We start from the raw sequence: 719,372 nt of genomic DNA on the forward strand, positions 1-719,372 counted from the left end.
CTTTATTTGAAGATAATGCCGAATTTGGCTTAGGTTTTCGTCTCACTTTAGATCAACATAAAAAACGTGTTGAACGTTTATTAAATCGATTTGCAACAGAAATACCGGCCTCGCTTTATCAAATATTGACGAATACTAATAATTCAAATCAAGATAAACGTAGTGCGATTAATACACTATCAACATTATTAGGCCATAGTAGTGATCCACTCGCCAAAGAATTACTTAATGATGCTCACTATTTAATGCAGAAATCAGTATGGATGGTGGGAGGTGATGGTTGGGCTTATGATATTGGTTTTGGCGGGCTAGATCACGTATTAAGCAGTGGTGAAAACGTTAATGTATTGGTATTAGATACCCAATGTTATTCCAATACGGGGGGGCAACAATCTAAAGCAACTCCAATGGGTGCCATCACTAAATTTGGTGAAGAGGGTAAAAGTAAAGCGCGCAAAGATTTAGGCGTCACAATGATGATGTATGGCAATATCTATGTGGCACAAATTGCCATTGGTGCTCAGATGAATCAAACCATTAAAGCCATTCAAGAGGCACAATCTTATCAAGGACCTTCGCTGATTATTGCTTATAGTCCTTGCGAAGAACATGGTTATGATTTGGCCTTGAGTTATGAACAAATGAAGCAATTAACGGCATCTGGCTTCTGGCCTTTATATCGGTTTGATCCTCGCCGTGAACAAGAGGGGAAAAATCCCCTAATATTAGATTCTAGAGCGCCTAACCAATCAATTTCTGCGGTATTAAATAAAGAACAACGCTTTAGTCGTTTATTTAAAATTTATCCAGACAAAGCGATGACATTGGCAAATCAAGCTCAGCGCAATATTGAGAAAAAATATGCCTTACTTAATCTATTAGCAGAAAAAACCACAAAGGCAGAAGTGGAATAAATCATCATATTCTTATCTACTTACCATAAAAAAAGACACCCATTAAGGTGTCTTTTCTTTTTGGGTATGCAATCATTTTTATGACAGCATAACGCCTCTTTTTCTACTTGCATTCATTCCTTGGATCATACAAAACCAAGCTAGTGCTGATACAACCATTAAAATAGCAAATAATGAAACAGGTGGGAGCGACGTTAAAATATAACCACTGGCTAATGGATTAAGCGCTGCACCTAACCAACCCAGTGATTGTGCTGAAAAATAACTCGCTTTCATTCCTAACGGCGCAATGTTATCAATCATCATATACTCACCCGGCGCATAAATTAATTCACCGAATGTAAAGACTGCAATTGCTAATGCCCAAAAAATCAAGTTATCACCTGCGAACATAAAGCCCAATAAGCCTGTCATAAAAAACAGCGTACCCAAAGTCATTAATTTACGCAATCTTTCAGCAGTAACATGTTTTCCCACAATATATTGTAAAGAGACGACAATAGCCGCATTTACGGGTAATACTACGCCAATAACAGACTCGGCTAATTTTGCATCATAAACGACTAAAATATATTGTGAAATACAGGAAGCAAAAGAACCAAACGTTAAGGTACCAAAAAAAGTTGAGAGTACAAACCAACTTAATGCTCGGTCTTTTAGCATTATTTTGGGATCCCACTTTACGCTATTTTCTTCACCCGTATTGATAGCTTTTGAGCGCTGAACAAATAATTGGATCATAAAAAGCGGAATACTGGCAGAGATCGCCGCAAGCCAGAAGGGCAATTGTGTTCCATACATTAATAATAATGTGCCAATAGGTGGGCCAACCGTCCACCCCATATTAATAAAAGTATAATTTAATGAAAATATTTTTGGTTTTGCTGAAATTGATAGTGTTTCAGAAAAATAGGCTTTTAATACGGTTGAAAACACCAAATAAGAACAATTAATCACAGAGAAAAAGATCACCACTAAAACAGTGCTGTGAACTAACGGTATTGCTGTAAATCCCAAAATAAACATGACTATAGACAACAGCATATAGCGTTTTTTTTCAAATTTATCTGCGAGCATTCCAAAACCAAGACTGAAAAAAATACCCGTTGTTAATGCTATGGACATAGCAATACCAATATCATCAACAGGTAATTGATACTCCCGTGATAAATAGATTGCCATAAAAGGTAATGTTGCACCTCTTCCTATCGTCAGAAGAAGTGATGAAAATAGCAGTGCAGTTGTTGAGCGTGTTTTTTTCGAGAGCATATTATCTTTATTTTAATTATTTGTATTTTATGGTTTTTTTTAAATATTACGATTCTTCACGGGTGAGAAAAAAGTGATATCGCACTGTGTATTAATACATGACTTAGTTATCACTGTATAGCTCGAAAATTAATAAAAAGCTCTTTTTGAGCGTGGTTTTTTATAACTCATTTTACTCTATATTCTTATTATCCCATTTTTGATAATAGTGTTTATCAGATCTCTCTCTATTATCACATGCCTATTTTTTCTAAACTGCACAGATGACTTTTTTATTTATTGCACTAAATCTGAGGCTATTATGTCTGTTATTCATCTTGAATTTGAAAAACCCATTGTTGAGTTAGACGAAAAAATAGATGCATTACTCACCTTTAAACAATCCCAAGATGAACCAACGGGCATTAATTTAGATGAAGAAATTGCACGTTTAAGGCAAAAAAGTCTTTCGCTGACAAAATCTATTTTTACTGATTTAGGTGCTTGGGATATTGTGCAACTTGCTCGTCATCCAATGCGACCTTATACACTTGATTATATTAAGGCGATATTTACTGATTTTCAGGAATTAGCGGGTGATAGGGCTTACGCCGATGATAAAGCCATTGTTGCAGGTTTAGCTCGTTTAGATAAAATGCCGGTTATGGTGATTGGGCAACAAAAAGGGCGTGATACAAAAGAGAAAATACGCCGTAATTTTGGTATGCCATCTCCGGAAGGCTATCGTAAATCTTTACGTTTAATGAAAATGGCTGAGCGTTTTCATTTGCCCGTAATTATTTTTATTGATTCGGCAGGCGCTTACCCCGGCATTGGCGCAGAAGAACGAGGACAAGCTGAAGCTATCGCCCGTAATATTCTTGAAATGTCACGATTAAAAACCCCTATTATTTGTACAATTACTGGGGAAGGGTTTTCTGGTGGTGCATTGGCAATTGGTGTCGGTGATAAAGTTAATATGTTGCAATACAGCACTTATGCTGCTATTTCTCCCGAAGGATGTGCGTCTATTTTATGGAAAAGTGCAGATAAAGCACCAATAGCGGCAGAAACCATGGGAATGACAGCGCCTAAATTACAATCATTAGGAATTATTGATAGCATTATTCCTGAGCCTTTAGGTGGCGCACATCGTGATTATCAACAAGCTGCAGAGTTTCTTAAACAGCAATTATTAACAGATTTAACCTTATTAAAAAGTTATTCCACCGAAGTACTTTTAGATATACGTTATCAAAAGCTCATGTCTTACGGTTACTGTTAATTAATCACAAGCGAAAAGTAAATGAATGCTACACTGCCTATATTGAGTCATAGAACCCCTAGGCAGTGATTATTTTATGCAAATTGATCTTAATTTATTACGTGTTTTTTCTGCTGTTGCAGAGCAAGGGCAATTTGCCGCTGCCGCTCGTCTATTATCCATGCCAACCTCTAATATTAGCCGCGCAATTAAACAACTTGAACAGCAACTGAGTTGTAAGCTAATTGATAGAACGACACGAAAAATGCGTCTTACTGAGCAAGGTAAAATACTCTATCAACAAGGCAAAAAAACTTTAAATGAATTAGATAATATAGTCAGTAATATCACCAGTAATGGCCCATTAACAGGAACATTTCGTTTAACCATTCCAAGTGAATATGGTAGTGAGTTACTTGCTGATATTTTAGCCGATTTTTCTGCACTTCATCCTAATTTGCTCATTCAGTGTGATACCCAATTAATGCCAAGAAATATCATTGATGATGATATTGATCTGCTACTCACATTTCATCGTGGACATTTGACAGACAGTAGCTACCATTCACGCTTGATTAAATCGTGGCGAAGTATTGTTGTAGCTTCTAATGAATTATTAGAAAAAACAGGTATACCGACCCATATTGAGCAATTGAGTCAAATGCCTTGTATCTCTAGCTTAAGTGCATTGGAAGGGCAACCATGGATATTTATTGATGAACACAAAAAACCAATAAAAATAACAATTCACAGTCACTATCGTGTCAATAGTGCGATATTGGCAAAATCAGCGGTATTGAAAGGATTAGGATTTGCGATTTTGGCTGAACACGGTTGTCTTGATGCAATTAAGGCAGGAAAATTGCGGGCAATTGAGTTTCCTCAACAACCCGCAACCATTAATTTAATCGCAATATATGCAAGCCGTAGTACGCTTTCTCGTAATATTGAGCATTTTCTTGAGTTTCTATCTCAACGTTTATAACAATCAATCCATTATTTGTTGTGAAAGTGCATTGTGTTTTACTTTAAAAGGAAAGAGCACAATAAATAAAGTCACAAAACATGAGATCCCCGCAATTGCAATTGCATAAGCAAAACCCGAATTAAACGCTTCTGGCAATAAGGTAACAAATTCTGCTTCCAAATTATTACTCATATTTTCAGTCACTAAACTTACAATATCGACATAGTTTACAGATATTCCTAATATCTGACTTTGAATAACCATATAGTGAATGGCTTGTTGCACCATTAATGTGCCTAATAAGGCAATTCCCATTGTCATTCCCGTTTGTCTTAATGCATTCATGGTGGCAGATGCCATGCCCGAGCGAGAGGGTGATACACTTTTCATCACTAATGCACCAATTGCAGGTGTCGCCAATCCCATTCCTGCCCCTAACACAAACAAGTAACTTCCCGTTATTCCATAGTGGCTATTTGTTGCCAATGTTGCTAATAAACAAGAAGAAATAGCGATAAATAAGAAACCACAAATCATCAGTTTTCTTACTGAAAAATAAGCAGATAAACGTCCAAAAGACATTGAAAATAGGGCCATTGCAATAAACTCAGGTGCCATTCTCCAACCGGTTTCTAATGCACTCCAGCCTTGTGCTTTTTGTAGAAAAAAGGCAATGAAAAATACATTACTATAAGTAGCAAACCCTAACGTGAAAGAAGAAAGGTTATATTGAAAAAAAGCACGATCTTTAAATAGTGTCAGTGGTAATAACGGTCGTTCAACACGTTTCTCTATCACCAAAAATAACGCAAGGAAGATAATGCCCGTAATTAATGTCGATAGCGTTCGATAATGAGACCAACCTACAGAGCCCGCCTCAATTAATCCATAGGTGAGTAACCCCAATCCCAGCATACTGGTTAATTGACCAAAAGGATCTAACGCCACATTGTCAGGATCAGCACTTTCACTTAATCCATACCAGCCAAGTAATACCGTGATTATGCCAATAGGAATATTAATAAGAAATATACTTGCCCAACCACTCGTATGGACTAAAATCCCCCCTAAAATAGGGCCAATAATTAATGATAAGGCACTGACTGAAGACCAAATTCCAATAATGCGGACTCGTTCAATATCAATAGGAAAAGCATGAGTGATTAGCGATAATGCGCCAGGAATAAGTGCAGCAGCTGCAACACCTTGAATAACACGACCAAGGATCAATATTTCATGTTGTTGTGCAATAGCACAGATTACAGACCCTAAGGTGAAAATAATCACACCCCATAACCATACTTTTTTTCGACCAAAACGGTCACTTAATGGACCAGATGACAAAATACAAGCAGATAAACAGAGTGCATAAGCATCAACAATCCATTGTAACGTTGCCATATCAGCATGAATATCATTTTGAATCGTTGGTAGCGCCACATTCACAATACTAATATCGAGAGTTGCCATAAATGTGCCTAAACAAATAGCACAGATAAGTGACAATCGTTTTAAATAAGTCATAAGTTTTATTGCCTTAATGATGAAGTCATAGAGGCATAATAATACTCGACCGACCGTCGGTCAATGATTATTGATAATGAGTTTCATTTATCATCATTGTGGCTCGCTTTAATATAGAGTACTCTTGACAAGCGACTTTGAGGGAGATAAGCAATGTCATCAGAAGAACAAATTACAGATAAACCAAGAACAAAGCCCGCAGAGGTTCGGTTAGAAGAGTTAATGAATGCGGCAGAAACGTTGTTTCTAGATAAAGGTTTTGATGCAACAACGGTTAGCGATATTGTCAAAAAAGCAGGTGTGGCAAAAGGAACCTATTATCATTACTTCTCTGCCAAAACGGATGTTCTTGATGCGCTAAGAACACGTTATATGGATTGGTATTTGAGTAAAATAGAAAACGCAATGAGTGCTTGCTCACAGCAAGATTATCGTGAGAAATTAAAACAGTGGTGTGAGATCAGTGTTATTGCCTATGTTGAGAAACAAAAATTGCACGATATGCTTTTTCATCAAGTTTTTCACCAAAGCAATAATATTCATGAGAATAGGGCATTACAACAAATACAATCACTATTAATTGCAGGTACTGAAAATAAAACGTGGCAGGTGACACAACTTGAATTAACCAGCACATTGATTTACCACGGCATGCATGCCGCTGTTGATAATTTAGGATACAGCAAAGAATATACCGAAAAAACATTAGGTGAGATGTTGTATCAACAATTTACTCAATTACTTAAATAAATATAAATTTAATCGGTTAAGTTAAGCGTTTAAGACCAATTTGTGGCGACGTCTCTTTAGAATAATGGCTTTACAGAAAAGGGTAATCATAATAAACGATTACCCTTTTTAGTAATATTAAACGTGTCCCTATGCTTTAACAGCCTTATTTGTGTATTGTGATAAAAAGACACAAAATAAAGCAAAGATAATCAATAATGCGGCAATAGCCAGTGTGTCATTTAAGCTATAATGATCAACCACCAAACCACCTAAATAAGCACCCAAAGCAATAGCCAGATTAAATACTGCAATATAAGCGGAACTTCCTAATTCAATTCCTTTAGGGACTGCAGCCATAATCCAGGTCATTAATGCGACAGAAACACCACCATACATTAATCCCCACATTAACATTATCACTATCGCCATCACTGGAGATGAGACCCAAAATAAAAAACCTAAAAAGACACTTAATATACCCACTGTAATAACAGAAATAGTCATATTGAGTCTTTTTGCTGATTGAATACCAAAAATAAAATTACCTATAATGCCACTGATCCCATAAGCAAATAATAGCAACGCTAAGGTTGAATTAGATAACAGTGCAGTGGTTTGGAGTAATGGGCGAACATATGTAAACACCATAAAATGGGCACAGACAAGAAAGAGCGTAACTAATAATCCTAAGATTAATTTTGTATTTTTAAACTGCGCAAAAAAAGCGTTTGATAGTGAAGAAGACGAACCCGGTAATGTAGGTAAACAAATAAACATTAGGGCTAAAACACAAAATGAAAATAACCCCATAACGATAAATGCACCACGCCAACCTAGATATTCACCAATAAAAACGCCCATAGGAATACCTAATACCGATGCAGCGGCAACACCACCAAAAATTAGAGAAGTTGCTAACGCGATAGATTTCTCTGGCACTAGTCTTAAGGCTAATCCACCAGCAAAAGCCCAAATTCCACCGATACAAAAACCAACAATCGCTCTGGCAATTAATAATTGAACAATCGTTGTTGAGTAAGCGGAGATAATATTGGCAATAACTAAAAGTAATGCCAAAAACAGCAACATTGTTTTTCGATCCCGTTTACCTGCACTAATAACAACAATGGGTGAAAAAAAAGCGGCAATAAAAGCCGGAATAACAATCATAAAACCCGATATTCCTGTTGATATGCCAAAGCTATCTCTAATTGGGTTTAATAAACCAACGGGCAGCATTTCTGTGGTAACCACAGAGAACGTCGCTAGGCTTAATGCAATAACGGCCCACCAATGATGGCCTTTGCTATTATTTTTTTGTGGTGCTGACGCGATATTTTCCATTAATACTCCATATTTAATTACTCTTTTTATCGCGTTTTAGTTTATCTGTCGCTATATTGGAGATAAACACCGTCAAAGTCACAACATTGGGGAATAAAAGTGACAAATAAAAAAATAGCGCTACCTTTTGATAATGTCTCTGATCTCATTGTTTTTACTCGTGTCGCTGATTTGCTTAGTTTTACTTATGCAGCAGAAAATTTAGAAATGTCTCGTTCAGCAGTAGGGAAAAGTATTGTACGTTTAGAAGAACGATTAAATTTACGCTTATTTCATCGTACAACACGCAATATTAGCTTAACGGCTGAGGGTGAATTATTTTATCAACATGCACAGTTTATTTTAAATGAGATTGAAGAAGCAAAAACAGCTCTTGATAAGCTTAATGAAAATCCGAGAGGGCGCTTACGTATTGATTTACCTATCGCTTTTGGTCGGCGTTATATTCTTCCTTTACTGCAAACTTATTTAACGCAGTGGCCAGAATTAAAGGCTGAAATAACATTTTCAGATGAATACACAGATTTAGTTAAAAATGGTATTGATTTAGCTATTCGCATAGGCGGAAATGATGACAGTCGATTAATGCGTAAAGTGTTAGCGCCTCATCGTTTAATTACCTGTGCTTCACTTGATTATTTTGAACAATACGGCATTCCTCAATCACCCAATGAATTGTCTCAACATCAATTAATTATTTTTTCTCATCAAGGCACAACCGTACCTTGGAAATATCAGGTACATCAAAAAGAATGTACCATTCCGGTTAAAGGGAAATTACATTTAGATAATACAGAAGCCATCCTAGATATGGCATTATCCAGTTATGGAGTCTGTCAATTAGGTGAATTTTTAGTGGGAGAATCTATTAAATCAGGAAAGTTAGTCCCTATTTTATTAGAAAATACGCTTGAACTTGCCCCTATTTGCGCCATTTATCCCTCTAAGCGACATCTGTCTCCCAAAATTCGCTACTTTCTTGACTTCATTGAAAAGCAATGGAAAGGAAAAGCCACTTGGCAAATCACGTAGTTTTTTATTTTGCTGAAATACGCAGGCTATTTAATAATACATCTAATGTTGACTTAGCATGTTCTAATTGAGTTTCTCCATCTTGGCTGTTTGCAACCCATAATGCTGTTGCCTCTAAACTGCCATAAATAAACAGCGCCAGCATTTTCGGATCTGTTGCTATCAATATTTTATTATCCATGAGTTTATCAATCATATTACTCATTGATGCCACACAATGTGTCGGAAGTTCGGTCACTTTATCGCTTAATATTGCACGAGCATCACGCATAATAATACGTTGAATGTCAGGCTCTAATGCCATCTCTAAATAAGTATGGCAGCGGGTTGAGAAAGCTACCCAAAGATCATCAACCGTATCAGAAATCACCTGCAAACGAGCGTCCATTTCTGCGTCTATTTGCGCAACAACTGCAGATAGTAATCCTTTTTTATCGCCAAAATGGTGATATAGCGCGCCTCGTGTTAATCCTGCCTGGGCGGTTAAATCATCCATTGATGCCTCTGCATAGCCTTGTTTACAAAATACTTTTTTTGCTGTTGCTAACAACAATAACCGCGTTTCTTCCATTTCAGCACGTGTTCGTCTCGCCATTTTCTCTCCTTTTGGAATATATATACATACTGTTTGTTTATTTACATTCAGTTCGTATGTATATATGATTTATACATACGCTATGTATGTATTATCTTGAACACTTGCAAAAATGGCAAGGTCAAATATAAGGAAAACAATGATAAGCACCTATCAAACGCTATTTAGTTATAAAGGCACAACCTCTTTTACCCTAGCGGGCATGGTGGCACGATTGCCATTACCCATGATGGGGATTGGGATCATTATGATGATTTCACAACTCACTGATAGCTATGCCTTAGCGGGAATAATTTCTGCTAGTTTTGTTTTTACTTATGCGTTGTTATCACCCCAAATATCACGTTTGGTTGATACCTATGGGCAATATCGAATATTACCGTTATTCACATTAATCAGCGTTATTGGAATAGGAGGGATGTTACTGACGACATGGCTGCAATGGCATATCAGTTTATTCTTTATTTTTGCGGTACTGATTGGTTTTATGCCCTGTATTTCAGCCATGGTTAGAGCACGATGGACCGCTATTTATAAAGAAGATAGTCGTTTACAAACAGCGTATTCATTAGAAAGTGTATTTGATGAAGTGACCTTTATTTTAGGGCCTCCAATTTCCGTCACATTAAGTGTTGCTTTTTTCCCCCAAGCAGGCTTATTAATCTCGGCTATTTTTCTAATTATTGGTGTATTTTTCTTTGTTTTGCAGCGTGATACAGAGCCTGAAATAACGCCATTATCATCTGAATTAACATGCCATAAAACGCAGTCTGTGATCCGTTTTTCTCTTGTAAAAGTCTTAACTTTTATCATGATTTTTATGGGCGTCATTGTTGGCACTATTGATATTTTCAGCGTCGCTTTTGCTCATATTCAAGGAATGCCTGCAGGGGCTAGCCTTGTATTATCAGCTTATGCAGTCGGTTCTTGTTTTGCGGGCTTATTTTACGGTACGTTAAAATTATCAACACCATTACATCGTTTACTTTTCTTAGGTGGTATCGCAACTTTTATTACCATGTTACCGCTTATTTTTGTGGACTCTATTTATAGTTTAAGTTTAGTCGTGTTAATTTCAGGTATTTTCTTTGCTCCTATGATAATAGTGACGATGTCACTTATTGAGAAAATAGTGCCTGCAAATCAACTTACTGAAGGAATGACATGGTTACTTGCAGGGCTTAATGTTGGCACTGCAATTGGCGCAACATTAACAGGGCAAGTTGTGGATTATTTTGGTGTACAACTGGGTGTATGGATAGCAATAGGGGCAAGTGCATTAGTGTTGTTAACGGCATTTTTAGGTTTTCAACATATTAATGATAAAAGCAGTAAGAACAGCAAAAGTTATGCGTAACGAATAATAATTAAAGCCTAAGAATATCAGCAAAATGAACGCAGATATTCTTAGGCTTTTTTAAGTTCATCGACTACGATTTAACAGCATTAAGCAAAGGAAATAGCTACCGCCTAACATGGCAACTAACGTTCCAGCCGCAATTTGTGCGGGATAAATCCATATTTGACCAAGCCAATCCGCCCAAACCATTAAGGTTCCCCCAATTAATCCTGAAAGAATTAATTGTGATTTGATCTTTTGAGCACCGATTAATACGGCCATATGGGGCGCTACCAAACCAATAAAGGCAATCGGGCCAATCGTTGAAGTCACTAAAGCACATAAAAGCGAAACAATAATCAATAAAATAATACTTGCATGCTCAGTATGTAATCCACGAGCTGAAGCAAAACTTCGACCAATTGATATTAACGCTAGCCATCGTGTTAATAAAAAGGCACACCCGACAATCAGTGTGATAGCAAAAGCAAAATAAAGGGCCTGTTCACTGCTAACACGATAAGTCGAACCCGATAACCACAGTAATACCTTGTAGCTACTTAATGAACCCTTAGCTAAGAAAAACTGAATAAAGGCTTCTAAACTCGCGGTTAATGCGATACCGGTTAATATTAAGCTTGCGGGTGCATATTGGTGTCGTTTACCTAAAACTAATAAGATAACCATAACAAAACTACTGCCTAACAACGCTATTCCCCATTGTGAGGTTTGTAGGGTGCTCCCCAAAATTAAGCTAGAAAAAACCAATGCAAAGGTGGCCCCTGATGAAACCCCTAAAATATCGGGACTGGCTAATGGGTTATAAATTAAACGTTGTAAAATAACACCAGCAATCGCCAATGCAATCCCAGCAAATAGTGCGGTTAATAAACGAGGGTAGCGCAATGCCCATTGATAAACAGAAGGTGTCTCCCATAACCATTGGCGTTCATTAATATGGATAAACAGAGTAAGCATTAACCCAAGTAGTAATAATGCAGATATTCCTATCACTGTATACTTTGATACAACTTTAGTCCGAGAATGAATAGAAATAGAAAGTTGATCTTGAGCACGCATTTTCTTGCGGCTAAACCAAATTAATGCAGGTGCTCCAATGGCTGCCGCAGTAACACCACTGGGTATAACTGTATCAAGCCACTGACCTATCCATATCGCTAAGCTATCGGTGATCAGCAATAAGCATATGCCCATTAAACCGCTGGCAATCAACTCTTGCCGAGCAGTTCTTGCGCCTAATGTTCTAACAATATTAGGCGCAAGTAATCCGATAAAACTAATAACGCCAACAACGGTAATAGAAACAGAAACTAACCAAGTACTTAATAGAATAAAAAAAGCAAATGCAGGTAAAACAGACAATCCTCGAGCAGTCGCGCCTTCATGTCCTAAACGCAGTAGTGTAAGAATACGAGGTGCAAACATAAAAATAAGGAAAACAGGGGCAGTGCGAGGTAACAACCAAAGAAATTTATCCCAGCCATCTTGGGCTAAATCACCCGCACCCCACATAAAAATATTTTGGGCGAATTGAGAATGTAATGTCACTAATGCCGTTGCAATAGCACCTAATAAAATATTGACCACCATACCGGAAACAACAAGAGGTAAGCCGGTCATATTGCGAATTCCGGCGATAATAATAACAAGAGAAAAGGCCAATAAAGCGCCCATTGTCGCCGCTAATGCGCTGTGATCAGCAACCCAGTCAGTAAACCAGATATTCACAATAACCAAAGCTAACCAAGCACCGGATGACGTCCCTAACGTTAAGGGGGATGTCAGGTTATTTTGCGTTAATTGCTGCATTAAACTGCCAACAACACCAAATAGTCCACCAATAAGTAGCGTCATGGCTAAACGTGGCAATTGTGCATGAATAAAAAAAACATCAGCAAATAGGGTATTAGTGTCTAAATGTCCCAATAAATACCATTGACGAGATAATGAAAGAGAATTATCAATTTGTAAGTTGGTCATGCTTAATAAGATGATTACCAAAAAATAGAAAGTGAATTGCTTAATTTTCATTATTCGGCGCCATATCTAATAAACTTTCTGTAATCGCCTCAGCCATTAACGTTAATGATGTTACTCCACCATAATTCCAAACAGGTTTCATTGAATGAAAATGTCCATTCTGCACAAATGGCATAGCTTGCCATAACACCGATTTTTTCAGTTTAGCTTCATCAGGAAAAGGCAACATATAAAGAACATAACCTTGTGTAATCTGCTGTAACACCTTCATTCTTCTCTGATCAATTCCCCAAGGTTGTGGAGGTAATGATATTGCTGATTTTAATCCTAATTTATTTACCACATAGTCAGTTGTTGAGTTTTCAGTATATAAAAAGACGGACGTTAAGGTAGAAAAACGGATCACTTCCACTTCAGGTAACGTTATAAATGCCTGCTGTAATTTAGCCTTTAATTGTATAAATGTAGCCTCCATTTCAGTCAATTTTTGTTGTGCAATTGCTTGTTTTCCAAAAAGAGAGGCTAGGGTATTAAAATGGGCTAAAGCAACCTGCGCTGCATTATCTTGACGAGAAAAATTAGGTAGGTACACCACTGGCGCAATGGTTTTTAATACGGGCAATAAGTCTTGTTGTGAACGAGATGCCAGAATAAGATCAGGCTTTAGAGATGCTATTTTTTCTAAATTAGGCTCTGCCCGCATACCAATTTCTTCAATAGAATTAGGCGCAACAGGGTAAGCTACCCATTGGTTATAACCTGTAATTTCAGTAGCACCGATCGGAATAACTTCAAGTGTTAAGATTTGTTCCAGTAAATCCCAATCTAAAACAATAACGCGTTGTGGCGTTTTAGCTGGTATTTGATTGTTATTTTCTATCGCCTTAACGACGGGGCTGATGAATAAAATAGCCAAACAAAAGGGCAGTAACTTAGCTATTTTTTGTAATATTACACGCATACCACTGCCACCTTATGTTGTTGTGAACCTTTATTATCAGGGTGCTCAATCAGTTTAATGGGTGTTTCATAAAGTGCAGAAAGTCGCTCATCATCAAAAAGTAGTGAAGCTTCACCTTCAAATGCAATTTTCCCTTTTTTAAGCGCGATAATATGAGTGGCATAACGCAAGGCAAGGTTGAGATCATGCAAAATAACAATAATACCAACATGTTGAGTTTGGTTTAGCTCACTTAAGAGCGCCATTAGTTGATATTGATGATGTATATCTAAAGCGGAAGTCGGTTCATCTAAAATTAAAATGGGGGATTGTTGAGCCAGTAACATTGCAACCCAAGCACGTTGACGTTCACCACCAGATAAATCATCAGCGAGTGTGTCTGCAAAAGGCAGAACTCCCGCTTTTTCCATTGCTGTTGTGATTATTTCATCATCTTTTTTATTCCAGCGGCCTAGTGTTCCACGCCAAGGGAAACGGCCTAAACGCACTAATTCTCTTACTGTTAATCCTGCAGAAGCAGGTAGTTTTTGAGGAAGAAAAGCAATCTGTTTAGCCAGTTCACGAGGTTTATAGTGTGAGACAGTGCGGTTATTTAATGTCAGAGTTCCACGATCAGGCGCTTGCTGACCAGATAACAAACTCACTAAGGTCGATTTACCTGATCCATTATGGCCAAGCATAATAGTTAATCCAGAATCTGAAATACGCAGTGAAGGAATTGATAAAATAGTACGTCCACCGCGATCCATTTGAATATTTGAGAGTTCAAACATGGTCACTCATTTATAAAATAATATTCTGCCTTTTATTGCATGATGAACAACAAGAGGCAGAATAAGAAAGAAGGTTACCAGCGATATTTAGCGTTCAATAACACAGAACGAGATTGCCCGTAATAGCAATAATAATCACAACCTGATAGATACTCTTTATCAAGAATATTGTTGATATTTAACTGTAATTGCCACTGTTTATTGAGATTATAGGTTGTCGCCATATCCCATAATGTTGCACTGGGTACAGTTAAATCACTGCTTTTAGGATTATCTTTTGATTGACCTAAATAACGAACACCCGTTCCTAAGGTTAATGCTTGCGTGCCTGTAATTGGAATAGTGTAGCTACCCCATGCAGAGGCAGTATGTTTAGGAATTAAACCTGCTTGTTGTTTACCTTTATTGCCCGTGTCATCCGTCTGCATATCGGTATAGGTGTAGTTGGCTTTTAGCGCTAAACGTTCGGTCAGTTGCATTTCACTGCTGACTTCAACCCCTCTTGAAGTGACTTTGCCCGTTTGAGTAGATACAAATGTTGTAGGGTTTGCAACAAGTGCATTTTTCTGTGTGATATCAAACCAAGCAATATTAACGTAGCCATCTATAAAATCAGGCGTATATTTCACACCTGCTTCAATTTGGTCACCTTTTAATGGCTTATACAAATCTTTAGTTGCAGGATCGATAGTGCTCATCACCTCAAAGGACTCGGAATAACTTACATAAGGAGATAGACCATTATCTGCTAAATACATTAATCCGGCATTCAGGCTAAATTCGCTATCTGTACGTGATTTATCCTCATTTTTTGATTGCGCTTTATTCTCTGTTTTTACCCAATCTTGACGTACACCCGCTACGGCAATCCAGCGACTATCAAATTTAGTTTGATATTGTGAATAAAGGCTATATTGAGTTTTATCAATGGTACGATTGATATTATCAGCGGGATTAAGAGGCGTATAATTACCATAAACAGGGTTCCACGGATTAATGGTGCTGAAACTGTAATTATCTTGCTCATCCCCTTTTGTTTGGTGATATTGCAACTCGGCACCCGCTAATACTGTGTGTTCGAAATTATCCGTATCCCATTCACCGACAACGTTATTATCAAACGAGATACTTTGGCTTTTACCATCACGGAAAACAACCCCCCGCTTCAGTTCTGTTGCTGCAATATCTGAATTAGGAAATGCATAGACACTGCGCAATAACAGATCGTTATAACCATAGTTTAAACGTTGAGAAAAACGCCAAACATCATTGATGTTACTTTCTAATAAATAACCCGCTGAAATTTGGGTACGTTTATATTTATCGTAACCTGGCTCACCTAAATTGGTAGAAGGCTTAATTTTGCCAAAAGGAGATGAAATTAATGTACCTGCAGCAGGGAAGAACGGATTAGTTGGCGTACCATCATCATGCAAGTAGGTTGCCATAAAGGTCAGCGAAGTATCGTCAGTCACATTCACCGCAACACTTGGCGCAAGATAAATACGCTCATTATCTGTGTGAGATAATTCGCCATCTGATTTTTTCATTAATCCAACAAGCCGATAACGCACACGTTTATCGTCAGTGGCACTTGAAACATCAAAACCTAATCCACGTTGGTCATTATTTCCAACTTCAAGAAATACTTCATTTTGAGGCGTAAAGCTAGGTTTCTTTTGTACAACGTTAACGGCACCACCGGGTGTTGATTCACCAAATAATACGGCAGAAGCCCCTTTAACCACTTCAATTTGTTCAAAACCATAAGGCTCAAGTAGCCACGTATAATAACCATCACGAAATAGACGACTGTTATCTAAATATGTTGCCGCTTCAAAACCACGCACACGAAGCCAGTCAGTATCGTTATCAGCACCAAAAGGTTGCGAGACAACACCTGAGGTATACCGTAAGGCTTCATCGAGTTTTTGAGGCGCATGCGTTTCGAGATCTTTTTGGGAAATGACAGAAACAGATTTAGGTGTTTCTTGCAAACTGGTATTTACTTTCAGGGCTTGAGCACTGACAACAAGTTTCTCAACTTGTTCTGTTTTTGCCGTTTCTTCGGCAAACACCGATGTAGTCAAAACAAAAGGAAGGGTGGCAGAACAGAGTAATGCCACAGGTTTCAATTTAAATGCATAAAGATTAATCACAATATTTCACCGAATAATAATCATTACTATTATCACTATTATTCATATAATCGATACTAAGGTAAATTAATTTATGCAAAAACGTCTGTAAATAATAATTATTTGGATGAATTAACTGGTTAAGTCTATCCAAGCAAGGCGACCACCGACAGACGTGCTACGATGATGCTGATGATGACTTAAACACAATGTCCGCATTCCTGCCACGTGTTGTGAATACCATGCGCCACCTCGCATTAAAGCGCGCTCACCATAGTTTCGTAAATACACTTGATTATTATCGTGTTGATTTATTGCTGGATATAATCCTAATGCTTTAAATAACATTGGTACCTGACTATTTTCGTCAACCGTTATTGCATTAAAATCACCATCCATTAACCCTGCAGGATAACCATTATCTGTTGGTGTACCGTTATAATGTTTTATTGAGGTTGATAAAATAGGTGTCCCCGCATTGCCATCATTATTTGCTGTAGGAGCATCGTACTTTGCACTCTTAGCATGATTAATCGGTAATAATTTACCTGTTGCCAACGCGATAGCGTGCCATTGTTCTGTGATGGAGGGGTCACCGCAAAATACTGCATCGTTATCTTTAATAATCTGGATTTCGCCGGCATTTAATTGCATGCCACTTTGCCATTCCCAAAGGTTGCCACATAAATCGCTAATACCAAATTCACTATTATCATGATACCAATTTTCCCATTGTGGTCCCGTTATTGTCGTCGGATCGCCTGTAGTAAAATCAGTATCACCCGCTTCTTTACCATCAACACGATCAACACATTGCTCAGGATGAAGAAAACTGCGCCCATAGTCCGTATTACCATCTTCAATCATATTGTGATGACGGCACCACAACATAAGCGCCGCCCATTCCGCATTCGTGCTTAAGTGAAATCCGTTTCCGGTGTGCTGTGCATATTGCTGAAAACTCGATAAATCTAATAACGTGGCTGGTTTCTGATTAGGTAAACTCAATAATTCACTTTGATGTAATGAGGCAGGATAGCAAGCATAGAAAAAAGCGTCTTTTATACTATTTTTCACAATAAAAGCAGGGTGAAGCATATCACCAAGATCATCGGATACCTCATTTAATCGAAAACGAGGAACAACATACATATAGTTAGGCTGACCTTTTGCGGAATATAAAATAGTTCTTTTTCCTGCTGATTGTGCCTCAACTTTTCTCCGTAATGGATCCGGCGAATAAATATCAAACATGATTATTCCTTATCTTGATCAAGCAAAGTAACCCAATAGCCCGTTTCCCATTTCACTGGTAAAAATTGAGTATGGTATTGATGAAAAATAGCGTCTACATCGAGGTGAGAAAAACGGTCTGGGTGTAACCATTTTGCCATTTGTAAAATAGCGATAAAACCGAAAGGACTGTCATAAAAAGAGTGCCAAATGGCATACACTTGTTTATTTTTAACAGCATCTAATGTTTTGTAAGCAAGGCGTTGCATTAAAATAGCAAGTTGCTGTTTAGCTTCAGTTAAATTTGCACCTGGCCCTAAGTTAATCCATTCACCCGAAGGGTTATAACCACTCCAATCAGCACCGGTTAAAAAAATTTTATCTGGCTCAGAGTAAATAACGGTTTCCTGATTTAAAAGGCCATAAGTACTTTTTATATATTCAGACCCTATGTTTTTCCCCCCCGCATTCTCTAGCATTTGTCCCATGCTGCCATTGCCATAAGAGAGGCAACATTCAGGTGTAAAACCCGCAGCGCGTTCAAATAACACATTAGGGCGTTTAAACAATTTTTGACCTAATTGCTGAGAAACGTAAGTGAGTTGTTTTTCTCGAAATTGGTTCATTGCTTGGCTTTGTGGAATATTACCTAGCAAATTTCCCATTATGGATGTACTGATAGGTGTGTTATTAAGCGGATCAATACTTAAATCAAACACCACAACAGGAATAGTGGCTTTTGTTAATAAGTCCAGCACACCATTAACGCTGATTGCACGATAAGTTCCAACGGCAACAATAATGACATCTGGTTTTAATGCGATAAGCTTTTCACTATTAAAGTGACCACTCGACATAGCGGTAAATTCAGGCAATGCTAATAATTGAGGAAAGGCACGAGTGTATTGGTGATATAAACTTAAGTCAGCAGTACGAAATGCAGAAGGCATGGCAATAAGGCGCTCATAAAGAGCACCTTGATCTAAAGAAGCATAAAGCAAAAATAAGCCACTATCTGCAATATAGATACGCGTTAATTCCTGAGGTAATGCAATTTCTCTTCCCAGAATATCAACGATTTCTCTCTGTTTTGGTTTTACATAAACAGTTTTTGCATAAACAGGAAAGGGGCTTGCTAATAGTAACGAGAATGCACTGGCACCTTTTAGTAATGAACGTCGATAGTTATCCATGCTCATTTCCTAAAAATAGTAGTTCAGTACACCAAGCACAACACGATCAGTTCCCACACTGCAATACGTTGAACTGGTACAACTCGCAACATAGGATTTATTTGTGATATTACTGACAGTTAATCCTAACTCTAATCCCTGTAATTCACGGTTGATTGACGATAATTGGTAGCGGAAACTCATATCGCCTAACCATACTGCGGGCACTTTAAAGGTATTGGTGTTATCGCCATGTGTTGAACCTAAATAGCGCACACCCGCACCTAATAATGCGCCATCCAAATAGGGCTGGTGAAAACGATAATCTATCCATGCAGAACCTGTATGAGTAGGTATTTGAACAGGGTGTTTATTTAACGTTGTTGGATCACTAGTCGAGGTCACAATATTATGAAGATAGGCATAATTGAGCATCATATTTACTTGTCGCGTTAACGCTAATTTGCTTTCAACTTCAAGCCCACGAGAACGAATTTCACCTGATTGCTGATAATAATCGGGATTTCTCGGATTATGAGTTGTGACATTTTCTTGCGTTAATTGATAAACCGCTACACTGACCAGTTGAGTTGATTCAGGATTTTGATACTTGATACCCGCTTCATATTGTTTTGATTTCATGGGAATAAAGGCTTTTCCATCTGCATCAGTACCTAACACTGGATCAAAACTATCTGATGTACTTATCCACGGTGAAAAACCATTGTGAAATTGATAACTCAGACCAACACGATGGCTCCACGCAGTATTATGACTTGAGTTTGTCACACCTGAAATTTGATTATGTGTATCTAAATCGGTGGAATCATAACGGCCACTCAGTAGTAAATTCCATTGCTGCCAACGTAGATGATCTTGTAAATAATATCCATAGCGATCAAATTGTTGTTTTGTGGAAGTACGCGAAACAGGGTAAGGCTCAAAATCAGGCTTGTGATGAGACGCCCAAGGATCAAAATTAACCGTTTGAGACCCCCACCAATCTTTTGTCATATAGCCATGCTGGTAATCAAAACCTGCCATGACGGTATGCCCAATGTCCCACGTCTCTAGCTTTCCAATCAACTGTGTATCTGTTACCCATGTTTCTGATTTGCTCGGTGCTTCTTGGTAAACTGCGGTTAACAAACGATCACCAGGTAAAAATCCGCGGGTATAGTCACGGCTAATTTCAGTATCAACCTTCATAAAACGGGTGTTTTGTTTAAATTGCCACTGAGGAGTCAGTTCATATTCAAACAATGACGTTAATGATTGCTGTTTACGATGCGAATTATCATGGCTTTGATTATTATAATTTCGATTCGGATCAACCTTACCATTAGGATTTGGCAATAAGCCTAAAGCCTGAGCAGGTAACGTATTGTAATAACCCAGACGAGGTTCTTTTTGATATTGCCCTAACACGGTCCAACTTAATGCGTCATTAGGTTTCCATGTTACTGCTGGCGAAATCAGAAAACGCGTTTGACGAGAAGAGGGAATTTGCGATTCTTGTTCAAGCGCTAATCCAGAAACGCGGTATAACCATGTTTCATCCTCATTGATAGCTGATGTAGTATCAAATTTGATCCCATGATTTTTATTATTACCCGCTTGTAACTGTACTTGATGCTGAGCTTGTGCAGAAGGACGTCGTGATGTCATGTTAATCACACCGCCTGCGCCCCCTTGACCATATAAAGCAGATGCAGGGCCATGCACGACTTCTAAATTCTCTAAACTCCAACTATCAACTTGGGGCGCCCAAATACCGCTATTTCCTAACATCCTTAGGCCATCTAAATAGTAGTCAGCATCAAAACCACGCATTTTGGAATAATCAATACCACTGCCAAATGCACCAAATTTTTCGCTCACCACACCTGAGCTATAACGTAATGCCTGACTAATAGATTCTGCTGGTAAATTATCTAATTGAGCACGATTAACAACTGAAACCATTTGTGGTGCTTCTAATAAAGTGGCATCACTTTTGGTGGCTGTTGTCTGTTTTTTTGCGATATATCCATAAGGCTGAGCATCAGTTTGAGAATGTGGATCTGACGTCACAACAATCTTCTCAATATTTTCTGCTGCAAAAGCAGGGGAAGCAATACTTAGAGAAATTAAGCTAGGTAAAACAAGAGAATAGCCACATATCCAATAATTTTTTAATTGCTTATTTGGATAATGTTTTGTCTGAGGTAATAGCAACATAATGATCCCAAAAATAAAAACAAACCATGATTGACTCGTGGTCGGTAACATACACCAATGACCGACTCTCAGTCAATAAAAATGATAATCATTTTTATTTGTATTGCCGTAAAATTTGAATGAAGTCATGAGTAAAATAAAACAGGGGGAGAGTGATGAAAGGATCTCTTATTTAGCAGATATTGTGCTCTTTTTAAATAAAATATGACAATAATTATTTTATTAATCAATACAATAAAAAAGGCCTGATAAAGAGTTATCAAGCCTGTGTTTGCTTATTACTTTAATTCTGCTGTGAAATTAAAGCGTAACACCTTTTTTCGCAAGGAACTCATCATAAGTTCCTTGGATATTAGTCACTTTTTCAGGTGTAATTTCAATAATACGGTTTGCTAATGAGCTAACGAATTCACGGTCATGAGAAACAAAAACCAAGGTACCTTGATAAAGTTCTAATGCCATATTCAGTGATTCAATCGATTCCATATCTAAGTGGTTAGTTGGCTCATCCATAATCAAAATATTTGGTTTTTGCATCATTAGCTTACCAAATAACATTCTGCCTTTTTCACCGCCTGATAATACTTGGACTGATTTTTTCAGATCATCTTGAGAAAACAGTAAACGACCTAAAATACTGCGTACTGATTGCTCGTCATCACCGGGTTTCATCCATAAGCTCATCCAATCAAATACCGTCATATCTACTTCAAAATCACCCGCGTGATCTTGTGCATAATAGCCAATATTTGCGTTTTCAGACCATTTTAAACGACCTGAATCTGGTGTTAACTCACCTACAAGTGTTTTAATCAGTGTTGATTTACCTACACCGTTATTACCTAAAATGGCTACTTTTTCGCCTACTTCAAGCATGAGATTGACATCTTTAAATAGAGGAGTATTGCCCTCATAGCCTTTAGCGATATTTTCTACTTCAAGTGCATTTCGGAATAATTTTTTCTCTTGATCAAAACGAATAAATGGGTTTTGACGGCTTGACGCTTTAATCTCTGTTAATTGAATTTTTTCAATTTGTTTTGCACGAGAAGTTGCCTGACGAGATTTTGAAGCATTCGCGCTGAAACGGCTAACGAAAGATTGTAATTCGTTAATCTGTGCTTTTTTCTTCGCATTATCCGCAAATAAGCGTTCACGGGCTTGAGTCGCCGCAAACATATATTCATCGTAGTTACCCGGATGAACGGCTAATGCGCCATAATCCAGGTCAGCCATGTGCGTACAGACCATATTCAGGAAGTGACGGTCATGGGAAATAATAATCATAGTACTGTTACGTTCATTTAGCGTTTGTTCAAGCCAACGAATGGTATCAATATCCAAGTTATTCGTAGGTTCATCCAGTAACAAAATATCAGGATCAGCGAACAGCGCTTGTGCCAATAGCACACGTAATTTCCAACCGGGTGCGACTTCACTCATAGGGCCATTATGTTGTTCTAATGGAATACCTACGTTTAATAATAATTCGCCAGCGCGTGATTCAACGGTATAACCGTCCATCTCGCCAAATTTCACTTCAAGATCGGCAACACGTAAACCGTCTTCTTCACTCATTTCTGGCAAGTTATAAATGCGCTCACGCTCTTGCTTAACTTCCCAAAGTTCGGTGTGACCCATAATCACTGTATCAAGCACAGTAAATTCTTCATAAGCAAATTGGTCTTGCTTTAGCTTACCAAGGCGTTCATTAGGATCGAGAAATACGTTACCGCTACTTGGCACTAAATCGCCACCAAGAATTTTCATAAAGGTTGATTTACCGCTGCCGTTAGCACCGATTAAACCATAGCGGTTTCCGCCACCAAATTTGACAGAAATGTTTTCAAACAGTGGCTTTGAGCCAAACTGCATAGTGATATTATTGCTGATTAACAAGACGAATACTCATTATTAGTGAATGACAAAAGGTAATGGGGCCGCATTATGCCACAAGTTACCCCCATTAAGACAGTAAAGTGACGAATGTCTGTTAAGGAATTTTTGCGGTAAGAGAAAAACAGCTCATATTGTAAGTGATTGTCTATAACTAAAGTAGCAAAAAAAGAGATAACGTAAATACGCTATCTCTTAAGGGTGATCTTAACTTGAAGCGCAATAGGTTTACCCATTACACCACTACTTTGAAGGCACCAAACCCGGTTCAACCACCGCATAAACTTGGTCATCGAGAAGATCTGCTTCGAGAAGTTGGGTGACTAAACGTGCCACATCTCGGCGATTCACTAAACCGTGGATCTCTTCATATTGGTAAAGTTGAGCATTGCCTGTTTCTTCACCATGAAGTAATCCACCTGGTCTTACTATTGCATAATCAAAACGACTGGTTTGTAACCACACTTCCGCTAATGATTTTTCTCTCACAGCTTGACCAAATGCTGCTTTAGCTCTGTCAGATAATGCAATCCAACTATCGCCACACCCTAAAGATGAAACCATTAGCATACGTTGAAGGCCCATTTTCTCCGCAGTATCAATAACGGTTCGATGAGCAAGATAATCATTTTCACCGCCCATCGTTGAAATGATGTCAGCGTCTTTACCTGCTAGTGCTAAAACAGCTTCAACAGCTTTGGCATCAATCGCATCACCGATTACTGTTTTAATGCCTTTCGCTTCTAAACGTTCAGCGGCTTCTTGATTGCGCACTAAAGCCACAATAGGGCGTTGTTGTGCTACACCAATGTCAGCAATATGTGCGCCAACACCTTTACCACCCGCACCAAAAATAATCCAAGTTTTCACGTACGATTATTCCTCATTTAATTGTTGTGCTAATTGACGGAAAGCGGATAGTTGCTCAGGTAATAATTGACGATGTTCATCTCGACCTAGGAAAATTTTAAACATGGCAACGCCTTGTTGATTAAAAAATATAATAGAGGCGGTATCCATTCCCATAAATTTGCGCTCGATCATCGCAATAGATTGGCAATTTTCGGCTTTAATGTGACCGGTCATTCCTTTTTTACCGCGTAGATTGAAATAGCCATGACGATGAAACCCACTTGGTAATTCACCACTAAACTCTAAAATAACATCTTGAGTATGCACTAGCGTGGTGACATTACCCCATTTCATCACACTATCCCACAGAGTATCGAATTTCTCGCCACTCATTAATGTACGTGATGGCAAATGTCTCACAACCTCTAACAACGTTGTCGTAAATTGTGTCGCAATAGCTTCCAGTGTTCCATCAGGCTCAGTCATTAAAAATTGTTGTAACTCTGTATTCATGATGTTGTTTCCATCTTCTAATTAATATTGAGGGTAATAAAATTAACGAGGTGTATTTAACTGCAAAATGAGTTGTTGTAAGGATGTCAGTAAATTGCTTGCCCAAAATCGACCTTCATTGGTGAGCTTCATACAAAGAAAATCATCTTCAACCAGACCCGCTTGATACCATTGATTTAATAAAGGGGAGAGCAGGGTTGCTTGAGGACTTAATTTTGATAAATCAACACGTCCACATTCGATACCGGCTTGCAATTCATGACGCCAACGAAAACCGCTGTCCGTTGTACGGCTCATCATCATTAACGGTTTTTGGTTATCTGTGATTTTTTGATAATAATGGTCAAGTGATCGCTCGATCATCCATGAATAGCCATTGACTGAGCCACCCGCTCCCGAGCCAAACGCAAGGCAATCCGCCCCTTGTTTAATAAGTAAATTGTAGAGATTGCGCTCACGAGTTGTTCTAGCCCAATGACTATTACTGATCTGACGCCAACCTACGTTATCCATAAAATCACAGCCTTGAAGATAAAGTGCACGTCTTTCTATCGGAGAGGGTACTGTCACACGTTGGTTTTCGACTGCTTTTCCTAGCGGTGTATTTGGCAATAGATTTAATGCATAGAGATCGACACCATCTAAGCCGATATCATGAGCAATAGTGAGATCTTCTTGCCAATTCACAGCATTTTGCCCAGGTAAGCCAAATAATAAATCGCACACCACCGCAGCTCTATCACGTAAACAAAGCCCTTTCATAAACTTGGCGGCTTCTTCACCTGTAGAGGTTCTTGCCATTCGTTTACGAATTTTACTATTAAAGGTTTGAATACCAATAGAAAAACGGTTTGCACCTGCATCTAAACACGCATCAATACGATTATCATCAAAATTTAATACTCGACCTTCAATCGTGATTTCACAATCTGGTGCTAGAGGAAGTGATTGACGTAAATGACGGATTACACGATAGAGATCTTTTGCTGATAATGCAGAAGGCGTACCACCTCCAAAATAAACTGCATGAATAGGTGCTGATTGATAAAGCAAACTATCTGATTCAGCCGAGATCTCACGTAGTAATGCGTCGGTATAGCGCGCACAAGCTTCTTCGTAATAATTATTTTGATAAAACCCACAAAATGTACAGTGTGTTGCACAAAAAGGAATATGAATATATAACAATCGCTTACAGGCGGGTGTTTTACTCTCTAATAAGGCTTGCCATGTCGATTGTTGCTCTTCTTTCGCGATAGGTACAGAACCTCGCCAAGGCATGGTGGCGTGTCTATCTCGAAAAGGACTATCACCTTCAAGAGCGAAATGCGGCGTAAGATCGATTTCGACTGAAGATGGCATAATATGTGTTACGACTGACTCTTTCATTATTAAATCATTCCTACTTATTATTCGGTCTTATTATCTTTTACAGGATCAACGGGATAAAATTGTTGATGCAATAACTCTACAGCATCGACAATACGTGGCCCCATTCCCAAAATAAGGGATTGATCGATTTCAATAATGCGTTGATTTTTCCATGCTTGAGTCATTGACACGCCTGGAACAGAAGCGAGTCCTTCTGAAGCCCTGACTCCACCTGTTTGGTCTTTCTGGCTTTGTGTGGTAATAACAATTAACTCAGGATCAGCGGCAATAATGGCTTCTGCGCTATAGATACGATAATTTTCGTGCGTTGCAATATTTTCACCCCCCGCTAACTGAATAATGGCATCAGCGACACTGGTTTTTCCTGCAACTTGAGGAATTCCACCGCCAGGTGAAAGGAAAAATATCACTTTCACTTTTTGCTTAATTTGATTATTTTTAGCCATAATTGTGGCTAAACGCGATTGTAATGAATTAATTAATGCATCTGCTTGTGCTTGTTTATCCAATGAAATCGCTAATGTACGAATATTTTGTAGCATTAATTCAAATGTGGCGGGTGTTCTTGGTAAAGAAATCACCTTCACGTTATGTTGTGCGAGTTGACGCAATACCATTTTCGGCTCTGCGTCATCCCAAGTCACAAACGTAGAAGGGCGCAAAGACAAAATACCTTCAACACTTAACTGCTTCCAATACCCAATATGAGGCAAGTCCTGAGTTTGTTCGGGGTAAGACGTGGTTTCATCAACACCAACAACCTTATCGCCTGCATCCATGGCATAAATCAATTCTGTAATAGAACCACCCGCAATAACCCAACGTTCATTAATTTTGTTATCTTTTGCCATTAAATTAAAAGGCAGCAATAACAAACTGAGAGTAACTAATATTTTTTTCATTGTTAAAACGCCCATGTTAGACCCACTGCAGCATTAATACCTGCAGCAGGAATAGATTCATGAGCCGTTTGATAACGCTTATTTAAAATATTATTTAAATCAAAGTTGATGCGGTATTGATCGTTATGACCAAACTCACTACTTAATGAAAGGTTAACCGTTGTCCAACCCGCATAATGTTGTTTATTTTCTGGGTTACTCTTATCTTTCGCTTGCGTTGCCGATCTTAAATATAAATCTGATATTAAATTCATATTATTAAGCAGTAACACATGTTTAGCACCTACTCGCGTGGTCAATGTCGGTTCGCCCGTATCCCATGTTTTTAGTGTTGGGCTAATAAATTGACGACGTATAATATTGGCAGAAACATAAGGTGTCATTGACCAGCCTTGATATTGAGCCATCACTTCCATACCATACGTTTTCGCGCGGTCGATATTGTCATAATAGAAGTAATCTGCTCGGCCTGTTTTGCTATTTCCTTCGCAAATACGTTCTCCAGCACAAGCAGTTGATGTGATGTAATCTTTTGCTTCAGAATAATAAATAGCACTATCGATATACCAATTATTACCTTTATAACGGGCACCTAGCTCTACGTTATTAGAGTGTTCAGCCTCAAGATCATGGTTACCGTACGTGACCGCACCGCCCGCCGTTGTGTTCATAAATTGCTGAACTAACGTAGGAAACACGTAACCTTGTGCAAATGCAAGACGTAATTCAGTATCCTTAAATCCTGAATAACGCAGATTAGATGACACAATAAAAGCGTTATCTCTGACAGGATCAGAGCCTAATGTCTTATAACTTGTTCCTGTTTTGTTATGGTGAACAGTCTCATCACCATCTTGTAATTCTGATTTCAACCAATACTGTCTAGCGCCTATTGTCCATGACCAATCTTCTGCCATTTTCCAATCGTTTTGGGCAAAAACAGACACATTAGTTTGTTTGCTACGGTTATGTAACAGCGATTGTTTTTCATAATTAACGGCTGGTGGGAAACCCGTTGTACTGTTTGAAGATGTTTGGCCAACAGAGGTTTGTTTTACTTTATCTTGTTGATATTGTGCGCCTAAAATTAGTTCATTATTTGCAGGTAACGTAAAGTTTGCCTGCATAGTCATTCCATAAGTATTCTGTGTATCCTCCGACTGTGTTCGGTTTTTAACCGTTAAATTACCAATCATTGGGCTGCCTGTTGGCGTAACGACACCAACGCGGTTTTCAAATTTTCGTTCAATTCGCTGTGTATAAGCATCTATATGAAGTTTTTTAAAATAATCAGCATCAATATCATAATCATAAAATAGGCCAATTTTTTCACGCTCAAGCTTAGGCACTTTAACGCTAAACTCTTGATATTTTCCTTCATCAGCATAATAAGATTGCGTCGATAAATCATAGCGATCAAGTGAAAGCCCAAATTTATGTTTATCAACCCGATAGCCTAACCATGCGCCTTGGCCGTTATTTCTAAAGTGTGTATTAGCTAAACGTCCATCAGGGGTATCACGATCACCGTGATCGGCATAACTCCCATTAAAACGGTATTCAAAATCGCCTATTGTGCCTGACATTAACACTGACTCACGCCATCCCATTGTTGCGGAGTCATAAACAACTTTAACATTGCCACCGAAGAGCTTATCGCCACCTTTTTGGGTAATTAAATTCACCACACCGCCCATCGCTTGCGAGCCATAAAGAACTGAATAGGGGCCTTTGACAACTTCAATACGCTCTAATGCCGACTCATCGATTAAAATACCCGCACCAAAGTTTTGACCACCACGTTGATAGGTGACTTCTTGCCCATCAACTAACAACAGCACTCGTGATGAGGCTTCACCACGGATACGAATTTGTTTACGACCAGCAAGGCTATTATCGGTAACTTCAACACCAGGGATATCACGCAATTGATCCGCGATAGAAGATGCGGTTGATTGGGTTAATGATTCTTTATCAATAACTTGAATAGTAGTAGGGCTATTCCATAAAGAAGCAGCACTGCGTGTTGTCGTTACAACCAGTGTTTCCTCTTTAGGTGATACTGTATCAGCAATAGCATATTGAGAGAGTGAGAGCGTTAAAGCAGACAACACAAAGTAAGATTTAAATTGAATACACATAAGTGCGAATCCTAATGAGATCAATAATTATTATCATTCGCTTTATAATTTAACTTTTGGCATTCGTCAACCTGAAAAATAGCAAATAGAATACACCTTTGATCTAGATCAAGGTAAAAATGTGATTTCATGCAGACTAGGTGCTTAAATAAACAAAAATGGCACAAAAAGAAGGGTTTTTAAGCAAATAAAGAAAAGAGGTAAGTAAAAACACGATGTTTCTATTCTTACCTTCATTATCAATGAGCGTTAAAATAAATTACAGAGAATAAAATGCGATTAGAATACTATTCTAAAGAATTAAGAAAAACTTTAAGCAATTGATTTAAGGCCTGCTGTTCTTGTTGTGATAAACCTGCAACTAAACGCTTTTGATTATCGACGTGGGCTTCAATAACTTGATTAATTAACGTCAGGCCTTCCGGTGTTAACGAGACTAAAAAGCTACGTCCATCGTCTGGATTAACTTTACGAACAACCCAGCCTGCTTTTTCTAATTGATCAATACGATTTGTCATCGTGCCCGATGTCACCATCAGTGTTGATAACATTTCACCAGGGGAAAGGGTATACGGCTTTCCTGCGCGTCGTAATGTTGCTAACACATCAAAGCTTGGTGCATTTAAACCAAATTGAGTGAAAACTTTCTCCATTTCACGGGAAAGATGCACCGTAATATTCCCTAATCGGCCAATTAATCCCATCGGGCTAATATCAAGATCAGGGCGCTCACGTTGCCATTGTTTGGTAATTCTATCAATTCTGTCCATGCATTTATCATGTCAATTATTTATCTTGACGTCAAGGTATTATCAATTTATCTTGACCTCAAGATAAATCAGGATAGCAAATAATTTGAGTAATTTTATGAATAGATACACAACGCTTTTATTAACTGCATTAGCACCTATTGTTTGGGGTAGCACCTACATTGTGACAACGGAAATGTTGCCTGCCAACGTACCAATGACATTGGCAGCTTTACGTGCATTACCCGCAGGTATTCTATTATTAATCATTATGAGACAACTACCACAAGGGATATGGTGGTTACGCGTTATAATTTTGGGTATTTTAAATTTCTCACTATTTTGGTGGTTATTATTTATTTCAGCTTATCGTTTACCCGGTGGCGTTGCGGCAACAGTGGGGGCGGTTCAACCCTTAATTGTATTATTTTTATCTCATTGGTTATTACAAACACGTTTATCGTGGTTGTCTATTTCAGCCGCATTAGGCGGTATTTTGGGCGTGGCAATACTGATACTCACGCCTAATGCGACACTTGATCCTATCGGAATAATTGCAGGATTAGGCGGTGCTTTATCCATGGCGGCGGGTACTGTGTTAAGTCGTCGTTGGCAACCGCCGGTTACTCCTTTAACGTTTACCGCCTGGCAATTAACCGCTGGTGGTGCGGTATTATTACCCTTTGCGCTTTTGTTTGAACCCGCACTACCTTCATTAACAGGCATTAACCTTTTAGGTTTGACTTATTTAACCTTAATTGGTGGGGCATTAACGTATGTTTTTTGGTTTAGAGGGCTTGCATTATTAGGGCCAAGCGCTGTGGCGTCATTAGGTTTTTTAAGTCCACTCAGTGCTGTTATTTTAGGTTGGGCATTATTAGGGCAACAATTAACTGGCTTACAGATTATCGGTATGCTCATAATATTAGTGAGTATTTGGGGTAATCAACAATCAGAAAAACGGGAAAGAGCAAAGCTTCAATCACTTAGTTAGCATTATTGTGTTATTTTAACGTGCAATATTTAATACAGAATAACCAAGAGAGAGTTGTTATGCCTATATGGGTTGATGCTGATGCATGTCCAAAAGTAATTAAAGAAGTGTTATATCGAGCAGCAGACAGAGAAAAAGTGATTATTACTTTTGTTGCTAATCAACGATTAAGCATACCAGCATCACCTTTTTTGCGAACATTACAAGTCTCTGCTGGATTTGATGTCGCGGATAACGAAATTGTCCGTCGTACTCATAAAGATGATTTAGTTATTACAGCGGATATTCCATTAGCGGCAGAAGTCATTGAAAAGGGAGCCGTTGCTCTAAATCCGCGAGGTGAACGTTATACTGAAGCGACTATTCGTGAACGTTTAAATATACGTGATTTTATGGATACGATGAGAGCCAGCGGTATTCAAACGGGTGGCCCTGCAAGTCTAAATCAACGCGACCGTCAGCTTTTTGCTAATGAGTTAGACAAGTGGTTATTAGAGCAAAAAAGACGCGCTTAATTTCACAGGCTATCATCTCTTTAAGTAAATAAATAAAAAACGGGCATTTAATCATTGCCCGTTTTCCTTTTTAGGACAAACGCTAAGTTATTTCTTTTTTATAATGACATTAAACATAACGTTTTTTGCCTAGAATACTTGGCTTCTTTCCTTTAAAAACATGAGGGCCATCCATTGTTAATTTAAGCTCATTACCCACACGGGTTAACCAAGGCGTTGCTTCACTGCCTGCTCTTGATGTAACACCGGAAGGTTTTAACGTAATACTGTCTTGATCAATTTCAATAATACCAATGACATAGGTATAAATCATATTATTGAAAAAGCCTTTCTTATACTCACAAGAACATTCAACCACTTGATTGCCATACTCCATACGCATTGTCGGTTTTAATGACGCAACCGAAACACAACCATTATTAATAGCAGAATAAACACTGCAAACTAAAGCGACTTTCCCCCCCATTAATTGGGAAATAGCAGGGTTGATTTCAACGGTTTCACAACCGGGTTGATCTTGGCTAACACTGACCACATCCCCCGTATGGAAGACAAAAGGATCTGCATTAAAAGCGCCACTTTTATCTGGAGCTTGAATAATCGACATCTGACCATTCGGTCTTAGAATACCTATCCGAAGATCTAAATCATCGTTATCTTTGCCATCACCATTATCTATCCACGTTGCACTCACTAAAATGCGCTTAGGTGCATCACTTCCTTTCAATAAAGAAACACGGTGACTGCTTTCTGGTTTCGTCAGTTTCACCACACTTTTTTGTATATTAACAGGTGGCGCAGGTACGATAACGGGAGCGGGCTCTTCGACGTCAATACCATAAAGATTACATAATCCTGCAAGCCCTGATGCAAAACCTTGCCAAACAGAACGAACTTTATTTTGCCCGTTTCGAATATACAACTCTAAAACAATGATACCCGTTTCTTGTGAAAATGAGCTTGGCACCAATTCAATAACGTCATTATTTATCAACACTTGCGCTTTTAATTGTTGAACAACCGAAAAACCGCCAGCGCTACCATCTTGCGTCAAGGTAATGGCTATCTTGGTAATATTGGCAGGTAAACGAGATAAATCGAAATCAATACTATGAATAACCGATGAACTTTGAGTTACAGGTGCAATAAATGACGCGGCACCAGAGGCATGATGAGGAGCATTAAAGAAAACCATATCATCATCATTAACGACGTTGCCTGACTCTGTGACTAAAAAAGCAGTCAGATTAATATCAAGGTTATTGCCTGCTACATGAGAGACGTTAACTTGTCCTTTATTTTCACTTAGTGATGTATTTTCACCGGGTTGTAACATTTTGCTCATTAAACCACTCCTTGATTGATAAGACCAACTGCAAGAAATTTATGCGTTAAATGTAATAATAACTACAATTAATTATTTATTCGGTGATCTCATTCACTTTCATTTGATATCAAAAGCCAATGAATTTATTTATAATCTTAGGGAAATTTTCCCTTCAAGACGAGAGGTAATGATGTCATTTTCTAAATCTGTGCTTGCTTTGGCTGTAATGGCGGTTTCTTTTTCTGGTTATGCAGCAAAACAGGCTGATTTGATGATAGTTGACGGCACTGTTCTCACTATGGATCAGCAAAATAAAATTATTGAACAGGGCACAGTTGTCGTAAAAGAAAATAAAATTATTGCCGTAGGTGGGCCGGAACTGTCTAAAGAATATCAAGCTAATAAAGTATTAGACGTTGATGGTGATATTGTTATGCCGGGCCTGATTAATACACATACTCACGGCTCAATGACGGTATTTCGTTCATTAGCTGATGATGTTCCAGATAGACTTCACCGCTATATTTTCCCGCTCGAAAATAAGATGGTTTCTCGCGAAATGGTTAGAGTTGGCGCTAATCTTGCCAATATCGAAATGGTAAAGGGGGGCGTAACGACTTATGTTGATATGTATTATTTTGAAGATGAAGTCGCTAAAACGGTTGATAAAATGGGTAACCGTGCAGTATTAGGAGAATCTGTTATTAATTTCCCTGTTGCCGATGCGAAAACACCAGAAGAAGGTATTCAATATGCGGTAAGCTTTATTAAAGAATATAAAGATCATCCTCGCATTATTCCTGCTTTTGCGCCTCATGCGCCTTACACAAATACTACTGAAAACCTTCAGAAAATTGCTAAATTATCCATAGAACTAGATGTGCCTGTCATGATCCACTTAGCTGAAACGGATCGTGAACAAGAAGAAATTGCAAAACGCACGGGGGGTAAAAGCCCTGTTCAATATATGGCAGATATCGGAGCATTAAATAACAAAGTTATCGCTGCACATGCCATTATGGTCGATGAAAAAGACATAGATTTATTAAAGAAATATGATGTAGGTGTTGCTCATAATATCAGTGCCAATACCAAATCAGCAAAAGGGGTTGCTCCCGTTGTTGCTATGCTAGAAAAAGGTGTTCGAGTCGGTTTGGGTACAGATGGCCCAATGTCGAGTAATACACTAACGACGATGAATGAGCTAAATCTTGTTGGCAAAATTCATAAGCTAGAGAATAAAGATCGTGCGGCAATGCCACCGTTAACGGTTGTTGAGTTAGCAACAATGGGCTCTGCAAAAGTCTTGCATATGGAAGATAAACTGGGTTCGTTAGAATCAGGAAAGCTTGCTGATATCATCGTAGTTGATACAAAATCACCCAATATGGTGCCTATGTACAGCCCTTATGCAGCATTAGTTTATGGTGCAAATGGCAGTAATGTTCGCCACACCATTGTCGATGGTAAAATCTTAATGGAAGATCGCCAATTATTAACGGTCGATGAAAAAGCGATTATTAAAGAAGCTCAAGATTTCTCTGATAAAGTACGTAAAACCGTAATCGATAGCGGTGAAGTTGTTAAATAAAAATTGATAACAATATCTTTATCCTAGGCAGTTTATTTTTAAACTGCCTATTTTTTTTATTTATTATCATCAGTTTGTTTTATCAAAATACGATAAAATAAAGCGAAATAACCGCATAATATCTCATTATAACGAAGATAATCCTGACTATTTATAACACCCTTTTTGCTAATATCAGTAATACACTGGCTTATCGTATTTTCTGTATTTCTACACCATTCTCTCTTTAAGTTTATTCTGTTATCTAATTTATGGGAGATGCAATACTATCTATGTATTCTTATGCAATAGAGCATCTCTAATTAGCCTTTTGACAATACCGCTCATCAACTACGGATAGAATAAAAATGATGATTAAACCGAATAAACTCACTCTGTCACTGCTTACCTTATCCATAATTAGTGTATCTAGCGCTTTTGCTAATGAACCTAATTCAATAGCCCTGACTAAAACGCTTTATCAGGATATAAAACTCAATCAAGCAACGATTTTTTTGCGTGGTGCCGAACTTGAAAATAGCGTAACACTGGATTTACCCGCGGGACAAAGTGAAGTTGTTTTATCCAATGTTGCAAATAACATTGATCAAAGAAGCCTATCAGTTAGCCTTGATAATGACGATATTATTATTAATACCATAAACGTTAAAAAAATACCGATTGCCCCTAATTACCCAGCCACCATTACGACATTAATGGATAAACAAAAAGAGATTAATAAACAAATTGAAGTATTAAACATCAACATTAGCGTTGGTGATGAACAAATTATTTTACTGAAAGATCAATCCTTTTTTGGTAATGGTGAAACGCAAACATTAGAGCAATCATCACAAAAATTTGATTTTATTAGTCAAAGAATGACTTCTATTTTAAATCAACAAAAAACAGCACGTGAAGAAATCACTAAATTGGCCGAACAACTAGAAGAAATAACTCGCCAATTAGAGATTGAATTGCCCGTTATTGCCGAAGAAAAAACGCAAATTATTTTATCCTTAGGTACATCAAAAAATCTCACGAGTAAAATGCGGATTTCCTATATAACACCAGATGCAGGATGGTCACCCGCTTATGATATTCGAAGCCAAGGAATGGATAAGCCAATATTACTCACCTATAAAGCGGATGTGATTCAAAATACAGGCTTAAATTGGGATAGTGTTAAGCTGGTTTTAACATCCACCAATCCGTCACTCAATATTACGGCTCCTGCGTTATCACCTTGGTATTTATCTCTTTATAATGATAATTCAAAATTTAGAAAAGACAGTATGAGAATGGCGATGCCTGCACCAGCCGCAGTTATGGAAGAAAATGTTTCAGACCTAACTCGAGAAAAACAAATAAACAAAGGAGTGACTCGATATGTTACGACGAATAATAATGGAATTAATTTAAGCCACGCTATCGCGTTACCTTACACCTTAAAAAATAGCACCGAGCCTAACACATTGGTCATTAACCAAAAAGAAGTCACCGCGGATTATCGCTATTTAACCACACCGAAATTAGTAGAAGAAGTTTATTTACAAGCTGAAATTAAAGATTGGGAAAATTTAAACTTACTTAATGGTCGTGCAAATATCTACTATATGAATAGCTTTGTGGGTAATAGCTATATTAATACGAATGAGCTTGAAGAGTTACTTAATATTCCGATGGGGATAGACAAAAACATTCAAGTTAGCCGTATTAACAACGAAAAAATAAGAAAAGAACCGATATTTATTGGTACAACGATTGAACAAAAAGAAAGTTATACCATTAAAGTAAGAAATACATATAACACACCAGTAAAAGTGACAATTTACGATCAATTACCGCTTAGCCAAGAAAATAACATTAATGTGGCAAATGCTAATTATAAAGAGGGTGTGCTGGATAAAGATACCGGTGAGATAGAATGGAATATTACGTTGGATGCAAAACAAGAAAAATCATTACCATTAAATTATACGCTTTCTTATCCTAAGAATAGACAAGTAATGGGACTATAATGGCGTCAATTTAGATTTAGGAAGGAAAATAGAAAAGGGTGCAATAGCACCTTTTTCTTTTTTAAATAAAAACCACTTTTATTTTGATTAAAAAAATTAAATATCATTTTCATTTTTTAAAATAAAATCTAATTGTGCAAAAGGTGAAAAGCCTGCTTTTTCTGCTAAAATAAGTGACGATAAATTATCTAATTGGCAACGGTATTGGGGTTGATAACCATCATTTAAAATAAGTTTACATAATGCTCTAATCAGTAATTTCGCGAATCCTTGCTGGCGATAATCTGGATGTGTCAGTATCCCCATATCAGCAAATAGAGAGTCATCCCATGGGTATGCACTGGCTACAGCGATTAGCTTTTCTTGTTCAAACAATCCCATCACTCGCCAGTGATTTAATTCAACATAAGCACCGTCTAAATCTTCTTCACTATTTTGTGAGCAAAACTCATCAAATAACAATTTATCTGCTTGTGTTAATCTACGCGCAGCATGGAAAAATGGGTTATTTTGTAATTTTTCACATTCTATTTCAGATAAATAAAAAACCTGATCAGCGCCATACCAATTAAAATCATCATGATTTAGGCGAGCTAATAATGCTTCACTTGAAGCGGGTGGATGACTTTTTAAACCGAGTTGTTCAATTAAAGTTGGTGAACTACTAAATAAATTTACCTCAGCCGTTTTTAGCCATGACATGCTGTAATCTTCATCTAATTCAGAATAGCTAAATAAACTAAAAGTAGGTGAGTTAACAACCGACTCACCCAATTGAAATTCATTTTTCCAGTAATCGATGATCATGATATTTTCCATCATATTCTCTATTTGCGCCGACTAATTAAGTAAAATTTTTGCCACTTCAGTTGCAAGTAAATCAATATCATAGTTTTCACGATTAGATAGAACTGTGATAGTGAGTTTTGATTGAGGGAAACGCATAAAATAGGTTGACGTTCCCATCCATCCCCCTGAATGTTCAAAACTTATTTCACCCAGAGAATGATTAATAAAAAGGCCAAATCCATAAGCTTCATAATCAATTACTGGCTTACCTTCACGCGTAGAATGAGAAAAAGGCTGTGTCATTTTCGCAATAAGCTCAGCACCGCCCACTTTTGCCGTACTAAAGTTTTCACCCCATTTCATTAAATCGTTCGCACTTGAATGCACGGCGCCATCACCGGTATGTGTCCAAGGGCTTTCTGATAATTCATAGTTTCCTTGCTCATTTTCCACATATCCAGACACAATAGGATTTATTGTAGGGTATTCTTCAACAATAAATGTATCGTTCATTTTTAATGGTGCAAAGATACGTTCTTGAGCAAAAACTGAAAAGGGTTGTTGGCTGACTCGTTCAATGATCTGAGACAGCAAAAAATATCCGGTATTGTTATATTCAAATTTACTGCCAACAGGGTAGTAGGTCTTGGTTTGCTTTACAATATCAGCAAAACTTTCTTCTGGCGTAAGTGGCGTTGTATAAGAAACACCTCGCTCAAACGCTAATTCCATATAATCAATTAACCCACTGATATGGAAAACCAAATCACTCACAGTGATCTCTTTGGCATATTCACCTAATTCAGGTAAATAAACCAGAATGGAGTCATCAAGTGACAACTTTCCATCTTTAGCTAAAAGCAATATGGAAAAAGCAGTAAATTGCTTTGAAACAGATGCTAAATTAAAGACACTATTTTCATCAATTAATTGATTTTTAGTTATATTTGCAAGACCTTTTTGAGCTTGGTATATAACACCATCATCAAAGCGAGCCCGTATAATAATACCGGGCGTATTCTCAGAAATAGGGCTTACTAACTGCACAATCTTATCTTGCTTACTATTATTTTTTATATTTTTCATTGTGTTACTCTTATTACTGCTAACATATCATCCCCATCGCTATCCATACCTACCTCTTCAAAACCAAAAGAGGCATAGAATGTTTTAGCTACTGGATTTAATGGGTTATAACAGATTTCAATATCATTAATTTCTTTATCTTGCTTAATTTCATTTAAGGCGAGCTGAAGGGCATTTCTGCCTAATCCTTTGTTTTGGTGTGCTTTATCTATCATAAAACGCCAGATAGCGGTTTTATGCGGGTTCTCTTTTACCCACATAAAAAAGCCAACTGGTTTATCTGATAAATAAATGCCTCTAACAACATAGCTTTCGTTATAAGCCGCCTCAACTAAAGACCACATATTAGAAGCAATATAGTCTTCTTGATATTCTTCTACCTCAAGTAAACTAATTTCTTCATAATTATCTGAAGTAATACGTTTTAAACTAATATCCATTGTATTCTCTTTTAAATCACTAAAAGCTCATCGTTTATTATCAGCGATAAAATTAAAGAAATATTAAGAGAAGATTTAGATAGCACAATAGGGCACATTATTTTATTTATTATGAATATTGAAATAGAAAAATAGCAATAGGCAAGTGTTAAGGCAGTAAATAATCATAAAAGCACTGTATTTAAATGTGTTCTAGAATAAATCAATTTATTAGCGTGTATTTTTCTGCATAAATTGGTGAACACTGTTTTTTATTGTTTCTCTTAGCCACAACACTTTAGAATTATATGCATGCCGCTTATGCCACAATAAAATAAATGAGATATCTAGTTGTTCAGAAACGCTGTGTGGCAATGGTATAGGTAGCGTAACTAAATTAGGTAAAACTCTAGAAATATAATGTGCACAATACCCAGGTAAACAAGTAATAAGCTCATGATTAGGTTGAGAAATTGTAAATAAGGTTTGCTCAAATGACGTATAGGTTATAGCGACATTACGTAAACGTCCATGTTCAGCCAAAATATCATCTAATGCCCAATGTGCTCGTTTATCATATTCTGTTGAAATGTGAGAATAGCGCAAAAATGTCTCTAAATTCCAAGGTTCTTTAAGTAAAGGGTGATCTTTTCGTACATAGACTAACGGTGTATCACAAAAAAGCTCTTCACAGTCAATGACTTCTGGTAATAAATGTAATGCTTCTTTAGAGCCTGAATAATATTCACGACCTAAAAAAGCAATATCAGCGTCACCATCAATAATGCTTGATAAAGAGTTATATTCCCAATTTCGTATTTGAACCATTGATTGTGGATAATAATTCAATATTTGCAAAGGAAATTGAGTTAGCATGACTTGATGTAATGGCGATTCTAATATTAAGCTGAAATGGACACCTTTAGGCGTTTCACTGTTTTGTTTACCTGCAATATGATTCCCAATATTAATAAAATCAGAAAGTGACTCTTCAATACTTAACGTTAACGGCGTCGGTATTAGCCCCTGAGGGCTACGAACAAAAAGGGGATCATCAAACCAAATCCGCAACTTAGCTAGCGCTTTACTGACTGCTGAAGGTGAAATAGATAACCATTTCGCCGTTAAAGTTACACTGCGTTCTTGCAAAAGAATCTGAAAAATAACCAATAAATTCAAATCAATTCGATGTAATGGCTTATGCATCACAGTTAACCTTTTGTCGTTGTTCTGAAGATTGGAAAATATGCAAAAAAGCGAAACCAATAATACAACTTGCTGATAAGACAACCATCAACATATTTATTGCAGAGACTTCTAACCATCCCATAATCCAAATATAGAGAGACGCAAAGCTTAATTGAGAAATCCCTAAAATAGAGCTAGCAAGCCCAGCTTTTCGGCTAAACGGAGAGAGCGCTTGACTCATTATAATACCAAATAGCAATGCAAACCCTGCACCACACAATGAAAATGAGACAAAGAACCAATGAGGATCGCTATTTTTCCCAATAAATATAAAAATAGCCGCACCTAAAAAACAGAATAACCCAGTATACAAAATAACTTCATAACGAAATTTTGATAATATTTTAGGCATTAAAAAAGATGTCACCATACTGATCAAGGAAAGCAATGTTATTGCTGTTGAATATTGCCCTGTGGTGTAGTGCATCTGCTGCATAATCACAATGGGTGAAATATTAACATAAGTAAGAATAACGCCCATTCCTAAACATGAAATAAGTAAGCGACTTAGAAAAAAGCCATTTAAAAACGACTCGTTATCGACAATATTCACTGTCATTAAGTTATTTTCTTTTTTAGTAATAGCTTGTGGCTTTGGTTTTGTCTCTTTTATCCAAAAACAGCAATATACAAAAACAAATAATGAATAAGTTGCCATTGCATAAAACATCATCGGCCATTCAAATTGCAATAAAATTAAAAATCCAAAAACAGGGGCCAACACAGGAATAATACAGGTTATCCCATTTATCATAGAAAGCACTTTTGCCCGTTGTTGTTCAGCTAATGTGTCTCGTAATATCGCGAAGGTCACAACATAACAAAAACCGGCACCGAATCCTTGAAATACACGAGCAACTAAAAATCCGTTTTCCGTTACCGAAATTCCCGCACTCAATGAAGCGAATAAAAAAACAACCGTTCCAAATAACACAACGGGTTTACGCCCTAAATTATCACTGCACCATCCTGCAATAAACATGGATGACACCATGCCCATTAAATAAATTGAAAAAGCCTGATGCAATGTCGTTTCAGACGCACTTAAGTCTTTAGCTATTGCTGGTAAGCCTGTTAAATACAGATCAACACCAAGGGGATAAATCAACACTAAACAAAAGCTAAAAAAGATATATTTTGTCATCCAACCACCTCTTTTATTCTGATAAAGAGGCATTTTAGTCGTCAACGAAACGGAAACCTAATGACAAAAAAGCAATCTCTAATTTCCATTTTGGAAATATCATGGGGATTTTATTGTTAAGGTTTTTTAGGAATATACACTAAAATTCGATTATATTTTTCTAAATCAAACGCTAATGATGTGTATTCATAACACACTTTTTTATTATTAAAATTCAATGTTCTTAATCCATCGCAAGGTGGATATATCTCATGTTTTTCCCACATACGTTTAAATTCAGGTGATGAACAACTTAATGTGGCAATTAATTTACGAATATTAGGATCATTTTTTGTTCTAGCATGATCACGTCGAAAACTCGCTAGCAACCGTTCTGCAATATTATCCCAATCATCAATACGCGTTTTATAGCGAGGATCCATAAACAACAAGTAAAGATAATTGCGATTTTCAGCACTGTAGTCTGAAAAATGAAAATAGGCGTCTGCTTTCTGATTATAGGCTAATACATCCCAATGTAGATTTAATACATAACAGAGATAATCGGGTGGAAAATCAGCCAAAATTCGTAAAATCGTAGCTGGAACATGATGTTCTGTTATGCCAGTCTCTGTGGGCTCTCGCATATGTGATAATAAATAAAGATGTTGTCTTTCGGCATTATTTAACCGTAACGCAGTGGCTAAGTTATCTAAAAATTGACTCGATACCCCAATATCTCGCCCTTGTTCAAGCCATGTGTACCACGTTAATCCCACGCCGGAGAGTGCGGCAACTTCTTCTCGACGTAATCCGGGTGTGCGCCGACGCCCAGCGCCAGGTAATCCCACTGTTTCGGGTGAAATACTTTGTCTTTTAGTTCGCAAAAAATCCGCGAGTTCAGGGCGAGTTCGTTTTCTTTCAGTCATAGCCTATTGCTTTTAGTAATAGTATAAATGGTTAAATTGTATCAGGATAAATTACTTATTATAGTCTCATTTCTTTAATCATTGAGATAAGAAATGAACAAACAACAACGTATTGCTTTATTTGTCCTGCTATTAGCTGGATTTGTTACCATTTTTGATCTATTTGTCGTCAATGTCGCCATTGTGAATATTGAGCGGACACTCAGTGCAACCTTAACAGAGCTTACATTAATTATTGTAGGGTATGAGCTAGCCTTTGGTTTATTATTAATTACAGGAGGGCGATTAGGCGATATTTACGGTCGTCGTACTCTTTATCGTATTGGCATGTTTGGCTTCACTTTAACATCAGTATTATGTGCAGTTTCTCCGAATGCCATTTTCCTTGTTATCGCTCGTTGTCTACAAGGGTTAACAGCCGCATTATTATTTCCTCAAGTCTATTCAAGTATTCGCCTTAATTTTGATGAAGTACAAGCAAAAAAAGTGTTTGGTTTATTAGGAATGACACTAGGATTAGCGGCAATTGCAGGGCAAGCCCTAGGTGGGCTTTTAATATCACTTAATCCTTTTGGACTTGAATGGCGTACTGTTTTTTTAATTAATCTTTTTATTGGCATTATTGCATTAGTACTTTCACACCATTTAACCCAAAGTGATAGGCTAGCTTATATCAAACTAGATATTGGTGGCGTAATTCTGTCTGCTTTGAGTATCTCTCTCTCATTATTCCCTATTTTAATGCTACCTATATGGGGATGGCCATTACACAGCACGCTACTTTTTCTTATCGGATTAAGTTTATTAAGCGTTTTTCTTTACTATGAAAACCGATTAAAACACCAAGGAAAACAACCACTCTTTGATCCGATATTACTAACCAATAGCCCATATGTTATTGGAATAGGGGTTGTGGTCTGTATTTATGCAACGTCGTCAGCTTTTCCAATGATGATGTCAATATTATTACAAAGTGGTTTTAATCGTAGCGTTTTAGATTCAGGATTAATCTTTGTTCCAGCCAGTATTGGATTTGTTTTGTCATCATTATTAACCCCTAAATGGGTGAAGGAATATGGTGAATATATAATCTATTTGGGAGCTATTTGTTATACCTTAAGCTATCTCTTTTTAATTTTTGGTATTTATTACCTAATTTCACCCGAAAATAGCACTTGGATTACACCATTTCTATTCTTCGTCGGATTTACACAAGGTATGGTAATGACGCCAATGCTTAATTTAGTTTTAGCTAAAGTTAAACCCGAATTTGTTGGTATTGCATCAGGATTAACGGCGACATTGCAACAAGTTGGAGCAGCAATAGGGGCAACATGTGTTTCTATTATTTTACAATTTAGCCTTAATCAGCCCATCTTAAACAATACTATTGAACAATATAAAATTGCCTTTAGTTTTAGTATGACTTTCAATTTTCTTATGGCTATAGCCGCCTCGTTACTACTAAGAAAAATAACAGTTAAAACAAATAATTAAATCAACCTAGCCTTATTATTCGCATTTAATAAGGCTAGATAAAAAAATCTTTTATTGTTATCTTTTCTTTTAATAATCCGATTTTTTGCGCTGGCACTTTGCCATCTTGAGTAAGGCAATAATTATAATAAAAACTATAAATAGATAATAATAATTTTACTGTATTGGGAGATAATCTCTTTAAAAAAGACTCAGGAAATTTATCTTTAAATGATTGAATAAATAATTGGCTATAATCAAGCGAAGGCATTATTGCAGTGTAAAAATGGATATCATTATTTTTATTTAATCCTAAATTACACAAATAAAATAATTCTTTTTTATCTGGAGATATAAATTCATACCATTTATTATTCCACCAACCCAGGGTATAACTCCCTTTATAATTAAATTCTGATGTTAAACGAGAACCATTTGAAACAACATAATAGAGATGAGAGTGTTTTTTCTTTATTTCTTTTCCATACGCCACCATACATCCACCACGAATAAAGCTATCATGATAAATAAAATGATGTTGAATATTTACTGGTAGAATAAATTTTAATTTAAGAAAATGAAAGTGTGATAAAACAACGGGCTCAATGATATGTTCAGAACATGTTTTATCTGTGTATTGAATTTGTCCAAAACTTTTTCTGCTATTTATTTGCTCATATCGCATAATAATATTATCAAGTAATACTCCCTGAGTATTATCTAATATTTCTTTTTTAGTATTATTATGATATTGGCTATCAGAACTTACTAATATCTCACTCCAATTAACACTAGGAAGAAAAACATAACCTGTTTTTGAACAACAGGTTATCATACCAAAAAGTTCATTAGAAAACCCTTTTGTGGCATTGTTCCGACAATTCAAAGTAAATACATTCGTTTGTAAATCATAGCTTCTACTTTTTTCTAAATATTGCTCATATTTTCGTATTTTTATTTCTATTAATTTTTCAATAGTAGAAAGTTTTCGATAAAATAAAGCCGGAGTAATACCAAGAGTTTTTATAATATAAGTTGGAATTTGCGCTTCCAAAATAAATAACGTCATTATTTTATTAAAAAGATTCTTTGAATCTATACTATTTTTAAGTGAAAAAACCGTATTACAACATTTACATTGATAGCGCGTTGTTCCTTTTGCTGTTTTTCCATAAAGTACTTTTTCTAATGAATCACAGTGTGGGCATTGTTCATTAATGTTTAATTTAAAAAAATCAACATAAGGATTTAATAATATTTTGATATCTTCATTATTAATTAACACACTGCTGCCACCACAACGACTACAATAAACAGCAGGAAAACCCAGTTTAAAAGAGGGGATCACATAGGCGTCTTCTACCACTTCAGAAAAGTGTTCACAACCCTCTGTTTTACATACATTAACATTAATTTCTTTTATTATTTTCATCAGTTCTTGCCACGAAAAACCAACACAAAATGATAATAACATAATTCCACTAAACGTAATGCTAACGCACTGTGATAGTTATCATATTTTTAACACGTCAGGTGTTATTAACTAGATACCGAACATCAACGACGTTAATTCAGTATTCTCATTATTACAGGATATTATTATGAATAAGCCCATTCTTATATTGCCTCTTTTAATTGGTACATTATTAGGCAGCTCTTCTGTATTTGCTCAAGAAATTACCATTTATCACACTAACGATTTACACGCAAATGCGGTTCCTTTTAAAGCACCTTATGTCAGCAAAGATAGATTAGTCGGTGGTTTTGCGAATATTGCCACTCTCGTTAAAGATGCAAAAAAGAATGATCCCGGTGTTTTATTTTTTGATGCCGGCGATTATTTTACAGGGCCTTATTTAAGTACCTTAACGCAAGGTGAAGCCATTATCGATATTATGAATGAAATGTCATTTGATGCAGCTTCCGTGGGTAATCATGAATTTGACCACGGTGTTGATAATATGGTTACACAGCTTAATAAAGCCAAATTTCCTGTCCTTTTAGGTAATGTTTTTTATGAAAATAATGGAAAAGCTGTATGGAATAAACCTTACATTATTTTAGAAAAAGAGGGCGTTAAATTTGGTGTAATCGGATTACACGGCAAATTTGCATTTTATGATACTGTTAATAAAGATAAACGGGAAGGGGTAGAAGCAAGAGACGAAGTTGAATACCTTAATAAATACCTTAATGAACTTAAAGGAAAAGTAGATATTACAGTATTACTTGTTCATGAAGGTGTTCCTGCCAGACAATCAAGTTTTGGCGCTACCGATGTCGCTCGCATGCTACAAAAAGATATTGAATTAGCACAGCAAGTTAAAGGATTAGATATTTTAATTACTGGCCATGCTCATGTAGGTACACCAGAACCAATTAAAGTAAATGATACATTGATTGTTTCTACGGATGCTTATGGCATTAATGTTGGAAAATTAGTTTTAGATATCAACGATAAAACTAAAAAAATTGATAGCTATAAAGGTGAGTTAGTTAATATTTTTGCCGATGAATACAAGCCTGATCTTGATACACAGAAAAAAATAGAAGCATGGACTAAAAAATTAGATGAAATAGCACAACAAAAAATTGGTAATACAAATAAAGAACTTACCCGTTCTTATGGAGAGTCTTCTGTCATAGGTAATTTAATTACTGATGCATTTTTGATGACAGATAATCGAGCTCAAGTTGCTTTTGTAAATAGTGGTGGTATTCGTACTGAGATACATAAAGGTAATATCACGATTGGGGATATTATTAGTATGTTTCCATTCCCAGATGATCTTACTTATATGGAATTAAGTGGTAAAGATTTACGAGAATTAATGAACCACTCTGCAAATTTAACCAATGGTGTATTGCAAGCCTCAAGTGGTTTTGAAATGAAGTATGACAGTTCAAAACCACTTAATGAGCGTATTGTCTCCGTTTCAATTAATGGAAAGCCTATCGACAATAATACCTATTACCCCATTATTGCTAATTCTTTCTTAGCAAGGGGTGGTGATGGATTTGCCGCCTTTACTCAAGGCAGAAATGCTAAAGATATTCCTAACACCAGTGCCGCCACTGCGGTTATTGAATATATTAAGCAAAAAGTGACAATAGAAATGCCAAAAGAAGAGCGAATTATTGATATTTCAACCACAAATTAAGTATAAATAATCCATAATCCCATCATTTAATGCCATTAATGGACTCACCATTAATGGCATATTTTGTCTTAACTATAAAGAGTATCTCTAATCTGTATGAGTATTGTGATATCAGATAAAACTGAGCTAATCTGCTGATATACTCATATTTATTTTGTTATTCATTTTTGTTTTGTAGAGATATTCCTATGCCATGGACTTTTTCACATCCTTCAATTGTTTTTCCATTAAAACAGACTCGAATAGGTAAATACCTTAATTTACCTGCATTGATTGTGGGAAGCACCTCACCTGATTTGCTTTATTCTTTTGGTTTATATCAGTCCGCAACAACAGCACATGATTTATTCGGTTGGTTTTATACCGCATTTCCTTTCTGTATCTTTGTTTTTATCTTAAATTATTTATTCAGAAATCCATTAAAATATGTATCACCCATACCTTTATATGATCCTATAAAATTCAATCTTCGGACGTTAAGCCTATTTGTTTTATCTTTATATATTGGCGCATTAACACATATTGTATGGGATTCATTTACTCATGAAACAGGAACAGCAGTCCGATTCTTTTCTGTGCTACAAGCACAATTATTGCAAGGCATGACAGACAGTCAAGAGATTGCAATTTATAAATTACTGCAACATTTAGGCTCTATCTTAGGGTTACTTTATCTTTGCTGGAAATACATTCAATATCAACGTAAGCAAGATCTTCAAATACAAAAAGAAAATCGTATTAAGCTATATCGTTTAATGGGGATTGGTTTATTCTCAGGATTATGTGCGTTACCTTTAGCATTACAGTATTCAAATAAAGGCGAGGGAATTAATCTTAATCGGTTTATTTTCTTGGAACTTTCTTTAACTGTACCTTTTTTCTTTGGCTTAATAATAGTCTTAGGATCACTGTTATATTGTATTAAAAATAGACAAGACATCTTATAGTTCAGGCTAAGACTAAACTTGAACCAGTAAATTAATAAAAAGCCTCTGTGTGAAATCAACTGACAGAAGCTTTTTATATGATGCATATAGTGTGTATTTTATACAGAATGTCTTTGTGATTTATTAGCGTTTAAACCACGCCACGACCTCGTCATAACGCCCTTGGTAAATAATTTTATCTTCCTTTTTACTTAATTGATAACGATACATAGGATCGTAATACTCTTTAAGTAAAGGTGTTAGCCAGGAGAAATGCACTTCAGTATTCGCTTCTTTTTTCTGTATTTCTAGTGCGTTATCTAACAATTGAGTTAATTCAGCGGCACGTTGAGAACCTAATCGACGACGGATTGCAAATAAACCATGATGTAAATAATCACTGTAAGCCTCCCAGCCTTTATCTTCTCCATACGCTTCCATAAAATCGTGTGTCATGCGATCGAAATACTCTGCTTTTAATCGTTCAATTCGCTGCTCTAAGGGATCATCAACAACAACGATTGATGCTTCTGCCATTTTAGCTCGTAAGCATTCAGGCAATCCATTGGCACCAATAGCACGGCCTTCATCCTCTAACACCCAACGTGTGTATTTTTGTGATTTCTTCAACATTTCAACACCAAGATGGTTTTCAAATGTAGCTTGAGGAAATTGATCTTCAACAGTGCGACCAAAAGATGAACCTCGATGGTGTGCAATACCTTCAAGATCAATACCCTCAGGTAGTGAACGCACTAAAGTTGTTTTTCCATTACCAGTACATCCACCAATAAGAATAATAGGGCGCTGAACGAATTCATTTGTCATCTCAATAACAGTCTGCCTTAACGCCTTATATCCCCCTTCAATTAATGGAAAATCTATACCTGTTTCTTTAAGCCATTGCTGAACAATATGAGAACGCATTCCGCCACGAGCACAGCAAATATAACCATTGGGAAATTGCTCACAAGCTTCACGCCAAGCAGCAATACGATTATCACGAATTTCACCACTAACCAATTGATGCCCTAAATCAACCGCTTTTTGTGAGCCTTGTTGTTTATAACAAGTCCCCACGGCAGCACGTTCTTCATCATTCATTAAAGGTAAATTAATCGCATTAGGGAGCGAGCCTTGATTAAATTCAATAGGCGCACGCACATCAATAATAGGTGTGTTATTAGCGAGAATATGTCGAATATTTTGAGCAGAAAACGCTGATTCCATAATAAAAATTGTTATATCTAGTCAGGCTGAAAGATTGACCACTATACTCTTAAGAGCATGTAATGACACGCGTTGATAGTTTGTTTTATTAAATTATAGCGTGTTATTCCTAACAAGATTTAACTACCAATAAATGATAAGCAGTTATATTCATTTTCAAAAAAGATAAATACGCCACACATCAACCCTGTGGCATATCTAAAATTAATAATACCGATGTGTTACCACTGCTTAATATTTTTATCTTCTTGTGTGACTGAGGTTAACTTGGCTAATAAAGGCAATAATTTATGCTTGAAGTCATCCATAAATGTATAAATAACTGGCACAAACAATAGGCTTAATAAGGTTGAACTTATTAAGCCCCCAATAACCGCAATAGCCATTGGCCCTCTGAAACCCGCATCTGCTCCTGTCGTTAAAACAAGAGGGATCATGCCCGCAATCATCGCAAAGGTTGTCATAATAATGGGTCTAACACGCTCTTGACCCGCCTCTAAAATTGCTTTTTCACGACATAATCCCGTACGTTGTTTTTCAAGAATAAATTCAACTAATAAAATTGAATTCTTAGTAACAATTCCCATTAACATAAGAATGCCAATAATGACGGGTAGATCAATCATCGCACCATATAAAACAAGAGCAATAATAGCGCCACCAATAGAAAAGGGTAATGCAACCAAAATCGTTATTGGCTGCACAAAATCCTTAAATAATACGATTAATATTGCAAGCACTAACAGTATGCTAAAAAGCATCGTTGAACCAAAGCGTATTAACATATCATTCATATATTCTGTATCACCATACTCTACTTGTGACACGGTATGCGGTAATTGTTGATATTCAGGAAGAGCCATAACTGTTTCTATCGCCTCACCTAAACTAATACCATCAAGATTACCTTCGATCGCTATTTTTCTTTGGCGGTTGATCCGCTCAATTTGTGAAGGCCCATCACCTGAATCTATTTTAGCCACTGTTTTAATCGGAACAGGGGGCTGTCCACCACTATTCACATAGAGATTATTAAGTAATTCAATATTGTCTTGTTGATATTCTGGTAGGATAACCTGAACAGCCAACTGCCTATCTGGTAGATTAAATTTAGCACTACGAGAATTTGCCTCTCCCATGGTGGCAATACGTAATGTATTCGCAATCTCTTCGACATTGATTCCAGTTCGACCTAAATTATCAAGTTTAGGTGTAACAATAAGTTCTTTACGCAATAATGGCTTAACAACCTGAATATTATTAAATCCTGATAACGTTGCTATTTTATCGGTTAATTTTTGTATTTCTCTATCTAATTCTTCAGCATCATTCCCACTAAAAACGAGTGAAAACTCTTTATTACCGCTGCTGTTACTGAATGAAAATTTAATATCTGCGCGCTGATTAAAAAGTATTGTTACTGCTTGCTCAAACTCTTTTTGTGATAAAACACGCTCATTAGGTTCAGATAACGTAAGAATTATCTCGCCTTTATGTTGAGCAATACCATCAGAGTCATCAGCAATACCTGCAATAGTATAAATAGACTTAATCTCCGTTCTCTCTTTTAATAAACGAGTTAACTGATTAATCTCTTTTTGTGTCTGTTCAACTGGAGAGCCAGGCGGTAATTCAACACTAATTTGACTAATACTAATATCACCTTCAGGCATAAAACCGACAGGTAATAAGCTAATAGCAGCCATTGATCCAATTAAAAAACTGAATGCCATGGATAATGCCACTTTTCGGTGTTTTAAGGTTAATGATAAAAAATGCGTATATTTATCAACCCAGCGCGGCATTTTGTGTTCTTTACTTTTAGTCTGAGGCAACAAAATATAAGCTGCCATTAACGGTGTTACTAAACGAGCAACCAACAAAGAAGAAAGTACAGCAGCGCAAACAGTGATACCAAACGGAATAAAATATTTACCAACAAACCCACCCATAAAACTAACAGGAAGGAACACGGCAACAATGGTTAGAGTAATAGCCACTATCGCAAAACCAATCGCATCTGACGCTTTTAATGCAGAGAGATAAGGACGTTCACCTCGTTCTATATATTTTTGAATATTTTCAATTTCGACAATGGCATCATCTACCAAAATACCAATAACCAGTGTTAACGCTAATAACGTAATACTGTTTAAACTATAATCAAAAAGCAGTAAAACAAGGAATGTCGGTAATATAGATAGTGGAAGTGCAATCGCTGCAATTAATGTTGCTCTCCCACTTTTTAGAAAAAACAAAACGATAATAACCGTTAAGAAAGCTCCTTCAATTAATGTTTTTATCGTTAAATGATAACTAGACTCAGTATATTTTACTGTTGATGAAATAAGCTCAATATTAATATCTGGGTTAGCTTCTCTTAGTTGTGCCAATACCTTTTCAACATTGTCAGCAACGACTGTATCACTAGAACCTTTTGTTCGATATATAGCAAACCCAACACCATCATTACCATTAAGTTGAGAAATAGATTTAGTTGATTTTTGCCCATCATAGATATTGGCAACTTCACCTAATTTGATCCATTGCCCATTATCAGTCGGTAATAGAATATTTTTAATTTCCTCAACACTCTGTTTTTCACCTAAAACACGGATGGTGTGTTGCAGTGTATTATATTTGGTACTTCCTCCCGCTGAATTCTGGTGAACACCTCGCAGAAGCTCATTAATAGTCGTAATAGGAAGTTGTAATGCGGCTAATTTTTGTGCATCAGGTTCGACACGAATAACGCGCTCAACATCACCTAAGCGCCTTATTTTTTGTACTCCCGAAACCATTACGAGTTGTTTACTAATAGTATCATCGACATACCATGATAAATCGGTTAATGACATCGTTGAGGAAGAGACCATATAACGTAAAATTGCACCACCTTCGACATCTACACGACTAATTAACGGCTCATCAATAGTTTGAGGTAGCTCACCTCTAATTTGCACAATTTGTTCACGAACGTCATTCGTTGCTATATAAGCATCAATATTTAAGTCAAACTCAATAACCGTTGAAGAAGCACCTTCACTAATTGAAGAAGTGATATGACGGATCCCCGGAATACCTGAAACAGCACGTTCAACACGCTTTGTTACTGCATTTTCTAATTCAGTAGGCGATGAACCATCCTGTGTAATGGTGACGGTCACAATAGGGAATGTAATAACCGGATTTGCCGTAACCGGTAATTGAATAAATGAAAAAATACCGGCAATAGTCAGTACCAAAAAGATAACAATGGTGGGAATTGGTTTGGTTATCGCCCATGAAGATAATTGTAATTTCATTGAATATCCTTCATTGGAACTACAAGATCACCTTGAGATAAAAAAGCTTGAGCATAAGCCACAACCTTAAGATCAGTAGATAATGGGCTTAATATTTCTACTCGCCCATTATGAACGCCACCAATATCAACAGGTTGAATTTCAATTCTTTTATCATGATTAACAATAAAGATATTCCGAATGCCATTAGCTTCAGTTCTGATTGCACTATACGGAAGCGTCATTCTCTGTTGTGGCTGTTGGGTATAAATCATGACACCCATTTCACCAATACGATGATTATGTTTGTCTGTTAATGAAACTCTAATTTTTCCTAACTGAGAATAGGTATCTATTTTTGAAGAAATAAAGCGGATTGCACCAGATAGTTCTTTATTTGTGTAATCTTTGACTTTTACATCTGATGAATGATTAATTTGTGATAGCTCAGATAAATGCGCATTAGCTTCAAACTCTATTTCATTATTTTCAATAATTTTAAATAACAACGTATTGTCAGAAAGTGTGCCATTCATTGCATGACGTTCGCTAATAACACCAGCGACTGGGGCAATAATTTTAGATTTATCTTCTTGGCTTTGTTCCCTTGCTAGTTGTGCATTTAATTGGCGTAATTCTGCACGAGTGGCTTCTAATTCTGCTTTTTTAGCCCATGTTTCTGATTTGGCTTTTTCAAAATCATTGGCTGAAATAACCCCTTGATTAGCCAAAGCACTTAAACGAGTTAATTCTTTTTGTGCCTGTTCCGTTAACACTTTTTGTTGTTGTATATAGGCTGTCGCTTTTTCAGTTTCTGCTTTTAACTGCATCACTGTTGCGGTTTGAATAGGTGATTCTAATGTTGCTAATAATTGATTTTTTTCTACCCATTGTCCTTCTTCAACAAAGACTGCAGTCACCATTTGTTGCTGTAACGGTGAACCAATAGAAACTTCATTTTTGGCAACAAAAATACCCGGTATATTAAGAACCTCAACATAGCGATCAATTTTGGGCTGAGTTACACTTAATTTAATAATATTTTCATTTTCTTCGGCATGAATAACCGATGTCAAAAGACAACTGAAGAGAACAAATGTTATCTTCAAAAGAAGCTTTTTCATAAATCTTTATTTCCCTAAAAATAATAGGGAACAATGTAATGCTGAAGGAATTCCAATTCCTTAAATTCAGGTTAAGGTAGGATATTTATTTTAATGAGATTTTAATCTAGAGAAGAACACAACAATATTTATATAAGATTAATAGCACTTATATAACCAATCTTCCTCACTAGAATGAATGAACTCAGAACAAATAAACGTTTCTTGTACCTGAGAACGTTGATTTTCTTGATATGTATTATCCCATATATCTAATAATGCATATTTATCCTTAACGTGTGAAAGGGCATTTTTGGCATATTTAAAACAAGCTAAATCACCAAAATCATTATTACCTACGGGGTGGTAGCTTGAATATTTGCAAGATAAACAACAATTAATTTGACAACGATTAGGTAATCGTTGTCGTAAATCAATAAGCGCATTTTCAACAAAAGAAAACAACCCCTCAGATTTATAGCTAACACCATGATAATTAAATAAATAAGAGATATCATTTCTATCGTCTGTATAATCAAATTGCAAAATAATAGGTGCAATTGTCTCTATTCCTGCCTCCATTATTGTTATTGGATATTCAATACTAAAAACACCTTGTACAGTATCAAATTCATCTATATCAAATAATTTAATCACTTTTTCTTTCTTAATTTCAGGAAATGAAAGTAAGTTAAATGATGATCCATTAAATAGAACATCTCTTAAGATAAACTGTAATGAATGCCCATCTGTCATTAATGTTCCAGCTTCAGCTCCTTTACTGTCACAAAAATAAAAAGGCAGTGAGAATCCTGATAAATTTGACTGTATCTGTGGTTTCATTTTTAATCCTTTATAAAACCGTTACATATTCCGCAGATACTATCATCATATTGTTTTATTTAGGTGTGTATTTTTCACTTTTTTAATAACCATGAGTACAATTAAGGTGATATTTTTTGTTTATCACTTATAATCACAACGTATTCCAGAATAGCTCAGTGGCAGAGCATTTGGCTTCGGACCGAAAGGGCGCAGGTTCAACTCCTGCTTCTGGATCCCTCATTAATCATAATTCCTATTGCTTGACTCCTTTCAAAGCAATCAAAAACCATCTCGAATACCTCTCTTTATTTGGTGAATATCATGGCTGATAAACAAAACCTATTACCTGTTGGACTTTCTTACGCACAATCACAATTGGCTAAAACGCTAAGCCAACCCGAGATAAATAACAACAAAGTTCAACAATGGGAAGCCGTCTTACACCAAATACTGCAAGGACAAGCCAATTATGGTAGCCGAACACCATTCGAAAATACCCCCGCATGGATCACGCTTGAAGTTATAAAAGGTGGATTCGCGACAGGTAATTGGTTAGCGGGTGGAGAAATAACACCTGAAGAGCAGCACCTATTAGATAAACTGCAAATAAAAACCTCGCCTGAAAATCAGCGATTAGCGTTAAATAGCTACTATTTAACTGATGAAGGAATGAATGTTCTTAATAAATGTTTAGATAATGAAAACTATCTTATTACCGTTCCTGAAGAGAGCGTTTTGCTCACTGTTGCATGGTTGATCAGAAATAAAGCGCAAGCTTATGCAAGAGACTTGCTTGATATAGTTTCGCCTTGGTTTTCAGTATTAAGATTTTACCCTCATATTGTCGAACAGCCTGTTATTTCTAGCAGTACAGTAAGGGTGCAAGAGCTTGATATGACAATTTACGATCTTAAAAGAATAAAACCAAACAAACGTGTATTAGCTCAACAAGAAGCCGTGACTATTTGGCATCCTTTTAAAGTGAAAATGGTAGCGTTACTTTCAGAGATTGTTGATAAGTCATCAAGTTATACAATTACACCTTTATGGAGACAATCGGCAAAAGATCTTCTTGCTGAGTATTTCCAACTACGTAAACAATATTTCCTTTGCAATAACCCTATAAAAAATAAAGGCGACTTTGCAAAATTGCGTATTGCTATTGAGCAATTATCGCTTGAGAAAAATGAATTAGAACTTCATCAAGCACAACATATTCGTGTTTTATTACAACGTCATATCGAGAAATATGGCGAGCCAAATTCAGAAAAAAGCGACAAAAAACAAAAAATAAAACAAGATGATGTGCAAGCACCATTACATTACACATTAAGTCGAGTCATTTTAAATCGACTCGACAGCTTAGATATTAATAATGGCTTTGATGATAAAGAGATTGCCACAGAAGCGATTTCTGAAAGTGAAGCAAAACAATTTAACTTAACAAAAAATCATCCCATACCAAGTATAATTACGTATAAGACAATGCGTAGTTTTAATACTACAGCAAGCCAACTTATTGAGCAAAAGTTAATCACATCTTCAGAAGCTCTAAGCAATATTATTCCTCAAATTACAGCGGGTTTACGTGCTAATAATCTGTTAGATATTCCATTACGCCATCTTTACGAAAAAAACTATCGAGCATTTAAACAACGCCGCTCTTTATTACTATTAGATTTACAACATCAAGTACAATTAGAAGAGCTTCCGTGGGTTGCGATTATTGATAAGTTTCGTACAAAACAGATTTCCAACAAAACTATTTTTACAGAAGTATTAAATGAGTTTCTGTTATTAAACTTTCGTTATTTTCCACATACGCAATTACCTAATCCTTTATTACAAGAATTAAATTCACTGACATCTGAAATAGACCCAAACATTAGATGGAGTGAAGAGATTGCGGCAGATATTTTTATGGGAATGTTTAGTAAGAAAATCGCTAATATTTTAGTAAAAAATGCGGATTCAGTGTTACCTTACAGCTTGTATTCACAATATTATCGCATTGATTATTTACTATTAAAACATGAGTTGCTCTCTGCTTTATCGTCTGTGAATGTAAAAGGAGGTGACCCTTATGCTGCATCTCGTGTCATTTTAAAATGGTGTGAAAATAGGACAAATGAAAAGTTTGGCTCTTATTCTCCAGCAATAAATGGGGGATTACTTGAGCAATCTTACGTATTAACAACCCATAATCTTAATACTATTTTTAATAATCTTGGTCTTGCTGATAAATTACAACCATTCTTACTTGATATGTGTAAACAATGCCTGCAAGTCATCAAACGCTATTTACAGGCTCCATATCGTGGTTATCACGCATCATTAATCACAATAAAAAATGCGGCTTACACATGGCGACAATGTGTTTTTTACCTTTCTTATTTATCCCAAGAAGAACTGCAACAATTTATCTTATGGGCAGAAAATTATATCGATACCCAATCTCAATATTTCAAAACACTATTTATGCCAATTTGGAATGGGTTAATGACCGTAATAAATACGCCAAATGACTATAATTATGATGATAAAGCATCACATCTTATTTTTTATGGTTGGTCTGAAAAACATTGGATGATGAAGTCTATTTTAAAAGCTAATGGCGAAGAGATTCGCGAATAAAATTAAGATAGGCATAACAATTAAATAGGCTGAATGGCTCTTTTTTGCCTATTTATTCTTATGCCACAATAGCACTAAATCAGATTAACTTAATTAGTTTAGAGGCTTAGGTGATATTCGAAATTATTAGAACACTTTTACATTACAGTTTGCACTTCTTGGCGCCAATTTTATTAGGCTATCTTTTCTGGCGTAAGAACTGGAAGGTAGCCTCACTTCTTATGATAGGAACAATGGCCATTGATATTGACCATTTATTAGCAACACCTATTTTTGATCCCAACCGTTGTAGCGTAGGCTTTCATCCATTACATACTGTTTGGGCAGCCTTGGTTTATCTAGGTTTATGGTTTTTACCCTCTTGGAAATTAAAAGCCATTGCGGTAGGGTGTTTATTCCATTTATTTACTGATTCTGTTGATTGTTATTTAGGTGGGTTAAAATCCGATATAACAATAGTGATGAGTTGCAATAAAACTAACTTTGTGCCTGATTTTAATAATGACGTTTTTATTCTAAAATAAGGAAGCTTAAATCTCCCTTATTTTTCATTAAATTTATTTGGATTGCTTAGTAAATTTGATTAAAACACCACCAATGATTAGTAGTACACCAATTATTTGTAAGAGTAAATTATTGCTTTCAACACCACTTAATATGTCAATAACAAGACTTGAAATCATTTGTCCACAAATCGCTAAAACCGACGTTAACATGACCCCTAATAAAGGTAAAACATAGCTATTAATCACAACAAAGAACGCACCAATAATACCACCGGTAAAGGCAATTAACGGGATCGTGGATAACTCAATAGTGTGGTAATCTTTTATCCATAAAACGAAGATAGTTAAAAATATAAAACCAACTAAGTGATTGATTAAAGAGCTATAAAATGCATTACTGTTTTGTGCCAATTGACCATTTAAAGTACGGCTGGTTACAATACAAACACCATTAAATAATGCAATGAAAATAAAAATACTCATTCGTTATCTACCTATAATTAATAATGCACTACCAGAAATAAGTAAAAGGCACATAAATAAATCGCGCAGGGAGATTTTTCTTTTTTCAACCCCAAACCATCCCATTGCATCAACAACGACGCTAAAGAGTATTTGCCCTGTTATCATTAAAATAATACTGCCAGAAAGCGATAATGGGCTATTTACTGTAATTGCAGCTAATAAAACCGTAAATGCCCCAGGAATACCGCCCAAATACCAGAGAATTTTTATCTTGTTTTTATTTTTCTTGGTCAGTTGATTCTTTCTTAAATATAAAATGTATATAATTAAAGAGAAAAGAGTTCCTATACCGTGAGTTATCCATGATGCGGTTAATGGCGTTGTAAAACTGGCTAAGTAACTATTACTCATAATCATTAATGACAGTAAAATGCCAGAAGAGACCGCAACAAGAGAGAGAATATACTTGTTATTCATAATATTAAGTCTATATAAATCATTTTTTGTGTGGGCTTAAAATATTCCTTTTCGATAGCACTGGCAAGAAAACACACTGTTTACTTTAGGTTGACAATATGAATGATATGAACGTCTTTCCCATCTTGCTTGCTGTGGCTGAGCATTTAAGTATTACCAAAGCGGCCAAAACAGTAAATATGACAAAATCAGCAGTAAGCAAAGCAATTCAAGGAGTAGAAGAGAAGTTAGGAGTACGCCTATTTCACAGAACAACAAGAAGTGTCAGTTTAACGGAAGAAGGCATTGTTTATATTGGCTATATTCGGGAGTCTTATAAATTAGCAATAATGGCAGAAGAGGCTGTTTCGCAATTTAGCGATAAAGCAAAAGGGATTATTAAAATTTCCGCCCCCATGTCATTTGGTACGTTACACCTTGCAAAAATAATGCCTTTGTTTATGCAAAAATACCCAGAGCTTGAGGTACAACTTTTATTTGATGATAAAGTGACAGACTTAGTTGCAGAAGGGTATGATCTTGCGATTAGAATTGGAGAATTACCTGACTCCTCATTAATTGCGCGTCAATTATCGCCTTGTTATAGTCAGCTTTACGCCTCTTCAGAATATCTTGATAAATATGGCGAACCTATGCAGGTTTCTGAGCTGAAAAGTCACAATTGTTTATCATATTCATTATATCAAGCTGGCATGGAGTGGATTTTTTATCAAAAAGGTAAAAAATATAGCCATATCCCGAAAGGTGGCTATCGCGCCAATAACAGTGAAGCATTATTACAAGCCGTTTTACAGGGTATCGGTATCGCCTTACTCCCTCATTTTATTACTCAAACTGCTTTACCAAACACAGATAAAAAGCTTATCCCTATATTGACGCACTTTAATTTACCTGAGCACTTTATTTATGCAGTTTATCCTGACAAGAAAAATCTTCCTCGTAAGATAACGCTATTTGTAGATTTCTTAAAAGAGCAATTCGGTGTAAATAGCGACTATCAACGCAACATCGAAAGAGCATAATCACAGTAGACGGTTATCATCGCCAAAAAAATCATCGGCTAACCACTGCGTGACTGTTTGAGCCTTAATTTGATTTGTTTGTAATTTTTCAATTGCAAAATATTCAGGGAATGAGGGATCAGATTCATCATACTCTTTTTCAAGTTGTTCTAATTTAGTGAGTGCATCTTCATAATTACCAATTATAGCTTCAATATCACGATAGATCTGACCAAACCCTTCACTAAAACGTGAAACAATATAATAAAAATCAGCAAGAGAGATATCACAGCTAAAACTGGCTAATTTTACATCTTCGACGTCTATCCATCTGTCTTTTTCAACCAATACTTTAACTTGATTGTCTTCGCTTTGATTGTCTTTAATAAATGCCATTTTTGCTTTTTCAGCCGCATCTTCGTTGTCAAAAGCGCCTAAAATAAAATCAGGGCCTTCATAACCTGAAATTCCCACTATACATAAGTGAATTGTATTCATTTATTTTCCCATTAAAAAATATCTAATAAATTTGCGTACTTATCTTACCAATTTTTCCTTTATATATTGAATTAAATAGGGAATAAATGTGCTTTTTACCACTATAATCTAGTGGTAATTCCAAAAAGCTTGATGTAGAGTGCTCAGTCTTTTTTTAATGAAATCTATTGGGGGAGGCTGAATGTTTATTGGCTTTGACTACGGAACATCGAATTGTTCTGTCGCAATGATGAAAGAGGGGAAACCCACTCTTTTGCCTTTAGAGGGGAATGATGTGTATATTCCATCAACCCTTTGTGCGCCAACCCGCGAATCTGTTTCTGAACACTTATTTCGCCATTTAAATATTAAACCGTCTAGTAATGTTGGCGAACAATTACTAAGAAAGTCGATTGCTTTTAATCGGGAAGAAGATATTGAATTAGTCCCTGAAGATATTCTTTTCGGGCAATCTGCACTGAGTTTATATCTTCGTGATCCCCGCGATGTCTATTACGTTAAATCACCTAAATCTTTTTTAGGGGCTTCGGGTCTGCATGAGATACAAATTAGCTTCTTTGAAGATTTAGTTTGCGCCATGATGGCAAATATTAAGCACCAAGCAGAAAAAAGCACACAAGAAGCGATTACAGATACCGTTATTGGCAAACCGATTAACTTTAATGGGTTAGGTGGCGACGCTTCAAATAAACAGGCAGAAAGTATTCTTATCCGTGCAGCTAAAAGAGCTGGCTTTAAGAATATTATGTTTGAATTTGAACCCGTAGCGGCTGGCCTTGAATATGAATCAACGTTAACTCAAGATCAAACTGTGCTGGTTGTTGATATTGGCGGTGGTACAACGGACTGCTCATTAATTCAAATGGGCCCAAGTTACCAAGGTAGAACAGATCGCTCTAATACCTTATTAGCTCATAGTGGACAACGTGTTGGTGGTAATGATCTGGATATTTATCTTGCCTTTAAACAGCTTATGCCTTTATTTGGTATGACAGGGTTAACCTCTTCAGGGATTAAATTACCGTTGAAACAATTCTGGGATCCCATTGCGATTAATAACGTTGAAGCGCAAAAAGATTTTTATTCTCGTCCAAACCTTGCGGTACTAAATCAGCTTAGACGAGATGCAAAAGAACCCGAAAAAATAGCACGCCTTATCGAAGTGTATAATGAAACGTTGGGTTATAGTATTGTTCGTCGTGCTGAAGAGGCGAAAATTGCTTTATCAGATTCTCCTGAATATATTGCTAATATTGCCTTATTAAGTGAGACCTTAGAATGCACCATTGAACGTGAGCAGATGGTCGAATCAATTGAATCCCCTAAAAGCAAAATGATTGAATTGGTCAATGATGCGGTGCAACAAGGGGGAATAAAACCTGACGCGATCTTTATGACTGGAGGCTCAGCACGTTCACCAATTTTATGCCAAGCAATAGAGCAGCAATTACCTAATATTCCTATTGTGAAAGGGAATGATTTTGGCTCTGTTACTGCGGGATTAGCTCGCTGGGGCGAAGTCTGCTTTAAATAGCTAACATTAAATAATCGGTTTTAAATAACTTACTTTTTCAATATATTAAAGCGCTTTACATTTAATCAGTGTATTGATTAGATGTAGGGCGTTTTTATTTATAAAACACAGTAAAAATACATTATTCGACAGGAGAACACATGTACCGCTTCCAAAATGATTATAATGAAATTGCACATCCTGCGGTCATGAAGGCAATCACTGATACAGTGGGGCAACGCTATGATGGTTATGGTATGGATACACGTTGTCATCAAGCTGCACAATTAATAAAACAGCGTATTGCTCAACCCGATGCTGATATCCACTTTTTTAATGGTGGTACTATCACTAACTTAACCGCTATTTCTCACTTTTTACGCCCACACCAAGCCGTAATTTCTGTCAGTACAGGGCATGTTGCAACACATGAAACTGGCGCTATTGAAGCAACAGGGCATAAAGTGATCACCACGTTTTCGCCTGATGGTAAATTAACACCAGCATTATTAACGCCTATTATTGCTGAACATAATGATGAACATTGGGTACAACCTAAGCTTGTTTATATTACAAATGCGACCGAAATTGGTACGGTCTATCGTAAAGCAGAGTTACAAGCACTCCATGATTTCTGTCATAAACATAATCTGTGGCTATACCTTGATGGAGCTCGTTTAGCGACCGGATTAATGTCTGAGCAAAGTGATCTTACGATTGAAGATATCGCCAACTTAACCGATGCTTTCTATATTGGTGGTACTAAAATTGGCGCAATGTCAGCAGAAACATTAGTGATTTGTCACCCTACATTAAAAACTGACTTTCGTTTTAGCTTAAAACAGAAAGGGGGTTTACAGGCTAAAGGCTGGTTATTAGGCGCGCAATTTGAAGCCTTATTTCAAGATGATCTCTATTTTAAATTAGGTAAACATCTTAATGATATGGCATCACAATTAACGGCATTCTTTACCGCACAAGGTTTTGAGTTTTTAGCACCACCAGAATCTAACCAAGTCTTTGTGATTTTACCCAATACCATTGCGGAAAAATTAACTCAACAATTTGTTTTTCATCGTGTTTCACTTGAAGATCCAAATTTGAGTTGTTTACGTCTGTGTACCTCTTGGGCAACAACACAACAAGATATTGATGAGTTTAAACTGGCATTTCTTCAGTTAGTTTAATTTCTCCATTTAAATTTATTGCTTATTTTATGCATTACGCTCTTATTCAGGCGTAATGCATTTTCAATACAATAAGCAATTAATTATCCTAATTTAAAAATATAGTAATGGTGAGGTGCCTGAATAATGTTATATTAATGGCTCCTCACTCAACATAGGTAGGGTAATAGAATGAAGAAACTGACACTCCAAGAAATGACAGACGCCCAACAAATGCGAGTAAGAACCCGAATAGCTCAAGAGAAAAAGAAGTTTGGACGTGAATTAACTAACGCAGAAATGAACAGAACCAAAGATTCTATTATTACCGAAATCTCCCTCGAAGTTGAAAAAGCCACAAAAAAAGCGCAAGCCCTCAAGAAAAAGCAGAAATTATCCCCAAGCAATGAAACCTTTAGTTGGTCAGCCAAAAACCATCGTAGCGGGTATCGTTAATCCTTTAATTAGCCCTGATATATTTATTTATCAGGGCTAAGCTATTAATTTCCAGCCCCTTGAACAGCCACACCAATTAAAAGCCCTAATGGTGCAAGCAAAACATCACCAACAAGTAATATTGGTGTTCCTATCGTATTACCGATAAGATTACCAGCATTCGTTTTCGGTGTGCCTTTTAAATTAAAAAGGGAAATTGCGATAGGTTTAGATAATTTTTTTTCTGTGGTGATGGTATATCTATCTTGGTTTCGCTCAAACACATTCGCATTGATCCAAAATTTAATACACCAATTTAAATTTCCATCTGGTGTTGGGCACTCTTTTTTAAAGTGACCTTTTTTAGTTCTTCTATTTAATACTAAATGGCAAACCACTCATTAATGAGTGGTCTGAATAAACAATCCTGATATTGACGCAATATTGCTATATTTCCATTGTATCAATTAATGAATATAGCTTTTTAAAGGCATGATATTTTTTTTCGTATGTTTTATGTTTATCTAAATTGGAAATATGGCATTTTTCGAGTTTGGGTTGAGAAAGAATAACCTGTGATAAATGAGTAGGATTTACTGCTAATTGTGCAAGTCTTGCTGCACCAAGTGCAGGGCCAACATCGCCACCTTGACGATAATCGAGGTTTTTTCCTGTAATATCAGCAAGAAGTTGTCGCCAATACTCACTTCTGGCACCGCCCCCAATTAGCGTAATGTTATTAGCTAATTGACCTGCATTCTCAGCCACTTCAATCCCTTGCCGTAACGCAAAACTCACGCCTTCAAGAACCGCTTGGCATAAGTCAGCACGTTGGTGTTCATGGGTTAACCCCCAAAATACACCTTTCGCATTAGGGTTGTTATAAGGCGTCCGCTCGCCGGAAAGATAAGGCAAAAACAGAAGAGGACTATCCGCAAAAGTGGCATGTTCAACTTCTTTAAACATCGCACCGACACTCTCAATTCCGGTTAATTGACACACCCAATCAAGGCATGATGCTGCACTTAGCATCACAGACATTAAATGCCAAGTATTGGGTAATGCATGGCAGAAACTGTGTACTGCATTGTCACTGTTTTGAAGAAATTTCTCGCTAACAACAAAATAAACCCCCGAAGTCCCTAAAGAGAGCATGGCTTGACCAGGTTGATAAACGCCGACACCTATTGCACCTGCTGCATTATCACCACCACCAGCAATAATAGGCACTTGTTTCATGTGCCATTTTTTAGCCACATCAGCTAATAGATAGCCCGTTATTTGATTACCTTCAAACAAGGTTGGCATCTGGCGGCGAGTTAATCCTGTTGCATTTAAAAGCTCATCACTCCAATCCCGCTTTTGCATATCTAGCCAAAGCGTGCCTGCTGAATCTGACATATCACTGGCAAAATTACCGCTCATTTTCCAACGTAAAAAATCTTTTGGTAATAAAACATGCGCAATACGTTGAAAAATATCAGGTTCATATTCAGCAACCCACTGTAGTTTTGGTGCAGTAAAACCGGGCATAACTAAGTTACCCGTCATTTTTTTAAACTGAGGATATTGCGCCTCAAGCGCCTGACACTGTTTAAAACTACGGCCATCGTTCCATAAAATTGCAGGACGTAGAACCGCTTGTTGGCCATCAAGCAAAACGGCACCATGCATTTGTCCGCTGAGTCCAATCGCTTCGATTTGATCCATCGGGTAACTGCGCCCAAGCTGGAGAATAGCTTCTTCCGTTGCTTGCCACCATTGCAGTGGATCTTGTTCTGACCATTGAGGATGAGGGCGTGATATTGCTAAAGAAACAGAATGACTGGCAACAACATCGCCTTGCTCATTCATGATGATCGCTTTAACGCTTGAAGTACCTAAATCGAGCCCTAAATACATGAAGTTACCTCATGACCTATATCTAATTAATAAACACAGCGGAAAACCCGCTGTGCTATTACATTTATGCCATTAACCAAAAATATAGCGATTCACTAAACTTTCTAGCATTTCTTGGCGTCCACTTTGTAATTGTGGTGCTAAGGTATTGCTTTGCGCATATTTCGCCACCTCTTCAAGGCTTAATTTACCTTGTAAGATATTTTGACCAAACTCCGCACTCCAGCCTGAATAACGCTGTGCCGTGAATTTATCAAGACCACCATCTTGGATCATTCTTGCTGCAATGCGTAATGCCATTGCCATCGTATCCATGCCTGAAATATGTCCGTAGAATAGGTCATATTTATCATTGCTTTGGCGACGAACTTTAGCATCAAAGTTTAATCCACCTGTAGTAAAGCCACCTGATTTAAGAATTTCATACATCACGAGTGCATTTTCTTCTACACTATTTGGGAATTGGTCTGTATCCCAACCTAATTGCGGATCACCACGGTTAGCATCAACTGAGCCTAAAATACCTAACGCAATGGCGGTCGCAATTTCATGATGGAAACTATGTCCTGCTAATGTTGCGTGGTTGGCTTCAATGTTTACTTTCACTTCTTTTTCAAGACCAAACTGTTTTAAGAAACCATAAACTGTCGCAGTATCATAATCATACTGATGTTTTGTTGGCTCTTGAGGTTTTGGCTCAATCAATAATGTGCCTTGGAAACCAATTTTGTGTTTGTGCTCGACCACCATCTGCATAAAGCGGCCAATTTGCTCTCTTTCTTGGCGTAAATCAGTATTCAGCAGGGTTTCATAGCCTTCACGTCCGCCCCATAATACATAGTTTTCACCGCCCAAAGCTTTTGTCGCTTTCATCGCTTCACATACTTGTGTTGCGGCCCATGCAAAAACGTCAGGATCAGGGTTTGTTGCTGCGCCCGCACCATAACGAGGATTAGTGAAGCAATTTGCAGTTCCCCATAATAACTTAACGTTAGTTTCTTCTTGTTTTTTTGCTAATACGTCGGTGATCGCCGCCATGTTAGAAATGTATTCATTAATGCTATTACCTTCAGAAATTACATCAACATCATGAAAACAGTAGAAAGGAACATTGAGCTTATGAAAGAATTCAAAAGCCACATCTGCTTTACGTTTTGCTTGCGCTAATGCTTCACCCGGTGTTTGCCACGGTCTATCAAAAGTCCCAATACCGAACATATCAGAACCATTCCAGCAGAAGTTATGCCAGTAGCAAGCGGCAAATCTTAGGTGATCTTCCATTCGTTTACCTAAAATAATCTCATCTGGATTATAGTAACGAAAGGCTAATGGGTTATCACTTGCAGTGCCTTCATATTGAATTTGTTCAATTTTATCAAAGTAAGACATGGAACCGTCCTTATTTAGTATCAAGTTGTAATTCTGAATGTGATTCAAGCTCAGCAGTCATCTCTTCCTGCTCTTCTGGCGTTAATTTGGCAATGCCAAAGCCCGTGAATCCCCACAACATGGCAAAGAAGATGCCACTCCAGCACAATACGGCCCAAGGTAAGTAACTTAAGGTTGCAACACCTAACGTACCCGCCATATAAGCGCCTGCGGCAGTCCACGGTAAAATAGGTTCAAAAATAGTGGCGGAGTCTTCTACGGTACGCGCTAAGTTTTTAGGGTGTAAGCCGCGTTCGATATAGGCACCGCGTAACATTTCGATAGGAATAAGAATGGAGATTTGGCCATTACAGGTCACACCAATCATGGTTAATCCGCACGCAATTGTGGCTAAGATCATCGATCCCGTTGAGTGCACCATTTTTAACAGTGCATGGACAATCACTTCTAATGCGCCACTTAATGATAAAGTACCGGCAAAAGAGAGGGCGCAGAAACAGATAAGCAGGGTGCTCATCATCGAGTTCATGCCACCACGATTTAATAAGTTACCTAATAATTCAGGTACTTCTTTTCCTTGGATCATCGAGACATTAAAGCCATCAACTGCACTTTTCACGATGTCATGTAAACCAAAGCCTTGAATAAGATAAGCGTTAAACATCGCGATAGCGGCAGAAGCTAACATCACTGGGATAGTCGGCTTCTTCGTAACTGAACCATATAAAATCACTAATACAGGAATGAGAAGAATAAGATTGAAGTTATAAACACTCTCAAGACCATTGGTAATTAATGTCACTTTTTCTGGTACACCTTGGCCTGCTAAATCCCCGTTCATACCATAAACTGTCATAACAATCGCGGTTAAAATTAGCGAAGGCAGTGTGGTGTAAAGTAAGTGCCAAATATGCTGGTAGAGGTCAATCCTCGCAGCCATTGCAGCTAGGTTGGTATCACCTGATAATGGTGAAAGTTTGTCACCAAAATAGGCGCCAGCAACCACTGCACCGGCAGTTGCCGCAAGATTTGCATCCATACCAACTGCAACCCCCATAAAGGCAACACCAATGGTTCCTGCAGAACCCCATGAAGTCCCTGTGCAGACCGACACTAATGATGTCACCAATAATGCTGTAACATATAGCATCTCTGGGCTGATCATTTTTAAGCCGTAATAGATCATCAGCGGAATGGTGCCACCAATCATCCATGTACCTATTAATAAGCCCACACTGATTAAAATCAGCAATGCTGGCATAGTTTTAGCAATTTTTTGTGAGATTGCCGTTAAGATCTCGTCATAGCGATATCCTAATCGTTTCACTAACAGTGCAGCCACAACGGTCGAAAGCACCATTAAAGGTTCTGGTGGTAAATCAAAAGCAGCGTAGCCTCCTCCTAATAGCACCACCATGGTAAATATCGGAAAGAGTGATTCGAGCAATGTCGGTGTTCTCGGGCTGTTTATCGTTTGCGTTTTCATTGTAATTTATTCCAAACTGGCGTGAGGTAAGGTACGAATAAGCCGAGTGAAAACGGTTTCTAATATTGAACGAGGTGTCGCGATATTCATGCGGAAAAAACCATCCCCAACCGCACCAAAACCACGCCCCCAACTCATTTCCACTTCGGCTAATGAAACAAACCAATGTTTTAGTTGTTCTTCAGATAACTGCATTTTTTGGTAATTAATCCATAGCATGTAGGTGCCATGACTTTGAGTGATAACCCAGTCAGGAAAATAACGTTCACACTGTTCTTTTACCCAACGGCGGTTATCAGCAAGGTACGTTTTTAATTCGCCAACCCATTGTTGGCCTTGTAAGGTATAAGCTTGTAAAAAAGCGGGAACTGAAAAATAACCAGGATTATGAATACCCGCAGCAATTAAGCATTGCTTGAATTTTTCACGATATTCAGGGTTAGCAATCACAATATTGGCAACTTCAAGACCGGCTAAATTGAAGGTTTTAGCGGGAGAAGTACAAATAAAAGAGTGTTGCTCTACATAAGTATTTACTGATGAAATAGGGTGATAAGTTGCGTCATCAAAAATAAAATCCGCATGCACATCATCAGAAATAATAAAAACCTGATATTTTTGTGCAAGTTCCGCTATTTTTAATAGATCACTTTTTTGCCATACCGTTCCTGTTGGATTATGTGGTGATAGCAAAATAAAGCAGACAGACTGTTTAAACTTGCTTTCTAAGTCATCGAAATCAATCTCATAATAGCCGTCACGATAAAGTAGCGGGCTTTCTAATAATTCGCGGTTATTTACACAAACCGCATTACTAATAGGATGATAAGCCGGTGACAGCGTTGTGACTTTATCGCCTAGTTGCGTAAAATTCTGAATATAAAGTGAAACGGCTTGTATAACACGCGGACAAAATACAATTGTCTCAGGGGCAACAACCCACTGATATTGGGTTTTAAACCAATTAGCAGCAACGTTATTCCAATCATGGCTAAGGTCGGTATAGCCGTAAATTCCCAAGTGATTAAATTCAGCCAGTTTATTTGTAATAAAATCAGGCGCAGCAATTTCCATATCAGCAACCGATAATGGAATAACATTCGCGTTACTATTGCACCATTTTGCGCTATAGGTATTTTGCCTAGAAATTAATTTATTAAAGTTATTCTGATACATGAGAAATCTCCTCGGCAATGTGGTTTAAAACAAAATACCCGTTGTTATTAACATTGGTTATTCCTATTTTTTACTTTGCTATTACGAAATTTGGCTTGTGTGATAGTTATCACATAGCGATGAAAGCAAGTTCTTACAAAATTAAAGCTATGGTTTAATGCCAAATAGGGGAAATAGGTAAGCGAAAATGAAAAAAGATAAATACTTCCGTATTGTATTGTTATTTAATGCAAATAAAGTGTATGACCGACAAGTTGTTGAAGGTGTTGGAGAATATCTTCAGGCCTCGCAGTGCCACTGGGATGTATTTATTGAAGAAGATTTTCGTACTCGACTCGATAATATTCATCACTGGGTTTGTGACGGGATTATTGCTGACTTTGATGATCCCATTATTGCTAAACATTTAAGCCAATTACCCCTTGCTGTTATTGGTGTAGGCGGTTCTTATCATCAAGAAGAAAATTATCCACCCGTTCCGTATATCGCTACTGATAATTATGAATTGGTTCAACAAGCCTTTTTGCATTTAAAACAGAAAGGGCTTAAACACTTTGCTTTTTATGGTTTACCTGCGAAAGATCATCCTCATTGGTCTAACGAACGAGAGCATGCTTTTCGTCAATTAGTCACCAGTGAAAAATATCCGGGTATTGTGTACAACGGCATGGATATTACACAGGAAAATTGGCAACACGCACAAAACCGTTTATCTGATTGGATACAAACGTTACCACCACAAACAGGGATTATTGCTGTCACCGATGCAAGAGCGCGTCATTTACTGCAAGTTTGCGATAATTTAAATATTAATGTGCCTGAAGAAATAAGCATTATCGGAATTGATGATGAAGATATGACACGTTATTTATCTCGTATTGCCTTGTCTTCGGTTGTACAAGGTTCACGACAAATGGGGTATTTAGCCGCAAAGCTATTACATCAAACATTAGATGGCCATTCCAACGATAAGCAGCAAAGAATATTGGTTCCCCCTGTTAAAATCGTAGAGCGTCGCTCAACCGATTTTCACTCATTTAACGATCCTACCGTTGTTCAAGCTATGCATTATATTTATTACAATGCCTGTAAAGGGATAAAAACAGAGCAAGTGTTAGATGCGGTTAATATGTCGCGTTCTAATTTAGAACAACGGTTTAAAAAGGAAATTGGCAAGACAATTCACACTGTTATTTATGAAGAGAAACTCAAGCGTGCTCAAAATTTATTAGCCACCACAACACTTGCAATCCAAGAAATATCCGTGATGTGTGGCTATCCGTCATTGCAATATTTTTACTCTATCTTTAAAAAAGAATTTGGTATGACGCCGAAAGAGTTTAGGGATGAGTGATTAAGTAAAAAATAATAACGAAATAAAAACGCTTCTTACTCAGATAAGAAGCGCTATTTTTACAATCACATAAAATAACTGACTACTAGCCCTGTAATATAAATCCCAACACCATAGGCGCTATGCGATAACAAACTCAGTAATCGTGCTTTATTAGGAAAAGGGGTTTTGCTTGCCATTACGCCAGCACCTAACCCGGGCTGCATAATAAAATAAGGCGCTATAGTGGTTATCACACCCCAGAAATAAGCTGGCCAAAAAGTAGGAGTAGTTAACCAACTTTCTCCCATATAGCCTAAGAAAATAAGTGCAAAACCGATACCAATCCCGTAATGAGATAACCAACCTAACGCAGTTTCATTCTTTATCGGTGCGCTTTTTGTAATAGGGTGGTGAAAATATTGGCCTTTAAAAAGATGACCAACCCAACGACCTATCATTGATAAATTTAAGGTTTGTATTTTAAATCGTGTTAAAAGCACAGCCCATAAATCCATAATAATAGTTGCACCAATTCCTAAAATAACAGCGAGTATTATCATAGACATAATGTGCTTCCTTCTATTATTGAATTAATAATTTAGTCTTCTAAGTGCTTAAGCACAAACTCTTTAAAATAAGATAACGATGTTGCACCAACAAGAGTGTCTATTGGAAGACCTTCTTTATAAATGACTGTCGTAGGAATACTACGGATAGCATATTTTCCGGCAATGGATTGGCTATCATCAATATTTACTTCTGCAAAAGTCGCGTTATCTTTCATATCAATAGAAAGTTGGTTAAATATAGGGGCAACCATACGACAAGGGGCACACCAAGGAGCCCAAAACCTTACGACACAAAGATCTTTTTGATTAATTGCTGTATCAAAATTCTTAGCATTTAACGCAATGACTGTACTCATAAAAGCCTCATGGTTTACGTGATCATTTTTGGATAAACAGGATCCTAAACCTTATCGCTCAAACATTCAATAAAACAATTGAATGTTTGTTTTGATATATGTAACTAATGAATTAATAAGAATAAAAGCTAATCAATTGAATTAAATAGAAAAACTGTTATTTAAAAGAAAAATTTAAGATAAGAATGAGGTTAAAGTGGCTAACATATTGATAGTCAGTCACTTTATTTGGTATGTATTTTAATCTTTACTTAATTTACTGGTAATACCTTCTTTAAAATAACGAGCTTGAAAGCCCTTTAAATTAAGGGTTATCACTGCATTCTTAGATAAGAAGCAGTAGGCGCCACGGCAATAAGCAACAATTTCTCTATCTTTGGGGAATTGTGCCAAATGATACTCTAACTCTTCAATAGGGATATTCATTGCACCAGGAAGGTGGTCTTTTTTATATTCTTCATGCGGACGAACATCGATAAGCGTAATGCGTTTATTTTTCATTCCATCAATGAGTTCATCGTATTCAATAGGCGCTAATTTATCGTCAGAAACAGTTTGCTGATTAATTAACTGGCTGAATTCTCGTCTTGCATAATCCGCTTGTAGTTTTAATGCCGACAAAATATTTAACACAGGCCCAGAGGTAAGACGATAAAAGATCATTTTTCCCTCTCGACGGCTTTCAACTAAGCCCGCTCGCTTTAATTGCTGTAAATGCTGAGAGGTATTCGCAACACTTAATTCAATGAGTTGAGCTAAATTTTCAACAGAGAATTCTTGTTGTGAAAGATATTGGATCATATTAATCCGATGAGGACTACTTAATGCACGTCCAAGCTCGGCACATTCAATAAGTTGTTGCTCGTCAAGATACGATTTAATAGACATATTTAAATTCTCAACATTACTCTATTGATTAATTGAATATTTGTTATTATGTAATCTTAATAGATAACGAAATAAATAGCGAAGTTTAACTTTTTTTTGCTATCCAGATATGCCAATAATCTTGTTCAACAATTTGAGGTAAATCAGATAAATGAGTGTGTATTGTATTCACTAAAATGGTTATTTCGTCGTCAGTTAATTCATGCAAAATTGAACGTCCCGTTCTTGCTATGATCTCTTGTGTTAGTGAATCGACACTTTGATAAACTTGCCTTGTTTCACAAAATAGCTGTGAAGAAATTAATGTAAATCCATTTCGTTGCAATGCCTCTTCAACTTGTTGTTGAGTAGGGCGTCGTTTGGCTTCAATATCAATTAGTTTAGGAAAACATTCAAAGAAAAAACCTCGTAAATGATGTTGGCTACTAGGCAAAAAAACATCTTCTATTGTTCTATCTTGAATAAAAAATAAACCGTCTTTCTTTAATACACGATAAACTTCTGCAAAATTCTGATCGTAATTTTTAAAATGGTGAATAAGCGCACGTTCAAAAACAAGATCAATACTTGAGGAAAGGAGGCCTGTCTTTTCAGCGCTTCCTTGATGAAAAAATAATTGCGGGTAATCAGCTGATTTATCGATAGCAGTTTTCACCATATGCTCTGAAAAATCAATACCTATAACTTTTTCAGCACCTAATGAAGCCCAAGCTCGACTATAAATTCCTCCACCACAACCGATATCTGCAACGGCTTTATTTTGTACATTCACAAAATCGGAAATATTATCTTTCCATTCATCAGCAACATCACGAGTGGCATAAGTGTTTTTATTTTTTTCATCATGAAAATCGATAGCCATATTGATGCTCTCCTATTTACCTATTTAGAGTGACTTACTAAAAATAAGAATAAGTATAAATCAATAGAATTTTAGAGAGCATTATAGATGGTGCCAAAAATGCGGTGCTATATTTTAAAAATGGATCTTTAATTATCAATTAGATAATTATTTTTTACGGCTATTCGCCCAAGGATCACAATCTGGGTGGTCGATAACTTCAATCACATCATCAATATCAGCTTCAAGAGAATCAAGGTAGAGCGCTTCCACTTCAGCGCGTGCCCAAGGGGTTCTGCGCAAAAATTTCAAACTTGATTTTACGCTAGGGTCACTTTTAAAGCAGTTGATTTTTATAAGCTGACTTAATTTAGTCCAACCATATTTGGCTACCAACGCATTTACCTGCATTTCAAGAGTGACGCCATGTAGCGGATCTTTAGAAATATGTCCTGTCATGATTTTCTCAAATACGTTTTATTAATTTCAAAGGTAAGAAGCGGTGCAGAGTACAAGAAAGTAGTGAGAGTGGCAATAAAATGGGCTGAATAAAATAAAGATGATGCGTTGTTATCCCGCATGGCTTGTAATATAAAAGATTTTCCATTTGTCATCGTCAGTATGCCTTAGCGTGATCCGAAGATCAGTAGGGCCTTTAAATTCAATGTTCACATCCTGCATTTCCACATCTGTGCCATTAAACCAGCGGCGTAGGCGGTTCCCATTTGTTTGTTTTGGAAAACTATAAGCAAATTGATACCCCGAAGCGGGTATTTCTCTCATCGTTTTAACTTTAAACTCTTCTAACGTTCTCCCTGTATACATGTTTCGTTGTGTCAGACTAAATGCCTGCTCATACTCTTCATTATTGATATTATTAATAAAATCAGTAGCTAGTTGACGTTGATAAGAAAAAGAATAAGGGAGTTTAAGCCAATAATATGTACCCAATACTAAAACAACCAATAAAAACGAAAAATAAGTGACCATCTTTTTATATTGTTTTTTCATGATATTTTTCCTCATTTTTAATTTTTATCATTCCATTATGGCCATGCTGTCTAATGTTTGTGTTTGTATCTCTATCAATCCCTTTAAGCCTTTAGTCATAATGAATAACATACATTCTATTTACTATCACTTTATTTAAATAAACTAATCTGTAATGCAGGTTATTAATTGATTTTTCATACAAAATAATGATTTATACGTAATAAATGAATTTAATCCTATCCACGATCAAACATTTATATTATTTATATAAAATAGAGATAATTCCTAAGAAAACGTAATATTTTATGTCGTGTGAAATTTTACGTTACAATTTCGAACATTATACTCACCACTTTAAAACTACCGTTTTTCAGAATTTAACTCTGATAAAGTAGACAAATAAAGATAAATAACTGCAAAACCAAATACACAAACGATTAATTAAAATTTAATATTCCGAATTAAATCAAATTTCAGAAAGGGTATTGCAATGTAGATCCCATAAGAAAAAGTAAATATAATTTTTCCAAGTTAAACAAACCGGCAAATATTTAATATCTAATCCTTAAAAATATTGCTGACCAAATAAATAAGTATTATTTAATTTAATGAGGAATATTATGAAATTTTCTAAAACACTTTTAATCACATCTATTATTGCAGTTTCATTCTCTGGTATTGCAAATGCCGCACCTACCGATGGTAATACAACAGGTATTATTCATTTTAAAGGTCAATTTATTGATTCAACTTGTACCGTTGAAACTAATAACCAAAATCAAAATGAAGGCACTGTTCAGCTAGGCACTTGGTTAACCAATACCTTTACATCCGTCGGTGAAAAAACAGAAGCAACACCATTCACTATTGGCTTAAGCGGTTGCCCAGCAACCCTTGGTAAAGCACGAGTGACGTTTGAAGGTAGTGAAAACGGTGATAACCCAAGCTTATATAAAGTGAGCGATGCTAAAGGTGTAGGTATCGGTCTTTTAGGTGACCCTAACAGTGAAACGTATTTCACACCAAATACAGAAGCTGAAGGTATTACATTAAAAGGCAATCAAGGTGAAAAAACATATTACGCGCGTTATGTAACAACTGCGGAAGAAGTATCACCAGGAAATGCAAATGCCGATGTTACTGTGACAATTCAATATAATCAGTAATGAATTACCCCATATTTACGTCAAAGGGGAACGTAGGTTCCCTCTTTTTTCTCAAAGGAATTATATTAATGAAAAAATCTATTATTGCCTTATCACTTTTAAGTGTGGTTTCTATTAATGCAAATGCGAGCGTTGTATTAGGAGGCACACGTGTTATTTATGAAGGTGAAAAAAAAGAGGCTACAATTTCCGTTAGAAATAATGAAAAAACACCTTACTTAGTTCAATCATGGATTGAGAATTTTGATAACAATGATTCAGCTAAACCACCATTTTCAGTTACACCACCACTTTTTAGAATAGAAGCTGAATCAGCAAATGCAATACGTATTGTATTAACCGACCCAAGATTACCGACAAATAAAGAATCTGTTTATTGGTTAAATGTGAAATCTATTCCACCAACAGATCCTAACGCGGTTAATAACCTAACGATTTCTATTAATAATAAAATTAAGCTTATTTACAGACCAGCAAATTTATCTAAATCAGATGCGGCTATTGCCTATGAAACATTAACATTTGAAAAACAAGGTAATAATTTAAAAGCCAAAAACTCTACACCTTATTATGTTTCTTTCGGTCAATTAACTGTGGGTAATAAAGAATTAGATAACCCAGGAATGGTACCGCCAATGGGTGAGGCTTCTTGGAATATCTCGGGTATTCAAGCTAATCAAGTGACTTGGAGTGCAGTTAACGATCACGGTTCAATCACAGATAAGAAAACACAGACACTAAAATAATCATTGGAAAATTGTTCATTATGCGCCTTATTACAAATCACAAGAAATCACAAAACAATTGTAATAAATACATTATTTCTTTGCATAATGGATTATTTACATTTCGATTAAAAAAAATATCTCAAGCAATTGCGACAGTTATTGTGGTTGGAGCAACAGCGAATTATGCTATCGCGACAGATTATTTTAGCCCTAATTCATTAAGTGTTATTGATGGCCAAAATATTGCAGATATAGAAAGCCTTGAGCAGTTTTCTAAACCCGGTGGACAATTAGCAGGAAAATATCGTGTTGATATTTTCATTAATAATAATATTGTTGATTCACAAGATATTACCTTTATTACTGATGAAACAACGGGACAATTAATTCCTGTGTTAACAAAAGAAGATTTAAGTGATTGGGGGGTGAAAGTAGACGCTATACCAACACTGACTTCATTAGCGCCAACACAAGAAATTACTGATATTAGCCATTATATTAATGATGCAAAGACAGTATTAGAGCTCAACCAACAAAAATTAAATATTTCTATCCCACAAATTGCGATGGAAAAGATAGCACCGGGCACAATTCCAAGCAGTAAATGGGAGAATGGATTACCCGCATTAGTATTAAATTACTATTATAGCGGCTCAAATAATTGGAGTCGTACGGGTGGTCAGGATACCAATACTCATTATGTTAACTTTCGCAGTAGTGCTAATTTAGGCCCTTGGCGTTTAAAAAATTACTCAACCTTTAGTGAAAATTCGACAGGTAGAGAGTGGAAAAGCATTGAAACCAGCTTAGAGCGAGGAATTAATAGCTTAAAATCACAGTTAATTATTGGTGATACCTCTACACCAAGTGATGTATTTGATAGCTTCCAGTTTCGTGGTGTGCAATTACAAAGTGATGAAGCCATGTTGCCAAGCTCAATGCGTGGGTTTGCTCCTGTTATCCGTGGTATTGCTCAAAGTAATGCCGAAATCACTGTAAAACAGAATAATTATGTGATTTATCAAGCTTATGTAGCACCCGGTGCTTTTGAGATTGATGATCTCTACTCAACTGGGACTAGCGGTGATTTAACGGTCATCATTAAAGAAGCTGATGGTACTGAACGCTCTTTTATTGTGCCATTTTCCTCTATTGCCATTATGCAGCGTGAAGGCCAATTCAAATACTCTTTAACGGGAGGTAAATTTAAATCTAACGCAAATGAGGCGAATGAGCCTGAATTTGCACAAGGTACTGCTATTTATGGCTTACCTAAAGGTGTTACCGGCTACACAGGTGCATTGCTTTCAAAAGATTACCAATCTTATGTTGCAGGGGTTGGTGTTAATTTAGGGAATTTAGGCGCTTTTTCAACTGATATAACACATGCTAACACCCAGAAATTAGCCGGCAAAGAGGCTTCAAACAGTGGGCAATCTTACCGTTTTCAATATTCTAAAAATATGATGGCAACAGGGACGTCTGTTACCTTAGCCAATTATCGTTATTCTACAGAAGGGTATTACAGCTTTACAGAAGCCAATAATCGTTATGGTGATGAAATGTATCACGATAATAAAAAGAATCGCATTCAGATAACCTTGAGCCAATCTTTAAACGACTATGGCAGTGTTTATTTTTCAACCTATCAGCAAGATTATTGGAATCGCTCAGGTAAAGAGCGCTCAATAAGCTCTGGTTATAGCAATAATATGGGCGGAGTTTCTTATAATTTAAATTATAGCTATTCAAGTACACCTAATCAGCGTAAATCAGATAACCATTTTGCCTTCTCTGTTTCTATTCCACTGGATAACGTAACAGGGAGTTACACGTCATTAAACAGCAGTGTAACAACAGATAATAACGGGAATACCGATATGATGGCAGGGATTAGCGGCAGCTTACTTGAGAACAATAATTTAAATTATTCTGTTCAGCAGTCTTATGGCAATAAAGAAAACAATGCCAGCGGTAATGCTTCAGGCTCTTATCGTGGTAGCTATGGTGTGGCTAATGTTGGGTATGGTTATGACAAACACTCACAACGCACCAATTATGGCCTAACCGGTGCGGTCGTTGCTCACCCTTACGGTGTGACGCTGTCACAACCTATTTATGACTCATTCGCTATTGTTAGAGCGCCTGATGCAAAAAATGTGAATATCCAAAATCGAACAGGGGTATCCACTGATTGGCGAGGCTATGCCATAGTGCCTTATTTAAACGCCTATTCTAAAAATGAAATTTCGTTAGATATCAGCACATTGCCAGATAATGTTGAATTGAAAAATAACACTGTCACGCTGATCCCGACAAAAGGCGCTGCAATGTTAGCCGATTATAAAACACATGTTGGCTATCGCGTGTTATTTACCGTCATTCACAACAGTAAACCAGTCCCATTTGGTGCATTAGCGCAATTAGCTCAAACAAATGAACTTGAGATGAGCACAGGAATTGCAGATGAAAATGGCGATGTTTATCTTAGCGGAATGCCTGAAAAAGGGCGAGTAACTGTGTTATGGGGTAAAAATACACAAGACCAATGCACTGCAAATTATCATTTAACGGCAGAGCAATTAAAACAGCATTTGCCAACCTTAACGGTTGATTGTCGTTAATTAATTAGGACTTTGCCATGAATATTAAACAATTTATTTTAGCCACAAGTTTAACGCTGTTTTCATCTCAAGCATTAAGTTCTGGTAGTTTTTTCCTTACAATTAATAATTTTATTATTGACGATGCAGCACAGAAATTGCCTTCTGGATCGTTATTAGGAGGGGGATGGCAATCATTTAGCGCTAAATCTGATGAGGATTTATGTGAAGCCTATATGCCAGGTAAATTTAATTACACAACGAGTATCACAGATAGCTCTGCAGGTATTTCATCTATACGTGCAGATTCACAGTCCTATCCCGTTTTTAAAACAAGTATTGATGGTATTGGTTATATCATGGGTTATCGACAGAATGGCACATCACAGTGGTATCCCATTACCTCTACAGAAGAGTTACGTAATACACATGACAATACTAATAAACTCTTTCTTGATGCAAAAATAGCTTTTGTGAAAACTGTCTCAGGTGAAATAAAGAAAACGAGTTCGAATAGAATTAATTTTGGGTCGCTATCACTACGATGTAATCGAGTAAATACGTCATTAACTTCAGGCTTTGGTCTTATTATGAGAAGTTCCGTATTAGTTACTTGGAAAGCAACCAGTTGTGAAGTGAAAACAAAGCGTGAAACGGTAGATTTAGGTACTCATGAATTGGTTGCGGTACGTAAATTAGGTATTGGCGATAACTTTGGCTATGCGCAACAATCTATGACTGTTGAATGCCCTGAAAACATGATTGTTGATTACACCATTGCTGATAATAACAATCCGAATAATATTGGCTCAGATATTATCTATTTAGAAAATCAAAGCGACAATCCCGGTTTTGGTGTGCAGATGTTTGAATCAGGAAGTTCTGAAGCATTAAAGTTAGGTGGCGATAGAAAAACACCGGGTAATTATCAATATTCTTTTGCGAAAACAACCAATAAGAAAGAAGTGATAAATAAAGATTTTGATTTTAAATACGTGAAATTATCTGACAATGTAAAAGCCTCAGATGGCAATGCCAAGGTCACTGTCACATTGGTTTACCGTTAATCTAGAGGGAATTATTATGAAATATACGTTCGTAAAGAAGTTTATTGCTCGCTCTATTTTATGCGTACTACCATTTTTATCTTATTCTGTTTTTGCTAATGATAGCGTTAGAATTAATTATACAGGCTCAATTAAAGCAGCAGCCTGTAGTATTCAAACCAGTGACTTAAATATTGAATTAGGAACTTGGTTATTAAGTGGCAACGGCAATAATTTTCCTGCTGGCAGCACAACTGATTGGGTTGAATTTGAATTAACCTTTAATTGTAAAATGCAAAGTAGTCAAGTTGTCGGTTCATTACAGGGCATACCCGCATCTGATAAGAATTTATTTAAGCTTGATGATATTGCCAATCAAGCATCGGGTATGGCAATCCAAATTGAATCTTATTCACCAGAGCGTAATCGTTGGGAAGCAAAAAATGCCAATGAAATAAGTGTGTTATTAAGTTCAAAAGAAGTTGCCAATGGCATTAATAAATTGAAATTAAGGGCTCGCTATAAACAACTAGAAAATAGAGCGACACCCGGTAAAGCCAATGCTTCTATTACCTTTGTTGTACAAAGTAATTAAGGGATGACAATGAAATTAGCGCAATTAACAACCATTTCTTTCTTTTTATTATTTTCGTCACAAGCCATAAGCTATGACACTTTATTTGATATTAAAGGGAAAATACAAGCAAGTACCTGCATATTAGAGTCATCTAAAATTAAAGACATTAACCTTGGGCATATATCTCTTAGTGAAAATGGCTTTGGTGGACAAATTCATTCAACGAGCGAAAAAATAGATTGGAATATAACCTTAGATTGTCCTGAAGGTTTGCCCGTTATTTTAACGCCTAAAGGCACTGCATTTTCAGGAAATAGCACCGTACTTGCATTAAATACCTCATCTGATACCGCCAAAGGTGTCGGAGTTGAAACACAGTACAGCGTTAATGGCAGTAATTGGACGACATTAGAATTAAATAAACGTAATACGGTGGTTAGTGCGACAAAAAATGAGGGTGAAGTCACTTTGAATTTTAGAGGTTATTACAAGCAAATGGAGAAGGACATTTTCCCTGGAACAGCAAATGCCACGTTAGATCTTGAAATTGTTTACCAATAAAACGTTTATTAAGCTAAGTCATTAAGTTAATTTAATAAATTTTAATGATTAATTACTTCTTACGCGAGAAAATGAGCAATTATTCCAAAAATATAATTATTATTACCTCATATTTATTAAATTAAATAATTAAAGTAATAGCAGTTATTTTTACTACATAATCCATCCATTAAAAATAGAAATATATTATATAAATTATATTTTTATAGCGCTGGAAATAAAAATGAAAGAATTTAATAAGTATAAAAAAACATTGAATGAAATTGACTACTATGTGTATGCTCTTTGTGAGGTAAATGGAACTCGCCGTATACCATTTTACATAGGGAAAGGGAAAAATTCTCGCTGTCTTACCCACATTGCTGAAGCCGAAAAAATGAAGGAAAATGGCGATGAATTAGATGAAAAAACACAAAAAATCATTGAATTACAAAAAAACAATATGCTTGGTATCGATATCTTATGTCATGGGATTAGTAACTCAGATAGTGCATATATGGTCGAACGAACTTGCTTAGATTTAATTGGTATTGACCTTTTGACTAATAAAATTAATGGAAAAAGCAGTAGCAATAATGAAACCTACAAAAGACAAGGTAGGTTAACAATAGAAGAAATACAATCCATTTATTCACGTGAAGATGTTGATGTTTCACCTGAACACAGTGGTTTAGTTTTTATTTTAAATAAACTTTATAAATTTGGTATGACTGATCTTCAATTATTCGAGGCAACCAGAGGTGTGTGGCATAATCCACCAAGAAATGATGAATCTGTAAAGTATGCTTATGCTACATATAATAATATTGTTAAGGAAGTATACGAAATTCACGGATGGGTAAAAGCTGGAACACAAGAATACTTTACTCGTACAATAAAGCTACCTAGTGAACGTTGGGAATTTATAGGTCGAAAAGCACCTCAAGATATTCGCGATCGCTATGTTGGAAAAACAATCAATTATAACCGTAGTTATAGTAGTCCATTTGTCAGAGTCGGAAAAAACAACTAATTTCAGATTAAGAATAAAATAGAAACATAAATAGTAATTTATATTTCTATTTTGGCTAGCCATTCACAGTCCAACACCGTTATCGATTTATTCTTTAATTTAATCGCCTTAACACTGACTAAATGTGCTAAAGCGCGGTTTAATTGTCTGGTTGAGATCCCAAGCATTGCCGCTAACGGATCTCTTTTTTCTAATTGAAAAGAGAGTCCTTCTTGTTGAGATTTAAAAAATAAATATCGGCGTAATTTAAATTCTGAAGAATAGGGTAATTGAGAGTGTCTTAATGAAGATTGATAAAGTTTTTGGCTTAATTGCTGGCAAATAAAGGTGAGAAAATTAGCATCTTGTAATGCTTTTTGTCTGACAATGGAAAGAGGTAACGCTAATAAATAAGAAGGAACTAAGGCTTGTACGGTACTAAACACCATTTCATCTTTAGCTGAAAACAGTTCTAAATCTCCAATAACACAGAAAGCTTGTTCAAAAGAAAAGACCACATGCTCACCGTTTATTTCATAACGTTCAATCTGTAATTTGCCTTCCACTAGACAGTATAAATGTGTTGCTTGGCTATTTTGTGTTATTAAATATTCCCCCGTTTTCACTTCCATTAATCGCAGAGAAGACAACAACGCATCAGATAAATAAGCATCAAGTTGATGCATTAAAATAAAAGTGTTACGTTTTTTTTCATCATTAACTATTTTCACTTTTATTTTCCTTTCGCAATTATGCTTCAATTTATTATCGAAAATAGCATACTTTTCAAAAAAGGACATATGTCCTTTTTTAGGCTGGTGGAGATTATTACTATCATGATATTCCTAATATTTAGAGATTATATTGATGACATTCAATCCCAGCTTATTACCTAAAATCGAGCTTCATGTGCATTTAGATACCTGTTTAAGCTATTTTTATATTAAACAGCTAGATCCAACGATAAGCTTTGATAAGTTTAATCAGCAATTTGTTGCTCATAAACCTTGTTTTGATTTGGGTGATTTTTTGAGTAAAGTCACGCCTCAAATTGATCTTTTGCAGACTAAATCAGCTATTACACTGGCTGTTGACGATCTGTTTTATCAGTTGAAAGCAGATAATGTTATTTATGCTGAAATTCGTTTTGCCCCGTTATTACACACAAAACAGGGCTTAACAGATAAGGACGTTGTTGAAGTTGTTATTTCAGCAATGAATGAAGCATCTCGAAAATATGATATTAAAGCGGGTTTGATCTTATGCACATTGCGCCATTTTAGTGCGTTAGAGAGTCAGCAAACCGCCAAGTTAGTTGTGGAAAACCTTAATAAAGGTGTTGTTGCACTTGATTTAGCGGCTGATGAAGCGCGTTTTCCTTTAGATAATCATATTGCTGCTTTTGATTATGTTAAAAAATCAGGGGGGAATTTAATTGCTCATGCAGGAGAAGCAAAAGGCGCTGAAAGCGTTACTGAAACATTGGATAAACTGCATGTTACTCGAATTGGTCATGGCGTAAGAAGTATTGAAGATAATGAAGTCATTAACAGGCTTAAATCTCAAAATATATTATTAGAAGTTTGCCCAAGCTGTAATATTATCTGCAATATATATGAGCAAGTAGACCAACATCCCGTTAATCAGCTAAAAAAGCAGGGCGTTAAATTAAATATTAATACTGATGCGCGAACAGTTGCCAATACATCGTTAAATAAAGAGTATCAGTTATTACATGATATTTTTGGTTGGAGCGAAGAAGACTTTCAGCAATGCAACATCGATGCTCTTAATGCCAGTTTTATTGCAAATGACGTTCGTAAAAAACTAATGGATAAGCTCTGCTACGTTCACGCAAAATAGTGAATTACACATAATAATTATCAAAGAGAACACCTTTATTTTTAAGGTGTTTTCTTTACTTTTAAGCAGAAATACCTATTTATCAGATTGCGATTATTCAATCTAGATAAAACAATGTGATATAAGACATAAGAATGGTGAAATTTAATCACATCCTTCCTGTTTTAAGAATAATTACATTCAATAAGTAAGAATAATTGATGACTATGTTGATATAACCCTTATCAATGTAAGGATACAACATGTCAGAAGAACAGCGTCGTGAGATGGATAATTTAGTTAATCTCACTCAACCTTATGCTGTTGATAGTTTAGATGATGCACTTTTTACTGCATCTATGAATGAAGCTGATAACTGGCATCGCCAAAATAATACTAACTATCAATCATTATGGCAAAAAATGCCTCAACCGATTATTCCTGTTAATTTATTTAAAACCATGGACTTAGCGACACCGACACATCGTAACGGTATTTGGTTAAACAGTTCAGGAACAGGGCAACAAGGAAAAACACACGTTTTCTTTGATGACATCAGCTTAAAGCGCATTGAAACCGCAATGACGCAAATTTTCTATCACAACGGTTTAATATCAACCACTCCCGCCCGTTTTCTAATGTTGTCTCCCGATCCTCACTCTGGCGATCATGCCGGTTTTGCCACTGCTTTCTTAAAATTTACCCAATGTGCGCCCATTAAAGAGCTTGTCTTTACCGTCTCAGAACAAGGGCAATTTGATGCACAATTAGCGTGGTTAACGCTACAACGCTGGGCGAGTGATCCGGCGCCTATCTATATTCTTGGGCTAACTCTTTTCTTTGAGCAATTATGCCTAAGCCGCCCAGACTCATTCACACTGTTATCACCGATTAAAGGCTTAACAGGCGGTGGATGGAAAGGGATGACAAAGCAGTTAGCACGTCCAGATATCATTCAAGGATTAAAAGAAACCTTACATGCCCCCAATGTGGATATTCGTGATATTTATGGCATGACAGAGCATCCTTTACATTACATTAGTTGTAGTGAAGGGCATTTCCACATTCCAGCTTATTCTCGCTTTGCCATTATTGATGAAACGGGTGATCGGGCACCAGAAGGTAAAACAGGATTTATTCAACTTGAGAATCCTTTTTTTGATTCTCTGCCTTCTCAACGTCTGTTAACCCAAGATTTGGGAATATGGGGAACACAATGCGCTTGTGGTCATTCTTTACCCTATATTCACTATATTGGAAGAGCCACTTCACCAGAGGGCACTTGCGCTGCACAGATAAAATGATAGAAGCTATACTTGTTCGTTTAGCAAACATCAAACTGTGTTTAATACACTGCCTTAATGAAAACTGGTTATTTTCTGATGATGTTTTGACGCAAACATTCTGTATTGAACGTCTGAAACAATGGGCCTGTAGTGATGTACTAGCACAAAAAGTGGCTAATGAATTAGGAAATAAAAACTGGCGTGCGCCCAATAAATTATTAATTATCGTCTCTGAAAAAGATCCCCTTGGCACATTAGAAGCCTTACTTGCAGGCTATTTAATTGGTAGCCCCATCAGAATAAAAGCACGATTATCCACACAATGGCTTTATCAGCTACGGGCTTATTTGGGTTTAAATGAACATACCTGTGAAATTCTAAATTGGTCGAGTGAAAATCAAAACGATAAGCTTATTCTTGAAGGTATTGAAGCCATTTTATTAGCGGGTGGTGACGCACTTATTCAACATTATCGCCAAATAGCACCAGCCCACATTAAATTAATTGAGTTAGGTCCCAAAATAAGTGGAATGGCTATTTTGGGTGATTCATTACCTGATATCTCTTTGGTATTAAATGATGTTTGCTTGTTTAGACAGCAGGTGTGTAGTTCACCGCGTTTTATTTTATTAGAGAATAAAACCTGTGCCGACCAGCTCTATCAACAACTTTCTCTCGCATTACCCTCATTACCACCATTACCTGAAAACATAAAGCTTCAGCAAATGGCGCAAGCTCATGAATATTTATTATCTCGCAACTTATACGCTGATGAAAAACCCACGATTTATAATACAAAGTCAGGTTGGGCAATTACTTATCACACTCAATTTATGCCTCAATATTGGCTTAATTTTGGTTTTCAACTGATTGTTGGCTCGGTAGAGCATCATCTGCAATTAGCACAAAAAGAGGGGTTTGCACGGTTACAAACGTTGGGTTATCACGGTGATATCACATCACTTTCACTGCACGATTATTGTTTCACTCGCTATTGTCCAATTGGCTCGATGCATTCTCGTCCAATGACGGCAGCGCATGATGGCTTCTTTATATTGGCTGCACTGGTGTTTTTTGTAAGTAAAGAAGGATAACAACATTGAATAAACGGAAAATATTTATCACTGGTGCAAATGGATTTATAGGCTCTTATTTATTACCTAAGCTCGCAGAGCTTGGCGATGAATTAACGGTATTGTGTCGTGATCCCCATAAAATTCACGCTAATCGCCCTGTATTGCCAGCGGATGTAAACGTGATAAAAGGGAATTTACTCCAACCTGATACATACCGTGAAGCACTTATTGGGCAAGATGTTATTATTCATTTAGCTGCGGATTACCGTGTAGGCATTGCACCAACGCGATCAGCGCACAAACAAATGTATCAAACCAATGTTACGGGTACATTGAATTTACTGAACGAAGCCAAAAAGGCACAAATTTCTCAGTTTTTATACACGAGTACTACCGCCGCGTTAGGGGAAACACACGGCGTATTGCTTGATGAAACCCATCGCCATAATGGGGTTTTTCGCAGTTATTATGAAGAAACAAAGCAAGTTGCCCACGTATTAGTCGAACGCCACCAGCAACAAGGCATGCCAATCAAAATGGCTATTTGTGGCGGTGTATTTGGTCAAGGTGACAATAGCGTTTTAGCACAAACGTTATCTGCTTTTTTCAATAAAAAAATTCCGTTTCAAGTCAGTACAAACAGTACTTTTCAACTCTGCCATGTAGAGAAATTATGTGATGGCTTATTGCGCTTACTTGCCTTAGATAAACCTCAAGAAACCGTTCTGTTTACTGGTGATGTTTTCTCTATGCCAGAAATTTTCACACTGCTCAGCGAAATACAAAAAACAGCGCCATTGCCTATAAAAAATCGTCAGAGTTTACGCCCTTTAGCATGGTTAATGGATAAGCTTGCCTTGCTCGGTTTCTCCATGCCACTTTCCTGTGAAACACTACGTATTATGGATGGAAGCACTTATACCTATTCATCTTCTAAAGCAGAACAGCGATTAGGATGGACAGCAGGTGAGCCATTAAATGACTTTAAGGAGTATGCCCGTAACATTGCTAATCAATACACATTGATGAACAAGGAGCCTAAATGAAACCAAGGACGCTCACTTCGCAATGGGGTAACGTGACACTGTCACTAGAAACAGAGCAATTGCTAAGTATCAAAGGTGATACGGATAATGCAGTTTTTTATGGGCAAGGTTATGGTGCCGCGTATTTACGTTTGTGGCAGTTAGATTTATCTCACCGCGTCGCCAGTGGTCGCCTAAGTGAAATAATGGGAAAAGGTGCGCTCAGAACAGATATTTTTCAGCGTCGATTAGGATTAGTTGAACTCGCCAAAAAGGCAGAGCTTGACGATAAAAATGCTCCCTCTGATAGTTGGCAGGCAACTCAATTTCAACATATTACCGCGTATATCGCAGGCATTAACCAAGCCATAAAAGATCTAAAAATTCGCCCAGTAGAGTGTTTATTACTGCGTTACAAGCCTGAATTATTTACCACCACTGACAGTTATTTGCTAGGCCAATTAAAGTATTTTATTAATTCTGCTTGGCAATATGAGTTATTTAATACTCGTTTAGCAAATCGACTGACAACATCTCAACATCAGCAACTTTTGTCTACTTTTAGCCTTGAAAGCAATCAAATTCCGCCATTGCCGCTAGATGAACAGGGTGAGTATTACCCTGATGTGATCGCCGCGTTTAAAGAAGGATTAAAAGGCTTGCAGCACTTAGGATTAGCCTCACCTGATACTGGCTCTAACGTGATTGCTGTCAATGGCTCGCTTACCGCATCTGGCAAACCGATGTTAGCCGCCGACCCCCATATGGGGCATGTTAACCCCAGTTTTAATCTGTTATGCCGTTTAGAGAGCAAAGAAGGCTTAAGTGTGATGGGTTCACACTTTCCCGGCTCACCGGGCATTATTGTTGGGCGCAATACTCATGCAGCATGGGGAATGGTTGGCATAATGGCGGATAACCAAGATTTATTCTGGGGACGCATTGATTTAGAGAACGAAAAGGTCGAAACCGTTAATGGATGGGAGCCATTAACAAAAAGGACTCACACCATTGGCTTAACCTCAAAACGTCAACATACCTTTGTGACTTATGATTATTCACAAGGTCGATTAATGTCTGAAAAAGCGGGCTATGGTTTATTTTTACGCTGGCCGGCATTAGATAATCCAAGTGGCGATATTACTTTTTATCAGCTTGCAAAATGCCATAACTGGACATCATTTAGAGAAGCCTTAAGACATGTGAAAAATTCCCCAATGATGGTGGGATATGCCGATATTCACGGTGATATTGGCTTACAAAGTATGGGATATATTCCTAAGCGCCATAGTGAATTAGGCAGCTTAGTGCTCAGTTTGACGGAGCCATTACATCAGTGGCAAGGTTATGTTCCTTTCGATGATTTACCCGCCGAATACAATCCTGAGCGCGGGTATGTCCTTTACGCTAATCAATACAGTACCTCGCTCTTTGATGGGAAACCGGCGTTATCTAATCGTTGGCATCCACCAACAAGGGCTTTACGTATTGAGCAACTTATTCAGCAAACTCAAAAGCATACTTTTGAAACTTTTCGTCAGATGCAAGATGATAAAAAAGATCTATTTGCTCAAAAAGCGCTCGCTTTTTTATTACCTTATATACCTGAAGATAAAATGCTTTCTCAATGGGATTGTGATACTCAGCAACTCAATGCATCACGGCTTTTTGATGTATGGATACAGCATCTTACAGATAGAGTCTTAGGAAAGGTGCTAAAAAGAGGATCACGCGCACTGTATACGGATTTTTGGCCAAGTTGTCGCTGGAGTATTCTCAATATTCTGCAACACCATCTTCAAGATTGGCAGTTTGAACAAGATGCAATTTCTACATTAATTCGTGAAACCTATGCCAGCGCATTAATTGCCAGTCAGAAAATGGAACGTCCTTACGTTGAATTTCAGCATAGTATCAAAAAACCATTGTGGCTTAATCGTCTATTAACGGGTCGTTATCCTTATCAAGGCGGTAATCGAGAAACCATTCATGCCACAAGGCAGAATGCTGATTTCTTAACGCAATCCCAGATAGGTAATAGCGACACCATTAAAACCAAGCCTTACACCTTTGGCCCCGGTTTTAAACTGATCGCCCATTTAACCCTGCAAGGCGAATGTCACTATTTAATCAACACTCCAGCAAAAGGAAATCCTTTTTACTGGAAACTGCATCATGTATTGGAATGTTGGCAAACAGGAACCCGACAAAAAACCGTTTTGCCTCTTTGTGAAAATAACCATCATTGTAATGATAAAAAGGAATAACTCATGGCAAGAATGAAGCAATGGCAACAAACAGGGCATCCTGCACGCCTATGGCATCCTATTTCAAATGATCGTATCCAGTGTGAGCTTTGTCCTCGAGCCTGTAAAATCAATTTGGGCCGAACAGGCACTTGCAAGTTAAGACGCAATGAAAATGGCAGTTTAGTGACACTAAACTACGGTAAATCAGTGCCGATGACCCAAGAGTCGATAGAAACCGAAGCCGTTTATCATTATGCCCCTGGCGAACGTATTTTATCGTTAGGTAATATTGGCTGTATGTTACGTTGTGATTTTTGCCAAAACTGGAGTACAAGCCAAGCACGCTATGTACAAGATAGCAATGTGGCTTATTACAGCCCTAAAGATGTGGTCAATTATGCGTTAAAACATAATATTCGTGTTTTGTCGTGGACGTATAATGATCCGATTGTTTGGCATGAATTTGTTATGGATACCGCAAAGCTGGCTCGAGAGCATGGCTTAAAAAACCTCTATAAAAGTGCATTTTATATCAGCGAAAAAGGTATCGATGAATTACTTGGTGTGATGGATATCTTTAGTATTTCATTAAAATCAATGCAAGATAGTTTTTATCGTAAACATACAGGAGGGCGCTTACAGCCTGTACTGGATGGGATTAAGCAGGTTTATGATGCACGAAAATCAACAAATAGCCCACACCTTGAAGTCTCTAACTTGTGTGTGACAGGACGTAATGACTCATTGGAAGAAACCAAAAAAGTAACAGACTGGATGCTTAAATATCTGGATGCTGATATTCCGTTGCACTATGTGCGTTTTCATCCTGATTACCAATATCGCCACGTTGAACGCACATCAATTCCTTTTTTAGAGCAAGCGCGTCAACAAGCTTTAAATGAAGGTATGCGCTATGTTTATGTGGGGAATGTGTTTGATACTGACAGTGCAAACTCTTATTGCCCAGAGTGTCACACCTTGTTAGTGAAACGCAGTGGGCTGATTGCGCAATCTCACTTAGACAATGGGCAATGTCCTCATTGTCATTTTCAACCTTCGATTATTTTACCTTGGGCTGAATCAAATACTGACAAATTATCAGAACATATCCCTGATGATTTTATTTGTATTACACATCCATTTCGCGGCCCCGTTCAAGCTTGCCATATTGAGCAAAAACATGAGTCACCGATTTACTATCAATTTATTACAAAACAGGGTGAGCCTGTGGGATCCATTAGTACGAATAGCTGTAGCCGTTTTATGTTGTCTAAAAGCAGTCCTCAGGCTGAGGGGATCCGCCTTTATCATCATCAAAATGAGCCCTGCCAACTGTTTGAGGTTTATGATCGTGCTCATTTTCCCGTTACGGAAGCCGAAAAAACACATCTTGGTAGCGAAAATGTGCCGATCACGCTTATTCCATTAAAAGGACGTTAAAAATATGCCACTCAATCGAGGATGGTCATTAATTCGCGCACAAATGATTGCCGCTCAAATTCGCAAAGCAAAGCTAAATGATAAAATACCGAATCTCCCCATTATTTATCTACCCGGTATTTTAGGGACTAAGCTTTTTGATAGGCAAAAACAGGCCTTTATTTGGGGTGATCACCGAAGTGTTTTTACAAAAAGCGATTATGAATATGAGTATCCCAATACCCAGCATTCACCCCGAGTATTAGCAACAGAGCAATTGCATGCGTTTTCAATTGTTCCTTATTTAGTGAGCACATTGGTTACTCAGGAACTTAAAGATGTGCTTGAAACGGCATTAGGTTATCGAGAGGGGCAAGATCTGTTTTTCCTTGCTCATGATTGGCGCGCTGATCACCGGTTGCTGGTGGATGCGATTGATAGAGAAGTTAATCGGCTTAAAACTGTTTTTGGTGATAATCAGCCGTTTATTTTTATTGCTCAATCTGCCTCAAATCTTGCAATACGTTATTGGTTGCGTCATACCACGCCAGAAAATAGGGCATTAGTGGCGAAATGGTATGCGTTTGGCCCACCTTGGCACGGAACCTTCCAGGCATTATCCATGATGGAGACGGGCTATTATGCAGGAAGTCGCTATCTTCATGGGTTTTCCTCTGATGATGTTTGTGGCTGTCCTTTTGTATACCAACTCTTACCCCCTAATCCTGTGGTAATAGATAGCTACGGCAGAGCGCTAAGTGATTTTGATGTCTATGATGAAGCATGTTGGGAACACTATCGATTAGGCCCTTATAAAACCTCAATCAGTTCAGCACAGAATCTGCGAGTCAGAGAGGCATTGGCACAGAATTTACAATGTGCTAAACGCTTTACTAATGCGGTTTCAGGAATTAACGCAGATGAACAAACTGTGCCACAAGTATGGTATTTGAGTGATAACAATATCACCTTAAAAGCGGCCATTTATGGTAGAGATCGCTGGTATTTACAAGCCAAAGATATTAAACGTGAGTTTCCGCAATTAGCGGCTCAAACATTAACAGTCGGTGACGATCACCTTCCTTTAGAGGGGTTATTACAATATTGGCGTGCGCCTATTGTACGTGATCGCTATCAACATCCTTGGGGCGAAAGCTTTGCCTTTATTAGCCAAGCATCAACACATCGCGCATTAATTAATCATTCACCTAATTTAAGAAGTTTGGCATTTGATATTGCTACAGAAAGAAGAAAAGAGCGTTAATAAAATTAATACTTTCCATTGATTGAGGAGTTGAGTCAGAAAATAAAAACTTACATAATGCAGGTATCTCGCCGTTAAACTCTTAATTTTTGCGTAAACATATGACATCAAATATAAATGGAATTATCGATAATATTCGCAAAGCAATACAACACTCAACACAAGGTATGATTGGACGCGAGCAACTTGCTGAACTCGTTATTTTAGCCGCAGTTGCTCATGAACATTTGCTGGTTATTGGCCCTCCAGGTACAGCGAAAAGTGCCGTTGTCCGCAGAGTTTCTCAAACATTGGGCGGACGTTATTTTGAATACCTTTTAGGGCGATTTACTGAACCTTCAGAGTTATTTGGTGCGGTTGATCTCAAAAAACTAAAAGAAGGTAAAGTTGAAACCGATATTACAGGGATGTTACCTGAAGCAGATATTGTTTTTCTTGATGAGGTTTTTCTAGGATCGACAGCCATTTTAAATACTTTATTAGGTATTTTAAATGAACGCCGATTTAAACGTGGCCATACCGATATTATTAGCCCATTAAAAGTGTGTATTGGTGCTGCTAATAGCTTGCCTGATGATCCTAACCTTGCTGCATTCACTGATCGCTTTCTTATTCATCTTTTTATAGATCCTGCACCCGATCACCAATTAGAAGCTATGCTCGAAGGCGGATGGGCTTCAAGCCTGACTCAACTTTCAGCTCAACTCGATATTACTCAATTGGATGAATTACACCTTGCGGTTAAAAATGTCGATTTAACACAAGTTAGACCGTTACTGGCTAATGCCGTGCGCTCATTAAGAAATGCAGGGATCACGCTGTCAGATAGACGTATTGTTCGTGTTCAGCGTCTTATTGCTGCTGCGACTGTTCTTAATAATCGAGAGATTGCGACAGAGCAAGATCTCTGGCCTTTACTGTATGTACTGCCTACTGAAGATACTCAGCAACAAGGACGTGAAATCTTACGACAAGAACTCTCACTTTCAATGAATTCTCGACTATTCAGTTCCGTAGAAGAGGCGACATTACAACCTCAATCTCGTATGAATCGCTTAATTGAAAGAGCAACCGATGTTCTCAATGCAGAGCCTGTATCTAAAGCGGATATTGAACTGACGTTACGAGAAATAGATGCTAACTTCTCGACAGAGATGTTAAGTGAAGAGCTTGCTATATTACGTACACAATTAGCGATACAGTTTAGTCACTTATTATGAGCCTAACATTTCCTCTCTCTTGGCAACCTAATGCAACGCCCCCTAAACCACAAGGGGTGTATGCAACAGGTATAACGGCTAAACAGCTTATTGAGCGCATTATTCATTTGCCTGATGTTCAGCAACAATGCTTAAAAGTGATCACCAGTCAACATCGGCTTATTGTGTTAGGGAAACAGGCTGATTTACCTTGGGCTGAAAATATAACGCTGATTGCACCGTCTACTCAAACAGCAAAATTATGGCTCCCTATACATCAACAGCTTTTATTACCTTATGGGCTGGTGGAGCAAGCCTTAGTGCAGCATTTTAAACGCCAACCACTATTACTTTTACCCTCACCTCAAACGGTGATCCCTTTAGATAATCAGTGGACGTTAACACCAACGCTACGGGATACACTCACCCAGTTGTGTTTTGAGTGAAATACAATGTGATACAAGGATCGGTTTATCATCATGTCATTACCCACAACACAATCCACCTCGTTACCCGAAGCGCTACAACCTTGGCAAACTTGGCTTAGCTGGTTAGATCCCGAATTAATTCCTGCCTTTTCTGATCTATTACAACGTCTGAGTCGTGTATTAGGCCCAGTACAGGGAAAACAACTCGGTGGTTTACCTGAACAAGATGGGATAGGGCAAATACAACGTAAAGGGGATTATCAAAACCTACTACTTAGTGAATGGTTAATGGCTGATGAAGTACCTGATGAATTTATGAGGCGCGCCATTAATGCAGAACATCTCTTTTTGGCACCAAACTATAAATCTCAACAATCTTTAAATCAAATCACCGTGCTTTTTGATACCGGTATTTCGCAACTGGGTGAATGTCGCTTAGTGCATATTGCAATGCTTATTATATTGGCGCAACGGGCAGAAAAAGCGGGGTGCACATTAATGTGGGGAACGTTGCAATCAATCATTCCATTAATGCCACTAAACACCATAAACGATCTACGCGAATTATTGACACGCCGGACTTATTCACCTGTTTTAAAAGAAAATATCGCGCATTGGCGAAACGTTATTGCTGAAGACACTGATGTACAAAATGGCGAGATTTGGTTAGTGACAGGCGCTCATCAACAACCTATATTGAAACAAATCACCTCAACACATCATATCGAACTAACAGGAGATGATTGTTTCAATAAAACGATTGATGCCAATATTCGCACGCCACATTTTCAACGTCATATTGTATTGCCAACGCCACCTAGAGCATTAAGTTCACGATTATTAAAAGGACAATTAAGACCGCCTTCAGCGCAAAATACACATCAGCATGAATACAAAATATCACTGATGTTTTCACCTGTTATCTCATTTCATGGTAGCGCAGTAGGGGTCACTTTATTAGGTAAACCTGGGTTAGTGGTTATTAAAATTCCACCGCTCAATAGATCGAATCAAGACCGTCCGCTTAAAAAACCGTTTGTTTACCAAATATATCCTGATGGTCATGCTATTTTAGCGTTACAGTGTCACGGGAAAAAGGTAGGTGCATTACTTTCTAATAATAATGGTCTCTATTTTTGGCAATTACCCAAACTCTCTTATATACCTCGACCTTCCGATGAGATGTTTTCAGCAGGTATTGGGCGAGGTAATACGCTTGCCAGTGCTTATTTATCGAATAAGGAATATTCCAGCTTATTTGTTCATGATAGGGCAAGACGGCTAGTCGCTTTCTCATCCAGTATTTATGCTGAAGAAAAAAACGCCTTTAAAATTGTTGAAGAGAAAGTCCTTGGCATAGAGAAGATAGCAGACAACTTACTTGTGTATATTTATCTCAATGACAGTAGTGAATTAGTTCAAATGGTCACGGGTGCAAACTTTTCTCAAAAGAAATACCAACATCGACTCTATTTTACTCAATTTATTTCCTATCAAAGAGTTGCATTATTTGCCTATCACCATAAATATACCAATGGCTCTAAATCAATATCTTGTGCTATCTCACTAAGCACTAATCGACAAAGTTGGCATGTTTATAATATGGAAATTGATGAAGTTTATGGTTATCAAATAGACTTACCTCAAGGATGGCAAGGAATAGGACTCTTTTATCCAACACTCGATGGCTCTATAGAAAAAGATTTAACCACCTTAAATATTTTGATGATCAGCCCTAACAAACGAAACATTGCCAGTTATTCAAAAGGCGAGATAGAAATCTTATATCGTGCAGATAATCCGTTTACGCGTTACTCATTTAGCCCATCTAAAGGCCTATTTGCTGCATTAACGGATCACGCTCAAGTCGTTGTTTATGATGTATACCAAAAACAATTACGCCTAAATCTGTATACCATTGAACAAGAAGGTGACACCCAAAATGCATAACGATTATATTCGTCATCCAATGTTATTGGGATATCGTCAGATTGAAGGTTTATGGCTACCCAATGACTGGTTTAACGAGACTCAACGGCTAACTTATTTAATAAAACATTGGCAAGCTAATTGTCGTATTTATCGATTCGAACAAGGGGATGTTCTCTGTTTTACTGAAAATAAAACGCTGGATTGCTCATCCATTGAGGGATGGCCTTTAATTCGTTACGGTCGCCTTTATAGCACCGCACCTCTAGATAATGATGAGATAAAAAAACTGCCTTATGCAGATCTTGCTTTAGTTCGTAGTGGTGTTGTAACAACGCTTCTATTTTCGCAAGCTGAACCTCTCTCACTTGCTGATTATCTCGATATTAAAGAGATTCATTTTGAAGAAACTGATAACTACGCCAGTCTATATGAGATAAAACCTCAAGCATTGTCAGAAGAGAAAAATATTAGAACGATTATTGGTGACAATATTCCACCGGCTGCAGATCAACAAAAGCAATTTATAAAAACTGTTTTTGAAAACGCTTCGTCGTCATCTCAAACACAAGCACCTCATGCAAAAGCGTCATTATCACTGACTCAGAAAATCATTAATAAATTTCTGACGCCCCAAAATCGTGAAACTATACACTCTTCATCTAAAACGATATCTCAATTATCACCGTGGCAGCATTGGCTAAATAAGCTTTCAATTAAAAGCGGATTAGCCTCTATGATGAGTAAGCAACAAGCGGATTATATTAATAAAATGATGAAAATGTTTGAAGATGGTAATGTCGATCAAGCGTTGCGTCATGGTATTCCGCTTAGTCAATATCAAGAAAACCAAGAAACAACGCCTTCACCTTATTTAGGGAGATTAACAGGGCGAAATAAACTGGAAATATCAGCCGATCAACAAGGGAATAAAAGTCTTTATCTTGGGGATGAACTGCAAAATTATTTAAAACAACTTTATCGCCAACAATTTATAAAGCTAGATAAAGCAGGGCATAATGAAGAAGCCTTATTTGTTCTTGCGGAGCTATTACAAGAAAAAGAAGAAGCACTCAATTATTTAGAAAGCTTCCAACGCTATCAACAAGCCGCTGAGTTAGCACGATTATGGGCAATGTCACCCGCTTATATTATTCGCCTATACTGTTTGGCGGGTGATATTAATTCTGCGGTTATCTATGCGCGTTTACATCATGCATTTTCGTTTATGATCTTACAATTGCAAAATACGCATCCGGATATTGCTGATAAAATGCGTGAAGAGTGGGCTGCATACCTAATTGACTGTGAAGATTATTTACAGGCCATTGATGTTATCTGGCCACTAAATAATGAAACAAACCGCAATAAAGCCAAGCGCTGGTTAAAAATAGCGTATCAAGCTGGTGGAGAGTTAGGTTTACGTAGTCTAGTAAAATGGGCTTTTTTATTACCCGAGTCTTTTCATCAATATGAAGACGATATTAAAAAAACGATTCGTGACCCCCAAGCCTCTATTTCACGCGCTATATTAGCAAGAGCGTTATTAGCATTACCTAAACAAACCAAGTTAACTGAACAACTGATTAATCAGCTTCTGGAAATATTGTACTTTTGTTAATATTCAGTAGATCAAGTTGCTTCAATATTTTCTTCTTATCGGTCACCGTTAATGTAAAAATCTCAAAATTACCCCTATAGTCTTTTTGTAACGTGTCATTTAGCCCGTATAGTAAAAATAGACCTGATTGAGATTTTACTCGACTATTGTTTTTTACAGCTTTAGATACGAGCGGGGCATTAAAATGTATTGGGTTCATAACTCCTATAAAATAAGGTTTTTCATGCTTTATATAATGAAGAAATTGGTTTGATATCTCATTAAATTCCTTCTTGTGAGTTTTCATATCATAAAATGAGTCTTCGTGGTTAAGCTTTCTGTATTTTTCGTGAATACTTTCGAATGACAACACATCCCTATCTTTTCGTTCAGTTAAAATGCTGGAGATCTCTGATTGGTATACAAAATGGATTAATTTGCATTTATAATTCGCAACATTTAACTGTAACTCAGCCTGCTGATCAGAAGATAGCCTGGAGATGTTGGCTATGCAACTAACTGTATCTGAATCATAGTATTTGATTATATCTTTTTTTACTTTAAATATAAAAAACTCACCGTTCGGTTCTTTATTACAAATTCGGCACTTCCCACACTTATTACAATCACTTCTATCTGAGTTTTTTTTATCCTCACACGCAAAATATAAGGCAACAAGAGGATTCGTTGTAAGATCAAGTAATCTTGTTGGTAGAGAGTAGTGTTGCATTTTTACTAAATCATCGAATCGGGGCATTTTCCCTGAAAATTCACTGGCATTTTCAAGTGAGAACTCACGACAAATAGTGGCTTCGCTTTGTTTGTTATCTCTAAAAACCGATGGGGTGAGACTATACTTTTCATCCGCATGACCTCTATAGAAAAAATCATAATCATCTGAGACGTTAGACTTTATTTTTTCCAATTCCCTCAAAATAGTTAATAAACTTCCAGCCTTTGGGGCTTCCTCAAGAGGGGGAACAAATTTCAATGTACTATCTATCTCTACCTCACTCTTTTCATTCGACACCCTAATTTGAAGTAAAAAACCTGAGTCATCAGAGAAATAATATAATTTAACATCTGTTATATAATCCTTTTCTGGCGCAAGAGTGCCTAAGCGGATGCGGGGATTGATTATTATTTGTTCTCGCAGAGCGAATATATCAACTTCTTCTATCACACCAAAATACTGATTATTTGGAAAGAAATAATATTCAATATCTGATTTACCAGAATAATCGTAGCCGTAATAAAAAATGACTTTATTATATTCATCATTTTTAGATGTTTTGATTTTTATTTCTCTTGTTTCCATCATTGCATAAATACTTGTTTTCACTTTATAGCCTCGCGCTCTATCCAATATAATTGTATATTTCTGATTTTGCGTTCTAAAGTTACAAAAATCCATAAATGTCTATCAATATGATGAACTTGACCACGCTAGGAGTGAACATTAATTTATTAATTTCTTAACACGTATCTGAGTCAATAGGGCTTTGCAGCGCTAAATCATTGAAAGAATCCATCTCATGAAGTTATTGGTTATCACATCAAATTTAACATAATATACATTATGCGAACCTTGGTATCTAAATACGGATAGGCACTTAAATTTCTGTTTTGGTCTGGTTGATTATGTTGATTCATTCTTAACTTAAAGCTTATTCGCCAATGCTTTTTTTAGATCTTGAATATAGGCTTTCTGTCTTTTCTTCAGATACCACTTCACTAAAGGTTTTAAGAAAATCTTTTTGGATATCACGACTTCCGTAAAGTCGATTTCAGTAATTCCATTATTAGAAGTAAAATCCCCTCCCCAATTTCCCTTTATATTGCCCTTTTCCATATCAAACTCTCATCGCTGATCTTATTCCGATAAGTGTTATTGACTGGCATTTGATGCCAAACAAAAATATGACCTCACATTACTTCTATAATTACCCGCTTATTCCTTTATACAGATGTGGTCACATGGTTAACAAACTGAATCTTAATTGGCCTGAATTTTTAGAAAAATACTGGCAAAAAAAACCTGTTGTACTGAAAAATGCATTTCCCAATTTTGTCGATCCTATCACTCCAGATGAATTAGCTGGTCTGGCAATGGAGCCTGAAGTTGACAGTCGTCTTGTCAGCTTAACTGACAACAAATGGCAGGCAAGCCACGGCCCGTTTGAAGACTTCAGCGAATTAGGCGAAGAAGGATGGTCACTGCTGGTACAAGCTGTTAACCATTGGCATATGCCAGCAGCTGAACTGGTAAAACCGTTTCGTGTATTGCCTGAATGGCGTCTTGATGATCTGATGATCTCCTATTCAGTACCGGGAGGTGGTGTCGGACCACATATTGATAACTATGATGTTTTTATCATTCAAGGTATGGGACGTCGTCGCTGGCGTGTGGGCGATGCCCTGCCAATGCGTCAATTCTGCCCGCATCCTGCATTACTGCATGTTGATCCGTTTGAGCCTATTATTGATGTGGAAATGGCGCCAGGAGATATTCTGTATATTCCACCGGGATTCCCTCACGATGGCTTCACCTTTGAAGATACCATGAACTATTCTGTCGGCTTTCGCGGCCCTAATGGTCGTGACTTGCTAAGCAGCTTTGCAGACTACGCACTGGAACAAGATCTAGGCGGAATAAATTATGGCGATCCTAACCTGACTGTACGCGACAATGCAGGAAGAATGGAAACTCACGAAGTTGAACGTCTGCGTGCCATGATGATTGAAATGATCAACAAGCCCGGTGATTTTGAACAATGGTTAGGTCGTTTTGCAACTACGCCACGCCATGAACTGGATATCGCCCCCGCAGAACCGCCATATCAACCTGAAGAAGTATTGAGTGCACTGAACGATGGTGAAAAACTGATCCGATTGAGCGGACTGCGTGTCCTACGTATCGAAGATAATTTCTTTTTAAATACAGAAGCTTGGGCTACCAAAGAAATAAAGGGTGCAAATGCACTGTGCCAATTTACGGAAGTTGGAGCTGATGAACTTGGTAAAGCATTGATGGATCCAGCCTTTGTTGCAGAATTAACTGAATTTATCAATCAAGGGTATTGGTACTTCGAAGAATAAGCCTTATCTACGGAATATGATAAAACACCTGCTTGCGGGTGTTTTATTGCATCGTCTCCGCCCTTTTTCTGCGCCGCATTCATTGCCGTTGACCGAATGATGGCAAGAAACCTCGCCTTAACGAGGTTTTTATTACAGTAAAAATAGAGTGAATAGACTCTGTTATATCAGCCTATTTCCTTTTTCATCGACAACATTTTGTCCATCTTCTTTTGAAAAGGCACCTTTCTGTACTTCAGGAAGAATATCTAAAACGATTTCAGAAGGACGACATAACCGCGTTCCCAATGGCGTCACAACAATAGGCCTATTGATTAAAATTGGATATTGCAGCATATAATCAATAAGTTGCTCATCAGTCGCATTAATATGGTCAAGATCTAATTTATCATAGGGTTCAACATTCTTTCGTAATAATGCCCTAACCGAAATCCCCATATCAGTGATGAGTTTCTCTAAAACATGCTTAGGGGGTGGCGTATCAAGATAAAGGATAATTTCAGGCTCTACACCACTATTTCGTATCATTTCAAGCGTATTTCGTGAAGTACCACAATTTGGGTTGTGATAAATTGTAATGCTATTCATATTGTTACCATCAATTCATTAGTGTCAGTCTGAGTGCTAAAGCAACTAATGTCACCGTCAGCACTGGAATGGTCATAATAATGCCCGTCTTGAAATAATATCCCCATGTAATTACCATGTTTTTTTGTGATAAAACATGTAACCACAACAACGTCGCTAAACTCCCTATCGGCGTAATTTTAGGGCCTAAATCTGCACCAATGACATTGGCATAAATCATGGCTTCTTTAATTAAACCGGTCGCATGACTACCTTCAATGGATAAGGCCCCAATAAGAACAGTAGGCATATTGTTCATAATTGATGATAGAAATGCGGTGATATATCCCGTTCCTAATGTTGCAATCCATACACCTTGACTTGATAGGAAATCGAGAATTTCTGACAGATATTGAGTCAAACCTGCATTACGCAAACCATAAACAACAAGGTACATACCAAGGGAAAAAATTACGATTTGCCAAGGTGCCCCTTTTAATACTTTTCGTGTATTGATTGCCTTCCCTTGCGCCGCAATGCACCATAAAATTACGGCGCCTACTGTCGCAATGGCACTAACTGGAATTCCCATGGGCTCCAGTATAAAAAAGCCAAGTAACAACATAAGTAATACCAACCAACCCGCTTTAAATGTTTTCATATCTTTAATAGCGGTCGCTGGTGTAGCTAATTTAGACATGTCATATTGCTGAGGAATATCTTTGCGAAAAAACCAATGCAACATAATTAAAGTTGTAGTAATCGCGGCAATATCAACTGGAACCATCACTAAGGCATATTCTGTAAACCCGATATTAAAGAAATCGGCAGAGACAATATTGACTAAATTTGAAACAATTAATGGCAAGCTTGCTGTATCAGCAATAAATCCTGCTGCCATAACAAAAGCCAATGTTGTCCCTTTGCTAAACCCAAGCGCTAACAACATTGCAATGACAATTGGAGTTAAAATAAGTGCAGCGCCATCATTGGCAAAGAGTGCAGCGACACAAGCCCCTAACAGAATAATATAACTAAACAAAAGGCGTCCCTTACCGCCTCCCCATTTTGCAACATGCAGCGCCGCCCATTCAAAAAAGCCACTCTCATCCAAAATTAAACTGATGATGATAACAGCAACAAAGGTGGCAGTTGCATTCCAAACAATACCCCAAACAACGGGAATATCCTGAACACTAATGACCCCGAATAGCAACGCAGCCACGGCGCCAACTGTTGCACTCCAGCCAATTCCCAGTCCTTTGGGTTGCCAAATAACAAAAGTAATAGTCAGAATAAATATCAATGCAGCAATAAACATAAAGACTCCAATCAGAAAGCTCGTATGAAGAACCTTCTGCTAGAAAATAAAAATTAGTCAGCTAATTTGCTTAATGCAGAAACACCTACAGGCTCTTGCTCTTGTAATGGAACAATTGCAACCCGTTTTGCCAAGGTGGTAGAGACTTTTTCAATCTGCGGTATCTCCTGTTCTGCTCTAGAACGCAGTAATGGAGACATTGTTTCGGTAACGGATAAACTGTTATTTATAACCCATGCCCACGGATCAATACCCGCTCGTGTCAGATCATTTTGTAAGTTTTCAGCTTCGAGAACGGGGGTTGTTTCAGCTAATGTAGTGATAATGACCTTTGTTCTTTCAGGATCTTGTAATTGCATCATTGGGGTAAGAAAATGCCCTTTTTCACCCATTTTTTTAGCAATTTCTTTGTGATAAGCCCCTGTTGCATCCAATAAAAGTAATGTGTGGCCTGTAGGCGCGGTGTCCATAATGACAAATCGTTTTCCTGCCTCGCGGATTATGCGAGAAAAAGCCTGAAATACAGCAATTTCCTCAGTACATGGAGAGCGTAGATCTTCCTCTAGTAGCGCTCGTCCTTCCGTATCAAGATTTTTACCTTTTGTTTCGAGCACATAATGACGATAACGCTCTGTTTCTGCGATCGGATCTATTCTGCTAACCTGTAAGTTCGGTAAACTCCCCTTTAATGTATTTTCGAGATGAGTAGCAGGATCTGAGGTCGTTAGATGAACATCTGCTCCCTGTTCTGCCAGTTTGACTGCTATTGAGGCCGCTATTGTGGTTTTGCCTACACCACCTTTGCCCATCAGCATAACCAAGCCATGCTTTTGTTCTGCAATTTCGCGAACTAATGATGATAATGTGGGCAATGTTAAATCACCCTTTAACTGTTCAGTTGTCGATAACACTTGCTCTTTATTAGATAAAAGCTGATTTAATGCTTCAATACCCACCATATTATGGACACGAAGCATAAGCATATCTGTCGGTAATGTACGAAGAACCTCAGGCATATCCTGTATGGCAGCTTGTTCTCTAAGATAAAGAGCCTTTGATAATTTATCATTAGCAGAGATGGCAGATTCAGGAAAAACACCATTAATGATTAATTGTTGATTTTTTATACCAAGATTGGAAAGTTCATTATAGGTACGAGCAACTTCGCGAAGTGCGGCAGACTGTGGTCGCGCAACAAGTATTAACCGAGTCTGCTGTTTGTTACTCAGTGCATCAACCGCCATACTGTATTGCTCACGTTGTTTTTCCAGCCCAGACATAGGGCCAAGGCAAGACGCACCATCAGGATTATGACTAATAAAATCACGCCAAGCTCCAGGCAATTGTAATAACCTAATTGTGTGCCCAGTTGGTGCGGTATCAAAAATAATATGATCAAATTCGCAGGTGATTTTTTTATTTGTTAACAATCCTGTAAATTCATCAAAAGCCGCAATTTCTGTAGTACAAGCCCCTGATAATTGTTCGGTAATACTTTGAATAACCGCTTCAGGCAAACTGTCTTTAATAGGCTCAATAATTTTTTTTCGATATTCTTCTGCTGCAGCTTGAGGGTCTATTTCTATTGCTGAAAGATTTGGAACAAGAGATATAGGTTTTATGCTATTACCAATCGTTTGAGAAAATACTTGCCCGACATTTGAAGCAGGATCGGTACTAACCAATAACACTTTTTTACCTTCCTCTGCGAGTTTAATGGCTGTCGCACAGGAAATAGATGTCTTACCTACACCGCCTTTTCCTGTAAAAAACAGATAGTTCGGTGTGTTTTCTAAAAATTTCATTTTATTTCTCCTTTAACAACACGTTTTATTGTTGTCACAGCAACTGATTTTTACATCAGATCTCTTTGTCTCCACCAAATGAATACCAAACCATCTTGCCAACTCATTACGCTTGGGATAGCGACCCGTTAAAACAACTTCGCCATTAAGTAGGACTAGAGGTAATGATTCAGCGCCTGCGGTTTCAAGAAAATTTTTTGCTTTTGCATTATTAACAAATTCTATAGGTTCTTGGCCTAAATTAAAGCGCTTAACATTAGCACCCTGTTTCTTTAACCAGCTTACATCCGTAGCAAAATCGACTAGTGCCTGATCAACATCGGTACCACAAACCCCTGTGCTACAACATAATGCGGGATCAAAGACTTCTAATAGCTTCATATCAATACCTCATATCTGTTTTTTCATATATGTTAAATTAAAAAAATTATTCAGAACAGCAGATAACCGTTTCTTTTTTTTCAATAGATTGAAGCAAACCTGCTATTTTATTTTTCTCTGTCTCATAGGTGACTTCAATAATATTTTTCACCCAAGGTAATAATGTCGGAGACAAACGATAATGAACCCATTTCCCATGTTTAGAATCAAGTAATAGCCCGCTTTCCCGCAACATGGCTAGGTGGCGAGACGTTTTTGGTTGGGATAAATTTAGGGCAGTATAGATGTCACAAACACACAACTCGCCAGATGCTTTTAGTAGCAACACAATATCTAGCCTTGTTTGATCACTTAATACCTTAAATAATTGCAACGGTTCCATATTTGCTCCTTTCTTTGATAAGCCCCAACGTACACCTGAAATTCACATCTGTCAAACCGCATATGTTTTAATCGTTGTTTTTACTTAACCTCCCCCCCTTAAAGGAGCACATCCTGTTGACTTATATCAAATGAACCAAAGTTAAACGAATCGATTCACCTTATTGATTAGTTACCTCCTTGACTTAATAACCAATGAGGTGAAAATGCACTAATACTTTAATTTATCTGAATAATAATCTGATATTGGAAGGTTTATCATGAGCTATCGTATGTTTGATTACTTGGTACCGAATGTTAACTTTTTTGGTCCAGGTGCTATCTCTGTTGTTGGCGAACGTTGTAAATTATTGGGTGGTAAAAAAGCCCTGCTGGTAACGGATAAAGGTCTACGAGCGATAAAAGATGGCGCCGTAGATAAAACTATTGGTTATCTAAAAGAAGCGGGTATTGATGTTGCCGTATTTGATGGCACTGAACCTAACCCAAAAGATACTAACGTGCTTGAAGGCCTTGCAATGTTCCGCAAAGAACAGTGTGATATGATCATTACAGTAGGTGGCGGTAGCCCACATGACTGCGGTAAAGGTATCGGTATTGCGGCAACACATGAAGGTGACCTTTATAATTATGCTGGAATTGAAACCTTAACAAACCCTCTGCCACCTATTATTGCCGTAAACACCACAGCGGGTACAGCCAGTGAAGTGACTCGCCATTGTGTTTTGACCAACACAAAAACCAAAGTCAAATTTGTTATCGTGAGCTGGCGTAACCTCCCTTCTGTTTCTATTAACGATCCATTGTTGATGATCGGAAAACCCGCGGGGCTAACTGCTGCAACCGGTATGGATGCATTAACTCACGCAGTAGAAGCTTATATTTCTAAAGATGCAAACCCTGTAACAGATGCTTCAGCGATCCAAGCAATCCGTTTAATTTCTCGTAACTTACGCCAAGCGGTTGCACTGGGTACAAATCTAAAAGCCCGTGAAAATATGGCTTATGCTTCACTTTTAGCCGGAATGGCATTTAATAACGCGAACCTGGGTTATGTTCATGCAATGGCTCACCAATTAGGGGGGTTATATGATATGCCTCATGGCGTGGCTAATGCCGTATTACTCCCACATGTATTGCGTTATAACTTGATTGCTAACCCAGAAAAATTTGCAGATATTGCTGAGTTTATGGGTGAAAATATCACCGGATTATCCGTGATGGATGCGGCGGAATGCGCTATTGCCGCTATCGCTCGTCTCTCTGCGGATATTGGTATTCCGCAACATTTAGGTGAATTGGGTGTAAAAGAATCTGATTTTCCTTATATGGCAGAAATGGCACTTAAAGACGGTAATGCATTCTCTAACCCACGCAAGGGTAATGAAAAAGAGATCATTGAAATTTTCCGTCAAGCTTTCTAATTTGGCTAAAAAACACCTATCAGTGTCATCCTTAATACTCTGCGGTTCCAAGTCTAGAACCGCAGTAATTAAAATCATTTCACGACTTTAAGACCAATAACACCGATGACGGTTAGTGAGATAAAAAACAGACGTTGCAGTGAAAATGGCTCTTTAAACCAGAATACACCCGTAATACACAAACCAATTGCACCGATAGCGACCCAGAGAATATAGGTCGTGCCAAGTGGCAACGTTTTCAAAGCCTGAGCCAGTAGAAAAATACTGATAAGCGCTGAGATAATAGCTAATATACTGGCAGTGAGCTTTGTCCAACCCTCATTTAACTTTAGTGAAATACCCATTACAATTTCAAACAATGATGCTGTAAATAAGTAAACCCAAGCCATTATGTATTCCCTCTTGGCGCAACAAGCGTAACACTATCGCGTATTGTATTAACATGAATGGCTTCCTTTACCGCTGGGCGAGCGGATAAAACAGTCAACCATTTCATTACCGCGGGGAAAGCTGATATATCCAAATCTAACTCATGCCAAGTCCGTAACCATGAAAATACAGCTATATCCGCGATGGTATATGTATCCCCTGTCAAATAAGGCGAATTTTGTAACTGCTTTTCTACCACACCGATCAGACGAAGAGACTCTTTTTGGTAGCGCATCAAAGCCTCTTCATTATGATTTTTTGTTCCATGTAGAAACCACCACAACTGCCCCATCATTGGCCCAACACCACCAATCTGGAAATGTAACCACTGCTGAATTTGCCATCTCTCTTTTAAAGCGTTTGATTGTAACAGTGGGTACTTTTCAGAAAGATACGTCAAAATCGCACCGGATTCGAATAATGTAATTCCTGTTGTGTGATCAACAATAGCAGGAATTTTACCATTGGGATTGATCGCTAAAAATGAAGGTTGATGCTGTTCGTCAGCAGAAAGATCAACAAAACGCCGCTCAAAAGGAATGCCGACTTCATGTAGAAATAATGCGACTTTCAATCCATTAGGGGTATCTGCTGTGTAAAATGTGATATCAGGTTTTTTTGATACAGTCATTGTCGCTCCAACTTAGAATAAATTAAGATTGCATTTACAATCGTTGCATATGCAATAATACCCCTAATTATCTAATGACACAAGTAGCTACGTAATATGACCCATTCATCAAATCAGACTTTAAATTATGCCTTTTAAAAAAAGCAACCCACATTAACGTGGGTTGCTTTTTTATTTAGTCAGTTTGTTAATAATGGTTAATTAAATCGTGGTAGGATCCATTTTTTCCACATTAACACCATATAATTGTATTGCCCGAGTGACTTCCTCTCTTGAAATTACACCATCATCTGCTAGTAATTTTAATGCTGCTATAACAATAAAGTGGCGATCGACCTCGAAAAACTCTCGCAATGCTTCTCGAGTATCTGAGCGCCCAAATCCATCCGTTCCCAGCGAAATAAACTTACGCTCAGGTAAATAGGGTCTGATCTGGTCACCTATAATTTTCATATAATCTGTAGCAACAACAATTGGCCCTTGATGTGAACTCAGTAAATTTTCTATATACGATTTTTTAGGTGTTGCATCGGGATGTAACATATTCCAACGCTCTATTGCCATACCATCACGTCGTAGTTCCGTTAAACTTGTGGCACTCCAAACATGACTACTAACAGCAAAATCATCCTTCAACAATTGTGCAGCAGCTAGCGTTTCACGCATTATCGAACCACTCGACATTAATTGAACATGTCGATCTGCTTGTTGAATATCCCCTTTTTTTAGCAGATAAGCGCCGCGTAAAATACCTTCTTCGACACCTTCAGGCATTTCAGGTTGAGGATAGTTTTCATTTAATAAAGTGATGTAGTAGTAAATATCTTCCATGTTTTCATACATGCGATACATACCATTGCGAATAATAACTGCAAGTTCATAAGAGTATGATGGATCATAAGAAACACAACTTGGGATAACCGAAGAAAGCACATGGCTGTGTCCGTCATCATGTTGTAACCCTTCCCCCATTAGTGTGGTTCTTCCCGATGTTGCGCCTAATAAAAAACCTTTAGTGCGCGCATCCGCGGCAGCCCATGCTAAATCGCCAACACGTTGTAATCCAAACATTGAATAGAAAATATAAAATGGAATCGTTGTAACGTCATGATTACTATACGACGTTCCGGCTGCAATCCATGTTGACATGGCGCCAGATTCGTTGATACCTTCTTGAAGTATCTGTCCGTCTTTGGCTTCTTTATAGTAACTCAATTGTCCAGCATCTTGAGGTGTATAAAGTTGACCAAGCCAAGAATGGATCCCAATTTGGCGAAACAATCCTTCCATACCGAAGGTTCTTGATTCATCCGGCACTATCGGAATAACAAGTTTACCCATGTTTTTATCTTTCAATAATACATTGAGAATATTAACAAATGCGGTCGTTGTGGATTGTGTTCGCTCTCCACTTCCTTTTAATACCGAAGCAAATTGTGATAATGGCGGAATAGCCAGTGGTACAGTTTGAGGGAATCGGGCTGGTATATGACCACCTAGCTTCGCGCGTGTGCTTTTAATGTATTGTTCTTCAGCACTGCCAAGTTCAGGTTTGATATAAGGAATATCAAGAAGCTGATCGTCTGGTACTGGCAAATTAAAGCGATCACGGAACGCTCTCACTGCATCATTACTCATTTTTTTAAGCTGGTGGTTGATGTTTTGTCCTTCCCCCGCTTCACCCATTCCAAAACCTTTGACTGTTTTGGCTAAAATAACGGTTGGTTTACCTTTGGTATTTACGGCTTGATGATAAGCAGAATAAACTTTTTCAGGATCATGCCCACCTCGATGAAGCGCCCAAATTTCGTCATCGCTCATATCTGCAACTAATTCTAATAATTCTGGATACTTACCAAAGAAATGTTCACGAACATAAGCACCACTTTGTGATTTAAATGTTTGATAATCTCCATCAACACATTCCATCATGCGTACTTCTAATAATCCTGAAGTGTCTTTTTCTAGTAATTTATCCCAATTACTTCCCCAGATAACTTTAATTACATGCCAACCTGCGGCTCTAAAATTACCTTCAAGTTCTTGAATAACTTTACTATTACCACGAACAGGACCGTCAAGTCGTTGTAAATTACAGTTAACCACAAAAATAAGATTATCAAGCTTTTCACGCCCCCCTAATGAAATTGCTGCCAATGACTCAGGTTGATCCATTTCACCATCACCTAAAAATGCCCATACTTTGCGATCTTGGTGAGGTTTTAAATTACGATATTCTAAATATCGCATGTAGCGGGCTTGATAAGCGGCCGTTAATGGCCCAAGTCCCATCGAAACGGTTGGGTATTGCCAAAAATCAGGCATTAAGCGTGGATGCGGATAAGATGAAATGCCTCGGCGAGTCGATTCACGGCGAAAATTATCGAGTTGCTCTTCATCAATGCGTCCTTCAAGATAAGCACGCCCATAAATTCCAGGTGCAGAGTGTCCTTGTATATAGACCATATCACCTGCAAAAGTATCAGTACGACCGCGGAAAAAATGGGTAAAACCAACATCATAAAGCACAGCAGCGGATTGGTAGGTTGCGATATGGCCTCCAACCCCTGAATGTTTACCTGCACGTAATACCATTGCCATTGCATTCCAACGAATAAAGGCATTTATACGTTCTTCTATATGTTGATTGCCTGGATATTCGCACTGTTGCGAAGTGGATATGCTATTGATATAAGGTGTGGTGACAGTACTAAAGTAATCACCGTATTTTTGTTGATCGATTTGCGCCATTTTATTGAGTAAAAAATGGGCACGTTCTCGTCCATCAATACGGGTGACACCATGAAATGCATCAAGCCATTCTGTGGTTTCCTGGGGATCTAGGTCAGTTTTTTTCGCAGGTTGATTCATAAGTTCTCCAAATATACACGACCCTTTTGAGGGCTTACTATAGGTACTAATTGACCATTCACACACAATTGCAATTACTAACATTGCAATTACTATAATTGCAATTGCAATCATGGAAAAAATGACTCTATCCTTTTATAATTGCAATTGCAAATAATTCCCATAATTGGAAAAACTCTAAGATGAACAACAAACAACCTGATCTCTGGTTTTCTTTTGTTAAAGCTCATAAGCTTATAATTAAAAAAATTGAAGCTGAATTGGCTGAGGCTAAACTCCCCATCTATGCGTGGTATGACATTCTTTGGGGTTTAGAAAGTGGTGTGGATGGAACTCGACGTATGCATGAGCTTGCTGATGTCGTGGTGATTGAGCGCTATAATTTAACGCGAATGATTGATAGGCTTGAGAAAGAAGAACTTGTTATACGCACTCGTTCTGATGATGATCGCCGTGCTGCATTTGCAACCATCACAGAAAAAGGCAAAGCATTAAGAAAAGAGATGTGGGTCATCTATCAAGGTGTCATCAAAGACTATTTTATTAGCCAATTTAGTGAGGATGAAATCGCACGTTTCGCGCAAGCCCTTAATGCAGCCTCAGATAAAGTTAGAGAATAAAAATTACTTATCCTTATCCAAATTAAAAATATTTAATGCATCTTCAAGAACAACGGTAGGAAGTTTTTGATCATCGACCAATAACTTCAATGCACATAAAGCAATCCATTCTGCTTGTGGATAGTGAATTTTTCCTTTAATTTGTGAATCGTTGCCAATTGCAGCAAATGGGCTAGAAATAAAAGGTTTTATCTGGCTCGCAATCAAATGTGTATAATCTGTAATAGCAACCACGGGCCAACTTTCACTCCCAATACATTGTTCTAAATGTGATTTAACAAGTTTTGAGTGCTGACTTGCTTGTTGATAGTTGAGTTGTTCTGCATCAAAGGCCAATTTTGTATAGCTTGGACAACTCCACACTTCACTGTCTATTTTCCAATGTTTTTTCAGTAAATACGCAGCTTCAAGCGTACGTGACAGTGCTTTTCCTGCACCACATAATCTTACGATTAATCCATCGTTTTTAATCGGAAGTTTTGCCACGCAATGCATTCCAAGATAGGCATTTTCAGCCTCTCGCTGATCCAAGACTCCGTTTGATATGCAAGGAGCTTCATGGGTTGCGATATAAACCATCTGCTTTTTTCCCTCAACATAAAGGGTTTGAATGGCGTGCTCAATAATCGCGCCCGCTTCTTGGATATTCGCAGGATCGTAAGGAAGCCAGCTATCCATTCCCGTTAATGCTAAGGGAAACCAAGCTTGCACACCTTTAGGTAAGGGAGCGCCTTGTACATCTGCGCGGTTAATAAAAATTCCCTTACGATTAGTTTCTGTTTGTAGCGCCCCCAACATAGCAACTGACGGATCACTGAAAAAATAAAATAATGGTTTTTCATATTCATTATTATTAAGAAACCAAATTGGCCACGCAGTTGGTGATTGCTTTTGAGTTGATAAAACTTCTCTCGATAATCCCTCTTGATTGAGCTTATGACTCAATTTTTCTATCCAATGATAAATAAGCAAAGGGTCTGACACACTGTTTTGTATCATCGATTGAATATGGGGCACACAGGTCAGTGCAGCTTGGCTTGTTTTTTCAGACGTGGCAGGCATTTTAAAATATTGAACAGACATTCGTGCTCCTTGAACAACGTGTAAAAGCGATTTCGCAACCTTATTGTTGCATGTGCAATTATTGTAATTACAATAAAATGGAGCGTCAAATGGAAATAGTAAGTAAAGCAAATCATTAGAAATATCCGTTAGATATCACAACACTAACACATTGAAATAAATGATTTGTTTTAGATAAAACAGATGATATGAGGTAAGCAATAAAAAAAGAAAAGAAATACTACAGATATTTTCAGTTTTTAGTTTTCAGTTTTCAGGGATATATTTTCCAATCTAAGGAACAAAAACCTTCGACAAAATCGAGTAATTCTAAAATAGTGTCTTCATCTTCGATGGCTTGTAATTGATTTAAACAATCTCGCATTACATCTTGAGTCATTCCATTGTATTTATAGGATAAAAGTAACTCCCTTAATACCAATAAATCTCGATTTAAAGCAATACCCTTTTGTATGTCATCAACGAGAGCTTGCTGTTGCTGGTGGCATTGCTGTTTTATTTTATCCATATTTAACCTAAACCTACCTTTTCACCCTTTTCTTTTCTAAGCCATTAATAGTTTGTAATAAATTAGCTTTATTCTGACTTTAGCTGGCTTTATAGATTTCAAGATGCTTTCCATTGATCTTGGTATTCTGATGGCACTAATTCTTTGTTAAAAACTCGCTCGTGATAAATAACGCGCCCATCAAGTCTCTGCTGAGGCACCATTACAACACCGGTATCAAAAATGGCGTGACTCCAATCTTCTTTGATTAAGCCTCGTCGCCATAAGCGGTAATATCGATTTGCTTGTGACTCTAATTCATTCTCTTTTAAAATAACTGATAGTGGTGCAAGCAGTTGTTGTGAAAGGTGATATTTTTTCATCAACCAGCGTTTATTTCTTTTAATTAACTTTCTTTTCATCGTTATTAGCTCTATATCCCTTTATACTATTCTTATCTTAAAAAGAGGCCTGAAAATTTTGTTTAAGCTCCCTTTTTTCTATGTTTATTAAAGTGCTTTAGATGGACAACATAACTGTTTTAGTCCTCTAAAAAACCATAATAATGAATGCCAAATCAGCAGCAAGATAATAAAATTAGCAAAGATAAATAGTGCGGTTGAGAGTAACTGCATAAAATGACTATTAGATGCCATACTCATATTTAATGAGGCTTTTGCCAACGCAGAAACACCGAAAGAGAAACTCCAGAAAGGTAATGAGAATGGCTGTTTAACAAACCAAGGGATTAATCTTACCATAAATAGAAGTTGTAAAAGACCATAGCCTAATAACATTTTAGCGAAGAAATCGATGTGATTATCATTAATAGCCAAATAAGCGCTACAAGCAACTAAAGCGGGCGCTAATTGAATACCAAATGAAAGACGTGATTTTTCATCCATTAATCCGTCACTGCGTATCCTTTTTAAAATAGCGGGTTCTAAACTTAACCAAGAAAACACACCGGCACCAAAAAATAAAATGCCCAAGTCATTAAAACCAAACGCACCACATGCCATAGCGCAAATAAAATTATTCGCGACTGTTGGTAAATACAATACAGGTGTGGTCGCCATTTTAGGGTATTCCCCCTTCCATTGAGCACCAATCAACCAACTTGAATAGCCCAATTGAGCAACTGCGCCGAGGCTAAACAGGATAAGTGAGAACAACGGCAAGTAAGGACTCAATCCTATAGAAACCAAGACCGTTGTTGCGGGAAACAAACTGGTAAATCCGCTAGCAACCGGATGTTTTATTTCATCAAGAACAAGTTGGCGGTGAAGGAGATATTTCGCCAGTAAGAATAATGTGAGTGTTAACCAAACTAAACACCCTACACTAATAAAAATTTCACCAATATAAGCTGGGTAACCGTGTTCTTTTGTAGCATAACGCCATGCCATCCCCGTACCAATCATCCCTAATACGACACCAAAATAGCCGGATGCAAATTGTGAAGAGAGTATCTTTAATTTATTTATCAATATCATACTGTTATTTTCACTCATATAAATGACGTAGTTCAGTGGTGCTTTAGACTATCGAATCAAATAATAATACAGATAATAAAATTTATTTTGATAAAACGCATTTAAAATATATGTTATGGATTATGACGCACTTTAAGAGTTTTCACCCTCTTATTCCCGAATATTCTGATGCTTGTATAAATACGATAACGATATCTTTATATTGTCCTTTATTTTGGAGTTTATAAAAATGAATATCACGTTAAAAAAGATTGGAACACTGTGCGTTGCTTCTGTTCTGCTTTTTTCTCTTGCCGGTTGTTCTAATATGTCAAAACGCGACCGTAATACAGCTATTGGTGCCGGTGCAGGCGCCGTTGGTGGCGCTATTTTAACTGATGGTAGCGCATTGGGCACTATTGGTGGTGGTGTTTTAGGTGGTGTTATCGGTCATCAAGTCGGTAAAAAATAACTATTTTGTCTTATTGTACTAGACTGAGTTATATTTTATTGACTCAGTCTAGTAACACATCTCATTAAGATATTCTGTATTTAATTGGGTATGACATGAATAAATCGTTTCTCTCTCAATTAAAAGAAGCTGTTGTCGTTTTATATCAGTCATGTAGCGATTTGATTCATATCGTAGTGGCCCTTATTTTGTGTTACTTCTGTTTTCTTTTATCACCCACATTGGTGATTGCCGTAATTGGCAGTATCATTATTATTATCATCCTGTTTTTACTTAGTTTATTTGTTTTGCCGTGATGCAAAACATAATCTTTGTCTCCCTTATTTTTAATAAAAAAATCGACTAAATAATCACGGCTTGTTCTGTCAGTTAAAAACAAAAATACAGGTTACTATTAAAGATAAAAATATTTCACATCATAAAAGAACCTTGTTTTTAGGCTGATTTTTCACAAACCTGATTTTTAAACTTGACTCTTTTTGGTGATAGTCTTTTACTTCAATGATTATAACTATCGAGGGTAATTAAATGATTATTTTTATCACGGGTGCTTCTGCGGGTTTTGGTGAGGCTATCGCTCGTCATTTTATCAGCCATGGACACAAAGTAATTGGTACCGCTCGTCGTTTGGATAAACTCAATAACTTGCATAAAGAGTTAGGTGAACAATTTTATCCATTACAGTTAGATGTCACGGATAAAAAAGCCGTCAGCGAAATTTATGATCAATTACCTGAAAAATGGCGCACCATAGATGTATTAGTGAATAATGCTGGATTAGCATTAGGCTTAAATACCGCAGATAAAGCCAACCTTGATGACTGGGATACGATGATCGAGACAAACAATAAAGGTCTTGTTCATGTTACCCGCGCTATACTCCCTCTTATGGTAGAAAGAAATAAAGGCCATATTATTAACATTAGCTCAACTGCTGCATCTTGGCCTTATATGGGAGGTAACGTTTATGGCGCGACTAAAGCCTTTGTTAAGCAATTTAGTTTAGGATTACGCGCTGATCTTCAAGGTAAAAAAGTTCGCGTGACGGATATTGAACCGGGTCTTGTTGGTGGCACTGAATTTTCACTTGTTCGATTTAAAGGTGACAGTGGAAAAGTTGAACAGACCTATGCAAATGCCAACGCATTAACCCCTTAGAAATGATGCCTGTCAGCCAATCATTTGCGGGCCTTAGTGTTCATCGCCAAAACTAAACGCACTGAAAACTCATTTTTTATTAAGGCATCAGTTATAATTATTAAGATATAATAGTCATTGACAGTAATAGCGACATAATTTTAGAGGATTGCAACCATGATCAATTCACTCACTAAGAAGCAAACGGTAAGAACGCTATTGTTCTCCTTATTTCTTGGTTTATCCGTGTCTTCTTTTTCTTCTATTGCCACCTCAACTAATGTAACCATTAATGGTAATGGCTATGACAATGTCTTAGATAAAGAGCAAGCTCGACAAATGAAAGAAGACTGGGACCAAAAACGAGAACTTCGTACCCAAGTCAATCAACGAGAAAAAATTGAATTTAATAAAGTAGATAAAGCCATTGATGAGCGAGATGCTTGTCTGAAAAGTGCAAATGTCTATGCTTATTGGGAGTCTGAAACACGTCGTTGTTTAGACAGTAATACTGGACGCCCTGTTAATCCGTAAGAAAATCGTGTAAAACAGTGATGTTTTACAAAGTAAAACAAGGAGAGAATGATATGAAAAAATACGTATTTGCAGTAATGGCAACCCTCGTTGCATTTGCACCTTTAGCGGCAAATGCAGGTTGTGATGAAGTTGTTGAATCTATTCAACAAAAAATCGTCAATAATGGTGTACCCGCAGCTAACTTTACGTTAATTGTCGTTGAAAACGACCAAGTTGCACAAACAGAAGGTAAAGTGGTAGGCACATGCGAAAATGACAGTAAGAAAATTATCTATACTCGTCATTAATTTATTATTGATAAAAATATGTCATTAAAAAAGGGCGCATCAATTTGCGCCCTTTTTCTATTTTACCTGACTTTTATCTGTTCTATTTTATCTTTTTTCACTTGAATATTAGAGACTATTTTCATCTTTATTTTGATTTAAGGCCAAATTAGAAAAAACAAAAATACCCAATGAATTTACTCATCAGGCATTTAAAGTAACAAGTTTGGCACCGTTTAAAAACAAGTGACTCAATCCACTTCGTTACTTATTTATATTCTCTCTTAAGCAGGTACGGCGATTTCCAACTGACTTAAATCAAGGTAACAAGAGAGATCACGTTCTTCAGGACGCAATAAATACGGGATTTCACCAATCAGCGGCGCAGGAATATGCTGAGACAGCCTTTCCACAATTTTCGCATAATAAGGTAATCCTGGATTTATTCTGTTAGCAACCCAACCCGCTAATTTCAAACCATCGTTGAGAATAGATTGTGCTGTTAATATTGAGTGATTGACACAGCCTGGTTGAATACCAACAACCAATATCACTGGAATTTGTTCTTTCACCACCCAATCAGAATAAAAGGTATTGTCATCAAGTAGATAACGCCAACCGCCATTACCTTCAATAACAACACACTCTGCTTTTTTACTTAAATTGTTGAGTTCATTTGAAATTTTATTAAAATCAATTTCATTCTCACTGACATAACAATTATCAAGCAAAATAGGATTAATTTCGTCGTAGCGAACTTCAACTGGCGATGAGCTATGAATAATCTGTGCATCCCGATTACGTTCACCATCAGCTGTTTCATGTAATTCTGTTGCAATAGGCTTATAACCCACTGCCGTTGACCCGCCACGATTTAATGACTGAAGAAGTGCTCGGGTTACAACAGTTTTACCCACGTTGGTATCTGTCCCCGTAACAAAAAAGCGTGTTAACATATAATTTACTTCCGTTATGACAGATAAATCAGGTTCATAAAAAATGACAGAGATTAGAGTTTAGGGTAACACCGTTTCTGGTGGTTTGAGGTAGCTCAATTTTTTAGTTAATTGGTCGAAAATAGAGAATTCGTTAATGATCAATTGATGTATTTACGCTTGCAAAACACTTTTGTTACGTTTTATTGTGCTTAATTTAGCCTTGCATCAACTCAATTAACAAAGAGCCGTTGTACAAAGCCTCTTTAACTAGCGATGCCGCAGGCAATGTTCCTTTATTTCTTAACTCTGTTTCTTCAATAATCAACGATTGTGCATAACGTGGCATGACATGATTTTGAACGTGCTTCAAGATCAAAGGGAAAAAAATTGACTTAGCTCGACAAAGTGGCGAACCAATAAGTATTTTTTGTGGGTTAAAAATATTAATCATCACAGCAAGAATAAAACCTAATCGCTGTGCAACTAAATTGACAATTTCAAACGCCTGCTTATCACCGACTAATATTGCATCACACAGCGTTTCAATAGTAATGGGATATTTGTTTAGCAACGAGATTGGGTTTTCTTGTGCTAATAATTGTGCTTTTTTAATTAATTGAGGAATAGCAATTTCCGTTTCTAAACACCCTTTCGCGCCGCAATAACAAGCATTCTCAGAATCGATAACTTTAGTATGCCCAATTTCAACCGCGCTGTGGCTATGGGAATGCAATGTTCTCCCGTTAGTTATTACGCCAGCACCAACAATATCATCGATAACAATTTGTAAAATATCTGAACTGTTTTTTGCTGCGCCATATAAAGATTCTGCCATTGTCCATGCAGTTACACTGTGTTGCAAAAAAACAGCAACACCTGTTTTTTCATGGATTTTATCAGCAAGGGGAATGTCTTTAATCTCATAATAAGGTGAGCTATGAATAACACCAATAATGGGATCAACAATCGCATTCATAGTAATACTGATTGCGGTTAATCTTTCAACATGAGATTGATAACGCTCGAAGAATTTATCGATAGCAAGTAAAAAGTGATTAAGAAAATCATCACTGTATTCTTTAGGGAAATCGAACGTATCTTCAGTAACCAGCTTGCTATCTAATTCTCTTAAACTAAAAAGCAAGCTACCTTTATTGACGCGGATACAGAGAAATTGCCAGCCTTGGCTTTCTAATTTTAATCCGACCGCAGGTCTGCCACGAAATCCCACATCGGGGAACTCTGTTTCATGAATAAGGTGCGCTTCAACTAATTCTCGGGTGATCTTAGTAATACTTGCTGGCGCAAGCTCTGCCTTTTTTGACAGTGAAATACGAGAAATGGGACCATGTTCATCAATCAAGCGAAAGACTGTGCCAAGATTAAATTGTTTTACGTGATCGATGTGGCTAGGTTGGTTCCCCATTGAATGCATCCTTAATTAAGGAGCCATAATTAATTCGAGGCTCCAAATAATTCATTACCGATTATGTCGTCAATTTGTGATAATTGTACAATACTTACATAAAAAGCGTGATCAAAAACACAGATAAATCAAGATTTTTGGTGATCTAAGATATTTTTTAATAGTAATTGCGTTAATCTATTTGCAGCCGCAGGTATCGTGCGCTTTTTATGAGAGACTAACCAAACTTCAGAAAAAGCCTGTGAATTAGCAAAGTGTAAATAATGTACTCCATCCACTTTCATGCGGGTAAAAGATTTTGTCACAATTGAAATACCCAATCCGGCAGCAACTAATCCTAAAATTGTCATTGCTTCGCCCGCCTCTTGCGCAATAGTCGGCGTAATGCCAGATAAACTCAGTAATTGAATTATTTCATCATAAAGTGCCGTACCGACATCTCTTTCAAAAAAAACAAAGGGGTATTGTCCAATATCTTGAATATTGACACCCGTTTCTTTGTAAGCAAGTAAAGGATGCCCTTCATAAACCGCTAAGATAAAAGGCTCACGAAACAAGAGCTGGTGGTGCAAATTTTCGGGTAGCGTCGTGTTTCGCATGATCCCCAGATCAATACGTCCTGTCAGTAACGGCGATATCTGTTGTTTTGTATTCATTTGATGCATATGAATACCCACTTCAGGATAGTTCTCCCTAAACTGTCGCAAACTCAAAGTGACTAAATGCATAAAAGGTGTTGTTGAGGTAAAACCAATTGAAATTTCACCTAATTCACCTTTTTCCATTCTAGCGGCGCGTGTTGCAGCTGCGTTGACTTGCGCCATTATTTGATAAGACTCTTTTAAAAACATTTGCCCCGTGGGTGTTAATGAGACTGAGCGGTTAGTGCGTTCTAAGAGCTTAGCCCCAATTTCATTTTCAAGCGCTTGTATTTGTTGGCTTAAAGGCGGCTGAGAAATATTCAATCTTTCTGCGGCTTTACCAAAATGAAGTTCTTCTGCTACGGCAATAAAGTAACGTAAATGCCTCAGTTCAATATTCATATTTCTCTCATATCGTCATTGATACTTTAAACGTCTTATTTCTAATGATTAATATATTAGACAAAAAAATCAAATATTTCTAACATTGACATAAATCAAATTTAAGTAATGGAAGTTTAATCAATATGGATACTCACGAAATAGACAGTAAAAGTATGAGCTTAGGCACTGATATTTCAGACAATACATCAAGTATAGAAAAGCCTGCTCATCGCCAATCTAACCCTAAGCACTATATTCAGCGTGATGATGCACTGTATATAAAAGTGACAGTGTCATTTTTTATGGTCGGATTAGCCACTTTTGCCTTACTCTATTTTGTGCAACCCATATTGCCGGTGTTATCTAATGAATTTTCAGTAAGCCCTGCAACCAGTAGCCTAGCGCTCTCGCTTTCAACAGCATTAATGGCATGTGGATTACTTATCACCGGCCCTCTTTCAGACGCTTTTGGTCGTAAAAATGTGATGGTTATTGCGCTATTTTGTGCGGCTTTTTTTACATTATTAAGTGCTGCTATGAATAGCTGGACGGGTATTTTAATAACTCGCGCCTTAGTTGGGCTTTCATTAAGTGGTGTTGCTGCAGTGGCAATGACCTATTTAAGTGAAGAAATTCATCCTGCTTATCTCGCATTATCAATGGGGTTATATATTAGCGGAAACTCTATTGGTGGTATGAGTGGTCGTGTCATTACAGGTGTATTAAGTGATTATTACTCTTGGCGTTTATCTGTCGTTATTCTTGGTGTTTTTGCCCTTTTTGCCGCGGTGACTTTTTGGAAAATATTACCTGCCTCCCAGCATTTTAGACCAACCGCATTAAAACCGCGTAACCTGCTTATTACAACAAAATTGCATTTTAGAGATAAAGGACTGCCCCTATTATTTATCGAAGGGGGTTTATTAATGGGCGGATTTGTCACTTTATTTAACTATATTGGCTATCGTTTATTAGATGCACCCTATTCATTAAGTCAGACTACAGTGGGCTTAATTTCTATCGTGTATTTAAGTGGCACTTATAGCGCCTCGAAAGCCGGATTATTAACGACAAAATATGGATTAGGCAACGTATTTATTGCGGGTATTTCAATGATGTTAATCGGAATATTGATCACCTTAATTGAATCGTTACCTGTTATCTTTATCGGGATGCTTATCTTAACAACGGGATTTTTCGCAGCTCATGCTGTTGCAAGTAGCTGGGTTGGTCGTCGAGCTAAACGAGGCCGAGCTCAAGCCTCTTCACTTTATCTTTTTACTTACTATGCGGGTTCAAGTCTTGCTGGTACGGTCGGTGGCCTGTTTTGGATAAGTTTTGGTTGGCTGGGTGTTGGATTATTTATTGCCATTTTAATGTTAGCAGCTTTGTTGATCGCATTACATTTAAATAGAGTTGCCCAATAACCATGTAAATCATAATGATAACAAAGTACGAAAGCAGGCTAATACCATTTAATATTGTCGATTTCGTACTCTTTTCATAAGGTATAGGCCTATACTTTTGAGAAGGATTAGCACCATGTTTAAAATTAAACTGCCTATCGCTCTGCTCTTTGTTCTTTTTACATCGATTGCCAGTGCGTCTACAAAAAGTTGTCCGCCAACAAAACCAGACTGCAATACAATTCAAGACTCAATACATTTTGTGAATGAAAAATAAGCCAAAATGGTGTGTAAAATCATCGCAAATCTTCTTTTTAAGAAAAATAGTATTAAAATATGCCCTTTTCACGGTGTACTGTGTTTATATACAGTATACCGTATTTTTGGCATTTCCCCCTGCTAAGCGATGTACTTTCCACTGAAGCTAATGTATTGTTTTAAACAAAGGCTAATTGTATGTTGTAACTAAATAAGGATATTAAAATGAGTAAATATGATTTAATCGAACAATTCAATCTCTGCTTTAAACAGTTAGAAACAGAGATTAACTCTCTGACAAAAAAGCTAAAAAATTTAACATTATTATCTTCGGCTGTCTTTGAATTACCCGATGTCACTAAAGAAGAAGAGCATGATGAAGTTGTTCATGTGACGGTGTCGCCTAGCTATGATGAAGAAGCTCGTGACCTTACATTAAAGCTTATCGCAAATTTGTTTATTTATGATAATGCCCCACATATCAGTAGTAAACGTGCTATTCGTTTACCTGGTGTACTTTGTTTTAGTACTAATAACATTGAGTTTAAGGCTGTAAAAAAAGAGGTTGAGCAAATTAATGCATTAAAAAAACAGCTTTCTGATATCGTGACTAAAGAGTCAGGAATTTCTAAGGAGGAACGTTTTGATTTTGTTCATAATCAGCTAAAAGGGTTGATTACACTCAATGCTTATCGCACCCTCACCCTACTGTCTGATCCTGATACTGTTCGTTTTGGTTGGGCGAATAAAAATATTATTAAGAATTTAACGCGTAATGATGTGTTGGCCCAGTTAGAAAAAAGTCGTGAGGCTAATCGCGCCGTTCCACCTTATACGAGTGAACAATGGGCTGAGCGTATTGATAAAGAAATTATCACCCTTTCACAACTCCCTGAAAATGCGAAATTAAAAATAAAACGCCCAGTAAAAGTGCAGCCTATTGCCCGCGTTTGGTATTCAGAAATTCAAAAACAGGTACAATATGCCTGCCCTTTGCCATTATTGGCTTTTTATATTGATAAAGAGAGCGATTTTAAACCGATTATTGGCGAACTTCCTGATTATGATGCCGATAATATTCAAATTCGCCATCGCCCTAAAGCAAAAAACTTGCAATTAATTATTCCAAGAATGCATTTATATCTTGAAAAGTAATCAATTAATAAACTGATTAATAACCTATTTTTCAATAAGTTGAATCGAACTTCCTTGAATAATTTGCAGAAGGTAATCATAAAGTTGAGTAAAATAATCAGCTTCAATATTCAAATCAATCGTTATTTCTATCTTATCTTTCAATAAGAAAATAATTTTTTCTCGGCTTATCGTAATTTTTTCAAGCGTATTAATCGCTTCAATATCAGATAGATGTGTCATTAAACCAATGGAATTATCAATCTCTTCATCTTCTTCATCAAATCGTGAAAGAATGATGAAGTGATCAGGAGAAACAGCATCATCTCCTATTCCAATAATGGTGACATCATCTTCAACATAGCAATTCACTTCTGTTGCGGTAAAACGAATTTCTTCATTCATATCAATTTTCCTAATACGATCTAAAAATCCCGCCATTATAGCGGGATTTAATATCAGCATTAAATAAGCGCTAAATAGGCTTATTTCTTCATACTACCAACCATCTCTTCTGGACGAACCCAACTATCGAATTCTTCAGAGGTGAGGTAGTTCAGTTTCAATGCTGACTCTTTCAGTGTTAAGCCTTTTTTATGCGCATTTTTAGCGATTTCAGCCGCTTTATCATACCCAATATGCGTATTTAATGCTGTAACCAACATTAATGATTCGTGAAGTAGTTTATTGATACGTTCACGATTTGGCTCAATACCAATTGCACAGTGTTCATTGAAACTACGCATACCATCAGCCAGTAAACGGACTGATTGCAAGAAGTTATCAATAATCATTGGGCGATAGACGTTCAGTTCAAAGTTACCTGATGCACCACCAATATTAATAGCCACATCATTACCCATCACTTGAGCACATAACATTGTTAATGCTTCACATTGTGTTGGGTTAACTTTACCTGGCATGATTGAGCTACCAGGTTCGTTTTCAGGAATAGCAATTTCACCAATACCACAACGAGGGCCAGACGCTAACCAACGCACGTCGTTAGCAATCTTCATTAATGATGATGCTAAGCCTTTTAATGCACCATGCGAATGAACTAGTGCATCACATGTTGCTAATGCTTCAAACTTATTAGGTGCAGTCACAAATGGCTGACCTGATAATTCAGCAATACGTTTCGCGACACGTACAGCATATTCTGGGTGCGTATTTAATCCAGTACCGACAGCAGTACCACCCAATGCCAATTCACAAACATGAGGAATAGAATCATCGATATGTTTGATACTGTGCTCAAGCATCGCCGCCCAACCAGAAATTTCTTGGCCTAACGTCAGTGGTGTCGCATCTTGCAGGTGAGTACGACCAATTTTAACGATGTCATGGAAAGCTTCTGCTTTCTCTTTGAATACTTTCAGCAGTGCTTTTAATTCCGGCAGTAAATCCTGACGTAATGCAATAACAGCAGCGACATGCATGGCAGTTGGGAACACATCATTTGAACTTTGACTTTTGTTAACATCATCATTCGGATGGATTTTGCGCTCCATGCCACGGATACCACCAAGGATCTCACTACCACGGTTAGCTAACACTTCATTCATATTCATGTTTGATTGAGTGCCAGAACCCGTCTGCCAGATTGCTAATGGGAATTCAGTGGGGTGTTTCCCTGCAAGCACTTCATCTGCTGCCGCAATAATTGCATCAGCACGCTCTTTAGGTAATAGACCTAAATCCATGTTAACACCTGCGGCTGCTTTTTTAGTTATCGCAAGCGCATGGATAAGTGCAACAGGCATTTTTTCAACTGAAATACGGAAGTGTTCAAGAGAACGCTGCGTTTGAGCTCCCCATAACTGGTCAGCAGGTACTTCGATTTGTCCCATTGAGTCTTTTTCAATGCGAGTGGCTGCCATTTCAATCTCCTTAAGTACACAGAATAATTGATTAATTCCGAATCGTTTTTTAGTAAATAACTCGGATATAACTATCATGCCATAAACCGAATAATAAATATGAGAGCTAAAGCGAGCTTATGAAATTTATAACAGAATGATATCTGTTGATTTTTCTGGAAAAATACGGTTAGTCACCTTATTTTGTCACCAGCGTTATTATTTAAGCTTTCATATTTATATCCATACTTATTATGAGCCTTTATTATTCATCATAAATAGAATTACATCACACTTAAATAGTGTCTAAATCGAAAAGTGAGTAAAAAAAACATTTTTTATGTCCTTATTTTATTTATCTTATAAATCATATTCATTTTGCTTTAAACTCATTATGTTAGCGACTAACTAAGTAAGTTCTGATTGCGATTTTATTCTACTAAATCTATATTTACAGTTAATATAGGTGGCGATGTATATATGTAGATTATCTATATTTAAAATGAGTAAAATTTTTCACCAATTTATCGGGTTGTTTAAGGGTTACAAAACAGCCTTTATAACGTACATCGCCAGATGTACACAGAGGATGGACTAGAATTATGAAGAAATCGCTTGTCGCTGTTGGTGTTATCGTCGCACTGGGTGTTGTTTGGACCGGAGCTTCGTGGTACATGGGCAGCAAAATTGAAAGTCGCTTACAGGAAGAAACGAAACTTGCTAATGTCCAGTTAGCGCAACTTGCTAAAAATGCACAATTTGGCGCTGATATTAAACTTGAAATTCGTGACTATAAAAAAGGGGTCTTTACCTCTAATGCAGACTTTGCTGTCGTGATTTCAAAAGATGCTAGTGACGTAGAAGACCAAGATAAAAAAGTAGAAGAAGTTATTTTCTCTACGGATATCGACCATGGTCCATTCCCTCTTTCTGATCTGGCTAAATTTAATTTAGCGCCAAAATTAGCGGCAATGAATAATACATTGGTCAACAATGAGACAACCAAAGAATTATTCAAACTGACTAAAGAGAAGTCTATTTTTGATATCCATACCTCTTTAGCTTTTGATGGTGCGGTATCAGGTGAAGCAAAACTGAACCCTATCGATTTCACTGATAAGGGCGACACCGTTAAAACAACACCATTAACTGTTGAATTTTCATCAGATAAAAGTGCAACAAACTTTACAACTTCGGTGAAAGGTGATCAGGTTGTTGTGACTAAAGAAGGTGAAGAGACTTTCACTATTAAAAATATTTCGGGTTCTGTTACCGGGACAAAAGTAAATAATGATCAATACTTATTCAATGAGCAGTTATTAAGCTTTGCTGAAATCGCACATACAAGCAAAGACAAAGCATCAGACTTCTCACTGAAAGATTTTTCTCTGATAACAAAAAGTGATATTAAAGATAAACTTTTCAATTTATCTCAAACCTATAACTTTAAATCATTAAATATTGCGGGATTAGAGTTTGGTGCGGGTAAATTTGGCTATTCTATTGATAAAGCTGATACAGATGCCATGTTGCTGTTAACCAAAGTGTATAACAACTCGTTATTACCTTGGAACAAATACAATTATGACAATTCAGACATGGTAGAACAAGCGGTTCGTGATGTACTGGAAAAAGGCTTAGTTTTCCGTATTGATGAAGCGTCTTTAACAAATAAAAGTGGTGCAAGTAAGTTAACCTTTAACTTAGACTTAAATGCTTTTAACGTTAAAGTATTAGAAAGCCAAGAGAAATCACCAGCAGAATTATTTAACTATCTGTTTAAAAACATTGATTTCAATGTTGATTTATCTCTTCCTATGTTAGCTGAATTCCGTAACACCACTCAATATCTTGATGCGGTTCGTTACCAAGAAACGGCATTAACAGATGAAGAGAAAAAAGAGATTGAAACAGCAACTGCAGCTGATATTGAGCAATTAAAAACAGAGTTACAGCAAAATATCAACCAAATCTCTCAAGATGAGAAAGATGCATTACCACTGATGTTACTTGCACAAGACGGTAAAGCATTAAGCATGAAACTGAACTATGCTGCTGATAAATTTACCATGAACGGTAAAACCTATACTTTTGATGAGTTTATGAATGTTACTCAAGCACCTCAAATGTTAGGTTTAGCCGCAATGTTATTCGGTATGGGCGCATCATCTTACGATTACGATGATTCTGATTATTCAGAAGAAGGTTATCAAGAAGAGATGACTGAAGATCCTGCTATCATCGAAGAACAAGAAATCTTAATCCCAGAGCAACCAGCACAAGCTCAATAATTAAGTTTCGATTAAAGACGTAAATAAAAACACCCCATTGTGTTATTCATAAATGGGGTGTTTTTTTATTTATTATTTAGCAGCCACAATCTTTAGTAGGGAGATAATGAGTTTCCCGCTCATCTTTACAGCATGAATCAATAGTTTTGCTAATGATCCCCGCAAGTGTGTTTACCGTCGAAATAATAGAGGTTAATTGCTCACAAACATGATGACAACTTGCCGTTTTTTCATTCGGTTTAGGAATGTTCGGTATCGTCAAACTGTCACAGAGGATCTCTTGAAGGACTAAAGAAAAATTCGCAATACCCGTTGTATAGATGTAAGAACGCCCTCCTGTTTGCTCAGCTAAACGCACATACTCTTTTGTCACCCGATCTCTATCTACCACACTAGGGAAACGGTCAAGATTAGTTGAGTTATCATCCGGCGTTCCTTGATAGGTATACACTTTGACTTTTTCATGTTGAGCAACAGTAATGGCTTCATTATTTTTTATCACCGCCGCATTGGTGAGCACACCACCGCCACCTTCCATACCCTCATCACCCAGCACAAAAATAGCGCGACGAGCGCCATCACGCCAATCGAAATAGCGACTTACATCAATCACCGCACGACATAAATCTTCTCTATTCCCCGCATGATCACGCCCATCAGCTTCTTTAAAGGGTTTTCTTGCTTGTAAACGACGTTCAGGTACACATTGAGCTTTTAAATAATCACTGGCAGATTGATCAAATTTTGTATCCTCCCACGTCCCTTCAATACCTAGAAAAGTGACTCGAAGTTTTGATGGACAACGTTCTAATGCCTTTTGTATTGCAATATCGATGTCTTTACTTAAATCTGACGATTCATCAGACATTGAGCCACTAGTATCAATGACGACCACTAAATCTAATGCAATCGCCCCATCACCAGTGACAACTTGTGAACCATGGGTAAGGCTACTTGAGGATGAAGGGGGAAGTATTTTAGAAACTAATTGATGTTGTATTTTACTTTCTTTTTTTTCAATATTTAAATCAGAATTATTCATATTTATACACCTTTGATTTTAAATGATTAGGTTTCTATTTAATAGTTTGTAATTAAATTAATATATTCATTTAATACTATCGCTTTATCGACGGCATATTATTACTTTAATTACTTCATTTTTATTTATCATTTAACAAAAGAGATATTCTATTTTTTATTTTATTATAAAAAATAAATTAAATTCGCTTTAATATTCATCCCCCATTACTCATCACAATTAAAAAACCCAACAAATGAATGAATGAATGAATAATGAATTAAATAAATAGATAAAGAGAACAGCTTTAGAGGCTCCTATTTTTATCTTTTTTCATAAAAACCTATCAAAATAACTGATAGAATATTTCAATTACAATGATGAGTACAATTTAAGCTTAAAAATCAATGTATCAGTTAGTTTGATAACAAACATCAATTACATTGAATATTGTAGCTAATAAATAGACACTGTTTTTTTTCATTTTTTATTTTTCGATTAAAAACCGAGAAAAAATAGCTCTTTTAGTTTTAAAAACAGCCAATTCAAATTTATTTGTTAGTGAATAAAATAAAAATCAGTCATAATAATTCGCAACTATTTTATTATTACCCGATTATAAGAAAATCACTATAAACGATAGATTTTCATTATTTCTATTAGAAAGGAAAATAACACGTGATTGACACACAGTTGCCTTTAACCGATTTACATCGCCATTTAGATGGTAATATTCGTCCTCAAACTATTTTAGATTTAGCGAAACAACACAATATTGCACTGCCTGCTTATGAATTGGAAGCATTACGCCCTCATGTCCAAATAACAAAAAATGAGCCTAGTCTTGTGAGCTTTTTACAAAAATTAGATTGGGGTGTGGCGGTTTTAGCCGATTTAGATGCGTGTCATCGTGTTGCTTATGAAAATGTAGTCGATGTAGTTAATGCGGGTATTGATTACGCTGAACTGCGCTTTTCTCCTTATTACATGGCGATGAAACACCAATTACCTGTCGAAGGTGTGGTAGAAGCGATTGTTGATGGTGTACAAAGTGCTCTACAATCTCATGATGTGGATATTCGTTTAATTGGTATTTTAAGCCGTACTTTTGGTGAAGATGCCTGCCAACAAGAATTAAACGGACTATTACAACACCAAGATAAAATTACGGCGCTTGATTTAGCGGGTGATGAATTAGGTTTTCCGGGTCACTTATTCCAACCCCATTTTAATCGTGCTCGTGAGACAGGTTGGAACATTACCGTTCATGCGGGTGAAGCTGCCGGAGCTGAAAGTATTTGGCATGCGATTAAAGAATTAGGTGCAAGCCGTATTGGTCACGGTGTTAAAGCGATTGAAGATCCACGTTTAATGGATTACCTCGCCGAGCATCAAATTGGTATTGAATCTTGCTTAACATCAAATATTCAAACTAGCACTATTAATTCGTTCGCAGAGCATCCTCTAAAAACATTCTTAGCACATGGGATTATTGCCTCTCTTAATACTGACGATCCTGCTGTTGAAGGTATAGAATTAAAACATGAATATACTGTTGCAGCACCTGCTGCAGGATTAACACCAGAACAAATTCGTCAAACACAAATTAATGGCTTGAAAATGGCGTTTATTAGCCAAGCAGAACGTGATGCATTAATTAAGAAAGTCAGTTTACGTTAATATTTAATAGCTTTATGATTAAAACCATCTGTTAATCAGATGGTTTTTTTATATTTATTGAAAATAGATGGAATTATTAATGACTCTTAGACTAAAATTAATTTTCGAGGGGTTACTTATTATTAAGGAAAAGCTATGTGGAATATTCACCCGACAAGAGGTCAATATAGATTATTAGCACAATATCTATCTCCACTTGATGCCTCTATTGAGGCAGGTTTTCTTCAGTCAGAAGGTATTGATGCTATTCTTTTAGATGAAAATATTGTTTGGAATAACCAAGTGTATGCTCAAGCTACTGGCGGCGTAAAACTACTGGTTAACTATAAAGAATTTGAACAAGCGCAAGCAATGCTTAATGAGCTTTACCAAGGCAAATATAATATTAACGATCAGCTAGAACCCATCGATTGTGAATTAAAAGTTGATGTGAAAAACAATAAATCCGACTATTTAAATATGGGTTTTGTTTTCTTAATTTATTTTGTACTTGGTTTACCCCTTCCGTTTAAATCACGCCTACCGTCATCATCCAATAAAAAAGAAAATAACGAAGATCAAAACCAATAAAAAAAGCACCGACAAAGAGTTAAATCGGTGCTTTTCTCATATTTAGCTAAATACGTTATTTCTTTTCAGTTTCTTTAGCTTGATTAGCGTAGCGCTGTGCTAATACAGCACAAACCATTAATTGAATTTGATGGAATATCATTAATGGTAATAGCATTACCCCAACCGTCGCTGCAGGAAAGAGTACGTTCGCCATAGGAACACCATTGGCAAGACTCTTTTTAGACCCACAAAAAACAATGGTAACTTCATCCGCTTTATTAAAACCCAGCAACCTTGCACTGTAGACATTCACAAAAATGACAATCGCGAGCAAGACACAACTAACAACTGCAATGGTTAATAGTGACCAACCGTCGATTTTATGCCAAATTCCTTCAACTACCGCTTCACTAAATGCCACATAGACCACCAGCAAAATAGACGAGCGATCCGTTCTATTCACTAATTTTTTATGGTTATCAACCCAACGTCCAATTAAAGGACGCGATAAGTGACCAATAATAAAAGGTACCATCAATTGCAGTAAAATCGACTGTATTGCCCCTGCGGTATCAAAATCGTCGGCAGAGCCTTGAGTTTGCATTAAGAAACCCACCAGCACAGGAGAAAGGAAAACACCTAAAATACTGGATGCTGATGCACTACAAATAGCCGCGGCGACATTCCCCCCAGCCACAGAGGTAAAAGCAATAGCAGATTGAACTGTGGCAGGAAGCGCACAAAGATATAAAAAGCCCATATAGACCGTCGGTGACATCCATTCAGGCACAATAACGTGTAAGCCTAACCCCAAAACAGGGAAAAGAATAAAGGTGCTGGCAAATACGGTGAGATGTAAACGCCAATGCCCTAATCCTGCCAGTATTGCTTCTCTAGAGAGCTTTGCCCCATGCAAGAAAAAAAGCAGTGCAATAGCACCTGTCGTCAGATATTGGAATAGTGTTTTAATCTCCCCTTGTGCGGGTAATAGCGTTGCTAGCGTCACCACACAAATCATTATCATGAGAAAAGGATCAAGTTTTAATTTTTGCCACCAAGACATTAGATTTAGCACTCCCTATTGCTTATAGCGTAATGGTTTGTTTTAAACGATTTGAAATTTCACCGGCTTCAATCAAGCGCATAATCGCAGTGGCTTGTATTGGGGTAACGGGATTTTCTTCACCCGATGTAATTGCTCGATAAATTTGTTGATAATAAGCAGGATAATCACCAAAGCATGTTGTCAGTGTCGTCGTCTCTAATTCACCTAATGCTGACAGCGTTGTTAACTCACCATCGTTATCATCCATTCCCCAATTATAGGTTTGATTAGGTAATTGACCTGCTTTTAGGGCATCTTCTTGAGTATCTAAACCATACTTCACATAACTCCCTTTTGTGCCATGAATGGCAAAAATAGGGGTTGATGATGCGACTAGCATAGAAGCATGAAGAACAACTCTTAGATTGTCATATTCTAATAGTGCATGAAAGTAATCGGCATTTTTCGCATTAGGACGTAATTGCGCAATATCTGCCGTTATTGCCTTAGGCTCACCAAACAAACAAACCGCTTGATCAAGAAGATGCGGAGCTAAATCATACCAAAGCCCTCCACCTATAGCGGCATCTTCTCGCCAACGTTGACGTACAGTGGGACGAAAGCGATCAAAATGTGCTTCATAGGCACTGACTTCACCCAGTATTTTATCTGCCAGAAGCTTTTTAACCGTTAAGAAACCAGAATCCCAACGACGATTATGAAAAACAGAAAGTAGCTTACCGGCCTCTGCTGCTTGTTGAGTCAGTTTTTCAGCTTCGTCTAATGTCAGTGTAAAGGGTTTATCAACAACAACATGTTTCCCTTTTGCCAAAGCCTGTGACGCCAGAGAATAGTGCGTATTATTCGGCGTTGGAATAATAATTAAGTCTATAGAGGTATCGTTAATCAGTGCTTGAGGGTCTGCATAAACCGTGACGTGAGGAAAATCTTGTTTGACTTTATGTTCATCAGAGCTTGAAATTGCACTAAGATGTAAGCCTTCAGTTGTGGTAATTAAAGGAGCATGAAAGGTTTTACTTGCATAGCCATACCCGATAATCCCAACATTGAGTTTATTTGCCATTACCCTATCCTATTTTTATGCGTTTTTTTATTAACAAAAATCACTTTCACTTTTGTAGCTAAATAAATAATAACAAAGTTTGTGATAATATCCCGTTTAGTTCTATACACACGAGTAGGAATAATTAATTAATGAAATTTGATCTCAAAGCAAACGCGCAGAATACCCTTTCAGGGAAAGCGCCTATTACAGGGTGGTTGCTTGCGCCATTGGCTTATATGATCTTGTCAATTATTGGCTCTGGCTTGATGTCTGTTCTCTATATTATTAAATATTTTTCAGATTTTTCGATTCTCCACCAGCTTCCTTTTCATTTAATGTCGAGTTGGTATCTTTCCGCATTAACCACTTGGGTGATGTTTGGCTTTACCGCATATCTTTTACGCCAATTCTTTTATCGTGCTCAAAATTTCCCACGTCTATTTATGTTGTGGTTACTTATCAACTTACTGCTGGCGATTAAAAGCTTTGGTTTTGCCCCTGTTGATGATCAAACGGCGTTAAAATCTCTTCTTTGGTCTGTCTTCTCGACCGTCTGTTTTGTGCCTTATATCAAGTTTGCTAAGCGTGTTCGTGAAACTTTCACACAAGTTCGATAACTTCACCTCTTTACCCTTGGTATTATATACGCTTGTTTAGCCTCTTTATTTCAGGAGGCTTTTTGTTTCTCTGGTTAACAATTTTGGCACAACAATGACTGATTACTTGCTTCTATTCGTCGGCACCGTATTGGTGAATAACTTTGTACTCGTCAAATTCCTAGGTTTATGCCCATTTATGGGTGTATCAAAAAAATTAGAAACCGCGATCGGTATGGGATTTGCGACAACTTTTGTGATGACACTCGCCTCTATTAGTTCATGGCTGATGGATAACTTTATTTTAGTTCCGTTGGACTTACTTTATTTACGCACACTGAGTTTTATTTTAGTTATTGCCGTCGTTGTACAATTCACTGAAATGGTTGTAAGAAAAACAAGCCCGACACTCTATCGTTTGTTGGGGATCTTCTTACCTTTAATTACCACAAACTGTGCTGTCTTAGGCGTTGCGTTATTAAATATCAATCAAGCACACACATTTATGCAATCCGCAGTTTATGGTTTTGGTGCAGCCGTCGGTTTTTCTCTTGTGATGGTACTATTTGCCGCCATTAGAGAAAGATTAGCCGTAGCGAATGTCCCGGCTCCCTTTAAAGGGGCATCAATCGGTTTAATTACCGCAGGTTTAATGTCTCTCGCCTTTATGGGTTTTAGTGGTTTGGTGAAACTGTAATGAATTCTTTATGGATAGCAATTGGCGTACTGGGTGCGTTAGGTCTTATCTTTGGGCTAATTTTGGGCTATTCCGCACGTCGTTTTAAAGTGGAAGAAGATCCTATTGTTGAAAAAATAGAGGCTATTTTGCCACAGAGTCAATGTGGGCAATGTGGACATCCTGGTTGTCGCCCTTATGCCGACGCGGTTGCAAACAATGGTGAGATGATTAACCGTTGTGCGCCGGGTGGCGAACAAGTGATGTTAAAAATTGCAGAATTAATGGGTGTTGAACCTCAACCGCTTGATGGTGACGAAGAAGCATTAAATCCCGTTAGAAAAGTTGCCTTAATTGATGAAGATAATTGCATAGGATGTACTAAGTGTATTCAAGCTTGCCCTGTTGATGCCATTGTAGGTGCAACACGCGCAATGCATACGGTTATTGAAGACTTATGTACTGGGTGTGACTTATGCGTTCCGCCTTGCCCTACTGACTGTATTACCTTAGTGCCAGTCAAAGTCACAACCTCAAATTGGAAATGGGATTTAAATACAATCCCAGTAAAAAATATTCCAGCAGAGCCTGAAGAAATACCTGAAGATGAACCGTCATTAAAGACGGAGGATAACGCTCATGTTTAATCTCTTTTCGTTATTTAAAAAAGATAAAATCTGGGATTTTAAAGGCGGTATTCATCCTCCTGAAATGAAATTACAGTCAAGTCGTACACCAATGCGTATCGCACATTTACCGGATGAAGTGATTATTCCTATTCATCAACACTTAGGTGTACCCGGTCAACTTTGCGTAAATGTGGGTGAGCATGTTTTAAAAGGCCAGCCCTTAACAAAAGGTGTTGGTAGAACACTCCCTGTTCATGCGTCTATCTCTGGTACTGTCACTGCTATAGAGCCCTTTCCAAGTGCTCACCCTTCAGGATTACCTGAAATTGCCGTAAGAATTCAATCTGACGGTAAAGATGAATGGCGTGAACAATTCCCTCTTGCTGATTACCAATCGCAAAGCAAAGAAGCTTTACTCACTCGTATCCATGAAGCGGGTATTGCGGGATTAGGGGGGGCAGGATTCCCGACCGCATCAAAATTAAAAGGCGGTGGTGATTTAGTTAAAACACTTATCGTCAACGCAGCCGAATGTGAGCCTTATATCACCGCGGACGATCGCTTAATGCAAGAACACGCTGATGAAGTGATTGCAGGCTGTCAGGTTTTAATTCATCTGCTCTCACCAGATGAAGTGTTAATTGGTATTGAAGATAACAAGCCAGAAGCAATAGCGGCATTAAGACAGGCATTAAATGCCTTACCTGATGAAAAGCGTATTGTCATTCGAGTAATACCCACAAAATACCCCTCTGGCGGTGCTAAACAACTGACCAAGATCTTAACAGGGAAAGAAGTGCCATCGGGTGGTCGTTCATCTGATATTGGCGTTCTGATGCAAAACGTGGGTACTGTTGTCGCCATTAAACGTGCCATTATTGATGATGAACCTTTAATTGAGCGTGTTGTTACCGTTACAGGTAATGGTACAAAAACACCAGGCAACTTCTGGGCACGCTTAGGAACCCCTATTTATACATTGCTAAAACAAGCAGGCTTTGTTGCAGGCTCGGAACAAATGGTGATTATGGGGGGGCCATTAATGGGCTTTACCTTACCTGACTTAACGGCTCCGATTGTTAAGATAACCAACTGCCTACTAATCCCTTCCGTTGAAGAGATGGATACAGATAACCTTGAAGAGGCGTGTATCCGTTGTGGTCATTGTGTGGATGCTTGCCCTAGTGGTTTATTACCTCAACAACTTTATTGGTTTAGTAAAGGTAAAGAACATGAGAAAGCCCAACAGCATAATTTATTTGATTGTATTGAATGTGGTGCATGTGCGTTTGTGTGCCCAAGTAATATTCCCCTTGTTCAATACTACCGCCAAGAAAAAGCAGAAATTCGTGAAATTGATGCCGAAGCAAAACGAGCAACAGAAGCCAAAGCCCGTTTTGAGGCTAAAAAAATACGTATGGAGCGCGAAAAACTTGAGCGTGAAGCAAGACATCAACGTGCCGCAGTTAAACTTGATGATAACGAGCACAATGAAGTGCAATCTGCCCTATCGCGTGTAAAAGAAAAACAGGGTATTGGTAAAATTATTTCCGTAAAAGCAGGTGAAGAACCCGATAACGCAGCAGCTATTGCGGCACGTAAAAAACGAAAAGAAGAAGTCAGAGCAAAACAAGCAGCTAAACAAGCACAACAACAAACGCTTGAAGCATCGAGTGATAATACAGTTGAAGATGCTGATCCACGTAAAGCGGCTGTTGCTGCCGCATTAGCCCGCGTTAAAGCAAAAAAAGCACAGCAAGCCACCGAAGCTACATCAACAATTGAAGCCCCTGTTGAAAACGCTAAAGCCGAAGACGTCGATCCACGTAAAGCGGCCGTTGCTGCCGCATTAGCTCGTGTTAAAGCAAAGAAAGCACAGCAAGCCGCTGAAGCTACATCAATAATTGAAGCCCCTGTTGAAAACGCTAAAGCCGAAGACGTCGATCCACGTAAAGCGGCCGTTGCTGCCGCATTAGCTCGTGTTAAAGCAAAGAAAGCACAGCAAGCCGCTGAAGCTACATCAACAATTGAAGCCCCTGTTGAAAACGCTAAAGCCGAAGACGTCGATCCACGTAAAGCGGCCGTTGCTGCGGCATTGGCTCGCGTTAAAGCAAAAAAAGCACAGCAAGCCGCTGAAGCTACATCAACAATTGAAGCCCCTATTGAAAACGCTAAAGCCGAAGACGTCGATCCACGTAAAGCGGCCGTTGCCGCTGCTATTGCTAGAGTCAAAGCGAAAAAAGAAGCCGAACAGCGTCGTGCTAACGAAGAAGTTACCTTGGACTAATCACAGATGAAATTCAGACCAATACAGAATAACAACAGTAAATTAAAAATTGCGAGTTCCCCTTTTACGCATAATCAACAATCCACCAGCCAAGTCATGCTATGGGTAACATTGGCTGCACTGCCGGGGATCTTAAGCCAGATCTACTTCTTTGGCTTAGGTACGGTTTACCAAATCCTATTAGCCATTATCGTTGCACTTGTGGCTGAGACTGTCTGTGTAAAACTCAAAAAAGAAGATCCGCGACTTTATCTCAAAGATAATTCAGCATTGCTTACAGGGGTATTATTAGCAATTAGCATTCCACCTTTAGCACCATGGTGGATAATCGTCTTAGGGACCTTTGTTGCCATTGTTATCGCAAAACATATCTATGGCGGCTTAGGACAAAATCCATTTAATCCTGCAATGGTAGGTTATGTGGTTTTACTGATTTCATTCCCAGTACAAATGACATCATGGATGCCCCCTGTTGAATTACAAGCCGTCTCTTACAATGTCATGGACAGTTTAAGTATCTTCTTTACAGGCCATACGTCATCAGGACTAACCCTTGAAGATTTAAGACGCTCTGTTGATGGCATTACACAAGCAACACCTCTTGATAGTTTTAAAACTGGTTTATTAACACACTCTATTGATGACGTATTAGCGACACCTATTTTACAAGGTGAATTTGCTGGTATTGGCTGGCAATGGGTAAATGTGGCTTATTTAGTGGGCGGTTTAATCCTGCTTTATAAGCGCATTATTAGCTGGCATATCCCTGTTGCCATGATTTCTGTTTTAGCGTTGTGTTCAGTGATTAGTTGGGGCATCGATCCTACTCGTTACGCTCAGCCACTATTACACATTTTCTCAGGGGCAACCATGTTAGGAGCGTTCTTTATTGCGACCGATCCGGTTAGTGCCTCAACAACCCCTAAAGGCCGTTTAATTTATGCCGGTATGATTGGTTTATTAGTTTGGGTTATCCGTGTTTACGGTGGATATCCAGATGCCGTTGCCTTTTCCGTATTACTTGCCAATATCGCCGTACCTTTAATTGATAGCTATACACGCCCTCGTGTTTATGGGCATTAATGTGCCAAGGAGAAAATGATGATCGAAATATTAAAGCGTCATGGGCTAACATTAGCTATCTTTGCAGCTTGTACGACAGGTTTAACTGCCGTGGTATATCATTTAACCGCAGATAAAATTGCTCAACAAGTTGCGTTAGAAAAACAAAAATTATTGGATCAGGTGATCCCCCAATCTATCTATAACAATGATCTCTCTAAAGATTGTTATCTACTAACCGCCCCTGAATTAGGCAATACAAAACCTCATAAGCTTTATGTGGCTCGCTTCGATGGCAAGCCGGTTGCTGCCGCATTAGAATCTACGGCCCCAGATGGCTATTCAGGTGCGATTGAACTTCTTGTAGGGGCTGACTTTAAAGGTCATGTTCTTGGGGTACGTGTGACTGCGCATAATGAAACACCTGGGCTGGGTGATAAAATTGAAACACGTATTTCAGATTGGATCACGACACTGAGTAATAGATTCATTTCCAGTGAAAACGATCCGCACTGGGCAGTAAAAAAAGACGGTGGCGATTTTGATCAGTTCACTGGAGCCACGATCACCCCTCGCGCCGTTGTTAACTCATCAAAGCGTACGGTATGGCTAATGCAATCTTTACCTGAGAAACTAGACACACTGTCTGTCTGTGAGGCAAATTAATATGAACTCAATTAAAGAGCTCTTTTCACAAGGGTTATGGAAAAACAACTCTGCCTTAGTCCAATTACTTGGCCTGTGCCCTTTACTTGCTGTTTCTTCGACAGCCACGAACGCATTAGGGTTAGGGCTTGCGACAACATTAGTGCTATTTTGCACTAATGTAGCCGTTTCAAGTTTACGCCGTTGGGTTCCTTCTGAAATTCGTATCCCAATTTATGTTATGATAATCGCATCTGTCGTCAGTGCGGTACAATTGCTGATAAACGCATACGCCTATGGCTTATATCAATCACTGGGGATCTTCATTCCATTGATCGTCACCAACTGTATTGTTATTGGTCGTGCTGAAGCCTTTGCTGCTAAAAATGAAGTTTTTCCTTCTGCTGTTGATGGTTTAGCAATGGGATTAGGCGCAACTGCTGCGCTCTTTGTTTTAGGAGCAATACGTGAGGTTTTAGGGAATGGTACATTATTTGACGGTGCAGATTTACTATTAGGTGAATGGGCTCAAGTGTTAAGAATAGAGATAGTACATTTAGACTCACCCTTTTTACTTGCCATTTTACCACCGGGTGCTTTTATTGGTTTAGGCTTTATGTTAGCGGCAAAATACCTTATCGATGAAAGACAGAAAAAGCGCAGCGCTTTGACAACAAAAACTTACGAAAAAGAGCAAGGCTGTGGCAGTCATATTGTTAAAAATTAATTTGTGAGCATAATGAATCAAGCAAAACGTATTGAAATTCTAACTCGGTTGCGGGATAACAATCCGCAACCTACGACAGAGCTAAAATTTGACTCTCCGTTTGAACTATTGATCTCCGTGTTACTCTCTGCACAAGCAACCGATGTGAGCGTCAATAAAGCAACAGCTAAGCTTTATCCTGTTGCCAATACGCCAAAAGCAATCCTCACATTAGGGGTTGATGGCCTTAAGAAATATATTAAGACCATCGGCTTATATAATACAAAAGCTGAAAATGTGATTAAGACGTGTCAGATCTTAATCGATAAACATAACAGCAATGTTCCTGAAAACAGAGAAGCGCTAGAAGCCTTACCCGGTGTTGGTCGCAAAACAGCTAATGTAGTATTAAATACTGCCTTTGGCTGGCCAACAATCGCTGTCGATACACATATCTTTAGAGTGAGTAATCGTACTGGCTTCGCTCCGGGTAAAAATGTCAATGAAGTCGAGCAAAAGCTTTTAAAGGTTGTTCCGGCAGAATTTAAAGTTGATTGCCATCACTGGCTTATTCTTCATGGTCGTTATACCTGTATTGCACGAAAACCACGGTGTGGCTCTTGTATTATCGAAGATCTTTGTGAATTTAAAGAAAAAACAGATCCTGAATAAAAATTTGCTGATTTGTCTGTTTTTCTGATGCGATAGTACTTGCGTCGCTACACACAATCGAATAAAACTATTGCCCACTTTTATTATTAAAACTGCCGACTTTCCGGAAAAATATGTTTCAAGACAATCCGCTGCTTGCACAGCTAAAACAGCAACTCCATGCCCAAACACCGCGCGTGGAAGGCCTTGTAAAGGGAACAGATAAAGGCTTTGGCTTCCTTGAAGTTGATGGTCAGAAAAGCTATTTTATTCCCCCTCCGCAAATGAAAAAAGTGATGCACGGCGACCGAGTTATCGCTGCCGTTCATACAAATGGCGATAAAGAGTCGGTTGAACCCGAAGAGTTAGTCGAGCCATTCTTAACACGTTTTGTCGGCCGTATTCAGAAAAAAGAAGGTGATAACCGCCTGTGGATAATTCCAGATCACCCTCTACTAAAAGACGCCATCCCTTGCCGTCCCGCTCAAGGACTAACCCATAGCTTTGTCGATCAAGATTGGGCTGTTGCGGTTATGCGCCGTCACCCACTTAATAAAGGTGATAAAGGTTTTCAGGCTGAAATAACCGACTATATTACCGATAAAGACGATCATTTTGCCCCTTGGTGGGTAACCTTAATGCGTCATCAGCTTGAACGCGATGCGCCTGAAATGGGTAACGAGGAACTGACATTACATGATGCGTTACCTCGTGAAGATCTGACTTCTCTCTCCTTTGTCACTATTGATAGCGCATCAACAGAAGACATGGATGACGCACTCTTTATTCGTAAAGAAGAGAACGGTCAATTAACGCTATTTATCGCCATTGCCGATCCGACTGCTTATATCCTGCCAAACAGTGAATTAGATACGATTGCAGCACAACGTGCGCTGACTAACTATCTGCCAGGCTTTAATATCCCAATGCTGCCTCGTGAATTGTCAGATAACATCTGCTCATTACGCCCTAATGAAAAACGTCCTGCCTTAGTTTGCCAAGTCAGCATTGCTGAAGAAGGTGCATTACTTGAAGATATTCACTTTTATTCAGCGTGGGTAGAATCAAAAGCTAAATTGGTGTATGACCATATTTCAGATTGGTTAGAAGGCGGCAATGGTGATTGGAAACCTGAAAATGACATCGTTCATGAGCAAGTGATGTTATTAAAAGAGATGTGTGAAAAACGTCATGAATGGCGTGAACAACATGCTCTCGTCTTTAAAGAGCGTCCTGATTACCGCTTTATTCTGGATGAGGGTGGTCACGTATTAGATATCGTCGCTGAAAAACGCCGTATTGCAAACCGTATTGTTGAAGAGGCGATGATCACCGCGAATATCTGTGCAGCAAAAGTACTGGCGAAAAACTTAGGTTTTGGCGTTTATAACGTTCATACTGGTTTTGATCCACTTTATATTGACCAAGTGGTACAAACCTTAAAAGACAATGGCATTGAAACCACTTCTGAAAGTTTATTAACACTTGAAGGTTTCTGTACGTTACGTCGCGAACTTGATAGCCAGCCTAATCAATTCCTTGATAGCCGTATTCGTCGTTTTCAAAACTTTGCTGAAATTAAAACAGAGCCAGGCCCTCACTTTGGTTTAGGGCTAGAAGCCTACGCAACATGGACTTCACCTATTCGTAAGTACAGTGATATTTTAAATCACCGTTTACTGAAAGCAATTATCAGCAAAGAAAACGCCCAAAAACCACAAGACGAAGACGGTATCCGTATTGCGGAACGTCGTCGTGCTAATCGTATGGCTGAACGTGATGTAGGTGATTGGTTATATGCTCGTTTCTTAAAACCGTTTGCAGGGACTGAAACGCCATTTAACGCTGAAATTATCGATATTACGCGCGGTGGTATTCGTGTTCGTTTAGTTGAAAATGGCGCAGTAGCCTTTATTCCTGCACCATTCTTACATGCGGTACGTGATGAAATTCAATGTAGCCAAGAAACGGGTACAGTCATCGTTAAGGGTGAAGCTGCTTATAAGCTCAATGATATCATTCCAGTACACATTGAAGATGTAAAACTAGAAACACGCAATATCGTTGCTCGCCCTATCTAATTAGCCTGTAATCGGTATACAATAAAACGGGTAGTTCATTTTGAGCTATCCGTTTTTTATGTCTCTTATTTCTAGTAAAAATAAAGCTATAAATACAAAGAGTATAAAAAGGAAATATTTTTATGATGTTGCAGTGTTTTTCTTCACATTATAAATTTAATAAATAACTAATGGATTAAAGTAATGAAAGACAAAGTACAAATTAGCCGTTTTCTAAGCTATATCTTACGCCATGCACCTGAAAGCATCGGCTTATCCCTTGATGATCAAGGATGGGGTGAAATATCACAATTGATCCTGTTAGCACAGAAAAACGGCACGCCACTAACCCTTGAGCTCATTAACGATGTGGTAGAAACGAATGATAAAAAGCGTTTCGCGATTTCAGAAGATGGCCTTTTTATTCGTGCAGTTCAAGGACATTCTCTTAAAACCACGGTTGATTACCAACCGATTAATCCCCCCAAAATACTTTATCACGGCACAGCAACTCGCTTTATCGACAGTATTTTTAACCAAGGTTTAATTCCTAACGGTCGACAATATGTTCATCTTTCACAAGATAATCAAACCGCAGTGAATGTCGGTAATCGTCACGGGAAAGCCGTTGTTTTGACCATTGATAGTGAACAAATGTGTCATGATGGATTTGCATTTTATCAAGCTGACAATGGTGTATGGTTAACACTTACCGTGCCAGTGAAATATCTAACAATAAATGAGATAGAATAAAATGAATGCTAAAAAAATAGGTGACATTGTCACCTATCATATTCGTTATTTGTCTTTTATTAACGATTAATCTGGGTGACCCGTAATCGTTATTTTAGTACCTTTCTGATCTTCTTCTAACATAATTTCTGTAAAGCCCCCCGCAAACTGCTGTTCTATCATTAATTTTTTCGGATTTTCCCATTTATAATCAACCGTTACACTCTCTTCTGTGTACTCTTTCTGGATGTTATTATTCACGTTAACTGCTTTTTCAAGATAGGCTTCATCATGCTCGATCACATATTTTTCATACGCCTCTGTGATTGAAAGCCCCGTGTAAATACAATCTGTTATTGCCCCATATTCATAAACTTCATCCATTGTTTGCTCTGGTGATGAGCAATATTTATCATGGACTATCACTTTATCCATTTTGTTTTCTGCTAAAAGCGCAGAAGAATATAACAGTGTCGCTATCATCAAGTACGCTTTCATAAAGTACCTTTAAAAATATTTATCTTGAGTAATAAAAATGCGCCAATTTTAATAAAAATCAGCGCATCCTTTTTCATTTAATCTTCGACTCGGTAAAGAAATTAACCACCCGCTAGTTTGACTTTCATTCCTTTAGCTTCTAATAGCGATTTAATGACATCTCGTTTATCGCCTTGGATCTCAATTAAGCCATCTTTTACACTCCCACCACAGCCACATTTCTTCTTAAGTTCAGCCGCGAGTTTGGTTAATTCAGCATCATCAAGATCAAGCCCCGAAACCACACAAACACCTTTACCTTTACGTCCGCTAGTTTGACGTTGAATACGCACAATGCCATCCCCCGCAGGACGTGCTGGTTTTTGTTCTTCTTCTTTAATGCGACCCGCATCTGTGGAGTAAACCAAACGAGAGTTATTATCCATATTAAATTACATACCTTGTATATTCGTCATACTTCAAGTTGTTGCGTTGTTAACTGCGTTCATTCGTATTAGCTAGCGACACCTTGGATCATTTAGCTATAGAATGATTAATTTGTTGTAATGTTTCTAGTGGGTTATCACTACGTGTAATAGGACGGCCTATCACCATATAATCAACCCCTGCTGCAATGGCTTGTTCTGGTGTCATGACTCGACGCTGATCACCAACATCACTCCCTGCAGGGCGAATACCTGGTGTCACTAATAAGAAATCATCACCACAAATTTGTTTAAAACGTGTAGCTTCATGTGCGGAGCAAACAACACCATCAAGACCACACGTTTTTGTCAGCAACGCCAAGCGTTCTGCTTGTTCTGCGGGTGTTAATGTTATACCCAATTCAATCAAATCGGACTGATCCATACTCGTTAACACTGTTACTGCTGTTAAAAGTGGTGCGTCTTTGCCATAGGATACAAGGCTTTCTTTAGCCGCACGCATCATGCGGCTGCCACCACTTGCATGTACGTTCACCATCCATACACCTAAATCAGCCGCGGCAGCGACAGCTCTTGCTACAGTATTCGGAATATCATGAAATTTTAAATCTAAGAAAATATCGAAACCTTCTTTCTGTAACAGCGTAACAAATTGAGGCCCGAAACGGGTAAACATCTCTTTTCCGATTTTTAAACGACACGATGAGGGATCAATATGTTGTGCAAAAGCTAACGCACTTTTTTGGTCTTCATAGTCTAATGCCACAATAATGGGCGCACAGGAGAACTCGGGCGATTTTTTATCACGTTGAAATGACATTTTAGGGCCTTTATTTATAAAGAGACACTTAAAAAAGTGACATCGTCACTGACCATCTAACCCGCGAATCGGTTTAACGGTGTCCCATGAACGACAGGACGGACAATGCCAATATAATGCATGAGAGGTAAAACCACATTTGTGACAACGATAATCTGGTTTGGTTCTAATTTGCTCGCCAACCATATAGCGCAATAAAATAAGGCTCTCTTTAGCTCGACCTTCTTCTGCTTCGGCTAAATGGTAACGCATTAAACGATAAAAAAGTCGCATGGTAGGATGACGTTCTAATTGGCGATTAATATAAAGCTGAGCAGCTTCAATACCGTCTTTGGCTTCAATAATATCCGCAAGATAAAGTTCAGCAATCGCACCACTATTGCTATCAACGCATTGGCGTAAATAGGCCTCCCAACGAGAAGTATCACCTTGTGCTTGGAAACATTCAAAAAGCATAGGCAAGGTTTCACTGACCATCTCTTTATCTTGATCAATAACTTTCATCAGTACATCTATGGCTTTTTGTTTTTCATCCCGAGCAATATAAATGCGGCCATACATAATTGAAACACGGGCACAAAGAGGATCGGTTTGCCCTGCTTTCTGTAAGAAACCCAGCGCATTATCAAGATTATCACTGCTCATTTCTTGAAGTGCCAATTCACAATAAAAATGTGAAATTTGCTCTTTTAACTCATGTTGACCTAATTTTACCAATTTCTCCGCCGTTTCTATCGCTTTACTCCAATCACTGGTTAATTGGTAAATTGCCAGAAGCGACTGCAACGCACTTTGACGGAATTCTTGTTCATCAATAAGTTGCTGAAACATGTTTTCAGCGCGATCATAAACGCCCGCAGCGACATAATCGCGACCTAATTGTTGAACAGCAAGGAGACGTTGATCAAATGAGAGTGCTGCGCTTTCCATTAAAGATTGGTGAATACGAATAGCGCGTTCAACTTCACCGCGAGAGCGGAAAAGATTACCTAACGTGAGGTGGGCTTCAAAAGCAGAGCTGTCTTCTTTCAGCATTTCAAGAAAGAGGTCAACTGCTTTATCTTGTTGATCAGAAAGTAAGAAGTTAACCCCTGCTACGTATTCTCGTGACAGACGGTCGGCGTTCTGCTGTTTATCCTGTTGAGCGCCACGACGCCCCATATACCAGCCGTAAGCCGCTGCGACAGGTAATAACAGAAACAGCAATTCTAGCATCAGCTATCGTCCTTATTTCGTAGCAGAAGCAACCGTTGGGCGACTTTCTTGGCTTTCTTGTTTTGTTTGGACACTTTCAAGGCGTTTAATTTTACGTTTTGCGCGGCCTAATGACAAACGAGTACGTAAATAAAAAACACCACTGACAATCCAACCAAGGACAAAGCCAACACCAAACAGCGTAGCTAATAAGGTAGAAATACGATATTCACCTTGTGCAATAAGGTAATTAAATGTGACTACCTGATCGTTATTTGCGCCTAAAGTCATGGCTATCACCACGATGGCAAAAACAAGAATAACCAAAATAAAAAGTAGGACTTTTTTCACATTATTTCCTTTTTTATTCTCTTTTCTTTAGTGGACAGATAAAGGTAGCATTTTCACTGCGCACAAAGAAAGTCATTTCTTAGAATCAACTGATTTTCGTATATTTTTTCACATAAAAACTGAAAAAGACATTCTATATCTCAAAAATAAGGGCTATCGTCAGGATTTGAGCCATAAACGCCGCTCAATGACCTTAAATGCACACCAAACCAGCACAGTACTAATAAGAATACCGACAATCACATCAGATGCCCAGTGCATTCCCAACACAATACGCCCTGCCGTGACATCAATTCCCCATAATAACCCGAGTGTTGCTAAAAAATAATGACGACGCAACATAAAAAGGACAAAAACAAACAAAGCCAGTGTTGCGGCAAATAAACTATGACCTGATGGAAAAGCATAACCCGTTTCTGCTTTCCAATGTTTAAGTTGCCATGCGGGGATCACAGGAGAATTTGCTAATCCATCTTGTAACCTTTGTTCCCGTTCAGACCTTGAAACCTGATAGAAAGTATCCGGTGTAATGTGTAAATTTTCACTGACCCAAACCACATAAGGACGAGGTTCTTTTACTGTATTTTTAACGACGACTTTAATTAACTGCCCGACAGCCAAAGTAACAACGATAATCAGAGCCAATTGAATAAAGTTATTTCGTTTTAATTTAAGGACAAAAAAGAATAATGCTAACAATACAATGACCGTTAACGCTCCCCAAGGCTTTGCTGCGCTATCAGCTACCCACAATGTACTGATACCGCCTAAAGGGTGATCAGTAGGTCGCCATTGCCAGCCTAATATAAATACCGTCACGGGTGTAATTAAGAGCACTATACAGCCTAATAAAATTAACTTTGTTATTTGCTTATCCAATATTTCACCCCTTAATTAATACACGAAATACCTTTCGTTTACGTTTAAAGATTATCAGTATAAACGATGCAAGTTTAGCAAAAAATCATTATGCACTCTGGCTCAAAATCTGATAATTTGTGGAGGTGTGGTTTTATAAGTGTGTGTTATCCATTTCCTTGTCTATCAAACATGGAAGTATTTCAGTGTTTTATTTCTCTTTGTTCTCATTATAAAGTGTATAGTATTGAACGAGAGTATCACCTGAAATTATGAGTCAAAAATAATGAAATTAAGACGTATCGCAGAAGCAAAACTACCGACGCCTTTTGGTGAGTTTTTAATGGTAGGTTTTGAAGAAATCGCAACAGGAAAAGATCATGTCGCCCTTATCTATGGCGATATTTCAGGCTCAGAGCCTGTATTATCTCGAATCCATTCAGAATGCTTAACGGGTGACGCCCTGTTTAGTTTACGTTGTGACTGTGGTTTTCAACTTGAAGCCGCACTTTCGCAAATAAGCAAAATAGGTCGTGGTGTCTTGCTTTATCATCGCCAAGAAGGCCGTAACATTGGTTTGCTGAATAAAATACGAGCTTATGCACTACAAGATAAAGGATTAGATACCGTTGAAGCTAATCTAGAATTAGGTTTTAAGGCTGATGAGCGTGATTTTACTCTTTGTGCTGATATGTATAACCTGTTGGGTGTTCATGAAGTTCGGTTATTAACCAATAATCCGAAAAAAATTGAGATCATGAAGGCAGCAGGTATCAATGTTATCGAACGCGTTCCTTTAATTGTCGGACGTAACCCAAGCAATGCGCATTATCTTGATACTAAAGCGGATAAAATGGGGCATCTCTTATTTAAGAAAGCGCAGTAATAAAGCCGATAACACAGCATTAATTATTTTCAAATCCGAGCCTAAATCACTCGGATTTTTTTATTAATCACTTTTAGCTTACCTCTTTGTTATATCACTATTTATTGTTTTTCTTCCTTTTATATTCAGCGTTTCTTTCCTCTTTTTTCACCATTAAATTATATCATGTGAATATTTATCATATGCGATTTCATTGACTATCTATCTGATTTTCAGTTATTTTTCAATAAATAAATTTTGATAGGAATACATTATGCCATTGCATTTTTCTGGTAGGGCTTTCGGTGCACTTTTACTTATAAGTACATTATTAACAGGCTGTGATAACAATGATAAAAGCGGTCATTCAATTAAGGTCGGAGTCATTAACGGTGCTGAACAAGATGTCGCAGAAATAGCGAAAAAAGTCGCAAAAGAAAAATATGGCTTAGAGGTTGAGTTGGTTGGTTTTAGTGGCTCATTATTGCCTAATGACCCAACTGCGAATAAAGAGTTAGATGCCAATGTCTTTCAGCATCGTCCTTTTCTTGCGCAAGATAATCAATCTCGTGGTTATAATTTAGTGGCTGTGGGAAATACTTTTGTTTTCCCTATGGCGGGCTATTCAACAAAAATTAAGCACCCTTCTGAGTTAAAGGCTGGCGATACTATTGCTGTTCCTAACGATCCCACCAATTTAGGTCGTGCTTTATTGTTATTACATAAAGAAAAACTGATCACATTAAAACCTAATAGCGGCTTGCTACCCACAGCCCTCGATATTATTGATAATCCACTTACGTTGAAAATCATGGAGCTAGAAGGTGCGCAATTACCCCGCGTTTTAAGCGATCCTAAAGTTACTGTTGCCATTATTAGCACGACCTATATTCAGCAAATAAATTTATCACCAATCAAAGACAGCATTTTTATTGAAGATAAAAACTCCCCTTACACCAATATTATTGTGGCAAGAGAAGATAATAAAGAATCTGATAATATTCGTGACTTTATTAAAGCCTATCAATCACCCGAAGTTGCTACTGCAGCTGAAACTATTTTTAACGGCGGAGCCATTCAAGGCTGGTAATAAGTTATACGTTATTACCAAATAAAAACGCCCCATTTTTTTATAATGAGGCGTTTAATTTACAACAGCAAAAATCTAATTAAAGCATATTACGAATAACGTAATGCAATATGCCTCCGTGTTGGAAATAAGCCAGTTCAGTTTGCGTATCAATACGACAACGTGCCATCACCGTTTCACGGCGATTATCAGCGAACGTAATACTAACTTCGACATCTTGGCTCGGTGTTAATGCATTAAGTCCGGTAATTTCAATTTTCTCATCCCCTTTTAAACCTAATGTTTGACGTGTAACACCTTCAGGGAATTCTAACGGTAAAACGCCCATACCAATTAAATTAGAACGGTGAATACGCTCAAAAGATCCCGCAATAACAACACGTACACCTAATAAACGCGTTCCTTTTGCTGCCCAATCTCGACTAGAACCTGAACCATACTCACTCCCTGCTATAATCGCCAGTGGGGTGTTTTCTTGCTGATAACGCATCGCCGCATCATAAATGGCTAATGTTTCACCCGTTGGAATATGCTTGGTAAAACCGCCTTCAATTCCCGGTACCATTTCGTTACGAATACGGATATTGGCAAAGGTGCCTCGCATCATGACTTCATGGTTACCACGTCTAGAACCATAGGAGTTAAAGTCTTTTGGTTCGACTCCATGCTCACGTAAATAACGTCCTGCTGGACTATCGGCTTTAATATTACCCGCAGGTGAAATATGGTCGGTTGTCACCGAATCACCTAATATTGCCAAAATACTGGCTTGGTGAATATCGTTAATCGGTGCGGGTGTTTTCGTCATACCATCAAAAAAAGGAGGACGACGAATATAAGTCGAATCGGCTTGCCAAGTATAAACGGGTGTATTCTGTGTTTTTAGTGATTTCCACGTTTCATCACCTTCAAACACAGCGGAATACTCTTTATGGAACATCTCGGTTTTCACTTTCTCAACCGCTTCTGCAATGGCTTTACTGTCTGGCCAAATATCTTTTAAATAAACCGGATTACCTTGTTTATCTTCACCCAATGATGCTGTTGTTAAGTCAATATTCATATTCCCTGACAACGCATAAGCGACCACCAAAGGTGGTGATGCAAGCCAGTTGGTTTTGACTAAGGGGTGAATTCGGCCTTCAAAGTTACGGTTACCTGATAAAACAGCCGCAATAGTTAAGTCATTGTCTTTAATTGCACGTTCAATCGGCGCTAATAAAGGCCCTGAGTTACCAATACAAGTAGTACATCCATATCCCACCAGATTAAAACCTAGTTCATCTAAATAGGGGGTTAATCCCGCAAGATTAAGGTAGTCGGTCACCACTTTAGATCCTGGGGCTAATGAAGACTTCACCCAAGGTTTACGCTGTAATCCCTTTTCTACCGCATTTTTAGCCAGCAATCCCGCAGCCATTAAGACATTCGGGTTTGAAGTATTAGTACAAGATGTAATCGCCGCAATCACAACCGCACCATCCGTTAATTCAAATGCAGGATAATCATCAATTTTTACTTGAGGGGGCAGTGCCAAGGGTTTCTTATTGGTTTCAAGTTCAACTGCCGCTTTAAATGCATTAGGAACACTTGGCAAATTAACTCTATCTTGAGGGCGTTTAGGCCCTGCAAGGCTTGCTTCTACTGTTCCCATGTCAAGTGATAAGGTTGAGGTGAAAATAGGTTCATCACCTGCATAGCGCCATAATCCTTGATCTTTACTATACGTTTCAACTAACGCAATTTCTTGCGCTTCACGCCCTGTTAAGCGCAAATAATCAAGCGTAATATCATCAATGGGGAAAAAACCACAGGTTGCCCCATATTCTGGTGACATATTGGCAATGGTTGCACGATCGGCTAGCGGTAATGATGCTAAACCGTCACCATAAAACTCTACAAATTTACCCACCACACCATGGGCACGTAGCATTTGTGTGACGGTTAATACCAAATCAGTTGCAGTGATCCCTTCGCGCAATTTTCCTGTTAGTTTGAAACCAACAACATCAGGAATTAACATAGAGATTGGTTGGCCTAACATTGCTGCTTCAGCTTCAATACCTCCGACGCCCCAACCTAAAACACCTAAGCCGTTTATCATGGTGGTGTGCGAATCTGTTCCCACCAGCGTGTCAGGATAAGCAATGTACCGGCCATTTTTCTCTTCAGACCAAATCGCTTTACCTAAATATTCAAGATTAACTTGATGGCAAATTCCTGTACCGGGTGGCACGACACGAAAACGTTCAAAGGATTGTTGACCCCAGCGTAAGAAAAGGTAGCGTTCATAGTTACGCGCCATTTCTATTTCAACATTTTCAGCAAAGGCGTTTTTACTGGCGTATTCATCAACCATCACGGAATGGTCAATCACTAAATCGACAGGTGATAATGGATTCACTTTATCCACTTGCCCACCTAATGATTTCACCGCTTCACGCATCGCAGCTAAATCAACAACAGCGGGCACACCTGTAAAATCTTGCATAAGCACCCTTGCAGGTCGATACGCAATTTCACGTGATGCATGTGCTGTTTTTTGCCACTCAACGAGTGCCTTAATATCCTCTTCAACAACAGTATCATTGTCGAGATACCGCACTAAGTTTTCTAACAGCACCTTCAGAGATTTGGGAAGACGAGTAATATCGCCTAATTGACGAGCAACTTCGGTAAGACGGTAATATTCATACTCACGAGATCCAACCAACAGCGTGGAATGGCTCTCTTTTTTCAAGCGTAACGACATAGCGCCTCCTTATTATTTTTATACTGACAGCATGTTTAAACTATCAAAATAGGTAAGGTTATTTATTAAACATATCATATAACGCCGAATTTCGCTTAAAGACCACACAATTTGTTAACGTAATGTTATGGGTGTCATAGTCTTAATAAATTTTAATCTCTCAATTTTTGTCTAAGAAGGATTTAATAGCTGGGGGATAACTGTGTAAGGATAATATCTATGAATAATAAACAATCTGACTTACTTAATAACATTATGAACGCCGATCGCTATTTTTCTGAGCCGGTCATGCCGCCTTTTCCACAAGCTTTAACGGTAAATTCATTACTTTCTCAAAATATAAAAGACACAGAAGGATTAGTTCAATTTATTATTGCCTCTCCTAAACCTTTAAAGTCCATAGAAATAAACAAAATGGCACAACTTAAAAATATCCAAATGGGCCTTATTTCTATTATGGCAAACCACCTTTCCGCATTAAAAAAAGAGGATAACGACGCCTATTATTGCCCTGAGCATTGGTTAAACACATTAAATCATCTTCCCCTTTTGGGACAAAACAAAGTCGAAACAAAAAAGCTTCATAAACAGACATTTGATTTTTCTATTGCTCAAGCTTTTATTCAGTTGTTACTTGGCGCAACGATTAATACCACATCCCCCGCATTAAGCGAGTTTGTTGATTTTTTACGTAGCCAAGGGCAACAAATCGAAATTGGCTTACGCAAATCATTAGATAGCTATCAAACCATTACAATTGCAGGAGTCACAGAGATATTGAATCATAATAATCACCTTATTTTTATCCCAAAATTAAAAATATTGAGCTTACGTTTTTCATATCAATCAGCAAAAATGTTACTTGCCAGTTGTATTGGCCGTAAATTCACGATTTCTTTAGAATACACCTCTATTACCTCTATTTTTGATGCTAGTGCACTGGATGAACCACTGATTAATCAGCAGTTTTATGATTTTTTAAATAAGTATCGTCAACTCAGTATTGCAAAATCTGATGCTTTTTTTAGTGGGGATTTTTATTTGAAGTGAAAAAGAACAATATGTTGGCTTTAGAATATGCTTGAAGGCGGGAAAACCCCGCCTTTCAGTATGTTAGACTAACGGTAATTCTATATCTTTAAATAAGGCTTCAATTTCATCGTTAGATCGTAATGCGCTGGCCTGCTCAATTAAATTGCGAGTAAGATGAGGCGCAAAACGCCACATAAAATCATACATATAGCCACGTAAAAAACCACTACGGCGAAATGCAATTTTAGTGGTGCTGTAGCTAAATTTATCACGCATATCAATGGCAACTAAATCGCTATCAAGCACAGGATCAAACGCCATGCTGGCAATCACACCAATACCTAAATGCAGTCTCACGTAGGTCTTAATAACATCTGCATCCGTTGCTGTGAAAACAATTTTAGGCTTTAGCCCTACTTTACCAAAAGCATCATCAAGATCAGAACGCCCTGTAAAACCTTGGGTATAGGTTACGATATCGTAATTAGCCAGCTCTTTAAGCGTCACTTCTCGTTTTTGTGCTAAGGGGTGATCTTTCGATACCACCACAATACGATTCCAGCGATAACAAGGAAGCATCACTAAATCGTTATAAAGATGCAGTGATTCTGTCGCGATAGCAAAATCACTTTTACCTCTGCATACATCTTCGGCAATTTGTGTTGGCGAACCTTGGTTCATATGCAATGAAACATCAGGATAACGTTCAATAAATCCTTTTATCACAGGCGGTAAGACATAACGTGCTTGTGTATGTGTTGTGGCGATAGACAGTGAGCCCCTATCAGGATAAGTGTGCTCACCTGCGGCTGAGCGAATCGCTTCTGTTTTTGATAAAATTTCACGAGACAGCCTGACAATCTCTTCACCGGCAGGTGTCACGTGCGTTAAATGCTTACCACTACGCGAAAATACTTGTATCCCTAACTCATCTTCTAACATGCGAATTTGTTTACTTATTCCCGGTTGAGATGTATACAAACGCTCTGCGGTAGTTGATACATTTAAATCGTTATTCACTACTTCAACGATATAACGTAACTGCTGTAATTTCATAGAGAGGCTATCCCTTCAACAAAAGACTTATTATTCTGTTATTCTATTTATATTCATATAACTAAAAAGAATAATAAAGATGTAATATATAACCACTATATCACTTATTTCATTTCGGTCTAACGTAATTCATAGGGTTATTTAGGTTTTGTTATATCTAATTGTTATAAGCTATACATTAAGTATAAAAAAAGCTGACTTAAAGTCAGCTTATATTTAAGAATACTCTGGCATTACATTATTTAATAACACCACATGCCATTCTTGCACCACCACCACCTAGGGCTTCTGGATTATCAGAATAGTTATCGCCACCAACATGAACCATAATCGCTTTATCCTTCACTTGCTCAAGCTTAGTGAGTTTAGGTGCTAATACGGCGTAATCAGCAATACCTTTATCGTTAACAACCAATCCTGGTAAGTCACCAAGATGTCCTTCTTTATTATAAGGCCCCAAGTGAACACCTTTATTTTCAGGATCTAAATGTCCACCCGCTTTTAAAGCAGGAACAGGTTTTCCCTCTTTTATATCAGGCTCACAAGAACCATTCGCATGAAGGTGAAAACCATGAACACCAGGCGTTAAACCTGTTAGTTTCGGCGTAAATAACAGCCCGTAGTCAGTTTCAGTGATAGTGACAACACCAATATCGTTGCCTGCACCGGTAGGAAGCGCTTCTTTTAACGTGACATCTAATGTTGCAGCACTTGCAACAGACGTAAAGAGTAAGCCAGATAGTAACCAAGGCGTCAGTTTCATAGTATCTCCGTCTTATTATTAACAAAGTAAAATATTAGACAAATAGAAATTAACCATTAATACTGTTTCAATGTACGCTAATAGCATATCTTCTTGATGCAAAAAAAGCGACTAACTCACATTAGTCGCTTTTCTTATCACACCATGTCAATGTTATTTGGTTTTTTCAACCCACTTACCATCAACATAAAATGCAGACCAGCCTGTTGCTTTGCCTTCTTTCTCAGAAGAAACATATTGTTGTTTAGTCTTACGACTAAAACGTACAATCGTTGGATTACCGTCAGGATCAGCCACTGGCGCTTCAGCTAAATAACGCATTTTTTCAGCTAAGCGATCTTTGAAGCGAACTAACTCTTCTACTTTGGGTGCGCGTGTTTCCCTTGATTTAGGGAACGTGTTTGCGGCTAAGAATACACCTGCTGCACCGTCACGTAATACAAAGTATGCATCTGATTTTTCACACAGTAATTCAGGAAGTGGAACAGGATCTTCCTTTGGAGGTGCAATTTCACCGCTTTTTAAAATTTTTCGGGTATTTTTACACTCATCATTAGTACAACCCATGTATTTACCAAAACGCCCCATTTTTAGGCGCATTTCAGAACCACATTTATCACACTCAATGACAGGCCCTTCATAACCTTTTAAGCGGAATTCACCTTCTTCGACATCATAACCATCACATGCTGGATTATTACCACAAACATGTAATTTACGATGTGTATCGATAAGGTAGCTGTCCATTGCAGTCCCACATTTCGGGCAACGGCGACGTGCTCGTAATGCATTAGTCTCTGCATCTTCCCCTTCAAGAATATTCAGCAATTCATCTTCAGGGATAAGGTTTATCGTTTGTTTACAACGCTCTTTAGGTGGCAATGCATAACCAGAACATCCTAAGAATACTCCCGTTGTTGCCGTTCTAATTCCCATATGACGGGAACATGTCGGACACTCAATAGAGGTAATTACCATCGGATTTGGTCGCATACCGCCTTCTTCGGGATCTTTTTCAGCAACACTTAATTGCTGACTAAAATCAGTGAAAAATGCGTCTAATACCGATTTCCAGTTCTCTTCTTTATTAGCAACATGGTCGAGGTGATCTTCCATTTGCGCAGTAAAATCGTAATTCATTAAATCGCTAAAATTCTCTTCTAAGCGATCAGTAACAATTTCACCCATTTTTTCAGCATAAAAACGACGGTTTTCAACTTTTACGTAGCCACGATCTTGAATAGTCGAAATGATCGAAGCATAAGTTGAAGGACGACCAATACCCCGTTTTTCTAATTCTTTAACTAATGTTGCTTCACTAAAACGTGCTGGTGGCTTGGTAAAGTGCTGAGTAGGTTCTAACTCAGCTAACGCGAGTTTTGCGCCTACATCAACAGCAGGTAAGGTTTTATCCTCATCTTTATTGCGCATCGCAGGCATGACTTTCGTCCAACCAGCAAAACGTAACGTACGGCCTTTAGCTCGTAATTTATAATCTCCTGATTCAACCGTTAATGTTGTTGAATCATATTTTGCTGGTGTCATTTGACAAGCAACAAATTGATTCCAAATCAGTTGATATAAACGTTTAGCATCGTTATCCATATCTTTTAAAGATTCAGAGATAACATTGATATCGGAAGGACGAATAGCTTCGTGCGCTTCTTGAGAGTTCTCTTTGTTCGAATAAACGTTTGGCTCTTTAGGTAAATACTTCGCCCCAAACTGCTCATGAATATAATCACGCGCCATTTGAATTGCATCCTGACTTAAGTTAGTCGAGTCAGTACGCATATAGGTAATATAACCTGCTTCATAAAGGCGTTGAGCTAACATCATTGTCTTTTTCACACCAAAGCTTAAGCGCGTACTTGCCGCTTGCTGTAAAGTTGATGTGATAAGAGGAGCACTGGGTTTACTTGATGTTGGTCTGTCTTCACGATCTTTAACCGTGAAAGTTGCATTTTTTAATGCGTTAACTGCAACATGAGTTTCATCAGATGAAACTGGATTGAAGCTTTTATCATTATAATGCGTGACTTCCATACGCAAAGTTTGTTCATCTGGCGTTAGCAATGATGCGTGTAATTGCCAATATTCTTCAGGAACAAAGGCTTTTATTTCACGTTCACGCTCAACCAAAAGACGAACAGCAACAGATTGCACACGGCCAGCAGATAAACCACGAGCAACTTTTTTCCAAAGCAAAGGTGAAACCATATAGCCCACAACACGATCCATAAAACGACGTGCTTGTTGCGCGTTAACGCGATCTATATTGAGCTCACCGGGTGTTTGGAATGCTTGTGTAATCGCATTTTTAGTGATTTCGTTAAAAACTACTCGACTAAATCTTTCATCATCACCGCCGATAACTTCGCGTAAATGCCACGCGATAGCTTCTCCTTCGCGGTCAAGGTCCGTTGCGAGATAGATATGATCAGCTTTCTCAGCCAATGCTTTTAGTTCAGCCACAACTTTTTCTTTGCCAGGTAGAATTTGATAATTCGCATTCCACCCATTGTAGGGATCAACTCCCATACGGCTGACTAAGGCTGATTTCTCATCCTTTTTAACTTTTTTTACGCCTTTCGTGGCGGATGAGGTTTCGCTCTTCTGGCTGCCAGAACCACTCTTGGGCAAATCACGAATGTGACCCACGCTAGATTTAACCACGTAGTCATTGCCAAGATATTTATTGATCGTTTTGGCTTTAGCCGGGGACTCCACGATAACAAGAGCTTTACCCATAATTACCTTTACCTAATTAAACTTTGTTATGACGGTATTGTTTAATACCCTCAACTAAAAAAATGTTTAAAATCTCTTTTTTATATTGCGTTAGTTTTGCAATATATCAACCTGTTTTTATTCAAAGCTTTTGTTCGAGCTCAAAACTCGTTACTTTTTTTGAGGTATTTTAATCACCTCACTGCTTTAATCGGGTAACAGGCACATCCTATTTGCTACATATAGAGTAGCTAAGGTTTTAAAAATGCCACACTCTACCTGATAAAAAGTGATGCGCAACAAATTATTTTTCTAAGGAGCACAAATTATGTCAACACAAACTACACCTATTACCACTGAGATGCTACTTGAAAAAGCGAATGAAATCATACGTGAACATGAAGATTATTTACAAGGCATGCGTGCTGACTCAGTCGAGCAAAAAGGAAATGTCCTCGTATTTAAAGGTGAATTTTTTTTAGATGAGCAGGGTTTGCCTACCGCAAAAAGCACTGCAGCGTTTAACATGTTTAAACATTTAGCTCATGTCCTCTCTGATAAATACCATTTAGCATAAGTGGCTTTAGGAATTATTTTGTATTTATGACAAGATTTAATTTTCTAATCATTAATCGATAATCCAAAAAAAGATCTGACATGCCAGTTATTGCAGTTTTACAATCACAATGACTGGCATAATTAATCAAATTCAAAGAATAAAAAATCAATTAAAGATAAGCGAATTTATTTTCTTTTATCTTAATTTTAAGATTACACCTACCTATCAATACAATCAGTAATATCAATTATTTTTATTTTACTTTTATCGCTATATTACTGTTTCCTAGAAAGAGGAAAGCGTTACCCTGTTGTTGTTAATTAATATCAATTATCTCTTTGATAGCCAGTGAGTCATTCACTGGCTTTTTTTATTCTCATTAAGATAATATTTTCTTGGAACAAATCGTTAAGATCGCCGACAGGCAAAGAGAATAATTATTGATTGGCAGAAAAGACGTGAGGTAACGATACTCAGTAATAAGGTTCAAATACTCAGTATCGCTAATATGGTTTTTTTAGTTTCTACTCATTACAGCAATGGTTTTTTACTTCGTTGTACCCAACGCATCATCAGTTTATCAACACTTTCCATTGCGCCACCTGTAACACGCTCAACCATTTTCTTTTTGATAACATATTGAACAGAGAATACTTCGAAGTCGTTAATATGATTGATTAACCAATCATCGCTTACACCCACTTCATCAATTAGGCCTTTATTCAACGCTTCTGTGCCGTACCAATATTCTCCAGTTGCAACACTATCGATATCAAGTTGGGGGCGATATTTATGTACAAAAGCTTTAAATAATAGATGAGTTTCATTTAAATCTTGTTTAAATTTCTCACGACCTTCTTCTGTGTTTTCGCCCAATAAAGTTAATGTACGCTTATATTCACCCGCAGTATGTAACTCGACATCGATATCATTTTTCTTCAATAATCGATGAATATTCGGAATTTGAGCGACAACGCCAATCGAACCAATAATAGAAAAAGGTGCAGCAACAATTTTATCCGCAACACAAGCCATCATATAACCACCACTTGCCGCTACTTTATCGACAACGGCCGTCAGCTTAATACCCTTTTCTTTTAATCGCGTTAATTGAGCGGCTGCTAATCCATATCCATGAACCATGCCCCCAGGACTTTCTAAACGCAGTAAAACTTCATCGCCCGTTTGGGCAACAGAAAGAATAGCACTGATTTCTTCGCGTAATGCACCCACTTCGTGGGCATCCATACTACCGTTGAAATCAAGGACATACAAACACGGTTTTATAACCCCCTTTTTACCTTCCTTCGCATTGTTTTTACTTTGTTTATTTTCTTTTTTCTGCTGTTTTTTAAACGCTTTATACCAGACTTTTAACTCAGCATCGTCCATTCTCGCTTGCTGCATTACTCGCTGTTTTTCTTCGTAAGCTTCAGCAAGATCGGTTACTTTTAAGGTGCCTTTTCGATTTTGTTTTTTATTTCCAATTACGATAAAAAACAACACAATAGCGATGATAGCCACGACAACCGTGGCAATCTCTGCTAAAAATAATCCATATTGCAAAATATACTCCACAAAGACCTCTTTTTAAGGTTAATAACACTGACTAAAATCAATATGCCTAGTTTAACGAAATTCTGCTTTAGCGCCAGCAACAAAGGCATGATTATGCGTAATACCATAAAGAAAACAGTGATAAAGTGTAAACAAAAAAACAGACTAAACTAGTCGCTAGACAAATAAGACGTTACACTTTATTTACTTTTTACTAGACAGGATATCAATATGTTGCAATATCAACCCGATCATAGCGTGCTAAAAGATAAAATTATTCTAGTAACAGGTGCTGGTGATGGCATTGGAAAAGAAGCGGCACTGACTTATGCACAATATGGTGCGACACTTATCTTATTAGGCCGCACGCTATCAAAACTTGAAGATGTTCAAGAAGAAATCATCATATCAGGTGGACAACAACCTATGTTATACCCACTTGATTTGCTCACCGCGACAGAAAATGATTTTCAGCAATTTGCTGATACACTCGTTAAGCGCTTTCCTCATCTTGATGGTGTATTACAAAATGCCGGCTTATTAGGTGTTGTCGAGCCTATTATTAATCAGCCAAGTAACCTTTGGCATGATGTTATGCAAGTAAACGTTAATGCGACATTTATGCTCACAAAGGCGCTATTACCTTTAATGCTAAAAGCACCTCATGCAAGCCTTATTCTTACTACATCAAGCGTGGGTCGCCAAGGTCGTTATGGCTGGGGAGCTTATTCTGTGTCTAAATTTGCCACAGAAGGCTTTATGCAAGTACTTAATGAAGAATATAACGACAGTACCTTACGCATTAACTGTATTAATCCTGGTGGTACTCGTACCTCAATGAGAGCCAGCGCATTCCCTGATGAGAATGCACAAAAACTAAAAACACCTAAAGATTTGATGCCGTTGTATCTCTATCTTATGAGTGATGACAGTATTGATGTGAAAGGACAATCTTTAGACGCTCAACCGGGGCGTAAAGCAGGCCCTGCTGAATAATGTAATTTATATTTGAGGTAGCAAAATGAGTGACGCACAACACCAAAAACGCCAGCAACGTTTAAAAGAGAAAGTAGATACTCGAATTGAACAAGCTCAACGAGAGCAAGGTATTTTGATGATCTTTACCGGAAATGGTAAAGGAAAAACAACGGCAGCGATGGGAACGGCAACACGCGCAGTAGGTCATCAAAAAAAGGTCGGTGTTGTGCAGTTTATTAAGGGGACTTGGGAAAATGGCGAACGAAATCTATTGGAACAAGCAGGCGTACCATTTTATGTTATGGAAACTGGCTTTACGTGGGAAACTCAAGATAAAAGTACAGATACTGCGGCCTGTTTAAATACATGGCAATATGCACTTAAACTGCTTAATGACCCAGAATACGATCTGGTTATTCTTGATGAAATTACCTATATGATCAGCTTTAATTATTTGCCATTAGATGAGGTAATTTCTGCTATTCGTTCTCGTCCCGCACACCAAAATCTAATTATTACAGGAAGAGGCTGTCATAGAAAATTAATTGAGTTAGCTGATACGGTAACAGAAATGCGTCCTATCAAACACGCATTTGATAGTGGGATCAAGGCACAAAAAGGTATAGATTGGTAATAATGATTTACTCACTTTTGTTATTGTTTACTATCAAAAATAAAAATGAATAGTTATTTATATTAAAACAGGTTCACTTAATATACCTGCGCCAAATATACGCCCGGTTTCATTTATTAACTGAAAGTAAGCTTCTTTATCATCAAGTATATCATTTTGTATTTGTTGGCTATAAACCATTGCCATAACCATAATATGTAAATGATATTCATTATAGTAATTTTGCTTTTCGTTGGGATCCCGCGAAGTCAAATAGGAGTTAGTAATTTTATAAATATTTTTTGCTTCTTTCAGCAATTCACTATTATTAAATTCAATACGACTTAATGTAGGAATAAAATCATCAGTTCGAGTATTTTCATCATTTATCCAATTGTATTTATTTTTTCCTTTATCAGAATCTAATAAATTACCCCCTGAATAGACTTGAATACCATCAGGTTCTTGTGATAAAAAATCTTGAAATTCTATTTGGGAAAAACACTTAGTTAATACATTTCCTATTCCTTTGTTTTTCGAATCAGATAAATAAGTTGGTATAGATTCATTCAAAGGTACTTCACAGCGAAAGACATTATTATCTATAAATAACGCATCAGAACTATTTATAGCGCCATGAACAAGCTGACCACCAACCCAGACAGAATGGGTTGTTAGATAAAGGTGCTCATTGTTTGTCTCTGTAGAAAAAATAGAAGTAAAACTATAGTAGATATCTCTAGATGGATTAATTATTCCACCTCGATTATCTGGATAAACCATGAAGATTTTCTTTTTTCCTGTTGCATCAACTAATACATGCTTTCCATTTTCTAATTTTATTTTTTTTACTTCTCCCGTGTTAATCCAAAAAGCATTGTTATCAATCTGGAAGACTAGTGGTGTGTTTTTATTATTACTAATATAAAATACACCTGATTGTGAATTTACATTAATAGCCGGATCACAACCAGCAGTAAGAGAAGTTGCACATAATACTGTTGTTAAATAAAAAGAACGATGCATATTATCGCGTATACCTTATGGTAAAATATACAAATAAACATTAATGTAACAAAAATAACTTATCACCTTATTAATCTAATCATCATAGTTTTATTTATAAAAAAAAGAAAGCGATCAAAAAAAGAAGCACCCTAATTTTATGGGTGCCTCTTAATGCATAATGATAATTTAATTTAAAATAATAAATAATTATTCGATAACTATTTTTTATTTCCTGCAGATTGGCGACGACTTGTTGCTCTTTTCGCAGGTGATGTTGAAGTGCGTTCTGAGATTTTGGTATGACGTTTAACCGCACGACGAATTTGATTCGCTTTAATACGACGCTGGTCTTTTTCTACCGCAACTTTTGTCACTGTTTCATCATTTAATTCAACTAACTGGCGTAAGTAGTTAATTTGATTTAATCCAAGTTCAACCCAGCCACCACGAGGTAAGCCTTTTGGTAAATCAATATCGCCATAACGAACACGAATAAGACGACTAACCTGAACACCCACCGCTTCCCACATACGGCGAACCTCACGGTTACGACCTTCCGTCAGTGAAACGTTGTACCATTGGTTAATCCCTTCACCGCCACGATAAGAAACAGAACGGAATGACGCTGGACCATCTTCCAACTGTACACCGCGAGTTAATTGACGAATTTTTGCATCATCAATTTCACCAAAAACACGTACTGCATATTCACGTTCAACTTCACGACTTGGGTGCATTAAACGGTTTGCTAATTCGCCATCTGTTGTAAATAACAATAATCCACTGGTATTGACATCAAGACGACCCACTGCAATCCAGCGAGCACTATTAAGACGAGGAAGACGTTGGAAAACGGTAGGACGGCCTTGTGGATCACTGCGAGTACACAATTCACCTTCAGGTTTGTAGTAAGCCAGCACACGACAAACATCTTTTTGTGCTTCACGAATATTTAAAACACGGCCATCTAAGCGGATTTTTGCTGTTGTGGTGACATCGATACGATCACCTAATTTTGCTTTTGTACCATCAATACTAATACGTCCTTCTTGAAGGTAGCCTTCAATTTCACGACGAGAACCGTGACCAGAACGGGCAAGAATTTTTTGTAATTTTTCAGTATGTTGCGATTTATCGCTCATGAAACAACCTCATGTGTCGCCTTCACAGGCGTCATAAAAATAGAATTAATTTTTAAAAATCAATTAAGTAAAAATGGCCCATGTTTATTAAAATGATAAATAAACACAGGTTTATTGATTCAATAGTGAACAATGTTGATAGTTTTCATATCAACATTGTGATAAATAGTGTCGATAAAACAAAGGTGATGACATCGTGCCACTTAATTTGTGGCTTAAGGTTAACGAAAATGCTCGTTGCTATAACCGATTTTAAAAACGGACACCGTGATTTTTATCGCAATGTATAAATTTAACACAAGCAATAAATCCCTTCACCTTTTATCTCTTTATCTTGCGATAAATTCTTCACTATAGGTCTATTTCATCGACATTGAGTGCAATGAATTAAATCGCTTACTGAAATGGCGTAATATCACCCGTACCTTCACGCACAATGACTGGGCTATCTTCAGTTAAATCAATCACTGTTGTTGGTTTTTGTCCTAAGTAACCACCGTGGACCACTAAATCAACTTGTTTACTTAATAAGTCATTGATTTCTTCAGGATCAGACTCTGCAAAATCATTTCCAGGTAAAATCAAACTTGTTGACATCAGTGGTTCACCTATGTTTTCTAACAACGCTAATGCAATAGGGTTAGAAGGAACACGCAAGCCAATTGTTTTACGTTTATCATTCATCAAACGCTTAGGCACATCTTTAGTCGCTTTTAAGATAAAAGTGTAGTTACCTGGGGTATTATTTTTAATTAAACGAAATACCACATTATCAACATGAGCGTAAGTCGCAATTTCGGATAAATCACGACACATCAATGTAAAATTATGGTTTTTATCTAATTGGCGAATACGACAAATTCGCGTCATTGCATCTTTGTTTTCTAGACAACAGCCAATAGCATAGCCAGAATCTGTTGGATAAATCACCACTCCGCCTTTGCGTAAAATATCAGCACTTTGTTCAATTAAACGAGCCTGCGGGTTATCAGGGTGAATATAAAAAAGTTGGCTCATACATCCCTCAACGAATTTCTGATGTTACTCCTGCCATAGCGACCAAACTGGTTCAACGCCACCGGGTAACCATAAATTACGTCCCAACTCTATCCACGAGCAAGGACGATGAAAATCAGAACCTAACGAAGCTTTTAGCGCATAAAGTTGCGCTAATGCTGCGTGTTGTTCCCGTTCTTGTGGTGGTTGTTGGCATTGTGCCACTTCGATTGCATCACCACCTTGTTGTTTAAAGTAAAGCGTTAATCGTTTTAACCATTTAGAGGATAGACCATATCGACCTGGGTGTGCTAACACAGCAACTCCCCCCGCAGCATGAATCGCCGTGACAGCGTCACTAATTGAGCACCACTGTGGCGGTACGTAGCCTGTTTTGCCTTTCGCTAAGTAACGTTTAAACACTTTATTCACTGAAGCAACATGTCCGTCATTTACTAAAAAACGAGCAAAATGCCCTCGCGTTATTTGTCCACCCAATGCTAACGCCTTAGCGCCGTCAAATGCCTTTGGGATGCCCGCTTTTTCTAGCCGCTCACCTATCATTATCGCACGCGTTTCGCGACATTGGCTTTGTGATGAAAGTAGTGTTTTCATGGCGTTATGGTCGATATCAATATTCAATCCAACAATATGGATTTCTATATTCTCCCACAAAGTTGATATTTCGACACCTGATATCAGGGTAAGAGGTAGATTTTTTTCTGCAATGTAATGATTAGCTGAAGCAATTGCTGCAGTGGTATCGTGATCCGTTATTGCTAACACATTAATTTGACGCTCTATTGCCCTATCAACCAACTCTTCTGGTGAAAGCTCGCCATCTGACGCAGTAGTGTGGCTGTGTAAATCATAAATCACTCTTAAATCAGATAGCCCTTCAGTCATCACTTCTCCCTTTTCACCTTAGCAAGATAATAATTTTTAAAGAGTATGCCATAAAGTACTTGACGAACCTAACGCAATCCAGTTTACTAGTACGCAACACGAGCTAGTTCGCTCTCTATTTATCTGTCGTTAGCTGTAAGGAGATCTTATGAATATCAATCAACATCTTATCGCTCTTTGGTGGCGCAATACTCTTTTATGGGCGGTTTGATCTCCGACTTAACGTCAGTGATATCTAAAACCCGCCTATGCGGGTTTTTTTATGCATAAAAAACAGTAAATAAAGAAAATAATATAGAGCGATAACAATGAATACATCACTTGCATTCTCATTTAATATCAAGGCAACGCCACTGCCTTATCACAGCGAACCTACTTTGCTTTTCAATACATTATGTGAAGATCGTTATCACACATTATTGTTAGAATCTGCACAAGTTGATACTAAAGCAAATTTAAAAAGCTTATTAATTGTTGATAGTGCTTTGCGTATCAGTGCAGTAAAAAATCAAGTCACCATTGATGCATTAAGTATTAATGGTCAAGCGCTATTACCCGCTTTAAAAATCGCACTAAAAGAAAAAGCCGATTTAATGCTAGATAGCGATAACCAATGTGTTTTTACCTTTTCAGCCCCAACACAAGAGATTGATGAAGAAAGTAAATTAAAATCAGCCAGCGTATTTGATGCATTGCGCTTCTTTCTGGGTGATAAAAATACCAAAGATGCACATTTCATCTTTGTTGGCGGTTTATTTGCTTATGACTTAGTGAGTGGATTTGAGCCCATTCCTGAGTTAGAGAGTGTCTTTTCATGCCCGGATTACTGTTTTTATTTAGCTGAACAATTAATCGTGATCGACCATCAAAATCAAGATAGCCAGTTAGTTTCCATTGCATTTACTGATGATAAAACAGAATGTCAGCGCCTTTCTTCACGGCAAACACAACTGCTGGCATTGGCTAAGCTCCCCTTAAAACGTCCAGTACGCAAAACGTTAACAGCCAAAGAATCAACAATACACGGCAATATGGATGATAAAGGTTACGGCGATATTGTTGAGGCAATGAAAGCCTATATTCGTCGTGGTGATATTTTCCAAGTGGTTCCGTCTCGTCGTTTTCAGGTTGCTTGTCCTTCACCTCTTGCTGCTTATCAGGTGTTAAAAGAGAAAAATCCAAGTCCTTATTTGTTCTATATGCAAGATGCTTTATTTACTGTCTTTGGCGCATCACCAGAAAGTGCATTGAAATATCAAGCCAGTGATCGCCAAATTGAAATCTATCCCATTGCAGGAACTCGCCCTAGAGGACGTAATGCGGATGGTTCGATTAATGCAGATTTAGATAGTCGAATTGAACTTGAAATGCGCACTGATACCAAAGAACTTTCAGAGCACATAATGCTAGTCGATTTGGCCCGTAATGATTTAGCGCGTATTTGCCAAGCGGGTAGCCGTTATGTTGCAGAGTTAACAAAAGTTGATCGTTATGCTTTTGTGATGCACTTAGTCTCAAGAGTGGTTGGAAAATTACGTGATGATTTAGATATTTTCCATGCTTACCAAGCCTGTATGAATATGGGAACGCTTTCGGGAGCCCCTAAAGTCAGTGCCATGCAACTGATTGCACGTTATGAGAAAACCAAACGTGGCAGTTATGGTGGTGCCATTGGTTATTTCACGGGTGATGGTGATTTCGATACTTGCATAGTTATTCGCTCAGCCTATGTTGAAAATAATATTGCGACAATTCAAGTCGGTGCTGGAATTGTGCTCGATTCTGATCCAAAAATGGAAGCGGAAGAGACCCGCAATAAATCACAAGCGGTTATCAATGCCATTTTACAAGCTCATACCGATAATCAAATACAGGAGGCTTGCTAATGGCGACTATCTTACTTCTCGATAATATCGACTCTTTTACGTACAACCTTGTCGATCAGCTTCGTAGCCTTGGTAATAATGTCGTGATTTATCGCAATAGTGTCACTGCTGATTTTATTGAGCAAAAATTGCGTGAACTCGATAACCCTATTTTACTGTTATCTCCGGGGCCAGGCGCACCATCACAAGCAGGTTGCATGCCTGAACTGCTAAAACGAGTATTAGGCACATTACCTGTGATTGGTATTTGCTTAGGTCATCAAGCCATTATTGAAGCTTACGGTGGTAAAGTTTCTTCATGCGGAGAGATCTTACACGGCAAGGCAACATTAGCTGAACATGATAACAGCGAAATGTTTGTAAATTTACCTAACCCTTTACCCGTTGCTCGTTATCATTCGCTTTCAGGAGAACACGTCCCAGAACAACTTATTATCAATGCGTGGTGCGATAACACTGTTATGGCGGTGCGTCACCGTCAACATAAAACTTGTGGTTTTCAGTTTCACCCAGAATCAATTTTAACCACAAAAGGCGCACAACTTTTGGCACAAACAATCGCATGGGCATTAACACCTGAAGGAGACGCATAAAATGGACACTATCTTCAACAAATTATTTAGCGCACAACAGTTAACATTAGAAGAAAGCCAAACCCTGTTTAGTGCCATTATTCGCGGTGAATTAACAGAATCACAATTAGCCGCCGTTTTAATCAGCATGAAAATGCGCGGCGAACATCCACAGGAAATCGCGGGTGCTGCACGTGCATTACTTGAAAATGCCCTGCCATTTCCGCGCCCTGATTACACTTTCTGCGATATCGTAGGAACAGGGGGGGACGGTGCAAATAGCATTAATATTTCAACCGCAAGTGCATTCGTGGCGGCAGAAGTCGGTATTAAAGTTGCCAAACACGGCAACCGCAGTGTATCTAGCCGCTCTGGTTCTTCCGACTTATTAGCGGCATTTGGTATTCCGTTAGACCGAAGTGCTGATGATGCACGTCAATTACTCGATGAAGTGGGCTTATGCTTTTTATTTGCGCCTCAATATCACAGTGGTTTTCGTTTTGCAGCCCCTGTGCGCCAACAACTGAAAACACGCACCTTATTTAATGTATTAGGCCCTTTGATTAATCCTGCTCGCCCGCCATTAGCATTAATTGGTGTGTATAGCCCTGAATTATTGATGCCTATTGCAGATACACTAAAAGTATTGGGGTATGAACGTGCCGCCGTAGTACACAGTGGTGGTATGGATGAAGTGTCGTTACATGCGCCCACTCAAGTTGCTGAGTTACGTAATGGTGAAATTACACGTTATGAACTCACACCCAGTGATTTTGGTCTTCGCCCTTGTGCAATGGCTGATTTGGAAGGTGGGACACCTGAAGTTAACCGTCAATTATTGGCGGACTTACTACAAGGTGAAGGAAAAAGAGCACATACCGAATCAGTCGCCGCTAATGTCGCTTTATTAATGCGTTTACATGGGCAAGAAGATTTAAAAATAAATACTGAAGTTGCTATGCACGCCATTTATAGCGGTAAAGCAATAAATCGTGTCACTGCATTAGCGGCAAGAGGATAAAAACATGACTGTATTAAACGCCATTGTAAAAGATAAAGCTGAATATCTGATTGCACGTAAAGCAAACCAACCGTTATCAGAATTTGTGCATCAGTTAGTGCCTTCAACGCGATCGTTTTATCAGGCATTAACACAGCCTAATACTGTTTTTATTTTAGAGTGTAAAAAAGCATCACCCTCAAAAGGATTAATTCGCGCTGATTTTGATCCCGTTACCATTGCAAAAATTTATCAGCCTTATGCGGCGGCAATCTCAGTATTAACCGATGAAAAGTATTTTCAAGGGAGCTTCGATTATGTACGTCAAGTCAGCCAAGCCGTACATCAGCCCATTTTGTGCAAAGATTTTATTATTGATGAATACCAAATCTATTTAGCACGTTTTTATCAAGCAGATGCCATTTTATTAATGCTCTCTGTCTTAAATGATGATCAATATCGTGCACTGTCGGCAGTTGCTCATCAATTAAATATGGGCGTATTAACCGAAGTCAGCACAGAAGAAGAGCGCCAACGGGCAATTAAGCTTGATGCCAGAGTTATTGGTATTAATAATCGCGATTTGCGTGATCTCTCTATTGATTTAGCGCGTACTCAGCAATTAAGCCAAGGATTACCTAGAGATGCAATCGTGATCAGCGAGTCTGGTATTCATACCCACCAGCAAGTCCAAGAGTTAAGCCAATATGCTAATGGTTTTCTGGTAGGTAGCGCCTTAATGTCACAAGACAATATTGACCAAGCGGTAAGAGCACTCGTTTTTGGAAAGCATAAAGTGTGCGGATTAACGCGTACACAAGATGTAAAAGCGGTTTATCAAGCCGGTGCTTATTATGCAGGATTGATTTTTGCAGAAAAATCCCCGCGTAAAGTGACATTGTCACAAGCACAGGAGTTGATAACACAAGCCCCTTTAGCGTTTGTAGGTGTTTTTCAAAATCAACCCATTACACTTATTTGTGAGTATGCTGAAAAACTTAATTTATCTGCTATTCAATTGCATGGGCAAGAAGATGCTCAGTTTATTGAGCAACTTAGACAAAAAATTCAACCTAGCTGTGAGATTTGGCAAGCAATAAATATGGCAATCCACAGTGATATTTCTCCCGTTTCACACGTTAATAAATATGTACTTGATAACGGTAAAGGCGGAACAGGAACAACGTTTAATTGGCAAAAAATTCCAAATACATTACGCGAAAAAGCATTACTTGCAGGCGGCCTTAACAGTGAAAATTGCTTAGATGCCGTTAAAACAGGCTGTATCGGGCTTGATTTTAACTCTGGCGTAGAATCCGCCCCAGGCATAAAAGATGCACAACGTCTAAACCAAGTCTTTGCACAATTACAGCGAAACTACATTTCATAAAGATAAAATTTTAAACAGGATGACATCACAATGAGAAAACTTAACCCCTACTTTGGCGAATTTGGTGGCCAATATGTACCTGAAATCTTAATTCCTGCATTGGATCAACTCGAACAAGCTTTTATTGATGCACAAAACGATCCTTCATTTCAGCAAGAATTCCAAGATTTATTAAAAAATTATGCAGGTAGACCAACGGCATTAACGCTTTGCCGTAATTTAACAGAAGGCACGCGAACTCGTTTATACCTAAAGCGCGAAGATTTACTGCATGGTGGCGCTCATAAAACTAACCAAGTCTTAGGTCAAGCATTACTGGCAAAACGTATGGGCAAAACCGAAATAATTGCAGAAACGGGCGCGGGTCAACATGGTGTGGCCACTGCTTTAGCCTGTGCACTACTTAATATGAAATGTCGTGTTTATATGGGTGCAAAAGACGTTGAACGTCAATCCCCTAACGTTTTTCGTATGCGTTTAATGGGTGCTGAAGTTATTCCCGTTCATAGTGGTTCATCTACCTTAAAAGATGCCTGTAATGAGGCATTACGCGACTGGTCTGGTTGTTACGACCGTGCTCACTATTTACTAGGAACCGCCGCAGGCCCTCACCCTTACCCAACAATTGTACGTGAATTCCAACGTATGATTGGTGATGAAGCTAAAGCGCAGATCCTAGATCGTGAAGGTCGTCTACCCGATGCAGCTATTGCTTGTATTGGTGGTGGTTCAAATGCCATCGGGTTATTTGCTTCATTTATTCCTGAAACATCAGTACAACTGATTGGTGTTGAACCTGCGGGGAAAGGTATTGAAACAGGTGAACATGGCGCCCCCCTCAAACACGGTAAATTAGGGATCTATTTTGGGATGAAATCCCCCATTATGCAAACGGATGAAGGACAAATTGAAGAATCTTATTCCATTTCTGCGGGTCTTGATTTTCCATCTGTAGGGCCACAACACGCACATTTAAATAGCATTGGACGTGCCGATTATGTATCTGTTACAGATGATGAAGCAATAGAAGCATTTAAAGCACTTTCTCGCCGTGAAGGAATTATTCCAGCATTAGAATCTTCTCATGCTCTAGCTTACGCACTTAAATTAATTGCACAAAATCCAGACAAAGAACAATTACTGATTGTGAACTTATCAGGCCGTGGCGATAAAGACATTTTTACTGTAAACGATATTTTAGCAGCAAGAGGAGAAATCTAATGAGCCGTTATCAAAACTGCTTTAATGCATTAGCACAAAAACAACAAGGTGCATTTGTTCCCTTTGTAACATTAGGTGATCCTTCTCCTGAGCTGTCATTACGCATTATTGATGCCTTAATTGAAGGTGGCGCAGATGCATTAGAAATTGGTATTCCATTTTCCGATCCCCTTGCCGATGGCCCAACTATTCAAGGCGCTAACTTACGGGCGCTTGATGTCGGTGTAACCCCCACTGATTGCTTTGCTCTTTTAACCAATGTACGTAAAAAACACCCTAATATTCCGATTGGATTATTAGTTTATGCCAACCTTGTATTTAGTAATGGCATTGACAATTTTTATAGTAAATGCGAGCAAGCAGGTGTGGATTCCGTCTTAATTGGTGATGTACCTTTGCGTGAATCAAAAGAATTTCGTGAAGCAGCACAAAGAGCCAATATCAGCCCTATCTTTATTTGCCCACCTAATGCTGATGATGAGCTTTTACAAGAATTAGCCACCTCAGGCAAAGGTTATACCTATTTACTCTCAAGAGCCGGTGTAACGGGTACAGATAAACGTGCTGAACAATCACTGACGCATCTTACTGACAAACTAAAAACGCATAATGCACCACCTGCATTACAAGGGTTTGGTATTTCAGAACCTAAACAAGTCAAAGAAGCAATTGCCAATGGCGCCGCTGGGGCAATTTCAGGCTCTGCGGTAGTTCAAATTATTGAGAAAAATCTCCATCAGCCTGAAGTGATGCTAAAAGCACTCACTCAGTTTGTTAAAGAAATGAAAGCGGCTACACTCTCTTAACTATCGTAATCAATCCGCTTTAGGAGAATAGTTTGCTATTTTTCTAAGCGGATTACTCTTAATTCATCATTTATTGACTCACGCTTTTGGAGGCCCGTTTTGGGGCTTAGCCCGCATGAAATGGCGCAATCCCTCTTCTTTCTCCATTTAAAGTAACATAATCAATACCTATAAAAATTTGGCAATATTTTATTTTTTGCACATACTTTATAAAGCGCTTTATGTTTTCTTTTCAAAAATACTCAATCAATTACGCAATGTATAAGGAGTTTGATAATGAAACTATGGGCAAAAATCTCCGCTGTCATGGCGGCATTACTGATGGCATTTACGTTGTCTGCATGTTCTCCAACTGCAACGTCAGAAGGTACTGGGGGTTATTTTGATGACTCCGTGATCACCACCAAAGTTAAAACAGCACTAATCGGTGAAAAAAAGCTTAATTCAACACAAATTAGCGTTGAGACTTTTAAAGGTAAAGTTCAACTAAGTGGTTTTGTCTCTTCTCAAGCGGATGCTAATCGAGCCATTGAAGCAACACGCAAAGTTACAGGCGTAAAAGGCGTTATCAACTCAATGGTTGTTCGCTGATCCCCTTTTTATTCTAGTCTTCCTTTAGCTTTACTTTTTAGACCACTTCGGTGGTCTTTTTTCGTTTATAAGTTTGTTCCCATTGTTCATGGCTACCATTAAGCAGATCAAGTTTTGTAAAAAACCAAATTAATCAAAAATAGTCTATTTTTATACCGCACGAAGAAAAGTACATAAAAAAGAACAAAACAAAAGGATTTTTAATCATTTCGCGTTCAAAAACCAATCATCCAGTTATTGTTAGTACAACACTTTATTAGCCCCTGTTATTCCTTTGTTACTTTTATTTATCTATTGATAAATAAAGTAGTTTTACTAAAATGAAATATAAAGATGCATTTTAAATGCACCTATAAAATACCCTGTTTTATCAATTACAATGCTATTTATTATTAATAAATAGAAATAAATAATTTTTAATTTATTTATAGCTAAACATTAAAATGCATATTAAATGCAACTTAAAAGATATTTAAATATTAAATGTTTCTTTTTAAATACATCTTTATCTATTTAAGACTATTTTAAAATAACTCTTATTTTAAGTATTAATAATAAAACAGTATCTTTTGATAATCTAAAAAAGAAAGTTATCTTGTGAATTTAAAACATAAAAAAAGCGGAGATAAACTCCGCCTTTTCATTATGCGATATTCTTTTAAAGAAAGAATAATTAGAAACGGTAACCCACACCAAACATAAATACAAACGGATCTAAGCGTGTATCAATTGAATGTTTTTCACCTGTACTATCACGGAATTTAACATCAGTTTCGATATTCATCCACCAAACAGATGCATTCAGCATCCAGTTTTTATCGAGGTTATAATCTAAACCTACTTGTGCCGCAAAGCCCCATGAATCCTTAAGATCCAAGTCTGATAAACCTGCGCCTTTACCCGCTGAATTGAATTTTTCATCAAAGAAAGTCGTAAAGTTAAGACCCGCACCTAAATAAGGACGTAGTTTATCTTCTGCACTACCGAAGTAATATTGTGCCATTAATGTTGGTGGTAAATGTTTAATAGTCGCAATTTCACCAAAGTTTGTTAATGAAACTTTATGCTCAAAAGGAGTAGCTGCTAATAATTCCACACCAATATTATCAGTAATCATATACCCGAAGGTTAAACCTAGTTGAGTATTATTATTAGCCTTGAAATGTCCGATATCTAATACATTATCAGAACCTGCATTAGGGCGAACCGTTGCAGTACCCGCACGGAATAAAAAATCACCCGCTTGGTGAGCAAAAGAAATAGAAGGCGCAAGAGTTGCAGCCGCTAAAATAAGCGCAGAAAGTTTTTTCATTATTTAACCCATTCCTGTAATAAGTAAAATCTCCGCTAAAAATATAACCATTTATTGATAATTATGATCTAATGCCGATCACAACTTTGGAATTATTTTTGCAGAAAGTGTTATTTCTCTTTTTATTATTTATCAATGCGATTATTTATAATTGATCCACATCAAATTACCCATTAATACAATTTTTTCTTATAATTAAATTTATTCTTAGTAATATTTTTTGAATAAAAAACATCCTAAAAAGAGGTATTAAAAAATTAAGTTATTTTTATGTTAATATAATGTTTGTTTTGTTTTAAATACTAAGGATATTTTGATGATCCATAGCAAGAAAAAAACCAAATAAGAGAAGTAAGAGAAAATATCCCTTTTTGTTGTTGTAGAAGGTACAATAGCGCGCATTGACTTAGTCTATTTTTATAGGAGCAGTTTCATGCCTACCACGGCACGCACAATCTACCGAGACAGTCTGAATTTTTATAAGAATGAACGACGTAGCATTGTTACCCTTTCCGCTATCCTTGCTATTATTTTAGCGATAGTTCATGTCTTAATTGGCCCTAATCCTCAAGAGTATCAATTGATGATTGAATTTGTGGCTAATTTTAAAAATACACAGCTTTCTTCTACTTCTCCTGCTGAATTAGAAGCAATGTCAAACAGTGTCGTGGGTATCGCCAAAAAAGTGTTATCACTGTATGCATTTGAAACACTACAGCAAAGCATCTTAGTTCTAACCTTATTGATGTTCACTATGGCGATCTCTACAGGTCACAATGTCACCCTAGGTCAAACATTTAATGCCTGTTTACCTCGCTTACCAAAAATGTTTTTACTGATTGTCCTATGCTCTATTTTAATTAGCGCCGGTTTTATGGTGATGATTATTCCTGGCATCATCTTACTCATCGGTTTTGCATTAGCACCGGTTGTTTTAGTGCGCCAACAAAATATGGGAAGTGCAATACGTTTAGGTTGGAAAGTTGGGTTTAGTGAATCTGGCTCACTTATTCCTGCTTTAGGCATTTGGATTTTATTGCAGTTTGGTATTGGTTTTGTGGGCAACCTTACCGTTCAATTACCCGATATTATTCATAATTTCTTATTCTATCTCCTGAAAAATATGGCTTCAGCTTGGTTGATTATTTACTTGTTTCGCTTATTTATGTTGGTTGAGAACAAATACACAACACAACAAACGCGCTAATTTACTCAAAACATAGCTCCCCATAGAATTTACCAATAAAAAATCCCGTGTATAAGTTAACCACTTATCACGGGATTTTACTTTTTACTCAGCACTACTCGTAAAAATGACTAGAATATTTAAGGTGTTGATGTCTGTCCCTCTGTCGGCACTTCTGATATCAACGCGTCGTTATCCTCTGCTTCTTGTTTTAATGCCTCTTTTCTTGCTTCTTTCTGTTTTTCTTTGATCTGCTGGCGGCTTTGATAAAGTCGGATCACAAAATAAAGGTCGGGCGCGATAATCAAGTCATCTTCATTGAGTGAAATCTTATTACGTTCAATCCAGCGATTTAATTCGGTTCTGCGTCCTGCTAAAACCAATTTAACGCCTTTTATTCGCAATTCTCGTATTAGTTCATCAATGGCCGCAAATACGCTGACATCATCATAGGTAAAGCTTACGGCAGCATCTACCGCTAACCATGCAGGTCGTTGAGGCGCGCTATCAACAAGTTGAAGCACCCGTTTTTTAAAATAACCCACATTAAAATAAGTCAGTGGTGAATTAAAACGGTACATCATTAGGCCATCAATAGGTTCAATACCATTATCTTTATTCATTGAGTGAACCATACCCTGTTCATCAATACCTAATAACTGATCGCTTGGGCGAAAAACAATACGTAAAAACTGTAACAAACCTAATAAAACAGCAAAGCCGATACCGTTAATTAGTCCTGCCAATAACACGGCTAATAATGTAAATGATGCCAATGTAAATGCTTGCTTATTACGTTTACGATAAGACCAAATATGACGAATACTCAGCAATGACCATGAAGAGACGATCAACACAATTCCCAGTGATGATAATGGAATATAAGCAAGAAAATCGGTCATAAATAATAGCACTAGCAAAATAACCAGTGCAGCAATAATGGAAACTAATTGCGTTTTACCACCAACAGAATCATTGACTGCGGTACGGCTACTTGCCGCACTTACCGCAAATCCTTGAGAAAGCGCTGCCGCAATGTTGGCAATACCTAATGCTTTTAACTCTTGGTCTGCATCAACATCATAGCCATTTTTGCTAGCAAAACTACGAGCCGTCATCATAAAACTGACAAAGCTAATGACAGCCAAGTTTATGGATGGAACCAATAGTTCTCGTAATACACCGGGATGAAATCCACTCATGGATACAACAGGTAAAAACAGATCAACATTGCCTGCGTCTTTATTCACAATAGCAATGCCATAACTGACTAAATCAAATTGCCAACTGAGATAAGTCATCACAACCATGGCAATTAAAGGCGCTGGCCATCGGCTACGAAAATAACGAATACCTAATAGTAACGCTAATGTTATCGCCGACATTAATACCGTGGGTAAATGGGCATCCATTAATCGAAATGGGACTTCAATTAATTTTTCAATTAAATGCTCAGGGGAAGTATCAAACCCAAATACTTTGCTAATTTGCCCCACCATAATGGTGATCGCAACCCCATTTAAAAGTCCTTGAAGAATAGGACGCGAAAGAAAATCAGTAAAAGCACCTAATCGAAAATGGCTGGCTAAAATACACCAAAAACCCGTCATTGCCGTCATAATAATGGCTAATTGCCACCGCGTATTCTCATCCCCTGCCGATAATGGAATAACAACCGCCGCAATAACCGCACACGTTGCTGCATCAGGCCCTGTTATTAATTGGCGAGACGTACCAAATAAAGCATAAATAATCATGGGAAGAATACAGGCATATAACCCAACAATAGCGTTAATCCCTAATAATTCGGTATAAGCAATTGCGACAGGCAATGCAACCGCAGCAACAGAAAGCCCTGCTTTTAAATCATAACCAAAGTATTTACGCTTATAATTAAACAATAAGCCTAATCCTGGCATCCATTTTATTATTCTTTTTCCGTTCATTGATTTCCTCTTATCAGAAATACTTTTTTATTTATGCATTCATCAAAAAGTGGCGGTAATGTTGATGAGTTACTGAATCATATACTAGAGTAATATTTAAATCCTCTTCCATTACTTAAGCTTTAATTTAAATTTGACATAAATACAATTATGTTGATTTTTCATTGAGTTATTTCAGATAAAAATAACACTTGTTGTGTAATTTAACGTGCCATAGTTAAAGATATGCAATTGTTTACCCATTTTCTGTCACTTTGCATTAGAATAGCCACGTTTATGAATTTAATTACATAGGTTCCTATCTGTTATGAAAAATGGCTGGCTTAAGCAATTACTTGATTTCGCTCCACTATTAGTCTTTTTTATCTTCTATAAATGGCAAGATATTTTCTATGCTTCAGGTGCATTAATTGTCGCGACGTGGATCTCTGTCGGCTTAACATGGCTTATTTTCCATAAAGTTGAGAAAGCCCCCCTCATTACCGCCGTGGTTGTCACTATTTTTGGCTCATTAACTATTTTCTTCCATTCTGCTGATTTTATTAAATGGAAAGTCACTGCTATTTATGCCATTTTTGCCGTTGTATTAATTGGTATGCAGTTATTTACGCCAAAAACATTAATGGAAAGAATGTTAGGTAAAGAACTTGCCATGCCACCAGCTAACTGGAAAAAAGTAAATATAGCTTGGGTTATTTTCTTTTTTGCTTGTGCGGTAGGTAATATTTACGTGGCATTCTCTTTACCCGAAGAGACTTGGGTTAATTTTAAAGTCTTTGGCTTAACTATTTTGACCTTCATCTTTACGATCGCCAGTGTGGTGTATATCTGGAATAACCGTTTACCAGAAGAACACGCTGAAGATGAAGTAACACAAAATGATGAACATGAATTATCAGATGGTATGACAAAACAAGCCTCTAAACCAACGTCACACGATGCGCATTCAAAATCTGAATAATTATTTTTATTTTATTGGGAGATGTGTGCTCTAAATAACTCAAGCGTAGCTAGGCGACAAGTGAGTAAGTCGCTAGGAGCATACAATAGTATGTGACTCATGCGAATGAACGCAGTCAACAACACTGCAACTTGAAGTACGACGAGTCACGCTACAGCTTGAAGTATGACGAGAAACATCTCTTTGGTTTCAACATTATTTACAGATACTTTATATCCCATGACTGAACAACAATCTTTGCCTAACGGTGAGCTCGTTTTACGCACCCTTGCCATGCCTGCTGATACTAACGCCAATGGTGATATTTTCGGTGGCTGGTTAATGTCTCAAATGGACATTGGTGGTGCAATTTTAGCGAAAGAAATTGCGTTAGGTCGTGTCGTTACTGTAAGTGTAACGGGCATTACCTTTCTTAAACCGGTTGCTGTTGGCGATGTCGTTTGTTGCTATGCGCGTTGCTTAAAAACAGGTAACTCTTCAATTACTGTTAATATTGAAGTCTGGGTTAAGAAAGTCGCCACAGAACCTGTCGGCCAACGTTATCGAGCAACAGAGGCAGTATTTACCTACGTTGCCGTTGATGAGAACAACTCAGCGCGCCGATTACCTGAAGGTAAAGCCCACTTCACGCTAACAAGTACAATGGAATAAAACGCCATTACGACAATTCGATTACAACGAATAGCGTGAAAACATTAAAAATTAAATACTAAAAAGGCACTGATTAAAGTGCCTTTTATTTATCTGGTATCAAATGTCGATATTGCTTTTTTAGCTATATCTACTAATTTTTATCAAAATTAGCTTGCTGATATCCCTGTTAATTTAAATTCAATAATCGCAATTTTTCCTTTATAAGGAATTTTTTCATAACGCCATTGGCGCATTGCCCTTTTAACATCTCGCTCAAAGACATTTTTTGGATCAGCCGAAATAATTTCCACATTATCGACTCGTCCATCAGCATCAACATCAAAACGCACTTTGACAGAACCTTCAATCCCCACAGCTTGCGCGCGTGGGGGGTATATAGGTAACCCTTGACGTACCGCATTAGGGACTTTACCTTCACCACTACTGGCTACTGCAACCGGTTTCTCATCACCTTTATCACTTGGCTTTGCCGTCGGATTAAGATTTTTAAGATCATTGCCTTTATTTACAACTAAAGGTTGTGGTCGCTCAACAGGCGGTTTCGGTTTCTCTACCGGTTTTGGTTTTGGCTTAGGTTTCGGTTCTGGTTTTTTCTCTATCGGTTTTTCAATAACAGGTTTCACATCTGGAATAGGCTCAGGCTCTGGTTCGGGTTCGACAACCGGCTCAGGTTCTGGAGGCGTGACTTCTTCAACCACAGGTTCTGGTTCACCAGCAGGCTCCTGCGCAGCAAATGCCAACATTTGTATAGAGATAGGTTCAGGTGTTACTGGCTCATCTTCTATAACATAGAACATCGCTGCTGCAACCAGTGAGGCATGCAGACAGAGTGATATGAATACCCAAAGCTTCCAACGCATAACGTCTCTTATTTCACCTAAAGAAAAAATAATGCCCCTAGTTTAAATGCAAATAGCAATCATATTCAATAACGTTTATCAAAATGATTGATATTAACTGTTAAAAAGTGAATTTATGAGTTCCATTCTATGTGTTGTACAAACAAAAGTGCTCTGTGTTTTTTTGATGTATCAAGTTTACGTAGTTTATAAATTCGGAAATTACGACGAGATTGCCCCTCTAACCATCGGCGACGTTTACGTAATACTTGCCTCATCATTCGCCAGCGTGCAACTTCATTCCTACTGTGTCTCATGCTATCAGCACCTATTTTTCAAATAAGTGATGTATTATAAGACGTTCATTTTGTGATCCAAGAGCTGATTTATAGTTTGCTTGATTTTCATTCATTCTTTGAGCATTTCTCACAAAGAAAAAATAAATAAAGAGTTGTATCTTATTGCTTATTTAATGCTTATCTCTTATGAAAGAGATTTGACAGAGATAATAATCCTGATTTAATAACAACATTCGGCAAATAACAAAAATAATGAACTATTTTTAGTAAATTGCCTTTAGCTTATCCATGCGATTCATTTTCAACGGAAAATAGCTCTACTATGACAACATTTTATACTGTATTAAGTTGGCTAACCTTTTTCTTCTATTGGCTATTAATTGCTGGGGTCACTTTTCGTGTCCTGATGCATCGGCGTCCTGTGACATCAACAATGACCTGGTTACTGATCATCTATATCCTACCATTAGTTGGTGTCATCGCTTATTTTGCCTTTGGTGAATTACACCTTGGCAAGCGACGCGTTGAACATGCAAAGCAAATGTGGCCATCCGTTGTGGCTTGGCTTGAAGACTTAAGAAAATGTAAGCATATTTTTGCTACGAGTACGAGTGATGTTGCAACGCCCCTTTTTCAACTCACCGCTAAACGCCAAGGAATTAAAGGTGTTAAAGGGAATAAAATTGAGCTTTTAACGACGTGTGAAGATTCACTAAATTCAATTACACGCGATATTAATAATGCTCGTAATAATATTGAAATGGTCTTTTATATTTGGCAATCAGGTGGCTTAGTTGATGAAGTTACTGATGCGCTAATCAACGCCGCTAAGCGTGGTGTAAAATGTCGCATCATGGTGGACTCTGCGGGAAGTTGGAACTTCTTTCGAACCAAAGGCCCTGATGTTATGCGAGCAGCAGGTATTGAATTTGTAGAATCATTGCATGTTAATTTGTTTCGTTTTTTCTTGCGCCGCATGGATTTACGTCAACACCGAAAAATCGTATTGATTGATAACTATATTTCTTATACTGGAAGTATGAATATGGTTGATCCTCGCTATTTCAAACAAGATTCAGGTGTGGGGCAATGGATTGATATTATGGTAAGAATGGAAGGTCCTGTTTCTACCACATTAGGTATGATTTATGCCTTTGACTGGGAAATGGAAACTGGCGAGCGCCATTTACCCCCTCCTCCTGATGATAATATTATGCCTTGTGAACAAGAAAGCGGGCATACAACACAAGTTATCGCATCAGGGCCAGGCTTTCCTGATGAGCTTATTCAACAATCGTTAATTACGGCCATTTATTCAGCTAGAAAAGAATTAGTCCTCACAACACCTTATTTTGTACCTAGTGATGATCTTGCTCATGCTATTTCGACAGCCGCTATGCGAGGCGTTGAGGTCAGCATTATTGTGCCTCGTAGTAATGACTCTTTTCTTGTACGTTGGGCAAGTCGTGCATTTTTTACAGAAATGCTTGAAGCAGGTGTGAAAGTCTTTCAGTTTGAGGATGGCTTATTACATACCAAAAGCGTCATGGTTGATGGGCAACTTAGTATGGTCGGCTCAGTGAATCTTGATATGCGAAGCTTGTGGCTAAACTTTGAAATTACTGTCGTTATTGATGATGAAGGTTTTGGTAGCGATTTAAGCATTGTACAATATGATTATATTGCCCGTTCTACTGAGTTGACGCTACAAGAGTGGGAAAAACGCCCTTTCTTAAATCGTGTATTAGAACGTATCTGCTATTTCTTTAGCCCTCTGTTATAACAGAAATGTTATAATCCAAAAGATCATAAAGATAGGCAACAATATATTTTGCTTAATACGCAAACAGCCTATAAACAACACAAAAACTATTGGAATACTAAACAGGCATTACCATGAATCAACCAACCTTACTCAGTGAAGACGAAGCCCTAGAACAAGCTTATGATTTATTTTTAGCTCAAGCGGCTGATAATTTAGATGTTGCCGATCAATTACTTTTTAATCTGCAATTTGAAGAAAGAGGTGCTGCAGAGGTGGTTCCATTAGGTAATGATTGGCAATTTATTGTCGGCCTTCCAATTACATCAGCCCGTTTTAGTGAAGTGATTATTGGACTTGCGCCTGACGATGATTCCGATATTGATGATATTTTTGGCCGAGTATTAATTAGTCGCGACCCACTACAACCGATGTTTCATATTATCTGGAAATTATAATCACTTCTATCTTCACCTGCTTATATTTTAGCGGGTGATTTTTATTTCAGAGAGAAATAAAATGAGTGAAAGCCACTTTATCATTGATACTATTTTTGCCTTAGCTTTCTTTGGTGCATTTTACTGGTATATCTGCGTAGCTATTATTATCGTCATGCTCTATGCCACAGTAAAAACACAAAAAACGTTATTTCGTATCTTATTTATACTCATTGCTTTAATTTTTACTTATTTACCCTTCATGCAATATCTTTGGTAAAAATTAAACAAACAAAATCAAAAGCGCCCTATCAGCGCTTTTTCCTTTATTTTTATTTGGGCTTCTTATTTATATAAATAATATTAATTACTGACGCAAACTCACAGCAATACGATTAAAAGCATTCATTAATCCAATAGCCAATGTTAGATCACTCATTTCTGTATCTGTAAAATACGCTTTAACCTGCTGATAAATATTATCATCCGTATTGTTTGCTGAAATATTACTGACAGCCTCTGCCCATAATAATGCAGCTCGCTCTTTATCAGTAAAACGCTCACTTACTTGCCAGCCATTTAGTGCATCTAATTTATTTTGAGCAACATGATGATTACGCAATGAATTATTGTGCATTTCTAAACAGAAAGCACAGCCATTAATTTGAGACACTCTTAAATAGATAAGCTCAATCAACGTGATATCCAGTGAACTATCTTCTAATGCTGTTTTACATTGAATTAAGCCCGCATAAGCTGTAGGACTGAGTTTTGGGTAAGATAAGCGAAGCTTTGACATAATTTCCTCACAATTCACAATAAAAACAAACTCACAACCAACTGTATATAAACACAGTAACAATATATTCAATTTATGGTGATGTGTTTATCAATTTTGTGGTATTTGTGTTTAGAGATGACAATCTTCAGTATAAGCAACTTAATTTACTACTTATTCTTTATTAGATAGATGTCACTTATTATGAGTTATATCCGTTATTCAAAGCATTTGGATGAATGAGCAATAGTTAAAAACATTGTGCCTTCTCTTGTCAGCGTACTGTCTTTTTTTATTGGTGGTGATTTCACCATTCTATCGATTTCAGTTGAAGAAAATTTATCACTTGCTTCATTATAAAAACACAAACATTGATCTTTGCTCACGTTACTATAGATATTTAGTGTATTCATACAATACTCAATAACTTTATTTTCTTGTGATTCAGAACACGCGGGTAGTAAAAATAAAGATAAAATAATAATTAATGTTTTTTTCATAACTATTCCACTGTTGTGTTAGATTCATTTAATTATGAAAAAATTATTTCATTAAAGCGGGGAAATTATCACGATATAAATCAAATTTAAGTGGATAATTATTATTTACACCAGACAAATAGAGAGAATATTTTACTTTCCTCTCTATTCTATATTTTTCATCTTTTTTATTTAGTATTTATACTTATTTTATTTAATCTTAAATGTAACAATGGAAAAGGATTTCCTTGTCCATCTAACTCAGAACGCCCTATTTGCTCAAATCCCATATGAAAATAAAAACCAATTGCTTGAGGATTTTGTTCATCTACATCTAATTCATCAATATGCAGTGTATTTATCGCGAAAGTTGCAAGTAATTTACCGCAACCATGCCCTCTAGAATTCGCATCAAAAAATAGCATTTCTAACTTATTTTCTGCTGTACCTAAGATCCCATGAATAACATTATTATGGTCTATCGCAATATAGGTATTAAGCATAGGAAAATACTGTTCTACAATATCTTTTTTAAGCGATAAGATGATCTCTTCGGATAGAAATGTATGCGTAGCTCTAACCGACGATTCCCAAACTGCAATCATTTCATCATAGTGTGAAGATTCTGCTTTTATTACAGTTAACATACTTTTCTCTCCATAAAATATGGCATCTTAAAACACATCAATTGAAAATCAATCTCCCCTAATAAAAAACACACGTTTAGTGTGTGTTAAATAGGTTTTTAATAAGTTAAGATCAAAAATAGAGAGATAAGCGTTTACAATTATATTAAATAAAAAAGGTTGGCTAATATTTCTGCCAACCCTTTTATTGATACATCAAGCTAAATTACCACTCAAAGTTAACACCCGCACCATACATTAAATCACCCGAATTTGATGTTGATGTAGAAACACTGGCTTTAGCTGCTATATTTTCATTAAAACGATAACCACTCCCTACAGCTATTGCGTTTTCAGAATTATATCCACCCATTGCAGCACTCACGTTAAATTTACCAACACTATAAGGTTGAAATAAATTGGCCGTTGCTGCTGACATCGCAAATCCACGTTTCATTTTGTCATCAAAATCATTTATACGGCTTTCTAGTTTATCAATACGTGCACTATTATGATTTGCTAAATTCCATGCATTATTCGCTGTTTTATTAGCAATATTCGCCGTATTATTCGCAGCATTTGCCGTGTTATTGGCAATATTTGAAGTGTAATATGCGTTATTGGCTGTAGTATTAGCCGTATTAGCAATCGTTTTAGCATCAACAGCTGTTGATTGCGCATTATCAGCACTCACTTGTGCTTTATCTGCACTTGTTTGTGCCTTATTTGCACTATCTTGAGCTTTATTAGCTGTCGTTAACGCCGTTCCTGCCGTTGTTTTAGCTTCATTTGAATTTATTAATGCCGTATTCGCCGTTGTTTTTACTTCGTTTACGGTTGTTTTTACTTCATTAACCGAAGTAAGCGCCGTATTTGCTGTGGTTTTTGCATCTGTTGCAGTTGTTAAAGCAGTATCAGCCGTTGTTTTCACTTCGTTTACGGTTGTTTTTACCTCATTAACCGAAGTAAGCGCCGTATTTGCTGTGGTTTTTGCATCTGTTGCGGTTGTTAAGGCAGTATCAGCTGTTGTTTTCACTTCGTTTACGGTTGTTTTTACTTCATTAACCGAAGTAAGCGCCGTATTTGCTGTGTTTTTTGCATCTGTTGCGGTTGTTAAGGCAGTCGTTGCCGTTGTTTTTGCATCTGTTGCTATTGCTTTAGCATCATTTGCTGTTGTTAATGCCGTCGTTGCCGTCGTTTGGGCCTCTGTTGCCGTTGTTAATGCCGTTGTTGCCGTCGTTTGGGCCTCTGTTGCCGTTGTTAATGCCGTCGTTGCCGTCGTTTTGGCCTCTGTTGCCGTTGTTAATGCCGTTGTTGCCGTCGTTTTGGCCTCTGTTGCCGTTGTTAATGCCGTCGTTGCCGTCGTTTGGGCCTCTGTTGCCGTTGTTAATGCCGTTGTTGCCGTCGTTTTGGCCTCTGTTGCTGTCGTTTTAGCCTCTGTTGCCGTTTCATTTACCGCTTTTAACTGAGCAATATTTGCCACATCAGTATCTTCGGCGCCGCCTGCAACATTAGTGATTCGACGATAAGTATCTTGTTCACCAAAATCGCCACTTACTGCTTTTTGCCCTATTGATAATTCCCCAATATTTTGTCCAGCTCTATCGTTATCTTTCAAAAATAAGGCTTTATCTTCAGACATTTTTCCAGCAACAGAGTTACCCCCTAATGCAATAGAATCTTTTGCATCATTAACCACTCTTGCATCCGCACCAATGGCAACACTGTGGTTAGTTTTTAAACCACCAAATAACTCATCACCTTTGCCTGCATTAGCATTGTTACCAATACTGATACCACCGTTACTCTGTTTTGCAGCGTCACCAATTGCTATACCACCTAAACCATCTGAAACCGCCTTAGAACCGAAAGCAAGTGATCCTTCACCTTTAGCAACAGCGGCATTACCAAATGCAATTGCAGGAGCGCCTTGTTGACCTTCTGCATCACCATCAGCATAAGCACTATTACCTATTGCAATATCAGAATCATATTTTGCAACAGGTGGTCTTGCTTTATTATTAGGAAGGAATTTATTCGGATTTTCAATGGGGATCTCTTTATCATCGGCAGTATTACCAATGATAATTGAATTATTTTTAACGTCAGTATCAATAAATCCAGAGCCTATTTTAACGCCATCTGATTGTTCAACAATAGCTGTCGATACATTTGGCATCGAAATTGGAATATCAAGGTTTTCGTTATTATCTATAGGTGCTGCTTGTGCAAAAAAAGGTGCGAGGGCTAATACAATCAATGATTTTTTAAACATGATAGAACCTCAATGGTTTAAGCGAAGCAGCCTTGAATATAGCGTGAGTAAATAAAAACTTTCGACTAAAGATAAATCAATAAAAGACAGTATTTGGTTTTTTATTATTTAATCTAAAAAAGAATAGCTTCATTTTATTCTTATTTAGATTAATCACACATGTCACAAAAAATGAAAATTAAGTAAAAAACACATAATCAGTTAATAATCTCCTCCATAACTAAAAAAACAGAGTTAATAATTGTAGTGTTGAAAATTTCATTTTAGAATTACACAGATAAAAAGAAAGAAATTCAGTATGAGTTAGATCACTAAAATGAAATTTATCTTTAGAGAAAAATATATTTAGTAGATAAAAATTAATGTTTAATTTATTTTCATTTTATAGAAACGAAAAAAGGCCACATAATGTGGCCTTTAAAGAAGAAACCTATTTTAAATAAGATTAAAAACGATAACCTAAACCCACCACCCAAGTACCAAATTCGATATTACTTAGCTTTGAATACTCGTAAGAAGCGTCAATTGCTAAGTTAGGAACTGGATTATATTGTAATCCAACACCATAGCTATTAGATACTTTATTAAAGTTAATATTTTGATAGTTAGCATCAAACTCTAAATTCATTTTAACTGAGCTAACACCAATTAAGCCATAAACATTAATATATTCACCTAAACGATAACTAGGCCCAACAGATAATAAATAATAATCATAATGTATATTCCCTTTATTAGAATTAAGATTAAAAGAATATTTTTCTTTATTATAGACAAATGAACCGATTACACCCCAGTTATCATCTAACTTATAATCATATTTAATATTAACGCCTTTAGGTGAATCTGTAACCCTTTTGCTATCTAGTTTCATCTCACTTTGCGCATAGCCTAATGACAATGTATTTTTCAGTATTGCAGTCGCATTAAATGTTGTTATTGATAAAAAAACAGCAGTAATTGGAATAACTAATATATTTTTCATTAGAAACCTAAGTATTATTTAAAATTTGGCTGTGAGATGAATTAACCAAATATAATTTCAATTATATTTAATTTTAATCACCATCATTTAAATCGCACTTGAAATAATAAATCAAAATAAAAAACAGATGAACATTTTATTTTCTATACAATAGCAATAAAAATATTATTATTAACAACAATCAATATAGAGGGGTTTTAGTTAAAGAAAGGGAAATAAAAAGCATTTAAAATTAAAAACAATCATTAATTTTAATATTATTGAAATTTTATCTTATATAAAATCAAAAGGCCACATAACGTGACCTTTTAAAATATAATTTATTGACTAAATATTAGAATCGATAACCAACCCCTAAAACCCAAGTACCGAATTTTGCATCATCTAATTTTGAGTACTCATAAGATGCATCAATAGCTACGTTTGGGATTGGATTAACTTGTAATCCTAATCCATAAGCCATAGATGTTTTACTGTATTCATCATTACCATAATAATATTTATCTTCTTGATTAGCATGACCAAGACCAATTAAACCATAAGCACTAAAATAGTCATTAAAACGATAGCTAGGGCCAGCTGTTAATGAAACATAATCAATTTCAGTTGAGCCAATTTTTCCCCAGCGACTATAAAAATTATAGGTTAATTTTGTATATGTCAGTGATCCAATAACACCCCAATCATTATCAAATTCATGGTTATATTTAAAGTTAATGCCTTTAGGATTATCAGCAAATTTATTGCCATCTAATTTAATTGAGCTTTGAGCATAACCTACAGACAAAGTATTATCTAATGCGGCTTGAACACCAAAAGAAAATGTAGAAATAGCTAGCGCAGAAGCAGCAAAAAATAAATTACGTTTCATCTTTATTCTCTATATAAAAAGGACAGATACAATGGAGCTAAATTTAGCTCTCTTATAAATTAAGCATAATATTTGATAAATATTATTTATAAATAATACGATATTAATAATTTATTATAAAGGCATTCTTATTAATAAAAGAATAATTAAAACACTATCCCAATTAACAATAAACCTACCGTATTTTTCACCATTCTTAAGTAAATATTAAGATTATAAGCTTAGCCACTATCAATAAAGTGACTTAAATAACACCACTGTATTTGCTTTAAATATGATTTTTTAATTCTTCACTGCTAATCGACCAATTTAATATCAAGATACCTTAATAGCTCAAGAGCTTCGATTTTAGAAAATATTGCTTTTTCAATTTTATTCTGGTGAATATCGATACCAAAAGAATGAGAGCCAGTAAAATCAACGCTCTCTAAATTTGTTTGCATAAACAAACTATTCGAAAAATCAGAATTTATCATCACTGATTTTTGAAGATCTGTATTTCTAAAGTCGATGTCATGTAATCGGCATTCTTCAAAAATAGATTCACTCAATTTTAATCCAAAAAAATTACAGCCACTTAAAATACTATTTTTAAAACTGAGTTGTGAATAAAGATCAAATTTAGGCCAATACGCTTTTGTCCAATCAATGCCAACAAGTTTACACTCAACAAATTGAGTATTAGAAAATCGAGTATTAGGGATATTCGCTAAACTTAAATTACAACGTTCAAATAAGCAATGCACAAATTTGCAGTGAGATATTTTAGCTGATGAAAAATCACACTGATAGAATTCACACTCTTCAAATATTATTTCGTTGAGCATTAATTCACTAATATCAAGCTTAGTAAATATTTTCTCTAAATATTCCTGATTATCTTCTAAATTTCCCATATCTCCCCCGATAAAAATGATAAAAAAAAGGACTCTCTTTATTTTAATATTCTTCTTTTTTATGCATAATTAGCAAGTTGCATTTTTAACCAGAATTTTTGTTGGCATAAATTAAAAAACTCTTTTCTATAAGGTGAAATATATTTGTTATTTGACTCAATAATTTCCCATGTGATCCAGCACTCAGGGCATTGGGTATCATTATCATAATGTTCTGTTTCTATCTCTTCAGTACATTTAAGAATAACACCATCATTAAATAACCAAGCCTGTGTTGCTCGAATTATTTCAGTCAAATCATCCCGACACTTGTGGGAGCTTAAAATTTGATAGCCCTCTTCTTGGTTTACAATTTGAGAAATATACTTCGCTAACATCATCATCTCTCTTGTTTTATTTCTTATTATTTAGTGTATTCACTCTAAATGAGACAAGTTTTATTACTTTTAATTTTCATCAAAAGCATCAGCCATAAGCAAAAATTTAGGTTTGGCTTTTGTATAAGCATTAATCATAGGAACTAGTCGCTGAAAATGCTCACTTGCACAATGTATATCAAGCGCAGCATGATCTGGCCATTGTTCAACAAAGACAAAGTGACCTGGATCTTTTTCATCAACATATAAATTATAGCTAATACAAAGAGGCTCTTTCTTAGTCGCTTCAACAAGCTCACGATAAAGAGGTAAAACAATTTCTATCGCTTCTGTTTTAATAAAATCTTCAGCAATTACTTTTAACATCACATTCTCCTTACCGTAATTGAATAACACAAAACACTGTATAAAAACACAGATAAATATAGCCTAGTTAACTTAAGAGATCTAGACTTTTTACATAAGAAAAATACTTCTTATAATTAAACCCTTACTCTTTTTTAGCAAGACGCAATGTATAAAAAAATAAAACGATGCAGCAACCAGTTTAAAATAATAAAAAAGGTCTGTTTTTCATACAGTAGGCAGTAAATATCAAATATTTATTCTCAATATCGATAAAAATATGCGTTTAAATAATACTGATTCTCTTTATATAATAGTCATTCATTAAGTGATACAGAGAAAGTAAGATTTTTGGGGGTTAACGTGTGGCTTGAACAATTTGGTGTACTCAATATCTGGACATACCTTGCAGGCATGTTTTTTATTATCCTTGTACCTGGTCCTAATACTCTCTATGTGTTAAAAACAAGCGCATCCGGTGGTGTTAGTGATGGCTATCGTGCTGCATTTGGTGTCTTTTTAGGTGATGCTATTCTTATTTTTCTCGCCTTTATTGGTGTTGCATCGGTCATAAAAGCCTCCCCTGTGCTGTTTACTCTTGTGCGATTTTTAGGTGCTTTTTATCTTCTCTATTTAGGTATAAAAATTATCCATGCAACTTTTTTCTCAAAGAAAGCGCATGTAGAACAAACAACTGGTGTGCAAAAGCATGTTTTTAGAAAAGCACTTACATTAAGTTTGACTAATCCTAAAGCAATTTTATTTTATATTTCTTTTTTCGTACAATTTATCGATTTTAATTATGCTCACACTGGATTATCTTATTTAATTCTAGCTTCTATGCTTGAAACTTTTAGTTTCATTTATCTCTCTTTTTTAATATTTGGTGGCGTAGCTCTTGCTCGTTTCTTTGGTTCACGTAAAAATATGACAAAATTAGGCAATGGTGTTATCGGGCTTTTCTTTATGGGTTTTGCGACTAAATTAGCGACATTATCATCATAATTATTGAAAATAGATTTTAATTAGAGAAAAGGCAATCATTATATAGATTGCCTTTTTTCTATCCATTTATTAAGCCTATTTACGTATATTAATAAGTGTATTCACCCATTACTTATTAAATACTATTCATTCTCATTCTATTTCAATTAAAAAAAACGTTTTTTATTTTATTCTTTTTATTAAATTTTAATTATTTGATATAAATTTGATTAATATTACTAAAAGACTCTTCATACGGATATATCATAAAATACATATCCTTATAGATAGGTATTGAGATGAATAGCCAAATTGTTATTGATTCTAAAAAATGTATTGGCTGTAAGACCTGTGAAGTAGTTTGTTCAGTTGGCCATACATTTGAAAAGGACGGAAATGATTTCCTCAATAAAAAGAATTTTCATCCTAGAATTCATATTATTAAATTAATGCATCAGTTTACAGCCTCAGTTTGTCATCAATGTGAAGATGCACCTTGTGCTCAAGCTTGCCAAACAAAAGCATTAGTCCGTGGTGAAAATTTTGTTGAAACACATCCTGAAAATTGTATTGGTTGTAGGGCTTGTCTTTTAGCTTGTCCGTTTGGTGCAATTGAACTTGAGAAAAAAGAACAGACTCCTCAAACTTCATTTTTAGACCTTGGTCAATACTTTCAAATTGATATCGTTAAATGTGACTTATGTCATCATAGAGAGCAAGGTCCTGCTTGTGTAGAATTTTGCCCTCAAGACGCTTTAATGCTTGTCTCTGAAAATGAACTGACACAATTAACGGCTGAACGTAGAAAAAAATCTATTTTACGTGAAGATGTTAATATGCATGGAATAACACTTTAATCTCTTAATAGCCTTATCCGTTATATAAGGCTATTACTCTCTCTTTTTGGTTGCTCTGAAGTTGCTTAACTGTAGTTATTTATATCGAAACTACCCAACCATCTGGTATCATTGGCAACTTATCAATTTTCTTGCCATAAATAACTTTGTGTTTCAAACACTTTACCGGTTGAGATAATAAATATCTCATTGATTTTTAATGTTTTTTAAACTTAAAAAAACAGTAATGTAAAGACAAAGTCTTGGTTAGCAAGTTACAGAATAATCAGCAACGATATAGAACCGTAAAAATGAGCATCCCAAAAGAGCAATATAATTTCAACAAGCTACAAAAACGCTTACGCCGTGATGTTGGGCAAGCTATCGCTGACTTTAATATGATTGAAGATGGCGACAAAATCATGGTCTGTCTTTCTGGTGGTAAAGATAGCTACACGCTACTTTCTATCTTGATGAGCCTGCAAAAAAGTGCGCCAATTCACTTTTCGCTTATTGCAGTAAACTTAGATCAAAAACAACCCGGATTTCCTGAACATATTTTACCTGAATATTTAAATGAGCTTGGTGTAGAATATAAAATTGTTGAAGAAAATACTTATGGAATTGTCAAAGATATCATTCCTGAAGGTAAAACAACCTGCTCTTTATGTTCTCGTTTACGCCGTGGTATTTTATATCGCACAGCAACAGAATTAGGCGCAACTAAAATCGCTTTAGGCCATCATCGCGATGATATCTTAGAAACGTTATTCTTGAATATGTTTTATGGTGGCAAACTTAAAAGTATGCCACCTAAATTAATGAGCGATGATGGCAAGCATATCGTTATTCGTCCCCTCGCTTATGCACGAGAAAAAGATATTGAACGTTTCGCGCAAGCAAAACAATTCCCTATTATTCCGTGTAATCTTTGTGGTTCACAACCTAATCTTCAACGTCAAGTTATTAAAGAAATGCTAAAGGATTGGGATAAACGCTACCCAGGTCGCATTGAAACTATGTTTAGAGCAACACAAAATATTGTCCCGTCTCATCTCTGTGATACACATTTATTTGATTTCGCCAATATTAAACATGGTGATGAAGTCATTAATGGCGGTGATTTGGCCTTCGATAAAGATGAGATCCCTGCAATTCCAGTGATGTTCCAAGAAGATGATAATGAACGCCCTGATTTTAGCCAAAATAAGCTTGATATTATTGAAGTAAAATAATGTGTTATCTCCTGAGCCTTGCCATTTTCAAGGCTTAGGATTTTTGTGATGAAATAATTACCAACAATAAATTTAAGCAAAAAAAAACCGATGTTAATAAACATCGGTGTAATAATGGTCAATTATTCTGTATTAAGAACTCAATATGAGAAAAACTACAATTATGGAGCACAACGTTCATCGCTCAACGTTGTATTCACCTGCGAGAGTTATAATGCCAGATGTTGTATTTTAAAAAATTGATATATCTCAAACAGGACTAGAGAATTCTTTTTTAAATCCATTTAGTTACGATTAATTCTCTGAAAATTTACAACCATCTACTACGTTTTAACCACCAAGTAACAATCACAATCAAAACAAAGAGTGATAGACAAAATACGGTAAAACCATAAGGAAATTCATTTCCTGGGATCCCGCCCAAATTGACACCAAATAACCCTGTAAGAAAAGTGGTGGGTAAAAATAGCATTGCCATAAGTGACATTGTATAAGTTCGTCTATTCATCGCATCAGCCATCATTGATGTAATTTCGTCAGCGATAACTGCAGTACGAGAAATACTGCTGTCTAAATCTTCTAAACGCCGGGAAAGTCTTTCTGATATTTCTAACATCGTTACTCTATCACTATCACTCATCCAAGGAAGTTTCTCGATAGAGAGTCTTGAAAAGACATCTCTTTGTGGTGCCATATAACGACGTAAAACAATCAATTGTTTTCGGAGTAATGCCAATTCGCCTCTTGCCGGTATTTGTTGATCGAGGATCATATCTTCAAGTTCAATTAATTGATCATGTAAAGTTTCGACAAATTCCCCGATTTCATCAGTGACAGCATCCGCCATGGTAATTAACCAATCACCGCTACTTTCAGGCCCATTGCCTACATCTAAAGTATGAATAACAGAATCAACAGAATTAACTCGACGATGACGACTAGACACTATTGTTTGGCTATTAATATAAATTCTAAATGCCACAAGTTCATCAGGTCGATCATCTGGATTATTATTAATTGTTTGCAAATTGATGACGATACCTTCACCAATACGTTGAGCCTTTGGTCTAACATTTTCCGCTAATAAGATATCTTTAGCTATGGCTGGAAGTAGTTCTGTCTCTTGTATCCATTGAGCACTTTGTGGTTTGCGGTAATCTAAATGTATCCACAGCGGATTTTCATTAGTTGCAACCGTCTCAGACGTTATTTCAATTACTCCCCCATGCCCATTAAGTTGCGCAGTATAAATTGCATCTGAATCATGCAAGACAGAGTCATTAATTGTTTTCATTTAGTTTCCTCCATAATCTTTGCGTTAAAAACGCTATCTTAATTCAGTGTTCAACTGTCAAATAATAATGTGTCTATCTTCACTTTATATAATTATTTTTCAATATGTTATTCTATTTATCTTCTAATATATTGTATATCAACACTATTTTTTATAATTACGCTCCTGTTTTTATTTGTATTTTTTACTTTAGGATTATTACACTAAATCTAATGCTGATAGTTACGCTACTATATCAATAGTTGAAATGCCTAGAGATAACTTATTTTATTTACAAGAGAAAAAGTTATTTGCTGTAATTTATAATAATTATCAGTCTGGTGTATACTAAATCTTATCTAATACATTTGTTGTACCCTAAAAATAAGGTCATCAATATGAAAAAGTTTCTCGCTATTCCTTTATTTTTACTTTTAGCTGGATGCAATGACGCAACGTCAACAGAAAATGCAAACACTGCAGCGGCTGCTGATACAACAAAAACACTTCTCGTCGATTCACAACTTTATGACTGTGTGGGTGTTGCTCCAATGAAATGCATGAAAGTGAAAGAACTCCCTTCTGGTGAATGGTCACTATTCTATCAAAACATTGAAGGTTTTGAGTATAAAGCAGGCACGGAATACACATTAAAAGTGAATGTGACAGATGTCCCTAATCCTCCGGCAGATGCACCAAGTGTAAAATATACGCTAGTCGAGATTGTAGATAAGAAATAGCCTCTCCTACTAACACTCACAATAAGCAATACACGCTATTGTGAGTGCCTTTTATTAAGATTATTTTGCTGATAACCTCTATTAAGTAAGTTTAATTAAATTTATGTTATTTTAATAATATGCTATTTATATGACTTTAATTTTATTAAGCATTTAAAATAAGCCTGCAAACTATTTTTAAGAGTAATTTCAAACAATTAATATTGAAATAAATGCTTAATTTACTAAAAATAGAGCTTCTTACCTCAACATAGAACCTCTATAATGAATAAATTAATTCTTATTTTAATTAGCTTCGCTTTATCTTATACCTCTACATCACATGCTTACAATAAAACGCATACTCTCTATGGGGGGTATATTTATGGGAAAATAAAAGGTGATACTGCAAAAGGACCGATTATTAGTTATCGTTATGAAACAGAAAATACTTGGGGACTATTAGTTTCCCTGCTCTATTTGAACTCAGATCATAAAGAGCCTTTTAATGATCCCCGTTTTACCCTTCCATCAATAATAAAATACAGAAATAAAACGACGGCTCTATTAGTCGGCCCGACTTATAGATTATCATCAAAAATTTCCATCTATGCCCAAATGGGCCCTAATAAATTGAAACATCAAGAAGATAAGTATCATCCTGAAATAAACACAACAGATACACATATTGTTAATACAACAAGCGTTATTGGTCATATTGGCATCGATTATAACCCACTAAAAGATGTTTCACTTAATTTTGGCTACCTTTACTCAGATACCACAGCAAACAAACGTCACATTGAGTTAAATAGCTTACAATTATCTCTGGGATATCGTTTTTAAATTTTATTTAAAAAATGTTGGTAATCAGTAATTTAATTTAACAATAGCAAAGAAATAAATAGAGAGCTCATATACAAAACTCTTCAACATTACAATAAATACATTAACTTTTATTGCCATTAAGTATTTACATCTATAAATAAAAGATACTGCAATATTTAACATCAAGCACATTGCACAATTAGTCAAAACAATACTGCAAAAATGTATTAACATAGTCCCTGCAATGTTTATTCCTTTTGAGTCTCCTTCTGTTTTTTATAACAGAGGGATTTTTTTTGTTATAAATATTTTATTAATCACTGTAACAGTTAGATACAATAAAAAGCGTGCAAAAAAAGGATTAAGAATATATTTTATATTCAGACAATAAATAATCTTGCTTTATTTTGCTACGCCCATTTTTAAAAGGGGTTCTTTTTTGTTTATGTCACCTACTTATTTTTCATTTCTTCATCTCAATTATTATTTATTAATAAGAATAAATGATAATTATTATTTTTTATTATCTATTAGATAAAAAACGCCCTAAATCGAACACTCAAATTAGGGCATTTTTCATTTTTATGATCCATTAGAGGATTATTTAAACTTTTTATTTAAACTCTTTATCTAAACTGAGATTTAATTCGTTAATCATACTGTTTAAATTAATGTTTTAAGATATAGAATGTATGACTATAAGCAACATCTTCAGGGTTCTCAATAGGGTAGCCTTTTAGCCACGGTTTTATTAATCGCCCATTTGTATATTGATAAATAGGTGCAATTGGCGCATCTTCAGCAATAATTTGCTCTGCTTTGTTGTAGAGGCTATTTCGTTCATTTTCATCAATTGCCATACCTGATAACATCAATATTTCATCATATTGCTTATTTTGGTATTTAGGAATATTACCCGTATGTTTAGAGCCTAACAAACTTAAAAAGGTCGATGGCTCGTTATAATCACCGACCCATGAAGCTCTAATCACATCAAAATCACCTGTATTTCTGCTGTCTATATACGTTTTCCATTCTTGATTTCGTAATTCAACTTTAACACCTAATTTTTTCTTCCACATGGAAGCGACTGCAATAGCAATTTTCTGATGATTTTCTGAATTATTATATAGCAATGATAATTTTAATGGGTTATGAGGACCATACCCTGCAGCTGCTAATAATATTTTTGCTTGGCTATCTAATTCATCCTGACTATATTCATCATAAATTGTCGGCTCTGGCGTGAAATTTGCCGTCACATCAGGCGTAAAACGGTTAGCTGATCTTTCACCTGTCCCTAATACCTTTTCAGTAATAATTTTTCTATCAATTGCCATCGCTAACGCTTTACGTACACGAATATCTTTTGTTGGCCCTGATTGAGTATTGAAAGCATAATAATAAGTACCTAATTGGTCGGGAATATAAACTTCATTAGGAATATCTTTCATTAATTTATGGTATAAATTTTTAGGAAACGACTCTGTTATATCAATATCGCCTGCTAGATAACGTTTAGTCGCATGTGACTCATGATTAATAGGAACAAAAGTAACTTTTGTTAACACTGTATTTTGATGATCCCAATAATAAGGATTAGGTGTTAATACAATTTTTTCATTAACCACTCTATCTTTTAAAATAAAGGCGCCATTACCGACTAGATTTCCAACGTTGATCCACTTTGCGCCATACTTTTCAACACTATGACGTGGTACAGGGTATAACGAAAAATTAGTCGTTAAACTTGGAAAGTAAGAAATGGGCCGATCTAACGTTACTTTTAACGTTTTTTCATCAATCGCTTCTACGCCTAATGCACTTGGCTTTAATTTTCCATCAATAATTTTTTGGGCATTTTCAATAGAAGCAAGTGATGCATACCACGCAAAAGGAGACAGATTTTTAGGATCAACTAACCTTTGCCAGCTATAGACAAAATCTGTAGCCGTGACTTTCTCTCCATTTGACCATTTGGCATTATCACGTAAAGTAAAGATCCACACACGGTTATCTTCTGTGCGCCAACGCTCAGCAACACCAGGAATAGGACGCCCGTGTTCATCCTCTATCGTCAATCCTTCAAATAAATCACGTTGTACCTGTGCCTCTGTTAATCCTACAGCATTAATAGGGTCAAGAGATGCGGGCTCATCTTTTAAATGTCGAACGACTTCCTGTTTATTATCGAGAATCGTTCCTGCTGGCACTACCGCCGCATTTACCTGCGGTAGGAGTAATCCTTGAACGACAAGTGCACATGATATGACGAATGTTTTGCGCATGTCTGTTTCGTCCTGTAGTCTGTATGAGAATGAACTGCACAATTATAAGAGCCTGATAAAAAGGCACAATCACTGATTACAAATATTTTATAAATTTTTATGTTTTTGGTGAGTACTATGCAAATAGTGACAAATTTTAATAATGGTTAAACATTAACAAGAATTTTCGTTAATAATTTAGTATTAATAATAGTAAGTCTGATAACTCATAGAGGAGAACAACAATGGCACATCAAGTTACTTTACAAGGAAATGCTGTAACACTGGCAGGCAAATTTCCAGCAGTAGGCCAAAAAGCAGCAGATTTTTCTTTGGTGGGTAAAGATCTTAATGATGTTTCTTTAGCAAACTTTGCGGGTAAACGTAAAGTTCTCAATATTTTTCCAAGTGTAGATACGGGTGTTTGTGCTGCAAGTGTTCGCCAATTTAATAAAGTAGCAAATGAATTAAACAACACCGTTGTTTTATGCATTTCAGCTGACTTACCTTTTGCTCAAGCTCGTTTTTGCGGTGCTGAAGGTTTAGATAATGTTGTCACATTATCAACAATGCGCGGTGCTGAATTTAAAGAGAATTATGGTGTTGCAATTACATCAGGCCCATTAGCTGGCTTAACAAGCCGTGCAGTTATTATTTTAGATGAAAATAATACGGTTATCTATACTCAGCTTGTTGATGAAATTACAACTGAACCTAATTATGATAATGCATTAAATACATTGAAATAATACGTTATATATAAAAATAGACGAGCGTTATGCTCGTCTATTTTTTATTCAGAAACCTTAAACCGTAATTTAGTTTTCAGTTTTTTCATTCTTTTTATTAGTGAGGTTATATTCTCTTAGTTTATTTGCAATTGCTGTATGAGAAATACCTAGGCGTTTTGCTAATTTACGCGTACTCGGATAATCACGATATAAACGTGCTAAAATCGAAGCTTCAAAACGCTTCGTCATTTCATCTAATGAGCCCTCTAATAAATCCTCATCAAATAAAACATCTGTGGTGTGTTCTGGTAAGGTAATATCTTGAACTCTTAGTGTATTTCCTACTACTTGAGACATCGCTTGATAAATAATATTACGTAATTGACGAACATTTCCAGGCCAAGAATATTGTGTTAAATAAGCAGAAAACTCAGTAGAAATCGATGGCATACCTATTTTTTGTTCTTGACAATATTGGTTAATAAAATGAGTTGCAAGTGGCATGATATCGTCTTTTCTCTCTCTTAAAGGCGGTAACGTCAACGTTAAGACATTTAATCGATAATAAAGATCTTCTCTAAATAATCCTTTCTGCACAAGCTCCCACAAATTTTTTTGTGTCGCACAAATAATACGTACATCAACTTTTACTTCATGTTCTTCACCGACTCGGCGAAATGTTCCATCATTTAGAAAACGTAATAACTTAATTTGCATTTGAGGCGACATTTCACCAATTTCATCAAGTAAAACTGTTCCCCCCGTTGCTTGTTCAAAAAAGCCAGTTTTACCTTCTATTGCATTAGGATAAGCACCTGCGGCATAACCAAATAATTCACTTTCAACAACATCATCGGGCAATGAGGCACAATTTAAGCCTAAAAATGGGTATCTTAAGCGATTGCTTAGAAGATGACAGGCCTTAGCAAGTAGGTCTTTTCCGGTTCCCGTATCACCAACAAGTAATAGTGGGTCATCCATAATGGCCATTTTACGAGCACGTTCAATCAACTGCTTCATTTTTGGTGTTACGGCAATGATTTGATCAAATCCACTTTGGTCATTCACCATTAACTTTGGATGATCATAAATTATTCCGCGATATTTCAATAATACAAAGGCCCCTACACAATGATTATACTGATTATCATCTGTTATTTTTATAGGCACTATTTCCATTTCAAAACTTTGTTTTTTTAACGTTATTGGAACCATTTGAATCAAATGTTCTTTTTGTTCCAAAAAACGATGAATATTAAAATTAGGAATGAGTTGATTAAATGTTTTTTCAGAATCATCGTCTGGAGCAAGCCCAAATAGGTGTCGAGTCGCTGGATTTAATAACTTAACCTTGCCTTTCGTATCAATAGAAAAGACAGGAACAGGTACGGATTCTAATAATGTCCAAATTGCTCGGTGTTCTTGTTCTGACGGCATAAAAGCCACGGTACGAACATCAATAACACCTTTGATTCTTCTTATTTCAGCCATAAGCGGTTGAAATATATTAAAATCTATTTGGGAAAAATTCAGGTAAATAAGACCTATTGGAAATATTTCGATTCCACGTAAATCGATATTTTTTAATACGAGCAGATCTAATAATTCTCGGGTTAACCCGATGCGATCTTCACAAGTGACCTCTAAACGCATTATAAACCTTCTTAATACTGAGTGACCCTGAACTAATTCTAGATATTATACATAAATATCAACGAAATAAAGTGCCTTGTCAGCAAAGGTTGACACCACTAGCATTTATTTTTACACAACTAAATTAAAATTTTGATTTTCAACCCACCATTTTTTATGCTTTAAAGAAACCAAATAACGAAAATGAAGCCTTTTTTATTATTTTTTTTAGCTCAAAATCAATAAGATATTCGATATCTTTTATTAAAGGGCTTATTTCTCGGCGGATCATTTTTTTGATAGTTTTACATCCATTTTCAAAACAAAAAAGCAGGTATTCTAATGCGTTTATCGCCTTCTCTTTTTTATCTTGTTCTGATAGATATTCAAAAAATTGCGACGTATCTTTAATTTGAAATGACTTAGACTGTTCTTGATGTTGTTTCTTTTTAATTTCGTCAATCGTTTCACTCAGAATAGGAATTAAAATACTTAGGTTATTATCAAGTACAATAACATTTAAAGCTGAGCTAATATAAATTCTACGTCTTTGTTTTGATAATTTTTTGATAACTGAAATAGGCATCTCTTTCATTATCTGGCCTCATTAATTATATTTTTACTTTTCTATTCTTGAAATCATAATGTAATACCAGAAGAAAAATCTGATATTACTTTTTTATAAAAATGTCATTTAATATGATACAGCATACTAATTTTTAAAAATCTTTCTTTCAAAAAATAATTTTCACCATCAAAAAATGAATAAAATACAATGAAATACAAAGAGCTATAGTAAATAACTCTTCGTGTTTTTAATATTATAGTTTTTTAAACAAGCTTTTTTTATCATTTTAAATAAAGCATTATAGCGAAAATTTATTTATTACAATAGTTTTCATTATGGAATATGAATATTTAGACTTATATTTTATCCGCATGGTCTTTTTATATAAATAATTCTTTTTTTCATAAAAAAAACACCCAAAATGAGTGTGCAAATTTCGGGTGTTTTTCAATAATCTGTATTCTTTATAAAGAAGAAAATAATAATAATGTTATATTTTACTCTTTTTTCTTACTACCTATCGTACTTTTTAATTTACCGATTAGTTCTTTCCTAAAATCACCCAGCTTAGGTTTGTTATCATCCATCCAAGGTAAAGGACGACATAACTCCATTGCTTTAATTCCCAAACGTGCTGTTAATAAGCCAGCACCGATACCTTGAGCCGCTCGTGTTGATAACCGAGCAGCAAGATCTTGAGAGAGCCAATCCATTCCTACTTCTCTCACTAATTCGGTAGCACCAGCAAATGCAATATTGACTAAAACCAGACGAAATAATTTTAAGCGGCTATAGTAACCCAGTTCTATGCCGTAAATTTCAGCAATACGATTAATTAAACGTATATTGCGCCAACCAATAAAGGCCATATCAACCATGGCAAGCGGGCTTACTGCGATCATTAAGGTAGATTCAGCCGCAGAGCGGCTAATTTCAGCTCTCGCCTGCTTATCTAAAATAGGTTGAACTAATTGGCTATAAAGCGTTAATACTTCGCTATCATTATGCGTATCATGCAGTGCACTTTGCCAACGAATTAATGCAGGATGTTGTGAATGAATACCCGCTTGCTTCGCCAATTTTTCACAAAAAAGCCGGCCATTTCCTATGCCGTGACTATAAAGTAGCTCTTTGGCTTTATCTCGTTCATCCGCACGTTGGCGTAAACGATAAATACGGCACCACTCTGTTATTATAGAGCCGATTCCAGCAACAACAATTAGCCCTCCTGCACTTGCTGCACCTAATGCAATCCAATCAGAGTTTATCCAAGATTCATAAATCCACTGCCCTGTTTGGGCAATAACACTAACCCCTAAAATTGTACTCGCAACTGTTAATAACCGTTTCCATACACTTTTTTTAGGCTTTAAAATAGACTGAACATCACCTTCTAATTGTCCTTCGTTTTCTGCCTCTAATTGTGGATCTATAGGTAGAAATTGTTCATTTTCCTGAAAGCCAATACCTTTTTTTAAGGTTACTTCTTCTTGAAGTATGGGCTCTTTAAAATCAATTCGTGATTTTAATGGCTCATTCATTTTAATTTATCCCCTAACAAAAATTCCATTGCACTATCCATGCGAATATGAGGAACCGCACTATCTCTTGATATTTGTTGTGGTCTAAAAGATTCAAAACTAAAACCTTGTTTCTGCCAAAACTCTTTTTCAGGTAATCGTTTAGGCACTTCACCTGGAAAATACACTAAAGGCTTGTTATCACTTAAACGGAATCCTTTTAATGCTGGAATTTTTTCACCTTGGTGATCAACAATACCGCTTTCTGTTGCTGCAATAGAGGCGAGTCCCATACAATCAATACTTATTCCTTCAAAAATAGCATTTTGTTTAGCATCTTGAATAAGTTGCTGAAGCAATGAAACTAAATTTTCATGTTGATCAATCGTAATATGATCAGCCTTAGTCGCTGCAAATAAAAGTTTATCAATACAAGGCGAAAATAAACGTCTTAGTAATGTTCTTTTACCATAATGAAAACTACGCATTAATTGTGTTAAGGCTTGTCGCATATCATTAAAAACATCTGCGCCTTGATTAAGAGGTTGCAAGCAATCCACTAAAACAATTTGTCTATCAAAGCCCTGAAAATGGTCACGATAAAAACCTTTTACCACATGCTGACCATAATATTCATAACGCTGCTTTAGCATACCGATATTCGTGCGTTTATCTGCACTCTTTAATTTAGTAATATCGTATTGTTGCAAATCTATCCATGGAAAAAACTGTAAAACAGGGGCACCAGCTAATTCACCTGGCAAAACAAAACGGCCCGGCTGAATAAAATGAAGCCCTTCTTTTTTACATGACAATAAATATTCAGTGTAAGCAGCTGCAATATCCGCTAATAATGTTTCATCAGCGGGTGCGAAAGGATCACATTTTTTAAGAAGTGATTGCCAATTTTGTTCTGGTGATGTTCTTTGGTGATTAACCTTATTTATTTGCTCTGACCATTCAAAATAGTCTTGTTCAAGCATTGGCAAATCTAATAACCACTCACCCGGGTAATCCACAATTTCTAAATAAAGTGATGATGTTTCTTTTATAAAACGGGTTAATGACTCACTAGAACGATAACGAAGCTGCAAACGAATTTCACTCACCCCTTTCGTAGGAACAGGCCAACTTGGTGGCGTGTGATAAAGTGATTCCATACCTTCATCATAAGTAAAACGGGGAATATTTAAATTATGTTGGGGAATACGTTTTACACCCAATAATTGCTTATTTCGTGCAGCAGAAAATAGCGGTAAACGAGCCCCTGTATGTACATTAATAAGTTGATTAACTAAAGAGGTAATAAATGCCGTTTTGCCACTTCGGCTTAATCCAGTTACGGCTAAGCGAAGATGTCTGTCAACACCACGATTAATAAAAGCTGTAAGTTCATTTTGTAGGCGTTTCATGTTTCTCCCAAGACACTTGACGCGATAGCTTATTTAAACCTGCTTTAATGACAGGCTCCGCTATCAATAGAACCAACCAACGTAACGGTTTGCGACTTACACATTTTAATATACCGCCAGTTATTGCCGCTGGCCCAAATAAAGTCAATAACATTAACCCAAATGTTAACCCTTTTTTGATAAATTGGGTGAGTTTATTTGTTTTTAAAGTGGCATCGAATTGATTGATATTCATAGCACCCTCCTTAATCAGGAATTTAACACTCTTACAAAAACTACGCTAAAAAAGAGAAAACAACTCAAAGAAAGACGCTCCTAAATCGGAGCGTCATATCAGATTAAATGGCTAAAATATTACAGATCTCGAAAGCGTTTATTTAACTGATAAGTAGAAGAAGTAATATAACGTTCCATTTGTTGTAAACGTTTTTCACCTTGTGTTAATTGACTATCAACGCCACTTAAAATTTCTTTTAAACTTTCTTGTTGCTCATCACCTTGCTGGTAATTAGCTGGCGCTGGTTCCATAAAGAAACTCAAAACAAGATAAGCAACAATTGTTAAGCCAAAAAATCCAGCAAAGAGCGCAATTACCGCAATAACCCTGACAAGTAAAACAGGAATATTAAAATAATGGGCAAGGCCTGCACATACACCACGGATCACGCCTTCTTGTGGCAAGCGATACAATTGTTTGCTTTGTACCGTCATTATGATTGCCTCCAGTTAGGATGTTCTGCATCAAGTATTTGTTCTAGCGTCTTAATGCGTTCCTGCATTTGCTGAGCCTTATCCACCAGCGCGCTCAGTCGCTGCATTTCTTGTTGGGTTAACTGAACATTCCCACCACTTTTCTGATTGCTGTAATGCAACCACAGCCAGATAGGGAGAACAAATAAAATAAAAATGGTCAGTGGTATTCCCAGAAATATATAGCCCATTACATATCCTTTATAAGATGGTTATTACGCTTGCTGTTACTCTTTGTTGATATTGATTTTAGCTTTTAATGCCGCTAATTGCGCGCTAATTTCATCATCAGCTTTTAATTCAGCAAACTGTTGGTCTAATGATTTCTCTTTACCTAACCCATAACTTTGAGCTTCACCTTCCATATGGTCAATACGTCGCTCAAATTGTTCAAAACGTGCCATTGCTGCATCCATCTTACCGCTGTCTAATTGACGACGAACTTGACGTGATGAATTTGCTGCTTGATGACGAACCACTAAAGATTGCTGTTTAGCACGTGTTTCTGTTAATTTATTTTCTAACTCGTTAATTTCACCTTTTAAGCGAGTTAACGTCTCATCAATAATAATCAACTCATGTTTTAATGTGTCATTAACTGATGCAATGCGTTGTTTTTCAATCAATGCTGCACGAGCTAAATCTTCTTTATCTTTAACTAACGCTAATTCAGCTTTATCTTGCCAATCCTTAATTTGTTTTTCCGCTTGTTCGATACGGCGTTCTAAACCTTTCTTTTCTGCTAAAGTGCGTGCAGAAGTGGTTCGAATCTCAACTAACATGTCTTCCATTTCTTGGATCATTAAGCGGATCATTTTTTCAGGATCTTCCGCTTTATCTAATAAAGAAGCGACGTTGGCATTAATAATGTCAGCAAAACGTGAAAATATACCCATGATGTTATCCTTAATAGCTATGCTAATTAGTAACGTTAAATTATTTCATTAAATGGCGCTATCAATGATAACGCTCGGCTTACTCTAGTTAATACAATTTACATGCCAACTTTGAAACTTCACTTAACTTATTAATAATAGATGATTTATTCTATTCGTCTATTTTCCACACATCTGATAAAGTGGTAAAAAATACCTTGCTATGGTGAATTTAACCAATGAATGAGAATTTAGAGACAATAATCGGTGTTGATAGTCAATTTATTGATGTATTAGAACAGACCTCTGCGCTTGCTCAATTAAAAAAGCCTGTCTTAATAATTGGTGAACGAGGCACGGGTAAAGAATTAATTGCACATCGGCTGCATTATCTCGCCCCTTGGTGGCAAGGGCCTTTTATTTCGATCAACTGTTCTGCACTTAATGACAACTTGCTTGATTCTGAGCTTTTTGGTCATGAAGCGGGTGCCTTTACTGGTGCTAAAAATCGCCATCAAGGTCGATTTGAACGTGCTGATGGTGGCTCTCTTTTTCTTGATGAATTAGCAACGGCTCCTATGCTGGTACAAGAGAAATTACTTCGTGTCATTGAATACGGTCATTTAGAGCGGGTGGGTGGTAGTCAATCACTGCATGTTGATGTTAGGCTTATCTGTGCAACAAATGCTGATTTACCGGCAATGGCTGAAGAAGGTAAATTTCGTGCCGATTTACTGGATAGATTAGCTTTTGATGTTATTCGGTTGCCCCCGCTAAGAGAGCGTCGGGCAGATATTATGTTACTTGCTGAAAATTTTGCTATTTCGATGTGTCAAGAATTGGGACTCCCCTTTTTTCCTGGCTTTAGTGATAATGCATGCCAAGTGCTTTTAGACTATGCATGGCCTGGTAATATTCGTGAACTAAAAAATGTTGTAGAACGTTCAGTTTATCGCCATGGCACCAGTGATAAAGTACTAGATAATATTATTATTAACCCTTTCGCTGGCCTTCAAACATCGATACCCCAACTCTCCCCATTAAAAAAATTCTCTAAAGAAACGATAATCTCTTCTTTTTCATTACCTGCTTTACCTCTCGATTTACGTCAGTGGCAAAATGAAATGGAAAAAAATCTAGTCAATAATGCCTTAAAAACGTGTTTATATAATCAAAAAGAGGCCGCCGAAAAATTAGCATTGAGTTATGATCAATTTAGAGGATTAATTAAAAAGCACCAAATAACAACATAATCGAATAATAATAAATAAATTTTTTATTATCTATGGATATAAAGAAGGGTAGGAAAAAATGATAGGCAAAAAAAAAGCCAGCACCCGAGCTGGCTAGTAAAAAAATACTGGAAGCAATGTGAGCAATGTCGTGCCCTCTGCGGAAAACCTCTTACCGCCGAAGGACAATACGGATGATAATCTTTATCATTAGCATTTGTAAAGCTTTTTATTGAGAATTTTTCTCACTTTGTTTTTTTGACTATTTGGGGATAGAAAGTTTTTTAAGTTACAATAGCAAAATCGTTTCTCTAAAAGACATTATTATGCGCCCTATTTTATTTATTGGTACTCTGCTACTCAGTATTGTAAGTACAGCTTGCATCGCAGAGATAGCACCGAAAATGCCAGAGCTCTCCGTAAAACAAGAGCCAACTCCAATTAATCAAAATGGCTTTGTTTATTGTGTTGATGGCAGTATAAATACGTTTAATCCACAGTTATCGAGCAGTGGATTAATTATTGATCCCCTCGCTGCACAACTTTATGATCGTCTTTTAGATGTTGACCCTTACACTTATCGTCTGATCCCTGAAATTGCAGCACGTTGGGAATCATTAGATAATGGGGCGACATACCGCTTTTATTTACGTAAAAATGTCTCTTTTCAGCAAACATCATGGTTTACACCGACACGAAAACTCACCGCAGATGATGTCATTTTTAGTTTTGAAAGGATGATTGACCCACAAAATACATACAATCAAATCAGTGGTGGAAAATACCCTTATTTTGACAGCCTAAGTTTTGCTAATAATATCCAATCAATAAAAAAACTTGGTCAATACACTGTGGAATTTAGCTTAAAAGAGCCTGACGCCTCTTTTTTATGGCATTTAGCGACGCATTACGCCCCTGTTCTCTCTGCTGAATACGCACAAAATTTAGAAAAAGTAGGCAATCAAACACAACTTGATTGGAAACCGGTAGGCACTGGGCCTTTCTTTTTAGATGAATATCAACCTGGGCAATTTGTTCGTTTATTTAGAAATGAAAATTACTGGAAAGGTCAACCTAAGATGCAACAAATTGTGATTGATATGGGTGCAGGTGGTACAGGCCGTATTTCTAAATTATTAACGGGTGAATGTGATGTTTTAGCCTATCCAGCAGCAAGTCAATTAAAAGTTTTACGTGATGATCCTCGACTAAGATTAACACTCCGTTCTGGTATGAATATCGCTTATTTAGCGTTTAACACCAGTAAACCACCGTTAAATGACCTTAAAGTACGTCAGGCCATTGCTTATGCGATTAATAATGAGCGGTTAATGGAGTCTATTTATTATGGAACAGCAGAAACAGCCGCATCAGTGCTTCCTCGCGCCTCTTGGGCATATGATAATCGTGCAAAAATTACAGAATATAATCCTGAAAAATCAAAACAGATCTTAAAAGAATTAGGTCTTGATGGCCTTAAATTGAATCTTTGGGTACCAAGTGCATCACAATCTTATAATCCAAGTCCATTAAAAATGGCAGAGCTCATTCAAGCTGACTTAGCCCAAGTGGGTATCCAAATGAATATTCGTCCTATTGAAGGCCGATATCAAGAGAAAAGCATGATGGATCGCACTCATGATATGACTTTGTCAGGTTGGTCAACTGACAGTAACGATCCGGATAGTTTCTTCCGCCCACTTTTTAGCTGTGCAGCCATTGGCTCACAAACTAATCTTAGCCATTGGTGTTTACCTAATTTTGATGAAATTCTGATGAAAGCGCTTTATAGCCAGCAACTTGCATCAAGAATGGATTATTATCATGAAGCACAAGACATTCTTGCCCAAGAATTACCTGTTTTACCTTTAGCGAACTCTTTACGTATGCAGGCATATCGTTATGATATTAAAGGATTGCTATTAAGCACCTTTGGTAATGCATCTTTTGCTGGTGTTTATCGAGAAGCAGAAGTAGATGAGCAAAATCACAAGAAAGAGGCTGTAAAATAATCCATGATTATTTATTCAATACGTCGATTACTTTTATTACTTGTGACACTGTTCTTTTTGTCGCTAGTGAGCTTTAGCCTAAGCTATTACACGCCCAATGGCCCATTAAGTGGTGCATCATTAATGGATGCCTACGTCTTTTATGCTCACAACATGATTCATTTTGATTTTGGTATCTCCTCCATTAATGGTGAGCCAATTAAAGTACAACTGATTGAAGCGCTCCCAGCCACAATGGAACTCTGTACATTGGCTTTTCTTTTTGCCCTTCTTGTGGGGATCCCTGCGGGTATTATTGCGGGTGTTTGGCGAAATAAATCCGCTGATATTATTATTAGTAACTTTGCGCTATTAGGCTTTTCTGTGCCTGTATTTGGACTTGCCTTATTATTAACACTTTTCTTTTCACTAAAACTCGGTTGGCTTCCTGTCTCTGGTCGTATTGATCTACTTTATAATTTACAGTCTATTACGGGTATTGCATTCGTTGATGCTTGGTTATCAGACTCACCTTATCGCCAGCAAATGATAGTTAACGTGTTACAACATCTGATTTTACCTGTAACAACACTGGCTATCGCCCCTACGACCGAAGTTATTCGATTAATGCGTAACAGTACAGAAGAAATTATGTCAGAGAACTATGTGAAAGCCGCCGCAACTCGAGGCCTCTCACGTTTTACAATTATTCGTCGTCATATTCTCCATAATGCTTTACCCCCAATCATCCCTAAATTAGGCTTACAATTCTCTACCATGCTAACCCTTACGATGGTGACAGAAATTGTATTTAACTGGCCTGGACTGGGTCGCTGGTTAGTAACAGCAATCCGCCAACAAGATTACTCTGCGATTTCTGCGGGTGTAATGTTAGTGGGTTCAATGGTTATTATTGTGAATGTGTTATCCGATATTGTGGGTGCAATGAGCAACCCAATGAAACACAAGGTGGGATATGCCTTTAGATAGCCAATTTTATAAAGAGAAAAAAACACCCACACCGGCAGCAGTGATTTGGCAATGTTTTTCTAAAGACGTTATCTCAATGGTAGGGTTTTACGGTGTACTTTTTCTCTTAATCTTGAGTGTTATTGGTCCCTATATTGCGCCTTATGCTCTTGATCAACAATTTTTCGGTCACCAGTTAACACCACCATCTTGGTATCAAAATGGGAATGTTTCCTATTTTTTTGGTACTGATGACTTGGGGCGTGATGTCTTTAGTCGGATTTTAATTGGGACAAGCATGACCTTTGGGGGGGCGTTTATCGTCACCTTTGCAGCAACATTAATGGGCTTAATTATTGGCTGCGTTGCCGGAATGACACATGGCTTAAAATCTGCCATTCTCAATCATATTTTAGACACTTTATTATCGATTCCCTCATTGCTACTGGCTATTATTGTCGTGGCGTTTGTAGGAACAAGCCTTGGTCATGCCATGATAGCAATTTGGCTGGCATTACTACCCCGTTTAGTTAGGATGATTTATTCTGCAGTCAATGATGAATTAAATAAAGAGTATGTCATTGCCTCTCGGCTTGATGGCGCATCCAATATTTCTATTTTATGGTATACCGTACTGCCTAATATTACGCCGGTATTGGTTTCTGAATTAACGCGGGCTTTCTCGATTGCTATTCTTGATATTACTGCCTTAGGTTTTCTCAATTTAGGCGCTCAGCTTCCTTCACCTGAATGGGGAGCCATGTTAGGCGATTCACTCGAACTTATTTATGTCGCCCCATGGACAGTGTTAATTCCAGGCGCAACAATTATGATAAGTGTTTTATTGGTGAACCTACTCGGTGATGGTTTACAGCGTGCCATAAATGAGGGAGTTGAATAATGCCTTTATTAGATATACGCAATTTAACCATTGAATTTATGACACCCGATGGCCCAGTTAAAGCCGTCGATCGTGTTTCGATCACCTTAAATGAAGGTGAAGTGAGAGGCCTTGTTGGTGAGTCAGGATCAGGTAAAAGTTTAATTGCAAAAGCCATTTGTGGTGTCACTAAAGATAATATTAGTGTAACAGCCGATCGCTTCCGATTTGATGATATTGATTTACTTAAATTATCGCCAAGAGCGCGACGTCGTGTTATTGGCCATAATATCTCAATGATTTTCCAAGAACCTCAATCTTGCCTTGATCCTGCTACAAAAATCGAACAACAACTGATTCAAGCTATTCCTGGTTGGACATATAAAGGACATTGGTGGCAACGCTTTCATTGGCGAAAACGTCGTGCAATTGAATTGTTACACCGTGTAGGTATTAAAGATCACAAAGATATTATGCGCAGTTATCCTTATGAATTAACAGAAGGTGAATGCCAAAAAGTGATGATTGCCATCGCTATTGCCAATCAACCTCGATTATTGATTGCGGATGAACCCACTAACGCGATGGAGCCTGCAACACAAACACAAATATTTCGCTTACTGACTCGTCTTAATCAAAATAATAATATGACCATTCTTTTGATTAGCCATGATTTACAATGGATAAGTAAATTAGCCAATAAAATTACCGTTATGTATTGTGGTCAAACCGTTGAGACTGCCCCACCTGATGAATTACTCGTGACACCTTATCATCCTTATACTCAAGCATTAATTCGCTCTATTCCTGATTTCACTAACTCATTGGTACATAAAAGCCGTTTAAATACATTACCCGGCGCCATTCCCTCTCTTGAACATTTGCCTGTTGGCTGTCGTTTAGGCCCTCGTTGTCCTTATGCTCAACGCCAATGTATTGAAGCCCCTCGATTACGTTTATTTAAAACCCATGCTGTGGCGTGTCACTTCCCGTTAAATGTGGAGCCAACTGATGTTCGATAAACTGCTTGAGGTAAAAAATCTATCAAAAACATTTCGCTATCGCACTGGATTATTTCGACGCCAGCAATTAGAAGCCGTAAAACCAGTTAGCTTTACACTTGAACCTAAGCAAACATTAGCCATTATTGGCGCTAATGGTTCAGGAAAATCAACATTGGCAAGAATGTTATCGGGGGTAACAGAACCTACAGGCGGTGATATCTTTATTAATGGGCATCAACTTACATTTGGTGATTACCCTTATCGTAGTCAACGAATTAGAATGATATTTCAAGATCCCACTAACTCTTTAAATCCTCGCCAGCGTATAGGGCAAACATTAGATATTCCTTTACGCCTTAATACCGAATTAAGTGCCATAGAACGTGAAAAGCGAATTTATCAAACGTTACGTCAAGTTGGCCTTTTGCCCGAACATGCTAATTACTATCCTCATATGTTTGCATCGGGTCAGCGTCAACGGATTGCGCTTGCAAGAGCCTTAATTTTACAACCTCAAGTGATTATTGCTGATGAGGCAATAGCATCATTAGATATGTCATTACGATCACAAATTATAAATTTAATGTTAGAACTGCAAGAGACGCATGACATTGCCTATATTTATGTGACACAAAACTTAGGTATGACCAAACATATTAGCGATAAAATTATTGTGATGGATAATGGTGAAGTGGTTGAACGAGGTAATACGGCAGAAGTGCTTGCCTCACCTTTACATGAAGTCACTCGTCGATTAGTTGCAAGCCATTTTGGTGAAGCCCTAACAGCAGAAGCTTGGCGCCAAGATTTGCCTTAAGTGTAAACAATATAAGTATTATGTTAATTGCACATTATTTCACCCTTTTTCCTTAACTCCTCGGAGGTGCTAGGGAAATTAAACAAATTTACAAATGTCGTGGTAGAATCAGCCACGTTTATTAACAATAAGCGTGATAACCGAACAGATAAATAAAACTGTGAATGATGTTATTATCGCGATTTACGAAAAAACAAGGATACAGCTATGGGCTTTATGACCGGCAAACGCATTCTTATTACTGGTGTTGCTAGTAAATTATCAATTGCTTATGGTATTGCCAAAGCTATGCGTGACCAAGGTGCAGAACTTGCATTTACATACCAAAATGAAAAACTGAAACCACGCGTTGAAGAATTTGCAGCATCATTAGGCTCAAATATCGTATTAGAATGTGATGTGTCAAAAGATGAAAGCATCGATATCATGTATGCAGAACTTGCAAAAGTTTGGCCTAAATACGATGGTTTTGTTCACTCTATCGGTTTTGCTCCTGCTGACCAATTAGATGGCGACTATGTTAATGCTGTCACTCGTGAAGGCTTTAAAATTGCTCACGACATTAGTGCGTACAGCTTTGTTGCGATGGCTAAAGCAAGCCGTGAAATGCTAAATCCAAACTCTGCGCTATTAACATTGACTTATTTAGGTGCAGAACGTGCCATCCCTAACTATAACGTGATGGGTCTGGCTAAAGCATCTTTAGAAGCTAACGTTCGTTACATGGCAAACGCGATGGGTCCTGAAGGCATTCGTGTTAACGGCATTTCTGCAGGTCCAATCCGCACATTAGCGGCATCTGGTATCAAAGATTTCCGTAAAATGTTAAGCCATTGCGAATCAGTAACCCCTCTACGTCGCACTGTAACAACTGAAGATGTAGGTAATACTGCTGCATTCTTATGCTCTGATTTATCAGGCGGTATTACAGGTGAAATCATTCACGTAGATGGTGGCTTTAGTATCGCTGCAATGAATGAATTAGAACTGAAATAATTCTGTTTACACATAATAAAAGCCAGCCCCCAGAATGAAGGTTGGCTTTTTTATTATCACAAAATACAATTATTTTTTCATTTCATATGACATTTTTTAGTTTATTCCTATAATCTTTTCTTTTGTTAAAGATAAAATAGTGACATATTAATAAAAGGATTTAATGTATGAAGAAATTTAAATTCCTGTTTTATATCTTTGCTATTATTGGTGTGATTATTTTTATTGTCGCTTTATTTGTATTCAAATCAGAATTAAATTTAGTAAGAAATGGAACAGAAACAACGGGTGTTGTTATTGACCTGAGCATGAGTAAGTCTTCTGATAACGGAAGTATTTATCACCCTATTATTAAATTTAATACCGAAGATAATAGAGAAATCATATTTCGCTCACCAGAGGGGAGTAGCCACTCTCGCTATCATCTTGGTGAAAACATTAGTATTATTTATCTACCTAATGATCCACAAAAAGCAACAATTAATAACTTTCTAGGCTTATATGGTGCAGGGACTATCTTAAGTGTTTTTGGATTCGTATTTGCCTCAACAGGGTTTATCCCTTTGTATTTTATCAGAAGAAGAGCATCAAGAAATCAACGATTGAAACGTGATGGTATGCCTATTAATGTAAAAATATCTGAAATTATTATTAATAATAATCTTCGGATTAATCACCGTTCACCTTATCAAATTATTGCAGATTATCATGACACATTAAACAATCGTTTAATTCGTTATAAAAGTGGTTATCTTTTTTTTGATCCTACTCCTTATATTAATAGAGAGTTCGTTACAGTCTATGTTGATAAAAGAAAACCCGAAATTTATTATCTTGATATTTCATTCCTACCCTCATTTGAAGAATTGTAATTAGATACTCTTTATATATTATAAATATAAGGAGTATCTAATTCTGTAATTAACAGCCTTGTTCACAGATTTACAAAAGCCTTTTTTATTCGCATCATTTGAGTTTGCTAATTTCTTAGAACCTCTTATTATCTTAAGTTAATGAAGATAATTTTTGACCTCTGTAAATCATTATCACCACTTTATTGATAGGGAGCTATTCAATATGAAATTGTACTACACACCGGGTAGTTGCTCACTTTCCCCTCATATCGTCTTACGTGAAACAGGCCTAGATTTTTCTATTGAGCGTATCGATTTACGTGCTAAAAAAACAGAATCAGGTAAAGATTTCCTAACTATCAACCCCAAAGGACAAGTTCCTGTTCTTCAATTAGATAATGGTGATATTTTGACGGAAGGTGTTGCAATTGTTCAATACCTTGCAGATTTAAAACCTGATAGAAACTTAATTGCCCCTCCAAAAACATTAGAACGTTACCATCAAATTGAGTGGTTGAACTTTCTTGCGAGCGAAGTGCATAAAGGTTATAGCCCGTTATTTTCACCTGATACACCTGAAAGCTATCTGCCTGTAGTTAAAACTAAATTAAAAAGTAAGTTTGCTTATATTGATGATGTATTGAGCAAACATAAATGTGCATGTGGTGAACATTTTACGGTGATTGATGCTTATTTATTTACATTAAGCCAATGGGCACCTCATGTTGGTTTAGATTTAACTGATTTAACACACTTACAGAACTACCTAAAACACATTGCACAACGACCTAATGTACACAGCGCGCTAGTCACTGAAGGATTAATTAAAGAGTAATCATTGATCCTTTTAAATTTAAATAGCTCAAGTAAAATCAATTTACCTGAGCTATTCTCTTTTAAACGTACAGACAATAAATGTGGTTATCTAAAGTAAAACATTTTTATATCTATATCTAAAAAGTCATTAAGCCATAGCGAGTTAATACATAAATGGAATTAAAATACATTGTAAAAATGGATAAAAAACATACACATTTTTTGTTAAAAGCGATCGAAACAGTGAAATACAGTGAAATACAGTGATATTACTCACGCGAGAAGCGTTGAAATAGAAAACCCTTATATTGAGTTTGAAGACAAAATTCACACTCAAAATGGACAATCGTTTTATACGATCCACTTCTACCAATAAGAAATAACTCAAAATAATTGGATGAATGCAACAGCAGGTAATTCAGGTAGGATTAATGTTGATTTAGATATTAATACCTGTGAAGTGATCCGCGTTTATGGTGAGCGATAGTGATGAATGAATTTAGCCAACTTTTTGTTAAACAAGGTTTTATCAAAATCAATAATATTAATGTTTACCAATCATCTAACTTCTTTATCAAATCAGTAAATATACAGAGAAAAACAACAGGTGATAAATATTTTATTAACTTAGGTGTTTCTCCTATTATTCCTAATCTATCCCCCTTTTCTCATAAAGAAATCGATGCATTTATTCGTTTTAGGATCCATTCTGAAGGCGGTTTTAGCATCGATACAATCCATGATTATCATTTTATAGAAACACTATTTAAAACAAAGATAACTGATTTTTTTGATCATTTTTTATCGATTGATGATGTATTTTCACCTATAACACCAATCATGATAGAAAAGGCCCTTTTACCTACTTATTTAACACAGACAATAACCCAAGTTTCCTTAAGTCATATTTGTGCCAAATATTGGTTAGCGAAAAATGATATTGATAAGGCTAAAGCATTTGCTCATTATGGATTAAGTAAAATAAGATTGGGTGGTGGAATAAAAAAAGTACTCAGGGAAATTACGTTACTGGAATAATAGGATATTGATTTCAAAAATATAGAAAACTTACTAAAAACGGAAACGATTAAGCCTCCGTTCTTATTTCAATTAAATGTATTTTATTGCAATTAATCTATCTGTGTTGCACAGAATCTATGTGTTGGGTGTACCATTTGATCTTGAGCTGCAACGAGTTGCAGTTCGTACTCATTCATTTCTTTAGTTTTTAACATTACTTCATAAACCGCTGCCGCAACATGTTCTAATGCCGTTTGTAACTCTATACCTTTGAGTAAATCCACCAGCATTAAACCACTGGTTAAATCACCAACACCTACAGGTTGGCGCTCACCAAAATCAACCAATGGGCGACTTACATGCCAACTATGTTCTGCAGTGACTAGCAACATTTCAAATCGATCATGACGATAACCTGCACGAGATAAATGTTTAACCAACACAATTTTAGGGCCTCGTTGGCACAATTCGCGTGCGGCATTCACACATTCATCAACATTATGTAAAGCCTTTCCACCCGCTAAAGTTTCAAGTTCTAATAAATTAGGTGCAATAATGTCACTAATAGGGAGAGATTCTTCACACAGCACGCCAGACACTTCAGGCGGCACAATACAACCTTTCTCAGGATGTCCCATTACCGGATCACAAAAATACCATGCGTTAGGATTAGCTTGTTTCACTTTTTTGACGATATCAACAATACGCAAGCCCTGCTCAGCCGATCCTAAATAACCACTTAACACGGCATCGCACTGTGAGAGTTTGCCGATGGCGGCAATACCGTCAACAATGTCAGTGATGTGTTCTGCTGACATGACACAGCCTGTCCATTTTTCTGGATATTGTGTGTGGTTTGAAAATTGAACGGTATTTAAAGGCCAGACATTTACTCCCATGCGGCGCATAGGAAATTCAGAGGCACTGTTACCAGCATGACCGAAAACAACGTGAGATTGAATAGAGAGTATATTTTTCATGACATAAACCGATTATTGTGAATACACACAACACCCAAGCTTTATCATCATAGGCGAGGTATATACGTTTATTTATTATTATTAAGAAAAAGGGCAACTCATTAGCTGCCCTTTACTGTCAATTATTTCCAGATAACGAGGCAGTAGTGTTTTTTACCACGACGTAAAATGGAGTAATGACCAAATAAGAAATCTTTTTCTTCAAAGACATACTCAGGGTTGTCTTGTTTTTCGCCATTAATTGAAACAGCGTTAGAGCCGATCATTGTACGAGCCTGACCACGAGAAGGTACTAATTCTGCGTTAACCAATGCTTGTTGCAAATCACTGTCTTTTTCTAGCTCAATTGTTGGCATACCATCTTGTGCTAATTGTTCAAGGTCAGCTTGAGTTAAATCTGCAATCGCACCAGAGAATAAGCTTTCTGTAATGCGTTTAGCCGCAACTAAACCTTCTTCACCATGAACTAAGCGCGTTACAAGTTCAGCTAATACACGTTGAGCACGAGGTGCTTGACCGCTATTTTTGTCTTCATCTTCAAGAGCATTAATTTCATCTATACTCATAAAGGTGAAGAATTTTAAGAAGCGATAAACATCAGCATCTGCTGTATTAATCCAGAATTGGTAGAATTTGTATGGGCTTGTTTTCTTAGGATCTAACCAAACCGCACCACCTTCTGTTTTACCGAATTTGGTTCCATCAGATTTAGTAATTAGAGGTACAGTCATACCAAATACTTGTTTCTGATTGAAACGACGAGTCAAATCGATACCTGAAGTAATATTACCCCACTGATCAGAGCCACCGATTTGTAATTCAACACCTAAATGCGTATTTAATGACGCGAAGTCATAAGCTTGTAATAGGTTATAGGCGAATTCAGTAAAAGAGATACCAACATCATCACGGTTTAAACGCTGTTTAACCGCTTCTTTGTTGATCATTTGGTTCACAGAGAAGTGTTTACCGATATCACGCAGGAATGTCAGCACATCCATTTGACCAAACCAGTCATAGTTGTTTGCTAATTCCGCACTGTTTTCACCACTGTCGAAATCTAAGAAAGGCGACACTTGCTTACGAATTTTAGCGACCCACTCGTGAACAGTATCTTGGGTATTCAGTTTGCGCTCGGTGGCTTTAAAACTAGGATCTCCAATCAGACCCGTTGCACCACCCACCAACGCCACAGGCTTGTGCCCGGCTAGTTGGAATCGTTTTAAACACAGCAAAGGAACCAAATGCCCCAAGTGCAGGCTATCAGCGGTAGGATCGAAGCCACAATAGAGGGCGATAGGACCTTGCGCCAAACGCTCTACTAAAGCTGCCTCATCCGTGACCTGAGCAATTAGCCCACGCTCCTGCAATTGTGTGATTAGGTTCTTGCTAGACATCAATGACTCCATCGGTTTATTGTTTTTTGTCTATTTAAAATATAAGTGAAACACAAGTGGTATAGCATAAAGCGCCACTACGTTAAGTACCAGTAGAAAAAGACTTTTTTATGCAAATTTATCAGTACACCATTAAGGTGCTAATCGTTCGATATTCCATCCCTGTGGTGATTTTTGGTAGATAAAACGATCGTGTAGACGATTTTCTCGTCCTTGCCAAAATTCAACAGACTCAAAAGTCACACGATACCCCCCCCAAAAACTCGGTAATGGAATGTCTCCGTTTTGAAATTTTTGCTTTAATTCCATGAATTTACTTTCTAACACCCCTCTTGCTGAAATACGAGAAGACTGTTGAGAAGCCCACGCTGCAATTTGGCTATCTTTAGGGCGACTATGAAAATATTTCAATACTTCAATAGTAGAAAGTTTTTCCGCTTTCCCTAAAAAACAGACTTGTCTTTCTAAAGGATACCAAGGAAATAACAAGCTAACTTTTTGATTATGTTCTAAATGACTTGCTTTGCGACTGCCTAAGTTGGTGTAAAAAACCAACCCTTTTTCATCAAAATGCTTTAACAACACGATACGCTGATAGGGCTGCCCATTTTCATCAACAGTAGCAACACACATTGCAGTAGGATCACTCAATCGTGCCTCACAAGCCTGTTTTAGCCATTTTTCAAACAAAACTAATGGCTGCTCAGTTAATTCATGACGTCGTAATCCGCCGTTCATATATTCACGACGTAAATCTGCAACATCAATAAAATCAAGTTCTGTCATTTTTCACTCTCTCTTTTGAGAAACTGCATTCAGCATATCACGCTTAACGAGGATTTGTAGGGTAAATCGCCCCTAAAACAGTTTCTCTTGATGCCCCTGTTACAGAAGGTAAATTTCCAGATTCATTCGCGATTGTTCGAGCAGCTAACCAAGCAAATGCAAGGGCTTCCATATCATCGCCACTTAAACCATATTTGTCTGTTGGTGCCACTTCTGTACCGGGTAATAATGAGGCTAAACGATGCATAATTTGCCCATTTCTTGCCCCACCACCACAAACTAAAAGGCGTTCACATCCCCCACTTAATTGTATTTGTTGTACAATACTGATAGTGGTTAATTCGACTAAGGTTGCTTGTACATCTTCAGGGAAAACATTCGGTACTCTTGCAAGATGATAGTTTAACCATTGTGTATTGAAATATTCTCGCCCAGTACTTTTAGGCGCTGAACGTGAAAAATAAGGATCTGAAAGCATATCCTTTAATAAAAGAAGGTTTACTTTTCCTGTTGCAGCCCACTGTCCATTATCATCATAAGGTGTTTGGTTATGTATCCAATTCCAACTGTCCAACAACATATTACCAGGGCCTGTGTCATATCCTTTAACGGCAACACCTGGCAATAACAATGAAATATTAGCGATCCCCCCAACATTTAGAATAATACGTTTTTCAATGGGGTGTCCTAATACAGCAAGGTGAAACGCGGGTACTAACGGCGCGCCTTGTCCACCATAAGCAATATCTCGACGACGAAAATCACCAACAGTTGTAATTCCCGTTAATGCAGCTACACGATTATTATCACCAATTTGCATCGTAAAGGGCATATCACTTTCAGGCTCATGCCAAACTGTCTGTCCATGGCACCCTATCGCTGTAATATCGCTTGCACTGAGTTTTACTTTTGCAAGTAACTCTATAATCGCTTGAGCATAGAGCTCACCTAATTGAGCATCTAATAAGCCGATTTCATGCAAAGTAGTAGGTTGTCCTTGGCAAACAGCTAAAATGCGTTGGCGTAAAGGCTGCGGATAAGGCAGAAAGTGATTTGCTTGTTGTGCAACAAACTTATTACTGATTGCAGCTAATACAACATCAACACCATCTAAGCTTGTGCCAGACATCACGCCAATGTATCGCCCTGCTCTCATGTTCTTTTCCTTATAATCAAGATGATGCAAATTTTTAACATATAATGTTATATTCTCTTTTTTCAGAAATCTCTTCTGTTTTTACTGTCGGTCTTTACTATATAGTAAGCTATATATTATTAAAATCAGTGTGACACTCGCAAAAATAGTCTATAACTGATACTAAACAACATAGGTGTAATCTGAGCCATTTACCTCGGATTTTCTTTAGGAGTAATTATGTTTAAGCATTTACTTATTGGTCTTTTTACAATGACTGTTCTTACTGGTTGTGTGAATACAAGTTCACTATCAGGTGATACTTACACTGCAAGTCAGGCGAAACAAGCACAAAATATTACTTACGGTACCATTGTTTCTGTTCGTTCGGTTAATATTCAAGCTGGTAGTGATGAGAATATTTTAGGTGCTATTGGTGGTGCTGTTCTCGGCGGTATGTTAGGTAACACAATTGGTGGTGGTACTGGCCGTAACCTTGCAACGGCAGCAGGGGCAATTGCGGGTGGTATGGCAGGACAACAAGCACAAGGCGCATTAAACACCACGAAAGGTGTTCAAATTGAAGTACGTTTAGATAGCGGTAAAACTGTTGCTATCGTTCAAAAAGCAGATAACACAGTTTATAGCCAAGGTCAGCGTGTTGCCGTGATTGGTAACGGAAATAACTTGACAGTTTCTCCTCGTTAATAAATGACAAATAAATAACAAAAACAGGCAACTCAAACGTTGCCTGTTTATTATGACTTAACAATAACTAATTTAAAGAGAGATTTAATACATAACCTATCTATTTATTAACTTCATATAATAAATCACATCTCAATTATTATCACAATGGTAATTAATCTTTATTTAAACAGATTATATATTAAATTTGAAATTATTAGTCATTTAATCTATTTATATTTTTTTCTAATTTTTTAATCGTACTCATTAGTTTTTCAATTTCATCTCGTGGGATATCACCTAATATTTCTTGTCTCGTCTGTTCTATGACAGTATAAACCTCACTAATAAAAAACTCTGACTCTTTCGTTAATTTTATACGTTTTGCTCTACGATCATTTGTACAAGTATGCCGGCAGATTAATTTTTTTTCTTCCAGTTGATCTAATGTTCTCACTAAAGATGGCTGTTCTATTCCTATTGCTTTAGCCAATTGAATTTGTGACTGCTCGGGGGGTAATTGGCTAATATTATACAAGGTGACCCAATGGGTTTGGGTTAATTTTAATGGCTTGAGACGATGATCAATTAAAGCGCGCCATAATCGAACTAAACGCGATAAATCAGCTCCTAATGTTGATTCCACTTATCTCTCCTTAATTAGCATTTCAGTCAACTTATTACAAAAACTAGATATTCATTTTAAATACAATATTATCTATTCTTTTTAATTAAAAGATTACTTTTAATTACAATATAGTTATATATTCTATTTATTAGATAAGTAATTATTTTACAGGCTTAATTTAATCATATTCTTTCCAAGAGCGAAAGTTCATAAAGAATAACCTTGTTATAAAAACTAATCTATATTTTTTTACATAATAATAATTATTATTTCACGGATAATATCATCAAACAAAAAAACACCTTTATTATCATGCAATTATAAAAAATAACCTCTGAGAATGTTTTAAAATGACATGATTGTATTAATAAAGAAAAAATAATAAACCACCTAACTATAATAAATACCGAATATGAATTAAGTGAATAGCTAATTATTATTTTAATATTAAAAAATAAGTATAATTTTTAAAATAAAGTGAGTTGATTATTTTCTTTTTCTATTGAAGCTTCCCCTTTTTTTGACTTTCTTAAATAACGTTGCTGGCAAAGGCGTAATATATTCCGTTTATCTTGCTGACTCATTGTTGACCAATTAAACCGTTCTTGCCGATTCCGATAACACCCTATGCAATATCCTTGTGCGTTCATTTCACAACGTCCAATGCAAGGACTAGGAATATCAAAAATTTCTAATTGTTCTTGCATTTGATTTCCCCCCCCTATTGTTTGCTACTATAGAGTATAGTTAATAGAGATATTATCTGCACACTTCCCATTAAACTGTTAGTGACGTAGTAAAATTGAACTTTAGGGCTTGAACGCGTTATAGTACTGCGCCATCAGTTTATCTGTAGGGTTTAATCATTAAAAAAATACGTGAGGTTTATATGCGAGTACTTCATACCATGATCCGTGTAGGCGATTTACAACGCTCTATCGATTTTTATACCCAAGTTCTAGGTATGCAACTTCTACGCACTAGCGAAAATGAGGAATATAAATACTCGTTAGCTTTTGTTGGTTACGGGGATGAAAGCACAGGTGCGGTTATTGAGTTAACTTATAACTGGGGCGTAAACAGCTATGAAATGGGAACTGCTTTTGGGCATGTGGCATTGGGTGTTGATGATGTTGCAGCAACCTGTGAAGCCATTCGTCAGGCGGGTGGAAATGTTACCCGTGATGCAGGCCCTGTAAAAGGTGGTTCAACGGTCATTGCTTTTGTTGAAGATCCTGATGGGTATAAAATTGAACTCATCGAAAACAAAAGTGCAAGTCACGCACTAGGTAACTGATTTTTATTTAAGCCAGAAGGCATAATTTATTTATCTTTCTGGCTCTTGCTTATTATTAATTTCCGATACTCTATTCTCATCGGATAAGTACAACTTGATGCCTGATATAAATAATCCCAATAAACTTTGTAACCGTTTTCGAGGTTACTATCCTGTTGTCATTGATGTTGAAACAGGTGGATTTAATGCAAAAACAGACGGTTTACTTGAAATTGCTGCCATTACATTAAAAATGGATGAACAAGGCTGGTTAAAACCTGATAACACGCTACATTTTCACGTTGACCCCTTTGAAGGTGCTAACTTAGAACCTGCGGCCTTAGAATTTACAGGCATTGATCCAACAAACCCACTACGTGGTGCTGTCAGTGAATATGAAGCACTGCATGCTATTTTTAAAATGGTACGTAAGGGCATGAAAGACGCAGATTGTAATCGTGCGATTATTGTGGCTCATAATGCGAATTTTGATCATAGCTTTGTCATGACAGCAGCAGATCGTGCAGGATTAAAACGTAATCCATTTCACCCATTCGCCACCTTTGATACCGCAGCTTTAAGTGGTTTGGTGTTGGGGCAAACGATTTTAGCTAAAGCATGTATTACTGCGGGCATTCCTTTTGATAGTAAATTAGCTCATGGGGCGTTGTATGATACTAACCGCACATCATTGCTTTTTTGTGAGTTAGTTAATCGTTGGAAAAAACTCGGTGGATGGCCATTACCTACCCCCTAGAACATATCGTCTTACTCGTGAATTTATGAACAACAAAAAAGCCAGTTCACACATTGTGAACTGGCTTTTTTTTCGAAGAACAGATTGCTCTTTACTGGTTTCAGTATAAAAAACAGGAAACCTTAAAAATCAATTATTGTGCTTCTTCTTCGCCGCGGTATTTATCAGCAGTCTCTTTCAATAACTTTTGTAATTCACCACGTTGATACATTTCTAAGATGATGTCACATCCACCAACTAATTCACCATCTACCCATAATTGTGGGAAAGTTGGCCAATGTGCATACTTTGGTAATTCTGCACGAATATCTGGGTTTTGTAGGATATCTACATACGCAAAACGCTCACCACAAGCAGAAAGTGCTTGAACAGCCTGTGCAGAAAAACCGCAACTTGGTAATTTTGGTGAACCTTTCATGTATAAAATAATTGGGTTTTCTTTGATTTGGCGTTCAATTTTTTCAATAGTCGTCATTTATTACGTCCTTACAGCCTTTTATATTCGATATGCTTTATAGGGGAAAACATGGAAGAAGAATACCACTTTATATTAGAAAGCTCTATATAAGTTTAATTATCCATATAAAACAAAGCATTAACATTACATCATGATGATATTAATGAGAGAATATACAACAAAGAAAATAATGTGTGATAAATAAATCAATACGTTACATATTTTTCTAAAAGATTAGAAAAGATAAATAGAGATACGATAAAAATAGGTATTTACTTCATAACACGACTTTCAGTATTCATTGTTTATGGGTGATAATGCATAGGCAAAACAAAAAGCCTCAATTAAGAGGCTAAGAGCATTTTACATGGGAAAGTATCGATGCTCAGATTGGCTTAGTCCACATTGCTAACTACTGTATGGTTCCATTGTCTAAAAGGATCAAGCAACCCAATGCATTTGTAATATCAGTTATTTCACCTTTTATTTTTACCGTTTGTCCTTTCTTAATTTTAAGGACATTATCTTCTTCACTTGGTTTTAAAGTGTATGAAGCACTGATTTTATTTTTAAATGAAATAGCAACGACTTTAGGTGGTGTTGGTTTATAAAGGTCGTATCTAACCACTTCATCCAGACTTGTGATAGTGGTCACTCTTCCTTCCAAAATAACCCACTTACCTCTCCATTTTTTCTGAGCGGCTATTTCATTATCACTAAAATCCTTACATATTCCTGCATAACTAGCTTCTGTTACCGCTGATTCCATTGAAGGAACTATTTGGTTTACAGCACTATTAACAGAACGAATAGCCTCGTTTATTTTACACCCTGACAACAATATGATTATAGATAATAATAATACTTTCTTTTTCATGTAAATACCTTTATAAAGTCAAAAAAAGATAGATAAAAATATAGATTTAATGAGATTAATAACTATTCTAGCTAAATAAAACAACGTCCTTAACAATATTATTGAGAAATATATAATTTTTTAAAATAGTTTGAATTTTGATTTGATAATAATTGAAATATAAAAAGCCACACTATAACTTTTCAATTATTTTTAAAAATAAGAAAAATCCTGCTGTTCTAAATTTTTATAAAAAAATAAAAAAACTCATCCAATTAAGATAATTAGCCATTTATTCTCTTATCAGCTTATATTTATCATTAATTTATTTAGTGTTTTTTACACCTCACTGATTATGTTTTAATTAGAGACCAAAATATACTTTCCTATGAGAATTTAATATTGTCAGATTGAATATACAGATTGAAATATAAAATTTATTATAAAAACATATTTTAAACACGCCATAGGTTTCTTTATTGGAGTATATTCAGTCATATATTTTTTCACATTAAAAAATGGGAAGTGGACACCACCTATCGTTGCGGTTTACTTCCCATTATTCATACCCAATAATATTTATTGCACTTGACTCACTTTTAGTTGTAAGGCAAAAACAGGATCTGTTGTGCCACACATTGTACGCCCAACAGTCGCTTTTATTTTTATGCGGGCAAGGCCACTTTTGGGGGCAACTCCTTGTAAATGAGCAACGATTATCGGTCGGTTTTCCTGATGAGTAACATGACTTTGCCAGTCATTTTCTGTTATTAATGGAATTAAGTCTCCATCCTGATTTTTTGACATTAATGTCACTGAGATCCACGACGGATTTTCAACAATAAAGTATGGTGATAAACCAACAAATTTACCTATTTCAATTTGTTGGTTATACGGTTGTTCAACAACAGCCTCAGGTATAAATATTTTCTCTTCAACTTCAGAGGGGGTAAATAAAATACTTGTGCTACACATCGCGCCATAAAAGACACTGCAACTGCTTAGCAGTCCGCATAATATGATAATAAATATATTTCTCGTTAATTTATTTATACAAAGTCTTTTAAAGATAATACATCCATGCATTGTTTTACCGCTCCATTAAAAATTATTTAAACGTTATGTCAGATTGTCTATTTATTGGGTATTAAAAACCCTTTCTTGCTGCCAATCAAGCACCGAGATACCCATTTCATTTGCTATTTTAATCACAATAGGAAGTGCTTCATCGACTTTTGAATAAACAAAGCCAATGACAGGAATTTTAGCTTCAAAATTATTACGCAGAGGCCCATCACACCAAATACCGTCCTCTTCTTCCTCATCAGAGAGATCACAAATGCAAGGGAAAATCTGAGAAATAGCGTGGTAAAAGCTCAACATTAAAGGGCTAATATTTACCGTTTCATCATCTTCATTCTGTTCAAATACATCACATGCTTTTTCAAAATCAGATGGAATAGGAAAATCAAATAATGCAACATTATAACTCATTTTAGTCTCCTGATTTTTTACTTTTTATTGAAAGTAAATGTCAATAGGTATCGTAGGTAGTGCGAGAAATATATAGATAATAAGGTTGATGTGAGTACGATATTTCAATATTTCCCTCTTTAGCTTCAATGCCTTCTAGCTCAGAAAAAACAAACGTATTATCTTCGTTTTCAATTTCAATTTTTTCTAAATTTTTGCAGTTATTTATTCCTGTTAATAATATTTTTTTATCTTTAACTAATGAAAAAATATTTTTCCCTTTTTGGGCTAATAGCGCACAAACAGAGTCTAAATCATTTCCTCCAAAATAAGATTGATATACACCTATTAATTTTCCATTATAAAATTTTAAGGCATTTTTATCAGAATCTTTATCAAATGGGGATTGGTTACGAAAAATACAGGTAACTAGCTCATCTTCTGTATCACACATACCTTCTTTTATAAAAGGAATATCATCTATTGACCTGCCAAACTCTAATTTTAATGGCTCATTACTACTGAACCCAAAACCTGTTAAAAATGTCACTATGACAATAACCATATAGACCTTTTTCATTTCACCCTATCCTTTTAAGGCTTATGCATGAAAATAATATTTAAAAGCTAAGCTACATAAACATTAAAAATATTTATTAATTACATGTTATTTCATTATAAAAACATAAAAAATCAAACCTAACGTAAGAATATTTTATCATTTCACATTATTCACACAACCATCCATACCTTTATTTCGGCTAATAGCGATCTTAAAGGTAATTATTATGAGTGAGTTGTTGATTATTCATTGTAGTATTCCTGTATAAATTGAATTTTATTTATAAGGAGAATCTGACATTATCTAACTCTTTACATACTACATATTACTGAGTCTTTATTATGGACATGATTCTGCTGTTTCTCTTCGTCGGATGTGTTACCGGTTTTTTTGCTGGTTTGCTTGGAATTGGGGGGGGCGCAATCATTGTTCCCGTAGTTATGTATGTGGTAAGCCAGCAAGCAATTCCTACTGATATGGTGATGAAAATAGCCTTATCGACTTCATTTTCCGTTATTATTTTCTCAACGGCCTCGTCAGCCTATTCTCACCATAAACGCAACGCTATTTTATGGGAGCAATTTCCTTTATTAGCTATTGGTACGCTTATCGGTATGCTAGTGGGTACATTTTTTGTACAAAAAATGTCAAATACGATATTACAGATCGTATTCTGTATTTTTATGGTATACACCATTTATGGGTTATTAACTAAAAAGAAAGAGTCTGAACGTATCGAAAACGTAAAAGACCCCATTGTTTCAAAACCCGCTTTAACGAGTGGTGGCACATTAATTGGTTTTATATCAAGCTTTATCGGAATTGCAGGTGGCACGATAACAATCCCTCTGTTAAGTCATTGGGGCTTTAATACTCGTAAATGCATTGCAACATCATCAATGATTGGTGTCATCATTGCTTCTATAGGGACAATTATGGGGATCATTTACGGTTGGAATCAAACAAATATTAATGACTATTACTTAGGTTTTATTTATTTACCTGCCTTGATCGGAATAAGTATTACCAGTGTGATCTTCGCGCCTGTTGGCGTAAAAGTTGCTTATCGACTTCCCATACCAAGAGTTCGCCAAATATTTGCATTATTTCTATTCTTAGTTGTAGTGAAAATGTTGTATACGCTTATCATCGAGCCATAATCAATAATACTTTCTATTATCACCATCTATGTTTACTACTTTACGAGATGCTCTATGAGTTATAGTCTTATGAGTATAACTAATCTATATGGCTTATAATTATAGATAAAAGATATTTAGCTGTTATTTCAGTAAATTTTTGTTAAAATAATTAGCAAAATAGCAACAAATTAGTGATTCATTTGCCTCATTTTATCAATTTAGATGAAGTGATTTTAGGCACAAAACCCGAAATAGATAGTATAAAGGAGTACGCAATGTCTTTCGAATTACCAAAATTACCTTATGCGTTAGATGCTCTTGAGCCACATATTTCTAAAGAAACCTTAGAATATCACTATGGCAAACACCACCAAACCTACGTAACCAACTTGAACAATCTGGTTAAAGGCACTGATTTAGAAAGCAAATCTTTAGAAGAAATTATCAAATCTACTGATGGCGGTATCTTCAATAATGCTGCTCAAGTATGGAACCACACTTTCTACTGGAATTGCTTAGCACCAAACGCTGGCGGCGCGCCAACAGGTAAAACTGCTGATGCAATCAACAATGCATTTGGCTCTTTTGAAGAGTTCAAAAAACAATTTAACGATGCGGCCGCAAAAAACTTCGGTGCAGGTTGGACTTGGCTCGTTAAAAAAGCAGATGGTTCTCTGGCGATTGTTAATACATCTAACGCAGCAACACCAGTTTCAGGTGAAGACAAACCTCTGTTAACTGTTGATGTATGGGAACATGCTTACTACATCGATTACCGTAACGCTCGCGTTAAATATTTAGAAGAGTTCTGGGCACTGGTTAACTGGTCTTTTGTTGACGCTAACCTGGCTTAATTGCATGTGATAATCAAAGATGAGTAATTAAGATTCATTTTTGGTGACATAATAACAAAGGGCCTTCAGCCCTTTGTTATATTCAGATATTCGATAATTTATAACTTAAATTAATCGGATATTTTATAAAGCAGTGATTAGAACATCATAGTTGAAAATAAGACGATCATAACAAGTGCTGCTACTGCTGTACTCAAACCAAATTTCAGATCCGTATCCATCTATTCTCCCTCAAAATGATTATAATACACGTTATTAACCATAACCTTGTCATGGGTAATTATTATCACATATCAATATTTGCTAAAATAGCGACCAGTGCACAATTTATAACATTGATTAATACTTTCACTTTTGAGCTAGATCATACAAAATTCACAGCTAATCGCTAAATTATTGCCAGTGTTTGCCCTATGTATGACTATACTGGCAGTTAAACCATAAAATTAGATAAAACAGACCAATGAAGGTCAGGAGTTTTCCACACCATGGCAACAATAAAAGACGTGGCAAAACGCGCAGGCGTATCAACCACGACTGTTTCTCATGTGATCAACAAAACACGTTTTGTTGCTGAGAACACACGGGCAGCAGTTTGGGCTGCTATTAAAGAATTAAATTATTCGCCTAGCGCCGTTGCGCGTAGTTTAAAAGTCAATCATACCAAATCTATTGGCCTGTTAGCCACGTCCAGCGAAGCTCCTTACTTTGCTGAAGTGATTGAAGCCGTTGAAAATAGTTGTTATAGCAAAGGCTACACACTTATTTTATGCAATTCACATAATAATCTCGATAAACAAAAAGCCTATTTAGCTATGTTGGCACAAAAACGCGTTGATGGATTATTAGTGATGTGTTCTGAATATCCCGATCACCTTCTCTCTTTGTTGGAAGGTTACCGTAATATTCCAATGGTTGTCATGGATTGGGGTAAAGCACGCGGTGACTTCACTGATACCATTATTGATAATGCATTTCAGGGCGGATACATTGCGGGTCGTTACCTTATTGAACGTGGTCATCGTGATATTGGTATCATTCCAGGCCCATTAGAACGCAATACGGGGGGTGGTCGCTTACAAGGCTTTTTAAAAGCAATGGAAGAAGCCAAAATCACCGTAAAAGATGAATGGATTGTACAAGGAGACTTTGAGCCAGAATCAGGTTACAAAGCGATGTGCCAAATGCTAAGCCAGAAACAACGTCCTACGGCTGTTTTTTGTGGTGGTGATGTGATGGCTATGGGGGCAATTTGTGCCGCCGATGAGTTAGGTTTACGTGTTCCTTTTGATATTTCGATTGTGGGTTACGATAATATTCGTAACGCTCGCTATTTTACACCCGCATTAACCACCGTCCACCAGCCAAAAGAGCGATTAGGTCAGATGGCATTATCAATGCTGCTTGATCGCATCGTAAGTAAACGCGAAGACGCTCAAACCATCGAGGTTCATCCAAGATTAGTTGAGCGCCGTTCAGTTGCTGATGGCCCTTTTATCGACTACCGTCGATAATTATTATTCAGCACCCTGATTTCTAGCGAAGCCATTCCTCATTTAAGGTCTGGCTATCTCCAAGATAATCTAACAACCACGTCAAAGCGGGCGATTCACTTTTATCGACCCACGTCAGGCAGCATGGGCTGTCTGGCAATGGTTGCGCAAGTTCTAATGTAACAAGCTTACCTTGTGCAATTAATGTTTCCGCTCGATGCCAAGGCACCATACCGACACATAATCCTGCTAATAAGCACTCAAGCCCCATCCCCCAAGTAGGCACAACCATTCTTCGTTGATTATTTAACGCCCACGTGTCACGTTTTGGCAAACTCCTTGAAGTATCTTCTAAGCATAAACTAGGATAAGGTCGCATTTCATCATCCGTTAATGGATGTTGTGCTTTTGCTAAGGGATGATCAACATGACACACACAGCGCCAAGGCATAAAGCCCATATCTCTAAAGCTATAACGTTCTCCTATAGGCGATGCTCTTGTTGCGCCAATAGCTAAGTCAACTCGACCATTAACTAAGGAATCCCATACACCATTAAACACTTCAGGGTAGACATACAGCTCAATATCAGGAAAATGACGATAAAAATCGAGAATAAGCTGTTGTGTTCTTTCGGGTTTCACAATGCCATCAACGGCTATACTAAATTGTCCTCGCCACCCATTAGAAACCTGTTGACAAAGGTGTCGAGTGTCATTCATTTTTTTGATAACAGATCGCGCTTCTTTGATGAAAATTTTACCTGCATCGGTTAATTCCACATCACGGTGGCGACGCTCAAATAAAGGAACGGCAAGCCATTCTTCTAATTGCCGAACAGTGTAACTAACGGCGGAGGGCACTCTGTGCAATTCTTGAGCAGCGGAGCTAAAACTTCCTGTTCTTGCGACTGCATCGACAACTTCTAAAGAGTATTCTGACCACATAGAGTTTATTCCTTTGAAAATTTTTCACAGCATTAACCAAATATTCCCGTTTCACAAGTAAAATAGGTCTTAGTTACAATACATAAAATGTTCTACATCACATAGCATAGAAAATAAAATGAATTCAAAAACTGCCACACAATCAAAAACACCTATGAGCTTTATGGTATACCTAGCGGGTCTGAGTATGTTGGGTTACTTAGCTATCGATATGTACTTGCCTGCATTTGGGATAATGCAACGTGAACTCTCTATCAGCGAAGGCGCTATCAGTAATAGCCTAAGTATCTTTTTATTTGGCTTTGCTGTTGCTCAATTACTTTGGGGACCGCTCTCTGACAAAGTGGGCCGTAAGCCTATTCTACTTATCGGTTTAAGTCTTTTCTCTTTAGGCTGCCTTGGCATGCTGTGGGTTGAAAGTGCAACAGGCTTACTTGCAATGCGCTTCTTACAAGCTTTTGGTGTCTGTTCTGCTGCTGTTATCTGGCAAGCATTAGTCATTGACCGCTTTGATGAATCTCGCGCGCAACACGTTTTTGCCTTAATCATGCCATTGGTTGCCCTATCACCCGCCCTTGCCCCTTTGATTGGCGCATCGTTATTAAATCATGGCGGCTGGCGTATGATTTTCATGCTGTTAATGGTCGTAACCCTTGTTTTAATGATACCGACATTAATGCTGAAAAACATTAAACAAAAATCTGTTACTGACACAAAACAACCTTCAGCTTCATTTATGACTTTACTAAAATCACCTATCTATACAGGTAACGTATTAGTTTATGCATCTTGTAGTGCTGGTTTTTTTGCTTGGTTAGCAGGTTCTCCTATTATTCTTGAGAAGATGGGCTACTCACCACAGGATATCGGTTTAAGCTATATTCCACAAACTATCGCATTTATGGTCGGTGGTTATGGTTGTCGTATTTTACTATCAAAAATGACAGGTAAAACACTGCTACCAATATTGCTAATAGGCTACGCAGTCAGCATGACAGCATTGTATCTTGTGGCTAAATTTACTGAGCCAACATTAACCACGATTTTAATTCCGTTCTGTATTATGGCGGCAATGAATGGTGCATCTTACCCAATCGCTGTCTCTAACGCGTTATCTGCTTACCCTGAAATTAGTGGTAAAGCAGCTGCATTACAAAACGCACTCCAACTTGGTCTTTGTAGCTTAGCCAGCTTTATTGTCTCTGCCTTTATTAGCCAACAACCCTTAATTAATACGACAGCAATTATGGCGTTGACTGCCATTCCAATGGCGGTTGGTTACTTTATTCAGCGAAATAAATCCGTTAGCAAACACACAGTTCAAACGGCAGAATAATCCCCTTTCAGTTTTTAAGAATCATCTTAAAAAGGCCATTTTATAAAAAATGGCCTTTTTCTTTTCTAGAGAAAACCACACTACGTCTCTATACTTATTAATACGCTATTACAGCGTTTTATTTATTTTTTCTTTCGGATTTTGAGGCGTTAAACCGATCATTAGCTGATTATGTCAGATTAGTTGTCTTATTAATTCTATTCGTTCACTCTTTATTGAACACGATACCATTTTAATACTGTCAATCTGCACACATCCTTTCTTGGCCTTATGTCTCAAAACCCGCTTAATTTACGCCGGAGAGTATATGAGTACATCTTGTGTAGAAGAAGGCCGAAAGACCTCCAATGATCCTTATAAAAGGATCGCGATAGAACTATTAACTCACGCAGACATTCGAGTGAATGGCTCTGAACCTTATGATATTCAGGTTCATAATCAAAATTTTTATAAAAGAGTATTACAGCAAGGCTCATTAGGTCTCGGTGAAAGTTATATGGATGGTTGGTGGGATTGTGAGCGACTTGATATATTCTTTCATAAAGTTTTACGTGCAGGTCTTGAGAATAAGCTGCCACAAAATCTACGCGATATTATCAAAATCGCGACAGCCCGCCTTTTTAATCTACAAACACAAAAACGAGCGTGGATGGTAGGTAAAGAGCATTACGATCTTGGTAATGATTTATTTACTGCCATGCTTGATCCTAATATGCAATATTCCTGTGGCTATTGGAAAAATGCAGATAACTTAGCGCAGGCGCAAGAACATAAATTAGATCTCATTTGTCGAAAATTAGATTTAAAACCTGGGATGACCTTATTAGATATTGGGTGTGGCTGGGGAGGTCTTGCCGCTTATGCCACAAAACATTTTAGTGTTTCTGTCACGGGCGTTACTATTTCCGTTGAACAACAAAAAATGGCACAAGCTCGATGCCAAGGACTCGATGTTAATATTATTCTTGAAGACTACCGTGATTTACAGGAAAAATTTGATCGCATCGTTTCAGTGGGTATGTTTGAGCATGTTGGGCCTAAGAATTACGCTACCTATTTTGATGTCGTTCGTCGTAATTTAAAGGAAGAAGGCTTATTTTTACTGCACACCATTGGATCTAACCTTGATAAAGTGAATGTGGATAGTTGGATCAGTAAATATATCTTCCCAAATGGTTGTCTACCTTCTATTCAAAAAATTGCCCATGCGATGGACAGCAAATTTGTGATGGAAGACTGGCATAACTTTGGTGCAGATTACGATAAAACGCTAATGGCTTGGTATCAGCGTTTTCTAGTCTCTTGGCCTGATATTGAATCTCATTACACACCCCGCTTTAAACGTATGTTTAGCTATTACCTTAATGCTTGTGCAGGTGCCTTTCGTGCCAGAGATATTCAGCTATGGCAAATCGTACTAAGCCCTAAAGGTCATATTGGCGGTTTGCAAATCCCACGTTAATTCTTTTTTTATAAAAAGAGAAAAGCCAGTTTGATTGATAAACTGGCTTCTTCTTTGGTTATCTTTTAATAGCAACAATATTAATCATTAATTATGTGAAGCTTACTCTTCATTTTCACTTTGTTGTTGTGCTGCTAATAAAGCTTGTTGCTGTGCTTGTTGTGCCATAACACGTTCGACTGTATCGACAATCGCCTGAGTTTGAGGATCAAGTTCGATATTCACTTTATCACCGAGACGTTTACGACCTAATGTTGTTCTATCACGTGTTTCAGGGATGAGATGCACACAAAAGCGGTTATTAACCACATCACCAATTGTCAGGCTAATACCATCAATACCGATAAAACCTTTATGTAAAATATATTTCATCAATGCTTTATCAAAAATACGAAACCAAATTTGTAAGTTATTTTCTGAAGTAATAATTTTGGCAACTTCAGCGGTTGTCACAATATGCCCAGACATCACATGCCCACCAATTTCATCACCATATTTAGCGGCACGCTCAATATTAACTTCCGAACCAACTTTTAACTCACCGAGGTTAGTTAGACGCAATGTCTCTTTCACTAAATCAAAACTAATCTGTGTATCTTCAATTTTAGTGACAGTTAAACAGCAACCATTATTCGCGACAGAAGCACCTGTCTCTAAATTGCCGACTAACGCTTTGGGTAATTCAATGATATGGGTACGAAAATCGCCTTTATCTTCGATAGCAACAACCCGCCCTTTTCCCTGAACAATACCTGTGAACATCTGACATCTCCTTGATTCGATAAACTGGTAAACTCAAATTAGGTTTATGCTATTTAGAATAACATAGCTCGTATTAATACAAAGGAACAATTACCGCATTTATTCCGTGTCGATAATTGACGTTAAATATAACGTAAAAACACTTAATAAATTATCAAAATCCTGTGTTTAAAAAGCGAGACTTCTTTCGTTGCTAATTAAACTTTTATCATTAGAATATGCGTTCTTGAGGATCTCTTTACGTCATTTTAACAATGCGGCGTTTGTTCTCTTTCTTTCCTATCGTTTTCTTATAATAAATAAAGGTGTATGCGTGCAGAAGTACATAAAAGAAGCGCGTAGCTTACTTGCTCTCGGTATTCCCGTTATCATCGCGCAATTTTCCCAAACGGCAATGGGTGTAGTTGATACTGTCATGGCGGGTGCTGTAAATGCCACAGAAATGTCTGCGGTAGCAGTGGGTACGTCTATTTGGTTGCCAACCATTTTATTAGGTCAAGGCATATTAATGGCATTAACGCCAATCGTTGCACAACTAAATGGCTCCGGGCAACGAAAACATATTGCTGATCGCACACAGCAAGGTTTTTGGCTCGCAACATTCTTATCGATCATGGTTATTGCCATTCTTTATAACAGCCGATTTATTATTGAAGCACAACATGATATTGACCCTGAATTAGCAGAAAAAGCCATTGGTTTTATTCATGCGATTATGTGGGGTGCCCCAGGTTGTCTTTATTACCAAGTACTTAGAAGCCAATGTGAAGGATTATCCAAAACAAAACCAGGTATGATAATCGGTTTTGTAGGCTTATTGATCAATATTCCTGTTAACTATGCTTTCATTTACGGTAAATTTGGTGCGCCACAATTAGGTGGTATTGGTTGTGGTGTCGCAACCGCCTCTGTTTTTTGGGCAATGTTCTTGATGATGCGTTATTACGTTCGCCGTGCGCCAACACAACGCGATGTTCAGCCTAAAAAACGTTTTGTACTTCCTGAACTCAACATCATAAAGCGTATTACATTTTTAGGGCTGCCTGTTGGTTTAGCGTTATTCTTTGAAGTAACTCTGTTTGCCGTGGTTGCTTTGTTAGTATCACCTTTAGGCGTGACCGCCGTTGCAAGCCATCAAATTGCACTGAACTTTAGTTCACTCATGTTTATGTTCCCTCTTTCATTGGGCATAGCTGCAACCATTCGTGTAGGTCATAACCTAGGGCAACGCTCTACAGAACAAGCTCGTATTTCAGCCATTACATCTCTTGCGGTGGGTTTAATGCTGGCAAGCTGTACTGCCATTTTCTCTATTATCTTTAGAGAAAAAATCGCCTTAATGTATAACGATAATATTGAAGTAGTGACATTAGCCTCACATCTCATGTTGTTTGCTGCACTTTACCAGCTATCAGATTCGGTACAAGTCATTGGCTCTGGAGTGTTACGTGGCTATAAAGATACGCGCTCTATCTTCTTTATCACCTTTATCGCTTATTGGGTTATTGGCCTGCCTTCAGGTTATTTATTAGGGCGTACTGATTATGTTGTAGAAGCCATGGGCCCTGCCGGTTTCTGGATTGGCTTTATTCTTGGTTTAACCGCATCAGCAATTATGATGGGTTCTCGCATTTGGTGGATCCAACGTCAATCTGATGAAGTGGTGTTATTACGCTCAGAGCGTTAAACAAAACGCTTATTTTGGCAAGGGAATGGCACAAATATCAACAAATAGCTTTAAATACGAGCAGTTGAATATAAATTTGTGTTTTTCCTCTTGCCAGAATCGGATCATCTCGTTAATATTCGTCCCCGTTGTAACCCAAAATAGATAATGCGTCCATAGCTCAGTTGGTTAGAGCACCACCTTGACATGGTGGGGGTCGGTGGTTCGAGTCCACTTGGACGCACCATTTATTTTTCAGCAACATTTCAATACAGTGCGTCCATAGCTCAGTTGGTTAGAGCACCACCTTGACATGGTGGGGGTCGGTGGTTCGAGTCCACTTGGACGCACCATTTATTTTTCAGCAACATTTCAATACAGTGCGTCCATAGCTCAGTTGGTTAGAGCACCACCTTGACATGGTGGGGGTCGGTGGTTCGAGTCCACTTGGACGCACCATTTCTATTTCTCTATTTCTTTTTTATACTTCTTGCCTACCCTACAAAATAATTAATTCAGCTTGCAATATTTTATTGCGCAACAAAACGCTTAAAAAACAAGCAGTCAGCACCGTATTTTGATCACATCACTTAAATTTACCTTTTTTCGATTTTCTTCATAGAAATTAACCTCTATAATACAAAACATAATTTTGTTGAAAGGTTTCAGCGTATTGATTTTCGGGCATCTTTAGAAAACAGAACAAATGAATCGTGATAGACTATAATGTAAGATGTCTGCCAACCTTTACTACAAAATAGTGACAAGATTTTTATGATGTTGCTGGAACCATTAACATGTTGCGCAACTTACCCGTAGAGATGAATTTATTCATCCTGTTTCGCACTGTTGATGCCGTTGATAAAAATAGCGACATTAATCCCTATTCATCCATTACAATACAACCATTAAATAGACTGCCATGAAAAAGACAAAAATTGTTTGCACCATCGGGCCAAAAACCGAATCTGAAGAAAAACTGAATCAATTACTGGACGCAGGCATGAATGTTATGCGTCTGAACTTCTCTCACGGTGACTTTGAAGAACATGGTAACCGTATCAAAAACCTGCGTAGCGTTTGTGCTAAAACAGGCAAAAAAGCAGCTATCTTATTAGATACTAAAGGCCCAGAAATCCGTACCATCAAATTAGAAGGTGGTAATGATGTGGCTTTAGTTGCTGGCCAAACGTTCACATTCACCACAGACAAATCTGTTGTTGGTAATAAAGATCGTGTTGCGGTGACATATGAAGGTTTCGCAAAAGATTTAACTGTAGGTAACACCGTATTAGTTGATGATGGTCTTATCGGTATGAAAGTCACTGCGGTAACTGATACTGAAGTTGTTTGTGAAGTTTTAAACAACGGTGACTTAGGTGAAAACAAAGGTGTTAACTTACCTGGCGTTTCTATCGGTTTACCTGCATTAGCTGAAAAAGATAAACAAGATCTGATCTTTGGTTGTGAACAAGGTGTTGACTTTGTTGCCGCATCTTTCATTCGTAAACGTTCAGACGTTGAAGAAATGCGTGCGCACTTAAAAGCACACGGCGGCGAAAACATCATGATCATCTCAAAAATTGAGAACCAAGAAGGCTTAAATAATTTCGATGAAATTTTAGAAGCTTCTGACGGTATCATGGTTGCACGTGGTGACTTAGGTGTTGAAATCCCTGTTGAAGAAGTTATCTTTGCACAAAAGATGATGATCGAAAAATGTAACGCTGCACGTAAAGTGGTTATCACTGCAACGCAAATGTTAGATTCAATGATCAAAAACCCACGCCCTACTCGCGCTGAAGCGGGTGACGTTGCGAATGCTATCTTAGATGGTACTGACGCAGTTATGCTGTCAGGTGAAAGTGCGAAAGGTAAATATCCAGTAGAAGCTGTGACTATCATGGCAACGATTTGTGATCGTACAGACCGTATCATGAAATCACGTCTTGAAGTAAGCCAAAAAGGTGCGAAACTGCGTGTTACTGAAGCGGTATGTCGCGGTGCGGTTGAAATGGCTGATAACTTAGATTCACCACTTATTGTTGTTGCTACTTTCGGTGGTAAATCAGCACGTTCTATCCGTAAATATTTCCCAACGGCACCAATCTTAGCCTTAACAAACAACGAAGAAACAGCTCGTCAACTATTGTTAGTTAAAGGTGTCACAACTCAGTTAGTTAACGAAATTTCTTCAACTGATGACTTCTACCGTATCGGTAAAGAAGCGGCATTAGCAAGTGGTTTAGCTCATGCTGGTGACCGTGTTGTCATGGTAACAGGTGCACTGGTTGATAGCGGTACAACTAACACTTCTTCTGTTCACGTTCTGTAATTTAATAGTACGTTAATAGTGTAAACGCCACTTTTAAAGTGGCGTTTTTTTTATTATTCACTTTTAACCTGCTCATTTTTTCTCTTGTCATCATTATTTCTTCTATCCTTTTAATATCCCTTTTTTATTTATATACAAATTAAGGATATAAAATGCTGGATGACACAATAAATACCAATGTCTTTGCTTGCACAACTCTTGCTATCACTGATAAGAAAAATCGAGTCTATCATGGTAGAACAATGGAGTTTTCAGCAGATAAACCTGCTTCAATATTGGCTTATTATCCTAAAGCACATACTTTTCAACAAAATGCCCCTGACGGTACACCAGGACTAAAATATGCGGTTAAATACCCTTTTATCGCCATTACAGCGCCGATTAATTTAGCAGGAACAAAAGATGTGCTTGAAGGTGTAAATACTCAGGGGCTTTCTTTTAGTTTGAATATGCTCCCTGACTCAAAGCTCGATGATATTAACCCAGAACATTACGCAACATCAGTCCCTATTGCGGCAATTGGTGAATGGGCTTTAGCACAATATGCAAACGTTGATGAGTTAAAACAAGCTATTCCTAAAACAGCTTTTTGGTCACAAAAACTCTTACTTTTACGCAATTTACCTAGTCCTTTTCATTATGCCTTTTATGATAAAAGCGGAGCTTGTATTGTTGTTGAAGTTTCTGATGGTCATTTGCATATTTATGATAATCCGACTTATTGCATGACTAATGGCCCTTTATTTCCATGGCATCTTACTCACTTAAATAATTACACTCACCTTTCTAATGTTAATATTTCCACCAGTACACTGGGAAATATTAAAGTGAAACAACCCGATAGCGGGATTGCTTTAGCATCATTACCCAGCTCTGATACGTCTGTAGATAGATTTATTCGTGCCGTTTATTACACAACCTACTATCACAAAGTTGCTGATCCTGATATGCAACTTGTTGAGCTTTCACATATTATGAATCGTTTTGATCGTCCTAAAAATTCCACGATCGATCCGCTACTGGGTCACGACACGTTAACATCGCTTCATACCAGTGAATTTGCCGTATGGACCACACTTACAGATTTAACACGCGGGATCCTTTTTTTTAGAGGATACAACAATCTTAATTTCCAGAAATTCACACTTAATTCGTTTGAAAATGAAGCAGAACCTATTTTCATAAAAGTAAATTTAGAAGGTGCTTTATAAGTAAAAATAGAAATAACAATAAAAAACCACAGATAAAATGTTTTTCTATCAGACTTTTATGAATAAAATTCTTTTGTGAAATAACACGCATTTTTTGTACTGAATATTTGCGTTTTAGGTGTTATTTTTTCTATTGTTCAATTAATGAATAAGTAGAATATGGTAAATAAATCCTGCATTTCCTTATATCTGTGCCATACTTATTCATGGCTTCATATAAATGCTACTTGTTCCTTAACACAAACTAATAATAGAGGTTGTCACTATGAAAGCGAAACTTGTACTAGGTGCAGTAATTCTGGCTTCAGGCTTATTAGCAGGTTGTTCTTCTAGTAATAATGCACAATTAGATCAAATCTCTTCTGATGTAAGCCGCCTGAATACTCAAGTTCAACAACTAAGCAGTGATGTACAATCTGCTCAAGCTGCTGCAAAATCAGCTTACGATGAAGCGGCTCGTGCTAATCAACGTTTAGATAACCAAGTCACTACTTATAAAAAATAAGTTGACTCGCCTATACGCTGAAAACAATTTTTAGATAAGCATTAATTACAAAGCCCTAACATAGTTAGGGCTTTGGTTTATATGCCATAAGATTTTACATAAAAAAACTCTCTTTTAAATTTTCTTGGATCTTGTCGTATCTATCAATTTTATATTCTATTTTTTCTTTCGATATTTCTTTTTGCGAATGTAATGTATCTTTATGGTTTTTATTTATATTTTTAAGGAGTTCAATAACATTATCGTTTTGAGTCATTTGCCGATCACTTTCAATAATAAAATTATTACTAATTAATTCAAATATCTGTGATTTTAATAAATCATTATGACCAGGATTAATATTCTTCTGAATAAATTTATCAGCCTGTTGATAAACCTGATACAGTGTCGCCAGTATTATATTAACTGATTTATCAGGATGGCCGTGCGTGCACGATAGTGTTTTATGTGTTTGATTCAACAATTCATTTTTTATGGAACAGAATAATTTAGTCACATCATTAGTCAATGTTTTATGGGTGAACCTAGTACTAATACACCCACTGCCATTCAATTTTTTTACATCTAATACTTCATATTCATAATTTTTTGTTTGTGATGAGATCCGCTGAATTAGCTCACCACATGTTTTATTCGTATTCTGTTGTCTTTTCGCTTCACTTCCCATAAAAAAAGTTTCTGTACTATTTTTTATTGCAGCGACTACATTTGCCAATTGACTACATTTATTTTCAACACCAATAGTAATACGTTCAGAAATACTAGCCGTACGAGGAGTATTATTTGAGCCGTTTATCATAACATCTATTTCCTTATATCAATAAAAGAGGCTATTCATATTAAAGATAATAACGTTAATTTAATGTTAAAAATACGCCTTTTGCCCTATGAGTGTGTTTTCAACTTTATCACTCATATAAAAAAACAGATGCCTTAAGCATCTGTTTAATAAAATATTGTATTAATATAATGTTACATCAACAGGAATACCCGAACGTCGAATGAGCTCAGCATCCGCTTTGTCTTTATCTACCTTGCCACTTTCATACCAAGCATTAAATTGTTTAGTAAAAGTAAGCGGCATAGTTTGTGGATCGTCATCTTCATTACGTGATAATGGCTGATGAACTTCAATAAATTGCCTGCCATCTGCCGTTTCTGTAAATTTAATCGGTTTGTTAATGATTTGGACTCGACTGCCTTTTGGCACCACATTGAATAGGGTTTCAATATCATTAGGGCGTAAGCGAATACAACCTGAACTCACTCTTAAACCAATACCAAAATCTGCGTTAGTACCATGAATAAGGTATTCACCTCGACTGTGTGACAGTCTTAACGCATATGCTCCCATTGGGTTTTCAGGGCCAGCAGGAACCACCGCAGGTAATGTGATCCCTTTTGCTGCATAATTTTTACGAATATTTGTTGTCGGTGTCCAAGTAGGATCTTTTATAAGTTGAGAGATAGTGGTCACCATTTCAGGTGTTTCTCGCCCTAATTGACCAATACCAATGGGATAAACATCAACCGTTCCTCCCTCTTTGGGATAATAATAAAGCCGTAATTCAGCAAGATTGATCACAATACCTTTACGAACAGTGTCCGGTAAAATCATCTGCAACGGAATAGTTAATGTTTTCCCTGCCTCAGGTAAAAGAGGGTCAATACCTGGGTTTGCTTCCATCATATTAAGCAATCCAACTTGGTATTCAGACGCAATTGCTTCAAGTGAACGTTTATCATCAGGCACAATGTACGACTGGTTATCACCAATAATACGCTGGCCATCAGCAGGTAGCAGGTATTCTGTGGCATAAGATAAGTGACTACTTATCCCTAACAGTGATACACCCAAGAGAGTTAACCATTTTTTCATCGTTTATCCCGTGTGTTAGAAATAAAATAAACTGACTATTATGATGATAACACTATCATTGTTATGCTATTCATATAATTAGTCAGTTTAGATCATTAATGTGGGATCGGGTAACATTTACGCTACAGTGTATTCTGAAAAACGCTTAATAAGTGTTGTTACCATTGCATGCAAACCTTGCGTACGAGATGGCGTTAAGTGACTTTCTAGTGCTAATGATGAGAAGTAATGTTTGATATCTGTCGCAAGTGCTTGTTCGATAGTTTTACCTTGAAATAAGATAATCACCAAAGCAACAAGCCCTTTCACAATGCCAGCGTCACTATCGCCCGCCAGCACAAGTTGTTTATTCTCATTAAGAGAAACGGCTATCCACACTTGGCTTTGACAACCTTCAATAAAATTAGCTGAAATACGTTGTTCATCTGTTAAAGGAGTGAGACGCTCACCTAATTCCATCATATAAAGATAACGTTGTTCCCAATCCTGACAACGGGAAAAATTGCGTAATAATTTTGCTTCATCTGGCAAATTAGCAACTGCCATGAATAACCTCTTTGTTTTAATCTTTAACCTAATAGCATTTCGACACGCAATAGCGCATTCACCAGTGCATCTATATCATTTTTATTGGTATACAGCCCTAAAGAAGCGCGACACATTGCAGAAACCTGATAATAATCCATAATTGGCATCGCACAATGATGTCCTGTACGAATAGCAATACCATAATTATCAAGAAAAGCACCCACATCATAAGCGTGATGTTTACCTAAATTAAAGGCTATCACACCTTGGCGAGAATCATTGCCATACAGCGTTAATGATTTTACTTTTTGTAGCTGTTCTTGTGCATACTCCATTATGCTATTTTCATATTCTGCAATATTATTCATGCCTAAATTTGAAAGATAGTCTAATGCTGCACCTAAGCCAATCATCCCCAGAATGTTAGGAGTGCCTGCTTCAAAACGCCAAGGCGCATCCGCATAAGTAATATCACCATTGATATGGACATGTTTTATCATTGCACCACCGCCTTCCCAAGGTGGTAACTCATCAAGTATGGCTTTTTTACCATACAACAACCCAATGCCTGTAGGGCCATAAAGTTTATGCCCACTACAAACAAAAAAGTCACAATCAAGCTGTAATACATCGATAGATTGATGCATTGCACTTTGAGCACCATCCACCAACACATGTAACTCACCACCTTGTTCAATGGCATAGCGACGAGCATCATCAATAATTTGTACAATAGGATTAACTGTGCCTAATACGTTTGATTGGTGAGTTATGCTAAGTAATTTAGTACGCTCATCAATTAAATGAGGTAGCTGAGTTAAATCGAGTGTGCCGTCTTGTAATAATGGCAAAATACGAACATTAAACCCATATTGTTTTGCTAGCATATACCACGGAACAATATTCGCATGATGTTCCATTTCAGTAATGATGATATTGTCACCATCATTTAAGAATCGTTGGCTATAAACATTCGCAATTAAGTTAATCCCTTCTGTCGTTCCTTTGACAAAAATGATCTCTTCTTCACTATTAGCACCTAAAAAATTACAGGCTTTTTTACGAACATCTTCAACTAAGGTTGTTGCATTTGCACTTAGCGTATGAATGCCGCGGTGAACCGCGGCATATTGTGTTAAGGCAAATTGCGTTTCATGTTCAATGACGCAAGCCGGTTTCTGAGCACTTGCGGCACTGTCGAGATAGACCAGAGGTTTTCCTTTCACCTGTTGTGAAAGAATGGGAAAATCATCTCGTGCTTTTTCAATGGAATGCGTCATAATTGCCTATTTATACCTCTAATAAGCGCTGATTAATTCTGTCTAATACCCGCGCTTTAATTACACTGTTTTCTAATGATTCAGTTAACTCAGCAGCAAATGCATGGATGATCATTTTACGTGCTTCACTTAATGAAATACCGCGTGAGCGCAAATAAAACAACTGTTCATCATCGATTCGCCCTACGGTTGCACCGTGGCTACATTTCACGTCATCAGCATAAATTTCAAGCTGTGGCTTAGTATCGATTTGTGCTTTCTCGCCTAACAACAGATTGTTATTGGTCATTTGACCATCTGTTTTTAATGCTTGCGGTGTTACAGTGATCATTCCGTTAAATACCGCCTTTCCTGCATCCATTGCAATCGTTTTATGCAGTTGACGACTTTGACAGTTCTTCTCACCATGTACTAACCATGTACGAGTATCAGCAATTTCACCTGCTTTAGGTAACACAACGCTATTCATTGAAAGTGCTGTATTTTCACCCTTAAGCGCAGAACTGGTGTGATGTCGGCTAAGCTTACCGCCTAATAAAAAAGCATAACTATGAACCCGAGCATCACGGCCTACTGTGAGATCGTTATGAGCAAAATGCTGACTTTCTGCATTTTCAAAATTTAATTTGATATGGTTAAAAGAGGCGTTATCACCGATAGTTGCCGTTAATCTAGCACCTGTAAAATGACGATTTTCATTATCACTGCTGATATAGTGCTCAATCACTTGCATCTGTGTATTTGCACCCACATCAAGGTGAAAACGATAATTCGCGCTATTCACCTCTGTTTTATGCTCGCCCTGAGTAATATTGAGGATATAAAGCGGCTTATCTGCAATAACCCCCTTTTTCAGCGTAATTAACAAAGGGTGTGGTGCCAAACTTTCAACTAAATGTAAGAAAATTTCACTATTGATAGCTTCTGGTAATTCGCTCTGATTATCCAATAACGTCACTTGGTAAGGGCCAAATTCTTTGCTGCTTTCTATTGGTGAAAATGTACCATTTACCATCACAACACGATAGCAATCAAGCGATAAGGCATGTTCAGCGATTAAGTTTTGTACCTCAAAAGGAGGTAACTGTTGATAGTGCTGTCTTAACGTCTCGTCTAATGGCGTATAATGCCAATCTTCGTGGCGATAAATTGGAAAACCTACTTTTTCCACTTGCAACCAATGATGGCGTGCATTCAGGCTATCTTCACCTTTACGTTGATGATATAACGCCGAAAACATCTTTAATGCTTGTTGATTACGCAATTCAACTTGATGCTGTTTTTCACGCTTTTCATTGAGGGTCAATAAGCCAGCCATAACCTTGTTCCTCCAATTTTTGCGCCAACGAGAAATCACCTGATTTAATAATTTTCCCTTGATAAAGCACATGTACAAAATCAGGTTTAATATAATCAAGAATACGTTGATAGTGCGTAACAATAATAAAGGCACGTTTGCCATCACGCAGGCTATTTACACCATTAGACACAATTTTTAATGCATCAATATCAAGGCCTGAATCGGTTTCATCTAAAATACACAATTCAGGCTCTAGTGCCGCCATTTGTAAAATGTCGTTACGTTTTTTCTCACCACCAGAGAACCCTACGTTAACAGAGCGTGTTAACAAATCTTGTGGCATATCCAGTAATTTAATTTTATCTTCAATAAAGTCTTCGAAATCAAACCGATCTAACGGCTCTTGACCACGATATTCTCTTACGGAATTCACTGAAGATTGTAAGAAAAACTGATTACTGACACCGGGTATTTCAACAGGATATTGAAATGCCATAAAAACACCTTCGCCCGCACGATCTTCTGGTTCTAATTCTAATAAATTTTTATCTTTAAACGTGATCGTACCTTCATCAACTTCATACTCATCACGACCAGCAAGCGTTGCAGACAAGGTACTTTTACCTGAGCCATTTGGGCCCATAATCGCATGAACTTCACCGGCACGAACATGCAAATCTAATCCTTTGAGGATTTCATTGCCTTCAACACTGACATGTAAATTTTTAATATCTAACATAATATATGCCTTCGGTATCTTTATACCCAGAATTTGGTTAATGCTTAACCAACGCTATGTTCTAAGCTGATTGCTAATAATTTTTGTGCTTCTACAGCAAATTCCAGCGGTAATTCTGAGAACACGTCTTTACAAAATCCATTTACAATCATTGAGATTGCATCATCTTCACTTAATCCACGTTGGCGACAATAAAATAGCTGATCTTCGCCAATACGTGACGTTGTCGCTTCATGTTCAAGCTGCGCTGAGTTATTCATCACTTCAACATAAGGAAAAGTATGCGCGCCACACTGTGTACCAATTAACATGGAATCACATTGTGTAAAATTACGTGCATTTTGCGCACCAGGGAGTATTTTCACGAGCCCTCGGTAACTGTTTTGACTTTTACCTGCCGAAATACCTTTAGAGATAATGGTTGATTTGGTATTTTTGCCGATATGGATCATTTTAGTGCCGGTATCTGCTTGCTGATTACCATTGGTTAGTGCAACAGAGAAAAATTCAGCCGTTGAATTATCTCCTTTTAAAATCACACTTGGATATTTCCATGTAATGGCAGAACCTGTTTCTGACTGAGTCCACGACATTTTGGCATTTTCACCTTCGCAGATAGCACGCTTAGTCACAAAGTTAAGAATACCGCCTTCACTATCTCCACCAGAAAACCAGTTTTGCACTGTGGAATATTTTACTTCGGCATCTTTATGAATGATAACTTCAACCACAGCCGCATGTAACTGATAAGTATCACGAACGGGTGCTGAGCATCCTTCGATATAACTAACATAACTGCCTTCATCTGCGACCAAAATCGTCCGTTCAAATTGGCCCGTTTGTGCTGCATTTATCCGAAAATAAGTCGATAATTCCATTGGGCAACGTACCCCTTTTGGAATATAGACAAAGGTACCATCAGAGGCAACGGCGGCATTCAGTGCAGCAAAATAGTTATCATGGCTAGACACCACCGTACCTAAATATTGGCGCACTAAATCAGGATATTCTTGAATTGCTTCGCTAAATGAACAGAAAATAATGCCATGTTCAGCAAGCTCTTCACGATATGTTGTTGAAACAGATACAGAATCAAAAATTGCATCTACTGCAACCGCTTGCCCTTCTCTTACAGGCACACCCAGTTGATTAAAAGCGTCTTCAACTTCTTTGGTTAAATAATCTTGAGCAGCTTGTTTATCACTGGCTACCGCTTCATTTGTTCCACCAGCACAACTACCATTAGCGCAGCATGAGCTACACGATGGTGCTGAATAATAGCTATAATCCTGATAATCAAGCGATGGATAATCAGCTTTCAACCAATGAGGTTCTTCCATTTCTAACCAATGGCGATAAGCATCTAAACGAAATTCCAGCATCCACTCTGGTTCGTTTCTTTTTGCCGATATTGCTCGCACAACCGCTTCATTTAATCCTTTTTCTAAGGTATCGGTTGATATATCGGTATAAAAACCTTCTTTATAGTGATGATCACTTAGCCATCCCTGAACTTCATCACCAATTTCAACATTGCTCTGAGACATAATCTGACTTCACTATGTTATACCCCGAAGCTCTCACCACATCCGCAGACGTTTTGAGCTTTAGGATTATTAAATTTAAACATTTGATTAAGTCCTTCACGAACATAATCAACAACCAGTCCATCGATAAATGGCATTGCTTTCAATGAAACAAATAGTTTTGCACCATTATGTTCATACACAATGTCATCTTCATTTGGGCCGGTAGCGAGTTCAATAACATAACCATACCCAGTACAACCAGAGGGTTTGATATTTAAGGAAAGCCCCTGTTTTTCAGGGTTTTTCTCAACTAAATGGCAAATATGCTTTGCTGCGTTATCCGTCAGTTCAATGCCTTGCCAAGTTGTGTCATTAAGAGAAAAAGTTTCAACGTTGTTTGTCATTTCTGACCTCATTTTGAAAGGAGATTGATATCTTTCCTGACACTAATGGTAATGATAACCCTTATCACTTCAACCATGTCTTTTGAAAGGATATTATGCAAATGTATGTTTTTTGTTCTATTATTGCGTTAAATTTGTTAAATATTATTTCTAACGCTATGTAATATAACATTTTTGCCTTTTTTTATGACAAAAATAAAACTTTTCATTTTTCTTTTATTTCGCACAATACGCATATAAGTTGCACTATAAATGCACTTTATATGTTATCACTGAAATCGAGAGAAAAAAGCATAAAAATGTGTATTTACGCCACCGTATTTACACCCTACTGTTTTTTATTTTTATGCTTGCTTGAAGAGATAAGATAGCACCACTTGTGTAGCGACTTCTTATTGTATTGTGTGCTCTTTGAATTTATTCATTTATAGAAATTGTTTGGATATATTTATTTGTACATTCAATCATTTGGCTATACTTTTGTTTATGAGACTGGCTGTTTATTTCGCTAATAAATTGTAACTGCCATACTCGGTTTGTGCCAATATCTGCCACTAAAACGCCCTCGTAACTGACATTCTCTTTTGCTAGCTTTCCTTCAAACAACACATGTCTACTTTCAACATCAAGGATCGTTAATGGTTTTATTGATGTTGAAATTTCATTCATGCCATCTATTATCGCGATATTATCGATAATACCTTGAGCACCCGCCTCTACATCGTAAGTCATTGCATCGATCATTTTAAAATAAACCAGACGAACCTCTGACAAATCACAAATAGGCTGCGATTTATAGACTATCATTTCAGTTGTGACATCCTGAACATTATCAGGTAATAATTTAAAGTAGTTTTCAGTATCTTCTCTGCTCATTGAAAATGAGGTGGGATACGTCATATTAAACCCAGATACTGTTTGTACAGGAATATGGCTTATATTATTACTCGCCTCAGAGGTTGAATTATTATCACATCCTGTAAGTAGCAAACCGGTAATTAATAATACTGTGGTGTTTAATTTTGAAATAGTTAACATTGTTGAGTGTCTTATCTTTTATTATGAAGATAATGATTATCATTAAAAATAAAATTTTTATAAAGAATATTTTCTATTTTCTCTCTTTTTTATTCTTTTTGACATTATCTATAAACATAAAAAAACGCATAAAGCGAGTATTTCACTTTATGCGTTTCATTTTTTATCTTTTAAGAAATAACAGAGGTGGTTAATCTTGAAATACACACCTGACGATTTTCATCATCAAATATTTCTATTGACCAAACCTGATGCGAACGACCTAAATGAATCGGTTTACACACACCTCTAACCTTACCTTCTCTAGCTGAGCGAATATGGTTAGCGTTAATTTCTAGACCCACAATTTTCTGTTCACCTTCGGTACACAGATACCCCGCAACAGATCCCAGTGTTTCAGCTAAAACGACAGAAGCACCACCATGTAAAAGCCCTAAAGGTTGTTTTGTACGGTGATCAACCGGCATTGTTCCTTCAAGATAATCATCACCAAGGCACGTTAATTCGATACCTAAATGACTCATCATATTATTTTGCCCAATATGATTAAGATGCTCTAGTGTAGTTTCACGTTTCCATATCATGGCATAATCTCCAGTAGCGCCTGTAGTGGGTGTTTTAGCTCAATATTATCAATACGTTTTACTTGGCTACGACATGAGTACCCTGTACTTAAGCAACGCATAGTGGGTAATGTTTTTAATGCATTACCCCATGAGAGTTGGTAAATTCCTAATGAATTTTCATAATTATTCAGCTCATGTCCATAAGTTCCTGCCATTCCACAACATCCTGTGCTAACAAATTCGAGTTGCTGTCCATAACGTTGAAAAATTGTCTGCCACTGTTTCATGCTTAGTGGAAGCGCCGTCACTTCGGTGCAGTGGCCGAAAAGATACCATTTTTCAGCATCATCGCGAACAGCTATTGGTTCATTCACTAATTTATTTAGCCATTCATGAACAAGTTGAACATTAAAATCACCACGCTTATCACCCAGTATTTCACGATATTCATCGCGATAACAAAGCACTAATGCTGGATCAACCCCCACCATTGGAATACCTAATTGAGCAACACGATTAAGCATGGTTGAGGTTTTTTGCGCTGTTTTACTAAATTGTTGTAAAAAACCTTTAATATGTTGCGCTTTACCATTCGGTGAAAACGGCAGCAAAACAGGTTTAAATCCAATTTTTTCAATCAGTTTGATAAAATCAGCAACTACTTTTGCATCGTAATAGCTGGTAAAAGGATCTTGCACCACCAACACATAATGACTCCGTTGCTTATCTGATAAGCGCTCTAAATCTTCTAGCGTCATCGTTAAAGCTTGATGACCTGCGAGTTGCTGTTTTAACGTTGGTGATGATAGTAATGGTAAATCGACCATACCAATCGTATGTTTACTTAATGACTGTATCAAGGGTTGCTTCATAAAGAAATTAAAGAACCCCGGCGCTTTAGCCATTATTGGCGTTGTTAGTTCAACATTAGCAACAATATGGTCTTTTAATGGGCGTAAATAGCGCTGGTGGTACAGTTCCGTAAATTTTGAACGAAATGATGGCACATCAATTTTAATCGGACACTGAGTTGAACATGCTTTACAGGCTAAACAGCCATTCATGGCTGCTTTCACCTCATGTGAGAAATCATATTCACCACGTTTGGCTTTCCATGTATTGCGCGTCTTTTCTATCAAGCCCCTTAAACTTGGCTTGTTATTTTCAAGACTTGATTCAAGTTGTTTTGGGCTAACACCTTGCTCGGTTAATAACCGCAACCATTCTCTCACAAGTGCCGCTCGTCCTTTAGGTGAATGAATGCGTTGTCCGCTAATTTTCATTGAAGGGCACATTGGGCTTTTCGCATCAAAATTAAAGCAAAGCCCATTACCATTACAGTCTAAAGCTCCTTTAAAATCTTGACGAACAGATAATGGAATAGTGCGATCAAAGGTGCCTCGTTTAAGGGTATCAACCTGTTTCATAGGTTCATCAACCTCTAATGGAGGGCAGATTTTCCCAGGGTTAAGTCTATTTCGAGGATCGAACACCGTTTTGATTTGGCGCAGTTCATGATAAAGCGTTTCGCCAAAAAAATCAGGACTGTATTGCGCTCTAAAACCTTTTCCATGTTCGCCCCAAAGCAATCCACCATATTTAGCAGTCAATGCAACAATGTCATCTGAAATAGATTTCATTAATAGCTCTTGTTGTGGATCACACATATCCAGTGCAGGCCTTACATGTAAGACACCCGCATCAACATGACCAAACATACCGTAATTGAGCTGATGTCCATCGAGCAACGCCCTAAATTCTGTAATATAATCTGCAAGATGTTCTGGTGGTACACAGGTATCTTCCACAAAAGGAATTGGCTTTGCCCGCCCTTTTGCATTACCTAATAAACCTACCGCTTTTTTACGCATAGCATAAATACGGTTAATATCTGCTAAATCATCACACACTTGGTAGCCAATAACGCCACCTTTCCCTTCTTTCATTAATACGTCTAAACGTTGGCATAATGATGTCACTTGAGAATAAATCAATGCTTTATCATCACCGGCAAATTCAACAATATTAAGCCCTTGCATATCTTTATCAGGCACATCCGTGATCAATTCTTTGACGGAATGCCACACAATATCTTCACGAGCAAGGTTTAATACTTTGGAATCAACTGTTTCAACAGAAAGTGCGTTCGCTTTAACAAGAAAAGGCGCGTTACGTAATGCTGAATCAAAAGAGTCATATTTTACATTCACTAAACTGCGCTGCTTGGGGATCGGTGTAATATCCAGCGTTGCCTCTGTAATAAACGCAAGCGTTCCTTCTGAACCTGTTAATATTCTTGTTAAATCAAAGCGTTTCATGTCATCACTAAAAACATGGCGCAAATCATAACCCGTTAAAAAACGGTTTAGTTTAGGAAATTTTTCAAGAATAAGTTTTCGTTGCTCTTTACAACGCGATAAAACGGTTCGATAAACCTTACCCATCGCTGAGCTTTCTTTAGCAATATTTTCAGCAAGAGCAGTATCCATAGCACGGGTTTCAAGGAGTTCACCGCCTAAAAGTACAGCCCGAACACCAAGAACGTGATCAGAGGTTTTACCATAAACCATAGAACCTTGCCCTGATGCATCGGTATTAATCATGCCACCTAATGTGGCGCGGTTACTGGTAGAAAGCTCTGGCGCAAAAAAGAAGCCATACGGCTTTAAAAAAAGGTTAAGTTCATCTTTTATTACACCCACCTCAACTTTTACCCAACCCTCTTCTGGGTTTATCTCAATAATACGTTTCATAAAACGAGATAAATCAACCACAATGCCGTCAGTTAAAGCCTGTCCATTGGTTCCTGTTCCACCGCCTCTTGGCGTTAGTGAAAGTGAGTGAAAACGAGGTTCATCAACTAACCGTGCTATAATAGTGACGTCGGCTGTTGAGCGAGGAAAAACAACAGCCTGTGGCAATAGCTGATAAATACTATTATCTGTTGCCATAGTGAGTCTATCAGCGTAGCTGCTGGAAATATCACCAGTGAAACCATTTTTTCGAAGAGTATCAAGAAATTCAATTGTGAGTTCACTAACTTGCGGTGCTTGTGATATACGTGGGATCATGTGTTATAGCTCTTTAATCTAATAGTCCACATTGCTTAATTTTAGACGTTGAAATGTATGCCAATAGGTACATTGCTTCATTTTGTACTTTCAGACCGATACCTGTTCACCTTATCATACAATTCTGGCAAATTGCGTAGTGATATAAACAACGTGATATTTGCAATGTTAATTCATCTGCTTCTAGCATTTTTATTCGTGTAGGGATTTAAAACCATGGAAAAACCGCAGATCCATACAGATATACCCAAAGTTTTATTCACTGTTCTTTTTATTTCTTTTTTTATTATCGCCAGTTTTTGGATACTTAATCCCTTTATCGTGGGCTTTATTTGGGCTGGAATGATTGTTGTTGCGACATGGCCATTACTTCTTATTATTGAAAAACGTGTAAAATATCGTTGGCTATCTACCATGATAATGATGATCTTGATATTACTGATCTTTGTTATTCCCATTATCTTGTTAATTAGCAGTGTTATCGATAATAGTGCGCCATTAATTGAATTAGCAAAATCACCTTCGAATATTCAGCCTCCTCAACTATTGTGGTTAAATGATATTCCCATGATAGGAAGTAAACTTTATGACACATGGCACTCTATTCTTGTCTCTGGTGGCAATGCGTTAATCACCAAAATCCAACCTTATGTTGGGCAAGCGGCAAACTGGTTTTTTGCTCAAGCCTTAAATATCGGTCGATTTGCCTTACATTTAGGTGTGATGTTGTTATTTTCTGGCTTACTGTTTTTACAAGGTGAAAACGTTGTTGCTTGGTTACGCCATTTTGCGATTCGCTTGGCGGGCCAACGTGGTGATGCGGCTATTTTACTGGCATCCATGTCTATACGTGCAGTGGCTCTAGGTGTGGTATTAACTGCGTTAATTCAAGCCATTGTTGGTGGTGTTGGCCTTGCTGTCTCTGGTGTACCTTATGCTACCGTATTAACCGTTATCATGTTTATTTGTTGTCTCGCGCAAATAGGGCCTTTATTAGTGCTGATCCCGTCCGTTTTATGGCTATTCTGGACGGGTGATACCACTTGGGGCATCGTAATGGTAATTTGGGGCGGTGCGGTTGCAACCATGGACGGTATATTACGACCTTATTTAATCAAAATGGGAGCTGATTTACCGATGGTGTTAATTCTCACTGGTGTTATTGGGGGGATTTTAACATTAGGTATGATTGGATTATTTATCGGCCCTGTTGTTCTTGCTGTTGCACATAGTTTATTAAATGCATGGATTAATGAAGTACCAAAACCTAATCCTGATTTAACTGAAACAGTAGAATTTATGAATAAAAACTTTATCGAAAAAGAATAAATAATAATAGACCATGTAAGTGTAGCTACTTACATGGTCTAAAATAACCGCTCAAAGTTTAATAAAGATTATCAATTTAGGAGTAATTTATTATATTTTTATATTCAAACTTACAATTTGAAACAAATTACATTTTTTTAAACCTGTTTGTTACCAGCAAGTTATATTCACTTTTAAATAAACCAATATTCTTTTTATTGAGATAATTCTTAGAGCATAACTAACGTATTTCTCTTAATATAAATATCAACGAAACAAATGTTTCATCGAATTAATGATTTCGCCTTTCATATTAATAAATTAATTGGCGGGATGAAAGAATATAAAATATTGCTGTGTGTAGTCTTTGCCTGTCAGCCCATGATAGGCTTTTTTTTTGCCTATTATTTAATAATTGTATAAAAAAAGCTCACATTATTTTGTGAGCTTTTACTTATTGATGATTATATTAATTCTATTGTGCTAATTTAACCCAAGTTTTAATTACGGTATCTGGATTTAAGGATAAACTATCAATTCCTTCTTCCATTAACCATTGTGCGAAATCTTCATGGTCAGAAGGGCCTTGTCCACAAATTCCCACGTATTTACCGTTACGCTTAGCGGATTGAATCGCCATTGATAATAACGCTTTCACAGCATCATTACGCTCATCAAACAGCGAAGACACCACACCGGAATCACGATCAAGTCCTAATGTTAATTGGGTCATGTCGTTAGAACCGATAGAAAAACCGTCAAAATGTTCTAAGAATTTATCCGCTAATAAAGCATTTGATGGGATCTCACACATCATAATGACTTTTAAGCCATTCTCACCTCGTTTCAAGCCATTTACCGCTAATTCTTCAATCACTTCTTCAGCTTGGCGTACTGTACGAACAAATGGGATCATCACTTCGACATTATCTAAGCCCATATCATTACGAACTCGTTTTACCGCTTCACATTCTAAGGCGAAACAGCGGCGGAAATCATCAGACACATAACGACCTGCACCACGGAATCCTAACATCGGATTTTCTTCATGAGGCTCATACCGATCGCCACCCACTAAGTTGGCATACTCGTTAGATTTGAAGTCAGATAAACGTACAATAACGCGTTTAGGCCAGAATGCTGCGGCTAATGTCGCAATCCCTTCCGTTAATTTACTAATGTAATATTCAACAGGAGATTCATAACCTGCCATCATCTCGTTAATTTCCGCTTTTAACGCATCGCTTTGATCGTCATATTCTAATAATGCACGAGGATGAACACCAATCATACGGTTGATGATAAATTCTAAACGTGCCAGACCTACACCATCATTGGGTAAACCTGCAAAATCAAATGCCCGATCAGGATTGCCGACGTTCATCATGATTTTCAAGTCAAGTTCAGGCATGTTATCGATTGCGGAGCTCTGAATAGAAAAATTCAGTTTACCATCATAAACAAACCCAGTGTCGCCTTCAGCACAAGAAACGGTAACTACTTGTCCTTCAGTAATGCATTCTGTGGCATCACCACAACCAACAACCGCTGGAATGCCCAACTCACGCGCAATAATCGCCGCGTGGCAAGTTCTACCTCCACGATTAGTTACTATTGCGGAGGCCTTTTTCATGATAGGTTCCCAATCTGGGTCTGTCATATCGGTAACAAGTACATCACCCGCTTCAATTCTATCCATCTCGTTTAAATTATGAATAACTTTGACTGTACCTGTACCAATGCGGTGACCAATAGCACGACCTTCAATAATAACAGAACCACTTTCATTTAACTGATAGCGCTCCATCACTTGCTGGTTTGAACGCACCGTTTCAGGGCGTGCTTGTACGATATACAAACGACCGTTATGTCCATCTTTAGCCCACTCAATATCCATTGGACGACCATAGTGACGTTCAATCAATACGGCTTGTTTAGCCAGCTCTTGAACTTCATCATCAGTCAAAGAAAAACGATTGCGCAGTGATTCTGATGTATCTTCAATACGGACTTGTTTGCCATGCTCAATACTGTCTGCGTAAACCATTTGGATCTTTTTAGAACCTAAGTTACGACGCACAATAGAAGGAAGGCCTTTTGCTAAAGTTGGCTTATGTACATAGAACTCATCTGGGTTAACTGCGCCCTGTACAACCATTTCACCCAAACCATAAGCTGATGTAATAAAGACAACTTGATCAAAACCAGATTCTGTATCAATGGTAAACATCACACCAGAAGAGGCAAGATCAGAACGCACCATACGTTGAACCCCTGCAGATAATGCAACACCGCGGTGATCATAGCCCTGATGAACACGATAAGAGATTGCTCGGTCGTTAAATAACGAAGCAAATACATGTTTAATCGCAATGAGAATGGCATCAATACCTTGAACGTTTAAAAACGTCTCTTGTTGGCCAGCAAAAGAAGCATCAGGCATATCTTCTGCTGTTGCAGATGAACGAACAGCAAAAGAAGCCTCTGACTCACCTTCACTTAATGTGAGATAAGCATCACGGATATCTTTTTCAAACTGGGGTGTAAAAGGTGTATCAATTACCCATTGGCGAATTTGATTACCTGCTTGGGTCAGTTGATGAACATCATCAACATTAACGCTATCAAGCAATTCATAAATACGCTGATTGATACCGCTCTGTTCCAGAAAATCATTAAACGCTTGCGCTGTGGTAGCAAACCCATTAGGAACAGAAACACCCAGTTCCGCTAGGTTTGTGATCATTTCACCGAGGGAAGCATTTTTCCCACCAACACGATCAACGTCATTCATACCTAATTGGTTATACCAAAGCACATTGCACGGGGTGAGGCTATTGCTGGACATTGAGAACAATCCTTTTTTAAACAATTATGAGAGAGAGAGAAAAAAAAGAAAAACCCGCTGTCAAAACGACAACATAAATAAGCGTATCACAATGTTACAGTGAATATGGAAAGGTGAATCGATCAACCAGAAAACTTTATTTTTTTATCCTTTATAATCACTAAAAACACTATAGATAATATTGTTTGATTTGCTAATTCAGCTAAAAAAGGTGAGTGTTATGATATTAAGCTTGAACTCTATTAATTGTGATAATAATGAACCTATTGATAGAACAGTCTTTTTTATCTCTGATGGTACAGCGATTACAGCCGAAGTATTAGGTCACGCCGTACTTTCTCAATTTCCATTAAAAATGAAAAGTTATACATTACCTTTTGTTTCTACTGTGGAAAGAGCTGAAGAAATAAAACAGAAAATCACTGAAATTTATAAAAAAAGTGGCGCTAAACCTCTTGTGTTTTATTCTATTATCAGCCCAGAAGTTAAGCAGATAATAAATAGCAGTGAAGGCTTTTGTCAGGATATTGTGCAATCGTTAGTGTCCCCACTTGAAAAAGAAATGGGTATTAAAGCCTCTCCAAAATTAAATAAAACACATGGGCTAACCGAAAAAAACCTCAGTAAATATGATGCGCGAATTGCTGCAATTGAATACACACTCTCTCATGATGATGGAATATCATTACGTAATCTCGACCAAGCACAAGTTATCTTAATTGGTGTTTCTCGTTGTGGAAAAACCCCCACCAGCCTCTATTTAGCCATGCAATTTGGTATTCAGGCTGCCAACTATCCTTTTACTGCAGATGATATGGATTTCTTAAAATTACCCAATGAATTAAAAGAGTATCAGCATAAATTATTTGGGTTAACGATTGCACCAGAACGCCTTGCCGCTATTCGTAGTGAACGTCGTGAAAACAGCCGTTATGCGTCCATTCGTCAATGTAGAATTGAATTATCAGAAGTAGAGGCTCTTTTTAGAAAAAACAATATTCCTTATCTCAATACAACCAATTACTCTGTAGAAGAAATTTCAACCAAGGTAATTGATTCTATGGGATTAGCAAGAAGAATGTTCTAGCACTGAATAGTGCCTTTTTTATTGGGTTTTCTCTGAAAACGCGGTTGAAATTAGCTGAATTTCGTTTATTGTGATCTTAATCACTGGGTAGACTTACCCTGTATATTTATTGAGATGAATTATGTTAAAGACAGACGAACTACGGACTAAGGTTTTAGACAGTCTGATAACACCAGAAACCTTAGCAAAAGAGTTCCCCATTTCTGATGAGATTATCAATAATATCACATCAGCACGTAAACGAATTGAAGCGATCCTCACAGGTGAAGACAAGCGACTTTTAGTGATTGTGGGTCCTTGTTCTATTCATGATCCTAAAGCAGCAAAAGAGTACGCCACTAAACTTAATCAGCAAAAAGAACGTTACCATGATCGTCTAGAAATTGTCATGAGAACCTACTTTGAAAAACCACGTACTGTTATTGGTTGGAAAGGCTTAATTTCTGATCCTTATCTTGATAACTCTTGTAATGTTAATGAAGGCATTCGTCTTGCAAGAAAATTATTAATTGAAATTAATACGTTAGGCTTACCTACTGCAACTGAATTTCTTGATATGGTTACTGGACAATATATTGCTGATTTAATCAGTTGGGGAGCAATTGGTGCGAGAACCACAGAAAGTCAGGTTCATCGTGAAATGGCTTCAGCTCTTTCTTGTCCTGTTGGCTTTAAGAATGGCACTGATGGCAATACCCGCATTGCCATTGATGCTATTCGTGCATCGCGGGTTGGTCACACCTTTTTATCGCCTGATAAAAATGGTCGCATGACTATTTACCAAACTAGCGGTAATCCTTATGGTCACATTATTATGCGTGGTGGTAAAAAACCAAATTACCATGCAAGTGATATTGCGGATGCTATTGATGCACTAAAACAAGTTGATTTACCTGAGCATCTCATTATTGACTTTAGCCATGGTAATTGTGAAAAAATTCATCGTCGCCAACTTGAAGTGGCACGAAATATTAGCCAACAAATTAAAGATGGCTCACAAGCGATTGTTGGTATTATGGCGGAAAGCTTTTTACAAGAAGGCTCACAAAAAGTGGTGCAAGATAAACCGTTGGTTTATGGACAATCGATCACTGATCCTTGTTTAAGTTGGAGTGATACCGAACAATTGCTTGAATTATTAGCACAAGCGGTTGAAAGTCGATTTCAATAAGCTGACTAATCCTGATAGAGTTTAACACTTTTCAACGTTAAAACGCTCGATAACATCATCGGGCGTTTTGTATTTTAAAAGGAATTACTTTCCCATTTTTCGTCTCTCTTTACCCTAACTATCACTTCTTGCTAACTTTTGTATTTTAATAAAAACATAAACCTATTTTATTCCATTGTTTTAAATTTCATCAGATACCGCTTAGCCACTCACAATATGACTTAAATTTACCTGTTTACGTTAAAAAAAGCTTGTCTAAACACATTTGTTAACGATAATGATTATCATAATGATAACGCTTATTACTCTTAGTGTATTATGAATAAAAAAGCTAATAATTTGGATAGTTCTTTTATCAAACAGAATGCTCATTCTTCATTAATTCAATCTATTAATAGCACTGAATTATTGGGTAAAGATGGTGTGGTTTATATTCAACACAACGGAGAGTTGTATCAACTACGCCAGACAAAAGCAGGAAAACTGATCTTGACTAAATAGTCATTTTTAACAATAACCGCAAGCCACCTACACACTCAGCTAGGCAGCCAGCTAAATAACTCCATATACAAGGACTTTTTATGGACATTTATGGTATGTGTATGCTGAAAAAATATTACAAATATTCAGGTATCGCAACAGCACTTTGCCTGTTGTATTCTCCTATTGCCTCTGCACACATTGAAAATACAGAAACGGACTCTCTTACTGTTATTGGTCATTTAACTGATAAAACAGTTCTCGACTTTCATTCCATTATTGATAATTCGACACCTCAATCACAAACAGCATCAACAACAGGTGAAATGCTAAATAAAGTGGCAGGTGCAACGATATCAGGTACTGGCGTAACAAATGGTGCCAATATCTTTATGCGAGGTTATGACCAGAAAGGCGTTAAAATTCTGGTCGATGGTATTCAACAACCATTAGAAAATACCATTAATAACTTAGGTGGTTTATTTCTAGATCCCTCTTTAATTAAACGAATTGATGTAAAACACGGCACTTCATCGACTTTGCATGGTGAAGGTGCAATAGGTGGCGTCATTTCATTTAATACCCTTTCTCCTCAATCAATATTAAATACAGACCGCAAATTAGGCGCAAAACTATTTAGTTCAATGTCGTCTGCTGATCGCCATTTTTCTTATGGTGGGGTCATCGCTGGAAGACATGATATTGCGGAAGGTTTATTTGCTTACAGCCAACGTCAGCGTGGCCCTATTCGCTTAGCGAATGGCGATAAAATGGAAAATAGCGAGCATATTAAAAACTTTTTTGCTAAAGCTTATTTTTACCCTACTGAAAATCAAACATTAATATTCTCAGCCCGTCATTATCAGAATGGTGGAGAACAACGCGAAGTCTTGCACCGTATGGGCGGATTTGGCAAAAAAGAAAGTAACCGAGTAGAGCGTGAATCTAAACAAAAGAATTATTCAGTAACTTACCATTATGAATCAGACACAAATACTTGGGTTAATTTAACCAGTCATTTGTATTATTCTCAATTCAATATCAACCAAACCTTTTTAACGGATACTTCTCTTTCTGATTACCAACGTAGACAAAATCAACAAGGAAAGATAGGTCGAAATGAAGATAGAACACAATCAACTTATGGATTAAAAATTGAGAATAGCTCTCTATTTTCCTATTCAGAGCAGTTAAATCAAAAAATCACCTTTGGTACAGAAGCTTATCAGCAAAAAATGGTTTCTAACCAATCAGCCAAGAACTTTCCTCTCGCAAAAATGGTTTATGCCGCAGGTTGGCTAGAAAGTCAGCTTTCAACACCTGCTTTACCTTTAACATTAACCACCGGTTTGCGTTATCACTATTATAAAAACAAACCACAAAGTGCATTAAATTCACTTTTAGAAGATTTTAAACAACATAAACCCGATTTTCATCAAACAAGTGAAAGTGATGTTAGTAAAAATATTGCCCTAACATTTACACCAACAAAATGGTTGCAACTTTATACTTCTTATTCAACGAATATAAGAGTGCCGACATTAAATGAAATGTTTAATGATTCACTTCATTTTGAAATCCCAGCTGTTTTTGGTCGCTCAGCAAAAGGATTTTGGATCCCCAATCCTAATCTTAGCCCTGAAAAAAATCGCACTTGGGAATATGGTGGAAAACTCACGTTTTCTCACTTATTAACATCTAATGATGAGTTTTCTCTGAATGCAGCTTATTTTGATACAAAAGCGATAGACTATATTACTTATGATATTTGGGATGCGCGCGTATTAACGAAAAAGCTTCATCTACAAGCCATCAATATTCCTCAAGCACTTATCGATGGTATTGATCTCGGCTTACACTATTCACATCCATTAATTTCTCTAGGGTTGAGCTATAACCGTACACATACCCTTGAATTAACGTCTCATGAAACAATTTCACCTGTTCGTCCTGAAATACTGACCACCTTTATCCAGCTTCCTATTGCTAGAACCTCATTTTCACTGGGGTGGTCTGGAAAATTTGCCAGTGCAACTGAAAATAAAGGGACACATAAAGGACGAGCGCCTCATGTGAAAGGAAAAACAACCAATCGAATGCAAGAGCTTATTGCTCAATATCCGGGGTACGGTGTCCACGATTTTTCAATTGGTTATCAATCTCAACATAATAAAGATATTCAAGCCGCATTGGTACTTGCTAATGCCTTTAACCGAGAGTACTTCTCGGCACTTGGCGTGCCACAAGAAGGCAGAAATATCAAAATGTCCGTCAGTTATCGCTGGTAGATGAGGAGCAATGATTTTTATAACAAAGGGCTGTTTTAACAGCCCATTAAAATAACGGAGATTCATCTGCATGTCTCGGTCATCCCTATTGATTAAATTTAGTTTGCTGGCTGTTACTGTTTCTTCTGCTTGTGTATCAGCACAAGAGAAAACACAAACTAACGAGGAGAAAAAAACAGAAGTACTTACCGTTTATGCGACAGGTAATGAGCGTGATAGCTTCACATTACCGATGATGTCAACTGTTATCAGAAATAACAATGCATTGTCAGAAACCGCAGGCAGTGCTTCGGAGCTACTTCGCCATGTACCTGGAATTTCAATTTCAGGCGCAGGTCGTACTAATGGTGAAACCATCAGTATGCGTGGATACAGTAAGAATGGAATATTGACACTTGTAGATGGTGTACGCCAAGGAACAGACACTGGCCATATCGACAGCATTTTTGTTGATCCACTTCTGATAAAACAAGTTGAAGTGGTTCGAGGCCCTTCTGCGTTGTTATATGGTAGCGGAGCACTTGGTGGTGTTATCGCTTACGATACTGTTGATGCCAGCGACCTGCTTTCAAAAAATGAACACGGCGGTGTACGTGTTACCGGTTTAGGCAATACAGCTCAACATAGCCAAGGTTTAGGTGTCACTGCTTTTGGTAGGTACGATAACCTAGATGGTCTCATTGCATTATCGGCCCGTGATAAAGGTGATACTCGTTATGGTGGAGGTTATCGTGCACAAAATGATGAAACCATTATTAACCTACTCTCCAAAGGGCGTTGGCTCATTGATGATAGTAATACGTTAAGTGGTCAATTTCGCTATTACCATAATGATACTCATCAACCTAAAAATCCTCAAATCGCGGGTAACCCAACATCTGCTAATGTAGAAACTGACCGTACGACAACACAAAAAGATGTACAGTTAACATACCAATATAATCCTTCAGATTTACAATGGATTAATTTAAAAACACAAGCTTATTACAGTGAAATTGATATCAACGCCAAAACATTACAAAAAGGATTTGAAGGTCGAGAGCAGAAAACCTATGGCGTAAAACTTGAAAACCGCTCACAAGTAGGTATGCATAACTTTGCATCTCACGGACTTACTTATGGCGGAGAAGTTTATAAGCAAAAACAATCACCAAGCCAAAATGCGGAAAGTTTTCCACAAGCCGATATCCGCTTTATGTCAGGTTGGGTTCAAGATGAAGTCACATTACGTGATTTGCCTGTCTCCTTAATTTTAGGGACACGTTTCGATAAATATAAAAGCCAGAACGATCGTTATGATGACATTACTGCTGACAAATGGTCATCAAAAGGGGCTATCAGTATCACACCAACAGATTGGTCAATGCTTTATACCTCTTACTCACAAGCTTTCAGAGCGCCAACCTTAGGGGAAATGTATAACGATGCAAAACATTTTGATGCGCCATTTCCAGGAGCACCAACAAACTATTGGCGCCCTAACCCAAATTTAAAACCAGAAACCAATTCAACAACTGAATATGGATTTGGTTTTCAATTCGACGACTTATTATCTAATAATGATAATCTGAAAATTAAAGCCGCCCATTTCAATACTCGTGCAAAAGATTATATTGATGCAGATGTCGCTATTTTTCAGGGGTATACACAATCTACAAATATTCCAAGAGCAACTATTTGGGGGTGGGATGTTTCAATGAGCTACCAATCAAAATTTTTCAATTGGGACTTAGCGTATAACCACACCAAAGGAAAAGATAATGCCACTAATGCCTCAATTACCTCAATTGAGCCTGATACATTAACTAGTCGCTTTGATATTCCTGTACCAAATACGGATTTCTCTGTCGGTTGGGTTGGTCAATTTACCAAAAAAACCGACTTTACTCAGCATGACCGTTTTAACCGCCCAACCAATCGCCAACAAGCAGGTTATGGCGTTAATGATTTTTACCTTCGCTATGAAGGTAGTGCCTCATTAAAGGGGCTAACAACCTCATTTGTACTGGGTAACACATTTGATAAAACTTATTACTCTTCTGCAGGTATTCCTCAAGAAGGCCGTAATGCAAAAGTACTTATGAGTTATCAGTGGTAATTAACAATAAAATCAACGATAGATACAATAGGAGTTTCTGTGAATAAACCTCTTTATGAGCGCTACCTGCAAGCGAAAGCGGATAAAAAAGCATCTTATACACGTGATCTAGCAACTTATCTTAATGTCAGTGAAGCTGAGTTAATTCATGCTCGTGTTGGGTATGATGCAAAACGTCTACGTAACGATGTACAAGAATTACTAAAAGCGTTAAGTAAAGTCGGTGAAGTAAAAGCCATTACTCGTAACGATATCGCCGTTCACGAGCATCTTGGTGAGTACACTAATGCACGCTTTAATGATCATGCTGGCCTAATTTTAAACCCTCGTGCAATGGACTTACGCTTTTTCTTCGCTTATTGGTCAAGTATTTTTGTACTTACTGAAGAAATATCAAAAGGCACTCGTTATAGCATTCAATTTTTTGATATGCATGGCGATGCATTACATAAAATCTATGCAACCGACAACACCAATATGGATGAATGGAATTCGCTAATTCAATCATTCTTATCGGAAGACAATCCCGCTCTCAACATTACCCCTATCGAACCTTATTCAAACACCCCTGTTAGTCATGAATTAGCTGAGCAACTTGAGCAACAATGGCGTTCAATGACCGATGTTCACCAATTTTTTAAATTACTAAAAGAGAATAATTTGAGTCGCCAACAAGCCTTCAGAGCCGTTGCCGATGACCTCGCTTATCAAGTGGATAATAGCGCATTAAAAACGCTATTAACACTCGCCAAAGAAGCACAAAACGAAATCATGGTGTTTGTAGGAAGCCGTGGCTGTGTGCAGATTTTTACAGGAAAAATTGACCGTTTAGTACCTCATCGATTTGAAAATAGTGACCAAGTCTGGATCAACATTTTTAACCCTGCTTTTACCCTTCATTTAATTGAAAGTGAAATTACTGAAAGCTGGATCACTCGTAAACAAACTCAAGATGGCTTTGTTACAAGTCTTGAAATCTTTGATAGTAAAGGACAGCAAATTGCTCAACTTTATGGGCAACGTACTGAAGGCACCGCAGAACAACAACAATGGCGTGAACAAGTGAATACACTCACTAAAATCGCCTAATCGGAGAATGAATTAATGAAAAAATGGCTTCTTTTGATCCTGTGTAGCGTCATGTCGTTTGTCAGTTCTGCCAATGAACGCATTGTCACTATTGGTGGTGATATCACAGAGATTGTTTTCGCATTAGGAGCTGGTGAGCAAATTATTGCAAGAGACAGCACCAGTTTAGTTCCTGAACAAGTGAAAACACTCCCTGATGTGGGTTATATGCGCATGCTAAATCCTGAAGGTATCTTATCTGTCAAACCAACATTAATTATTACCAGCGAACTAGCGCGCCCTTCTTTAGCATTACGCCGTATTAAAGAAGCAGGAGTAACGGTTAAATCGATTACGGGTACACATTCATTAGAAGCCATTAATGACAAAATAGACACCATTGCCACAATTTTAAATAAACAAAAAGAAGGCAATCAACTAAAAGAAAATCTCACCCAATCTATTAACCAAATACCCACAACTTCCATAGATAAAAAAGTTATTTATATCATGAGCCATGGTGGTGTTATTCCTATGGCTGCAGGCCAAGATACCGCTGCGGATACGATTATTTCGTTAGTCGGAGGTAAAAATGCCATGCAAGGGTTTACTAGCTATCGTCCGCTTTCTCAAGAAGGGGTTATCGCAAGCCAACCCGATATTTTACTGGTTACCAAAGAAGGTATTAAAGGAATTGGTGGAATAGAAAAGCTTTGGGAGCTACCCGGAATAAAATACACCCCTGCAGGTAAAAATAAGCATTATGTCGTGGTCGATGATATGGGGTTACTAGGCTTCACCCTTTCAACACCTGAAGTCATGCATCAAATTCGTCAAGCATTGGAGCAATAATGTCTCGTTTTCGTTCACCGTGGATGAGTATGTTAGTTTTACTTTTTTTACTCACCACGGTTACATTAATTTCTGTTAACAGTGGTGCATTAGCACTTTCATTTCATACATTATGGAATAGCTCTTTTGATGATATGGAGTGGCAAATTTGGCTTGATATCCGTTTACCTCGTGTATTGTTAGCCATACTTGTTGGAGGAGCATTAGCAATATCGGGTGCCATCATGCAAGGGTTATTTAGAAACTCATTGGCTGATCCAGGCTTACTTGGTATTAGCAGTGGTGCTGCACTTATGGTTGCCATTGTTATTATTATACCGTTCTCTTTTTCGCCAGCCTTTGCATTTTACAGTCATATTGTTGCCGCCTTTATTGGTGGCTTAATTGTGGCAATGATCATTTTCTCATTACATCAATTAAGTGATGGTAATTTAGCGAGACTACTCCTTGCAGGTATCGCCATAAATGCACTCTGTATGTCCTTTATTGGTGTATTAAGTTATATCAGTACAGACCAACAATTACGCCAATTTTCTCTTTGGATGATGGGCTCATTAAGTCAAATAGACTGGAAAACGTTATCTATTGCTGCTTTAGTGATCATTCCCGTTAGCATTTTAGCCTGCTGGCAAAGCCACAAATTGAACTTATTACAACTTGGTGACGAAGAGGCACATTATTTAGGGCTAAATGTCAGAAGAACTAAATTTATATTGTTATTACTCAGTGCCATTTTAATCGGTTGCGCCGTCGCACTGAGTGGTGTCATTGGATTTATCGGCCTTGTTGTTCCTCACCTTATTCGCATGCGTATTGGAAGTAATCATGTGTGGTTATTGCCTGCCACAATATTGGGAGGTGCAACACTGCTATTAGCAGCCGATACATTATCAAGAACATTAGTCTCTCCTGCTGAAATTCCCGTGGGGCTCATTACTGGGTTAATTGGCGGCCCTTATTTCCTTTGGCTTATCTTAAGACAACCCGCAGGAAGAATGTCATGATTGAAGAACACAATATTCCATTGCTTTATGGAAATAATTTAACTTATCGAATTGGCAATAAAACCATTATAGATGATGTATCACTTTCACTTAATGCCGGTGAGCTTGTCACGATTATTGGTCCAAATGGTGCTGGAAAATCTTCGCTATTGCGACTACTAACTGGCTATGCGACACCCACACACGGTGAGTGTTACTTTAAACAAAAAACCTACTCCCAATGGAATAGCCAAAAACTAGCACAAAACCGCGCAGTTATGCGCCAAAATAGTCAGCTTTCATTCTCTTTTTCTGTAGAAGAAGTCGTTTCGATGGGAAGAACCCCTCATGGGCAACAACATAAAAAAATCGCAATTGAAACCGCATTATTGCAAACAGATTGTTTAAAGTTTAAAGACAGGGACTATCGTCAATTATCTGGTGGTGAGCAACAACGAGTACAACTTGCTCGAGTATTAGCGCAATTATGGCATCCTACACCACAAAAAGCGGTATTATTCCTTGATGAACCAACATCAGCTCTTGATCTTTACCACCAGCAGCACAGTTTACGTTTGTTAAAACAATTAGCAAAAACACAAAATTTTATGGTGTGCTGTGTATTGCATGACCTAAATTTGGCCTCCCTTTATGCTGATAGAATTTTATTATTGCATCAAGGGAAACTCGTTTGTGAAGGCACTCCACATAATGTCCTCACAACAGAAAATATTCAAAAATGGTATGGGGCCGATGTCAGTGTTGATATTCACCCTGAGCTTTCATACCCACAAGTTTTTCTTCGCCCCTGACATAGCACTGCTGCCCTCTTTTTACTAAGCCACCTTTTAGTGTAATTTTCTAAATTGTGGCTTCATCAATTTACTCTTTATCACCTTATTTATGACCTTTCGAACACATTAAGTATCATTACGTTAATTAATTAATAATTCTTACCCTTTATTTTTCTTATTCAATCAAATAAATTGACTTTAAAATACACCTTAATCAATGATTAGCTTTTATTGTATGCAAAAAAACATAACAGTTTTGATAAAAACGATGATAACAATTATTTTATAAAATATAATTAATCAATAAATTCAATAAAATAAAAACGAATCAATATATTTTTTTTAATCAAAAAAATTCATTAATCTATACTATACTTGAGATATATAGTTTTCACCAATCATTGTGATAATGATTATCAGTAACGAAAAGCACTTTTTGCCTACCTGTTATTTTCCCCATGCTTAAAATAGGTTATAAATAACATACGTTACTATTCTATTTAATTGGGCACTGTGTCCCCACCCTTTTTGTGGGAGGTTTTATGGCTGAAAATGTCGTTAATGATATTCTGAAATGGTTAGAAACTCAGTTACAACGTAACGAAGGTATAAAAATTGATACAATTGCAAATAAAAGTGGCTATTCAAAGTGGCACTTGCAACGCATTTTTAAAGATTTTAAAGGCTGTACATTAGGCGAATATGTTCGTAAACGTCGCTTATTAGAAGCAGCAAAATCATTACAAGAAAAAAATATGTCTATTTTAGACATTGCTTTAATGTATGGATTTAGTTCTCAAGCAACATTTACTCGTATCTTTAAAAAGCATTTCAATACGACACCGGCTAAGTTTAGAGAAAATGGCACCATGCCAGATACTCATTGCTTTATGTCATGTGAAAATCACTAGTAATTTAGCATTATATTACTTGTCATAAAAAACCAGCTAAAAAGCTGGTTTTTTATTTTAAAATCTTTATAAAAATTAGGCTATTGCCGTTATAAGCCACTCTTGTAGCTCATTAAGCTCTATTTTATTATTAGGATAACGCTGAATAAGTTGTTGAATAAGTCTATTTAAAGACTCGGGCGTATAACGTTGTCCAACTAACATCTCGGATAATGCCTCTAATGGTGCAGGATCTAAACTATCCGTATAAATCTGGCTTCGAATAACATTACCGCGCTCAATATCAAAATGCAGCTCGATCCCTCCCCACTTAAAACGATTATCTAAGAGGTGTGAGAATGCAGGCGCCTGCCCAAAATTCCATTCCCAGCTACTTTGCTTTGCAAATGTTTCTTCAAAACTAGGCAAATCAGGCAATTTTTGTGGTGAAATAATCTCAGCTTCAACGCGCTCACCATAGTATTCAAAAAAGCTTTCAGTGATCATCTCACATAATTTCTCATGTGTTATCTCTGGTTTTAGCTCAACTAAATTAGCGACTCTAGAACGTACTGAAGTAATACCTTTAGCTTGGAGTTTTTTAGGATCTGGATTTAAGTAATTAGCGAGTCTAGATAAATTGGCGTTAATTAACAGAGTACCATGATGAAAACCACGATCTTTTGTCTCTTTATAAGCCGAGCCTGAAATCTTTCTTTCACCTTCTTCTTGCGGTACCACTAAATCATTACGCCCAGACGCCGTTGCTTCTATGCCAGCTTTTGATAATCCATCAAGAATAATTTGTGTTGAGATTGTTTTATTATATTCCGGTTTTCCCGCCATAAAGGTAAAACAGGTATTTCCGAGATCGTGAAAAACAGCGCCACCACCACTAGAACGGCGTGCTAATTTTACGCCATCTTCATCCATTTTACGGGTATTACACTCTTTCCATGGATTCTGCGCTCGACCAATAACCACCGTATTATCGTTACGCCAAAGAAAAAGTACACGTTGATCAGCGGGCATTTGTCTAAAAATACACTCTTCAACGGCAAGGTTAAACCAAGGATCATAAGACTCGGAAATTAACAGACGCAATTTGCCTGACATAAGGAATACCTATATGAAGAAAATAAGGGATAAGATACCATAACTCTCAATATATTAGGGCCTTAAATGGCACGAAATTACAACCGTCTAGCTTGCCAAAACGTTTTCTTCCAATAAACATTATCAAGCGATGAACGTGTCACCCCTTGACTAGTTGATGCGTGAATAAATGTATTATCAGTATCATAAATACCGACATGAAGCCCATTTTCACCCCCACCCGTTTTGAAGAAAACCAAATCTCCCGGCATTAAATCATTTTTATTGATTTGAGTACCATATTTAGTTTGATCAATGGTCATACGAGGAAGTTTGATATCAAAACGATCACTATAGGTTTTATACACAAAACCAGAGCAATCAATACCTGAAGGGGTCATTCCACCATAGCTATAGGGAGTGCCATACCATTGTTCAAGTTGGGACTTTAATTGCACTATCACCATGATAGGATCAGAAAGTTGAGTTTTTAATGGTGGTGCAGGTGGGATACGCTTTGATGGGCTAGATGAACATCCAGCTAGCAGGATAACACAGAGTAAGAAAGGATAGAAAACGGACTTTCTCATTGCATTCACCATTATTATTACGAGAGATTTTAAAATCTATCTGCTTTTTTAAGCAAAAACAAGTTATTGAAGATGAATGCGTAAAGATTAATAGAATAAATCGCACAATAACCAACAAAACACAGAAAATAAATTCCAAACAGCACTCGTTTAATGCGCTACTGCATCTTTGGTTTTTTGGCTAATTAACCAAACACCGACCATAATAAAGGCCACACCCAGCGTTTTTGTCCATGAAGGTGTTTCTTGAAACCAAGGTAATACGACCGCAAGAATATAGACAAAAACATAACTTAAGCTAATTAATGGATAGGCTTTATTTAAAGGGATCGTACGTAATGTGAAGAGCCAACAAACCATAGAAAGGACATAACCTACAAGACCAACACACACGATAGCAAGTGGTGTTATATTCGCCCATAACCATGAGACATCAAACCACTGTTTTTCTAGCTGTAAATCTGGCAGCTCAGACATACCAAACTTTAACAATAATTGAGCCACCGTCACTAATAGCGCGCTTCCAATTGCCCATAAATAGCCTTTCATGCTTGCATACTCATCAATACAATACCAACCATAATTGACGCAATTCCAATCCAATGTTTTATATTAACTGGCTCTTTATAAACAAATTGCCCTATTAATGTCACCACAATAAAATTAATACTCAACATAGGATAGGCAATACTGAGAGGAAGAATTTGTAATAATCGTAACCAAAATAGCATGCCAAAACCAAGCATTGTAATGGCAACAAAAAGCCAGAAAATTGTTTTTCTGGCTTTTGTTAATGAGTCACTTTGCCAGCTAACCACTGCTTGCTTTTGGCAAACCTGCCCTATGCAGGTCAAAAAGCTTACAATTAGCAATAAAACAAATGACATCAGTTACGCTTCTCATAGGTTAAAATAGCGACTCGATGGTTTGTTACTAATTCTTCAGGTCTTGGCAACTCTGCTAATTTTTTGGGATCTTTAAATGTAATAACGACTGAGACTTTACCTTCTTTTCTTGCCTGTTCTAACCATTGAGCAAAATTATCAGGTTTAATTAATTTTTGTTGAGAGTCAGGGTATTTTTCAACACCATACGTTAGCTCACCCGTTCTTTCATACAGGTAAATATCGCTACGTTGTAATTCCCATGCTAATCCAGCACCAACTCCCACACTGTTACTCACGATATATTTGCTAGAGTTTAACGTATCCATATTTTGACGAATAAACTCTTGTGGTAACTTACTGTCAACGCTGCTGTTTGGAATAGCCTGTCCAATACATAAACTCACGCCTAATGAGCAAGACGCCGCCCATAACCAGTGCTTACCATTAAGTGTAGAACAAAGATAACCAATAATACCCCATAAAGAGAATGCCACTATGGCTAATACCCATTTGGACCATTCATAAGGCATATAAATAGGTTTTGAAGAAACCAGTTGAATAATCAAGATCGCAATAACAACAGCAACACCAATAAAAATGTTGATATAACCATTAATACGCAATGCTTTCATTCTAAATTTACGCGCACAATCAACACCATATTTTGCCATTAGCATGGCAAGTGGCGCCATAAAAGGCAGCATATATGTCGGCAACTTCCCTTTTGCAATACTAAAAAAGAGAAATGGAACAACAAACCAGCACAAGAGAAAGAATAATTCAGGACGTTTACGTCTTTTCTTCCAAGCCCCCATCAATGCACCAGGTAATAACCCAAGCCAAGGGATCACACCCAATAAGACAACAGGAATATAATACCAAAATGGAGAGCTATGCTGTGCATCATCACCAGAGAAACGCTGAATATGCTCAATCCAAAAAAAGTAATTCCAATAATCTGGCTCAGCTTTTGCAACAGCTAATGCCCATGGCAAGCTAATGAGGGTAGCACTGAATACCGCCAGCAAACCATAAAGCAACATCTGAGTAAATTGTTTTTGATAAAGCGTAATAGGTATCATCACAATGACGGGAATAGCCAAAGCTAAAAATCCTTTCGTCATAAAGGCCATACCGCAAGATAAACCTAACGTTAGCCAAGCTAATATTCGTGTTTTTACCGTATTCGCTTTCAGTGCCCAAAAACAACAAACCATACTCGCCGTGATCCAAAGCGCCAACATAGGATCTAATACACTGTAGGTCCCTACACTAAACACTAAGAACATGGATAAATAAATTAGACTAGAAACAAAAGCAACTTGACGATTACGCCACATCATTCTTGCGAGTAAATAGACAAGTAAGGTGCTTAATAGAATAGAAATGACCGAGCCAAAACGGACGGCAAAATTAGTGTGACCAAAAATTAATTGGCTGACATTATTAATCCAATAACCTGCTACGGGCTTTTCAAAATAGCGAATATCAAGCATATGAGGAACAATCCAGTTCCCGCTCACCACCATTTCACGGCTAATTTCCGCATAACGGGTTTCATCTGGTTGCCATAATAACCGGCTATTCAATGGAAATAAGTAGGTAAGAACAAAAAAAAGAGCCAAGAGGATGGCCCCGATTTTACTCGCCCGGTTATTCAACATAGTTTCGTTAGACCTCTTGTTGGCACCCTAACCAGCCTTCTCGACCTGGAAAGTCAGATCGAACAACTTTACCTATCGGAAGCGTTTCTTTATCTTGTGGTAATAAATCGCTTAATGGACAGAATTCGATGCCTTCATTTGCAATCATTGCCAATAACTGCTCAAACTGAGCGGCCTTTGACATTCCTTCAACTTCAGTGTGGATAGTATAAACAGGTATTCCACTGTCTTTTTTGATTTCATCAATAATAAACTGATTAAAATCCTCATCCTTTACTTTTGTGCCGACGACTTCATCATAAGTTGGTAATGTTACTGGAATTTGCACCGTACCGATAGAACCATTTTCTAAAATAGGCCTAAAAGGATGCGTTCCTCGACAATCGCTATTATAATCGAACTGAAAAGCTTCTTTAACTGTTAATACGCGTTCATCAGCTCGCCACCCAGCAACTGCTGAACATTTTACAGGGTTTTCAAGTGCTTTTTCTAGTGCTTCAACACCTAAACGAACTTGTTGCATTAATTCTTCTGTAGACCAACGCCCTACTTTAGCTTGCCAGCCTTGATGATCCCATGAATGTAATCCGACTTCATGCCCCGCATCTTGGGTTTCTTTCATCAAATAGCCTAGATTTTTAGCAATTTTTTTACCTGGCCATGCCGTACCTGCTAATAAAATATCTAAACCATAAAGCGATGCAGCATTCGATCTCAGCATTTTCCATAAAAATTTCGGTTTTAAAAGGCGCCATAAATGGCGCCCCATATTATCTGGGCCCACACTAAAGAAGAAGCTGGCATGAATGTTATATCTGGCAAACACATCCAGCAGTTGCGGAATACCTTGTTTCGTTCCTTGATAAGTATCCACATCAACTCTCAAACCAACTTTCTTCATTATGTGTTCCTATTTATTGCCTAATTCTTCAACCGCACCACGTAAGAAGAAGTCTAATGTTTCTTCTACTGTCTGGCGGGTTTCAATACTTGGTTTCCAATCCAATAAACGCTCTGCATTTTTAATGCTTGGCTTACGGTGTTCAACATCTTGGTAACCTTTACCATAGTAACTGCTACTTTCGATTTTCTTAAAGCCCGCGAATGGAGGGAAATGTCCACGTAATTCATGTTTTTCAAAGCAATCTAACAGCATTTCTGCTAATTCACGGATACTGGCTTCGTTAGTTGGGTTACCAATATTGATAATTTGACCATCACATTTATTATCACGGTTTTCAATAATGCGGAATAAAGCTTCTATACCGTCATTAATATCAGTGAAACAACGTTTTTGTTCACCACCGTCAACCAACTTAATAGGTGAGCCTTCAACTAAATTCAGAATTAATTGTGTAATGGCACGAGAACTACCAATACGCGCTGAATTCAAGTTATCAAGACGAGGTCCCATCCAGTTAAATGGACGGAATAACGTAAATTTCAGACCTTCTTTTGCACCATACGCCCAAATAACTCGGTCTAATAACTGTTTAGATACAGAATAAATCCAACGTTGTTTATTAATCGGACCAACAATCAGACGTGAATTATCTTCGTCAAACTCCTTATCATCACACATACCGTAAACTTCTGATGTGGATGGGAAAATAATACGTTTATTATATTTAACACAATAACGTACAATTTTTAAGTTTTCTTCAAAGTCTAATTCAAATACACGTAGAGGATTACGGGTATATTCAATTGGCGTTGCAATCGCCACTAATGGCAGAATAACATCACATTTTTTAATGTGGTATTCAATCCATTCTGTATGAATGCTCACGTCACCTTCAATAAAGTGGAAACGCGGATTACCAATAAAGCGTTCAATGGCAGAAGATCCGATATCCATACCATAGATATCGTAATTATCATCTTTTAATAAACGCTCGGTTAAGTGATTACCAATAAAGCCATTCACACCTAAAATCAGAACACGTTTACGACGCTTAACAAGAGCGGTTGCTTTTGGCCCAACACGAACATCGGTCACGATACCCATTTCAGCGGCTAAACGGCTACCTTGAACATATAAGCCATTTTCACTTTGACCGGTTATCACTTCAATCGCGCCTTGCGCGCAAGCAATAACTAAAGGTGATGTTGAAATAACAGTACCTGGACGTTTGCCTTGATTATCAGCAACAGTGCGTGAACGCCAGATAATCATTTTACGTTCACCTAAGAAAGTAAAGGCACCTGGATAGGGTTCTGTTACAGCACGGACTAAATTATGAACTGCTTTTGCATCCGCATTCCAATCAATTAAGCCATCATTGGCACAACGGCGTCCAAAGTATGTTGCTTGGCTTTCATCTTGGGCTGTTGTTGAATAATCACCTGATGAAATATGTGGTAATGCACTAGATAATAACTTCTCAGCAGCTTCTCTTACTTTTTCATGCAAAATTAGCGAAGTATCATTTTCTGTAATGGTCACTTTTTCTTGAGCAACGATATCTCCAGCATCGGCTTTTGCCGTCATTTTATGCAGAGTTACACCCGTTTCAGTTTCACCATTAACGATCGCCCAATTAATTGGCGCTCGACCACGATATTTTGGTAATAAAGAACCATGTAAATTAAATGCGCCTTTAGGTGCCAAATTTAGGATCTCATCACTTAACATGTGACGATAATAGAAAGAAAAAATGACATCAGGTTTCATTTCACGAATACGTTCAATCCACAATGGGTGATTGACATTTTCAGGTGCAAATACCGTCAATCCCATTTCTGCACTCACACGAGCAACGGATGAGAAGAAATGATTTTCATTAGGATCATCAGTGTGGGTAAATACAGCCTGAATATCATAACCTGCTTTTTCAAGTGCTTTTAAACCAACACAGCCAATATCGTGATAGGCAAATACTATTGCTTTCATTAGTCTTTTTCCTGATCTTCGTTGGGTTTGTTAACACCAACCACTTTTTGGATAAAATACCGAGGACGCGCTCTTACATCATTATAAATCCGGCCTATATATTCACCTAATAAGCCCATTGCAACGAACTGCGCACCGATAAACATAAATAAGATTGCGAAGAGTGTGAATACACCTTCAGCGGCCCACATGGCACCGAAGATAATACGTAAAATAATTAACAGTAACGCTAAGACAAAGCCAGAAACAGCAACGACACTGCCGACAATACTTAATAGGCGTAAAGGAGCCGTGGTAAGGCAAGTTAAGAGGTCGTACATTAAATTAATTAGCTTTAAAAAGCTGTATTTTGAATCACCATATTCACGCTCCGCGTGGGCAACATCAATCTCAATCGTACGACGAGCAAATGTGTTCGCAAGAATAGGGATAAATGTACTTCTTTCGTGACACTGTAACATCGCTTCAATAATGTGACGGCGATAAGCACGTAACATGCAGCCATAATCCCCCATAGAACGCCCCGTCGCCTTGGTTATCATGGCATTAATCATTTTTGATGCGGTTTTACGGAACCATGAGTCTTGACGATTACGACGACGAGTTCCAACAACATCATAGCCTTCTTCAGCTGTTGTAACGAGTCTTGGGATCTCTTCTGGTGGGTTTTGTAAGTCGGCATCCAATGTAATGACTAAGTCGCCATCAGCTTGGTTAAAACCCGCCATAATTGCAGAGTGTTGACCATAATTACGATTTAAAATAATCGCAATAACGTGGTTTTCTTCTATTGCTGCGGCTTCTTCTAGCATTCTAGCTGACTGGTCACTACTACCATCATCAACAAGGATTAGTTCATATTCTTGTTCTAATTGTTTACAGCTTTTAATGGTACGTTCTAGAAGTTGAGGAAGACTTTCTTCCTCATTATAAACGGGGATAACAACCGATACTTTTTTGATTTTATCAAATGTTGACACTTAGATATGCTCCGAAAGAATTTCATTGATCGCATCTACAACGCGAATAACATCTTCATTACTCATATCAGGAAACAATGGCAGCGAGCATAACGTTGCAGAGTTCCACTCTGATTGAGGAAGGGATAAACTAGGATAGCACTCACGATAATACTTTTGTGTATGTGCAGCGCGGAAATGAAGCCCTGTTCCAATCTCTTTTTGCTTCAGTTTTTCCATAAAGTTATCACGATTGATACCACAGCGCTTTTCATCTACCCTCACCATAAACAGATGATTAGCATGTAGATGTGAATATTCAGGGATATCCATCATCTCTAGTGGTGAGTTTTTGAGTTTTTCTCGATATAACGCAACTAACTCAGCTCGTTTAGCATTCATCTCATCTAAACGTCTTAATTGCACCACAGCAATAGCGGCATGAATATCAGATAAATTGTATTTATACCCCGGCTCTACTACCTCGGCTTGTGGTTTACGCCCTTGAATTTGTCTATCAAAAGCATCAACCCCTAAACCATGGAATTTCAAGCAACGCACTTTATTGGCTAATTCGTCATTATCTGTAACAACTAATCCACCTTCAGCGCAAGTTACATTTTTAATGGCGTGAAATGAAAAAATAGAGGTTCCTTTTTCGCCAATCCATTCATTTTTATAGCGAGTACCAATTGCATGTGCCGCATCTTCAATAAGAGGGATACCTGCATCCTGAGCTACTTTTCTTAACGCATCAAGATCACAGGGTGCACCTGCATAGTGAACAGGAATAATAGCCTTTGTTTTGGGTGTAATGGCTTTTTGAACATCTTCTGCACTTACCATCAATGTATCGCGGTCAACATCAATCATGATAGGTGTTGCACCCAGCAAGGTAATCATATTAATGGTTGATACCCAGGTTTGAGAAGGTGTGATTACCTCATCACCAGCGCCAATTCCCATTGCCATTAGAACAACATGCATACCCGCTGTTGCGGAGCAAATCGCAATAGCATGTTTACTACCAAATTTTTCACAAAAATCTTGTTCTAATTGATGGTTCTGAGGGCCTGTTGTAATCCAACCTGAACGCAGTACAGCTTCAACGGCTTTGATCTCTTCATCGCCAATCGCAGGGCGAGAGAAAGGAAGGAAGTGACTCATAAAAATGTAGCCTAATTAATGAATGAATAAAAACAATTATATACAAACTATTGCTTGCAGGCATCCGTCTTATTAAGAATATATTAAAAAAACCTTAATAATTACTTGGAGATAAGCTTCACAATAGTCATATTATTGAAAAACCCGCCAATCAATATGATTAGTATCATTAATGCATTTGATATTAGTGTTAAATGTGGTTGATAATAATTTTTCGTCCAACAGAAGTATAGATGAGCCAGAATTAACCAAATTGCCATTTTTCATGAGCCAAACCCTATCTGCTTTCTGATATGAGTGATTTAAATTATGTGTACTCATAATAATAGCACCACCTTGTTGGCAAAATATATCAAGCCACTTGTCCAAAATCGCCAATTGTACGATATCTAAATTATTCGCAGGTTCATCAAGTAACATTAACTTTCCTTTTAAATCACTTCTTGACCACAATTGGATAAATGCACCAGCAATCCTGATTCGTTGCCATTCCCCCCCAGACAAATGATGAATTTTTTTTGATAATAATTTATCAATTTGAAAATCATTTAACAGTGCATTTAATTGCTTATCATCCATTTCAGATAATTTATAATATAGCGAGAGATAATGAAAAACAGGCATAAATGGCAAAGCCTCTAATTGTTGTATAACAATGCTTTGCATCCTAGAAAGATCATTATATTTATAATGTCTTATTGAGGTTTCGTTTAGAATGATTTCGCCACAAAAAGGATGTTCTCCTGTAATAGTCATCAGAAGTGTACTTTTTCCAGCGCCATTGGCACCGATCAAGTGAATACGTTCACCGTAATCTACTTGTTCTGTAAATGCGTTGAGCCGATTATCAACACTCAATTTATCAAGTTTAAGTAACGTCATATTACAAACGCCCCATCTCTTTTGTTGCTAATAACCAGATAAATAAAGGTGCGCCAATTGTTGCAGTTATTACACCGATAGGAACTTCTGCACCATTTAACATTAAGCGAGATAACAGATCTGCGAGCAATAATAATCCGCTCCCTGTAAGCAAACATGCAGGTAGCAATATTTTATAATGAGTTATCCCACACAACCTTAATAAATGAGGGACAATAAGCCCTACAAAGCTAATAGCCCCCGCTAAAGCCACACTAATCCCAATCAATAACCCAACAGCTAAAATAAACCAATTTCGCCATTGATTAACAGATATACCTAATTGCTTAGCGCTAAATGAGCCTAATGATAAATAATTAAGAATATCGGCTTGCAAAATAAGAAGTACGATAACGGGGATCAGCGTCCAAAATAAAGCTTGATGGCGCCAATCAATACCGCTAAAACTTCCCATCAACCAATACATTAATTGTCTTAAATCTAAAGCCGAACTGAAATAAACCAACCAAGTCATTATTGCACTCGCCATAACCCCTAATGCCACACCAATTAATAATAACTGGGCATTTGAAAGTTTTCTTATTTGAGCAAAAAACAGTAATAATAGAGTAATACCTAATGCGCCTAATACTGCCGCACTGCTTATTAGCCAGATACTTGAACCTAGGTGTAAAACAATAAGTAAGACAACACAGACACCCGCACCACTGCTTACACCTAATAACCCAGGCTCTGCTAACGGATTTTGAAATAAAGCCTGCATAATGGCTCCTGCAATAGCTAAACTCGCACCAACGATCATCACGGCAAGTATTCTGGGCAAACGAATTTGCCAAACAAATAATTTAGCGTCATCGGTTAACCATTGGTGTGGAAATAACTGAATTTCACCTACAGAGAGAGAAAAAACAAAAAGAACACATAATATTAACGCCATAAAAAGTAATTTTTTTCTACCATCAATATGCTGTCTTTTTTTTAGTGCAATAAGCGGATTATTTTTATCATTACTCATATCATTCCCTATCATTTTTACTACGTTCCTCATTGTTATTTTTACGTTTTTTTTAACAACATAGCCTGTTTACTTTTGATGATAAAAAGTTAATTTCACCCTTTATGCATCATAGTCCACTAATAATGAAAATATAAACTGATGATAATAATAGCTTGATGAATACAAAATAGGATAAATAGAAAGAGGTAAAAAGGTTAATTAAAAAGAAGGGAAAACAAACAGAACAATACCTTATCAGGATAGATAAACACGATTAAATCGCCCCCCAAAAGGTACAATTAATCAACAATAATAACAGAAGAAAGATAAAAAAACGGCCTTCAATAGAAAGCCGTTTTGGGTGTTTTTAATTTTTACTCTTTTGGTGTTGCGCTCTCAACCCGGCTTTTTAACTTTTGTCCAGGGCGGAAAGTAACAACACGGCGAGCCGTAATAGGAATGTCTTCCCCTGTTTTCGGATTACGACCTGGGCGCTGATTTTTATCACGCAGGTCAAAGTTTCCGAATCCAGACAGCTTCACCTGTTCTCCATTTTCAAGAGAACGACGCACTTCCTCAAAAAAGGATTCTACAAGGTCTTTTGCATCGCGTTTGCTAACACCAAGTTTTTCAAACAGATTTTCTGCCATTTCAGCTTTTGTAAGCGCCATAGGTCTAGTCCCTCAAGGATGCTTGGAATCGCTGTTTCAATGCTGCTACACAGTGACTCACTGTTGCAGCAATCTCATCTTCTTCCAGTGTATGCTCGATATCCTGCAAGATTATGCTAATAGCGAGGCTTTTATAACCCTCTGCTACTCCCTTACCACAATACACGTCAAATAAGTTTATGCCAACTATTTGATTTCCGCCAACTTTCTTACATTCAGCTAAAATATCTTCTGCAGCAACATCATTCGGAACAACTACAGCGATATCTCTACGATTCGAAGGGTAACGCGAAACTGCTTTTGCTTGTGGTAAACTACGGTTTGCAATTGCATTCCAACGTATTTCGAATACTACCGTACGACCGTTTAAATCAAGTTTGCGTTCAAGCTCTGGATGAACAACACCAATACAGCCAATATATTCATTTCTCAGATAAATCCCAGCACTTTGTCCCGGATGAAGTGCCGAATGATTAGCTGCTTTAAATGTAATTTCATCTAGCTGGCCTGTCAATTCCAGAATTGATTCAATATTACCTTTCAAATCAAAGAAATCAACAGTTTGCTTCTCTAAAGTCCAATGTTCTTCATAACGGTTGCCCGCGATCACACCAGCCAACATAAGTTCCTGACGTATTCCATATTCTGCTTGATTATCAGGAACAAAACGCAGACCTGCTTCAAATAACCTAACTCTAGATTGTTGACGGTTCTGATTATAAACAGTCGTAGTCAATAATCCGGTCAGGAGAGACAGTCTCATTGCTGACATATCAGATGAAATTGGATTAGGTAGAATGAGTGCTTCTTCATTCGGGTGTAATAGCGCCTGAACCTTTGGATCAACAAAGCTATAGGTAATTGCTTCTTGGAAGCCATTATCTACCAGCATTGTTTTTACGCGTTTTAATGGCAGATTTGCTTCTCGATGATTGGTCATGATCAAATCGGCACGTAGTGGTACGTCAGGAATATTGTTGTAACCATAAATACGAGCAACTTCTTCAATCAGGTCTTCTTCGATTTGAACATCGAAACGCCATGAAGGAACAGTGGCTAACCAACCATCATTTTCAACAGAAACGGTGAAACCTAAACGAGTTAATGAATCAAGAACTTGTGCATCATCAATCACGTGACCTAATAAGCGGTCTAATTTTTTACGTGTCAACTTAACAGGTGCAATAGTAGGTAAATGTGCATTATTGGTCACATCAATCACTTCACCCACTTCACCACCACAAATTTCTAATAGTAGTTTAGTTGCACGTTCCATCGCATTGTATTGAAGCGCTGAATCAACACCACGCTCAAAACGGTGAGATGCATCCGTATGTAAGCCATAACGACGTGCACGGCCTGTAATCGATAATGGTGAGAAGAACGCACATTCTAAAAAGACATTCTGGGTTGCATCATTGATGCCAGATGACTCGCCACCAAAAATACCAGCCATACCTAATGCCTGTTTTTCGTCAGCAATGACTAACACATCATCTTTTAATGTAATTTCATTGCCATCAAGTAATGTGAGTTTTTCACCTTCTTTACCCATGCGAACAACAACAGCACCTTCAACACGGTCAAGATCAAACGCGTGTAGCGGTTGTCCCATTTCGAGTAAAATTAAGTTAGTAATATCAACAATAGGATCGATAGAACGAATGCCACCACGACGTAATTTTTCTTGCATCCATAAAGGCGTTTTTGCTTTCACATTTATATTTGTGAAAACACGACCTAAATAACGAGGGCATGCTTCTGGTGCTTCAACGTGAACAGGAAAGGTTGCTGAAGATGTAGCCATAACAGGCGACATATCAGGTACTTGGCATTCCATTTTATTAAGAACTGCGATATCACGTGCAACACCCATAATACCCAAGCAATCAGCACGGTTAGGTGTAATGCTAATCTCTATCGTATTATCATTTAATTTTAGATATTCGCGAATATCCATACCAATAGGTGCATCAACAGGTAATTCAATAATACCTTCATGATTTTCTGAAATAGCTAATTCAGAAAATGAACACAACATTCCTTCTGATGGTTCACCACGTAACTTAGCTGCTTTAATTTTAAAATCGCCTGGTAATACTGCACCTACTGTTGCTACAGCTACTTTCAGACCTTGACGGCAATTAGGTGCACCACAAACGATGTCTAATAATCTATCGCCACCTACGTTGACTTTTGTAACACGTAATTTATCAGCATTTGGATGTTGTTCACATTCAACAACTTCACCGACAAATACACCGTGAAAATCACCGGCAACAGCGTCAACGCCATCAACTTCAAGGCCAGCCATTGTTAACTGTTCAGAAAGTTCTTCGCTACTAATCGCTGGGTTTACCCACTCACGTAACCAAAGTTCACTGAATTTCATGAGATAATCCCACCTTATTTAAACTGTTTGAGGAAACGAAGATCGTTTTCGAAGAATGATCGCAAGTCGGTGACACCGTAACGCAACATAGTTAAACGTTCCATACCCATACCAAACGCAAAACCTGAATAGACTTCAGGATCGATACCTACATTACGCAACACATTTGGATGAACCATACCGCAACCCAACACTTCTAACCATTTACCATTTTTACCCATCACATCAACTTCAGCTGAAGGCTCTGTAAATGGGAAATAGGAAGGGCGGAAACGAATTTCCATATCTTCTTCAAAGAAGTTTTTTAAGAAGTCGTGCAGTGTTCCTTTTAAATTAGTAAAGCTAATGTCTTTATCAACAATTAAGCCTTCAATTTGGTGGAACATTGGTGTGTGCGTCTGGTCGTAGTCATTACGATATACACGACCAGGTGCAATAATGCGAATAGGAGGCTGTTTATCTTGCATAGTACGAATTTGTACACCAGAAGTTTGTGTACGCAATAAACGTTTTGCATCAAACCAGAAAGTATCGTGATCGGCTCTTGCAGGGTGGTGAGCTGGAATATTTAATGCATCAAAGTTATGATAATCATCTTCAATTTCAGGGCCTGATTCTACAGAAAACCCTAGTTCACCAAAGAAGGTTTCAATACGCTCAATAGTTCGGGTAACTGGGTGTAACCCCCCATTTTCAATACGACGACCAGGTAAAGAAACATCGATTTTTTCAGCAGATAAACGTTCGTTTAACAATGCCGATTCCATCTCTTCTTTACGAGCATTCAGCGCTTGCTGAACCTCTTGTTTAACCTGATTAATAACGGCCCCTGCAGCTGGACGCTCTTCAGCAGGTAAGTCGCGCAGCGTGGACATCTGAAGCGTTAAATGACCTTTTTTCCCCAAGTATTCAACACGAACCGAATCCAGCGCAGCAACATCCTGTGCCTCTTCGATAGCTGCTTTAGCTTGAGCAACGAGTTCAGCGAGATGTGGCATCGTTTCCTCTTCCTTTGACCTGATGAGGTCTATTAGTTGTTATCAATGGTGACGAATAAAATTGCCCTTTTTGGTTTCTAACCCTGTATTGAGATCTGAAAACAAAAAAGCCTCCATAGTGGAGGCTCTGGCGCTACTTTTCGTTTCTTCTCTTACGCGCAAAAGCCCCTTAATTTAGGCGCTAAAGTAAAAAAAGAAGCGGAAAAAAGCGATAATTAACATGAGTAATATCTCTTAAAGTATTAACTTATTGAATTTGTATCATTAAGCCACAAATATAGACAAAATAAAAGAGGGAGAAAACTCCCTCTTCCATTGACTTAATAAATAATTAAGCCAGAGCACCTTTCGCTTTTTCAACTAAAGCAGCAAATGCTACTTTGTCGAATACAGCGATGTCAGCCAGAATCTTACGGTCGATTTCAATGGATGCTTTTTTCAGACCATTGATGAAACGGCTATAAGACATACCGTTCTGACGAGCTGCTGCGTTGATACGCGCAATCCACAGCTGACGGAACTGACGTTTTTTCTGACGACGGTCACGGTACGCATATTGACCAGCTTTGATAACAGCCTGGAAAGCTACACGATATACACGTGAACGTGCACCGTAATAACCTTTAGCTTGCTTTAAAATCTTCTTGTGACGAGCACGGGCAACAACGCCGCGTTTAGCACGAGCCATATTAAACTCCTAATGTCTATATTCTGTTAAAAAGTGATACTTATGCGTACGGTAAGCAAGCTACGACCAGACCTAAATCTCCTTTAGAGACCATGCCTTTTGGACGTAAATGACGTTTACGCTTAGTTGATTTTTTAGTCAGAATGTGACGGAGGTTAGCATGTTTACGCTTAAAGCCACCACCAGCAGTTTTTTTAAAGCGCTTAGCTGCGCCGCGTACTGTTTTAATCTTTGGCATTTCTATAATCCACTTCGCATTGTTAATAACATAAAATAATGAGGCGAATAGCAATCAGCCATTAAAGGCTGACGCTATTACTTGAATTGCCCGACTATTTCTTCTTCGGCGCAAGCACCATGATCATCTGGCGACCTTCAATCCGGTTAGGGAATGATTCAACAGTTACCAGTTCATCCAAATCGGTACGGATACGGTTAAGCATTTCCATACCAATTTGTTGGTGAGCCATTTCACGACCGCGAAAACGCAGTGTGACTTTGGCTTTATCGCCATCTTCAAGAAAGCGAATCAGGTTGCGTAGTTTGACCTGATAGTCACCTTCATCTGTACCAGGACGGAATTTAATTTCCTTGACCTGAATAACTTTTTGTTTCTTTTTCTGTTCTTTGAGAGTCTTACTTTTCTCATAGAGGAATTTGCCGTAGTCCATAATACGACAAACCGGCGGCTCGGCATTAGGACTAATTTCCACTAAATCAGCACCTGCTTCCTCGGCTTTCTCAAGAGCCTCTTTCAGACTAACAACTCCAATCTGCTCGCCATCTAAACCTGTTAAACGAACTTCATGGGCGCGAATCTCACCATTGATGCGATTCTGACGCGTTGATTGAATTCTTTTTCCGCCTTTAATACCTTATTCCTCCAACTGATGAAGACTTCTGCTTCTAATTTCTTGCAGAAGCTTTTCTTTAAATTCGTTAACGTCAATACTGCCAAGGTCTTTTCCTCGGCGAGTACGAACCGCCACTTTGCCTGATTCGACTTCTTTATCACCACAGACAAGCATGTACGGAACACGACGTAGAGTATGTTCACGAATTTTAAAGCCAATCTTCTCATTTCTCAAGTCTGCTTTTGCACGAATTCCGGCATCTTGCAATTCTTTGACGAGTTTTTGTACATAATCAGCCTGTCCATCCGTGATATTCATCACGACAACCTGCTGTGGTGCTAACCAAGTTGGGAAGAATCCTGCGTATTCTTCTGTCAGAATACCAATAAAACGCTCTAAGGATCCTAGCACTGCTCGGTGTAACATAACAGGTACTTTACGCTCGTTGTTTTCGGCAACATAAGATGCGCCTAAACGACCTGGTAGTGAGAAGTCTAATTGTACTGTACCACACTGCCATGCACGATCTAAACAATCGTAAAGTGTAAATTCTATTTTAGGGCCATAAAACGCCCCTTCGCCTGGCTGATATTCAAATTCAATATTGTTATCAGTTAAGGCTTTTGCTAAGTCTGCTTCTGCAACATCCCATAATGCATCTTCACCGATACGTTTTTCGGGGCGAGTAGACAGCTTAACTACGATTTTTTCAAATCCGAAAGTAGAATATACATCATAAATCAATTTGATGCAGTCATTTACTTCACTTAAAATTTGTTCTTCTGTACAGAAGATGTGCGCATCGTCTTGTGTAAAGCCACGGACACGCATTAAACCGTGTAATGCACCTGAAGGTTCATTACGGTGGCAACTACCGAATTCAGCCATACGTAATGGTAAATCACGGTAAGAACGTAAACCTTGTTTAAAAATTTGTACGTGACCTGGGCAGTTCATTGGCTTGATACAATATTCACGATTCTCAGAAGATGTCGTGAACATATTTTCTTTGTAGTTTTCCCAGTGACCTGTTTTTTCCCAAAGAACACGATCCATCATAAATGGACCTTTCACTTCTTGGTAATCATATTCTTTTAATTTACAACGTACAAATGTTTCTAGCTCACGGAAAATAGTCCAGCCATCATTATGCCAGAAAGCCATACCCGGCGCTTCTTCTTGCATATGATACAAATCAAGCTGTTTACCAATTTTACGGTGGTCACGTTTTGCTGCTTCTTCTAAGCGATCTAAGTATGCTTTTAGCTGTTTTTTATCAGCCCAGGCAGTACCATAAATGCGTTGTAGCATTTTATTATCGCTGTTACCGCGCCAATATGCACCTGCAATTTTCTGTAACTTAAAGTTATGACAGAAACGCATATTTGGCACATGAGGTCCACGGCACATATCAACATATTCTTGGTGATGATAAAGACCTGGCTGTGAATCTTGACTGATATTTTCATCAAGAATAGCGACTTTATAATCTTCACCGCGAGAAACAAATGTTTCACGAGCTTCAGCCCAGCTTACGGATTTTTTAATAACATCGTAATCTGTTTTCGCCAACTCTAGCATGCGTTTTTCTAGAGTTTCTAAATCTTCCTGTGTTAGAGAATGGTCTAAATCCACATCGTAGTAGAAACCATTTTCGATAACAGGACCAATCGCCATTTTAGTTTGTGGCCATAATTGTTTAATGGCATGCCCTAATAAGTGAGCACAAGAGTGACGAATAATTTCAAGACCGTCATCGTCTTTTGCGGTAATAATTGCCAGATTTGAATCGTGTTCGATTAATTCACAGGCATCTACCAGTTCACCATTAACACGGCCTGCGATACATGCTTTTGCAAGCCCAGGGCCGATATCTGCAGCGACATCCATGACAGAAACTGCATTTTCAAATTGACGTTGGCTTCCGTCAGGAAGAGTAATAATTGGCATTTAAAATCCTTATTTACAGTGGTGACCCATACGCAAGATCACTTGTAAGCTTTTTATTTCATCTATATTCAGTACGTTACGACAATTTCTCACTTTACCTCGCGAGGTTTGCACACAGTGGTATATCTATTCATTATATAAATATCCATAGCATCACTGAGCCTTATCGCAACTCAGGGGGGATATTATCACAGACAGTGAAGATTTATACATTTATCTGCCTCTATTTCTCCAAGAAAACACGAAATAAAATCGCAACAATATCTTACTCATCACATTGTATTAATTGGTTTGATACCCTTTTCTCTATCTCTTTTTTATCATCTCTATTTTCGATGACATGATTATATTCAAGATGTCGGAGCAAATAACTAAAGCAGGTTTTTTCTTTGCCATGATCATCCGCCAAGTAATTATATCCATTACATTTATAATCGCTTGTATTCACTAGATTATTATCCAATAACGCTAGAATTAATTTCTGACTTCCATTACTAAAAATAAAGGTATTTATATCAAAGGGCATTATCCCTTCATCACAACCAGATGCGGATAATGTTGATGTATCCATAAGAATTTGAGTAAAGAGTTCAGGATTTTTCTTTCCTTCATCAATAACATATTTGATGTCATCTTCAATAATTGCAAAACCTAATTTAATAAAAGGATCATTCTTATCAAGATACTTTTCAAGATATTGTGCATATTTTAATCGGTGATTCCTTAATGCATATATAAACTCTTTTCGATCAAAAATAATATAGCTTTTGAATTCAGGACGCTGTTGGAGAATATAATCAATCTTTTTCGCATAATCATCAAAGGAGCCTGTATACATTAATCCTTCTTGAAAAGTTTGTATTATGGTATTACCAAGTTCCTTTTTCTCCTTTTCAGGAAGAGTGCTATAAAATTTCTCATCGATAAATAAATCAACAACATTTTCATTCCATTCTGCTATTGAGAATTCATTGTCAAACAATGGGTAATTAGTCAGTTTATAAAATAGAGCGAGTGATGCTGTCTTCTTATTTTGTTTTACACATTCAGTTAAAAACCAGAGTGATTTTTTATCAAATGTTTTTATCAAAGCTTTGTTATAAAAAAAATCGACTTCAATGCTATAAGGATCAGGGCAACTCCCTTTCCAAATTTTATCTAATGCTTCTAAGTCACCTTTTTGTAAAAGCTGAATAACTCTCTCTTTTTTATCTCCCATCATTTTTTGTGGAAAATAACTTACATTATAAGCTAAAAATGACAATATGAAGGCTATCCAATAGCCCACTATTTTGGGGTTTCTTTTTCTGACAATATGAAGATAAATAAAAGGGAGACAGAAAAATAACAAGCCTAAAAAAACAAATTGAGGTTCATTACTCTTAATAAAATCGAGTTCACCTGTTGAAATTAAAGTAGCATTAAAATAGAAAACTATATTAATTAGTATTAAAATCAAAGAGAATAAGATGGATTTTTTTAGTGGCAGTTGGATATATTTAAATGCAAATATCACAACAAAAAAATAATAAACAGGTGCTAAATATAAAATAGCCATTGCAATAAAAACGACAGTCATTATAAAAACAGCAATTTCACCACTCATAAGCATCCTTATTTTTCATTACACAAATATACTTAATTAATATATTTATTATTTTCCTATCATTTGCATAATCATATTATAGTGTGAATTTTTCATTATTCTGTGTTCCTCTTCGTAATTTCCATTATAGGTAATACTTATTATTTAAACTATAAACATAGATACATCAATCATCAAAAATATACTTATCACTTTGCAATTTATAACTAGTTTCATTACCATCAGTACCCATCAAGCGGAAACCGTGGCTTTAAAAATAACATTCTCTGGGGCGGGCCAGAACCTTCATTGTTAACATAAAGGTGTATAACGTGTTTTATCTAAAGCCCCGCCCTCGTAAGTTGGTTTATGCTATAACCTTTGAAACTCTCGCGATTTTATTAAGCACTGTTTTGCTGGCAATATTAAGCCAAAGCCAATCACATAATTCACTGCCCGTTGCAATCGCTGTTTCTGTTATCGCCTTGATTTGGAATTATATTTTTAATTCTTTCTTTGAATTTTTTGAGTTAAAACTAAACATAGAAAAACGTACAATTATGATACGCCTTATCCATGCGATTAGCTTCGAATTAGGTCTGTTCTTCTTTACCATTCCACTTTATATGTGGTGGTATAATGTAGGCTTTATCAAAGCAATAAGTATGGAAATCACCATATTAGTATTCTTCTTTATCTATACCTATTTATTTACGTTAGCTTTCGATAAATTATGTCCTCGCGTTTACCCAGTAGAAAATAAAACAATGTAATACGTCAATCTTGTCGATACTCTGTAGGGCTTTTATTAAAATATTGGCGAAATGCCTGACTAAATGCCGAATGTGAATCATACCCTACCGCTAGAGCAATGTTCTCAATATTTGTAGGTGTATATTTTAATAATTCCGCAGCTTTGCTCAGCCTTTGTTGAACCACATATTGCATGACAGTCATTCCCAACTCTGCTTTCATTTTACGCTGTAACGTACTGGCTGACGTATTAAAAGCTAAGGCAATATCATGTGTTGTTAATGGTGTATGTAATTTATTTAATAACCAAGCATCAAGACTATCACGCCAACTTTTTTGTATTTTTATTTGAGCAAGTAGAAGACGTGTAATAGTTGAATATTGTTCAGGAGATTGAGGATATTGATGTAACCACTCTAATAACCCAATAGCAGACGGTGATAATGTAAACTGCCCCCCTTTCTCACTCAATTGCCATTGTGAGGTCACAGGTAATTCTAAAATAAGATTTTTATTATCTTTATTGCCAGAAAAAGCATGGTTGATAGTGGGAGGAATAATTAAATAATTTTGATTAGAAATAAGAAATTCTTCCCGATTGAAATTAACTTCCATTGAACCTGAGAGTCCAAAAATAATCTGCCATAAATTATCATGCTGATGAGATACCGTCTCTTGTGTATAACATCGCAAGTGTAATTGAGGTAATAGCAAAAGACACGCCTCCGTTTCCATGCTCTATTTGATTAATACTATATCAAAACGCAACAGAACATTACCATCAAAGAGTGTCTTATCAAGAGGCTTATTATATTACTGCTTCTCGTTATAAACTGAATTACCCATACGTTTAAGCTAAACGCGAACCATTTGGTAAAGGCAAATTAAATTCAGCCAATACAATTGCTCCTGTTTCATCAGGGGCTCCTGTAATTAAAACTTCAGATTTTATACCTGCAATGCGTTTAACTGGGAAATTACACACACATAAAATACGACGACCAACAAGTTCTTCGGGTGTGTAATTTACCGTAATTTGAGCACTTGAACGCTTTATGCCTAATTCGCCCAAATCGACTTCCATAACATAAGCTGGTTTATTAGCTTTCTTATTTATTTCTGCGCTAATAATCGTTCCTACTCTCATTTCTACACGTAGAAAATCATCCCATTCAATTAAATCTGTCATCTTTTTACCAATTTATTGTGTTTACGGTCATATCTCTATTACTGGATTATAGATTAACACGCATTATGCTGGCTCACCTGTGGTGAAACTGTCATTCTCTGTTGAGAAAGAATCACTCACACTCTTTTTTCTCTATTTTCATCATTCTGAATTTTGCCTACTTTTTAATAACCGTTTAAATAACCATATCAATTCATAAATTTGTTATGTATAAAAAGTATTCTTAAGAAACGCACTTTTATTAACAGCCTCAGAGAATATTAATTATGAAAAAAATAACAGAATGGATAACGCTGGAAGGAAAACTTGTTCGCCTAGTGCCTCTGAGCATGGAACACTACTCAGATTTACATGAATTAATTCAAAAAGATAGGCCTGATAAACTTTGGTATACCACAGTGCCTTCAACAACAGAATTACAACATGATATTGAACATAAACTTCAATTACAGCAAAAGGGCTTAATGTTGCCTTTTACTATCATTTCTCAATCGACTAATCGCGTTGTTGGTATAACGACCTTTATGAATATTGATAACCAAACACCAAGGCTGGAAATTGGTTCAACGTGGTATGCTAAACAAGTCCAGAGAACAGGTATCAATACTGAAGTTAAATATCTATTACTAAAATATGCACTAGAAGATTTGCAATGTATTGCCGTTGAATTTCGTACCCACATATTAAATCAAATAAGCCGTAAAGCAATTGAACGCCTAGGTGCAAAACTCGATGGTATTTTACGCAACCACAGATTAACAACTGATGGGCAAAAACGAGATACTTGTATATATAGTATTACTGATTACGACTGGGGCTCTATAAAAATACATTTAGAGTGGCTAATGAAGAAATACCAATAAACATTGAGATTATTATCTGTAAAAATAACTTTTTTGCTGTTTAATTTGTTATCATAATTGCTCCTTAATTACCTGTTATTAGGAGCCTTTATATTCCATGCAATCTGCTTACCAGTTTTTTCAGGCTATCGGTCTTGGTCTTATTTTACTTTTGCCTTTAACCAATCCCTTAACGACGGTTGCACTTTGGCTTGGTCTTTCAGGAAATATGACCAAAGAGCAGCGTAATCAACAATCTTTAATGGCATGTATCTATATTTTTCTCATTATGACTATCGCGTTTTATGCGGGTCGCGTCATAATGACAACTTTTGGGATTTCTATTCCCGGTCTTCGTATTGCGGGTGGGATGATAGTGGCCTTTATTGGTTTTAGCATGCTATTTCCTAATACTCCGAATGTGGATGACCCTCTTTCTGAAGATAATAATCCCCATCGAAATCCTAAAGAACCTAATATTGCCTTTGTTCCTTTGGCAATGCCTAGTACCGCAGGGCCCGGAACTATAGCAATGATAATCAGTACAGCAGCATCCATACCTTCGCGTACTGACATTGCACAATGGGTATTATATATTGCACCAATAACCACATTCTTTTTAATCAGTATTATTGTTTGGCTATCACTTCGTGGCTCTACCAAAATTATGAAATATTTAGGTCACAGCGGTATTGATGCTATTTCTCGTGTTATGGGATTCTTATTAATCTGTATGGGTGTCCAATTTATGATCAACGGCGTACTTGAAATTATTGCTGATTTACCTGCTTTATTAAAACAAGCCCAAGCGGTCGCTAATTTACCTGATTAATTATCGCCTGCGTGGTAAGCCGCCCTGACTTTTGCTAAATAACGTGGTGCTTGAGATGCTGGATGATTTTTTTCAACATAACGATAAAAATCATCCGCACTCATTGAGTTAATTTTAGCAATCGCATTATTTCTATCTTTATCAAACGTTCTTAACAACGCACCCGCACCATTTACATAAGCAAGGATCGTCGCATAATAAAGTGTTTCGGGGTTCATAATCCCTTCAAGATGACGCTCTCTTAGTAATTGAATATAAGCTGTTCCTAAATCAATATTGATTGCGGGATCTTTTAATTGTGAAGTTGTTGGTTGCCCTGCCTTTCCTCTATTTTGATAAACATCCCTTCCTGCTGTTGATGCTTTAATTTGCATTAATCCAACCGCATTTGATTTACTAATCACTTCGGGCCTAAAGTTAGATTCAACTTGGATAATCGCTTTTATCAATGTTTCATCAACGTCATAACGGTTTGAGGCTTGTTGTATATGGTTATCAAAGGGTGTTGATTTCCATTGTGCCGTTGAAATTGAAGCATTATTAATGCGGCTTTCCGTTGGTTTTTGACTTAAAAATCGAGAGTTCTCTTTTTGAATAGGTTGACGAGCATGATCAGCACAACCCGCAAGAAGCAAAATGGCCAAAGAAAAGATGATTTTTACTTTCACGTTTAATCCTTTTGCATAAATAGTTACACATAAAACACATTCACTATATATATCAATCAATTGTAATAACAAGGCGTTATTTTAGTATGAAAATACATGCTAAAATATGACAAAGCATGACAGATAAATCAATATATTACAGCTTTTAGTGAGTGTGTTTTATCTTAAATTACTCCATCTGTAGTGGTTTAATAAATTTGGCCACCTGAATAGAGGTGAATAGTCCAATGGAGCGCTTCTTTAGGGGCCTGAAGAACGAGTGGGTACCAGTGACTGGCTACATAAACTTTAGTGATGCTGTCCATGCAATAACGGACTATATCGTCGGGTATTACAGCGTACACAGACCTCACGAATATAACGGAGGGTTATCACCAAACGAATCTGAAAAGAGATACTAGAAAAACTCTAAAATGATGGCCAGTTTTAGTTGACCACTACAAACGATTCAATGCGGGTGAACGGTACCGGTGAGAGCGACCCCTCACCGACTTCGTAATGACATTTGCTATCTTATTTTTTTATGAACAACAAATAACAGCGCAAGCAAAATTGGGGTGCCCAGATATACATAAGCCATCGTGTTTTGGTGGTAGGTGCGTAAATCCTCTACAAAAGCACGCCAAACGGTAATAAGTTCATTATCTCCCATCACCATGTAGTTGTATGTAAAGCTTAAACTAAACCCAAAATCAAAGACGGCCAATCCTAAATAAAATATTAAAACCAACAGGATGATCAAAAACCATCTTAAAAACGTTCTATTTATCATAAGTGCTACCTAATACACCACCACCCATTTCACCGCCATCATAGCTCGTAGCCTTTCCACCAACATTGGCGGAAGAAGTGGCAAATTCAAAAAAATGAACCAACCCACCTTTATCTAATGGCGTTAAATTATCAATGTTTGGATACTGTTTATGAAATTCACTCGTAACTTCAATGACATCAAGCTTATTAAAATTATTTTTCTTACCTTCCAAAAAACTCTGAAATGAAAGGGGCACCGTGAACGCCTCTTCTCGCTCGATCGGATACTGTGTTCTTATTGGGGTATAACTCTCTTCAAATATCCGTGTGCCAGATTGCTTCAACCCTTTTACTGTATGAGTTGTGCAATTATTACCTGAGACATCATAAACATCTATAGACCTTCCGTTTCTACGAGTCAACTCACCTGCTTTTTCAGGGAGGTTAGGGGGGCTGCCTGATTTCCAAAGGTTATTAAAATAGGTTTCTGTTTTGTCTGTGTCCGCATCTGTTATTTTAAAAACCCTTGCATTCGTTATATATAACTCATCTCTGATGTATTTTCGAGCATCCTCACCGGTCATATATAAAAGTATTCCATCACCCGTTAAAGTTAATGGTCCAGGTGTTCCGTAGCGACCATATGAATATAATGAAACTTTATTATTTTTGTGGATTGTTATAAATGAATGGCCTGAGCCAAATGTTTCCGTCCACACAAACACTCCATCATAGAGCAAGTTATCTGAAATCCTGCATTCACCAATTAAAGGTGCTGGCGTTACGGGGTTGATCAGACTGCCAAAGCTGGTTCCCTGTGAAGGTGCTGATGCTGCTGGGGCTTGAGTTGCAAAACGACTTGGCTGCGCTTGTGCAGGTCCACTATGAGCAATAACCTTATTAGAACCTGTCGGACAGCCACATTGTACCATTGAGTCATGTACGGCTTGAAGTTTCCCATGATTTAAAAAACCTTGCTGCCCAGAAACAACGGTACCTGCCTGTCCACATTTTGGGCAATTTGTTGTCGGATCACCCACTCTTAAGGCTTTTTTATTAAAACAAGTGACCGTTTCGATGGTTGCGATACAAGTTGCTCCAGTCGTGGTCTTGTCTCCATTTAGCGCCATTGCTTTACCCATAATGATGGGCCTTACTCCAGACATAACACCTACAATGTGTGATATGGCAGTTCTATATAATTACTTAATGAAGATAACTCATTAATGTTAGCTGTTAATCTAACTAGAAACAATCTAATCATTACCGCTAACCAACTTCCAAATCCACCGTTACTTAGAATTTCGCCGCTCATCCACCCCATGATTTACTGGGTAAGGCCATCATTCATAGCCGGTCAACTTTTATCGGAGAAAGCCATGAGCATTAAAGAAAAAAATCTGGAATTACTGTACAACGCCTGGCTGTCCCGTTCGGTATCCTGGGAGTTCGACAGTGAGGATGAGCGGAAGGCTCAATGCCGTAATTGGGCTAAATCGTCTTTAGAAAGCATCACGGATGCCGAAGAGTTTGACCAGGATGAAGCTGATTACATCCTAGATGACGAGCTCACGCTCTGGACTGAATAACTTCGCCTAACCCCTTCGTCACCGGACGGTCTGATGTGACAATGAAGGGGTAAACAAATCAAACAGGCAAATCGTTAATAGGTAGCCAACCGCAACTTTATTGCAGTAATTAAACTAGGTGATTTGATGATTTGCGGTGGCTATATACGAAAAAAGCCGCACTAGGCGACTTACTTAATAGATGTTTGATTGAGGTTAGGCAGCGCTTATTGTTTCTATGTACCCTTGCTTTTTTAATAAAAGCATTTGATTATTGTTAATTGTGCCGCCTTGATAAATCGAATATGCGATTCTAATTAAGAATATAAACCCAGTAAGATCCGCATTTCCAGTCATTTCCGCAACAGCTCTTGCCCAGTAAGATAAAGTTATAATTATAATACCGACAAATAACCACAGGATAAAACCACCCCACATTTTTCTATAGAGATACACCCAAAACCCAAAGAAAAATGCAGTCCATGAAAAGCCATTCTTAACTACAACAATGCTACTATTATTTTTAAATGTTATATATTTAAGATTTTTATTCATTAAATCAGGCATAGGTTATTTCTTACTTAAGTTAAATCTTATTAATAGAATACAGTAGAAAACATACCATCATGCCAATTTTTATTAAACCACTACATACAAAGAAAAATTAAATGATCGAGATTTGAAAGAAAAAACACTTGCTGATTATTCATCAAGAATAAATCTGATTAAGCTAAATTTTGAAGATAAAGATATTACCGAAATAACAGCAAGAGATATTGCGCATTTTATTTCTGAATACCCTAAAAAATCGATGGCAAAGCTACTAAGGCTAACACTGTCTGATGCTTTTAATGAGGCGATTGCTGATGGCGTGTTAACAATAAATCTTGTATCTGTTACAAGGTCACCGAAAACTAGTGTTCAAAGGTCAAGATTGTCGCTAGAAGAATTTAACTATGCACTGAATAACATCAGAAAGAAATATCGCTTGTTATTTTTGTTATCAATACTGACAGCACAGCGCATTGGTGATATTACAACAATGAGGTGGGATGATATTAAAAATGATCGACTGTATATTACACAAATAAAAACGGGCGCAAAGATAGCAATACCCCTTGATTTAAGGCTAAACACCATTGGCTACTCATTACGAGAGGTTCTTGATTGCATTGATAAAACAAAAGAAACTATTTGTGATGTAAGTAAAGCCACTTTGCGTAATCGTTTCTCAGGGGCGCTTCCGGATAGTGAGAACAAAACTACATTTCATGAGATCAGAAGCTTGTCAGCTAGACTATATGAAGAAGAAAAAAGCGCTGAGTTTGCACAAAAAATACTAGGTCATAAATCAATGCAAATGACTGATAAGTATCTAGATGATAGAGGTAATGGCTATACCGAATTGTGAGCTAATAATGAGCTTTTGTGAGTATTGAAAATTAACCCATTGATATGTAATAAAGAATATTTAAATCACCTTTTGCATAAATAGTTACGATCTATTGTTAATTTTTGTGACAAAACCCGACAATCTACTTAACATTTATTGGAATACATGGTGTTATCTTATTTCTCATCGTTATCAAATGAAGCTTTTGCACAGAGATAACTTGACTTTTTTGAAATGATATTGATAATCATTATCAATTGAGAAAATAACTCGGCAACTATAAGGCAATAATAATATGGATATATTCCGCTCTGTAAATAAATTTTCACTTACGGTTTTATGTCTTATGACATCCGTATTTTTATTAACACCTGCACAAGCAAAAGATAAACTTAAAGTGGTCACCACTTTTACTATTATTCAAGATATCGCTCAGAATGTAGCCGGAGATGCCGCAATTGTCGAGTCAATTACAAAACCCGGCGCGGAAATTCACGATTATCAACCGACACCAAAAGATATTGTAAAAGCCCAAAAGGCTGATCTTATTTTATGGAATGGCTTAAACCTTGAACGCTGGTTCGAGCGTTTTTTTAATGAGTTACGTAATGTTCCTGCGGTTGTGGTAACAGATGGCATAACACCAATGGCGATTAGTGAAGGCGCTTACAAAAATAATCCAAATCCACACGCGTGGATGTCACCGAATAACGCATTAATTTATATTGAAAATATCCGCAAAGCACTGGTTGAACACGATCCTGATAATGCAGCAATTTATAACCAAAATGCCGCAAATTACGCAGAAAAAATTAAACAACTTGATGCGCCATTAAGAGAAAGATTAGCGCGTATTCCACAGCAAGATCGCTGGCTTGTTACTAGTGAAGGTGCATTCAGCTATTTAACGAATGACTATGGTTTCAAAGAAGTGTATTTATGGCCAATCAATGCTGAAGAACAAGGTACACCACAACAAGTTAAATATGTCATTGATACCGTAAGAAAACACAATATTCCTGTCGTATTCAGTGAGAGTACAATTTCAGATAAACCCGCTAAACAAGTCAGTAAAGAAACTGGCGCAAAATACGGTGGCGTCCTTTATGTTGATTCACTTTCTGCTGAAGGTGGCGAAGTTCCAACTTACATTGATTTAATTACTATCACTGTAGACACAATTGCGAAAGGATTTGGGCAATGAGTAAAATAAAAGCGAATCCAACGTTGACAGTTGATAATGCCACTGTCACCTATAACAATGGTCATACCGCCATTTTTGATGCGAGTTTCTCTATCACGGGTGGCACTATTTGTGCTCTCGTGGGCATTAATGGTAGTGGTAAATCGACTCTGTTTAAGACCATTATGGGACTGGTAAAACCCTCTAAAGGTACCGTGACATTAAACGATAATCCTATCCAACAAGCGTTAAAGCAAAATATGATTGCCTATGTCCCACAAACAGAAGAAGTTGACTGGAATTTTCCTGTTCTCGTTTCTGATGTTGTGATGATGGGCCGTTATGGAAAAATGGGGTTTTTTCGTATTCCCTCAAAACACGACCATGAAGTTGTTGAAGCATCGCTAGAACGTGTTGGCTTATCAGGATTAGGTCATCGTCAAATTGGTGAGCTTTCAGGAGGTCAGAAAAAACGTGTTTTTTTGGCACGAGCAATGGCACAAGAAGGAACGGTTTTATTACTTGATGAACCGTTTACAGGTGTAGATGTTAAAACAGAAAACGCCATCATTGAACTATTGCGTAATCTGCGCGAAGAAGGTCATTTAGTTTTAGTATCAACCCACAACTTAGGAAGTGTACCTGAGTTTTGTGACCATGTTATTTTAATCAATAGAACCGTATTAGACAGTGGTCCAACAGAAACAACCTTTACACAAAAGAATTTAGAACACGCCTTTGGTGGTGTGCTTCGTCATATTAGCTTATCAGGTTCTGATCTTCATGATGATGATGATCCACGTTCACTCACCGTTATTACAGATGATGAACGCGCTGCAGTCTTCTATGGTCACCAAGAAGAACATACACCAGCGCACCAAAGCCAGCGCAAACAAGGAGATTAGCCATGCTAGATTTACTCCTACAACCCTTTGAATATAACTATATGGTGAAAGCTATCTGGGTAAGTGCCTTAGTGGGTGCTGTCTGCGCATTTCTTTCATCCTACCTCATTTTAAAAGGTTGGTCATTAATGGGAGATGCCCTTTCCCACTCTGTTGTTCCTGGTGTTGCGGGGGCTTATATTTTAGGTCTGCCTTATGCTGTCGGTGCTTTTTTTACTGGCTTACTTGCCGCATTATCAATGACATTTATTCGCCATATCACTCGCCTTCGTGAAGATGCAGTGATCGGTTTTATTTTCTCTACTTTTTTTGCCTTTGGTTTGTTACTGGTTTCGCTTAAGCCGACGGCTGTCAACGTTCAGACCATCATTCTCGGAAATATTTTAGGCATTGCAGATGAAGATGTCTGGCAAGTGGTTATTATTACAGGCGTTTCTTTTCTAGTCTTATTTTGTATCTGGAAAGATCTGCTCGTTGTTTTCTTTGATGAAGTCCATGCAAGATCCATCGGTTTATCACCTTTAAAATTAAAAATTATCTTTTTTACACTATTAAGTGCATGTACTGTTGCTGCGCTTCAAACTGTAGGTGCCATTCTTGTTATTGCTATGGTTGTCACACCTGGCGCAACAGCTTATTTACTCACAGACCAATTTAAACGACTCGCTATTATTGCTATCTGTATTGGTACAACCACCAGTGCCGTAGGTGCTTACCTTAGCTACTTTTTTAATGGTGCAACTGGTGGCGTTATTGTCACCATGCAAACCGCACTATTTTTATTAGCATTCTTATTTGCCCCTAAACACGGCATGTTAGCAGCACGTCGTCGCGCACGCCAAAGCTCACAACAGTTAATCACGCAATCTCATCAGCATAAAGACGAAATAAAGCAAGAAGAGGTGAAACTATGAATGAGCTAATCGAGTTTTTTATTGAACCTTTTCAATATCCTTTTATGCAACGAGCCATTATTGCAGCAGTCATTATTGGTATCGCCTGTGCTATTTTATCTTGCTATATGGTATTAAAAGGTTGGTCATTAATGGGAGATGCTATCTCTCATGCCGTTTTACCTGGTGTCGTACTCGCTTATGTTACGGCCATTCCATTAATAGTTGGCGCCTTTCTTTCAGGGTTATTTTGTTCTTTTGCAACGGGCTATTTAAAAGAGCACAGCCGCATTAAAGAAGATACTGTGATGGGTATTGTATTTTCAGGTATGTTTGCCGTAGGTTTAGTCATTTTTGCAAGCGTTGATACTGACCAACATTTAATGCATATTTTATTTGGTAATATTTTAGGTATTACACCTGATGTATTAACTCAAATTAGTATTATCTGTTTAATCACCATCACTATCATGCTTGTTAAGCAAAAAGATTTTATGCTTTATTGCTTCGATCCTAATCAAGCAAGAATTGTTGGTTTACCTGTCACATTATTACATTATGGATTGCTCTCTATTTTAGCATTAACTATTGTTGCCTCAATGCAAGCTGTCGGAATTATTCTCGTTGTTGCAATGCTTATTTCACCGGGGATCACCGCATACTTATTAACACGTCGATTTTCTCGGATGATACTGCTTGCCGTTATATTTTCTGTCGCATCAAGTGTTATTGGTACATTTATAAGTTTCCATATTGATGGTGCAACAGGCCCATGTATTGTGCTAACTCAAGCTATGTTCTTTATTATTGCGTTACTCTGTAATCAGATTAAATTAGCGAAAATAAAGCGACAAACAAAACCCGCGAATGCCTGATAATATCCTTTATCTTTGCAAAAACGGGATAATCATCCCGTTTTTTAGCTTTATACTTTATTGATTTAATTAAAGTGTTATTGTCATAGTATAAACATCGCTCGTTATTATTTTATTTGGGTCTACTAAGTAAACAACTTTGCGAGGTGTAAGTATGTGGCAGAATGTAGGTCGTTTACTAGAATCAAACTTAGGTTTTTCAGCAAAGATAGTCGAAAAAACTCATCTTTCTAGTGGTGATATTCATCATACGTGGAAAATTCATTATGGTGATACGCCAATCTTTGTAAAATCTAATTTACGTGAGTTTCTGCCTAATTTTAAAAATGAGGCAGAACAACTCGACATGTTGGCAAAAAGCCAAACCATTCGTACTCCACGTGTTCTCGGTATTGGAAATAGCAAAGATACTAGCTTCCTTCTCCTTGAATTTTTACCCATTCAACCCTTTACACCTCATAGCGCCTATTGTTTTGGCCAGCAGCTAGCACGACTTCATCAATGGGAAGAGCAACCCAGTTACGGTTTCGATTTTGATACACAAATAGATACAACGCCTCAATTGAATGGTTGGGAAAAACGTTGGAATCATTTTTACTCTGAAAAGCGTATCGGATTTCAACTGCAACTTGCATCAGAAAAAGGAATGGTTTTTGGTGATATTGATGAAATTACTCAAATTATCAATCACCGTCTTGCTGACCATAACCCACAACCCTCCTTGCTTCATGGTAATTTATGGCCTAAAAACTGTGCTGCTATTGGTCAATCAGAAGGAACTGTATTTGATCCGGCTTGTTATTGGGGGGACAGAGAGTGTGATATTGCCATGTTACCACTTTGTACTGCAGTGCCGGCAAATATTTTTGATGGTTACCAAAGTGTTTGGCCTTTATCTGATAAATTTCTATCGCGCCAACCCATTTATCAGCTCTATTTTTTCCTTAATCGCTGTAATTTATTTGGTGGAGAAGATAATTATCTTGAAGTTAGAAAAATTATCGATGAACTATTAGCATCATCCTAATAAAAAATAGAGAAATACATGTACTTTATCTCTAAAAAACTGAAAATATAACCTCGCCAAATTCAATTACGCGAGGTTTATTTTCCTTTTTGTTAAGATAAATGAACCATCCTTGTTCATTCTAAAGCTAAATTACCATCCTAAGAATTTCAGTAAAAAATAGCCAATTGCAATTACAATAATGGGTGACAAATAAAGCACCATAATTTGAGTAAATATCGTATGTCGCGGTAATTGAATATTTTTTTGTAGCTCCTCTGAGGTAACGCCACTTTTCATTGCTCTCTCGATAATAAGCTGATCTTGTATATTCTCTTTTAAATACTTAACTTGGCGATAAATTCGTAAGCCTGATGCACTAAACGCTAAGCCAACAAACATAAAAAGAAAAATAACGAAAAAGGTAATATTTTCTTGGCTAAACCCCATTTGTGTATTGGGGATAGGTGAATTTCGCCAGAAAAAATCTAAGAAAGGTGTATTAAATTGCACCATTTCAGCTAATACACGAAAAAAATCATTAATCACTGCATTAACACCATCACCACTAGGGCGTGGTATCGCCGCCAGCCCAATCAGTGAAACTGTTGTAGAAATAAAGGCAGGAATAAAAATAAGCCACCCTAATACTCGTTTTGATATGGCATATAGTCCTGCATATTGATAACTCATCACACCCTCACTAGTAGAATTCGTCAATATTTATCTATTTATCGTAGTCTAATTAACGGCTAAATTGGCAATAAATTAATAGTTGCTATTTTCTCTATTTATTTTACAAAATAAATAAGAAACTGATTAAAAAGATTTTCCTCATAACTCTTGCTACAATCGCCATTCGACAACATAGACCTTATTTATGGAGAGTAACATGTCTTTTAAATTTCCTATTGAAGCTGCTATTTTTGATATGGATGGTTTGTTAATCGATTCTGAACCATTTTGGCAGCAAGCAGAACATGAGGTCTTTGCTGAATTAGGCGTCGATTTATCCCTAGCCTCTGCTATGCCTGATATGGTTGGGTTAAGAATAAACGAAGTCATCGATTTATGGTATAAAGCATCACCATGGCAAGGTGTTTCAAAACAAGAAGCAAAACAAAGAATGGTTTCTCGTGTAGTCAAGCTGGTTGAAGAAACTAAACCTCTGCTACCGGGTGTTGAACATGCTTTAGAACTTTGTAAATCATCGGGGCTAAAAATTGCATTAGCATCAGCTTCTCCTGATTTTATGCTTGAGCGTGTATTAGAATTATTCAATATTCGCCATTATTTCTCAGCCGTTGTCTCTGCCGATGCATTACCCCACAGCAAACCACATCCTGAAGTTTATCTCAATGCCGCTAAAGCACTTAATCTTGATCCCATTCATTGTGTCTCATTAGAAGATTCTCGTAATGGTATGATTGCATGCAAAAGCGCAAGAATGCGTTCTATCGTCGTACCAGCCGCAACACAATTTAATGATAAACAATGGGGGTTGGCTGATGTGAAAATTGCCTCACTTAATGAGTTAACACAACTACATTTATTAGGCTAGTTCCCATCAATAAAAGGGATGTTTTACTTTATTAGATATCCCTTTTATTCAGCTTTTAATACATGCCTCATCAATTCTACTTTTTTTACTCTTTACATTTTTTCACTCATTTGGATTAATTCGACTAGCATTAATTTTACCTTTTAGGTTTTTATCCTAAATTCGATCATTTTTAAATCAATCAAATAAAATATTCCTGTTATTACTTAATATTTAAGGTAATTTCTATCTTTTTTGGCTGTTAGTTATCGTCAAAACCTTTTATACTTTATCACTGTATAAATGAACAGCAAATGAACAGACAGGGAATGACCGCAGAAGGACACCTACTTTTTTCTGTAGCAACGCTTGTGTTAGCACAGAAACTTGAAATAACGCCAGCTCTTGCTCATGGTGATTGGTTTCACATGATCCCTGCTGTCTTATTAGGTTCACTTTTACCCGACTTAGATCACCCTGGCTCTATCCTTGGACGATTGTTCCGCATTATTTCTCTGCCCTTATCAAAACTGTGTGGGCACCGAGGTTTTACTCATAGTCTGCTGGCATTTTGTGGTTTAGCCATTTTATGGGAAACACAAGTTTCACCACATTGGGAGGTTTCTGCTGATATCTTCCATGCACTTTTACTTGGTTATCTAAGCCATCTTATTGCTGATATGTTAACACCTGCGGGTATTCCTTTCTTGTGGCCTTTGAAAATGCGTTTTGCACTGCCAATTTTAGGTAAAAAAAATAACAAAAAAGGAGAGCGATTTATTTCTGTTCTTATCCTTGTTGGCGCGCTTTTTTTACCGCCCCACCTCACTATTACACTCCCTTCGCAAGTCAACAACTGGTTACAGATGTACCACGACAAGCGTACTAATTTTTAACACCCCCTGACAAAACCCTACATTTCTCTATCTATTTATAAATTACCCCCTCTTTTTATGCCTATTTTTCTTGTCTTTATAACTAAACGGCTATATAAAAGAATAATAAATTATAAAAGGTTATTAACAATCCTGTTACCCTATAACGAATTGATGCTGTTATATCCTTTCTTACTATCTAAGAACTCATATCGCATACAATCGTCGAAATTATATAAATAAAGATCTCGTTGGAGAGTTAAGATGAATTTTCCGTTAATCATTAACGTACTCGTCTTTGTTGTGTTATTACTCGTCTTGGCTAAATTAAGCCAACGCCAGTGGAGCCTCTCAAAGAAAGTACTTGTTGGTTTAGTTTTTGGTGTTGCTTTTGGATTAGCGTTACACGCATTCTATGACTCACACGATCCTATCATTAAAGAATCTATTCTTTGGTTTAATATTGTGGGTAATGGTTATGTCCAGCTATTACAAATGATCATTATGCCTTTAGTATTTGCTTCTATTCTTAGTGCAGTTGCTCGTTTGCATCAAGCGTCATCACTAGGTAAAATCAGTGGCTTAACTATTGGTACTTTATTATTTACTACCGCTATTTCTGCATTAATTGGTATCGTAATCGCTAATTTATTCGGTTTAACCGCAGAAGGCTTGGTACAAGGTGAACAAGAAGCACAACGCTTAATTGCACTTGAGCAAAATTACATCGGCAAAGTTTCCGATTTAACAATGCCACAGCTTATTTTGTCGTTTATTCCTAAAAACCCATTTGCTGACTTAACAGGTGCTAGTTCAACATCGATTATCAGTGTTGTTATCTTTGCCACTTTCTTAGGTATGGCAGCATTAAAATTACTTAAAGAAGATAAACCTCGTGGCGAAAAAGTTTTAGCCGCGATTGATTGCTTACAATCATGGATCATGAAACTGGTTCGTATTGTTATGATGTTAACACCTTATGGTGTCATGGCGCTGATGACTAAAGTTGTTGCTAGTTCGAATATGCACGACATAATTCAATTAGGTAGCTTTGTTGTCGCCTCTTATGTTGCTATCGGCTTAATGTTTGTAGTTCATGGATTATTGGTCAGTTTTACAGGCTTAAATCCGATCAAATTCTTCAAAAAGGCGGGTCCTTTATTAGCATTTGCCTTCACAAGCCGTTCAAGTGCAGCCAGTATTCCGTTGAATATTGAGACACAAATCAAACGTGTAGGTGTGCCAGAATCTATCGCAAGTTTCTCATCCTCTTTTGGTACAACGATTGGCCAAAATGGTTGTGCAGGTATCTACCCTGCAATGTTAGCTGTCATGGTTGCTCCAACAGTGGGGATTAACCCATTAGATCCAATGTGGATTGCCACTTTAGTTGCTATTGTAACCGTCAGTTCTGCCGGTGTTGCAGGCGTGGGTGGCGGTGCAACATTTGCAGCTCTTATCGTTTTACCTGCAATGGGCTTACCAGTGACATTAGTTGCTCTGTTAATTTCTGTAGAGCCATTAATTGATATGGGACGTACTGCATTAAACGTGAGTGGTTCCATGGCCGCAGGGACAATTACTAGCCAATTAATGGGACAGACCGACAAAGAAATCTTCAACCAAGATGAAGAAACAGAATTAACGGTTAAATAAACCTTTAAATTTTATCTTGACCGAAAAAGCCAGTTCACATATTGAACTGGCTTTTTTGTGTATTTCGATTAAGTTAATTATCTTCAATTTGCATAATTTAACTATGCCAATAAAAAATCTATAAACATAATAAGGTAGCATCGTGCAAAAAATTATGAGAGTTCTGCGAAAACTCTATAAATATGAAAATAGCCAATATGATCCTGAGCGCCAAGTTTCTCTTTATCGTCTCAATGTTCTTTCAGAAAAACAGCAAGCCTTATTATTTGAAGTGAATTGGCAACCTAATATTATTGAAAATTTTGCTGATCACTCTGATGTTATTACTAAATTGAATAGCTTGAAGAATAACCCTCTACTCACACAAAAACGGTGCTTAGATGCATTTGTTGCTGGTGTTGGTGGCAGCTATCTTAGAGGGCGCTCTGTTTTAGGCGCCTTTCATAAATTACAAAATTTACCATTACATGATTATGATGAAAAACCGCAATATGCCTGTTGTTGGATTTGTAGTGATGCTGACCAGCAAAAACATATTAATGACAGCTATTTTCAATATTGCCTCTATTTCGGTAATTCTTATACGGGCAATCCCTCTTATGCTTACTTGAATTTAAAACATCTATTGACCGTCCCCCCTGTCAATCCAACGCCCGCGGATAAAGAGATCTTTCAACAATTACTCCATTTATTACGCCATGCGCCTGAAGATGAAACACCGGGTAAATTTGAAAAACGGTTAAATGAGGCAAAATTAATTTCTGGTGATAGATATACCAAACGAGGTATTTTGCACTCACTTGCCTTAGTGGGTGTTATTCCTAATGCCTATATTCCATTATCTTTAGATCATTGGGCTAATTTCGGCGACATTACCATTGCAGAAAATCTGCTTAATAACACCAAAGGCCGCTCTGATATGGAAATGCCATGGGCAGGCTGGAAAGGTAATCTTAAAATTGATGAAGAAAAAGTGGTGACATACTTTGGTGAGTACTTAGATTAATCCCTCCTATTCATCATAAACAGAAAGCGCCCAATACTTTCATATTGAGCGCTTTACTTTGAAAGTTCACGATTAAACTCTCAATCTTATTTCAGATACTCACCGTTGCGTAGTGCTTCAATACGCTTATCTAATGGTGGATGAGATAAAAATAATTCGCTGAATGACTTATTACGTCCATTAATACAGAAAGCCATCATGCTGCTCTCTTCTTGTGGCTCATAGCTCGTTTTTAAACGTTGCAATGCTGCAATCATCTTCTCACGACCAACAAGCTTTGCAGAGCCTGCATCTGCATGGAATTCACGATAACGAGAGAACCACATGGTGATAATGCTCGCTAGGATACCGAATACAATCTCTAGTACCATTGAAACCCCCATATAGACCCATGGGTTACCATTGCTATTTTCACTCTCTTCATCATTAGAAATAAAGTTAGCAACAAATTGGGCAATAATACGCGAAATAAAGATAACGAAGGTATTCACAACGCCTTGTAGCAAGGTCATGGTTATCATATCGCCATTAGCAACGTGGCTAATTTCATGTGCAATCACAGCCTCTGCTTCATCACGACTCATGCTTGCTAGCAAACCGGTACTTACCGCCACCAGCGATGCATCACGACGAGCCCCTGTTGCAAACGCATTAATATCAGGTGCATCATAAATTGCCACTTGTGGCATTTTAATTCCCACTTGCTCAGACTGGCGTCTTACTGTGTTTAATAACCAACGCTCTACTTCTGAGGTTGGGTTTTCGATAACTTGGCCACCCACTGAACGTAATGCCATCCATTTTGACATTAACAGTGAAATAAATGCACCACCAAAGCCAAATAAGCCCGCCATGATCATCAAGCCTTGAACACTACGACCTTGTATACCTGTTAAAGATAAGATGATCCCAAAAACAAACATTACGGCTAAGTTTGTTAAAAGGAATAACGCAATTCTCATCATATTGATACTGTTCCTATTTTATCTAATTATCACATTGCAAAAACTATCTTATAAATAAGGCTTTTTTAGATTTTATCAAGTCTTTTAACTTATTTAATATTAAAATCGATATAACTTTACATTTTGATAAAAAGAATAGCCAATGAACACCCTATATTAGGCATCATTTAAAACTTAAGTATAATGTGAGATTAGTGCTAGAGGATGTGATTTTTCTGTTTTGTCAGACTGAAGAGATTACTTTAGGAACAGTTTGTATCGTTTAGTATGTGGGTGATGAGTTCACCATAAAAAAGCAATGCAGATTAGCATACCGAAGCCATAATTTACTCACAACGGTAAAGCAACTTTCTCTGTATTTTTATGCACGACTTACAATGTATATAAGTCGTGCATCTGATATAAGCAATAAGCTCAATAAACTACATTTTGAAACGATATGTTGTTGTCATAGAACCTGATAATGAGTGAGCACGTTGTGAGTGACCATCATACAGTTTTGGTGTGGTGTAATCGTTTTCTTGCTGGTGGTGCCAACCAATCCCCCCACTTAAGGAAACAGAAAGATTCGCTGTTGGTTTCCAGTAGCTAAATAAACCAAACTGTCCTTGTTTTAATCTTTCGCCTGAGTAGCTAAATTCACTATAGTTAGTACGCGCACCAACAGACAGCTCTTTGCTAACTCTGTATTCAGCTTCCAAGGCACCCATAACTTCACCATCACGTACATAGTCAATATCAGCGTAAGCTGGTGAATTAAAGCGTCCACGGGTATTACCAATTGGATTACGTGCAAATTGACCAACACCATTCGCTTTTTCAGCGTCGGTATAAGTTACACCAGTACGTAATGTCCACGGAGATTCAGGAATACGCCATTCCATGGTGCCCGCAAAGTGCCATGCATCATTATCAAAGTTACGTTTACCTTTATTAGCATCACTTAATGTACGTTTTCCATCGCTACCATAATCGTGGTAATAAACTACACCACCAATGGTGAGATCTGAGGTTAATTTATATTTTGTTTCTAAACCTTGTTGACGGAATACATCATCTGCCTGACCGTAGAAATAAAATACTTTTAATGGTTTTGAGTTGTAATTGATACCACCGGTAAGGACATGGTCGATATTATGTCTAACGCCATTACCATCGCTGAAATACATTCTGTCTGTATTTGGGCTATCACGACGCATCACTTTACCGTCAAGAAACAGTAAATCTAAGCTCCAATCACCCATTGCAGTGTTAGTGGCATAACCATTATAGCTGTTTAATGAAAGGCGCTGTGAATTAGAAAAAATACCTGTGTTTTTCAGGGTAAACCAACCTGCTTTACCATTAATTAAAACAGGATCTAAATCAAATTTAACTTTTGCGAAACGTTGACCAATTTTGTTATAGCCTTTTGCTTCACCATCATCATTGTATAAGATTGCACGAGAGGCGAAGTCTTTACTTGCGCCTAATTTGATACCACCATAATAAGAAACATCAAATCCGAGGATGCCCCCCAAATAACCAGATCTGAAATCAGCTTGGAAGTTTTGTCCCCAAGCATTAGCAACTTGCTTTCTATAACGCTGCTCTTCTTTATCAAAACGGTTTTCAGTTTTTAGGTATTTCCACATATTAATAGCAGAAAGCTCAAGTTCAGAATCTGAAATAAGTGAATTCTCTTTAATTGAATTTTCCCAATTCCCTGCATTGGCAGCGCTCACAGCTAAAAGGCAAGGAGCAAACATAAACAATACTATTCTTTTTACTTTCATTTTAATTCAACCTGGTTAATAAATATTTGAGTTAATTTATATTGGCTTATATTTAATAAGTTCAAAAAAAGCACCACTTCTATATTTAGCTAAAAAAACAACCATCAATTAAATTCATGGTTGTATCAATTTCAAACATTAAAATTATTTTTGGGCATAAAATTTCAATATGGCTATCTCACCATATTGGTATTTACTTATTTTTTCGTAATAGAAACCTTTTAAGCAAATTATAGATTATTTGCTTTTTAGTTATTATCCCTTACGTAGAAAACCTGATTTTGAAAATATAATAATTAAGTTATACACCCTACTCTAATAATACATTTTGAACTCATAAAATAAAGATAACTCATCATTAAGGTAAGATTTTTAGCTGTTGCGTTGATGTCTCAAAGAGACACTAAATTTTTAGTATCTCTATGCTATAGTAATTTTATGTCAATTTAAGCGATCATTGTCACAATATGTTACATTTATTGCAATAACCGAACTATTAAATGAGATCTTAATCACAACAAATGGCTAATTAAACTTTTCATTCTGTTTTTTAGATATAAAACCATTTTTCATCATCATTTAAAGTGTTATTCACCTAAAAATCAATGGAGTGTTTTTTTATTTATATCTAACAAAACTTATTTGAAATGTATTCTCAATTAAAAATTATGTTGCATAAAGTTAAATTTAAATATCTATATATATTAATAATTGTTTATATTACTGGTAACTTTATGTAGTAAATAGCTAAAATGTATTGAGAAATAATGTAATGAGCCTCCCCCGCCAAGAAGATATAAGCTTACTTTTTTGAGAATACGTTTGATGACTCTCCCAATAGACATTGATTAACAATGATAATTTTTATATTTCGATTATATTAGGATATAAAAACCCCCCAATAATTGGGGGGTTACTTTAAGTACCCGTATTTATCACTGATAACTTAATTTAATAATTTTTTAGGCTTAAGCACTTTTGAGAGGTCAACTGCAATTTTTGCAGTTTCATCTAAATAAGGGTCTGGGCCTTCATAATCTTTTGGTAAATCTTCAAGTGATTTTAACAACGGCTTACCTTCTAATTTAAAACGCTCATTGATGCGATTTAATTTAATGGTTTCAAGCTCTTTGTTTTCTTTCTCTCTTTCGGCAAAGTTCAAAATAACAAACTTATCTTCACCTTTTGCTTTAGCATCATTATAACGTTGAATATCATCAAAAATGTATGAAAACTCTCTGTCATTTGCAATACGTTTAGTGTGCTGTTCAGTCAATGGCGCTAATGCTATTTTCAATTTGTCTGAATATTCAGATAACTGATAACTTGCTGGAGAAATACTATCCCAAGGTAATGCGTTATCTTCAAAGCTCTCACCCATATCGGTACTATCAAAACTTGGTAATAACAAGTCTGGTGTCACCCCTTTAAGTTGAGTACTACCACCGTTAATTCGATAGAATTTTTGAATGGTATATTGTACTGAACCTAAACCAGGCCAGTCTGGGCTAAGCATCTGGTCGTAAACACGTGTTAATGGACGATATTGCTGAACGGTTCCTTTACCAAAGGTTTGTTCACCCACAATTAAAGCACGCCCATAATCTTGCATAGCTGCCGCGAAAATCTCAGAAGCTGAAGCACTAAAGCGGTTTACGATAACAACTAATGGGCCTTTATAGTAAACAACATCATCTCTATCGAAATCTTGTCTTACTCGACCATTGTTATCTCTAACTTGCACCACAGGGCCACTTGGGATAAATAAGCCTGAAAGTGAAATAGCTTCTGTTAATGCACCCCCCCCATTACCCCGTAAATCAATAACCAAAGATGATACATTGTCTTTCGCTACTTTTTGCAGTTGTGTTTTGACATCATTAGTTAAACCGACATAAAAACTTGGAATATCTAAAATAGCAACCTTTTCGCCATTAATGACTTTTTCAGTCAATTTAACGGCTCTGTCTTCTAAACGAATTTGTTCTCTGACTATGGTGATCGTTCTTGGTTTGGCGCCTTTCTCATCAGAGATCACCTCTAATTTAACTTGGCTCCCTTTCGGTCCTTTAATCAGAGCAACAATATCATCAAGTCGCCAACCCACAACGTCTACCATTGGTTTATTTTGTTGGCCTACAGCAATAATTTTATCCCCAACTTTCAACTCTTTACTTTTGGCTGCGGGTCCACCAGTCACCATTGAGTTGATCATAGGATAATCATCATCCATCTGTAATACAGCACCAATACCTTCTAAAGAAAGGCTCATTTCAGAATCAAAAGCTTCTGTATTTCTTGGTGATAAATAACTGGTATGCGGATCAATTTCACGAGCAAATGCCGACATAATAATTTGGAAAACGTCTTCGCTTTGACTTTGTGTCTGGCGACGTAAAGCGGCTTTATAGCGTTTAGTCAACGTTTCTTTAATTTCACTGTCTGTTTTTTCAGATAGCTTCAGTGTTAGCCAATCGTATTTTACTTTTTCATCCCAAAGCTTATCTAATTCAGCTTGAGTTTGAGGCCATGGTGCTTTTGTTCTGTCTAACTGAAACTTATCCTGACCAGTTAAACCCATGGGCTTATTAATGCGGTCTAATGCATATTGAAAACGCTCAAAGCGTCTTTTTTGCGCTAAATTGAAGAGATCATATAGCGGTTGAAGCTCGCCTTTTTTCAGATAATCTCCCACTTTGTTTTTTTCTTTATCAAATTGGGCAATATCTGACGCCAGCAACACATTGTGGCTATAGTCTAATAAATTAAGATAGCGGTTAAAAATCTTTTCAGAAAAGCTCGCATCTAGCGAGAACTGACGGTAATGAGAGCGTTCAAAACGAGAGGTTACTCGCTCGCTCACAGTAGAGTGCTGTGGCTCTTGCTTTAATTCGGGTAACTGATCAATAGTTGCTATTGCTGGAGTGGCTGGTTTCTCAGCCATCACAACAGAAGTACCTGTTAACGTTAATCCGATTGCAAAAGCCACATTTAAAAGTTTGTTCATGCTCTGGTTGGCCTCCGTATCAGAACTTTAAATGTTCCGTGCGTACATTCATTGCCAAACCGTTAGGCAATTGTACACGTACACCCTCTTTTGCGATCTCTAACACTGTCGCACTCATCACACTACTGCCGACGTTAACTTTCAGCGACTGACCCACAGTAAGAACTGAGGTATCTGTAACTGGAATTAACTTTTCAGTGTTTGGTTGTGGTGCTTTACGAGGTGTTTGAGTCGCTTTTTGAGGACGAGGCTGCCGTTTTTCACCGTCTTTAGGTGGCTGACGACGCGTATTATTTGGCTTTTTCGCTGCCGGACGTTTACTGGTCTCCTTATCACCTTCAGCTTCGCGCTTTTTAGCACGTTGTTCAGCTCTTTGGGCTTGAACGCGCGCCTTGGCTTCTGCTAATTGTGTACGAGCATGTTCAATATGCTCAGCTTCCAGCTCGCCGCAGTCATTACCCTCCAAATCGACACGTTTTGCTCCTTCTTTAACTCCATAAAGGTAGCGCCAACTTGAGGTATACAAGCGTAATGCCGAACGTAACTGTGTTTTACTCAATTGAGTCTCATCTTTCAGATTCTCAACGAGATCTTGAAAAATACCGACTTTCAAAGGGCGAGCTTCGCCTTCAGCGATAAAACACTTAGGGAAACGTTCAGCTAAAAAAGCGATGATTTCTTTACTACTATTCAACTTAGGTTGATTTTCCATGAAATTTCCTGATTACAACGGTTTTGCCAACCAGCGCAGGCATGAACAAGCGACATTATAATAGTGTTGCCAACAATTTCTATGGCAAACGCCTGTTAACTTACACAAAATTCACAATATTTTGCTGTATGACAAGTTTTTAAATGCTCGCAGAGCACGTCACACAACGCTTTAAGCCCATTTTCATCTTTTTTATCAAAACGATCAAAAATAGGGCTATCAATATCGAGAACGCCGATAATTTGTCCATTTACCTCTAAAGGCAGAACAATTTCAGACTGACTTGCACTGTCACAAGCAATATGACCACTAAATTGGTGAACGTCACTCACTCTTAAAATTCTGTTTTCAGAGTATGCAGTTCCGCAAACTCCTTTCCCAAAACCTATTCTGACACAAGCAATTTTGCCTTGAAATGGGCCAAGAACTAATGAATCTCCATCATTAAGATAAAATCCAACCCAATTTATCGTATCTAACTTCTCGAAAAGAAGTGCGCTGGTATTAGCAAGTGATGCGATAAGATCATTTTCACCAGACAACAAGGCTGACAAATTATCAGTGAGTTCCTGATAAAAAAGCGATTTTGGCATCATTAAACCTTATTTACGTAACTAAAATAGATAACATACTCATAATTTAGCCTATTTTATCTTGAGGTTGAATACTCCACTTTCAAGAATTAGGTAAAAAACGATAATATGCCCTTAACACTCACAAAAAAATCAGACACTGAGTATTGTAAAATGAAAGGCGTAAATATAATAAAAATGATAACTTGTGAACCATTGAGTATAGGTACTTTTTTTTAGCTTAATCAAACGATAAGTCTGAAGAAAGTCAACTTAGGCGAATTAATGAGCAATACCGTAAACAATAACGCAACTGTGGAAACAAAATCAATACACTGCCAAGAGTGTGATCATCTTGTGACACTTCCTCTTACACTTAAGCGTGGCGAAGATGCTTATTGTCCACGTTGCCAAGCCAAACTCTCTTCTTATCGGGATTGGTCATTAACTCGTCTATTAATTTTATCTATCACAATGTTAATTTTGGCATCAATCGCATTTACTCAGCCATTAATCAAAATTTATCTATTAGGTACAATGATAACCGCAAATGTACTTGATGGTATTCGTATGATGTCAGAGCAAGGTTCTCCTCTTACTGCAACCATGGTTGCGTTTTGTGCAGTTGCTGCACCACTCAGTCTGCCTATTGCTATTTTATATCTTCATTTGGGCGCTCGTTTACGTTTTAATTTACGCCCCGTGTTATTAATGCTCGGTAAACTAAAAGAGTGGGTAATGCTAGATGTCTATTTGATTGGGCTGGGTGTTGCAACAATAAAATTAGGTGACTACGCAACTGTTTATGTTGGTAATGGTTTAATTGCCTTTGTTTCTTTAATGCTACTGAGCTTATTAATGTTGATTAACATTAATATGGACCAACTTTGGCAACGCTTTTATCCACAAAAAGAGATCTCGATAAGCCCTGCCACATGCCATGCCTGTCATTATCATTTTAAAAAAACGCCCTCAACGCATTGTCCTCGCTGTAGATCTTGCTATAACCTAAGGCAACCAATGAGTTTACAAAAGACATGGGCCGCATTAATCACAGCAATTATTTTATTATTACCGGCAAATTTATTGCCTATTTCTATTTTTTATTTAAATGGCCAGCGTCATGAAGATACCATCTTTTCAGGTGTACTTTCCTTAGTGAATTCAGGCAATACCCCGATTGCAATTATTGTTTTTATCGCCAGTATTTTTGTACCTTTTTTCAAAATTATTATCATGCTAGGTTTATTATTAAGTATTCATTTTCATTCTCGTATTGATCCTCTTTTTCGTATGAAATTATACCGTTTTGTCTCTTGGATAGGCCGATGGTCGATGCTTGATCTCTTTGTTATCGCACTAATGATGTCATTAATTAATCGAGATCAACTAATGACATTTACAATGGGTCCTGCTGCTTTTTATTTTGGTACTGCCGTTATTCTTACTATCCTTGCCGTTGAATGGTTGGATAGTCGTTTACTATGGGATACTTATGCAACACGAAGAAAACGACGTTCAGGAAACACAAGCCCAAATACGCCGCAAACGTAAAATTTCGACATTTTGGCTGCTTCCTGTTATCGCTATTTTTATTGCAAGTTGGCTACTTTTCCAACATTGGCAAGACAAAGGCGTACAAATTACTATTGATTTTCAATCTGCATCAGGGATTGTCTCCGGTCGTACACCTATTCGCTATCAAGGCGTTGATATAGGTATTGTTAAAGATGTCACGCTAAGTGATGACTTACGTCGCGTTATTGTCACTGCGGATATCCGTAAAGATCTTGCCACCGCACTACGTAAGAACACACAGTTTTGGCTTGTAACGCCTAAGGCGAGCCTTTCCGGTGTGTCCGGATTAGATGCATTAGTCGGTGGTAACTATATCAGTATGCTACCTGGTGAAGGTGAAAAGCAGTTTACATTTATTGCACAAGACGTTCGTCCCCAAGCAAACATTGATAAAAACCAACAGTTGATTACTTTAACCGCAGATAAATTGGGCTCACTGAATGTTGACTCTCAAGTTTATTATCGTCAAGTCCCTGTGGGTAAAGTATATAGTTATGCCATTCGCCCTGATAACCAAGGTGTTTTTATTGAACTTAGTATTGATAAACAATATGCCCACTTAATTCGCCAAGACAGTCATTTTTGGAATGTTTCTGGATTTCAAGGTAATTTTAATTTAAAAAGTGGCGTGTCCGTTAAAATGGAAAGTGTTTCTGCCTTAATTAATGGTGCTATTGCTTTTGATTCTCCAGAAAATAGCCTGCCCGCACAGGAAAACCAACAATTTGTTTTACAATCAGCAACTTCTGTGGATGCGGGTAAAGCGATATATGGTGAAGATGGTTTAATTATTTCTCTCACCAGTGAAGAAAGTTGGGGTGTTGATGCTGGGCAACCTATTCTCTTTAGAGGTATTACAATTGGACAAATTATTCAACGTAATATGAGTGATGACGGTGTTATCTTTGACGCCATTATTGCTCCTGAATATAAGCATTATATTTATGAGAATAGTAAGTTTGTTGCTAATAGCCGAATTAACGTCAATATGGGTTTAAACGGTATTGATATTCAAGGAGCATCTCCTCAAGAATGGCTTGAAGGAGGTATACATCTTATCCAAGGCAATAAAGGCGCGCCAAAAGAACAATACCGCCTTTATCGTAACGATTTTTTTGCTAAAGCCAGCATCAATGGTAATGAATTACCCATTACATTGACGTTAAAAGCGTCAAGTCTCCCAGGTATTCAGAAAGGTTCTGTTGTTCTTTATCACCAATTCCAAGTGGGTGAAATCACGGATGTCAGACCGTTAATGGATGAATTTGATATTGATGTTTATATTTCTAAACAATATCGTCACCTTCTTACGGAAAAAAGCGTTTTCTGGACCGAAGGTGCAGCGAAAGTTTCTGTCAATGGTTCGGGATTAACTGTTGAAGCTACACCATTAAATCGAGCATTAAAAGGCGCTATCAGTTTCGATAACTTTGAAAATATCAATAATAATGCTTCACGCTACAAACTCTATTCTTCAGAAACCAGTGCGCGAGCTATTGGTGCTCAGATTACCTTAAAAACCTACGATGCAAGTAAACTATCTGAAGGCATGCCTATTCGTTATTTAGGTATTGATATTGGACAAGTTGAATCACTCATTCTTTCATCTGATAGAAAAGCGGTAACAGTATCTGCTGTTCTTTACCCTGATTATGTAAAAACCTTTGCAAGGTCAGGTAGCCGATTTGCTGTTGTCACACCAGAATTAACGGCTTCAGGATTAGATAACCTTGATTCTCTTATTCAGCCTTACATTAAAGCAGAACCTGGTAATGGTGGCGTATATCGCCAGTTTGAATTACAGACATCAAATATCACTGACTCCCGCTATCTTGATGGATTAAACCTAGTCCTAAATGCAACTGAAGCAGGCTCTGTGCAAATTGGTACGCCAATTTATTATCGAGGCCTTGAAGTGGGCGCGGTAACAGGTTTAGAGCTAGGAAGCATGTCAGATAGAGTATTAATTCACATTAGAATTAGTAAGAAATATCAATACCTTATTCGTAATAACACTGAGTTCTGGCTCTCTTCTGGATATAATTTCTCGTTTGGTTTAACGGGAGGTGTTATTCGCAGTGGAACATTCAAGCAATTTATACGTGGAGGAATTACATTCGCAACACCACCTTCCACACCATTGCAAGCGAAAGCCAAACAGGAACAAAACTTTATATTAAATGCAAAAGAACCCAAAGATTGGGATGAATGGGGAACGGCCATACCAAAACCATAAAAATTAGATAATTTCGCCTCATTTTAAACCATTTATTTAAAGCGGATCACAAAAAACGATCCGCTTTTTTTATTTTAAAGATATATTTTGGAAATAGATTCCATTTATACTATGCTTAATTTTGTTTGGTCAAAAAGCATTCTTTACAAGAAATGTTCCAACAAAATCAGTGGAACACAACACAACATCGCCTAAACTGGAGCTATATCATGAAAAATACAACGTTAAAAATTGCTTGTTATGAAATCGAAGATATCACTTTGAAACACTCTTCCGATAATCAATTAACTTATATTCATATTCCATGCGATTATGATAAAGAGTTTTGTATGCAATTAGATGGATGGGATGAGAACACCAGTATTCCAGCCCAATTAAAAGATAAAAATATTCTGCTTTATCGTCATGCTTATGACAAAGATAGCCATCATTGGATATTAAAAGTGGCATAATGAGATGCTAAAGCGAAATAAAAAAAGCCAGATAAATCATTTATCTGGCTTAGGGAAAAGGCTCATTGCGAGCCGTGCGCTAAAAAGTGATTACTGGTTACTGCATAAACAAAATTGAGAATTAACTCAGACTTTTCTATCTTTACAACTCACTGTTAAATATTAGCTAACAATATGTAAAGATCCAGTAAACAACATAGCAACACGCTCTTTTCTATTAAAAATATTTTCCACTCATTCTTTTCTTATTTAAATCAATGAAATAAAAAACAAAAGACTCATATAATAATATCAATCACTTGATTAATTATTGTCACAAAGTGATTTAAGTGCACCTTGTATAGGTTCTAGTGACTTTTTCTTTTCAGGGTATTTAGGATCAGGAAGTACGATAATATCAATTAATTGGGCTTTTACTTTTCCACTTTCCATTTGTTTCATTGCAATTTCATTAAGTGGATACTGCACTAATGTAGCAGGATTAATCACAAACCATGCACCATCAGCACGACAATTGAGCATCACCTCTTCTCGTGTAAATGGCCAATTATCGCCAAATTGAAGTTTACTCACAGTGGAAATAGGTGCAGAGAATGCCTGAAAAGAGAAAAGTATTAACATCCCCGCCAATAAGAAACGTTTCATGTTCATGTCTCATTAAGAAGTTAGATTTTTATGATTATATAACAATCTATACCGGTGAGTTAATCGCAAAGATGGCAACAGTAAAAATAGCCATAGTACCAAGTAATAGTTCAAACCAGCTATTAATCAGCAACCATTGGAAATTATTTTTTTTACGGAGGTGAGGTACCAAAATATAACGATTAACTACAGCTAAACCTAGCATTAATACAACTAAACTAATTTTAAGCCATAGCATGCTTTGATATTCGGATGATAATTGCGTTACAGGCCAACCTGGAATTAGCATAACCGCACTAATAATACCTGTGATAATAACAAGCAATACGGCGATATGACCAAATAAAGAAAATCGCTTCATTGTACCGATAATAGGCTTGATCATACCTTCTGCAAGTTCATCTTTATTACGTAAAAACTGTAAACAAGCAACAAAAGGCCATAAGCCACCAAACCAATATGCCGCGCTAAGAAGATGGATACTTTGATTAATTTTATAAAATATCGCGTCTGAACCGGTAAACATTGCACCATGGCCAATAGAGGCATGTAGAACCAACATAATTGATGCAATAATTAATAATGCAATATTACGAATATAACGTTGGTGTATAAATAGTATAGCTAAAGCAATTGTTGCTAATACTAATTGCCACTGCCAAATTTGACCAAATGAAGTACCTAATACCGCTTTCCATATATTTAGTGACCAAGCATCCTCCCATCCATCACCCATAATACCGGATTGCACTGTCATCCATAAATATGTGGTAATAAAAACCGTGATAGTACTGATCGCTAATGCTGGGCGTAAGCGAACTTGAATAAGTGGAATAAACTTATCTTTTGCGAGAATGGCAGCCGAAAAACTCAGTCCGAACATAAACATGACTGCCACAAAATGGAAGAAACGGCATAAAATATAAACGTCTTCAGGTGTCATTATTTTACACTAAATTGATAAGAACCTTTTGTCTTGTGTCCATCAACAGAAACCACATTCCAATCAACTAAATAATTACCTTCTGCTAATTCGCTTTCTAAAGGTAACAATAATTTAGTGTTGTTCACAGGATCTAAGCTTAACTTACCTACAGTGATCGCTTTTCCATCAGCATTAGTGACTTTAATTTTACTAAAAGCAAGTTCAATGCCTTCAGAAAAATCAAGTGTAATTACTTTAGGTGCTTGAGACTGTTCAATGGCAGCGCCTTCGGCAGGCAATTGCGATTTTAATTGTGCATGCGCCAGAGCTTGTTGGTATGACATACCCAAGAATAAAACAGCAATAGCTGATAATTTACCCCAAGATGTCTTAAGTGTGTTTAATGACATAATAACCTCTTAAATTACAGGTGATTTTTTATTTATTGAAATATTTTATAGCAAATTTACGTCAAGATCTTCGCTTCTTGATATTTGAAATAAAAGGTTGTGAACTAGCACTCAAAATATATGTTATTTAAAGCAGTTTCTGTTTCAAATATCACTCATTTTTACATTTCAAAAAAATATAATACTCATATTGACAGTCTAAACAGTTCAATACGTAACCAAATTAAGTCAAAAGTGAAATCCCCCCTCTGTATAAATAATATCTCAAAAAATCCAATTTGCATAAAAAACAAACAAATATAAAAATAGGAAATAAAAAAACGCCCTGCCGTTTATTCACAGCAGGGCGCTACAATTAGGGGGATACTCTTTAGTAACTTAAGATTATCTTAATATCTAATAATCAATCGTATTGTTAATAATTAAACATGTGCAGATGTTGATAATGTGTTCAGATCTTTATCTAACAAGAATAAAGCCTTACCACTGTTACCGACCATCGCTAATTTATCTAGGATTGATTTAAATAATTTCTCTTCTTCATGCTGTTCAGCAACGTACCATTGTAAGAAATTAAAAGTCGAATAATCCTGAGTAGTCATTGCAACATGCGCTAATTTATTAATTTCGGCTGTAATATGCTTTTCATGTTCATAGGTTTTATCGAATAAATCTGATAATGATAAAAATTCTGATGGTGGCGCTTCAATAGCACCAAGTAGAGGCATTGCACCTGTATCACTTAAATAATCGAATAGGCGGTGCATATGTTCCATTTCTTCGCGAGAGTGCGCTTTTAAAAATTTAGCCGCACCATCAAATCCTTTATCGTCGCACCAAGCACTCATTTGCAAATAAAGATTTGCCGAATAAAACTCTAAATTAAGCTGTTCATTCAATTTATTAATCATATCTTGATGTAACATATTTTACGTCCCTTACGATGAAAATTAACATTATGGATATTATGCACACTTAAAAATAAAAATATAGCTATTTAAATATAGTTTTATTTAATTTTTCAATTGATTACCCTGTAATAAAAATAAAAACCAATCTCATTTGCACTCTGTTTTTTTTATTTGCACCATAACTAAATAATACTTATTATCATTAAGGATATATTGATATAAAACACAATTAAAAAAATACAACTCGTTGTAAAAAAAGGTTATTTTGTAATTATCTTAAATTAAATCCTCAATAAGAATTGCTTACTTATTTTTACTAAAAATTACCATAGTGTTATTTCATATTTAATAAAAATTATAAATTTAATTACAAAAACAAGATATTACTTTAATAAATTAATTTATTTTATATAGCATAAAAATAATTTTAACATTGCTTATAATAGATAAAATTTCTTATTATTATCATTTCTAGCTCTTATTTATATTATATAAACTAATTTAGATTTTCTCCTACCGAATACTGACTCAATCAGTTTACTATTTTCTGCATTTTTTCATATAAAAAATACATAACTCGCAAAAAATAAAAATATTCCTAATTTTTGTACAGTTTTTGATTTTGGCTGATAAGATTAGTAAGTAACTGATGTTTGTATGTACAAAAAAATTAATATCAAAGCCCTAATCATAATAAAGGTTAATTAGGAGCCACTATGACAAAAACAGTGTTAGTACCCGTTGATTTTACAGAGCTTGGCTTATTAGACAAAGTTGTTTCTCACCTAAAAGCACTATCTGTTGCTGATAAACTAAATATTCATTTTTTATCCGTCATTCCAAGTTATGAGTCTTTTGTTGGATTTGCCTTCGCTGGCCAAGACAGACTTGCAAGTGACAAGCAACGTATTGAAATTGCCCTATCAACACTAAAAGAAAACTTATCGCACATTGACATTCCAAACAGTACCACCCAGTTTTATGTTTCTATTGGTAATCCTCGCGATAAAATTTTAGAAACAGCGAAAAAAACGCAAGCAGAACTCATTGTTATCGGTTCTCGTAATCCTGGGATGAAAACTTACCTTCTGGGCTCTACTGCATCGTCTGTGGTTAGCTATGCGGAATCATCAGTATTAGTCGTACGTTAATAGCTCGCTTCATTCTCCATAAGAAATCTGGAATAAGCTATAATCCAGATTTCTTATTCCTTATCTCACAAAATGGCTACAAAATAATATTTTATAATTTTTATTTTTAAGAGTACGTATCAACGATATATTCTTAGAAAAACGTTAGAAAATAATATTAAACTCTCTCGCATTAGCATTTATTATATAAACATCTATATTAATCATCTCTAAAAGATTTATATTGTTCACAATATTAATTTATGTAAAAATACTTTCCTTTCCATTAAAGCTATATTTAATCAACACGGGTAAAAGGAATTAACATGAATAATGAGTATTCTGAAAAATGGCAAGAACGTTTTTCATTTTTTGATAAATACGGTTCGCCTAAAACACCAGAATTTAAAGCAGCCTATAAAGCACTCCCTTTTGGCAAGCGCATTCTTATTGGAATGAATATCTGGGCATTTTTCTTTGGTTTTATTTACTTTCTTATTCTTGGGTTATGGCGTAAAGCATTAACACTATTCGCAATTAATATTGCTATTTTTGTTATTGTCGGATTATTACCTGTTAATAACGGCGTGATCAATGCTATCGGTATCGCTGTTAATATTTTATGGGCAATAACTGCTAATTATGCATATTACTTGAAAGAAGCCAAAAACGATCAGAGTTGGAACCCGTTTGAAGGTGTTTTATAAAAAATGATAAAAGGGACAATATGTCCCTTTTTAGTTTTAGTTTTAGTTTTAGTTTTAGTTTTAGTTTTATGATAATTCAGATTTTCCCCTATTTATTCCACATTCACTCTACTTTTTACTCACTTTAATTATTATTTATATCAACATCACTAATAATTTAACTTTAATATAATTAAAGAAATCTATCTTAAAATAACACTAAAGTTTGATTTTCTAATCAGAAGAAGCTTGAGTTAATGTTATTATATGTTAACGATAAATTAGGAAAAAATTATGACTAATCACTTTCAAGGAAAATTTGAAGCAGAGCTAAAATATCATCTTCAAAAGCCACAAGATTTTATCAAAGCATTGCAAGGCGCTGGTGCAACATTATTCGCTTCCGAAAATCAAGAAACAGATTGGTATATGGAGCCTATTAGTACCCAATTTCCTGTACTAACCATAAGTTTATGTATAAGAAGAATGTCACCTTCTGGAATAAATCTTCTCATCGTTAAAGGTCCCGATTTATCACAATGTGAAGCGGTACGTATTGAAGATGCGGAAAAAACCGTATCGATGTTTACAACACTAGGTTATCACTGCATTCTAAATTACACCAAATCAAGAGAAATCTATTTCTTAAATGAATTTCATATCACTATAGATAAATTAGATAAGTTAGGTTCATTTGCTGAATTCGCTATCATGACGGATGACCAAAGCAAACTCCCTCTTTACACTGAACAATTAAAAAATTTAGCCCTACAGTTCGGTTTTAACGAACGCGATCTTGAGAAAAACAGCTATAAAACACTTATGGTGACTGCCCTTCAGAGTAGCCTACCCTAAAACCCTTGGGGCTTTTTCGCCGTATATTCCCGCCCGCACTGGGCGAGGATTTACGGCAGAATGATTTGATTTTGATACTAGTCTTACCAAAATAACTTTTTTCTTTAATCTTTTTATTAACATATAAGGTAAAAATTTATCACCTCATATTTTTAAAAAAACAAAACATCAAAAACAACACTCATTTCGAAATAATAAACTATAGATATAAGTCTAGAAAATAATAAATTTTATTAACTGTGCCATAATGCAGAAATACTTACTTCAGTGTTAAATTTTTATAAACCTTATTTTTTTCATAATCTTCTCAATAAATTTTTATTTAATGTTTAAAAAATCTCTTATTTTAGGCAAAAAATGTCATTTGGATCTAAAATCAAAGATATTTTTATAATACTACTTATATTAATATGATGTTTTTATTACAATTAATAAAAAAATTTATTACTAGGAGGATTTATGCTTGAAAATTACCTTAATATCTTTATTAAGGCGACTTTTATTGAAAATATGGCACTCAGTTTCTTTTTGGGAATGTGTACTTTTCTTGCCGTTTCGAAAGAGGTTAAAACCTCATTAAAGCTAGGCCTTACCGTTACCGCTTTACTCATTATTGCCACACCAATCAATAACTTAATTTATCATTTTATTTTAAAAAAAGATGTAATTGTCGAAGGTATTGATCTTAGTTTTCTTAGATATATTACTTTTATCGGCGTTTTAGCTGCTTTAGTTCAAATATTAGAGATGTTTTTAGATAAATTTATTCCTTCGCTTTATCATTCTTTAGGAATTTTTCTACCTTTATTGACTATTCATTGCGCTATCTTTGGTGCCACTATATTTATGGTTGAACGTGATTATACGTTCTCAGAATCAATTATATATGGTGCAGGTTGTGGTGTGGGTTGGCTACTTGCAATTATTGCTCTATCCGGTTTACGTGAAAAAATGAAATACTCCGATATCCCTAAAGGATTAAGAGGGTTAGGTATCACCTTTATCACTGTCGGTTTGATGTCGCTTGGCTTTATGTCTTTCTCTGGTATTTCACTTTAAAAATATCTTTATTCCTAATTTTTATGTTTTACTTAATTTGAATTTTTATACATCATTAGTCTCATCTGTAATATCACTATTATCTATAAGCGGAAGGCTAACACCTTCCGTTTATAGTCGTTAACTCTGTTTTCTTACTTATCCCTTCCTTTCGTCTTTTCTATTCATCTTTACTCATCACACAAATAATTCTTACTTATTCTTATATACGGAAGAAAAATAATTTTATTTATAACTCTTTAAATTATTATTACTTTTTTATTTTACGAATAGAATTACTTACGCTATTAAAACCTAATTGTTTAAAAATAAAAAATTAGGTCACATTAAATTAATAATAAATCAACAGGTTAAGGTTTTTCCTTAAAAAAGTCGTATTACATCATTTCTATTTTTTATTTCAACGTTTAATACTTAATTAAAATTAATTAAAAATCAATACATTAGAGAGTGGAAACAATTGAGTTAATAAATTTATCAATAAGAACAATAAATAACCATAAAGAATATTTATAAAATGCCGATACTCTTTTTAGTATTTGAAAAATATCAAAAGGATATATGGCATTAAATCAAAGAGTGACCTAAAAGCATATGTTTACTCATTTCTTATAACTCTTTGTCTATACCAATTACAGGAAGTAAAAATAAAACTTAAAAATCAATAAATTACATAGTTATATTTTTATAAAAAAGGAAATAACATTACATGTTTAAGAACTTCAAACAGCGTTATTTGCCAAACGTCTCATTCAATATGTCGAGTTTAAAAACAACAACTTTAGTTTGGCTTATTACAGGCTCTTTAGTTTTACTTCTTGGCTTAGCTTGTATTCTCTTTCTTTCATCAGTAAATGATTACCGAAGAAATCTAAACAACCTAAATGATATCTATAATGAACAATCACTATTAAATACTACTTGGGAAAACCTACTACAAACACGTAATACCTTAAATAGAGCAAGCTCTCGTCATTTATTAATTATTAATAAAATGGCTACTGCAAATACTGATATTTCAGCTTTATTACAACAAACTAAAGAAAAATTACAACATATCGAAAATGCTTGGGAAAGTTTTAAAAAGGTGCCTCACAACATTGAAAATGAAAACTATTTACAACAACTAGAACAGAAATATACTGAACTTAACGCCGCACTCATTGAATTTTTAGCCTTTTTAGAACAAGGCAAAACATATGAGTATTTAAATCAACCGACACAATCCTACCAAGATAACTTTGAGCAGGCTTACACTCGCTATCATCAGCAATTACAAAAACATTACACCAACTCATTAAATGAAGGAGAGCTACTTTATGATAAAATTATTTACAGCTTAATTATAATTACGTTCCTTATTGTTATTTTCTCTTTCTTAGTTCAGATTGTGTTAAGAAAAAATTTCATTTCACCGCTAAATGCCATAATAAAAAATATCGAAGACATCAGTAATGGTGAATTAGCAACCAATGTGACAACAAAAGGTCTATTTGAGATAAATATCCTCACTGCTAATATTGAAAAAATGCGGAATCAAATAAAACAGATTGTAAATAACATCAATCACAGTGCAAGCCTTATCAATTCAGAGCTAAATGAAATTGCTGCTATGAACAACAATCTTGCGGTACGAGTTGAACAACAATCGGCTGCAGTACTTGAAACGTCCGCAGGAATAAGACAATTAAGTGTAACCTCAAAACAGCATGCAGAAAATACACAAACATCATGCGAGCTCGTAACAAAAACAGATTCAATGATCCATCAGAGTAATGAAATGCTCGCTAATGTAGTTGAAAACATGCATGAAGTTGTCACTTTCTCTGAGCAAATTAATGATATAACTTCTACCATTGATAATATTGCCTTCCAAACTAATTTATTAGCGTTAAATGCTGCTGTAGAGGCTGCTAGAGTGGGTGAACATGGTAAGGGGTTTTCGGTTGTCGCTAAAGAAGTTAGGGAATTATCAATTAGTTGTAATTTAGCTTCAAAAGAGATCAAAGTCCTTGTCGCTAATTCAAGCAAAAAAATAAATCAATGTTTTCAGTTAGCCGCTGACGCAAACGATAATATGGTTGATATTTCTAAGCATACTGAAAATATTAATGAAATGATCCACGATATTTCTATTTCAACCAATGAACAAAGTAATGGCATTGTCCAAATTGAAGATGCAATAAACCAATTAGATCAAACAACACAAGCTAACTCGACAATGACGAGAGAATTAGTAGGTTCACTAGACTCTTTACAAACACAATCTGACAGACTAAAACAGGAGTTAACTGTTTTCCATCAATAATCTATATTCATTGACTTACTTATAAATTCTAAATTTTATTTTCAATAAAAAGCTATCTTAGGATAGCTTTCTTATTTTTATTATTTATTTAATACCACATTAGAAATGATTAAATTCAGGAATTTCTTTTTTACCATGTGATTTTAAAAAATTTAACACTCTTCTTGGTGTCGTGTTTAATATCCGCTCTTGAGGAAACTCTATCTCAGTTAATACATCTAATACTCGATCAAAATTGCCTAATGAAGATGCAATGTGCGAGTCAGACCCTAAAGCAATTAATCCACCTGCATCACGTACCGCTTTTGCTATTTCTATACAGTTTTTCTCACTTCCCATTCTAGAGTGAATAAATGATGAATTATTCATTTCCAAAGCAACATTACAAGCTGCAGCTACTTTTGCTACTTCAATGATATCAATAGGGTATTTTGGATTTCCAGGATGAGTTATTATTTGAACGATGCCACTTGTTATTGTCGCCACTAAAGCTTTTGTATTATCCACAAGACCTAATGATCCCATGACCGGATCATGAAATCCAGCAAGTACAATATCGAGTTTATTGCTCATTCTCTCACTACAATCAGTTTCACCTTTTATATTTTTAATATTGGCTTCTATACCATAAAGAATACCCACACCATCGATAATACGAGGGATCACTGGTAAATTAGAAAAATGCCATTCGTGAGGTGCATCATCCATATCAGGGCCATGGTCAGTTATTGCAAATAATTTTATCCCCTGCTTTTTAGCTTGCTGAAAATATTCACTAACTGTACTGTAAGCATGTGTACTGGCAATAGTATGAGCATGTAAATCAACGGGATACATAAATAACTCCTTTCTAAAAACACCTTAAAATCGATTAGTAATAGCAATAAAAATGGGAAGGAGCGGATATGCTACATTTTGTCTGCTTTCCTTTTTTCCCACTCTAGCAAGAAATGAAGATAAATTTTGATAAATATGCTTTAATCTTTAACATATTATTTAATATCAATTAGATAAATAATGTTTCATTTTAGGGCTATACACCATTATTTTGAAAATATATTGAATTATGTCATTTCATTCTGAATTTAGTATTCAATTTTAAAAAGGTTATTTATGTTCAACTATCCAGCAGTCGCTCATTTTGATGAAGAAAGTGAAACCTACGAAATTACATACCGTGATTTTGATAATATACATGCTGTTGCTTATACAGAAGATGATATTGAACTAGAAGCCTCTGATATTTTACATGTCGGCCTTGAAGAGTTTATTGCAAGCAAAATGCCTATTCCGGTACCATCAAAAGTACAACCAGGTGATTTTATTGTTTATTTACCGCTCATTAGCTGTTTAAAAATTGCTTTACATAATGCAATGTTAGAAACAAAAACTAAAAAATCTGATCTTGCAAGGAAAATGAATCTATCTAGCGCACAAATAGAGCGTTTATTAGAAGTTAATCAAACATCAAAAGTAGATAGCTTAGAACAAGCTCTTTATTTATTAGGTTATGGTATTTCTATCAGTGTTAATAAGAATTGCTCATAATATCATAGCTAAAAATGGCTCTAATAAAAAATTAGAGCCATTTAATTACATCACGATTAATGGGTTGCTATAAAGAGTTACAATTTTTTACTTACTAAGAATTTCGCATGATTAGTATAAATGGCAATAATATCTTCTCCACGTCCTACTAACCCAGCAACCTGATTTACCATATCAAGATGATCTTCTGCATAATCATCTTTAATTAGTTTACCTAATCGCATACTAGTCCGACCGACTAAACCATCGTTTTGACGCTCTGCAAAAAATGCACTTAATACGCGCATTGCTGCATGAGTAGGATCCAGTAAATTACCTTTTTCACCAGCAATTAAACCTTGGATATAACTACCGAATGAATAGTAATGAACACCATTTACGATTTCTTTGCCTTCACCACCACGAACTTCCGGTAATCCTTGTGGGTATTTTTTATTAAATTCAGTAACATTTTCGGTTGTTAATGCTTCTAATGCTGCCACAGCGTCTTGCGGATTACCACGGTTACCCGAAAACGTAGAAATAATGGTACCAATGGCTTTCATTACTGCATCAGCAATATATTCTGGCACACTGTCTTTACGCATAATACGTCGCACTAGATCGGCAATTTCTGAACCATGATTGACACCATTGACAGACGTTACAGAGGCAATATTTTTAGCGTGCTTTGCGGCAACATAACGACAAGCTAATGGACCTTGGCTATGACCAATTAAGTTTACTTTTTTAGCTTTCGTTTCTTTCAGCACTTTTTGCACAAATTCCCAAAGTTGTTCACCACGAACTTCATTCGAATTAAATGCAGAAAGAGATGCAGTAAAAACTTTATGACCATCCTTTTCTAATGCATCAGTGATGCCATAAAAATAGGGATAACCTACGATATCATCAAATCCAGATAAACCATGAACTAAAACAATCGGGTATAAAGTTGACATATTTTCCACTCCTTGGTTTTAAATTAATTTATTTAATTTGCTAAACATCCTATTAGCAATACCTATAACAAAAATTAGAATATAAAAATTATTATACAATATTACATTTTAATATTCTGCTTGTTATAAGTATGATTAGATTAATCTATAATTTACGATCGTAAAGCATTATTTTAATTTATTGCAGATAATCTTAATTAAGACTAGAAAACAGTAACATACCTTCAACTATACCTTCTGCTTTTTTTATTTTTTTTCCAATATAAGTATCTGAACACGATTCATATTTTGCAAGCTGAATAAATGTTTTACCAAAAACATAATAGTCAATAAGCAGTTGATATTCCTCTCTACTGTGCTCCCTGAGTATTGACATTAATTCATTGATTATTATTGCTTTATGATGACAACATTTTTTTCTTAATCTTATCCTCTCAGGAATAACGTCCCTTTTATTGCCACTCAATAAATTAACAATCTCTTGATTATCAGCGATCCAAGATCCCCACCCCGCTAATACTTTTGATATATTTTCCATATTACATCCTTGTTTTTATAAGGTGATAATTGCATCCTGCAACTATTTAGCAATAATTAGCTTAATATGAATATAATGATAAAAGTTTAATTTACAACTTAGTTTTATTCAGATATTGAAGTAAATCATTAATCGATTAATAGAGGTATGAAAATACAATCAAACAGAAATTCTCTTCTAGCTATTTAAATTTAAAAAAGAAATGATATTAAAAATATAAATACTCTTTACTTTTTATTAAAATAGCTAGAAATAGAAAAGCATTAACAATTAGGGTAATGTTTCTTCAGGACGTAAAGTCAATACTTCATACCCATTCGCTGTAACTAAAATAGTATGTTCTGATTGAGCTGATAATTTTTTATCACGAGTGACTACCGTCCAACCATCTTTTTTAGTTTTAATTTTCGCACCACCTTGGTTTATCATTGGTTCAATCGTAAAAGTCATACCTTCTTTTAATTCAATACCTTGTCCTTTAACACCATAGTGTAATACTTGTGGTGCTTCATGCATTTCTCTGCCGATTCCATGACCACAGTATTCTCTTACAACACTATATCCATGACTTTGTGCGAGACTTTGAATAGCATGACCAATATCACCTAATGTTGCCCCTGGTTTTACTTCTTTAATACCTTCCCACATTGCTTGATACGTTATTTGTACAAGCTTTCTCGCAATAGGTGATGCCTCAGGCATAATATACATTTTACTTGAGTCAGCAATAAATCCATTTTTTTCTAATGTAATATCTACATTTATAATATCTTTACTTTTTAAACGCTCATCTACCTTTGGTACGCCATGGCAAACAACTTCATTAATAGACGTATTTAAAACATATTCATAATCATATTGCCCTTTACTTGCGGGCCTTGAATGAAGTTCATTAACAATAAAATCTTCTACTTTATCGTTAATTTCCAGTGTAGAAACACCGGGAACAATAAAATCATCAAGCATTGTAAAAACTTGCGCTAACAAACGTCCTGATTCGCGCATCAATTCAATTTCATCTGTCGTTTTAATCGTTATCTTATCCATTATTTTTCCTTTTATTCTTACTCGACTTCTTGCTTGATGGTCTCTTTTTTCAGCATTTCATTAATAATCATTGGAAACGTTTTATCTGGGTTTAATTCTGCTTGAATACCAATTTTTATCCAGAATTCTGCCTGAGCATTAACAGAGCGTGACATCACATTGCTTGCTTTTCGCAAGTACTCATGTAATTCATCAGAAATTTTTACAATACCCACACCAATCCTTATATACAGATCATAATAAAACATATACGTTATATAATAGAATTAAACCCTTCTTCTTTCAATTGCTATTCGATATAACCATAGGCATAAAATGCCTAAATAAGAAAACAAGGAGAAATACGAGAAAATAAAACTCAGAATAAAGAGGTTATACTTATGCTTTTCATGTACTTCGTTACACCCATCTATAAATTTATAACATTTAGCTTCAGACTAGCCTAAATTACAGCTATTTATTTTTAAATATGACTAACCTCAGAATTAGCTGAGAGACAAATTAGAAAGCAAACGCTAATTTAGTATTAATAAAATTTAGAAACGAATTTCGTATAAATACTAAGGAAAGCAAGAATATGAATCTATTTAAAACCATCGCATCACTTTCGTTATTAAGTAGTATTTTAATACTAACCTCAGGCTGTACAACAATTGAGAGAAATTATCCCACAAGCTTAAGTGTCGCCAACGAGCAAACTGAAAACAGAGCTCTTTCAACAAAATGGGGAGAAAGCTTATCTTCTGTTACTCAGCATGTTGATGCATATCGATTATCAGATACTCCCTCACAAACAACCTCAATATACTATCAAAGTGGAAAACCTGCTGATTCTTATTCAAAAAACACACGTATAAATGAAAGCCCAGTACAGATATCTATATTAACGGAAGATAAAAAAACAATGCCACTGTATAGTGCGCAAAACAACCAACACTTGTTATATGGTAAAGAGAATGATCGTTATATTATTTTCTTACATAATACCAGCCCACGCAAAATATATGAGGTAATTATCACTGTTGATGGTTTAGATGTTATTAGCGGTACAGCGGGCTCTTATCAAAATAGAGGTTATTTATTAAGACCAAGTGATACGTTATTTGTTGAAGGATTTAGAAAAAATGATCAGCAAGTTGCTGCTTTTCGTTTTAGCTCTCCTGATGAGGGATATGTAAATTATAATACGCAAGGTGATAAAAAAAATCAGGGAGTAATTGGTGTTGCACTTTTTGAATCAGAAGAAGGCCAACAAAAAGTGATGAAAAAGTGTAGTTATTTACCAAACCCTTTCCCAAATAGTCACTATGCACCTGAACCGTGTATTCCTTAATCCTTATCCATTCATTTTTTTATTTTAAAGATAGCGTAAATTATTACGCTATCTTTTTGAGTCCTCACAAAATAAGATACTCAAGACTATATTAACATTTCATGTTAGTACACTTTATCTAGTTCCCTTTTTTATGTATATTTAATCCCTAATCACCCTCATGTTAACTTCCTCTACATATCATCCCCCTTTATCATTATTAATTATATAAACTTATTAGGAATTATTATGTCTGAAAAACCGCATCGTATTATATTAACTGGAGGTCCTGGCTCTGGGAAAACCACACTAATAAATGAATTTAAAAATAGAGGCTATCCTTGTTCTTTAGAAGCAGGAAGAGCCATTATTCAAGACCAAAGTATTATCGAAGGAAATGCATTACCATGGATAGATCCTAATGCTTTCGCACATTCAATGCTAATTTGGGAGCTGCGTTCATGGCATGAAGCAATTAACAAAAAACTAATTTATTTCTATGATAGAGGGCTCCCCGATATTGCAGGATATTTATTACTGTGTGGTTTAACTATCCCAAAATACCTTGATAAAGCAATTACATTATTTCGTTATTCAACGAATGTGTTTATTGCACCACCCTGGACTGAAATTTATACTCAAGATAAAGAAAGGAAACAAACAGAAAAAGAAGCAAAAGAGACTTATCTAGCTATGATAGCCGTTTATAAAAAGTATAATTATCATTTAATAGAGCTTCCTAAAATAGAAACAGCCCATAGGGCTGATTTTATTTTTAATAATATCTAAAAATTTATTATCAGCCAGTAGTAATTACTGGCTGATAATAATGTTAGTTTTTAATAAGAAGCCATAATCCGTAAATCAGGTTTTTCTCCCCGCATAATGGCACGTTGTTGTTCGTGAACAGCCTCATTAATTGCTTTTTGCTCTCCTGGTGTTCGGGTATTTTTACCACAAACTAAAGTAGAACACACAGGACTCCCTAATCTGTGACTTCCTGAATCACCCGCACTAAAAGTAACGTTATCAGTTGCACAACCCAATAATAAAAAAGATAATAATAAAGTGATTACTATGCGCATATTTTTCCATATGAAATTAAATTTCAACTTGATATTAAAGTATTAATAAGCATCAAAGGTATAATGTGGTTTTTGTTTCCATTTAAATTCAACTGTTTGTTTTTTTTCATTCCAAAATGGCTCAGGAACAGGCATGGTAAAACTTATTTTTTGAATAGGCTTTATTGTTGAGTTATCATTATTGAGATATTGATTATTTACTAATGACTTTGAGTCATTTAAACCAATCTTAAAAATCTGTCCAAATTTTTGTTTTTCTTCTTGCACTTCCATCTCAAAACGAGATTGCTTTCCTAACATAAAAACCAAGTTATTATTAACTGGTTTACTATCAACATGAAAATTATCAGTATGTATTTCAGTTAATTTGGTTTTAGCTACTTTGCTTGTAGTACAACCCGTACTAACAAATGCAGAAAATAATAAAAATAAAAAGTAATGCATAATATAAATATCAATAAGAAATAGGAATTAATAATTATTTCATAAAAATATTCATCAATAAAATAATTTTTATTATTTTAATAAAAAAAGAAAAATAGACTTAAAAAAGCACCATATAAAATAAATTAAACTATAAATTACAACAAAAAACAAAATAAATGGTTGGCATAAGTAAAATACAAAGTTAGGCCAAAAAGTATTCAATTCATTATTAATATACATACTTAAAACTAATAATGAATTACGTATGAATAATTATAAATCCATGTTTTTAATGTGGATATAATTTAAGTCAACAAAAATGGACATTAAAGAATGTCCGATTAATAAAAATAAGGTTATTTCATTCTATTTTTTTATTTTATAATGTGATTTCACAAGAGAATTTAAATATACTTCTGTTTTATAATGTGTAAACTCTATCTTGTTGTTATTAGACGTAAACAAAGGTATTCCACTGCCTAATAAAATAGGCACTTTAGTTATTATTAATTCATCAACCAAGCCTTCACCAATAAAAGACTGAACTGTTTTTCCACCATCAATATACACTCTATTATAATTATTAAATTTAAGTGTTTTCACTATCTCAGAAGTACTTCCTGATAATATATTAACATTGCTAGGTAATGATAGAGGTAGTTTTTTAAGGGTATCGCTTAGCACAAAAACTGGTTGCGAATATGGCCATTTAATATCAAATCCCATTATTGTTTCGAACGTTATTCTTCCCATAACAATAGCATCTATTTCACTAAGAAAATCGGTAAAACCAAAGTCTGAATTTTCAGGATTCTCAATGTTAGTAAGCCATTCAATGTTACCTTGCTTATCAGCAATATAACCATCTAAACTTGTTGCTATATAAACTATGATATTCATTTTTCATACTCTTTTTTAGAAAGGATATATTAAATTACCATTAAATAAAAAAATTTAAAATAAAAAGAAGCGAAAATAATAGAAAGGCGATAAAAATTAATAAGCTCTTAATTTTTAATTTTAGAAATAAAGAATGAAGTGCATACTTATAAATATAATAAAAAAAAGCCTTATAGTTTTAAACATCTATAAGGCTTGTAGTTATAACGTATAACTTACTGACCTGCAGCCATTTTTTTCATTTGTTCTAATGAATCTAAAGCTTGCTTACAAGTACTTTCTTGAACGTCTTTAGGTAATGCAGCAAATTGTTCTTTAGCTTGAGCATATTGTGCTTTCATCGCTTCAGCTTGAGCTTTAGTTGCATCATTTTTTGCCATTAACTCAACATAAGAGTCAGTTTCTTTAAAATAATCTTCGCATGATTTAGATAAATCAGCAGAAACAGCAACAGAAGAAAGTGATAATAAACCCAATGCTAAAATAAGATTTTTCATAAATATCCTTTAAGTTTAATAAATAGTTAGAAAGAGATTCTATTGTTTTTCTTGAGTTTAGATTATCTCAAGAAAAATAAAAAATAAGGATAAGTATTATCTTAATTAAAAAATAAAATCACATCCAATAATGAGTAATTTAAAAACAAAATCAAAATAAGATGATTAATATTAGCCATCTCTTCTTTTAATTAACAAAAAAAATTATTATTCTTTAATTAATATGCTGTTATGAATTTTTAAAGGAAGAAATTACACAAAATAGCATAATCAAGGGTGTATCTAAACAATCATAGTTATACATTTACTTTTCGATGCAATAAAACAAATTTAACTCACAAATATAGATAAAAATGGAAATTACCAGTATAGACTGGCACGCTTATGGAGTTTTTCCTACCTTTCATGCTCCTAAAAAGAGTAATATAGATATAGTGTTCTATTTAACTTGATTTATAGAAAATAATTTGGAAAGTGATTTTTCACAAGAAAACATCTCTAAACATTAGGTGTTATACGTAAAAAAGAAATGGATGGATGAACACTTTTATAAGTTAGAAAATAATAATTATTTTTAGGTTCTCAATGTATTTTATCTCAAAGATTATCTTATTGTATGAAAAGCCTTGAGAATATTGTGGTAAAAATCCACCTTTAATTATAAACACACATCTAAAATAGAGTAACAAATAATAATTAATTACTTATTTTAACTTTTATCATCATTATATGAAATAAATCATTTAAACAACCATTAACTTATTACGAATTAAATTAACATCCTCTTAATTTAATTCTATTTTTATAATTTTGACGTGATCTATATAAAAGAATCATATGTCACACTTATATATAGTTACTCTGTACTTAATAGGTTCTATTAGTCAGGGGTACGCCCCTTCAACGGAGGCATTTAATGTCTATAAAATGGGTTTTGATCATATCTGGAATTGTTATTGGTGCTATTTCTTTACTTCTTGGTGTTAATGGAAATCCACCTAATATGGGTGTTTGTGTCGCTTGCTTTATTCGAGATAGTGCGGGCAGTATGGGATTACACAACACCGAAACAGTACAATATCTTCGTCCTGAAATATTTGGTTTTATTCTTGGCTCATTTGCTGCCGCCCTTCTGTTTAAAGAATTTCAATCAAAAGCGGGTTCAGCCCCCATTATTCGATTTGCGTTGGGTTTTTTAATGATGGCAGGTTGTTTAGTTTTCTTAGGTTGTCCATTAAGAATGGTACTTCGCATTGGTGCTGGTGATTTAAATGCTGTAATAGGATTAGTTGGATTAATAATAGGTATTGGTGTTGGTAGTCTATTTGTAAAAAAAGGATTCTCTTTACCAAGAAATTATCGTCAATCCTCTGCCGAAGGTTTTATTTTACCTATTATTTGCATAGTCCTATTTGTTTTATTCTTATGGAATAGTGATATTTTCAATGCCAGTGTAAAAGGTCCTGGTGCAAGTCATGCTCCTGTATGGATGTCTATAATAGCAGGGCTTATTATTGGATTTATTATTCAACGAACTCGATTTTGTTTTATTGGAATGGCAAAGCACGTCTTTCTATCACGTAATTATAATATGGCATTTGGTGTAATAGCATTAACAGTTGTTGTTTTTTTAGGCAATCTCTACTTAGGAAAATTCAATCTTGGTTTTGAAAATCAACCTATTGCACATAATGATGGTCTATGGAATTTCCTCTCTATGGCACTTGTAGGCCTTTGTGGTGTGTTTATTACAGGTTGCCCATTACGTCAACTTGCTAACGCAGGACAAGGCAACTCCGATGCTGCTATAAGTGTAATGGGAATGTTGGTCGGCGCTGCATTTGCTCATAATTTTTCTTATGCATCAAGCCCTGCTGGCGTTACCGATAATGGCAAAATTATTGTTATTGTTGGTTTAGTTATTACCATCACTATAGGTGTTCTTTATACTTATACTGTAAAAAAAATGCAGGATAATGAGATTAATAAAAATGACGCATAATTATTTATTTCTTTTCCATGAGCAATATGCTGTAAAAAAACTTTATCACCAACTTCAGCAAGATAATTTTTCAGTGATGATTATTGATGTGCCTAGAAAATTATCATCAGAATGTGAATTAGCAATATCGACTTATCTTTCTGAAAATGAAGACTATAAAAAATTTATTAATAATAACATTAGAGCCATTTATAAAGTAAATTCAAATCATTTCGATCTACTTTGGCAAGATAAAAACTAAATAAAGCACTCTTACATTATCTACTTTTCAAAAGTTAAAAGGCTACATTTTTGTAGCCTTTCACTATAATAAAATCTGCTACATACGAGTAAGTAATTACATTTATTAGATTATTTAAAAGATAAAAACCACCCGTATTTAAACCGGATGGTTTCTATAATTAAATATCCATAAAATGACTCTTTGATCACTCGTCATTCTTCTTCTGGTGGATTCTTGAGGATCTGGTGAATTTCCTCTTTTAGCCTTAATTTTTGTTTTTTTAACTCTACGACCTCTTCACCATAACCTCTTCTATCTTTATGTTCCAATCTTACAATTTTATGGTCAAGTTCGTTATGTTGTTCAAAAAGAGCTCGAAAGTGAGGGTCTGTTTGGCGGAGCTTTGAAATTAAATCACGATATTCTGGAAACATAAATAGCTACCTTCCTTATCAATTGTGAATTAAATACTCTTTTCAGTTTCACTCAAACAGATTGGGCTGTCATTGCCTTTATGTTAAAAGTAAGACCAATATCAATTAATATTTTTCATTTTAAAAATAGTTGAACATTTTTATATTAAATACGTATATTATGGTAACTAGTGTATTAATTGGTAATTTTACCTAGTATTAGATTATAAAATAGTCATTAATATTTATTTGAAGTTATCTACTCAAACCAAACATCTTCATATCCTTCTTTATCAATAATAAATTTATATCCTTCGGGTAGATAAAGATATTTTATTACTTCTGGCAACAATTCATTTAAATGGCTTGTATGCAGTGTTTGATAAAAATCATCTCTTTTACAGTGTTCACCGCAATAAAAAAACCAGCTTATTGTACCGTCTTGAGGTCGTTTTATGCGTGCCCCAAAGATAGGATTTGCATGTAATGTATCTAAAGCAATTGCAACCATATCTTCTGGCGACATAGGCAAAGCCTGATACTTTTCACATAAGTTTTTTTGTTGCTCAGTAATGGCTAATTCATTGTTTTTATTCATTATAAAATCTTAAAGTTAAAAAATAGTCTCTTAAATAGAATTTATCAATATAGAATTCTAATCTACCTATCGTTATCAAACGAATATTGGAAAAAATGAATAAATATTCATCTATTAATGCAAAAGATAAAAGAGAGATAGAATTATGAAAATTTACACTAAATAAAAGGATGAAAAAACATCAATTTGATTTAGAAACAAACAAATAAAAGCATTAATACCTTTTTTATTGGAAAAAAAGCATTTATTGTTAATTTATAAAATAAAAAATCGCTACATTTATAGTGATCTCTTATAGTAATTTATACCCATCTATTTGAGTCACTAAGCCCAATGCCGCCACATTGGGCTTTCCTTATCTATTGATAATAAGCATAATTTACAATTCTTCCATGATAAATATATCTATCCTTTTATCTTTTGCAAAGAATAGTTAGGATTGATATCCTCAAATTAATATACTCAGTCATAGCGTTTTAGCTAAATAAACTCTATAGGGATTACTTTAAAAAAAGAGGTAAAGCCATTACTCCAACAATTAAAGCAACAATTCCATGTAATATCATTGCTATTTTAGTTCTAACTACATTCACACACTCGTTTTTACGACAGCTTAACCATTCATTAAGTGAAATAAAAAAGCAGATAAGACAATAAAAACCAGCACTAAATATAATAAAAACTGAAGTTATTGCTCTAGATAAACTTGACCATCCCCCTGAATTGGAATGTGGGCTTAACTCATTATAAATAAGCAGTCCAGTAACTATTAACAGACCTATCCAAAATGCCATTAGAATACCTTTTCCAACAACCTTTATTTCAACTTTATCGTTTTCCATATTTATTAGCCTTTATATTTAAATTATTATCCACTCTGTTTTTTGGGCTTTCCTCACTTATTATCAGCTAAATTTTCTTGTTCTTTTAATTTTGAAAGAGCTAATTCTTTCATCCAATCTGCAAGTAATGGCATCGTTTTTATTGAATCCAATAATGCACGCTCTTTTTTTGTTAAACGAATCACAATCACTTCAGTTTTCATTGCGGACATAGTAACGTTCTCCCCTTTTGTTGAGTTGGGGAAATATTGACATAAAATATCGACAGAACGGTCTGACTTACAGGATTTTACAAAGTCATCATTTAAAGATGTAATAATGAAATAGTTGAAATATCGTCCACTATTTGTTTTTAGAAAAAATTTAATACTTTTACAATATATTTTAATAAAAAATAAGTATTATTTTTATTTCAATACCTCAAAAATCCCATTATTTAAGTCTATGGTCTTTTTTATAAAATATAAATCAGATACATTTATCTAATGTATAAATATGATCATCAAAAACCACACCATTTATAACGCAATTATCTTTCAGAATTTCAGTAAGAATAAATCCATTTTTTTCTAATACACGTTCTGATGCCCTATTCCCTGCAGTCACAACAGCTTGAAACTTTGTCAAACTAACCAATTCAGGCAAAGCTAATAGTTGAGCTAATGATTTGGTACCTATAGATTTTCCTGCGTGTTCTGGTGCAATGATATAACCAACCACAGCCAGTTTTTCTTTATCTTGGTGTATAAGCTTCAATCCCGTAAAACCTAAAGATGCGTTATTTATTTTATTACGGATAGTAAAGAACAGCCAATGTGAGGATGATAAATCCCATTCAGGCAACCGATTATTAAAAGCCTCTCTTATTTGCTCTTCACTCATCGTAGTTGATACATACTGCATAGCCTCAGGCGAGCGATATAAACGACTAAAAAGCAGCCAATCATCTTCAATTATTTTTGTGAAAATAAAGTCCATACGTTATCCAGAATAAATATAGTAATATATAAATTAATTGTATATTACTATAGGTAATAAGTAATGATAATTTTAGACTACAAATTATTTTCTATCATTTATTTTTGAGTCAAATCATAGCTTTCAGAAATTAAAGATTGCAATTCTTTTTCATTAAACTCGCAATTTAGTTTAATAGAAACCCAATGTTCTTTATTCATGTGGTATGCTGAATAAACCCCTTTTTTTAATCGTAAAGATCCAACGAGGTTTGGCATAGCTTTTAGATTAATGATATCAATTATTTTATTCTCCCCATCATCAGATAACTTATTTTCTGAAACATCCATGATAGCAGCAAACCACTTTGAATTATTTTTATGTCTAAAAATTGCATAATTTGGATATTTGCTCCATAAATATTCAGGAGTTACATTATAATTTTCTTCAATATAGTCAATGAGCTCTTTTCTATTCATTACTCCTCCAGTTCAGCAAAATATCTAAACTTAAATATAGACCTATCATGTCTTATGAATCAACTGATTATTAACACCACTACTAGTCCCCCTTTGAATAATCAGTAAATTAATAGATATTTTAAAGTTAAGGCAGATGCTTTACTAAAAATAATATTTTTAAACAACAATTGGTTATAGCTATCCATTAACAATAATTATCATTTATGGCTTATCAGCTAATTTTTTAAATATTTATAAGATACACATGAATAATTATTATTTTTTATAAAATCAGAAAGAATTATTGCTATATCAAAATAGAATAAACAAGAAATTCAAAAGGTTATCGTGGATGGATATAAAAAACGATTTGAAAAAAATTGAAGTAATGTTTACAAAAAAAGTGCTGAAACGATTTGCTGATATTCAAAATAAGAAAATAAGAAAATAAGGAAATGAAGAAATGAAGAAATGAAGAAATGAAGAAATGAAGAAATGAAGAATATATACTCTTAATGGCCTTAATGTTTTTAAGTATTATCAGTACCCTATAATAATATTTAAATAAGAAAAAACCCCGCCAAAGCGAGGTTTTATATATTTAACTATTTAATGCTTAACTTATTTGAGCTGCCATTACACTTTTACAAAATATACATCTTGCGCCGTGTGGGTTGTTCACTGTCACATCAAATTGTGATGTTCTATATTGTGAACCGCTACAACAAGGGCATTTAAAATAGAGGCAAATAGTTATAGCGCCCTTAGAGTGCTACCACATTGCCAGCAGAAGGACCTTTCATACCATTTTCCATGGTAAATGAAACTTTTTGGCCTTCAGCTAATGTTTTGAAGCTATCGCTTTGGATTGCAGAGAAATGTACGAATACATCTTTGCTGCCATCTGCAGGAGTAATAAAACCAAAACCTTTACCTTCATCAAACCATTTTACTGTACCAGTCATTGTATTAGACATAGAATTTCCTTTAATTATTTAGATCGCCATATGGCATGTTCGGTTTGTTTTTTATTTTTACTTATGGGATCAATTAGAAGGAATTCGCAATGAAGTGGTATCGAGGATAGCGCTAAACGGGAACAACCTTAATCTTACTAACATAAATAGGCCTGTACTTCCAAACCAGTGATGTCATTAAGCCATAGAAAAGCGTATATAGCAAATTTTATTTTTAAAGATAGCACTTTTATTATCTCCAATGCTCCCGATATCTATTTTTCTAACACATTTTTAAATATATGCCGTAACGTATTTACAGATATCACATTCATACCACGCGGAACGAGAGTTACCCGTTGTCGTGACTGTCTTCGTTAATTCATGAGAGAACCACATGAAATACGGAAGTTGATAGATTCAACATCATCAGGGCACCCCAACAAAGTATTATCTTCAATGCCATACTAGGATAAGCTTCCACAGCTCACTTTTAAAATCTGATAAATATCGATTCAATTGATCAGCAGTAAATTCAGATGAGCCAATATAAATAGTGCAGCTTTGGCTGCCAAGACCAACTTTGACTGCTCCAGCAGTCCTGTGGAGTGTTCTAGTCCATTGTTTGATGTCTTACTGCCAACTTACAGCTTCAATCCACCAAGATTTTCCTGAATCTTTATCTTTGATATTCTTCAGCTGAACCCGAGAACCATCCATTTAATATCACGCAAGCGACTAATTTCATTTTTGGCATTCGCTAACTCCTGCATATATTGAATATCCAACTAGTTTAGTCGTATCACTTGTGGGCTTTTTTATTGAACATCAATATAAACATATTGATACTTTTATATGATAAAAAAATATTATTATCATATAAGTATTGAATTTCAATTCTATTTTATTTATTAATAATAAGGTCATTAATGCTGTAGAGTTATAGATTCTAAGTTGTCCATTTAGTCAATATGCTGTTCTCTTCATTATACGATATGAGTTAGCATTATTTTCCTTTTAATCCATCTTCTCCAGATGGATTTTTTTTGCCCCTACATAATAAAATATCTTCATGAAAGTATAGGGAACTTCAATTAAAGTAGAATAACTTAAATTTATTATTTTAGTGATTTTTTATAATTGTGATTAATTTCACTTTTTTCCATTAAAAAGATCTATGTAATAGTAAATAGGGATTATATGGGGGTACACTATAATAACAATTATGATTCATCGGCGTTCTGTGTTCTTTAAACCATCATTATTGATGGTTTTTTATTAAAAAATAAAATTAATTTATTGCCTAGAGTACATAATCATTGCTCTCGAAAACATTAATATAAGATAAATATTTTATTCCATTCTTATGAAAAAAATCTGATCTATATTCCCCATCTCGACTTAATTTTTCAACTTAACCATAGCAAACAAATATTATTTTTTAATATTTTTTTATTTTGATTTGATAAAACACAAAATAAGCATTGAAAATTAATTATTTTTATAATACAAAAACAACTCATAACCTTTTTTACATTATAACTAAATATAACTCACACTCTCCCCCAACTCACTCTTGGGGGCTTTTTTATCGAACAGCGATATAAATATCTTGATCTTTTTTTGAAAAATCAAATAGATATTAATATACGTTATATACAAAATGGCTTCATATATTTACACATACGATTCACCTTCGAAGCATTTTATAAAGGATACAGCTTTATTAAAAAATAAAACTAGGTAATTAAATATTATTGTTCTTTTAGATGTTTATGAAAGGAAAAAATTATGCCTAAGAAATTAATCATTATTACAACAATATCAATATGTTTACTTTCCGGCTGTGCAGTTAGATTAGCATCCCCACCTGAAGATTATCAAGGCTCTGATTTTTCACGAATTAGGGCTAAAAATTATGCATATCCGCTTACAATGAACATCTATGAAAAAGATGGAAACTGCTATAAGCAAACTGATACAAAAAGTTTGGGGCCCGGATTTAATATTATTGGTATAAAATCAACATATAACAAAAAAATACCAGGAATGCTACCTCCCTCAAAAGAAATGCAAGGATTAGACGCTCTAGAGTATAAAATAAAAGCTAATCAACGGATTGAATTAGAATATAAAGCAGTAACATTCCGTTCTCAATACACACAAACAATTAAAACATACCGGCATAAATTTATACCTCAAGAAGGTCATGACTATGATTTATATGACGGAGATTTTGGAATAATAACCATCTTTGATTTAACAACAAATAGCTTTGTAAATCATGGCTGGGGAGATGATCAGGAATGCAAAGGTAAAGTAAGTTACTGGACAGGTAAAATGAACTATGACTAAAACTAATAATATTACTTACAACCTTATTAAACTCCGTTTATTTTGTGCAAGCTATTTCTAAAAAACTGAGTGAACAAACTCAAGATAAATTTATTTTTAACGATCTATCCCTGCAAAGCGGGGTTTTGCATATTCGACTATTTAATATTTAAAAATAACCTTATTTAATTTAGGGTTGATACGAATTAGTACGACATGACTTACATTGCTTCTTGCGTTTATTTTATATATCGATATGACTCCTAGCGTATCAGCATTTTTTATTGTGTTTTGGGTAATCTTTTCATACTTGCAATTTAGATATATATGATCGAATTCAACCTAATACTGCTATGACTTAAGGCTAAATCTAGTCCAATAACAGTCCGCTCAGTGCCAGGAACGGACTTTTCTAGTAGGCCTGTACAATGAGTAGAGGGATATGGCACAGTCACTACGCTGTAGATAAAAACATGTTTTAAAAAACAGTGTTGACATTAAATATCAAATGTGTAAATTAGTATTCAACAGCACAATGAAAGTAGTTAGTAAACTATTGAATAGAAAGTAATTATCGGAAAACCATTTTGCTTTACAGGCCACGAAATTTGTTGTTTGGGATGTACTTGCTTTCCGGCCTTGTAGTGATTGTGCTGGTTCGCAAAATGGTAGTGTTAGCGCGACGATGTAAGGCCTTGTTTTTTAGTTGATGCTGACGGTTTATTTATAATAACCGTATGAGCAATAGGCAACGCATCAAAGAGTATATGTCGCGAGGGGATGTGCTTGTTTAAATTGCCACGCTTAGGTTCTGAAAGTGCAGGCAGTTGTATAACGAGATAAATAGAGGGAGGATTTTAGTATTAATGCCCAATATTATCTGTAGTAAACGGGTACATTTGAAAGCGGTATAAATAGCAGTATCATTTATTAAGTTTATTAATGTTAAATTTGAATTCTGAAGTACTTTAAAAGCCCTGACTGCAATGGTTAGGGCTTTTAAGATTACTCCCTCGTTTCAATTGTAAGTTCTCCCAAGAAATCATTAATAATACTAACCTTGATAATTTCTCTAGATGAACCCCTCGATGCACTATCAGTATAGGCACGCTGTAACCTCCTACTCATTAATCATATTTCCTCAATGTTAGTCTTACGATTAAAGTTGTAAGAAGAACTGCCAACGTCAGTTCCTCACCCAGAGCAGACGTTCAGCTCTAATTGCGTTTTACTTACGAACTCTGTCAACTTAAGTCTGACCAAATACAATTTAGAACCCCCGACAAAAATAATTAAGGCTACACACCATGCGTAGCCTTAATCTTATTTACATTATCTAACTTAATTAGCTTTTATCTTAATTAGTTTTTATCTTTATTCTCTATCGCTATTGTTTGCCGTTTTTCTTCTTCCGGTAACTCATACTCAATAGCAATAGTCAGAAGTCCACTTGATAAATCAGCTTTTTCTATTTTAACATTCTTACCGAGGTCAAACTGCAACGTAAATTGCCCTTGAGATATGCCTCGGTGGATCCATTTATCATTGTCTTCTTCTGATTTTTCTTCTTTTTTCCCTTCAATCAATAAACGACTACCTTTCAATGAAACCGATAGGTCATTTTCTTGATATCCAGGCACACTCACTGTCAGTTCATAATGGTTATCATCAATCTGTTTCAGGTTATAAGTCTGTACAGGTGATGCAATTGGCTTACTGCCTGTTAACTGACTAAACAGGCGATCTATCTGATCAAAACGATTTGAAACTAAGTTGTCAGATAATGTTGGGAATAATGAAAAAGGTTTAATGTTAGGCATATAACTCCTCCTTCAGTATTTAGTGAATTATGGGCAGTATCTTATTTACCCAAAATATAAATATGAACGAGCAAGTGTTTTTCAAGCCCTAAAACCTAAATTTTTTATCTTTGACCAACATGGGTTTGTAGATAGCAAAAAACCTCGCCGAAGTGAGGTTTTGTATATTCAACTATTTAATGCTTAACTTATTTGAGCTGCCATCACACTTTTGCAAAAGAATATAAAGAAGCTTTAGTGTGATTATCAAGAGATTCCTTGATTAGAGCATCGACTTTTGGTTGTATTTTAATAAAATCTTTTTGTAATAAAGCATCACATTCTTGCTGTGTGTATAGTCTATTCTGAATGATGTCATTGCCAGTATGTCCATAGCAAACCGTCAAAACACCTGCAATATCATAATAGGATTTGTATTTTATTCCTTCTAAATAACTAATAAGTGTTAAGGCTATAGTAACGGCACTAGTGCTACTTAATACAATTGTTTTCCGTTTTAATTGCACTTAATATCCTTTTTATTAAAAAGTATTATTTCATAAATATAATTAAATCTTAGAATCAAACTTAACATTTAATTATGTTATCATTAGAAAAATAAAACTTAGAGATAAAGTATAATGAAAAAAATCAATATAGATAGAATAATTAAAAACTTATCGGACAAGGATATAAAAAAAATAGATCAAATTTATAACAACCAAACTAATAAAGAAAAAAGTTTTAGTTAGTTCATAAACCTCTTTGCTCCGTTTTCTTAATTGAGAATAAGCAGACATTTCAGTTTCATACTCAATTTCTATTTCATCGAGATACTGCATTATTTCTGGCAGATAACCTACACCAAATGCCTCTTTTGCTTTTCCTCTAAAGCTGTTAGGTGGAATGTGGCAAGTCAGAGAAGATGCTGACTTGGTGGATATGCTAGCGACACCTTCAATCAATACCTTTGACGATCCAATATTAAGGAAGATATTAAAAGATGAGCGGACGACCTCGTGAGAAAAACATTGATATCCCAAATTTATATACAACGTATCATCCAAGAATGCGAAAAATGTATTGGCGATATCGCCACCCTATAACAGGTAAATTTCATTCCTTGGGCGCTGATGAAACTCAAGCGCGATTAATCGCCATCGAAGCCAATAGCCGTATTGCAGAACAAAGAACGCGTCAAATTTTAGCCATCAGTGATCGTATTGCAACTGATAAAGATGAATCAATTACCGTTGCCACATGGTTAGATCGTTATTTGAATATCCAAAAGGAACGTTTAGATCAAGGAGAGATACAACTTGCCACCTATCGGCAAAAGAAAAAACCTATCGCTCTTATGCGCCAAAAACTGGCTTTACTTCCACTCGCAAAAGTGGGCACTCGAGATTTGGTCAGTATTCTCGATGAGTATAAAGCCTTAGGACAATCGCGTATGGCACAAGTCGTTAGATCCGTTTTTAGTGATATATTTAAAGAGGCACAACATGCCGGTGAAGTGCCACCCGGTTATAACCCTGCATTGGCAACCAAAAGACCAAAAACTCGGATCAAGCGTCAAAGATTGACTTTAGATGAGTGGCGTCAAATTTATGATTTAGCTGACAAGCAACATCGTTATATGGGCAATGCGATGCTCCTTGCTCTCGTAACCGGTCAACGTATTAGCGATATCTCACGGATGCGTTTTCAAGATATCTGGGATGACCATTTGCATGTGGTTCAAGGTAAAACGGGCGCTAAAGTGGCCATTCCCCTCTCTTTACGCAATCAGGCCATTAATGTTTCACTTAAAGAAATCGTTGAACGCTGTCGTGATCGCGTGGTGAGCCACTACTTAATTCACTATTTTCGAACCACATCGCAAGGACAACGAGGAGGCTCTGTCACAGCGAATACGATGACAACGAATTTTACCAAAGCAAGAAATAAAATTGATATTGATTGGGAACAGGGAACACCCGCTACCTTTCATGAGCAACGTTCATTATCAGAACGTATATACCGAAAGCAGGGTATCGATACGCAAGCTTTATTAGGGCATGCGACTCGCGCACAAACTGATCGTTACAACAATGTTCGTGGCAAAGAATGGATAACCATCGCGTGTTGATCTTATTTCTGACTTTATTTTAATCCATCAGATAATCTGCAAATGATAATTATCGCCACTTTTATCATGCGGTTTGCAGATTATTTTTCTTCTTTTTCATGTCCCCGTAAATAAAACCTCATCACCTCTTTTTATTGTTTCATTTTAACGCTAACGTTTTATCTAATGTTCGTTGAGTTTTGCTACATCTGGCTAGTTTTAATACAAAAATACGCATAAACACATTACTCGTACTTATAAGAAAGCCTGTAACAAAAACGGGAACACTTAAGTTCCCGTAATCAATTTACAACGCTAATTATATTACATATGTTTGATAATCGCGTCACCAAACTCGCTACATTTCAGCAGTTTAGCACCTTCTAACTGACGTTCGAAATTATAAGTTACAGTCTTAGCAGCAATCGCGCCTTCTGTGCCTTTAATGATTAAGTCAGCCGCTTCTGTCCAACCCATGTGCCGTAGCATTATACCCATAATAATTTCGTAACTTATTAAATAAGCTATAATTATTGAGGGTGATAATTTGTTTCTTATGTGATCTTGGTTTGTATGTAACTGGTTGATTTTTAATTTGGATTGGGGGAGTTTTGGGGAAGTGGAAATTGACAATACTTTGTACCATCATACATAATTTATATAACTTGTCCCAAAAAAATCTTACTTATATTTATAATGAAAAATTTATCAATTCTATACTTTTTCACCTCCTTTCCTAAATACCAAATAGTTGATCTATATATTGGAAAACTCACTTACTGTTTCTTCATTATAAAAAAAAATATATAATAAGGTAATTTTCATATAAATTAATTAAAAGGTGATAAGTAGTGAGTTTAAAATCTATAAAAATAAAGAATTTGTTGTCTTTTAAAGATTTTGAAATAAAAGATCTTACAGATATAAATTGTTTCATTGGTAAAAATAACGTAGGGAAATCAAATGTTTTAAAAATCATCTCTTTTTATTATGATGCACTAAAAGGAGAAAATAAAAAAAATTTACAACTAAATTCAAAATATTCAAATCATGGAGAAATAACAATAACTTTTGATACAAGTAGGCTAGAAGATATAATTAGAACAAACAAAAATAGAAGTCCTTATCAAAAACATATTTATAAGTCAATTTATAAAAGTGAAGTAGAATCACTTTATTACCTAAATAAAAGTAATAAAAATAAAAAATTTCTTACTCTAACATTAATTCTGCATAAAAATAATTCGATATCATGGTCAAATAATGATAAAAATGTAAGAGAAATCATATCCAGAATCTATCCCTTTTTTGCAATAGATACTCGTAGGTTAGACCTTTATAATTGGAAGTATTTATGGAATGTTGTAACAAAATTAAAATTTTTAAACACAAAACAATTATCTAGAGATGAAATAGTTTCATTTATAGATTTAAATATTTCTCAAAAAAGCAATTCCTATAAGGATTATGTTAATACTATTAAAAATATTACAAAAACTTCACCGTATGAATATCAAGATCATTTACTAAATTATATTAAAGTTGGTTTGGAAGGACATACTTTTAATATAGATGGTAATGAATTAGACACACAATCAGATGGAACTAATTCACATAAGTTTCTAGAAATTTTTCTTAATTTAGTAATTGCATTAACAAGAAGAGAGTTTATAACTCCCATCATATTAATTGATGAACCAGAAATAGGATTACATCCTAAAAGAAATGAAGAATTAATAGATAATTTAGGAAACATATATCATAAACTTAAAAATGATACTGGTGAGTGGGAAAAAGGAAAATATAAAACTCCTTATCCAACCATGATATTTACAACACACTCTCCCAATATTCTCAAAACAATTATAAAACAATTCAATCGACCAAACGAACATAAAATATATCACTTCACAACAGAAGATAATAATACATGTTGTTCAATTATGAAATCATATTTTAATGATGAAAGATTTATAAATGTATTTAATGATAATGAAGCCAGGTTATTTTTTAGTAATTTCATTCTCTTCGTTGAAGGCGAAACTGAACTCGAATTATTCGGAAACTTAAACTTAAGAAAGCTATTTCCAAAATTAAATAAAATAGATGTATACAAGACAAATGAAGTAATGTTAAATGCAATAAAGCCAAGTAATTCTAATGTATCAATACCATATTTAGTATTATATGATGCAGATAAAATGGTTAGTGTTAATTTTAGAAACGGTTCAATTAATTTTCTATCTAAAGAAGTAAATATATTTACTATAAAAGAGAAATATAAACTAAGTTTTTATGGTTCTAAACGATATCATTATTATAAAGAGTTTAAAAGCATATTAAAATTAGATAATAGACAAAATGAATTAACAAAAAATAAAATATCATTTGAATTGATGGAAAAAACCATAGAAAAAGTTAATAATATTATTACAAAGACAGAAAGAATAAAAATAGCCAACAACACTACAGAGGGTTTTTTTATAAATGAAAATAGCTATAAATTATTTATTCGATGGTTAATAAATGAATTTATTACTCATGCAAAAGTTGGCTCCAAAGGAGATCCGAATAAAATTATAAGTATCCATCAAAATAAACCCGCTAAAGATTTCAATATAATCAAATGTTTTAAAGCAATTTTCAACAACTATCCACTAAAGCATAAATTAACAGATGTGAATATGAAATTTGCAGAAAAAGTTAAAAAAGATTTTTTAAAAGAAATGGGAAAAAAAGTATTAGCTGAAAAATTAACAAAAAAAGAAAAAATAATTATTTTAAGAATGGCTTTTGAAGGAAAGTCAGATACATTATGTAGTAAAGAGAATGAAAACTACCAACACATACCTCAAAATATTAAAAGTTTGATAAAAGAAATTTCAGATAATATTATTGGAAAACTTCCATATGGCAGTTCAAAAACTGGGGGGTGGGTAACTAGTTTCCTCGACTTTTCAATTAAAAACATGAAAGAATTTAGTACAAATCCCCCCCCCACAATGCAGTTTAAGTATACATTCCCTGAACTATACAGTATAATATCAGAAATTTCTTCTTCGATAGATTAAGGGAATTTGCTGATAGTTTATAGTAAATGAAGCCTAGTGCTTCCTAGTCCCATTATGTGCTAGTAGTCCATCCGTATTCCTGGAGCTACTTTTAATGCACGTAAACGTGAAAAGACGTTCTTGGTATCTTAGAAGAGATTGCAATGAAAAAAATTTTATTACATCCAAGTGTTGTTGAACTATTAAAAAATTTCAGTAACTATACAGATAGTAAAGGAATTCTTCCTTTACTATCTTCTCATGTTAAAGAATTTAAAATTGGCAAAAGATTTGTATACACGTTATCAGAAAAAATATCTCCCAGTTATAAACATATAATAAGAGCCATCCACACACAAAATCTCGCTAAAATACCCGTCAATCAATCAGCTACTGCTTATCTTAAAGGTAAATCATATTTTGATTTTATAGAGCCTCATAGGAATAATTATTTTTTTATAAAACTAGATTTGAAAAATTTCTTTCACTCCATTAGCGAAGATGTAATAAAAAGCAATTTTCTAGAGTATTTTTCAGATGAAATAATATTTCCAAATAGCACACAAACTCACGCAGAAGCGATCTATAATTTAATTAAAATAGACTTATCAGAAAAAAGTTCAAATAAGAGATTCATAAAAAAATCAATTCTTCCTGTAGGATTTCCCTTATCCCCTATCATTTCTAATATTGTTTTTCGAAAAATAGACTTATTAATAGAAAAATTTTGTGATGAAAAAAATATTGTTTACACTCGCTATGCTGATGATATGCTTTTTTCTTCCAAAGGAAAAATAGAATACAACCCTTTTTCAACTAAAAACAATAAATATCTCAATCCATATTTACATTCAAAAAACTTTTATGATGAAATATCATTTATCCTTAGTATTAACAACTACAAAATAAATAAAAATAAAATAAAAAAATCCGTACATACAATGTCATTAAGTGGATATACAATAACAGGTAGTAATTATTCTGATATAAAAGGATTCATTAGCATTTCAAATAAAAAAACAAAAATAATAAGCAAATTAATTCATGAGTTAAAAATAGAAAATACAGATGAAGATAGAGATAGAGATAGAGATATTTTAAAAAAATGTTTCTCTATGATCCCGCCAAAACCAAAATATAGAAAAAAAACAGATGAATTTATCAAAAAATTCTGTGAAAATATGATAAACAACAAATTACTAGGTTATAGGTCATTTCTAATTTCCATACTAAAATATGACAAAAACCATGATTGCATTAACATTGAAAACAATGAAAAATATAATAAATTATTAAATGAAATCAATATAATTATAAGAAAAAGATTATCGTTGAATGATTTTTAGATAATTGCCACCTGACATTTGGTGGCTTACTTAATTGCATATAATTTAAATAGTCAATGACTATATCATCATTCCCTTCATTATTGCTATATATTTTTATTAATATCTTTTTTTTCTTGAATTTCATAAATTACTTTTGTTTTTACATATAAAACAAACCATTTAGATCGTTTTTTACATTCATTAACTAAACTCTTTCTACCCACCATACTCCCTCACATCAATATAAAAATACTGCTTACCTAATGAGGTTGTTGACATCTGTCCTGAAACTATCATGGAATGAGGAATAATACGGTTACCTCGGCCACAAAGAGTTACTCTAATCGTTTTTCCTCCCATCGAATCCATCATACCAATCTGCCCTATTGTTGTGATTAATACCGCACAAGGGCATCCGACATCCACACCATTCCAATTATTTCCTGTGAGTACAAAGTTATTTCCCTCTAATAAATTAAGTGGTCTTTGGCTTGAAGCGTGTGTAATAACACCTTTATGATAGATTTGAATCCCCCATTTTTGAGGGTGAAGTGAAATATGATAAGAAGACTTCACAAATACATAGAGCTCATATTCTGCTGAATTACCTTGAATAGTATCGATTAAATTCACACACCACGCATTGTTCTCATAAATTACTTCAGATAATCCACTTAATGATGGATTAGAGGAATTAAGAACTCGAATAAAAATAAGTGGCACTGCGTTATTATTACCTTCGATAACTTTAATTAGCCCTGGCTTAGTTTTTATCTTTTTTAAAAATACGGCTGATTCATAGGGTGTTAATTCTTCGGTAATGCCCTGATTAAAAAATAATGCACCATATTTACTCATTTAATTAGTACCATAATAATTCCATTAATCGATTGACTACCACGTAGAGAATTCCACGAGATTTTATTATTCTCGACTCTAACAGTGAAATAAGATCCTCGATTTCTAGCTACAATATAGGCGGCCAATGACCGCCCTTTAGGAATATTATTATAAGTTTTACTGCCATTTTGAGTGACCGCTATTTGGTCAAAAATAAACGAACGCCCTGTGATTTTTATTGGTTTCCCTTTTTCATATATTTCTATTCCCCACGACATGAGAAATCCTCTACGGCATCAGGAGATACCCATCCTCCCAAGAATTTAAATCCTAATTGAGGTACAGCATGATAAAGAGGCCCTTTAATGGTTTCTCTCTTTTTATCAAACTTTACTAATACAGGTTGTTGATAATGAAAAGTTTTTATTTGGTAAACACCTTGGCAATCAACTTTCTTATATCCAGAGGTACACCCTGACAATAATAATGCTGTAATTAAAACAATAAACTTCATACGCTACCCTAAATAACCTATTTTTGCCGCTAACTGATTGTTTTCATCGTAAACATAAATAGTATTATTCGTGATCACTAACCGCCCTTTTGTTCCTCCTGAGTTAATATCTAACCGTCCACGAAATACTGCATCATTTAATTCCACATTCCCTGTTGTGGCATCAATATTAAATCCTTTCTTGCCCGCTGAATAATTAGTGGATGTGATTTTTTTACCTACTGATAATTTATCAATAGTTGCCTTGCTAAATAACGCATCATTGAAAAAAGCTTGTCCATTTTGGATCACAAACGGTGTCACCACTTTGCCGTTTAATGACGATATCACTGCAAAGTTTTGGGCATTAACCAGAAATTGACTATTTCCTTGTGCATTAAATCCTAAGCCAATGCCAGTAATGACTTTATTCCCTTTGCTATCTTGTTGGACTTTCATTGTCCATGATGCCGAAATTTTACCATTTATGTCTGTGACCACTTTCGAAGTTTGTTCGATTTTGGCTGAACTTGTACCCACTTGGCTTTCTAAACGAGTGATTTGCTGAACGGTCGAGGTCACCTTACCTGAAACCTCGGTCACTTTGGTTTCGAGTTGGCTTACCGCATTCGCCGTTGCATTGGCTGTCTGTTCGCTGGATTTAGGTACTTCATTCGCCACAAACCCTTTTGGTGCCACCGATTGTTTGTTAGTGGTGTAAGTGCTGGTGATAATTTGATGGTTAACACTCTTGTGTTTAGTTAACTGATATTTTGCCCCTCCCCGCAAATAAATATATTCCACGGAACCATTTATTAATTGAGCTGGCCCCATCACAGGAGATTGATTTGTCCATCGCCAATCAAAATTATCAATGATGCGGTTTTCAGACTGAGTTCCCCATCCAGAACCACTGACTTGCCATTCCACAATCATGGCAAAGCCTTTAGTGCTGTGAGTCGCATAGCTGGGTTTATTGTCTGAATATTGCCCTAAGGTTCTAAAGACCTTAAAGGCATAACGACGAGAGGTCGCTAATGGCAAAATAATTGGATAATAGGTGTTTTCATTGAGTTTTGATAAATCTAAATCCACCACCACAGACTCCATTAAATCGGCTTTCACTGTATCTAATTTGCTGGATAACGTTTGTACCTGTGAGGCTGCAGACGTCACTTTGCCATCAATCTTAGATACTCGCGTATTTAACGCATTAACCGCACTGCTATCGGCTTTCCCTTTCAAATTTGAATTGAGCGTTGAAATCTCTTGCGTTTGTGCTTGCTGTTTCGAGGTGAGGGTTTCTAGTGACTTATTAATCGCAGAAACATTCCCATTCATCCGTGTTTCCAATGATTGTCTGGCTTTAGCTTCCGCTTGGTCACCTGTAACTCGCGCTTGCTTCTCGGCGGAGATAAGTCCTGCGGTGACTTTCGATAAATCATTTCCGGTATAGTCACCACGAAGTTGAGTGGCTAAGAATTGGCGTTGTTGAGCCTCCGTTTTATCAGCTTCAGCGCGAGCTTGTTGCTCTTGGTTAATTACCGCTCCTCGCGCAACTTGCTCCGCTAAAATCGCATCATGGTTTGCTTTCACTTGCGTGTTTAATTCAACAACAGCTGATTGGTTAGCTTTGCTGTTAATTTCACCCAATAGGTCTTGTGCGAGTTGATCTCGACTAATTTGCCCAGCTAATTCTTCAAGAATTAAATCGGTTTGAGAAGAGCAAACACCATAAGCTTCCACAAACGGTGATTTACCATAGCTGTTGATTGTTCGAACATAAAAATAATACGTATGCCCTGCTTGTAAATTCTCTTGCGTCCAGAAATTCCCTTGGCCAACTTTATTTGTTTTGGTGATCACTTCATTTTCAGAAAGATCAGCGAGCTTTTCCTCACTAAACCAAAATTCAAAGGTATAACCAAAGACAGCACTATCGCCTTGTTTCGGTACAACAGTCAGATTAAATAAGCCAGAGGTAACATCAATATGTTCAGGAGGCGGTGGTGCTTGAATGGCAAAGTCACTGATAGCGGGTGCCGACATCGCACCGGCAACATTTGTTGCTCTGACTTCAACACGATAAGTCCCTCGCGCTAATCCGTTAATATCAACACGCTCAGCCGGCACCTGAATAGATTGAATAACATTGCCTTCTTGGAGAATAGTAACGGTGTTATAACGTACATCAGACGCCACATTCTGCCAAGAAAGCGTACCTTGCACGATGTCACTGACAGCAAGTGGAACAAAGGTAAGATTAATCGGTGAAGCAACACCACCTGTGGGTAAACTCACAAACGGCGGACGTTCGAAAGGCTTGCCAATCACATCTTCATATAAATAGGCACCATCCTCTTCCAACGTTAAAGCCACACCCTCTAAAGCATGAAAAGACCATTCGGCAATACGGAATTCCAGCCCACTAATCCCCAAAGAAGGTAATTCTAAAAGCACAACTTCCCCGGGACGATAAGCATAGCCGTCTAAGTTCATCGTGAGTTGAACCCGTCTTCCTGCTTTCTTTTTGCGAAGATATTGGCGGGCTAATCGTTGGGCTTGATAAGGGCTAGTAACAAAACGATAATCGATGTTCTCCCGAATTTCTAAGCCATCCTCTTTCACCCATTCGTCCACAATCACAGGCGTGAAATCGGTTTTTGTGTACAACTGTTCGGCATCAATAAATGTGCCATACACCGCATTGGTCGCGTCTTTTAAGCCTGTTTCAGGGGTACAAGTGACAGTGCCAATCAATTGTGATTCGGTAATGGTTTTTATTGCCGGCCCATAATAAGCGCCAATTTGGATACTGTGTTTTCCTGCGGTGAATGTCGGTTCGGCATTAATGCATTTGTGCATCGCTTCCAAAATACTGGATGGACTCTCATTTAAGTCATAGGCACCATTAAGGGTATATCGCGACTCAAATCCGCCTTCTGGCAGACTCACTTTTTCATCACATAAATCGGCTGCCTGTTTAAAGCTGTCAAAATCAATATCCGTATCAGGCACTTTTAAATAATAGCGGTAATAATCCAAAATGACTAAAGCCCCATTATTACTCCATGCAGTTTGCCCAGTGCGAGGATCAAACAGATGTTTTCCCCAGACTTCACATTTCACATTGGGTAATCCATAAGGGAATTTTTCTTGGTCAAACGTGAGTGTCACACGTAACCACGCTAGACCTCGACCAATCATATCCTCTTTCCATGACGGGCAATTTTTAAGCATAAAGGGATCGGCATTTTTCCTATCGTTATGTAATTCCCATGAGGCTTTATCACCAAACGTCTCAATGAGATCATCACTCAACCAAATCTTCCCGATTTTCTCTATGGGGTGCCCTGCCAGAGCCAATGCCAGTGTGATTTTTTCATTTTCATCTTGTTCCCCCGCTTCTTCTTCGGCGAAGAAAAGCAAACCCGATATCACTGTTTTTCCGACAATTACGGTTTCAGGCGCAGACGATGAACGTAACATCTGTTTGCGTTCACTGGTATCTCGATAATTCATGGAAGGCAGTTTAGGCTTAAAGATAAGCGAACCCGCGACTTGAACCGCAACGCCTGCTGCCATCAGTGCCATACCCATCGCCGAGGTGACGCCTCCGGTAAATAGCCCAGCAATCATTAAGCCTGCACCCACGACTTTTGAAATTAATCCACCACTTCCCCCCATTATTCCACTCTCCACGCTTTGATTGGGTTAATCTGCACTGGCTTCACACCTTGTGGGGTTACGCCCCAATAATGCCCCGCCCAGACCACGGCTAAACTGTCACCGTCCTCACCTTTGAACAGTACGAGGTCACCACGCTGAACCCGCTCAATCTCAATGGACTTGAAATAGCGTGATACGGCTTTCTCTAAGGAGCCAAATTTGGATTTGAGCAGGTTGAAGGCTTCGGCTTTGGTTTTATAGTGATTGAGATAAGGCCTTATTGGAGAGAAACCGCATTGTGCGTAAATACATTCAGAGGCGAAAATACAACAATCAAATTCCCCCCATGAAAAAGGGCGACTCATCGCCGCCCTTATGGTTTCAGGTAATTTAAGTGTCCAGTTAGGTTGTTTCATGTACTGACCTTAAATAGCAAAAAACCCACAAAAGTGGGTTTAACAAGACAATAAGATTATTTATAAATAAATGCAGGTGCATCTTTCTTGCTGCCCCAATAAATCGCCCGTTCAGCTATTTGAGCAACATAACGAAAGATACGATCACCTTGTCTTCGAGATGACCACGACTCATCGGTGAATCTATCAGGTAACCCGATTGACCATCGCTCGAATCGATTAGAAACATTAACACATACGGCATTTTCTTCGCCAGACACCACATTGACAGATGTGATTTGTCCGACAAATAAGACTTCAGCAAGCAACGGTTTTCCCTCTTCACCAATGGCGACCATCATCAATCGGACTTCGCGTCCTCGACTTTGCTCATTCATCACCATACCCACCAGCGATTTATCAAAACCCGTTAATTTAAGCTGTAATTGTGGAGGACTGGTTGTCTTATTCTCTTTTAGCTGACTGATTTCCCCTAAACTTCCTACACCTAAATAGGTTTCCCCCGCAATAATCAGTTGCCCAACACCGGTATGCGCACAGGTGACGCCTGATTTCAAATCGAGTCTGGCTGCTAAAACGATATAAGCCCCCTCATTAATCGCGTTGACCATGGCATCAGAAAATGGATGATATTGCATTAGTACAACACCTCCTCAAAAGATAACGTGATATTGGTATACCCCAAGCGACGATGCTGAAATTTACCCTGTTCATTATCAACGAGCCGAAATACTCCAAAAGGACGCTCAACTTCGAGCATTTCATTGACGGTAGGTGACGTTCTTAACATCGGTGAAATAGGAATATTTGCACGTCCTTGATTATCACTGACCACATCCGTCACCACCATTTTGAGTTCATTGCCCACTGTTAAGCGATCCCCTTGCTGTAACACGCGCATATTGCGCTTCCAGTCCTTTGTTTCTAGCCGATGACCTAATTGGCTCGGTATTGCAATACGAGGCGAACCATATCCATAACGCCCTTTTCTTATCCAACTGGCTATTTTGACTCGTCCCGACATCCCATCCAATGAAGCCACCAGCGCTTCTAACTGGCGCGATTTCTCTTCATTTAAATTATTAAATGTCAGTTCACAACGCCAACGGCTTCCCGGAAAGCGTACCGTCTGGCTACTTCCATTAAATGGCGAGGTAAAGGTTTTGCTGTTACTCAATAATTGCCAGTTTTCCTGTGTGGGGATCACCTCTTTTGGCCATTCCAATATTTAATCTACCTAATGCTCCCGCCATAAATTCAATCCTTGGTATGAACACTACAAAAGCAAACTTTCACCCTGAATAAATGCAATATTCCTTGTTATTTGCTATTGATTTAATTATTGATAAACTGAAATTTCGAATAATAGAGGGGGTTTTATGAGACTTATTCTGGCGTTATTACTACCTTGGTTACAATTTTTCACGATTGGTCGCCCATTCGCTGGCATCTTCTGCCTTATCCTACAAATCACCTTAATTGGGTGGATCCCTGCGGCTATCTGGTCGGTTTATGCCCTTTCTCAATACAATACGGATAAAAAAATTGAGAAAATGTCTCGCGGTGGTTAACGATTAAGCCCCACTCATGTGGGGCTATCGATTGGCCAATACACTCTCAGTGACGTTATCCCACACCTCTTCTTCCGTGATTTTCTTCTTCCACATCGGCATAAAATCCATCAATTCCGGCGGAGACGTTTTCGGATCACGATTTATCATCGCGAGAAGATGCGCCACTTGTGCCATCCGATAATCCTCTCGCCATAAACCAAAGGGTTGTTTGCGATAAAAAGCTTCATATTCACACAAGTGGCTTTCAGGCATTTGCTCGATTTCTGTGAGCGTTTTTCCCAGAGCCGACGACAATATCAATTGAAATTGTCGTCGGTCTCCGAGTTTTTTTTCGCTATTCCCCGCTTCTGCTGTAAACACCGCATTAGAGAACCCTTGCCCTAATCGATTGTTACCTACCCCGACCTATTACTTAAGCACTTCTTCCAGACGTTGGAAAAGTCCCTTTAATTAAGGCTTGAGGGCGATAATGGGCTAATGCTAAACGCTCTTCACACAAAATGGTCAGCATATTTTTCACAAAGTTATCACGATCTTCTCGACTCACTTCGATAACTGCATTCATTCGATCCCATACTTGAGACGCCAAATCAAATGCACCAACAGTAAACTCACCTTGTTTTTGTGCTTTTGTTGGAACAACAGGTAATCCCCACATTACATTTGAAGTAAAGGCTTGTGGGCCACCAAAAATATAACGCCCTTCTTTATCTTTCATTAACGCAATGGCATGCCAATCACGAGGATTTAAAATAATACCAGAGGCACTAAATTCAGATTCTGTTACCTGATAAATGGCATGAGCAATCAGGTCAGCATGCGTGTCGCCCGTAGCACTCAACGTGGTATCATAGGCAGTGGCAACATGATTAATCCCCGTCAAATTATCCGCTGTACCGTCACCATTGAGTAATTGATCCTCTTCCACTAATGCTAAGCCATACAATAAGCGGTTATTAACGTAAGACTGTAACTGCACAGCATCATCCATCACTTGGCGAGACGCTTGGATCCAATGAGCAATAGTGATCACATTTGCCGTTTGTTTTTCAAACGTCAGATTAGATTCTGGCTTTTGTGCCTTTTCTTTCACGGGTGCCGCGCTATTGGTAAATAGTTTTTCACGTACATATTCCAGTGAGTTACTGGAAATACGACCTTGAGCTAATAAATCGCGAATAACTAAACGACGCATACCCGGCATAATAATACCCGGTACTTGCATAGGCTGAATGAGAACTCCGGCTGAGCTCGCATCACTGCCTAATGATTTATTAAATGTTTTCACTTCATAAGAAGCCTGACTCCCATTCCATGATTTTGTCAGCGCTTCTGCTGCTCGCTCAGAAAAATCTTTTTTCGCATTAGGATCATCAGCGCTCGTTGCCCCTTTCTGCTCTAAATCAAACAGACGTTCACCGGCTTTTTTTAACTCCTCTTGAACTAAGACTAAATCTGTTTGTAATTGCTTTGAAACTGCGCCAGTAGCTTCAATTTCTTTCTTCTGTGCATCGAAGAGCTCTTGCACCTTTTTTTGTGATCCTTCGATGGCTTCTTGGATAATAGCTAAGTCAGACATATTCTATCCTTTCAGATTAAATGCATTAATTTGGTTAACAATGGATGCGACTAGAGATTGTTGAGTGTCATCGGACTCACTCCGAATAGCGGATTTGAAGCGGGAAATAAAACCTACTGCTTCTGATTTTGATAAACCGGCTGACTCTCTCAGCCAATCCTCAATATCTCGGATCGTTAATAACCCATCGATGCTCTTGAGTGATGAAACCTGTGCTTGGTCATTAGCGGGAAATGTACAAATACTGATTTCACGTAACAGGGAGATGTTTTTAAAAATACGACCTGAAGGTGTTCGCTCAAAGTCATTACGCAGACAACCGAATCCGATAGAAAGCCCGTCAACCGTGCCATGCTTCATTGCCGCTTTTAGATCTTGAGCCGCACTATGACCGGGTGTCAGTTGTCCTCTTACACGTAACCCTTTTTGATCTTCCTCCATGTACTCCCATTTCCCCACAGGAAGCTCCCAGACTCGATGGTTATAAAACATAGCGACTTTTTGTTTTTGCTTATCTAAAACATGCTTAAACGCACCGGGTAAAATAATGTCACCGTCGAGATCTTGATGACTAAATACGGAGGCATAACCTTCGAAAATGCCTTGTGTGTCATCTCCCGTAAATTTGATTTCCGCTTCATCAAAATTCAGTGTTTTTCTAATATCAGGCATTGAACCCCCATAAATAATTAAGCCCCACTTTCGTGAGGCTCTTTATTGAGTTGGTTAATCGGTAAATATTGTGCTTGCCGGTAAGCGACATCTCCACCTTCAAGAGGAGGATAATTATCGAGCCGTCGCATTTCATTAATGGTTCTTAGCCCTGATTCTCCCATCGCTTTCATAAACGCGGCGCGTGAAGTGGAATCGCCACGCAATAACTCATCAAGGTTATGTTCAGCATGGTATTTCCCCACTTCGGGTGGTTTTAGAAGCCAACGCGCAATGCAATTTTCCCATCGGGAGATATAGGGTTGTAAGGTATATTGAAGAAAACCTAAGTTTTGTTGCTCAATACCTGTTCCCCAACTTGTTGATTTTTCAACATCACCGACTAAGTGCGGTGGAACCCCAAAGAAACGAGCCAATTCACTGACTTGAAATTTGCGGGAAGACATTGTTTCTGCATCTTGAGGACTAACACCAATATCTTGTGCTTGAAATCCCCCTTCTAAGATCCACAATCGTTTTTTAACGGGACCACCCGCAATTTCTTTGAAATTCTCTTCAAGTTGGCTACGTTGCTCTTTATTCAATACCTTATCGCCCGTTGTCAGAATTTTAGGAGACTTAGCTCCATTAGCATAAAACTCACGTTGTTGATCTTCCATCGCAACGGCCGTGCTTGCTGTCTTACACGCATAAGCAATAGGCGACAATCCAACTAATCCATTAAAACCAAACCCTTTTAAATGAAAAATTTCGTGTTGTTTAAATTTGGCAAATTCATGATCACGCTGATATTTATAGATAATATTCTTCCCCTCCATGCGTACATCCATATTGGCAGACAACAGAGGAAGCAAGCTGATCACATCACCGACTTTATTTCGCTCAATCAACGCGAAAGCATTACCATAAAAGCAAAGTTGCATAGTCATTGCCTCTCGGAATTCTTGAGCCGTCATATATTGATTGGGCGAATATCGCAGTAATCGAGCCAATGGGTTACTTAAATCAACTTTGGTTCTATTTCCTTGCTTATCCGTTTCAAACACATCCAGTGGCAAACAAGCCGTTAACGTCGAAATTAAGCTAACACAACGCCAAACCGTGGATATTTGGAGTATTCGCTCATCATTTACAGAAGAGTCACCAAGCGAGCCTTGCGCTGAGATAACGCCTGATTGTGAACCTTGTTCAGGTGTCACGAGTCTTCCCCCGACAAAGAAAGAAGCCAGACGCGCAAACCAACCATGATTAGTGCGCAAATCGATTGAATATTGTTTATCTGTCATCACATACTCAATGGGTTAGAGAAAAAATCATCAAGGTTGCCATCATCAACCTCACCTTCCGCAGCACCAATCGCCATTGCAGATGCCACCACACCATCAATTCGACCAGTACTTTTTTTCTTGGCAAAGACGCGGTTATCTTTTTGGTCAGCCTCAAGCACAGCGGATGCGGCATTCCATCTCAAACAAGGATTGGTGTGGATCTCAATCTTCTTGTCATCAATGAGCTGTTCAAACAGTTCGATAGAGTGTGGCATCCATAGCCCTGAGTCTTTAGCTTTGTAATATCCTTGTCCATGCGGAGTTAAAGGAACCGTCACACCCGCTTCATCGAGTTTGGGTTCAAGGTATTTAATGCGATAAGGGTCAAAGGCAATGGCTCTCATGCTGACGTGCATCGCCATTTCAGCAATGCGTTCTGCCACAAATTCATATCTCACCGCATTCCCTGGAGTGGTATGCATAAAACCTTGCCTTACCCATAAGTCGTAAGGCACTCGGTCGGTTTTTGCTCTATCCAATAAGGTGTCTTTGGGTGTCCAAAATTCGACATAAAGACGTTTAAGACGAGGGAAATACAAGGCTAATGCGGTTAAATCTTTGGTTCCTGATAAATCCAATCCGCCATAACACTCTTCACCCTGAAGATCATCGAAGGTGAACGTGTTTTCACATCGCATCCATGTTTCACTGTTAATCCACGGATTATCGGCATCCACCCACTGACAAAAATTAAGCCGACGCACAATGCTTTCTTTCGCGGGCATACCTCGGGCTTGTGTCACTTGTTCGCGTAAGTAGCGATCAGAAAAGGTGTAGCCCAATGACGGATTGGCTTTCCCCCAGCAAGACTCATCCTTAAAGGGATCATCGCCTTCATCCAGTGAGCAAATATAGGAAAAGAAGCTGTCGTCTTCGATAGTGCCTTCGGCAACTTTTCGCCCGTATTCATGGTAGTCATAACACACACTGGTTTTATCATGGCCACTGTTGGTGATCATAAATATCAAGGCTTGCCGCCGACCTTTTGTACCCGCTCGCATCATCTCGACGGCAGTATTATTTTTATGCTCATGGATTTCATCAATCAACGCACAATGGGGACGAGGCCCTGATTGCCCATCATCCGAACTAATCGGGCGAAAGAATGAACTTGTTTTCAAATAAGCCAAGTTCCACTCTTTGCCTGTTCCGCCTGATTTGGTGATCCGCTGACTTAATGCGGGAGATTGATCAACCATCGCCACGCATCACGAAACAAAATCATGGCTTGGTCTTTTTTCGTAGCTGCTGCATACACTTCGGCGCGCGGTTCACTGTCAGCGACTAAACAATACAACCCAACGCCACCTGCCATCGGTGATTTTCCTGAACCTTTGCCTGATTCAACGTACACCATGCGAAATCGCCGTGTACCGTCAGTCATTTTCCAACCAAAAATAGAGCCAATCACAAAGCATTGCCAAGGCAATAAAATAAACGGCTTCCCTTCATGCTCCCCGCCATTGAGTTTTAAGACTTTCGCAAAAAAGTCGATCACTCTTTTGACAGCTTCAACATCCCAGACTAATCCCCGTTGCTCGGCTTCATTTAAATCTTTGAGATGACGCACACATGCATGACGAATATCAGGCCCCGCTAAAATTTTGCCTTGATGCACGTCTTGTGCGTATTGCGTTGCCGGATCAACCGAAATATTGGTTGAGCGGATCTTCCTCTTCTTCTCCACCATCCATCTTCACCTTCGAACGAGCGGCGGGGGTTAAACCAAACTCGACTAAATAACTTTTAAAGCGGCGATCTGCATCAGCCAACATGGCAACGGCAGGATTCGCTTTAATTAAGAAATCCCCTAATTGCGTTTTTGTGGTGTATGTCCGACCTTCAATGGCAATGGTATCTCGCAATTGAAGAATATCGGCGTAGATATCACACAGCCGTTCTAATGCCAGCGTGTCAGCCACGGTTAAAATACCCATTCCATCGAGTAATAAGGTTAATTTTGCCCACGCCATTTTCCCCCAATCCGTTAAATGTTCGGGTGGGCTTGGAATTTCACGTTTGGGTTGGGGTTCTTTATCGTTGAGTTTTCGTTTTCCCGGATTACCGGTGACCACCTTCAAGTGGGTCGGTTTCGGGCGTCTTCCTGTCATCGGAAACTCCCAGAAAAAAACTTTTCATTTCGCGGTTGTGCACACAAATGAGGGCGCTAGGTAATCAGGGCGAAAGCGTTTGAACTTTTACCCCGCCCCCACCCTGTATTTCATGGTGTTATTGATGCCAATGAGAATTGGGATCGAGAGGAATGCCATCCGCATTACAGCCAATGACTTTGCCACTCTTTTCGATACGTTGTTTGGTTGAGTTATGATGCAGTTCGCATAGGCTTTGAAAGTTATTTTTATCCCAGAATAAGGCTTGAGCTTTTGCGATACGTTCTTTATCACCTGATTCAAGTGCTTCTTTAAGACGATGTGGAGTAATGTGGTCAACTACTGTGGCAGCAGTAATGCGTCCTTGCTCTTGGCACATAACACAAAGTGGATGTTCATTAAGAAACGCTAATCGCACCTTTGCCCAGCGACCACCATAGACATTGCGCTTTTTCATGGTTTATCCCATTACAAATTTTCCCCAATAAAAAAACCACCAGCGGTTAACTGATGGCTATCCATTATTATCAACTCTCTTAAATAGATAATTTTTACAAATTAAAATAAAAATACATACACCAATCTAATAAATCAAATAATAAAAACTAGCATACTATATAATATTTGCTATATTCTATCTAACAATTAAATTTAATAGAAATTAAATGAATTTCAATTCATATCTAATTAACGACATAAAACCTTAATCTATTATTTATATTTAAAAGGATAATATAATGAATAAATTATTACTAATAGTTAGTATACTGTTTTTAAGCTCCACTACTTACGCAGCACAAGGAACTATAAAACTAGCCAAAGACTTTAAAAATATAGCTGAATACGTTAAATATCTCAATGACACGATCGTTAGTTCTGAACAATGTAGTGAACTTATAGATTCTTATAATAATGCAACTCTTATTGGTATAACAAATTACGCGTTATTACCAGACAGTGATGCTCTAGAGGCAGTTAAAAATAAATGTAGTGAAATAAATAAAAATGCAACAGAAGCAATCATTTCTGGAAATAAGATTGCGCACTAAAATGATATAATAAATGAACTACAATTAAGCTCTATTCATCTATTTCCATTTAAATAGAGCTTTATTAACAACAAAAAACAACCTATTAATTCCTGTAATTATAAATACTATATATTAAAATAACCTAGTACCTATCTAATTATTTAATTTGATTCTTCTCTGAGTAACCAATTATTTTTCTTAGTTCTCTTTCGCATAACTTCTTCAGATATGATATTTTATGTAACTACTTTCATAAGAAATAATAAACTGACTTGATTGCCATCCAAGCTGAGCTTTTAGTCATAATTTCTCTATATATTAATTATCATGATAAGATTTACGTACAATCCAAACAAAAATATCATTTACTAATGAAAACATCCCAAATAGATACCATTACTTCAACTTTAATTGACGCAATCAAAAATCCACGAGTTAAGCAAAAACTACACGAACTTAATTTATATTTTTATAATCGAAAACATGAGAATCAGATTAGGGATGAAATAAGCATTGTTATCAATGAGAACTCTGATTACTTAGCAATGACAGAACATCCCAAAAGCAGGAATGGTGCAGTGGACTTATCTCTTTATCCGGTAAATAAGGATGAATCTAGTTTGATTGCTACTATTGAATTTAAACATCATTATCCGAAGGATCTAACCATACCGGCAGTTCAAAATAGCATTATTTCTGACTTAACTCGTAATTTATCCAGTCAAACAAGTCATTTTATTCACATTATTCAACAAAGAAAAATGCGTAAAAAACCACCCGTTAGCGACGTAAAATTCTTGCAAAGAAATTCAGACGATATTGCTTATTACACATGCCTTTTAGAGAGTTTAGATAAATTCCCGTTAAAATACAATAAAAACAGCCACTCAATAACCATAAAATCAGAATTTATTGAGTCCACTTATACTTTCGATATCTACTCTCTTATGTGATAGATTTAATATATAAATTAAAGGGGTATGGATATAAAAAACTCTAATCACCTACACACTCCTGCCTGATGTAATCCTGCAACCCTTTAATCATTTGCTCTGACTCTGCAATTCGCTCTCTGAGTAACCAATAATTTCGGATAGCGGTGTCAGTAGGTCGGGCGGTGGTTGCATAAGCCAAGCTGGTGGAGGGAGTGGTTGTGACTTTGGGACACTCGGCTTTGATATACACCCGCTTAGGATGACGCTCACTAATATCACGCAAACGACTAATTTCATTCTTAGCATTCGCTAGCTCCTGTGTATATTGAATATCCAGTTGGTTTAATCGCATTATGCGTGCTTGATAATCAGTGTTAATAGACTTCTGTTCTTCGAGTGCAATCGTTAGTTCTTTGTTTTTTTCTATCAACAGATTAATCCTGTTAGCTTGCCTGTTAATCACCCAATAGCCACCCACAATGATGCCTACCATCACAATGACGACATAGAGTTTCCCGTATTTCATGATTAGTACCGATGATGTGAGAGTGCAATCTGACAGCGTTTTTCTAAACTAATGTGGTCTTTAGTACATGTGTTATCAATCAAGAGATAAATACCACCAGCAACGGTGATGAATAATGCAAGGATAAAGCTAATAATGATGATTAAAGGTTTCCATGACATAGTGCTGACTCCGCCTCTCGACGACTGACAAGCCCTCGCCAAACCTTTCCACCCGCATAAACCCAGCGTTTCATTTCTTCACAAGCACTCGATCTATCACCCGCGTTTAGTTTCTTGAGTAATGTTGAACGAGCAAATGCGGTTGTACCCACATTAAAAGCAAAGGAATATAAAGCGGCTTTGGTGTAGTCATCGAGTGGCACTTTGATTAATGCATCGACTTGCTGTTGTGTCTTAATAAAATCGTTTTGTAATAAGGCATCACATTCTTGTTGTGTGTATCTCTTACCCTGAATAATGTCTTTGCCTGTATGCCCATAACAAACTGTTAGAACACCCGCCACATCACGATAAGGTTCATAACGTACACCTTCAAAATGGGCTATTACTACTAACGCGATTGCTGTTGCCCCTGCTGTTGTTAACGCAGCTATTTTCTGTTTGAGAGACATTAAATATCCTTTGGCACTTTCACCATTAATTCAGCAAGCCTTTTTAATGTTTCGGTCGGGTTTTGTGGATCAACATGACGAACAAGCTCTTCAAATAATTGAGTGCGTTTTCGTTGTTCTCGACGTGTCATAAAATAAGTAGCTAAACCTAGAGCCATGCTAAACACCATCCCGATAACGAATCCCCATTCATATAACGAGAGGCTGGCAAAAAATGCCGTTAAGCCTGCGGTTCCATAAGTTACATTGGTTAATTTATCCATACGCATAGTCACCCCCAGAGGAGTGTCCGTTGATGATTAGTGTGAGAAAGTTAAAAGTGAAAATATAAGGCTTAATTAAATTAATGATTCAGACCAATGTGGTTGGCTGAATGAATGATCACAGGCTATTCAAGAATTCAGTGGGATCATTAAAAATATTCAGGTGCTCGCAAATAACCAAACATTCCAACTAATCGAAATTCCTTTCATAAAGAGAACATTCCAAATTAAATATCTCATCTTTATATCTTTGAATAACGCTACTTATAACCTCCTGTTGTATACCGGTAAAAGAATTCCATATAGCCAATAAAGATGTATCATGATCCGACCAAGTTTCACCTATAAAAATTTTATCTTTTATCATCGACTTAAAAATATCATTATCCTCCGTATTCACTTCTGATACATTATTATCAGGTAGGCGCCCAATAACGCAGGCTATATGGCCATTAGGATCTGCCAATCCAATGGTTTCATTTTTTATTTTCATACAAAGTCCTATGAGGAAAGAATGAATACTAAAATATTTGAAAAATTATTTCTTGCCGATGATAAAACTCGAAATGCTGTATTAACAATTTGTGAGACCGATACTCCCCTCGTCTCAGTTTTAACACTACATTTAACTTGTGAAAATTTTTTAGAAGCTTTTATATCAGCTCATCTAAATATTGAGGATTTGTTTGCAGAAAAACCAGAAAATATTAACGATGTTAGATTTAGAATGTCCTTTGAACATAAAAATAAGCTAGCTCAGCGATTAGGTATGCCAAAACAAGCATATGATGCTTTTTGTCATATTGATCAGATAAGAAATCAGTTTGCACATAAATTATTACATGCGGAAATACCCGCAGATAGAATAAATAAACTTTGCACTCTTATCGATTCAATACGCTCTTCAGAACAAGAATTAAAATTAGAAGATGAAGGTATACACTATTCCCCTTCTAATGCAAAAAAAACATTTACCTATCGAATGTCTGATCCCGATATTCCTCAACCGTTAAAACTTTGCATCGCATACTTCTCATTAATAAGAAGAGTCTCGATGATGTATCAATAATTATAAAAACCTACTTATAAAATAGTATGTAATTTGCCATAAACTCTTATAACTAAAAATATGAACTCTCTGGAGTTTCGGGAGAGTTCAACCTGTAAGAGCTAATTACAAATCAACATATTTATTTTTTGCTCTGTTTACTCAAAGTATCAAACAGCTTTCGACACATTAAATGCCCTTAATAAACCTTCAGGCAACTGCTCTTCCAGTAACGCATTAGAAACAATCACAAGACCATACATAGATATCCATGTATTCGTTTGTTGTAACTGTCCTTGAATAAATTGCTTCGCTTTCTCTAACAAATAAACACAACTCTCTTGTGTATTTTTGCGCCAATAAGATTCAATCGCCACCAGCAATGGGTCACCAGCATCATTAATCTTTTGTGTACCGATTCGATATTGTTTTTTACCTGCGGGAGATGTCGTGCAAATTAATTGCGTCAGTTGTTGAGTATCACCATCAACCGTATGAATATTTGCCGTTAAAATGGTTGAGATATTCATTTCACTGTCTGTTTCTGAGGAATAGTGAAGACTAAACTGTAATTCGCTTATCTCTTTTGACATAACATTTACCGATTTATTTTAGTTAATAAGGTGCCGACTCACAGCTCTTGTGTGAACGGTATAAGTGGGTGTTGATTCTGTGGTTGGCGTAGATGAAAAGGCTACAAAGTAACCTTATTTAATTTAGGGTTGAATATATTAATGAGAATAATTATCATTACATATGTATCAAATTGACAGGTCTGATACGAATTAGTACGACATGACTTACATTGCTTCTTGCGTTTATTTTATATGCCGATATGACTCCTAGCGTATCGGCATTTTTTTATTTTGTGTTGGGTAATTCTTTTATACTTATAATTTAGATATTCCGCTCAGATTTGACCCAAGACTGCTATAATTCAAGGCTAAATCTAGTTGTAGTGACAGAGTCGATATATTTATCCAGCATCTCGCGAGTTTCATCGCTAAATTTTCCTGTAGTTCATAATTCAACATTAACATCTGCATTTGAGTAGCTGCGCCTGGCAAACTTACGAAATACGGGTATTTGATGGGCAATCTAGTATTTTATTACTTCGTGTTTAACAACTGAGTAGGGTTTATACCCTTTACATTCAATGAAATATAGCTAATTAGGCTCCGAGAAAAAGGTATCTTCCGCTATATGGCATAATTATTTGTAGTAATTCTATCGCGTTCCGAAGATTTTCTACTTGGGCATTTAGCAACGTGATGTCTTTAATACCATGAAATAAATTATTTCGATACCTATAGACAATTAAGAGGCACACTTCGATTTTATCTTCAAAAGAAGTTTCTTTATTTCTTAGTACATCAAGTGATTTCTCAGTTTGTGAATCATCTCTAAAATAGAGGTAATCGAAATGCTTTGTTGGCTCACCGCTTTCATGTATATAGCGTTTAGACCAATATGATAGTTGGGAGTCGATCGCATCTAATGGCATATACCTTGCGACTCGCTTTGAAAAAGCTCCAATCTGATCTACAACATTCTCATTATAAGCTTCTGAAGCCTCAAAAATTGACCACATAAGAGTGAAATCGGATACTGCTTCGAGTGTATTAGGTTCAAGTTGTGCTGAGTGTCGTATGTTTTGTTGAATCCAATTAGATACTTCCACTGATAATTTCCTTTCGATAGAGTATTTATTCAATATGAATTTTGAGATTTTAGTCAAACAATTAAGCCGGGCACGGACATGACATGTCCTTATAAGACCCGTGTCATTTGGCAAATGATATACTGGTATTTTTATGACTGATATAGCAAAAGATGAACTTTTGGCAGATATCAGGATCAGATCACCACATTCCAGCTTGATAAGTCGACCATTCAGTCATGGTACGACAAACCTCCCGCTTCGTTGTCCGGATTATTCCAGCATCAGTAGCGGGGAATAATCCGTCAGCATCCCGTTTAAAAAACTCTAGGAGAGACACGATTACTCACCTAGTTATCAATTCTGAGCCAGCGACTGATGAATTAGAAGGCATAGTGATTTGGAAGTCCATAATCTGCACTTAATCACCACAATTCAATTAGTCATCTTGTAGCCCTAACTTCCTCTACTCGCTCAAACCAGTTCTCAATCTATCTACCCTAGTTCAGACCAAATACAATTAAAAACCCTCACAAAAACAATTAAGGCTACACACCATAATGCGTAGCCTTAATCTTATTCACATTCAATTATCTTTTGTCTTTATTTTCTATCGCTATTGTTTGCCGTTTTTCTTCTTCAGGTAACTCATACTCAATAGCGATGGTCAGAAGCCCACTTGATAAATCGGCTTTTTCTATTTTAACATTTTTACCGAGGTCAAATTGCAACGTAAATTGCCCTTGAGATATGCCTCGGTGGATCCATTTATCATTGTCTTCTTCTGATTTTTCTTCTTTTTTCCCTTCAATCAATAAACGGCTTCCTTTCAATGAAACCGATAAGTCATTTTCTTGATATCCAGGCACACTTACTGTCAATTCATAATGGTTATCATCAATCTGTTTCAGGTTATAAGTCTACACAGGTGATGCGATAGGCTTACTTCCTATTGTCCACTTCCCCTAAAAAGAGTCCCCTATAACTGAAAAAACTCTTAATTGGTTACTCATCTTTCTTTTTACAATGAGATAATTTCACATGAAATGTTGGAACGACAAGTTCTTAATATAGTAAGTAATAAACTGGAAAACGTATTAATAAATACTAAGAGATAGATCCCAATTTTGTACTACGGCTAGAGCTGATAATAACAAAACTTAAAGCTGGTAGAATCAATAGCAGAAGCATAGTCTGTATAGAATCCATCCCATAAGAGAAACTATATCATTGTATAATTGTGGTTAGCTTCCGCCGTTTCAAATTATACCGTCGTGCCATCACTATTTTGAATACAAAGATGACTGGATAATCAATTATATAGTATGATTAAAGCCTGTTTTCAGACAGGAGCATTAATGAATATTTATAAGATTGGTTGGCTCTACCATGGCGAAACCGTATATAAATCTGCCTCAGAGCTCTGCAACATCTATAATGTCAACATTATTCACCTAAAAAAAGTGATTAATGATGGTCATATAGAGCATTTTTTCTGGAATAAGAAAACCCGAGAAATCATTAGAGGAAAAGGAACTATCAAGAATGCTCCTTGGCTCCTATCCATGGATTGTGAATACATTACTCACTCTAGGGAACCCAAAGGAGAAATTCAACTTGGAGATTCCGTCATGGTGCATCGAAAATTCACACATAATGAAGAGTCTTTCATTTTTGGATATGTCACTGGGTTATTTTTTCTTGGAGATAAAAAAACATTAGAGATAACAAGAATATCACTGGATACCAGAATTGATGGTACAACAATAAAAGTTCTCCATAGCGAATCATCACCTGTTTTTTTCCTTAGTGACGGAATTAATGATCGCCATGAGTACATCGCTCCAACCAACAACTTGTTAAAAATAAAATACAAATATCAAATAGATGCAGTTGAGTTTCTTCTTGGCAATTTAAATACACTAAGAATTATTCGCGAAAAATACAGCAAACGCCAGCTTCCGCTGGCTGAACTAGCATTCCGCGATGTTCACCATGCCATGTTTGCAATACTTTATCCATGGGGAGGCATATATAGAACACATGATGTTGTGGTTGGGGATAGAAATAGAGAAACTCTACCATCAAGAGACATTACTAAATCCATGAGATCCTGTTTTCGACGAGTATCAAAACCAAGGTTAGAAAAGATCCGAACTAAAGAAAGCTTAGCGATGTTACTAACCGAATTGCATAAAGAACTGGCATGGATCCATCCTTTTGAGGATGGTAATGGACGCGCCATCAGGATGTATTTGCTGATATTATCTATGTCTATGGGTTTCCATATGGATTTATTTAAACTAAATGGTAATAAAAAAAGCAAAACGTTCTATCATTATGCAGTTAGAAAATCTATTTACGATTCAAATAACAGGTATCTCTACCGAATTATCTTCTTTTCACTTACAGAGATAACAAAAAAAATTGAACAAAAAACAAAATAAATATTTTTTAATAGTGACAATAAGATTTTTCAAAAGAATGAATCGTTTCTATAGGGTTCTGTCCTTCAAAAGGAGCCCTATCTCCTTCAAGGTACATTGAATTAACCATCGTATTATAAATAATTGAGATCATTTCATCTTCAGTCAGTTCATATGCCGCATCATCACTATTTCTGAGTTCAAATTTTACTGCACCATATTTTTTCATTCAATATCCCCCACAATGCTAACATGCTTTATAGCTTAAACCGCATAAAAAGTCAACATCCGCTGTGGATGCGATCTATATCACGGCAGTTACTACAATAACGTCTAGTTATGTAAACCAATATCCCAAATTATAGAGTCATTAACATATCTAATAACTAGAACATAATCTGTCACTGAACTAGGATGTTACTACCTAGACAGAATTTAGGCTATTTAGAATTTTTGACAAAAGCAATTATGGCTACATATAAAAAATATAAGTAGCCATATATACATACGATAACAATTACTTAATTAATTGTAATTTTGGTGTGAATTTATTTTTAGATCTCTGTATGTCTTCATTACCACTAATTGCTTCCATAAAGAAATTATTATTAAAAGTCAATGCACTCAGCTCATCAATTGGTAATCTTAATTGTTTTAATATTTCACCTCGTTTAACCCCTTGAGAACGTAATGTAGAAAATACCTTATCTAATATTAAGGATTTTTCACGTCCTGGCATTCCTTCAGGTTCACTAGTTCGATAACCACGCCGAGCTAACTCAATAGATAATTGTCTATAATGCCATTCACTAGATAACCCAACATCAAATGTACGCCGTACCAACGCGGCTAAAGAAACTTTCCAATTCTTTTTCATGGAAATTAATAATTCTAATGGAGGCATTCTTGGAATTGTCGCTAAAATACTACGCTCAGGCATTAGAAATGCTGATGCAAAACGATCTGCATCTAATTCAGCTTGTCGCCCATTATTACTAGAATGTTTATGAAGAACTAAATGACCTAATTCATGCGCCGCATCAAAACGACTACGTTCCGGTGTTTTCATTGTATTTAAAAGTACAAAAGGTTTTTCATCCATCCAGAATGAAAAAGCATCAACTTCAAGACAATTTTCAGCTAAAGAAAAAACTTTTATACCATTGGCTTCAAGCAAATGAATTACATTAGATATTGATAACTCACCTATACCCCAACTTTCTCTAACAGCTCTAGCAGCATGTTCTGGTTCTAAGTAGCTATCAAAACTACAATTAGGCACATTTACCTTAGGTAAGGTAAACTTATTATCAATCCACATGGACAACTCTTGCGCCAACTTTCCAGCACTAAGCGCCGAATCTCTTTTTTGAGCACTCAGTTTTGTCATTGCGCGAAAACTCACAGCTTCTGTTGATAAAGAAGGGATATCTCTATCAAGAAAAAACTCTATGGGATAACCAAGAACAGCTGATATCCTCTCCATGCTATCACTTGCAATAGGCTCAAAAATACCTGCTTTTTCATAATTAGAAATTGTCTTACTAGTTAATCCTGCCTCCTCAGCTAACGCCCTTTGTGTCAAGCCTCTCCGCTCTCTGGCTATACGCAAACACTCTGAATTAAACATGGTACATACTTAACCTACTTTGGAAATATCAAGTTCAATATCCTGGGTAAACTGTGGTGTATCTCTACCTTGGATAATCGGTTCTGGTTGGTGAATATCTAATATCAAACGTGTAGAAAAACTATTTACTATATTCCTATCATTATAAGAAATTGGTCTCGAAAGTTCGGCTCGAATACCAACACGCCCATATTCGTCAGTCTTATCGAAATCATACAACAAAAACCATAAATCTAATCCAATTTTATTAGGTAAAGGTGGGGTAATGTCTTCATTCGAAAGGCCAAAATCTATTTTTAGTTGATTATCGTTCAGTTCTAATATGCCTTGACCAGGATTATTATTGCGAATAAGCCCCATTAAATCACAGGTAAAATCCCCTTTTTTCATACGGGATTCTGGATATCCATTAATAAGCCCCGTTTGATTACAGCCACGACAAATATAAATTGCGTGATTTTTATCAACCGTCAATTCAACATTTCTTAGAGATAATCCTTTATATCCCCTAGATGCAAGAATATCCCTAGCTCCACTCACTGCTTCTCCATAAAAATACTGCCCTCTAGAAATTAAAGGGTGATTTCGCGTTGTTGAATAACGCCCGGATAGACCCCGTTCAAAAATGCGGGTAAGATCGTGAAGACTAAGATTCATAGATTGTAAGTAAGATTCCACCACATCAGAATCTGACAACACTGTAGGTTTTGTAAGATTAAATGCTTGCATCAAATTAGCCTCGCTATAATTTTCTATTTTTTATACCTCATTTGAGGTTAAAAAACAAGAAAATAACTGGATAAATTCACAGAAAAGCATTTGTCTTGTAAAATAGAATTGAAATTTAGGAAGTCTTAATACAACCCCGTTATACTCACGAGGTTTTCAATAGATAAGTCATGTAACATTAAAATCATTATTAACACAATATATTGTGCTTTGTAATTACGCAAGACTATAAATGTTGTGTTTTCTAATTATTTTATCCATATCTAATTTTACGTTATCAACCGATAGACACCCCTCAATAAATCCTTCCGCTGTCTGCAATCGCTTAGCCACTTCATTATGAGAAATACCGAGTTTTGAAGCCATTGAGCGTAAAGGATAATTCTTCACATAGTACATAATAACCAGCTGAAATAAGTAACTATTATTTACCTTTAAATGTAATAGCGCTTTATTTATTTTTAAACCATCATCATCTGAACATTGCTCTCGGCTTCGTCTTGAACTTGGAATTAATCCTTTAAAACCTGCGGCAATTGATGAGTAATCGATACTATTTCCCTCATTAGCTGACCACGCTCCCCAACGTGATAAAACTTCCTGCATATCTCTCATACAGACTTCTCCAAACCATTTGTTACCTTGTTGCCTATTAATTAATCAATTACACCTTCATCTCTCTTTCTCGTTTTAATTGCCTGACCTTCTCTCTGTATTTATCTCGTATCTGGATATAATCTTCGCGTCGCCAATTCGGAAGCTCATGAGGCCCTCGTAGCCAATCAACTAATTCTTGACCAAATTTTTCGATAAGTTTTTCCTCATACTTTTGACTTACACTGGCATTTTTATGCGTAAACCGCCCTGCTCCACCATTACATGATTTACATTGCTTATATGCATTACGTTCATCAAATCTCAGCTCAGGGTGTGAACCCACAGATAAGAAATGGCCACAATCCCATTGTCCTCCATGTAAATCTGGAGGATTAGTTTCACCACAACTAATACAAGGCTCATCATGATCTCTGAGCCTGATATATTGATTAAACGCAGTTTGAGCTTGTTTGATAAAATATGAGGTAGGTTTTACTGCTAACTTGCGGGCTTTGAGTTTGTCTCTTGCTTTGATTTCCTTTTCTCTTTGTGCCTTTTTGAGTTTTACTAACGCTTTTTCTTTTTCCTTATTCCTTCGTTTTATTGCCAGTTCTGCGCCGTGTTCTGGGCAACACCACCAAATATTACTGTATTTAGGATGAAACCATTCTCTACATATTTTACAGCGCCGTCGCCTTAGCGACTTCATTATGTTTTCCTTTGATTTGTCCATCAGCAATTATTCCTCTTGATTTCTTTTCAAATTCATATATTCAGAATTGCTAGGAATGATGATCGGAATTCCCTTCTCAATGCACCATTGTTCATGTTTCTCCATCATGTAAAGCATCCTTGCCTTATCCATCTTGCTGGTTTTTTCACGCTCACCGTTTTCATTGCGCCCTAACCAATGTCCAACGAAATATTCATGCGTTTCCTCATTAGTAATGGGCTTTGATAAAACGATTTCACCGACACCATTTTTAATATCGATAACAACGCCACGTGCACGTAACCACTCGCCTGTGGTTTCCATCCACATACGCCATGTTTTATTCATTGGTATGGTTCTTAAATCACGCCACTCGGTGATTTTGATGCGATAGCGTTTACCTGTTGTCACGATTTCGGAGAGCACTTTGAAAATACTGTTGAGATTGGATTTATGGAGACAGATATCATCTGTCACGAGGTCTCCTTTTTACTTTCATGAGTTAAAACGATTTTTCACAATACCTTTTAGGCTCTCGTTTCGGTTGAGCGCGATAAGCAGCCATATATTGATCGACCGGTGTAATACTCAATCCTTGTTGGTCAACATACACGGTGCCTGTTTTACCGTGTCGATTAAGCCTTAAAATCATTTCGGTCAGCGTTTCATCCGCATTATCGTGGTACACCGCATCACGATAAATGCCTAACCAATAATCACAATCTTGCTCGATTTGTCCTGTGTCTCTTGAATCACTTGGTACGGGACGTTTATCTGCCCTGTTTTCTAATCCTCGATTCAGTTGCACAAGCAACACAACCACCGTATTGAGCTCTTTTGCCAATATTTTTAGCCCCTTAGTGATTTCACCATAGGCAATATCATTACGGTCAGCTTTTCCCGCTTGCATCAGAGTGAGGTAATCGACACCAATAAACCCAATATCACCGACTTTGCGTTTGATTTTCCGACTTTCAGAGCGAATATGCTGTAAGGACATGCCTGGTGTATCATCCACCCAAATATTCGGCTCATCTTTAAGGCGACCGATGGCACTGCAAAGCCTATCCCATTCATGCTCTTCTAACTTTTGGTAAAATTTATCTGAATTAATTTGGGTTTGTTGGGCTAGTGTCCGTTCAACAAGCTGTTTGTCTGTCATCTCCATGCTGAACAGCAATATAGGCTTACCTTATTGTGAAACATTTTTTGCCATTTCAGTGAGAACGGTTGTTTTTCCCATCTTAGGACGAGCACCAATCACGAACAGTGAACCGATGACAATCTGTTTCGGGCTTAATAGGCGGTCAAAATCTTTAAATCCCGTTTTTAATCCTCGATGTTTCTCTGGGTTATCTTGTCGGTCACAAATGTCGGTAAAAACATCATCCAACACATCATCAATTCGGCGTAATCCTGTTTTTCTCCCCATTTTTCCAAACGACGTAGCTTCATCAAGCAAGCGTTGTGCCTGTTCAATTTTATCCGTAAAACTTAACTCACTTGGCACCATCATGAGATTTTGAATTTCAACCGTCTTTTCGATAACAAAACGCTGTGCAGAACACTCTCGAATTTTTTTCGCATAAGCCATAATGTTAGCAATACTCGGTATTTCTCTTGCTATTTCAGCGAGATAGGCAAAACCACCTGATTGATTAATTCGCCCTTTTGACTCCAGACAATCCGTCACCGTCATAATGTCTATTGGCATACGTTGGGTATACATTTCTCGCAGGGTGAGATAAATAGTTTGATGGTGTTGGGCATAAAAATCTTCAGGTTTTAGCAGTGAGAAAATTGATTGAGCATTGTCACTTTGCGGGTCGAGCAGGAGTCCTCCAATAACATTTTGTTCCGCCATCAAATTATTCGGAACTTGGTTCATCACAGTGCTCCCTCCCTTGTTTTGAGTACCGTTTCTGGTCTGAGTAAATAATCAAAATTCGCTCGCCAACCCCGATTATTTTCTCCAAAGTACCAAGCACTCGCTGTTTCCATAAAATAATCAAAATAATTTTTAGCTGATTCGACTGTAGGCTCTTTAAGCTCTTTCAGGAATTTGGATATTGCTCGTTTGCGTTTGTCATTCAGTGATTCGGCATTGGGTAATCTATCCCCTGCTGATTCGTTGAAGGCTTGCATGATTTCCTGATAAGGAATGTTAGTTTGTCGATTAATTGAAATCTGCTTTGCAGGTTTCAAGTCGTCAGACGATAATTTTTTAGGGTTAATTGACTGGTTAAAAGACTGACTGGTTCTGGGTAAAAATTTTTGACTACCCCCTAGTCCAACCGTTTGACTACCGTGGTCAAATTCTTTGACTACCTCTGGTACAGAATTTTGACTAGGTGGTACTGTATTTTGACTACCGTCATCAAGAGATTTAGCCTCCAAATCCAGAATATATAAATTGGAAGTATGCCCCTTATCAGTTTTTCGCGTAACTTTACGAACAAACCCTTTTTTACATAAACTTTTAATGTGGTTTATCGCACTTTGACGGCTAATTTCGCAATGACGTGCAATAGTTTCATAAGAAGGAAAGCACTCACCTTTATCATTGGCATTATCGGCAAGTTTCAGCAGCACCATTTTTTGCGCTGTACTCCCTACCTGTAATTGCATGGCTTTTGCCATTAGAAGCATACTCATTTTCGCTCTCCTAATAACTTATCTCGATGTGCTTTCCTTAATTTTGCGTCTTTCAATGCTTCCTTTAAACGCTGACAACCGAGTGGAGTTATTTCTTGTAATAGCCTATTTCTCATGATGTTTTTATGCTCATCACAGCCATTAAATTCATGATTTATTCTTTGTCTCATGGTATAATTTCTCCATTCCAAAGCTGTATCAAAAAAGGGAAACCGAAGTTTCCCCTTGTGATAAAAACTGGATATTGATACAGTGTATTTGTACGTTAAATGGTGAATTCCATTGAACAACACGCCTCGTTTGTTGCCGCAATCGAGGCGTTTTCTTTTATTTTCATTTGAGAAAGTTCACCCATTTGTTTCCACAAAAATCGGTACTCTTCTTCTGAGATTTTTCGTTCTCCTTCCATCACAAAATCAATAATTCCCGATGCGACAAGTGTTTCGCATATTTCAGGATATTTTTCAGTTCGACGTAGGATTGTTGAATCATGGACACCTAACGTTCTAGCCACAGCAGATTGAGTTTTATTTCTCAATGCTTGCAATGCTTGCAATGCTGATGCGATTAGGTGATTAGAGATAAATTGATTAAATTGTTTGCGTGTATTTGCGCATTCCATTGTTTAAAGTCCTTATGAGTTAACTAAGGGACAATAATGATCCGTGGCTCATTCCGTATGAGTTGATATTGGGGGAAAAGTTGTCGCTTTATCAGCGACTCCGTAGCAGTCAAAAACTGCGATTGTTAAAGAGCGAATAAAACTATACAGTTTCTAATTCAGGCCAAATTTTATACCAATCGTCCGGCCTTAAATCTCTGCGTGTAACTGCACCATTTGTTGCTATTTCAATTTCAACACAACGTTTAGGAGAAATAGCACTAACACCAGATGCCATTTGAGAAAGGAAAGACTTCGAAACACCTAATTGGTCAGCTAATTCTTTAGCACCACCCCACTCAAGTGAATCTATATATTTTTTTAACTCCATATTTACTCTCCATTAGTTTCAAATATGGAGTTTATTAAACACTAAACAAAACGTCAAGTATTTGCTTGTTTAGTCATTACTAATCAAAATAAAGGTATGGAAATAAAAAAATTAAGACAAATAAAGCTCTCACAGTGGTTTAAAGGTAAAACCCTGCCCACTAAAGAGAAAAGCTATATATCTCAACTGATGAGTGGTAAATCATCGTTTGGAGAGAAGGCAGCTCGTCGTCTAGAAAGAGACTATGGGATGCCTATTGGTTATCTGGATACCCAAGATATTCAGGATGATGAGGTTGAATTCATAGGTAAAGTACCATCAGGTTTAGTCAAAGTACGTGGCGAAGCATTTCTAGGTGTCGATGGTGCTGTTGATATGATTGAAGCCCATAGTGGATGGTTAAAAATATACAGTGATGATGTTGATGCATACGGGCTTAAAGTTAAAGGTGACAGCATGTGGCCTCGCATTCAATCAGGTGAGTATGTTGTCGTTGAACCGAATACATCAGTAAAAACAGGTGACGAGGTATTTGTACGCACGATTGATGGTCACAACATGATAAAAATCTTTAATAAGACTAGAGATGGCGACTATCAGTTCACCAGTATCAACAACTCACATAAACCAATAACGTTATCACCAGATCAAGTAGATACAATTCATTATGTCGCAGCTATAGTTAAACCTATCAAGTTTATTGATATCTGTGAAAAAACAGGTAAAACACTTTTTTAGTAGCCTCATAGCATCTTTAGAAAGATGTTGTGATGTATAAGAAATAATAGGTATAACCAAATTGATATTTTATTCAGTTAAATACATACTCAAATAAAGAGAATAGCGTATAACATATCAAGGCATACAATGACACAGGCATTTATAAACAACAATATACTTACATGGGCGAGATGCAGAGCTTCTCTCTCTGTGGATTATATTGCTGAAAAATTCAAAAAGCCTGTTGATGTAATTATTGCATGGGAAGAAGGTAAAGAACCTATCTCTTTTGCACAAGCGCAACGATATGCAAATATAACAAAAATACCGTTTGGGTATTTATATCTCAATACGCCACCAGAAGAAAATCTACCAATCCCAGATAGGAGAACTGTGGGAAGTAGAAATAACGAGGTGAGTGTAGCACTAAAAGACACTATTAGTGATGTGTTAATTAAACAAGATTGGTATAGAGATTATGCCTTATCCAATGGGATACCTGAAGTTGAGCTAATTGGTAAGCTCCCACCTAATAGTCACCCTAAGCAAATTGTAGCTACAATAAAAGAATACATTGACCTTCAAATTCCGCCAACTAGAGGTAAATGGAGGGATTTTTTCTCCGTATTAGTAAAAAAAATAGAGTCTCTTGGAATTCTAGTCATGAGAAGTGGTGTTGTAAAAAGCAATAATACAAGACCTATTAGTGTTGATGATTTTCGAGGGTTCTGTATCGCAGATAAGATAGCACCAGTAATTTTTATTAACACTAACGATGCAAAAGCAGCACAAATATTTACTTTGGTTCATGAGTTATCTCATCTGATTCTCGGCCAGTCCGCAATATCTGATCTATCTATAAACTCTCGAGAAAAAGAAGAGATGATTTGCAATGCTGCTGCTGCTGAATATTTAACTCCAGAAATAATATTTTTAGAAAAATGGAATAATAGTATATCTCTTGAAGAAAATATTGATATGTTGAGAGATATTTTCAGAGTTAGTAGCTGGGTAATAGCTAGGCGAGCTGTAGATTTAAAACTGATAAGCAAACATGAATATACACAATACGTAAGTATAATAAATGAAAAAAGTACCTCTAGTGGTGGCGATTATAATCGCAACCAAAAAGTGAGAACTAGTGAGCGTCTTACTATTGCCGTGATTACTCAGGCGTTAGAAGGAAAAATACTTTTAAGAGAGGCTCAAAGTTTAACAGGAATACAGCCAAATAAACTATATGCATTTGCTCAGAAGGAGTTCGGGCTTTGAGCTATCTAATTGACGCAAATATATTTATTCAAGCTCAAAATGATTATTATTGTTTTGATTTATGTCCTGGTTTCTGGGAATTTATGGGTTCTAAATTCATAGATGGACAATTAATAAGTATTCGAAATGTCTTTGATGAATTACAAAAACGAGATGATGAAATATGTTCTTGGTCAAAAAACATAAGGCATTGTTTCCAAAGCATTGATGATCAGGAAACTCAAGTACATTTTCGTGCTATTGCAAATTATGTTCAAAAAGAATATACACCAAGACATAAAAATAGCTTACCCCATATACAAAACTTTTTATCCGTTGCAGATCCATGGATCATAGCAAAAGCAAAAGCAACAAACTCCATTGTGGTTACTCACGAAATTAGAGATAAAAACAATAGTTGTAAGCCAAAAATACCTGATATTTGTGATTATTTTAATGTTAAAACTATTAGAACTAATGAGCTTCTAAGGAATTTTCAAGTCCAATTCATTCTCTCGCAACAATAATATAGCCCTTTCAACTTAGGATAGGGCTTTTCTTTTTCATCTTCCATTCATCCAAAAGTGATCTGCGCTACAATCTAAGTTTTTTACAAATAAATTTGCTTAACATTCATGGTTTTGTTAACCATTAACTAAATAGTGTTTAGTAAATACTTGACCTGTATTTTAGTATTTAATAAACTAAGAACATCAACGGAACACAGCACGTTGATGTTCTTTAACAACGATGGTGGCGAGCTGTGTATTAGCTACCAGAACGGCGACGCTGATAAAGCGTCAACCTTCTCAGAAGGTTTTCGGATTGGTGTTTCATTATTTTATCACCAATCACTAAAGCCAACTGTTTGGAGGATATATGGCAACTATAAAAGTGAAGAAATCACGCAAACCAGACTTTTTACGTGGTAACTCTGCAAATAGACGTCATGCCAGACGGAAAGTCGAAGCCATTGCAATTAGAGATATTGAGATGCAACTAGACTCAATATTTCAACTAGAAACTAAAAAATTAAACCGCGTTGAAAAGACACTATCGCTAAGCCACATTCCTGTGACTAGAAGTATTGAACCTAAGTATCAATCATCACCTGATAACTGTTGTTTACCAAACATAGTTATGTTTTCGAGTGTTAGAACAAAAAAATCAAAGGACAAATTTTGTGTCACTGCAAGATAAATTAGAAACCACCTTATATTGGATGATCAGTATATCAAATTAATTGAATGATTGACTTTCATCTCATATTTTATATGAAGGAGATACTATAATCTAAGCTATTTTATTCTAACGATGTGGTTCAATAATGAAAAAAAATATTCTCGACATAATTAATAGTGCCAATAGGGTTTTAGAGCACACTACATCTATATTAGAATCATTAAATGAAAACTTAGCAAAACTTAATTCCTCAATTGAAGCATTCAGTTTGAAACGAGCTCATAACCGACCAATAGAATATGAGATAAAAAATATTAAATGTTTACTCAAATCAAATGAGTTTAACAAACAACAATTACCTCAATATATGAAAACATTGTCGGATATAAAATCCTTTAAAAAGGAATTTGAAGATTTGGATAAAGATGTAAAAAAAATATATTTAGAAATGATACCAAAAGCTAACTCAATAGATGATGAAATATTAATTATTGAAAAAGAAATTTCAATTTTGAGCAGTAACATCCTTACTGACTCTGAGGTAAATATACTTATTGATAAAATTATAGAATTAAAAAAATTACTTAAAGAGTAATATTTCCATAACTTTTATTATCTTAATTATCAAAACATCATAAATGGAAAATAAAAATGACTCAACAAGATACTTCTGTCGTTATTAACTTCAAATTAACTTTAAATCATATTGAAAATAAACCACATCGAGTAGAAGTAAACACTCAAATAAATGCTTCAGATGAAATCCCTGAGTTAGCTATATTACTAAGCGACTTCTCAGATAATTCGATTGGAGAAAATGCGATCAAAGCGGCATTAAAAAAAGCCGTTTTAAATACCTTAGTAAACAAAGTTAAACATTAATAAAAATATTTCCTCTCGTCTAAATCTTTTTTTCGCCAACACCAGAATATATTAATCACTATCACTTGATTAGTGAGGGTTTTGCACATCCAGAGGTAAACATGAACATTGATAAATACACACTTTGTTTAGCCCAAAGCCAAGCAAGGATCGCCCGTTTTCTCAAAAATAAACATGAATGGAATAAGGCCAATCAGACATTAAAACAGGCTTATAGCATAAAACATCAATACAACGCAAAGGTATGCAAAGAAATAAATATCCCAATGAATAGGCTCTATGGATAGAGGTAATTTTTTGTGAATAATTTTAATAATCAAATATACCCAAATGATAAATACCCTCGACTAAGTTCATCTACTCCGAAAAGGAATTTCAAGGAAGTTCTCGCTCATGCAATAGCTATTATTGAAGGAGAAATACCTAACAATTCGCCTAGCATAGCTGAACAGCGACTCGCTATGACGCTTTGGTATATGAATTTAGATGCATCCAAGAATCACCCTCCTCTTCCTGAGCATATTCGAGCCCAACGAGATTCAAAAAGGACATATGTACCTAGTAATAAATTTGAAGTCGATTACTACGGAAGTGATCGCCGTCAAGGTCAATATTTAGGGGATTAATATGACTGCTGTATACAAAGCTATTAGTAATGTTGCTAGAGAAATGGCTGAAACGGGCATTAAAAAAGGAAGTGTAAACCAACAACAAGGATTTATGTTCAGAGGAATTGACGCGGTATATAACGCCCTTGCCCCTGCTCTAGTTAAGCATGGATTGCTGATTCTTCCACGGATCATTGAACGTACCGTCACGGAAAGACAAACACAAAGAGGTGGCTTGTTATTCTATGTCGTAGTGAAAGCTGAGTTTGAATTTGTTTCTGTTGAAGACGGAAGTAAACACACGGTTGTGACTTATGGTGAAGCGATGGATAGCGGAGACAAAGCCACAAACAAAGCCATGTCTATTGCATATAAATACGCAGCTTTCCAAACATTTTGCATACCAACCGAAGAAACAGCAATCGATGCGGATGCAGAAGTTCACAATGTAGTACCGAGAACACCAGATCAAATATTGAAAAATTTTACTAATTCAGCAATGGCTATTACAGATCTCAATATTTTGAAAAAAGAATTTGGTGAAACATGGAAGTTACTCAGAAAAACGCCTGAACAATCAAAAGCAAAGGAAGTATATAACATCAGAAAATCAGAATTGGAGGTGATGTAATGGCAAGTAAAGGTGTAAATAAAGTCTTATTGGTAGGACATCTAGGTCAAGATCCTGAAATGCGTTATCTCCCAAATGGCGATGCGGTCACTAATATTACATTAGCCACCAGCGATTCATGGAAAGATAAACAATCAGGTGAAGCCAAGGAACGTGTTGAATGGCATAGAGTTGTGATATTCGGAAAACTTGCCGAAATCGCTGGTGAATATCTGCGTAAAGGTTTACAAATCTATATCGAAGGCCAATTACAAACACGTAAATGGCAAGATCAAAATGGACAAGACAGATACAGCACGGAAGTTGTAGTGAATATTAATGGCTCAATGCAAATTTTAGGTAACAACAATCAGGCAGGAAACCAGAAATCACAACCATCACCTCATCAACACGAATGGAGCCCACAACAATCTCCTAAACATAATGAACCCCGAATAGACTTTGATGATGATATTCCTTTTGCACCGATTGGATTACCTTATCCTCATATCGCTATTCATATTATTTAAAATACTGCTTAACAGATTACGCTAATTAATATTTATTTAAATTGAGTATAAATAACGTGGAGAGAAAATATGTCAAGAATGGTGACTCTTGAAGCGTGGGCAAGGTTGGAATTTGGAGATGCCTCTCCTTGCATGACGGTATTACAAAAATACGCAAAGAATAACCTTATTGCACCACCCGCAATGAAAGTTGGCCGCAAGTGGATGGTTGATAGAGAAGCTCGTTATGTGGGCTATCTGTCTCTCCCCCAAATTCCTACTAAATCAACGGAACGACTTAAGAGGATAATTACAGATGGCTGCCCGACCACGAACCCATAAAATTATTATCCCTAATCTATATCGAAAGCTAGATAAACGTAACGGCAAAATTTATTGGCAATATAAACATCCCATCACCGGTACATTTCATAGCTTAGGCACTGACGAACAAGAAGCGAGAGAAACTGCCATTCAGGCCAATACAATTATTGCTGAACAACATACTCGACAGTTATTAAGTATTAATGAACGGTTATCAAAAATCAAGACAAACAAGTCTGAAATATCTGTCGATATATGGATGGATAAATATTTAGATATTCAAAAAGAAAGATTAGATATCGGTGAATTAAAAATTAATTCTTATCGACAAAAAATGAAACCTATTAATTTATTCCGTCAATATTGTGGTACGAAAATATTAAAAGAGATAACCGCATTAGATATCGCTGAAATAATAGATTCCATCAAAGTATTAGGACATTCAAGAATGGCTCAAGTCGTTCGCATGGTGCTTATTGATGTATTTAAAGAAGCTCAGCATGCAGGCTATGTTCCGCCTGGTTACAATCCTGCGAAAGCAACTAAACAACCACGGAACAGAGTGAAAAGAGAACGCATGACATTGGACGAATGGCGCACTATTTACCAGCAAGCTAAGAACCACCCTCCTTACTTGCAATGTGGCATGTTGCTGGCCTTAACCACAGGTCAGCGGATCGGTGATATCTGTAAAATGAAATTCTCTGATATTTGGGATGACATGTTACATATACAGCAAGAGAAGACGGGCAGTAAGTTGGCCATCCCTCTCTCGCTAAAATGTGAGGCTATCAATCTCTCCTTACGGGATGTCGTTGCTCAATGTCGTGATGCTGTTGTAAGTAAATATCTCGTGCATTATCGGCATACCACCGCACAAGCAAAACGAGGCGAGCAAGTCACACCAAATACGTTAACCACAACATTTAAAAAAGCGCGAGATAAGTGTGGGTTAACTTGGGAAAAAGGTACGGCACCAACTTTCCATGAACAACGATCTTTATCCGAGCGGCTTTATCGTGAGCAAGGAATTAATACACAAAAATTATTGGGTCATAAAACACAAAATATGACTGATAAATACCACGATGATAGAGGCAAAGAATGGCAAATTATTGCTGTTTAATTGAACAGTTTTGGGGAAGAGTTTTGGGGATATTTTGGGGAAGAATTTTATAGTACAAAAAATAAACGGGAACCAATAAGCTCCCGTTAACTATTTATAAAATCAACAATTACATATGTTTGATAATCGCGTCACCAAACTCGCTACATTTCAGCAGCTTAGCGCCTTCTAACTGACGTTCGAAATCATAAGTGACAGTCTTAGCGGCAATCGCGCCTTCCATACCTTTAATGATTAAGTCAGCGGCTTCAGTCCAACCCATGTGGCGTAACATCATTTCCGCGGAAAGAATAATTGAGCCTGGGTTAACTTTATCTTGGCCTGCATATTTAGGTGCTGTGCCGTGTGTTGCTTCAAATAAAGCACACTCATCACCAATATTTGCACCTGGAGCGATACCTATACCACCAACTTGAGCCGCTAATGCATCAGAAATATAGTCACCATTTAGGTTCATACATGCGATAACATCATACTCTGCTGGGCGTAACAGGATTTGTTGTAAGAATGCGTCAGCGATAACGTCTTTAACGATGATCTCTTTACCTGATTTTGGATTCTTGATTTTAACCCAAGGACCACCATCCAATAATTCACCGCCAAACTCTTCGCGTGCTAGCTCATAACCCCAGTCTTTAAAGGCACCTTCGGTAAATTTCATAATATTACCTTTGTGTACCAGAGTCACTGAATCACGATCGTTATCAATCGCGTATTCAATCGCTGCACGAACTAAGCGCTTAGTCCCTTCTTCTGAACAAGGTTTGATACCAATACCGCAATCTTGTGGGAAGCGGATTTTGGTAACACCCATTTCATTTTGCAGGAATTTAATCACTTTATCGGCTTCTGCCGAGCCTGCTTTCCATTCAATACCCGCATAGATATCTTCTGAGTTCTCACGGAAGATAACCATATCAGTCAGTTCAGGTTGTTTTACTGGGCTTGGCGTACCTTTATAGTAACGCACTGGACGTAGACAAATATAAAGGTCAAGTTGTTGGCGTAATGCAACGTTTAATGAACGGATACCACCACCAACTGGGGTAGTAAGAGGACCTTTAATAGAAACACGATATTCACGGATAAGATCTAAAGTTTCTTCTGGTAACCAAACATCTTTACCATATACCTGCGTTGATTTCTCACCGGTGTAGACTTCCATCCACTCAATTTTACGTTCTTTGCCGTAAGCTTTCTCAACTGCTGCATCAACAACTTTTAACATTGCTGGCGTAACATCGATACCAATACCGTCCCCTTCGATATAAGGGATAACCGGATTATTTGGAACAACAAGCTTACCTTTAGCATCTAGTGTAATTTTAGCGCCATTAGCCGGAACAACTACTTTGCTTTCCATTTACCTCTCCTTTCATGTAAGCGCACGCTTTGTTAATTTTTTGTAAGAGACCTGTCAATACTACTTGATTATTCAGCTAACGCCAATCGCTTCTCTTTTAAGGTATAATCAATCTCCCATTTTTTACAAAAATTAACTATGCCAAATCAATTTAAAAACTCGACTAAGACAAGAAAACACCATGCACCTTCAACACAGAGAAAATCAGTACGCCCAAGAGGTGAGCGCAAAGTGGTTATCTTTAATAAACCCTTTGATGTGCTAGTGCAATTTACCGATGAAAGCGGTAGAAAAACGTTAAAAGATTTTATTCCTATTTGTGATATTTATGCAGCAGGACGCTTAGATAGAGACAGTGAAGGACTTTTAGTCTTAACAAATGATGGTAAATTACAAGCGAAATTAACACAACCAGGTAAAAAAACAGGGAAAATCTACTATGCTCAAGTAGAAGGCATTCCTAATAATATCGACTTACAACAATTTCGGGAAGGATTAGAACTTAAAGATGGCAAAACATTACCTGCACAAGTCGAATTAGCTGAACAACCCGACTGGTTATGGGAAAGAACCCCCCCGATTAGAGAACGCCAAACTATTCCGACATCTTGGCTAAAAATCACCTTATTTGAAGGTAAAAACCGCCAAGTTAGACGAATGACGGCTCATATTGGTTATCCAACGTTACGCCTGATCCGCTTTAGTATAGATAATATTACATTGGATAATCTATTACCTGGTGAATGGAAGGAGATTGATTTTGTTTAAACCCAATGTCACTGTCGCGTGCATTGTTCATGCAAAAAATAAATTTCTGGTTGTTGAAGAAACGGTCAATGGAAAAGCAACGTGGAATCAGCCTGCGGGCCATCTTGAAGCAGATGAAACCGTTATTCAGGCAGCTCAGCGTGAATTATGGGAAGAAACGGGATTAACACTCCCAGTTCAATACTTTCTTAAATTACATCAATGGATTGCTCCGGATAAAACCCCTTTCTTACGTTTTCTTTTTCTCATTGAAGCACGAGAACAATTTGAAACACAGCCCCATGATAGCGATATAAATTGTTGCCACTGGCTTAGCGCAGATGACATTATCCAAAGCCAACAATTAAGGTCGCCTTTAGTGAGAGAAAGCCTGTTATGTTATCAACAAGGCGAACGCTATCCTCTTTCTATTTTAAGTAGCTTTGGTGCGCCTTTTAACTAAATGACAGAAAAGCAAAAAAGAAAGCATCAAAAACAGAGTAACACTTGATGCACCTATGCTAGTGATATGGTAAAGTATGGCGCTTATTTTTCCGCAGTGAGATCCAGTCATGTCAGATAACAGCCAAAAAAAAGTCATCGTAGGAATGTCCGGTGGCGTAGATTCATCCGTCTCAGCCTATCTTCTTAAGGAACAGGGATATCAGGTCATTGGTCTGTTTATGAAGAACTGGGAAGAAGACGACGATACAGAATATTGCTCAGCCTCTACTGATCTTGCCGATGCGCAAGCTGTGTGCGATAAGCTTGGTATCGAACTTCATACCATCAATTTTGCTGCTGAATATTGGGATAATGTTTTTGAGCATTTTTTATCTGAATATAAAGCAGGTCGTACTCCTAACCCTGATATTCTATGCAATAAAGAAATAAAATTTAAAGCATTTTTGGAATATGCAGCAGAAGATTTGGGTGCTGATTATATCGCAACAGGCCATTATGTTCGCCGTCGTGATATCAATGGCAAAAGCCAATTACTTCGTGGTGTCGATAATAATAAAGACCAGAGCTATTTCTTATACACATTAAGCCATGAGCAAATCGCACAAAGCCTTTTCCCTGTTGGGGAAATGGAAAAACCTGAAGTGAGAAAAATTGCTGAAAAACTTGATTTAGCAACAGCAAAGAAAAAAGACTCAACCGGTATTTGTTTTATTGGTGAACGCAAATTTACCGATTTCTTATCGCGCTACCTTCCCGCTAAACCGGGTCCAATCGTCACCGTTGATGGTGAAACTATTGGTGAACATCAAGGACTGATGTACCACACATTAGGCCAACGTAAAGGTTTGGGTATTGGTGGAACAAAAGATGGCGGTGATGATCCATGGTATGTCGTTGATAAAGAACTTGAGAACAACATTCTTGTTGTAGCCCAAGGTCATGAGCATCCAAGACTAATGTCTGTGGGTTTAATTGCTCAACAGTTACATTGGGTATCAAGAGAGCCAATCACTGAGGCGTTTCGCTGCACTGTTAAAACACGATATCGCCAACCTGATATTGCGTGTACAGTAACGCCATTAGGTGAAGATAAAATTGAAGTCCGCTTTGATTATCCTGTTGCCGCTGTAACACCGGGGCAATCAGCCGTCTTTTATCAAGGCGAAGTCTGTTTAGGTGGCGGTATTATTGAAACTCGTATTCAGGAGTAGACGTGGCTAAAGATTTTCGTGATATAACCCTTGCTCTGGCAGGCATCTGCCAAGCAAGTCGTCTTGTTCAACAAATTGCTTACCAAGGCAATGCGAACGAGAATGATGTTGAAGTCATGGTTAACAGTATTTTTAATATCAATCCAACTTCAACACTAGATGTTTATGGTAATCAAATCAGCCATCTAAAGTTAGGGTTTCAGACATTAAAAGCCATTCATCAAGCAGTGAGACGAGAAAAATTAACGCTTGAGTTGATGACCTATCAGCAAGGTTTAATTAACTTAGAACGCTTAATCGGTCGAAATGATGATTATAGCTCGCGTTTATCACAAAAAATTTCTCAATTAGAGCGTCAAAAAAGCTATTTTGAGCCTATGTCTGAGGGAGTATTTAATGCCCTTGCTGGTGTTTATGTTGATGCCGTAAGTCCTGTTGGCCCTCGTATTCAGGTTCATGGCTCTATTGAACTGCTAAAAAACCCTATTATTCAAGCTAAAGTGAGAGCATTGTTACTGACAGGTATTCGTAGTGCTGTGCTCTGGCGTCAAGTGGGTGGTCGTCGTTTTGACTTTTTATTGCATCAAAAGACTATCCTACGACAAGCTGATGATTTTCTCGCTCAATGTTAATACTTTAATTCAACCTGGGAGTTGCCAACAATGGAATTATCTTCGCTGACAGCGATTTCACCGATTGACGGTCGTTACGGTAGTAAAACTTCGTCGTTACGTTCTATTTTTAGTGAATTCGGTCTTCTGAAATTCCGTGTACAGGTAGAAGTTCGCTGGCTGCAAAAGCTGGCATCTTGCGCCGACATTAAAGAAGTTCCCGCCTTTGAAAAAAACGCAAACGATTACCTTGATGCGATTGTCGCTAACTTCAATGAAGAAGATGCTGCACGTATTAAAACTATCGAACGCACCACTAACCACGACGTAAAAGCTGTAGAATATTTCTTAAAAGAAAAAGTGGCGACCATCCCTGCTTTACATCAGGTTTCTGAATTTATTCACTTTGCTTGTACTTCTGAAGATATTAATAATCTGTCTCATGCCATTATGCTAGAAACAGCCCGCCAAGAGATCCTGCTACCTGCATGGCGTGAACTTATTGATACAATTAGTAAAATGGCGCAAGAATACCGTGAGTTACCACTGCTTTCACGTACGCATGGTCAACCCGCGACACCTTCAACGGTTGGTAAAGAGTTCGCTAACGTGGCTTATCGTATGGAGCGCCAATATCGTCAACTTACCCAAGTTGAAATCTTAGGTAAAATCAATGGTGCTGTCGGTAACTATAATGCACATTTAGCGGCTTATCCTGAAATAAACTGGCATCAATTTAGTGAAGAATTTGTGACTTCATTAGGTATTACATGGAATCCATACACTACTCAAATTGAACCCCATGATTATATTGCAGAACTTTTTGATTGTATTAGCCGATTCAATACTATTTTGATCGATTTCGATCGTGATATTTGGGGCTATGTGGCACTGAACCACTTCAAACAAAAAACAATTGCAGGTGAAATTGGTTCATCAACCATGCCACATAAAGTGAACCCAATTGACTTTGAAAACTCTGAAGGCAACCTAGGGTTAGCCAATGCGGTAATGGGGCATCTGTCTAGTAAGTTACCCCTTTCTCGCTGGCAACGTGACTTAACAGACTCGACAGTGCTGCGTAATTTAGGTGTAGGTATGGGGTATGCGCTCATTGCTTACCAATCAACAATGAAAGGCTTAAATAAGCTTGAAGTAAATGAAAAACATCTCCGTGAAGAGCTAGACTGTAATTGGGAAGTATTAGCTGAACCAATTCAAACGGTAATGCGTCGTTATGGTATTGAGAAACCTTATGAAAAACTGAAAGAATTAACACGTGGTAAACGTATCACCGAACAAGATATGGCTATTTTCATTGATGGTTTAGAATTACCAGAAAACGAAAAAATACGCTTAAAAGCAATGAAACCTGAAAGCTATATTGGTTTCGCAACTCAGCTTGTTGACAAATTAAACTAATTAATTAGTTTCAAAAGGCAGATAATTTCTGCCTTTTTTTATCACAAAAAACAAAGAAAGCTATCTACAACCTAAACACTTTACAGGCTACAGTGTTTTTTAGGTGATAGATTGTCTATGATAACCTCATATTTTTATCTGATAGATTGACTATCATTTCCTATATTTATTTTACAACGGTATATTTTTACCGATTGTACTCAAGGTGGAATAATGCGGATCTTAATTATTGAAGACAATATCTTACTTCGCCATCACCTATCTGTGCAATTTCGAGATGCAGGCCATCAAGTTGATGCCGCAGAAGATGCCAAAGAAGCAGATAGTTTTATTACACAAGGTACACCTGATGTTGCCATTGTGGACTTAGGGTTACCTGATGAAGATGGTATTAGCCTGATCCGTAGATGGAGAGAAAATAATATTACGCTACCAATAATGGTCTTAACAGCGCGTGAAAGTTGGCAAGAAAAAGTTTCCGCCTTAAATGCGGGGGCGGATGATTATGTGACAAAACCCTTTCATTTTGAGGAAATTGTTGCGCGTATTCAGGCATTAATGCGAAGAAACATGGGAATTGCTTCACAAACTCTCTCGATTGCTCCTTTTGAGTTGGATTTATCACGGAAAGAGTTCATGATTTCAGGTGAGCAAATCAAATTGACTGCATTTGAATACACTATATTAGAAACATTAATGCGCAATCAAAATAAAGTGGTTAGCAAAGATGCATTAATGCGTCAGTTATATCCTGATGCCGAACTAAAAGAAAGCCATACTATTGACGTACTAATGGGGCGATTACGTAAAAAAATCTTAGAAAAATACCCAGACGATGTTGTGGTAACAGTGCGCGGGCAAGGCTACCGACTTGATATGAAACCTTAGTATGAAACCTTAGTATGCAAAAAAAACAGCGCTCTCCTTTTTCATTACGAACACGATTTTTACTTGCGACTAGTGCCATTATCTTGGCACTCACGCTCTCTTATGGGCTAGTGGCAATTGTTGGTTCCATTGTGAGCGTTGATAAAACAACCTTCATGTTGATGAGGAGTCAAAGTAACCTTTATTACAGCTTAGCTCAGTGGAATAAAGAAAAGCTGAGCATCGAGTTCCCCACGAATCTCAATAACAATAATACTTCATTGGTGGTCATTTTTGATGATAAAGGTAATGTATTATGGACACCTTCAGATTTACCTAACGCCATTCCAGATAGCATTAAACATAAGTGGCGCCATGAGGAGGGCTTATTTGAAATTTCAGTTGATGTAAGAACAACTCGTTTAATGTTACAACAGTTACCTCAATATCGTGTTTATCTTAAACGACTTGAAGAATATTCAAGTAATGAATTTTTAACTCACTCTGTCGTCATAAACCATTATCCTGCGGCTGATAATATGCCTTATATGGCAATCGCTGTTATTGACCCTATTCCTCAACGTATGCAAAAAGTCAGTCAGGTTTGGGACTGGTTTTTATATATTATTCTTGCAAATTTATTTTTAGTTGTACCTTTAATTTGGCTTGCTGCACACTGGAGCTTAAGGCCAATAAAACAAGTGATCGAACAAATCAGTGCATTAGAAAAAGGCACACGTAATGATTTGGATGAAAATCCGCCAACAGAATTAAAAGGTGTCGTCCGTAATTTAAATGTGTTATTACGCAATGAACGAAGCCGTTATAACAAATATCGCACGAGTTTATCTGATCTTACCCATAGTTTAAAAACCCCCCTTGCTGTGTTGCAATCAACATTACGCTCTTTACGTTCAGGTAAGCAGATGACGATAGAACAAGCAGAACCGATTATGCTTGATCAAATTGAGCGAATCTCACAACAAGTAGGATATTATTTACATCGAGCATCCATTCATGGTGATCATGATATTACCACACGTAAACTCCATTCATTATCAGGATTATTGGATAATCTTTGTAGTGCATTAAGCAAGGTTTATCAGTCAAAAGGTGTTGATTTAACGTTAAACGTCTCTCCTGAAATCATGTGGTTAGGTGAAAAGAATGACTTTATGGAAGTGATGGGGAACATTCTTGATAATGCTTGTAAATACTGCTTAGAATTTGTTGAAATCAATGTTAGCAATAATGAAAATAGTGTAACGATTATTATTGATGATGATGGCCCAGGTGTCAGCCTTGAAAAAAGAGAGGCTATTTTCCAACGAGGAACAAGAGCAGATACTCTGCGTCCGGGACAAGGTTTAGGCTTATCTATTGCGGTTGATATTATTGAACAATATAGTGGTGAGATTAGCATTACAGATAGCCCTCTAGGTGGTGCTCGTATTACCGCCATTTTTGCTGAACAACAACTCACCACTGAGCGCGAATAGCCTTATTTATTGAAAAAAAACTGTTTTCTTTTAAATTCCCCGCTTAATACACGACATTACGTATGATATCTGTTCAGTTATGATAGCGTTACTCGTGGTTACTCACATTGCTCAAAGGAATGTTTAGCAGGAAGTTAGAATTCATTATATTATGATTTTAGGCTTCCCGAATTCAGGATATACACAATGGACTATAAACTTAATTTAGATTGGCAATCATTTCTCGAAAGCCATTGGCAAAAGCGCCCTTTATTAATTAAAAACGGCTTCTCACGTTTTGTTGATCCTTTATCTCCTGACGAACTTGCTGGTCTTGCAATGGAAGATGAAGTAGATAGCCGTCTTGTTAGCTGTCAAGACGGACAATGGGGAGTCAAACACGGGCCTTTTGAGCACTTTGAAGGCCTTGGTGATAAAGACTGGTCTTTACTCGTACAAGCCGTCGATCACTGGCATTTTCCTAGTGCGGCATTAATGAAACCATTTCGTGTATTACCCGATTGGCGCATTGATGATTTAATGATCTCTTATTCTGTTCCTGGTGGTGGTGTAGGCCCACACCTTGATCAATACGATGTCTTTATTATTCAAGGACAAGGTCGTCGTCATTGGCGTGTGGGTGAAAAAATTCCGATGAAACAACACTGCCCTCACCCTGACTTACTTCAAGTTGACCCTTTTGATGCCATTATTGATGAAGAATTAGAGCCGGGTGATATTCTTTATATCCCACCTGGATTCCCACATGAAGGCTATGCAATTGAAGAATCGCTGAACTATTCAATAGGCTTCAGAGCACCTAATGCACGTGAACTTTTCAGTGGTTTTGCTGACTATGTATTAGCAAATGATTTAGGTAGCTACCGTTATAGCGATCCTGATTTAACACTGCGTGAAAATTCTGCATTAGTACAACATCAAGAGTTAAATAAACTTCATGACATGATGGAGGATTTACTTGCTCAACCAGAAGTATTTCGTCATTGGTTTGGTGAATTTATTTCTCAATCTCGTCATGAACTTGATCTTGCAGTTCCAGAACCTTTATATGAAAACGCAGAGATTTATGATTTACTGCAACAAGGTGAACAACTTCATCGTTTAAATGGTATTCGAGCTCTTCGTGTTGGTGATAACTGTTTTGTTAATGGTGAATTAATAGATACTAACCACATAGAAGCTGCAGATGCGCTTTGCCAATATGATTATATTGATAAACAACATTTGGGCGATGCATTATCTGATCCAAAATTTGTTCGTCTATTAACACAGTTGATCAACCAAGGTTATTGGTACTTTGAAGATTAATAACCAATAACTTTAAATTATAAAGCCCTATCATATTAATAATAGGGCTTTTTATTATAAATTTATTTTTAGTCAGTATATATCTATCATGCCCTTTTCTAACGTATTAAATAACTAACGGCTTCTTTTAAAAGCACTCTTGTATTATGAAAGAAAAAAGGAATTGCAATAAAAAAGGCACTTTGTAAGAAAAAGAGTAATAAAGTGTGCTTGCTGTTTGAAGTAAACAAAGAGAATAAAACTACAAAAGTAATAAATAAATAACTAGAAATAATAATGAACGATTGTTTTTCAGACCTTTGAATTAAAGTTTTACTTTCATTACTAATGATATTCTCTTTTTTGTTACTTATATTAATTTGTTTTTCAATTATGGGATTCACTAACTTCCCCGATGTCGCATCCATTCTACCATCCTTATATTATCATTTTACAATAATTATAGATGAAATTAACTTACTCTAATTTATCAATCTATTACAATAAAATAGCGTATATTTTAAGTTTGAAAAACTCATAATTAATATTCTTATTATTATGAAATAACTCTATTTTAGCTTAAGTAACTCCACTCGATTTATTTCAAATTATTTTTCAGCCATTTCCCCTATTTTATTTTACCAATCTCCCCTAAGATAAAATCAGATTTTACAGCATGACCTTTTTTCAACAATGGAGCTGGCTATGAAAAAAATTATTTTTTTAATTGTTGCCTTTGTTTTACCCACTGCTGTATTTGCAAAAACAGTTGAAACATCAGAAATGAAAGCACCACCAACACAAACGGATATTATTTTTGTACTAGATAAAAGTGGCTCGATGCAAGGGTATGAAAAAGATACTATTGGGGGATTTAATACTATTTTAGCAGAAAATAAGGATCGACCTGAAAAAGTCTATATCACCACTATTTTATTTGATAGCAATGCGTCGAAATTACATAATCGCGTTGATATTAATAAAGTCAAAGCATTAACCTCAAAAGAGTATTTTGCCAGTGGTAATACAGCCTTATTAGATGCTGTAGGCAGTGCCATTACAGAAGGAAATAAACCCAATTCGCCTTATAAAAATGTAATGATGGTTATTATTACTGATGGTGAAGAAAACAGTAGCCACGAATACTCGCTCGAAAAGGTAAAATCATTAATTAACTCAGCAGAAAAAGAGAAAGGTTGGGAGTTTATCTTTTTAGGTGCCAATATTGATGCAATCAGTGCAGCTGAAAGTATTGGCATAAAACCCTCTAACTCAACTCAATATATTCAAGATGCGAAAGGTTATGAAAATGCTTATGAATCTGTAAATAAAGCTGTTCAATCTAAAATTGAAGGTAAAGAATTAAATGAAGACTGGAAATCTTCTGTTGAGCAAGATTACAAAGATCGTAAATAAAAAAATATCACGGATGTCATCATACTAAAAAAATAATAGTCGATATATATCGACTATTATTTTTTCTTATTTAGCACGCTGTCATTAATTAGCTAATGACTTTTGCCTTTTCTCTTTCAGCGGTAATTTCAGCGATACGCATAATGACACTCACCGCAGCTTCCATTCCTTCTAAAGAGATAAATTCGTGTTTACCATGGAAATTATAGCCACCTGTAAAAATATTAGGGCAAGGTAAACCACGGTAAGAAAGCTGAGCACCATCTGTACCACCACGAATAGGCTTGATATTAGGCTCAATATCACAATCAATCATTGCTTGTTTCGCAATTTCAATAATGTGTGGAAATTGAACAACTTTATCATGCATATTGTAATAGCTATCATCAATAGTCAGCTCAATATAACAATCTGGGTGTAATCCTTTACCTACTTTTTCAGCAATCGCAATCATATTCTGTTTGCGTTTTTCAAATAAGTTACGATTAAAATCGCGGATAATATAATGCATCTCCGCTCTTTCTACCGTACCTTTAATTGTTTGCAAGTGGTAGAAACCTTCATAACCATCAGTATTTTCTGGTGTTTCATCAACAGGTAATTCTTGATGAATACGAGAAGCTAACCCTAATGCGTTTACCATTACCCCTTTTGCACTGCCAGGATGAACATTATTACCAACAATTTTGATATTCACGGATGCAGCATTGAAGTTTTCATACTCCAGTTCACCTACACCACCACCATCAACGGTATAAGCCCAGCTAGCACCAAATGCATCTAAATCAACATAGTGCGCACCACGACCAATTTCTTCATCCGGAGTGAACGCTATGCGAATTTCACCATGTGGTCGATTCGTTTCTTTTAACCGCACCATTGCAGTAATAATTTCAGCAATACCCGCTTTATCATCAGCACCCAGCAGTGTTTTTCCGTCTGTGGTAATTAATGTTTTACCAATCATAGAATGTAAGATTGGGAACATGACGGGTGACAACACTTCATCACCAATACCTAATGCAATATCACCACCGCGATAATCTTCAAGTACTTGTGGTTTTACATGCTTACCTGAAAAATCAGGCGATGTATCAAGATGCGAAATAAAGCCAATCACAGGCACTGGCCAAGAAACATTGGATGGTAAACTTGCCATTACACATCCTTTGTCACTGAGTGTTACATCAGTAAAACCCAGTTTTTTTAATTCATGAGCCAATGCCTTTGCAAGTTTTAGCTGGCCATCACTACTTGGCGACATTTTTGAAGATGGTTTCGATTGTGTATCAAAATTAATATATTCAAAAAAACGTTCTAATAATTTATCCATTTTGCCCCCTAAGATCTCTCTAAGAACAATAATAGGGAACTCTATAAAATAATTATTGCGTCAAATCAGCTTTAGGATCATTAATTAATTCAAACAATTTATGAACATATTCATCAACAACCTGACTGGCTGGTCCATAATGTTTTTCTTCAAACTGGCTTTCAACCAAACTTGGCTCAAGATTGAGCTCAACAGTATGTGCACCTGTTAATCTAGCTTCATGCACAAAACCCGCAGCGGGATATACATTGCCAGAAGTCCCAATAGAGATAAATATATCAGCTTCCGCTAATGCACGATAAATCTCTTCCATACCTATTGGCATTTCACCAAACCAGACAATATGTGGACGTAATGGTGAGGGAAATTGACAACAATGACAGTGATCGGTTGTTTCTAAGTCACCTTTCCATTCAAAAACTTGACGAGATTGAGGGCAACGTACTTTGAGTAACTCACCATGCATATGCAAAATATGCTGATTACCTGCTTTTTCATGTAAGTTATCAATATTTTGAGTTACTAATAGAAAATTTTCTTTACCGAGATATTGCTCAAGTTTCGCTAATGCATAATGCGCAGCATTGGGTTGAATTGAAGGTTGTTGCAATTGGCGACGGCGTTCATTATAAAATTGCTGAACTAACTGGGGATTGCGTTGATAACCTTCAGGTGTTGCAACATCTTCAACGCGATGCTCTTCCCATAATCCATCTTCTGAACGGAATGTTTTAATTCCTGATTCAGCAGAAATACCCGCCCCTGTTAATACGACAACTTTGGGTAAATTCATTTCATGTTCCGTTTTATCGGTTAAATGAAAATAACGACAACGTGAATGTTGTCTGCGTAAACTTTTAATCTTACGAAACTTCCTAAGCCGACGATGACGAAGTTTAAGTTTCATCATTACAATCCTTGGTTTTCAAGTTTAAATACCGCGTTTTTGATTTCTCTATTTTAAGTGTTTTTTCTTTTTTGTATGTCAATAAACTTATTGTCCACTTAAAATTCTTGCAGGATCTAGTTTAGTGGCTCGACGAGCAGGATACCAACTTGCTATCAGGCTTAAGATCACAGTGGTAATAAATACAGAGAAAACATCTATCAAATGTACTTCTGAAGGTAGAAAATCAACGAAATAGACATCGCCAGATAACACACTATGCCCTGTTAATGACTCAATAACAGAAACTAAAGGTGTTAAATTATAAGCCACTAAGACACCAAAAATAACGCCTGCAATACACCCAATCATACCTGACAATAAGCCGTACCATAAAAAGATATTACGTATATGGCTATCTCGTGCCCCTAATGTACGTAAAATAGCAATATCACTGCTTTTATCTCGCACTGCCATAATCAACGTTGAAACAATATTAAAACAGGCCACACCAATCACTAAGATCATGGATAAATACATAATGCTACGGATCATCTGGATATCGCTATACATATAGCCATAGTCACTTATCCAGCTTTTTGCATAAACATATTCTTTACTGTTTAAACCTGCGCTATGAATAATTTCATTAGCTAAAAAAGGATCAACTGTTTTGACTTCAATTCCCGTAATACCTTGCCCATAATCCATATATTGTTGAGCATCCGCTAAAGGAATCAACGCTAATTGATGATCGAGCATTCCACTCAATTTAAATATACCACTGACTTGTAGACGAATACGTTTCGGTTGTAATAGCTTAGTTGGATCATCATTATTGGGGATTAATACCGTTAACCAATCGCCCTGTTTAATCTTTAATGCCTCAGCAACACCTTGCCCAATAATAATTTGTTGCTTACCCGCATTAAAATTTTGCCATGCATTATTTTGCACATATCGAGGTAATAAACTGATATCACCCTGTTTTTCAGGTGAAACACCCATTACTTGTACCGCTTTTAGATCTGTGCCTTTCTCTAGCAACCCTGTTAATAAGATATAAGGGGCAGCCGCCACAACACCGGATGTATTTTCGATACGAGGTAATGCGGATTGCCATTGTACAAAAGGCTGTTCTACCGAATAAATTTGACCATGAGGTACGACAGATAAAATACGGTTTTTTAATTCACGTTCAAATCCATTCATGGCACTTAAGCCAATAATGAGCACAGCAACACCAAGCATAATGCCCAATGTGGAAATAACAGAGATTAGCGAAACCATTCCCGCACGTTTTCGTCCTCTTGAAAAACGTAAAGCGGTCACTAAAGTAAGTGGCAATTGCGCCATTATTTCACTCCTGAAATCACGTTTTGTGGCTCTAATTGACCATCTTTCATTTCAAGTTGTCGCTGAAAACGTGCCGCCAGTGACAAATCATGCGTAACGACCAGAAAAGCCGTTTGCTTCTCTTTATTTAACTTAATTAATAGCTCAAAAATTCCTTCTGCATTTTTCTGATCAAGATTACCAGTAGGTTCATCAGCAAGCACTAATGCAGGGTCGTTAACCAATGCCCTTGCTATTGCAACACGTTGTCTTTCCCCTCCAGAAAGCTCTGAAGGACGATGGTGAGCACGCTCTTTTAACCCAACCGCTTCAAGTAAAGACATCGCTTTCTCTTTCGCTGTTGCGACACTAACGCCCCCAATCATCAATGGCATTGCCACATTTTCAAGTGCGGTAAAATCAGGTAATAAGTGGTGAAATTGATAAATAAAGCCCAATTGTGTATTCCGTAAATCAGCTTTTTCTGAAGAGGAGAGTTTATTCAGTGATTGTCCTCTAAAAAAAACTTCACCTGATGTTGGAGAATCTAAGCCACCCAATAAATGCAATAAAGTACTTTTACCTGATCCTGAACTTCCTACAATTGCTAAAAAATCACCTTTCCCCATCTTAAAAGAAACTGATTTCAGTACCTGAGTTGAAATTGAACCATCTTGGTATTGTTTACAAAGGGAGTGACAATCCAATAAACAATCTTTGTCAATTTGCATTTGTTTTTCTGATGCCATTGGTTGTTTAAAAGAAAAATTACTCATAACGTAGCGCCTCTGCTGGCTGAATAGTCGCGGCCCGCCAAGACGGGTATAAAGTCGATAAAAGGGAAATAACAATGGCGGCAAAGCCAATCATAAATACTCTTCCCCATTCAAGGGTTGCAGGTAATTCCACACCTTGCGGAATAAGTCCCACTGCGGGCATAATGATGTTTAATTGGCTTGATAGCAGAGCCCCTAAAAGCCCACCAGCAACCGCACCTAGCATACCCGCACCTGCGCCTTGTAACATAAAGATAGACATAATCTGAGAACGCTTTAAGCCCATTGTTTGCAAAATAGCAACTTCTCCTTGCTTTTCCATAACCAACAATGAAAGCGAGGTAATAATATTAAACGCTGCTACAGCAATAATTAAGCTTAATAATAACCCCATCATATTTTTTTCCATTTTAACGGCTTGGAAAAATTCACCTTTACGCTCGCGCCAGTCTTTCCAGCTTAAATTGTTGGCTAAAGGCTGGGCACTGTATTTATCAATATTGAGGGGATCAGAAAAGAAAAGACGCCATCCTGTTATATTACCTGGTTGATAACGCATTAAACGCGCCGCATCTTGTTGATTGACTAAAATTTGAGAGGCGTCTGCATCGCCACCACTTTGGAAAACACCTTTAACCGTAAATAATCGTTGGCTGGGTAATCTTCCCATCGGCGTCAATTGGCTTACACTGGGCACAATAAGGCGGATATTATCGCCTTCTTTCGCCTTGAGTTGTTTGGCTAAACCACTTCCCAAAATCACACCATATTCACCCGCTTTAAGCATGGAAAAATCCCCATAACGAATATGTTTCGTTAATGGTTCATCTTGTGCTTTTTCCACACCTAACATAACACCCACACTGATGTTATCTTTACTTTGCAAAACAACATCACCTTCGACTAAAGGTACAACATTTATGATACCTTCTCGCGTCAATAGATTTTCAGCTATAGTAGATTGTCGGGGTAATTGCCCGTTAGGTGATGTCACTATTGCTTGTGGGATATAAGCAAGAATACTTTCTTGTAGTGAGCGTTCAAAGCCATTCATGACAGAAGTCACTGTGATCAGTGCCGCTACACCTAACATTATCCCTAAAGCAGATAGCCATGAGACGAAACGACCGAACTTATCGATCGCACGACCCCGCATATAACGGAGCCCTATATAAAATGAGACAGAATTGTACATGAAATCTGTGCTGTTCCTGTTGCTAATGCGAAGTGTTCAGGGATAATAAAGGGTAGTCTTACTGAATGGAACCACTCTATTCCCAAACTGTGGTTTTTCTTTTATCTTAACCTGCCCGCCAGTTTAAGCTTTAGCGATTACGCTGAAGATGTGTTGGGAGTTAACTACAACAAAGAGTTCACATTACACGCTTATGTCCTCAGAATATCGTTATCAACTTCCTGTAAAACAAGGGGATACTCGCCAGCTAGGTCAACTGACGGGTGCCGCTTGTGCTCTAGAATGTGCCGAGATCATCAAACGTCATTCTGGATTAGTCGTTCTTGTTACTCGTGACATGCAAAATGCATTACGTTTACAAGATGAAATCCGTCAGTTTTGTGATTATCCAGTAGAGACATTATCGGATTGGGAAACACTGCCTTATGACAGTTTTTCACCTCATCAAGAAATTATCTCAAACCGCCTTTCTACGCTATACCGTATCCCATCACTTCTCAAGGGAATTTTAATCTTACCCGTCAATACGTTAATGCAGAAAGTCTGCCCTACAGATTATCTCGCAGGTCATGCGCTGGTAATGCAGAAAGGAGAGGTACTTTCTCGTGATAATTTGCGTAAAACATTAGATGAAGCGGGATATCGCCATGTAGAGCAAGTATTAGAACATGGTGAATATGCCACACGAGGCGCATTGCTTGATTTATTTCCTATGGGAAGTGAATTTCCTTATCGTATTGATTTTTTTGATGATGAGATTGATAGCTTACGTACTTTTGATGTTGATACACAACGAACATTAATAGAAGTTGATCAAATCAATTTATTGCCTGCCCATGAATTTCCCACTGATGCTAATGCTATTGAACTCTTTCGTAGCCAGTGGCGAGAGCGCTTTGATGTAAGGCGTGATCCTGAACATATTTATCAACAAGTCAGCAAACACATTTTGCCCACAGGAATTGAATATTGGCAATCACTGTTTTTTGAACAACCTTTATCTCATTTATTTGCTTATTTTCCTAAAAACTCCCTGATCATTACGCAAGATCTACAAGATTGTGCCGATAAATTTTGGCAAGACATCAATCAGCGTTTTGAAAGCCGTCGCGTTGACCCAATGCGTCCTTTACTTCCCCCTGATGATATTTGGCTCAATGTTGATACTTTTAATAAAGAGCTTAAACAGTGGCCTCGTATTCAACTTAAAACTGAAACATTGCCAGAAAAAGCAGGTCAAACTAATTTAGGTTATCAACCACTTCCTGATTTATCGATTAATGCTCAAAGCAAGTCACCTTTAGATAACTTACGCCGATTCCAAGAGCAATTTTCAGGCAGTGTTATTTTCTCTGTTGAAAGTGAAGGCCGACGCGAAACTGTACAAGAGCTTTTATCACGAATAAAAATAGCACCTAAACAGATCATTGAATTATCTGATGCTAAAAAGAAAGGTTTTTACTTTATCATTGGCGCTGCTGAACATGGTTTTATTGATAGCCATCGTCAATTGGCGATGATCTGTGAAAGCGACATGTTGGGTGAACGTGTCAATCGCCGCCGCCAAGATAATCGCCGAGCCATTAATACTGATACCTTAATCCGTAACCTTGCTGAATTAAGCATTGGACAACCTGTTGTGCATCTTCAGCATGGCGTTGGTCGCTATCAAGGTATGACAACCTTAGAAGCAGGCGGTGTGAAAGCAGAATACCTAATGTTGAGTTACGCAGGTAATGACAAACTTTATGTTCCTGTTTCCTCACTTCATTTAATCAGTCGTTATTCAGGTGGTGCTGACGACAATGCCCCATTACATAAATTAGGGGGTGATGCCTGGGTAAGAGCTCGCCAAAAAGCCGCCGAAAAAGTCCGTGATGTCGCTGCTGAACTGTTAGATGTATATGCTCAACGTGAAGTAAAAACGGGCTTTGCCTTTAAAATGGATAAAGAGCAGTACCACGCTTTCCGTCAAAGTTTTCCTTTTGAAACCACACCAGATCAAGAAACGGCAATCAATGCCGTATTAAGTGATATGTGCCAAGCCATTTCAATGGACAGATTAGTCTGCGGTGACGTGGGTTTTGGTAAAACTGAAGTGGCAATGCGTGCTGCATTCCTCGCAGTGAACAATAATAAGCAAGTTGCCATTTTAGTCCCAACCACCCTGCTGGCTCAGCAACATTTTGATAATTTCCGTGATCGTTTTGCCAATTGGCCCGTTAATATTGAGATGATCTCACGGTTTCGTAGTGCAAAAGAACAGCAACTCATCACAGAAAAACTGGCAGAAGGTACGGTTGATATTGTCATTGGTACACATAAGCTACTTCAGCCGAGTATTCAATGGAAAGATTTAGGGTTATTAATTGTCGATGAAGAACACCGTTTTGGCGTTCGGCATAAAGAGCGTATTAAAGCGATGCGTGCTAATGTGGATATTTTAACACTAACAGCTACCCCTATCCCACGTACGCTAAATATGGCAATGAGTGGTATGCGCGATCTTTCCATTATTGCTACCCCTCCTGCGCGGCGCTTATCCGTCAAAACCTTCGTGCGTGAATACGATGATTTAGTGGTTCGTGAAGCCATCTTGCGTGAAACTCTGCGTGGCGGACAAGTTTATTACTTGTATAACGATGTTGAAAATATTGAAAAAGCCCGTGAAAGACTGGCTACTCTCGTTCCTGAAGCTCGTATTGGAATTGGGCATGGGCAAATGCGTGAACGTGACCTTGAACGTGTAATGAATGATTTTCATCATCAGCGTTTTAATGTCCTTCTTTGCACAACTATTATCGAAACAGGGATTGATATTCCCAGTGCAAATACCATTATTATTGAGCGTGCCGATCACTTTGGTTTAGCTCAATTACACCAATTACGAGGTCGTGTGGGACGTTCGCATCACCAAGCTTATGCTTATTTACTAACACCACATCCTAAAGCGATGACAAAAGATGCTCATAAGCGTTTAGAGGCTATCGCTTCACTTGAAGATCTGGGTGCAGGTTTTGCATTAGCCACTCACGACTTAGAAATTCGAGGTGCAGGAGAGCTATTAGGTGAAGAACAAAGTGGTCAAATGAATACCGTGGGTTTTTCACTTTATATGGAATTGCTAGAAAGCGCAGTAGAGGCGCTCAAAGAAGGCAGAGAGCCATCACTTGAAGATCTCACAAACCAGCAAACTGAAATTGAATTAAGAATGCCAGTCTTGTTACCTGATGATTATATTCCTGATGTAAATGTTAGACTCTCATTCTATAAACGAATTGCGAGTGCCATTGATTTAAATGAACTTAATGATTTAAGAGCTGAATTAATTGATAGATTTGGTAAGTTGCCTGATGCAGGCCGTTATTTACTGCGTAATGCCGCCATTCGCTTAAATGCGATGAACCTAGGTATCACTCGTATTGAAGCGCATGATAAAGGTGGATTTATTGAGTTTGGTGAGAAAAATAAGGTTGATCCAAGCTACTTAATTAGCTTACTTCAAGAACAACCTGCTATTTTTCGCTTAGATGGTCCATCAAAATTGAAGTTCGTCATTGATTTGATTGATCGAGAAAAACGACTCACTTTTATTGATGATATGCTAACTGCTTTTGATGATCATAAGGCTAAATAACCATACTTTAGTGGTTATTTAGCACAACAAAAAGGCGTAACTGAAGTGTGATTTTACTTCTTCATTACGCCTTTTTTATATTGCTAGAGTTAATCTTTACGACAAGGAATTTTTTCATTCATAGAACAATAAGGTTCTTGTTCTAAAATCAACCGACCATCCGCATCTAAAGCAATCACTTCACCCGGTTTAAATGTGGTGCGTACTTTGCCCGGTGTTCCATCAATTGTATAAAGCACATCATAACCAACAATTCTGCGCTCTTGACGATAAATCGGAATACACTCTTTGAATTGAGGGTAAGGGAAATTTGCAATATTGCTATTATTGAGCGCTTCAATCATATAAAACACGCGACATTCTTGTTCCGCGGGATGAAATCGTGATAATTTTTCTGGTGTAAAAGGCGTGGGTAAACCGATTCTATGGCAATACTCTTCTGTTACAAAAACTGTCGATTTAATCGGCGTAGCTGAAACGACATGAGCGAATTGAGGCTGGGGAAATACCCACCTCCATGCAATAAATGAAAGAATAGCTAATACAATGATTAGTCCTATCAGTGTGTACTTTCTGACATCAACACTCACTTTTACCCCTTTTTATTTGTTTTATCCTTAATTGCTACAGATACAGAACAAAGCCACTTTTTTACGATAACTGGCTAATATATTTGATATTCAATAAATGAATGCATTTATCTGATAGCTTAATTCAACGTCCTTGCTGATTAACATAATAAGTAAACTACGTATTTATGACATGTTAAATACACCACTTATTTCTGTTTTAATTACTTAATTAAATAAATACCTACCATATCCTTAAGATTTACCCATTATATTAAAAGTGATCTTAATTTATTTGGCTGACAAGTATAGACACCGTTATGCTATTTATAATACATCATTATGATAACACCAAGTTAACAATTGTCGCTTAAAAACTGTCAATATTTTATTTTTAAGTCATATTATAAAAATTACTTTCAAGATTTATGAAAACATTTTATCTCATTAAATTGGAATAAAAATAACACCTTAAGCTTATGCCTAATGGATTCTATTCATTATTTGTCTAATTCAAATCTGCGAAATACCATAACACTTTATTTGATAAATTAATGAATTAAACATCCTTTTTTATTTAAGAAAAGTCTTAAATAATTTACCGTAATAATAAAAAACAAATTCTATCTTTAATATTATTAGTTTAGCCTTAATAATAAAATTATATTTATCATTACCCTATTAAGCGTTAGAGTTATTGGTTATTTTCGGTATAAACAGATAAATCATCTAGTGCTTTATGCTAAGATTATTTATCTTATTTAGATATTCTCATTTAATTATTTAATTTAAAAGAAAAAATAGATAAAAAACCCTCATATAAGATGAGGGCTTTAAAAGATAACTTTTGTTTTATCACCAAAACAAAAGATAAATTAATGAAGTTTTAGCTTGGGCTTGATCACTCGATTGATTGATCCGACCAACATCATGAGCCCCGTTTTGATGTAACCATGCAACGCAATTTGATGCATACGATATAAAGAGATATAAACAATACGAGCAATTCGCCCCTCAATCATCATGTCACCTTTCATCAAATTACCCATTAAGCTTCCTACGGTACTAAATTTAGACAAGGAAACTAATGAGCCGTGATCGGTATACACATAATCTTTTAAAGGTTTATCTTTTAACATTGCTAAAATATTGCCATAACAACGACTTGCCATTTGATGTGCAGACTGTGCTCTAGGTGGAACAAAACCCCCTTCTTTTCGGGGGCAAGAAGCACAATCACCAATTGCAAAAATAGACTCATCTAATGTTGTTTGTAAGGTTGGTTTAACTACCAATTGATTTATACGGTTAGTTTCTAACCCTGCAATATCCTTCATAAAATCAGGCGCTTTAATACCCGCAGCCCATACCATCAAATCAGCATCAATATGCTCACCCTCTTTGGTATTTAATCCATCATCATCTGCACTAGTGACCATTGTTTTGGTCATGACTCTTACACCCAATTTCGTTAATTCATTGTGTGCTGCACTTGAAATACGTACAGGTAAGGCCGGTAAAATACGTTCTCCGGCTTCAACTAACGTAATATTGAGTGCAGAAGGTGCTAGTTTTTTTAATCCATAGCTATTGAGTTGACGTACAGCATTATGTAATTCAGCCGAAAGTTCAACGCCCGTAGCACCACCACCAACGATCGCAATATTAACTTTACGATCCTCTTCTTGAGCATGGGTATCTGCAGAATATTTTAAGAATAAATTCAGCATTTCATTATGGAAACGATGAGCTTGCTGAGGACTGTCTAAGAAAATACAATTTTCTTTAATACCCGGCGTACCAAAATCATTTGATTTACTGCCCAACGCCATGACTAAAATGTCATAATCAAGTGTACGTTCTGGTACGAGTAACGCTTGTGCTTCATCATATATAGCCGCTAGCGTAATATTTTTTTGCTCGCGATCAAGCCCAGTTAATGAACCTAATTGAAAGTTGAAATGATGGTTATAGCCATGCGCTAAATAACTTAATGCATCAACCCCATCATCTAAAGAGCCTGTTGCTACTTCATGTAAAAGTGGTTTCCACAAATGGCTATTATTGCGATCGACTAAGGTAATTTCTGCTTTTTTGCTGCGACCTAATTTATTGCCTAATTTAGTTGCAAGTTCTAAACCGCCTGCACCACCACCGACAATAACAATTTTTGTTAATGACATTTAGCGTCACTCCATAAAGATATTTACTGTTGTTATTTAAATAGCCTTGGTGAAATCTACTTATATAACGACAGTTAAATCGTTTCGGCTGTTATTTTGTTTTCAAACAAATTAATTGGGAAGATGGTCATACCAAAGTTGATTTATATCAAAAAAATTTGAATATTCATATCTCTTTTTTGAAGAACCGAGGGGTAACTCGCCTTTTTATGACGATAAAATAACTCTATTAAAGAGGTAAGTATCGATTTTATTCAAGATATACAATTAATTAAATATAAAGAAGGTATAAAGAAATAGGGATAGAACGTGATCATTTACGTGATAAAAGATCACACGTAAACAAATGGTAAAAAATGAAAGATCACACAAAAACAGGGGACTTTAGGCTTATAAGATAAAAAAATGGATGGAAAAATTCCACCCATTTTAAACTCACTTATTCAGTCTTAATTTTTGCTATTGAATGCTTTAATTTTAAACAAATGTTCAGAAAGGCTCTTAAATTTATGTGTCTGCACTTCATCCCAAATCACAGAATAATAAGGTGATAATTCATCAGCAGAACGCTGACTGTCTAAAACTTCATCATTTCGGGATAAAATGACTAACGCATTGTCTTTGTTCTTAGAGCGAAAATCTTTTATGCATTTCGTTGTAATATCTAAATATTCTTCAGGCCTGTCGATTTTATCTGTCATATTTTCGTAAGGAAAAAGATTAGGATTAACCATCACCTGACGAATATTACATAAGAAACCAATACGCTCAGCCCAATATCCACCTAATCCAACACCACAAATTAATACAGGATCTTTCGTGGATTTAATCACTTTATCCGTCTCTTTTAGTAAGTGTTGCATGTCATGTCGAGGATGCAACGTACTGTAACTAAGAAAACGAACATCAGGATCAATAAACTGTAGCTGTAAAACCTTCTCATGATTTCCAGGACTTGTGGAATCAAAACCATGTAAATATATAATCATGCGCGCTCCTGCCATTGCTCCTGTAATTGGGTCAGCAACTGATTCGCTTGTTTCCAACGATCAGAAGTTTGTAGCTCACTCAATGTGTAACGACCTCGGTGATGGTACAATGTGGAAATTCGTTCTGCTTTGACAGAGGACAGGTTATCTAACACACTCACCGCCCCTTTTCGGTTATTACACACTAAAAGCATATCACAGCCAGCATCCAGTGAACGTTGTGCTCTTTCTGCATAACTTCCCATAATAGCTGCGCCTTCCATCGATAAATCATCAGAAAAAATAACGCCTTGGAAGCCTAATTGTTCACGTAAAATGGATTTCAGCCAGTAGGATGAACCACTAGCAGGACGCTCATCAACCTGAGAATAAATAACATGCGCTGGCATAATGGCATCTAATAACTGGCGTTGAATAAAATCTTTAAAAATTGACATATCGCGTTGGCGAATATCATTTAAAGCGCGATCATCGCGAGGTGTTTCTTTATGAGAGTCCGCTCTTACCGCACCATGTCCAGGGAAATGTTTGCCTGTTGATTTCATACCCGCAGAACGCATACCTTTAATAAAGCTTTCTGCCATAGTCATTGCAATCTCAGGTGAATCATGGAAAGAACGTTCACCAATAGCAATACAGTTATGCCCTAAATCGAGAACAGGTGCGAAGCTGATATCAATATCCATAGCAATCATTTCTGACGCCATTAACCAGCCAGCTTCTTGTGCTAAATGGCTTGCTTGATAACTTTCATTTAATGCCGCGTAAGATTGTGCTGCTGGTATGCGCGTAAAACCGTCACGGAATCGTTGTACTCGACCCCCTTCTTGATCAACTGCAATGACAAGACGCTCATGAGACGCATCACGGATTTGGCGGACTAATTCATTTAATTGTTCAGCATTGTGGAAGTTGCGGGTAAAAAGGATTAATCCACCGACAAGAGGGTGCTTTAAAATTTCACGCTCTTCACTATCGAGTTCATACCCTTCAACATCAAGCATTACCGGACCCATAACATTCCTCTCTTTGTAATTTTGACAAGATAATGTCGTTAATTCATCAGACTAAAATAGTGACGTAAAGGTTCAGACATTATTAAAAATGATTCATCTTTTGTTTGCTGCCAACGGACTTCATACCACATTAGCATCATATAAAAAATGAATGGTTCTCTTGAAAGAATACGTTCTCTTAACTCTTCTATAGAATAAAAAGAAATCTCTTTTGACTGCGTATAATGACAATGATACGAACAATAATAATCCAAAAATGTATTTTGTTGGATTTCATTTAATTGATTTGTGGCAAAGAACGTCATTAACGAGTCTGCGGTATCAATATCGGCAGCATATTCCCAATCAATAAATTTTATACCTGAATTACCAAGAAGAATATTCTCAACGTGTAAATCCATGTGAGCTGGCGCGTACTTTATGAGATTACACCGAGGTTGGCGTAAAAAATACTGTTGTAAGCCTAACCATCTCGCTGATAACCGTTTTTTATCTATACCCTGCCAATAAACAGATAACTCGTGGTTTAAATTAAGAGGAAATCCTAGCGGTGTTTGTTGATGTAATGTGGCTATTTTTTCAGCAAGGGGCTTTAAATAAGTGCTAAAAAGTGATTGATGAGTAAGATGTTTGCCAGGCAACCAATAAAGAAAAAACCACTCTTTATAACGTGCAGCAACTTTAGGTGATAAATTAGAGCCGGCAAGCTGCTTTAAAATGACATACTCTTTTCTTCCATGTACATAAAGCGCTTTTTTTTCATCACCATAATAGCGAGCGACCCAATCAATATCTGCATATTGTACGCGAAAAGCGCCACCGCCAGATCCTTCTAATGCAGCAACTTTCCATTTACTTAATGCCATTGCAGGGAAAAGCGCTTGCAAGGCATTAAGCAAACTTAGGTAATGCGGATCACTCAACTTGATGACGCCCAGTCCAAAGAATTTCACCAGAAGAAACCGACATTAACTGCATGCTGATGACGCGATTATCTTTTTTACCATCAACCGTTGAGAATAAAATATAATCTGCTTTTAAATAGCGAGCTAAGCCAATTGCGGCACTACGAAGACCAAGGCTGTCTTCTCCTGATAGACCTAGCGCTTTTCGTGCTGACATCATTTGTGCATAAGGTACCGTTTGTAACGCGCTAATACTATTAACTGATTCGATAATCGTATTGGCGGCATTAACTGCTTGGATATTTCCACCTGAGTTATTTTTAACATTATCAACAACGATTAATTTACCCGGTTCTAAATCGTCAGTAACTGCCATCTCTCTTATTAAAGGTGTCACTGCCGCATTCCAATTAATGCTAGTGATTTTAGGGGGTGTTGGCACTACTTCAATTGGTGGTTCTATCGGTTTAGAGGGTTCCTCTACTGGCACTGTAGGCGTAACAGGCTCTATAGGGACAGGCGGTTGTTGTGGCAACATGGATGGACAACCTGCTAATAAAAATACAGACATCGCCACAAATAGAAGTCTTTTCATACTCGCGTTACCTTATCCTAAGTAAAGAGATAAACTCTGACATAACTAATGGTTTTATCTGGCACATCAGCGCTAATTTCCATATCACCATCACCCAGAATAGTTACATCATTTACATGCCCAGCAGGCGATATTTCAAGCCCTTGTTCGTTATACCAGTAAAAACGATAACGGATAGAGACAGGATAAGATTGTGTATTTGATAGCATTACTGTCGCTCTTGTACCATTAGCATGGTGGTCGAGTGTCGGTTGCCCAGCCACAATACCCACGACTAATACTGAGGGCTCCATAATAATGGCCTGCTGACGATTAAAATAGAGTTTATTATCTGAATGAGATGATAAACATCCAGAAAGCAATGTCGTCATACATACAGCAATAAGTAATGCGTAAATAGCCTTACCTTGTCTTATCATGTATTACTTCCTGTTATCTTACTTTTAGCATCATATTGATTATTGGCTTAATAATGGCCCCAATGATTTACCACCCAGTAAATGCATATGGATATGGAAAACTTCTTGTCCACCATGTTTATTGCAGTTCATCACTAAACGATAGCCATCTTCAGCAATACCTTCTTGTTGGGCAATTTTTGCAGCAACCACAAAAAGGTGTCCTAACACTTGCTCATCTTCCGCAGTCACATCATTTACGGTGGGGATCAATTTATTAGGAATAATCAAAATATGTGTGGGTGCTTGAGGCGAAATATCACGAAATGCGGTAACTGTATCATCTTGGAAAACGATGTTAGCCGGAATTTCGCCACGAATAATCTTACTGAAAATTGTTTCTTCTGCCATTTCTATCACCTTATTATCTATTTTAATTCCTGAACAACTTAATTAAGCGGATAAATTTTGAATATGAAAAAGAGTAGCAAAATTACGTGTTGTTTGTTGTGCTAACGCTTCAACACTCACGCCTTTTAATACAGCCATATATTCAGCGACATCACGGACATAAGCGGGTTGATTTTCTTTACCACGATGCGGCACGGGTGCTAAATATGGCGAATCTGTTTCAACTAAAATTCTATCCAGTGGCACAATGCGTGCGGCTTCTCTAATTTGTTCTGCATTTCTAAATGTCACAATGCCTGAAAAAGAGATGTACATTCCAAGATCAAGTAATTTAGTCGCGGTTTCTTTATCTTCAGTAAAGCAATGTAATACACCACCACAATCTTGTACTTTCTCTTCTTTTAAAATCGACAAGGTGTCTTCACGAGCACTGCGTGTATGTACGATAACGGGTTTGTTGACTTGTCGACCGATACGAATATGCTCACGAAAAATATCACGTTGTAATGCCGCATTTTCTTGTTGGTAATAGTAATCTAACCCTGTTTCACCTAAGGCAACCACGTCGGGGGCTGCCGCTAAGCGTGCTAACTCTTCAACGTCATGACCTTCGTCTAAATTTAAAGGATGGATACCGCAAGAGAATGCGATATTGTCACGTTTTCCGATAAGCTCACGCATATTTTTGAAACCGGGCAAAGTTGTTGCTACAGCTAACATATATTGAACATCACGCTGCTGTGCTTTTTCGACAACATCATCAATATTTTTATGTAAATTTTCATAATCTAAGCTGTCGAGATGGCAGTGTGAATCAACTAAAAACATAACGTACTCTCATTTATCTGATATGACTTATAGATGTTATTTATTACAGCTAAACCGCAATTAATTTTATATGACGGATTAATTTCGTGTTACTAACTGATTTTCCCAATCTAGCAGTTGTTCTGCCAGTAATAATTCTTTGTTTAAGGCAGGAATAGTCATTATTTGATAACGACACTGTTTCCAGCCATCAATTGTGGTTAACAATACAGATGAAGGCCATTGTGATAATGCCATAATTAAAGGCTGTTGATCTTGGTTAACACAATAGGCTTGTGCATTTGTTTGATATTTTAATGCATCAAGTAACAGTGATAATAACCAGTACAATCGGCGATCAATATTATCTTGATTTAATTGTGGTAAAAATACATATAAATCATGTTGTTGTAAGCTGGTTTGTAACGCTTGACAGAAGGTATTTCTTTCTTGCCATTCATCTTTTAATAATGACAACGCCAAAAGAGGAGCTTGTTGCGATAAATTAAGCGCTGTTACCCCATTGGCATAAGTCATATTCGGTAACTGTTGCTGTAACCAATGTATTGCCGGCTGAATATCTGGCGTTGATAAATGGTAACAGAAACAACGACTACGTAATGTCGCTAATAAAACTTCAGGCTGTTGGCAATTCATTAAAAAATAAGTATTTTTAGGTGGCTCTTCTAACGTTTTTAACAATGCATTTGCTGCAGCTTCAGTTAATGCTTCGACATTTTTTATCCAAACCACTCTGGCACCACTTTGTTGAGCATGGTGTTCTAGTTTTTCAGTGATTTTTCTGACCGCTTCAATACCCACTGATGACTTACCTTTTTCACTTTGTAAAATATGCCAATCAGGGTGTGTTTCAGCAAGCATCAAGCGACAGCTATGGCACTCGTTACAACTTTTTAATCCCTGTTTATTCTGACACATTAACCAACGACTTAAGCCATAAGAGAGTGCCTCTGCCCCCATCCCTTCTGTTGCATGTAAAAGCAGAGCGTGATGACCTCGCCCTTCTTGATACATACTAATAAGTTGCCGATATGCCTGATTTAACCAAGGATACCAATTCATGATACTTTATTTTCCTGCTGGACTAACCATGTGGTTAGCGTTTGGCGGATATCTGCTTGTACTTTTTCGATAACTTGTGATGCATCAATGGTGATAATAGTCTCATCACCTTTAGCTAAGGCCTGATAACGCTCACGAGTACGATAAAAGAAGTCCATCGATTCTTTTTCAATTCGGTCTAACTCACCACGAGCCCTTGCTCTCGCTAAACCAATAGCAGGATCTAAATCAAGGTATAACGTCAAATCAGGGCGAAAATCACCAAGAACCGTATTACGAAGTGACAGCATAAGATCTTTATCCAAACCTCGTCCCCCACCTTGATAGGCTTGCGAAGAGAGATCATGCCTATCACCAATCACCCATTTCCCCTCGGCAAGGGCAGGTTTTATCACATTTTCGATAAGCTGAACGCGTGCGGCATATAACATTAATAATTCGGCTTTATCTGTAACTTTTTCGCCTTCAATACCTTGTTTGATAAGTTCACGCAATTTTTCTGCGAGCGGTGTGCCACCAGGCTCACGAGTAAATGCTAAGTTAGTAATGTTTTTTTCTTTTAATGTATCAATAACGGTTTGAATTGCACTGGTTTTTCCAGCGCCTTCTAATCCTTCAATTACAATAAATTTACTGTTGTTCATAATTATCTTTGTTGTAAGCGTCGATATTGTGCGACGGCTTTATTGTGTTCATTAAGTGTGGTTGAAAATTTATGACCACCCGTTCCATCAGCAACAAAATAAAGATAACGCGTATCCGCCGGATGTGCAGCAGCTCTAATTGAAGCAACACCTGGCATTGCTATTGGTGTTGGCGGTAATCCATCAATTTGATACGTGTTATAAGGGGTATAACCATTTAAATCACTACGATAAATCGTGCCTCTATATTTATCACCTAAACCATAGATGACCGTTGGGTCGGTCTGTAATCGCATGTTAGTTTTTAATCGATTAACAAAAACAGACGCGACTTTTGTTCTTTCCGCATCAATGCCCGTCTCTTTTTCAATGATTGATGCCATGATAAGCATCTCATAAGCCGATTTATACGGTAAGTCACTATCGCGTTTAATCCACTCTTCTTCTAATGTTTTTTCCATTTGTTGATAGGCACGTTTTAAAATTGCGACGTCTGTCGTACCCGCTGTGTAATGGTATGTATCTGGTGCAAACCAGCCTTCTAAATTCACTATTTCAGACTTTATTCCTATTTCTTGACGCAATTTATCGCTATCCATCGTATGAGCGATAATACTCAATTGAGGTGCTTGTTCAAAGATAGATTGCCAGTCTTTTAAACGGCTACCTTCAATAAAGCGGATTGTAAATTGAGCCTCTTTACCACTCTTGATGAGTAACAAAATATCTCGCAGTGTCATACCTTTTGTTAAACGGTAGGTTCCTGCTTTAAATTGGCTTAGTTCTGGTTTCGCTTTTAATAACATCTGAAAATAATCGCTTTCATTAAGCAGATTATTTTTTATTAATAGTTGCTCCATGGCAACACGCCCTGTTCCTGCTGGCACAGTCAGTAGCATTTCATCTTGTTTTACAACAATATTTTCTTCTAGGCCTCGAATATGTTGCATCATATACAATGCAACTGCACCAAGGCTAATCAATAAGGCAAAAAAAACTATCCATACTATTTTTTTTATCTTCATTTATAACTCATCAAATTCTATTTAAGTGACAAACAGTGTTGTAAAACAACATGATAATACTCTCTACAAGGATACTGATAGCACTTATCATCTGAAAAAGTAATGCGTGAAACTGGGATCACTGGCATCAAGCTATTTGTTAACCAAATTTCATCCGCATGATAAAGGGTTTCCGGTTTCTCTCTCACAATATCAATTTTCCAATGATAATTTTGAGCTATTTGAAAAATCGATTGGCGCATAATGCCATTTACGCCTGAATCTGTAAGATCAGGCGTAAAAAGAGTCTTTCCTTTACGCCAAAAAAGATTAGCAGCATTCGCTTCAACTAAATATCCTTCATTATCACACACCAATACATCATCAAATTCTGTTTTTTCTAAATGATACTTGATAAGCACTTGTTCTAAGCGGTTTAGATGCTTAATACCGGCTAACATGGGATTTCTCCCTAGAGTAACAGGACTAAGACCGAGCGAAACACCTTTATTTTGCTGGTGGCGATAATGTTCAGGATATGATGATAAAGAAGTTATTACTGTTGGTGTAAACAACCCATTAGGAGAATAGCCTCGGCCGCCATAACCACGACTGATAATCACTTTAATAACACCTTTTACTTGGGTATCTGAGGCGATATCAATAATATGGCGTTCTAATTCAGACCAATTAGGATAAGGCAAAAAAAGTACATCACAGCCTTGTTTTAAGCGGTTGATATGTGTAGACAATAAGGTGGGCTTTCCTTTTTCAATAGCCAGTGTAGTAAAACAACCATCACCAAATTGTATTGCTCTGTCACTTGCATCAACATTTTGCTGCTGTTGTCCGTTTACCCAATGCATCTAACACACCTTACATCTATGTTATTGATATCAATCTGCACATGATAAAACAACTGGCAGTAAAAGGACAAAATAAAAGACCCAGAATAATCCTGGGCCTTTAGGCATTTTTCAATTTTCTACAAAAAACGGTTTATACGCGCTTAAAGAGAATTGAACCATTAGTCCCACCAAAGCCAAATGAGTTACACAGAGCATATTCCATGTTCTCAACTTTACGTGCTTTATTGGGAACGAAATCAAGATGACATTTTTCGTCTTGATTATCGAGGTTAATAGTTGGAGGGACGATTTGATCGCGTAGCGAAAGAATAGTAAAGATAGACTCAATCGCTCCAGCAGCACCTAATAAGTGACCTGTCATCGATTTTGTTGAGCTAACTAACACCTCAGTGCCTTTGCCAAATACGTTTTCAACCGCTTGTGCTTCAGCCACATCACCGGCATTTGTTGATGTTCCGTGTGCGTTGATATACCCCACGACTGATGAAGCAATACCTGCATCTTTCAGTGCGTTTGTCATCGCCAACGCACCACCTTCGCCATTTTCTGCTGGTGAAGTCATGTGATAAGCATCACTGCTCATACCAAAACCAACCACTTCAGCATAAATTTTAGCGCCACGGTTTTTAGCGTGTTCGTATTCTTCTAAAACGAGAACACCCGCACCATCACCTAACACGAAACCATCACGATCTTTATCCCATGGACGGCTAGCCGCTTGAGGGTTATCGTTACGTGTAGATAATGCACGAACTGCACCAAAGCCACCCAAACCTAATGGTGTGGTTGCTTTTTCAGCACCGCCTGCGAGCATTGCATCTGCATCACCATAAGCGATAATACGTGCAGCATGTCCAATATTATGAACACCTGATGTACATGCAGTTGCGATAGAGATTGTAGGGCCACGAAGACCATACATAATGCTTAGATGTCCTGCAACCATGTTAATAATAGTTGAAGGTACAAAGAATGGGCTAATTTTACGAGGTCCACCATTTGTCATTGACGTGTGGTTTTCTTCGATAAGGCCTAAGCCACCAATACCAGAACCAATAGCAGCTCCAATACGACTTGCATTGGCTTCTGTTACTTCAAGACCTGAATCCGCCATGGCTTGCACACCAGCTGCAATACCATATTGAATAAAAAGATCCATCTTGCGCGCGTCTTTACGCGAAAGATTATAATCTTCATGATTGAAATCTTTAACCAATCCTGCGAATTTAGTCGCATGATGACTGGTGTCAAAATCTTCGATAAGGCCGATACCACTCTGTCCGGCACACACCGCTTCCCAAGAAGCTTCTGCGTTATTACCGACAGGAGATAACATGCCTAGTCCGGTCACAACTACACGACGCTTAGACACGCTTATCCTCCAAGGAGGGAAAAAGTTTAGGATTAAAAATATAGGCGGTCGAGTGACCGCCTAGATTAGCAAGCTTATTTACCTGCGTTTTCAACGTAATCAATAGCAGCTTGAACTGTAGTAATTTTTTCTGCTTCTTCGTCTGGGATTTCGATATCGAATTCTTCTTCCAGAGCCATTACCAGCTCAACTGTGTCAAGAGAATCAGCGCCTAAGTCATCAACAAATGAAGCCGAATTTACAACTTCTTCCTCTTTAACACCCAGTTGTTCTACAATGATTTTCTTAACGCGTTCGTCGATAGTGCTCATACTATTAAATTTCCTATCAAAACTCGCTTGCGCGATGATTTTCTTAGTTTATAAATACAGGAAAAGATCTAACCAATCCCGACTGTGTGGACTACTTTATTCGCTATATTTTGCATTATATTGTACGCAAAAAGCAAATATAAAGACGTCCCCATAATTAGATCATGTACATGCCACCATTGACATGCAATGTTTCACCCGTGATATAGCTTGCTTCATCAGAAGCTAAGAAAGCTACAGCACTGGCAATCTCTTTGGCATCACCTAAACGGTTAGCAGGAACTTGAGATAAAATACCTGCTTTTTGGTCTTCTGTTAATGCTCTAGTCATATCAGTTTCGATAAAACCAGGTGCAACAACATTCACCGTAATGCCACGGGAAGCAACTTCGCGTGCTAATGATTTACTAAAACCAATCACACCCGCTTTTGCCGCCGCGTAGTTTGCCTGTCCTGCGTTACCCATGGTTCCAACAACAGAACCAATGGTAATTATACGACCATAACGTTTTTTCATCATAGCACGCATAACTGCTTTAGACAGACGGAAGACTGATGAAAGATTTGTGTCAATAATATCTTGCCACTCGTCATCTTTCATGCGCATCAACAGGTTATCACGAGTAATACCTGCATTATTGACCAAAATATCAATTTCGCCAAATTCAGCACGCACATCTGCTAAAAATTTTTCGATAGAGTCGTTTTCTGTGACATTTAACACAAAACCTTTACCTTTATCGCCTAAATATTCGCTGATAGCTTGCGCACCATTTTCACTCGTTGCGGTGCCAATTACGATTGCGCCACGTGCAACTAAATCTTCTGCAATCGCACGGCCGATACCACGGCTTGCACCAGTAACTAGCGCTATTTTTCCGTCAAATCCCATGAGATCCCTCAGTCATTTCTTAATGCAGCATCCAATGATGCGATATCATTAACTGCTGTAGCATTCATTTCTTTAGAAATTCGTTTTGTTAAACCCGTTAATACTTTTCCTGGGCCGATTTCTAATAGTTGTGTGATACCTTTTTCAGCAATAAGCTCAACCGTTTCAGTCCAACGAACGGGATTATAAAGCTGACGAACTAACGCATCACGGATAGCATTAGCCTCGGTTTGTGCTTTCACATCAACGTTGTTAACGACCTGAATTTCAGGCTGTTTAAATTCAATTTCTTGTAATGCAACTGCAAGTTTATCCGCTGCAGGTTTCATTAAAGCACAGTGAGAAGGTACGCTCACAGCTAATGGTAAAGCACGTTTAGCACCCGCTTCTTTACATAAAACACCTGCGCGCTCTACGGCGTCTTTGTTACCCGCGATAACAACTTGACCAGGAGAGTTAAAGTTTACAGGTGAAACAACTTGCCCTTGTGCCGCATCTTCGCATGCCTTTGCAATAGCATCATTATCCAGACCAATAATGGCATACATTGCGCCTGTACCTGCAGGTACAGCTTCTTGCATAAGCTGTCCGCGTAATTCTACTAGTTTAATTGCTGCTGCGAAATCAATAACACCCGCACAGACTAAAGCAGAATACTCGCCAAGACTGTGACCTGCCATCATTTGTGGCATTTTGCCTTGTTTTTCTTGCCATACACGCCAAACAGCAACGGATGCTGCTAATAATGCAGGCTGTGTTTTCCACGTTTTGTTTAATTCTTCTTCAGGGCCATTTTGGACGAGATCCCAAAGAGAGTAACCCAATACATCAGATGCTTGAGCAAATGTTTCAGTCACTATCGGATAGTGCTCTGCAAGTTCTGCTAGCATTCCAACAGCTTGCGATCCCTGTCCAGGGAAAACCATTGCAAAATCAGTCATGTTTATTTTCCTGATAATATTAAAAACGGATAAGTGCAGAACCCCAAGTAAAACCTCCACCAAACGCTTCTAGTAAAATTAACTGACCACGTTGGATACGATTATCTCTCACAGCTTCATCTAACGCTGTTGGGACTGATGCTGCTGACGTATTGCCGTGGCGATCTAATGTCACCACTACTTTATCCATTGTCATATCCAGCTTTTTCGCTGTCGCTGAAATAATTCTTAAATTTGCCTGATGAGGCACAAGCCAGTCCAGTTCAGATTTATCAATATTGTTAGCGTCAAGTGTCTCATCCACTATGTGGGCAAGTTCACGAACTGCGACTTTAAAAACTTCATTTCCTGCCATTGTAACGTAAGCAGGTAACTCTTCATTTTCTCTACTCTGGTAAGGCAATGCTAATAAATCGCCAAAACGTCCATCTGAATGTAAATGGGTAGAGATAATGCCGTTTTCTTCTGATGCACCCACTACTGCGGCACCGGCTGCATCACCAAATAAAATAATAGTACCGCGATCTTCAGGATCTAAAGCATGGGATAATCTGTCTGCACCGATAACAAGAGCATGCTTGACAGAACCTGCTTTAATAAATTGATCCGCAATACTTAATGCATAAACAAAACCTGAACATGCCGCAGCAACATCAAAGGCAATACAATCACGGATACCCAGTGTATTTTGAATTTGACATGCAGCACTCGGAAACGCATGTGAACCCGATGTTGTTGCAACGATAATCAAACCAATATCTTGTCTATCAATGCCTGACATTTCTAATGCATTTTCAGCGGCACCTGCCCCCATTACGGCAACGGTTTCTTCTTCTGTTGCAATCCGACGTTCATGAATACCTGTTCGGGTAACAATCCACTCATCAGATGTTTCAACCATTTTTTCTAAATCGGCATTAGTTCGCACTTGTACAGGCAAGTAACTACCAGTACCTAAGATTTTTGTATACATTCTATCAATCGCTCTTGGGTAATACTGTTGTCAGTCGTGAAGCGATCCGTTCTGGGATTTTTCGCTCGACGGCATGAACAGCCTGTTCTATTGCTGCTGTAAACGCGCGTTCATTTGCGCCACCATGGCTTTTAATGACGATACCGCGTAATCCTAACAGAGAAGCACCGTTATACTGGTCGGGGTTCATGTGTCCAAAACGCTTAATTAGCCGTTTTTGTAACCACTTCTTCAATATTTTCATCCACCACGACGTTTTTTTATTTTCGGTAGTAGAAGATTTAATCAATGAAAGGAAAACTCTAATAACCCCTTCCATTGTTTTAAGGGAGACATTACCTGCGAAGCCATCACACACCAGAACATCAGTTTTGCCTGTCAGTAACTCATTACCTTCAACATAACCAATATAATGAATATTAGGTGTCGATTTTAATACTGTAGCGGCTTCGCGGATATTATCTAATCCTTTACTCTCTTCTTCACCAATATTTAAAAGGGCAACTTTAGGTGAATCAATTCCTGCTATTTCTTCAGCCATCACTGCACCCATAATCGCAAACTGTACCAGCATTTTGCTATCACAGTTAACGTTGGCGCCTAAATCAAGAACAACTGTCTTACCTTTTTTCTGGTTAGGCAATATTGACACCAGCGCAGGACGTTCAATTCCATCAATTGCATTAAGCCGAAGTTTTGCTAATCCCATTAATACGCCAGTATTACCTGCACTTACACATGCTTGTGCTTCACCTGTTTTCACCAGATCAAGTGCCACTCGCATTGAAGTTCCTTTACTCGCCCTAATGGCTTGTGAAGGTTTAGCATCATTGGCGACAATATGCTCTGCGGGTATAACGTGTAAACGGGAGATTAGCTCGGCATTTTGATTTGCAAGCAGAGGAGAGATAGAGTCTGGTTGACCTACCAGCAATATTTTTAAATGAGGATTAGATGCCAGCGCCCGCAAACAAGCAGGCACTGTGATGCGAGGACCGAAGTCCCCGCCCATCGCATCTAACGCTATGGTTAGATTTGTCAAGGTATCAACGAGCTATAAAGCTAATTACTTGTTGATAACCTTGCGACCACGGTAGTAACCGTCAGCAGTTACATGGTGACGCAGGTGAGTTTCACCAGAAGTTTTGTCAACTGAAACTTGAGTTACTGTCAGCGCGTCATGAGAACGACGCATACCGCGTTTAGAACGAGTTGGTTTGTTTTGTTGTACGGCCATTGACCTTACTCCTTAGTACTTTTCTTTAAACTGGCTAATACGGCAAATGGGTTTGGTTTCTCTGATAATTCCTCAGGGAGTTCACCAAACACCATATCCGCGTCGGACACTTCACAGTGTTCAAAATCATGTACCGGAACTACCGGCAAGTTGAGGATTATTTCATCTTCAATCATCGCCAGCAAATCTATTTCACCAAATTCGTTTACACCGACTGGTTCATATCCTTCCGGTAATGCCTCGGCCCGTTCATCACTGACAACAGGGCTAAAACAATATGTTGCGTGAACATGATAGGGAAAATGGCCACCACAACGCTGACATTCTAAAGTAACATCCACATCGGAATGTCCTTTAATCACGGCAAGACGCTGATGGTCTATATCAAATGATAAAGCCACATCAATATTACTGTCCACACTGACCACTGATTCAGCTAAGCGGCTTACTTGCTCTGGAGAATAATGACCGTCATAGTCTAAACTCTTCTGAGCGGCTCGCAGCGCATCAATGGTCAGGGGTAATTTTACCTTTTGCATAAGGCGCGCATATTATCTTTGTAATGGAATATAGTCAAAGAAAAAGGCGGTTTATCTACACCTTTCCACCAAAATTCGCTTTATCAGCGGCGCATAGTTTAGAATGTCAGGCATCATTTTGCTACGGATTTTAAAAAAAATATGTTGCCACTCGTTCTTGCGTCTACTTCACCCTTTCGAGCTCAGTTGCTGAAAAAGCTTGGAATGCCTTTTATACAGGCGTCTCCAGAAATTAACGAAACCCCAATGCCCACAGAGTGTGCACACGATCTTGTTACTCGCTTATCCTATGAAAAAGCCAGCGCTTTACAAGCTAAATTTCCACATCACCTTATAATTGGTTCTGATCAAGTTTGTGTGCTGAATAAAAAAATCACGGGCAAGCCCCATAATTTTGATAATGCTTTTACACAATTAAAACAAGCATCAGGGCAATGTGTCTCGTTTTATACCGGATTAACAGTATATAATAGCTTAACTTTAGAGCATCAAACACATTGTGAATTATTTCAAGTCTACTTTCGCCATTTAACAGATGATGAAATTACCTGCTATTTAAATAAAGAAATGCCTTTCAATTGTGCCGGAAGTTTTAAATCAGAGGGGTTAGGTATCACCCTTTTTGATAAGTTCGAAGGGGATGATCCAAATTCTTTAATTGGTTTACCACTTATCCGATTGAATAAAATGTTACTCTCGCAAAGAATAAACCCATTATTTTTCTCTGATGATCAAAAATAATTTGCTCATCTTATTTTTAATCTTATGTAGCGATAAAGCGTATTATGAATAAACTAACATCAGTCTTAACAGCATTAGTGATGGCAGCAGCATTAGTAAGTTGTTCTGATGAAAAAGATACTGAGATATCCACAACTAAGACGGCTAGCACAGCAAGTATTCTTCAAGACAGTGTAGTTTCAGATAAAAAAGACGACAACGTGTCCTCATTTAAAAAGAATTTTGTCAGCAGCTGTCTATTAGGTTCAGGCATTACTGATGATGCACTGATGCCTCAAATTATCGAAGTGTGTGGATGTACTTACGATAGCATCATTAAAAATTACGGTATTACAGAGTTTATCCGTGTTGACATGGAAATGCGTAAAAACGGTTCTAAATCACTCCCTAAAGAGTGGGACATTGATAAAATTGTTGAGCAATGCATGACTAAAGTAGAGGGCTAATCGTGTTTTAGTTTGCCGTTTTTTTTCAGTCCATTTAAGCAATACGCCCAGCTAATTGGGCGCATTGAACTTTCGGATTTTCTGCCGCAATAAAAATGAGCGGCTTAAGATTTTTGACTACGTAATACTTGTAAACAATGACGTAATTGATTATCCATAGGCGCTTCAATTCGCATTTGTTCGCCCGTTGATGGGTGAGTAAACGTTAAAGAACTTGCATGTAAAAATAAACGATTAAGTTTTGTTCCTACCAATTGAGTATCAAAATTACGATCACCATAGCGATCATCAAATGCAATAGGATGACCTGCATGTAATGCATGAACACGAATTTGGTGTGTTCTTCCTGTCACAGGACTGGCTTTTACCAGCGTAGAAAACTCAAAACGTTCTTCCACTTTAAAACGTGTTTCTGAAGGCTTACCTTCATTACTTACTTTCACTATACGCTCACCACTTTGTAAAATATTTTTCAATAAAGGAGCTTGCACGACTTTAGCATGAGATTGCCACTCTCCGCGTACTAATGCTAAGTAATCTTTTTGCATCTGTTTTAAGCGTAATTGCTCATGTAATGCACGTAATGCCGAGCGTTTTTTCGCAATTAACAATACGCCAGAGGTATCTCTGTCAAGACGATGCACTAGCTCTAAAAACCGAGCTTCTGGGCGTAATGCACGTAATCCTTCAATAACACCAAAGCTTAATCCACTTCCACCGTGCACTGCCGTACCTGATGGCTTATTAATCAGCATTAGGTGATCATCTTCATATAAAATACAATTTGTGAGTGCTGCAACTTTATCTAATTTTGGTGAAACCGCAATTTCTTCTTTTTCAGCTACTCGTACCGGTGGAATGCGAAGGATATCACCCGCATTCAATTTATATTCTGGTTTAATTCGCCCTTTATTAACCCGAACCTCCCCTTTACGGATAATTCGGTAAATCATACTTTTTGGTACACCTTTTAAGCGTGCCAGTAAAAAATTGTCGATACGCTGGCCGGCTTCATCGCCATCAATGGTGACGAACTGAACTTGATTAAATGATTTCATAGTGGCGATTCTTGGGCTCTCTTAAAATAAAAATTACAAATAACTTAATGGTGCGCAAAATAACATCAATTCTGCCGTCTATTTTAACCTGAATAATGGGAAAAAGACGAAACATTAGCTAATCTCTCATATTTATACAGAAAAAGTCACCAAAGCGGAAAAGTCATCTTGCTATCACCCTAACACCAATGGAATAATGCAGACTCTCCTGATTATGTTTATCAGGTATATTTATGAAAATTTTGTTTGTTTGATTTTCAAAATGCAGCAATGGCGTAAGACATAGTCGAAAATCAAACAATTTAGTATGCCACAAATACATCGCTTATTGAGTTGAAACATCGTGTTCAATTAAAGAGTGCTGAATTTTTGAACTAAAAATCAGACTCACCGAGATATTGCACCTCTATACAATCGACAGCCGTGAGGTTGACGCATTTGTAAAAGACACGAGGTCATCGGTTATCAATAGTGTAATTACGTATGTTAGTGGCACATTATAAAACGTGAAAATAACGAGTAAGTCACAATATGAAAAGAATGTTAATTAACGCAACTCAGCAGGAAGAGTTGCGTGTTGCCCTTGTGGATGGGCAACGCTTGTACGATCTGGATATCGAAAGCCCCGGTCATGAACAGAAAAAAGCGAATATCTATAAAGGTAAAATCACTCGAATTGAACCCAGCCTAGAAGCCGCTTTTGTTGATTATGGTGCGGAACGTCACGGTTTCCTTCCTATTAAAGAAATAGCCCGCGAATATTTTCCTAGTAATTATCACTCCCATGGTCGTCCTAACATCAAAGATGTCTTAAAAGAAGGTCAGGAAGTCATTGTTCAAGTTGATAAAGAAGAGCGTGGTAATAAAGGTGCAGCATTAACGACCTTTATCAGCCTTGCCGGTAGTTATTTGGTATTAATGCCAAATAATCCTCGTGCAGGTGGTATTTCTCGTCGTATCGAAGGTGAAGACCGTACTGAACTCAAAGAAGCCTTATCAAGCCTTGAAATTCCGGATGGAATGGGCCTGATTGTGCGTACTGCGGGTGTGGGTAAATCAGCCGAATCACTACAACAAGACTTAAGTTATCGTTTAAGACACTGGGATGCCATTAAAAAAGCGGCAGAGAATCGCCCAGCACCTTTTTTAATTCATCAGGAAAGTAATGTTATTGTTCGCGCATTCCGTGACTATTTACGCCCTGACATTGGTGAAATCTTAATCGACAATGCTAAAGTTGTTGAAATGGCGCGTAGTCATATCGAAGCAATTGGCCGTGGTGATTTTGCCAGCAAAATTCGTCATTACACAGGTGCAGTTCCTCTGTTTAGTCATTACCAGATTGAATCACAAATTGAATCTGCGTTTCAGCGTGAAGTACGTTTACCTTCCGGTGGTGCATTAGTTATTGATACTACTGAAGCATTAACGGCTATTGATATAAACTCCTCGCGCTCTACTCGTGGTGGTGATATTGAAGAAACTGCCTTTAATACTAACCTAGAAGCCGCTGATGAAATTGCTCGTCAATTACGCTTGCGTGACCTAGGCGGATTAATTGTTATCGACTTTATTGATATGACGCCAGTGCGCCATCAACGTGAAGTTGAAAACAGGATGCGTGAGGCTGTACGCCAAGACCGTGCTCGTATTCAAATTGGACGTATTTCTCGCTTTGGTTTATTAGAGATGTCGCGCCAACGTTTAAGCCCTTCATTGGGTGAATCTAGCCATCATGTTTGTCCTCGTTGCTTAGGCACAGGAACCATCCGTGATAACGAATCACTGTCTCTTTCTGTGCTACGTCTGATTGAAGAAGAAGCGCTGAAAGAAAATACTCATGAAGTGCATGCTATTGTGCCCGTTCAAATCGCCTCTTATTTGCTTAACGAAAAACGTAAAGCCGTTACTGACATTGAACTGCGTCAATCTAACGTTAAAGTGATTATTGTCCCTAATGACCAAATGCAAACCCCTCATTTCTCTGTTGTTCGTGTACGTAAAGGCGAAGAGATTACGTCGCTTAGCTATAATTTAGCGCAATTCCACGAAAATCAGTCAAATGAAGCTGAAGATGATGTTGTTGCAGAGCGTAAAGCACCTGAACAACCGGCTATCTCAGCCTTTGGATTACAAGAAGAAGACACAACTGAAACGGCAAAAAACAAAAAAACGCTGCCTACCCAAGCTGCCCCTGTTAAATCAGAACAAGTACAAAGCGCAGGTTTCTTTGCTTCTATTGCAAAATTCTTCTCTAACTTATTTGGTAGTGAACCAGAACCAACTGTGACTAAAGAACAGCCACAGGAAAATAAGAAAGAGAGTAATGATAATCGTCGTGATCGTCGTAACAACAATAATCGACGTAACAACAATAATCGCCGTGATCGCGACAACGACCGTAATCGTGATAACGACCGCAATCGTGATAACGACCGCAATCGTGATAATGACCGCAATCGTGATAATACGAACAGCGAAGATAACCGTAAAAATCGCAATCAGAAACCGCAAAATGCAGTAACAACTGAAGCAAATAGCGAACAAGAGATTGCGGAACGCGAAGCTCGCCGTCAGCAACGTCGTGAACAGCGTGCAGAACAACGTCGTCGCCAAGAAGAAAAACGCCAACAACAACAAGAAGCCGCTAAAACACAAGTTGCTGTTGCTGAAAATGAAACAGATGCTAAAGACAGCGTAGAAGAGAAGAAGGAAGAACCTCGTCGCCCTGCCATGCAACGTCGGACTCGCCGCCAGTTAACGCAATCTATTCGTGTTACTGACAACGATAGTGCTTTACCTGTTGCACCTGTAACAACAGAAAAACCTGTTTCTGAGCCACCCGTTGCCACAACACCAACTAAAGCTGTTTCTACTGAAAAAGTAGCCCCTAAAGCCGTAGTTGTTGCAAATGTTGAAACAAATGAAACGCAAGCAGTAAAAGCGGTATCTGATACCTCAAAATCACACGATGACAGTAAAAATGAAGATAACAACGGGCAAGATAATGTGATGCCTCGCCGTTCTCGTCGTTCACCTCGTCATTTGCGTGTAAGTGGTCAACGTCGTCGCCGTTATCGTGATGAGCGTACCTTAACAGTATCACCAATGCCTCTAGCTATGGCGGTTGCCTCTCCTGAACTAGCTTCAGGTAAAGTGTTTATTCGTTATCCTGTGACACCAATAAGCGATGCGGCATTTGTTGAAAACACCAATGAATACTTTGGTGAAAAGAACATCATTACTCATGCTGATCCCCAGATGGTCGCTATTGCACCAGCTGTTTCAGAAGTCATTGTTGCTGATATTGCTCAGACAGAAACAGCTGAATCAACTTACTCTGTCACTGTGAGCACTGAGTCAACAACTGATGCTGATGCTGTTGCTGAGATTGTCGCTATAGCACCGCAATCAGCATCAACAGACGTCAATGAAAACACTGTTGATGAAAGTGTTGTCGATAATGTGATTAATGAAGTAAATACAGAAGATCACGTCACCCGTAAAGAAAATATTTCAGCCGTATTAAATACAACTGAAGCTTATATGCATGAAGCTTCACAACAAGCTGAAAACGTTGTTGAGACGAAAGAAGTTGCACAAATGGCCACTACAGCAGTAGAAAGTGATCAAAATGAAACATCGGCTCTTGAATCACAACCTGTTGTTACACCAATTGCAACTGAAGAAAACGCTGAACCGTGCAAAGAAAGTCATGTTGAAGACGTTGTTGAAGCTGTTATTGAAAATAAACCTGAAGAAAATGCAGAACCTGTAGTAGAAGCGGAACCAGTAAAAGAAAGCAAACCTGCTACTGTCGTTATTCGTCAAGAGCCTATTGTGCGCCAACTACGTGCAAGCTCACCAATGACAAAAGCACCAGCGTCTGATAATGCTCCTGCAGAAATCGAAATCAAAGCATGGGACGCTCGTCCTGCTTTTGATAAGAAAGGCCGTACAGGTGCGGGTGGACATAGTTCGACTAATCATGCTTCTTCGGTCATGACTAAAGCTGAAAGTCAAAAATGATAATAAAGTGTTATTAAGAATATCTTAATAATACTTCTAAATTGAGAACCCACTTTTTAGTGGGTTCTTTTTTTTGGGTAACTATTAGCAAATTAACTTAGTGCTTATTAAGCCAAAAATAAAAAAGCCCCTAAATATTCAATTTAGAGGCCTTCAATTTCTTATACTTAGTAAAGCAATTAGTCTTTTAGATCAGGAAGATTTTTAATTTCCCCCATCGCTTTTAATTGCTTAGATAATTCACGGCGCTCTTTAGACAGATCGGCATTTTTAATAATGTAATCGTCAACACGATCATCATAGTCACTACGCATATTTGCAATAATACCAAGTACATCTTCAATCGACATACCAGGCTTAATATATTCACTTAAGTTGTCTAATAAAAGAACACGCTTTTGGTTATCACGGATCTTTTTCTCATTGTCAGTGATCTCACGACGGATTTTGTTTTTACGACGATACATACGCACAAACTCCAGTACGTTTTGGAAAGACGGCTTGTTTGCGTTATCCATTTCCTACACCTTTACAATTGATATTTAAGATAAATAGCTCTGTTTAAGATTATCGCTTAATCGTGTCAATAAACAAGCAATGTTTACAAATTTAATTGATTTTGCTTAATTAACAATTAATTAGAATGACATGTATTAATAAATATAGTCAACATTGTTTAATGAGTAAATATACGTTCATTAATGATAAAAAAATGGCTACACATTTTTATCGGTAGCCAAAATTGACACTACAAAGGATAAATCAAAAAGCAATTAAACGGGTTGAGTTTTATTTTGATCTTCATGCTGCAATACATCAAATGGCAATAAAGCTTTTGAATCTGAGCATAAAAAGACAGCGGAAAGAAGTGTTGTTCCAGCCACAATACATCCCATCACCATATAGGTTGGTGCAAAACCATAATGATCGTATCCATAACCTGCTAATGGCGAAAGTAATGTCGCTACAATAGAACTTACACATTGGAAACCCACTAAATACAGTGTTGAAGATAAACGTTTATCAAAATGTTGACTGTTATATTTAAAAATTGAAATTAATAAAATCGGTAACTCAACGGCATGTAATAATTTCATACAAGAAATTAAGATTGGCCCTTCAACTAATCCCGAGCCAATAATACGTGCGGCCATAACACTACTTGCCAGCAATAAACCATTTTTAGCCCCTATTCTATTTACCAAGAAAGGGGCAAGAAACATGCCACCAGCCTCTAAGAATACCTGTAATGAATTCAGGTATCCGTACATTTCATTTCCCTGCTGTAATGTCGCAAATTGTGATGAAAAAAACACTGGAAACTGTTGGTCATACACACCATAAACACACGTTCCAATCACAAATAAAATAAGGGCCCAAAAACGAGGTAATGAAAGTAAATTGAGTGCGTCTTTTATTGTAATTGCCGACGTTTTACCATGTTCTAATTGATTAAAGGCGTCGGACTTACCTGTTTTTAACAAAGCTAAAAGAATTAAGAACACAACCCCAGAAATAGAGGCCATGACAAAATTGTAATTAGGGTCGATATTAATATTGTGTCCAGCAATAAATGTCGCGGATGCCCAACCTAGTGATCCCCACATTCTCGCCCTACCGTATTCAAAACCACGAATACGACTAACACGCTCTGTATATGACTCTAATACGCCAATCCCTGCATTAAAGGTCATACCGACATATAAGCCCCCTAAAATGGAACCCATAAAGATATTCCAGCGTAATATTGATGCAAAACTAAGAAAAAATGGCCCTGAAAGAATCAATAAGATGGCGATCACTAATAATAAATTTTTTCTTAATCCTAATTTATCTTGAATAAAGCCATATAAAGGTTGAGCACATAATGCAATCAGAGAAATAGCAGAAAATATTAATCCTGTGTCAGTCGCTCTTAACCCGACATACTGGTTTAGCCAAATAGAGACTAATGAAAATGATGAAGACCAGGTAAAAAAGAAGAAAAATAACAGTGCACTTAAGATCGCATAGTATTTTTTTGAGTCTTTGTTCATTGGTTAAGCGCCTTATAAAGTCATTCCACCCTTAAATGTTAACGTTAACTTTTAAGTTAACAAACAATTTTATCGCTTTAATGTGATATGAAGCACATAAGTTAACGTTAACAATTTGAGTTACGTGTTCTAGATCCACTTTTACTTTTATTACCGTTATTCACAATAAAACGCACAAATAGGTATCATATATTTCATTTTCTTTGGTTTCCTTTGCTAAAATAGCTGTATCTTTCATAACTATATTCAAGCCATGCTAACTGATTTAAACCACCTAACACTCGCCGTCAATAATGTGAATAAAAGCTTTGCCTTTTATACTGAAATATTAGGTTTTAAGCCCCTTGCTTTATGGGATAACGGCGCTTACCTACAACTAGGCTCCTTATGGTTATGTTTATCTCACGATAAACGCCATATTACTGAAGACAGTGATTACACCCATTATGCTTTCAGTTTATCTGCAAATAATTTTGAAGCCTTTAAACAACACCTTTTATCTCATGGTATTACTGCATGGAAAGAAAATAAAAGTGAAGGCGATTCATTCTATTTTTACGATCCTGACCATCATAAACTTGAAGTCCATGTGGGTGATTTAAAAAGTCGCTTAGAAGCTTGCCGTCAACATCCTTATTCCGGTATGCAATTTTTCGACGAAGACTAAAAAAGTATCAGGACTAATCAGCGAAGATAATACTATGGATATATTGGGTTTTATTATTACTTTACTGCCTATCATTATCTCGCCGGGTGCAAGTTTTACAATCGCTTTAGACAATACCCTAACCTATGGTGTAAAAGGGTTATTGATCACGATTATAGGCACTGCATTAGGCATTATTACTCACGGGATTTTAGTAGGATTGGGAATAACCAAACTCTTAGTTTCGTCCCCCTCTGCTTTTATAGTGTTAACTCTCCTTGGCAACTTATATTTAATTTATCTTGGCATTTCACTGATACGCTCTGGATTAAAAGCGGCTAAAAACACCACTATTATTCATCAAAAAGCCTCTATTAAAACCGCTTATATTGCTAATGTGCTTAACCCTAAAGCAATTATGTTATACCTCGTGGTTGTTTCCAGCTATGCAGGGTCAACACCAACATTAGTTAATTATCTTGCCTTATCTTCCATTCATATTTTAATGATGACCATCTGGCTGATTGCTTGCTGTGGTTTTATTTTATTGTCATCACAAAAAATCAATATTATTACCATGAAAAAAGTAATCAATATTAGTGGTGGCACACTCCTACTTATCCTTACTGCCACACCCTATATTAAACACTACATAAGTGTGCTTTGATCTGACATTTCACGTTTACCGCGTTATGGTTTACCATAGTCTTAATTAAGCCCAATACAACTCATTGAGTAATGATTTAAAAAATCATCAATAAACTTACGGTAGGAAACCTTGTCTAATTCAGCGAAAACGCCCACATTTTACGTTCATGACTACGAAACCTTTGGCACACGCCCCGCACTGGATCGTCCAGCACAATTTGCAGGTGTTAGAACTGATATGGATTTCAATATTATTGAAGATCCTCTCGTTATTTATTGCAAACCTAATGATGATTATCTACCCCATCCAGAAGCTGTGATGATCACAGGAATAACACCACAAATTGCGGCAAAAAATGGGATGGTTGAAGCAGAGTTTACTCGCCAGATCCATCAAGCTTTTAGCCAACCTAATAGTTGTATTATGGGTTATAACAACCTTCGTTTTGATGATGAAGTCACTCGTAATATCCTTTATCGTAATTTTTATGATCCTTATGCTTATAGCTGGCAAAAAGGAAATTCGCGTTGGGATTTACTTGATGTTTTACGTGCTTGCTATGCGCTGCGCCCTGAAGGTATTGTTTGGCCTGAAAATGAAGACGGTTTTCCAAGTTTCCGTTTAGAGTTATTAACCAAAGCCAACGGCATTTCTCATGAAAATGCGCATGATGCGATGTCTGATGTTTATGCCACCATTGCGATGGCAAAAAAATTAAAGCAAGCTCAACCAAGAATGTTTGATTATTTCTTTAATTTACGTGATAAACGCAAAGTGCAGGCGCTAATTGATATTCCCGCAATGACACCGATTGTGCATGTTTCAGGTATGTTTGGTGCCGCGCGTTCTAATTTAAGTCTTGTTGCCCCATTAGCGTGGCACCCTGATAATCGTAATGCGGTTATTGTTTGTGACTTAGCCGCAGATATATCTCCTCTATTAACTCTCGACTCAGACCAATTACGTGAGCGTTTATATACACCACGTAGTGAATTGTCAGTTGATGAGCCACCTGTTCCAATTAAATTACTGCATATTAATAAATGTCCAATTGTGGCACCACAAAATACATTGAGACAGCAAGATGCAGATAGAATTGGTTTAGATATTGATGCTTGTTTAACAAACCAAGCGATCTTGTTTTCTCATCCAGAAATACGCAATAAAGTCGTGGAAATATTTGCTCAACAAACGCCTTTTGCTGTATCCGATAATGTTGATTCACAAATTTATAATGGTTTTTTCAGTGAGAATGATCGTAGTGCGATGGAGATCATTCGCTCAACACAACCTCAGAATTTACCCGCTTTAGATTTAACGTTTGAAGATGCAAGAATGGAACCGCTATTTTTCCGTTATCGTGCAAGAAATTACCCTTCAACACTTAATTATGACGAACAACAACGTTGGTTGGCGCATAGAAAAGAGATGTTAACGCCAGAAAAACTCACCGAATATATTAATATTATTCAGTTATTAGCTGAAGAACATGCTGATAACGAGGAAAAATTAAAACAGCTACAAGAGCTTTATTTATATGCTCAAGAGATTGCAAGTTAATTGATAAAATAAAAGGCGGGTTTTAACCTGCCTTTCTTGTTGCTTAAATAAGCTCAGTATAAAACTATTATTCTTTATTCTCTGTATTAGCATCATTATGAGCATGTCCACAACCACACTCATCTCCCCAATATTTTAATTTTGAGGTTTTACCAATACCTGGGTTCATGCTATTGGTTGGATCGTTATGTTTATAAAATGCTTTTAATTGAGGCTTAGCATAATACATATGACCCACGTTATGCTCTGCGGGATATTCTGCTCCACGTTGATCTAATAACGCCAGCATTTCTGCTTTTAGCGCCTTCGCATCAACACCTTTTTTAATAATGTAATCTTGATGCATAACGTGGCACATAAAATGACCACAATAGAGTTTATAAAGTAATTTACTCTCTATTTCTGGTGGTAATTTTTCAAACCAATCTTTGTCATTACGACGCAATGCAATATCTAATGGCAATACATCTTCAACGTCATTCACATGAACAGCATGATAACGAACAGCAGCACCAGCGGCAGCAAAGCGATGTAAGAATGCTTTATTACCTTCCTCTTCTGTACATTCAAAATAATCACCTGAAGCTTGTTTAAAGTATTCTTTTAAATAGGTAGATGCCTCTTCAATACCCTCATCAGCCATTCTTAACATTAAATGATGTTCATATTTATCACGGAAATCTGTCATACGCTCAGGTAAATGAGCTGGCCATAATTTGCTCATAAACTGCATGATTCTATCGGCCATATTTTTAGGTAAAAAAGGCACTTTATTTAATACCGCATCAACTCGCCCTTTTACAGCAAATAGAGTTGGCATTTTATCTGTGCCTAATTTATCTATTACTAAAAACGTATCTTTCCCATACTCCTCAGCCATTTTATAATAGCTTCTGTGCATATATTCCCCTGCGACAGGAAGTGTTTTAAAATGACTTAAAATATGACGGCGAATATCTTCAAGTTCATCTGGATTATTAGTCCCAATATAGAAAACTTGGGTGTGATGATCTGCAGGAAATGTATCTAATCGTACTGCAAATACAGATAACTTACCTGCACTACCCGCCGCTTCATACAAACGACGTTCATCATTATTAAAACGAGAAGGTGTATTGGCATCAACATCACGTATACGTTCATGGTATTCATGATCAGACGCCAATTTTTCTGTCGCTTGTATTTGTTTCTCGTGATAATGACGATTATCTAAATTCGTTAAAATCTCTTCAGGTGTTTCACCTAAATCAATTCCTAAGTGATTAACTAATTCGGCCTCACCATTTTCATTAACACGAGCATACAGCGATAATTCTGTATAAGCAGGTCCTCGACGCACTAAAGCTCCGCCGGAGTTATTGCAGATCCCACCAATAACAGAAGCGCCAATACAAGACGAACCAATAACAGAATGAGGTTCACGTCCTAATGGCTTTAATACTTTTTCTAAATGCCACAGCGTACTACCAGGAAAGGCAATAACTTGATTATGCTCTGAGAGAACCTGTATTTTATCTTGACGTAATGTACTAATAATCACGATATCTCTATCATAATCATCGCCATTAGGTGTCGAACCTTCTGTTAATCCCGTATTCGCCGCTTGCATAATAATAATTTTATCAGCTTCAACACAGATTTTAAAAACACGCCACTGCTCTAATAGATTAGCAGGAAATACAACCGCTAATGCCTTACCTTGTCCTGAACGAAACCCTTTACGATAGCGTTCCGTTTTATGTGCTTGTGTTAATACCTGCTTTTTACCAACAATACTTTCAAGCTTACGAATAAAGTGTTGATTTACAGAGCTATTACTCTCATTCATATTCCCTATCCTATTCCTGTCTTGTCTGATTTATTTTTACTTTGCTCGTTTTTATTATTTCTTATAAGACTACGTGCAAAACATCAACTTATCATTTATACAAGTATTTTTGTACTGCTATCCACATTTGCTAAAAAAATAATATTTTCTTATCTTTAATCACTTTCATTATTTAAAGATAATTTTAGTATTACGTATCAAATTAGAGTGCAGATAAACTTTAATTTATTCTTTTAGCATCAATTTTTCACTTCCTAACTAACTCCACACTTGGAGATTTCGATTTTTATCACTATTTTTCTTGTAAACATGATTAAATCACACTCCCAAAACTTCACCATCACAATAATTAAATCCAAATAATTATTACATACAGAAACAATACTTCTCGCATTATAAACCCCACGGTAATTATAAATAAAATCATTAATGAGAAATCATTAAAAAAGAATAAAACAAAACCAATCAAACAGTTATGAATATTAACAGAATAATAAAATATCAAAAATCGATAAATTAATTCTATTTAATTACATTATCAATAATAAACTATCCCCTCTTATATTATTTTCATAATAAAACATTAAGCACAATCTAAAAGTATAACTATTATTTAATTGATTATTATTTTAAATATTTGGAGATAACGTGAAGAAGACTGTCGTTGAATATATTTTAAACCGTTTATATGATTTAGGAATCAGTGATATTTTCGGTGTTGCGGGCGATTATGCTTTTCCTATTGAAGACACTATTTGTAATAGTAGCCATATGCGTTGGATTGGTAACTGTAACGAATTAAATGCAGCTTATGCGGCTGATGGCTATGCTCGAATTAAAGGTATGGCCGCGCTATCAACAACATTTGGTGTCGGTGAATTAAGCGCAATTAATGCTATAGCGGGTTCTTATGCAGAAAATCTACCGATCTTTCATTTAGTCGGTATGCCAACAAGTGGTGTACAAAAAAGTAAGCGTCTCGTTCACCATACATTAGGTAATGGCGACTTTGATATTTTTTATCAATTAGGCCAACGTCTTGCTTGTGCTCATGCAATATTAACACCTGAAAATTGTATCGCTGAAATAGAGCGTTTAATTACCACAGCATTAAAAGAACGTCGCCCTGTTTATATTGGTTTACCGTCTGATTATGCCATGATGCCAGTGATAGAGAATACATCAGTTACAATACCTAAAAAGCCAACAAGCGACAAAAAGGCACTAGAAAAAGTCGTATCAACCATTATTGAAAAGCTTATACACAGCAATAGTATTTGTGTATTGCCTGGTATTTTATCCTCACGTTTAGGCTTATCAGATAATGTTCAACTGTTTATTAATAAAACAGGCTTACCTTATGCCACTATGTTTATGGATAAAAGTATATTAAGTGAGTCTAATCATCAATATATTGGTATGTATGATGGTAAATTAATGACACCTGATGTCAGAGAATTTGTCGAAAATAGCGAATATGTAGTAGGAATTGGTGCAATAATGACTGATTTTAATACAGGCAGCTTTACTGCTGATATTAAACCAGAACAATTTATCAGTATCATGCCAGAATATGTTGTCATTGATTCTGTTATCTACTCTTCTATTTACATGGAGGATATTCTCTCAGAGCTAACAAAACGACTACCAAATAAAACTTATCATCAGATAAAAGCCAAGGGATTAGGTGACGCTATTTTCTCTAATAATGGTGAAATTACAGCTCAATATCTCTATCCTCGATTAGAAAAATTCTTTAAGCCTAACGATATTATTATCGCTGAAACAGGCACTTTCTCAATGGGATTAGGTTTCGCCTTATTACCAGCAGCTGCACAATTTCATAATCAAACATTATGGGGTTCTATTGGTTGGGCAACACCTGCATCCTTTGGTGCCGCCCTTGCAGCACCTGAAAAACGGATTATCTTAATTACGGGTGAAGGTTCACATCAACTCACAGTACAAGAAATTAGCCAATTCGTTCGGTTTGGATTAAAACCAATCATTCTTGTTTTAAATAATGATGGTTATTTAATCGAACGATTATTATGTGATTATCCAGAAGCCTATTATAACGATCTGGCACAATGGAATTATCACTTATTACCTAAAGCCTTTGGTGCAAAAGATTGGCATTGTGAAAAAGTCACAACAATTAATGAGTTAAATAAAGCACTTGAAGTTGCTGAATCGACAGAAAGTGCATCTTATATAGAAATAGTAACAGAACGATATGAAGCCTCTGAATTAGCACAAAAATTAAAAGAGTCTAAAGATTCTCTCTATTCATTCTAAATTATGCTAAGCATAATACATTAATATAAATAAAAACCTAACGGATAAATTGAGTTAGGTTTTTACACTATTTTCTCATACCAACATTCTTAATATGATAAAACAAAAATGTTCAATATTTTCACACTACATCATAAAATAATAATATTCTTTTTTTACATCATCCCTATCCAAAAAAAATATATTTATCCATAAATATTTATTTTTTGACACTTTAAAACAAAATTTTATTTTTATAGTCTCAATAAAGTCATCTATTTTGAGATATGCTAATATAAACCACTTTATTATTTAATAAACTCAAAAAAACATGTATTTACACTAGAAAATTAGATTTATATTTTAAAATTAACAAGGATGACTTATGTTAAAAAAAATAGCCTTTTTAAGCATTATATTGGTTCTCAGTGGGTGTGACTTATTTGCAAAGAAAATAGCCTTTACTATCGATAACCCTACTGATGAAGCCATTACAGTTCAAGTCGATAATAATACTTATACCTTATCTCCTCGAACATACGAAAAAATTGAATTAATAAAAGGAACACACGCGGTCACCTACCAAAATGAAACTGCTCATTTTTACCTTTATGAAAATAGTCGAGGTGGGATGATCAATCCTACAATGTCACCTTATTACATTAACTACGTTTTCTATAAAGTTGAAAATGACGGTTTAGATTATGAAAAAACAGCTAAAGAGATGCTATTTTCATATAAAAACACAGACACCATACAAGGTGTTTTATATTCCGGATATTTTCTTAAATTTGATAACCTTATTGTCGAAAAAATAGGTGATACCTATGAATGGGTTGTTGACGTTAATGAAGATTATTTAGATGGTTATCGTGCAAAATCAGCATTACTTATTACTGGTAAACTTTTCCGTGAAGATGATTATATTAAATATATCAAGGCTAATGACGGTATTACGATAACACCAGCTACAGATTACCAACAAACAAACAGAACAGTAAAAGATGCCTATCTTTTTTATCCTGCGATTCAATTAACGACAGATTGCCAACAACTGAATGATTTTATTAAAATATTTAATAATGATTTAATCAAATATCAAGGTGTTAATACAACTGATGATGAAAGAAAAGTATTAGCAGAAAAACTACGCTATTACTCTATTAATTATTTTTCAGCAAAAAAAGAGTGTAAATCTGATTCTTATAAAATGGATCGCGCTTTTGATAATCAACTTAAATTTATTTTAAGTCGTTTTGTATTGGTTTTAAAATAGTCAATTAAGTAAAGATGGTCCTATTCGAGTTAAGACATATCACCGAACTCACTCTAGTGCGCCTAAATTTGCCAATAATAAAATTGACGGTTACAGCGCTGAGGTTCCGATTGATATTCCTGACGATCGTTTTATTTCCGTGCGTGTACAGATGCCAGAACAATCAATCTATAAAGTGAGCATGTGCAGATGGAAGAAGCGCAGAAAGCGGAAGAGGAACGCAGGCAAAAAGAAGAAATACTTTCTATTGATTGTTAATTTTATACGTGAATCGTGAATATAGAGGAGTTTGACTCCTCTATATTAATATAATAACTATTTATATTGCAGAGTATAAACAACACTACTACTTACTTTACCTGCGGTAGTTTCACCGATTGCATAGTATTCGACAGCATAAGGTAGTGTTGCTTTCTTATCTTTTATATTCACATAAGTAGTATCAGTGACTTGTTTAGTATTACCTACTTTTATAGGAGTAAAACCATTACTACCATCCAATAACTGCAATTGAACAAACGTTGCACCAGTTGGTGATGTATCCATATTTTTTAAGCGACCAACTGCTTGGTCAACAGTAGCGCCTGTCTCAAAGAAAGCAGAAACTTTTCCATGAACAAATGCATTGACAGCCGCTCGAGTGACGACAGCATTCTCCTCAAAATTACAATCATAAAGGTTCATATTAAAAGAGGTACGACCCGTTACTTGTCCTGCTTGAGATAAGGTATTTGTACTCACTGTTGGCAATATAATGAGAGCATTAGGACCTTGACCTTCTATATCAACCTTACAACTTGTGTCGGTCAATTCGCCATTGAAATTTACAGTACCCGTATTGTCAGCAGAAAAGACGGTGCATGTCGTTAAACTTAATACAACTATTAATGATGTATTTAGAAACGTTTTATTCATGAAATACCTCTGTGTTTATAATTAAATATAGCCATGCGATAGCATATAAACTCTTATTAATTAAAGAAAATTGGTTATTCCAATATAATATTATTAAGCGATAGTTTATTTCTATAAAAGTGTAATTTAAAAAAACATCAATAAATACAGCCTGATACAATTATCATCTGCAAGTTAAAAACAAATTAATTATATTACTAACTTAACACTCTAATTTATATTTACATATCAATATAAAAACCCAAATATTATCTTTATAAGACTATTTGTATAATTTCAAATTACGTAAACTACCCTTAAAAAGAGTTATTTTTTCTTATAAATGGTCATTTGATATATAAGATCACATTAAATTAAGATGATTCTTAAGTTAATTTACCAACTCCAGTGCATTAACCTTCAATATTGCCCATCACACCTTGCGTAAATGTGGTGATAGCTTGGATTGCACGGGTGTATTTACCCCCCGTGCCAAAGTCGGATCGGTTGGTATAATCCTGTAAGGCTTGTTGAAAGAGGTGATTCTGAATCGGCTTTCGCTTGGTTCGTGCCACGAAGAGTATCAACCGTAGTTGCTAAGTCGATAACTAACCACCAGTGCTTGATGATTTATGAGTTGAAACTAAAAGTTACTCCCTCACTCGCCAAGCCGGACAGTGGATTATCCGGCTAACTGAGGGGAGATAAATAGAACCTACAATTTATTTTTTTGATAGAACGTCAAAGATGGCCCGTAATCTGATTCTGAGTTATAAAGTTCAATTACAAATTCTTTTGTTGGAAATACTTTTTTGAGCGACATTTCCCAAGAACACTGCATTACTTTGTATAACTGCAAAAAAACCGAATCCGATATATCATCTAAATTACCAGTGAATAGGTCATATAAGTACACATGATTTAGCATCTTTTCTATTGCTGCTCGATGCTCTTATCTAATCAACGTTCCCCATTTTATGGATATAAACGGTTTTACTCTTATCTCAACTTTTGTTCTTATATCTTCTAAGACTATTTCAGAATATAAATATTCACCAGCCATATCTTCTTTTATCATAAATTTATTTACACTTTCACTGAGGTGCCTTGCGATTTCATTCCCATTAAATTCTAATACTGTTTGTATCCATCCTTCTAATATACTAAAAGAAAATACTAGGTGAACTCCATTATTATCTGTAAATTCATATGCAAAATGCCGATCCAAATGATCAACTAATGTCGGTTCACTTTCAAAAAACGAAAGTAGAGCTAAATCATCAGGATGAGATTCAATAAACATTATTTTCTTCCTTCTTTTGGTATTGTTGTTACAAACCGTCGAGTTCCATCAGGCATGATTTCAAATGATGTTTCTAATTTTGTTACTTTACCTGACGGACCAAATAATAATGATTCCCTAACTTCATATTTACCATAATTATCACTATATACTTTTATAATGTTTCCTTGTGTCTTAGGTACATTTGAGAGGTGAACCATTAAAAATTTAGCACCTTTTTCATCTGTTGAAATACCTAAACGCCTCATAGATTGTTCTAATTGAGTCGAACGAGCTGCATTGGCAACGCCTGCGCTATTATCGCTGATTAAACCGCCGATAATCCCTGAAGTTAACGTTGCCCATGCACTTATATTCTGCTTTTCAGTCTCAGTGAGTTCTTCGGGAGTTTTGCCATAAAGTGAGTGCGATAAAATACCCACTGTTTCCCCTGTCATTGCGCCAGAGGCCTGTACTACTGCATTCTCACCTTTTGCCAGTGCAAGGCCTGCATTCAGTAAGCCGTGCGCTATCGTGCGCTGAATATCACTTTCAACACTGTTACCTTGAATTTGGTTTTTCACTTCATTAGCAAGATAAGGCGCGGAACCATTAGCAATCGCGGTAACAATATTGTTGCCCATTACACCTTGCGTAAATGCGGTGATGGCTTGGATTGCACGGGTGTATTTACCCCCAGTACCAAAGTCAGATTGGTTGGTATAATCCTGTAATGCTTGCTGGAAGAGGTGATTTTGAATATCACGCTCAGTAACGTTATCGTTAGTTTCTGAAAGAGCTTGATAGAGATTGTCGTAAGCCGTATCACAAAGATTATCGAGTTTTGAATCGGCTTTCGCTTGGTTCGTACCACGAATAGTATCAACCGTGGTGGCTAAGTCGATAACTTGCGCAACTAACGAAGGTAGTCCCTATTGCTAAGCGCGATTTTAGTGTAAAAACACAGACAGCTAAAGTATAGGAGGTTAAAACCAGACACTATACAGTGGGTTATACCCCTAACCGAGGTACCCGCCCCAACCCGAAACTGGCTTTCAGTGGTAAGTGGTTGAGTGAGCTAGGGTTTGAGGTAGGTAGCCACTACCCCCTCACCCGCCAAGCTGGGAAGTTGATTATCCGATTGGCAAAGAAGTAAGGGGTTAAGGGAGATCCCTGTGAATGCAGGGATCTATTATCAATAAAAATTATCGTCTAACTGACCTTCTGATTTTAATATCTCTAAAAATCTTTTATAGGCGGTTTCATCTAATTCAAGCAAGTCATCTAATAATGATTCTTCGATTAAAGCCCAATGATATACGCCAGAACCAGCACCATCATTTTGGAAGTAAATTAATGTACCAATAAGTTTCGATTCTATTAGATCAACCTCTGATAAATCATAAACAGACAATCCACCATAACCTTTAGGCAAACCAAGACATAATGATTTATTGTTTATCCAATAAATAGCAAACACATCAATCAGTTCACCGCTCGATTCTTGTATTCTCATTTAATATTATCCTTTATTGTATCTACAACTTGTTTCGGATCTTGTTGAACCCTCTGAGGTGTAGTAATTTTCATATCGTAAGCTTTACCAGTCGTTGAGTTATACTGGTAATGCATTGTTATAGTTTGACCATCTGGGAGTCTATGTTTCGCTTCCATTTTTTGGAATCCAGCTGATGTAGGAAAACGAGGATCATTATTAAGCCCAGGTAACTCTTTACCTTGTAGTGGCTTAGATTGAACTGATTTCCAAAATGTTTGCTCATTCAGATCTCGGGGAATAGCAGTTTGCAGACCAGGCTTCGCAGTTGATATTTTTTCTGCATTTATAATCAGCTGTTTATTATAAACTGAGTTAACTTCTTTCTGACCAAGATTTTTAGTATTGTTTGAATTCTCACCAATTCTATTTAGCGCATTTTTTTCTGATTCTAACTTGGTGTTATTGATTCGTTTATCTGTTGTTCCACGATTACCTTTACCACTTCCACCATTAATCATTCCGGGAAGTGCCATCGCTATCAAACCGGCTGCTTCTGGTTCAAGCCCCATTGCCTCAAATCGTTTAGCCCACTGATGTTCGACTGTGATCCCTGTCGCATCCATACTCAACATATACACTGCAGGCAGATAATCACGAAATTCATCAGGTAACGATTTGTCTGCTGCAAGATGTTTTATTGCTGTATCGAAAGCATTCCATTGCTCAACTAAATAGCCATACTTTTGCCGACACTGCTCTGGCGAGGTTGAACAAATCTGCTTTATTTCTTCCTGTTGCTTGACATTGGTATCTACCATATCACGAATAATTTTCTGACATTCATCACCAACACAATTTCTTGCCTGATGGGCAAAATTTTCTAATTGATTCGTACTCAAAAAGTTATTCTCAACCACCACCTTCCCTGCTTGAGCAGCATTGGCAACGCCTGCACTATTATCGCTGATTAAACCGCCGACAATACCGGAAGCTAACGTTGCCCATCCACTTATATTCTGCTTTTCAGTTTCGGTGAGTTTTTCGGGGGTTTTGCCATAAAATGAGTGCGATAAAATACCCACTGTTTCCCCTGTCATTGCGCCAGAAGCTTGCACTACTGCATTCTCACCTTTTGCCAGTGCAAGGCCTGCATTCAGTAAGCCGTGCGCTATCGTGCGCTGAATATCACTTTCAACACTGTTACCTTGAATTTGGTTTTTTACTTCGTTAGCAAGATAAGGCGCGGAACCATTAGCAATCGCGGTAACAATATTATTGCCCATTACACCTTGCGTAAATGCGGTAATAGCTTGAATTGCACGGGTGTATTTACCGCCCGTACCAAAGTCGGATTGGTTGGTATAATCCTGTAAGGCTTGTTGAAAGAGGTGATTCTGAATATCACGCTCAGTAACGTTATCGTTGGTTTCTGAAAGGGCTTGATAGAGATTGTCGTAGGCCGTATCAGAAAGATTATTGAGTTTTGAATCAGCTTTCGCTTGGTTCGTACCACGAATAGTATCAACCGTGGTGGCTAAGTCGATAACTTGCGCCCCAATTTCGCCCACTAATTGTTGTTTTTGTTGACGATTTTGCTCTTTTTCTTTATCGAAAATCTTATTTAACGTGCTGTGAGCATTATCCGTATCTTGGCTTAATTGCGCGATATCTTGCTGTTGATTGTCGCTATCACGCACTGTCCATGTCCCTTGTGATACCGCAGATTGAGTGGTGTTTTCAGCGCTGTCACTATGGTTGCCTGCCATCGCTAATGCATGCCCCATATTCGCCAGCATATTCCCTTCAACGCCACCTGAAGTACTTACACCACCAGATTGATGCTCAACTTTATATTCTGCATAGTTATGGATATCACTAAAGCCTAATGTACCTGTATCTAACTGATTATTTTAGCTTCTGCTGTAACTGCACTTAAAAGATAAGGACTAAGGTATTAGTGAAAATATCGACTTCCCCCGTGGTGGTATTGGTGGTGCAGTTTTTGATTGCGGTAACCAAGGTAATGGAAGGCTCCGCTTGCAGTGCGCCAGAAAGGTTATTGCCAGATAATACGGTTAATGCATTTATTACAAATGAAGATAAATCCAACTTAGTCCATAACTGACTATCAGTGATAAGAGTATGAATAGGTTAGGGTTATAGGTTAGAACACACTACACCCTCTCTTACAAAACTGGACCGTTGTGAAGTGGTCAACTAAATCTGGGCATCAGAAAGTGTGTAAGGTAAATACACCGAATTATTTACAATACCTGTAAGTTGACGATTAAAAAAGAAATCCCAACACTTTGAAATACTTTCCACCGTTGGGATTTTCTTTAAAACTCATCAATAAGGCATTCCATACGAACCTTCTAGTGATTCATATAACTTTACCGCCACGTCACCTTCCGCAATATATTCAACATCAATGGGTTCTAGCTGAATTTGAGGATTAGTATAATCTGCTTCTAAAAATTGACGATACTGTTCCAGCACATAAAGAATTTGTTCAATTGTGAGTATAACCTGCTGTTCAATTACATACTCACAACCGATAAAAACTTTATCTTGTACAGCTAAAACCCAATGGGCGTTCCCCATACCGAAGCAACCATCTGCTAATTTTCCTTCAATAAAATCAGAAAAATTTCTTATCCAAATATCAATTGAGTTAATAGAATATTGGATATCATCGGACAACCAAGCAGCTATTTCACAAACTCCATAACCTTGTTTTGGTATTCTTCTAATATCTTCATTAGTGTTCATACCAGATGGAGCATAATGTTGATGGAATTGGCTCCATCTTAAGTATATTTTTCTGCTATACATATCATTGTTTCCTACCATTATATACTGGCCAAGCAGTTGCACCTGTTCCATCGGGTTTTCCATAATACCCTTCAATTTTAACTCCCGAGGACGATACCCCTTGCCATACTTCCTTTCTAAGAGAATCTGGTGATGAATTTTTAAATGCACTCTCTATTTCCTGAGCGGTTTGTCGCTTAGACCAATGTTCAGGGAAAAATGTTGTTTCACTTTGCTTTTTTATCCATTTTCCTGTTACTTCATTTCTTACTGATATATACCCTTTTGAGACACCATTTATATCTGGTATAGCTGTCCATTTATCAACCCTTACATTTGGATCTCTTAAATAATGGCCTCCACCTGCTTTTTGAAAACCATTTTTATATACTTTTACTTCTCCATTAAGAATATGATCCATTCGTATATAGGCTGTTTTGAAGCCATTGCCACCTTGCTCCTGAATTAATTCTAAAGGCGTAGATGATGGTTTAAAATCATGTAGATATTCACCGCCTTCCCACTTCGGAATTGACTGCCCACCTTTAACAAATGCCAAATAGGTTTTTGCTGCTATAAATTGAAGAGCTTTCGCTGTTGTAGTCGGTGGAGTACTTCCCACTATTTCAGCTGCTTTTTCTAGTGTCATCTCTTGTTGTGTTAAAAACACATCAAGCGGTATACCCGTAATATTTCCCCATGCAATCATTATCCCCAAAGCCGGATCTTGCCCCTCAGGGTGAACTCCTTTCGTCGCTCTTGTTAACGCAGTATTGATGTCCTCTATACTATTATCATTTTGTGCCATCGAAATAGCCAGTGATGACATGGCTTGCCCATAATCGGCCATTCCTGAAGGCAGATCTTTAGGACCAAATACATTATTCTCAACCACCACTTTCCCAGCTTGAGCTGCATTGGCAACGCCTGCACTATTATCGCTGATTAAACCGCCGACAACCCCTGAAGTTAACGTTGCCCATGCACTTATATTCTGCTTTTCAGTCTCGGTGAGTTCTTCGGGAGTTTTGCCATAAAGTGAGTGCGATAAAATACCCACTGTTTCCCCTGTCATTGCGCCAGAGGCTTGCACTAAGGCATTCTCACCTTTTGCTAGAGCAAGACCGGCATTCAATAATCCATGCGCTATCGTGCGCTGAATATCACTTTCAACACTATTACCTTGGATTTGGTTTTTCACTTCGTTGGCAAGATAAGGCGCGGAACCATTAGCAATCGCGGTAACAATATTGTTGCCCATTACACCTTGCGTAAATGCGGTGATGGCTTGGATGGCACGGGTATATTTACCGCCCGTACCAAAGTCGGATTGGTTGGTATAATCCTGTAATGCTTGCTGAAAGAGGTGATTTTGAATATCACGTTCAGTAACGTTATCGTGGGTTTCTGAAAGGGCTTGATAGAGATTGATCGTAATTTAGATTTGAAAAACTAGCACCAGAGAATTAGTCCATAATTGCAAGTCCAAAACTGACTATCAGAGGTAATTGGCTGAGTGAGTTAGGGTTTACGGTGGGTAGCAACATCACTCTCACCCGTCAAACCAGACGGGTGATTATCCGAACGGCTAAGAGGAAGTGATAACATTAACGAAGATCCCATTGTAAGTTGGGATCTTTAGCAATTAAATAATGATAAGCTCACCATGTCGATCAAAAGGCACATTCAGATCATAGTGACGAGTATAAGCATTAACTATATGCCTTAAATAACTATTTAGATCCCATTCAGTAGCTTCTATAATTTCTTCATTCTCATCATATTGATAAATGATATTAGGTGTAACTGATGCTGTTAAAACAAAAAAATATTGAGTATAACTTTCCACTGCAATAAAAAATGGTTTTTTATCTAATAAATCATATTGTTGAATAGCAGAGAGTTCCTCTCTCATTCCTGATTGCATCAATATACTTCCTCTTATTGTTTTTTGATTTCTATAAAAAAGAAGAGGATCATCGCCAAAAAGACCACCACTACAACGCCCTATACTCGTTAAAAAATCATATAACTGATCTTTCACTTCGATATCATATAAACGTTCGATTTTTTTTATTTCATCATCAGAATAACCTCGCATATAGCTAACATCAATAGGTAATTCTGGATAAACTGAATGTAAAAATTCGATTAATTTTATATTCATAGTATTATTAATTTCGTCCAAAGCTAAACTCAAGGTGATATATTAAAAATAAAACTTTTACCAAATAGTGTAAAATCATTATATTTTATTTTCCTTTATATAGAGAATTCCAAAGCCAATCCCTGCGGGTATACCTCCGCCTATGCTAATTCTTAACGCTCGTTTAAATTCAATTAAACTAAGTGAAATAGGTCTTTCTGCATAAAAATAAAAGAATAAATCTATGCTAATATAAGTAACTATTGCAACAATCAATAATGATAAAGTAAATAAAATCATTAATGCTATAATAAGTACAACAATATGAAATATTCTTTTCATTGTTATTCTCCAGTTTCATTAATTATGTCTTGCATATAACTTGCACTAACTTCCGCAGCCCCGCTATCACCAATATTACCTACTCAAGAAAAAATTCTAATTTCGGATACTTCCTGCATAATATAAGACTTTCCCTTAACTGCTGGCTCTGAATATTTTATCAATACTTCATTCAACTCAGGATCATTATCTTTTGTTATTATTTTACCAATCCAATTAGTTACAGGTTTTACTATAAAATTACCTAATCTGTCCACTTTCCCTGTTATATTGGTTTTTCCATAATATCCTTCAATTTTAATTTCAGGAGTTAAGGATTGATGTACTCTGTGGGGCTTAATAGTTATATCTATCAATACCCCCTGTAATTTAAGAATTAATTTTATTAGCCATTCTGTAAAATCACATTAGTGCCTTTTATATTCTAAATAGTTAACTAAACAAATTACGGCTCCTAAAAACAATCCCATTACTCCTCCTATTTTTAATGCATCAATAAAATCATTTAATTCCCAAACAAACGAGTTTTTTTCAAAATATAACATTAGTTTAACTAGAAGTTTAATTAATATTATTGTCAAAAAAACAGTTACACACATACTCAAAGACCAAAGTAAAAAGTATATAAATATTTTCATTTCTCATCCTTTGATTTTAACTCTTCTGTAATTATTTTATTCGCACCTTCGGAACCAATAGCTCCAATTGTACTTCCAACAATACTTGGTACTACTGATACACTCGGCGGAGCTGTAATTGATGGCATTACAACTAATGGGCGATCTTTAAGCCCACTAGACCAAGGATTAAATTTATTATCAAAATGATGAGTTAACCATTTTGTACTTCCATACCCTCACTCGCCAAGCTGGACAACTGATCATCCAGCTGGCTGAGAACGAGTAAACTGATTGAGGTAAAAGATTAAAACTTGTCGGCATAGTCACTGTTTAAATAGCCACTATGCCATTATTTTTATAGATCTTTGTACCTATCTGGAAGGTATCTTCTATTCTCCATTGATTTTATTAGATTTTTTAGATCTGCTAAGTAATGTGATAACTCTTGTTTATTTGAGCATTCCGTTTTTTCATATATTTGCTCATCAGATAAATGAGTTAAAACGTAATTTAAGCAATCTGTATAAATTACAACTTCCGATTCAGATAAACGAATATCAAATAAAGTTACATCTGCTTCTGGTATGTAATTAATTTTTAGTGTATCCATCTTACCACCTCACATAATCAGAAAATTTTTCTTTAAATTCATCTAGTTTTTCATTACTAGGTCTATTCCATCGACCATCTCTAATACGTTGAGCCGTATTTTTGTCGCTATTTTTAAATGACGTGACCACTTCGCCATCAGGCTCAATTAGATGTATTCTTCCATCATTACCTTTTACAACCCAACGACCATCATCTTGTATTAATATATCGGAAGGTCTCGATTTCTGAACATCATTAATGACGGAACCAACTGGCCGACCCTCTTTATTTCTGATCCCCGCATGTTCACCTTGCGTAATTTTGTCCAGATAAGCAAGATCATCTAACGTTGGTTTTTCAGGTACTGGTGTTTCTGTAAAGTTATCTCTTGGCTTAGGTATCTGGTCACCACCAGTATCTGTCCAAATTTGGACTGATATTTGCTCTCCTCCAGTATCAGTCTGCCCTTGGTCTGGTATCTGATTGCCACCCGTATCAATCCTATCTTGATCTGGTATTTGATTACCACCAGTATGTGATGGTATACCAAGCCTACCACCCCAAGGTTCAGAGCCAAATATTAACCTTGCGAGCCCTTTGTTATGAATTATTTGTTCATCAATATAAGCAACCTGTTCCGGTGAAAGGTTCCTCATGGCTTTTATATCACCATTTCTGGCAGCAGCTCCAGCATCCATGGCTTCTTGAATTTGCGCTGATGTTAAACCAAAATTTACCCCTAATTGCATAAGACCATTTCGACAGGTCGCATTTTTCATGCACCATTCATAACCCTTTTCTAGGCCTTTAATGATTGGCTTAGCAGCACCTATCGCATTATTCTCAACCACCACCTTCCCTGCTTGAGCTGCATTGGCAACGCCTGCACTATTATCGCTGATTAAACCGCCGACAACCCCTGAAGTTAACGTTGCCCATGCACTTATATTCTGCTTTTCAGTCTCGGTGAGTTCTTCGGGGGTTTTGCCATAAAGTGAGTGCGATAAAATACCCACTGTTTCCCCTGCCATTGCGCCAGAGGCTTGCACTACTGCATTCTCGCCTTTTGCCAATGCAAGGCCTGCATTCAGTAAGCCGTGCGCTATCGTGCGCTGAATATCACTTTCAACACTATTACCTTGGATTTGGTTTTTCACTTCATTAGCAAGATAAGGTGCTGAACCATTAGCAATCGCGGTAACAATATTATTGCCCATTATACCTTGCGTAAATGCGGTGATGGCTTGGATTGCACGGGTATATTTACCGCCCGTACCAAAGTCGGATTGGTTGGTATAATCCTGTAATGCTTGCTGGAAGAGGTGATTTTGAATATCACGCTCAGCAACGTTATCGTTGGTTTCTGAAAGGGCTTGATAAAGATTGTCGTATCAAAAACATCCCATTGCTCAAACAGATAAGGAGTGAGTAGGTATAAAAACTTAAGGAGATCTCGGCATTACGCTAAAATCTCCTCCGTTATATTATTACTTTGTGTACATTTTCGGGAAATACTTGTTGATTTTATCGTTATCCAATACTTTATCGAGAGTAAAATCTACTGTATCAGAAACGGCTATTCCATGACGTAATTCTTCAGGAAAGTCATAGATTGAAGCGTATATCGTTGGTACTAAGTACCTAAAATAATCACCCATTTTAGTTTTTCCAGTAAAACCAACAGGATAATCTTCCCCTTCCACATTCCCTTCTATACCGTGATATATAAAAAAGCCTTTTCTAGATGGCATATTAATTTCATTAAGTTCTCCACTAAGATGCCTATTTACCCAATATTCAATATCTTCTCTATATTTGAAATCTCGATATACAAGAGATGAGTATAAATCAAGAATAGTTTTTCCATTTTTATTTTCAGGATATGTAGTGTATTTTTCTGATTCTTCCCACTTAAATTCATTAAGTTCATCTAATAAATTTTCAAAGTTATTAATTGATAAAAGAGAGTTAGGTAACCAACCCCAGCAATTATTAACCATTACAGCTATCTTTCCATTTTTATCCATTGCAAACCAAGTATAAATAGTACCAAAACCGGGTTCCCAATGACTGTTTGATGTATTCATTATTTTATTTCCTTTGGCCATGTGACTTTACAATTATCACATGTTTCAATAATTATCTTTTCTGAGTTTAAATTTCCATTCTCTTGACTAGATGCTTGCCTAAATGCTTTAGGTCTTAATGCATCAGTAAATTTAATATTTCCAGGTTTAGCACCTTGGCGAACCAATGAATCTGCCGCCGATACCTCAGCACATGCACCAACTTTATTTTTACAAAAATGAGTAAACTCACCTATTTCGACTCCTAACTGTTTCTTAATATAGTCTACTGTTGTTGGATGTAGCGAATCTGCAGTAATTTCTTTATTGCTATATCCTACGGCTGTTTTACCTGTTTTAGAATCGTAAGCACCAATCATTGTTGCAATTTTTTCAGCTTGAGTATTAGATTTAAACTTACCTATTTCATTGATAAGTTCTTGATGAGCCTTAGTCGCAAATATTTGTTCTTCTTTGGTTAAATAATTACCAAACTTCGAAGATTCATTTCCTTTCTGACTTGCTTCTAAATTCTTTTTCAGAGCATCTTCTATTTCATGTTCACTCTGAGTGATCTTATCCAGATAAACAACATCATCTAACGTTGGTTTTTCAGGTAGTGGTGTTTCTGTCAAGTTATCTCTTGGTTTAGGTATCTGGTCACCACCAGTATCAGTCCAAATTTGGACTGATATTTGATCTCCTCCAGTATCAGTCTGCCCTTGGTCTGGTATCTGATTGCCACCCGTATCAATCCTATCTTGATCTGGCATTTGATTACCACCAGTATGTGATGGTATACCAAGCCTACCACCCCAAGGTTCAGAGCCAAATATTAACCTTGCGAGCCCTTTGTTATGAATTATTTGTTCATCAATATAAGCAACCTGTTCCGGTGAAAGGTTCCTCATGGCTTTTATATCACCATTTCTGGCAGCAGCTCCAGCATCCATGGCTTCTTGAATTTGCGCTGATGTTAAACCAAAATTTACCCCTAATTGCATAAGACCATTTCGACAGGTCGCATTTTTCATGCACCATTCGTAACCCTTTTCTAGGCCTTTAATGATTGGCTTAGCAGCACCTATCGCATTATTCTCAACCACCACTTTCCCGGCTTGGGCGGCATTAGCAACGCCTGTGCTATTATCGCTGATTAAACCGCCGACAATACCGGAAGTTAACGTTGCCCACGCACTTATATTCTGCTTTTCAGTTTCGGTGAGTTCTTCGGGGGTTTTGCCATAAAATGAGTGCGATAAAATACCCACCGTTTCGCCTGTCATTGCGCCAGAAGCTTGCACCAGCGCATTCTCACCTTTTGCTAGAGCAAGGCCGGCATTCAGTAATCCATGAGCTATCGTGCGCTGAATATCACTTTCAACACTATTACCTTGGATTTGGTTTTTCACTTCGTTGGCAAGGTAAGGCGCGGAACCATTAGCAATCGCGGTAACAATATTGTTGCCCATTACACCTTGCGTAAATGCGGTGATGGCTTGGATGGCACGGGTATATTTACCGCCCGTACCAAAGTCGGATTGGTTGGTATAATCCTGTAATGCTTGCTGAAAGAGGTGATTTTGAATATCACGTTCAGTAACGTTATCGTGGGTTTCTGAAAGGGCTTGATAGAAATTGTCGTAAGCCGTATCAGAAAGATTATCGAGTTTTGAATCAGCTTTCGCTTGGTTCGTGCCACGAATAGTGTCCACCGTGGTGGCTAAGTCGATAACTTGCGCCCCAATTTCGCCCACTAATTGTTGTTTTTGTTGGCGATTTTGCTCTTTTTCTTTGTCAAAGATTTTATTTAACGTGCTGTGAGCATTATCGGTATCTTGGCTTAATTGCGCGATATCTTGCTGTTGATTGTCGCTATCACGCACTGTCCATGTCCCTTGTGATACCGCAGATTGAGTGGTGTTTTCAGCGCTGTCACTATGGTTGCCTGCCATCGCTAATGCATGCCCCATATTCGCCAGCATATTCCCTTCAACGCCACCTGAAGTACTTACACCACCAGATTGATGCTCAACTTTATATTCTGCATAGTTATGGATATCACTAAAGCCTAATGTACCTGTATCTAACTGATTATTTTTTGCATCGGCTTTACTGCTGATCACCGCACCATCAAGCTGGGTATGTTTACCCACGGTAAGATCAAATCCTTGATTGCCTGCAAATAAGCCGGTTTGTTCTTCCACTGAACGGTATTTACTGTCCATTTTATCGCGACTAAACGAGATATTGGCTGAACCTCCCGGTGTGCCCATCACATTGACACTACCACCCACACTTTCACTCGATTGCTTCGATTTGTAGTCATCAATGGATTGCTGGCTTTCAAGGTGTAAATCCCCACCCACTTTCGCAATAACTTTATCACCTTGAGCTTGTGCGCCTTTTAGGGTTGTATCTTGACCGCTTTGTAAGGTGAGTGTTTGCCCTGCATTCAACGTGGTATTGGTGTAATAAGTATGATCCCCCTCTTCAAACCCCTTACCTCGGCTACCATTGGCATTAATATTAACGCCAACACCGCCAGAGCCCACCGTCACACCAACGCCAACAGACGCACTTTTACTTTCGTTTTTACTATCTGTTGTTTCTTGATTTTTTGCCGACTGTAAGGTGATATCACGGGTAGCAATCAACGAGAGATCGTTGCCAGCTTGCAGTTCACTGCCCGTAACAGTGATATTACCGGTTTCTTTACCTGTTGCGGTGATAGCGAGGTTTTCACCTGCACTTAAACTACTGCCTTGAGCAATATTTCGTTGGTGTATGGTTTCTGATCCAGAAGAACTTTTACCATAAGCAACATTAGCGCCAATTAACGTTGTGCTTTCATTATCTGTACCTGATTGGGCATTATCTAACGCCACAGCACCCACTGCTTGAGCACCAGAAAGCCCAGCTTTGATACTTTGTAAGGTACTAATTTGGCTATCGTCAGTTTCTTTGGCAGCTTTGTATCCCGCAATAGCGCCATTGATAGCACTTCCTGCCGTACCGCTTAGGGCAACCGTCACACCACTTTGTTTACTTTTAGTTCGACTTAATTCGGTATAGCTATTTTCAGAAGAAGAAATATCAACAGAATCCCCAGTAAGAGATATCTCCTTTTTGGCAATCATTTCACTGCCATCTATAGTGAGATTATCACCCGAATTTATACGAATATTACCCTCAGTACTGCCGATTACACTGCCTTTATAGGTAATCGCATCACTGTTATTCAGCTGTTCAAAGGTTGATTTCCCGACAGTAAAACCAATCCCCCCAGTACCGCCAATTCCTGATTTTTTGATCTTTTCTTCATAAGATTGAAACTCTAATTCTTGTGCCGTTGTTAGTGATAATTGATGACCGGCATCAAGATTAATATCTTGTGTCGCAATAATTTCACTACCTTGTGCCGTTAAATTATTGCCCGCAGAAACCGAAATTTCATTCCCTTTTAATAGAGAGCCTGTTGCTTGTTTATGATGAATTTCAGCATGTGTAGTGCGTGTTTCCGATGAACCAAACGATTTATCTTTTGTGACACTATGGGCAATTTGATCAATTGAGGAGTACCCGCTTTTTAGCGAAATATCATTTCCTGCATGTAATCCTAACAGTCCCGTGGCTTGAATATCTGTTGCTGTAAGATGAATATCTTCACCCGATTGCAATGCAATATCCCCCCCATAAAGGCGAGAGCCTACCTCTTCTTGCGTGGTTTTATGCAGATAGTTTTTACTATCCCAATCTATATTTTCTTGGCGAACCGTATTGATAGTTCCTAACTCAATATTTTCACCTGCATTTAATAAAACTTGGCTATGACCACCGGCTAAAATATCTGTTGCCGTCAGTTCTAAGTTACGTGTTGCCTTTAATGCAATCTCACCATCAGGCTCTGTTAAATAAATGGCAGCACCACGATTTATCCATTGATTAACTTCGTCACCCTTTGTTGTTGCGGTACTAATAAGAGAATGACCCGCTTGCAAATTAACACGACTTTGCCCTGCAATTTGACCACCTTCATTTTTAATATCGTGTAACGCGGTTAAATCAACGGTTTTTCCTTTTATAAGGCCTTGGTTTATTAAATTATCTGTTGATGCCTGTAATCCATTTTTACTTAAAATAGTTCCTTGGTTTTTCAGCTCTGGAATATTATTTAAAATAACTTCGCTACCTGAAAGCAATGCACCACTATTTTGTAAATCACCCGGTAATACTCTGGCATAAACTTGTGGTACCAACACTTTTTCAACAGAACCATTGGGTAGAGTGATTTCCCTACTGCTTAATAGCACCATATCAGCCGTGATCATGGCCATTTGCTCTGCTGTTAGCGTTACACCCGGTTTAATACCAAACTCTTCACTAAAGCGAATACCTGCATCCATCAATGCATGATATTGCTGTTCATTATCATTGTGCCCGTCTAAATATTGATTTCCGGTCAATTGGATAATTTGATCGCGGACTATGCGTTGCTCATAAAATCCATCACCAATGCGTTTATGCGTATTATTATGATCAATCGAGAGCGCATTTTGCATATAATCTGAACTTAACCACGCTCTTTTATTGGTGAAACGAGAGTCTGTTTCAACAATATATTGGCTATCGGTTCCTTTATTTAAGTTAAATAAACGATTTTCAGGTAATTTCAATATTGGCGCTATTGTTTGAATATTAACCTCAATATTTTTATTTTCTATCGGTTTATCCAATTGAGGTACTGTAATAATTTTACCAATAGGCTGTTGCACTAAAGGCTGTTTATCTACCTGTTTTATTTCAGGTAGGGTTAAATTTGGCTGATTAATTTCAGTCTGTTTAATTTCAGTAATAGATACGTCATCACCTACTTTTAAAACTTTATTTTCAGCCGTTTTTTGCTCAATAGTTCCATCTAGTTTTTTGGTTTCTGTCTGCCCTGATAAGATAAAATCATTCTGTTCAGATAATAAATCATCTTGATGTTGTGTTAACGACAATTCATTAACTAATTTTTCGGTGCCTTTATCTAATGTAATAGAGGCAATATTTTCAGTATGAACATCAACACTTTTTTCTTTAATACTTAAAAGACCAAACTTTGGTTTAGTCGATATAATAACTTCATTAGTTTCACTTGCCTCAGGACGTTTATCTGACGTTTGATTGCTGTTTTCTTTATATTCTAATAAGCCCAATGGCAAATCAGTCACTACCTCAAATGGCCCATATTGAGTACTTGAAGTCGAACTGCTTTTTTTCTTACGTCCAGCCTTACGCTTACCTGGACGTTTATGCTGTATTGCTGTTCCTTCGTGGTATTCAATATGTTGCCCAGCTGTTTCCTGATTATTAATATGCATTCCATCAATAATCAGTTTTCCACCTGCAATAATATGACTGTCTATATTGTTTAAATTATCACCTTTTAGTGTAATATCCTTACCCGCTAATATTAATGCAGGATCACGGTGTAATAATTTAGATTCTTCGGTAATGATATTATATTTAAATTCATAAAAATCTTTATATTGTCTACCATTAACATGTAATAAATGTTCACGAGTGTTTATGTTGTACCCGATTTTTTCATCATCAGCGTCAAATTTATCACTACTGTAATCAACACCAAATTGATACATTGGAACTTCAGACACTTTTTCGGGATCACTTATTTTTAAATAGAGATCACGGTTATTAATTTCTGAAATATGAGCAAATAAATTGCCACTGGCTTCAATTGAAGCACTTTCATTATTAAGAACATCAGCCGCGATACTTTTTTGCGGATTTTCGGTATCAAACCCAGCAATTACCATGTCATCGCCACTATAAATCAAAGCATGATTACGATTATTTATCGTATTACTGAAAAGTTGTAAATTTTCACGAGAGGCTAATACAGGTGCAATTTCATCAAATTCTGCATTATTATCTAATCGTTGGCTTTTTATATAAATATTATCGCCATATATACGGCCACCAACTTGGTTATAGATTGTCGTTGCAGTTAAGGAAAGTTTACCTCCAAAGGCATCAATCAACCCTGTATTGTACAGATTATCTGAAACAGTAATTGTTAAATGCTTGGCACTAATTTCACCATTATACTTGTCATTATTATCAGGGCTTCTTGCAATACGAGTCGGTATTACCTCATTATTTTTTATAGGCTCATGATTGGTAAAGTTCATTGCTTGAAGTGAAAGTTGATTACCAGCATAAATAAATCCACGGTTATCAATTTCTTGTTCTGAAGAAAGTATTAATGAGTCCTGAGCTTTAATTGTGGCATTTTTATCTAATACAAACGCACTTTTGAGCTGAATTTCACTTTTACCTGCCGAAATAACATCACCATCACCCGTTAAATTTTCAGCCCATAAACGAAGCTGTGTCGTTGCTGCTAATAACCCTTTTTTATTATCAATAGCTAAATTATTTTTTGATGATCCCGCAATGGTCAATTCATTAGCGGAAATCAAACCACTTTGATTATTTAGTTTTTCCGTTGGTGTTAATGTTAATAATTCACTCGCCTGAATAATACCTTGATGATTAAGAAGTTCATCAGTTGAAATACGAATATTACTTGCCTTTAGCCCTAACTCATCATTTTGAGTTTGTTGGTTATCCAACTTCTGAGTATTGAGGACTAACAAGCCTTGAGATTGAACTTGTCCTAATTGGTTATTAAAACTTTGCGCTAACGTAATATTGGCATTATTTCCAGTGACAATATGCCCTTTCTTGTTATTGACGCTATCACCCTTAATAACCAGATCTTTTTTAGATAACAATGTGCCTTGTTGATTATCTAACGCTTGTTGATTTAATTGAATATCAAGTTTTTCAATTGATTGAATATGCCCTTTTTGATTATTTAAGGTACCAATATCTAATTGTGTTTCAGTACCACTAATCACACTACCTTTAGTATTGATTAATGTTTTTTTATTTGTATTTACTGATAGCTGATTATCAGATTGTAATAATCCTTCCGTATTATCCAGTTTTTGAGCATCAATTTTTAAAATTGATTTTGCGTATAATGTCCCTTTATGATTTTGTAAATCAGCACTGTTAATTGTTACAGCATCGCCTGCTGTAATATATCCTTGTTGATTATCTAATATGCCACTTTTTAGCCAAATATTATCAGAAGAAACTAAACTACCTTCGCGATTATTAAGCAGAGAATCCGCATGATTTATTTTTAACAAACCAATTGATGAAATTTTTCCTTGGAAATTATTTAATTGGGAGGTGGTTAGCTCTACTTTTTGCCCAACGGTGATTAATCCCAATAGATTATTGATTTTTTCAGGACTCGTTAGGTCTAGATTAGCGGCTACTGAAATTAATCCTGCCTGATTATCAAGTTGTTTAATTTTCAGATTAAGATTATCTTTAGCAATAATACCTGCTGTTGCTTTGTTATCAGTGTTAGTTAACGCGCCATCCGCATGAATTGTTAATGCTTTCTCAGCATAAATTAATCCTTGATGATTATTAACATCTTTTGCTTGTAATTTGAGCGTGTCATTATTACTCGCTATTGTACCTTTTGTATTATCAAGTTGCTTTGCGGTAATATCAGCATGTTGATTAGATGCAATTTTTCCAAATTGATTGAACAAACTTCCACTATTAATGACTAATTTTGCTAATGTGCTTATTGTTCCATTTTGGTTATTAATTTTTTGTTGTTGGGTTTTAATCACTAAATCATGTTCAGCAGTAATAACACCTTTTATATTTTCAATTTCTGTTGTGATAAGATTTAATTCACCCTGTTTACTGCCTAGCTGTGCTTGGTTATTAATCAGTTTACCACTTGTGATATTGACGTTATCATCCGAAACCAATCGTCCTTGGGTATTAATGATATCACCCGTTTTTAATATCAATGTACCTTTACTAATAATACCTTTGGTCAAGGTTTGGCTATTATCTAATTGATTTCCTTGAGTATCTAATGTGAAAGAAGCCGCCGAATAGAGTGTCCCTTTTTGATTATTTAGTGCTTGTGTTACTAATTTAAGGCCATTAGATTGACTGGCAATTTCACCATTTTGATTATTTAGTCCAAGGCTGTTAAGTAATAGTGATTTTGCAGAAAATAGATATCCAGATTGATTATTTAATTTTCCCGTAAATAAATTAAGTGAACCTTGGCTAATCACCCCAGCATTAGATAAGGTATGACTATTATCAAACTCATTACCTTGAGTCTCAATCGTTAAATCATTTTTAGCACTAATTAATCCGCTTTGATTATTAACAGCCAGACTGTCAATAGAAACATCGTCTTGTAGGCTCCCAATTTTCCCTTTTTTGTTATTAATATTTTGAGCAAAAAGAGATTGTTTTGTCGTCGATATTATCTTTCCATCTTCATTAATAAGATCACCAACATGAATTGTTAATTCTCCTTTACTAACAATACCGCCACTCTCTTTAGTATGGCTATTATCAAGATATTGCTCATGGGTGTTGATATCTAGATTACTTATTCCCGTAATTAAGCCCGCATCATTAACTATTTCACCACTTTTAATCGTAATATTATCAGACTGACTCACTATTACGCCTTGATGGTTATTTATTTTCTGTTTATGGGTATTAATATCCAATAAGGAAAAAGCACTTATTAACCCTGAAGAATTAAATAATGATTGGCTGTTTACTATTAGTTTCCCAGCTTGGCTCGCTATTGTGCCTTGTTGATTATCAATTTCATTAAAAGATAATTGATTATCTTTCTTGGCGATCAAACGCCCCTGTTGATTATCAAAATTTTTCGCGGTAATTTCAATATCACCATGACTAACAATACCTAGTTCACCAACGGTTTCGTTATTATTTAGCGTCTTTTCTAGTGTTATTTTTAATTTTTCTGATGAGTAGACTAACCCTTTGTTATTATTAAGCTGATTTCCTGTTACGGTTAGCTCTTTTTGCAGACTCGCCAATTTTCCTTGTTCATTATTTAACTCATTAAAAGTGATCTTTGCTAAACCCTCAGCACTTAAATTACCTTGAAGATTAAGAATATTACCTGAATTTAATAATAAGTTACCTTTAGTTAGAATACCTTTATTATTTTTAGTATCACTGTTATCAATATCATGACCTTGAGTATTAATAAGCATATTCTTAAAAGAATAAATCAATCCAGATACATTATTTATAGCATTTGAATTTATTGTTAATAGGCCATTGTCAGCAGAAACAACCCCATCATGATTAATTATTTTTTGCTGTTGAGTATCAATAATCAGATCAGTTTTAGCAATTAAATGCCCTTTTTCATTATTGAATTTACCACTTTTTAAGGTAATATTCTTTTGGCTAACAATGCCACCGCTTTGGCTAGTGTCAGCATTATTAATACCATATTTATTCGTATCTAATGCTAAAGTGTCTTGTGCTGAAATAACGCCATAACGATTATCAATTTGATAGGTATTTAGAATTACGGATGATTTTTCACTCCCTAAACGCCCTTTGTAGTTAATTAAATCACCCTTTGATAAAAGACTAACACTATTTTTCCCAATAACTTGACCTAATGTATTATTAAATTGGCCATTATTTTCGATCGTAACACTATCGTGCCCTTCGATTTTTCCTTTTGTATTATCGATATGATTACCCGAGGTCACTGTGATCGCTTTATTTGCAGAAATCTGTCCTTGAGCATTATTTAAGTTTTTTGTTGTTATCTCTAAAGAGTGAGCACTTGATATTTGACCTTGTAAGTTATTTAGATTTTCATTATTTGTAATACTAATTGTATTTTGACCAATCAATTTACCTTTAGTGTTATCTATCGCACCACTTTCAATTGTAAGATTATGCTTACTAAAAATTTGACTACTGCCTTGCTGGCTCTGATTACTTAAACGTGCGCCTTGTGTATTAATGGTAATATCATGAGCAGTAATAGAACCATCATTATTGTTTATTGCTTTACTGGTAATAGATAAATGATTATTTAAACTACCTAAAATTCCTTGTTGATTGATAATTTCATTACTTTCTAATATGAATTTTTCACCAGAAACAATACGCCCGTTAGTGCTGTCAATATTTCCACTCGTGATGGTTAATGAACCTTGGGCTTCAATACCTTGGTTACTTTCTTTGGTATAACCATTAGTCAGTTTATCACTTAATGTTAATAGTAAATTTTGAGGAGAAAAAAGATGACCTCGAGTATTATCTAGCAATAATCCTTTAAGTGTTAAACTCGATAACTCACTAGCAATTTTGCCTGCATTATTTTTTACGACTTGGGTTGTTAAATTTATTGCTTGCTTAGCAAGAATTTGCCCTTGTAGATTATCAAGTTCTCCACTTTCTAGTGTCAATTTACCTTGACTAACAATACCACCACTCTTTTTTGTCTCACGATTATCAATTATTTGCTGATGGCTATTAATCGTTAAATCTTTACCTGTAATAATCAAACCTTGTTGATTATTAATTTCACCCGTTTTTAAATCTGCACCTTCAGTTAAGCTTATTTTTCCAGCTTGGTTAATTAAGGTAAATTTACCTGTATTCAGATCTAACGTTTTTCCATCAATAATACCTTGCCCGTTATCTAATCCGTCTGTTGTTAACAATACAGTTGTTCCGCTAATATCACCTTTATAGTTATCTAAAGCCCCTGTATTTAATTCTAGTTTTTGACTCGCCTGAATACCTTGATTATCTTGTGTATCTCGGTTAATAAGCTTTTGTTTATGAGTATTAATTGCAACATTTAACGCATTAATTAACCCTGAAGTATTATCCCAACCTTGGGTCTTAGCCGTAAAATTCTCCTCAGTTACTATTTGACCTTTTAGGTTATTGACTGTTTTAGCCCGTAAATCAATGGTTTTTCTAGCATTAATAAAACCTTGCGTATTATTGATATTTCCCGTTAGTAAATTCAATGCAGTACGGCTATTTATACCACCTGAGTGCTGGGTATTTTGATTATTTAATACATTCCCTCTGGTATCAATCCACATGTTGCTTTCAGATTGAATACTGCCTTCGCTATTATCAATACCTTTTGCTGTAAAATGGAGCGTATCTTGGGCAACAATAATGCCTTTCTTATTATTCGCCTCATTACTTAAGGTTATACTTAATGTATTAGCCCCCATTTCACCTTGCTGATTGTTCAATCGATCTGCTTGAATTTGGCTGTTATCAAGCGTAATAATCTTACCTGTTTGATTATTCAATTCATTCTTTGAGGTTAATGAAATATTTTTTTCAGCCTGTATAAGACCTTTTGAATTATCTAATTGACCCACTTCTATTTTATTGTCGGTAGCTGCAATTAACTTACCTTCAGTATTAATCAAATTTTGTTGTGTTGTTATAACAAGATCATTATTTAATGTTCTGATTTCACCTTGATTATTATTGATTATATTCGCTTCAAGCGTTAATTGGTTTTGAGTTTGAATTTTACCACGTTGATTACTGAGTGTTTCTTCAACTGTAATCACTGTTGCTTTATCACCGGTTTGCTTTAAGGTCGCATCGTCATGATTCAAATTGATCGCAGTAATAGTAATATTCTCAGCCTGCGTTGTTGCTTCTTCTAAATCAAGCTGTTGGCTTTGTAGAGATAAGTGACCTGCTGATAATAATGTTCCGTCTTTACCAGAAAGATGATTAGTTTCTATTACTATTTGCCCTTGTTTAGGTAAAGAAATTATCCCTTTTTGATTATTAAGTTCTGTTGTATTTATTATTAACTGGTTACCTAAACTTTGAATATTTCCTTCTTTATTATTCAACGTTTTGTGTTTAAAGTTCAGCACACCTTCTGTATTAATTTCACCCTGTTGGTTATTTAACACATTCGTATTGAAAGATAATTCACGAGAGCCTGTTTGTGTAATTTTCCCCTTGGCATTATCAATCAATTGAGGTGCCGTAAGTGAAATAGTATCACCTTTAATTTCACCGTGGCGATTTGAGATATAAGTACCCGCATCAAGCACTATTTTTTCAGCATTAACTTGAGCTGAATCAGAAATAACGTGGCCTTCTGTCGCTTTTACTTGCAACGATTTACTTTGAGTATGACTCTTTGAAAGATCAATACTCTTAGCATTAAATGTAATATCGCGACCACTTAAATGTTGACCCGCAGAATTTAATTCATTATTTATATTTAATGTCATCGTTGCGGGTTTTAAAATATCACCTTGATGATTAACGCCAGCACCTAACTGGCTTTTTTTCTCTGCTAAATAATTTTCAGCCTCAAGTTGAATATTTTCTTGTGCAAGGAATTTACCTGTTGTAGTTTGAGAAACCGTTCCTTTTGCATCGATTTGAATATTATTTTTAGCTTGTAAAGTCCCACTATTTGCTAAATGGCTTTCGACAGTAACCGTTAAATCTTGCTGACCAACGAGAGATCCCTGATTATTAAGGCTCACTGTTTTTATGTCTAATGCTGAATGAGATTGGATCTTTCCACTATTCACCAATTGCCCATTATTATTAAGTGTTAAACCACCAATATCGGCACCAATTTCCCCTGCATTATGTACACCCACACCATGTTCCGTACCAATAAGTTTTATTTTATTGGCATACATCCCCCCAACCAGTGCAACATCAATGGCATAGTCAGTTTGTTTTTCAGCTTTATCATCTTGATTAATAATATTGCCTTCATTATCTAATCTATTTTTACCTGTGGTAATTTCTAATTTATTAGCTTGAAGTCGTGAGTTAATTTCTACTGCTCGCGCTAAAATACGTGTGTAATCACTCGCTGTATCATTTAATCCATTTCCTGAAATAACAATTTTACCATTATTAATTTCATATCCTGTGATTGCACCATCTTGCGTTAATGCATTTCCCGCAACTAATGTGGTATTTACTGCATTAATAAAGCCACAACCTTGGCAACTGATCCCTGCTGGGTTCGCAATAATAATTTCAGCACGTTGACCTGCGACCTCAATAAAGCCATTTAATTGACTCGGATTTTGGCTATTAATTTCATTTAAAATAACCTTAGCTTCACCTTTAACTAACCAAGGATTACCCGTTACCATGCCCGCTAATTGAGTTTGTGTATCTTGCAGACTGTTATTTAAAATTGCACCTTTATTATCAACATCAAACTGCGTAAATTGATTACGTGAAACACCATGTTGATTCGGTTGCTGAATATTAACTTGAGCAAGCCCATTACTTGTCTGTAATACTGTTGCTTGTTGATTTTGAGGCGCGTGTTGATCAGCAATAATTTGACTCGCTTGTGCTGAAAAACTCACTAATCCCTGCATCACCAATAGAATAAAAGCGACACTATTAAGTGATGTTCGAATAGGTGATGAAAAAATACTATTTCGTTTACTGTTTTCACCGCTAGATTTTGTTAATTCAGAAACGACAACCATTAATTGTCGAGTACGATTATAAATAATACGATAACATAATTTATTCATGTGTAAGTTCCTTGTCAAAAAGACAATAAAATTTCATTTAATTATTATTTTTTATTTAATATTTGAGTTAATTCTGTATTTTAATAATTAAAATTAATACTAAATCCTAAATTAACATGATCCGTTTTAAAGCCATCAGGTTTAGATAATGGCGTGCCAATAAACGAATCATATTTTATTGTGGATGAAAATAACGAGCCTTTTATACCGATAACACCACCTGCAAGATGTTTACCTAATAAGCGAGGATTATCCGTATTTGTTTTTAACTCACCATAATCTGCACCAAGATAAATAAATTGCTCTGACATAGGATATCGCCAACTTAATGTATTTTGTAAATACCAACCTTCATTCGCACTAAGTGTTCTTTCACCATCAAATCCGCGAATAGTCCAACGATTTCCAATTGCGAGTTGATCAATGGGTGTTAATGCATTATGCGTCATTTGTTTACGATAACTTGCTTGGTATTTAAATTGCTGTTGAGCAATAGATATGGGGATATCTAATTCTGCACGCCATGTCAAAATACCCGCTTTATCTGTTGCATAGTCATTATCAAAATACGCTTCCTCATAAGCGGCAACAGAGCCAAACCAACGAGTTCCTTTTTGATAATTCACACTACCTTCAAAAGTGCCAAAGCTAAAATATTGGCGATGTGAAAAATTCATTAACCAATGGCTAACCCGTCGGCGTTGAATTTCAATTTCAGTGTTATCAACATAATTTCGTAATACTTTAGCTTGAACACCATAACGTAATGTCGTTTTACTACTTTGATTACGAAAAAGTGTGTATGACACACCTGCATTAACACTGTCACTTTCTCCTGAATAGAGAATATCTTTAATATGGCCTGCAACTGTTTGGGAATAATCATATTTAGAGGCATTAATATCAAATAGCCAATATCCATAAGGTACTGAATAATGGACCATTATATTTTGATTATTTTTACTACCAACAAAATCTAAATCACGTTCTGTTGATAAATAGAATAGATCACTTAATGCAAAAGGATTATCTAATGCTAGCATCAAGCCACCTTGATAACGTCCTGTTGCTGGCGATCCTGCGTCATTTACCCATAATGAAGCGTGCCAAAAACGTGATTGTTTTCGCTTTATCACTATATCGCTTTCACCTACATTTTCACTTGGCCTAATTTCCATTTCAGCACTCACAACGGGTAATCGTTGCAGGTTCTCTAACCCTTGTTCAATATCACGCAAATCAAGTAATTGTTCTTTATGTGCAGGCATACTGGTATAAAGTAACGCGTATTTATCAGAATCATCGGTAAATTTAACATGACGAATAATACCGGGTACTATCGTTAAATATAATGTTCCACGACTAATATCTTGTTCAGGTACAACAATACGCGTGGTGATCCACCCATGCATTAATAACCGATTTTGCATACGAGTCACTAAGGTATTTATTCCTTTTATACCTAAACATTGCCCTATAAATTCCACTTTAAATAGAGATAAATTAACCCAGTGAGGGATAACTTCTTTATTTGTTATTTCAATATGTTCAATACTAAAACAGAGTTTATCCTCTGTATTATTTTCTCGTCCTGTGTATTGGCTCATATCAAAATGTATATTAGGTGTTTCAGGCGTGAGTTGTTGATAAAGTGCCTCTTGCTGGCTTTGATTATGCTGTTGTTGCTGATTAAATATTTCAGTCGCTTTTTCAGAAGCATCCGCTGAAGATATGGGAGTATTAAATAGTGTAAAAAACACCCATAAATTTAAAAAGAGTATAATTTTTTTCATATTGTAAAATAAACAGAGTGTGTGATTTTAATTGTATTTAGGATACATCTAATCTTTAACATTATTGATATTAAAGTATATAAAGTAAATATCAAAAAATGAATAACAAATAAAATACCGTAACTTTGACAATATAAAGATTAAAAAAATCAACCTATGTTAAAATATTAGCCTTATATAATCACAAAAATTACTTAATAAATTAATTAATGTTAATCTTAATTAATTATAAAAATTAAAATAAATTTCACTTTGAATTAAAACATAGCCATTTATTTAGTTTAAATAACTTGAATTAAAATAATTTATTTATTATTGAAATATTTATTCGAGTTAAAATAAAATCTTAAATTAAATCAATAGAAATAAAAATATCTTCCATAAAAAAATGGATCCTAAGATCCATTTTTTCTTTTTTAAACCTCTATCTTTATCCACGGACAAAAATATTCACATCCACTTTACCGCGATATTCACCTGCTTTTGTACCTTCTGGTTTGCAAAGAGCCCATTTGATACCAAATATATCAGGTTGATTATTCCCCATATTGGTTCCACTTAACTCAATATCTGTATTATTGAACTTTAATAAGTTGTTATTATTTTCATCAGCACACGTTAAATTCGGTGTTGAAGTTTGCTTATAAGGCAATCCTATAACCCAAGGCTTTTTGTTAGATACAGTGCCATTAATAGGTGCTAAGACTAATTTATTTACATTACTTGGGTCTAAACTTCCCTCTTTAATCACCGCTGACATATTTACAGGGTTACCTGTCCCCCCACAGGATAATGTAAATACAGAGTCTTTAATGACTTCATTTGTAAATGTCATATTTTCATTAATTTGTTGATTAGATACGCCAGTAACAGCACAAGAACGTTTTACTGTTACATCAGCAATTACGTTAACTTGTGAAAAAAAGTCACCACTAGCACTCCGACCAAAACTACCTACATAAAAAGGAGTGCCTTTATACGTTAACTTACCTGGCGTTAAATTAGCATCAATATAAACAGGAAATGAACTTGGTGTTGTAACACTAACAACTTTTGAGCCACCACCAGGAACTGTTGTCGTTGCATAATTATGTGGCACAAAACATACATTAATGCTAGATGATTCTTTATCAACGAGACTACTATTCACCTGAAAAAATTGCCCCGAATAAGCACTTTGATAATTAGAACTAAAATTAGATAAACTGACATTGAAGTTAAATTGTGGTGTTACATATACTGCCGTACTTGTATTATTGGAATGCGTTAATTTTAGACCGTATTTATTAGTTTGCCCTGGAATTTTAGAAACAAATGTAGAATCACATCTCGTTTTTGACTGACTTAATGAAATAATCGCATACTTAGTATCCCAAGAAGAGTTACTGCTATTATCATAAACAGGACTCCCAGGAAAACTACTATTCCCAGTCAATGTACCATTTATATATTGAACTTGTGTAGGGCTAATATTCATATCAATCACCCCAGTTAAGCTTAATGTCATAGCCCCCCTATCTGTTCCAGCTAAAACATTAAATGACGAAGTCATTAATACTGAAGTTAGTGATGCCATCATTAAATTACGCATTTTCATTGTTATGCATCCACCTATAAAATAAGGATTATTTTTTATTGGCAAGAAAGAGATAAAATTCTTATTGGTTGCTTGCTATTGACTTCAATATTACTTAAGCCAGTATATGAAACGCTGCAACTTTGCTGATTTTTATTACCCCATTTCACTAACAACTTGCCATTATCAGGAAGTCCACTCATATAAAGCTGGCCATTTTCACCAACAATACCTGTATTCAAATCATTAGGATTATCAGCATCAATTAACGTAGCAATAGCGCCAAATGGGATAACACTTTTATTCTGAGAAAGATTTAAAATAGCCTGGAAACCAATCTTTGTTTTAAAGGTAACCTTAACAATAGCGCCTTTTGTCGGAACTACATTTTGAGATGTGGATTGTAGAGTCGTATTATCAGGCAATGTATTTACATTTAATGCAATTGTGTTTTGGCGATATTCTGTAAGATACGGTGATAACGCATATCCCTGTCCATTAATCGCACCATTTCCTGAACTTAATTCAGTACCTTTTGCTCCAGGCGCTTCAACAATGGCCATACTATTGCCCATACTTCTACCTAGCAATAAACCACCTGAATGTAAAAGCAAACCACCATTCATGCTGCCATTAACATTATAGTAGTCACTTGAATAATTATAATTTAGAGAGGATGTACCGTAGTTACCTGAATAATTAGCATATACTGAGCCATTATTAGATTGGCCTTGGTTAGCCCAAGATTGAGAAATACCATAAGATAAGGAGTTATCAAATGCACTACCAGATAATCCGACTTGCTGGTTAGTTCTTCCATTATTATCATGGTTTATCATGTAAGTACTATTAAAATTGCTGAGCGCAGGCGAATGACTAAACACACTAAATGGAACACTCACATTAAAACTAATTTGCCTATTTTCAGGCCAGCTATCATCTGATTTTATTCTATCAATACTGTAATTAACGCCAAAGTTAATACCACGAATATTGCCATTATATCCTGTCGTAAGTTGAGTAACATTCTTATCTTGTTCCCAATAATTATAACGGCTACCAGATAAATAAATACTACCGTACTGACCTAATGATTGTGATAATGACGTTGTAAAACGACTTTTTTCTCGTTCACCTAACCACGGTGAAGTACCATCTTTTAACCGATAATCTTCAGTATTAAATTGATTAAAATCGTAATAATCTTTAGTTGAAAAACGTAATGCAGTTAAGTCAACAGAGGTTCCTGTCGTGGTCATATTCTTAGAATAGCGGAATCGATAAGATTGCCCATTTTGGGAGCCTATTGTATTAAAGTCAGCATGAGCATGTGTGATATCTGTAGACAGAGCCCCCCAATTACCTAATGAAATTCCTATCCCAGAAGAAATAGCATAATAATCTTTCGCACCTAATAACCCACCATAAAGAGTGACATCATGAGGTAAACCATAAATACCACTAGCAAGCAGAAAATCTGCTTTTTTAGAACCAACCGTTGTGCCACCATCAAATCGCCCAGTACTAATTTCATATTTCCAACCACCCGGTCTTAACATTACGGGTAATGATGAAAAAGCAACTGTAAATGTCCTTTCTGAACCATCTTCTTCTTTCACTGTGACATCCAAGTTCCCTCCTGAACCACTCGCGTAAAGATCGGTTATTTTAAATGCGCCGGGTGCAACATAAGTTTGATAAATGACATTCCCATTTTGTCGGATAGTAATTTGCGCATTAGATTGAGCAATCCCACTCACATCTGGAGCAAAACCTTGTTGACTCGCTGGCAACATCTGTTCGTTAGAAACTAAACGCATACCTTTCATTGGTATACTATCAAAGACATCATTTCCGGTTGTAGTTTCACCAATAATAAATTCCGACCGTAAAGAATAAAGATTACGAGAAAGATAGGTATTAGAAAATTTATTACTATTATTACTTTGAGTCTCTACATTATTTGAATTTCTGGTATACGTCTGTGTCATTGTCGAACGTAAACGCCAATCATAAAGATTAAAACCGGTTCTTAGTTGAGCAAAGAAATTATCATTTTTTTGTTTTCCATTATTATTAATTTTATCAAAATGGCTATCGTTAGAAGAATGCCCTCCACTAAACATATAATTTATAAACATGGCAGAAACACCACTATCAAAAGAGGCGGGATCAATATAGCCAACGGCATCATTAGACATAACAATTTGAGGAAAACTAGTAATTAGTTTTAATTCTGATAAATTTACTTTTATTAATGCATCAGGAATATATTCATTAATATCATAAATCACCTGATCGCTTTTTAACATATTTAACTTAGGTATCACCTTAGTATTAACACCTAACTTATCTAATAATCCTCGAGTTATTTCAGGTACTACTTTATTATTAGGCCCTTTTACCAAATTAATGATGAACTCACCATTGTTATTATTATTGACATAAACTAACAAAGATATTTCACCTTCAGGTAACGCATCTTTTTGTGAAAATTGGCTTAAATCAATTTCATTTGCAGATGCACCTAATTGTCCATCCAGTAATGCAGGATCAAAATAATCCTCTGCAAAAGAGTTAAATGAGAACAAAATAAGTGATGTAAAAAAACTGTATCTAAACATTGCCATTGATTTATTCATTTTTACACTCTTAATATTTATCTTTATAAAAATAGATATTTTTATAAATTTTTTAATTTACTGTTTTCATTTTTTCATCTAATGGGAACATAAACTCATCTAATACCTGCCAATGAATAGATGTAATATTTTCTTTATTCAAAAATAAGTATTCTTGCGTACCAAATGGAGGTACATTTTTCGATAACTCTTGCAACTCGATCTCTTTTCCATTTATCTTTATCGTGTTAAAAGCTAGATAAATAGGTGAATTATTTTTAGCAATTATTTTATTACCATCAATTAAAAATGATAATTTTTTTTCTGCATCTTTTATTTTTATACCTTCAAGAGATTTTGGCCGATAATATATTTTAAAATTTAATGCCCTAATAAAGTTCATCTGCACATTTGAAGTTTCTTCAGATGTGGATGGTATTAATCGAAATTGAGAAATATAAACACTCTCTCTATCTGTTAGTAATGCACTTTCTGAGCCAGTAAACTTAATTACCCACTCATAGTATTCTTCAGGTTCTATTTTTTGTAATAGCGGAGTTAAAATAAAAGGAGGACTCTCTTTTTTATCAATTAATTGTAACCCCGTAGATTCATCTAACCATCTCATACTCGCTTGAACGAGATACGCTTTTTTTTCATTATTTCTTAAGCCAATAGAAATGCTTTTACTACTTTCATTATATGTCATTCTTTGTAATGAAAATTCAAATGCATTATTAGCAGACCATACTAATTGGCAATAAAAAAAAACCAATATCAAAGTAGTAATAGAAAAAACACGACTATTTAAAACCTTCATTTCATTAGTCCTTATATTTGAATTCTTTTGATAATTCACCATAGTCGTTAATGATATGCCAACTAGCTTCTTTTATTGATATTTCTACCAATTCAGTTTTGCTATAAGGTGCTAATAAGAAAGTTTTATTATATTTTTCATTATTAACTTTAATTGATGTCAATGTCATATAATATGGAGTTGGATTATCTAAAAACCACTTTCCTTCCTGTTCTTTAATAAAGATTTTTTTGTAATCTTTTTCTGAAGGCCTTGCTATATTTTCAGATCGATAAATGACTTTAATCACAAAATTAGTTATTAATACTAATTTTGATTCCTGTGATTCACTTTCATCAGGTCGTTTAGTAGAGGGTATAATTTTTGTATTCAAATAAAAGAGTGACTCTTTGTCATTGGGTAAATCTTGAGTATCTTTTAATAAAATACGTAAAGATGATACACTCTTGTTTTCTAAACGAAACACAGGAGGAGTAACAATAAAATTAGATGACAAATTTCCATCAATTCTTTCAGTAACGCCAGCTTGTATTAAATAAGGTTGATTATCATCATTAGAAATAGTTACACTTTCACTTGAACTACCTTCCGAAAAAATAACGCGTGTTTTGCCTAAACTAACTCCTTGAGCGTTAGCATTAAAATAACTAAAAGCTAATATTAAAATAACGGAAATTTTTATAATAAAATTATTCATATAATATCTTAATCAACGATATACGAAAAAGTTAACGTTGCCGAAAACTCTCCAGATTCGGGATCACAAACTGTGGGATCTTTGCATTTAACATAGGTATAAAGTGTTTTTTCTAATTTATCTTTACTTATGTTATTCCAAACCGTATCTTCAGATTTAAAAAAGTCTGCATTAGTATTAGATTGAGCAACGTTATTTTTACTTGATACTCTGATACCAAAACTTTTATTGAGATCATCATTAAAAGTAATCGTATTTAAAGTGCTTTTTGCCTTCATCGTCACATAAGTATCAAAAAAGTCATTCGTTTTACAGTCACTCAGTAATACCTTTATCGGAATAGGTTCTATAAGATTATTTTTAATTTTATTCGACTGAATACTGCCAAAATCAACTTCATTGTTACTTGTTCCTAATACTGAGAGCTTGCAGGTCTGTTTATCAATGGTCACTTTAAAGTCAAATTCAATACTTTGAGCACTAAAACTAATAAATAGTGCTAGTGTAATAAATAAACTTAACAAACTCCTTTTCAATAGAAATATATTCATATTTACTTTCTCAAGGTTGTACAAGCGTTAATGCTAATATTGCTTTTAGCGTACCGGGGTTAACCGCAGAACTGTCTTTCTTAACGAGCTCGACTTCAAAATCTTTATTTTTATTACCATTTCCTGTTGTAATATAAACAGAACTTGTTCCAGCATTAAAATTAACTAAAGAACAATGATCATCTTTACAATCGTATAGAGCAAAACTCGCATTAGTTAGATTATTCACCGGTGATATTTTGTTATTTACAATTTGTGTTCCTGATCCCGCTTTTATAACAACTTCCATATCAGGTGTTTCATCAACATAATCTTGGCAAAGATAATTAACTGAAAAAGGTATTTTATTTTCCTTTTTTACACCTATTTCATCAATATTTTGCATTAATGTTGATTGAGAAAACTTCACCGTTTGATCGGATAAAGTAAAAGCGCACGTTCCTTTTGTTACTGAGCCTTTTACGATAACAACCGCAGAATCATCAATAGCGCTATATCCATAAAAAGAGATACAAGTTAATAATGCGCCCAATACAATTGGTTTAAAATGTGGCTTTATGTTCATTAAATCCACCTAAATCATCTATTGTACGCCATTGAACACTTCCTTTAGTTACACCTGTAGGTAAGGCATATTTTATCGAACTATAAGGCGCGATCATGGCATTATTATTGGCCAAACTAACATCTAGCTTTATATTGTTGACAAAAAAACCAGCAAAATTGACGTAATAAGGAGAATTATTGACTACCTTTAACTGTTTTCCTTCCACACTAAATCCTAATTTCTTTTGCGCGTCCTCTGATGTCATCGGCAAATTTTTAGGTCGGTAGAAAAGTTTTATGACATTATCAAATCCCACACTTAGACCCGCTGTGTCAGTATTGTTGTTTTGTCCAGGGATCATCTTTGCATGAAAATAAAAAATACTTTCTCTATCTTTCGGTAAAGAATTACTCATGGCATAAATTTTTACTTCATGCCTTGATAAACTATTAATTCTAAAAAGAGGTGGAGTGACTTGAAATACAATTGGGTTTTCATCAGAGGAAATATAGGCTTGTACCAAATAATTTATTTTTGGTTCTTCATTACGAACGATGACCCCTACACTATTCTCACCTTCAGGATAAATAATACGTGTAGCGTTTAAACCCACACCTTTGGAATAAGCAAGTGGAGATATAATCATTAGTAAAATAACAAAAAATTTTTTTATTCTATTTGTAATTTTAATCATTATATTTCTTCTTTAATGAGAGGCTCTATTAGATAGAGCCTCTAAAAATTAAGTAATATTAGTTATAAGCAACAGTAAAAGTAACTGGTACTTTTAATTCATCACTTGTTACTGCACCGTTTGTTAAATACAGACCAGCAGTCATCGGAATACGACCAGTGCCGTCTTTAATGATCTCTTGTCCTAATGTCAGACCTGTTTCAACATTTGGTTTAACTAAAGTATTACTTGCTGTTGCTAACAATTTTACCGCTAAAGAAGCTGCTGTTGCATTAGCAAACATTTCAGAATCAAAGTTTGATTTATTACCACGAGCATAAAGATTGATTGTTCCATCAGCTGCTAATGCTGCTGTACAATTAGAAAGCTCTAAATTAAACGTCTTGTTATCTCCTAATTGATCACCGACGTTTTTGCCAGTAACTTCATCACTTGTGAAAGTTCCCCAATCAATTCTAGAACCTTCTGTTGTTGAAGAAACATCACAACTTGCGGCACGAATTAATGCTTCGAATGACACAGTTGTACCCTGTGTTGCAGCAAAAGCATTACCTGCAACCATAAATCCAGACAACACAATAAACGGAGCAACTTTCTTAATTAAAGACATATTGTTACCTTTCGTTTTTAAATAAATCGCCTATTGAAATTAGTTATATTCCCTTAATTATCTTATCAGATAAATTTCAAGGAAATATATTTACTAACTCCTTCAAAGAATAGCACAACAATCAAAGTTTACTCATAGAGTAAGTTTAAATCGCATAAGGATAATTATTTAAAAAACTTTATTTATAAAGTATTTTCTTTATTTTTAGGATATTTGACTAATCTTTAATTGAGTATCAATATAATACTTAAAATTTTATTTTAAATATATATTCTTTATTTTTCATATGTATATTCACATTTAAACAAATCTAGAAAAATATTTTATCGCACATGAAATACGTTATTTTACCTAATTATCATTACCTAGGAAAATACTTAGATTCAATATAAAATTATTTTTAATTTTTTATTCAATAAGTAGATATATTTAATTTCATTGTACACAAACCAGCCAATTTATTATTTATCACTCTCTATTCTTTTTTCAATACAAAAAAATGGCCTCAATAATGAGGCCATTTTATGTTTATTATTACAATTTTTATAATATCATTTTTCTGGCATTTGTGGCATTGGTCGACGGAACCGGCGTGTGAGCCACACCATATAAAGTAGACCAATTGCCCCCCAAACCAAGCCTAATTTCATTGAACCTGGTTCAAGATTTATCCATAAAACACCTATCGTTGCCGCCCCTATAATGGGCAGTATTAAATAGTTAATATTATCCATTAACCCTTTATTACGACGCTCACGAATATAAAATTGCGAAATAACAGATAAGTTAACAAAAGTAAAAGCAACCAATGCACCAAAATTAATCAATGCTGTTGCTGTCACTAAATCAAAGAACACTGCACCTAACGCTAAGAAACCGACAAGCAAGACGTTAAACGCTGGCGTACGCCATTTTGGATGTACATAACCAAACGTTTTTTCAGGGAAAACACCATCTCGCCCCATAACATAAAGTAGACGAGAAACACCCGCATGGGCAGCCATACCCGATGCTAAAACAGTCACACAAGAGAATACTAAAATAATTGACTGAAAAAGGGCACCAGCAACATACAGCATAATTTCTGGTTGTGATTCATCTGGTTTTTCAAAGCGTGAAATATCAGGGAAATATAACTGTAAAAAGTAAGATACAATAATAAAGATTAGTCCACCGATCAGCGCCGTTAAGAAAATCGCTTTCGGAATAACTTTACCCGCATTTGGCGTTTCTTCAGATAATGTGCTGATACCATCAAAACCTAAGAATGAGAAACAAAGAATGGTTGCTCCCGTTATCATCGGTATTAATTCAGCATCAACTGATGCGAACGGACGAATTGTCCATAACTCCCCTGCACCTTCTCCATTATATACACCGTGGATAAGTAGCCCGACAAAGACAATCATCACGGCAACTTGAACAATAACAATAATTGTATTTAAGTTAGCAACAACATTAATGCCACGTAAGTTAAAAAATGTCATTATTGCTACTAAAGAAAATACAAAGATCCACGGATCAACACTTGGGAATATGGCTTCTAAATAGATTTTTGCCAGCAATATATTAATCATTGGCATAAATAAATAATCTAATAATGAAGACCAACCCACCATAAAGCCAACATAGGGACTCATGGATTTTTGAGCATAAGTATAGGCAGAACCGGCCGATGGAAAACGTTTAACTAGTTTCCCGTAGCTGATTGCTGTAAATAAAATAGCAATGAGTGCAATTGCATAAGATGTCGCAACATGCCCATCGGTAATGCCAGAAACGATACCAAAGGTATCGAAAATAGTCATAGGCTGTAAAAAAGCGAGCCCCATCATGACTACCTGCATTAGGGTCAATGTTTTACGGAGTTGAACTCGATTGTTAGCACCGGTTTGGTTGGTGCCGATAGAGGAAATGACGTTATCTGACATTCGCGAATCCTCCCATAACTTCGGTTTGAGTATTCAATAAACTCAACCGACAGTTACTGGGAAGACTTCGCATCTGCCTATAAACAGAATAGAATGAAGTTTTTAGGGATGTGTATGTATTTAGGAGACGCCGTGCTCCGTAGTCATCATTACCGCAGGTGCCGTTCGGCCCAACTGCGAAAGAGAATAATTGTACCATATTAGCATTCCTCTATCATGACAACCCTTTCTCTAAGGGGCTGGCTGCTAATCAAATTATATTATCTATTCAGATTCAAACGAATCTGACCTCTTGGTGTAGTAATAAGTAAAAATGCAAAAAAAAACCGATGCACATTAAACGCATCAGTCATATTTTTAGTGGGCGCATTTTGCACGTCTCAGACTTAAATAGCAATACATTTTCATCAAAAAAACCTCTTTTTTTACGATCTTTTTAAATCGCAAACTAAGTCAATATATAATGCCACATTTAATTAACAACTATTGTGCTTTTATTACAAACACTAAGATGTAAACATTTAGAAAAATAGAATTTTAATTAAAAACACACACACGTAACCAATTAATAAATAAAGACTAAGAGCTAAATTAAATTTATTTTCAATACCAAAGCATCAAAATAAAGCATTTGAAATGCATTAATAAGATTAATGCTATGGTTTTGTTAAAATCCATTTCCATTTTTCAAAAAAACATTTTTTAATAAAAAACACCTATTTTTTATAGGTCTATTTCGCACAATAAAAATGTTAGTAAATAAATTAAGGAAAAAACGATAAATAACACGTAGAAATAACAATTTAATAGTCAGAATAAAGTGATTGATAAGATGATTTATTGAGCTAAATATAAACCTCAATATTTAAATTTTCCAGTATTAATTTTGAACAAATAAAACGAAATGAGTGATAAAAAAAGACTCCACAAATGGAGTCTTAATGACACAAACTGAGGGGGAATAAATTAGAAGTTGTAGTTCAAACCAAGGTTATAACGACGACCTTCTAATGTAGTATTAAAGTTTTCATAATTAATACGACGATCAAACACATTATAGACGCCACCAATCACATTAAGCTGTTTGGTTAAGCTGTAGCTGGTCCCAATATCAACAAACGCATAAGAAGGTGTTCCTGTTGCCATGCTGGTACGCGATAAATAATCCGATGTTTTGCCACGGAAGTTAATACGCGCCCACGTTTCCATTTCTGGCGTTGTTTCCCAGTTTAAGGTCGCATTAGCCATATGACGAGGCTGTTTATTCAGTGGCTTACCACTAAATGCACCACTCTTCTGCTCTGAATCCGTAAAGGTATAGTTAGCGGCTAAATTCCACTCTGGTGAAATTGTCCAGTTACCTGTAACCTCGATACCGCGCATATTGGCTTTATCTACATTTTCGCGCGTACTGATAAAGTCATATTGGTGACCATATCCTTGCTCTTTGGTACATGTCGGTAACACGCCTTTATCATCACAAATGCGACGTTCAGTAATTTTATCTTTAAAGTCAGTATTATAAATAGTAACACTTGCCGTTAAGTTGTCACGGTTGTCCCAAATAATACCAATTTCTTCAGTTACTGATTTTTCAGGTTTCAGATCTGGATTACCGTAAATCACAGCATTACCACCAGAGCCACCCGTTGCTTGTCCCCAAGTTTTGGTTGCTTGGCGTAGATCTGGTGAACGATAGCCAGTAGAAACGCCCCCTTTTAACGTCCATTCATCAGCCATATGCCAAACACCGTAAACACGAGGTGTCCAATGCGTACCGTAGTTTTCGTCTTTATCCATACGTAAACCGCCGGTTAAAGCGAAATCATTTGTAAGCGCCCATTCGTCTTCAGCAAACAGTGCCCAACTATAACGATCGAGTTTGCTGCCTTTATCTAAATGATTGTTGCTATCTTTTAACTCTTCAAAGCGATATTGAGCACCGACACTTAATGTATGTGCATCTAACATAAATACCGTTTGATTACGTATAGTCGTATCATTGTATTCCATTTTACGACTTGGATTATTATTCTCGTCACGTTGAATATATGTATTCATCGTACCAAAATCATAAACACCGTCATGAGTCAGTGCATATTGCGTTAACTCATATTTACTGAAGTCACTATTTTTAGATTTACGAGAACGCTCAGATGCTGAATATTCCCAACGTGCATCTCGATGTTGGCTGTCCTTTTTAAATTCAAATTCAACCGTGTTTTTGTCATCTGGTGTCCAGCTTAATGTCCCACCACCGCTTGCGGTAATTTGACGATTATAGCCATTCATAAATTTATCTTCACTACGATGTGAATATTGACCTTGGACTTTTAATCCTAGAAGGTTATCAATTAATGGACCTGCTGCATAAAAACTACCTTGTTCAGTATTTCCTGAGTTTTGACGTTCTGTCAGCGTGCTATCAGCACGCAAACTTACATTCCACTCTTTTTGTGCTTTACGAGTAATAATATTGATAACCCCACCCATTGCATCAGATCCATATAGAGAAGACATAGGACCACGTACAACTTCAATACGTTCAATGGCAGGTAAAGGCGGTAACCAACCTTGTTCAATACCCGAGTTATCACTATTAGGACGCGTCTCACGCGATGCAACACGCTTACCATCAACCAAGATCATGGTATATTTTGGATCCATACCACGAATACTGATATCAGAACTACTCCCACCGCCAGTTACTAATACGCCAGGTACATCTTTTAGCGCATCAGTCACGTCACGATAAGATTTAGTTTCTAGTTGTTCACGCGTAACAACAGAAACTGACGCAGGCGCATCTTCAATGGTTTGTTTAAACCCTGAAGCGGTTGTTACAAGCAGTTTTTCAACATTTTCTGCTGATGCAGTCATAATAAAACTTGATGCAATTGCTGCAACAACGCCAAGTGCGATTTTATTTTTATTTAACACTACCATTCCCGAATCTCCAAGAATATATATTCTTTATGTTTTATATAGATGGATATATCGACAATTGCTCAGAAATTAGGGTAATAAATAAATTTAATTACCCTTAGTTATTTTAATATTATTTTTATATCCTTATTTACTTCATTCCTATATTAACTTCTTTTTATCTTTCTTTTTTACTTCTCTATTTTATCCACTAAACCATCAATAATAATTTGAGGTATTCCTTGTGAACAATATTCCAATCTACCTTGAACACCGTAAACATCAGCAAGGCTTTGTGCCGTGATAACCTTATCTGGCGCGCCCTGTGCAATTAATTGTCCTTGCTTCAACATTAATACATGTTCGCCATGTCGTAAGGCGATATTAATATCGTGAACCACCACAACAGTAATAATATTTCTACGGTGTGTTTCTTTAGCGACTAAATCCATTACATGATATTGGTAATTAAGATCCAACGCACTTAATGGCTCGTCCAATAATAATAAAGAGGGTTGTCTAATTAATGATTGAGCAAGCCCTACTAATTGTTTTTGACCACCCGACAATTCATCTAAATAACGTAACGCTAAATGCTCAATACCTAATTGACGTAATAAGTGCATTACCTGAGCTTCGCTATGTTCATTATGTAATCCACCAGAAGCACGCTGTGCCACAATAATGGATTCTAAAACATGTAAATGAACACCTGCGGGTAATGTTTGTGGCAAATAAACCACATTTTGAGCGCGTTGTGCAAAATTCATCGATGTAAGATTATTCCCATCTAAACTGACAACACCTGATGATTTATTTAATCCTGCTAACGCTCTTAATAATGTTGATTTCCCACTGCCATTTGGCCCTAATAATACGGTGACTTTACCTTTAGGTAAGGGCGCGACATCAAGTGCTTTAATAATCAAGTGTTTAGCATATCCTGTGCTAAAATCTTGGATCTTTAATCCTTCCATCATTATATATTCCCTCTATGACGTAAAATCATACTGAGGAAAAACGGTACTCCCACCAGCGATGTCACAATACCCACAGGAATAATGACACCAGGTATTAAATTTTTAGAGGCAATAGACGCCAAAGATAAAACTAATGCGCCAATCAATGCACTTGCAGGTAAATAGAATCGGTGATCTTCACCAAACATCATGCGGGCAATATGAGGTGCCACTAAACCAATAAAAGCAATAGGCCCAACAAAGGCAACTGCTAGTGCCGTTAAAATACTGATGCGCACTAATGAGCCTAATCTCAATTTTTTTACATCAATACCAAAACTAATTGCTCTATCTTCGCCTAATCGCAATGCGGTTAGTTTCCATGCACTCATCCATGAAATTATCATGATCACAGCAAAGACAGCAGCCATAACACCTAGTTTTACCCATGTCGCGCGCGCTAAGCTTCCCATCGTCCAGAAAACCAATCCTTGGAGGGTATCTTCTGTCGCAATAAATTGCATCATTGAAACTAAGGCATTAAAGGTGAATACCATCGCAATACCAAATAGCACAACCCCTGATGTAGGTACCCGGGTCCAACGGGTTATACCATCTAATAACAACGCTGATAGCAAAGCAAAAAGAAATGCGTTCGCCGAAATAAACCATTGATCAGGGATGCCCGGAATACCAATACCTAGCACAATAGCTAATGCCGCACCAAATGAAGCTGCATTTGATAAACCTAGTGTAAATGGACTTGCTAATGGGTTATTTAAAATAGTTTGCATTTCTGCACCCGCTAATCCTAGCGACATGCCAACCACAACTGCCATTAAGGCGTAAGGTAAACGAATATCCCATACAATCACCCGAGAACCTACATCAACAAGCTCAGGCTGAAAAAGTGTTGTAAGTAATTTATCAAGAGACAAACCTGAAGGCCCCATGGTGAAATCTAACACCACTGAACCACAGATAATAAAAATGATAACACCTAGCCATAACATGCGTTTATTCATCATATTACGATAATGTGCTTTAACATTATCTGATGTGTTTTTTGCATGCTCTTCTGTGGCAAGTTGTTCCGACATAATGCTCATATCAATTGTTGTACCTAGTCTTTTTTTTACGTTGTTCTGTTTTTACTCGTTGTTCAATAAAGTAAAAACATATCGTACAACTCATCAAGTACTTTTTATATTCAAGTATCCAATGACTAATCTGGAGCAATTTATTTAATAAATAAGTGAGTTGCCAAATTATTATACGGTGAATTATATTGGCTGTGTAAATTATTATATGACGGTGAGCTATTTGATTGTGGTATTGAACAACAGAAGGATTAACTGTTATCAGACTTATTACATTAAGCATATTATTTACAACCAATAGCACTGTCATTTTATTTATCATCAAATAAATTGTGCGCTAACAATAAAGCAAATAATAATAATTATCAATGCGATTGCTAATATAATTGGAATTTTTGTATATCTTTTATAATCTTTGGATTATAGAAATAAAAAATGCCCGTTTTATAGTGATTAAGATCACAAAACGGGCATTTTACTATCTTGTTTTATTGGCTATTTTTTATTCTCAATATGCGTTGGAAATTCCATTTCGTTATAACGAATAAAGCGGGTTTTCTTCACAATCTTATAAGAAAACCAGATTAATAAAAATAATGGGATACCAATGTACGTTGCAATTGCGCCATACCAATCAATTGTATCTTCTAAAAATGCTTGGTAGTTTTGCCCCAATGTAATAATTAAACACAGTATAAAGGCAAAAATTGGGCCAATTGGGAAGAATCCTGAGCGATAAGGTAAATCATTTAAATCGCGGCCTTGTGCAACATAACCTTTACGAAAACGATAATGACTAATCGCAATACCTAACCATGCAATAAAACCGGTCATTCCTGATGTGTTTAATAGCCACAAATAGACCGTTTGGTTACCGTACATTGAACTTAAGAAACACAGACCCGCAACAACCGTTGTTGCATAAAGTGCATTACGTGGTACACCGTTTTTCGATAATTTACCAAAGCATTTCGGTGCTTTACCTTCTCTTGCTAAAGTAAATAGCATACGTGTTGATGCGTACATACCTGAGTTACCCGCAGAAAGTACTGCAGTCAAGATAACAGCGTTCATGATGGCAGCCGCAGATAATAGTCCTGCATTCTTAAAGACTAACGTGAATGGGCTAACACTAATATCGCCAACATCATTACGTAATAAGCTAGGATCGGTATAAGGGATAATTAAGCTAATAATTAAAATAGCAAAGATATAGAACAGTAAGATACGCCAGAAGACTTTACGCACTGCTTTTGGAATATTTTTAGCCGGATCCTTGGATTCACCCGCCGCAATACCGATTAGTTCAGTACCCTGAAATGAGAAGCCGACAATCATTGCCACACCAATCATAGCAGCAAATCCACCCGCAAAAGGTGCATCACCAATTTCCCAGTTGTGCCAACCTGCGTTTTCAGCACCTCTCATTATGCCAGTGATCATCGCAATCCCGACAATAATGAAGATAATAACGGTAGTAACTTTAATTAAAGAGAACCAGTATTCTGCCTCGCCAAATCCTTTTACAGAAATATAGTTAAGCAAGAAAATAACACCTAGGAATAATGCACTCCAAATCCAACCGTCAATATCAGGGAACCAATAAAGCATGACTAATTGTGCAGCAACAAGGTCAACAGCAATAGTCACAGCCCAGTTATACCAATAGTTCCAACCTAATGCGAAACCAAATCCTTCTTCTACATATTTAGAACCATACGTAGAAAAAGAACCAGATACAGGCATAAAGGCAGCTAATTCACCAAGGCTTGTCATTAGGAAATAGACCATCAACCCAATTAAAGCATAAGAGAGTAATGCTCCACCTGGCCCTGCTTGAGCAACAGTAGCACCTGATGCGACAAAAAGTCCTGTACCAATTGAACCACCAATAGCGATCATCGCTAAATGTCGCGCCTTTAATTCTCGGCGCAAAGTCGGCTGTACTGCACCCGAATTCGCAGTACTTTTTTGTTGTTCTGACATAACATTCCACTTTTATATTCACTTTCCTGACAAGGATTGTAGCAAATTTGTCGTTTGTGAATAGCAAGGATCAAGGATTATAAGATACCTTCATAATCGGGCGTCAATTATTAGCAATTTATGAAAGATTGCCGATTAAATGCTCGGCATTACAATAAGTCAGTAGTTTTTTCAGCGCATCAGAGACGTGTTTTTGGCGATGATAGACAAGATATAAGGTACGTTGTAATGCCAAACCTTCTACTTTTATCTCTTTTAATGCACCATTATTAATCTGTTCATCAATAACTCGGCGAGATAAACAGCTGATCCCCATTTCATACATCACAGCATGTTTTATTGCTTCTGAATTACCTAGCTCCATTTCAATACGATAGCCGGGTAAAGAAGCAAAAAGGAGGTGATTAAGGACATCTCGGGTTCCTGATCCATTTTCTCGTAAGATCCAAGGCGCTGATTGTAAATCGGTTAAAGTCACCTTTGAAGCCTTGGCTAATGGGTGGTCGGGAGAGCAAAAAATAACCATTTCATCTAAAAGCCATTTTTGACTAATTAGCTCAGAACTTTGACACGCGCCTTCAATTAAACCTAAATCGACACGAAACTCACTGACTAGCTTTACTACTTCTTCAGTATTACCAATGCTCATTTCTAGTGGGATATCTGGATAATTACGGTGAAAATTACCTAGCATTTTCGGAAGAATATAATTTCCTATTGTAGTACTTGCAGCAATACGTAAGGCACCATTTCCGGCTTGGAATAACTGCTCAATTTCTGTGGCGCGTTCAAGTAAAGATAATGCTTTAGGATAAAGTAACCGCCCATGTTCATTAGTAACTAAGCGTTTCCCTACTCTATCGAAAAGCTGTACACCTAATTGGCTTTCGAGATCAGTTAAAGATGCACTAACAGCAGATTGTGATAAAGCAAGCTGTTGTGATGCTTGCGTTGTAGAACCACTCTTGAGAACTTCAGTAAAGACTTCCAGTTGCCGCAACGTAATTCGCATATCCATTCCACCTTTGAACTGTCATTGTAATAACATACTATCCACAAACCAGTAACATACCAAGCACATTTAAGAAAATACACATATATTAGTTTTAGTGGTTATTATTATAAAAATAATGAATTTAATAAATAAGATTACTTGTTATATGCTTATGCAAAATTCATATAAGCAGGTTTTTTCTATGTCAGAGCAAAGTCAACCTATTACATTAGCGAAAAGATGCTTCACCCCCATCTATCGCTGGCTTCCTGGTTTACTACTAACCGGTGTATTAACTGCACTTGCTATTTATATTGGTGATATCCCTTGGTTTTCGAGTATGGGATTAGGTGCATTAACGCTAGCGATTTTATTCGGTATTATCGTGGGCAATACCTTTTACCCTGTTGCAAAGCCTTATAGTGATGAAGGTGTTAAATTCGCTAAACACTATTTATTACGTACAGGTATTATCCTATATGGCTTTAGACTGACGTTTCAGCAAATTGCTGATGTAGGGGCTACGGGCTTAATTATAGATGCCATTATGCTAACATCGACTTTTCTTATTGCGATGTGGGTTGGCCGAAAATATTTCGGTTTAGATGAACAAACGGTGATCTTAATTGGGGCGGGTAGCAGTATTTGTGGTGCAGCTGCCGTGATGGCCACAGAGCCCGTAGTTAAAGCACAAGCAAGCCAAGTTGCGGTTGCTGTTTCTACTGTAGTGATTTTCGGGACTATTGGTATTTTCCTTTATCCTTGGTTTTATCATTTAAATGCATTTGCAGGTTGGTTACCATTTACGGAAGAAACCTTTGGTATTTTCTCAGGCTCGACTATTCACGAAGTCGCACAAGTGGTTGCCGTAGGCCATTCTATTAGTCCTGATGCTGAAAATGCAGCGGTGATCAGTAAGATGATCCGTGTAATGATGCTAGCGCCTTTCTTAATTATTCTTTCAACATATTTAAGTAAAAAGAAAAGCAAAGCAAACAATGGCGCACAAGATACTGAGAAAAGCCCAATTACTATTCCTTGGTTTGCTGTGTTTTTTATATTGATGGCTGGTTTTAACTCTTTTAATTTAATTCCAGCGTCTATTGTTAGTTACATTGTAACCATTGATACTGTTTTATTAGCAATGGCGATGGTGGCCTTAGGTTTAACAACGCATATTAGTGCAATCCGTCAAGCGGGGGTTAAGCCACTATTATTAGCATTATTCCTTTTCTTCTGGTTAACACTGGGAGGTGCTGTTATTAATATCTTTATTCAATCTGTGTTAATGTCTTAAGTTAACAATTAACAGCCATTATTTCCGCCTTGAGATGTATGTTTAATTATTGCGCAACTTTTTCAGTTGCGCTTTTTTGCTTTTATGACCTCAATATGATGTTATAAGTCTGTATGTTTGTTATCGTGGTGTGAAATAAATCTAAGGAGAGAAGTAATGAAATTTGTTGGCGCACATGTCAGTGCTGCGGGTGGTGTCGATCAGGCGGTATTACGCGCACATGAAATCAAAGCCACTGCGTTTGCCCTTTTTACTAAAAATCAGCGCCAGTGGAAAGCCGCACCATTATCCACAGAAGTAATTGATAACTTCAAAAAAAATTGTGAAACTTATGGATACGCCCCTTCTCAAATTTTACCCCATGACAGTTATCTTATTAATTTAGGCCATCCTGAAGAAGAGGCTCTTGAAAAATCAAGAAATGCTTTTTTAGATGAGCTTCAACGATGCGAACAACTGGGTATCGAATTACTCAATTTTCATCCAGGTAGCCACTTAAATAAGATTGATGTTGATAAATGCCTACAAAAGATTGCCCAATCCATTAATATCGCCTTAGATAAAACACACAACGTCACCGCAGTGATTGAAAATACCGCAGGACAAGGCACAAATCTAGGTTATCGTTTTGAACACCTTGCTGCCATTATTGAAGGTGTCGAAGATAAATCTCGTGTTGGTGTTTGTATTGATACTTGTCACACCTTTGCCGCAGGTTATGATCTAAGAACTGTTGAAGAATGTGAAAAAACATTTGCTGAGTTTGAAAAGATTGTAGGCTTTCAATACTTAAAAGCCATGCATCTGAATGATGCAAAAAGCGAATTAGCCAGTCGTGTAGACCGCCATCATAGTTTAGGTGAAGGTAATATTGGTAAAGTTCCTTTTAGCTATATTATGCAAGATCCCCGTTTTGATGGCATTCCACTTATTTTAGAAACGATTAATCCAGATATTTGGCCTGATGAAATAGCGTGGTTAAAATCACAACAACGCTAATCGCTGTGATATCTACTACAGCTACAATTGCGGTTTACCTTTCAATAAACCGCAATTAATAAATTTTATTTAATAGGTATTAATTCAATCTGAGTCATCATTTCAGCAAGTTGACTTCTGTCTTTTATTCCTACATCCGACTGACTGACAGATAAAGCAGAAATCGCAGTCGCAAGGCGCAATGTATGTTCACTGGTTTGGCTCATTAATAAACCATAAACTAAACCTGCAACCATTGAATCACCTGCACCAACAGTGCTTATGACATCACAATGAGGAGGTTTTGCTAGCCAAGCTCCTGATGCATTTACCCATAAAGCGCCTTTTTCACCTAATGAAATAACCACATGAGCAATACCATTCTCTCTTAGTTGATGAGCAGCATTGATAATATCTGTCATCTCAGTAAGCGCATGTCCTATCCATGCTTCTAATTCTCGATGATTAGGCTTTACTAACCAAGGCGCAGCTTTCAGTCCAGCAACAAAGGCATCACGACTACTGTCGAAAATAATACATGGACATAATCTTCTTAATTTAATCATCCATTGAGTAAAAGCATCAGGTTCAATGCCTTTAGGCAAACTTCCACTCACCACCACCATATCAAAATGGCCTAACCAATTTAGCGAGTCTGTTGAAAAGCGTTGCCAGTCTTGCTCTGCTACCGTGAAACCTGAAAAATTAAAGTCTGTAACTTGCCCTTTTCCTTCAGTTAATTTCACATTAATACGTGTTCGTCCTGACACAAGATAAAAACGGTTTGCCATCCCATTTTCACTGAAAAAATGCTGAAATTCCTCTTGGTTTTCGCGTCCCATAAATCCGCTAACCGTAATATCTATTCCTAAATCGCGCAGAACTTTAGCGACATTATTTCCCTTTCCAGCAGGATTAAGCCCAGCAGTTCGGACTAAATTAACACCACCTATATCAATAGCTGGACAAGCACCAACAAGATCATAGGCCGGGTTTAAGGTGATCGTAGCGACACGGCGACTCATGCCCTCACTCCCAAATCGTTTTTATTATGAATATTTAGGGTGCTATATATAGCATTAATTAACCTTTTATTCAGTGAAATCACTCGGGTTGTTCTTGCACTCTTGCTATCATCAAAGGACAATATCACCCATAAAAACGACTTATCTTATCCGTTATCGATAACTATATAAAAAATAAGGAGCTTAGAATGTCAGTCGTGGTAGGCGTTGGCGTGATTATCGTAAATGAAAAAGGCGACATTTTAGTAGGAAAGCGTTGTGGAAAACATGCACCTTACTGGTCAATTTTTGGTGGTCATGTTGATGAAGGTGAAACATTTGAACAATGCGCCATTCGTGAAATAGAAGAAGAAATTGGTATTGCAATTACAGCGCCTCAAGTGATTGGTATTAGTAATAATCTGGAAACTTACCAATTAGAAGGCAAACACACTGTCTCTATTTGCATGGTTGCACAATACCAAGGCGATAAACCCAAATTAATGGAGCCAGACAAATGCTCTGAAATTCGCTGGTGTTCACCCGATGATTTACCTGAACCTCATTTTGAAGCTAGTCGTAACTCCATTACCTTATGGAAAAGTAAACAATTTTACCAAGATTAATTAAAAATCCTCTATCCTGTTCATTATTCTGAATATTCTCTATTCAGAATAATGTTTTATTTTTGCTTAAAACTTGACTTATTTATCCCCTTATTTCTTTATCATTTCTAATAACCTTCGCACTAATCTATTGATTTATATAATCACATTTTTCTATTGTATTATTTTTACTCAGTTTTTTCTTTTATAAAGCACTATTTCCTCTATTTACACCTTGAATTCAAAAGTGTATTCTTTACACCATCAAGCTAGTACATTGAGTTAATTTTATAAGGACATCTTATGTCAGAAGTCACATCACTAACAAAGCGACCATCCGTACTCGGTGGTGCTATGATCATTGCAGGTACCGCCGTCGGTGCTGGTATGTTTTCCATTCCTATTGTGACTTCAGGTATCTGGTTTACCGGTTCTATTTTTCTGTTGATTTACACTTGGTTTTGTTTATTTATGTCTGGATTAATGATCTTAGAAGTGAATCTTCATTATCCTTTAGGTTCCAGCTTTCATACCATTACCAAAGATTTGTTAGGAAAAGGCTGGAGCACCATTAATGGCCTTTCTATTGCATTTGTTCTCTATATTTTGACTTATGCTTATATTTCAGCAGGCAGCTCAATTATCGTACAAAATTTTGCAGAGATGATCAGCGTACCACAAGCGATTGCAGGCCTAGTATTTGCTTTGATTGTCGCTTTCTTCGTGTGGTTATCAACACGTGCAGTGGACAGATTAAGCACTATTTTAATTGGCGGGATGGTCATTGCGTTTATATTAGCTATTGGCGGTTTATTTACTGAAGTAAAAATGCCGGTGTTATTTAACACAAATGAAAGCAATGCCAGCTACTTACCATATGCCTTAGCCGCATTACCTTATTTACTTACCTCGTTTGGTTATCACGGTAATATTCCAGGTTTAGTAACGTACTACCGTAAAGATGGCAAAGCAGTCATGAAAAGCTTACTTATTGGTACGTTAATTTCACTCGCGATTTATATTTTATGGCAGTTTGTGGTACAGGGTAATATACCTCGTGAAGATTTCAAGCAAGTCATTGCTGATGGTGGAAATATTGGTAATTTATTAACTCAAATGCGTTCAACTACTGCCAATGCTACAGTATCACTGCTATTAGATTTATTCTCTTATATGGCATTAGCAAGCTCATTCTTAGGCGTTTCATTAGGATTATTCGATTACTTAGCGGACTTCTTTAAATTCTCCAATACAGGAAGTGGTCGATTTAAATCTGCACTAGTGACGTTTATACCCCCGACTATTTTAGCCATTATTTTCCCTGATGGCTTCTTATATGCCATTGGATTTGCAGGTCTCGCAGCAACTATTTGGGCAGCAATTATTCCAGCCTTAATGGCAAAGGCCAGTCGCCAACGTCATCGAGGTCAGAGCTTTAAGGCTCCTGGTGGTATGTTTATGATTGGATTTGTTATTTTATTTGGCATCATCAATGCTAGCGCACATATCTTAGCAAACTTTAATTTTCTCCCTATCTACCGTTAATCCCTTCATCAAAAGCCAGCATTAGTTGGCTTTATTTTTTATTAAATCTTATAAAAATGTGTGCGAATAACTTGCCAAGTTTCTGCACTACGAGTAATTTTGTCGCCATTATCGTCAATGTTATTTAATGGAAGGTTTTATATGGCAAAAGCCAATGAAATTAAACGTGGTATGGCTGTTAGTTATAACAACAAATTATTACTGGTAAAAGATGTTGATATTCAAGCACCGAGTGCTCGTGGCGCAAGTACTCTGTACAAAATGCGCTTTACTGATATCCGTACAGGCCAGAAAGTAGAAGAGCGTTTTAAAGGCGATGATATGGTTGATACTATCAACTTAACGCGTCGCGCTGTCAGTTTTTCTTATATTGATGGTGATGAATATATCTTTATGGACAATGAAGATTACACACCTTACACCTTCAAAAAAGATCAAATTGAAGATGAATTACTGTTTATTCCTGAAGAAGGCTTAGCAGGAATGCAAGTATTAACAATGGATGGCCAGGTTTTAGCATTAGAACTGCCACAAACTGTTGATATGGAAATAGTAGAAACCGTTCCAGGTATTAAAGGTGCATCAGCAAGTGCGCGTACAAAGCCTGCAACATTACCTACAGGATTAGTTATTCAGGTACCTGAATACCTTTCAACAGGTGATAAAGTTCGTATTCATATTGCTGAACGTCGTTATATGGGCAGAGCTGACTGATCAATAGTCAAATGCTCCCTCATTAGCAAATCGCTAATGTTGCTTAAATAGGTCAGATAATCGTAAGAAATCCAATGTGACAAACGATTATTTGACTTGTTTATCCTTGATACTTCTCTCTGGCACAACATCTTAAAAATATTGAACGTCAATAACACCATTCTTTTGTGTGCTATCCATCCAACGAATTTGTGCCTTACCCATATCTTTAGGCAAAATAATAGTTTGTTGGGATTTATCAAAAGAAGCCGGAACGATAGATTGAGTAGAGGTAAACACTTTGTTGTGTTTGTAGCACTGATATTCAGCTTTATCGAGAGTGAAATTCATTTCACATGCAGGATCAACAATTGCACCCCGCAGATAAATCTGCCCTGTTGTTTGCATGGGATCAGATGCCCAAGCTAACGATATCGAACTGGAAACGAGAAGACTACATACTACGGTCAGATATTTTCTCATAACGACCTCACTTCTTGTTTGCGCTAGCAGGTATGAGGATCACACCTACCCGACATATTTTCATCATAGCAATAAAATATGACAATCATATAGACAGAAGAAGAATATTTGATGTCTATCAAATATAAGTGTTCGATATTTATAAATAAGAAATCAACGTTGATTAAACTTAAGTCAAATATTTTTAACTTTAATAACAGTTCTATAAAACCATTAAAATTTTATTTAATTAACACAATTATTTTTATAATAAAGACAATAGAAAATTAATTATAAACAATATTCATTACAGCTAAGTTGTCATTAATCCATTTAATATCCATAGAACCTTTGTTGTTAATCAGCTTTGAGTTAAAGTGTTTGTTCCTTTCTAGCTGATATTCAGATTCCTGCATTTCACGTCCATTCCAACAGCTTGTTTTAAAAGTATTTTTATCCGTATCCATCTGACAATTTCCTTCCACAATTGCACCAACAAAAGTAATTGTTCCAGAGCCAATGACTTTATTTTCTTTACTAAAAGATGAAGTACTAAATAATAAAGCCAAGCACATAGCTGTAATATATACCTTCTTCAAAACTAATCTCCTCTATTTATTGGGTGTAGAAAGCCAACAGGCCAATATGTTATTAAAGTCCTAACTAATATCGGCTTGTTACTTTATTTATTTAATTTTTATCTTTAATTAAAGAATAGAAAAAAATTATACAATACTCAAATTAAGACTATCAAGAAAAAATATTCTAAATTTAAGTTAGGTAAGGATGAATGCAATCAACAAAAATGAAACGAACAGGTAACATTTATCTAAGCGACAAATTGCAAAGATATATTTTTTTATTTTGACTATAGTCCTATAATCAAATTTAAACTTATTGTGATCTACATCACTAAATACACGTAAAAATTGTCATTCTATTACTATGAAACTTTCTAATTTTCGTCAAAAAGCAGTCGCCATCTTTCTACTTAATCTGGCGGGACTAATCATTTTTTTCTCTTGGTATCTTCCAACGCAACACGGATTTTGGCTATCAATAGATACTCATATTTTTTATTTTTTTAATCAGCATATTTTGCCTGATACGTTTTTTGCTACTTTTGTTGCCTATATCAATAATAGAGCCTTTGACTTAGTCATTTTATTTGCAATGGGTGCACTTTATTACAATACATTTCGTAAAAAAGATTATATAGGCAAACGTCATCTTATAATTGTGGGATTAGTAATGGTAATAAGTGCCGTGCTGATTAATCAAATTGGACAAAATATTCCCATTGAAAGGCCCAGCCCAACACTGCATTTTCAAGATGTACATAGAGTAGGCGTTATCACGGGTATTCCGACAAAAGATGCCTCTGGCGACAGCTTTCCGGGGGATCATGGCTTGATGTTGCTTATCTTTTGTAGCTTTATATTACGTTATCTTTCATTCCGCTCTTTCTTATGTGCGCTTTTTATTACTGTTATATTCTCACTACCTCGTGTTATGGCTGGCGCACATTGGGCTTCTGATATATTAGTAGGCTCAATTTCTTTAACTTTAATCACGACCAGTTGGTTATTAATCACGCCATTATCTGATGTCATAATTAAAAATTTAGAAAAATACCTCCCATTTAAAAAACAAAAGGGAAAATGAATCTAATTTATTACAAAAGAATAGGTGTAATCTTTGCACTTATTCTTTTGGTCCGATTTTTATGAGTTAAATGATATTATTATGACAAAATGAGATCTATTTTAAGTATTAGCACTTTATTATCTAATGTTTTGTAAATTAAGCCTCTTTTCTCTCGCCATTTAACGCCTCTTTCTGTACACTTTTCTAGTTTCCTCATTATTTATTGTTTAATGTGGATATTTACGTGCTTTAGAGCACGTTTTTCGCGAAATGGGGTTGCCAGAGTTAAATTACACTATATTCTCTGGTTATTTGGTGAATTATTCATGTGCGCTTCTGCACGTAAGGATGTAAGGGAAATCTGTCACAATGAGAACAAAACCGTATATGAGAATGCTTAAGCTCATACCGGCGTTCATTGTTGTAGCTACGTTATCGGCCTGTAGCTCACAGAACGCAAATTCACGCTTAGCGAATTCAAGCACTGCCCCACTTAATACATCATCAAGCACGTCTATTTCCCAAGCATCTCAAGATGAATTTGAATCATTGGTGAAGAATCTTGATATCAAATCTAAGATACTTGACCAATATGCAGACTGGAAAGGTGTTGCTTATCGTTTAGGTGGAGACACAAAAAAAGGCATCGACTGTTCTGCCTTTGTACAACGAACTTTTCTTGACCAATTCGGTGTAGAACTACCTCGCTCAACCTCAGACCAACAATTTTCAGGTACTCAGGTTAATAAATCAACATTACAAGCAGGTGATTTAGTTCTATTCAAAACAGGCCGCACTATGCGTCATGTCGGTATTTACATTGGTAATGATAAGTTTGTTCATGCATCCACCAGCAATGGTGTTACTGTGTCACAAATGTCAAATGTATACTGGAACAAACGTTTTTATGCAGCAAGACGTGTTATTGAAAATAACGATGCAGCACTTGTTGAAAACAACCTTTCTCAAAATATATTAAGATAACTTATTCCCTTATATCTTATCGCAATAAAAAAGCCTCATTATTTGATTAATGAGGCTTTTTTTGTGTTCTTTACTCATACTATAAATCACACAATCATTATGTCACTTTTATAAAGACATATAAATGTTATAAATAAGAATATGCAGTAGGGAATGGCTCAGCGATAGCAACACCGGCATTTTTTAAACAACATAATGCTGCACATTCATCGTCGCTACACAAGAAAAGGCAACGTACCCCATCCCACTCAATCACAACGCTATCAATATGGAGATTACTCAGATACTGACGCAAATTTTGTATTGCCTCGTCCAGTGTCATACCATCATGACTTAATAATTTTAAGCCAATCAATGTATTTTGCTTTCCAGCATCATTTTCAGGCAGTATCTCGACTCTTGTACCTGCAAAACCTGCTAGCCACCGATAACTCAGCGGCAGCTTATGAACTACCGAAAGTTGTACATTATTCACAAATCAATCCTGTTTCATCAACACGTTAATTTAATACATCATCAATACGAGTTTGAACTGACTTGCTCACACTTCATATTAGAACTTGGTTAATTGTAAAACATAAATGTTACATTTATTTTACAAAAAAAGTAAAGAGACGTATCAAACCATTTATTTAGTCTGGTGTTTGTACGCATTCATTTCTACGATGATTAATCTCATCAATTATTCTTTCATTTATTTAACATTTTATCAACCATATAAAATAATTGTATAAAATATTACGCATTCATGTAAAACAATTTATCAATTTTTATCACGATACTTCATATCAACAAAACAATAATAGATGATTATTAAAATAAATTTTACTTAATTTAACAAAAAAACAACATCAGGTATTGATTCAAATCAAAAAACAGACTAATTGGAAACGTTTCATGAAATACAGCAGAGGAAAATGTGGTTTATTCAGAGGAAATAAAGGAAAAGAAAAGAAGCACGCTATAAACTTCTGTTATTTATAGCGTGATATTCTTATTTATAACGACGAGCAAGTAAAATAAAGCCCATAGCAAACAGTACACAAAAAGCCATAGCACTAACCATTGGCCATTCTGATTTTGCAGGAAACATAGCAATGGCTGTACCCACTAAAGCACCCACACCAAAACGGACTGTTCCTGCTAAAGAGGCAACCGTTCCCGCCATATGAGGATAATCATCAAGGATCACGGCCATCGCATTTGAGGTGATCATGGCAATTCCACCGATATACATTGCAACCCCAACAACAAGGAAATAGAAATGCAAATTAAGCGCAACCACGAATAATAAAAAGATCCCCATAATACATTGAATGGTTAAACCAAGACGTAACATATTCAATGCACCAAATCGACGAACATATCGTCCATTAATACTGGTCAGAACAATTAAGAAGATGATATTAAAACCAAAATACAAACCAAATTGATCAAATGGAATGCCGTGTAATTCGATATACACGAAGGGTCCTGCACTGAGAAACGAGAACATCCCAGCAAAAGAAAATCCCGATGCTAAAATATAACAAAGCACGCGACGTGTTCTAAATAAACTAATAAATTGGCTAAATGTGACCCTTAAACTAAAGCGCTGACGGCGCTCTTTTGGTAATGTTTCTGGAATATAAAAAGCAATTAATGCAGCCGCAATCACTGCGGCTATTGCGATACTCCAAAAAATAGCATGCCATGAAAACCAATTCATCACCCAAGCACCTAATAATGGTGCTAATAAAGGTGCAATTGTCATTACTAAAGAGACAAAAGACATACTTCTAGAAAAATCATCTCTAGAAAACATATCTCTCATTAATGCATTAATCACCACACTGGCAGCCGCAGCAGCAAAGCCATGTAAAAAACGCATGCCAATTAACATATCAATAGATTCAGATAATGCACATGCGCTAGAGGCAAAAGCAAAAACGATCACACCTCCCAAAATAACAGGTTTGCGCCCCAAACTATCAGCCATAGGCCCATACACTAATTGCCCTATAGCAAAACCAAAAATATAGATACTTAATGTCAGTTGCACTTTACCACTAGGCACGCCAAAATCTTGCGCAATAGTCGGTAAACTTGGCAAATACATATCTATAGCCAATGGCATAAGCATGGAAATCAGCCCCAGGATTAAAATGAGACTCAGGTACGACGAACGTTGCTGTTGCACGCAGATAAACTCCCAAAAACGACAGGATAGATAATAATTATTGAGGTATGTGGATGCTGTTGATCTCTTCTTCTGTTAATGGACGATATTCGCCCTCAGCTAAAGTTTCATCTAATGTGATATCCCCAATACGCTCACGGTGTAACGCACTTACATGATTACCCACCGCAGCAAACATACGTTTTACTTGATGATATTTGCCTTCACTAATAGTGAGTTTGACTTCTGTTGGCGTAATAATTTCTAAAGTTGCTGGTTTTGTCAGATCTTTTTCGCCATTAAGTTGCACGCCTTTTTGGAACTGTTCAGCAACACCCTCGGCAATAGGCTCTTCCAGTGTGACGTAATAGGTTTTCTCACAATGATGCTTTGGTGCGGTAATACGATGTGACCATTGACCATTATCTGTCAATAAAACAAGCCCAGTAGTATCAATATCTAAACGCCCAGCAGCATGTAATTTATAAGCCAGTGGTTCATCAATAAAATACAGAATTGTCGGATTAACAGGATCATCAGTTGAACATACATAGCCGATAGGCTTATTCAACATAAAGTAACGAGGCCCTAAAATTTGAGTTAACACATTACCGTCATAAGCGACTTCTTGCTCTGGCGCTATTTTGGTTGAACCGCTTTTCACCACGTCACCATCAATTGTTACAAGCCCTGATCTCAGCTCACGAAGGATCAAGCTACGGCTAATCCCCAATTGCTGGGATAAAAATTTATCTAATCGCATGAATTTCTCTGAAAAATGGAAGAATACCATCTGATATGAGGTATCTATTAAAAATGAATATTAACAATAAAACAACTAATTAATTTATCAATAAATTATCACTATCTTTACCCACTAATCCCCTTTTCTCTTATTCGCGCTATCTATAAAAAAATGTTACGCTGGCACCCTGTTTGATTTCTTATGTAGAGTTATGGCTTTTACACTCAGACCCTATCAACTTGATGCCGTTAACGCGACAATCTCTTATTTTCGCCAACACCACACACCCGCGGTCATTGTATTACCTACTGGCGCAGGGAAAAGCTTAGTTATCGCAGAACTGGCCAAACGAGCGCGTGGGCGTGTATTGGTATTAGCACACGTAAAAGAATTAGTAGAACAGAACCATAGCAAATATGAAGCTTATGGTCTATCTGCTGATATTTATGCCGCTGGCTTGCAGCAAAAAGAAAGTCGCGGGAAAGTTGTCTTTGGTAGCGTACAATCTGTCGCGCGTAATTTATCTCAATTTAATGATAAATTTTCACTTCTTATTATTGATGAATGTCATCGTATTAGTTTGTCTAAAGATAGCCAATATCAACAAGTTATTAAGCAACTGCAATCCATTAATCCACAATTACGTGTTTTAGGATTAACTGCAACACCTTATCGTTTACCTACTGGTTGGATTTATCAATATCATTATCACGGTATGATTAAAGGCGATGAAAATTGTTTTTTTCGGGATTGTATTTATGAATTACCGTTGCGCTATATGATAAGTAATCATTTTTTAGTGCCACCAACACGCTTAGATATGCCTATTTTGCAATATGATTTTAGCCAAGTAAGAACAAGTCAAAATGGAATATTTAATGAAGAAGATCTTAATCGTGAAATAAAAAAGCAAAAACGCATTACACCACATATTGTTTCACAAATTAGTGAATATGCAAAAAATTGCCGTGGTGTGATGATATTTGCGGCTACCGTTGAACATGCAAAAGAAATTCTCTCACTTTTACCGCCAAACGAGGCCGCATTAGTAAGTGCTGATACGCCCTCTCATGAACGAGATACACTTATTTCTCGTTTTAAACAACAACAGTTACGTTATATGGTTAATGTTGCTGTATTAACAACAGGCTTTGATGCACCTCATGTTGATTTAATTGCGATTTTACGCCCTACGGAATCAGTCAGCTTATATCAACAAATTGTAGGGCGCGGATTAAGATTATTTGCAGGAAAAACAGAGTGCCTGATTTTAGATTATGCAGGTAATCCTCATGATCTCTATCTTCCTGAAGTCGGCACTAAAAAACCAAATCCAAATAGTAAGCCGGTACAAGTTTTCTGCCCTATTTGTCAATTTGCCAATACCTTTTGGGGAATTGTTGATGCTGATGGCGATATCATTGAACATTATGGGAGACGTTGCCAAGGTTGGGAACTAAATAAAGATGGGCAAAAACAACAATGTGAATTTCGTTTTCGTTTTAAATTATGTCCCCACTGTAATGAAGAAAATGATATTGCAGCGCGCCGTTGTATCCACTGTGATGAAATTTTAGTTGACCCTGATGATATGCTTAAAGCAGCATTAAAACTCAAAGGGGCACTTGTCCTGCGCTGTGGTGGCATGCAATTTCAATCTGGAAATGATAGTAAAGGCGAATGGCTAGAAATTCATTATTTTGATGAAGAAGGTACATCAGTATCAGAACGTTTTCGTCTAACCACTCCAGCACAACGTAAAGTCTTTGAGTTGAAATTTTTGCGTGAACATCAACGTGTACCGGGTGTCCCTATTGTTTGGCATAATGCTAACGACATTATTAAACAATTTGATTTATTACGTTACCCTGATTTTATTGTTGCCCATAAAGGTAAAAAAGAGCACTTTTGGAAGATAAGAAATAAAATTTTCGACTACGTCGGACACTACCGAAAAGCAGATACCTTGTATTAATATGGATTAACATTTGCTGTTAGCCCGCTTTTTCGTTAAAATGCGCCCCGCTTTATCTATTTTTAGATAAACCAAATCTCGAGCTTGTTGCTGGGTCGCCTGTAACAGGTATGTATTTTCTTTCTTTTTCATAAGAGAAAAAAGATGTTAACTATTAATGCAACTGTACGTAAAGAGCAGGGTAAGGGTGCGAGCCGCCGCCTGCGTGTGGCTAACCGTTTTCCTGCTATCGTTTATGGCGGAAATGAAGAGCCAATCGCTATCGATTTAGATCACAACGAAGTGATCAACCAAGAACACAAATCTGAATTCTATTCTGATTTCGTTAACCTGGTTATCGATGGCAAAGAAACTAAAGTTAAAGTTAAAGCAGTGCAACGTCACGAGTATAAGCCAAAAATTACTCATATTGACTTCCTGCGCGCTTAATAAGCCACCCTTCGAGCTTTATTTTTCGGGACGCCGAGCATGTAACGCCACTTAATGTGGCGTTATTTGTTTCTGTCGCTTAATTATTTTTCTGATGCCCTACGCTGTAACTGATCACGTAAGTTCGGCGGTGTGCCTTTAATGGTGAGTGTATCTGTTGCTGGATCCCAGAATATTTTCTCTCCTAATAATTTCGCATCAAAATTAACGGTTAATCCACCACCACTGCCAGAGTATTTCATCAGTTGACGTAAGGTACTGCGATCAGCAGGGAACGTTTCTGCTAACTCATAGCCCTTTTCTTCTGTAAATTGTGCAAAATTTTGATCACCTAAAGAGGGAAGTTCTTCGGCAAGCTGAGTTAAGGCGATTTCTTCTCCAGATTGCAATTGCTCATTGCAGTAGCTATATACTTGTTCACGACAGGTTTGACGTTCTTGTTTACCCATTTCTGATGCTTCACAAAAATCATCAACGGCCTGTAATAAACCTTTGTTTTGAACCTTAGCGTTTAAACCTTCTTGAGCACCTAAAAAATCCATAAAGAAGTCAGAAACTTTACGACCGACTCGACCTTTTAAAAAAGTTAAATAACGCAGCGAATCTGGTGCAGTTTCCCACTCTGTTAAATCAATACGAGCAATGATATCTGCATGAGGAATATCTAAATAGCGCGTTGATGAAACATCAAGGCTGTCATTCACCCACATACTGTTACAACTACTGAGCACCGCAATTAAAAGATAATCTACCGCTAAATAACGATAATGACAAAAGAGAACCGTGCCCCCTTCAGCAAAAGGATATTTTGCTAATTCATCTTTTAATCTCACTGTTGCTGCTCGCGAAAAACCTAAAAAATTTTCTTCGCCTTTACGCTGTAAACGCAATGCTTCAGCTAATTCGCTTTCTTCATTAAACAGACCATAAGCTTTATTTTTTGCACTGTAGACACGATGCAACTCTTCAATCATTTCCTGAACAACAGGCTCAATGTCTAATACTGAATCGCGTAGCACCACTTCTAATGTTTGCTCATCTCGCTTGATAAGCTGATGTAAGACTAACTGACTAATATCTAGACTCATGGTCGTCCTCTTTTATTTCTTCACTTTCTCATGCGCGTATTCAAACACTCCCTACTTTCAGTATCAAGGGAAAATTAATTAATTTAATAGCGGAAAAAGACCTAGCAATACGGTAATATATAGCGTTTTATTCATTTAGTAGGAATTCTGATTTTATGCCACAAAAATCCCGTTATAGTGATGAACAAGTTGAGCAATTACTTGCAGAACTTGTCAGCGTTCTTGAAAAACATCATACTCCTACAGATCTTTCTTTGATGGTGTTGGGGAATATGGTGACAAACTTAATTAATACCAGTATTGCACCTGCTCAACGAATGCTGATTGCTGATTCTTTTGTTCGCGCACTGCGTGCTTCAATTGATGAAGGCAATATTCACTAATAAACATAGAAAAATTACTCATAGACATGGTAACGAGACCTCAATCCTATCGTGAAAAAGTATCCCAAATGATCAGTTGGGGTCACTGGTTTGCGCTATTTAATATTATTCTAAGCTTACTGCTTGGAAGTCGTTACCTGTTTATTTCAGATTGGCCTGCAACTTTTGCGGGTCGTTTTTACGCTATTGTAAGTTGGATGGGACACTTCAGTTTTATTGTCTTTGCTATCTACATCCTTATTCTTTTTCCACTCACTTTTGTCGTTGTTTCTCAACGCCTACTCAGAGTGATCTCTTGTGCTCTTGCCAGTGCAGGTTTAACTATCCTTATCTTTGATATGGCTGTTTACCAGCAATTTCAGCTTCACCTTACTCAACTTGTTTGGGATTTAGTTATTAATCCAGATGAAGGTGAAATGACACGTGAATGGCAACTTATTTTTATTGGCATCCCTATTATCTTTCTTATTGAGATGCTGTTTGCAACGTGGAGTTGGCAAAAGTTACGTAGTCTAAATCGTCAGCGATGGGGAAAACCCTTGGCAGGCGTCTTTATTACTTGCTTTGTATTATCACACTCTATGTCAATTTGGGCTGATGCTAACTTTTATCGCCCTATCACCATGCAACGCGCTAATTTACCGTTATCGTATCCAATGACAGCGCGTAAGTTCCTTGAGCGCCATGGTTTCATTAACCAATCAGAATATGAACAACGTGTTATCAGTGAAGGTAATCCAGCCGCACAAGGTATCACTTACCCACTTGCTCCATTAATCTATGCCGAAGATACCTATTCTTATAACTTGCTCGTGGTTGTTATTGATGGTTTAGGTAACGAAGAAGTGCCTAAATTACCAAGCTTGCGACAATTTGCACAAAATAACCTCGATTTTTCACGCCATTATTCATCTGGGATTGATAATGATACGGCATTATTTGGTTTATTTTATGGTATTTCGCCATCTTATTTAGATAGTGTGTTAAGTAGTAGAAAAAATTCAGCCTTTTTCGATGCGCTAAGTTATCGAAACTATCAATTAGCCTTGTTCTCTACCAATGGGTTTCAAACCCCCTTGTTTAAACAAGCGGTATTATCTGATTTTTCTATTCCGACATCACGTAGTGATAATAACGATGCTACGATTGATAGCTGGCGAAATTGGTTAGTGAAAAATAATCAAGCAACACCTTGGTTTTCTTTCTTACAAATTAATGGCCATACTAATAAAGACGCTCAGCGTATAACATTGAATGCACAATTAGAGGCTATTTTTAATACACTGCAAGACACCAAGGTACTTGATAATACCGTTGTCATCGTGACCTCTAACTATCATCAAGACAGTGATAAGAAGCAAAATAATCAATGGCTTTCTAATAAAACAACGTTTAACTTAAGCCAATCACAGGTACCTCTGATGATACATTGGCCAAATATGGCACCACAGTTAATTGATAAAATGACTAGCCATCAAGATATTATGACGACGTTGATGCAGCATGTTTTACATGTCATTAGCCCTGCGGATAACTATTCTCAAGGTGAAGACCTTTTTGCAAGTAGTCGCAATCACCCATGGATATTCACAGGTGATGACGAAACATTTGTGATCTTTTTACAAGATAATACTTTGTTGATAGATAAACATGGCAGATATGCATTATTTGATAAATCAGGAAAAGAAATTAGTGCCGCAAAACCTGATTTGAAATTATTACTGCAAGTTCTTGCTGAACAAAAACGCTTCATTGAGCGCTGATCCTATCAATAATGTATAAAATTACGTCACTTAATGCGCAAAGGGTTGCTTTAGCAGTCAAAAACAGTAATATACGGGATATAAACGGCATGTAGCGCAGCCTGGTAGCGCACCGTCATGGGGTGTCGGGGGTCGTAGGTTCAAATCCTATCATGCCGACCAACAATATTTAAGAAAACCAACCATTTACGGTTGGTTTTTTTATGTCTGAAATTTGCTACTGGTAAAACTCTGGTAAAACGACGACAAATAATCTCTCAAAATCCCCCTTTCTTTAGCCCATAAAATTGCCCTTTTCTTCTTGCTATTCTATTCATTACTCTATATAAATTACTGTACAAAAACACAGTTAAATAGGTGGTACCATGATTAAACTTGAAATCAATAATGCTGAATATATTGCTCAGTTAGAAGAGGCTCGTTTATCTGCAGATAACCCTTATGGCTATCTGTTTATGGATATTATCTTTTCTGATCCAATGTTTGATGAGAGCACGTTTAAAATGAAAGATGTTAGACGGGAGCCAATGAGGACGTATATGACGGAGGATGTAGCAAGGGATTTGTTTGAGAAATTAAAAACTCATTTCAATCATCAAAATATGGTACCGACATCAAAAAACATAAAGAATCTTATGTAGTTTTAGTTATTTGAAATCATCTTTCTCGCTTGTTACTAATGAGTTTGTTAGTATCTATTTTAATTAAATTTTCTTTAGTATATAGATAAAAAGAGAGATTATAATGGACTTAAAACAGTGCGATAAAAAACAATTAAAAGAAGAATTTGATAGACTTACAGCATTAACAAGCTATAAATCAACAATGGGTGTTTTTGATATTTTCACTAGACTACCTGAATTATTAAATAATGGTGAAACTGTTTTATGTGTTAATAGCGGACTCGTAAAATCTAATATTTGGTTGATCATTCCTACAAACAAACGAGTTATTTTTCTACATAAAAAGAGTGGCCTTTTCCATAAAAAAATTGATTCATCTTCCGTAAATTATGATGCAATTACTTCAATTGATTCATCTTCTGGATTAGCAGGAGGCAAAATAAAAATAAACACTCCTGGTACTATTTATGAAGTTGGTACACTACAAAAAAATTCAGTACAGCCACTAGTTGATATTATCCTATCTACAAAAAATAACTCATCACAACAACCTTCTAATAATAGTGGTGGTGATGATCTGTTATCTAAATTAGAAAAATTGGGTAAATTAAAAGAAAGTGGTGTACTGACAGAAGAAGAGTTCCAAGAACAAAAAAGTAAATTACTTAATTTATAATTTTAATAGCGGACTCTCTAATTAGTGTCCGCTATTTTTACTCATTCTGGCTTTTCTGGAAATTCTATATCGGGAGCTAACAATAGATTTACATCGTCTAATTTAACTGTATAAATTTCCCATGCTGTAAGTAATTCTTTATCTTCGTCTGTTGATAACCCCAAACGTACTTTACGTTCTAGTTGAATAATACGAGATTCTGCAAGTTGTGAAAGCTCCTCTTTTTGTTTTGTTGCTAAATTAACATGAGCATCTCTGACAGCTTTTTTGTCAACAACCCAAATTTCCCCATTCCATTTATCAAACTCACTAGTTGGCTTCAACAGTGTGAGTGTTTCAGGTAATGAACCTATAAAATCAATCATAATGGGTTGTTTGGTTTGTGTATCATAGGCAACTGAATCTCGATAATCGTCAACAATTTCCCACGATGCACTATCTTTTGTACGCCGAACGGCTTGATTTTCTTTTTTGGGTAATAGTGGCTCATCTAAATAGGCACCGGCTGACAACGAAACATCAAACAGAACATTTTCCATTGTTGCTCCTATATATTCATTCGTGATTGGATGAGCCAAATAACATTTAACCCAGCCAGCAACTTTTGCCAACCCATTTTCGCCAATTATTCCATTTTGAATATCTAAACTATATTTGCTCATTATGCTGCTCTCACTATGTATAAAAATGCAATGTTACGCATGCGGGTTTCGTTGCTATTTTTGCCTTCTATTTGTTGCCAAATGCCGTAACCACCTTGGTTATTCGTACCAGTACTACCAATCCAGCCTACTTTCTTTTCATACTGTGTTGCTACTTCACTATCATCATTAAATAGATTTGTTGATAGCAAACTGTTACCCATCTGTTCTGACAATATTTGACGCCCTACATCAACACCTCGGCCAGCATCTAATCCACGAATAACATCAGCACGCAAATCTGGCAATCTTCCAGATGGATATGCAATAGACAATTTGGGATATGTTGCTTTATTGAATGTTTGACCTTGGCAGATTAAATAGCCGGAGGGTGCTGTCGCTAATGACCAAGGAATAGGGGAACCAACAGGAATATTGTTAGCCTCTTCAATATCACTCATTAAGGCAAGGGTACCGGTTTTATCTGGAAGTACGACACCTCTCCACCCATTAACACCATCAGTGTGTGTGATTTCGGGTCTACCCGCTGTTAATTCGAATTTAATTCGGCGCTCACCCGCCTTTGCGCCAACATTATTCGTTGCGTAAATAGGGCCATTAAAATCTTGGTTTAAGCTAGACGATTTATCAGCATAATTGCCTTTACTTTGATATCCATTTAATTTTGCATCAACTTGAGATTGAGAATAAACACCCGACATTCTGTCAAAATGCACTGTGCCCCTTGTCATAAATCCGCGTTTATCAAATCCCCACACTGTTGCTTGAGCATCCCGATCATACCCACCTGTTGCTCCATCATCATTAACAAAGATAAGTATTTTATTATTGGGGGAGATGATTTTTGACTCTTTACCTGAAAAACTTAAAAGCGGTAATTTTGGCGAGTATCTATTATCAGACTCTAACTTTGTATAACTTTCTCCAGCTAGCGCCATTGTTCCTGATTTATCAGGAACAACTATGGTTTTCCATGTTCCTGATTTACCATATTTAACAATTATTGTAGGGGTGTTAGTTGCTGTTTTTAACGCAAGCCTCACATCTTCAGAAGAGGATTGCACCTCCCCCGTAACTTCTAATGGCCCTTCAAATTTTTGAGTAGATTTTGAACCTTTGTCTGCATAATTACCTTTTAGTTGGTAATTTTTTCCGGCCTCTTCAATATCACTCATTAAAGCAAGGGTACCGGTTTTATCTGGAAGTATGACACCTCTCCACCCATTAACACCATCAGTGTGTGTGATTTCGGGTCTACCCGCTGTTAATTCGAATTTAATTCGGCGCTCACCCGCCTTTGCGCCAACATTATTCGTTGCGTAAATAGGGCCATTAAAATCTTGGTTTAAGCTAGACGATTTATCAGCATAATTGCCTTTACTTTGATATCGCCCATCACTTTCTATTGCTGTATAACTATCACCTTTATTAGCATAATTGCCTTTTCCTTGATATCGCCCGTCACTTTCAGTTTTTGTGTAACTATCCCCTTTATTGGCGTAGTTACCTGCTGGCGCATAATTGCCTCTGGGCTGATACTTATTATCAGTTTCAGATTTTGAGTAGCTGTACCCAGAAAGTATGTAATTGCCTAGTGGTTGAAAGCGTTTATCTGATTCCCCCTTTGAATATGCCCCCACATCACTAGCTGTGGTGTCTGCTTTTAATTCTGTCCATGCATTACCCGTGACTGGCTCAACATTATTATTTTCAATTTTAGATTGCCAAGCTTTGTTTTTATGATAAACCACACTACGAATAGGGTAAGGTTTACCCGCTTCTGACCACTTAGCAAAACCTTGCAATTGCATTTCACCAATAGACTCGGTGATATCGTGAAATAAACTATTCATTTTTTCACGTTCAATATCTTTTGCGGATGGATCTGAGGTCTGGTCACGTTCATAGTCATAACTGTATCCCTGAGTATAAGATACAGAGCCATCAGGCTGAGTTTCAACAGGCACAACTATTTTATCCCCTTGTGTTGCAAAGGGAACTTTGAATATTTTTGTCATGGAAATTATGCTCCGAAGTTACTATCTATGAAGTTTTTACGATGCTGACTAAAGCCAAAGGATTTTTTTGTCACAATACGATATTTAACACCGACACCTGAAGGACGAGGCATTAAATCGAAGTTTTCTAATAAAAGTCGTAAACGCTCGTCGGGATTAAAATTAAAAACGTAATACATGTAGGACATATCTAGAGGATCAAGCACAAAGACTTTACTGTTATCACGCCAAAAGAAGCGTTTAAGAAAATCATTAATATTGGTGACCGTAGGACTTTGTGTCAGATTAAAATAGCGCATTCGCACTAACATGCGTTTTTGGTCAGCCGTCAGTGACAATGTGTAATCCGCATTGCGTCTGAAATTGGCTTTAAAATTGGCTTTCTTTTTGCCAAAACCAAACCCGATTTTATTTTTATCACTGGGTGGAATATCAATGCCTAACGGCACATCCAGAATGCGTGACCAGATTGAAAGCCCAAAGTCATTCGCTGTATCGATATTAAACACGTCTCGGTACCAGTTTTGCCAAAATGACACCATCGACTTCTCAAAATGAGAAGCTTTAAAACTGGCGAGTTTTTTTAGATTTTCGGCATCTTCATACTGCCAGAGGATCGCTTTTAATAAGTCTGAATGAAACTCAAATTGTTGAATGTTCATACAATCACCACTTGCACAGCACCCCGTTGCAAGCGTGCGATTTGATTAATAGCAATAGGTATTAACGCAACATTCCACACTTTCCCGTCCAGTGACAATTCAACTTTAGTGACAAATAAACGAGGCTCAACAGTATTTACCGCTGAAGCTATCTCAAAAGGCGACACTTCACGCCCAACAATCAAACCGTTATCGCCGTCCAGCTCTCCGCGCGTCCATTGTTCTATGGCACTAGGGATAATAGTCTGCGCATCAACGGCTGATTTTTTAACTGTCACTCGACAAAAAACGGTGATCTCTTTAGGGCGTGAAAATTTCACCTTGTATTCTTGTCCACTCACTGGCTCTACAACACCAATTTCGATCTCACCATTAAAAGCCGATCCAATGGTTTTGGTTCTAAGTAATGATTTAGCAATTTCGTTACTATCGCCCCCTTCCACACAAACGTAAATACTGTGAGGTAACAGAGAGACACCATCAATAGTGAGCACTGCATCGGTGTAGTTCTCTCGAAAAGAAAGTGAGTTAACGCCCTCTAGCTCATACAGTGAAGAAGTGATCGCTTCTGCAACACTGACGGTATTTTTAGCCAGTGTTTGCTTGCGTCTTCGCCTTGCTTTGATATCAGATTCAGCATAACGGCCAACAACGGCGTGAGTGGGATTATTGACTTTTTCCCAGCCTAACACTGAACTGGCAACCGAATTAAGTTGGCCAGCACCGCATTCAACAGGGCCATATTCAACTGCCCTCATATCCCCTGTTGCTTTACCTGTATTATCAATAATCAAGGGTGAAACTGTTTCGAAGATAGCACCGGCAACACTGGATGCGAGTGAACTTTTTGGAATAATCGTGCCGGGTACGCCACTAAATTCAACACTCGAAAGATAAGAGTGTGTAGCATTAATACGTTGGCCACCCATTAGTGCCCATATTGCATCAAGAAAAATACCACCAGCAATATCAGGGTTTATTTGATTTGCTAACTCGGCATTATTCCGTGCCATCGCATCACGATTTTCGACTTCCATCGTAGCCAATACACCTTGTGGTGTTTCAGGGGCAAGGTTAATAGATTGACCAAACACCGCACGAAACTCGCTTTCAACTTCATCACGTATTGTGGTTGTGTCGGGAAGAATAACGCCTTTATTATTGATATAACGATAATCAGCCATTCAATGTAAACCCTCCGTATATCGTGCGAATTGTTGCTTGATACTTCAATTCACCGTTTTCCACTGTGGCGCTAAAATGAATCACTTCAATCACCTCCTCAATTTCGCTCATACGTTGTCTAAATGCGGTTTCAAACATCGGAACATCCGCTTGGCGACCAAATGTCGTTGGCCAGAAAGGAATACCTTTATCTTTTTTATGTAACATTTCACCACGCACGGCTTTAGCAAAGTGCTGACAAAGTTTTTTAACCGCTTCATCTTTTTCGCTAAATTGGAGATTTCCATCAGGGCCAATAAAGAGATCATTATTTTTATCAATTAAAAAGGTTCTCATAGAGGCGCTCCTGTATTCCCTCGGCCGGTTTCAACACCACTATGTTGGTGTGTAGAACCAATATCTTTCCCGTTATGTCGCATGGTTCCCCCTTGTGAATCGCTATTACCATTTACCGCGTAATTACCGTTCACAGTGACATTGCCAGTAAATATCGTTTCAGGGGCGTTGATTTCATACTTTGGCGTTTCTAGCACCACTTTATCGTTATGAAGAGAAAAACAGACTGAACCATCCATTGATTGAATAACTAAAGCATCAATGTTCTTTCCATCAATAGCCCATCCTTTGATGGTGTCAGGGAAAAACATCGCATCACTGAATGAATGGAGACGCGCAGTATTGGGTTGATCTTCTAATCCGCCACGTTGGAAAATTAGGCTAATATCTCTGTCATTGGCTTTTATCCAGCCAAAATCACCCGGTTTAATGGGCGCTCTAATAAAAAAACCACCACCACCAAATCGAAACACGGGAATATTAGCAACCGGTGCTCGCCCGACTGTTCCCCCTTCCGTTGTTACCATCATCACAAGCGGTTTGATAACAGCACGATTGGTTTTATCGTCATAACTCACCACAGTTGCAGGAAGCATATCTTCTGTATTCATCATCAGATTACGAAATGCAGACGTGAACGCACCTGCCAGTGAGCCGTCACTGGCAATGTCAGTATTGGGTTTATTCATTGTTATGCTCGTTTACAGGTAGCCTGATAAAAGAAAGGATCATCATGTGAAGCAACATCAAATTTCAGTTGTTCAATGATGTAGTCGCCATTAAGTGCAGAATTGAATTTACTCTCGAGTCGTAGCATTCCCCCTAGTTCTGAGGCGCCATCAATTAAGTAGGTAACGGACAACCCTTTTTCGGTGGCTTTGGGTATACCCACCATGCCTGATTTCATGCTAAGAATGCGCAAGCGCCCTTTTAATGCTTTATCGTCATCTTTTACAAATAACGTATCATCATCAATAAACGCTTTAACGTTTCCCGCTTCCTGCAGTCGCTGTACTTGCTGTAATGCTGAACCGCAAAAATACCAATTAGCAATATTCTTATCGGTAGCTTGAAAATCTAGTCTGACTTTACAGTCTTTCGCTACTGACGATGCGATCTCGCTTATTTTCTGCATGGCCCCACCACTGGAAGAAACAATATCACCCGAACTGGCGTTATTAGTTTTAGCCTTAATTGTTAATGTCACATCCGGAGGAGAGGCAATTTCTGCACTGACAATATCACCCGTAAAAATACGAAATAATCCCGTATTGACACGCCCGACCTCAAGATAGAGGCGACGAGTTTGTTTGCTTTTATGATAAGGGCTGGTTTCAGTGAGAAGATAATCTCGAGTGTGGGCGTTTAATCCATCAATGCTAATTGTGCATTCATTTTGTAAAGGATTGGCATACTTGGTGCCGTTGGCTTTAATACGCAAACCTTCATACCACTGCAGTCGTTCTGCAACTTCAATCCCCACCCGTATTCGTCGTAAGTCCATCATCACTCCAAATAATTAATGATTGGGTTCTATCAAATAATTCGTACCAGGGCAGATCATCATTTTCTGTTATAAATGCTAAATTGGACCATCGGTCAGGTAACGATAAGGAATGATAGGTGTGTTTGCCACCGCACGCATGCCCACTGCAATAACCTCACTTTCTCGTTCAATATCGAGATACATTGCATGGCGACCGGCTTTTATTGTTAGCGTCCAATTAACACCGTCTAAATTGACGGATAAGCGCTGGTTTGGTATGGCTTTTAAAGGAACAGTTTTCATTAGAAGCTCCAATCACCATCCGCGATACGAGTTGCAACAGAGCCTTTTTTCTTAGTCTCAGCATCCGCTTCTTTTGTTTGCACATTCCCCCGATTTACCGTTGATGATTGTGACGGCTTTTGTGTTGAACGAGGCGGTAATTCTCCATACTCAGGCTCAACAGTGCGCCACTCAACAAACCTTAGGGACATCTTTATAGCATCAATCATGTCGGGTATTTCATCATGATTAAAACCCGTTAATAACATCGGTTGGTAAGTTTTAACTCGGGTTTGAATACCGACAAGTTTGTGTTCATCAAAAACTTGTTGCATCGATGAGAAGATGTTTTTTATTTCCCCTGTTAGCACTAAATCCATACCAATTTCGATGGGATTAATAATCACATGATCACTACGAGTTTCACCGCTTTCAACTTGAAACTGTGTCGCTTTATGCTCATCTCTGATGTTGATTTGAATTGGATTAACGCTATCAAACAGTGTAGAAAACGACTCTAAATCAAAGATTTTGACTTCTGTTATCATTTTGCTACTCCCGTTGAGTTTTGCTGATTAAAATCGGCTAGCTGATCTTGCAATGCATCTTTTGCGCCCGATGCCATACCCTGCGCATCTGTGGCTTGAGTTTCAACCTTAATTTCTCCAATGCTTATGTTACTTTCATGTTTCACATTGGATTGATTACTAATAGCTTGGCTTGTAATCGGGTTCATCGCATTGTTGGCAATCGCATCTAACTGTGCATTGGCTTGAGCAAGAGATTGTCTAACCGGTGGCTGTTGTGCTGTTTTGCTTTCTTCTTGAGGTATCGCATATTCAATATCACCATTATCATTGACTTTACGTTCTACGTTTTGAGTGACAGTGATTTCTTCATCATCACCGAAACCGAAAAACTCTTTAGCCGATTTCCAACCATTTTTAACCGCATCAAGTCCCGTATTTACCCAACCAATGATTTTTTTAACTTGCTCCCACATCCATTCAAACGCTCCCACAACGGCATCCGTCACCGTAGTAAAAACACCCGCAAAAGACTTACCCCATCCTGCAATCACTGAAATACAATTGATGAGAAACTTAACATACGCTTTTAAGCCTGATGCCATTAGATCCCAGCCGGCAACAACAATATCCGCCACAACACCAACGATAACTTTTAGATATTCAAAGAGCTTTTTGAATGTTTCCCACAATGTAAGAATAACAATTTTCAATCGTGGATATTTTTCAAGAATACGCCCAATCATCGAATCGTTACCGTCGATAAAGTTCATGATGTCGTCATAAACAATCGCAAATGCCATAGCTAAAAGCGCAATAATGGCAATAATAGCGATAATTGGCCATGTTGCTGCAAGTGTTGCTGATGCAGCAGCTATCATTGGAGGGACGTAATAAAGTGCTACGGCCAAACCAACAGCTGAGAAAAAACCTATCAATAAGTTTTTATTCTCTTTGCAGAAAGAGATAAATTTAGTTAACCAGCCTAACCCCTTCGATAAAGCAGGGATCACCATCTCTAGAAAGGAATTCTTTAATACGCCTGATGTTTGTTGAAACTTAGACATGGCTGTATTGAATTTAATCGAACTTTCAATACTCTCTTTGCTAATTCCTGAATATTCTTTTTGAATACCCATTGTGCGCTCTAGTTCTTTGCGCCCCTTCATCATTAACTCAATGGTTTTATCGTCCGATACTCCCATACCTTCCAGCGTTTTCTTCGCTTTATCAAAGCTCATACCTTGAACTTTGTCCGCTGTCTGAAGCACTTTTTCCATTGAGTCTTTAGTGTTGCCAAACGCATTGGCCATAGCGGATAAATCGGCTTGTGCGGACTCTATAGAACCGCCCAATTCAGCCATTGCACCAGAAAATGCATCAACGTCTGCGGTCGCAACGCCGATCTGTTTACCCAACTTATCCAGCGTTTCAATCTCTTGAGAACGAGAAACGGATTCAGCAAAAATACTACCAATACTCATGACAATGCCAACGGCACCTAGCGCCTTTGTCGCAAATCCTGCAACCGAGCTTCCAGCTTCTTTATACTTTGCCTCTGTTTCTGAAAGTTCTTTTTGTAAGTGATCTTGAGCCTTTGATTCCTCGTCAGTGGTTTTAATCCCTTTTGTACACATTGTTTCAATAAACTGCGTATAGTCGGCATTTAATGCAGTGAGAATGGCTTCAATGGCTTTCTTTCCCTCCCTGTTCTTTTTCTCTGCATTAGTGAGTGTGCTTAACTCATTATTCAAAGCCAGTAATTCATCTTGCATCTGTTGATATTGTGCATTTAACGCGTCAGATGAAACATTGCTGTCATTCATCCCTTGTGATAGCTCATCACGTTGAATATCAAGCAAACTCATTGATGATTTCAGCTCATCAATTTTAGATGTTACAGACGTTATTTTTTCTGGTATGTCATTACTATTAAGATCAAGAGTAATTTCACTATCAGGAATATTTGATATCTGAGAAATAATCGTTTGAATAAATCCACTAAATTTATTTTCAGTGTTATTTAATCCATTTTGAATGCTTTCAATTTCAGAGATTAAATTTGAAGAAATATCGGCACTATCACCCGTTGATAAAATTGTTTCCTTTAAGCTTTTCAGCTCTTTTATTGTCGACGCTATTTTTTGTTGTGCTTCACTTGTATTGATATCTATTTCAAGAGAATCATCTAATTGAATATTTCCGATATTATCGATAACGCTTTGAATAACATTAGTTATTTCATCTGCGTTTGTGTTTGCACTTTCTTTAATGCGTTCTATTTCAGCAATGATGTTATTAGCAACTCCTGATGTGTCACTATTAACATGAATATCGACTGAGTTTGATGATAACTCTGTCAATTGAGCTGATAAGTTTTGAATAAATTGAGTAAACCCATCAGCTCCCATTGTTGCCGATTGTTGCGCTTTTTTCATCTCAGCAATAATGTCATCTGTCGATTTACTGACTCGATTAAAAGCATCATCAGCTTGTTGAGTATCAAACTCAAACACTTGTACAAACGTATCTAACAGCGACATGATTAACTATCCTTTCGATGAAGCCAGCGCTTCGTTATAGCGATTAGTAATTGCGATCTCCCACAAATCAAACGCCTCTTCTAAATCTATTGACGTTTTGAGTTCTGTGAGCGTGGCGAAACCGGCTGAGATGATGACGGCAAAGAATCCATCAGCGTTTTTATAATCGACGGGAGTGAACCGGTTATTTTGTTGAGCAGGAATTGGAGGAAACCTTGGCTCCCGTCTTTGCCGAAAAAACTGGTGTTATACTTCAGCATTTCGAGTTCAAGACGGATCAATGCTTCTCCATCGGGCACATGATTATCAATCAGAGTGCTAGTTTTTAAGTAAACTTCTTGCCCTTCTTTTTCTACTGCAACGTAAGCTATCATTTTGAGCATGGCTTCTTTGCTGACTTCATAATCACCAATTTTGGGCGCATTTGATAAAGGGTATTTAGCGAGAATTTCACGCCCAATCGTTGCCGGTAATCGGCTAATAATAAAAGTGTGCTCTTCACGGTCAGCATCGGTGATCGTAATTTCTTTCGGTTTAATCAACATGATTGATATCCATAAAAAAAGGCGGAAGAACCGCCTTGAATTAACGTGCGCGAGTGCGGTCGAAGTCTTGGAACACAAACGTGTATTGCTTTGATTTGTGGCGTCCTGCACTGGCAACAGAACTACCGCGACTGCCATTTGTAATTTTCCCGTTACGCGCAGTAGTCGTTGAACCATCTCCGTATGAGGCAACCATTGTGATAATGTCGCCTGCATGACGTTGTCCGCGACGAGCAGTATTAGAGTCAAGCAAGATAGCGAGATTTTCATCTTCTTCGCTACCGGCTAAAACATTAATCGTCACCGTTTGAGGCGTAGGCGCTGACCAACTGACTAGATTGCCATTGATGTCCATACCAGTTTGCGCAATATCGACAGCTGGCAAATCTAATGGATCGGCATCATCAGCGAACGTTGTTATTTGAATACCGGTTGGAAATGTTTTGTGTGCTTGAATAACAATACTCAAGCCGGTTGCTGATACATCATTCATATTGTGTTCCTTACACTAAGTTGTGAGAGCCTTCGACTTTACGAACCCAGTCGCCCTTACCGTAAATTAATACATATTTCATCACGTACTCGGGCAAATCAGATGGGCCTGTGCTTTCGACAATTTGAGCGTTGTACCAATAACCCTTGTTTTGTACATCATGCCATGCCAAATCATCACCAGAAGCGTCTGTCACCGCGATTTTTTGAACATCAGTTAAGGTTTTACCAGCCAAAATGGTGCCGTTATTAATCGCCTTAGTTACCGCCCCTGCAATCACCATCATTGCTCGTGCTTCACCGTCTTTATTGGCAGGAACTCCACGTGTGGCCATTAACAAACTAAACCACTGTTGTGAGATATAGGCCTTTAACCATTGCTCGTTAGCATGGACACTCATATCTAATGGGTTAGCAATACCACCACATAAAAAACCACGTTGATAGAAACTAATATGTGAACCCGATACCGCCGTTTCTCCGTAATAGTTCACCCGTAGTTTATCTAAGCGATCAGCGTCAATATCGGTCGTGATTTGCGATGGGAACGTGACACCAAATTGACGGTACATATAGTTTGTCGTCGCATTGGTTCGGTCATAATCCGTGGCTGACATAATGGCCATAGGCAACGCATGAACAAAGAATTTATCCGCTGTTCTCAGGTTTAAGGCTGTTGAAGCCGTTCCCACCAACGCTCCACTAAAATCTTCAGCATTTTTGTTAGTCACAGATAAATGAAGTTGGTACTTCACGTTTTCACCCGCAACATACTGCGCCAGCTCTACTGCATGTTCTAATGAGAGTTCCGTTAAAAACGTTGCGCTACCAAATGAGTCTGAAATTGCTTCAGATGTGATGAACGCTTGCAATGGAGTCTGAGCAGGATTACCGGCTGATGATGTGCCATGGCTAATATTCATTGCATCAGCAAGCACTGATTGACGCACGCTAATATCAGCACGCTCTTGTACGCCACCGCTAATAACAAAAGCGCTGTCTAGGGAATTAAACGTGACATACGCGCTAGAAAACTGAGGTTCATTTTCTGCATTCAATTTCGCTTGCACAGCTGTCGCAACATCCGCATATGATGTGCTTTCAGTAAGATCAATTCCTGTGATTGTTTTTGTCACTTTTCCAATGGTGATATTGAGTTCACCATCATTAATCAATTTTAAATCGGCTAAATCCCCCGTTTTGTTGCCAAATAAGGTCGGAGCTCGACCAACGGGCTCATAAGATGCAATTTGCAATTCTTTGGGCTTGCTTGCTGGTGCTGGGCTGACATAGCTGAAATACTGTCGTGCAAAATGTGCCTCGGGTGAATCAGCACCCAATAAGTCATCGACTTGGCCACTGGCAAATTCAAGCACTTTACCTGCAGGGATTTTAGGATTAGTTGAAAAAATACGAGCCGTGAGCTTGCGCATCGGTACAGCAGACGCGCCAATCACCGCACTCGCGATATCGACATAGCGAGTTTGTTTGATAGACATAACGTTCCTTAAATACGATAAATATCGGGATACAACGCACTCACGGCGTCAGTATCAGGATGAAGTGTGCGATTAAATGTCACATTGAAATCAAATGAGGGGTTTTGTTCGTAGTTGCCCTGGTCATTCAGAAAATAAGGCGTTCGAATACCGGTTGCACGTTGAATGCCAATACCTTGTTTCCGAAGTGCCTCAACAAACGGTAATGAATTGGCGATCATTCTGACAATCGCGGTAATATCCTTGGCTGTATAATTGCCTAATTGCGTCACGAACGCTTGAACTTGGTACGTATTTTCTGATAACTGGTTTTCTTGGTGATTGGCTTTATTGCCTTGAACATTATATTTTCGCCCTTGCCAGCCGTGGCCGTTTTCATTAATGGGAAAAAACATCACCATATTATCTTCACGACCTTGCTTTGTAGATTGGAAACCGGCTTTAACAGGGATCTCAATACCGACTTCTTTTAACTGCAACAAGAGTTGCTTACGAATTGCGACATCAACATCATAATCCGTCATAAGTGCCCGCCTCGATACAGATCACCGATTTCCAGCCATCTTGTTCGTACCAGTCTGCATCACCCACTACGTCATATTTACGACCATTGAACACCAGAAAATCAGGAGATGTACCACGTTGAACGGCTTTAATATCATGAGAAGTATATAAGCGCCGGTACACTTGGCTTGTATCTAACCCCATTGATTGAACATCTTGAGTATCAACGGCCTGCCAACTTCCACGAACTTCTACGGGATCGTAATAGTAATTCTGGTCATTCCCTCTAGCATCAGGCCCACGCTCCTTAAATCGAAACCAAAGCACCTTTTGCTGGGGAATATAACGTGAAGCGATACGGTTTAAGTTACCAAACATTATTTATCCTCCACTGCGAAACTAACCGCTTGAAGCATTTGGCCAGTATCGACTAACGGCTTATCGGTGGCTTTGCCTTTGCTATGTCGACGAGCTCTTGCTTTGACCGTTGACTCCTCCAGCGCTGGGGTGGTGACTGCTTTTATTGCCATTTTCACATCGCCCGCAACCGTCGCACCAATTTGAGTCAGTCCATTATCCAGCGTGATATTGCCCTTAATAGAGGCTTTCACAGCACGAAAAATTAACTGACTATAATCCTGCTTTTTATCATTCATGGTCGGTCTTAAAAATGGGCGAGGAGGAATGCCACCAGCGGGATAGCCCAACTCTTGAATAGAAGCAACATAAGCAATAGGTGTTCCATCGGGGTACTTTGAATGCTCAAAGAAGCCAACACTTAATCGCTTTTTAGCCAATTCATCGTAAACCGCTTTTAATTGTGCTAATTTAGTCATTAACGTAATCGCCCTCCTCGCGTAAATCGCCCTCCTACACCCCGAAAAGCTGAACGCTCACCGCCACCACCAAAATATTGAGGAACGCTACAACGCTTAATCAGTGCTAGAAACTGCTGGCCAAAAGTTGTCATTTTAAACCAGTGCGACCAGTCCGAACCGGCAGGGGGTGCCGTAAATGACACGCTCACCTTATCAATGGTTACACTCGTCACCACACCGGTGGGCGACTCATCATCAGCAATCATTTTTCTGAGTGTTAGCATGTGTGCAACAACGAGCATCCACAGCTCGTTAGTACAAACACCCTTACAGGCAGAGAAATAGTTCAACGCAGATTGAGCAATGATAAATATTTCATCATCACCCACAGAGTTAAACTGCGGATAGAGCACACGGAATGACGTTAAAGGGAATGTGCTCGTATCCATAATCACTTACCTTTTTTGTTGGCTTTAGGAACATCTAACTTTTCAGCCTCTAACGATTCAGGAGTGTCAGGGGCTGATTGGTCGCTAGCTTCCATATCAGTGGCAACTTTTTCGGGATCTTCTTTGCGATGCTCAACTGTAATAAAGCCATTCTCACAATGAAGCTTAAAAACGTGATTTTCTTTGAGCTGTTTATATTGCTCATCAGTAATTTCTGTCACACGGCCACGCGGTGTGTACATGTGTTTAGTCATCACGTTAGCTTGGCCAGCAATAAACACTTTCCCGTCTTTTACCGTATAGTTCTGGTCATTTGATAAGGTGCAATATGCGTAAAGAGGCATGGAGTGCTCTCCTATTGTTTAGATATAAAAAAGCCCTCAAATGAGGGCGCAAAAAGAGAAGTGGTAAGATTAAATGCCGGTTAAGCGTGTCACCGCCCACGGACGAGTTACAAACACACCCGCTGTCGCATTGGTCGCATCTTCCATATACCCTTTAATTTGATTGAGTGAACCTAATAACTGGTATTTCACAGGCACGACTTGAAGGATCACCGCACTGGTTGCCGTTGAGCCATCATCAATGCTATCTGCGAACATATAGGCCACATCAGCCCCACCATTTGCGCCAACAAATTCAGGAGAGAAAACCAGACGCATATTTGGATAGTTTTCATTTATCCATTGTTTGACTGTTTCACCACGTGCCACCGGATTAGCCACATTCAGTGCAGAACGAAAGCCCAACGGCAATGTTAAGGTAATTGGCGTATCATCTTTGATAATACCGCCAGAACTCGTTTCAATACGCGAGAACATATCGGTAATATCGGCAGTAATATCCGCAAAGGTTCCGCCTTTCCATTTACCCTTTGCGGTTTCATAGGCGGGCAAATTAGGCTCATTCATCAAACCAAAGACGCGCGTTTCAGGGCTATTAAACCCGTAGTAACCCACGCGCTCACGCCCTTGCTCTAATGATTCAGTCACTGAATTGCGCTTTTCTTCCATCGCAACAAAGCCTGCAGACGATTGGCGTGCTTCTTCTAATTTCCCCACTTGGAAACCCAATTCGAAACGGACAAGACCACGGCGCTCTTGGTCTTGCGCATAAGACGCTAATGGTACATTGGTATGGTCACCATAAAGCTCTGCTTTACCAGTTGGCGTTGCGACATTCAGAATAATTTCTTCATCATGCCACTCACCCGCATTGACAATACCGGTGATTTCATCCAGTACACGCACGCGCGTTGCGGTACGAATGACACCCGGTAAAACGTGTTGCAACATTTCGCGTTGAATTAAGCCCCCCTGCATTGCACCACCGCTAATCGCGGAGTCCATCGCAGAAAAACCACCAAAGCCGATTTGCGCTAATTCACCGTATGTCCATTTCTGATCAGGGTTAATATTCAGTTGTCCATGTTTTTTGACATCACGGCCAGACATGTGAAATTTAATGTTACTAACTGGCATTACTCACCTTCCTTTGGAGACACTGGATATGGGATTTCTGTTAAACGAATAATGCCCAAATGAGCACTCTCTGTAGATTCAAGGTGTCGGCTGATATAACCAATAACACGATCACCAGCATTAATTGTTGCTTTAGACGATAACGAGCCGTCAGCTTCATCGAACACAACCGGTGCGTTGATTTTTCCTGCCACTTCTTTTAGTTCAACGAAAACTTCACCCATTGTCAGGAATTCGCCCTGTGTGCCGTTAAGAGCAAATTTTTTCTCGATACGATAGGCTTTAGGGTTAATCATGATCCCAGCAAATGCGCCTTTACCACCTACCTGAACGGATTCCACTGAATCATCGTTGTAGGTATACGCGCGACCGAAAATATTTAGCTCTTCATCCGCTGAACTAAGAATGGCTGAAACAGCGCGAATAGGGCCTGCATGACTAATTTCACCGACAACACCAGAAATTAGCCCATTTGCTACTGAATTAGGAATTGCCATTATTTCTCCCCCCATTTATCCATAATTGATTTATTGCTCACTGCAGAGTCCATTGTTGAACTCGGTTTTTGAGAGTCAGGAATACGCCCTTGCATCCAAGCATCGAGGGCGATCGCTTCGGCGCCCTTACTGCATTGAATACCCAGTTTTTCAACACCGTACTCTGCGACTTGTTGTTGAGTCATAGCAGAGTGGTCAAACACACCAATGAACGGCGTTAACTTATGTGCTAACGAATCACGCACACCGATTTGTTTGAGTAACTCACCAGTATCCATTACCGGTTTTGCTTTCTCTAATCGCTTAACTTTACGTTTTAGAGATGCCATTTCATCCATTGCGGTAATGCTACTATTCAGGCGTTTTAAACGACGATGGAGGCCATCAGTAGTTGCTTGATCAAGATGCTCTTTGGCTTCTTCAATCGCTTCAACTGCAGTTTCAATCGCAATTTCGGCTTTCTCAACTGCCTCGGGTTCGCCAGTTCCCGCCTCTTCTGTGGCGACTTCGGCTTTTTCCACCGCTTCTTCCGCTTTCTGCTCTTCGTCAGGGTCTGAATCAGTTGAAGGTTTATCTTTATCGTCTGGTTCATCGTCTGTCGCAGGCTTAGCGCTGGTAATTGCTTCTTTGATAATGGCTTTTAACGCTTCCAATTGCTCAGGCGTAAAGGCACCTTCATCAGTAGTTGGTTTGTCTTTGTTTTCATTTTCAGGATTCATGCGAATAAGTTCCTTTGTGTCTATGGTAATAACGGAATGGTCTTGCACAGCAACATCAGCGCCAGTGCGCCCTTCATCAACTAACGCAAGATGGTTGGCTCTAATATGCCGTTGTATGGCGTCATAACGTTCACCGTTAAATTCGCCTGGTGTGAAATCGTAAACACAGCGATAACCAGGAGATAATTCAATTTTTCCTCCATCAATTTGGCTAATCGCTGAATTAGAAAGGATTTTGATATTGCCTCTGAGGTAGGGGTATTCAAAATAAACCCGCTCCCCGATGACTCCTTGTATCCCCTTTTTTTCTGCAGGTGTGCCGTCTTTCCCTAACATTTCATGCTCATCAACAAAGGGCATTAATTTGAAAGAGTTAATTGTCTCTGTGCTGGCTAGTTCTTCTTGCGGGCGATACACCTTATAAATTTTGTCGGGTATTGGTGCACCAATTTCACACCCCAAATAATCAAAAACCCCAACTTTAGAGATGGGGTTATCTTTTACTTCCAGCCAGCCGTTTAAATCATATTGTCGCTTTGTCATGTCTCCTCACCAAAATCAATAACCGGTGTCCAGAAGCATTTACAGTTTGGCAACTGTCCGGGCAATCCTCGCTCTCCCGTTTTGGGATCAATAATTGGTGGGTTATCTAAATCGAATACTTCACCATCCAATTTAATATGCCATTCACGAGGTTCTGCACCCCCACCAGAGTGATGCCAAACTGCCTTACGAATACCAGCAGATTTCATACGTTCATAGTTAACCGCCGTTGTAATCTTTCGCGTTTGATCAACTGCGATAAAACTCGCTCTTTTTTCTAGCTTTTCCTTTTCTATATCAATAAGCGGTTTCACTTCATCAAATAACGTTTTAGCGCCTTCACCACCTTGGCTAATAGAGAGTAAGGCAACACTTTCAATACGTTGATGAAATTGCAGTGGAATAGATTTAATGAGTGATACGTTTTCAGCCGTAGAGGCAATGATTTTATCTTTCAGAGCTTCAGGCATATTAGGGGTTTTGATAGTGATCCCCCCTGACAGCTGTTTGAGAGAATCATCTAAATTACGCTTTGCGCCTATATCGACTTGAGAAACAAACTTATCCGCAATCTCTGAGGACTTTTGCTTAAAAATACTATCCCATTTACGTTTTAGCCGGTTCAACCAGATACGTGTTTGACTGGCAAAACTAGCATCCATCGTAAAACCCTCAAAGTCGTCATTTAATTCACTAAACACTTTTTCATAGTCTTTAATCATTGAATTAATGAGTCGTGACATGTCACATTGATAACGACTAGAGGGAGCTACTGAATACTGCAGGGGCTTCCCTTTCATTACTGCTTGGCGAGAGGTTGCCCATTGCGCTCGCTTCGTTTGTACTCGTATTCGCCTCGACATAATCTGCCTCGTTCACTTCAATGCCGTAATAGCTGGATGCTTTATCGCTGGCTAGTTTCTTACGAATATCTAGCCCATCAATGGCCCCTGTTGTTGCATAGGCTGAATCGGCTTGTGCTTGCTTAAGCTCAATATCTGCACTCTCAACAGCCGTTGGGCTATCAAGTGGTGCCCATGTGATAGAGATTTCTGTCACGGGTAAATCTTCGCTACGCATTAACATGTCGTAATGACGCTGTAATAGCTCTTCAAGGTCGTTTGATTGAATACTTTCAAGCTCTTCGCGGTAATTGGCTTCTTCGTATTCCCCCGTTGAATTAAAGCCTTTCGGTGTAGTACCTAATAGCTTTGTTGCTGGTACATTGGAAGCCGATGCCACCAGCTGATATTGCGTCATGATTGTTGCATCTAAATCCGCTAATGAGGTGTCGAATTGCTGAACGACATCTTCTTTGCCTACTGTCTGAACACCGTAATTATCTCTCGTTTCAATGAAATCAAGAATATTTTGGCGAATAGTCAGTTCATCCATCCCTTCAATATCTGCCATGCCAATCGTCAGTAAGCGCTTGGTCATTGCCAGTTGTGGTGCTTCATTCGCTGTGCGTTCTGAGGCATAGACTCGCTCATAAATGCGTTCTGGCACTGATACACCAAAATAGTTGTAAAGTGGCTTAAGCACGTTAGGTACAGGGAATGGTACAAACTTAATAAAGTGAGACTTGTGATATTTACGCCCACCGATCACATAATAAGTAGGCTCGTAGAAATCCATGCTGGCAGGATCTTGAACATTGGCATCCGTTAAATCAGCCGTTACCCATTGTGGGTCAATCTGTTTAATTCCCTTGTACATGCCTTTGGTCACGCCATCGATATTAAACGGGTTTTCATACCACTCTTTCGGGTTTGATGTCTCAACAACAAATAACGCTAAACGACCGCCGTATACTCTCCCAAAGTGAACCAGCTCTTTCAGTTGGTGTGTAATACGGTATTTTTTATCACGTTTGCGGAGCTTTTTGCTGATAGCGCGATCATCGTCGTTATCACAATCAATATCGTAACCCTGACGTATCGCATCACGCGCGGGCATATTGCAGGCTTTATCCACCAGCCAATGTTTGGCGATAACCGCACACATATTGTTACCGATAAACATTTGTGAGGCATACCAAGAAGCCTGTGACTCCGGCACACCGTAAACCTGCTCACCTTTAAATGAGGGAACATAACTATCAATGCTATCCATTGCGACGCCATTGATTGTAGGCTGGGGTAAGTCCAATCCTTTAAAGTCATTATCAGGAACCAGTGAAGAATATAAATGCGTTGAGAACGCAGACCGTTTGGGTGCTTTTCTTATTTCAATTTTTTTCTTACTAAATGGCCACATACTAAGTCCTCTTACGAGAGAAGAAACCGCCTTTTTTCTTCTGGTATAAATCACGTAGTGCCTGCGTCATCGCATCCACTGTGTCGTCATGGCCAGCAAATGGGAATGTGGTAATTTCCTCCACAGTTTCCACAATCCACGGTGCAATGTCTTTGTGGGGGAGCCACACATTTCCAGCCTCCCATTCAGCAGTACACGCATGGGCACGAGCAACCTTGCTACCATCTGGCTCGACGGGAATTAACCCTGATATGGTTGATTTGAGAGAGTCGATTACAGCAGGGCCATTAGCTTTGTCTTCCACCAACTTACGTCGCCCTTCAGGGAATTTTTCAGCTAACCATTTCACCGACTTTAAGGTTTCAGTAAAACTCATGCGCTTTCTAATTTGATACAGTAGATAAGCATTTGCATCTTTCTTGCCCCATACCTGCCCCACCACATAGTCAGTACCGTCACTATCTTTAAAGGTCATATCCCAACTATGAATAACCGTATCGAATTTTTCAGGTAGGTCTTTCGGTAAGTAATACTGAGCAAATTCTTCGTGGAAGATTTGACCATCACCCGGCTTAGGTTTTTGTTGGTACATGGCAGACCAGAAGTAATCACCGAGGATTGCTTTTGTCTCAAGAAGTTTATCAAGAGGGTGTAACTCAGGAACAAGCGCCTCATTCTTATCGTTGATAGCAGGAAACGTTAATACTTGCGTCTCTGGTGCAATATCTTTTAATCGTCCAGATAAGTCATCAGTAGCCCACCGAGTGGCCATGATGATTTCACCGCTATATTTAGAGAGACGCGTTTTAAACGTAGAAACGTACCAATTCCATATCGACTTTTTAGTCGTTGGACTCAAGGCTTCTTTTGAGTTCTTTATTGGGTCATCAATAATACCGAGATCAACTTTCTTACCTGTTAATGGCCCACCTACACCAGCACAAACATAACTGCCTTTGTGGTTAACAATATCAAACTCGTCAGAATTACGTTTAACCGCAATACCGTTTTCAGGCTTATTGCCTAACCAGCTTTTAGGAAATAGCGCACGATATTCATCGGACATCATAATTCGCTGAACATCTGTATTCATATCCCCAGCTAAATCTGAGGAGTACGATAATGCCCCAACGCGCATATTTGGGTATTTACCAAAGAAATAGGCTGGCAAATAGCGAGAAACAATATCAGACTTACCATGCTGAGGGGGCGCACTTAAAATTAACTTAGGGCGTTCGCCCTTCATCATATTTTCAATAAATATATCTAGCGCATTACACACCGTTTCTGAAAAGTGGCTTGTAATGTATTCATGGTTTATATACTGAATAAATTCATGCAAACTACGCCTAGCTATCTCTCTCCTGACCTCTTCATCAAACAAGTCGAAATTGACATCCATAGAGATACCTAAAGTGACAAAAACAACCCTTTCATACCGTAATTGGCACGAAATGATTTTCATGTTTTTGATAACAATTGATTAACAATAAAAAAGAGATTAAACAGAAAGAAAATTGTTACTTTTAGCGGTTTAGGTTGTGTTTTTAGTTGAGTTCAAAAGTGAAGGGGCGCATTAGAACCATTATGTTAAATAGAGCTACTTTTCACCCTTTTTTCTCAATTGAAGTAGTTGCTCGAAACTAAGGTGACTTAAATCTATTCCTGTTGTTTGAATAGGCCCACCATCGGCACCAGTTAATTCCGTCTTGTTCTTCAGCATACCTAAATGCTGTGCAACCATCTTAAGCGCTTCATCTTGATTACGAGTGATAACCTCAACACCAAACTTACCTTCTTTCACTCCCGCAAATACTCGACGAGCTGGCCCTGTTAAATCACGCGTATCATGAAAATGCGCACGACCAACACCAGCACCGTTACAGCGCGGACAATCAGGATTTGGATCTAATGTTTCATCGTAACCATAGCCACCCACATCTTGTGGAGGAGGTTTCTTTGCTACGACTGCTTTTTTAGTAGCATCTTCAAATTCTATTGAGTCACACCACTGATAATTGAAACCAAAGCCCCAGCAATGACGACAACATAATCGACGGTATTCAGTCAGCTCGTTAACGTCTGCTGTTGCAATATCCCACCACATTTTTAATACAGCGTCTTGGGTTATCTCTGTTCTGCGTTCCCGTTCTGCTAATGCGTCAGTGATTGCTCGTGAAACCTTAGCATTTCTTAGCATGCGAGTAGCATTGACATAAGCTGTATTTCCTTCGCCTTTATAGCCAGCTCGCTTATATGCTCCCGTTCGATTTAAGTCGATGAGGTATTCACTAACAAATTTAACCTGTTGTTCAGTTAGCCCGTAATTGCGCAGACTAAACGTGTTTTCATCATCGTGCGCATTACTGGATTCATTACTATGCGCAGTTGGTATATCACTATTGCGCATTGGCTCTTTTGCGCATTCTTTTTTCTGCGCAGTGCGCAATTTCTTGTGCGCAGTTTTTTGCGCATTCTGCGCACTGGATATTTTGATATATCGTCGGGCTGTTGAGTAGTTCAGTTCCTTTAGTTCACACCACTCTTTAGGGGATATTCCTGTTATAGCATGTTCGGCGAGGAACTGTTGTTGTAGCATCCCCCAATCCGGTTTTGCCATTGTGTTTATCTCCTTTGCCTATTAAAAAGCCCACTCGAAAGTAGGCTTTGTGATTGGCTATCCCCACACATATTTAGAGAGGCTCCGATTTTTAGTGTGCGATTACACTTTATTCACATTAAAAGCTTAATAAAACATCTATTATGATAGCGTATTCATACTATTACTTCGTTTTATCTTGCTCCAAACTCTGGATGTTTTTTATTTTTGACACGCAGCGCCCATCAACTAAAGTTAATTAGCGCTAGTCAAAATCCTCTCCCCATTCCTCATTCATCCATTTGAACATATCTTTATTTTCAGAATTAGGTCCAAAACCTGACCATGTATCTCCATCTTTATTCATTTCTATAACCAGCATCCTAGTACCAGGACAAATCTCTTGTAACTTATCCCTCAAAAAACTGGCACTCATATCTTCCTTACTTGATGTTAACAGCCAGAAATTATTTAACCAGCTCCACCACCCAAAACCGTTTGATTTAACAAATTTTTTTATTTCATCTATTTGCTGTTCTGTAGTAGAATTTAATCCTATTATAAATTTCTTTTTCATTACTTTTTATCCTCCGCTGCGTCTTTATTACCATCATTAGAGGATGTTATGTTTAGGACTTTTGGGTTACCATAATCCTTCTCACTATTTGTTAGGTTTATATGCTGGTTTTCAATGTGTTCACCAGTATAGCTGTCACCAACTACCTGTTTTTCTATTGCCATTTTTTGTATTGACCACTTTTCACTTCTTAAGTAATCTGGGTTATTAGTCAAACAATGCCAGTAAACTACCATCAGGAATACCAAGATAGCTAGTAGCAAGATAAATGTGCCGACCTTCAGTAAATTGTCAGCCTTGAAATAAACCTCCGCAATTAACGCTGAAATCAATATACCAATAACCCATAACAAGGGGTGTATAATTGTTGATTTCTCCCCAGTTTGATTGGCCTGCCCGAATAATGACGTGATCCATTTAGGTGAAATCAAAGCTGCTTTCCTCTAGATATAATTAATTTCACCATCTTATCACACCTACTAATATATTTGTAAAATGGCCATTTAGAATATTCTTCCAGTCAAATCTACATAAAATGCCACTAATACTCTAATTTGTTATTTTTTATTCTCTATATACACTATCTGCTTAGAGGTAGCAGGTCTCAACTAACACACAGGCCAGCAACAACACCGCTCTATGACATTACTTTGATTGTCCTTTTCTAATTTGTTCTAACGCATCGAGTTGAATATTTGCCTGCTTGAGATCCGCTAATAAATAAGGTATCCATTCAATAGCCTGACAATAAGTTAATTGTCGGGAGGAAGTGAAACCAACACCTGTTGTGTCAATCCGCTTGGGATCGCCGGACAAGGTGCTGGCTCGTAAACGGTATGTGTCGTAGAGCATCCCATCAGTAAAAGGCTGAGGAACAATAAGATCACAAGTTGGCTCTTTCTTAAGAATCGTTCTGTATTCAATGATTTTCTCCTGTGATTCTGCTTTAGAGACAATGCCGTTTCGATAAGCAGTACCCGTTATTTGATTGATACGGTTGAATTCGAATGACTGTTCAGCAATCAACTTGCTTTGTTTGTCATTATCGACTTGAAGCCTGTCATTATCTTTTTTCAGCAGCTTATTATCATCGTGAACAGTAACAACCCACCAGCCTAGGCCAACAACCATAATGAATAGCCAAAATGATTTATCGAATTTCATTACAAACCCCAATACGCATTAAGCCGGATATGACTTATGTGTTAATTGGAAGTGCGGGCCGTCTTTAAAGCTTATCCAGTTGCCGCCCCACTCAAGGTCAACGCCTAGCTCTTTTGCAGCTTGAAGCATTGCATCAGCAACTAATTTGAATTTCGACCAATCTTTCCATGGGATTTCACGATTAACCAGCGGTGCGCAGTCAACTGCATGGCCAGTTAAGTGGCGGCTGTTCATTGTCTGGCTAGCGCCATTTTTCACTAATTGTCGTTGACGAGCTTCCGTTCGCTTACCTTCGATAACCATAAAATCGACATCGCTTAATTCTAGTGCTCGTCGAGTTACTTTGATTAAATCAGGATGAACACCCTGCATGTTCTTTTCACTACGCGTACTAAATACAAATTTACTCACCACTAACCTTCCTTAAAAACCGCTTTTCTAATGTTTTAATTAACTCAGCTCCAGACCAACCGGCTAAACCAGCAATACCACCAGCTAATTCTGGAACCCACTCATAATAGCTAGATGCTAGATACACCATTGCACCAGCAAAAATAGAGACGATAACTTGAAAGAAAAATACCCCCCAACTTATATGCTCCCCATTCAGCGCTTTATATGCACAACTAGCTGCAGTGCCTAACAAAGTCATGACGCTGATAAGTATGCCCACAAGCCAGTTATAGTTATTGGGGTCTTTATATGGCATTTTCTTCATACCTCCCCCTTAGCTTGGGGCTTATTAGTTAATAAAAGTCGGACTTAGTCATAATTACTTTCGTAATCTAAACTGTTCTATTTCCAGTCTGGTTTGTTCAAATCGCTCTTTCTCAAGTTCAACCCCAAGAACTCGACGATTTAACTTTAATGCGGACTTTAGTGTTGCACCTGATCCCATAAAGAAATCAGCAACCAGATCACCTTCGCGACTGCTTGAGCGAATAATGTGTTCCATCATTTCTGCTGGTTTTTCACAAGGGTGTTTACCTGCGTAATATTGCACAGGTGGATACGTCCACACATCGGTGTAAGGAACATCAACGGTGACAGAAAAAGGACGACGTAATAATTGATATTGTTCAGCAAGCTCCTGGTATTCTCGACTAAGAGAAGCCTGAACCTCTATCAAATCAGCATGATCACGATTTAAAGGATTACTACTAAACTTTTCACTTGCTACACGCTGAAACAGCTCCTGCAGTTTTTTGTAATCAGACTCACTAGGTAGTTGCCATTGGCTATAACTAAACCAGTGTGAAGCCATATGCTTACCTGTTGTCTGTTTTATTTCTTTTGCTGTTATTCCTAATGATTCACGTGCAGATTTAAAATACTCAATTAAAGGCTTAAATACGTTTTCTTTAAGCGCCTTGCATTGCTGAAGATAAGCACTACTTTTGCCCTTGTATGGGCTTTGATAATGTTCAGCAAATAAAATTCTTTCAGTGCTTGGGAAAAAACTGCGTAAATCAGCTTTACATGCCCTACGCCAAGGCCCTGATGGTTTAGCCCATACAATGTGACTTAGAATATTAAATCTTTCACGGACGAGCAATTCTGTATCTGACGCTAGTTTTGAACCACAAAATATATAAATACTGCCATTAGGCTTTAATACTCGCCAAAATTCAGCAAGCATTTCATCAAGCCAAGATAAATACGCGGTGACATTTTCCCACTGATTATCCCAACCACACGCCTTTACTTGAAAGTATGGCGGGTCAGTTGCAATTAAATCAATACAGTTGTCTGGAAGTGTTTTTATATAGCTGAGTGAGTCATCATTGACTAAATTCACACTGTTTAAATTCACAGTATTTTTCATAGATCAGGAGAACCTTTTTTGATAAGCTCACAATGCTTTGTGCACATAAGCAGTGGGCTTTAGTTTGTCCGTGATCTACCAGAACGGGCAAATGACAGCGGGGATGTTAGTAGCATCCTCACTGTCGCCCATTTTCACAGTATTAGATATTTTGAAATGTGTTTTCTTTGATGTTTTCTTTGATTAGTCCCGCCATCGCCAACTGCGTTAATATCAATTGACAACGTGGCTCAGTTAAATAAGTAAATTGTGCAACTTCGCCAGCTGTAACTTCCATCGTGTGCGGAACAACTTCAAAAACAAGTCTTGCCTCTTCTGTCATATCACTATGTTTTAACATGATATTTTAATACCTTTGGTCAGTTATTGGTCGTGAATACACATGTAACTCTGAACAAAGGAAACAGCAAGCCTTATCTGTTTTAGATACAAAAAAACCCAGCGCTTAGGCTGGGTTAGTTGGTCACTGTATAAAAACGGCAACTTATACTTAAATAGTGGTTCATTGGCTCAAAGAAGTCAACACGTTCTTGCTATTATTTTTACTTTTCCACTCTTTTTCACGTTTTTTAAATGCATCTTTTAAATATGGGTAAATTAAATATTCAGCTGAACTAATTATGTCCTCAATTTCTCTTCTGCATGTAGACATAGAGGGTTTTCTATATTCTACCGTTCTATTGCGTCTAATCATTTGGCGCGGTTTCACGATATGGTGATAATAACGAGCAATAGCGCGATCTGAACTACCAAAGGCATACCGCAGTAATAAGAGCGTAAAGGCTATTCTGTCTATGTGATAAATTTTATCGACCACTTTAGCGATCAACATACCATCATCATCATTACACATTTCTCGCTCGGGATAATCGCGCCTTTCTACTGTCGCCATAAATTCAGCGATAATACTGCTTTGCCTTTTTTCTATCCTCCCTGAATAAACCCATGCTCCAAATTTTGATAACCAAGGCTGAATCCATGCGACTTGATCATCATCAAGTTTTAACCCATCAGATATACTCTTTATACTCGACATGCTCGTAACTCCATTACTTCTTGCTTAGTCTGTTCCAATAACTCAATCTCGGTACCATGAATTTCTTGCCACGATTTAGGCGAAGCGTGAAAGCCGGTTTCGTAACACGCTCTATGATGTGGAGGACACAGTGGTAAAACATCCGTATGACTAGCCCGTTGTGCCATTCCCTGCCCCGTTCTAACATGATGAATTTCCGCTAAACTGGCTCCAAACCCCATATTGCGACAACAAATACACCCCAGTTCTGCTACATCTGATAGCCACTGTCTTTCTTCTTTGGTCTTTGATTTGATCATTGGTCTTGCCTCTATGTGAAACTTAATAATTGAGATACTGTATTTTCTACAGCTTTTTGAGTAGGGAATTGCTTGCGAAGGATAAAATTCCACAGCACATCGAGTGTGGCTTTGTAGAGTTCACTAAATGCTAAGTCGTCCATATTTGCAAAGCTGATTGATTTAGCGACACGACGCAAACTACCGTCTGGCATTTCAAACGTATCGTAATAACCGGCTTGCTCTATGACCCAATAACGAAAAGCATCAAATGACTTTGTTGCTGAGATATTTTGCGCACGATTTTGTGCAACTTCTTCAAGATAGATATCAGATGCGAATAAAAGCGCGTCAGCATTATCCGTGTGATATGAAAGGAATGTGACGTAACCACGCACTAATTCTTTTTCTTCAGGTGAAATTGTACCGCCAACCGGCTCCCAATATTCATAGCCTAAATTAAGTAATGCGAAGTATTTACGATGGAATCGAGGGTTACGAGCTTTCTTAAAATTCGCTGAAAGCACATCACCACACTTGATTTTTGAATGCAGAAAATCTCTCGTAACAGGGTTAGCCGGTACAAGAGTATCGTTAGACATTTTGATAAAGCTATGCTGTGCCATACTTGACTCTCAGTTGACACAGCAAATATTTAGGATTGGGTGTTCAGGCCAATGGTATGATTATATAGGAATTAGCTAACCGAATAAATAAAAGAAGTTTTATCACTAATTGGTTTATTAACACAAAACAATTCTCGTACTAACTCTCTTGTAATCCCTGTTTTAACAAGAATGTTATTCCATGATAGGTCGTCTAACATTTCAATACTTCTAGTAAGTAACGTTGGTTCTTCAACTTGGATAGAATTATCCCCAGGCTCAATTGCAGTATATCCTTTTGTATTAAGATACATATATCCTTGTCTTGCTTGGTCTTTTGTAATTACCCCTAAAGCTGAAGCTCTATAAATTATCATTCTTAGGCTTACTCTCCAGCGTAATTTAAACTCAACTAAAGCACTCCAATCTAAATAACGCCCTTTCATTTTAGGAAATTCTTTCATGAAAGAAACTCTTGGAACCATAAAAGCACTAGAAAACTGATTTGCTTGACTCTCAGTTAAGTTATCTCCAGTAATAATTCCATCGTGTAAAACAATATGACCCAATTCATGTCCAATATCGGATCTAAATCGACATACAGAACTTTTAGCATCGTTACGAATTATTATTGGCCTCTTACTATTTACAGTAAAAGCATCAACTCTGTCATCAACATCGGACACATGTGCGATAATAATGCCTAAATTCTCAACGAATTTAACCATAGATGTTATTGGTCCTAAACCAATACCCCAATAGCGACGACAACTCTCAGCTATTCGTTCAATATCATCTAATGTACTCATTGCTCGATCTGAAATATCCGGAATATTTAGTTCAGGATATTCAATTTCATCTTCAAGAGCAGATAATAAAGAACTCAAGATTTCAGCCCTTGCTAATATGCTATTAGTTAAAGTTTTAGTTCTCGATTTTTTACTTCTAAAATGACATTGTTCATCTTCTATTGGGTAGCTACGCTCACTAAATAGAAAATTAGGCAATATATTCAAATGCCTTGCAATCTCATCAGTTAGCTCTTCTGATGGTTTAAATCCTTTCTCTAATTTGCTAATATATTGTTTACTTTTACCTAAAGCGGTCGCTAACTCTTCACACGACAACCCCCTCGCCATCCTAGCAAGACGTAATTTATCCCCTCTATAGCCTGATTTAAAATCAAACAGTTCCATCTTTTTTCACAGTTTCATCTGTTGTGTTACGGCGTTTCAATGGAGCATCATCAATATCAGCGGCATCAGGTCTCGCATCAGAACTATCCATCAACGGAACGGAAACAGTTTCATAATATCTAATTTCACTTACGCTAGAACCATTTTGGTTAATGCCTACTAAAGCCACATCCCATTGAGGAAACTCATCAGCCTCCTCAATAAAATACGGCTCAGCAAGTATTCGCCATATTAAATCATGCTCCGCTTCTAAATCATTACCGCCAAATAACGTTAATTGTTTCGATTCAGCTTTGTTTCTCACTAATCGATGCTTTTTCTTTGGTGCAAAAATACAGTCTTTCGAGAACTGGATAGGAACCATATTAATCGAAAAAACAAAATCAAGTCTTCCAGACACCATTTTCAATTCAGGTATGGTGCCTTCTTTAGCTGTTATTTTAATATGCTCTCTTACCCAGATATACTCACGTGATCCAGTAATCAAGCGACAATCTAATCTATGCTCATGTTTAGGAACCTCCATAAGTACACCAACAATAGATTTTAGTAAGTCCATAACTGGTTTTTGTTCTAAATATGGTTGGATATCCCAACAAGGGGCAAGGCTTCTATCTTCCATTCGTATTAAATCCTATTTTGTGAAATGTCAGATATATATTTTCGTATTTTCTTGTTTTTGTCAACTAGAAAACTTCGGATATATTGATATTTGACAACCAATACTCTTGATCTATTTATATACTCAATTTTATCTCATTATATCCTTTGGTTACCCAACATTGTGAATCGCCAGACAAACAGCATTGTTGAACAGGTAATTGCTCACCACAGCGTTTACACTTTTGCTTAGATAACATCTCAGCTTGCCTTTTATACTCAGCATCATCTTTACGAATAAGCATCTGTAAGTATTCAACAACGTCATACGGTTCTCGACCAGGCATGCGTAATACACAATTACGCTTTAACATTTCCAATTCTTGATTATCTACAAGTAATTCAATTTTGGTTACACCTAATTCTTTCTGCCGTTTACGTTGTTCTGATTTGCGTTCTGCTACTGTTTTTGCCATTGGTCTTGCCTCTATTAGTAGTACAACTGCTCACAAACAATTTAATCACTAAAGTTAAATTCAAATAAAAGGTAACCATGCTTGGAATGAATCACAAAATTATCCCAGCGTATTGCGTACCAAACTGGCGGGATCATATTCACTCTGTATATTGAAGAACCTATAGTGTATGGCTGAATTAAATCTCTAAAACCAACGACTAAATTCTTTAGTAAATCCGGATGCTTTGTAGCAATACCAAGCTGAAAAAACCATTCTTCCACTATTTTAATCATATCGTTTTCACTGATTTGCTCTAACGAAACATTCCAATGCTCAATGGGGTGTTCATCGCTATGAGGAATAATTACTGACTGAAGCGAGCTAAGTAACGTCGCTTTTTCTTCCACATAAGTGCACTCATAGTCAGGGGCAACATTTGGCTCCCTATTCAGTGACTCAACAGCGCATAAGTAGCCATTAATTTTTTCAACATCCAACAAAACAAGTTCTTTCGACATCGGTTTACATTTCATTTTTCATCACTTTTATTTGATTTAGATATCAATTACATATAATAAATTCAGCCAATAATTCATCATTTACCTCGATATAAGATAAATTTTCGCCCTAATTTTCTTTAATGCTTGCTGCCCTATCAGTCGATATTTACCATCTTTATCGATTAATTCTGATGTAGAAATTCCTCTTTGATTTCGACCAATTAATGGCCTAATCGGTGGTATCACTCGCCCGTCTTGTATTTGCTGATAATAAATAATTAACTGCTTTCTTATGAAATCCCTAACATCTTTATCGGGTAAATTATATTGCGTCATTCGCGATCTCGCCTCAGGCACAATTAAATACATAATATCTGAACTCCACGGGAACGACTCAATCGATGGATATCGCCACTCCATGTTGCTATAACGCTTCATTTCATTCATCACTTCACAGACTGAAGGCAAACCCATTGATTGCATCATTCCTTCACGGCACCAACCAATAAATTTTCCACAGGATGGCCAAAAATCTGATTCCTGCTGTCTGGCAATACTCATCCCGGCTTTTAATTGCTCAACAGATGTTATTTTATTTTCAATAAATGCGAGTACCCATTGGCGTTTAGTCGCTGAAATATCATCTCTATTTGAAAATACGGTATGTTTTGAAGCTGGGAAAATTTGTACTAAATTATCAAATAGCATATCAACCAGTTTTTCCGCATACGCATTAATACTTGTAGGTTTATTTTGTGGTTGAGCCAACTCGGATAATCTCTGGCCATCTCTAGTTTCAATCGCTGAAATTAAATTTTTCATAGGGTATTCCCCCATGCTTCAGGGCTATTCCAATGAACTTGATCCGATGTGCAGTTTTCATCATGAGAAATTTCAGCAAATTTTAGTACAAGCTTATCCCACTGTTTTCTAAGTGTGCTTGGACTAAGTACATTTTTGCACCAAAAAGGATCTTTATTTACCCTATTAAACAACTTGCATATTTGTCTATGAGTTCGACCATCAATTGTTCGCATCAATCGCACCTCGTTGGCCCATAACGCCCAATTAGGTTCTTTAGGTGGATCAATATCACTATCTGATTCAGATGCGTTATCGTAAAGCTCCATCACTCTTTTGAAAATCCATTGAGCACATAACAAATCATCTGCAGTACCCCATTGCCGTTTTTTAGCGCTGAATACAACAGCCTCAGGGTGACGAGTAATAAATAATTGGTCACTCGCATTTTTGTCTGGTTGTGAAGCAACCGGACAAGAAGGGGTTTTATTATCTGTAGTAATATATGTAGTAATCTCTGTAGGATCGAACTGCGGATTTGTTTCACCGCCACCGTCTGTTTTGTCTTGTCGCGGTCGTTCGTTTTGTTGTTCCGCGAAATCACTATTATGACTTTCCCCAGTTGCGCTTTGCGCATTTGGGGCATTTTCAATAGGTTGTGACATGACACTATCTAATTTTTCACAGTCAATTAGATAATAAATTTTATGTTCTAGGCGTTTATTAGTCTCAATCAAAATGCCTCTGCTAACTAAATGCTTTCTGGCCGTAAGTTGTTCTCGATAGCTTAAACCCGTCTCAGATTCAATTTCTTCTGATGTTTTATAAACACCTAATTTAGAGTCAGCTTTGTCTTGCCAATAAAATATTTGGCTAAAAAATATTACTGCATTTACACTACCCAAGCGTTTTACTAGCCCGGGGAAATAAGCAACTGGACGTCCAAAGTCTAATAACAAATCGGATGCTCTCACTTCACACCCCCAACGATTTAGCTATGTCATAACAAGCATTTTTATACTGCTCAGCGGTTAGTTTTTTTAGGCGTAACTTTTGTTTCTGCTTCTCATACTGTTCCCAAACTAATAACGCAATAACACGTCTACCCTCAAAGATATCTTTAATTTCTGATATGTGGGCAGGCTTATCATTCAGCATAAACCCGTTACGATATGTAATTTTTTCAGTTGATCTAATCATTGGTCTTGCCTCTTGAATTAATGCACGCTGGTCGGGCGTGATATCTCATTTAATGCACGTACTACATTGTTTATTTGGTGTGACATGTCACGACCCTCTAATAAGATTTCAGTCATAGCATCAGCAAAACGCTGAATAGCTACGGTTGCTAAATAGTTTTTGGTGTCTCCACGTACTCGAGCTAACCTTGAAGCTGGTAGTGCCATTTCTATCGCTGGCATTAACTCAGCAATCTTTCTTTGAGATGCACGAGAATCACCCCTTAACCAGCGAAATATTTGTTGCCGGTTATTGTTGATTGCTTTCCAATCAGCTTTACCCGATTGATCTTCAATTGCGTGTAAACGACCATGTTCTTGATTAATAACCAATCGTAAGTAAGCTCGGCTAATCTCAATAGCAACATACTCTTGCCCTTGTTCTACAGCCCAATTCTCAACTTCAGCTCTGATAATATTGATATCAAAATTCATTTTTGCGTCTCCTGTCGCTAAAAAATTGATTATGCATAATCAGTTTTTTAATTTGATACCTGTAATACTGAATGCTCCTTTGGTAAGCCATCCCAAGGGTTAGGATAATCAACTGGATTGAGATCATGTGGTGTTACTAACCAATTAGTTTTTGCTGACCATTCAATAGCTTTTCTACCTTTTGGTAGGTAGCTACCAGCTATAACTTGGCTAATAAACCCTTGGGTAACTCCAACCATTTTCCCAAATTCAGATTGGCTAATTTTTTGTTTTTTTAAATACAAACCTAATTTCATGTTTTTCTCCTGTTATTTAACAACTGAATATTAGCAATGCTAATTTAATAAATCAATAGCAATGCTATTGGAAAATTATTAGCAATACAAATAAAATATAACTATGAATAGAAAAATTTCAGAATCAGACAAAATTGCAGCTCAGAACCTACGAAATATTTGGGAAGCTAAAAGAGAATCTCTGGGCTTAACCCAAGAAAAAGCTGCAGATATTATGGGATTTGCAACTCAAGGCGCCGTAAGCCAGTATCTAAACGGTAGAACAGCTTTAAATACAGATACTATTCTAAAGTTTGCATCATTATTGAGAATTGATCCGGAGGATATTAATCCGGAACTAAAAACTTTATTAGACTATGTTAGAAAAACAGGAAAAGAAGAAGATACAAAACAACTAATGCCATCCACTCAAGATGAACATACAACATTAAAACTAATGGATGTATACGCGAAGGCAGGCCCTGGTGGCTTTATAAATAACGATTTCCCTGACACAATTAAATCTATTGAGTTTTCACCAGAGAAAGTTTTTGAGTTATTTGGCCGTAAAAGCTTAAAAGGAATTGAAATAATTAATATTAGTGGCGACAGCATGTCCCCTGCTATTAACCCCCGAGATGTTGTTTTTGTTGACACCCACAATGAGTTTTTTGATGGCGACGGTGTTTATATTTTTTGCTTCGAAAACTCGTTGTTTATAAAAAGGTTACAACGAGTTAAAGGCAGAAAACTAGCGGTTAAATCAGATAATCCTGCTTATGAAACATTTTATATCGAAGAATCAGAAATGTATGATCTTCGAATTATTGGAAAGGTAATAAGATCTCTTCCTATTAAAATGATTGATTTTGCGTAAAATAACAATGAGTTAAATATAACCACCGTTGATGAGGTGGTTTTTTTTCACCTAAATATTAGCATTGCTATTGACACATAAAATAGCAATGCTAATATTAAAGCCATTCAAAACAACACAGCAAGTGTTTAGGTAAGTGTTCAAATTCAGTTTTGCTGTTATGCCGGAGGAGAACTACAGCTCTCATCGTGACCTGTCATGATTACCACGACATAACGGTAAATTTTTTAGCAGTACCAGGGAATTTAATTAGTGACCGACCACAGCTATAAGGCAAGACCTGACAGCTCGGAAAGACGGGCAACAAATTTTAGACGTAAAAAAACCCACCGAAGTGGGCTCTTTTACCCGGGTCGCTGACCAAAGCTAACCGGAAGTTCTACTAGCGCGACCAAACGCTAGAAGAGGCAAGACCAATGATAAATCACTGATCACCGTTATTTTAAAGGAGTTGCTATGAAAGCACAACCTGAAAGCCTAACAGTCACACTCTATATTCACGCTCAAAAACAGTTCGATGGTTCTTACCAATATAATGCCTATGCATTTAAAGCAGATCCCAATACTGGGCTAGGTTTTGTTATTGCAGAACACACTATTGATGTTCCTTTTAAAGAGCCTACTCAAACTGATCTCATCCATGCTGAAATTGATTTTCTACGTAATGAGCAAGAAAAAATTCTTGCTGATGCCCAAGTGAAATCAAGCTTATTAGAAGATCAAATCCAAATGTTACTTTGCTTAGAAGGCAAGCCAATCTCTAAAACTGACGAAGAAATTCCTTATTAAGAGGCAAGACCAATGAAAACTTTTATCTGTGTATTTGAGCCTACGACCGAGGCTCGTACAAACAACGGTGCTGTACCGCTGGCTATAGCGTTAAGCACTGCTAATACAAAGCTGGCAACAGCAACGGCTGTAGTAAAATTATCTGAAGTATATCCAGAATCAATGGATAACTTTAATACTGATGAGCCTTTAATGAGTGAATACATTGACGGTTCTTCTTGCCCTACTTTAGATGCTTTCGATGAAAAATTTGCCATTGAAAATGAGTTTGATGGTACTCAATGGAAACCTATCGAATATAAAGAATTTAAAAAACTGGCCACAAAACCTCGTATCGCAAGTTTATTATTATTTGGTAAGACGCTAATAACTAATAAAGAATTGTCGCACGCATTGAAATACCTCAATGAAAGTAAAGAAAATCCAAAAATTTGCAATATCGCCACAGGTCTTGCCGAAATCACAAAGTTATCTTTGATGGATGCTGAACAAACAATGGAAATAGCACAGTCTATCTATGAGTTTGCTAATGATGATGTCACCGTTGAAGAGGCTAAGTCATTAGGTGAAAGTTGGCTGACAGAAGAACCAAAGCAACAGGAAGAAACGTCTTCTATCAAACGTAACTATGCAACCATAGATACTGAAATCGCATTAGCGTTATTAAATAATTTTGATCCTACTAATGTTCTTCCCTCTCAAGTGAAGAAAGCTAAAGAACTGATAGATGATGACGACAAAGCATGGAAACGCTGGTCAATGGATTTACGCACCACAACGGGCATCTTAGAGATACCTCGTGAGAAAATTTTCTCGTTAATAACTGAAAGTAAAAAACGGTCTGAACTATTAGATAATCCCAATGCACGAAAAGAATTTATTGATCAGCATTTAGGTATTAATAAACCTAATAACACTGAAAAAGAAGAACATATCGCGTCTAATCAAACAAATAATGTCTCTTCTGCATCCAATGAAAATACAGTTGAAAAAGAAACCAAACCTAAGCGTTCACGTAAAAAACAAGAAGAAGTTCCAAAAACAGAGGTTTCTCAAGTGGTCGAGCAAACTGAAGAACCTAACGAACCTGAAACACCATCAGTACAACACGATAATTTTGAACAACGAGCTAGTGTGCTTGATGAAGTTCTTAATTTAGGTGATGCAAATAATCTTAATATTTGGAAGCGTGTACAGCGTACAGACCCTCGCTTTACTAAACCATTAGAAGGCATGGGATTCATCGGAACCAGTATAAACAGCACCTACATGTTTATGCGCGCGACTGAAATATTTGGCCCTGTCGGTGAAGGGTGGGGTTATGAAGTTCTTGAAGAAAAATTTATTGATGGAAAGCCTCTTGTAGAACCTGTTCTCGATGAGCGTAATAAACAAGTTGCAACCCGTTTTTTACGTGATGGTGATGGCTCGTTATTCTGCGAACAGAACCACTCAGTTAAGATCCGCTTTTGGTACATCATCGAATGTGAAACCCGTGGTGAGTTTGAAAGCTATGGTGCTACTCCTTACCGTTATCAAACCCAATATGGCATTAAAGTTGATGGCGAAGTTATTAAAAAATCGCTGACTGATGCAATCAAAAAAGCACTGTCAATGCTTGGCTTTAGCTCTGATGTTTTTATGGGAATGCACGATAACCCTGAATATTTAGCAAGTAACAAGCTTGAATTTGAAATTAAAAATGCGAGTGAAAAAGCTGAAGATATCACTCGTATTCGTAAAGAGTTAGACGAGAAATTTACTAAGCATACGGAAGTTATGCGTAGTGCTGTTACTGAGAATGAATTGCGAGGCATTGCATCCACATTAACGCGCGAAATTTCTGCACATATCAAATTAGCTCAAGAACGTCGTGATAACGATTACGAGAAATATTTATCTGGTCGATTACGTCGATTAAACCAAATCGAAAAAGAGTGTTTAGACCAACTGAAACATAAAGAAGAGGCAATCTAATGACCAAAACTACCGCTATCGCACTGGCGACTAATTACGAAAAATTACAACAACTCGTTGAAACAGGAGAATTCTCTCCTGAAGATATCGCAGATACGTTGGAAGGTATCGAGGGCGAGCTAGGTGATAAATTGGATGCAATTATGCACCACGTTCGCAATATCGAAGGTCAAGCTAAAACACTTGATGAGGAGTCTAAACGGTTATCTGATCGTAAAAAATCATTCGAAAACCAGGCTAAAAACCTAAAGAAATATGCTCTCAACTGCTTATTAGCTTCAGGATTAGATAAATTAAAAACAACAAAAAATACATTCACAGCTAGAGCTGGTGTTGTTCGAGTCATTATCGACAATGAAGCTTTGTTACCGGATGAATTGGTTGATGTTCAAACAATCACCGCGCCTGATAAAAAAGGCATCAAAGATGCGATTGAACATGGTCTTGAGATCCCCGGAGCACATCTTGAAGTTGGTGAACGCTCATTGATGGTTCGTTAATTCATAATAGCGCCCTTTATCGGGCGCATTATCAGGAGATAAACGTTATGGCCATGAAGTTAGAAGTTGTCATCACTCATGATGAAACGACAAATAAATGCAGTATAGAATGGTCTACGGCATCAACAGAAAATGTCACTGAGCAAGAACAACAGGCACTTTCATCAATGCAAAAAGCATTATTACTGCAACTGGGGCATCCCACAAATATCGCTATTATCCATTAGTGTGACATGTCACGAAGAGGCAAGACCAATGCTAAGACACTCTCAACAAAAAGACCAAGCCGTAAAGATCACATTACCTGATGGTACACATGGCTTTGTTTCAACAGATAGACGTTGCCACGTTTCATACGATTTTCCAGCACACGTGAAAATTGAACTTCAGCAAACCATCGCTGAACAACAAAGGGGGGAACAGTAATGTTTGGTTTATTCCTTTTAATATGTAGTTCAGTGAATTGCCAGTTCGAGCCCTATGGCTACATTTATCCTGATGAACAAAATTGTTTAATTGATAAAGAGGTACTCGCTACCAAAGGGAAAATTGCGGAGTGCTATCCAGTAGAGGGAATTATTCGGGTAAAAAATTGATTAAGCATAATCAGTTTTTACTTTTCGTTATTATTAACATTGTGGTTTATTCAAAACCAATGGATAACCACAATGAAATTATTAACACCTTGGGAACCGGGTTCTCAATTATTAACAAGTTTTGATATTAAATTAGGTCGGTTAGCGTTCAGTGTAAGAAATAGACCATGTACTGAAGCTGAAATCAAACACTCCTGCGATACAGCAGACCGGCTTATTTTATTGATGATGAGGCAAGACCAAAATGAGCAGAAAACTGATGAAAGCTAGTGCATGGGCTAAAAGAGAATTTGAAATAGGTTCTATTCCAGATAATAGAACCATAAAAAAATGGGTAGAAACTGGTTTATTAAAAGGCAAAATCGTTGATTGTTCTGTTTGGGTGTATTCATCTGAGCGCTGGGGTATCGAGTCCGTTATTTCTTCATGTGTTGATGAGTTAATAAGGGCTTCTTGATATGGCCAGTAGACCAAGAAGAAAGGAATTTAGGCATTTACCTGACTTCCTTTATTTTGATAAATCAGTCAAACAATATCGTCTTACATTAACTAATGGATTAAGAAAATGTATTGGTGCTGATAAAGCAAAAGCTATCGCAATAGCCAGAGAATACAATAATATCATGCGACCAGAAAAATCTGTTTCTGTAAATTCATTAATTGTTGATTCAGGAGGGCAATATGGTGAAGCCCTTCCCTTCTCTGAGCATTTAGATAAATTGTTTTCTCGGATCATTAATGATGAGCAACCATCTAAAAGCACGTTGAATGACTGGACTAACGACCTAGAAAGAGTGAAATCCTTTTTTAAGGATATTCCATCAAATGAAATATCTCTCGAACACGTTAATGGATTTATTAATGAATACCATGCTGAAGCTTCTGCCAATGTACAAAATCGAAAAGTAGGCTTTTTAAAGAAGATTTTCAGTTATGCAATAGACGAATCTCTTATGTTCGATAATCCAGCAGAACGTAAAAAGATGAAAAGAGTCGACGGCAAAAAACGTAGAAGATTATCTTATGATGACTTTCTTAAAATTCGAGCATCCGCAGAGCCTTGGTTAAGAACGGCAATGGATCTCGCATTACAGACAACACAGGCTAGGCTTGAAGTCTCACGAGTAAAATACAATATCAAAGCACCTAAAGAAAGAATATGTGGGTGTGTTTGGTATGAGGAGCCTAAAAATGGGATATATGGAATGATCTATATCCATAGGCAGAAAGTACAATACAAAGAAGCTTCTCACGTTGCTATTCCTATAGGAAAGGCATTAAAAGAAATCATTGATAATAGCCGTGACAATGTGGCAAGCCCTTATATTGTGCATAGACTGCCTACTCGTATCCCAAATAAAGTGAGTAAAGAAGTTAATCATCCAACACAAGTCGCACCTGATTACCTTAGCCGTGCATTTTCAGCGTTGCGTGATCAAGTGGGCGTTACCAGTCATTTGCCTTTAGATGAAAGACCAACCTTTCATGAAATAAGAGCATTGGCGGCCTTTATGTTTAAACAACGTGGTTTTGATCCTCAAGCTCGAATGGCTCACAGTGATGCAGAGTCGACAAAGATTTACACCGAAAACCATGTACAATGGGTTGAAGTGCCACATTGTGAGATTGCATAAGTTATATTATTGCAGATTTAGTCTTATACAGCTGAACCAATTCTAATTTGACACGCTGTTCTTACCAGATAAGGACATTAGCTTTTCAGTCTGTATTAACAGATATACTATTGTATGTTTCATTAATTCAGAGTAACCCTGAAAAAAATTTAATGAATACAGTCAGAAAACAGAATGTAAGAGGCTGGCATGAAAAAAAACACGGGAAAGGAATATGAGGAATTTGTTGGAGCTATTCAACAAAGTTTGTTAAATGCGGAGGGGATGTCGCATTTAAAAAATACATTAGTGGAGGTAAACAAAAAAATAGAAGACAGAAACGGAATTTTAAGGCAGTTTGATGTGTATTGGGAATTTAATTACGGTGGTTATGATTACAAGACGGTAATTGAATGCAAAGACTATGCATCCACAGTGACCATTGACAAAATTGATGCATTTATTGGTAAAACACAAGATATACCAGGTCTTCGTCTCATCTACGCTACTAAAACAGGCTACCAGAGCGGAACCCAAAAAAAGGCAGAACAATATAAAATAGATCTTCTTATTATAAGAGAAGGAATTGACGATGACTGGACTGCACCTGATGGGACACCATTAACAAAAATTATAAATTTAAATATCATTGCTCACTCGTCTCCAATAATTACTTCATTTTTTCCTATAATCGAATCCTCTTGGTTGGGCTCTCAGTTAGGGCTTAATATTGAAGATATAAAAAATAAATTCAGTGATATATGTAATAACAAAGTTTTCATATTAAATGAAATAACTGGCGCCAAATTTTCACTTTTTGACTTGGAAAATTCACTGACTAATAAAATACCTGATATAAAGTATGGTGCTGGAACATATAGTGAGAAGCTAAGTAATTCATATTTAGAGTCTACTGATGGAAAATTAAAAATAAAAATAAAAGGATACAAGTTAAACTATCAATACTCTGAGCCAATAGTGTCTACAACAATAATTGATTACTCCAAAGAGCTCTTAGGTATTGTACAGAACTACTCATCAGGAGATAAACGAATGATATTCAAAGATGGGCAGGTTAAGTGATTCTATTTTGAATAAAAAACCAACATTCAATCGCCCTCTAATGGAGGGCACTTTTTACAATGAGCACGTAATTATATACTATTCACTCTTGATATTTATTAATAAATATACAGTTTTATTAGCAATTATCCATCAACAGTAAGATAACTCATAACATCTATTTTTTCGCTCAACTCTTCATATTTAACTACACCCTACCTACGAAACATATCAATTCTAGTTTGAACTAACGTACATAAATATAGTGGTAAAACTCTCTCTAACTCATTGATTCTTATAATGCACATTTTGTATATTTAGCACTGTATGTAATTACATATAAAAGCATTATTTGCATTTATAATCAATGCGTTATGTAATTTAAAATCGGTTTCATGGGGTGTCGGGGGTCGTAGGTTCAAATCCTATCATGCCGACCAACAATATTTAAGAAAACCAACCATTTACGGTTGGTTTTTTTATGCCTGAAATTTGCTTGGTGTAAAACTGGTGTAAAACTGGTGTAAAACCCCCATCTTGTTTGCCCTGGTTAAAGCTCAATTCTCGCCCGGTTTCTATACTATAATTTTTGCTTAAGTTATTAACTAATTATGTAAAAAAGATCTTGTAGGCTAACTAAAAAAGATAAATTAAACGATAGATATGATTACTTAAGAAAGAAATAAGAAATGCATGATATGAGAAGCTTTCCTTGATTAAAGAAGAGTAAAATCTTTTTATTATGTTAATCAACCTCGTAAGTTCCATAAAATGGAATAGGCGACAATATGAAAAAATAATACACATACTTAGCATTATTATATTAGCCACATTTTTGAATAGCTGTACATTCTTCTCGTTGGATGAATCAGATACTCTTTCATATTAAACAAGTGAGTTAGTTAACAAAAACGGCTCCACAATTGCGGAGCTCTAATAAAATTAAATGTGATAAGAATCAATCGCCCACTATTTAAAAATAGAGCTCTAATTAAATTCAAAAACCAACATTTACACTGTTTATAAAAGAGCCTTCCCCTGTTGTGGTGGATAGTACATAATTAATTTGTTTTCAAACACGACACAACCTTTATGGTTTATCTATTTTAATGAGATGGAATTCCTTATGAGCGTACCACAAACAAAAGCTGAATTACTTTTAGCTATTGATAAAAATTTCAATAAATTAATTAGTTATTTAAATGCAATCCCAGCAGAAATGACATCTGAACACTCAATGGATGGGCACGCCAAAGGAACAGAGATGAGTGTTCATAATCTTGTTTCTTATTTGCTCGGATGGAATGCTCTTATTGTAAAATGGATCACTTCTGATGCCAAAGGCCTACCTGTCGATTTTCCAGATACGGGTTATAAATGGAACCAACTTGGTCTTCTTGCTCAAAAATTTTACTCCGATTATAGCGAGTTAAATTATGACTTGTTAGTATCTGAGCTTCAGACTGTGAAAAATGAAATTGTGAAGCTTATTGATGAGCGAACTGATGATGTCTTGTATGGCAAACCATGGTACACAAAATGGACGATGGGCCGGATGATCTCATTTAACACATCTTCGCCTTACGCCAATGCTAATGGAAGATTAAGAAAATGGGCAAAAAACAATAATATCGAATTAAAGTAAGTATCAGTGTAAAAATTACACATGTATTTAAAAACAATGTAGGGCTAGTGATCAATGTAATCGACTAAGTGATATAATCACTCAGTTATCATTGCCGATGTTTAATTGATATCCTGTTATTTTTATAATGGATAGGAATATGAATAACAAACAAAAAAATAAAAAATTGTTTACATTTACATCTCCATTATTATCTTTGACGATATCACTCTATCTCAGTATATTTACATTTGGCTATAATAATATTATTTGGCTAGTTTCTTCTTCTATTATTTTTTTTGTCGGTATTGTCGTATTTATATCTTCTTTAGAAATTTCTATAAAAGTTATTTATTTTAAAAAAATATCATTTTTACATACTAATAAATTTGTTATTTTAATCTTTACTTTAATGAGTTTTATAGCAGCCACCATCGTGCTGATAATGATATTTTATGAAGAAAAATTATCCTCTAACTTTTTTAACAGTGTGGAATTTGTTGCTTTTCTTATAGCTTATTTTTCTTTTATCTTAGTATCTATTTTTGTTTCTTGCGTATATTGCATGATTAATAATAACAAAAAATTCTTTTTACTCTCTCTGTTTTTGTTATTGATAATGATAATTATTTTCTTTAAAGAAAGAGATGCTCATTTTTTAATATTCTATTCCCTTATTTTCTTTATTATATTTTTAGGTGGAGTAACTATTATTACGATAAGAAAGGCTTTTTCTAATTATGATTAAGTTGTGGTTTTTCAATAACATATTTTTAATAGATTAAAAATTTCCTTTACTACGTTGCTGCTCAATATAAATGTTCTGATTAGCTTTAATACTATTTAATGTACTATCAGAATATGGATCTTCTTTATGACTTTTACTTTCTTGAGATTCTATTGCTCCTGTTGATGAGCAAGCAGAAATAAAAAAAATACCCAAAAGCATAAGTAATCTCATATCTACTCCAAATAATATTTTAAATTAATAGCAAATGTTTAGAGTAAAAATAAACAATTTAGTTCATAAAATCAATCGTCTTCATTTTTTATACTTACTCTTAATATGGTTACATAATAAATCATACATCGATCGCAACACAAAAAATGGATGCAATAATGAAATTATTTATGTCCTATGTTGGCGGCAATGTGGTAAGTTAAACATAAAAACCCAATATATTCAATGTGTTATATCATAAAAATCTATAGATACTTGGCCTGCATTAAGAAAGGTATGGTTTGGTGACAAAGATAAAGTACATATTGATGGTTATACTGAAATTACTTGGGTTGATGGATTTGATATCAGTCTTAGTCTTAGCAATAAGACGAGCAACAATAAATTATATTTTGTTAATGTAGGTAGTTATCACCCATCAAACCTAGCTGAACTATTTATTTGTTGCACAATCGCCAAATGAGGCCAAAGAAAAAGCCATCCTAACGCTTTTAGTCGATAGCCAGCAATACATAAAAATAATTTAAAAGATGTTGATGATTGCATTTTGTTGAGTAAAATCGGTAATTACTACATTCATCTAATATCAAGTAATGCAAGTGAACATTTCAAACCTTTATGGCAAGGTTATCAACCTATTGGTATTGAGAAAAATTAATAATTATTTTTACTGCGCTGTAAATTGTCAATGTAGTAAATTTCTCGAGTGACGCAATCATCAACTCATTTTCAAATATCAATCAACCACGTATTAAATAATATTGATATTTTCATTTGAAATAATTTTATATTATTTTTTTGTTACTTTTATTATTTAAAATTCATCAATTTTTTAAAATAAAAACCTTTTTTAGTTTTTGGAAATTTATTTCCATTATATATTTTTCGTTCATAATCTCGACCAGCATAGTGATTATCACCATAAAATTGACCATATAATGCTGTTTTAGGGCATACATCATCAGAAAAGAATCTATGATTATTATCCACTTCCATTTTCCTTATTTAATTTTAATTAATTAGATACCTCTTAAGGTAAAATATCTATAAATAGTTATTAACTTACAATATATATAAATCATTCAACACCATACTACTTCTATAAAAATAGATCCAACTTTGTTCTTATTTTTATTTAAAAAAAACAAATAAAATAATAAAAATAGAATATTTCAACTAAAGGCCATATTAGACAAAATAAAAAAAGAAGGTATGATATAAATATCACACACATTTTTTATTATAATAATTTATTATCTATATCTTTGTTCGCTACACCAAATGGGATATGTACAGAAGGAAGTTCAGACGAAGATTTTAAATGTAACTTTTGATCATCAAAGAATATATGTGGTTTTAAAATCTTTAGCACATTCGCTTTCTCTACTCCGCCCATAAAAAAGGCTTCATTAACAGAAATTCCCCACGCTCTCATGGTATTAATAACTCGCTTATGAGACGGCGCATTTCGTGCAGTAACAATGGAGATTTTAAGTAATGGAACATAACTAGAGTCTTGTTTAACTTTTTCTAACTCAAGCTTTTGAATATCAGAAATACGCAATAAGAAATTTTTTAATGGCCCTGAGTTATGGGGTACATCAACCATTTTAGCTTCATGACGATGAAAGTGAGATAACTCACCTGAAGTTTTATAAATAATCTCAGCTTCATCATCAGCAATAACACCATCAAAGTCGAAAGCGATTCTTAATTCATCTGCACTATCGTCATTAATATGACCCGCTAATATTTGGCCTGCTGGATAATTTGCCTTAATTGCTTGTAAAACATCGTCATGATCTGCAGATAAAAATAATTCAATATCGAAAGCTGGAATGTAAATATGTGGTGATTTACCTTGAAGAAATACAGCTCGAGTGATCCCTAATTCATAATGTTCAATAGAATTCATCACCCTTAATCCCGTATCAGGATCATTTCTGGACAATAAAATAACTTCAACTAAAGGATCATTCGGTCGAATATTATTCAATTTTAAAAGCCGACTAATAAAAGGAAATGCAACACCTTTATTAAGAGGGTTATCTTGCATTTTTCGTTGATAGTGCCGATAAGCTTCTTCGCCTTCTGTGCGAAATATATTATCTGACTCTTCTAAATCGAATAATGCACTAGAAGAAAGCCCTATGACTAATCTCTTTGTTAAATCATATGCCATAGCGTAAGTTCCTTGTTAACTCTCCATATTATTCATACTATCACCCTTTTAATAGAAGTTAGATAAGAAATTTTTTGGTTATTAGTATTCATAAAATCTCCACTTTAAATTCAGTAAAATAAGCACTTTTATTGACTTTTTGTGTAAATAAATAATATCCACATTTTTTATAGGGTTGACATATCAAATGATAATGATTATCTTTTAACTTGTGAGTAGTTGAGTATTTTACTTGGTTATTCACAACGACATTGCTCACATTGCTTCTAGTATTTATTGACCAACTCTCCTAGCGTTGGTCTTTTTTTTATCTCCCCTTCTATTTAACGAAAAATACTATTATCTTATTGAAGATAAAATGGTTTATAGCGAAAATTCAGTAAGATAATATTTTTATATTTGGTTTTTACTATCCAAAAAAGATTATTAAAGAACCATTTTATGATTAAACCATATCATCAATAGGGATTTTAATTTATGGGTTTTATTTCAGCTATCTTTAAAAAAAATAAAGAACTGACACCACAGCAACAATGGGAGCAAATAAATAAAAAATATGCAGATAATCTTATTGAACGTATCCGTGAGAAATTGGTACTAGTAGTTAGTATTGATCATGAATATAAGGAATTTGGTGCTGATAATCATAAATATCAGCTAAATTCTCCACTATCAATAGAGAACGTTAACCAACTACAAGTAAAAGCAGGCTGTGAATTTCCTGAAGATTATATCGCCTTTGTAACTCAAATTGGCAACGGTGGTACAGGCTCTTATGGTGGCGCAGGCCCCTATTATGGTCTCTACGCTTTTGATGAAGCAATAGATAGAAATGGTATACAAAATTGTGCATTACCCTGTTTATTGAGTCCTAAAATGGATATTGATGAATGGAAAGCACTATGCCATGTACCTGATGATTGTAGTGATACAGAATTTGATAATATTTATGATAGGATTCATCAGGGTACACTTTATTTAGGGACATGTGGTTGTGAATACGATCTTTTGTTAGTGATAAATGGTGATTATAAAGGCCATATTTTATACACATCAGACTGGGTAAATTCAGATACTCCCTACACTTTTTCCTATGAAACTTCTTTTACACAATGGTATGAACGTTGGTTAGATGAAGTAATTTTAGGCTATGATACCAGTTGGTTTGGCCATCGTATGGGCGGTAATGAAGAAATACTTATCACATTTGCCGAAAATAATAATATTACTAAAAAAACAGATGCTATCAATGCCTTAACAAGACTTCCTAATTTAACAATTAATAGTCTATATTTTTTAGAGCAACAGCTAAAAACAGAGTATATTGAGTTATACAAAGCCTCATTAAACGTGTTAGCAACCTATTTTAAAGAACAAGTATTGCCTCATATTCAAGGTGTATTAGCCGATCCACTGAATCAGAAAATAGATATTGTTATTCCAATTATTTATTTTAAATATAAAGATCAATATATTTTATTTAAAGATAGCCTTTTCCCTATTCTTAAAAAAACTGAGAATGAGAATACATTGCGCTTTATTGGCTATACATTAGAAGAGCTGAACGCGGTTTTAGTTGAGGATTTTCAACCCTTCTTCACACATCAAAATGTAGAAATAGTCAGAAGTGCAATTTATGCAGCTTCTCATGATATTGATTTAAAAGATAAGATTTCAGCATTTTTTGATTTAGCTATCTCAAACAATGCAGAGATTAGTTTGAGTGCTATTCAAGCTCTTTCTAGCTCAAATTATATTAATAACGAGTTATTACCCTATTTGAAAAAAGCATGGCTAATGTATCCTGAAGAAAAAAATCCTTACATTAGAAATAATATTTCTTTGTATATCAATAAAATATATAAAAACAATGAAATTGACATCAATAAATGGTCTCTCAATTAAAAAATATTTTTTATTATAAGTGAATAAATTGCTAGGTAAGAATAAGTTATTACCTAGCAAGATTAGAATTACAAGTAATAATACGTATTTCGCCATTAACAAGCTAAAAATAGTTATTTAAACTCAAAAAATTTCACATAAATGTATGTGGTTTTAAATGAAAGTATGACTAATAATAATTTAATTGAATTCCATAGCCTTTACTTGACGCATAAAAAATTCTTTAAAAACAACAAAATAAAAATAACTTCATTATTGAGCCACCCTTTTTTCTCTCTATTCTATTTAAATAATTAATTATTTTTCTTTAAGATTTGTTACAGATTGATATCTTTTTTTCCCTTATTATCGTTTTCAGTATTTCATCACTGATAGATATTTAATATTCCCCCGCCTAGTGCGGGGATTTTTTTATCTGAATTTCTTAATTCCTTCTCATATTTATTCATAAAATCACAGCTATTTTCACACTAAAAATGCTTTTATTTACTTTCTTTATAGCGAAAAGACATCATGACTGTTATATCTTTTACAATTCGATAGAGGATGTATGTCCGTAAACCCTAAACTATCACTAAAAAAGTATTCAACATATTTAGAAAAGGGAAGTGACTGTACTATCAACCCTATTTTTCCGAGCTTAAACACCAAATTTATAAGCTGAAAATATTTAGTTAACCATCTAATTTATCAAGGAAATTTATTGTGACTAATAAAATATTAATTACAGGTGCAACAGGGCAAGTCGGAGGCCTATTAATAAAATCACTACAAAAAAAAGGTTATAAAAATGTTGTATTAGCGATTAGAAAACCTGCAGAAAATACCCACTTTCCCTATCCTACTGTATTAATGGATTACGACAACCCTGAGACAATAAAACCAGCTCTTAATGGTATTGATTCCGTATTTATGATGACGGGTTACACAATTAACATGCTTCAACAGAGTAAAATTTTTGTTGATATCGCCAAACAACAGGGTATCGATTACATTGTTCATTTGGGAGCTTGTGGTGATGATAATGCGCAGGTTTCACATTGGGCTTGGCATCAACTCATTGAGCGTTATATTGAATGGTCAGGCATCCGCTTTACTCATCTCCGTCCTGAATCCTACATGCAAAATCTACTAGGCTATCAGGGAGATAATAATCTAAATAAAAACACTCTTCGTTCTTATTTTGGTGATGCAACTTTAAGTTGGGTTGATTGTACCGATGTGGCTGAAATAGCTGCTCATTGTCTATTATCACCAAGTTTACATGCGGGGAATACCTATCGATTAGGATATGAAAATAAAAATTATCCACAAATTGCACAGTTAATTACTGAAACATTAGGCCAACCTTTTCAATATAAAGCCGACTCTCCTGAAGTGTTTTGGCAATATGCTCAAGAAAATGGACTTGAACTTTCCTATATGAAAAGTATTTATGACCATTATGTGGATTTCACTTCAGGAAAATTATCGAGAGAGGGCGCTATATTTGATAATTTTGAAAAAATAACAGGAAAGCCAGCAATAACATTAAAACAATTTATTCTTAATAACAAAAAACACTTTAGTTAATGCAAAAATGTTAAATATGAAATAGGCTATTAATTATAATAGCCTATTTATTGCTAATTAATAAACACTATATTTTATAGGCTTCAAAGGTAATAATTTCAGTTTCATTATTAGGCACTTGCAAATATTGGTAGTCACCCGAGATTGTTATTCCTTTAAAACCAATAGATTCAAGTAAATGTTTAAATTCAGAAACACCAAACCATTTCAATTTAAAGACTTCCCATTCACTTTCAATTATTTTACCCTCTCTCCACTTATCATAACGGTGATGAGATACAGTAAGCTGATTAATGTGATCTATATCGGCATTAATGATCTGTAAAGTAATTAAATCTCCTTCAGGGGTTTCAAATTGTCTGCTAGTACATTGGCCCTTCACAAAAGAGTGTGCCAAGCTGATATCCACAAGTAAACGTCCTTTAAAATTCAATGCGTTATAGCATTTTTGAAGTGATTGTAACGCTTTCTCTTCACTATCTAGTAGCAAAAAAGTTCCTGTGGGAATAATAACTGCATCAACTAAAGTTTCTACTTGGAATGTTAGCAGGTTATCTTTGACTACTTTTTTTGCAGTAAAGCCATTATTTTTCAAATTATCCACACAGAAATAAAGCATTTCGTCTGAAAGATCAAATCCTGTTATATTTAGTCCCGCTTTTAATAAAGGGATCAAAATTCGTCCAGTTCCTACTGCGGGTTCTAAAATCTTGCCATCAATATCTTTAAGGCGCTCTTGATAGTATTCTACATCGCCAAAGCTACAGCCTATAGGCTTATCTATTTGATACACTTGGGCTGATAATGAGTGATAACTCTGCATCGTACTTTACTCTCTCTTATTTTTACTCTATTGATGATAGGGTTATAAAATAAGATATCAACAACTCATTTTAATTAAAAACATCAAATAATGATGTTTTTTTTCTTTGTTAACAATTTTATTGAAATACTTTGATAAGTTTTATTTAATTCTGAAATCACTCCATTTATACATCTTTTGTTTTAACAACAAAATGTATCATTGAAAAATTAAGTAATATAACTGATATTAAATTATATTAACTTATTAATGAAATCATTAAAATTCTATATTACACCTTATTTATCAATCCATTACATTTAAATCATAAAAATTAAATTATTAAAAAAACATTAAAACCACCAATAAATCATTCATCATTATTTATATAACTGTCATTAACCATCAAGATTTTTTACAGATTGATATATTTTTTTCCTCTAATATTCCCTTCATCAACTCGACACGGAAAGATATCAATTAAACGTGTGAGAAAAAATCAATCATAAACACTAACTAATTTTTTTATTAGAAATTAGTACACAAAGATAATCAATAAAATATTTGAGGAATAAATAATGAAAAAGAATCTTATTATCGGAACTTGCTTAGCATTTTTATTATCAGCACCAGTTATAGCAGATACAAATAAAGTCATTGGATCAGGAACGATTACTTTTACAGGTTCTATTGTTGAAGGTAATTGTATGACAGACTCTGTTGGCCATGTTTTTAAAACGAACTGCTGGAATGGTGTTGAAATGGAAGAAATACAACACAGAATCGAACCCAATAAAATGTTTAATGCTAAACTTGGTGAAAATAGAGGTTCAATGAATATAAACTGGATTGGTGAAAATTTAGCAATAATGGATATTATGTATAACTAATATTCATAAAATTTAAAATTCCTATATTTTCAATAAACATTAATCTATAATTAATTTAGGAATAATATTTATTATTAAATAATGAGTATATATTTTTAGAACATCAGAAGTTATTACTATATTTATATAAATGGTATTTTTCTACTATGGTCATAATATATTAAGCAGGTATAGTCTATTTCTATACCTGCTAACTCAGTGCTTTTAGTTTTCTTTTATCTGATTTGTTCTTTTTTCTTTTCAACCTATCCTTTTGCCTTTATTACATTCCTTTCTATTTACACTTTCCTTTAATCCATACAAACGCTAGGGTTGACAACCCAACTGATAATGATTATCTTTTAGCTTGTGATAAAGTTGAGTATTGTACTCAACTTTATCACAACGACATTGCTCACATTGCTTCCAGTATTTACTGTGACCAACACATTGTGTGTTGGTCTTTTTTTATTTAACAATTACAACTTAATTATAAAGACTTGCTTCACCTTCAGGTCTAGTTTTAAAACGTCTATGTGCCCATAAGTATTGCTCTGGCGCTCGCATTATCTCTATTTCGATCAGTTTATTCATTCTATCTGTATCATTTTGAATATTTTCAGTAGGATAATTTATAAGCTCCTTACCAATTATCAGGCTGTACTTCTTACCTTGTTTTTTTTCATTTCTGACCAAAGTTACTGTTAACGTTGGTGCTCCTGATAATTTAGCTAAAATGGCAACTCCTTTTGAAGTCGATGCCTTCTTAACAGAGAAAAAAGGTGAGAATGTGGTTCCTTTTAACCCAAAGTCTTGGTCAGGTGCAAACCAAATTGCTTTCCCTTTTTTTAACTCCATAACCATAAACTTTAAATTACGTCTATCAATCATCCCTTTATCAGAACGGCATCTTGCTTTAGTTTGAATATATTCCATAGCTTTATTATTGTGTGGGCGGTACATGGCATTAACAGGGAAACAAAGCCCCATGATTCTACCACCTAGCTCTAACGACATGGAATGTATCCCTATCAATAGAATTCCCGCATTTTTATCATTCGCATTGGTGAAATTAGAAATTCCGTCTACTTCAAAGAGATTCTTTAACCGACGATCGCTCCAAAACCATGCCATTCCTGTTTCAAATAATGCAACGCCAAGAGAAGATAAATTATCCATGACAAGTTTATTAATTTCATTTTGATCTTTGTCGGGAAAACACAACTCTAGATTTTTCTTTATTATAGAAACTCTTCTCTTTACAAAAAAACGTGATAACAACCCTAAACGTTTACCAAGAAAAAGCAGCCAAGAATAAGGTAATTGTACTAATAAAAAAAGAATAGAAACACCAAACCACGTCAGAAAATATTTTGGGTGTAAAAGGTGCAATGAGAAAAAATTTTTAGCGTACACTAGTTTGTCCTTTAGGAACTAAAAGTATTTAAACCACATAGAATTAGACATCAATTGTTTAAGATAAGCCATTAAATATTAATTTAATTTTTAACTTCAATTATCTTTTTATGATTTATCCGATACTTTTCTATTCTAATGAATTTTTTTTCTTTCTTTTCATTGAGAAAGCAATATCTTACTATCTTTATTTTGCCATTATAAGAATTTTATTATTATTTAAATTATTTTTATGTATTTTATTGGTTATTAAAGTAAATATATTTCTAATCAGGAAAATTATTTACCTTCGATATTTACATAACTTTAATAATAATATTTTGAAGTATTTTCAGAAATAAAATGAAAGTGAAATTATGGACATTATTAAAACAAAAAAACCCACCAAGGTGAGGTTTTTTTTATTGGCATTATCAGTATGTTTGATACTGCATTAAGCAATACATACTGTAATAATAACCAATATTACAGACCGATTACGTTCGCGGCTGCAGGACCTTTAGCGCCATTTTCGATAGAAAATGAAACTTCTTGGCCTTCTTTCAGAGATTTAAAGCTTTCGCTTTGAATTGCTGAAAAGTGTACGAATACATCTTTGCTTCCGTCTTTAGGAGTGATAAAGCCAAAACCTTTATCATCGTTAAACCATTTTACTGTACCAGTCATTGTATTAGACATAAGATTTCCTATAATTAATTTGTTTGCCATAAGGCATTGTTTGCGGTTTGATTTCGGATTTTACTTATGGTCACTATTTGAAGGAATTCGCAACGAAGAGGTATCATGGATAACGCTAAACGGTGAACTACTTAAAACTGCACTAACATAAATAGGTCTGTACTTCCAAACCAGTGACGCTATTAAGTCATATAATTCATTTTATAGCAAATTATTTTCACCTTTATTTTAAAAAAAATTTTTCACGCACCAAATTAGAAAATAATTATAAGTTAAAAATAATTATCTATTTTACCTATCTCATTATTTTAATTTAAAAACATGAATAAAAAAGTAGATACTGTTATTTTTTAAGATAACCAGTATCTACTCTATCATTAATGTACTACATCACCTTAATCAACTAGTTCTAATAAAATTTCTTCTGTTTTCGTCCACAGAAGTGAACCACCTTCTTCTGGCCATAAATGTCGCTCAGCATTAGGAAAACGTTGAAATAATAAATCTCCAAAGTCCGGAGAATGAACGGTACTAGTATCCTTCATTCCGTACCATAAAGTTGTTGGTGTCTTTATTTCTTCAGGTGAAAATCCCCAAGGTTGCATCGCAATCAGCAAATCTTGAGTGTATCCATCATTGCCCTGTTTAAAAGCTTCTGCCATACATTCTTGATAAACAGGGAGAAAATCAACTGATTTATAAATAGCCAAATCAACATCAGCACTGTAATTTAAAATAAAATCCATTAGCCATTTAGCTGTTATATTTTGCTTAATCCAACTGGTTAACAGTTCTGGTGCTCCAACAGCTTGACGTTGCATATTAACAACATCATCTGTTAGCTTATTTTGCGTATCAGGATAATCAAATTGATCTTGCCCTGCGACAATCAGTAATTTATCAACATGACAGTAAACACAAAGAGCCATCGCAAAAACAGCCCCCTGTGAAAATCCCATTACATTAATATTTTTGATATGAAGATGATCTAATAAAAATAAAATATCTTCAGAAAAAGATTTTAACGATTTTTTAGGATCAAAAGTAGAATCGCCCAATCCTGGGCGAGTTGGCGTAATCAGCCGAATATTAAGTTTACTTAAGAGGTCAACGTCTACACCTAATAAACCACTCATACCTGCACCAGTGCAAAATAATACTGGCTTACCTTGCTCTGGACCCGATTCATACCACGTTAAAATTCTATTATCTGGTAATGATACATTATATTTTCTTGAGTTTTTAATTTTCATTAGATTTTGTCTTTTATTAATTTTTGATAACACATTACCTGCCATATTGGATAGCAATGCCTATTTTAAAGTTCTTCTTTTAAAAATTAATATTGAGATTAGCTAAGGGTAAGACTTCATATAAACTCACAATAAATATTGTTTAGTTGCAGATAAGTGGATAAACCAAAAATTTATTTTTTGTTTTTTTTAAATAAAAAAGAGTAGATGTCATACTACTCTCTATTAGTATAACCAATTAGCTGTAATAAGTAAGGGCTTTACCACTGATCACCTCTACGAAAATCACAATATAACGATGAAGTTAAATCAATTTCATTTATAGTACTCAATGCCATAATTCCTTCATCATCACCCTCTGTTTGTTTATAAACACCTTGGTTTAATTCAAAGAGCTTACCTGTCCATTTACGCCATCCTAACAAAGAATATAACGGTATACCTTTCTCAGAAGCAGAGAGTAGTCCAAGCTGATAACAAGACTTGATAATATCATTCGCTTGAGTCATTAATTCTTTACCTATTCCTTGTCGACGATAATCCTTTAAAACAGCCATTGCCTCAACATATCCTACCGAAATAGGATTATTATCAATCGCCATATTTCTTTGAACAATAGCAACATGCCCTACCATCTTTTCTTGATAATAAGCAAAAATATGCATACCACCTAATGCATGCTGAAAGTCATCTAATGAAAAGTCATCACCAAAACTTTCTATTAACAAAAAATACAGTATTTCTTTCTCTATTTTGGATAAGTGACAAGTATGCTTGGATGTATATTTAATAATCATAAAAAACCATTTAGCAATCACAATAAGACTATCTTTATAACTGATTTGTTTTTTATGACCAACTTATTTGTGTGATAAAAAATGCGTTATTACTTTTCTATACTTATTTTTAATTATTATATTTACTTAATCTTTTTCTTATAAAAAAGAGGACAATAAATTGCCCTCTTTTTTATTTATAACTAGTTTCTACGTTATTTTACTAATTTACAGGTACGGCCCTTATCTTCAGCAATTCGCCCATTAACTGCATCATCTTCTGAAATCGTTGCTAAATTAAATTCACCTTTACCTTTGCCCCAAATTTGGAAGTTCTCACCAACATAACGAGCACCACTAGCCGCAACAGCCTCTTTTAAAACAATAATTTCATCGCTGTAATACATAACAGCTAACTGTTCAGTAGGAAAAGAAACTCTGATTTTTTGGCCTTCACAGTTATAAGTATCCGTTTTAGCTGCCAAAGCAGGAGCTGTTATTAATGAAGAAACTAAAGCAATAGCAGAAATAGAAAATAACTTATTCATATACATCTCCTAAAATAACCGATAGGGTTTTACTAATATAATTAAGCTAGACTTTTTCTAAAAAAGAAAAAATAGGATATCTCCGCATTTTATTAAATATAGAAATATTCATATAGATTTTAATTTAAACTTAATTTTAATAAAAAAACATCAATCATTGATTAGTGAGTTAAATGCGCTGTTTTTATTTACTATCAAGTTTAATTTTAAAAAATAGCAATACATAACTTTACATTATCACCTACCTATTTTACTTTATTCAATGTAACTATCACTATACGATATGCTATTATCCTAACACCTATAAATTTATTGTAGCTCAATAAATTAAGTCGATCTTATTGAAAATAATCGATAAAAAAAATAATAGGAATATTCATGCTTCAAGAGAATGTTGTTAAAGATATCATTGTTTGGATCGAACAAAATCTCGATTCACGTTTATCATTAGATATTGTTGCTGAAAAGTCAGGCTATACAAAATGGCATTTTCAGCGCTTATTTAAAGCTTATACAGGAATATCTTTAGGAAAATACATACTCGCCCGTCGTTTATCTTGTGGCGCCTATGCCTTAAGAATAACGCGTTGTAGCTTGTTAGATATTTCATTGAAATATCGTTTTGATTCTCAGCAAACATTTTGTCGAGCCTTTAAAAAACAGTTTAATATCACCCCTTCAGAATATAGAAAAAAGCCAGGATGGGATATTAGTGAGCTTATTTTTCCCGCTCTGGAAACTGTTGAACTTAGCGCCAAATACGAAGTAGTTACCCTTCCTTCTCTAAAATTAGTAGGTATGTCCCACCATTACAATAAACCCATTTCTACATGGGACTCTGACAAAAAAAAATTCAGAAAAGAATTCTGGCGTAAATTTTTAAAAGATGTACATACAATACCCACTGAGTTATATGCAATGCATAGAGCCTCTGCATCTACACTAGAAGATACAATGTATATTTATAGCACCGCCGTTGATAAAGATAACTTATCAGCAACATCAAATGTCTCTTCTATGTCGCAACTGGAGTTGCCTAGTGGCAATTATTTAGCCATTACCTTTCATATGGATGAGATTTTAGATTCATTAACGGGCTATGATGATATTATTTATACCGTATACACTAAAGTATTACCAAAAATGAATTTATTGCGTAGACCTGGCCCTGACATTGAACGATACACATTAAAAGGCGCCGTTAGCTATGATAAATTGCTAGGGCAAAGTGGAGAACACTTACAAAAAATTAGCTATTATATTCCCGTTCTTTAGTCATCCCTACATTGAAAAAGATCCCAAAAATAAATTGGGATCTTTCGGTTTCAGTATTTCTTAAAACACTTATTCTTTATTAGTCTTTTTTAGATTTATTAGCCAAGAAAATATCATCTTGAATATCTTTTGTTCTCACGGTAAATAATTCATTAGTTAAATTTTCCGTCAACTTTTCCGCATCCGCCATAATGCGTAAATTAAACTCGTTAAGCATTTTATCTGCACCCACTTTATCGGTTTTAACCATATTGAGATATTTAGCTTCCATTTCTTTTTGTTCTAATGCTGTTTTGATTTCCCAATCTTGATAGGCTTTTTTTACTATTGGCGCTAGTTTTGGATAATCGGTCATAACTAATGTCTGCAATTTACGATACTTCCAATAAATCGAGTCACTGTCCGCTTTATCTGTTCCCATGCCATAATGTTGAGGATAGACTTTTAATCCACTGTAATACGGAACAAATGCAGTTAAATCCGCCATACCTAAACCAACATAAGTTACTTCACCTATTTCTTGAGGAAGTTCAGGGCGAACTTGCATTACATGTGCTTCATAAGTTCTAAACACACTAATTGGGCGCCAAGATTCTTTACCATTTAATCCATTAGAATATGGGTCGTGTTCAGTTCCTTCAAAGTGATTACGTAACATCGCTTTAGCTTCTTCAACAGATACTTTTTTCTCTGGTGTTAATAAAGGTGCGAAATGACGACCATCATCCACAGCTTGTTTTAATGACGGATTAAATTGTTGTTGAATAACCCATACCCGAGGATCGTTGTAAGTACGATCTCGTTCATCATCACGGGTATACGCCTTAGAAAAGTTAAATATCCCCTCTTTTTCTGGATTATAAAGTCCTTTTTCAACCGCAAACTCTACTAAATTTTTAGAGCCTAAGATATCTTCACTGTTTACATCATAGGTTTGTAACCTTCCTTGGTTACCTGTCGCAAAATATTTATCTTTAGGTAACTTTTGTGCAATCCAGTGGTGTCCTGTTCCTGTTTCTAAATACCAAAGCTCATTTTTATCAACAACAGCAACACCAAACCCTTCTCCTGCACCTTGTTTTTCAATAATACTTCCTAATAATTCAATTGCTTCACGCGCTGTTTTCGCTCTTGAAAGAAGCACATCTGGAATATCATCTTCTGTTATACCGGTATCTTCAACATAGGGATCGAACTCAAGGGCTTTAGGTGAAGCAAAAATAGATTCTGTACCACTAACCCCGACTCCCAGTTCATTAAATCCTGTCGCACCATGAAGCTGTGTTTTCCAATTTGGGACAGTGGTATAACGCAATGAATTTTCAGGTAATGGATAAATAAAATTATTAGCACCATTATGTTCTTTAGTACTATAAGTCCCTGCTTGATTTGCTTTTGCTGGATGAATAACAAAATGTTGTGCTTTTAATGCATTACTATCTGCACTACGAGCAATAATCAATGATCCATCATTTGTTGCATCACTTCCTGCTAACAAGGTGGTACAGGCTAAAGCAGAAGAAACTAATGCAATATTAAGCGATAATGCAATAATACCTTTTTTAAATAAAGACATAAATTTTCCCATTTGCTTGTTATTTATAATTTATAGATCAATTAGGTATCTTGAAAAATAAAAAACCAGATAGATAATTGGACGTGAAATATTAACAATGAGAAAGCGATCATTACCGTGATTTATATCTCAATGAGCATTGTTTTTTTAAATAATCATATTAATTAAATGTATCATATTAATATCATGGGATTTTTTAAAATATATATTTTATATATAAATAAAAATAAATTCGTTATAAATGTTATTTTTATGTAATTAGAAGTCACATTATTCATTAAGGTTAGTTTTAATACTAAAGTTAATAACAATACATTAAATATGATAATAATCTATGTTATTTTTAGTGTACCATAGTAAATAAAAGGATGTGAAACTTGTTAAATAATTATAAAATAAAAATAGAGATTAAGATTGAGATATTTTTATTTCTATAATTCATTACTTACAACATTTTATTTAAAAAACATTATCCACATTAAAAAACAAGAAAAATAGAGGTAAATAATAATCATATTAAAATAGTGACTAAAGTGTTTATTCTTTTAACCACTATTTTATTTAATCGTTATTTAGCTATAAACCGCATTAATTGCTGGCGTAATTGTTTATTTTCCTGTTTTAGCTGCTCCATTTCATCTAATAAAGCAAGCGCAATGGCAATGCCATGCCAATCTAAGGCAAGCTCTTTATGAAGCTTTAATGCTCGGTGTGTCACCACAATCGCATTATCATCAAAAAGCCATTCTTGAGTTTCAATCTCTAATGGTTCAATCATGCCAAGCGCAACACATTCTTTAAGCTCATCATTTGATATCCCAGTATGATGACAAAATTCAGTGACAGTAAATACCGTTGTTGTTAATTGAGCCATTATTTATTCCCCCAGTTTTCACGTGGATTATAATCGGCCTGACTATCTGCAATCTGTTGCCATAATGCACGTGCTTTCTCATCAGATTGAGGTGGCATAACAATTTTGATAATGGCATATAAATCACCACTGACTTTTTGGCTGGCTAATCCTTTGCCTTTAATACGCAATCTTTGCCCTGTTTGGCTTCCTGCTGGAATGGTTAATAAAATTTTGTCTTTAATTGTAGGTATCGGAATTTTTGCACCTAATGCGGCTTCCCATGGAGCAATCGGAACGACTATTTCTAGATCATGGCCTTTTACATCAAATAAAGGATGAGGTGCTATACGAATAGTTAACCATAAATCACCATTTTCACCACCATTTTCGCCTATTGTCCCTTGTCCTTTTAGACGGATGCGTTGACCATCAATAACACCCGCAGGAACTTTAACATTTAATGTTTTAGGAATTTCTTTTTCCACGATCCCAAAAACATTATAAACAGGTAAACGGTAACTAATTGTGCGTTTATGTTCTTCTTGTGATTCTTCCAGAAAGACGGCTAATTCTATTTCTAAATCATGTCCGCGTTGTTTGAGTGGTTGCTGGGTTCGACGTCCTTCAAACGGAGAATGTTGACCAAAAAATGAAGTGTAAATATCATCAAAATCTTCTTGGCTAAAGCTTTCTTGATTTGTATTTGAATGTTGTTGTGTAAATTGCTTAAATTTTGGATCGTTGCGGTGAGCCCAAAGTTCATCATATTCAGCTCTACGTTGCTCATCACCTAATATCTCCCACGCTTGAGCAATTTCTTTAAAACGCTCTTCTGCATTAGGTTCTTTACTTACATCTGGATGGTATTTTTTTGCTAAACGTCGATAAGCTGTTTTAATCGTTTTAGTATCATCGGTGGGCTTCACCCCCATTATGGTATAGTAATCCTTTAATTCCATAGTGATATCTCAATTATGTTAAATGATGAATTAAATACTACTCCCCTAGACTTGATTAATTATAGAACAAAGAAATCATATTAATAAATAATGTTCCTCTTAAAAAATTTCAATTCAAGTAAAAAATAAATATAAAAAAATAGTTTAATCATTAAATTTAATTTAAGCCATACAAAACAATTAATTAGAGTAATGTTGGGTGAAATTATTGTTTTTTATCCTTAAATTGCATTTGAAATACCTCATTATAAGGGGTAAATTTTACTCCACAGCTCAATCATTTACTGTGTTACTAACTTCAGTTTTTCAACTAAAGTTAATGAACAGAAATATCAAATTCTTCACTATTTTAGGGAGGTAAAGTGGAACGTATTATTATCCCAACTCACTATATTCATGTTCGAGCAACACCGCTTTGGACTAAAGACACTGCCCCTAAATCAATTTGGGAAAGACATCTAGATAAAGGAACTCGCCAAGGGGTTTACCCTAAACTATCGGTTATGCAAGGAACGATTGTGTATTACGCATATGCAGATGAATTCAGTCAAAAACCAACTGAAACACTTGTAATCAATGCAGGTGAATTTGGTGTATTTCCACCAGAAACATGGCACAAAATAGAAGCTAAGACTGAAGATACTGTTTTTAACGTCGATTTTTATGTCGATCCTAAAATACTTGCTGAAGACTAAAAGGACGGATGATGGATAATGAAAATAAAGGCTACTTGTTAGAGCTAATTAATACTGATACTCAAGAAAAATCTCAAAAAAATTTTCTTAACCCTAAAATTTTATATATTCCTGAGGTTGCTACAAAAGAGATTTTACTCTTAATCGATGAACTAAAAAATAAAATTAATATCGATTCACAAGCCATTTCTTTAGTACTAACAAATAAAAATAACGGTGTTTCTGTCGATAAGGAAAGCGCATTAACCGATCTCTTGAATCCCGAGTACTCAAGCTTAATAGTAAAAGATCTCATCAATATAGTACGTGGTTATGATATGGATGAAGAAACAAATGTTTGTGGTTGGTGATCACCATTATTAAAGTAATAATAAATCAAATTCATCTTTGTTATTAATAATAAAGGTGAATTTGATTTTTTTAACACTTAACGAGAAAATTGCAGATCATTTTTTAGAAGTTTATCAATCATCCAATATCCTGCTTTTCCGGGTGGATTATTTCTCGACCAAACTAAATCAATATCTATTTTTTTCGGAAATTGGTCATAATTTAAGCTAACCAATAAATTATGACCAAATTGCTCAACAAGCCAGGTAGGTAAAATCGCCCATCCCATTTCTTGTTCCGCCATTTCTAATAGTAATAAATAATTAGGTGCTAACCAATTTTTTTCACTATTAATAACGAATTGAGCACGGCTGCTCAGCCTTAATTGACGATGCATTGTTAAATGTTGATAACCAATCTGTTTTTCTTTAGCAAGAGGGTGTCTTTTATGTGCATATAATCCTAACTCACCGCTCACTGGTAGACGAGAAAAAGCAATATCCGCTGGATATTCTATTCGTGATTCCATCATACCAATATGTGCCTGCTTATTTTGCAGCATATTAATGACATCATCATTTTCAGCAACGAGAAATTCAAATTCGATATGAGGAAATTCTTTATCTAGAATTTTTAAGAGTTGTTCAGAATAAGGCGGTTGGTACATATCAGAAAAAACACAACTTAATCGAGGTTCCATCTCTGGTGATAATTCTATTCTTAATGCCTGTAATCGTTCATCAGCCACTAAAATATCCTCAACTAAACTTAATACTTTTTGACCAGCAAAAGTCAGTATTGATTCTCTTCCTTTACGTTCGAATAATTCGAAGCCCATATCATCTTCAAATCCTGTGATAGTGCTACTAACTGTAGATTGGCTTTTATTTAATTTTCGGGCAGCGGCAGAAAATGATTTTAGTGAAGCTGCTTCTACAAATGTACGCAAAGTTTCTATGGAATAGTTCATATGGTATCGACTTTTTCGATGGCACCTATTTTGTATATATACAAAATATCACCAATAATTGCATCTGTTTTTTGCTAAATAATTACTTTGAGGTGGGATATGAGCCAATATCAGAAAACATTTACTGAGCGCGTTTTTCATGCTGTTTCATTTGAAGTCATTGCTATTGCAATGACAGCGCCGCTGAGTGCATGGCTTTTGGGACGCTCAATTTTTCAGATGGGAACTGTCGCTATTGTTTTATCAACATTAGCCATGCTGCTAAATCTATTTTATAACATGATTTTTGACCGTTATTGGCCGTTATCAAAAGGTTTAAGACCAGCCAAAATACGGATCATTCATGCGATTGGTTTTGAATTTAGTTTTGTGATTATTGGTTTACCTATATTGGCATTCTTATTAAGCATGTCATTATGGAATGCATTTTTATTAGAAATTGGCTTCTTTATTTTCTTCCTTTTCTATACTTATGCATTTAACCTAACTTACGATAGATTGCGTGAAAGTTGGTTTGATCGTAAAGAAAAAAGCATTATTGCACGCAATTAATAACGATGTACTTAAGCACTTAATAAGCTATTATTAAGTGCTTTTTTATTATCACTATTAATAAAAATAAATTAATCTCACTAAACTTTTCTACTCATCATCAAATAAATGAGTCAGTGTTTTTCTATACTGTGTTTTTGCCGTTAATATTTTAATACCACCAGCAGGCTGTAGTTGTTCTTTATCTCGTGTTATTTTTCTCATTTCATCAACGCGTAATTCATCATTAAGGAGATGTTCTAAGGTGCTCATACTGACAATTCTGTATATTGTTTGATAAACTCCTTGGGTTGTTCCTAATTTATCAAAATAATAGTAGCTATTTTCTTTTTTCCACACTTCACCATAACGATGATAAGTCACATCTCCCAGCTTTTTCCACTCACCTACTGTATTTTCGTCTAGGAGATAAAGGTGCGTACTACGAGAAATTAATCCTGGTGATTTATTTCCTCCCCAACTTTCTGATGTTTGTAAAAAATAGATTTTACTATTATAAGAAAAAACTAGTGGTGCTATCTCTTTCCAATAGCCTTTTAAGAACGGATTATCCCCAGCTCTACGGATTTTCTTTTGTTGTGTGTCATAAAAATAAACACCTTGATTAGATAAAAATAAGCCATGATAAACATGCCCACCATAATGACTTATTACTTTATAAGGTGCATTGTCTAAGGGAAAATCGATATTATTCATCGATATTTGCCCTGTGTTAGGCTCAAATAAATAAGCATTTTGATATAAATTACCAATATAGAAACTATATAAATCTGGGCTATTCTTTATACCTAACTTGTGCTGCTTATAATAAACATTAATTTTATCATGATGATAAAGATGACTTTTTCTTAAAGATCCATCGTTATACAATATATTAATTGATTTTAACTGTTCAACGGATGCATTAGGCATCAAATTTCCTTCATAAAACACTTGCTCTCCATTACTAATTAAATCAGCCTCAAGTATAGGTTGATAAGGTGTTTTTGATAAAGGAAGCGTTCTCATTGGATAGTAAAACGTCTGAGGTTTTTCGCCAAATGACCAACCGTATAACCATGTTTGATATAATTCTTTAAGGCTAGATAATTCGATATTTTGTAACGTAAAAGGCGCACAATAAAGGGTGTTTTTACCGTCTGAAAAATAGCTATGTCCTAATGCTTTTACTTTATTAGGATCAAGATCAGGAATAATACGGTTACCGCAATAACCATTATTCTTATCTATCGCAAATTGACGTTCTCGGTAATTAAACTTTTTTGATAACATTCTGAAGCTACTAGGATCAGCAAATGCAATGACATACTCTCCATTGCTAGGCACAGTTGCATAAATTTTGTCGTTATAGAGCGTAAAAATACTGTTTCCAATTTTTTTACCATTATCAATATCACTTCCTGATACTTTATAGAAAGAGAGTATTAAGCCTGACAAAAATACAATCGATATTAGAATAATACCAATACTAATCATGACAATAAATTTAGATATCTTCATAAAATGATATAAAATCTCTTAAGATTCAGATAATAACGATAAATTTTAATATTGTATTTATGCTAACATGACTTAATAAGCCTCAACAGAAAATTAAATTTATAACACTATGATAATATTCTGATAAATAATCATTTTTAGATTAAAAACATAACGTTTAACAAAAAAGGAATTTAAGTATGATATTTTTTATTAGCTATATGCTTTTTGCTATATTTCTAATTGCAACATTAGCATATTGGAGTTTTTCTGCATTATTTCCTAAAGCTCCACCAACCACGCTGTCATGCCTTTTGATAAGAGTACTTATTGGTGTATTACTCATTATCGTGGATATTAGTCTTATTTTGGTTTTTTTAAGCCAAGTACTGTGATTTAAATTATGTTTAACATATGGAGGGATATTTTAAGAATAATAAATTATAAATATTCCTTTTTCTCTTAAATATCCCATTATTTGAAATAAAAAATAGACAGATAACCATCAATGATTTTATTTCTATCCTAAACTACCTATCACCTATCACCTATCACCTATCACCTATCACCTATCACCTATCACCTATCACCTATCACCTATCACCTATCACCTATCACCACATATTTTTCTTAAAATTTATATAAACGGACAGATTATTGTCCAATTACGAGCAAAAAACGTGATTATATAAGCAGAATAAACTTAATTAAACACTATCATCTTAACAAATGTAATAAATTTTTAACAAGTGAGGATGATATGAAAAAAAAGAGTAGCATTGCATTTATTAGAAAAAAATTAATTAAAGATAATTCCATCTATGTAAAAGAACTCAGTGTTCTGCTTCATGTATCAGAAAGAACGGTGAGGAGATATATAGATGAATTACAGCTTTTAGGGATAGCCACTAAATTTCATGGTGGCGTAAAATTACAAAAAATTGAGCTTGAACCCATCATAACCCAAACTATTGATGAAACTAAAGTTATTCATATTAATAGTCAAAAACAAAAAAGGGACAGAAAGGATGTCGATAAATGTGCATTATATATCTTGGGATCATTTAATTTAGATGTTGTCACGGAAGTGGAACGATTTCCCTTTGTAGGGGAGACAATCAAAGCAATATCCACAAATTTTTTCCCCGGCGGTAAAGGAGCAAACCAAGCTGCAGCGGCATCAGAGCTAAATGATAATGTGCATTTTTTCGTTAAAGTAGGCGATGATTCATTTGGTGCAACTGCAGAGAAATATTTTAGTACGACAAAAATAGGCTCATACACATTAATTAAAGATCCCAATGCAAAAACGGGAAATGCCCTTGTTATGGTTGAGAATTCCTCTGGAAACAATAGCATTGTTATTGATCTAGGTGCTAATGCAACGATTACTAAAGCAGAAATTCTTTCCGATATTAATCACCTGCAATCGGCAAAAATTTTTCTTACCCAATTAGAAAATAATATAGAAGCGACAAAATTTGCCATTGAAATAGCAAAAAAGTCGGGGTGTTACATCATTCTGAATCCAGCCCCCTACTCTGATCAAATTATTTCACATTTACCCTCTGTTGATTTATTAGTTCCCAATGGAACAGAAGCAGAATTGATATCAAATATTAAAATCGATAGCGTTATTTCGGCACAAGAAGCCATAAAAGCAATATACAACTTAGGGGTTAAAGAAATAGTAATGACGCTTGGTGACAGTGGTGCACTTTATTTCAATGGCACCACAATGAAATATTATAAAGCAATGAGTGCTTCTGTTGTTGATACAAGTGGCGCTGGTGATGCCTTCACAGGCTCCTTGGCTGCAAATTTGATTGAAGGCAAGAATATAGATGAAGCCATCAAATTTTCTATCGCTTATGCATCATTAGCGGTTGAGAAGAAAGGTGCATCATCAATGCCATCTCGTACAAGTGTTGCTGCCAGACTCAAAAAAGAGTGTATGTAAGGGAAGTGTATAAATAACCCACCCCGTTCATAAGTTATATAATCGAGGTTGTTATGAAGTATTTAATTTTTGTCATTAGCCTTCTCTTAATATTTACAGTGGCATCTTCTATCAGTTTTAAAGCTCGTGAAATAAGAAAAAAATTTATTCCAATTGTAGTTCTTTTATTAATAGAGGCTATTGTTGCTTTTATACTTTTGCATACATCTGTCGGAACAACAATTCTTAATACAACGACTATTGGCATAGAATATTTAGTGCATCATGCAAATAAAGGTATTGATTTTGTATTTGGGGATATCAGCACTAAAACACCTATTGTGTTTGTTGTTGTTGCTCTAATGCCATTGGTATTTATTTGTTCAATTATTGGAATATTAAAATATTTTGGTATTCTTCGATTGATTATTCTGACCATCGGATACCTTATTAATAAAATTGCCAAAGTAGGTAAACTTGAATCTTTCTCTGCAGTTAGTGCTGTCGTCGTTGGCATGATGGCGGTATATGTATCAATTAAAGAGTACATTCCAAATTTAACAAAACCACAAATGTATACAATAGCTGCGTGCTCATTGTCTACTGTCGATATTGCAATACTTGGCGCATACACTCAAATGTTATCTCCTCAGTTTGTCTTTATCGGTGTGTGCCTAAACTTTTTCAGTACTTTCGTTATTGTTTCTATTATTAATCCTAATGATCCCATTGAGATATCAAGTAATTTCTCTGGTCCGAAAAATGAACACCACAGCTTTTTTGAAGTATTAACAGAACATATGTTAGATGGCTTTAAGTTAATTCTAGCTATAGTTCCTATGCTGCTCGGCTTTATCGCTTTAATTAGTATGTTGAATGATATTTTCTTACACATCATAGGTATAAGTTTCCAAGGGCTTCTTGGATATCTTTTTTCTCCTCTCGCTTTTGTACTTGGTGTTCCTTGGCAAGACAGCATTCAATTTGGACAAATTATTGCTACAAAGATTTTAACTAATGAATTTGTTGCCATGATTGATTATATCAAATTAGAGGATCTGAGCCCAAGAACTGAGGCCATTATGTCAGTCTTTCTTATCTCATTCGCAAATTTTGGTTCTGTAGGAATGATTATCGCCTGCGTCGCCAGTATCAGTAAAGAGCATGGAAAAATGATAGCAGCAAATAGCTTTCGATTGATCGTTGGTTCAACGTTAGTCAGTTGTTTATCTGCAACTATGGTCGGTGTTTTTGTTAGTTAATGTTTATTTTTCAAGCACTCTATTTCTATTCATACCATTACTATTCAATGCATTACGGTAATTATTAACGGAGAGGTTATATGACTAAAATTATTATAGATTGTGATCCGGGCGTAGATGATGCTATTGCAATTTTACTCGCATTGGCATCACCTGAAATTAAAGTTATGGGGATTACAACTGTCGCAGGAAATGTTGAACTTGATAAAGTCCATGAGAATGCCCGCAACATTCTTTCATTTGTGTCACGCCCCGACATCCCTTTAGCCAGAGGATGTGAACGACCTTTGATTGCGCGTCGAGGAAATAAAACACAAGTACACGGTAATAACGGCCTTGCGGGTGTAACGTTACCGAAATCCAATTACACTTATCCTGATATACATGCTGTGGATTTCATTATTGATACTGTGATGTCTAATCCTAAAGAAATTACCCTTTGCCCGACAGCCCCACTTACCAATATCGCCATGGCAATGCTAAAAGAACCCAGGCTTAAGGATAATGTGAAAGATATCGTTTTAATGGGAGGAGCTGCATTTCGTAATGGGAATATAACACCAGCAGCCGAATTTAATTTTTATGTCGATCCACACGCGGCACATATCGTCTTCGACACTGCGGAACACATTACTATGCTGGGACTAGATGTCACCCATAAGGCTGATATTCGAGCAGGGTTATGTCAATCGTTAGACCAAGGTAACATCATTGCTAGAACAGCAGCAAAAATGTCTCGTGGATATGCCGCATTTGATCCTTTTTTACATGATCCTTGTGTAATAGGTTATTTAATCCGCCCAGATATTTTCACCGGTATAAATGGCCATATTGATATTGAGTACGAATCACGCAAACTCTTTGGTTTAAGTTTTGCAACAGTCCATGATGATTCAATACCACCTAAAAATAATAGTAGTTTAAATGAATGTCGTATGAATACGATGATAATCACCGACGTTCAATCGGAGAAATTAATGTCACTGATATCTGAACGAATTTTATCTTTGTAAACTAAATCAAATAGAAAGAAATACAGAGAAGTGTAGCTTCTCTGTATCAAACTTTATGATATTATTTTTTATACTTTTTTATTTGAAAATTAATATTATTCTTCCTAACAATAATTGATTAATATCTTGCCAAGAACAAAACAAGAAATATCCTAATAATAATCATGTACTCTATTTAAAAATAAATAAGTCTATTATGATGATCAACATCGTAGCAAGAGGATGTTGGTATTTATATAACAAACATATATAACAATAAATTAGGATAAAGGAACATGACTAGTTATAAAAAATTAATGGCTTTAATCGTTATATTATTTACCTTCATAATCGGGAGCGCATATGCAGAACAACGCCCTGATGTGGCAGATAATGTTATTGCCTATAAAGGCCAACAAGGGGTGATTGTTTGGACTCTGCGTATTGGTGATCGTAATGCGAATGAAGCATTAGTGCAGATCGAAAGTATTGACCATGACTGGAATTTAAAAATTCAGAAGATGCAGGTCGAAAAAACAAGTAAAGATACCCGATACTCAATAAATATCAATGGCAATAAATTTGTTGCTCTAATTATTGAGAATAAATGCTGTGGTAATCTGTACATACCTGAAGAATCTCAACCTATATCAGTAAATTACTCTGAAGGAATATCCCATGAAGGAAATGCACAAGCATTTCTCACGGATTACCTTCAAGTTAAAAAGAATGAAAAATAATATTAATACCAATTTGGCCACAGTGTTGCATATAAAGAACGATCAAATATGCAAATCATTATGGTAACGCCTCATGTATTTTTTTGTTGGCGTCAATTCAACCAGATAATTGTTGTGTTACATTATCCTTTTTCTTATTACTGACTATTATTAATTTTCTTAACTATTAGTTTTATATTGGGGGGATTAAATATTAAGGGGGATATAACATCTTCCATTTATACCCCAAAAAATGGAGCTTTCAAGAGACATCAGGAGACAATGATTTTGTTGGAATGCTTGATTTACTTGGAATTTGGGAGACTTCAGGAGACGCTAGGAGATGATGAGATGGCGGAGGAGGAGAGATTCGAACTCTCGGATGGTTTCCCATCGGCGGTTTTCAAGACCGCTGCCTTCAGCCGCTCGGCCACCCCTCCGCAATGGGGAGCAATATAAACACCTAGGCTTATATTGTAAAGGCCTTATTGTACTGTTTGCCGTAAAATTAAACGCATTACAAGTCAATGGCTTAATTTATCAACGATTTATGGGTTCTACTTGGGTATCTTCCTTATTTTTGCTAAATTAGCACTATTATTTTTGATTGGTCATAATGCGCATGTTTGTATTTAACGGAAAAGAAATCGAGACAGATAGTCACGGTTACCTAAAAAATAGCAATGAATGGAACGAAGATATGGTTCCTACATTAGCTGAAATAGAAGAAATTGAACTGACGGAGCAACACTGGGAAATTATCCGCTTTGTTCGCCAATTTTATTTAGAATTTAATACCTCCCCTGCTATTCGTATGCTGGTAAAAGCCCTTGCACAAAAATATGGCGAAGAGAAAGGCAATAGTCGTTACCTTTATCGTCTATTTCCTAAAGGCCCTGCGAAGCAGGCTACAAAACTGGCTGGTTTACCAAAACCCGTTAAATGTATTTAAAAAATTAGCTTTTAATAAAAGCTAATTAAAAAATCATTAAAAACTATATTACTCATAATGGCGGATTGAAAAATCTGCCATTGGTTCATATTCACAGTTTATCGCAGACCAAAATGTAATTTTGGCACTTCTGGGCCCCCCCATTTCTAGCCAACTTTCAAATTCTTTTAATGCATCTTCTTTCGCAAATGCTCTTACTCCCACACTGCCGTCATCACGATTCCAAACATAACCTGTTATTGGTTTTCTTTTCATCCATTGATAAGTAAAAAAACGAAAACCAACACCTTGTACACGCCCTTGAATAATATATTCTCGACCTATTCTCATTTGATCTCCTGGTAGTGTTTTTACAATAAAAATTCTGTTCAGGTTATTGTCTTTTCTTTATACAATAGATAATCTGATTTTGTGAGGGTCTTTATTCATAATGAAAGCAAAGGATTATATTTTTTTTAAATCCTTGAAATTTCACTTTATGCCCTCATATATATAACCAATATGCAAGGCTATTTGGAGGTGATACTATGATGACCACCAGCAAATTTGGGATAGGACAGCAAGTTAGACATAAATTACTCGGCTATTTAGGCGTTGTTGTCGATGTGGATGCTGAATATTCCCTTGATCAACCTAATGAGGATGATATTGCATCTAATGTGACCTTGCGAGCAGCACCTTGGTACCATGTTGTAATGGAAGATGATGAAGGGCAACCTGTTCATTCTTATCTTGCTGAAGCGCAGATAACTTATGAAGTTTCAGATGAGCATCTAGATAATGACTCATTGGATGAATTATCATTATCTATTCGAAGTCAATTACAGGCACCACGATTAAGAAATTAATTTAATAATCTCGCTAGAATGCTATCTGAATCTCAAACAATAATCGCCGAATTTATTTTCGGCGATTTTATTTAGGTGCATTACCAAGGAAGACCATGAGCCTCTATTTCTTTTTTAGGACAACGATCCATAACCACTCTTAATCCTGCTTTCTCTGCTAATTCTTTAGCTTCCTCATTGATTACACCAATCTGTAACCATAATACCTTAGCTTTAATTCCAATGGCTTCTTTTGCAATTTCTAATGCAACAGAAGACTGGCGAAAAACATCAACCATATCGATTGCAACAGGAATATCTTGTAATGAGGTATAGCATTGTTGACCCAACAACGTTTGCCCAGACATGCTTGGATTCACAGGGATAACATCATAACCTTGTTCTAATAGGAATTTCATGACCTTATAGCTTGGGCGATCTTCTTTATTGCTTGCGCCGACAAGAGCGATTGTTTTAACACTTCTTAAAATGTCATAAATGTCTGAGTCCACCATTTACCTACTCCGTTCATCATGAAGATTGAAAATATTATGATACATCATAGTATCTTGATCCGTTCATAGCTTATAAGATAAAAAAAAGGTATTTTGACAACTGGAACAATAACTGTATTTATTTTTAAAGGTATCAAATGGAACAAATTGACCGCACGCTCTTAAAAGAAAAAAATATCGCGCTTGTTGCCCATGATCACTGTAAAAGCTCATTACTGGAATGGGTTGAAAATAATCGTGAACAACTGTCCCTACACAAGTTATTTGCAACCGGAACCACCGGTAATTTAATTAATCACCACACAGGCCTTTCTGTTACTCAAATGCTAAGTGGCCCAATGGGGGGTGATCAACAAATAGGTGCCATGATTGCTGAAAAGAAAATTGATATTATGATTTTCTTTTGGGACCCGTTAAATGCAGTTCCACACGATCCGGATGTAAAAGCGCTTCTGCGCTTAGCGACAGTGTGGAATATTCCAGTTGCAACCAATCGTGCAACTGCAAACTTCTTAATTTCATCACCTCTGTTCTCACAAGAATCTATAATTAAAATTCCTGATTACGAAGGTTACTTAAAAGAAAGACTAAAATAATCCTAAGGTTTTCGCTGTATAGGAACACCTTGAGATTTTAGCTCTGACACAAAACAGGATGGCTGTTGTTTATTAAACAGCAGCCATACTTGTTTTTTCGCTCTTGTTAATGCGACATACATCAAACGTCTTTCTTCTGCATTAGGATAATCTTCAACTTTTGGTAATAGTGCTAACTCAATAATTGATTCTCTTGCTGGGGCAGGAAAGGCATCTGTTCCCTCTTGCAGGCCTAAAATGATCACATAATCTGCTTGTTGCCCTTTCGATGCATGAAATGTCATAAACTCTAAATTTAAATTAGGCCAACGTGTCTTTGCTTTTTTTAATAATTCTGGTTTCAAGTAATGATAACGGGCTAATAAAAGAATCGTTTCATCTTCACCGACATAGCCACTCATCTTATTTAATAAGCTTTCGAGCTGATCATCAGCTAGCAACACAACTGCCTTTTTATTACCTTTGACTAAGCTATTTAAAGGTTTAGATAATTGCGATGGGTTTTGTTGAATAAACGTATTTGCCACATTCCCTATTGTGTCATTAAAACGATAGGTCGTATCTAATGCGCATTCTGCACCGTCACCAAAGATATGATGAAAAGACGTCGTTAATAATAACTCGGCACCACTAAAACGATAAATAGCCTGCCAATCATCACCTACAGCAAATAAAGATGTTTGTTTATTTTGTTGTTTTAATGCCGTTAATAATGAGGATCTAAGAGGAGAAATATCTTGGAATTCATCAACAAGAATATGCTTCCATGGGCTTATAAAACGTCCTTTTTCAATAAGACTGATAGCTTGATGTAGTAAGCCCGAAAAATCGATCGCCTCTTCTTCTTTTAATGCCGATTTCCAAGCTTTTAATAATGGTGCTAATAATTTTAAATATTTTTTAAATATTTCAGTATATTCAGATTGTACACTTTCAATCAGTAATTTTTGGCTACCGCCCTGCATTCTTAATAAGCCAATCCAACGTTCTAATCTTACCGCAATTTGATTTTCTAATTTTTTATCATGCCAAAACTCACCTTCTGGAATATCCCATTCAAATTCTTGAGATAACCACTCTCGCCATCCTTTTGCTTGTGCTTTTTTCTGCTGGCACTGATTTCGCCATTCACCTAATAATAATGCCCTTCTTTTTTCACTGTTTATTTCAAGCTCACTAATTTTAGGTTGTTTTTTGGTCGCTTGTTGAATAATCGATAATGCTAGAGCGTGAAACGTTTTTGCCATAATATCAACATTTAAACGTGATGAAAGCCGTTCATTCATTTCTTGCGCGGCTTTACGACCAAAAGCCAGTAATAAAATTTGATCAGGTTGAGCTAAATGACGGCGCAGTAACCAGCCAACCCTTGCCACTAATACTGATGTTTTACCACTTCCCGCACCGGCTAAAACTAAAATATTTTCTTCACCATTAATAACTGCGCGACATTGTGATTCATTTAGTGGAGATGATTCAATGGTATTAAAAAATTCCGTATGCGCATTTAGCATTTGTGTTATCCATGCAGAATTTTCTTTATTAATAAGCTGATCACCCTGTTTTAGCCATTCTAAACATTGGTGATAAAGTGCTTGGCAATGATCAAATTGAGTGAGACGTTCAAGTGGAAGAGGCAGTGCAGAAAAACTCTCTTTAATGGATTGTTGAATTTCACTCAAATGGGATTGCTTTATCCATTTATTTGATTGTGTGATTTCAGCGATATTCTGGAGTTGTTTCTCAAGAACTTGAGCGCTTATTTCGCTCATTTCTTTACTCCAATTTTGCCATGTTTGGTAAAGGTAACGATAAAATTGCTGAGTTTCTTCCCAATCTGTTCCATGTAATCGAACAACTTTATCTTCAGGAAGTAAAAATTCTAATTCACCCCATACAATTCCCTTTTTACAGAAAATATTAATCAACTCGTTAAAAGGAATTAAATATTGATGTTTTTCACCGCTGACTTCAATGCCTGCATTTAACAATTTGACGCTATTATAAGGATGTTGTGCTAAACGTTGTCCCATTGGGGTGGATTTCAGTTCCATACTGTAATTCCTACAATAAATAACAAATAGTCTGTTGTTAGGCTCTTTTTAATCGGTGATAAACCCTATATTCTAAGAGGTAATTATCTTCATTTTGTTTATTTAAGGGCTTTTTGTGTTTACTTTGCTAAATGGCGCCCGCCGATTTATCTATAATAGCCACTTTCTCTATTATATTCGCATAATAATCGCACTTACGGGAACGACTTTGTTTCCTTGGGTTTTAGGGCAAGAGCCGAAATATACCATACCACTCACTTTAGGTGTGGTTGCGGCGGCACTAACTGACTTAGATGACAGGCTTGTTGGTCGCTTAAAAAACCTTGTCATTACTTTATGCTGCTTTCTACTTGCTTCGGCATCAATAGGATTGCTTTATCCATACCCAATTTTATTCTTTTTGGGTTTAGCAATTTCTACTTGGGGATTTATTTTACTCGGGGCTTTAGGGCAACGTTATGCCACAATTGCTTTTGGTGCTTTACTAATCGCTATTTATACCATGCTAGGAATGCCTATTTTTCCAGAATGGTATGAACAACCTGTTTTACTGTTATTAGGGGCAATTTGGTATAACGTACTCACTTTAATTGGTCATTTATTATTCCCCATCCGACCTGTTCAAGATAATTTAACCCGATGCTACCAACAGCTTGCGACATACCTTGAAGCTAAAGCCACTTTATTTGATCCAGATATTGAAGACGATTATCAACATTCGCTTTATAGTTTAGCAATGGCAAATAGCCAGCTCATTGATACTATGAATCAAACTAAAGTCGCATTATTAAGCCGCTTAAAAGGTGATAGAGGCCAGCGCAGTAGCCGCTTTACACTTCACTATTATTTTGTGGCTCAAGATATTCATGAAAGAGCCAGTTCATCCCATGTTCAGTATCAGCTACTAAGTAATGAATTACGCCATAGTGATGTGCTTTTTCGTTTTCAACGTTTACTGTCTATGCAAGCAAGAGCTTGTGAACAAGTAGCCCAATCCATTCTTTGGCATAAAAAATATCAACATAACCCCGCACTTGAACGCTCTATTAATTATTTAGAAAATGCATTAAGTCATTTAAAAAATACGACATCAGAACCACAATTAATGACGCCTTTAAATAATTTATTACAAAATCTTCAAGGCATTGATGCGCTTTTACGAAGCATTAGTACAGAGCAGTACCAAATATCACATGATCAAAAAGAAGAAACTCAACTTTCTGATGATGGTTTAACAGGGTGGCGAGATATTGCATTAAGAATAAAAGAACATCTCACGCCTAAATCGGCTCTTTTTAGGCATGCCGTTAGAATGTCATTAGTGCTCTGTATTGGTTATGCCGTTATTCAATTTTTCCAATTAGACAGAGGCTATTGGATATTATTAACCAGCTTGTTTGTTTGCCAACCAAACTACAATGCCACTCGCCGGCGTTTAACATTACGTGTCAGTGGTACCATTATTGGCATTTTAATCGGTTTTCCTATCTTATATTTTGTTCCTTCAATTGAAGGGCAGTTAGTTTTGATTGTGATAACAGGTACCCTTTTCTTCGCATTTAGAACGATACAATATGCACATGCCACACTCTTTATTACCTTATTAGTCTTGTTGAGCTTCAATTTACTGGGCGAGGGTTATGATGTTGCCCTTCCTCGTATTATTGATACCTTAATTGGTTGTGCAATTGCCTGGTTTGCTGTCAGCTTTATTTGGCCCGATTGGAAATTCCGCCAACTGCCTTTAGTTATTCAAAAAACAATGACCAATAACTGTTATTACCTTGATGCTATCCTCATTCAATATTATCAAGGGAAAGATAATAGCTTGGGTTATCGAGTTGCTCGGCGTAATGCTCATAGCAGTGATGGCGAATTAGCATCACTAATTTCAAATATGTCATCAGAACCTAAAAGTTATCAAGCCTCTCAAGAAGCAGCTTTTCAATTACTCTGTTTGAATCATACCCTGCTCAGCTATATTTCCGCATTGGGTGTTCACCGTTCTAAAATAGAAAATGAAAACGTACTTGCTCTGCTTAATGATACTGTCTGTTATATTGATTCTGCTTTACGGCGTAAAACACCGCAAGATAAGGCTTTTAAACAATCTCATGTAGAATTGATTGAAAGGATCAATACATTTCCTAACGCAGATGATGGTCGTATTCAATTAATACTAACTCAAATTCGATTATTGTTAGATTTACTACCACAAATCATTAACTGTATCCAAATTATTGAGCAAGGTGAACTTAATAGCCTATCTCAACCACCAGTTTAATGATTAATTGATGCTATTTTCTCTAATCCCTATAAGGACATTAGAGAAAATAGCAATCCTTTATTTTTCTGACTAAAAAGACAATTCGTTATACCAATCTAATAGCTCAGTTTTAAGCTGATTTGGTAATACTGAACGATGACATCCCACTATTGCACCAGCCAATGACAATAAGAGTTCACTATTTTTTAAATGATGGCTATGTATTAGCTTTAAATAACACGCTTTCGCACCTATCAAGCGAAGTTCTTCAACTTTATTAATACCTATTTGATTCAGTTTCTTCTCTAATATAACGCCAAGGTTAGGTAAGTCCTTTATGCGGCAAGGCCTTTTTCGTTGACCTAAATACTCTTGAATACTGTAGTGATATGACAGATCAATATATTGATCCAATTTTTGCTGATTCTCCCATAAAGTATCTGTTATTTGATAATAACGTAATGTGATAGGGCTCCCTTTCTTTAGGTAGACATAGGCTTCCATTTTTGTTGCCTTATAGAGCGTCTCTAAAAAACCACTTCCTTTCAGATAAAGTTCGTTATCTGTTGTGATAGCAAACATAACGTCATCAATCATTAAACTAACACCACCAAATTGAGACTTCGTTGTTAACTCTCCATATTTCGCAATACGCGATAATAAATGAGCGTTCCTTTGCTCAGGTAAAAATGACATTAAAACTCCAATAACACTATTGATATTAATTTTTTATCTTTGAATTCAAAAACATGCAAGTAGATATTACAAGGGGACAATAAAGACTTTCCTTTTTATTGCCAATAGTTAACCGTTAGAAAAGGGGAATTTACATAAAATTTGAGAGGAACTTTCAAAAAATTGATCTTGATTTAAGCGAAATTTAGGGATACTGTATATTCATACAGTATATATTAGAACGAGGTAACCATGAAAATCTCAACATCATCTCCGACAAGACAAAATACTATTCTCCAAGAGATCTCGAACGAGGTATTGCCTCTATCTATCCCTTTAATAAAGACTATCTCTGAGAATGATAATAAACAAGGTATGGTGAGTGAACTTCTCTATCAAAACCCACTCGTCATTAATCATATTTTGTTGCCATTACTGAAACAGTATAGTCATGAATCACGTTGGTTACTGTGGCTTAATCCACAACAAAAACTAAATCGCTCTTGGCTAAAAAAAGCAGGTTTGCCACTTAATAAAATAATTCAATTAAATCATATCAATATGATAACTACGGTCGATTTAATGGAAAAAGCATTAATGAGTGGTAATTACAGTGTTGTTTTAGGTTGGCTACCCGAAATATCACCAGAAGAGATGAAAAAATTAGAACAGGCTGCCAGCAAAGGTAAAACTCTCGGCTTTATTATGCGACAGCAAATCAACGCAAATATCCATTTAGAAAGTACTAATACACCTAAACGACATTTAAATTCCGTAAAAATTCATTCAATTCACTACCATTAGTGAAATTTAAGAGTTTTCCTAATACTCAAAACACCCTTATATCATTTAAGATAAGTTAAAAGTATTTATAACCTAAATCATAGAGTTACAATAAATTTAACAAAAATACAGAATCTTCCCCATTGTGGAATAAGGCAGATCTTTTTAAAATTTTAAGTCGAATTTTAAAGGATTACTTGTAACTTTTTAAGTTCATTGTAGACTTTATGTCGTTAAGGTTATGCTTTAAATCCCATTTTTTGGGATCATCATTTGATGAAAGCATTGGATTCCTAACAATAATTTAACCAAGGGCAAATAATAAGGCTTAAAGCCAAATGCCTAACTTGGATGATAACGAGGCGTAAAAATGAAAAAGACAGCTATCGCATTAGCAGTGGCAGTGGCAGCTTTCGCAACTGCAGCGCAAGCAGCTCCAAAAGACAATACCTGGTATACCGGTGGTAAATTAGGTTGGTCTCAATACCAAGGTACAAGTAATCATTTCGGTGATACTTCTATCGGTAACGGTAACACTCACCGTGATCAGTTAGGTGCAGGTGCATTTGCTGGTTATCAGTACAACCAATACTTAGGTTTTGAACTGGGTTATGATTGGTTAGGTCGTATGACTTACAAAGGTTCATATGATAACGGCGCATTCCGTGCACAAGGTGTCCAATTAACCACTAAATTAAGCTATCCAGTAATGGAAGACTTAGACGTTTATACACGTTTAGGTGGTATGGTATGGCGTGCAGATTCATCTGCAACTAAAAACGCAACTTCAGCATCTCCAGCTCAAGAACGTTTTTCTAATAACGATACTGGTGTTTCTCCAGTGTTTGCATTAGGTACTGAATATGCGATTACTCCAAACATCGCTACCCGTGTTGAATATCAATGGATCAACAACATCGGTGATAAAGGTACTCTGAATGCACGTCCAGACAACGGCATGCTGAGTGTTGGTGTTGCTTACCGTTTCAACCAAGAAACGCCAGCACCAGTTGTAGCGCCAGCACCAGTTGTCGCGCCAGCACCAGTTGTTGAGAACAAAACCTTTACTCTGCGTTCAGACGTTTTGTTTAACTTCAACAAATCAACTCTGAAAGCTGAAGGTCAAGATGCTCTGAATGGTCTGTATTCTGAACTGGCTAACATCGACCCAACTCAAGGTCGTGTCGTTGTTATCGGTTACACTGACCGTATCGGTTCACAAAACTATAACCTGCCTCTGTCAGAAAAACGTGCTCAATCTGTAGTTGATTACCTGGTTTCTAAAGGTATCCCTGCAAACAGCATCTCTGCAGAAGGTCGTGGTAAAGAAAATCCAGTTACTGGCAACACCTGTGACAACGTTAAAGCTCGTTCAGCTCTGATCGATTGCTTAGCGCCAGACCGTCGTGTTGAAATCGAAATCCAAGGTACAACTGAAGTTGTTGTTCAACCTGGTAAATAATTCAGATAGTAGATTAATCTACTGTTGATGAATTCAAAACCCTGCCAATGGCAGGGTTTTTCTTTATGGGTATAGGTATATGAAATAAAGAGATATAAACCAAGATACAAGAGAATTGTTGTATAACGGTAGGTAAGATTTAATCCCCTACGCCCTGACGAACAGGGAGATAACGCGTACTGAGTAAAGTAGGTATGAAATATTACAATAAAAATTGAGGATAAAAATAAACCTCAATTAACCAAAAGAAAATATTATTTATTTACCTTTATCTCGTTCTAGTAACTCAATTAATCCATCTTTTAAACTATGTACTTTGAGTGCATATTGTTCTTTGCGTTCAGCATCTTCAATTAATTGCACTATCGTCTCTGATAATGTTATTCCCCGACGCTGAGATAAAGCCGATAAACGTTGCCAAACCTTAAATGTTAAATCGATAGATTTTTTACGTGTATGCTGATGCTCTGCATTAAAATAACGTTTTCTACGGGCCCTGATAGTTTGTTTCATCCTATTTGATAACTCAGGATTTATATGTAAGTCTATCCACTCTATTACTTTTGATGGTTGTGATTCGATAAGTAACAATTTCTCAACCACTTCATCAGCCGCACTTTTTTCAATATAACGGGTAATTAATTCACCTTCACGGTGTTTTTTTACTAGATAGGCCCATTTCCAGCCGCATTCTAGGTTCTCTAATTGTTGATATTTCATACAAACCCCCGTGACAACGTAACTATATAGTAGTTTATCAACAATTTTACAAAAATACTGCCACTGAACCGAAATTTTTAGCCTATTTTATAGGCGAAGTTATTTTAGATAATCTTTTTTATCAATTAATAACAAGATTTGATAAGGGATAGTTTTCTGAGCACATTATGATAGAATCGAGCGTCGCTACCCTAAAACCATAATGGCTATTTATTAGCTTGTTGTTATAAGTAGTAGCAATACATATTCCCTGCCTACGCAGTTGATGACAGTTAAAGAACCGTCTTATTGCAGGATAGATATCGCTATACGGTATCTAAATAAATCTCTTTTCACTAACCAATAATAAAAACGGTAACCTTGAAAAACAACGAATTAGAATGGCAGGCGTTACGCCCTAATTACGCCTCCTATCAGACTTTCTTTCAAACAGCATCTCAATTACCTGCATCTCTACTTCGTGAGGTTCAACCTCGCCTGTATGAAAGCCTACAATGGCTAAATAATGCAGATTCAGGTCAATTTATGCTGCTTAAAGCCGATGATTCTGCTGCGTATTTTGATATGCTGACTGATACATTGACACAATCAGAAATCAAAACCTATCCAGTTGTTGGTGCTTATCAAGCAGAATCAAATAAACTCTATTGGCAAGAAAATGTACAAGGTGCATTTTCATCATCAGAATCCATTACTTGCTGCCAGTGGATAGAACCCGAACAACTTTTTGGCTCATTTTATTACCATAAGAATGAAGTCACTGTGAGCCCCGGTTTACTGCATAAAGTGAATGGTGGCGTCTTAGTTCTCTCTATTAAATCTTTATTAGCACAACCATTAATGTGGTTCCGCCTTAAAAAAATGGTTGAAGAACAACGTTTTGAATGGTTAGTTTGGAATGATAATCAATCCTTACCTTTGCCCATTGAAAGCATGCCTCTCAATCTGCGCGTTATTCTAGTTGGTGATAGACTCAGTCTTGAAGAACTTGAGTTTATGGAACCCGAGTTTAGTAGTAATGCTTTATATGGCGAATATGAATATGACATGTATTTAGAAGACGAAAATGCACTTTCTCAGTGGTGCGGTTTTGTGAATACATTATGCCAAAAATATCACCTCCCTTCTTTATCAGCCGATGCATGGGAAGTGTTGTTAACACAAGCGGCAAGACAACATGAAGATCAGCTGATATTGAGCTTAGATTTAGAATGGATCTTACGTCAACTTCGTTACGCTATGCGTTTTAATCATGATGCTTATCTAAATGCTGATGCATTAAAAAAAGCTGAAGAAAATCGCTTATGGCGGCATAGTTATCTATTAGAACGTAGCCGTGATGAAATTCTACAAGATCAAATTATGATACAAACAGAAGGCGAAGCTGTTGGTCAAATCAATGGGCTTTCTGTCTTAGATTATCCTGGTTATCCTGATTTAATTGGTGAACCCACTCGTATTACCTGTGTTGCTCATATTGGTGATGGCGAATTTACGGATGTTGAGCGAAAAGCAGAGCTTGGTGGTAATCTTCATGCTAAAGGGATGATGATTATGCAAGCTTACTTAAACTCAGAGTTACGTTTAGACCAACCACAGCCATTTAGCGCTTCTATTGTTTTTGAGCAATCATATGGTGAAGTTGATGGTGATAGCGCCTCTCTGGCTGAATTATGTGCATTAATTAGTACGCTTGCACTGCACCCCATTGACCAACAAATTGCTGTAACTGGTGCTGTTGATCAATTTGGTCAGGTTCAACCGATTGGTGGCGTAAACCAAAAAATCGAAGGCTTCTTTGATATTTGCCAACAAAGAGGATTAACCGGATCACAAGGTGTCATTATCCCTCTTGCGAATATTCGTCATCTTGTGCTAAATGAAAATGTACAACAGGCAGTAAAAGAAGAGAAATTTCATATTTGGCCCGTAACCCATGTAGCAGAAGCAATAATGCTACTGACTCGTCAGCCATATTATGAAGAACAAGGCGAACCAGAACAATCTGACGCACACCTGTTAGCTGTTATTCATGACCGTATAACACTTGCAAATAACCAAGATAGACCTAAGTTACCTTGGTTCTTACGGTTATTCAGATAATTCTGTTTCAAGTGATCGGAGTTGTTCAGCGTACAAGTGTAAGCTATTCTGTTGACTTACACATGATAAAGGCTATATAGACAATGGTTGATAAACGCGAATCTTATTCTAAAGAAGACCTCATTGCTTCAGGCCGTGGTGAATTATTTGGCCAAGATGGCCCACCACTGCCATCGGGTAATATGCTAATGATGGATCGCATCATTAAAATGACGGAAGATGGCGGCACCCATAATAAAGGCTTTATCGAAGCAGAATTCGATATCAAGCCAGATTTATGGTTTTTTGACTGTCACTTTGTCAATGATCCAGTAATGCCAGGTTGCTTAGGCCTTGATGCTATGTGGCAACTTGTTGGCTTCTATCTTGGTTGGCTTGGTGGTGAAGGTAAAGGCCGCGCACTCGGTGTAGGCGAAGTTAAATTTACCGGACAAATATTACCAACAGCAAAAAAAGTTACCTATAAAATTGATTTCAAGCGTGTTATCAATCGTAAACTGATTATGGGTATTGCCGATGGTGAAGTGTATGTTGATGGTAAGCTGATTTATGAAGCAAAAGACTTAAAAGTTGGCTTATTTAAAGATACAACTGCATTCTAAGTTCGATAATAATCCGAATCTATTATAAAAATACCGTGTAACATAAAGTACACGGTATTTTTTTATCTACACTAACAGTGTATTTATTTTCTTTATAAAAAACAGATCATATTCAATTCAGTTTTTATCAACACAAACCGTCGATTGCTTATCTTTTAGACACTGAAAATGATGCTTAATTTTAGCAGAGAAAAATAAGCTATATGTGAGATAAACAAATAAACCGGCTAAAAATAAAACACCTAATACTTCACCTGAATTTTCTGCTTGATTACTACCATTTGTATTATCAAATGCATTTTGAATTCCAATTATTATTGCGATAGTGATCGGAAACATTGATATACTCCAGAATATTTTCAGCATCATTGGTGCTATTTCTTTCTTCATAAAAATAACAAAAAGTGTAATAACATATAAAGTAGGGAGTGAAAAAGTTTGTATCATACTCCACAATATAGAAAGAGAAGCTATTAAATTAAAATTCGCACTATTTTTTATAAATACACTCAATAAAGTCGAAACACTAGTAAATGAAGACATTAATTGCCCTAGTGTGAAAAAAGTAAAAGCAATTAATATTATCCATAATGAGATTGGTTTTTTCATTGAAGTCTTCCTTGTAAATAAAAGTCGCTATAATAAATTAATCTATGTATAGTGTCATTAAATTAGTAAATGAATTTTATATATAAATATAAGCTTAAGTTAAGTGAGCTTTCTTATCATAAATAAATATGATACTAAAAATTTATATCAACTTAGTACAAGTAGATTATGTTAAGGAATAATCGTATGGATATGATTATAAGCGCAATTGTAGAACTCTTTAGCTTTCTTATTGAACTTACTTTTTTTCTTTGTAAAGCCATTGGCTATCGTCTCACGATTTTATTGATTATATTTATTTGTATGTATGCTAGTCAATTCGATATAAAATGGATCTTAGGCTTTTCTATAACCTCATTATGTTTATATAGCCCAAACTTATATAAATTATTTAAAAAATCAAAAGAAAACCTTTAAGTTAAATTAGTTTTTATAAAAAGAAAATTTAAGGAAAATAAGTGATTAACAAAGGAAAAGTATCTAAAAAAATAGGCAGACTTTATGTTTTATGGTGGCATATTTTTGATATTTACATCTTTTATAACTTGGTTTACTTCAGAAAAAATTGATTGGCTATATAATTCCGTCAATACAATACTTGCTATTTTTCTTACTGTTTATGGTTTTCGCTTACGTAAAAATTTTCATGAAATAAAATTAAAAAAGTAATGATAATATAACGTAAAAAGGCTTACAAAATATGTAAGCCTTTTTTATATCCAAATTAATCGTTTGTTATTTATACTCAAATTGTCCTATGCTCAATATGTACATAGGAATGTATATAAATAACCCTCGTTTTGATTGTCGGTAAAATCTTAGTGATAATATTTAATATAGCTAAAAATAAGCTATTATCTATTTCACTACGACGGGTTATTTATTTTACCAGACTCGGGCGATCTTCCATCGCCTGTCGCCAACCTCCAAGCCAATGTGAACGCGCATCAATGGCGAAATAAGGGCAAAGTTCTTTTGAACGACCTTGCATACCAGCTTGATAACCTTTCGATAATGCTCTTGCTAAACGATCTCGTTTCTGTCTTTTCATATCTAGACAACCCTCACGTTCTAAGTTTAAGCGGAAAGATAATGATTGTTTTTTCAACAACCACTATAAATTGATACGCTTTATTGAGCATTTAAGCAAGTAAAGAAGTTAATACAAATGTCATATTTGTGATATTGAGCCAACCGCAAGTTTAATAACTATTGTTATCATTTATTTTATTTAATGTTTTTATTAAAATATTATCTAGTTTTTTAATAAGTTACATTGCAGATAAATATAACCTATTGATATTTTAAAACAATAAAGAAACAAAAAATATTTTTTCCATTTTCATTTCATAAAACCAAAAAATCAAGTAAGACAAAATGATGTTTTAATTTAAAATTATGTCAATATAAGACTTGGTTTATAAATATAACTTTTTGCTCTATTTTTATTTTTTTGTAGAAAACTCTTTTTAATTACCTTTGTTTTATTAAGGAATTAGCTATTATTGAAAATAAAATAGGCTATTAACACCACTTACATACTTCTATTAATTCAAACTCTTCAAATACCAACTCCATATCTTCTGAAAAATGACCTTCTCGATTAAAGAAGGCTTTATGTCCTTCTTGCCAATATGCCAAACTTAAATCCCCTTCGCCTTCTCTCTTAGCCAATTCTTCGGTGACTTCATTAAATCGGATTAGTTGCAAAGAACGTGTTCGAATAACACAAATAGGCTCATTTTTACTATTTAGAATAATGCTAAAGCCCCCAATAACAGGAATAACGCTGTCACTAAAAAAACCATTTAATGAGCTACACGTTGCCGTTTTTTTTCCTTCTACCACCAGCATAGCAAGCTCATCCGCTAACTGAGCATTATCCCCAAATGACCAACTGATCGCAGTGGGATATTTCTTTTTAAGGCTTTCTAACATACTGTTTCCTTTTTTTGTTTTTTAAATAAACAAAACCCAATACCCCACTTAAATATAATTTAAGAGAGTATTGGGTTTTAATAAACGTAATGCTAAATCAGTTAGTATTGCGCTTGAATTGCTTTCGCGATATCAGAGACAACCTGTTCCCAACCTTGCCCTAATGTGCGTACTAAAGCGGGATAACCATCTTCTGTTTGTGTCAACACTAATGAAAATGGCTGACTAATAACCTTATTGTCTACAGCATAAATCCAATCACCTGAAATAATGACTTTTCCGTCATACCGACCTTGGAAGTAATTAACAGTTACTGTTAATTTCGCCAGCTTATCTTCAACTGGCTGATTAGCAACAACCGTATCAGGCAATGATTTAGTCAACCCCGAAATAAGATTTTGTTGTAATTGCTGATCAAGTGGGTTGATCCATAAATGTTGGTTCGCTACGGTATAGTTAATATCCGTTGTTTGATAAACAATTCCTGCACTTACTAGCATATTAGATAAGCGGATCGGCTGAACCCAGATTTGAGGCTTCTTCGCTGCTTGTATTGTCGTTACTTCTACTGATACACCATTCTGGTAAATATCAGGTAACTGATAATACGTTTTATTAGTCTGGCTTGAACATGCCGTTAGCATCAATACAAATATTCCAATGATGTATTTCATCATTTCTCAGCCCTCTTTGGTTCTGGATCTTTACCTTCCTTCGCTTCGAAAATCAATGCGTTGCTCTTATTGTTCAATGTTTTCAATAAAGGCTGCATCTCTCTTAACACCTGATCAAGCTGTTGCATGTTATCGATCATTTTTCCGTATGCAGGAGAACCGGGTTGGAAGCCTTGCATACTGCGATTGATCTCTTTCAATGATTGTTGGATATCATTAGGGAGGTTTCTAAATTCATCACTACCAATCATGGCATTCAATGCTTTTAACGTTTCTTTAGCCTCAGTGACTGCTTTTTGACTTTCAGATAATGTCGCTGTCATCTCTTTGAGCATTGGCTCAACAGGAAGATTGTTTATCTTATCAAGTGATGTCATCACTTTTTGCTGGATCTGCGCTAAACCTGAACTTACGGTAGGAATTTGTTGGAAACCCGCGACTTCTTGAGTCCCTTCCCATTTGGTTTCATCCGGATAGAAATCGAGGTCAATATACAACGCACCCGTTAAAAGGTTTCCTGATTTCAATGACGCTCTTAGTCCATTATTAGAAGCAGAGGATATTTCTTTAACAAAATCAAAACTTTCACCAACATCATTGGCAAAACGTTCTGGCTCAACATGAATAAGTACAGGAATACGGAAATCTTTATCCAGTGATTGTTGCATACCTTTCGTGTAATAAGGCACTTGAACAACGGTTCCCATCCGAATTCCGCGGAATTCGACCGGAGCACCTGCTTGTAATCCTCTCACTGAATCAGAGAAGAACATGATGTAGCTACGGTAATCGGTATATAACGAGTTTTGAATGCTCTTTTCATTATCGTAAAGCTTAAATTCAGTTTTAGGTGCAATTTGTTCACCAGGTAACCAACCAGGAGGAACATCAAAACTCACGCCTCCACTAAAGAGTGTAGAAAGTGACGCCATTTCAACTCGTACACCCGATGAAGACATATCAAAGGCAATACCTGAATCTTTCCAGAATCGAACATTGGATGTCACCATTTTGTCATAAGGGGCTTTGATAAAGAGTTGGTAATGCATGTCTCGACTATCAATGTTGAACTCACTGGTTTCAACTGAGCCAACTTGATAACCTCTGAATAAAATCGGATCACCTGCATTTAATTGGCCCGCTCTTTCGCTGACTAAATTAATGCGGATACCCTTAGCATCCGGTGAAGCAAGCGGAGGGGCATCAAGGAGATTAAACTCATCTTTTTCTTTACCAGTTAATCCTGGTTGTAACTCAATATAAGCACCTGAAAGCAAGGTTCCTAAGCCAGTTACACCATCTTTGCCTATTTGTGGCCTTACAACCCAGAATGCTGTGTCAGTACGTAATAACTCGTTCATGCCTGTATCAAGACGTGCATTGATAATAACGCGGCTAAAATTACTGTCGAGTGTGACACTTTCAACTAAGCCAATATCTACACTACGGCTTTTAATTTTGGTTTTACCCGCTTCAATCCCCTCGGCATTATAGGTAATTAATGTAACTTCTGGGCCTTGATGGCTGAAATGATAATAAAGTATCCATGCACCAATCAGTAAAGTGACTAGAGGGATAATCCAAACTGGAGACCAGCTTTTTAATTTGTTAATTTTTGCTTCCTCGAAAGCAGTTTCATTCTTTTCAGTCACCCTTAGGCTCCTTAATCATGGGGTTATCATCATCGGCTGTACACTTATCCCACGTCAACCGAGGATCAAACATCATTGCAGAGAACATAGTTAACACGACGACCAATGCAAATAGCACCACACCAAAATCAGGGTAGATGCTCATCAGACGTCCCATTCTGACTAATGAAGCTAAAACCGCGATAACGAAGACATCGATCATTGACCAACGCCCGACATATTCAACAACTTCATAGAGAAAATGCATTCTGGCAGGATCTCTTTTACCTTTTGATTTATGCGCATCCCAACATAACCAAGCAATCGCGATCATTTTTAAACTGGGCACCATAATACTGGCAATAAATATCACCATGGCAACAGGATAAGAACCATCTTCCCATAACAAAATAACCCCAGCCATAATGGTCGAGTAAATATTATTGCCCAGAGATTCAGTCACCATAATAGGTAATAAATTAGCTGGGATATAAAGGATTAATGACGTAATCAGCAGAGAGACTGTCCATTGCAAACTTTTTGGTCTTCTTGCGTGTCCTTTAACTTCACAACGACTGCATTCATATTGTGAAACTGGCAAAATTGCCGTGCAGGAACGGCATAATCTAACCCCTTGCTTTAGGCCTGATTTGCCTGACTCTATATCAGGATAGGCAGGACGAGGCTCTAACTTCTCCCATAATGTATGCCTATCAAGGCATTGGAAAGCACGAATTTGAAATAAGCAATAAAGCACATAAGGTAAAAAACTTAATCCTAAACCAATATCACCATATGCCATTAATTTAACAAAACTGACTAAAATTCCGGCAAGAAAAATTTCTGCCATACACCATGATTTAAGTTGGAATAAAATACGAGATAACCAGATTTGTAACTTCCTAGGTAATTTAATCGGTGTGCAAAGTAATAAAATTGCCAACATACAAAAGGCAGGCACAATCTGGACAAATAATAAGAAAAAAGCCCCCAGTTCGATGTAATTTTCACTAAACATCACGTTTGGGATTTGCATCAGAGTAATATTATTGGCAATACCTGCAACTTCCATGCTCACAAAGGTAAATTGACTCGCCATAAATAACATAAATAATGCACTGATTGCCAATGCAACAGGCTGATAAAAAGGCTGACGCCAACGAGCTGTTAATACCGAGTGACAACGAGGGCATGTGGCTTTGGTTCCTTGCGCTAATTCAGGAACATTGACCACCAGATCGCACTGAGGACATAATATTTGCTCATGCTTATGTTCATGACGATGTTGTTGACCAGAGCACACAGCGACACCTCTTATTTTTGATAATCAATAAAAGAACATTCAATCTAGTAAGTAAAACGGGGCATCATGCCCCGCTTTCAATCGGTTATTCACCGTTTTGCATTATTTCCAGCTCTTGCCATCTATCAAAAGCGGTCTCAAGCTCTTGTTCTTTGTCTGCCAGCGCCTTTAGCACTTTTTCTGTCTCTTCGTGAGGACGAGTAAAGAAATCTGACGCACTCACTTCTTCTTGTAACGCACTTAACTGCGTTTCTAAACTTTCTAACTTAGCAGGAAGTTGTTCAAGCTCACGCGTTAAATGATAACTTAACTTGTTACCACTACGAGTGTTTTTTTTGGCGCTATCTTTAGTTTTGGCTTCTTTTTCAGCTTTTTCTGGTGCATTACGTGGTTTATTTTGATCATTTTTCAATGAAACAGTCTGTGCTCTTTGTTGTTGAGCATCAAAATATCCCCCCACGTAACTATTAATAACGCCATCGCCTTCAAAAATCCAACATTCAGTAACACTGTTATCAACGAATTCACGATCATGGCTGACGAGTAAAATAGTTCCTTGGTACGCATCCACCAGCTCTTCCAATAATTCTAATGTTTCAACATCCAGATCATTGGTTGGTTCATCGAGGATCAGTAAATTACTTGGTTTTAAGAATAAACGCGCAAGTAATAAACGGTTTCTTTCACCGCCAGACAGAGCACGAACAGGTGTCATCGCACGCTTAGGCGGGAACAAGAAGTCTTGTAAATAACCTAATACATGGCGAGGACGACCATTTACCATGACTTCTTGTTTACCTTCTGCAAGGTTGTCCATGACTGTTTTATCAGGATCAAGTGCAGCACGATGCTGATCGAAGTAAGCAACTTCAAGCTTAGTACCACAATGGACTCGTCCACTGTCTGCTTTTAAGTCACCTAACATCAGTTTTAATAGCGTCGTTTTGCCACAACCATTTGGCCCAACTAATGCAATTTTATCACCACGTTGCACCTTGGCAGAAAAATCACGAACCAATTTACGTGTTCCAATACTGTAATTAACCTCTTCCAGCTCAAACACAATTTTGCCCGATCGAGTTGCTTCTTCGACTTGCATACGTGCACTGCCTAATACATCACGGCGTTCACTACGTTCAACACGCAGTGCTTTTAAAGCGCGTACACGCCCTTCATTACGAGTGCGTCGTGCTTTAATACCTTGACGTATCCATGTTTCTTCTTGTGCTAACTTGCGGTCAAACTCTGCATTTTGTTGCTCTTCAACACGCAAGGCTTCTTCTTTGCTTTCAAGATATTTATCGTAATTTCCCGGCCATGATGATAAATGCCCCCGATCCAGATCGATAATACGGGTTGCCATATTACGGATAAATGAACGGTCATGGGAAATAAACACAATACTTCCTTGGAAATCTTTTAAAAATTTCTCAAGCCAAAGAATGGTTTCGATATCAAGGTGGTTTGTTGGTTCATCTAAGAATAAAACTTTAGGTGCGCTGACTAAAGCACGCCCTAACGCCGCTTTTCTTAACCACCCTCCCGATAAAGAAGAGAGTTCAGCTTCACCATTTAAGCCTAGTTTTTCTAGCACTTCAGCAATGCGGCTATCAAGCAACCATAAGTTACGGTTATCAAGCACTTCTTGCAGTTCAGCCATTTTATTGAGGTTTTTATCCGAAGGATCAGTCTCAATCAGCTTAGAAATATGATGATAATCTGTTAAGTATTTAGCGTCTTCTTCAACCCCTTGTGCCACGAAGTCAAAAATAGTGCCTTCAATATCTCTTGGTGGATCTTGTTGTAAACGAGCAGTCACAAGATCTTGCTCATAAATAACTTGACCATCATCTAAAGGTTGTTCTTTAGATAACACTCTTAATAGCGTTGATTTTCCTGCACCATTGCGCCCAACTAAACAAACGCGTTCATTTTCATCAATAAATAAATCGGTGCTATCTAATAAGGGGGCATCACTGAAAGATAAATAAGCCCCAGTCAAACTAATTAACGGCATTGTAAATTATTCCTCACCAGCATGAGTTAACAGCCAGCAATTGTGGATTTGTCGGTTACGCGCAAAATCTTGCGATAATGTTTTCTGTGTTATCTCTTTTGCGGATAATCCTATTTTTGCTAACTCGTCATATTCCATTTTGAATCCACGTTTGTTATTTGAGAACATAATTGTTCCGTCTTTTCTCAACAAACGTTTCAGATGTTTCATTAATTCAATATGATCACGTTGTACATCAAACGTGTTTTCCATTCGTTTTGAGTTAGAAAACGTAGGTGGATCGATAAAAATCACATCAAATTGTTCATGACTTTGCATTAACCATTGTAAGCAATCCGCTTGCATTAAACGGTGTTGTCTACCCGACAGGCCATTTGCTTGAAAGTTTTTCTCAGCCCATTCAAGATAGGTACGTGACATATCAACAGTCGTTGTACTTTTTGCACCACCAATGCCGGCATGAACAGATGCGGTACCGGTATAAGCAAAAAGGTTTAAGAAATCTTTTCCTTTACTCATCTCACCTAGCATTTTTCGTGCAATACGGTGATCTAAGAACAGCCCAGTATCAAGGTAATCTGTTAGATTTACCCAAAATTTTGCACCAAACTCATTAACTAAGAAAAAATCACCTTTTTCTGCCATTTTTTCATATTGCAGTTTGCCTTTTTGACGCTGGCGAGTTTTTAAAATAAGTTGATCAGAACGTAATCCTAAAACTTCCATTGTCGCACTAATTACATCAAACAAACGTTGGCGTGCTTTGTGTTCATTAACTGTTTTAGGTGGTGCATATTCTTGAATAACAACTTTTTCGCCATAACGGTCTACAGCAACATTATATTCAGGTAAATCAGCATCGTATAAACGATAACATTCAATTTGCTGTTGTTTGGCCCATTTTGCGAGTTTTTTCTCATTTTTACGCAAGCGGTTTGTAAAATCTTCAGCAAGTCCTGTGTTAATCGTTGAAGGGGTATCAGAAAGTAGATAATTCTTCTGCACACAATCAAGTGGACCATTTTTCGCTTTAAACTCACGTTCAGCACGAAGTTGAATGCAACTTAACAATTCGGGTGATGCACTGAACAGTGATAATCTCCAACCTGGAAAATGCGCTTTTACCGCTCGTCCTAATTGACTATGCAGTGCAATAAGTGCGGGTTCACTTTCTAAACGTTCACCATAAGGTGGGTTACTGATTATTGTCCCTTTGATTTCTGCTGAAACAGGGTTTGTTAGTTTTGCCGCATCACCGTGAGTAAAGGTAATTAAATCAGCGACATCAGCTCTGCGCGCATTGGCTCTTGCCATATCCAATACACGTTTATCAACATCAAAACCATAAAAACGGGCGGTTGTATTCTTTTTGCCTTCACGAAAACGTGTGAAAGCTTCATGAGTGACTTCTTTCCATAACGCTTCATCATGACCTAACCAATGGCGAAATCCCCAGTGCACACGATTTAATGCAGGAGCACAATCTGTTGCCATCATGGCAGCTTCAATTAATAACGTTCCTGAGCCACACATTGGATCAATTAATGGTGTATCTGTTTTCCAACCTGACCGCATAATAATCGCGGCAGCTAAGTTTTCTTTTAAAGGTGCTTGCCCCGTTAAATCACGATAACCACGTTGATGTAAACCATCACCACTTAAATCTAAAGATAAAGAGGCTTTTTCTTTGTGAAGATGAATAGTTAAGCGGATATCAGGAGATTGCTTAGCCACATCAGGGCGTTGCCCTATTTTACGTTGGAATGCATCAACGATGGCATCTTTCGCTTTTAATGCACCATATTGACTGTTACGAATAACGTCATTTGTGCCATTAAAATGGATAGCAAAGGTCTGATTAACAGTAAAAATCTCACTCCAATCAATTGCCTGCACACCAAGATATAAGTCTAAATCGCTGTAAACATTGAATTCATTTAACGGAAGAATAATACGCGACGCTAAACGACTCCAAAGTAAAGACTGATACATGGTTTTATCATCAGCACGAAAATAGACACCGCCTTGTGTTATCTGGCAAGCCTGAGCACCAAGGTGTTCAAGTTCAGATTTTAAGAGTTCTTCCAGACCTCGGCCTGTGCTGGCAAACAGAGAGCGCATAGTATTGTTACCACCTAAAATAAAATTGTTGGGCATTATAGCTAATTGTATTACGTTGTCATAAAGTTACTGGCTATAAAAAATAATAATGTCTTTTGGGAGCACCGATGATCAACGTTTCACGCCTTTATATACACCCAGTTAAATCCATGAAGGGAATTCGACTTTCTCATGCTTTTGCTCGTGAGAGCGGATTCACGTTTGATCGTGATTTTATGATAACCACGCCTGAAGGGACGTTTATCACCGCACGAAAATTCCCCGTTTTGCTGTGCTTTATTCCCACTGTCATGGCAAATGGTATTTATATTCAAGCACCTGATGGTGAGGGTATTGCTATCACCTATCAAGATTTTGAGACCACATTGCAACCGACAGAAGTTTGGGGTAACCATTTTACCGCGTATGTGGCACCAGATGAAATAAATCAGTGGTTCAGTCGTTATTTAAAAATGGATGTTCAACTTCGTTGGACTGGTGAAAAATCGACACGCCGAGTGAAAAAAAATCCAGAAACCGCTGTTTCTTTCGCTGATGGTTACCCTTACTTATTAATCAATGAAGCCTCATTTCAATACTTACAACAACGCTGCCCTGCTTCAATTAATATTGAGCAATTTCGAGGTAATATCCTCATAACAGGTGCAAAGCCTTTTGAAGAAGATACTTGGCAGACTATTCGTGTTGGCTCTGTTGTGATGGATCTGATGAAACCTTGTAGCCGTTGCATCATGACCACAATTAGTATTGATAAAGGCGTTAAACATCCTAACACAGAACCACTTGCAACACTGCAAACATTCCGTAGTGATGAAACAGGTGATGTCGACTTTGGTCAAAATATCATCATTCGCCAAACAGGTATTATTCGTGTAGGAGATACTGTTGAAGTATTAGCTTATAAAGAGGCAAAACAGTATCTTGTAACAGCACCTGTTGAAACACAAGCAACACCTATGGTTGAAAACTCACAAGAACAAACTGTCAGCATTGAATTTAACGGTGAGGTTTTCGAAGGTAATAACCAAGAAGTCCTGTTAGAACAGCTTGAAAATAATGGTTATACCATTCCTTATAGTTGCCGGGCGGGTCTTTGTGGCTCTTGTGTTATCCAACTAGATGAAGGTGATGTTAATGCATTAAAAGCTGGAGCAATTAAACGTTCAGGTAAAATTTTAGCCTGTAGCTGTGTTCCTAACGGTAATGTGAAACTTTCATTTAAAGATAATAAAAATCAAATTGATATGAACAAATAAATTAAATAAAAAACTAAATATAAACACAGTTATGTATGATATATATCGTTATCAGTAAACATTAAATTGATTAATTTTACCTCATTCATATATAACTGAGTTTATTGAACTCTTAGTCTCAAGTAAGCTCACTCGGATTTTCGTTGCATTGCCAGTCGTTAATGGTTTTCGGGGAAAGCATCATATTCTTTAGCACAAAGGTAATGGAGACGATTTTATTGAGGATGAGTGTGTGTAAAGTTGATTAAATGACTAATCTTTTCTAGGACGTCTCTTTGATCAATAAAAAAAGCCTCTGTTAAGAGACTTTCAAAATGATATAAAAAAATATTATATACGCTTACTCATTACCACTTATCACGGTAATCAAAAGAAATTTGGTAAAGATACTTATTTAATTCAATTTTATGTGTAACATGCTTTTGAATAGCGTTGACCCAACCTTCGTGTAAATCGAAAACTCCATTATTAATTATATTTTCATCTTTCGGGTCAATTGTTTCATCAATCAGGAAGTCATCATCACCAAAATCTTTTGAGTATTCCTCTCCTATAATTTCTTCTGTTTTTTTATCAAACCACTGAGTATGTAATTTCAATCCCATAATCTTATCTTCCTTATAGATATTTTTTGATATTGCGTTTAGGATCAGCTGGTTTTAACTGGTTACCTGTTTTTGGGTCAAATGCCCCAATATGTTGGCCATCACTGGCACGATATCCTTCCAGCTCACCATGCTGTGAATCCCATTCATAAATTCTTCGCCCCTTATCATCTTTCCAGCGATTGCGCTTACCTGCTCCACCTTGTTTAGGTGTTTTACCTTGGACTGGCTTAAGGATACCCAATCCTTTAATATCTTCAGTTCTTGGTGCTGGATGATAACTATGACCACGCTCTTTTACTCCCTGACGAGGTTTATCCTTTTTCCCCGTTGATAAATAAATTGGTTTTATCCCTAATTCCCATGGAAACACCAAAATTATAGGCTCTTTCAGCGTGGACTGCTTTTTCTCACTTTCAGTAAAGAATGTTGGCGGCTGTAAAGGTAAGTTATTAAATCTAGGTATATCGTATACCTTACCTGGTAGATATTTATGCCTTTCAGATTGAGGTAGAGCCGTACCCGTTAATATCGCTACGTTACCAATTTGAACCCTTCTTTCTTGTTTTTCATTTGGTAAAATATAAGCAAAAATACCTTTTTCAACCGTTTTTCTCGCTTCAACTACACGAGTTTTAACGGGTGCATCCGTTTTCACTAATTCAATTTGTTTTGTCCCATTAACTACTTGTTCGATTACAATAGCTGAGGTATTAATTATCCCTTGTTTCGCTGCAATATCTCTCAACTGTGCTTCTTTGGGGATATTTAACCTCACCCCAGCGTCAGTAAGCGCAGTTTCTTTGTTTTTTGGGTATTCTTGATAAATCATCGAAGGGTATCTATCACTCCCCACCCCAACGGGAGGGGAATACAGCATAAGACCAGCACCTAAACCTAATGCACGACCTAAAATAGCACCGAACGTTTCTGTCGCCGTTGTACTTGTCGTTGTTATTGCAGGAGTGAATACAGCGATCGGAGCCAATGTGGCTTTATCAATAGTCTTTCCAGGGATTAAAGTTGATTGAGCAGATGTTATTGCTGTATTTAACTCAACGGGAATACTGATTTGTTGCTTAGGCGTTGAAGTAACCATTTGAATAATAGAATCATATGATTCAACTGCTTTCTTTAAACTGCCACTAATCAGCCCCGCATACTGTAGATAACGCTGAGAATATATTTTTATCGCTTTGGTTATATTACCTTCCCTAAACGCATCCATCATCTCCTTACAATGCTTATCTTTTGTTAAAAATGGACAATCCATTTTTGCACATACAGGACAAATATTACGCCTTATTACCTCGATCGGTTTGACTCGTTTACTCATATAAATTCCTTTTTATATTTAACCATACAATGACAATAGTGCTCTAATATGACCAATACTCAATTATTCATCTATTCTGTTTTTTGATACGAGGTTTATAAATTTCTTTACCCATGGCCGCCATTAGACACACCATAAGGAAATTCTCTTGATTAAAGCGTAATATTTAATATGGCCATGTAGCACCTTGGCCAACCATGTTCTCTCTATAAAAAAGAAGCTTTTTTAAAGGTCTATCTTAGTTCTGCCATACCATTCAGGTAAAATTTTAGCCTGTAGCTGTGTTCCTAACGGTAATGTGAAACTTTCACTTAACAAAAAATAACTCTTATCTTTATCGCAAATTAAAAGAAGGTAATTTGTCCTTATCTTCTTTTTTTATTTTAAATAAAATAGTTCGTTTAATAAGAATTATCTTATTAATACCTGAGCAATGAATTATCGATAAACTCATTTTATTTGTTTCTAGAAATGTACTGTAAGAAAAGAATAATAGAGATTTGATTTTAGGAAGTGTTGTTTAAGGTGAATTTGTTTTTGGGATGTGAAATTAATGAGTAATAATAAAAAGAGAAAGTCCTTTTTACTCTTTTTGTTAAATAACTTTTTCGTACAAAAATGATCCTGACTCTGACTCTTTATGATAATCGCTCAACCTGTCATTCATAATTTTTATCGGGTCACAAAAATTAAGTATTCTATCAAATAACGTTAACTGCGGTTGCGCTAATAAACATAAACAAGCTTGAGCCCCCACTTCTGTCACTAAAAAAAGGGCTGTTTCATTGCCTTCTTTTAATGAAGCCTCTACCACTTGCGATAAATAAGGGTTGATTTGATTATTGTTAACTTCAAAATACCAACTCTTAGGCATCAGCGGTTTTAAAAAGCGATGGGCTATTAATGCATTTAAAGCTAATTCAGCTCTTGATTCTGATGGCATATCTATTTGGCGAATTTGCTCATCGTATCCATAATAAAGAGCTGCATCATCGACGGTAAAAGATGCTGATTGGCGAGCGCTCTCACTTAACATTTTACTTGGAAAGCGTGAACGAAAAATCATGCCATTGGCTAAATCAAGCATTAATTTTTGTTGCTCAACATCAAAATACCAACGCCAGCGATCATCGGGTTTTATTATCACTAATTAATCCCCCTTCGATTCATTACCTGTTTTATACTCGGATAAACGATCAAATTTAAATGACCTAAATAAAATATTTAATATCACTTAACAAAAACAGGATTCATTTTACTATTAATTAAGCACAATCAGTGCAATTTAATAAAAAATAACCAACTAGGGGCAATATAAACGAGTTAGGGGCAGAAGAAAAGCCCCTATCTCATTATTAAATAGATTTAGATATGATTAATTATAGATTTGATAAGTGCAGGACCTTGGTAAATGAATCCTGAATAGACTTGAATAAGAGAAGCACCAGCATCCATTTTTTCTCTTGCTGCTGTTAATGAATCAATTCCACCTACACCAATAATAGGCAATGCACCTTTTAATTCTTCATTTAATTGGCGGATTATTTGTGTGCTTTTTGATTGTACTGGGCGACCACTTAATCCCCCCGCTTCATTACAATGATCTAATCCACTGACTAATGATTTATCTAATGTCGTATTTGTCGCAATAACACCATCAATATGATGACGCACTAAGCTATCTGCAACTTGAATTAATTCTTCATGTGTTAAATCAGGTGCAATTTTAACCGCGACAGGAACATATTTTTGATATTTTCCCTGCAACTCTAATTGTTTATTTTTAATTGCAGATAGCAGATCGTCTAACGCTTCACCATATTGTAGCGTGCGTAAACCTGGAGTATTTGGTGATGAGATATTGATTGCGATATAACCGGCATGCGCATAGACTTTTTCCATACAAATCAAATAATCATCTTTACCTTGCTCGACTGGGGTATCTTTATTTTTACCAATATTAATACCCAGTACACCGCCATAACGAGATTGTTTTACATTTTCAATGAGGTTATCAACGCCAAGGTTATTAAATCCCATTCGGTTAATTAAGCCTTCGGCTTCCACTAAACGAAATAACCGAGGTTTATCATTTCCTACTTGAGGGCGTGGTGTCACAGTACCTACTTCAATAAAACCAAATCCCATTCCACCAAGTGCATCTATGCAATCGCCATTTTTATCAAGACCGGCTGCAAGACCAAGAGGATTTTTAAATGAGAGTCCCATACAGGAAACGGGTTTTGAAGGAAGCGACTGCTGAATAAGAAATTGAAATGGGGAATGAGATAAACGTTTTAACTGACGGAAGGTAAAATCATGGGCACGTTCAGGATCTAGCCGAAACAATGCCTTCCTTACTAAGGAATAATACATACGATCTCCATTGAGAATATCGGGTATTAGGAATGGTACGTCTACGACAATTTAAGCGTCGTGCATCTTATAGATAAAAGCACGAAAAGTAAACGTTTCAACTTCACAATTCGCCATAAAAAATCCCCAGACTATGCAGGGGATCTTATCATCATGCTAATTTAACACTATTTATTCACTTATAAAGTGATATAAAACGCGATATTAATCAACTAACGCTTTGGTGATTTTCTCATAAAGATCGCCCGATAAATTATCCAGCGTTTTCAGTTTTAATAACTCAGCACGCATTTTTTCTTGGCGTGTTGCATCATAACGTTTTAAACGAATAAATGGTTCAATAAGGCGTGATGCAACTTGTGGGTTACGGCTATTTAAGTCAGTCAGAATTTCTGTCAATAATAAGTAACCAGAACCATCTTCAGCATGGAAAGCGACTGGATTATTATTTACAAATGCACCAATTAACGCACGAGTACGGTTAGGGTTTGCTAATGTAAATGAACGATGAGATAACAAACTACGAACTTTCTGTAACACGTCTTTTGCGGGGCTCATGGCTTGTAAACTAAACCATTTATCCATCACTAAACCATCTTGATGCCATTTATCATCGAACTCTTGCAGTAACACATCTTTGCAAGGCAATTGTGCCATGACGGCTGCATTCAATGCTGCAAGTGCATCAGTCATATTGTCACTGTTGTGATATTGTGCATCAACAAGTTGGTTACCTGTTTGCTCATCTTCAGCCGCTAAATAACCTAAACACACGTTACGTAAATCACGTTTTGCAATATCATCATGATTAACACGATAAGCGCCAATATGCATTGAATGATAAACAGCAGAGAACTCATCTGCCATTTCAATCGCTAATGTTTTACGAATAAAACCAAGCGCTTCATGAATAGCGATAGGATCAATAATACTAAATGATTCACCCGCTTCAACATCAGTTGGTAATGTCAGAATAAGTGCAGCTAATGCTGGATCGATATCTTTATCAAGTAATACGGCACGGAAAGCATCAATCACCATATCAGGAAGAATACCGCTTTCGCCCTTTTGAACACGAGCCACATTTTCTTTTATATAACGGCCTAATAATGATTGCGCCGCATCCCAACGTGAAAAGGCATTACGTGCATATTTCATTAAAAAGGACAGTTGCTCATCCGTAAACGAATAATCAAGTTTTACGGGTGCTGAGAATTCACGTAATAAAGAGGGAATAGGTTGTTCTGGAACATCATCAAACACAAATTGCTGTTCTTCACGTACAATATTCAATACATTAGAAATCGCCTGACCTTGTGAGCGCAAAGGAATAACATCGCCTTTGGTATCATATAACTCAATATCTAATGGAATATGCAGTACTTGCTTTTCAGTTTGATCTGCGGTGGGTGGTGTCATTTGACTAACAGTTAAGGTGTATTGCTTTTTGTTAGCATCATAACTATCACGCACTGTCAGTTGTGGCGTACCTGATTGGCTATACCAACGACGGAATAAAGTGAGATCAACATTAGAGGCATCTTCCATTGCTTGAATAAAATCGTCACAAGTTGCCGCACTTCCATCATGACGATGAATATACATCTGAATGCCCGCTTGGAACTGTTCTTCACCTAATAAAGTGTGGATCATTCGGATCACTTCTGAACCCTTCTCATATACAGTTAAGGTATAGAAGTTGTTCATTTCGATCACGCTATCAGGGCGAATTGGATGCGCCATCGGACTTGCATCTTCAGCAAATTGCGCACTACGCATTACGCGTACATTATTAATACGATTGACCGAGCGTGAACCTAGATCCGAGCTGAACTCTTGATCACGGAAAACGGTTAAGCCTTCTTTTAAACTTAATTGGAACCAATCACGGCAAGTGATTCGGTTACCTGTCCAGTTATGAAAATATTCATGACCAATAACAGATTCAATACCCAAATAGTCTTTGTCTGTCGCCGTTTCACTTTTAGCCAGTACATATTTCGAGTTAAAGACATTAAGTCCTTTGTTCTCCATTGCACCCATATTAAAGAAGTCAACCGCAACTATCATATAGATATCAAGATCGTATTCTAAATCGAATCGAGATTGATCCCATGCCATCGCATTTTTCAATGATGTCATTGCCCAATCGGCACGATCTAAATTACCCTTATCAACAAACAGCTCTAAAGCAACTTCACGACCGCTTTTGGTGATAAAAGTATCTCGTAACACATCAAAATCACCTGCAACCACCGCAAATAAGTAACTTGGTTTTGGATGTGGATCTTCCCATGTTACCCAATGACGACCATCTTCAAGTTCACCTTGTGCAACACGATTACCATTGGATAATAAATAAGGATACTGTTTTTTATCCGCAGTAATTGTTGTTGTGTAGCGAGCTAATACATCAGGTCGGTCTAAATAATAGGTAATATGACGGAAACCTTCCGCTTCACACTGTGTACATAATGCATCACCCGATACATACAGCCCTTCTAATGCAGTATTAGCAGATGGATTAATTTCGTTGATAATTTTTAATGTAAATTGCTCTGGCAGTTGTTCAATGATGAGTTTGCCGTTTTCTTCTTTATAGTGTGTCCAAGCAACATCATTTACTGCGATTGATTTTAAGGTTAATTCTTCACCATCTAAGACCAAAGGTGTTGAGGTTGAAGCCAAGCGCTTACATTGGCTGATCGCCGTAATCTGGGTATTTTCTTTATCTAAAATAAAATCAAGATGCAAATCGGTGATTGTGTAGTCAGGGGCACGATAATCTTTGCGAAATTTCGCGATTCTTTGTTGTGTCATAAATAAAAACCTTTTAGTTAACACGACTATTTAACGGTTATATTGCCAAAGCTTACTCGTCAAAAATCTGTTTAGCCAGTCGAATATTCAATTGAGAACATTAAAAGTCAACAAGATGTTAATAGATTATTAATACATGTAATCAATTTATTTGGTAAATGATGCTAATAGACTCCCAAATTATGTTTAACGTGGTAAACTCATCTAAGTTTTACAGCTTGTTTTTATGTCGCAGAGAAATATTATTGAATAGTGACTTTTTGTTATCATATTCGGGTATACTCTCCAACCTTAACGATTTAGCAGACATAAAAACGCTCCGTGAGGATGCTTGACGCGCTATGATTTTAGACGCTACACCGATTATTACATCACTTTTGGATACCGATGCATACAAGCTCCACATGCAACAAGCGGTTTACCATCATTACAGTGATATTCCTGTCGTTGCTGAATTCCGTTGCCGGAGTGATGAACGTCTAGGTGAATATGCAACAACCTTACGCCATCAAGTTAACATGATGGCAGACTTGTCATTAACGAATGAAGAATTTGACTATCTTCAGAGCCTCCCCTTTTTCAAAAATGACTATCTGCAATGGTTTAAGCATTTTCGTTTTAAACCAGAACAAGTCCAAATTTCAACCACACCTGAAAACCAACTTGCCATCAGAATAACAGGCCCTTGGCGTGAAGTTATTCTATGGGAAGTGCCTTTGTTGGCTTTAGTGAGTGAAATTGTACATCGTACTCGCTCCCCTGAAATCACTCCTGATGATGCTGTTGACCAATTACGTAAGTTAATTGATATCTTCTATCGTGATGCTGCTGAACAGCAGATTAATTTAGCTGATTTCAAATTGATGGATTTCGGCACTCGTCGTCGTTTTTCTTATGATGTGCAGTGTGCCATTGTGGATGAGCTGAAAAATCATTTTCCTTATCTCATTGGGACTAGTAACTATCATTTAGCAGAACGTATGCAATTAGCGCCAGTGGGTACACAAGCTCATGAGTGGTTTCAAGCACATCAGCAAATTAGCCCTGAGCTTGCCAATAGTCAGCGTGCCGCCTTACAGTCTTGGTTAGATGAATATCCTGATCAATTAGGTATTGCATTAACTGATTGTATTACGATGGATGCGTTTTTGCGTGATTTTGATAAAGCCTTTGCCGTAAGCTATCAAGGTTTACGTCATGACTCTGGCGACCCTATTGAATGGGGAGAAAAGGCCATTGCACATTATGAAAAATTGGGTATTGACCCAATGAGTAAAGTACTCGTCTTTTCTGATAGTCTCGACTTTCAAAAAGCTCTCGTACTTTATAAGCATTTTCATAAACGCATTCGCTTGATCTTTGGTATTGGCACTCGACTCACTTGTAATATTCCAAAGATAACACCGCTCAATATTGTGATTAAGCTGGTGGAGTGTAATGGTAAGCCGGTGGCTAAATTATCAGATAGCCCTGGTAAAACAATTTGTGAAGACGATGACTTCGTTGACCAACTTCGCAAAGCCTTTGATGTCCCGCTCATAAAACAAGCCTGTTGATTAGCTAAAAATCTTCATTCACAAAAGAAAGGGTAATAAATACCCTTTTTTTTGTCATAACTCCCTTTCTTATCAATATTTCACCTGTTTTTATCAATTTATTTTATACAAAAGCTTTTCTCTTCTTTATTGACTCTTTAAACTAAAATTTCCTACTTGTTTCCTGCGCTATTGCAAGTAACATAGAAAAACTGTCCGACAGGGGCAGAGTGAATTAACCAAACAATTATTTTAATTAAACGAAGAGAGATTTATTTATGATCGTTGCGCCTGTAGTCGACGTACTGCAAGGCCGTATCGCGGTTGGCGAAGACGTCACCGTTCGCGGTTGGGTACGTACAAGAAGAGATTCAAAAGCTGGTATCTCATTCCTTACCGTCTACGACGGTTCCTGCTTTAATCCAGTACAGGCCATCATTAATAATAATTTACCGAATTATCAAGATGAAGTGCTGCACTTAACCACAGGTTGTTCTGTGGAAGTCACCGGTAAAATTGTTGAATCTCCGGGCCAGGGACAGAACTTTGAAATTCATGCTACTCATATTGTTGTAGTAGGAATGGTCGATGATCCGGAAACTTATCCGATGGCCGCCAAACGTCATAGTATTGAGTACCTACGTGAAGTTGCTCACCTTCGTCCTCGTACTAATTTAATTGGTGCAGTTGCACGTGTTCGTCACACGTTGGCACAAGCACTACATCGTTTCTTCGATGAACAAGGCTTCTTCTGGGTTTCTACGCCACTTATTACGGCCGCAGATACAGAAGGTGCTGGTGAGATGTTCCGTGTTTCTACACTTGATATGAATAACCTGCCACGCACTGATAAAGGTGAAGTTGATTTTAGTGAAGACTTTTTTGGTCGCGAAGCATTTTTAACCGTATCAGGCCAGTTAAATGGTGAGACTTATGCTTCTGCATTAAGCAAGGTATATACTTTCGGCCCAACATTCCGTGCTGAAAATTCAAATACCAGTCGCCATTTAGCTGAATTCTGGATGGTTGAACCTGAAGTGGCATTTGCTGATCTGAACGATATCGCAGCCCTTGCAGAAAAAATGCTGAAATACACTTTTGCCGCAGTGTTAGCAGAGCGTAAAGATGATATGGAATTCTTTGCACAACGTGTCGATAAAGACGCGGTCTCACGCTTAGAAAGCTTTATTACGTCTGATTTTGCTCAAATTGATTATACCGATGCAGTCGCTGTACTTGAAAATTGTGGTGAGACATTTGAAAACCCTGTTTACTGGGGTGTTGACCTCTCTTCTGAGCATGAGCGTTATCTGGCAGAGAAACACTTTAAAGCGCCTGTCGTTGTAAAAAATTACCCAAAAGATATCAAAGCATTTTATATGCGTATGAATGAAGATGGGAAAACAGTTGCAGCGATGGATGTATTAGCACCAGGTATTGGTGAGATCATCGGTGGTTCTCAACGTGAAGAACGTTTAGATATGTTTGATAAACGTTTAGAAGAAATGGGCATGAATAAAGAAGACTACTGGTGGTATCGTGACCTGCGTCGTTACGGCACAGTACCTCATTCAGGCTTCGGTTTAGGTTTTGAACGTTTAGTTGCTTATGTGACCGGTGTCGCAAACGTTCGTGAAGTTATTCCATTCCCACGTACACCAAGAAATGCTGATTTCTAATTTAGTGATTAATTAGTATTCAATCAGAAATTTGCACTGCTGTTTTATTGTGCAGATTTAGCTTAAGTGAAGAAGCCAACCACAAGGTTGGCTTTTTTTATGCATGGCTCTTATTTGATTCAAAAGTTCCCCAAAATACATAATTTGAAATGCATAGTTACAATTTGTTACACTTTTTTCGTTTTTGTAGCAAATTGGGGGTAGATAAAATTTTTTACCAATGGAACACTGTCACCCGACACAGACGACACTTAACTCTCATAAATAGTTCCATAAAAATTAAGAAACTATTTCTGGCAGTGGCAAAGGTGTCTGAATAACACCAATGAGGGTAATAATAATGATGAAGCGCAATCTTCTTGCAGTGGTAATCCCAGCTTTAATGTTTGCTGGTGCAGCAAACGCAGCTGAAATGTATAACAAAGACGGCAACAAAGTAGACATCTACGGTAAAGTTGACGTTCGTCATTACTTCGCTAACTCTGAAAGAGACGGCGGTAAAGAAAGCGGTGACGCTTCTCGTGCGCGTATCGGTTTCAAAGGCGAAACTCAAATCAATAAAGATTTAGTTGGTTTTGGTCGTTTTGAATACGAAGTTCGTACTGGTGAACAAGAAGGTGAAACAGACTCACGTGCTCGTTTCGCTTACGCTGGTTTAAAATTTGCTGACTTCGGTTCAGTAGACTACGGTCGTAATTACGGTGTAATTTACGACACCAACGCATGGACAGACGTTCTGCCTTTATGGGGCGGCGACTCAATGTCACAAACTGACAACTTCATGACTGGCCGTACTACTGGCGTTCTGACTTACCGTAACACTGATATGTTCGGTTATGTTGATGGTCTGAATTTTGCTCTGCAATATCAAGGTAAAAACAACTCAGAAACTACTAACACACGTACTGATGTTAAAAAACAAAACGGTGACGGTTTTGGTTTCTCTACAGCTTACAACTTAGGTTGGGGCGTAACTCTGGGTGGTGGTTACTCTAATTCATCACGTACTGCAGAACAAAAAGTAAGCTCAGCTAAAGGTGAACGTGCAGAAGCATGGAACTTTGGTGGTAAATTTGCAGCTAACAATGTTTACTTAGCCGCTATGTACGGTGAAACTCGTAACATGACTGGTTTCAAAGGTAATATTGCTAACAAAACTCAAAACATCGAGTTAACTGCACAGTATGACTTCGCTGATTTAGGTATCAAACCATCTTTAGGTTATGTTCAATCTAAAGGTAAAGATTTACAAGTTAACAACGTAAATGACGAAGATTTAGTTAAATATATCTCTGTAGGTTCTTTCTACAAATTTAACAAAAACATGACTGCAGTTGTTGATTATAAAATCAACCTGATCAAATCTGATAACAAACTAGGCATCAACGACGACAACGTAGTTGGTTTAGGCCTGACTTATCAGTTCTAATTACCACTTAGGTAATTAAACAGTCAAGTTAATTGATTTGAAAAGCAACACTTCGGTGTTGCTTTTTTAATTTCACCGTTAACATACACTCTCCCTTCCTCTATCTATTTATTCTATATTTATATTAATCACGCTTAATTGGTTTCTTGATCATCATAACTCTCTCCTATACTTTCTATTTTGAGAACATTAAAAAGTTTATCATACTAAACAATTATGACTTTTTAGTGATTATTTTTACATGTTAATGTAATCACAGGATATTCACTTACTTACATCTTGTTTTGCTATTTATTCTCACTTAGTTCACAACTTCTTGTTAATTTCTCTACAAACAGTTGGCAAAAATCCCTCATAGCGTTACTCTTGATACTCATATTTCGGCTTCGTTTTGAGCTTAGGGAACAATTACACTATGTTTGAGAAAATCATTGCTGCACCAGCCGATCCTATTCTGGGTTTAGCTGATAGTTTCCGTTCTGATCCTCGTGAAAACAAAATTAATTTAGGAATTGGTGTTTACAAGGATGAAACAGGCAAAACCCCTGTTTTAACCACAGTTAAGAAAGCAGAAAAATACCTGTTAGAAAACGAAACCACTAAAAACTACCTTCCTATTAGCGGTATCCCTGAATTCGGTGCTGTTACCCAAGCACTTTTGTTTGGTGAGCAACACCCTATTATTGCAGAAAAACGTGCGCGTACCGCACAAGCACCCGGTGGTACTGGCGCTTTACGTATTGCGGCTGATTTTATTGCACAACAAACCACAGCAAAACGTGTTTGGATAAGCAATCCAACTTGGCCTAACCATAATAATATTTTCCAAACAGCAGGTCTTGAGATCTGTAATTATGATTATTATGATGCAACAACACGTGGGCTAGATTTTGAAGGCATGTTAGCAAGTCTTGCAAAGGCTCAAGCAGGTGATGTTGTCCTGTTCCACGGTTGCTGCCACAACCCAAGTGGTATTGATCCCACGGAAGAACAATGGCGTCAACTGGCTGCATTATCAGCAGAAAAAGGCTGGCTACCGGTTTTTGACTTTGCATACCAAGGTTTTGCTCGTGGTCTTGAAGAAGATGCGCAAGGCTTACGTCTTTTCGCAGAAAACAACTCTGAACTTATTGTGGCAAGCTCATATTCTAAAAACTTCGGTCTTTACAATGAGCGTGTTGGTGCATGTACTATTGTCACCAAAGACAGTGACACTGCTGAAAAAGCCTTTAGCCAAGCCAAAGCCATTATTCGTGCCAACTACTCAAACCCACCCGCACATGGAGCTTCTGTAGTTACCACCATTCTTTCTAATCCAGAATTAAAAGAAGAGTGGATTGAAGAGCTGACAACCATGCGTGAACGTATTAAACGCATGCGTCAACTGTTAGTAACCACATTACAAGAAAAAGGCGCAAAACAAGATTTTAGCTTTATTATCGACCAAAATGGGATGTTCTCATTTAGTGGTTTAAATAAAGAACAAGTTGAACGTTTACGTGCTGAATACGGTATTTATATCGTAGGCTCTGGACGTATTAACGTTGCAGGCTTAACCCTTGAGAATATGGTTCCGTTATGTGAAGCCATTGTGGCTGTGCTTTAATCTCTGTTTAGAAGCTGAATAAGATAAATGCCGCGTTATTACGTGAACTGTCCAATAAACTGGGGTCAGTTCGATTACGTAACGTGGCATTTTTATTGGCATAAAAGAAATATTAGTTATATTTTTTAATTATAAAAAAGCTCTTTATAATAAAGAGCTTTCATATTTATTCACTTATATCAGCGCACTATTACCAAATTGGCATTTCATCTTGTAAAAAAGGATTATATTGGCGTTCATGTCCTAAATTAGACATAGGACCATGTCCCGGAATAAACAGATAATCATCACCTAAAGGTAATACTTTATTTTTAATTGAAGCAATAAGGTCAGCATGGTTACCACGAGGAAAATCTGTACGGCCAATGCTTTCTTTAAACAACACATCACCCATAGAAATGAGTTTATTCTGGTGATTAACAAAAATTATATGTCCGGGTGTATGGCCTGGGCAATGTAAAACAGATAACGAAATTGTTTTACCAATTGTCACTGTATCACCCTCATTTAACCAACTGTCTGGTGTAAATGATTTTCCACAGGGGAAATTAAACATGCGGCACTGTTGCTCTAATTCTTCTAATAAAAAACTGTCATCTTTATGAGGACCATAAACAGGAACCTTGAAGTACTCAACAATCTGAGAAGTACCTGCTATATGATCAAAGTGTCCATGTGTTAATAATACTTTGGTCAATGTTAATTGGCGTGCTTCGATTTCAGCAATCAACATTTCAGCATCGCCACCAGGATCAACAATTGCGGCTTCTTTTGTGTCATCACACCAAATAAGGGTGCAATTTTGCATATAATTTGTCACGGGGACAATGTGATACATCATTAATCACTCCACTCTCTATTAACTCATTCTTAATAGATTACCATGAGCGGACAGGTCCTGTATCAATATGCACAAAATTACTTCTTGGGTAATATCCAACACCGCCGGATTTCATTCTTAATGCCACTTGGCGAACTTTAGAAAGATCAGTACCGACTAAACGGAAATCCATTGCTTGCCCGCGAGTATGGTAACTTTTCTTAGCCACACCACTGCTACTTTGACGCAAGTTATTATTGGTCACTAAAGAACGATAACCTGAAATAAGTTCAACGGGTTTATTATTATTTAACATCACTTGCAGTAAGTAGATTTGGTCAAACAGTGCGGGATCAATGGTTTTGATTTTATTTTGACGATAATCTCTAAAAAGGTGATTTAATTTAGCAAGTTCATGTTTATTATAACGTTTTCCATCAAAAAACTCGGCTTTAATAGTTTCACCAGTATTTAAATTATTAAAGCGAAGAATTTTTGGACGAGGTGTTGCTAATGAAGCAAAAGCATGAGAAGGCAATAAACCTAACCCCACTGCGGCCATACCCAGCCCCAGCCATTTACGGCGATGTGAATCAATAATATCCATAGTCTATGTACTCAAAAAATTATTTCAGGAGGAAGAACCTTTATTATGACAATATTTTTCCCGAATTGTTTCTTATAGTTTGTATAGTATTGTAAATAATACTTTCTTTTAATTTATCAACATTTAAAATTTTATTAATTTAGTTATTTATACTAGATTGTTTTTTATCATTCTATTTTTAATGTAAAATTTAAAAATATTTTGTATATTTATATTGCCTTTATCTTTCTTATTGAATGATACAAAACAAAACACATCCTATTGATTTATATAAAAATAAAGGATAGTCAAATTAACCATCCTTTATTCAATTTATATTTCTTTATATTACAAATATTTCTTAATATTCTCTAAATAGGGTTGTGCATTTGAAATACTTTTATCATAAGCATAAATATCGGCACGATATTGAGGGGTATTTTCCTGCGCTACCCATGCAGTTTGATAATATAAATAAACCGGAATTCGTTCTGGAATAGGCGCATATTGTGTTGAACCTCGTTTTAATGCTGCATCAATTCTATCTTGTTTCCATCCCGCATCACCTAATAAAATTGAGGCAAGCTGAGACGCTTTATTGACACGAATACACCCAGAGCTAATCGCTCGCATATTTTTTGAAAACAGCGAATGATTAGGGGTATCATGCAAATAGATTGCCTCTGAATTTGGCATATTAAATTTATAACGCCCTAAAGAGTTGGTTGGACCAGGAGCTTGCCAAATTCGATAAGGAAAATTCGCTGCACTCATATTTTGCCAATCAATATCGTAAGGGTTAATAGGATAAGCATCATTGCCCCAGCCTGAATAAATAGTATATCCCTTACGACTAAAGTAACTAGGATCTGCTTTACCTCTAGGAACAATATCTTTGCGCGTCATGCTAGTTGGCACATTCCAAGGAGGATTAACAACCACGTTATTCAACGCACTACTCATAATCGGTGTTTTTCTATCAGGACGACCAACAATCACTTTTGAATCAAGAATAAGTTCATTATTGGCATAGAAATAGAGTGAAAAATCAGGAATATTCACCCAAATTCCAGTATCACCAATAGCAGGCGTTAGGCGTAGACGTTGAATATTTAACGCCATAATACTGGCTCGTTGTGCAGGTGTTGTATTTAGCCACACTCGTGTTTGTCGTCCAATCACGCCATCAGGCTCTAACCCATGAGCCGTTTGAAATACTTTAACTGCGGTAATTAAAGGTGCGTCATAAACTGTTGTGGCAATTTCTTGCTCATTTTCTGCTAATTCAGGTATTAATTTTAAATGGCGTAAAATTTGCCTCAATGCCAAGACTTCTTCAGATGATTGATTTGGCTTTAATGATGCTGTGCCTTTCATTTCAGGCCATACAACTGCATTCTGCAATTGCTTGCGCACTTCTTCTTTCATTAATGCGTAATAAGGATGGGAAGGAGCATAAGAAATAATAAAGCTACCCAATGTGTTATTTAGAATATTTTGTTGCAAGTCTGCTACGGATTTATCTGAAGGTAATGGTAGCGCTTGTGTTGCATTACGATACAGTAAAGAGGCTCCTGATTTATTTACTTGCTCAACAAAACTGATATAACCTAAAAAAGCGTCTGATAAAATAATATCACGCCCTTCTTTTGTTAATTCAGGTATTTCCAATTGCGTCAGCCATTGTCCAAATTGAGGCTGAATACCCGAAATTGCCACTTCTGCAATTTGTTGCTGTAACTGCTGTACCACCTTTTCATCTTGCCAAATTAATGCAAGATTATTCGCTTGGTAAACTTTTGCTAACTGCGTTAAATATAATGGTTTATATTCCTTGGGGCCCCAAAGCTGTAGCGTTGTTTTTGCTTCTAGTTCAGTGATTTGCGGGATATTCATTGCCACAATGGCAGGTGTTGGTATTGTTTCATCCGTTACAGGAACTAATGTCGTATTTTCTGTTGCAGGTGTAGAAACAACGACAGGCTCTGATTCTGTTGCCACGGCATAATGCCCAGACAGAAGTGAGCTTATAACAACTGAATATGCGATTGCTCTTTTAATTGGTTGGTGCGCCATAAATCCTCTACCCTCATTCCTTATTATTATTTTGGTATCCTAGAATAATAGATGAGCTTGGAAAAGAATTTTATAGGAATAAACTAATATTTTTAAAGTTTTATAAACCTTTGATGGGAATTTAATTTTATTTAATCAAAAAAAGACTATTTAGCTGTTTTTATATTCAATACTATATGTTAAATAAAATTGCACATAAGTAATAAAAGACAACTTATTTTAAAATGAATATATCAATAATAAACGAAGAATAGAGAATCGATAAATAAGATTATCGACATGGAAGGCGTTTTAAAATAGAAAAAGGCGCAGTTTTCTGCGCCTAACAAATAAAGGTAAACAAAGGGTAAAAATTAGTATTCTGAATTGATAACGACTTCTTCACCAAACTGACCTGCTTTAGGCAGTGGTTGGTAAGAAGAGTTAGCTGCACGCAGAATACGGACACCACGGATACCTAGCTCATCTGCTGCTGCGATATCCGCATCCGCATCACCGTAGTAAATTTTCAGTTTATGATCACGCATCCAGCTTACTTTGTTATTTGCACCAGGTTGGTCACCAGCAAAAATAACCGATTGCATTTTATCTGCTGGAATATTCAACCCTTCTTGAACATATTTGGTCACAGTCTCAGTTTTAGTTTGAGTACGACCCGTAATGAAATAAACAGTATCTCCACGTTTTAAGTGCATCTGAACAAGATCGATACCGACTTGTTTAGGCATACTGAATTTATCCCATTCGTTATTCATTTTTTCCCAGAATTCTGGGTTTTTCAGGTAACTGAAATCATTCGGAGAATATTCCAATTTACCACGATAAAAACCTGGGCTTGAGAACAGAACGGTGTCATCAATATCGAAACCAACCGCCATCGGCGCTTGGCCTGCTAAGCTTTTCTCGATATCTGCAACAGAAACCCAGTTAATAGGTTGTTGTTGTGCTAATTGAGCAACAGTAACACCTGGACTCACTACTTCTGGCATATGAACTTTTGCCATTGCCGCGCCATTTAAACTTAACGCTAAAGCAATTGCACTAAAAGCTAACGTGACTTTACGCATTCTCTTTCCTTTAATTTTTATATTAATCACATACGGGAACAATCATAGACATCACGATTACATTTAAATGAGAGATAGCGCACGTTACGTTGTTTAAATTTTCATTTTTTTGTTAATTTACTTTCATTTTTTGATCTATCTAACACTTTGGAAAAAGAAAGCGCCATAAGCATATGCCCATAGCGCCTTTCTATTTGCCAATTTAAAGCAAGTCACGAAATAAAACTATTCTGTTATTTCAGCAACATTTGATGATGCAATTTTATCTTTTTCAGCCTGTTGACCAAACCCTTTTAATCCAACAACATGAACATGTTCTGTTCCATTGAACACTTTACGGACTAGTTTATAGGTTGTGCCTTTTTCTGGGCTAATATTTTCAGGTGCTGCAATAATGAGCTGCATATCTAAACGGTCACACAGTTCAAATAACGTTGCGATAGATTTCGCATCTAAACGCGCGGCTTCATCAAGGAAAAGTAAACGACAAGGTGAAATATCTTTTCCTCTTAAACGTCGTGATTCTTCTTCCCAGCTTTGTACAACCATCACTAAAATTGACATCCCCGTACCAATCGCTTCACCAGTAGATAAAGCACCACTTTCGGCTTTTAACCACCCTTCTGGTCCACGATTAACTTCAACATCCATTTCAAGATAATTACGGTAATCTAGCAGTTCTTCACCCACAGTTTGAGGCATCCGTTGTCCAATATCCACTTGTGGGTTGAGACGTTGATAAAGTTTCGCCATTGCTTCAGAGAACGTGAGGTTTTGGTTTTTAAATAAGTCTTGGTATTGATTGTCTTCTTCAGATAACACATCAAGAAGTACTTGATGACTTTCACGAATATTGACGTTAAGTCGCACACCACGCACTTGACCAAATGAAACCGCTTGCAAACCTTGGTTTAGCATCCGAATACGGTTTTGTTCGCGCTGAATAGTTTTACGGATAATATTTGCCACACTGCGTGAACTGATCGCTAATTTCTGCTCACGGTTGGTCAATTCTTCCGTTAAGCGAGCTAGCTCAATTTCCATCTGTTCAATTGCATCAACCGGATCGTCTGTTTTAATAATATCTTGGCGAATACGCTCTCTTAAATGCTGGTATACCGCAATAAAGAACTGAACTTTACGATCAGGATATTTAGCATCCTCAGAACGACGTAATGCATCGCGTAAATATTCATTATCAGCAACTGCTTGACGCAATGCTCCTAACGCTTTATCCGACATTGAACGTAATTCATCCGCAGAAAGATAAGCAAAGTCTCGACGATGTAAACGACGTTCCATACCATTTTCTTTGACCAATCGCATTACTGCACACCAACCCGCTTTTGCACTCACAACATGTTCACGGATTTGAATATAATCACGCTCAAGTTTACGAATTTTTTTAGTCAGATTATCGCGTTCCGCTTCACTCAATGCGATATCACGCTCAAGTTGACTAATACGAGTACGGTTAGCACTGACTGCCGAATAACGTTGATCACGTAGCTCTTTTGCTCTGGTTTCAGCACCAACATCAATTTGGATCCCCGTGTCACGCATCTCTTGCTCAAGCTCTCTAAGCAATTCAGATTTAGTATCAAAAGAGCTCTTTAATGAGGCCAACACTTGATTAAATTGAGCACATTGGGCTTGTTGTTGACGATAAAGCTCTCTTGCTGTCGTACGTTCTGTCTCAGCCATTTCTAAACGGTGACGTAACTTTTCGTTAAGATCGCTGTTTTCACTGACAATTTCAACGGCATCACTATAGCTAAAGTGCGCGCGACGTTGTGCCACTTCCACCAGCAAGAAAGCTTGTTGTTGATAACGCTGTTGCTCTACTTTAGCTTGTTCGTAATCTTGTGCTAATTGTTCATGCTCTTGAGGATCACTTTGTAAAATTGACGCAATAGGCTCTAGGGTTGCTAACGCTTTTTCATGACGTTGTAAGTGACGCATAGATTCTTCAGCGGTATACAGCTCCTCACGGAGCTCTTCAACGCGATCAATCAGCGTTTCATCCATCAAGATATTCACTTGAGGGATCAGTTTATTAAGTAAATTCAGTGACTCTTTAGCACGGGCATAATGTTGACGTTGCTGCTGAGTACTTTCTTCATACTGTGCGAGTGCTCTTTCTAGCTCATTACGTCTTTGATTAAGTTGGCGGATATCTTCTTCAGGATCGGCTTCAAAGGCCACTGAAATATGTTGTCCGACAAATTGACTAAAAGCATGGTGAGCACGTTGAATTTTCTGCACGTCAAAAGCTTGTGTTGCATAAAGCTCAGAAAGCTCATCTCGTTGACGAGATAAAATCTCTAATTGGTTTTCACGCGCTGCACGACCAAAAAGTGGAATTTCTGGGTAACGAGAATAACGCCATTGTCTATCTGAGCTTTTAATCAGAACCGCTTTATTCATCTCTTGTGCATTAAATACACTGTCATCGAAAGATTGTGGATCACCTTCAATAAAATAGAGATCTTCAGGACAATCTTCTAATGTTTCTAATTGTTCCTGAATTGGAGCGAGATCTTGTACCACAATAGCATGGCGTGCAGGACCATATAATGCAGAGAAATAAGGTGCATCATCTAACGTAATATCATCATAAATCTCTGATAATAGGACCCCATTAAAGCGCTCTGCTAACGTAATTAACCGCCCATCTTCAGCACCACTTGGCTGACTTAAACGTTCAATTTGTGCTTCGATTTGCTGTTTACGCGTTGCAGTTTCATCACGTAATACGGTGGCTTCACGCTCTTTTTCAAGTAACTGCTGCATATATTCTGTTACTTGATGGCCCGTTTCAAAAGATTGACGAGTCTGCTCACATAATTGCGTTAATGCATCTTGTGCCGCAAGCCATGCGGGGGCTTGTTTCTTTAATTTTTCAATTTGTTGTTTGAGTTGATCGAGCTCTTGACGCATTTGCATGCGATGTTCACCAGACTCATTGACATAATCGCTAAGTTCTTCAATTTTAGCTTCTAGCTCATCTTGTAGAATTAAGAGATCGTCAGGCTCCATGGATTTACCATGGTGTTTATTAAATTCTTCAAGCTGGTGCTGAGCATTATTTCGTTGATGTAAACGTTGCTCTAACTCTGCTAACTGCATTCTGATAGGATGAACCCTGTCAGCTTGATGTCGATGCGAAGACCATTCACGTAACGCCGTTTTAGCTGCACTCCATGCATCTTTACGATCAACCTCACCTACAATGGTGCTAACCAGTTTATAGGCTTGATCAAATTGTGTTTTCGCGGCATCAGAAACATTGAGTTTCTGTTCCATAGAAAGCAAGGTGTGAGTAATGGTTTGAATTTTTGCTTGAATACGTTCAGCCCACTGATCAGCATTACTTTCATCTAAATCAGCAATATCACATTGTGCTTTAGCACGCTCTAAGGCTTGCACAGCTTGGCGATATTGAATAGCACGTGTTTGTTGCACGTCTAATGCTTGTTGATAATCTGCCAACTGATTTTTTAGTTCATCCACTTCTTCTTCCGCGGACTCAACCCGCGCTTCAAGCTCTTCTTTCTTAGACGCAGCTTCTTCAACAACTTCGCTTTGTTCTTCTAAGCGGAAAGTTATCTCTTCCACATCAGCAACATAACGATCAATTTTTTCTTGCTGACGAACCGCATTTTGTACCAAGTTTAATCGGTCACTTGCCGCTTGATAATCCGCTTCAAGATCAGAAGAAAGCGCTTGTTGTTCTTCTAACTCTTTGCCCATTTCAACAAAACGGTAGGCTTCATTATTAATAGATTTTCGCTGACTCCATAATTCTCGACGTACATTTAAAGCTTCATCAAGATGAACACGCCTTTCATTGGCATGGCGCATATAGTCAGCCGCAACATAAGAGGTTGCTTCTGTAATCAGGTGTTTAAATAAATCACGATCAGATTGAGTGACACGAATCGCTTCAAGTGTCATACGGTTTTCCCGCAATGCCCCTTCCATATCTTGAAATGCTTTTCTTACACCGCTATTTTCAGGTAATAAGTAGTCACGTAAAGAACGGGTAATTGCACTCGAAATCCCCCCATACAACGATGCTTCAATTAAACGATAGAATTTCGCGCGATCGCTTGCTGAACGTAAACGTTTAGGAATAACCCCTAAATCAAACATAACAGAATGGAAATCAGTGATTGAATTAAATTGTCTAAAAACAACACCATCAATCGCTTCGACTTTTTCTTTTAATTCATTTAGCGGTAACACACGTGCTTGGCGATCGGCAACAGCTTGCGTTAAGATTTCTGTTGGATTCTCTGCCATAGGCAACCCTTGGATCATAAAGGGTTTGATATCGACTTTTTTATCACGTCCTGCAATCTGTTGTAAACGCACACCAACCACTGCACGTAAATGTCGTGAGTTAATCACATCCAATACGGCATAACACACACCAGGACGCAGTTTCCCGTATAACCCTTTATCACGTGATCCGCTTGTCGATCCTGCTTCTGTGGTATTACGAAAGTGAAGTAAAGTGAGATCAGGGATCATAGCTGTGATAAATGCAGCCATGGTGGTTGATTTACCTGCACCATTTCCGCCTGATAACGTAGTCACCAACTCATCTAAATCAAAAGTACGAGCAAAAAAGCCATTCCAGTTGATCAATGTTAATGAGCGAAATTTTCCCCGTTCAATCATTTATTTTCTTCCTCCGCATCATCTTCACTCGACTGTAAATGCTCATCGTCATTTTCTTCTTCATCGTTTGGTGTGTCTGATCCCGTATCAAGTGCCATTGCTTCACCATCACGGATCATGCGCATTTGTGCTTCAATGGGTGAATCACCACTACGCACATCAGCACCGAAACGGAACACTGATTCAGTGATTGAAAAACGCTGTAAGTCATTTAATAAAAACGAGATCATTCCTAAGCGACGTAAGCGATTAAGAGATGTTCTCATTTTTTCTTGTAATTTTTGTAAATCAAGATCAGAGCCTGTTGAGCGCTGATTGACTAAACGAAGCAGTTTGGTTTCATCCGCTAACGTTCTCAATTCATCAAACAATTCTTGAACAGTGAATATACCCTGATTTGCTAACCGTTCTGGGCTTAGGTAGAGATAACAAAGAATTTTACCTACCAGCATATCCATTTCAGAAAGAACAGAGCGAGGGATAAGTGTGGTCGAGCGAGGACGTAAATAGAAAAAGCCTTCTGGTGCTCGAATTAACTCGACGTTATAACGCGCATAAAAATCGGATAACTCATCTTGGAAGTCCATCAAGAAAGCATGATTATCCAGAGAATCTATACCGATGTGTCGGCCAGCACGTAACTGACTATCCAGTTCAGGAAAAAGTGAGTTCGCTAATGCCTGAGCCAGTTTTGCTGGCATAAATTGTTCAGTATGTATCGATGACATGCGCCTGTACCTTAGCTCCATATTCGTTAATTTCTGACCATTTTGCAGGTAATCCCGCAAGTTCAGCGCGTGCAACCCCTAATCGTACTGCTTGATCAATAACAATACGTGCCACATCAAAATGTTTTGGTTGTGGATAATGATTGAGGTATTCAACTAACACTGAACTGAGATCTAACGCTCGTTGTTCTAATTTGTAAGAAGCCAGCTCTTGCTCTACCCATTGTGCTATTTGTTCGTTCACTTCACTGAACATTTGATATTCGAGTTCTTCTGGCAGCTCACCCGTAACTTCTTCATCACGTAAAGTCAGCTCTTCATCACGCATATCAAACAACCTATCCGCATTGGCATAAGTTAATGCCCAAGGGCTTTCAAAATAATTTTGTACCGATTGACGTAACCGACGAGAGAAAATACGGTTTTTATCCATATCAATCGCCGTACGAATAAATTTATGAACATGTCGGTCATAGCCAATCCATAAATCAATAGATTGTTGACCCCAACTAATAATGCGGTCTAATTTGCTTTGAAGCTCAAAGACTAGTGTATCAATTTGCTCAACATGGCCCGTATTCATATTTGCTTCTTGAATACGTAATAGATTGGCTTGAAGCTTATCTCCCGCCGCTTCAAGTGTATCTTGCAACTCTCTTAATGTGCCTGATGTTTCAGATAACAATTGCTCACAGCTTGAAATTGCCGCTTGCCAATCTTGATTTAATAATTCAGCAATATCTTCTTTTACTGTATTTTGCTGCTCATCCATTATTCGCTGAGATAAATCGATGCTATCGAAAATTTCTGCAACAGAATATTTTAGGGGGGCAAAAACATTACGATGCCAATGATATTCATCTCCACCATCTTCCGCAGAGCTGGCTGCGGAATCAAGTTCACCGGCAACAATAGATAACTGCATAGACAAACGTAACGATGAAAACTCACGCTGGCGGATATAGTAATCACTAATTCCAATGCCTAACGGGGTTAAACGATATATTGCATTACCCTCTACCAGTTCACTGGTAAAACGGTTAAAAAGCCGCTGCTTTACCATGTCATTAATGGCATTATTAGCACGAACTTGTATTGATTCTATGGGTTGCTCAAAGCCTTTGCATACTTCTCTAAAGGCATCAATTAACTCACCTTCACTGATTTCGCCATCAAGGCGCTCGCCATTTAATACAGCAACAGCCATCAAAAAAGCTAATCTTTCAGGTGGCAGTGAGATAGAGAAATCATTTTTTCTCGCCCAAGACACTAACTCTGGAACGGTCTGGGTAAAATCACTCATAGTACATCCTTAATTTACACGCTTTTGTGCCATGACATGAATGTAACGCCCCAGACTGATGTAGGGCTCTTGCCGACAATATCGTTGCTCTAGTGCAAGCAATGATGGAAAATCTTTATTTTGTAGTTGGCGACTTTGCAAATAATCATGAAAAACACGCACCCCCGTTTTTCCTAAAATCGTCATTGAAAACTCAGCCAGCCATTGATAAACATCTTCAGGTTGTAATGGGTTTTGTGGTGATAACGATTTTTTTCTTCTACGCGGAATTTCGGGGTTTGCCAAATGAAAATTACCTAAAATTGCGTTTCTCATCACAATGCCATTCGCATTGTAAAACATTAGCGATAAGATACCATTAGGTTGCAATATATCGGTAAGAACATTTACGGCGTCTTTCTGATCCGTGATCCACTCCAATACGGCATGAAACAGAATTAAGTCAACCTTTTCATTAATATGCTCTTTAATCTCTTGAGCTGCACAACAAATAAACGTCATGTTCTCGACAACACCTTCTTCAATCGCCGCTTCTTTGGCGCGATTAAGCATCTCTTGTGATAAGTCACATAAAATGATTTGGTGTCCTAATTGAGCAAGCTGGCGAGAAAAATAACCTTCGCCTCCTCCTGCATCTAAAATCCGCAAACGCCGATGAGGTAAGAGAGTCAATAATTGTTGTAGATCTTCCCAAATCACAGCTTGGCGAATTTTGCCTTTTGTTGTGCCATAGATATTGCGGGAGAATTTATCTGCAATATCGTCAAAATTACGATCTGACATTAAAACGCCTCATGATAACAACTTGCTACTTGCGCTCTTTGCATTCTGATAAATTCAAAAAATATGAGACACTGTACATAAAATAAAGACAGCAATTTTACCAGTGTTCTATGATACTGACTGTTTTCTGTAAAGAAATAAGCCATGAATCAGACTATTCGCAAAGCGCAGTATAAATATAACGCTTATTAATGAAAAAATTAACGCTCAAACGTTTTTCGTTTTATAAATAATTAAATGGTTCTTTATTTCTATTGATAAAAACTGAGTGAAACATTGTTGTGCTCGCTATTTTGACACAATGACTTGGAATTCCCCTAGTTTTCACTAAGCTTTCGCTATCAATTGCATGTATTTCACTCAATCTAGGATGATTTATGCTGTTTTTGCTCAAAAAATATGTTGCAGGCTTTCTGATGCCCTTGCCTTTACTCTTATTAATCGCCTTTTTTGCATTAGCACTACTTTGGTTTACTCGTTGGCAAAAAACCGGAAAAAGTCTACTCACTGTTGTGCTTGTTCTGTTAACTATTTTAGGCATACAGCCTGTTGCCGATACACTATTAATGCCAAGTGAAAAAGAGTATCAAGCTCGTTATGAATTACGAGAAAATTCGCAGCAAGATGTGAACTACATTGTTGTTTTAGGTGGTGGATTTACTTATAACCCTGATTGGGCACCCAGTTCTAATCTTCTTAACAATAGCTTATTTCGTGTTGCTGAAGGTGTAAGGCTTTATTATCGTAATCCTAATGCGATACTCATTTTCACAGGTGGGGCAGGTGTTAATCAGATAAGTAGTGCAGAGGTGGCAGCTCAAGTGGCACAATCTTTAGGTGTTCCTGCTGAGAGAACTATCGCATTATCAACACCGAAAGATACCGAAGAAGAAGCCTATGAAGTTGATAAATTAATTGGTAAGAAACCATTTTTACTTGTGACTTCTGCCAACCATTTAGCCCGTGCTGAACGTTTCTTTTTAGCTCGCGGTATGAAACCTATCGTTGCACCTGCTAACCAATTAGCAATCAGTTCTCCATTGCATCCTTGGGAGAAATATTTTCCTTCCGCCACTTATTTTCAACACAGTGAACGTGCATGGTATGAGTTTTTAGGATCAATGTGGCAATCAGTAAAACCTGCTGGGCAACCAGCGACTATTCCTGAAAATGAAAATCATCAATCTGATAAGGACGAAAGCCAATAATCAAAAATTTCTCCGCAGAATGATACCAAAACGGCACTTAATTTAAGTGCCGTTGAAATTTATTTGTTTTTTACTGTACGAGAAGAGATCAAATTGCTTTTGTTTGCCTGATCATAGGAAGATTTAAGCTGGCGCATTGCTTCTATTTTACGTTCCATTACACTCATTTTTTTCAATTTAGAAATATCGTGTTTTGATAGCATATCCTCTCCCCGTTTCTCCAATATCATGGGTAATAATTGATACTACTTCAACCGACAAAGCCTGTAAAACTCTATCATAATAGCGCTTTAATTTATGGTTTTCTGCAATAAACAAATATGCTTTAGAGCCATATATCTTACAATGAAGAGTAATTATCATTTCTAACGCTTCAGTTAATTCTTTTTGAAAATGAAATTTTCGTGAACACTTCCCTTTTTCTGGCGGCTTATAATACGTTTCATTAAGAAAATTTTCTTTTCTATCAAATTTTAAATCATAACAGTTATCTATAATTTCAAATCCAGCTTCTTCACTTCGATAACAAAGATATGCTTTATCCATAATGTTAATTTGAGTAAAAAACAAAATAAAATTAAATTCATCAATAAAGAAATCATATGTATGCGCAATAAAATTATTGTTGGGGAATTCTTGAAACCTACCTGAATATCGTATCATCATATAAAAACTAAGTTAATAAACCTAACGACACACTAACATAAATAATTCTTACCGCAGATAGTGAATCTCACTTTTCAGACAAACTTTATTTATCATAGGCTTAATTAACTTAATAGGTAAGAATTGCTGTAAAATGTAGACTGTATAAATACAAAAACGGCACTTAATTTAAGTGCCGTTGAAATTTATTTGTAACCATTAAGAATTAGAATTCTTGGTTAAGTGCGCGATATGCCGTTCTTGCTGCGACAAGATCATCTTGAGTATCTACCCCCACACCAGGAACTTCTAATGCTTTTGCAACATGGATTTTTTCGCCATACCACAGCACTCGTAGCTGCTCTAACATTTCAATAGATTCTAATGGGCTTGGTTCCCAAGTAATATATCGACGTATAAAGCCTGCACGATAAGCATAAATGCCAATATGACGGAGATAATGCTCACCAATTTCATCATGTGATAAATTAAAACGGTCTCTTTCCCAAGGAATGGTTGCACGAGAAAAATACAGTGCAAAACCTTTTGCATCCATCACCACTTTCACAGCATTAGGATTAAAAGCTTCTTTTGAATCAACAATTGGCACTGCCAATGTTGCCATTCCCGCACCACAGTTTGCTAAATTTTCAGCAACTTGAGTAATAATCACAGGTGGAATAAGAGGTTCATCGCCTTGTACGTTAACAATTATCTCATCATCTGCAAATTGATATTTTTCAATGACCTCAGCTAAACGTTCTGTGCCTGAATGGTGGTCTTCGCGAGTCATACACGCTTCTCCACCCGCCTTTTCAACTGCAGCAACAACATCTAAGTTATCTGTTGCAACAATGACACGATTTGCACCAGAGCGCATAGCCTGTTCCATCACACGAACAATCATAGGTTTACCATGAATATCCGCGAGGGGTTTACCCGGTAAACGAGTCGATGCATATCGACCAGGGATAATGACCGTGAACATGAAGTTACTTTTCCTCTTCTAATGACAATTCTCTTGCTTCATTCTCCAGAAGAACGGGGATATTGTCACGAACAGGATAAGCTAAATGATCAATTTTGCAGATAAGCTCTGAGTTTTCTTTATCAAAGATAAGTTTGCCGTGGCAGACTGGACAAGCAATAATTTCAAGTAAGCGGTGATCCATTTTGTCCCTCTCAAGGGTTAATCATTTTATATGGCAAAAGGATATCATAAGGAAGGATCAGCGTTAATACTCAAAGCCGCTCGTTTAGTCATAATTCAGAAATTATTTTAGCAATTAATAAATTTATTATTTTCTCTTTTACTATAAGCAACAAAAAAGCCACATTAATGTGGCTTTTTATCGTTGAGTCTGCAACATTATTAATAAAGAATTACATTCCGCTTTTATTGATAATAATTTAACCTTTTTATTATCTTTATTGCATTCTAATTAACGTAGCGACCCTTTTATATTACTTACTGAGCGTGATGATAAACATTTTATCTTTATCCCACCCTAAATAAGCATAAACGATAATTTAAGCTCAAGGTTAAATTATCGTTTTATCTGTACTAACAAGGCTAAATTTTATTTAAAACCCTATAACATCAGCAGCTTCTAGACCTGCTGCTGTTCTGATAACAGAAAATTCAACGTGTTGACCTTCTGTTAATGCTTTATTTTTTGTATTGGCAATCGCTTTTTTATTGACATAAACTTCTTGTTCAATATCTCTTGCAACAATAAGACCATAACCTTTGTTATTGTCGAACCATTTTACGCGACCCATTCTTAATTGTAATGTCATGATAGATAAACTCCTTTTGTTCTTTGTATAGTTTTTATTTTTCTATACAAATGCATCCTACTTTTTATTAAGTCTTCTTATATAAAATCCCAATTAAATTCTGAACACATTAATTTAAGTAGTGCATTTTATTATTCAATATAAATGTTCAAAACCGTGATAGCTAAGCTTAATGAATATCTATAGGCTCAATAAATATTTACAGCATGTTCATGACAAAAAGATGACATGAGAAAAGCATCTTATTGTGCACCTATAAATTAGATAACCGAATATAACGATTAATAGTCACTATTTAAAATAGTTTCTACCTTCTATTGTGCACAAAACCTATTACATTCACAGCAAAAAAATATTACGTCCTACATCAAAGATCCACAAATCTCTACACAAGGCTTTTGAGTAGATAGGGTATTTTGCGAGTTAAATTGAACTACGACAAAAGCGATATGTGACTGTGGGTAGGTAATCTTTTATGTAACACTATCCTGATTTCCACTATAAATATCATTGTTTCAGATCAGATACAAGTTTTTTTCGAGCCGTAAATTAAATTACTGACTTGTTTTAGCACAGATTGGTTATTTAACTCTGCACTTACTGGTAAATACCACCAGTTTTCCTGTGCAAAATGCCGACATTTAACAGCATCTTTTTCTGTCATAATTAGCGCTTCTTGGTGAGGTGTTAAATCTTGCAATTCTTGTGCGCTATAATCGCTATGGTCACTAAATGCTTTGGTGGCTATTAATTCAATGCCTTTTTCCTGCAAAGAATTAAAAAAACGAGGAGGATGTCCGATACCAGCTATTGCAACCGCTTTATCGATTTGTTGAACCGGTTTCTTTTCACCTGTCTTAAGGTTAACAATGATATCCCCTTTTAAAACCATCGCTATCTCATTGCCTTGGCTTAATCCACCGTTAACAATAATTGCATCAACAGAATGTAAGCGCCCGGCTCGTTCACGCATAGGGCCAGCGGGCAACCACCAACCATTGCCAAATCGTCGTTGTCCGTCGATAACAACTATTTCATAGTCTCGTTGTAGTGCATAGTGCTGTAAACCATCATCCGTGATGATCACATCAAGATTATACTGCGCTAATAAAGCTTTTACTGCCTCTCGTCGATTAGGTGCAACGGCAACAGGTGCACCTGTTCGATGATAAATTAACACAGGTTCATCACCCGCCATCGCGGGTGTTGTTTCTGATGTTAAGAGCAATGGATAATGGTCTGATTTCCCACCATAACCGCGAGATACAACCCCAGGTTTAAACCCCTGCTGAATTAATTGCTCAACAAGCCATATAACAACAGGTGTTTTACCATTACCACCCGCTGTTAAATTCCCCACAACAACGACGGGGACAGGGGCTTTCCATGATGCCAATCCACCTTTTTGATAAGCAAAGCGCCTAAATACAGTAATAGCGCCATACAACCATGAAAATGGCAGCAATAGAAGATAAAACCAAGATTTACCAGACCAAATCCGTTCAATCATTTACCAAATTGCATCCTGTGAAGTTGTGCATAAACACCTTGTTGCTCAATCAAATCAAGGTGTGCGCCACGTTCAACAATTTCACCATCTTCAATAACTAATATTTCATCCGCTTTTTCAATGGTAGATAAGCGGTGGGCTATCACTAAAGAGGTTCTATTTTTCTGTAGTTCATCCAGTGCAGATTGGATCGCGCGCTCTGATTCTGTATCCAGTGCTGATGTGGCTTCATCAAGGATAAGGATCGGTGAATCACGTAGTAACGCCCTTGCTATCGCGATACGTTGACGTTGTCCACCCGAAAGCAAAACACCATTTTCGCCAATTTCGGTATCTAGGCCTTTATCCATTTTATTGATAAAGTCCATGGCATGTGCCATTTTCGCTGCTTTCTCGATATCCTCACGGCTATATTGGTCTTCACAGGCATAAACAATATTGTTTGCTACTGTTTCATTGAATAAATGAACATTTTGTGAAACTAGCGCCACTTGGTTCCGTAAAGATTTCAATGTGTAGTCACGAATATCATGACCATTAATCAATATTTGCCCTTCATTGATATCATAGAAGCGGGTAATTAAGTTAGCAATAGTCGATTTACCTGAGCCTGAACGTCCAACCAAAGCAACTGTTTTCCCTGCTGGAATAGTAAATGACATATTTTTCAAGGCAGGTGTATCTTTTGTCACATATTGGAAAGTTACATTACGAAATTCAATATCACCCGTTGGTTTTTTCAGCTCTAACTTACCAGTGTCTTTTTCTTGCTCCATATCGAGGATAGCAAATAAAGTCTGACACGCAGCCATACCTCGTTGAAATTGAGCATTCACATTTGTCAGAGATTTCAATGGACGCATTAATGCCACCATTGAGGAGAAAACGACCGTAATTGTTCCTGCGGTAAGTGTTTCCATAATTTCAGGAAAACTTGCAGCATAAAGAACAAAAGCTAATGCAAATGAAGCAATTAATTGAATAATAGGATCTGAAATTGATGATGCAACAACCATACGCATACCTTGGCGGCGAATATGGTTACTCACATGATTAAAACGTTTATTTTCAACTTCTTGACCATTAAAAATTAAAACTTCTTTATGCCCTTTCAGCATTTGTTCAGCACTCGTTGTGACTTGTCCCATGCTGTTTTGAATACGTTTACTGATCGTTCTAAAACGAGTCGATACCACTCGGATGACAATAGCAACAACAGGTGCAATCACAATCAAGATAAGTGACAATTGCCAACTATAATAGAACATCAATGCAAATAGCCCGATGATATAAGCACCTTCACGGACAACAGTAATTAATGCACCTGATGAAGATGAAGCAACTTGCTCTGAATCATAAGTGATACGAGAAAGCAAAGTTCCTGTTGATTGCTGATCAAAAAAGCTCACCGGCATTCCCATAATATGAGAAAACAACCGACGACGCATATTCATTACAACTTTTCCAGATACCCAAGAAAGGCAGTAACTTGAAATAAAGTTAGATATACCGCGCAGAACTATCAGTCCAATAACAGCAATAGGCATCCATTTTAATACGTCATTACTTGCTTTACCAAAACCTTCATCGAGAAGTGGCTTTAATAAAGAAATCATAAATGCATCTACACCCGCATTGATGATTAATGCAATTGCTGCTGTGATCAAACCTGCTTTGAAAATCCGAATCATCGGCCATAAGCGTCGAAATGTTTGCCACGTTGATAGGTCTATATCATTCATATATATTACCAAACTTTTAATAATTAGCCGGTCATTCTACTCGGGAAACGTCAAAACACCAAACCACTGATGATACCAACGAGGTAAAATATCTCGTCTATAGGTAAATACATCAATATTATCGTGATTAAACTCGATAGAAATCTGCCCACTAATAGGGGTTGTTAGCCAATTAATGGCTTCTTTTTTATAACGGTGATGTACTTTATCAGAAGGTAAATGCCAAGGGCTATAACGAGCCACAGAAACTAAAGCAAATTTTGGTGATACTGCTTGAATAAACGCTAATGTTGACGATGTTTGACTACCATGATGCGGAACTTGCAAGATATCCGCTTTTAATTGTGATTTTTCCAGCCTGACTAATTGAGATTCGGCTTCTTTTTCTATGTCGCCCGTTAATAAAATATTCTGTTTACCATCACTAACATTAATAACACAAGACTGATTGTTTTTTGGAGAGCGTGAGGTATTCAGTGGCCATATTGCATCGAAATTAAGTCCTTTCCATTGCCATGATACTCCTTGTACACACGGTAAATGCGTGGGTGAATCAAAACTACTGCGCAACGTTAAATTAGGATAAGTCATAAATAGATCATCCATTCCGCCGGTATGATCAAGATGATCGTGACTAATGATCAAAGCCACAGGATTAAGCCGATGATACTTTAAATAAGGGATAATCACACTCTTCGCAATTGAACCACCGCTTTTCCAACGGATCCCAGTATCATAAATGACAGCCTCCCCCTCTTTTTCAATAATAATAGCCAAACCATGCCCTACATCTAGCATTGATATACGCCATTGATAACGTGTGGAAGCAGTACATTCACAATAAAAAATAGTCACAATAGTGATTAGCAAAATAAAATGGTGACGCCACCATGACATTCGTATCACTAAAATTATTCCAATACCCAAAAACGCGACTAAAAAGGAAAGCCTACCACTATTTTGCCAATAGGGTAAAAATACAGGAGCACACCAAAAAGCAAAATTGATAGAAAGATCAACCCAGTGCCAAAGCAATGGCTGTGAAAATGAAAAGAATGATGTCAATAATCCTAACATTATCAAGGGAACAGTAATAAAGGAAATAATGGGAACTGCCCATAAATTAACGATTAAACTAAAAAAATTAGCGCCACCAAATAAATAAAACTGAAAAGGTAATAAAATAATTAATAAGCCAAATTGTAAGTGCATTAGCCTCAGAATAAACCAACGCTTTTGGTAATTATATTTTGATTTTAATGGACACATCCAATACCAAAAAATAATGGCAAATACAGCTGAAAATGAAAGCCAAAAACTGGCTGAAAGAATTGAAAGAGGTTCAATAATAAGAATAAGGGCTGCACTCCAAAGTGCCCACTGCCAAGGAAGGAATAATCGACTCCCCCAATGTAGTATCACCCAAACACTTAACCCAATAACGGCCCTTGTTGCTGGTATTCCCCAACCCGATAATGCCGCATAAAAAACACCACATCCCCAAGCAATAATCAGTGGAAATTGTGTATTTATCCATTTTAAGGGGAAAAAAAACTGAATTCCTCTTGCAATAACCCACCCTACAAATGCAGCTAAACCTATATGTAAGCCGGAGATAACAATAAGATGCGCAACTCCTGTTTTCATATAAAGTTCTTTTCTTTCTGGATCTATTTGTCGTTTATCACCTAAAACTAAAGCAATAATTTCACCTTTATTTTTAGCGGTTTGCCAATAGGGTGAAACTGTATGAATAAACTGAGTACGTAACGGAATATCAGCATGAACAAATGTAGCTAGCATCACTTTTCCTGCTAATGTTTCTTTCATTGAAGCTGCATATTTTTGACTATCAAACCCACCTTCATTTAAATAGCTGTGAACAGCTCTAAATTGAATTTTAAATTTCCAATATTGTCCTATTGCGACATTATTAGGCGGGTTTCGCCAATATACACTAGCGTAAATAGTGGAAGAAAATACATGTTCTTTAGGTATAGGAATTTTAACAATCAGACTACCATCTGATAATTCACGATATTCAATAATAGGAGTTTCAAATGTCGCAATATTATCAACAAGCTGTGTTGTTCTCGCCATTAACGATTGTGCAGCAAGATTTGAATAAACCCAGAAAAATAAAAATAATGCTAAAAAACGAATTAAAGAGAAAGGTATTAGCAATAAAATTATTGCGATAGTAATGACAATATAATAAGTAATTTGACTAAAAAGTGTATGTTGCATTAATAAAGGCAAACACCCTAATATTATAGCTAAAGTAATATGATCTAAAGTCAGCGTCGTAAAATACAATCGTTGAAAGTATGTTGAATGAAAGCAGTGCTGTTTTATTAGCAATATTCTCAGCTGAAAAGCACTTATTATCTTCTCCAATAAAATCATCATTCCTATTTCCACCTCAAATAATTTCTTTATATATCATGAGATTATAATAAAACTAAAGATAGCTATTAAGGCTGTTTTTTAGAGCCTCTTTATAAAAAAGAAAAGCCGTTTTGTCATATACACTATCTTTTGAGAAGGTGCTCGAAAAAACTAAAACAATTTAGTGAGAATGGTGATTAAATCGAGAAATTAAAATTAAACTACAATAAAGTAATACAAGAAAAAGTAAGAAAGAGGATAACTTGAGTAACAGAGATTTCATAAAATGAAAGAAGGAATTAAAGGCGAGAACCAGAAAGGAATAATACAGAATTAATAAAAGATAATAAATATGAATAAAAAAGAATAAAAAAACGACACCTAAGTGTCGTTTTTGAGAAAGTTAACTAACATCGTGCCATTTCGACAGGAGTTATTATTCCGTGTAAATATTTACGCGGTCACGCAACTCTTTGCCTGGCTTAAAGTGTGGAACGTATTTACCTTCCAGGTCTACTTTATCACCAGTCTTCGGGTTACGACCCGTACGCGGCGCACGGTAGTGTAGAGAAAAACTGCCGAATCCGCGGACTTCGATACGCTCACCATCAGCTAAAGTATCAGCCATATGATCAAGCATTTCTTTTACAGCTTCTTCAACCGTCTTAGCCGAAAGATGAGATTGTAGGCCTGCAAGTCTCTCGATTAACTCAGACTTGGTCATATTACCTCCCTAAACTACCGATAAATAGGCAACGTTTAACGTTGCCTTCCGTTAATAACTTAAATTATTCGCCTTTAGCTGCTTTGAAAGCTTCAGCCATAGCGTTGTTTGAAAAACCAACTTCTTCTTTATTGTTTACAGAAGCGATAGCGTCTTTCTCGTCTGCTTCGTCCTTAGCACGAACAGATAAGTTGATAACGCGGTTTTTACGGTCAACGCCAGTATATTTAGCTTCTACAGCTTCGCCAACATTCAGAACCAGAGTTGCATCTTCAATACGGTCACGTGAAGCTTCTGAAGCACGCAGGTAACCTTCAACACCGTCAGCTAATTCTACAGTTGCGCCTTTAGCGTCAACAGCAGTTACTTTACCAGAAACAATAGCACCTTTTTTGTGAGCAGACAGGTAATTATTGAATGGATCTTCTGATAATTGTTTAACGCCCAGTGAGATACGTTCACGTTCAGCATCAACTTGCAGAACTACAGCAGCGATTTCGTCGCCTTTTTTGTATTCACGAACGGCTTCTTCACCTGCAACATTCCAAGAAATGTCAGATAAATGAACCAGACCGTCGATACCGCCGTCTAAACCGATGAAGATACCGAAGTCAGTGATAGACTTGATTTTACCTTCAACACGGTCGTTCTTGTTGTGAGTTTCTGCAAACTGCTGCCATGGGTTAGATTTGCATTGTTTCAGACCCAGTGAAATACGGCGACGTTCTTCATCGATGTCAAGAACCATAACTTCAACAACATCACCAACGTTAACAACTTTAGATGGGTGAATGTTTTTGTTAGTCCAATCCATTTCAGAAACGTGTACCAGACCTTCAACGCCTTCTTCGATTTCTACGAAGCAGCCGTAATCAGTCAGGTTAGTTACACGACCAGTCAGTCTAGTACTTTCTGGATAACGTTTAGCGATAGCTACCCATGGATCTTCGCCCAGTTGTTTCAGACCTAATGATACGCGAGTACGTTCACGGTCGAATTTCAGGACTTTAACAGTGATTTCGTCGCCAACATTGACAATTTCGCTTGGGTGTTTAACACGTTTCCAAGCCATGTCAGTGATGTGCAGTAAGCCGTCAACACCGCCCAGATCAACGAATGCACCGTAGTCAGTAAGGTTCTTAACGATACCTTTAACTTCCATGCCTTCTTGCAGATTTTCTAATAACTGATCGCGTTCTGCGCTGTTTTCAGATTCGATAACCGCACGACGAGACACAACAACGTTATTACGTTTTTGGTCTAATTTGATGACTTTGAACTCAAGCTCTTTGTTTTCCAGATGAGTTGTATCGCGAACTGGGCGAACGTCTACCAGTGAACCTGGTAAGAACGCACGAATGCCATTCAGTTCAACAGTGAAACCACCTTTAACTTTACCGTTGATGATACCAACAACAGTTTCGTTTTCTTCGTAAGCTTTTTCCAGCATCAGCCACGCTTCGTGACGTTTTGCTTTCTCACGAGACAGAACGGTTTCACCGAAGCCATCTTCAACCGCGTCCAGAGCAACATCAATTTCGTCGCCCACTTGGATTTCTAATTCGCCTTGAGCGTTTTTGAATTGTTCTACAGGAATAGCAGATTCTGATTTCAGACCTGCATCAACCAGAACAACGTCTTTATCGATAGCAACTACAACGCCGCGAACGATAGCGCCAGGACGAGTTTCGATTGTTTTTAGGGATTCTTCAAAGAGTTGAGCAAAAGATTCTGTCATGTTAATGATCTTCAAGTAAATTTAATTAACGTCCATTTAGCATCCGGCCGAATGGGGTTGTTTCACATACCTCGTTACATCCTTTGTGACAAGGTCATCGGGCATTATTGTGTTTTCATTAACACGTCAACCCGATTTTGATAATTACCTAGTATAAACGAAATAAAAATTAATTACGCTGATAATTGCAGATTTTTTTTAGCATAAGTCAACGATTTTTCAATGACTTCGTCGATAGACAAACTTGTAGAATCGAGAATTAATGCATCTTTCGCCGCAATAAGTGGCGCAACAGCGCGATTCCGGTCACGGTGATCGCGTTCTTTTATCTCGGATAAAAGGCGTTCAAAGTTAACATTAAAGCCTTTTTCCTGCAACTGTAACGTGCGACGACGTGCTCGTTCTTCTGCACTAGCTTCAAGAAAAATTTTTACTTGAGCATCTGGGAAAACGATTGTTCCCATGTCTCGGCCATCTGCAATTAATCCTGGCGCAGTACGAAACGCACGTTGGCGACGTAATAATGCTTCTCTTACTCGAGGGAAAGTCGCTGTTTGTGATGCTGTATTTCCGACTGTTTCTGTTCGAATTTCATTCGATACATCTTCGCCTTCAAGGATAACATTTAAACCATTTTCAGTAGGAATAAAGCGTACATCTAAATTAGCCGCTAATGGCACTAATGCATCTTCAGAAGTGATATCAACATCGTGGTGTAAAGCGGCTAATGCCAGCACACGATAAATAGCACCCGAATCAAGTAAGTGCCAACCAAACGCTTTCGCTAATGCTTGACATAATGTTCCTTTACCTGCTCCGCTAGGCCCATCAACAGTAATAACAGGGACGATAATCGCCATGAGTTTCTCCTTTATATGGGCACTGCGTTTCTGTGTTTGCCACCTTTACTACATTGATATAATAGGCATATTGCTCAAACAAAGAAAAACAGTATGAATATATTGCGCGCCATTATACGCATACAATGTATAGGAAGAAACAAGCAGATAAACACAAGGGAGATTTATTCAATATTATTTTTTCAAGATCCATTATTTTTTAGAAAAAAATAACTCATTACAAGAAAAAATCGACACTATTATTCCTTATAAAGTTCAATAGTGTCGATTTAACTGATTTAATTTTGACTGTTTTTTTTAGTTCATTTTATATTAATGATTACGCTGTGAAAGTGTTTCTAATTTTTCAAAATAATCAGGAAATGTTTTTGCAGTGCAACCTGGATCTAGGATCGTAATCGGTGTATCCGAAAGTGCCACCAGCGAAAAACACATTGCAATACGATGATCATTATAAGTTTTGATATCAGCGGTGGTTAACTGCTTAGGAGGCGTCACCTTTAAGTAATCATGTCCTTCTTCAACAATGGCCCCCACTTTTCGTAATTCTGCCGCCATTGCTGATAATCTATCGGTTTCTTTTACGCGCCAGTTATAAATATTACGAATAACAGTATCACCTTCAGCAAATAGTGCTGTCGTAGCAATGGTCATTGCGGCGTCAGGTATCGTATTCATATCCATATCAATACCTTTTAATGTGCCGTGTTCACATTCGATATAATCATCACCCCAACGAACTTTCGCACCCATTTTTTCAAGAACAGAAGCAAAATGAATATCGCCTTGTAAGCTATTTCTGCCAATCCCTGTCACGCGAACAGTACCACCTTTAATGGCAGCTGCGGCTAAGAAATAAGATGCTGATGATGCATCGCCTTCTACAAGGTATTTTTCTGGTGATTGATATTGTTGCCCACCTTTTACCACAAAACGTTGATAATCATGATTTTCAATCTTACCACCAAAAGTGTTAATTAATGCTAAGGTAATATCGATATAAGGTTTTGATACTAGCTCACCTTTAATAGTGATAGTGGTGTCTTGCTGAGCTAATGGTGCGGTCATTAATAACGCAGTAAGAAATTGACTAGAAACTCGACCATCTACGGCAACATCCCCTCCCTTAAAACCACCTCGTAGGCGAATAGGTGGATAATCTGTCTGTTCAAGGTAATCAATGTTAGCACCACCTTGACGTAAAGCGTCAACTAAGTGTCCTATTGGACGCTCTTTCATGCGCGGTTCACCCGTTAAAATAATATCATGCTCACCTAAGCTTAATGCCGCTGCTAATGGGCGCATTGCCGTACCAGCATTACCTAAAAAGAGCTCTAGTGGAGAGTGTGATTTAAATTCACCACCTAAACCTTCAATATCACATACCGTATTATTATTTGATAACTGATACTGTATACCCAATGTTTTTAAAGCATTAAGCATATGACGAATATCATCGCTATCTAATAAGTTAGTTAAACGTGTTTTACCTTTAGCTAAGGCGGCTAATAATAATGCGCGGTTAGAAACACTTTTTGATCCGGGTAAATTAATAGTCCCTTCAACATGCGCGATAGGTTGTAACGTCAACGATTCCATAAACAGGTAGAACTCCAATAGATAAGTAAAATAAAACTAGACGTTATTTAATTCATAATTAAATTATTCGGTTTCTATATTTTTATTTATTATTTTCGTACTGAGCTAACTCAATTTTAATTATTAACATCTTTAATGATAAGAAAACCTGCTATTATGGGCAGGTTTTCTTAGCCTAGAATAAACCAATTATGCGTGGCGACGTTCAAAATCAGCCATAAAATCCACTAAGGCTTGAACACCTTCTAATGGCATTGCGTTATAAATTGAAGCACGCATTCCCCCTGATACGCGGTGGCCTTTTAAAGCAACCAGACCTTGTGCTTCAGCTTCTTTTAAGAAAACAGAATCCAGTTCAGGAGACGACATTTGGAAAGGTACGTTCATTAGTGAACGGTTTTCTGTCGCAATGCGATTAATATAAAAATCGCTATTATCAATGGCACTATAAAGAAGCGTCGCTTTTTCATAGTTACGTTTTGCCATTTCTTGTAACCCACCTTGCTCTTTCAGCCATTTAAAGACCATGCCGGATAAATACCAAGCAAAGGTTGGTGGAGTATTAAACATAGAGTCATTTTCAGCAAGCACCGTATAATCAAACACAGACGGTGTTTCTTTGTGCGCGTTGCCCAATAAATCTTCACGAATAATAACAATGGTTAAACCCGCTGGGCCGATATTTTTTTGTGCCCCCGCATAGATCACACCAAAACGGCTAACATCAAGTGGTTGCGATAAGATAGAAGATGAATAGTCCGCAATCACAATTTTTTTATCATCAAAATCGGGCTCTTCATGAATAGCAATTCCGTCAATAGTTTCATTTGGGCAATAATGTACATAAGCAGCATCATCACTTAATTTCCACTCTTTCATTGGCTTAACACCAATTTTGCCATCAATTTCTGTTTTAATTTTAATGATATTTGGCGAGCAATATTTAGCAGCTTCTTCGGCAGCACTCTGTGCCCAATAACCACCATCAATGTAGTCTGCAGTTGCTTTTTCACCTAATAAATTAAGCGGCAAAGCAGCAAAATGACCACGAGCACCACCATGACAAAAAAGAATTTTGTAGTTTTCTGGCACATTGAGTAGATCACGAAGATCTTGCTCTGCCTGATGAGCAACATCTAGAAACTCTTTACTGCGGTGGCTAATTTCCATCACCGAGCGCCCAAGTTCATGCCAGTTGCATAATTCTAATTCTGCACGACGGAGAACTTCTACCGGTAACATAGCCGGACCTGCACTAAAGTTATATATCTGACTCATTCAAATTCACCCTATCTGAATATGTTTTTACAAAATGACCTTTATCGGTTGTATCATTCCCGTTAAATTGGCGCAATGATTATTGTGAAGTAACGCATAATACGCAGTGCGTAAGAATAACGGTTAGGAGTGTTTTATGTCGGGGAGTCTAAATAAAAAAGAAGAAGCGAGCTGGGGAATGCTTCTTCATGGAAAAAATAGTCTAAAATCTCTCGCGTTAGCAGGAGGTGTCGCATTACATGCGATTAATGTCTATATCACGATAACAACACTGCCTTCAATTGTACGCGATATTGGCGGCCTCAATTTATATGCATGGAATACAACCGTTTTTATTTTAGCGTCTATTCTCTCTTCAGCACTTACTTCGCGCTTACTCAGTGTATTTGCGCCTCGTAATAGTTACCTTTTTGCTACCATTTGTTTTTTAGCCGGTTCAATTATCTGCGCAACCGCACCATCAATGTATATATTACTGTTAGGGCGGTTTATACAAGGAGCTGGGGGCGGTATGCTATTAGCCCTTGCCTATTCATTAGTCAGAGTGATGTTTCCACAACCCCTTTGGTCTAGAGCCATGGCATTAATGTCAAGTATGTGGGGAATATCAACATTATTAGGCCCTGCATTAGGTGGGATATTTGCAGAGTATGATATTTGGCGGGGCGCATTTTGGTCTATCTTATTCGTTGGCATTCCCTATGCTATTTTATTATTTACTATTCTTCCTACAGAAAATAATGCTGATAATATCGTTGCAAAATCCCCTTTACCTTATCAGCAACTTATTTTATTAATGCTTGCTGTATTATCTATTTCAATCGGCAGTCTTTATAACATCACGTTATATCACGTATTATCATTTTTATTTGCCATTCTCTTTATCTTACTTTTAATACACATTGATAAAAAATCTAATGATGGTTTATTTCCTAAAGGCACATTTTCTTTTTCTGCACCTTTAGCACCAATATACCTCACAATGGCATTATTAGGGATCAGTGTACAAACAGAAGTCTTTGTGCCCTATTTCTTGCAAATTATCCATAATATTACCCCACTACTTTCCGGTTATTTAGCTGCATTGGTTGGTGCGGGTTGGTCTTTCTCTGCCATTATTTCTTCATCAAGTAAGCAACATACTGCTCAACACTTAATGCGTTTTGGTCCTATGATTAACTTTTCTGCGATAGTTATTCTCGGTTTATTTATATCCAAGAGCATCACATTACCTTATGGGCAAATGATCATTATTTGTGTGGCGCTATTTTTTACGGGTGCAGGCATTGGTATGGCATGGCCTCATTATTTAACTCGTGTTTTACATGTTTCTCAGGGCCAAGATGCCCAAAAAGCAGCGACATCAATTACGACTATCCAATTATTTTCAACCGCCGTTGGTGCCTCAATATCAGGTACTGTGGTTAATATGGCAGGGTTAACTGAACCAGGCGGAATTATAGGTGCTCAAAATGCGGCACATTGGTTATTTATTGTTTTTGCAATCACGCCTCTATTTGCTTTTTTCACAGCTAATATTGTTGTTGTTCGTTATAAAAAATCAAATTTATAGATTTATATTTATTAACGCAAAGACTATTAAAAAATAGTCTTTGCGTTATTTATAAATAAAGACCCTTTTTATTTTATCATCTTTATTCCTTTCATTATTATCTATAAATTAAACTTAGATTTAAATAAGAAAGGAAAACTATATGAATTTAAAAACTGCAATAATAATGGGTTTAATATCTGCATCATCAATATGTCAGGCAGATAATCAAGAACATTATGCTATTAATAAAGAATATGCTGAATATGAAGATGGTACTGAAATTCTTATCAACAAAGATTCTCTAACTACAGTTAAAGCGAGCCTAAATAATGATGAAGTCGCTGAAATTTTCATCTCACCTAAAGATGAAAACCATATTTCACACAATAAATATGACCGTTTCCGTGTTGATGATGGCGGTATTATTTTAAATAACACCCAGGTAAAAGCTGACTATATTATTAATGAAGTGATTAACAATGGTCCAACCTCTTTAATAGAGGGTAATATTGGCATCAAGGGACAAGCAGCTCACGTTATTATTGCTAACCCTAATGGTATTACTTGTGATAATTGTAGCTTTTCAAACACATTATCTGAAACACTTGTTAGTGGAAGTGTTCAGAGGCTTAACAATACCGTTGCTATTTATAATGCCACAGAATTACCCGATATATCATCCTCAGATCACTCTAAATTTATCCCTAACCGTGGGAAAATAAACATTATAAATTCAAAAAGCATCGACAATAACACCATATATAATCAATTAAATATTATTAGCCATGGAATAACAATTAATAATAAAATATCCTCATCTAACAATATTAATTTCTTTAATAATTACAATGTGATACATAATTTAGATAGCACAATGAATTTATATTACCCTATGGCTAAGTTTAATTCCCCATCAGTCTTAAATCCGCTCAGTCGCGCTAATCGACCTGTAAAAAACTTACCAAAACGCCCCAACAACAACTATTTGATAATTGGTAATAAAGAGACTACTAATGCTATCCCATCAAACTTAAGTGGTAGCATATACAGTGACAATGAAATTACTATTTATGCAAATCAGTCTCAAGTGAAAAATCATGGTTATCTAAATAGTAGAATAACAAATTTATCACTTTATAATCGAAGTAAACTTGAAAATCACAACTCTATTTTTACGGAAAATTTAATTTTAAACAAAGAGCGCACATCCACAATAATCAACATGGAGTCAGGCTATATTTTTCATTACTTACCTCATATATATAACTCAACGTCTTCAATGGAAGAAATAAATGATAATGAAATAAATAATAATGAAAAAAACAGAGTCATTACATCATTAAATCATCACTCTTTTAATAATAGAGGTGTTTTCCAATTCTTAACCTTAAAACATACTCATTAATTTTGTATTGATAATGAACGGAGAATGAAGCCTTGTAACAAGGCTTCATTCTTATTCAAACTACTTTGAATTAATATTTTTCGAAATTCTCTTGGATCTTGGCAGGCTCTTGTGTTTGTGTTAATGACAATTGTAATAATACTCTTGCTTTTTGTGGATTTAATCGTTCAGATGCCACAAAACCGTATTTTACATCATCCACTTCACCATTTTGTGTTGTAAAACCTACAGGCACACGACTTGCGCGAACAACAACGACACCTTTTTTAGCACCGTCTGCTAAAGTATTAAAAATATCAGTATATAAATTACCGTTACCTACACCCGCACTCACAATACCTTTATAGTCATTATCAATAAAAGCTTTGGCAGGTAAATCAGAGGCATTTGAGTAGTTATAGACAATGCCTACTTTAGGTAATTCAGTCAGTTTACTCACATCAAAGACGGGCTTATCGGCACGAGGCAATGCAGCCGTATAAAAATGAACTTTACCGTTATGTACATAACCTTGAGCACCCGCATTAACTGGTTGGAAGGCTTGTACTTCCGTCGTGTTCATTTTCACGACATCTTTACCACTGATAACGGCATTATTCATGGTGACTAACACACCACGATTTTCAGACGCTTTATCACTGGCAATCACAACTGCGTTAAAAAGATTTAAAGGACCTTCAGCGCCTAATGCAGTTGCAGGACGCATTGCACCCACCATAACAACTGGTTTCTTACATGCTGTGGTTAAATCAAGAAAGTAGGCTGTTTCTTCCATGGTATCGGTACCATGAGTGATCACAAAGCCGTCTGTTTTATCGCAATCGGCATTAATTTTATCAGCCAGCTTGAGCCATACTTGGTCATTCATATCTTGAGAACCAATATTAACGACTTGCTCACCGTTTAAATTAGCGATTTTTTTAGCCTCGGGGACGGCATTAATCAACGTATCAATACCTAATTTACCTGCGGTATAGCTTGATGTTGTTGCTGAATCACCGCCCCCCGCAATTGTACCACCGGTTGCCAAAATAGTGACATTAGGTAAGGCAAAAACAGAACCACTAGCTACAGCTAATAGGCTGGCAAGCAATGTTTTTTTCATCATCGAACTGATCCCTTATGAGTTTATAAATAAATCCAATTATGATGATTTAAAATTATTAATTCCGTGATAAATCGAACGTATTTATTAAAAAAACTCATATATCAAATAAATTATTAATTATGAATATGGTTAGTCTTTGGTAAATGAGAGAAATTATTAGTGCATTACAGGGGATTTCAGTATCATGTGCCCCTAACTATCACCAGCAAAATATTGATGAAACCTGCCATGTCACAAACATTTATTCCTGGCAAAGATGCCGCACTGGAAGATTCTATCGCTAGCTTTCAAAAAAAATTAACCGACTTAGGCTTTAACATTGAAGAAGCGTCTTGGTTAAACCCTGTTCCTAATGTCTGGTCTGTTCATATTCGTGATAAAGATTGCCCTTTATGTTTTACCAACGGTAAAGGTGCCAGTAAAAAAGCAGCATTAGCTTCTGCATTAGGCGAATATTTTGAACGTCTTTCAACCAATTATTTCTTCTCTGATTTCTGGCTAGGTGCTGATATTGCAGAAGGTGAATTTGTTCACTATCCAAGTGAAAAATGGTTCCCACTAACAGAAGATGATTCTGTTCCTGCTGGCTTATTAGATACACGTTTACGTGAATTTTATGATCCTGAAGGTGAGTTATGTGGTAGTGAGTTAGTTGATTTACAATCAAGTAATCATGATCGCGGAATTTGCGCCCTACCATTTATACGTCAGTCTGATGAAAAGCCTGTTTATATTCCTGTCAACATTATTGCTAACTTATATGCATCTAATGGTATGTCAGCAGGGAATACAAAGAATGAAGCTCGCGTTCAGGGACTTTCTGAGGTTTTCGAACGCTATGTAAAAAATCGCATTATCACTGAAAGAATTAGCTTACCTGAAATTCCTAAAGAAGTTTTAGCGCGCTACCCTGCTGTTATTGAAGCGATTAACACCTTAGAGCAAGAAGGTTTCCCAATCTTTAGCTTTGATGCGTCTTTAGGTGGGAAATTCCCTGTTATTTGTGTGGTGTTATTTAACCCACAAAATGGTACTTGTTTTGCCTCTTTTGGTGCTCACCCTGATTTTGGTGTAGCGTTAGAGCGTACCGTCACTGAGTTATTACAAGGCCGTAGCCTTAAAGATCTGGATGTTTTCAATCCACCAAGCTTTGATGATGAAGAAGTGGGTGATCACACCAATCTTGAAACACACTTTATTGATTCAAGCGGCTTAATAAGTTGGGATCTGTTTAAAAAAGATGCCGATTATACTTTTGCTGATTGGAATTTCAGTGGCACCACTGAAGAAGAGTTCCACACCTTAATGACGCTGTGCCAACAGTGTGATGCTGAAGTCTATATTATGGATTACTCACACTTAGGCGTTTACGCTTGCCGTATTTTAGTGCCTGGTTTATCTGATATTTACCCTGCAGAAGATCTACAATTAGCCAATAACATTATGGGTGTACATTGGCGTGACACTATTCTTTCTTTACCAACAAGCCAAGGTACTAACGAAGAATACCTTTCTCTTATTGGTCAATTCGATGAAGATGGTTTAGACGACTTTACACGAATTAGAGAAATGATTGGTATTGCACCAGGCAAAGATAATGGTTGGAGTCATTTACGTGTAGGTGAATTAAAATCGATGCTTGCACTTGCAGGGGGTGATCTTGACCAAGCCCTCGTTTGGGTTGAGTGGACTCAAGATTTCAACGCTTCTTTGTTTACTCCAGAGCGTCAAAACTATTATCGCTGTTTACATAATCTCTTATTATTAAAACAAGAGACTGAGCGTAAACCCGAGCAATATATGCATGCATTCTCTCGTATGTATGGTGAAAAGACACTACAAGCCGCACTAAATGCGATGCAAGGTAAGCAAGCATTTTATGGTTTACAACCTATTGATGCAGATTTAATCAATCTACCTGTACATCAATCATTACTTGCCGCTTATGAGAAATTACAAAAAGCAAAACGCCAATTGAGCAAATAAACCTATTTTATTTAAGGTAATTTATTAAATAATCACTAAATTTAACTGAATAATAAGCACATATTTAAAGTGAAACACTCTATTGAAAAGTAGAGTGTTTTATTTTGCTGAAAATAAATTTTTGACAAATTTGTCAACATGGCAAATCTGTCATCCGACAAAAGTGTCAAAATATGGCAAAAGTGACGATTTGAGGTGTTTAATATGACACTATAAATACATATTGAATTTTTTCACTAAGAATAACGCTTAAAATTAGTTTAAATTGCTATTTGTTTAACTAGGTCTCAAAAATTTAAAAACCTTATTTTTATAATGGATATATGTCTGGGGTAATCAATAGAGATTAACCATAAATAAAGTAATGTTTATATTTATAGCAAAAGTAAATAAGGCGTTAAATTTTATTTTTATTATTAACATACGGGGTTTAAATAATACTTTATATTTACTTTTTACTTTATTCATCCAGCTAGTCTAAAATTTTTTGATAATTTTTAAAAAATTTTTTTACTTAATTAATCAAATAGTTATAGTCGAAATAGCGGGTTTTTACGCACTAAAAATGAGATCTCAATAAGCGACTATGATCCATATCAATTTTAGAAGTAAGCCCCTTTGCTACTATTATTGCGTACTATAATTATTCCAACATATAAGAGAGTGTTAGTATGAAAGCTGACAGCCCTTTTAATTTATTATCCCCTGCTGATATGGCAAAAGTTGCCGATGATGCAGGTTGTTATAAAGCAAATAAACAGATCTCAACGACTTACTTATCTGCATTTACTGCGGGAATGTTTATATCAATTGCTTTTGTTTTTTATATTACTGCTACTACAGGCACCGCATCTGTTCCATTTGGGCTGGCAAAATTAGTCGGCGGGATCTGCTTCTCTCTGGGGTTAATGCTCGTGGTCGTTTGTGGCGCGGATTTATTCACCTCAACTGTTCTTACTATTATTCCTAAAGCAACCGGACGTATATCTTGGGGCAAAATGCTTGCGAACTGGATAAATGTCTATCTGGGTAACTTTGTTGGCGCACTCTTTTTTGTCGCCTTAATGTGGTTCGCAGGTCAGCATATGGCAGCGAATGGGCTTTGGGGGCTAAATGTTTTACAAACCGCACAACATAAAGTTGAACACACCTTTATAGAAGCTGTTTGTTTAGGTATTTTAGCTAACTTGATGGTTTGTCTTGCAGTCTGGATGAGTTATGCAGGCCGTACACTTATTGATAAGCTTTTTGCACTAATTTTACCTATCGGCATGTTCGTTGCTAGCGGTTTTGAGCACAGTATCGCTAACATGTTTCTTATTCCTTTAGGTATTGTTATTAAGAATTTTGCACCTGCAGAATTCTGGACTAAAGTAGGTGCATCACCCGAACAATTTTCAGATTTAACGATATCAAATTTCCTCGTTGATAATTTAGTACCCGTCACTATCGGTAACATTATTGGCGGAGCAGTCCTAGTCGGTCTGGTATACTGGTTAATGTATCTGCGCGGTGACAAGCATTAATCCGTGCAGGTATGACTGATTTCTTAAGTTCCATTGTAAAAAGGTAGAAGTATCATGTCTGATTTAAATGAAAAATTTGCTGAAGCATGGAAAGGTTTTTCTGAAGGTGAATGGCAGAACGGTGTTAACGTTCGTGACTTTATTCAAAAAAACTATACTCCATATGAAGGCGACGAATCTTTCCTAGCAGGTTCCACTAAAGCAACTGATACACTTTGGGAACAAGTTATGGAAGGCATCAAAATCGAAAACCGCACGCATGCGCCGGTTGATTTTGATACTTCTGTTGCTTCAACTATCACATCTCACGATGCGGGTTACATTACTAAAGATTTAGAACAAGTCGTAGGTTTACAGACTGATGCACCTCTGAAACGTGCGATCATCCCATTCGGTGGTATCCGTATGGTTGAAAGTTCTTGCCAAGCTTATGATCGTGAGCTGGACCCAGAACTGAAAAAAATCTTTACTGATTACCGTAAAACTCACAACCAAGGCGTTTTCGATGTTTATACTCCAGACATCATGAAATGCCGTAAATCTGGTATCTTAACAGGCTTACCAGATGCTTATGGTCGTGGACGTATCATCGGTGACTACCGTCGTGTTGCACTGTACGGTATCGACTTCCTGCGTAAAGACAAATTCGCTCAATTCACTTCTTTACAAGAAAGAATGGAAAAAGGCGAAGATCTGGAAATGACTATCCAACTGCGTGAAGAAATCGCAGAGCAGCACGCTGCTTTAGGTCAAATCCAAGAAATGGCTGCGAAATACGGTTATGATATTTCTCGTCCTGCTCAAAATGCAAAAGAAGCTGTACAATGGACTTATTTCGGTTACTTAGCTGCTGTTAAATCTCAAAACGGCGCGGCAATGTCATTTGGTCGTGTATCTACTTTCTTAGATATCTATATCCAACGTGATATTGATGCTGGCCTTCTGAATGAAGAACAAGCTCAAGAGTTAATTGACCATTTAGTCATGAAATTACGTATGGTTCGTTTCTTACGTACTCCTGAATATGATGAGCTGTTCTCTGGTGACCCAATCTGGGCAACAGAATCTTTAGCAGGTATGGGCTTAGATGGCCGTACTATGGTAACTAAGAATACATTCCGTTTCTTAAATACCCTGTACACAATGGGTCCGTCACCAGAACCAAACATGACCATCCTGTGGTCAGAACAACTGCCTATCAACTTCAAAAAATACGCAGCAAAAGTCTCCATCGATACTTCATCAATTCAGTACGAAAATGATGACTTAATGCGTCCTGACTTCGACAGCGATGACTATGCAATCGCATGTTGTGTTAGCCCAATGGTTGTTGGTAAACAAATGCAGTTCTTTGGCGCTCGTGCAAACTTAGCCAAAACTTTACTGTATACCATCAATGGTGGTGTTGATGAAAAACTGAAAATCCAAGTAGGTCCAAAACATGCGCCAATCATGGACGAAGTATTAAACTTCGATACTGTGATGAACCAAATGGACCACTTTATGGATTGGTTAGCAACTCAGTATGTAACTGCACTGAACGTTATCCACTATATGCACGATAAATACAGCTATGAAGCCGCGTTGATGGCACTTCATGACCGTGACGTATATCGTACAATGGCATGTGGTATCGCAGGTCTGTCTGTTGCAGCTGACTCACTGGCTGCTATCAAATATGCGAAAGTTTCGCCTATCCGTGATGAAAACGGCTTAGCAATTGATTTCAAAATCGAAGGCGAATACCCACAATTTGGTAACAACGATTCTCGTGTAGATGATATCGCTTGTGACTTAGTTGAACGTTTCATGAAGAAAATTCAGAAAATGCGTACATACCGTAATGCGGTACCTACACAGTCTATTCTGACTATTACTTCAAACGTTGTTTACGGTAAGAAAACAGGTAATACCCCAGATGGTCGTCGTGCTGGTGCGCCATTCGGACCAGGTGCTAACCCAATGCACGGTCGTGACCAAAAAGGTGCAGTTGCTTCACTGACTTCAGTTGCTAAACTGCCATTTGCTTATGCAAAAGACGGTATTTCGTACACCTTCTCAATCGTACCTAATGCGTTAGGTAAAGATGATGATGTTCGTAAAGCGAACCTTGCAGGCCTGATGGATGGTTACTTCCACCATGAAGCAGGTATTGAAGGTGGTCAGCATCTGAACGTTAACGTGATGAACCGTGAAATGCTGTTAGAAGCAATGGAAGATCCTGAAAAATATCCTCAGTTAACTATCCGTGTTTCTGGTTATGCAGTTCGCTTTAACTCACTGACTAAAGAGCAACAGCAAGACGTTATCACCCGTACATTTACAAAAACAATGTAATTTGATAACTAATGCATTTATTTACTGAGAAAGTAGATAAAATCGCTTAGAATAAAGGCCCCTACTTTGGGGCCTTTTTATCTAGACAGTTTTGGAGTAACCCTGTTATGTCCGTACTTGGTCGTATCCACTCATTTGAATCCTGCGGTACTGTTGATGGTCCCGGAATACGTTTCATTGTTTTCTTTCAGGGATGCCTAATGAGATGCCTCTATTGTCACAACCGTGACACATGGGATACTCATGGTGGGCAAATCGTCACAGTTGATGAACTAATGAAAGAGGCGGTTACCTATCGTCATTTTATGAATGCTTCTGGTGGCGGCGTTACTGCTTCTGGCGGTGAAGCGATTTTGCAAGCAGAGTTTGTGCGCGATTGGTTCCGCGCATGTCAAAAAGAAAATATCCATACTTGCTTAGATACTAACGGCTTTGTTCGTCGTTATGATCCTGTGATTGATGAATTAATCGATGCCACTGACCTGGTTATGCTCGATTTAAAACAAATTAATGATGAAATTCATCAAAAATTAGTGGGTGTATCAAACCAACGCACACTTGAATTCGCGCGTTATTTAGCCAAACGAGGCCAAAAAACATGGATTCGTTATGTAGTTGTACCCGGCTGGTCTGATGATGATGATTCAACTCATCGTTTAGGCGAATTTATTAAAGATATGAAGAACATCGAAAAAGTAGAGCTTCTTCCTTACCACGAACTCGGCAAACATAAATGGGTCGCGTTAGGCGAAGAATATAAACTTGATGGTATTCATCCACCGTCAAAAGAGACGATGGAAAATGTAAAATCCATCCTTGAGTCTTATGGCCATAAAGTCATATATTAAGTTTTTCACTTAAGATTTATTTAAGAAGCAGCGTTTTTAAGCGCTGTTTTTTTGTCTGTAAAGATAAAATAAGGTTAATATTAGAGAGACTTGTTCTATTATCTTCTCCCTTTTATTTTCATCCGTTTTAAACGTTTTACCCGATGAATCATATATTCTTTATTAAATAAATTGTAGTCATCCTACTTATTTTATTTATTATCAAAATAAACCAAATGACACCTAACTGGTAAAAATAACTTTATAAGAATTTCCTTAACCTATATTAAGTTTAATATTGTTGATCAATAACAAAACAAAAAGATACTATAGAAGACTTATATTTATAAACAAAATTATTGGGATTAAGGTACAGGAAATGGAACAAGACAATAATTCATCGCAAACAGAGCCACAAGAGGTCTTTACGCCACTCCCTCAGGCTCGAGGTGCCTCCGGCGGAGTACGCTGGTTAGGGCTGGGATGGGATTTAATAAAAGAACGTTTTTGGATGTGGATAGGTGTTATTATTATCTACTTTATTGTGAGCCTTATAATATCAACCATTGCTGGATTTATTCCACTTATTGGTCCAATCATCTCACCTTTTATTACGACGGTATTAGCCGCAGGTGTCGTGGCGATTGCTCATCAGCAGTATGAAACTCAACGAATGGATGTTGATAACCTGTTCACTGGTTTTTATAACAAACGTTACCTTAGCTTGATGGGTGCATATGGTATCAGTTTTCTAATTTTACTTGTGGGCATTATTCTCGCATTTATCGTCAGTAGTGCTGCCATGATGGATATTTTTTATGCTATCAATAGCGATTATCCCGAAGAGATCATTGCTGAAATGATGGTGGATAACTCATCTGGGTTTACATTATTTTTTGTTATTATCGCTATTTTTGGTGCATTGAGTACCGCAGCCTATTGGTTTGTTCCTGCACTTGTATTAGTTAATGGCTATACTGCTTTCTCGGCGGTTAAAGCGAGCCTTGCCGCAGTAAAAATAAACTTAGTAGGTGGTTTTTTCTTCTTTATTTTACTGTTCTTTATTATGGCAATTAGTATTATTCCATTTGGTTTGGGCCTATTAATTACTATTCCACTTTCTTACACTGCAATGTATGCTTCTTATCGTGATATTTTTTATCACCATAATGCAGGAAATAATGGTGGAAATGGTACAATTTCTCTCAATAAAACGGCTGAATCCAATATTGGTAAATTAGTCAGCTAATAGAAAAGTTATCTCGCTTAAATAAAAAAACAGTAGACCTCACAGCCTACTGTTTTTTATTATCCAAAATAAATCTTATTAATGTAATTAACCTGCAAATGGATTTTTATTATCATACGATTTATTATAAAGTGCATCAGACATCAAATAGTTATAAATTTCATCAACAATTTCAATACCTTCTTTTTCACTTCTTTGCTCTTCTATTTGGCTATTCTCACCAGGATAAAGAACGTTCTTTACATGAGGAGCTGGCTTAATGGCATTTAACTCCCCCATAACCTGTGAGATATGTTCTCTAAATAATGTTGCATCAGTAAAAAATGCAGGATTAATGACAATATGTAATTGACCTAATTCTCGCCCTTGCGTTAAATCGTGGTACATCGAGCTAACATGTTTGCCAAAAGGAAGCCCAAGCAAAATACCTGACAACACATCAACCATCATCATCAAGCCATAACCTTTAGGGCCAGCAATAGGTAATAAGCCTTTTACCGCAAAGGGATCCGTCGTAGGCTTACCACTTTCATCTACCGCCCAAGTATCAGGAATTTCTGCATGACGAGAGCGTGCATCTAGGACTTTTCCCCACGCTTGTACTGTTGTCGCCATATCAAATGTAATATGTTTATCACCGATACCCGGTGCTGAAAATGCGATAGGATTAGTACCATAATAGACTTCTGAGCCACCAAAAGGCACAACCATAGGATCTGATTGGCACAGTGAAATACCTATCATGCCTGCTTGTGATGCTTGTTCAACAAAATAAGAGAGTGCACCACTGTGGCCTATTCGTCTTACACCAACAACGGCAACACCTTTCTCTTGTGCCATGTTGATAGCACGTTTCATTGCATCTTTCGCAGCAACATGCCCAGCACCATTATCACCATCAAATACGGCGCTACAGGGCCCAGTTTCAGTATAAGTAAAGTTAGGTGCCGTATTAGTACCACCTTTACTTATACGCTCAGCATAATACTCAACTCGCACAGCGCCATGAGAGTGAATACCTTTAGCATCAGCATGGGCTAAGACATCAGCCACCGTATCTGCATGCGCTTCATTTAGCCCTGCATGATGTAATTTATTTTTTATTAATTGATGTAACTGTTGTTTAGAAACTATCATAGAATATGCTCTTTTGTAGGGTTCTAATTTAATAGAAACGTCATAAAATAATTGAGATAAATTCGAGTGATAGCTCTAATTTAACAGTATAAATAGGATCTGCCGTGATCGGTTTAACCAATGACAGATTGCGTTATATTTTTGTTAAATAGTCATTTCTTTATTAAAAACCTTTTGATAATCTTCTTAAGAATAAGCAAAAAAGCGGCATAATTTCTTACACCACTTTTTTATACATTATTTTTAAAATAGATCGATTATGGAACAGGAACAGCTTCACCTTTAAAGTTATCCAAAATAAACTTTTTGGTTTCAGGTGCTTTTAACTGTGCCATTAATTTAGCAATGCGTGGATCATTTTTATCTTCCTCTCTTATGACAATCACATTGGCAAACTTACTGTTAGCAGCAGGCTCTGTATAAATCACTTCTTTGGTTAAATCGAGCCCTGCATTAATGGCAAAGTGTCCATCTATAGAAGCAACATCCGCTTCACCATTTTTATAAATTTGGGGTAACAATGGCCCATCATAAGTAAATAGAAATTTAATATTACGTGGATTTTCTACAATATCATCTATCGTAGAATCATCAGGATCGATTCCATCACGTAACTTAATTATTCCCTCATCTTGAAATAGTTTTAATATATGCCCATGTTGTGCCAGATTATTACTGCTTATCATTTTCGCACCATTAGGCAAATCTTGTAAGCTTTTATATTTCTGTGAAAAAAAACGATATGGGTGCATATGTACTGCGCCTGCTGATACTAATTTCCAATCAGGGTGATCAGCAAGTGTTTTATTTAAATAAGGGACATGTTGAAAGAAGTTGGCATCTAATTCTTTTTCTGCTAATGCCTGATTAGGAATAATATAATCATTAAAAATTCGAATATCTAACTCTAATCCTTCTTTTGCTAATTGGGGTTTAATAAATTCCAGAATTTCCGCGTGAGGTGTACTTGATGCACCGATAATTAATTTATTTTCTGATTTTTCATCTGATGGTTTACAAGCAGAGAGTGCGAGGCTAATAAGTAGCAGTGATCCCAGCTTTTTAAATACTGTTAATTTCATTGTTATAACCTTATTTTTAAATTTGATTTTTAATTGAAATATTTTTTAATTAGCGTTTATCTATATTTCTTACAACACTATCTCCCAATAACTGAATACATAACACAATAAATAAAATCACTAATGTTGCAATCCAAACTACATCAAGATGGCTGCGCTGAAACCCTTCTAAATAAGCCAAATTACCTAATCCACCCGCACCTATTGCGCCAGCAACAGCTGTTCCACCCACTAATGAAATCAATGTTACCGTTAAACCAGAAACAAGAGCTGGCGAAGATTCAGGTAATAACACCTTAAATATTAGTGTTGGTAAATTAGCGCCCATTGAGAGACTTGCTTCTATTACACCTTTATCAACTTCACGTAATGCTAATTCAACCAACCTAGCATAAAAAGCAGCAGCGGAAATCACTAATGCAGGTAGTGCTGCATTAACACCTAATATGGTTCCCACAATTAATTTAGTAAAAGGAAACAATAAGATAATTAAAATAATAAAAGGCACCGCTCTAAAAATATTTACAATAAATGAAAGTGTTCTATATATAGAAACCTGCTCTTTATATCCCTCTTTTGCCGTTAGAAATAATGCGACACCAATTAAGATCCCTAATAAGCAAGATAATAAACCAGAAACAAGTGTCATATATAATGTATTTAATGTTTCTTCACCTAATACATTGAGTTTTAAATGAGGTAAATAACTATTAATCCAACTTTGTATTTCATCCATATCACACGACCGCTATATCAAATTTATTATTCTCAAGATATTGGATAATTTCATCCGATTTATTATTTAACTGTAAATAAATAAACCCACTCTCTTGCGAAAAACTACCTTTTATTAAATTAATAGGTTCATTAAAATTAGAAATTAAATCATAAAGTAAACAGTCATATTTTTTACCCTCTTGCAGTAACAGTTTTATTACTGTGCTTTGCTGTTTTATATTATCAATATCATCACTGTTATCTGTTACATGTATTGATTGTGATAAAAACTGTTGTGTCACTTTATGTTTTGGCTGGTTAAAGATTTTTACTACTTCACCTTGTTCAATTATTTTTCCTTGCTCGATAACCGCTACTTTATTACATATTGCTTTTACAACTTGCATTTCATGTGTGATCAACACAATCGTAATATTCATTTTTTTATTAATGTCAGCCAACAATGCTAAAATTGTTTGTGTTGTTTTTGGATCTAATGCAGATGTTGCTTCATCACATAATAAAACATCAGGGTTGTTTGCCAGTGCTCTAGCAATACCCACACGTTGTTTTTGTCCACCACTTAATGTTGATGGATATTCATCGGCTTTATCAGCAAGCCCAACCAAGGCCATTAGTTCACTCGCTCTCTGAAAGCGTTGTTTTTTATCTACACCCGAAATTTCGAGTGGAAATTCAATATTCTCTCTCACTGTACGTGACCACAATAAATTAAAGTGCTGAAAAATCATGCCAATAGAATGACGAATTTTACGGATCTCACGTTCACTGCTAGCAGTGATATTGTATTTTCCTACAATCACTTCCCCTTTTGTAACTGGCTCTAAGCGATTTAATAGTCGGATCAAACTACTTTTACCTGCACCGCTATACCCAATAATGCCAAAGATATCCCCTTGTTCAATATTGAGATTAATATCATCAACAGCAACAGTTTGTTTTTTCCCTCGCTGGTAAATTTTGCTGACATTTTTTAGTGTTATCATTTTAATCAACTCACTTATTAAATGGATACATAGACGTCTAAACATCTAGATTTCCAAAGTAGTGTTAATGAGCAGTATTGTCAAGCAGGGAATAAGAAAGGGATAAAACAAAAAATGCATACCTTAGAATTAAATTATTTCCAATCGCTTTTTTATTTTATTTTTGTACGGTAATAACGCTAAAAAATACTATTCATTACTATAAAAATAGTAATTGTCAGTGATAAATATTTTATTGAGGCAATAAAAAACCCTCAGTCTAGGCTGAGGGTTTTATGGCTAATATTCAATTAATTAAAGAATAATTAACCGATATATTCTAAGCCGTTCATGTAAGGACGTAACACTTCTGGAATTTCAATACGGCCATCAGCCATTTGATAGTTTTCCATAATTGCTACTAAGGTACGACCGACCGCTAAGCCAGAACCGTTTAATGTATGAACCAGTTGAGTTTTCTTATCGCCTTTAGAGCGGAAACGTGCTTGCATACGACGTGCTTGGAAATCCCACATATTTGAGCATGAAGAGATTTCACGGTAAGTATTTTGAGCTGGAACCCAAACTTCTAAGTCGTAAGTTTTACGTGAACCAAAACCGATATCACCCGTACAAAGAATGACTTTACGGTAAGGCAAGTTCAACAATTGCAGTACTTTTTCAGCATGACCTGTTAGTTCTTCTAATGCTTCCATTGATTTTTCTGGATGAGCGATTTGAACTAGCTCAACTTTATCAAATTGGTGCATACGGATAAGACCACGGGTATCACGACCATAAGAACCTGCTTCTGAACGGAAGCAAGGTGTATGAGCCGTCATTTTTAGTGGCAGGTCATCTTCTTCAAGAATTTCGTCTCTGACCATATTGGTCACAGGCACTTCTGCTGTTGGAATAAGTGCGTATTGGCTTTCTGCTTCTTCTTCTAACGGTTTAGTGTGGAATAAATCTTCACTAAATTTAGGTAACTGACCTGTACCGTACAGTGTTGCATGGTTAACCAAATAAGGAACATACATTTCTTGGTAGCCATGCTCTTCTGTGTGCAGATTCAGCATAAATTGTGTAATAGCACGATGTAAACGTGCAATTTGACCTTTCATTACGACAAAGCGTGAACCGGTAATTTTTACCGCAGAAGCGAAGTCTAAGCCATCAGTCAATTCGCCTAAAGTCACATGATCTTTTAATTCAAAATCATAAGTCTTTGGTGTGCCCCAACGAGAAACTTCTACGTTTTCGCTATCGTCTTTGCCATTTGGAACAGCATCATCTGGCATATTCGGGATAGTTAAAACGTAATCACGAATTTCCGCTTGAAGCACTTCAAGTTCTGCTTTCGCAGCTTCAAGTTTTTCACCTAACAGGTTAACTTCCTGACGAAGTGGCTCAATATCTTCACCACGCGCTTTTGCCGCACCGATGGACTTCGATCGAGAATTACGTTCTGCTTGCAGGGATTCAGTTTCAACCTGTAACACCTTACGGCGTTCTTCTTGTTGACGAATTTTTTCCACATCGAGGGTGAACCCCCTGCGAGCCAGTTTTTCGGCGACCGCGTCTAGCTCATTACGCAGTAGATTTGGATCGAGCATGCTTATCCTGTGCTTATTGATAGATTAATAAAAACCTTTTCTCCTATCTTTATCAAAAAGATATCTGAGACAAGGCATAGTTAAGAAATTAATGATAATTTAATAACCTTACCGCATCTTTACATTTTGCGATAGCGTTTTGTAACACTATTTTGATCTTGTTGAGAAAGCCAGTCTAATTTCTCTCCAACCTTGATCTCTAACCCTCTTTTTACTGGGTAATAGTACTGTGTATTGGCCATTTCTTTAGGAAAATAGACCTCTCCAGCAGCATAAGCATTAGGTTCATCATGGGCATAACGATATTCAGCACCAAGCCCCATTTCTTTCATTAATTTTGTAGGCGCATTACGCAAATGCTCAGGTACATCGTAATCAGGTTTATTTTTAGCATCTGCAATTGCCGCTTTAAAAGCGGTGTAAACGGCATTACTTTTTGGTGCACACGCTAAATACACTATCGCTTGTGCAATCGCACGTTCGCCTTCAGCAGGACCAACGCGTGTAAAGCAATCCCATGCAGCAATGGCAACTTGCATTGCGCGAGGATCAGCATTGCCCACATCTTCTGACGCAATAGCCAATAAACGACGAGCGACATAAAGCGGATCGCCTCCTGCTGTAATGATCCTTGCATACCAATAAAGGGCCGCATCAGGCGCTGATCCTCTTACTGATTTGTGTAGTGCAGAGATAAGATCATAAAAGCGGTCACCTTTATTATCGAAACGCGCGCTACGTTCACCACTGATTTCTGTCAGTAATGCTGGTGTTAATGTGCGGTTTCCTTGGCTATCCACTTCGGCAATATCTGCCATCATTTCAAGCAAATTTAGCGAGCGACGCGCGTCACCATTTACAAGTTGTGCAATCATTTTACGTGTATCATTAGGTAAAACGATATTGCGTCCGCCTAATCCTCGTTCTTTATCATCTAAGGCTTGTTGTAGAACGTGCTCAATGTCCGTTTCAGTTAATGAACGTAATAGATAAACTCTGGCCCTAGAGAGCAATGCAGAATTTAACTCAAAAGAAGGGTTTTCTGTTGTTGCGCCAATAAAAGTAATAGTGCCATCTTCGATATGAGGCAAGAAAGCATCTTGCTGGCTCTTATTAAAACGATGCACTTCATCAACAAACAGAATTGTTCTACGCCCTGCATTGCGGTTTTGACGCGCAATTTCAATAGATTCTCTGATTTCTTTAATACCCGAGGTTACCGCAGATAATCGTTCTATATCGGCTTGTGCATAACGACCAATAATCTCAGCAAGCGTTGTTTTGCCTGTACCAGGAGGTCCCCATAAAATCATGGAATGCAATTGACCCACCTTAATCGCACGAGGCAGTGGTTTACCTTCGGCAAGTAAATGCGTTTGTCCGATATAGTGTTCCAACGTTTCAGGGCGCATTCTTGCGGCTAAAGGCTGGAACTCATTGCGTGAAAAATCGAGTGAAAAATTACTCAAAATATCCTCACTGACGTTGGTCATCCATAGTCACACCCGCAGGTGGCGTAAAGCGAAAAGCAGAGGCATCAATAGGTGCAACAGTTTGAGCAGTCAGTTGATAATTACTTATTTGACCATCTTGTTCTGTGGCTGCAAATTGTTGAATTTGCCCATTAGGTAATACCGTAATTGTAAAGTGCTTTAAGTTATTTTCTACTTTTGGTGTTAACTCAAAACGATCACCCGCTTGTTTTACTTCATAGTTTTGCCACTCTTTACTGTCATTACGCGCGATCAACATAAAAGGGGTATTGCTTGTGGCACTTTCAAGCCAAGTTGCTGTCACTTGCTCTACAAAGGGATTGTAAAACCACAATGTTTTACCATCAGAAATCAGAGTACTCTCGTCAGGTGCAGTCATTTGCCAATTAAACAAATCAGGACGCTGTACTTTTAAATTCCCTTCCCCTTTTTGGATAAGCGAGCCTTCATTGCTTGTGACTGTTTGGCTAAAATTAGCTTGAAAGCTATTCACTTTATTTAATCGTTGTTGTAAATCTTGACGTGCATCAGCCCAAGCGGCTTGGCTACTTATTAATGTCATCACACACACTGCAAATAATACTTTTTTCATTCTACAAGCCTCGGCATGAGATAACGCCGACATAATGTCGGCGTATAATTTATTAATGATGTTGTGCAGGTTACCACGCTATCTGATTAGCTGATAACTGTGTTTTCAAGATATTACATATCAGAAGGCGGTGGCGAAAGTACATCACGCGTATTGTTGTGGTTTGGCGTGCTGACAATACCTTGCATTTCCATTTGCTCTACAATTCTCGCCGCGCGGTTATAACCAATTCTAAATTGGCGTTGTACACCTGAAATGGAAACACGCTGTTTTTCAACTACAAATTCAACAGCTTGGTCAAATAATGGGTCTAGCTCTTCACCGTCATCGTAACCACCACCATTGCCAGCTTCGCCTTCTTCACCACATTTAGTAATAGCCTCAATATATTGAGGACGACCCCGTGCTTTCCAATCTGTTGCGACAGCATGCACTTCATCATCACTCACAAACGCACCATGGACACGTTCAGGTACAAAGCCGTTTGGTGCATAAAGCATATCTCCCATGCCTAATAAAGACTCTGCACCGGCTTGGTCTAAAATAGTTCGAGAGTCAATTTTACTGGATACCGTAAAGGCAATACGACTAGGAATATTGGCTTTAATTAACCCCGTAATAATATCAACAGATGGCCGTTGGGTTGCAAGCACAAGATGAATACCCGCAGCACGTGCTTTTTGTGCTAAACGTGCAATTAATTCTTCAACTTTTTTACCTGCTGTCATCATTAAATCAGCAAATTCATCGACAACAACCACAATGTAAGGCTCTTTCCCTAGGGTTGGCATTTCAGTTGCCATGCTGTCGGTTGGTTTCCAGGATGGATCAGGAATTGGCCGTCCCATTGCTTCTGCTTCTTTAATTTTTTCGTTATAACCCGCTAGATTACGTACACCTAGAGCTGACATTAATTTATAACGACGCTCCATTTCTGCCACACTCCACCGCAACGCACTTGCCGCATCTTTCATATCCGTAACAACTTCGGTCAGAAGATGTGGAATACCTTCATAAACAGAAAGTTCAAGCATTTTGGGGTCAATCATAATAAAGCGGACATCTTCAGGTTTCGCCTTATAGAGAATGCTAATGATCATCGCATTCACACCGACTGATTTACCTGAGCCAGTTGTCCCTGCCACCAATAAGTGAGGCATTTTAGCCAAATTTGCCACAACAGGCTGACCGCCAATATCTTTACCTAAAACAACAGTAAGAGGGGAACGACTCTCACGGAATACATCACTGTCTAGCAATTCACGCATATATACGGTTTGACGTTTTTTATTAGGTAATTCCAGCCCTACATACGGTTTTCCTGGGATCACTTCGACAATACGTACGGCTATAGCTGACAATGAACGTGCTAAGTCACGAGATAAATTTGAAATTCGAGCCGCTTTTACACCCGGTGCAAGTTCAAGCTCAAAACGTGTGATAACCGGCCCCGGTGAAATACCCACCACCGTAGCTTTAACACGATAATCATTAAGACGCGCTTCGATTAATTTACCAATACGCTCAAGCTCAAACATATCAACAGGTTCATCTTCTACTGGCGGCGTGGTTAGCAAATCCAGAGACGGCATTGGCGTTGTTGGTTTTTGCAACGGCCTATCATTACGCATCAAGAATGGGTGAATTAATGATTCTTGTTGCTGTTGCTGTTGCTGTTGCTGTTGCTGTTGCTGTTGCTGTTGCTGTTGCTGTTGCTGTTGCTGTTGCTGTTGCTGTGCAAAATGCTGAACCATATTAGTCTGTGGTTCAATACGTGATTGCGACGCAGATTGAGGAGCAGCATGTGGTGTAACAGGTTCTGAAACAATCGGTGTAAACACTGGCTCTATCGGATCTTCATCCAATAAATCATCAATAGGTGAGAACGCTTCTAATGCAGTGAGTTCTCTTTCTAACTCAATTTTCGGGCGGTACTCTTCCTCTTCTTCATCACGAGGCGAAATTTGTAAAAATGCATTACTGGTTGGGTACTCAACTTTCTTCTCAAGAGTTTGTGTCGGTTGTGCTGATTGTGGCGCAAATGAGTGTTGAATGTGGGGTTGATACCCTGTTGTTGCTTGTAGTGAAGATGTCTGTGTGGATAGTTGAGGCAATACTTCATCTTCGTCATCATCTAACGCAACATCATCACCGTAACGATCCTGCAATTGTTGTTTAAATTGTGCAGCCAATAGTTGGTCATATTGCTCATCTTCATCAACCTCAGCATTACTATCTTCTACTGAAGAGAATGTATTTGTTGTCACCGTGGGTTCACCACGATAATCATCTTGTTGATAGTCAAATGCAGAAACGGGTGATTGAATATTCTGCTCATGAGCAGGAGGATAGTGTGTATCAGCGTCATCTCCTTCAGCACCGTAACGTTCACGCTGTTGCTCAATAAATTGCTGACGTAATTCTTGTTCAAAATTAGCCTGATCTTGAATATCCGCTAACTCGTCTTCAGGTTCAAAGTGAACAGCACCTTCGCGACGACGCAGTTCTGCTTCACGTTGTGAAGGAATATGAATGCCATAGAGCTCACGACGAGTAGGTAACCGTACTGGATTTGGTCGCGGCAGTTCAGGCCCTAAACCTTGTTTAACTTGTGCAGCGTGATTCACTAGGGGACTTGTTGCTACTCCCGCAGACACCACAGCCGCTTGTGTTAAGGTATCATCACTCTCTGGTGCTAATGAAAATGTAGGTTCAGCTTGCCCAACGGGCATAAAACTATCCACAGATTGCGCGATAGGATTATTTTCAACTAACGGCATTACAGAAGATGTGTTCTCTTCTGGTATTGAATAAACAGAATGTTGAGGAGTACTGATTTCTGGTTGAATGTCTTTTTTTAGGAAGGCTTCCGGAATATCAAAACGATAATGTTCAGGTGCTTCTTCTGTTATCTCAGACGTTTGTTCTACAACAGGTTCAGCTATAACAGGTGCAACTTGCGTTAATGATTGAGTATGCTCGTCTGTATCATTTGTTGCACTGAAAGAAGGTAAATCATCTTCTTGTTCCGTTTTTGGTTGTGATGAATCGATATCTTGCTGACGAGCAAGTTCAAGCGCTGAAGGCGCAGAAAATAAGATGTCATCACTCTCTTCGGTTGTCAGTTCTAATGATTGATTTTCTGTTTGATTTGAATGTTCAGTAATATCATCGGCTAAATCTTGAGTGCTATCATCGTCTTCGTATTCAGTATCGTGTTGGCCTCGATTAGTTATAAAACCCACGGAACCAAGGATAACTGCACCAATTTTTTCTGTGATAGTTAACCACGACCAGCCTGTAAATAATGTAAAGCCAACCGCCCAAACAGACAACAGAGCAAGCGTTGCACCCAATATATTAAACCACGGTAATAAGGCTTTACTAAATAAGCTACCAATCACCCCTCCTGAGCTGAAATTATAGATATCATCAAAATTAAGATCAGCTAATGCACAAGAGGTAAAGATCAGAGCCAAGGCACCAATCGTGCGAAGTGCAAGGGAAAAGAAGTCGGTGTATTCACGGTTTTGTTGGTAGCGTAGAGAATTCCAGCAGCCAAAAACCACGACAACAGGAATGGCATAGGCAAGTAAGCCAAATGCAGAAAATAGAATATCAGCTAGCCATGCTCCGATGCTGCCACCTAAATTTTGAATAGGTTCATTCCATGTGGTTTGTGACCAGCTAGGATCAGAGGGATGAAAGCTAAGTAAAGAAACCATCAAAAAGACAGCGCCAATCCCGATCAATATGAGAATAGCTTCCCAAATACGGCGACGGTTACTTATCTTTGTTAAACGAATATTTTTATCTTCTGTATATTCCTGGCTCAAAGAGGGCTCTCCAGGTTTAACTTAGGGTTAAATTAAAACGGAACAACGCTGAGATATCTCAGCGTTGAAACTGTATGCATAAACAGGAGTGTACCTAATTTTTTCCTGTTTTGCACCAACCTATTAAGTTGGCTTAGCGAGTTTTGATTACAAGGCGGTTGCTTTGCTTAACTTCTTCCATAACCACGTAAGTACGTGTGTCGTTAACACCAGGAAGACGTAACAAGGTTTCACCTAACAATTTACGGTAAGCGGACATATCAGGTACACGAGTTTTCAACAGATAGTCAAAATCACCAGAAACTAAATGACATTCTTGGATTTCTTCTAATTTTTGAACAGCCATATTAAATTGTTCAAAAACATCTGGTGCGCCACGGTTTAGTGTGATTTCCACAAATACCAGTAATGATGCATCTAAGTAATGTGGGTTTAATAGCGCGGTATAACCGGAAATAAATCCTTGGCGCTCTAAACGACGTACACGCTCTAAACACGGTGTTGGTGATAAACCGACACGTTTAGATAGCTCAACGTTTGAAATACGACCATCTTTTTGAAGCTCATTTAGAATATTCCGGTCTATTCTATCAAGATCTTTACCCGGACGTTTTTTATTATCAATCATCTCTATACTCTCTTTCTCTTTTTCTCTTACTTTATTTTCCTATACCCATACCTGTACACCTTCAGCATCAACGTCGAAACTTCGGTATCAAACGGTCAGAGCAAACTACCAATCTATTTTCTTTTAATGCCAGATAAAACATCTATTTTATCTAAATACTCATTAGCAAATATCGCAAAGTAACTATCCCATACCCTGTCTGTCTAAAAAATAGTGCGTGTAACATCCGAGGATAATTATCTTTAACAATCATGTTTTCGCAAATGTACAGCGGATTGTCAAAGCAAATGAGTAAAAATCAGAACAAGGCGCTATGTTATTATCTATATACGCAAGATAGTCATCAATTGTAAAGCAAAATGTTTCAGGTTAATTCGATGATGTTAGCCCAATATAACTCTATAATTATTAAACTATATTGGTATCAACTATTGCTAAAATAGCTAAAATATTATGTCTATTTCTCGTCATTAGCTTTTTTTAACGTCTTATTTCTCCTACAATCCCTCAATTCGCATCACGCCTAATCAGAGATGAGGTACACATGAGCACCATCAAACATAGCAAACTTATTATTTTAGGTTCAGGCCCTGCGGGTTATACTGCCGCCGTTTATGCGGCAAGAGCCAACTTAGAGCCTGTACTGATTACCGGTGTTGAAAAAGGCGGTCAGCTCACAACAACAACAGAAGTCGAAAACTGGCCCGGCGACCCAGAAGGGTTAACAGGCCCAAACTTAATGGATCGTATGTTTCAGCACGCAGAAAAATTTAATACAGAGATTATCTCTGACCATATTAATAAAGTCGATCTGAAAAACCGCCCTTTTCGCCTATTTGGTGATGAACAAGAATACACGTGTGATGCATTAATCATCGCAACAGGCGCGTCTGCACGTTATATCGGTTTGCCTTCAGAAGAATCCTTTAAAGGTCGTGGTGTCTCTGCTTGTGCTACTTGTGACGGTTTTTTCTATCGTAACCAAAAAGTCGCTGTTGTCGGTGGTGGTAATACTGCCGTAGAAGAAGCGCTGTATTTAGCAAACATTGCATCAGAAGTTCACCTAATCCACCGCCGTGATTCTTTCCGTTCTGAAAAAATCTTAATTAATCGCTTAATGGACAAAGTGAACAGTGGCAATATTATTTTGCATACTGATCGTACCTTAGATGAAGTTATCGGCGACGATATGGGTGTGACTAAAGTTCGCTTAAAAGAGACTAAAAGCGATAAAACTGAAGAATTAGATGTCATGGGTGTTTTTATTGCGATTGGTCATAGCCCAAATACCGCTATTTTTGACGGACAATTAGAATTAGACAACGGTTACATCAAAGTTCAATCTGGTACACAAGGTAACGCGACTCAAACCTCTATTGAAGGTGTTTTTGCTGCTGGTGACGTAATGGATCACATTTATCGTCAAGCAATTACCTCTGCAGGTACTGGTTGTATGGCAGCTTTAGATGCAGAACGTTACTTAGACGCACAAAAATCCAATTAAAATCATCACTTCCTTTCAAGGCGCTATTTCAGTAGCGCCTTTTACCATGTAACATACAAGACTGGTTGCCAAAGCGTATAACTACTTACCTTGGCCTTTCTGATACTTTGTATCCCACCTGCAGATTTGAATCTTTTCTTATGGATAAAACTAAACAAAATGAATTGGTTCGATGGCTGAAACAGCAAAGTGCTCCAGCCCGTCGATGGCTACGGCTATCAATGATTCTAGGTGTTGTAAGCGGTTTATTAATCATTGCTCAAGCATGGTTATTAGCTGTTTTACTTCAAGCATTTATCATGGACAGTCTTAACCGTGATACGCATATACCTACCTTTCTCACTCTTATTGGTATTTTTATCTTACGCGCTGTAGTCATAGCAATTCGAGAACGTGTTGGCTATCGCTGTGGCATGGCTGTCAGGCAACAAATCCGTAAAATGGTTCTTGATAGACTTGAAGAATTAGGCCCTGTTTGGGTTAAAGGAAAACCCGCGGGAAGTTGGGCAACCATTATTCTTGAGCAAATCGAAGATATGCAAGATTATTATGCTCGTTATCTTCCTCAAATGTACCTTTCTGCTATTGTTCCTATTCTTATTCTTATTACAATATTTCCTGTTAACTGGGTCGCAGGCTTAATTTTATTCTTTACCGCCCCACTTATTCCACTGTTTATGGCGTTAGTGGGATTAGGCGCAGCCGATGCAAACCGCAGAAACTTTCTCGCATTAGGCCGTTTAAGTGGTAACTTCCTCGATAGATTAAGAGGGTTAGAAACTTTACGGTTATTCAACCGCGGTCATGCTGAAGTCAAACAAATTACAGAAGCAACAGAAGATTTCCGTAAACGTACAATGGAAGTGCTAAGAATGGCATTCCTTTCATCGGGTGTATTGGAATTCTTTACCGCTGTTTCTATTGCTGTTGTTGCCGTTTACTTCGGTTTTTCTTATTTAGGTGAACTTAACTTTGGTAGTTATGGCTTAGGTGTGACACTCTTTTCAGGCTTTTTAGCCCTTATTTTAGCGCCTGAGTTTTTCCAACCTTTACGTGATTTAGGGACTTATTATCACGCAAAAGCGCAAGCAGTTGGTGCGGCTGAATCTCTGGTTGAGTTTTTAGATGCTGAAGGTGAAAAGCCACAATTAGCCGGCAATGAGCGTATCCAGTCAAACGAAAGCATTGAGATAACGGCCACAGAGCTAGAAATTTTATCTCATCAAGGTATCAAACTTGCAGGCCCATTAAATTTCACCATTAACCCTAATCAACGCATTGCGATTGTGGGTCAAAGTGGTGCAGGTAAAAGCTCGTTATTAAATGCACTTTTAGGCTTTTTACCTTACCGTGGTTCGCTAAAAATTAACGGTATTGAATTAACACAGCTTTCTCCTGAGTCATGGCGACAATGTTTAAGTTGGGTGGGTCAAAACCCGAATTTACCGGAGCAAACCTTACTTGATAATGTGCGTTTAAGTGCCCCAAATGCCACTACAGAGCAAATCAATCTTGCCATCGAAAAAGCCTACGTCAGCGATTTTATTAACGATCTCCCTGAGGGTTTAAATACTGTGATTGGCGACAGTGCTGCACGTCTTTCGGTTGGTCAAGCTCAGCGCATTGCTGTTGCGCGTGCTTTATTATCACCTTGCCAGTTTTTGTTATTAGATGAACCCGCAGCAAGCCTTGATTCTCACAGTGAACAACGTGTTATGCATGCACTTAATAATGCATCATTGCATCAAACAACCTTGCTTATAACCCATTTATTGGAAGAAACACTGGATTATGATCAGATTTGGGTGATGGAAAAAGGTCAAATTATTGAAACAGGCACTTATGCATCATTAAGCCAACAGCAAGGTGCTTTTGCTCGTCTTCTTGCTCATCGTAAAGAGGAACTTTAATCATGAGAGTATTGCTTCCTTTTCTTGCGCTCTATCGCCGCCACTGGTTTATGCTCTTGCTGGGTATTATTCTGGCTATTCTCACGTTGCTTGCCAGCATTGGTCTTTTAACATTATCAGGTTGGTTTTTAGCAGGCACATCTCTCGCCGGTTTTGCCGGCATTTATAGTTTTAACTATATGCTTCCTGCTGCAGGTGTTCGTGGTGCGGCAATATTTCGTACTGCGGGTCGTTATTTTGAAAGACTGGTCAGTCATGATGCAACATTTCGCGTCTTATCACACTTACGTGTATTTACCTTTAAAAAGATCTTACCACTATCCCCTGGGGGCATTGCTCGCTTTCGTCAAGGGGAGTTACTTAACCGTTTAGTGGCTGATGTTGAAACCCTCGATCACCTCTATATTCGTGTTATTTCACCTATTATTTCCGCCTTTGTCGTCATTATGATGATTATGTTTGGGCTTGGATTAATTGATGCACGTTTAGCCAATACGTTGGGTGGCATTATGCTCACCTTACTGATTGTTTTACCTTTTGTATTCTATTATGCAGGTAAACCTATTGGTCGTGATCTAACTAATTTACGCGGTCAATATCGCACAGTATTAACCAGCATGTTGCAAGGACAAGCAGAACTGACTGTTTTTGGTGCGTTACCCCGCTTTAGACAAACCTTAGCGCAAGTTGAAGCTAAATGGTTACGCAGACAAGCACAACAAGCAAACTTAACTGGCTTATCGCAATCATTGATGATCCTTGCGTCAGGATTAACCGCGACATTAATTTTATGGCTAGCCGCTGGAGGAATTGAGCATAGTTTTATGCCTGAAGCCTTAATTGCATTATTTACTTTCTGTGCATTAGCCGCTTTTGAGTCTTTAGCTCCTGTCACTGTTGCTTTCCAACATTTAGGCCAAGTGATGACATCAGCGACGCGTATTTCTCATTTAATTGAGCAAAAGCCAGATGTTACATTCCCTGAAAAAGGGGGAGAAGTGAAAAATAGTGCTTCGCTTACCCTGCATAATATTTGCTTTACTTACCCTTCCCAACCTATGCAAGTTATTAATCATGTCAACTTAAGCATCGAGTCTGGACAACACATTGCATTATTAGGTAAAACGGGTTGCGGTAAATCAACATTATTACAGTTGGTAAACCGTGCTTTTAACCCGACTCTCGGTACTATCACCTTAAATAATTCACCACTTGCTGATTATGATGAAGCCACATTGCGTTCAATGATGTCTGTGGTTCCTCAACGTGTTCACGTTTTTAGCCATACATTAAGAGAAAATTTAATTATGGCAAAAGAAGATGCAACGGATGACGAACTAAACCACGTTCTTCAGCGAGTTGGGCTTGAACAATTACTGGAGAATGAGGAAGGCTTAAATGCATGGATGGGCGATGGTGGCAGACAGCTCTCAGGTGGCGAACAGCGACGTTTAGGACTAGCAAGAGCTCTACTCCATAATGCGCCACTTGTATTGCTTGATGAGCCGACAGAAGGCCTTGATGCCGATACTGAGCAACAGATCCTTGCACTCTTACATCAGCATTGTCAGAACAAAACCGTATTAATGATCACTCACCGACTTCACGGTTTAGATAAAATGGATAAAATTTGCGTTATGGATAACGGAAAAATTGTTGAAACGGGTACACATGCTTCGTTATTACAACAACAAGGGCATTATGCTAAATTTCACCAAAGGCAGGCTCTATTAACACCGTCTCACGAGGCATAACATGCCTTTATTTCAATTAGATAACAATGAGTTAGATTTTCCAGAACCTCATTTAGCACTAAAAGAGCCTAATGGGTTATTAGCGATAGGGGGAGAAATCTCCCTTTCCCGATTGCGTGTTGCGTACCAATCGGGTATTTTCCCTTGGTACTTTCCTAATGAAGAACCGTTATGGTGGTCTCCAGATCCTAGGGCTGTATTACCTATAGGGTCGTTGCATATAGGCCGTAGTTTGCATAAATTTTTACGTAAACAGCCCTATAAGATAACGTTAAACCATGCCTTTAGCTCTGTTATAGAGTCCTGTTCTATTCGTGATGAAGGAACATGGATAGGCCCTGATATCAAAGCAGGTTATGAGGCGCTTTATCAACAAGGTGAAGCACACTCTGTTGAGGTGTGGGAAGGTAACGAATTAGTCGGTGGGTTATACGGCGTTAATATCGGTGCTGTTTTCTGTGGTGAATCGATGTTTAGTCGTCGTGATAACGCTTCTAAATGTGCCTTTATTGCCTTTTATAACCATTTTCTTCGTTATGGGGGTCAACTATTTGATTGTCAGGTGCTAAACTCTCATACTGCCTCGTTAGGCGCCACAGAGATTTCGCGTGAACAATATTTAGTTGCATTATCTCGTTGGAAAAAAGTGATTATTGATAAAAAGTGTTGGTATCAGCAATCGTTGGAATTATAATCACAGCTTATTTTTGTAAAGCCCTTCTTATTGACGACAGAATCAAGAATATCATTCTGTCATTTGGACAAAAGGTTTATACAAAAAATTTATCTGCACACCCATGATGTGGTGGGGGTGTTGTTACTTTATTGTTACAAACACCACAAATTAAAGAATTACGACTTCTGTTATTACTGTTGCTTTAGCTGAGTAAAACGTGAGTCACGGTAAGGATGTTAAGTACAATAGCAAGGTAGATACCTTTGCTATCCAATAACATTCCTTTACATAGGACAATATTTTCGGCATTATCTTGCCGTTTAAAAAATATGGTTATTAAAACTTAGAGGATTAGATGGCCAAAGAAGACAACATTGAAATGCAAGGCACTGTACTGGATACTCTGCCAAACACGATGTTCCGCGTAGAATTAGAAAACGGACACGTCGTTACCGCTCATATTTCAGGAAAAATGCGTAAAAACTATATTCGTATCCTGACAGGCGACAAGGTTACCGTTGAGCTGACCCCATATGACCTGAGCAAAGGCCGTATCATCTTCCGTAGCCGTTGATCCCAATCTGTTCTCTCCCGCTATTGTCATGTAACGGGTGAAAAAAACACCACAGGCAAGGCATTAATTAATGCTCACCTGTGGTGTATGCGTTTATGGCTGAGTTAAAAACCGCTATCTTTAGATAACGGTATCTTCATTTTTAGCCAACTTTTCTTGGCTTAAAAACTCATAATCTAACTTACCTACGTGTTTATCCAATGTAACAGAAACTGAACCGCCATTTATCAAAGAGCCAAATAAAATCTCATTGGCTAATGGTTTTTTCAGATTCTCTTGAATAACACGTGCCATTGGTCTTGCGCCCATCGCTTTATCGTAGCCCTTATCGCACAGCCATTGGCGTGCTTCTTGACTCACTTCCAGCGATACCCCTTTATCGTCTAACTGTGCTTGTAGTTCAACAATAAATTTATCTACAACCATCGAGATAATTTCTGGCGATAATGCATTAAACCAAATAATGTTATCTAAACGGTTACGGAACTCAGGTGAGAAGGCTTTTTTGATTTCAACCATTGCATCAGTGCTATTGTCTTGCTCTGTAAATCCGATAGATTTACGTTGCGTTTCACGCACACCCGCATTGGTAGTCATCACTAAAATAACATTGCGAAAATCCGCTTTGCGACCATTGTTATCCGTTAATGTACCGTTATCCATGACTTGTAATAGAATATTAAACACATCTGGATGTGCTTTTTCAATTTCATCAAGTAATACCACAGAATATGGATTTTTGATCACGGCATCTGTTAACAATCCACCTTGATCAAAACCAACATAACCCGGAGGTGCACCAATTAAACGACTAACCGTATGTCTTTCCATATATTCAGACATATCAAAGCGCAGTAATTTCACATTCAACGCTTTCGCTAACTGCACAGTGACTTCTGTTTTACCCACACCGGTTGGGCCTGCAAACAAGAAAGAACCAACAGGTTTATTATCCTGGCTCAATCCTGCTCGACTCATTTTAATGGCTTCAGACAGTGCATGAATCGCCTGATCTTGACCAAACACCAGCATTTTTAATTGATTATCAAGGTTTTTTAGCATCGATTTATCGCTGCTAGAAACCGTTTTCTCAGGAATACGCGCAATTTTAGCCACAACCGTTTCAATGTCAGAGACATTGATGGTTTTCTTACGTTTGCTCGGTGCAACTAAACGTGTTCTCGCACCAGCTTCATCAATAACATCTATCGCCTTATCAGGTAGATGCCTATCAGTGATGTATTTAACCGATAAATCAACTGCAGCCTGAATCGCTTTACTGGTATAACGTACATCGTGGTGCGCTTCATATTTTTGGCGCAATCCTTTAATGATTAACACTGTTTCATCTGGTGATGGTTCAGTGACATCTATTTTTTGGAAACGACGAGCCAGTGCTCTGTCTTTTTCAAAGATATTACTAAACTCTTGATACGTTGTAGAGCCTATCACACGGATCCGACCGCCTGATAAGAGAGGTTTAATTAAGTTTGCAGCATCAACTTGTCCACCCGAGGCTGCGCCTGCGCCAATAATGGTGTGGATTTCATCAATAAATAAGATACTCTTCTCATCTTTTTCGAGGGTTTTCAGTAGCGCTTTAAACCGTTTCTCGAAATCACCACGGTATTTTGTGCCCGCAAGTAATGAGCCAATATCCAGTGAGTAAATGGTATAACCTTTCATAACCTCAGGAACATCATCTTGCTCGATACGCCATGCAAGGCCTTCTGCAATCGCCGTTTTACCTACGCCTGATTCACCCACTAATAGTGGATTGTTTTTACGACGACGGCATAACACTTGGATTGTTCTTTCTAACTCAGCTTGACGCCCAATCAGGGGATCAATTTTACCTTGGCGCGCTAACTGATTAAGGTTAGTGGTAAAATTATCCATATGATCGTCACCTTGAGGCATCTCTTGCTGAGATTGTGCGTTCATCTCATTCATGTCAGAAAGATCATCGTTTTGTTGATCTTCCTTTGAAATACCGTGGGAAATAAAATTAACCACATCAAGACGACTAACGTCATGTTTACGTAATAAATAAGCTGCGTGAGACTCTTGTTCACTAAAAATAGCCACCAGCACATTCGCGCCAGAGACTTCATTTTTACCTGATGATTGCACATGAAAAACAGCACGCTGTAACACGCGTTGAAAACTCAATGTTGGCTGTGTTTCTCTGTCTACATTCTCAGGCAGTATTGGGGTTGTTTTACGAATAAAAACATCAAGTTCTTCACGTAAGACCGCCAGATCGACTTTACAAGCTTCCAATGCTTCGCGTGCCGATTTATTACTTAATAGCGCCAACAACAGGTGCTCTACAGTCATAAATTCGTGTCTGTTATCACGGGCTTTCGCGAATGCAACATTAAGACTCAGCTCTAATTCGTGATTAAGCATAAGCACCTCCTCCTTAAAAGACTAACCGGATCATGCTTGTTCAAGAGTACATAAAAGTGGATATTCGTTTTCTCTCGCATACAGATTAACTTGAGCCACTTTTGTTTCAGCAATATCCGCACTATAAACCCCACAAACTCCCTTTCCTTTATGATGAACGTCCAACATAATTTGCGTGGCCTTTTCCTCGCTGAGGAAAAAATACATCGTAAGCACTTCTACAACAAAATCCATGGGGGTGTAATCATCATTATTCAAGATCACCTTATACATCGATGGTGGCTCAATGACCTGATGAACGTCATCCCTTAGCGTAGTTTCTGTTAAAAAATCAAACTGACCCATTGTTTTGCATTACTCATCATTTTATTAAACATCATATTCAATTATGACATTTAGTTTACCATCTCACAGGAAAGTCTGCCTATCAACGCTTTTTTATTCCCTCTTTTTACACTCAAATAAATAACAAAGCGTTAGCTACATCAAAATTTCACCTCATTGAAACACATTCTATCCCTTTCACCTCTTGACGACTTAAACAATAAAATAGAGTATGTTTTATGAACAGCTCAGTAAATATACTGAAGGTAATGTTAAACAAATAAATATAAGTATATGAGAGAAGCTAAGTATGGAGACAGGTACAGTAAAATGGTTCAATAATGCTAAGGGCTTTGGTTTTATTACCCCAGCAAAAGGTGGCGAAGATATTTTTGCCCATTATTCAACAATTAGAATGGAAGGCTACCGCACACTTAAAGCGGGGCAGATAGTTAATTATAGCACGATAAAAGGACCTAAAGGTGATCATGCAGACCTTATCATTCCTATTATTGAATAGAGGATAAATGACCGTATAGGTAAATTTTAGTACAAATACCTTTTACTCAATAAGCTTGCTATTTCAGCTAAATATGAAGCCTAATTCATTCAAATAAAAGCCCTTTATGGTGAAGGGCTTTTATCTTACTGTTTGAATTACTCTCGTGCTAATGCATCTATGGGATTCATTTTTGCCGCACTTCTTGCAGGTAAAAATCCAAAAATAACCCCAATTGCAGTAGAACATGCAAAGGCACTGATCAATGCAATAGGTTGGAAAACAAATTGCCAATCAGGCAACATCGCGCTGGCTATCATCGCAATACCAAATGAAAGGCCTATTCCTAATAGTCCACCGACTAAACACACCAATACAGACTCAATAAGAAACTGTTGCATCACATCACTGGCTCTAGCACCCACGGCCATTCTAATACCGATTTCTCGGGTTCTCTCCGTTACCGAAACCAACATAATATTCATAACGCCAATGCCACCAACCACCAACGAAATAACAGCCACTAAAGTGAGAAATAGCTGCATTGTTTGTGTGGTGCTTTCGGCAGCTTTAATAAAGCTATCAAGGTTATAAGTAAAAACATCTTTCTTACCATGCCTTATCGTCAGTAAACGGATCATTTGTTGCTCTGCAATACTGGCATCATAGCCTTCTATCACCCTAACCGTAATGCTATCAAGATAGGCTCGATTTAAAATACGGCTATTTAATGTGCTATAAGGCACCCACACCCTAAGCGATTGTCCATTACCAAAAGCCGATTTTTTTTCTGCAATCACCCCAACAATCGTAGAAGGTATATTTCGAATAATAATTTGTTCACCAATCACCGCTTTTTTATTAGGAAAAAAACGGTGTCGCGTATTTTCATCGATCACCACAACTTGCGCTTGCCGTTGGATCATATCAGGGGTAAATGAGCGACCTTGAGAAAATTTCATGGCATACACAGTGAAATAGTCATCACTTACGCCTGCAACAGAAGCAGGCGAGTCCTGATTTCCACGGCGTAATCGTGTAGCAAATTGCACTTGTGGTGTTACTGCTTGCACATAGGACTGCTGTTTTAAGGCAAAAACATCTTGTAATGTTAATGATTGCCTATCTTCTGGAGAATCACTGCCAAAATCTTTTCCGGGATAAATATCAATCGTATTAGAGCCAATGGCTTTAATATCTGCGAGCACCATACTTTTTGCCGCATCACCGATTACGATTATTGTTACGACAGAAGCAATTCCAATAATAATGCCCAGCATAGTGAGCAATGTACGTATTTTATTGACAACCATGGCACGCCAAGCCATATCTAATGCTTGGGTAAAGCGACCAATAACTTGTCCTAAATAAGAAGAGGTTAACACTGTCGTTGCTTCTTTTTTGACTTTATTTACCGTGGCTTGATGACGATTATCATTGATAATTTTACCGTCTTTTATTTCTATAATTCGCTCAGCTTGCGCGGAAATTAAAGGATCATGGGTAACAATAATAACCGTGTGCCCTTGTTCATTTAATTGTTTCAAGATAGCCATCACCTCTTTACCTGAATGACTATCTAATGCTCCTGTAGGTTCATCAGCAAGAATGACTTCCCCCCCATTCATCAACGCCCTAGCAATGCTCACACGCTGTTGTTGCCCTCCAGAGAGCTGATTAGGCCGATAATCTACGCGATCACCTAACCCTAAGCGTGTTAATAATTCGCGCGCCCTTTCTTTACGTTGTGTCGCATTCTTATCTGCGTAAATCGCGGGGATCTCTACATTTTGCTCTGCACTTAAATGAGCCATAAGATGATAACGTTGAAAAATAAAACCAAAATGCTCACGGCGTAATGCCGCAAGTTGATCGCTTTCCATTTTAGCAACGCTTTGCCCCGCCACTTTATATTCGCCGTGACTGGGTTTATCTAAACATCCCAATATATTCATTAAGGTCGATTTACCTGAGCCCGAAGCGCCCATAATAGCGACCATCTCGCCTGCATTAATCGTTAATGAAACTTTATTAAGAACAATCGTTTCTTCTTCACCATTGGTATATGAGCGGCTAACGTCATTAAGTTCTAATAATGCTGACATTATGCTTCTCCTGATGTCTCACCCAGAATAACCTCATCGTTTTCCTTTAATCCGCTGAGCACTTCTGCATAAACATCGGTACGCATACCAATTTTTACCGTACGCTTTTCAGGTTGACCATTAACAAGCACTTCAACGTAATATTCGTTAATCCCTGCATCATCACCTAACACAGAAAGGGGAACTAAAAGGATATCTTTCTTATTCTCAAGTAGAATTTTAACTTGAGCAGTCATTTGTAGTCGTAATAAATGCTGATCATTAGGGACTTCAAAACGTGCATAATAAAAAATAGCATCATTAATTTTTTCAGGCGTTGGTAAAATATCTTTTAACTTACCGCTAAAGGCTTTATCTGGTGCTCCTAAAACGGTAAATGAGGCACTAAGATCAGGTTTTAGATAGATAACATCCGCTTCTGATACTTCTGCTTTAACCAACATCGTATCTAAATCTGCCAAGGTTAGGATCGTCGGCGCTTCTTGTGCTGCTATCACGGTTTGGCCTTCAAGCGTTTTAATAAAAGTCACTACGCCATCCATTGGCGCCGTTATACGGGTATATTGAAGATTCGTTTTTGCCGTATCTAACGTTGCTTGGTTCTTTTTAATTTGTGCTTGATAGGTGATGATGCGCGCTTTTTTAACATCAACATCAGTTTTCGTCCGATCTAGCTCATCTTGTGCAATCGCATGAGTACCGATTAGCTTTAATTGACGCTGGTAGGTTAATTGCGCTAAACGTAATTCAGCTTGAGCTTGCTGAAGATTGGCTCTAAGTTCGTTATCTGTTTCTTGCGACTCAATGACATCATTTTGTGCTTTTTTAGGATCAATAATAGCTAATAAATCGCCTTTTTTAACCGTGTCCCCCTCTTTTACAAACAAGGTTTGTAATTGACCACTGACCTGTGCACCGACATCGACTTTACGAACAGCATCAAGCTTACCCGTTGCAGTGACTTCTTTTGAAAGTTCACCTCGAGTAATCATCTGTGTTTGATAGGCAGGTAAATTCTCTTTGGGCCAAAAAAAATAGGCAGCAATTGCTGCGATAATCAAAATAAGGGTAATCACTTTCCCTTGCTTTTTTAAAGATAAAAAAGCCATAAAATATCCTTCTTAAACATAACGACTTAATACACCATAAAAATTTTAGCGATGAGGTTTAACAATCACCGCTCAATAAAACTTGCATTAATTCTGTGAATTTATCTTGCTTGCTATAACGACTTAATTGGCCTTACCTCTTGCCAGCCATGCAACACGAGAAAACATACTTTTCAGTATGGAAGGGATGGAATCTACTCCTCGTTGAGCCGCATTGTTAGCCACTGTTAGTGCAAGATCAGGCTTTGATGAACGTTGAATTGCTTTAATAATCACGCGCCGTGTTGGCCATTTTTCATTATCAGGAACTCCCGCAATATCATGATATACATTACGAAAACCTTCTTTGTATAAGAAATGTTCCATATCTAACGCAGGAAGTTTCGTTAATCGATCGCGCTCAGCATCGTTACTTCTCAATGCAAAATCCTTGACGGTTGCAGCATACTTTTTACCCGCTTCATCGCCATCCACTAAGGTGTGCCATTCTATGCCCATATATGTTGCGTACTTTAATAATGGCTTAAGCCCACATTGTGCAAATTCGATAACTTTTATACCTTCGGCCTCGAAGAAATAATTACATTGTCTTGCTAATTCATTCATTAACCAAATTTCGGTTTCACCTTCAACTAATAACCAACAACGAGCAAAAAGTGCGGAGGGTCGGTTATAACGAATGTGAAATGAGATACGTCGTTCTTCATCAGACTGCAATTGCTGATTGCCGACACGATAAGCAGCCACTTTGTCAGTATCACGCACTAAACGGCAAACGCTCTGTAATGGCGCTAATGAAAGTAATTCACCTGAGTTTGTCGTTGTAATTCGTTGTAAGGAGAAAAGGTTGAGTAATCCCCAAGCCACCGACAGCATAATAGGATGTAAACGAGTTTCTGGGTTTTCAACAATAACAATAGGTCTGGCGTAAGGATCTAATGCAATACTGCCTCGCGACTGCAATATCGAGGAAAACATACCTAAAATAATTAATCGAATATTTCGTTGATTGGGCTTTGCCAATACTTTATTAATGCTTTCTAATGCATGCCATCCTCGCACATGCGGTTCATTGACTTTGCGATGACGAGATCGTGATTTAAACAACAACGAACCGTGATCCGCAAAATAGTGCCCAAGTAATTGCTGCATAGCATCTAAACCTTCCCGTAAATCATCATCAGACAACTCGTCAGGATTGTTCACTAAGGCTTTGGTCAGTTCACTCATCTTATTATTAAATGCTTCGCGATGAGGCTTATTGTGAGGATCAATCATTTCAGTGGCAAGATTACGAACAAAACGCGCATCTTGTAAACGCAGTACAGGATAAAGCCTCACCAATTCAGCAATAATGTCTTGTGTTTGCCCATTAGGTAAGCGAACTTGCTTTCCTTCTTTATCAAGAAAATAACGGAACGTTTTTACATTTTTCTGCTCATCCAATTCAGCACTAATACGATAATAAATGTGCTTAAGTTCATCTCCATTTTCAACCCATACTGGCTTTAGCTTATGGAAGCGATAAGAGCGATGACGACCAGGACGAGATTCAGTAAACGTTAAAATAATTTGCAGGCTTTTTTTACCATTTTCAGGCTCATTTGGCAGACGATGGAAATCATCAGGTGTAAATGCATATTGATAGGTCTCAATACCCAAACTGAGTGTTAACGCATCAAGTAATGAGCTTTTACCCCACGCATTTTCACCCACTAAAACTGTATTCATATCAAGAGGTAATGAAAGACGATTAAGTCCACGGAATCCAACTATTTCCACTCTTTCTAAATACATAAATTCCCTCGTTAGTTACGACTAAGCTATGATTTTATTTTATAATTTCCGTCTTAATTTTATGCTTAATCAGCCAATAATTTAACTTAATGAATGATTTCATTAAATCACAGTTAAAGATAACCGTAATAAAATTTACTCAACTATTCGATATATACCCTATTAGTACGTATTTCAAACAATTAAAGCCTCTTAAATCCAAACGTGCTAGGCTCTTTGCCTTTCAATAAAATTTTTAGACTTATTCTTAGTTTCTATATCCACATCCACAACATCATAAGTAAATGTTATAATCCATCTTACGTTATTAGTTTATTTTATAATTTGAGCACACTCAGTTCAGTAAGGAATAGAAATGCTATCAGGATTATTGATTATCCTACTTCCGCTTTTTGTAGGGTATTTGATTAAGTTAAACAATCGCCCATTGCTTCATCTGGCAAACCGCCTACTCAGTGCGATGGTTTACGTTATCCTCTTTCTGATGGGCGTCAGTTTAGCCATGTTAGATAATATTGGTGAAAACTTAGTCTCTATTCTCGCTTATGCCAGCGTTTTCTTTTTATGCACTTTCGGTGCAAATTTACTGTTTTTATGGTTACTGGATAAAAAAGATCCTTGGCATGTCCCTGCGCATAAGCAATCTAAACCGCCATCACGTATAAAAATGGTGCTTGAGTCATTACAACTTTGTGGTGTCGTCGTTATTGGTTTTTTTATTGGTTTAACCGGCTGGTCTATTTTCCATTATGCGTCTCATGCCAGCCAAGGCGCCCTTATCTTTTTACTTTGGCTAGTTGGCTTACAATTACGTAATAGTGGAATGAGCCCTAAACAAATTTTCATCAATCGCCGTGGCACAACCATTGCCGTTGTGATGGGTATCAGTGCACTTGCGGGGGGTGCGTTAGCCGCTTATTTATTGGGATTGCCAATGAAAATGGGATTAGCAATCGCATCAGGTTATGGTTGGTACTCTTTATCAGGAATTGTACTCACAGATGCTTTTGGCCCTGTTATTGGTAGTACCGCTTTCTTTAATGATTTAATGCGAGAATTAGCGGCGATCATGCTTATTCCTATTATTGTTAATCGTTATAGAAACACCGCATTAGGGATTTGTGGCTCAACCTCCATGGACTTTACGTTACCCGTTTTACAACGAAGTGGCGGTGTTGCTATCGTGCCTGCCGCTATTGTGCATGGATTCGTGTTAAGTTTAATCACACCAATATTGATGGCTTTCTTTACTTCATAGAAAAATCAGTAACAATAGAACGATAACGTTCTCTTTTTACAGTGGATTAACAATGAATCAACAACGTGTATTAGTACTTGGCGCAAGTGGGCATATTGGTCAAAATCTTATTCCAGCGCTGATAAAGCAAGGCCATCAGGTCACAGCAGGAGCACGAAGAGTTGACTGGATGATGTCTCAAGGTTGGGAAAATACACGCTGTATCTTTGTGGATTTACATACCCCAGAAACCTTAAACAAGATAATGCACAATACGGATATCGTGTACTACCTTGTTCATAGCATGGGCGATGCACATAATTTAGTTGAGCAAGAGCGTAAAGCAGCAATTAATGTTGTGGAAGCATTAGAAGGCACAGAAGTTAAACAAATTATCTTTTTAAGTGCATTACAACATGAAGATCAGCAATACTCGCCTCATCTTATTGCCCGAAAACTCACGGGTGAAGTATTAAGAACAAGCGCGATCCCTGTGACTGAAATTCGTACCTCAATGATTGTCGGCCCCGGTTCTGCCGCCTTTGAAATTATGCGTGATATGGTTTATAACCTCCCTATTCTTACACCTCCGCGCTGGGTTCGTTCAAAATCTTCCCCTATTGCCTTAAAAAACTTAATTCACTATTTAACAGAAATTATCCATCATCCCACACATCAACATCGTATTTTTGATGCTGGTGGCCCCGAATATATTAGCTATCAAACTCTTTTTGAGCGCTTTATTAAAATTTCAGGTAAAAAACGGGTATTGATCCCGTTACCAATGCCAGCCAGTATCATTTCCGCGGGATTTATTAGCCTAATAACCTCAGTACCCACCTCTATTGCCAAAGAGCTTATTCAAGGGCTTAAACATGATCTTCCTGCCAATGATGAGCCATTACGCAAACTTATTCCTCAAACCTTAATTAAATTTGATGATGCCGTCAGAGAAACATTAGCAGATGAAGAAGCCGCTTTAGATAATCAAGATTGGGGTTACTCTTCTGCTGTACGCAATCGTTGGAAACCCGGTTATGGTTATTATCCTAAAAATGCAGGTTGTACCTTATCAACACCGGCTAGTGCGGCATCACTTTGGCATACCGTCCAACAAATCGGCGGTGAACAAGGTTACTTTTATGGTAATGCTCTATGGAAAACGCGGGCTATTATGGATGATATTGTTGGAAATAAAGTCACTTATGGTCGGCCTCCTCGAGACACATTAGAACTTGGCGACATGATTGATGGTTGGCGAGTGATCAAGCTAGAACCTGAAAAACAGCTCACGTTATTATTTGGAATGAAGGCTCCTGGATTAGGACGCCTTTCTTTCACGATCCATGATAGTGGACATCTTCGTTCAATCGATGTTCGTGCTTGGTGGCACCCTGCTGGATTTAGTGGATTACTTTATTGGTTTGCCATGATGCCTGCGCACTTATTTATTTTCAAGGGCATGGCTAAAACGATAAGTATTAACGCTTATAAACTGGATAAAAATTCACCTAAAAGTGAAAGGTAATGGCTGAACTACTCATTTTTACGTAAAAAAACCACTTTATTATGCAGTTTTAGTTGCATAATTATTCTTATCGTTTTATTATTTGAACCAGTTAATGACTATTCAGAAAAAACGCATGAGTATTCAATTAAAAAATATAAATTGTTTCTACGGTTCGCACCAAGCACTCTATGATATTAATCTAGAATGCTCTGCTGGCGAAACAATGGTTCTACTAGGACCAAGTGGTGCAGGCAAGAGCTCACTAATGAGAGTTCTTAATTTATTAGAAATGCCACGGTCAGGCGAATTAGACATTGCGGGTCTGCATTTTGACTTTAGCCAACAGCCTAATGCAAAAGCGATTCGTTCATTACGCCAAAATGTAGGTATGGTATTTCAGCAGTATAATCTATGGCCACATTTGACGGTTCTTGATAACTTAATTGAAGCACCTTGTCGTGTATTAGGTTTATCAAAACCACAGGCTAAAGAAAAAGGCATGAAATTACTTGAGCGTTTACGTTTAAGTGATTACGCAGGACGCTTTCCGCTACATTTATCAGGTGGACAACAACAGCGTGTAGCTATTGCAAGAGCATTAATGATGGAGCCTCAAGTTCTCTTATTTGATGAACCAACGGCAGCATTAGATCCTGAAATTACCGCTCAAGTTGTTGATATTATAAAAGAGCTTTCTGAGACGGGTATTACACAAGTCATTGTGACCCACGAAGTTGAAATTGCACGCAAAGCCGCGAGCAAAGTTGTATATATGGAAAACGGCCGTATTATAGAGCAAGGCGATAACTATCGTTTCACGGCTCCACAAACGGAAGCTTTTGCTAATTACTTGTCACACTAAATCGGGATCAGACAATGAAAAAAATATTATTTGCAGCACTTCTGACCAGTATTACATTTTCTGCTACTGCGGCTGAGAAAGAGACAATCCGTTTTGCAACTGAAGCCACTTATCCTCCTTTTGAAATGATTGATGCAAATAATCAAATCGTAGGATTTGATGTTGATTTAGCCAATGCTATGTGTGCAAAAATTAATGCTGATTGTACCTTTACCAATCAATCATTTGATAGTTTAATTCCTAGCTTGAAATTTCGTCGTTTTGAAGCCTTAATGGCAGGTATTGATATTACGCCAGAGCGTCAAAAACAAGTTGATTTCACAGACTCTTACTACGATAACTCAGCAGTATTTATCACTGTAACAGGTAAAATTTCCGATGTTGCTAGCTTAAAAGGCAAACAAATTGGTGTACAAAATGGGACAACCCATCAGAAATTCATCAATGAACAACATAAAGAGATGAAAACAGTTCCTTATGATAGTTACCAAAATGCGGTATTAGATCTTAAAAATGGTCGTATCGAAGCTATCTTTGGTGACACAGCAGTTGTCAATGAATGGCTGAAAAAGAATCCTGAATTAGGTATTGTAGGCGACAAAGTTGCAGATCCTAACTATTTTGGTACAGGTCTTGCGATTGCCGTAAGAAAAGGTAATGCTGATTTACAAGATAAATTAAACAAAGCATTAGCTGAAGTAAAAGCTGATGGCACCTATGATGTCATTTATAAAAAATGGTTTGAATAACAATAATAGCTTAATAAATGAATGAAATAACAACTCTAGCAGGTGCGGCCGTTACAACGGTCTCACTTGCTATTTCTGCTCTTATCATCGGATTAGTTCTTGCCATGCTGTTTACGGCTTGGGAATCCGCGAGATGGAAAGCCTTTGCTTTCTTAGGAATATGCTGGGTAACACTAATTAGAGGACTACCAGAAATGCTGGTGGTTCTTTTTGTCTATTATGGCACCCTACAAGGCGTCATGATGTTAATGGATGGTATTGAATTAGGTTTTTTCACCTTGCAAATTGATTTTGGTGATACTGAATCATTACCCTTCTATTGCGGTGTTATCGCCCTTTCACTCCTTTACGCTTCTTATGCATCACAAACCTTGCGAGGCGCATTAAAAGCCGTACCAACCGGGCAATGGGAAGCTGGTCAGGCACTAGGTATGGGGCGTGTCACGATATTCTTCCGCTTTATTATGCCTCAAATGTGGCGTCATGCTTTACCTGGTTTGGGGAATCAGTGGTTAGTTTTATTAAAAGATACCGCGTTAGTGTCATTAATCAGTGTTAACGATTTAATGCTACAAACACAAAGTATCGCTAATAGAACCCAAGAACCTTTTACCTGGTATAGCATTGTTGCATTAATTTATTTGGCAATTACGCTGGTCAGTCAATATATCCTGAAATGGTTAGACATGAGAACGACTCGATTTGAACGGAGTGCCTCATAATGTGGGATTATATTGTTGATATTTTACCGGGGTTACCAACAAGCCTGTCATTAACGTTAGTGGCTCTATTGGTGGCATTTACACTCTCCGTTTTAATGACCTTTATTTTGGCATTAAAAACCCCAGTAATTACCCAAATTGTAAAAGCATATATTACCTTATTCACAGGCACTCCTTTATTAGTACAGTTTTTCTTAATCTATTATGGGCCTGGACAATTTCCTGCGTTGCAAAAATTCCCTTTGATTTGGGAGTTATTATCAACACCTTGGTTTTGTGCGATGGTCACATTAGCATTAAATAGTGCCGCTTATTCAACCTTACTTTTCTATGGTGCAGTAAGAGCTATTCCCGCAGGGCAATGGCAATCTTGTCAAGCATTAGGAATGTCGCCGGTACAAACAGCAAGGGTAATATTACCTTATGCCTTTAAACGTGCACTTTCATCCTATTCAAATGAAGTTGTATTGATATTTAAAAGTACCTCACTTGCCAGTACGATCACCCTACTTGAATTAACAGGGTATAGCCGACAAGTCTTTGGCCAAAGTTATGACGTGATGGTATTTGTTGCCGCAGGCATTATCTATTTAGGCATCAACGGAATACTGACACTCTTAATGCGTTTAATTGAGAAGAAAGCTTTAGAGTTTGAACACCGCAATTAAATAATTGCTAATAAAAAAGTTATAGATTTAAAAACACCCCAACCGTTTTCACTTTGGGGTGTTTTTTTATTCACTTATGACAAAACAATTAATTTATTTTTTGGTTATGTTTTTTTCGATTAATGCTTCTTTATGGCTTACTCTATACGCATTCCATGCTAATAGACCACCGATTAGCATCACAATGGCTAACGCTAATTTAGGTTGTACGGGTGATGCTAGTGCCGTTAATCCCAAAGTAGCGCCACCTGCCATTTGAATGAACCCGACCAATGCTGAGGCAATACCGGCAGTGTGTGAATAAGGTTCAAGTGCATAACTTGTTGCTGGTCCCATGATAAAGGCTAACCCCGCGCACGCACTTGCCACAGGAAGCATATAAATAAGCCAATGGCTTTGTGTTTCAGCAGGAATAAACAATAAGCTTAACAATAAACTTATACAACCCAATCCCATGAGTCCACCGCCTAAGATAAGACAAATAGGTCTCCCCACGCGATGAATAATACGGTTCGCATAAAAACTGACAAACATTATCCAAAAGCCATTAACACCAAAAACAATAGAAAATATTAATGGTGATAATCCTGCGTCATTCATTAATACAATAGGCGAAAATGAAACATAAGTTAATGCCATACCCATTGTGCCAGCATTGACTAAAGCAAATGTTAAGAAGCGTTTACTGCATAAAATCTCAAGGTATGTTTTACCTAAACTTTGTTGTAATTGCGTTGTGCTTTCAGGTTTTGTTTCTGGTAAAAAACGGGTGATCAGTATTAAAACAAGGATTGAATAGAAAATTAAAAAGCTAAACGGCGCACGCCACCCCCAATATTCTGCTAATAAGCCACCTAATAGCGGCGCTAATGCAGGAATAATATTTAAAGTGCCATTTAAAAAACCAAAAACCCGAGCAGCATCATTACCATTAAAGCAATCACGTACACACGTAAAAGCAACAACAGAAGTACAACACACCGCTGACGCTTGTAATAATCGTGAAATAATAAAAAGTGTTGAGTCTGTCGAAATAGTCGCAATAATCGACCCTAAAATATAAATAAGGATACCGACAATAGCGATGGGTTTGCGACCATATTTATCTACCAGTGGCCCAGAAATAAGTTGCCCTACGCCTAACACTAAAATAAATAAAGCAATAGTTGATTGAATAAGAGATTCACTGCTCCCTAAATCTTGAGCAATAGCAGGAATAGTAGGTAGGTAGAGATCAATTCCTAATGGCCCTAATAACACCATGACTAATAACAACGCTTTTAAATTCTGCATAAAATAGAATGCCTATCTAATCAACAAAGAAAACGCTCGATGTTATCCATCGAGCGTTAAATACTCATTTATACTAGCATTCATTATCTATTTTGTAATAAATATCTTAATTATCTTGTAAAACCAATAATGTGAGTACTTCATAGTGCGAGGTATGAGGAAACATATCAAACAGTTGCACTTTCTCTATACGATAATGAGAAAGTTGCTGAATATCTTTTGCCATGGTTTGAGCATTACAACTGGAATAGAGAATAAAAGGGGGTTTCATTTTATTTAAATAACCACACAATGCTTCTCCAATACCACGTCTTGGTGGGTTAACAAGCACTAATTCAGGTACCGACGATTTCGCTAATGCATACCCTGTAGAATCTAATGCTTGAAACTCAACATGCTCTAAACCTAATTCATGGGCTGATAAACGTGCACATTCTATCGCTTCTGGGCTAATTTCAATGCCGGTCAATTTTGTTGATTTATCTGCACAATGCAATCCAAATCCGCCTGAACCACAAAACATATCCCATAAATGAGTGATATTTAATGCTCTTACCCAACAACCTGCGGTGGCATAAAGAGATGAAGCAACGTCTGGATTTGTTTGAAAAAAACCTCTCGGGCGAATATGTAATGGGATCTGATTAAAAGATTCATCCAAAAACGTTTTATCGGTCAGAATAATTTCTTGTTCACCTTCAAGAATTGCCATATGAACAGGCTGAATATTCACAGAAATGACGACTAATTGAGGCAATTGCTCTTGTAACCAAGGAAGCACGTTACGTAGTTGTGTTAATTTTTTTTCTGACCGTAAAACAAAACGCAACATCATGGTGCTATTGCTTCGGCTTTCTGTTAATAAAATAAACTTAAGCTCACCACGGCGTCGTTCAATATCGTAAGGCACTAATCCTGCTTTCGCGATGAAGGTTTTTAAAATCGGGAATATTGGGATAAATGCATCAGAATAAAGTGGGCATTCGCACAGATCGACCGCCTCGCCCTCTCGTGTTTTTAAGCCTAAAATTGGTTTTTCAACACTACCACTGACGACCATTTTTGCTTTATTACGAAATTGCGCTTGTTGGCTTTCAACAGGCGCTAATTTATCAAAGGCATAATCTTCAGGTAGCAATGCTAATAAGCTGTGCTGTTTTTTCTTAATTTGTTCAGAATAAGCAAGAGAAAGCCATTCACAAGAATGACAATCACCCGCACTAAATCGTGCGCATTGCATAAGATTTTATGACCGTTATGGAGATTAATATTAATGAACAGTATAAGCGGAGTCCGTTGATGAGCTACTTACTTCAACATCATCTTCCTCTTCGTCTTCATCATTTTCACTTTCTTGTTTTTCACCATACAAGAAACCATTATTAAAAATTTCACTGACCACTTCAGCCGATTGTTCTTCCGCTTTTTGTAAGAACAGATCGAATTGATTAAGTGAGATCCCAGATGCAACGGGGAATGACTGGCAAAAAACTAATTTAGGTAAATTGTCATCACTAATTTCTAAAAATGTTTTAATAAATAAAGAGCTGGCATTAATTTGGCTAAGATTAGCCATTAAAGGCACTATTGCTGAAGGTTTTAATTCAGCGATAGCGGTAAATACAAGTACCTCTTCAAGAATATCAATTTTGGCATCAAAAATGCCACTGATATATTGAAGATGTGGTAAATGTAACGCCTGACAAGAGTCACATTCATAATAAGCAATCTGTAGTTCATCAAGCCAAGATTTTAGCTGATCCAGATCGGGAGTCACAACAGCGTTCATTCAAATAACCTTTACGCGCTAAAAAAAGAGTGCCTTTTGGCATTAAACCTATTTTGCCACTTTTTCTATCTTGAAGGCACTAATAAATGGAGAAACTAAGAAAATTAAGCCAATTTATACATTGGATTTTCTTCGTCTTTAATCCATTGTTGAGAAAAAACAGTACACTATTCTTCGTTATTCTCTTTTTTCTTTTTATTATCCGTGGCTTTATTATCAATACCTAAGAAGGTTAAACGATAGATCGCACGCCATACAATATGAATGGCAGGTGGGATCATACAAATCACCCCAAGTATCACTAGCGTCACTTGCCCTGTATAAGTTCCTAGCCATTGCGGGGAAGTGATATATTGATTGATATATAAATAAGCAATCACTAACAAAATAATCCCAATGACCTCAATGATAATGATGGGCGTTGGCATATCTGACAGTGATTTCATATCCCGTTTAGACGATTTTTCCATATTTTCTCCGCTAAATGCTACGTTGCAGTCCTATCTCATTATTCGGCAAATTGGTATAATTTATTACACTAAAAGGCAATAACTGTTTTTGTTTAGCCTAATAAAAGGGCATAGTACCCATTAATAAAGACTATTATGCCTGAATTTTATTTCCTCAATAAGGAGTGTCGTATGTTTGTTGTAATTTTTGGTCGCCCTGGTTGCCCATATTGTGTACGTGCTAAACAACTGGCTGAAACTCTGGCTGAAAAACGTGATGATTTTGACTTTCGCTATGTCGATATTCAGGCCGAAGGAATTACGAAAGCAGACTTATCAAAAACTGTCGGTAAACCTGTTGAAACTGTGCCGCAAATTTTTATTGATGAGAAACACATTGGTGGTTGCACAGATTTTGAAGCTTATGCTAAAGAAAATTTAGGCATCTACAACTAATTTAAAAGCGCTAAAACAACTTATTTTTCAATATGTTTTAGCGCTTTCCTTCTTTCTTTCCCCAGATTCTCTTTTTTATTCTCCTCTTTCCAAAAAAAAATTCTCTTTTTTTTCATTAGTCAGCGAACTTTCTTTCTAACTCAGAGTCTGAATTAGTGCCACTGCTTTTCTTTGATGTCCCCAAATATTGAGGAGCCCGATAGTTTCAACCCCTTTGGTGAAATTACTGTCGGGTTTTTTATTGCCTAAAATTCAACCTCACTCGCCTTGCAATGTCACAATAATACGTCTACGCCCACCATGATTACGATGTTCACCAAGATAAATTCCTTGCCAAGTCCCCAAATTAAGCTCGCCCTGACTAATAGGAATAGTGACACTTTGTCCAAGCAAGCTACTTTTTATATGTGCGGGCATGTCATCACAGCCTTCATAGGTATGAAGATAATAATCTTCTCCCTCTTTTACATTTCGATTAAAGAAACTTTCAAAGTCGCTTCGTACTGTTGAGTCTGCATTTTCATTAATCGTTAATGAAGCCGATGTATGCTGAATAAAAAAATGAGCAATTCCGATTTTGTATTGTCTTAGTTCAGGTAATTCTTGAATCAATACTTGTGTAATTAAGTGAAATCCTCTCGACCTTGCGTTGAGTATGATATTTTTTTGGAACCACATTTTTTATACCTCGTTGAAGATAAGAAAAAAAACAATGTGAGAGTAATACCATAAGTGAAATACTCTTTTTAAGCATACTTTTGTCCAGTTTGAGATAAAACTGACAAATCTTTTAAAAAAGCACAATTAAATAAGAAAAAAACACTTTACCCCTATTACTCACTCATTTACCCTTAAAAACTTGCGTATTATGTATCATAAACATCGCTTATCAGCACGACATGTATGGAGCCTACTTTGCTGGAACAACTTAATTTAGCCGTATTTTCAATGATGAATGCAACGCCTGCGGCATCTCCTTTCGAAATCGGTATGGCGATAATTATTGCTAAGTACCTTGTTTATCTCTTTCCTTTGTCTTTAGTGTTCTATTGGCTGTGGGGTAATGAAAAATATCTTAATCAGCAAAGAACATTAGTATGTAAAGCTGCTGTTAGCTTAGGTATTGCGCTTTCTATTTCTTGGTTAATTGGTTCAATTGCCCCACACGAGCGTCCTTTTGCAGCCAATATTGGCTATAATTTTCTTGATCATGAAGCGACCCCTTCATTTCCAAGTAACCATGGTACGTTTGTTTTCACTATTGCCTTGGCGTATCTGTTTTGGCATAGCAGCAAACGTATTGGCTATATCATGCTAGGGTTAGGGCTTGCCATTGCATGGACACGTATTTATCTTGGTGTACATTGGCCCATCGATATGGTTGGTGCTTTTATTGTTGCCCTGCTCTCTTGTGGCTTAACTCAGATTTTTTGGTCTAAAGGCGGGAATGTACTCCAAAAATGGGTACAACAGCTTTATCAACTCTGTTTTGCTTATCTTATTCGTAAAGGTTGGACAAAAGCTTAACCTTTCTAATATCGAAAAAGACCACACTTATTGTGGTCTTTTTTATATTTACCTTAAGTAACATCGTTATTCTATATATTAATATATAAATAAAAATATTCTCTATTATTATATTATTTGTCCAAGAAATATAGGTGTTGTTATTTTAATCAAAATGAAAATTTTATATTCATCTTATAATAATGCAGCATGTTCAGTTATTAACAAATTTATTGTCGTAATAATAAACAATATTCTACTTATGCTTGAAATATTGCCATATTCATTTCATAGAATAAAAGAAAGTCATTAATAAATAATCATATCCTCATATTTTCATATTCATTTCCCTACTTTTATACACAATCTTATTAAAATAATTAATTAATATATATCAATAACATACAATGTTATCACAATGTTTTAATTGTGAATAAAAATAACCTAATTGATTTAAATCATTTATTTAATAAGAAATAAAAAAAACAAAAATTAATCATTAACATGTGAACATTTTAATATTTAACTTTCTTTTTTATTACTATTAAAAATGGAAAAGTATTTCAAAATGTATTAAAAACCTCATTAAAAACACAAAATATAAAAAATGTTACATTTTTAGGTTTTTCAGTTATATTTAGCATTTGAGATGGTGATCACGGTAGTTTATCCTGAAAAACACTATATTCTGCACCTCTTAAGTCTGGATATAAACTTATCGAATATTTTTTCAAATTTTAGAAGAGCTTAATTCTTTTGAAATTTAAAGATTTTTAGTTTGTGGTAATTGAAGATATTGAGATAACACCAGGTACTCAATGCACTCATTTATTCATAATTAAATTTATGCTGTGATTATTTCTATTATGAAGAAATACAATCACGCACTTATTTTTATTCATTATTTTATTTACCGCATTATTTCGGAGAGTATTATGGATACAACCAAAGCTGGTTCTATCGCATCAGGTAACACCCAAGGTGATTACAAAGCATGGCGTAAGTCAGACACAGTATGGATGTTAGGTTTATACGGCACAGCGATTGGTGCTGGCGTTTTATTTTTACCTATCAATGCAGGGATTGGTGGTTTGATTCCCCTGTTTATCATGTTAATTCTTGCGTTTCCAATGACCTTCTTTGCACACCGTGGTATGTGTCGCTTTGTGTTATCAGGTAAAAACCCAGGTGAAGATATTACAGAAGTTGTTGAAGAACACTTTGGTAAAACAGCCGGTAAACTGATCACTCTGCTCTATTTCTTTGCAATTTATCCTATTTTGTTGGTTTATAGTGTTGCTATTACTAATACTGTAGAAAGCTTTATTGTGAACCAAATGCACATGGCAGCACCACCTCGTGCAATTTTATCATTGGTACTGATTATCGGTATCATGTCGATTATTCGCTTTGGTGAACAAGCTATCGTTAAAGCAATGAGCGTACTGGTGTTCCCGTTTGTTGCAGTCTTGATGGTGTTGGCTCTGTATCTTATTCCAGAGTGGAACAGTGCAGTCCTTGATACACTTTCTTTTGATCATGCAACAACCTCAGGTATGGGCCAAGGCCTATTAGTCACTCTGTGGTTAGCAATTCCAGTAATGGTGTTCTCTTTCAACCACTCACCAATCATCTCTGCGTTCGCAGTTGCAAAACGTGAAGAATACGGTGAAAACGCAGAAAAAAAATGTTCACGCATTTTAGCTTATGCGCACATTATGATGGTTATCACTGTTATGTTCTTCGTGTTTAGCTGTGTATTTAGCTTAACTCCAGAAAATTTAGCAGAAGCAAAAGCGCAAAACATCAGTATTCTGTCTTACCTTGCTAACCATTTTGAAGCCCCTGTTATCGCTTATATTGCACCTTTCATTGCTTTTGTTGCGATTACAAAATCATTCTTAGGTCACTACTTAGGTGCTCGTGAAGGTTTCAACGGTTTAATCATCAAATCACTGCGTGAAAAAGGGAAAACAATCGAGAAAGATCGTTTAAACAAAATCACTGCCCTGTTTATGCTGGTGACAACGTGGATCGTTGCAACGTTAAACCCAAGTATCTTAGGTATGATTGAAACATTAGGTGGCCCAGTTATCGCAATGTTACTGTTCCTGATGCCAATGTATGCAATCCGTAAAGTACCCGCGATGAAGAAATATGAAGGCCATATCAGCAACGTATTCGTTGTAATCATGGGTCTTATCGCAATCTCAGCAGTTTTCTATAGCTTAATTAACTCGTTAGTGGGCTAATAAGGCGTCTGATGGCGGCTTTCTTAACAAGGAGTCGCCATCACAGCGTTAGACTTCAAAACTGACACTTATCACTCTAATAATCACACAGTTACGCCTTTAAATTAATTAGGGAGGCGAATATTATGGTTAGCGTCTTTGATATTTTTAAAATTGGTATCGGTCCTTCAAGCTCACACACTGTAGGCCCAATGAAAGCAGGTAAAGAATTTGTCGATATCCTTGCTGACAAAAATCTTCTCTCTTCAGTTTCCCGCGTTATCGTTGATGTTTACGGCTCTTTATCTTTAACAGGTAAAGGCCATGCAACCGATATTGCAATTATTATGGGATTAGCAGGAAATTTACCAGATACCGTCGATATAGATTCTATCACTCCATTTATTAAGCAAGTGGAAGCCACAGGTCGCTTGATGCTGGCAAATGGCATTAAAGAAGTCGATTTTCCCGTTGATGGTGGTATGAATTTCCATAAAAGCAATTTACCCCTCCATGAAAATGGCATGACTATCACCGCTTATAATGGTGAACAAGTTCTGTTGAAAAAAACCTATTATTCTATTGGTGGTGGTTTTATTGTTGATGAAGAGCATTTTGGTCAACCCGAAGAAAATGCGGTTCAAGTTCCTTATCCTTACCAATATGCAGCTGATTTACGCCGCCATTGTAAAGAAACAGGCCTCTCGTTATCAGCATTAGTGATGCAAAATGAATTAGCATTACGAAATAAAGAAGCGATATCCGCCCATTTTGCTGCTGTTTGGGATGTCATGAAGTCGGGTATTGAACGGGGTGTCAATACCGAAGGCTTATTACCAGGACCACTGCGTGTACCACGTCGTGCCTCTGCCTTACGTCGTATGTTGGTAACTGAAGATAAAACGACGACAGATCCTATGACTGTTGTTGACTGGATCAACATGTTTGCGCTTGCCGTTAATGAAGAGAATGCAGCAGGTGGGCGTGTTGTGACAGCACCAACAAATGGAGCATGTGGCATCATTCCTGCGGTACTTTCTTACTATGATAAATTCATTCGCCCTGTAAATGAAAACTCTTACAGTCGCTTTTTCTTAGTCGCGGGTGTCATTGGTTCACTTTATAAAATGAATGCATCTATCTCAGGTGCTGAAGTCGGTTGCCAAGGTGAAGTAGGTGTTGCTTGCTCAATGGCCGCTGGGGCATTAACAGAACTTCTAGGGGGTAGTCCAGAGCAAGTCTGTATCGCGGCTGAAATAGCAATGGAACATAACTTAGGATTAACCTGTGATCCTGTCGCAGGACAAGTACAAGTCCCTTGTATTGAACGTAATGCTATTGCTGCAGTGCAGGCTGTAAACTCATCTCGCATGGCTTTACGCCGAGTTAGTGACCCTCGTATTTGTTTGGATAAAGTGATCGAAACCATGTACGAAACAGGCAAAGACATTAATTCTAAGTATCGTGAAACCTCCCAAGGCGGATTAGCTATAAAAGTGTCCTGTGACTAAGCTTAAGAGGATCAAATAAAGATAATTATTATCGATAAGGCGCTGATATTAGTGCCTTTTTTTGTAAGAAAAATAAATGATATTTGCTCTCTCTTTTAATACTACCTTTTGTCTGAGATTAAAGTACTATTCTTCGTTAAAATAAGAGCCTGATAAAAAGGGAGTGCGATCAAGGGTAATATGTCTTGAGAAAAATAAATTAAGTGATATTGCAATGCGTACGTTGTCTACAGCTGAATAATCACAAATTAATCAATCTATTGCCATATTTAGATTATTAGCTACAGTTGATAAGTAAAGATAACTAGAGACATCATAAAACGGGATAAAAGAGAACTAAAATGAAATCAGACATTCAAATCTCCCAAGAAGCACACCTCTTACCTATTCAGGATATTGCAGAAAATTTAAATATTGATCAAGACGATATCGAGTTTTATGGCAAATACAAAGCTAAATTTAGTCACAGTATTTGGTCGAAAATCACAGCAAGAAAACAGGGAAAATTAGTTTTAGTTACGGCGATTAATCCCACACCAGCAGGTGAAGGTAAAACAACGGTTACTGTTGGTCTAGGTCAAGCACTTAATCATATTGGAAAAAATGCCATTATTGCCTTACGAGAGCCTTCTTTAGGCCCTTGTTTTGGTATTAAAGGCGGCGCCACTGGCGGTGGTTATTCACAAGTTGCTCCAATGGAAGATCTTAACCTTCATTTTACGGGCGATTTTCATGCGATTACATCAGCAAACAACTTACTGGCCGCCATGCTTGATAATTCCATTTATCAAGGTAATCCTTTAAATATCGATCCTAAGAAAATTGTGTTTAAACGCTGTATGGATATGAACGATCGCGCTCTACGTCATATTGTTGTGGGATTAGGTGGCGAAAAAGACGGTATTACAAGAGAAGATAACTTTGTAATTACTGTCGCCTCTGAAATTATGTCTATCCTTTGTTTAGCTGAAGATATTGACGATTTAAAACAAAGGCTTGCTCGTATTATTGTCGCTTATTCTTATAATGGAAACCCCATCACAGCCGATGATCTGCAAGCAGTAGGTGCAATGGCAAGCTTACTAAAAGAGGCTATTAACCCTAATTTAGTACAAACTCTTGAGAATACACCCGCCATTATTCATGGTGGTCCTTTTGCGAATATTGCTCATGGATGTAATAGCGTTAGAGCAACAAAATTAGCACTTCAACTTGCCGATATTACAGTAACAGAAGCCGGTTTTGGTGCTGATTTAGGGGCTGAAAAATTCTTTGATATTAAATGTCGTATCAGTGGGTTACGCCCTGATTGTGCCGTCATTGTTGTCACCACAAAAGCATTAAAATATAACGGTGGGTTAGGTAAAAACGAATGGAATAATGAAGATTTAATTGCGCTGGAAAAAGGCATTGTAAATCTCGAAAAACATATTGAAAACCTTAAAAAATATGGCTTACCCGTTATTGTTTCACTTAATGCCTATGTTACTGACAGTGTTGCAGAACATCAATTTATTGCCAAATTTTGCCAAGAAAAGGATTGTCGCTTCGCGATGACCCACGTCTGGGAAAAAGGAGGCAAAGGGGGGATTGAGTTAGCCAATCAAGTTATTGATACACTTAAACATGAACCAAGCCAATTTCAATTAATTTACCCTGATAATGCCTCACTTAGTGAAAAAATCGACATTGTTGCAAAAGATATTTATGGAGCAAATGGTGTGACTTATAGCCAAGATGCACGCAATATGTTGGAAAAAATAGAAAATATGGGGTTTGGCCATTTTCCTGTATGTATGGCAAAAACACAATATTCACTCTCAGATAATCCAACTTTATTAGGGCGCCCTACTGATTTTACGATAAATGTACGTGAAGTATACGTATCTGCGGGTGCTGGCTTTGTTGTTGCGTTAACAGGCACTATTACCACTATGCCAGGATTACCGAAAACGCCAGCAGCCATTACGGTTGATATTAATAATCGAGGCAAGATTGATGGGCTTATTTAAATTCTAAAGTCTATAACTCTTTATTTCAGTAAATATAAAAAAATCCGTAATCGTCATTCTAATTACGGATTTTTTATACAAAAACGATAGTTAGTCTTTCTTTATGGGTGAAAAACTCAGTAACGCGTTGATAAAACCATTATTGATAATTTTAACCAAAAATAGCGTTAAACCAGCCTGATACTGTTTTAGCCACAAAGTCCCAGATACGACTAAAGAATCCACCTTCTTCAACCGCTTCTTTTACCACTAATGGACGCTGTTCAATCACTTCATCATTTAATAAAAAGTTAACGGTACCCACCACCTGATTTTTAGCTAATGGTGCTTCTAATACAGGATTAGTTAAAGTAAATGATGCTTTCAAATTTTTCAGTTCACCTTTAGGAATAGTGATTGAGGCATCATTCGCAACACCTAAAGCCACTTCGCCTTTATCACCGTACCATACTTTTTGCGTTGTGAGTGGCGCATTCTCTTTTACTGGTGTCACTGTTTCAAAAAAGCGGAACCCCCACCCCAATAATTTTTCACTTTCAGCAAAACGAACTTTATCTGATGGTGTTCCTAAAACAACGGCAATTAAACGCATATCGCCTTCAGTAGCCGAAGAAACGAGGTTATAGCCTGCGCCATTAGTGTGACCCGTCTTTACACCATCGACATTCATATTTTTATTCCACAATAGCCGATTGCGATTTGGCTGACGAATATTGTTGAATGTAAATTCTTTTTCTTTATGAATTTCGTATTCGGCTGGAACATCACGGATCATCGCTGTAGTTAGCAAAGCCATATCTTGCGCTGTTGTATATTGCCCGTCAGAATCTAATCCATGTACTGTTTTAAAGTGTGTGTTTTTTAAACCAAGATTATTGGCATAAGAGTTCATTAAATCAACAAAGGTTTCTTGACTGCCCGCGACATGCTCAGCTAATGCAATACTGGCATCATTGCCCGATTGAATAACCATACCACGATTTAAATCAATCACTTTCACTTGATCACCCGGTTTTAAGAACATCAATGATGATCCTTTCAATACCGGATTACCTGTTGCCCATGCATTACGTCCAACAATCACCATATCGTCTGGTGACATGCGCCCTTCTTTAATAGCCTGTCCAACGACATAGCTACTCATAATTTTTGTCAGACTGGCGGGATCTAAACGCTCATCAGGTTTTTCTGATGCCAGAATTTTTCCGCTGTTGTAATCCATTAGCACATAAGATTTAGCCTCTATTTGAGGAGGTACAGGATTATTTACCGCAAATGAAGGACTAGAAATAATTAGCAGTAAACCCATTCCCGCGGTAACCTTACCCAGAACAGATGGAATATTTTTTTTCATTACCGATCACCCTTTTATATCAATTTGTTAAAGCTTTCCTACTATATGGCTTTCTGGAATAAGACGCCAACATTGATATATAGAGATTTATCTTATATTCATGTTTAGCGCCCTATAGAGGGAATTTTTATTACTTATCGTGGTTTAGGAGACCTTTATGTTAAAAGTCTGGGGTAGAAAAAACTCATCTAACGTTAAAAAAGTGCTTTGGTGCTTAAAAGAGTTAAATGTTTCTTATGAGCAAATTGATGTTGGGGGCCCATTTGGCGGACTCAATGAAGCAAATTATTTAGCAATGAATCCCAATGCTTCTATCCCAACATTACAAGATGATGACTTTGTGTTATGGGAGTCTAATACCATTATTCGTTATTTATGCTCAAAATATGAGAATAATGCACTCTATCCAATTGACCCTAAACAACGAGCAAATGTAGAAAAATGGATGGATTGGTCAAATGGCAGCCTATTTTCACCCATTCAACAAATGATGATAATGATTGTTCGTACACCTAAAGAGCAACAGAACCCCGAGCTTGTTGAAGCATTAAAAGAAAAGCTTAACAAACTGATAAAAATTGCAGATAACCAACTGGCAAAAACACCTTATTTTGCAGGTGATATGCTTTCTCTTGCTGATATTGCTATCGCACCATTGGTGTATCCATGGCTTGAAGTTTGCAAAGATAGACCTCACTTTCCTCATATTGAGCGGTGGTTTGCACAATTAAGTGAGCGATCTATATTCCGTGATATCGTATTACTGCCAGTTAATTAATTCATCGGCATTTTGTCGGGGTCTGGATAGTGGTAATGAAATCCAAGATCCCGACAAATTTCCTGACCATCAATTTCACGAATTAAAGGTTTATCTTCATCGGCAAACTCTGGCGGAATAAGTTCAAGCTGAGTTGAAACCCTAGCGTAAAAATCTTTCTTTTTAGGATGAATTGGCGCACATAAATTATATAAATGTCCCCCTTCATTCTGCGCAAGCAGTTGTTCAACCGCAAAAATGACATCATCTAAATGCACTAAATTGACGCTTTGGTGCGCGCCTTTTACCTGTTTTTTCCCTGATAAAAAACGTCCTGCATGACGACCGGGACCCACTAACCCGGCCAATCGAAGAATATCAACGGTTGTCAACGGTAAACGATGTAACCAGTTTTCAACTTCAGCTAACATTTTTGCTGATTGTGTTTCTGGTTTGATATCCATTTCTTCTGTGATATTACCCGTTTGATTGCCATATACTGAAGTCGAACTAATATAAATCACTCTGGTTACATGGCGTGACATTGCGCTATCCACTAGCGTTTGAATGGCTTCAACATAATCATAACCGCCACCAGCAGCGCTAGGAGGTAATGTGATAATAAGAACGTCTGTTTCCAATAAGTAATCAAAATCATCTCTATCACATTCAATTGCAGGTGTTAAATTCACTAAACAGCAATCAACGCCACTCATTCTTGCTGCTTCTACGCCATCTTCGGTGGTTTTAGTCCCTTTAACTTGGTAGCCTGCATCACGTAATGCAGCGGCAAGTGGTAAACCTAACCAACCTAATCCAACGATGGTTATTCGTTTCATTTTGCTCCCCTACTTAAATGGCTTATTCAAAGTATGCTATAAAATTTAGGTTTCGCCATTACCTATAAATACTACTTATATTTTGCCAGTTTTTACTATACCTCTATATACTCGCTCACTTATCGCATTAAGTAAATAAGAGAAATATTTAAATAGCATTAAAAACAAAAGGTTACAAAATAATTAAATTATTATTAAAATATAGGTTGCTTTTTACTTTGCAAATCATGTAGGTTGAAAGGCAGACAAATTCCAAATGCGTGTGACTAAATACAAATTAATAGTAACGGGCATTATTAAATAACGAATAGTGTATTAGCTAGGAAAATAATCATGTATAGCATTCAACTAAACCACCATCATCACCATCACCCTGACTAGTCTTTCAGGCGATGAGTGCTGGAAGACGTTTAAGAAACGCTTCCGGTGGTCTGAATGCAGACAAATAACAAAAACCCCGGAAGGCAACTTCCGGGGTTTTTTTATAGCTAATTTTCAATCAAAAATTAAGACAAGGATAGGGTGACATTATGTTAGATAAAGCAAGATTAAGAATTGCAATGCAAAAATCAGGCCGTTTAAGTGACGAGTCTCGTGCCCTTTTAGCACGCTGTGGTATCAAAATTAACTTAAACCAACAGCGCCTAATTGCTTACGCTGAAAATATGCCAATCGATATTTTACGTGTTAGAGATGACGATATTCCTGGTTTAGTTATGGACGGTGTTGTTGATTTAGGGATTATTGGCGAAAATGTATTAGAAGAAGAATTATTAAAACGTCGTTCACAAGGTGAAAACCCAAGCTATGTAACATTACGCCGCCTCGATTTTGGAGGTTGCCGTTTATCTCTTGCGACACCTGTCGATTTTAACTATCAAGGTACAGAGTGCCTTAATAACACTCGTATCGCGACATCCTACCCTAATCTATTAAAACGCTACTTAGACCAAAAAGGGATTGCCTTTAAATCATGCCTATTAAATGGCTCAGTTGAAGTCGCACCTCGTGCGGGTCTTGCTGACTCAATTTGTGACTTAGTCTCAACCGGTGCAACACTTGAAGCAAACGGCTTGAAAGAAGTCGAAGTTATTTATCGTTCAAAAGCGTGCTTAATTCAACGTGATGGTGAAATGGATACCGATAAGCAAGCTCTTATCGACCGCTTACTGACACGTATTCAAGGTGTTATCCAAGCTCGTGAATCAAAATACATTATGTTACACGCACCTAGTGATTGTCTTGAAGATGTCATTGCACTGCTCCCCGGTGCCGAAAGACCCACTATTCTACCGCTTGCTGGCGATCAAAATCGTGTTGCTATGCATATGGTCAGCAGTGAAACCCTGTTCTGGGAAACAATGGAAAAACTTAAAGCATTAGGTGCAAGTTCAATTCTTGTTTTACCAATAGAAAAAATGATGGAATAAGGTGAAATAATGAAAACGGGTTTTAATACATTAACTTACTGGAATGAATGTACGCAAGAGCAGCAACAAGCGCTATTAACTCGCCCTGCTATTTCGGCATCCGGTTCCATTACAGAACAAGTCGCTGGCATTATTTCACAGGTACGTAATGACGGGGATAAAGCGCTTAAAGCACTCAGTCAGAAATTCGATAAGACAGCGCCAGAAAGTGTATTGGTGCCAAAAGCGCAAGTTGATGAAGCCACAGCAAGACTTAATAACGAAATAAAACAGGCAATAGCGCAGGCGATGAATAATATTCGCCGTTTTCATGAAGCTCAAATACCTAACACCATCGAAGTGGAAACTCAGCCTGGCGTATTTTGCCAGCAAGTAAGCCGACCGATTAATGCGGTAGGACTTTATATCCCAGGGGGATCAGCGCCCTTACTTTCAACCGTCATGATGTTAGGTATCCCAGCGCGTATTGCAGGTTGTCGCAAAGTTATTCTATGCTCGCCCCCTCCTATTGCTGATGAAATTTTATATATCGCACAACAAATTGGTATTGATGAAATATTCCAAGTGGGTGGCGCGCAGGCGATTGCAGCAATGGCGTTTGGTACAGAATCTATCCCTAAAGTAGATAAAATTTTTGGCCCCGGTAATGCTTATGTTACGGAAGCCAAACGTCAAGTCAGCCAATCGCTACAAGGTGCAGCTATTGATATGCCAGCAGGCCCTTCAGAAGTTTTGGTGATTGCTGATGCAGATGCAAATCCGGCCTTTATTGCTGCTGACTTACTGTCGCAAGCAGAGCATGGCCCTGATTCACAAGTCGTATTATTAACCCCAGATGAAACATTAGCCAAAGCCGTTATTGCTGAAACGGAAACACAACTTACTCAATTAAGTCGCGCTGAAATTGCCAAACAAGCTTTAGCTGAAAGTCGAGTCATTATTACTCGCGATCTCGATCAATGCATTGAAATCAGTAACAGTTATGGCCCTGAACACTTAATTATTCAAACCAATGATGCTGATGCGCGTGTTGACAGTATTACCAGTGCTGGTTCTGTATTTCTGGGTGCTTGGTCACCTGAATCTGCGGGAGATTATGCTTCTGGTACTAATCACGTTCTACCAACTTATGGTTATACATCAACCTATTCAAGCCTAGGTTTAGCCGATTTTATGAAGCGTATGACCGTACAAAAACTCACGGCACAAGGTTTATCTGATTTAGCACAAACTATTGAAATATTAGCGCAAGCTGAACAATTAACGGCTCATAAAAATGCGGTCACACTTCGTGTTAATGCTTTGGCTCAGGGGAAAAAATAACGATGAAAAATGAATTTGATATCACCACACTTGCCCGAAAAAATGTACGTGAGTTAACACCTTATCAGTCTGCAAGGCGTTTAGGGGGTAATGGTTCAGTTTGGTTAAATGCAAATGAATACCCTGTTGCACCTGAATTTACTTTTAATGAAAAAAATTTAAACCGTTACCCTGAGTGTCAGCCTGTTAATGTCATTAATCGTTATGCCGCATATGCAGGTGTTAATCCAAATCAAGTCTTAGTTAGCCGTGGTGCAGATGAAGCCATTGAACTGCTTATTCGTGCTTTTTGCGAGCCTGGTAAAGATGCTGTGCTTTATTGTCCGCCGACTTACGGTATGTATAGCGTTAGTGCAGAAACCTTTGGTATAGAACAACGTGTTATTCCTGCCCTTGCTGATTGGAGTCCTGATGTTAAAACAATGGCATCACAGCTTGATAATGTAAAACTCATCTATCTTTGTAGCCCTAATAATCCAACCGGAAACATTGTTAATCCTTCACTGATTCGTGATGTATTGGCACTGGCTAAAGGAAAAGCTATTGTTGCAGTTGATGAAGCGTATATTGAGTTCTGCCCACAAGCCTCGATCATTTCATGGCTTGAAGAGTATCCGAATTTAGTCATTTTGCGAACCTTATCGAAAGCATTTGCTTTAGCTGGGCTGCGTTGTGGATTTACGCTTGCCAATCCCCCAGTTATTGAATTATTACTAAAAGTCATCGCACCGTACCCGCTTTCGACACCTGTTGCAGATATTGCTGCGCAAGCGTTAACAGAAGCAGGTATTGAGATAATGAAAAAACGAGTAGCAGAAATTTCTCGCAACAGAGCCATTTTATCTGATTCGTTAAAAAAACTGCCTAATGTTGAACAGGTTTATAACAGTGAAACCAACTATATTTTAGTGAAATTCACTGATGCCAATCTAGTTTTCCGTACTTTATGGGAGCAAGGGATCATTTTACGCGATCAACAGCGTCAATATGGGCTTAATGGCTGTTTGCGTATTTCTATCGGTACCGCAGAAGAATGTGATAGCGTGATTAATGCCATAAAAAATATTCAAACTGCAAACGTATAAAACATTAAAAACGATAACAACAAAAAATCGCAACTGAGGGATCTCAACCATGAGCCAAAAAATTCTTTTTATTGACCGTGATGGTACTTTAATCACTGAGCCACCAACAGATTACCAAGTTGATAGACTTGATAAACTAGCCTTTGAAAATGGCGTGATCCCCGCACTTACTGCTCTGCAAAAGGCGGGTTATAAACTCATTATGATCACAAATCAGGACGGATTAGGCACAGAAAGTTTTCCTCAAGCAGATTTCGATCCGCCTCATAATTTAATGATGCAAGTTTTCTCATCTCAAGGGATCTCATTTGATGATGTGTTAATTTGTCCTCATAAACCTGAAGACAACTGCCCTTGTCGCAAACCAGAAACAGGGCTTGTCACCCAGTATTTAGTTGATGGTGCACTAGATAAAGATAACAGCTATGTCATTGGTGATAGACAAACTGATATTCAGTTAGCTGAAAATATGGGTATCAAAGGCCTGTTTTATAATGCTAATGAGCTTAACTGGGCGGTTATCACAGAACAACTCACGAAAAAAGATCGCTATGCTCATGTTGAGCGCAAAACCAAAGAGACAAAAATTGCCATTGATATTTGGCTTGATCGTGAAGGTGATAGCCAAATCAGCACTGGCGTGGGTTTCTTTGATCATATGCTTGATCAAATTGCCACTCATGGTGGTTTTCGTATGAACATCGATGTACAAGGCGACTTAGTGATTGATGATCACCACACGGTTGAAGACACTGGTCTTGCTTTGGGTGAAGCATTACGTGAAGCCTTAGGTGATAAACGCGGTATTGCTCGTTTCGGCTTTACATTACCAATGGATGAATGCCTAGCAAGTTGTGCGTTAGATATTTCTGGTCGTCCACATCTTGAATACAAAGCCGAATTTAAATATCAGCGTGTCGGTGATTTAAGTACAGAGATGATTGAACACTTTTTCCGTTCACTCTCTTACACCATGGGATGCACATTACACCTGAAATCAAAAGGCAAAAACGATCACCACAAAGCTGAAAGCTTATTTAAAGTCTTCGGTCGTACATTACGCCAAGCCATTCGTGTTGAAGGCAATACATTACCCAGCTCAAAAGGTGTACTGTGATGAAAGTGGTTATTCTTGATACAGGTTGTGCCAATTTAGCCTCCGTCGCTTACGCCGTTAAGCGACTCGGTTATGATCCCATTGTTTCCTATGAAAAAAATATTGTGCTATCTGCGGATAAACTCTTTTTACCCGGTGTAGGAACAGCTAAAGCCGCGATGGAACAACTCAAAGCACGCGAGCTAATTCCTCTAATTAAAGCGTTAACGCAACCTGTTTTAGGTATTTGTTTAGGAATGCAAATTTTGGCTTCACTAAGCGAAGAAGGAAAAGGGATCCCTTTATTGGGTTTAGTTGATGGCACTATTGATAAACTTGATACAGCGGGATTGCCATTGCCTCATATGGGGTGGAATCAAGTATTAGCAAAACCTGCTCATCCTCTTTTTCGTGATCTTGGTGACGATGCTTGGTTCTATTTTGTTCATAGTTACGCTTTAGCACTCAATGAATCAACGATTGCTGAAACTGAATACGGCTCGCGTTTTAGTAGTGCCATTCAAAAAGATAATTTTTATGGAGTGCAATTTCACCCAGAGCGTTCAGGAAAAGCTGGTGCTCAACTTATCAAGAACTTTTTGGAGATGTAACCCGTTATGATTATTCCAGCATTAGATTTAATTGATGGGAAAGTAGTGCGTCTTCACCAAGGTGATTATGCGAAACAACGTGATTACGAAGACAATCCGCTGACACGCTATCAACAATATGAAAAAGACGGTGCAAAACTCCTTCATTTAGTGGATTTAACGGGCGCTAAAGATCCCTCTGCTCGTCAAATTTCATTATTAAAAGAACTTGTTGCCTGTGTGAATGTGCCTGTACAAGTGGGCGGTGGCATTCGCACTGAAGAAGATGTGAAATCACTATTAGATGCAGGTGCAAGCCGGGTTGTTATTGGCTCTACCGCAGTCAGCCAACCTGACATCGTGAAAACATGGTTTGAGCGCTATGGTGCAGATGCCATTGTATTAGCTCTCGATGTTCGTATTGATAAACAAGGTAAAAAATGGGTAGCTGTCAGCGGTTGGCAAGAAAACTCACCCTATACCCTCGAAGAGATCATCGAGCTTTACCAAAGTGTTGGATTAAAACATGTACTGTGTACTGATATCTCTCGTGACGGTACATTAGCAGGCTCTAACGTTGAGCTGTATAAAGAAATTAGCCAGCGCTTTCCCGATATTTTATTCCAAGCATCGGGCGGTATTGGTGATCTACAAGATATCGCGGATCTTCCAGCATCAGGTGTTGCTGGTATTATTGTTGGTAGAGCATTATTAGAAGGTAAATTTACATTAAAAGAGGCGATATCATGTTGGCAAAACGCATAATTCCTTGTCTTGATGTCCGTGATGGACAAGTTGTTAAAGGTGTTCAATTTCGCAACCATGAAATCATTGGTGATATTGTTCCGCTTGCTGAACGCTATGCCAAAGAAGGCGCAGATGAGCTAGTATTTTATGATATTACGGCATCTTCTGATGGTCGTGTTGTTGATAAAAGCTGGGTATCACGTGTCGCTGAAGTGATTGATATTCCTTTTTGTGTTGCTGGTGGCATTCGCTCTGTTGAAGATGCAGGGAAAATTCTCTCATTTGGTGCAGATAAAATTTCGATTAACTCCCCTGCACTTTCTGATCCATCACTGATATCACGCTTAGCTGAACGCTATGGTGTGCAGTGTGTTGTTGTAGGCATTGATACTTGGTTTGATGAAAAAACAGGTGAATATTTAGTTTACCAATTCACTGGTGATGAAAAGCGGACACAACAGACACACTGGAAAACGCTTGATTGGGTGCGTGAAGTTCAGCGGCTCGGCGCAGGTGAAATTGTCTTGAACATGATGAATCAAGACGGTGTAAGACAAGGTTATGATTTAAAACAACTGGCACGGGTACGCGAAGTGACCGATGTTCCTCTTATTGCCTCTGGTGGAGCTGGCGAGATGTCACACTTTCTTGATGCCTTTAAATTAGCCAATGTTGATGGTGCACTTGCAGCTTCTGTTTTTCATAAACAAATAATTAATATCAACGAATTAAAACAGTATCTTGCAAAGAATGACGTTAAGGTAAGAATATAATGAATAATGAAACATTAGCGCAATTAGATTGGGAAAAAGTCGATAACCTCATGCCTGTGGTTATCCAAAATGCCATTTCAGGCGATGTATTAATGCTAGGTTATATGAACAAAGAAGCATTAGATGTGACATTAGAAAGTGGAAATGTCACCTTCTATTCCCGCACTAAGCAACGTTTATGGACGAAAGGTGAAACATCAGGCAACTTCCTAAAATTAGTCAATATTTACCCTGATTGTGATAATGATACTCTATTAATTTTAGCTAATCCCATTGGCCCAACTTGCCATAATGGTACTGAAAGCTGCTTTGCACCCGCGCAAAGCCAGTGGGGATTTCTCTATGAGCTTGAAAATATATTACGTGAACGTAAACATGCCTCACCGGATAGCTCTTACACTGCTCGCCTTTACGCCAGTGGTACAAAACGTATCGCTCAAAAAGTGGGTGAAGAAGGTGTAGAAACAGCATTAGCTGCCACGGTTAATGACAGAGAAGAGCTAAGAAATGAAGCCTCTGATTTGCTCTATCACTTAATGGTATTATTACAAGATCAATCCCTATCACTCTCCGATGTGATAGGTTGCCTGCAAGAACGCCATAAAAAAGCAGAGTAATGTATCAATAAAAAGCCGATACAATAAGCGTATCGGCTTTTTTTAGAAAAATAGTGAGTTAGCTATTTTTGTATTTCTTAAATATTACATTGCTTGGCGGAATAACTCGATAACATCACTTTCAGAACCCTGAACTGGGTTAGTGATTGCACAAGCATCTTTCAGCGCATTTTCAGCTAATGTTTTGAAGTCTTCTTCTTTTACGCCTAACTCTTTCAGGCCTGCTGGAATACCCACGTCTTTTGCCATTTTACGAATTTCTTCGATGCATGCTTTAGCGCCTTGCTCATCACTCATTGCAGAAACATCAACACCCATTGCTTGTGCAATATCTTTTAAACGACCTGCTGCTGCTTGGATGTTATAAGCTTGAACATGTGGCAGTAAAACAGCATTACACACACCATGAGGTAAGTTATAGAAACCACCTAATTGGTGAGCCATAGCGTGTACATAACCTAACGATGCGTTATTAAATGCCATACCTGCTAAGAATTGAGCATACGCCATATTTTCACGTGCTTGTTCATCGCCACCGTTATCAACAACTTTACGTAAAGATTGGCTGATCATTGTCACGGCTTTTAATGCACAGGCATCTGTAATTGGGTTTGCAGCAATTGAAACATAGGCTTCAACAGCATGAGTTAATGCATCCATACCTGTTGCAGCGGTTAAACCTTTAGGCATGCCAATCATTAACTCTGAGTCATTTACAGATAAGATTGGGGTAACGTTTTTATCAACGATAGCCATTTTGATATGACGCGCAGTATCAGTAATAATACAAAAACGCGTCATTTCTGATGCAGTACCTGCTGTGGTGTTGATTGAAATCAGTGGTAATTGTGGTTTAGCTGAACGGTCAACGCCTTCGTAGTCTGCAATTTTTCCGCCATTAGCGGCCACTAAAGCGATACCTTTAGCACAGTCATGTGGCGAGCCACCACCTAAAGAAATGACACAGTCACATTGGTTTGCTTTCAGCAGAGCTAATCCCGCTTCAACGTTTTCAACCGTAGGGTTTGGTGCAGTGCCGTCATAAGTCACACTAGAAATACCTGCTTCTGTAAGTAATTTACTGACTTTATCAACAACACCCAGTTGATTTAAAATACTATCGGTCACAATTAATGCTTTATGAAAACCAAAGTCTTTCATTGAACTTACCGCTTCTGCAAGACAACCTGAACCAATTTTATTGACAGAGGGAATATAGAATGTTGAAACAGCCATTATTGACTTCCTTTTTAGTAGTTAAATCTATGTTTTAATATGTTCTATTCTTTTTGTTCTTAAATTGATCACTATCAAAATAATGAATAAATATCAATTTGATTATCATATTAGTATAAGCAATTAAATTTAGATATTTAATTACCCTATTAATTCAATAGGATAATACTATTAACATATTATTATTTGTAACAAAATAATTTGAAAAGCTTATCAAAATAATCAAAACCAGCTTATAACACCATAGCAGAATATTTTTTTTAAAGTCGTATAATGATGCTAAAGAAATCACCTATTAAATTCAGGAGTCATTGATGCCTTTGACTATTTTTGAACAACTCACCACTTTATTAAACAGCAACAACGCAACTTACCGTGTTATGGAACACCCAACCGCAGGTCGTTCTGAGGAAGTCGCAAAAATTAGAGGAACACAATTGGGACAAGGAGCAAAAGGACTCGTTTGTCATATAAAAGGAAATGGAATTAAGCAACATGTGCTGGCGATATTACCTGCAGATAAACAAGCTGACCTCACTAAACTTGCACATCAAATAGGAGGCACAAGAGCCTCTTTAGCAAGTCCTAAAGAAGTGAATGACCTTACTCAATGTGTCTTTGGCGCAATACCTCCTTTTAGTTTTCATGCTTCATTAAAACTTGTTGCTGACCCTTTACTGTTTGAACGCTTTGATGAGTTAGCTTTTAATGCGGGTACGTTAGAGCGCTCAATTATTCTCAATACTCAGGATTACAAACGTATCGCACAACCTGAATTAATTTCTTTTATTCGTGACGAAGAAATCGAATAACAAAAAACCAATTTATCTTTAACAATTACCCTAGTCATAAATTCAACTAAGGGTAATTGTTATCATAGTATCAACTCTTGTTGTATGTATAGATTTACACCCTCAAAGACAATATTAGATAATCTAATCTGAAAATATTCAAAAATTTAATACTGAGAATAATAAAAAAATCAGAATAAATATCACTAATTTCACATTACCTCATCAATAACGCTGAAAAATGTACGAAACAGAAATTCTTAACTTTCTTTTACGATTCAGCACTCAATAATTAACTAAATAGATTTTATTTTATTGACCTGATTTACTCGTACATTTAAGTTAGCATCAATAAAAATACAATAATGTAAAATTCAGTTTACAACTCTGTCATTTTCTAACATATAAATATATAAACAATGTACCAATAGGTGCAGGGAAATCTTCATGCAAACTTCAACTAAAAAACAACCGCTTTATAAAGTGCTTTATGTTCAAGTTATCGTTGCTATTTTGCTCGGTATCTTACTCGGACACTTTTATCCTGATGTAGGTGAATCCTTTAAACCGCTTGGTGATGGATTTATCAAAATTGTAAAAATGATCATCGCACCTGTTATCTTCTTAACGGTAGTCACAGGTATTGCGGGTATGAACAACATGAAAGCAGTGGGTACAGTCGCGGGTAAATCCATGGCTTATTTTCTCACTTTTTCAACCATTGCATTAATCATTGGTTTGATTGTTGCAAACGTTATTCGCCCAGGTGATGGTTTAAATATTTCCCCCGCTTCATTAGATGCAAGCAAAGTAGAAAGTTATGTCACTAAAGCACATGATTCTTCTATTGTTGGCTTTTTAATGAATATCATCCCTGACACTGTTGTTAGCCCATTAGTTAATGGCAATATCTTACAAATTCTCTTTGTTTCCATTGTCTTTGGTATTGCATTAGCCTCTATTGATGCGCGTGGCGAACCGGTACTCAAATTCTTACAAAACTTCTCTGATCCCGTTTTTAAAATGGTAAGCATGCTGATGAAGTTAGCACCAATTGGTGCCTTTGGAGCTATGGCTTTTACCATCGGTAAATATGGTATTTCCTCAATCAGCAACTTAGTCTTACTTGTTCTAACGTTCTACATCACCTCATTACTGTTTGTCTTAGTCGTATTAGGTGCGGTTGCGAAATATAATGGCTTTTCTATTCTCTCTTTAATTAAATACATTAAAGATGAGCTTTGGTTAGTCTTAGGCACCTCATCTTCAGAAGCCGCGTTACCTAGCTTAATGCGTAAAATGGAAGATGTAGGCTGTAAAAAATCAGTCGTCGGCTTAGTTATTCCAACAGGTTATTCCTTTAATTTAGATGGTACTAACATCTATATGACCATGGCCGCTCTCTTTATTGCACAAGCAACCGGTATTGATTTGTCATTAACAGAACAAATTACGTTGCTCTTAGTTGCGATGATAAGTTCAAAAGGCGCCGCAGGTGTAACAGGAGCGGGCTTTATTACCTTAGCAGCAACGTTATCGGTTGTACCAAGTGTTCCTGTTGCCGGTATGGCGTTGATTCTGGGTATTGACCGCTTTATGTCAGAATGTCGTGCATTAACCAATCTTGTTGGTAATGCGTGTGCTTGTATTGTGGTTGCTCGTTGGGAAAATGCCTTAGATAAAGAACGAATGAATGACGTCTTTAGTGGCAGAGCATCCAGTGAATTTATTGAAGATACGCCATTAACTCCTATTGAAATTGAATCTGACAACTCAATAAAAATCCCAGTAAAATAAAAACCATTTTCTATCATCGATAAAAGAGCGCATGTGCGCTCTTTTATTTTTTATATTCCTAACCACTACGAATAAATACTTATTTTTTATAATTTATTTATTATTGTCTCTTTTTCTCATAGATTATTCTTTACTTATTTTTATAATTTTTTAATTCATAAATAAGGGATAAAATTGTGAATAAATTAAAAGATCTGATAACAAAACAATATTCTCTGAAGCTTTTATTTTTCAAATATTGGTTGGGTGGTTCCGCCATAATAATTCTTAGTAGTATTATTCTTTTTTATACGGTTGTTGTACCACTCATTCAAATTGAAGTGTTTTCTTTAGATATCGCTATTTATCTTGTTGCGTTTGCTTTGGTAATAAAAATTATATTTTCTGCAATCATGCTACCTCATTTTTTTCTCTTAGTCAGAGATACCTTCGAGTTTCCCTCAATATTCGCTTTTATTATTGTTTTTTCTGAATGCTTATTTGTTGGTTGGTTAGCGTTTATTTATATTGAAGGATTTATCAGTGGTTCATTTTTCCCTTGAAAATAAATTGAATAGAAACAAATAATTGTGCCTAGTTACTCTTCCTACCTTTCCTTATCCATATCTATTTACATTTAAATCATCCCATTCACCAAAAAACAAAGTTAAAAACACATATTCTTAAAGAAACCCGACAAACTAAAACAAAATATAATTTCATTAACCTATTGATTTAAGAAAAATAAATTCTTCAAATGGCAATAAATTGAAATTAAATCTAATTTTTTAGATGAAGAGCACAATATTTGATAAAATCAACTTTATTTTATTGACCTGATTTACTCAGACCTTTAAGTTATCTATCACAACAAAATAAATGTAAATAATAATTTACATCATAATTTCTTTTTTATTTAGTCAATATCTTTCAGTTACAGGGAATTTTTATGCAGACTTCATCCCGCAGGCTCCCCTTTTATCGTGTGTTATATATCCAAGTTATTATCGCTATCATTCTTGGCATTTTACTGGGTCATTTTTATCCTGATATAGGTGAATCTTTTAAACCTCTTGGTGATGGATTTATCAAAATTGTAAAAATGATCATCGCACCTGTTATCTTCTTAACGGTAGTAACAGGCATTGCAGGTATGAACAATATGAAAACAGTGGGGAAAGTAGCAGGTAAATCGATGATTTACTTTCTTACATTCTCTACTATCGCCCTGATTATTGGACTCATAACGGCTAATATTATTCGTCCTGGTGATGGTTTAAACATCTCTCCTGAATCATTAGACAGTAGTCGAGTAGAAATGTATGTCACTCAGGCACATAGCTCTTCTCTTGTTGATTTTTTTATGAATATTATTCCTGATACTATTGTTAGCCCATTAGTTAACGGTAATATCTTACAAGTGCTGTTTGTGTCTGTAGTTTTTGGCTTAGCATTAGCATCAACAGGATCACGAGGTGAGCCTGTATTAAAATTCTTACAGCATCTTTGCGATCCGGTCTTTAAGATGGTTGGTATGCTAATGAAGTTAGCGCCGATTGGTGCTTTTGGTGCTATGGCTTTTACTATAGGTAAATACGGCATTTCTTCCATTGGTAATTTAATGTTGTTGGTAATTACTTTTTATTTAACAGCATTGCTTTTTGTGTTAGTGGTTTTGGGTGCCGTTGCTAAATATAATGGTTTTTCTATCCTCTCTTTAATTAAATATATAAAAGATGAGCTCTGGCTTGTATTAGGCACTTCTTCATCTGAAGCTGCATTACCCACATTAATGAGTAAAATGGAGAGTCTTGGCTGTAAAAAATCAGTCGTCGGTTTAGTTATTCCTACGGGTTATTCCTTTAATTTAGATGGCACTAATATCTATATGACCATGGCTGCATTATTTATCGCTCAAGCAACAGGCGTTGATTTGTCGTTAACAGAACAAATTACATTACTCTTTGTTGCTATGATTAGTTCCAAAGGCGCCGCAGGTGTAACAGGAGCGGGCTTTATTACCTTAGCAGCAACGCTATCCGTTGTACCAAGTGTTCCCGTTGCAGGTATGGCGTTGATTCTGGGTATTGACCGCTTTATGTCGGAATGTCGCGCATTAACTAATCTTGTTGGCAATGCTTGTGCTTGTATCGTGGTTGCTCGCTGGGAAAATGCATTAGATAAAGAGAGAATGAATGATGTTTTTAGTGGAAATATATCAATAGAAACCAAGCTAGATACTGATTTAATATCAGATAAATGAAAAAACACACTATATAAAATCATATGAGTAATAATTTTTATATTTATTAATAAAACACAAAATAAAAAGAGAGTATTTAAGTACTCTCTTTTTATTAAATAATCTTAGTATATTTCTTCAATGATTTAATAAAGTGAAATTTAAATCAAAAACTTAAATATCAGTAATAATTTCATTCTGTGGTAATCTTGATTTTGGTAAATTGTAGTTAAAATCATCTTCTTCTTTATAACCTAATGCCACAATAGCCACAGCATGAAGCCCTTTATCATTTAAAGAAAATGTTGAATCTATTTTTGATAGGTCAAAGCCTTCCATTGGAAGAGCATCTATTCCTAACGTTGCAGCCCCTAGTAACAAAGACCCCATATTTAAATAAACTTGTTTCTCTATCCAATGGGATAAATCATCAAGTTGTTTTTCATGTAAATTAACAAAAAATGATCGGGCGAGTTTATTCTGCTCTTTGAATTCTGTTGTAGAATATCTTCCCGCTTTATCTTCTAATTCAAGCAAATGAGAGAGATATCCTTCAGATAACGTATTTTTTGCACACATAACCACAACATGTGAAGCACTTAATATTTTCTCTTTATTAAATTCATATCCACCTTCGGTAGATCCTGCAATTTTCAGCTTCGCATCATCAGTTTTCGCTATGATAAAGTGCCATGGTTGAGTATTCACACTTGATGGACTTAGCTGCAGCAACGCTTTTATCTGTTCTAATTCTTGCTCAGGGATCACTTTATTTTTATCAAAATGTTTTGTCGCATAACGAGTTTTTAATACTTCTAATAAATTCATTTATTACACCATTTTCAAATAAGCCACTTGTATTACGTCTATTTTAATAATAATTTACTATCTGGCAAGTACGCACAATTTATGTATATAGGATACAAATGGATACTGTAAAAAAGAATAGATATAACGACTACACCTATGACGGATGCCCCGTTGAAGCATCTTTAGAACTAATGGGCGGTAAAGGAAAAGGCATGATCCTTTACCATTTACAGGGAAAAACATTGCGATTTAATGAGTTAAAAAGAAAGCTTATTTCAATCACGCCAAGAATGCTGACTAAGCAATTACGTGAACTTGAATCTGATGGGCTTATTGAACGTAAAGTGTATGCGGAAATTCCACCTAAAGTTGAATATAAACTAACTGAAGACGGAGAATCACTCTCTCACGTTTTAGCTGCACTAAAAAACTGGGGAGAAGAACGTGCGATCCCTATATTAAAAAAATCAACGAATAGAAAATAATAACCTTCGAATAATGTCGTTGTGAATGATTGCCTTTGAAATTTGGATAATAAAAAAGGCACTTATATCAAGCACCTTTTATTTGTCATATTTCAATTAATATAACCTAATATTTAATTTTACTTATTCCATCCACTCTGTATGGAATACGCCATCTTTATCAGTACGTTTATAAGTATGCGCACCAAAGTAGTCACGTTGAGCTTGGATTAAGTTTGCTGGTAACACTTCTGCACGATAGCTATCGTAGTAAGAAATCGCCGCAGAGAATGTTGGAGTTGGAATACCTGCTTGTACGCCATAACAAACAACATCACGCAGAGCTTGTTGGTACTCATCAGCAATATTTTTAAAGTAAGGTGCTAACAGCAGATTTGCAATGCTTGCATCTCCATTATAAGCATCTGTGATTTTTTGCAGGAATTGAGCACGAATAATACATCCTGCGCGGAAAATCTTCGCGATTTCTCCGTAGTTTAAATCCCAGTTATATTCGTCAGATGAGGCTTTCAGTTGTTGAAAACCCTGCGCATAAGAAACAATTTTACCTAAATACAGTGCGCGACGAACATTTTCAATAAAGGCTTTTTTATCACCAGAGAACGCTTTAGGTGTTGGGCCTGATAATACTTTAGAGGCTGCAACGCGTTGATCTTTTAATGAAGAGATATAACGTGCAAATACAGATTCAGTAATTAGGGTCACGGGGACACCTAAATCTAAAGAACTTTGGCTAGTCCATTTACCAGTGCCTTTGTTTGCCGCTTCATCAAGAATAACATCAACAAGGTATTTACCGTCTTCGTCTTTTTTACGGAAGATATCCGCGGTGATCTCAATCAAGTAGCTACTTAATTCACCTTTATTCCACTCAGTGAAGGTTTCTGCTAATTCTTCGTTAGTCAGACCTAAAGAGTGTTTTAAAACGGAATACGCTTCTGCAATCAGTTGCATATCACCGTATTCGATGCCGTTGTGTACCATTTTTACATAGTGGCCTGCGCCATCAGCACCGATATACGTCACACAAGGTTCACCTTCGGCAACGGCAGCAATTTTTTCAAGGATTGGTGCCACTAATTCGTAAGCTTCTTTCTGTCCGCCAGGCATAATTGAAGGGCCTTTTAATGCGCCTTCTTCACCACCTGAAACACCAGTACCAATGAAATTAAAGCCTTGAGCTGATAATTCACGATTACGACGAATGGTATCTTTAAAGAAAGTATTCCCGCCATCAATAAGGATATCGCCTTTATCTAAATGCGGTGTCAATGCAGCAATTGTTTTATCCGTTGCTTCACCCGCTTTTACCATTAATAAAATGCGACGCGGTTTTTCTAACGAATCAACAAACTCTTCAATAGAATAATTCGGAACCAGTTTTTTGCCTGGGTTTTCAGCGATAACATCGTTGGTTTTATCGCTTGAGCGGTTGTAGATAGAGACAGAATAACCGCGACTTTCAATATTTAGCGCAAGGTTACGTCCCATTACTGCCATACCAACCACGCCGATTTGCTGTTTTGACATGAAAATAACTCCCGTCTGAAAATAAACCTGCCAGTATCAATGTACTGACAATTTGTTAACCTGATCACATAGTAACGCACTCTCCCATTTGGTGGTAGTTATTGATGTCATTGGTGTCACAATCTTTTCGACAAAATAAAATTATTCTCCCGATATCGATAATAAATTATTGAAAAATTCCTTCAAATTGCTCATTATTCCCAAGTCGGCATAAGCCGTCTTTATAGAAGGTAAAACAAACTGTATGGAATGGATCTTAGATCCGACGATATGGGTAGGACTCTCCACCCTAATTGTTCTCGAAATCGTACTTGGTATCGATAACCTTGTTTTCATTGCTATTCTGGCAGATAAACTTCCTGCAAAACTAAGAGACAAAGCGCGTATAACGGGCTTATTGTGTGCCTTAGTGATGCGAGTTGTGTTGTTATTCAGCCTTTCTTGGCTTATCACCCTGACAAAACCTATTATCACACTGTTTGATCATCCTTTCAGTGCAAGAGACTTAATTATGCTTGTCGGGGGGATATTCTTGCTGTTCAAAGCCACAATGGAGCTTAATGAACGGCTAGAAGGCAAAGACCATGGTGAGGGAAAACAACGTAAAACGACACGCTTTTGGTCTGTCGTTGCGCAAATTATCGTGCTGGATGCGGTGTTCTCGCTTGACTCGGTAATAACCGCTGTGGGTATGGTTGACCATTTAGGTGTCATGATTGCGGCTGTCACTATTGCAATGTTCTTGATGATCCTTGCAAGTAAGCCACTGACAAACTTTGTCAATAATCACCCAACGATTGTTATTTTGTGTTTAAGCTTCTTACTAATGATAGGTTTCGCGCTTGTTGCCGAAGGCTTTGGCTACGCCATTCCGAAAGGTTATCTGTATGCGGCAATTGGTTTCTCTATCATGATAGAAGTCTTTAACCAGCTTGCACAATTTAACCGCCGTCGTTTCTTATCTGCCTCTCGTTCTTTACGTGAACGTACAGCAGAAGCGGTATTACGCATTATTAATGGCAAGCCCGAATCTTCTGAGTTAGATCCCCATACTTCTAACTTAGTTTCTAATGCAGAAGAAGCATTCGATCCTCAAGAACGTCAAATGATTGTGCGTGTGCTTGGTTTAAGTCAGCGTAACGTTAACAGTATCATGACTTCACGCCATGATGTTGAATACATCGATTTAAACGCAACACAAGATGATATCCGCCAATTATTAGAAAAGGATCCCCACTCACGTCTTGTCATTACCGATGAACAGCACAGTGATGAACCAGTAGGTGTTGTGAATGTGATTCAATTATTGAATCAACAACTACGTAATGAACCTCTAAATTTACGTTTGTTAGTAACACAACCGCTGATATTCCCTGAAGGTTTATCATTGCTACAAGCATTAGAACAGTTCCGTAGTGCCCATACTCACTTTGCTTTTGTTGTAGATGAGTTTGGCTCTGTTGAAGGTATTGTGACGTTAACAGACGTAATGGAAACGATTGCAGGTAACTTACCTGTGAGTTCTGAAGAAAACGATTCTCGTCACGACTTAGTTCAAAATGAAGACGGTTCATGGACTGTTAATGGCTTTACACCACTTGAAGACTTAGTGCTTTATATTCCAATCAAATTGGATGAAAAACGTGAGTATGAAACCTTAGCAGGTTTATTAATGGAGCATTTACAACGTGTTCCAACTGTCGGTGAGAAGATCATTATTGATGGCATTGAATTTGAGCCGTTAGAAGTGAACAACCATCGAATTAATAAAGTTCGAATTGTGGAACCTACACCGGAAGACGAAGAAAACGTGGACGAAGCGTAATCCCTGTCAAATAGTAAAATATCCGCCTTTAAGGCGGATATTTTTTATCTGGAGATAGTCTCTACTGGAAAATATATGCATACCAATGTCTGGGTTAAAATCGTCTGGTTAACCTCTGCTGAAGGGGGAAGACAATCACCACCGCCTTTAGCTGGTTTTTATTATCCAACTACTCAACTGCCTTATGAGCCAAATAGTTGGAGTCTTGCCATTAAAATCACTCACACAAAACAAGAGTCTGAACATTGGATAAGTGAGGGCAATATGCAGTTTTTAGTTGAACATGCCCCTCATCATTTATTAAAAGAATTAGAAAAATTTGAAATTTATGAAGGTCCTAAAAAAGTCGCAAATGCTTTTATTCAGTTTAAATAATTATTTTTATACAATTTTTCTTAAACAAATAAAAAAACGGGCTTTGATAACAGTTTGAGCTATTCGAAATAAGCAATCATTGAATTAATAAAATTCATATCGTTGAGCGGAAAACTAATAAAAATGTTGATGAAATACAATATAGATGATTTTTAATAAAATGCTTTCCAGAGATCTTTAGGATTCGTTTTTTCATTTAAGATATAAGGATCATTAGGGTCTATTTTGCACTGCTCTTCTACTTCCTCTGGCCAAATAGGATGGCGACTGGTTAAGATTGCAATATAACGCGGGATACTGATAATAAAGATAAGTGGAAACATTAATAACATCAGGATCTTAAATAGTCCTTTAAATAAAGTACATATATAAAAAAAGGTAAAACCATAACTCTCTTTTTTATTAGCTATAGGTAAACAAAATTCGACTTGTTGAATAATATTCTCAGGTCCTTCTTCCATATAGCGTCGAATAAATTCCCAATGATGTTGCAATAATGCTGGATTACCTGTGGAGGCAGGAAGACAAAACGTATCAATTACCGTTTTATTATCATCTGCAAGTACATGACCACTAATATAATAATCAGCACTTATATTTTTCACATAATTAAGTCCTGTAGTAAAAAACACCTTTTCCCAAGGCACTGAAATAATAGAACCGTCAGTGCGAAAGGCATAAACCATCTGATTTTTTCGATCAAAGCGTAAAGGATAATGTGTCCATGTAAACCATTCTGTTTTCAGTAAATAGAACATAAAGGATCCCATTCCAATAAGTGGAAGAATCATAAAAAGAGTAAATATTAAATCTTTTTTAGATAATTGATTGGAGAAAATAAGATCTGTTGTAAATAATAATATACCACCTAAACACATTATGGTTCCAAAAGCACCTATAAAACTAAAAATACCTTTTGAAGAATAATATTTATCCACCATTTCTAGATAATGAGAATTTATTGCGATCACTTTTACATCTGGAATTAACTCTTCATTTTCTAAATCAATACGATTATTTTGGTCCAATTTACCAGCTATTTCTTCGTTATTTAATGGGCGATTAAGCTTAAATTTTTGTAGTAATCCATAAGAGTCCATTTTAATTATCTCTTTATTTGTTTAAATTTTTAATCTAAAAAGATCTTTTCCGGTAAAATAAAATTGCGTAGTTGCAAAAGTGCGATTGGACCCTCGCCCATTTCGGTTCTTAAGGTGTAATTGAGTGACTGGCCATTTAAGGTTTTCCAACTGACAGAGTAACTGCTGGTGCTGCCGGCATAAGGGACAATTTGGGCATCTTCCAATAACCGAATGATGCCCCAGACGCCACGATAATCACCATAAATACGTGTGCCTGTCTTGGTGGTGATCCAACTGAGTGATGCACCTGAGGCAACGGTATCCGCTGGCCAAACAAAGCGTTGCCATTGCGGTTGTTGGTTATCGTAGATCAGTGATTGTCTATCAATCATTAAATGGGTTTGCATAATGTCGGGTGATGTCCCCGGACGTAATTCAAAGTAAAGACGCGCTTCACCATTTGCAAAAACCACATCGCCTAGATAGCTTAATTTATCTAAGGCTTTTAAGAACTCAGGGTTAAAGGTTAAGCCTTGTGCGTTAGTCGTATCAGGTACCCAATGCGTTCCTTCTTTGCGTAAAACGCCGTTTAGGTGAGTCTCAAGAA

Annotated in this window: 681 protein-coding genes, 6 tRNA genes, 7 pseudogenes and 2 other annotated features (1 of these 696 cut by a window edge); of the genes and pseudogenes, 282 read left to right on the top strand and 412 right to left on the bottom strand. The window is 36.9% G+C overall.

Annotated elements, in window-relative coordinates; genetic code table 11:
- A protein-coding gene (gene nifJ, locus INT39_RS01035; protein WP_193015349.1) for a pyruvate:ferredoxin (flavodoxin) oxidoreductase crosses the window boundary here: on the top strand, positions 1-914 show its 3' end. The gene continues 2,641 nt to the left of window position 1, outside the view; 914 of the gene's 3,555 nt are visible here — the last part of the coding sequence; the start codon falls outside the window, past its left edge; it ends in the stop codon at positions 912-914.
- Between the two features lie 78 nt (positions 915-992).
- Here nifJ and ydeE read toward each other — a convergent pair whose 3' ends face one another.
- Positions 993-2,183: an efflux MFS transporter YdeE gene (gene ydeE, locus INT39_RS01040; RefSeq protein WP_193015350.1), complete on the bottom strand. Its 1,191-nt coding sequence runs from the start codon at positions 2,181-2,183 to the stop codon at positions 993-995.
- Between the two features lie 301 nt (positions 2,184-2,484).
- On the opposite strand from ydeE, the gene accA reads away from it, so the two are divergent.
- Together accA and INT39_RS01050 are read left to right on the top strand one after the other, a co-directional pair.
- Complete coding sequence (accA, locus tag INT39_RS01045) at positions 2,485-3,447, top strand: acetyl-CoA carboxylase carboxyl transferase subunit alpha (RefSeq protein WP_193015351.1); 963 nt, start codon at positions 2,485-2,487, stop codon at positions 3,445-3,447.
- Positions 3,448-3,523: 76 nt separating this feature from the next.
- On the top strand, positions 3,524-4,411 hold the full coding sequence (locus tag INT39_RS01050) for a LysR family transcriptional regulator (protein WP_193015352.1): 888 nt from the start codon (positions 3,524-3,526) through the stop codon (positions 4,409-4,411).
- Positions 4,412-4,414: 3 nt separating this feature from the next.
- Here INT39_RS01050 and INT39_RS01055 read toward each other — a convergent pair whose 3' ends face one another.
- Entirely contained in the window at positions 4,415-5,917 is a 1,503-nt protein-coding gene (locus INT39_RS01055) for an MFS transporter (protein WP_193015353.1), read from the bottom strand.
- Between the two features lie 153 nt (positions 5,918-6,070).
- On the opposite strand from INT39_RS01055, the gene INT39_RS01060 reads away from it, so the two are divergent.
- Entirely contained in the window at positions 6,071-6,667 is a 597-nt protein-coding gene (locus INT39_RS01060) for a TetR/AcrR family transcriptional regulator (RefSeq protein ID WP_193015354.1), read from the top strand.
- A 129-nt stretch (positions 6,668-6,796) separates the two neighbouring features.
- On the opposite strand, the gene INT39_RS01065 is transcribed toward INT39_RS01060, so the two are convergent.
- The gene (locus INT39_RS01065) at positions 6,797-7,993 is read right to left on the bottom strand and encodes an MFS transporter (RefSeq protein ID WP_193015355.1); all 1,197 of its coding nucleotides are present in this window, start codon (positions 7,991-7,993) and stop codon (positions 6,797-6,799) included.
- Between the two features lie 99 nt (positions 7,994-8,092).
- Here INT39_RS01065 and INT39_RS01070 point away from each other — a divergent pair, with 99 nt between their 5' ends.
- Positions 8,093-9,025 carry a LysR family transcriptional regulator gene (locus INT39_RS01070; RefSeq protein WP_319021305.1) on the top strand — a complete coding sequence of 311 codons (933 nt, stop codon included), beginning with the start codon at positions 8,093-8,095 and terminating at the stop codon, positions 9,023-9,025.
- A 4-nt stretch (positions 9,026-9,029) separates the two neighbouring features.
- Here the strand turns inward: INT39_RS01070 and INT39_RS01075 are convergent, their stop codons facing one another.
- A complete protein-coding gene (locus INT39_RS01075; protein WP_193015356.1) occupies positions 9,030-9,620 on the bottom strand; it encodes a TetR/AcrR family transcriptional regulator in 591 nt (196 codons plus the stop codon).
- 139 nt (positions 9,621-9,759) lie between these two features.
- Here INT39_RS01075 and INT39_RS01080 point away from each other — a divergent pair, with 139 nt between their 5' ends.
- Positions 9,760-10,977, top strand: a complete 1,218-nt coding sequence (locus INT39_RS01080; protein WP_193015357.1) for an MFS transporter — start codon at positions 9,760-9,762, stop codon at positions 10,975-10,977.
- Between the two features lie 66 nt (positions 10,978-11,043).
- Here INT39_RS01080 and fhuB read toward each other — a convergent pair whose 3' ends face one another.
- From fhuB to INT39_RS01150, 14 genes are all read right to left on the bottom strand, one after another.
- Positions 11,044-13,011, bottom strand: a complete 1,968-nt coding sequence (gene fhuB, locus INT39_RS01085) for a Fe(3+)-hydroxamate ABC transporter permease FhuB (protein WP_193015358.1) — start codon at positions 13,009-13,011, stop codon at positions 11,044-11,046.
- Positions 13,001-13,921, bottom strand: a complete 921-nt coding sequence (locus INT39_RS01090) for an iron-siderophore ABC transporter substrate-binding protein (protein WP_193015359.1) — start codon at positions 13,919-13,921, stop codon at positions 13,001-13,003. Before INT39_RS01090 ends, fhuB begins: the two co-directional genes overlap by 11 nt.
- Positions 13,912-14,694 carry an ABC transporter ATP-binding protein gene (locus tag INT39_RS01095; RefSeq protein WP_193015360.1) on the bottom strand — a complete coding sequence of 261 codons (783 nt, stop codon included), beginning with the start codon at positions 14,692-14,694 and terminating at the stop codon, positions 13,912-13,914. Before INT39_RS01095 ends, INT39_RS01090 begins: the two co-directional genes overlap by 10 nt.
- 74 nt (positions 14,695-14,768) lie before the next feature.
- Positions 14,769-16,853, bottom strand: a complete 2,085-nt coding sequence (locus tag INT39_RS01100) for a TonB-dependent siderophore receptor (RefSeq protein ID WP_193015361.1) — start codon at positions 16,851-16,853, stop codon at positions 14,769-14,771.
- A 111-nt stretch (positions 16,854-16,964) separates the two neighbouring features.
- Positions 16,965-18,086: an SUMF1/EgtB/PvdO family nonheme iron enzyme gene (locus tag INT39_RS01105; protein WP_193015362.1), complete on the bottom strand. Its 1,122-nt coding sequence runs from the start codon at positions 18,084-18,086 to the stop codon at positions 16,965-16,967.
- A 2-nt stretch (positions 18,087-18,088) separates the two neighbouring features.
- Positions 18,089-19,258: an ABC transporter substrate-binding protein gene (locus INT39_RS01110; RefSeq protein WP_193015363.1), complete on the bottom strand. Its 1,170-nt coding sequence runs from the start codon at positions 19,256-19,258 to the stop codon at positions 18,089-18,091.
- 9 nt (positions 19,259-19,267) lie between these two features.
- Positions 19,268-21,508, bottom strand: coding sequence for a TonB-dependent siderophore receptor (locus tag INT39_RS01115; RefSeq protein ID WP_193015364.1), 2,241 nt, complete (start codon positions 21,506-21,508; stop codon positions 19,268-19,270).
- A gap of 249 nt (positions 21,509-21,757) precedes the next feature.
- Positions 21,758-23,356, bottom strand: coding sequence for an ABC-F family ATPase (locus INT39_RS01120; protein ID WP_193015365.1), 1,599 nt, complete (start codon positions 23,354-23,356; stop codon positions 21,758-21,760).
- Between the two features lie 240 nt (positions 23,357-23,596).
- Positions 23,597-24,223, bottom strand: coding sequence for an NAD(P)H-binding protein (locus tag INT39_RS01125; RefSeq protein ID WP_193015366.1), 627 nt, complete (start codon positions 24,221-24,223; stop codon positions 23,597-23,599).
- A 6-nt stretch (positions 24,224-24,229) separates the two neighbouring features.
- Complete coding sequence (hutX, locus tag INT39_RS01130; protein WP_226894007.1) at positions 24,230-24,718, bottom strand: heme utilization cystosolic carrier protein HutX; 489 nt, start codon at positions 24,716-24,718, stop codon at positions 24,230-24,232.
- A gap of 42 nt (positions 24,719-24,760) precedes the next feature.
- Positions 24,761-26,107, bottom strand: coding sequence for a heme anaerobic degradation radical SAM methyltransferase ChuW/HutW (gene hutW / locus INT39_RS01135; protein WP_226944458.1), 1,347 nt, complete (start codon positions 26,105-26,107; stop codon positions 24,761-24,763).
- 20 nt (positions 26,108-26,127) lie between these two features.
- The gene (locus tag INT39_RS01140) at positions 26,128-27,012 is read right to left on the bottom strand and encodes a heme/hemin ABC transporter substrate-binding protein (protein WP_226894008.1); all 885 of its coding nucleotides are present in this window, start codon (positions 27,010-27,012) and stop codon (positions 26,128-26,130) included.
- Between the two features lie 2 nt (positions 27,013-27,014).
- Positions 27,015-29,153 carry a TonB-dependent receptor plug domain-containing protein gene (locus INT39_RS01145; protein ID WP_193015368.1) on the bottom strand — a complete coding sequence of 713 codons (2,139 nt, stop codon included), beginning with the start codon at positions 29,151-29,153 and terminating at the stop codon, positions 27,015-27,017.
- A gap of 287 nt (positions 29,154-29,440) precedes the next feature.
- Entirely contained in the window at positions 29,441-29,923 is a 483-nt protein-coding gene (locus tag INT39_RS01150; RefSeq protein WP_193015369.1) for a MarR family winged helix-turn-helix transcriptional regulator, read from the bottom strand.
- A gap of 97 nt (positions 29,924-30,020) precedes the next feature.
- Here INT39_RS01150 and INT39_RS01155 point away from each other — a divergent pair, with 97 nt between their 5' ends.
- Both INT39_RS01155 and INT39_RS01160 read left to right on the top strand, forming a co-directional pair.
- Positions 30,021-30,896, top strand: coding sequence for an EamA family transporter (locus INT39_RS01155; protein ID WP_193015370.1), 876 nt, complete (start codon positions 30,021-30,023; stop codon positions 30,894-30,896).
- A gap of 59 nt (positions 30,897-30,955) precedes the next feature.
- Positions 30,956-31,411: a YaiI/YqxD family protein gene (locus INT39_RS01160; protein ID WP_193015371.1), complete on the top strand. Its 456-nt coding sequence runs from the start codon at positions 30,956-30,958 to the stop codon at positions 31,409-31,411.
- A gap of 109 nt (positions 31,412-31,520) precedes the next feature.
- Here INT39_RS01160 and INT39_RS01165 read toward each other — a convergent pair whose 3' ends face one another.
- On the bottom strand, positions 31,521-32,756 hold the full coding sequence (locus tag INT39_RS01165) for a TerD family protein (RefSeq protein WP_193015372.1): 1,236 nt from the start codon (positions 32,754-32,756) through the stop codon (positions 31,521-31,523).
- A 172-nt stretch (positions 32,757-32,928) separates the two neighbouring features.
- Between INT39_RS01165 and INT39_RS01170 the strand changes: the two genes are divergently transcribed.
- Both INT39_RS01170 and INT39_RS01175 read left to right on the top strand, forming a co-directional pair.
- The gene (locus INT39_RS01170) at positions 32,929-34,329 is read left to right on the top strand and encodes an amidohydrolase (RefSeq protein WP_193015373.1); all 1,401 of its coding nucleotides are present in this window, start codon (positions 32,929-32,931) and stop codon (positions 34,327-34,329) included.
- A 347-nt stretch (positions 34,330-34,676) separates the two neighbouring features.
- Positions 34,677-36,329 carry a DUF4139 domain-containing protein gene (locus INT39_RS01175; RefSeq protein WP_193015374.1) on the top strand — a complete coding sequence of 551 codons (1,653 nt, stop codon included), beginning with the start codon at positions 34,677-34,679 and terminating at the stop codon, positions 36,327-36,329.
- A gap of 96 nt (positions 36,330-36,425) precedes the next feature.
- On the opposite strand, the gene INT39_RS01180 is transcribed toward INT39_RS01175, so the two are convergent.
- The 6 genes from INT39_RS01180 to INT39_RS01205 form a co-directional block, all read right to left on the bottom strand.
- Positions 36,426-37,136, bottom strand: a complete 711-nt coding sequence (locus tag INT39_RS01180; protein WP_193072066.1) for a GNAT family N-acetyltransferase — start codon at positions 37,134-37,136, stop codon at positions 36,426-36,428.
- A gap of 33 nt (positions 37,137-37,169) precedes the next feature.
- Positions 37,170-38,204, bottom strand: a complete 1,035-nt coding sequence (locus INT39_RS01185) for a serine hydrolase domain-containing protein (protein ID WP_193015376.1) — start codon at positions 38,202-38,204, stop codon at positions 37,170-37,172.
- Positions 38,201-38,644 (bottom strand): GNAT family N-acetyltransferase, encoded by a 444-nt coding sequence (locus INT39_RS01190; RefSeq protein WP_193015377.1) that lies wholly within the window; start codon positions 38,642-38,644, stop codon positions 38,201-38,203. Before INT39_RS01190 ends, INT39_RS01185 begins: the two co-directional genes overlap by 4 nt.
- Positions 38,645-38,854: 210 nt before the next feature.
- Positions 38,855-39,829 carry an HTH-type transcriptional regulator YidZ gene (gene yidZ / locus INT39_RS01195; RefSeq protein ID WP_193015378.1) on the bottom strand — a complete coding sequence of 325 codons (975 nt, stop codon included), beginning with the start codon at positions 39,827-39,829 and terminating at the stop codon, positions 38,855-38,857.
- Positions 39,822-41,015 (bottom strand): MFS transporter, encoded by a 1,194-nt coding sequence (locus INT39_RS01200; protein ID WP_193015379.1) that lies wholly within the window; start codon positions 41,013-41,015, stop codon positions 39,822-39,824. Before INT39_RS01200 ends, yidZ begins: the two co-directional genes overlap by 8 nt.
- Before the next feature lie 116 nt (positions 41,016-41,131).
- Positions 41,132-41,923: a helix-turn-helix transcriptional regulator gene (locus INT39_RS01205; protein WP_193015380.1), complete on the bottom strand. Its 792-nt coding sequence runs from the start codon at positions 41,921-41,923 to the stop codon at positions 41,132-41,134.
- Positions 41,924-42,016: 93 nt separating this feature from the next.
- On the opposite strand from INT39_RS01205, the gene INT39_RS01210 reads away from it, so the two are divergent.
- Positions 42,017-43,420, top strand: a complete 1,404-nt coding sequence (locus tag INT39_RS01210) for an MFS transporter (protein WP_193015381.1) — start codon at positions 42,017-42,019, stop codon at positions 43,418-43,420.
- 34 nt (positions 43,421-43,454) lie between these two features.
- On the opposite strand, the gene INT39_RS01215 is transcribed toward INT39_RS01210, so the two are convergent.
- Positions 43,455-44,831 (bottom strand): IS1 family transposase, encoded by a 1,377-nt coding sequence (locus INT39_RS01215; RefSeq protein WP_193072068.1) that lies wholly within the window; start codon positions 44,829-44,831, stop codon positions 43,455-43,457.
- 169 nt (positions 44,832-45,000) lie between these two features.
- On the opposite strand from INT39_RS01215, the gene INT39_RS01220 reads away from it, so the two are divergent.
- Together INT39_RS01220 and INT39_RS01225 are read left to right on the top strand one after the other, a co-directional pair.
- A complete protein-coding gene (locus INT39_RS01220) occupies positions 45,001-46,560 on the top strand; it encodes a bifunctional metallophosphatase/5'-nucleotidase (RefSeq protein WP_193015383.1) in 1,560 nt (519 codons plus the stop codon).
- Between the two features lie 188 nt (positions 46,561-46,748).
- Positions 46,749-47,507, top strand: coding sequence for a DUF4184 family protein (locus INT39_RS01225; protein WP_193015384.1), 759 nt, complete (start codon positions 46,749-46,751; stop codon positions 47,505-47,507).
- Between the two features lie 123 nt (positions 47,508-47,630).
- Here INT39_RS01225 and mnmH read toward each other — a convergent pair whose 3' ends face one another.
- The 4 genes from mnmH to INT39_RS01245 form a co-directional block, all read right to left on the bottom strand.
- The gene (mnmH, locus tag INT39_RS01230; RefSeq protein ID WP_193015385.1) at positions 47,631-48,716 is read right to left on the bottom strand and encodes a tRNA 2-selenouridine(34) synthase MnmH; all 1,086 of its coding nucleotides are present in this window, start codon (positions 48,714-48,716) and stop codon (positions 47,631-47,633) included.
- A gap of 221 nt (positions 48,717-48,937) precedes the next feature.
- Positions 48,938-52,021, bottom strand: a complete 3,084-nt coding sequence (locus INT39_RS01235; protein WP_193015386.1) for an efflux RND transporter permease subunit — start codon at positions 52,019-52,021, stop codon at positions 48,938-48,940.
- Positions 52,018-53,124, bottom strand: coding sequence for an efflux RND transporter periplasmic adaptor subunit (locus INT39_RS01240; RefSeq protein WP_226894009.1), 1,107 nt, complete (start codon positions 53,122-53,124; stop codon positions 52,018-52,020). Before INT39_RS01240 ends, INT39_RS01235 begins: the two co-directional genes overlap by 4 nt.
- Positions 53,125-53,262: 138 nt before the next feature.
- Positions 53,263-53,946, bottom strand: a complete 684-nt coding sequence (locus tag INT39_RS01245; protein WP_193015387.1) for a DUF6304 family protein — start codon at positions 53,944-53,946, stop codon at positions 53,263-53,265.
- Between the two features lie 144 nt (positions 53,947-54,090).
- Between INT39_RS01245 and INT39_RS01250 the strand changes: the two genes are divergently transcribed.
- The 3 genes from INT39_RS01250 to INT39_RS01260 all read left to right on the top strand — a co-directional run bounded on the left by INT39_RS01250 (position 54,091) and on the right by INT39_RS01260 (position 57,086).
- Positions 54,091-54,162, top strand: a tRNA-Arg gene (locus INT39_RS01250).
- Between the two features lie 87 nt (positions 54,163-54,249).
- On the top strand, positions 54,250-56,562 hold the full coding sequence (locus tag INT39_RS01255; RefSeq protein WP_193015388.1) for a hypothetical protein: 2,313 nt from the start codon (positions 54,250-54,252) through the stop codon (positions 56,560-56,562).
- Positions 56,563-56,672: 110 nt separating this feature from the next.
- The gene (locus tag INT39_RS01260) at positions 56,673-57,086 is read left to right on the top strand and encodes a DUF6122 family protein (RefSeq protein WP_193015389.1); all 414 of its coding nucleotides are present in this window, start codon (positions 56,673-56,675) and stop codon (positions 57,084-57,086) included.
- A gap of 33 nt (positions 57,087-57,119) precedes the next feature.
- Here the strand turns inward: INT39_RS01260 and INT39_RS01265 are convergent, their stop codons facing one another.
- Entirely contained in the window at positions 57,120-57,551 is a 432-nt protein-coding gene (locus tag INT39_RS01265) for a DMT family transporter (protein ID WP_193015390.1), read from the bottom strand.
- A gap of 3 nt (positions 57,552-57,554) precedes the next feature.
- Positions 57,555-58,010 (bottom strand): DMT family transporter, encoded by a 456-nt coding sequence (locus tag INT39_RS01270; RefSeq protein WP_193015391.1) that lies wholly within the window; start codon positions 58,008-58,010, stop codon positions 57,555-57,557.
- 98 nt (positions 58,011-58,108) lie between these two features.
- Between INT39_RS01270 and INT39_RS01275 the strand changes: the two genes are divergently transcribed.
- Positions 58,109-59,032, top strand: coding sequence for a LysR family transcriptional regulator (locus INT39_RS01275; RefSeq protein ID WP_193015392.1), 924 nt, complete (start codon positions 58,109-58,111; stop codon positions 59,030-59,032).
- On the opposite strand, the gene INT39_RS01280 is transcribed toward INT39_RS01275, so the two are convergent.
- Positions 59,033-59,509 (bottom strand): hypothetical protein, encoded by a 477-nt coding sequence (locus tag INT39_RS01280; RefSeq protein ID WP_193015393.1) that lies wholly within the window; start codon positions 59,507-59,509, stop codon positions 59,033-59,035.
- Between the two features lie 181 nt (positions 59,510-59,690).
- On the opposite strand from INT39_RS01280, the gene yegD reads away from it, so the two are divergent.
- The 3 genes from yegD to INT39_RS01295 all read left to right on the top strand — a co-directional run bounded on the left by yegD (position 59,691) and on the right by INT39_RS01295 (position 62,644).
- Entirely contained in the window at positions 59,691-61,043 is a 1,353-nt protein-coding gene (gene yegD, locus INT39_RS01285) for a molecular chaperone (RefSeq protein WP_193015394.1), read from the top strand.
- A gap of 140 nt (positions 61,044-61,183) precedes the next feature.
- Positions 61,184-62,209 carry a threonine aldolase family protein gene (locus tag INT39_RS01290; RefSeq protein WP_193015395.1) on the top strand — a complete coding sequence of 342 codons (1,026 nt, stop codon included), beginning with the start codon at positions 61,184-61,186 and terminating at the stop codon, positions 62,207-62,209.
- A 171-nt stretch (positions 62,210-62,380) separates the two neighbouring features.
- Positions 62,381-62,644 (top strand): DUF3811 domain-containing protein, encoded by a 264-nt coding sequence (locus INT39_RS01295; RefSeq protein ID WP_193015396.1) that lies wholly within the window; start codon positions 62,381-62,383, stop codon positions 62,642-62,644.
- Between the two features lie 44 nt (positions 62,645-62,688).
- On the opposite strand, the gene INT39_RS01300 is transcribed toward INT39_RS01295, so the two are convergent.
- From INT39_RS01300 to INT39_RS22420, 5 genes are all read right to left on the bottom strand, one after another.
- On the bottom strand, positions 62,689-62,907 hold the full coding sequence (locus tag INT39_RS01300; protein WP_193015397.1) for a hypothetical protein: 219 nt from the start codon (positions 62,905-62,907) through the stop codon (positions 62,689-62,691).
- A gap of 163 nt (positions 62,908-63,070) precedes the next feature.
- Positions 63,071-64,525 (bottom strand): xylulokinase, encoded by a 1,455-nt coding sequence (gene xylB, locus INT39_RS01305; RefSeq protein WP_193015398.1) that lies wholly within the window; start codon positions 64,523-64,525, stop codon positions 63,071-63,073.
- 72 nt (positions 64,526-64,597) lie between these two features.
- A complete protein-coding gene (gene xylA, locus INT39_RS01310; protein WP_193015399.1) occupies positions 64,598-65,914 on the bottom strand; it encodes a xylose isomerase in 1,317 nt (438 codons plus the stop codon).
- A 10-nt stretch (positions 65,915-65,924) separates the two neighbouring features.
- The gene (gene nhaC, locus INT39_RS22415) at positions 65,925-67,400 is read right to left on the bottom strand and encodes a Na+/H+ antiporter NhaC (RefSeq protein ID WP_088495624.1); all 1,476 of its coding nucleotides are present in this window, start codon (positions 67,398-67,400) and stop codon (positions 65,925-65,927) included.
- A 6-nt stretch (positions 67,401-67,406) separates the two neighbouring features.
- The gene (locus tag INT39_RS22420; RefSeq protein ID WP_226894010.1) at positions 67,407-68,576 is read right to left on the bottom strand and encodes a MalY/PatB family protein; all 1,170 of its coding nucleotides are present in this window, start codon (positions 68,574-68,576) and stop codon (positions 67,407-67,409) included.
- A gap of 187 nt (positions 68,577-68,763) precedes the next feature.
- On the opposite strand from INT39_RS22420, the gene INT39_RS01320 reads away from it, so the two are divergent.
- The gene (locus INT39_RS01320) at positions 68,764-69,930 is read left to right on the top strand and encodes a XylR family transcriptional regulator (RefSeq protein ID WP_193015400.1); all 1,167 of its coding nucleotides are present in this window, start codon (positions 68,764-68,766) and stop codon (positions 69,928-69,930) included.
- Between the two features lie 65 nt (positions 69,931-69,995).
- On the opposite strand, the gene INT39_RS01325 is transcribed toward INT39_RS01320, so the two are convergent.
- The 6 genes from INT39_RS01325 to INT39_RS01350 form a co-directional block, all read right to left on the bottom strand.
- Positions 69,996-70,478: a DUF2938 domain-containing protein gene (locus tag INT39_RS01325; protein WP_193015401.1), complete on the bottom strand. Its 483-nt coding sequence runs from the start codon at positions 70,476-70,478 to the stop codon at positions 69,996-69,998.
- 32 nt (positions 70,479-70,510) lie between these two features.
- Positions 70,511-70,837: a thioredoxin gene (gene trxA / locus INT39_RS01330; RefSeq protein WP_193015402.1), complete on the bottom strand. Its 327-nt coding sequence runs from the start codon at positions 70,835-70,837 to the stop codon at positions 70,511-70,513.
- A 240-nt stretch (positions 70,838-71,077) separates the two neighbouring features.
- On the bottom strand, positions 71,078-71,725 hold the full coding sequence (locus INT39_RS01335) for an ArsR/SmtB family transcription factor (RefSeq protein ID WP_193015403.1): 648 nt from the start codon (positions 71,723-71,725) through the stop codon (positions 71,078-71,080).
- Between the two features lie 85 nt (positions 71,726-71,810).
- A complete protein-coding gene (locus INT39_RS01340) occupies positions 71,811-72,587 on the bottom strand; it encodes a class I SAM-dependent methyltransferase (protein WP_193015404.1) in 777 nt (258 codons plus the stop codon).
- 147 nt (positions 72,588-72,734) lie between these two features.
- Entirely contained in the window at positions 72,735-73,025 is a 291-nt protein-coding gene (locus INT39_RS01345) for a VF530 family DNA-binding protein (protein ID WP_193015405.1), read from the bottom strand.
- Positions 73,026-73,136: 111 nt separating this feature from the next.
- Entirely contained in the window at positions 73,137-73,577 is a 441-nt protein-coding gene (locus INT39_RS01350) for a hypothetical protein (protein ID WP_193015406.1), read from the bottom strand.
- Between the two features lie 602 nt (positions 73,578-74,179).
- Between INT39_RS01350 and INT39_RS01355 the strand changes: the two genes are divergently transcribed.
- From INT39_RS01355 to INT39_RS01385, 7 genes are all read left to right on the top strand, one after another.
- Complete coding sequence (locus tag INT39_RS01355) at positions 74,180-74,725, top strand: fimbrial protein (RefSeq protein ID WP_193015407.1); 546 nt, start codon at positions 74,180-74,182, stop codon at positions 74,723-74,725.
- A 68-nt stretch (positions 74,726-74,793) separates the two neighbouring features.
- A complete protein-coding gene (locus tag INT39_RS01360; protein WP_193015408.1) occupies positions 74,794-75,471 on the top strand; it encodes a molecular chaperone in 678 nt (225 codons plus the stop codon).
- Positions 75,472-75,491: 20 nt separating this feature from the next.
- The gene (locus INT39_RS01365; RefSeq protein WP_193015409.1) at positions 75,492-78,077 is read left to right on the top strand and encodes a fimbria/pilus outer membrane usher protein; all 2,586 of its coding nucleotides are present in this window, start codon (positions 75,492-75,494) and stop codon (positions 78,075-78,077) included.
- Positions 78,078-78,094: 17 nt separating this feature from the next.
- Entirely contained in the window at positions 78,095-79,123 is a 1,029-nt protein-coding gene (locus tag INT39_RS01370; RefSeq protein ID WP_193015410.1) for a fimbrial protein, read from the top strand.
- A gap of 16 nt (positions 79,124-79,139) precedes the next feature.
- Positions 79,140-79,697, top strand: coding sequence for a fimbrial protein (locus tag INT39_RS01375; protein WP_193015411.1), 558 nt, complete (start codon positions 79,140-79,142; stop codon positions 79,695-79,697).
- A 9-nt stretch (positions 79,698-79,706) separates the two neighbouring features.
- Positions 79,707-80,240 carry a fimbrial protein gene (locus INT39_RS01380; RefSeq protein WP_193015412.1) on the top strand — a complete coding sequence of 178 codons (534 nt, stop codon included), beginning with the start codon at positions 79,707-79,709 and terminating at the stop codon, positions 80,238-80,240.
- A 223-nt stretch (positions 80,241-80,463) separates the two neighbouring features.
- Positions 80,464-81,252 carry an LEM-3-like GIY-YIG domain-containing protein gene (locus tag INT39_RS01385; RefSeq protein WP_193015413.1) on the top strand — a complete coding sequence of 263 codons (789 nt, stop codon included), beginning with the start codon at positions 80,464-80,466 and terminating at the stop codon, positions 81,250-81,252.
- A 38-nt stretch (positions 81,253-81,290) separates the two neighbouring features.
- On the opposite strand, the gene INT39_RS01390 is transcribed toward INT39_RS01385, so the two are convergent.
- Positions 81,291-81,962, bottom strand: coding sequence for a Crp/Fnr family transcriptional regulator (locus tag INT39_RS01390; RefSeq protein WP_193015414.1), 672 nt, complete (start codon positions 81,960-81,962; stop codon positions 81,291-81,293).
- Positions 81,963-82,098: 136 nt separating this feature from the next.
- Here INT39_RS01390 and add (INT39_RS01395) point away from each other — a divergent pair, with 136 nt between their 5' ends.
- The 11 genes from add (INT39_RS01395) to INT39_RS01445 all read left to right on the top strand — a co-directional run bounded on the left by add (INT39_RS01395) (position 82,099) and on the right by INT39_RS01445 (position 96,569).
- On the top strand, positions 82,099-83,094 hold the full coding sequence (gene add, locus INT39_RS01395) for an adenosine deaminase (protein WP_193015415.1): 996 nt from the start codon (positions 82,099-82,101) through the stop codon (positions 83,092-83,094).
- A 242-nt stretch (positions 83,095-83,336) separates the two neighbouring features.
- Positions 83,337-84,377 carry a hypothetical protein gene (locus INT39_RS01400; RefSeq protein WP_193015416.1) on the top strand — a complete coding sequence of 347 codons (1,041 nt, stop codon included), beginning with the start codon at positions 83,337-83,339 and terminating at the stop codon, positions 84,375-84,377.
- Entirely contained in the window at positions 84,356-85,453 is a 1,098-nt protein-coding gene (locus INT39_RS01405) for an acyl-CoA reductase (RefSeq protein WP_226944460.1), read from the top strand. The genes INT39_RS01400 and INT39_RS01405 overlap by 22 nt, the downstream gene beginning before the upstream one ends.
- Positions 85,454-85,458: 5 nt before the next feature.
- A complete protein-coding gene (locus INT39_RS01410; protein ID WP_193015418.1) occupies positions 85,459-86,481 on the top strand; it encodes an NAD-dependent epimerase/dehydratase family protein in 1,023 nt (340 codons plus the stop codon).
- Positions 86,478-88,727 carry a penicillin acylase family protein gene (locus INT39_RS01415; protein WP_193015419.1) on the top strand — a complete coding sequence of 750 codons (2,250 nt, stop codon included), beginning with the start codon at positions 86,478-86,480 and terminating at the stop codon, positions 88,725-88,727. Before INT39_RS01410 ends, INT39_RS01415 begins: the two co-directional genes overlap by 4 nt.
- Before the next feature lie 3 nt (positions 88,728-88,730).
- Positions 88,731-90,149: an AmmeMemoRadiSam system radical SAM enzyme gene (gene amrS, locus INT39_RS01420; RefSeq protein WP_193015420.1), complete on the top strand. Its 1,419-nt coding sequence runs from the start codon at positions 88,731-88,733 to the stop codon at positions 90,147-90,149.
- A 4-nt stretch (positions 90,150-90,153) separates the two neighbouring features.
- Complete coding sequence (locus tag INT39_RS01425) at positions 90,154-91,392, top strand: lipase/acyltransferase domain-containing protein (protein ID WP_193015421.1); 1,239 nt, start codon at positions 90,154-90,156, stop codon at positions 91,390-91,392.
- A 101-nt stretch (positions 91,393-91,493) separates the two neighbouring features.
- The gene (locus tag INT39_RS01430) at positions 91,494-92,612 is read left to right on the top strand and encodes an AAA family ATPase (protein WP_193015422.1); all 1,119 of its coding nucleotides are present in this window, start codon (positions 91,494-91,496) and stop codon (positions 92,610-92,612) included.
- Positions 92,609-93,037, top strand: a complete 429-nt coding sequence (locus tag INT39_RS01435) for a hypothetical protein (protein WP_193015423.1) — start codon at positions 92,609-92,611, stop codon at positions 93,035-93,037. Before INT39_RS01430 ends, INT39_RS01435 begins: the two co-directional genes overlap by 4 nt.
- A gap of 33 nt (positions 93,038-93,070) precedes the next feature.
- On the top strand, positions 93,071-94,969 hold the full coding sequence (locus tag INT39_RS01440) for a hypothetical protein (protein WP_193015424.1): 1,899 nt from the start codon (positions 93,071-93,073) through the stop codon (positions 94,967-94,969).
- A complete protein-coding gene (locus INT39_RS01445; RefSeq protein WP_193015425.1) occupies positions 94,962-96,569 on the top strand; it encodes a bpX6 domain-containing protein in 1,608 nt (535 codons plus the stop codon). Before INT39_RS01440 ends, INT39_RS01445 begins: the two co-directional genes overlap by 8 nt.
- On the opposite strand, the gene INT39_RS01450 is transcribed toward INT39_RS01445, so the two are convergent.
- Positions 96,535-97,890: an FRG domain-containing protein gene (locus INT39_RS01450; RefSeq protein ID WP_193015426.1), complete on the bottom strand. Its 1,356-nt coding sequence runs from the start codon at positions 97,888-97,890 to the stop codon at positions 96,535-96,537. The genes INT39_RS01445 and INT39_RS01450 overlap by 35 nt on opposite strands.
- 318 nt (positions 97,891-98,208) lie before the next feature.
- Positions 98,209-98,400, bottom strand: a complete 192-nt coding sequence (locus INT39_RS01455; protein WP_193015427.1) for a hypothetical protein — start codon at positions 98,398-98,400, stop codon at positions 98,209-98,211.
- Between the two features lie 125 nt (positions 98,401-98,525).
- Between INT39_RS01455 and INT39_RS01460 the strand changes: the two genes are divergently transcribed.
- Entirely contained in the window at positions 98,526-99,647 is a 1,122-nt protein-coding gene (locus tag INT39_RS01460) for a cupin domain-containing protein (RefSeq protein WP_193015428.1), read from the top strand.
- Between the two features lie 162 nt (positions 99,648-99,809).
- On the opposite strand, the gene arsC is transcribed toward INT39_RS01460, so the two are convergent.
- From arsC to INT39_RS01485, 5 genes are read right to left on the bottom strand one after another with little or no spacing between them, the layout of a single operon-like run.
- On the bottom strand, positions 99,810-100,235 hold the full coding sequence (gene arsC, locus INT39_RS01465) for a glutaredoxin-dependent arsenate reductase (RefSeq protein WP_193015429.1): 426 nt from the start codon (positions 100,233-100,235) through the stop codon (positions 99,810-99,812).
- A gap of 10 nt (positions 100,236-100,245) precedes the next feature.
- Positions 100,246-101,535, bottom strand: coding sequence for an arsenic transporter (locus INT39_RS01470; protein ID WP_193015430.1), 1,290 nt, complete (start codon positions 101,533-101,535; stop codon positions 100,246-100,248).
- Between the two features lie 53 nt (positions 101,536-101,588).
- Positions 101,589-103,340 carry an arsenical pump-driving ATPase gene (gene arsA, locus INT39_RS01475; RefSeq protein WP_193015431.1) on the bottom strand — a complete coding sequence of 584 codons (1,752 nt, stop codon included), beginning with the start codon at positions 103,338-103,340 and terminating at the stop codon, positions 101,589-101,591.
- A gap of 12 nt (positions 103,341-103,352) precedes the next feature.
- Positions 103,353-103,721 (bottom strand): arsenite efflux transporter metallochaperone ArsD, encoded by a 369-nt coding sequence (arsD, locus tag INT39_RS01480; RefSeq protein ID WP_193015432.1) that lies wholly within the window; start codon positions 103,719-103,721, stop codon positions 103,353-103,355.
- Between the two features lie 46 nt (positions 103,722-103,767).
- Positions 103,768-104,103 carry a metalloregulator ArsR/SmtB family transcription factor gene (locus tag INT39_RS01485; protein WP_109402925.1) on the bottom strand — a complete coding sequence of 112 codons (336 nt, stop codon included), beginning with the start codon at positions 104,101-104,103 and terminating at the stop codon, positions 103,768-103,770.
- A 259-nt stretch (positions 104,104-104,362) separates the two neighbouring features.
- On the opposite strand from INT39_RS01485, the gene dhaT reads away from it, so the two are divergent.
- On the top strand, positions 104,363-105,526 hold the full coding sequence (gene dhaT, locus INT39_RS01490; RefSeq protein WP_193015433.1) for a 1,3-propanediol dehydrogenase: 1,164 nt from the start codon (positions 104,363-104,365) through the stop codon (positions 105,524-105,526).
- 74 nt (positions 105,527-105,600) lie between these two features.
- Here dhaT and INT39_RS01495 read toward each other — a convergent pair whose 3' ends face one another.
- The 3 genes from INT39_RS01495 to aceE form a co-directional block, all read right to left on the bottom strand.
- Positions 105,601-105,915, bottom strand: a complete 315-nt coding sequence (locus INT39_RS01495) for a DMT family transporter (protein ID WP_193015434.1) — start codon at positions 105,913-105,915, stop codon at positions 105,601-105,603.
- A complete protein-coding gene (locus INT39_RS01500) occupies positions 105,915-106,586 on the bottom strand; it encodes a glutathione S-transferase family protein (protein ID WP_193015435.1) in 672 nt (223 codons plus the stop codon). Before INT39_RS01500 ends, INT39_RS01495 begins: the two co-directional genes overlap by 1 nt.
- A gap of 201 nt (positions 106,587-106,787) precedes the next feature.
- On the bottom strand, positions 106,788-109,457 hold the full coding sequence (gene aceE / locus INT39_RS01505; RefSeq protein WP_193015436.1) for a pyruvate dehydrogenase (acetyl-transferring), homodimeric type: 2,670 nt from the start codon (positions 109,455-109,457) through the stop codon (positions 106,788-106,790).
- Positions 109,458-109,639: 182 nt separating this feature from the next.
- On the opposite strand from aceE, the gene INT39_RS01510 reads away from it, so the two are divergent.
- A complete protein-coding gene (locus INT39_RS01510) occupies positions 109,640-110,077 on the top strand; it encodes a MarR family winged helix-turn-helix transcriptional regulator (RefSeq protein ID WP_193015437.1) in 438 nt (145 codons plus the stop codon).
- Positions 110,078-110,080: 3 nt separating this feature from the next.
- Here the strand turns inward: INT39_RS01510 and INT39_RS01515 are convergent, their stop codons facing one another.
- The 4 genes from INT39_RS01515 to tehA all read right to left on the bottom strand — a co-directional run bounded on the left by INT39_RS01515 (position 110,081) and on the right by tehA (position 113,161).
- A complete protein-coding gene (locus tag INT39_RS01515; RefSeq protein ID WP_193015438.1) occupies positions 110,081-111,160 on the bottom strand; it encodes a transketolase-like TK C-terminal-containing protein in 1,080 nt (359 codons plus the stop codon).
- 253 nt (positions 111,161-111,413) lie between these two features.
- Entirely contained in the window at positions 111,414-111,668 is a 255-nt protein-coding gene (locus tag INT39_RS01520) for a hypothetical protein (RefSeq protein WP_193015471.1), read from the bottom strand.
- Positions 111,669-111,766: 98 nt separating this feature from the next.
- Positions 111,767-112,069: a hypothetical protein gene (locus INT39_RS01525; RefSeq protein WP_193015439.1), complete on the bottom strand. Its 303-nt coding sequence runs from the start codon at positions 112,067-112,069 to the stop codon at positions 111,767-111,769.
- An 87-nt stretch (positions 112,070-112,156) separates the two neighbouring features.
- Positions 112,157-113,161, bottom strand: a complete 1,005-nt coding sequence (tehA, locus tag INT39_RS01530) for a dicarboxylate transporter/tellurite-resistance protein TehA (RefSeq protein WP_193015440.1) — start codon at positions 113,159-113,161, stop codon at positions 112,157-112,159.
- A gap of 211 nt (positions 113,162-113,372) precedes the next feature.
- Here tehA and osmB point away from each other — a divergent pair, with 211 nt between their 5' ends.
- From osmB to INT39_RS01550, 4 genes are all read left to right on the top strand, one after another.
- The gene (gene osmB, locus INT39_RS01535) at positions 113,373-113,594 is read left to right on the top strand and encodes an osmotically-inducible lipoprotein OsmB (RefSeq protein WP_193015441.1); all 222 of its coding nucleotides are present in this window, start codon (positions 113,373-113,375) and stop codon (positions 113,592-113,594) included.
- Between the two features lie 528 nt (positions 113,595-114,122).
- Positions 114,123-114,752 (top strand): SDR family NAD(P)-dependent oxidoreductase, encoded by a 630-nt coding sequence (locus INT39_RS01540; RefSeq protein ID WP_319021306.1) that lies wholly within the window; start codon positions 114,123-114,125, stop codon positions 114,750-114,752.
- A gap of 156 nt (positions 114,753-114,908) precedes the next feature.
- Positions 114,909-115,265 (top strand): DUF1283 family protein, encoded by a 357-nt coding sequence (locus tag INT39_RS01545; RefSeq protein WP_193015442.1) that lies wholly within the window; start codon positions 114,909-114,911, stop codon positions 115,263-115,265.
- A 53-nt stretch (positions 115,266-115,318) separates the two neighbouring features.
- Positions 115,319-115,555, top strand: a complete 237-nt coding sequence (locus INT39_RS01550) for a DUF1161 domain-containing protein (RefSeq protein WP_193015443.1) — start codon at positions 115,319-115,321, stop codon at positions 115,553-115,555.
- A gap of 263 nt (positions 115,556-115,818) precedes the next feature.
- Here the strand turns inward: INT39_RS01550 and bioD are convergent, their stop codons facing one another.
- From bioD to INT39_RS01565, 3 genes are all read right to left on the bottom strand, one after another.
- Entirely contained in the window at positions 115,819-116,490 is a 672-nt protein-coding gene (bioD, locus tag INT39_RS01555) for a dethiobiotin synthase (protein WP_193015444.1), read from the bottom strand.
- A gap of 196 nt (positions 116,491-116,686) precedes the next feature.
- Positions 116,687-117,898: an ROK family transcriptional regulator gene (locus INT39_RS01560; RefSeq protein ID WP_226944461.1), complete on the bottom strand. Its 1,212-nt coding sequence runs from the start codon at positions 117,896-117,898 to the stop codon at positions 116,687-116,689.
- A 128-nt stretch (positions 117,899-118,026) separates the two neighbouring features.
- Positions 118,027-118,935 (bottom strand): LysR family transcriptional regulator, encoded by a 909-nt coding sequence (locus INT39_RS01565; RefSeq protein ID WP_413468897.1) that lies wholly within the window; start codon positions 118,933-118,935, stop codon positions 118,027-118,029.
- A gap of 131 nt (positions 118,936-119,066) precedes the next feature.
- Between INT39_RS01565 and INT39_RS01570 the strand changes: the two genes are divergently transcribed.
- Positions 119,067-120,350 (top strand): MFS transporter, encoded by a 1,284-nt coding sequence (locus INT39_RS01570; protein ID WP_193015447.1) that lies wholly within the window; start codon positions 119,067-119,069, stop codon positions 120,348-120,350.
- A 462-nt stretch (positions 120,351-120,812) separates the two neighbouring features.
- Complete coding sequence (tus, locus tag INT39_RS01575; protein WP_193015448.1) at positions 120,813-121,742, top strand: DNA replication terminus site-binding protein; 930 nt, start codon at positions 120,813-120,815, stop codon at positions 121,740-121,742.
- 24 nt (positions 121,743-121,766) lie between these two features.
- Here tus and INT39_RS01580 read toward each other — a convergent pair whose 3' ends face one another.
- Positions 121,767-122,126 (bottom strand): hypothetical protein, encoded by a 360-nt coding sequence (locus INT39_RS01580; RefSeq protein WP_193015449.1) that lies wholly within the window; start codon positions 122,124-122,126, stop codon positions 121,767-121,769.
- Positions 122,127-122,206: 80 nt separating this feature from the next.
- The gene (gene fumC / locus INT39_RS01585) at positions 122,207-123,604 is read right to left on the bottom strand and encodes a class II fumarate hydratase (protein WP_193015450.1); all 1,398 of its coding nucleotides are present in this window, start codon (positions 123,602-123,604) and stop codon (positions 122,207-122,209) included.
- A 581-nt stretch (positions 123,605-124,185) separates the two neighbouring features.
- Here fumC and INT39_RS01590 point away from each other — a divergent pair.
- Positions 124,186-125,874: a YdgA family protein gene (locus tag INT39_RS01590; protein WP_193015451.1), complete on the top strand. Its 1,689-nt coding sequence runs from the start codon at positions 124,186-124,188 to the stop codon at positions 125,872-125,874.
- 76 nt (positions 125,875-125,950) lie between these two features.
- Here INT39_RS01590 and INT39_RS01595 read toward each other — a convergent pair whose 3' ends face one another.
- Positions 125,951-126,916, bottom strand: a complete 966-nt coding sequence (locus tag INT39_RS01595) for a VWA domain-containing protein (protein WP_193015452.1) — start codon at positions 126,914-126,916, stop codon at positions 125,951-125,953.
- Between the two features lie 657 nt (positions 126,917-127,573).
- Here INT39_RS01595 and add (INT39_RS01600) point away from each other — a divergent pair.
- Positions 127,574-128,575, top strand: coding sequence for an adenosine deaminase (add, locus tag INT39_RS01600; protein ID WP_193015453.1), 1,002 nt, complete (start codon positions 127,574-127,576; stop codon positions 128,573-128,575).
- Positions 128,576-128,710: 135 nt separating this feature from the next.
- Positions 128,711-129,145 carry a hypothetical protein gene (locus INT39_RS01605; protein WP_193015454.1) on the top strand — a complete coding sequence of 145 codons (435 nt, stop codon included), beginning with the start codon at positions 128,711-128,713 and terminating at the stop codon, positions 129,143-129,145.
- Between the two features lie 55 nt (positions 129,146-129,200).
- Here the strand turns inward: INT39_RS01605 and INT39_RS01610 are convergent, their stop codons facing one another.
- Together INT39_RS01610 and INT39_RS01615 are read right to left on the bottom strand one after the other, a co-directional pair.
- Positions 129,201-130,190, bottom strand: a complete 990-nt coding sequence (locus INT39_RS01610) for a bile acid:sodium symporter family protein (RefSeq protein WP_193015455.1) — start codon at positions 130,188-130,190, stop codon at positions 129,201-129,203.
- Positions 130,191-130,212: 22 nt separating this feature from the next.
- Positions 130,213-131,256, bottom strand: coding sequence for an oxidoreductase (locus tag INT39_RS01615; RefSeq protein WP_193015456.1), 1,044 nt, complete (start codon positions 131,254-131,256; stop codon positions 130,213-130,215).
- 131 nt (positions 131,257-131,387) lie between these two features.
- Between INT39_RS01615 and INT39_RS01620 the strand changes: the two genes are divergently transcribed.
- The 10 genes from INT39_RS01620 (at position 131,388) to INT39_RS01665 (ending at position 141,303) form a co-directional block, all read left to right on the top strand.
- Positions 131,388-131,855, top strand: a complete 468-nt coding sequence (locus INT39_RS01620; protein WP_193015457.1) for a DUF2569 domain-containing protein — start codon at positions 131,388-131,390, stop codon at positions 131,853-131,855.
- Between the two features lie 94 nt (positions 131,856-131,949).
- On the top strand, positions 131,950-132,531 hold the full coding sequence (gene rsxA, locus INT39_RS01625) for an electron transport complex subunit RsxA (protein ID WP_006536930.1): 582 nt from the start codon (positions 131,950-131,952) through the stop codon (positions 132,529-132,531).
- Entirely contained in the window at positions 132,531-133,157 is a 627-nt protein-coding gene (gene rsxB / locus INT39_RS01630; RefSeq protein ID WP_193015458.1) for an electron transport complex subunit RsxB, read from the top strand. Before rsxA ends, rsxB begins: the two co-directional genes overlap by 1 nt.
- The gene (gene rsxC / locus INT39_RS01635; protein ID WP_193072070.1) at positions 133,150-135,426 is read left to right on the top strand and encodes an electron transport complex subunit RsxC; all 2,277 of its coding nucleotides are present in this window, start codon (positions 133,150-133,152) and stop codon (positions 135,424-135,426) included. The genes rsxB and rsxC overlap by 8 nt, the downstream gene beginning before the upstream one ends.
- A gap of 6 nt (positions 135,427-135,432) precedes the next feature.
- Positions 135,433-136,509 (top strand): electron transport complex subunit RsxD, encoded by a 1,077-nt coding sequence (gene rsxD / locus INT39_RS01640; protein ID WP_193017239.1) that lies wholly within the window; start codon positions 135,433-135,435, stop codon positions 136,507-136,509.
- An 18-nt stretch (positions 136,510-136,527) separates the two neighbouring features.
- Positions 136,528-137,154: an electron transport complex subunit RsxG gene (rsxG, locus tag INT39_RS01645; protein ID WP_193017240.1), complete on the top strand. Its 627-nt coding sequence runs from the start codon at positions 136,528-136,530 to the stop codon at positions 137,152-137,154.
- A gap of 1 nt (position 137,155) precedes the next feature.
- A complete protein-coding gene (locus tag INT39_RS01650) occupies positions 137,156-137,860 on the top strand; it encodes an electron transport complex subunit E (RefSeq protein ID WP_193017241.1) in 705 nt (234 codons plus the stop codon).
- Between the two features lie 12 nt (positions 137,861-137,872).
- On the top strand, positions 137,873-138,511 hold the full coding sequence (gene nth / locus INT39_RS01655) for an endonuclease III (RefSeq protein ID WP_193017242.1): 639 nt from the start codon (positions 137,873-137,875) through the stop codon (positions 138,509-138,511).
- Between the two features lie 113 nt (positions 138,512-138,624).
- Complete coding sequence (locus tag INT39_RS01660; RefSeq protein ID WP_193017243.1) at positions 138,625-140,571, top strand: exoribonuclease II; 1,947 nt, start codon at positions 138,625-138,627, stop codon at positions 140,569-140,571.
- A gap of 183 nt (positions 140,572-140,754) precedes the next feature.
- Positions 140,755-141,303, top strand: coding sequence for an RNA 2'-phosphotransferase (locus INT39_RS01665; protein ID WP_193017244.1), 549 nt, complete (start codon positions 140,755-140,757; stop codon positions 141,301-141,303).
- Positions 141,304-141,369: 66 nt separating this feature from the next.
- Here the strand turns inward: INT39_RS01665 and INT39_RS01670 are convergent, their stop codons facing one another.
- The 6 genes from INT39_RS01670 to pgpB form a co-directional block, all read right to left on the bottom strand.
- Entirely contained in the window at positions 141,370-141,765 is a 396-nt protein-coding gene (locus INT39_RS01670; protein ID WP_193072072.1) for a hypothetical protein, read from the bottom strand.
- Between the two features lie 116 nt (positions 141,766-141,881).
- Positions 141,882-142,205 carry a stress response translation initiation inhibitor YciH gene (gene yciH, locus INT39_RS01675; RefSeq protein ID WP_193017246.1) on the bottom strand — a complete coding sequence of 108 codons (324 nt, stop codon included), beginning with the start codon at positions 142,203-142,205 and terminating at the stop codon, positions 141,882-141,884.
- 88 nt (positions 142,206-142,293) lie between these two features.
- Positions 142,294-143,025, bottom strand: coding sequence for an orotidine-5'-phosphate decarboxylase (gene pyrF, locus INT39_RS01680; RefSeq protein ID WP_193017247.1), 732 nt, complete (start codon positions 143,023-143,025; stop codon positions 142,294-142,296).
- 45 nt (positions 143,026-143,070) lie between these two features.
- Positions 143,071-144,240 carry a lipopolysaccharide assembly protein LapB gene (gene lapB / locus INT39_RS01685; RefSeq protein ID WP_193017248.1) on the bottom strand — a complete coding sequence of 390 codons (1,170 nt, stop codon included), beginning with the start codon at positions 144,238-144,240 and terminating at the stop codon, positions 143,071-143,073.
- A 12-nt stretch (positions 144,241-144,252) separates the two neighbouring features.
- Positions 144,253-144,570 (bottom strand): LapA family protein, encoded by a 318-nt coding sequence (locus INT39_RS01690; RefSeq protein WP_193017249.1) that lies wholly within the window; start codon positions 144,568-144,570, stop codon positions 144,253-144,255.
- 159 nt (positions 144,571-144,729) lie between these two features.
- On the bottom strand, positions 144,730-145,449 hold the full coding sequence (gene pgpB, locus INT39_RS01695) for a phosphatidylglycerophosphatase B (protein ID WP_193017250.1): 720 nt from the start codon (positions 145,447-145,449) through the stop codon (positions 144,730-144,732).
- A 265-nt stretch (positions 145,450-145,714) separates the two neighbouring features.
- Between pgpB and ribA the strand changes: the two genes are divergently transcribed.
- On the top strand, positions 145,715-146,314 hold the full coding sequence (gene ribA, locus INT39_RS01700; protein ID WP_193017251.1) for a GTP cyclohydrolase II: 600 nt from the start codon (positions 145,715-145,717) through the stop codon (positions 146,312-146,314).
- 253 nt (positions 146,315-146,567) lie between these two features.
- On the top strand, positions 146,568-147,383 hold the full coding sequence (locus INT39_RS01705; RefSeq protein ID WP_193017252.1) for a MetQ/NlpA family lipoprotein: 816 nt from the start codon (positions 146,568-146,570) through the stop codon (positions 147,381-147,383).
- Between the two features lie 79 nt (positions 147,384-147,462).
- On the opposite strand, the gene acnA is transcribed toward INT39_RS01705, so the two are convergent.
- Positions 147,463-150,135 (bottom strand): aconitate hydratase AcnA, encoded by a 2,673-nt coding sequence (acnA, locus tag INT39_RS01710; RefSeq protein WP_193017253.1) that lies wholly within the window; start codon positions 150,133-150,135, stop codon positions 147,463-147,465.
- A 219-nt stretch (positions 150,136-150,354) separates the two neighbouring features.
- Here acnA and INT39_RS01715 point away from each other — a divergent pair, with 219 nt between their 5' ends.
- The gene (locus INT39_RS01715; protein WP_193017254.1) at positions 150,355-151,185 is read left to right on the top strand and encodes a hypothetical protein; all 831 of its coding nucleotides are present in this window, start codon (positions 150,355-150,357) and stop codon (positions 151,183-151,185) included.
- A gap of 63 nt (positions 151,186-151,248) precedes the next feature.
- On the opposite strand, the gene cysB is transcribed toward INT39_RS01715, so the two are convergent.
- The 3 genes from cysB to topA form a co-directional block, all read right to left on the bottom strand.
- The gene (gene cysB, locus INT39_RS01720) at positions 151,249-152,223 is read right to left on the bottom strand and encodes an HTH-type transcriptional regulator CysB (RefSeq protein WP_193017255.1); all 975 of its coding nucleotides are present in this window, start codon (positions 152,221-152,223) and stop codon (positions 151,249-151,251) included.
- Positions 152,224-152,461: 238 nt separating this feature from the next.
- The gene (gene sodC / locus INT39_RS01725; RefSeq protein WP_193017256.1) at positions 152,462-152,986 is read right to left on the bottom strand and encodes a superoxide dismutase family protein; all 525 of its coding nucleotides are present in this window, start codon (positions 152,984-152,986) and stop codon (positions 152,462-152,464) included.
- A 153-nt stretch (positions 152,987-153,139) separates the two neighbouring features.
- A complete protein-coding gene (topA, locus tag INT39_RS01730; protein WP_193017257.1) occupies positions 153,140-155,737 on the bottom strand; it encodes a type I DNA topoisomerase in 2,598 nt (865 codons plus the stop codon).
- Between the two features lie 307 nt (positions 155,738-156,044).
- Here topA and INT39_RS01735 point away from each other — a divergent pair, with 307 nt between their 5' ends.
- Positions 156,045-156,293 carry a YciN family protein gene (locus INT39_RS01735; RefSeq protein WP_193017258.1) on the top strand — a complete coding sequence of 83 codons (249 nt, stop codon included), beginning with the start codon at positions 156,045-156,047 and terminating at the stop codon, positions 156,291-156,293.
- A 513-nt stretch (positions 156,294-156,806) separates the two neighbouring features.
- Here the strand turns inward: INT39_RS01735 and sohB are convergent.
- Positions 156,807-157,853, bottom strand: a complete 1,047-nt coding sequence (gene sohB, locus INT39_RS01740) for a protease SohB (protein ID WP_193017259.1) — start codon at positions 157,851-157,853, stop codon at positions 156,807-156,809.
- Between the two features lie 210 nt (positions 157,854-158,063).
- Between sohB and INT39_RS01745 the strand changes: the two genes are divergently transcribed.
- Both INT39_RS01745 and cobO read left to right on the top strand, forming a co-directional pair.
- The gene (locus tag INT39_RS01745; RefSeq protein WP_226944462.1) at positions 158,064-158,828 is read left to right on the top strand and encodes a YciK family oxidoreductase; all 765 of its coding nucleotides are present in this window, start codon (positions 158,064-158,066) and stop codon (positions 158,826-158,828) included.
- A 25-nt stretch (positions 158,829-158,853) separates the two neighbouring features.
- The gene (cobO, locus tag INT39_RS01750) at positions 158,854-159,444 is read left to right on the top strand and encodes a cob(I)yrinic acid a,c-diamide adenosyltransferase (RefSeq protein WP_193017260.1); all 591 of its coding nucleotides are present in this window, start codon (positions 158,854-158,856) and stop codon (positions 159,442-159,444) included.
- A 57-nt stretch (positions 159,445-159,501) separates the two neighbouring features.
- On the opposite strand, the gene INT39_RS01755 is transcribed toward cobO, so the two are convergent.
- The 4 genes from INT39_RS01755 to rnm form a co-directional block, all read right to left on the bottom strand.
- On the bottom strand, positions 159,502-160,449 hold the full coding sequence (locus tag INT39_RS01755) for a hypothetical protein (RefSeq protein WP_193017261.1): 948 nt from the start codon (positions 160,447-160,449) through the stop codon (positions 159,502-159,504).
- 200 nt (positions 160,450-160,649) lie between these two features.
- A complete protein-coding gene (gene rluB, locus INT39_RS01760) occupies positions 160,650-161,573 on the bottom strand; it encodes a 23S rRNA pseudouridine(2605) synthase RluB (RefSeq protein WP_193017262.1) in 924 nt (307 codons plus the stop codon).
- A gap of 396 nt (positions 161,574-161,969) precedes the next feature.
- Complete coding sequence (locus INT39_RS01765) at positions 161,970-162,590, bottom strand: L-threonylcarbamoyladenylate synthase (RefSeq protein WP_193017263.1); 621 nt, start codon at positions 162,588-162,590, stop codon at positions 161,970-161,972.
- Positions 162,591-162,614: 24 nt separating this feature from the next.
- Positions 162,615-163,475, bottom strand: coding sequence for an RNase RNM (gene rnm / locus INT39_RS01770; RefSeq protein WP_193017264.1), 861 nt, complete (start codon positions 163,473-163,475; stop codon positions 162,615-162,617).
- A gap of 308 nt (positions 163,476-163,783) precedes the next feature.
- Between rnm and INT39_RS01775 the strand changes: the two genes are divergently transcribed.
- The 7 genes from INT39_RS01775 (at position 163,784) to INT39_RS01805 (ending at position 170,941) form a co-directional block, all read left to right on the top strand.
- Entirely contained in the window at positions 163,784-165,361 is a 1,578-nt protein-coding gene (locus INT39_RS01775) for an anthranilate synthase component 1 (RefSeq protein ID WP_193017265.1), read from the top strand.
- Positions 165,361-165,954, top strand: a complete 594-nt coding sequence (locus INT39_RS01780) for an aminodeoxychorismate/anthranilate synthase component II (RefSeq protein WP_193017266.1) — start codon at positions 165,361-165,363, stop codon at positions 165,952-165,954. The genes INT39_RS01775 and INT39_RS01780 overlap by 1 nt, the downstream gene beginning before the upstream one ends.
- 1 nt (position 165,955) lies before the next feature.
- On the top strand, positions 165,956-166,954 hold the full coding sequence (gene trpD, locus INT39_RS01785) for an anthranilate phosphoribosyltransferase (RefSeq protein WP_193017267.1): 999 nt from the start codon (positions 165,956-165,958) through the stop codon (positions 166,952-166,954).
- 4 nt (positions 166,955-166,958) lie between these two features.
- Entirely contained in the window at positions 166,959-168,323 is a 1,365-nt protein-coding gene (gene trpCF, locus INT39_RS01790; RefSeq protein WP_193017268.1) for a bifunctional indole-3-glycerol-phosphate synthase TrpC/phosphoribosylanthranilate isomerase TrpF, read from the top strand.
- Between the two features lie 30 nt (positions 168,324-168,353).
- A complete protein-coding gene (gene trpB / locus INT39_RS01795) occupies positions 168,354-169,544 on the top strand; it encodes a tryptophan synthase subunit beta (RefSeq protein ID WP_193017269.1) in 1,191 nt (396 codons plus the stop codon).
- Positions 169,544-170,350: a tryptophan synthase subunit alpha gene (trpA, locus tag INT39_RS01800; RefSeq protein ID WP_193017270.1), complete on the top strand. Its 807-nt coding sequence runs from the start codon at positions 169,544-169,546 to the stop codon at positions 170,348-170,350. Before trpB ends, trpA begins: the two co-directional genes overlap by 1 nt.
- 276 nt (positions 170,351-170,626) lie before the next feature.
- Positions 170,627-170,941, top strand: coding sequence for a BON domain-containing protein (locus INT39_RS01805; RefSeq protein WP_193017271.1), 315 nt, complete (start codon positions 170,627-170,629; stop codon positions 170,939-170,941).
- Positions 170,942-171,614: 673 nt separating this feature from the next.
- Here the strand turns inward: INT39_RS01805 and ompW are convergent.
- On the bottom strand, positions 171,615-172,253 hold the full coding sequence (gene ompW / locus INT39_RS01810) for an outer membrane protein OmpW (protein WP_193017272.1): 639 nt from the start codon (positions 172,251-172,253) through the stop codon (positions 171,615-171,617).
- Between the two features lie 433 nt (positions 172,254-172,686).
- Between ompW and INT39_RS01815 the strand changes: the two genes are divergently transcribed.
- Positions 172,687-173,460, top strand: coding sequence for a YciC family protein (locus INT39_RS01815; protein ID WP_193017273.1), 774 nt, complete (start codon positions 172,687-172,689; stop codon positions 173,458-173,460).
- A gap of 119 nt (positions 173,461-173,579) precedes the next feature.
- Here the strand turns inward: INT39_RS01815 and INT39_RS01820 are convergent, their stop codons facing one another.
- Positions 173,580-175,385: a SulP family inorganic anion transporter gene (locus tag INT39_RS01820; RefSeq protein WP_226894154.1), complete on the bottom strand. Its 1,806-nt coding sequence runs from the start codon at positions 175,383-175,385 to the stop codon at positions 173,580-173,582.
- Positions 175,386-175,692: 307 nt separating this feature from the next.
- Here INT39_RS01820 and INT39_RS01825 point away from each other — a divergent pair, with 307 nt between their 5' ends.
- On the top strand, positions 175,693-176,346 hold the full coding sequence (locus INT39_RS01825; protein WP_193017274.1) for a septation protein A: 654 nt from the start codon (positions 175,693-175,695) through the stop codon (positions 176,344-176,346).
- 165 nt (positions 176,347-176,511) lie between these two features.
- On the top strand, positions 176,512-176,997 hold the full coding sequence (yciA, locus tag INT39_RS01830) for an acyl-CoA thioester hydrolase YciA (protein WP_264299067.1): 486 nt from the start codon (positions 176,512-176,514) through the stop codon (positions 176,995-176,997).
- A gap of 149 nt (positions 176,998-177,146) precedes the next feature.
- On the opposite strand, the gene tonB is transcribed toward yciA, so the two are convergent.
- The gene (gene tonB, locus INT39_RS01835; RefSeq protein WP_193017275.1) at positions 177,147-177,860 is read right to left on the bottom strand and encodes a TonB system transport protein TonB; all 714 of its coding nucleotides are present in this window, start codon (positions 177,858-177,860) and stop codon (positions 177,147-177,149) included.
- A gap of 113 nt (positions 177,861-177,973) precedes the next feature.
- Entirely contained in the window at positions 177,974-178,156 is a 183-nt protein-coding gene (locus INT39_RS22905) for a YciY family protein (protein ID WP_109408740.1), read from the bottom strand.
- 304 nt (positions 178,157-178,460) lie between these two features.
- Here INT39_RS22905 and cls point away from each other — a divergent pair, with 304 nt between their 5' ends.
- Both cls and INT39_RS01850 read left to right on the top strand, forming a co-directional pair.
- Entirely contained in the window at positions 178,461-179,921 is a 1,461-nt protein-coding gene (cls, locus tag INT39_RS01845) for a cardiolipin synthase (RefSeq protein WP_193017276.1), read from the top strand.
- Positions 179,922-180,034: 113 nt separating this feature from the next.
- A complete protein-coding gene (locus INT39_RS01850; RefSeq protein WP_193017277.1) occupies positions 180,035-180,358 on the top strand; it encodes an HI1450 family dsDNA-mimic protein in 324 nt (107 codons plus the stop codon).
- Between the two features lie 346 nt (positions 180,359-180,704).
- On the opposite strand, the gene INT39_RS01855 is transcribed toward INT39_RS01850, so the two are convergent.
- From INT39_RS01855 to INT39_RS01895, 9 genes are all read right to left on the bottom strand, one after another.
- Positions 180,705-181,136 (bottom strand): carboxymuconolactone decarboxylase family protein, encoded by a 432-nt coding sequence (locus INT39_RS01855; RefSeq protein WP_193017279.1) that lies wholly within the window; start codon positions 181,134-181,136, stop codon positions 180,705-180,707.
- 197 nt (positions 181,137-181,333) lie between these two features.
- Positions 181,334-181,615: a hypothetical protein gene (locus tag INT39_RS01860; RefSeq protein WP_193017280.1), complete on the bottom strand. Its 282-nt coding sequence runs from the start codon at positions 181,613-181,615 to the stop codon at positions 181,334-181,336.
- A gap of 167 nt (positions 181,616-181,782) precedes the next feature.
- On the bottom strand, positions 181,783-182,241 hold the full coding sequence (locus tag INT39_RS01865) for a GNAT family N-acetyltransferase (RefSeq protein ID WP_193017281.1): 459 nt from the start codon (positions 182,239-182,241) through the stop codon (positions 181,783-181,785).
- A gap of 205 nt (positions 182,242-182,446) precedes the next feature.
- Positions 182,447-184,495 carry an alanine-zipper protein gene (locus tag INT39_RS01870; RefSeq protein WP_193072074.1) on the bottom strand — a complete coding sequence of 683 codons (2,049 nt, stop codon included), beginning with the start codon at positions 184,493-184,495 and terminating at the stop codon, positions 182,447-182,449.
- A 445-nt stretch (positions 184,496-184,940) separates the two neighbouring features.
- Positions 184,941-185,480: an Ail/Lom family outer membrane beta-barrel protein gene (locus INT39_RS01875; RefSeq protein WP_193014579.1), complete on the bottom strand. Its 540-nt coding sequence runs from the start codon at positions 185,478-185,480 to the stop codon at positions 184,941-184,943.
- A 334-nt stretch (positions 185,481-185,814) separates the two neighbouring features.
- A complete protein-coding gene (locus tag INT39_RS01880; protein ID WP_193014578.1) occupies positions 185,815-186,351 on the bottom strand; it encodes an Ail/Lom family outer membrane beta-barrel protein in 537 nt (178 codons plus the stop codon).
- A 296-nt stretch (positions 186,352-186,647) separates the two neighbouring features.
- Positions 186,648-187,247, bottom strand: a complete 600-nt coding sequence (locus INT39_RS01885) for a pentapeptide repeat-containing protein (protein ID WP_193014577.1) — start codon at positions 187,245-187,247, stop codon at positions 186,648-186,650.
- A gap of 59 nt (positions 187,248-187,306) precedes the next feature.
- Complete coding sequence (locus INT39_RS01890; protein ID WP_193014576.1) at positions 187,307-187,624, bottom strand: hypothetical protein; 318 nt, start codon at positions 187,622-187,624, stop codon at positions 187,307-187,309.
- 69 nt (positions 187,625-187,693) lie between these two features.
- Positions 187,694-187,990 carry a putative quinol monooxygenase gene (locus INT39_RS01895; protein WP_193014575.1) on the bottom strand — a complete coding sequence of 99 codons (297 nt, stop codon included), beginning with the start codon at positions 187,988-187,990 and terminating at the stop codon, positions 187,694-187,696.
- A 342-nt stretch (positions 187,991-188,332) separates the two neighbouring features.
- Between INT39_RS01895 and leuE the strand changes: the two genes are divergently transcribed.
- The 3 genes from leuE (at position 188,333) to ttcA (ending at position 191,024) form a co-directional block, all read left to right on the top strand.
- The gene (gene leuE, locus INT39_RS01900) at positions 188,333-188,974 is read left to right on the top strand and encodes a leucine efflux protein LeuE (RefSeq protein WP_193014574.1); all 642 of its coding nucleotides are present in this window, start codon (positions 188,333-188,335) and stop codon (positions 188,972-188,974) included.
- Positions 188,975-189,252: 278 nt separating this feature from the next.
- Complete coding sequence (locus INT39_RS01905; RefSeq protein WP_193014573.1) at positions 189,253-189,810, top strand: 4Fe-4S dicluster domain-containing protein; 558 nt, start codon at positions 189,253-189,255, stop codon at positions 189,808-189,810.
- A 290-nt stretch (positions 189,811-190,100) separates the two neighbouring features.
- Positions 190,101-191,024, top strand: coding sequence for a tRNA 2-thiocytidine(32) synthetase TtcA (ttcA, locus tag INT39_RS01910; RefSeq protein ID WP_193014572.1), 924 nt, complete (start codon positions 190,101-190,103; stop codon positions 191,022-191,024).
- A 310-nt stretch (positions 191,025-191,334) separates the two neighbouring features.
- Here the strand turns inward: ttcA and zntB are convergent, their stop codons facing one another.
- Positions 191,335-192,318 (bottom strand): zinc transporter ZntB, encoded by a 984-nt coding sequence (gene zntB, locus INT39_RS01915; protein WP_193014571.1) that lies wholly within the window; start codon positions 192,316-192,318, stop codon positions 191,335-191,337.
- A gap of 377 nt (positions 192,319-192,695) precedes the next feature.
- Between zntB and INT39_RS01920 the strand changes: the two genes are divergently transcribed.
- On the top strand, positions 192,696-193,037 hold the full coding sequence (locus INT39_RS01920) for a DUF4377 domain-containing protein (protein WP_193014570.1): 342 nt from the start codon (positions 192,696-192,698) through the stop codon (positions 193,035-193,037).
- A 264-nt stretch (positions 193,038-193,301) separates the two neighbouring features.
- A complete protein-coding gene (locus INT39_RS01925; protein WP_193014569.1) occupies positions 193,302-193,862 on the top strand; it encodes an Ail/Lom family outer membrane beta-barrel protein in 561 nt (186 codons plus the stop codon).
- 650 nt (positions 193,863-194,512) lie between these two features.
- Here INT39_RS01925 and INT39_RS01930 read toward each other — a convergent pair.
- Positions 194,513-196,132, bottom strand: coding sequence for a peptide ABC transporter substrate-binding protein (locus tag INT39_RS01930; RefSeq protein ID WP_193014568.1), 1,620 nt, complete (start codon positions 196,130-196,132; stop codon positions 194,513-194,515).
- Positions 196,133-196,356: 224 nt separating this feature from the next.
- Between INT39_RS01930 and tpx the strand changes: the two genes are divergently transcribed.
- Entirely contained in the window at positions 196,357-196,860 is a 504-nt protein-coding gene (gene tpx / locus INT39_RS01935) for a thiol peroxidase (RefSeq protein ID WP_193014567.1), read from the top strand.
- Between the two features lie 69 nt (positions 196,861-196,929).
- Here the strand turns inward: tpx and tyrR are convergent, their stop codons facing one another.
- The 8 genes from tyrR to pspA all read right to left on the bottom strand — a co-directional run bounded on the left by tyrR (position 196,930) and on the right by pspA (position 203,620).
- Positions 196,930-198,495 (bottom strand): transcriptional regulator TyrR, encoded by a 1,566-nt coding sequence (gene tyrR, locus INT39_RS01940; protein ID WP_193014566.1) that lies wholly within the window; start codon positions 198,493-198,495, stop codon positions 196,930-196,932.
- A 154-nt stretch (positions 198,496-198,649) separates the two neighbouring features.
- Positions 198,650-199,069, bottom strand: coding sequence for a hypothetical protein (locus tag INT39_RS01945; RefSeq protein ID WP_226893918.1), 420 nt, complete (start codon positions 199,067-199,069; stop codon positions 198,650-198,652).
- A gap of 470 nt (positions 199,070-199,539) precedes the next feature.
- Complete coding sequence (locus INT39_RS01950; protein ID WP_193014565.1) at positions 199,540-200,583, bottom strand: YcjF family protein; 1,044 nt, start codon at positions 200,581-200,583, stop codon at positions 199,540-199,542.
- Positions 200,580-201,974, bottom strand: coding sequence for a YcjX family protein (locus tag INT39_RS01955; RefSeq protein WP_193014564.1), 1,395 nt, complete (start codon positions 201,972-201,974; stop codon positions 200,580-200,582). The genes INT39_RS01950 and INT39_RS01955 overlap by 4 nt, the downstream gene beginning before the upstream one ends.
- Entirely contained in the window at positions 201,955-202,209 is a 255-nt protein-coding gene (gene pspD / locus INT39_RS01960; RefSeq protein ID WP_193014563.1) for a phage shock protein PspD, read from the bottom strand. The genes INT39_RS01955 and pspD overlap by 20 nt, the downstream gene beginning before the upstream one ends.
- 119 nt (positions 202,210-202,328) lie before the next feature.
- Positions 202,329-202,685, bottom strand: coding sequence for an envelope stress response membrane protein PspC (gene pspC / locus INT39_RS01965; protein ID WP_193014562.1), 357 nt, complete (start codon positions 202,683-202,685; stop codon positions 202,329-202,331).
- Positions 202,685-202,915, bottom strand: coding sequence for an envelope stress response membrane protein PspB (gene pspB, locus INT39_RS01970; RefSeq protein WP_193014561.1), 231 nt, complete (start codon positions 202,913-202,915; stop codon positions 202,685-202,687). The genes pspC and pspB overlap by 1 nt, the downstream gene beginning before the upstream one ends.
- A 36-nt stretch (positions 202,916-202,951) precedes the next feature.
- A complete protein-coding gene (gene pspA, locus INT39_RS01975) occupies positions 202,952-203,620 on the bottom strand; it encodes a phage shock protein PspA (RefSeq protein ID WP_193014560.1) in 669 nt (222 codons plus the stop codon).
- A 218-nt stretch (positions 203,621-203,838) separates the two neighbouring features.
- Between pspA and pspF the strand changes: the two genes are divergently transcribed.
- From pspF to INT39_RS02025, 10 genes are all read left to right on the top strand, one after another.
- Positions 203,839-204,852 carry a phage shock protein operon transcriptional activator gene (gene pspF / locus INT39_RS01980; RefSeq protein ID WP_193014559.1) on the top strand — a complete coding sequence of 338 codons (1,014 nt, stop codon included), beginning with the start codon at positions 203,839-203,841 and terminating at the stop codon, positions 204,850-204,852.
- A 305-nt stretch (positions 204,853-205,157) separates the two neighbouring features.
- A complete protein-coding gene (sapA, locus tag INT39_RS01985; protein ID WP_193014558.1) occupies positions 205,158-206,843 on the top strand; it encodes an ABC transporter substrate-binding protein SapA in 1,686 nt (561 codons plus the stop codon).
- Between the two features lie 3 nt (positions 206,844-206,846).
- Positions 206,847-207,812, top strand: coding sequence for a putrescine export ABC transporter permease SapB (gene sapB, locus INT39_RS01990; RefSeq protein WP_193014557.1), 966 nt, complete (start codon positions 206,847-206,849; stop codon positions 207,810-207,812).
- Positions 207,799-208,692: a putrescine export ABC transporter permease SapC gene (sapC, locus tag INT39_RS01995; RefSeq protein ID WP_193014556.1), complete on the top strand. Its 894-nt coding sequence runs from the start codon at positions 207,799-207,801 to the stop codon at positions 208,690-208,692. Before sapB ends, sapC begins: the two co-directional genes overlap by 14 nt.
- A complete protein-coding gene (gene sapD / locus INT39_RS02000) occupies positions 208,692-209,693 on the top strand; it encodes a putrescine export ABC transporter ATP-binding protein SapD (protein WP_193014555.1) in 1,002 nt (333 codons plus the stop codon). The genes sapC and sapD overlap by 1 nt, the downstream gene beginning before the upstream one ends.
- Positions 209,683-210,492: a putrescine export ABC transporter ATP-binding protein SapF gene (sapF, locus tag INT39_RS02005; RefSeq protein WP_193014554.1), complete on the top strand. Its 810-nt coding sequence runs from the start codon at positions 209,683-209,685 to the stop codon at positions 210,490-210,492. Before sapD ends, sapF begins: the two co-directional genes overlap by 11 nt.
- A gap of 207 nt (positions 210,493-210,699) precedes the next feature.
- Positions 210,700-211,488: an enoyl-ACP reductase FabI gene (gene fabI, locus INT39_RS02010; RefSeq protein ID WP_193014553.1), complete on the top strand. Its 789-nt coding sequence runs from the start codon at positions 210,700-210,702 to the stop codon at positions 211,486-211,488.
- 167 nt (positions 211,489-211,655) lie between these two features.
- Complete coding sequence (locus tag INT39_RS02015) at positions 211,656-212,360, top strand: DUF3592 domain-containing protein (protein WP_193014552.1); 705 nt, start codon at positions 211,656-211,658, stop codon at positions 212,358-212,360.
- Positions 212,361-212,565: 205 nt separating this feature from the next.
- A complete protein-coding gene (gene gstA / locus INT39_RS02020; protein ID WP_193014551.1) occupies positions 212,566-213,177 on the top strand; it encodes a glutathione transferase GstA in 612 nt (203 codons plus the stop codon).
- A 470-nt stretch (positions 213,178-213,647) separates the two neighbouring features.
- Positions 213,648-214,196, top strand: coding sequence for a DUF4304 domain-containing protein (locus tag INT39_RS02025; protein WP_226893940.1), 549 nt, complete (start codon positions 213,648-213,650; stop codon positions 214,194-214,196).
- A 92-nt stretch (positions 214,197-214,288) separates the two neighbouring features.
- On the opposite strand, the gene pdxY is transcribed toward INT39_RS02025, so the two are convergent.
- From pdxY to anmK, 4 genes are all read right to left on the bottom strand, one after another.
- Positions 214,289-215,158, bottom strand: coding sequence for a pyridoxal kinase PdxY (gene pdxY, locus INT39_RS02030; protein ID WP_193014549.1), 870 nt, complete (start codon positions 215,156-215,158; stop codon positions 214,289-214,291).
- Positions 215,159-215,280: 122 nt separating this feature from the next.
- Positions 215,281-216,555: a tyrosine--tRNA ligase gene (gene tyrS / locus INT39_RS02035; RefSeq protein WP_193014548.1), complete on the bottom strand. Its 1,275-nt coding sequence runs from the start codon at positions 216,553-216,555 to the stop codon at positions 215,281-215,283.
- Between the two features lie 132 nt (positions 216,556-216,687).
- Complete coding sequence (pdxH, locus tag INT39_RS02040; protein ID WP_193014547.1) at positions 216,688-217,341, bottom strand: pyridoxamine 5'-phosphate oxidase; 654 nt, start codon at positions 217,339-217,341, stop codon at positions 216,688-216,690.
- A 43-nt stretch (positions 217,342-217,384) separates the two neighbouring features.
- Positions 217,385-218,497 (bottom strand): anhydro-N-acetylmuramic acid kinase, encoded by a 1,113-nt coding sequence (gene anmK / locus INT39_RS02045; RefSeq protein WP_193014546.1) that lies wholly within the window; start codon positions 218,495-218,497, stop codon positions 217,385-217,387.
- A 219-nt stretch (positions 218,498-218,716) separates the two neighbouring features.
- Between anmK and INT39_RS02050 the strand changes: the two genes are divergently transcribed.
- A complete protein-coding gene (locus INT39_RS02050; RefSeq protein ID WP_193014545.1) occupies positions 218,717-219,184 on the top strand; it encodes a glycine zipper 2TM domain-containing protein in 468 nt (155 codons plus the stop codon).
- 196 nt (positions 219,185-219,380) lie between these two features.
- Here the strand turns inward: INT39_RS02050 and slyA are convergent, their stop codons facing one another.
- Together slyA and INT39_RS02060 are read right to left on the bottom strand one after the other, a co-directional pair.
- Positions 219,381-219,809: a transcriptional regulator SlyA gene (gene slyA, locus INT39_RS02055; protein ID WP_193014544.1), complete on the bottom strand. Its 429-nt coding sequence runs from the start codon at positions 219,807-219,809 to the stop codon at positions 219,381-219,383.
- A gap of 449 nt (positions 219,810-220,258) precedes the next feature.
- A complete protein-coding gene (locus INT39_RS02060) occupies positions 220,259-220,498 on the bottom strand; it encodes a DUF1289 domain-containing protein (RefSeq protein ID WP_193014543.1) in 240 nt (79 codons plus the stop codon).
- 182 nt (positions 220,499-220,680) lie between these two features.
- Between INT39_RS02060 and gloA the strand changes: the two genes are divergently transcribed.
- Positions 220,681-221,088 (top strand): lactoylglutathione lyase, encoded by a 408-nt coding sequence (gene gloA, locus INT39_RS02065; RefSeq protein ID WP_193014542.1) that lies wholly within the window; start codon positions 220,681-220,683, stop codon positions 221,086-221,088.
- Positions 221,089-221,185: 97 nt separating this feature from the next.
- Positions 221,186-221,824 (top strand): ribonuclease T, encoded by a 639-nt coding sequence (gene rnt, locus INT39_RS02070; RefSeq protein WP_193014541.1) that lies wholly within the window; start codon positions 221,186-221,188, stop codon positions 221,822-221,824.
- 133 nt (positions 221,825-221,957) lie between these two features.
- Here the strand turns inward: rnt and INT39_RS02075 are convergent, their stop codons facing one another.
- From INT39_RS02075 to INT39_RS02095, 5 genes are all read right to left on the bottom strand, one after another.
- Positions 221,958-222,299 (bottom strand): Grx4 family monothiol glutaredoxin, encoded by a 342-nt coding sequence (locus INT39_RS02075; protein WP_193014540.1) that lies wholly within the window; start codon positions 222,297-222,299, stop codon positions 221,958-221,960.
- A 394-nt stretch (positions 222,300-222,693) separates the two neighbouring features.
- Entirely contained in the window at positions 222,694-223,158 is a 465-nt protein-coding gene (locus INT39_RS02080; protein ID WP_193014539.1) for an OB-fold protein, read from the bottom strand.
- A 558-nt stretch (positions 223,159-223,716) separates the two neighbouring features.
- Positions 223,717-224,223 carry a hypothetical protein gene (locus tag INT39_RS02085; RefSeq protein ID WP_193072076.1) on the bottom strand — a complete coding sequence of 169 codons (507 nt, stop codon included), beginning with the start codon at positions 224,221-224,223 and terminating at the stop codon, positions 223,717-223,719.
- Between the two features lie 51 nt (positions 224,224-224,274).
- Positions 224,275-224,631, bottom strand: coding sequence for a hypothetical protein (locus tag INT39_RS02090; RefSeq protein ID WP_193014537.1), 357 nt, complete (start codon positions 224,629-224,631; stop codon positions 224,275-224,277).
- Between the two features lie 40 nt (positions 224,632-224,671).
- A complete protein-coding gene (locus tag INT39_RS02095) occupies positions 224,672-225,190 on the bottom strand; it encodes a hypothetical protein (protein ID WP_193014536.1) in 519 nt (172 codons plus the stop codon).
- A 323-nt stretch (positions 225,191-225,513) separates the two neighbouring features.
- Between INT39_RS02095 and INT39_RS02100 the strand changes: the two genes are divergently transcribed.
- Together INT39_RS02100 and sodB are read left to right on the top strand one after the other, a co-directional pair.
- On the top strand, positions 225,514-226,332 hold the full coding sequence (locus tag INT39_RS02100) for a sulfite exporter TauE/SafE family protein (RefSeq protein ID WP_193014535.1): 819 nt from the start codon (positions 225,514-225,516) through the stop codon (positions 226,330-226,332).
- Positions 226,333-226,589: 257 nt separating this feature from the next.
- On the top strand, positions 226,590-227,168 hold the full coding sequence (sodB, locus tag INT39_RS02105; protein ID WP_193014534.1) for a superoxide dismutase [Fe]: 579 nt from the start codon (positions 226,590-226,592) through the stop codon (positions 227,166-227,168).
- A gap of 137 nt (positions 227,169-227,305) precedes the next feature.
- Here the strand turns inward: sodB and INT39_RS22910 are convergent, their stop codons facing one another.
- Positions 227,306-227,389 carry a YnhF family membrane protein gene (locus INT39_RS22910; protein ID WP_102949514.1) on the bottom strand — a complete coding sequence of 28 codons (84 nt, stop codon included), beginning with the start codon at positions 227,387-227,389 and terminating at the stop codon, positions 227,306-227,308.
- Between the two features lie 267 nt (positions 227,390-227,656).
- Between INT39_RS22910 and purR the strand changes: the two genes are divergently transcribed.
- A complete protein-coding gene (gene purR, locus INT39_RS02115; protein WP_193014533.1) occupies positions 227,657-228,682 on the top strand; it encodes an HTH-type transcriptional repressor PurR in 1,026 nt (341 codons plus the stop codon).
- Positions 228,683-228,704: 22 nt separating this feature from the next.
- On the opposite strand, the gene punR is transcribed toward purR, so the two are convergent.
- Positions 228,705-229,607 (bottom strand): DNA-binding transcriptional activator PunR, encoded by a 903-nt coding sequence (gene punR / locus INT39_RS02120; RefSeq protein WP_193014532.1) that lies wholly within the window; start codon positions 229,605-229,607, stop codon positions 228,705-228,707.
- 118 nt (positions 229,608-229,725) lie between these two features.
- Here punR and punC point away from each other — a divergent pair, with 118 nt between their 5' ends.
- On the top strand, positions 229,726-230,943 hold the full coding sequence (punC, locus tag INT39_RS02125; protein WP_193014531.1) for a purine nucleoside transporter PunC: 1,218 nt from the start codon (positions 229,726-229,728) through the stop codon (positions 230,941-230,943).
- Between the two features lie 307 nt (positions 230,944-231,250).
- Positions 231,251-232,405, top strand: coding sequence for a cyclopropane fatty acyl phospholipid synthase (gene cfa / locus INT39_RS02130; protein WP_193014530.1), 1,155 nt, complete (start codon positions 231,251-231,253; stop codon positions 232,403-232,405).
- A gap of 102 nt (positions 232,406-232,507) precedes the next feature.
- Here the strand turns inward: cfa and INT39_RS02135 are convergent, their stop codons facing one another.
- Positions 232,508-233,167 (bottom strand): riboflavin synthase subunit alpha, encoded by a 660-nt coding sequence (locus INT39_RS02135; protein ID WP_193014529.1) that lies wholly within the window; start codon positions 233,165-233,167, stop codon positions 232,508-232,510.
- Between the two features lie 313 nt (positions 233,168-233,480).
- Here INT39_RS02135 and INT39_RS02140 point away from each other — a divergent pair, with 313 nt between their 5' ends.
- The 7 genes from INT39_RS02140 to INT39_RS02170 all read left to right on the top strand — a co-directional run bounded on the left by INT39_RS02140 (position 233,481) and on the right by INT39_RS02170 (position 238,884).
- Positions 233,481-234,854: an MATE family efflux transporter gene (locus tag INT39_RS02140; protein ID WP_193014528.1), complete on the top strand. Its 1,374-nt coding sequence runs from the start codon at positions 233,481-233,483 to the stop codon at positions 234,852-234,854.
- A 149-nt stretch (positions 234,855-235,003) separates the two neighbouring features.
- Positions 235,004-235,080, top strand: a tRNA-Val gene (locus INT39_RS02145).
- Between the two features lie 29 nt (positions 235,081-235,109).
- A tRNA-Val gene (locus tag INT39_RS02150) sits at positions 235,110-235,186 on the top strand.
- Between the two features lie 29 nt (positions 235,187-235,215).
- Positions 235,216-235,292: transfer RNA gene (locus INT39_RS02155), tRNA-Val, on the top strand.
- Positions 235,293-235,755: 463 nt separating this feature from the next.
- Positions 235,756-237,168: a pyruvate kinase PykF gene (gene pykF / locus INT39_RS02160; RefSeq protein WP_193014527.1), complete on the top strand. Its 1,413-nt coding sequence runs from the start codon at positions 235,756-235,758 to the stop codon at positions 237,166-237,168.
- A 152-nt stretch (positions 237,169-237,320) separates the two neighbouring features.
- A complete protein-coding gene (locus INT39_RS02165) occupies positions 237,321-238,379 on the top strand; it encodes a linear amide C-N hydrolase (RefSeq protein WP_193014526.1) in 1,059 nt (352 codons plus the stop codon).
- Between the two features lie 265 nt (positions 238,380-238,644).
- Entirely contained in the window at positions 238,645-238,884 is a 240-nt protein-coding gene (locus INT39_RS02170) for an Lpp/OprI family alanine-zipper lipoprotein (RefSeq protein WP_193014525.1), read from the top strand.
- 94 nt (positions 238,885-238,978) lie between these two features.
- On the opposite strand, the gene INT39_RS02175 is transcribed toward INT39_RS02170, so the two are convergent.
- The 11 genes from INT39_RS02175 to INT39_RS02225 form a co-directional block, all read right to left on the bottom strand.
- Positions 238,979-239,683 carry a hypothetical protein gene (locus INT39_RS02175; protein WP_193014524.1) on the bottom strand — a complete coding sequence of 235 codons (705 nt, stop codon included), beginning with the start codon at positions 239,681-239,683 and terminating at the stop codon, positions 238,979-238,981.
- A gap of 162 nt (positions 239,684-239,845) precedes the next feature.
- Positions 239,846-240,763 (bottom strand): L,D-transpeptidase family protein, encoded by a 918-nt coding sequence (locus INT39_RS02180; RefSeq protein ID WP_193014523.1) that lies wholly within the window; start codon positions 240,761-240,763, stop codon positions 239,846-239,848.
- Between the two features lie 117 nt (positions 240,764-240,880).
- Positions 240,881-241,309 (bottom strand): cysteine desulfuration protein SufE, encoded by a 429-nt coding sequence (gene sufE, locus INT39_RS02185; protein WP_193014522.1) that lies wholly within the window; start codon positions 241,307-241,309, stop codon positions 240,881-240,883.
- Positions 241,310-241,332: 23 nt separating this feature from the next.
- Positions 241,333-242,571, bottom strand: coding sequence for a cysteine desulfurase SufS (sufS, locus tag INT39_RS02190; protein WP_193014521.1), 1,239 nt, complete (start codon positions 242,569-242,571; stop codon positions 241,333-241,335).
- Between the two features lie 10 nt (positions 242,572-242,581).
- Positions 242,582-243,889 carry a Fe-S cluster assembly protein SufD gene (gene sufD / locus INT39_RS02195; protein ID WP_193014520.1) on the bottom strand — a complete coding sequence of 436 codons (1,308 nt, stop codon included), beginning with the start codon at positions 243,887-243,889 and terminating at the stop codon, positions 242,582-242,584.
- Positions 243,864-244,610 (bottom strand): Fe-S cluster assembly ATPase SufC, encoded by a 747-nt coding sequence (gene sufC, locus INT39_RS02200; protein WP_193014519.1) that lies wholly within the window; start codon positions 244,608-244,610, stop codon positions 243,864-243,866. The genes sufD and sufC overlap by 26 nt, the downstream gene beginning before the upstream one ends.
- Before the next feature lie 44 nt (positions 244,611-244,654).
- Positions 244,655-246,157 carry a Fe-S cluster assembly protein SufB gene (gene sufB / locus INT39_RS02205; RefSeq protein WP_193014518.1) on the bottom strand — a complete coding sequence of 501 codons (1,503 nt, stop codon included), beginning with the start codon at positions 246,155-246,157 and terminating at the stop codon, positions 244,655-244,657.
- A 17-nt stretch (positions 246,158-246,174) separates the two neighbouring features.
- Positions 246,175-246,543, bottom strand: coding sequence for a Fe-S cluster assembly scaffold SufA (gene sufA / locus INT39_RS02210; RefSeq protein WP_193014517.1), 369 nt, complete (start codon positions 246,541-246,543; stop codon positions 246,175-246,177).
- Between the two features lie 417 nt (positions 246,544-246,960).
- Positions 246,961-247,581 carry a hypothetical protein gene (locus tag INT39_RS02215; RefSeq protein WP_193014516.1) on the bottom strand — a complete coding sequence of 207 codons (621 nt, stop codon included), beginning with the start codon at positions 247,579-247,581 and terminating at the stop codon, positions 246,961-246,963.
- 170 nt (positions 247,582-247,751) lie between these two features.
- Positions 247,752-248,165, bottom strand: coding sequence for a 1,4-dihydroxy-2-naphthoyl-CoA hydrolase (gene menI / locus INT39_RS02220; RefSeq protein WP_193014515.1), 414 nt, complete (start codon positions 248,163-248,165; stop codon positions 247,752-247,754).
- Positions 248,162-251,218, bottom strand: coding sequence for an FAD-binding and (Fe-S)-binding domain-containing protein (locus INT39_RS02225; protein ID WP_193014514.1), 3,057 nt, complete (start codon positions 251,216-251,218; stop codon positions 248,162-248,164). The genes menI and INT39_RS02225 overlap by 4 nt, the downstream gene beginning before the upstream one ends.
- A 216-nt stretch (positions 251,219-251,434) precedes the next feature.
- Between INT39_RS02225 and ydiK the strand changes: the two genes are divergently transcribed.
- Positions 251,435-252,547 (top strand): AI-2E family transporter YdiK, encoded by a 1,113-nt coding sequence (ydiK, locus tag INT39_RS02230; RefSeq protein ID WP_193014513.1) that lies wholly within the window; start codon positions 251,435-251,437, stop codon positions 252,545-252,547.
- A 454-nt stretch (positions 252,548-253,001) separates the two neighbouring features.
- On the opposite strand, the gene ppsA is transcribed toward ydiK, so the two are convergent.
- Positions 253,002-255,374 carry a phosphoenolpyruvate synthase gene (gene ppsA, locus INT39_RS02235; protein ID WP_193014512.1) on the bottom strand — a complete coding sequence of 791 codons (2,373 nt, stop codon included), beginning with the start codon at positions 255,372-255,374 and terminating at the stop codon, positions 253,002-253,004.
- Between the two features lie 220 nt (positions 255,375-255,594).
- Here ppsA and INT39_RS02240 point away from each other — a divergent pair, with 220 nt between their 5' ends.
- From INT39_RS02240 to INT39_RS02285, 10 genes are all read left to right on the top strand, one after another.
- Positions 255,595-256,461, top strand: a complete 867-nt coding sequence (locus tag INT39_RS02240; protein ID WP_193014511.1) for a pyruvate, water dikinase regulatory protein — start codon at positions 255,595-255,597, stop codon at positions 256,459-256,461.
- Between the two features lie 121 nt (positions 256,462-256,582).
- Positions 256,583-257,632 carry a 3-deoxy-7-phosphoheptulonate synthase gene (locus tag INT39_RS02245; protein WP_193014510.1) on the top strand — a complete coding sequence of 350 codons (1,050 nt, stop codon included), beginning with the start codon at positions 256,583-256,585 and terminating at the stop codon, positions 257,630-257,632.
- 318 nt (positions 257,633-257,950) lie between these two features.
- Complete coding sequence (hemP, locus tag INT39_RS22915) at positions 257,951-258,133, top strand: hemin uptake protein HemP (protein ID WP_193014509.1); 183 nt, start codon at positions 257,951-257,953, stop codon at positions 258,131-258,133.
- Positions 258,134-258,213: 80 nt separating this feature from the next.
- Entirely contained in the window at positions 258,214-260,400 is a 2,187-nt protein-coding gene (locus tag INT39_RS02255; RefSeq protein ID WP_193014508.1) for a TonB-dependent receptor domain-containing protein, read from the top strand.
- Positions 260,401-260,470: 70 nt separating this feature from the next.
- Positions 260,471-262,498, top strand: coding sequence for a TonB-dependent hemoglobin/transferrin/lactoferrin family receptor (locus INT39_RS02260; protein WP_193014507.1), 2,028 nt, complete (start codon positions 260,471-260,473; stop codon positions 262,496-262,498).
- Between the two features lie 39 nt (positions 262,499-262,537).
- Positions 262,538-263,587, top strand: a complete 1,050-nt coding sequence (locus INT39_RS02265) for a hemin-degrading factor (RefSeq protein WP_193014506.1) — start codon at positions 262,538-262,540, stop codon at positions 263,585-263,587.
- Positions 263,588-263,602: 15 nt separating this feature from the next.
- Positions 263,603-264,418, top strand: coding sequence for a heme/hemin ABC transporter substrate-binding protein (locus INT39_RS02270; protein ID WP_193014505.1), 816 nt, complete (start codon positions 263,603-263,605; stop codon positions 264,416-264,418).
- A complete protein-coding gene (locus INT39_RS02275; RefSeq protein WP_193014504.1) occupies positions 264,418-265,422 on the top strand; it encodes a FecCD family ABC transporter permease in 1,005 nt (334 codons plus the stop codon). Before INT39_RS02270 ends, INT39_RS02275 begins: the two co-directional genes overlap by 1 nt.
- Positions 265,419-266,213, top strand: a complete 795-nt coding sequence (locus INT39_RS02280; protein ID WP_193014503.1) for a heme ABC transporter ATP-binding protein — start codon at positions 265,419-265,421, stop codon at positions 266,211-266,213. Before INT39_RS02275 ends, INT39_RS02280 begins: the two co-directional genes overlap by 4 nt.
- A 524-nt stretch (positions 266,214-266,737) precedes the next feature.
- Entirely contained in the window at positions 266,738-267,106 is a 369-nt protein-coding gene (locus INT39_RS02285) for a helix-turn-helix domain-containing protein (protein ID WP_193014502.1), read from the top strand.
- A gap of 75 nt (positions 267,107-267,181) precedes the next feature.
- Here INT39_RS02285 and INT39_RS02290 read toward each other — a convergent pair whose 3' ends face one another.
- The 19 genes from INT39_RS02290 to INT39_RS02380 form a co-directional block, all read right to left on the bottom strand.
- On the bottom strand, positions 267,182-268,201 hold the full coding sequence (locus INT39_RS02290; protein WP_193014501.1) for a lipoate--protein ligase A: 1,020 nt from the start codon (positions 268,199-268,201) through the stop codon (positions 267,182-267,184).
- 77 nt (positions 268,202-268,278) lie between these two features.
- A complete protein-coding gene (locus INT39_RS02295; RefSeq protein ID WP_193014500.1) occupies positions 268,279-268,770 on the bottom strand; it encodes an NlpC/P60 family protein in 492 nt (163 codons plus the stop codon).
- Between the two features lie 150 nt (positions 268,771-268,920).
- Positions 268,921-269,319: a 4-amino-4-deoxy-L-arabinose-phosphoundecaprenol flippase subunit ArnF gene (gene arnF / locus INT39_RS02300; RefSeq protein ID WP_193014499.1), complete on the bottom strand. Its 399-nt coding sequence runs from the start codon at positions 269,317-269,319 to the stop codon at positions 268,921-268,923.
- Positions 269,316-269,657, bottom strand: a complete 342-nt coding sequence (gene arnE / locus INT39_RS02305) for a 4-amino-4-deoxy-L-arabinose-phosphoundecaprenol flippase subunit ArnE (RefSeq protein ID WP_193014498.1) — start codon at positions 269,655-269,657, stop codon at positions 269,316-269,318. Before arnE ends, arnF begins: the two co-directional genes overlap by 4 nt.
- Complete coding sequence (gene arnT, locus INT39_RS02310; protein WP_193014497.1) at positions 269,657-271,321, bottom strand: lipid IV(A) 4-amino-4-deoxy-L-arabinosyltransferase; 1,665 nt, start codon at positions 271,319-271,321, stop codon at positions 269,657-269,659. The genes arnE and arnT overlap by 1 nt, the downstream gene beginning before the upstream one ends.
- Positions 271,322-271,328: 7 nt before the next feature.
- Positions 271,329-272,222 (bottom strand): 4-deoxy-4-formamido-L-arabinose-phosphoundecaprenol deformylase, encoded by an 894-nt coding sequence (gene arnD, locus INT39_RS02315; RefSeq protein ID WP_193014496.1) that lies wholly within the window; start codon positions 272,220-272,222, stop codon positions 271,329-271,331.
- Positions 272,223-272,231: 9 nt separating this feature from the next.
- Positions 272,232-274,214 carry a bifunctional UDP-4-amino-4-deoxy-L-arabinose formyltransferase/UDP-glucuronic acid oxidase ArnA gene (arnA, locus tag INT39_RS02320; RefSeq protein WP_193014495.1) on the bottom strand — a complete coding sequence of 661 codons (1,983 nt, stop codon included), beginning with the start codon at positions 274,212-274,214 and terminating at the stop codon, positions 272,232-272,234.
- Complete coding sequence (gene arnC / locus INT39_RS02325) at positions 274,214-275,194, bottom strand: undecaprenyl-phosphate 4-deoxy-4-formamido-L-arabinose transferase (protein ID WP_193014494.1); 981 nt, start codon at positions 275,192-275,194, stop codon at positions 274,214-274,216. Before arnC ends, arnA begins: the two co-directional genes overlap by 1 nt.
- Positions 275,195-276,340 carry a UDP-4-amino-4-deoxy-L-arabinose aminotransferase gene (gene arnB, locus INT39_RS02330; RefSeq protein WP_193014493.1) on the bottom strand — a complete coding sequence of 382 codons (1,146 nt, stop codon included), beginning with the start codon at positions 276,338-276,340 and terminating at the stop codon, positions 275,195-275,197.
- Positions 276,341-276,472: 132 nt separating this feature from the next.
- Positions 276,473-277,222, bottom strand: a complete 750-nt coding sequence (locus INT39_RS02335; protein WP_193014492.1) for an ATP-binding cassette domain-containing protein — start codon at positions 277,220-277,222, stop codon at positions 276,473-276,475.
- Between the two features lies 1 nt (position 277,223).
- Positions 277,224-278,237, bottom strand: a complete 1,014-nt coding sequence (gene btuC, locus INT39_RS02340) for a vitamin B12 ABC transporter permease BtuC (RefSeq protein ID WP_193014491.1) — start codon at positions 278,235-278,237, stop codon at positions 277,224-277,226.
- A gap of 356 nt (positions 278,238-278,593) precedes the next feature.
- On the bottom strand, positions 278,594-278,890 hold the full coding sequence (gene ihfA / locus INT39_RS02345; protein WP_023582381.1) for an integration host factor subunit alpha: 297 nt from the start codon (positions 278,888-278,890) through the stop codon (positions 278,594-278,596).
- A 4-nt stretch (positions 278,891-278,894) separates the two neighbouring features.
- Positions 278,895-281,282 (bottom strand): phenylalanine--tRNA ligase subunit beta, encoded by a 2,388-nt coding sequence (gene pheT, locus INT39_RS02350; RefSeq protein WP_193014490.1) that lies wholly within the window; start codon positions 281,280-281,282, stop codon positions 278,895-278,897.
- Positions 281,283-281,296: 14 nt separating this feature from the next.
- Positions 281,297-282,280, bottom strand: coding sequence for a phenylalanine--tRNA ligase subunit alpha (pheS, locus tag INT39_RS02355; protein ID WP_193014489.1), 984 nt, complete (start codon positions 282,278-282,280; stop codon positions 281,297-281,299).
- 100 nt (positions 282,281-282,380) lie between these two features.
- Positions 282,381-282,503, bottom strand: a sequence feature (Phe leader region).
- A 108-nt stretch (positions 282,504-282,611) separates the two neighbouring features.
- On the bottom strand, positions 282,612-282,968 hold the full coding sequence (gene rplT, locus INT39_RS02360; RefSeq protein ID WP_036937406.1) for a 50S ribosomal protein L20: 357 nt from the start codon (positions 282,966-282,968) through the stop codon (positions 282,612-282,614).
- 40 nt (positions 282,969-283,008) lie between these two features.
- Positions 283,009-283,206: a 50S ribosomal protein L35 gene (gene rpmI, locus INT39_RS02365; protein ID WP_004263702.1), complete on the bottom strand. Its 198-nt coding sequence runs from the start codon at positions 283,204-283,206 to the stop codon at positions 283,009-283,011.
- Between the two features lie 94 nt (positions 283,207-283,300).
- On the bottom strand, positions 283,301-283,822 hold the full coding sequence (gene infC, locus INT39_RS02370) for a translation initiation factor IF-3 (protein WP_319021316.1): 522 nt from the start codon (positions 283,820-283,822) through the stop codon (positions 283,301-283,303).
- 21 nt (positions 283,823-283,843) lie between these two features.
- A complete protein-coding gene (gene thrS / locus INT39_RS02375) occupies positions 283,844-285,772 on the bottom strand; it encodes a threonine--tRNA ligase (protein ID WP_193014488.1) in 1,929 nt (642 codons plus the stop codon).
- Positions 285,773-286,037: 265 nt separating this feature from the next.
- Positions 286,038-287,378 (bottom strand): hypothetical protein, encoded by a 1,341-nt coding sequence (locus INT39_RS02380; protein WP_193014487.1) that lies wholly within the window; start codon positions 287,376-287,378, stop codon positions 286,038-286,040.
- 311 nt (positions 287,379-287,689) lie between these two features.
- Between INT39_RS02380 and INT39_RS02385 the strand changes: the two genes are divergently transcribed.
- On the top strand, positions 287,690-288,130 hold the full coding sequence (locus INT39_RS02385) for a PACE efflux transporter (RefSeq protein ID WP_193014486.1): 441 nt from the start codon (positions 287,690-287,692) through the stop codon (positions 288,128-288,130).
- 4 nt (positions 288,131-288,134) lie between these two features.
- Here INT39_RS02385 and INT39_RS02390 read toward each other — a convergent pair whose 3' ends face one another.
- Positions 288,135-288,725, bottom strand: a complete 591-nt coding sequence (locus tag INT39_RS02390) for a helix-turn-helix transcriptional regulator (RefSeq protein ID WP_226944463.1) — start codon at positions 288,723-288,725, stop codon at positions 288,135-288,137.
- A gap of 235 nt (positions 288,726-288,960) precedes the next feature.
- Positions 288,961-289,299 (bottom strand): tRNA-binding protein, encoded by a 339-nt coding sequence (locus INT39_RS02395; protein ID WP_088495790.1) that lies wholly within the window; start codon positions 289,297-289,299, stop codon positions 288,961-288,963.
- 266 nt (positions 289,300-289,565) lie between these two features.
- On the opposite strand from INT39_RS02395, the gene INT39_RS02400 reads away from it, so the two are divergent.
- Entirely contained in the window at positions 289,566-290,162 is a 597-nt protein-coding gene (locus INT39_RS02400) for a GNAT family N-acetyltransferase (RefSeq protein ID WP_193014484.1), read from the top strand.
- A 97-nt stretch (positions 290,163-290,259) separates the two neighbouring features.
- Positions 290,260-290,973, top strand: coding sequence for a MarC family NAAT transporter (locus tag INT39_RS02405; RefSeq protein ID WP_193014483.1), 714 nt, complete (start codon positions 290,260-290,262; stop codon positions 290,971-290,973).
- Here INT39_RS02405 and INT39_RS02410 read toward each other — a convergent pair.
- Complete coding sequence (locus INT39_RS02410; RefSeq protein ID WP_193014482.1) at positions 290,970-291,641, bottom strand: transglycosylase SLT domain-containing protein; 672 nt, start codon at positions 291,639-291,641, stop codon at positions 290,970-290,972. The two genes, INT39_RS02405 and INT39_RS02410, sit on opposite strands and share 4 nt — an antisense overlap.
- A 218-nt stretch (positions 291,642-291,859) precedes the next feature.
- Here INT39_RS02410 and INT39_RS02415 point away from each other — a divergent pair.
- Positions 291,860-292,042 (top strand): annotated as a pseudogene (locus INT39_RS02415) (IS3 family transposase); the annotation flags it as partial.
- A 107-nt stretch (positions 292,043-292,149) separates the two neighbouring features.
- On the opposite strand, the gene INT39_RS02420 reads toward INT39_RS02415, so the two are convergent.
- Together INT39_RS02420 and INT39_RS02425 are read right to left on the bottom strand one after the other, a co-directional pair.
- On the bottom strand, positions 292,150-292,413 hold the full coding sequence (locus tag INT39_RS02420) for a hypothetical protein (protein ID WP_193014481.1): 264 nt from the start codon (positions 292,411-292,413) through the stop codon (positions 292,150-292,152).
- Positions 292,403-293,536 carry a PAAR domain-containing protein gene (locus INT39_RS02425; protein WP_226893917.1) on the bottom strand — a complete coding sequence of 378 codons (1,134 nt, stop codon included), beginning with the start codon at positions 293,534-293,536 and terminating at the stop codon, positions 292,403-292,405. The genes INT39_RS02420 and INT39_RS02425 overlap by 11 nt, the downstream gene beginning before the upstream one ends.
- A 237-nt stretch (positions 293,537-293,773) precedes the next feature.
- On the opposite strand from INT39_RS02425, the gene INT39_RS02430 reads away from it, so the two are divergent.
- Positions 293,774-293,983 carry a hypothetical protein gene (locus INT39_RS02430; RefSeq protein WP_193014479.1) on the top strand — a complete coding sequence of 70 codons (210 nt, stop codon included), beginning with the start codon at positions 293,774-293,776 and terminating at the stop codon, positions 293,981-293,983.
- A gap of 195 nt (positions 293,984-294,178) precedes the next feature.
- Here INT39_RS02430 and INT39_RS02435 read toward each other — a convergent pair whose 3' ends face one another.
- Positions 294,179-294,529 (bottom strand): DUF2628 domain-containing protein, encoded by a 351-nt coding sequence (locus INT39_RS02435; RefSeq protein ID WP_226893916.1) that lies wholly within the window; start codon positions 294,527-294,529, stop codon positions 294,179-294,181.
- A 112-nt stretch (positions 294,530-294,641) separates the two neighbouring features.
- Between INT39_RS02435 and INT39_RS02440 the strand changes: the two genes are divergently transcribed.
- From INT39_RS02440 to INT39_RS02465, 6 genes are all read left to right on the top strand, one after another.
- The gene (locus tag INT39_RS02440) at positions 294,642-295,373 is read left to right on the top strand and encodes a tyrosine-type recombinase/integrase (RefSeq protein ID WP_193014478.1); all 732 of its coding nucleotides are present in this window, start codon (positions 294,642-294,644) and stop codon (positions 295,371-295,373) included.
- Positions 295,374-295,650: 277 nt separating this feature from the next.
- Positions 295,651-296,559 carry a metal ABC transporter substrate-binding protein gene (locus tag INT39_RS02445; protein WP_193014477.1) on the top strand — a complete coding sequence of 303 codons (909 nt, stop codon included), beginning with the start codon at positions 295,651-295,653 and terminating at the stop codon, positions 296,557-296,559.
- Complete coding sequence (locus INT39_RS02450) at positions 296,556-297,443, top strand: manganese/iron ABC transporter ATP-binding protein (RefSeq protein ID WP_193014476.1); 888 nt, start codon at positions 296,556-296,558, stop codon at positions 297,441-297,443. The genes INT39_RS02445 and INT39_RS02450 overlap by 4 nt, the downstream gene beginning before the upstream one ends.
- 2 nt (positions 297,444-297,445) lie before the next feature.
- Positions 297,446-298,357, top strand: a complete 912-nt coding sequence (locus INT39_RS02455; protein WP_193014475.1) for a metal ABC transporter permease — start codon at positions 297,446-297,448, stop codon at positions 298,355-298,357.
- Positions 298,354-299,211, top strand: coding sequence for a metal ABC transporter permease (locus INT39_RS02460; protein WP_193014474.1), 858 nt, complete (start codon positions 298,354-298,356; stop codon positions 299,209-299,211). The genes INT39_RS02455 and INT39_RS02460 overlap by 4 nt, the downstream gene beginning before the upstream one ends.
- 154 nt (positions 299,212-299,365) lie before the next feature.
- The gene (locus INT39_RS02465) at positions 299,366-300,238 is read left to right on the top strand and encodes a fructosamine kinase family protein (protein ID WP_193014473.1); all 873 of its coding nucleotides are present in this window, start codon (positions 299,366-299,368) and stop codon (positions 300,236-300,238) included.
- Positions 300,239-300,370: 132 nt separating this feature from the next.
- On the opposite strand, the gene INT39_RS02470 is transcribed toward INT39_RS02465, so the two are convergent.
- The gene (locus tag INT39_RS02470) at positions 300,371-300,910 is read right to left on the bottom strand and encodes a YniB family protein (protein ID WP_193014472.1); all 540 of its coding nucleotides are present in this window, start codon (positions 300,908-300,910) and stop codon (positions 300,371-300,373) included.
- Between the two features lie 199 nt (positions 300,911-301,109).
- Here INT39_RS02470 and hxpB point away from each other — a divergent pair, with 199 nt between their 5' ends.
- The 4 genes from hxpB (at position 301,110) to INT39_RS02490 (ending at position 305,294) form a co-directional block, all read left to right on the top strand.
- Positions 301,110-301,778 carry a hexitol phosphatase HxpB gene (gene hxpB, locus INT39_RS02475; protein ID WP_193014471.1) on the top strand — a complete coding sequence of 223 codons (669 nt, stop codon included), beginning with the start codon at positions 301,110-301,112 and terminating at the stop codon, positions 301,776-301,778.
- A gap of 293 nt (positions 301,779-302,071) precedes the next feature.
- Positions 302,072-302,653: a metal-dependent hydrolase gene (locus INT39_RS02480; protein WP_226944464.1), complete on the top strand. Its 582-nt coding sequence runs from the start codon at positions 302,072-302,074 to the stop codon at positions 302,651-302,653.
- Positions 302,654-302,896: 243 nt separating this feature from the next.
- Complete coding sequence (locus tag INT39_RS02485) at positions 302,897-304,288, top strand: L-cystine transporter (RefSeq protein ID WP_193014470.1); 1,392 nt, start codon at positions 302,897-302,899, stop codon at positions 304,286-304,288.
- A 142-nt stretch (positions 304,289-304,430) separates the two neighbouring features.
- Positions 304,431-305,294 carry a hypothetical protein gene (locus INT39_RS02490; RefSeq protein WP_226944466.1) on the top strand — a complete coding sequence of 288 codons (864 nt, stop codon included), beginning with the start codon at positions 304,431-304,433 and terminating at the stop codon, positions 305,292-305,294.
- A gap of 86 nt (positions 305,295-305,380) precedes the next feature.
- On the opposite strand, the gene htpX is transcribed toward INT39_RS02490, so the two are convergent.
- The 5 genes from htpX to INT39_RS02515 form a co-directional block, all read right to left on the bottom strand.
- A complete protein-coding gene (gene htpX / locus INT39_RS02495) occupies positions 305,381-306,259 on the bottom strand; it encodes a protease HtpX (RefSeq protein WP_193014469.1) in 879 nt (292 codons plus the stop codon).
- Between the two features lie 422 nt (positions 306,260-306,681).
- On the bottom strand, positions 306,682-308,034 hold the full coding sequence (locus INT39_RS02500) for an OprD family outer membrane porin (protein WP_193014468.1): 1,353 nt from the start codon (positions 308,032-308,034) through the stop codon (positions 306,682-306,684).
- A 946-nt stretch (positions 308,035-308,980) separates the two neighbouring features.
- Positions 308,981-311,041: a carboxy terminal-processing peptidase gene (prc, locus tag INT39_RS02505; RefSeq protein ID WP_193014467.1), complete on the bottom strand. Its 2,061-nt coding sequence runs from the start codon at positions 311,039-311,041 to the stop codon at positions 308,981-308,983.
- Positions 311,042-311,060: 19 nt separating this feature from the next.
- The gene (proQ, locus tag INT39_RS02510; protein ID WP_193014466.1) at positions 311,061-311,753 is read right to left on the bottom strand and encodes an RNA chaperone ProQ; all 693 of its coding nucleotides are present in this window, start codon (positions 311,751-311,753) and stop codon (positions 311,061-311,063) included.
- A gap of 95 nt (positions 311,754-311,848) precedes the next feature.
- Complete coding sequence (locus INT39_RS02515) at positions 311,849-312,346, bottom strand: GAF domain-containing protein (protein WP_193014465.1); 498 nt, start codon at positions 312,344-312,346, stop codon at positions 311,849-311,851.
- Between the two features lie 264 nt (positions 312,347-312,610).
- Between INT39_RS02515 and yebS the strand changes: the two genes are divergently transcribed.
- The 3 genes from yebS to INT39_RS02530 all read left to right on the top strand — a co-directional run bounded on the left by yebS (position 312,611) and on the right by INT39_RS02530 (position 316,591).
- Positions 312,611-313,879 carry a membrane integrity lipid transport subunit YebS gene (gene yebS, locus INT39_RS02520; protein WP_193014464.1) on the top strand — a complete coding sequence of 423 codons (1,269 nt, stop codon included), beginning with the start codon at positions 312,611-312,613 and terminating at the stop codon, positions 313,877-313,879.
- Positions 313,821-316,139, top strand: a complete 2,319-nt coding sequence (locus tag INT39_RS02525; protein WP_193014463.1) for a PqiB family protein — start codon at positions 313,821-313,823, stop codon at positions 316,137-316,139. Before yebS ends, INT39_RS02525 begins: the two co-directional genes overlap by 59 nt.
- A gap of 209 nt (positions 316,140-316,348) precedes the next feature.
- Positions 316,349-316,591, top strand: coding sequence for a DUF1480 family protein (locus tag INT39_RS02530; protein WP_193014462.1), 243 nt, complete (start codon positions 316,349-316,351; stop codon positions 316,589-316,591).
- 303 nt (positions 316,592-316,894) lie between these two features.
- Here the strand turns inward: INT39_RS02530 and INT39_RS02535 are convergent, their stop codons facing one another.
- The 4 genes from INT39_RS02535 to ftnA form a co-directional block, all read right to left on the bottom strand.
- Positions 316,895-317,236: a YebY family protein gene (locus INT39_RS02535; RefSeq protein ID WP_193014461.1), complete on the bottom strand. Its 342-nt coding sequence runs from the start codon at positions 317,234-317,236 to the stop codon at positions 316,895-316,897.
- Positions 317,237-317,282: 46 nt separating this feature from the next.
- Positions 317,283-318,179: a copper homeostasis membrane protein CopD gene (copD, locus tag INT39_RS02540; RefSeq protein WP_193014460.1), complete on the bottom strand. Its 897-nt coding sequence runs from the start codon at positions 318,177-318,179 to the stop codon at positions 317,283-317,285.
- A complete protein-coding gene (copC, locus tag INT39_RS02545) occupies positions 318,179-318,571 on the bottom strand; it encodes a copper homeostasis periplasmic binding protein CopC (protein ID WP_193014459.1) in 393 nt (130 codons plus the stop codon). Before copC ends, copD begins: the two co-directional genes overlap by 1 nt.
- Before the next feature lie 422 nt (positions 318,572-318,993).
- Positions 318,994-319,497, bottom strand: coding sequence for a non-heme ferritin (gene ftnA / locus INT39_RS02550; RefSeq protein ID WP_193014458.1), 504 nt, complete (start codon positions 319,495-319,497; stop codon positions 318,994-318,996).
- Between the two features lie 701 nt (positions 319,498-320,198).
- Here ftnA and INT39_RS02555 point away from each other — a divergent pair.
- From INT39_RS02555 to INT39_RS22925, 6 genes and pseudogenes are all read left to right on the top strand, one after another.
- Positions 320,199-320,633, top strand: coding sequence for a universal stress protein (locus INT39_RS02555; RefSeq protein WP_193014457.1), 435 nt, complete (start codon positions 320,199-320,201; stop codon positions 320,631-320,633).
- 305 nt (positions 320,634-320,938) lie between these two features.
- The gene (locus tag INT39_RS02560; protein ID WP_193014456.1) at positions 320,939-321,319 is read left to right on the top strand and encodes a DUF2628 domain-containing protein; all 381 of its coding nucleotides are present in this window, start codon (positions 320,939-320,941) and stop codon (positions 321,317-321,319) included.
- Between the two features lie 273 nt (positions 321,320-321,592).
- Positions 321,593-322,153, top strand: a complete 561-nt coding sequence (gene cyaB / locus INT39_RS02565) for a class IV adenylate cyclase (RefSeq protein ID WP_193014455.1) — start codon at positions 321,593-321,595, stop codon at positions 322,151-322,153.
- Positions 322,154-322,612: 459 nt separating this feature from the next.
- The gene (nqrE, locus tag INT39_RS02570) at positions 322,613-323,212 is read left to right on the top strand and encodes an NADH:ubiquinone reductase (Na(+)-transporting) subunit E (RefSeq protein ID WP_193014454.1); all 600 of its coding nucleotides are present in this window, start codon (positions 322,613-322,615) and stop codon (positions 323,210-323,212) included.
- Positions 323,213-323,969: 757 nt separating this feature from the next.
- Positions 323,970-324,746: pseudogene (locus INT39_RS22920) on the top strand (Tar ligand binding domain-containing protein); the annotation flags it as partial.
- 78 nt (positions 324,747-324,824) lie between these two features.
- On the top strand, positions 324,825-325,520 hold the full coding sequence (locus INT39_RS22925; RefSeq protein ID WP_413468898.1) for a methyl-accepting chemotaxis protein: 696 nt from the start codon (positions 324,825-324,827) through the stop codon (positions 325,518-325,520).
- A 99-nt stretch (positions 325,521-325,619) separates the two neighbouring features.
- On the opposite strand, the gene INT39_RS02580 is transcribed toward INT39_RS22925, so the two are convergent.
- Complete coding sequence (locus tag INT39_RS02580; RefSeq protein WP_193014452.1) at positions 325,620-326,357, bottom strand: phosphatase; 738 nt, start codon at positions 326,355-326,357, stop codon at positions 325,620-325,622.
- 276 nt (positions 326,358-326,633) lie between these two features.
- On the opposite strand from INT39_RS02580, the gene INT39_RS02585 reads away from it, so the two are divergent.
- The gene (locus INT39_RS02585; protein ID WP_193014451.1) at positions 326,634-327,068 is read left to right on the top strand and encodes a hypothetical protein; all 435 of its coding nucleotides are present in this window, start codon (positions 326,634-326,636) and stop codon (positions 327,066-327,068) included.
- Positions 327,069-327,145: 77 nt separating this feature from the next.
- Here the strand turns inward: INT39_RS02585 and INT39_RS02590 are convergent, their stop codons facing one another.
- The 4 genes from INT39_RS02590 to INT39_RS02605 all read right to left on the bottom strand — a co-directional run bounded on the left by INT39_RS02590 (position 327,146) and on the right by INT39_RS02605 (position 329,809).
- On the bottom strand, positions 327,146-328,009 hold the full coding sequence (locus INT39_RS02590; protein WP_193014450.1) for a lipase family alpha/beta hydrolase: 864 nt from the start codon (positions 328,007-328,009) through the stop codon (positions 327,146-327,148).
- A 193-nt stretch (positions 328,010-328,202) separates the two neighbouring features.
- Positions 328,203-328,547, bottom strand: coding sequence for an antiterminator Q family protein (locus tag INT39_RS02595; protein WP_226893914.1), 345 nt, complete (start codon positions 328,545-328,547; stop codon positions 328,203-328,205).
- 270 nt (positions 328,548-328,817) lie between these two features.
- Positions 328,818-329,594, bottom strand: a complete 777-nt coding sequence (map, locus tag INT39_RS02600; RefSeq protein ID WP_193014449.1) for a type I methionyl aminopeptidase — start codon at positions 329,592-329,594, stop codon at positions 328,818-328,820.
- Positions 329,595-329,611: 17 nt separating this feature from the next.
- Complete coding sequence (locus INT39_RS02605; protein WP_193014448.1) at positions 329,612-329,809, bottom strand: ParD-like family protein; 198 nt, start codon at positions 329,807-329,809, stop codon at positions 329,612-329,614.
- A gap of 362 nt (positions 329,810-330,171) precedes the next feature.
- Between INT39_RS02605 and INT39_RS02610 the strand changes: the two genes are divergently transcribed.
- Entirely contained in the window at positions 330,172-330,927 is a 756-nt protein-coding gene (locus INT39_RS02610) for a hypothetical protein (RefSeq protein WP_193014447.1), read from the top strand.
- Positions 330,928-331,155: 228 nt separating this feature from the next.
- A complete protein-coding gene (locus INT39_RS02615; protein WP_193014446.1) occupies positions 331,156-331,695 on the top strand; it encodes an AAA family ATPase in 540 nt (179 codons plus the stop codon).
- A 50-nt stretch (positions 331,696-331,745) separates the two neighbouring features.
- On the opposite strand, the gene INT39_RS02620 is transcribed toward INT39_RS02615, so the two are convergent.
- The 4 genes from INT39_RS02620 to INT39_RS02635 all read right to left on the bottom strand — a co-directional run bounded on the left by INT39_RS02620 (position 331,746) and on the right by INT39_RS02635 (position 333,814).
- Positions 331,746-331,991: a hypothetical protein gene (locus INT39_RS02620; protein WP_193014445.1), complete on the bottom strand. Its 246-nt coding sequence runs from the start codon at positions 331,989-331,991 to the stop codon at positions 331,746-331,748.
- Between the two features lie 42 nt (positions 331,992-332,033).
- Positions 332,034-332,435, bottom strand: coding sequence for a hypothetical protein (locus INT39_RS02625; RefSeq protein WP_193014444.1), 402 nt, complete (start codon positions 332,433-332,435; stop codon positions 332,034-332,036).
- Positions 332,436-332,783: 348 nt separating this feature from the next.
- Complete coding sequence (locus INT39_RS02630; RefSeq protein ID WP_193014443.1) at positions 332,784-333,317, bottom strand: dihydrofolate reductase family protein; 534 nt, start codon at positions 333,315-333,317, stop codon at positions 332,784-332,786.
- 215 nt (positions 333,318-333,532) lie between these two features.
- Positions 333,533-333,814 (bottom strand): DUF5339 domain-containing protein, encoded by a 282-nt coding sequence (locus INT39_RS02635; RefSeq protein WP_193014442.1) that lies wholly within the window; start codon positions 333,812-333,814, stop codon positions 333,533-333,535.
- Between the two features lie 916 nt (positions 333,815-334,730).
- Between INT39_RS02635 and yedE the strand changes: the two genes are divergently transcribed.
- Together yedE and INT39_RS02645 are read left to right on the top strand one after the other, a co-directional pair.
- On the top strand, positions 334,731-335,816 hold the full coding sequence (gene yedE, locus INT39_RS02640; protein ID WP_193014441.1) for a YedE family putative selenium transporter: 1,086 nt from the start codon (positions 334,731-334,733) through the stop codon (positions 335,814-335,816).
- Entirely contained in the window at positions 335,806-336,057 is a 252-nt protein-coding gene (locus INT39_RS02645) for a putative Se/S carrier-like protein (protein ID WP_193014440.1), read from the top strand. The genes yedE and INT39_RS02645 overlap by 11 nt, the downstream gene beginning before the upstream one ends.
- Positions 336,058-336,251: 194 nt before the next feature.
- On the opposite strand, the gene INT39_RS02650 is transcribed toward INT39_RS02645, so the two are convergent.
- From INT39_RS02650 to cspA, 7 genes are all read right to left on the bottom strand, one after another.
- Complete coding sequence (locus tag INT39_RS02650; RefSeq protein ID WP_036937520.1) at positions 336,252-336,473, bottom strand: YdcH family protein; 222 nt, start codon at positions 336,471-336,473, stop codon at positions 336,252-336,254.
- Positions 336,474-336,711: 238 nt separating this feature from the next.
- Complete coding sequence (locus INT39_RS02655) at positions 336,712-337,050, bottom strand: hypothetical protein (protein ID WP_193014439.1); 339 nt, start codon at positions 337,048-337,050, stop codon at positions 336,712-336,714.
- 500 nt (positions 337,051-337,550) lie between these two features.
- Positions 337,551-337,892: a hypothetical protein gene (locus tag INT39_RS02660; protein ID WP_193014438.1), complete on the bottom strand. Its 342-nt coding sequence runs from the start codon at positions 337,890-337,892 to the stop codon at positions 337,551-337,553.
- 53 nt (positions 337,893-337,945) lie between these two features.
- Entirely contained in the window at positions 337,946-338,104 is a 159-nt protein-coding gene (locus INT39_RS02665) for a hypothetical protein (RefSeq protein WP_193014437.1), read from the bottom strand.
- 256 nt (positions 338,105-338,360) lie between these two features.
- Positions 338,361-338,870 (bottom strand): GNAT family N-acetyltransferase, encoded by a 510-nt coding sequence (locus tag INT39_RS02670; RefSeq protein WP_193014436.1) that lies wholly within the window; start codon positions 338,868-338,870, stop codon positions 338,361-338,363.
- Between the two features lie 98 nt (positions 338,871-338,968).
- Positions 338,969-339,328 (bottom strand): MmcQ/YjbR family DNA-binding protein, encoded by a 360-nt coding sequence (locus INT39_RS02675; RefSeq protein WP_193014435.1) that lies wholly within the window; start codon positions 339,326-339,328, stop codon positions 338,969-338,971.
- Between the two features lie 746 nt (positions 339,329-340,074).
- Positions 340,075-340,287, bottom strand: a complete 213-nt coding sequence (cspA, locus tag INT39_RS02680; protein WP_193014434.1) for an RNA chaperone/antiterminator CspA — start codon at positions 340,285-340,287, stop codon at positions 340,075-340,077.
- A gap of 1,770 nt (positions 340,288-342,057) precedes the next feature.
- Between cspA and INT39_RS02685 the strand changes: the two genes are divergently transcribed.
- Positions 342,058-342,621, top strand: a complete 564-nt coding sequence (locus INT39_RS02685; RefSeq protein ID WP_226893912.1) for a hypothetical protein — start codon at positions 342,058-342,060, stop codon at positions 342,619-342,621.
- Positions 342,622-343,961: 1,340 nt separating this feature from the next.
- On the opposite strand, the gene INT39_RS02690 is transcribed toward INT39_RS02685, so the two are convergent.
- The 3 genes from INT39_RS02690 to INT39_RS02700 form a co-directional block, all read right to left on the bottom strand.
- A complete protein-coding gene (locus tag INT39_RS02690; protein ID WP_193014433.1) occupies positions 343,962-344,420 on the bottom strand; it encodes an Hsp20 family protein in 459 nt (152 codons plus the stop codon).
- 203 nt (positions 344,421-344,623) lie between these two features.
- Entirely contained in the window at positions 344,624-344,926 is a 303-nt protein-coding gene (locus INT39_RS22765) for a glycoside hydrolase family protein (protein WP_193014432.1), read from the bottom strand.
- A 150-nt stretch (positions 344,927-345,076) separates the two neighbouring features.
- Complete coding sequence (locus tag INT39_RS02700; RefSeq protein ID WP_193014431.1) at positions 345,077-345,364, bottom strand: hypothetical protein; 288 nt, start codon at positions 345,362-345,364, stop codon at positions 345,077-345,079.
- Between the two features lie 38 nt (positions 345,365-345,402).
- On the opposite strand from INT39_RS02700, the gene INT39_RS02705 reads away from it, so the two are divergent.
- Positions 345,403-346,530, top strand: coding sequence for a phage integrase Arm DNA-binding domain-containing protein (locus INT39_RS02705; protein WP_193014430.1), 1,128 nt, complete (start codon positions 345,403-345,405; stop codon positions 346,528-346,530).
- A gap of 303 nt (positions 346,531-346,833) precedes the next feature.
- Here the strand turns inward: INT39_RS02705 and INT39_RS02710 are convergent.
- Positions 346,834-347,001, bottom strand: a pseudogene (locus tag INT39_RS02710) (NADP-dependent isocitrate dehydrogenase); the annotation flags it as partial.
- A gap of 359 nt (positions 347,002-347,360) precedes the next feature.
- Here INT39_RS02710 and INT39_RS02715 point away from each other — a divergent pair.
- The gene (locus INT39_RS02715) at positions 347,361-349,580 is read left to right on the top strand and encodes a retron Eco8 family effector endonuclease (protein ID WP_193014429.1); all 2,220 of its coding nucleotides are present in this window, start codon (positions 347,361-347,363) and stop codon (positions 349,578-349,580) included.
- A 143-nt stretch (positions 349,581-349,723) separates the two neighbouring features.
- Positions 349,724-350,905 (top strand): reverse transcriptase domain-containing protein, encoded by a 1,182-nt coding sequence (locus INT39_RS02720; RefSeq protein WP_193014428.1) that lies wholly within the window; start codon positions 349,724-349,726, stop codon positions 350,903-350,905.
- A gap of 198 nt (positions 350,906-351,103) precedes the next feature.
- Here INT39_RS02720 and INT39_RS02725 read toward each other — a convergent pair whose 3' ends face one another.
- From INT39_RS02725 to INT39_RS02755, 7 genes are read right to left on the bottom strand one after another with little or no spacing between them, the layout of a single operon-like run.
- Entirely contained in the window at positions 351,104-351,745 is a 642-nt protein-coding gene (locus tag INT39_RS02725) for a hypothetical protein (RefSeq protein ID WP_193014427.1), read from the bottom strand.
- The gene (locus INT39_RS02730) at positions 351,742-352,005 is read right to left on the bottom strand and encodes a hypothetical protein (protein WP_004242500.1); all 264 of its coding nucleotides are present in this window, start codon (positions 352,003-352,005) and stop codon (positions 351,742-351,744) included. The genes INT39_RS02725 and INT39_RS02730 overlap by 4 nt, the downstream gene beginning before the upstream one ends.
- A complete protein-coding gene (locus INT39_RS02735) occupies positions 351,990-352,241 on the bottom strand; it encodes a hypothetical protein (protein WP_004242498.1) in 252 nt (83 codons plus the stop codon). Before INT39_RS02735 ends, INT39_RS02730 begins: the two co-directional genes overlap by 16 nt.
- A 3-nt stretch (positions 352,242-352,244) precedes the next feature.
- The gene (locus tag INT39_RS02740; RefSeq protein WP_193014426.1) at positions 352,245-355,907 is read right to left on the bottom strand and encodes a DUF1983 domain-containing protein; all 3,663 of its coding nucleotides are present in this window, start codon (positions 355,905-355,907) and stop codon (positions 352,245-352,247) included.
- Positions 355,907-356,305 (bottom strand): DUF6950 family protein, encoded by a 399-nt coding sequence (locus INT39_RS02745; RefSeq protein WP_193014425.1) that lies wholly within the window; start codon positions 356,303-356,305, stop codon positions 355,907-355,909. Before INT39_RS02745 ends, INT39_RS02740 begins: the two co-directional genes overlap by 1 nt.
- A 56-nt stretch (positions 356,306-356,361) precedes the next feature.
- Positions 356,362-356,943 (bottom strand): hypothetical protein, encoded by a 582-nt coding sequence (locus INT39_RS02750; RefSeq protein ID WP_193014424.1) that lies wholly within the window; start codon positions 356,941-356,943, stop codon positions 356,362-356,364.
- The gene (locus INT39_RS02755; RefSeq protein WP_226893911.1) at positions 356,943-357,530 is read right to left on the bottom strand and encodes a hypothetical protein; all 588 of its coding nucleotides are present in this window, start codon (positions 357,528-357,530) and stop codon (positions 356,943-356,945) included. The genes INT39_RS02750 and INT39_RS02755 overlap by 1 nt, the downstream gene beginning before the upstream one ends.
- Positions 357,531-357,684: 154 nt before the next feature.
- On the opposite strand from INT39_RS02755, the gene INT39_RS02760 reads away from it, so the two are divergent.
- Complete coding sequence (locus INT39_RS02760; RefSeq protein ID WP_004242485.1) at positions 357,685-357,876, top strand: YqaE/Pmp3 family membrane protein; 192 nt, start codon at positions 357,685-357,687, stop codon at positions 357,874-357,876.
- Positions 357,877-357,900: 24 nt separating this feature from the next.
- On the opposite strand, the gene INT39_RS02765 is transcribed toward INT39_RS02760, so the two are convergent.
- The 8 genes from INT39_RS02765 to INT39_RS02795 form a co-directional block, all read right to left on the bottom strand.
- Complete coding sequence (locus INT39_RS02765; RefSeq protein WP_319021307.1) at positions 357,901-358,239, bottom strand: DUF4035 domain-containing protein; 339 nt, start codon at positions 358,237-358,239, stop codon at positions 357,901-357,903.
- Between the two features lie 52 nt (positions 358,240-358,291).
- Positions 358,292-359,458 (bottom strand): phage major capsid protein, encoded by a 1,167-nt coding sequence (locus INT39_RS02770; protein WP_193014422.1) that lies wholly within the window; start codon positions 359,456-359,458, stop codon positions 358,292-358,294.
- 3 nt (positions 359,459-359,461) lie between these two features.
- Positions 359,462-360,130 carry an HK97 family phage prohead protease gene (locus INT39_RS02775; protein WP_193014421.1) on the bottom strand — a complete coding sequence of 223 codons (669 nt, stop codon included), beginning with the start codon at positions 360,128-360,130 and terminating at the stop codon, positions 359,462-359,464.
- A 17-nt stretch (positions 360,131-360,147) separates the two neighbouring features.
- Positions 360,148-361,416 (bottom strand): phage portal protein, encoded by a 1,269-nt coding sequence (locus INT39_RS02780; protein ID WP_193014420.1) that lies wholly within the window; start codon positions 361,414-361,416, stop codon positions 360,148-360,150.
- Positions 361,416-362,657 (bottom strand): terminase large subunit, encoded by a 1,242-nt coding sequence (locus tag INT39_RS02785; protein WP_226944468.1) that lies wholly within the window; start codon positions 362,655-362,657, stop codon positions 361,416-361,418. The genes INT39_RS02780 and INT39_RS02785 overlap by 1 nt, the downstream gene beginning before the upstream one ends.
- Positions 362,633-363,148, bottom strand: coding sequence for a terminase large subunit domain-containing protein (locus INT39_RS22430; RefSeq protein ID WP_226944470.1), 516 nt, complete (start codon positions 363,146-363,148; stop codon positions 362,633-362,635). The genes INT39_RS02785 and INT39_RS22430 overlap by 25 nt, the downstream gene beginning before the upstream one ends.
- Positions 363,102-363,569 carry a phage terminase small subunit P27 family gene (locus tag INT39_RS02790; RefSeq protein ID WP_193014419.1) on the bottom strand — a complete coding sequence of 156 codons (468 nt, stop codon included), beginning with the start codon at positions 363,567-363,569 and terminating at the stop codon, positions 363,102-363,104. Before INT39_RS02790 ends, INT39_RS22430 begins: the two co-directional genes overlap by 47 nt.
- Positions 363,570-363,687: 118 nt before the next feature.
- Positions 363,688-364,026: an HNH endonuclease gene (locus INT39_RS02795; protein WP_109395512.1), complete on the bottom strand. Its 339-nt coding sequence runs from the start codon at positions 364,024-364,026 to the stop codon at positions 363,688-363,690.
- 280 nt (positions 364,027-364,306) lie between these two features.
- Between INT39_RS02795 and INT39_RS02800 the strand changes: the two genes are divergently transcribed.
- The gene (locus INT39_RS02800; RefSeq protein ID WP_193014418.1) at positions 364,307-364,618 is read left to right on the top strand and encodes a hypothetical protein; all 312 of its coding nucleotides are present in this window, start codon (positions 364,307-364,309) and stop codon (positions 364,616-364,618) included.
- 254 nt (positions 364,619-364,872) lie between these two features.
- On the top strand, positions 364,873-365,553 hold the full coding sequence (locus INT39_RS02805) for a hypothetical protein (RefSeq protein ID WP_226944472.1): 681 nt from the start codon (positions 364,873-364,875) through the stop codon (positions 365,551-365,553).
- Between the two features lie 43 nt (positions 365,554-365,596).
- Here INT39_RS02805 and INT39_RS02810 read toward each other — a convergent pair whose 3' ends face one another.
- The 4 genes from INT39_RS02810 to INT39_RS02825 form a co-directional block, all read right to left on the bottom strand.
- Positions 365,597-366,061, bottom strand: coding sequence for a lysis protein (locus tag INT39_RS02810; RefSeq protein WP_193014416.1), 465 nt, complete (start codon positions 366,059-366,061; stop codon positions 365,597-365,599).
- Positions 366,062-366,203: 142 nt separating this feature from the next.
- Entirely contained in the window at positions 366,204-366,674 is a 471-nt protein-coding gene (locus INT39_RS02815; RefSeq protein ID WP_193014414.1) for a lysozyme, read from the bottom strand.
- Positions 366,674-366,937, bottom strand: a complete 264-nt coding sequence (locus INT39_RS02820) for a phage holin family protein (protein WP_226944475.1) — start codon at positions 366,935-366,937, stop codon at positions 366,674-366,676. Before INT39_RS02820 ends, INT39_RS02815 begins: the two co-directional genes overlap by 1 nt.
- Before the next feature lie 190 nt (positions 366,938-367,127).
- Positions 367,128-367,430: a hypothetical protein gene (locus INT39_RS02825; protein ID WP_193014412.1), complete on the bottom strand. Its 303-nt coding sequence runs from the start codon at positions 367,428-367,430 to the stop codon at positions 367,128-367,130.
- Between the two features lie 21 nt (positions 367,431-367,451).
- Between INT39_RS02825 and INT39_RS02830 the strand changes: the two genes are divergently transcribed.
- A complete protein-coding gene (locus INT39_RS02830; RefSeq protein WP_058336192.1) occupies positions 367,452-368,006 on the top strand; it encodes a hypothetical protein in 555 nt (184 codons plus the stop codon).
- Between the two features lie 149 nt (positions 368,007-368,155).
- Here the strand turns inward: INT39_RS02830 and INT39_RS02835 are convergent, their stop codons facing one another.
- The 3 genes from INT39_RS02835 to INT39_RS02845 all read right to left on the bottom strand — a co-directional run bounded on the left by INT39_RS02835 (position 368,156) and on the right by INT39_RS02845 (position 370,556).
- Positions 368,156-368,578 carry a hypothetical protein gene (locus INT39_RS02835; protein ID WP_193014411.1) on the bottom strand — a complete coding sequence of 141 codons (423 nt, stop codon included), beginning with the start codon at positions 368,576-368,578 and terminating at the stop codon, positions 368,156-368,158.
- A gap of 578 nt (positions 368,579-369,156) precedes the next feature.
- A complete protein-coding gene (locus INT39_RS02840) occupies positions 369,157-369,666 on the bottom strand; it encodes a hypothetical protein (RefSeq protein ID WP_193014410.1) in 510 nt (169 codons plus the stop codon).
- A gap of 569 nt (positions 369,667-370,235) precedes the next feature.
- A complete protein-coding gene (locus INT39_RS02845) occupies positions 370,236-370,556 on the bottom strand; it encodes an Hsp20 family protein (protein ID WP_226944522.1) in 321 nt (106 codons plus the stop codon).
- Positions 370,557-371,003: 447 nt separating this feature from the next.
- On the opposite strand from INT39_RS02845, the gene INT39_RS02850 reads away from it, so the two are divergent.
- A complete protein-coding gene (locus INT39_RS02850) occupies positions 371,004-372,092 on the top strand; it encodes a Fic family protein (RefSeq protein ID WP_193014409.1) in 1,089 nt (362 codons plus the stop codon).
- A gap of 7 nt (positions 372,093-372,099) precedes the next feature.
- Here INT39_RS02850 and INT39_RS02855 read toward each other — a convergent pair whose 3' ends face one another.
- The 11 genes and pseudogenes from INT39_RS02855 to INT39_RS02905 all read right to left on the bottom strand — a co-directional run bounded on the left by INT39_RS02855 (position 372,100) and on the right by INT39_RS02905 (position 379,386).
- Positions 372,100-372,300 (bottom strand): hypothetical protein, encoded by a 201-nt coding sequence (locus INT39_RS02855; RefSeq protein WP_193014408.1) that lies wholly within the window; start codon positions 372,298-372,300, stop codon positions 372,100-372,102.
- Between the two features lie 288 nt (positions 372,301-372,588).
- Positions 372,589-373,701 (bottom strand): helix-turn-helix domain-containing protein, encoded by a 1,113-nt coding sequence (locus INT39_RS02860; RefSeq protein WP_193014407.1) that lies wholly within the window; start codon positions 373,699-373,701, stop codon positions 372,589-372,591.
- Between the two features lie 9 nt (positions 373,702-373,710).
- The gene (locus INT39_RS02865; protein WP_193014406.1) at positions 373,711-374,430 is read right to left on the bottom strand and encodes a hypothetical protein; all 720 of its coding nucleotides are present in this window, start codon (positions 374,428-374,430) and stop codon (positions 373,711-373,713) included.
- 216 nt (positions 374,431-374,646) lie between these two features.
- Positions 374,647-375,045 (bottom strand): antiterminator Q family protein, encoded by a 399-nt coding sequence (locus tag INT39_RS02870; RefSeq protein ID WP_193014405.1) that lies wholly within the window; start codon positions 375,043-375,045, stop codon positions 374,647-374,649.
- Positions 375,046-375,094: 49 nt separating this feature from the next.
- Complete coding sequence (locus INT39_RS02875) at positions 375,095-375,760, bottom strand: recombination protein NinG (RefSeq protein ID WP_226944477.1); 666 nt, start codon at positions 375,758-375,760, stop codon at positions 375,095-375,097.
- A gap of 6 nt (positions 375,761-375,766) precedes the next feature.
- Positions 375,767-376,216 (bottom strand): hypothetical protein, encoded by a 450-nt coding sequence (locus INT39_RS02880; protein WP_193014404.1) that lies wholly within the window; start codon positions 376,214-376,216, stop codon positions 375,767-375,769.
- Positions 376,217-376,241: 25 nt separating this feature from the next.
- Positions 376,242-377,627 (bottom strand): annotated as a pseudogene (locus INT39_RS02885) (replicative DNA helicase).
- Positions 377,627-378,394, bottom strand: a complete 768-nt coding sequence (locus INT39_RS02890; RefSeq protein WP_193014403.1) for a helix-turn-helix domain-containing protein — start codon at positions 378,392-378,394, stop codon at positions 377,627-377,629. The pseudogene INT39_RS02885 and the gene INT39_RS02890 overlap by 1 nt, the downstream one beginning before the upstream one ends.
- Positions 378,391-378,564: a hypothetical protein gene (locus INT39_RS02895; protein ID WP_004251793.1), complete on the bottom strand. Its 174-nt coding sequence runs from the start codon at positions 378,562-378,564 to the stop codon at positions 378,391-378,393. The genes INT39_RS02890 and INT39_RS02895 overlap by 4 nt, the downstream gene beginning before the upstream one ends.
- 95 nt (positions 378,565-378,659) lie before the next feature.
- Entirely contained in the window at positions 378,660-379,016 is a 357-nt protein-coding gene (locus INT39_RS02900) for a transposase family protein (RefSeq protein ID WP_193014402.1), read from the bottom strand.
- A gap of 142 nt (positions 379,017-379,158) precedes the next feature.
- A complete protein-coding gene (locus INT39_RS02905) occupies positions 379,159-379,386 on the bottom strand; it encodes a transcriptional regulator (protein ID WP_004244717.1) in 228 nt (75 codons plus the stop codon).
- Positions 379,387-379,482: 96 nt separating this feature from the next.
- On the opposite strand from INT39_RS02905, the gene INT39_RS02910 reads away from it, so the two are divergent.
- The 12 genes from INT39_RS02910 to INT39_RS02965 all read left to right on the top strand — a co-directional run bounded on the left by INT39_RS02910 (position 379,483) and on the right by INT39_RS02965 (position 386,598).
- Entirely contained in the window at positions 379,483-380,124 is a 642-nt protein-coding gene (locus INT39_RS02910; RefSeq protein ID WP_193014401.1) for a helix-turn-helix transcriptional regulator, read from the top strand.
- 129 nt (positions 380,125-380,253) lie between these two features.
- Positions 380,254-381,378: an ImmA/IrrE family metallo-endopeptidase gene (locus INT39_RS02915; protein ID WP_004244715.1), complete on the top strand. Its 1,125-nt coding sequence runs from the start codon at positions 380,254-380,256 to the stop codon at positions 381,376-381,378.
- Positions 381,375-381,884 (top strand): DUF4411 family protein, encoded by a 510-nt coding sequence (locus tag INT39_RS02920; RefSeq protein ID WP_004244714.1) that lies wholly within the window; start codon positions 381,375-381,377, stop codon positions 381,882-381,884. Before INT39_RS02915 ends, INT39_RS02920 begins: the two co-directional genes overlap by 4 nt.
- Before the next feature lie 352 nt (positions 381,885-382,236).
- Positions 382,237-382,557, top strand: a complete 321-nt coding sequence (locus INT39_RS02925) for a hypothetical protein (protein ID WP_193014400.1) — start codon at positions 382,237-382,239, stop codon at positions 382,555-382,557.
- A gap of 127 nt (positions 382,558-382,684) precedes the next feature.
- A complete protein-coding gene (locus INT39_RS02930; RefSeq protein ID WP_193014399.1) occupies positions 382,685-383,134 on the top strand; it encodes a hypothetical protein in 450 nt (149 codons plus the stop codon).
- 56 nt (positions 383,135-383,190) lie between these two features.
- Entirely contained in the window at positions 383,191-383,421 is a 231-nt protein-coding gene (locus INT39_RS02935; protein ID WP_193014398.1) for a hypothetical protein, read from the top strand.
- Positions 383,422-383,522: 101 nt separating this feature from the next.
- The gene (locus tag INT39_RS02940) at positions 383,523-383,708 is read left to right on the top strand and encodes a host cell division inhibitory peptide Kil (RefSeq protein ID WP_161769456.1); all 186 of its coding nucleotides are present in this window, start codon (positions 383,523-383,525) and stop codon (positions 383,706-383,708) included.
- 12 nt (positions 383,709-383,720) lie between these two features.
- The gene (locus tag INT39_RS02945; protein WP_193014397.1) at positions 383,721-384,047 is read left to right on the top strand and encodes a hypothetical protein; all 327 of its coding nucleotides are present in this window, start codon (positions 383,721-383,723) and stop codon (positions 384,045-384,047) included.
- 1 nt (position 384,048) lies between these two features.
- Positions 384,049-384,660, top strand: a complete 612-nt coding sequence (locus INT39_RS02950; RefSeq protein ID WP_193014396.1) for an ERF family protein — start codon at positions 384,049-384,051, stop codon at positions 384,658-384,660.
- Complete coding sequence (ssb, locus tag INT39_RS02955) at positions 384,660-385,169, top strand: single-stranded DNA-binding protein (protein WP_193014395.1); 510 nt, start codon at positions 384,660-384,662, stop codon at positions 385,167-385,169. Before INT39_RS02950 ends, ssb begins: the two co-directional genes overlap by 1 nt.
- Positions 385,170-385,238: 69 nt before the next feature.
- Positions 385,239-385,490 carry an excisionase gene (locus tag INT39_RS02960; RefSeq protein WP_017628380.1) on the top strand — a complete coding sequence of 84 codons (252 nt, stop codon included), beginning with the start codon at positions 385,239-385,241 and terminating at the stop codon, positions 385,488-385,490.
- Positions 385,465-386,598, top strand: coding sequence for a site-specific integrase (locus tag INT39_RS02965; RefSeq protein ID WP_104836382.1), 1,134 nt, complete (start codon positions 385,465-385,467; stop codon positions 386,596-386,598). Before INT39_RS02960 ends, INT39_RS02965 begins: the two co-directional genes overlap by 26 nt.
- A 109-nt stretch (positions 386,599-386,707) precedes the next feature.
- Here the strand turns inward: INT39_RS02965 and icd are convergent, their stop codons facing one another.
- Positions 386,708-387,961, bottom strand: coding sequence for an NADP-dependent isocitrate dehydrogenase (gene icd / locus INT39_RS02970; RefSeq protein ID WP_006537208.1), 1,254 nt, complete (start codon positions 387,959-387,961; stop codon positions 386,708-386,710).
- Positions 387,962-388,099: 138 nt separating this feature from the next.
- Here icd and rluE point away from each other — a divergent pair, with 138 nt between their 5' ends.
- The 8 genes from rluE (at position 388,100) to INT39_RS03010 (ending at position 396,091) form a co-directional block, all read left to right on the top strand.
- A complete protein-coding gene (gene rluE / locus INT39_RS02975; RefSeq protein WP_193014394.1) occupies positions 388,100-388,729 on the top strand; it encodes a 23S rRNA pseudouridine(2457) synthase RluE in 630 nt (209 codons plus the stop codon).
- Positions 388,722-389,171, top strand: a complete 450-nt coding sequence (locus INT39_RS02980) for an NUDIX hydrolase (protein ID WP_193014393.1) — start codon at positions 388,722-388,724, stop codon at positions 389,169-389,171. Before rluE ends, INT39_RS02980 begins: the two co-directional genes overlap by 8 nt.
- Positions 389,172-389,280: 109 nt before the next feature.
- On the top strand, positions 389,281-390,384 hold the full coding sequence (gene mnmA, locus INT39_RS02985; RefSeq protein WP_193014392.1) for a tRNA 2-thiouridine(34) synthase MnmA: 1,104 nt from the start codon (positions 389,281-389,283) through the stop codon (positions 390,382-390,384).
- A 2-nt stretch (positions 390,385-390,386) separates the two neighbouring features.
- Complete coding sequence (hflD, locus tag INT39_RS02990) at positions 390,387-391,016, top strand: high frequency lysogenization protein HflD (RefSeq protein WP_193014391.1); 630 nt, start codon at positions 390,387-390,389, stop codon at positions 391,014-391,016.
- A gap of 30 nt (positions 391,017-391,046) precedes the next feature.
- Positions 391,047-392,417 carry an adenylosuccinate lyase gene (gene purB / locus INT39_RS02995; RefSeq protein WP_193014390.1) on the top strand — a complete coding sequence of 457 codons (1,371 nt, stop codon included), beginning with the start codon at positions 391,047-391,049 and terminating at the stop codon, positions 392,415-392,417.
- 213 nt (positions 392,418-392,630) lie between these two features.
- On the top strand, positions 392,631-393,305 hold the full coding sequence (gene phoP / locus INT39_RS03000; RefSeq protein ID WP_193014389.1) for a two-component system response regulator PhoP: 675 nt from the start codon (positions 392,631-392,633) through the stop codon (positions 393,303-393,305).
- 14 nt (positions 393,306-393,319) lie between these two features.
- The gene (gene phoQ / locus INT39_RS03005; RefSeq protein WP_193014388.1) at positions 393,320-394,783 is read left to right on the top strand and encodes a two-component system sensor histidine kinase PhoQ; all 1,464 of its coding nucleotides are present in this window, start codon (positions 393,320-393,322) and stop codon (positions 394,781-394,783) included.
- Positions 394,784-394,969: 186 nt separating this feature from the next.
- Positions 394,970-396,091, top strand: coding sequence for a cupin domain-containing protein (locus INT39_RS03010; RefSeq protein WP_193014387.1), 1,122 nt, complete (start codon positions 394,970-394,972; stop codon positions 396,089-396,091).
- Positions 396,092-396,189: 98 nt separating this feature from the next.
- Here INT39_RS03010 and INT39_RS03015 read toward each other — a convergent pair whose 3' ends face one another.
- Complete coding sequence (locus tag INT39_RS03015; RefSeq protein ID WP_193014386.1) at positions 396,190-396,498, bottom strand: hypothetical protein; 309 nt, start codon at positions 396,496-396,498, stop codon at positions 396,190-396,192.
- A gap of 277 nt (positions 396,499-396,775) precedes the next feature.
- Between INT39_RS03015 and INT39_RS03020 the strand changes: the two genes are divergently transcribed.
- Complete coding sequence (locus INT39_RS03020; RefSeq protein ID WP_193014385.1) at positions 396,776-397,486, top strand: vWA domain-containing protein; 711 nt, start codon at positions 396,776-396,778, stop codon at positions 397,484-397,486.
- Between the two features lie 88 nt (positions 397,487-397,574).
- Here the strand turns inward: INT39_RS03020 and pepT are convergent, their stop codons facing one another.
- The 5 genes from pepT to lolC all read right to left on the bottom strand — a co-directional run bounded on the left by pepT (position 397,575) and on the right by lolC (position 403,011).
- Positions 397,575-398,819, bottom strand: coding sequence for a peptidase T (gene pepT / locus INT39_RS03025; protein ID WP_193014384.1), 1,245 nt, complete (start codon positions 398,817-398,819; stop codon positions 397,575-397,577).
- Positions 398,820-398,871: 52 nt separating this feature from the next.
- On the bottom strand, positions 398,872-399,726 hold the full coding sequence (gene cobB / locus INT39_RS03030) for a Sir2 family NAD+-dependent deacetylase (RefSeq protein ID WP_226944479.1): 855 nt from the start codon (positions 399,724-399,726) through the stop codon (positions 398,872-398,874).
- An 87-nt stretch (positions 399,727-399,813) separates the two neighbouring features.
- On the bottom strand, positions 399,814-401,061 hold the full coding sequence (gene lolE / locus INT39_RS03035) for a lipoprotein-releasing ABC transporter permease subunit LolE (protein WP_193014382.1): 1,248 nt from the start codon (positions 401,059-401,061) through the stop codon (positions 399,814-399,816).
- The gene (gene lolD, locus INT39_RS03040) at positions 401,061-401,765 is read right to left on the bottom strand and encodes a lipoprotein-releasing ABC transporter ATP-binding protein LolD (RefSeq protein ID WP_319021317.1); all 705 of its coding nucleotides are present in this window, start codon (positions 401,763-401,765) and stop codon (positions 401,061-401,063) included. Before lolD ends, lolE begins: the two co-directional genes overlap by 1 nt.
- A gap of 43 nt (positions 401,766-401,808) precedes the next feature.
- The gene (gene lolC, locus INT39_RS03045) at positions 401,809-403,011 is read right to left on the bottom strand and encodes a lipoprotein-releasing ABC transporter permease subunit LolC (protein WP_193014381.1); all 1,203 of its coding nucleotides are present in this window, start codon (positions 403,009-403,011) and stop codon (positions 401,809-401,811) included.
- A gap of 193 nt (positions 403,012-403,204) precedes the next feature.
- On the opposite strand from lolC, the gene mfd reads away from it, so the two are divergent.
- Entirely contained in the window at positions 403,205-406,648 is a 3,444-nt protein-coding gene (gene mfd, locus INT39_RS03050; RefSeq protein ID WP_193014380.1) for a transcription-repair coupling factor, read from the top strand.
- Positions 406,649-406,737: 89 nt separating this feature from the next.
- Here the strand turns inward: mfd and umoD are convergent, their stop codons facing one another.
- The 21 genes from umoD to yceD all read right to left on the bottom strand — a co-directional run bounded on the left by umoD (position 406,738) and on the right by yceD (position 424,386).
- Positions 406,738-407,238, bottom strand: a complete 501-nt coding sequence (gene umoD, locus INT39_RS03055; RefSeq protein WP_193014379.1) for a flagellar biogenesis regulator UmoD — start codon at positions 407,236-407,238, stop codon at positions 406,738-406,740.
- An 854-nt stretch (positions 407,239-408,092) separates the two neighbouring features.
- Positions 408,093-409,400, bottom strand: a complete 1,308-nt coding sequence (locus tag INT39_RS03060) for an NAD(P)/FAD-dependent oxidoreductase (RefSeq protein ID WP_193014378.1) — start codon at positions 409,398-409,400, stop codon at positions 408,093-408,095.
- Between the two features lie 449 nt (positions 409,401-409,849).
- On the bottom strand, positions 409,850-410,389 hold the full coding sequence (ycfP, locus tag INT39_RS03065) for an alpha/beta hydrolase YcfP (RefSeq protein WP_193014377.1): 540 nt from the start codon (positions 410,387-410,389) through the stop codon (positions 409,850-409,852).
- Positions 410,386-411,393, bottom strand: a complete 1,008-nt coding sequence (gene nagZ / locus INT39_RS03070; protein ID WP_264299068.1) for a beta-N-acetylhexosaminidase — start codon at positions 411,391-411,393, stop codon at positions 410,386-410,388. The genes ycfP and nagZ overlap by 4 nt, the downstream gene beginning before the upstream one ends.
- A 50-nt stretch (positions 411,394-411,443) precedes the next feature.
- Positions 411,444-412,358, bottom strand: a complete 915-nt coding sequence (locus INT39_RS03075; RefSeq protein ID WP_319021308.1) for a phosphotransferase — start codon at positions 412,356-412,358, stop codon at positions 411,444-411,446.
- Positions 412,321-412,905: a penicillin-binding protein activator LpoB gene (locus tag INT39_RS03080; protein WP_193014375.1), complete on the bottom strand. Its 585-nt coding sequence runs from the start codon at positions 412,903-412,905 to the stop codon at positions 412,321-412,323. The genes INT39_RS03075 and INT39_RS03080 overlap by 38 nt, the downstream gene beginning before the upstream one ends.
- Positions 412,906-412,922: 17 nt before the next feature.
- Positions 412,923-413,324: a YcfL family protein gene (locus INT39_RS03085; RefSeq protein WP_193014374.1), complete on the bottom strand. Its 402-nt coding sequence runs from the start codon at positions 413,322-413,324 to the stop codon at positions 412,923-412,925.
- Positions 413,325-413,363: 39 nt separating this feature from the next.
- The gene (gene hinT, locus INT39_RS03090) at positions 413,364-413,714 is read right to left on the bottom strand and encodes a purine nucleoside phosphoramidase (RefSeq protein WP_193014373.1); all 351 of its coding nucleotides are present in this window, start codon (positions 413,712-413,714) and stop codon (positions 413,364-413,366) included.
- Positions 413,715-413,756: 42 nt separating this feature from the next.
- The gene (locus INT39_RS03095) at positions 413,757-414,542 is read right to left on the bottom strand and encodes a metal-dependent hydrolase (RefSeq protein WP_193014372.1); all 786 of its coding nucleotides are present in this window, start codon (positions 414,540-414,542) and stop codon (positions 413,757-413,759) included.
- A gap of 78 nt (positions 414,543-414,620) precedes the next feature.
- Positions 414,621-415,604, bottom strand: a complete 984-nt coding sequence (gene holB / locus INT39_RS03100) for a DNA polymerase III subunit delta' (protein ID WP_193014371.1) — start codon at positions 415,602-415,604, stop codon at positions 414,621-414,623.
- Positions 415,601-416,248 (bottom strand): dTMP kinase, encoded by a 648-nt coding sequence (tmk, locus tag INT39_RS03105; protein WP_193014370.1) that lies wholly within the window; start codon positions 416,246-416,248, stop codon positions 415,601-415,603. The genes holB and tmk overlap by 4 nt, the downstream gene beginning before the upstream one ends.
- Positions 416,249-416,250: 2 nt before the next feature.
- Positions 416,251-417,273, bottom strand: coding sequence for an endolytic transglycosylase MltG (mltG, locus tag INT39_RS03110; protein ID WP_193014369.1), 1,023 nt, complete (start codon positions 417,271-417,273; stop codon positions 416,251-416,253).
- A gap of 17 nt (positions 417,274-417,290) precedes the next feature.
- Positions 417,291-418,118, bottom strand: a complete 828-nt coding sequence (gene pabC, locus INT39_RS03115; protein WP_193014368.1) for an aminodeoxychorismate lyase — start codon at positions 418,116-418,118, stop codon at positions 417,291-417,293.
- Positions 418,119-418,251: 133 nt separating this feature from the next.
- Positions 418,252-419,493, bottom strand: a complete 1,242-nt coding sequence (fabF, locus tag INT39_RS03120; RefSeq protein ID WP_193014367.1) for a beta-ketoacyl-ACP synthase II — start codon at positions 419,491-419,493, stop codon at positions 418,252-418,254.
- A gap of 74 nt (positions 419,494-419,567) precedes the next feature.
- Entirely contained in the window at positions 419,568-419,804 is a 237-nt protein-coding gene (gene acpP / locus INT39_RS03125) for an acyl carrier protein (RefSeq protein ID WP_004247087.1), read from the bottom strand.
- A 157-nt stretch (positions 419,805-419,961) separates the two neighbouring features.
- Positions 419,962-420,696: a 3-oxoacyl-ACP reductase FabG gene (fabG, locus tag INT39_RS03130; protein ID WP_193014366.1), complete on the bottom strand. Its 735-nt coding sequence runs from the start codon at positions 420,694-420,696 to the stop codon at positions 419,962-419,964.
- A gap of 8 nt (positions 420,697-420,704) precedes the next feature.
- Complete coding sequence (fabD, locus tag INT39_RS03135; RefSeq protein WP_193014365.1) at positions 420,705-421,637, bottom strand: ACP S-malonyltransferase; 933 nt, start codon at positions 421,635-421,637, stop codon at positions 420,705-420,707.
- A 19-nt stretch (positions 421,638-421,656) separates the two neighbouring features.
- Positions 421,657-422,610, bottom strand: coding sequence for a beta-ketoacyl-ACP synthase III (locus tag INT39_RS03140; protein ID WP_193014364.1), 954 nt, complete (start codon positions 422,608-422,610; stop codon positions 421,657-421,659).
- Positions 422,611-422,614: 4 nt separating this feature from the next.
- Positions 422,615-423,652, bottom strand: a complete 1,038-nt coding sequence (gene plsX / locus INT39_RS03145) for a phosphate acyltransferase PlsX (protein WP_193014363.1) — start codon at positions 423,650-423,652, stop codon at positions 422,615-422,617.
- A gap of 24 nt (positions 423,653-423,676) precedes the next feature.
- Positions 423,677-423,847 (bottom strand): 50S ribosomal protein L32, encoded by a 171-nt coding sequence (gene rpmF, locus INT39_RS03150; protein WP_006537252.1) that lies wholly within the window; start codon positions 423,845-423,847, stop codon positions 423,677-423,679.
- Positions 423,848-423,852: 5 nt separating this feature from the next.
- Positions 423,853-424,386: a 23S rRNA accumulation protein YceD gene (yceD, locus tag INT39_RS03155; protein ID WP_193014362.1), complete on the bottom strand. Its 534-nt coding sequence runs from the start codon at positions 424,384-424,386 to the stop codon at positions 423,853-423,855.
- A 141-nt stretch (positions 424,387-424,527) separates the two neighbouring features.
- Here yceD and INT39_RS03160 point away from each other — a divergent pair, with 141 nt between their 5' ends.
- Both INT39_RS03160 and INT39_RS03165 read left to right on the top strand, forming a co-directional pair.
- On the top strand, positions 424,528-425,127 hold the full coding sequence (locus INT39_RS03160; protein WP_193014361.1) for a Maf family protein: 600 nt from the start codon (positions 424,528-424,530) through the stop codon (positions 425,125-425,127).
- Positions 425,128-425,171: 44 nt separating this feature from the next.
- The gene (locus tag INT39_RS03165; RefSeq protein WP_193014360.1) at positions 425,172-425,573 is read left to right on the top strand and encodes a hypothetical protein; all 402 of its coding nucleotides are present in this window, start codon (positions 425,172-425,174) and stop codon (positions 425,571-425,573) included.
- 104 nt (positions 425,574-425,677) lie between these two features.
- On the opposite strand, the gene rluC is transcribed toward INT39_RS03165, so the two are convergent.
- Complete coding sequence (gene rluC, locus INT39_RS03170; RefSeq protein ID WP_193014359.1) at positions 425,678-426,631, bottom strand: 23S rRNA pseudouridine(955/2504/2580) synthase RluC; 954 nt, start codon at positions 426,629-426,631, stop codon at positions 425,678-425,680.
- 531 nt (positions 426,632-427,162) lie between these two features.
- Here rluC and rne point away from each other — a divergent pair.
- Positions 427,163-430,660, top strand: a complete 3,498-nt coding sequence (gene rne / locus INT39_RS03175) for a ribonuclease E (protein ID WP_193014358.1) — start codon at positions 427,163-427,165, stop codon at positions 430,658-430,660.
- 179 nt (positions 430,661-430,839) lie between these two features.
- On the opposite strand, the gene tmaR is transcribed toward rne, so the two are convergent.
- Both tmaR and INT39_RS03185 read right to left on the bottom strand, forming a co-directional pair.
- Positions 430,840-431,178, bottom strand: a complete 339-nt coding sequence (gene tmaR / locus INT39_RS03180) for a PTS system regulator TmaR (RefSeq protein WP_036937771.1) — start codon at positions 431,176-431,178, stop codon at positions 430,840-430,842.
- Between the two features lie 255 nt (positions 431,179-431,433).
- Positions 431,434-432,696 carry an MFS transporter gene (locus tag INT39_RS03185; protein ID WP_193014357.1) on the bottom strand — a complete coding sequence of 421 codons (1,263 nt, stop codon included), beginning with the start codon at positions 432,694-432,696 and terminating at the stop codon, positions 431,434-431,436.
- Positions 432,697-432,949: 253 nt separating this feature from the next.
- Between INT39_RS03185 and INT39_RS03190 the strand changes: the two genes are divergently transcribed.
- The 3 genes from INT39_RS03190 to sbcB all read left to right on the top strand — a co-directional run bounded on the left by INT39_RS03190 (position 432,950) and on the right by sbcB (position 435,551).
- Positions 432,950-433,363, top strand: coding sequence for a VOC family protein (locus INT39_RS03190; protein ID WP_193014356.1), 414 nt, complete (start codon positions 432,950-432,952; stop codon positions 433,361-433,363).
- A gap of 34 nt (positions 433,364-433,397) precedes the next feature.
- On the top strand, positions 433,398-434,009 hold the full coding sequence (locus INT39_RS03195; protein ID WP_193014355.1) for a LysE family translocator: 612 nt from the start codon (positions 433,398-433,400) through the stop codon (positions 434,007-434,009).
- Positions 434,010-434,120: 111 nt separating this feature from the next.
- Positions 434,121-435,551, top strand: a complete 1,431-nt coding sequence (gene sbcB, locus INT39_RS03200) for an exodeoxyribonuclease I (protein ID WP_193014354.1) — start codon at positions 434,121-434,123, stop codon at positions 435,549-435,551.
- Positions 435,552-435,618: 67 nt separating this feature from the next.
- Here sbcB and dld read toward each other — a convergent pair whose 3' ends face one another.
- Positions 435,619-437,379, bottom strand: a complete 1,761-nt coding sequence (dld, locus tag INT39_RS03205) for a D-lactate dehydrogenase (RefSeq protein ID WP_193014353.1) — start codon at positions 437,377-437,379, stop codon at positions 435,619-435,621.
- 648 nt (positions 437,380-438,027) lie between these two features.
- Here dld and INT39_RS22770 point away from each other — a divergent pair.
- Entirely contained in the window at positions 438,028-439,677 is a 1,650-nt protein-coding gene (locus INT39_RS22770; RefSeq protein ID WP_193014352.1) for an alpha-keto acid decarboxylase family protein, read from the top strand.
- 364 nt (positions 439,678-440,041) lie between these two features.
- The gene (locus tag INT39_RS03215; protein ID WP_193014351.1) at positions 440,042-440,932 is read left to right on the top strand and encodes a hypothetical protein; all 891 of its coding nucleotides are present in this window, start codon (positions 440,042-440,044) and stop codon (positions 440,930-440,932) included.
- Between the two features lie 315 nt (positions 440,933-441,247).
- Here the strand turns inward: INT39_RS03215 and INT39_RS03220 are convergent, their stop codons facing one another.
- From INT39_RS03220 to INT39_RS03230, 3 genes are all read right to left on the bottom strand, one after another.
- The gene (locus INT39_RS03220) at positions 441,248-441,847 is read right to left on the bottom strand and encodes a fimbrial protein (RefSeq protein WP_193014350.1); all 600 of its coding nucleotides are present in this window, start codon (positions 441,845-441,847) and stop codon (positions 441,248-441,250) included.
- 931 nt (positions 441,848-442,778) lie between these two features.
- Positions 442,779-443,129 carry a hypothetical protein gene (locus INT39_RS03225; RefSeq protein ID WP_166539417.1) on the bottom strand — a complete coding sequence of 117 codons (351 nt, stop codon included), beginning with the start codon at positions 443,127-443,129 and terminating at the stop codon, positions 442,779-442,781.
- On the bottom strand, positions 443,129-443,752 hold the full coding sequence (locus INT39_RS03230) for a VENN motif pre-toxin domain-containing protein (RefSeq protein ID WP_193014349.1): 624 nt from the start codon (positions 443,750-443,752) through the stop codon (positions 443,129-443,131). The genes INT39_RS03225 and INT39_RS03230 overlap by 1 nt, the downstream gene beginning before the upstream one ends.
- Positions 443,753-444,111: 359 nt before the next feature.
- Here INT39_RS03230 and INT39_RS22930 point away from each other — a divergent pair.
- Positions 444,112-444,264: pseudogene (locus INT39_RS22930) on the top strand (SymE family type I addiction module toxin); the annotation flags it as partial.
- A gap of 39 nt (positions 444,265-444,303) precedes the next feature.
- On the opposite strand, the gene INT39_RS03240 reads toward INT39_RS22930, so the two are convergent.
- The 4 genes from INT39_RS03240 to INT39_RS03255 all read right to left on the bottom strand — a co-directional run bounded on the left by INT39_RS03240 (position 444,304) and on the right by INT39_RS03255 (position 448,681).
- Positions 444,304-444,624: a hypothetical protein gene (locus INT39_RS03240; protein WP_193014347.1), complete on the bottom strand. Its 321-nt coding sequence runs from the start codon at positions 444,622-444,624 to the stop codon at positions 444,304-444,306.
- Positions 444,621-446,402, bottom strand: a complete 1,782-nt coding sequence (locus INT39_RS03245) for a VENN motif pre-toxin domain-containing protein (protein ID WP_193014346.1) — start codon at positions 446,400-446,402, stop codon at positions 444,621-444,623. Before INT39_RS03245 ends, INT39_RS03240 begins: the two co-directional genes overlap by 4 nt.
- Positions 446,403-446,955: 553 nt before the next feature.
- Positions 446,956-447,492: a hypothetical protein gene (locus INT39_RS03250; RefSeq protein ID WP_226893907.1), complete on the bottom strand. Its 537-nt coding sequence runs from the start codon at positions 447,490-447,492 to the stop codon at positions 446,956-446,958.
- Entirely contained in the window at positions 447,443-448,681 is a 1,239-nt protein-coding gene (locus INT39_RS03255) for an EndoU domain-containing protein (RefSeq protein WP_193014344.1), read from the bottom strand. Before INT39_RS03255 ends, INT39_RS03250 begins: the two co-directional genes overlap by 50 nt.
- A gap of 230 nt (positions 448,682-448,911) precedes the next feature.
- Here INT39_RS03255 and INT39_RS22935 point away from each other — a divergent pair, with 230 nt between their 5' ends.
- Entirely contained in the window at positions 448,912-449,022 is a 111-nt protein-coding gene (locus tag INT39_RS22935) for a SymE family type I addiction module toxin (protein WP_226893930.1), read from the top strand.
- A gap of 43 nt (positions 449,023-449,065) precedes the next feature.
- Here INT39_RS22935 and INT39_RS03265 read toward each other — a convergent pair whose 3' ends face one another.
- The 22 genes from INT39_RS03265 to yieE all read right to left on the bottom strand — a co-directional run bounded on the left by INT39_RS03265 (position 449,066) and on the right by yieE (position 486,497).
- Positions 449,066-449,608 carry a hypothetical protein gene (locus INT39_RS03265; RefSeq protein WP_226893906.1) on the bottom strand — a complete coding sequence of 181 codons (543 nt, stop codon included), beginning with the start codon at positions 449,606-449,608 and terminating at the stop codon, positions 449,066-449,068.
- A 57-nt stretch (positions 449,609-449,665) separates the two neighbouring features.
- Complete coding sequence (locus INT39_RS03270; RefSeq protein ID WP_193014343.1) at positions 449,666-449,908, bottom strand: hypothetical protein; 243 nt, start codon at positions 449,906-449,908, stop codon at positions 449,666-449,668.
- An 83-nt stretch (positions 449,909-449,991) separates the two neighbouring features.
- Complete coding sequence (locus INT39_RS03275; protein ID WP_193014342.1) at positions 449,992-450,264, bottom strand: hypothetical protein; 273 nt, start codon at positions 450,262-450,264, stop codon at positions 449,992-449,994.
- Between the two features lie 619 nt (positions 450,265-450,883).
- The gene (locus INT39_RS03280) at positions 450,884-451,138 is read right to left on the bottom strand and encodes a hypothetical protein (RefSeq protein WP_166541448.1); all 255 of its coding nucleotides are present in this window, start codon (positions 451,136-451,138) and stop codon (positions 450,884-450,886) included.
- A 1-nt stretch (position 451,139) separates the two neighbouring features.
- On the bottom strand, positions 451,140-452,336 hold the full coding sequence (locus INT39_RS03285) for a VENN motif pre-toxin domain-containing protein (protein WP_193014341.1): 1,197 nt from the start codon (positions 452,334-452,336) through the stop codon (positions 451,140-451,142).
- Between the two features lie 270 nt (positions 452,337-452,606).
- Entirely contained in the window at positions 452,607-453,206 is a 600-nt protein-coding gene (locus INT39_RS03290) for a hypothetical protein (RefSeq protein ID WP_193014339.1), read from the bottom strand.
- Positions 453,206-466,675, bottom strand: coding sequence for a hemagglutinin repeat-containing protein (locus tag INT39_RS03295; protein WP_193014338.1), 13,470 nt, complete (start codon positions 466,673-466,675; stop codon positions 453,206-453,208). The genes INT39_RS03290 and INT39_RS03295 overlap by 1 nt, the downstream gene beginning before the upstream one ends.
- Before the next feature lie 80 nt (positions 466,676-466,755).
- A complete protein-coding gene (locus tag INT39_RS03300; protein ID WP_193014337.1) occupies positions 466,756-468,468 on the bottom strand; it encodes a ShlB/FhaC/HecB family hemolysin secretion/activation protein in 1,713 nt (570 codons plus the stop codon).
- A gap of 430 nt (positions 468,469-468,898) precedes the next feature.
- Positions 468,899-470,065, bottom strand: a complete 1,167-nt coding sequence (locus INT39_RS03305) for a hypothetical protein (RefSeq protein ID WP_193014336.1) — start codon at positions 470,063-470,065, stop codon at positions 468,899-468,901.
- A 35-nt stretch (positions 470,066-470,100) separates the two neighbouring features.
- On the bottom strand, positions 470,101-472,686 hold the full coding sequence (locus tag INT39_RS03310; protein ID WP_226893905.1) for a fimbria/pilus outer membrane usher protein: 2,586 nt from the start codon (positions 472,684-472,686) through the stop codon (positions 470,101-470,103).
- Between the two features lie 52 nt (positions 472,687-472,738).
- A complete protein-coding gene (locus INT39_RS03315; protein ID WP_193014335.1) occupies positions 472,739-473,485 on the bottom strand; it encodes a molecular chaperone in 747 nt (248 codons plus the stop codon).
- Positions 473,486-473,489: 4 nt separating this feature from the next.
- Positions 473,490-474,182, bottom strand: coding sequence for a molecular chaperone (locus INT39_RS03320; protein ID WP_193014334.1), 693 nt, complete (start codon positions 474,180-474,182; stop codon positions 473,490-473,492).
- Between the two features lie 8 nt (positions 474,183-474,190).
- Positions 474,191-474,733, bottom strand: a complete 543-nt coding sequence (locus tag INT39_RS03325; protein ID WP_193014333.1) for a fimbrial protein — start codon at positions 474,731-474,733, stop codon at positions 474,191-474,193.
- A gap of 10 nt (positions 474,734-474,743) precedes the next feature.
- Positions 474,744-475,298, bottom strand: a complete 555-nt coding sequence (locus tag INT39_RS03330) for a fimbrial protein (protein WP_193014332.1) — start codon at positions 475,296-475,298, stop codon at positions 474,744-474,746.
- The gene (locus tag INT39_RS03335; RefSeq protein WP_193014331.1) at positions 475,276-475,974 is read right to left on the bottom strand and encodes a molecular chaperone; all 699 of its coding nucleotides are present in this window, start codon (positions 475,972-475,974) and stop codon (positions 475,276-475,278) included. Before INT39_RS03335 ends, INT39_RS03330 begins: the two co-directional genes overlap by 23 nt.
- Positions 475,975-476,032: 58 nt before the next feature.
- Complete coding sequence (locus INT39_RS03340; protein WP_075674306.1) at positions 476,033-476,584, bottom strand: fimbrial protein; 552 nt, start codon at positions 476,582-476,584, stop codon at positions 476,033-476,035.
- A gap of 551 nt (positions 476,585-477,135) precedes the next feature.
- Positions 477,136-478,515 carry an APC family permease gene (locus INT39_RS03345; RefSeq protein WP_193014330.1) on the bottom strand — a complete coding sequence of 460 codons (1,380 nt, stop codon included), beginning with the start codon at positions 478,513-478,515 and terminating at the stop codon, positions 477,136-477,138.
- 966 nt (positions 478,516-479,481) lie between these two features.
- Entirely contained in the window at positions 479,482-481,461 is a 1,980-nt protein-coding gene (locus tag INT39_RS03350; protein WP_193014329.1) for a ligand-gated channel protein, read from the bottom strand.
- 170 nt (positions 481,462-481,631) lie between these two features.
- Positions 481,632-482,420, bottom strand: a complete 789-nt coding sequence (locus INT39_RS03355) for an ABC transporter ATP-binding protein (RefSeq protein ID WP_193014328.1) — start codon at positions 482,418-482,420, stop codon at positions 481,632-481,634.
- The gene (locus INT39_RS03360; protein WP_226893929.1) at positions 482,420-483,427 is read right to left on the bottom strand and encodes a FecCD family ABC transporter permease; all 1,008 of its coding nucleotides are present in this window, start codon (positions 483,425-483,427) and stop codon (positions 482,420-482,422) included. The genes INT39_RS03355 and INT39_RS03360 overlap by 1 nt, the downstream gene beginning before the upstream one ends.
- A gap of 567 nt (positions 483,428-483,994) precedes the next feature.
- A complete protein-coding gene (locus INT39_RS03365; RefSeq protein WP_193014326.1) occupies positions 483,995-485,485 on the bottom strand; it encodes an amino acid permease in 1,491 nt (496 codons plus the stop codon).
- 118 nt (positions 485,486-485,603) lie between these two features.
- The gene (gene yieE / locus INT39_RS03370) at positions 485,604-486,497 is read right to left on the bottom strand and encodes a DNA-binding transcriptional regulator YeiE (protein ID WP_193014325.1); all 894 of its coding nucleotides are present in this window, start codon (positions 486,495-486,497) and stop codon (positions 485,604-485,606) included.
- Positions 486,498-486,681: 184 nt separating this feature from the next.
- Between yieE and INT39_RS03375 the strand changes: the two genes are divergently transcribed.
- Positions 486,682-487,776: a YeiH family protein gene (locus INT39_RS03375; protein ID WP_193014324.1), complete on the top strand. Its 1,095-nt coding sequence runs from the start codon at positions 486,682-486,684 to the stop codon at positions 487,774-487,776.
- Positions 487,777-487,932: 156 nt separating this feature from the next.
- Entirely contained in the window at positions 487,933-488,775 is an 843-nt protein-coding gene (gene nfo / locus INT39_RS03380; protein ID WP_193014323.1) for a deoxyribonuclease IV, read from the top strand.
- A gap of 65 nt (positions 488,776-488,840) precedes the next feature.
- Here the strand turns inward: nfo and fruK are convergent, their stop codons facing one another.
- Positions 488,841-489,779: a 1-phosphofructokinase gene (gene fruK / locus INT39_RS03385; protein ID WP_193014322.1), complete on the bottom strand. Its 939-nt coding sequence runs from the start codon at positions 489,777-489,779 to the stop codon at positions 488,841-488,843.
- 188 nt (positions 489,780-489,967) lie between these two features.
- On the opposite strand from fruK, the gene INT39_RS03390 reads away from it, so the two are divergent.
- The 3 genes from INT39_RS03390 (at position 489,968) to yeiP (ending at position 492,622) form a co-directional block, all read left to right on the top strand.
- A complete protein-coding gene (locus tag INT39_RS03390; RefSeq protein WP_193014321.1) occupies positions 489,968-490,384 on the top strand; it encodes an NUDIX domain-containing protein in 417 nt (138 codons plus the stop codon).
- Positions 490,385-490,666: 282 nt separating this feature from the next.
- A complete protein-coding gene (gene mtr, locus INT39_RS03395; protein ID WP_193014320.1) occupies positions 490,667-491,908 on the top strand; it encodes a tryptophan permease in 1,242 nt (413 codons plus the stop codon).
- A 141-nt stretch (positions 491,909-492,049) separates the two neighbouring features.
- Entirely contained in the window at positions 492,050-492,622 is a 573-nt protein-coding gene (gene yeiP, locus INT39_RS03400; protein ID WP_193014319.1) for an elongation factor P-like protein YeiP, read from the top strand.
- 132 nt (positions 492,623-492,754) lie between these two features.
- Here the strand turns inward: yeiP and INT39_RS03405 are convergent, their stop codons facing one another.
- Positions 492,755-493,084, bottom strand: coding sequence for a hypothetical protein (locus INT39_RS03405; protein ID WP_193014318.1), 330 nt, complete (start codon positions 493,082-493,084; stop codon positions 492,755-492,757).
- A 266-nt stretch (positions 493,085-493,350) separates the two neighbouring features.
- On the bottom strand, positions 493,351-493,662 hold the full coding sequence (locus INT39_RS03410; protein WP_193014317.1) for a hypothetical protein: 312 nt from the start codon (positions 493,660-493,662) through the stop codon (positions 493,351-493,353).
- Between the two features lie 346 nt (positions 493,663-494,008).
- Between INT39_RS03410 and INT39_RS03415 the strand changes: the two genes are divergently transcribed.
- Both INT39_RS03415 and mepS read left to right on the top strand, forming a co-directional pair.
- Positions 494,009-494,728 (top strand): phosphatase PAP2 family protein, encoded by a 720-nt coding sequence (locus tag INT39_RS03415; protein WP_193014316.1) that lies wholly within the window; start codon positions 494,009-494,011, stop codon positions 494,726-494,728.
- A gap of 351 nt (positions 494,729-495,079) precedes the next feature.
- Entirely contained in the window at positions 495,080-495,694 is a 615-nt protein-coding gene (gene mepS, locus INT39_RS03420) for a bifunctional murein DD-endopeptidase/murein LD-carboxypeptidase (RefSeq protein WP_193014315.1), read from the top strand.
- 127 nt (positions 495,695-495,821) lie between these two features.
- Here the strand turns inward: mepS and INT39_RS03425 are convergent, their stop codons facing one another.
- The 3 genes from INT39_RS03425 to rsuA form a co-directional block, all read right to left on the bottom strand.
- Entirely contained in the window at positions 495,822-496,169 is a 348-nt protein-coding gene (locus INT39_RS03425) for a YejG family protein (RefSeq protein WP_193014314.1), read from the bottom strand.
- Positions 496,170-496,688: 519 nt separating this feature from the next.
- Positions 496,689-497,873, bottom strand: a complete 1,185-nt coding sequence (locus INT39_RS03430) for a Bcr/CflA family multidrug efflux MFS transporter (protein WP_413465685.1) — start codon at positions 497,871-497,873, stop codon at positions 496,689-496,691.
- Positions 497,874-497,910: 37 nt separating this feature from the next.
- Positions 497,911-498,615, bottom strand: coding sequence for a 16S rRNA pseudouridine(516) synthase RsuA (rsuA, locus tag INT39_RS03435; protein WP_193014313.1), 705 nt, complete (start codon positions 498,613-498,615; stop codon positions 497,911-497,913).
- A 193-nt stretch (positions 498,616-498,808) separates the two neighbouring features.
- Here rsuA and INT39_RS03440 point away from each other — a divergent pair, with 193 nt between their 5' ends.
- Both INT39_RS03440 and rplY read left to right on the top strand, forming a co-directional pair.
- Positions 498,809-500,572: a DEAD/DEAH box helicase gene (locus INT39_RS03440; RefSeq protein WP_193014312.1), complete on the top strand. Its 1,764-nt coding sequence runs from the start codon at positions 498,809-498,811 to the stop codon at positions 500,570-500,572.
- 144 nt (positions 500,573-500,716) lie between these two features.
- A complete protein-coding gene (gene rplY, locus INT39_RS03445; protein ID WP_006537318.1) occupies positions 500,717-501,001 on the top strand; it encodes a 50S ribosomal protein L25 in 285 nt (94 codons plus the stop codon).
- 83 nt (positions 501,002-501,084) lie between these two features.
- On the opposite strand, the gene yejK is transcribed toward rplY, so the two are convergent.
- A complete protein-coding gene (gene yejK / locus INT39_RS03450) occupies positions 501,085-502,089 on the bottom strand; it encodes a nucleoid-associated protein YejK (protein WP_193014311.1) in 1,005 nt (334 codons plus the stop codon).
- Positions 502,090-502,244: 155 nt separating this feature from the next.
- Here yejK and INT39_RS03455 point away from each other — a divergent pair, with 155 nt between their 5' ends.
- The 5 genes from INT39_RS03455 to INT39_RS03475 all read left to right on the top strand — a co-directional run bounded on the left by INT39_RS03455 (position 502,245) and on the right by INT39_RS03475 (position 505,534).
- A complete protein-coding gene (locus INT39_RS03455) occupies positions 502,245-502,472 on the top strand; it encodes a YejL family protein (RefSeq protein WP_193014310.1) in 228 nt (75 codons plus the stop codon).
- 26 nt (positions 502,473-502,498) lie between these two features.
- Entirely contained in the window at positions 502,499-504,235 is a 1,737-nt protein-coding gene (gene yejM / locus INT39_RS03460; RefSeq protein WP_193014309.1) for an LPS biosynthesis-modulating metalloenzyme YejM, read from the top strand.
- A gap of 85 nt (positions 504,236-504,320) precedes the next feature.
- Positions 504,321-504,397 (top strand) — tRNA-Pro (locus INT39_RS03465).
- A gap of 203 nt (positions 504,398-504,600) precedes the next feature.
- Positions 504,601-504,876, top strand: coding sequence for a hypothetical protein (locus tag INT39_RS03470; protein WP_072069949.1), 276 nt, complete (start codon positions 504,601-504,603; stop codon positions 504,874-504,876).
- Positions 504,877-504,979: 103 nt separating this feature from the next.
- Positions 504,980-505,534, top strand: coding sequence for a PH domain-containing protein (locus INT39_RS03475; protein WP_193014308.1), 555 nt, complete (start codon positions 504,980-504,982; stop codon positions 505,532-505,534).
- A 41-nt stretch (positions 505,535-505,575) separates the two neighbouring features.
- Here the strand turns inward: INT39_RS03475 and INT39_RS03480 are convergent, their stop codons facing one another.
- From INT39_RS03480 to INT39_RS03695, 44 genes are all read right to left on the bottom strand, one after another.
- Positions 505,576-506,196, bottom strand: coding sequence for a tail fiber assembly protein (locus INT39_RS03480; protein WP_193014307.1), 621 nt, complete (start codon positions 506,194-506,196; stop codon positions 505,576-505,578).
- A complete protein-coding gene (locus tag INT39_RS03485) occupies positions 506,196-508,214 on the bottom strand; it encodes a phage tail protein (protein ID WP_193014306.1) in 2,019 nt (672 codons plus the stop codon). The genes INT39_RS03480 and INT39_RS03485 overlap by 1 nt, the downstream gene beginning before the upstream one ends.
- 5 nt (positions 508,215-508,219) lie before the next feature.
- On the bottom strand, positions 508,220-508,876 hold the full coding sequence (locus tag INT39_RS03490; RefSeq protein ID WP_193014305.1) for a DUF2612 domain-containing protein: 657 nt from the start codon (positions 508,874-508,876) through the stop codon (positions 508,220-508,222).
- Positions 508,873-510,060, bottom strand: a complete 1,188-nt coding sequence (locus INT39_RS03495) for a baseplate J/gp47 family protein (protein ID WP_193014304.1) — start codon at positions 510,058-510,060, stop codon at positions 508,873-508,875. The genes INT39_RS03490 and INT39_RS03495 overlap by 4 nt, the downstream gene beginning before the upstream one ends.
- On the bottom strand, positions 510,053-510,397 hold the full coding sequence (locus INT39_RS03500) for a hypothetical protein (RefSeq protein ID WP_193014303.1): 345 nt from the start codon (positions 510,395-510,397) through the stop codon (positions 510,053-510,055). The genes INT39_RS03495 and INT39_RS03500 overlap by 8 nt, the downstream gene beginning before the upstream one ends.
- Positions 510,394-511,086: a Gp138 family membrane-puncturing spike protein gene (locus INT39_RS03505; protein WP_193014302.1), complete on the bottom strand. Its 693-nt coding sequence runs from the start codon at positions 511,084-511,086 to the stop codon at positions 510,394-510,396. Before INT39_RS03505 ends, INT39_RS03500 begins: the two co-directional genes overlap by 4 nt.
- A 2-nt stretch (positions 511,087-511,088) precedes the next feature.
- Positions 511,089-511,901 carry a baseplate hub protein gene (locus INT39_RS03510; protein ID WP_226944485.1) on the bottom strand — a complete coding sequence of 271 codons (813 nt, stop codon included), beginning with the start codon at positions 511,899-511,901 and terminating at the stop codon, positions 511,089-511,091.
- Between the two features lie 78 nt (positions 511,902-511,979).
- A complete protein-coding gene (locus INT39_RS03515; RefSeq protein WP_226893904.1) occupies positions 511,980-512,186 on the bottom strand; it encodes a hypothetical protein in 207 nt (68 codons plus the stop codon).
- Positions 512,186-512,713 carry a phage baseplate protein gene (locus INT39_RS03520; protein ID WP_193014300.1) on the bottom strand — a complete coding sequence of 176 codons (528 nt, stop codon included), beginning with the start codon at positions 512,711-512,713 and terminating at the stop codon, positions 512,186-512,188. Before INT39_RS03520 ends, INT39_RS03515 begins: the two co-directional genes overlap by 1 nt.
- On the bottom strand, positions 512,710-515,235 hold the full coding sequence (locus INT39_RS03525; RefSeq protein WP_193014299.1) for a hypothetical protein: 2,526 nt from the start codon (positions 515,233-515,235) through the stop codon (positions 512,710-512,712). Before INT39_RS03525 ends, INT39_RS03520 begins: the two co-directional genes overlap by 4 nt.
- A gap of 86 nt (positions 515,236-515,321) precedes the next feature.
- Complete coding sequence (locus tag INT39_RS03530) at positions 515,322-515,780, bottom strand: hypothetical protein (RefSeq protein ID WP_193014590.1); 459 nt, start codon at positions 515,778-515,780, stop codon at positions 515,322-515,324.
- Positions 515,781-515,820: 40 nt separating this feature from the next.
- Positions 515,821-516,273 (bottom strand): phage tail fiber protein, encoded by a 453-nt coding sequence (locus INT39_RS03535; protein WP_193014298.1) that lies wholly within the window; start codon positions 516,271-516,273, stop codon positions 515,821-515,823.
- A 10-nt stretch (positions 516,274-516,283) separates the two neighbouring features.
- Positions 516,284-517,771, bottom strand: a complete 1,488-nt coding sequence (locus INT39_RS03540) for a DUF3383 domain-containing protein (protein WP_193014297.1) — start codon at positions 517,769-517,771, stop codon at positions 516,284-516,286.
- Positions 517,772-517,779: 8 nt separating this feature from the next.
- Positions 517,780-518,295, bottom strand: a complete 516-nt coding sequence (locus INT39_RS03545; protein WP_193014296.1) for a phage gateway protein — start codon at positions 518,293-518,295, stop codon at positions 517,780-517,782.
- Entirely contained in the window at positions 518,282-518,653 is a 372-nt protein-coding gene (locus INT39_RS03550) for a phage collar protein (protein ID WP_193014295.1), read from the bottom strand. Before INT39_RS03550 ends, INT39_RS03545 begins: the two co-directional genes overlap by 14 nt.
- Positions 518,653-519,111 carry a hypothetical protein gene (locus INT39_RS03555; protein ID WP_193014294.1) on the bottom strand — a complete coding sequence of 153 codons (459 nt, stop codon included), beginning with the start codon at positions 519,109-519,111 and terminating at the stop codon, positions 518,653-518,655. Before INT39_RS03555 ends, INT39_RS03550 begins: the two co-directional genes overlap by 1 nt.
- Positions 519,111-519,542: a DUF4054 domain-containing protein gene (locus tag INT39_RS03560; protein ID WP_193014293.1), complete on the bottom strand. Its 432-nt coding sequence runs from the start codon at positions 519,540-519,542 to the stop codon at positions 519,111-519,113. Before INT39_RS03560 ends, INT39_RS03555 begins: the two co-directional genes overlap by 1 nt.
- A 2-nt stretch (positions 519,543-519,544) precedes the next feature.
- Positions 519,545-519,886, bottom strand: a complete 342-nt coding sequence (locus INT39_RS03565) for a hypothetical protein (protein WP_193014292.1) — start codon at positions 519,884-519,886, stop codon at positions 519,545-519,547.
- Between the two features lie 69 nt (positions 519,887-519,955).
- Complete coding sequence (locus tag INT39_RS03570; RefSeq protein ID WP_036937879.1) at positions 519,956-521,023, bottom strand: major capsid family protein; 1,068 nt, start codon at positions 521,021-521,023, stop codon at positions 519,956-519,958.
- Positions 521,023-521,520 (bottom strand): phage minor capsid protein, encoded by a 498-nt coding sequence (locus INT39_RS03575; protein ID WP_193014291.1) that lies wholly within the window; start codon positions 521,518-521,520, stop codon positions 521,023-521,025. The genes INT39_RS03570 and INT39_RS03575 overlap by 1 nt, the downstream gene beginning before the upstream one ends.
- Positions 521,520-522,782, bottom strand: coding sequence for a DUF2213 domain-containing protein (locus tag INT39_RS03580; protein ID WP_193014290.1), 1,263 nt, complete (start codon positions 522,780-522,782; stop codon positions 521,520-521,522). Before INT39_RS03580 ends, INT39_RS03575 begins: the two co-directional genes overlap by 1 nt.
- On the bottom strand, positions 522,779-523,504 hold the full coding sequence (locus INT39_RS03585) for a phage minor head protein (RefSeq protein ID WP_193014589.1): 726 nt from the start codon (positions 523,502-523,504) through the stop codon (positions 522,779-522,781). Before INT39_RS03585 ends, INT39_RS03580 begins: the two co-directional genes overlap by 4 nt.
- 37 nt (positions 523,505-523,541) lie before the next feature.
- Positions 523,542-525,041, bottom strand: a complete 1,500-nt coding sequence (locus INT39_RS03590; protein WP_193014289.1) for a DUF1073 domain-containing protein — start codon at positions 525,039-525,041, stop codon at positions 523,542-523,544.
- Position 525,042: 1 nt separating this feature from the next.
- On the bottom strand, positions 525,043-526,443 hold the full coding sequence (gene terL / locus INT39_RS03595) for a phage terminase large subunit (protein ID WP_193014588.1): 1,401 nt from the start codon (positions 526,441-526,443) through the stop codon (positions 525,043-525,045).
- 198 nt (positions 526,444-526,641) lie between these two features.
- Positions 526,642-527,661 carry a terminase small subunit gene (locus INT39_RS03600; RefSeq protein ID WP_193014288.1) on the bottom strand — a complete coding sequence of 340 codons (1,020 nt, stop codon included), beginning with the start codon at positions 527,659-527,661 and terminating at the stop codon, positions 526,642-526,644.
- A gap of 244 nt (positions 527,662-527,905) precedes the next feature.
- The gene (locus tag INT39_RS03605; protein WP_193014287.1) at positions 527,906-528,217 is read right to left on the bottom strand and encodes a hypothetical protein; all 312 of its coding nucleotides are present in this window, start codon (positions 528,215-528,217) and stop codon (positions 527,906-527,908) included.
- Positions 528,217-528,648: a hypothetical protein gene (locus tag INT39_RS03610; RefSeq protein ID WP_193014286.1), complete on the bottom strand. Its 432-nt coding sequence runs from the start codon at positions 528,646-528,648 to the stop codon at positions 528,217-528,219. Before INT39_RS03610 ends, INT39_RS03605 begins: the two co-directional genes overlap by 1 nt.
- Before the next feature lie 214 nt (positions 528,649-528,862).
- Positions 528,863-529,381, bottom strand: a complete 519-nt coding sequence (locus INT39_RS03615; RefSeq protein WP_193014285.1) for a hypothetical protein — start codon at positions 529,379-529,381, stop codon at positions 528,863-528,865.
- Between the two features lie 18 nt (positions 529,382-529,399).
- Positions 529,400-529,792, bottom strand: a complete 393-nt coding sequence (locus tag INT39_RS22775; RefSeq protein ID WP_193014284.1) for a M15 family metallopeptidase — start codon at positions 529,790-529,792, stop codon at positions 529,400-529,402.
- Positions 529,785-530,099, bottom strand: a complete 315-nt coding sequence (locus INT39_RS03625; protein WP_226944487.1) for a phage holin family protein — start codon at positions 530,097-530,099, stop codon at positions 529,785-529,787. The genes INT39_RS22775 and INT39_RS03625 overlap by 8 nt, the downstream gene beginning before the upstream one ends.
- Positions 530,100-530,153: 54 nt before the next feature.
- Positions 530,154-531,206, bottom strand: coding sequence for a DNA-methyltransferase (locus INT39_RS03630; protein WP_193014283.1), 1,053 nt, complete (start codon positions 531,204-531,206; stop codon positions 530,154-530,156).
- Between the two features lie 142 nt (positions 531,207-531,348).
- Entirely contained in the window at positions 531,349-531,546 is a 198-nt protein-coding gene (locus INT39_RS03635) for a TrmB family transcriptional regulator (RefSeq protein WP_087726619.1), read from the bottom strand.
- A gap of 162 nt (positions 531,547-531,708) precedes the next feature.
- Positions 531,709-532,242 (bottom strand): antiterminator Q family protein, encoded by a 534-nt coding sequence (locus tag INT39_RS03640; protein WP_193014282.1) that lies wholly within the window; start codon positions 532,240-532,242, stop codon positions 531,709-531,711.
- Positions 532,230-532,541, bottom strand: a complete 312-nt coding sequence (locus tag INT39_RS22940; protein ID WP_036908156.1) for a Ref family recombination enhancement nuclease — start codon at positions 532,539-532,541, stop codon at positions 532,230-532,232. Before INT39_RS22940 ends, INT39_RS03640 begins: the two co-directional genes overlap by 13 nt.
- Before the next feature lie 11 nt (positions 532,542-532,552).
- Entirely contained in the window at positions 532,553-533,146 is a 594-nt protein-coding gene (locus INT39_RS03650; protein WP_193014281.1) for a DUF1367 family protein, read from the bottom strand.
- A gap of 71 nt (positions 533,147-533,217) precedes the next feature.
- Positions 533,218-534,321 carry an ImmA/IrrE family metallo-endopeptidase gene (locus INT39_RS03655; RefSeq protein ID WP_193014280.1) on the bottom strand — a complete coding sequence of 368 codons (1,104 nt, stop codon included), beginning with the start codon at positions 534,319-534,321 and terminating at the stop codon, positions 533,218-533,220.
- A complete protein-coding gene (locus tag INT39_RS03660) occupies positions 534,308-534,943 on the bottom strand; it encodes a hypothetical protein (protein ID WP_193014279.1) in 636 nt (211 codons plus the stop codon). Before INT39_RS03660 ends, INT39_RS03655 begins: the two co-directional genes overlap by 14 nt.
- Positions 534,944-535,058: 115 nt before the next feature.
- Positions 535,059-535,397 carry a hypothetical protein gene (locus INT39_RS03665; protein ID WP_193014278.1) on the bottom strand — a complete coding sequence of 113 codons (339 nt, stop codon included), beginning with the start codon at positions 535,395-535,397 and terminating at the stop codon, positions 535,059-535,061.
- Positions 535,398-535,438: 41 nt separating this feature from the next.
- Entirely contained in the window at positions 535,439-535,897 is a 459-nt protein-coding gene (locus INT39_RS03670; RefSeq protein WP_193014277.1) for a hypothetical protein, read from the bottom strand.
- Positions 535,898-535,978: 81 nt separating this feature from the next.
- Complete coding sequence (locus INT39_RS03675; RefSeq protein WP_193014276.1) at positions 535,979-536,701, bottom strand: replication protein P; 723 nt, start codon at positions 536,699-536,701, stop codon at positions 535,979-535,981.
- Positions 536,698-537,654: a hypothetical protein gene (locus INT39_RS03680; RefSeq protein WP_193014275.1), complete on the bottom strand. Its 957-nt coding sequence runs from the start codon at positions 537,652-537,654 to the stop codon at positions 536,698-536,700. Before INT39_RS03680 ends, INT39_RS03675 begins: the two co-directional genes overlap by 4 nt.
- Position 537,655: 1 nt before the next feature.
- Positions 537,656-537,880: a hypothetical protein gene (locus tag INT39_RS03685; RefSeq protein ID WP_193014274.1), complete on the bottom strand. Its 225-nt coding sequence runs from the start codon at positions 537,878-537,880 to the stop codon at positions 537,656-537,658.
- Between the two features lie 17 nt (positions 537,881-537,897).
- Positions 537,898-538,353, bottom strand: coding sequence for a toxin YdaT family protein (locus INT39_RS03690; RefSeq protein WP_193014273.1), 456 nt, complete (start codon positions 538,351-538,353; stop codon positions 537,898-537,900).
- Between the two features lie 47 nt (positions 538,354-538,400).
- The gene (locus INT39_RS03695) at positions 538,401-538,649 is read right to left on the bottom strand and encodes a helix-turn-helix domain-containing protein (RefSeq protein ID WP_006533548.1); all 249 of its coding nucleotides are present in this window, start codon (positions 538,647-538,649) and stop codon (positions 538,401-538,403) included.
- Positions 538,650-538,752: 103 nt separating this feature from the next.
- Here INT39_RS03695 and INT39_RS03700 point away from each other — a divergent pair, with 103 nt between their 5' ends.
- The 11 genes from INT39_RS03700 (at position 538,753) to INT39_RS03750 (ending at position 548,414) form a co-directional block, all read left to right on the top strand.
- Entirely contained in the window at positions 538,753-539,505 is a 753-nt protein-coding gene (locus INT39_RS03700) for a S24 family peptidase (protein ID WP_193014272.1), read from the top strand.
- Positions 539,506-539,961: 456 nt separating this feature from the next.
- Positions 539,962-540,294 carry a hypothetical protein gene (locus INT39_RS03705; RefSeq protein ID WP_193014271.1) on the top strand — a complete coding sequence of 111 codons (333 nt, stop codon included), beginning with the start codon at positions 539,962-539,964 and terminating at the stop codon, positions 540,292-540,294.
- 12 nt (positions 540,295-540,306) lie between these two features.
- Positions 540,307-542,271, top strand: a complete 1,965-nt coding sequence (locus INT39_RS03710) for a hypothetical protein (protein WP_193014270.1) — start codon at positions 540,307-540,309, stop codon at positions 542,269-542,271.
- The gene (locus INT39_RS03715) at positions 542,271-542,771 is read left to right on the top strand and encodes a siphovirus Gp157 family protein (protein WP_193014269.1); all 501 of its coding nucleotides are present in this window, start codon (positions 542,271-542,273) and stop codon (positions 542,769-542,771) included. The genes INT39_RS03710 and INT39_RS03715 overlap by 1 nt, the downstream gene beginning before the upstream one ends.
- A 47-nt stretch (positions 542,772-542,818) precedes the next feature.
- Complete coding sequence (locus INT39_RS03720) at positions 542,819-542,998, top strand: hypothetical protein (RefSeq protein WP_006533555.1); 180 nt, start codon at positions 542,819-542,821, stop codon at positions 542,996-542,998.
- 441 nt (positions 542,999-543,439) lie between these two features.
- On the top strand, positions 543,440-543,637 hold the full coding sequence (locus tag INT39_RS03725; protein WP_193014267.1) for a hypothetical protein: 198 nt from the start codon (positions 543,440-543,442) through the stop codon (positions 543,635-543,637).
- Entirely contained in the window at positions 543,627-543,824 is a 198-nt protein-coding gene (locus INT39_RS03730; protein WP_226888981.1) for a hypothetical protein, read from the top strand. The genes INT39_RS03725 and INT39_RS03730 overlap by 11 nt, the downstream gene beginning before the upstream one ends.
- A 1-nt stretch (position 543,825) precedes the next feature.
- Positions 543,826-545,001 carry a tyrosine-type recombinase/integrase gene (locus tag INT39_RS03735; protein ID WP_193014265.1) on the top strand — a complete coding sequence of 392 codons (1,176 nt, stop codon included), beginning with the start codon at positions 543,826-543,828 and terminating at the stop codon, positions 544,999-545,001.
- A gap of 189 nt (positions 545,002-545,190) precedes the next feature.
- Positions 545,191-546,063, top strand: coding sequence for a hypothetical protein (locus INT39_RS03740; RefSeq protein WP_193014264.1), 873 nt, complete (start codon positions 545,191-545,193; stop codon positions 546,061-546,063).
- Positions 546,064-547,168: 1,105 nt separating this feature from the next.
- Positions 547,169-547,687, top strand: coding sequence for a ClbS/DfsB family four-helix bundle protein (locus INT39_RS03745; RefSeq protein ID WP_193014263.1), 519 nt, complete (start codon positions 547,169-547,171; stop codon positions 547,685-547,687).
- A 139-nt stretch (positions 547,688-547,826) separates the two neighbouring features.
- Positions 547,827-548,414 (top strand): hypothetical protein, encoded by a 588-nt coding sequence (locus tag INT39_RS03750; protein ID WP_193014262.1) that lies wholly within the window; start codon positions 547,827-547,829, stop codon positions 548,412-548,414.
- A 33-nt stretch (positions 548,415-548,447) separates the two neighbouring features.
- Here INT39_RS03750 and INT39_RS03755 read toward each other — a convergent pair whose 3' ends face one another.
- Positions 548,448-548,627: a hypothetical protein gene (locus tag INT39_RS03755; protein WP_193014261.1), complete on the bottom strand. Its 180-nt coding sequence runs from the start codon at positions 548,625-548,627 to the stop codon at positions 548,448-548,450.
- A gap of 247 nt (positions 548,628-548,874) precedes the next feature.
- On the opposite strand from INT39_RS03755, the gene INT39_RS22945 reads away from it, so the two are divergent.
- Positions 548,875-549,090 (top strand): DUF1543 domain-containing protein, encoded by a 216-nt coding sequence (locus INT39_RS22945; protein WP_413468899.1) that lies wholly within the window; start codon positions 548,875-548,877, stop codon positions 549,088-549,090.
- A 347-nt stretch (positions 549,091-549,437) separates the two neighbouring features.
- Here INT39_RS22945 and INT39_RS03765 read toward each other — a convergent pair whose 3' ends face one another.
- Complete coding sequence (locus INT39_RS03765; RefSeq protein ID WP_115351004.1) at positions 549,438-549,617, bottom strand: hypothetical protein; 180 nt, start codon at positions 549,615-549,617, stop codon at positions 549,438-549,440.
- A 250-nt stretch (positions 549,618-549,867) separates the two neighbouring features.
- The gene (locus INT39_RS03770) at positions 549,868-550,809 is read right to left on the bottom strand and encodes a 5'-nucleotidase (RefSeq protein ID WP_193014260.1); all 942 of its coding nucleotides are present in this window, start codon (positions 550,807-550,809) and stop codon (positions 549,868-549,870) included.
- A gap of 477 nt (positions 550,810-551,286) precedes the next feature.
- On the opposite strand from INT39_RS03770, the gene INT39_RS03775 reads away from it, so the two are divergent.
- Together INT39_RS03775 and INT39_RS03780 are read left to right on the top strand one after the other, a co-directional pair.
- Positions 551,287-552,714 (top strand): SMI1/KNR4 family protein, encoded by a 1,428-nt coding sequence (locus tag INT39_RS03775; protein ID WP_193014259.1) that lies wholly within the window; start codon positions 551,287-551,289, stop codon positions 552,712-552,714.
- Between the two features lie 705 nt (positions 552,715-553,419).
- On the top strand, positions 553,420-554,286 hold the full coding sequence (locus INT39_RS03780; RefSeq protein WP_319021309.1) for an NmrA family NAD(P)-binding protein: 867 nt from the start codon (positions 553,420-553,422) through the stop codon (positions 554,284-554,286).
- Positions 554,287-554,353: 67 nt separating this feature from the next.
- On the opposite strand, the gene INT39_RS03785 is transcribed toward INT39_RS03780, so the two are convergent.
- Positions 554,354-555,109, bottom strand: a complete 756-nt coding sequence (locus tag INT39_RS03785) for a class I SAM-dependent methyltransferase (RefSeq protein WP_193014258.1) — start codon at positions 555,107-555,109, stop codon at positions 554,354-554,356.
- 557 nt (positions 555,110-555,666) lie between these two features.
- On the opposite strand from INT39_RS03785, the gene INT39_RS03790 reads away from it, so the two are divergent.
- A complete protein-coding gene (locus INT39_RS03790; RefSeq protein ID WP_193014257.1) occupies positions 555,667-555,978 on the top strand; it encodes a hypothetical protein in 312 nt (103 codons plus the stop codon).
- A gap of 465 nt (positions 555,979-556,443) precedes the next feature.
- Here the strand turns inward: INT39_RS03790 and lpxL are convergent, their stop codons facing one another.
- The 5 genes from lpxL to INT39_RS03815 all read right to left on the bottom strand — a co-directional run bounded on the left by lpxL (position 556,444) and on the right by INT39_RS03815 (position 560,628).
- A complete protein-coding gene (gene lpxL / locus INT39_RS03795; protein ID WP_193014256.1) occupies positions 556,444-557,373 on the bottom strand; it encodes an LpxL/LpxP family Kdo(2)-lipid IV(A) lauroyl/palmitoleoyl acyltransferase in 930 nt (309 codons plus the stop codon).
- Between the two features lie 465 nt (positions 557,374-557,838).
- Positions 557,839-558,051, bottom strand: coding sequence for a cold shock domain-containing protein (locus INT39_RS03800; protein WP_193014255.1), 213 nt, complete (start codon positions 558,049-558,051; stop codon positions 557,839-557,841).
- Between the two features lie 395 nt (positions 558,052-558,446).
- Positions 558,447-559,304 carry an alpha/beta fold hydrolase gene (locus INT39_RS03805; protein WP_193014254.1) on the bottom strand — a complete coding sequence of 286 codons (858 nt, stop codon included), beginning with the start codon at positions 559,302-559,304 and terminating at the stop codon, positions 558,447-558,449.
- Positions 559,305-559,564: 260 nt separating this feature from the next.
- A complete protein-coding gene (locus tag INT39_RS03810) occupies positions 559,565-560,101 on the bottom strand; it encodes a GNAT family N-acetyltransferase (protein ID WP_193014585.1) in 537 nt (178 codons plus the stop codon).
- A 194-nt stretch (positions 560,102-560,295) separates the two neighbouring features.
- On the bottom strand, positions 560,296-560,628 hold the full coding sequence (locus INT39_RS03815; protein ID WP_193014253.1) for an MliC family protein: 333 nt from the start codon (positions 560,626-560,628) through the stop codon (positions 560,296-560,298).
- 378 nt (positions 560,629-561,006) lie between these two features.
- Here INT39_RS03815 and INT39_RS03820 point away from each other — a divergent pair, with 378 nt between their 5' ends.
- A complete protein-coding gene (locus tag INT39_RS03820) occupies positions 561,007-561,903 on the top strand; it encodes an AraC family transcriptional regulator (protein WP_193014252.1) in 897 nt (298 codons plus the stop codon).
- 79 nt (positions 561,904-561,982) lie between these two features.
- Here INT39_RS03820 and INT39_RS03825 read toward each other — a convergent pair whose 3' ends face one another.
- From INT39_RS03825 to cbpA, 3 genes are all read right to left on the bottom strand, one after another.
- Complete coding sequence (locus INT39_RS03825) at positions 561,983-563,479, bottom strand: C69 family dipeptidase (RefSeq protein ID WP_193014251.1); 1,497 nt, start codon at positions 563,477-563,479, stop codon at positions 561,983-561,985.
- Between the two features lie 568 nt (positions 563,480-564,047).
- A complete protein-coding gene (gene cbpM / locus INT39_RS03830) occupies positions 564,048-564,353 on the bottom strand; it encodes a chaperone modulator CbpM (RefSeq protein WP_193014250.1) in 306 nt (101 codons plus the stop codon).
- The gene (gene cbpA, locus INT39_RS03835; protein ID WP_193014249.1) at positions 564,353-565,294 is read right to left on the bottom strand and encodes a curved DNA-binding protein; all 942 of its coding nucleotides are present in this window, start codon (positions 565,292-565,294) and stop codon (positions 564,353-564,355) included. The genes cbpM and cbpA overlap by 1 nt, the downstream gene beginning before the upstream one ends.
- A gap of 362 nt (positions 565,295-565,656) precedes the next feature.
- Between cbpA and INT39_RS03840 the strand changes: the two genes are divergently transcribed.
- Together INT39_RS03840 and INT39_RS03845 are read left to right on the top strand one after the other, a co-directional pair.
- Positions 565,657-565,989 carry a DUF1971 domain-containing protein gene (locus tag INT39_RS03840; RefSeq protein WP_193014248.1) on the top strand — a complete coding sequence of 111 codons (333 nt, stop codon included), beginning with the start codon at positions 565,657-565,659 and terminating at the stop codon, positions 565,987-565,989.
- A gap of 11 nt (positions 565,990-566,000) precedes the next feature.
- Entirely contained in the window at positions 566,001-566,339 is a 339-nt protein-coding gene (locus INT39_RS03845) for a DUF1869 domain-containing protein (protein ID WP_193014247.1), read from the top strand.
- Between the two features lie 77 nt (positions 566,340-566,416).
- On the opposite strand, the gene INT39_RS03850 is transcribed toward INT39_RS03845, so the two are convergent.
- Positions 566,417-567,289: a LysR family transcriptional regulator gene (locus INT39_RS03850; RefSeq protein ID WP_193014246.1), complete on the bottom strand. Its 873-nt coding sequence runs from the start codon at positions 567,287-567,289 to the stop codon at positions 566,417-566,419.
- Positions 567,290-567,388: 99 nt separating this feature from the next.
- Here INT39_RS03850 and INT39_RS03855 point away from each other — a divergent pair, with 99 nt between their 5' ends.
- On the top strand, positions 567,389-567,841 hold the full coding sequence (locus tag INT39_RS03855; RefSeq protein ID WP_193014245.1) for a multidrug/biocide efflux PACE transporter: 453 nt from the start codon (positions 567,389-567,391) through the stop codon (positions 567,839-567,841).
- A gap of 90 nt (positions 567,842-567,931) precedes the next feature.
- Here INT39_RS03855 and INT39_RS03860 read toward each other — a convergent pair whose 3' ends face one another.
- Positions 567,932-569,341: a DKNYY domain-containing protein gene (locus INT39_RS03860; RefSeq protein ID WP_193014244.1), complete on the bottom strand. Its 1,410-nt coding sequence runs from the start codon at positions 569,339-569,341 to the stop codon at positions 567,932-567,934.
- Positions 569,342-570,080: 739 nt separating this feature from the next.
- On the opposite strand from INT39_RS03860, the gene INT39_RS03865 reads away from it, so the two are divergent.
- From INT39_RS03865 to INT39_RS03880, 4 genes are all read left to right on the top strand, one after another.
- On the top strand, positions 570,081-571,280 hold the full coding sequence (locus tag INT39_RS03865; protein ID WP_193014242.1) for a ribokinase: 1,200 nt from the start codon (positions 570,081-570,083) through the stop codon (positions 571,278-571,280).
- Between the two features lie 53 nt (positions 571,281-571,333).
- Positions 571,334-572,521 carry a NupC/NupG family nucleoside CNT transporter gene (locus tag INT39_RS03870; protein ID WP_193014241.1) on the top strand — a complete coding sequence of 396 codons (1,188 nt, stop codon included), beginning with the start codon at positions 571,334-571,336 and terminating at the stop codon, positions 572,519-572,521.
- Positions 572,522-572,601: 80 nt separating this feature from the next.
- Positions 572,602-573,534 (top strand): nucleoside hydrolase, encoded by a 933-nt coding sequence (locus tag INT39_RS03875; protein WP_193014240.1) that lies wholly within the window; start codon positions 572,602-572,604, stop codon positions 573,532-573,534.
- 275 nt (positions 573,535-573,809) lie between these two features.
- Entirely contained in the window at positions 573,810-574,253 is a 444-nt protein-coding gene (locus tag INT39_RS03880; RefSeq protein WP_193014239.1) for a hypothetical protein, read from the top strand.
- Between the two features lie 331 nt (positions 574,254-574,584).
- Here INT39_RS03880 and INT39_RS03885 read toward each other — a convergent pair.
- Positions 574,585-574,672: transfer RNA gene (locus tag INT39_RS03885), tRNA-Ser, on the bottom strand.
- Positions 574,673-574,854: 182 nt separating this feature from the next.
- Between INT39_RS03885 and tusE the strand changes: the two genes are divergently transcribed.
- The gene (gene tusE / locus INT39_RS03890; RefSeq protein WP_193014238.1) at positions 574,855-575,184 is read left to right on the top strand and encodes a sulfurtransferase TusE; all 330 of its coding nucleotides are present in this window, start codon (positions 574,855-574,857) and stop codon (positions 575,182-575,184) included.
- Positions 575,185-575,232: 48 nt separating this feature from the next.
- Here tusE and INT39_RS03895 read toward each other — a convergent pair whose 3' ends face one another.
- Positions 575,233-575,514, bottom strand: a complete 282-nt coding sequence (locus INT39_RS03895; RefSeq protein WP_193014237.1) for an acylphosphatase — start codon at positions 575,512-575,514, stop codon at positions 575,233-575,235.
- 197 nt (positions 575,515-575,711) lie between these two features.
- On the opposite strand from INT39_RS03895, the gene hspQ reads away from it, so the two are divergent.
- Positions 575,712-576,032 carry a heat shock protein HspQ gene (hspQ, locus tag INT39_RS03900; RefSeq protein ID WP_193014236.1) on the top strand — a complete coding sequence of 107 codons (321 nt, stop codon included), beginning with the start codon at positions 575,712-575,714 and terminating at the stop codon, positions 576,030-576,032.
- Positions 576,033-576,112: 80 nt separating this feature from the next.
- Here the strand turns inward: hspQ and INT39_RS03905 are convergent, their stop codons facing one another.
- On the bottom strand, positions 576,113-576,526 hold the full coding sequence (locus INT39_RS03905) for a CoA-binding protein (RefSeq protein ID WP_193014235.1): 414 nt from the start codon (positions 576,524-576,526) through the stop codon (positions 576,113-576,115).
- Between the two features lie 137 nt (positions 576,527-576,663).
- On the opposite strand from INT39_RS03905, the gene INT39_RS03910 reads away from it, so the two are divergent.
- Entirely contained in the window at positions 576,664-577,122 is a 459-nt protein-coding gene (locus INT39_RS03910) for a methylglyoxal synthase (protein ID WP_193014234.1), read from the top strand.
- Positions 577,123-577,124: 2 nt separating this feature from the next.
- Here INT39_RS03910 and helD read toward each other — a convergent pair whose 3' ends face one another.
- Positions 577,125-579,176, bottom strand: coding sequence for a DNA helicase IV (gene helD, locus INT39_RS03915; protein WP_193014233.1), 2,052 nt, complete (start codon positions 579,174-579,176; stop codon positions 577,125-577,127).
- Positions 579,177-579,291: 115 nt separating this feature from the next.
- On the opposite strand from helD, the gene yccS reads away from it, so the two are divergent.
- Positions 579,292-581,460, top strand: coding sequence for a YccS family putative transporter (yccS, locus tag INT39_RS03920; protein ID WP_193014232.1), 2,169 nt, complete (start codon positions 579,292-579,294; stop codon positions 581,458-581,460).
- A 72-nt stretch (positions 581,461-581,532) separates the two neighbouring features.
- Here yccS and INT39_RS03925 read toward each other — a convergent pair whose 3' ends face one another.
- Positions 581,533-582,138 carry a TfoX/Sxy family DNA transformation protein gene (locus INT39_RS03925; protein ID WP_193014231.1) on the bottom strand — a complete coding sequence of 202 codons (606 nt, stop codon included), beginning with the start codon at positions 582,136-582,138 and terminating at the stop codon, positions 581,533-581,535.
- A gap of 231 nt (positions 582,139-582,369) precedes the next feature.
- Here INT39_RS03925 and sulA point away from each other — a divergent pair, with 231 nt between their 5' ends.
- Both sulA and ompA read left to right on the top strand, forming a co-directional pair.
- Positions 582,370-582,921: an SOS-induced cell division inhibitor SulA gene (gene sulA, locus INT39_RS03930; protein WP_193014230.1), complete on the top strand. Its 552-nt coding sequence runs from the start codon at positions 582,370-582,372 to the stop codon at positions 582,919-582,921.
- 349 nt (positions 582,922-583,270) lie between these two features.
- Positions 583,271-584,362, top strand: coding sequence for a porin OmpA (gene ompA, locus INT39_RS03935; protein ID WP_193014229.1), 1,092 nt, complete (start codon positions 583,271-583,273; stop codon positions 584,360-584,362).
- 258 nt (positions 584,363-584,620) lie between these two features.
- Here the strand turns inward: ompA and matP are convergent, their stop codons facing one another.
- Positions 584,621-585,082, bottom strand: coding sequence for a macrodomain Ter protein MatP (gene matP, locus INT39_RS03940; protein ID WP_193014228.1), 462 nt, complete (start codon positions 585,080-585,082; stop codon positions 584,621-584,623).
- Between the two features lie 360 nt (positions 585,083-585,442).
- Here matP and INT39_RS03945 point away from each other — a divergent pair, with 360 nt between their 5' ends.
- Entirely contained in the window at positions 585,443-587,185 is a 1,743-nt protein-coding gene (locus INT39_RS03945; RefSeq protein ID WP_193014227.1) for an AAA family ATPase, read from the top strand.
- 83 nt (positions 587,186-587,268) lie between these two features.
- Positions 587,269-587,787 (top strand): bifunctional 3-hydroxydecanoyl-ACP dehydratase/trans-2-decenoyl-ACP isomerase, encoded by a 519-nt coding sequence (fabA, locus tag INT39_RS03950; RefSeq protein WP_023581351.1) that lies wholly within the window; start codon positions 587,269-587,271, stop codon positions 587,785-587,787.
- Between the two features lie 117 nt (positions 587,788-587,904).
- On the opposite strand, the gene INT39_RS03955 is transcribed toward fabA, so the two are convergent.
- The 8 genes from INT39_RS03955 to rlmKL all read right to left on the bottom strand — a co-directional run bounded on the left by INT39_RS03955 (position 587,905) and on the right by rlmKL (position 598,080).
- Positions 587,905-588,396, bottom strand: coding sequence for a hypothetical protein (locus INT39_RS03955; protein ID WP_193014226.1), 492 nt, complete (start codon positions 588,394-588,396; stop codon positions 587,905-587,907).
- An 880-nt stretch (positions 588,397-589,276) separates the two neighbouring features.
- Entirely contained in the window at positions 589,277-589,447 is a 171-nt protein-coding gene (gene rmf, locus INT39_RS03960) for a ribosome modulation factor (protein ID WP_023581348.1), read from the bottom strand.
- 473 nt (positions 589,448-589,920) lie between these two features.
- On the bottom strand, positions 589,921-590,334 hold the full coding sequence (locus INT39_RS03965) for an ASCH domain-containing protein (protein ID WP_193014225.1): 414 nt from the start codon (positions 590,332-590,334) through the stop codon (positions 589,921-589,923).
- Positions 590,335-590,435: 101 nt separating this feature from the next.
- Positions 590,436-591,011 (bottom strand): membrane integrity-associated transporter subunit PqiC, encoded by a 576-nt coding sequence (gene pqiC, locus INT39_RS03970; RefSeq protein ID WP_226944489.1) that lies wholly within the window; start codon positions 591,009-591,011, stop codon positions 590,436-590,438.
- Positions 591,008-592,660: an intermembrane transport protein PqiB gene (gene pqiB / locus INT39_RS03975; protein ID WP_193014224.1), complete on the bottom strand. Its 1,653-nt coding sequence runs from the start codon at positions 592,658-592,660 to the stop codon at positions 591,008-591,010. Before pqiB ends, pqiC begins: the two co-directional genes overlap by 4 nt.
- Positions 592,653-593,942 carry a membrane integrity-associated transporter subunit PqiA gene (pqiA, locus tag INT39_RS03980; RefSeq protein ID WP_193014223.1) on the bottom strand — a complete coding sequence of 430 codons (1,290 nt, stop codon included), beginning with the start codon at positions 593,940-593,942 and terminating at the stop codon, positions 592,653-592,655. The genes pqiB and pqiA overlap by 8 nt, the downstream gene beginning before the upstream one ends.
- Before the next feature lie 85 nt (positions 593,943-594,027).
- The gene (locus tag INT39_RS03985) at positions 594,028-595,959 is read right to left on the bottom strand and encodes an ABC transporter ATP-binding protein (protein ID WP_193014222.1); all 1,932 of its coding nucleotides are present in this window, start codon (positions 595,957-595,959) and stop codon (positions 594,028-594,030) included.
- Between the two features lie 6 nt (positions 595,960-595,965).
- Positions 595,966-598,080 (bottom strand): bifunctional 23S rRNA (guanine(2069)-N(7))-methyltransferase RlmK/23S rRNA (guanine(2445)-N(2))-methyltransferase RlmL, encoded by a 2,115-nt coding sequence (gene rlmKL, locus INT39_RS03990; protein ID WP_193014221.1) that lies wholly within the window; start codon positions 598,078-598,080, stop codon positions 595,966-595,968.
- A gap of 107 nt (positions 598,081-598,187) precedes the next feature.
- On the opposite strand from rlmKL, the gene INT39_RS03995 reads away from it, so the two are divergent.
- The gene (locus INT39_RS03995) at positions 598,188-599,336 is read left to right on the top strand and encodes a YcbX family protein (protein ID WP_193014220.1); all 1,149 of its coding nucleotides are present in this window, start codon (positions 598,188-598,190) and stop codon (positions 599,334-599,336) included.
- Positions 599,337-599,683: 347 nt separating this feature from the next.
- Here INT39_RS03995 and INT39_RS04000 read toward each other — a convergent pair whose 3' ends face one another.
- The 5 genes from INT39_RS04000 to pepN form a co-directional block, all read right to left on the bottom strand.
- Complete coding sequence (locus INT39_RS04000) at positions 599,684-599,941, bottom strand: colicin E3-like toxin immunity protein (protein ID WP_193014219.1); 258 nt, start codon at positions 599,939-599,941, stop codon at positions 599,684-599,686.
- A gap of 13 nt (positions 599,942-599,954) precedes the next feature.
- Positions 599,955-601,277, bottom strand: a complete 1,323-nt coding sequence (locus INT39_RS04005) for a colicin E3/pyocin S6 family cytotoxin (protein ID WP_193014218.1) — start codon at positions 601,275-601,277, stop codon at positions 599,955-599,957.
- Positions 601,278-601,872: 595 nt separating this feature from the next.
- Positions 601,873-602,424, bottom strand: coding sequence for a cell division protein ZapC (locus tag INT39_RS04010; RefSeq protein ID WP_193014217.1), 552 nt, complete (start codon positions 602,422-602,424; stop codon positions 601,873-601,875).
- Between the two features lie 218 nt (positions 602,425-602,642).
- Positions 602,643-603,653 carry a quinone-dependent dihydroorotate dehydrogenase gene (gene pyrD / locus INT39_RS04015; RefSeq protein ID WP_193014216.1) on the bottom strand — a complete coding sequence of 337 codons (1,011 nt, stop codon included), beginning with the start codon at positions 603,651-603,653 and terminating at the stop codon, positions 602,643-602,645.
- Positions 603,654-603,857: 204 nt separating this feature from the next.
- On the bottom strand, positions 603,858-606,473 hold the full coding sequence (gene pepN / locus INT39_RS04020) for an aminopeptidase N (RefSeq protein WP_193014215.1): 2,616 nt from the start codon (positions 606,471-606,473) through the stop codon (positions 603,858-603,860).
- 341 nt (positions 606,474-606,814) lie between these two features.
- On the opposite strand from pepN, the gene pncB reads away from it, so the two are divergent.
- From pncB to INT39_RS04040, 4 genes are all read left to right on the top strand, one after another.
- Positions 606,815-608,029 (top strand): nicotinate phosphoribosyltransferase, encoded by a 1,215-nt coding sequence (gene pncB, locus INT39_RS04025; RefSeq protein WP_193014214.1) that lies wholly within the window; start codon positions 606,815-606,817, stop codon positions 608,027-608,029.
- 257 nt (positions 608,030-608,286) lie between these two features.
- Complete coding sequence (asnS, locus tag INT39_RS04030; protein ID WP_193014213.1) at positions 608,287-609,687, top strand: asparagine--tRNA ligase; 1,401 nt, start codon at positions 608,287-608,289, stop codon at positions 609,685-609,687.
- Between the two features lie 340 nt (positions 609,688-610,027).
- Positions 610,028-611,116, top strand: a complete 1,089-nt coding sequence (locus tag INT39_RS04035; RefSeq protein WP_319021311.1) for a porin — start codon at positions 610,028-610,030, stop codon at positions 611,114-611,116.
- A 415-nt stretch (positions 611,117-611,531) separates the two neighbouring features.
- Positions 611,532-612,722 carry an amino acid aminotransferase gene (locus tag INT39_RS04040; protein WP_193014212.1) on the top strand — a complete coding sequence of 397 codons (1,191 nt, stop codon included), beginning with the start codon at positions 611,532-611,534 and terminating at the stop codon, positions 612,720-612,722.
- A gap of 190 nt (positions 612,723-612,912) precedes the next feature.
- Here INT39_RS04040 and INT39_RS04045 read toward each other — a convergent pair whose 3' ends face one another.
- The 8 genes from INT39_RS04045 to cmoM form a co-directional block, all read right to left on the bottom strand.
- Positions 612,913-613,563, bottom strand: coding sequence for an MBL fold metallo-hydrolase (locus INT39_RS04045; RefSeq protein ID WP_193014211.1), 651 nt, complete (start codon positions 613,561-613,563; stop codon positions 612,913-612,915).
- Between the two features lie 37 nt (positions 613,564-613,600).
- Complete coding sequence (locus tag INT39_RS04050) at positions 613,601-614,149, bottom strand: YcbK family protein (protein ID WP_193014210.1); 549 nt, start codon at positions 614,147-614,149, stop codon at positions 613,601-613,603.
- Between the two features lie 327 nt (positions 614,150-614,476).
- A complete protein-coding gene (ldtD, locus tag INT39_RS04055; protein WP_193014209.1) occupies positions 614,477-616,204 on the bottom strand; it encodes a L,D-transpeptidase in 1,728 nt (575 codons plus the stop codon).
- Between the two features lie 353 nt (positions 616,205-616,557).
- A complete protein-coding gene (aphA, locus tag INT39_RS04060; RefSeq protein ID WP_193014208.1) occupies positions 616,558-617,271 on the bottom strand; it encodes an acid phosphatase AphA in 714 nt (237 codons plus the stop codon).
- Positions 617,272-617,496: 225 nt separating this feature from the next.
- Positions 617,497-621,957, bottom strand: a complete 4,461-nt coding sequence (mukB, locus tag INT39_RS04065) for a chromosome partition protein MukB (RefSeq protein ID WP_193014207.1) — start codon at positions 621,955-621,957, stop codon at positions 617,497-617,499.
- The gene (mukE, locus tag INT39_RS04070) at positions 621,954-622,685 is read right to left on the bottom strand and encodes a chromosome partition protein MukE (RefSeq protein ID WP_193014206.1); all 732 of its coding nucleotides are present in this window, start codon (positions 622,683-622,685) and stop codon (positions 621,954-621,956) included. Before mukE ends, mukB begins: the two co-directional genes overlap by 4 nt.
- Positions 622,666-623,988, bottom strand: coding sequence for a chromosome partition protein MukF (gene mukF / locus INT39_RS04075; protein ID WP_193014205.1), 1,323 nt, complete (start codon positions 623,986-623,988; stop codon positions 622,666-622,668). The genes mukE and mukF overlap by 20 nt, the downstream gene beginning before the upstream one ends.
- Before the next feature lie 9 nt (positions 623,989-623,997).
- On the bottom strand, positions 623,998-624,771 hold the full coding sequence (cmoM, locus tag INT39_RS04080; protein WP_193014204.1) for a tRNA uridine 5-oxyacetic acid(34) methyltransferase CmoM: 774 nt from the start codon (positions 624,769-624,771) through the stop codon (positions 623,998-624,000).
- A gap of 377 nt (positions 624,772-625,148) precedes the next feature.
- Between cmoM and elyC the strand changes: the two genes are divergently transcribed.
- Entirely contained in the window at positions 625,149-625,979 is an 831-nt protein-coding gene (elyC, locus tag INT39_RS04085) for an envelope biogenesis factor ElyC (RefSeq protein WP_193014203.1), read from the top strand.
- A 177-nt stretch (positions 625,980-626,156) separates the two neighbouring features.
- On the opposite strand, the gene INT39_RS04090 is transcribed toward elyC, so the two are convergent.
- From INT39_RS04090 to serC, 12 genes are all read right to left on the bottom strand, one after another.
- Positions 626,157-626,645 (bottom strand): hypothetical protein, encoded by a 489-nt coding sequence (locus tag INT39_RS04090; RefSeq protein ID WP_193014202.1) that lies wholly within the window; start codon positions 626,643-626,645, stop codon positions 626,157-626,159.
- A 205-nt stretch (positions 626,646-626,850) separates the two neighbouring features.
- Entirely contained in the window at positions 626,851-627,612 is a 762-nt protein-coding gene (gene kdsB / locus INT39_RS04095; RefSeq protein ID WP_193014201.1) for a 3-deoxy-manno-octulosonate cytidylyltransferase, read from the bottom strand.
- Between the two features lie 4 nt (positions 627,613-627,616).
- Positions 627,617-627,796, bottom strand: coding sequence for a Trm112 family protein (locus INT39_RS04100; RefSeq protein WP_004244593.1), 180 nt, complete (start codon positions 627,794-627,796; stop codon positions 627,617-627,619).
- A 412-nt stretch (positions 627,797-628,208) separates the two neighbouring features.
- Complete coding sequence (locus tag INT39_RS04105; RefSeq protein WP_193014200.1) at positions 628,209-628,424, bottom strand: cold-shock protein; 216 nt, start codon at positions 628,422-628,424, stop codon at positions 628,209-628,211.
- A 520-nt stretch (positions 628,425-628,944) separates the two neighbouring features.
- Positions 628,945-629,934, bottom strand: a complete 990-nt coding sequence (gene lpxK / locus INT39_RS04110) for a tetraacyldisaccharide 4'-kinase (RefSeq protein WP_193014199.1) — start codon at positions 629,932-629,934, stop codon at positions 628,945-628,947.
- A complete protein-coding gene (gene msbA / locus INT39_RS04115) occupies positions 629,931-631,676 on the bottom strand; it encodes a lipid A ABC transporter ATP-binding protein/permease MsbA (protein ID WP_193014198.1) in 1,746 nt (581 codons plus the stop codon). The genes lpxK and msbA overlap by 4 nt, the downstream gene beginning before the upstream one ends.
- A gap of 36 nt (positions 631,677-631,712) precedes the next feature.
- Entirely contained in the window at positions 631,713-634,085 is a 2,373-nt protein-coding gene (locus INT39_RS04120; protein WP_226944491.1) for a DNA internalization-related competence protein ComEC/Rec2, read from the bottom strand.
- Positions 634,086-634,500: 415 nt separating this feature from the next.
- A complete protein-coding gene (ihfB, locus tag INT39_RS04125; protein ID WP_006537420.1) occupies positions 634,501-634,788 on the bottom strand; it encodes an integration host factor subunit beta in 288 nt (95 codons plus the stop codon).
- 64 nt (positions 634,789-634,852) lie between these two features.
- A complete protein-coding gene (gene rpsA, locus INT39_RS04130; RefSeq protein ID WP_193014581.1) occupies positions 634,853-636,526 on the bottom strand; it encodes a 30S ribosomal protein S1 in 1,674 nt (557 codons plus the stop codon).
- A gap of 173 nt (positions 636,527-636,699) precedes the next feature.
- A complete protein-coding gene (gene cmk / locus INT39_RS04135; RefSeq protein WP_193014197.1) occupies positions 636,700-637,386 on the bottom strand; it encodes a (d)CMP kinase in 687 nt (228 codons plus the stop codon).
- Between the two features lie 312 nt (positions 637,387-637,698).
- Positions 637,699-638,985 (bottom strand): 3-phosphoshikimate 1-carboxyvinyltransferase, encoded by a 1,287-nt coding sequence (gene aroA / locus INT39_RS04140; protein WP_193014196.1) that lies wholly within the window; start codon positions 638,983-638,985, stop codon positions 637,699-637,701.
- A gap of 189 nt (positions 638,986-639,174) precedes the next feature.
- The gene (serC, locus tag INT39_RS04145) at positions 639,175-640,263 is read right to left on the bottom strand and encodes a 3-phosphoserine/phosphohydroxythreonine transaminase (RefSeq protein ID WP_193014195.1); all 1,089 of its coding nucleotides are present in this window, start codon (positions 640,261-640,263) and stop codon (positions 639,175-639,177) included.
- Between the two features lie 136 nt (positions 640,264-640,399).
- Here serC and INT39_RS04150 point away from each other — a divergent pair, with 136 nt between their 5' ends.
- Both INT39_RS04150 and INT39_RS04155 read left to right on the top strand, forming a co-directional pair.
- A complete protein-coding gene (locus INT39_RS04150; protein ID WP_193014194.1) occupies positions 640,400-641,836 on the top strand; it encodes an MFS transporter in 1,437 nt (478 codons plus the stop codon).
- Positions 641,837-641,978: 142 nt separating this feature from the next.
- Positions 641,979-643,223, top strand: a complete 1,245-nt coding sequence (locus tag INT39_RS04155; RefSeq protein WP_193014193.1) for a filamentous hemagglutinin N-terminal domain-containing protein — start codon at positions 641,979-641,981, stop codon at positions 643,221-643,223.
- Positions 643,224-643,293: 70 nt separating this feature from the next.
- Here INT39_RS04155 and ansB read toward each other — a convergent pair whose 3' ends face one another.
- Positions 643,294-644,331 carry an L-asparaginase 2 gene (ansB, locus tag INT39_RS04160; protein ID WP_193014192.1) on the bottom strand — a complete coding sequence of 346 codons (1,038 nt, stop codon included), beginning with the start codon at positions 644,329-644,331 and terminating at the stop codon, positions 643,294-643,296.
- 216 nt (positions 644,332-644,547) lie between these two features.
- Here ansB and ycaO point away from each other — a divergent pair, with 216 nt between their 5' ends.
- The 5 genes from ycaO to INT39_RS04185 all read left to right on the top strand — a co-directional run bounded on the left by ycaO (position 644,548) and on the right by INT39_RS04185 (position 652,256).
- The gene (ycaO, locus tag INT39_RS04165; RefSeq protein WP_226944493.1) at positions 644,548-646,317 is read left to right on the top strand and encodes a 30S ribosomal protein S12 methylthiotransferase accessory factor YcaO; all 1,770 of its coding nucleotides are present in this window, start codon (positions 644,548-644,550) and stop codon (positions 646,315-646,317) included.
- 671 nt (positions 646,318-646,988) lie between these two features.
- Positions 646,989-647,843, top strand: coding sequence for a formate transporter FocA (gene focA, locus INT39_RS04170; RefSeq protein ID WP_193014190.1), 855 nt, complete (start codon positions 646,989-646,991; stop codon positions 647,841-647,843).
- 54 nt (positions 647,844-647,897) lie between these two features.
- Positions 647,898-650,180 carry a formate C-acetyltransferase gene (gene pflB, locus INT39_RS04175; RefSeq protein WP_193014189.1) on the top strand — a complete coding sequence of 761 codons (2,283 nt, stop codon included), beginning with the start codon at positions 647,898-647,900 and terminating at the stop codon, positions 650,178-650,180.
- A 107-nt stretch (positions 650,181-650,287) separates the two neighbouring features.
- Positions 650,288-651,028 carry a pyruvate formate lyase 1-activating protein gene (gene pflA / locus INT39_RS04180; RefSeq protein ID WP_193014188.1) on the top strand — a complete coding sequence of 247 codons (741 nt, stop codon included), beginning with the start codon at positions 650,288-650,290 and terminating at the stop codon, positions 651,026-651,028.
- Between the two features lie 358 nt (positions 651,029-651,386).
- Positions 651,387-652,256, top strand: coding sequence for a BPSS1780 family membrane protein (locus INT39_RS04185; RefSeq protein WP_193014187.1), 870 nt, complete (start codon positions 651,387-651,389; stop codon positions 652,254-652,256).
- Between the two features lie 87 nt (positions 652,257-652,343).
- Here INT39_RS04185 and allD read toward each other — a convergent pair whose 3' ends face one another.
- The 10 genes and pseudogenes from allD to lrp form a co-directional block, all read right to left on the bottom strand.
- Positions 652,344-653,393, bottom strand: coding sequence for an ureidoglycolate dehydrogenase (gene allD / locus INT39_RS04190; RefSeq protein ID WP_193014186.1), 1,050 nt, complete (start codon positions 653,391-653,393; stop codon positions 652,344-652,346).
- A gap of 257 nt (positions 653,394-653,650) precedes the next feature.
- Entirely contained in the window at positions 653,651-654,475 is an 825-nt protein-coding gene (locus INT39_RS04195; RefSeq protein ID WP_088493302.1) for a MetQ/NlpA family ABC transporter substrate-binding protein, read from the bottom strand.
- Between the two features lie 49 nt (positions 654,476-654,524).
- Positions 654,525-655,211, bottom strand: a complete 687-nt coding sequence (locus INT39_RS04200; protein WP_193014185.1) for a methionine ABC transporter permease — start codon at positions 655,209-655,211, stop codon at positions 654,525-654,527.
- A 1-nt stretch (position 655,212) separates the two neighbouring features.
- A complete protein-coding gene (locus INT39_RS04205; RefSeq protein ID WP_226944495.1) occupies positions 655,213-656,244 on the bottom strand; it encodes a methionine ABC transporter ATP-binding protein in 1,032 nt (343 codons plus the stop codon).
- A 260-nt stretch (positions 656,245-656,504) separates the two neighbouring features.
- Positions 656,505-657,794 (bottom strand): serine--tRNA ligase, encoded by a 1,290-nt coding sequence (gene serS / locus INT39_RS04210; RefSeq protein ID WP_193014183.1) that lies wholly within the window; start codon positions 657,792-657,794, stop codon positions 656,505-656,507.
- A 119-nt stretch (positions 657,795-657,913) separates the two neighbouring features.
- Complete coding sequence (locus tag INT39_RS04215) at positions 657,914-659,287, bottom strand: replication-associated recombination protein A (protein WP_319021312.1); 1,374 nt, start codon at positions 659,285-659,287, stop codon at positions 657,914-657,916.
- The gene (gene lolA / locus INT39_RS04220) at positions 659,271-659,879 is read right to left on the bottom strand and encodes an outer membrane lipoprotein chaperone LolA (protein WP_193014182.1); all 609 of its coding nucleotides are present in this window, start codon (positions 659,877-659,879) and stop codon (positions 659,271-659,273) included. The genes INT39_RS04215 and lolA overlap by 17 nt, the downstream gene beginning before the upstream one ends.
- A 113-nt stretch (positions 659,880-659,992) precedes the next feature.
- A pseudogene (locus tag INT39_RS22780) lies at positions 659,993-661,681 on the bottom strand (DNA translocase FtsK); the annotation flags it as partial.
- A 1,473-nt stretch (positions 661,682-663,154) separates the two neighbouring features.
- A pseudogene (locus tag INT39_RS22450) lies at positions 663,155-663,715 on the bottom strand (DNA translocase FtsK 4TM domain-containing protein); the annotation flags it as partial.
- Positions 663,716-663,848: 133 nt separating this feature from the next.
- On the bottom strand, positions 663,849-664,343 hold the full coding sequence (gene lrp / locus INT39_RS04230) for a leucine-responsive transcriptional regulator Lrp (RefSeq protein WP_004244566.1): 495 nt from the start codon (positions 664,341-664,343) through the stop codon (positions 663,849-663,851).
- Between the two features lie 544 nt (positions 664,344-664,887).
- Between lrp and trxB the strand changes: the two genes are divergently transcribed.
- The 5 genes from trxB to infA all read left to right on the top strand — a co-directional run bounded on the left by trxB (position 664,888) and on the right by infA (position 670,761).
- Entirely contained in the window at positions 664,888-665,847 is a 960-nt protein-coding gene (gene trxB / locus INT39_RS04235; RefSeq protein WP_193014180.1) for a thioredoxin-disulfide reductase, read from the top strand.
- Positions 665,848-665,987: 140 nt separating this feature from the next.
- Positions 665,988-667,757, top strand: a complete 1,770-nt coding sequence (gene cydD / locus INT39_RS04240) for a heme ABC transporter permease/ATP-binding protein CydD (protein WP_193014179.1) — start codon at positions 665,988-665,990, stop codon at positions 667,755-667,757.
- 2 nt (positions 667,758-667,759) lie between these two features.
- The gene (gene cydC, locus INT39_RS04245) at positions 667,760-669,511 is read left to right on the top strand and encodes a heme ABC transporter ATP-binding protein/permease CydC (RefSeq protein WP_193014178.1); all 1,752 of its coding nucleotides are present in this window, start codon (positions 667,760-667,762) and stop codon (positions 669,509-669,511) included.
- 1 nt (position 669,512) lies between these two features.
- On the top strand, positions 669,513-670,205 hold the full coding sequence (gene aat, locus INT39_RS04250) for a leucyl/phenylalanyl-tRNA--protein transferase (protein ID WP_193014177.1): 693 nt from the start codon (positions 669,513-669,515) through the stop codon (positions 670,203-670,205).
- A gap of 337 nt (positions 670,206-670,542) precedes the next feature.
- A complete protein-coding gene (infA, locus tag INT39_RS04255) occupies positions 670,543-670,761 on the top strand; it encodes a translation initiation factor IF-1 (RefSeq protein ID WP_004244560.1) in 219 nt (72 codons plus the stop codon).
- Between the two features lie 120 nt (positions 670,762-670,881).
- On the opposite strand, the gene clpA is transcribed toward infA, so the two are convergent.
- Together clpA and clpS are read right to left on the bottom strand one after the other, a co-directional pair.
- A complete protein-coding gene (gene clpA, locus INT39_RS04260; protein WP_193014176.1) occupies positions 670,882-673,173 on the bottom strand; it encodes an ATP-dependent Clp protease ATP-binding subunit ClpA in 2,292 nt (763 codons plus the stop codon).
- Between the two features lie 30 nt (positions 673,174-673,203).
- A complete protein-coding gene (gene clpS, locus INT39_RS04265) occupies positions 673,204-673,518 on the bottom strand; it encodes an ATP-dependent Clp protease adapter ClpS (RefSeq protein WP_193014175.1) in 315 nt (104 codons plus the stop codon).
- A gap of 289 nt (positions 673,519-673,807) precedes the next feature.
- On the opposite strand from clpS, the gene cspD reads away from it, so the two are divergent.
- A complete protein-coding gene (cspD, locus tag INT39_RS04270) occupies positions 673,808-674,017 on the top strand; it encodes a cold shock domain-containing protein CspD (protein ID WP_193014174.1) in 210 nt (69 codons plus the stop codon).
- 137 nt (positions 674,018-674,154) lie between these two features.
- Here cspD and macB read toward each other — a convergent pair whose 3' ends face one another.
- From macB to INT39_RS04285, 3 genes are all read right to left on the bottom strand, one after another.
- Complete coding sequence (gene macB / locus INT39_RS04275; RefSeq protein WP_319021318.1) at positions 674,155-676,104, bottom strand: macrolide ABC transporter ATP-binding protein/permease MacB; 1,950 nt, start codon at positions 676,102-676,104, stop codon at positions 674,155-674,157.
- Positions 676,101-677,210, bottom strand: coding sequence for a macrolide transporter subunit MacA (gene macA / locus INT39_RS04280; protein ID WP_193014172.1), 1,110 nt, complete (start codon positions 677,208-677,210; stop codon positions 676,101-676,103). Before macA ends, macB begins: the two co-directional genes overlap by 4 nt.
- Positions 677,211-677,333: 123 nt before the next feature.
- Positions 677,334-679,007, bottom strand: a complete 1,674-nt coding sequence (locus INT39_RS04285; protein WP_193014171.1) for an ATP-dependent nuclease — start codon at positions 679,005-679,007, stop codon at positions 677,334-677,336.
- Between the two features lie 355 nt (positions 679,008-679,362).
- Here INT39_RS04285 and INT39_RS04290 point away from each other — a divergent pair, with 355 nt between their 5' ends.
- From INT39_RS04290 to artM, 6 genes are all read left to right on the top strand, one after another.
- Positions 679,363-680,265, top strand: coding sequence for a lysine exporter LysO family protein (locus INT39_RS04290; protein WP_193014170.1), 903 nt, complete (start codon positions 679,363-679,365; stop codon positions 680,263-680,265).
- Between the two features lie 52 nt (positions 680,266-680,317).
- Positions 680,318-681,772, top strand: a complete 1,455-nt coding sequence (locus INT39_RS04295) for a DUF2867 domain-containing protein (RefSeq protein ID WP_193014169.1) — start codon at positions 680,318-680,320, stop codon at positions 681,770-681,772.
- Between the two features lie 115 nt (positions 681,773-681,887).
- Positions 681,888-682,616 (top strand): arginine ABC transporter ATP-binding protein ArtP, encoded by a 729-nt coding sequence (gene artP, locus INT39_RS04300; protein ID WP_193014168.1) that lies wholly within the window; start codon positions 681,888-681,890, stop codon positions 682,614-682,616.
- Between the two features lie 14 nt (positions 682,617-682,630).
- A complete protein-coding gene (artJ, locus tag INT39_RS04305; protein WP_193014167.1) occupies positions 682,631-683,365 on the top strand; it encodes an arginine ABC transporter substrate-binding protein in 735 nt (244 codons plus the stop codon).
- 17 nt (positions 683,366-683,382) lie between these two features.
- Positions 683,383-684,087 carry an arginine ABC transporter permease ArtQ gene (artQ, locus tag INT39_RS04310; protein WP_193014166.1) on the top strand — a complete coding sequence of 235 codons (705 nt, stop codon included), beginning with the start codon at positions 683,383-683,385 and terminating at the stop codon, positions 684,085-684,087.
- Positions 684,087-684,755, top strand: coding sequence for an arginine ABC transporter permease ArtM (gene artM, locus INT39_RS04315; protein ID WP_193014165.1), 669 nt, complete (start codon positions 684,087-684,089; stop codon positions 684,753-684,755). Before artQ ends, artM begins: the two co-directional genes overlap by 1 nt.
- Before the next feature lie 93 nt (positions 684,756-684,848).
- Here artM and INT39_RS04320 read toward each other — a convergent pair whose 3' ends face one another.
- The 4 genes from INT39_RS04320 to INT39_RS04335 form a co-directional block, all read right to left on the bottom strand.
- Complete coding sequence (locus tag INT39_RS04320; protein WP_193014164.1) at positions 684,849-686,048, bottom strand: multidrug effflux MFS transporter; 1,200 nt, start codon at positions 686,046-686,048, stop codon at positions 684,849-684,851.
- 106 nt (positions 686,049-686,154) lie between these two features.
- Positions 686,155-687,288, bottom strand: a complete 1,134-nt coding sequence (gene rlmC, locus INT39_RS04325) for a 23S rRNA (uracil(747)-C(5))-methyltransferase RlmC (protein WP_193014163.1) — start codon at positions 687,286-687,288, stop codon at positions 686,155-686,157.
- A 30-nt stretch (positions 687,289-687,318) separates the two neighbouring features.
- Positions 687,319-687,837: a YbjN domain-containing protein gene (locus INT39_RS04330; RefSeq protein WP_193014162.1), complete on the bottom strand. Its 519-nt coding sequence runs from the start codon at positions 687,835-687,837 to the stop codon at positions 687,319-687,321.
- Positions 687,838-688,004: 167 nt separating this feature from the next.
- Positions 688,005-688,307 (bottom strand): YbjC family protein, encoded by a 303-nt coding sequence (locus INT39_RS04335; protein ID WP_193014161.1) that lies wholly within the window; start codon positions 688,305-688,307, stop codon positions 688,005-688,007.
- Between the two features lie 171 nt (positions 688,308-688,478).
- Here INT39_RS04335 and INT39_RS04340 point away from each other — a divergent pair, with 171 nt between their 5' ends.
- Complete coding sequence (locus tag INT39_RS04340; protein ID WP_193014160.1) at positions 688,479-688,742, top strand: GrxA family glutaredoxin; 264 nt, start codon at positions 688,479-688,481, stop codon at positions 688,740-688,742.
- A 258-nt stretch (positions 688,743-689,000) separates the two neighbouring features.
- Here the strand turns inward: INT39_RS04340 and INT39_RS04345 are convergent, their stop codons facing one another.
- A complete protein-coding gene (locus INT39_RS04345; RefSeq protein ID WP_193014159.1) occupies positions 689,001-689,420 on the bottom strand; it encodes a secondary thiamine-phosphate synthase enzyme YjbQ in 420 nt (139 codons plus the stop codon).
- Between the two features lie 237 nt (positions 689,421-689,657).
- Here INT39_RS04345 and ybjG point away from each other — a divergent pair, with 237 nt between their 5' ends.
- The 4 genes from ybjG to INT39_RS04365 all read left to right on the top strand — a co-directional run bounded on the left by ybjG (position 689,658) and on the right by INT39_RS04365 (position 696,002).
- Entirely contained in the window at positions 689,658-690,269 is a 612-nt protein-coding gene (gene ybjG, locus INT39_RS04350; RefSeq protein WP_193014158.1) for an undecaprenyl-diphosphate phosphatase, read from the top strand.
- Positions 690,270-691,183: 914 nt separating this feature from the next.
- Positions 691,184-692,500 (top strand): HAAAP family serine/threonine permease, encoded by a 1,317-nt coding sequence (locus INT39_RS04355; protein WP_193014157.1) that lies wholly within the window; start codon positions 691,184-691,186, stop codon positions 692,498-692,500.
- Between the two features lie 122 nt (positions 692,501-692,622).
- The gene (locus INT39_RS04360) at positions 692,623-693,990 is read left to right on the top strand and encodes an L-serine ammonia-lyase (RefSeq protein WP_319021319.1); all 1,368 of its coding nucleotides are present in this window, start codon (positions 692,623-692,625) and stop codon (positions 693,988-693,990) included.
- Between the two features lie 341 nt (positions 693,991-694,331).
- Positions 694,332-696,002, top strand: a complete 1,671-nt coding sequence (locus INT39_RS04365; RefSeq protein WP_193014155.1) for a formate--tetrahydrofolate ligase — start codon at positions 694,332-694,334, stop codon at positions 696,000-696,002.
- 151 nt (positions 696,003-696,153) lie between these two features.
- On the opposite strand, the gene INT39_RS04370 is transcribed toward INT39_RS04365, so the two are convergent.
- Positions 696,154-697,356: a serine hydrolase gene (locus tag INT39_RS04370; RefSeq protein WP_193014154.1), complete on the bottom strand. Its 1,203-nt coding sequence runs from the start codon at positions 697,354-697,356 to the stop codon at positions 696,154-696,156.
- Between the two features lie 157 nt (positions 697,357-697,513).
- On the opposite strand from INT39_RS04370, the gene INT39_RS04375 reads away from it, so the two are divergent.
- Positions 697,514-698,134: a glutathione S-transferase family protein gene (locus INT39_RS04375; RefSeq protein ID WP_193014153.1), complete on the top strand. Its 621-nt coding sequence runs from the start codon at positions 697,514-697,516 to the stop codon at positions 698,132-698,134.
- Here INT39_RS04375 and INT39_RS04380 read toward each other — a convergent pair.
- Complete coding sequence (locus INT39_RS04380; protein WP_193014152.1) at positions 698,131-698,952, bottom strand: SDR family oxidoreductase; 822 nt, start codon at positions 698,950-698,952, stop codon at positions 698,131-698,133. The two genes, INT39_RS04375 and INT39_RS04380, sit on opposite strands and share 4 nt — an antisense overlap.
- A gap of 356 nt (positions 698,953-699,308) precedes the next feature.
- Positions 699,309-699,439 (top strand) — a sequence feature (His leader region).
- A gap of 43 nt (positions 699,440-699,482) precedes the next feature.
- Between INT39_RS04380 and hisG the strand changes: the two genes are divergently transcribed.
- Genes hisG through hisIE form a run of 8 tightly spaced genes read left to right on the top strand, consistent with a single transcriptional unit; the run spans position 699,483 to position 706,613 of the window.
- The gene (gene hisG, locus INT39_RS04385; protein WP_193014151.1) at positions 699,483-700,382 is read left to right on the top strand and encodes an ATP phosphoribosyltransferase; all 900 of its coding nucleotides are present in this window, start codon (positions 699,483-699,485) and stop codon (positions 700,380-700,382) included.
- Positions 700,383-700,391: 9 nt separating this feature from the next.
- Positions 700,392-701,705 carry a histidinol dehydrogenase gene (gene hisD / locus INT39_RS04390; RefSeq protein ID WP_193014150.1) on the top strand — a complete coding sequence of 438 codons (1,314 nt, stop codon included), beginning with the start codon at positions 700,392-700,394 and terminating at the stop codon, positions 701,703-701,705.
- A gap of 2 nt (positions 701,706-701,707) precedes the next feature.
- Positions 701,708-702,790 (top strand): histidinol-phosphate transaminase, encoded by a 1,083-nt coding sequence (hisC, locus tag INT39_RS04395; RefSeq protein ID WP_193014149.1) that lies wholly within the window; start codon positions 701,708-701,710, stop codon positions 702,788-702,790.
- A gap of 49 nt (positions 702,791-702,839) precedes the next feature.
- On the top strand, positions 702,840-703,907 hold the full coding sequence (gene hisB / locus INT39_RS04400) for a bifunctional histidinol-phosphatase/imidazoleglycerol-phosphate dehydratase HisB (RefSeq protein WP_193014148.1): 1,068 nt from the start codon (positions 702,840-702,842) through the stop codon (positions 703,905-703,907).
- On the top strand, positions 703,907-704,497 hold the full coding sequence (hisH, locus tag INT39_RS04405) for an imidazole glycerol phosphate synthase subunit HisH (RefSeq protein WP_193014147.1): 591 nt from the start codon (positions 703,907-703,909) through the stop codon (positions 704,495-704,497). Before hisB ends, hisH begins: the two co-directional genes overlap by 1 nt.
- Positions 704,498-704,503: 6 nt before the next feature.
- Positions 704,504-705,241, top strand: a complete 738-nt coding sequence (gene hisA / locus INT39_RS04410; protein ID WP_193014146.1) for a 1-(5-phosphoribosyl)-5-[(5-phosphoribosylamino)methylideneamino]imidazole-4-carboxamide isomerase — start codon at positions 704,504-704,506, stop codon at positions 705,239-705,241.
- On the top strand, positions 705,223-705,996 hold the full coding sequence (hisF, locus tag INT39_RS04415; protein WP_193014145.1) for an imidazole glycerol phosphate synthase subunit HisF: 774 nt from the start codon (positions 705,223-705,225) through the stop codon (positions 705,994-705,996). Before hisA ends, hisF begins: the two co-directional genes overlap by 19 nt.
- Positions 705,996-706,613 (top strand): bifunctional phosphoribosyl-AMP cyclohydrolase/phosphoribosyl-ATP diphosphatase HisIE, encoded by a 618-nt coding sequence (gene hisIE / locus INT39_RS04420; RefSeq protein ID WP_193014144.1) that lies wholly within the window; start codon positions 705,996-705,998, stop codon positions 706,611-706,613. Before hisF ends, hisIE begins: the two co-directional genes overlap by 1 nt.
- An 84-nt stretch (positions 706,614-706,697) precedes the next feature.
- On the opposite strand, the gene yiaY is transcribed toward hisIE, so the two are convergent.
- Positions 706,698-707,849 carry an L-threonine dehydrogenase gene (yiaY, locus tag INT39_RS04425; RefSeq protein ID WP_193014143.1) on the bottom strand — a complete coding sequence of 384 codons (1,152 nt, stop codon included), beginning with the start codon at positions 707,847-707,849 and terminating at the stop codon, positions 706,698-706,700.
- A 314-nt stretch (positions 707,850-708,163) separates the two neighbouring features.
- On the opposite strand from yiaY, the gene INT39_RS04430 reads away from it, so the two are divergent.
- The 4 genes from INT39_RS04430 to INT39_RS04445 all read left to right on the top strand — a co-directional run bounded on the left by INT39_RS04430 (position 708,164) and on the right by INT39_RS04445 (position 712,679).
- The gene (locus tag INT39_RS04430; protein WP_193014142.1) at positions 708,164-708,661 is read left to right on the top strand and encodes a YbaK/prolyl-tRNA synthetase associated domain-containing protein; all 498 of its coding nucleotides are present in this window, start codon (positions 708,164-708,166) and stop codon (positions 708,659-708,661) included.
- A 426-nt stretch (positions 708,662-709,087) separates the two neighbouring features.
- On the top strand, positions 709,088-710,437 hold the full coding sequence (locus INT39_RS04435; RefSeq protein WP_193014141.1) for a dicarboxylate/amino acid:cation symporter: 1,350 nt from the start codon (positions 709,088-709,090) through the stop codon (positions 710,435-710,437).
- Positions 710,438-710,613: 176 nt separating this feature from the next.
- Positions 710,614-710,979 carry a hypothetical protein gene (locus INT39_RS04440; protein ID WP_193014140.1) on the top strand — a complete coding sequence of 122 codons (366 nt, stop codon included), beginning with the start codon at positions 710,614-710,616 and terminating at the stop codon, positions 710,977-710,979.
- Between the two features lie 386 nt (positions 710,980-711,365).
- Positions 711,366-712,679: a dicarboxylate/amino acid:cation symporter gene (locus INT39_RS04445; protein WP_193014139.1), complete on the top strand. Its 1,314-nt coding sequence runs from the start codon at positions 711,366-711,368 to the stop codon at positions 712,677-712,679.
- Positions 712,680-712,832: 153 nt separating this feature from the next.
- On the opposite strand, the gene nfsB is transcribed toward INT39_RS04445, so the two are convergent.
- On the bottom strand, positions 712,833-713,486 hold the full coding sequence (gene nfsB, locus INT39_RS04450) for an oxygen-insensitive NAD(P)H nitroreductase (RefSeq protein ID WP_193014138.1): 654 nt from the start codon (positions 713,484-713,486) through the stop codon (positions 712,833-712,835).
- 98 nt (positions 713,487-713,584) lie between these two features.
- On the opposite strand from nfsB, the gene INT39_RS04455 reads away from it, so the two are divergent.
- Positions 713,585-713,953 (top strand): winged helix-turn-helix transcriptional regulator, encoded by a 369-nt coding sequence (locus tag INT39_RS04455; protein ID WP_193014137.1) that lies wholly within the window; start codon positions 713,585-713,587, stop codon positions 713,951-713,953.
- A gap of 123 nt (positions 713,954-714,076) precedes the next feature.
- On the opposite strand, the gene gndA is transcribed toward INT39_RS04455, so the two are convergent.
- Complete coding sequence (gene gndA, locus INT39_RS04460; protein WP_193014136.1) at positions 714,077-715,483, bottom strand: NADP-dependent phosphogluconate dehydrogenase; 1,407 nt, start codon at positions 715,481-715,483, stop codon at positions 714,077-714,079.
- A 244-nt stretch (positions 715,484-715,727) separates the two neighbouring features.
- On the opposite strand from gndA, the gene INT39_RS04465 reads away from it, so the two are divergent.
- The gene (locus INT39_RS04465; protein ID WP_193014135.1) at positions 715,728-717,308 is read left to right on the top strand and encodes a TerC family protein; all 1,581 of its coding nucleotides are present in this window, start codon (positions 715,728-715,730) and stop codon (positions 717,306-717,308) included.
- Positions 717,309-717,383: 75 nt separating this feature from the next.
- Positions 717,384-717,683, top strand: coding sequence for a hypothetical protein (locus INT39_RS04470; RefSeq protein ID WP_193014134.1), 300 nt, complete (start codon positions 717,384-717,386; stop codon positions 717,681-717,683).
- Positions 717,684-717,835: 152 nt separating this feature from the next.
- On the opposite strand, the gene INT39_RS04475 is transcribed toward INT39_RS04470, so the two are convergent.
- Positions 717,836-718,783 carry a DUF6708 domain-containing protein gene (locus INT39_RS04475; protein WP_193014133.1) on the bottom strand — a complete coding sequence of 316 codons (948 nt, stop codon included), beginning with the start codon at positions 718,781-718,783 and terminating at the stop codon, positions 717,836-717,838.
- Between the two features lie 29 nt (positions 718,784-718,812).
- Positions 718,813-719,372: type VI secretion IcmF C-terminal domain-containing protein (locus tag INT39_RS04480; RefSeq protein ID WP_319021313.1), on the bottom strand; the 560-nt coding region annotated here is incomplete at its 5' end.

The organism is Pseudomonas sp. FME51 (assembly GCF_014897305.1).

What these genes read in the sequence shown, in the direction of transcription:
- ydeE (WP_193015350.1), bottom strand. Translation starts at nt 2,183, where the DNA reads ATGCTCTCGAAAAAAACACGCTCAACAACTGCACTGCTATTTTCATCA.
- accA (WP_193015351.1), top strand. Translation starts at nt 2,485, where the DNA reads ATGTCTGTTATTCATCTTGAATTTGAAAAACCCATTGTTGAGTTAGAC.
- INT39_RS01050 (WP_193015352.1), top strand. Translation starts at nt 3,524, where the DNA reads ATGCAAATTGATCTTAATTTATTACGTGTTTTTTCTGCTGTTGCAGAG.
- INT39_RS01055 (WP_193015353.1), bottom strand. Translation starts at nt 5,917, where the DNA reads ATGACTTATTTAAAACGATTGTCACTTATCTGTGCTATTTGTTTAGGC.
- INT39_RS01060 (WP_193015354.1), top strand. Translation starts at nt 6,071, where the DNA reads ATGTCATCAGAAGAACAAATTACAGATAAACCAAGAACAAAGCCCGCA.
- INT39_RS01065 (WP_193015355.1), bottom strand. Translation starts at nt 7,993, where the DNA reads ATGGAAAATATCGCGTCAGCACCACAAAAAAATAATAGCAAAGGCCAT.
- INT39_RS01075 (WP_193015356.1), bottom strand. Translation starts at nt 9,620, where the DNA reads ATGGCGAGACGAACACGTGCTGAAATGGAAGAAACGCGGTTATTGTTG.
- INT39_RS01080 (WP_193015357.1), top strand. Translation starts at nt 9,760, where the DNA reads ATGATAAGCACCTATCAAACGCTATTTAGTTATAAAGGCACAACCTCT.
- fhuB (WP_193015358.1), bottom strand. Translation starts at nt 13,011, where the DNA reads ATGAAAATTAAGCAATTCACTTTCTATTTTTTGGTAATCATCTTATTA.
- INT39_RS01090 (WP_193015359.1), bottom strand. Translation starts at nt 13,921, where the DNA reads ATGCGTGTAATATTACAAAAAATAGCTAAGTTACTGCCCTTTTGTTTG.
- INT39_RS01095 (WP_193015360.1), bottom strand. Translation starts at nt 14,694, where the DNA reads ATGTTTGAACTCTCAAATATTCAAATGGATCGCGGTGGACGTACTATT.
- INT39_RS01105 (WP_193015362.1), bottom strand. Translation starts at nt 18,086, where the DNA reads ATGTTTGATATTTATTCGCCGGATCCATTACGGAGAAAAGTTGAGGCA.
- INT39_RS01110 (WP_193015363.1), bottom strand. Translation starts at nt 19,258, where the DNA reads ATGGATAACTATCGACGTTCATTACTAAAAGGTGCCAGTGCATTCTCG.
- INT39_RS01115 (WP_193015364.1), bottom strand. Translation starts at nt 21,508, where the DNA reads ATGTTACCGACCACGAGTCAATCATGGTTTGTTTTTATTTTTGGGATC.
- hutX (WP_226894007.1), bottom strand. Translation starts at nt 24,718, where the DNA reads ATGAATACAGAGTTACAACAATTTTTAATGACTGAGCCTGATGGAACA.
- hutW (WP_226944458.1), bottom strand. Translation starts at nt 26,107, where the DNA reads ATGAAAGAGTCAGTCGTAACACATATTATGCCATCTTCAGTCGAAATC.
- INT39_RS01140 (WP_226894008.1), bottom strand. Translation starts at nt 27,012, where the DNA reads ATGAAAAAAATATTAGTTACTCTCAGTTTGTTATTGCTGCCTTTTAAT.
- INT39_RS01145 (WP_193015368.1), bottom strand. Translation starts at nt 29,153, where the DNA reads ATGTGTATTCAATTTAAATCTTACTTTGTGTTGTCTGCTTTAACGCTC.
- INT39_RS01150 (WP_193015369.1), bottom strand. Translation starts at nt 29,923, where the DNA reads ATGGACAGAATTGATAGAATTACCAAACAATGGCAACGTGAGCGCCCT.
- INT39_RS01155 (WP_193015370.1), top strand. Translation starts at nt 30,021, where the DNA reads ATGAATAGATACACAACGCTTTTATTAACTGCATTAGCACCTATTGTT.
- INT39_RS01160 (WP_193015371.1), top strand. Translation starts at nt 30,956, where the DNA reads ATGCCTATATGGGTTGATGCTGATGCATGTCCAAAAGTAATTAAAGAA.
- INT39_RS01165 (WP_193015372.1), bottom strand. Translation starts at nt 32,756, where the DNA reads ATGAGCAAAATGTTACAACCCGGTGAAAATACATCACTAAGTGAAAAT.
- INT39_RS01170 (WP_193015373.1), top strand. Translation starts at nt 32,929, where the DNA reads ATGTCATTTTCTAAATCTGTGCTTGCTTTGGCTGTAATGGCGGTTTCT.
- INT39_RS01175 (WP_193015374.1), top strand. Translation starts at nt 34,677, where the DNA reads ATGATGATTAAACCGAATAAACTCACTCTGTCACTGCTTACCTTATCC.
- INT39_RS01180 (WP_193072066.1), bottom strand. Translation starts at nt 37,136, where the DNA reads ATGATCATCGATTACTGGAAAAATGAATTTCAATTGGGTGAGTCGGTT.
- INT39_RS01185 (WP_193015376.1), bottom strand. Translation starts at nt 38,204, where the DNA reads ATGAAAAATATAAAAAATAATAGTAAGCAAGATAAGATTGTGCAGTTA.
- INT39_RS01190 (WP_193015377.1), bottom strand. Translation starts at nt 38,644, where the DNA reads ATGGATATTAGTTTAAAACGTATTACTTCAGATAATTATGAAGAAATT.
- yidZ (WP_193015378.1), bottom strand. Translation starts at nt 39,829, where the DNA reads ATGCATAAGCCATTACATCGAATTGATTTGAATTTATTGGTTATTTTT.
- INT39_RS01200 (WP_193015379.1), bottom strand. Translation starts at nt 41,015, where the DNA reads ATGACAAAATATATCTTTTTTAGCTTTTGTTTAGTGTTGATTTATCCC.
- INT39_RS01205 (WP_193015380.1), bottom strand. Translation starts at nt 41,923, where the DNA reads ATGACTGAAAGAAAACGAACTCGCCCTGAACTCGCGGATTTTTTGCGA.
- INT39_RS01210 (WP_193015381.1), top strand. Translation starts at nt 42,017, where the DNA reads ATGAACAAACAACAACGTATTGCTTTATTTGTCCTGCTATTAGCTGGA.
- INT39_RS01215 (WP_193072068.1), bottom strand. Translation starts at nt 44,831, where the DNA reads ATGAAAATAATAAAAGAAATTAATGTTAATGTATGTAAAACAGAGGGT.
- INT39_RS01220 (WP_193015383.1), top strand. Translation starts at nt 45,001, where the DNA reads ATGAATAAGCCCATTCTTATATTGCCTCTTTTAATTGGTACATTATTA.
- INT39_RS01225 (WP_193015384.1), top strand. Translation starts at nt 46,749, where the DNA reads ATGCCATGGACTTTTTCACATCCTTCAATTGTTTTTCCATTAAAACAG.
- mnmH (WP_193015385.1), bottom strand. Translation starts at nt 48,716, where the DNA reads ATGGAATCAGCGTTTTCTGCTCAAAATATTCGACATATTCTCGCTAAT.
- INT39_RS01235 (WP_193015386.1), bottom strand. Translation starts at nt 52,021, where the DNA reads ATGAAATTACAATTATCTTCATGGGCGATAACCAAACCAATTCCCACC.
- INT39_RS01240 (WP_226894009.1), bottom strand. Translation starts at nt 53,124, where the DNA reads ATGAAAAAGCTTCTTTTGAAGATAACATTTGTTCTCTTCAGTTGTCTT.
- INT39_RS01245 (WP_193015387.1), bottom strand. Translation starts at nt 53,946, where the DNA reads ATGAAACCACAGATACAGTCAAATTTATCAGGATTCTCACTGCCTTTT.
- INT39_RS01255 (WP_193015388.1), top strand. Translation starts at nt 54,250, where the DNA reads ATGGCTGATAAACAAAACCTATTACCTGTTGGACTTTCTTACGCACAA.
- INT39_RS01265 (WP_193015390.1), bottom strand. Translation starts at nt 57,551, where the DNA reads ATGAGTATTTTTATTTTCATTGCATTATTTAATGGTGTTTGTATTGTA.
- INT39_RS01270 (WP_193015391.1), bottom strand. Translation starts at nt 58,010, where the DNA reads ATGAATAACAAGTATATTCTCTCTCTTGTTGCGGTCTCTTCTGGCATT.
- INT39_RS01275 (WP_193015392.1), top strand. Translation starts at nt 58,109, where the DNA reads ATGAATGATATGAACGTCTTTCCCATCTTGCTTGCTGTGGCTGAGCAT.
- INT39_RS01280 (WP_193015393.1), bottom strand. Translation starts at nt 59,509, where the DNA reads ATGAATACAATTCACTTATGTATAGTGGGAATTTCAGGTTATGAAGGC.
- yegD (WP_193015394.1), top strand. Translation starts at nt 59,691, where the DNA reads ATGTTTATTGGCTTTGACTACGGAACATCGAATTGTTCTGTCGCAATG.
- INT39_RS01290 (WP_193015395.1), top strand. Translation starts at nt 61,184, where the DNA reads ATGTACCGCTTCCAAAATGATTATAATGAAATTGCACATCCTGCGGTC.
- INT39_RS01295 (WP_193015396.1), top strand. Translation starts at nt 62,381, where the DNA reads ATGAAGAAACTGACACTCCAAGAAATGACAGACGCCCAACAAATGCGA.
- xylB (WP_193015398.1), bottom strand. Translation starts at nt 64,525, where the DNA reads ATGTATTTAGGGCTCGATTTAGGTACTTCAAGCGTTAAAGCGATCATC.
- xylA (WP_193015399.1), bottom strand. Translation starts at nt 65,914, where the DNA reads ATGTCTTACTTTGATAAAATTGAACAAATTCAATATGAAGGCACTGCA.
- nhaC (WP_088495624.1), bottom strand. Translation starts at nt 67,400, where the DNA reads ATGAAAACGCAAACGATAAACAGCCCGAGAACACCGACATTGCTCGAA.
- INT39_RS22420 (WP_226894010.1), bottom strand. Translation starts at nt 68,576, where the DNA reads ATGTATCAGAATAACTTTAATAAATTAATTTCTAGGCAAAATACCTAT.
- INT39_RS01320 (WP_193015400.1), top strand. Translation starts at nt 68,764, where the DNA reads ATGAAAAAAGATAAATACTTCCGTATTGTATTGTTATTTAATGCAAAT.
- INT39_RS01325 (WP_193015401.1), bottom strand. Translation starts at nt 70,478, where the DNA reads ATGTCTATGATAATACTCGCTGTTATTTTAGGAATTGGTGCAACTATT.
- trxA (WP_193015402.1), bottom strand. Translation starts at nt 70,837, where the DNA reads ATGAGTACAGTCATTGCGTTAAATGCTAAGAATTTTGATACAGCAATT.
- INT39_RS01335 (WP_193015403.1), bottom strand. Translation starts at nt 71,725, where the DNA reads ATGTCTATTAAATCGTATCTTGACGAGCAACAACTTATTGAATGTGCC.
- INT39_RS01340 (WP_193015404.1), bottom strand. Translation starts at nt 72,587, where the DNA reads ATGGCTATCGATTTTCATGATGAAAAAAATAAAAACACTTATGCCACT.
- INT39_RS01345 (WP_193015405.1), bottom strand. Translation starts at nt 73,025, where the DNA reads ATGACAGGACATATTTCTAAAGATCCGCTACATGGCGTCACTCTTGAA.
- INT39_RS01350 (WP_193015406.1), bottom strand. Translation starts at nt 73,577, where the DNA reads ATGAAAAAACAATATAAAAAGATGGTCACTTATTTTTCGTTTTTATTG.
- INT39_RS01355 (WP_193015407.1), top strand. Translation starts at nt 74,180, where the DNA reads ATGAAATTTTCTAAAACACTTTTAATCACATCTATTATTGCAGTTTCA.
- INT39_RS01360 (WP_193015408.1), top strand. Translation starts at nt 74,794, where the DNA reads ATGAAAAAATCTATTATTGCCTTATCACTTTTAAGTGTGGTTTCTATT.
- INT39_RS01365 (WP_193015409.1), top strand. Translation starts at nt 75,492, where the DNA reads ATGCGCCTTATTACAAATCACAAGAAATCACAAAACAATTGTAATAAA.
- INT39_RS01370 (WP_193015410.1), top strand. Translation starts at nt 78,095, where the DNA reads ATGAATATTAAACAATTTATTTTAGCCACAAGTTTAACGCTGTTTTCA.
- INT39_RS01375 (WP_193015411.1), top strand. Translation starts at nt 79,140, where the DNA reads ATGAAATATACGTTCGTAAAGAAGTTTATTGCTCGCTCTATTTTATGC.
- INT39_RS01380 (WP_193015412.1), top strand. Translation starts at nt 79,707, where the DNA reads ATGAAATTAGCGCAATTAACAACCATTTCTTTCTTTTTATTATTTTCG.
- INT39_RS01385 (WP_193015413.1), top strand. Translation starts at nt 80,464, where the DNA reads ATGAAAGAATTTAATAAGTATAAAAAAACATTGAATGAAATTGACTAC.
- add (WP_193015415.1), top strand. Translation starts at nt 82,099, where the DNA reads ATGACATTCAATCCCAGCTTATTACCTAAAATCGAGCTTCATGTGCAT.
- INT39_RS01400 (WP_193015416.1), top strand. Translation starts at nt 83,337, where the DNA reads ATGTCAGAAGAACAGCGTCGTGAGATGGATAATTTAGTTAATCTCACT.
- INT39_RS01415 (WP_193015419.1), top strand. Translation starts at nt 86,478, where the DNA reads ATGAAACCAAGGACGCTCACTTCGCAATGGGGTAACGTGACACTGTCA.
- amrS (WP_193015420.1), top strand. Translation starts at nt 88,731, where the DNA reads ATGGCAAGAATGAAGCAATGGCAACAAACAGGGCATCCTGCACGCCTA.
- INT39_RS01425 (WP_193015421.1), top strand. Translation starts at nt 90,154, where the DNA reads ATGCCACTCAATCGAGGATGGTCATTAATTCGCGCACAAATGATTGCC.
- INT39_RS01430 (WP_193015422.1), top strand. Translation starts at nt 91,494, where the DNA reads ATGACATCAAATATAAATGGAATTATCGATAATATTCGCAAAGCAATA.
- INT39_RS01435 (WP_193015423.1), top strand. Translation starts at nt 92,609, where the DNA reads ATGAGCCTAACATTTCCTCTCTCTTGGCAACCTAATGCAACGCCCCCT.
- INT39_RS01440 (WP_193015424.1), top strand. Translation starts at nt 93,071, where the DNA reads ATGTCATTACCCACAACACAATCCACCTCGTTACCCGAAGCGCTACAA.
- INT39_RS01445 (WP_193015425.1), top strand. Translation starts at nt 94,962, where the DNA reads ATGCATAACGATTATATTCGTCATCCAATGTTATTGGGATATCGTCAG.
- INT39_RS01455 (WP_193015427.1), bottom strand. Translation starts at nt 98,400, where the DNA reads ATGGAAAAGGGCAATATAAAGGGAAATTGGGGAGGGGATTTTACTTCT.
- INT39_RS01460 (WP_193015428.1), top strand. Translation starts at nt 98,526, where the DNA reads ATGGTTAACAAACTGAATCTTAATTGGCCTGAATTTTTAGAAAAATAC.
- arsC (WP_193015429.1), bottom strand. Translation starts at nt 100,235, where the DNA reads ATGAATAGCATTACAATTTATCACAACCCAAATTGTGGTACTTCACGA.
- INT39_RS01470 (WP_193015430.1), bottom strand. Translation starts at nt 101,535, where the DNA reads ATGTTTATTGCTGCATTGATATTTATTCTGACTATTACTTTTGTTATT.
- arsA (WP_193015431.1), bottom strand. Translation starts at nt 103,340, where the DNA reads ATGAAATTTTTAGAAAACACACCGAACTATCTGTTTTTTACAGGAAAA.
- arsD (WP_193015432.1), bottom strand. Translation starts at nt 103,721, where the DNA reads ATGAAGCTATTAGAAGTCTTTGATCCCGCATTATGTTGTAGCACAGGG.
- INT39_RS01485 (WP_109402925.1), bottom strand. Translation starts at nt 104,103, where the DNA reads ATGGAACCGTTGCAATTATTTAAGGTATTAAGTGATCAAACAAGGCTA.
- dhaT (WP_193015433.1), top strand. Translation starts at nt 104,363, where the DNA reads ATGAGCTATCGTATGTTTGATTACTTGGTACCGAATGTTAACTTTTTT.
- INT39_RS01495 (WP_193015434.1), bottom strand. Translation starts at nt 105,915, where the DNA reads ATGGCTTGGGTTTACTTATTTACAGCATCATTGTTTGAAATTGTAATG.
- INT39_RS01500 (WP_193015435.1), bottom strand. Translation starts at nt 106,586, where the DNA reads ATGACTGTATCAAAAAAACCTGATATCACATTTTACACAGCAGATACC.
- aceE (WP_193015436.1), bottom strand. Translation starts at nt 109,457, where the DNA reads ATGAATCAACCTGCGAAAAAAACTGACCTAGATCCCCAGGAAACCACA.
- INT39_RS01510 (WP_193015437.1), top strand. Translation starts at nt 109,640, where the DNA reads ATGAACAACAAACAACCTGATCTCTGGTTTTCTTTTGTTAAAGCTCAT.
- INT39_RS01515 (WP_193015438.1), bottom strand. Translation starts at nt 111,160, where the DNA reads ATGTCTGTTCAATATTTTAAAATGCCTGCCACGTCTGAAAAAACAAGC.
- INT39_RS01520 (WP_193015471.1), bottom strand. Translation starts at nt 111,668, where the DNA reads ATGGATAAAATAAAACAGCAATGCCACCAGCAACAGCAAGCTCTCGTT.
- INT39_RS01525 (WP_193015439.1), bottom strand. Translation starts at nt 112,069, where the DNA reads ATGAAAAGAAAGTTAATTAAAAGAAATAAACGCTGGTTGATGAAAAAA.
- tehA (WP_193015440.1), bottom strand. Translation starts at nt 113,161, where the DNA reads ATGAGTGAAAATAACAGTATGATATTGATAAATAAATTAAAGATACTC.
- osmB (WP_193015441.1), top strand. Translation starts at nt 113,373, where the DNA reads ATGAATATCACGTTAAAAAAGATTGGAACACTGTGCGTTGCTTCTGTT.
- INT39_RS01540 (WP_319021306.1), top strand. Translation starts at nt 114,123, where the DNA reads ATGATTATTTTTATCACGGGTGCTTCTGCGGGTTTTGGTGAGGCTATC.
- INT39_RS01545 (WP_193015442.1), top strand. Translation starts at nt 114,909, where the DNA reads ATGATCAATTCACTCACTAAGAAGCAAACGGTAAGAACGCTATTGTTC.
- INT39_RS01550 (WP_193015443.1), top strand. Translation starts at nt 115,319, where the DNA reads ATGAAAAAATACGTATTTGCAGTAATGGCAACCCTCGTTGCATTTGCA.
- bioD (WP_193015444.1), bottom strand. Translation starts at nt 116,490, where the DNA reads ATGTTAACACGCTTTTTTGTTACGGGGACAGATACCAACGTGGGTAAA.
- INT39_RS01560 (WP_226944461.1), bottom strand. Translation starts at nt 117,898, where the DNA reads ATGGGGAACCAACCTAGCCACATCGATCACGTAAAACAATTTAATCTT.
- INT39_RS01570 (WP_193015447.1), top strand. Translation starts at nt 119,067, where the DNA reads ATGGATACTCACGAAATAGACAGTAAAAGTATGAGCTTAGGCACTGAT.
- tus (WP_193015448.1), top strand. Translation starts at nt 120,813, where the DNA reads ATGAGTAAATATGATTTAATCGAACAATTCAATCTCTGCTTTAAACAG.
- INT39_RS01580 (WP_193015449.1), bottom strand. Translation starts at nt 122,126, where the DNA reads ATGAATGAAGAAATTCGTTTTACCGCAACAGAAGTGAATTGCTATGTT.
- fumC (WP_193015450.1), bottom strand. Translation starts at nt 123,604, where the DNA reads ATGGCAGCCACTCGCATTGAAAAAGACTCAATGGGACAAATCGAAGTA.
- INT39_RS01590 (WP_193015451.1), top strand. Translation starts at nt 124,186, where the DNA reads ATGAAGAAATCGCTTGTCGCTGTTGGTGTTATCGTCGCACTGGGTGTT.
- INT39_RS01595 (WP_193015452.1), bottom strand. Translation starts at nt 126,916, where the DNA reads ATGAATAATTCTGATTTAAATATTGAAAAAAAAGAAAGTAAAATACAA.
- INT39_RS01605 (WP_193015454.1), top strand. Translation starts at nt 128,711, where the DNA reads ATGTGGAATATTCACCCGACAAGAGGTCAATATAGATTATTAGCACAA.
- INT39_RS01610 (WP_193015455.1), bottom strand. Translation starts at nt 130,190, where the DNA reads ATGTCTTGGTGGCAAAAATTAAAACTTGATCCTTTTCTCATGATAATG.
- INT39_RS01615 (WP_193015456.1), bottom strand. Translation starts at nt 131,256, where the DNA reads ATGGCAAATAAACTCAATGTTGGGATTATCGGGTATGGCTATGCAAGT.
- INT39_RS01620 (WP_193015457.1), top strand. Translation starts at nt 131,388, where the DNA reads ATGAAATTTGATCTCAAAGCAAACGCGCAGAATACCCTTTCAGGGAAA.
- rsxA (WP_006536930.1), top strand. Translation starts at nt 131,950, where the DNA reads ATGACTGATTACTTGCTTCTATTCGTCGGCACCGTATTGGTGAATAAC.
- rsxB (WP_193015458.1), top strand. Translation starts at nt 132,531, where the DNA reads ATGAATTCTTTATGGATAGCAATTGGCGTACTGGGTGCGTTAGGTCTT.
- rsxC (WP_193072070.1), top strand. Translation starts at nt 133,150, where the DNA reads ATGTTTAATCTCTTTTCGTTATTTAAAAAAGATAAAATCTGGGATTTT.
- rsxD (WP_193017239.1), top strand. Translation starts at nt 135,433, where the DNA reads ATGAAATTCAGACCAATACAGAATAACAACAGTAAATTAAAAATTGCG.
- rsxG (WP_193017240.1), top strand. Translation starts at nt 136,528, where the DNA reads ATGATCGAAATATTAAAGCGTCATGGGCTAACATTAGCTATCTTTGCA.
- INT39_RS01650 (WP_193017241.1), top strand. Translation starts at nt 137,156, where the DNA reads ATGAACTCAATTAAAGAGCTCTTTTCACAAGGGTTATGGAAAAACAAC.
- nth (WP_193017242.1), top strand. Translation starts at nt 137,873, where the DNA reads ATGAATCAAGCAAAACGTATTGAAATTCTAACTCGGTTGCGGGATAAC.
- INT39_RS01660 (WP_193017243.1), top strand. Translation starts at nt 138,625, where the DNA reads ATGTTTCAAGACAATCCGCTGCTTGCACAGCTAAAACAGCAACTCCAT.
- INT39_RS01665 (WP_193017244.1), top strand. Translation starts at nt 140,755, where the DNA reads ATGAAAGACAAAGTACAAATTAGCCGTTTTCTAAGCTATATCTTACGC.
- INT39_RS01670 (WP_193072072.1), bottom strand. Translation starts at nt 141,765, where the DNA reads ATGATAGCGACACTGTTATATTCTTCTGCGCTTTTAGCAGAAAACAAA.
- yciH (WP_193017246.1), bottom strand. Translation starts at nt 142,205, where the DNA reads ATGGATAATAACTCTCGTTTGGTTTACTCCACAGATGCGGGTCGCATT.
- pyrF (WP_193017247.1), bottom strand. Translation starts at nt 143,025, where the DNA reads ATGTCATTTCAACGTGATAAAAAATCGCCCGAGTTCTCCTGTGCGCCC.
- lapB (WP_193017248.1), bottom strand. Translation starts at nt 144,240, where the DNA reads ATGCTAGAATTGCTGTTTCTGTTATTACCTGTCGCAGCGGCTTACGGC.
- ribA (WP_193017251.1), top strand. Translation starts at nt 145,715, where the DNA reads ATGAAATTAAGACGTATCGCAGAAGCAAAACTACCGACGCCTTTTGGT.
- INT39_RS01705 (WP_193017252.1), top strand. Translation starts at nt 146,568, where the DNA reads ATGCCATTGCATTTTTCTGGTAGGGCTTTCGGTGCACTTTTACTTATA.
- acnA (WP_193017253.1), bottom strand. Translation starts at nt 150,135, where the DNA reads ATGTCGTTACGCTTGAAAAAAGAGAGCCATTCCACGCTGTTGGTTGGA.
- INT39_RS01715 (WP_193017254.1), top strand. Translation starts at nt 150,355, where the DNA reads ATGAATAATAAACAATCTGACTTACTTAATAACATTATGAACGCCGAT.
- cysB (WP_193017255.1), bottom strand. Translation starts at nt 152,223, where the DNA reads ATGAAATTACAGCAGTTACGTTATATCGTTGAAGTAGTGAATAACGAT.
- sodC (WP_193017256.1), bottom strand. Translation starts at nt 152,986, where the DNA reads ATGAAACTGACGCCTTGGTTACTATCTGGCTTACTCTTTACGTCTGTT.
- topA (WP_193017257.1), bottom strand. Translation starts at nt 155,737, where the DNA reads ATGGGTAAAGCTCTTGTTATCGTGGAGTCCCCGGCTAAAGCCAAAACG.
- INT39_RS01735 (WP_193017258.1), top strand. Translation starts at nt 156,045, where the DNA reads ATGTCAACACAAACTACACCTATTACCACTGAGATGCTACTTGAAAAA.
- INT39_RS01745 (WP_226944462.1), top strand. Translation starts at nt 158,064, where the DNA reads ATGTTGCAATATCAACCCGATCATAGCGTGCTAAAAGATAAAATTATT.
- cobO (WP_193017260.1), top strand. Translation starts at nt 158,854, where the DNA reads ATGAGTGACGCACAACACCAAAAACGCCAGCAACGTTTAAAAGAGAAA.
- INT39_RS01755 (WP_193017261.1), bottom strand. Translation starts at nt 160,449, where the DNA reads ATGCATCGTTCTTTTTATTTAACAACAGTATTATGTGCAACTTCTCTT.
- rluB (WP_193017262.1), bottom strand. Translation starts at nt 161,573, where the DNA reads ATGAGCGATAAATCGCAACATACTGAAAAATTACAAAAAATTCTTGCC.
- INT39_RS01765 (WP_193017263.1), bottom strand. Translation starts at nt 162,590, where the DNA reads ATGAGCCAACTTTTTTATATTCACCCTGATAACCCGCAGGCTCGTTTA.
- rnm (WP_193017264.1), bottom strand. Translation starts at nt 163,475, where the DNA reads ATGACTGAAGGGCTATCTGATTTAAGAGTGATTTATGATTTACACAGC.
- INT39_RS01775 (WP_193017265.1), top strand. Translation starts at nt 163,784, where the DNA reads ATGAATACATCACTTGCATTCTCATTTAATATCAAGGCAACGCCACTG.
- INT39_RS01780 (WP_193017266.1), top strand. Translation starts at nt 165,361, where the DNA reads ATGGCGACTATCTTACTTCTCGATAATATCGACTCTTTTACGTACAAC.
- trpD (WP_193017267.1), top strand. Translation starts at nt 165,956, where the DNA reads ATGGACACTATCTTCAACAAATTATTTAGCGCACAACAGTTAACATTA.
- trpCF (WP_193017268.1), top strand. Translation starts at nt 166,959, where the DNA reads ATGACTGTATTAAACGCCATTGTAAAAGATAAAGCTGAATATCTGATT.
- trpB (WP_193017269.1), top strand. Translation starts at nt 168,354, where the DNA reads ATGAGAAAACTTAACCCCTACTTTGGCGAATTTGGTGGCCAATATGTA.
- trpA (WP_193017270.1), top strand. Translation starts at nt 169,544, where the DNA reads ATGAGCCGTTATCAAAACTGCTTTAATGCATTAGCACAAAAACAACAA.
- INT39_RS01805 (WP_193017271.1), top strand. Translation starts at nt 170,627, where the DNA reads ATGAAACTATGGGCAAAAATCTCCGCTGTCATGGCGGCATTACTGATG.
- ompW (WP_193017272.1), bottom strand. Translation starts at nt 172,253, where the DNA reads ATGAAAAAACTTTCTGCGCTTATTTTAGCGGCTGCAACTCTTGCGCCT.
- INT39_RS01815 (WP_193017273.1), top strand. Translation starts at nt 172,687, where the DNA reads ATGCCTACCACGGCACGCACAATCTACCGAGACAGTCTGAATTTTTAT.
- INT39_RS01820 (WP_226894154.1), bottom strand. Translation starts at nt 175,385, where the DNA reads ATGAACGGAAAAAGAATAATAAAATGGATGCCAGGATTAGGCTTATTG.
- INT39_RS01825 (WP_193017274.1), top strand. Translation starts at nt 175,693, where the DNA reads ATGAAAAATGGCTGGCTTAAGCAATTACTTGATTTCGCTCCACTATTA.
- yciA (WP_264299067.1), top strand. Translation starts at nt 176,512, where the DNA reads ATGACGAGAAACATCTCTTTGGTTTCAACATTATTTACAGATACTTTA.
- tonB (WP_193017275.1), bottom strand. Translation starts at nt 177,860, where the DNA reads ATGCGTTGGAAGCTTTGGGTATTCATATCACTCTGTCTGCATGCCTCA.
- INT39_RS22905 (WP_109408740.1), bottom strand. Translation starts at nt 178,156, where the DNA reads ATGAGACACAGTAGGAATGAAGTTGCACGCTGGCGAATGATGAGGCAA.
- cls (WP_193017276.1), top strand. Translation starts at nt 178,461, where the DNA reads ATGACAACATTTTATACTGTATTAAGTTGGCTAACCTTTTTCTTCTAT.
- INT39_RS01850 (WP_193017277.1), top strand. Translation starts at nt 180,035, where the DNA reads ATGAATCAACCAACCTTACTCAGTGAAGACGAAGCCCTAGAACAAGCT.
- INT39_RS01855 (WP_193017279.1), bottom strand. Translation starts at nt 181,136, where the DNA reads ATGTCAAAGCTTCGCTTATCTTACCCAAAACTCAGTCCTACAGCTTAT.
- INT39_RS01860 (WP_193017280.1), bottom strand. Translation starts at nt 181,615, where the DNA reads ATGAAAAAAACATTAATTATTATTTTATCTTTATTTTTACTACCCGCG.
- INT39_RS01865 (WP_193017281.1), bottom strand. Translation starts at nt 182,241, where the DNA reads ATGTTAACTGTAATAAAAGCAGAATCTTCACACTATGATGAAATGATT.
- INT39_RS01870 (WP_193072074.1), bottom strand. Translation starts at nt 184,495, where the DNA reads ATGTTTAAAAAATCATTGATTGTATTAGCCCTCGCACCTTTTTTTGCA.
- INT39_RS01875 (WP_193014579.1), bottom strand. Translation starts at nt 185,480, where the DNA reads ATGAAAAATATATTAGTTATTCCAATTACTGCTGTTTTTTTATCAATA.
- INT39_RS01880 (WP_193014578.1), bottom strand. Translation starts at nt 186,351, where the DNA reads ATGAAACGTAATTTATTTTTTGCTGCTTCTGCGCTAGCTATTTCTACA.
- INT39_RS01885 (WP_193014577.1), bottom strand. Translation starts at nt 187,247, where the DNA reads ATGGGAAATTTAGAAGATAATCAGGAATATTTAGAGAAAATATTTACT.
- INT39_RS01890 (WP_193014576.1), bottom strand. Translation starts at nt 187,624, where the DNA reads ATGTTAGCGAAGTATATTTCTCAAATTGTAAACCAAGAAGAGGGCTAT.
- INT39_RS01895 (WP_193014575.1), bottom strand. Translation starts at nt 187,990, where the DNA reads ATGTTAAAAGTAATTGCTGAAGATTTTATTAAAACAGAAGCGATAGAA.
- INT39_RS01905 (WP_193014573.1), top strand. Translation starts at nt 189,253, where the DNA reads ATGAATAGCCAAATTGTTATTGATTCTAAAAAATGTATTGGCTGTAAG.
- ttcA (WP_193014572.1), top strand. Translation starts at nt 190,101, where the DNA reads ATGAGCATCCCAAAAGAGCAATATAATTTCAACAAGCTACAAAAACGC.
- zntB (WP_193014571.1), bottom strand. Translation starts at nt 192,318, where the DNA reads ATGAAAACAATTAATGACTCTGTCTTGCATGATTCAGATGCAATTTAT.
- INT39_RS01920 (WP_193014570.1), top strand. Translation starts at nt 192,696, where the DNA reads ATGAAAAAGTTTCTCGCTATTCCTTTATTTTTACTTTTAGCTGGATGC.
- INT39_RS01925 (WP_193014569.1), top strand. Translation starts at nt 193,302, where the DNA reads ATGAATAAATTAATTCTTATTTTAATTAGCTTCGCTTTATCTTATACC.
- INT39_RS01930 (WP_193014568.1), bottom strand. Translation starts at nt 196,132, where the DNA reads ATGCGCAAAACATTCGTCATATCATGTGCACTTGTCGTTCAAGGATTA.
- tpx (WP_193014567.1), top strand. Translation starts at nt 196,357, where the DNA reads ATGGCACATCAAGTTACTTTACAAGGAAATGCTGTAACACTGGCAGGC.
- tyrR (WP_193014566.1), bottom strand. Translation starts at nt 198,495, where the DNA reads ATGCGTTTAGAGGTCACTTGTGAAGATCGCATCGGGTTAACCCGAGAA.
- INT39_RS01945 (WP_226893918.1), bottom strand. Translation starts at nt 199,069, where the DNA reads ATGAAAGAGATGCCTATTTCAGTTATCAAAAAATTATCAAAACAAAGA.
- INT39_RS01950 (WP_193014565.1), bottom strand. Translation starts at nt 200,583, where the DNA reads ATGAATGAGCCATTAAAATCACGAATTGATTTTAAAGAGCCCATACTT.
- INT39_RS01955 (WP_193014564.1), bottom strand. Translation starts at nt 201,974, where the DNA reads ATGAAACGCCTACAAAATGAACTTACAGCTTTTATTAATCGTGGTGTT.
- pspD (WP_193014563.1), bottom strand. Translation starts at nt 202,209, where the DNA reads ATGAATATCAATCAATTCGATGCCACTTTAAAAACAAATAAACTCACC.
- pspC (WP_193014562.1), bottom strand. Translation starts at nt 202,685, where the DNA reads ATGACGGTACAAAGCAAACAATTGTATCGCTTGCCACAAGAAGGCGTG.
- pspB (WP_193014561.1), bottom strand. Translation starts at nt 202,915, where the DNA reads ATGGGCTATATATTTCTGGGAATACCACTGACCATTTTTATTTTATTT.
- pspA (WP_193014560.1), bottom strand. Translation starts at nt 203,620, where the DNA reads ATGGGTATATTTTCACGTTTTGCTGACATTATTAATGCCAACGTCGCT.
- pspF (WP_193014559.1), top strand. Translation starts at nt 203,839, where the DNA reads ATGAATGAGAATTTAGAGACAATAATCGGTGTTGATAGTCAATTTATT.
- sapA (WP_193014558.1), top strand. Translation starts at nt 205,158, where the DNA reads ATGCGCCCTATTTTATTTATTGGTACTCTGCTACTCAGTATTGTAAGT.
- sapB (WP_193014557.1), top strand. Translation starts at nt 206,847, where the DNA reads ATGATTATTTATTCAATACGTCGATTACTTTTATTACTTGTGACACTG.
- sapC (WP_193014556.1), top strand. Translation starts at nt 207,799, where the DNA reads ATGCCTTTAGATAGCCAATTTTATAAAGAGAAAAAAACACCCACACCG.
- sapD (WP_193014555.1), top strand. Translation starts at nt 208,692, where the DNA reads ATGCCTTTATTAGATATACGCAATTTAACCATTGAATTTATGACACCC.
- sapF (WP_193014554.1), top strand. Translation starts at nt 209,683, where the DNA reads ATGTTCGATAAACTGCTTGAGGTAAAAAATCTATCAAAAACATTTCGC.
- fabI (WP_193014553.1), top strand. Translation starts at nt 210,700, where the DNA reads ATGGGCTTTATGACCGGCAAACGCATTCTTATTACTGGTGTTGCTAGT.
- INT39_RS02015 (WP_193014552.1), top strand. Translation starts at nt 211,656, where the DNA reads ATGAAGAAATTTAAATTCCTGTTTTATATCTTTGCTATTATTGGTGTG.
- gstA (WP_193014551.1), top strand. Translation starts at nt 212,566, where the DNA reads ATGAAATTGTACTACACACCGGGTAGTTGCTCACTTTCCCCTCATATC.
- INT39_RS02025 (WP_226893940.1), top strand. Translation starts at nt 213,648, where the DNA reads ATGAATGAATTTAGCCAACTTTTTGTTAAACAAGGTTTTATCAAAATC.
- pdxY (WP_193014549.1), bottom strand. Translation starts at nt 215,158, where the DNA reads ATGAAAAATATACTCTCTATTCAATCTCACGTTGTTTTCGGTCATGCT.
- tyrS (WP_193014548.1), bottom strand. Translation starts at nt 216,555, where the DNA reads ATGTCTAGCAAGAACCTAATCACACAATTGCAGGAGCGTGGGCTAATT.
- pdxH (WP_193014547.1), bottom strand. Translation starts at nt 217,341, where the DNA reads ATGACAGAACTTGATTTTATTGATGTTGCAGATTTACGTCGTGAATAT.
- anmK (WP_193014546.1), bottom strand. Translation starts at nt 218,497, where the DNA reads ATGAGAGCAGGGCGATACATTGGCGTGATGTCTGGCACAAGCTTAGAT.
- INT39_RS02050 (WP_193014545.1), top strand. Translation starts at nt 218,717, where the DNA reads ATGTTTAAGCATTTACTTATTGGTCTTTTTACAATGACTGTTCTTACT.
- INT39_RS02060 (WP_193014543.1), bottom strand. Translation starts at nt 220,498, where the DNA reads ATGCAAGAACAATTAGAAATTTTTGATATTCCTAGTCCTTGCATTGGA.
- gloA (WP_193014542.1), top strand. Translation starts at nt 220,681, where the DNA reads ATGCGAGTACTTCATACCATGATCCGTGTAGGCGATTTACAACGCTCT.
- rnt (WP_193014541.1), top strand. Translation starts at nt 221,186, where the DNA reads ATGCCTGATATAAATAATCCCAATAAACTTTGTAACCGTTTTCGAGGT.
- INT39_RS02075 (WP_193014540.1), bottom strand. Translation starts at nt 222,299, where the DNA reads ATGACGACTATTGAAAAAATTGAACGCCAAATCAAAGAAAACCCAATT.
- INT39_RS02080 (WP_193014539.1), bottom strand. Translation starts at nt 223,158, where the DNA reads ATGAAAAAGAAAGTATTATTATTATCTATAATCATATTGTTGTCAGGG.
- INT39_RS02085 (WP_193072076.1), bottom strand. Translation starts at nt 224,223, where the DNA reads ATGCATGGATGTATTATCTTTAAAAGACTTTGTATAAATAAATTAACG.
- INT39_RS02090 (WP_193014537.1), bottom strand. Translation starts at nt 224,631, where the DNA reads ATGAGTTATAATGTTGCATTATTTGATTTTCCTATTCCATCTGATTTT.
- INT39_RS02095 (WP_193014536.1), bottom strand. Translation starts at nt 225,190, where the DNA reads ATGAAAAAGGTCTATATGGTTATTGTCATAGTGACATTTTTAACAGGT.
- INT39_RS02100 (WP_193014535.1), top strand. Translation starts at nt 225,514, where the DNA reads ATGGACATGATTCTGCTGTTTCTCTTCGTCGGATGTGTTACCGGTTTT.
- sodB (WP_193014534.1), top strand. Translation starts at nt 226,590, where the DNA reads ATGTCTTTCGAATTACCAAAATTACCTTATGCGTTAGATGCTCTTGAG.
- INT39_RS22910 (WP_102949514.1), bottom strand. Translation starts at nt 227,389, where the DNA reads ATGGATACGGATCTGAAATTTGGTTTGAGTACAGCAGTAGCAGCACTT.
- purR (WP_193014533.1), top strand. Translation starts at nt 227,657, where the DNA reads ATGGCAACAATAAAAGACGTGGCAAAACGCGCAGGCGTATCAACCACG.
- punR (WP_193014532.1), bottom strand. Translation starts at nt 229,607, where the DNA reads ATGTGGTCAGAATACTCTTTAGAAGTTGTCGATGCAGTCGCAAGAACA.
- punC (WP_193014531.1), top strand. Translation starts at nt 229,726, where the DNA reads ATGAATTCAAAAACTGCCACACAATCAAAAACACCTATGAGCTTTATG.
- cfa (WP_193014530.1), top strand. Translation starts at nt 231,251, where the DNA reads ATGAGTACATCTTGTGTAGAAGAAGGCCGAAAGACCTCCAATGATCCT.
- INT39_RS02135 (WP_193014529.1), bottom strand. Translation starts at nt 233,167, where the DNA reads ATGTTCACAGGTATTGTTCAGGGAAAAGGGCGGGTTGTTGCTATCGAA.
- pykF (WP_193014527.1), top strand. Translation starts at nt 235,756, where the DNA reads ATGAAAAAGACAAAAATTGTTTGCACCATCGGGCCAAAAACCGAATCT.
- INT39_RS02165 (WP_193014526.1), top strand. Translation starts at nt 237,321, where the DNA reads ATGCTGGATGACACAATAAATACCAATGTCTTTGCTTGCACAACTCTT.
- INT39_RS02170 (WP_193014525.1), top strand. Translation starts at nt 238,645, where the DNA reads ATGAAAGCGAAACTTGTACTAGGTGCAGTAATTCTGGCTTCAGGCTTA.
- INT39_RS02175 (WP_193014524.1), bottom strand. Translation starts at nt 239,683, where the DNA reads ATGATAAACGGCTCAAATAATACTCCTCGTACGGCTAGTATTTCTGAA.
- INT39_RS02180 (WP_193014523.1), bottom strand. Translation starts at nt 240,763, where the DNA reads ATGAAAAAATGGTTAACTCTCTTGGGTGTATCACTGTTAGGGATAAGT.
- sufE (WP_193014522.1), bottom strand. Translation starts at nt 241,309, where the DNA reads ATGGCAGTTGCTAATTTGCCAGATGAAGCAAAATTATTACGCAATTTT.
- sufS (WP_193014521.1), bottom strand. Translation starts at nt 242,571, where the DNA reads ATGACGCATTCCATTGAAAAAGCACGAGATGATTTTCCCATTCTTTCA.
- sufD (WP_193014520.1), bottom strand. Translation starts at nt 243,889, where the DNA reads ATGGCTGGCTTATTGACCCTCAATGAAAAGCGTGAAAAACAGCATCAA.
- sufC (WP_193014519.1), bottom strand. Translation starts at nt 244,610, where the DNA reads ATGTTAGATATTAAAAATTTACATGTCAGTGTTGAAGGCAATGAAATC.
- sufB (WP_193014518.1), bottom strand. Translation starts at nt 246,157, where the DNA reads ATGTCTCAGAGCAATGTTGAAATTGGTGATGAAGTTCAGGGATGGCTA.
- sufA (WP_193014517.1), bottom strand. Translation starts at nt 246,543, where the DNA reads ATGACAAACAACGTTGAAACTTTTTCTCTTAATGACACAACTTGGCAA.
- INT39_RS02215 (WP_193014516.1), bottom strand. Translation starts at nt 247,581, where the DNA reads ATGTTAACTATTTCAAAATTAAACACCACAGTATTATTAATTACCGGT.
- menI (WP_193014515.1), bottom strand. Translation starts at nt 248,165, where the DNA reads ATGATATGGAAACGTGAAACTACACTAGAGCATCTTAATCATATTGGG.
- INT39_RS02225 (WP_193014514.1), bottom strand. Translation starts at nt 251,218, where the DNA reads ATGATCCCACGTATATCACAAGCACCGCAAGTTAGTGAACTCACAATT.
- ydiK (WP_193014513.1), top strand. Translation starts at nt 251,435, where the DNA reads ATGGAAAAACCGCAGATCCATACAGATATACCCAAAGTTTTATTCACT.
- ppsA (WP_193014512.1), bottom strand. Translation starts at nt 255,374, where the DNA reads ATGTCCAGCAATAGCCTCACCCCGTGCAATGTGCTTTGGTATAACCAA.
- INT39_RS02240 (WP_193014511.1), top strand. Translation starts at nt 255,595, where the DNA reads ATGATATTAAGCTTGAACTCTATTAATTGTGATAATAATGAACCTATT.
- INT39_RS02245 (WP_193014510.1), top strand. Translation starts at nt 256,583, where the DNA reads ATGTTAAAGACAGACGAACTACGGACTAAGGTTTTAGACAGTCTGATA.
- hemP (WP_193014509.1), top strand. Translation starts at nt 257,951, where the DNA reads ATGAATAAAAAAGCTAATAATTTGGATAGTTCTTTTATCAAACAGAAT.
- INT39_RS02255 (WP_193014508.1), top strand. Translation starts at nt 258,214, where the DNA reads ATGGACATTTATGGTATGTGTATGCTGAAAAAATATTACAAATATTCA.
- INT39_RS02260 (WP_193014507.1), top strand. Translation starts at nt 260,471, where the DNA reads ATGTCTCGGTCATCCCTATTGATTAAATTTAGTTTGCTGGCTGTTACT.
- INT39_RS02270 (WP_193014505.1), top strand. Translation starts at nt 263,603, where the DNA reads ATGAAAAAATGGCTTCTTTTGATCCTGTGTAGCGTCATGTCGTTTGTC.
- INT39_RS02275 (WP_193014504.1), top strand. Translation starts at nt 264,418, where the DNA reads ATGTCTCGTTTTCGTTCACCGTGGATGAGTATGTTAGTTTTACTTTTT.
- INT39_RS02280 (WP_193014503.1), top strand. Translation starts at nt 265,419, where the DNA reads ATGATTGAAGAACACAATATTCCATTGCTTTATGGAAATAATTTAACT.
- INT39_RS02285 (WP_193014502.1), top strand. Translation starts at nt 266,738, where the DNA reads ATGGCTGAAAATGTCGTTAATGATATTCTGAAATGGTTAGAAACTCAG.
- INT39_RS02290 (WP_193014501.1), bottom strand. Translation starts at nt 268,201, where the DNA reads ATGTCAGGCAAATTGCGTCTGTTAATTTCCGAGTCTTATGATCCTTGG.
- INT39_RS02295 (WP_193014500.1), bottom strand. Translation starts at nt 268,770, where the DNA reads ATGAGAAAGTCCGTTTTCTATCCTTTCTTACTCTGTGTTATCCTGCTA.
- arnF (WP_193014499.1), bottom strand. Translation starts at nt 269,319, where the DNA reads ATGAAAGGCTATTTATGGGCAATTGGAAGCGCGCTATTAGTGACGGTG.
- arnE (WP_193014498.1), bottom strand. Translation starts at nt 269,657, where the DNA reads ATGTCATTTGTTTTATTGCTAATTGTAAGCTTTTTGACCTGCATAGGG.
- arnT (WP_193014497.1), bottom strand. Translation starts at nt 271,321, where the DNA reads ATGTTGAATAACCGGGCGAGTAAAATCGGGGCCATCCTCTTGGCTCTT.
- arnD (WP_193014496.1), bottom strand. Translation starts at nt 272,222, where the DNA reads ATGAAGAAAGTTGGTTTGAGAGTTGATGTGGATACTTATCAAGGAACG.
- arnA (WP_193014495.1), bottom strand. Translation starts at nt 274,214, where the DNA reads ATGAAAGCAATAGTATTTGCCTATCACGATATTGGCTGTGTTGGTTTA.
- arnB (WP_193014493.1), bottom strand. Translation starts at nt 276,340, where the DNA reads ATGAGTCACTTCCTTCCTTTCTCTCGCCCTGCGATTGGCGATGAAGAG.
- INT39_RS02335 (WP_193014492.1), bottom strand. Translation starts at nt 277,222, where the DNA reads ATGACGTTACTTAAACTTGATAAATTGAGTGTTGATAATCGGCTCAAC.
- btuC (WP_193014491.1), bottom strand. Translation starts at nt 278,237, where the DNA reads ATGAGTAATGATAAAAATAATCCGCTTATTGCACTAAAAAAAAGACAG.
- ihfA (WP_023582381.1), bottom strand. Translation starts at nt 278,890, where the DNA reads ATGGCGCTTACAAAAGCTGAAATGGCAGAAAATCTGTTTGAAAAACTT.
- pheT (WP_193014490.1), bottom strand. Translation starts at nt 281,282, where the DNA reads ATGAAATTCAGTGAACTTTGGTTACGTGAGTGGGTAAACCCAGCGATT.
- pheS (WP_193014489.1), bottom strand. Translation starts at nt 282,280, where the DNA reads ATGCCACATCTCGCTGAACTCGTTGCTCAAGCTAAAGCAGCTATCGAA.
- rplT (WP_036937406.1), bottom strand. Translation starts at nt 282,968, where the DNA reads ATGGCTCGTGCTAAACGCGGCGTTGTTGCCCGTGCTCGTCACAAGAAG.
- rpmI (WP_004263702.1), bottom strand. Translation starts at nt 283,206, where the DNA reads ATGCCAAAGATTAAAACAGTACGCGGCGCAGCTAAGCGCTTTAAAAAA.
- thrS (WP_193014488.1), bottom strand. Translation starts at nt 285,772, where the DNA reads ATGCCAATTATTACTCTTCCTGACGGAAGCCAACGTCAATTTGAAAAT.
- INT39_RS02380 (WP_193014487.1), bottom strand. Translation starts at nt 287,378, where the DNA reads ATGAGTGGTGAAATTGCTGTTTTTATAATGACTGTCGTTTTTATTGCA.
- INT39_RS02390 (WP_226944463.1), bottom strand. Translation starts at nt 288,725, where the DNA reads ATGGAAGTTAATTTCAATCGGGAAGAATTTCTTATTTCTAATCAAAAT.
- INT39_RS02395 (WP_088495790.1), bottom strand. Translation starts at nt 289,299, where the DNA reads ATGACAGATTTAATTGAATGGGATGATTTTCTACGTGTAGAAATGAGA.
- INT39_RS02400 (WP_193014484.1), top strand. Translation starts at nt 289,566, where the DNA reads ATGAAAAAAATAACAGAATGGATAACGCTGGAAGGAAAACTTGTTCGC.
- INT39_RS02405 (WP_193014483.1), top strand. Translation starts at nt 290,260, where the DNA reads ATGCAATCTGCTTACCAGTTTTTTCAGGCTATCGGTCTTGGTCTTATT.
- INT39_RS02420 (WP_193014481.1), bottom strand. Translation starts at nt 292,413, where the DNA reads ATGATAAATAGAACGTTTTTAAGATGGTTTTTGATCATCCTGTTGGTT.
- INT39_RS02425 (WP_226893917.1), bottom strand. Translation starts at nt 293,536, where the DNA reads ATGGGTAAAGCAATGGCGCTAAATGGAGACAAGACCACGACTGGAGCA.
- INT39_RS02430 (WP_193014479.1), top strand. Translation starts at nt 293,774, where the DNA reads ATGAGCATTAAAGAAAAAAATCTGGAATTACTGTACAACGCCTGGCTG.
- INT39_RS02435 (WP_226893916.1), bottom strand. Translation starts at nt 294,529, where the DNA reads ATGCCTGATTTAATGAATAAAAATCTTAAATATATAACATTTAAAAAT.
- INT39_RS02445 (WP_193014477.1), top strand. Translation starts at nt 295,651, where the DNA reads ATGGATATATTCCGCTCTGTAAATAAATTTTCACTTACGGTTTTATGT.
- INT39_RS02450 (WP_193014476.1), top strand. Translation starts at nt 296,556, where the DNA reads ATGAGTAAAATAAAAGCGAATCCAACGTTGACAGTTGATAATGCCACT.
- INT39_RS02455 (WP_193014475.1), top strand. Translation starts at nt 297,446, where the DNA reads ATGCTAGATTTACTCCTACAACCCTTTGAATATAACTATATGGTGAAA.
- INT39_RS02460 (WP_193014474.1), top strand. Translation starts at nt 298,354, where the DNA reads ATGAATGAGCTAATCGAGTTTTTTATTGAACCTTTTCAATATCCTTTT.
- INT39_RS02465 (WP_193014473.1), top strand. Translation starts at nt 299,366, where the DNA reads ATGTGGCAGAATGTAGGTCGTTTACTAGAATCAAACTTAGGTTTTTCA.
- INT39_RS02470 (WP_193014472.1), bottom strand. Translation starts at nt 300,910, where the DNA reads ATGAGTTATCAATATGCAGGACTATATGCCATATCAAAACGAGTATTA.
- hxpB (WP_193014471.1), top strand. Translation starts at nt 301,110, where the DNA reads ATGTCTTTTAAATTTCCTATTGAAGCTGCTATTTTTGATATGGATGGT.
- INT39_RS02480 (WP_226944464.1), top strand. Translation starts at nt 302,072, where the DNA reads ATGAACAGACAGGGAATGACCGCAGAAGGACACCTACTTTTTTCTGTA.
- INT39_RS02485 (WP_193014470.1), top strand. Translation starts at nt 302,897, where the DNA reads ATGAATTTTCCGTTAATCATTAACGTACTCGTCTTTGTTGTGTTATTA.
- htpX (WP_193014469.1), bottom strand. Translation starts at nt 306,259, where the DNA reads ATGATGAGAATTGCGTTATTCCTTTTAACAAACTTAGCCGTAATGTTT.
- INT39_RS02500 (WP_193014468.1), bottom strand. Translation starts at nt 308,034, where the DNA reads ATGAAAGTAAAAAGAATAGTATTGTTTATGTTTGCTCCTTGCCTTTTA.
- prc (WP_193014467.1), bottom strand. Translation starts at nt 311,041, where the DNA reads ATGAACAAACTTTTAAATGTGGCTTTTGCAATCGGATTAACGTTAACA.
- proQ (WP_193014466.1), bottom strand. Translation starts at nt 311,753, where the DNA reads ATGGAAAATCAACCTAAGTTGAATAGTAGTAAAGAAATCATCGCTTTT.
- INT39_RS02515 (WP_193014465.1), bottom strand. Translation starts at nt 312,346, where the DNA reads ATGCCAAAATCGCTTTTTTATCAGGAACTCACTGATAATTTGTCAGCC.
- yebS (WP_193014464.1), top strand. Translation starts at nt 312,611, where the DNA reads ATGAGCAATACCGTAAACAATAACGCAACTGTGGAAACAAAATCAATA.
- INT39_RS02525 (WP_193014463.1), top strand. Translation starts at nt 313,821, where the DNA reads ATGCAACACGAAGAAAACGACGTTCAGGAAACACAAGCCCAAATACGC.
- INT39_RS02530 (WP_193014462.1), top strand. Translation starts at nt 316,349, where the DNA reads ATGAAAAATACAACGTTAAAAATTGCTTGTTATGAAATCGAAGATATC.
- INT39_RS02535 (WP_193014461.1), bottom strand. Translation starts at nt 317,236, where the DNA reads ATGAAACGTTTCTTATTGGCGGGGATGTTAATACTTTTCTCTTTTCAG.
- copD (WP_193014460.1), bottom strand. Translation starts at nt 318,179, where the DNA reads ATGACACCTGAAGACGTTTATATTTTATGCCGTTTCTTCCATTTTGTG.
- copC (WP_193014459.1), bottom strand. Translation starts at nt 318,571, where the DNA reads ATGTCATTAAACACACTTAAGACATCTTGGGGTAAATTATCAGCTATT.
- ftnA (WP_193014458.1), bottom strand. Translation starts at nt 319,497, where the DNA reads ATGTTACATCAAGATATGATTAATAAATTGAATGAACAGCTTAATTTA.
- INT39_RS02555 (WP_193014457.1), top strand. Translation starts at nt 320,199, where the DNA reads ATGACAAAAACAGTGTTAGTACCCGTTGATTTTACAGAGCTTGGCTTA.
- INT39_RS02560 (WP_193014456.1), top strand. Translation starts at nt 320,939, where the DNA reads ATGAATAATGAGTATTCTGAAAAATGGCAAGAACGTTTTTCATTTTTT.
- cyaB (WP_193014455.1), top strand. Translation starts at nt 321,593, where the DNA reads ATGACTAATCACTTTCAAGGAAAATTTGAAGCAGAGCTAAAATATCAT.
- nqrE (WP_193014454.1), top strand. Translation starts at nt 322,613, where the DNA reads ATGCTTGAAAATTACCTTAATATCTTTATTAAGGCGACTTTTATTGAA.
- INT39_RS22925 (WP_413468898.1), top strand. Translation starts at nt 324,825, where the DNA reads ATGAACAACAATCTTGCGGTACGAGTTGAACAACAATCGGCTGCAGTA.
- INT39_RS02580 (WP_193014452.1), bottom strand. Translation starts at nt 326,357, where the DNA reads ATGTATCCCGTTGATTTACATGCTCATACTATTGCCAGTACACATGCT.
- INT39_RS02585 (WP_193014451.1), top strand. Translation starts at nt 326,634, where the DNA reads ATGTTCAACTATCCAGCAGTCGCTCATTTTGATGAAGAAAGTGAAACC.
- INT39_RS02590 (WP_193014450.1), bottom strand. Translation starts at nt 328,009, where the DNA reads ATGTCAACTTTATACCCGATTGTTTTAGTTCATGGTTTATCTGGATTT.
- INT39_RS02595 (WP_226893914.1), bottom strand. Translation starts at nt 328,547, where the DNA reads ATGGAAAATATATCAAAAGTATTAGCGGGGTGGGGATCTTGGATCGCT.
- map (WP_193014449.1), bottom strand. Translation starts at nt 329,594, where the DNA reads ATGGATAAGATAACGATTAAAACGACAGATGAAATTGAATTGATGCGC.
- INT39_RS02610 (WP_193014447.1), top strand. Translation starts at nt 330,172, where the DNA reads ATGAATCTATTTAAAACCATCGCATCACTTTCGTTATTAAGTAGTATT.
- INT39_RS02615 (WP_193014446.1), top strand. Translation starts at nt 331,156, where the DNA reads ATGTCTGAAAAACCGCATCGTATTATATTAACTGGAGGTCCTGGCTCT.
- INT39_RS02620 (WP_193014445.1), bottom strand. Translation starts at nt 331,991, where the DNA reads ATGCGCATAGTAATCACTTTATTATTATCTTTTTTATTATTGGGTTGT.
- INT39_RS02625 (WP_193014444.1), bottom strand. Translation starts at nt 332,435, where the DNA reads ATGCATTACTTTTTATTTTTATTATTTTCTGCATTTGTTAGTACGGGT.
- INT39_RS02630 (WP_193014443.1), bottom strand. Translation starts at nt 333,317, where the DNA reads ATGAATATCATAGTTTATATAGCAACAAGTTTAGATGGTTATATTGCT.
- INT39_RS02635 (WP_193014442.1), bottom strand. Translation starts at nt 333,814, where the DNA reads ATGAAAAATCTTATTTTAGCATTGGGTTTATTATCACTTTCTTCTGTT.
- yedE (WP_193014441.1), top strand. Translation starts at nt 334,731, where the DNA reads ATGTCTATAAAATGGGTTTTGATCATATCTGGAATTGTTATTGGTGCT.
- INT39_RS02645 (WP_193014440.1), top strand. Translation starts at nt 335,806, where the DNA reads ATGACGCATAATTATTTATTTCTTTTCCATGAGCAATATGCTGTAAAA.
- INT39_RS02650 (WP_036937520.1), bottom strand. Translation starts at nt 336,473, where the DNA reads ATGTTTCCAGAATATCGTGATTTAATTTCAAAGCTCCGCCAAACAGAC.
- INT39_RS02655 (WP_193014439.1), bottom strand. Translation starts at nt 337,050, where the DNA reads ATGAATAAAAACAATGAATTAGCCATTACTGAGCAACAAAAAAACTTA.
- INT39_RS02660 (WP_193014438.1), bottom strand. Translation starts at nt 337,892, where the DNA reads ATGGAAAACGATAAAGTTGAAATAAAGGTTGTTGGAAAAGGTATTCTA.
- INT39_RS02665 (WP_193014437.1), bottom strand. Translation starts at nt 338,104, where the DNA reads ATGTCCGCAATGAAAACTGAAGTGATTGTGATTCGTTTAACAAAAAAA.
- INT39_RS02670 (WP_193014436.1), bottom strand. Translation starts at nt 338,870, where the DNA reads ATGGACTTTATTTTCACAAAAATAATTGAAGATGATTGGCTGCTTTTT.
- INT39_RS02675 (WP_193014435.1), bottom strand. Translation starts at nt 339,328, where the DNA reads ATGAATAGAAAAGAGCTCATTGACTATATTGAAGAAAATTATAATGTA.
- cspA (WP_193014434.1), bottom strand. Translation starts at nt 340,287, where the DNA reads ATGTCTAATACAATGACTGGTACAGTAAAATGGTTTGATGAAGGTAAA.
- INT39_RS02685 (WP_226893912.1), top strand. Translation starts at nt 342,058, where the DNA reads ATGCCTAAGAAATTAATCATTATTACAACAATATCAATATGTTTACTT.
- INT39_RS02690 (WP_193014433.1), bottom strand. Translation starts at nt 344,420, where the DNA reads ATGCCTAACATTAAACCTTTTTCATTATTCCCAACATTATCTGACAAC.
- INT39_RS02705 (WP_193014430.1), top strand. Translation starts at nt 345,403, where the DNA reads ATGAGCGGACGACCTCGTGAGAAAAACATTGATATCCCAAATTTATAT.
- INT39_RS02720 (WP_193014428.1), top strand. Translation starts at nt 349,724, where the DNA reads ATGAAAAAAATTTTATTACATCCAAGTGTTGTTGAACTATTAAAAAAT.
- INT39_RS02725 (WP_193014427.1), bottom strand. Translation starts at nt 351,745, where the DNA reads ATGAGTAAATATGGTGCATTATTTTTTAATCAGGGCATTACCGAAGAA.
- INT39_RS02730 (WP_004242500.1), bottom strand. Translation starts at nt 352,005, where the DNA reads ATGTCGTGGGGAATAGAAATATATGAAAAAGGGAAACCAATAAAAATC.
- INT39_RS02735 (WP_004242498.1), bottom strand. Translation starts at nt 352,241, where the DNA reads ATGAAGTTTATTGTTTTAATTACAGCATTATTATTGTCAGGGTGTACC.
- INT39_RS02740 (WP_193014426.1), bottom strand. Translation starts at nt 355,907, where the DNA reads ATGGGGGGAAGTGGTGGATTAATTTCAAAAGTCGTGGGTGCAGGCTTA.
- INT39_RS02745 (WP_193014425.1), bottom strand. Translation starts at nt 356,305, where the DNA reads ATGAAACAACCTAACTGGACACTTAAATTACCTGAAACCATAAGGGCG.
- INT39_RS02750 (WP_193014424.1), bottom strand. Translation starts at nt 356,943, where the DNA reads ATGCAATATCATCCATTTTCTGATGCCATGGTCAACGCGATTAATGAG.
- INT39_RS02760 (WP_004242485.1), top strand. Translation starts at nt 357,685, where the DNA reads ATGAGACTTATTCTGGCGTTATTACTACCTTGGTTACAATTTTTCACG.
- INT39_RS02770 (WP_193014422.1), bottom strand. Translation starts at nt 359,458, where the DNA reads ATGTCTGACTTAGCTATTATCCAAGAAGCCATCGAAGGATCACAAAAA.
- INT39_RS02775 (WP_193014421.1), bottom strand. Translation starts at nt 360,130, where the DNA reads ATGCCTGATATTAGAAAAACACTGAATTTTGATGAAGCGGAAATCAAA.
- INT39_RS02780 (WP_193014420.1), bottom strand. Translation starts at nt 361,416, where the DNA reads ATGACAGATAAACAATATTCAATCGATTTGCGCACTAATCATGGTTGG.
- INT39_RS02785 (WP_226944468.1), bottom strand. Translation starts at nt 362,657, where the DNA reads ATGGTTGATCAATCTCCCGCATTAAGTCAGCGGATCACCAAATCAGGC.
- INT39_RS22430 (WP_226944470.1), bottom strand. Translation starts at nt 363,148, where the DNA reads ATGGTGGAGAAGAAGAGGAAGATCCGCTCAACCAATATTTCGGTTGAT.
- INT39_RS02790 (WP_193014419.1), bottom strand. Translation starts at nt 363,569, where the DNA reads ATGACAGGAAGACGCCCGAAACCGACCCACTTGAAGGTGGTCACCGGT.
- INT39_RS02795 (WP_109395512.1), bottom strand. Translation starts at nt 364,026, where the DNA reads ATGAAAAAGCGCAATGTCTATGGTGGTCGCTGGGCAAAGGTGCGATTA.
- INT39_RS02800 (WP_193014418.1), top strand. Translation starts at nt 364,307, where the DNA reads ATGAATAAATTATTACTAATAGTTAGTATACTGTTTTTAAGCTCCACT.
- INT39_RS02810 (WP_193014416.1), bottom strand. Translation starts at nt 366,061, where the DNA reads ATGAAATACGGGAAACTCTATGTCGTCATTGTGATGGTAGGCATCATT.
- INT39_RS02815 (WP_193014414.1), bottom strand. Translation starts at nt 366,674, where the DNA reads ATGTCTCTCAAACAGAAAATAGCTGCGTTAACAACAGCAGGGGCAACA.
- INT39_RS02820 (WP_226944475.1), bottom strand. Translation starts at nt 366,937, where the DNA reads ATGGATAAATTAACCAATGTAACTTATGGAACCGCAGGCTTAACGGCA.
- INT39_RS02825 (WP_193014412.1), bottom strand. Translation starts at nt 367,430, where the DNA reads ATGAAAATAAAAAATGAAACCATTGGATTGGCAGATCCTAATGGCCAT.
- INT39_RS02830 (WP_058336192.1), top strand. Translation starts at nt 367,452, where the DNA reads ATGAATACTAAAATATTTGAAAAATTATTTCTTGCCGATGATAAAACT.
- INT39_RS02835 (WP_193014411.1), bottom strand. Translation starts at nt 368,578, where the DNA reads ATGTCAAAAGAGATAAGCGAATTACAGTTTAGTCTTCACTATTCCTCA.
- INT39_RS02850 (WP_193014409.1), top strand. Translation starts at nt 371,004, where the DNA reads ATGAATATTTATAAGATTGGTTGGCTCTACCATGGCGAAACCGTATAT.
- INT39_RS02855 (WP_193014408.1), bottom strand. Translation starts at nt 372,300, where the DNA reads ATGAAAAAATATGGTGCAGTAAAATTTGAACTCAGAAATAGTGATGAT.
- INT39_RS02860 (WP_193014407.1), bottom strand. Translation starts at nt 373,701, where the DNA reads ATGTTTAATTCAGAGTGTTTGCGTATAGCCAGAGAGCGGAGAGGCTTG.
- INT39_RS02865 (WP_193014406.1), bottom strand. Translation starts at nt 374,430, where the DNA reads ATGCAAGCATTTAATCTTACAAAACCTACAGTGTTGTCAGATTCTGAT.
- INT39_RS02870 (WP_193014405.1), bottom strand. Translation starts at nt 375,045, where the DNA reads ATGAGAGATATGCAGGAAGTTTTATCACGTTGGGGAGCGTGGTCAGCT.
- INT39_RS02875 (WP_226944477.1), bottom strand. Translation starts at nt 375,760, where the DNA reads ATGGACAAATCAAAGGAAAACATAATGAAGTCGCTAAGGCGACGGCGC.
- INT39_RS02890 (WP_193014403.1), bottom strand. Translation starts at nt 378,394, where the DNA reads ATGAGTATGCTTCTAATGGCAAAAGCCATGCAATTACAGGTAGGGAGT.
- INT39_RS02895 (WP_004251793.1), bottom strand. Translation starts at nt 378,564, where the DNA reads ATGAGACAAAGAATAAATCATGAATTTAATGGCTGTGATGAGCATAAA.
- INT39_RS02900 (WP_193014402.1), bottom strand. Translation starts at nt 379,016, where the DNA reads ATGGAATGCGCAAATACACGCAAACAATTTAATCAATTTATCTCTAAT.
- INT39_RS02905 (WP_004244717.1), bottom strand. Translation starts at nt 379,386, where the DNA reads ATGGAGTTAAAAAAATATATAGATTCACTTGAGTGGGGTGGTGCTAAA.
- INT39_RS02910 (WP_193014401.1), top strand. Translation starts at nt 379,483, where the DNA reads ATGGAAATAAAAAAATTAAGACAAATAAAGCTCTCACAGTGGTTTAAA.
- INT39_RS02915 (WP_004244715.1), top strand. Translation starts at nt 380,254, where the DNA reads ATGACACAGGCATTTATAAACAACAATATACTTACATGGGCGAGATGC.
- INT39_RS02925 (WP_193014400.1), top strand. Translation starts at nt 382,237, where the DNA reads ATGGCAACTATAAAAGTGAAGAAATCACGCAAACCAGACTTTTTACGT.
- INT39_RS02930 (WP_193014399.1), top strand. Translation starts at nt 382,685, where the DNA reads ATGAAAAAAAATATTCTCGACATAATTAATAGTGCCAATAGGGTTTTA.
- INT39_RS02935 (WP_193014398.1), top strand. Translation starts at nt 383,191, where the DNA reads ATGACTCAACAAGATACTTCTGTCGTTATTAACTTCAAATTAACTTTA.
- INT39_RS02940 (WP_161769456.1), top strand. Translation starts at nt 383,523, where the DNA reads ATGAACATTGATAAATACACACTTTGTTTAGCCCAAAGCCAAGCAAGG.
- INT39_RS02950 (WP_193014396.1), top strand. Translation starts at nt 384,049, where the DNA reads ATGACTGCTGTATACAAAGCTATTAGTAATGTTGCTAGAGAAATGGCT.
- ssb (WP_193014395.1), top strand. Translation starts at nt 384,660, where the DNA reads ATGGCAAGTAAAGGTGTAAATAAAGTCTTATTGGTAGGACATCTAGGT.
- INT39_RS02960 (WP_017628380.1), top strand. Translation starts at nt 385,239, where the DNA reads ATGTCAAGAATGGTGACTCTTGAAGCGTGGGCAAGGTTGGAATTTGGA.
- INT39_RS02965 (WP_104836382.1), top strand. Translation starts at nt 385,465, where the DNA reads ATGGCTGCCCGACCACGAACCCATAAAATTATTATCCCTAATCTATAT.
- icd (WP_006537208.1), bottom strand. Translation starts at nt 387,961, where the DNA reads ATGGAAAGCAAAGTAGTTGTTCCGGCTAATGGCGCTAAAATTACACTA.
- rluE (WP_193014394.1), top strand. Translation starts at nt 388,100, where the DNA reads ATGCCAAATCAATTTAAAAACTCGACTAAGACAAGAAAACACCATGCA.
- mnmA (WP_193014392.1), top strand. Translation starts at nt 389,281, where the DNA reads ATGTCAGATAACAGCCAAAAAAAAGTCATCGTAGGAATGTCCGGTGGC.
- purB (WP_193014390.1), top strand. Translation starts at nt 391,047, where the DNA reads ATGGAATTATCTTCGCTGACAGCGATTTCACCGATTGACGGTCGTTAC.
- phoP (WP_193014389.1), top strand. Translation starts at nt 392,631, where the DNA reads ATGCGGATCTTAATTATTGAAGACAATATCTTACTTCGCCATCACCTA.
- phoQ (WP_193014388.1), top strand. Translation starts at nt 393,320, where the DNA reads ATGCAAAAAAAACAGCGCTCTCCTTTTTCATTACGAACACGATTTTTA.
- INT39_RS03010 (WP_193014387.1), top strand. Translation starts at nt 394,970, where the DNA reads ATGGACTATAAACTTAATTTAGATTGGCAATCATTTCTCGAAAGCCAT.
- INT39_RS03015 (WP_193014386.1), bottom strand. Translation starts at nt 396,498, where the DNA reads ATGGATGCGACATCGGGGAAGTTAGTGAATCCCATAATTGAAAAACAA.
- INT39_RS03020 (WP_193014385.1), top strand. Translation starts at nt 396,776, where the DNA reads ATGAAAAAAATTATTTTTTTAATTGTTGCCTTTGTTTTACCCACTGCT.
- pepT (WP_193014384.1), bottom strand. Translation starts at nt 398,819, where the DNA reads ATGGATAAATTATTAGAACGTTTTTTTGAATATATTAATTTTGATACA.
- cobB (WP_226944479.1), bottom strand. Translation starts at nt 399,726, where the DNA reads ATGAAACTTAAACTTCGTCATCGTCGGCTTAGGAAGTTTCGTAAGATT.
- lolE (WP_193014382.1), bottom strand. Translation starts at nt 401,061, where the DNA reads ATGGCGCAATTGCCACTTACTTTAGTGACCGCTTTACGTTTTTCAAGA.
- lolC (WP_193014381.1), bottom strand. Translation starts at nt 403,011, where the DNA reads ATGTACAATTCTGTCTCATTTTATATAGGGCTCCGTTATATGCGGGGT.
- mfd (WP_193014380.1), top strand. Translation starts at nt 403,205, where the DNA reads ATGTCCTCAGAATATCGTTATCAACTTCCTGTAAAACAAGGGGATACT.
- INT39_RS03060 (WP_193014378.1), bottom strand. Translation starts at nt 409,400, where the DNA reads ATGTCATTAACAAAAATTGTTATTGTCGGTGGTGGTGCAGGCGGTTTA.
- ycfP (WP_193014377.1), bottom strand. Translation starts at nt 410,389, where the DNA reads ATGATTATATATTTACATGGTTTTGATTCCACAAGTCCTGGAAATCAT.
- nagZ (WP_264299068.1), bottom strand. Translation starts at nt 411,393, where the DNA reads ATGCTTGATGTTGAAGGGTATGAACTCGATAGTGAAGAGCGTGAAATT.
- INT39_RS03080 (WP_193014375.1), bottom strand. Translation starts at nt 412,905, where the DNA reads ATGAAAAGACTTCTATTTGTGGCGATGTCTGTATTTTTATTAGCAGGT.
- INT39_RS03085 (WP_193014374.1), bottom strand. Translation starts at nt 413,324, where the DNA reads ATGATAAGACAAGGTAAGGCTATTTACGCATTACTTATTGCTGTATGT.
- hinT (WP_193014373.1), bottom strand. Translation starts at nt 413,714, where the DNA reads ATGGCAGAAGAAACAATTTTCAGTAAGATTATTCGTGGCGAAATTCCG.
- INT39_RS03095 (WP_193014372.1), bottom strand. Translation starts at nt 414,542, where the DNA reads ATGTTTTTAGTTGATTCACACTGCCATCTCGACAGCTTAGATTATGAA.
- holB (WP_193014371.1), bottom strand. Translation starts at nt 415,604, where the DNA reads ATGAATTGGTATCCTTGGTTAAATCAGGCATATCGGCAACTTATTAGT.
- tmk (WP_193014370.1), bottom strand. Translation starts at nt 416,248, where the DNA reads ATGAACAACAGTAAATTTATTGTAATTGAAGGATTAGAAGGCGCTGGA.
- mltG (WP_193014369.1), bottom strand. Translation starts at nt 417,273, where the DNA reads ATGAAGATAAAAAAAATAGTATGGATAGTTTTTTTTGCCTTATTGATT.
- pabC (WP_193014368.1), bottom strand. Translation starts at nt 418,118, where the DNA reads ATGCATTGGGTAAACGGACAACAGCAGCAAAATGTTGATGCAAGTGAC.
- acpP (WP_004247087.1), bottom strand. Translation starts at nt 419,804, where the DNA reads ATGAGCACTATCGACGAACGCGTTAAGAAAATCATTGTAGAACAACTG.
- fabG (WP_193014366.1), bottom strand. Translation starts at nt 420,696, where the DNA reads ATGGGATTTGACGGAAAAATAGCGCTAGTTACTGGTGCAAGCCGTGGT.
- fabD (WP_193014365.1), bottom strand. Translation starts at nt 421,637, where the DNA reads ATGACTGATTTTGCAATGGTTTTCCCTGGACAGGGATCGCAAGCTGTT.
- INT39_RS03140 (WP_193014364.1), bottom strand. Translation starts at nt 422,610, where the DNA reads ATGTATACAAAAATCTTAGGTACTGGTAGTTACTTGCCTGTACAAGTG.
- rpmF (WP_006537252.1), bottom strand. Translation starts at nt 423,847, where the DNA reads ATGGCCGTACAACAAAACAAACCAACTCGTTCTAAACGCGGTATGCGT.
- yceD (WP_193014362.1), bottom strand. Translation starts at nt 424,386, where the DNA reads ATGCAAAAGGTAAAATTACCCCTGACCATTGATGCGCTGCGAGCCGCT.
- INT39_RS03160 (WP_193014361.1), top strand. Translation starts at nt 424,528, where the DNA reads ATGTTGCCACTCGTTCTTGCGTCTACTTCACCCTTTCGAGCTCAGTTG.
- INT39_RS03165 (WP_193014360.1), top strand. Translation starts at nt 425,172, where the DNA reads ATGAATAAACTAACATCAGTCTTAACAGCATTAGTGATGGCAGCAGCA.
- rluC (WP_193014359.1), bottom strand. Translation starts at nt 426,631, where the DNA reads ATGAAATCATTTAATCAAGTTCAGTTCGTCACCATTGATGGCGATGAA.
- rne (WP_193014358.1), top strand. Translation starts at nt 427,163, where the DNA reads ATGAAAAGAATGTTAATTAACGCAACTCAGCAGGAAGAGTTGCGTGTT.
- tmaR (WP_036937771.1), bottom strand. Translation starts at nt 431,178, where the DNA reads ATGGATAACGCAAACAAGCCGTCTTTCCAAAACGTACTGGAGTTTGTG.
- INT39_RS03185 (WP_193014357.1), bottom strand. Translation starts at nt 432,696, where the DNA reads ATGAACAAAGACTCAAAAAAATACTATGCGATCTTAAGTGCACTGTTA.
- INT39_RS03190 (WP_193014356.1), top strand. Translation starts at nt 432,950, where the DNA reads ATGCTAACTGATTTAAACCACCTAACACTCGCCGTCAATAATGTGAAT.
- INT39_RS03195 (WP_193014355.1), top strand. Translation starts at nt 433,398, where the DNA reads ATGGATATATTGGGTTTTATTATTACTTTACTGCCTATCATTATCTCG.
- dld (WP_193014353.1), bottom strand. Translation starts at nt 437,379, where the DNA reads ATGAATGAGAGTAATAGCTCTGTAAATCAACACTTTATTCGTAAGCTT.
- INT39_RS03215 (WP_193014351.1), top strand. Translation starts at nt 440,042, where the DNA reads ATGTTAAAAAAAATAGCCTTTTTAAGCATTATATTGGTTCTCAGTGGG.
- INT39_RS03220 (WP_193014350.1), bottom strand. Translation starts at nt 441,847, where the DNA reads ATGAATAAAACGTTTCTAAATACATCATTAATAGTTGTATTAAGTTTA.
- INT39_RS03225 (WP_166539417.1), bottom strand. Translation starts at nt 443,129, where the DNA reads ATGTTTATTGAATCTCATCCTGATGATTTAGCTCTACTTTCGTTTTTT.
- INT39_RS03230 (WP_193014349.1), bottom strand. Translation starts at nt 443,752, where the DNA reads ATGGGCAACAATATTGTTACCGCGATTGCTAATGGTTCCGCGCCTTAT.
- INT39_RS03240 (WP_193014347.1), bottom strand. Translation starts at nt 444,624, where the DNA reads ATGAGAATACAAGAATCGAGCGGTGAACTGATTGATGTGTTTGCTATT.
- INT39_RS03245 (WP_193014346.1), bottom strand. Translation starts at nt 446,402, where the DNA reads ATGCTGGCGAATATGGGGCATGCATTAGCGATGGCAGGCAACCATAGT.
- INT39_RS03250 (WP_226893907.1), bottom strand. Translation starts at nt 447,492, where the DNA reads ATGGAACAGGTGCAACTGCTTGGCCAGTATATAATGGTAGGAAACAAT.
- INT39_RS03255 (WP_193014344.1), bottom strand. Translation starts at nt 448,681, where the DNA reads ATGGGCAACAATATTGTTACCGCGATTGCTAATGGTTCCGCGCCTTAT.
- INT39_RS03270 (WP_193014343.1), bottom strand. Translation starts at nt 449,908, where the DNA reads ATGAAAAGAATATTTCATATTGTTGTACTTATTATAGCATTAATGATT.
- INT39_RS03280 (WP_166541448.1), bottom strand. Translation starts at nt 451,138, where the DNA reads ATGGATACACTAAAAATTAATTACATACCAGAAGCAGATGTAACTTTA.
- INT39_RS03285 (WP_193014341.1), bottom strand. Translation starts at nt 452,336, where the DNA reads ATGGGCAATAATATTGTTACCGCGATTGCTAATGGTTCAGCACCTTAT.
- INT39_RS03290 (WP_193014339.1), bottom strand. Translation starts at nt 453,206, where the DNA reads ATGAATACATCAAACAGTCATTGGGAACCCGGTTTTGGTACTATTTAT.
- INT39_RS03295 (WP_193014338.1), bottom strand. Translation starts at nt 466,675, where the DNA reads ATGAATAAATTATGTTATCGTATTATTTATAATCGTACTCGACAATTA.
- INT39_RS03300 (WP_193014337.1), bottom strand. Translation starts at nt 468,468, where the DNA reads ATGAAAAAAATTATACTCTTTTTAAATTTATGGGTGTTTTTTACACTA.
- INT39_RS03305 (WP_193014336.1), bottom strand. Translation starts at nt 470,065, where the DNA reads ATGAAAATGCGTAATTTAATGATGGCATCACTAACTTCAGTATTAATG.
- INT39_RS03310 (WP_226893905.1), bottom strand. Translation starts at nt 472,686, where the DNA reads ATGAATAAATCAATGGCAATGTTTAGATACAGTTTTTTTACATCACTT.
- INT39_RS03315 (WP_193014335.1), bottom strand. Translation starts at nt 473,485, where the DNA reads ATGAAGGTTTTAAATAGTCGTGTTTTTTCTATTACTACTTTGATATTG.
- INT39_RS03320 (WP_193014334.1), bottom strand. Translation starts at nt 474,182, where the DNA reads ATGAATAATTTTATTATAAAAATTTCCGTTATTTTAATATTAGCTTTT.
- INT39_RS03325 (WP_193014333.1), bottom strand. Translation starts at nt 474,733, where the DNA reads ATGAATATATTTCTATTGAAAAGGAGTTTGTTAAGTTTATTTATTACA.
- INT39_RS03330 (WP_193014332.1), bottom strand. Translation starts at nt 475,298, where the DNA reads ATGAACATAAAGCCACATTTTAAACCAATTGTATTGGGCGCATTATTA.
- INT39_RS03335 (WP_193014331.1), bottom strand. Translation starts at nt 475,974, where the DNA reads ATGATTAAAATTACAAATAGAATAAAAAAATTTTTTGTTATTTTACTA.
- INT39_RS03340 (WP_075674306.1), bottom strand. Translation starts at nt 476,584, where the DNA reads ATGTCTTTAATTAAGAAAGTTGCTCCGTTTATTGTGTTGTCTGGATTT.
- INT39_RS03345 (WP_193014330.1), bottom strand. Translation starts at nt 478,515, where the DNA reads ATGTCAGATAACGTCATTTCCTCTATCGGCACCAACCAAACCGGTGCT.
- INT39_RS03350 (WP_193014329.1), bottom strand. Translation starts at nt 481,461, where the DNA reads ATGGTAGTGTTAAATAAAAATAAAATCGCACTTGGCGTTGTTGCAGCA.
- INT39_RS03355 (WP_193014328.1), bottom strand. Translation starts at nt 482,420, where the DNA reads ATGATGGAAGGATTAAAGATCCAAGATTTTAGCACAGGATATGCTAAA.
- INT39_RS03360 (WP_226893929.1), bottom strand. Translation starts at nt 483,427, where the DNA reads ATGATGAATAAACGCATGTTATGGCTAGGTGTTATCATTTTTATTATC.
- INT39_RS03365 (WP_193014326.1), bottom strand. Translation starts at nt 485,485, where the DNA reads ATGTCAGAACAACAAAAAAGTACTGCGAATTCGGGTGCAGTACAGCCG.
- yieE (WP_193014325.1), bottom strand. Translation starts at nt 486,497, where the DNA reads ATGCGAATTACGTTGCGGCAACTGGAAGTCTTTACTGAAGTTCTCAAG.
- INT39_RS03375 (WP_193014324.1), top strand. Translation starts at nt 486,682, where the DNA reads ATGTCAGAGCAAAGTCAACCTATTACATTAGCGAAAAGATGCTTCACC.
- nfo (WP_193014323.1), top strand. Translation starts at nt 487,933, where the DNA reads ATGAAATTTGTTGGCGCACATGTCAGTGCTGCGGGTGGTGTCGATCAG.
- fruK (WP_193014322.1), bottom strand. Translation starts at nt 489,779, where the DNA reads ATGAGTCGCCGTGTCGCTACGATCACCTTAAACCCGGCCTATGATCTT.
- INT39_RS03390 (WP_193014321.1), top strand. Translation starts at nt 489,968, where the DNA reads ATGTCAGTCGTGGTAGGCGTTGGCGTGATTATCGTAAATGAAAAAGGC.
- mtr (WP_193014320.1), top strand. Translation starts at nt 490,667, where the DNA reads ATGTCAGAAGTCACATCACTAACAAAGCGACCATCCGTACTCGGTGGT.
- yeiP (WP_193014319.1), top strand. Translation starts at nt 492,050, where the DNA reads ATGGCAAAAGCCAATGAAATTAAACGTGGTATGGCTGTTAGTTATAAC.
- INT39_RS03405 (WP_193014318.1), bottom strand. Translation starts at nt 493,084, where the DNA reads ATGAGAAAATATCTGACCGTAGTATGTAGTCTTCTCGTTTCCAGTTCG.
- INT39_RS03415 (WP_193014316.1), top strand. Translation starts at nt 494,009, where the DNA reads ATGAAACTTTCTAATTTTCGTCAAAAAGCAGTCGCCATCTTTCTACTT.
- mepS (WP_193014315.1), top strand. Translation starts at nt 495,080, where the DNA reads ATGAGAACAAAACCGTATATGAGAATGCTTAAGCTCATACCGGCGTTC.
- rsuA (WP_193014313.1), bottom strand. Translation starts at nt 498,615, where the DNA reads ATGCGATTAGATAAATTTTTATCCCAGCAATTGGGGATTAGCCGTAGC.
- INT39_RS03440 (WP_193014312.1), top strand. Translation starts at nt 498,809, where the DNA reads ATGGCTTTTACACTCAGACCCTATCAACTTGATGCCGTTAACGCGACA.
- rplY (WP_006537318.1), top strand. Translation starts at nt 500,717, where the DNA reads ATGTTAACTATTAATGCAACTGTACGTAAAGAGCAGGGTAAGGGTGCG.
- yejK (WP_193014311.1), bottom strand. Translation starts at nt 502,089, where the DNA reads ATGAGTCTAGATATTAGTCAGTTAGTCTTACATCAGCTTATCAAGCGA.
- INT39_RS03455 (WP_193014310.1), top strand. Translation starts at nt 502,245, where the DNA reads ATGCCACAAAAATCCCGTTATAGTGATGAACAAGTTGAGCAATTACTT.
- yejM (WP_193014309.1), top strand. Translation starts at nt 502,499, where the DNA reads ATGGTAACGAGACCTCAATCCTATCGTGAAAAAGTATCCCAAATGATC.
- INT39_RS03470 (WP_072069949.1), top strand. Translation starts at nt 504,601, where the DNA reads ATGATTAAACTTGAAATCAATAATGCTGAATATATTGCTCAGTTAGAA.
- INT39_RS03475 (WP_193014308.1), top strand. Translation starts at nt 504,980, where the DNA reads ATGGACTTAAAACAGTGCGATAAAAAACAATTAAAAGAAGAATTTGAT.
- INT39_RS03480 (WP_193014307.1), bottom strand. Translation starts at nt 506,196, where the DNA reads ATGAGCAAATATAGTTTAGATATTCAAAATGGAATAATTGGCGAAAAT.
- INT39_RS03485 (WP_193014306.1), bottom strand. Translation starts at nt 508,214, where the DNA reads ATGACAAAAATATTCAAAGTTCCCTTTGCAACACAAGGGGATAAAATA.
- INT39_RS03490 (WP_193014305.1), bottom strand. Translation starts at nt 508,876, where the DNA reads ATGAACATTCAACAATTTGAGTTTCATTCAGACTTATTAAAAGCGATC.
- INT39_RS03495 (WP_193014304.1), bottom strand. Translation starts at nt 510,060, where the DNA reads ATGGCTGATTATCGTTATATCAATAATAAAGGCGTTATTCTTCCCGAC.
- INT39_RS03500 (WP_193014303.1), bottom strand. Translation starts at nt 510,397, where the DNA reads ATGAGAACCTTTTTAATTGATAAAAATAATGATCTCTTTATTGGCCCT.
- INT39_RS03505 (WP_193014302.1), bottom strand. Translation starts at nt 511,086, where the DNA reads ATGAATAAACCCAATACTGACATTGCCAGTGACGGCTCACTGGCAGGT.
- INT39_RS03510 (WP_226944485.1), bottom strand. Translation starts at nt 511,901, where the DNA reads ATGGACTTACGACGAATACGGGTGGGGATTGAAGTTGCAGAACGACTG.
- INT39_RS03515 (WP_226893904.1), bottom strand. Translation starts at nt 512,186, where the DNA reads ATGAAAACTGTTCCTTTAAAAGCCATACCAAACCAGCGCTTATCCGTC.
- INT39_RS03520 (WP_193014300.1), bottom strand. Translation starts at nt 512,713, where the DNA reads ATGATAACAGAAGTCAAAATCTTTGATTTAGAGTCGTTTTCTACACTG.
- INT39_RS03525 (WP_193014299.1), bottom strand. Translation starts at nt 515,235, where the DNA reads ATGTCGCTGTTAGATACGTTTGTACAAGTGTTTGAGTTTGATACTCAA.
- INT39_RS03530 (WP_193014590.1), bottom strand. Translation starts at nt 515,780, where the DNA reads ATGTTGATTAAACCGAAAGAAATTACGATCACCGATGCTGACCGTGAA.
- INT39_RS03535 (WP_193014298.1), bottom strand. Translation starts at nt 516,273, where the DNA reads ATGAATGATGTATCAGCAACCGGCTTGAGTATTGTTATTCAAGCACAC.
- INT39_RS03540 (WP_193014297.1), bottom strand. Translation starts at nt 517,771, where the DNA reads ATGTCTATCAAACAAACTCGCTATGTCGATATCGCGAGTGCGGTGATT.
- INT39_RS03545 (WP_193014296.1), bottom strand. Translation starts at nt 518,295, where the DNA reads ATGACGGATTATGATGTTGATGTCGCAATTCGTAAGCAACTCTTGTTG.
- INT39_RS03550 (WP_193014295.1), bottom strand. Translation starts at nt 518,653, where the DNA reads ATGTTTGGTAACTTAAACCGTATCGCTTCACGTTATATTCCCCAGCAA.
- INT39_RS03555 (WP_193014294.1), bottom strand. Translation starts at nt 519,111, where the DNA reads ATGACTAAATTAGCACAATTAAAAGCGGTTTACGATGAATTGGCTAAA.
- INT39_RS03560 (WP_193014293.1), bottom strand. Translation starts at nt 519,542, where the DNA reads ATGGATACGAGCACATTCCCTTTAACGTCATTCCGTGTGCTCTATCCG.
- INT39_RS03565 (WP_193014292.1), bottom strand. Translation starts at nt 519,886, where the DNA reads ATGCCTCTTTACGCATATTGCACCTTATCAAATGACCAGAACTATACG.
- INT39_RS03570 (WP_036937879.1), bottom strand. Translation starts at nt 521,023, where the DNA reads ATGCCAGTTAGTAACATTAAATTTCACATGTCTGGCCGTGATGTCAAA.
- INT39_RS03575 (WP_193014291.1), bottom strand. Translation starts at nt 521,520, where the DNA reads ATGGCAATTCCTAATTCAGTAGCAAATGGGCTAATTTCTGGTGTTGTC.
- INT39_RS03580 (WP_193014290.1), bottom strand. Translation starts at nt 522,782, where the DNA reads ATGACAAAGCGACAATATGATTTAAACGGCTGGCTGGAAGTAAAAGAT.
- INT39_RS03585 (WP_193014589.1), bottom strand. Translation starts at nt 523,504, where the DNA reads ATGATTAAAGACTATGAAAAAGTGTTTAGTGAATTAAATGACGACTTT.
- INT39_RS03590 (WP_193014289.1), bottom strand. Translation starts at nt 525,041, where the DNA reads ATGTGGCCATTTAGTAAGAAAAAAATTGAAATAAGAAAAGCACCCAAA.
- terL (WP_193014588.1), bottom strand. Translation starts at nt 526,443, where the DNA reads ATGGATGTCAATTTCGACTTGTTTGATGAAGAGGTCAGGAGAGAGATA.
- INT39_RS03600 (WP_193014288.1), bottom strand. Translation starts at nt 527,661, where the DNA reads ATGGCAAAACCGGATTGGGGGATGCTACAACAACAGTTCCTCGCCGAA.
- INT39_RS03605 (WP_193014287.1), bottom strand. Translation starts at nt 528,217, where the DNA reads ATGAAAAAGAAATTTATAATAGGATTAAATTCTACTACAGAACAGCAA.
- INT39_RS03615 (WP_193014285.1), bottom strand. Translation starts at nt 529,381, where the DNA reads ATGAAATTCGATAAATCATTTTGGCTATTCATTATGGTTGTTGGCCTA.
- INT39_RS03625 (WP_226944487.1), bottom strand. Translation starts at nt 530,099, where the DNA reads ATGAAGAAAATGCCATATAAAGACCCCAATAACTATAACTGGCTTGTG.
- INT39_RS03630 (WP_193014283.1), bottom strand. Translation starts at nt 531,206, where the DNA reads ATGAAAAATACTGTGAATTTAAACAGTGTGAATTTAGTCAATGATGAC.
- INT39_RS03635 (WP_087726619.1), bottom strand. Translation starts at nt 531,546, where the DNA reads ATGTTAAAACATAGTGATATGACAGAAGAGGCAAGACTTGTTTTTGAA.
- INT39_RS03640 (WP_193014282.1), bottom strand. Translation starts at nt 532,242, where the DNA reads ATGTCGAGTATAAAGAGTATATCTGATGGGTTAAAACTTGATGATGAT.
- INT39_RS22940 (WP_036908156.1), bottom strand. Translation starts at nt 532,541, where the DNA reads ATGATCAAATCAAAGACCAAAGAAGAAAGACAGTGGCTATCAGATGTA.
- INT39_RS03650 (WP_193014281.1), bottom strand. Translation starts at nt 533,146, where the DNA reads ATGGCACAGCATAGCTTTATCAAAATGTCTAACGATACTCTTGTACCG.
- INT39_RS03655 (WP_193014280.1), bottom strand. Translation starts at nt 534,321, where the DNA reads ATGGAACTGTTTGATTTTAAATCAGGCTATAGAGGGGATAAATTACGT.
- INT39_RS03660 (WP_193014279.1), bottom strand. Translation starts at nt 534,943, where the DNA reads ATGGAAGATAGAAGCCTTGCCCCTTGTTGGGATATCCAACCATATTTA.
- INT39_RS03665 (WP_193014278.1), bottom strand. Translation starts at nt 535,397, where the DNA reads ATGGCAAAAACAGTAGCAGAACGCAAATCAGAACAACGTAAACGGCAG.
- INT39_RS03670 (WP_193014277.1), bottom strand. Translation starts at nt 535,897, where the DNA reads ATGTCGAAAGAACTTGTTTTGTTGGATGTTGAAAAAATTAATGGCTAC.
- INT39_RS03675 (WP_193014276.1), bottom strand. Translation starts at nt 536,701, where the DNA reads ATGAAAAATTTAATTTCAGCGATTGAAACTAGAGATGGCCAGAGATTA.
- INT39_RS03685 (WP_193014274.1), bottom strand. Translation starts at nt 537,880, where the DNA reads ATGATTAGATCAACTGAAAAAATTACATATCGTAACGGGTTTATGCTG.
- INT39_RS03690 (WP_193014273.1), bottom strand. Translation starts at nt 538,353, where the DNA reads ATGAATTTTGATATCAATATTATCAGAGCTGAAGTTGAGAATTGGGCT.
- INT39_RS03695 (WP_006533548.1), bottom strand. Translation starts at nt 538,649, where the DNA reads ATGAAATTAGGTTTGTATTTAAAAAAACAAAAAATTAGCCAATCTGAA.
- INT39_RS03700 (WP_193014272.1), top strand. Translation starts at nt 538,753, where the DNA reads ATGAATAGAAAAATTTCAGAATCAGACAAAATTGCAGCTCAGAACCTA.
- INT39_RS03705 (WP_193014271.1), top strand. Translation starts at nt 539,962, where the DNA reads ATGAAAGCACAACCTGAAAGCCTAACAGTCACACTCTATATTCACGCT.
- INT39_RS03710 (WP_193014270.1), top strand. Translation starts at nt 540,307, where the DNA reads ATGAAAACTTTTATCTGTGTATTTGAGCCTACGACCGAGGCTCGTACA.
- INT39_RS03715 (WP_193014269.1), top strand. Translation starts at nt 542,271, where the DNA reads ATGACCAAAACTACCGCTATCGCACTGGCGACTAATTACGAAAAATTA.
- INT39_RS03720 (WP_006533555.1), top strand. Translation starts at nt 542,819, where the DNA reads ATGGCCATGAAGTTAGAAGTTGTCATCACTCATGATGAAACGACAAAT.
- INT39_RS03725 (WP_193014267.1), top strand. Translation starts at nt 543,440, where the DNA reads ATGAAATTATTAACACCTTGGGAACCGGGTTCTCAATTATTAACAAGT.
- INT39_RS03730 (WP_226888981.1), top strand. Translation starts at nt 543,627, where the DNA reads ATGAAAGCTAGTGCATGGGCTAAAAGAGAATTTGAAATAGGTTCTATT.
- INT39_RS03735 (WP_193014265.1), top strand. Translation starts at nt 543,826, where the DNA reads ATGGCCAGTAGACCAAGAAGAAAGGAATTTAGGCATTTACCTGACTTC.
- INT39_RS03740 (WP_193014264.1), top strand. Translation starts at nt 545,191, where the DNA reads ATGAAAAAAAACACGGGAAAGGAATATGAGGAATTTGTTGGAGCTATT.
- INT39_RS03745 (WP_193014263.1), top strand. Translation starts at nt 547,169, where the DNA reads ATGAGCGTACCACAAACAAAAGCTGAATTACTTTTAGCTATTGATAAA.
- INT39_RS03750 (WP_193014262.1), top strand. Translation starts at nt 547,827, where the DNA reads ATGAATAACAAACAAAAAAATAAAAAATTGTTTACATTTACATCTCCA.
- INT39_RS03755 (WP_193014261.1), bottom strand. Translation starts at nt 548,627, where the DNA reads ATGAGATTACTTATGCTTTTGGGTATTTTTTTTATTTCTGCTTGCTCA.
- INT39_RS03770 (WP_193014260.1), bottom strand. Translation starts at nt 550,809, where the DNA reads ATGGCATATGATTTAACAAAGAGATTAGTCATAGGGCTTTCTTCTAGT.
- INT39_RS03775 (WP_193014259.1), top strand. Translation starts at nt 551,287, where the DNA reads ATGGGTTTTATTTCAGCTATCTTTAAAAAAAATAAAGAACTGACACCA.
- INT39_RS03785 (WP_193014258.1), bottom strand. Translation starts at nt 555,109, where the DNA reads ATGCAGAGTTATCACTCATTATCAGCCCAAGTGTATCAAATAGATAAG.
- INT39_RS03790 (WP_193014257.1), top strand. Translation starts at nt 555,667, where the DNA reads ATGAAAAAGAATCTTATTATCGGAACTTGCTTAGCATTTTTATTATCA.
- INT39_RS03800 (WP_193014255.1), bottom strand. Translation starts at nt 558,051, where the DNA reads ATGTCTAATACAATGACTGGTACAGTAAAATGGTTTAACGATGATAAA.
- INT39_RS03805 (WP_193014254.1), bottom strand. Translation starts at nt 559,304, where the DNA reads ATGAAAATTAAAAACTCAAGAAAATATAATGTATCATTACCAGATAAT.
- INT39_RS03810 (WP_193014585.1), bottom strand. Translation starts at nt 560,101, where the DNA reads ATGATTATTAAATATACATCCAAGCATACTTGTCACTTATCCAAAATA.
- INT39_RS03815 (WP_193014253.1), bottom strand. Translation starts at nt 560,628, where the DNA reads ATGAATAAGTTATTTTCTATTTCTGCTATTGCTTTAGTTTCTTCATTA.
- INT39_RS03820 (WP_193014252.1), top strand. Translation starts at nt 561,007, where the DNA reads ATGCTTCAAGAGAATGTTGTTAAAGATATCATTGTTTGGATCGAACAA.
- INT39_RS03825 (WP_193014251.1), bottom strand. Translation starts at nt 563,479, where the DNA reads ATGTCTTTATTTAAAAAAGGTATTATTGCATTATCGCTTAATATTGCA.
- cbpM (WP_193014250.1), bottom strand. Translation starts at nt 564,353, where the DNA reads ATGGCTCAATTAACAACAACGGTATTTACTGTCACTGAATTTTGTCAT.
- cbpA (WP_193014249.1), bottom strand. Translation starts at nt 565,294, where the DNA reads ATGGAATTAAAGGATTACTATACCATAATGGGGGTGAAGCCCACCGAT.
- INT39_RS03845 (WP_193014247.1), top strand. Translation starts at nt 566,001, where the DNA reads ATGGATAATGAAAATAAAGGCTACTTGTTAGAGCTAATTAATACTGAT.
- INT39_RS03850 (WP_193014246.1), bottom strand. Translation starts at nt 567,289, where the DNA reads ATGAACTATTCCATAGAAACTTTGCGTACATTTGTAGAAGCAGCTTCA.
- INT39_RS03855 (WP_193014245.1), top strand. Translation starts at nt 567,389, where the DNA reads ATGAGCCAATATCAGAAAACATTTACTGAGCGCGTTTTTCATGCTGTT.
- INT39_RS03860 (WP_193014244.1), bottom strand. Translation starts at nt 569,341, where the DNA reads ATGAAGATATCTAAATTTATTGTCATGATTAGTATTGGTATTATTCTA.
- INT39_RS03865 (WP_193014242.1), top strand. Translation starts at nt 570,081, where the DNA reads ATGAAAAAAAAGAGTAGCATTGCATTTATTAGAAAAAAATTAATTAAA.
- INT39_RS03870 (WP_193014241.1), top strand. Translation starts at nt 571,334, where the DNA reads ATGAAGTATTTAATTTTTGTCATTAGCCTTCTCTTAATATTTACAGTG.
- INT39_RS03875 (WP_193014240.1), top strand. Translation starts at nt 572,602, where the DNA reads ATGACTAAAATTATTATAGATTGTGATCCGGGCGTAGATGATGCTATT.
- INT39_RS03880 (WP_193014239.1), top strand. Translation starts at nt 573,810, where the DNA reads ATGACTAGTTATAAAAAATTAATGGCTTTAATCGTTATATTATTTACC.
- tusE (WP_193014238.1), top strand. Translation starts at nt 574,855, where the DNA reads ATGTTTGTATTTAACGGAAAAGAAATCGAGACAGATAGTCACGGTTAC.
- INT39_RS03895 (WP_193014237.1), bottom strand. Translation starts at nt 575,514, where the DNA reads ATGAGAATAGGTCGAGAATATATTATTCAAGGGCGTGTACAAGGTGTT.
- hspQ (WP_193014236.1), top strand. Translation starts at nt 575,712, where the DNA reads ATGATGACCACCAGCAAATTTGGGATAGGACAGCAAGTTAGACATAAA.
- INT39_RS03905 (WP_193014235.1), bottom strand. Translation starts at nt 576,526, where the DNA reads ATGGTGGACTCAGACATTTATGACATTTTAAGAAGTGTTAAAACAATC.
- INT39_RS03910 (WP_193014234.1), top strand. Translation starts at nt 576,664, where the DNA reads ATGGAACAAATTGACCGCACGCTCTTAAAAGAAAAAAATATCGCGCTT.
- helD (WP_193014233.1), bottom strand. Translation starts at nt 579,176, where the DNA reads ATGGAACTGAAATCCACCCCAATGGGACAACGTTTAGCACAACATCCT.
- INT39_RS03925 (WP_193014231.1), bottom strand. Translation starts at nt 582,138, where the DNA reads ATGTCATTTTTACCTGAGCAAAGGAACGCTCATTTATTATCGCGTATT.
- sulA (WP_193014230.1), top strand. Translation starts at nt 582,370, where the DNA reads ATGAAAATCTCAACATCATCTCCGACAAGACAAAATACTATTCTCCAA.
- ompA (WP_193014229.1), top strand. Translation starts at nt 583,271, where the DNA reads ATGAAAAAGACAGCTATCGCATTAGCAGTGGCAGTGGCAGCTTTCGCA.
- matP (WP_193014228.1), bottom strand. Translation starts at nt 585,082, where the DNA reads ATGAAATATCAACAATTAGAGAACCTAGAATGCGGCTGGAAATGGGCC.
- fabA (WP_023581351.1), top strand. Translation starts at nt 587,269, where the DNA reads ATGGTTGATAAACGCGAATCTTATTCTAAAGAAGACCTCATTGCTTCA.
- INT39_RS03955 (WP_193014226.1), bottom strand. Translation starts at nt 588,396, where the DNA reads ATGAAAAAACCAATCTCATTATGGATAATATTAATTGCTTTTACTTTT.
- rmf (WP_023581348.1), bottom strand. Translation starts at nt 589,447, where the DNA reads ATGAAAAGACAGAAACGAGATCGTTTAGCAAGAGCATTATCGAAAGGT.
- INT39_RS03965 (WP_193014225.1), bottom strand. Translation starts at nt 590,334, where the DNA reads ATGTTAGAAAGCCTTAAAAAGAAATATCCCACTGCGATCAGTTGGTCA.
- pqiC (WP_226944489.1), bottom strand. Translation starts at nt 591,011, where the DNA reads ATGATGAAATACATCATTGGAATATTTGTATTGATGCTAACGGCATGT.
- INT39_RS03985 (WP_193014222.1), bottom strand. Translation starts at nt 595,959, where the DNA reads ATGCCGTTAATTAGTTTGACTGGGGCTTATTTATCTTTCAGTGATGCC.
- rlmKL (WP_193014221.1), bottom strand. Translation starts at nt 598,080, where the DNA reads ATGCGCTCTCTGTTTGCCAGCACAGGCCGAGGTCTGGAAGAACTCTTA.
- INT39_RS03995 (WP_193014220.1), top strand. Translation starts at nt 598,188, where the DNA reads ATGATCAACGTTTCACGCCTTTATATACACCCAGTTAAATCCATGAAG.
- INT39_RS04000 (WP_193014219.1), bottom strand. Translation starts at nt 599,941, where the DNA reads ATGGGATTGAAATTACATACTCAGTGGTTTGATAAAAAAACAGAAGAA.
- INT39_RS04005 (WP_193014218.1), bottom strand. Translation starts at nt 601,277, where the DNA reads ATGAGTAAACGAGTCAAACCGATCGAGGTAATAAGGCGTAATATTTGT.
- pyrD (WP_193014216.1), bottom strand. Translation starts at nt 603,653, where the DNA reads ATGTATTATTCCTTAGTAAGGAAGGCATTGTTTCGGCTAGATCCTGAA.
- pepN (WP_193014215.1), bottom strand. Translation starts at nt 606,473, where the DNA reads ATGACACAACAAAGAATCGCGAAATTTCGCAAAGATTATCGTGCCCCT.
- pncB (WP_193014214.1), top strand. Translation starts at nt 606,815, where the DNA reads ATGATTTTAGACGCTACACCGATTATTACATCACTTTTGGATACCGAT.
- asnS (WP_193014213.1), top strand. Translation starts at nt 608,287, where the DNA reads ATGATCGTTGCGCCTGTAGTCGACGTACTGCAAGGCCGTATCGCGGTT.
- INT39_RS04035 (WP_319021311.1), top strand. Translation starts at nt 610,028, where the DNA reads ATGATGAAGCGCAATCTTCTTGCAGTGGTAATCCCAGCTTTAATGTTT.
- INT39_RS04040 (WP_193014212.1), top strand. Translation starts at nt 611,532, where the DNA reads ATGTTTGAGAAAATCATTGCTGCACCAGCCGATCCTATTCTGGGTTTA.
- INT39_RS04045 (WP_193014211.1), bottom strand. Translation starts at nt 613,563, where the DNA reads ATGATGTATCACATTGTCCCCGTGACAAATTATATGCAAAATTGCACC.
- INT39_RS04050 (WP_193014210.1), bottom strand. Translation starts at nt 614,149, where the DNA reads ATGGATATTATTGATTCACATCGCCGTAAATGGCTGGGGCTGGGTATG.
- ldtD (WP_193014209.1), bottom strand. Translation starts at nt 616,204, where the DNA reads ATGGCGCACCAACCAATTAAAAGAGCAATCGCATATTCAGTTGTTATA.
- aphA (WP_193014208.1), bottom strand. Translation starts at nt 617,271, where the DNA reads ATGCGTAAAGTCACGTTAGCTTTTAGTGCAATTGCTTTAGCGTTAAGT.
- mukB (WP_193014207.1), bottom strand. Translation starts at nt 621,957, where the DNA reads ATGATTGAACGGGGAAAATTTCGCTCATTAACATTGATCAACTGGAAT.
- mukE (WP_193014206.1), bottom strand. Translation starts at nt 622,685, where the DNA reads ATGTCATCGATACATACTGAACAATTTATGCCAGCAAAACTGGCTCAG.
- mukF (WP_193014205.1), bottom strand. Translation starts at nt 623,988, where the DNA reads ATGAGTGATTTTACCCAGACCGTTCCAGAGTTAGTGTCTTGGGCGAGA.
- cmoM (WP_193014204.1), bottom strand. Translation starts at nt 624,771, where the DNA reads ATGTCAGATCGTAATTTTGACGATATTGCAGATAAATTCTCCCGCAAT.
- elyC (WP_193014203.1), top strand. Translation starts at nt 625,149, where the DNA reads ATGCTGTTTTTGCTCAAAAAATATGTTGCAGGCTTTCTGATGCCCTTG.
- INT39_RS04090 (WP_193014202.1), bottom strand. Translation starts at nt 626,645, where the DNA reads ATGATGATACGATATTCAGGTAGGTTTCAAGAATTCCCCAACAATAAT.
- kdsB (WP_193014201.1), bottom strand. Translation starts at nt 627,612, where the DNA reads ATGTTCACGGTCATTATCCCTGGTCGATATGCATCGACTCGTTTACCG.
- INT39_RS04100 (WP_004244593.1), bottom strand. Translation starts at nt 627,796, where the DNA reads ATGGATCACCGCTTACTTGAAATTATTGCTTGTCCAGTCTGCCACGGC.
- INT39_RS04105 (WP_193014200.1), bottom strand. Translation starts at nt 628,424, where the DNA reads ATGACATTACAATTAAGAATGGGTCGCGTAAAATGGTTCGACAATAAC.
- lpxK (WP_193014199.1), bottom strand. Translation starts at nt 629,934, where the DNA reads ATGATTGAACGGATTTGGTCTGGTAAATCTTGGTTTTATCTTCTATTG.
- msbA (WP_193014198.1), bottom strand. Translation starts at nt 631,676, where the DNA reads ATGAATGATATAGACCTATCAACGTGGCAAACATTTCGACGCTTATGG.
- INT39_RS04120 (WP_226944491.1), bottom strand. Translation starts at nt 634,085, where the DNA reads ATGATGATTTTATTGGAGAAGATAATAAGTGCTTTTCAGCTGAGAATA.
- ihfB (WP_006537420.1), bottom strand. Translation starts at nt 634,788, where the DNA reads ATGACCAAGTCTGAGTTAATCGAGAGACTTGCAGGCCTACAATCTCAT.
- rpsA (WP_193014581.1), bottom strand. Translation starts at nt 636,526, where the DNA reads ATGACAGAATCTTTTGCTCAACTCTTTGAAGAATCCCTAAAAACAATC.
- cmk (WP_193014197.1), bottom strand. Translation starts at nt 637,386, where the DNA reads ATGGCGATTATCGTCCCTGTTATTACTGTTGATGGGCCTAGCGGAGCA.
- aroA (WP_193014196.1), bottom strand. Translation starts at nt 638,985, where the DNA reads ATGGAATCGTTGACGTTACAACCTATCGCGCATGTTGAAGGGACTATT.
- serC (WP_193014195.1), bottom strand. Translation starts at nt 640,263, where the DNA reads ATGAGTCAGATATATAACTTTAGTGCAGGTCCGGCTATGTTACCGGTA.
- INT39_RS04150 (WP_193014194.1), top strand. Translation starts at nt 640,400, where the DNA reads ATGTCGGGGAGTCTAAATAAAAAAGAAGAAGCGAGCTGGGGAATGCTT.
- INT39_RS04155 (WP_193014193.1), top strand. Translation starts at nt 641,979, where the DNA reads ATGAATTTAAAAACTGCAATAATAATGGGTTTAATATCTGCATCATCA.
- ansB (WP_193014192.1), bottom strand. Translation starts at nt 644,331, where the DNA reads ATGATGAAAAAAACATTGCTTGCCAGCCTATTAGCTGTAGCTAGTGGT.
- ycaO (WP_226944493.1), top strand. Translation starts at nt 644,548, where the DNA reads ATGAAACCTGCCATGTCACAAACATTTATTCCTGGCAAAGATGCCGCA.
- focA (WP_193014190.1), top strand. Translation starts at nt 646,989, where the DNA reads ATGAAAGCTGACAGCCCTTTTAATTTATTATCCCCTGCTGATATGGCA.
- pflB (WP_193014189.1), top strand. Translation starts at nt 647,898, where the DNA reads ATGTCTGATTTAAATGAAAAATTTGCTGAAGCATGGAAAGGTTTTTCT.
- pflA (WP_193014188.1), top strand. Translation starts at nt 650,288, where the DNA reads ATGTCCGTACTTGGTCGTATCCACTCATTTGAATCCTGCGGTACTGTT.
- INT39_RS04185 (WP_193014187.1), top strand. Translation starts at nt 651,387, where the DNA reads ATGGAACAAGACAATAATTCATCGCAAACAGAGCCACAAGAGGTCTTT.
- allD (WP_193014186.1), bottom strand. Translation starts at nt 653,393, where the DNA reads ATGATAGTTTCTAAACAACAGTTACATCAATTAATAAAAAATAAATTA.
- INT39_RS04195 (WP_088493302.1), bottom strand. Translation starts at nt 654,475, where the DNA reads ATGAAATTAACAGTATTTAAAAAGCTGGGATCACTGCTACTTATTAGC.
- INT39_RS04200 (WP_193014185.1), bottom strand. Translation starts at nt 655,211, where the DNA reads ATGGATGAAATACAAAGTTGGATTAATAGTTATTTACCTCATTTAAAA.
- INT39_RS04205 (WP_226944495.1), bottom strand. Translation starts at nt 656,244, where the DNA reads ATGTTTAGACGTCTATGTATCCATTTAATAAGTGAGTTGATTAAAATG.
- serS (WP_193014183.1), bottom strand. Translation starts at nt 657,794, where the DNA reads ATGCTCGATCCAAATCTACTGCGTAATGAGCTAGACGCGGTCGCCGAA.
- INT39_RS04215 (WP_319021312.1), bottom strand. Translation starts at nt 659,287, where the DNA reads ATGACCAACGTCAGTGAGGATATTTTGAGTAATTTTTCACTCGATTTT.
- lolA (WP_193014182.1), bottom strand. Translation starts at nt 659,879, where the DNA reads ATGAAAAAAGTATTATTTGCAGTGTGTGTGATGACATTAATAAGTAGC.
- lrp (WP_004244566.1), bottom strand. Translation starts at nt 664,343, where the DNA reads ATGATTGATAATAAAAAACGTCCGGGTAAAGATCTTGATAGAATAGAC.
- trxB (WP_193014180.1), top strand. Translation starts at nt 664,888, where the DNA reads ATGAGCACCATCAAACATAGCAAACTTATTATTTTAGGTTCAGGCCCT.
- cydD (WP_193014179.1), top strand. Translation starts at nt 665,988, where the DNA reads ATGGATAAAACTAAACAAAATGAATTGGTTCGATGGCTGAAACAGCAA.
- cydC (WP_193014178.1), top strand. Translation starts at nt 667,760, where the DNA reads ATGAGAGTATTGCTTCCTTTTCTTGCGCTCTATCGCCGCCACTGGTTT.
- aat (WP_193014177.1), top strand. Translation starts at nt 669,513, where the DNA reads ATGCCTTTATTTCAATTAGATAACAATGAGTTAGATTTTCCAGAACCT.
- infA (WP_004244560.1), top strand. Translation starts at nt 670,543, where the DNA reads ATGGCCAAAGAAGACAACATTGAAATGCAAGGCACTGTACTGGATACT.
- clpA (WP_193014176.1), bottom strand. Translation starts at nt 673,173, where the DNA reads ATGCTTAATCACGAATTAGAGCTGAGTCTTAATGTTGCATTCGCGAAA.
- clpS (WP_193014175.1), bottom strand. Translation starts at nt 673,518, where the DNA reads ATGGGTCAGTTTGATTTTTTAACAGAAACTACGCTAAGGGATGACGTT.
- cspD (WP_193014174.1), top strand. Translation starts at nt 673,808, where the DNA reads ATGGAGACAGGTACAGTAAAATGGTTCAATAATGCTAAGGGCTTTGGT.
- macA (WP_193014172.1), bottom strand. Translation starts at nt 677,210, where the DNA reads ATGGCTTTTTTATCTTTAAAAAAGCAAGGGAAAGTGATTACCCTTATT.
- INT39_RS04285 (WP_193014171.1), bottom strand. Translation starts at nt 679,007, where the DNA reads ATGTATTTAGAAAGAGTGGAAATAGTTGGATTCCGTGGACTTAATCGT.
- INT39_RS04290 (WP_193014170.1), top strand. Translation starts at nt 679,363, where the DNA reads ATGCTATCAGGATTATTGATTATCCTACTTCCGCTTTTTGTAGGGTAT.
- INT39_RS04295 (WP_193014169.1), top strand. Translation starts at nt 680,318, where the DNA reads ATGAATCAACAACGTGTATTAGTACTTGGCGCAAGTGGGCATATTGGT.
- artP (WP_193014168.1), top strand. Translation starts at nt 681,888, where the DNA reads ATGAGTATTCAATTAAAAAATATAAATTGTTTCTACGGTTCGCACCAA.
- artJ (WP_193014167.1), top strand. Translation starts at nt 682,631, where the DNA reads ATGAAAAAAATATTATTTGCAGCACTTCTGACCAGTATTACATTTTCT.
- artQ (WP_193014166.1), top strand. Translation starts at nt 683,383, where the DNA reads ATGAATGAAATAACAACTCTAGCAGGTGCGGCCGTTACAACGGTCTCA.
- artM (WP_193014165.1), top strand. Translation starts at nt 684,087, where the DNA reads ATGTGGGATTATATTGTTGATATTTTACCGGGGTTACCAACAAGCCTG.
- INT39_RS04320 (WP_193014164.1), bottom strand. Translation starts at nt 686,048, where the DNA reads ATGCAGAATTTAAAAGCGTTGTTATTAGTCATGGTGTTATTAGGGCCA.
- rlmC (WP_193014163.1), bottom strand. Translation starts at nt 687,288, where the DNA reads ATGCAATGCGCACGATTTAGTGCGGGTGATTGTCATTCTTGTGAATGG.
- INT39_RS04330 (WP_193014162.1), bottom strand. Translation starts at nt 687,837, where the DNA reads ATGAACGCTGTTGTGACTCCCGATCTGGATCAGCTAAAATCTTGGCTT.
- INT39_RS04335 (WP_193014161.1), bottom strand. Translation starts at nt 688,307, where the DNA reads ATGGAAAAATCGTCTAAACGGGATATGAAATCACTGTCAGATATGCCA.
- INT39_RS04340 (WP_193014160.1), top strand. Translation starts at nt 688,479, where the DNA reads ATGTTTGTTGTAATTTTTGGTCGCCCTGGTTGCCCATATTGTGTACGT.
- INT39_RS04345 (WP_193014159.1), bottom strand. Translation starts at nt 689,420, where the DNA reads ATGTGGTTCCAAAAAAATATCATACTCAACGCAAGGTCGAGAGGATTT.
- INT39_RS04355 (WP_193014157.1), top strand. Translation starts at nt 691,184, where the DNA reads ATGGATACAACCAAAGCTGGTTCTATCGCATCAGGTAACACCCAAGGT.
- INT39_RS04365 (WP_193014155.1), top strand. Translation starts at nt 694,332, where the DNA reads ATGAAATCAGACATTCAAATCTCCCAAGAAGCACACCTCTTACCTATT.
- INT39_RS04370 (WP_193014154.1), bottom strand. Translation starts at nt 697,356, where the DNA reads ATGAAAAAAAATATTCCATCTGTTCTGGGTAAGGTTACCGCGGGAATG.
- INT39_RS04375 (WP_193014153.1), top strand. Translation starts at nt 697,514, where the DNA reads ATGTTAAAAGTCTGGGGTAGAAAAAACTCATCTAACGTTAAAAAAGTG.
- INT39_RS04380 (WP_193014152.1), bottom strand. Translation starts at nt 698,952, where the DNA reads ATGAAACGAATAACCATCGTTGGATTAGGTTGGTTAGGTTTACCACTT.
- hisG (WP_193014151.1), top strand. Translation starts at nt 699,483, where the DNA reads ATGTTAGATAAAGCAAGATTAAGAATTGCAATGCAAAAATCAGGCCGT.
- hisD (WP_193014150.1), top strand. Translation starts at nt 700,392, where the DNA reads ATGAAAACGGGTTTTAATACATTAACTTACTGGAATGAATGTACGCAA.
- hisC (WP_193014149.1), top strand. Translation starts at nt 701,708, where the DNA reads ATGAAAAATGAATTTGATATCACCACACTTGCCCGAAAAAATGTACGT.
- hisB (WP_193014148.1), top strand. Translation starts at nt 702,840, where the DNA reads ATGAGCCAAAAAATTCTTTTTATTGACCGTGATGGTACTTTAATCACT.
- hisH (WP_193014147.1), top strand. Translation starts at nt 703,907, where the DNA reads ATGAAAGTGGTTATTCTTGATACAGGTTGTGCCAATTTAGCCTCCGTC.
- hisA (WP_193014146.1), top strand. Translation starts at nt 704,504, where the DNA reads ATGATTATTCCAGCATTAGATTTAATTGATGGGAAAGTAGTGCGTCTT.
- hisF (WP_193014145.1), top strand. Translation starts at nt 705,223, where the DNA reads ATGTTGGCAAAACGCATAATTCCTTGTCTTGATGTCCGTGATGGACAA.
- hisIE (WP_193014144.1), top strand. Translation starts at nt 705,996, where the DNA reads ATGAATAATGAAACATTAGCGCAATTAGATTGGGAAAAAGTCGATAAC.
- yiaY (WP_193014143.1), bottom strand. Translation starts at nt 707,849, where the DNA reads ATGGCTGTTTCAACATTCTATATTCCCTCTGTCAATAAAATTGGTTCA.
- INT39_RS04430 (WP_193014142.1), top strand. Translation starts at nt 708,164, where the DNA reads ATGCCTTTGACTATTTTTGAACAACTCACCACTTTATTAAACAGCAAC.
- INT39_RS04435 (WP_193014141.1), top strand. Translation starts at nt 709,088, where the DNA reads ATGCAAACTTCAACTAAAAAACAACCGCTTTATAAAGTGCTTTATGTT.
- INT39_RS04445 (WP_193014139.1), top strand. Translation starts at nt 711,366, where the DNA reads ATGCAGACTTCATCCCGCAGGCTCCCCTTTTATCGTGTGTTATATATC.
- nfsB (WP_193014138.1), bottom strand. Translation starts at nt 713,486, where the DNA reads ATGAATTTATTAGAAGTATTAAAAACTCGTTATGCGACAAAACATTTT.
- INT39_RS04455 (WP_193014137.1), top strand. Translation starts at nt 713,585, where the DNA reads ATGGATACTGTAAAAAAGAATAGATATAACGACTACACCTATGACGGA.
- gndA (WP_193014136.1), bottom strand. Translation starts at nt 715,483, where the DNA reads ATGTCAAAACAGCAAATCGGCGTGGTTGGTATGGCAGTAATGGGACGT.
- INT39_RS04465 (WP_193014135.1), top strand. Translation starts at nt 715,728, where the DNA reads ATGGAATGGATCTTAGATCCGACGATATGGGTAGGACTCTCCACCCTA.
- INT39_RS04470 (WP_193014134.1), top strand. Translation starts at nt 717,384, where the DNA reads ATGCATACCAATGTCTGGGTTAAAATCGTCTGGTTAACCTCTGCTGAA.
- INT39_RS04475 (WP_193014133.1), bottom strand. Translation starts at nt 718,783, where the DNA reads ATGGACTCTTATGGATTACTACAAAAATTTAAGCTTAATCGCCCATTA.